Origin of the sequence: Actinoplanes sp. CA-252034, from assembly GCF_050956125.1 — a bacterium.
In the GTDB taxonomy this organism is placed as follows: domain Bacteria; phylum Actinomycetota; class Actinomycetes; order Mycobacteriales; family Micromonosporaceae; genus Actinoplanes.
Map to the genome: position 1 here is coordinate 8,852,923 of NZ_CP191846.1, position 922,746 is coordinate 9,775,668.

760 protein-coding genes, 10 tRNA genes, 27 pseudogenes and 3 riboswitches (2 of these 800 cut by a window edge) are annotated in these 922,746 nt (G+C 70.9%); of the genes and pseudogenes, 331 read left to right on the top strand and 466 right to left on the bottom strand.

What is annotated here, in order from left to right; translation table 11 throughout:
* Positions 1-158: the start of a sigma-70 family RNA polymerase sigma factor gene (locus ACQPZW_RS40115; protein ID WP_433791264.1), read on the bottom strand. Its footprint begins 697 nt before the window's first position; only the first 158 of its 855 coding nucleotides appear in the window; the start codon lies at positions 156-158; the stop codon falls past the left edge of the window.
* Positions 159-319: 161 nt separating this feature from the next.
* On the opposite strand from ACQPZW_RS40115, the gene ACQPZW_RS40120 reads away from it, so the two are divergent.
* Positions 320-1,900 carry a DEAD/DEAH box helicase gene (locus ACQPZW_RS40120; protein WP_433791265.1) on the top strand — a complete coding sequence of 527 codons (1,581 nt, stop codon included), beginning with the start codon at positions 320-322 and terminating at the stop codon, positions 1,898-1,900.
* A gap of 247 nt (positions 1,901-2,147) precedes the next feature.
* Here the strand turns inward: ACQPZW_RS40120 and ACQPZW_RS40125 are convergent, their stop codons facing one another.
* A complete protein-coding gene (locus tag ACQPZW_RS40125; RefSeq protein WP_433791266.1) occupies positions 2,148-2,798 on the bottom strand; it encodes a hypothetical protein in 651 nt (216 codons plus the stop codon).
* A 17-nt stretch (positions 2,799-2,815) separates the two neighbouring features.
* On the opposite strand from ACQPZW_RS40125, the gene ACQPZW_RS40130 reads away from it, so the two are divergent.
* Positions 2,816-2,989 carry a hypothetical protein gene (locus ACQPZW_RS40130; RefSeq protein WP_433791267.1) on the top strand — a complete coding sequence of 58 codons (174 nt, stop codon included), beginning with the start codon at positions 2,816-2,818 and terminating at the stop codon, positions 2,987-2,989.
* On the opposite strand, the gene ACQPZW_RS40135 is transcribed toward ACQPZW_RS40130, so the two are convergent.
* The 3 genes from ACQPZW_RS40135 to ACQPZW_RS40145 form a co-directional block, all read right to left on the bottom strand.
* A complete protein-coding gene (locus ACQPZW_RS40135; protein ID WP_433791268.1) occupies positions 2,986-4,047 on the bottom strand; it encodes an App1 family protein in 1,062 nt (353 codons plus the stop codon). The genes ACQPZW_RS40130 and ACQPZW_RS40135 overlap by 4 nt on opposite strands.
* A 92-nt stretch (positions 4,048-4,139) precedes the next feature.
* Positions 4,140-4,871 (bottom strand): hypothetical protein, encoded by a 732-nt coding sequence (locus tag ACQPZW_RS40140; RefSeq protein ID WP_433791269.1) that lies wholly within the window; start codon positions 4,869-4,871, stop codon positions 4,140-4,142.
* Positions 4,872-4,931: 60 nt separating this feature from the next.
* Positions 4,932-5,279, bottom strand: coding sequence for a hypothetical protein (locus tag ACQPZW_RS40145; protein ID WP_433791270.1), 348 nt, complete (start codon positions 5,277-5,279; stop codon positions 4,932-4,934).
* 91 nt (positions 5,280-5,370) lie between these two features.
* On the opposite strand from ACQPZW_RS40145, the gene ACQPZW_RS40150 reads away from it, so the two are divergent.
* From ACQPZW_RS40150 to ACQPZW_RS40195, 10 genes are all read left to right on the top strand, one after another.
* Entirely contained in the window at positions 5,371-6,213 is an 843-nt protein-coding gene (locus tag ACQPZW_RS40150) for an NAD-dependent protein deacetylase (protein ID WP_433791271.1), read from the top strand.
* Between the two features lie 154 nt (positions 6,214-6,367).
* Positions 6,368-7,375 (top strand): LacI family DNA-binding transcriptional regulator, encoded by a 1,008-nt coding sequence (locus ACQPZW_RS40155; protein WP_433791272.1) that lies wholly within the window; start codon positions 6,368-6,370, stop codon positions 7,373-7,375.
* A 169-nt stretch (positions 7,376-7,544) separates the two neighbouring features.
* Complete coding sequence (locus ACQPZW_RS40160; protein ID WP_433791273.1) at positions 7,545-9,230, top strand: ABC transporter substrate-binding protein; 1,686 nt, start codon at positions 7,545-7,547, stop codon at positions 9,228-9,230.
* 64 nt (positions 9,231-9,294) lie between these two features.
* Positions 9,295-10,350, top strand: a complete 1,056-nt coding sequence (locus ACQPZW_RS40165) for an ABC transporter ATP-binding protein (RefSeq protein WP_433791274.1) — start codon at positions 9,295-9,297, stop codon at positions 10,348-10,350.
* Entirely contained in the window at positions 10,347-11,327 is a 981-nt protein-coding gene (locus tag ACQPZW_RS40170; protein ID WP_433791275.1) for an ABC transporter permease, read from the top strand. Before ACQPZW_RS40165 ends, ACQPZW_RS40170 begins: the two co-directional genes overlap by 4 nt.
* 68 nt (positions 11,328-11,395) lie before the next feature.
* Entirely contained in the window at positions 11,396-12,466 is a 1,071-nt protein-coding gene (locus ACQPZW_RS40175) for an ABC transporter permease (RefSeq protein ID WP_433791276.1), read from the top strand.
* Positions 12,463-13,470 (top strand): ABC transporter ATP-binding protein, encoded by a 1,008-nt coding sequence (locus ACQPZW_RS40180; protein ID WP_433791277.1) that lies wholly within the window; start codon positions 12,463-12,465, stop codon positions 13,468-13,470. Before ACQPZW_RS40175 ends, ACQPZW_RS40180 begins: the two co-directional genes overlap by 4 nt.
* Positions 13,470-14,789, top strand: coding sequence for a GH1 family beta-glucosidase (locus ACQPZW_RS40185; RefSeq protein WP_433791278.1), 1,320 nt, complete (start codon positions 13,470-13,472; stop codon positions 14,787-14,789). Before ACQPZW_RS40180 ends, ACQPZW_RS40185 begins: the two co-directional genes overlap by 1 nt.
* Positions 14,786-15,613 carry a class I SAM-dependent methyltransferase gene (locus ACQPZW_RS40190; RefSeq protein ID WP_433791279.1) on the top strand — a complete coding sequence of 276 codons (828 nt, stop codon included), beginning with the start codon at positions 14,786-14,788 and terminating at the stop codon, positions 15,611-15,613. The genes ACQPZW_RS40185 and ACQPZW_RS40190 overlap by 4 nt, the downstream gene beginning before the upstream one ends.
* Before the next feature lie 51 nt (positions 15,614-15,664).
* A complete protein-coding gene (locus ACQPZW_RS40195; RefSeq protein WP_433791280.1) occupies positions 15,665-15,865 on the top strand; it encodes a hypothetical protein in 201 nt (66 codons plus the stop codon).
* Between the two features lie 6 nt (positions 15,866-15,871).
* Here ACQPZW_RS40195 and ACQPZW_RS40200 read toward each other — a convergent pair whose 3' ends face one another.
* Positions 15,872-16,369, bottom strand: a complete 498-nt coding sequence (locus ACQPZW_RS40200; protein ID WP_433791281.1) for a hypothetical protein — start codon at positions 16,367-16,369, stop codon at positions 15,872-15,874.
* Between the two features lie 178 nt (positions 16,370-16,547).
* Between ACQPZW_RS40200 and ACQPZW_RS40205 the strand changes: the two genes are divergently transcribed.
* Positions 16,548-17,501 carry an aldo/keto reductase gene (locus ACQPZW_RS40205; protein WP_433791282.1) on the top strand — a complete coding sequence of 318 codons (954 nt, stop codon included), beginning with the start codon at positions 16,548-16,550 and terminating at the stop codon, positions 17,499-17,501.
* Between the two features lie 218 nt (positions 17,502-17,719).
* On the opposite strand, the gene ACQPZW_RS40210 is transcribed toward ACQPZW_RS40205, so the two are convergent.
* Positions 17,720-18,094 carry a cupin domain-containing protein gene (locus ACQPZW_RS40210; RefSeq protein WP_433791283.1) on the bottom strand — a complete coding sequence of 125 codons (375 nt, stop codon included), beginning with the start codon at positions 18,092-18,094 and terminating at the stop codon, positions 17,720-17,722.
* Between the two features lie 71 nt (positions 18,095-18,165).
* Between ACQPZW_RS40210 and ACQPZW_RS40215 the strand changes: the two genes are divergently transcribed.
* Both ACQPZW_RS40215 and ACQPZW_RS40220 read left to right on the top strand, forming a co-directional pair.
* Positions 18,166-18,609 carry a MarR family winged helix-turn-helix transcriptional regulator gene (locus ACQPZW_RS40215; RefSeq protein ID WP_433791284.1) on the top strand — a complete coding sequence of 148 codons (444 nt, stop codon included), beginning with the start codon at positions 18,166-18,168 and terminating at the stop codon, positions 18,607-18,609.
* Positions 18,610-18,755: 146 nt separating this feature from the next.
* Positions 18,756-19,223, top strand: coding sequence for an SgcJ/EcaC family oxidoreductase (locus ACQPZW_RS40220; protein WP_433791285.1), 468 nt, complete (start codon positions 18,756-18,758; stop codon positions 19,221-19,223).
* A 159-nt stretch (positions 19,224-19,382) separates the two neighbouring features.
* Here ACQPZW_RS40220 and ACQPZW_RS40225 read toward each other — a convergent pair whose 3' ends face one another.
* The 3 genes from ACQPZW_RS40225 to ACQPZW_RS40235 form a co-directional block, all read right to left on the bottom strand.
* Positions 19,383-21,902, bottom strand: a complete 2,520-nt coding sequence (locus ACQPZW_RS40225; protein WP_433791286.1) for a DNA gyrase/topoisomerase IV subunit A — start codon at positions 21,900-21,902, stop codon at positions 19,383-19,385.
* Between the two features lie 14 nt (positions 21,903-21,916).
* Entirely contained in the window at positions 21,917-23,974 is a 2,058-nt protein-coding gene (locus ACQPZW_RS40230) for a DNA gyrase/topoisomerase IV subunit B (protein WP_433791287.1), read from the bottom strand.
* A 139-nt stretch (positions 23,975-24,113) separates the two neighbouring features.
* Positions 24,114-24,722 carry an adenylate/guanylate cyclase domain-containing protein gene (locus ACQPZW_RS40235; protein ID WP_433791288.1) on the bottom strand — a complete coding sequence of 203 codons (609 nt, stop codon included), beginning with the start codon at positions 24,720-24,722 and terminating at the stop codon, positions 24,114-24,116.
* Positions 24,723-24,897: 175 nt separating this feature from the next.
* Here ACQPZW_RS40235 and ACQPZW_RS40240 point away from each other — a divergent pair, with 175 nt between their 5' ends.
* On the top strand, positions 24,898-27,705 hold the full coding sequence (locus tag ACQPZW_RS40240) for an ATP-binding protein (protein ID WP_433791289.1): 2,808 nt from the start codon (positions 24,898-24,900) through the stop codon (positions 27,703-27,705).
* 175 nt (positions 27,706-27,880) lie between these two features.
* Positions 27,881-28,651: a DUF5995 family protein gene (locus tag ACQPZW_RS40245; protein WP_433791290.1), complete on the top strand. Its 771-nt coding sequence runs from the start codon at positions 27,881-27,883 to the stop codon at positions 28,649-28,651.
* A gap of 10 nt (positions 28,652-28,661) precedes the next feature.
* Here the strand turns inward: ACQPZW_RS40245 and ACQPZW_RS40250 are convergent, their stop codons facing one another.
* The 3 genes from ACQPZW_RS40250 to ACQPZW_RS40260 form a co-directional block, all read right to left on the bottom strand.
* Entirely contained in the window at positions 28,662-29,207 is a 546-nt protein-coding gene (locus ACQPZW_RS40250; RefSeq protein WP_433791291.1) for a hypothetical protein, read from the bottom strand.
* Positions 29,208-29,437: 230 nt separating this feature from the next.
* A complete protein-coding gene (locus ACQPZW_RS40255) occupies positions 29,438-30,802 on the bottom strand; it encodes an ATP-binding protein (RefSeq protein ID WP_433791292.1) in 1,365 nt (454 codons plus the stop codon).
* Positions 30,803-30,840: 38 nt separating this feature from the next.
* Positions 30,841-31,530 carry a response regulator transcription factor gene (locus ACQPZW_RS40260; protein WP_433791293.1) on the bottom strand — a complete coding sequence of 230 codons (690 nt, stop codon included), beginning with the start codon at positions 31,528-31,530 and terminating at the stop codon, positions 30,841-30,843.
* Between the two features lie 498 nt (positions 31,531-32,028).
* Between ACQPZW_RS40260 and ACQPZW_RS40265 the strand changes: the two genes are divergently transcribed.
* Positions 32,029-33,045 (top strand): glutathione S-transferase family protein, encoded by a 1,017-nt coding sequence (locus tag ACQPZW_RS40265; protein WP_433791294.1) that lies wholly within the window; start codon positions 32,029-32,031, stop codon positions 33,043-33,045.
* On the opposite strand, the gene ACQPZW_RS40270 is transcribed toward ACQPZW_RS40265, so the two are convergent.
* Positions 33,016-33,507, bottom strand: a complete 492-nt coding sequence (locus tag ACQPZW_RS40270) for a MarR family winged helix-turn-helix transcriptional regulator (RefSeq protein WP_433791295.1) — start codon at positions 33,505-33,507, stop codon at positions 33,016-33,018. The genes ACQPZW_RS40265 and ACQPZW_RS40270 overlap by 30 nt on opposite strands.
* Before the next feature lie 73 nt (positions 33,508-33,580).
* On the opposite strand from ACQPZW_RS40270, the pseudogene ACQPZW_RS40275 reads away from it, so the two are divergent.
* A pseudogene (locus ACQPZW_RS40275) lies at positions 33,581-34,336 on the top strand (EamA family transporter); the annotation flags it as partial.
* 69 nt (positions 34,337-34,405) lie between these two features.
* Here ACQPZW_RS40275 and ACQPZW_RS40280 read toward each other — a convergent pair.
* Positions 34,406-35,050, bottom strand: coding sequence for an NAD-dependent epimerase/dehydratase family protein (locus ACQPZW_RS40280; protein WP_433791296.1), 645 nt, complete (start codon positions 35,048-35,050; stop codon positions 34,406-34,408).
* A gap of 60 nt (positions 35,051-35,110) precedes the next feature.
* On the opposite strand from ACQPZW_RS40280, the gene ACQPZW_RS40285 reads away from it, so the two are divergent.
* From ACQPZW_RS40285 to ACQPZW_RS40305, 5 genes are all read left to right on the top strand, one after another.
* Positions 35,111-38,527: a DUF5691 domain-containing protein gene (locus tag ACQPZW_RS40285; protein ID WP_433791297.1), complete on the top strand. Its 3,417-nt coding sequence runs from the start codon at positions 35,111-35,113 to the stop codon at positions 38,525-38,527.
* Positions 38,524-39,717, top strand: a complete 1,194-nt coding sequence (locus tag ACQPZW_RS40290) for an ATP-binding protein (RefSeq protein ID WP_433791298.1) — start codon at positions 38,524-38,526, stop codon at positions 39,715-39,717. Before ACQPZW_RS40285 ends, ACQPZW_RS40290 begins: the two co-directional genes overlap by 4 nt.
* Complete coding sequence (locus tag ACQPZW_RS40295) at positions 39,710-42,124, top strand: DUF5682 family protein (RefSeq protein ID WP_433791299.1); 2,415 nt, start codon at positions 39,710-39,712, stop codon at positions 42,122-42,124. Before ACQPZW_RS40290 ends, ACQPZW_RS40295 begins: the two co-directional genes overlap by 8 nt.
* Positions 42,125-42,219: 95 nt before the next feature.
* Positions 42,220-43,386 carry a VWA domain-containing protein gene (locus ACQPZW_RS40300; protein ID WP_433791300.1) on the top strand — a complete coding sequence of 389 codons (1,167 nt, stop codon included), beginning with the start codon at positions 42,220-42,222 and terminating at the stop codon, positions 43,384-43,386.
* Between the two features lie 32 nt (positions 43,387-43,418).
* Positions 43,419-44,180: a class I SAM-dependent methyltransferase gene (locus ACQPZW_RS40305; RefSeq protein WP_433791301.1), complete on the top strand. Its 762-nt coding sequence runs from the start codon at positions 43,419-43,421 to the stop codon at positions 44,178-44,180.
* On the opposite strand, the gene ACQPZW_RS40310 is transcribed toward ACQPZW_RS40305, so the two are convergent.
* Positions 44,181-44,423: a hypothetical protein gene (locus tag ACQPZW_RS40310; protein ID WP_433791302.1), complete on the bottom strand. Its 243-nt coding sequence runs from the start codon at positions 44,421-44,423 to the stop codon at positions 44,181-44,183. It abuts the gene before it with no gap.
* 335 nt (positions 44,424-44,758) lie between these two features.
* On the opposite strand from ACQPZW_RS40310, the gene ACQPZW_RS40315 reads away from it, so the two are divergent.
* Positions 44,759-45,499, top strand: coding sequence for a hypothetical protein (locus ACQPZW_RS40315; protein WP_433791303.1), 741 nt, complete (start codon positions 44,759-44,761; stop codon positions 45,497-45,499).
* A gap of 143 nt (positions 45,500-45,642) precedes the next feature.
* Here the strand turns inward: ACQPZW_RS40315 and ACQPZW_RS40320 are convergent, their stop codons facing one another.
* Both ACQPZW_RS40320 and ACQPZW_RS40325 read right to left on the bottom strand, forming a co-directional pair.
* Positions 45,643-47,535, bottom strand: a complete 1,893-nt coding sequence (locus tag ACQPZW_RS40320) for a S8 family peptidase (RefSeq protein WP_433791304.1) — start codon at positions 47,533-47,535, stop codon at positions 45,643-45,645.
* Positions 47,516-48,256 carry a DUF4142 domain-containing protein gene (locus ACQPZW_RS40325; protein WP_433791305.1) on the bottom strand — a complete coding sequence of 247 codons (741 nt, stop codon included), beginning with the start codon at positions 48,254-48,256 and terminating at the stop codon, positions 47,516-47,518. The genes ACQPZW_RS40320 and ACQPZW_RS40325 overlap by 20 nt, the downstream gene beginning before the upstream one ends.
* A gap of 274 nt (positions 48,257-48,530) precedes the next feature.
* Between ACQPZW_RS40325 and ACQPZW_RS40330 the strand changes: the two genes are divergently transcribed.
* Complete coding sequence (locus ACQPZW_RS40330; protein WP_433791306.1) at positions 48,531-49,277, top strand: hypothetical protein; 747 nt, start codon at positions 48,531-48,533, stop codon at positions 49,275-49,277.
* Between the two features lie 70 nt (positions 49,278-49,347).
* On the opposite strand, the gene ACQPZW_RS40335 is transcribed toward ACQPZW_RS40330, so the two are convergent.
* Positions 49,348-51,126 carry an IPT/TIG domain-containing protein gene (locus ACQPZW_RS40335; RefSeq protein ID WP_433791307.1) on the bottom strand — a complete coding sequence of 593 codons (1,779 nt, stop codon included), beginning with the start codon at positions 51,124-51,126 and terminating at the stop codon, positions 49,348-49,350.
* A gap of 337 nt (positions 51,127-51,463) precedes the next feature.
* Here ACQPZW_RS40335 and ACQPZW_RS40340 point away from each other — a divergent pair, with 337 nt between their 5' ends.
* Positions 51,464-52,204 carry a hypothetical protein gene (locus ACQPZW_RS40340; RefSeq protein WP_433791308.1) on the top strand — a complete coding sequence of 247 codons (741 nt, stop codon included), beginning with the start codon at positions 51,464-51,466 and terminating at the stop codon, positions 52,202-52,204.
* Between the two features lie 131 nt (positions 52,205-52,335).
* On the opposite strand, the gene ACQPZW_RS40345 is transcribed toward ACQPZW_RS40340, so the two are convergent.
* The 3 genes from ACQPZW_RS40345 to ACQPZW_RS40355 form a co-directional block, all read right to left on the bottom strand.
* On the bottom strand, positions 52,336-54,363 hold the full coding sequence (locus ACQPZW_RS40345; RefSeq protein ID WP_433791309.1) for an IPT/TIG domain-containing protein: 2,028 nt from the start codon (positions 54,361-54,363) through the stop codon (positions 52,336-52,338).
* Positions 54,364-54,479: 116 nt separating this feature from the next.
* Positions 54,480-54,656 (bottom strand): hypothetical protein, encoded by a 177-nt coding sequence (locus ACQPZW_RS40350; RefSeq protein WP_433791310.1) that lies wholly within the window; start codon positions 54,654-54,656, stop codon positions 54,480-54,482.
* A 255-nt stretch (positions 54,657-54,911) separates the two neighbouring features.
* On the bottom strand, positions 54,912-57,236 hold the full coding sequence (locus ACQPZW_RS40355; protein WP_433791311.1) for an IPT/TIG domain-containing protein: 2,325 nt from the start codon (positions 57,234-57,236) through the stop codon (positions 54,912-54,914).
* Positions 57,237-57,688: 452 nt separating this feature from the next.
* Between ACQPZW_RS40355 and ACQPZW_RS40360 the strand changes: the two genes are divergently transcribed.
* The 5 genes from ACQPZW_RS40360 (at position 57,689) to ACQPZW_RS40380 (ending at position 61,953) form a co-directional block, all read left to right on the top strand.
* Positions 57,689-57,979 carry a DUF1540 domain-containing protein gene (locus ACQPZW_RS40360; RefSeq protein WP_433791312.1) on the top strand — a complete coding sequence of 97 codons (291 nt, stop codon included), beginning with the start codon at positions 57,689-57,691 and terminating at the stop codon, positions 57,977-57,979.
* Between the two features lie 144 nt (positions 57,980-58,123).
* Positions 58,124-58,876 carry an NUDIX hydrolase gene (locus ACQPZW_RS40365; protein ID WP_433791313.1) on the top strand — a complete coding sequence of 251 codons (753 nt, stop codon included), beginning with the start codon at positions 58,124-58,126 and terminating at the stop codon, positions 58,874-58,876.
* The gene (locus tag ACQPZW_RS40370; protein WP_433791314.1) at positions 58,873-59,799 is read left to right on the top strand and encodes a molecular chaperone DnaJ; all 927 of its coding nucleotides are present in this window, start codon (positions 58,873-58,875) and stop codon (positions 59,797-59,799) included. Before ACQPZW_RS40365 ends, ACQPZW_RS40370 begins: the two co-directional genes overlap by 4 nt.
* Before the next feature lie 10 nt (positions 59,800-59,809).
* Positions 59,810-60,766, top strand: coding sequence for a hypothetical protein (locus tag ACQPZW_RS40375; RefSeq protein ID WP_433791315.1), 957 nt, complete (start codon positions 59,810-59,812; stop codon positions 60,764-60,766).
* Positions 60,763-61,953: an adenylosuccinate synthetase gene (locus ACQPZW_RS40380; protein WP_433791316.1), complete on the top strand. Its 1,191-nt coding sequence runs from the start codon at positions 60,763-60,765 to the stop codon at positions 61,951-61,953. The genes ACQPZW_RS40375 and ACQPZW_RS40380 overlap by 4 nt, the downstream gene beginning before the upstream one ends.
* A 19-nt stretch (positions 61,954-61,972) precedes the next feature.
* Here ACQPZW_RS40380 and ACQPZW_RS40385 read toward each other — a convergent pair whose 3' ends face one another.
* Both ACQPZW_RS40385 and ACQPZW_RS40390 read right to left on the bottom strand, forming a co-directional pair.
* The gene (locus ACQPZW_RS40385) at positions 61,973-63,421 is read right to left on the bottom strand and encodes an ATP-binding protein (protein ID WP_433791317.1); all 1,449 of its coding nucleotides are present in this window, start codon (positions 63,419-63,421) and stop codon (positions 61,973-61,975) included.
* A gap of 132 nt (positions 63,422-63,553) precedes the next feature.
* Complete coding sequence (locus ACQPZW_RS40390; RefSeq protein WP_433791318.1) at positions 63,554-63,988, bottom strand: nitroreductase family deazaflavin-dependent oxidoreductase; 435 nt, start codon at positions 63,986-63,988, stop codon at positions 63,554-63,556.
* Positions 63,989-64,111: 123 nt separating this feature from the next.
* On the opposite strand from ACQPZW_RS40390, the gene ACQPZW_RS40395 reads away from it, so the two are divergent.
* The 3 genes from ACQPZW_RS40395 to ACQPZW_RS40405 are packed head-to-tail and all read left to right on the top strand — an operon-like array spanning position 64,112 to position 67,210.
* Positions 64,112-65,854: a S8 family peptidase gene (locus ACQPZW_RS40395; RefSeq protein ID WP_433791319.1), complete on the top strand. Its 1,743-nt coding sequence runs from the start codon at positions 64,112-64,114 to the stop codon at positions 65,852-65,854.
* A 46-nt stretch (positions 65,855-65,900) separates the two neighbouring features.
* On the top strand, positions 65,901-66,500 hold the full coding sequence (locus tag ACQPZW_RS40400; protein WP_433791320.1) for a sulfite oxidase-like oxidoreductase: 600 nt from the start codon (positions 65,901-65,903) through the stop codon (positions 66,498-66,500).
* 8 nt (positions 66,501-66,508) lie between these two features.
* Positions 66,509-67,210: a ferredoxin reductase gene (locus ACQPZW_RS40405; RefSeq protein ID WP_433791321.1), complete on the top strand. Its 702-nt coding sequence runs from the start codon at positions 66,509-66,511 to the stop codon at positions 67,208-67,210.
* A gap of 29 nt (positions 67,211-67,239) precedes the next feature.
* Here ACQPZW_RS40405 and ACQPZW_RS40410 read toward each other — a convergent pair whose 3' ends face one another.
* From ACQPZW_RS40410 to ACQPZW_RS40430, 5 genes are all read right to left on the bottom strand, one after another.
* Positions 67,240-69,138, bottom strand: coding sequence for an alpha-galactosidase (locus ACQPZW_RS40410; protein WP_433791322.1), 1,899 nt, complete (start codon positions 69,136-69,138; stop codon positions 67,240-67,242).
* A gap of 124 nt (positions 69,139-69,262) precedes the next feature.
* Positions 69,263-70,582, bottom strand: coding sequence for an ABC transporter substrate-binding protein (locus ACQPZW_RS40415; protein ID WP_433791323.1), 1,320 nt, complete (start codon positions 70,580-70,582; stop codon positions 69,263-69,265).
* 25 nt (positions 70,583-70,607) lie between these two features.
* The gene (locus tag ACQPZW_RS40420) at positions 70,608-71,414 is read right to left on the bottom strand and encodes a carbohydrate ABC transporter permease (protein WP_433797758.1); all 807 of its coding nucleotides are present in this window, start codon (positions 71,412-71,414) and stop codon (positions 70,608-70,610) included.
* A 23-nt stretch (positions 71,415-71,437) separates the two neighbouring features.
* Positions 71,438-72,301, bottom strand: a complete 864-nt coding sequence (locus ACQPZW_RS40425) for a carbohydrate ABC transporter permease (RefSeq protein ID WP_433791324.1) — start codon at positions 72,299-72,301, stop codon at positions 71,438-71,440.
* A complete protein-coding gene (locus tag ACQPZW_RS40430) occupies positions 72,298-74,268 on the bottom strand; it encodes a beta-galactosidase (protein ID WP_433791325.1) in 1,971 nt (656 codons plus the stop codon). The genes ACQPZW_RS40425 and ACQPZW_RS40430 overlap by 4 nt, the downstream gene beginning before the upstream one ends.
* Before the next feature lie 135 nt (positions 74,269-74,403).
* Between ACQPZW_RS40430 and ACQPZW_RS40435 the strand changes: the two genes are divergently transcribed.
* On the top strand, positions 74,404-75,423 hold the full coding sequence (locus ACQPZW_RS40435) for a LacI family DNA-binding transcriptional regulator (protein ID WP_433791326.1): 1,020 nt from the start codon (positions 74,404-74,406) through the stop codon (positions 75,421-75,423).
* A gap of 19 nt (positions 75,424-75,442) precedes the next feature.
* Here the strand turns inward: ACQPZW_RS40435 and ACQPZW_RS40440 are convergent, their stop codons facing one another.
* The gene (locus ACQPZW_RS40440; RefSeq protein WP_433791327.1) at positions 75,443-75,817 is read right to left on the bottom strand and encodes a hypothetical protein; all 375 of its coding nucleotides are present in this window, start codon (positions 75,815-75,817) and stop codon (positions 75,443-75,445) included.
* A 252-nt stretch (positions 75,818-76,069) separates the two neighbouring features.
* Between ACQPZW_RS40440 and ACQPZW_RS40445 the strand changes: the two genes are divergently transcribed.
* Together ACQPZW_RS40445 and ACQPZW_RS40450 are read left to right on the top strand one after the other, a co-directional pair.
* Entirely contained in the window at positions 76,070-76,843 is a 774-nt protein-coding gene (locus ACQPZW_RS40445) for an SGNH/GDSL hydrolase family protein (RefSeq protein WP_433791328.1), read from the top strand.
* Between the two features lie 177 nt (positions 76,844-77,020).
* The gene (locus tag ACQPZW_RS40450; RefSeq protein ID WP_433791329.1) at positions 77,021-77,293 is read left to right on the top strand and encodes a PLD nuclease N-terminal domain-containing protein; all 273 of its coding nucleotides are present in this window, start codon (positions 77,021-77,023) and stop codon (positions 77,291-77,293) included.
* A gap of 42 nt (positions 77,294-77,335) precedes the next feature.
* Here ACQPZW_RS40450 and ACQPZW_RS40455 read toward each other — a convergent pair whose 3' ends face one another.
* Both ACQPZW_RS40455 and ACQPZW_RS40460 read right to left on the bottom strand, forming a co-directional pair.
* Positions 77,336-79,357: a hybrid sensor histidine kinase/response regulator gene (locus ACQPZW_RS40455; protein WP_433791330.1), complete on the bottom strand. Its 2,022-nt coding sequence runs from the start codon at positions 79,355-79,357 to the stop codon at positions 77,336-77,338.
* Between the two features lie 66 nt (positions 79,358-79,423).
* Positions 79,424-80,362 (bottom strand): ribose-phosphate diphosphokinase, encoded by a 939-nt coding sequence (locus tag ACQPZW_RS40460; protein ID WP_433791331.1) that lies wholly within the window; start codon positions 80,360-80,362, stop codon positions 79,424-79,426.
* Between the two features lie 66 nt (positions 80,363-80,428).
* Between ACQPZW_RS40460 and ACQPZW_RS40465 the strand changes: the two genes are divergently transcribed.
* Positions 80,429-81,268 (top strand): ABC transporter ATP-binding protein, encoded by an 840-nt coding sequence (locus ACQPZW_RS40465; protein WP_433791332.1) that lies wholly within the window; start codon positions 80,429-80,431, stop codon positions 81,266-81,268.
* A 125-nt stretch (positions 81,269-81,393) separates the two neighbouring features.
* Here the strand turns inward: ACQPZW_RS40465 and ACQPZW_RS40470 are convergent, their stop codons facing one another.
* The 4 genes from ACQPZW_RS40470 to ACQPZW_RS40485 form a co-directional block, all read right to left on the bottom strand.
* Positions 81,394-82,047 carry an ABC transporter ATP-binding protein gene (locus ACQPZW_RS40470; protein WP_433791333.1) on the bottom strand — a complete coding sequence of 218 codons (654 nt, stop codon included), beginning with the start codon at positions 82,045-82,047 and terminating at the stop codon, positions 81,394-81,396.
* 650 nt (positions 82,048-82,697) lie between these two features.
* A complete protein-coding gene (locus tag ACQPZW_RS40475) occupies positions 82,698-85,694 on the bottom strand; it encodes an FtsX-like permease family protein (protein WP_433791334.1) in 2,997 nt (998 codons plus the stop codon).
* Complete coding sequence (locus ACQPZW_RS40480) at positions 85,691-88,696, bottom strand: FtsX-like permease family protein (protein ID WP_433791335.1); 3,006 nt, start codon at positions 88,694-88,696, stop codon at positions 85,691-85,693. The genes ACQPZW_RS40475 and ACQPZW_RS40480 overlap by 4 nt, the downstream gene beginning before the upstream one ends.
* A gap of 83 nt (positions 88,697-88,779) precedes the next feature.
* Positions 88,780-89,673: a magnesium transporter CorA family protein gene (locus tag ACQPZW_RS40485; RefSeq protein ID WP_433791336.1), complete on the bottom strand. Its 894-nt coding sequence runs from the start codon at positions 89,671-89,673 to the stop codon at positions 88,780-88,782.
* Between the two features lie 15 nt (positions 89,674-89,688).
* On the opposite strand from ACQPZW_RS40485, the gene pnuC reads away from it, so the two are divergent.
* Positions 89,689-90,396: a nicotinamide riboside transporter PnuC gene (gene pnuC / locus ACQPZW_RS40490; RefSeq protein WP_433791337.1), complete on the top strand. Its 708-nt coding sequence runs from the start codon at positions 89,689-89,691 to the stop codon at positions 90,394-90,396.
* On the opposite strand, the gene ACQPZW_RS40495 is transcribed toward pnuC, so the two are convergent.
* A complete protein-coding gene (locus ACQPZW_RS40495) occupies positions 90,303-91,757 on the bottom strand; it encodes an MFS transporter (RefSeq protein ID WP_433791338.1) in 1,455 nt (484 codons plus the stop codon). The two genes, pnuC and ACQPZW_RS40495, sit on opposite strands and share 94 nt — an antisense overlap.
* A 77-nt stretch (positions 91,758-91,834) precedes the next feature.
* On the opposite strand from ACQPZW_RS40495, the gene ACQPZW_RS40500 reads away from it, so the two are divergent.
* Together ACQPZW_RS40500 and ACQPZW_RS40505 are read left to right on the top strand one after the other, a co-directional pair.
* Positions 91,835-92,497, top strand: coding sequence for a TetR/AcrR family transcriptional regulator (locus ACQPZW_RS40500; RefSeq protein WP_433791339.1), 663 nt, complete (start codon positions 91,835-91,837; stop codon positions 92,495-92,497).
* Between the two features lie 231 nt (positions 92,498-92,728).
* Positions 92,729-95,680 (top strand): carbohydrate binding domain-containing protein, encoded by a 2,952-nt coding sequence (locus tag ACQPZW_RS40505; RefSeq protein WP_433791340.1) that lies wholly within the window; start codon positions 92,729-92,731, stop codon positions 95,678-95,680.
* 1,168 nt (positions 95,681-96,848) lie between these two features.
* Here ACQPZW_RS40505 and ACQPZW_RS40510 read toward each other — a convergent pair.
* From ACQPZW_RS40510 to ACQPZW_RS40530, 5 genes and pseudogenes are all read right to left on the bottom strand, one after another.
* Positions 96,849-99,703 (bottom strand): annotated as a pseudogene (locus ACQPZW_RS40510) (DUF5682 family protein).
* Entirely contained in the window at positions 99,652-100,764 is a 1,113-nt protein-coding gene (locus ACQPZW_RS40515; protein WP_433791341.1) for an ATP-binding protein, read from the bottom strand. The pseudogene ACQPZW_RS40510 and the gene ACQPZW_RS40515 overlap by 52 nt, the downstream one beginning before the upstream one ends.
* A gap of 25 nt (positions 100,765-100,789) precedes the next feature.
* Positions 100,790-102,139, bottom strand: a complete 1,350-nt coding sequence (locus ACQPZW_RS40520) for a vWA domain-containing protein (protein WP_433791342.1) — start codon at positions 102,137-102,139, stop codon at positions 100,790-100,792.
* On the bottom strand, positions 102,136-103,527 hold the full coding sequence (locus ACQPZW_RS40525; protein ID WP_433791343.1) for a hypothetical protein: 1,392 nt from the start codon (positions 103,525-103,527) through the stop codon (positions 102,136-102,138). Before ACQPZW_RS40525 ends, ACQPZW_RS40520 begins: the two co-directional genes overlap by 4 nt.
* Positions 103,527-104,027, bottom strand: a complete 501-nt coding sequence (locus ACQPZW_RS40530) for a hypothetical protein (RefSeq protein WP_433791344.1) — start codon at positions 104,025-104,027, stop codon at positions 103,527-103,529. The genes ACQPZW_RS40525 and ACQPZW_RS40530 overlap by 1 nt, the downstream gene beginning before the upstream one ends.
* Before the next feature lie 187 nt (positions 104,028-104,214).
* Here ACQPZW_RS40530 and ACQPZW_RS40535 point away from each other — a divergent pair, with 187 nt between their 5' ends.
* From ACQPZW_RS40535 to ACQPZW_RS40575, 9 genes are all read left to right on the top strand, one after another.
* Positions 104,215-105,465: a helix-turn-helix domain-containing protein gene (locus ACQPZW_RS40535; protein ID WP_433791345.1), complete on the top strand. Its 1,251-nt coding sequence runs from the start codon at positions 104,215-104,217 to the stop codon at positions 105,463-105,465.
* 127 nt (positions 105,466-105,592) lie between these two features.
* Positions 105,593-105,784 carry a hypothetical protein gene (locus ACQPZW_RS40540; protein ID WP_433791346.1) on the top strand — a complete coding sequence of 64 codons (192 nt, stop codon included), beginning with the start codon at positions 105,593-105,595 and terminating at the stop codon, positions 105,782-105,784.
* A gap of 94 nt (positions 105,785-105,878) precedes the next feature.
* Positions 105,879-108,791, top strand: coding sequence for a type 2 lanthipeptide synthetase LanM family protein (locus tag ACQPZW_RS40545; RefSeq protein WP_433791347.1), 2,913 nt, complete (start codon positions 105,879-105,881; stop codon positions 108,789-108,791).
* A complete protein-coding gene (locus tag ACQPZW_RS40550; protein WP_433791348.1) occupies positions 108,788-110,908 on the top strand; it encodes a peptidase domain-containing ABC transporter in 2,121 nt (706 codons plus the stop codon). Before ACQPZW_RS40545 ends, ACQPZW_RS40550 begins: the two co-directional genes overlap by 4 nt.
* A gap of 72 nt (positions 110,909-110,980) precedes the next feature.
* On the top strand, positions 110,981-111,253 hold the full coding sequence (locus ACQPZW_RS40555; protein WP_433791349.1) for a LysR family transcriptional regulator: 273 nt from the start codon (positions 110,981-110,983) through the stop codon (positions 111,251-111,253).
* 40 nt (positions 111,254-111,293) lie between these two features.
* Positions 111,294-112,214 carry an ABC transporter ATP-binding protein gene (locus ACQPZW_RS40560; RefSeq protein WP_433791350.1) on the top strand — a complete coding sequence of 307 codons (921 nt, stop codon included), beginning with the start codon at positions 111,294-111,296 and terminating at the stop codon, positions 112,212-112,214.
* A 2-nt stretch (positions 112,215-112,216) separates the two neighbouring features.
* Entirely contained in the window at positions 112,217-112,984 is a 768-nt protein-coding gene (locus ACQPZW_RS40565) for an ABC transporter permease subunit (RefSeq protein WP_433791351.1), read from the top strand.
* 190 nt (positions 112,985-113,174) lie between these two features.
* Complete coding sequence (locus ACQPZW_RS40570; protein WP_433791352.1) at positions 113,175-116,591, top strand: TIR domain-containing protein; 3,417 nt, start codon at positions 113,175-113,177, stop codon at positions 116,589-116,591.
* Between the two features lie 35 nt (positions 116,592-116,626).
* Positions 116,627-117,121 (top strand): hypothetical protein, encoded by a 495-nt coding sequence (locus tag ACQPZW_RS40575; RefSeq protein WP_433791353.1) that lies wholly within the window; start codon positions 116,627-116,629, stop codon positions 117,119-117,121.
* On the opposite strand, the gene ACQPZW_RS40580 is transcribed toward ACQPZW_RS40575, so the two are convergent.
* Positions 117,122-120,103 carry a BTAD domain-containing putative transcriptional regulator gene (locus ACQPZW_RS40580; RefSeq protein WP_433791354.1) on the bottom strand — a complete coding sequence of 994 codons (2,982 nt, stop codon included), beginning with the start codon at positions 120,101-120,103 and terminating at the stop codon, positions 117,122-117,124. It lies immediately after the preceding gene.
* Positions 120,104-120,382: 279 nt separating this feature from the next.
* Entirely contained in the window at positions 120,383-120,781 is a 399-nt protein-coding gene (locus tag ACQPZW_RS40585; protein ID WP_433791355.1) for a winged helix-turn-helix transcriptional regulator, read from the bottom strand.
* 123 nt (positions 120,782-120,904) lie between these two features.
* Here ACQPZW_RS40585 and ACQPZW_RS40590 point away from each other — a divergent pair, with 123 nt between their 5' ends.
* Positions 120,905-121,807, top strand: coding sequence for an NADP-dependent oxidoreductase (locus ACQPZW_RS40590; protein WP_433791356.1), 903 nt, complete (start codon positions 120,905-120,907; stop codon positions 121,805-121,807).
* 34 nt (positions 121,808-121,841) lie between these two features.
* Here ACQPZW_RS40590 and ACQPZW_RS40595 read toward each other — a convergent pair whose 3' ends face one another.
* The 4 genes from ACQPZW_RS40595 to ACQPZW_RS40610 all read right to left on the bottom strand — a co-directional run bounded on the left by ACQPZW_RS40595 (position 121,842) and on the right by ACQPZW_RS40610 (position 123,643).
* Positions 121,842-122,864, bottom strand: coding sequence for a helix-turn-helix transcriptional regulator (locus ACQPZW_RS40595; protein ID WP_433791357.1), 1,023 nt, complete (start codon positions 122,862-122,864; stop codon positions 121,842-121,844).
* Positions 122,865-122,928: 64 nt separating this feature from the next.
* Complete coding sequence (locus ACQPZW_RS40600; protein WP_433791358.1) at positions 122,929-123,210, bottom strand: hypothetical protein; 282 nt, start codon at positions 123,208-123,210, stop codon at positions 122,929-122,931.
* Positions 123,207-123,461 (bottom strand): hypothetical protein, encoded by a 255-nt coding sequence (locus ACQPZW_RS40605; protein WP_433791359.1) that lies wholly within the window; start codon positions 123,459-123,461, stop codon positions 123,207-123,209. Before ACQPZW_RS40605 ends, ACQPZW_RS40600 begins: the two co-directional genes overlap by 4 nt.
* Positions 123,446-123,643, bottom strand: coding sequence for a hypothetical protein (locus tag ACQPZW_RS40610; RefSeq protein ID WP_433791360.1), 198 nt, complete (start codon positions 123,641-123,643; stop codon positions 123,446-123,448). The genes ACQPZW_RS40605 and ACQPZW_RS40610 overlap by 16 nt, the downstream gene beginning before the upstream one ends.
* A 272-nt stretch (positions 123,644-123,915) precedes the next feature.
* Between ACQPZW_RS40610 and ACQPZW_RS40615 the strand changes: the two genes are divergently transcribed.
* Together ACQPZW_RS40615 and ACQPZW_RS40620 are read left to right on the top strand one after the other, a co-directional pair.
* The gene (locus tag ACQPZW_RS40615; protein WP_433791361.1) at positions 123,916-124,608 is read left to right on the top strand and encodes a response regulator transcription factor; all 693 of its coding nucleotides are present in this window, start codon (positions 123,916-123,918) and stop codon (positions 124,606-124,608) included.
* Positions 124,605-126,053 (top strand): HAMP domain-containing sensor histidine kinase, encoded by a 1,449-nt coding sequence (locus ACQPZW_RS40620; protein WP_433791362.1) that lies wholly within the window; start codon positions 124,605-124,607, stop codon positions 126,051-126,053. The genes ACQPZW_RS40615 and ACQPZW_RS40620 overlap by 4 nt, the downstream gene beginning before the upstream one ends.
* A gap of 226 nt (positions 126,054-126,279) precedes the next feature.
* On the opposite strand, the gene ACQPZW_RS40625 is transcribed toward ACQPZW_RS40620, so the two are convergent.
* Positions 126,280-128,289 (bottom strand): MMPL family transporter, encoded by a 2,010-nt coding sequence (locus ACQPZW_RS40625; RefSeq protein ID WP_433791363.1) that lies wholly within the window; start codon positions 128,287-128,289, stop codon positions 126,280-126,282.
* Positions 128,290-128,728: 439 nt separating this feature from the next.
* On the opposite strand from ACQPZW_RS40625, the gene ACQPZW_RS40630 reads away from it, so the two are divergent.
* Positions 128,729-129,934 (top strand): monooxygenase, encoded by a 1,206-nt coding sequence (locus ACQPZW_RS40630; RefSeq protein ID WP_433791364.1) that lies wholly within the window; start codon positions 128,729-128,731, stop codon positions 129,932-129,934.
* A 66-nt stretch (positions 129,935-130,000) separates the two neighbouring features.
* On the opposite strand, the gene ACQPZW_RS40635 is transcribed toward ACQPZW_RS40630, so the two are convergent.
* Complete coding sequence (locus ACQPZW_RS40635; RefSeq protein ID WP_433791365.1) at positions 130,001-130,666, bottom strand: response regulator; 666 nt, start codon at positions 130,664-130,666, stop codon at positions 130,001-130,003.
* Positions 130,667-130,938: 272 nt separating this feature from the next.
* On the opposite strand from ACQPZW_RS40635, the gene ACQPZW_RS40640 reads away from it, so the two are divergent.
* From ACQPZW_RS40640 to ACQPZW_RS40665, 6 genes and pseudogenes are all read left to right on the top strand, one after another.
* Positions 130,939-136,746: a ThuA domain-containing protein gene (locus tag ACQPZW_RS40640; RefSeq protein ID WP_433791366.1), complete on the top strand. Its 5,808-nt coding sequence runs from the start codon at positions 130,939-130,941 to the stop codon at positions 136,744-136,746.
* A gap of 64 nt (positions 136,747-136,810) precedes the next feature.
* On the top strand, positions 136,811-137,353 hold the full coding sequence (locus ACQPZW_RS40645; RefSeq protein ID WP_433791367.1) for a hypothetical protein: 543 nt from the start codon (positions 136,811-136,813) through the stop codon (positions 137,351-137,353).
* A gap of 544 nt (positions 137,354-137,897) precedes the next feature.
* Positions 137,898-138,131 (top strand): hypothetical protein, encoded by a 234-nt coding sequence (locus tag ACQPZW_RS40650; RefSeq protein ID WP_433791368.1) that lies wholly within the window; start codon positions 137,898-137,900, stop codon positions 138,129-138,131.
* Between the two features lie 122 nt (positions 138,132-138,253).
* Positions 138,254-138,530, top strand: a pseudogene (locus ACQPZW_RS40655) (cation acetate symporter); the annotation flags it as partial.
* Positions 138,531-138,537: 7 nt separating this feature from the next.
* On the top strand, positions 138,538-139,542 hold the full coding sequence (locus ACQPZW_RS40660) for a hypothetical protein (RefSeq protein ID WP_433791369.1): 1,005 nt from the start codon (positions 138,538-138,540) through the stop codon (positions 139,540-139,542).
* Between the two features lie 1,412 nt (positions 139,543-140,954).
* Positions 140,955-141,152 (top strand): hypothetical protein, encoded by a 198-nt coding sequence (locus ACQPZW_RS40665; RefSeq protein ID WP_433791370.1) that lies wholly within the window; start codon positions 140,955-140,957, stop codon positions 141,150-141,152.
* A gap of 723 nt (positions 141,153-141,875) precedes the next feature.
* Here the strand turns inward: ACQPZW_RS40665 and ACQPZW_RS40670 are convergent.
* Together ACQPZW_RS40670 and ACQPZW_RS40675 are read right to left on the bottom strand one after the other, a co-directional pair.
* A complete protein-coding gene (locus tag ACQPZW_RS40670) occupies positions 141,876-142,631 on the bottom strand; it encodes a hypothetical protein (RefSeq protein ID WP_433791371.1) in 756 nt (251 codons plus the stop codon).
* Between the two features lie 13 nt (positions 142,632-142,644).
* Positions 142,645-148,770: an RHS repeat-associated core domain-containing protein gene (locus ACQPZW_RS40675; protein ID WP_433791372.1), complete on the bottom strand. Its 6,126-nt coding sequence runs from the start codon at positions 148,768-148,770 to the stop codon at positions 142,645-142,647.
* A gap of 1,180 nt (positions 148,771-149,950) precedes the next feature.
* On the opposite strand from ACQPZW_RS40675, the gene ACQPZW_RS40680 reads away from it, so the two are divergent.
* Both ACQPZW_RS40680 and ACQPZW_RS40685 read left to right on the top strand, forming a co-directional pair.
* On the top strand, positions 149,951-153,058 hold the full coding sequence (locus ACQPZW_RS40680) for a hypothetical protein (protein WP_433791373.1): 3,108 nt from the start codon (positions 149,951-149,953) through the stop codon (positions 153,056-153,058).
* A gap of 305 nt (positions 153,059-153,363) precedes the next feature.
* The gene (locus ACQPZW_RS40685) at positions 153,364-154,806 is read left to right on the top strand and encodes an Ig-like domain-containing protein (RefSeq protein ID WP_433791374.1); all 1,443 of its coding nucleotides are present in this window, start codon (positions 153,364-153,366) and stop codon (positions 154,804-154,806) included.
* A 522-nt stretch (positions 154,807-155,328) separates the two neighbouring features.
* Here the strand turns inward: ACQPZW_RS40685 and ACQPZW_RS40690 are convergent.
* A tRNA-Val gene (locus tag ACQPZW_RS40690) sits at positions 155,329-155,400 on the bottom strand.
* Between the two features lie 52 nt (positions 155,401-155,452).
* Positions 155,453-155,827: a TIGR02611 family protein gene (locus tag ACQPZW_RS40695; RefSeq protein WP_433791375.1), complete on the bottom strand. Its 375-nt coding sequence runs from the start codon at positions 155,825-155,827 to the stop codon at positions 155,453-155,455.
* A 309-nt stretch (positions 155,828-156,136) separates the two neighbouring features.
* Here ACQPZW_RS40695 and ACQPZW_RS40700 point away from each other — a divergent pair, with 309 nt between their 5' ends.
* The 4 genes from ACQPZW_RS40700 (at position 156,137) to ACQPZW_RS40715 (ending at position 158,582) form a co-directional block, all read left to right on the top strand.
* A complete protein-coding gene (locus tag ACQPZW_RS40700) occupies positions 156,137-156,568 on the top strand; it encodes an SsgA family sporulation/cell division regulator (RefSeq protein WP_014446635.1) in 432 nt (143 codons plus the stop codon).
* Between the two features lie 206 nt (positions 156,569-156,774).
* Positions 156,775-157,800, top strand: a complete 1,026-nt coding sequence (locus tag ACQPZW_RS40705; RefSeq protein ID WP_433791376.1) for a helix-turn-helix domain-containing protein — start codon at positions 156,775-156,777, stop codon at positions 157,798-157,800.
* A gap of 40 nt (positions 157,801-157,840) precedes the next feature.
* Positions 157,841-158,335 (top strand): RrF2 family transcriptional regulator, encoded by a 495-nt coding sequence (locus tag ACQPZW_RS40710; RefSeq protein WP_433791377.1) that lies wholly within the window; start codon positions 157,841-157,843, stop codon positions 158,333-158,335.
* Between the two features lie 64 nt (positions 158,336-158,399).
* The gene (locus tag ACQPZW_RS40715) at positions 158,400-158,582 is read left to right on the top strand and encodes a DUF4236 domain-containing protein (protein ID WP_043522949.1); all 183 of its coding nucleotides are present in this window, start codon (positions 158,400-158,402) and stop codon (positions 158,580-158,582) included.
* Here the strand turns inward: ACQPZW_RS40715 and ACQPZW_RS40720 are convergent.
* The gene (locus tag ACQPZW_RS40720; protein WP_433791378.1) at positions 158,579-159,478 is read right to left on the bottom strand and encodes a hypothetical protein; all 900 of its coding nucleotides are present in this window, start codon (positions 159,476-159,478) and stop codon (positions 158,579-158,581) included. The genes ACQPZW_RS40715 and ACQPZW_RS40720 overlap by 4 nt on opposite strands.
* Before the next feature lie 75 nt (positions 159,479-159,553).
* On the opposite strand from ACQPZW_RS40720, the gene ACQPZW_RS40725 reads away from it, so the two are divergent.
* Together ACQPZW_RS40725 and ACQPZW_RS40730 are read left to right on the top strand one after the other, a co-directional pair.
* Positions 159,554-161,524, top strand: coding sequence for a hypothetical protein (locus tag ACQPZW_RS40725; RefSeq protein WP_433791379.1), 1,971 nt, complete (start codon positions 159,554-159,556; stop codon positions 161,522-161,524).
* 467 nt (positions 161,525-161,991) lie between these two features.
* Entirely contained in the window at positions 161,992-163,506 is a 1,515-nt protein-coding gene (locus ACQPZW_RS40730) for a diguanylate cyclase (RefSeq protein ID WP_433791380.1), read from the top strand.
* A 112-nt stretch (positions 163,507-163,618) separates the two neighbouring features.
* Here ACQPZW_RS40730 and ACQPZW_RS40735 read toward each other — a convergent pair whose 3' ends face one another.
* The 5 genes from ACQPZW_RS40735 to ACQPZW_RS40755 are packed head-to-tail and all read right to left on the bottom strand — an operon-like array spanning position 163,619 to position 168,340.
* The gene (locus ACQPZW_RS40735) at positions 163,619-164,128 is read right to left on the bottom strand and encodes a DUF664 domain-containing protein (RefSeq protein WP_433791381.1); all 510 of its coding nucleotides are present in this window, start codon (positions 164,126-164,128) and stop codon (positions 163,619-163,621) included.
* A gap of 9 nt (positions 164,129-164,137) precedes the next feature.
* Positions 164,138-164,896 (bottom strand): endonuclease/exonuclease/phosphatase family protein, encoded by a 759-nt coding sequence (locus ACQPZW_RS40740; protein WP_433797759.1) that lies wholly within the window; start codon positions 164,894-164,896, stop codon positions 164,138-164,140.
* Between the two features lie 11 nt (positions 164,897-164,907).
* Positions 164,908-166,362 (bottom strand): phosphatase PAP2 family protein, encoded by a 1,455-nt coding sequence (locus ACQPZW_RS40745; protein ID WP_433791382.1) that lies wholly within the window; start codon positions 166,360-166,362, stop codon positions 164,908-164,910.
* Between the two features lie 38 nt (positions 166,363-166,400).
* Complete coding sequence (locus ACQPZW_RS40750; RefSeq protein WP_433791383.1) at positions 166,401-167,414, bottom strand: YihY/virulence factor BrkB family protein; 1,014 nt, start codon at positions 167,412-167,414, stop codon at positions 166,401-166,403.
* The gene (locus ACQPZW_RS40755) at positions 167,411-168,340 is read right to left on the bottom strand and encodes a diacylglycerol/lipid kinase family protein (protein ID WP_433797760.1); all 930 of its coding nucleotides are present in this window, start codon (positions 168,338-168,340) and stop codon (positions 167,411-167,413) included. The genes ACQPZW_RS40750 and ACQPZW_RS40755 overlap by 4 nt, the downstream gene beginning before the upstream one ends.
* 94 nt (positions 168,341-168,434) lie before the next feature.
* Here ACQPZW_RS40755 and ACQPZW_RS40760 point away from each other — a divergent pair, with 94 nt between their 5' ends.
* Genes ACQPZW_RS40760 through ACQPZW_RS40770 form a run of 3 tightly spaced genes read left to right on the top strand, consistent with a single transcriptional unit; the run spans position 168,435 to position 170,309 of the window.
* The gene (locus tag ACQPZW_RS40760; RefSeq protein ID WP_433791384.1) at positions 168,435-168,929 is read left to right on the top strand and encodes a DUF1990 family protein; all 495 of its coding nucleotides are present in this window, start codon (positions 168,435-168,437) and stop codon (positions 168,927-168,929) included.
* 37 nt (positions 168,930-168,966) lie between these two features.
* Positions 168,967-169,734, top strand: a complete 768-nt coding sequence (locus ACQPZW_RS40765) for an MBL fold metallo-hydrolase (RefSeq protein ID WP_433791385.1) — start codon at positions 168,967-168,969, stop codon at positions 169,732-169,734.
* Positions 169,731-170,309, top strand: coding sequence for a DedA family protein (locus ACQPZW_RS40770; protein WP_433791386.1), 579 nt, complete (start codon positions 169,731-169,733; stop codon positions 170,307-170,309). The genes ACQPZW_RS40765 and ACQPZW_RS40770 overlap by 4 nt, the downstream gene beginning before the upstream one ends.
* Here ACQPZW_RS40770 and ACQPZW_RS40775 read toward each other — a convergent pair.
* Complete coding sequence (locus ACQPZW_RS40775) at positions 170,284-171,207, bottom strand: serine hydrolase (protein ID WP_433791387.1); 924 nt, start codon at positions 171,205-171,207, stop codon at positions 170,284-170,286. The two genes, ACQPZW_RS40770 and ACQPZW_RS40775, sit on opposite strands and share 26 nt — an antisense overlap.
* 133 nt (positions 171,208-171,340) lie before the next feature.
* Between ACQPZW_RS40775 and ACQPZW_RS40780 the strand changes: the two genes are divergently transcribed.
* Positions 171,341-172,069, top strand: a complete 729-nt coding sequence (locus tag ACQPZW_RS40780; protein WP_433791388.1) for a hypothetical protein — start codon at positions 171,341-171,343, stop codon at positions 172,067-172,069.
* On the opposite strand, the gene ACQPZW_RS40785 is transcribed toward ACQPZW_RS40780, so the two are convergent.
* The 3 genes from ACQPZW_RS40785 to ACQPZW_RS40795 all read right to left on the bottom strand — a co-directional run bounded on the left by ACQPZW_RS40785 (position 172,066) and on the right by ACQPZW_RS40795 (position 175,183).
* Positions 172,066-173,214 carry a cytochrome P450 gene (locus ACQPZW_RS40785; RefSeq protein ID WP_433791389.1) on the bottom strand — a complete coding sequence of 383 codons (1,149 nt, stop codon included), beginning with the start codon at positions 173,212-173,214 and terminating at the stop codon, positions 172,066-172,068. The two genes, ACQPZW_RS40780 and ACQPZW_RS40785, sit on opposite strands and share 4 nt — an antisense overlap.
* A 122-nt stretch (positions 173,215-173,336) precedes the next feature.
* On the bottom strand, positions 173,337-174,323 hold the full coding sequence (locus ACQPZW_RS40790; RefSeq protein ID WP_433791390.1) for a S1 family peptidase: 987 nt from the start codon (positions 174,321-174,323) through the stop codon (positions 173,337-173,339).
* Positions 174,324-174,631: 308 nt separating this feature from the next.
* Positions 174,632-175,183 carry a winged helix-turn-helix domain-containing protein gene (locus tag ACQPZW_RS40795; protein WP_433791391.1) on the bottom strand — a complete coding sequence of 184 codons (552 nt, stop codon included), beginning with the start codon at positions 175,181-175,183 and terminating at the stop codon, positions 174,632-174,634.
* A gap of 296 nt (positions 175,184-175,479) precedes the next feature.
* Between ACQPZW_RS40795 and ACQPZW_RS40800 the strand changes: the two genes are divergently transcribed.
* Positions 175,480-175,881 carry an NADPH-dependent FMN reductase gene (locus ACQPZW_RS40800; RefSeq protein ID WP_433797761.1) on the top strand — a complete coding sequence of 134 codons (402 nt, stop codon included), beginning with the start codon at positions 175,480-175,482 and terminating at the stop codon, positions 175,879-175,881.
* Positions 175,882-175,903: 22 nt separating this feature from the next.
* Here the strand turns inward: ACQPZW_RS40800 and ACQPZW_RS40805 are convergent, their stop codons facing one another.
* The 5 genes from ACQPZW_RS40805 to ACQPZW_RS40825 are packed head-to-tail and all read right to left on the bottom strand — an operon-like array spanning position 175,904 to position 180,742.
* Entirely contained in the window at positions 175,904-177,586 is a 1,683-nt protein-coding gene (locus ACQPZW_RS40805; RefSeq protein WP_433791392.1) for a S8 family serine peptidase, read from the bottom strand.
* A gap of 39 nt (positions 177,587-177,625) precedes the next feature.
* Complete coding sequence (locus ACQPZW_RS40810) at positions 177,626-178,252, bottom strand: response regulator transcription factor (RefSeq protein WP_433791393.1); 627 nt, start codon at positions 178,250-178,252, stop codon at positions 177,626-177,628.
* Positions 178,249-179,394 carry a sensor histidine kinase gene (locus ACQPZW_RS40815; protein WP_433791394.1) on the bottom strand — a complete coding sequence of 382 codons (1,146 nt, stop codon included), beginning with the start codon at positions 179,392-179,394 and terminating at the stop codon, positions 178,249-178,251. Before ACQPZW_RS40815 ends, ACQPZW_RS40810 begins: the two co-directional genes overlap by 4 nt.
* Positions 179,395-179,399: 5 nt before the next feature.
* Positions 179,400-179,825, bottom strand: a complete 426-nt coding sequence (locus ACQPZW_RS40820) for an ABA4-like family protein (protein ID WP_433791395.1) — start codon at positions 179,823-179,825, stop codon at positions 179,400-179,402.
* Positions 179,822-180,742, bottom strand: coding sequence for a hypothetical protein (locus ACQPZW_RS40825; protein WP_433791396.1), 921 nt, complete (start codon positions 180,740-180,742; stop codon positions 179,822-179,824). Before ACQPZW_RS40825 ends, ACQPZW_RS40820 begins: the two co-directional genes overlap by 4 nt.
* A 111-nt stretch (positions 180,743-180,853) precedes the next feature.
* On the opposite strand from ACQPZW_RS40825, the gene ACQPZW_RS40830 reads away from it, so the two are divergent.
* From ACQPZW_RS40830 to ACQPZW_RS40840, 3 genes are all read left to right on the top strand, one after another.
* On the top strand, positions 180,854-182,275 hold the full coding sequence (locus ACQPZW_RS40830) for a hypothetical protein (protein WP_433791397.1): 1,422 nt from the start codon (positions 180,854-180,856) through the stop codon (positions 182,273-182,275).
* The gene (locus ACQPZW_RS40835; protein WP_433791398.1) at positions 182,272-182,820 is read left to right on the top strand and encodes a nucleotidyltransferase family protein; all 549 of its coding nucleotides are present in this window, start codon (positions 182,272-182,274) and stop codon (positions 182,818-182,820) included. The genes ACQPZW_RS40830 and ACQPZW_RS40835 overlap by 4 nt, the downstream gene beginning before the upstream one ends.
* 184 nt (positions 182,821-183,004) lie before the next feature.
* Entirely contained in the window at positions 183,005-183,808 is an 804-nt protein-coding gene (locus ACQPZW_RS40840) for a pectate lyase (RefSeq protein WP_433791399.1), read from the top strand.
* Positions 183,809-184,054: 246 nt separating this feature from the next.
* Here ACQPZW_RS40840 and ACQPZW_RS40845 read toward each other — a convergent pair whose 3' ends face one another.
* The 3 genes from ACQPZW_RS40845 to ACQPZW_RS40855 form a co-directional block, all read right to left on the bottom strand.
* Entirely contained in the window at positions 184,055-184,933 is an 879-nt protein-coding gene (locus ACQPZW_RS40845; RefSeq protein WP_433791400.1) for a GlxA family transcriptional regulator, read from the bottom strand.
* A 75-nt stretch (positions 184,934-185,008) separates the two neighbouring features.
* Positions 185,009-185,593: an isochorismatase family protein gene (locus tag ACQPZW_RS40850; RefSeq protein ID WP_433791401.1), complete on the bottom strand. Its 585-nt coding sequence runs from the start codon at positions 185,591-185,593 to the stop codon at positions 185,009-185,011.
* A 92-nt stretch (positions 185,594-185,685) separates the two neighbouring features.
* Positions 185,686-187,272 carry a DUF6194 family protein gene (locus ACQPZW_RS40855; RefSeq protein ID WP_433791402.1) on the bottom strand — a complete coding sequence of 529 codons (1,587 nt, stop codon included), beginning with the start codon at positions 187,270-187,272 and terminating at the stop codon, positions 185,686-185,688.
* A gap of 64 nt (positions 187,273-187,336) precedes the next feature.
* On the opposite strand from ACQPZW_RS40855, the gene ACQPZW_RS40860 reads away from it, so the two are divergent.
* Positions 187,337-188,104, top strand: a complete 768-nt coding sequence (locus tag ACQPZW_RS40860; RefSeq protein ID WP_433797762.1) for a MerR family transcriptional regulator — start codon at positions 187,337-187,339, stop codon at positions 188,102-188,104.
* Here ACQPZW_RS40860 and ACQPZW_RS40865 read toward each other — a convergent pair.
* From ACQPZW_RS40865 to ACQPZW_RS40880, 4 genes are all read right to left on the bottom strand, one after another.
* On the bottom strand, positions 188,092-188,502 hold the full coding sequence (locus ACQPZW_RS40865) for a PRC-barrel domain-containing protein (protein WP_433791403.1): 411 nt from the start codon (positions 188,500-188,502) through the stop codon (positions 188,092-188,094). The two genes, ACQPZW_RS40860 and ACQPZW_RS40865, sit on opposite strands and share 13 nt — an antisense overlap.
* A 74-nt stretch (positions 188,503-188,576) precedes the next feature.
* The gene (locus tag ACQPZW_RS40870; protein ID WP_433791404.1) at positions 188,577-189,503 is read right to left on the bottom strand and encodes a sugar kinase; all 927 of its coding nucleotides are present in this window, start codon (positions 189,501-189,503) and stop codon (positions 188,577-188,579) included.
* On the bottom strand, positions 189,500-190,135 hold the full coding sequence (locus ACQPZW_RS40875; protein ID WP_433791405.1) for a bifunctional 4-hydroxy-2-oxoglutarate aldolase/2-dehydro-3-deoxy-phosphogluconate aldolase: 636 nt from the start codon (positions 190,133-190,135) through the stop codon (positions 189,500-189,502). Before ACQPZW_RS40875 ends, ACQPZW_RS40870 begins: the two co-directional genes overlap by 4 nt.
* Positions 190,136-190,179: 44 nt before the next feature.
* Positions 190,180-190,704 (bottom strand): hypothetical protein, encoded by a 525-nt coding sequence (locus tag ACQPZW_RS40880; protein ID WP_433791406.1) that lies wholly within the window; start codon positions 190,702-190,704, stop codon positions 190,180-190,182.
* Between the two features lie 181 nt (positions 190,705-190,885).
* Between ACQPZW_RS40880 and ACQPZW_RS40885 the strand changes: the two genes are divergently transcribed.
* On the top strand, positions 190,886-191,791 hold the full coding sequence (locus ACQPZW_RS40885) for an NADP-dependent oxidoreductase (protein WP_433791407.1): 906 nt from the start codon (positions 190,886-190,888) through the stop codon (positions 191,789-191,791).
* A gap of 71 nt (positions 191,792-191,862) precedes the next feature.
* On the opposite strand, the gene ACQPZW_RS40890 is transcribed toward ACQPZW_RS40885, so the two are convergent.
* From ACQPZW_RS40890 to ACQPZW_RS40905, 4 genes and pseudogenes are all read right to left on the bottom strand, one after another.
* Positions 191,863-194,214 (bottom strand): peptidoglycan recognition protein family protein, encoded by a 2,352-nt coding sequence (locus ACQPZW_RS40890; RefSeq protein WP_433791408.1) that lies wholly within the window; start codon positions 194,212-194,214, stop codon positions 191,863-191,865.
* Between the two features lie 113 nt (positions 194,215-194,327).
* Positions 194,328-194,815, bottom strand: a pseudogene (locus tag ACQPZW_RS40895) (TspO/MBR family protein).
* Positions 194,816-195,155: 340 nt separating this feature from the next.
* Positions 195,156-195,572, bottom strand: a complete 417-nt coding sequence (locus ACQPZW_RS40900) for a DUF4345 domain-containing protein (RefSeq protein ID WP_433791409.1) — start codon at positions 195,570-195,572, stop codon at positions 195,156-195,158.
* Positions 195,569-196,423 carry an NmrA family NAD(P)-binding protein gene (locus ACQPZW_RS40905; RefSeq protein ID WP_433791410.1) on the bottom strand — a complete coding sequence of 285 codons (855 nt, stop codon included), beginning with the start codon at positions 196,421-196,423 and terminating at the stop codon, positions 195,569-195,571. The genes ACQPZW_RS40900 and ACQPZW_RS40905 overlap by 4 nt, the downstream gene beginning before the upstream one ends.
* A 206-nt stretch (positions 196,424-196,629) precedes the next feature.
* On the opposite strand from ACQPZW_RS40905, the gene ACQPZW_RS40910 reads away from it, so the two are divergent.
* The gene (locus ACQPZW_RS40910; RefSeq protein ID WP_433791411.1) at positions 196,630-197,547 is read left to right on the top strand and encodes an AraC family transcriptional regulator; all 918 of its coding nucleotides are present in this window, start codon (positions 196,630-196,632) and stop codon (positions 197,545-197,547) included.
* A 387-nt stretch (positions 197,548-197,934) separates the two neighbouring features.
* Here the strand turns inward: ACQPZW_RS40910 and ACQPZW_RS40915 are convergent, their stop codons facing one another.
* Positions 197,935-198,519 (bottom strand): TetR family transcriptional regulator, encoded by a 585-nt coding sequence (locus tag ACQPZW_RS40915; RefSeq protein WP_433791412.1) that lies wholly within the window; start codon positions 198,517-198,519, stop codon positions 197,935-197,937.
* Positions 198,520-198,582: 63 nt separating this feature from the next.
* On the opposite strand from ACQPZW_RS40915, the gene ACQPZW_RS40920 reads away from it, so the two are divergent.
* Positions 198,583-199,374 carry an SDR family NAD(P)-dependent oxidoreductase gene (locus ACQPZW_RS40920; protein WP_433791413.1) on the top strand — a complete coding sequence of 264 codons (792 nt, stop codon included), beginning with the start codon at positions 198,583-198,585 and terminating at the stop codon, positions 199,372-199,374.
* Positions 199,375-199,490: 116 nt separating this feature from the next.
* Here the strand turns inward: ACQPZW_RS40920 and ACQPZW_RS40925 are convergent, their stop codons facing one another.
* Entirely contained in the window at positions 199,491-201,179 is a 1,689-nt protein-coding gene (locus ACQPZW_RS40925) for an alpha-glucosidase (RefSeq protein ID WP_433791414.1), read from the bottom strand.
* 82 nt (positions 201,180-201,261) lie between these two features.
* Between ACQPZW_RS40925 and ACQPZW_RS40930 the strand changes: the two genes are divergently transcribed.
* From ACQPZW_RS40930 to ACQPZW_RS40945, 4 genes are all read left to right on the top strand, one after another.
* The gene (locus ACQPZW_RS40930; RefSeq protein ID WP_433791415.1) at positions 201,262-202,263 is read left to right on the top strand and encodes a glycosyltransferase family 4 protein; all 1,002 of its coding nucleotides are present in this window, start codon (positions 201,262-201,264) and stop codon (positions 202,261-202,263) included.
* 290 nt (positions 202,264-202,553) lie between these two features.
* Positions 202,554-203,657: a glycosyltransferase gene (locus tag ACQPZW_RS40935; RefSeq protein WP_433791416.1), complete on the top strand. Its 1,104-nt coding sequence runs from the start codon at positions 202,554-202,556 to the stop codon at positions 203,655-203,657.
* A 2-nt stretch (positions 203,658-203,659) separates the two neighbouring features.
* On the top strand, positions 203,660-204,742 hold the full coding sequence (locus tag ACQPZW_RS40940; RefSeq protein ID WP_433791417.1) for a glycosyltransferase: 1,083 nt from the start codon (positions 203,660-203,662) through the stop codon (positions 204,740-204,742).
* Positions 204,743-204,786: 44 nt separating this feature from the next.
* Positions 204,787-206,220: a glycoside hydrolase family 130 protein gene (locus ACQPZW_RS40945; RefSeq protein ID WP_433797764.1), complete on the top strand. Its 1,434-nt coding sequence runs from the start codon at positions 204,787-204,789 to the stop codon at positions 206,218-206,220.
* Between the two features lie 28 nt (positions 206,221-206,248).
* On the opposite strand, the gene ACQPZW_RS40950 is transcribed toward ACQPZW_RS40945, so the two are convergent.
* The gene (locus ACQPZW_RS40950; RefSeq protein WP_433791418.1) at positions 206,249-207,076 is read right to left on the bottom strand and encodes a methyltransferase domain-containing protein; all 828 of its coding nucleotides are present in this window, start codon (positions 207,074-207,076) and stop codon (positions 206,249-206,251) included.
* A gap of 220 nt (positions 207,077-207,296) precedes the next feature.
* On the opposite strand from ACQPZW_RS40950, the gene ACQPZW_RS40955 reads away from it, so the two are divergent.
* Positions 207,297-208,322, top strand: coding sequence for a Gfo/Idh/MocA family protein (locus ACQPZW_RS40955; protein ID WP_433791419.1), 1,026 nt, complete (start codon positions 207,297-207,299; stop codon positions 208,320-208,322).
* A gap of 110 nt (positions 208,323-208,432) precedes the next feature.
* Here ACQPZW_RS40955 and ACQPZW_RS40960 read toward each other — a convergent pair whose 3' ends face one another.
* From ACQPZW_RS40960 to ACQPZW_RS40980, 5 genes are all read right to left on the bottom strand, one after another.
* Positions 208,433-209,566 (bottom strand): amidohydrolase, encoded by a 1,134-nt coding sequence (locus ACQPZW_RS40960; RefSeq protein ID WP_433791420.1) that lies wholly within the window; start codon positions 209,564-209,566, stop codon positions 208,433-208,435.
* A 164-nt stretch (positions 209,567-209,730) separates the two neighbouring features.
* Positions 209,731-210,963 carry a kynureninase gene (locus tag ACQPZW_RS40965; protein ID WP_433791421.1) on the bottom strand — a complete coding sequence of 411 codons (1,233 nt, stop codon included), beginning with the start codon at positions 210,961-210,963 and terminating at the stop codon, positions 209,731-209,733.
* Entirely contained in the window at positions 210,960-211,811 is an 852-nt protein-coding gene (kynA, locus tag ACQPZW_RS40970; RefSeq protein WP_433791422.1) for a tryptophan 2,3-dioxygenase, read from the bottom strand. The genes ACQPZW_RS40965 and kynA overlap by 4 nt, the downstream gene beginning before the upstream one ends.
* 27 nt (positions 211,812-211,838) lie before the next feature.
* Positions 211,839-212,114: a YchJ family protein gene (locus ACQPZW_RS40975; protein WP_433791423.1), complete on the bottom strand. Its 276-nt coding sequence runs from the start codon at positions 212,112-212,114 to the stop codon at positions 211,839-211,841.
* A gap of 241 nt (positions 212,115-212,355) precedes the next feature.
* A complete protein-coding gene (locus tag ACQPZW_RS40980) occupies positions 212,356-212,886 on the bottom strand; it encodes a methyl-accepting chemotaxis protein (RefSeq protein WP_433791424.1) in 531 nt (176 codons plus the stop codon).
* Between the two features lie 407 nt (positions 212,887-213,293).
* Here ACQPZW_RS40980 and ACQPZW_RS40985 point away from each other — a divergent pair, with 407 nt between their 5' ends.
* The 8 genes from ACQPZW_RS40985 (at position 213,294) to ACQPZW_RS41020 (ending at position 224,398) form a co-directional block, all read left to right on the top strand.
* The gene (locus ACQPZW_RS40985) at positions 213,294-214,283 is read left to right on the top strand and encodes a LacI family DNA-binding transcriptional regulator (protein ID WP_433791425.1); all 990 of its coding nucleotides are present in this window, start codon (positions 213,294-213,296) and stop codon (positions 214,281-214,283) included.
* Positions 214,284-214,528: 245 nt separating this feature from the next.
* A complete protein-coding gene (locus ACQPZW_RS40990; RefSeq protein WP_433791426.1) occupies positions 214,529-215,911 on the top strand; it encodes an ABC transporter substrate-binding protein in 1,383 nt (460 codons plus the stop codon).
* Between the two features lie 2 nt (positions 215,912-215,913).
* The gene (locus tag ACQPZW_RS40995; RefSeq protein ID WP_433791427.1) at positions 215,914-216,858 is read left to right on the top strand and encodes a carbohydrate ABC transporter permease; all 945 of its coding nucleotides are present in this window, start codon (positions 215,914-215,916) and stop codon (positions 216,856-216,858) included.
* A 4-nt stretch (positions 216,859-216,862) separates the two neighbouring features.
* Positions 216,863-217,735 carry a carbohydrate ABC transporter permease gene (locus tag ACQPZW_RS41000; protein ID WP_433791428.1) on the top strand — a complete coding sequence of 291 codons (873 nt, stop codon included), beginning with the start codon at positions 216,863-216,865 and terminating at the stop codon, positions 217,733-217,735.
* A 5-nt stretch (positions 217,736-217,740) separates the two neighbouring features.
* Complete coding sequence (locus ACQPZW_RS41005; RefSeq protein WP_433791429.1) at positions 217,741-219,291, top strand: glycoside hydrolase family 13 protein; 1,551 nt, start codon at positions 217,741-217,743, stop codon at positions 219,289-219,291.
* Between the two features lie 83 nt (positions 219,292-219,374).
* Entirely contained in the window at positions 219,375-222,920 is a 3,546-nt protein-coding gene (locus ACQPZW_RS41010) for a discoidin domain-containing protein (protein WP_433791430.1), read from the top strand.
* A gap of 60 nt (positions 222,921-222,980) precedes the next feature.
* The gene (locus tag ACQPZW_RS41015) at positions 222,981-223,454 is read left to right on the top strand and encodes a YcxB family protein (protein WP_433791431.1); all 474 of its coding nucleotides are present in this window, start codon (positions 222,981-222,983) and stop codon (positions 223,452-223,454) included.
* Between the two features lie 197 nt (positions 223,455-223,651).
* On the top strand, positions 223,652-224,398 hold the full coding sequence (locus ACQPZW_RS41020; protein ID WP_433791432.1) for a ComEA family DNA-binding protein: 747 nt from the start codon (positions 223,652-223,654) through the stop codon (positions 224,396-224,398).
* On the opposite strand, the gene ACQPZW_RS41025 is transcribed toward ACQPZW_RS41020, so the two are convergent.
* The 4 genes from ACQPZW_RS41025 to ACQPZW_RS41040 all read right to left on the bottom strand — a co-directional run bounded on the left by ACQPZW_RS41025 (position 224,343) and on the right by ACQPZW_RS41040 (position 231,164).
* Positions 224,343-225,470 carry a hypothetical protein gene (locus ACQPZW_RS41025; protein WP_433791433.1) on the bottom strand — a complete coding sequence of 376 codons (1,128 nt, stop codon included), beginning with the start codon at positions 225,468-225,470 and terminating at the stop codon, positions 224,343-224,345. The two genes, ACQPZW_RS41020 and ACQPZW_RS41025, sit on opposite strands and share 56 nt — an antisense overlap.
* 129 nt (positions 225,471-225,599) lie before the next feature.
* Positions 225,600-227,726, bottom strand: a complete 2,127-nt coding sequence (locus ACQPZW_RS41030; protein WP_433791434.1) for a SulP family inorganic anion transporter — start codon at positions 227,724-227,726, stop codon at positions 225,600-225,602.
* Positions 227,727-227,822: 96 nt separating this feature from the next.
* Positions 227,823-230,024: a protein kinase domain-containing protein gene (locus tag ACQPZW_RS41035; protein ID WP_433791435.1), complete on the bottom strand. Its 2,202-nt coding sequence runs from the start codon at positions 230,022-230,024 to the stop codon at positions 227,823-227,825.
* A gap of 69 nt (positions 230,025-230,093) precedes the next feature.
* Entirely contained in the window at positions 230,094-231,164 is a 1,071-nt protein-coding gene (locus ACQPZW_RS41040; protein WP_433791436.1) for an NAD-dependent epimerase/dehydratase family protein, read from the bottom strand.
* 275 nt (positions 231,165-231,439) lie between these two features.
* Here ACQPZW_RS41040 and ACQPZW_RS41045 point away from each other — a divergent pair, with 275 nt between their 5' ends.
* The 4 genes from ACQPZW_RS41045 (at position 231,440) to ACQPZW_RS41060 (ending at position 238,908) form a co-directional block, all read left to right on the top strand.
* Positions 231,440-233,935: a glutamate--cysteine ligase gene (locus ACQPZW_RS41045; protein WP_433791437.1), complete on the top strand. Its 2,496-nt coding sequence runs from the start codon at positions 231,440-231,442 to the stop codon at positions 233,933-233,935.
* A gap of 13 nt (positions 233,936-233,948) precedes the next feature.
* Positions 233,949-235,715 carry an N-acetylglutaminylglutamine amidotransferase gene (locus ACQPZW_RS41050; RefSeq protein WP_433791438.1) on the top strand — a complete coding sequence of 589 codons (1,767 nt, stop codon included), beginning with the start codon at positions 233,949-233,951 and terminating at the stop codon, positions 235,713-235,715.
* A gap of 15 nt (positions 235,716-235,730) precedes the next feature.
* The gene (locus ACQPZW_RS41055; RefSeq protein WP_433791439.1) at positions 235,731-237,551 is read left to right on the top strand and encodes a S9 family peptidase; all 1,821 of its coding nucleotides are present in this window, start codon (positions 235,731-235,733) and stop codon (positions 237,549-237,551) included.
* Positions 237,552-237,630: 79 nt separating this feature from the next.
* Complete coding sequence (locus tag ACQPZW_RS41060; RefSeq protein WP_433791440.1) at positions 237,631-238,908, top strand: MFS transporter; 1,278 nt, start codon at positions 237,631-237,633, stop codon at positions 238,906-238,908.
* 250 nt (positions 238,909-239,158) lie between these two features.
* On the opposite strand, the gene ACQPZW_RS41065 is transcribed toward ACQPZW_RS41060, so the two are convergent.
* Entirely contained in the window at positions 239,159-239,581 is a 423-nt protein-coding gene (locus ACQPZW_RS41065; protein WP_433791441.1) for a hypothetical protein, read from the bottom strand.
* Between the two features lie 185 nt (positions 239,582-239,766).
* Here ACQPZW_RS41065 and ACQPZW_RS41070 point away from each other — a divergent pair, with 185 nt between their 5' ends.
* Positions 239,767-240,267 (top strand): mycothiol transferase, encoded by a 501-nt coding sequence (locus ACQPZW_RS41070; RefSeq protein ID WP_433791442.1) that lies wholly within the window; start codon positions 239,767-239,769, stop codon positions 240,265-240,267.
* A 9-nt stretch (positions 240,268-240,276) separates the two neighbouring features.
* On the opposite strand, the gene ACQPZW_RS41075 is transcribed toward ACQPZW_RS41070, so the two are convergent.
* From ACQPZW_RS41075 to ACQPZW_RS41090, 4 genes are all read right to left on the bottom strand, one after another.
* Positions 240,277-241,746, bottom strand: a complete 1,470-nt coding sequence (locus ACQPZW_RS41075; protein ID WP_433791443.1) for an ATP-binding protein — start codon at positions 241,744-241,746, stop codon at positions 240,277-240,279.
* A 61-nt stretch (positions 241,747-241,807) separates the two neighbouring features.
* On the bottom strand, positions 241,808-243,463 hold the full coding sequence (locus ACQPZW_RS41080; RefSeq protein WP_433791444.1) for an FAD-dependent oxidoreductase: 1,656 nt from the start codon (positions 243,461-243,463) through the stop codon (positions 241,808-241,810).
* Between the two features lie 13 nt (positions 243,464-243,476).
* Positions 243,477-244,616, bottom strand: coding sequence for an NAD(+)/NADH kinase (locus tag ACQPZW_RS41085; protein WP_433791445.1), 1,140 nt, complete (start codon positions 244,614-244,616; stop codon positions 243,477-243,479).
* Positions 244,617-244,661: 45 nt separating this feature from the next.
* Positions 244,662-245,639: a class I SAM-dependent methyltransferase gene (locus ACQPZW_RS41090; protein WP_433791446.1), complete on the bottom strand. Its 978-nt coding sequence runs from the start codon at positions 245,637-245,639 to the stop codon at positions 244,662-244,664.
* 224 nt (positions 245,640-245,863) lie between these two features.
* On the opposite strand from ACQPZW_RS41090, the gene ACQPZW_RS41095 reads away from it, so the two are divergent.
* Positions 245,864-246,406 (top strand): molybdate ABC transporter substrate-binding protein, encoded by a 543-nt coding sequence (locus tag ACQPZW_RS41095; protein ID WP_433791447.1) that lies wholly within the window; start codon positions 245,864-245,866, stop codon positions 246,404-246,406.
* Here ACQPZW_RS41095 and ACQPZW_RS41100 read toward each other — a convergent pair.
* Positions 246,403-247,071 carry an adenosylcobinamide amidohydrolase gene (locus ACQPZW_RS41100; RefSeq protein ID WP_433791448.1) on the bottom strand — a complete coding sequence of 223 codons (669 nt, stop codon included), beginning with the start codon at positions 247,069-247,071 and terminating at the stop codon, positions 246,403-246,405. The two genes, ACQPZW_RS41095 and ACQPZW_RS41100, sit on opposite strands and share 4 nt — an antisense overlap.
* An 11-nt stretch (positions 247,072-247,082) precedes the next feature.
* The gene (locus tag ACQPZW_RS41105; RefSeq protein WP_433791449.1) at positions 247,083-247,622 is read right to left on the bottom strand and encodes a GNAT family N-acetyltransferase; all 540 of its coding nucleotides are present in this window, start codon (positions 247,620-247,622) and stop codon (positions 247,083-247,085) included.
* 132 nt (positions 247,623-247,754) lie between these two features.
* On the opposite strand from ACQPZW_RS41105, the gene ACQPZW_RS41110 reads away from it, so the two are divergent.
* Entirely contained in the window at positions 247,755-248,726 is a 972-nt protein-coding gene (locus ACQPZW_RS41110) for an Acg family FMN-binding oxidoreductase (protein WP_433791450.1), read from the top strand.
* A gap of 30 nt (positions 248,727-248,756) precedes the next feature.
* Here the strand turns inward: ACQPZW_RS41110 and ACQPZW_RS41115 are convergent, their stop codons facing one another.
* Positions 248,757-250,427 carry a sulfatase gene (locus ACQPZW_RS41115; RefSeq protein WP_433791451.1) on the bottom strand — a complete coding sequence of 557 codons (1,671 nt, stop codon included), beginning with the start codon at positions 250,425-250,427 and terminating at the stop codon, positions 248,757-248,759.
* Positions 250,428-250,515: 88 nt separating this feature from the next.
* Here ACQPZW_RS41115 and ACQPZW_RS41120 point away from each other — a divergent pair, with 88 nt between their 5' ends.
* Genes ACQPZW_RS41120 through ACQPZW_RS41130 form a run of 3 tightly spaced genes read left to right on the top strand, consistent with a single transcriptional unit; the run spans position 250,516 to position 254,818 of the window.
* Positions 250,516-251,127 carry a TetR/AcrR family transcriptional regulator gene (locus ACQPZW_RS41120; protein ID WP_433791452.1) on the top strand — a complete coding sequence of 204 codons (612 nt, stop codon included), beginning with the start codon at positions 250,516-250,518 and terminating at the stop codon, positions 251,125-251,127.
* Positions 251,121-252,860 carry an ABC transporter ATP-binding protein gene (locus ACQPZW_RS41125; RefSeq protein WP_433791453.1) on the top strand — a complete coding sequence of 580 codons (1,740 nt, stop codon included), beginning with the start codon at positions 251,121-251,123 and terminating at the stop codon, positions 252,858-252,860. The genes ACQPZW_RS41120 and ACQPZW_RS41125 overlap by 7 nt, the downstream gene beginning before the upstream one ends.
* Positions 252,857-254,818, top strand: coding sequence for an ABC transporter ATP-binding protein (locus ACQPZW_RS41130; RefSeq protein WP_433791454.1), 1,962 nt, complete (start codon positions 252,857-252,859; stop codon positions 254,816-254,818). Before ACQPZW_RS41125 ends, ACQPZW_RS41130 begins: the two co-directional genes overlap by 4 nt.
* 53 nt (positions 254,819-254,871) lie before the next feature.
* Here ACQPZW_RS41130 and ACQPZW_RS41135 read toward each other — a convergent pair whose 3' ends face one another.
* The 8 genes from ACQPZW_RS41135 to ACQPZW_RS41170 all read right to left on the bottom strand — a co-directional run bounded on the left by ACQPZW_RS41135 (position 254,872) and on the right by ACQPZW_RS41170 (position 274,331).
* On the bottom strand, positions 254,872-257,916 hold the full coding sequence (locus tag ACQPZW_RS41135) for a Calx-beta domain-containing protein (RefSeq protein WP_433791455.1): 3,045 nt from the start codon (positions 257,914-257,916) through the stop codon (positions 254,872-254,874).
* Between the two features lie 83 nt (positions 257,917-257,999).
* Positions 258,000-258,078: riboswitch (cyclic di-GMP riboswitch) on the bottom strand.
* Between the two features lie 220 nt (positions 258,079-258,298).
* Entirely contained in the window at positions 258,299-269,038 is a 10,740-nt protein-coding gene (locus ACQPZW_RS41140; protein WP_433791456.1) for a Calx-beta domain-containing protein, read from the bottom strand.
* Positions 269,039-269,151: 113 nt separating this feature from the next.
* Positions 269,152-269,769, bottom strand: a complete 618-nt coding sequence (locus tag ACQPZW_RS41145) for a response regulator (RefSeq protein ID WP_433791457.1) — start codon at positions 269,767-269,769, stop codon at positions 269,152-269,154.
* Positions 269,770-269,812: 43 nt separating this feature from the next.
* Positions 269,813-270,946, bottom strand: coding sequence for a sensor histidine kinase (locus tag ACQPZW_RS41150; RefSeq protein ID WP_433791458.1), 1,134 nt, complete (start codon positions 270,944-270,946; stop codon positions 269,813-269,815).
* The gene (locus ACQPZW_RS41155) at positions 270,943-271,728 is read right to left on the bottom strand and encodes an ABC transporter permease (protein WP_433791459.1); all 786 of its coding nucleotides are present in this window, start codon (positions 271,726-271,728) and stop codon (positions 270,943-270,945) included. The genes ACQPZW_RS41150 and ACQPZW_RS41155 overlap by 4 nt, the downstream gene beginning before the upstream one ends.
* Positions 271,725-272,561 (bottom strand): ABC transporter ATP-binding protein, encoded by an 837-nt coding sequence (locus tag ACQPZW_RS41160; protein WP_433791460.1) that lies wholly within the window; start codon positions 272,559-272,561, stop codon positions 271,725-271,727. The genes ACQPZW_RS41155 and ACQPZW_RS41160 overlap by 4 nt, the downstream gene beginning before the upstream one ends.
* 85 nt (positions 272,562-272,646) lie before the next feature.
* Positions 272,647-273,402 (bottom strand): ABC transporter permease, encoded by a 756-nt coding sequence (locus ACQPZW_RS41165; RefSeq protein ID WP_433791461.1) that lies wholly within the window; start codon positions 273,400-273,402, stop codon positions 272,647-272,649.
* Positions 273,399-274,331, bottom strand: a complete 933-nt coding sequence (locus tag ACQPZW_RS41170) for an ABC transporter ATP-binding protein (protein WP_433791462.1) — start codon at positions 274,329-274,331, stop codon at positions 273,399-273,401. The genes ACQPZW_RS41165 and ACQPZW_RS41170 overlap by 4 nt, the downstream gene beginning before the upstream one ends.
* Positions 274,332-274,485: 154 nt before the next feature.
* Here ACQPZW_RS41170 and rnhA point away from each other — a divergent pair, with 154 nt between their 5' ends.
* Positions 274,486-274,947 carry a ribonuclease HI gene (gene rnhA / locus ACQPZW_RS41175; protein WP_433791463.1) on the top strand — a complete coding sequence of 154 codons (462 nt, stop codon included), beginning with the start codon at positions 274,486-274,488 and terminating at the stop codon, positions 274,945-274,947.
* 6 nt (positions 274,948-274,953) lie between these two features.
* Here rnhA and ACQPZW_RS41180 read toward each other — a convergent pair whose 3' ends face one another.
* Positions 274,954-275,334, bottom strand: coding sequence for a hypothetical protein (locus tag ACQPZW_RS41180; RefSeq protein WP_433791464.1), 381 nt, complete (start codon positions 275,332-275,334; stop codon positions 274,954-274,956).
* A gap of 344 nt (positions 275,335-275,678) precedes the next feature.
* On the opposite strand from ACQPZW_RS41180, the gene ACQPZW_RS41185 reads away from it, so the two are divergent.
* The 14 genes from ACQPZW_RS41185 to ACQPZW_RS41250 all read left to right on the top strand — a co-directional run bounded on the left by ACQPZW_RS41185 (position 275,679) and on the right by ACQPZW_RS41250 (position 292,049).
* Positions 275,679-276,956 carry an ABC transporter substrate-binding protein gene (locus ACQPZW_RS41185; protein WP_433791465.1) on the top strand — a complete coding sequence of 426 codons (1,278 nt, stop codon included), beginning with the start codon at positions 275,679-275,681 and terminating at the stop codon, positions 276,954-276,956.
* A gap of 39 nt (positions 276,957-276,995) precedes the next feature.
* Complete coding sequence (locus ACQPZW_RS41190) at positions 276,996-277,952, top strand: DNA polymerase domain-containing protein (RefSeq protein ID WP_433791466.1); 957 nt, start codon at positions 276,996-276,998, stop codon at positions 277,950-277,952.
* 102 nt (positions 277,953-278,054) lie between these two features.
* On the top strand, positions 278,055-279,128 hold the full coding sequence (locus tag ACQPZW_RS41195) for a sensor histidine kinase (protein ID WP_433791467.1): 1,074 nt from the start codon (positions 278,055-278,057) through the stop codon (positions 279,126-279,128).
* A 2-nt stretch (positions 279,129-279,130) separates the two neighbouring features.
* Positions 279,131-279,787: a response regulator gene (locus tag ACQPZW_RS41200; RefSeq protein ID WP_433791468.1), complete on the top strand. Its 657-nt coding sequence runs from the start codon at positions 279,131-279,133 to the stop codon at positions 279,785-279,787.
* A 93-nt stretch (positions 279,788-279,880) separates the two neighbouring features.
* On the top strand, positions 279,881-282,673 hold the full coding sequence (locus ACQPZW_RS41205) for an EAL domain-containing protein (RefSeq protein ID WP_433791469.1): 2,793 nt from the start codon (positions 279,881-279,883) through the stop codon (positions 282,671-282,673).
* A gap of 179 nt (positions 282,674-282,852) precedes the next feature.
* Positions 282,853-283,293, top strand: a complete 441-nt coding sequence (locus ACQPZW_RS41210) for a TIGR03618 family F420-dependent PPOX class oxidoreductase (RefSeq protein WP_433791470.1) — start codon at positions 282,853-282,855, stop codon at positions 283,291-283,293.
* Between the two features lie 432 nt (positions 283,294-283,725).
* Entirely contained in the window at positions 283,726-284,631 is a 906-nt protein-coding gene (locus tag ACQPZW_RS41215; protein ID WP_433791471.1) for a TIGR03619 family F420-dependent LLM class oxidoreductase, read from the top strand.
* Positions 284,632-285,258: 627 nt separating this feature from the next.
* Complete coding sequence (locus tag ACQPZW_RS41220; protein WP_433791472.1) at positions 285,259-286,281, top strand: ABC transporter permease; 1,023 nt, start codon at positions 285,259-285,261, stop codon at positions 286,279-286,281.
* A 211-nt stretch (positions 286,282-286,492) separates the two neighbouring features.
* Positions 286,493-288,124, top strand: a complete 1,632-nt coding sequence (locus ACQPZW_RS41225) for an ABC transporter substrate-binding protein (protein WP_433791473.1) — start codon at positions 286,493-286,495, stop codon at positions 288,122-288,124.
* Positions 288,125-288,211: 87 nt separating this feature from the next.
* Positions 288,212-289,087, top strand: a complete 876-nt coding sequence (locus tag ACQPZW_RS41230; protein WP_433791474.1) for an ABC transporter permease — start codon at positions 288,212-288,214, stop codon at positions 289,085-289,087.
* Positions 288,994-289,200: an ABC transporter permease subunit gene (locus ACQPZW_RS41235; RefSeq protein ID WP_433797765.1), complete on the top strand. Its 207-nt coding sequence runs from the start codon at positions 288,994-288,996 to the stop codon at positions 289,198-289,200. The genes ACQPZW_RS41230 and ACQPZW_RS41235 overlap by 94 nt, the downstream gene beginning before the upstream one ends.
* Positions 289,201-289,231: 31 nt before the next feature.
* On the top strand, positions 289,232-290,305 hold the full coding sequence (locus tag ACQPZW_RS41240) for an ABC transporter ATP-binding protein (protein WP_433791475.1): 1,074 nt from the start codon (positions 289,232-289,234) through the stop codon (positions 290,303-290,305).
* Complete coding sequence (locus tag ACQPZW_RS41245; RefSeq protein WP_433791476.1) at positions 290,302-291,333, top strand: ABC transporter ATP-binding protein; 1,032 nt, start codon at positions 290,302-290,304, stop codon at positions 291,331-291,333. Before ACQPZW_RS41240 ends, ACQPZW_RS41245 begins: the two co-directional genes overlap by 4 nt.
* A 71-nt stretch (positions 291,334-291,404) precedes the next feature.
* On the top strand, positions 291,405-292,049 hold the full coding sequence (locus tag ACQPZW_RS41250) for a carbohydrate-binding protein (protein WP_433791477.1): 645 nt from the start codon (positions 291,405-291,407) through the stop codon (positions 292,047-292,049).
* A 69-nt stretch (positions 292,050-292,118) separates the two neighbouring features.
* Here the strand turns inward: ACQPZW_RS41250 and ACQPZW_RS41255 are convergent.
* Positions 292,119-292,415, bottom strand: a pseudogene (locus ACQPZW_RS41255) (hypothetical protein); the annotation flags it as partial.
* Between the two features lie 141 nt (positions 292,416-292,556).
* Between ACQPZW_RS41255 and dinB the strand changes: the two are divergent.
* Positions 292,557-293,735 (top strand): DNA polymerase IV, encoded by a 1,179-nt coding sequence (dinB, locus tag ACQPZW_RS41260; RefSeq protein WP_433791478.1) that lies wholly within the window; start codon positions 292,557-292,559, stop codon positions 293,733-293,735.
* 720 nt (positions 293,736-294,455) lie between these two features.
* Here dinB and ACQPZW_RS41265 read toward each other — a convergent pair.
* A complete protein-coding gene (locus ACQPZW_RS41265) occupies positions 294,456-294,860 on the bottom strand; it encodes a hypothetical protein (protein ID WP_433791479.1) in 405 nt (134 codons plus the stop codon).
* Between the two features lie 110 nt (positions 294,861-294,970).
* Between ACQPZW_RS41265 and ACQPZW_RS41270 the strand changes: the two genes are divergently transcribed.
* From ACQPZW_RS41270 to cobF, 4 genes and pseudogenes are all read left to right on the top strand, one after another.
* Positions 294,971-296,044, top strand: coding sequence for a sensor histidine kinase (locus ACQPZW_RS41270; protein ID WP_433791480.1), 1,074 nt, complete (start codon positions 294,971-294,973; stop codon positions 296,042-296,044).
* A 20-nt stretch (positions 296,045-296,064) separates the two neighbouring features.
* A pseudogene (locus ACQPZW_RS41275) lies at positions 296,065-296,289 on the top strand (response regulator); the annotation flags it as partial.
* A gap of 71 nt (positions 296,290-296,360) precedes the next feature.
* Positions 296,361-296,738 carry a LuxR C-terminal-related transcriptional regulator gene (locus ACQPZW_RS41280; RefSeq protein WP_433791481.1) on the top strand — a complete coding sequence of 126 codons (378 nt, stop codon included), beginning with the start codon at positions 296,361-296,363 and terminating at the stop codon, positions 296,736-296,738.
* 126 nt (positions 296,739-296,864) lie between these two features.
* Positions 296,865-297,617: a precorrin-6A synthase (deacetylating) gene (gene cobF, locus ACQPZW_RS41285; protein WP_433791482.1), complete on the top strand. Its 753-nt coding sequence runs from the start codon at positions 296,865-296,867 to the stop codon at positions 297,615-297,617.
* 248 nt (positions 297,618-297,865) lie between these two features.
* Here the strand turns inward: cobF and cobN are convergent, their stop codons facing one another.
* Complete coding sequence (cobN, locus tag ACQPZW_RS41290; RefSeq protein WP_433791483.1) at positions 297,866-301,402, bottom strand: cobaltochelatase subunit CobN; 3,537 nt, start codon at positions 301,400-301,402, stop codon at positions 297,866-297,868.
* 35 nt (positions 301,403-301,437) lie between these two features.
* Positions 301,438-301,563, bottom strand: a riboswitch (cobalamin riboswitch).
* 104 nt (positions 301,564-301,667) lie between these two features.
* Here cobN and ACQPZW_RS41295 point away from each other — a divergent pair.
* Entirely contained in the window at positions 301,668-303,563 is a 1,896-nt protein-coding gene (locus ACQPZW_RS41295) for a hypothetical protein (protein ID WP_433791484.1), read from the top strand.
* 2 nt (positions 303,564-303,565) lie between these two features.
* Positions 303,566-304,183 (top strand): precorrin-8X methylmutase, encoded by a 618-nt coding sequence (locus ACQPZW_RS41300; RefSeq protein ID WP_433791485.1) that lies wholly within the window; start codon positions 303,566-303,568, stop codon positions 304,181-304,183.
* Here ACQPZW_RS41300 and ACQPZW_RS41305 read toward each other — a convergent pair.
* A complete protein-coding gene (locus ACQPZW_RS41305; RefSeq protein ID WP_433791486.1) occupies positions 304,140-304,592 on the bottom strand; it encodes a hypothetical protein in 453 nt (150 codons plus the stop codon). The two genes, ACQPZW_RS41300 and ACQPZW_RS41305, sit on opposite strands and share 44 nt — an antisense overlap.
* A 28-nt stretch (positions 304,593-304,620) precedes the next feature.
* Here ACQPZW_RS41305 and cobJ point away from each other — a divergent pair, with 28 nt between their 5' ends.
* Positions 304,621-306,231 carry a precorrin-3B C(17)-methyltransferase gene (gene cobJ / locus ACQPZW_RS41310; RefSeq protein ID WP_433797766.1) on the top strand — a complete coding sequence of 537 codons (1,611 nt, stop codon included), beginning with the start codon at positions 304,621-304,623 and terminating at the stop codon, positions 306,229-306,231.
* A 392-nt stretch (positions 306,232-306,623) separates the two neighbouring features.
* Complete coding sequence (locus tag ACQPZW_RS41315) at positions 306,624-308,162, top strand: cellulase family glycosylhydrolase (protein ID WP_433791487.1); 1,539 nt, start codon at positions 306,624-306,626, stop codon at positions 308,160-308,162.
* Here the strand turns inward: ACQPZW_RS41315 and ACQPZW_RS41320 are convergent.
* The 9 genes from ACQPZW_RS41320 to ACQPZW_RS41360 form a co-directional block, all read right to left on the bottom strand.
* Positions 308,090-309,346 carry a glycosyltransferase gene (locus ACQPZW_RS41320; protein WP_433791488.1) on the bottom strand — a complete coding sequence of 419 codons (1,257 nt, stop codon included), beginning with the start codon at positions 309,344-309,346 and terminating at the stop codon, positions 308,090-308,092. The two genes, ACQPZW_RS41315 and ACQPZW_RS41320, sit on opposite strands and share 73 nt — an antisense overlap.
* On the bottom strand, positions 309,327-310,556 hold the full coding sequence (locus tag ACQPZW_RS41325; RefSeq protein WP_433791489.1) for a glycosyltransferase family 4 protein: 1,230 nt from the start codon (positions 310,554-310,556) through the stop codon (positions 309,327-309,329). Before ACQPZW_RS41325 ends, ACQPZW_RS41320 begins: the two co-directional genes overlap by 20 nt.
* Complete coding sequence (locus tag ACQPZW_RS41330; RefSeq protein ID WP_433791490.1) at positions 310,553-312,184, bottom strand: lipopolysaccharide biosynthesis protein; 1,632 nt, start codon at positions 312,182-312,184, stop codon at positions 310,553-310,555. Before ACQPZW_RS41330 ends, ACQPZW_RS41325 begins: the two co-directional genes overlap by 4 nt.
* A 915-nt stretch (positions 312,185-313,099) precedes the next feature.
* Positions 313,100-314,437 (bottom strand): hypothetical protein, encoded by a 1,338-nt coding sequence (locus ACQPZW_RS41335; protein ID WP_433791491.1) that lies wholly within the window; start codon positions 314,435-314,437, stop codon positions 313,100-313,102.
* On the bottom strand, positions 314,434-316,344 hold the full coding sequence (locus ACQPZW_RS41340) for a hypothetical protein (RefSeq protein ID WP_433791492.1): 1,911 nt from the start codon (positions 316,342-316,344) through the stop codon (positions 314,434-314,436). Before ACQPZW_RS41340 ends, ACQPZW_RS41335 begins: the two co-directional genes overlap by 4 nt.
* Positions 316,341-317,435 (bottom strand): glycosyltransferase family 4 protein, encoded by a 1,095-nt coding sequence (locus tag ACQPZW_RS41345; RefSeq protein ID WP_433791493.1) that lies wholly within the window; start codon positions 317,433-317,435, stop codon positions 316,341-316,343. The genes ACQPZW_RS41340 and ACQPZW_RS41345 overlap by 4 nt, the downstream gene beginning before the upstream one ends.
* Positions 317,432-318,301, bottom strand: a complete 870-nt coding sequence (locus tag ACQPZW_RS41350; protein ID WP_433791494.1) for a glycosyltransferase family 2 protein — start codon at positions 318,299-318,301, stop codon at positions 317,432-317,434. Before ACQPZW_RS41350 ends, ACQPZW_RS41345 begins: the two co-directional genes overlap by 4 nt.
* 92 nt (positions 318,302-318,393) lie before the next feature.
* Positions 318,394-319,068 carry an L-type lectin-domain containing protein gene (locus ACQPZW_RS41355; protein WP_433791495.1) on the bottom strand — a complete coding sequence of 225 codons (675 nt, stop codon included), beginning with the start codon at positions 319,066-319,068 and terminating at the stop codon, positions 318,394-318,396.
* Positions 319,069-319,405: 337 nt separating this feature from the next.
* Positions 319,406-321,724: a GcvT family protein gene (locus ACQPZW_RS41360; RefSeq protein ID WP_433791496.1), complete on the bottom strand. Its 2,319-nt coding sequence runs from the start codon at positions 321,722-321,724 to the stop codon at positions 319,406-319,408.
* A gap of 74 nt (positions 321,725-321,798) precedes the next feature.
* Here ACQPZW_RS41360 and ACQPZW_RS41365 point away from each other — a divergent pair, with 74 nt between their 5' ends.
* From ACQPZW_RS41365 to ACQPZW_RS41380, 4 genes are all read left to right on the top strand, one after another.
* Positions 321,799-322,563, top strand: coding sequence for a glycerophosphodiester phosphodiesterase (locus tag ACQPZW_RS41365; protein WP_433791497.1), 765 nt, complete (start codon positions 321,799-321,801; stop codon positions 322,561-322,563).
* A gap of 259 nt (positions 322,564-322,822) precedes the next feature.
* On the top strand, positions 322,823-324,235 hold the full coding sequence (locus ACQPZW_RS41370) for a hypothetical protein (RefSeq protein ID WP_433791498.1): 1,413 nt from the start codon (positions 322,823-322,825) through the stop codon (positions 324,233-324,235).
* A gap of 446 nt (positions 324,236-324,681) precedes the next feature.
* Positions 324,682-325,512 (top strand): siderophore-interacting protein, encoded by an 831-nt coding sequence (locus ACQPZW_RS41375; RefSeq protein ID WP_433791499.1) that lies wholly within the window; start codon positions 324,682-324,684, stop codon positions 325,510-325,512.
* A gap of 46 nt (positions 325,513-325,558) precedes the next feature.
* Positions 325,559-326,734, top strand: a complete 1,176-nt coding sequence (locus ACQPZW_RS41380; RefSeq protein WP_433791500.1) for a CynX/NimT family MFS transporter — start codon at positions 325,559-325,561, stop codon at positions 326,732-326,734.
* A 111-nt stretch (positions 326,735-326,845) separates the two neighbouring features.
* Here ACQPZW_RS41380 and ACQPZW_RS41385 read toward each other — a convergent pair whose 3' ends face one another.
* Positions 326,846-331,048 (bottom strand): NACHT and WD repeat domain-containing protein, encoded by a 4,203-nt coding sequence (locus tag ACQPZW_RS41385; protein WP_433791501.1) that lies wholly within the window; start codon positions 331,046-331,048, stop codon positions 326,846-326,848.
* Positions 331,049-331,416: 368 nt separating this feature from the next.
* Between ACQPZW_RS41385 and ACQPZW_RS41390 the strand changes: the two genes are divergently transcribed.
* Positions 331,417-332,877, top strand: coding sequence for a glycosyltransferase family 39 protein (locus tag ACQPZW_RS41390; RefSeq protein ID WP_433791502.1), 1,461 nt, complete (start codon positions 331,417-331,419; stop codon positions 332,875-332,877).
* On the opposite strand, the gene ACQPZW_RS41395 is transcribed toward ACQPZW_RS41390, so the two are convergent.
* Complete coding sequence (locus ACQPZW_RS41395; protein ID WP_433791503.1) at positions 332,868-333,533, bottom strand: 4'-phosphopantetheinyl transferase family protein; 666 nt, start codon at positions 333,531-333,533, stop codon at positions 332,868-332,870. The genes ACQPZW_RS41390 and ACQPZW_RS41395 overlap by 10 nt on opposite strands.
* Positions 333,534-333,736: 203 nt before the next feature.
* Between ACQPZW_RS41395 and glgP the strand changes: the two genes are divergently transcribed.
* A complete protein-coding gene (glgP, locus tag ACQPZW_RS41400; RefSeq protein ID WP_433791504.1) occupies positions 333,737-336,175 on the top strand; it encodes a glycogen/starch/alpha-glucan family phosphorylase in 2,439 nt (812 codons plus the stop codon).
* Positions 336,176-336,270: 95 nt separating this feature from the next.
* Complete coding sequence (locus ACQPZW_RS41405; protein ID WP_433791505.1) at positions 336,271-336,894, top strand: AAA family ATPase; 624 nt, start codon at positions 336,271-336,273, stop codon at positions 336,892-336,894.
* Between the two features lie 106 nt (positions 336,895-337,000).
* On the opposite strand, the gene ACQPZW_RS41410 is transcribed toward ACQPZW_RS41405, so the two are convergent.
* Positions 337,001-337,771, bottom strand: a complete 771-nt coding sequence (locus tag ACQPZW_RS41410; RefSeq protein WP_433791506.1) for a TSUP family transporter — start codon at positions 337,769-337,771, stop codon at positions 337,001-337,003.
* A 119-nt stretch (positions 337,772-337,890) separates the two neighbouring features.
* Here ACQPZW_RS41410 and ACQPZW_RS41415 point away from each other — a divergent pair, with 119 nt between their 5' ends.
* Positions 337,891-338,391, top strand: a complete 501-nt coding sequence (locus ACQPZW_RS41415) for a SigE family RNA polymerase sigma factor (protein WP_433791507.1) — start codon at positions 337,891-337,893, stop codon at positions 338,389-338,391.
* Positions 338,388-339,236: a hypothetical protein gene (locus tag ACQPZW_RS41420; protein WP_433791508.1), complete on the top strand. Its 849-nt coding sequence runs from the start codon at positions 338,388-338,390 to the stop codon at positions 339,234-339,236. Before ACQPZW_RS41415 ends, ACQPZW_RS41420 begins: the two co-directional genes overlap by 4 nt.
* A gap of 7 nt (positions 339,237-339,243) precedes the next feature.
* Here the strand turns inward: ACQPZW_RS41420 and ACQPZW_RS41425 are convergent, their stop codons facing one another.
* The 7 genes from ACQPZW_RS41425 to ACQPZW_RS41455 all read right to left on the bottom strand — a co-directional run bounded on the left by ACQPZW_RS41425 (position 339,244) and on the right by ACQPZW_RS41455 (position 347,531).
* Positions 339,244-340,827 (bottom strand): ricin-type beta-trefoil lectin domain protein, encoded by a 1,584-nt coding sequence (locus ACQPZW_RS41425; RefSeq protein WP_433791509.1) that lies wholly within the window; start codon positions 340,825-340,827, stop codon positions 339,244-339,246.
* A complete protein-coding gene (locus tag ACQPZW_RS41430; protein WP_433791510.1) occupies positions 340,824-341,420 on the bottom strand; it encodes a prepilin-type N-terminal cleavage/methylation domain-containing protein in 597 nt (198 codons plus the stop codon). Before ACQPZW_RS41430 ends, ACQPZW_RS41425 begins: the two co-directional genes overlap by 4 nt.
* On the bottom strand, positions 341,420-342,580 hold the full coding sequence (locus ACQPZW_RS41435) for an Ig domain-containing protein (protein ID WP_433791511.1): 1,161 nt from the start codon (positions 342,578-342,580) through the stop codon (positions 341,420-341,422). Before ACQPZW_RS41435 ends, ACQPZW_RS41430 begins: the two co-directional genes overlap by 1 nt.
* A 5-nt stretch (positions 342,581-342,585) precedes the next feature.
* Positions 342,586-344,112 carry a hypothetical protein gene (locus ACQPZW_RS41440; protein WP_433791512.1) on the bottom strand — a complete coding sequence of 509 codons (1,527 nt, stop codon included), beginning with the start codon at positions 344,110-344,112 and terminating at the stop codon, positions 342,586-342,588.
* Positions 344,109-344,762, bottom strand: a complete 654-nt coding sequence (locus tag ACQPZW_RS41445; protein ID WP_433791513.1) for a PulJ/GspJ family protein — start codon at positions 344,760-344,762, stop codon at positions 344,109-344,111. The genes ACQPZW_RS41440 and ACQPZW_RS41445 overlap by 4 nt, the downstream gene beginning before the upstream one ends.
* A complete protein-coding gene (locus tag ACQPZW_RS41450) occupies positions 344,762-346,456 on the bottom strand; it encodes a putative Ig domain-containing protein (protein WP_433791514.1) in 1,695 nt (564 codons plus the stop codon). The genes ACQPZW_RS41445 and ACQPZW_RS41450 overlap by 1 nt, the downstream gene beginning before the upstream one ends.
* 76 nt (positions 346,457-346,532) lie before the next feature.
* Positions 346,533-347,531: a polyprenyl synthetase family protein gene (locus ACQPZW_RS41455; protein ID WP_433791515.1), complete on the bottom strand. Its 999-nt coding sequence runs from the start codon at positions 347,529-347,531 to the stop codon at positions 346,533-346,535.
* Between the two features lie 65 nt (positions 347,532-347,596).
* Here ACQPZW_RS41455 and ACQPZW_RS41460 point away from each other — a divergent pair, with 65 nt between their 5' ends.
* Positions 347,597-348,763: an acyl-CoA dehydrogenase family protein gene (locus tag ACQPZW_RS41460; protein ID WP_433791516.1), complete on the top strand. Its 1,167-nt coding sequence runs from the start codon at positions 347,597-347,599 to the stop codon at positions 348,761-348,763.
* A 130-nt stretch (positions 348,764-348,893) separates the two neighbouring features.
* Here ACQPZW_RS41460 and ACQPZW_RS41465 read toward each other — a convergent pair whose 3' ends face one another.
* The 3 genes from ACQPZW_RS41465 to ACQPZW_RS41475 are packed head-to-tail and all read right to left on the bottom strand — an operon-like array spanning position 348,894 to position 352,629.
* Positions 348,894-350,507, bottom strand: coding sequence for a substrate-binding domain-containing protein (locus ACQPZW_RS41465; protein WP_433791517.1), 1,614 nt, complete (start codon positions 350,505-350,507; stop codon positions 348,894-348,896).
* The gene (locus tag ACQPZW_RS41470) at positions 350,504-351,577 is read right to left on the bottom strand and encodes a hypothetical protein (RefSeq protein ID WP_433791518.1); all 1,074 of its coding nucleotides are present in this window, start codon (positions 351,575-351,577) and stop codon (positions 350,504-350,506) included. Before ACQPZW_RS41470 ends, ACQPZW_RS41465 begins: the two co-directional genes overlap by 4 nt.
* Positions 351,574-352,629, bottom strand: coding sequence for a serine/threonine-protein kinase (locus ACQPZW_RS41475; protein WP_433791519.1), 1,056 nt, complete (start codon positions 352,627-352,629; stop codon positions 351,574-351,576). Before ACQPZW_RS41475 ends, ACQPZW_RS41470 begins: the two co-directional genes overlap by 4 nt.
* A gap of 182 nt (positions 352,630-352,811) precedes the next feature.
* Between ACQPZW_RS41475 and ACQPZW_RS41480 the strand changes: the two are divergent.
* Positions 352,812-354,100, top strand: a pseudogene (locus tag ACQPZW_RS41480) (VWA domain-containing protein).
* 2 nt (positions 354,101-354,102) lie between these two features.
* Positions 354,103-354,843, top strand: coding sequence for a peptidase (locus tag ACQPZW_RS41485; RefSeq protein ID WP_433791520.1), 741 nt, complete (start codon positions 354,103-354,105; stop codon positions 354,841-354,843).
* Between the two features lie 37 nt (positions 354,844-354,880).
* Here ACQPZW_RS41485 and ACQPZW_RS41490 read toward each other — a convergent pair.
* Both ACQPZW_RS41490 and ACQPZW_RS41495 read right to left on the bottom strand, forming a co-directional pair.
* A pseudogene (locus tag ACQPZW_RS41490) lies at positions 354,881-356,268 on the bottom strand (Nramp family divalent metal transporter).
* Positions 356,243-357,100 (bottom strand): shikimate dehydrogenase, encoded by an 858-nt coding sequence (locus tag ACQPZW_RS41495; RefSeq protein WP_433791521.1) that lies wholly within the window; start codon positions 357,098-357,100, stop codon positions 356,243-356,245. The pseudogene ACQPZW_RS41490 and the gene ACQPZW_RS41495 overlap by 26 nt, the downstream one beginning before the upstream one ends.
* Before the next feature lie 94 nt (positions 357,101-357,194).
* Between ACQPZW_RS41495 and ACQPZW_RS41500 the strand changes: the two genes are divergently transcribed.
* Both ACQPZW_RS41500 and ACQPZW_RS41505 read left to right on the top strand, forming a co-directional pair.
* Positions 357,195-357,830 carry a TetR family transcriptional regulator gene (locus ACQPZW_RS41500; RefSeq protein WP_433791522.1) on the top strand — a complete coding sequence of 212 codons (636 nt, stop codon included), beginning with the start codon at positions 357,195-357,197 and terminating at the stop codon, positions 357,828-357,830.
* Between the two features lie 6 nt (positions 357,831-357,836).
* Positions 357,837-359,660, top strand: a complete 1,824-nt coding sequence (locus ACQPZW_RS41505; protein ID WP_433791523.1) for a bifunctional sugar phosphate isomerase/epimerase/4-hydroxyphenylpyruvate dioxygenase family protein — start codon at positions 357,837-357,839, stop codon at positions 359,658-359,660.
* A 296-nt stretch (positions 359,661-359,956) separates the two neighbouring features.
* Here the strand turns inward: ACQPZW_RS41505 and ACQPZW_RS41510 are convergent, their stop codons facing one another.
* From ACQPZW_RS41510 to ACQPZW_RS41540, 7 genes are all read right to left on the bottom strand, one after another.
* Positions 359,957-361,057 carry a VWA domain-containing protein gene (locus ACQPZW_RS41510; RefSeq protein WP_433791524.1) on the bottom strand — a complete coding sequence of 367 codons (1,101 nt, stop codon included), beginning with the start codon at positions 361,055-361,057 and terminating at the stop codon, positions 359,957-359,959.
* Positions 361,057-361,305 carry a hypothetical protein gene (locus ACQPZW_RS41515; protein ID WP_433791525.1) on the bottom strand — a complete coding sequence of 83 codons (249 nt, stop codon included), beginning with the start codon at positions 361,303-361,305 and terminating at the stop codon, positions 361,057-361,059. The genes ACQPZW_RS41510 and ACQPZW_RS41515 overlap by 1 nt, the downstream gene beginning before the upstream one ends.
* Positions 361,260-362,027, bottom strand: a complete 768-nt coding sequence (locus tag ACQPZW_RS41520) for a VWA domain-containing protein (RefSeq protein WP_433791526.1) — start codon at positions 362,025-362,027, stop codon at positions 361,260-361,262. Before ACQPZW_RS41520 ends, ACQPZW_RS41515 begins: the two co-directional genes overlap by 46 nt.
* Complete coding sequence (locus ACQPZW_RS41525) at positions 362,024-362,908, bottom strand: DUF58 domain-containing protein (protein WP_433791527.1); 885 nt, start codon at positions 362,906-362,908, stop codon at positions 362,024-362,026. The genes ACQPZW_RS41520 and ACQPZW_RS41525 overlap by 4 nt, the downstream gene beginning before the upstream one ends.
* On the bottom strand, positions 362,909-363,901 hold the full coding sequence (locus ACQPZW_RS41530) for an AAA family ATPase (protein WP_433791528.1): 993 nt from the start codon (positions 363,899-363,901) through the stop codon (positions 362,909-362,911).
* A 21-nt stretch (positions 363,902-363,922) separates the two neighbouring features.
* Positions 363,923-364,774 (bottom strand): S1C family serine protease, encoded by an 852-nt coding sequence (locus ACQPZW_RS41535; RefSeq protein ID WP_433797767.1) that lies wholly within the window; start codon positions 364,772-364,774, stop codon positions 363,923-363,925.
* A gap of 184 nt (positions 364,775-364,958) precedes the next feature.
* The gene (locus tag ACQPZW_RS41540; RefSeq protein ID WP_433791529.1) at positions 364,959-365,657 is read right to left on the bottom strand and encodes a carbonic anhydrase; all 699 of its coding nucleotides are present in this window, start codon (positions 365,655-365,657) and stop codon (positions 364,959-364,961) included.
* A 149-nt stretch (positions 365,658-365,806) separates the two neighbouring features.
* Between ACQPZW_RS41540 and ACQPZW_RS41545 the strand changes: the two are divergent.
* Positions 365,807-367,674, top strand: a pseudogene (locus ACQPZW_RS41545) (acyl-CoA dehydrogenase family protein).
* A gap of 40 nt (positions 367,675-367,714) precedes the next feature.
* On the opposite strand, the gene ACQPZW_RS41550 reads toward ACQPZW_RS41545, so the two are convergent.
* Positions 367,715-369,337, bottom strand: a complete 1,623-nt coding sequence (locus tag ACQPZW_RS41550) for a chitinase (protein ID WP_433791530.1) — start codon at positions 369,335-369,337, stop codon at positions 367,715-367,717.
* Positions 369,338-369,499: 162 nt separating this feature from the next.
* Between ACQPZW_RS41550 and ACQPZW_RS41555 the strand changes: the two genes are divergently transcribed.
* Positions 369,500-372,511, top strand: a complete 3,012-nt coding sequence (locus ACQPZW_RS41555; protein ID WP_433791531.1) for an EAL domain-containing protein — start codon at positions 369,500-369,502, stop codon at positions 372,509-372,511.
* Between the two features lie 51 nt (positions 372,512-372,562).
* Here ACQPZW_RS41555 and ACQPZW_RS41560 read toward each other — a convergent pair whose 3' ends face one another.
* Together ACQPZW_RS41560 and ACQPZW_RS41565 are read right to left on the bottom strand one after the other, a co-directional pair.
* Positions 372,563-373,750: an FAD-dependent oxidoreductase gene (locus ACQPZW_RS41560; RefSeq protein ID WP_433797769.1), complete on the bottom strand. Its 1,188-nt coding sequence runs from the start codon at positions 373,748-373,750 to the stop codon at positions 372,563-372,565.
* On the bottom strand, positions 373,663-373,914 hold the full coding sequence (locus ACQPZW_RS41565) for an FAD/NAD(P)-binding protein (RefSeq protein ID WP_433797770.1): 252 nt from the start codon (positions 373,912-373,914) through the stop codon (positions 373,663-373,665). The genes ACQPZW_RS41560 and ACQPZW_RS41565 overlap by 88 nt, the downstream gene beginning before the upstream one ends.
* A 266-nt stretch (positions 373,915-374,180) precedes the next feature.
* On the opposite strand from ACQPZW_RS41565, the gene ACQPZW_RS41570 reads away from it, so the two are divergent.
* From ACQPZW_RS41570 to ACQPZW_RS41595, 6 genes are all read left to right on the top strand, one after another.
* Complete coding sequence (locus ACQPZW_RS41570; protein ID WP_433791532.1) at positions 374,181-374,564, top strand: YbaB/EbfC family nucleoid-associated protein; 384 nt, start codon at positions 374,181-374,183, stop codon at positions 374,562-374,564.
* On the top strand, positions 374,557-374,868 hold the full coding sequence (locus tag ACQPZW_RS41575) for a type VII secretion target (protein ID WP_433791533.1): 312 nt from the start codon (positions 374,557-374,559) through the stop codon (positions 374,866-374,868). Before ACQPZW_RS41570 ends, ACQPZW_RS41575 begins: the two co-directional genes overlap by 8 nt.
* Before the next feature lie 113 nt (positions 374,869-374,981).
* Positions 374,982-375,674 carry a WXG100 family type VII secretion target gene (locus ACQPZW_RS41580; protein WP_433791534.1) on the top strand — a complete coding sequence of 231 codons (693 nt, stop codon included), beginning with the start codon at positions 374,982-374,984 and terminating at the stop codon, positions 375,672-375,674.
* 257 nt (positions 375,675-375,931) lie between these two features.
* Positions 375,932-376,375 carry a hypothetical protein gene (locus ACQPZW_RS41585; protein ID WP_433797772.1) on the top strand — a complete coding sequence of 148 codons (444 nt, stop codon included), beginning with the start codon at positions 375,932-375,934 and terminating at the stop codon, positions 376,373-376,375.
* A gap of 11 nt (positions 376,376-376,386) precedes the next feature.
* Positions 376,387-376,839 (top strand): SitI3 family protein, encoded by a 453-nt coding sequence (locus ACQPZW_RS41590; protein WP_433791535.1) that lies wholly within the window; start codon positions 376,387-376,389, stop codon positions 376,837-376,839.
* 157 nt (positions 376,840-376,996) lie between these two features.
* Positions 376,997-377,542 carry a phospholipase gene (locus ACQPZW_RS41595; protein WP_433791536.1) on the top strand — a complete coding sequence of 182 codons (546 nt, stop codon included), beginning with the start codon at positions 376,997-376,999 and terminating at the stop codon, positions 377,540-377,542.
* Positions 377,543-377,739: 197 nt separating this feature from the next.
* Here the strand turns inward: ACQPZW_RS41595 and ACQPZW_RS41600 are convergent.
* The 4 genes from ACQPZW_RS41600 to ACQPZW_RS41615 form a co-directional block, all read right to left on the bottom strand.
* Positions 377,740-377,811 (bottom strand) — tRNA-Val (locus tag ACQPZW_RS41600).
* A gap of 13 nt (positions 377,812-377,824) precedes the next feature.
* A tRNA-Cys gene (locus ACQPZW_RS41605) sits at positions 377,825-377,895 on the bottom strand.
* 38 nt (positions 377,896-377,933) lie between these two features.
* Positions 377,934-378,005: transfer RNA gene (locus ACQPZW_RS41610), tRNA-Gly, on the bottom strand.
* A 94-nt stretch (positions 378,006-378,099) separates the two neighbouring features.
* Positions 378,100-378,294, bottom strand: coding sequence for a hypothetical protein (locus tag ACQPZW_RS41615; RefSeq protein ID WP_433791537.1), 195 nt, complete (start codon positions 378,292-378,294; stop codon positions 378,100-378,102).
* A gap of 258 nt (positions 378,295-378,552) precedes the next feature.
* On the opposite strand from ACQPZW_RS41615, the gene ACQPZW_RS41620 reads away from it, so the two are divergent.
* The 4 genes and pseudogenes from ACQPZW_RS41620 to ACQPZW_RS41635 all read left to right on the top strand — a co-directional run.
* Positions 378,553-379,110: a hypothetical protein gene (locus ACQPZW_RS41620; RefSeq protein ID WP_433791538.1), complete on the top strand. Its 558-nt coding sequence runs from the start codon at positions 378,553-378,555 to the stop codon at positions 379,108-379,110.
* Between the two features lie 89 nt (positions 379,111-379,199).
* Positions 379,200-381,488, top strand: coding sequence for a putative bifunctional diguanylate cyclase/phosphodiesterase (locus ACQPZW_RS41625; protein WP_433791539.1), 2,289 nt, complete (start codon positions 379,200-379,202; stop codon positions 381,486-381,488).
* 158 nt (positions 381,489-381,646) lie between these two features.
* Positions 381,647-383,164, top strand: coding sequence for a BTAD domain-containing putative transcriptional regulator (locus ACQPZW_RS41630; protein ID WP_433791540.1), 1,518 nt, complete (start codon positions 381,647-381,649; stop codon positions 383,162-383,164).
* Positions 383,165-383,742: 578 nt separating this feature from the next.
* A pseudogene (locus ACQPZW_RS41635) lies at positions 383,743-384,462 on the top strand (tetratricopeptide repeat protein); the annotation flags it as partial.
* Between the two features lie 86 nt (positions 384,463-384,548).
* Here ACQPZW_RS41635 and ACQPZW_RS41640 read toward each other — a convergent pair.
* The 5 genes from ACQPZW_RS41640 to ACQPZW_RS41660 all read right to left on the bottom strand — a co-directional run bounded on the left by ACQPZW_RS41640 (position 384,549) and on the right by ACQPZW_RS41660 (position 390,090).
* Complete coding sequence (locus ACQPZW_RS41640; protein WP_433797773.1) at positions 384,549-385,697, bottom strand: dipeptidase; 1,149 nt, start codon at positions 385,695-385,697, stop codon at positions 384,549-384,551.
* Positions 385,698-385,899: 202 nt separating this feature from the next.
* Entirely contained in the window at positions 385,900-387,063 is a 1,164-nt protein-coding gene (locus ACQPZW_RS41645) for an oxygenase MpaB family protein (protein WP_433791541.1), read from the bottom strand.
* 88 nt (positions 387,064-387,151) lie between these two features.
* The gene (locus ACQPZW_RS41650; RefSeq protein ID WP_433791542.1) at positions 387,152-388,789 is read right to left on the bottom strand and encodes a carbohydrate-binding domain-containing protein; all 1,638 of its coding nucleotides are present in this window, start codon (positions 388,787-388,789) and stop codon (positions 387,152-387,154) included.
* Positions 388,790-388,822: 33 nt separating this feature from the next.
* The gene (locus ACQPZW_RS41655) at positions 388,823-389,557 is read right to left on the bottom strand and encodes a polyphosphate polymerase domain-containing protein (RefSeq protein ID WP_433791543.1); all 735 of its coding nucleotides are present in this window, start codon (positions 389,555-389,557) and stop codon (positions 388,823-388,825) included.
* Complete coding sequence (locus tag ACQPZW_RS41660) at positions 389,554-390,090, bottom strand: DUF4956 domain-containing protein (RefSeq protein WP_433791544.1); 537 nt, start codon at positions 390,088-390,090, stop codon at positions 389,554-389,556. The genes ACQPZW_RS41655 and ACQPZW_RS41660 overlap by 4 nt, the downstream gene beginning before the upstream one ends.
* Positions 390,091-390,365: 275 nt before the next feature.
* On the opposite strand from ACQPZW_RS41660, the gene ACQPZW_RS41665 reads away from it, so the two are divergent.
* The 5 genes from ACQPZW_RS41665 to ACQPZW_RS41685 all read left to right on the top strand — a co-directional run bounded on the left by ACQPZW_RS41665 (position 390,366) and on the right by ACQPZW_RS41685 (position 399,102).
* The gene (locus ACQPZW_RS41665) at positions 390,366-393,671 is read left to right on the top strand and encodes a TIR domain-containing protein (protein WP_433791545.1); all 3,306 of its coding nucleotides are present in this window, start codon (positions 390,366-390,368) and stop codon (positions 393,669-393,671) included.
* A 375-nt stretch (positions 393,672-394,046) separates the two neighbouring features.
* Entirely contained in the window at positions 394,047-394,421 is a 375-nt protein-coding gene (locus tag ACQPZW_RS41670; protein WP_433797774.1) for a hypothetical protein, read from the top strand.
* Positions 394,421-398,032, top strand: coding sequence for an AAA domain-containing protein (locus ACQPZW_RS41675; protein ID WP_433791546.1), 3,612 nt, complete (start codon positions 394,421-394,423; stop codon positions 398,030-398,032). The genes ACQPZW_RS41670 and ACQPZW_RS41675 overlap by 1 nt, the downstream gene beginning before the upstream one ends.
* A gap of 438 nt (positions 398,033-398,470) precedes the next feature.
* A complete protein-coding gene (locus ACQPZW_RS41680) occupies positions 398,471-398,692 on the top strand; it encodes a type II toxin-antitoxin system VapB family antitoxin (RefSeq protein WP_239164851.1) in 222 nt (73 codons plus the stop codon).
* Entirely contained in the window at positions 398,689-399,102 is a 414-nt protein-coding gene (locus ACQPZW_RS41685) for a PIN domain-containing protein (protein ID WP_433791547.1), read from the top strand. Before ACQPZW_RS41680 ends, ACQPZW_RS41685 begins: the two co-directional genes overlap by 4 nt.
* Before the next feature lie 580 nt (positions 399,103-399,682).
* Here the strand turns inward: ACQPZW_RS41685 and ACQPZW_RS41690 are convergent.
* From ACQPZW_RS41690 to ACQPZW_RS41705, 4 genes are all read right to left on the bottom strand, one after another.
* On the bottom strand, positions 399,683-400,543 hold the full coding sequence (locus tag ACQPZW_RS41690) for a DUF4240 domain-containing protein (RefSeq protein ID WP_433791548.1): 861 nt from the start codon (positions 400,541-400,543) through the stop codon (positions 399,683-399,685).
* A gap of 637 nt (positions 400,544-401,180) precedes the next feature.
* On the bottom strand, positions 401,181-402,254 hold the full coding sequence (locus tag ACQPZW_RS41695; protein WP_433791549.1) for an IS110 family transposase: 1,074 nt from the start codon (positions 402,252-402,254) through the stop codon (positions 401,181-401,183).
* 644 nt (positions 402,255-402,898) lie between these two features.
* Positions 402,899-403,303 carry a contact-dependent growth inhibition system immunity protein gene (locus ACQPZW_RS41700; protein WP_433791550.1) on the bottom strand — a complete coding sequence of 135 codons (405 nt, stop codon included), beginning with the start codon at positions 403,301-403,303 and terminating at the stop codon, positions 402,899-402,901.
* A 174-nt stretch (positions 403,304-403,477) separates the two neighbouring features.
* Positions 403,478-404,248: a hypothetical protein gene (locus ACQPZW_RS41705; protein ID WP_433791551.1), complete on the bottom strand. Its 771-nt coding sequence runs from the start codon at positions 404,246-404,248 to the stop codon at positions 403,478-403,480.
* A 234-nt stretch (positions 404,249-404,482) separates the two neighbouring features.
* Here ACQPZW_RS41705 and ACQPZW_RS41710 point away from each other — a divergent pair, with 234 nt between their 5' ends.
* Entirely contained in the window at positions 404,483-404,704 is a 222-nt protein-coding gene (locus tag ACQPZW_RS41710; RefSeq protein ID WP_433791552.1) for a tyrosine-type recombinase/integrase, read from the top strand.
* A gap of 130 nt (positions 404,705-404,834) precedes the next feature.
* Here ACQPZW_RS41710 and ACQPZW_RS41715 read toward each other — a convergent pair whose 3' ends face one another.
* The 7 genes from ACQPZW_RS41715 to ACQPZW_RS41745 all read right to left on the bottom strand — a co-directional run bounded on the left by ACQPZW_RS41715 (position 404,835) and on the right by ACQPZW_RS41745 (position 409,134).
* Entirely contained in the window at positions 404,835-405,284 is a 450-nt protein-coding gene (locus ACQPZW_RS41715; protein ID WP_433791553.1) for a hypothetical protein, read from the bottom strand.
* Between the two features lie 380 nt (positions 405,285-405,664).
* Positions 405,665-405,736 (bottom strand) — tRNA-Val (locus tag ACQPZW_RS41720).
* 15 nt (positions 405,737-405,751) lie between these two features.
* A tRNA-Cys gene (locus tag ACQPZW_RS41725) sits at positions 405,752-405,822 on the bottom strand.
* Positions 405,823-405,848: 26 nt separating this feature from the next.
* Positions 405,849-405,920 (bottom strand) — tRNA-Gly (locus ACQPZW_RS41730).
* A gap of 429 nt (positions 405,921-406,349) precedes the next feature.
* A complete protein-coding gene (locus tag ACQPZW_RS41735; protein ID WP_433797775.1) occupies positions 406,350-407,078 on the bottom strand; it encodes an FAD:protein FMN transferase in 729 nt (242 codons plus the stop codon).
* 32 nt (positions 407,079-407,110) lie between these two features.
* Positions 407,111-407,632: an FMN-binding protein gene (locus tag ACQPZW_RS41740; protein WP_433791554.1), complete on the bottom strand. Its 522-nt coding sequence runs from the start codon at positions 407,630-407,632 to the stop codon at positions 407,111-407,113.
* Between the two features lie 26 nt (positions 407,633-407,658).
* Positions 407,659-409,134 (bottom strand): ferredoxin reductase family protein, encoded by a 1,476-nt coding sequence (locus ACQPZW_RS41745; protein ID WP_433791555.1) that lies wholly within the window; start codon positions 409,132-409,134, stop codon positions 407,659-407,661.
* 257 nt (positions 409,135-409,391) lie between these two features.
* Between ACQPZW_RS41745 and cbiE the strand changes: the two genes are divergently transcribed.
* From cbiE to ACQPZW_RS41775, 6 genes are all read left to right on the top strand, one after another.
* Positions 409,392-410,594 (top strand): precorrin-6y C5,15-methyltransferase (decarboxylating) subunit CbiE, encoded by a 1,203-nt coding sequence (gene cbiE / locus ACQPZW_RS41750; protein ID WP_433791556.1) that lies wholly within the window; start codon positions 409,392-409,394, stop codon positions 410,592-410,594.
* On the top strand, positions 410,591-411,334 hold the full coding sequence (gene cobM, locus ACQPZW_RS41755) for a precorrin-4 C(11)-methyltransferase (protein ID WP_433791557.1): 744 nt from the start codon (positions 410,591-410,593) through the stop codon (positions 411,332-411,334). The genes cbiE and cobM overlap by 4 nt, the downstream gene beginning before the upstream one ends.
* A gap of 163 nt (positions 411,335-411,497) precedes the next feature.
* Positions 411,498-412,223: a cobalt-precorrin-6A reductase gene (locus tag ACQPZW_RS41760; protein WP_433791558.1), complete on the top strand. Its 726-nt coding sequence runs from the start codon at positions 411,498-411,500 to the stop codon at positions 412,221-412,223.
* 53 nt (positions 412,224-412,276) lie between these two features.
* Entirely contained in the window at positions 412,277-413,194 is a 918-nt protein-coding gene (locus ACQPZW_RS41765) for a hypothetical protein (RefSeq protein WP_433791559.1), read from the top strand.
* Positions 413,191-414,027, top strand: coding sequence for a hypothetical protein (locus ACQPZW_RS41770; RefSeq protein WP_433791560.1), 837 nt, complete (start codon positions 413,191-413,193; stop codon positions 414,025-414,027). Before ACQPZW_RS41765 ends, ACQPZW_RS41770 begins: the two co-directional genes overlap by 4 nt.
* A gap of 246 nt (positions 414,028-414,273) precedes the next feature.
* Positions 414,274-415,011: an SDR family oxidoreductase gene (locus ACQPZW_RS41775; protein WP_433791561.1), complete on the top strand. Its 738-nt coding sequence runs from the start codon at positions 414,274-414,276 to the stop codon at positions 415,009-415,011.
* Between the two features lie 142 nt (positions 415,012-415,153).
* Here the strand turns inward: ACQPZW_RS41775 and ACQPZW_RS41780 are convergent, their stop codons facing one another.
* Positions 415,154-415,798 carry a SemiSWEET transporter gene (locus tag ACQPZW_RS41780; RefSeq protein ID WP_433791562.1) on the bottom strand — a complete coding sequence of 215 codons (645 nt, stop codon included), beginning with the start codon at positions 415,796-415,798 and terminating at the stop codon, positions 415,154-415,156.
* A gap of 120 nt (positions 415,799-415,918) precedes the next feature.
* On the opposite strand from ACQPZW_RS41780, the gene ACQPZW_RS41785 reads away from it, so the two are divergent.
* A complete protein-coding gene (locus ACQPZW_RS41785) occupies positions 415,919-417,070 on the top strand; it encodes a hypothetical protein (protein WP_433791563.1) in 1,152 nt (383 codons plus the stop codon).
* Between the two features lie 66 nt (positions 417,071-417,136).
* On the opposite strand, the gene ACQPZW_RS41790 is transcribed toward ACQPZW_RS41785, so the two are convergent.
* The 11 genes and pseudogenes from ACQPZW_RS41790 to ACQPZW_RS41840 form a co-directional block, all read right to left on the bottom strand.
* Positions 417,137-417,586: a YdeI/OmpD-associated family protein gene (locus ACQPZW_RS41790; RefSeq protein ID WP_433791564.1), complete on the bottom strand. Its 450-nt coding sequence runs from the start codon at positions 417,584-417,586 to the stop codon at positions 417,137-417,139.
* 87 nt (positions 417,587-417,673) lie between these two features.
* Positions 417,674-420,025 carry a GNAT family N-acetyltransferase gene (locus ACQPZW_RS41795; RefSeq protein ID WP_433791565.1) on the bottom strand — a complete coding sequence of 784 codons (2,352 nt, stop codon included), beginning with the start codon at positions 420,023-420,025 and terminating at the stop codon, positions 417,674-417,676.
* Positions 420,022-422,218: pseudogene (locus ACQPZW_RS41800) on the bottom strand (GNAT family N-acetyltransferase). The gene ACQPZW_RS41795 and the pseudogene ACQPZW_RS41800 overlap by 4 nt, the downstream one beginning before the upstream one ends.
* Positions 422,215-423,495 (bottom strand): lysine N(6)-hydroxylase/L-ornithine N(5)-oxygenase family protein, encoded by a 1,281-nt coding sequence (locus tag ACQPZW_RS41805; RefSeq protein WP_433791566.1) that lies wholly within the window; start codon positions 423,493-423,495, stop codon positions 422,215-422,217. Before ACQPZW_RS41805 ends, ACQPZW_RS41800 begins: the two are co-directional and overlap by 4 nt.
* Entirely contained in the window at positions 423,495-424,898 is a 1,404-nt protein-coding gene (locus tag ACQPZW_RS41810; RefSeq protein WP_433791567.1) for a pyridoxal phosphate-dependent decarboxylase family protein, read from the bottom strand. Before ACQPZW_RS41810 ends, ACQPZW_RS41805 begins: the two co-directional genes overlap by 1 nt.
* A 298-nt stretch (positions 424,899-425,196) precedes the next feature.
* A complete protein-coding gene (locus ACQPZW_RS41815) occupies positions 425,197-426,822 on the bottom strand; it encodes a beta-1,3-glucanase family protein (RefSeq protein WP_433791568.1) in 1,626 nt (541 codons plus the stop codon).
* A gap of 172 nt (positions 426,823-426,994) precedes the next feature.
* Entirely contained in the window at positions 426,995-428,515 is a 1,521-nt protein-coding gene (locus tag ACQPZW_RS41820) for an alpha-N-arabinofuranosidase (protein WP_433791569.1), read from the bottom strand.
* A 37-nt stretch (positions 428,516-428,552) separates the two neighbouring features.
* Entirely contained in the window at positions 428,553-429,398 is an 846-nt protein-coding gene (locus tag ACQPZW_RS41825) for a carbohydrate ABC transporter permease (protein WP_433791570.1), read from the bottom strand.
* Positions 429,395-430,066, bottom strand: a complete 672-nt coding sequence (locus ACQPZW_RS41830) for a carbohydrate ABC transporter permease (protein WP_433791571.1) — start codon at positions 430,064-430,066, stop codon at positions 429,395-429,397. The genes ACQPZW_RS41825 and ACQPZW_RS41830 overlap by 4 nt, the downstream gene beginning before the upstream one ends.
* Positions 430,012-430,326, bottom strand: a complete 315-nt coding sequence (locus tag ACQPZW_RS41835; RefSeq protein ID WP_433791572.1) for a hypothetical protein — start codon at positions 430,324-430,326, stop codon at positions 430,012-430,014. The genes ACQPZW_RS41830 and ACQPZW_RS41835 overlap by 55 nt, the downstream gene beginning before the upstream one ends.
* The gene (locus tag ACQPZW_RS41840) at positions 430,326-431,624 is read right to left on the bottom strand and encodes an ABC transporter substrate-binding protein (RefSeq protein ID WP_433791573.1); all 1,299 of its coding nucleotides are present in this window, start codon (positions 431,622-431,624) and stop codon (positions 430,326-430,328) included. Before ACQPZW_RS41840 ends, ACQPZW_RS41835 begins: the two co-directional genes overlap by 1 nt.
* Positions 431,625-431,928: 304 nt before the next feature.
* Here ACQPZW_RS41840 and ACQPZW_RS41845 point away from each other — a divergent pair, with 304 nt between their 5' ends.
* On the top strand, positions 431,929-432,960 hold the full coding sequence (locus tag ACQPZW_RS41845; protein ID WP_433791574.1) for a LacI family DNA-binding transcriptional regulator: 1,032 nt from the start codon (positions 431,929-431,931) through the stop codon (positions 432,958-432,960).
* On the opposite strand, the gene ACQPZW_RS41850 is transcribed toward ACQPZW_RS41845, so the two are convergent.
* Genes ACQPZW_RS41850 through ACQPZW_RS41885 form a run of 8 tightly spaced genes read right to left on the bottom strand, consistent with a single transcriptional unit; the run spans position 432,935 to position 440,785 of the window.
* Complete coding sequence (locus tag ACQPZW_RS41850) at positions 432,935-433,027, bottom strand: MFS transporter small subunit (RefSeq protein ID WP_433791575.1); 93 nt, start codon at positions 433,025-433,027, stop codon at positions 432,935-432,937. The two genes, ACQPZW_RS41845 and ACQPZW_RS41850, sit on opposite strands and share 26 nt — an antisense overlap.
* 56 nt (positions 433,028-433,083) lie before the next feature.
* Positions 433,084-434,481: an OFA family MFS transporter gene (locus tag ACQPZW_RS41855; RefSeq protein ID WP_433791576.1), complete on the bottom strand. Its 1,398-nt coding sequence runs from the start codon at positions 434,479-434,481 to the stop codon at positions 433,084-433,086.
* A gap of 39 nt (positions 434,482-434,520) precedes the next feature.
* A complete protein-coding gene (locus ACQPZW_RS41860) occupies positions 434,521-435,678 on the bottom strand; it encodes a hypothetical protein (RefSeq protein ID WP_433791577.1) in 1,158 nt (385 codons plus the stop codon).
* 3 nt (positions 435,679-435,681) lie between these two features.
* Positions 435,682-436,191 carry a sigma factor-like helix-turn-helix DNA-binding protein gene (locus ACQPZW_RS41865; protein WP_433791578.1) on the bottom strand — a complete coding sequence of 170 codons (510 nt, stop codon included), beginning with the start codon at positions 436,189-436,191 and terminating at the stop codon, positions 435,682-435,684.
* 37 nt (positions 436,192-436,228) lie between these two features.
* Positions 436,229-437,188: a non-homologous end-joining DNA ligase gene (gene ligD / locus ACQPZW_RS41870; protein ID WP_433791579.1), complete on the bottom strand. Its 960-nt coding sequence runs from the start codon at positions 437,186-437,188 to the stop codon at positions 436,229-436,231.
* A gap of 9 nt (positions 437,189-437,197) precedes the next feature.
* Positions 437,198-438,913, bottom strand: a complete 1,716-nt coding sequence (locus tag ACQPZW_RS41875; RefSeq protein ID WP_433791580.1) for an acyl-CoA dehydrogenase — start codon at positions 438,911-438,913, stop codon at positions 437,198-437,200.
* A gap of 43 nt (positions 438,914-438,956) precedes the next feature.
* Entirely contained in the window at positions 438,957-440,282 is a 1,326-nt protein-coding gene (locus tag ACQPZW_RS41880) for a diguanylate cyclase domain-containing protein (protein WP_433791581.1), read from the bottom strand.
* The gene (locus ACQPZW_RS41885) at positions 440,228-440,785 is read right to left on the bottom strand and encodes a hypothetical protein (RefSeq protein WP_433791582.1); all 558 of its coding nucleotides are present in this window, start codon (positions 440,783-440,785) and stop codon (positions 440,228-440,230) included. Before ACQPZW_RS41885 ends, ACQPZW_RS41880 begins: the two co-directional genes overlap by 55 nt.
* Before the next feature lie 223 nt (positions 440,786-441,008).
* Between ACQPZW_RS41885 and ACQPZW_RS41890 the strand changes: the two genes are divergently transcribed.
* From ACQPZW_RS41890 to ACQPZW_RS41900, 3 genes are all read left to right on the top strand, one after another.
* Positions 441,009-442,709, top strand: coding sequence for an alpha/beta hydrolase (locus ACQPZW_RS41890; RefSeq protein WP_433791583.1), 1,701 nt, complete (start codon positions 441,009-441,011; stop codon positions 442,707-442,709).
* A gap of 99 nt (positions 442,710-442,808) precedes the next feature.
* Positions 442,809-442,994, top strand: a complete 186-nt coding sequence (locus ACQPZW_RS41895; protein ID WP_433791584.1) for a hypothetical protein — start codon at positions 442,809-442,811, stop codon at positions 442,992-442,994.
* A gap of 18 nt (positions 442,995-443,012) precedes the next feature.
* Entirely contained in the window at positions 443,013-444,050 is a 1,038-nt protein-coding gene (locus ACQPZW_RS41900) for a WD40/YVTN/BNR-like repeat-containing protein (protein WP_433791585.1), read from the top strand.
* On the opposite strand, the gene ACQPZW_RS41905 is transcribed toward ACQPZW_RS41900, so the two are convergent.
* Together ACQPZW_RS41905 and ACQPZW_RS41910 are read right to left on the bottom strand one after the other, a co-directional pair.
* Positions 444,040-444,678: a response regulator gene (locus tag ACQPZW_RS41905; RefSeq protein WP_433791586.1), complete on the bottom strand. Its 639-nt coding sequence runs from the start codon at positions 444,676-444,678 to the stop codon at positions 444,040-444,042. The genes ACQPZW_RS41900 and ACQPZW_RS41905 overlap by 11 nt on opposite strands.
* Positions 444,630-445,916: a sensor histidine kinase gene (locus tag ACQPZW_RS41910; RefSeq protein WP_433791587.1), complete on the bottom strand. Its 1,287-nt coding sequence runs from the start codon at positions 445,914-445,916 to the stop codon at positions 444,630-444,632. Before ACQPZW_RS41910 ends, ACQPZW_RS41905 begins: the two co-directional genes overlap by 49 nt.
* 244 nt (positions 445,917-446,160) lie before the next feature.
* Between ACQPZW_RS41910 and ACQPZW_RS41915 the strand changes: the two genes are divergently transcribed.
* The 4 genes from ACQPZW_RS41915 to ACQPZW_RS41930 all read left to right on the top strand — a co-directional run bounded on the left by ACQPZW_RS41915 (position 446,161) and on the right by ACQPZW_RS41930 (position 450,845).
* On the top strand, positions 446,161-447,015 hold the full coding sequence (locus tag ACQPZW_RS41915; RefSeq protein ID WP_433791588.1) for a CDP-alcohol phosphatidyltransferase family protein: 855 nt from the start codon (positions 446,161-446,163) through the stop codon (positions 447,013-447,015).
* Between the two features lie 99 nt (positions 447,016-447,114).
* Positions 447,115-447,543 carry a hypothetical protein gene (locus ACQPZW_RS41920; RefSeq protein WP_433791589.1) on the top strand — a complete coding sequence of 143 codons (429 nt, stop codon included), beginning with the start codon at positions 447,115-447,117 and terminating at the stop codon, positions 447,541-447,543.
* A gap of 24 nt (positions 447,544-447,567) precedes the next feature.
* Positions 447,568-449,166 (top strand): phospholipid carrier-dependent glycosyltransferase, encoded by a 1,599-nt coding sequence (locus ACQPZW_RS41925; RefSeq protein ID WP_433791590.1) that lies wholly within the window; start codon positions 447,568-447,570, stop codon positions 449,164-449,166.
* Positions 449,167-449,204: 38 nt separating this feature from the next.
* On the top strand, positions 449,205-450,845 hold the full coding sequence (locus ACQPZW_RS41930) for a GMC oxidoreductase (protein ID WP_433791591.1): 1,641 nt from the start codon (positions 449,205-449,207) through the stop codon (positions 450,843-450,845).
* A gap of 20 nt (positions 450,846-450,865) precedes the next feature.
* On the opposite strand, the gene ACQPZW_RS41935 is transcribed toward ACQPZW_RS41930, so the two are convergent.
* Entirely contained in the window at positions 450,866-452,332 is a 1,467-nt protein-coding gene (locus tag ACQPZW_RS41935) for a deoxyguanosinetriphosphate triphosphohydrolase family protein (RefSeq protein ID WP_433791592.1), read from the bottom strand.
* Between the two features lie 11 nt (positions 452,333-452,343).
* Positions 452,344-452,922: a hypothetical protein gene (locus tag ACQPZW_RS41940; protein ID WP_433791593.1), complete on the bottom strand. Its 579-nt coding sequence runs from the start codon at positions 452,920-452,922 to the stop codon at positions 452,344-452,346.
* Between the two features lie 89 nt (positions 452,923-453,011).
* Between ACQPZW_RS41940 and ACQPZW_RS41945 the strand changes: the two genes are divergently transcribed.
* Complete coding sequence (locus ACQPZW_RS41945) at positions 453,012-454,109, top strand: MBL fold metallo-hydrolase (protein ID WP_433791594.1); 1,098 nt, start codon at positions 453,012-453,014, stop codon at positions 454,107-454,109.
* On the opposite strand, the gene ACQPZW_RS41950 is transcribed toward ACQPZW_RS41945, so the two are convergent.
* The 15 genes and pseudogenes from ACQPZW_RS41950 to ACQPZW_RS42020 all read right to left on the bottom strand — a co-directional run bounded on the left by ACQPZW_RS41950 (position 454,102) and on the right by ACQPZW_RS42020 (position 470,763).
* Positions 454,102-455,013, bottom strand: a complete 912-nt coding sequence (locus tag ACQPZW_RS41950) for a diacylglycerol/lipid kinase family protein (RefSeq protein ID WP_433791595.1) — start codon at positions 455,011-455,013, stop codon at positions 454,102-454,104. The two genes, ACQPZW_RS41945 and ACQPZW_RS41950, sit on opposite strands and share 8 nt — an antisense overlap.
* 109 nt (positions 455,014-455,122) lie before the next feature.
* Complete coding sequence (locus ACQPZW_RS41955; RefSeq protein ID WP_433791596.1) at positions 455,123-455,323, bottom strand: hypothetical protein; 201 nt, start codon at positions 455,321-455,323, stop codon at positions 455,123-455,125.
* Between the two features lie 26 nt (positions 455,324-455,349).
* Positions 455,350-455,916 (bottom strand): GAF domain-containing protein, encoded by a 567-nt coding sequence (locus ACQPZW_RS41960; protein WP_433791597.1) that lies wholly within the window; start codon positions 455,914-455,916, stop codon positions 455,350-455,352.
* A 46-nt stretch (positions 455,917-455,962) separates the two neighbouring features.
* Positions 455,963-457,239 (bottom strand): annotated as a pseudogene (locus ACQPZW_RS41965) (hemolysin family protein).
* Between the two features lie 57 nt (positions 457,240-457,296).
* Positions 457,297-458,199, bottom strand: coding sequence for a DNA-3-methyladenine glycosylase family protein (locus ACQPZW_RS41970; protein ID WP_433791598.1), 903 nt, complete (start codon positions 458,197-458,199; stop codon positions 457,297-457,299).
* Between the two features lie 247 nt (positions 458,200-458,446).
* Entirely contained in the window at positions 458,447-459,646 is a 1,200-nt protein-coding gene (locus tag ACQPZW_RS41975; protein ID WP_433791599.1) for a Pecanex-like protein 1, read from the bottom strand.
* Between the two features lie 43 nt (positions 459,647-459,689).
* On the bottom strand, positions 459,690-460,469 hold the full coding sequence (locus ACQPZW_RS41980) for a DUF4142 domain-containing protein (protein WP_433791600.1): 780 nt from the start codon (positions 460,467-460,469) through the stop codon (positions 459,690-459,692).
* A 34-nt stretch (positions 460,470-460,503) separates the two neighbouring features.
* Positions 460,504-461,199, bottom strand: a complete 696-nt coding sequence (locus ACQPZW_RS41985; RefSeq protein ID WP_433791601.1) for a hypothetical protein — start codon at positions 461,197-461,199, stop codon at positions 460,504-460,506.
* 223 nt (positions 461,200-461,422) lie between these two features.
* Positions 461,423-462,196: a hypothetical protein gene (locus ACQPZW_RS41990; RefSeq protein ID WP_433791602.1), complete on the bottom strand. Its 774-nt coding sequence runs from the start codon at positions 462,194-462,196 to the stop codon at positions 461,423-461,425.
* Positions 462,193-462,873, bottom strand: coding sequence for a sigma-70 family RNA polymerase sigma factor (locus ACQPZW_RS41995; protein WP_433791603.1), 681 nt, complete (start codon positions 462,871-462,873; stop codon positions 462,193-462,195). Before ACQPZW_RS41995 ends, ACQPZW_RS41990 begins: the two co-directional genes overlap by 4 nt.
* Positions 462,874-463,493: 620 nt before the next feature.
* Complete coding sequence (locus ACQPZW_RS42000; RefSeq protein WP_433791604.1) at positions 463,494-464,468, bottom strand: hypothetical protein; 975 nt, start codon at positions 464,466-464,468, stop codon at positions 463,494-463,496.
* Positions 464,465-466,954: an AAA family ATPase gene (locus tag ACQPZW_RS42005; RefSeq protein WP_433791605.1), complete on the bottom strand. Its 2,490-nt coding sequence runs from the start codon at positions 466,952-466,954 to the stop codon at positions 464,465-464,467. The genes ACQPZW_RS42000 and ACQPZW_RS42005 overlap by 4 nt, the downstream gene beginning before the upstream one ends.
* Complete coding sequence (locus tag ACQPZW_RS42010; RefSeq protein WP_433791606.1) at positions 466,951-468,105, bottom strand: exonuclease SbcCD subunit D; 1,155 nt, start codon at positions 468,103-468,105, stop codon at positions 466,951-466,953. The genes ACQPZW_RS42005 and ACQPZW_RS42010 overlap by 4 nt, the downstream gene beginning before the upstream one ends.
* Positions 468,106-468,126: 21 nt before the next feature.
* A complete protein-coding gene (locus tag ACQPZW_RS42015) occupies positions 468,127-469,914 on the bottom strand; it encodes an ATP-binding protein (RefSeq protein WP_433791607.1) in 1,788 nt (595 codons plus the stop codon).
* Positions 469,915-470,058: 144 nt separating this feature from the next.
* A complete protein-coding gene (locus tag ACQPZW_RS42020; protein ID WP_433791608.1) occupies positions 470,059-470,763 on the bottom strand; it encodes a pyrimidine reductase family protein in 705 nt (234 codons plus the stop codon).
* A gap of 404 nt (positions 470,764-471,167) precedes the next feature.
* On the opposite strand from ACQPZW_RS42020, the gene ACQPZW_RS42025 reads away from it, so the two are divergent.
* Together ACQPZW_RS42025 and ACQPZW_RS42030 are read left to right on the top strand one after the other, a co-directional pair.
* Positions 471,168-471,875, top strand: a complete 708-nt coding sequence (locus ACQPZW_RS42025; RefSeq protein WP_433797776.1) for an amino acid-binding protein — start codon at positions 471,168-471,170, stop codon at positions 471,873-471,875.
* Positions 471,876-472,019: 144 nt separating this feature from the next.
* The gene (locus ACQPZW_RS42030; protein ID WP_433791609.1) at positions 472,020-473,060 is read left to right on the top strand and encodes a GNAT family N-acetyltransferase; all 1,041 of its coding nucleotides are present in this window, start codon (positions 472,020-472,022) and stop codon (positions 473,058-473,060) included.
* A gap of 386 nt (positions 473,061-473,446) precedes the next feature.
* On the opposite strand, the gene bioB is transcribed toward ACQPZW_RS42030, so the two are convergent.
* Positions 473,447-474,442 (bottom strand): biotin synthase BioB, encoded by a 996-nt coding sequence (bioB, locus tag ACQPZW_RS42035; RefSeq protein WP_433791610.1) that lies wholly within the window; start codon positions 474,440-474,442, stop codon positions 473,447-473,449.
* Positions 474,443-474,526: 84 nt separating this feature from the next.
* On the opposite strand from bioB, the pseudogene ACQPZW_RS42040 reads away from it, so the two are divergent.
* The 5 genes and pseudogenes from ACQPZW_RS42040 to ACQPZW_RS42060 all read left to right on the top strand — a co-directional run bounded on the left by ACQPZW_RS42040 (position 474,527) and on the right by ACQPZW_RS42060 (position 478,567).
* Positions 474,527-475,659: pseudogene (locus ACQPZW_RS42040) on the top strand (8-amino-7-oxononanoate synthase).
* A 40-nt stretch (positions 475,660-475,699) separates the two neighbouring features.
* A complete protein-coding gene (locus ACQPZW_RS42045; protein WP_433791611.1) occupies positions 475,700-476,239 on the top strand; it encodes a hypothetical protein in 540 nt (179 codons plus the stop codon).
* 80 nt (positions 476,240-476,319) lie between these two features.
* Positions 476,320-477,027 (top strand): dethiobiotin synthase, encoded by a 708-nt coding sequence (gene bioD, locus ACQPZW_RS42050; RefSeq protein WP_433797777.1) that lies wholly within the window; start codon positions 476,320-476,322, stop codon positions 477,025-477,027.
* Positions 477,028-477,083: 56 nt separating this feature from the next.
* Positions 477,084-477,836 carry an ROK family protein gene (locus tag ACQPZW_RS42055; protein WP_433791612.1) on the top strand — a complete coding sequence of 251 codons (753 nt, stop codon included), beginning with the start codon at positions 477,084-477,086 and terminating at the stop codon, positions 477,834-477,836.
* Positions 477,836-478,567, top strand: a complete 732-nt coding sequence (locus tag ACQPZW_RS42060; protein WP_433797778.1) for an HAD family hydrolase — start codon at positions 477,836-477,838, stop codon at positions 478,565-478,567. The genes ACQPZW_RS42055 and ACQPZW_RS42060 overlap by 1 nt, the downstream gene beginning before the upstream one ends.
* A gap of 114 nt (positions 478,568-478,681) precedes the next feature.
* On the opposite strand, the gene ACQPZW_RS42065 is transcribed toward ACQPZW_RS42060, so the two are convergent.
* The gene (locus ACQPZW_RS42065) at positions 478,682-479,314 is read right to left on the bottom strand and encodes a class I SAM-dependent methyltransferase (RefSeq protein ID WP_433791613.1); all 633 of its coding nucleotides are present in this window, start codon (positions 479,312-479,314) and stop codon (positions 478,682-478,684) included.
* 83 nt (positions 479,315-479,397) lie between these two features.
* On the opposite strand from ACQPZW_RS42065, the gene ACQPZW_RS42070 reads away from it, so the two are divergent.
* Entirely contained in the window at positions 479,398-482,427 is a 3,030-nt protein-coding gene (locus ACQPZW_RS42070) for a putative bifunctional diguanylate cyclase/phosphodiesterase (RefSeq protein WP_433791614.1), read from the top strand.
* Between the two features lie 193 nt (positions 482,428-482,620).
* Here the strand turns inward: ACQPZW_RS42070 and ACQPZW_RS42075 are convergent, their stop codons facing one another.
* Entirely contained in the window at positions 482,621-483,172 is a 552-nt protein-coding gene (locus tag ACQPZW_RS42075) for a hypothetical protein (protein WP_433791615.1), read from the bottom strand.
* A gap of 410 nt (positions 483,173-483,582) precedes the next feature.
* Between ACQPZW_RS42075 and ACQPZW_RS42080 the strand changes: the two genes are divergently transcribed.
* The 5 genes from ACQPZW_RS42080 (at position 483,583) to ACQPZW_RS42100 (ending at position 487,294) form a co-directional block, all read left to right on the top strand.
* Complete coding sequence (locus ACQPZW_RS42080) at positions 483,583-483,930, top strand: histone-like nucleoid-structuring protein Lsr2 (protein ID WP_106319498.1); 348 nt, start codon at positions 483,583-483,585, stop codon at positions 483,928-483,930.
* A 64-nt stretch (positions 483,931-483,994) separates the two neighbouring features.
* Complete coding sequence (locus tag ACQPZW_RS42085) at positions 483,995-484,798, top strand: SDR family NAD(P)-dependent oxidoreductase (RefSeq protein WP_433791616.1); 804 nt, start codon at positions 483,995-483,997, stop codon at positions 484,796-484,798.
* A 121-nt stretch (positions 484,799-484,919) separates the two neighbouring features.
* The gene (locus ACQPZW_RS42090; protein ID WP_433791617.1) at positions 484,920-485,996 is read left to right on the top strand and encodes an NAD-dependent epimerase/dehydratase family protein; all 1,077 of its coding nucleotides are present in this window, start codon (positions 484,920-484,922) and stop codon (positions 485,994-485,996) included.
* Positions 485,997-486,197: 201 nt separating this feature from the next.
* Positions 486,198-486,920, top strand: coding sequence for a HipA family kinase (locus ACQPZW_RS42095; RefSeq protein WP_433791618.1), 723 nt, complete (start codon positions 486,198-486,200; stop codon positions 486,918-486,920).
* Positions 486,917-487,294: a DUF3037 domain-containing protein gene (locus ACQPZW_RS42100; RefSeq protein WP_433791619.1), complete on the top strand. Its 378-nt coding sequence runs from the start codon at positions 486,917-486,919 to the stop codon at positions 487,292-487,294. The genes ACQPZW_RS42095 and ACQPZW_RS42100 overlap by 4 nt, the downstream gene beginning before the upstream one ends.
* A 105-nt stretch (positions 487,295-487,399) precedes the next feature.
* On the opposite strand, the gene ACQPZW_RS42105 is transcribed toward ACQPZW_RS42100, so the two are convergent.
* Positions 487,400-488,323, bottom strand: a complete 924-nt coding sequence (locus tag ACQPZW_RS42105) for a transglutaminase-like domain-containing protein (protein ID WP_433791620.1) — start codon at positions 488,321-488,323, stop codon at positions 487,400-487,402.
* Between the two features lie 87 nt (positions 488,324-488,410).
* On the opposite strand from ACQPZW_RS42105, the pseudogene ACQPZW_RS42110 reads away from it, so the two are divergent.
* Positions 488,411-489,477 (top strand): annotated as a pseudogene (locus tag ACQPZW_RS42110) (ATP-dependent DNA ligase).
* 36 nt (positions 489,478-489,513) lie between these two features.
* Positions 489,514-491,082, top strand: a complete 1,569-nt coding sequence (locus ACQPZW_RS42115; protein ID WP_433791621.1) for an alpha/beta hydrolase — start codon at positions 489,514-489,516, stop codon at positions 491,080-491,082.
* Here ACQPZW_RS42115 and ACQPZW_RS42120 read toward each other — a convergent pair.
* Complete coding sequence (locus ACQPZW_RS42120; protein ID WP_433791622.1) at positions 491,033-491,488, bottom strand: potassium channel family protein; 456 nt, start codon at positions 491,486-491,488, stop codon at positions 491,033-491,035. The genes ACQPZW_RS42115 and ACQPZW_RS42120 overlap by 50 nt on opposite strands.
* 56 nt (positions 491,489-491,544) lie before the next feature.
* Here ACQPZW_RS42120 and ACQPZW_RS42125 point away from each other — a divergent pair, with 56 nt between their 5' ends.
* The gene (locus ACQPZW_RS42125) at positions 491,545-492,000 is read left to right on the top strand and encodes an N-acetyltransferase family protein (RefSeq protein WP_433791623.1); all 456 of its coding nucleotides are present in this window, start codon (positions 491,545-491,547) and stop codon (positions 491,998-492,000) included.
* Here ACQPZW_RS42125 and ligD (ACQPZW_RS42130) read toward each other — a convergent pair.
* The 3 genes from ligD (ACQPZW_RS42130) to ACQPZW_RS42140 all read right to left on the bottom strand — a co-directional run bounded on the left by ligD (ACQPZW_RS42130) (position 491,989) and on the right by ACQPZW_RS42140 (position 494,207).
* Entirely contained in the window at positions 491,989-493,008 is a 1,020-nt protein-coding gene (gene ligD / locus ACQPZW_RS42130) for a non-homologous end-joining DNA ligase (protein WP_433791624.1), read from the bottom strand. The two genes, ACQPZW_RS42125 and ligD (ACQPZW_RS42130), sit on opposite strands and share 12 nt — an antisense overlap.
* Positions 493,009-493,074: 66 nt before the next feature.
* Positions 493,075-493,650: a hypothetical protein gene (locus ACQPZW_RS42135; RefSeq protein WP_433791625.1), complete on the bottom strand. Its 576-nt coding sequence runs from the start codon at positions 493,648-493,650 to the stop codon at positions 493,075-493,077.
* A gap of 98 nt (positions 493,651-493,748) precedes the next feature.
* Positions 493,749-494,207: a hypothetical protein gene (locus tag ACQPZW_RS42140; RefSeq protein ID WP_433791626.1), complete on the bottom strand. Its 459-nt coding sequence runs from the start codon at positions 494,205-494,207 to the stop codon at positions 493,749-493,751.
* An 85-nt stretch (positions 494,208-494,292) separates the two neighbouring features.
* Here ACQPZW_RS42140 and msrB point away from each other — a divergent pair, with 85 nt between their 5' ends.
* On the top strand, positions 494,293-494,691 hold the full coding sequence (msrB, locus tag ACQPZW_RS42145) for a peptide-methionine (R)-S-oxide reductase MsrB (RefSeq protein WP_433791627.1): 399 nt from the start codon (positions 494,293-494,295) through the stop codon (positions 494,689-494,691).
* Here the strand turns inward: msrB and ACQPZW_RS42150 are convergent.
* The 3 genes from ACQPZW_RS42150 to ACQPZW_RS42160 are packed head-to-tail and all read right to left on the bottom strand — an operon-like array spanning position 494,669 to position 496,208.
* Positions 494,669-495,142: a dihydrofolate reductase gene (locus ACQPZW_RS42150; RefSeq protein ID WP_433791628.1), complete on the bottom strand. Its 474-nt coding sequence runs from the start codon at positions 495,140-495,142 to the stop codon at positions 494,669-494,671. The two genes, msrB and ACQPZW_RS42150, sit on opposite strands and share 23 nt — an antisense overlap.
* Positions 495,139-495,930, bottom strand: coding sequence for a thymidylate synthase (locus ACQPZW_RS42155; RefSeq protein WP_433791629.1), 792 nt, complete (start codon positions 495,928-495,930; stop codon positions 495,139-495,141). The genes ACQPZW_RS42150 and ACQPZW_RS42155 overlap by 4 nt, the downstream gene beginning before the upstream one ends.
* Before the next feature lie 23 nt (positions 495,931-495,953).
* Complete coding sequence (locus ACQPZW_RS42160) at positions 495,954-496,208, bottom strand: isoamylase early set domain-containing protein (protein WP_433791630.1); 255 nt, start codon at positions 496,206-496,208, stop codon at positions 495,954-495,956.
* Positions 496,209-496,259: 51 nt separating this feature from the next.
* On the opposite strand from ACQPZW_RS42160, the gene ACQPZW_RS42165 reads away from it, so the two are divergent.
* Positions 496,260-496,721, top strand: a complete 462-nt coding sequence (locus tag ACQPZW_RS42165) for a GNAT family N-acetyltransferase (protein ID WP_433791631.1) — start codon at positions 496,260-496,262, stop codon at positions 496,719-496,721.
* On the opposite strand, the gene hemQ is transcribed toward ACQPZW_RS42165, so the two are convergent.
* From hemQ to hemE, 3 genes are all read right to left on the bottom strand, one after another.
* Positions 496,693-497,394, bottom strand: a complete 702-nt coding sequence (gene hemQ, locus ACQPZW_RS42170; protein WP_433791632.1) for a hydrogen peroxide-dependent heme synthase — start codon at positions 497,392-497,394, stop codon at positions 496,693-496,695. The genes ACQPZW_RS42165 and hemQ overlap by 29 nt on opposite strands.
* Positions 497,391-498,776 carry a protoporphyrinogen oxidase gene (gene hemG, locus ACQPZW_RS42175; protein ID WP_433791633.1) on the bottom strand — a complete coding sequence of 462 codons (1,386 nt, stop codon included), beginning with the start codon at positions 498,774-498,776 and terminating at the stop codon, positions 497,391-497,393. The genes hemQ and hemG overlap by 4 nt, the downstream gene beginning before the upstream one ends.
* A 143-nt stretch (positions 498,777-498,919) precedes the next feature.
* Positions 498,920-499,954, bottom strand: a complete 1,035-nt coding sequence (gene hemE, locus ACQPZW_RS42180) for a uroporphyrinogen decarboxylase (RefSeq protein WP_433791634.1) — start codon at positions 499,952-499,954, stop codon at positions 498,920-498,922.
* A gap of 68 nt (positions 499,955-500,022) precedes the next feature.
* Between hemE and ACQPZW_RS42185 the strand changes: the two genes are divergently transcribed.
* On the top strand, positions 500,023-500,601 hold the full coding sequence (locus ACQPZW_RS42185) for a DUF3000 domain-containing protein (protein WP_433797779.1): 579 nt from the start codon (positions 500,023-500,025) through the stop codon (positions 500,599-500,601).
* 135 nt (positions 500,602-500,736) lie between these two features.
* On the opposite strand, the gene ACQPZW_RS42190 is transcribed toward ACQPZW_RS42185, so the two are convergent.
* Positions 500,737-501,747: a S1C family serine protease gene (locus ACQPZW_RS42190; protein WP_433791635.1), complete on the bottom strand. Its 1,011-nt coding sequence runs from the start codon at positions 501,745-501,747 to the stop codon at positions 500,737-500,739.
* 146 nt (positions 501,748-501,893) lie between these two features.
* On the opposite strand from ACQPZW_RS42190, the gene ACQPZW_RS42195 reads away from it, so the two are divergent.
* Positions 501,894-503,201: a ribonuclease D gene (locus tag ACQPZW_RS42195; RefSeq protein WP_433791636.1), complete on the top strand. Its 1,308-nt coding sequence runs from the start codon at positions 501,894-501,896 to the stop codon at positions 503,199-503,201.
* A gap of 39 nt (positions 503,202-503,240) precedes the next feature.
* Here the strand turns inward: ACQPZW_RS42195 and ACQPZW_RS42200 are convergent, their stop codons facing one another.
* Positions 503,241-504,182 carry a hypothetical protein gene (locus tag ACQPZW_RS42200; protein ID WP_433791637.1) on the bottom strand — a complete coding sequence of 314 codons (942 nt, stop codon included), beginning with the start codon at positions 504,180-504,182 and terminating at the stop codon, positions 503,241-503,243.
* A 247-nt stretch (positions 504,183-504,429) separates the two neighbouring features.
* Between ACQPZW_RS42200 and ACQPZW_RS42205 the strand changes: the two genes are divergently transcribed.
* From ACQPZW_RS42205 to ACQPZW_RS42215, 3 genes are all read left to right on the top strand, one after another.
* On the top strand, positions 504,430-505,626 hold the full coding sequence (locus tag ACQPZW_RS42205) for a thiolase family protein (RefSeq protein WP_433791638.1): 1,197 nt from the start codon (positions 504,430-504,432) through the stop codon (positions 505,624-505,626).
* Positions 505,623-507,683, top strand: a complete 2,061-nt coding sequence (locus ACQPZW_RS42210; protein WP_433791639.1) for a 3-hydroxyacyl-CoA dehydrogenase NAD-binding domain-containing protein — start codon at positions 505,623-505,625, stop codon at positions 507,681-507,683. Before ACQPZW_RS42205 ends, ACQPZW_RS42210 begins: the two co-directional genes overlap by 4 nt.
* 135 nt (positions 507,684-507,818) lie before the next feature.
* A complete protein-coding gene (locus ACQPZW_RS42215) occupies positions 507,819-508,661 on the top strand; it encodes a hypothetical protein (protein WP_433791640.1) in 843 nt (280 codons plus the stop codon).
* Between the two features lie 69 nt (positions 508,662-508,730).
* Here ACQPZW_RS42215 and ACQPZW_RS42220 read toward each other — a convergent pair whose 3' ends face one another.
* Genes ACQPZW_RS42220 through dxs form a run of 6 tightly spaced genes read right to left on the bottom strand, consistent with a single transcriptional unit; the run spans position 508,731 to position 516,621 of the window.
* On the bottom strand, positions 508,731-509,951 hold the full coding sequence (locus ACQPZW_RS42220) for a sensor histidine kinase (protein ID WP_433791641.1): 1,221 nt from the start codon (positions 509,949-509,951) through the stop codon (positions 508,731-508,733).
* Positions 509,948-510,622, bottom strand: coding sequence for a response regulator transcription factor (locus tag ACQPZW_RS42225; RefSeq protein ID WP_433791642.1), 675 nt, complete (start codon positions 510,620-510,622; stop codon positions 509,948-509,950). The genes ACQPZW_RS42220 and ACQPZW_RS42225 overlap by 4 nt, the downstream gene beginning before the upstream one ends.
* Before the next feature lie 33 nt (positions 510,623-510,655).
* Positions 510,656-511,978 (bottom strand): PQQ-binding-like beta-propeller repeat protein, encoded by a 1,323-nt coding sequence (locus tag ACQPZW_RS42230; protein WP_433791643.1) that lies wholly within the window; start codon positions 511,976-511,978, stop codon positions 510,656-510,658.
* 30 nt (positions 511,979-512,008) lie between these two features.
* Positions 512,009-513,364, bottom strand: a complete 1,356-nt coding sequence (locus ACQPZW_RS42235) for a PQQ-binding-like beta-propeller repeat protein (RefSeq protein WP_433791644.1) — start codon at positions 513,362-513,364, stop codon at positions 512,009-512,011.
* Between the two features lie 19 nt (positions 513,365-513,383).
* Positions 513,384-514,700 carry a PQQ-binding-like beta-propeller repeat protein gene (locus ACQPZW_RS42240; RefSeq protein WP_433791645.1) on the bottom strand — a complete coding sequence of 439 codons (1,317 nt, stop codon included), beginning with the start codon at positions 514,698-514,700 and terminating at the stop codon, positions 513,384-513,386.
* A 40-nt stretch (positions 514,701-514,740) separates the two neighbouring features.
* Positions 514,741-516,621: a 1-deoxy-D-xylulose-5-phosphate synthase gene (dxs, locus tag ACQPZW_RS42245; RefSeq protein ID WP_433797780.1), complete on the bottom strand. Its 1,881-nt coding sequence runs from the start codon at positions 516,619-516,621 to the stop codon at positions 514,741-514,743.
* 172 nt (positions 516,622-516,793) lie between these two features.
* A riboswitch (ZMP/ZTP riboswitch) is annotated at positions 516,794-516,876 on the top strand.
* Between the two features lie 13 nt (positions 516,877-516,889).
* On the opposite strand from dxs, the gene ACQPZW_RS42250 reads away from it, so the two are divergent.
* Positions 516,890-517,750, top strand: coding sequence for a bifunctional 5,10-methylenetetrahydrofolate dehydrogenase/5,10-methenyltetrahydrofolate cyclohydrolase (locus ACQPZW_RS42250; RefSeq protein ID WP_433791646.1), 861 nt, complete (start codon positions 516,890-516,892; stop codon positions 517,748-517,750).
* 25 nt (positions 517,751-517,775) lie between these two features.
* On the opposite strand, the gene ACQPZW_RS42255 is transcribed toward ACQPZW_RS42250, so the two are convergent.
* Together ACQPZW_RS42255 and ACQPZW_RS42260 are read right to left on the bottom strand one after the other, a co-directional pair.
* Entirely contained in the window at positions 517,776-519,089 is a 1,314-nt protein-coding gene (locus ACQPZW_RS42255; protein WP_433791647.1) for a class I SAM-dependent RNA methyltransferase, read from the bottom strand.
* Entirely contained in the window at positions 519,086-521,167 is a 2,082-nt protein-coding gene (locus ACQPZW_RS42260; protein WP_433797781.1) for an APC family permease, read from the bottom strand. Before ACQPZW_RS42260 ends, ACQPZW_RS42255 begins: the two co-directional genes overlap by 4 nt.
* A gap of 138 nt (positions 521,168-521,305) precedes the next feature.
* Here ACQPZW_RS42260 and ACQPZW_RS42265 point away from each other — a divergent pair, with 138 nt between their 5' ends.
* Positions 521,306-521,971 carry a potassium channel family protein gene (locus ACQPZW_RS42265; protein WP_433791648.1) on the top strand — a complete coding sequence of 222 codons (666 nt, stop codon included), beginning with the start codon at positions 521,306-521,308 and terminating at the stop codon, positions 521,969-521,971.
* Complete coding sequence (locus ACQPZW_RS42270) at positions 521,968-522,654, top strand: potassium channel family protein (RefSeq protein WP_433797782.1); 687 nt, start codon at positions 521,968-521,970, stop codon at positions 522,652-522,654. Before ACQPZW_RS42265 ends, ACQPZW_RS42270 begins: the two co-directional genes overlap by 4 nt.
* Here ACQPZW_RS42270 and ACQPZW_RS42275 read toward each other — a convergent pair.
* From ACQPZW_RS42275 to dut, 4 genes are all read right to left on the bottom strand, one after another.
* Positions 522,622-523,434, bottom strand: a complete 813-nt coding sequence (locus tag ACQPZW_RS42275) for a DUF3159 domain-containing protein (RefSeq protein ID WP_433791649.1) — start codon at positions 523,432-523,434, stop codon at positions 522,622-522,624. The genes ACQPZW_RS42270 and ACQPZW_RS42275 overlap by 33 nt on opposite strands.
* Complete coding sequence (locus ACQPZW_RS42280) at positions 523,431-523,808, bottom strand: OB-fold nucleic acid binding domain-containing protein (protein WP_433791650.1); 378 nt, start codon at positions 523,806-523,808, stop codon at positions 523,431-523,433. The genes ACQPZW_RS42275 and ACQPZW_RS42280 overlap by 4 nt, the downstream gene beginning before the upstream one ends.
* An 88-nt stretch (positions 523,809-523,896) precedes the next feature.
* Positions 523,897-524,571 carry a DUF3710 domain-containing protein gene (locus ACQPZW_RS42285; RefSeq protein WP_433791651.1) on the bottom strand — a complete coding sequence of 225 codons (675 nt, stop codon included), beginning with the start codon at positions 524,569-524,571 and terminating at the stop codon, positions 523,897-523,899.
* 28 nt (positions 524,572-524,599) lie between these two features.
* Positions 524,600-525,052 carry a dUTP diphosphatase gene (gene dut, locus ACQPZW_RS42290; RefSeq protein WP_433791652.1) on the bottom strand — a complete coding sequence of 151 codons (453 nt, stop codon included), beginning with the start codon at positions 525,050-525,052 and terminating at the stop codon, positions 524,600-524,602.
* 91 nt (positions 525,053-525,143) lie between these two features.
* Here dut and ACQPZW_RS42295 point away from each other — a divergent pair, with 91 nt between their 5' ends.
* Positions 525,144-525,638, top strand: a complete 495-nt coding sequence (locus tag ACQPZW_RS42295; RefSeq protein WP_433791653.1) for a DUF3093 domain-containing protein — start codon at positions 525,144-525,146, stop codon at positions 525,636-525,638.
* Here ACQPZW_RS42295 and ACQPZW_RS42300 read toward each other — a convergent pair.
* The gene (locus ACQPZW_RS42300; RefSeq protein ID WP_433791654.1) at positions 525,607-526,425 is read right to left on the bottom strand and encodes a hypothetical protein; all 819 of its coding nucleotides are present in this window, start codon (positions 526,423-526,425) and stop codon (positions 525,607-525,609) included. The genes ACQPZW_RS42295 and ACQPZW_RS42300 overlap by 32 nt on opposite strands.
* Before the next feature lie 144 nt (positions 526,426-526,569).
* Positions 526,570-526,866 (bottom strand): DUF4193 domain-containing protein, encoded by a 297-nt coding sequence (locus ACQPZW_RS42305; protein WP_045743100.1) that lies wholly within the window; start codon positions 526,864-526,866, stop codon positions 526,570-526,572.
* 347 nt (positions 526,867-527,213) lie between these two features.
* On the opposite strand from ACQPZW_RS42305, the gene ACQPZW_RS42310 reads away from it, so the two are divergent.
* Positions 527,214-527,768: a LytR C-terminal domain-containing protein gene (locus ACQPZW_RS42310; RefSeq protein WP_433791655.1), complete on the top strand. Its 555-nt coding sequence runs from the start codon at positions 527,214-527,216 to the stop codon at positions 527,766-527,768.
* A 20-nt stretch (positions 527,769-527,788) separates the two neighbouring features.
* On the opposite strand, the gene ACQPZW_RS42315 is transcribed toward ACQPZW_RS42310, so the two are convergent.
* Complete coding sequence (locus ACQPZW_RS42315; RefSeq protein WP_433791656.1) at positions 527,789-528,595, bottom strand: inositol monophosphatase family protein; 807 nt, start codon at positions 528,593-528,595, stop codon at positions 527,789-527,791.
* A 270-nt stretch (positions 528,596-528,865) separates the two neighbouring features.
* Here ACQPZW_RS42315 and ACQPZW_RS42320 point away from each other — a divergent pair, with 270 nt between their 5' ends.
* Positions 528,866-530,425 (top strand): RNA polymerase sigma factor, encoded by a 1,560-nt coding sequence (locus tag ACQPZW_RS42320; RefSeq protein ID WP_433791657.1) that lies wholly within the window; start codon positions 528,866-528,868, stop codon positions 530,423-530,425.
* Positions 530,426-530,671: 246 nt separating this feature from the next.
* Positions 530,672-530,914 (top strand): DUF7455 domain-containing protein, encoded by a 243-nt coding sequence (locus tag ACQPZW_RS42325; RefSeq protein ID WP_317797349.1) that lies wholly within the window; start codon positions 530,672-530,674, stop codon positions 530,912-530,914.
* Positions 530,915-530,986: 72 nt separating this feature from the next.
* Here the strand turns inward: ACQPZW_RS42325 and ACQPZW_RS42330 are convergent, their stop codons facing one another.
* From ACQPZW_RS42330 to ACQPZW_RS42345, 4 genes are all read right to left on the bottom strand, one after another.
* The gene (locus ACQPZW_RS42330) at positions 530,987-532,582 is read right to left on the bottom strand and encodes a diguanylate cyclase domain-containing protein (protein WP_433791658.1); all 1,596 of its coding nucleotides are present in this window, start codon (positions 532,580-532,582) and stop codon (positions 530,987-530,989) included.
* 61 nt (positions 532,583-532,643) lie between these two features.
* A complete protein-coding gene (locus ACQPZW_RS42335) occupies positions 532,644-534,311 on the bottom strand; it encodes a DEAD/DEAH box helicase (RefSeq protein WP_433797783.1) in 1,668 nt (555 codons plus the stop codon).
* 153 nt (positions 534,312-534,464) lie between these two features.
* Complete coding sequence (locus tag ACQPZW_RS42340; protein WP_433791659.1) at positions 534,465-535,079, bottom strand: trimeric intracellular cation channel family protein; 615 nt, start codon at positions 535,077-535,079, stop codon at positions 534,465-534,467.
* 7 nt (positions 535,080-535,086) lie between these two features.
* Positions 535,087-535,311 (bottom strand): DUF3039 domain-containing protein, encoded by a 225-nt coding sequence (locus ACQPZW_RS42345; RefSeq protein WP_433797785.1) that lies wholly within the window; start codon positions 535,309-535,311, stop codon positions 535,087-535,089.
* 101 nt (positions 535,312-535,412) lie between these two features.
* Here ACQPZW_RS42345 and ACQPZW_RS42350 point away from each other — a divergent pair, with 101 nt between their 5' ends.
* On the top strand, positions 535,413-536,363 hold the full coding sequence (locus ACQPZW_RS42350) for a pseudouridine-5'-phosphate glycosidase (RefSeq protein WP_433791660.1): 951 nt from the start codon (positions 535,413-535,415) through the stop codon (positions 536,361-536,363).
* The gene (locus ACQPZW_RS42355; RefSeq protein WP_433791661.1) at positions 536,360-537,259 is read left to right on the top strand and encodes a carbohydrate kinase family protein; all 900 of its coding nucleotides are present in this window, start codon (positions 536,360-536,362) and stop codon (positions 537,257-537,259) included. Before ACQPZW_RS42350 ends, ACQPZW_RS42355 begins: the two co-directional genes overlap by 4 nt.
* A 136-nt stretch (positions 537,260-537,395) precedes the next feature.
* Here the strand turns inward: ACQPZW_RS42355 and ACQPZW_RS42360 are convergent, their stop codons facing one another.
* The 15 genes and pseudogenes from ACQPZW_RS42360 to ACQPZW_RS42430 all read right to left on the bottom strand — a co-directional run.
* A complete protein-coding gene (locus ACQPZW_RS42360) occupies positions 537,396-537,776 on the bottom strand; it encodes a DUF3099 domain-containing protein (protein ID WP_433791662.1) in 381 nt (126 codons plus the stop codon).
* Positions 537,777-537,842: 66 nt separating this feature from the next.
* Positions 537,843-538,421: an HhH-GPD-type base excision DNA repair protein gene (locus tag ACQPZW_RS42365; protein WP_433791663.1), complete on the bottom strand. Its 579-nt coding sequence runs from the start codon at positions 538,419-538,421 to the stop codon at positions 537,843-537,845.
* On the bottom strand, positions 538,418-538,945 hold the full coding sequence (locus ACQPZW_RS42370; RefSeq protein WP_433791664.1) for a GAF domain-containing protein: 528 nt from the start codon (positions 538,943-538,945) through the stop codon (positions 538,418-538,420). Before ACQPZW_RS42370 ends, ACQPZW_RS42365 begins: the two co-directional genes overlap by 4 nt.
* Entirely contained in the window at positions 538,942-539,214 is a 273-nt protein-coding gene (locus ACQPZW_RS42375) for a hypothetical protein (RefSeq protein WP_433791665.1), read from the bottom strand. Before ACQPZW_RS42375 ends, ACQPZW_RS42370 begins: the two co-directional genes overlap by 4 nt.
* Before the next feature lie 34 nt (positions 539,215-539,248).
* Positions 539,249-540,085 (bottom strand): methyl-accepting chemotaxis protein, encoded by an 837-nt coding sequence (locus ACQPZW_RS42380; protein ID WP_433791666.1) that lies wholly within the window; start codon positions 540,083-540,085, stop codon positions 539,249-539,251.
* 242 nt (positions 540,086-540,327) lie between these two features.
* The gene (locus ACQPZW_RS42385; RefSeq protein WP_433791667.1) at positions 540,328-540,687 is read right to left on the bottom strand and encodes a response regulator; all 360 of its coding nucleotides are present in this window, start codon (positions 540,685-540,687) and stop codon (positions 540,328-540,330) included.
* A complete protein-coding gene (locus ACQPZW_RS42390) occupies positions 540,674-540,970 on the bottom strand; it encodes a hypothetical protein (protein WP_433791668.1) in 297 nt (98 codons plus the stop codon). Before ACQPZW_RS42390 ends, ACQPZW_RS42385 begins: the two co-directional genes overlap by 14 nt.
* Positions 540,951-543,305 (bottom strand): chemotaxis protein CheW, encoded by a 2,355-nt coding sequence (locus ACQPZW_RS42395; protein WP_433791669.1) that lies wholly within the window; start codon positions 543,303-543,305, stop codon positions 540,951-540,953. Before ACQPZW_RS42395 ends, ACQPZW_RS42390 begins: the two co-directional genes overlap by 20 nt.
* Positions 543,302-543,721, bottom strand: a complete 420-nt coding sequence (locus ACQPZW_RS42400; RefSeq protein WP_433791670.1) for a response regulator — start codon at positions 543,719-543,721, stop codon at positions 543,302-543,304. Before ACQPZW_RS42400 ends, ACQPZW_RS42395 begins: the two co-directional genes overlap by 4 nt.
* Positions 543,721-544,587 carry a CheR family methyltransferase gene (locus ACQPZW_RS42405; protein WP_433791671.1) on the bottom strand — a complete coding sequence of 289 codons (867 nt, stop codon included), beginning with the start codon at positions 544,585-544,587 and terminating at the stop codon, positions 543,721-543,723. Before ACQPZW_RS42405 ends, ACQPZW_RS42400 begins: the two co-directional genes overlap by 1 nt.
* A complete protein-coding gene (locus ACQPZW_RS42410) occupies positions 544,584-545,210 on the bottom strand; it encodes a HEAT repeat domain-containing protein (RefSeq protein WP_433791672.1) in 627 nt (208 codons plus the stop codon). The genes ACQPZW_RS42405 and ACQPZW_RS42410 overlap by 4 nt, the downstream gene beginning before the upstream one ends.
* Before the next feature lie 48 nt (positions 545,211-545,258).
* Positions 545,259-546,317 carry a chemotaxis-specific protein-glutamate methyltransferase CheB gene (gene cheB / locus ACQPZW_RS42415; RefSeq protein ID WP_433791673.1) on the bottom strand — a complete coding sequence of 353 codons (1,059 nt, stop codon included), beginning with the start codon at positions 546,315-546,317 and terminating at the stop codon, positions 545,259-545,261.
* A gap of 12 nt (positions 546,318-546,329) precedes the next feature.
* Positions 546,330-547,871: a chemotaxis protein CheW gene (locus ACQPZW_RS42420; protein WP_433791674.1), complete on the bottom strand. Its 1,542-nt coding sequence runs from the start codon at positions 547,869-547,871 to the stop codon at positions 546,330-546,332.
* 24 nt (positions 547,872-547,895) lie between these two features.
* Positions 547,896-548,486 carry a methyl-accepting chemotaxis protein gene (locus ACQPZW_RS42425; RefSeq protein WP_433797786.1) on the bottom strand — a complete coding sequence of 197 codons (591 nt, stop codon included), beginning with the start codon at positions 548,484-548,486 and terminating at the stop codon, positions 547,896-547,898.
* A 509-nt stretch (positions 548,487-548,995) separates the two neighbouring features.
* Positions 548,996-549,850: pseudogene (locus ACQPZW_RS42430) on the bottom strand (methyl-accepting chemotaxis protein); the annotation flags it as partial.
* Between the two features lie 250 nt (positions 549,851-550,100).
* On the opposite strand from ACQPZW_RS42430, the gene ACQPZW_RS42435 reads away from it, so the two are divergent.
* Positions 550,101-550,349, top strand: coding sequence for a hypothetical protein (locus ACQPZW_RS42435; RefSeq protein ID WP_433791675.1), 249 nt, complete (start codon positions 550,101-550,103; stop codon positions 550,347-550,349).
* A 67-nt stretch (positions 550,350-550,416) separates the two neighbouring features.
* On the top strand, positions 550,417-550,836 hold the full coding sequence (dtd, locus tag ACQPZW_RS42440; RefSeq protein ID WP_433791676.1) for a D-aminoacyl-tRNA deacylase: 420 nt from the start codon (positions 550,417-550,419) through the stop codon (positions 550,834-550,836).
* On the opposite strand, the gene ACQPZW_RS42445 is transcribed toward dtd, so the two are convergent.
* Positions 550,833-551,621 carry a sporulation protein gene (locus tag ACQPZW_RS42445; protein ID WP_433791677.1) on the bottom strand — a complete coding sequence of 263 codons (789 nt, stop codon included), beginning with the start codon at positions 551,619-551,621 and terminating at the stop codon, positions 550,833-550,835. The two genes, dtd and ACQPZW_RS42445, sit on opposite strands and share 4 nt — an antisense overlap.
* A 273-nt stretch (positions 551,622-551,894) precedes the next feature.
* On the opposite strand from ACQPZW_RS42445, the gene sigB reads away from it, so the two are divergent.
* Positions 551,895-552,848 (top strand): RNA polymerase sigma factor SigB, encoded by a 954-nt coding sequence (gene sigB, locus ACQPZW_RS42450; RefSeq protein WP_433791678.1) that lies wholly within the window; start codon positions 551,895-551,897, stop codon positions 552,846-552,848.
* Here the strand turns inward: sigB and ACQPZW_RS42455 are convergent.
* Together ACQPZW_RS42455 and ACQPZW_RS42460 are read right to left on the bottom strand one after the other, a co-directional pair.
* On the bottom strand, positions 552,845-555,400 hold the full coding sequence (locus tag ACQPZW_RS42455) for a GNAT family N-acetyltransferase (RefSeq protein ID WP_433791679.1): 2,556 nt from the start codon (positions 555,398-555,400) through the stop codon (positions 552,845-552,847). The two genes, sigB and ACQPZW_RS42455, sit on opposite strands and share 4 nt — an antisense overlap.
* 3 nt (positions 555,401-555,403) lie before the next feature.
* Complete coding sequence (locus tag ACQPZW_RS42460; protein WP_433791680.1) at positions 555,404-556,585, bottom strand: acetoin utilization protein AcuC; 1,182 nt, start codon at positions 556,583-556,585, stop codon at positions 555,404-555,406.
* 181 nt (positions 556,586-556,766) lie between these two features.
* On the opposite strand from ACQPZW_RS42460, the gene ACQPZW_RS42465 reads away from it, so the two are divergent.
* A complete protein-coding gene (locus ACQPZW_RS42465; RefSeq protein ID WP_433797787.1) occupies positions 556,767-557,426 on the top strand; it encodes a metal-dependent transcriptional regulator in 660 nt (219 codons plus the stop codon).
* 10 nt (positions 557,427-557,436) lie between these two features.
* Here ACQPZW_RS42465 and ACQPZW_RS42470 read toward each other — a convergent pair whose 3' ends face one another.
* Positions 557,437-558,003, bottom strand: coding sequence for a hypothetical protein (locus ACQPZW_RS42470; RefSeq protein ID WP_433791681.1), 567 nt, complete (start codon positions 558,001-558,003; stop codon positions 557,437-557,439).
* 67 nt (positions 558,004-558,070) lie between these two features.
* Positions 558,071-558,292, bottom strand: coding sequence for a DUF5522 domain-containing protein (locus ACQPZW_RS42475; RefSeq protein ID WP_433791682.1), 222 nt, complete (start codon positions 558,290-558,292; stop codon positions 558,071-558,073).
* A 53-nt stretch (positions 558,293-558,345) separates the two neighbouring features.
* On the opposite strand from ACQPZW_RS42475, the gene ACQPZW_RS42480 reads away from it, so the two are divergent.
* The 4 genes from ACQPZW_RS42480 (at position 558,346) to ACQPZW_RS42495 (ending at position 561,361) form a co-directional block, all read left to right on the top strand.
* Positions 558,346-558,804, top strand: a complete 459-nt coding sequence (locus ACQPZW_RS42480) for a hypothetical protein (protein WP_433791683.1) — start codon at positions 558,346-558,348, stop codon at positions 558,802-558,804.
* Complete coding sequence (locus ACQPZW_RS42485; RefSeq protein ID WP_433791684.1) at positions 558,801-559,703, top strand: alpha/beta fold hydrolase; 903 nt, start codon at positions 558,801-558,803, stop codon at positions 559,701-559,703. Before ACQPZW_RS42480 ends, ACQPZW_RS42485 begins: the two co-directional genes overlap by 4 nt.
* Before the next feature lie 77 nt (positions 559,704-559,780).
* Positions 559,781-560,332, top strand: a complete 552-nt coding sequence (locus ACQPZW_RS42490) for a hypothetical protein (RefSeq protein WP_433791685.1) — start codon at positions 559,781-559,783, stop codon at positions 560,330-560,332.
* Between the two features lie 69 nt (positions 560,333-560,401).
* Complete coding sequence (locus ACQPZW_RS42495; protein ID WP_433791686.1) at positions 560,402-561,361, top strand: SGNH/GDSL hydrolase family protein; 960 nt, start codon at positions 560,402-560,404, stop codon at positions 561,359-561,361.
* Between the two features lie 100 nt (positions 561,362-561,461).
* Here ACQPZW_RS42495 and ACQPZW_RS42500 read toward each other — a convergent pair whose 3' ends face one another.
* The 3 genes from ACQPZW_RS42500 to ACQPZW_RS42510 form a co-directional block, all read right to left on the bottom strand.
* On the bottom strand, positions 561,462-564,362 hold the full coding sequence (locus tag ACQPZW_RS42500; RefSeq protein ID WP_433791687.1) for a vitamin B12-dependent ribonucleotide reductase: 2,901 nt from the start codon (positions 564,360-564,362) through the stop codon (positions 561,462-561,464).
* Positions 564,363-564,444: 82 nt separating this feature from the next.
* Complete coding sequence (gene nrdR, locus ACQPZW_RS42505) at positions 564,445-564,963, bottom strand: transcriptional regulator NrdR (RefSeq protein ID WP_433791688.1); 519 nt, start codon at positions 564,961-564,963, stop codon at positions 564,445-564,447.
* Positions 564,964-565,304: 341 nt separating this feature from the next.
* Positions 565,305-565,442: a hypothetical protein gene (locus tag ACQPZW_RS42510; RefSeq protein WP_433791689.1), complete on the bottom strand. Its 138-nt coding sequence runs from the start codon at positions 565,440-565,442 to the stop codon at positions 565,305-565,307.
* A gap of 252 nt (positions 565,443-565,694) precedes the next feature.
* Between ACQPZW_RS42510 and lexA the strand changes: the two genes are divergently transcribed.
* Entirely contained in the window at positions 565,695-566,471 is a 777-nt protein-coding gene (lexA, locus tag ACQPZW_RS42515) for a transcriptional repressor LexA (protein ID WP_433791690.1), read from the top strand.
* Positions 566,472-567,274: 803 nt separating this feature from the next.
* Here the strand turns inward: lexA and ACQPZW_RS42520 are convergent.
* Entirely contained in the window at positions 567,275-569,128 is a 1,854-nt protein-coding gene (locus ACQPZW_RS42520; RefSeq protein ID WP_433791691.1) for a hypothetical protein, read from the bottom strand.
* Positions 569,129-569,220: 92 nt separating this feature from the next.
* Positions 569,221-570,633 carry a GTPase HflX gene (hflX, locus tag ACQPZW_RS42525; protein ID WP_433791692.1) on the bottom strand — a complete coding sequence of 471 codons (1,413 nt, stop codon included), beginning with the start codon at positions 570,631-570,633 and terminating at the stop codon, positions 569,221-569,223.
* 152 nt (positions 570,634-570,785) lie between these two features.
* On the opposite strand from hflX, the gene ACQPZW_RS42530 reads away from it, so the two are divergent.
* Positions 570,786-572,246 carry an NAD-dependent malic enzyme gene (locus tag ACQPZW_RS42530; protein WP_433791693.1) on the top strand — a complete coding sequence of 487 codons (1,461 nt, stop codon included), beginning with the start codon at positions 570,786-570,788 and terminating at the stop codon, positions 572,244-572,246.
* Between the two features lie 222 nt (positions 572,247-572,468).
* On the opposite strand, the gene ACQPZW_RS42535 is transcribed toward ACQPZW_RS42530, so the two are convergent.
* Genes ACQPZW_RS42535 through miaA form a run of 3 tightly spaced genes read right to left on the bottom strand, consistent with a single transcriptional unit; the run spans position 572,469 to position 574,956 of the window.
* The gene (locus ACQPZW_RS42535) at positions 572,469-573,197 is read right to left on the bottom strand and encodes a glycerophosphodiester phosphodiesterase (RefSeq protein WP_433791694.1); all 729 of its coding nucleotides are present in this window, start codon (positions 573,195-573,197) and stop codon (positions 572,469-572,471) included.
* Complete coding sequence (gene dapF, locus ACQPZW_RS42540; protein ID WP_433791695.1) at positions 573,197-574,042, bottom strand: diaminopimelate epimerase; 846 nt, start codon at positions 574,040-574,042, stop codon at positions 573,197-573,199. The genes ACQPZW_RS42535 and dapF overlap by 1 nt, the downstream gene beginning before the upstream one ends.
* A gap of 8 nt (positions 574,043-574,050) precedes the next feature.
* A complete protein-coding gene (miaA, locus tag ACQPZW_RS42545) occupies positions 574,051-574,956 on the bottom strand; it encodes a tRNA (adenosine(37)-N6)-dimethylallyltransferase MiaA (RefSeq protein WP_433791696.1) in 906 nt (301 codons plus the stop codon).
* Between the two features lie 180 nt (positions 574,957-575,136).
* On the opposite strand from miaA, the gene ACQPZW_RS42550 reads away from it, so the two are divergent.
* On the top strand, positions 575,137-576,345 hold the full coding sequence (locus ACQPZW_RS42550) for a DUF349 domain-containing protein (protein WP_433791697.1): 1,209 nt from the start codon (positions 575,137-575,139) through the stop codon (positions 576,343-576,345).
* 81 nt (positions 576,346-576,426) lie between these two features.
* On the opposite strand, the pseudogene ACQPZW_RS42555 reads toward ACQPZW_RS42550, so the two are convergent.
* A pseudogene (locus tag ACQPZW_RS42555) lies at positions 576,427-577,379 on the bottom strand (threonine ammonia-lyase).
* Between the two features lie 84 nt (positions 577,380-577,463).
* Here ACQPZW_RS42555 and ACQPZW_RS42560 point away from each other — a divergent pair.
* A complete protein-coding gene (locus tag ACQPZW_RS42560; RefSeq protein WP_433791698.1) occupies positions 577,464-578,390 on the top strand; it encodes a LysR family transcriptional regulator in 927 nt (308 codons plus the stop codon).
* A gap of 66 nt (positions 578,391-578,456) precedes the next feature.
* On the opposite strand, the gene miaB is transcribed toward ACQPZW_RS42560, so the two are convergent.
* Positions 578,457-579,956 carry a tRNA (N6-isopentenyl adenosine(37)-C2)-methylthiotransferase MiaB gene (gene miaB, locus ACQPZW_RS42565; protein WP_433791699.1) on the bottom strand — a complete coding sequence of 500 codons (1,500 nt, stop codon included), beginning with the start codon at positions 579,954-579,956 and terminating at the stop codon, positions 578,457-578,459.
* 21 nt (positions 579,957-579,977) lie between these two features.
* Positions 579,978-580,457 carry a hypothetical protein gene (locus tag ACQPZW_RS42570; protein ID WP_433791700.1) on the bottom strand — a complete coding sequence of 160 codons (480 nt, stop codon included), beginning with the start codon at positions 580,455-580,457 and terminating at the stop codon, positions 579,978-579,980.
* Between the two features lie 123 nt (positions 580,458-580,580).
* On the opposite strand from ACQPZW_RS42570, the gene ACQPZW_RS42575 reads away from it, so the two are divergent.
* The 4 genes from ACQPZW_RS42575 (at position 580,581) to ACQPZW_RS42590 (ending at position 583,958) form a co-directional block, all read left to right on the top strand.
* On the top strand, positions 580,581-581,324 hold the full coding sequence (locus ACQPZW_RS42575) for an amino acid ABC transporter ATP-binding protein (RefSeq protein ID WP_433791701.1): 744 nt from the start codon (positions 580,581-580,583) through the stop codon (positions 581,322-581,324).
* A gap of 69 nt (positions 581,325-581,393) precedes the next feature.
* Positions 581,394-582,272: a glutamate ABC transporter substrate-binding protein gene (locus ACQPZW_RS42580; RefSeq protein ID WP_433791702.1), complete on the top strand. Its 879-nt coding sequence runs from the start codon at positions 581,394-581,396 to the stop codon at positions 582,270-582,272.
* Between the two features lie 31 nt (positions 582,273-582,303).
* Positions 582,304-583,014 (top strand): amino acid ABC transporter permease, encoded by a 711-nt coding sequence (locus ACQPZW_RS42585; protein ID WP_433791703.1) that lies wholly within the window; start codon positions 582,304-582,306, stop codon positions 583,012-583,014.
* Positions 583,011-583,958 carry an amino acid ABC transporter permease gene (locus tag ACQPZW_RS42590; RefSeq protein ID WP_433791704.1) on the top strand — a complete coding sequence of 316 codons (948 nt, stop codon included), beginning with the start codon at positions 583,011-583,013 and terminating at the stop codon, positions 583,956-583,958. Before ACQPZW_RS42585 ends, ACQPZW_RS42590 begins: the two co-directional genes overlap by 4 nt.
* Positions 583,959-583,961: 3 nt before the next feature.
* Here the strand turns inward: ACQPZW_RS42590 and rny are convergent, their stop codons facing one another.
* The 7 genes from rny to ACQPZW_RS42625 form a co-directional block, all read right to left on the bottom strand.
* Positions 583,962-585,686: a ribonuclease Y gene (gene rny, locus ACQPZW_RS42595; RefSeq protein ID WP_433791705.1), complete on the bottom strand. Its 1,725-nt coding sequence runs from the start codon at positions 585,684-585,686 to the stop codon at positions 583,962-583,964.
* 1,612 nt (positions 585,687-587,298) lie between these two features.
* On the bottom strand, positions 587,299-587,595 hold the full coding sequence (locus ACQPZW_RS42600) for a hypothetical protein (protein ID WP_433791706.1): 297 nt from the start codon (positions 587,593-587,595) through the stop codon (positions 587,299-587,301).
* Positions 587,596-587,763: 168 nt separating this feature from the next.
* Positions 587,764-588,471, bottom strand: coding sequence for a regulatory protein RecX (locus ACQPZW_RS42605; RefSeq protein ID WP_433791707.1), 708 nt, complete (start codon positions 588,469-588,471; stop codon positions 587,764-587,766).
* Positions 588,472-588,485: 14 nt separating this feature from the next.
* A complete protein-coding gene (recA, locus tag ACQPZW_RS42610) occupies positions 588,486-589,538 on the bottom strand; it encodes a recombinase RecA (protein WP_433791708.1) in 1,053 nt (350 codons plus the stop codon).
* 196 nt (positions 589,539-589,734) lie between these two features.
* Positions 589,735-589,935, bottom strand: coding sequence for a DUF3046 domain-containing protein (locus ACQPZW_RS42615; RefSeq protein WP_433791709.1), 201 nt, complete (start codon positions 589,933-589,935; stop codon positions 589,735-589,737).
* Positions 589,936-589,971: 36 nt separating this feature from the next.
* Positions 589,972-590,634, bottom strand: coding sequence for a UdgX family uracil-DNA binding protein (locus ACQPZW_RS42620; protein ID WP_433791710.1), 663 nt, complete (start codon positions 590,632-590,634; stop codon positions 589,972-589,974).
* A gap of 83 nt (positions 590,635-590,717) precedes the next feature.
* Complete coding sequence (locus ACQPZW_RS42625) at positions 590,718-591,956, bottom strand: aminotransferase class I/II-fold pyridoxal phosphate-dependent enzyme (protein ID WP_433791711.1); 1,239 nt, start codon at positions 591,954-591,956, stop codon at positions 590,718-590,720.
* A 167-nt stretch (positions 591,957-592,123) separates the two neighbouring features.
* Here ACQPZW_RS42625 and ACQPZW_RS42630 point away from each other — a divergent pair, with 167 nt between their 5' ends.
* Both ACQPZW_RS42630 and leuE read left to right on the top strand, forming a co-directional pair.
* Positions 592,124-593,365: a bifunctional pyridoxamine 5'-phosphate oxidase family protein/GNAT family N-acetyltransferase gene (locus tag ACQPZW_RS42630; protein WP_433791712.1), complete on the top strand. Its 1,242-nt coding sequence runs from the start codon at positions 592,124-592,126 to the stop codon at positions 593,363-593,365.
* Between the two features lie 29 nt (positions 593,366-593,394).
* Positions 593,395-594,048 carry a leucine efflux protein LeuE gene (leuE, locus tag ACQPZW_RS42635; RefSeq protein ID WP_433791713.1) on the top strand — a complete coding sequence of 218 codons (654 nt, stop codon included), beginning with the start codon at positions 593,395-593,397 and terminating at the stop codon, positions 594,046-594,048.
* A 67-nt stretch (positions 594,049-594,115) separates the two neighbouring features.
* Here leuE and ACQPZW_RS42640 read toward each other — a convergent pair whose 3' ends face one another.
* Positions 594,116-595,009 carry a hypothetical protein gene (locus tag ACQPZW_RS42640; RefSeq protein ID WP_433797900.1) on the bottom strand — a complete coding sequence of 298 codons (894 nt, stop codon included), beginning with the start codon at positions 595,007-595,009 and terminating at the stop codon, positions 594,116-594,118.
* 1,530 nt (positions 595,010-596,539) lie between these two features.
* Positions 596,540-597,538, bottom strand: a pseudogene (locus tag ACQPZW_RS42645) (serine/threonine-protein kinase); the annotation flags it as partial.
* Between the two features lie 317 nt (positions 597,539-597,855).
* Here ACQPZW_RS42645 and ACQPZW_RS42650 point away from each other — a divergent pair.
* Entirely contained in the window at positions 597,856-602,397 is a 4,542-nt protein-coding gene (locus ACQPZW_RS42650; RefSeq protein ID WP_433797788.1) for an ATP-dependent helicase, read from the top strand.
* A 331-nt stretch (positions 602,398-602,728) separates the two neighbouring features.
* Here the strand turns inward: ACQPZW_RS42650 and ACQPZW_RS42655 are convergent, their stop codons facing one another.
* Complete coding sequence (locus ACQPZW_RS42655) at positions 602,729-603,658, bottom strand: LLM class F420-dependent oxidoreductase (RefSeq protein ID WP_433791714.1); 930 nt, start codon at positions 603,656-603,658, stop codon at positions 602,729-602,731.
* A 73-nt stretch (positions 603,659-603,731) separates the two neighbouring features.
* Here ACQPZW_RS42655 and ACQPZW_RS42660 point away from each other — a divergent pair, with 73 nt between their 5' ends.
* Both ACQPZW_RS42660 and ACQPZW_RS42665 read left to right on the top strand, forming a co-directional pair.
* On the top strand, positions 603,732-604,520 hold the full coding sequence (locus ACQPZW_RS42660) for an SAM hydrolase/SAM-dependent halogenase family protein (RefSeq protein ID WP_433791715.1): 789 nt from the start codon (positions 603,732-603,734) through the stop codon (positions 604,518-604,520).
* A gap of 336 nt (positions 604,521-604,856) precedes the next feature.
* Positions 604,857-605,645: a zinc finger domain-containing protein gene (locus ACQPZW_RS42665; protein ID WP_433791716.1), complete on the top strand. Its 789-nt coding sequence runs from the start codon at positions 604,857-604,859 to the stop codon at positions 605,643-605,645.
* Between the two features lie 367 nt (positions 605,646-606,012).
* Here the strand turns inward: ACQPZW_RS42665 and pspM are convergent.
* From pspM to rimO, 6 genes and pseudogenes are all read right to left on the bottom strand, one after another.
* Positions 606,013-606,765: pseudogene (pspM, locus tag ACQPZW_RS42670) on the bottom strand (phage shock envelope stress response protein PspM); the annotation flags it as partial.
* A gap of 17 nt (positions 606,766-606,782) precedes the next feature.
* The gene (locus tag ACQPZW_RS42675; protein WP_433791717.1) at positions 606,783-607,643 is read right to left on the bottom strand and encodes a PspA/IM30 family protein; all 861 of its coding nucleotides are present in this window, start codon (positions 607,641-607,643) and stop codon (positions 606,783-606,785) included.
* Between the two features lie 224 nt (positions 607,644-607,867).
* Positions 607,868-608,239 (bottom strand): helix-turn-helix domain-containing protein, encoded by a 372-nt coding sequence (locus tag ACQPZW_RS42680; RefSeq protein WP_433791718.1) that lies wholly within the window; start codon positions 608,237-608,239, stop codon positions 607,868-607,870.
* A gap of 159 nt (positions 608,240-608,398) precedes the next feature.
* A complete protein-coding gene (locus ACQPZW_RS42685; protein ID WP_433791719.1) occupies positions 608,399-608,890 on the bottom strand; it encodes a CinA family protein in 492 nt (163 codons plus the stop codon).
* A 260-nt stretch (positions 608,891-609,150) separates the two neighbouring features.
* A complete protein-coding gene (pgsA, locus tag ACQPZW_RS42690; RefSeq protein WP_433791720.1) occupies positions 609,151-609,741 on the bottom strand; it encodes a CDP-diacylglycerol--glycerol-3-phosphate 3-phosphatidyltransferase in 591 nt (196 codons plus the stop codon).
* Positions 609,738-611,195, bottom strand: a complete 1,458-nt coding sequence (rimO, locus tag ACQPZW_RS42695) for a 30S ribosomal protein S12 methylthiotransferase RimO (protein ID WP_433791721.1) — start codon at positions 611,193-611,195, stop codon at positions 609,738-609,740. The genes pgsA and rimO overlap by 4 nt, the downstream gene beginning before the upstream one ends.
* A 116-nt stretch (positions 611,196-611,311) precedes the next feature.
* Between rimO and ACQPZW_RS42700 the strand changes: the two genes are divergently transcribed.
* Genes ACQPZW_RS42700 through ACQPZW_RS42710 form a run of 3 tightly spaced genes read left to right on the top strand, consistent with a single transcriptional unit; the run spans position 611,312 to position 613,654 of the window.
* The gene (locus ACQPZW_RS42700; protein ID WP_433791722.1) at positions 611,312-612,505 is read left to right on the top strand and encodes a glycosyltransferase 87 family protein; all 1,194 of its coding nucleotides are present in this window, start codon (positions 611,312-611,314) and stop codon (positions 612,503-612,505) included.
* The gene (locus ACQPZW_RS42705; RefSeq protein WP_433791723.1) at positions 612,502-613,161 is read left to right on the top strand and encodes a helix-turn-helix transcriptional regulator; all 660 of its coding nucleotides are present in this window, start codon (positions 612,502-612,504) and stop codon (positions 613,159-613,161) included. Before ACQPZW_RS42700 ends, ACQPZW_RS42705 begins: the two co-directional genes overlap by 4 nt.
* 31 nt (positions 613,162-613,192) lie before the next feature.
* Positions 613,193-613,654, top strand: coding sequence for a DUF3291 domain-containing protein (locus ACQPZW_RS42710; RefSeq protein ID WP_433791724.1), 462 nt, complete (start codon positions 613,193-613,195; stop codon positions 613,652-613,654).
* Here ACQPZW_RS42710 and ACQPZW_RS42715 read toward each other — a convergent pair.
* A complete protein-coding gene (locus ACQPZW_RS42715) occupies positions 613,641-616,172 on the bottom strand; it encodes a DNA translocase FtsK (protein ID WP_433791725.1) in 2,532 nt (843 codons plus the stop codon). The two genes, ACQPZW_RS42710 and ACQPZW_RS42715, sit on opposite strands and share 14 nt — an antisense overlap.
* A gap of 86 nt (positions 616,173-616,258) precedes the next feature.
* Here ACQPZW_RS42715 and ACQPZW_RS42720 point away from each other — a divergent pair, with 86 nt between their 5' ends.
* Positions 616,259-616,678 carry a YbjN domain-containing protein gene (locus ACQPZW_RS42720; RefSeq protein WP_433791726.1) on the top strand — a complete coding sequence of 140 codons (420 nt, stop codon included), beginning with the start codon at positions 616,259-616,261 and terminating at the stop codon, positions 616,676-616,678.
* A 121-nt stretch (positions 616,679-616,799) separates the two neighbouring features.
* Here the strand turns inward: ACQPZW_RS42720 and ACQPZW_RS42725 are convergent, their stop codons facing one another.
* The 5 genes from ACQPZW_RS42725 to ACQPZW_RS42745 all read right to left on the bottom strand — a co-directional run bounded on the left by ACQPZW_RS42725 (position 616,800) and on the right by ACQPZW_RS42745 (position 622,929).
* Entirely contained in the window at positions 616,800-618,350 is a 1,551-nt protein-coding gene (locus tag ACQPZW_RS42725) for a S1 family peptidase (RefSeq protein ID WP_433791727.1), read from the bottom strand.
* A gap of 114 nt (positions 618,351-618,464) precedes the next feature.
* Entirely contained in the window at positions 618,465-620,153 is a 1,689-nt protein-coding gene (locus ACQPZW_RS42730; RefSeq protein WP_433791728.1) for a ribonuclease J, read from the bottom strand.
* A 13-nt stretch (positions 620,154-620,166) separates the two neighbouring features.
* Entirely contained in the window at positions 620,167-621,060 is an 894-nt protein-coding gene (gene dapA / locus ACQPZW_RS42735; RefSeq protein ID WP_433791729.1) for a 4-hydroxy-tetrahydrodipicolinate synthase, read from the bottom strand.
* A 26-nt stretch (positions 621,061-621,086) separates the two neighbouring features.
* Positions 621,087-621,626, bottom strand: a complete 540-nt coding sequence (locus ACQPZW_RS42740) for a DUF2752 domain-containing protein (protein ID WP_433791730.1) — start codon at positions 621,624-621,626, stop codon at positions 621,087-621,089.
* Between the two features lie 76 nt (positions 621,627-621,702).
* On the bottom strand, positions 621,703-622,929 hold the full coding sequence (locus ACQPZW_RS42745) for a winged helix-turn-helix domain-containing protein (protein WP_433791731.1): 1,227 nt from the start codon (positions 622,927-622,929) through the stop codon (positions 621,703-621,705).
* Between the two features lie 39 nt (positions 622,930-622,968).
* Here ACQPZW_RS42745 and ACQPZW_RS42750 point away from each other — a divergent pair, with 39 nt between their 5' ends.
* Positions 622,969-623,544, top strand: a complete 576-nt coding sequence (locus tag ACQPZW_RS42750; RefSeq protein ID WP_433791732.1) for an N-acetyltransferase family protein — start codon at positions 622,969-622,971, stop codon at positions 623,542-623,544.
* A gap of 7 nt (positions 623,545-623,551) precedes the next feature.
* On the opposite strand, the gene dapB is transcribed toward ACQPZW_RS42750, so the two are convergent.
* From dapB to ACQPZW_RS42775, 5 genes are all read right to left on the bottom strand, one after another.
* On the bottom strand, positions 623,552-624,259 hold the full coding sequence (gene dapB / locus ACQPZW_RS42755; protein WP_433797790.1) for a 4-hydroxy-tetrahydrodipicolinate reductase: 708 nt from the start codon (positions 624,257-624,259) through the stop codon (positions 623,552-623,554).
* A 117-nt stretch (positions 624,260-624,376) separates the two neighbouring features.
* Positions 624,377-625,708: a M16 family metallopeptidase gene (locus ACQPZW_RS42760; protein WP_433791733.1), complete on the bottom strand. Its 1,332-nt coding sequence runs from the start codon at positions 625,706-625,708 to the stop codon at positions 624,377-624,379.
* Positions 625,709-628,042 (bottom strand): polyribonucleotide nucleotidyltransferase, encoded by a 2,334-nt coding sequence (locus ACQPZW_RS42765; protein ID WP_433791734.1) that lies wholly within the window; start codon positions 628,040-628,042, stop codon positions 625,709-625,711.
* A 190-nt stretch (positions 628,043-628,232) separates the two neighbouring features.
* Positions 628,233-628,502: a 30S ribosomal protein S15 gene (rpsO, locus tag ACQPZW_RS42770; protein WP_092553700.1), complete on the bottom strand. Its 270-nt coding sequence runs from the start codon at positions 628,500-628,502 to the stop codon at positions 628,233-628,235.
* 114 nt (positions 628,503-628,616) lie between these two features.
* Positions 628,617-629,549: a bifunctional riboflavin kinase/FAD synthetase gene (locus tag ACQPZW_RS42775; protein WP_433791735.1), complete on the bottom strand. Its 933-nt coding sequence runs from the start codon at positions 629,547-629,549 to the stop codon at positions 628,617-628,619.
* Positions 629,550-629,652: 103 nt separating this feature from the next.
* Here ACQPZW_RS42775 and ACQPZW_RS42780 point away from each other — a divergent pair, with 103 nt between their 5' ends.
* Complete coding sequence (locus ACQPZW_RS42780; protein ID WP_433791736.1) at positions 629,653-632,304, top strand: response regulator; 2,652 nt, start codon at positions 629,653-629,655, stop codon at positions 632,302-632,304.
* Complete coding sequence (locus ACQPZW_RS42785) at positions 632,301-632,693, top strand: response regulator (RefSeq protein ID WP_433791737.1); 393 nt, start codon at positions 632,301-632,303, stop codon at positions 632,691-632,693. The genes ACQPZW_RS42780 and ACQPZW_RS42785 overlap by 4 nt, the downstream gene beginning before the upstream one ends.
* A gap of 2 nt (positions 632,694-632,695) precedes the next feature.
* Here ACQPZW_RS42785 and truB read toward each other — a convergent pair whose 3' ends face one another.
* The 11 genes and pseudogenes from truB to rimP all read right to left on the bottom strand — a co-directional run bounded on the left by truB (position 632,696) and on the right by rimP (position 643,557).
* The gene (truB, locus tag ACQPZW_RS42790; RefSeq protein ID WP_433797791.1) at positions 632,696-633,541 is read right to left on the bottom strand and encodes a tRNA pseudouridine(55) synthase TruB; all 846 of its coding nucleotides are present in this window, start codon (positions 633,539-633,541) and stop codon (positions 632,696-632,698) included.
* A gap of 72 nt (positions 633,542-633,613) precedes the next feature.
* On the bottom strand, positions 633,614-634,945 hold the full coding sequence (locus tag ACQPZW_RS42795; protein ID WP_433791738.1) for an MATE family efflux transporter: 1,332 nt from the start codon (positions 634,943-634,945) through the stop codon (positions 633,614-633,616).
* Between the two features lie 427 nt (positions 634,946-635,372).
* On the bottom strand, positions 635,373-636,383 hold the full coding sequence (locus tag ACQPZW_RS42800; RefSeq protein ID WP_433791739.1) for a DHH family phosphoesterase: 1,011 nt from the start codon (positions 636,381-636,383) through the stop codon (positions 635,373-635,375).
* Complete coding sequence (rbfA, locus tag ACQPZW_RS42805) at positions 636,380-636,853, bottom strand: 30S ribosome-binding factor RbfA (RefSeq protein ID WP_433791740.1); 474 nt, start codon at positions 636,851-636,853, stop codon at positions 636,380-636,382. Before rbfA ends, ACQPZW_RS42800 begins: the two co-directional genes overlap by 4 nt.
* 72 nt (positions 636,854-636,925) lie before the next feature.
* Positions 636,926-637,219: a DUF503 domain-containing protein gene (locus ACQPZW_RS42810; protein ID WP_433791741.1), complete on the bottom strand. Its 294-nt coding sequence runs from the start codon at positions 637,217-637,219 to the stop codon at positions 636,926-636,928.
* Between the two features lie 33 nt (positions 637,220-637,252).
* On the bottom strand, positions 637,253-638,278 hold the full coding sequence (locus tag ACQPZW_RS42815; protein WP_433791742.1) for a TRM11 family SAM-dependent methyltransferase: 1,026 nt from the start codon (positions 638,276-638,278) through the stop codon (positions 637,253-637,255).
* Between the two features lie 66 nt (positions 638,279-638,344).
* Positions 638,345-641,212: pseudogene (gene infB, locus ACQPZW_RS42820) on the bottom strand (translation initiation factor IF-2); the annotation flags it as partial.
* 86 nt (positions 641,213-641,298) lie between these two features.
* Positions 641,299-641,449: pseudogene (locus ACQPZW_RS42825) on the bottom strand (translation initiation factor IF-2 N-terminal domain-containing protein); the annotation flags it as partial.
* A 119-nt stretch (positions 641,450-641,568) separates the two neighbouring features.
* Complete coding sequence (locus ACQPZW_RS42830; RefSeq protein WP_433797792.1) at positions 641,569-641,946, bottom strand: YlxR family protein; 378 nt, start codon at positions 641,944-641,946, stop codon at positions 641,569-641,571.
* Positions 641,924-642,940 carry a transcription termination factor NusA gene (nusA, locus tag ACQPZW_RS42835; protein WP_433791743.1) on the bottom strand — a complete coding sequence of 339 codons (1,017 nt, stop codon included), beginning with the start codon at positions 642,938-642,940 and terminating at the stop codon, positions 641,924-641,926. Before nusA ends, ACQPZW_RS42830 begins: the two co-directional genes overlap by 23 nt.
* A complete protein-coding gene (gene rimP / locus ACQPZW_RS42840) occupies positions 642,937-643,557 on the bottom strand; it encodes a ribosome maturation factor RimP (protein ID WP_433791744.1) in 621 nt (206 codons plus the stop codon). Before rimP ends, nusA begins: the two co-directional genes overlap by 4 nt.
* A 140-nt stretch (positions 643,558-643,697) precedes the next feature.
* On the opposite strand from rimP, the gene ACQPZW_RS42845 reads away from it, so the two are divergent.
* Genes ACQPZW_RS42845 through ACQPZW_RS42855 form a run of 3 tightly spaced genes read left to right on the top strand, consistent with a single transcriptional unit; the run spans position 643,698 to position 645,362 of the window.
* Positions 643,698-644,147, top strand: coding sequence for a hypothetical protein (locus ACQPZW_RS42845; RefSeq protein ID WP_433791745.1), 450 nt, complete (start codon positions 643,698-643,700; stop codon positions 644,145-644,147).
* A gap of 38 nt (positions 644,148-644,185) precedes the next feature.
* A complete protein-coding gene (locus ACQPZW_RS42850) occupies positions 644,186-644,611 on the top strand; it encodes a ferritin-like domain-containing protein (protein WP_433791746.1) in 426 nt (141 codons plus the stop codon).
* Between the two features lie 43 nt (positions 644,612-644,654).
* Entirely contained in the window at positions 644,655-645,362 is a 708-nt protein-coding gene (locus ACQPZW_RS42855; RefSeq protein ID WP_433791747.1) for a nucleotidyltransferase domain-containing protein, read from the top strand.
* A 97-nt stretch (positions 645,363-645,459) separates the two neighbouring features.
* Here ACQPZW_RS42855 and map read toward each other — a convergent pair whose 3' ends face one another.
* Positions 645,460-646,317 (bottom strand): type I methionyl aminopeptidase, encoded by an 858-nt coding sequence (gene map, locus ACQPZW_RS42860; protein ID WP_433791748.1) that lies wholly within the window; start codon positions 646,315-646,317, stop codon positions 645,460-645,462.
* A gap of 81 nt (positions 646,318-646,398) precedes the next feature.
* Between map and ACQPZW_RS42865 the strand changes: the two genes are divergently transcribed.
* On the top strand, positions 646,399-646,716 hold the full coding sequence (locus ACQPZW_RS42865) for an STAS domain-containing protein (protein WP_433791749.1): 318 nt from the start codon (positions 646,399-646,401) through the stop codon (positions 646,714-646,716).
* 68 nt (positions 646,717-646,784) lie between these two features.
* Here ACQPZW_RS42865 and ACQPZW_RS42870 read toward each other — a convergent pair whose 3' ends face one another.
* From ACQPZW_RS42870 to ACQPZW_RS42900, 7 genes and pseudogenes are all read right to left on the bottom strand, one after another.
* On the bottom strand, positions 646,785-650,327 hold the full coding sequence (locus tag ACQPZW_RS42870) for a SpoIIE family protein phosphatase (protein ID WP_433791750.1): 3,543 nt from the start codon (positions 650,325-650,327) through the stop codon (positions 646,785-646,787).
* Positions 650,328-650,410: 83 nt separating this feature from the next.
* On the bottom strand, positions 650,411-651,145 hold the full coding sequence (locus ACQPZW_RS42875) for a gamma-glutamyl-gamma-aminobutyrate hydrolase family protein (RefSeq protein ID WP_433791751.1): 735 nt from the start codon (positions 651,143-651,145) through the stop codon (positions 650,411-650,413).
* A complete protein-coding gene (locus tag ACQPZW_RS42880) occupies positions 651,130-651,843 on the bottom strand; it encodes a gamma-glutamyl-gamma-aminobutyrate hydrolase family protein (protein ID WP_433791752.1) in 714 nt (237 codons plus the stop codon). The genes ACQPZW_RS42875 and ACQPZW_RS42880 overlap by 16 nt, the downstream gene beginning before the upstream one ends.
* A 170-nt stretch (positions 651,844-652,013) precedes the next feature.
* The gene (locus tag ACQPZW_RS42885) at positions 652,014-652,778 is read right to left on the bottom strand and encodes a 3-oxoacyl-ACP reductase (protein ID WP_433791753.1); all 765 of its coding nucleotides are present in this window, start codon (positions 652,776-652,778) and stop codon (positions 652,014-652,016) included.
* A pseudogene (locus tag ACQPZW_RS42890) lies at positions 652,779-654,139 on the bottom strand (aldehyde dehydrogenase family protein).
* Positions 654,140-654,155: 16 nt separating this feature from the next.
* Entirely contained in the window at positions 654,156-655,502 is a 1,347-nt protein-coding gene (locus ACQPZW_RS42895; RefSeq protein WP_433791754.1) for a glutamine synthetase family protein, read from the bottom strand.
* A gap of 13 nt (positions 655,503-655,515) precedes the next feature.
* On the bottom strand, positions 655,516-657,012 hold the full coding sequence (locus tag ACQPZW_RS42900) for an amino acid permease (RefSeq protein ID WP_433791755.1): 1,497 nt from the start codon (positions 657,010-657,012) through the stop codon (positions 655,516-655,518).
* A gap of 734 nt (positions 657,013-657,746) precedes the next feature.
* On the opposite strand from ACQPZW_RS42900, the gene ACQPZW_RS42905 reads away from it, so the two are divergent.
* From ACQPZW_RS42905 to ACQPZW_RS42925, 5 genes and pseudogenes are all read left to right on the top strand, one after another.
* On the top strand, positions 657,747-658,985 hold the full coding sequence (locus tag ACQPZW_RS42905) for a sensor histidine kinase (protein WP_433791756.1): 1,239 nt from the start codon (positions 657,747-657,749) through the stop codon (positions 658,983-658,985).
* Positions 658,982-659,626, top strand: coding sequence for a response regulator (locus tag ACQPZW_RS42910; RefSeq protein WP_433791757.1), 645 nt, complete (start codon positions 658,982-658,984; stop codon positions 659,624-659,626). The genes ACQPZW_RS42905 and ACQPZW_RS42910 overlap by 4 nt, the downstream gene beginning before the upstream one ends.
* A gap of 69 nt (positions 659,627-659,695) precedes the next feature.
* Positions 659,696-660,588, top strand: a pseudogene (locus ACQPZW_RS42915) (ABC transporter ATP-binding protein).
* Positions 660,585-661,652, top strand: coding sequence for an ABC transporter permease (locus ACQPZW_RS42920; RefSeq protein ID WP_433791758.1), 1,068 nt, complete (start codon positions 660,585-660,587; stop codon positions 661,650-661,652). The pseudogene ACQPZW_RS42915 and the gene ACQPZW_RS42920 overlap by 4 nt, the downstream one beginning before the upstream one ends.
* 126 nt (positions 661,653-661,778) lie before the next feature.
* Entirely contained in the window at positions 661,779-662,747 is a 969-nt protein-coding gene (locus ACQPZW_RS42925) for an LLM class F420-dependent oxidoreductase (RefSeq protein WP_433797793.1), read from the top strand.
* 115 nt (positions 662,748-662,862) lie between these two features.
* Here ACQPZW_RS42925 and ACQPZW_RS42930 read toward each other — a convergent pair whose 3' ends face one another.
* A complete protein-coding gene (locus tag ACQPZW_RS42930) occupies positions 662,863-664,845 on the bottom strand; it encodes a PAS domain S-box protein (protein ID WP_433791759.1) in 1,983 nt (660 codons plus the stop codon).
* Positions 664,846-665,012: 167 nt separating this feature from the next.
* Positions 665,013-665,618: a PadR family transcriptional regulator gene (locus ACQPZW_RS42935; protein WP_433791760.1), complete on the bottom strand. Its 606-nt coding sequence runs from the start codon at positions 665,616-665,618 to the stop codon at positions 665,013-665,015.
* Positions 665,619-665,741: 123 nt separating this feature from the next.
* Here ACQPZW_RS42935 and ACQPZW_RS42940 point away from each other — a divergent pair, with 123 nt between their 5' ends.
* Positions 665,742-666,581, top strand: coding sequence for a GNAT family N-acetyltransferase (locus tag ACQPZW_RS42940; protein ID WP_433791761.1), 840 nt, complete (start codon positions 665,742-665,744; stop codon positions 666,579-666,581).
* A gap of 371 nt (positions 666,582-666,952) precedes the next feature.
* On the opposite strand, the gene ispG is transcribed toward ACQPZW_RS42940, so the two are convergent.
* Genes ispG through ACQPZW_RS42960 form a run of 4 tightly spaced genes read right to left on the bottom strand, consistent with a single transcriptional unit; the run spans position 666,953 to position 671,102 of the window.
* Positions 666,953-668,125, bottom strand: coding sequence for a flavodoxin-dependent (E)-4-hydroxy-3-methylbut-2-enyl-diphosphate synthase (gene ispG / locus ACQPZW_RS42945; RefSeq protein WP_433797795.1), 1,173 nt, complete (start codon positions 668,123-668,125; stop codon positions 666,953-666,955).
* Positions 668,126-668,136: 11 nt separating this feature from the next.
* Entirely contained in the window at positions 668,137-669,396 is a 1,260-nt protein-coding gene (locus tag ACQPZW_RS42950) for a M50 family metallopeptidase (RefSeq protein ID WP_433791762.1), read from the bottom strand.
* Entirely contained in the window at positions 669,396-670,604 is a 1,209-nt protein-coding gene (gene dxr / locus ACQPZW_RS42955; RefSeq protein WP_433791763.1) for a 1-deoxy-D-xylulose-5-phosphate reductoisomerase, read from the bottom strand. The genes ACQPZW_RS42950 and dxr overlap by 1 nt, the downstream gene beginning before the upstream one ends.
* Positions 670,605-670,619: 15 nt before the next feature.
* Positions 670,620-671,102 carry a YcxB family protein gene (locus ACQPZW_RS42960; RefSeq protein ID WP_433791764.1) on the bottom strand — a complete coding sequence of 161 codons (483 nt, stop codon included), beginning with the start codon at positions 671,100-671,102 and terminating at the stop codon, positions 670,620-670,622.
* A gap of 44 nt (positions 671,103-671,146) precedes the next feature.
* Here ACQPZW_RS42960 and ACQPZW_RS42965 point away from each other — a divergent pair, with 44 nt between their 5' ends.
* Together ACQPZW_RS42965 and ACQPZW_RS42970 are read left to right on the top strand one after the other, a co-directional pair.
* Positions 671,147-671,980, top strand: coding sequence for a YhjD/YihY/BrkB family envelope integrity protein (locus ACQPZW_RS42965; RefSeq protein ID WP_433791765.1), 834 nt, complete (start codon positions 671,147-671,149; stop codon positions 671,978-671,980).
* An 11-nt stretch (positions 671,981-671,991) separates the two neighbouring features.
* Positions 671,992-673,545, top strand: coding sequence for a phytoene desaturase family protein (locus ACQPZW_RS42970; RefSeq protein ID WP_433791766.1), 1,554 nt, complete (start codon positions 671,992-671,994; stop codon positions 673,543-673,545).
* Here the strand turns inward: ACQPZW_RS42970 and ACQPZW_RS42975 are convergent.
* Positions 673,542-675,092 (bottom strand): Rieske 2Fe-2S domain-containing protein, encoded by a 1,551-nt coding sequence (locus ACQPZW_RS42975; protein WP_433791767.1) that lies wholly within the window; start codon positions 675,090-675,092, stop codon positions 673,542-673,544. The genes ACQPZW_RS42970 and ACQPZW_RS42975 overlap by 4 nt on opposite strands.
* A gap of 122 nt (positions 675,093-675,214) precedes the next feature.
* Here ACQPZW_RS42975 and ACQPZW_RS42980 point away from each other — a divergent pair, with 122 nt between their 5' ends.
* A complete protein-coding gene (locus ACQPZW_RS42980; RefSeq protein ID WP_433791768.1) occupies positions 675,215-675,454 on the top strand; it encodes a DUF2631 domain-containing protein in 240 nt (79 codons plus the stop codon).
* A 52-nt stretch (positions 675,455-675,506) separates the two neighbouring features.
* Here the strand turns inward: ACQPZW_RS42980 and ACQPZW_RS42985 are convergent, their stop codons facing one another.
* The 7 genes from ACQPZW_RS42985 to rpsB all read right to left on the bottom strand — a co-directional run bounded on the left by ACQPZW_RS42985 (position 675,507) and on the right by rpsB (position 682,597).
* Complete coding sequence (locus ACQPZW_RS42985) at positions 675,507-676,772, bottom strand: DivIVA domain-containing protein (RefSeq protein ID WP_433791769.1); 1,266 nt, start codon at positions 676,770-676,772, stop codon at positions 675,507-675,509.
* 37 nt (positions 676,773-676,809) lie between these two features.
* Complete coding sequence (gene rlmN, locus ACQPZW_RS42990) at positions 676,810-677,988, bottom strand: 23S rRNA (adenine(2503)-C(2))-methyltransferase RlmN (protein WP_433791770.1); 1,179 nt, start codon at positions 677,986-677,988, stop codon at positions 676,810-676,812.
* A gap of 43 nt (positions 677,989-678,031) precedes the next feature.
* A complete protein-coding gene (locus tag ACQPZW_RS42995) occupies positions 678,032-679,060 on the bottom strand; it encodes a phosphatidate cytidylyltransferase (protein WP_433791771.1) in 1,029 nt (342 codons plus the stop codon).
* 227 nt (positions 679,061-679,287) lie between these two features.
* The gene (frr, locus tag ACQPZW_RS43000; protein ID WP_433791772.1) at positions 679,288-679,845 is read right to left on the bottom strand and encodes a ribosome recycling factor; all 558 of its coding nucleotides are present in this window, start codon (positions 679,843-679,845) and stop codon (positions 679,288-679,290) included.
* 65 nt (positions 679,846-679,910) lie between these two features.
* Entirely contained in the window at positions 679,911-680,621 is a 711-nt protein-coding gene (pyrH, locus tag ACQPZW_RS43005) for a UMP kinase (protein WP_360286285.1), read from the bottom strand.
* 159 nt (positions 680,622-680,780) lie between these two features.
* Positions 680,781-681,611, bottom strand: a complete 831-nt coding sequence (tsf, locus tag ACQPZW_RS43010; protein ID WP_433791773.1) for a translation elongation factor Ts — start codon at positions 681,609-681,611, stop codon at positions 680,781-680,783.
* A gap of 77 nt (positions 681,612-681,688) precedes the next feature.
* Positions 681,689-682,597 carry a 30S ribosomal protein S2 gene (rpsB, locus tag ACQPZW_RS43015; protein WP_433791774.1) on the bottom strand — a complete coding sequence of 303 codons (909 nt, stop codon included), beginning with the start codon at positions 682,595-682,597 and terminating at the stop codon, positions 681,689-681,691.
* Between the two features lie 335 nt (positions 682,598-682,932).
* Between rpsB and ACQPZW_RS43020 the strand changes: the two genes are divergently transcribed.
* From ACQPZW_RS43020 to ACQPZW_RS43035, 4 genes and pseudogenes are all read left to right on the top strand, one after another.
* Complete coding sequence (locus tag ACQPZW_RS43020; protein WP_433791775.1) at positions 682,933-683,292, top strand: YraN family protein; 360 nt, start codon at positions 682,933-682,935, stop codon at positions 683,290-683,292.
* Positions 683,292-684,827, top strand: a complete 1,536-nt coding sequence (locus ACQPZW_RS43025) for a YifB family Mg chelatase-like AAA ATPase (RefSeq protein WP_433791776.1) — start codon at positions 683,292-683,294, stop codon at positions 684,825-684,827. The genes ACQPZW_RS43020 and ACQPZW_RS43025 overlap by 1 nt, the downstream gene beginning before the upstream one ends.
* 117 nt (positions 684,828-684,944) lie before the next feature.
* A pseudogene (locus ACQPZW_RS43030) lies at positions 684,945-685,052 on the top strand (hypothetical protein); the annotation flags it as partial.
* A gap of 213 nt (positions 685,053-685,265) precedes the next feature.
* Positions 685,266-686,471: a DNA-processing protein DprA gene (locus ACQPZW_RS43035; protein ID WP_433797796.1), complete on the top strand. Its 1,206-nt coding sequence runs from the start codon at positions 685,266-685,268 to the stop codon at positions 686,469-686,471.
* 117 nt (positions 686,472-686,588) lie between these two features.
* On the opposite strand, the gene ACQPZW_RS43040 is transcribed toward ACQPZW_RS43035, so the two are convergent.
* Positions 686,589-686,774, bottom strand: coding sequence for an AlpA family phage regulatory protein (locus ACQPZW_RS43040; protein WP_052164533.1), 186 nt, complete (start codon positions 686,772-686,774; stop codon positions 686,589-686,591).
* 605 nt (positions 686,775-687,379) lie between these two features.
* On the opposite strand from ACQPZW_RS43040, the gene ACQPZW_RS43045 reads away from it, so the two are divergent.
* Positions 687,380-687,553, top strand: coding sequence for a flavin reductase (locus tag ACQPZW_RS43045; protein WP_433791777.1), 174 nt, complete (start codon positions 687,380-687,382; stop codon positions 687,551-687,553).
* Positions 687,554-688,246: 693 nt separating this feature from the next.
* Here the strand turns inward: ACQPZW_RS43045 and ACQPZW_RS43050 are convergent.
* Positions 688,247-688,708 carry a pyridoxamine 5'-phosphate oxidase family protein gene (locus ACQPZW_RS43050; protein WP_433791778.1) on the bottom strand — a complete coding sequence of 154 codons (462 nt, stop codon included), beginning with the start codon at positions 688,706-688,708 and terminating at the stop codon, positions 688,247-688,249.
* Between the two features lie 73 nt (positions 688,709-688,781).
* On the opposite strand from ACQPZW_RS43050, the gene ACQPZW_RS43055 reads away from it, so the two are divergent.
* Both ACQPZW_RS43055 and ACQPZW_RS43060 read left to right on the top strand, forming a co-directional pair.
* Positions 688,782-689,903: a tyrosine recombinase XerC gene (locus ACQPZW_RS43055; protein ID WP_433791779.1), complete on the top strand. Its 1,122-nt coding sequence runs from the start codon at positions 688,782-688,784 to the stop codon at positions 689,901-689,903.
* An 18-nt stretch (positions 689,904-689,921) separates the two neighbouring features.
* The gene (locus ACQPZW_RS43060; RefSeq protein ID WP_433791780.1) at positions 689,922-691,115 is read left to right on the top strand and encodes an aminotransferase class V-fold PLP-dependent enzyme; all 1,194 of its coding nucleotides are present in this window, start codon (positions 689,922-689,924) and stop codon (positions 691,113-691,115) included.
* A gap of 255 nt (positions 691,116-691,370) precedes the next feature.
* On the opposite strand, the gene ACQPZW_RS43065 is transcribed toward ACQPZW_RS43060, so the two are convergent.
* From ACQPZW_RS43065 to proS, 13 genes are all read right to left on the bottom strand, one after another.
* Entirely contained in the window at positions 691,371-691,835 is a 465-nt protein-coding gene (locus ACQPZW_RS43065) for a murein hydrolase activator EnvC family protein (protein WP_433791781.1), read from the bottom strand.
* A gap of 72 nt (positions 691,836-691,907) precedes the next feature.
* Positions 691,908-692,231: a DUF2469 domain-containing protein gene (locus ACQPZW_RS43070; protein ID WP_067505225.1), complete on the bottom strand. Its 324-nt coding sequence runs from the start codon at positions 692,229-692,231 to the stop codon at positions 691,908-691,910.
* A complete protein-coding gene (locus tag ACQPZW_RS43075) occupies positions 692,228-693,061 on the bottom strand; it encodes a ribonuclease HII (protein WP_433791782.1) in 834 nt (277 codons plus the stop codon). The genes ACQPZW_RS43070 and ACQPZW_RS43075 overlap by 4 nt, the downstream gene beginning before the upstream one ends.
* Before the next feature lie 272 nt (positions 693,062-693,333).
* The gene (locus ACQPZW_RS43080; RefSeq protein ID WP_433791783.1) at positions 693,334-693,807 is read right to left on the bottom strand and encodes an NUDIX hydrolase; all 474 of its coding nucleotides are present in this window, start codon (positions 693,805-693,807) and stop codon (positions 693,334-693,336) included.
* 24 nt (positions 693,808-693,831) lie between these two features.
* A complete protein-coding gene (gene lepB, locus ACQPZW_RS43085) occupies positions 693,832-694,491 on the bottom strand; it encodes a signal peptidase I (protein WP_433791784.1) in 660 nt (219 codons plus the stop codon).
* A complete protein-coding gene (lepB, locus tag ACQPZW_RS43090; protein WP_433791785.1) occupies positions 694,488-695,378 on the bottom strand; it encodes a signal peptidase I in 891 nt (296 codons plus the stop codon). Before lepB (ACQPZW_RS43090) ends, lepB (ACQPZW_RS43085) begins: the two co-directional genes overlap by 4 nt.
* Before the next feature lie 165 nt (positions 695,379-695,543).
* Positions 695,544-695,900, bottom strand: a complete 357-nt coding sequence (gene rplS / locus ACQPZW_RS43095) for a 50S ribosomal protein L19 (RefSeq protein ID WP_433791786.1) — start codon at positions 695,898-695,900, stop codon at positions 695,544-695,546.
* A 120-nt stretch (positions 695,901-696,020) separates the two neighbouring features.
* Positions 696,021-696,785, bottom strand: coding sequence for a tRNA (guanosine(37)-N1)-methyltransferase TrmD (trmD, locus tag ACQPZW_RS43100; protein WP_433791787.1), 765 nt, complete (start codon positions 696,783-696,785; stop codon positions 696,021-696,023).
* A 10-nt stretch (positions 696,786-696,795) separates the two neighbouring features.
* Entirely contained in the window at positions 696,796-697,362 is a 567-nt protein-coding gene (gene rimM / locus ACQPZW_RS43105; RefSeq protein ID WP_433797797.1) for a ribosome maturation factor RimM, read from the bottom strand.
* A gap of 6 nt (positions 697,363-697,368) precedes the next feature.
* Positions 697,369-697,626: an RNA-binding protein gene (locus ACQPZW_RS43110; protein WP_014447131.1), complete on the bottom strand. Its 258-nt coding sequence runs from the start codon at positions 697,624-697,626 to the stop codon at positions 697,369-697,371.
* Positions 697,604-698,119 (bottom strand): 30S ribosomal protein S16, encoded by a 516-nt coding sequence (rpsP, locus tag ACQPZW_RS43115; protein WP_360286243.1) that lies wholly within the window; start codon positions 698,117-698,119, stop codon positions 697,604-697,606. Before rpsP ends, ACQPZW_RS43110 begins: the two co-directional genes overlap by 23 nt.
* A gap of 133 nt (positions 698,120-698,252) precedes the next feature.
* Positions 698,253-698,933 carry a DUF402 domain-containing protein gene (locus ACQPZW_RS43120; protein WP_433791788.1) on the bottom strand — a complete coding sequence of 227 codons (681 nt, stop codon included), beginning with the start codon at positions 698,931-698,933 and terminating at the stop codon, positions 698,253-698,255.
* Positions 698,934-698,935: 2 nt separating this feature from the next.
* Positions 698,936-700,342 carry a proline--tRNA ligase gene (gene proS / locus ACQPZW_RS43125; protein WP_433791789.1) on the bottom strand — a complete coding sequence of 469 codons (1,407 nt, stop codon included), beginning with the start codon at positions 700,340-700,342 and terminating at the stop codon, positions 698,936-698,938.
* 83 nt (positions 700,343-700,425) lie between these two features.
* On the opposite strand from proS, the gene ACQPZW_RS43130 reads away from it, so the two are divergent.
* Both ACQPZW_RS43130 and ACQPZW_RS43135 read left to right on the top strand, forming a co-directional pair.
* The gene (locus ACQPZW_RS43130) at positions 700,426-700,932 is read left to right on the top strand and encodes a sigma-70 family RNA polymerase sigma factor (RefSeq protein WP_433791790.1); all 507 of its coding nucleotides are present in this window, start codon (positions 700,426-700,428) and stop codon (positions 700,930-700,932) included.
* The gene (locus tag ACQPZW_RS43135; protein ID WP_433791791.1) at positions 700,922-702,415 is read left to right on the top strand and encodes a hypothetical protein; all 1,494 of its coding nucleotides are present in this window, start codon (positions 700,922-700,924) and stop codon (positions 702,413-702,415) included. Before ACQPZW_RS43130 ends, ACQPZW_RS43135 begins: the two co-directional genes overlap by 11 nt.
* A gap of 37 nt (positions 702,416-702,452) precedes the next feature.
* Here the strand turns inward: ACQPZW_RS43135 and ACQPZW_RS43140 are convergent, their stop codons facing one another.
* From ACQPZW_RS43140 to ACQPZW_RS43155, 4 genes are all read right to left on the bottom strand, one after another.
* Positions 702,453-703,529 (bottom strand): amidohydrolase family protein, encoded by a 1,077-nt coding sequence (locus ACQPZW_RS43140; RefSeq protein ID WP_433791792.1) that lies wholly within the window; start codon positions 703,527-703,529, stop codon positions 702,453-702,455.
* Between the two features lie 17 nt (positions 703,530-703,546).
* Positions 703,547-704,140 (bottom strand): Uma2 family endonuclease, encoded by a 594-nt coding sequence (locus ACQPZW_RS43145; RefSeq protein WP_433791793.1) that lies wholly within the window; start codon positions 704,138-704,140, stop codon positions 703,547-703,549.
* An 86-nt stretch (positions 704,141-704,226) separates the two neighbouring features.
* Positions 704,227-705,786, bottom strand: coding sequence for a signal recognition particle protein (gene ffh / locus ACQPZW_RS43150; protein WP_433791794.1), 1,560 nt, complete (start codon positions 705,784-705,786; stop codon positions 704,227-704,229).
* Between the two features lie 80 nt (positions 705,787-705,866).
* A complete protein-coding gene (locus ACQPZW_RS43155) occupies positions 705,867-706,085 on the bottom strand; it encodes a hypothetical protein (protein ID WP_093619993.1) in 219 nt (72 codons plus the stop codon).
* Between the two features lie 229 nt (positions 706,086-706,314).
* On the opposite strand from ACQPZW_RS43155, the gene ACQPZW_RS43160 reads away from it, so the two are divergent.
* Entirely contained in the window at positions 706,315-708,069 is a 1,755-nt protein-coding gene (locus ACQPZW_RS43160; RefSeq protein ID WP_433791795.1) for a stealth family protein, read from the top strand.
* Positions 708,070-708,158: 89 nt separating this feature from the next.
* Positions 708,159-709,421, top strand: coding sequence for a nucleotide sugar dehydrogenase (locus ACQPZW_RS43165; RefSeq protein ID WP_433791796.1), 1,263 nt, complete (start codon positions 708,159-708,161; stop codon positions 709,419-709,421).
* Positions 709,422-709,640: 219 nt separating this feature from the next.
* Here the strand turns inward: ACQPZW_RS43165 and ACQPZW_RS43170 are convergent, their stop codons facing one another.
* From ACQPZW_RS43170 to ACQPZW_RS43190, 5 genes are read right to left on the bottom strand one after another with little or no spacing between them, the layout of a single operon-like run.
* Positions 709,641-710,024, bottom strand: coding sequence for a GtrA family protein (locus ACQPZW_RS43170; RefSeq protein ID WP_433791797.1), 384 nt, complete (start codon positions 710,022-710,024; stop codon positions 709,641-709,643).
* A complete protein-coding gene (locus ACQPZW_RS43175) occupies positions 710,011-710,967 on the bottom strand; it encodes a glycosyltransferase family 2 protein (protein WP_433791798.1) in 957 nt (318 codons plus the stop codon). The genes ACQPZW_RS43170 and ACQPZW_RS43175 overlap by 14 nt, the downstream gene beginning before the upstream one ends.
* Positions 710,964-712,535, bottom strand: a complete 1,572-nt coding sequence (locus ACQPZW_RS43180) for a hypothetical protein (RefSeq protein ID WP_433791799.1) — start codon at positions 712,533-712,535, stop codon at positions 710,964-710,966. The genes ACQPZW_RS43175 and ACQPZW_RS43180 overlap by 4 nt, the downstream gene beginning before the upstream one ends.
* On the bottom strand, positions 712,532-713,152 hold the full coding sequence (locus tag ACQPZW_RS43185; protein WP_433791800.1) for a hypothetical protein: 621 nt from the start codon (positions 713,150-713,152) through the stop codon (positions 712,532-712,534). The genes ACQPZW_RS43180 and ACQPZW_RS43185 overlap by 4 nt, the downstream gene beginning before the upstream one ends.
* A 10-nt stretch (positions 713,153-713,162) precedes the next feature.
* On the bottom strand, positions 713,163-715,322 hold the full coding sequence (locus tag ACQPZW_RS43190; RefSeq protein WP_433791801.1) for a glycosyltransferase: 2,160 nt from the start codon (positions 715,320-715,322) through the stop codon (positions 713,163-713,165).
* Between the two features lie 81 nt (positions 715,323-715,403).
* On the opposite strand from ACQPZW_RS43190, the gene ACQPZW_RS43195 reads away from it, so the two are divergent.
* Positions 715,404-717,863 carry a glycosyltransferase gene (locus tag ACQPZW_RS43195; RefSeq protein ID WP_433791802.1) on the top strand — a complete coding sequence of 820 codons (2,460 nt, stop codon included), beginning with the start codon at positions 715,404-715,406 and terminating at the stop codon, positions 717,861-717,863.
* 100 nt (positions 717,864-717,963) lie between these two features.
* On the opposite strand, the gene ACQPZW_RS43200 is transcribed toward ACQPZW_RS43195, so the two are convergent.
* A complete protein-coding gene (locus tag ACQPZW_RS43200) occupies positions 717,964-718,506 on the bottom strand; it encodes a fasciclin domain-containing protein (protein WP_433791803.1) in 543 nt (180 codons plus the stop codon).
* A gap of 408 nt (positions 718,507-718,914) precedes the next feature.
* Between ACQPZW_RS43200 and ACQPZW_RS43205 the strand changes: the two genes are divergently transcribed.
* Positions 718,915-720,411 carry a hypothetical protein gene (locus tag ACQPZW_RS43205; RefSeq protein ID WP_433791804.1) on the top strand — a complete coding sequence of 499 codons (1,497 nt, stop codon included), beginning with the start codon at positions 718,915-718,917 and terminating at the stop codon, positions 720,409-720,411.
* 34 nt (positions 720,412-720,445) lie between these two features.
* On the opposite strand, the gene ACQPZW_RS43210 is transcribed toward ACQPZW_RS43205, so the two are convergent.
* Complete coding sequence (locus ACQPZW_RS43210) at positions 720,446-720,880, bottom strand: hypothetical protein (RefSeq protein WP_433791805.1); 435 nt, start codon at positions 720,878-720,880, stop codon at positions 720,446-720,448.
* A gap of 202 nt (positions 720,881-721,082) precedes the next feature.
* On the opposite strand from ACQPZW_RS43210, the gene ACQPZW_RS43215 reads away from it, so the two are divergent.
* On the top strand, positions 721,083-721,547 hold the full coding sequence (locus tag ACQPZW_RS43215; RefSeq protein WP_433791806.1) for a CAP domain-containing protein: 465 nt from the start codon (positions 721,083-721,085) through the stop codon (positions 721,545-721,547).
* A 182-nt stretch (positions 721,548-721,729) separates the two neighbouring features.
* Here the strand turns inward: ACQPZW_RS43215 and ACQPZW_RS43220 are convergent, their stop codons facing one another.
* The 8 genes and pseudogenes from ACQPZW_RS43220 to ftsY all read right to left on the bottom strand — a co-directional run bounded on the left by ACQPZW_RS43220 (position 721,730) and on the right by ftsY (position 733,646).
* On the bottom strand, positions 721,730-723,733 hold the full coding sequence (locus tag ACQPZW_RS43220; protein WP_433791807.1) for an acyltransferase family protein: 2,004 nt from the start codon (positions 723,731-723,733) through the stop codon (positions 721,730-721,732).
* Complete coding sequence (locus tag ACQPZW_RS43225) at positions 723,733-724,767, bottom strand: class I SAM-dependent methyltransferase (RefSeq protein ID WP_433791808.1); 1,035 nt, start codon at positions 724,765-724,767, stop codon at positions 723,733-723,735. The genes ACQPZW_RS43220 and ACQPZW_RS43225 overlap by 1 nt, the downstream gene beginning before the upstream one ends.
* A 54-nt stretch (positions 724,768-724,821) precedes the next feature.
* Positions 724,822-727,317 carry a glycosyltransferase family 2 protein gene (locus ACQPZW_RS43230; protein ID WP_433791809.1) on the bottom strand — a complete coding sequence of 832 codons (2,496 nt, stop codon included), beginning with the start codon at positions 727,315-727,317 and terminating at the stop codon, positions 724,822-724,824.
* A 64-nt stretch (positions 727,318-727,381) separates the two neighbouring features.
* Positions 727,382-729,652, bottom strand: a complete 2,271-nt coding sequence (locus tag ACQPZW_RS43235) for a [protein-PII] uridylyltransferase (protein WP_433791810.1) — start codon at positions 729,650-729,652, stop codon at positions 727,382-727,384.
* A 4-nt stretch (positions 729,653-729,656) separates the two neighbouring features.
* On the bottom strand, positions 729,657-729,995 hold the full coding sequence (locus ACQPZW_RS43240) for a P-II family nitrogen regulator (protein ID WP_170167218.1): 339 nt from the start codon (positions 729,993-729,995) through the stop codon (positions 729,657-729,659).
* 33 nt (positions 729,996-730,028) lie between these two features.
* Positions 730,029-731,354, bottom strand: coding sequence for an ammonium transporter (locus ACQPZW_RS43245; protein ID WP_433791811.1), 1,326 nt, complete (start codon positions 731,352-731,354; stop codon positions 730,029-730,031).
* Positions 731,355-731,642: 288 nt separating this feature from the next.
* Positions 731,643-732,439: pseudogene (locus ACQPZW_RS43250) on the bottom strand (phosphotransferase).
* 37 nt (positions 732,440-732,476) lie between these two features.
* Positions 732,477-733,646: a signal recognition particle-docking protein FtsY gene (gene ftsY / locus ACQPZW_RS43255; protein WP_433791812.1), complete on the bottom strand. Its 1,170-nt coding sequence runs from the start codon at positions 733,644-733,646 to the stop codon at positions 732,477-732,479.
* Positions 733,647-733,788: 142 nt separating this feature from the next.
* Here ftsY and ACQPZW_RS43260 point away from each other — a divergent pair, with 142 nt between their 5' ends.
* The gene (locus ACQPZW_RS43260) at positions 733,789-735,468 is read left to right on the top strand and encodes an alkaline phosphatase D family protein (protein WP_433791813.1); all 1,680 of its coding nucleotides are present in this window, start codon (positions 733,789-733,791) and stop codon (positions 735,466-735,468) included.
* 48 nt (positions 735,469-735,516) lie between these two features.
* On the opposite strand, the gene ACQPZW_RS43265 is transcribed toward ACQPZW_RS43260, so the two are convergent.
* The 3 genes from ACQPZW_RS43265 to ACQPZW_RS43275 form a co-directional block, all read right to left on the bottom strand.
* Positions 735,517-736,131, bottom strand: coding sequence for an HAD family hydrolase (locus ACQPZW_RS43265; protein WP_433791814.1), 615 nt, complete (start codon positions 736,129-736,131; stop codon positions 735,517-735,519).
* A gap of 33 nt (positions 736,132-736,164) precedes the next feature.
* Entirely contained in the window at positions 736,165-739,770 is a 3,606-nt protein-coding gene (gene smc / locus ACQPZW_RS43270; RefSeq protein ID WP_433791815.1) for a chromosome segregation protein SMC, read from the bottom strand.
* A gap of 202 nt (positions 739,771-739,972) precedes the next feature.
* Complete coding sequence (locus tag ACQPZW_RS43275; RefSeq protein WP_043532705.1) at positions 739,973-740,167, bottom strand: hypothetical protein; 195 nt, start codon at positions 740,165-740,167, stop codon at positions 739,973-739,975.
* 738 nt (positions 740,168-740,905) lie between these two features.
* Here ACQPZW_RS43275 and ACQPZW_RS43280 point away from each other — a divergent pair.
* Positions 740,906-742,426, top strand: coding sequence for a DUF3492 domain-containing protein (locus ACQPZW_RS43280; protein ID WP_433791816.1), 1,521 nt, complete (start codon positions 740,906-740,908; stop codon positions 742,424-742,426).
* A 700-nt stretch (positions 742,427-743,126) separates the two neighbouring features.
* Here the strand turns inward: ACQPZW_RS43280 and ACQPZW_RS43285 are convergent.
* Entirely contained in the window at positions 743,127-743,510 is a 384-nt protein-coding gene (locus tag ACQPZW_RS43285) for a hypothetical protein (RefSeq protein ID WP_433791817.1), read from the bottom strand.
* A 400-nt stretch (positions 743,511-743,910) separates the two neighbouring features.
* Here ACQPZW_RS43285 and ACQPZW_RS43290 point away from each other — a divergent pair, with 400 nt between their 5' ends.
* Both ACQPZW_RS43290 and ACQPZW_RS43295 read left to right on the top strand, forming a co-directional pair.
* A complete protein-coding gene (locus ACQPZW_RS43290; protein ID WP_433797798.1) occupies positions 743,911-745,131 on the top strand; it encodes a hypothetical protein in 1,221 nt (406 codons plus the stop codon).
* Positions 745,128-745,682 carry a spherulation-specific family 4 protein gene (locus ACQPZW_RS43295; protein ID WP_433791818.1) on the top strand — a complete coding sequence of 185 codons (555 nt, stop codon included), beginning with the start codon at positions 745,128-745,130 and terminating at the stop codon, positions 745,680-745,682. Before ACQPZW_RS43290 ends, ACQPZW_RS43295 begins: the two co-directional genes overlap by 4 nt.
* Before the next feature lie 178 nt (positions 745,683-745,860).
* On the opposite strand, the gene mutM is transcribed toward ACQPZW_RS43295, so the two are convergent.
* The 9 genes from mutM to rsmD all read right to left on the bottom strand — a co-directional run bounded on the left by mutM (position 745,861) and on the right by rsmD (position 752,026).
* Entirely contained in the window at positions 745,861-746,712 is an 852-nt protein-coding gene (mutM, locus tag ACQPZW_RS43300; protein ID WP_433791819.1) for a bifunctional DNA-formamidopyrimidine glycosylase/DNA-(apurinic or apyrimidinic site) lyase, read from the bottom strand.
* 11 nt (positions 746,713-746,723) lie between these two features.
* Entirely contained in the window at positions 746,724-747,887 is a 1,164-nt protein-coding gene (locus ACQPZW_RS43305; RefSeq protein WP_433791820.1) for a mannosyltransferase family protein, read from the bottom strand.
* Positions 747,884-748,609, bottom strand: coding sequence for a ribonuclease III (gene rnc, locus ACQPZW_RS43310; RefSeq protein WP_093622219.1), 726 nt, complete (start codon positions 748,607-748,609; stop codon positions 747,884-747,886). The genes ACQPZW_RS43305 and rnc overlap by 4 nt, the downstream gene beginning before the upstream one ends.
* Positions 748,606-749,568: a phosphate acyltransferase PlsX gene (locus ACQPZW_RS43315; protein ID WP_433797799.1), complete on the bottom strand. Its 963-nt coding sequence runs from the start codon at positions 749,566-749,568 to the stop codon at positions 748,606-748,608. Before ACQPZW_RS43315 ends, rnc begins: the two co-directional genes overlap by 4 nt.
* A gap of 36 nt (positions 749,569-749,604) precedes the next feature.
* Positions 749,605-749,778, bottom strand: coding sequence for a 50S ribosomal protein L32 (gene rpmF / locus ACQPZW_RS43320; protein ID WP_043527495.1), 174 nt, complete (start codon positions 749,776-749,778; stop codon positions 749,605-749,607).
* Between the two features lie 5 nt (positions 749,779-749,783).
* Positions 749,784-750,347, bottom strand: a complete 564-nt coding sequence (locus ACQPZW_RS43325) for a YceD family protein (RefSeq protein WP_433791821.1) — start codon at positions 750,345-750,347, stop codon at positions 749,784-749,786.
* 76 nt (positions 750,348-750,423) lie between these two features.
* Positions 750,424-750,921 (bottom strand): hypothetical protein, encoded by a 498-nt coding sequence (locus ACQPZW_RS43330; protein WP_093622215.1) that lies wholly within the window; start codon positions 750,919-750,921, stop codon positions 750,424-750,426.
* Positions 750,922-750,986: 65 nt separating this feature from the next.
* Positions 750,987-751,466, bottom strand: coding sequence for a pantetheine-phosphate adenylyltransferase (gene coaD / locus ACQPZW_RS43335; RefSeq protein WP_433791822.1), 480 nt, complete (start codon positions 751,464-751,466; stop codon positions 750,987-750,989).
* The gene (gene rsmD, locus ACQPZW_RS43340; RefSeq protein WP_433791823.1) at positions 751,463-752,026 is read right to left on the bottom strand and encodes a 16S rRNA (guanine(966)-N(2))-methyltransferase RsmD; all 564 of its coding nucleotides are present in this window, start codon (positions 752,024-752,026) and stop codon (positions 751,463-751,465) included. Before rsmD ends, coaD begins: the two co-directional genes overlap by 4 nt.
* 311 nt (positions 752,027-752,337) lie before the next feature.
* Between rsmD and ACQPZW_RS43345 the strand changes: the two genes are divergently transcribed.
* Together ACQPZW_RS43345 and ACQPZW_RS43350 are read left to right on the top strand one after the other, a co-directional pair.
* Positions 752,338-753,330, top strand: a complete 993-nt coding sequence (locus ACQPZW_RS43345; RefSeq protein ID WP_433791824.1) for an LPXTG cell wall anchor domain-containing protein — start codon at positions 752,338-752,340, stop codon at positions 753,328-753,330.
* Between the two features lie 94 nt (positions 753,331-753,424).
* A complete protein-coding gene (locus ACQPZW_RS43350) occupies positions 753,425-754,678 on the top strand; it encodes a hypothetical protein (protein ID WP_433791825.1) in 1,254 nt (417 codons plus the stop codon).
* Between the two features lie 58 nt (positions 754,679-754,736).
* Here ACQPZW_RS43350 and ACQPZW_RS43355 read toward each other — a convergent pair whose 3' ends face one another.
* Genes ACQPZW_RS43355 through ACQPZW_RS43365 form a run of 3 tightly spaced genes read right to left on the bottom strand, consistent with a single transcriptional unit; the run spans position 754,737 to position 759,330 of the window.
* Positions 754,737-755,057, bottom strand: coding sequence for a DUF952 domain-containing protein (locus tag ACQPZW_RS43355; RefSeq protein ID WP_433791826.1), 321 nt, complete (start codon positions 755,055-755,057; stop codon positions 754,737-754,739).
* Positions 755,054-757,228, bottom strand: coding sequence for an ATP-dependent DNA helicase RecG (gene recG, locus ACQPZW_RS43360; protein ID WP_433791827.1), 2,175 nt, complete (start codon positions 757,226-757,228; stop codon positions 755,054-755,056). The genes ACQPZW_RS43355 and recG overlap by 4 nt, the downstream gene beginning before the upstream one ends.
* Positions 757,225-759,330: a DAK2 domain-containing protein gene (locus tag ACQPZW_RS43365; RefSeq protein ID WP_433791828.1), complete on the bottom strand. Its 2,106-nt coding sequence runs from the start codon at positions 759,328-759,330 to the stop codon at positions 757,225-757,227. Before ACQPZW_RS43365 ends, recG begins: the two co-directional genes overlap by 4 nt.
* Before the next feature lie 174 nt (positions 759,331-759,504).
* Between ACQPZW_RS43365 and rpmB the strand changes: the two genes are divergently transcribed.
* Positions 759,505-759,696, top strand: coding sequence for a 50S ribosomal protein L28 (gene rpmB, locus ACQPZW_RS43370; RefSeq protein WP_026207002.1), 192 nt, complete (start codon positions 759,505-759,507; stop codon positions 759,694-759,696).
* Between the two features lie 533 nt (positions 759,697-760,229).
* Here rpmB and ACQPZW_RS43375 read toward each other — a convergent pair.
* Both ACQPZW_RS43375 and ACQPZW_RS43380 read right to left on the bottom strand, forming a co-directional pair.
* Positions 760,230-760,688 (bottom strand): GNAT family N-acetyltransferase, encoded by a 459-nt coding sequence (locus tag ACQPZW_RS43375; RefSeq protein ID WP_433791829.1) that lies wholly within the window; start codon positions 760,686-760,688, stop codon positions 760,230-760,232.
* A gap of 204 nt (positions 760,689-760,892) precedes the next feature.
* Positions 760,893-761,831 carry a thiamine-phosphate kinase gene (locus ACQPZW_RS43380; RefSeq protein ID WP_433791830.1) on the bottom strand — a complete coding sequence of 313 codons (939 nt, stop codon included), beginning with the start codon at positions 761,829-761,831 and terminating at the stop codon, positions 760,893-760,895.
* A gap of 99 nt (positions 761,832-761,930) precedes the next feature.
* On the opposite strand from ACQPZW_RS43380, the gene ACQPZW_RS43385 reads away from it, so the two are divergent.
* Together ACQPZW_RS43385 and ACQPZW_RS43390 are read left to right on the top strand one after the other, a co-directional pair.
* Entirely contained in the window at positions 761,931-762,164 is a 234-nt protein-coding gene (locus ACQPZW_RS43385; RefSeq protein ID WP_014447186.1) for an Lrp/AsnC ligand binding domain-containing protein, read from the top strand.
* Between the two features lie 2 nt (positions 762,165-762,166).
* Complete coding sequence (locus ACQPZW_RS43390) at positions 762,167-762,793, top strand: DUF3515 family protein (RefSeq protein ID WP_433791831.1); 627 nt, start codon at positions 762,167-762,169, stop codon at positions 762,791-762,793.
* A 4-nt stretch (positions 762,794-762,797) separates the two neighbouring features.
* Here ACQPZW_RS43390 and ACQPZW_RS43395 read toward each other — a convergent pair whose 3' ends face one another.
* Positions 762,798-763,892 carry a D-alanine--D-alanine ligase family protein gene (locus ACQPZW_RS43395; protein ID WP_433791832.1) on the bottom strand — a complete coding sequence of 365 codons (1,095 nt, stop codon included), beginning with the start codon at positions 763,890-763,892 and terminating at the stop codon, positions 762,798-762,800.
* Positions 763,893-763,990: 98 nt separating this feature from the next.
* On the opposite strand from ACQPZW_RS43395, the gene ACQPZW_RS43400 reads away from it, so the two are divergent.
* Complete coding sequence (locus ACQPZW_RS43400; protein ID WP_433791833.1) at positions 763,991-764,434, top strand: hypothetical protein; 444 nt, start codon at positions 763,991-763,993, stop codon at positions 764,432-764,434.
* A gap of 60 nt (positions 764,435-764,494) precedes the next feature.
* Here the strand turns inward: ACQPZW_RS43400 and ACQPZW_RS43405 are convergent, their stop codons facing one another.
* The 4 genes from ACQPZW_RS43405 to ACQPZW_RS43420 are packed head-to-tail and all read right to left on the bottom strand — an operon-like array spanning position 764,495 to position 767,662.
* Positions 764,495-764,854 (bottom strand): hypothetical protein, encoded by a 360-nt coding sequence (locus ACQPZW_RS43405; protein WP_433791834.1) that lies wholly within the window; start codon positions 764,852-764,854, stop codon positions 764,495-764,497.
* Positions 764,851-765,951: a cystathionine gamma-lyase gene (locus ACQPZW_RS43410; protein WP_433791835.1), complete on the bottom strand. Its 1,101-nt coding sequence runs from the start codon at positions 765,949-765,951 to the stop codon at positions 764,851-764,853. Before ACQPZW_RS43410 ends, ACQPZW_RS43405 begins: the two co-directional genes overlap by 4 nt.
* Entirely contained in the window at positions 765,948-766,940 is a 993-nt protein-coding gene (locus ACQPZW_RS43415; protein WP_433791836.1) for an NAD(P)H-dependent glycerol-3-phosphate dehydrogenase, read from the bottom strand. The genes ACQPZW_RS43410 and ACQPZW_RS43415 overlap by 4 nt, the downstream gene beginning before the upstream one ends.
* Positions 766,937-767,662 carry a lysophospholipid acyltransferase family protein gene (locus tag ACQPZW_RS43420; protein ID WP_433791837.1) on the bottom strand — a complete coding sequence of 242 codons (726 nt, stop codon included), beginning with the start codon at positions 767,660-767,662 and terminating at the stop codon, positions 766,937-766,939. The genes ACQPZW_RS43415 and ACQPZW_RS43420 overlap by 4 nt, the downstream gene beginning before the upstream one ends.
* Before the next feature lie 172 nt (positions 767,663-767,834).
* On the opposite strand from ACQPZW_RS43420, the gene cofC reads away from it, so the two are divergent.
* Genes cofC through ACQPZW_RS43440 form a run of 4 tightly spaced genes read left to right on the top strand, consistent with a single transcriptional unit; the run spans position 767,835 to position 771,989 of the window.
* The gene (gene cofC / locus ACQPZW_RS43425; RefSeq protein ID WP_433797800.1) at positions 767,835-768,467 is read left to right on the top strand and encodes a 2-phospho-L-lactate guanylyltransferase; all 633 of its coding nucleotides are present in this window, start codon (positions 767,835-767,837) and stop codon (positions 768,465-768,467) included.
* 20 nt (positions 768,468-768,487) lie between these two features.
* Positions 768,488-768,685: a cold-shock protein gene (locus ACQPZW_RS43430; RefSeq protein WP_433791838.1), complete on the top strand. Its 198-nt coding sequence runs from the start codon at positions 768,488-768,490 to the stop codon at positions 768,683-768,685.
* A gap of 56 nt (positions 768,686-768,741) precedes the next feature.
* Complete coding sequence (locus ACQPZW_RS43435; protein ID WP_433791839.1) at positions 768,742-771,102, top strand: RNA degradosome polyphosphate kinase; 2,361 nt, start codon at positions 768,742-768,744, stop codon at positions 771,100-771,102.
* A gap of 11 nt (positions 771,103-771,113) precedes the next feature.
* On the top strand, positions 771,114-771,989 hold the full coding sequence (locus ACQPZW_RS43440) for an NUDIX domain-containing protein (RefSeq protein ID WP_433791840.1): 876 nt from the start codon (positions 771,114-771,116) through the stop codon (positions 771,987-771,989).
* Here ACQPZW_RS43440 and ACQPZW_RS43445 read toward each other — a convergent pair.
* The 4 genes from ACQPZW_RS43445 to leuC all read right to left on the bottom strand — a co-directional run bounded on the left by ACQPZW_RS43445 (position 771,916) and on the right by leuC (position 775,422).
* Complete coding sequence (locus ACQPZW_RS43445) at positions 771,916-772,377, bottom strand: hypothetical protein (protein ID WP_433791841.1); 462 nt, start codon at positions 772,375-772,377, stop codon at positions 771,916-771,918. The genes ACQPZW_RS43440 and ACQPZW_RS43445 overlap by 74 nt on opposite strands.
* 87 nt (positions 772,378-772,464) lie before the next feature.
* Positions 772,465-773,199, bottom strand: a complete 735-nt coding sequence (locus ACQPZW_RS43450; RefSeq protein WP_433791842.1) for an HU family DNA-binding protein — start codon at positions 773,197-773,199, stop codon at positions 772,465-772,467.
* Positions 773,200-773,359: 160 nt separating this feature from the next.
* Positions 773,360-773,950, bottom strand: coding sequence for a 3-isopropylmalate dehydratase small subunit (gene leuD / locus ACQPZW_RS43455; RefSeq protein WP_433791843.1), 591 nt, complete (start codon positions 773,948-773,950; stop codon positions 773,360-773,362).
* Between the two features lie 17 nt (positions 773,951-773,967).
* Complete coding sequence (gene leuC / locus ACQPZW_RS43460) at positions 773,968-775,422, bottom strand: 3-isopropylmalate dehydratase large subunit (protein ID WP_433791844.1); 1,455 nt, start codon at positions 775,420-775,422, stop codon at positions 773,968-773,970.
* A 49-nt stretch (positions 775,423-775,471) separates the two neighbouring features.
* Here leuC and ACQPZW_RS43465 point away from each other — a divergent pair, with 49 nt between their 5' ends.
* From ACQPZW_RS43465 to ACQPZW_RS43480, 4 genes are all read left to right on the top strand, one after another.
* A complete protein-coding gene (locus tag ACQPZW_RS43465; protein ID WP_014447202.1) occupies positions 775,472-776,158 on the top strand; it encodes an IclR family transcriptional regulator in 687 nt (228 codons plus the stop codon).
* A 22-nt stretch (positions 776,159-776,180) separates the two neighbouring features.
* Positions 776,181-778,922 carry an AAA family ATPase gene (locus tag ACQPZW_RS43470; RefSeq protein ID WP_433791845.1) on the top strand — a complete coding sequence of 914 codons (2,742 nt, stop codon included), beginning with the start codon at positions 776,181-776,183 and terminating at the stop codon, positions 778,920-778,922.
* An 83-nt stretch (positions 778,923-779,005) separates the two neighbouring features.
* Positions 779,006-779,794 carry an alpha/beta hydrolase gene (locus ACQPZW_RS43475; protein WP_433791846.1) on the top strand — a complete coding sequence of 263 codons (789 nt, stop codon included), beginning with the start codon at positions 779,006-779,008 and terminating at the stop codon, positions 779,792-779,794.
* Complete coding sequence (locus tag ACQPZW_RS43480; RefSeq protein WP_433791847.1) at positions 779,791-780,531, top strand: MBL fold metallo-hydrolase; 741 nt, start codon at positions 779,791-779,793, stop codon at positions 780,529-780,531. The genes ACQPZW_RS43475 and ACQPZW_RS43480 overlap by 4 nt, the downstream gene beginning before the upstream one ends.
* Before the next feature lie 76 nt (positions 780,532-780,607).
* Here the strand turns inward: ACQPZW_RS43480 and ACQPZW_RS43485 are convergent, their stop codons facing one another.
* The 5 genes from ACQPZW_RS43485 to ACQPZW_RS43505 form a co-directional block, all read right to left on the bottom strand.
* Positions 780,608-781,279, bottom strand: a complete 672-nt coding sequence (locus tag ACQPZW_RS43485) for an N-acyl homoserine lactonase family protein (protein WP_433791848.1) — start codon at positions 781,277-781,279, stop codon at positions 780,608-780,610.
* A 201-nt stretch (positions 781,280-781,480) separates the two neighbouring features.
* Positions 781,481-781,556, bottom strand: a tRNA-Glu gene (locus ACQPZW_RS43490).
* Positions 781,557-782,014: 458 nt separating this feature from the next.
* Positions 782,015-782,087: transfer RNA gene (locus ACQPZW_RS43495), tRNA-Glu, on the bottom strand.
* Between the two features lie 49 nt (positions 782,088-782,136).
* A tRNA-Gln gene (locus ACQPZW_RS43500) sits at positions 782,137-782,208 on the bottom strand.
* Positions 782,209-782,271: 63 nt separating this feature from the next.
* Complete coding sequence (locus ACQPZW_RS43505) at positions 782,272-783,093, bottom strand: NmrA family NAD(P)-binding protein (RefSeq protein ID WP_433791849.1); 822 nt, start codon at positions 783,091-783,093, stop codon at positions 782,272-782,274.
* A 46-nt stretch (positions 783,094-783,139) separates the two neighbouring features.
* Here ACQPZW_RS43505 and ACQPZW_RS43510 point away from each other — a divergent pair, with 46 nt between their 5' ends.
* Positions 783,140-783,865 carry a TetR/AcrR family transcriptional regulator gene (locus ACQPZW_RS43510; protein WP_433791850.1) on the top strand — a complete coding sequence of 242 codons (726 nt, stop codon included), beginning with the start codon at positions 783,140-783,142 and terminating at the stop codon, positions 783,863-783,865.
* Here the strand turns inward: ACQPZW_RS43510 and ACQPZW_RS43515 are convergent.
* Genes ACQPZW_RS43515 through ACQPZW_RS43530 form a run of 4 tightly spaced genes read right to left on the bottom strand, consistent with a single transcriptional unit; the run spans position 783,854 to position 786,644 of the window.
* Positions 783,854-784,648 carry a fumarylacetoacetate hydrolase family protein gene (locus tag ACQPZW_RS43515; RefSeq protein WP_433791851.1) on the bottom strand — a complete coding sequence of 265 codons (795 nt, stop codon included), beginning with the start codon at positions 784,646-784,648 and terminating at the stop codon, positions 783,854-783,856. The two genes, ACQPZW_RS43510 and ACQPZW_RS43515, sit on opposite strands and share 12 nt — an antisense overlap.
* 39 nt (positions 784,649-784,687) lie before the next feature.
* The gene (locus ACQPZW_RS43520) at positions 784,688-784,930 is read right to left on the bottom strand and encodes a helix-turn-helix transcriptional regulator (RefSeq protein ID WP_433791852.1); all 243 of its coding nucleotides are present in this window, start codon (positions 784,928-784,930) and stop codon (positions 784,688-784,690) included.
* Positions 784,931-784,938: 8 nt separating this feature from the next.
* Positions 784,939-785,754, bottom strand: coding sequence for an ABC transporter permease (locus tag ACQPZW_RS43525; protein WP_433791853.1), 816 nt, complete (start codon positions 785,752-785,754; stop codon positions 784,939-784,941).
* A complete protein-coding gene (locus ACQPZW_RS43530; protein WP_433791854.1) occupies positions 785,751-786,644 on the bottom strand; it encodes an ABC transporter ATP-binding protein in 894 nt (297 codons plus the stop codon). Before ACQPZW_RS43530 ends, ACQPZW_RS43525 begins: the two co-directional genes overlap by 4 nt.
* A gap of 133 nt (positions 786,645-786,777) precedes the next feature.
* Here ACQPZW_RS43530 and ACQPZW_RS43535 point away from each other — a divergent pair, with 133 nt between their 5' ends.
* Entirely contained in the window at positions 786,778-787,719 is a 942-nt protein-coding gene (locus tag ACQPZW_RS43535; RefSeq protein ID WP_433791855.1) for a 3-methyladenine DNA glycosylase, read from the top strand.
* Between the two features lie 60 nt (positions 787,720-787,779).
* On the opposite strand, the gene arfB is transcribed toward ACQPZW_RS43535, so the two are convergent.
* A complete protein-coding gene (gene arfB / locus ACQPZW_RS43540) occupies positions 787,780-788,217 on the bottom strand; it encodes an alternative ribosome rescue aminoacyl-tRNA hydrolase ArfB (protein WP_433791856.1) in 438 nt (145 codons plus the stop codon).
* A 68-nt stretch (positions 788,218-788,285) separates the two neighbouring features.
* Here arfB and ACQPZW_RS43545 point away from each other — a divergent pair, with 68 nt between their 5' ends.
* The 6 genes from ACQPZW_RS43545 to thrS all read left to right on the top strand — a co-directional run bounded on the left by ACQPZW_RS43545 (position 788,286) and on the right by thrS (position 794,242).
* Complete coding sequence (locus ACQPZW_RS43545; RefSeq protein WP_433791857.1) at positions 788,286-789,599, top strand: M16 family metallopeptidase; 1,314 nt, start codon at positions 788,286-788,288, stop codon at positions 789,597-789,599.
* Positions 789,596-790,936 (top strand): M16 family metallopeptidase, encoded by a 1,341-nt coding sequence (locus ACQPZW_RS43550; RefSeq protein WP_433791858.1) that lies wholly within the window; start codon positions 789,596-789,598, stop codon positions 790,934-790,936. The genes ACQPZW_RS43545 and ACQPZW_RS43550 overlap by 4 nt, the downstream gene beginning before the upstream one ends.
* 84 nt (positions 790,937-791,020) lie before the next feature.
* Positions 791,021-791,302: a hypothetical protein gene (locus ACQPZW_RS43555; protein ID WP_433791859.1), complete on the top strand. Its 282-nt coding sequence runs from the start codon at positions 791,021-791,023 to the stop codon at positions 791,300-791,302.
* 53 nt (positions 791,303-791,355) lie between these two features.
* On the top strand, positions 791,356-792,351 hold the full coding sequence (locus ACQPZW_RS43560; protein WP_433791860.1) for an endonuclease/exonuclease/phosphatase family protein: 996 nt from the start codon (positions 791,356-791,358) through the stop codon (positions 792,349-792,351).
* On the top strand, positions 792,348-792,887 hold the full coding sequence (locus ACQPZW_RS43565; protein WP_433791861.1) for a GNAT family N-acetyltransferase: 540 nt from the start codon (positions 792,348-792,350) through the stop codon (positions 792,885-792,887). Before ACQPZW_RS43560 ends, ACQPZW_RS43565 begins: the two co-directional genes overlap by 4 nt.
* A 149-nt stretch (positions 792,888-793,036) precedes the next feature.
* Complete coding sequence (gene thrS, locus ACQPZW_RS43570) at positions 793,037-794,242, top strand: threonine--tRNA ligase (protein WP_433791862.1); 1,206 nt, start codon at positions 793,037-793,039, stop codon at positions 794,240-794,242.
* Here thrS and cimA read toward each other — a convergent pair.
* A complete protein-coding gene (cimA, locus tag ACQPZW_RS43575; protein ID WP_433791863.1) occupies positions 794,225-795,814 on the bottom strand; it encodes a citramalate synthase in 1,590 nt (529 codons plus the stop codon). The two genes, thrS and cimA, sit on opposite strands and share 18 nt — an antisense overlap.
* 245 nt (positions 795,815-796,059) lie before the next feature.
* Between cimA and ACQPZW_RS43580 the strand changes: the two genes are divergently transcribed.
* Positions 796,060-796,806: a tyrosine-protein phosphatase gene (locus ACQPZW_RS43580; RefSeq protein ID WP_433791864.1), complete on the top strand. Its 747-nt coding sequence runs from the start codon at positions 796,060-796,062 to the stop codon at positions 796,804-796,806.
* A gap of 61 nt (positions 796,807-796,867) precedes the next feature.
* A complete protein-coding gene (locus ACQPZW_RS43585; RefSeq protein WP_433791865.1) occupies positions 796,868-797,737 on the top strand; it encodes a hypothetical protein in 870 nt (289 codons plus the stop codon).
* A 172-nt stretch (positions 797,738-797,909) separates the two neighbouring features.
* Here ACQPZW_RS43585 and ACQPZW_RS43590 read toward each other — a convergent pair whose 3' ends face one another.
* Together ACQPZW_RS43590 and ACQPZW_RS43595 are read right to left on the bottom strand one after the other, a co-directional pair.
* Complete coding sequence (locus ACQPZW_RS43590) at positions 797,910-799,007, bottom strand: branched-chain amino acid aminotransferase (RefSeq protein WP_433791866.1); 1,098 nt, start codon at positions 799,005-799,007, stop codon at positions 797,910-797,912.
* A 144-nt stretch (positions 799,008-799,151) separates the two neighbouring features.
* On the bottom strand, positions 799,152-800,183 hold the full coding sequence (locus tag ACQPZW_RS43595; RefSeq protein WP_433791867.1) for a 3-isopropylmalate dehydrogenase: 1,032 nt from the start codon (positions 800,181-800,183) through the stop codon (positions 799,152-799,154).
* A gap of 377 nt (positions 800,184-800,560) precedes the next feature.
* Here ACQPZW_RS43595 and ACQPZW_RS43600 point away from each other — a divergent pair, with 377 nt between their 5' ends.
* A complete protein-coding gene (locus ACQPZW_RS43600; RefSeq protein ID WP_433791868.1) occupies positions 800,561-800,911 on the top strand; it encodes a hypothetical protein in 351 nt (116 codons plus the stop codon).
* A gap of 49 nt (positions 800,912-800,960) precedes the next feature.
* Here the strand turns inward: ACQPZW_RS43600 and serA are convergent, their stop codons facing one another.
* From serA to ACQPZW_RS43625, 5 genes are all read right to left on the bottom strand, one after another.
* A complete protein-coding gene (gene serA / locus ACQPZW_RS43605) occupies positions 800,961-802,535 on the bottom strand; it encodes a phosphoglycerate dehydrogenase (RefSeq protein ID WP_433791869.1) in 1,575 nt (524 codons plus the stop codon).
* A gap of 30 nt (positions 802,536-802,565) precedes the next feature.
* A complete protein-coding gene (ilvC, locus tag ACQPZW_RS43610; protein ID WP_433791870.1) occupies positions 802,566-803,579 on the bottom strand; it encodes a ketol-acid reductoisomerase in 1,014 nt (337 codons plus the stop codon).
* Positions 803,580-803,659: 80 nt separating this feature from the next.
* Positions 803,660-804,178 carry an acetolactate synthase small subunit gene (gene ilvN / locus ACQPZW_RS43615; RefSeq protein ID WP_106316311.1) on the bottom strand — a complete coding sequence of 173 codons (519 nt, stop codon included), beginning with the start codon at positions 804,176-804,178 and terminating at the stop codon, positions 803,660-803,662.
* The gene (locus ACQPZW_RS43620) at positions 804,175-806,004 is read right to left on the bottom strand and encodes an acetolactate synthase large subunit (RefSeq protein ID WP_433791871.1); all 1,830 of its coding nucleotides are present in this window, start codon (positions 806,002-806,004) and stop codon (positions 804,175-804,177) included. Before ACQPZW_RS43620 ends, ilvN begins: the two co-directional genes overlap by 4 nt.
* A gap of 153 nt (positions 806,005-806,157) precedes the next feature.
* Positions 806,158-808,497, bottom strand: coding sequence for a putative bifunctional diguanylate cyclase/phosphodiesterase (locus ACQPZW_RS43625; RefSeq protein ID WP_433797801.1), 2,340 nt, complete (start codon positions 808,495-808,497; stop codon positions 806,158-806,160).
* 120 nt (positions 808,498-808,617) lie between these two features.
* Between ACQPZW_RS43625 and ilvD the strand changes: the two genes are divergently transcribed.
* Positions 808,618-810,465 carry a dihydroxy-acid dehydratase gene (gene ilvD, locus ACQPZW_RS43630; protein ID WP_433791872.1) on the top strand — a complete coding sequence of 616 codons (1,848 nt, stop codon included), beginning with the start codon at positions 808,618-808,620 and terminating at the stop codon, positions 810,463-810,465.
* A gap of 288 nt (positions 810,466-810,753) precedes the next feature.
* Here ilvD and ACQPZW_RS43635 read toward each other — a convergent pair whose 3' ends face one another.
* The 3 genes from ACQPZW_RS43635 to ACQPZW_RS43645 all read right to left on the bottom strand — a co-directional run bounded on the left by ACQPZW_RS43635 (position 810,754) and on the right by ACQPZW_RS43645 (position 818,771).
* Positions 810,754-816,231, bottom strand: a complete 5,478-nt coding sequence (locus tag ACQPZW_RS43635) for a peroxidase family protein (protein WP_433791873.1) — start codon at positions 816,229-816,231, stop codon at positions 810,754-810,756.
* 132 nt (positions 816,232-816,363) lie between these two features.
* The gene (locus ACQPZW_RS43640; RefSeq protein ID WP_433791874.1) at positions 816,364-817,101 is read right to left on the bottom strand and encodes a hypothetical protein; all 738 of its coding nucleotides are present in this window, start codon (positions 817,099-817,101) and stop codon (positions 816,364-816,366) included.
* Positions 817,101-818,771: a multicopper oxidase family protein gene (locus ACQPZW_RS43645; RefSeq protein WP_433791875.1), complete on the bottom strand. Its 1,671-nt coding sequence runs from the start codon at positions 818,769-818,771 to the stop codon at positions 817,101-817,103. The genes ACQPZW_RS43640 and ACQPZW_RS43645 overlap by 1 nt, the downstream gene beginning before the upstream one ends.
* Before the next feature lie 134 nt (positions 818,772-818,905).
* On the opposite strand from ACQPZW_RS43645, the gene ACQPZW_RS43650 reads away from it, so the two are divergent.
* Positions 818,906-820,621, top strand: coding sequence for an AfsR/SARP family transcriptional regulator (locus tag ACQPZW_RS43650; RefSeq protein ID WP_433791876.1), 1,716 nt, complete (start codon positions 818,906-818,908; stop codon positions 820,619-820,621).
* A 142-nt stretch (positions 820,622-820,763) separates the two neighbouring features.
* On the opposite strand, the gene ACQPZW_RS43655 is transcribed toward ACQPZW_RS43650, so the two are convergent.
* The 4 genes from ACQPZW_RS43655 to ACQPZW_RS43670 all read right to left on the bottom strand — a co-directional run bounded on the left by ACQPZW_RS43655 (position 820,764) and on the right by ACQPZW_RS43670 (position 826,469).
* Positions 820,764-822,887, bottom strand: a complete 2,124-nt coding sequence (locus tag ACQPZW_RS43655; RefSeq protein WP_433791877.1) for a PKD domain-containing protein — start codon at positions 822,885-822,887, stop codon at positions 820,764-820,766.
* A 401-nt stretch (positions 822,888-823,288) separates the two neighbouring features.
* Positions 823,289-824,128: a carbohydrate ABC transporter permease gene (locus ACQPZW_RS43660; protein ID WP_433797803.1), complete on the bottom strand. Its 840-nt coding sequence runs from the start codon at positions 824,126-824,128 to the stop codon at positions 823,289-823,291.
* 11 nt (positions 824,129-824,139) lie between these two features.
* Positions 824,140-825,120, bottom strand: coding sequence for a carbohydrate ABC transporter permease (locus ACQPZW_RS43665; RefSeq protein WP_433791878.1), 981 nt, complete (start codon positions 825,118-825,120; stop codon positions 824,140-824,142).
* 65 nt (positions 825,121-825,185) lie between these two features.
* Entirely contained in the window at positions 825,186-826,469 is a 1,284-nt protein-coding gene (locus ACQPZW_RS43670; RefSeq protein ID WP_433791879.1) for an ABC transporter substrate-binding protein, read from the bottom strand.
* Positions 826,470-826,741: 272 nt separating this feature from the next.
* Here ACQPZW_RS43670 and ACQPZW_RS43675 point away from each other — a divergent pair, with 272 nt between their 5' ends.
* A complete protein-coding gene (locus tag ACQPZW_RS43675; protein ID WP_433791880.1) occupies positions 826,742-827,755 on the top strand; it encodes a LacI family DNA-binding transcriptional regulator in 1,014 nt (337 codons plus the stop codon).
* A gap of 1 nt (position 827,756) precedes the next feature.
* Here the strand turns inward: ACQPZW_RS43675 and ACQPZW_RS43680 are convergent, their stop codons facing one another.
* On the bottom strand, positions 827,757-830,231 hold the full coding sequence (locus ACQPZW_RS43680) for a putative bifunctional diguanylate cyclase/phosphodiesterase (protein WP_433791881.1): 2,475 nt from the start codon (positions 830,229-830,231) through the stop codon (positions 827,757-827,759).
* 183 nt (positions 830,232-830,414) lie between these two features.
* Here ACQPZW_RS43680 and ACQPZW_RS43685 point away from each other — a divergent pair, with 183 nt between their 5' ends.
* The 3 genes from ACQPZW_RS43685 to ACQPZW_RS43695 all read left to right on the top strand — a co-directional run bounded on the left by ACQPZW_RS43685 (position 830,415) and on the right by ACQPZW_RS43695 (position 833,734).
* On the top strand, positions 830,415-830,726 hold the full coding sequence (locus tag ACQPZW_RS43685; protein ID WP_433791882.1) for a hypothetical protein: 312 nt from the start codon (positions 830,415-830,417) through the stop codon (positions 830,724-830,726).
* A 96-nt stretch (positions 830,727-830,822) separates the two neighbouring features.
* Complete coding sequence (locus tag ACQPZW_RS43690) at positions 830,823-832,007, top strand: PQQ-dependent sugar dehydrogenase (RefSeq protein WP_433791883.1); 1,185 nt, start codon at positions 830,823-830,825, stop codon at positions 832,005-832,007.
* 47 nt (positions 832,008-832,054) lie between these two features.
* Positions 832,055-833,734: a metallophosphoesterase family protein gene (locus ACQPZW_RS43695; protein WP_433791884.1), complete on the top strand. Its 1,680-nt coding sequence runs from the start codon at positions 832,055-832,057 to the stop codon at positions 833,732-833,734.
* A 117-nt stretch (positions 833,735-833,851) separates the two neighbouring features.
* Here ACQPZW_RS43695 and ACQPZW_RS43700 read toward each other — a convergent pair whose 3' ends face one another.
* Positions 833,852-834,988, bottom strand: coding sequence for a hypothetical protein (locus ACQPZW_RS43700; protein ID WP_433791885.1), 1,137 nt, complete (start codon positions 834,986-834,988; stop codon positions 833,852-833,854).
* A 304-nt stretch (positions 834,989-835,292) separates the two neighbouring features.
* On the opposite strand from ACQPZW_RS43700, the gene ACQPZW_RS43705 reads away from it, so the two are divergent.
* The gene (locus tag ACQPZW_RS43705) at positions 835,293-836,132 is read left to right on the top strand and encodes a hypothetical protein (protein WP_433791886.1); all 840 of its coding nucleotides are present in this window, start codon (positions 835,293-835,295) and stop codon (positions 836,130-836,132) included.
* Positions 836,133-836,224: 92 nt separating this feature from the next.
* On the opposite strand, the gene gatB is transcribed toward ACQPZW_RS43705, so the two are convergent.
* Positions 836,225-837,724 carry an Asp-tRNA(Asn)/Glu-tRNA(Gln) amidotransferase subunit GatB gene (gatB, locus tag ACQPZW_RS43710; protein ID WP_433791887.1) on the bottom strand — a complete coding sequence of 500 codons (1,500 nt, stop codon included), beginning with the start codon at positions 837,722-837,724 and terminating at the stop codon, positions 836,225-836,227.
* A 95-nt stretch (positions 837,725-837,819) separates the two neighbouring features.
* Here gatB and ACQPZW_RS43715 point away from each other — a divergent pair, with 95 nt between their 5' ends.
* A complete protein-coding gene (locus ACQPZW_RS43715; protein WP_433791888.1) occupies positions 837,820-839,259 on the top strand; it encodes a M1 family metallopeptidase in 1,440 nt (479 codons plus the stop codon).
* A gap of 37 nt (positions 839,260-839,296) precedes the next feature.
* Here the strand turns inward: ACQPZW_RS43715 and gatA are convergent, their stop codons facing one another.
* The 9 genes from gatA to ACQPZW_RS43760 form a co-directional block, all read right to left on the bottom strand.
* Positions 839,297-840,760, bottom strand: coding sequence for an Asp-tRNA(Asn)/Glu-tRNA(Gln) amidotransferase subunit GatA (gatA, locus tag ACQPZW_RS43720; protein WP_433791889.1), 1,464 nt, complete (start codon positions 840,758-840,760; stop codon positions 839,297-839,299).
* A 3-nt stretch (positions 840,761-840,763) separates the two neighbouring features.
* A complete protein-coding gene (gene gatC / locus ACQPZW_RS43725; protein WP_433791890.1) occupies positions 840,764-841,063 on the bottom strand; it encodes an Asp-tRNA(Asn)/Glu-tRNA(Gln) amidotransferase subunit GatC in 300 nt (99 codons plus the stop codon).
* Positions 841,036-843,102 carry a putative bifunctional diguanylate cyclase/phosphodiesterase gene (locus ACQPZW_RS43730; RefSeq protein ID WP_433791891.1) on the bottom strand — a complete coding sequence of 689 codons (2,067 nt, stop codon included), beginning with the start codon at positions 843,100-843,102 and terminating at the stop codon, positions 841,036-841,038. Before ACQPZW_RS43730 ends, gatC begins: the two co-directional genes overlap by 28 nt.
* Positions 843,103-843,227: 125 nt before the next feature.
* Positions 843,228-845,654: an NAD-dependent DNA ligase LigA gene (gene ligA / locus ACQPZW_RS43735; RefSeq protein WP_433791892.1), complete on the bottom strand. Its 2,427-nt coding sequence runs from the start codon at positions 845,652-845,654 to the stop codon at positions 843,228-843,230.
* A 69-nt stretch (positions 845,655-845,723) separates the two neighbouring features.
* Positions 845,724-846,722, bottom strand: a complete 999-nt coding sequence (locus ACQPZW_RS43740; RefSeq protein ID WP_433791893.1) for a methionine synthase — start codon at positions 846,720-846,722, stop codon at positions 845,724-845,726.
* Complete coding sequence (gene mnmA, locus ACQPZW_RS43745) at positions 846,715-847,806, bottom strand: tRNA 2-thiouridine(34) synthase MnmA (RefSeq protein WP_433791894.1); 1,092 nt, start codon at positions 847,804-847,806, stop codon at positions 846,715-846,717. Before mnmA ends, ACQPZW_RS43740 begins: the two co-directional genes overlap by 8 nt.
* A gap of 9 nt (positions 847,807-847,815) precedes the next feature.
* Positions 847,816-848,991 (bottom strand): cysteine desulfurase family protein, encoded by a 1,176-nt coding sequence (locus ACQPZW_RS43750; RefSeq protein WP_433791895.1) that lies wholly within the window; start codon positions 848,989-848,991, stop codon positions 847,816-847,818.
* Positions 848,992-849,205: 214 nt separating this feature from the next.
* A complete protein-coding gene (locus tag ACQPZW_RS43755; protein WP_433791896.1) occupies positions 849,206-850,138 on the bottom strand; it encodes an electron transfer flavoprotein subunit alpha/FixB family protein in 933 nt (310 codons plus the stop codon).
* Between the two features lie 21 nt (positions 850,139-850,159).
* Positions 850,160-850,936, bottom strand: coding sequence for an electron transfer flavoprotein subunit beta/FixA family protein (locus ACQPZW_RS43760; protein ID WP_433791897.1), 777 nt, complete (start codon positions 850,934-850,936; stop codon positions 850,160-850,162).
* A gap of 412 nt (positions 850,937-851,348) precedes the next feature.
* Here ACQPZW_RS43760 and ACQPZW_RS43765 point away from each other — a divergent pair, with 412 nt between their 5' ends.
* From ACQPZW_RS43765 to ACQPZW_RS43775, 3 genes are read left to right on the top strand one after another with little or no spacing between them, the layout of a single operon-like run.
* Entirely contained in the window at positions 851,349-851,723 is a 375-nt protein-coding gene (locus ACQPZW_RS43765; RefSeq protein WP_433791898.1) for a YidH family protein, read from the top strand.
* Positions 851,724-851,775: 52 nt separating this feature from the next.
* The gene (locus ACQPZW_RS43770) at positions 851,776-852,129 is read left to right on the top strand and encodes a DUF202 domain-containing protein (RefSeq protein ID WP_433791899.1); all 354 of its coding nucleotides are present in this window, start codon (positions 851,776-851,778) and stop codon (positions 852,127-852,129) included.
* A 38-nt stretch (positions 852,130-852,167) separates the two neighbouring features.
* Positions 852,168-852,575, top strand: a complete 408-nt coding sequence (locus tag ACQPZW_RS43775) for a PLD nuclease N-terminal domain-containing protein (protein ID WP_433791900.1) — start codon at positions 852,168-852,170, stop codon at positions 852,573-852,575.
* A gap of 15 nt (positions 852,576-852,590) precedes the next feature.
* Here the strand turns inward: ACQPZW_RS43775 and ACQPZW_RS43780 are convergent, their stop codons facing one another.
* Together ACQPZW_RS43780 and ACQPZW_RS43785 are read right to left on the bottom strand one after the other, a co-directional pair.
* Complete coding sequence (locus ACQPZW_RS43780; RefSeq protein WP_433791901.1) at positions 852,591-854,909, bottom strand: Hsp70 family protein; 2,319 nt, start codon at positions 854,907-854,909, stop codon at positions 852,591-852,593.
* A 42-nt stretch (positions 854,910-854,951) separates the two neighbouring features.
* Positions 854,952-855,725 (bottom strand): enoyl-CoA hydratase/isomerase family protein, encoded by a 774-nt coding sequence (locus ACQPZW_RS43785; RefSeq protein WP_433791902.1) that lies wholly within the window; start codon positions 855,723-855,725, stop codon positions 854,952-854,954.
* A gap of 82 nt (positions 855,726-855,807) precedes the next feature.
* Between ACQPZW_RS43785 and ACQPZW_RS43790 the strand changes: the two genes are divergently transcribed.
* The 4 genes from ACQPZW_RS43790 (at position 855,808) to ACQPZW_RS43805 (ending at position 857,964) form a co-directional block, all read left to right on the top strand.
* Positions 855,808-856,269: a DUF6232 family protein gene (locus ACQPZW_RS43790; RefSeq protein WP_433791903.1), complete on the top strand. Its 462-nt coding sequence runs from the start codon at positions 855,808-855,810 to the stop codon at positions 856,267-856,269.
* Between the two features lie 73 nt (positions 856,270-856,342).
* A complete protein-coding gene (locus ACQPZW_RS43795) occupies positions 856,343-856,705 on the top strand; it encodes a DoxX family protein (protein WP_433791904.1) in 363 nt (120 codons plus the stop codon).
* 150 nt (positions 856,706-856,855) lie between these two features.
* Positions 856,856-857,149, top strand: coding sequence for a hypothetical protein (locus ACQPZW_RS43800; protein ID WP_433791905.1), 294 nt, complete (start codon positions 856,856-856,858; stop codon positions 857,147-857,149).
* Positions 857,146-857,964, top strand: coding sequence for a methyl-accepting chemotaxis protein (locus ACQPZW_RS43805; RefSeq protein WP_433791906.1), 819 nt, complete (start codon positions 857,146-857,148; stop codon positions 857,962-857,964). Before ACQPZW_RS43800 ends, ACQPZW_RS43805 begins: the two co-directional genes overlap by 4 nt.
* A gap of 24 nt (positions 857,965-857,988) precedes the next feature.
* On the opposite strand, the gene ACQPZW_RS43810 is transcribed toward ACQPZW_RS43805, so the two are convergent.
* From ACQPZW_RS43810 to ACQPZW_RS43820, 3 genes are all read right to left on the bottom strand, one after another.
* Entirely contained in the window at positions 857,989-858,879 is an 891-nt protein-coding gene (locus tag ACQPZW_RS43810) for a ribokinase (protein ID WP_433791907.1), read from the bottom strand.
* On the bottom strand, positions 858,879-859,706 hold the full coding sequence (locus tag ACQPZW_RS43815; protein ID WP_433791908.1) for an ABC transporter ATP-binding protein: 828 nt from the start codon (positions 859,704-859,706) through the stop codon (positions 858,879-858,881). Before ACQPZW_RS43815 ends, ACQPZW_RS43810 begins: the two co-directional genes overlap by 1 nt.
* A gap of 62 nt (positions 859,707-859,768) precedes the next feature.
* Positions 859,769-860,947 (bottom strand): ROK family transcriptional regulator, encoded by a 1,179-nt coding sequence (locus ACQPZW_RS43820; protein ID WP_433791909.1) that lies wholly within the window; start codon positions 860,945-860,947, stop codon positions 859,769-859,771.
* Between the two features lie 171 nt (positions 860,948-861,118).
* On the opposite strand from ACQPZW_RS43820, the gene ACQPZW_RS43825 reads away from it, so the two are divergent.
* Entirely contained in the window at positions 861,119-862,723 is a 1,605-nt protein-coding gene (locus ACQPZW_RS43825; RefSeq protein ID WP_433791910.1) for a glycoside hydrolase family 3 N-terminal domain-containing protein, read from the top strand.
* A gap of 329 nt (positions 862,724-863,052) precedes the next feature.
* Here the strand turns inward: ACQPZW_RS43825 and ACQPZW_RS43830 are convergent.
* Positions 863,053-867,864: pseudogene (locus tag ACQPZW_RS43830) on the bottom strand (NAD-glutamate dehydrogenase); the annotation flags it as partial.
* Positions 867,865-868,089: 225 nt separating this feature from the next.
* Here ACQPZW_RS43830 and ACQPZW_RS43835 point away from each other — a divergent pair.
* Entirely contained in the window at positions 868,090-869,277 is a 1,188-nt protein-coding gene (locus ACQPZW_RS43835; protein ID WP_433791911.1) for an NTF2-like N-terminal transpeptidase domain-containing protein, read from the top strand.
* Positions 869,274-869,996 carry a penicillin-binding transpeptidase domain-containing protein gene (locus ACQPZW_RS43840; protein ID WP_433791912.1) on the top strand — a complete coding sequence of 241 codons (723 nt, stop codon included), beginning with the start codon at positions 869,274-869,276 and terminating at the stop codon, positions 869,994-869,996. Before ACQPZW_RS43835 ends, ACQPZW_RS43840 begins: the two co-directional genes overlap by 4 nt.
* 2,283 nt (positions 869,997-872,279) lie before the next feature.
* On the opposite strand, the pseudogene ACQPZW_RS43845 reads toward ACQPZW_RS43840, so the two are convergent.
* The 3 genes and pseudogenes from ACQPZW_RS43845 to ACQPZW_RS43855 form a co-directional block, all read right to left on the bottom strand.
* Positions 872,280-873,183, bottom strand: a pseudogene (locus tag ACQPZW_RS43845) (arginase family protein); the annotation flags it as partial.
* A 29-nt stretch (positions 873,184-873,212) separates the two neighbouring features.
* Positions 873,213-874,163: a tetratricopeptide repeat protein gene (locus tag ACQPZW_RS43850; protein ID WP_433791913.1), complete on the bottom strand. Its 951-nt coding sequence runs from the start codon at positions 874,161-874,163 to the stop codon at positions 873,213-873,215.
* A 701-nt stretch (positions 874,164-874,864) separates the two neighbouring features.
* Positions 874,865-876,070 (bottom strand): FAD-dependent oxidoreductase, encoded by a 1,206-nt coding sequence (locus ACQPZW_RS43855; RefSeq protein ID WP_433791914.1) that lies wholly within the window; start codon positions 876,068-876,070, stop codon positions 874,865-874,867.
* Positions 876,071-876,123: 53 nt separating this feature from the next.
* Between ACQPZW_RS43855 and ACQPZW_RS43860 the strand changes: the two genes are divergently transcribed.
* A complete protein-coding gene (locus tag ACQPZW_RS43860) occupies positions 876,124-876,705 on the top strand; it encodes a PadR family transcriptional regulator (RefSeq protein ID WP_433791915.1) in 582 nt (193 codons plus the stop codon).
* On the opposite strand, the gene meaB is transcribed toward ACQPZW_RS43860, so the two are convergent.
* Positions 876,702-877,721, bottom strand: coding sequence for a methylmalonyl Co-A mutase-associated GTPase MeaB (meaB, locus tag ACQPZW_RS43865; protein WP_433791916.1), 1,020 nt, complete (start codon positions 877,719-877,721; stop codon positions 876,702-876,704). The two genes, ACQPZW_RS43860 and meaB, sit on opposite strands and share 4 nt — an antisense overlap.
* Entirely contained in the window at positions 877,718-878,863 is a 1,146-nt protein-coding gene (locus ACQPZW_RS43870; RefSeq protein WP_433797804.1) for an acetyl-CoA C-acetyltransferase, read from the bottom strand. The genes meaB and ACQPZW_RS43870 overlap by 4 nt, the downstream gene beginning before the upstream one ends.
* 120 nt (positions 878,864-878,983) lie before the next feature.
* On the opposite strand from ACQPZW_RS43870, the gene mce reads away from it, so the two are divergent.
* The 4 genes from mce (at position 878,984) to ACQPZW_RS43890 (ending at position 883,889) form a co-directional block, all read left to right on the top strand.
* Positions 878,984-879,481: a methylmalonyl-CoA epimerase gene (mce, locus tag ACQPZW_RS43875; protein ID WP_433791917.1), complete on the top strand. Its 498-nt coding sequence runs from the start codon at positions 878,984-878,986 to the stop codon at positions 879,479-879,481.
* 249 nt (positions 879,482-879,730) lie between these two features.
* Positions 879,731-881,050, top strand: a complete 1,320-nt coding sequence (locus ACQPZW_RS43880) for a cell division protein DivIVA (protein ID WP_433791918.1) — start codon at positions 879,731-879,733, stop codon at positions 881,048-881,050.
* 243 nt (positions 881,051-881,293) lie between these two features.
* Positions 881,294-882,682, top strand: a complete 1,389-nt coding sequence (locus tag ACQPZW_RS43885) for a Laminin subunit beta-1 (protein WP_433791919.1) — start codon at positions 881,294-881,296, stop codon at positions 882,680-882,682.
* Between the two features lie 79 nt (positions 882,683-882,761).
* A complete protein-coding gene (locus ACQPZW_RS43890) occupies positions 882,762-883,889 on the top strand; it encodes an AI-2E family transporter (RefSeq protein ID WP_433791920.1) in 1,128 nt (375 codons plus the stop codon).
* Here the strand turns inward: ACQPZW_RS43890 and ACQPZW_RS43895 are convergent.
* Both ACQPZW_RS43895 and ACQPZW_RS43900 read right to left on the bottom strand, forming a co-directional pair.
* Positions 883,849-884,655, bottom strand: a complete 807-nt coding sequence (locus ACQPZW_RS43895) for an alpha/beta hydrolase (RefSeq protein ID WP_433791921.1) — start codon at positions 884,653-884,655, stop codon at positions 883,849-883,851. The two genes, ACQPZW_RS43890 and ACQPZW_RS43895, sit on opposite strands and share 41 nt — an antisense overlap.
* Positions 884,656-884,708: 53 nt before the next feature.
* Positions 884,709-884,969, bottom strand: coding sequence for a hypothetical protein (locus ACQPZW_RS43900; RefSeq protein WP_433797805.1), 261 nt, complete (start codon positions 884,967-884,969; stop codon positions 884,709-884,711).
* Positions 884,970-885,088: 119 nt separating this feature from the next.
* On the opposite strand from ACQPZW_RS43900, the gene ACQPZW_RS43905 reads away from it, so the two are divergent.
* Genes ACQPZW_RS43905 through ACQPZW_RS43915 form a run of 3 tightly spaced genes read left to right on the top strand, consistent with a single transcriptional unit; the run spans position 885,089 to position 888,726 of the window.
* Positions 885,089-886,582, top strand: a complete 1,494-nt coding sequence (locus tag ACQPZW_RS43905; protein WP_433791922.1) for an aldehyde dehydrogenase family protein — start codon at positions 885,089-885,091, stop codon at positions 886,580-886,582.
* 9 nt (positions 886,583-886,591) lie between these two features.
* The gene (locus tag ACQPZW_RS43910; protein ID WP_433791923.1) at positions 886,592-887,254 is read left to right on the top strand and encodes an ABC transporter ATP-binding protein; all 663 of its coding nucleotides are present in this window, start codon (positions 886,592-886,594) and stop codon (positions 887,252-887,254) included.
* Positions 887,251-888,726: a DUF6297 family protein gene (locus tag ACQPZW_RS43915; protein WP_433791924.1), complete on the top strand. Its 1,476-nt coding sequence runs from the start codon at positions 887,251-887,253 to the stop codon at positions 888,724-888,726. Before ACQPZW_RS43910 ends, ACQPZW_RS43915 begins: the two co-directional genes overlap by 4 nt.
* A 143-nt stretch (positions 888,727-888,869) precedes the next feature.
* On the opposite strand, the gene nucS is transcribed toward ACQPZW_RS43915, so the two are convergent.
* The gene (gene nucS / locus ACQPZW_RS43920) at positions 888,870-889,529 is read right to left on the bottom strand and encodes an endonuclease NucS (RefSeq protein WP_433791925.1); all 660 of its coding nucleotides are present in this window, start codon (positions 889,527-889,529) and stop codon (positions 888,870-888,872) included.
* Positions 889,530-889,600: 71 nt separating this feature from the next.
* Here nucS and ACQPZW_RS43925 point away from each other — a divergent pair, with 71 nt between their 5' ends.
* The 4 genes from ACQPZW_RS43925 to ACQPZW_RS43940 are packed head-to-tail and all read left to right on the top strand — an operon-like array spanning position 889,601 to position 894,839.
* Positions 889,601-890,221: a DUF4126 domain-containing protein gene (locus ACQPZW_RS43925; protein ID WP_433791926.1), complete on the top strand. Its 621-nt coding sequence runs from the start codon at positions 889,601-889,603 to the stop codon at positions 890,219-890,221.
* Positions 890,218-891,555, top strand: a complete 1,338-nt coding sequence (locus tag ACQPZW_RS43930) for a hypothetical protein (RefSeq protein WP_433791927.1) — start codon at positions 890,218-890,220, stop codon at positions 891,553-891,555. The genes ACQPZW_RS43925 and ACQPZW_RS43930 overlap by 4 nt, the downstream gene beginning before the upstream one ends.
* Positions 891,556-891,593: 38 nt before the next feature.
* Complete coding sequence (locus tag ACQPZW_RS43935; RefSeq protein WP_433791928.1) at positions 891,594-894,056, top strand: FtsK/SpoIIIE domain-containing protein; 2,463 nt, start codon at positions 891,594-891,596, stop codon at positions 894,054-894,056.
* 27 nt (positions 894,057-894,083) lie between these two features.
* Positions 894,084-894,839, top strand: coding sequence for a hypothetical protein (locus ACQPZW_RS43940; protein ID WP_433791929.1), 756 nt, complete (start codon positions 894,084-894,086; stop codon positions 894,837-894,839).
* Between the two features lie 687 nt (positions 894,840-895,526).
* Here ACQPZW_RS43940 and ACQPZW_RS43945 read toward each other — a convergent pair.
* Positions 895,527-896,375 (bottom strand): 3-hydroxyacyl-CoA dehydrogenase family protein, encoded by an 849-nt coding sequence (locus ACQPZW_RS43945; protein WP_433791930.1) that lies wholly within the window; start codon positions 896,373-896,375, stop codon positions 895,527-895,529.
* A 118-nt stretch (positions 896,376-896,493) separates the two neighbouring features.
* Here ACQPZW_RS43945 and ACQPZW_RS43950 point away from each other — a divergent pair, with 118 nt between their 5' ends.
* Positions 896,494-896,829 carry a hypothetical protein gene (locus tag ACQPZW_RS43950; protein WP_433791931.1) on the top strand — a complete coding sequence of 112 codons (336 nt, stop codon included), beginning with the start codon at positions 896,494-896,496 and terminating at the stop codon, positions 896,827-896,829.
* A gap of 45 nt (positions 896,830-896,874) precedes the next feature.
* On the opposite strand, the gene murA is transcribed toward ACQPZW_RS43950, so the two are convergent.
* Positions 896,875-898,161: a UDP-N-acetylglucosamine 1-carboxyvinyltransferase gene (murA, locus tag ACQPZW_RS43955; RefSeq protein ID WP_433791932.1), complete on the bottom strand. Its 1,287-nt coding sequence runs from the start codon at positions 898,159-898,161 to the stop codon at positions 896,875-896,877.
* 42 nt (positions 898,162-898,203) lie between these two features.
* Between murA and ACQPZW_RS43960 the strand changes: the two genes are divergently transcribed.
* Both ACQPZW_RS43960 and ACQPZW_RS43965 read left to right on the top strand, forming a co-directional pair.
* A complete protein-coding gene (locus ACQPZW_RS43960) occupies positions 898,204-898,782 on the top strand; it encodes a cob(I)yrinic acid a,c-diamide adenosyltransferase (protein ID WP_433791933.1) in 579 nt (192 codons plus the stop codon).
* Positions 898,752-899,162, top strand: a complete 411-nt coding sequence (locus tag ACQPZW_RS43965; protein ID WP_433791934.1) for a VOC family protein — start codon at positions 898,752-898,754, stop codon at positions 899,160-899,162. The genes ACQPZW_RS43960 and ACQPZW_RS43965 overlap by 31 nt, the downstream gene beginning before the upstream one ends.
* 315 nt (positions 899,163-899,477) lie before the next feature.
* On the opposite strand, the gene ACQPZW_RS43970 is transcribed toward ACQPZW_RS43965, so the two are convergent.
* The 14 genes and pseudogenes from ACQPZW_RS43970 to glyA form a co-directional block, all read right to left on the bottom strand.
* The gene (locus ACQPZW_RS43970; RefSeq protein WP_433791935.1) at positions 899,478-900,293 is read right to left on the bottom strand and encodes a PhzF family phenazine biosynthesis protein; all 816 of its coding nucleotides are present in this window, start codon (positions 900,291-900,293) and stop codon (positions 899,478-899,480) included.
* An 88-nt stretch (positions 900,294-900,381) separates the two neighbouring features.
* Positions 900,382-900,849 (bottom strand): DUF2550 domain-containing protein, encoded by a 468-nt coding sequence (locus ACQPZW_RS43975; protein WP_433791936.1) that lies wholly within the window; start codon positions 900,847-900,849, stop codon positions 900,382-900,384.
* An 8-nt stretch (positions 900,850-900,857) separates the two neighbouring features.
* On the bottom strand, positions 900,858-901,139 hold the full coding sequence (locus tag ACQPZW_RS43980) for a F0F1 ATP synthase subunit epsilon (RefSeq protein WP_093619050.1): 282 nt from the start codon (positions 901,137-901,139) through the stop codon (positions 900,858-900,860).
* A 97-nt stretch (positions 901,140-901,236) separates the two neighbouring features.
* A complete protein-coding gene (locus ACQPZW_RS43985; RefSeq protein ID WP_433797806.1) occupies positions 901,237-902,331 on the bottom strand; it encodes an LCP family protein in 1,095 nt (364 codons plus the stop codon).
* 147 nt (positions 902,332-902,478) lie between these two features.
* A pseudogene (atpD, locus tag ACQPZW_RS43990) lies at positions 902,479-903,920 on the bottom strand (F0F1 ATP synthase subunit beta).
* Positions 903,920-904,855: a F0F1 ATP synthase subunit gamma gene (locus ACQPZW_RS43995; RefSeq protein WP_433791937.1), complete on the bottom strand. Its 936-nt coding sequence runs from the start codon at positions 904,853-904,855 to the stop codon at positions 903,920-903,922. Before ACQPZW_RS43995 ends, atpD begins: the two are co-directional and overlap by 1 nt.
* Positions 904,856-904,857: 2 nt before the next feature.
* Positions 904,858-906,423, bottom strand: a complete 1,566-nt coding sequence (atpA, locus tag ACQPZW_RS44000; protein WP_433791938.1) for a F0F1 ATP synthase subunit alpha — start codon at positions 906,421-906,423, stop codon at positions 904,858-904,860.
* A 75-nt stretch (positions 906,424-906,498) separates the two neighbouring features.
* Positions 906,499-907,320 (bottom strand): F0F1 ATP synthase subunit delta, encoded by an 822-nt coding sequence (locus tag ACQPZW_RS44005; RefSeq protein WP_433791939.1) that lies wholly within the window; start codon positions 907,318-907,320, stop codon positions 906,499-906,501.
* Positions 907,320-907,856 carry a F0F1 ATP synthase subunit B gene (locus ACQPZW_RS44010; RefSeq protein WP_433797807.1) on the bottom strand — a complete coding sequence of 179 codons (537 nt, stop codon included), beginning with the start codon at positions 907,854-907,856 and terminating at the stop codon, positions 907,320-907,322. The genes ACQPZW_RS44005 and ACQPZW_RS44010 overlap by 1 nt, the downstream gene beginning before the upstream one ends.
* Before the next feature lie 40 nt (positions 907,857-907,896).
* Positions 907,897-908,133 carry a F0F1 ATP synthase subunit C gene (locus ACQPZW_RS44015; protein WP_433791940.1) on the bottom strand — a complete coding sequence of 79 codons (237 nt, stop codon included), beginning with the start codon at positions 908,131-908,133 and terminating at the stop codon, positions 907,897-907,899.
* Between the two features lie 77 nt (positions 908,134-908,210).
* The gene (gene atpB / locus ACQPZW_RS44020; protein ID WP_433791941.1) at positions 908,211-908,996 is read right to left on the bottom strand and encodes a F0F1 ATP synthase subunit A; all 786 of its coding nucleotides are present in this window, start codon (positions 908,994-908,996) and stop codon (positions 908,211-908,213) included.
* 15 nt (positions 908,997-909,011) lie between these two features.
* Positions 909,012-909,173 carry an AtpZ/AtpI family protein gene (locus ACQPZW_RS44025; RefSeq protein ID WP_239143765.1) on the bottom strand — a complete coding sequence of 54 codons (162 nt, stop codon included), beginning with the start codon at positions 909,171-909,173 and terminating at the stop codon, positions 909,012-909,014.
* A gap of 278 nt (positions 909,174-909,451) precedes the next feature.
* Positions 909,452-909,874: a hypothetical protein gene (locus ACQPZW_RS44030; RefSeq protein ID WP_433791942.1), complete on the bottom strand. Its 423-nt coding sequence runs from the start codon at positions 909,872-909,874 to the stop codon at positions 909,452-909,454.
* A 238-nt stretch (positions 909,875-910,112) separates the two neighbouring features.
* Entirely contained in the window at positions 910,113-911,423 is a 1,311-nt protein-coding gene (gene glyA, locus ACQPZW_RS44035; protein WP_433791943.1) for a serine hydroxymethyltransferase, read from the bottom strand.
* An 81-nt stretch (positions 911,424-911,504) separates the two neighbouring features.
* Here glyA and ACQPZW_RS44040 point away from each other — a divergent pair, with 81 nt between their 5' ends.
* Positions 911,505-912,968, top strand: coding sequence for an SDR family oxidoreductase (locus tag ACQPZW_RS44040; protein WP_433791944.1), 1,464 nt, complete (start codon positions 911,505-911,507; stop codon positions 912,966-912,968).
* Here ACQPZW_RS44040 and ACQPZW_RS44045 read toward each other — a convergent pair.
* From ACQPZW_RS44045 to prmC, 4 genes are read right to left on the bottom strand one after another with little or no spacing between them, the layout of a single operon-like run.
* Positions 912,951-913,916: an L-threonylcarbamoyladenylate synthase gene (locus ACQPZW_RS44045; RefSeq protein WP_433791945.1), complete on the bottom strand. Its 966-nt coding sequence runs from the start codon at positions 913,914-913,916 to the stop codon at positions 912,951-912,953. The genes ACQPZW_RS44040 and ACQPZW_RS44045 overlap by 18 nt on opposite strands.
* The gene (locus ACQPZW_RS44050) at positions 913,913-914,509 is read right to left on the bottom strand and encodes a phosphotyrosine protein phosphatase (RefSeq protein WP_433797808.1); all 597 of its coding nucleotides are present in this window, start codon (positions 914,507-914,509) and stop codon (positions 913,913-913,915) included. The genes ACQPZW_RS44045 and ACQPZW_RS44050 overlap by 4 nt, the downstream gene beginning before the upstream one ends.
* Position 914,510: 1 nt before the next feature.
* Positions 914,511-915,155, bottom strand: coding sequence for an L-threonylcarbamoyladenylate synthase (locus ACQPZW_RS44055; RefSeq protein ID WP_433797810.1), 645 nt, complete (start codon positions 915,153-915,155; stop codon positions 914,511-914,513).
* Between the two features lie 24 nt (positions 915,156-915,179).
* On the bottom strand, positions 915,180-916,067 hold the full coding sequence (gene prmC / locus ACQPZW_RS44060) for a peptide chain release factor N(5)-glutamine methyltransferase (protein ID WP_433791946.1): 888 nt from the start codon (positions 916,065-916,067) through the stop codon (positions 915,180-915,182).
* A 67-nt stretch (positions 916,068-916,134) separates the two neighbouring features.
* On the opposite strand from prmC, the gene ACQPZW_RS44065 reads away from it, so the two are divergent.
* Both ACQPZW_RS44065 and ACQPZW_RS44070 read left to right on the top strand, forming a co-directional pair.
* Entirely contained in the window at positions 916,135-917,631 is a 1,497-nt protein-coding gene (locus ACQPZW_RS44065) for a diguanylate cyclase domain-containing protein (protein ID WP_433791947.1), read from the top strand.
* Entirely contained in the window at positions 917,628-918,998 is a 1,371-nt protein-coding gene (locus tag ACQPZW_RS44070) for a PQQ-binding-like beta-propeller repeat protein (protein WP_433791948.1), read from the top strand. The genes ACQPZW_RS44065 and ACQPZW_RS44070 overlap by 4 nt, the downstream gene beginning before the upstream one ends.
* On the opposite strand, the gene prfA is transcribed toward ACQPZW_RS44070, so the two are convergent.
* Positions 918,985-920,073 (bottom strand): peptide chain release factor 1, encoded by a 1,089-nt coding sequence (gene prfA / locus ACQPZW_RS44075; protein ID WP_433791949.1) that lies wholly within the window; start codon positions 920,071-920,073, stop codon positions 918,985-918,987. The two genes, ACQPZW_RS44070 and prfA, sit on opposite strands and share 14 nt — an antisense overlap.
* 81 nt (positions 920,074-920,154) lie before the next feature.
* On the bottom strand, positions 920,155-920,379 hold the full coding sequence (gene rpmE / locus ACQPZW_RS44080) for a 50S ribosomal protein L31 (RefSeq protein ID WP_093619065.1): 225 nt from the start codon (positions 920,377-920,379) through the stop codon (positions 920,155-920,157).
* 195 nt (positions 920,380-920,574) lie between these two features.
* On the opposite strand from rpmE, the gene ACQPZW_RS44085 reads away from it, so the two are divergent.
* The 3 genes in view from ACQPZW_RS44085 to ACQPZW_RS44095 are tightly spaced (at most 6 nt apart) and all read left to right on the top strand, a layout consistent with a single transcriptional unit that may run on beyond the window.
* Positions 920,575-921,621 (top strand): RNA ligase, encoded by a 1,047-nt coding sequence (locus ACQPZW_RS44085; protein ID WP_433791950.1) that lies wholly within the window; start codon positions 920,575-920,577, stop codon positions 921,619-921,621.
* A gap of 6 nt (positions 921,622-921,627) precedes the next feature.
* Positions 921,628-922,524: an AAA family ATPase gene (locus ACQPZW_RS44090; RefSeq protein ID WP_433791951.1), complete on the top strand. Its 897-nt coding sequence runs from the start codon at positions 921,628-921,630 to the stop codon at positions 922,522-922,524.
* 1 nt (position 922,525) lies between these two features.
* Positions 922,526-922,746 carry the 5' end (the start) of an RNA ligase family protein gene (locus ACQPZW_RS44095; protein ID WP_433791952.1) on the top strand. The gene runs 400 nt beyond the window's last position, so the window shows 221 of its 621 coding nt (coding positions 1-221); the start codon lies at positions 922,526-922,528; its stop codon lies beyond the right edge, outside the window.

Consider the following 922,746-nt stretch of genomic DNA (forward strand, 5'->3'; position numbering starts at 1 on the left):
GCCACCAGCGCGGCATAGCCGGCCGACAGCAGGTCGTCCCGGTTCACGTGCGAGGGAACCCGGGCCAGCATCTCCCGGACCAGATGACCGACGAGCGGCATGTTCGCCCGGACGATGTCCTCGCCACGCCGCTCCATAGCAGGTGTCTCAACACTCATCGGGGATCTCCTCGGGTACCGGCCGGTCAGGGGGATGTCCGGCGCTGAGGAGAAAGATGGGGCGTGTTGAGTGCGGACAGGTTCGCCAACGGGTGCGAACCGGTTGCAGAGGGTGCCGAGCTAGAATGATCAGTAATCGACCACTCGGAGTTTTCATCTTCATGACTTCCTTCACCGAGCTCGGCGTGCCCGCCGTCCTCAATACGGCGCTCGACCGGCTCGGGATCACCACCCCGTTCCCCATCCAGGCGGCCACCCTGCCCGACACCTTGGCCGGCCGGGATGTGCTGGGCCGGGGGCGTACCGGTTCCGGTAAGACGTACGCCTTCGTGATCCCACTCGTAGCCCGGCTCAGCGCCGCGGCTCGTAAGCCCCAACCGGGCCGGCCCCGGGCGCTGATCCTTGCGCCCACCAGGGAGCTGGCCACCCAGATCGAGGCCACTCTGCGCCCGCTGGCCGAAGCGGCCGGCTTGCGTACCCTCGTCGTCTTCGGCGGCGTCGGCCCCAACCCGCAGATCAAGGCGCTGAAAGCGGGCGTCGATGTGCTGGTGGCGTGCCCCGGTCGCCTCGACGACCACATCCGCAGCGGTCACGCCTCACTCGACGCGGTCGAGGTGACCGTCCTCGACGAGGCCGACCACATGGCCGACCTGGGCTTCCTGCCGGTGGTGCGGCGGCTCATGTCGCAGACCCCACCACGGGGCCAGCGGCTGCTCTTCTCCGCCACCCTCGACAACGGGGTGGACGTGCTGGTGCAGAAGTTCATGCACAAGCCGATCACCCACCATGTCGACTCGGCCGCCCAGGCACCGATCGAGATGGACCACCACGTGCTGCACGTGCGGGACGACGATCGGTTCGGCATCCTCGTCGAGCTGCTCGCCGCGCCCGGCCGGACCGTGGTGTTCACCCGGACCAAGCGGCGCGCCAAGGTGCTGACCCGTCAGCTCAACGCGGCGGGGGTCCCGGCCGTCGAGCTGCACGGCAACCTCGCGCAGAACGCGCGTAACCGCAACCTGTCGGCGTTCTCCGACGGTTCCGCGGGCACGCTCGTCGCCACCGACATCGCCGCCCGTGGCATCCACGTCGACGACGTCAGCCTGGTCATCCACGCCGACCCGCCGGTGGAGCACAAGGCCTACCTGCACCGGTCCGGCCGGACCGCGCGGGCCGGCAACCGCGGCACGGTCATCACGCTGATGACCGACGAGCAGCAGGCCGACGTGCGTGACCTGGCCCGCAAGGCGGGCATCCGCCCGCTCACCAGTCGCACCCGGCCGGGTGACGCGCTGCTGGCCCAGCTGGCTCCGGGCGAGCGCACCTTCGTGGCGCCCGCTCCCGAGCCCGCGCCCGGTAGCGCGGCCGCTGCGTCCCGCTCGGCGTCGACCGCGGACACCGGTGCGGACGGCCGTTCCGGGCGGCCCCGGCGAGGCCGTGGCCGCCCCACAGCGGAGGGGAAGACGGCTGCGGCCGGTACGCCCGCCGCGGGTCAGGGCCGCCAGCGCGCCACCGATCAGGCGGGCCGGCGGCGGACGTCCGCGTCCGGGTCCGGGCAGACCCGTGGCTCGGGTTCGGACCACCGCTCGGGTACGCCGCAGCAGCGCGCCAATCCGGCCGGAGGCAGCACGCGAGCCGCCGCGCCACGGTCCAACTCCACCTCGACGCGCTCCACCTCGCCCTCTTCCGGGGGCGGTGCGGCTGCGTTCTCGGCGCGGGGCGGCGGGCGCCGTACCGGCCGGTGATCACCGTCGGGTGATCGATCACCTGAGTTGATCTCTGTTCGCTGACCGCCGGCCGTTTCTCAACGGCCGGCGGTCGGCTTTCCGCGGCCCGGGCGTGACCGTGGCCGGTCGAGAGCCGGTTGTGCGGCTCCGATTCGACGTGGACCGTCGCCGTGGCCGACCGAGACCGGCGTGCGCCTCCGATTCGACCTGGACCGTCCGCGGTCGGCGAAGCGGTCCGCCGGATCGCGGGCGATCGCCGCGCGGGTCAGGCCTCCGGGACGGTGACGGCGATCTCGTCGCCGAGGGTGAAGCCGGCACAGAGCTCGAGCTCGTCACCGCTCCAGAAGCGACCCGGGTCGTACCAGTTGGCCTTGCGGCCGCGCGGCAGCAGACCCATGTCCTCGTAGGTGACGGCGACGACCTCGGCGCAGTACGCCTTCTCCAGGGTGGCCTCGCTCTCCCGCCGGTCCTGCCAGGGGAGCTTGATCTGCGGGACCCGCCCGCGTGCCCAGCGGCCGGCGAGCTGCGACGTGGACGGGAACGGGGTGCCGTCGAGGCGGGCGACGGTCTTGAGCGCCTTGTCCTCCATTGCCCGGGTGACGCCGGGGTCGAGTTGCCGCAGCCAGCCGCGCTGGCCGTAGCGGCGGGCCCAGACGGTGACGGCGTCGCGCAGATCGTGCAGCTGGACGCCGCGCTGGAACCTGCCGGACCACATGTCCGGGAGCGACCTGCCGAGCTCGGCGTGCCACATCAGCGGCGGCATGTCGTCTATCACCAGGGACATGCCGACGTGGTTCACCGGGCTGTTGGTGAGGGTCTGGATGGCCCGGTCCGGCCCGGATCGTCCCCGGAAGATCCAGATGTCGCCGGTACGGGTCAGGTCGAGGGCCTCGTCGAGGCTGAGTTCTGCTCCCACGTGTCTATTCTCAGCTGATGCGTTGGTGGAAGATAGCGGGACTGGCGGGGCTGGCGGGAGTCGCGGCGACGGGCGTGGTGGTGGCCCGGGCCGAGCGCAAGCGGCGGGCGTATACGCCGGAGGAGATCCGGGGCCGCCTGCACGAGCGGGCGGCCGAGGCAGCGACCAAGCCTGAGCTGGACAAACCCTAGCCCCTGGCCTTGCGGACGAGGTCGGTGTCGCGTAGCAGCGACCAGAGACCGGCGCCGTCGGGGGCCGAGAACCAGGTCTTGCCACCGGACGGCACGACCTCGGCGGCCTCCGACGGGCCGGGGATGGCGCCGGCGAGCACGGCCTGGGCCGGTGACAGCCGGCGGATCGCGACGGCCGCCACGTTCTCCGGATGCTCCCGGGCGAACTCGGAGTAGATCTCCTGGTCGTGCTGGCCGTCGTCGCCGATGAGCAGCCACCGCACGTCGGGGAACTCCTCGGCGAGCCGCTGCAGCGACTTGCGCTTGTGCTCCTGGCCGCTGCGGAACCAGCGGTCCGGGGTGGGGCCCCAGTCGGTGAGCAGGATCGGGCCGGCCGGGTAGAGGTGGCGGCTGAGGAACCGGGTGAGGGTGGGCGCCACGTTCCACGCGCCGGTGGAGAGGTAGACGACCGGCGTGCCGGGGTTGGCGTGGACGAGCCGCTCGTAGAGGACCGCCATGCCGGGGACGGCGGTGCGGGCGTGCTCGTCGAGGACGAACGTGTTCCACGCGGCGAGCAGCGGGCGCGGCAGTGTGGTGACCATCACGGTGTCGTCGATGTCGGAGATCACCCCGAACTTGACGGCGGGGTCGATCACCCGGATCGGCGCGTCCACCGGGACGGTGCCCTCGGTGGAGAGTCTCGCGCAGCCCCAGCCGGGATCGAGGTCGCCCTTGACGATGACGTCGAGATAGCCGCTGCGGTCGGTGCGCGCCTCGGTGATCGTGCCACCGAGCTCGATGCGGACCAGGGCACTGCTCACCGGGGTGGTGGTGAAACTGCGCCAGCCACGGACCTTCTCGCGGCGTTTGCGCACCATCCCGGGCCTGGCCAGCAGCACCCGGCCCATCACGCGGGCCCACCCGGGAGCGCCGTAGCCCGTGTACGCCGTGATGTACGGCTTCCACCCGCGGCCTCGCAGGCGGCGCTCGACGATCTCATGGACGGCGTCCTCGATCAGGGCGGCCCGGTGTATCCGGACCACGGACGAGGAGTCACCCGTGGGAATCATCGTCACCATCGCCTCCTAGCCGATCCGTACCGCCCGCCCGGCCACGGTACCCGGCGGTTGTCACGGTCCGCTGGGAACGGTCGGCGGATCCGGGGTGGACATCAGGCGGCGGCCGGAAGTTCCACGGCTGTCCGGCGCTCGGTGTCCGCGGACGTCCAGTGCTCGGCGTACACCTGCTGCTCGCCGGCCTCGGTGACCGGGCCGTTCAGGCGGGCGGCGGCCGCCTCGGCGCGCAGGCCGCGCAGCGTCTCGGCGGCCGCCTCGGCGCTGCGCCAGGTGGCCCGCTCCTTCTCCACGGCCCGCTGGTACGCGTCGAAGCGGTGTGCCCGGACCGCGTTGACCAGGACCGGCTCCTGCTGGACCGGGTGCAGCCGGGGGTTCCAGCCGCGGTGCGCGTAGACGTCGTTGAGCTGGGCGATCGACAGGTCGTGGGAGCGGCACAGCTCGGTGGCGGCCCGGTGCAGGTAGCGCTGGCGGTCGACGTTCTCGCCGGGCTTGCGGCGGCGGCTCATCAGCGGGAACGCGGTGGTGGCGGCGAGCCGGCGGGCGTCGTCGGAGGCCTGCTCGTAGGCGGCCCACGTCTCGTCGACGGCCTGCTGGGCGGCGAGCCATTCGCTGCGGCGCCGGTCGGCCACCTCGACGGCCTCGACGGCGGCGGCCTCCAGCCGGTCGGCGAGCCGGTTCTCCTCACCGGCCGGCTCGGGCGCGCCGACGCCGCGGGGCAGGGTGGTGACGGCGACCGCGACGGCGAGGCCGAGGGCGAGCAGGATGACGAGCCAGACGGCGGTCGCCTGCGGGACCGCGCGGAGGAAGGTTTGCAGGACGGATTCCATGGAGCACCCCAGTGGTAGGTCGATCTACGGCCGGCGGTGACGGATCCGGGAAGGGACCCGTCAGGCGGCCGGGGGTGCGCGGGGGCCGGTGGCTCCCGGGATCCCGCCACTCGGGACACGAGTGGTGAACGTCACCGTTGACGGGTCTGCGACCGCATTGCCGGGCGTCTGCGGCTCGATCCGCTCCGCCTCGTAGATCTCCGGATCCGGGGCGGCCACGTCGGTGGCAGCGACGGCCGCGGCGGGCGGGGCGGGCGCGGCGGGGGCTGCCGCGGGGGCCGGAAGAGCAGGTCCGGGCAGGCGCAGGGTGACCGCCAGGGCGAGCATCGCCAGCCCGGTCAGGAAACGCAGAATCCGCTGCCCGTCCCAGGGACGGGCAGCCGGCTGCGCCACCGTGATCACGTCCATCAACCTACTGTGCGGCCAAGCGGTGCGCAGCGGACGAACGCGGTCACACCACTCGTACGGGTTGCCCGCACGGTCACCCGGGCGAGGGACGATGGACGGCATGGATCTCGAGATGGTGGAGCAGGTGGCCCGGCTGGACGAGTGGGTCGGCGAGGGTGACGTCGTGGTGCTCAGTGGTGCCGGCCTGTCCACCGACTCCGGGATCCCGGACTATCGCGGCCCCTCCGGCTCGGCCCGGCGGGGCTCGCCGATGACCTATCAGACGTTCACCGGCGATCCGGTGGCCCGGCGGCGCTACTGGGCGCGCAGCCATCTGGGGTGGCGCACTATCGGCGACGCCCGGCCCAACGACGGGCACCGGGCGGTGGCCCGGCTGCAGGAGCGGGGCCTGCTGGCCGGGGTGATCACGCAGAACGTGGACGGGCTGCACCAGGCTGCCGGCGCCCGTGACGTGATCGAGCTGCACGGCAACCTGGCCCGGGTGGTGTGCCTGGGGTGCGGGGCGGTATCGGGGCGCGACGAGCTGGAGGAGCGGCTGTCGGCGGCCAATCCGGGGTTCGCGGCGGTGGCGGCGACGATCAATCCGGACGGTGACGTGGAGTTGGACGACGCCGAGGTGGCCGGGTTCACGGTGGTGGACTGCGCGGCCTGCGGCGGGATGCTCAAGCCGGACGTGGTCTATTTCGGCGAGACCGTGCCGCCGGAGCGGGTGTCGCGATCGTTCGCGCTGGTGACGGGCGCGCGCACGCTGCTCGTTCTGGGTTCGTCGTTGACCGTCATGTCGGGGCGGCGGTTCGTGCTGCGGGCGGTGCGCGACGGGATCCGGGTGGCGATCGTGAACCGCGGCGTCACCCGCGGCGAGCCCTATGCGGATCTCGTGATCGACGCCCCGCTCGGGGTGGTTCTTCCGAATCTTGCCCCACTTACCGTTTAAGACTGTTTACCGAACTCGGTTACCGTCTTGAAATCGAAATAGCTCGCTCGGCCCGTTGACGTGACGGCTCTCACTGAGGTTGACTGCCGAAACCGGTCCCGAAACCGGTTCCGAAACCCCGGGCAATCAACCGGTAGCAACTGAGGGAGCTAGCGTGCCGATCACCATCGCCGACGTGGCGGCCCGGGCCAAGGTCAGTAAGACCACCGTGTCCCGGGTTCTCAACGGCAAGGGTGAGCTGGACGAATCGACCGCCGCGCGGGTCCGTGCGGTGATCGAGGAGCTCGGTTACGTGCCGAGCGCCCGCGCGGTCAACCTGGCCCGCGGCCGCACGCGAGTGGTGGCCATGCTCGTCCCCTCACTGACCTGGCCGTGGATGGGCGAGGTAGTGCAGGGAGCGGTCGACGTCCTCGAGGCCGAGGAGTACGGGCTGCTCCTGTTCACCTGCAATCGCGGCGAGGACTCGATGCGCCAGTTCGGTGCCCAGGTCGCGGCCAAGTCGTTCGACGGGCTGCTGGTCATCGAGCCGGAGGGCACCCTCGACTACATCGCCACCCTGCACGCCCGCGGCCTGCCGATGGTGCTGATCGACGATCGCGACCAGATGTCCGGGCAGATCCCCAGCATCGGGACGACCAATCACATCGGCGCCGGCGCGGCCGCCCGGCACCTGATCGAGGTGGGCCGTCACCGGCCGCTGATGATCACCGGACCGTCCCGGTTCGGTTGCACCCAGCAGCGTGGGGACGGGTTCACCTCGGTCTACGCGGACGCCGGTCACCCGGTCGCCGACGACCGGATCGTGCTCGGCGACTTCACCTTCGAGCGGGGCGCCGAGGCGATCCACCGGGCCACCGCGGCCGGTGTCGAGTTCGACGCCGTCTTCTGCCACAACGACGTCTCCGCCGCCGGCGCCATGCAGGCGCTGAAGGAGCTCGGCCGGCGCATCCCGGAGGACGTGTCGGTCGTCGGCTTCGACGACATCCCGATGGCGGCGCACACCCAGCCGCCGTTGACCACGGTCCACCAGCCCATGCGCGAGATGGGTGAGGCGGCAGCCCGTACGCTGCTGGCCCATTTCGAGGGAACACCGCTCCCGAACCGCCCGACGATAATCCCGGCGACTTTCACCGTCCGAGAGTCAACGGTCAGCTCCTCCTGAACCGACCCACCACCCGATAGCGCATCGACCGGCCGCTGCGACGGCCGGAGATCGGTGGCACCCGGGGCCGGCCGCCGGCCGGTCACGCGATGCCGCACGCCCTCGTGGCACCCCTCTCACCCTGTTTCACCCCTCTCACCCGCAGATGAATCCTCCGAGGAGAATTTCGATGCAGCGACGCAAGCTCTTCGCGGTCGCCCTGGCCGGCGTGCTGGCCGGCGGCGGGCTCGCCGCGTGCAGTGACTCGCCCAACGCCAACAACAACGCGAACAACGCCAAGCAGGCGGAGTTCCTGTCGATCGGCATGCCGAACGGCACGGTGACCGAGAACAACAACCCGTTCATCGGCACCTCGGCGGGCGCCTCGCTCGGCTACCGCTGGATGATCTACGAGCCCCTCGGCCAGTGGAACAACACCAAGCCGGCCGACCCGCTGACCCCGTGGCTGGCCAGCGAGATCAAGTGGTCCGCCGACTACAAGACCGTCGACCTGACCATCCGGGACGGCGCGACCTGGTCCGACGGCAAGCCGCTGACCGCCGAGGACGTCGTCTACACGTACAACCTGGTCAAGAGCAACGAGGCGCTGAACATCTTCGCCATCCCCTTCGACGCGATCACGTCGGAGGGCAACAAGGTGAAGATCACCTTCAAGTCCTCGCAGTTCACCACCCAGCACAAGGTGATCGGGCAGATCCCGATCGTGCCGAAGCACGTCTGGGAGAAGATCGCGGACCCGGCCACCGACCCGATCAAGCAGCCGGTCGGCAGTGGCCCGTACGTCCTGAAGTCGTTCAGCCAGCAGGCGACGATCCTCAGCGTCCGTGAGAGCGGTTACTGGCAGCCGTTGCCGAAGGTCAAGGAGCTGCGCTACACCTCCTACGCCGACAACAACGCGATGTCGACGGCCCTGGCGACCGGTCAGGCCGAGTGGAGCTTCGTCTTCATCCCGAACTACCAGCAGACCTTCGTCGCCAAGGACCCGGAGCACTACAAGGTCTGGGCGCCGGGCGTGCTGGGCATCCACGGCCTCTACATCAACACCACCCAGAAGCCGTTCGACGACCCGGCGCTGCGCCGCGCGATGAACATGGTCATCAACCGCAACGACATCTTCGTGCAGGCCGAGGCCGGCTACTTCCACCCGGAGATCAAGAGCGTCACCGGTCTGCCGGAGGGCGCGGGTGACGCCTACATCGCCGACGAGTTCAAGGGCAAGACCTTCTCGGTCGACGTCGAGGGCGCCAAGAAGCTGCTCACCGAGTCGGGCTACAAGCTGGAGGGCACGACCCTCAAGGACAAGGCCGGCAAGGCCGTGTCCATCAAGCTGAGCGACCCGGCCCCGTGGTCCGACTACCAGACCACGCTCGAGATCATCAAGAGCAACCTGGCCGAGATCGGCATCGAGGCGGTCGTCGAGAAGCCGAACCAGAACGTCTGGGACGCCAACGTCCAGAAGGGCGACTTCGGCGGCACGATGCGCTGGACCAACGGTGGGTCGACGCCGTTCGACATCTACCAGACGGTGATGGACGGCGACCTGATGAAGCCGATCGGCACCGCCGCCCAGCAGGGCAACTTCGGCCGCTTCCAGAGCCCGGAGGCCACCGCCGCGCTGAAGGCGTACTCCAACGCGACCGACGAGACCGCCCGTAAGGCCGCGCTCGCCACGATCCAGAAGATCTTCGTGGAGCAGGCGCCGATGCTGCCGGTCGGCTCGGACAACGTCGGTGGCGCGTACAGCACCAAGAACTGGGTCGGCTGGCCCTCGGACGCGGACTCCTACGCCCCGATGCAGCCCACGCAGGCCGGCGCTCTGACCGTCGTCCTGAAGCTGCAGCCCGCCAACTCCTGATCGCCCGCGGGCGCCCCGGTGCACACCGGGGCGCCCGCCTTCAGCTTGTTAGAAGGACACCGGCATGACGTCGATCCCGGAAGCCAAGGCGCCGGCCGACGAGGTGGTGCTCGAGGCGATCGGCCTGACCAAGCACTTCCCCGTCCGCCGGCGGTTGCGCGACCTGTTCTCCAACCGGCACGACGCGGTGCACGCCGTCGATGATGTGCACCTCACCCTCCGCCGCGGCCAGGTGGTGGCCCTGGTCGGCGAGTCCGGCTCGGGCAAGTCCACCGTCGCCCGCCTGCTGGCCCAGCTCTATCCCCGTACCGACGGCGACATCCGGCTGCACGGGAAGTCGACGAAGGTCAAGTCGGGCTCGGCGTTCCGCGCGTACTGCGCCCGGGTTCAGATGATCTTCCAGGACCCGTTCGCGTCGCTGAACCCCGTGCACACCATCCGGTACCACCTCACCCGGGCGCTGAAGATCCACGGCAACGCCGGGAAGACCGACGCCGACCTCGAGAACGCCCTGTACGAGCTGCTCCAGCGGGTGTCGCTCACCCCGCCCGAGCGCTACCTCGACAAGTTCCCGCACGAGCTGTCCGGCGGTCAGCGGCAACGCGTGGCGATCGCCCGGGCGCTGGGTGCCGAGCCGGAGGCGCTGCTCGCCGACGAGCCGGTCTCCATGCTCGACGTGTCGATCCGGCTCGGCGTCCTGAACCTGCTGCGTGACCTGAAGGAACGCTTCAACCTGGCGATCCTCTACATCACCCATGACATCGCGTCGGCCCGGTACTTCGCCGACCAGACGATGGTCATGTACGCCGGCCGGATGGTCGAGGGCGGCGACAGCGAGACCGTCACACAGACGCCGGCTCACCCGTACACCCGGCTCCTGATCGACTCCGCCCCGGACCCGGACCGGCTCACCGGCGCGTCCGACGTCGAAGACGAGGACCGTGGCAACGGCGAGCCGCCGAGCCTCATCCACCCGCCCTCCGGGTGCCGATTCCACCCGCGCTGCCCGATGGCGATGCCGCGCTGCTCGACCGAGACGCCGGTCCGGCTCGAGATCGGCGACGTGCCCGGGCACTGGGCCGCCTGTTGGCTGTACGACTCCAGCGAGGTGGCGAAGTGAAGTACTTCCTGCAGCGGCTCGCCTTCTACCTGTTCACCGCGTGGGCCGCCATCACCCTGAACTTCTTCATCCCCCGGATGATCCCCGGCGACCCGGTCCAGGCGCTGATCACCAAGTACCAGGGCCAGCTCAGCAGCCAGGCGATCGACTCCCTCTACGTGCTGTTCGGCCTGGACAAGGACGCCAGCCTCTGGTCGGAGTACGTCAGCTACTGGGGGCAGTTGCTCTCCGGCGACCTGGGCCTGTCGTTCACGTTCTTCCCGACGCCGGTCTCCGAGATCCTCGCCAGCAGCCTGCCCTGGACGCTGCTGCTGGTCGGCATCACCACGATCATCAGCTTCTTCCTCGGCACCGGTCTGGGCGTCCTGGCCGGCTGGCGGCGCGGCTCGTGGACCGACGGCCTGCTGCCGGTCACCACGTTCCTCTCCTCGGTGCCCTACTTCTGGCTCGGCATCATCGCGATCTACCTGCTCACCGGCCCGGACAGCTTCTTCCCGTCGTCGGGTGGCTTCGACAACGGCCTGGTGCCGGCCTGGGACCAGTACTTCATCCCGAGCGCCATCCAGCACAGCCTGCTGCCCGCCCTGACCATCCTGATCTCCTCGGTCAGCGGCTGGATCCTGAGCATGCGCAACATGATGGTGACCGTGTCGTCGGAGGACTACATCACCGTGGCGCACGCCAAGGGCCTGTCCGACCGCCGGGTCGCGATGAGCTACGCGGCCCGCAACGCGCTGCTGCCGAACGTCTCCGGGTTCGCGCTGTCGCTCGGCTTCATCGTCGGCGGCACGCTGCTCGTGGAGATCGTCTTCTCGTACCCGGGAGTCGGTTTCCAGCTCTTCCAGGCGCTCGGCGCCTCGGACTATCCGCTCATGCAGGGCGTCTTCCTCATCATCACGATCTCGGTGCTGGTGGCGAACCTGCTGGCCGACATCGCCTACCTGCTCCTCGACCCGCGCACCCGCAAGGAGGGCTGACCGGTGACTGTTCTCATCCACCGAGGTGGCGAGGAGACGCCCGGCCGGGACGCACGGAGGGCCGGCCGGTGACGATCCCCACCTCGAGCATCGAGCAGGTCATCCCCGGCCAGGGCTCGATGGCCCAGCCCCAGCGGGCCAAGCGGCGCAGTTTCCGCTTCGTCGCCAACAAGAAGGCGGCCACCGGCCTGATCATCCTCGGCGTCTACCTGGTGCTGGCGGTCATCGGGCCGTGGATCACCCCGTACGACCCGGGCGCCCGCGGCAACGCCCTGGTCCAGCCGCCGTCGGCCGACCACTGGATGGGCACCACCCACCTGGGCCAGGACGTGTTCAGCCAGCTGCTGGCCGGCACCCGCAGCGTCATCTTCGTCGGCTTCTTCGCCGGCATCGTGGCGTCCGTGCTGTCGGTCGTCATCGGGGTGACCGCCGGTTACGTCGGCGGCAAGACCGACGAGGTCCTGTCCGCTCTCTCCAACGTCTTCCTGGTGATCCCGGCGCTGCCGCTGATCATCATCATCACCTCCACCCTGGAGAACGCCGAGGACTGGCTGATCGCCCTGGTCATCGGCCTCACCTCCTGGTCGTGGAACGCCCGGGTGCTGCGCGCCCAGACGCTGTCGCTGCGACGGCGCGACTTCGTCGAGGCGGCGCGGGCCAGCGGCGAGCGGACCTGGCGGGTGATCGGCTTCGAGCTGCTGCCGAACCTGACCGCCGTGATCGCCTCCGGCTTCGTCGGCACGGTCATCTTCGCGGTGCTGTCCGAGATCACCCTGGCCTTCATCGGCGTCACCTCGGCCACCACGTGGAACTGGGGCACCATCCTGTTCTGGGCGCAGGGCCAGCAGGCGCTGGCGCAGAGCGCCTGGTGGTGGTTCGTGCCGGCCGGTCTGGCCATCGCGCTGCTCGGCACCGCGCTGTCGCTGATCAACTTCGGCATCGACGAGTTCGTCAGCCCCCGTCTGCGCAGCGCCGGCAAAACCAAGATCAAGACCGCTTCCGGGCGTACGGTCCGCATGCGCATCGGCTTCACGCCGGTCCTGAGCAACTCCGCCGAGCCGCACACGCACGCCCGGCCGATCCCCGTGGTCAACACCGGCGCCGCCACGCCGGTGGTGCGTGAGGAGCCCGTCAAATGAGCCAGCCGGTCATCGAGATCCGCAACCTGAACGTCGGGTACGGCCTGGGCGACCAGGGCGTCCGGGCGGTCCGTGACGTCAACCTCACCCTGCACCGCGGCGAGGTGCTCGGCCTGGCCGGGGAGAGCGGATCCGGCAAGTCGACGCTCGCCTACGGCATGACGCGGCTGCTCGCCCCGCCCGGCGTGATCACCGGCGGCGAGGTCATCTACCACCCGGAGCAGGGCGATCCGTACGACGTGCTCTCCCTCTCCGACACCCAGCTGCGCCGGTTCCGGTGGAACGAGACGGCGATCGTGTTCCAGGGCGCGATGAACTCGCTCAACCCGGTTCACAAGATCTCCACCCAACTGACCGACGTGCTCAAGGCCCACGAGCCGAAGATGAGCGAGACCCAGCGCAACGCCCGGGCCCGGGAGATGCTCAAGCTCGTCGGCATCGCCCCGGACCGGATGGAGGCCTACCCGCACCAGCTCTCCGGCGGCATGCGCCAGCGCGTCATGATCGGCATGGCGCTGATCCTCCAGCCGCAGGTCGTGATCATGGACGAGCCGACCACGGCGCTCGACGTGGTCATGCAGCGGCAGATCCTCGGCCAGCTCATCGAGCTGCGCGAGCGGCTGGGATTCTCGGTCATCTTCATCACGCACGACCTGTCGCTGCTGGTGGAGTTCTCCAACCGGATCGCGATCATGTATGGCGGCCGGATCGTGGAGGAGGCGCCGGCCTCGGCCATCTACAAGGACGCGCTCCACCCGTACTCCCAAGGCCTGCTGGGGTCCTTCCCCGCCTTGAAGGGCCCACGCCGTGAGCTGACCGGCATCCCGGGGTCGCCGCCCGACCTCAAGGGCATGCCGACCGGATGCTCGTTCCACCCGCGATGCCCGAAGGCCTTCGACCCGTGCGCCGGCAACATCCCGGTGCTCGGGCGACCCGGCACCGGCGACGGCAGGACCCGCTCGGTGGCGTGCTGGCTGCACCCGACCGAGGAGCCGGTGGGCTGATGGATTTCACCTGGGGTGTGGCCACCTCGGCCTATCAGATCGAGGGCGCGGCCGCCGAGGACGGGCGGACCGCGTCGATCTGGGACACCTTCGCCCGCGACGTCGTCGGCGAGACCGGCGACGTGGCCTGCGACCACTACCACCGGATGCCGTCCGACGTGCGGCTGATCAAGAGCCTGGGGGTGAACGCCTACCGGTTCTCGGTGTCCTGGACCCGGGTGCAGCCCCACGGCCGCGGACCGGCCAACGCCCGGGGGCTCGACTTCTACGACCGACTCGTGGACGAGCTCCAGGCCAACGGGATCGAGCCGTGGCTCACGCTCTACCACTGGGACATGCCGCAGGAGCTCGAGGACGCCGGCGGCTGGCCGAACCGGGACACCGCGTACCGGTTCGCCGAGTTCTCCGAGATGGTCTTCGACCGTTTGAACGACCGCGTCCGCCACTGGGGGACGGTCAACGAACCCTGGTGCGTGGCCTATCTCGGCTACCAGTACGGGGTGTTCGCGCCCGGCCGTCGTGAGCCGGCCGCCGCGGCCGCCGCGACCCACCACCTGCTGCTCGGGCACGGACTGGTGGCCAACTCGATCAAGCGGCCGGACAACGACATCTGCATCCCGCTGAACATCGGCACCGCCACCCCGGCCTCGGACGATCCGCTGGACATCGCGGCGGCACGGCGTGCCGACGGCAACGTGGCACGGATCTTCCTGGACCCGCTCAAGCACGGCCGCTACCCGGTGGACGTGCTGGAGGACCTGGCGGCCCGCGGGATCGAGCTGCCGGTCCGCGACGGGGACCTGGAGATCATCTCCCGGACGCCCGTCGACACGCTCGGCGTGAACTTCTACTTCGGGCAGGACTTCGCCGGACGAGACCTCGACGGCAACACCGTCGACGCGGACGGGCTGCCGGTGGTACGGGAGATCAAGCCGGACGTGCCGCAGACCGACCTGGGCTGGCCGATCACGCCGGACCGGTTCACCACACTGCTGCTGCGCCTGCACCGCGACTACGGGTATCCGCTGGTCGTGACCGAGAACGGGGCGGTCTACCCGGACCACCCGGACGCCGACGGGTTCGTCGAGGACACCGAGCGGACGGCGTACCTGGCCTCCCACGTCGACGCGGTCGCCGCGGCCCGGGCGCAGGGCGCGGACGTGCGCGGATACTTCGCCTGGTCACTGATGGACAACTTCGAGTGGGCCGAGGGATACGCGAAGCGGTTCGGCCTGGTGCACGTCGACTACGAGACCCAGCGGCGTACGCCTAAACGCAGTGCGCTGTGGTTCCGGGATCGCATATCGTCCGCCCCATGACCGACTACCTCGAGATCAACCGGGCGAACTGGGACGAGCGGGCGGCGCCTCACGCGGCGTCGCCCGGCTACCGGGTGCAGAGCTTCGTCGACGACCCGTCCTACATCAGTGACGTGGTCCGATTCGACCTACCACGGCTCGGCGACGTGGCCGGGCTGCGCGGCGTGCATCTCCAGTGCCACATCGGCACCGACACCCTCTCGCTGTCCCGGCTCGGCGCCACCATGACCGGGCTGGACTTCTCCGGGGCCGCCCTGGAGCAGGCCCGGTCCCTCGCGGCCCGGGCCGGCGCCGACATCGAGTATGTCCAGAGTGACCTCTACTCGGCCCGCGAGGCGCTCACCGGCGACTTCGACCTGGTCTTCACCGGGATCGGGGCGATCGGCTGGCTGCCCGACATCAAGCGGTGGGCGCAGACCGTGGCGTCGCTGCTCGCGCCGGGCGGCCGGCTGTTCATCCGGGAGGGACACCCGGTGCTGTGGGCGCTCGACTACTACCGCGCCGACGGGCTGCTCTCCATCACCGAGCCGTACTTCGAGCAGAAGGAACCGCAGGTCTGGGACGAGCCGGGCACCTACGTGGAGTCCGACCACGAGTTCCAGCACAGCCTCACCCACGAGTGGAACCACGGTCTCGGCGAGATCGTCACCGCGATCCTCGAGGCCGGGCTCGTGCTGACCGGGCTCGAGGAGCACCAGAGCGTGCCGTGGGAGGCCCTGCCAGGGCAGATGCGGAAGATCGACAACAAGGAGTGGCAGCTCACCGAGAAACCGGAGCGGCTGCCGCACACTTACACGCTGCAGGCGCGCAAGCCCGCCGTTTAGTGATCGCCTCCGCCGGGGTATGAGCCGCTCAACCCCGGCTTGGAGGCTCTCATGCGTATCGGTGCGGTCATCGTCGTCATCTGGCTCGTCCTCGGCGTTATCGCCGCGTACGAGCGTGGTTACTTCTCCGACAGCGAGGACGCCAGCTGTGCGGAGGCGGGAACGGTCATCGTCACGACCGTGGCCGGCCCGCTCAACTGGATGGGTGTCAACCCGAAGATCACCTGCGATGTGCCGGAGCCCAGCAAGTAGACCGGCTCACCGCAGGAAGCCCCGTTCGTCGATGTGTCGGGTGGGCTCGCCGAAGAACAGCTCAGGATCGGCCGAGCCCACCGCGATGTTCAGGGTGTCCTGCTTGTACTCCCAGCGGCCGCCCTCGATCAGCGGCCACGACATCCGGTAGTTCACCTGCCAGCGCAGCCACTCCCCCGGCGCCAGCCACACGGCCGGTGGACGACGGTCCCGCGAGGGTGCGCCGTGCCGGGCCAGGAGCAGCTCCACACGTACCCCCTTGTCCGCCCGCACCAGCCGCAGACCGGAACGCGCGAGGCTCGGCTCGCGCTCCGGAGGCTCCGCGCCGAACGACTCGATCGGCTGGAAGTCGTTACGTTCGGTGATCATCACCTCGTGGACGACACCGCGCCTCTGCCCGGGCAGGCGGAAGCCCTGCGGCACCGCGCTCCGGCGTGCCGCTCCCGGACCACCCCGGGAGCGCTTGGTCCATTCGGTAGTCACCCACTGCGCCACGACGTCCACCGCTCCCCCTTTCCCGCAGACGCCATCCTCCCTGGTGGAAGCCCGCGGAAGCACGGATTATTCACGTGCTGGACACCTCTGCGCCGACGGCGCGCCGAATCGCGTCAACGACTTGATCTGGAGCGCGCTCCAGGTTCTACGGTCGATTCGGACAGCCGGGAACGAAGAGGAGAACATCATGGAACTGCGAGCCTTCGGCCGACTCGGCCGTGTCAGCGCGCTCACTCTCGGTGGCGGCGGAATCGGCGGGGTCTGGGGCGCCACCGACCGCGCCGAAGCGGTCGCGACGGTCCACGCCGCACTCGACGCCGGCATCACCATGCTCGACCTGGCCCCCAGCTACGGCACCGGCTTCGAGTCCGAGGTCGCCGTCGCCGACGCGCTGCGCGGCCGCTCCTCCGACGTGATGATCACCAGCAAGGTGCAACTGCCCGACGACGACGGCCGCGACTACGCCAAGCGCATCCGGCGCAGCCTGCACGCCAGCCTCACCCGCCTGGAACGCCGCCACCTCGACGTACTCGTCCTGCACACCCAGTTCCGCCGGCCCGGAACCGTCCTCTCCGGAACGGTCGACCCGGACGGCTACCGCGACGAGATCGTCGGAGTCTTCGAGAAGCTGCGCGACGAGGGCCTCATCCGCGCCTGGGGCATCACCGCCGTCGGCGACCCCGCACCCCTGCTCGACGCCTTCGCCACCGGGCCACGGCCGGACACCGCCCAGATCGTCGTCAACGCCCTCGACCAGAACGGCGACCTCTGGATCCACGGCGACACCGCCCACCCCGACAACCCCGGCCTGGTCCGGGCGGCCGCCTCCGCCGGCGTCGCGGTCACCGCCATCCGCGTCGTCGCGGCCGGCTCCCTCACCGACTCCCTCGACCGCGACGTGCCCGCCGACCATCCGGCCGCCGTCGACTTCGCCCGCGCCGCGCCGTTCCGCGACCTGGCCGCCTCGTTCGGCGAGTCACCCGCCTCGCTGGCGCACCGCTACGCCCTCAGCGTCCCCGGCGTCGCCACCGTCATCCTCGGCGTCAAGAACCGCGCCGAACTCGACGAATGCCTGGCCGCCGAGGCCCGCGGGCCGCTCACCCCGGACGAGCTCACGGCGGTCACCGCCCTCACCGACTGACATGCTCCCGGCCGCCGGCGCCCGCCCGGGGCCGGCGGCCGTTTCCGCCTCCTTCGCGGCCCCTCACCCTCGCCTGCCGCGCCTGGCCGGCTCCTCACCCGGCGCCCGCCCCACCTCGCCGGCCCCTCACCCTCGCCTGCCGCGCCTTGCCGGCCGGGCGGCCCGTTTCTCCCAAGCCCGCTTCGGTACGGCCGGACGAGCGCCCTCGATCACCCGCGTCAGCTCACCCAGGGTGGGGTGATGGTGGTGCCGTCCGGCAGGGTCGCCTGGAAGCCGGCGCTGGTGGTGACCCAGGCCGCGGCGGTCTCGACCCCTTCGTTGTCCACGCGGAACTCGGTCCCGGCCGGCACGACCAGCACGTCACCGGCACCGACGCGGCCGGCGACACCGTCCAGGCTGACCGACAGCTCGCCGGCCGACACCATCAGCACCTCTTCGCGCCCCACCCGGTGCGGCACTCCGGTCACCCCGCCCGCGATCTCGACGCGCCAGGCACACAGCTCGCTGCTGCCGGTCGACGGCGACGCGTAGGCGTGGAACACGCTGCCGTGCAACCGGTGAACCACTGCCTCGGTACCACGATGAATCGCCATGACTCTCCTCAACTAGTCAATCTACTTGACCAAATAGTCAAGCAGATTGACCTCCATGTCAAACTGGTCCTGTGCGCGACGATCTCCACGACCTCCCGGTGCTCCTGCTCAGTGCCGCCCGCGCGCTCGTCGACGGGATCGACTCCCGGGTGCGGGCCGACGGCTTCACCGACCTGCGCCCGGCGCACGGCTTCGCCTTCGCACGGCTGTCCGGCGCCGGTGCCACCGTCACCGACCTCGCCGAACACCTGGAGATCACCAAGCAGGCGGCCAGCCAGATGGTCGAGGACCTGATCCGCAAGGGCTACGTCGAGCGCCGCCCCCACCCCACGGATGCCCGCGCCCGCCTACTGGTCCTGACCGAAAGGGGTCACGCCTGCACCCGAGCCGCCGACGAGGCCGCCGCCCAGACCCTGGCCCCCTTGGCAGCGGCCCTGACCCCCGCCCAGGCAGCCGCCCTCAGAACAGCCCTCACCCACCTGGCCACCCCCGGCCGCATCCGCCCCCTCTGGTGACCTCCACAGCACGGCCGGCCCCGGCCGCATCCACCCCCTCTGGCGAACCCCCACAGCACGGCCGGCCCCGGATGCGGTCGCGGCACCGCGGATCCACCTCAAGGAGTGGTCGCCTCTGACGGCGCGGGCGTGGGAGGGTTCTCGGCATGGGTGAGACTCATGCTGAATCAGTCGTCCGAGAGCTGTACCGGGATCTGCTCACCGCCTGGAACGACCGGGACGCCGAACGGTTCGCGAGCCTGTTCGCGGAGGACGGCGTCCTGGTCGGCTTCGACGGCAGCCAGGTGGACGGTCCGGAGATCGCGAAACACCTCGTGCCGATCTTCCAGGACCACCCGACCAGCACCTACGTCGCCAGGCTCCGGGAACTGCGCATCCTCGGCCCGGGCGCCGTCCTGCTCCGATCCATCGCCGGCATGATCCCGCCGGGCGACGGCTCCCTCAATCCAGCTGCCAACGCGGTCCAGACGGTGGTGGCCGAGAGGAGACTCCCGGGCTGGCGAGTCGTCCTGTTCCAGAGCACTCCGGCCCAATACCACGGCCGGCCGGAGGCCACCGCCGCCCACATGGCCGAACTCGCGCCCCAGGCCGCGAACGCCGAGCTCCTGACCTGACCGCACCGACGCCACCCCGGATCGGGACCACCGCACAGCTGCTGACCTGACCGCAACGCCCCGGATCGGGACCACCGCACAGCGGAGACGGCAGCCGGATGAACCGGTGAAACGCATCGCCGGACGGAGTCCTTCCCGTCCGGCGATGCAGAGGAGACGTCAGTCCCGTTCGATCAGATGCCCGATGAGCTGCGGGCCCATGATGACCGGGTTACCCGAGCCGTCACGGCGGGCATCGAGTTCGGGGAGTTCGACCGGGTCGCCGGTGTTGGACGCCCCGACCGGCCGCGGCCCGACCCAGGCGACGGTGAGCCGCGTCTCCCCCTTGAGGAACCGCTGCACCCGGACCCCGCCGGTGGCCCGCCCCTTGGCCGGGTAGGACGCGAACGGCGACACCTTGACCTGGGTCCCCGTGGACGTGACGACCATGGGCTCGCCGTGCGCGCTGTCGGAGGTGACGACGGCGTTGAAGGAGATCACCTCGGCGTCCGGCCCGACGTTGACCCCCGCCATCCCACCGCCCTTGAGGCCCTGTGGCCGCACCAGCTTGGCCGGGAAACGCAGCAGACTGGCGTCGGACGTGACGAAGACGAGAGCCTCGGCGCCGTCGGTGAGCCAGGTCGCCTCCAGGACCTCGTCGCCCTCCTTGAGGGTGATGACCTCGAACTCGTCGGAGCGGACGGGCCATTCCGGCGCGCACACCTTGACGATGCCGAACTTGGTCCCCATCGCGAGACCGGGTGACTCGCTGCCGCCGAGCGGCGCCATGCCGACGACTCGCTCACCCTTGTGCAGGGGCACCAGCTCGGACGCGGACATGCCGCCGCGGAGGGAGACGGTGCCGGACTGCTCGGGCAGGACCGGCAGGGTGAGGACGTCGGTCTTGAAGGCCCGGCCGCGGTTGGTGACGAGCAGGATCCGGCCGCGCGCGGTGGAGTGGATGATCGCCCGGACGGCGTCGTGTTTGACCCGGCCGCTGCGCTTGCGGGCCTCGGTGGCCTCCTCGCTCTCGGCGGCGGTGCGGGCGATGAGCCCGCTCGCGGAGAGGATGACCTGGCAGGGATCATCGGCGACCTCGAGGGGCCCGGCCGGGACCGAGGCGGCGAGGACCTCCTTGAGGTCACCGTCGATGAGGGTGGTACGCCGGGCGGCGCCGAACTCCTTGGCGACCGCGGCGAGCTCGTCGGAGACGACCTTCTTCAGGACGTCCTCGTTGTCGAGGATCCGGCTGAGCTCGGCGATCTCGCCGCGGAGACGGTCCTGCTCGGCTTCCAGCTCGATCCGGTCGAACCGGGTGAGCCGGCGCAACGGCGTGTCGAGGATGTAGGTCGCCTGGATGTCGGAGAGGCCGAACTCGGTCATCAGACCGGCCTTGGCGGCGGCCGCGTCGTCGCTGGCCCGGATCAGCGCGACCACCCGGTCGATGTCGATCAGGGCGATGAGCAGGCCGTCGACGAGGTGCAGGCGGTCCTCGCGCTTGGTCCGCCGGTAGAGCGTCCGACGGGTGACGACGTCGTAGCGGTGCTGGACGAAGACCTCGAGCAGCGCCTTGAGCCCGAGCGTCCGCGGCTGCCCGTCGACGAGCACCAGGTTGTTGATGCCGAAGGAGCTCTCCAGCGGGGTGAGCCGGTAGAGGTCGGCCAGCAGGGCCTGCGGGTTGACACCGATCTTGCACTCGATGACGAGGCGGGTGCCGTGCTCGCGGTCGGTGAGGTCCTTGACGTCGGCGATACCGGTGAGCCGGGCCGCCTGGCGCTGGCCACGCCGCGGGCCGGAGGTGATGACCTTGCCCTTCACCTCATCGGTGATCGCCTCGATGATCTTCTCGGCGCCGACGCCGTAGGGCAGCTCGGTGACGGTGATGGCCTGCCGGCCGCGACCGCCCTCGAGCAGGCCGGTCTCGGCGCGTGCCCGGATCCGGACGACACCACGGCCCGTCTCGTACGCCCGGCGCACCTCGTCGAGCCCGAGCAGCTGCCCGCCGGTGGGCAGGTCGGGCCCGGGAACGAAGCGCATCAGCTCGTCGAGATCGGCCGCCGGCTTCTTGATCAGGTGCCGGGCGGCCGCCACGACCTCGCCGAGGTTGTGCGGGATCATGTTGGTCGCCATGCCGACGGCGATCCCGGACGTGCCGTTGACCAGCAGGTTCGGGAAGGCGGCGGGCAGCACCCGGGGTTCCTGCTCGGAGCCGTCGTAGGTGGGCTTGAAATCGACCGTACCCTCGCCGAGCTCGCCGACCAGCAGCATCGCCTCGCGCGACATGCGGGCCTCGGTGTATCGCGCGGCGGCCGGGCCGTCGTCGGGTGATCCGAAGTTGCCGTGGCCGTCGATGAGCGGCGTGTTGAGCGAGAAGTCCTGGGCGAGCCGGACGAGGGCGTCGTAGATCGCGACGTCGCCGTGCGGGTGGTACTTACCCATCACGTCGCCGACGACGCGCGCCGACTTCACATACGGCCGGTCGGGACGCTGCCCCTGCTCGGACATGGACCAGAGGATCCGCCGGTGCACGGGCTTGAGACCGTCGCGCGCGTCGGGCAGGGCGCGCGAGTGGATGACCGAGTAGGCGTACTCCAGGTAGGAGTCCTCCACCTCGGTGGTGAGCGGGTTGTCGATGACCCGGGCGCCCGCCTGGTCGAACGCGGACAGGTCGACGCGCTTGTCGGATTTGCGGCGTGCCATTGGTAGCGGACCTCTCAGGCGTCGATCGTCTCTTGGTCGATCCGGCCTGCGGCCTCGATCAACCAGTTCTTCCGGGGCTCGACCCGTTCACCCATCAGCAGCTCGAGGGTGGCTTCTGCGCGTTCGGCGTCCTCGATGGTGATCCGCCTGACGGTGCGCTCGGCGGGGTTCATCGTGGTGTCCCACAGCTCGTCGGCGTCCATCTCACCGAGGCCCTTGAACCGGGGCACCGGTTTCTGGACCTGGCGGCCGGCGCGCTCGATGCGGGAGACGGTGCTCTCCATCTCCTGCTGGGTGTACGTATAGAGGGTCTCCGCGTTGCGGCCCTTGGTGACCACCTTGTGCAGCGGCGGCATGGCGGCGAAGAGCCGTCCGTTCTCGATCACCGGCCGCATGTACTTCGCGAAGAGCGTGATCAGCAGGGTCCGGATGTGCGAGCCGTCGACGTCGGCATCCGCCATGATCATGACGCGGCCGTAGCGCATCGAGCCGATGTCGAACGTACGCCCCGAGCCGGCCCCGAGGACCTGGACGATCGCCGAGCACTCGGCGTTGTCGAGGACCTGCTGAAGGCTCGCCTTCTGCACATTGAGGATCTTGCCGCGGATCGGCAGCAACGCCTGGTACTCGGAGGAGCGGGCCATCCGGGCGGTGCCGAGCGCGGAGTCACCCTCGACGATGAACAGCTCGGACCGGTCGATGCCGATGGCCCGGCAGTCGACCAGCTTGGCCGGCATCGACGCGCCCTCGAGGGCGGTCTTGCGGCGGGCCGCGTCCTTCTGCTGTTTCTGGGTGAGCCGGACCCGGGCCGCGTCCACCACCTTCTGCAGGACGGTCCGGGCCTCCGTCTTGGTGCGGCGGCCGTCGACCCACTCTTTCAGGTAGGTCTCGGCGAGGCTCTGCATGACCCGGGCGACACCGGCCGTGGACAGCTCGTCCTTGGTCTGCGAGGTGAACTGCGGCTCCGGCACCCGCACGTGGATGACCGCGGTCATGCCCTCCAGGAAGTCGTCCAGGACGGGCGGCTCCTCCTTGGGCTTGAGCAGCCCGCGGGCGTTGCGGATCGCCTCGGTCAGCGCGCGCACGAGAGCCCGCTCGAAGCCCTTGCGGTGGGTGCCGCCGTGCACGTTGCGGATGGTGTTGGTGAAGCACTCGACGGTGCGCTCGTAGCCGGTGCCCCAGCGGAAGGCGACCTCGACCTGCGCGTGCCTGACGACGTTGGACTGCATCACGCCGTTGGCGTCGGCCGCATTCTCCTTGTAGGTGCCCTCGCCGGTGACCAGCAGCGTGCCGGAGACCGGCTTGTCCGAGGCGGGCGCGAGGAAGTCGACCATGTCGACGAGACCGTTCGGGTAGTGGAACGTCTCGGTCGCCGGCTCCTCGGCGGTCGCGTCGAACAGGGTGTACTGCACGCCGGGGACCAGGAACGCGGTGTTGCGCAGCTTGGTACGGACGGCGTCGACGTCGAGCCGGGCGCCGGTCTCGAAGTAACGGGCGTCGTACCAGTACCGGATCGAGGTGCCGCTGGGCTCGCCCCGCTTCATCCGGCGCACCACCCGCAGGCCGGGCTCGCGGCTGAACGGCGCGTCCGGCCCGGGGCCGTCGAACACCCCGGGCACGCCGCGCTGGAAGGAGATCTCGTGCACCTTGCCGTCGCGCTTGACGGTGACGTCGAAGCGCAGGGCGAGCGCGTTGACCGCGGACGCGCCGACGCCGTGCAGGCCGCCGGAGGTCTTGTAGCCGGAGCCGCCGAACTTGCCACCGGCGTGCAGGCGGGTGAGCACCAACTCGACACCGCTCAGGCCCGACTTGGCGTGCACGTCGGTGGGGATGCCGCGGCCGTCGTCGTCGACCTGGACCGAGCCGTCGCTGTGCAGCGTCACGGCGATGCGGGTGGCGTGGCCGCCGACCCCCTCGTCGGTGCAGTTGTCGATGATCTCGTTCGCGAGGTGGTTGATGCCTCTGCTGTCGGTGGACCCGATGTACATGCCCGGGCGTTTGCGGACAGCGTCGAGCCCTTCCAGGTGCGTGAGGTCGTCAGCCCCGTACAAGGTCTCTGGTTGCGCGGTCACGAGGCGGCACTCCCGGTCAAGCCATGGGTGGTCGAGGACGGCGCGAGCCTACCCGGCGCCTATGACACTTCTGCCCCAGGCGAGGCAGGTCTAGACCAGTCCGTGGCCGAAATGGGGATGATCCACCCCAGAAAGTGCGCTACGCCACAGTCGCCAGAGACACGGTCTGCGGCTGAAGCGCCCGGAAAAGGTCCAGCGGGTACGGCTTGCCCGGAACCGACACCGGCGGCAGCTCCTGGTAGGCGATGAGCTCGTCGGTCACGTCCCGGGTGGCCGGGCACACCACGACGGTGTCGTGCGGTGCGTAGGCCTGGAGACGGGCCGCCGTGCTCACCACGCTGCCGCTGATCATCCCGTATCCGCCGTCGAAGGCGGCCATCGGGTCGACGATCACCTCGCCGGTGGCCAGGCCCACGCGGGTCCGGACGGGGAACCTGCCGGCCAGGAGACGCCCCCTCAACGACTCCTGGACCGACAGGCCCGCCTGGACCGCGGAGGCGGCCGCCCCCGGGCCGAATCCCTCCTCCGCGGCTCCGAACACCGCCATCACCGCGTCCCCCACGTACTTCTCGACGATGCCCCCACAGCCTCGGACCACGGCCGAGACCGCCGAGAAGTAGTCCCTCTGCAGCGCCCGCACCTCCGCGCAGTCCAGCCGGTCCACCAGCGAGGTGAAGCCGACGATGTCGACGAACAGCACGGTTACGGTCTGACGCCGCTCCTGAACGGCACTGATGACGGTGCTCATGTCTTCGCTCCCCCAGGTCACTGCGTTGACCGGGAGTACGGTGCCAGCCAGGGACGCCGACGCGGATCCGCAGAACGACGTATCTCTGACGGCATCGAATTCCGTCGTTTTTGTGACGCAGAACAGTCCGAACCGACGACATAGTGATAGGCCGATACGGATTAGGCTGCCGGACATGGCCAGACAGGGGGACGAGGGGCCGCTTGTCGGGCGCACCGGCACGCTGGCCGACGTTCAGTCCAACCTCCGCAACGTCGGTCCCGGTGGGACGGCCGCGGTGTTCGTGACCGGGGAGAGCGGTGTCGGCAAGAGCCGGCTGCTGCGGGAGACCGCCGAGACCTTGCGCGAGACGGGCTTCTCGGTGCTGTACGGCACCTGCCTCGACATCGGCGACGCCTCACCGCTGCACCCGGTGCTGCAGGCGCTGCGCCGGCTCGACGGCACGGCTCCGGCGGGCGCCGCCGACGACGCCGGTGCGCTGCTCGAGCGGGTGTCGCGAGACCTGCGGGCGATCGCCGGCGAGCAGCAGCTGCTGCTCGTCCTGGACGACCTGCAGTGGGCCGACCGCAGCACCCGCCAGCTGCTGCTCTACCTGCTCGCCGGGCTCGGTGACGTCCGGGTGTCGGTGCTCGCCGCGATCCGGGCCGAGGCGCTGCACGGCACCCACCCGCTGCGCCGCGTGCTGGCCGAGCTTCGCCGCCTGCGCTCGGTCCGGGTGGTCGACCTGGCGCCGCTGAGCCAGGACCACACCCGTGAGCTGGTGACCGCGATCGTCGGCGGCACGGTGGCCCTCGAGGACGCCGACCGGGTCTTCAAGCGCAGCGGCGGCAACCCGTTCGTGGTCGAGGAGCTCTCCCGGGACCTGCGCGACGGCCGGGTCGAGCTGTCCGACACGCTGCGCGAGATCTTCCTGTCCCGGGTCGACGAGCTGCCCCCGCACGCGCACACCGTGGTGCACGCGATCGCCGCCGGTGTCGAGCCGGTCGAGCACGCGGTGCTGGCCGGGGTGGTGCCACTGCCGGAGGAGCAGCTGATCGAGGCGGTCCGGGCAGCGGTCACGCACCGCTTCGTGGCCAGCGACCGGGACGGATACAAGCTGCGGCACCGGCTGGTCGCCGAAGTGCTGGAGCAGGAGGTGCTGCCGGCCGAGGCGGCGTCCCTGCACCGGCGGTACGCCGAGACGCTGGAGTCGGTGGACGGCGAGCCGGACAACGCGCGCCTGGCCTTCCACTGGCAGCGCGCCGGCGAGCCGGACCGGGCGCTGCCCCCGGTGGTGGCCGCGGCCCGCGCGGCCGAGCGGATGTACGGCTTCGCCGAGGCGCACCGCTACTGGACGATCGCGCTGCAACTGGCCGGCGACACCGATCACCGGCGCACCGAGCTGCTCGGCAACGCCGCCGAGTCGGCTCACCAGTGCGGCGAGCATCTGCTGGCACTGGCCCGCCTGGAGGAGCTGGCCGGTCGCCCGGACGCTCCCGGGCAGTCCGAGCTGCACCTGCGGCGGGCTCGTTACCTCGCGGCGGCCGGGCGCTCGGCGACCGCGGAGATCGAGTACCAACGAGCCCTGGAGGCACCGGACTGCACCCCGCGCAGGCGGGCGTCGGCTGCGGCGTACCTCGCTGAGCTGTTGTTGCATCTCGGACGTTATGCCGACGCCAACCAGCACGCCCGGGAGGCGCTCGAGCTGGCCGCGGTGAACGGCGCCACCACCGACCTGGTCCGGGCCAGCGCCGCCCTCGGTTTCAGCGCCGCGTTCCGCGAGGACCCGGACGCCGGTCTCGCGGTCATCCGGCACGCCGTGGAGATCGCCGAGCGGTCCGGCCATCCGGACGACCTGGGTGTCGCCTACCTTCACCTGGCCGAGCTGCTGGCCGGCCCGCTGAACAGCATCGAGGAGGGCGTGCTGGTGGCCCGCCGCGGCGCCGACCTGCTCGCCGCCCGGGGCGTGGGCCGCACCTATCAGACCCGCCTGCTGGCGATCGCCGCGAAGGGCCTGTTCCGCAACGGCCAGTGGTCCGAGGCGTATGCGGTGCTGGAGACCGCGATGCGCAACCACCCGTCCGGCGCCGACGCGGTGGAGTTGCTGCTCGCCCGCTCGCAGCTGTGGGTCGGCTTCGGCGAGGTGGACAACGCCCGCCGCGACCTGGACGCGGTGGCGACCCTGCTGGCCGGTGGCGGGGCACGGCACGTGCTGCCGATGCTGACGCTGCGGGCCGGGCTGGCGATGTGGCAGGGCGAGCACGCCGAGGCGCGGGCCGCGGTGCAGCGTGGCCTGACCGAGACCCGCTCCGACGACCTGGTGCTGCTCGGGGTGCTGGCCTGGCACGGCCTGCGCGCCGAGGCGGAGGCGCACGTGGCCGGCCAGCCGACCGACCCGGGTGCGCTCCGCCGCCTGCGGACGGTGATGGATCGCCTGGTCAAGGGGGTCGGCGACGCCCCGCCGGCGGTCCGTGCGGTGGTCGACGGCTATCTCGATCTGTGCACCGCCGAGCTGAGCCGCGTCGAGGACCGGCAGGATCCCGAGCCGTGGGCACGGGCGGCCGCCATCTGGGACCGGCGCCAGCAGCCGTACCCGGCGGCCTATGCCCGTCTCCGGCACGCCGAGGCGTCCCTGCAGCGCCGGGTCCGGCGGACGTCGGCGGTCACCGGGCTGCGCCAGGCGTACGCGACGGCGACCGCGATGGGCGCCCGACCGTTCGCCAACGAGATCATCGGGGTGGCGCAGCGGTTCCGGGTGACGCTCGGGGACGATGTGCAGATCATTCCGGCCGGTCCGGAGCGCGCCGCCGACGAGCTGTCCACGCTGACCGGGCGGGAGCGGGAGGTGCTGGCCGCGGTGGCCGAGGGGCTGACCAACCGCGAGATCGGTGAGCAGTTGTTCATCAGCGAGCGCACCGTCGGCGTACACCTCGGGCACATCTTCGACAAACTGCAGGTGCGTACCCGCGTACAGGCCAGTCGCGTCTATCTGACAGCAGCCTGACCAGGGCATCGTTATCCGGCCGTGACATACGTACACGGAATACGTCGTTCTACCGATCCGAGGACGGACCCCCGATGGAAGTGTAGGCGCCACGGGGGAGCACCGCCCGGCGACAGGCTTCGCCGGGCGGTGCTGGGGGCCCTCCGTTGCCTTTGCATCACCCACGGAGGAACCCATGACCCAGCCCATCTGGGGCCCCGTCCAGCAGGAGATGTCCGATCTCCTGCAACGGCACCCCGACGACGTCCCAGGAGTTGTCGACCTACTCGCGCAAGTGCAGGTCGCTCTGTGCCGAGTGCCGCCGTTGCTCGATGGCAACCCGCTGGCCGACTTCAACCGGCTCTATCTCACGATCACCGAGAACGTGCTGGAGCGTCTCTACGCCGGCAAGTTCAAGGACCCCGCATTCCTGGCCCGGCTCGATGTCGAATTCGCCGGCCGCTATTTCGACGCCCTCCGCTACTGGACCGAGGGCAGTCCCGCATGCCCGGGCGTGTGGGCCGGCCTGTTCTGCCGGATCCCCGGCCCGGACGCGCGCGCACTGCCGTCGGCGGTCGCCGGGGTCAACGCCCACATCAACTTCGACCTGCCGTTCGCGCTGGTCACGACCTTCGACCACCTGGGCAGCGACCCGGTCGACGGCAGCGACCAGCATCACGACTACCTGCAGGTCAACGACATCTTCGCCGAGGAGATCCCCGGCCTGCGCCGTGGCTACCTGGACCGCTGGCAGCTGCTCATCGACACGATGAACGGCGACCTCGACGACTGGTGGCAGGGCGAGATGGTGGAGTACACCCGAAACGTCGCCTGGCGCAACGCCCAGAAACTGTGGGCGATCCGGCACGACCTGGGCGCGCTCGACAAGGAGCGCCGCCGCCTCGACAACACCGCGACCGGCCTCGGCAAGCTCCTGCTGTCGCCGTTCGGCAGCTTCCTGCAGTAGAGATGCGGCGTCAGCCGACGATGATCAGGCGGGCCGTGGTGGCCGATCCGTCACGGACCCCGCCGACACCGACCTGCACACCGGTCCGGACAGCGCTGCGCTCCACCTTCTTGCGATCCTGTGCCACGCGCAACGGATCACCGAAGGTCCACGTCATCTCGTAGCCGTCGGACGACTTCACGGTGAGCCCCTTGTCGTCCACGGCGGTGACCGCACCCCGCTGCACCACGACGGTGCGCTCCTCGCCGTCGCGGGTCCGCACCACCACCTCGCCGTGCAGCGTGTTCTTGCGCAGCAGCTTGCGAGCGATGCGGGGCCGCACGCCCGCCGCGGTATCCCCCGCGTCGCGGGCGTCTGCGGTAACGCCGGCCTCTCCCGCAACGGCCGCGTCGCCGGCGTCTCCCGCGTCGCCGGCGTCTCCCGCCTCGAAGCCGACCTCCTGGAGAGCCACCATCTCGACGGCGGCGCCGGCGACCTCGGCGGGGGCTTGCGCGCCGCATCCGGTCACCGCGAGAGCAAGAGCGAAGATCAATACCTTCATGGATGTACGGGTCATGCGTCAGATGTTCGACATGAGGCGATCAGACCGTGTCAGCTCCATGTTCGAGTTCCGTAAGAACGCGGGCGGTGATCGAACCCGATCCCGGTACCGAGTGCACCAACCGCACCTGCAGCGGGCCGGACGCCAAGTCGACCCGAACCACCGAGAGGGTTCCGTCCTGGACGGACATCGACACGGACGCAGCGGGCTCGGGGCACGCCTCAGACCGTGAGTGCCGAGGGTGCCTATACGTGCGACGGCTCGCGACCCTGCTGGTAGGGGAGCTCGACGGTGAACATGGCACCGCCCTCCGGGGCGTGGCCCGCGGAGATCCGGCCACCGAGGCGGGTCACCAATCGGGCGGCCAGGGCCAGGCCGAGCCCGCTTCCCACCTTGCGGACCCCGCGGTAGCGCCGGTTCAGCTCGCCCCGCTGGAAGGCGACGGCCAGGTCGTCGTCGGTGAATCCGGGGCCACCGTCGCGTACCTCCAGGATGCCGTGGCCGTCGCCGGCCCGGACAGCCAGGATCAGTGGCGCGCCCGCCGGGACCACCCGCAACGCGTTCTCGCAGAGACCGTCGAGCACCTGCCGAATGCGGCCCGGATCGGTGCCGACGACGACCGGCCGCGCCGGCGTCTCCACCGTCAGCGACGGCCCGCCGTCGGCGCAGCGCGCGGCCCAGGCCTGCCCGGCCTGGCGGACCAGCTCCCCCAGGTCCACCTCGGTCACGTCCAGGGGCAGGTCGGCCGCCTCCAGCCGGGAGAGCACCAGCAGGTCGGAGATGAGCCGGTCGAGGCGCTGGGCCTCGGCGAGCACGGTGGACCCGGCCGCGGTCGTGTCGTCCCCGCCGATCACGCCGTCGGCCAGCGCCTCGGCGTAGCCACGGATCGTGGCGAGCGGGGTACGCAGCTCGTGCGACACCGAGAGCAGGAAGTCGCGTTCCCGGCCCTCGCTGGTCTGCAGGGCGGCCGCCAACTGGTTGATGGCGTCGGCGAGCCGGACCGCCTCGGCCGGGCCGGCGCGGGCGATCCGCACCGAGCGGTCCCCGGCGGAGAGTCTCGCGGCGGCGGCCGCGGCCAGCCCGATCGGCCGGGCCACGAACCGGGCCAGCAGGGCGCCGGCCAGGATGCCGCCGAGCAGTCCGGCGACCAGTGCCACCCAGACGCCACGGAGCAACCGCAACCCGACACCGGAGGCGACGCCGCGCGTGAGGACCACACCGCTGGAGACACCCGCCAGTGGACGCCCGACGACGAACGAGGGCCGGCCGCCGACCTGGGCACGGATGTCGACGGTCTCGCCCGCGGTGATCCGCCGGACCACCCGAGGCGGCAACCCGTCCCGGTCGACGCGACCGTTTCTGATCACGTAGATCTCGATGTCCTGGGCGCGCAGCCGGTCGGCGATCCGCTTCCGGGCGGCCGGCCGCTCGTCGGTGAGCAGCTCGACCGCCAGCACGGTCCGGTCCATCAGCTCGGCACGGATCTGGGTGTTCACCGAGCGGACGGCGATCGGCATGGCGACGAGCGCGGTGACGATCACGGCGACCACCGCGGTCGCGGCGGTGACCAGCACGGCGCGGCCGGTCAGCGTACGGAAGAAGTCACGCATCGGCGGCCTGGCCGACACCACGGAACGCCCGGATCAGGTCACGCATCGGCGGTGTACCCGACCCCGCGGACGGTCCGGATCAGGGCGGCCGACGAGCCCAGCTTGGCCCGGACCTGCGCCACGTGCACGTCCACGGTCCGGGTGCCGGCGTGCGAGGCGTAGCCCCAGACGGCGGCCAGCAGCTCCTCCCGGGTGAACACCCGTCCCGGGCGGCCCAGCAGGTGCGCGAGCAGGTCGAACTCGGTGGCCGTCAGGGTCAGCGCAGCGCCGTCCACGGTGACGGACCGGCGCCCGGGGTCCAGGGTCAGCGGGCCGAGGGACCGGACCCGATCGGCGTCCCCGGCGACCGCCGCACGGCGCAGCAGGGCCTTGACCCGCGTCACCAGCTCGCGCGGGCTGAACGGCTTCGTCACGTAGTCGTCGCCGCCCAGCTCCAGTCCGAGGATCCGGTCGACCTCGTCGTCCCGGGCGGTCAGGAAGATCACCGGGGTCCAGTCGCCGTCGGCACGCAGACGGCGGCAGATCTCGGTGCCGTCCAGGCCGGGCAGGGCGATGTCCAGGATGCAGGCGACCGGGCGCAGCCGGCGCGCGGCGGCCAGTCCACCCTGGCCGTCCCGCTCGACGTGCACACCGAACCCCTCACGGCTCAGGTAGAGCCGGACCAGGTCGGCGATCGGCCGCTCGTCCTCCACCACGAGGACCAGCCCCCGGCCGGAAGTCTCCGTCACCGGCCCATCATCGGCTTCCACGACCGCGCTCACCAGGACATCATGCCGTGGCCGGGCCCCGGCGAACGTTCGAGGAAGGTAAGGACGCCGATGACCCGACCGGGTGACGTGTGCGCATCGCACCCGGTGGTGCGAGATCGCGGTCTCGGTGGCCACGACCAGCAAACGGTCGATACTGGGCACGCTCCCAGAAACAGTGCGGAAGCGCTTTCCCAACGTGCTATAAAAGCGACAGCCAGGGCCGATCGGGTACGACCGCGGCCGGCGTGAGCGGGGCGAGGCGTCGCACACGGGGGGATGCCTCGCCCTTTCCCGCCCCCTACCGGCCGTCCTCTGCTTTCACAGCTCCCCGCGCCTCGCCCCGGCGGCCGCGTTTCGGCCGGGACCCGCGGCTCCTCCCCGCGCGGATGCCACGGGAGGAGTGGCTGCGGTCGGGGGCGGCGGGCGGCGTACCGGAAAACGGGTTTGGGATCTGTGGTTCGCGGAACGATGGGTGGTATGGCCTATGTGAATCCGGCGGGGGAGTTCACCCGCGATCAGCGGTACATCGCCACCCGGATCACCGAGGACGGGCGCGACGGTTTTGCGGTCGAGGCGGGGCGGTATCGGCTCGTGGTGGCGCGGGCGTGCCCCTGGGCCAATCGGGCGATCATCGTGCGGCGATTGCTGGGCTTGGAGGACGCGCTGTCGATGGGCGTCTGCGGGCCGACGCACGACGAACGGAGCTGGACGTTCGATCTCGATCCGGGCGGGCGCGATCCGGTGCTCGGGATCGAACGGCTGCGCGACGCTTTCCTGGCCCGTTTCCCGGATTACGACAAGGGTGTCACCGTTCCCACGATCGTGGACGTGACCAGCGGAAAGGTCGTCACCAACGACTTCGCGCAGATCACCCTCGACCTTTCGCTGGAGTGGACGCGATTCCACCGGCCGGGCGCGCCCGAGCTCTATCCACCACATCTGCGGGACGAGATCGACGCGGTGAACGAGAGCGTCTTCGCCGACGTGAACAACGGCGTCTACCGGGCCGGATTCGCGGGCACCCAGGAGGCATACGAGAAGGCGTACGACCGGTTGTTCGCCCGCCTCGACCAATTGTCGCAGCGCCTTTCCCGCCGGCGTTACCTCGTCGGCGACACGATCACCGAGGCCGACGTCCGCCTGTTCACGACACTGGCCCGATTCGACGCCGTCTACCACGGCCATTTCAAGTGCAACCGGAACAAGCTGAGCGAGATGCCGGTGCTGTGGGCGTACGCGCGGGATCTGTTCCAGACGCCGGGCTTCGGGGACACGATCGATTTCGTGCACATCAAACGCCATTACTACGAGGTGCACCGCGACATCAACCCGAGCGGCGTCGTCCCGGCCGGCCCGGACCTGCGGGGCTGGCTGACCCCGCACGGCCGTGAGTCGCTGGGCGGCCGTCCCTTCGGCGACGGCACTCCCCCACCCCCGCCGGCCCTGGCCGAGACGGTCCCGGCGTCACACTCCGTCGAGCAGGTCGCGCAGTAGGGCGCTCAGCTGTGCGCTCTTCTCCGGGGTGAGGTGGGCCAGGAGACGCTGCTGCTCGGCGAGGCCGGCGGCGACCGCCTCGTCGGCGATGACGTGACCGCGTGGGGTGAGGCGGACCAGGATGCCCCGGCGGTCGTCGGGATCGGGTGAGCGGGCGACCAGGCCGGCCTTCTCCAGGCGGTCGAGCCGGGCCGTGGTGCCGCCGGTGCTGAGCATCATCGAGGCGGCCAGTGCGCCCGGGGAGAGCTGGAACGGCTCACCGGAGCGACGGAGCGTGGCCAGGACGTCGAAGTCGGCGCGCGCTATGCCGAAGCGGGCGTAGGCGCGCTCGGTGGCATCGCCCGCCAGGCGGGATAGGCGGTAGATGCGTCCGAAAACGCCCATGGCGTCGGTGTCCAGGTCGGGGCGTTCGCGGGCCCACTGGGCGAGGATCCGGTCGATGTCGTCGGTCACGTTCCCCATTCTCTTGATGACAAGCTTCTCGGCAAAGTTTATCTTTACGTCGAGATACTTTATGTCGAGGGAGTTGGGTCTGATGCGGATTCTGCTGGTCACCGCCCTCACACCGGTGCTGTGGGGGACGACCTATGCGGTCACCACCGAGTTCCTGCCACCCGGCCGGCCGTTGCTGAGCGGGATGTTGCGGGCGCTACCGGCCGGCCTCGTGCTGCTCGCCCTCACCCGCGAGCTGCCGCGCGGCGCCTGGTGGTGGAAGGCGGCAGTGCTCGGGGCGCTCAACATCGGCTTCTTCTTCGCACTGCTCTTCGTCACGGCCTACCGGCTGCCGGGCGGGATGGCGGCGGTCCTCGGGGCGGTGCAGCCGCTGCTCGTGGCCGGCCTCAGCGTGCTCCTGCTGGGTGAGCGCGTCGCCGGGCGTACCATCGCCGCGGGTCTGATCGGGGTGGCCGGCGTCTCCCTCGCCGTGCTGACCGCTTCCGCCCACCTGGACCCGATCGGAGTGATCGCCGGCCTCGCCGGCGCCGGATCGATGGCGCTCGGCCTCGTCCTCACCAAGCGATGGGGCCGCCCCGGCGTGTCGTTGCTGACGGTGACCGGCTGGCAGCTCACGGCGGGAGGCCTGCTGCTGGTCCCGGTCACCCTCCTGGCGGAGGGCCCGATTCCCTCCCTGTCGGTGACAAACCTCGGGGGGTACGCCTACCTGAGCCTGATCGGGACGGCGCTGGCCTACACGCTCTGGTTCCGCGGGCTGGACCGACTGCCGGCGTCGCGGGTGTCGCTGCTCAGCCTCTTCGCGCCGCTCACCGCCACGGTGGTCGGCTGGGCCGCGCTCGGCCAGACACTGACGCCGGTGCAGCTGGCCGGGATGACGCTCGCCTTCGGCGCCGTCGTCTGGGGCCAGTCAGTGCATGTCCGCCGTCGTCACGACACGCTTGGCGTAACCGCCGCGGGCCGCCCGCAACATGGCACGGCCCACCTCGTCGGTGGAGGTGACGTAGCGCGGCGCGACCCGGCGGACGAGCGGGACCAGCGGCGCGATGATCGTGTAGGCGGTGTCATACCACCCCGTCTTCGACCGGACGCCGTGCGTCGGCTGGATGAAACCGGGACGGAAGGCGAAGCCGTTGCGGAACATCTCCATGATCTCCCGCTCCGTCCGGGCCTTGACCCGCGACCACATCAGACGGCTCTCCGGGTCGGTGCCCTCGCCGGAGACGTAGACGAAGGTGAGATCGTCGCCGAGCGGGGCCAGCGTGCGGGCCGCCGCCATCGGGAGGTCGTAGGACACCCGGGTGTAGGCGGCCTCGTCCATCCCCACCGATGACACGCCCAGGCAGTAGAAGCAGGCGTCGTAGCCGGTCAGCTCACCGGCGATCGGGCTGAGGTCGGCGAGATCGGCCAGGATGACCTCGCGCAGCTTCGGATGCTCGACGCCGGTCGGGCTGCGGGTCACCACCAGGACCCGGGTCACGTCCGGCGCGAGCAGGCACTCCCGCAACACGCCCTGACCCACCATCCCGGTGGCGCCGAACACGATCACCCTCATGTCATCAGTGTGCCGCGTGCGGGGGCGGAAAACGTCGTACCCCGGGCCTAGGGTCGTCGTGTGCCCGTTGAACGATGGTCCGTCGCCCAGGTCGAGGCGCTCGCGCCCGACCCGGCCTCGCTGCGCAACGCGCGCGGAGCCGCCGGCCGGTTCTCCGCCACCGGCCGGACCGGCGACGTCCTGTGGGGACTGTGCCGGGGCTATCAGGTCGCCGCCGACCTGGCCGGGCCGGCCTTCAAGTGCTCCTGCCCGAGTCGCAAGATCCCCTGCAAACATGTTCTCGGCCTGCTGCTGCACTGGTCCGCCTCGGGAGTCTCGTCCGATCCGACCCCCGAGTTCGTCACCGCGTGGCAGAGCGCCCGGGCAGCCCGCACGGCCCGTGCGGTGGCGTCCGCGCCCGATCCGGTGGCCGCGGCCAAACGTGCCCGGGGCCGCGCCGACCGCGTCGCCGGCGGCATGGCCGAGCTGCGGCGGTGGCTCGACGACCAGATCGATCAGGGTCTGGCCGGGGCCGGGCGGGCCGGGCCACAGCCGTTCGAGGCGATGGCGGCCCGGCTCGTCGACGCGCAGGCCCCGGGTGCGGCCGGTGCGGTCCGGCGGCTCGGCGGCTTCGCCGGTGTCGGGCCGCAGTGGGCCGACCGGCTGCTCGGCGAGCTGGCACTGCTACGGCTGCTGGTCAGCGGCCACACCCGGCTCGGCTCGCTCGATCCGGGGCTCGCGGCCACCGTGCGTTCCCGCATCGGCTTCCCCACCCCCGCCGAGGAGGTGCTGGCCGGGCCACGGGTCACCGACCGCTGGCAGATCCTCGGGCGGGTCGAGACCGACGAGGGCTCCCTGACCAGCCGGCGCACCTGGCTGCACGGCGCCGGTGGACGGTTCGCGTTGATCCTGTCCTTCGCGGCGCCCGGCCGGCCGCTTCCCGCCGACCTCGTCCCGGGCACCGAGTTCCGCGGCGACCTGTGCTTCCATCCGGGCGCGGCGCCACTGCGGGCGCTGGTCGCCGAGCAGGTCTCCGCGGCCGAGCCGTTCGGCTCCCCCGACGGCGCCGGCACCATCCGGGAGGGTCTCACCCGGTGGGCGTCCCTCCTGGCCGCCGACCCGTGGCGGTTCGACGCCCCGATGCTCCTCTCCTCGGTGCGTCCCACAGCCGACGGTCACCTCGTCGACGCGGACGGCTCGGCCCTGCCACTCGCGCCGGGCCACCGGGAGCCGTGGTGGCTGCTCGCCGCAGTCGGAGCCATGCCCGCCACCGTCGCCGTCGAGTGGTCCCCGGCCGGCTTGAGGCCCCTCGCGGCCTGGGTCGACGGGCGATTCGTGCCCGCCGCGCCGCCGATGCCGGATTCGTCCGTGCGACGGGTGGCCGAGCTGCCGCCGGAGCTGTTGACGGCCGCCCTGGTCGGCACCGGCCGCCGCCCGTGGTCGGCGGAGTCACTGCAGGTGGGCCCGCTGACGGTGAGCCTCGGCGCCGCCGGCCCGGCCACCCTCAGCGCCGCCGGCCCGGCCACTCGCGGCGCCGCTGGCACGGCCACCCTCGCCGCCTCAACCGCCCTCGGCGGGCCCACTGCTCCTGCCGAGCCGACCGTGCTCGACCAACCCGCGGGCCTCGCCGAGCCGATCGCTCACCCCGAACCCGCCGGCCTCGCGAAACCGATCGGGCTTGCGAGACCCGCCGGCCTGGCCGAGCCGATCTCTCACGCCGAACCCGCCGGCCTTGCGAAGCCGGCCGGGCTCGCCGAGCCGGCCGAGCGTGGCGATTCGTCGATTCCCGGGGTGCCGGGTGCGCGCTCCTTCCCCGAGGACGGCCCCGCGGCGGCTCTTCTGGAGGCGGCGGCGGTGGCGCTGATCTGCCGCCGGGCCGGGACGGAGCCGGAGACGGGCCGGGTTCCGCTGGTGGTCGCGCCACCCGAGACCGACGAACCCCTTCCGCCCGCCGCCGGGGCACGGCTGGCGCGGATCCTGGGCGGTGGCGTGCCCGGTGGCGGCCACCACGAGCAGGAAATACTGGCCCAGTGGCTGACCGCGGCCGCCGCCCGGGGCGGCATCGTGCCGCCGGTGATCCTGCCCGAGTTGCTGGACGCGGGCCGTCGCATCACCGCGGTGCGAGCCGACGTGGCCCGGGTCGCCGGGCGGCGCGGGGCCTGGCTGGCCGGGCAGCGCGCCGACTGGCGCTGGCTGCTGAACGAGGCGGCGCCCGTACTGGCCGGCGACTGGACCACCGCGACCACCACCGAGCGCCTCGGTCACCTGGCGGCGCTGCGCGCAAGCGATCCAGGGCGGGCCCGTGAACTGCTGGAGAGCACCTGGGACGAGGAGTCCTCGGAGAACCGGGCGCGGTTCCTCGGCACGTTCGGACCGGGCCTGTCCCTCGCCGACGAACCCCTGCTGGAACGCGCCCTCGACGACCGGCGCAAGGAGGTTCGGGAGGCCGCGATCGACCTGCTGCGCACACTGCCCGGAGCGGCTCTCGGCCGGCGGATGGCGGCCCGCGCCCTGGCTGCGGTCCGGCTCGACGCATCCGGCCGGCTGATCGTCGACCCACCGGCCGAGCTCGACCGTGACCTGGGGCGTGACGGCGTCGGCGCCACACCGGTGCGCGGGGTCGGCATCGGGGCCTGGCTCCTCGAAGAGGTCGTCGCCGGCACACCCCTCGACACCTGGACTGGGCCTTCCAACGCGGCCGGAGAGTCGGTCGGCGGTTCGGCCACGGCCGGAGACTCGGCCGAGCGGCACGGCGGGCGGCCGGGCAACGCGGACCCGGCCGGAGCCACCGCCGAGCGGCACGACGAACGGCCGGGCAACGCGGACCCAGCCGGAGCCCACACCGAGCGGCACGACAAGCGGCCGGGCAACGCGGACCCAGCCGGAGCCACCGCCGAGCGGCACGACGAACGGCCGGGCATCGCGGACCTGGACGGGGCTCGGCCGGATGGTTCGCGGCCGGCCGGATCGGCCGGGGACGGCCTCGGGCCGGCCGACTGGCTCGCGCTGGCGCGCGGGCATGACTGGGCCAATCCGCTGCTGCACGGGTGGGCCAAGGCGGCCGTCGTGCAGCGGGACTCGCGGTGGGCTTCGGCACTGCTGACCGCGGACAACGGGATTCTGCGGGAGGCCGTTCGGTGGGACCTGCACCTGGTGCTCCCGCCGGACGTGCTGGCCCGGCTGGCGACCGCGGCGCTGCGGTCGGAGGACGGTTCGGCGCAGCGGCTGCTCGGGCTGCATCCGGGTCCGTGGCCGGACGCGCTGACCGTCGCCGTCCTCGAGGCGGTGGAACGACGGGCCCGCACCGACAGGCACACGTGGCAACTCGGCGAGCTCTGCCGGGCGGCGGGACTGGCCATGCCACCCGGATACGCCGACCTGGCCGGGCGACTGGCCGTACGCCTCGATCAGCTGGTCGACCCGACCCGGGTGCGCCCGGTGGCCGAGCTGGCCCGCACCCTCACCTTCCGCCACGAGATGCTTCAGGAGCTGCAATGAACGACGGCACCATCCCGACGGCCGGTGAGCAGGACGTGGCCGCTCAGCAGGACGTGGCCGGTCAGCGCGGCTCGGCGGGTGAGCAGAGCTCGGCCGGTCAGCGCGGCTCGGCGGGTGAGCAGGGCTCGGCCGGTGCGCTGCGGCCGCACGCCGAGGACGAGTATGCCGAAGAGCTGGCTCTGCTCGCGGCGGCCGACGACCGGCCACGGCCGCCCGGCTGGCGGCTGTCACCACAGGCCGTGGTCACCTATCTGCTGGGCGACGGCGCGAAGGTGACCCCGAAATACGTGGGGCCGCGGCGGCTCATGGAGGTGGCCGTCTCCACTCTGGCCACCGACCGGGCGCTGCTGCTGCTCGGGGTTCCGGGCACCGCGAAGACGTGGGTGTCCGAGCATCTGGCGGCGGCGATCTCCGGCGACTCGACACTGCTCGTGCAGGGCACGGCGGGCACGGCCGAGGAGGCGATCCGCTACGGGTGGAACTATGCCCGCCTGCTCGCCGAGGGCCCGACCGATGCGGCGCTGGTGCCGAGCCCGGTCATGCGGGCCATGCGGACCGGTTCGATCGTCCGCATCGAGGAGCTGACCCGGGTGCCGTCCGACGTGCAGGACGCGCTGATCACCGTGCTGTCCGAGAAGGCGCTGCCGGTTCCCGAGCTGAACACCGAGGTCCAGGCGCGGCGCGGTTTCAATCTGATCGCCACCGCCAACGACCGGGACCGCGGGGTCAACGAGCTGTCCAGCGCGCTGCGCCGCCGGTTCAACACGGTCGTGTTGCCGATGCCGGCCAGCGCCGACGACGAGGTGGAGATCGTCGCGCGGCGGGTCGCCCAGCTCGGGAGGGCTCTGGAGCTGCCGGAGGTGCCGGCGGCGCTGGAGGAGATCCGCCGGGTGGTGACGGTCTTCCGGGAGCTGCGGTCCGGGATGACGGAGGACGGGCGTACCACCTTGAAGTCGCCGACCGGGACCCTCTCGACCGCCGAGGCCATCTCGGTGGTGACGAACGGGATGGCGCTCGCCGCCCACTTCGGTGACGGCACGCTGCACCCCGGCGACATGGCGGCCGGCATCGTCGGCGCCGTGATCAAGGATCCGGTGTCCGACGGCGTCGTCTGGCGGGAGTATCTGGAGACGGTGGTCCGGGAGCGACCCGGCTGGCTCGACTTCTACCGGGCCGCCCGCGATGCCTGAGCGGATCTACGGGATCCGGCATCACGGGCCCGGTTCGGCGCGTGCGGTGGTGCGCGAGCTCGACGCGCATCCGCCGGAGGTGCTGCTGATCGAGGGGCCGCCGGAGGCCGACGATCTGGTCCGGTGGGCGTCGGACGGCGGCCTGGAACCGCCGGTCGCGCTGCTCGGCTACGCCGTCGACGACCCGGGGAAGGCGGCGTTCTGGCCGTTCGCGGTCTTCTCACCGGAATGGCAGGCCATCCGGTGGGCGGTCCGGCGCGGCGTCCGCGTCCGTTTCTTCGACCTTCCGTACGGCTACCGCGTCGCGCCTGCAGCGGACACCTCCACGCCTCCCCCACCGTCGCCGGCTCCTCCTCACCCGACGTCTTCCGCGCGGCTGTCCCCGCCGCAGGAAGGAGCGGCGACCGACGGGGCCTCGACCGCGAAGGGGACGGCTCGAAGCCCGGACGAACCAGGGTCGGGAGAGCCGGCCGGGGACGGTGGGCCCGGGGACGGCGGGCCCGGGGACGGTGTGCCCGGGAGCGCCGGTGACCTCGTGCCGGCTGCGGACACGGGGCCGGTGCGGCCGGTGGATCCGATCGCGGAGTTGGCGGCCGCCGCCGGGTACGACGATCCGGAACGCTGGTGGGAGGACGTCGTCGAGCATCGGGGGATGCCGGTGTTCGAGGCGATCGCCGAGGCCATGGCCGCCATCCGGGAGCATGCGCCGGAGGATCCCGACGATCTGGCGCGCGAGGCGTACATGCGATCGGTGCTGCGGGAGGAGCGGCGCAGGCACGAGGACATCGCCGTGGTGTGCGGGGCGTGGCACGTGCCGGCGCTGACCCGGAAGGTGGCGGTCAAGGACGACACCGCGCTGCTCAAGGGGCGGCGTAAGGGCAGGGTGGCGTTCACCTGGGTGCCGTGGACCTACGGGCGGCTCGCGTCGTGGTCCGGGTACGGGGCCGGGGTCCGGTCGCCGGGCTGGTATCACCACCTCTTCACCACCGGGGACGACGTGGTCGCCCGCTGGCTGGTGGACGCGGCCGGCGTGCTGCGGGCCGAGGGGGTGCCCACGTCGTCGGCGCACGTGATCGAGGCCGTACGCCTCGCCGAGGCCCTGGCCACGATGCGCGGGCGACCGCTGGCCGGGCTGGCCGAGGTGACCGAGGCCGCGGAGGCGGTGATGTGTGACGGTGAGCCGCTGCGATCGGAGCTGATCGCCCGCAGGCTGGTCGTCGGGGAGCGTCTCGGCACCGTGCCCGACGACATGCCGGCCGTGCCGCTGGTCCGGGACCTGACCGCGCAGCAGCGGTCGTTGCGGCTCAAGCCGGAGGCCGCCGAGCGAGCCCTCGACCTGGACCTGCGGCAGGACACCGACCTGCGACGGAGCCGCCTGCTGCACCGGCTGACGGTTCTCGCGGTGCCGTGGGGCCGGCGGGCGCCGGGCCGTCGCGGGACCGGGACGTTCCGGGAGGAGTGGCGGCTGGCGTGGCAGCCGGAGTTCGCCGTCCGGCTGGTCGAGGGCAGCATGTGGGGCACGACCGTGGTGGCGGCGGCGACCGCCCGGGTCACCCGGAACGCCCGGGAGGCGTCGACCCTGGCGGAGGTGACGGCGCTGGTGGAGACGTGCCTGCTGGCGGATCTCGCCGGGGCGTACCCTTCGGTGCTCGCCGCTCTGGACACGCGCGCCGCCCTGGACGCCGACGTGCATCACCTGATGGCGGCGATCCCGGCGCTGGCCAGGACGTTGCGGTACGGCGACGTCCGCCGGACCGACGTGGCCGGGCTGGCGACGGTGACCGCGAGTCTGCTGGGCCGGGTGTGTGCGGCGCTGCCGTCGGCGGCCGGTTCGCTCTCCGACGAGGCGGCACGGCAGCTGCGGGACGGCATGGACGGGGTGCATCAGGCGGTCGGGCTGCTCGCCGACGAGTCGTTGCGGGAGCGCTGGCTCGGCACGATCGGGTCGCTGGCGGCCCGGCCGGGGCTGCACGGGCTTCCGGCGGGCCGGCTGACCAGGCTGCTGCTGGACGCCGGGCGGCTGGACGGCGCCGAGGTGCGGCGGAGGCTGCGCCTGCCGTTGACCGTCGGTGCCGCGCCGGCGCACGCGGCGGCCTGGGTGGAGGGCTTCCTGTCCGGCGGCGGCCTGCTGCTGGTCCACGACGAGGCGCTGTTGTCGCTGGTGGACGAGTGGCTGGCGGACATCCCGGCGGACGCGTTCGATGCCGTGCTGCCGCTGTTGCGACGTACGTTCGGCGGGTTCGACCCCGGCGAGCGGCGGGCCATCGGCGAACGGATCGCCGGGGGTCCGACGGCACGGACGGGGCTGGTGGTGGCCCTCGACGCCGAACGGGCGGCGGCACCGCTGGCGACGCTTGGCGCGCTGCTCGGCCGCCGTTTGACGGCAGACCCGGTCGCGGCGCGGTGATCGCGAAACGCGCCGTGGGCGGAAGGGGCGCGGCGACGAACGGCGGTGCGGATCGTGTGGCGGGCCTGGTGGAAGGAGGGGTGGCGGTGGGGGACGTGAGTGAGCGGGACACGGCCGCGGAGCGGCGCCGGCGGTGGCGGCTGGTGCTCGGCGGGGCGGCGGACGAGCCGCTCGGCAGGGCCGAAGGGCGGGACGGGGCGATGGACGCCGCGATGGCCGCGCTCTACGACGCCGGGGACGCCGACGATCGGCAGGCGAGACGGTCGGCGGGGCTTGGCGGCTCGGCGCCCAGGGTGGCGCGCTGGCTCGGCGACATCCGGGAGTACTTTCCGGGCACCGTGGTGCAGGTGATGCAGGCCGACGCGATCGAGCGGCTGGACCTGACCCGGCTGCTGCTCGAACCGGAGATGCTGGCCGCCGTCGAGCCGGACGTGCACCTGGTGGGCACTCTGCTCTCGCTGAACCGGGTGATGCCGGACGCCGCCCGGGAGACGGCGCGACAGGTGGTCCGTACCGTCGTGGAGGAATTGGAGCGCCGCATCGCGCAACCGACCCGCACCGCGGTGACCGGCGCTCTGAGCCGGGCCGCCCGGATCAGCCGGCCGCGGCATGCGGACATCGACTGGGACCGGACGATCCGCGCGAACCTGCGGCACTATCTGCCGGAGCACCGGACGGTGATCCCGGAACGGCTCGTGGGGTACGGGCGGCGCGGCGCCGCGGTGCAGCGGGACGTGGTGCTCTGCGTGGACCAGTCCGGTTCGATGGCCGCGTCGGTGGTGTTCGCCGGGGTGTTCGCGGCGGTGCTGGCGTCGATGCGGTCGCTGCGCACGTCGCTCGTGGTGTTCGACACCGCCGTGGTGGACCTGACCGATCAGCTGGCCGATCCGGTGGAGGTGCTGTTCGGCACGCAGCTGGGCGGCGGCACCGACATCAACCGGGCTATCGCCTACGCGCAGCAGCTGATCACGCGACCACGGGACAGCATCTTCGTGCTGATCAGCGACCTGTACGAGGGCGGGGTCCGGGACGAGATGCTGCGCCGCGTGGCCGAGATGACGGCGGCGGGTGTGCAGGTGGTGGCGCTGCTGGCTCTCTCCGACGAGGGCGCGCCGGCCTATGACCACGAGAACGCGGCTGCTCTGGCGGCGCTGGGGGTTCCGGCGTTCGCGTGCACTCCGGACGCGTTCCCGGATCTGATGGCGGCGGCGATCGAGCGCCGTGACCTGCGGGCCTTCGCCGAACGTCTCGGCACCGCTTGAGCCGGTCGGCAGATGTAACTACCGTAGTGGGTATGAGTGCTTACCTGAAGAACCCTGAGGTGTACCAGGAGAGTTGGGACCGCCAGCAGGAAGCCTTCATGCCGGACCGGGAGGAGCGGTTCGCGGCGATGCTCAACGCCGTCGGCGCGGTCACCGGTGGCGAGCCACCGCGACTGCTCGATCTGGCCGGCGGCACCGGCACGATCTCATTGCGTACGCTGGCGCGCTTCCCCGGTGCGCGGGTCACCCTCGTCGATCAGGACCCGGTGCTGCTGACGATCGCCGGATCGTCGCTGCGGGACCGGGCGACCGTGATCGACGCCGATCTGGGCGAGCCCGGGTGGCGGGCCAAGCTGCCGCCGGAGCCGTTCGACGCGGTGCTGACCGCGACGGCGCTGCACTGGCTGCCGGCCGAGCGGGTCGCCGCACTGTATGCGGAGATCCGGGAGGTGCTGCGGCCGGGTGGACTGTTCGCGAACGCCGACCACATGGAGGACGAGGGCCTGCCGGAGCTGTCCCGGCAACTGCTCGACCACGCCCGGGCCCGGCGGGAGGCACGCTATGCGACCGGTGCGGCCACCTCCTGGCCACAGTGGTGGGCGCTGGCGGCGGCCGACGAGCAGTTGGCATCGAAGGCGGTCGAGCGCGAGCGGATCTACCCGTCCGACCGGCACGGTCAGGAGTGGATTCCGCCGGCGTCCTGGCACGTCGAGACGCTGCGTGCGGCCGGTTTCCGCGAGGCGGGCGTCATCTGGCGCGGCGGCACCGACGCGGCGGTGGCCGGCCTCCGCTGATCAGGGTGCGGCGGGTGGGCGGTCAGTCCAGCGCAGGAAGCGCTCGAAGAGCTCGGAGGCGGGCGTCTGGGGCATGTCCCGGGCGGCCTCCTCCAGGTGATTCCACATGAGGACGGCCAGTTCGACCCGCCCGTTGGCCCCGGCCAGCCGCTCACGCGCCGGGTCGCACGGCCAGGGCCGGCCGCAGGCGAGGCAGTCCCACGACGGCCGGGCGGGTTGGTGATCCGCCTGGTCGCCGGTCACGTGCCGTCACCTCCCGCCTGCGGGGCACGATGAACGGCTCCGGGTCCGCCCGCCCTGGCACCCGTGTCCACACGATGCGCGCGCAGGAGCCCCCGGTCAACCGCTCGACGAGGGCCTCGCCGGTCCGGGTGACGCCCGGCAGAGGCATCGGCACCCGTCGTTCCGGTCCGGTCACCGAGGGTTCCCCCTGGCGGAGGACTTTCCGGGGGTACGACCGGAGCGCTCCGACGAAAGGATGACGCGATGCCGACAGTGCCCGTCGATGAGCCGAAACCCGCCCGATATGTACCTTTCTTTGGGAGCATGGGGCGAGACGACCGGCCCGGGGACGTGACATGGCCTACGACGAGCACCACGACCACGACGAATACCCGGCCTCCGAAGGTGGCCTCTACACCTCCGCGTCAGCGACCGACCCGGATCGTGCGGCACGGCATCGCCGGCGACTCGTGGCCGGGGTCGCCGGAGCCCTGGTGGCACTGGCCGGCGCCGGGTTCCTGGTCACGCAGCTGATGAACGAGCAGCAGCCGAGCCTTCCCGAACCGGCCGCGCTCGCCCCGCAGACCACACCGGTGACGGCCGGATCCACTCCGGAGGAGACGGGGCCGGTCACCCGTACCCCCAAGGTCACCAGGCATGCCGCACCGGTCGAGCGCAGCCCGGCGCCGTCGATCGAAGCGAGCCGTGAGGCGAGCCCCGACGAGGCCGAGGTCCGCGCCTCGGCCGCCCTCGACGAGCTGCGCGAACGTCTGCGCCTCACCGAGCGGACCAAGGTCACCGAGCAGCCGTACGAGGACGGCGCGATGCAGGTCGTCAGCTTCTGGCGGGATGCCACCGGGGGCTCTCTGCTGCAGCGCGCGAAGGACGACGGCACGCCGGCCGGGAACGGGGTCCGCTGCACGACCGAGATCCGCAACGGGCCCGACCGGGATCCGGCCCGGCCGGCGACCCTGATGTGCTGGCGCACGTCGGCGACCCGCAGCGTGGTCGTCGTCTCCTCCGCCACACCGGCGGGCGCGGAAGCCGTCTCCACCGCCGTCTCCCTGATCCAGAGCGAGTGGCCGAGGACGGACTGACCACGCCCCGCCGCCCGATGCCGGCGGCCCGGGCCGGGCCGACCCGCCGCCGAGACCAGCGGCCCGCGCCGAGCTCACCCGCGTGAACGCGAACCGCGGCGGGACCCGAAGGGGTCCCGCCGCGGTCATTCGGAGCGGATCGGTCAGGCGACGAACTCGCCGCTGGTGGCGCCCAGGATCGCGGTGCTCGCCGGAACGACCACGCGGTAGGTCTGGCCCTGCATCAGGCCGGTCAGCGTGGCGCGGGCCGGGGAGACCGGCGCGGTGTACGAGCCGACCTTGCGCCAGACGCCGGCGATCTTCTGCTGGACCTCGGTGGCCCGGCCGGCCGCGCCGGTCAGGGTGAGCTGCGCCTGGCCCCAGCCGCCCGGGACGACGGTGACCGCGGCACGGACCTTCCAGCTGACCTTCGCCGAGGTCGCGGCCTCGTTGGTCGCGGTGGCGGCGGCCTTCAGGACGACCTCGTAGGAGCCCTTGCCGGGACGGTCCACCCGCACGGCGCCGGCGGCGTCGGTGACGGCGTCGGTGCACTGCTGCGCGGCGCCGGCCTCGGTCACGCAGACCGAGACGGACTTGCGGGACCACACCTGGGTGCCGGTCTTGACCGTGAACGTGGTGCTGGTCGCGGTGCCGTGGACGACCTCGCCACCGGTGGTGTCCGCGGTGATGACCGGAACGGCCTTGATCGGAGCGCCGGTGGCCGGCGGGGTGGTGGGAGCGGTCGTCGGGGCCTTGGTCACGGGCGGCGTGGTGGGCGCCGTGGTCGGGGCCTTGGTGGGCGGCGTGGTGGGAGCGGTGGTCGGGGCCTTCGTGGGCGGCGTGGTCGGCGCGGTCGCGGCCGGGGTCAGGGCGTTCAGGGCGGCGAGCGCGTCGATGCGGCCGCTGCCGAAGTCGTTGTCGAACCCGGCGGCGCCCAGGTCGACGGCCGACTTCTTCAGGGTGGCCTCGATCTGGTCCGGCGTCAGCGAGCTCTGGTAGCCCTTGAGCAGCGCGGCCACTGCGGCGACGTGCGGCGACGCCATCGAGGTGCCGCTCATCGTCTTGTACTGGCCGTTCGGGGCCAGGCTGAGGATGTCGGTGCCGGGCGCGGAGACGTCGACGTAGTTGCCGGCGTTCGAGTAGACGCCGACCCGGTCGTTGGTGTCGGTCGCGCCGACCCCGATGACACCGGCGTCCGCGGCCGGGTACGACGTGGGGCTGCCCTGCTGACGGGCGTTGCCGGCGGCGGCGACGACGGTCACGCCCTTGCTGCGGGCGTACGAGATGGCGGTGGTCACCGCGGCGACCTGCTGGGTGCCGCCGAGCGACATGTTGATCACCTGGGCGCCGTGGTCGGCGGCCCACGTGATGCCCTGCGCGGTGTCCGACATGTTGCCGCTGCCGTTGTCGCCCAGCACCTTCACCGGCATGATCTTGACGTCCGGCGCGACACCGGAGACACCGACAGCGTTACCGGTGACGGCGGCGATGGTGCCGGCCACGTGGGTGCCGTGCCCGTGCCGGTCGGTGGTGGTGCCCTCCCGGTCGGTGGTCGCGTCGAAACCGGTGACCATGTTGGCGGCCAGGTCCGGGTGGGTGCCGTCGACACCGCTGTCGATCACCGCGACGATCACGCCGGCGCCGGTCGACTTCTGCCAGGCCTCCACCGTACGGATCTTCGGGATGCCCCACTGCTGCGCGCGCTGCGGGTCCGAGCCGGTGGGGGCGCCGAGGGCGTACACCGGGGCGTCCATCTCCACGCCGACCGCGCCGTCCGTCTGCTGCGCCGCCTCGACCAGCTTGATCGCGGAAGCCTTGTCCGTCGCCTCCTTGACCGTGACGACCGGCCGGCCGTCGGAGTCGATCGTGGTGGAGACGACCCGGGCCGGCTGCGCCTCGGTGACCGTCGCCGGGACGATCGTCTCCGCGGCGGCGGTCAGACCGTAGGTGACCGGGGCCCAGTCCGCCGAGCCGTTCGGAAGCGCGAGAACCCCGACCGCGGCGAGCGCACCCGCAGCGACGGCACCGACGGCGTAGTTACGGATCTGAACCTTCATCAACTGATTCCCCCTGGTTTGGCTGGCTACGAGAACCAGATTCGGCGTCGGGGGTTGCAGAGGCGGTTGACGAGATGTTGCACATCAGGAGCGGCCGCCGGGGCCGCTCCTGATGGGTTCGATCGGTCACCGGCGACCACGCTTGAGCAGTCGCCGGGCGGCGGCTACTCACCAGGCGGCGGTTACGAGGTGGGCGGCGGTTACGAGGTGGGGCGGCCGCCCTTTCCGGCATAGCCGGCGATGCCGAGCGCCCGGGCGGCGTCACGCAGCAACGCACCGTGGCGCTCGATGACGGGGATGGCCCCTCCGCGAGCGCCCGCACCGACGGGTCGTTCGCCTTCTCCCGCTGTTTCTCGAGCATGCGCAGCGTCTCCCGGTGACCGGACAGCTGGGTGGAGACGAAGTACTCGTCGAAGGTGTCCTTCGGCGCCAGCTCATACCGGCGGTGCAGCGCCCTGCCCTCCTCGCTGGTGCCGTCCGGCAGGCGTACGAGGAGGGCGCGCGCCGTCTGGTACACCTCGAAGTCCAGCTTGATGTGGTCCACCATCAGCGCCGCGGCCACCTTCTTCACGGTCGGTGAGGTCGTCTTGGTCCAGGCCAGCCGGCCGGCCGAGATCTCCGCGAGGTTCGCCTGGTGCGCGGCTTTCAGGAAGGTGACGTCCGGTGCCCGTGGTGCGGCGGCTCGAGCCGGCACGGGAGTCAGGAGCAGGGCGCCGATCACCCAGATGACGGCCATGGCTCTACGAAACAGCACGGATTCTCCTCAGTCAGCAGTTTCTACCTTTATGGAGGATATGAGCGATTCCTCATCTTTGTTGATCTTTCGGGCTGAGGTTCACGCCCGGGCTCCCGGGGGTCCGTACCTGGCCTCCCACACAACTCTCAGCTTGTTCTCTCAGGGATTTGACACGTTTTGTCGGGCGCGTTGGAAGCATGGGATTTCGGGTCCGCCTCACGATCCAGCGGACTGAACAGCCGAAACAAGGGGACAGACGATGACCATGCATGACGACGACCGATCCGGCGACGACGGCGCCCGCATGGCCCCGAGGGCGCTCGTCCGCCCGAGGAGATCTCGCCTCAGGACAGTCGCCGGCGTGGCCGGCCTGGCCGTGGTCCTCGGTGGTGGCGCCTTCGCGATCACGAGCGCACTCACCGGCGAGGACGAGGTCGATCCGCGCGACGTGACCGCGATCGACCGGCCTGCCGAAGCACCGCGGGCGAGCGAATCGGCATCCGGAGCCGCACCCATGTCGGCCGGCGTCACGGGAGGGGCAGCGGAGGCGGTGAACCCGCCGGGAGCCGAGCCCACGAAGAGCGCATCGACCGAGCAGCAGATCAAGGAGACCCGGGAGAAGGCCGCCAAGGACGGATTCCCGGTCCGCCGGGCCCGCACCCCCGGGCCCGACGCGGCGACGCCGGTCGGTGAGGTCACCGAGACCAGGGAGGGGCCGTTGAAGGACGGCAGCAACTTCCGCATCGTCTCGGCGAGATACGACCTCACCGGTCAGCGCGAGCTGCTGTGGCTCGGCGACGACGGGCGGAAGGTGGGCGACGCGCGGTGCACGCAGAACTTCCGGTTCAGCAACAACACCGCGGCGAAGGAGAGGCCGACGATGATGGTCTGCTGGCGGACCTCGGCCGGCAAGAGCGTCGTCGTGGTCGCGGTCACGCCGAAGGGCCGGCCCGATGCCGAGGGGACGGTGGCGAAGGTCGACGGGCAATGGGCTGCGATGGGCTGACCGAAAAGGAACAGCGGCCCGGTGCCGAAGCACCGGGCCGCTGTCTCTGCCGTGCGGATGAACCCGAGGATCAGTACTCCGCCACCGTGAAGGTCGCGCCGCTCGAGACCCGCGAGTATTGAGTCGCGGGGTCGAGGGTCGCGTCGGCGATGTCGTTGACCACGACCAGGCTGTAGGCGCCGTCCGGAACGTCGGCGCCCAGAACCAGACCGGCTGCGCTCAGCGTGTTGGCGAGGTCCAGGGTGCAGATCAGCTCGTTGTCGCTGATCACCGTCGGCGAGGTGCACTGGGTGACCAGGCCGCTGTTGAGACCCGAGCCGGCATTGGCCGTGGTGAACCAGGCGTTGTTCACCAGGAACACGTAGGCGCCGGTGGCCGGGGCCACACCGGCGGTCGCGGCCGTGCCCCAGCCCGAGATGCTACTGAAACCGGCACCCATCACGTCGATGGTCGGCGTGGTGTTCGTCGTGGCCGCCGTCGGCGAGATGGTGATGCCGTAGGAGTAGGTGAACTCGTTGGCCGTGCTGGTCTGGGTGCCGGCGGCGGTCGTGACGCTCAGCTTGACGTCACTGGCCGCGTGCGCGGTGGTCCGGCCGCTGATCGACGTGGCGTCGACGACCGCGAGGTTCTCCAGCGGGCTACCACCGAGCGAGGCGGTCAGCACCGCGCCCTCCGCCGTCGGGATACCCGTCAGGCCGGTGATGACGATGTTGGTGCCACCCTGAGCGGGACCGCCACTGGGCGTGATGGTCGGGTTGGCGGCACCCAGCGCCGGCGCCACCGTGTAGGTGGCCGGAGCGGCGATCAGGTTGCCCGCGCTGCTCATGAAGAGGCAGGTGTTCCACGCCGTCGTGGACGCGCCCACGTCGACCACGACACCGACCGGGACCAGGACCGCCACCTTGCTGGTGGAGATCTTGGTGACCGTCACCGCGGGCACGTGGTCACCGTTGACACCCGCGTAGGTGGTCGGGCAGTTGCCCTTGGTGAAGGTCACCGCGGGCGATCCACCGGTGATGACCGCCGTGGGCGTGGTGAGGGTGATGGTGTTGGTGCCGCCGGAGTTGCCGGCTTTGGGGCTCAGCGTCGGCGCGGCCATCGCGGTGTACGACGTCGTGCCGAGCAGAGCGCTGCTGGCGCCCGATCCCGCGTAGATGCACAGGTTGTAGGTGCCGGCGGTCAGGGCTGGAGCGGTGACCGTGGCGACCGTGTTGCCCACGTTCTTCGTCACCGTCGTCGCCGCGGTGGCCGAGGTCGTGGTGTAGGTGGTGGCACAAGCACCGACCGACGCCAGCTTGAACGTGGCGGCAGGTGTGGTCGCGGAGACGAGGTACGCCCCGAGCCCGGTTGCCGTGATCACGGTGCCGGCAGCGGTGGCGCCGACCGACGGGCTCAGCGCCGGCGCGGTGTTGGCTCCGCTCACCACGAGCGTGTCGGTCGAGTTGACGGACAGCGCGGTGGTGCCCGAAACGGCGCCGGACGTGACGCCGTAGATACAGGCCCGGTAGGTGCCGGCGGCGAGCGCGGGAACCGTCAGGGTCGCGGTGTCGGCGTCGTTGACGGCCACAGTGGCGGCGAGGTTGGTGCTCGACGTCGTACCGAACGTGGTCGGGCAAGTGCCGCTGTTGGCGACGAAACGTCCGGAGGCGGCCGTGATCGAGGTGAACGCGCCGACCGACGTCATGATCGTGGTGCTTCCACCACCGATCGGCGCGACGTCCGGATCGATGGTGCCCGCCACCGCATAGGCGGGTGCTGCGGTACCGGCGACGACCGCTGCGGCCGTAGCCACCACAGCGGCACCAGCCCGGAACGGCCGGCTGCCGGTTCTTGTTGCGGACTTGCGCATGCGAGGTCCTCCTACGGTTTCTACGAACCGCGTCGTCGGATGGGTGAGCCCGCACGTGTCGTGACGGCGGGCCGTCTCGCAGGAGCGTAACGTGGCATTTCCGGTGAAATACCCTGAACAAGAGTTTCGCTCGAGATACGCGATGTGGACCGATTTGCCGATCTAATCACGAGCCTTCAGGGCCACGAACAGCCCCAGCCGCGCGTCTCGGGCAACTCTCAGCCGGCGATTGCGGGGATTCAGCACGGTTTGTCGCGTCCGTTGGAACCATGGGAACTTGAGGTCCGCCTCACGACTCGGCGGGCCGGACAGCCGAAACCCAAGGGGCATAGACGACATGACCACACACGACGACGACCGGCCCGGCGACGACGGCACCCACACGGCACCGATGGCCCTCGTACGCCCGCGGCATTCCCGGATCAAACGAGTGGCAGGTGTGGTCGGCCTGGCCGCGGTCCTCGGATCCGGCGCCTATCTCACCACTCTCTCCGTCACCTCGAACAACGATGCCGAGCACCGTGAGGTGACCGCGCTCGGCACCCCGGAGGCAGCGGGCACGGCAGGGCCCGGACCGGACGGACCGTCGAAAGCCCAGGCGCCCGAGCCGACCGGCGGCAACCAGGCGGTGAAGGCGGAACCCTCCTTCGAGGACCCGGCCGAACGTGTACGGAAGGCCCGCGAGGCGGCCGCCAAGGAGGGTGTCAAGATCACGCGCCCGCTGCCCGCCCCGGCGAACCCGGCCGGCGAGGCTGCCGCCGCGGCCGCGAAAGAGGTCACCGTCGGCTCGGCCCAGGAGGGCGGAACGATGCGCATCGTCACCGTCCGCGGGGACCTGGCCGGACAGCGCGAGATCGGCTGGGTGGCCGGCGGGGTGAAGCGGTACGGGCAGGCTCAGTGCTCGCAGCGGTTCAAGCTCTACAACGAGCAGGAGCCCAAGACCCGGCCGAACCTCCTGGTGTGCTGGCAGACCAGCGCCAAGCGCAGCGTCATCGTGGTGGACACGAAGATCGGGGGCCGGCCCTCGGCCGAGAAGAGTCTCGCGGTGATCGAGCGGGAGTGGCGCAAGCTCGGCTGACTCATGTCACGTGAAGACGCCGGCCGCGATGCGCGGCCGGCGTCTCCGCATGCGCCGACGGGATGCCCCGACATGGGACGGTGGCCCGGAGCCGATGCCCCGGGCCACTCGTTGTTGCCGGTGGTACGCCGTCAGAAGGAGGAGACGGTGAAGGTCGAAGCGCTGGAGACGCTGCTCTGCACATAGCTCGGATCGGTGTGCACCGCGTTGAGAACCGCGTTGCTCACGTACTGCAGGTTGTAGGCACCCTCGGGGACAACGGTGTAGCCGCTGCTGATGACCGCGTTCACGGTGCCGATAGCCGTCGCGTTGACGTCAGCCGCGTTGGCCGTGTTGCGGAGGACCGCAACCGCGCCTCCGCTCGTGATCGTGTAGACCTTCGTGCCCGCAGCGGGGATTCCCGTGGCAGCGATGAACTTGCCCGCGTCGGTCGCGCTGGTCAGGACGGGTGAGATGGACGCAAGGTTCATCTCGTTGCCACCTGTGGTGTTGGTTGTCACCGAGACGGTCTTGGTGTCGGTGGAGCCCGCGACCGTGATCGTGGTGTTGTCGTTGGCGCTCACCGTGCCGGCAGCCGGGTTGGACATGATCGCCTCGGTGTCGCTGTACACGGCCGAGATCACCGTTCCCGCCGGGATGAGCGGAGTGGCAGCCGTGTCGATGACAGCCTTGCCGACGTCACTCTGGTCGAAGGTGGTCGCGTTCGCGGTGAGCACACGACTTCCAGTGGTGATCTTGAAGTCGAGCGTCGCACCGTACTTCGGCGCCGCCCGGAGGACTGTCTCGCCGGCCACGTCCAGCCGCTTGGTCAGGTCCAGCCGGCAGACCAGCTCGCTGTCGCTGAGCACGAGCACCTTGCCACAGTCGGCGATCGCCGGGTTCGCCCGGTAGGCCGCGCCGTTGACAGCCGCGCTGCTGTAGCTGCCCTTGACCAGGAAGATGTGCGCCCCGGTCCCGACGGTGTTGCTCCAGGACGCGCTCTCGAAGCCGACACCGTTGACGATCACGTCGATGGCGCGGGTGTTGGGAGCCGTCTTGGGGTTGGCCACCACCGCGCTCGTGTAGGAGAACGCGTTGAGCAGGGTGTGCGATCCGCCCGCGGTGGTGGTCACCAGGGCGACGTTGTTGGCGGGCGCGCGCTGCGGTGTGCGAGCGGTGAACGCCGTGGAGCTGATCGGTGTGATCTCGGTCAGCGGGACACCACCCAGCGTTGCGGTGATGGAGCCAGGTTCAGTGGGGAACGCGGTTCCGGTCACCGTGATCATGCTGCCACCCAGCGAGGAACCGGCCTTGGGTGAGATGCCGAGCGCGGTCTGGACGGTGGTGACCTTGTACGGGTAGCTGGCCACCAGGGCGGAGACCACTCCGGGGGCGCCACCGTCGTCGGTGGAGTTCTGATAGACGCACAGGTTCCAGGGGGCGATGGTGACACCGGGATCGGCCGCACCCACCGGCACGGTGACCGCCAGCCGGTTGTTCGTGACCTTGCGGATCCGGTCGGCGGCAGCCGGGACTTCGGCCGTGTCGTCGTCGTACTCCGCGGGGCATGCGGCAGCGGTGAACAGCACACCCGGCGCATCGATGCCCGCCAGGAACGGCTCCGGCGAGGTGACGTCGATGTTGTTGCCACCACCGTACGGGCCGACGGTCTGGCTGAGCGCGAGTTGGGAGGCGCTGTAGACGGAGCCGGAGACGAAGGCGGAGCTGCTGGCGGCGCCGTTGTAGAAGCACAGGTTGTACTTCGTCGGCACGGCGGTCGTCGATGTCACGCTGGCCGGCACGACGACGCTCGCGGCGGCGTCACCGCTCTTGGTGACCGTGGTCGCGACACCCGCAGCCGGTGTGCCATACGTCGTCGGGCACGGATCGGTCAAGAACTGCCCGCCGATGGTGGCCACGCCGGAGAACACGTTGGTCGAGGTGGTGATCCCGACGGTGTTGCCACCACCGGTCAACCCGACAGCCGGGTTCAGCGCCGGAACCGTTCCCACGTAGTACGTGTAACCGTTCTGGTTACCCTGCCGGGCAGTGGTGTCGTCGTCATAGAAACAGGCGACGTACTTCTTGGCCTGACCATTCGTACCCACCGTGGCACCAGCGGGCGAGTCGAACGACACCGTCTTGGTCGTGTCACTCGAGGCGACACTGGACTGCGTCACAGCCAGCACAGTGGCCGACGCCGTCGGCAGCGTGCCGCTACAGATCGGGGCGGTGGTACCGGGCGCGGTAAGGACGAACACCCGGTTCGCGGAGGCGTTCGAGCCGGTGGTGAGCGTTACCCCGTCAGTGTCGACGACGGTGACCTTCCCCCGACCGCCACCACCGGAGGACTCACCGTGACAGCGGCGAACGCCGCCGACGGAGCCACCAGCAGAGCGGCACCGACCGCCCCCGTGGTCAACCCGGCGGCCGCCGCCACCCGGGCTTTGGAGCGTGACTTGGACTTACGCATGCGAGGTCCTCCTACGGGTCCCCATGGACCACGTCGCTGGATTGCTGGGCCCAGACGCACGGGTGAACCGTCGCGGGCCGTCTCGCCCGAAGCGTAACGATCCGTGGGGATTCAATCCTGCGAAGTACGTAAGATACTCATATGTCAGACAATCCCGTTTGAATGGCTTGCCGGCCCTCGTCACGGAGAAATACAAAAACCGTGCGATGACCCGGAGCGTGCGCTCCGGGCCACCGCACGGGTGACAGGTTGTCGTCAGAAAGCGGCGACCGTGAAGGTGGACGAACTCGAGATCTGGCTCTTCACGTAGTTCGGGTCATTGACCACCGCATTGAGAGCGGCATTGCTCACGTATTGCAGGTTGTAGGCCCCTTCCGGAACCGGAACCGTGGTGCCGATGATGACGGCGGGCGTCGGCGTGGCAGCGTCACCGCCGGACGCGTTACCGCCCATGACGATGTTCGCGCCGGCGCCGGTCGGAGCATTGCTCAAGAGCCTGGCAGTCGTGATGTGACTACCGATGATGTACTTGTTCTGATCGGCGCTGAGGAACGTACCCGAGGCGGCCACCAGGGCGGCGGACGCGCTGCTCGTGGCGGTCACGGTGACGGAACGGGTGATCGGCGACGCGAGCACGGTCTCGGCGCCGGCCGCCGTGACCCCGGTCGCGGCGTTCGACATGATCGCCTTGGTGCTGCTGATCACATCGGTGATGACCGTCCCCACCGGAATGGTGGCGTGCCCCGGCTCGATGACGGACTTGCCGATGTCAGCGGCGGAGAAGGCGGGGCTGCCGTCGCCGGTGAGCAGCCGGCTACCGGCAGCGGTCACGAAGCCGTAACCCGCGGTCGGCGCCACCGCGTTCATGAGGGCGGTGCCGATCGCGTCCAGGCGTGTGGACAGGTCCAGCCGGCAGATCGCCTCGGTGTCGCTGAGGACGAGCACCTTGTTGCAGTCCGCGACCGGCGGGTTGGCCCGGGCGGGGCTGCCGCCGGGGTCGACATCGGTGGAGTTGTAGCTTCCCTTGACCAGGAAGATGTGCGAGCCGCTCGTCAGGGTGTCGCTCCATCCCGCGCTCTCGAAGCCCACGCCCCGGACGACGATCTCGACGACCCGGTTGTTGGGTGCCGTGTTGGGGGTCGCGATCAGCGAGCTGGTGTAGGAGTAGGCGCCGGCCAGAGTGGCCGACCCTCCGGCGGTGGTGACCACCAGTGAGACGTTGTTGGCCGGCGCACGCCGGGGGGTGCGCGCGGTGAACGCGTTACCGCTCAGCGGTGTGATCTCGGTAAGCGGAACACCACCCAGCGTCGCGGTGAGGGCGCCGGGCTCGGTGGGGAACGCCGTTCCGGTGACCGTGACGATGCTGCCACCCAGCGCCGGACCGGCCTTGGGCGAGATACCGGTCACCGTCTGGATCGTCGTCACCTTGTAGGGGTTGGACGCCACGAGGTCGCTGGACGCGGCGTTGTCGCTGTCCGTGGTGCCCGCGTAGATGCACACGTTCCACATGACCGAGGAACCGCTGCCGACAGCGGTGTTCATCGCGTCCTGGTCGGCGTAGAGGTTCGCCGGCACGCTGGTGGCCAACCGGGTGTTGGACAGCTTCCGGATGTAGTCGGACCCGACCACCTTGTCGTTGGTGGCGTCGTCGTCGTCGTAGTCGGTCGGGCAGGCCGCGTCCTTGGTGAACAGCACACCCGGGTCATCGACACCGGCCAGGAACTGGTTGGGCGAGGTGATGTTGATGCTGTTGCCGCCCTGCCACGGGCCCGTGCTCTGGCTGAGCGCGAGCTGGGAGGCGCTGTAGACGGAGCCGGAGAGGAACGCGGAGCCGCTGGCGGCGCCGTTGTAGAAGCACAGGTTGTACTTCGTCGGCGCGGGGGTCGCGGACGTCACACTGGCCGGCAGGACGACGCTCGCGGCGGCGTCACCGCTCTTGGTGACCGTGAGTGCGGAACCGGCGGCCGGAGCGCCGTAGGTGGCGGGGCACACGTCAGTGACGACCTGCCCGCCGATGGTGGCCACGCCGGAGAACACGTTGGTCGAGGTGGTGATCCCGACAGTGTTGCCACCACCGGTCAACCCGACAGCCGGGTTCAGCGCCGGAACCGTTCCCACGTAGTACGTGTAACCGTTCTGGTTACCCTGCCGGGCAGTGGTGTCGTCGTCATAGAAACAGGCGACGTACTTCTTGGCCTGACCATTCGTACCCACCGTGGCACCAGCGGGCGAGTCGAACGACACCGTCTTGGTCGTGTCACTCGAGGCGACACTGGACTGCGTCACAGCCAGCACAGTGGCCGACGCCGTCGGCAGCGTGCCGCTACAGATCGGGGCGGTGGTACCGGGCGCGGTAAGGACGAACACCCGGTTCGCGGAGGCGTTCGAGCCGGTGGTGAGCGTTACCCCGTCAGTGTCGACGACGGTGACCTTCCCCCCGACCGCCACCACCGGAGGACTCACCGTGACAGCGGCGAACGCCGCCGACGGAGCCACCAGCAGAGCGGCACCGACCGCCCCCGTGGTCAACCCGGCGGCCGCCGCCACCCGGGCTTTGGAGCGTGACTTGGACTTACGCATGCGAGGTCCTCCTACGGGTCCCCATGGACCACGTCGCTGGATTGCTGGGCCCAGACGCACGGGTGAACCGTCGCGGGCCGTCTCGCCCGAAGCGTAACGATCCGTGGAGGTTGAGTAGCCTAGAGCAGGAAACATCCTCATATGTCGGACGATTCCCCAAATCCGGATCCAGCATCGGAGTCCGCGATCGGGAACAGCGAACGGCCCGCGTGGTCACGTCGGTGGATCCGCACCGCGATCCCCGTCGAGAACTGATTCGCCGAGAATCGGGGAGACAACACAACCTAAGCTCTTTTTAAGCAAGCCTTGCCTAATCGAATGTCTAATCTCCGAGAAGCCCGCCCTATTTATCCGTTCATTCCCAAGAATGCTGGACGCCCAAGGTGTGCGACTCCCAGAATTGGTTATATTCGCAACGGATGGATTGAACCGCCGACCGAAGGAGAACCGTTGTGACTCAGATGATGGGCATGCCGCGTGTGCAGACCTGCACCGTCACGGACTGCGGGTACAACCACGACGGTTGCACGGCGTTCGCGATCACCATCAGCGAGATGAACTCGGCCTGTGACACGTTCGCGGGGTCCGGCCTCACCGGCGGGATGGGTGTCGCCACCGCACAGGTCGGCGCCTGCAAGCGCGCCGACTGTTCGTACAACAAGGATCTGGAGTGTCAGGCTCCGGCCATCACCGTGGGCGCTTCGGCCGACAAGGCGGACTGTCTCACCTACCAGCACTCCTGACCACAATCGACCGCCGATCCCGCCCCCTTGGACGAGGGGGCGGGATTTTTTGCAGGTTGACACCGGGACCGGCTCACGCTAGGTTCACCTCAGATCGAGTAAGACTCAAGTTGAGAAGCACTCAGAGCGAGAAGGACGAGCGTGATGACGGACGAGGCGAGCTTCCTGGCAAGCTACGACCCGCGGGACTACCCGCCGGTCGCGGTGACCGTGGACGTGGTCGCCCTGACCATCCGCGACGGGCGGCTCTGCGTGCTCCTGGTCGAGCGCGGCGCCCAGCCGTTCGCCGGGCGGCGGGCGCTCCCCGGTGGATTCGCCCGTGACGAGCCGCTCGAGGCTGCGGCGATAAGAGAGCTCGCCGAGGAGACGGGGCTGACGCCGGGAGAGGGTGACCTCGACCGGGTTCACCTGGAGCAGCTCCGGACGTACGGGAATCCCGGCCGAGACCCCCGCATGCGCGTCGTCTCCGTCGCCTACCTGGCGTTCGCCCCCAGCCTGCCCGAGCCGACCGCCGGCAGTGACGCCGCCCGCGCCTACTGGGTGCCCGTCGACGAGGCGAAGGATCTGGCGTTCGACCACGACGAGGTGCTGGCCGACGCCCTGGAGCGGGCCCGGTCGAAGCTGGAGTACACGCCGCTGGCGACGGCGTTCACGGGCCCCGAGTTCACCATCGGCGAGCTGCGGCAGGTGTATGCGGCGGTGTGGGGCGAGGAGCTGCACGCCGGCAACTTCCACCGCAAGGTGCTGTCGGTGCCGGGGTTCGTGGAGAGCACCGGCGGGACCACGGCGAAGGGCGGGGAGCGCGGCGGGCCGAAGGCGAAGCTGTACCGGGCCGGTGACGCCCGCCTGCTGCACCCGGCGCTGCTCCGGCCGACGAGGGAGGACCGGGTGCGATGACGACGATGACATTCGAGGACGCGGTGGCACGGATCATCGCCGCCCGGAGCTTCCAGGACCTGGCGGAGGCGAAGAACGCCGAAACAGGAACGAGCACGGGAAACAGCGCGGGTAGGGCGTACCGCAAATGGGCTAAATTGATCCACCCGGACACGGTGAGCGCGCAGCGGCGCGCCACCGCGACGGACGCCTTCGCGAAGCTCTCCGCCCTCTATGAGAACCGGAAGAAGCGGATCGAGCCCTGGGGCAGCGGCGACATCGCCGAGCTGTTCGCCGACGGCGACCGGCTGATCAAGATGCCGCGCAACCCGGCCGACAACGACCTGATGGAGACCGAGGCGGCCGCGCTGCGCAAGCTGTGGGCCGACGGCGACCCGAGATTCCGGCCGTATGCGCCGCGTCTGATCGAGACGTTCGTCCACGAGGACGAGCAGCGCCGGCGCAGGGTGGTCAACGTGCTGGAGCGGCGGCGCGGCATGGGCACTCTGGCCGAGGTCGAAGGCGATCTGGGGGTACGCGAAGCGGCCTGGATCTGGCGCCGGCTGCTCGTCGCGATCGGCTGGGCGCACCGGGCCGGAGTGACCCACGGGGCGGTTCTGCCCGAGCACGTACTGATCCATCCGGGTCGGCGCGGCCTGGTTCTCGTCGACTGGTGCTATGCGGGACATCGACCTGCGGCGATAGTGAGAGCGAGGGTCGACCACTATCCGCCGGAGGTGCGCGACGACCGGACCGCTGGACCCGCCACCGACATCTACATGGCGACGGTGCTGATGACGCGGCTCATGGGGTCGCGGATGCCAGCCTCGCTGCGGCGGTTCGCCGCCGGCTGCACCTATGACGCGCCGCGGATGCGGCCGCAGGACGCCTGGGCCCTGTTGGGCGAGTTCGACGACATCATTCCCCCGCAGTACCGGAACTGAGGAGCACATCATGGGAAGCGGACACTGGTCGACCGATGTCTACACGGCGGCCGCCGGCTACCGGGCGGCGTCCGGGAAGAGCGCGTTCGACTACAGCGACTCGGGCGCCCGGACGGTGCACCCGGATCTGGACCCGGACGGCGTGTTCATGCGGGAGAGCCGCGACAGCACGGAGCACCCGTTCAGCACGCCGATCGCGGTGCTGTTCGACGTGACCGGCTCGATGGGCAACGTGCCCCGGGTGCTGCAGACGAAGCTGCCGCAGCTGCTGGGCCTGCTGACCCGGAAGAACTACGCGGTGGACCCGCAGATCATGTTCGGGGCGATCGGCGACGCCACCTGTGACCGGGCGCCGCTGCAGGTCGGGCAGTTCGAGTCGGACAACCGGATGGACGAAGTGCTCGCCAAGATCGTCCTGGAGGGCGGCGGCGGAGGCCAGAAACACGAGTCGTACGAGCTGGCCCTCTACTTCATGGCCCGGCACACGATCCTCGACTCGATGGTGAACCGGGGCCGTAAGGGCTACCTCTTCATCATCGGCGACGAGATGCCGTATCCGCGGGTGAAGCCCCGTGAGGTGAAGGCGGTGATCGGTGACGAGCTGAGCGAGCCGATCCCGACCGAGGACATCCTGGCCGAGCTCAAGCGCAAGTACGAGGTGTACTACATCCTGCCGACGGCGGCGCACCACAGCGGCGACAAGGAGGTGCTGACCCGCTGGCGCAAGCTGCTCGGCCAGAACGTCCTGGAGCTCGACGACCTGGACGCGGTGTGCGAGACGATCGCGCTGACGGTCGGCCTGGGCGAGGACGCGATCGACCTGGACGAGGGCATCGCCGACCTGACCGACGTGGGCTCGCGGGCCGGCGGCTCGGTGGGGCGGGCCCTGGCGCCGTTGCAGCGGACCGCGGTGGTGCGCTCGACGTTCGAGATCGCCGGCGGCCCGGGCGGGAACCACCGGCTGTGAACGGGCACGTGGCGGTCGTCGACCTCGGGTACGGCGACGCCGGCAAGGGCACGGTGGTCGACTTCCTCTGTGCCACGTCACCGAGAAGGGCGGTGCTGCGCTTCAACGGGGGTGCGCAGGCGGCACACAACGTGACCACCGAGACCGGGCGGCACCACACGTTCGCGCAGTTCGGGTCGGGCACGCTGCGGGGTGTGCCGACCCACCTCACCCGGTTCATGGTGGTCGACCCACTCGCCCTGGCCGGCGAGGCAGCCGCGCTCGGCAACCCGTTTCACCTGCTCAGCGTGGACGGGAACGCACTGCTCGCCACTCCGTGGCATCGCGCCGCGAACCGGCGGCGGGAGACCCGGCGAGGCGCGGAACGGCACGGTTCGTGCGGCATGGGCGTGGGCGAGACGATGGCGTACGCGCAGACGCATCCCGATGCTCCCCGGGTGGGGGACGTGCTCTCGCCGTCGCGGCTGCGGCAACGGCTCGCGGCGGTGAGGGCCACGCTCGGCGACTGCGGTGTCCCGGTCGACGACGTGGTGGACGCGTTCACCGTGTTCGGCGAGACGGTCCGGATCGTCGGCTCGTCCTACACCGAGCAGTTGCTGGCCGAGGGGCCGTGTGTGTTCGAGGGCGCCCAGGGTGTGCTGCTGGACGAGTGGCGCGGCTGGCATCCGCACACGACGTGGTCGACGACGACGTTCGACAACGCTCGGGAGCTGTGTCCCTCGGTGCGGAGGATCGGCGTGGTTCGCACCTACACCACCCGGCACGGGGCCGGCCCGTTCGTCACCGAGGATCCGAGCCTGTACCTGCCGGAGCGGCACAACGGCCGTGACCCGTGGCAGGGCGCCTTCCGGACCGGCCACTTCGACGCGGTCGCCCACCGGTACGCCGTGGAGGTCGCCGGCGGAGTCGACGCTCTGGCGGTCACCCACCTGGACGTCCCGGAGCGTTGTCCCGATCTGCGGATCGTCGACTCGTACCGGACCGGCGACGAGGTCTGGGACCGGATCGTGCCCGGCCCGCCCCGCGACCTGGACCACCAGGAGGCGCTGGGCGCACGCCTGTCCGTGACCCGCCCCGATCAGACGACCCGGCCGGACGACTGGTGCGCCGCGATCTCGTCCCGGCTGGGCGCCCCGGTCCTGCTGGAGTCCTATGGACCCCTCTCCTCGGACAAGAAGCTCCGCTAGACCAGAGGTATGCGCCGGCTCAGGCAGACCAGGCCCGGACGACGTCGTCGGGTCCCCAGATCAGGTCGACAGCCCCCGAGGGAAGGTCGGATCCGGAACGGCTGACGACGACCAGGCCGCTGGTGCCGGGCTGGAATCCGGGGATCAGCGGAGCGTGCCGGAGCAACTCGTCGAGATGATGCCGGTCGAACGGGCCGTCCTGCCACTTGATGGAACCCGCGAACGCGATGCGGGAGGCGATCGGGGCACGATCGGCTCCGACCAGGTCGACCTCGGGATTCGCTTGCCGGTTCCACCAGCCACCGACCTCCCAGGTGTCGGTCCACGGCAGTTCCCCAGCGCCGGCGGCGATCGCGAGCGCGTCCCGAATGATCGGTTCGACGGCATTACCGCGCCACGTCGACCAGCGTGCTTCGAGCACGGCTCGGGCGGCGGCCGTCCGGTCACGGAGGATCAACTGATGCACATCGCGGAGGATGGCCAGGTACAGGCGCAGGTTGCTGTCGGCGATCCGGTACTGGGCCAGTTTGCTGGGCCTGGTGGACAGTGGCTTGTCGACGGCGAGGATCTTCTTCTCGTCAACGAGCCGGTGAAGCAGAGGGGACAGGGTGCCGGAACTGACCGGCCCACCGCGGTCGCCGGCGGCTGCGGCTATGTTGCTGAAGGTCCTGCTGCCGAGTCCACCGACTGCTTCGAGAACGCGTCGAGCCGTATCCGGGGCGGGGAACTCCGATGCCAGGGACTGCTCAGGGACCGTGAACAACGCTGAGGTCCGGCCGGCGATCTCCGTGCTCAGGAAATCGGCGGGGCGAGATCCCGGCGACCAGTCCAGGCAGATGCCCGGCAGCCCTCCGGTGATCAGGTAGGCGTCGATGGCGTCGGCACCGCTCAACTCGGTCACCGCAGCGGTTTCGGCGAGGTTGAACGGTCCGAGGACCATGGTGGTGGCCCTGCCGTAGAACGGCCGGTCGTACTCGGTGAACCGCTGCATCATGTGCAGGTCGCTGCCGAGCAGCAGCAGCATGACGGGCTTGCTCGAAATCAGCCTGTCCCAGATGACCTGCAGATGCCCGTCGAAGGTCGGGTCCTGCTCCGAGAGCCACGGAAGTTCGTCGAGCACCACGATGCTCGGTGTATCAGGCAGCACGCCGGCGAGAACTCGCAGCATGTCTCCCCAACCGCCCGACGGCGGCTGGGAGGGAAGAAGGTCACGACCGGACGGGGTGAGTAGCGACGAGTCGCGCAGTGCGCCGAGGAACTGACCGACCGCTTCGGTGCTCGATGCGCCTTTGACCGCGGTGTAGAAGCAATATGGCAGGTCCGCCCGGTCGCACAGTTCCTGGACCAGTCGTGACTTCCCGACCTGTCGCCGTCCCCGGATGGCAACGGAACGGCCCTCACCCGTACGTCGTATGCGGTCGAGGTCTTTGTTGAGCAGCTCGAGCTCGGTGCGCCGCCCGACGAACATCGCCGCCCCCGAAGCTAGATTCAATCTTACTTCGGAGCAGTCTACCAAGACTGGAGCCGACGACAGACCTCCCCGCGCCCCAGGAGCGATCATCGATCGCATCCCGGGGCCGGGGTCGCTGTCGGACCGGGATCAGGCCCGGGTCAGCAGGAAGACCGGGATCAGCCGGTCGGTCTTCTTCGTGTACTCGTTGTACTGCGGGAACGCGGCCGCGGCCCGCTCCCACCACAGCTCCCGCTCCTCGCCGGAGAGCTCCCGGGCGACGTAGTCCTGCTTGACCTCACCGTCCTGCAGCTCGACCCGCGGGTTCTTCCGCAGGTTGTAGACCCACACCGGGTTCTTCGGCGCGCCACCCAGCGAACCGACGACGGCATACTCACCGCCGTGTTCGACCCGCATCAATGGGGTCTTCCGGAGTCGGCCGCTCTTCGCGCCGACCGAGGTCAACACGATGATCGGCTTTCCCATGATGTCGTTGGCCTCGGCACCGCCGGTGGCCTCGTACTTCTCTGCCTGCTCGCGCGCCCAGTCGGAAGTGCTGGGGGCGTATTCACCCGTCAACGGCATGATTCCGATCCTACGCACCCGAACCGCACCCCACCGGACCCTGAAACGCACTTCACCGGCCCCACCTTTATCGCCAGGGCCGGCCACGGATGGGTAGGCCCACCTATCGAAGGGTGCTACCAGATGCGGAAGACGGCTCGGCGCAACGTTCTCGCTGGTGGAATCGCGGCGGTCACCGCCGCAGCACTGGGCGCGTTCGCGCTGCCCGCCGGGAGCCAGGCCTTCAGCCCGGTCTCGTACGGCCCGGCCCTCCCGGCGACCGTCTCCGCGACCCAGCCGGTCCGCATCGTGACGACCACCCTGGACGCGACCGGCCGCCCCGTCTTCGCGGTCCGTGAGGCCACCGACCGGACCTCCGCCGAGCGCATCATCTCGTCGGCCCGCAAGGCCACCGGCACGGTCAGCGTCGAGATCGACCGCAAGGTGCACGCCCTCGACGTTGCGGAGGGCGACGACACGTACCGCGAGTACCAGTGGGATCTCGACAAGATGAACGTCCCCGGCGCGTGGGAGCAGAGCACCGGCGCCGACGTGGTGGTCGCGGTCATCGACACCGGCGTCGACGGCAACCACCCCGACCTGGCCGGCAACGTCCTGAGCGGATACGACGCGATCGACGACACCGAGGGCGGCGACTCGGACGGCAACGGGCACGGCACCCACGTGGCCGGCACCGTCGCCGCGGTCACCGGCAACGGCGAGGGCATCGCCGGTGTCGCCCCCGACGCCAAGGTCCTGCCGGTCAAGGTGCTCGACGCCGACGGCAGCGGCTGGAGCTCGGACACCGCCGAGGGCATCGTGTGGGCGACCGACCACGGCGCCCAGGTGATCAACATGTCGCTCGGCTCGAACAGCTCGACCGACGCCGAGAAGGCCGCGGTCGGCTACGCGATCGAGAACGGCGTGACGGTCGTCGCGGCGGCCGGCAACGAGCGCGAGGAGGGCAGCCCGACCAGCTACCCGGCCGCCTACGACGGGGTCATCGCGGTCGCCGCGACCGACGCCGACGACGAGGTCGCCGAGTACTCCAACCGGGGCGACTACGTGGACGTGGCCGCGCCCGGCAGCGGCATCCTCAGCACCTACCCGGCCGACCTGACCGAGGACGGCAGCGAGTACGCGGAGCTCAACGGCACCTCGATGGCGTCGCCGCACGTCGCCGCGGTGGCCGCCCTGATCAAGGCGAGCGCGCCGGACATCACCCCGCAGGGCATCCAGAACGCCCTGGAGGAGTCGGCCGTCGACCTCGGCGAGGACGGCTTCGACCCCGACTTCGGGCACGGGCGGGTCGACGCGGCCGCGGCCGTCGAGGCGGCCGCCGGCGGCGGCGGTGGCGGCGACGAGCTCATCACGCCGGAGTTGGCCGTCGACGGGGGCGGGCTCGTCTCCTACGGCAGCGACACCGAGACCACGTTCCAGGTGAGCGCCGACGGCGAGGCGCTGGCCGGCCTCGAGGGCGAGGCCTGCGTGTCGGTCGCCGGCGGGAAGTGGGACTGCGACACGGTCGAGTCCGACGAGGACGGCGTCTACCTCGTCGAGCACACCGCGACCGGGGCCTTCCAGGTCCGTGTGAGCGTCACCGAGACCGACACCGTGGCGTCGGTGGAGGAGACCGCCGGCTACGCCGTCCGGGCCACCGTGTCGGCGAAGAAGTCGGGCAAGGGCACGCTCACCGTGAAGGCGGCCGGCGCCCCCGGGCAGAAGATGGCCCTGCAGCGCAAGTCCGGCAGCTCGTGGAAGACCGTCAAGACCCTCCCGGTCAAGGCCGGCACCAAGATCTCCGGCCTGCCCGGTGGCAGCTACCGCGTGGTGGTGGCCGGCACGAAGGCGGTCCAGGGCGTGACCAGCGGCACGGTCAAGCTCTGACCTTCCGATACCCGGCGGTCATCCGGGTGGGGTTTACTCGTACCTCATGAGCATCATCTCCCGGGGTTTCGGCGGGCGGCGGCGAGAGCCGTCGCCCGCTCTGCCGCCCGGTCAGTACCTTGCGCACGACTTCCCGGTCCTGTCCGCCGGCCCCACGCCGCGGATCCCACAGGACCGGTGGAAGTTCACGATCGTCACCGAGACCGGTGAGAAGCACACGTGGGACTGGGCGCAGTTCACCGCCCTGCCGGCCGAGGAGATCACGGTCGACATCCACTGCGTCACCAAGTGGTCCAAGCTCGGCACCTCGTGGAAGGGCGTCTCCCTCGACACGCTCTTCGAGGACGTGGAGACCGCCGGCGACTACGTGATGGCGCACAGCCACGGCGGTTACACCACGAACGTCCCCTTCGAGGACGTCCTCGACGGCAAGGCCTGGATCGCGTACGAGTACGACGGCGAGCCCCTGCACCCGGAGCACGGTGGACCGGCCCGGCTGCTCATCCCCCACCTGTACTTCTGGAAGTCGGCGAAGTGGGTGGACGGGCTCCGGATGATGCACGAGGACGAGCCCGGGTTCTGGGAGGACGCCGGCTACCACATGTATGGGGACCCGTGGCGCGAGCAGCGGTATCACGGCGACTGACCTGGCGGGTGGCCACGGTCCGGTCGGCGACCTGGGAGACGGCCTCGGCCCGGACCCTCGCGCTCGACATTCCGGACTGGCCGGGTCACCTGCCGGGTCAGCACATCGACATCCGCCTGACCGCCGAGGACGGCTATCAGGCCCAGCGCAGCTACTCGATCGCCTCGGCCGGGCCGGGCGTGGTCGAGATCAGTGTGCAGCGGCTCGAGGACGGCGAGGTGTCGCCGTACCTCACCGACGTCGTCGAGGCCGGTGACCGGATCGAGCTTCGCGGGCCGATCGGCGGCTGGTTCGTGTGGCGTTCCGAGTCGACGGCTCCGGTGACCCTGGTGGCGGGCGGCTCCGGGATAGTGCCGCTGATGGCGATGATCCGGGCCCGCGGTCTGGCGGCGGGCCGCCAGCCGTTCCGGTTGATCTATTCGGTACGGGCTCCGGGCGACGTGATCTATGCGGAGGAGCTACGCCGTCGCGCGGTCTCCGACCCGGGTCTCGACGTGCGGTTCGTCTACACGCGCGAAGTCCCGGACGGCTGGCCCGCTCCCCCGAAGCGGATCGACGTCGCCACGCTCAACACCCACGGCTGGCCACCGGACTTCGAGCCGGACTGTTTCGTCTGCGGTCCGACCGGCTTCGTCGAGACGGCCGCCGACATCCTGGTCGCCCTCGGCCACGACCCGAAACGCATCCGCACCGAGCGTTTCGGCGGCTGAGCCCGGTGTGGTCGCCACACCGGGCCCGGTCAGGTCAGTTCGAGCAGGAGCGCCTGTTCCGGGGTCAGCAGCGGGGCGGGCAGGCCCACCTCGGCCAGGACCCGGCCGGGGAGCGTCATCGCGCCGGCGGCCATCCACGGGGGTGGGGCGTCCTGCACGGTCCGGGGTGGGACGCCGATCGGCCGGACCGTGTAGGAGCGATCCGGGTCGAGGCCGGGGAAACGGATCGGCGGCGGCAGGGCTGCGGCCGGCGTGCCGAGCGTGACCAGGGCGAACACGGCGTGGCTGCGATCCTGGGCGATCACCCCGTGAAGCAGGTGCGCCGGGTCGGGACTGTCGGCGCGGACCACCCGGCCGGAGTGCAGCAGCGGGCGCAGGCGCTTGTGCTCGGCGATCCACGCGGCGATGTCGGCCTTCTCGGCGGGCGACGCGGCGGTCAGGTTCCACTCGATGCCGGCACTGCCGAACAGGGCGGTGGCCAGCCGGAACCCGAGGGCCGAGGTGCGCCCGGTGACGTGGGCCGTGCCCGCTCCCAGGTGACCACCGAGGTACTCGGGCGGGATCAGCACACCGGTCCACCGCTGGATCGACTGCCGGTCGAGCGGGTCGTTGGTGTCGGAGGTCCAGAACCGGTCGACGAGCGGCAGGATGCCCAGGTCGATGCGGGCCCCGCCGGAGGCGCAGCTCTCGATCTCCACGTGCGGGAAGCCTTCCTCGAGTGCCGCGAGCAGCCGGTAGAGGGCACGGGTCTGCCGGTGCGCGACGCCGGGGGTGAGCAGGTCGCGGTTGTGGTCCCACTTGAGGAACGCGATCGGGTACTCGGTGAGCAGGGCGGTCAGGCGTTCCAGCAGGTGGTCGTAAGCCTTGGTCAGGTCGAGGGCCCGCTGCCAGCGCCAGGTGGGCCCGCTGTCCAGGATCCAGTCGGGGTGCTCGCGGGCCAGGCGGGAGTCGGGGCTGATCATCTCCGGCTCGACCCAGAGGCCGAACTCCATCCCCCGTGAGTGGACGCGGGAGATCAGCGGGTGCAGGCCGTCGGGCCATACGGTGTCGTCGACGAACCAGTCGCCGAGGGCGCGCCTGTCGTCGCGGCGGCCGGTGAACCAGCCGTCGTCCAGGACGAACCGCTCCACCCCGACCTCGGCGGCGTCGTCGGCCAGCTGACCGAGAACGGTCAGGTCGTGGTTGAAGTAGACGGCTTCCCAGGTGTTCAGGACGACCGGGCGGGGCCTGCTCAGCCGCGAGCTCGCCCGGATCCACGGGTGCAGGCGGTCGGAGAGGCCGTCGAGACCGGTGTCGGAGAAGACCGCGACCAGCCACGGCGTCTCGTAGGACTCGCCGGGCGCGAGGCGGATCTCGCCGGGGGCGAGCAGCTCGCCGGCGCCGAGGACGCCGTAGCCGAGGGCGGAGCGTTCGGCCCAGATCCGCTTGTCGCCGCTCCAGGCCAGGTGGACGGCCCACACCCGGCCCCCGCGGAACCCGAAGCCGGGCTCGCCGGCGATCATCAGGAACGCGTCGTCGTGGCCCGGCCGGCCGTGGCGGCTCTCCCGGCTCCAGACGCCGTGCCGGAGCGGTGCACGCTGCGGGCTGCGCTCGTGCGACCAGAGGCCGGTGAAGTCGAGCAGCTCGGAAGCCTCGGCCGGGATCGGGAGCAGGACGTCGAGGCCGGGCAGGGTGAGCTCGTCGTGGCCACGGTTGGTGAAACGGTGCCGCACGCGCAGGACGCCCTGCGGTGTCAACTCCAGCTCCGTGACCACCTCTTGCGTGGCATCGGGGCCGGTGGAGCGTACCGCAATGGTGTGATCTTGAAGGTGAGCCTCGACGGTCCGGAAACCGTGACCGATCTCGATCGCCGGACGCCCGCTCCATCCCTCGGCCAGGGTCGGCAACAGCGACAACCGCAGGGGTACGTCGATCGAGCTCGGTGGCACCGCGGGCCCGAAAGCGTCCTCGGGGTACGTGAACTCCCCAGGTCAGCGCCCCAGTGGGCGACGAAAGCGGTGCCGCGGGTGTCGAGCACGAGGCTGACACCCGCGGCGCGCAGGTGGAACACGGTCACTCGGCGACCGGGATGGACTGGGCCTTCAGGTCCGCGACGGTCTTGGTCTGGGTGGTCTTGAGCACGTCGAGCAGGGTGCCGGTGCCGGAGACGACGCCCTTGAAGCCGTCCGAGGCGGTGGCGTAGGTGCTGGTCATCGTCGGTCCCCAGACGAAGTCGGGCGCGACCTGGGTGGAGGCCGTCGCGAAGACATCGTAGATCTTCTGGCCGCCGTAGAACTCGACTCCCTCGGACAGCGCCGGGAGCTTCGCGCCGGCCTTGGTCGCCGGGTAGAGCTGCGCCTCCTTGTTGAGCGCCGTCAGCGCCTCCTCCGAGGTGTTCAGCCAGAGGGCGAACTTCGCGGCCTCGTACGGGTGCTTCGAGCCCTTGAAGACCGCGGTCGACGAGCCGCCCCAGTTACCCGCGACGGTGCCGCCGGCGGTCCACTGCGGCATCGGGGCGACCGCCCACTTGCCGGAGGTGTCCGGCGCGCCCGACTTGATGGAGTTGGCGCCCCACACCGCGGAGACCCAGGTCCAGGCCTGGCCGGTGTTGTAGGCGTTGTCCCACTCGGTGGTCCACGGCGGAACGGCCGAGACGAGCTTCTTGCTGATCAGGTCCTGCCAGTAGTTCGCGACCTTGGTGGTGCCCTCGTCCTGCAGGTTCACCGTCCACTTGGTGCCGTCGTTGGCGAACCAGCGGCCACCCGCCTGCCAGGACAGACCGGCGAACTGGCTGATGTCGCTCTGCGAGAAGTTGGTGATGTAGCCGCCGGCCGCCTTGACCTTCTCGGCCGCCGCCGCGTACTCCTCCCAGGTCGTGGGGACCGGGATGTTGTTCTTCTCGAACAGGTCCTTGCGGTAGAACAGGCCCATGGGGCCGGTATCCTGCGGGATGCCGTAGACCGCGTTCTGCTCACCGAAGGAGACCTGGCCCCAGGTCCAGTCGACGAACTGGTCCTTGGCCGCGGTCACCTCGGCGCAGTCGGCCAGGTTGGTCAGGCCGTCCTGGACGCGGAAGCTGGGCAGCGCGTCGTACTCGATGTGGCCCAGGTCGGGGGCGTTGCCGGCCTTGAGCTGGTTGAAGAAGTTGGCGTAGGTGCCGCCGTTGCCGTTCGGGCCGGTCTGGACCTTGACCTGGATGTTCGGGTTCTTGTCGTTCCAGAGCTTCACCACGTTGTCGATCCCGGGGATCCAGGTGGTGTAGGTCAGGGTGACCGGGCCGGACGACGGGGCGCAGGCTGCCGCTCCGGTCGTGGTCTCCTCGGAGTCGCCGCCGGAGGAACAGGCGCCGAGTGCAAGGGCGGAAACCAACACGAGGCCGAGTGCTGCTCGCATGATGATCCTTTTCTTTTGGGAGGGATTACTTGATGGCGCCGGAGCCGAGGCCGTTGCGCCAGAAGCGCTGCAGAAGCAGGAAGGCGATCACCAGTGGGACGATCGAGACGAGAGCGCCGGTGAGCACGAGCATCCGCAGCTCGGGGATCTGGTTCACCTGGGTGTTCCAGGAGTAGAGACCGAGCGTGACCGGGAAGAGCCTCTCCTCGCCGAGCATGATCAGCGGGAGCAGGAAGTTGTTCCAGACGGCCACGAAGTGGAACAGGAAGATCGTCACCAGGGCCGGGAACATCAGCTTGGTGGAGACCGTGAAGAAGGTGCGGATCTCGCCCGAGCCGTCCAGGCGGGCGGCTTCGAGGAGCTCGTCCGGGACACTCGCGGTGGCGTAGATCCGGGCCAGGTAGACACCGAACGGGTTCACCAGGCTGGGCAGGAAGACCGACCAGAAGGTGTTCGTCGCCTCGAACTGGCTGAAGATCAGGAACAACGGTAGGGCGAGGGCGGTGGCCGGCACAAGTACCCCGGACAGGACGATGTTGAAGATCGCCTCCCGGCCGGGGAAACGGTACTTGGCCAGGGCGTATCCGCACATGGCGGCCAGCAGGGTGCCGAGCAGCGCGGCGCCGCCGGTGTAGACGACACTGTTCAGCATCCAGCGCAGGAAGACGCCGTCGCGGTAGGCGAGCAGCTCCCTCAGGTTGTCGATCAGCGAGAAGTCGGCGAACCAGAGCGGGGCGGTCGAGGTGAACTGGCTCCGGCTCTTGGAGGCGGCCACCAGCAGCCACCAGATCGGCACCAGGAAGTAGAGGGTCGCGGCGCCCATGACGAGCATGGGTGCGAGCCGGTTGACGTTTTTCACTTGTCGCCTCCCCGCTGGGTCACCTTCAGGAAAGCGAAGGACAGGACGCACGTGGCCAGGGCCAGGACCACCGAGAAGGCCGCCGCCAGGTTGAAGTTCGGGATGGCCGAGGTGGAGTAGACCGTCAGGTTCGGGGTGTACGTGCTGGTCACCGCGGAGCTGAAGCTGCGGAACACGGCCGGCTCGGCGAGCAACTGCAACGTGCCGATGATCGAGAAGACGGTGGTCAGCACGATCGCCGGCATCACCAGCGGGATCTTGATGGACCAGGCGGTACGGATCGCCCCGGCGCCGTCGATCTTCGCCGCCTCGTAGACCTCCTGCGGGATGGCCAGCAGCGAGGAGTAGATGATCAGCATGTTGTAGCCGACGTACACCCAGGTCACGACGTTCGCCATGGACCAGAGCACGAAGTCGGCGGAGAGCAGGTCGATGCTGCCGGTGACCGCGGTGAACGGGGACAGGTTCGGCGAGTAGAGGAAGCCCCACATGATCGCGGCGACGACACCGGGCACGGCGTACGGCACGAAGAACGCCAGCCGGAAGAAGCGCCGCCCCTTGACCAGGCCGGAGTCGAGCAGCAGGGCGAAGATCAGGGCCAGGCCCAGCATCACCGGCACCTGCACGATGCCGAACAGCAGCACCCGCCCGATCGAGTCCCAGAACGGGCCGTCGGAGAGGACCCGCTGGTACTGGTCGAACCCGCCGAACACCTCGGTGGCCTTGCCGAACGTGCCCTGCCGCTCGATCTTGTAGAGCGACTGCTTGATCGCGTACAGGATGGGCGCCAGGTAGAACGCCGCGAACAGCAGCGCGAACGGGAGGATGAAGAAGGTCAGCGCCTTCCACTTGCCTCTCATGGGTTCTCCTCCCGGACGACCGCCACGCCGCCGCCGCGGACTGTCAGCACGCCGTCCACCGTTTCTCCGGTGACCAGGTCCGTGCCGCGGGCGGGGTGGTCGACGGCTTCCGTGCCGTGGTTGATGACGAAGAGGTAGCTGCGGTCGGCTGCGCGGCGACGCACGACCTCAGTGTCCGATTTATCCGACGTGGCGCCCGTTGCTTCGCGGAGAACATTTGACATGTCCGTCTTTGTAGCGATGTACCAAGCGGTTCCGGCACCGTGCTCGTTCCGGGTGATCGCCGGAATCCCGGCCATCGGCCCGTCCTCGTACGTCGCGATCACCGACGCCGTCGTGGTGCGCAACCGCTCGGTCCAGAGCGCCCCGGTGCCGCCGTTGCTCAGCGCGACCTCGGCGCCGGGCAGCAGCGGGGCGAACTCCTCAGCCAGCACACCGAGCACGTCCCGGAACGCGCCCGGGTAGCCGCCGAGCCGGATCCGGTCCCGCTCGTCGACGATCCCACTGAAGTAGGTGACCACCAGCCGGCCGCCGGCGGACACGTAATCGGCGATCGCCTGCGCGTCGGTGTCACTGACCATGTAGAGGCCCGGCACCACGACGACCCGGTAGCGGCTCAGGTCGGCGCCCGGAGGGACCACGTCGGTGGTCACGCCCAGCGCCCGGAGCGCCCCGTGGGCCGAGTGCACCTGGTCGAGGTAGGTGACCGCCTGCGACGGCCGGGCCTCCCCCTCGGCCGACCACCACGACTCCCAGCTGAAGAGCAGCGCGACGTCGGCCTCGACCTCGGTGCCGGCCACCTCGCCGATCCGGTCCAGCGTCGCCGACAGCTCGAGCACCTCACGCCACGCGACCGTGTCGGTGCCGGCGTGCGGCAGCATCGCCGAGTGGAACTTCTCGGCGCCCTGGGCCGAGGCCCGCCACTGGAAGAAGCAGAGCGAGTCGGCGCCGCGGGCCACGTGCGTCAGCGAGTTGCGGATCATCTCGCCGGGCGCCTTGGTGAGGTTGTGCGGCTGCCAGTTGACCGCGCCGGCCGCCTGCTCCATCAGCATCCACGGGCGCCCACCGGCCAGGCCACGGGTCAGGTCGGCGGCGAAGGACAGCTCCGCCACCGGGTCGCCGAGGCGGTGGTCCAGGTAGTGGTCGTTGGCGATCACGTCCATCTCCGGCGCCCAGGACCAGTAGTCCAGGTTGCGGATGTGGGCGGTGACCATGAAGTTCGTGGTGACCGGGACGGTGGAGTGCTTGCGCAGGATCGCCGCCTCGGCCCGGTAGTAGCCGAGCAGCTCGTCGGAGCTGAACCGCTGGAAGTCGACCATCTGGGCCGGATTGCGCAGCGACAACGCGAGACGGGGCGGCTGGATCTCCGGCCAGTCCGAGTAACGCTGACTCCAGAAGGAGGTGCCCCACGCCTCGTTCAGCGTCTCGATCTTGCGGTAGCGGGAGCGCAGCCACGTACGGAACGCCTCGGCGCTGGTCTCGCAGTAGCACAGGGCGTTGTGGCAGCCCAGCTCGTTGGAGACGTGCCAGAGCGCCAGGGCCGGGTGGTTGCCGTACCGGCGGGCGACCCGTCCGACCAGGTCCAGCGCGCGGTCCCGGAAGACCGGCGAGCTGGGGCACCAGGCCTGGCGGCCACCGGGGAAGCGGGTGGTGCCGTCCACGGCCACCGGCAGCGTCTCCGGGTAGCGGCTGCTCAGCCACGGGGGCGGAGACGAGGTGCCGGTGCCGAGGTTGATCTTGATGCCGTGCGCGTGCAGCAGCCCGACGACCTCGTCGAGATCGTCGAACCGGTACTCGCCCGGGCTCGGCTCGAGGTTGGACCAGCCGAAGATGTTGACGGCGACCAGGTCGACCCCGGCCCGCCGCATCAACGCGGCGTCCTCGCGCCAGACGTCCGGCGACCACTGTTCGGGGTTGTAGTCGCAGCCCAGGCTCACGCCCGGGACCGGCATACGCACGCTTTTCATAGAACTCCTGGTCAAGGAATGTGTGCACGTGCACACATTTCCGTGAGCCTAAAGGGCGGTTACGGATGTGTGAACGTGCACACAGTAGGACTGGCCTGCGACGAGGTCAAGAGCCCGGCGGTTACTGTTGACCTCATGTCCCGGCCTCAGCCTCAGAAGCGCGCCACGGTGCACGACATCGCGGCCGCGGCCGGCATGTCCCGGGGCACCGTGAGCCGCGTGCTGAACGGGGGATACGTCTCCGCCGAGGCACGGGCCGCCATCGAGACGGCGATGAGCGACCTCGGCTATGTGCCGAACAATGCGGCCCGCGCTCTGAAGATGCGCAGGTCGCAGGCGGTCGCCTTCGTCGCGCTGGAGCCGCACTCGCTCTTCCTCGACGACCCCAACATCGGCTCCATCATGCTGGGCGCCAACGCCGCGCTGTCGCTCGCCGACCACCAGATGGTCAGCCTGGTCGTCGAGTCGGCCCGCGACACCGAGCGGGTCGCCCGCTACCTGAGCGGCGGTTTCGTCGACGGCGCCATCGTCGTCTCGGCCCGGACGAAGGATCCGATCATCCGGGTGATCAGCGACCTGGCACTGCCGGCCGCGTTCGTCGGTCACCCGCCCGACCTCGATCAGACCATCCCCTTCGTCGGGATAGACAACGTCGGGTCGGCCCGCGCCATCACCGATCACCTGGTCACCAGCGGCCGCCGCCGGATCGGCATGATCGCCGCCGCCCTCGACCGCGACTCCGGCATCGACCGCCTGGCCGGCTTCCGCGCCGCCCTCGGCCCCCTCTTCGACGAGGAGCTGGTCGCCGACGTGCCGCACTACGACTACGGCTCGGGCGTCAAGGGCATGCGTGACCTGCTCGAGCGCGATCCGACCCTGGACGGCGTCTTCGCCGCCTCCGACGCCATCGCGGCCGGCGCACTGGAGACGCTCCGCGAGGCCGGCCGCAGCGTTCCCGGTGATGTCGGCGTCGTCGGCTTCGACGACAGCACGTGGGCGGTCCGCTGCCAGCCGCAGCTCACCACGGTCCACCAGCCGGCCAAGGAGATCGGCTCGTGCGCGGCCCAGCTGATCCTGCGCCAGCTGCGCGGCGAGCACCCCGACCCCGGCGGGCAACTTCTGCCCACCCCCCTGATCATCCGCGACTCGGCCTGACCCGGCCGGGTGCTGCCGGTCAGCCGCGCAGGCCGCGGAAGCGCCGGGTCAGCGACGGCGCCGGAGGCGGCGGGACCCGACGATGGACGGCCGGGGCCTCGGAGCGGCCGATCGGGCGATCGTAATCGGCGGTGGCGATGACCTCGACAGCCTGATCGTCGGTGAAGTCCTCGGAGCCGGGGATCGAGTCGACGAAGCCGACCAGCACACCGTCGCGCATCACCTGCGCCTTGAGGGCGGCGCTGCCGTCGTCGCCCCAGAGCGCCTCGCGGCCGTCGGGCAGCACGACACGGACGGCATAACCGGACCGCCCGGCGCTCGGCAGTTTCAGATGGGCGAACACGTTGCGCGCCCGCAGTGTCTCGACCAGTCGGCGGGCCCGGCTCTCCTGCATGATCCGACGCTAGCTCGCCTGTCTGGAAGCATGCTGAAGATCCGCTTGATGCGTCCGACCGGTTCCGGACAGGGCGGCGCAATGGCGTACACGAAACATGACCTTGCGTGATAGCCCCAGGTCACATCGATGCATGTTACTACTTCTTAACAGGAATTTCACCGGATTCCTTTTCTCGCCCACCCGGCCTACTGTGCGGTAACCGAAGCGCTTCGGTCCCCGGATCCCCACGTGGAGCATCGGAGGCCATCGATGAGAATCGCCAGTGTTCTCGTCACTTCGTCCGTCCTGAGCCTCGTCCTCGCCGCACCCGCCCAGGCGGCGAGCAGCATCGACTACATCGCCCTCGGCGACTCGTACTCCTCCGGCGTCGGCGCGTCCGGCCAGTCCGGCACCTGCCTGCGCAGCAACAACAGCTACGCCCCGAAATGGGCCGCGGCCAACAGTCCCGCGTCCTTCCAGTTCCTCGCCTGCAGCGGCGCCACCACCGACGACGTCCGCGGCAGCCAGATACCGGCGATGAAGGCCGGGGCCGACCTGGTCAGCATCACCATCGGCGGCAACGACGCCGGGTTCGCACCGACCATCGTCACCTGCCTGACCTCGAGCGACTCGGCCTGCGCCAAAAAAGTCGAGCAGGGCAGGGCGTACGTCGCGAACACGCTCCCCGGCAAACTGGACGCCACCTACGCCGCCATCCGGGCGAAGGCCCCCGACGCCCGGGTGGTGGTCCTCGGGTACCCGCTGATCTTCGACACCTCCTCGCCGCTGTGCGAGATGAGCACCGCCAAGCGCCGGTCGATCAACGACGGCGCCCGGGTGCTCAACGAGATGGTCAAGCAGCGGGCCGAGGCGGCCGGGTTCGTCTGGTCCGACGTCCGTGACGAGTTCACCGGCCATGGGGTCTGCTCGTCCCGGACGTGGATCAACGGACTCACCATCATCCCGCCGCAGAACTCCTACCACCCGAACGGCACCGGCTACACCAGCGGATACCTTCCCGCCCTGACCGGCTCGGCAGCCTGATCCACGACCCGGTCCGATCCCGCCGCCACCACCCCGGCGGCGGGCCCGGGCCGGGTCGCCCTGAACCGGGCGCTCCCACCCGGGCCGTCGGCCCGGGCCGGGTCGGCGGCTCGAAGCAACCCAGTGGCACCGTGGGCGGACCGGTGCCGGCCGCCCAGGTCCGCCACCGTAGTCGTCATGGCCCGCCTGAACACGCTGCTCTTCCTCGTCGTCGTCGCGCTCGCCGTGGTGGCCCTGATCGACTGCCTGCTCACCGAGCGGTCACGTGTGCAGGCGTTCCCGCGTGGGGCCTGGACCGTGCTGATCCTGCTGTGCCCCATCTTCGGGCCGGTCGCCTGGTTCCGGGCGGGTCGCGGCGCACCGGCCGCCGACGTCGCCCGGATCCCGGCGGGCCCCGACGACGACCCGGAGTTCCTCCGCCGGCTCGCCGAGTCACTGCGCGACCGATGACCCGGACCGCCCGGTCGTCGCCTCGCCGCCGAGGCTCCCGTCTCAGCGCTGCGGCGCCGGCGGCTGCGGACCGCAGAGCGACCTGATCGCCCCCAGCAGCGTCGACCGGGTGAACGGCTTCTCCAGCAGCATGCTGTTGTCGTCGAGGTGCAGCTGCGGGCCGAGCGACGCCGCCGTGTACCCGGACATGTAGAGCACCGGCAGGTCCGGCTGATGGGTGCGCAGTGCCCCGGCCAGCTCCGGGCCCGTCATCGTCGGCATCACCACGTCGGTGATCAGCAGATCGGGACGGGCGCCCGACGCGACCTGGGTGACGGCCATCAGTGCGTCGGTGGCGACCGCGATCTCGTACCCGGCCGGCTCGATCAGCCGCCGGACCAGCTGCGCCACGTCCGGCTGGTCCTCGACGATCAGCACCCGGCCGATCACCGCGGTCTTCTGCTGCCGCTCCCCCGACGTGCCGGGCCTCTGCTCGGCCGCCGGCAGATAGATGTGTACGGTCGTGCCGATCCGTGGCTGCGACTCCAGTTCGATGTGCCCGCCCAGGTTGTGCACGATCCCGGCGGTCGTCGCCAGGCCCAGGCCGGCCGCCGTCGGACGGGTGGTGAAGAACGGCTCCAGCGCCCGCTTGCGTACCTCGTCGGCCATGCCGGTGCCGGTGTCGGTGACCACCAGATGCACCAGCCTGCCGGTCGGCGCGCCCTCGGCCAGCTGACCCGGCTCCACGGTCTCGTTGGTGGCGGTCACCCGGACCATGCCGCCGTGCAGCATCGCGTCCCGGGCGTTCGCCGCCAGATTGACCAGAGCCTGCTCGAGCGGGCCGCGCTCGGCTTTCACCGGCCACACGTCCGGGCCGAACGCCAGATCCAGGCCGATCCGTTCACCCAGGGTCCGGCTGAACAGCGCCTGCACGTCGGTGAGCAGGTCCGGGATCGGGATCACCTCGGGCCGGTGCCCCTCGCTACGGCCGAACGCCAGCAGCTGGTGGGTGAGGGTACGCCCGGCGCCGACCGCGTCCAGGATGTCCTTCGCGAGCTGGTGGTGCGGCGACTCCTCGTCGGCGGTGCCGAGGATCATGTCCGCCGACCCGGCCACCACGGTCATCAGGTTGTTGAAGTCGTGCGACAGGCCGCCGATCAGATGGCCCAGGCTGTCCAGCCGGCGCAGGTGGTCGAGCTGCCGCTTCAGCCCGCGCGCGTCGATGTGGTCGGTGGTGTCGGTGATCATGCAGAGCACGCCGGCGAACTCGTGGCTCTCGTCCTGGACCGGCATCATGCTGACCCGTACGCTCCGGCGTGACCCGTCGGCGCGCATCAGCCGGGTCGCCCCGACCGTCGACCGGCCGGTCCGGCACTCGTTGATGCGCCGGTCCAGCTCCTTCTGGCCCACGTTGTCGAGGAAGCCGCGCAGCGACACCCCGATCAGCTCGGCTCTCGGCATGCCGAGGACCACACCGATCGGCTCGTTCGCGTAGGTGGCGACCCCGTGCGGGTCCAGTTGCAGCACGCCCTCCGGGATCGTCTCCAGCACCCGGCGGTACCGTTCCTCGGCGTTGCGCAGCCGCTCCAGGGCACGGGACGAGCCCAGCGCCAGCGACAGCTCCCCGGCGATGTCCCGGGCCAGCTCCACCTCCTGGGTGGAGTAGAGGGCGTCCGGCGTGTGCCGGGTCAGGATCAGATAGCCGGCGTACGTGTTGTCGACGATCACCGGGCACAACACTGCCGCGCTCACGCCCAGCTCGGGAGCGGCCAGAGCGGACGCCGAGTCACCGGCCAGCACGACCGGGCGACGGCTCGCCGCCAGGGTGGTCGAGAACTCGTCGTCCGGGGTCTGGCCGACCCGAGACAGGTCCCGGGCCAGCGGAGCCGAACGTTCGTTGTCGAGATGGTGGTAGGAGATCTCCTCGTAGTGCCCGTCTTCACGGAGCAGTTGCACGCCCGCGCCGTCACCGACCATGTCGGCGGCGGCCCGGGCGGCCGTCGACCGCAGATCGGCTGGATCCGAAGCCGCTCGGCTGAGTGCGAGGGCGAGGTCGGCCAGCGCGTACCGGAGGGGGGAAGCCATGACACCCATGAGCATCATGATTCGCGTTTGCCTCGCGGTGTGCGGGCGATTCGGCGTAATTAAGGGCTAACTGAAGAGGGCGCTGACCGACTCGCCGTTGTGTATCCGCCGAATGGCCTCGGCCAGCGCCGGAGCGATCGAGATGACGGTCAGCTTGTCGGTCGCCTTGTGCTTCGGGATCGGCACCGTGTTGGTGCAGACGATCTCCTCGATCTCCTTCTCCGCGGAGAGACGCTGCACCGCGTCGTTGGTGAGCAGGCCGTGCGTGCAGGCGACGCGGACACTGCGCACATTGCGCTCCCGCAGACGGGCCAGCAGCTCGAACACGGTGCTGCCCTTGGCGATCTCGTCGTCCAGCACGATCACGTCCCGGTCGGCGACCTCACCGATCACCGAGCTGATCACCACCTTGTCGTCGGCGAACCGCTGTTTAGCCCCGGCCGCCACCTCGATCCCCAGCATCCGGGCGAACGCCGCGGCCTCCTTGGCGTTGCCCAGGTCCGGCGAGACCACCACCGTGTTACTCAGGTCGTAGCCCTGGAAGTGGTGGGCCAGTTCGCGCAGCGCGTGCAGATGGTCCACCGGGATGCTGAAGAAGCCGTGCACCTGCGGCGAGTGCAGGGTCATGGCCAGCACCCGGTCGGCACCGGCGGTGGTCAGCAGATCGGCGACCAGACGTCCCCCGATCGAGATACGCGGGGCGTCCTTCTTGTCACTGCGGGCGTACGCGTAGTGCGGCAGCACCACGGTGATCCGGGCCGCCGACGCACCCCGCGCCGCGTCCAGCATGAACAGCAGTTCGGCGAGATGCTCCTGGGTCGGCGGGACCAGCGGCTGGATCAGGAAGACGTCACGTTCCCGGCAGTTTCCCTGCAGCTGGACCTCGATGCAGTCGTTGGCGAAGCGGTCGATCCGGGTCGGGAGAAGCTGTACACCGAGGTGCTCGCAGATCTCCTTTGCAAGATCAGGATGGGCGGATCCGGTGAAAACGGCGATGTCGCGCACGGCCCGAGGATAAGAGGCCCCCTGACGGGGTCGAAACGGCGGTCCGGCCTCGGCTACTTTGCAACCATGAATGGGCTCGCCGTCGCCTGCCGTCGTGTCGTCCACATCTATCGGGCCGAGGCCGGTGACGTGGTCGCGCTTGCCGGTGTCGACCTGTCCATCGCCCCCGGTGAGACCCTCGCCCTCGTCGGCCCGTCCGGCTCCGGCAAGTCCACATTGATCGCCCTGCTCTCCGGTCTGATGCGCCCGTCCGCCGGCCGCATCAACATCGGCACCTACGACATGGGCAAACTCTCCGACGGCGAGATCTCCCGGCTGCGCGGCACCGAGATCGGCGTCGTCCTGCAGGGCGCCGCCCGCAACCTGCTGCCGTACGCCACGCTGCACCGCAACATCTGGCTCGCCCAACGCCGGGCCGCGCACACCCGCGGCATCGAGCTCGACGACCCCGACCGCATCCTCGACCTGGTCGGACTCCCCGGTCAGGGCCGCCGCCGGCTCGCCGACCTCACCCCCGGCGGCCGTCAGCGCGCCGCCCTCGCCGTCGGCATCGCCACCGGCCCCGGCCTGCTCCTGGTCGACGAGCCGACCAGCCGCCTCGACACCGCCGGCCGCGACGAGGTCCTGGACGCCCTCGAGACGGTCAACACCGAACGCCAGACCACCATCGTCGTCGTCACCCACGACAACGAGGTCGGCGCCCGCCTTGGCCGGGCGGTCACCATCCGCGACGGCCGGGTCGGCGCCGAAGGCCGCGACGGCCAGGACTTCGCGGTGGTCGCCGGCGACGGGACGGTCCAGCTACCACCGGAGGTGCTGGGCTCCTACCCGCCGGGCACCCTGTTCACGGTCGCGCACATCGACGGCGAGGTGACCCTGGTGCCCTCCGGGCACGAGACCCCTTGAAACCACCCTTCAGAGGTACGCCCGGAGCACCGTCCCACCACCTCCGCAAACGTGGTGCCGTACTTCCCATCGTGTAGGTGAGGGTTCGCACCGACCGCACCCTCACGCCGTCGTCGCCGGGCGGGTCAGGGGCGGGGCCAGGTCGCGGCGCCGTCGGCGAGGTGGATCTCGCGATCGCAGGCGGCGGCCGCCTCCGGGTCGTGGGTGGCGAAGACGACGGTCGCACCCCGCTCCGCCTCGGCGCGCAGCAGATCGAGCACCCTCTGCCGGTTGGCGGCGTCGAGCTCGCTGGTCACCTCGTCGGCGAGCACGATGTCACCCTTCAGGGCGAGGCCCCGGGCCAGGGCGGTGCGTTGCTGCTGGCCTCCGGACAGTTCGTCGATCAACTGGTTCGCCTGGCCGGAGAGGCCGAGCGCCTCCAGCGAATCCGCAGTGCGCCGCCGGGCGTCAGCGGGCGTGCCGCCGGTAGCGATCACCGCCACCGACACGTTCTCAGCGGCGGTCAGGATCGCCGCGAGGCCGTTGTCCTGCGGGATCAGCACCACATTGAGCGATACGGCGTGATCCCGGCCGGTCAGCGCCGCCCCGTCGACCGTCACCGTGCCGGCGCGAGGCGACAGGAGACCCGCCATGGCGTTGAGCAGCGTCGTCTTGCCCGCCCCCGACGTGCCGGTGACCGCGAGCACCTCACCGGGCCGGGCGGTCACGGTCACCCCGGACAGCACGGGGTCGCCGTCGCCATACCCGAACGCGGCCCCCTCGACCGTCAGCGTCCCCATCGTCGTCTCCTCCCCATCTCAGCCCACCCATTCACACGAATCGCCTGAACCGCCGCATCCCAGCGGCACCGCAGCGCCGGTCGAACCCACGCTGCCGCCTCCACACCTGACCGCACCCGCACCGGACCGCACCCACACCTGACCGCGCCGCAGCGTCACCGCCCCGCCGCATCCGCGCCGCAGCCCCGTGCCACCGAAATGTCCGAGATACACCCGTCTTCGCAAACTCCACCATGTCGGATGGACGTCGCGTGAACCTCGATGCCCAACGCGCGGACCTCGACGACGGCAGCATTCGATCCGCACGACGCAGACCGGAAATGCCCGCCCGACGCCGGCCGGAGAAAGCCGCGCAACACGCACCGCAGAAGCCCACACCACACCGGCCGACGAAGACCGCACCCTGCCGGCCGAAGAAGGCCGCGCAACCGGGACCGCAGAAGCCCGCACGACGCCGGCCAAAGGAAGCCGCACAACACGCACCGCAGAAGCCCGCACCACACCGGCCGACGAATCCCGCACCCTGCCGACCGAAGAAAGCCGCACTACCGGGACCGCAGAAGCCCGCACCACGCCGAGCGAAGGATGCCGCACGACAACGGCCGGCGAGGACCGCACGACGCCGGCCGGGGAGGGCGGCGGGATCGGGGTCACCGGGACTCGATCCGGCGGCGGAGGTCGCGGCCACTGAGGATCGCGACCAGGAACTGGACGGCGAGGACCGCCCCGGCCGCCGCCAGCAGTGCCGTGGGCCGGGGCCACGTGGGCAGCGGCAGGTCGGGTGGGGTGAGCCCGGCCAGCGGCAGCGCCCACCCGGTGAGTCGCCACGTCACGGCCGCGACCAGCAGCCCGACGGTGGTCGCGATGACGACCAGCACCGGGTACGTCCAGAGGGTCGCCGATCCGGCCGGGCCGGGCCGGAGTCCCTGGATGCGCAGTGCGGCGAGGTCTTCGGTGCGGCGGGCACGGTCGACGGCGACGGTGAGGGCGAGCGCCCCGGCGCCGAGGAGCCCGGCGAGAACCGCGGCGAGCAGGTGGAACCAGAGAGCGACGGCCGCCCCCTGACGGTCGAGTCCGGCCTTGACCTGGGCGGCGGACGTCTCGGAGACGACCTGGAGGCCCTGCTCGTCGAGGCGGTCGATGATGTCGGCGGGCGCGTCGGCGTTGAGCCAGACCTCGGGTTGCGGCACGAGTTTCGGGGTGACCGAGATGAGGTCGCTGTATTCGAGGTCGATCATCACCCCGGTACGGCCGAGGGCGGGTACGGCCGGCAGGGCGACGGCGGCGGTGATCGGGATGGTGGTGGCGCCGGAGTCGATGATCGTCCCGGCGGCGGGTGGCTTTCCGGAGTACGCGATCGGCAGCGGGTAGGGCGTGGCGACCGGCTGGATCCAGGCGGTGTCGGCGATCGCCCCGGTGACGGTGAGGTCGGCCCGGAGACCGTCGGGCGCCGCGGACAGGCGTGCGGACTGGCTGGACCGCCAGCGGCCGGGGTCGGCGAGCGGGGCGGGCGACGTGGTCCGCATGCCGCGGATCACCATCTCGCCGGTGACCTGGGCGGTGCTGCCGGTCCCGGCGACCCGGACGCCGTTGAGCCGGCACCCGTTCTCGCAGATCGCCACGGTCTGCCGGTAGGTGTGTGTCCCGTTCTTGAGGTCGCCGAGCTCGACCACCTCGACGCCGGGGCCGTCCATCGCCGAGACGGAGATCCCCAGCTGCATGACTCCGGTGGTGGTGGCGGTGATCTCGACCGCGATGTCCTCGTCGGCGAAGAGGACGGGTGGTGGCGGCTCGTCCGGGTGGAGCAGCCGCCCGAGTCCGTCCCGGTCGGGGCCACCGGCCGCCCAGGCGGGGACCGCGGCCAGCGCCCGGGTGTCCACGGCGAGGCCGGGCGGGCTGGTGGAGCTGCCGGGGAGGCGGACGGCGGCCATCGCGAACCGCCCGTCCGGGTCGATGAGGCGGACCTTGGTGAGCAGGTCCTGCCGGGTGACGGACTGGACGACGAGGACCCGCTCGGCACCGGTGCCGAGCGACGCCTCGACGTCGCGGCCGCGGGCGGCGGTGTCGACCGTGCAGGCGGCGTAGCCGGCGACCGCGACGGAGGCGGCCAGCAGGGCGAACAGCCGGCCCGCGCCGGGGCGGCGGGACAGCTGGAGGCCGGCCAGCGCGACGCCGAGCCGCCCGCGGTGCAGGGCGCGGACGGCATACCGGTTGACCAGTGGCAGCAGCAGCCGGGCCGTGAGCAGCCCGAGGGCCAGCACGATCAGCGCGGGAGCGAACAGGCCGACCCCGGTGAGCGGCTCGGCGGAGAGGAAATACTGAACACCGGCGGCGATGGCGAGGACCGCGACGATGGCCTCGGCCGCGGCCAGGCGGCGACGGTCGGCGGGTGGGGTACGCCGTAGCAGCCGGCTGACCGGGCTGATCAACTGTCGTCGCTGGGCTGCCACGGCGGCGACGAGAGCGGCCGCCGCGGCCAGTGGCGCATACCGTAGCGAGGTGAGAGCCGGTGCCGTCCCGACGCCGGGGAAGAGGGCCGCGGCCACGGCGTTGACCAGCAGTTGCCCGGCCAGGCAGCCGGCGACGGCCCCGGCCAGCACGGCGACCAGGCTCTCCCCTGTGGCCAGCCACCAGCGGGTCCACCAGCGGGCGCCGCGGAGTGCCACGACGGCGAGCTCGCTCTGCCGGCCCTCCGCGCCGTAGCCGACGGTCAGGTAGATGGTGAAGCAGGCGAGCAGGACGAGCGGCACGGCCAGCACCGGGACGAGGTCTCGGGCGGCGACCCGGCCCTCGTCGATCCGGTCGAGCAGGCGGGGGATCCCGCTGTCGAACTGCAGCGACTCCTCCAGCTCGGAGGCGGTGGCGTCGAGCCGGGCCATGTCGGCGCGGAGCTGGCCGAGCCGGTCGACGTCGAGGGTGCCGGGCTGGGCGATGCCGTCGATCGCCATGCTCGTGGTGGTCCGCTGCATCGTGTCGAGGGTGCCGGCGGTGGTGAAGACCGGTTCGCCCGTGCCGATGCCGTCGCCCGAGACGAAGTAGCCGTGCAGACCCCAGTAGGCGTCGGTGGGGTCGGTGGCCCGGTAGACCCCGGCCACGGTCAGTCTCTTGGGCGCGCCGTCGGGATCCCAGACGGGCGGGCGGACCAGGCCGTTCATCCGGGCCGCGGTCAGCGTGATCGTGTCGCCGGGGGTCAGCTCGCGCATCCGGGCCGTCTTCTCACCGACCAGCACGTCCCCCTCGCCGGTCAGGCAGCGCCCGGCGGTCAGTTGCACGTGGGCGCAGAGGTCCTGACGGAAGACGAACCGGGTGGGGAAGTCGTTGGACGGCGCGAGCCCGATCGTGGGCACCTCGGCGGAGTGGTAGAAGGTGAACCCGCTCAGCCCGAGCAGCAGCACCCGGCCGACGTCGGGGAACTTGATCCCGGCATTGCGTGACGGCTCCTGGAGGCTGTCGGAGGTGTGGCGGGCCGCCAGGGTGAGCTCGCTGTTCGGCGCGGTCGCGATCTGGCCCTCGGCGACGGCCCGCTCGGCCGCGATCAGGTAGGCCGGCGCGGCGACCGCCGAGGCGACCGCGAGCATCGCCAGCAGGGCCAGGGTGACGGCCTGGCCCCGCCTGTTCCACACCATCGCCAGGACCAGGGAGATCATCGGCCGGCCTCCCGGTCACGCAGGCTTCTCATCAGCGGTTGCAGGGCGATCCGGCCGGTCACGCCGAGGACCGCCAGAGCCGTGGCCACGGCCAGCGCCGTCGCCACCGGCTCGAGCGGGCCGGGCGGCGGCAGCACGGCCCAGCCGTCGGTGAAGGGCGGGACCGTCCGGTCGGTCACGTCGACGGCGAGCAGCGCTGCCAGCACCCCGCCGGTCAGGCCGGCCAGGATCAGGGACGCGGTGCCCGCCCAGCCGATGCTGACGGTGACTCGGCGGGGCAGTCCTTGCAGGCGCAGCGCGGCCAGTTGCTCGGCCAGCGCGCGACGATCCACGGTGGCGGTGACCGCGACGGCGACAGCCGCGAGCAGCAGCGCCGCGACACCGGCGAGCAGCTCGAAGCGGACCAGGACGGCCGGGCCCTGGGCGCCGAGGCGGGCGGCGTGGCCGGCCACGTCGGTGTCGTCGGTCACGGTCAAGCCGGCCGCGGTGAGGGCCTCGACGATGCCGGGCCGGGCATCGGGCGCGAGCCACACCTGGAACTGTCCTCCGGGGTCGTTGTCGGCGGCCAGGCGACGGGTGCTGTCCAGGTCGAGGACCAGGCCGGAGGCGCCGACCGCGGGCAGGGCGGTCACATTCCGGACGACCTGCACCGGGGCGAGCTCCCCATACCCCACGAGGAGCGCCTCGTCGTCCTGCCATCGGTCCGGCACGGGGCCGGCCAGTAGCGCGGGCAGCGGCAGCAGGCGGTCGGACGCCCACGCCTCGGTGCCCACCCGGTCCACCTGGGTGGCGTTGTCGTCGGCGGCCAGCCGGAGCGTCCCGTCGGCCGCGACCAGATCGATGGCGGCGCCCACGGTGCCGACCCGCCAGCGGGTGATGTCGCCGAGCGCGGATCCGTCGAGCACGGCGGCGCCCTGGTCGAGCCGGCGCAGGACGACCGCGGCCCCGGCCCGTGCCGGACGCGTCCGCCCGTCCGCGGTGGGTGGGCCGGTCAGCTCCCAGCGGACGAGCCGGCAGCCGGGCGCCGAGGTACAGCCCTTCACCGGCACGGTGACGGTCTGGTCGCCGGCGCGCAGTGCGCCGAAGGCGACGGTCACCGGCTGCCCGGTCCCCTCGTGCTGCAGGCGGAGGGTGAGCGCCACGGCAGCGTCGCCGTCGCGCCGGACGGTGGCGGTCAGCCGGTCGCCGGTGACCAGTGGCAACGGGGTGAGCGCGGTGGCGGCGACGGCGTCCGGCAGGGCGGTGACCGAGCCGTACTCGGAGCGCCAGGCGGCGACCGCGGCGAGCCGGGAGGTGTCCACCTCGATGATCTGGCCGGTGTCGGTCCGGTTACGCACCACGGCCATCGCCTCACGGCCGTCCGGGTCGGCACCGCGAACGGCGTTGAGCAGGACGGTCCGGTTGGTGGCGCTCACGCTCAGCACCCGGCTCGCACCGAGCTCGGCGTCACTGCGCACGGTCCGGCCGGCGCTTTCGGCGGACCAGCCGCCGGCCGCCGTGACGAACAGCGCGACGGCGACGACGACCAGCACGAAAAGCCGGTCGGAGCCGGGTGACCGGGAGATCCGCACGGCGGTCAAGCCGGCCCGTAGCCGCCCGGCTCGCAGGGCCGCGGCGCCGCCCCGGTCGGCGGCCCGGTTGAGCAGGCGGGCGGCGATCAGGCCCACGGCGAGCGCCACCAGCGCCAGGGCGGCACGGCCCAGGCCGTCGCCGGCCCCGGCCGAACGGACCTGGTAGAGGGCTGCGGCGGAGACCGCGAGCAGGACCACGTCGACGAGCGCGGGCTGCCAGGCGCCGCGCCGGGAGGCGGCCCGCTGCAGCAGCGCGGAGACGGATCGGCCGAGCACGGTGGCCTCGACGGCGGCCAGGACCGCGAGGCCACCGGCCAGCACCGCGGCGACCGCGAGCGCGCTCCAGATCAGGGCGGTTCGCCGGTCCAGCGGGACCGGCACCGGCCCGGCCAGCGCCCAGGCCACCAGATATCCGAGGGGGGCGCCGATCAGCGCGCCGGCGACCATCGGGACGAGGTGCTGCCCGAGGGCCAGCCGCAGGCGCCCGAACCGGCTCACCCCGCGCAGTTTCAGCAGGGCCGCGTCGGCTCGCCGGTCACGCAGCGTGTACCACCCGGCCAGGCCGAGAGCGAACCAGGTGAGGACGAGCAGTTGGGCGCCGGAGGCCGAGATGCCGTTGAGGATGGTGTCGCGGTCGCGGACGATCGCCTGGTGCAGCGGGGTGGCCTGGCTGTTGAGCCGCAGCTGGGACTGGCCGAGCAGACGGTCGGACGCGGCGAGCGCGGCGCCGAGGTCGAAGCCGCCGTCACCGCGCAGAAGAGCCTGGGAGAGCACCACGTCGTACGCCACGGTCGGGCTCCGCAGGTGCGAGTGCTCGAAGGTGGCCGCCACCGTGAACATCGGATCCGGTCCGGTCAGGGGCCGGAACAGGCGGCTGGACCAGTAGGTGCCGGTCGGATCGGATCGGGCGTAGAGGCCGACCACCCGCAGTGTCAGCGGCTCGGGCGAGGACGGGGTGAGGACGGTGAGCTCGTCGCCGGTGGAGACGCCGAACCGCCGGGCGGTGTCGTGGCTGAGGGTCACCTCGCGAGCGGCTGCCGGGCAGGCGCCGTCGATCCGGACCCGGTCACAGAACTCGTCCCGGAAGGCCAGGTCGATGTTGGTGCCGGCCGGGCCGGTCTGCAGGCTGATCGACGCGGAGAGCCCGGTGATCCCGTCCCCGGCCCCGGCGGGCAGACCGGCGCGGACCTGGTCGGCGAACTGCCGCAGAGCGCCGACCGGGTCGCCCCGGGTGTCGACGCGGCTGGTCACCGCGACCGTGCGCTGGCTCGGCGGCGCCGCGTCGAGATAGGCGTCGGCCGCCTCGCCGACGGCGGCGAACCCATACCACGGGCCGGCCGCGGCGACGGCGGCCGCGAGCGCGGTCAGCACCAGAATCGTCAGCACCTGTGCGGCTCGGGTCCGCACCGCGCCGAAGACGAGCGCGAACATTCACCCCTCCCCCGGTTGCCGGGGACGTTACGCGATCAGGGGGCCGCTCGGGGGCCCCTGTGGACAGACGGGCCTTAACCGGTTCACAACCAGCCGCGGCGCTTGAGGTAGAGATACAGCCCGGTTGCCGAGAACACGATGAGCACCGTGCTCAGGACGAAGCCCCACCACTTCTCGAATCCGGGATAGGGAAGGTTCTGTCCGAAATATCCCGTCAGAGCGGTGGGAATCGCGATGATCGCCGCCCACGCCGCCAGCTTGCGGGTGACCACGTTGAGCTCGTTGCTCTGCTCGGCCAGATCGTCGTCGAGCAGTTCGGTGATCCGGATCCGGGAGTGCTCGATCAGGTCCAGGGCGTGCCGGGCATGGTCCTCGACATCGCGGTAGTAGGGAGCGAGATGGTCATCCCGCGCGAAGGAACCGGCGAAGGAGTGGGTCACCTCGGTCATCGGGGCCACCGCCCGGCGCAGGGCGGCCAGGTGCCGGCGCAGGGTGAAGCCACGTCGCCGCACGTCACGGGGCGCCGGGCCGTCGCCGAGCATCCGGTCCTCGACGGAGTCCATCGCCTCGTCGATCCGCTGGGCGATCCGGTACTGGGTGTCGACCACGAGGTCGAGCAGCGCGTACACCAGGAAGTCGACGCCGCCGGGCGGGCGCTCGCCGTCGGCCCACCGGTCCAGCACGGGCTGCATGTCGAACGGCGCCCGGTGCACGGTGATCAGGACCTGCGGGGTGATGAAGGCGCTGATCTCGGTCTTGCGCGGCTCGTCGTCGAACGCGACGGCGTAGACGTTGAGGAACAGGTGGTTCTCGTACCGGTCCAGTTTGGGCCGTTCGTGCTCCTGGAGGGCGTCCTCGACAGCCAGCGGGTGCAGGTCGAAGCGGCTCGCGAGCTCCCTCAACTCGTCGTCGGACGGATCGTCGAGGTCATACCAGAGCACCGCGCCCGGGTCGTCGACGTAAAGACGGGAGGTCACGGCCTAGGATAAGCCGTGACCTGGATCGATCAGTTGCTGACCGCCTTCTACGACGCCAAGTGGCAGGTGACCGACGGTCAGGCCATCTACTGGCGGGAGATCGTCGGCAACGCGTTCGGCCTCGGCTCGGCGCTGTTCGGGTTGCGCCGCAACGCGTGGGCCTGGCCGGTCGGGATCGTCGGCAACGTGCTCCTCTTCACGGTCTTCCTCGGTCAGGCGCTCGGCAACGACCAGGGCACCCCGCTCTACGGCCAAGCCGCCCGGCAGGTGTTCTTCCTGGTCACCAGTGTGTACGGCTGGTGGGCCTGGCAGCGCAACCGCCGGCGGGACCACGGCACGGCCGTGGTCCCGCACTGGGCGAGCCCACGGCAGCGCCTGGTCTTCATCCCGCTCGCCCTGGTCGCGGTGGGCGTCTGTTTCGTCGTGTTCCGCGAGGTCGGGGCCGGCTTCCCGGTCCCGTGGTGGTACTACCTCGCGGACTCGTGGATCTTCGTGGGATCGATGCTGGCCACCTACGCGATGGCGCGGGGCTGGGTCGAGTTCTGGCTCTGCTGGATCGCCGTGGATCTGGTCGGCGTGCCGGAGCTGCTGCACTTCGGCTACTACCCGTCGGCGATCCTCTACGCGGTCTACGCGCTCTTCGTCATCTGGGGCTTCGTGGTCTGGCTGCGGATCTCCCGGGCGGTCTCGTCGTCACCCGCTCCGGCTCCGGCCGCGGCCTGACGGCGCAGCATCCACAGGCTGACCGGCACCCCGGCCGCCACCAGTACCGCGGCCACCACCAGCGAGAACTGGTAGCCGGCCAGGAAGTCGCCGCCGGCGGCCTCGGTCCGGTTGCTCAGGATCGCGCCGAGGACGGTGACACCGAGCAGGCCGAACACCTCGCGGGAGACGTTGAGCATGCCGGAGGCGATGCCGGCCCGCTCCGGCGGCAGCGCGTCGACCACCACGGTGTTCAGCGGGATCAGCAGGCCGCCGCCGACGCCGTAGAGCAGGAACCAGGGCAGCAGGTCGCCGTAGGTGGTGCCCTCGCCGTACCCGGCGATCCCGGCGATCGCCGCGGCCATCACGGCGAGACCGAAAGCGGTCACCCGAGCCACTCCGAATCGGATCTCCAGGCGCGGCGCGAGAACGGCGCCGGCGGCCGTGATGATCGCCATCGGGATGAAGGCGGCGCCCGCCTCGGTCGGCGAGAAACCGAGGATGTTCTGCAGGTAGATGGCCATGTAGAAGTAGATGCCGAAGACGCCGAAGGCCCACAGGCCCATCGCCAGCAGACCGCCGGAGAACATCCGGGACCGGAAGAAACGCAGGTCCATCATGGCGTCGGCGTTGCGGTTCTGCAGCAGCACGAACACCACGGCCGCTACGGCCGCGACCGCGAATGAACCCAGGATGAGCGGCGAGGTCCAGCCCTCCGCGGCCCCCTCGATGAGGGCGTACGTGAGAGCGAACAGCCCCAGTGAGGAGGAGGCGAGCCCGGCCGGGTCGAGCCGTCGCAGCGACCACCCGTCCCGGACCGGCCGGCGGGGCACGCTGACCAGTGTCAGGACGAGCGTGGCGACGCCGATCGGCAGGTTGATCAGGAAGATCCAGCCCCACGAGACGTGTTCGCTGAGCACGCCGCCGGTGAACGGCCCGACCGCGAGAGCGAGCGCGCCCACCCCGCCCCAGACGCCGATGGCGGTGGCCCGCTCCTTCGGGTTCGGGAACAGCTCCTGCAGTAGCGCCAGTGACGCCGGGGCGAGCAGCGCCGCGCCGACACCCTGGACCGCACGTGCCCCGATCAGCAGGCCCTGACCGTCAGCGAGCCCGGCGGCGACCGAGGCGACCGTGAAGATCACCAGTCCGGCGACGAACGCGAGCCGGTTGCCGAGGACGTCCGCGACGCGGCCACCGGCGAGCAGGAGCCCGGCGAAGACCAGGATGTACGCGCTGGTGATCCACTCGAGGCCGGAGATGCTCAGGCCCAGGTCCCGCTGGATCGACGGCAGCGCCACGTTGACGACGTTGTTGTCGAGGTACGTCATGAAGGTGCCGAGCGCTACCGCGACCAGCGCCCACCACCGTCGGTTCTTCTCCATCAGATCCCCCTGTACGACGTACTTGTACGGTGTACATGTACCTCGTACATGAGACCCGTACGTCGTATAGTTGTCAAGTGACCGGTGATCGACTGACCAAGGCCGCCGTGGCCGACCGCGCGCTCCGCCTCGCCGACGAGGAGGGGCTGGAGGCAGTGACGGTCCGTCGCCTCGCCAAGGAGCTGGGCGTCACCCCGATGGCGCTCTACTGGCATTTCAAGAACAAGGAGGAGCTGCTCCTCGGCATGATCGATCATCTGCTCGCCGACGTGCGGGCCGACGCCGACACGGACGCCTCCTGGCAAAAGCGGCTACGTAGAGTCATCGAGACGGTGGTCGGGGTGATGCGTGCACATCCGTCACTCCCGCTCCTTCTGCACGCGGTGGACAAGACGCGGACGGAGAGCTTCAACCGGGCGACGAACGACACACTCGCACTGCTGGGCGACGCCGGGTTCACCGTCGAGGAGGGGTATTGGGTGGCTACGTACCTCTTGAACGGTTGCATGGGCGCCGTAAGCGGCCAGCCGGGGTGCCCGCCGGGCATCCCCGCCGACCAGGAGCCGGAGTGGCGGCGCCAGAGGCGGGTGCAGCTCGAGAGCATGCCCGCCCACCGCTTCCCGATGATGATCCGGCTCGCCGAGTCCTATCGCGACGAGCCCGACACGGACCGCTACTACACGTTCGCCGTCGACCTGCTGATCGCCGGCGTCGAGGCGATGGCCGCAGCCAAGCGATAGACCGACTTCTCTGAAGGGGCGTGCCGGCACGACGCGGCACGCCCCTTCGCGCTGCCCGTCTCAGACACATCGAGACATCTCAGTGCATCTTTTTGCAAGCCGACAGCAGACACTTCCAGAAATTGAAAGAAGTTGCTAACTTCCACGTCACGTGAACGCGGGATTACCAACTCGTTGAGCCCGCGTTTCCCCGTGACACCGCCCGTCCCCCCGAGGTGGTTGGAGGCCCCCGTGTCCCGAATACTCCGCAGAGTGCTGGCCGCGCTCTGCGCCGTACCCCTGCTGCTCCTGACCGAACTGCCCGCCGCGCACGCGGCGACCACGGTGACCGTCTATTACCAGGCGCCCTCGTCCTGGTCAACGGTGAACATCCACTACGCGCCGACCGGCGGCACCTGGACGACCGCGCCCGGCCTCGCGATGAGCGCCTACACCGGGTGTTCCGGCTGGTACAAGAAGGACCTCGACCTCGGCAGCGCCACCGGCATGCAGGTCGTCTTCAACAACGGCTCCGGCACCTGGGACAACAACTCAGGAGCCAACTACAGCGCGGGTACGGGCACCGTCACGATCTCCGGTGGCGCGGTCGGCTCGGCAGCCCCGTGCGGCACCACCGCGGCCAACTCGGCGACCGTCTACTACAGGACCGCCTGGACCACGACGTACCTGCACTACGCACCGACCGGTGGATCCTGGACGACCGCGCCCGGCGTGGTGATGAACGAGGAGGCGTGCACCGGCTGGGTCCGTAGGACCGTCAGCCTCGGCACCGCCACCACGTGGGCCGCCACCTTCAACAACGGCTCCGGGACCTGGGACAACAACGCGAGCAGGAACTACTCGCTGGGCACCGGGACGATCACCGTCAACGGTGGCGTCGTCACCGCCGGCGCCACCAGCCCGTGCGTGACCGCCCCGGCCGACACCACGTCGCCGGCCGCCCCGACCGGGCTGACCGCCACCGCGGCCGGCACCACGGTCACCCTCGGCTGGACCGCTTCCACCGACGACGTCGGCGTGGTCGGCTACCGGATCACCCGCGGCGGCACCGTGCTGAGCAGCTCGACCACCGGATACACCGACCGTGGCCTGAGCGCGAACACGTCCTACACCTACCAGGTGCAGGCGCTCGACGCGGCCGGCAACCTCTCCACCGCGGCATCGAAGACCGTCACCACCGGCGCGGCCGGCCCGGCGCCGGCCGGCGGCGAGATGCTCGGCGGCGACCCGCGCAAGGACAGCATCTACTTCATCCTCACCGCGCGGTTCAACGACGGCGACACCACCAACAACCGCGGCGGCAGCCAGCACACCAAGTCCGGCAACGCGGCGAACGACGACACGATGTTCCGCGGCGACTTCAAGGGCCTCGTCGACAAGCTCGACTACATCAAAGGGCTCGGCTTCTCCGCCATCTGGATCACGCCGGTCGTGCTGAACCGCTCCGACTACGACTTCCACGGCTACCACGGCTACGACTTCTACGAGGTCGACCCGCGGCTGGAGTCGAACGGGGCGTCCTATCAGCAGCTGATCGACGCGGCCCACGCCAAGGGCCTCAAGATCTACCAGGACATCGTCCTCAACCACAGCTCGCGGTGGGGCGCCAACGGCCTTTACACCCCGACCGTGTACGGCGCGCGGAACAATGACTGGAAGTGGTACTACAGCGAGAAGGTCGCCGGCAAGACGTACAACCCGCTCGAAGAGCACCAGGGCAACGACTCCACGATGACCGCGGCACAGAACGCGCTCGCCAAGGGCCGCCCCTACAACGGCGACCTGTGGAGCAGCACCGCGCCGTCCGGCAACACCTGCCCCAACTACGGGGTGGCGACCGGCGGCAAGAGCCCCGAAGGCTTCGCGCTCTACAACTGCCAGTGGCCGCAGCCGACGAACAAGATGTTCCCGTCCACGCTCTTCCACCAATGCTGGATCGGCAACTGGGAGGGCGAGGACGCGCGGTCGTGCTGGCTGCACGAGGACCTCGCCGACTTCAACACCGAGAACGCCGTCGTCCAGGACTACCTGATCGGGGCCTACAAGAAGTACATCGACATGGGCGTGGACGGCTTCCGCATCGACACCGCCGTGCACATCCCCCGCGTCACCTGGAACCGCCGCTTCCTGCCGGCCTTCCAGGAGATCCTCACCCAGAAGTACGGCGCCACCAAGGCCAAGGACTTCTACATCTTCGGTGAGGTCGCGGCGTTCGTGAACGACAAGTGGAACCGTGGCTCGGTCAACCACTCCGCCCAGTTCTTCACCTGGAAGGAACGGTCGGCCTACTCGTCCGACGACGTCACGGCGGCGATCGAACAGTTCAATTACGAGAACAATCTGGGTACGGGCAGCCAGCCGACCAGTACCAACGCGTTCCTGTCGGGCAACAACTATCACGCGCCGGACCACTCGAAGTTCTCCGGCATGAACATCATCGACATGCGCATGCACATGAACTTCGGTGATGCCAACAACGCGTACTGGAACGGCAAGGACTCCGACGACTCGGTCAACGACGCCACGTACAACGTCGTCTACGTCGACTCGCACGACTACGGGCCCAACAAGTCCTCGGTCCGCTACACCGGCGGCACCGACGCGTGGGCCGAGAACATGACGCTCATGTGGACGTTCCGCGGCATCCCGACGCTGTACTACGGCTCGGAGATCGAGTTCCAGGCCGGCAAGCAGATCGACTGCGGCCCGACCTGCCCGCTCGCCACCACCGGCCGTGCCTACTACGGCAACCAGATCGCCGGCAGCGTCACCGCCGCCGACTACGGTGTGATCAGCTCGGCCAGTGGCCAGGTCGCCACGACGCTGTCGCAGCCGCTGGTCAAGCACCTGCAGCGGCTCAACCAGATCCGCCGGGCGGTGCCCGCCCTGCAGATGGGCCAGTACTCCACCGAAGGCGTCACCGGCAACATGGCCTACAAGCGCCGCTACACCGCCAACGGGGTGGACAGCTTCGCGCTGATCGCGGTCTCGAACGGCGCCACCTTCAGCGGCATCCCGAACGGCACCTACGTCGACGCGGTCACCGGCGACACCAAGACCGTGACCGGGGGTTCGCTGACCATCGACCTGAACGCCAAGGGCAACCTGCGCGTCTACGTCCTCTCGACGAGCGCCACCCCGGCGCCGGGCAGGATCGGATCCGCCACCACCTATCTCAAGTAGCCACCCCGCATCCCCACTCACCGCGCCGGCCGGGTCCTCACCCGGTCGGCGCGGCGAGTTCCGGCCTCTCCCGCACACCCCGGCCAAAACCCACTCGGCGCGCGATGAGCTGCCGTCCCTCTCGCACCCGGCCAAACCCACTCGACGCGCCACGAGCTCCCGCCCCTCCCGCGCCGCGGCGGGCCCACTCGGCGCGCGATGAGCTCCCGCCCCTCCCGCGCCGCGGCGGGCCCACTCGGCGCGCGATGAGCTCCCGCCCCTCCCGCGCCGCGGCGGGCCACTCGGCGCGCGATGAGCTGCCATCCCCCGCGCCGCGGCCAGCCCACTCGACGCCTGATGAACTTCATCCCCCTGGCCGCGGCCAGACCCACGCGACGCCCGGTGAGCTTCCATTCCCCGGGCCGCGGCTGGAGACCTTCCGCGGATTCTGGGTCGAGGTCCCTCCCCATCTCATGGACGTCCGGTGGTGACCGGACGTCTGCGTCGCCGTCATCGGCGATACCTCATCCGCCTTGATCGTGCCCAGGGCGCACCCGATGCGGAGTCAAGCCCCCGCGGGTCCGATCGATACGAGATACGAAGCGAGGCTCTACGACGGGTCGCGGCCAAGGCGGCGGACGCACCCAGTACCGGATCTGGGCACCATTGCCCCCTCTACAGGCGGTGACCGAACCGACTCGACATCGGGTACGCCAACCGCCCCTGCTCGATCAGGAAGCCCCGAGTCATACCTCCGACTTTGACTTCACATGATGTCTAGACCCCCTCGGCGGTCTCACACCCCGAGTGTCAGCGGCCCGCACCGGTTAGCCGGCCCGCTTGGGTTCCAACCACTCTCTACTTCCGACAGCCCGCTTCGGTTTCGCGGGCGCCCTTGGGCTCCGCCAGCCGCTCCGGCACAGCCTGGCCGCTCCGGCACAGCCGACCCGCGCTGGCGCAGGCGGGCCGCTCCAGCTCCGCCGACCGCTCTGGCGCAGGCGGCCCGCTCCGGCACAGCCGACCCGCGCTGGCGCAGGCGGGCCGCTCCGGCACAGCCGGGCCGCTCCAGCTCCGCCGACCGCGCTGGCGCAGGCGGCCCGCTCCGGCACAGCCGGGCCGCTCTGGTTCCGGCGGCCCCCTCGCCGCCGGAACCGGAGGGCCGCGCGAATAGCGCGGACCGGGAGGCCGGTCAGGCGCCGATCAGCTCGGCGACCGCCTCCGCCGTCGCAGGATGAGCCGTGAGCAGGCCCACCACCGGCGACATGTCGTCGCCGGGGGCGGCGGCCACCGGCGTCCACTCCCCCGCACAGCCGAGAAGGGCCGCCACCGCATCGGCCGCGGCTGGGTTGTCCGCCAGCAGCGCTGCCGCGGCGGCCGCCGGACCCGCCGGACCCGCCGGCCCGGCCGGGCCGGACTGGCCGGCCCGGATCGCGGACGGCCGGGTGCGGGCCGGAGCGTTCCACGGGGCGGTCCACGTGTCGAGAGCGGCCAGCGAACCCGGGAAGGTGCGTCCCGCCTCCCGTGTCAGTACCGGCACCAGTTCGGCGGCCTGCCGTCTCAGGGTGGTGATCAGGGTCGGCAGCCATGGCAGCAGCACCGGGTCGGGCAGCCGCGCGAACGCCTGGGACAGTGTCTCCACCACGAACGGCGCAAGCCTCGGGACCGGTTCGAGCGCCTGCACGAACCCGCTCACATACTGCGGGAACGACGGCACCACCAGAGGGTTGCCGAGCAGCTCACCGACGCGCACCCGCAGGTCGGCCAGAGGGAGCGCCCCGAGTTGGTGCAGCGCCGCCCAGAGGAGCGCGATCTTGGCTGGGGACTCCGGGTGCGACTGCTGGACCGCGATCTCCAACTGGGTGCGGTCGCAGCCCAGCGACAGGGCCAGGCTCTCCATGCTGAACAGGAAACCCAGCATCGCCCCGACCTGCCGGACGCCGGTGTCCTCGTCGACGAAGGCGGTCGGCAGCAGTGTGCAGTAGTGCGCATACCCTCGATGACGAACCGCCCGCACCACGCCGGCAGCATCGGCGTGGTGGCCCGGTAGTGCCCGAGCAACCGGCGGATCCGCCGCAGCACGTCGGGGGCGTCGTCGACGGTCCGCTCGGCCGACAACAGCTCGATCGCGCGGGCCCCGAGCTCGTCGGTGAGCCGCGGGCTCTCCAGGAAGAGCAGCGAGTTCTCCACGGCCTTGAGCGCGGTCGCGGCGGTCGCCTTCGGATCCCAGGCGTCCCGGCGGAGCCGCTGCTCCAGCACCTGCTCGAGGGTGACGCCCTCGTAGCCGAGCTCGATGACGGCACGCTGGTTGCGGCCGAGATCGAGGTCCCAGCTCTCCTGGATGTGTCTCTCCCCGAGCTTGCGGCTGCCCATGATCGGGCGGACCGCCTGGTCGGGCAGGAGATAGCGCAGCATCCAGAGCACGTGCGAGCAGGCGGCCAGCTCGGGCCGGGCGGACAGGTCGAGCAGAGCCCGCTGGATGCTGCGCTGCTCGAGGTCGAGCCCCAGCGGCGCGAGCCGGTCGTAGACGTCCCGCGCCAGCGGCGGCAGTGCCTCGTAACCGACCTGCCCGATCCGGTCGCCGCCGAGCAGGATCTCGCAGAGGCGCCGCACGTCGCGGCGGCCGGGCACGGTGTCCTTCTCGATGCAGGTGACCGCGGCGTCCTGGAAGTCGTACGGTGTCGGCCGCACCCGCCCGCGCATCCCCGCCAGCAGCACCGACGTCTCGAACACCGCGATCGCGTCGGCCGTGCTGGCCAGGTACCCGTTACGGCGGGCGAGCCGGACGATGTCGACGCACCAGCCCCGCAACTCCTCCTCGTCGAGCCCGTCGAGCACCGGCGGCCCGGCCAGATAGCCGGTCAGGTGGTCGACGACCGGCCCGCTGCCGGCGGCCGGCAGCGGCAGCGCCTTCTTCGCCTTCCGGGCGCCTTTCTGCCCCTCCAGCCGGAACGGTGTGAGCCGCAGTCGTTGCAGCTGCTTCTGCCAGGTGGCGGCCGCGATCGACACCGAGCCGGGGGCCAGTCCGAACTGCGACTCGATCGCCGAGTGACTGGACGGGATCAGCCCGTACAGCCAGGTCGTGCCGGTCCGTGGGGTGATCGCGAAGTCGGGGGTGCCGGGGGCCGAACCCGCCTCCGGCACCCGGCTCGCCGCATGGAACGCCCCACAGATGTAGAGGCAGTCGGCCGGGTCCGTGCCGGACCGCGCGAGGTGCTCGCGGATCCGGGTCCACATGTAGCGCTCCCGGTCCTCGTCGCCGGCATACCGTCGCGTGTCATGCGGCGCCAGCCGCCGGAAAAGGCTGCCGATCAGGACCATGACCTGCCGGTACGTCTCGTGGTCGGCCCCGGCGAGTGGCTGCTCCACATACTGGTCCCACCACTCCGACCAGTGCCGCACCCGGCCGTGGCGGAGCAGGTGCTCCTCCAGCTCGGCGAAGCGGGGCCGCAGGTCGCCGATCTCCACGCCGACCGCGTCGCCGTGCAGGTCGTCCTCCGGCTCGGGGGTGTCCGCCGGTGACGCGACGTCGGGCTGCCACTGGAACACGTGGTCGGTGGACCGGTCGACCAGGACCAGCTCGACGCCGGGAGTGTCCAGGGCGTAGGAGATCGCCTGATACTCGGCGGACGCCTCGGTGATCGGCGCGATCACCGAGAGCGGCGCCGACTCCTTGGCGAAGCCGTCCAGCTCGGAGGCGAAGGCCTGCAACGCGACCGGCAGCCGGCAGTTGCGCAGCTCGGTCAGCAGCGGCTGCAGGTCCTCGCAGAGCTCCAGGTAGACCACCTTGGGTTGTTTGTCCCGGAGCCGCCGCAGCATGGCCAGCGCGGAGGCCGGCGAGTGGTGGCAGACGGGGAAGATCTCCAGCGGTTCGCGCAACGCGTGGTCGACGTCGTCGACGATCCCGGCGAGGATCTCCGGCAGCGCGGCCGGCCCGTCCGCCAGTGACTCGGCCGCGCCCAGCAACTGGTCGCGGAGCGGATCGAAGGGGCTGCTCACGACAGGGTCGCGATCGCCTTGCGGCCGCCGGAGAGGAAGCCGTCCCACTCGCCGCTCTGCTCCCGGCTGCGCGGCTCGATCACGCCATGCCAGTACTTGTTGAGGATCGCCAGGTCTTCCGGGCTGCGCCGGGCGAGCGAGCCGACCAGCGACGACGCGAGGGTCTCCGAGGTGAGGGCGCGGGCGCCGAAGAAGTTGCTGTGCAGGATCGCGTCCTCCAGGACACCGATCTGCTCGGCGGTGGACAGCGCCGACTCCAGGCGCTCGTCGTCGCTGCCGGCCGCGGCGGCTGCGGCCCGCAGGTCGGCGAAGCTCTGCAGCAGCACATCGAGCAGGGTGGGCGGGACCTCCAGCTCGATGTTGTGCCGGCGCAGCAGCTCCTCGGTGCGGAACCGGACGATCTCCGCCTCGCTCTTCTTGTTGGTCACGACCGGGATGCGGACGAAGTTGAACCGCCGCTTCAGCGCCGAGGACAGGTCGTTGACGCCCCGGTCGCGGCTGTTGGCGGTGGCGATGATGCTGAAGCCGGGCTTGGCGAAGACGATGTTGTCGTCGTCGAGCTCGGGGATCGACACGTACTTCTCGGAGAGGATCGAGATCAGCGCGTCCTGCACGTCGCTGGTGGACCGGGTCAGCTCCTCGAAACGGCCGATCACCCCGGCCTCCATCGCCGTCATGATCGGCGACGGGATCATCGAGGCCCGGGACTGGCCTTTGGCGATGACCATCGAGACGTTCCACGAATACTTGATGTGGTCCTCGGTGGTGCCGGCGGTGCCCTGCACCACGAGGGTCGAGTTGCGGCTGATCGCGGCGGACAGCAGCTCGGCCAGCCAGCTCTTGCCGGTGCCCGGGTCGCCGATCAGCAGCAGGCCGCGGTCGGAGGCGAGGGTGACGATGGACCGCTCGACGAAACTGCGGTCGCCGAACCATTTCGGGGCGATCTCGCGCTCCAGCCCGTCGGCACGCTCGGAGCCGAGGACGAACAGGCGGACCATCTTGGGGCTCAGGCGCCAGGAGAACGGTTTCGGGCCGTCGTCGACCGACTCCAGCCAGTCCAGCTCCTCCGCGTACTTGACCTCGGCGGGGGCGCGCAGCATGTCACTCATGGGGACGGTCTCCTAGGGTGAGAGATCAGACGAGGAAGTTCTTGAGCTCGGTGACGAGCTTCTTGATGTGGCCGGACAGGACCGGGGTGCCCTGGTCCTTGAAGCGCTGCCGGAACCACGGGTTGACGCTCTGATGACCGCCGCTGCTGACCGAGCCGACCGGGATGAACTTGACCCCGGAGCGGTGCACGGCCTGCATGCCGTCCCAGACGGCCTGCTCCTGCCACTCGTAGAAGTCGGAGATCCAGACGACCACGGTGTTACGCGGATCGGTGATCTTGGGGCGGGCCAGGTCGAGCGCGACCGTGCCGTCGGTGCCGCCGCCCAGCTTCGTGTGCAGCAGGACCTCGAACGGGTCGTGCACCCACGGGGTGAGGTCGAGCGCCCGGGTGTCGTAGGCGACCAGATGCACGTCGACCTTGGGTAGCCCCGCGAAGATCGAGGCGAGGATGGTGCAGTTGACCATCGCGTCGACCATCGACCCGGACTGGTCCACCACGACGATCAGCCGGGCCGGCTCGATCCGTTTCGCGGTCTGCCGGTAATAGAGCCGGTCGACGTAGAGCCGCTCGTCCTCGGGACTCCAGTTGGGCAGGTTCTTCCAGATCGTGCGGTCGAGGTCGAGGTTACGGAAGATCCGCTTCGGCGGGACGGACCGGTCGATCGTCCCGGCGCTGGCCTGGGCGACCTGGGTGCGCAGCACCTCGGCCACCTCGTCGACGAACCGGCGGATCAGCGCCTTGGCGTTGGCCAGCGCCACTCCGTCCAGATTGTCCTTGTCGCGCAGCAGCTGCTCGATCAGCGACATGCTTGGGGTGAGCTGCCGGGCCAGCCGGTTGTCGGCGAGCACCTCACGCAGCCGCATCCGGCTGACCAGGTCGCCCTCGATCCCGGCCAGGGTGGCGCCCAGACCGGCCCCCGCACCGGACGCGCCGGCACCCCCACCCCCACCCGCACCCGCACCCGCACCGGCACCGGCCGCCCGCCCGCGCAACTGGCCGGGCTCGCACCCCATCGCACGCTCGAACCAGCCGGCGTCGGCCTGCCAGCGCTGCAGTTGCTCGGCGGTCACGTTGCCGGAGCCGGTGGCGAAGACGTTGAGCAACAGTTTCGACACCAGGGCGGCCCGGCGGACCTCGCCCTCACGGTCGTCGCCGGGATCGCTCATCAGCCCGTCGAACTCGGCCTCCAGCTGGGGGAACCGCTGCACGACGGTGTCCACCGAGACGGACGGGTCGAGCAGCGCGGCCGGCAGGCCCAGGTCGCCGACGATCGCCATGCTGCCCGATTCCAGGGTGGCCTGCTCCTCCGGGTCGAAGAGCCGGGCCAGCAGCCGCCAGTAGAGGACCTGACGGCGCGTCTCCGCAGCGCTCATTTCCGCAGCAACCTTCCCGCGCGCTCGCGCAGCACCTCGACGGCGGTGCCGGCGACGGCCTCCGCCTTGGCCGCCTTGGCCTCGGTCGGGCCGAGCGCCCAGTCACCGGTGTGCGCGGCGACCGGCTTCTTGCGCACCACCGACTGCACGGCGAGCGGCTGCACCGCCCAGCGGCCGGCATCCCACCGCAGCAGACCCAGGCAGGCCGTCGAGGCGGCGATCAGAGCCGGGGTGATCGGGCCGGCGGCGGGCAGCCGGCCGGTGTCGACGGCGAGCGTGACACCGCCCAGCTCGAACGACTCGGCACCGGCGGTGTAGCCCTCCAGCAGGACCGGCTCGGCGATGGCGACCGGGTGCCGGTCGAGCGGCGGCACGGCCGGAGCGGTGGCGCCGCCGAGCCGGACCCGGGCGGCCGCGAACGGGTCGGCGGGCTCGCCCTGCACCGCCCGTGACTCGTCCCAGAGCAGGTCGCCGGCTGGGGTGAGCGGCATGCCGGTGACCTGCACGGTCCGTTGCCCGGCCAGCGCCGCCCGGAACACCGGGAACGCCGAGAGCATCCGCCACGCGGACGGGCCGCTGATCGTGTCGACCTTGGCGGCGGCGACGCTGACCCGGACCAGCCGCACCTCGCCGCCGGGGGTCTCCAGGAGGCCGTGCGCCTGGGCCCGGAAGACCGTCGGGTGCTCGTGCAGGTCGGCTCCGAGGAGCACGAGCCGGCCGTCGGCCGGGGTGGCCGCACTGCCGGGGAAGGCGTCCTGGGAGAGCAGGACCGCTCGCGCCCACAGGTCGGCCCAGCGGCGCACCGGGATCCGGTCGAGCGTGGCGACCGGGGCGGCGCTGCGCAGCTCGGCGGCGAACCCGTCGAGCAGCACCGCGGGCCGGCGCCCGGACGGCTCGGCGAGCAGCGCCTGAACGGCCCGGGCGCCGCCGCCGGCCAGCTCGTGGTCGACCCCGCGCCAGCCGGCGAGCGCCAGCTCACGAAGCCAGGACCGGCCGCCGGCGAGCATCGGCCGGGAATCACCACCGGGCAGCGACTGCCCGGCCCCGTCGCCGGGCGGCGTGCCCCACGGGGAGCGGGACCGGCCGAGCGCCGCGTCGAGCCGGCCGAGCAGGGCGTCGTGTGCCGCGCCGGTCAGGGCGGCACGGGCGCCGGCCAGGACGGCCAGGTGATCGTCGGTCACGGTGCCCGCGACGATCTTGCCGATCGAGTCGGCGACCCGGTCGGCGAGCGGTGAGCCGGTGAAGGCGGCCGCGAACGACTCCAGGGCGGCGGCGCGCTCCTCGTCGATCCGGGCCAGGCCGTGGACAAGCACGTCGTCGAGGCCGTCGATCAGGGTGAACGCCTCGTCGACACCGGCCGGTGCGGCGCGCAGCGCGTCGGCCAGCATCAGCTCACCGCCCCGGCGGCCGGAAACCAGTGCAGCTCGGGCAGCGGCTCGACGGTGGCCGGCACCTCCAGGTAGGCCAGGTGGCGCAGGAACCCGCTGAACACCTCGGCGGCCCGGTTGGGGGCGGTCGTCGGGTGCAGCCCGGACCAGAGGTCGTCGTCGCCGTCGGCGAGGGCGACCTTGAGATAGCGGGCGACGCGCTCCACTCCATACTGCGCGACGGCGGCGTCGGCCAGGGCGCGCAGATGGTTGCAGGCACGGGCGCCGCCGGAGAGGCCGCCGCACGGCCGGTTGTTGTTGGTGTTGCAGCTCAGGCCATGGTCGCCCGCGGTGATCGAGGAGACGTAGACCCGCTCCACGTCGGACCCGCTGGACACCACTCCCTGCAGTCGGCCGTCGGCCAGCTCCACGAACGGCACCTTCGCCAGCTTGCGCGGTCGCACCGGCGCGATCACCGGCGCTGCGCTGCGTCGCTCATGGGCGACACCCCCGCTTGTCACAACCAGACCTCCTCACGAACAGGTGCCGAAGTTCTATCCCACCGGTACGACAAAACCGCGTGGACCGAGGTGGGGAGGGGCTTTCCGGCAGTCTCGGGAGAACATGACAAGCCCCTGGCGAGCGATTACCATAGTCATGAAAAGTCATCCCGAGGCTGGTCATCGCGATCCAGTGAGGAAGTGGTTCGTGGTCGTTCAGGTGCCTCAGCCCGAGTTCGGTCGCCGTCTCCGGAAGTTGCGGGCCGATCTGGGGCTGTCCCAGCGCGATCTGGCCTCCGGGGCGGTCAACCAGTCGTACATCTCGCTGCTCGAGTCCGGTGCCCGGGTGCCCACCCTCGACGTGGTCGCCCATCTGGCCAAGGTGCTCAACGTGCCGCTCCGCGACCTGGCCGGCGACATCGACATCCCCACCGGGCCGGAGGACACCGCGGCCGGCCGTGCCGAGCTGGTCCAGGAGCTGCTGGCCACCAGCGCCATCGACCAGGGCGACCTGGAGCAGGCCGAGGAGCGGCTCGCCGCGATCTTCGCCGCCGCTCTGGCCTCCGGCAATCCGCACGCGACCCTGACGCACGGGCTGGCGCTGGACCGGGTGGTGGAGATGCGCGGCGACCGCAACGCGAGGTATGAGTTGCTGACCCGGCTGCTGCCGGTGGCCGAGGTCGCCGGAGTGCCGGAGGCCCGGGTGCGGATCCGGGTGTCGCTGGCCGCCGCGGCCCGTGACGTCGGCCGGCTGGACGAGGCGTTCACCCACGTGGAGCAGGCCGGCCAGGAGATCGACGGCACCGCGTTCCGGCACGGCAGCGAGCACATCAAGCTCCTGGCCGTGCACATCTCGGTGCTGGCCGAGGCCGGCGGCGGCGCGGAGATCGTCCGCCTGGTGAACAGCATGCTGGCGATGGCCGAGGCGCTGGGCAGCCCGTCGATCAGCGGCCGGGCGCAGTGGGCGGCGAGCCTGGCGCTCGCCTCGGCCGGCGAGACGGACCGGTCGCTGGAGCTGCTCGACGGCGCCCGGCGGATGCTGGCCAACCCGCGGACGTCGCTGCGGGACTGGGCCCGGTTCAGCCGGGCCGCCGTGTCGACTCTGCTCGACGTCCGGGCCGCGCCGGAGACGATCGAGGAGCACATGGCGGCGGCGCGCGCGGCGACGGCCGCCGAGTCGGGCGCCGAGGCCAACCGGCTGGCCGCCCTCGAGGTGCGCTACGCGATCGCGACCGGCGATCCGGAGCGGGCCGTCGCGATGGCCGCGTCGGTCGACCGCAGCCGGCTGATGGGCCTGGAGGGCGTGCGCTTCCTGCACGCGCTGGGCAGCGCCCTGGCCCAGGCCGGCCGGACCGCGGAGGCGGTGGCCACGCTGCGCGAGGCGGCCCAGGCGGCCGAGGACATCTCCGCTTTCCGCCGGGCCTCGCAATTGTGGCGCGAGCTCAACGAACTCCATTGAGGCATGCATTCTGCCGCTGACGGTGATCAATTTTAATTCTTCGATGAAGGCGCGCTTTCCGGGCTGATTCCTGGTGTCGTGGTTCTCAACGGCGGGAGACACCCCGCCCCATCGAGAGGATCCGAGAATGAGCCACGACGACAAGTTCGCCGCCGCCGGGGACATCGCCGCCGAGCTGAGCCAGCAGGAGATCGACCTGGACGCGGCGCAGGAGGCCGGCGGTCTGTGGACGGTTCCCGGCACGAGCACCATCGGCTGGGTGTGCACGGTCTCCTGGGAGTGCTCGGTGCCGAAGCGCCTCTGCGGCAGCGGCGACTGACGACAGAACGGCATCGGCGACCTTCAAGAAGAGAATGCCAACGGGGCCCGTGCCGACACGGGCCCCGTGGCCGTTTCCGGATGCGAGTGGTGGAATGCGACTGAAAGACGTCCGACCCCTTTTTCCCGAGTACACCGATCCCGCGGCTCTGCACGGATTCCTCAGCCGCATCTCCGAGCTGCCGGCCGATGCCGGAGATCCCCCGGCCGACCGCACCGGCGAGCTGACCGCCCTGGCCGCCCGGTCCACGTGGCGGGACATCGCCGGGCCGGCCCGGTTCGACTCGTTCGCGCGGGCCTGGAGCGCGCGCCACCGGTCCGCCGCCGAGCTGGTGTTCGCCGGTTCGCCGCTGACCGCCCACCGGGCCGGGGAGTTCGCCGACGGGCTGATCGACTGGCTGGCCGGCCGCGTGCAGGACGCCTCCGTGCGTACCCTCGTGGTCGCTCTGGATCTTGTGCGCCGGGCCGGCGCCCTGCCGGGAGAGACCGCCGAGGAGCGTCTCTGGCACTTCTGTGACCTCGCCGGACGTGACGATTTCCGGGTGACCCTGGGCGAGGTCTTCCCCGAGCTGCGACGTCAGCTCGGTGTGCTGACCCGCAACACCCTCCGGCACGCGCGGCGGATGCTGGCGGCGACGACCGCCGCGGTCGCCGACGGCACGCTGCCGCGCTCCGCGACCGGCGGGGGCCTCGTTCAACTGCACGACATCGGGTACGGCCTGGGCGACACCCACGCGGGCGGTCAGACGGTGTGCCGGCTGACGTTCGGCGGTGGCCGGGTGCTCGTCTACAAACCGCGCCCGATGGCCGCTGAGCAGGCCTACAACACGTTCGTCGGCCGGATCGGGGCGGCGGCCGGCTTCGACCTGCCGGTGCTCGGGGTGTGGTGCGGCAACGGCGTCGGCTGGCAGGAGCACGCCGACCGGGCGCCGGCGATCGAGGAGGCCCGCTACTTCCGGGCCGCCGGCCGTCTGCTCGGTGTCCTGCACCTGCTGCGCGCCGGGGACATGCACTACGAGAACGTGCTCAACCACGGCGGGCTGCCGGTGGTCGTCGACGCCGAGTCGCTGTTCAGCGTCAACCAGCGGGCGGGCTCGGCGGGGGCCGGCTCGGCGGGCGAGACGCTGGCGCACACCGTCTTCTCCACCGGTTTCCTGCCGACCCGGATCTCCGACCCGGCGGACAAGACCGCGTCGATCGACATCGGCTTCCTCGGGTACGTGCCGGGCCAGCGCGCGGTCACGCCGGTGCCGGCCCTGGAGGACTTCGGGAGCGACCAGCCGCGGGTGACCATGGTGACCGGCTCGGTGGACACCCCGGCGGTCCGTCCGCTGACCGTGCCCCGGGCGGTGGAGCTGGCCGAGCTGTGCCGCGGTTTCGCCGAGTGCTGGGACTGGGCCGCCGGCGACCGGGAGCGGGTCGAGTCGTGGCTGCGCGAGCTCTTCGCCGACCTGCCGATCCGCGCCGTGCTGGAGACCACCGGCAAGTACTACAAGCTGCTGCGAACCTCCGCGCACCCGGCGTTCCAGCAGGACACCGCCGCGAAGCGGATGCTGCTGCACCGGGTCGGGCTGGGCCGCGTCGAGCACTTCACGCCGGCCGTGGTCCGCGCCGAGATCGACGACCTGCTGCAGGGCGACATCCCGTTCTTCACGCTGCGCACCGGGTCGACCCGGGTGCACCACCGGGGGCGCCCGATCGCCGACGTGCTCGATCAGCCCCCACTGGACCAGGCGATCGACGGGTTGCGGGCGATGTCCGAGGCGGAGCGGGAGCTCAACCTGCGGGTGATCCGGGCGGCCTATGTGGACCTGACCGGACCGGAGTGCGACGCTCCGGCGTACCTCCCGGCGATGCGCCGCGCCTCCCGGTCCGGGATTCCGGGCCGGATCCGGCAGGTGGTCGGCGACATCGCGGGTGAGCTGCACGACCGGGCCGGGTTCGCCGGTGGCCGCCCCGGATGGGTCGGCGCGACGATCCGGGACACCACGCAGGAGCATCCGTGGCGGGTCGACGAGCTCGGCGACGACCTGTACGCCGGGGTGCCCGGACTGGCGCTGTTCCTGGCCTCGGCCGGAGTACTGCTCGACGAGCCGAGGCACCGGGAGCTGGCCCGCGAGGCACTGGTCCCGCGGGTCCGGGCGCTGCTGGACGATCCGGCGCGGCGACGCCGCGAGGTGGCCGGTGGGCTGTGCGGCGGATATCCCGGGGTGGCCTTCACCGCGATCGAGGCCGGGCGCCTGATCGGCTCGGACGAGCTGAGCGAGATGGGCGCCCGGTTGTGGGACCTGCTTCCCGCCGATCTTCCGGCGATGACCGACACCGACTTCCTGATGGGCTCGGCGGGTCTGCTGGCCGCGGCGATCACTGTCGGACGGCCGGCGGTGACCGAGGCCGCGTTCCGGCACCTGACCGGGACGGCCCCGGCCGGTACGTCGCTGTACAGCGGATTCGCGCACGGCACCAGCGGCACGCTCGCGGCGCTGGCCCGGTACGGCGTCACCCGTCCCGACCTGGCCGACGCTCACGACGGCCTCTGGAATCACGACGAGCAGCACTGGGCAATCAGCGACCGTGCGCCGGAACGGGCCGCGCGCGGCTGGTGCCACGGGACGCCGGGTGTGCTGCTCGGTTACAGCGAGCGGCTGGGCGCCGGGGAGTCCGTGCCGGCCGGGCCGGGCGCCGACGTGACCCGGCTCGCCGAGACGGTGGCGGTCGACGGGTTCGGCCTGAACCTGTCGCTGTGTCACGGCGACGTCGGCAACCTGCTGATCCTCGCGCAGGCCGCTCGCTGGGACGTTTCCGGGCGGGCCGCCGAACGGGCCGAGGACCGCCGGGCCCAGCTGGTCACCCGGATCCTGCCGCGGGCGCTGCGGGCCCGTTCCGGCAAGTCGGTGCTCAACGACTCGCTGTACGTGGGACTCGCCGGCGTCGGCATGGGCCTGCTCCTGAGCACCGGTGAGGTGGACGTCGCCTCACCGCTGACGTTCCGCCGGGACACGCCGTGAGCCGCCTGCGCGCCGTCGAGCAGCTCGGCCCGACCGAGTGTGGCCTGTGCTGCTGCGCCATGCTGCTGGAGGCGGCCGGGGCCGGGGTGCCGATGCACGACCTGCGCACCCGGTACCGGGTCGGCCGGGACGGTCTGACCGTGGCCGACCTGGCCACCGTGCTGCGGGAGAACGGGGTACGCCCGCGCGTCTACCGCACCACCCCGGCCGGGCTGGCCGCGCTCGGCCGCCCGGCGATCTGCCACTGGAGACGGTCGCACTTCGTGGTCGTCACCGGGTTCGACGCGGGCGGCGTGACGCTGCTCGACCCGGGGGCGGGCCGCCGCCGGGTCAGCGCCGAGGAGTTCGCCGAGAGCTTCTCGGGCCTGGCGGTGACCGCCGATCCGGTGTCGCGCCGGGTCCGGGCACGGCCACCGTCGGGCGCCCGGGTGCTGGGCCGTTTCGCCTGGCAGCGTCGCGGCCTGCTGGGTCTCGTGCTGGTGCTGTCGCTGATCAGCTCGCTGGTGCCGCTGGGCATCCCGTGGCTGCTGGAGCAGCTGTTCGGCGACCGGCCGGGCGGGCTGTCGGCGGGGCCGCTGCTGGCCGGGGTCGGTCTGGCGTTCGCGCTGCTGCTGTTCGTGCGCACGGTGGCCGGCATCGTGGCGTCGGCGGCGGTGGGACGGTCCCTGGCGGGGGCCGTGTTCGATCGGCTACTGCGGTTGCCGTACGCCTTCGTGGAGAACCGCGGCCCCGGCGACCTGATGTTCACCCTGGAGTCGGTGCACCGCCTGCGCGTCCTGCTCTGCAACGACCTGATCGTGGCGCTGGCCGCCGTGGTGGTGACGGTGGTGCTGCTGGGCTGGCTGGCGGCCGTCTCGACGGCGGCTCTCGTGACCACCCTGCTGTTGATGGCGGCGCTGGCGGTGGGCACGATGGCCGCGGCCCGTACCGTGCGGCGGCTGGCACATGCCCAGACGCGGGCGCAGGCGGAGTTGCAGGCCACCCAGCTCTCCGCGATCTCCGGCCTGGAGCTGATCAAGACCAACGGCATGGAGGCGGTCTACGCCGACCAGTGGCAGCGGCGCAGCGACGCGGCGCAACGGCACAGCGACCGGCTGCAGACCGTGCAGGGTGTCTTCGACGCGGTGCTGGCCGGTGTCATGTTCGTCGGCCCGGTGGTGATCCTGCAGCAGGCTCTGGCCGGCCGGTCGGCGCCGGGTGTCTCGCTGGTGGTGTCGGTGCAGGCTCTGACCGGACTGCTGCTCGGCCAGGTCAACGTGCTGGCCGGCTCGATCACGCGGTTGGCGCAGGCCGGCTCGTTGCTGGCCCGGATCGCCGACGTGCTGCTGCGCCCGGCCGACGACCTCTTCCGGGGCGAAGCGCCGGATCGCCCGTCCGGCGACGTCGTGATCGAGGGGGTGTCCTTCGGGTACGGCTCGTTCGGCCGCCGGGTTCTCGACGGCACCTCACTGCACGTGCCGGAGGGCGCGAAGGTGGCGATCGTCGGTCCGTCCGGCTGCGGCAAGTCCACCTTGGCCCGCCTGCTGGTCGGCCTGCACCGGCCGGACGCGGGCCGGATCCTGATCGGCGGTGTCGAACTGGGCGCTCATGACCGGGACCGGTTCTACGAGACGGTCGCCTACGTGCCGCAGAACGTGGTGCTGGAGTACGGGACGGTCCGCGACAACATCGCCTGGGGAGCGGGCGATCCGGACGAGGCCCGCGTGCACGAGGCGGCCCGGCGGGTCGGGCTGCACGACGAGATCGCGGCGCTGCCACTGGGATACGACACTCCGGTGGCGTCGCTGGGGCAGAACTTCTCCGGCGGGCAGCGGCAGCGGATAGCGCTGGCCCGGGCCGCTTTCAAGGAGGCGTCGATCGTGGTGCTGGACGAGGCGACGAGCTCTCTGGACAACCTCTCCGAGTCGACCGTGACGGCGTTCTTCAACAGCCTGCGGGCGACCCGGATCATCATCGCGCACCGGCTGACCTCGATCCTCGACGCCGATCTGATCGTGGTGATGGACCACGGGCGGGTGGTCGCCACCGGCAGCCATGAGCAGCTGCGACGAGATGCGGGCCTGTACCGCTCGCTCTACGAGGAAGCCGCGAGATTACCGCTGTCATCAAAGTCTTGACCTCTGCAACACTCCCTTATTACTCTGATGACTACAGTAAAGCTGCATCAGTCAGATATCACGGGGGATGTCATGAACGAGCGGGAACTGCAGGCCTTCGTCTCCGTCGCGCAGCACGGCCGGATGGACCTGGCGGCCAGATCGCTGGGCTACTCGCAGCCGGCGGTCAGCTACCAGATCAAGTGCCTGGAGCAGACGCTCGGCACCCGGCTGTTCGCCCGCAACACCAACGGGGCCGTGCTGACCCGGGCCGGGCGGCTGATGCTGCCGTCCGCGCAGGCCGTGCTGGTGCTGATGGCCGGCATCAAGACCACCACCACCGTGAACGTCCCGGTCGCGGCCTGACCCGTTCACCCGTGTCCGTTCCGACAAGCGAGAAGGTGCGATGAGCGCTGCGATCGAAGTACGACGACTGACCAAGAGGTACGGCAGGACCACCGCGGTCGACGGCCTCTCCTTCGAGGTCCGGCCCGGCCGGGTCACCGGTTTCCTCGGCCCCAACGGCGCCGGCAAGTCCACCACCATGCGGGCGATCGTCGGGCTGGACCGGCCGACGTCCGGCGAGGTGCTGGTCGACGGCAAGCGCTACGACCGGCTGGAGCAGCCGCTGCGCCACGTGGGGGCGCTGCTCGACGCCAAGGGGGTGCACAGTGGCCGTACGGTCCGGGCGCACCTGGACGGCCTGGCCCGTAGCAACCGCATCCCGGCGAGCCGGGTCGGCGAGGTGCTGGACATCGTCGGCCTGAGCGGGGTCGCGGGCAAGCGGGCCAAGGGCCTGTCGCTCGGCATGGCGCAGCGGCTCGGGGTGGCGGCGGCGCTGCTCGGCGACCCGCGGGTGCTGCTGCTGGACGAGCCGGTCAACGGCCTCGACCCGGAGGGCATCCTGTGGATCCGGGCGCTGATGAAGCGCCTGGCGGCCGAGGGCCGCACGGTCTTCGTCTCCAGTCACCTGATGAGCGAGATGGCGCTCACCGCCGACCACCTGATCGTGATCGGGCAGGGGCGCCTGCTGGCCGACAGCTCGGTGACCGAGTTCGTGAGCCGCAACTCGCGCTCGTTCATCCTCATCCGCACCCCGGAGCCGGAGAAGGCCCGGGACGCGCTGGCCGGCGCCGGCATCGAGGTCGCCGACGGACCGGACGGCACGCTCGAGGCGCTGCACACCACGCTCGAGACGGTCGGCGCGCTCGTCGCCCGCCACCAGATCACGGTGTACGAGATCAGTCCCCAGGTCGCCTCGCTCGAGGAGGCGTTCATGCAGTTGACGGCCGATGCGGTGGACTACCGCGCGAAGCAGGAGGTGTGACGGTGGCGGACTTCGGCGCAGCCCTTTCGTTCGAGTGGCACAAGATCCGTACGTTGCGGTCCACGTTCTGGAACCTCGGCGCGTTCCTGGCGGTCAGCCTGGCGCTGGCGGTGCCGTCCGGCTGGTACCTGCACAAGACCTACGCCGACCTGGACGCCGCCGAGCGGGCCGCGTTCGACCCGATCGGCTCCGGACTCAGCTCGATCCGCCTCGGCCTGCTCGCCCTGGTGATCTTCGGCGTCCTGACCGTGACCACCGAGTACACCTCCGGCACGATCCGCAGCTCGCTGGCCGCGGTGCCGCGCCGGGGCCTGTTCTACGCCTCCAAGACGGCCGCCGGCAGCCTGGTCGCGCTGGCCGCCTCGACGGTCGTGGTGATCGCCACGTTCGCCGCCACGCAGGTGATGCTGGGCGAGCACGCGGTGGCGCTCTCCGACGAGGGCGTGCTCCGCGCGATCGTCGGCGGCATCGTCTACACCACACTGCTCTGCGTCTTCGCCATGGGGCTGGCCGCCGTGCTGCGCAGCTCGGCCCTGACGATCGGCCTGCTGTTCCCGCTGTTCTTCATGGTCTCGACGATCCTGACCAGCATCCCCAAGGTCGGGAAGGTGGCCCAGTTCCTGCCGGACGTCGCCGGTGGGCAGATCCTCTACCGGGAGCCGCAGGGTGACACGGTCCTCAACGGCTGGACCGGACTCGCGGTGCTCGTCGCCTGGACGGTCGCCGCACTCACCGCGGGCTATCTCGCGGTGCGACGCCGCGACGCCTGATCGCATGCAGGCCGGCATCATGGGGGCCGGGCATCCACGGGGGAGAATGCCCGGCCCGCATAGATGAAATCACATGGGCGGCTGCCCCGCCACGCGGGATCGTCCCCTCCGGGCGATTCGCCGCTTTACCTGCGGGCCGGTGCCGTGGAGAATCGTCCCCCGTCGATTACACCGACCACGGGGATCCACCATGCCGTTCGATGGTTTCATCTCGTACAGTCACGCCGCCGACGGGCGGCTCGCACCCGCCGTACAACGGGGTCTGCATCGATTGGCGAAGCCATGGCACCGCCGGCGGGCCCTGTGGATCTTCCGGGACCAGACCGGTCTGTCGGTCACGCCGAAGCTGTGGACGTCCATCCAGGACGCGCTGGACGGCTCGAAGCACTTCGTGCTGCTGGCCTCCCCCGAGGCGGCGAGCTCACCGTGGGTGAACCGGGAGATCGAGCACTGGCTGGCGACGAAGTCACCCGACCGCATCCTGCCGGTGGTGACCGACGGCGAGTGGCGCTGGGACCCGGTGGCGCGAGACTTCACCGCCGACTCCACGGCGGTGCCGGAGGCGCTCCGCGGCGTCTTCGCCGAGGAGCCGCTCTACCTCGACCTGCGCTGGGCTCGCGACGACCTGCATCTGAGCCTGCAACACGTCCGGTTCCGCGACGCGATCGCCCAGCTCGCCGCACCGATGCACGGGGTGAGCAAGGACGAGCTGGAGGGTGAGGACGTCCGTCAGCACCGCCGCACCCGGCGGCTCTCGGCGGTGGCCGCGACGGCGCTGGTCCTGCTCACCCTGGTCACGTCGATGACCGGCGTGGTCGCGGCGCGCAACGCGGAACGGGCGAACGTCGCCGCGGCGGAGGCCCTCGTTCAGCAGCGGCTGGCGTCGGAGCAGCGCGGAACAGCGGAACGGGCCACCGCGGAGGCGCAGCGCCAGGAGACGAACGCCAGGGCCCAGGAGGCGAACGCCCAGACTCAACTGGCGAACGCCCGGGTGCAGGAGGAGCGGGCCCGGACGGCGACGGCCGAGACCAAGCGGCAGGAGGAGCTCGCCCGTCAGCAGCAGGCACTCGCCGAGGAGGCCTCCACGGAGGCGCGGCGCGAACAGGCGAACGCCGAGCGGTTCAAGGCGAGTGCCGCCACCCAGCAGGCCAACGCGGAGCGCCAGAAGGCGTACGCCGAAAAGCAGCAGAAGCTCGCCGGTGAGGCCGCCAAGGAGGCCGCGGAGCAGAGGACCAGCGCCGAGCGGGAGATGGCGAACGCGAAGGCCCAGCAGGACCTCGCGAACCAGGCGACCGCACGGGCCAGGGAGCAGGAGCGGATCGCCGAGCACCACCGCGAGCTGGCCCGCCAGGCCGAGGAGGAGCGCAAACGCCAGGAGCAGTTGGCCCGGGACGCGACCGAGGAGGCCCGCCGCCAGCGGGAGGCGGCCGAGCTCCAGCAGCGCATCGTGATCAACCAGCGGCTGATGTCGCGGGCCCGCACCATGATCACGGAAGACCCGAGGAAGGCGCTGCGGCTGGCCGTGGCGGCGCAGAGCCTGCACGACGACACGACGACACGTGACCAGGTCAGCCGCCTCGCGATGGCGTCGACCTACGCCGGGCAGATCGGTGACGTGATCGACGTCGAGGCCCTCACCGGTCAGGTGGTCGCCACCACCGGCACCGGCGGGACGGTGACGCTGTGGGACACGACGATCCCGGCCGAGCCGGTCCTGGTCGCCACGCTGCAGGCCGCGGGCACGACGGCCAAGTCGCTCGCGGTCAGCCGCGACGGACGAACCCTCGTCGTCTTCGACGGGAGCGCGGAGGCGACCCGATGGGATGTGACGAAACCGGCCGATCCGGTACGGAAGACGCCGCTCGCCGACGCCGCGGGCATCACCGCGGTGAACTTCAGCCCGGACGGGAGCACCGTCGCGACGAGCAACCGTGACAGGAACACCGTCCTGTGGGACGTCACCGGCGACACCCCGGTCCGCCAGTCCACGCTGACCGCAGTGGCCCCGCTGAAGTTCGGCCCCGACGGGCGGACCGCCGTCACCAGCGGGGACGACATCGTCGCCTGGGACGTGACCGACCGGACCGCGCCGGTGCGGGGCGCCAAGCTCGACGTCGGCTGGGGCACCAAGGTGATCGACGCCGCGTTCGAGTTCAACCCGAAGGTCCCGGTGGTCGCCATGCAGGGGCCCAGCAACTACGTGTACGTCTTCGACGTGTCCGATCCGACCGACCCGCAGGCCTGGGACTCGGTTCCGGCCGGCCCCGGGGACGCCGACTTCACCTCGATGGCGTTCACCCCGGCCGGCGACATGCTGGCCATCGGAAGCTCCGCCGGAACCTCCATCGTGGTCAGCGTCGACCACAACGGCGGATGGCCGACGCTGAACACGGAGATCGCCTCGATGACCGCCCGTGGCGGACCGGTCCGGTCGATGGCCTTCAGCCAGGACGGGCGGACGCTGATCGCCGCCGGCGACCGTTCCATCGCGACCCTGTGGAGCCCCAAGGGCCGCTACACGCGGGACCCCTCCACCAACATCCCGGGCCCGTTCCCCGGCGGGCTCGCCGGGTTCGCCTTCAAACCGGACGGCCGCTCGCTGATCACCGCGCGGCGCGACGGGAACTCGGCGTCGTACGACCTGACCGATCCGTCGTCGCCGGGCGCCGGCGCCGACGTGCGGCTCGGGACCGGCCCGTTGGTGGGGATGATGGTCAGCAACGACGGCCGGACGATGTACGCCGTCGGCACCGACAACGTCACCACGCTGCTGGACGTGACCCGGCCGGGTGAGGCCGTGCTCCTGTCCCGGATCGTGGAGCCCGGCGCGGCCGTCTGGGTGGCGAGCATCAGCGCCGACGCGAAGACCCTGATCGTCGGGCGGGCCGACGGCAAGACCGCGGTGTACGACGTGTCCGACCGCACGAAACCGGTCAAGCTGACCGATCTCACCTTCCCCAACCGTGCGCTGGGCTCCATCGCGTTCTCCCCGGACGGGCACCTCATGGCCGTCGCCGAGGGCTTCAACATCTCGATGTGGGACATGACCAACCGGTCCGCCCCGGTCCGGATCGCGTCGATCGGGATCTCCGACTACACCAGCTACCGGGCGACCTCGCTGGAGTTCAGCCCGAACGGGCGCATCCTGGCGGCCGGCACCAACAACAGCGGCACCACCAGCCTGTGGGACGTCGCCGACCCGGCCCAGCCATCCCGGCTCACCGTCCTCCCCGCACACAGCAGCCAGGTGCTCTGGGCGCTGTTCACCCCGGACGGGCGCACCCTCGGAACCTCCGGGATGGACCACTCCATCATGCTGTGGGACATCAGCGATCCGAGCACACCGATCCGGTACGCCGTGCTGAAGACACCCGACCTGCAGAGCGTCTACACGGTCTTCAGCCCGGACGGGCGAACCCTGGCGGCCGGTGGCACGCTCGGCACCGCCACCAACCTGAAGATCACCATGTGGGACGCCACGGCGCCGAAGGAGGTCACCGACGATCCGGTCCGGGCCGCGTGCGCGATCAGCGGCCGGGGCCTCACCACCGGGGAATGGGCGCTCTACATCCCGGAGCTGCCGCATCGCCCGACCTGCGGATCATGACGTGCCCCCGGGCGGGCCGGAGAAGCCGTATCGTCATGTTGCTTCGTACGGAGGTCAATGTGCGGTTCGGTGTCACCGGTCACCGGGTCCTTCCACCGGGCATCGCCGAGTGCGCGATGGACCACTGGCGCCGGGTGCTGCCCACCGGCGCCGGCCTGCTCGGGGTGTCGAGTCTCGCCGACGGCGCGGACCAGCTGTTCGCTGCTCACGTGCTCGCCGCCGGCGGCACCCTGGAGGCGATCCTGCCGTGGGCCGACTACGGCGGCTCGCTGACCGACGGCAGCCGGGCCCGGTTCGAGGATCTGGTGCGCGCCGCCGCCACGGTGATCACCGTTCCCGGCGGTGAGCCGTCCGACCAGAGCTTCCTCGCCGCCGGGCAGGCCCTGGTCGACCGCTGTGACCACCTGTTCGCGGTGTGGGACGGCCTGCCCGCCCGTGGGCTCGGCGGCACGGCGGACGTCGTCGCCTACGCCCACTCGCGCGGATGCCCGGTCACCGTCCTCTGGATCGACGGCGTGCGGCGCGACTGATCACCCGCCGGGGGCGGCCGGCACCTCCAACTCGGCGAAGATCCGCACGGCCAGCTCCCGGTGCTTCCCGGCCGGCTCGGGCTCGCCGGCGTCCCGCAGCGCCGCCGCCACGCCGTCGTGGGCACGCGCCTGCTCGTACCGGTCGCCGATCTCCTCGGCCAGGGTCAGCGCCTGCTCGTGCTGGGCGCGCGCGTCGGCGGGATCCCCGGCGGCGTGCAGCACCTGCCCCAGGTCGTTGAGCGCCTCGGCCTCGCTGGCCCGGTCACCGATCCGCCGCAGCAGCACGAGCGCGCGGCGCAGATGACCGGCGGCCTCCGCGAGGCGCCCCTGACGGGCGTGGATCGTCGCCAGATCGGTCAGCACGTACGCCTCGGCGGTGCGATCACCGGCGCGGCGGACCGCGGCCAGGCTCTGCTCCAGGTGCGCCTCGGCCTGCTCCAGCGCGACCGGGCGGTGGGAAAGGCGGGCCAGCAGCGACAACACGTACGCCTCACTGAACCGGTCGGCGAGCTGGGCGTACAGATCGAGGGCCGACCCGAACCGTTCGGCCGCCCGGGCCCGGTCGCCCAGCCGCGCGTCGATCAGTCCCAGCCGGACCAGTGCGTCGGCCCGGCCGGCGTCGTCACCCAGGTCCCGGCACAGCGTCCCGGCGCGCTGGTAGTGCTCCGCGGCCTGCCGGTAGTCGCCCCGCCGCCAGTCGACGCTGCCCAGGTTGCGCAGCACCAGCGCCTCAGCCGCCGGCTCGCCGAGATGCGCGTACAGCCGCAGCGCCTGCCGGTAGGTGTCGGCGGCCTCGCGCAGACGGCCCTGCCGCCGGTGCAGACGGCCCAGATTGGACAGTGCCCGCGCCTGCGCGTCCGCGTCCCCGACGGCACGGGCCGCAGCGACGGCGGACGCGGTCACGGTGGACGCCTCGGCGACCGGCCCGCCCGCGTCGAGATAGCGGAAGATGGTCCCGGCGAGATCGATGGTGTGCTGATACCAGCCGTGCGCCGCGCCGTTCGTGCAGACCGCGGCGAGATTGGGCCGCTCCGCCTCGAGCCAGGCCCGGGCCGCCTCCGAGTCGCCGGCCGCCGCTGCGCCGTCCGGGTACAGCGTGGCCATCGCGGTGGTCGCCCCGGCGAGATAGTGGTCGAACAGGCGGGTGAGGGCGGCCCGTCGATCGGGCTCGGTGTCGTGCTCGGCCGCCAGCTCCGCCGCGTAGGCGCGCAGCAGGTCGTGCATGCCGTACCGCCCGCCCCGGCCGGGCTGCACCAGGCTGGCCCGGGTCAGCACGTCGAGCATCCGCCGCGCCTCGGCGGAACGGCCGCCGATCAGCGCGGCCACCGCGTCGACGTGCGCGGTCTCCCCCGGATGCAGCCCGAGCAGCCGGAAGGCCCGGGCCGCGCCGTCGGGCAGATTCTGGTACGACCAGGAGAACACCGCCCGGACCTCGGCCCGCGGGTCGCCGCCCGCGTCCAGCAGGTCCAGCCGGACCTGGTGGTCGCCCAGCTCGGTGACCAGCTCGGTCAGCGGCACGTCGGTGCGATCGGCGGCCAGCTCGGCGGCGATCCGCAGGGCCAGCGGCAACCGGGCGCAGGCGGCGGCCAGGGCCCAGGCGGCGTCCGGCTCGCGGTCCACCCGGGGCCCGATCAGCTTGCGCAGCAGGCCGATCGCGTCCGGCGGCGGCAGCAGGTCGAGGTTGACCCGCTCGGCGCCGTCGACGGCGACCATGCCGCGCAGCGAGTCACGGCTGGTGATGAGCACGAGACACGACCCGGTTCCGGGCAACAGCGGCCGGACCTGCTCCACCGAGGAGGCGTTGTCCAGCAGCACGAGCATCCGCCGGCCGGTCAGCTCCGATCGGTAGCGGGCGGCACGCTCGTCGGTGCCGGGCGGGATCTCCGGGCCGCGGACCCCGAGGGCGGTCAGGAACCCGGCCAGCGCGTCGGCGACCGCCACCGGCTGCTCGGCGTCGTAGCCGCGCAGGTTGACGTAGAGCTGGCCGTCCGGATACGCCTCGCGGACGCGGTGCGCCCACCGGACGGCGAGCGCGGACTTGCCGACCCCGGCGGTGCCGCACAGCAACGCGACGGTCAGCGGCGGCTCGTCGCCGTCCGGCGGCTCCAGCAGGCGGTCCAGGGCGGCGAGCTCCCCGGTACGCCCGGTGAACGCCCGCACGTCGGCCGGCAACTGCGCCGGCACCGTGACCGCGGCGACCGGCGCCACCCCGGGGACCACACGGGAGTCCCCCATCGGCGCGGCCAGCACCGGATCGGCCGCGAGCACCTGCTCGTGCAGGCGGCGCAGCTCGGCGCCCGGGTCGCTGCCCATCTCGTCGGCGAGGCGGCGGCGGATCCGCCGATACTGCTCGTCCGCGTCGGCCTGGCGACCGCACCGGTACAGCGCGAGCATCGCCTGACCGGCCAGCCGCTCGTCCAGCGGGTGCTCGGCGACCGCGGCGGAGAGCGCCGGCAGCAGCTCGCCGTGCCGGCCCAGCCGCAGCAGCACGTCGTTGCCGTCCAGCTCGGCGGAGAACCGCTCGCCGAGCAGCGTGCGCCGCGTGGCGGCCAGCCACGGCGTGTCCAGGCCGGCGAACGGGTCGCCCCGCCACAGCTTCAGCGCCTGCTCGATCAGGGCGGCCGCCGACCGGTCCGACTCCGCCGCCCGCGCCGTGGTCATCAGCCGCCGGAACCGGTGCAGGTCCACCGTCTGCGGATCGACCGTGAGCAGGTAGCCACCCGGCTCGCGCCGGATCTCCGCACCCTCCGCGCAGGCGACGGCACGCCGCAGCCGCGACAGATAGCTGTAGAGCGCTCCGGCGGCCCGCTGTGGCGCGTGCTCACCCCAGACACGGTCGATCAGCTGGTCCGGGCTGACCGGACGGCCGGTTTCCACGAGCAGGACACCCAGAACACACCGCTGCCGGGCATGCCCCAGATCGACGGGCCGGCCGTCGATCCGGGCCTCCACCACGCCGAGCACACCGAACTCCGCCGACAACTGACCTCCGCACCTCGCCTCGACCAGGGGATTCAAGAAATCCACAAGGACCGCTGCAAGTCTCCCACGTTTCGTACAAGGTCCGTCGGCGAGCATTGACATCGTTGAAGGGAACGAGTCGCCCTAGCCCGGTTACGCGAAGCGTTACGGGGGAATCGGGACGCCACAGTGCCACCGCCGGCGACGGATGGCTCGCCCCGACGACACGAGGGAACAGCGAGATGCCCGCCGGCAAGTAACGGGGGACGGCGGGCATCTCGGCACTCGATGATCGACAGCTCAGGACCGCTCGTCGAATCGGCGGCGCGCCTCGGCCACCCGGTCCATGTTCTTCTCCGCCCATGCCTTGATCGCGAGCATGACCGGGAAGAGACCGTGCCCGAGCGGGGTCAGCTCGTAGTCGACGCGGACCGGCACGGAGGCGGTTACCGTGCGCGTCACCAGGCCGTCGCGTTCCAGTGTCCGCAGGGTCTGGGTGAGCATCTTCTGACTGACGCCGGCGATACGGTGGGCGAGCTCGCTGTGCCGTTGCGGGCCGTCGGCGAGCGCCGGGATCACCAGAGCGACCCACTTGTCGGTGAGCCGGCTCAGCAGTTCACGGGTCGGGCAGAGGTCAAGGAACGCGTCGTAGTCACGTTTGGCCTGATCACGGCGTTGCGCTGCGGTCGTTGTGGCCATCGCAGACCTCCTACGGTGCCCTAGGTACTTGAAGGTACCTACTTTCTCACAGTGCGCCGTGGTTCGTACGGTCGTGGTGTCCGGAGAGATACCACTTCGGCAGATACCACTAAGGAGACGGCGATGCGCGCAGTCAGCTATGCAGAGTTCGGTGGGCCCGAGGTTCTGCACGTGGCGGAGGTGCCGGTGCCACGACCCGGGGCGGGTCAGGTCCGGGTACGGGTCGCCGCGTCCGTCGTGCACCCGGTCGACCTGATGGTCCGCTCCGGCCGGTTCCCCGCCCCACTGCCGACCGGTCTGCCGTACACCCCGGGCTGGGATGTGGCCGGCGCCGTCGACGAGATCGGCCCCGGAGTCGAGGGCCTCGCCGTCGGCGACCGGGTCATCGGCTTCTCGCCGTGGCTGCAGACCACGGCGGGCGCTCACGCGGAGCACGTGGTCCTCGACGCCGCCTGGCTGACCCCGGCGCCGGTCCGGGCCCCCGCCACCGAGGCCGCGACCCTGCCGACCAACGGCCTGGCCGCCGCCCAGGCCCTCGACCTGCTGGCACTCCCGGCCGGCTCCACGGTGCTGGTGACCGGCGCCGCCGGTCAGGTCGGCGGTTTCGTCCTGGCCCTGGCCCGCGACGCCGGCCTGAAGGCCACCGGACTGGCCGGCCCCGGCGACCGGGAGTTCGTCGAGTCGCTGGGCGCCACGTTCCTGCCCCGTGAGGAGCAGCCCGCCGGACCGTTCGACGCGGTCGTCGACCTGGCCGTGATCGGCTCCACCCTGCTGGACGTGGTCCGCGACGGCGGCGGCTACGTGGCCGCGTCCCCGCCGCTGCGCCCCGAGCCGGTCCGCGGCATCCGGACGTTCGCGCTGGAGGTCCTCCCCGACGGCGCCCGCCTGGCCCGCCTGGTGTCCCTGGTGGACAGCGGCGATCTCCCCCTCCGGGTGGCCGGCGTCCACACCTTCGCCGACGCGGCGGCCGCACACACCCGCCTGGCCGAGGGAGGCGTACGCGGCGGTGTGGTCCTCGTCCCCTGACCCGATGCGCACGGCGCGCCGGGACCGTCCCGCATCACGTGGGCACCGGGAGGGGCGGCGCCGGTGCCGTCGCGGCGCGCAGTCGCCGGCCGATCCGGTCCATCGCGTCCCGTAGCTCCGGTGGCTCGACGTCGCTCAGGTCGGTGTCGAACGTGATGAACAGACCCGCGATCCCGGCCCAGGACCAGCCGCCGATGGTGAGCCTGCTGCGACGGTCGTCCACCGGCTCGACGACGGAGCCGCCCGGGGCCCAGCGAGCGACGAGCGGGGCGGGCAGGTCGAGGACGGCCGAGCCGACGCACTGCCACTGCCCGGGGGTGTCGCCGCGGTCCGGGTTCTGCACGACCAGGCGGGTCAGATCGTCACGGGTGAGCGGCTGTGGTGTGAAGACGGCGCCGCCACCGGGGGTACGGGGCTGGATCCGGTCGACCCGGTAGGTGTGCCAGATCCGGTCGCGCCGGCCGCGGGCGATCAGATACCACCGCCCGGCCCAGACGACCAGGTGATGCGGCTCCACCTCGCGGGGCGGGCGGAATCCCGGCCGGCCGGGCTCGGGGACGGCGCCGCCGGGGTCGCGATAGTCGAAACACAACACCCGGGTCGTACGGATCGCGGCGCCCACCGTCCGCAGCGTGGCCACGTCGACCGGCGCGGCGGAGAACTCCCAGTAGTTACGCAACGAGGTGACCTCGAACGCCTCACTCGCCGCACGCAGCCGGGCCGGCATGACCTGCCGCAGGGTGGTGAGCGCCCGCGCGACGGCGTCGTCGATCCCGCTCACCGTCGCCGGCGCCGTCTGCAGCGCCAGCGCGATGGCGATCGCCTGGTCGTCGTCGAGCACGAGAGCCGGCAACCGCCCGCCGGCGCCGAGCCGGTAACCGCCACCGGCACCCATCACGGCGTTCACCGGATAGCCCAGCTCGCGAAGGGTGTCGACGTCGCGCCGCAGAGTCCGTGCCGACACCTCCAGCCGGGCGGCGAGCTCGGCGCCGCGCCACTCGACGCGCGCCTCGAGCAGGGACAGCAGACGCAGGATCCGCGCGGAGGTGTCGGCCACGGAATCCACGATTCCAGACATGGCGGTCAGCGGGTGACCGCTTCTTCCACGGACCTGGTCGACGTCAGCGGGGTGGCGAAGGTGCGGGTTCGAGACCGGACGGGTCGGTGCGCTCGCGTTTGCGTAGCTGGTCGCCGTGGCTGTTCATCTCGGTGACCGCTCTGGTCAGTCCTCGTTTGAGGAACGGCACGAGAGGCCTCTCCACGCATCGGTGGATCAGCCAGGCGATCAGCATCATCAGCAGTGTCGTGCCGATGAGAAGCGTCTTGGGCGGGATCGTCGGTGAGAGCTCCCGGATGACCGTGACGCCGATGGCGTGGTGGATGAGATAGATGGGGTACGTCATGGCGCCCAGGGGCGGTGCATCAGGTAGATGGCGATGCCGGCGATGAAGTACTGGGCGTAGTCGGGCTGGAAGATGAGCTTGAGTGTCTTGTCGTCGCCGCTGTTGGCGACGAACGAGCCGACCAGCCACAGCAGGCAGAAGATCGTCACCCGGCGGTAGGTCAGGCCATGCCACACCACCAGGCAGAAGAGCAGGTAGAACCGCATCTCCTGCCAGAGCGTCCACAGCACCACGGTCATGCCGGGGGCCATCGCAGGCAGCTCATGCAGATCACGAACCCGCTGATCAGGAAGAAGAACTCGACCCCGAAGATCCCGTAGACGGACCAGTAGTGGATCTCGGGAAACGTCGCCTTGCTGCTGAGCTGCCAAGCCTTGTGGTTCAGGCCGACGAAGTGGGCGGCGATGACGGCGAGAGCCGCAAGGAACGTCATCAACGGCGACCGGGCGACAGATCAGAACATCTCCGATGACGCCTGGCAAGATCATGAATGCGCCGGACCACAATAGATGGCCGCTGACCTGGCCGAATCTTGCAGTGTGGGATACCTCATCGAACTGGCGGTGCCCGCCGGAGCCGGCCCCGGCCCTCTCCGTCGTGAGAACACGGCCGCGGGCACCACAGAGTCGACGGCTCTAATACTGGCCTCAGGTCGACCGGGGAGGATGAGCGGCAAAAGCATCGACTGGAAGGGGGCGGACCGGCGTGCGGATCCTGATCGCGGACGATGACGCGGCCATCCGTGATTCGCTGGAGCGTGTGCTCCAGGTCGAGGGTTACGACACCAGCACCGTCGCCAACGGCCTCGCCGTGCTCGACGGGGTCGGTAGCGCCGGCGGTGACACGCTGGATCTGCTGATCCTCGACGTGATGATGCCGCGCCTCGGCGGGTTGGAGACCTGCCGGCGGTTGCGGGCCGCGGGCCGCGATCTGCCGGTGCTGATGCTGACCGCCCGTGATCAGGTCTCCGACCGGGTCACGGGGCTGGACGCGGGCGCCGACGACTACCTCCCCAAGCCGTTCGCCACCGAGGAGTTGCTGGCCCGGGTGCGGGCCCTGCTGCGCCGGCGCACACCGGCCGACGGGGAGTCGCAGCTCCTGTCGTTCGCCGACGTGCGGCTCGATCCCGACAGGTTCGAGGCGTGGCGGGGCGAGCGGCCGCTGCGCCTGACCCGGACCGAGTTCTCCCTCCTGCAGGTTCTCGTGCGCAACGCGACTCGCGTCCTGACCCGCGACGCTCTGTTCGAGGCGATCTGGGGCTTCGACATGAGCACCACCGCCAACAACCTCCAGGTGTACGTGAGCTACCTGCGCCGCAAGATGGAGGCCGAGGGTGAACCACGATTGATCTACACCCTGCGCGGCCTGGGATACACGTTGCGGGAGACTCCTCCGTGAGTGGGCACGCCCGCCGGGACCCGCGCCGGCTGACCCGATGGTGGCGCCGGCAATCGCTGCGGAGCAGGCTGACGGTGATCGCGGCGACGGCCATCGCGGTCAGCGTGTTCGTGGCTTTTCAGGTGGCCAGCGAGCTGATGGACCGGAAGCTGCGGGACACCGCCGCGACTCAGCTGCGCGCCGACGCCCGCGTGCTGGCGACAAATGCGCAGCGCGCCGGTCTGGCCCAGGTTCAGCTGTCGCCGTATCCCGGGTCCGGTCGGCTGGTGCGGGTCATCCTGCCTGACGGCTCGACCCGGACGCCGGTCGGCCAGCCCGCGCTGCCCCCGGTCAGCGAAGGCGCCGGGCGCGTGGCGCGTGGCGCGTCGGCCGACCTGCTGGAGTCGACCGACTGGAACGATGGCTACCGCATCTACACGCTGCGGGCGGTTGACGGCGCGGTCCAGGTGGTCGACCTCGCCGACGACGGCCCGATCAACGAGTTCGGGTTCGGTATGCTGCTGATCGGGCTGCTTTGCGTGGTCGGCGGCGCGCTTGTCGGGCGGACCGTCGCGCGGACCGGGCTGGCACCGATCGACCGGCTGACCGCCGCCGCGGTACGTGTCGCGAACACCCGGGATCTCGACGCCGACATCCCGGATGAGGGCGGTGGGGAGATCCGGCGGCTGATCCAGGCGATCAACGACATGCTCGCCGCGCTGCGGGACTCCCGGCGCGCCCAGCGGCTGCTCGCCGAGGACGCCGCCCACGAGCTCAAGACCCCACTCACCAGCCTGCGCCTCAACATCGAGCTGCTGGTCCGGCTCGACCGGCGCGGCACCCTCGACACCGCCCTCTCGGCCGAGAGCCGGACCCGGCTGCTCAACGATCTCGGCGCCCAGGTGGCCGAGTTGAGCACGCTCGCCGCCGAGCTGACCGACCTGGCACGCGGTGACGTCAGCGACGAGAGCTCCGAGCTGCTCGACCTCGCCGACGTGGTGGTGGCCGCCGCGACCCAGGCCCGTTCCCGCATACCCGACCTCGAGGTCGAGCTCGACGTGACCTCCGTATGGGTGAGCGGGCGTCCCGCCGCGCTCCAGCGAGCGGTGCTCAACCTCGTCGACAACGCCGGCAAGTGGTCCCCCGCGGACCAGCCGGTCCAGGTCCGGCTCCATGCCGACGGCGCGTCGGCGGTGCTCGAGGTCGACGACGCCGGGCCGGGCATCGACGCCGCCGACGCACCGAGGGTGTTCGACCGCTTCTACCGTGCCGACAGCGCCCGGGCGCTGCCGGGATCCGGTCTGGGGCTGTCGATCGTGCAGCGGGTCGTCCACGCCCACGGCGGCCGGGCCACCGTCGCCCGCTCCGCACGCGGTGGCGCGCTGCTCCGGGTCGACCTTCCGGCCGCGGTCGCGCCCGCCCCGATCGCGCGGCTCACCCCCGGGGAGGACACCGCGGTGCGCTGACCCGCCCCGGCGGCCCGGCGGCCCGGTGCAGGACAGGGCACGGCGGCCCTCGGGCAGGGACCCGCGCGGCTCGCCGTCGGGGCAGGACAGCACGCAGCGCAGAACTGACGGGAGGCGGCCGTCGGGGGCAGGGCAGCGCACAGACGGGAGGCGGCCGTCGGGCTCAGTGAAGGATCCGGGACGGGCCTCTGGGTTCCCGTCCCGGATCGCGTCCGTACCGCCGCACTCACCGTTGCAGCGCGAGCTCCTCCTCGTCGGCGAGCGACTGTGGCCCGTTCGGCGGCTCCGCCGTCGGCCGGGACAGCCGACTCGGCCACCAGATCCGCCGACCGATCAGCAGGGTGAGGGCGGGCACCAGGACCGACCGCACCAGCAGGGCGTCGAGGAGCACGCCGAAGGCGACGAGGAATCCGACCTCGATCAGCATCACCAGTGGAAGTGTGGTGAGGACCGCGAAGGTGGCCGCCAGGACCAGGCCTGCCGAGGTGATGACGCCACCGGTGGCGGAGAGGGCTTTGAGCATGCCCTCTCTGGTGCCGAGACGCACGGTCTCCTCCCGGGCCCGGCTGGCCAGGAAGATGTTGTAGTCGACACCGAGTGCCACCAGGAACAGGAATGCCAGCAGCGGCACCGAGTAGTCGATCCCCTTGAACCCGAGGATCGTGTCGAAGATGAACACGCTGCCGCCGAAGGCCGCGGCGAATGAGACGATCACGGTGGCCATCAGGACCAGCGGGGCCACGATCGCGCGCAGCAGCAGCCCGAGGACGAGCAGGACGACGGCGAGCACCAGCGGGATCACCAACTTCTCGTCACGGCTGGTGGTCACCTCGGTGTCGAGGTTCTCCGCACTCGGCCCGCCGACGATCGCCTCCGCCCCGCTCACGGCGTGCACGGCGGTGCGTACCCGCTTGATCGTGTCGTATTCCGCGGCGGTGTCCGGCGCATCGGCCGGGAAGACGGAGATGTCGGCCCAGCCTCCGCTGGTCTGACCCGGCGTGGCCATGGCCACGCCGGGAGTGCCCTTGACGACGTCGAGCACCCGATCCTGGTACGCGGGCCGCGTGAAGATCGTCATCGGCTGGCCGCCGAGCTCCGGGAAGTGCCGGCGGAGGACGGTGAAGCCGGTGACCGACTCCGGCGCGGACAGGAACTGGTCCTGCTCCCGCAGGGCGCCGGTGTTGCCGGTCAGCCCGATGGCAAGCACGCCGAGGACTCCGAACGAGCCGAGCGTCGCGACCCACCGGCGGCGGCTGATGGTGGCGCCGAGCCGTCCCCACAGCCCCGGCTTGTCCTCTACGGCCGTGCTGAACCGCGGGATGGCCGGCCAGAAGACCCGCCTGCCGAGCACGACGAGCACCGCGGGGAACAGGGTGAGCATGGCGACCAGCGCGCACAGGATGCCGGCCGCACCGATGGGGCCCAGCCCGCTGGTGCTGTTCAGGTCCGCGACGAGCAGGCAGAGCAGGCCGGCGACCACGGTGGCCGCGGACGCGACGATGGCCGGCGCCGCGCCGCGCAGCGCGTGGACCATCGCGACCCGGACGTTCTCGTGGTGGTGCAGTGTCTCGCGATATCGAGCGATGAGCAGCAGCGCGTAGTCCGTGCCGACGCCGAACACCAGGATCGTCAGCAGCGCCGAGTTCTGGTCGTTGACCACGATGCCGAAGCCCTTGACGAGCAGGTAGACGGTCGCCATCGCGGTCAGTGCGGCCGCGCCGACGACCACGAGCGGGATGAACCACAACACCGGGCTGCGGTAGGTGAGGATGAGCAGGACCGTGACCACGACGACGGTGGTGAGGAAGACCTGCAGGTCGATGCCGTCGAACACGGCGTCCATGTCGCCGTCGACCGCGGCCGGGCCGGTCACGTCGAGTTCCAGGCCGGCGGGGCGGTCCTTCGCGGCGTCACGCAACGGGCCGACGACGGCCTCCGGGGCGCCGTAGGTCGTACTCACGTCGAGGGTGAACATCATCGCCCTGCCGTCGGCGGAGAGTCTCGCCGATGGGCCCTCGTCGTCCTCGCCCGCCGCCGCCTTCGGCGGGTACCGCTGGGCAAGGGTGTCGTAGTGGCGCTCGACCGTCGCGCGGTCGGCGTCGGTCAGGCCGCCGGCGCGGTGGTACACGAAGACGAACGTGTTGTCCTCACCGCCGGGGAGACTGTCCTCCAGCGCCGCCACCTTGGTGGACTCGGCATCGGCCGGCAGGGTGTCGACGGCTCTGTCGGTGGTCACCGAACTCAACTTTCCACTCAGCGGCACCATGACCGCCGCCAGCGCCATCCACAAGCCGATCACCAACCACGGCACCCACCGGCCTGCCAGCCGACCGGGCGGCGCTTCCGGGGACGGCGCTGCGTTGACTGACATCAATAGCCTCCTACATACGAGTTGCATCGCTTGTCCGAGGCCGAATTCGTACCGAGCGAATCTGAGACGACCATTAATACGGTGCTCAGGCTGGTTTACCGATTCAGGTGCGCGCACGCTGCGGCGTGGAGGTCCAGCCGGGCGGGCAAGGGCGCGCCGCGGGTCCACCTCAGGAGACGTGCTCCCGGACGCCGGCATTCGCGGACAGGACCGATCGGGAGTGGTACCGCGGTACCGGCCCTTTCACTCCGATGACGACCGCGGTACGACGAAACGGGTCGGAATCGGGCCTAGCTTTCGAGCTATGACGAAACCTCAAAGGCCACTGTGGAAACTCGGGGCGGGCGCCACGGCACTGGTGATGGCGTTCGCTGTCGCCGCCTGCGGGTCGGACGCCGGCAGGAGTGCGGCGCCCGCCGAGACCGGCTCGCACAGCGCGCACACGGGCGGGTCGTCAGCTGCACCGCGGCCACTGCGCGCCGGCGAGCGGTTCGTCGACCTGAAGATGGCCGAGGCCTACACGCCCGCACCGCCACAGGGCGGCGGCACGGACGAGTACCGGTGCCAGATGATCGATCCGGGCCTGACCAAGGCGGCGTTCCTGACCGGGACCCGGTTCATGCCGGAGAACGTCGCCATCGCGCACCACGCCATCGTGTATGCGGTGCCGCCGGGCGGCGCTGCCGCGGTGCGCGAGCAGGACGCGAAGACCCCCGGCCTCGGCTGGCAGTGTTTCGGCGGGACCGGCGTGAAGGGCGCCGAGGTCGAAGAGGGAGAAGCCGCGTGGGTGGACACCTGGGCGCCGGGCGCCACGGAGGCGCTGCTCACCCAGGACGCCGGCCACAAGCTTGAGCCGGGCAGCCTGCTCGTCCTCCAGATCCACTACAACCTGCTCGCGACCGACGGCAAGCCAGCCGGGCCGGACCGCTCGGCGGTGCGACTGCGGCTGACGGAGGGCACGCCGAAGACCCGGGAGCTCGAGACGTGGCCGCTCGACGCGCCCACCGATCTGCCGTGCGCCGCCGACGAGACGGGTCCGCTCTGTGACCGGGCGACCTCGATCGCGGACGTGACGAAGCGGTTCGGGACGGATGTCGGCGAAATGGCGGACCGTCAGGTGGAGGAGTGCGGCCAGAGCGCGCCGAAGCCCGGCCCCACCCAGACCTGCGACCACAAGGTGGAGGCGCCGATGACGCTGTACGCCGGTTTCGCCCACATGCACATGCTCGGGCGGGCCATGAAGGTCGAACTGAACCCGGGCACGCCGAACGCCAGGGTCGTGCTGGACGTGCCGCAGTTCGACTTCGACAACCAGCGGCTGGTGCAGCTGCCGTCGCCGGTGGAGATCGGTCCGGGAGACACGCTGCGGGTGACCTGCGAGCACGATGCGCTGCTGCGTAAACAGGTGCCCCAGCTGCGCAAGCTGCCGCCGCGTTACGTGGTGTGGGGCGACGGCACCAGCGACGAGATGTGCATCGGCATCATGACGGTCTCCCCTCGCGAGTCCTGACGAAGCGTCGAACGTGGGTGAGCTGATGACTACGGTCGCGCTCTCGACCACGCACCCGACGAGGTGCTAGACCGGCCGGGCGAGTCTCAGGTCGTAGGCGAGGATCACGGCCTGGATCCGGTCCCGCGCGCCGATCTTGGCGAGGACCCGCCCGACGTGGGTCTTCACCGTCGACTCCGACAGCGTGAACCGTTGCGCGATCTCGCCGTTGGTGAGGCCGTGGCCGATGGCGACGAAGACCTCGCGCTCCCGGCCGGTCAGGAAGTCCAGCCGGGGATCCTCCCGCACGGGCCCGCAGAGGTCGTCGTCGAGCCGGTCGGCGAACGCGTCGAGCAGCCGACGAGTCAGCGCCGGCGCGATCACCGCGTCCCCGGCGGCGACGGCCCGGATGCCGGCGAGCAACTCCTCCGGGCGGATGTCCTTGAGCAGGAAGCCGCTCGCCCCGGCCCGCAGCGCGGCGAACGCGTACCGCTCCACGTCGAACGTCGTCAGCACCAGGATCCGCGAGCGCCCACCGGCTGCGACGACGCGCCGGGTGGCCTCGATCCCGTCGACGCCCGGCATGCGGATGTCCATCAGCACCACGTCGGGACGCAGCTCGGTGATCCGCCGAACGGCCTCGCCGCCGTTCGCGGCCTCGCCGACGATCTCGGTGTCGGGGGTGCTCTCCAGCAGCATGCGAACCCCGAGGCGCTGCATCGGCTGGGCGTCCACCACGAGCACAGAGATCATGGATGGCCGCCTTCCGGGGTCGCGTGGACGGTTCAGCCGCAGTCCGGTGCGGGGCCGACGGTGCCCCCTTCATACCGAGCGAACCTGAAGCGACCGTTAGAACGGCGCTCGGGCACCGTCGGCCATCACACTGCGGCAAGTTACCGAACCGTTACACACTGAACTCTTGCTGGACATCCGGGGGGTAGCCCTAATTTGTATAGGCAATCAACAAATATCGATGCGTGGGTTGTGGCACGAGACCGCTGTCCACCCAGGACAAGGAGAGGCACGTGCCCCGTCCACGCCGTGTTCACCCCGGAAGACGCCTGCTCACCGCTGCTCTGCTCACGTGCGCCCTGCTGGCGTCCGTCCTCAGTGGCGCCCCCGCCCAGGCCGCCCCAGCGAGCCCGCAGCCCGCGGCGGAGCGGGCCGCGGCCGCCGCGGAGCCGTACTCCGTCCTGGTCTTCTCCAAGACCGCCGCCTTCCGGCACGACACCATCCCGGCCGGCATCGCCGCCATCAGGCAACTCGGCACCGACAACGGCTTCACCGTCGACGCCACCGAGGACAGTGCCGCCTTCACCGACGCCAACCTGGCCAAGTACCGGGCGGTGATCTGGCTCTCCACCACCGGCGACGTCCTGGACCCCGGCCAGCAGGCTGCCTTCGAGCGCTACATCCAGGCCGGCGGCGGGTACGCCGGCATCCACGCCGCCTCCGACACCGAGTACAACTGGCCCTGGTACGGCGAACTGGTCGGCGCGTATTTCGCCAGCCACCCCGCCAACCAGCAGGCGACCGTGAAGGTGGAGGACCACGCCCACCCGTCCACGGCCGGGCTGCCGGAACGCTGGTCGCGTTTCGACGAGTGGTACAACTTCCGGTCCAACCCCCGCGGTGACGTGCACGTGCTGGCCAGCCTCGACGAGACCAGCTACACCCCGGGCGCCGGTGCGATGGGTGCCGACCACCCGACCGCGTGGTGCCAGGACTACGACGGCGGACGGGCCTGGTACACCGGCGGCGGCCACACGACCGAGTCGTACACCGATCCGGCGTTCCTCGCCCACCTGCTGGGCGGCATCCAGACCGCGGCCGGGCAGCTGGACGCCGACTGCGGCGCCTCGCTGACCAAGAGCTTCGAGAAGATCACGCTGGACAGCAACACCAGCAACCCCATGGAGCTGGACATCGCCGACGACGGCCGGGTGTTCTACGTCGAGCGCGACGGCCGGGTACGGATCGTCAAGCCCGCCACCAACACCACGGTGACCGCGGTCGACCTGGACGTCTTCACCGGCAACGAGGACGGCCTGATCGGGATCCGGCTCGACCCGGACTTCGCCGACAACGGCTGGGTCTACCTCTACTACGCCCGCAACGACGGCGTGGCCCGTAACCTGCTGTCCCGGTTCACCGTCGTCGGCGACACCATCGACACGGCCACCGAGAAGGTCGTCCTGCAGGTCGACACCCAGCGCAACACCTGCTGCCACGCCGGCGGGAGCATGACCTTCGACAGCGCCGGCAACCTCTACCTGGCCACCGGCGACAACACCAACCCGTTCGAGTCGGACGCGTTCACTCCGATCGACGAGCGTGCCGGCCGGCAGGACTACGACGCCCAGCGCAGCGCCGGCAACACCAACGACCTGCGCGGCAAGGTGCTGCGGATCCACCCGGAGGACGACGGCTCGTACACCGTCCCGGCGGGGAACCTGTTCCCGACGGGCACCGCGCGGACCCGCCCGGAGATCTACGCGATGGGCTTCCGCAACCCGTTCCGCATCGGCGTCGACCCGGCCACGAACGTCCTGTACGTCGCCGACTACGGGCCGGACGCCAGCACGACCAATCCCAACCGCGGTCCGGAGGGGACCGTGGAGTGGAACATCGTCGCCGCCCCGGGCAACTTCGGCTGGCCGTACTGCATCGGCGCGAACTACGCGTACAACGACTACCAGTTCCCGTCCGGCCCGAGCGGGGCGAAATTCGACTGCGCGGCGCCGGTGAACAACTCGCCCAACAACACCGGCCTCACCACGCTGCCGCCGGCCGTCAGCGCCACCGTCGACTACGACTACGGCGGCAACCCGCGCTTCCCGGAGATCGGCGGCGGTGGCGCCCCGATGGGCGGCCCGGTCTACCGCTACGACGCCGACTCGAACTCCACGCGCAAGTGGCCCGCCTACTACGACGGCAAGGCGCTGCTCGGCGAGTGGAACCAGTCGAAGATGTACACCATGCAGGTGACCGCCGACGGCCGGTCCCTGGTCGACATCAACCAGTTGCTGACCGGGATGAAGTTCATCCGCCCGATGGACTTCGAGTTCGGCCCGGACGGCGCGATGTACATGATCGAGTGGGGCACGGGCTTCGGCGGCAACAACGACGACTCCGGCGTCTACCGGATCGACTACATCGCCGGCGAGCGGGCACCGATCGCCGCGGCCGCCGCCACCCCGACCTCCGGACAGGCGCCGTTGACCGTACGGTTCTCCAGCGCTGGATCCCGCGATCCCGACGGTGGCGCGCTGACCTACGCGTGGACGTTCGGCGACGGCGCGACCTCGGCCGAGGCCAACCCCACCCACACCTACGCGACGGCGGGCGACTACACCGCGCAGCTGACCGTCACCAACCCCAAGGGGCGCAGCGCGGTCGCGAACGTCCCGGTGACGGTCGGCAACACCACCCCGACGGTGACCATCGAGTTCCCGCCGGACGGCGGCTTCTTCGAATGGGGTGACCAGGTCCGGTACACGATCAAGGTCACCGACCCGGAGGACGGCGAGATCGACTGCGACCGGGTGCGGTTGCAGGTGCTGCTCGGCCACGACGAGCACGCCCACCCGCTGGAGCAGCACACCGGCTGCACCGGCACCGTGCAGACCTCACTCGCCTCGGGGCACGGCGCGGAGGCCGACGTCTTCGCGGTCTTCGAGGCCACCTACACCGATGACGGCGGCTCGGGCGGCGCCGGCCCGCTCACCGGCCGGGCGATCGAGCAGTTGCAGCCCAAACGCAAGCAGGCCGAGTACTACACCGCCACCGGCCGGGTGCCCGGCGGCACCGGCGGCGGTCAACCGGGCGTGACCCGGGAGAACGGCAGCGACCCGGCCGGCGGCGGGCAGAACATCACCGCCATCGAGGACGGCGACTGGTGGTCGCTGGACCCGGCCAGCCTGACCGGCATCGAGTCGATCCGCTTCCGGGTCGCGTCGGCTGCCGCCGGCGGCCGCATCGAGGTGCGCGCCGACGCCGCCGACGGCCCGCTGGTCGCCACGGCCGCGGTACCGAACACCGGCGGCGGGCAGACCTGGGCCGACGTCACCGCGCCGGTCACCGGCACCAACGCCGGCTCCCTGTTCTTCGTCGCCCGGGGCCCGGCCGGCGGGACGGGGGCGCTGTTCAATGTGAACTGGCTCGACTTCCTGGGCCGGGGCGTCACCGAGAACGCACCACCGAAGGTCAGCGCGGTCGCGACACCGGCCACCGGCACCGCGCCGGTCACCGTCGCCTTCGACGGCACGGCCACCGACACCGAGGGCGACACCCCGCTGACGTACGCCTGGGACTTCGGCGACGGAGGTACGGCGACCACCCTGGACGCCGGCCACACGTACCGGGTGCCGGGCACGTTCACCGCCACTCTGACCGTCACCGACAGTCGCGGCGCCCGCTCGTACGCCAATGTCCCGGTCAAGGTCGAGGCACCGAACACCTCCTGTTTCGGGGCGCGCTCGGACGACTTCCTCGGCAGCGCGCTGGACCGCGACCGCTGGACGGTGGTGCGGGAGAACCAGCTCTACTCGGTCGCCGACGGGACACTGCGGCTGCCCACCGGCGTCGGTGATCTCTACGGCACCCGCAACGACGCCACCAACCTCGTCCTGCAGCCCGCACCCGGCGGCGCCTGGCAGGCCACGACCAAGGTCACCGTGCCGATCACCGCGACCTACCAGCAGGCCGGTCTGATCGTGTACGGCGACGACGACAACTACGCCAAGCTCGACCTGCTCTACAACGGGGCGCGCACGGTCGAGTTCATCCGGGAGACCGCCGCGAGTCCCCGCAACGAGAGCGGCGACAGCACCGCGGCGCCCACCGGCGACGTGACCTACCTGCGGCTGACCAGTGACGGGACGAACCTGACCGCGGAAGCCTCCGCCGACGGCCGGACATTCACCCCCGTCGGCCGGTCCGCCGCCCTGGCCGGCATCGAGAACCCGCGCATCGGGGTCTTCGCCCTCAACGGTGGCACCACCGCGCCGGTGGTGGACGCGACGTTCGACTGGTTCCAGTTCACGCCGGACGCCCCGGCGGAACCGGTCACTCCGTCGGACGAGTTCGCCGGCGCCGCGCTGGACAAGTGCCGGTGGAACGCGATCGTCCGGGAGGACCCGGCGACCTACCGGGTCGCCGACGGGGCGCTGCGCATCGACGTGCCCAACGGCGACATCTACACCGCCAACAACACCGGGCCGACGAACTTCGTCCTGCAGACGGCGCCGGCCGGCGACTGGACCGTGCAGACGAAGGTCGACGGCAGCCTGCTGAACGAGCAGTACCAGCAGGCCGGACTTCTCGTGTACGGCGACGACGACAACTACGTCAAGCTGGACTTCGTCGCCGACAACACCGCGGGCCAGCCGGTCAGCCGACGGATCGAGTTCCGCAGCGAGATCGGCGCCGCGGTGCAGGACCCACAACCGCAGGCCGGCAGTCTGACCTCGGCGGTGTGGCATCTGCGGCTGGCCCGGGCCGGCAACACCTACACCGCCGCGTACTCGGCCGACGGCACGGAATGGACGACGTTCGCACCGCTGACCAACGCCGCCGTCGGGGCGATCCCGAAGGTGGGGCTGTACAGCCTCGGCGCCGCCCAGACCGCCTCGAAGACCGTCGCTTTCGACTACTTCCGGATCAGTGCCGAGAACGCCGACACCACCGCACCGGTGACCAGCGCCAAGGTGTCCGGCACCCCGGTCGAGGGCTGGCACACCGGAAACGTCACGGTCACCCTGACCGCGGCCGACGAGACCGGTGGCAGTGGGGTGGCGGGCACCGAATACCAGCTCGACGGCGCCACCGCCTGGACCGCGTACACCGCCGGTGTGCCGGTCAGTGGTGACGGCACCCATGAGGTGCGGTTCCGCTCGACCGACTCGGCCGGCAACGTGGAGCAGGCGAAATCGGTCACGATCAGGATCGACGGTACGGCTCCGGTCACCTCGGCCCAGTTCGCGCCGGCCAACGACAACGGCTGGCACGACGGCACCGTCCCGGTGGTACTGAAGTCGGTAGATGCCGGTTCCGGGGTGGGACTGCTGGAGTGGTCGCTGGACGGTGGCACCTGGACGCCGTACACCGCACCGGTCGACGTGACCGAGGACGGCACACACGAGCTGCTCTACCGGGCCAAGGACAAGGCAGGTAACGCCGAGACGCTCAAGTCGGCGGTCGTACGGATCGACGGCACCAAGCCGACCCTGCTGGTCTCCGGGCTGGCCAACGGCCAGCTGTACGGCGACAGCCAGGACATCCGCACCTCGTGGCAGGCGGTCGACCCCACCTCCGGCATCAGGACCACCACCGGCACGCTCAACGGGAAGCCGTACACCAGCGGTTCCCTCCAGGCGCTGTACGAGCTGCCACTCGGCCTGCACGAGCTGACCGTGACCGCGACCGACAAGGCGGACAACAGCACCTCGACGACGGTCAGGTTCTTCGTCACCACCTCGTTCCGGGACATGCAGAACCTGCTGGACCGGTTCAAGGCGACCGGACGGCTCTCCACCAAGGCACATCGGCAGCTGTCCACCAGGCTGGACACGATCCGGGCCTCGGAGGCGGCCGGCGAGGACGAGCGGGCAGTGCGGCAGCTGGCCACCTTCCGGACGCTCGTCAACGACGCAGCCCTCGTCGCCGACACCGACGTGCGCGACACCCTGCTCCGCGACGCCGACGCGATGATCGAGCGGCTCGGTGGCACGGCGAGCCGAGCCGGGGCCAAGGCGAACGACGGCAAGCCCCTGACCCGCACCGGCCGACTAGCCGAGGACCCCACCCGGATCTCCCCGGGCCGCGGGCTCTGACGACAACGGCCCCGTCCCGTCACCAGGCGGGACGGGGCCTCCCGGTGCAGGAGGGAACACCTTGATGCGTCGTACCCGTGGAGCAGCCGCCGTCCTGGCCGGCCTGTTACTGGCACTCCTGCCGGCCGTCGGCCCGGCGTGGGCGCACAACGGAAGACTCAAACTGGAGGTCGCGGGCGACGGCGCCGTCGGCGTCACCGTGCAGGCCCGCCACGCCGACGGGCACCAGCTGGAAACGCTGGTCCGGCTGGCACTCACCGCCACCGGCCCCGACGGACAGGCTGTCGGACCGGTGCAACTGGAACCGGCCGGCGAGGGCCAGGGCTTCTACGCCACCGGTCCGATCCTGACCCCCGGAAAGTGGAAGGTGACGGTCCGTGCCCCGGCACCACACACCAGCGAGGTGACCGTCGAAGTCCAGGCCAGAGCGGCCCAGTCGGCTCCGGCGCAGGTCTCCGCGGCGAAGCCGGGCGAGTCACCGCAGACCACACTCTCGTCGTGGTGGAGGCCGGTCGTGCTCGGCGTCCTCACCGTCCTGGCGCTCGTCGCGGTGGTGTGGCCGATAGTGCGCAGGCGCAAAGCCCGGCAGAGCGCCGGCAACCCGTAACCCCCTGGACGACCACTGTTGCGACATGGTGGTGCTCACGACGGGAGCAGCACGAATCAACCTCAGGAGAGGTCGGCCGCCGCCCACCATCGCCCGCGTCACACCAGCGGTGCGAATGGAGAGCCTGCCTCAACCGACACGGCCGCACACCGACAACCGGCACTCTCGTCACCCTGCAGAACCAGGACCGGTCTGAACGCCCCCGTTCTCGAAGAACGGGGCATGCGACCGGGCAACATCACTTCGCGTACGGGCGGCGCCATCCTCGTCGCGGTGCTGGCCGCCGTCGGGCTGCACGCGCCCGCGGCGGCCCGCTGACACCGTCGCGCCGACGATCAGGCGACATCGGCCTGACCGCCGGCAACAGCACCGTCACCCTGCAGCCCGTCGTCTCCGACGATGCCGCGGTCATCCGCATGCAACTCAGGGCCAACGCGACGATCGTGGCGACCTCGCGAATCGCCCCGTTCACGCTGACCTGGGACACCCGCGCTCATCGTTTCCGGCCGTTGATATGACGGCCGACTTGGGCCGACGTGGGGAAATGCTGGTGCGGGCCGACGGGAAGCCGATCCGCACCAGCATTCAGCCGCGCGCTACGACGAGCAGCGCGCCGACCATGATCACGCCGAAGACTACGATCGCCAGCGGCGTCGGGACGGCACCGAAGGCGGATGCGGTCAGGATGCCGGCTGCCGAACCCGCCGGCGACTTTCAGCGCGGTCTTGTGGACTTCCGCCGGTGCTCGGCGTCGCGCTGGCCCGGTCCGGACTGGTGACCACACGGTGTCGCTGTGGTCCAGGAGAGATTCGCGAACAGTACAGATGGGACCTTCCTGCCCGTGCTGAGGCGCGGGCCCGGATCGTGCTGTCGGCCCGAACGGCGCCGGTAAGACCACGACGCATCTGGTGGCGCGGACTCACGGACACCGGGGCGGCCTCGGGCGTGCCGACCGGTGCCGGCGCCGCGATGGCCGCGGTGCTGGTCACGGTGTTCGGGCCGCCGCTGTCCGGCTGGCAGACCGGGCTGCTCGCGCAGCCGGCCGTGTGGACGGTGCCGCTCGCGCTCACGGCGATGGTGGCGGGCTCGCTGCTGACCCGCGGCCGTGTGCCCGCGGACGTGGGCGCGACGATGCCGGCGGATGCACGCCCCGGGCGTCACGTTAAAGAAACTTTAAGGAACGCTTGCTCAGCGTCATGAACTGCTGCCACATCATTGCTCGTATTTCTCGGCACAAGCAGTACCGAAACGAAGAGGAGCCGTGCATGTATCGACGCGGAGTCAGCGGCCGGACGCGCAAGCTGGTTGTTGGAGGTGCCGCCGCAGCGCTGCTCGGCTCGGCGCTCGCGGTCGGCACGGGGATGAGCCAGGCCACCGTCCAACCCGGGGGCAACGCGGGCCAGGGCAACGCCGGAGCCAGCTCCGGTAACACCAACGCTTTGGTGCCGGCGCTGGGTTTCAGCCCGGGCAATCCGAACGCGACGGCCGACCGCGTGGGCCCTACCGGCGTAAAGGTTCCCGGTCGCTGCCCACCCACTCAAGCCCAAGTGAACGCGCAGGTAGCGCTCAAGAATGCGAGCCTTCCGAGTGGAACGGACCTTGAAAGCCGCATCCAACGTTTCGAGAAAACCCTGTCGGCGATTCAAGACTTGAAATGCCCCGCATCCTCCACGACTTTGCTGGGCCGCTTGAATTCCTTGACCGCGCTGCGCGCAAACGCGAACCGCGATAACATCCTGCGCGGTTTGGGGTTGAACGAAACGCCAGCGGATCAAGCCGCCGCAGGATCCGGTGGCGCGGCCGCGAGTGGAGCGACGGGGAACGCCGGAGCCAGCTCCGGTAACATCAACGCTTTGGTGCCGGCGCTGGGTTTCAGCCCGGGCAATCCGGACGCGACGGCCGACCGCGTGGGCCCTACCGGCGTAAAGGTTCCCGGTCGCTGCCCACCCACTCAAGCCCAAGTGAACGCGCAGGTAGCGCTCAAGAATGCGAGCCTTCCGAGTGGAACGGACCTTGAAAGCCGCATCCAACGTTTTGAAAAAACTCTGTCGGCGATTCAAGACTTGAAATGCCCCGCATCCTCCACGACTTTGCTGGGCCGCTTGAATTCCTTGACAGCGCTGCGCGCAAACGCGAACCGCGATAACATCCTGCGCGGTTTGGGGCTGAACGAAACGCCAGCGGGATAAAGTCGCGAAACGCGCCAGCGAAACAAGCGGCTCGCTGAGCGGCGCCGCGGACAACGGCAACCTGATCCTTCGCGGATCCTGATCCACCACACGGAACCGCCTCGCCGGAGGCCCCCGAACCACGGGGAGTCTCCGGCGCGTCCGTGTATGGGCCATGCGCACGGTGATCTTCGGCTACTTCGGCACGCTGACCGACCCCGGCGCTGAGGGGTATAGCGAGCCCGTCGCGCACCGCCTCGGCGGCTGCCGGCCACCGTTCTAGGAGGCACTGGCCGGGAGCTTCGGCGAGCGCACCATCGGGGTCCACCGCGGGACGGAGAGCACGCCGAGGGCGGATGGCCGCCAGCGGGGACGACTACTGGCCGCCTCTGGGGCGGAACGGATTGGCCATTGACAGTGACCGCCGCCGGACTGCGTACGGCGCCATACGGCGCTCCTCGGCACGGGTCCTGACCACTTCGCAAAGCAGGTTGTGGTCACGGCAGCAATGACAGGAGTCGTCACCGCTGCAGAGGCCATGGAAGCCCGTCAGCGCTGTTGAACGCCGCTCGACATTCCGGTCAGCAAGCTTCTTCGAAGGAGGTCTCTTCGAGAGAAGAGGCGCTGCTCCCAATCTGCTCCCACAAGCATGACAAAAAGCTCGGCCTTGTGGATCACAAGACCGAGCGTTTTCACAGCTAGGAATACCCGCGGGCGATACTGGGATCGAACCAGTGACCTCTCCGGTGTGAACGTAGTCCGATCGAGCCACTGACCAGTATGAACACGGCCTTAGCCTGCTCAGCCGCAGTTGCCCGGCGCTACTAAACGCGGTTCGGCGCTGTTCGACGCTGCTGAATTCAACCCCGCCTGCTCCCCATACGATCGACGGTTTTGGGAGCAGCGCCGCACTGCCCACCCCGAACAGCCCAATTTCATCGTGTCGACGCTCCCCACCATTGCTGAGGATGGCCTCTGAACAGGGCAAAATCACGGCCAGCGAGGAGCAGATCGCTCCCCATACCGCCGGCATCTCAGCCGAACCCAGCGACGTGGTCGGGTCAGCGCTGTACTCCCAACGCGCTCCCCATATTCACTGCTGCCGTCACCCAAACCACCTGCGACGTCCTCCCGTGTAGTACAGGCCGCCACCAGTTGCGAGGCTCGGTCAAATGGTGCCGAAATTCGGGCATGTCGTATCCCGTGATTCTCACACCGCACCTTCTTACATTGATGGACATGGCCTCTCCGAACACTGCGGTGTGGCACGCACTGTATGATATCGAGCTCGATCTGACCGACGATCCCAACCTCGGTCATCCCGACCGACCAGGCCTTCTCGCCGAGGTGTACTCCCCAGCGAGCGGGACTTCCGCGAAGGAGTCCTGCAGTGCCCGCAGTGCCGCGACACTGCACCGGACTGCCCCGAATGGATGTTCATCCCGCGCAGCACGAACCATTTGCTGCACGCGGCGCACCACAACCCGGCTATCCGTGACCAGGCCGAGGGCGAAAGCAACGCGCACAAGGCGCTGAAACAGCGGATCGCCACCGCGGCTATCACCGCGGCGGGCTGGAAGCGGTCGTCGAGGACAGAGCGGCACACGGGCGCCGCCAGACCGACGTACTAGTTCGCGGAGGCGGACAAGAACGCTGGGTACAGCCTGCCGACGCGAGCTACTCGACCGGACCCTGATCCTCAGCCGGCGGCACCTGCTGCACGCGTTACGCGAGTTCGAAGCCTTCTACAACGAACACCGACCGCACCAGGGCATCACCAACGCCCGCCCCCTCGCACCGTTACCAGAAGCGATCATCGACCCCGACCGGCTCACCCGCCTAAACATCCACCGACGCAACCGCCTCGGCGGCATCCTTCACGAATACAAACATGCCGCCTGACCTACCCGGATGACATTTTGGCAGGTACTGGGCCAGCAGGCCCGTGTCATCGGCATAGACCTCGGCGAACAAACCGAACCGATACCGGTTCCTGATCCCAACCTGGGCGGCAAGTACAGCGCCGCGTTCGATGAATCCACACCGCCGAACGCATCACCGCGACGAAGACTCCGCGCCACGAATACGACGGGCGAACTGCTACATCGAACGCTGGGGCCGCAGCCTGTGCCACGAATGCACCGACCAGTTGCTGATCTGCCACGAACGCCACACCCTCGCCGTGGTCGGCGAGGTGTGGACCACTTCAAGAAGAACCGCCCGCAGCAAGGCCGACAGCAGCTACCACCCAATCACAACCCAGACGTCGTCATCGCGATGGACGCCCGGTACGACACCGAGAGAGTCGCCTGACTACTCAGCGCAATCGTTTCAAACCGCGGTCAAGAAGAATCTCATCTCCGGGCAACGAGCAGTTCGTCCAGCGACACCCCGAGCCTTCCAGCAACCTCCGCCAATATTTCACGCGCAGCCTGATCTGGCGATACATTCGAGCTGGCCCGACTGATGATCAATTCATCAATGCCTTCCAGATTTTCTCTCAAAATATCAGCCTTCAGCCAACGCATCCATTCAATAATAGTCTGAACTCCATATCGGACCCTACCACCGGCCGCACCCGACGCAATGCCGTGCCGGATGATATGGAATGCCGAGCTGAACCGCTCGAGTGGAAAGCTGTGCTCTGCTGTAATGACGTCAAGTTTTTCCAGCTGGTCATATTCGGCCAGGGCTCGCACCAGGTGCGCACGGTCCCGGGATGAGGGGAGCCGGACATCTACTGCATCGATCAGGACGGTCACACTTGCGGCGTCATCTTCGTCGTCAACTCCGATGCGGACATTAACAGATTGGCCCGGCGCGCAAACAGGCCAAGACAGATAGGGGCGGAGGAAGGTCTCACCCACAGTCAATAAACCATTCGGCAGCGTTATATCGACCGAAATCATCTCATACGAACTCGGCGGTGCCTCGCCTCGCCAAAAATCGACGTGCACGGGAGCTATTTGTTGCCGACACGGTATGAACAACTGGGTGGCCGTGGCAGCTGGCAAATTCTCCAACGTTGGCTGTTCACCGTCCGCCACCTCGGCCGCACCAATTGTCAACATGCCGTTATCCACCGCGAACTCAATTGAACAGAGTTTCATCAGGCGGCACCTCTCATGGAGCCAAGTGTTGTCGAGCCAACCTCATCAGGTCTTCATACCTACCCTCAGGCTCCCTGATGTTGTGATTACGTCCAATCGCCAGCATGCGTTGTACGCCCAGGTTCTGGATCCTACTGCAAATTGAGCAATGACTAAAAATTCGATAGACAAAGCCTGGATATCCGAATGCCTTGGGCGGCTGATGATCACCAATCTTCACGGGCTTAGCACCTGGACGCGCGTCATTGCATGTATGACATGCGTCTGGCTGGACGGCATCACGAATGTTCTGGGGGAGCGGATCCGCCTCCCTCGTCTCAATGCCAGGATGGTTCGCATGCGGACCGGGCACCATGGTATCCAATTGCTCTTGTGTAATTGTCAAATCGCAGTTGTGTACGAGGACCGGGCTATTGCCGACTTTCACATAGTACGTGTGAAGGTCTTCGATGGTGAGGTTGCGTACGTCGGAGCGTGTGCCGACGGGGCGGACGGCTTGGACCTGCACCCAGGCGCCGGCCGAAGTTTGAAGCCACATGCCGGGCTGCAACTGGCCAGCCAGTATCCAGGATCCTGCATCGGCGGCCCAGAACGGATGGTTCGCCGTTGCAATCAGTGTGGCTGACTGACCCGCATCCTTGCCGCCTTCCGGCACGGCCGTACCGGTCTGACGGTGTTTGGCGGTGGCGGTGTTGTCATCCCCGCCGGGCGCGGGCGCATCCTGTGCCTGGACGGTGATCTCGACGACCTGCTTTACCAGGTCAGATCCGATGGTCGCGACGACCGCACGGGCGCCTCGTTCGCCGGTTTCAGGGTCTTCGGCCAGCACCTGGTCCCCGGTTTGGAGTTCGCCGATGGGTGTTGTGCTGCCGTCGGCCATCAGCACTTGGGTGGTGGGGGCGAAGCTGTTGGCCCCGTCGCACGTCTCGGTGCGTTTGGTGTTGTCGGCGACCTTTGTCGGGGGTTCCGGGTCGGGTGCCTTGACCGGTGGGACGGCCTTGGAAACGTCGACGGCGTCGTCGGCTTTTTCGGCAATGGCTTCGGCGGCGTTGATGGCTTTCTTGGCGTTGCGGCCCATCTTGGCGGCGGTGATGGCATTGCCGGCGACGGGGATTGCTGCGGCCGCGCATAGGGCGGCTTCGCCCCAGTTGCCTTCGGCGGCGTAGACGGCGGCGTTGGTCAGGTCGGCGGCTTCGCCGATGACCGGGACCATGCCGGCGACGTCGAGTGCGGTGTGCACGATCTCCGACCAGCCCCACAGGCCGTCGGGGTCAGTGAACGTCAACGGACTGTTGTAGGCGTAGCTGTAGGGCTGCAACTGCAGGGGTTGCATGACGTCGATGACCGGGTCGACGGACAGGAACCGACCGATCGCCGGGTCGTATTCGCGGGCACCCAGGTGGATCAGGCCGGTGCTGTCGTCGATGGTGCCGTCGACGAAGCCGCGCTGGCCGGGCCACAGTTGTGGTTTCTGGCCGCGGTCCTCACCGTACGGGGTGAGTTTGCGCCGCTGAACCGTCATGTCGGTGGACAGCCGGACCGCGGTGGTGGCGGTGTTGTGGTGGTCGGCCAGCATCACCGACAGCGTCTCTCCAGTGGCGGTGCGGCTGCGGATGACGGTCGGGGCGCCGGCCTGGGTGTAGTAGCGGTCGGCGGTCAGCGTGCCGTCGGGGGCGGCGGTGACCTCGGTTTCCGGCAGGTACAAGGTGGTGCCGGCTGTGGTGCGGCGCAGCAGGCGGTTGCCGTCGGCGTCGTACACGAAGGTCGTCTCGCCCTTGGTCGGGTCGACGATCTTCGCGACCCGACCGTCCGGATTCCACTCCAGGCTCTGAGTGGCACCGGCCTCCTGCCGGGTCTTGGTGTTACCGGTCTTGTCATAGGTGTAGTTGTTCAGCCGCTGACCGCCCGGGCCGGTCGAGGTCACCCTCGCCAGCTTGTGGCTCGCGGGCTCGTACTCGTACTCGCGGGTGATCTTGCCGGCCGGGTCGTTGACGACCTCGCCGGTACGGTTGCCGGCCTTGTCGAAGGTGTAGTCACGCCAGTAGGCGTCCGGACCGCCGACCGTGGCCTCACTGGCACCGTCGGCACATGCGCTGCCGGGCTTGGTGGTCCATGCGGCGGTGAGCTGCTGCAGCTGGTCGTAGGCGAAGCACTGGTTGTCGGTGACGCCGGCGGCGGTCTCGGTGACGTTGAGCAGGTTACCGGCGTGGTCGTAGCGGTAACCCGTGTCGTTGATCCGGTGCACGGTGGCTTCACGGTCGTTGACACTGCGGGTCAACCGGCGGGTGTGCTCGTCGTAGAAGTTGGTGGTCCAGACCCGGGTCGGTGCCGGGCCGGCGGTGGTGCGCAACAGTTCACCGTAGGCGCTGTAGACGGCGTCGGTGACGTACCAGTCCAGGCCGGAGGTGGTCAGCGCCTGCCCGTCACGGGTGTAGTGGTAGACCAACTGCTCGGAACGCAACCCACCGGCGGCGGGCACGGTGGTGGTCTCCGGTTTCCCGGTCGGGGTGTACGTGTAGGCGTAGGTGTAGTCACCCTTGACCGCTCCGGCCACCTCAGGGACCGAGATGCGCCGCCCGGTGACCTGGTAGTCGGCGTCGTAACCGGTGATGGTGTTGGTGTAGGCGACCGGCCCGTTGGCGGTGGCCTCATAGCGGGTGGAGGAGCTCAACAGGCCCTTGGCAACGCCGTCATATTTCCACTCCGCGCGCACCGTGCCCTTGTCGCTGCCTTCGCGTTCCTCGTACTTGCGGCCCAGAGGGTCGTAGAGGCTGACGATGGTCCGGTTCTCGGCGTCGGTCGAGGACGTCTGCCGGCCGGAGTTGTCGTACTTGAACGTGCTCAGGCCCTTGTCGGGGTCGTTGACCTCGACCTGCTGGCCACGGGCGTCGTACTTGTAGGACCAGGTGTTGTTCTCGGCATCGAGGATGCTCGCGCGATCACCGCGGGCGTTGTAGCCGTACTTGACCGCATTGGTGGTGGTGCGGGCGGCGTCGGTGAACTGCTCGACCCGGGTGACCCGGTCGTTCACATCGACGGTGGTACGGGTGGCGACCCCACCGGCGGGCGGGATGACGGTGGTCTGCTCGTCGTCGTAGACGGTACGGCTGACGAACGCCGGATCGACGTCGGCGTGGTAGGTGGCGACACGGGTGGACCGCCCGAGGCCGTCGTAGGTGGTCTCGGTCCAGGACGGGATGATCGTGTCGGTGCTCGGCAGGAACAACTCGTTGGACACCGTGCCGGGGGCCAGGTATTTGTCGTTTACCCGGCGGGCCGCGCCGGCGGAGTTGTAGAAGGTGTCCGACACCATCCGGCCGTTGCCGCCGACGGCTTCGGCCTGCACCTGACGGGTGCGCAGCAGACCGTCGTAGAAGGTCTTGTTGGTGGCGTAGCTGCCGTCGTCGCGCAGGGTTTTGGAGGTGATGAGGACCGGTTGCTTCTTGCCCTGGTCGAGGATGGCGTAGGCGTACTCGATGTTCGGTGTCTGCCCGCCGCCGGAGCGACCGGGCATCCACACCTTGATCAGCCGGCCGAGCGGGTCGTGTTCGAGACGGGTGGTGCGGCCGTTGGCGTCGGTCTTGGCCACAGCCAGGCCTCGGCCGGTCTCGAAGGTCGTGGTGGTGGAGTGCCCGAGCGGGTTCGTAACGGAGACCTGGGTGGGTGCCCCGTTACCGGCCGAGTAGCCGGTGTGGGTCTTCGCGTTGTCGGCGTCCCACACGTCCTCGACCCGGCCGAAGTCGTCGTACTTACTCTTCTCGGTGAACTCGTACCCGGTGCCGCCGCCCTTGACCGCCGTCTTGGCGGTCACCAGACCTTTACCGGCCTGCCCCAACGGCCGACCATCGTAGAACGTCTGGGTGTCGGTGACGATCTGATCGACGGCGACCCGGCCGGCTTTAGCGTCGGCGCAACTCGTTGCGGTGGTCCGGGAGGATGCCGGCAGGCCGACCCGGTGGGCCCCGTCTGCCTTGGCGAAGCTGGTGATCGTGCACTTCTCGTCGCCGGTCTTGCCGACGTCACCGAAGTCCTCGACCTGCACGGGAACCGGGTAGACGGCGTCGAACGTGGTGAACGTACGCAGCGTACGGTCGCCGGTGCTCATGTGTTTGACAGTGAGCGTCTCCTTCTGCCCGGTCTGGTAGGCGAGCAGATCCGGCACGACCGGGGCCTTGGCCTTGTCCGGGTGCGGAAGGGTAGAACGCTTCTGCGTCGCGGTGCGACGCACCCACGGCTTGGTGACGGTACGAGCGTTCACAGCACCGCCGTCGGCCAGGTAGTTGACCGTCTCGGCGACCTGCCCTTGCAGAGCCTGGTGGTCCTTGGCGATCGCGACCCCGCTGGAGTCCTTGACCACGGAACCGTCCAACCCGCGGAAGTACCGGGTCATCGCCTTGGAACGGGCGTTGCCGTCAGTGCCGTCACCGACCCGCGTGGTGACGTTGGCGTAACCGCGCCACTCGCTGTAAGTGCGTTCCTTGACCCTGCTGAACTCGCTGTCGTCCTTGGCCCATGCCGCGTCGTCGTACTGGTAGGTCGTGACCACCGACGGTGCGCCACCGACATGGTCGACCTCGTCAATCCGGTCGACGACGTACTTGTTGAACCACTCGAGCTCGGGGTTCTTGGTATCGGAGCTGGGTGAGTAGTAGACGGGATAGCAGCGGGTGTCGTTATTCTCCGGCTTGGGCCGGGCCGCGGTGGCGTCACACGGCTTCGCGTAGGTGACCTTGACGGAGCCTCCGGTCTCGGTGAAGATCTCACCGATACGCAGCCGTTCGAACGGTGGCCGGTTGTCGCTGGGTTTGCTGACCCGGTTGGGCATCGGATCGGCGTTGGCGTGGAACAGCACCGACGGCAGGCTGGCCGCCGTTCCGTCAGCGTCGTAGCCGGTGCGCTTGATCTCCTCCAGCCACAGCGGCGGGTTGGTGTCGTAGCGGGTTGTCAGGAACTTCTGGGTGAACCGCCAGTCGTCGACCTTGCGATAGGTGCCGGCGCCGGGGGCGGTGGCGACCTCGGTGGTGATACCGGTCAACCGCATCCGGGTCCAGAACGACGGCGCCGTTACCAGGCACTTCTTCTTCTTGTCGTTCTCGTCGCGGGCCGCGCAGTAGGTGTCGGCCGGGGAGTCGGGCCAGTGTTTGGCCGCCTGGCCCTTCTTGTTGAACTTCGCCGGATCGCAGGTGAAGTCGTCGGTTTCCAGGCACCGCTCGTCGAGGTCGAAGACGACCCGCGCCGCTGCCGGTGTGCTGAAGACGTTGGACGAGCGCAGGCCGTACTCGATGCGCTTGGGGTTGCCGCCGCGGACATACGAGACCGGGGTCTTGGTCTTGCGGTTCTTGGCGTAGTGGTTGGTCTCGCGGTCGTAGAAGACCGTCATCGCGTTGCCGTTGATGTCCTCGACGTAGTCGAGGTTCCATCGCCACGCCTGGGTGCAGTCGGACTCGGAGAACTTCGCCTGGCGGCACGGCTCGCCCGGGTGGTTACCGAACACCGGCACGGTGAAGGTGGAGTTGGTGTCGTCTTTGTCGTCACGCCAGCCGGGCAGGTGGTTCAGCCCGAAGTAGTAGCGGGTGCCGTCCGGGGTGGTGATCACCCAGTGCTCGCCCTTGTCGGTGCTGCCACCGCCGTCACCGTTGGTCGCGCCGAGTCGGCGCTCCACGATCGTGCCGTTGTCGTTGGCCATCCGCCACCGGTTGGCCTTGCGGTCCTTGACCAGCGGCACGTTGGAGCCACCCAGCGACATGACCAGGCTGGTGTCGACCGAGTTACGCGGCCAGCACAGATCCTCGGTCTTGTGGTCGGCGTTGTTGGCCTTCTTGTCGTCGGCGTTCTCGAACCGGTCATCAGTACAGGATCGGAACTGCCGCTCGATGAAACCGGGGTGGTAGTTCCAGCCATCGCCCAGCCAGGACGCCTGGTTGTTGGTCACTGAGGTACGCCCGTCGACCTCCTGCGAGGAGTAGGCGAGCGTGACGTCCGGCTTCAGGGTGCCAGCCACCGGTGGCGTGTGCAGCGGGTACGCCCAGGAGAAGCCGCCACCGGACTGCCCAGCCGTCCACTTGCCCGACTGCGACAGCGTGGTGGCCGAGTAGTCACCGGTCGATCCGGCACCCGCACCGGTAACGGCCAGAACCACGGAGCTTCCGGACCCGGCCCGCTTGGCCGCCGGATAGTCGCTGACGGCCGTACCACCGCCCTGACCTCCGGTCGACTCCGGGATGTCGAGATCCTCCTCGACCGGGGTCTCGCTATCCTGGTTCGGGTCCTCGGGCTGCTCGGGGTGTCCGCCTGGCCGTCGGGCGTCTCGGCGCCGGGACCTGCCGCTGTGGGGTCGACCACCGCGGCGACGGTGTCGCCGGGCAGGTCGTTAGCCGAGTCGATGTCGATGGGGTCGGAGCAGCCCTCGTCGTCGGGGGTCGTCAAGAAGCAGTCGGGTAACCGCACGATCCGCAGCCGTGAACCCCAGTCAGCGCCGTAGAGCTGCTCGAAGGTGGAGTAGTCGACGCTGACCCTGACCGGGTTGGCGGGACCTGACACCGGAGCGAGAGTCATCAGCATGCCGTCGATGCCGCGATCCTCGGTCTCCTGCCTATCGGAGACCGTGACCTGCCAGGTCGTCGACTCAGGCTCCGCTGCCGCCGCTGCCCGTGCCTTCGCGGTCGACGCACCGGAGGTCGTAGAAGCCACAGGCTCCAGATAGACCGGGAGGGATCCGACCTGCGCTGGAGCGGCGCTGGCCGAAGCGAACCTCGCCGCCGCCGAAGGCGTAGCCCCGGGCGCCTGCACCACGACCTGCCCGGTCCCACCGGTCGGCGGTACGGTCCGATCCGCGGACAGCGCGTACTCGTCCTGCGTGGACGGCACCGGCGGAACGGTGAACGAGCCGTCGCTATCAGCGCCCGCGACCTTCGCGATCTCCTGCAGATCCGGCAGCTCCACATTGACCCGTGACGGTCGTCCGTCGGCCCAGACCGGCTGCTGCACCATCATCACTGGCGCCAGCGCCAGTATCCCGAAGCTGACACCGCGCCGGAGTCCGCCCAATAAGCGGGCAGGCGTCGTCGAACCCCACCTGGACACGTATTCCCCCCGAACAATGTCACGTGACGTGGAAGCTGGGGCAGTATGCCGTTGATCAATCCCCAGAGGCAAGACGCATTCACATACAGTGATCGCTGTGCGAAGATCTTGCCCGCGCGTCAGCGAAACGGGGGCCTGACGTACGCATGCCGTCGTTCGGTGCTGTCTGGACCACGCCGGCGCGCTTCCCCCGCAGCAAGAAGCCGAGGCCGCGGTCGGGGCAGATAGGTGGGACGGTGACCAGCACACGGGGCCGGTGGACAAGCCATCGCAAGAAGGCATGGATAGCCGGAGCGACGACACTCGTTCTCGTGGTCGGCGGAACGATCGCCCTGACCAGAGGCGGTTCTGACCAGGCCGGAGACGCTCCGGCCATCGCTGCTCCACAGCAGCCGGTCGACGTACCCGCCGCCATCGCCCAGGCCCGTTCGACCGGTCAACCGGTGGAAGTCTCCGCCGAGAACACCGAGACGAACACCACCTACGCCCACCCGGACGGCACCCTGACCCGGGACATGGCGGCCAAACCCGTCCGGGCTCGCACGTACGGCCGGTGGGCGCCCATCGACCCGGTCCTCGACCACGCCGGTGACTCGTGGACCACTCGCTCCACAGTTAGCAAGATCACTATCCCCGCCGCAGCGGAGGTAGCCACGTCACCGTCGCCGACCACGGGCACCGGCGGCCAAGGCGGTGGCGGCCCCATCCTGACGGCAGAGCCCGACCAGCCGAGCCGCGAACTGGTGCGGATGACGACCGACGAGCACAGCTTCGCCTTGAGCTGGCTGGATGAGTTCACCGGCGCGGCGGAAGTGTCCGGCAACCGTGCCCTGTACCGCAACGTGCTGCCTGAGGTGGATCTGCTGATCACCACCGAGGCAGACGGCTTCACCCAGGTCCTCATCGTTCGCAGCCTGGCCGCGGCACAAAGCCCGGAACTGCGTGAACTGAACTACCGCCTGCAGTCGGACACGCTGCGGTTCTCGCTGGCCGACAGCGGCGCGATCCGCGGCGTCGACGGTGCCGGGACCGAGATCGTCGCCGCACCGACACCGTTCATGTGGGACTCCGCCGGAACGTCCACGCAGGAGAGCACCTCTGGCTTCGCCGACGGCCTCACCGATCTGAACACCCTGGTCGCCGTTGACGGGCCACTCGATGGCGCCCGTGAGGCGATCGTGGGTGCGGCTTTCGCCGGCGACAAGCTGACTCTGCGGCCGTCGGCTGAACTCCTCGACGCCCCCGAAACCGTCTACCCGGTCTTCATCGACCCGTCGTTTCACGGCCACAGCAACGCCTGGACGCTGGTGAGCAAACAGCACCCGACGTCGGCGTTCTGGAACGGCAAGGGATACAACGGCGGTACCAAGGAAGCGCGGGCCGGCTACGAGTCGCAGACCGGTCAGACCCAGCGTTCCTACTTCCGCATCAACTGGGACCTCAACGACGTCGACCTGAACTCCGCGACGTTCCGGATCCGCGAGACACACTCCTGGTCATGCACCAAAACCGACGTCAAGCTCTACCGCACCGACGGCATCTCCAGCTCTACCACCTGGAACAAACAACCGACCCAACGCGACCTGCAGGACACCATCAAAGTCGCCTACGGCTACAACTCGTCCTGCGACGATCATGAAGTGGCCTTCGACGCCATGAACGCCGCCAGGACCGCCAACACGGCCAACCCGAACTGGTCCGACATCACTTTCAAGATCCAAGCCGGTAGCGAAACCGACACCAAGGGCTGGAAAAAGTTCACCGACGACGCCGTGCTGAGCGTCGGCTACAACCGCAAACCAACCACCCCCGTCGACCTGCAGTCGCTACCGCTGACCAGCTGCGCCGCCAAGACGCCCTACCCGGTTGTGGGCATCACCGACCTGACCTTCAAAGCCAAGGCCACCGACCCGGACAGCAACCTGAAAGCCATCCACCTCACCATCTGGCTGCAAAGCAACACCAACACCAAGGTCGTCGACGCCGACATCACCGTCAAGAAAGACGCGACCAACGCCACGATCGGCCGCATCGAACACGGCGTCAAGGGCAGCAGCTTCACCACCGGCACCTACCTGTGGAACACCTATGCCGTCGACACCGAGAACATCAAGTCGGCAAACAGCGTCACCTGCGGCATCACCATCGACCGCAGCAAACCCAGCCCACCACGGGTCACCTCCGTCGCCTTCCCCGACGGTGACGAGGGCGACGACCAGAACTGGAAGACCCCGCTGGGCACCGCCGGCACCTTCACCTTCTCCGGCGGTGGCGCTGACACCACCCGCTACGTCTACAGCTTCGAGGCACCGGGCTTCACCAGCTCAGTCTCCGTCGACAAGACCGTCGCCTCCAACGACACCGTCACAACGCCCGGCGTGACACCACCCCACGCCGGCCCCAACCTCCTCTACGTCAAAGCTGAGGACAAAGCCAAGAACCAGTCCAACGTCACCACCTACCTGTTCTACGTCGCCCCCAACAACACCCTCGACGGGCCCGGCGACACCACCGGCGACAAGTTCCCCGACCTGTTCGCCCTCGACCAGGACAACAACCTCGAGATGTACGCCTCCGACGGGAACGGCGACATCAACCAGCCTCTCAGCGCCGCCCCGAACGTCCCCGATGGCTACTGGACCGGCGCGCTGCTGACCCACAACGGCGACTACTGGGCCGGCGACGGCCTCACCGACCTCATCGCCCGCCTGCCCGACAAGAAACTCTGGATCTACCCAGGCACCGGCCTCGGCAGCATCGACGTCGCCAAACGCATTGCCCTCACCCTGCCGGCCGGCAGCCCCGACCCCGGCACCTACACCCAAGTGCTGTCCGTCGGCGACATCGACGGCGACCGCAATCCCGACCTGCTCGTCATCACCGGCAACGAGCTCTGGGCCCTGCTCGGCTACACCGGCGCCCGCGTATCCCGCGCCGTCAAGGTCAGTACCGAATGGAGCGGACGCACCCTCGTCACCTTGGGCGACCACAATAACGACGGCGCAGCCGACCTCGTCTACCGCGCATCCACCGGCGCACTGCTCCTGCGTAACGGCAGGAAGGCTGGCGCCGGAACCGATCTCAATTCCCTCGCGACCGCCGCGGCCTCAGGCGCTGGAAAAGACACTGCCTACAGCAGTACCACCTGGGACAGCGCCAACATCCGCCTGATCGCCGGAACCCCGAATGCCGACACCGCCGGCAGCCCACCCGACATCTGGGTCGTCAAAACCGACGACACCGTCTGGTACTACCCCGGTGGAGCCACTGCACAGGGCGCTGGACGGAAGATCGCACTCGTCACCGACGGCAGAGACTGGACCGGCACCAAGGCACTCGGCTGAGCCCCATCTCACCGGGCCGGCCCTGTCCAGGTCCGGCCCGGTGAGCCACTACTTCACCACTCTCGGTGCACCGCTCCGCTGCCGGCGAAGTGGACTCAGTGTTTAGCACCAGGAGTTGCCACTTCAAGATCGGACAGCCTGGCCGGCTCGACATGACGTCAGTCACACGATGAGCCGCTCGCCAACAATTTCGGAACTCGCTGCGGGACGCAGGTATAGCCGGCGGATCGGTGACACTTCGACAACTTACGATGTGCGGCACATCGATCTTCGGGGGACACGTGCGACGGACATCGCGATCCGCTGTGGCATTGCTGGCGCTGACCACGGCACTCCTCGCAGGGACCGCCCTGACACCGGCCTACGCGGCCGCGTCGCCGGTCATCGACCTGGGCCTGGCCCCGGGACAGCGCATCAACAAGACCGTGATCATCACTCCGACCCTCGCCGAGGGCGTCGACGCCAAACGGGTCGTGCTGTACGTCCACGGCGAGCCTGTCGCCACGGACAACACGGCGCCATGGTCGCTGTCGTGGAACACGAGCGGCAGATCCGACGGTGACAAGCCGCTTCAGCTCGGAGTCTTCGACTCTCAGGGAGTCGAGACGCGCAGTGAGACGGTGACCGTGCGGACCCTCAACCAGGGCGCCACCGCCTCGTTCCCGTGGCCCGACGACATGCAGCGCAACAAGCTGAACACCTTCAACGGCGTTCAGGAGTTCGACTTCACCCTGTCGCCGCCGATGGACCTCGACCTGGTCACCCGCGTCGACCTGTTGCTCAACGACAAGGTGATCGACTCCACCACCACCGCCCCGTGGACCGTCACCTGGGACACCACCGGCCCCGACGGCCTGGTCACCCTCAGGTCGAAGACCTACGACAGTCTCGGCAACATCGGCACCAGCAAGGTGTACGCCTACGTCGACCGCACCCCACCCACGCTGGACGTCGGATACGAGCACGTCGACGGCTACGTCAACCGCAACGGCCGCATCTACATCGGCTCGGAAGACGTGTCCGCGGTCGACCGCGTCGAACTCTGGGTCAACGGCAAGCTGATCCGCACCGACCGATCGATCTGCTGCAACGGCCTCGGCGCCATCGCCCTGCCCTTCGATCCCGCGGCGGTCAACGGCCCGGCCACCATGACGGTCCGCTCCTACGACACCGTCGGCAACATGGCCGAACACACCCGCACCGTCACCGTCGACAACGACGGCCCCGCCGTCACGTTCAGCCCCGCCGCCGGTGCCTACGTCCGCGGCACCTTCACCACCACCCTCACCAGCGCCAAGGACGCCACCGGCGTCATCTACATGAGCGGCTACATCAACCTCGTCTACACGCACCGCGCACCCTGGGCCGTACGCATCGACACCCGCAACGTCGCCGACGGACGCCGCACCCTACAGATCGACGTCCTCGACAAAGCCGGCAACGTCACCACCCTCCGCCGCCCGATCACCGTCGACAACACCGCACCGGCGATCAAGTACACCCAGGCTCCGAAGAACAAAGCCAAGGTCACCAAGACCTTCAAGGTCACCACCGCCGCGGCCGACCGGTACGGCATCACCCGGGTCCAGTTGCTCGTCAACGGCAAGGTCGTCGCCACTGACACTCGAGCCGCCTACAGCTTCACGATCAACCCGAAGAAGTACGGCAAGACGTTCACCGTCCACCTCCGCGCCTACGACAAGGCCGGCAACGTCAAGTACACGGCCAAACGCACCTACCGCCGCTGACACGAGCAGGCCTTCGCGGCTGGTTCGGGACCGCTCCGGCGGCCTCGGACCAGCCTCGAACTGTGAATGGCACCTGGATCGCACGATTCCGTCCGATCACGCGGCGCGCACCATGATCGCCATTCCGAGCAGCTCTGTTCGCCCAAGACTGACCCCTACAGTCACCCAGCAGAGGGGGTCAGCCAGCGTGGGCGGGAAACAGCCGTCCATCGCAGCCGAGGCAGCCGGGGCGACGCTCTTGAACGCCACTGGACTGCATGCGGCACCATGCGGCGCTACCCGGCGAGGCACCTGACCACTTCGCAGAGCACGTTGTGGTGACAGGAGTGGTCACCGCCGCACGAGGAGCTTGGAAGCCCCGCAGCGCTGTTGAGCGCTGTTCGACATTCCGGTCAGCGAGCTTCCTCGGAGGAGCCGCCCTCGGGAGTCAAGGCGCTGCTCCCCATATGCTCCCACAAGCATGACAAAACGCCCGGCCAAGTGGATCACAAGGCCGAGCGTCTTCGCAGCTAGGAATACTCGTGGGCGATACTGGGATCGAACCAGTGACCTCTCCGGTGTGAACGGAGCGCTCTCCCGCTGAGCTAATCGCCCTCAACGAGATGGAACTCTACTAGACGCCACCACCGGTTTGCGAACCAGGGGGTCAGCGGGCGCGCAACCAGTCCAGACTGATCTGGAACAGGTCGATGTGCAGGCTGATCTTGACGCTGGCCCAGACGACCGCGCTGATGAAGACCATGCCGACCAGGCCGATGAGGGCGCGCAGCGGCAGGGACTGACGGGCGATCCAGTGGGTCCAGCTCTGCACGTGCCGCTTGGTGAAGGCGAGCACTCCGCGGGCCCAGTGGAACTCGATGGCGAGAATCGCCAGGCCGAGGATCACGATCGCCCAGCCGGGGCCGGGGAACGGGATCAGGATGATGCCGATGGCGACGACCAGGCCGCCGACGATACCGACGCCGACCTTGAGAGCCAGGCGGCCGGTGGAGTTGGACCGAATACGGTCAAGCACACGCACGTCTGAGAACCCCGTCGTCCGGTTTTAGGTCCATTTCATCCCCCAGTGTCCGGGAGCCCCGTCACTACCCGGGAGGAATGGACGTTACCGGAGTAAGTCAACTGCTGGACCACTGACGCCGGGCGGAACCGAGTACATGGGCAGAACAGGACAAGATATCGCTTTACGTCCTGCGCGGAAGGGTTTTCGGAACCGCCTTCCCACTACTGGGTGAGATCAGCGTATGGCGGAGCGTAACTACAAGGATCACCTGAGTATGGGAACCGCGGGGTTCACCAGCCTCGCAGCGGTGCCGGGGGGAGTTCGTCCATGAGTACCATTCGTCCAACGACCGTCGAGGTCGAAACCTCGCTGCGGCTCGTAGCGCCTGACGCGACGGCACTGCCGGTACGCGCCAGTCTGCGGTACGACCCAGCCGACCCGTATGCAGTTCACGTGTTGTTCCACGCAGAATCAGCCGGTGGGGAAGCCGTGAGCTGGTCCTTCGCGCGGGAGCTCCTCGTGACCGGGCTCGACGAGCCGGCCGGGATCGGCGACGTCCGGGTGTGGCCGTGGGCCACGCCGCGGGGCGATTTCGTCGCGCTCGCCCTCTCGTCGCCGGACGGGAACGCGCTGTTCGAGGTGCCGCGCAGCGTCCTGGTCCGCTTCCTGCGGCGCACCTACGTGGTGGTGCCCCGCGGGCGCGAGTCCGACCATCTGGACGTCGACGCGGCGGTCAACCGGCTGCTGGCGGGACGCTAGCCGACGGCGACATCAGCGAGTCAGGGCGACCCGCACGGACACTGCCGGTCCGTGCGGGTCGCCCTTTATAGCCGGAAAAATAATCGATCTCCGAAAAGGAATCGGAATCGGACGTATAGCGAATACCGAGCTGGAAATCGGACATTTACCTCAGTCGGTGCGCTAGTGGATGCGTAAGTATCCATCGACGACTACCGTCAGGCGCGATGTCAGCACTCATTCAACACACCGAGCCGGCACCCACCCGTCTCCCACCGGACTGGTCGGGGATCGGCGGCTGCGCCCTGCCGGTGGCGCCCGACGCCGCCACCGCCCTGCTGGACAGTCACGCTCTGGTGCTCGCCGGCACCGGCCCACTCGTCGCCGAGGTGGATTTCACCGAGCACCTCTGCGGCCCGGGCACGGCACTCTGGATCCGTCCGGGGCAGGCCGTGCGGTTCGGCGAGCCGCCCGGCGACACGGCCACGATCATCTTCCGGCCCGGGCTGTTCGGGCCGGAGGAACTGCCGGGCCTGGCGCCGGACGATCCGGCCGGGCCCGCCACCCGGCCGCTGTCCCTACCCGGCCCGGACGTGCTCCGGTCCGCCTTCGCCCACCTGACCGCGGACGCCGACGGCCCGCCCGGCACGGTCGCGGCCGCCCTGCTGCGACATCAGCTGGCCGCGGTGCTGCTGCGCCTGCGGGCGGCGGAGCCGGCCGTCGACCCGGCCGGTCACGTCGAGGGCCGGACCTTCGAGCGGTTCCAGCGCCGGCTGGAGGAGGGCTATCCGCACACCCGGCGGGTCGAGGACTACGCGGCCGAGCTGGGCTGCTCGGTGCGCACCCTGACACGGGCCAGCCTCGCCCTGACCGGCCGGACGGCCAAGCAGGTGGTCGACGACCGGGTCGCTCTGCAGGCCCGGCGCCTGCTCGCCGCGACGCCGCTGTCGGTCGCCGAGGTGGGCCGGATCCTGGGTTTCGGGGAGCCGACCAACTTCGGGCGCTTCTTCCACCGGGAGACCGGGCTGAGTCCGGGACAGTTCCGTGGGCGGTACCCGGCCGGGCCGGACGGGGCATACCCGGTCAGCGACGTCCCATCGACTGAGCGTCATCCGGCTCGGCGCGGACCGGAACACCCGGCACCGGCTGAGCAGACCCTGACCGGAACGCCCCTTACCGGTCCGGGAGACGCGAAGACCGAGACACCCGGCGCGGGGCGGCAGCCGCGAGGCTGGGGTCGACGCCAGGTCTAGGGAGGCTCACTGACGGTGAATTCCCACAACTCCCTGGGGCATGTGCATCCGGGATGCGCGGGCGGGGCATGATAGTCAGGTGCAGATCTCCGCGCGCGGTGACTACGCGGTCCGGGCCGCCCTCAGTTTGGCGCAGGCTTACCCCGCACTGATGTCCGCCCAGGCCATTGCCCAAGACCAAGAGATGCCCCGAAAGTTCCTCGAGGCAGTGCTCGCCGACCTGCGCCGCGCCGGCGTGGTTCGGGCACAACGCGGCGCCGAGGGCGGTTACACACTGTCGCACCCACCTCGCGACGTGACCATCGGCCAGATCCTGCGGGCCGTGGACGGTCCGCTGGCCGGGGTGCGCGGCCTCCGTCCGGAGGAGACTCAGTACACCGGTGCCGCCGAGAACCTGCCGAACCTCTGGGTGGCGGTGCGGGCCGCGGTCCGCGAGGTGGTCGACGAGGTGAGCCTCGCCGAGCTGATCAGCGGGCGGATGCCGGCGCACGTCCGCAAGCTCACCACCAGGCCGGACGCCTGGCAGCCACGCTGACGTTTGTAAATCGGCGCCATCGGGAATCGTCTCGACCATCAGAAACGAGATGGGAGAGGTTCCGATGGGCATCGTTTACCGCAGCCGGAAGAAGATCGGTCCGCTGGTCCTGAACTTCACCGAGAACGGCTACTCCTCGTGGAGTTTGAAGATCGGCCGTTGGTCGTGGAACTCCAAGACCCGCGCCCACCGCGTCGACCTGCCCGGCCCGCTGTCGTGGAAGCAGGACAAGAGCCGCTCGCGCTAAAGGCGGACAACGACGTCGCCGCCGAGCCGGCCATGTGCCGGCTCGCGGGCGACGGCGCCGGTGTCGATCAGCGTGTGCAGGACCCGGGTGGCGTCGGCCGCGCGATACACGGTTTCGGTGAGCGCGAAAGTGCGCAACTCGGTCACCGTGGCCTCGCCCACCCGCTCCAGATGCGCCAGCAACTCCCGCCGCAGTGGACCGGGGTGCGGGCTCAGCGAGATGTCGATCAGATGCCGCTCGGGATCGGCGGGATCGCGTAGTCGTACCCCCGCGAACTCGTCGACCGCCCAGAGCGCCTCCTTGAAGCTCTCCAGACTCCGCCCCGAGGTGGTGGCGAAGACCACCATCTCGCCGGGCTCCGGCCCGGTCGCCAACTCGGCCGCCGTGACCAGCGGAAATCCCAGAACCCGATAGGGGTCGACAGGGCTGCCGGGCGGCAACGCCAGCAGCACCTCGGCCGGTTTCCCGGCCGTCAGCGCCCCGACGGTGCTCACCGCGGGCGGCTCCCCCGCCGACGTCGCATCGAGAAAACCCATCAGTGGTACGCGTGACGCGCCGGCCGCTTTCAGCGCGACCGGAAGCCGCTCGTCCGTCCCGCCCCCGACCGGAAGCACCGTGAGCCCGGCCGCGCCGCCCGCCTCCCGTTGCGCCGCGCCGAGCCGCGGGCCCACCTCGGTGACGTCGCCGCCGACCGCCACCATGGACAGCTCCCGCCCGCGGGCGAGGCCGGGCAGATCGGTCAGGACCCGCACGGCCGCCTCGGCCGCCGCTCCCCCGTCGCCGTCGGCATAGCCGTGCACATAGGTGGCGCGGCGGGCGTGATGAAGCGCACCGGCCGCCCAAGCCTGCAGGTGGCGGACGAGGAGCTCACGTTTGACAGTCGCAATCGGGGACACAACGTGTTTCTACACCTGTCCACTTCGGTACCGGAAACTTGTACCCATGGTGGTCACGTGAGCACTATGGGATACATGGCCCCTCCGCTCGCTGCACTCACCGCCCAGGCGCAGAGCCTGACGTCGGCCGGCGACCTCGCGGGCGCCCGGGCCGTTCTCGACGACGTCCTACGGACCGCCGACGCCGATCCCCGCCGCGCCACCGCCGACCTGGCCGTCGCCGCCGCCCTGCACGCCCGCGTCCTGATCGCCCTCGGCGACCCGGAGTCGGCGCGGCTCTGGGCCGCCTTCGCGCACTCGGCCGAGGAGCGCCTGCACGGCTCCCGCGACGAGCGCACCATCGCGGCGGCCGCCATGCACGCCGCGGTGCTCCAGCGGATCGGCCAGCACGGCCGGGCGTCCTCGGTCTATCACGACCTGGTCGGGGAGCTCGCCGCGATCGAGGGGCCGGACTCGCCACGGGTGCTCGCCGCCGAAGCCGACCTGGCCACCGCCGAGCACGCCGCCGGGCACTGCGCGACCGCCCGGGCCCGGCTGGCCCGGGCCTGGCGGCGGCACAGCCGGGTGCACGGTGACGCCGCGCCCGCCGGGATCAAGATGCTGGCCCGCCTGGGGGCGATGGAGCGCGAGTGCGGTCTGGAGGCCGAGTCGGCCGAGCACCTGGCGCTGGCGAGCGAGCTCAGCACCCGCCACCTGGCGGCCGATCACCCGCTGGCCCGGCAGGCCGCCGCGCTGGTCGCCGGCAAGCCGTCGGGCCGGCACACCTGCGGGCGGCGGGACACCGGTGACCGGCCGTTCCGCCCGTTCCCGCGGCGCCCCACCGTCACCGACCCGGCCGGCTCCCGCCCGGCGGCGTTCCCGGCCCACGCGCCCGGCCAGCCGCCGCCCGACGACCGGCCCACCGACCCGAACGGCACCGTCTATCCGAGCGCGGACGATCCGGCCCGCTTCCCGAGCGGCTACGAGGCGGGCCGCTCGCCCGGCGAACCTCCACCGGGTCGCCGCCCGGACGGTCCCCCATCGGGCCGTTCGCCGGGCCGCCCTCCGACAGACCGTCGCCCGCGCGGTCCCGCACCTGACCGCCATCCAGCCGGTCCCCCGATCGACCACGACCCAAGCGGACCCCCCTCCGACCGTCACCCAACCGGACCTCCGGTCGAGCGCCACCCGAGCAGCCCTCCAGCCGACCGTCATCCAGCCGGTTCCCCGGCAGACCGTCATCCAGCCGGTCCCCCGGCGGACCGCCACCCAGCCGGTTCCCCTGGGGACCGCCACCCAGGCGGCGCCCCGGCGGACCGCCACCCAGGCGGTCCTCCGGCCGTCGGTCAGCCGGATGACGACGATCTGGACTGGCTGGACGACGAGATGCCGGCTGACAATCGGCCCACCGATCCCAATGGAACCGTCTACCAGCAGCCCCTGTATCTCAGTGACGTACACCGGCTTCCCGGCGACCCGACCGGCCGGCACGCACGCGCCGACACCCCGCCCCCGCTGCCGGGTAACCGGGCGCCCGACTACGGCGAGGACGGTCGGCCCCTGCCGGTCGGCACAGCCCGGGCCAGCACACTCACCGATCCGCCGAACTCGCGGCGACTGCCGGCGGCCGGGCGCTCCCGGGTCGGGCATCCGCTGCTGCTCGCGACAGGCCTGGCCGGAGGGGTCGCGGCCGCCGCGGCGGTGGTGATCCTGACGCTGCCCGGCGCCGACGGTGCGACCACCCCGGAGCCGCCGGCCACCACCACGACCGGCGCCAAGGCACTGACCACGACCTCCGAGCCGGGCTCCCCACAGAACGTCCGGATCCGCGACGAGGGTCCGAGCGTGTCGCTGCAGTGGGACTACCCGCGCGACGCCGACGGCGAGGTGCTGATCACGGTGGCCCGCTCGGACCGGCCGCCGGTCACCGTAGCGGAGCTGCCGGCCGGGGCGACCGACTACGTCGTCTACAGCCTCAGTGAGCGCTACGACTACTGCATCACGGTCGCGGTCCGCGGCGACGGGCAGCAGATCGCGGCCGCCGCGCCGGTGTGCACCAAGCGGTGACGACTCACCGCGACGACCCGCGCCCAGACCACCCGCCCACCCACCCACCGACCCGGCCACCGTGACAAGCCGCACCCCGCTGACTCGGCCACCGTGACAAGCCGCACCCCGCTGACCCGGGCACCGCGACAAGCCGCACCCCGCTGACTCGGCCACCGAGAGAGGCCGCACCACCGACCGCGCCACCGCGACGAGCCACATCCCACCGGCCCGGCCCCGCGACAAGCCGCACCGCCGACCGCGTCAGCACGCCGGCGGGACGAGCCGCGCCACCGGCCGGGCGGGCGGCGGCGGGGGCCCGGACCACCACCGGAGGTCCGCAACCGATCCGCAACCCGGCGCGACCCGGAAAGCTACCGGGGCACCGGAGCGTGGGTCGTCACGGCGGCGACAGGAAAGCAGGAACAGTGACGACGGAAACGGCGAGCCGTGCCCCTACCGGGCCTCACGAGGAGCTCCGTGCCCTCGTGGCAGCCACGGCGGAGCTCGAGGCGAGGCCCCCGTCCGCGTTCCGGACACTCTGGGAACCCACGGCTGAGCTGCGGCAGCGCGCGACCGAGCTGGGCGCCGAGGAGGTGGTCCATCGCACGATGCTCCTGCAGGCGCTGGTGCTGCTGCGGCAGGGACAGACCGGCGACGGCGGTCAGCTGGCCCACCGGGTACGTGTCTGGGCCGAGCAGAACGAGGATCGCCGCCTGCTGGCCCGCGCCCATCGTGAGCTGTCGGTCTTCTACCGTGCCGTGGGCGACTTCTCCGACGCGCTGACCCATGCGGTGCAGAGCGTCTCTTTCCTGACCGAGGACGTGCCGCCCAGCCTGCGGGCCCGGCACCTGATGACGCTCTCGGTCTCGCTCGACGACACCGGAACGCACGTCGAGGGCAAACGCCGGGCCCGGGAGGCGCTGACGTACGCCGCCGAGGCCGGCGACTTCGAGGTGATGTCGTCGATCCTGAACAACATGGCGTACACCGCCGTGGAGGTCGGCGACGAGCCCGAGGCCCGGATGCTGGTCGAGCAGATGCGTGAGCTCCAGGCGCGTGTCGGGTTCCGGTTCACCGCCAACGAGCTGGACACGATGGCGCAGGTCGAGCTGATGGGCGGCCGCTACGACGCGGTCGAGGAGCTGCTCTCCCCGGTGCTGGCCGAGCTGGTCGCCGCGACCGAGGGCGACGCGGTCGCCGAGTGCCAGCTCACCCTCTCCCAGGCCCGTCGTCTGGCCGGCCGGTACGAGGCCGCGCAGGAGGCCCTGGACGCGACCCGGGCGGTGTGCGCCGAACGGGGCCTGGCCGGGATCGGCGCCCGTGCCCGTCAGGAGCAGGCCGCCCTCTTCGCCGACACCGGCCGGTTCGCCGAGGCGTACGAGGAGCACCGCGCCTTCCACGCCGCCGCCACCGCGCTCCAGTCGGTGCAGCGCGACGCCCGGGCCCGTGCCCTGCAGGCGGTCTTCGAGGCCAACGAGGCCCGCCGGGCCAGCGAGCACTTCAAGGAGATGGCCCACCGCGACGCGCTGACCGGCCTCTACAACCGGCGGTACGTCAACGAGCGCATGCCGGCCCTGCTGCTGGAGTCGGCCGGCCGTCGTCGTCCGGTGTCGCTGGCGATCATGGACCTGGACCACTTCAAACGGGTCAACGACACCCTGTCACACGCCACCGGCGACACCGTGTTGCAACACGTGGCCGAGCTGCTGGAGGAGGCGGTGTCCGGGGCGGCGTTCGCGGCCCGGATGGGCGGGGAAGAGTTCCTGCTGGTCTTCCCGGGGGTGGACGCCGAGGAGGCGGCCACCCGCTGCGAACGGCTGCGGCTGCGGATCCGGGCGCACGGCTGGGAGCCGATCACCGGGACGCTGCCGGTGACCACCAGTATCGGGATCACCACGGCGCCGGAGGGCCGGAGCACGTTCTCCGCGCTGTTGTCCTCCGCCGACCGCAACCTGTACGCCGCCAAGCGCTCCGGCCGCGATCGGATCGTCGCCGGCTGAATCCCGTCCCGACCCTCGGCGCCGTCTCGATCACCGAGAGACGGCGCCGGCGACTCCTCGATCACCGTGAGACGGCGCCGCCAAGCGGCGCCCGAGGTCTCCAGACGGAAGCTCACTCGCCGGTGGGGCCTCCGGCCAGCTCGACGACGACGTCCAGGTGGCCGAGGTGACGGGCGTACTCCTGGAGCAGGTGGAAGCAGACCCGCTCCAGGGTCGCCGGGTCGGCGCCGGACCAGCGCGGGCCGGGCGCGCCGACCGTGTCCAGGTCGTTCGCGGCGATCGCCGCGGCGGTGTGCCGGCCCTGGGCCCGCAGCTCCGCCGTGAGCCCGGCCAGGGTCTCCGACTCCTCGACGTGCCAGCGGTCGTCACGGTGGTCGGCCCACGGGTCGGGAACCGCTCTGCCCTCGAAGCCCCACTCGATCCAGCGCCGTTCCACGTGGCGCAGGTGTTTGACCAGCTCCAGCGGGGTCCAGCCGGACGGCAGGCGGCTTGCGCGCAGGTCCGCCTCGGGCAGCGTGGCCGCCTTCGTCAGCAGGCTCTCCCGGAAGTGGTCGAGGTAGCGGGTGAACACCTCGGCACGGTTCGCGGCCGGAGTCGTCGGCGACGGGAACTCGATCGTCATACCGCGAGGTTAGAGGTCCACGTCGGCGCGGACCGGATAGTGGTCGGAGGCCTGGTCGGTGGTCTCGTCGCGGACCACCCACGCCCGCTCGGCCCGGGCCGCCAGCGGTGCGGTGGCCAGCAGGTAGTCCAGGCGCATGGCACCGAACTCGCGGCCGGCGAAACCGGTCGGGACGGTACGGCCGTCGCCCTCTCCCACGGCGGCCCAGAGGTCGGTGAACCCGGCCGTTCGGAACGCGGCCAGCGCACGGGTGTCCGGCGTGCCGTCCGGGGCGAGGTGCCGCTGCTGGAAGAGCGAGTGCACCTCGCCGAGCGCGGCACTGTGGTCGCCGTCGGGGTCGAGGCCGTTCATGTCACCGGCGATCAGTGCCATCCGGCGGGGTGAGCCGTAGCGGGCGGACAGCCAGCGGGCCTCGCGGTAGCGGCGGTACGGGGAGAACGGGTTGAGGTGGGCGCTGACCACGGTCAACGGGCCGGCCGTGGTCTCGACGACCGCGACCGCCGCCGCGTGGTGCAGCCGCCAGCGGATCGCCGAGCGACGCAGGATCCGCCGGGACGGGCGCACCAGGATCGCGACCGGCTGGGCGAACCCGGCCGGTGCGAGGTGAACGGTCATGCCCGCCTCTTGCGCCAAATGGTGCAGGCGTGGACCGTACCTCCGGAATTTTTGAAGTTCCTGCAGGCAGAGAACGTCGGGCTGTTCGCGGTGGATGACCTGGACGATCGCCGGGAGGCGGTCGCCGCCGCCGTTCTTGATGTTCCAGGTCATCAGCCGCAGCGTCATCCGACGGCCACCGGTCGGCGGGTGGCCTGCTCGGCCTCGGCGGCCGCCTCGGAGGCGGTCTCGGCGTGCGCATTCGGGCGGACCGTGAACCAGAGGACGGTCAGCCAGCCGACCGTCAGCAGGGTGGCGCCGAGCACGTCGGTGGGGTGGTGCATGCCGCGGTACATGCGGGAGAGCGCCACGACGGCCGGCATGATCACGGCGAGGGCCGGGAAGATCCAGCGCCACGGCTGCCGGACCCGGGCCATCACGATGATCGCGATGGCCGCCCAGAGGCACATGGTCGCGGCGATGTGCCCCGACGGGAACGACGACGTCGGCATCTGACCGTCGAGCTGCTCGGCCGACGGGCGCGCCCGGCCGACCGAGGCCGCCGCGCAGAGGAAGAGGGTCAGCTCACCCGTCATGGCCAGGGCCAGGAACAGGATCGGCCGCCACTGCCGCCACAGGGCCAGCGCCAGCGGGCAGAAGAACAGCGAGATGATCAGGATGGCGTGGGTGTCGCCGGCCTTGCTGGCCAGCCAGCTCAGGTCGTCGAGCGAGGGCGTGCGGAAGGTCTGCAGCCAGCGCACGAAGCCGTCGTCGAAGGAGGGCTCCCAGCGGTTCACCGAGTATCCGACCAGGTAGAGCAGGCCGAAGACGAACACCCAGCCGACGAGGATCTCGGCGCCCTTGGCCCACGGGTGCGGCAGGACCGCCTCCTCGGCGGGCGCGGGACGCAGGTCCGGGCCGGCCTCCGGCTCCAGGCCGTCGGTGAGCGACGGCACCGGGCGGCCCGCCTCGCGGCGCCAGATCCGGAAGGCGTACGCCGTGACGCTGATCCAGGCCACCCCGAGCAGCCACCCACCGACCACGTCGGACAGGAAGTGCACACCCAGGGCGATCCGGGTGAACCCGACCGCCGCGACGATGACCGCGGCCAGCCCGATGAACCAGGGCCGCCACCGCCGTCGCATCGCCGGGAGGAAGACCAGCACGATCATCCCGTAGACGACCATCGAGCCGAGCGCGTGCCCGCTGGGGAAGCTGTTGCCCGGCGCGGACGCCACCGGCGCCTCGACCACCGGCCGCAGCCGTCCGATCAGCGCCTTCAGCGACGGGTCCATGATGAGCGCTCCGGCCCCGGTGACCACCAGGTAGAGCGCCGGACGCGGACGCCGCCGGATCAGCAGGACGGCGACCAGCAGGGCCACCAGCGGGATCATGAAGCCCCGGCCGCCGAACGAGGCGATCTGCTGCAGGATCGCGACGGTCGTGTCCGAACTCGACGCCCAGTCGTTCAGCCCGTCGGCCACCGACCGGTCCAGGCCGAGCAACGGCTGCCAGTGGAACCGGACGAGCGTCAGCAGAATGCCGAAGGCCAGCCCGATCGCGGTCACAACGGCCAGCCCCAGCACGCTGCGCTCGGCGAAATGTCTTACCGGCGCCCAGCGGGCTCGCTTCTCGGTCACGGCGTACTCCTGATTCGTCCTGGAGAGGTGCGCCGTTCTTACCCGGTGGGCTCCGCCGGTACACCGGGTTCACGTTGGGCGGGGACCTCCGGTTCCGGGTCCGGCTCCCAGCGGTCCTCCAGCGCGGGCCGCCGCACACCGACCCGCCGGGCCTCCAGCTGGGCGGCGAAGGCCAGGCCGAGGAAGAGCGCGATCCCGGTCAGGTTGGCCCACAGCAGCAGCGCCATGATCGCGGTCAGGGCGCCGTAGGTGGCCCCGAACCCGTCACTGAATCGGATGTACCCGGCCAGGAGCAGGCTCGCCAGCCACCACAGCACAGTGGAGACCACGGCGCCGAACAGCAGCCAGGACAGGGCCGGCTGGTTGCGCCGCACCGAGTGCCGGAACAGTAGGCCGACCGCGAAGACGATCAGCACCAGGCTCAGCGGCCACCGCACCACGTCCCATGCCACCCGCACGCCGTGGCTCAGCCCGAGATGCTCCTGTGCCGAGTTGCCGGCATCCCGCCCGGCCACCAGCAGCAGGAACCCGAAGAGCGCGGGCAGGCCGGCGACCACCGCCAGCACCGCGGCCCGCAGGTACTTGGGCAGGGCCGGCCGGTCGCGTTCCACCCCGTAGATGCGGTTGGCACCGCGCTCGATCTGCGCCATGGCGCTGGTCAGCGCGAACAGGCCGGTGATCAGACCGAGGCCGAGGGCCAGCTCGCCGGCCTCCTCGGTACGGTCGTCGTCCATCAGCAACTCGGTGACCAGCGGCTCGCTGGCTCCCGGGGTCAGCGCGATGACGGTGTCCGCGACGATCCGGCCGCCGTCCTCCACGCCCAGATCGGTGGCGAGACCGGAGAGGGCGATCAGGAACGGGACGATGGCCAGGCACAGCTGGAACGCGAACGCCCGGGAGTGACTGAATCCGTCGCCGTAGCGGAACCGCACGAACGCGTCGTGCAGCAGCGGCCAGCGCCCGTAGTGCCGCAGCGCGAGGAACGCGTCGTCGGCGGACAGCTTGTCACCCGGCATCATCCGGGTCTCCGGGACCGGCTGGGTGCTGCTCAAGCCTTCTCCCTCTCCTTGGCGCGCCGGGCCACCTCTCCGGCGTCGTGGGCCAGGTCCGGATCGACGTCCGGCTGGGGAACGCAGAGCAACAGCGCCTTCGGCCTCAGATGGATCTTCATGACCTTGCCCGGGGCGATGTTGTCACCGTCGAGCTGACGCGCCTGTGCCCGGTTACTGTAGATCTCAACCCGGGATGCGGTGTAGGTCTCCATCAGCGGCACCCGCTCCCGGCGGCTCACCACCGCCCAGGCCAGCGCCGCCCAGTGGGCCAGGTTGGTGGGGCTGAGGATGGCCACGTCGAACTTGCCGTCGTCCGGCTCGGCCTTGCTGAGCAGCCGGACGCCGCCCTGCAGCCGGCCGACGTTGCCGACGATCACCGCGGCCGGGCGGCGGGGCATCGGCGGGCCGCCGTCCAGCCGGATCCGCACCCGCATCGGGCGGTCCAGCAGGTGCTGCGCGGCGCCTCCGACGTAGGCCAGCCAGCCGATCCGCTTCTTCGCCTTCTCCGAGGTGTCCTCGAGCATCTGTGCGTCGAAGCCCATCCCGGCCATCACCACGAAGCACCGGTCGTCGATCACGCCGACGTCGATGCGCCGGCGGCCGCCCTCCAGCGCCACCTCCAGGCCGGTGGCCGGGTCGGTGCCGAGGCCCAGATTGGCGGCCAGCAGGTTGCCGGTGCCGGCGGGCAGGACGGCGAGGGCCACATCCGTACCGGCGAGGGCGGTGACGACGGCGGTCACGGTGCCGTCACCGCCGCACGCGAAGACCAGCTCGGCACCCTCGGCGACGGCCCTCTTGGCCTGGCCGCGTCCGGGGTCCTCCGGGGTGGTCTCATACCAACTGGCAGCGGGCCACCCGGCGCGTGCCAGCCCCTGGTCGACGGTGCGGCGCAGTTGATCGGGATCGGCCACCTTGGTGGGGTTCATCACGACGGCGCAGCGGGGTCCAGTCACGCCGCTCAGTGTGCCGGAGTCATGTCACGGCGGCGACTCGACGGCCCGGTCGGGGCACACTGCACGAGTGACCGAAGTTACCTATCCACATGTCGGATCCACCCGGACCGGACAGCTGCCGTCCGGCTACCGCCATCTACGCCACCGGACCCGGATCGGCGGCGGCGAAGAGACACTGGCCCGTGCCGGCGAGGCGATCCTCACCTTCCGCATGCACCGGGCCATCGGCGCCCGGATCAGCGCCGACTCCGGCAGGGCCGCGCCCGGGGTGCTGCTCACCGTGGGGCTGGGGCCGCTGCGCGCCCCGTGCGAGGTGGTCTGGACCGTCGAGGAGGGCGACCGGATCGGATTCGCGTACGGCACCCGGCCCGGCCACCCGGCGACCGGCGAGGAGGCGTTCGTGGTCGAGCGGGACGAGCACGACCACGTGTGGCTCACGGTCACCGCGTTCAGCCGCCCGGCCGGCCGGTTGATGCGGGTGGCCGGCCCGGTCGCGGTGATGTTCCAGCACGCCTTCGCCCGCGCGTGCGGGTCGGCCCTGCGACGCCTGAGCAAGCGCTGAACCCATCCGCGTCACGGCGGCTGGGTACCTTGGGGCGGTGAGCGCGACCGAGGTCACCTGGTGGGGGCACAGCACCGTGTGGCTCGCCGACTCCGGTGTCAGTCTGCTGACCGATCCGGTGCTCACGGGGCGGCTCGCGCACCTGCGGCGCATGGCCGGTCCCTCACCGCGCCTGCCCGGCGCGCCGGACGCGATCCTGCTGTCCCACCTGCACGCCGACCACTTCCACGTGGCGTCGCTGCGGGCGGTGCCCGGCGAGCCGGTCCTGGTGGTGCCGCGCGGCGCCGCGGCGTTCGCCGCGCGAGCGATACCCGAGGCGGCCCGGCGCTGCGTCGAGCTGGGGCCCGGCGAGGAGACCGCCATCAAGGGGGTACGGGTGAGAGCCGTCCCCGCCAGACACGACGGAGCCCGCGGCCCCTGGTCGAGGGAACGGGCCGCCGCGGTCGGCTTCGTCATCGAGGGCACGGCCCGGACGTGGTATGCGGGGGACACCGGCCTGTTCGACGAGATGCACGATCTGGGGCCGCTGGACCTGGCGCTCATCCCGGTCGGCGGCTGGGGCCCCACGCTGGCCTCCCACGGCCATCTGGACGCTCGTGCCGCCGCCGAGGCGCTGCGCCGGGTGAAGGCGGCCTGGGCGGTGCCGGTGCACTACGGGACGTTGTGGCCGATCGGGATGGGCCGGGTCCGCCGGGACATGTTCGAGGAGCCGGGCGCGCGGTTCGCCGCGTTCGCGGCGGAGACGGCGCCGGACAGCCGGGTCCGGGTGCTGGCCCACGGCGAGACCCTCGGCGTGCGCCCGTGACGGGCACGCTGAGCGGCTCGGCCTGGCTGCTCCTGGTGGTGGCGTTCGGGGCGATCGTGCCGATCGTGCCGACCGGAGCGGCGGTCAGCGGGACGGCTGCGTTCGCGTTCCACGAACATCCGTACCTGATCTCGGTGGTGGTGGCATCCGGCGCGGCCGGGGCCTACCTGGGTGATCTGGTGATGTATGGGATGTGCCGGCTCGGTGGGGAGAGACTGGCCCGGCGGCTGCGCTGGCTGCGCGACGAGGAGCACCTCACCGGGGTCAAGGACCGGCTGCGGGCCCGGCAGGTCCCGGTGCTGCTGGTGTCCCGGCTGATCCCGGGCGGCCGGGTGCCGGTGCTGCTGGCCGCCGCGTTCGCCGGGATCCCGTGGCGCACGTTCGTGGTCGCCAACCTGCCGGCCTGCGTGCTCTGGTCGGTGGTGTACGCCGCGATCGGGCTGGCCGGCGGGTCGGTCTTCGGAGAGCCGTGGCAGGGCGTGCTCGCGGCCGTGGTGCTGATCCTGCTGGTCAACCAGGCCATCACCTGGTTCGCCAAGCGGCGCAAGCCTAGTACTTCAGATGCGTCCGGGTGAGCTTGGCGACCTTCTCCACGAGGCTCTGCCCGGCCGGCATCGTCGAGTGGGTGTGTGACAGCACGGCGATCGACACGTCGGTGTCGTCGTCGGTGATCTGACCGACCGTGTTGATGATCCACAGGTTGCTCTCGGAGGAGCGCTGCAGCCAGCCGTTCTTGACGGTGGCGTCCTCGCCGTCCTCGGCGGCGGCCGGGACACCCCAGTCCTGGTCGGGGGCGACCGTGCTCATCAGCTTGTGGGCGTACTCGCGGGAGGCCTCGGACAGCTCGCTCTTCTCGTCGACCAGTTGGGAGAGCAGGACCACCTGATCCTTCACGGTGGTCCGGGTGAGACCCCACGAGCTGCTGACCTTGGTCTGGGTGAGGCCGAGGCGCTTGTTGCAGGCGGTCAGCCCGTTGATCCGGCCGACCTTGCCGTAGAGCGAGGTGGTCGCGTCGTTGTCGCTGAACCGGATCATCTTGTCCGCCAGGGCCTTCTCCGAGCCGGTCAGCTTCCGGTCGGCGTCCTGGGCGGTGAGCAGCAGACAGGCCAGCACCTGCACCTTGACGACACTGGCGGTCTCGTACTTCTCGTCGCCGCGGTAGGCGTACGTCTCGCCGGTCTTGCGGTCGAGGACGGCGACCGAGAACTCGGGCTTGCCGGACGCATACTTCTTCAACGCCGCGTCGAGGGCCTTGACCCGTTTGGCGCGCTCGATCGCGGCGAGCTCCTCCGGACTGGGGCCGGTCGGGGTGGGCGAAGCCTTCGGCTCGTCCTGGAAGACGCCTGCCAGCGCACCACCACCGCTGCCGCCGGCGGTGCCGCTGTCGGCCAGGAGACCCTTCGCCACCAGGACCGAGCCTCCCAGAATACCGAGAGCGGCCGCCGTCACGATGAGATTCCGGGTACGTCGCACCCATGCATACTGCCGTGTCGGGCGGCCCGATGGCTCACCGGATTCCTGTGTATTCCCGACTTTCGACGCTCGGCTGTGCCCTCGGTACAGCCCGTCACCGGGCGAGGATGCGGAACCGGCGCACAATGGGTGCATGTTCTCTCTCGTGTCCGGCGCCCTCCAGATGACCACCACGGCGGCCGGCAAGGTGATCGAGACGGCGGCCACCGCGGCGACGATCCCGGTGTTCGGGCCGGGCCAGACCGAGCTGCTGATCAACCGGATCACGCTGGCCGCCGGCCGGGCCGAGGAGCTGATCGAGCGGGTGTCCGCGGTGGCCACCGCGGCCGAGTCGGCGGTGGCCGAGACACGGGCCATCGTGACCGCGGCGGCCATCGCCGTCGACGAGGTGGCCGCGATCGCCACCCGGGCCAACACCGCGATCGACGACGTCTCCGCGATCGCCACCCGGGCGAACAAGGCGATCGACGACGTCTCGACCATCGCGATCCGGGCCGACACGACGATCGACGGAGTGACCTCCATCACCACCCGGGCGAACGCGGTGGCCGGTGAGGTCGAGAGCCTGCTCGGCGACTACTCCCCCACGCTGCGCCAGGCCGCCCCGCTGGCCGCCCGTTTCGTGTCCGAACTCACTCCCGACGAGGTGACCGCCGCGATCCGCATGATCGACGAGCTGCCGGCTCTGCAGCGGCACCTCGTCCACGACGTGATGCCGCTGCTGGGCAAGCTCGACCAGATGGGCCCCGACCTGCACAAGCTGCTCGAAGTGACCGAGGACCTGCACCTGGCCATCGCCGGGCTGCCGGGCCTCAAGATGCTGCGCCGCCGCGGCGAGGAGCGGGTCGGCGACCAGGACTAGACCGCGAGGACCAGGCCCTTGATCTCGTAGGAGGCGATGTCGGGGCGGATCGTCACGGTCGGCTCCTGGATCATCCGCAGGTTGGGCATCGCGAAGAGCCTGCTCAGGAAGATGTCGGTCTCCTGGATCGCGATGTGCGCGCCGGGACACTTGTGTGCGCCGTCGCCGAAGGAGAGGCCGGGGCCGACCGCGCGGCCGGGGCAGACGGCGCGGGGCCTCTCGCCGGCCTCGGCGGGGTCCAGGTTGGCCGCGGCCACCCCGACCTCGACGCGGGCGCCGGACGGGATGGTGACCTCGCCGACCGCCACGTCCGCGGTGGTCCACCGGAGCAGGTCGCCGACGACCGGTTCGAGTCGCAGGATCTCGTGCAGGACAGCGATCCGGTCGGCCGGATCACCGCCGGTGTACCGCTCCCGCAGGGTCGCGTCGGTGAGCAGGTGCCAGGCGGCGACGGTGATGAACTCGCGGGTGGTGACCATGCCGGCGGCGGCGAAGGTGACGCACTCGCCGAGGATCTCGGGCAGGGTGCAGCCCTCGTCGATCAGGTGCGAGATCAGGTCGTCGCGGCGGTTGCGGCGGCGGGCGGCGACGGCCGGGCGCACGTCGCGCCAGAGGAACGACAGCATGACGAAGTTGTTGAACGCCTTCTGCCGGACAGCGGCCAGCCCTCGCGCGGCCGGGTCGGGAATGGTGAAGAACCGGTCGAGGCGCTGCGGCATCCCCGGCGCGCTCTCGGTGAGGCCGACGACCTCGGCCGCGACGGCGACGGCGAGCTGGAAGGAGAGCGCCGACAGGTCGGCCGCCCCGCGCCGGCGCAGCACCTCGCACTGCTGGTCGGCGAGCCGCTGCATCAGGTCCCGGTACGCCGACTCGACCCGTTTCGGGGTGAAGTAGCGGGCGGTCTGCCGGCGCTGCTCGCGGTGCTCCGGCCCGTCGCGGTAGAGCATCGGCAGCCGCATCCGGTGCTGGTGACGCAGCGCGTTCTCGATGCCGAGGCCGGCCTGCCGGGTGTCGGTGTGCCGCAGGAACAGCCGTGCGGTGGCGTAGTCCTGGATGTGCCAGACGCCGTCGGCACCGACCCGGGCCGGGCAGCCCGGCGCCTTGTCACCCCGGTGCACCTTGCGGCCGTTGTTCACTGTGGTCATCCATCGATTGTGATACACCGAACCCGCCCCCGATCAAGTGATCGGGGGCGGGTGTCCGGATCGGCCCGGCCCCGTCCGGATAGCTCACGGAGTGGGCGTCACCGGCGGGCCGCAGGCGTGTGTCAGAAGACCGAGACGCCGTACGCGCTCAGGGCCTCGACGACCGGCTGGAAGTAGGTGACGCCACCGCTGGAGCAGTTGCCACTGCCACCCGAGGTGAGGCCGTGCGCGGTCGTGCCGGAGTAGAGCGAGCCGCCGCTGTCGCCGGGCTCGGCGCAGACGGTGGTGCGGATCAGGCCGGAGACCGAGCCCTCGGCGTAGTTCACCGTGCTGTTGAGCGCGGTGACCCGGCCGGAGCGGGTGCCGGTGGTGGAGCCGCGACGGGTGACGGTCGCGCCGACGGCCGGGGTGGCCGCCGAGGTGATGTCGACGCTGGTGCCGACGCCGCCGGTCTTGGTGATGGTCGTGTTGGTGTAGCGGACGATGCCGTAGTCGTTGCCCGGGAAGCTGGAGCCGGCCCGGGTGCCGAGCGTGGCGGAGCCGTTGGTCCAGGTCGACGAGATGTTGGTGCAGTGGCCGGCGGTCAGGAAGTAGTTGGTGCCGGCGCTGTTACGGACGTTGAAGCCGAGCGAGCAGCGGCCGCCGCTGGGGGCGTAGATCGCGTCGCCACCGGAGATCCGGAGGCTGAGCTTGCCGGGGACGCTCTCGATGCGGGCGGCGTCACCGAGCTTGGCGACGGTGGCCTTGACCGCGTCGAGCTTGGCGCCGGTGATGCTCTCGTCCACCGAGACGACGACCTGGTTGGTGACCGGGTCGACGGCGAAGGCGGTGCCCGGCGTCTTCAGGTTGGTCTTGAGGTTGTCGTCGGCGGCGGCCAGCGCGGCGCCGCTGCGGGTGACGAAGCGCGGGGTGGCGCCGGTGGCCTTAACCTCGGCGGCGGTCGCGGCGTCGGTCACGTTGACGACGAGCTTGCCGGAGGAGTCGATATAGGAGCCCGCGTCACGCACGCCCAGACGGGAGTCGAGGGTGTTGGCGAGCGCGGTCGGGTCGGCGATCGGAGCGGCCGCGGCGGGGGTGGCGGCGAGTCCGCTTCCGACGAGGATGCCCATGGCAAGGCCGACGATCGGTCGGCGAAGCTTCGGGTTGAGCACGATTCCTCCCAGGGGGAACGGGTAGGGGTGGGTACGCCCGATCCGGCGCACCACGTGCTCGCAAGTATTTAAATCTCTCTATCAACTGGCAAGAGGTGTGAACAAACACCGAATGGCGATCAACAAGGGTCTGAACAGGGAAGACAGCCCATGCATACCGCGGACCTATTACCCGTTCGGGATGAAGCCGGAAAAAACGCAACCGGCCGGTGACCTCGGGTCACCGGCCGGCGCGGCGGCTACATCGACACACGTCAACAGCCTGCTTACCGCTCGACGACGACGATCGGGGCGTCGTCGGCGAGCCGGTAGCCCAGGCCGTACACCGTGGTGATCAGCTCCGGATCGTCGAGTTTGGTCCGCAGGCGGCTGACGTGCACGTCGACCGTGCGATTGGTGGTGTGCCGATGGCCCCACACGTGGGTCAGCAGCTGCGAACGGCTGAACACCTGACGCGGGTGGCGGGCCAGGAAGAGGAGCAGGTCGTACTCCAGGCGGCTGAGCTCCAGCAGCCTGCCGCCACGGAACGCGGTGCGCGCCCGCGGGTCGAGACGGATCTCGGCGGCACCCTCGGCGGACGGCGCGACCGGCACACCACCCAGCTCCACGGAGGTGGTCGCACCGGCCGCGTCCACCAGCTCGCGCAGCGCCGCGAGCACCCGCTCCCGGCCACCGGCCCCGCCCGCGATGCTGATCGTCACGGTCACGGGCGCCTGGTCATCGTCCACATGCTGCTCCGGCGGCGGTTCGGGCACCGGCCTCAGAAGGACCGGGCGGGGGTACGTGGCGTGCGGGTGGGCGACGGCCAGTGCGGACATGACTGCTCCTTCACGGTGGGTGAGGCAAGGATACATTTCCTATCAGTTAGATAGGCAGTGGCAGGCATCATATCCTCCGTAGTGACAATTCCCTATCGGCTAACTAGGATATGCGCCATAGTGCTCACCTCCGGCGCGTCGAGGCCGGCGACCATGCCATCGTGCGGCCTCCCGAGACAGGCACCGGCCCGCCGATGAAGCCAGAAAGGTCATGACATGACGGGAATCGTGGTGGTGTCCGGCAACCCCGGGCCGGATCCAGGACGTCGGCGCTCGCCGTCGCGGTCGGCGAGGCCATCGCGGAGCAGCTCGGCTCCCCGCAGCCACACGTGATCGAGGTCGGCTCGATCGGCGCCGGCCTGCTCACCCCGGGCGACGAGGCGACGAAGGCGGCCATCGCCGTGCTCAGCGAGGCGAACCTGCTGGTCGTGGCCACACCGACGTACAAGGGCAGCTACACCGGAGTCCTCAAGGTCCTGCTCGACCAGCTCCCGGCGCAGGCGCTGGCCGGCAAGCTGGCCGTCCCGGTGGTCACCGCCGGCGTCGCGCCGCAGGCCGCCGCGGCCGAGGCACTGCTGCGCCAGCTGCTGGTCGAGCTGGGCGCCATCGTGGTCCGGCCGGGCCTGCCGGTGCTGGAGAGCGACCTGCCCGAGTCCACCGCGGTCGCACAGAAATACGCCGCCGCCCTCGACTGGTGAGGACGGCGGCGCAGGCACGGGCTCAGCGGGCGGTCAGCGTGTACCTCCGGGCGGCCGTCTGGCCCCAGGCGTCGGTGAACCGGATCGTGAAGGTGTAGGCGGTACCCGCCGCACCGGTGGGTACGCCGCTCAGCAGACCGTCCGCCGACAGGCTCAACCCGGCCGGTAGCTCTCCGGAGTCCAGCGTCCACACACCGTCCCGGCCACCGGCCACCTCGAACCACTGCTCGAACGGCACCTCGGCGATCAGGTCGGGCAACACCTCGGTGGTGATCAGCGGCGTGGTGGCGACGACCGGGATCACCACCCGCTTCGTCACCGCCTGCGGCACGTAGTCGGTGAACCGGACGGTCACCGTGTACCGGCCGGGCTTCTCCGGTGTGCCCGAGACGACCCCGGCGGAGGAGAGCGACAGACCGGCCGGGAGCGTGCCGGAGTCGAGCTTCCAGGTGCCGCGGCGACCCGTGGCGAGGGTCAGCCGCGCCGAGTAGGGCACGCCCACCCCGGCCTGCGGGGTCCGGCCGGTGGCGATCACCGGGGCCTTGGGCGGCGCCGGGACGAAGAGCAGCCGGTTCGGGGCGCCGACCCGGTCGGTGACCTTGCCCTTGGTGGCGTTCGCGATCAGCTTCGCCTGCACCTGCGCCGGGGTGTACGCCGGGTTCGCGTCCAGCATCAGCGCGGCCGCCCCGGCCACGTGCGGCGCGGCCATCGACGTGCCGCTGTACTTCGCCGTGGCGGTGTCGCTGCTCGCGACCGACGACCTGATGCCGACGCCCGGAGCGAAGAGGTCCACGATCTTGCCGTAGTTGGAGAACGAGGCCCGCCGGTCCCGGCTGTCGGTGGCCGCCACGGTGATCGCCGCCGGCACGTCGGCGGGGCTGCTGCGCCGCGCGTCCCGGTCCTCGTTGCCGGCCGCCACCACGTAGGTGATCCCGGTCGCGATCGAGTCCTTCACGGCCTGGTCCAGCGCCGGGCTGTTGCCGCCGCCGAGGCTCATGTTGACCACCGCGGGCAGCTGCGCGTTCCGGGTCACCCAGTCGATGCCGTCGATGATCTCCGAGATGTAGCCTTCACCCTCGCAGTCGAGCACCCGGACCGCGACCAGCTTCACCTTCTTGGCCACACCGTACGTGGATCCGCCGATCGTCCCGGCCACATGAGTGCCGTGGCCGTTGCAGTCGTCGGCGTCCGTGTCGTGGCCGACGAAGTCGTAGCCGGAGACGGCCCGCCCGCCGAACTGCCGATGGGTGGTCCGGATGCCGGTGTCGACGACGTAGGCGTGCACCGAGTCGCCGTCGGCGGACGGCCGGTAGCCATGGGAGAGCGACCTGCTCCGCTGGTCGATGCGGTCCAGACCCCAGACCGGGTTCTTCTGGGTGCCGGTGACGGCCACGGTGCCGGTGCCGGTGCCAGCGCCGATGCCGGTGCCGGTGGCAGCGACGGTGCCGGTGAGCGCGATCTTCCGGTCCGCCTCGACGTGCCGGACCGACGGGTCGGCGGCGACCCGGCGGGCCTGGGTGGCGGTCATCTCGGTGACGTATCCGGGAAAGCTGCGGAACTGGCGCAGCAGCCGGCCGGCGAGCAGGTCCGGGACGCCGTCCTTCAACGTGACGATGTAACGGCCGGCCGGCTCGGCGGCGGCGTGCGCCGGTACCGGGGAGACGATGACGGAGGCGGCCACCGCCGCGGCGATCCACTTACGCATGCCCGGCGTGATCGGCCGCCGGACCCCCGGCTTGAGGAGTCAGACCCGGTGGGCGAGCAGGGCCAGGCGAACCCGGTTGGGGCTGCCCGTCTTGGTCATCAGCGCGGTGATGTGCGTCTTGACCGTGGTCACGCCGATGTGCATCCGCTCGGCGATCTCGGTGTTGCTCAGCCCCTCACCGACCAGCTCGAGCACCTCCTGCTCGCGGGCGGTCAGGCCGCCGACGCGGCCACGCGGCTCGGGCCGTGCGTCGACCGCGCGGCGCACCAGCCGGCGCAGCACGTCCTGGCTGAACGGGCTCTCCCCGGTCGCCGCCTGCCGGATGCCGTGCAGCAACTCCTCGGGCGGGGCGTCCTTGAGCAGGAAACCGCACGCCCCGGCCTGCAGCGCCGGGTAGAGGTGGTCGTCGTCGCCGAACGTGGTGAGCACCAGCACCCGGGCCGCCGGGCGGGCCGCGATGATCCGGCTGGTCGCGGAGATCCCGTCGACGCCGGGCATCCGCAGATCCATCACGATCACGTCGGGCAGCAGCCGGGCCGCCAGGTCGATCGCGGCCCGCCCGTCACCGGCCTCGCCGACCACCTCCATGCCGGGCTGGGCGTCGCAGAGCATCCGCAACCCGGCCCGGATCAGCTGCTGATCGTCGACGAGCAGCACCCGGATCATCCCGGCAGCACCGTGCTCACACGCCACCCCTTCCCGTCCGGCCCGGCGGTCAGGATCCCGCCCAGCACCTCGACACGCTCCCGCATGCCGGTGAGCCCGTGACCGCCACCCACCGGGGCGTCCCGCGGGCCGCCCGCCCGGCCGCCGTCGTCCATCACCGTCCACTCCACGCCGGAGCCGGCGGCGCGCACCCGCAACGAGGCCGTGGCCGACGGGCCGGCGTGCTTCGCCACGTTCGTCAGCGCCTCCTGGGTGAGGCGGAGCACGGCCAGGCCACGCACCGCGTCCAGCGAGCCGACCGCCGGGTCGATCTCGGCCTCCACGATCACCCCGGCCAGGCGGGCCTTCTCCACGGCGCCGTCCAGCGCGGCGGGCAGGGACCCCGGCTCGATCGCGGTCAGGGCGGCGTCTCCGCGTACCCCCTCGGGGTCTCTGAGCACCGCGACCAGTTGCCGCAGATCGGTCAGCGCCTCCGTCCCCGTCCGGTGGACGTCGTCGAAGACGTCGGCCACCTTCGGGTCGAGATCCGGCAGCACGTGCCGGGCCACCCCGACCCGCAGCACCACCGAGGCGATGTGATGGGCGACCACGTCGTGCAGCTCCCGGGCGATGGCGGCGCGCTCGTCGGCGCGGGCGGCACGCTGCTCCGACTCGGCCCGGCGGGTGGCCTGCAGGCCCAGCTCGTGGGTGGTCCGCCCGACGAGGCCCAGCAGGATCGGAAGGCCCAGGCTGGTGGTCAGCCCGACCAGCGACTCGGTAAGACTCACCTGCGACCCCGGCAGCCCCAGCACCAGATAGGTCAGCGCGACCAGCCCGGCGCCGGCCACGACGTGAACGGCCCGCGGCGCCCAGAACGCCAGCTCGCCCAGCGCCCACGCGGTGCCCACCTGATTGATCGTCGGATCGTCGATGAAGGCCAGCGCGATCCCGAAGAGCAGCGTCTGCACCAGCAGGTTCACCGGCTGCCGCCGGTGCAGCAGGAGCCCGGCGGCGAACGCGAGCCCGGCCAGCACCCACTGCGGCCCGGTCGGCGGCGCCTGCGTCCCGCAGATGACGAGCAGGTAGGCCAGGCCGCTGAGGATCAGCAGCAGCATGCGCGGGAGCGTCTCCCGCGCATTCAACAGGCGACCCGCCCGGCTCATGCCGATCAGCCTAGGCGCTCGGGCCGGCGTGACCGCACCGCGAGGTAGGCGGCCAGACCGAGCGGCCCCAGCATGATGGTCAGGAACAGGATCGGCGCCATCAGCAGGACCGGGATCCCGCGCTCCCGGCTGTCCAGGAAGGACCAGCGGCCGACGAACAGGTCGAAGGCGATCATGTGCGCCCATCCGGCGGCCGCCCCGGCCGGGGAGCCGAGCAGCTCGGCCACCCCGTCCAGGGTCGGGTTCGACACGCTCGCCCAGACGTTCGCGAAGTCCGGGACGATCAGCGCCGCGTAGATCGCCACGATCGGCAGCACGATCAGCGGGCTGCGCACGATCCGGGTGGTCCACGACCACTTCGGCAGCAGGATCATCAGCGCCCAGAACGGCGCGGCCAGCAGAAACGTGAGGTCGAACAGGATTCCGGTCACGCCCGGCCCCGGATCGCGACGACGCTCGCGGCACCGGTCACGGCGGCCAGGGCGGCGAACGCGGCCAGAGTGAGCCCGTCCGGTTGCAGCAGCGGTTGCGCGCGCAGCGCCTGCCAGGTCAAGAGGATCACCAGTACGGCGTACGCGCTCCCGCCGATCAGCACAAGCCGCGCCCGTACCGTGTCCGCCAGCCGGGTCCAGCGGGCCAGCCCGTACGCGAGCAGCGGCAGCGCCTGGAGCGCGTGCAGCCCGACGAAGTGGCTGATGCGCAGATCACCGCCGGTGGTGCTCCACCCGGTGACCGGCATCGACGGGCCGCCGTCGGGCACGCCGACCGAGTGCGCCCCGATCAGCCCACTGTCGGTCACCTGCGAGGTCATCAGGAAGGCGATCGCCATGCCGAGCAGGGAGACGCCCAGTCCGAGCCGGATCGCGAACGCGGCCGGCCGGTCCGGGATCCGCTGCCGCAGCACGGCCACCGCGATCACCACCTGGGCGAAGAACAGCACCATGATCGACGGCCCCATCAGGTTCCAGAGCGTCTCGTCGAGCGGGGTGCTCACGTTGAAGTGGCTGGTCGTCCCGCGGATCACCTGGGTCACGATGATGGTCAGCTCGACGATGGCCACCCCCAGGATGACGACGCCGGCCCGTTCGGCGGCACGGCTGCGCCGGGGCAGGACGGCCAGCATCCAGGCCAGTGTGAAGGCGTAGAACACGAACGAGACAGCGAACTTGAACGGCTTGAGCCAGATCGGGACGCCGGTGAGGATCCGGTCGTCGACGAAGATCCCGGTGAGGGCGATGACGGCCAGCACCGCGGACGCGGCGGTGAGAAACAGCAGCGACCGGTTCCAGCGGCCCGGGCTGCGCTGGGCGGGCACGCTTCCCGCGGTGAGCGAATCGATGGTGGTCATGGGCTTACGTTCGCCTGTTCCGGCGGTGGAATCGTCCGTCCGGGGGCCGCATCGGCGGCCGGTCGAAGGAGGGCTTCTCCTCCTCTGGTAGGAGGCGGCGATACTGGCGCGGTGGATCACCCTGCCCTCCTGATCGATTTCCCCTCCGACGAGACCGGCCGGCGTTCCAGCACGGCGTTCGGCCGGGCCGTCGTCGCCGACGCCCTGCGTTCCGTGGACCCGGCCGCTGCGGCGGCCGCCGAGCGCGAGTCCGACTGGCGGCGCGGCTACCCGCGCCACTTCCGAGCCCTGGTCGAGGCCGGTCTGGCCGCCGACGGCACGGCCGGCTACGAGATCGCCGAAGCCGGCCTGGCCTCGGTGCAGGCCCGCATCCGGTACCGGCGCGACGACGGCGAGTTCGCCCTGGCCCAGGCCCTGATGGCGGCGCCGGAGCGTGCGCTGGAGACGGTCGAGGTCAAGGGCGAGGGCCGGCCGGAGACCGAGGTCGTCCTGCCGTACCGGGGCGAGCTGCTGCGCGGCGACGCCCTGCAGCGCCGGCTGGACGCCTGGATCGCGGCCGGCGTGGTCGAGGAGTCGTGCGCCGACGCGGTCCGGGAGGTCGCCGCGTCACCGGACTGGCTGGACCTCAGCGACCAGACACTGGTCGCGGCCGGGGCCGGCACCGAGATGGGACCGGTCGGCTCGTTCCTCGACTGGGGCGGCACGGTCCTCGCCCTCGACCTGCCCCGCGAGGACCTGTGGCAGCGAATCCAGGGGAAGGTGACGGCCGGTCGGCTGTTCGCCCCGGTGAGCGGTGCGACCCCCGGCGCCGACCTGCTCAGTGACCTGAGCGCGGTGGCGCAGTGGGTGCTCGGCTTCGACGGCCGGCTGATCCTGGGCAACTACGTGTACGCCCCGGGCGGCGCGTACCCGCTGCTCGCGGCGGCCGTCGACGCGCTCGGCGCGCACCTGCGGCACCACCGGCACGACACGGCGCTCGCGTTCCTGGCCACGCCGACCGACGTGTACGCGGCGCCGGGCGCGGCCGTCACCCAATCGCGGGAGCGGTACGCCGCCCGGTCCGCGCGGGCCAGAGCCGGCGCCGTGGTCTCCGGCGGCCGGCTGCTGCGCCCCAACTACCTTCACAACGGGGTCCCCGGTCTCAACGACAGCCTGGTCCCGCAGCAGGGCCCGAACTACGCGCTGGCCAAGCGCATCCACCGCTGGCGGTCCACCCTGACCCGGCGCGACGGCGTGGTCAGCTTCGCGGTGGCGCCGCCGACGCGTACCCGGTCGGTGCTCAGCAACCGCATGCTCGCCGCCGCCTACGCGGGCGCCCACCTGTTCGACGTGGAGATCTTCGAGCCGGAGACGGCGAGCCGGCTGATGGCGCTGCTGCTGGTGCACCAGATCCGCAAGCCGCGATCGGCGGCGCCGGCGGCCTGGGAGGACGAGGCGGTCGCGGCGGCGCACGGTGGGCTGTGGCGCACCGCCTATCACCCGCGCACGGCGTTGCCGCTGGCCGCGGTCCGGGGTCTGGCGCTGCCGCGATGACGGTCGCGGGACTGGTGCTGGCAGCCGGGGCGGGCCGGCGCTACGGCATGCCGAAGGCGCTGGTCCCGTACGATGGCCGGCTCCTCGTGCAGCGGGCCGCGGACACGCTGCGCGAGGCCGGGTGCGACATGATCACGGTGGTGCTCGGCGCGGCGGCCGACGAGGTCCGGGCCGCCGCACCGGACCTGCCCGCGACCGTGGTCAACATGGACTGGCCGACCGGTATGGGCTCGTCGCTGCGCTCCGGGCTCGCCGCGCTGTCGGGGAGCGGGGCGACGGCGGCCGTGGTGCTGCTGGTGGACATGCCCGGCGTCTCGGCCGAGGCGGTCCGCCGGATCGTCGCCCACGCCGGCCCCGGCGCGCTGGTCATGGGCGGTTACGGCGAGCGGCGTGGGCATCCGGTGCTGCTCGGGCGCGACCACTGGGCCGGGGTGTCGGCGTCCGCGACCGGGGACCGCGGCGCCCGCGACTATCTGCGCGCCAACCCGGTCCGGGTGGTGCCGGTGGACGACGTCGCCGACGACACCGACATCGACGTTCCGTAGCCCGGCAGTAGCACAAAATTACAGGCAACGTTTCCTCGGCGAGCGCACACTTATCAGTGGAATGCATTTCTCCGTCCATTTATAAATGCACGGTTAAATTACTGGTTAAGCGAGTTGACAGGGGCTGCTAATGGGGTTCAGCATTTATCTCGCTCCCCCGTCATTCCCCTTTGAAAGGCCGATAGTGTTCAACAATCTGCGGAAGCGATGGCGTGCCGGTGTCGTGGCGATCGCCGCGCTCGGTCTGGGCCTCGGTGCGGTCGTCTACACGCAGGGCGCTTCCGCCGCGACCTGGCCGACCGCGACCGGCACGGTGAAGCTCACCGCCACCAAGGCGGTCTCCGGCACCCTCGACGGCGGCCTGAAGCGCTACGTCGGCAGCGGCGCACTCGGCAGCGGCAGCCAGGACGAGGGCCAGGATCCGATGTTCACCCTGGCCGACGGCGCGACCCTGAAGAACGTCATCATCGGCTCCCCGGCCGCGGACGGCGTGCACTGCCTGGGCTCCTGCACCATCTCCAACGTGTGGTGGGAGAACGTCGGCGAGGACGCGGCCACCTTCAAGGGCGGCTCGAGCGCCAAGTACACGGTCACCGGCGGCGGCGCGAAGGGCGCCGACGACAAGGTGTTCCAGCACAACGGCGGCGGCACCCTGACGATCAGCAGCTTCGCGGTGGCCGACTTCGGCAAGCTCTACCGCTCCTGCGGCAACTGCTCCACCCAGTACAAGCGGGCCGTCGTCCTGAAGAACATCGAGGTCACCGCCCCCGGCTCGAGCCTGGTCGGCATCAACTCGAACTTCGGCGACACCGCCACGCTCTCCGGCATCACGATCGTCGGCGACAGCAGCAAGAAGATCTCCATCTGCGTCACCTACAAGGGCAACAAGACCGGCGCCGAGCCCACCAAGGTCGCCACCTACAAGGCGAGCACCGGCGGGGACGGCACGAATTGCAGGTTCACCTCCGCCAACATCACCTACAAATAACGGCTTGCCGCTCCGCGGAGCGACCCCCCGATCGCTATCCCCCCGTGTGAGCGCAAGCCACCGGTGAAACGGCCGGGCCCGGTGCCAGACGGGCCCGGCCGTTCCCGTTGCTTTTCTTTGTTCGGTACGGCCACAAAGGGTCCCGTGTCGATCCGGATCAGGCAGTCGCCGGTACGGACCGTCCGCAACCGCCGGGCCGAATGCGGCCCCAGACGTCACCCCGCGAGAGCGAGCCGCCGCCCCGGGTCAGCGGGCGCGGAGGCGGCGGAGCATGCGGGCGTCGGTGAAGCCGACGGCCCGGGCCGCGGACTCGGCGGTCGAGCCGTGGCCGATCAGGTACTCGGCACGCTCCACGCGGAGCAACTGCTGATAGCGCAGCGGGGTCCGGCCGGTCGCGGTGGTGAACAGGCGGGTCAGGGTGCGCTCGCTGACACCCGCACCGGCGGCCAGATCGGCCAGCGGCAGTGGGGCGGCGAAGTCCGCGTCGATCCGGTCCTGGACCCGGTGCACCACGTCGCTGAGGTGGGCCCGATGACGCAGCATGGCACTGTGCTGCTGCTCCTCGCCGTTGCGCCGGGCGTAGACGACCATCTCGCGGGCCACCCGGGCGGCGGTCGCCGGGCCGTGCCGCTGGGCGACCAGGTGCAGGGCCAGGTCGATGCCGCTGGCGATGCCGGCCGATGTGACCACCCGCTCGTCGCAGACGTAGAGCACGTCCCGGGTGACGGTCGCCTTCGGGAACCTGCGGGCGAACGCGTCCTGCAGGTCGTGGTGGGTGGTGCAGCGGCGGCCGTCGAGCAGGCCGGCCCGGCCCAGGGCGTCCGCTCCGGCGCACACGCTCGCGACCGTCCCGCCGGCCGCGTGATGGGCGGCGATCCGGTCCAGGGTCGCCGGCGTGAAGTAGCCGTAGCCGCTGCGCCAGCCCGGGACCAGCAGCAGGTCACCGGGGTCGAGGGTGGGCCACTCCAGCTCGGCGCAGAGCGGCACACCCTGCCACGTCGGCACCGGCGACGCCTCGGCCACGTAGTGCAGCCGGTAGCCCGGGGCGGTGGAGAACACCTGCGCCGGGCCGGCGAGGTCGAGCAGATGCACCTGCGGGGTCAGCACGAACAGCACCCGGCTCACGATCCGGTCACCTCCCTCCGAGGACGCGGCGGACGAGCCGGCCCGCTCGCTCGCAACGGCCGGCGAGCGCGCCGGTCAGGCTCCGATGATCTCCGCAACGGTCTTGACGGTGGCGAAGCGGCCGGACAGCGCGTAGACGGTGCGGGCCGCGACGTCCGCCGCCGACAGCGTACGGGGGTCGGCCAGCAACTCCTCGACGGTCTGGTCGGCGGGGGCGCCGGGGTGCGGGATCGGGTTGGTGGCGGTCGCGTCGATGGCGAACGTCACCTCGTAACCGAGGTCGGAGGCGACCCGGGCGGTGGTCTCCACGCACTGCTCGGTCCGCAGCCCGCACACCGTGATCGAGCGGACCCCGGCCACGGTGAGCAGGTGCTGCAGATTGGTCGTGGTGAAGGCGTTGTGCACCGTCTTGATCAGCAGCGGCTCGCCGTCGGCCGGGGACAGCTCGTCCATCACCCGCACGTGCCCACTGGCCGGGTCGAAGGTGTTGCCGGTGCCGGGTTCGGAGTGCAGCACCCAGATCACCCGGTCACCGGCGGCGCGGGCGGCGTCGACCAGTTGCGCCACCTTCTTCGCCACATCGGGGTTGTCGGTGGTCGCCCAGAGCGGGCGGGCGCGGAAGGACTCCTGAACGTCGATCACGACGAGTGCGTTGGTCATGTCCCTCATCCAACGCCGCCCGGGGGCCGCGCAGAAGACACCATCACGCCCGGCCCCGGAACGATCCGGTCAGCGGAGCCGGGCGACGGCGGTCAGTGCTCCCGGCGCTTCTCCCGGGCCGCCGACCGGGTCCGGGCCCGGTCCAGCAGGCGGGTGACCTCGGCCGCGGTGGCCGGGCCGGGGTCCACCACGCTCACCCAGCCCTGCACGGCGTAGGCCGGATGCGGGACGAGCAGGTCCGGCTCGGAGAAGTCGATCTTCTCCTGGTGCGCGGCGAACTCCTCCGGGCCGTAGCCGAACAGGTTGCGGAACTCGTCCCGGCCCACCTCGATGTTCAGGCGGTGGCGGCCGTCGGCGGTGAGGGCGGAGCGCTCGTCGAAGCCGGGCACGTCGTGATGCACGATCGTGGCGAACGGGCGCATCCGGTCCTCACCGGCGAAGAAGAACCGGTCACCCCAGGTGTACGGCGGCATGTCGGAACCCGGCTCGATACGGGTCCCGGTCACTCCGGGCAGGCCGCTGATCCGGGCGGCGACGGCGGCTCCCGGGCCGTGACCGATGTGCAGGACCGCGTCACAGCCCTCGACGATCTCCCGGTTCAGGGCGAAGTGGCCGAGCAGATCGTGCGCCCGTTCCCGCAGCCCGTCGCCGGCCGGAGGCGGGAGAACGCCGGTCTCGGGGCCGAGCCGCTCCTCGTAGGTGCCCGGCTCGGGGACGCCCAGGCCGGCCGGGCCGCTGGCGCCGAGGCTGCCGGCCACGAACACGTAGCGGTCGCCGAGCAGGGTCGACACGATCGAGCCGGCCCCGGACCACTCGGCGGCGTAGTCGACACCCTCCCAGTGGGTCTCCCACCGGCTCGGCCCGCGCTGCAGGTGGCTGTTGTGGGCGGCGACCAGGACCGGGCCGCGATCACGCTCGACGGCCAGGATGTCGAGCAGGTTCTGGGCCATCAGGGCGTCGCGGGTCTGCAGGAGACGGGCGATCCGCTCCGACGGGGTGCCCGGGCCGGCCATCGCGGCGTGGTAGGCGAGCAGCCCGATCGCCGTCGACGCCAGCACCCTCGCGTGCTGCCAGGCGCGCGCGGAGGTGTCCTTGACGAGGCGGGGCGCGTGGCCGTACAACCTCGTCCGGAAATCCTCCGCCAGACCTCGCAGCGCGGCAGCCTCCGGTGAGCGGCCGGGTGATCGCGCCGCGTCATACATGATCTCCGGGGCCGTCCAGCGGGTGTCCTCGCCGACCAGGTCGTCGAGCTCGGGCGCCGGGGCACCCAGGTAGTCGCGGAGTTTTCGCAGGTAGGGGCCAGGGCTGGGGGCCGCTTCGATCTCGGTGGGCGCGTCGAAGCCGTGGAAGGCGACGCGGTCGGACGGTGGCCGGGCCGCGTTGTGGGCGCGCAACAGGTCGATCAGGTCGCGGGTGGCCGGGTGCTCGCCCCAGCCGTGGCTGATGCCGGTGGACAGGTCCAGGTCGTCGCGGAGACCCTGCACGTAGTCGTCGACGGCGAGCGCGGCGGCCCGGTCCGACTCGATCGCGATCGAGCGGAAGCCCTCGCCGATGAGGGTCTCGAGGATCCGGTTGCGGAGGCCGGGGAAGGCCGGCTCGCCGTGGTAGGGCTCGCCCAGAGCCAGCAGGCGCGGGCGGCGCGCGGAGATCAGGGATCGCAGCTCGGTGTCGAAAGCCATGACCTCAACCGTATCGTTGAACCAGCGGTTGAAACTTTTGATCGATTTGCCTGGGGAGTTCGAGCTGAAGTCTCAAAACGGGGTTCACCGGCCGGTGGATCTGGCGCGGGCGCACGGGCTGTCCGCACAGGCCGTGCGCAACTACGAGGAGGCGGGGGTGATCCCGCCGGCCCGCCGCACGCCGAGCGGCTACCGGGTCTACACCGACGACCATGCGAGTGCGCTCGCCGCCTACCTCGGGCTTCTTCCGGGGTACGGCTATCCGGCCGCCGGGGAGATCATGAGGGCCGTGCTCCGTGACGACCTGGACGCGGCGCTGGCCGTGATCGACGCCGCCCACGTGCAGTCGCGCCGCGACCGTGACACCGTGACGGCGGTCGCCGCAGCGCTCGTCACGACCCCGGCGCCCGGGCGGCTACCGGACCGGCCGGTCTCCGTCGGTGTGCTCGCCCACCGGCTCGACGTCACCCCGGCCACGCTGCGTAAGTGGGAGCGGGCCGGGATTCTGGCGCCGGCCCGGTCAGGCTCCGCGCGGGTCTACTCCCCCGACGACGTCCGCGACGCCGAGCTGGCTCATCTGCTGCGCCGCGGCGGCTATCTGCTCGGCCACATCGCGACGGTGATCGAGCAGGTCCGCGCGGCCGGTGGGCCCGGTCCGCTGGCCGCCTCGATCGCGCAGTGGCGGGACCGTCTCACCGCCCGGGGCCGGGCCATGCTGGCCGGGTCGGCCCGGCTGTCGGACTATCTGGATCGTCGGGCCCGGACACGCGCCACCCCGCCCGTGGGGGTGACGGGCGGGGCGGCGGGCTCTGGCGAGGATCAGCGAGGGTAGTCGCGGTAACTACCGGTGTAGTAGTCGCCGACCTGCTCGCGGTACTCCGGCGTCTCGAAGGTGTCCTTGTCGTACTCCGGAGAGCTCTTGATCTGCTCCTTCGTACGGTCCACATACACCTTCCGCTCGTCGTGGTCGAACGTCTGGACCGTGCCGGCCGGCAGGAGGACCTTCGACCCGAAGATCCACGGCCCGGTGTCGACCACCAGGAACGCGCTGCCCACGTCGTGGCTGGCCTTGTCGACCGAGCCGATGTGGCCATCGGTGGCCTCGACCTTGTAGCCGACCAGGTCCACGCCGGTCGTCCCGTACTCCTCGGCGGCTTCCGCGGTCACCGGGTCGTTGCCCAGCGGCGACGGCTCCCGCCATGTCCACGGAGTGAACGGCGTCGGTTGCATCACGGCCTCCTCAAATCGATGAATTTGCCGTTGTTGAACCGGTACCCGCTCGCTCCGCGGTCTAATCACCGCGATCAGCGGAGGATGTCGCCACCGCCGAGAGCGCCCAGCTCAGCGCGGTCGGGCAGGCCGTCGCAGTCGCCCGGAACGGTGACCGCGAACGCGCCGGCGGCGATCGCCGTGCGCAGCCGCCGCGCCGCGTCCGCTCCGGCCAGCCGGTCGGCCAGATAGCCGGCCACGAACGCGTCCCCGGCCCCGACCGTGTCGACCGCCGTCACGGTCAGCGCCGGAACCTCACGCCGTTCCCCGTCGATCAGCGCCACGCAGCCGCGCGCCCCGTCCTTCACGATCACCTCGGCCGGGCCCAGCTTCGCCAGCCCGTCCACCGGATCCTCCGAGTCCACGAACAGTGCCGCCTCCTCCGGCGACGCGAACACCACGTCGGCACGGCTCACCAGGTCGCGCAACACCGGCGCGGCAGCCGACGGCGACCACAGCTTGCCCCGGTAGTTGACGTCCACCGACACCGGGACGCCGGCCGCGCGAGCCTCCTCGACGGCGTGGAACACGGCCGCCCGGCAGGTGTCGCTCAGCGCCGGGGTGATGCCGGTGACGTGCACGATCCCGGCCGCGGCGATCTCGGCGCGGGGCACGTCCCCCGGGGCCAGGCGGGAGCCCGCACTGCCGGCCCGGTGGTAGTCGGCCTGGATGAACTCGCTGGACCGCTGGTAGCGGATCATCAGGCCGGTGTGCGCCTCGTCGGGGACGGCCAGGACGCGTACGCCCGCGGCCCGCAACCTGGCCGCGACGAGTGCTCCGGTCGCGTCCGGGCCGAGCCGGCCCAGCCACGTCGCGTCGCCACCGAGCCGGGCCACGCCGATGGCCACGTTGCTCTCCGCCCCGGCGACACCCAGGGTGAAGCCGCGTGCCCGGTCGAGCGGGCCGATGCCGTCGGCGACGAAGATGCCCATCGACTCGCCGAGGGTGAGCAGGCCCGTCATGACCGCGCGTAGCTCACGGCGTCGACCGCGTGCCGGGCCCGCGCGGCCAGAGCGGTGAGGCTGCCCCCCGTGGCGGCATCGCCGATCAGCGGGCCACCGACCCCGACCGCGACCGCGCCGGCGCTCAGCCACTTGGCGATGTCGTCCAGGCCGATGCCGCCGGTCGGCATGATCCTCACGTCCGGCAGCGGGCCGCGCAGATCCTTGAGATAGCCGGGGCCGAGCCCGCCGGCCGGGAACAGCTTGATCAGCGGGGCGCCCGCCCGGTGCGCCGCATGCACCTCGGTCGGGCTGAACGCGCCCGGATAGAACGGCACCGGCTGCGGGCCCAGGGCGCCGACCGGGGACACCAGGAACGTCGCGCCCGCTCCGACGGCCGCCTTCGCGTCCTCCTCGGTCAGGATGGTGCCCGCACCGACCACCACCGAGTCGGGCAGCTGCCGTCGCAGGCCGGAGATCGCCTCGAGGGCGCCACGCGAGGTCAGCGTCACCTCCAGGGCGGTGACACCGGCGGCGACCAGGACGTCTGCCACCGCGGAGAACCCGTCGGCGGTGGGCGCGCGGAGGACGGCGACGAGCCCGCACCCGGCGATGGCGGCGGACACGGGATCGAGTGAGAGTTGATCGGTCACGAGACCGATAGTGCCCGATGCAAACGTTTGCAGAAAGAGGGGATTCAGCCGGTCAGTTCGGCCCGGCCGTTCACGGACGGCTGCGGCGGCGTGTCCACGATCCCCAGCTCCTCCCGGATCGCCGACTCGAACTGCTGCATCACCAGCGGCACCTGCGCCAGCAACTCCCGGAAGTGGGTCTGCGGCTGCACCCCGATCACCCCGGCCGGATTCATCTCCCCGTGCAAACGCTCGAGCTGCAGGTGTACGGCCAGAGCCGCGCTACGGACCGGCCCGGAGGCGAGCAGGCGCACCGGCATCAACGCCGGGCCGACCTGATCGACGTAGACCAGCGGCGGTGGCGGCTTCTCCCCCGCGTCGAAGCTCGTCCGCAGCCGGTGCGTCGCGTGCTCGAACGCGGCCAGCAACCGGACGTAGGCCTCCTTACGCTCCTCATACCACTGCCGGTTCCGGCGACCCCTGCTCAGCAGGTGGTTGTTACGTGCGAGAACGAGGTGCGCCGCCGCGGCACCGGCCAGCGTGAACACGACCGCCACGAGAGGCAGTCCCCACCACGGGATCTGAGACACCCGCCTACCGTAGCGACCCGCGCCGGGGAGCGGTCCGCCAACCACACCCTCGGGCGAGCACCACGTCGATGGCCCGGGCCGCCTCCTCCGTCACCCGGGCGCATCCCTGCACCTCACCGCCGGTGCAGCGGGCGCACGAAAGGCTTGACCTCAACCTTCGTCGAGCTTGCAGACTGCGGGCATGAGAGCTGCTGTGTTCGATGAGTACGGGCCACCCGGGGTGCTCCGGATCGCGGAGGTGCCCGACCCCGAGCCGGGACCGGGCGAGGTGCTGGTCCGGGTGCGGGCCGCGGGTGTCCAGCCGTTCGACGTGGCGGTCCGGCGCGGCACGATGCCCTGGGTGCAGGCGAGATTCCCCCAGCAGAGCGGGCAGGAGTACGCCGGGGTCGTCGAAGCCGTCGGCGAGGGCGTGGACGGCCCGGCGGTGGGCGACGAGGTCCTCGGCTCGACGATGCTGAACGCCGCCGCCGAGCTGCTGACCGTCCCGGCCGCAAACGTGGTCGCCAAGCCGGGCGGTCTCGACTTCCCGACCGCGGCGGGACTGGTCGCGGCCTCGCAGACGGCGAGCGGCGCCCTGCTGGAGTTGGACGTGACCGCCGACGACGTGCTGCTGGTGCACGCCGGGGCGGGCAGTGTCGGCACCGTGGCGATCCAGCTGGCCCGGCTGGCGGGGGCGACCGTGATCGGCACCGCGAGCGTGGGCAACCACGATCACCTCCGGCGGTTGGGGGCGGTCGCCGTCCCGTACGGCGCCGCATTGATCGCAGCGGTGACCGCCACCGGCCTGAAGCCGACCGTCGCCCTCGACGCCGCCGGCGGTGAGGCGATCGCGCAGTCGATCGCGTTGGGGATCGAGCCGCGGCGGGTCGGCACGATCGTCGACGACCGGGCCGCGGCCGAGCACGGCGCCGCGGTGGTCCGGGCCGGCCGTTCCCCGGCCCGGCTGGCGGAGGTGATCGCGCTGGCCGCCGCGGGGAAGGTGGTGATGCCGGTGCGCGCCTACCCGTTCGACGACATCGTGGCGGCACACACGGCGGTCGAGTCCCGGCACGGCCGCGGCAAGGTCGTGCTGACGATCAGCGGTTGATCCACACACCGAAAGCGGCGGCCTGCCCGTCCACCAGGTGCGGGTGGACCGGTGGAGGCGCGGCCGGGTGGTCAGCGTAGGTAGACCAGCCCGTCCAGCACCACGGACGGCCGCCCGGTGGTGCCCTCCGCCTGCGCGCGGACGGTGTGTGTGCCGCTGCCGCGCCACGACCGCGCCCACACCGCCTGCCCGTTCCTCGCGCTCGCCGACCGCAGGTCGACGATCCCCTGGAACTCCTCGTCCACGTAGATCCGCACCCGGCCGGAGGCGGTGGTCCGGTTCGCCACGAGCGCCGCCGAACTGCCGGTGAAGGTCCAGGTCAGCGAGGCGCCGGCGGTCGATCCGGCGACGGCTTCGCCGCCGAGGAAACCCTGGTCGCGCACCGTCCGCCAGGTCCCGGTCCGGGTCGCCTCGGCCTCGGTCAACAACACGGGGGTACGGGTGACCGACGCGCTCGCCGGGTTCCCGGCCCGGTCGGTGGCCGTGACCGCCCAGGTCGCCGGGTCACCGAGCCGGGCCGTGTCGGCGTGCTGCCGGGTGCCGCCGGACAGGTTCTCGGAGGCCGCGCCACGTACCCGTACCGACTTCAGGCCGGACGTGTCGGTGGCCGCCCAGCCCAGACGCACCGGCACGGTCGCGCCCACGGTGCCCTCACGCAGTCCCACCTGCGGCGGCTCGCTGAAATCCGGCGCCACCGGGTCGACGATCACCTGGGCGGTGGTCGTGGCGACCTTCCCGGACAGGTGCACGGCCCGGACCGTGACCCTGTGCTCGCCCGGCTCCACCCGAACCGCGGCCTGTCGGTGCCCGCTCGGCGCCGCCGCCGACAACCGGCCGTCGACCAGCACCTCGAAGCGGTCCATCATCCGGGTCGGCGTCGACAGGTCCCACGCCGGTCCGGCCGCTCCCCTCGTGTAGTGCTTCCCGCCGTACGCCGTGGCGCCGTTGACCCTGCGGAGACGCAATCCGGCCGGAGCCGCCCCCGCCGCCGCCCGGATCGCTGTGAGCTGCCCGTACAGGGCGTTACCCGGGCACTCGGTCCGGCCGGTGTCGCGATGCGCGGCGATCCGGTTCAGCAGCGCCGTCCGCCCGGCCGGGAAGCGGTCGCTGCCGCCGGAGACCAGGCCCACCTTGCCGAGCGGCGGATTGCTCCAGGCCCCCAGCTTGTACGCGGCCAACTGCGCCACCGAGGCCCGGGCCGCCGCCGGGATCGGTGTCGACCGGTAGTCGCCGATGACCGCGACCGCGCTGGCGTTCGCGTTGAACCCGAGCGTGTGCGCACCCAGCACGGACCGGTGCACACCACCGCCGCGTCCCTCGAAGATCCGGCCGCACTTGTCGACCAGGAAGTTGTAACCGAGATCGTTCCAGCCCTTGCTCTTGACGTGGAACCGCTCGATCCCCCGGACGATGCTCGGCGACTCCGCGCAGTCGTAGCCGTTGCCGGACGCGGTGTGGTGCACGAACACGATGTGCACCGCCCCGGTGTACTCCGGCGGCTCCTTCACGATCGACTCGTCGGCGCCCCATCCGGCACGGGTCACCAGCTTCGGAACCGGCCGGACCGGCAGCACCACCGGCACCCCATCGCTCTGGTCCGGTTCGCCGGTCTCCGGATCGTCGCCGGCGCGCTTCGCCTTCCGGCCCGCCTCGTCACCGCCGGTCACGGGCGGTGCCATCCCCCGTCCCACCGTGGTCATCCCCCGTCCCACCGTGGTCATCCCCCGGCCCACCGTGGTCATCCCCCGTCCCACCTCTGGCATCGCCTGGCTCGCGGGGGTCATCCTCATCGGCGGGGCGGTCTCCGGGGCATCCGGGTTGATCAGGTCGACTCGGAGACCGGCCGGCAGCGCCTGGTCCCCGGTGGCGATCATGCGGGCCTGGACCCCGTCGGACGGGCCCACCCAGAGCGGATCGCTGCTGCCGCGAACGCCGGAGCCGCCGTCCGAGGCGTCCGGGTTGTCAGTCTCCAGAGGCTGCCAGGAGGACCACTCCTCGGTGCCGAGCCGTCTGGTCCGTACCTCGATGGCTCCCTGTGGCTCGGACTGCGGATCGGCCCAGGTGACGCCGAGCAGGCTGAACGGCGCGGTGGTCCGGCGGGCGAGTACAGCGGTACGCGGCGCCGTCGCGGACCGGGCCGAGTCCAACCGCGTCCCCGCCGCGGACCGGGCCGCGACCAGCCCCGTCCCCATGGCGAGCCGGGCCGAGTCCAACCGCGTCCCCGCCGCGGACCGGGCCGAGTCCAACCGCGTCCCCGCCGTCAGCTCGAAGGTCTGCAGGACCGGCTCGGACCGCGCCGTTTCGGCGGGAGCAACCGGCGCGCGCAGGGCGACGCCCGCTCCGGCTACCGCGACGGCGACGGCCGGAGTGGCGGCCACCAGGGCGGCGGCGATACGGGCGGTGGTGGTACGGGTGCGGCGCATGTGAACTCCCCCGGCCACCGGCAAAAGGGGTCATTTCGGATACACCGGCGACCACAAGCCACCATGCCGGTTACCGGCGGGACAGGTGGGGAGTTCTGTGAAAAAAGTTCAGATCATTGGTTCATCAGCCAGATGGCGGCATTGAGAGCGGTCGCGAACGTGACCCAGGCCCAATACGGCAGCAACAGCCCCGCCGCGACGCGGGAGATCGGCCGGAACTTCCACACCGTGACACCGATCAAGACCAACAGAACCACGATGTCGACGAGGGCGAGCCCGTATTGCCCGAATCCGAAGAAGATCGGCGTCCAGATCGCGTTCAGCACCAGCTGGGCGGCATACCAGTTGAGGGCCGGCGTCCACCCGGTCCGCCGCCACACCAGCCAGCCGCTGACCGCGATCATCACGTAGAGCACCGTCCAGACCGGCCCGAACACCGCCGACGGCGGGGCCCATCCCGGCTGCTTCAGACTCTGGTACTCCCCGGCGGTGCCCGCCACGCCGAGCCCACCGAGCAGCGCGGCCGCAGCCGCCGCCGCCCCGAAGCCGGCCAGCCCCACCAGGGCGACATCCGGTGCCCACCCATCACATGACTCGTCATGCGCTCCACATACCCCGTATCCACAGGGCAAAAGCGTGGTGACCCGCGGCGGGGATCAGGCCACCACGCCGGGCGCCGCCAGACCACGCCGACACCGGAACGGGCCTCGGGTCACAGGTCAGGCCGACACCGGATCAGGTTTCCGCCACGTCGGACCGGCCCCGGGCCGAACCAGCGCGAGGCCAGCCCGACACCGGGCCGAACCGGCGCGAGATCAGCCCAGCACCGGGCCGGACCAGCGCAAGGTCGGGCCGGCGCCGGGCCGAACCGGCGCGAGGTCGGCTCGACACCGGGCCGGACCAGCGCGAGGTCAGGCCGCCGCCGGGAGCGGGCCAGACCGTCAGGTCGGGAGCCGCCGGGTGGGGACCGGCGCCGATCGCCGTGTCATGAGGAGGGCGGCACAGGCCAGGCCGAGAGCCGACTCGACCGCGGCGGCGAACAGCAGCCCGCTGCCCGGGGAGCCGTCCACCGCGAGACTGAGCAGCCGGGAGACGGCCGTGACGAGATAGACGACCGCGCCGACGGCGGCGGCCGGACGAGCGTGACGCGGGACGAGACCACCGATGATCAGGAAGACGCCGGCAGCCAGCACCAGGGCGCCCGCCGCGCGGGTCTCGCTGAGCAGACCGGCATCGGACGGCATCGGTACGCCACCCGCCTCCCGAAACCACACCGGAGCGAACGTGCCCGCCGCCCCGACCAGCACGATGACCAGTCCGGACACCGTCAGGACGAGCCGCTGTGGCAGCGCCGTCACCAGGACCACACCCCGGACGCCGCGGCCGCCCGGCAGAACGCCGCGAAGTCCCGCGGCTCGCGCCCGAGTGCTTGCTGCATTCCGTCACCGGCCTTCTCGTTGCGCCCGTCGAAGACCTCGCCGCAGAGCTGCACGAACATCTCCGCCTGGACCGGCCCGACGTGCGGGGTGAGCATCTCCCGGAACTCGTCGAGCCCGACCGGTGCGTATCGAACCGGCCGCCCGGAGGCCCGGCTGATCTCCTCGGCCATCTCGTCGAAGCCGAGCAGCCGCGCGCCGGTCACGTCGTAGAGCCGCCCGTCGTGCCGCGGATCGGTGAGCGCGGCCGTGACGACGTCGGCGATGTCGTCGGCGTCGACGACCGGCTCCCGGACGGTTCCGGCCGGCAGCGCGAACACCCCGCCCCCGGCGCCCGGGTGCAGCAGTCCTTCGGTGAAGTTCTGCGCGAACCAGGCGGCCCGGACCACGGTGTGCGCCGGCCCGGCATTCTGCACGGCGCGTTCGGAGAGCTCGGCGTTGGTCTCGCCGCGGCCGGAGAGCAGGACCAGGCGTTCCACACCGGCGACCCCGGCGGCCGCGGTGAACTCCTCGATCACCGCGGGCGCGTCCGGGGCGGCGAGTTCGGGATGCACGATGTACGCCGCCCGCACGCCCTCCAGCACTACGGGCCACGTCGCCGGCTGTTCCCAGACGAACGGTGATGCACTGGTCCGCCCGACGGCGCGGTGAGCCCACCCGGCGGCCGTGAGTCGTTCGATGACGCGTCGTCCGGTCTTGCCGCTGGCCCCGTCACGAGAATCATGCGTCCCCCAGATCACGTTGACGGCCGACACATTGACGTGTTGACCCATTGACGGATGGCCGTCAACACATCGACCAGTCCATATGAACGCGTTGACATGTTGACGAGATGCGATCAACACGTGGCTTCGGATCAACCTCGGCCCCGTGTCGCTTGAGTCAATGGTGGCTGCACTCAACCGGACTCTCAATCATTCGCAGTCCGATTGAAGATGCTGATCGTCCAGAACGATGGATCCTCTGCAATGATGGGCTGATGACGGATCCGCTCGGGGAAGCCCTGCACCAATTGCGGCTCAGCGGCACCCTCTATTGCCGCGCCGACCTCACCGCGCCGTGGGGCATCGCCGTTCCCGACATGGAGGGCTGCCTGTCCCTGGTCGTGGTGACCGCCGGCTCGTGCCGTCTGGAGATCGACGGGAACGAGCCGTTGCATCTGGCCGCCGGCAGCCTCACTCTGCTGCCGCACGGCACTCCCCACGTCTTCCGCAGTGGACCGGACGTCCCCGCCGAGCCCCTGTTCGAGCTACCGGTCGAGATGCTCACCGACTGTTACGAGTTGCTGCGATACGGCGGTGGCGGTGAGCGGACCCAGGTCACCTACGGCGTGCTGCGCTTCGACAACGCGGCCGGTGACCGGCTGGCCCGACAGCTTCCAGCGGTCCTGCACATGGACGGATGGGACGCCGACGATGCCGGATGGGTCAACAGCACGCTGCGCCTGATCGCAAGGGAGGCCCAGGAGCTGCGCCCCGGCGGGGAGACGGTGCTGACCAGGCTCGCCGACGTGCTGGTGATCCAGGCGATCCGCGCGTGGCTGGCCGGCGCCCCGGAAGCCCGGCAGGGCTGGCTGGCGGCGCTGCGCGATGAGCAGGTCGGCCGGGCGCTGGCGGCGATCCACCGTTTCCCCGGCCGGGACTGGAGCCTGATCTCGCTGGCCCGGGAGGCGGGCATGTCGCGGTCCGCCTTCGCCGAGCGGTTCACGGCCCTCGTCGGCGAGCCCGCCATGCGCTACCTCGCGGACTGGCGCATGCAGTCCGCCCGCGCTCATCTCGGCGCCACCACCGAGCCGCTCTCCGCGGTGGCCCATCGTTTCGGCTACCAGTCGGAGGCCGCTTTCGGCCGGGCCTTCAAACGCGCCTTCGGTGTCTCTCCCGGCAGCGTCCGCGCCTAGAGATCTCGGAGGTCAGGGCCTGAGGATGCCGCAGGGAGTGCTCGGCCGGGGTTTCGACGGCCTCAACTTCGACCCGTCGCCTCAACTGCCCGCCGCCCCAGCTGCGAACCGCCCCAGCTGCGAACCGCCGCCCTGAGGTGTCCTCCCCACTGCGGCCCGCCGCCCCAACCCGACGTAGACCTGATTCCGAAAGGTGTCCAGCCTCGCCCACCGCCGCAGACCCGCGAGCCGCAACACGGGCGGGAACGCGGGCGGGAACGCGAGTGAAACGCGGGCGGCAACGCGAACCGCACCGCGAGCGGGAACGCGAACGCAACACGGACGGCAACGCGAACCGCACCGCGAGCGGGAACGCGAACCGCACCGGGGACGCGAACGCGAGCGGGACTACGGCGCGGCGCGGACGGCGGCAGCCGCGGCGTCGAACAGCGACTCGATCGGAACTCGCCCGTCGGAGCGGGTCCAGGCCTCGCCGGCCACGTCCAGGCACGTTATGACGGTGGCTACGAGGGCGTCCGCCCGTACGTCCAGAGGGTCTGCGGGGTCCGCGCCCAGCCGCCGCCGGATCTCGGGGGTGAGCAGCGCCTGCCATTGGAGGTGTTTCTCGATGCTGCGGGCACGCAGCGAGGGGGTCTCGTGGACCATGCGAAAGATCTTCAGCATGGTCTCGTCGTCGTAGGCGGTCTCCTTGACGCTGTGCAGGGCGTTGCACAGGGCGGTCCACGCGTCCTCGCTGTCCGGCCGCGCCTCGAGGGCCTGCCGGATCAGGTCGCCGCTGGCGATGAGGTCACCGAGGACGACGTCTTCCTTGGTGCCGAAGTAGCGGAAGAACGAGCGTCGCGAGATGCCGGCGGCGGCGGCGATGTCGTCGATGGTGGTGGCGGCGAAGCCGCGGGTGAGGAAGAGCTCCATCGCGGTCCGGGTGATCTCGCCGTAGACGGCGTTGCGGGTCCGCGACCAGAGCGACGACATGCCGCCACCCTAACATGCCGTGCCCGATTGACACTCAGTGCCAGATCGACATAGCGTGACACCATGGCCGTCGACTTTCGTAACCAGACCACCCTCATCACCGGTGCCAGCTCCGGTTTCGGCGCGCTCTTCGCCCGCCGCCTGGCCGCCCGCGGTTCCGGCCTGGTGCTCGTCGCCCGGCGCACCGACCGGTTGGAGGCGCTGGCCGCCGAGCTGCCCGGCGTGCCCGTCACGACGATCGGCATGGACCTGGCGCAGCCGGGCGCGGGCGCGAAGCTCGCCGCCGCGGTGGCCGAGCGCGGCATCACCGTGACCAGCCTGATCAACAACGCCGGGTTCGGCACGCACGGCCTGTTCCACGAGGCCGATCCGCAGCGGATCACCGACGAGATCACCCTCAACGTGACGACGCTGACCGAGATCACCCGAGCGTTCATCGAGCCGCTCCGGGCACACGGCGGCGGCGTTCTGGTCAACGTGGCGAGCATCGCCGGTTACCAGCCGGGCCCGACGCTCGCGGTCTACGCGGCGACGAAGGCGTTCGTCCTCCATTTCACCGAGGCGCTCTGGACCGAGTCGCGCGGCACCGGGCTCAAGGTGATGGCGCTGTCGCCGGGCGCCACCGAGACCGAGTTCTTCGACGTGGCCGGCCAGGGCGCCGACGGCGGGACGGCGCGGATGCGCGCCGACACCGTCGTCGACCTGGCCATCAAGGCCCTGGACCGGCGCAATACGCCGCCCAGCCTGATCACCGGCGCCCGCAACCGGATCATGATGGGCGCCAGTCGGCTGGCCGGGCGGCGGATCACGCTCGCCGCGCTCGGCGCGATGATGAGCCGGCCTTCTTCAACCTGACCTCCGCCGGCGACAAACTGCCCTCCGGCCGACGACACCTGCCCTCCGGCCGCCGGCCCCAGGTCCGTCTGCATGTGCCGGCGCCCGGGCCTGGCGTCACGTCGAGGCAGGTCCGGTCAGACCGAGCGGCGATAGACGACCGCCTGCCAGGGGGCGAGCGTCAGATCTTTCGGAGGCTCGTCCAGGTTGGTCAGCAACAGCTCGGCGCCGTCCCAACCGTCGATCCCGGCGGGTGCCTCCACTCCGGAGAAGTTGCCGATCACCAGCAGTTCCGTGTTGCCGAGGCGGCGGGTGAAGGCGTACAGGCGCTCGTCGTAGGGCAGCAGCATGGTGAAGTCGCCGCCGACGACCGCGGGTTCGGTCTTCCGCAGCTCGATGAGCCGGCGGTAGTAATGGAAGACCGAGTCGGGGTCGGCGCGCTGCGCCTTCGCGTTGATCTCCCGGTGGTTCGGGTTGACCGGCAGCCAGGGCGTGCCGGTGGTGAAACCGCCGTTCGGCGAGTCGTCCCACTGCATCGGCGTGCGGGCGTTGTCACGGCCGCGGGCCCGCAAGACCGTCAGGACCTCTTCGGGGGTACGGCCTTCGAGCTCGACCGCCTGCCGGTACTGCCCGAGCGCCTCGATGTCACGGAAGTCCCCGATCCCGCCGAACGGGTAGTTGGTCATGCCGAGCTCTTCGCCCTGGTAGACGTAGGGCGTGCCGCGGTGCAGGTGCAGGACGGTGCCGAGCATCTTGGCCGAGGCGACCCGGTGGGCGGGGCTGTCGTCGCCGTAGCGGGAGACGACCCGAGGCTGGTCGTGGTTGTTCCAGTAGAGGCTGTTCCACCCGGCTTCGGCGAGCCCGGCCTGCCAGCGCCCGAGGATCGCCTTGAGCTGGGTGAGCTGCAGCGGGACGAGCCGCCACGGGTCGGGTCCACGGTCCACCCACACGTGGTCGAACTGGAACACCATGTCGACTTCGTGCCGGTCGGGGTCGGTGTGCAGGATCGCCTCGTCGACGGTGACGCCGGGCATCTCGCCGACGGTCAGCAGCCCCTCGCGCCCCTCGAAGACCTCGCGGTGCATCTCCTGGAGGAACTCGTGCAGGCGGGGGCCGCCGATGAACGCGGCGGACCCGTCCGCGTACGCCGATCCGGCGTTGAGCCGCCCGTCCGGCAGGGAGACGTCCTTGGAGATCATGTTGATGACGTCCATCCGGAAGCCGTCCACACCCCGGTCCAGCCACCAGCGCATCATCGCGTAGACGGCCTGCCGGACCTCCGGGTTCTCCCAGTTGAGGTCGGGCTGCTTCCTGGAGAACAGGTGCAGGTAGTACTCGCCGGTCTTCTCGTCGAGCTCCCAGGCCGAGCCACCGAAGACCGAGCCCCAGTTGGTGGGCTCGGCGCCCGGGGTGCCGGGCTGCATACCGGGACGGGCCGGGCGCCACCAGTACCAGTCCCGTTTCGGGTGGTCCTTGGCCGACCGGCTCTCCAGGAACCACGGGTGCTCGTCGGAGCTGTGGTTCACCACCAGGTCCATGATGATCTTCATGCCGCGGTCATGGGCGCCGGCCAGCAACTCGTCGAAGGTCTCCAGGTCGCCGAAGAGGGGCTCGATGTCCTGGTAGTCGCTGATGTCGTAGCCGTTGTCGTCCTGCGGCGAGGGGTAGACCGGGGACAGCCACAGCACGTCGACGCCCAGCTCGGCCAGATGGTCGAGGTGGGCGATGATGCCGCGCAGATCGCCCATGCCGTCGCCGTCGTGGTCCGCGAAACTGCGCGGATAGATCTGGTAGACGACCGACTTCTTCCACCATGAATCCGTCATTCGTCTTCTCTAACACGAGAACGCGCCGCTGACCGGCGATGCATACTGACCACGTGGTTATGGGCGGAAAATCTGGTTTGTCATGAAGATTGCACTGCTGGGGCCGATCGCGTGGCGTACGCCGCCGGTGCACTACGGCCCGTGGGAGCTGATCACCAGCCTGCTCGCCGAGGGGCTGGTGGCCCGCGGAGCCGACGTGACGCTCTTCGCCACCCTCGACTCGGTCACCAAGGCGGCGCTGGACGGCGTGGTCCCGGCGGGCTACGAGGAGAGCGACGAGATCGACGGCCGGGTCTGGGAGGCGATCCACGTCAGTCACGCGCTGGAGCGGTCCGGCGAGTTCGACCTGATCCACAATCACCTGGACTGGCTGCCGCTGGCCTTCTCGGCGCACTGCCGCACCACGATGCTGACCACCGTGCACGGCTTCTCCGGGCGCAACATCCTGCCCGCGTACCGCCGGGCCCGGTCGCACTTCGTGTCGATCTCGGACAGCGACCGCTCCCCCGACCTGGACTACCTGGCCACCGTGCATCACGGGGTCGACCTGGCCGGCCTGCCCTTCCACGCCGACGGCGGCGACGACCTGATCCTGTTCGGCCGAATCCACCCGGACAAGGGCACCGACATCGCGATCGAGATCGCGCGACGGGCCGGGCGACGGCTGGTGATGTGCGGGATCGTGCAGGACCGGGACTATTTCGCGGAACGGGTGGAACCACTGATCGACGGCGAACGGGTCGTCTATCTCGGTTCGGTCGGACCGGACGAGCGGGGTGCCATTCTCGGATCGGGAGCGGCGCTGTTGCACCCCATCCGGTTCGCCGAGCCGTTCGGGCTCTCCGTCGTGGAGTCGATGGCCTGCGGCACGCCCGTCATCGCGTACCGGAAAGGCTCCATGCCCGAGGTTGTCGACGAGGGTGTCACCGGGCGCCTGGTCGACTCGGTCGACGAGGCCGTTGCCGCAGTGCAAGGGATAGCGGAGATCGACCGGGCCGCCTGCTCGGCCCGTGCCAGGGAACGCTTCTCGGCGGAACGGATGGTCGACGAGTACATGACGATTTACCGAAAAATCATCAGTTGATTCGCTAGATCTTGTTAACGTCGCAATGTGAATTGCACGTTAAACGGGCCACGTTGAGAGCATTCAGGGCGGTGCGGACGAAGCCGTTGACCTGCCGGGTCGTGCAACTCGGGGCAGACCTTGAACGCCCCCGGCCCCGGCCCGTGTTTACGCAGCTCACCCGCGGTGTACGGCACCGTGCCCGCGCGCGCTGAGTCCGTGCTGCGGGTATGCAGCCCGGCCGAGGAGAAAGGCGCAGTGATGCCCGCGACATACGGGTTTTTGAGCACTTATCCCCCACTCAATGCGGTTTGGCGACATTCAATGCGGCTCTCGCCACACATCTCACCGGCGGCGCCGGCGGATCGGGAGTGGTACGGCTGCTCGCCGGCGACAACACCAGAGGTGGGATCGCGCTCGACCGGGCCGCGCCGCGGGTCGTGCACACGTGGCACACCGACCGTCCCGGCGGCTGGGTCGCCGCCGCCACCGCGCTGAACCGCTTCGACGCCGCGATCATCCAGCACGAGTACGGCATCTATCCGGGTGACGCCGGCGCCGAGGTGCTGCCGGTCCTGCGGGCGCTGCGGATCCCGTCCATCGTGGTGCTGCACACCGTCCTCACCCAGCCCGACCCGCTGCAGCGCGCCGTCCTGGAACAGATCGCCGTCGCCGCCGACGCCGTGGTGACCATGACCGACACCGCCCGGCAGCGGCTCACCACCCACTACGACGTCAACCCCCGCAAGATCACGGTCATCCCGCACGGCGCCGCCAGCCACACCGGCACGCCTCGGGAGGGCAACGACCGTCCGCACCTGCTCACCTGGGGGCTGCTCGGCCCGGGCAAGGGGATCGAGTGGGCGCTGCGATCACTGGCGTTCCTCGGCGACCTGGAGCCGCGGCCGGTCTACACCGTCGCCGGGCGCACCCATCCCAAAGTGCTCGAACAGCAGGGCGACGTCTATCGCGACTCACTCAAGGCGCTCGCCGCCGAACTGGGCGTCGACGACTGTGTGCGCTGGTCGGACGTCTATCTCGAACCGGCCGGGTTGTCCCGGCTGATCCGGTCGGCGGACGCGGTCGTGCTGCCCTACGACTCCACCGAACAGGTCACCTCGGGCGTGCTCATCGAGGCGGTGGCGGCCGGGGTCCCGGTGGTCGCGACCGAGTTCCCGCACGCGGTGGAACTGCTGGCGGACGGGCCCGGTCTGCTCGTACCCCATCAGGATCCGGAAGCGATGGCGATCGCCGTCCGTCGCGTGCTCGCCGAGCCGGGCCTTCCGGGCCGTTTCGCGGGCCTTGCCGGCGGCCCCACCCTGCGCTGGCCGGCGGTGGCCGCCCGGTACCAGTCGCTGACCGCCCGCCTGATCGCCGACCGCAGGCCGCTCGCGGCCGCGACGATCCCCGCCTAGGCATGGGGCAGACCCTGCGGCTGATCCCGCCGCCCGTCCAGTTGCGTGACATCCCCGAACCCCGCTGGGACCACGTGCTCCGGCTCTCCGACGACACCGGGCTGCTCGAACACGCCCGTAACGCGACCGCCCGGCGCGAGCACGGCTACTGCGTCGACGACGTGTCCCGTGGCCTGCTCGTCGCCGCCCGCGAACCCCGGCCGCATCCCGAGCTGGTCCGGCAGTCCGAGCGCTACCTGGCGTTCCTGACCCACGCGCAGGGGCCGGACGGCGCCTTCCGCAACCGGATGAGCTACGAGCGCCGGTGGACCGACGAGCCGTCGCTCGGCGACTGGTGGGGGCGGGCCATGTGGGGGCTCGGCACGGCCGCCGCCCGCGGGCCGTCCGGATCGATCCGGCGGGAGTCGATGGTCGCGTTCCGGCAGGGCCTGCAGTGCCGGTCGAGCTGGCCGCGGGCGATGGCGTTCGCCGGGCTGGGTGCGGCCGAGGTGCTGCGCGCCGGACCGTACGACCCGGCTGTCGCGGAGCTGCTCGGCGACGCCGCCACCGTGGTCGGGACACCCGGCTCCGATCCGGAGTGGGTGTGGCCGGAGCCCGAGCTCACCTACGCCAACCCGTCGGTCGCCGAGGTGGTGATCGCCGCCGGGGACCTGCTCGGCGACGAGGGCCTGCTCACCGACGGGCTCCGGATGCTGTCCTGGCTCTGCCGAATGCAGGAGCAGGACGGGCACCTGTCGACCGTCCCGGTCGGCGGCTGGCGGCCCGACGTGCCCCGGCACCGCTTCGACCAGCAGCCGATCGAGGCGGCGGCAACCGCGGACGCCTGCGCCACGGCCGCCGCGGTCACCGGCGACGACCACTGGGACGCCCCGCTCTTCCAGGCGATCACCTGGTTCTTCGGCGACAACGACACGGGAACTTTGATGTACGACGCTGAGACTGGCGGATGTTATGACGGATTGACGGCCAATGGTCCTAATCTGAACCAAGGAGCCGAATCCACCCTCGCGCTCGTCTCGACGCTGCAGCATGCGCGCACGCTGGCGAGCCGGAGCGCGACCCGACCCTCAGGCGGCCTAGCGTGACAGCAACGGTGAACACCACCGACATCACCCGTCACAACATCACCATGGCGCCGGACGGCCGGCGCGTCGTGATCAAACTGTTCGTCCCCGGCGAGGACGCGCACGCCATCCACAACCGCGCATCCAGCCTGATCGAGCGGATCCTGCAGCTCGACGAGGGCGACATCAACACGCTGCTCGACGACGTGCTCAACCGCTTCGCCGGGCGCCACCACGACATCCTCGGTGTGTTCCAGCACCACTACGAGGTCGTCCAGCACCGGGTGCCCAACGAGATCGAGCTGTCGCCGGCCGCGCGGACGCTGATCGGCGCGTACTTCAGCCACGAGTTCTCGGTCGAGGCCGCCGCCCTCTGCAACCCGTCGATGGTGCCCCACCCCGATCAGAGCGAGCTGCTCCCGGGCGAGCTGCGGGTGGCGATCAGCCTGCGCCAGATCGGCGAGGGGCACATCTCGTCGATCGGGTTCTGCAGCGCCATCCTCGGCCCGGGCGCGACGATCCGGATGGAGGAACGCGACGGCCCGCTCATGATCGGCCAGCGGGTCGGCGCGAAGCACATGCGGCACCAGCTGTGCGCGGCGCTGGCCGAGGAGGAGATCGACAACGAGGCTTCGGCGTACGTGCTGTCGGCGCTGCCGGAACGCTACGACGACCACGAGTTCGAGGAGGTCCTCGGGCACCTGCCGTCCGAGCTGCTGGCCCGCCCCACCACACCGACCGCGCTCGAGGCGATCCGGCGCATCGTGGGCGCGGACTACGCGGTCACCTTCCCGGCCACCATCCCGATGCATCAGCGGGTGCTCTGGCCGTCCACCCCGACCGAGTCACGGGGCATGGAGGACGCCCGCTTCGTGCAGGTGCTCGACCCGGACGGGCGGACGGCGTACCAGGCCACCTACACCGCCTACGACGGGTTCAACATCGCCGGCCGGGTCATCTTCACCCGCGACCTGCGCCACTTCGAGGTCACCACCCTGCACGGGCCGGCCGCACGCAACAAGGGCATGGCCCTGTTCCCGCGGTACATCGACGGCAAGAAGTACGCGCTGTGCCGGTCCGACGGCGAGACCCTGGGCCTCAGCGTGCGCGACGAGCAGCACCGCTGGCAGCATGTCGGGCCCGTGCTGGTCCCGCACCGCGGCTGGGATCTCATCCAGGTCGGCAACTGTGGCTCGCCGATCGAGACCGAAGCCGGCTGGCTGGTGCTCACCCACGGTGTCGGGCCGATGCGCCGCTACGCCATCGGGGCCATGCTCCTCGACCTGCAGGACCCCTCCCGGGTGATCGCCGACCTGCCGCAGGGCCTGATCGACCCGGACGAGATCGAGCGCGAGGGGTACGTGCCGAACGTGCTCTACTCCTGCGGCGGGCTCGTGCACGAGGGGCGGTTCTGGCTGCCGTACGCCTCCAGCGACGTCCGGATCAGCTTCGCCAGCATGCCGCTCGACCGCCTGCTGCACCGCATGCAGCCGGTCTGACCTCCGGCCCCACCCACGCGGCGCGGGATCAGGCCGGTTTCGTGCCGGCCGCCACCCAGATGGTGAGGACCGCGAGGAAGGTGCCGCTCTGCCCGGCCGCGTCGACGCAGGCCAGCCACTCGTCGCGCAGGCCGGGCGGGGTCGCCCAGGCGGCCTCGGGCACCCGCGGGTTCACCATCGGAAGGATCACCGCGGCCGAGGCGGGGGTGGTGAACAGGCAGGTCACCGGCACCGTGGTGACGTCTCGCAGCCCGGCCGCGACGAGCCGGCGGCGCAGCGTGCGGCCCATGTCGAACTGCCTCGGGGTGAAATGGCCGTTCACGTGCGCCATCACCACCGCGCCGAGACCGCCCGGCATGCCGTCGAAGGCCAGCGAGCCCCAGTCGGTGTCGACGAGGCAGAGCCGCCCGCCCGGCCGGGTCACCCGCAGCAGCTCACCGATCGTCGCGTCGGCGTCGTCGACGTGCTGCAGCACCCGCTCGCACCAGACCCCGTCGACGCTCTCGCCGGGCATGTCGAGAGCCGCCACGTCACCGGTCACGTAGCGCACGTTGCTGCCGTCGTGCTGGTCCAACGCGGCCGCCGTCACCGCTGACGAATGATCCACCGCCAGGACCTCGCCCGCACCACCCACCCGCGCGGCCAGCGAGCGGGCCACCTCACCACTGCCGGACCCGGCGTCGAGCAGACGCTGACCGGCCGCCGCGCCCAGCATGTCGAAGGCGACGCGGCGCACCCGCTGGATCTCCGGATGCCGCCCCATCTCGGTGAGGGCGTCCAGCACGATTTCTGACATCTGGGCGGAGAGGCCGTCGATGTCGGAAAAGGGCGTCCGGTCCTTCTGCGCGGGTTCCATCCCGCAATTGTTCCTCCGGGGCACGCCGATCGGCCGTCGTCGTCATCCATCCGACAGGCGCGGTACCTGCTCTTTCGCTAGATCAAGCCACGGATGTGCGCGATACGCACACGTTTCGGCCGCACAATCAAGCCGTACGCTCAGTGATGTCTTGTGCATCACAGGTCACCGGGGAAATCGATGGCAACAGGCCGGCAACCGATGTGTAAAACTTCCGGGCATGATCGAACGGGTGAAGTTCGGGCTGGTCGGCTACGGCACCGGCGGCCGGGTGTTCCATGCGCCGCTGATCGCGTCCGCGGCAAACATCGAGTTCGTCGGCGTGGTGACCACGTCGCCCGAGCGCCGGGCCCAGATCGCCGAGCAACTGCCGGGCGTCGAGGCGTATGACTCGATCGCCGCCCTCGCCGCCGACGGGGTGCAGGCCGTGGCCATCTCCACACCCGCGGCCACCCATGCCGCCCTCGCCGTCCAGGCCATCGAGGCCGGGCTCGCGGTCGTCGTCGACAAGCCGTTCGCTCTGGACGCCGACACCGCCCGCAAGCTCGTCACCACGGCCGAGGAGGCCGGGGTGCTGCTCACCGTCTACCAGAACCGCCGGTGGGACTCCGACCTGCTGACCATCCGCGCGCTGATCGAGAAGGGCTCGCTCGGAGAGATCCGGCGCTTCGAGTCCCGGATGGAGCGCTGGGCCCCCGAGCGGCTCCCCGGCGCGGCCGGTGGCGGCACCCTCCTCGACTTCGGCTCCCACCTCGTCGACCAGGCGCTGCAGCTGCACGGCCCCGCCGACCGGGTGTTCGCCGAGATCCACGGCCCCGACGGCGGCCTCGACGACGACTTCTTCGTGGCCCTGCACCACACCGGCGGCGTCGAATCGCACCTGTGGGGCTCCTGGCGGCAGGCCGGCCCCGGCCCGCGTTTCCGGGTCACCGGCACCGCCGGCACGTTCATCTCCCCCGAGCTCGACTACCAGGAGACCCTGCTGAAGGCCGGCAAGTCCCCGGCCCGCCTCGCCGACCGCTGGGGTGTCGAGCCGGAGCACCGCTGGGGCCACCTGTTCCGCGGCTCCACCGGAGCCCCGGTGGAGAGCTGCCGTGGCCGCTGGGACACCTTCTACCCGGCGGTGGCCTCCGCGGTCCTCGGCGAGGGCCCGCTCCCGGTCGACCCGTGGGACTCGGTCCGCGCCATGGAGATCCTGGACGCGGCCCGCCGGAGCGCCACCACCGGAACCGCCGTAACCCTCTGACAGAGAGCCGTGTGGTGAGCCGCCCCGGCTCACCACACGCTCCGCGCCGCCCTACGGCACGGCTCGCTGGGCTGCAGAGCCACTGCGCTCCGGGATCGGCGATCCCCGGGTCATTCCGCCTGTGGTCGGCTGTCGGGGCCGAGGACCCGTGCGGTGGCCAGGACGTCGGCGAACCGGTCCGGGGCCAGGTCGAGGCCGGCCGGCAGCCAGGAGACCGTCGAGCTGTCACTTTCGGTCATAGCGATCAGCACGGCGCTCGGCGTGAGACCGGCCGACTGCAGCAGGCGGATCTCGCGAACGTTGATCCCCGCCGGTAGCGGCCCGTTACCCAGGTCGGTCCCGTAGCGGACAGTCCCGCCGAACGCGACGAAGCGCCGCAGATTGTCGACGGCGACCTCCCGGTCCTGGTCACCGGGCTCGCCCCAGCCGTGGATGTCCAGCGTGCTGATCCACCGCATCCGCTCCGTACAGGCCCGCAGCAGCGGGTCGTCGAGCCGCTCGGTCCAGGGCGTGTGTGCCAGCACGTCGGCTCCCGCGGTGAGCGCCGCCGCGACCGTCCCCGGCCCCTCGGCGTGCACGACGACCGCCAGATCCGACGCGTGCGCCGCCGTGACCAGCGCCGTCAACACGGGAAGCTCCAACTGCGGCCCGCCGGCGTGCGCGGTCACCTTGATCAGAGCCGCTCCCGCAGCCGACGCCTCCGCGACCGCTGCTTCGGCGTCAGTGGCCGTGCCGATCTCGCGCCAACTGCCGGCCGGCGCCCACGACCGGTCACTCGGATAGCCGCCCGGGGCGATCAGAAACGGCCCTGCATAGCGGATCCGGGGCAGTTCCGAACCGGGCTCCAGCGCCCGTGCCGCGAGCTCGGCCACCGTGGCCGGAACGCCGCCGAGATCCCACACCTCGGCGATGCCCCCGGCCCGGACCGTGCGCAGGTCGACGAGCGCCGAATGCACGTGCGCGTCGACCAGGCCCGGCAGCAGCGTCCCCGCGAACCGCCGGGTGTCGTCACCGCCCGGCGCCAACTCGGCCGGAACCGGTTTGACCACGCCGTCAGCGGCGATCCGCAGGGCGACACCCGTCCGCAGCCGCCCACCCCACCAGACCGAGTCCGCGAGCAGCCACCGAACCGGGCCCGCCGACCGTGGCGAAGACGCGGCCGGGCCGGCCGACCGCGGCGAACGCGCTGCGGGAACCGGGGCCGGAGGCGACGCCGGGAGTGGAGTCTCCTCCGCCACCGTCACCGTGGGACGCGGGCCGGATGACCGTTTCAGGGCCGAGAGCGCACACCCCGCACCGCCGCCCGCCCCACCGCAGCAATTGGGCGCGGAGGACGACGTGTCACTCCCGTCCGGTGAGAGGGACGGGGTCTCACACATGTCCGGCGCCGCGGACGTCGAATCCGTGCTCACCGGCCGCTCTTCTCCAACAGCTCCCGCAGGACCGTCAGCCCCTGGCACACCTCGGCGAAGCTGGTGCTCAGCGGCGCGGGCCCGATCCGCAGCCCGTCCGGCCGCCGGTAGTCGGGGATCACCCCGCTGTCCCACAGCGGCTCCAGGAACTCCTTGAACCCGTCACGCCGCAGCGTCACGTGCCCACCCCGCCGCGACGGCTCCCGCGGTCCGGCGACGACCACCCCGTGCGGCGCGAGCCACTCGTCGGCGATCTCCAGCACATAGGTCGTGAGCAGGAGTGACTTGGCCCGAATGGCCGCGATCCCGGCCGACTCCAACATGTCCAGGTTGGCCTGCAGCGGCACCATCGCCAGGATCGGCGGCGTCCCGCTCAGCAGCGCCCGGATCCCGGCGGCCGGCTCGTAACCGGGACCCATCTCGAAAGCGGCCCGATGCCCCATCCAGCCCTGGATCGGCTGCCGCAGCTCACCCTGCAGGTCCCGCCGCAGGTAGGCGAACGCGGGCGCCCCCGGCCCGCCGTTCAGATACTTGTAGGTGCACCCGACCGCGAGGTCGACACCCCACTCGTCCAGCTCGACCGGCACCGATCCGGCGGAGTGGCACAGGTCCCACATGGTCAGCGCCCCGGCCGCGTGCGCGACCCGGTTGATCGCGGCGATGTCGGCGAGCCACCCGGACCGGTAGGCGATGTGGCTGAACAGCACCAGCGCGGTGTCGTCGTCGACCACGCCGGCCACCTGCTCCGGGGTGATCCCGGCGGCCGGGTCGGTCTCGACCCACACCAGGCGCAGCCCACGCTCGGCGGCGATCCCCTCGACCACATACCGGTCGGTGGGGAAGTTGTCGGTGTCCAGCACCACGGTCCGGCGGCCGGGCCGGGCGTCCACCGCGGCCCGCGCCAGCTTGTAGATGAGCACGGTCGTCGAGTCGGCGATCACCGTCTGCCCGGGCGCGGCGCCGAGCGCCACCGAGCCGAGCCGGTCGCCGAGGGTGAGCGGCCACTCCAGCCAGCCCTCGTCCCAGCCGCGGATCAGCCGGCCACCCCACTGCTCGCGGATGAACTCGTCGACCAGCCGGGCGGTCGCCTCCAGCGGCCGGCCCAGCGAGTTTCCGTCGAGGTAGGAGAGCAGCTCGGCCGGCGGTGGGGTGATGAACTGCGCCCTGAACACCGCGAGGGGGTCGGCCGCGTCCAGGGCGGCGGCGCGGGCGAGCAGGTCATCGGTCAACGGGGCACCCCGATCTCGGTACGGACGGCGTAGAGCTCGGGGAAGAATGTCAGATCGAGCGCCGCCCGCAGGAAGCCGACCCCGCTGGAGCCGCCGGTGCCCCGCTTGAAGCCGATCGTCCGCTCGACGGTCTTGAGGTGCCGGAACCTCCAGAACTGGAAATTCTCCTCCAGGTCGACGAGCTCCTCACACGCCTCGTAGACGTCCCAGTTCTGTTCGGCCTTCTCGTAGATCTCCTGGAAGACCGGCACCAGCTCGGGTTGGTACTCATACGCCTCGGTGACGTCACGCTGCAGGATCTCCGCCGGCACCTGATGCCCGCGCCGCGCCAGGAAGTGCAGGAACTCGTCGTAGACGCTCGGCGTGGCCAGGGCGTCCTCGAGCAGCGCCCGCGCCCCGGGCTGGTCGTCGAAGACCTGCAGCATGCCGCGGTTCTTGTTGCCGAGCAGGAACTCGATCGCCCGGTACTGGTACGACTGGAACCCCGACGACGTCCCGAGGAACGAGCGGAACTCCGCATACTCCGTCGGGGTCAGGGTGGCCAGCACCGACCACTGCTCGGTCAGGGTGCGCTGGATGTGCTTGACCCGGGCCAGTCCCTTGAGGGCGGGCCGCAGCTCGTCCTTCGCCAGGTGCTCCTGCACGGCCCGCAGCTCGTGGACCATCAGTTTCAGCCACAGCTCCGACGTCTGGTGCTGCACGATGAACAGCAGCTCGTCGTGGTGCTCCGGCACGCTGACCGGGTGCTGCGCTCCCAGAATGTCGTCCAGGCGCAGATATGCCCCGTACGAAAGATTGACCTTGAAGTCCCTGACGATGCCGTCCTCAAGCGGCCGCTCTGCCGACATGACGAACCCACCTCCCCTTCCAGCACATCACAACGGCCCCCAGTACACCCAACGGCCGTCGTGCCGCACGAACCGGCTCTTCTCGGCCATCACGCCGGGCCGGCCGCCGTCGGTGAAGTGCGCCCGGAACTCGACGGTCCCCTCCGCGTCGAAGACGCCGCCGCCGCTGTGCTCCAGCACCTCCAGGCTGGTCCATCGCATCGCCGGATCCGGCTCGACCGAGCCGGGCCGGGTCTCCGGGTGCCAGGTGCGCAGCACGTAGTCACTGTTGTCCAGCGCGAACGCGCTGAAACGCGAGCGCATCAACGCTTCCGGATCCGCCGCCGGCTTGCCGTCGTGCAGAAGACCACAACAGCTCTGGTACGGGCCACGCCCGCACGGGCAATCGGAAGAGGCACTCCGGGGCTTGGGGGATCTGCGAGCCATGGCGCCCAGTCTCCCCCACCGCGACGACCGCCCCGGAGGTTATCCACATTCCCCGTTCGTCCACAGGCACCGAGGCCGTCGCCGTGCTGTCCGCGGTACCCATGACGGCATGTCGATCTCAGCCGGCCTGCTGCTCCACCACGATCCCGCTGATCACCTTCTGGCAGCGGTCCAGTTCCTCGATGAGCCCCTGCATCTCCTCGATCGCGGAGACCGCGTTCTGGGTGTCGGCACGGATCCCACCGACCTGGGTGCCGATCTCGCTGGTCGCCGTGGCCGTCTCGTTCGCGAGGTCCTTGACCTCGCTGGCCACGACGGCGAAGCCCCGTCCCGCCTCGCCGGCGCGCGCCGCCTCGATGGTCGCGTTCAGGGCGAGCAGGTTGGTCTGCTTGGCGATCGTCGCGATCAGCTGGACCACCTTGCCGATCTCGGTGCTGCTGGCCTCGAGCCGCTGGATCACCTGGACCGCCGTCTCGGCCGCTCGCACCGCTGCGTCGGTGGCCGCCGCCATATCGTTGCTGACGTTGGCCAGCCGGTGCACCGAGTCACGCTGGCGGTCCTGCGCCGACCAGTCGCTCTGGCCGCTCCCCGAGGATCTGGTGTGCTGTTCCGTCGACGACCAGTCGTCATTCTGCTCCCAGTCGGACATGGTGACAGCGACCCCTCTCTACCAGCCTCCGCAAGAACATCCCATCCCACTCACCTCTCGCGGAGCGTTTTCCCCGATCCCGGCAGATCTGCCCGGTTTCGCCGGTGGGCCACGGCGGCGGCCACGGCAGCGGCCACGAGGCGGACGATCGGAGGGTGAGCGGTGCGCAGCCGTGATCAGGTGAGCCGGATCTCGGGGTGCCGTGCGCTGAAAGTGCTGACGTGGCGTGCGTCGCGCAGAGTCACGGCTTGTCCGCTGCACGGGGTGGACCATGGCAACGGGCGGTGAAATATGCTCGCTCGGAGCTCCGCGGGAATGTCCGCAGGCCGCAAGCGCACGCAAGGCGAGCGCATTCAGACCACCCTTGGCGGTTCGGTTTTTGCAAGAATCTGACGTAGGATTCCGGCGTGACCAAACGACTTGCCGAGGTGGCCAAGAAGGCCGGGGTCAGTGAGGCGACCGTCAGCCGGGTGCTCAACGGGCGCAGCGGGGTCTCGGAGTCCACCCGCACGTCCGTGCTGACCGCGCTGGACGTGCTCGGCTATGAGCGCCCGACGAAACTGCGCGGCGAGCGGGCCCGGCTCGTCGGCCTGGTGCTGCCCGAGCTGCAGAACCCGATCTTCCCGGCACTGGCCGAGGTGGTGACCGGCTCGCTCGCGCAGCGCGGGTTCACCCCGGCGCTGTGTGCGCGCACGATCGGCGGCGTGCCGGAGTCCGACTACGTGGAGATGCTGCTGGATCACCAGGTCAGCGGCGTGATCTTCGCCGGCGGTTCGTATGCGCTGGCCGACGCCTCGCACGAGCACTACCTCCGGCTGACCGAGCGCGGCCTGCCCGTGGTGCTGGTCAACGCGGGCGTCGACGAGCTGGGCTTCCCCCGGGTGTCGACCGACGACGCGGTGGCGGTGGAGCAGGCGTATGGGCACCTGCGCTCGCTGGGCCACGAGCGGATCGGCATGGTGCTCGGCCCCGAGGGCCACATCCCGTCGCGCCGCAAGCTCGTCGCGATGATCCAGGCGTCCGGCGCCGAGGCCGAGGTGGAGCGCTCGAGCTTCTCGATGGAGGGCGCCCGGGTGGCGGCGACCAAGCTGGTGGAGCGCGGCGTGACCGGCATCATCTGCGCCAGTGACGTGCTCGCCCTGGGCGCGATCCGGGCGGCCCGGCGGCTGGGCCGGGCGGTTCCGGCTGACGTGTCGGTGGTCGGCTTCGACGACTCCGCGTTCATGACCTGCACCGATCCGCCGCTGACCACGGTTCGCCAGCCGATCGAGATGATGGGCCAGGCCGCGGTGGACCTGCTGGTCAGCCAGATCGACGAGGCGCGCGAGTTCTCCGACGAGCTGTTGTTCGAGCCGGAGCTGGTGGTCCGCGGCTCGACGGGCCCGGTCCGGAGGTAGGTAGGTAGGTAGGTAGGAACAGCAAGCCGGCCCCGCACGGGGCCGGCTTTTTTGTGTCCAAAACGGGCAGCGCCACAAAGAATCAGGTCACAGTCGCGTTTTTGCAAAGCACGATCGAAACCTTGCGGCAACATGAGCCCGTAGTTACAGTGACTCCACTCACTACGGGAAACAGTCCTGACCGTAGTGACCACAACGCGATTCAGCGATGGCCATGGATAACCCGTTCCCGAAGGGATGGACAGATGTCCGTACCGCAGTACCGGAAGGTTGCGGCGCTAGCGCTCGTGGCCGGCCTCGGGCTCAGCCTGACGGCGTGTTCCACGAAGAGTGACGACGACGGCGGGGCCGACGCCGCCGGCAAGGTCACCATCACGGTCGACTGCCAGCCGGTCGCCGCCCAGAAGGAGCTGCTGGACAACTGGAACGCCGATGTCAAGGAGTTCCAGAAGCAGAACCCCGACATCGTGATCAAGAGCATCAGTGTCGGCCAGCAGTGCAACAACCCGCCGGACTTCACCGCCCGCCTGGCCGGTGGCACCACCACCGACGTCTTCTACGGCTACATGACCGACCTGCAGCAGGTGCTGGACTCGGGTCAGGCGCTGGACATCACCCAGTACGTCAACAAGGACACCGTCTCCACGTGGGACAGCGTCGACCCGGCGCTCAAGGAGGTGTTCACCGACGGCGGCAAGCTCTACGGCGTACCGGTGAAGAACTATTCGATGGGCCTGGTCTACAACAAGGCCCTGTTCGCCAAGGCCGGTCTGGACGCCAACAACCCGCCGAAGACCTGGCCCGAGGTGCGGGAGGCGGCCAAGAAGATCACCGCCACCGACAAGAGCGTGGCCGGTTACTCGGAGTACAGCGCCGGCAACACCGGTGGCTGGCACTTCACGTCGCTGCTCTACTCGCAGGGCGGCCGGGTCCTCTCCGAGGACGGCAAGAAGGCCGCCTTCAACACCGCCGAGGGCAAGCAGGTCCTGCAGAACCTCAAGGACATGCGGTACGGCGACGACAGCATGGGCGCCCGCCAGCTCCTGCAGTGGGGTGACCTGCTGACCAACGCCGCCGCGGGCAAGGTCGGCATGTTCATCGGCGCTCCCGACACCACCCAGGCGATCGTCAGCCAGTTCAAGGGCAAGTTCGAGGACTGGGCGGTCGCTCCGCTGCCGGGTCAGACCGACCTGGCGAAGGGCACGCTCGGCGGCGGCGAGGGCTACTTCTTCAAGAAGGACCTCACCCCCGAGCAGGTCAAGGCGGGCCTGAAGTGGATCGCCTACCAGAAGCTCACCCCGGGCAAGGGCCAGTTCGACTACGTGCGGGCCAAGCCGCAGAACTACCCGGTCGGCCTGCCGCAGCCGCTGCTGTTCGCGAACGGCTCCGAGGCGCAGAAGCAGGAGTTCGACCTGCGCAAGGCGAACGCGAACGTGCCGGTGGAGAACTTCGCGCTCTTCGAGGCCAAGCAGCTGCCGATCGTGGGCGAGCCGCGGGACGCCCAGGCGATCTACGCGATCCTCGACTCGGCGATGTCCGGTGTCCTGACCGACCCGAACGCGAACGTCGACGCCCTGCTCAAGACGGCTGAGGAGAAGGTCAACCAGCTGCTGGCAGCGGGTAGCTGACGATGCCCACCGCAACCGCCACCGTCCCGGCTCCGGCCGGGGCGGTGGCCCCCGCCCCGCCGCAGGTCACGAAGAAGCGCCGCAAGATCCAGGACAACCTGACCGGGCACGCGTTCCTGATCGGGGCAGTCCTCTGCTTCGGCCTGTTCATGTGGTTCCCGATGATCCGCGGCATCGTGATGAGCTTCCAGCGCACCCGCCGCGGTGTGACCACCTGGGTGGGCTGGGACAACTACATCCGGATCATCGAGGATCCGAGCTTCTGGGTCGCCTGGAAGAACACCTTCTACTTCACCGGGCTCGCGCTGGTCCTCGGTTTCGTGGCGCCGTTCTTCGTCGCGATCCTGCTCAACGAGTTCCGCCACGCCAAGGGCTACCTGCGCGTCCTGGTCTACCTGCCGGTCATGCTGCCGCCGGCGTCGGCGCTCTACCTCTTCAAGTACTACGCGTACGACCCGAGCGAAGCGGGCCTGTTCAACGCGATCCTGACATTCCTGCACCTGCCCACCTCGGAGTGGATGCAGTCACCGACGATGACGATGCCGGCCATGGTGATCGCCTCGACCTGGATGAACATGGGCGGTGCGGTGCTGATCTACCTGGCGGCGCTGCAGAACATCCCCGGCGATCTGTACGAGGCGGCCGAGCTCGACGGCGCGGGCCTGTGGAAGCGGATCTGGCACGTGACGATCCCGCAGACCCGGCTGATCCTGGCACTGCTGGCGATGATGCAGATCGTGGCGACCATGCAGCTCTTCATCGAGCCGCTGATCCTGGCCAACGGCGCCGGCACGCAGGACTCGGCCACCTCGGTCGCGTACCTGATCTACCAGCACGGGTTCTTCCAGAACGATCTCAACGGGGCCGCCGCCCTGGGCGTGATCATGCTGCTGGTGCTGGCCGCCTTCTCCGCCGTCTACCTCCGGCTGAGCACGAAAGAGGACTAGGACCATGTCTCGAACCCTCATCTCGCACGCTCAGCTCCAGCGCGGGCGCGGCCGGTTCCTCTACTGGGCACTGCTCGGTGTCGTCGTCACGGCGTTCACCCTGGTCTTCATCGGGCCGTTGTACTGGATGGTCACCGGCGCCCTCAAGTCCGGCCAGGAGATCGCGCAGACGCCACCGACCCTGTTCCCGCGGGATCCGGAGTTCGGCAACTACACGGACGCGTGGACCCAGCTGGCCCTGGGGAAGCTGCTGTTCAACACGTTCTACTACGCGGCCGGGGCGGTGCTGTTCCAGCTGGTCCTGGACACCGCGGCGGCGTACGCGCTCTCCAAGCTCCGCCCGGTCCTCGGCAACGTGATCCTCGGGGCGATGCTGGCGACCCTGATGATCCCGGCGATGGTGCTGATCGTCCCGCAGTACCAGACGGTGATCAGCCTGCCGGTGCTGGACATCAGCCTGCTCGACTCGCCGTTCGCGATCTGGCTGCCGATGGTCGCCAACGCGTTCAACATCTTCCTGCTCAAGCGGTTCTTCGACTCGATCCCGGAAGAGATCATGTCGGCCGCCTTCATGGACGGGGCGTCGCCGCTGCGTACCCTCTGGTCGATCCTTCTGCCGATGTCCCGCCCGATCCTGGGCGTGGTGTCGATCTTCGCGGTGACCGCGGTGTGGAAGGACTTCCTCTGGCCGCTGCTGGTGATGCCGCACCCGGAGACCCGCACGGTCAGTGTCGGCATCTACGCCTTCGCCGCGGGCACCCCGCAGAACGTGGTGGTCGCCGCCTCGGTGATCGCGGCCGCGCCGACCGTGATCATCTTCCTGATCTTCCAGCGCAACATCATGTCCGGCCTGACCACAGGCAGTCTCAAGGGATGAGCGGGATGACAAATCAGTGGTGGCGTGACGCGGTGATCTACCAGGTCTACCCGCGGAGTTTCGCCGACGGCGACGGAGACGGGGTCGGCGACCTCGCCGGCATCCGCGCGCGGCTCGGCCACCTGCGAGATCTCGGCGTCGACGCGATCTGGATGAGTCCGTGGTACCCGTCGCCGATGGCCGACGCCGGGTACGACGTGTCCGACTTCCGCGACATCGACCCGGTCTTCGGTGACCTGTCCGAGGCCGAGGCGCTGATCGCCGAGGCACACGAGGCCGGCATCCGGATCATCATCGACATCGTCCCGAACCACATCTCCAGCGAGCATCCCTGGTTCCAGGCGGCCCTGAAAAGCGAGACGGCGCCGGAACGGGACTACTTTTGGTTTCGTAAAAGCCAAAATATGCCCACAAATTGGATCGGGGAATTCGGCGGAACCGCTTGGACGCAAGTCGACGAAACCACCTGGTATCTGCACCTGTTCACTCCGGAACAGCCGGATCTGAACTGGGAGCACCCGGCGGTGAGAGCCGAATTCGAGAGCATCCTGCGGTTCTGGTTCGACCGGGGCGCCGACGGCATCCGGATCGACTCGGCGGCGCTGCTCTTCAAGGACCCGGCGCTGCCCGAGGTGACCGAGGGCGCACCGCACCCGTTCCACGACCTGGACGCGGTGCACGACGTCTACCGGTCGTGGCGGCGGATCGCCGACGAGTACTCCGATCGCGCGCTGATCGGCGAGGTCTGGATGCCGGACGTCGAACGGTTCACCAACTACCTTCGTCCGGACGAGCTGCACGCCGCGTTCAACTTCGACTTCCTCGGGTGCGCGTGGGATCCGTACCTCATGCGCTCCTGCATCGATCGCACCCTGGACGCGCACGCCGGCATCGGCGCGCCGCCCACCTGGGTCCTGTCGAACCATGACGTGACCCGGCACGTCACCCGGTACGGCCGGGCCGACACCACGTTCAGTTTCGAGAACAACCTCGACGGCACCCCGGTCGACCTGGAGCTGGGGACCCGGCGGGCCCGGGCGGCGGCGCTGCTCGCCCTCTCGCTGCCCGGCTCGGCCTACGTCTACCAGGGTGAGGAACTGGGTCTCTGGGAGAACGAGAGCATCCCGGAGGATCAGATCCAGGATCCGATGTACGCCCGGAGAGGCCACACCCGCGACGGTTGCCGGGTGCCGCTGCCGTGGTCGGGCGACGAGCCGCCCTTCGATTTCACCACCGGCGTCCCGTGGCTGCCCCAGCCCGCCGAGTGGAAGGACCGGACCGTCCAGGCACAGACCGGCGACCCCAGTTCGATGCTCGAGCTCTACCGCTCCGCGATCCGCCTGCGCACCTTCAGGGATCAGGGGTTCGCCTGGCTCGACCGCGGGGAGGGTGTGCTCGCCTGGACCCGCGGAAGCGACTTCGCCTGCGTGCTCAACCTCTCCGGCGCACCCGTCCCCCTGCCGGAGCACGAGACCGTCCTGCTCGCCAGCGGCCCTCTCGACGGTGACCGCCTCCCGCAGGACACCGCGGCCTGGCTGCGCCTGCGGAAGAAGTAACAAGGCGTCCGGGCGGGCGGCCCCCACCGAAGCCGCCCGCCCGGCGGATCACCACCTCTCACGGAAGAAAGGTGCGCTCCCCGATGTCCACATTGTCCCGAAGAATCCTCGCCACGGTGGCGGTGACGAGCGTGGTCGCCGCGCTCGTGCACGCCCCCGCGGCATCGGCCGCCGGCCCGAACCTGGCGGCCGGCAAGACCTTCAGCGCCAGCAGCTTCACCGACGTCTACCCGGCGGGCAACGCCGGCGACGGCAACGCCAACACCTACTGGGAGAGCAACAACAACGCCTTCCCGCAGTGGCTGCAGGTCGACCTGGGCACGTCCACCCAGGTCAACCAGGCGGTCCTCAAACTGCCGCCGGCGACCGCCTGGGGCTCTCGCACCGAGACCCTGTCGATCCAGGGAAGCACCGACGGCAACTCCTTCAGCACGCTGAAGGCGAGTGCCGGCTACACCTTCAACCCGTCCTCCGGCAACACGGTGACCGTCGACTTCACCACCGCGAGCGCACGGTTCGTGCGGCTGAACTTCACCGGCAACACCGCGTGGCCGGCCGGTCAGCTTTCCGAGTTGGAGGTCTACGGACCGGTCAGCGGGGACAGTCAGGCTCCCAGCGCGCCGGGTGGTCTCGCCTACACCCAGCCGGCGAGCGGGCAGATCCGGCTCACCTGGAGCGCCTCGACCGACAACGTGGGCGTGACCGGTTATGACGTGTACGCCAACGGGGTGCTGCGTACCTCGCTGGGCAACGTCCTGACCTTCACCGACAGCCAGCCGGACTCGGCGACCGTCGCCTACCACGTGCGGGCGAAGGACGCGGCCGGGAACGTCTCCGGCAACAGCAACACGGTGACCCGCAACGGCACCCCCCAGACCGGCACGGACCTGGCGGCCGGCAAGCCGATCGAGGCGTCGTCGGTCATCCACACCTTCGTGGCCGCGAACGCGAACGACGGTGACACGAACACCTACTGGGAGGGCAGCGCGTATCCGGCGAACCTGACGGTGAAGCTGGGCGCCAACGCGAGTGTCTCGTCGGTGGTGGTCAAGCTGAACCCGTCGACCGCGTGGGGCACCCGGCAGCAGACGTTCTCGGTCCTCGGGCGTGAGCAGTCGGCGTCCTCCTACACGACCATCGCCGGCTCCGCCACGTACACCTTCAATCCCTCGACTCAGAACACGGTGACCGTGCCGGTCTCGGCGACCACCGCGGACGTCCGCCTGTCCTTCACCGCCAACACCGGCGCGCCCAGCGGCCAGGTCGCGGAACTGCAGGTCATCGGGGCCTCGGCGCCGAACCCGGACCTCACCATCACGTCGACCTCCTACTCCCCGGCCGCGCCGGTGGAGACGGACGCGATCACCACGTCGGCCACGGTCCGCAACGCGGGCACCGCATCGGCGGCCGCGTCCAACGTCAACTTCTACCTGGGTACGGCCAAAGTCGGCACCGTGGCCGTCCCGGCCCTCACGGCCGGCCAGTCGCAGACGGTGAGCGCGAGCATCGGCGCCCGCGACGCCGGCAGCTACCAACTGTCCGCGAAGGTCGACGAGGCCGGCGCGATCGTCGAGACCAACGAGGCGAACAACTCCTGGACCCACCCGTCCGCGCTGGTCGTCACCCCGGTGAGCAGCGCCGACCTGATCGCCTCGGCGGTCTCGTGGAACCCGGGCACGCCGGCCGCCGGCAACGCGGTCGCGTTCTCGGTGACCCTGAAGAACCAGGGCTCGGCGGCCACCTCGTCCGGTGCACACGGCGTCACGCTGACGATCCTCAACGGCTCGACGACGGTCCGCACCCTGACCGCCTCCTACACCGGGACGCTCGCGGCCGGCGCCTCGACCGTGCTCAACCTGGGGTCGTGGACCGCGGCGAACGGCCGTTACACGGTCCGGACCGTGGTGGCGGCGGACTCGGCGGAACTGCCGGTCAAGCAGGCCAACAACACCAGCGAGAAGCCGTTCTTCGTGGGGCGCGGCGCGAACCTGCCGTTCGACTTCTACGAGGCCGAGGACGGTCAGCTCGGCGGCGGCGCGGCGATCGTCGGGCCGAACCGGATCGTCGGCAACCTGGCCGGTGAGGCGTCCGGCCGTAAGGCGGTCACGCTGAACCAGACCGGCTCCTCCGTCCAGTGGACCACCCGGGCGGCGACGAACACCCTGGTCGCACGGTTCTCCATCCCGGACGGCACGACCAGCTCGATCAACGTGTACGTCAACGGCACGCTCAACCGCACTCTCCAGCTGAACTCGAAGTACGCCTGGCTGTACGGCAGTGAGTCGGCGCCGCAGAACTCCGGCACGGGACCGCGGCACATCTACGACGAAGCCAACATCATGTTGACTGGATCAATAGTTGCCGGAAGTACAGTCAAGCTACAGAAGGATGCAGTCAACACGGGTAACATCGCGATCGACTTCATCAACCTGGAGCAGGTCGCGCCGATCGCCAACCCGGACGCGTCGAAATACGTCGTGCCGAGCGGCTTCGACCAGCAGTCCGTGCAGGCCGCCCTCGACACGGCCCGTCAGGACACCTCCAAGCTGGGCGTCTATCTCCCGGCCGGCGACTACCAGACGTCGAACAAGTTCCAGGTGTACGGCCGGGCCGTCAAGGTCGTCGGCGCGGGCCCCTGGTACACCCGCTTCCACACACCGTCCACCCAGACCGAGACGGACGCCGGTTTCCGGGCCGACTCGACCGCCAATGGGTCGACGTTCGCGGACTTCGCGTTCTTCGGCAACTACACGATCCGCATCGACGGGCCGGGCAAGGTCTTCGACTTCGCCAACGTCGCCAACATCACGATCGACAACATCTGGACCGAGCACGTGGTCTGCCTGTACTGGGGCGCGAACACCGACAACATGGTGATCAAGAACTCGCGGATCCGGAACACGTTCGCCGACGGCGTCAACATGACCAACGGCTCGACCGGCAACCTGGTCGACAACAACGAGGCCCGGGCCACCGGTGACGACAGCTTCGCGCTGTTCTCGGCGATCGACGCGGGCGGGTCCGACGAGATCAACAACACCTACTCGAACCTCACGTCGATCCTGACGTGGCGTGCGGCGGGCATCGCGGTCTACGGCGGCTACGCGAACACGTTCAAGAACATCTACATCGCGGACACCCTGGTCTACTCGGGCATCACGATCAGCTCGCTGGACTTCGGCTACCCGATGAACGGGTTCGGGGCCAACCCGCCGACCGTGTTCGACAACATCTCGATCGTCCGGGCCGGCGGCCACTTCTGGGGCGCGCAGACCTTCCCGGCGATCTGGCTGTTCAGCGCCTCGAAGGTGTTCCAGGGGATCCGGGTCAGCAACGTGGACATCGTCGACCCGACGTACTCCGGGATCATGTTCCAGACCCAGTACATCGGCGGGCAGCCGGTGAACCCGATCAAGGACACGATCTTCACCAACGTCACCATCACGGGGGCGCAGCGCAGCGGTGACGAGTACGACGCCAAGTCCGGCTACGCGATCTGGGCCAACCCGCTGCCCGAAGCCGGACAGGGCCCCGCGGTCGGCTCGGCCACCTTCACCAACCTCCAGCTGAGCAACAACTACCGGGACATCGAGAACCCGACCACCACCTTCACCATCACGCGCAACTAGTTCATCGGAGACGAGCGTGCCCGTGCCGTGACGGGGCGGGCACGCTCGTACGATCCATCGGTGCACATCGAATTCACCCACGCCCGTACCCGGCCGTACTTCCAGCGGGTCCTCGCCTCCGGGGCCAAGCGCCGCTCGCAGCCGCTCGCCCTCGCCGCCGGCGCCGTCGGGTTCGCCGCCCTGGTCGTCGCCGTCGGCGGCGAGTTCAGCACGAACGCCCTGCTGATCGCGGCGCCGGCGGCCGTGCTGGCGCTCGTGCTGCTGGCCGTCGCGGGTGCGCTGTGGCGACGGGCGACCACCGTCCCGGACTCCCGGCTTGCCCCGTGCACGTGGATCCTCACCGGTGACGCCTACTCCTCGCGGGCCGCCGGCTCGACCACCGAGATCGCCTGGCCCGAGTTCGTGTCGTTCCGCGCCACCGAGGACGCCTACCTGCTGCGCCACCGCGCCGGGGCGACCCACGACGTGCCCCGCGAGCCGCTCAGCCCCGGCCAGGACACCGAGCTCGCCGCCTTCCTCCGCGCGGAGCGGTAGAATCCCACGCCGCGCGCGGCACGGTGGAAGCCGCACACCGCGCACGGCACCGTGGAAGCCGCACACCGCGCGCGGCACTGTGGAAGCCCACCTCGCGCGCGGCACGGTGGAAGCCGCACACCGCGCACGGCACCGTGGAAGCCCACCTCGCGCGCGGCACGGTGGAGGCTGTTGTCCGGTGGGCATACCGTTGAGGAATGCAGCCCGATCCACGAGTCGCGCCCGGATGGCAACGTGAGACCCCGCCGGTGACCGGCTGGTGGTATCTGGTGCCGCTGTTCACCTGTGGGTACGGCACGCCGTTCATGGTCCTGGCCGCGGGCGTCAAACTGCGCTCGCGGCTGCACACGGCCCTGGGCTTCGGGTATCTGGCCGTGATCGTCACCCTCGTCCTGGCCCGGATGATCGCCACGCCCGGCAACGATTCCGGCGATGAGGACGCGGCATTCGGCATCGTCTCCCTCGCCCTGTGGATCACCGGGACGATCCACGTCTCGGCACTCCAGATGAGAGTGCGGGAACGCTTCTTCCGTGACGCCGCCGCCCGGCACCGTGGGCTCGCCCTCTACCCACCGCCGGCCTGGCAGCAGGGGACCGGCGTCGACCCGGCGCTCGCGGCGGCGCAGTGGCGGGCCGCCCGCCGTCAGGAGGCCCGCGAGCTGCAGGCCGGGCAGCCGGGGATGGCGAACGAGCTGATGATCGGCCGCCCTGACCTGCCCGGCCGGCAGTACGACGACGGCGGCCTGGTCGACGTCAACCACGTCCCCGCCGACTGGCTGGCCCGCTACCTCACCATCGACCGTGACCTGGCCGATCGGATCGTCGAGGCGCGCGACCGGCACAACGGCTTCGCCTCCGCCGAGGAGCTGGTCGTCTACTGCGAGGGCCTCACCCCGGCGAAACTGGACCTGTTCCGTGACCGTCTGGTCTTCGTGCCCCGCTGACCCGCGCATTCTCCGGTTCCCTGGTCAGGACGGCCTCGTGGGCCCGTAACAGGGCCGACACCCGGGCCGCGTGGCGCAGGTGAGGGGCCTCTTCGGGGCCGGCCTGCTCCCGGGCCGCGATCTGCCACGTTCGCCGGCCCAGGATCGCCCGGAAGCGCCGGATCAACCGGGCATGCTGCGCCGGGGTGCGGCCGATCTCCTCCGGCGCCCGCTTCGTCAGGTCTTCGCCCAGGCGGGCCGCCAGCCGATAGCGCTGCAGAGTCGGCGCCATCCGGCCGAGGTGACCGGCGTAGGCGGTGAGAACGGGACCGGCCTCCGGGTAGGAGCCCAGATCCGAGCCCATCCCGCGGCCGAAGGTCAGCACGGTCAGCAGACGGCCGGTGTGGTCGATCAGTTCCTCGTCGGGGCCGGGCGCGGTGATCGCCGCGTGCAGGTGCGCCACGGTGGCGAGCCGCTCGGCGAAGTAGCCGTTCAGGTAGTCGCCATCGCAGGCGTACCGCAGCAGCCACCGTCGCACCGAGGTGACCGAGGCGATCTCGCACAGCGCCTCGACGTAGTAGACCCGTGCCCAGCCGTGCGCCGCTTCCGCCAGCCGGATCAGCGGCGTCACGTCACGGCCCCGGCATCGGATCGCCAGGGCGGCGAGCGGGGCGAAGTGGTCCCCGAGACGGCCGATGGCCTCGATCTCCGGCAGGTCCTCCGGGTCGCGGCCCTCGGCCAGCAGTGCGAGGCCGATGGTGGCCGAGCACTCGTGGAGGCTGTTGCGGACCAGCCAGCGGCCGGCTTCCCGGACGCGCCCCGGATCAGCACGCAGCGCGGCCGCGGCGAGATGCACATTGTGGTGGATCGGCACGTCGACGTCGTGGAAGGCGTCCAGAAGCTCGCCGGGCGAGGCGTCCGGGCGACCGAAATGGGTGTCCAGGCGCGCGGCGGCCGCGGCGCCGGCGAGGCGTCGATCCTTCGGGGACCGGGTGGAGCAGCGGAAACCGCGATACTCGATCGCCCGTGACTCGTCGGGCGGGTCATGGTCCAGGCCGTGAGCGAACGCGAACAGCGTCCGGCGGGCGCTCACCGAACGGGGTGGAGCTCGATTCCGTCAGTCATGCCGGGCAGCATGCCACATCCGCACGGCGATGGAGTGCCCGGCGCCGGAAACGGTTCCCGGCGCCGGAAACGGTTCCCGGCGCCGGGCGGTCGAGGGTCAGGCCGCGGGCTGGACCGCGACGGGATGCGGGTCGCCGAGGATGGGGTCCACCTCGTACATGCGTGCCTCGGCCAGGTCGAAGTACATGCCGGTCAGGCGCAGTCGGCCGGCCGCTTCGGCGTCCCGGACGGTCGGATGGGTACGCAGATTGGTGAGTTGCTGCACCACGTTGTCGGTGCAGCAGCGCTCCTCGTCGGCCGGGTCGCTGAACCGTACGCCCGAATGGGCCAGCCAGTCGCCCAGCGCCGAGCCCGCGCGGGCGGCGTCGTTCATCAGGGCGCGCACCGCTCCGCAGCCGGAGTGGCCGCAGACGGTGATCGTGGTGACGCCGAGGATGCCGACGGCGTATTCGACGGCCGCGCCGACCGACGTGTCGTCGCGGCCGTGCGGCGGAACGATGTTGCCGATGTTGCGGACGCAGAACAGGTCGCCCGGGCCGCTCGCGGTGATCAGGTTGGGGACCACCCGGGAGTCGGCGCAGGTGATGAAGAGCTGCTGCGGGCTCTGACCGTCCCGGGCCAGGTCGGCCAGGTGCGGGCGGACCATCGGGGCGACCGTCCGCTCGAACTCGGCGATCCCGGCCTCCATCGCGCCGCGGCGCTGCTGGTCCATGTCCTGCCAGCGCGACCAGGAGCCGACCAGGCGCGGGGTCCGTTTGCCGTCGCCGAGTCGGCCCGAGGTGGCCTGGTGGAACCACGAGTCGTGCACCTCGCGGACGGTGACCGAACCGCCGGACCGCTCGTGCCCGGACCGCCAGTCCCGGATCGTCTCGAACGCCCCGTGGTCGAGGTAGTCCAGGTGCAACTCGACGTCGACGTCCGCGCCGGTCGGCAGGGCGCCCAGCTCACGGCTGAGACGGGCCGACTCGACGAACGACAGCGTGCCGTGGATGGTGACCAGCCACTGCCCGGGGGCACGCTCGACCCGGCGGATCTCCGAGCGGGTGAGCCGCCCGAGGATCAGCACCGCCGCGCAGATCATGCCGAGCGCGACTCCGGTGAGCAGGTCGACGAAGACCACACCGAGAGCGGTGACCAGATAGGTCGGCAGCTCGCGGTGCCGGGCGTAGGTGCGGATCTGACCGAGGTCGACCAGCCGCAGCCCGACGACGATCAGGACGGCGGCCAGCACCGCCATCGGGATGGTCTCCAGCAGATCGGCGAAGAGCAGCACGAACGCCGCGATCCAGAGGCCGTGCATGATCGCCGACGCTCGGGTACGGGCGCCGGCCGCCACGTTGGTGGAGCTGCGCACGATCACACCGGTCACCGGCAGGCCGCCGAGCAGCCCGGAGGCGGTGTTGGCGACGCCCTGGCCGACCAGCTCCCGGTTGAGGTCGGCACGTGGGCCGTCGTGCAGCCGGTCCACGGCCACCGCGGAGAGCAGCGACTCGACGCTGGCGACGATCGCGATGGTCAGCACCGCGACGGTGATCTCACGGAGCGGGGCGTCCGGCCAGGCCGGGCGGATCAGGCCGGCCAGTGGCTCGTCGGGCAGGCTCACCCGGTCCACGTCGGCGTTCATGGCGGCGGCGAGCGCGGTCATCGACACCACCGCGACCAGGGCGGCGGGCAGCAGGGAGAAGCGGACCAGGCGGGGCCAGAGCACCAGGATCGCCACGGTGAGGATCCCGAGCAGGGCGGCCGCGCCGTGGTGGGCGAGGATCTGGCCGGGCAGGTCGATCAGGTTCTGCCAGGCCGAGCTCTGTGGTGAGCCGCCCAGCATCACGTGGATCTGGCTGAGAGCGATGACGAGGCCGATGCCGGCGAGCATGCCGTGCACGACGGCCGGGGACAGGGCGAGGGCGGCGCGGCCCAGGCGGGAGGCGCCGAGAGCGATCTGGACCAGGCCGGCGACGGCGACGATGGCGGCCGTGCCGGCGAAACCGAAGTCGGCGACGGTTCCGGCGACGATCACGGTGAGGCCGGCGGCCGGGCCGCTGACCTGTAACGGGGCGCCGCCGAGGGCGCCCGCGACGATGCCGCCGACCACGGCGGCGACCAATCCAGCGAGTAGGGGCGCACCCGAGGCCGCGGCGATGCCGAGGGACAACGGGATGGCGATCAGGAACACGACGATGGACGCCGGCAAGTCCCGGCGCAAGAACTGCGTCAAGTCGGACATTTCGGCAATGTACCCAATGATGGTTAACGGGTCATTACGTAAGAGCCCCTTACAGAAAACCCACAGGAAGTGCGGAAACACCCACCGAGACCACGATCATGGGGTACGGCTGACGCGCTCATAGGAGTCGGTTGAGGTGTTCTCGTCGCCGTAGATGGTGAGAGCGGTATCCGAGCAGATGTACGTCAGCGCGTACGACGTGGTCGGGTTGGTCACCTCGATCGACTGATACTTCCCGTTCCGCGTCATCTTCAAGGTCGGCCCGCCCGAGAACCCGCTCCCGTAGATCTTGCCGTTACGGCTCTGGACCTTCGACTTGCGCACCCCGCGCAACGTCTCCACGTACTTGTTCCCGTTGATCGTCGCCGTCAGCGGCGCCGACCTGTTGTAGTCCTCGATCGTGTCGCCGTCCTCGCGGATCCGCAGGATCAGCCCGCCCTTGCTCGTGAACATCTTGTCCACGCCCTCGAAGTGATTGACGACCTGAGTGGAGGTCGACCGCCAGGTGCCCACGAGGCAGGCGTCCAGATTCGGGTCGACCGGCTTCACCGCCCGCGCCACGGCGGACGCCGACGCCGGGACCGAGGGCGCCGCGCTCCCCGCGCCGGCGCCGGCCGCAGCGCCGGGCGCCTCACCGGACGGACCGGAATCCGGCCAGAACAGCCGCGCCGAGCCGCCCGCCAGCAACAACCCGGCTACCACGACGGCGACCGGCCACACCCGCGCCCTTGACGAACGGCGCGCCCCCGACACGCCGGGATGGGCGGGAAGCGGCGTCGCCCGGCGACCGGTCGCCGCCGATTCCCGTGACGTCGCCTCCTCGGCGACGACCGGACCCGTGGTGTCGTCGACCACGCCGCCCAGGTCCACCGTGGCGACCGCCGCCGGCTTCGGTGCGACGGTCACGGCCTCCGCATCAGGCACACCGGACCCGGCCGCGGCGACAGTGACCGCCTCGGATGCGCCGGGAGACTCCGCCGCGGCAAGGGTGGCCGAATCCGATCCGACGGCGTTGCCCGGGTCGACGAAGGCCGCGCCGGCGGCGGAAGCCGGGCCAGCGAGGGGGGTCGGGCCGGCGAGAGCGGTCGGGCCGGCGGCGGTCGAGCCGGCGGCGGTCGGCGCGATGACAGTCGACGCGGTGGCGGTCGGGCCGGTGGCGGCCGGGCCGGTGACGGTCGAGCCGGTGACGGTCGAGCCGGTGACGGTCGAGCCGGTGACGGTCGAGCCGGTGACGGTCGAGCCGGTGACGGTCGAGCCGGTGACGGTCGAGCCGGTGGCGGCCGGCGGCGCTGCGGCGACGGTGAGCGGGTCAGGGTCGGGAGCGCCGGCCACCGCCGGAGCTCCGGGCTCCTGGTGATGGGCCGTAGGCGCGGCGAGCGTCGGCGACGGCGCTACCAGGGTGCCCGGCAGCCCGTCCGGCGTGTCCTCGGGCCGGGCCTGCCGCACCGGCCACCACCGCGGCCGGCGTCGGGTGCCGGGATCGCCGGCATCCGCTGTCCGGACCACGTTGGCCAGCAGCTCGCGGGCCTGTTCGGCGCCGAGGCGGCGGATCGGGTCCTTGTCCAGCAGGCCCTTGATCACCGGCCAGAGCCGTCCGGCGTGGGCCGGCGACTCCGGCCGGTGGTGCAGGATCGCGGCGAGCGTGGCCTGGGTGTCCTCCCGCTGGAACGGCGACCGCCCGGTCACCGCCGCATAGAGGGTGACGCCGAGTGACCACATGTCGGCGGCCGCTGTCGCGGGTTGCCCGTTGATCCGCTCCGGGGCCAGGTAGGCCGGCGACCCGACCATCTGGCCGGTCGCGGTGAGGGCCGTCGCGTCGTCGATCGCGGCGATGCCGAAATCGGTCAGCACCACCCGCTCCTCCTCCAGGAGGATGTTGGCGGGTTTGACGTCGCGGTGGGCGATGCCCTCCCGGTGGGCGGCCCGGAGCGCGTCGAGCACCTGCAGCCCGATCTCGGCGGTCCGCCGTTCGGTGAGCAAGCCGTGCTCGGCGATGGCCTCGGCCAGGGACCGGCCCTCGACCAGCTCCATGACGATCCACCGCGAGCCGTCGTCGGTGACCACGTCGTAGACGGTGACGATGGACGGGTGACGGAGGCGGGCCGCGGCCTGCGCCTCCCGCAGGGTCCGCCGCACCTGGTGCTCGGAGGGCTGGGCCGCCCCGGACACCTCCTTGAGTGCCACGTCGCGGCCGAGCAGGGTGTCCTCGGCCTGCCAGACCGCGCCCATCCCGCCGCGGCCCAACATCCGTCCCAGGCGGTATCGCCCGGCGATCACCCGTCCCGACCCGACGCTCATGCCGCCGAATCTATCGGTCCCGATCCAAGGGCCGTGCCCCTCGCGCGCCGGGGCCGCCCCGGCGCGGGGTCAGGCCTTCCAGACCTCCTGGTTGGCCTCGTAGATCTCGCGCAGGATGGCCGGTACGTCGTAGGTGAGCTTCCACTCCGGGTAGTGCTGCTCGAACCGGCCGGTGCCGCTGATCCACCACTGGTGGTCGCCCATCCGGTTCTGGTCGACGTACTCCGTCCGGGCCTGCAGGCCGGTGATCTCCTCAGCGATCTTGAAGGCCTCGATGTGCGAGCAGTTGGAGAACCGGCCGCCGCCCATGTTGTAGATCTCGGCCACCCGCGGGGCCCTGTGGAACGCCTCGAACGCGGTGATCAGGTCGTGCGAGTGGATGGCGTCGCGGACCATCTTGCCCTTGTAGCCGAAGATCTTGTATGTCCGCTGCTCCATGACGCAACGCATCACGTACGCCAGGAAGCCGTGCAGCTCGGCAGCGGAGTGACCCGGACCGGTCAGCGTGCCGCCACGGAACACCGCGGTCGGCATGTCGAAGTAGCGGCCGTACTCCTGGACCATGATGTCGGCGGCCACCTTGGAGGCGCCGAAGACCGAGTGCATGCTGCTGTCGATCGACATGGTCTCGTCGATGCCGCCATACCACCGGTGGTCTTCCGGCAACTCCCAGCGCGTGTCGAGCTCGACCAGCGGGAGGGAGTTCGGCGTGTCGCCGTACACCTTGTTGGTCGAGGTGAAGATGAACGGGGCGTCCTTGGCGTGCCGCCGCGTCGCCTCCAGCATGTTGATCGTGCCGACGGCGTTGACGTCGAAGTCGGTGAACGGCTCGCGGGCGGCCCAGTCGTGGCTCGGCTGCGCGGCGGCGTGGATCACCAGGCCGACGTTGGACCCGAGGCCGCCGAAGAGCTTGTCCAGGCCCTCGCGGTCACGGATGTCGACGCTGTGGTGCGTGTAGCGGTCGCCGACCTCCTTGACCAGGCGCTGCAGGTTCCACTTGGTGGAGCCGTCGGCGCCGAAGAAGTAGCCGCGCATGTCGTTGTCGACCCCGACCACGTCCATGCCCAGGCCGGCGAAGTGCCGGACCGCCTCCGAGCCGATCAGACCGGCCGATCCGGTGATGACGACAACGCTGCTCATTTCCTGACCTCCGGGTGTCGGGCGTCACCGGGGAGAGTACCGGTGAGCTGGAGCAGTCTGACCGCCCGGTCGGTCGTGTCGTGATCGTCATGCTTGACCGTGGCACGAAATGGGCACGTCACGGATTCGCTACATCCGGTGGGAAAGCTCCGTCGGATACGGCGGTTTCACGACGAATTCGCAAGGGCGGTCCCCATGACGGAGTCACTACAGGCTGAACAGCACAGCACCCCGGCCGGGCCGCCCTCACGCTCGGCGCGGAGGAGGAGCTGCACGTGGTCGATCTCGGGACGCGGGAGCTCGTACCCCGGGCGCCCGAGATCCTGGACCGGCTGGACGCCGCACACTTCTCCGCCGAGCTGCACCGGTCGGTGGTGGAGACCAACACGCCGGTGAGCAGCACCCTGGACGATCTGCGGATCGGTGTCGTGCAGCGGCGCCGGGAGGCGATCGCGGTGGCCGAGTCGCTGGGCCTGGGCCTGGTCGCGGCGGGCACCGTGCCGCTGGTCGATCTGGACGCGCTGCCGGTCACGCCGACGTCGCGCTATCAGCGGATGCTGCACGAGTACCAGATGCTGGTGCGGGAGCAGCTGATCTGCGGCGCCCAGGTGCACGTCGGGGTGCCGGACCGGGACGAGGCGGTCTCGGTGGCGCAGCGGGTGGCCCCGGTGCTGCCGGTGCTGCTGGCGCTCTCCACCAGCTCGCCCTACTGGCTCGGGGAGGACTCGGGTTACGCCAGCGTCCGCTCCCTGGTGTGGATGCGCTGGCCGACCGCCGGCGACAGTGGTCCGCTGCACTCGGCCGAGGAGCACGAGGCGCTGGTCAGTGACCTGATCGCGTCGGGGACGATCAGTGACCCGAAGATGGTCTACTTCGACGTCCGGCCGTCGGCGCACGTGCCCACCGTGGAGTTGCGGGTCACCGACGCCAGCCCGGATGTCGAGACGGTGATCCTGCTGGCCGGGATCTTCCGGGCCCTGGTGCTGCGGGCGCAGGGTGAGTACCGCGCCGGTCTGCCGCTGCCCACGGCGCGGCCGCCGCTGCACCGGGCCGCGATGTGGCGGGCCGCCCGGTCCGGGCTGGAGGGCGACCTGCTCGACCTTCCGCGCTCGCCGGTCCCGGTGCCGGCCGCCGTCGCGGTGGAGCGCCTGGTCGGCGAGTTGCGCCCGCAGTTGGAGGATCTGGGCGACTGGGATCAGGTGTTCGACCTGACGCTGCGGGCGTTGAGCCGGGGCAGCTCGGCCGCCCGGCAGCGGCGTGCGCTGGCCCGGCGCGGACGGCTGTCCGACGTGGTGGACATGCTGGTCGCCGACACCCGCGGCGGCGTCACCGAGGCGACTCCGGCCGGGCCTCCGGCGCCGGCGTTGATCGAGGCGTACGGGGCCGACGGCGACGAGGCCTTCCCCAGCGGCCGGGTCGCTCCGGCGTACGCGGGGATCCTGCCGGTGCTGACCTCGCTGGGCGCGACCGGCCTGCGGCAGCGCGAGGACGCCCGCGACGACGAGCAGCGGGCCCGAGGCATCACGTTCAGCGTGGCCGGCGAGGCGGCGACCCGCCTGTTCCCGTTCGACCTGGTGCCCCGGATCGTGCCCGCCGACGACTGGGCGGAGCTGCAGAAGGGCCTGGTCCAGCGGGTGCGGGCGCTCAACATGTTCCTCGGCGACGTCTACGGCGACCGGCAGGTGGTGGCCGACGGGGTGGTGCCGGAGTGGGTGATCGACGGGTCCCCGGAGCTGCGGGCCAGTGGCGCCCTGATCAGCCGGCCCGCGGTGCGTACCCAGGTCGCCGGTGTCGACCTGGTCCGCGACGGCAGCGGGAAGTGGTGTGTGCTGGAGGACAACCTGCGGGTGCCGTCCGGGATCGCCTACGCCATGCAGAACCGCCGTCTCACCTGGAGCGTCCTGCCCGAGCTACCCCGCCCGGCCGCGCTGATCTCGGTCGAGGACACCCCGAAGCTGCTCAAGCGGGCCCTGCTGGAGGCGGCCGGCCCGTCGGCCGGTGACGACCCGGCGCTCGTGGTGCTCAGCCAGGGCCCGGACGACTCGGCCTGGTTCGAGCACCGGATGCTGGCCGAGGCGATGGAGGTCCCGGTCGTGCGCAGCACCGAGCTCTTCGTCGACGAGGGCCGGGTGTGGCGGCTGAAGAACGGCCACCGGCACCGGGTCGACGTCATCTACCTGCGGATGGGCGAGGACAGCCTGGTCCACTCCCCCGGCGCGGACGGCATGCCGCTGGGCCCGAGCCTGGTGTCGGCGCTGCACGCGGACACCATCGTGCTGGCCAACGCGCTGGGCAACGGCGTCGCCGACGACAAGGCGGTGTACGCCTACGTGCCCCGCCTCATCGAGTACTACCTGAACGAGAAGCCGCTTCTCGCCGACGTGCCCACCTACCTGTGCGGCCTCGCCGACCACCGGGCGGAGGTGCTGGGCCGCCTGGACGAGCTGGTCTGCAAGCCGGTCGACGGCTACGGCGGCGACCGGATCGTGATCGGCCCGCACGCGACCGCCGACGAGCTGGACGCGCTGCGCCGGCAGATCCGGACCGCGCCGCACCGCTGGGTGGCCCAGGAGGTGGTGAGCCTCTCCACCCATCCGGTCTTCGACGGGCACCGGCTCGCCCCACGGCACGTCGACCTGCGCGCGTTCGTCTTCACCGGTACGGAGTCGGTGGTCGCCCCGGCCGCTCTCACCCGGGTCGCGCCCGCGGGCAGCATGATCGTCAACTCATCGCGGGGCGGCGGCTCGAAGGACACCTGGTTGCTGGGCTAGAAGGAGGATTCATATGTGCGGGATCGCCGGCGAGATCTGTTACGGCGACCGGCGGGCGGACACCGAGGCGATCCGGCGGATGCTGCCCTGTCTCGAGTCCCGGGGCCCCGATGGTGACGGGCTCTGGGACGGGGGACGGATCACTTTCGGCCACCGCCGCCTGAAGATCATCGACCTCTCGGAGGCCGGCGCCCAGCCGATGACCGACGAGCGGCTACGGCTCACCGTGGTCTTCAACGGCTGTATCTACAACTACCGGGAGCTGCGCGAGGAGCTCATCGGGCACGGGTATTCCTTCACCTCGACGTCGGACACCGAGGTGATCCTCAAGGCGTACCACCGGTGGGGCGCCGACTGCGTCACCCGGTTCCTCGGGATGTTCGCCTTCGCGGTCGCCGAGCACGACACCGGGACGGTCACGCTCGCCCGGGACCGGCTCGGGATCAAGCCGATGTACCTGGCCGAGTCGCCGGGACGACTGCGGTTCGCCTCGACGCTGCCGGCGCTGCTCGCGGCCGGCGGGGTGGACACGAGCATCGACAAGGTCGCGCTGCACCACTACATGACGTTCCACTCGGTGGTGCCGGCGCCGCGGACCATCCTGGCCGGGGTGCGCAAACTGCCGCCGGCCACGGTCCGGGTGATCCGGGCCGACGGGACGTCCACCGAGCGCGTCTACTGGGAGGCGTCCTTCACCCGGCCGGTCGCGGCGACCGGGAGGGAGTGGACCGAGGCGGTACGGGACAAGCTGCGCCAGGCGGTGGAACGGCGGATGGTCGCCGACGTGCCGGTCGGGGTGCTCCTCTCCGGCGGTCTGGACTCCAGCTTCATCGTCGCGCTGCTCGCCGAGCAGGGGCAGAAGGGGCTCACCACGTTCAGCATCGGGTTCGACTCCGGTGGCGGGGAGAGCGGCGACGAGTTCGAGTACTCCAACCTCGTGGCCAAGCAGTTCGGCACCGAGCACCACCAGATCAGGATCGGTCAGGACCGGTTCCTGCCGGCGGTGCAGCGGACCGTGGCGGCGATGAGCGAGCCGATGGTGAGCCACGACTGCATCGCGTTCAACCTCCTCAGCGAAACGGTGCGAGAGCACGTCAAGGTCGTGCAATCTGGGCAGGGAGCGGACGAGATCTTCGCCGGCTACAGCTGGTATCCGCCGCTCGCGCACGTGCCCCGCGAGCAGGCCGTCGAGGCGTACGCGAAGGAGTTCTTCGACCGGCCGCACCACGACCTGGCCCGGCAGCTCAATCCCGAATGGCTGGCGGACGACGATGTCAGCCTCCGGTTCGTCCAGGAGAGCTTCGCCCGGCCCGGAGCGGACACCGCCGTCGATGCCGCCCTGCGTCTCGACTCGCAGGTGATGCTCGTGGACGACCCGGTCAAGCGGGTGGACAACATGACTATGGCCTTCGGGCTGGAGGGGCGCGTACCGTTCCTGGATCACGAGCTGGTGGAGATCGCGGCGGCCTGCCCGCCCGAGCTGAAACTGGCCCGCGACGGCAAGGGAGTGCTCAAGGACGCGGCCCGCGGACTGGTCCCGGACGAGGTCATCGACCGGCCGAAGGGCTACTTCCCGGTGCCCGGCATCCGGCACCTGGAGGGCCCGGTGCTCGACCTGGTCCGCGACGCCCTGCACGCGCCGGCCGCCCGGGACCGGGCGCTCTTCCGGCCGGAGTATGTGAGCGCGCTCCTGGCCGACCCGAACACCCCGCGCACCACGCTCGGGGCGAATCAGTTGTGGCAGCTAGCACTGCTGGAGATGTGGTTGCAGCAGTTGTAGACAGGGGGAATCTTGGTGGAAGGCCAGCTCCATCGCGGCGACGTGACCGTGCTGCCCGCCGGGTGGCGCCGACTGGACTCGGAGATCGCCGGCAACTGGTCGCCGGCGCTCTCCCCGGACGGGCGGCACATGGCGTACGTCTCCGACCGTGGCGGTGTGCCCGCCGTCTGGGTGCAACCGGTCGGCAGCGAGCTGGCCTTCCGCGTCGACACCGGGCCCGAGCCGGTGTCGGCGGTGCGCTGGTCGTCCGGCGGCGGCTGGCTGGCCTGCCAGATCGCCCCCGGCGGCGCGCCGCGCAACGAGGTGTGGCTGGTCCGGCCGGACGGCTCCGACCTGCACCAGGTCGCCGGGTTCGGCGCCGGCACCGCGGAGAACATGCGGTGGCTGCCCGGCCGGCCGGTCCTCGCCCTCACCGAGAACCTCACCACGGCCGTGCTCGTCGACGTCACGGCCGGGACACGGACGGTGGTCACCGAGGGTGATCTGGTCACCCTCCTCGACGTGGATCCGGCTGGGCGCTTCGCGCTTCTGCGGTACGGGCCACGCGGCGCCCGCCAGATCGTGCTGCGCGACCTGGCCGGCGGCGCGGAGAAGCCGGTCACCCGTGGTGAGCGGGCGGTCTTCAGCCCCGGCGGCGGCTGCGTCTACGCGCTCAGCCAGGACGGCGAGTTCCCGGCCCTCCTCCGCATCGCCGGCGACGCCGTCGAGGTGCTCGCCCACTCCCCCGCCCCGGCTTCACCCGTCGCCTCCGCTTCCGCCGCCTCCTCCGCCCTTCCGCGGGAGATCGAGGACTTCGTGGTGACGGCGGACGGGCGTACCGCCGCGTTGTCGTGGAACGTCCGGGGAGGCGAGTCGGAGGTCGCGCTGATCGACCTGGACCACGACGGGCATCGCGAGCCGGTCTTCATCAGCTCGATACCGGGCCTCGTGATCGGCGACCTCACCTGGAGCTTCGACGGATCGACGCTCGGCTTCACCGCCGAGGGGCCCGGCCAGCCGAACGGCGTCTGGGCCTGGCACCGGGAGAACAAGGAGGTCAGAGCGGTCTCCGCGGAGCCGGCCGCACCGGGGGCGATCCGTCCCACGCTGCGGTCGTTCCCGGCGCACGACGGGCTGACGCTGACCGGCTGGCTGTTCACCCCGCGCACGCCCGGCCCGCATCCCACCGTGGTGTGGCTGCACGGCGGCCCGGAGGCCCAGGAACGGCCGGGGCACGGGCCGCTCTTCCAGACGCTGGCCGACCGTGGCATCGCCGTCTTCGCCGCCAACGTGCGCGGCTCGTCGGGGTTCGGGCGCTCGTTCGTGGACGCCGACAACGGCGCACTGCGCCCGGCCGCGATCGAGGACGTCCGGACCTGTGTCGAGCATCTGCGCGGCACCGGGATCGCCGGGAAGGTCGGTGTGATGGGCCGCTCCTACGGCGGTTACCTCACCCTCGCGGCGCTGACCTGGTTCCCGGAGCTGTTCGACGTCGGGGTGGACATCTGCGGCATGTCAAACTTCGCCACCTTCTACGAGCACACCGAGCCGTGGATCGCGTCGGCCGCGGTCAGCAAGTACGGCCACCCGGTCCACGACGCCGACCTGCTGCGCGAGCTGTCCCCGATCCACCGCATCGACCGGCTGCGCGCTCCGCTGATGGTCGTGCACGGCGCCAACGACAGCAACGTGCCGGTGATCGAGGCCGAGCAGGTGGTCGCAGCCCTGGCCGCCCGTGACCACCCGCACCGCTATCTGCTCTTCCCCGGGGAGGGCCACGAGTTGCTGCACCGCGCCGCCCGGGCCGAGTTCCTCCGGGAGACCCTCGCGTGGCTGGAGACGCACCTTACTGAGTGAGAAGACGCACGTTGCCGGGGGTACGTGTAACGGAGAAGGGTGGTAGTTGCACGTTACCCGGCACTGCGGAAGGCGTCTGATGGCCCTGCGTCCCTGGGCGGTGTGGGCCGCCGGCCTCGCCGCGTACACGGTGGCGGTTCTGCATCGCAGCTCGATCGGTGTGGCGGGGCTCGACGCCCAGGAGCGGTTCGGGGTCGGCGCGAGCACACTGGCCGTCTTCGCCGTTCTGCAGCTGCTCGTCTACGCCGGGCTGCAGATCCCCGTCGGGCTCCTGCTGGACCGGTTCGGGTCGTTGCGGCTCGTGCTGGCCGGCGCCGCGGTGATGGCCTCCGGGCAGATCCTGATGGCGTTCACCGATGGCCTGAGCGGCGCGATCCTGGCCCGGGTGCTGGTCGGCGCGGGCGACGCGATGACGTTCATCAGCGTGTTGCGCCTGGTGCCGCGCTGGTTCCCGGCCGGGCGGGTGCCGGTGCTCACCCAGCTGACCGGGATCATCGGCCAGCTCGGGCAGGTGCTCTCGGCGGTGCCGCTGGCCGCCGTGCTGGCCGGAGCGGGCTGGACCACCGCGTTCCTCGGTGCGGCCGGCGTCGGGGTGTTCACGGCGATCGTGGCGCTGGCGGCGCTGCGTGACACGCCGGAGCGTCGGATCAGCGGCGCGGCGGTGAGCTGGCACCAGCTCGGCGTCGACCTGGGCAGCTCGTGGCGGCACCCGGGCACCCGGCTGGGGCTGTGGGCGCACTTCACCACCCAGTTCACCGGGACGGTGTTCGCGCTGATGTGGGGCGTGCCGTTCCTGGTGGCGGGTCAGGGGCTGAGCCGGGCCGCGGCCGGCGCGCTGCTGACCGTGTTCGTGGTGACCGGGATGCTGGCCGGACCGGTGCTCGGCATGCTCACCCAGCGGCATCCGCTACGCCGTTCGTGGCTGGTGCTCGGCATCGTGGCGATCAACATGACCGCGTGGGCGGTGGTGATCGCCTGGCCGGGGCGGGCCCCGCTGCCGTTGCTGGTGGCGCTGGTGATCGCGCTGGGGCTCGGCGGGCCGGGGTCGATGATCGGGTTCGACTTCGCGCGCAGCTTCAACCCACCGAGCCGTCTGGGCACGGCGACCGGTGTCGTCAACGTCGGCGGGTTCGTGGCGTCGCTCGTGACGATCGAGCTGATCGGGTTGATCCTCGACTACCGCACCGGCGGCGGTAACGACTATCACATCGACGATTTCCGGGTCGCGATGTCGGTGCAGTTCCTGGTGGCCGCGGCCGGTGTGGCGGGCATCCTGCGCACCCGGCGGCTGACCCGGCGGCACGTCGCGGCCGAGTCCGCGGGTTTAGCGAACGCCGTGGAGGTAAAAGCTTCCTGATCCGCGCAAAACGACGCACGACGATGCGCGCAAGTGGCGCGCGATGAGACGCGCGGCGGGAGAGCAGGGATCAGGGGAATATGTCTGAGCAGGCTGCGGGCCGTTTCTGGTCCGGTATCGATGTTCCGAAAACCGTCGCGGGCACCCTCGCGGCCGTCTCTGCGGCGGTGCTCGGCTCCTTTCTGGGAGTCGCGGGCACGCTGATCGGGGCCGCGCTGGCGAGTCTGATCAGCTCGATCGGCACGGAGATCTACCACCGATCGATCAACCACAGCACGAAACGGCTCCAGTCGGCGTTCGTGATCGCCCCGGCCGCGGTCGGGACCCCGTCGGTCGAGGCCGCGGCCGACAGCGCGCCCTCCGACGAGACGACGGCGGACGAGACGACGGAGGCCTCGAAGCCGGAGCGGCGGATCCACTGGAAGCGGGTCGCCCTCGTCACCGGCGCCTTCTTCCTGCTGGGCATGGGTGTGCTGACGACGGCTGAGCTGTTCGCGGGCCGGTCCGCGGCGGATGTGACGAGCGGCCGGGACACCGGCAGCCCGACGATCCTGTTCGACACCGCCGGCGAGGAGAGCGACGACGAGGAGCAGAAGCAGCAGCCGGCCGTGGCCCCGTCCGGCGGGCCCGCCACCACGACGACCGAGGCCCCGGAGGCCCCCGGGCCGGCCACCTCCACCGCGCCGGCCGAGCCCGCCCCACGACCGGGGAGCCGACGGCGACCACGCCCGCGGAGACCGGCGCGCCGGAGCAGGATGAGACCGGCGGAGACACCGGCACCGAACCGGAACAGGGACAGGGACAGGGACAGGGACAGGTGCAGCAGGAGAAGCCCGCCGAGACCACGGGAGAGTGAGCATGGACGTGCGGGACATCCTGAAGGACGGGTACGGCCGGCTGCCGGAGACGATCGAGGCAGCCGTCCGTGACCTCACGCCGGAGCAGTTGCGCTGGGCTCCGAAGCCGGGCGCCAACTCGATCGGCTGGCTGGTCTGGCACCTGACCCGGGTCCAGGACCACCACCTCACCGGGGTCATCGGTGGCGAGCAGATCTATGTGACCGCCGACTGGGGGCCGCGGTTCGGGCTCGAGTCGGACCCGTCGGACACCGGCTACGGGCACGGTCCCGAGCAGGTCGCCGCGGTGGCCCCGGAAAGCTGGGAGGCGTTGACCGGCTACTTCGGGGCCGTGCTCACCCGTACCGTCGCATGGGTCGAGACGCTGACCCCCGGCGACCTGGACCGGATCGTCGACCGTGACTGGGATCCGCCGGTGACCCTCGGGGTCCGCCTGGTCAGCGTGCTGGACGACGACGCCCAGCACGCCGGACAGGCGGCCTATGTCCGCGGGCTCCTGTAGGCAGGCCGATCAGGCCGACGCGGGCTCGTTGAAGGGCAGCCGGATCAGGAAGCGGGTGTCGCCGGGCTCGGAGCGGACCTCGATGTCGCCGCCGTGGCCGTTGACCACGATGCGGTACGAGATGTCGAGGCCCAGACCGGTCCCTTCACCGACGGCCTTCGTGGTGAAGAACGGCTCGAAGATGCGTTTGCGCACCTCGGGCGTGATGCCCGGACCGGTGTCGCCGACCGAGACCACGAGCTGATCGTCGTCACGGTAGGTGCGGATCGTCAGCGTCCCGGCCCCGCCCATCGCCTGCACCGCGTTGTCGATGATGTTGGTCCACACCTGGTTGAGCTCGGCCGGGTGCGCCGGGATCTGCGGCAGGCTCCGGTCGTAGTCCTTGACCACCCGGAGCGTGTCGCCGATCTTGTGGCCGAGCATGACGAGCGTGCTGTCCAGGCCGACGTGCACGTCGATCCACTGGTGGGCGGCCCGGTCCACGTGCGAATACTGTTTCGCCGCGTGCACCAGCTTGGACACCCGGCCGGTGGCGTCCTCGATGTCGCTCATCAGCTGCTCGGTCTCCAGGGCATACCCGATCCAGTGGATCGCCTGGTCGAGCAGCTCCGGGGAGGCCAGCCGGGTCTCCAGGTCGGCGAGGCACTCGGTGTCGATGCCGCCCTGGGCGAAGACCGGCGCCAGGTCCCACGCGGCGGTGATCTCCCGGCCGTCCATCCAGTCGCCGAGCTCGTCCTCCAGGTCGGCGACCTGCAGGGCGGTCATCGCCGGCGCCTTGGCGGCCCGCTCGATCACCTCCTCCTGCAACTCCAGGAGCGCGACAAGCCGGTCCGGGGCGACCTTGCCGGCGGCGAGCTTGCCGAGCTTGAGCCGCATCGCGGCGACCCGCTGGCGCAGCGCCCCGGTGGCCCGGGAGGCGGCCGCGGCCGGATTGTTCAGCTCGTGCATGAGGCCCGCCGACAGGGCGCCGAGCGCGGCCAGCCGCTGTCGCTCGCCGATCGCCGCCTGCGAGCTGCGCATCCCCAGCGCCAGGCCCTCCAGCAGGTGGATCGCCATCGGGAACCAGTCACGCATCAGCGAGCCGAAGTCGGCGGCCGACAGCACGAAGAACTCCGCGTCGGTGATCGCCCGCATCGACGCCTGATAGGTGCGGGGAACCCCGTCCTCCCGCAGGTACGCCTGGGTCGCCCCCATGTAGACGCCGCGCTGCTCGGTCCGGGTGGTGGTGACCTCGTCCTGCCCGACCCGCCGGGTCAGCGTGATCGTGCCGCTGAGCAGCACGAAGAACGAGACGGCCGGGTCGCCCTCGCGCAGCACCAGACCGCCGCCGGGCACCCGCATGGTGCAGCCGTGCTCAGCGAGCCAGGCCAGCTGCTCGTCGGTGAGCTTCTCGAAGAGGAAGAGTGAACGCAGAACCTCGATGGTGAGGCGGCCGGGCTCGCAGGGTTCGAGACGGATCTCGTCGGTGGTGTCGGACATCACTGTGCCTCCCGGTCATGCCCTCGCGGCCCTTGCTTCGCTGCGGTGCACTCGGTCATGACTATGCCTCCAGGTAGCGGTGGACCAGCGCGACGGCCATCGCACCCTCGCCGACCGCCGAGGCCACCCGTTTCACCGAACTGGCCCGGACGTCGCCGGCCGCGAAGATACCGGGGACACTGCTCTCCAAGTAGAACGGATCCCGGTCCCGATCCCATCCCCGTGGGCGCTCCCCGTTCGCCAACAGATCGGTGCCGGTCCGGATGAAGCCCTTCTCGTCGCGCTGAAGGGTGTCACCGAGCCAGTCGGTCCGCGGCTCGGCCCCGATGAACACGAACAGATAACCGCACTCCACGGTCGCCTTCGTGCCGTTCTTGCTGTCACAGATGGTGATCGCCTGCAGGTGGCCCTCGCCCTGGGCGCCGACCACCTCGCAGCGGGTCCGGATCTCGATGTTCGCGACCTGGGCGAGCTGCTGGATCAGGTAGTACGACATCGACGCCTCGAGCGAGTCGCCACGGACCAGCAGGGTGACGCGCCGGGCGTACCGGGAGAAGAACAGCGCCGCCTGCCCGGCCGAGTTGGCGCCGCCGACGATGTAGACGTCGGTCCCGGCGCAGGCCGGCCCCTCGGTGGCGGCCGATCCGTAGAACACGCCCGAGCCGGTCAGACCGGCGACGCCGTCGGCGACCAGCGGACGGTACGACACACCGGTCGCCAGCAGCACGGCGTGCGCCGACACCTCGCCACCGTCGGCGAACGTGAGCGTGCGGGCCGACCCGTCGGTACGCAGCCCAACGACCTCACGGGTGCTGATCGTCTCCGCGGCGAACTTGTCGGCCTGCCGGCGGGCCCGATCGGTGAGCTGGGCGCCGGAGATACCGTCCGGGAAGCCCAGATAGTTCTCGATCCGGGAGCTCTGCCCGGCCTGCCCGCCGACCGCCTGGCGCTCGATCAGCAGGGTCTTGAGGCCCTCCGAGCCGCCGTAGACCGCCGCGCCCAGACCGGCCGGCCCGCCACCCACGATGATCAGGTCGTAGAAGTCGCGGCCCGGGTTGGTGGAGAGCCCGGCCGCCTCGGCGACCTCCTGCACCGTCGGCCGGGACAGCGCCCGCCCGTCGGCCGTCACCACCAGCGGCACCGCCTCCGGCCCGGCCTCGGCCGCCTCCAGCAGGCGACGGCCCTCCGGCTCGTCGGCGCCGAAGTACTTGTACGGCACCAGGTTGCGGGCCAGGAAGTCACGGATCTGGAACGACGGCTCGCTCCACCGATGCCCGACCAGGCGGATGTCCGGCAGCTCCTGCTCGCCGGTCGCCTCCCAGGCGTCGAGCAGCGAGTCCAGCACGGGGTAGAGCTTCTCCTCCGGCGGATCCCACGGCTTGAGCAGGTAGTGGTCGACGTCGACCAGGTTGATCGCCTGGATCGCCGCGTCGGTGTCGGCGTAGGCGGTGAGCAGTGCCCGCCGGGCGTGCGGGAACAGGTCCATCCCCTGCTCCAGGAACTCGATGCCGTTCATCTGCGGCATCCGGTAGTCGGCGAGGATCACCGCGACCCGCCCGCCGCGCAGTTTCAGCTCACGCAGCACCTCCAGGGCCTCGTCGCCGGAGGAGGCCCGGACCACCCGGTACCGGTCGGCGTAGCGGCGGCGCAGGTCACGTGCGATGGCGCGGGAGACGGACGGGTCGTCGTCGACCGTGAGGATCGCGGCTTGGCCCATGATGTCGTTGTCCTCAGCTCTCGGAGTGGCGTTCGAGATAGCCCGCCACATACGGGCAGGTGGCGATGACGGGGATGCCACGTGACCGGGCATCGGCGAGTGCGGCGGCGGCCAGACGACCGGCGAGCCCCCGACCGGAGAACGCCTGTTCGATCTCGGTGCTCAGTAGTTCGATCCGTCCGTCCCGGTGCGCGTAGTCCAGCGTTCCGACCGTCTCGCCACCGACCAGCACCTCGTAACGATGACGCTCGAAACTGTCGACGACCACCGCGTCCGCCGGGTCGAACGCCACGGCTGACGCGCTGCCCTCGACCCGCAGCTTGCGCCGGGCCCGCTCGTAGAACGAGGTGCGCCCGAACCGGATCACCTGGGCCGCCGACGGTATCGGCCGGACCTCGAGGGTGGAACCGGCCTCCGCATACCCCTCGATGATGCCGTCCACCTCGATCGCCAGCCGCCCGCTCGTGGGCAGCACGTCCAGCGCCAGCTGCTCGGACGGGTCCAGCACCAGGGACCGGTTGAACGACGAGTGCGCCGCGGCCGCGGACACGATCAGAGCCTGCACGTTCGGCGAGACGATCGGGCCTCCGGCGGAGAAGCTGTACGCCGTGGAACCGGTCGGCGTCGACACGATCACCGCGTCGGCCGCGTAGTTGACGAACCCGCCGCCCTCCACCCGGATCCCGACCGCGGCCAGCCCGTGCCCCGGCACCCGGACCAGGGCGATGTCGTTGAACGCCGACACCGCGCGCCCGTCCGGCAGAGTGGTGTGCACCGCGGTCCGCGACTCGATGGTGAACCGGTGCTCGTCGATTGCGGAGAGCGCCTCCCCGAGACCGGACAGATCGACCTCGGCCAGGAACCCGAGCCGTCCCACGTTCACCCCGAGGACCGGCGTCTCGCGCCCCTCGACCAACCGCATCGTTCGCAACATCGTGCCGTCGCCACCGAGGCTGACCAGCAGCCCGGCCCGCTCGACCATCTCCGCCGCCTCGACCGCCTCCGCGGTGCAGCCGCTGATCCGATCCACCTCGTCGGGGAGGCCGAGCACGGTGACCCCGCGCTCGACGGCCCAGCCGGTGATCGCGTCGATCGCGGCGCCGCAGTCACGGCGTGGATGCAGCACCAGCCCGACAACCTTGACCATGCCCATGCCGGCAAGCCTTCCATGCCGGCGGCGGGATTCCCATCAGCGGAGTCACACGCGGGTGGCCAGGGCCAGGAAACGCTCCGGGACGTCCTCGTAGTGGTGCAGGCGCCAGCCGGTGGCGGCCAGCAGCGGGACCAGGCGCTCCTCGGAGAGGGGCTCGCCGGGGCGCAGCACGCGGCCGTGGCGGGCGGCCAGCTGGGCGCGACCGGTCGGGTGGAAGATCGCCAGGACGCCGCCGGGGCGGGTCACCCGGGCCAGCTCGGCGAGGCCGGCCGCCGGGTCGGGCAGGTGATGGACCAGGCCGGCGGCGAAGATCACATCGGCGCCCGCGTCGGCGGCCGGGAGGCGGCGGGCGTCGGCGAGCAGCAGGGTGGCGGACTCGTCGCGGCCGGCCCGGCGGGCGGCGGCCAGCATGCCGGGAGTGAAGTCGAGCCCGATGACCCGGCCGGTGGGACCCGCCGCGGCGGCGAGCGCGGGCAGGGCCCGGCCGGTGCCGCAACCGACGTCGAGGACGACGTGGCCGGGCCGCACCCCGGCGAGCCGCACCGCCTCGGCGTAGCGGGGCATGTCGTCGCCGAACTTGGCGTCCCAGTCGGCGGCGCGGGCGGCGAAGAACGCCCGGCTCTCCGAGAGGTACCAGCGGTCGACGTCGGCCAGGTCGGGGTGCAGGTGCCGGATCACCGGCCAGTCCGGGTCGCGGTGGTCGATGACGACCTGGGCACGTTGCTCGCCGTCGCCCTCGGCGAACCGGTGGCGGGGGCCGCCACGCAGGTACACCAGGATGCGGTCGGTGGCCGGCTCCAGGACGTTGAGCGCCGAGTCGACCAGGCCGCCGCCGGGGCCGATCAGGCCGAGCACCGCGTCGACGCTCCAGGCGCGGGCGGTGGACGGGAACGCGGCGGCGAGGCGGGACGCGAACTGCGCGGCGGCTCCGGGATCGCCACCGTCGACGATCACGGTGAGGGGGGCACGCGGCGCCAGGACCTCGGCGAGCAGTGCGGTTACTTCGGCGATGCGTTCCGGCACGTCACCAGCATGACGTTGCCGGTGTGACGTCCGCAACGCTGGAACGGTGGCACTTTTTGTGCCGATTTGCCGTGCGCTTCCGGACGCGGGTCTGCGCATTCCCGGCGGGGCGTCCGGGAGCGGTCGGAACGCCGACAGACGGCGGCCGCCGGAACCGGGGGCGCGGGACGGGCAGTCGAAGCGGGAACATCCAAGGCTGTGATCGGAGGGCGACGATGCGTGGAGTGATCGCGGTTCTGCTGGCCGGTGTGCTGGCGGCCGGGGGCTGCGCCGGCACGGAGAGCACCGGGAACCCGGCCGGTCCGTCCGGAGCGGCGGGACGGCACGACGACACGGGAGCGGGCGACGGGAGCGGGCCGGGCGGCTCGACCGGCACCGGGAACGGGTCCGGTGGCTCGACCGGCGCCGGGCAGGGGCCGCAGGCGGGGCTCATCGAGCTCAGGGTGGCCGTGGACGAGTCGCTGGCCCAGGCGTTCGTCCAGGTCGAGCAAGGGTTCGAGGCGCATCATCCCAACATCGAGGTCGTCGTCTCGTACGGTGAGGGCTCGAATCTGGCCGACCGCGTCGCCGGTGGTGAACCGGCGGACGTCTTCGTCACCGACGATCCGTTCGCGGCGCGGGGTCTGCGCCTGGCCGCCGACCCGGTCGAGGTCGGCCGGGTGAGCCTGGTGCTGGTGAAGCCGGGCGCGGGCGAGGAGCTCGTCACGTTCGTCCGCGACGGCGACGGCAGGCGGATCCTGATCGAAACCGGTCTGCTGCGGCCCTAAAGACCGGACCGGTCGGACCAGGAGCGGCCGGTGGCCAGGTTGACCGCGCCACCGTCGGCGACCGCCCGGTGCACGGCCCGGGCCAGCGGCGCTCCCCAGTGCGATCGAGGCCCTCCGTAGGCGGCCGGTGGACCGCCGGCCGGGCAGAGCACGCAGACCGCGTCGGTGGCCGTCCCGGTCGCGTCGAGCCCCAGGTCGGCCAGAGCCTGCGCCTTCGCCTCGGTGACGGTGGCGATCGTGTTGATCAGCGCGCCGTCGGCGAGGCGCTGCGGCACCCAGACGATGATGTTGACGGTGCCCGGACGATGATCGAAACCAGACTCCTCGGACGCGGCCCGGATCGGTGCGCCGAGCCCGACCGTGGCGTGCACCTGCACGTCGCCGTCACGGACGTGCACCGCGTCGGCCACGTCGACGCCGGTGAGCAGCCCGATCCCCGGCCCGGTCAGGCCCAGGCCGGCGGCGAGCGCGGCCAGATGGTCCTCCGGGTCGGGGCGGGCGTACGACATCGCGACGGACGCGTTGATCAGCCACTCCCGGATCCCGACGCCGCCGCCGAGGACCGCGCTGGAGGCGGCGAGCAGCGGCTCCGGGAAACGCCAGAGCAGCAGGGGGACGTCGAGCCCGTCCTCCCGCCGGTGGGTCAGCGACGGCTCCGCGAACATCGCCGGTGAGACTACTTCCACTCGGAGGCGAGCACGGCCCAGATCTCGGTGTCGTTGCGGACGCCGTTCCACGGGTACGCCTGGCGCAGCAGGGCCTCGCGGGTCATGCCGAGCCGGCGGGCGACGTTCGAGCTGTCGATGTTGTCGGGGTTGCAGTGCCACTCGGCGCGGTGCAGGCCCCTGGTCCGGAACGCCCAGTCGATCAGCACCCGCGCCGCCCGGGTGACCAGGCCGCGGCCGGTGGCGGACGGCTCCAGCCAGACACCGATCTCACAGTTGCCGATCCGGGCGTCGAAGGCGACGAACATCGTGCCGCCGACCAGGACGCCGTCCAGCCAGATGCCGTACAGGCGCTGGCCGTCCTTGGCGGCGTTGTCGGCGTAGCGCTGCAGCGTGGCGGTGGCGCCGGCCAGATCGGCGCTGACACTCGCCCAGGGGATCCACCGGTCGACCGTGGCACGGGCCCGGTCCATGTGGGCCAGGAACTCCTCGGCCTGCCAGGGCTCGAGCGGTCGCAGCTGGGCATTCTCGGTCAGGTCGACACTGAACATCGCCCGAGCCTAGCGGCTGTCACGGGACGGGCCGGAGCGAGGCGCAGCGCGGATCCCAGGGCGATACAGCCACCCGGGCGGTAGGGGCGGAAGGCCGTACCCGCTGCCGGTGAGAAGGCGCACGATAGGGACATGAACGAAACCGACGAGGTCAAGCGCGCACTGGTCCAGGCGGCGGACGCGGCACGGTTCGCCCCGTCGATCCACAACACGCAACCGTGGCGCTGGGTGGTCCGGGAGGGCCGGCTGGAGCTGTTCGGCGTTGCCGAGCGACAGCTGCGCGAGGAGGACCCGGAGGGCCGGATGCTGCTGCTGAGCTGCGGGACGGCGCTGCACCACGCGCAGGTGGCCCTGGAGGCCGAGGGCTGGCGGCACGAGGTGGACCGGCCGGCCGACGAGCCGCTCGCGGTGATCCGCCCGGCCGGGCAGGTCGCGGTACGCCCGGAGGCCACCCGGCATTTCCAGATGCTGCAGGTACGGCGTACCGACCGGCGGACCGTGACCGACGAGAAGGTGCCCGAGGACACGCTGCGGCACCTGGTGAAGGTGACCGAGGAGAACGGCGCCCGGCTGCACGTGCTCGGGCGTGACCAGGTGCTGGCGCTGGCCGTGGCGGTCGACCGCGCCCAGCACGCCGAGGACCACGACTACCGGCTCACCGCGGAGACGGCGAGCTGGGTCGGCGGTGAACGGCCCGAAGGCACCGGGATCCCGGCGTCGGCGCTGCCCGAGGAGGTGCCGCTGACCACGGTCGCCGAGCGGGACTTCCAGGTCAAGGGCACACTGGCCGCCGGCGACGGGCACGACGGGGCGGCGGTGTACGCGGTGCTCTACGGCGAGGGCGACGGGCCGGCGGACTGGTTGCGCGCCGGGGAGGCGCTGAGCGCGCTGTGGCTGGCCGCGACCGAGCAGGCGGTGAGCCTGTTGCCGCTGAGCAGCCCGGTGGAGATCCCGTTCACCCGGCAGACCCTGCGCCGGATGCTCTCCGACGTCGGTTACCCCTACCTGGCGGTGCGTCTGGGCACACTGGACCCGGCGCACTCGGCGCCGCCGAAGACCCCCCGGCTCCCGGCCGGGCAGGTCATCGACGTCGTCCCGGGCTGAGTCCCCGGCGGAGTCCCCGGCCGGGACGGGTCAGTGCGGGTCGCCCTCCGGGCCGTAGGCCGCGAGGAAACGGTCCCGGAAGGTGTCCATCCGCCAGACCGGGGCGGCCGGGTCCGGCTTGAGGCCGTCGGTCCAGCCCCACCCGGCGATCCGGTCGAGGACGGCCGGGTCCTTGGCGACGATCGTCACCGGCACGTCGTGGGTGGCCTGGTTGCCGACCACGGCGGAGGCCGGCTGGTGGTCGCCGAGGAAGACCGTCACCAGGTCGTCGCGGCCGTACTTCGCCATGTGGCCGAGCAGGCTGTCCATCGAGTAGGCGATCGAGCGGGCGTACTCGGTGCGCATCCGGTTCTCGTCCTTCCACACCTCGGTGGGGCCCTGGGCGTTCGCGGCCATCGGACCGTAGACGCTGCCGTCGCCGACCGAGTCCCAGTCGATCATGCTGGGCACCGGCGCCCACGGCGTGTGGCTGGACGTCAGGGTGATCTCGGTGAGCAGCCGGCCCCGATCCTTCGCGCCGTACTCCATTTTCTGGAAGGCCGACATCACGTACTGGTCGGGCATCGGGGACCAGCTGAAACCGGGGCCGTTGTAGCCCAGCGTGTGCGAGTCGTAGATGTGGTCGTATCCGTAGAAGGCGCCCTCCGGCCAGGCGAAGATGATCCCGGGCTGGACTCCGACCGTACGATGGCCGCTGCTCTTGAAAGCCCTGGTGAGGGTCAGCCGATCGGAGGAGACCAGGCTGCGGTAACGCTGCTCGTTGTCGATCCACAGCCCGGACAGGAACGTCGAGTGGGCCAGCCAGCTGCCACCCCCGGCCGTGGAGGAGGTCAGCCAGCCGCTGCGGGCGGCGAACCCCTTGGCGGCCAGCGCCTGCTGGTTGGCGGTGAGGCTGGTGAGGACGGCGCTGTTGAAGGCCGGGTTCTCGATGGCGTCGCGGCCGTAGCTCTCGATGAACGAGATGATCACGTCCTTGTCGCGCAGAGCGGTCAGCATCTGGTCGTCGGGCCGGTCCCGGTAGGCGTCGACCTGCACCTCGGCGGCGAACCGCTTACGGTCGGCCAGGTCGTTGGGCAGGGCGAGGGCGGTGTGCGCGGCCAGCTCCGCGGCGGTGTGCGAGGCGACCGGGATGCCGCCGATCAGCTGGGTGCCCATCAGGGTGAGGGCGACCCAGGCGGCGGCGACCGTGCCGATCCCGCGCCAGGCGCCGACCCGGTGGCTCAGCGCGATGCCGCTGAGCCGCAGCACGGCCCACGTCATGGCGGCGACCAGCCCGACCGCGGCGAGCACCAGCACGACGGCGAGCCCGGCGGTGGCCGCATCGCCGATCGAGTCGACCATGAAGTTGTACGCGTCGTCGACGAGGATCCAGTCGAGGACGGGGTCGAAGCGGCGGGCCAGCACGGCGAAGAAGCCGATGTCGATCAGCTTGACGACGGTGAGGAGCCCGAGCAGCACCCCGAGCGCTCCGGCGATGGGGCGGCGGGCCCGGCCGAGACGCCCCCGTTGCGGCAGCAGAAGCAGGAGCGCTCCGGCGATCAGCGCCTCGACCGGAACTCGCAGGAGCGCCGTGAAGACCGAGTTGCCGGGCGGCAGCCGGAAGATCTGGTCCGGGACGATCAGGGCCAGAAACACCAGAACGACGGCGAATCCCGTGGTCAGGTGCCGGATGACGCGGCGGTACGGCTTCGTTGGGCTCACGCTTCTTTCATACGCCACGTCGCTGAATCCGGTTCGACCGCGGTAATCCGTTTGTCTGAGTGAGTACTCGCTCATTACAGTGGCCGCCATGGAGAACCGGCGCAGACGCGTCCCGGCGATGGCGCCGGAGGAACGGCGGGCCGCCCTGATCGAGGCGACCATCCCGCTGCTGCACGAGCACGGCCTGGAGGTGAGCACCCGGCAGATCGCCAGCGCGGCAGGCGTGGCCGAGGGCACCATCTTCGGCGTCTTCGAGAGCAAGAGCCAGCTGGTGGTCTGCTCGGTGATCAAGGCACTCGACCCGCAACCCGACCTCGACGCGCTGGCCGCGATCGACCGGTCCGCTCCCCTGCGCGAGCGGGTGGTCGCCGCGGCCGAGCTGGTGCACCGGCGTTTCGCCGAGCGGGCTCACCTCATGCACGCGGCCCGCAAGCTCATCATGGTCGGCGAGCAGGATCCGGAGACCATCGCCCGGATGGCCGCCAACCGGGCGAAGATCGGCGCCGCGGTCGCCGACGTCTTCGCACCCGACGCGGCCCGGCTCCGGGTGACGCCGGAGCGGGCCGCCCACCTGCTGCTGATGTTCTGCGGCGCCAACACCTTCGGGCCGTACGGGGAGCCCGACTCGTTCAGCGGCGCGGATCTGGCGTCACTGCTGCTGGACGGCATTCACATCGACGAGACGGAACAGAAGTGCTGATCAGACTATTGAAAGTGCATCTGCGGCCGTACCGGACGGAGATCACCCTGGTGGTGCTCTTCCAGTTCCTGCAGACGATCGCGACGCTCTACCTGCCCGCACTCAACGCGGACATCATCGACAACGGCGTGGTCAAGGGCGACACCGGCTACGTGATGCGGGTCGGCGCCGGCATGCTGGGCATCACCGTGCTCCAGATCGCCGCGCAGGGTGTGGCGGTGTATTTCGGAGCCCGGACCGCCATGGCCGTCGGCCGTGACCTGCGCGCCTCCATCTTCACCAAGGTGCAGGGCTTCTCGGCCCGCGAGGTGGGCCAGTTCGGCGCGCCCTCACTGATCACCCGCACCACCAACGACGTCCAGCAGATCCAGATGCTGGTCCTGCTCACCTTCACGCTGATGGTGTCGGCGCCGATCATGTGCGTCGGCGGCATCGTGCTGGCCATGCGCGAGGACGTGCCGCTCTCCTCACTGCTGCTGGTCATCGTCCCGATCCTGATCACCGTGATCGGCCTGATCATCGCGAGGATGCGGCCGCTGTTCCGCTCCATGCAGGAGCGGCTGGACCGGGTCAACCAGGTGATGCGCGAGCAGATCACCGGCATCCGGGTGATCCGGGCGTTCGTCCGTGACGACCACGAGCGGGCCCGCTACGGCGTCGCCAACGACGAGCTGACCGACGTGTCGCTGCGCGTCGGCCGGATCATGGCGCTGATGTTCCCGACGGTGATGCTGATCGTGAACATCTCCAGCGTCGCGGTGATCTGGTTCGGCGGCCACCGGATCGACGGCAACGGCATGCAGATCGGCGAGCTGACCGCGTTCATCAGCTACCTGATGCAGATCCTCATGTCGATCATGATGGCGACCTTCATGTTCATGATGGTGCCGCGCGCCGAGGTCTGCGCCGAGCGCATCGAGGAGGTGCTGGACACCGAGTCCAGCGTGGTGGCGCCCACGGCGCCGGTCACCACGCTGTCCCGGCACGGCGAGCTCGAGCTCCGCGACGTCGGTTTCCGCTATCCGGGGGCTGAGGCAGGTGTGCTCTCGGGGGTACGCCTGACCGCGCGCCCCAATGAGGTCACAGCGATCATCGGGAGCACCGGCAGCGGTAAGACCACCCTGCTGAATCTGGTCCCCCGGCTCTTCGACGCCACCGAGGGACAGGTGCTGGTCGACGGGGTGGACGTCCGGGAGATCGAGCCCGGCCTGCTGTCCCGGCTGATCGGCCTGGTCCCGCAGCGGCCGTACCTGTTCACCGGCACGATCGCGTCCAACCTGCGCTACGGCAATCCGGACGCCACCGACGAGCAACTGTGGGAGGCGCTGGAGATCGCGCAGGCCCGCTCGTTCGTCGAGTCGATGGAGGGGCGGCTCGACGCCCCGATCGCGCAGGGCGGCACCAATGTGTCCGGCGGTCAGCGGCAGCGCCTGGCGATCGCCCGCACGCTGGTGCACCGGCCGGAGATCTACCTCTTCGACGACTCGTTCTCGGCACTCGACTACGCCACCGACGCGGCGCTGCGGGGAGCCCTGACCGACCACATCGCGGACGCCACCGTGGTGATCGTGGCGCAGCGGGTCAGCACGATCCGCGACGCCGACCGGATCATCGTGCTCGACGACGGCCGGGTCGTCGGCACCGGCACACATGAGGAACTGATGGAGACCAGCCCGACGTACCGCGAGATCGTCCTGTCCCAGCTGACCGTCGAGGAGGCGAGCACCCGATGACGTCACCTCAACGTCGCGGCCCGGTCCCCGGTGGGCCGCCCGCCGCCCGCATGATGATGGCCGGTGGGCCACCGGAGAAACTGCAGGACTTCAAGGGGTCCACCAAGCGCCTGCTGGCACTGCTCAAGCCACAGCGCGCAGTCGTCGGCGGCGCGCTGGTCTTCGGCGCCTTCGGTGTCTTCCTGTCGGTGCTCGGGCCGTACCTTCTCGGACATGCCACCGACGTGATCTTCGGCGGCGTGATCGGCCGGATGCCCGGCTTCCCGCCCGGCGCCACCAAGGACCAGGTCATCGAGTCCCTGCGCGCCAACGGCCAGAGCACCCAGGCCGACCTGCTCTCCGGCGTCGACTTCACGCCCGGGCAGGGCATCGACTTCGACCGGCTGGCGCAGGTGCTCGGCTGGGTGGCGCTGATCTACGTGTTCGCCTGGGTCTTCGGCGTGCTGCAGGGCCGGCTCACCACCCGCGCCGTGCAGGCCGCCGTCTACGACCTGCGCCAGCAGGTGGAGGACAAACTGGGCCGGCTCCCGCTGTCCTACTTCGACCAGCAGGCGCGCGGTGAGGTGCTCAGCCGCGCCACCAACGACACCGACAACATCGCGCAGACCCTGCAGCAGACGTTCGCCCAGCTGGTGACAGCCCTGCTGATGATCGTCGGCGTGCTGGGGATGATGTTCTGGATCTCGCCGCTGCTGGCGCTGATCGCGCTGGTGACGGTCCCGCTGTCGATCTGGCTGACCACCGTGATCGGCAAGCGGTCACAGCCCCAGTTCGTCGCCCAGTGGAAGGTCACCGGACAGCTCAACGGCCACATCGAGGAGATGTTCACCGGGCACACCCTGGTCAAGGTCTTCGGCCGGCAGGGCGAGGCGGCGGCCACGTTCCAGGAGCACAACGACAAGCTGTACGCGTCGAGCTTCCGCGCCCAGTTCGTCTCCGGGCTGATCCAGCCGGCCATGATGTTCATCGGCAACGTCAACTACGTGCTCGTCGCGGTGGTCGGCGGCCTGCGGGTGGCGTCCGGCTCGCTGAGCCTCGGCGAGGTGCAGGCGTTCATCCAGTACTCGCGCCAGTTCAGCCAGCCGCTCACCCAGGTGGCCAGCATGGCGAACCTGGTCCAGTCCGGCGTGGCCTCGGCCGAGCGGGTGTTCGCCCTGCTCGACGCGCCCGAGCAGTCACCGGACCCGGCGCCGGTCACTCTCCAGGGGGTGCGCGGCCGGATCGCGTTCGAGGACGTGTCGTTCCGCTACCTGCCGGACAAGCCGCTCATCGAGAAACTCAACCTGGCCGTCGAGCCCGGGCAGACCGTCGCGATCGTCGGGCCCACCGGCGCGGGCAAGACCACACTGGTCAACCTGCTGATGCGGTTCTACGACGTGACCGGCGGGCGGATCACGCTCGACGGCGTCGACATCGCGACCATGCCGCGGGAGCAGCTGCGCGAGCAGATCGGCATGGTGCTGCAGGACACCTGGCTGTTCGGCGGCAGCATCGCCGACAACATCGGGTACGGTGCCTCCGCCCCCTCTCCTGAACTTGTTCGGCAGGCGGCCGAGGCGGCTCATGTGGACGGGTTCGTGCGGATGCTCCCCGAGGGCTACGACACGACGATCGACGAGGAGGGGTCCAACGTCAGCGCCGGGCAGAAGCAGCTGGTCACCATCGCCCGGGCGTTCCTCGCCGAGCCGAGCATCCTGATCCTCGACGAGGCGACCAGCTCGGTCGACACACGTACCGAGGTGCTCATCCAGCGGGCCATGGCGACCCTGCGCAGTGGGCGGACCAGCTTCGTCATCGCGCACCGGCTCTCCACGATCCGTGACGCCGACGTGATCCTGGTGATGGAGAACGGGTCGATCGTCGAGCAGGGCACCCACGACTCGCTGATCGCGACCGGTGGGGCGTACGCCCGGCTCTATTCCGCGCAGTTCGCCCAGGCCGTCGCCGAAGTGGACTGACACACACGGAACGGGGGCGGCCGGATGGCCGCCCCCGTCTCGTCTGCTACGGCTTACTTGATGGTGATCTTCTTCTGGGCGGACCAGCCGCTGTTGATGCCGAGCGAGCTGTCACCGCCCACCTGGACCCGCAGCGTCAGCTTGGTCTTCGACTTGAAGCTCCAGGACTTCTTGTACGCCCCGGTGGAGCCGGTCATGCCCTTGCTGCCGAGGGTCACCCACTTGCCACCGGTGTAGCGCTGCACCGTGACGGCCTGGCCGGCCGCCTTCGGGTTGCCCGCCACCGAGACGTTCAGCTTGCCCTTGGTGGAGCTCGCCGAGAACGACGGGTTCTGGGTCACCTTGACCGTCACCGGCGACGAGAGCATGTCCGTCGCCTGGACCGCGAACACCCAGCCCTGGCTCAGCGACCGCGACGGGAACTTGAACCAGCCCTCGTCGTCGGACTTGACCTCGGCCAGCCACTTGCCCTTGGCCGGGTCGGTCTCCGGCAGCATCGCACCCCACAGCTCGACCGTGGCGTTCGGCGCGGCCTTGCCGCTGATGGTCGCGCCGCCCACACCCTTGGCCGGGCCGGTGACGCTGAGCGACGGCTTGACCGGGTCGGTCTTGTCGTCGGACTTGATGATCACTTCACCGGTGCTCTTGACCACCGAGGCGCCGACCGGCGAGATCGGGCTGCCGAAGCGGACCTCGAAGGTCTCGTTGTCCTCGGCCCACTTGTCGTTGATGATCTTGACGTTGATCTTCGGGGTGTCGCCCGGCTTGATCTCCAGGACGCCCTCGGTCTTGACGTAGTCCTCGCCCGCCTTCGCCGTCCCGTCCACCGTCTTGTACGGGATCTTGATGGTCTGGGTGGTCGAGGTCGCCTCGCCGTTCGGGATGACGTCGACGTCGACGTCGACCGACTGCTCCCACTCACCGATCGACTCGTCCTGGAGGGACGCGGCCGGCGGCAGGTCCGACGGGTCGTCGGTGATCCGGAACATGCCGGTCGACTTGGCGAAGCCGACCAGAGTGGTGCCCTTCTCGGTCGCCGTCACCGTGAACGTCTCGGTCGGCTCGTCGATGTCGTCCGGAAGCAGGTAGATCGACCCGAGGTTGGTGCTGCTGCGCTCCGAGACGACCACCGTGCCGGACTTGCCACGCGGCACCGTGAAGTCGGCGATCGTCGTGGTCTCGTAGTCGACACCCGGCGTGGCCGGGACCGCCTCGATGGTGCCGGCGGCGTCCGCGGTCGCGGATCCGCTGGCCGCGGTCGTCAGCGAGATGGTGTACGCGTCCTGGGCGATTCCGGTGATCGTGCCACCGACCCGGACGAGACCACCCTCCGGCGCGGCGACCTCGCTGAACGTCAGCGTCGGCGCGGCGTCGTCGTTGGCGATGGTCACCAGCGAGGTGTGCGTGGTGCCCGGGGCCGCGGTCGAGCTCACCCGGACGGCGTCGGCCGTGCCGATGCCGATGCCGACGGTCAGCGTCTCGTTCTTCTCGAAGACCGTGTCGCCGTTGACGACGACCTCGACATAGCCGACGGTCTCGCCGGCCTTGATGGTCACCGTGCCCGCGGTGGGCGGGTCGTAGTCGTTGCGGCCCGCGGTGTCACCCTCGTTGACGCCGTCCGGGTCGGCCGAGATGCCGGTAACCGTGGCGGAGAGAGAGGTGTCGATGTCGAGCGGGGCGCTGAGGGTGACCGGAACCTTGGCGACGGTGGTGCCGCTGCTGCCCTCCTGCACCTCGACGTTGCCGGCCGCGAAGGTGACCGGCCCGGTGTCGTCGTCGGCGATGAAGAACTGCGTCGCGTTCGCGGCGCCCAGGTTACCGACGTTCACCGAACCGTTCGGGCTGGTCAGCACGATCCCGAAGGTCTCGCCGATCCAGTCGTCGTTGTCGCCCGGCTCGAAGATCGTGTCACCGAGGAACGACACCGGAATGGTGGCGGTCGTCTGTCCCGGCGCGATGGTCACCGAGCCACTGGCGCCCTTGTAGTCCTTGCCGTTGGTCGCCGGGTAGGTGCCGGCGTTGACGAACTCGTAGTTGAGCCGCACCGGAATGGTCGACGTGCCATCCAGCTTCACATTGATGGTCTTCGCCGTCTCCCCGGAGTTGCCCTCCGGGTTGAAGGTGGTCAACGCGGCCGTCTCGTACGTGGGCAGCGGGTCCAGCGAGAGCTTCACGCTCGGCGCGGTCTCGTCGTCGACGATGTTGCCGGTGCCGGTGACGGGCGTGCCCAGCGTCGCGTTCGTCGGGTTGGCGATCGTGGCGGTGAGCTTCTCCGGGCTCGCCTCGACGACCTCGTCGGGCTTCACGTCCACCACGGCGACAGCCGAGACCGCGTACTTCGGAATGGTCACGACCGACTTGTTGAGAGTGATGTAGTCGACTCCCGCCGCTGCCACGAGAGCGCCCGTGGCGCCGTAGCTGTCGCCGGAGGTCACCCCGTTCGCGGTGCTCAGCTCGACCGTGACGGCCTTCTCCGAGCGACCACTGAGGGTCAGCGGGAAGACCAGGTCGTTACCGTCGTCGGACATCTCCGTGGTGCCCTCGGTGGCGTCGCCGGCATCGCCGATCGACACGGTCGGGGTGGCGTCGTCGTCCGCGATGTAGACCCTCGTCGAGCTGGCCGCCGTAGTCAGCGGCAGAAGCTCGGGAACGGTGCCGTCCACCTTGACCACGAAGTTCTGGGTCGCGTCCTCGTCGAGCTTGTCGTCGTACAGCTCGATGTCGAGGGAGCCGCTCTGCTCGCCGGCCGGGATGACGACGACCGCCCCATCCGCCGGCGGCCAGGTGAAGTCCCGGTTCACGTTGGTGTTCGCCGCGCCGAGCGCCGTACCACCCGATCCCTCGGTGGTGTCGATCGTCAGCGTGACGGCCGTCTCCTCCTCGGCGGGCGCCGAGAGGTTCACATAGACCGTGGCCTTCTTCTGAGTCGTCGTGGTCGAACTGCCGACGACGGTGGTGGTGGCCGTCTCGACGATCGGTGCCGACGAGGTGGTGATCGAGTACTTCGGAGCGACGATCGCCGCGGCGGGCGACGCCACGAACACGACGGGTGCGAGGCCCACGACGCCGGCGACGGCGGCCGACAAGACCGTTCGCACCGAATTCTGGCCGCGCAGGGCGAAGGGCACGGAACCGCCCGACCCCGTACGGCGGGTGTGATAGTGCATGTCTTTCTGTCTCCTTCGGCGGCTGGGCAACCTCCAGCGGGGAGGCCCCTGGCTTTGCGTCCCCGCCTCGCGACGGGTTTGCCTGTTCGGGTACCGCACCGGAACGGGGCGGTGGGGGCGGTGGTGAAACCGGCCCTCAGCAGCGCAGACACCGGGATTACGAGATCCAGTGTGAGGCCGAGCCATCCGTAATCTAACCGGCGTATCGCACCGTTATCGGCGGAACGCGTTTTTGGGTATAAAAACCTTCACATCATGTCTAAACGGCGGAGGGCGGCCCGCTGGGCCGCCCTCCACTGTCGACAACCGTCGATCACTTCACCTTGACCTGTTTCGCCGGTGACGTGCCGCCCAGGATGCCCAGCGACGGCGAGGCCGCGATGACCGCGCGGAACGAGTGGTTACCGGCGCGCAGTCCCTTCTCGGTGGTGGTGAACTTGCCGCTCTTGTTCAGGTCACCGGACGCGACCGTCTCCCACTTGCGGCCCACCAGCTGCTGCACCTTCACGTCCTGCCCACCACGGGCCGGATCACCGGTCACCGTCGCCACCACGGTCCCGCGGGCGTTCGAGACGAGCGCGATCGTGGGCTCCTGACGGACCTGGACGGTACGGACCGGCGACGTCATGTTGTCGGCCTTGACCATCAGCCGGTACCCGCCGGTGAAGTTGGGGTTGAACGAGAACTTCCCGTCCTTGTCGGCCGTCGTGCTGAGGACCACCTTGAACTCGCCGCCGGACGTGCCGGGCGCGGTGAGCAACTGCACGGCCGAGCCCGCACTGGCCACACCGGCGATCGTCACCCGCCCGCTCCCGGTGACCGTCCCCGGCGCGGAGAGCGTCGGCGCCTTCGCCTTGTCATCGTCGTCGATGGTGACGACGCCCTTGGGCTTGGTGATCGTCACATCGACCGGCGTGACCCCGCTCAGGTAGACGCTGAAGGTCTGGTCGGTCTCCTTCTGATCGTCCTTGAGCAGCGGCACCGAGACGGTGGCGCTGGTGGTGGACGTGCCCAGGGTCACCGTGCCGGAGGACATGGTGAAGTCCTCACCGGCCTTCGCCGAGCCGGCGATCGTCCGCCACGGCACGGTGATCTTCCGCTCGGTGCCGGTGGTGTCGCCGCTGAACTCCAGCGACACCTCCAGGCTGACCGAGGCGGCGCTCTCCGGGGTGTCCTCGTCGGTGATCGTCACCGTCGGCGCGACATCGTCCGGGTCGTCGGTGAGCTTGAAGACCGTGCTGCTCACGCCGCGGGTCGCCGGCCCGCTCTGGGGGAGGTTCACCGACAGCGTCTCGGTGTCCTCGTCCACGGTGTCGTCGGAGAACTGGATCGTGCCCAGCTCGACGGTCGACCCGCTCGCGCTGCCACCGGTCACCACGGCGTCGTCGGAGGAGAAGTCGAACTCGTTCTCCTCGATCGGGTCGCCCCCGCCGCCGCCCGGGGTGACGGTCGGGGCCGCGATGGTGAAGTCCCGCTGGGCGACACCGGTGACGACCGCCGAGACGGTGACGTTCTCCCCCTCGGCGGCGGTGCTCGCCTGCACGGCCACCGCCGGCTTCGCGTCGTCGTCGGTGATCGTCAGGTTCACCTGCCGGGCCGCGCCGGTCGCGTCCGTCTCACCGTTGGCCAGCGCGATCGTGAGCTGGGCGGTCTCGTCGCCCTCGTACACCTGATCCGGGCGCAGCGGCACGGTGATCTGACCGGACCGGGCACCCTTCGCGATGGTGAGCGACGTGGGCGGGAGGTCGTAGTCGTCGCCGCCGGGACCGGCGACCGCGTCAGTCGCGGTGCCGTCCTTGGCCGCGACGGTGAGATCGACGTCCGCGGGCGCGGCGGCGCTCAACGAGACGGTGACGGTGGCGCTGGAGGCGGTCTCGGCGACGGCCACGTCCGCGGCCGAGAAGGACGGTGCTGTGGGCGTGCCCGGCGTCGTCGGTGTGCCCGGTGTCGTACCCCCGTCGTTGTCGACGATGACGACGGTCCCGATGTCGGTGGTGATCGTGGCGTCCGAGGGCGTGACCGCGGTCGCCCGCACGCGGAACGTCTCGTCCGTCTCGCCCTCCGCGTCGTCGACGACGGGGACCCGGATCACGCCGCCGGACGCCCCGGCCGCGATGACCAGCGGGTTCGCGCTGGTGGGCGTGCCCCGATCGCCGGCCGACGTGCTGCCCGCCAGGATCTGATAGGTGACCGACACCGGCCGCTCCGTCGAGGTGGCCGCGTTGTCGCCGCCGAAGGTCAGCGACACCGGCACCTCGGCCGCGCCGGCTCCCTCGGTGACCGAGACCGAGCCGAGCGCCACCGACGGAGCCTTGTCCAGCGGGTCGTCGGTGATGCGGTAGAGGGCGGAGACGTTCGGCGTGGTCACCGTCGAGTTGTGCGCGGTCAGCTTGATCGTCTCGACGACCTCGTCGGCGGTGTCGGAGAGCAGCGGGATCGATCCGAAGTCGACCGGGGTGTTCGCCTCGGTCCCGGCCGGGACGGTGGCCGTGGTCAGGTTGTTCGTCCAGTCACCCGCCTCGGCGGCGTCGTTGCCGGCGGTCGCGTCGCCGGCGGCGGTGAGCGTGTAGGACATGTCGTGCTCGGCGGCTCCGGACGGACGGGCCACCACCGACACCGGGGCGCCCTCGGCACCCTCGACACCGGTCAGGGCGATCGTCGGCACCGGGTCGCCGTCGGTGATCGTCAGTGTTCCGTCGGCGGGGCCACCGATCGCCTCGGTCTCGTTCACGCCGAGCGTCACCCGTACCGTCGCGGTCTCCTGGCCCTCGTAAGCCGGGTCATCGGTGACCGGAACGCTGAACGTCGCGGTGGTCTGTCCCTTCAGGATGGTCACCGGGTTCGTGGGCGCCGTGTAGTCGTCCTTGCCCGCGCCGGAGCCGCCGTCGGTGGTGGTGACGTCGACGATCGCCGCGTTCAGGGTGACGTCGTCGGCCGCCGGAGAACCCAGCGTCACGGTGTACGAGGCGCTCTGCCCCTCGGTCACCGTGCGACTCGCCGTGACGCCGAACGTCGGCTTGGCGTCGGTGTCGGCGATGTCGACGACCGTGTCCGCGGAGGTGATCGCGCTGTCCCCGGACGGGTTGGAGAGCCGGACCGTGAACTGCTCGGTCAGCTCGTACGCGTCATCGCCGATCAGCGGGACGGTGATGACCTTCGGGGTGTTCCACGGGCTGAACGTCAGGGTGTCGTCCAGCGCGGAGTAGTCGGTATCGGCCTTCGCCGTGCCCTCCACGGTCTCGAAGTCGACCGTGATGGTCTTCTCGGTCGAGGTCGCGACGTTGCCGGAGACGCCGGTGAAGTCGAGCGCGACGGGCACGAGGGCGGTGCCCGCGTTCTCGTTCACGGCGGACGGCGTGGTCGCCACGATGTTCGGCGACTTGTTGTTCGCGGCGTCGACGATGGCGTACGTCGACGACACCGGGTCCGTCGTATGGCTGGTGTTGGTCGCCGTGACCGTGATCGTCTCGGTGTTCTCGTCGATCACGTCGGCGGTGACCGGGATCGACCGGAACGTGACCGGAGCTCCCGCCGGAGAGCCGGCGGGAATCGTCGCCGTCGCGGAGCTGTCGGTGAAATCGCCCGCCTCTGCCGGGTCCGCGCCCGTGCCCGCCAGGGTCAGGGAGTAGGCCATGTCCCGTTCGGCGACGCCGTCCGGAGTCGCGGTCACGACGATCGAGCCGCCCTCGGCACCGTCGGCGACGGTGTTCAGGGTGACCGTCGGCACGGTGTCCTGATCGCTGATCGTCAGGGCCCCCAGCTCGACACCACCGGTCTCGGAGCCGGGTTTCACATCGACCTCGCCGGTGGCCGGCTCCACGATCACGGTGGCGTGCTCGTCGCCCTCGTAGAGATCGTCGGCGTCCAGCGCGACGCTGAACGGCTCGCTCGTGGTGCCCTTCGCCACGGTGACCGTGGCGCTGTTCAGGGTGTAGTCGTCGGTTCCGGCCAGTGGAACGACCGCGCCGGTGTCGCCCACGCTCACGTCGAAGGTGATGTCGGAGACGGCCGGGCTGGTCAGGGTCACGGTGAAGTTCGCGGACTCGCTCTCGGTCGCGGTCTGCGCGGACACCGAGTAGGTCGGCTTGTTGGCGTCGTCGTCGTCATCGATGGTCACCACCGACTCCGCGGTGGCGATGCTGCTGTCGCCGGTCGCCTCCGACAGCTCGACCGTGAACGTCTCGTCCGCCTCGTAGACGGTGTCGCCGGTGGCGATGTCCACCGACGCGTTCTGGCTGAGCGGGTCGCCGGGCTCGAACGTCATCGTGTCCCAGGCGGTCACGTAGTCGCCGGGATTGACGGCGGTCCCGTCCTCGGTCGCCCACTTCACCGTGATCGTCTTCTGGGTGGAGGTCGCCGTGTTGCCGGCCCCGGAGAGGCCCGCCCAGCTGAGGGACACCGGGACGTCGACGCTCGCGGTGCTCTCCCCCACCGTCTGCGGGCCGCCCGCGACCAGCTCCGGTGTCATGTCGAACTCGTCGTCGGCGATGTCGTAGGTCTGCACGACGGGATCCGCCGCCGTGTACGTGTCGTTGGTCGCGGTGACCTCGATCGTCTCGACATACTCGTCGGCGTCGTCGGCGGCCAGATCGACCTCGAGGAAGTCGACCGGCGTGAGAGCCGCCGTCCCCGCGTCGACGGTCACCGTGGCCGGTGTGGCGGTGAAGTCGTCGGTGGCCGTGGCCGGATGGGTTCCCGCACCCGCGATAGCGACCGTGTACTCCATGGCGCGCTCGGCTGCCCCGCTCGGCTTGCCGACCACCGTGAGGGTGTCCCCCTCGGCGGCGTCCAGCACCGGTTCGAGGCTGATGGTCGGGATCGGGTCGGCGTCGGCGAGCGCCAGGGCGGCGTGTTCGCCGCCGTCTGACTCGGTGCCGGCCTTCACGTCGGTCTCGTTCGAGGCCGGCTTCACGACGACGGTCGCGGTCTCCTCACCCTCATAGAGATCGTCGTCCAGCACGTCGAGGGTGAACGTCTCCGAGTCGGCGCCCTGCGGCACCGTCACCGTGGCGGTCGGCAGGTCGTAGTCGGCAGCGAGAGCGCTCGGCGCCACCCCACCGGCGACGACCGTCACATCGAAGGTGATCGGGGAGACCGCGTCCGCCTCCATCGTCACCGTGAACTCGGCGGCGTCACCCTCACCGACCGGATTCGCCGGCCCCGTCACCGTGTAGCCGGGCATGTTCCCGGAGTCGTCATCGGTGATCACCACCGACGTCTGCGGATCAGCGATCGCCGTGGCGTCACTGGCGTTGCTGAGGTTCACCGTGAACTGCTCGGTGGCCTCGAAGAACCCGTCGTCCTCCAACGGCACCACGACGTCCTGCGGCGTCAGATCATTCGCCGGGAACGTCAACGTGGCGGCGGTGGTCGCGTAGTCGGCCGGCTGCTTCGCCGTGTCGTCCGCCGTGGTGAAGTCGACCGTGATCTCCTTCTCCGTCGAGTCGGCGTCGTTGTTGCCGGGCAGCCCGGCCCAGCTCAACGTCACCGGAACCGTCGCGTCACCGTCCTCCTCACCCACCGGGACAGTCCCCGCCGTGGTGATCTCCGGCGTCAGGTCGTTCGGGTCGTCGTCGATGTCGAAGGTCTGCACGACCGGGTCCGCCGACGGGTAGGTGGTGTTGGTCGCGGTCGCCTGGATCGTCTCGACGTACTCGTCGGCGGTGTCGGTCTCGGTCGGGATCGGCCCGAAGTCCACCTCGTCGCCGATCGCGGTCCCACCCGGAATGGTCTTGATCAAGGTCGTGGCGTCGAAGTCGGCGGTCGATTCGGCCGCGTCGTCGCCGGCGCCGACGAGGGCGATCGAGTAGCTCATGGCCCGCTCGGCGACCCCGTCGGGCTTCGCGGTCAGCGTGATGTCGGCGCCCTCGACCGTGCCGAGCACCGGTTCGAGGGTGATGGCCGGGATCTGGTCGGCGTCGGCGAGCACCAGGTCGGCATGCTCGGCACCGTCCGATTCGGTGCCGGCCTGCACGTCGGTCTCGCTGACGGCCGGCTCCACGACGACGGTCGCGGTCTCCTGACCCTCGTAAAGCGCATCGTCCTCGACATCGACCGTGAAGGTCTTGCTCGCGGTGTCCTTGTCCACCGTCACCGTGGCGAGCGGCAGGGTGTAGTCGGCGGCGAGTGCGCTCGGCGCCACCCCACCGGCGGCCAGGCTGACGTCGAACGTGATGTCGGAGACCGCGTCCGACGTGAGATCGACCGTGAACGTGGCGGTCTGGCCCTCACCGACCGGGTTCACCGGAGCCGTCACCGTATAGGTCGGCTTGACACCGCTGTCGTCGTCGGTGATCTGCACCGACGTCTCCGGATCGGCGATCAGGTCGTCGCCGGCCTCGTCCCCCACGACATTGCTGAGATTCACCTTGAACTGCTCGGTGGCCTCGTAGAACGCGTCGTCGTACAGCGGCACGGTGATGTCCTGCGGCGTCGGATCCGCCGTGAAGGTCAACGTGTCGTCGGTGGTGGTGTAGTCACCGGGCTGCTTCGCCGTGCCGTCCGCGGTCGTGTAGTCGACGGTGATCGTCTTCTGGGTGGAGTCCGCGGTGTTCGCGGCCGGAAGATCGTCCCAGCTCAGACCGACCGAGACGGTGGCGTCGCCGGCGTCCTCGGCGAACGTGCCGGCGCCGGTGGTGACGATCTGCGGGGTCATGTCGTTCGGATCGTCGACGATCTTGTAGTACGCGAGGACGTCCGGTTCGGCGGTCACCGTGTCGTTCTCGAACGTCAGCACGACCTGCTCGGTGTACTCGTCGGCGTCGTCGGCGACCGGCACGAGAGTCCCGACGGACAGCAGACCGGCTGCCGTTCCGGCGGGAATCGTGAACGTCGAGATCGACGTGGTGACGTCGTCAGAGCCATTGGCGCCGTCGGCCGCGTCGGAGTTCAGCGCACTCCCGTCAACGGTGACCGTGAAATCCATGTCGTCCTCGACGGCACGGTCGGTCGTGACGGTGACCGGCAGGTCGGCCGCGGTCTCATCGAGGACGACATCGTTGAAGGTCAGTTCCGGCACCGGGTCGTCCTCGGTGACCGTCACCCAGGCGCTGTCCGTCCCCGGCAGCACGTTCGTCTCGCTGCCCGGATCCACCGTGACGGAGAACCGCTGGTCGCCTTCGTAAACCGTGTCGGTGTTGATCGGGATGTTGATCGTTCCGGTGCTGGCGCCCTTGGCCACCGTGACCGTCGCCGAAGGTGCGTTGAAGTCGTTGCTGCCCGCCCCGGCACCGGCGTCGACCGCTGAATCGTCGTTCACGGTCACGCCCAGGGTCACCTCGGCCACCGCCGGCTGGGAGAGATTCACCGTGATGGCGGCCGTGCCGCTCTCCGCGACTGTGGTGTCGTTCACGGTGGCCACCGGCCGCTGGGTCTGATCGTCGTCGGCGATCGTGACGGCCGTCTCGGGGGTGAGGATGCCACTGCCCGCGGTCACATCGGACAGCGTCACCTTGAACTGCTCGTCCACCTCGAAGACAGAGTCGTCGGCGATCGTGACGGCGAAGTCGTCGGTGGTGACGCCGGGGGCGAACGCCAGCTGCCCCGGGGCGGCGGAATAGTCGCCGGAGGTCTCCGCCGTGTCCGGGGTGGTCGCGTAGTTCGCGGTGATGGGCAGGTCGGTGGAGGCGGCATCGTTGTTCGCCAGGCCGTCCCAGGTCAACTCGAACGGAACGGTCAGTGAACCGTCGCCCTCGGCGACGGTCAACGGCGGATTGGGGTTCACGATCCGGATCCGCGGCGTCAGGTCGTTCGGATCGTCGGTGATCCGGTAGAGCGCCTCCACCGGAGACGGCCCGGTCGGCGAGACATTCGTGGCGGTGACCTTGATGGTCTCCAGGTACTCGTCGATGTCGTCCTCTTCGAGGGTGACCGTCTGAAGGGTCACCGGCACCCCGGCCGCGGTGCCGGCCGGAATGGTCTCGGTGAGCGCGCCCTCGGTGAAGTCCTGGACCTCCGCCGCGTTGTTGCCGCCGGTCGCGTCACCGGCGAGGGTGACGTTGTAGGTCAGGGGGACCTCGGTCGCGATGCTCGGCGTTCCCTGGATGTCGACCGCCGAGCCGCCCTCCACCGTGGTCGGGGCGTTGAGGGTGATCGTCGGCACCGCATCGCCGTCGGTGATCGTCAGCGTGCGGTTCTCCGTGGCCGCCTGGATGTTGTCCGCGCTGACGGCCGGCTCGATGGTGAGATCGACGGTCTCGTCGCCCTCGTAGACGTCGTCGGGCTTGACCGCGAACTCGATCACCGCCGTGGTCTCGTCCTTGGGGACGGTCACCGTGCCACTGGCCGGCAGGTCGTAGTCGTCGCCGCCCACGGTTCCCGCGGCCGCGGTGGCGCTGCCGTCGACGACGGTCACGTCGAAGTCGGTGTCGGCCGACGCCGGCTCGCTCAGCTCGATCTCGAAAGTCGCCGTCCCGGTCTCGGCCATCGGGTGGTCCGCGGTGACGCTGAAGGTCGGCTTGGGGTCCGGCTCGTCCTCGATGGTCACCGTCGTGGTGCCTGTCACGACGGTGGCGGTGCTGGTCAGCGCCACGGTGAAGGTCTCATCGACCTCGAAGGCCGAGTCGTCGAGAATCGGGACGGTGATGTCCTGTGTGAGCGACGAGGCGTCCGCGACGGCTGGTTCGACGAAACTGAGCGCCGGTGTGGAGGTCGTCGTGTAGTCGGTGCCGGCGATCGCGGTGCCGTTGGCGGTCGCGTAGTTGACGGTGATCGTCTTGTCGGTGGAGTCGGCGGTCTGCCCCGTCACCCCGGGGAAGTCGAGGGTCACCGGAACGGTGACGCTGCCCTCCTCCTCGCCGATCGTGCGCGAAGCGGTGCCGACCACGCGCGGCGGCAGGTCGGTGCTCTCGTCGGCGATGGTGACGGTGGCGGTCTTGGCCGTCACCAAGGTGGTCGGGGTGACCGTGATGTCGAACGAGTCGCTGTCGTCGTCGACGTCGTCCGCCTTGACGTCGACGGTGCCGAGAGCGAGGGTGGTCTCGCCCGGGTCGATGTCGCCGTCGACCAGGAGGGCGGGATCGAAGTCGTCGATGCCGTCCGTCCCCTCCGAGGTGCCGGCCGCTGTGGTCACGGTGTAGGGGATGGTCGCCTCGGCCTTCCCGGCGACGGTCGCGCTGATCGCGGCGGTCGCCAGGCCCTCGGCGCGGGTGATCGAGTTCAGGGTGATGACCGGGATCTCGTCGTCGTTCTCCAGCGTCAGCGTGCCGTCGAGAGAGCCGGCGGCCGCGTCGGTCTCGCCACCCGGGACGGTGGCGGTGATCGTGGCGGTCTCGTCGGTCTCGTAGACGTCGTCGCCGTGGACGGTGACGGCGACGTTCGCGGTCGTGCTGCCGGCCAGGATGGTCACCGTCGACGGGAAGTCGTAGTCGTCCTTGCCGAAACCGGCGCCGCCCTGGCTGATGTCGGTGGTGTCGACCGCCGAGATGTTCAGGGTGATGTCCTGGCTGCTCGCGTTGCTGATGCCGGCAACGAACGTAGCCGTGTTGTCGCCGTCGTCCTCGGGCCGCGCGATGCTCGTGGTCAGCGTCGACAGGGTCGGCAGATTGTCGTCGTCGAGGATCGTGTGGGTGGTCGTCCCGATACCGCCGGTGACCTCGCCGCCCGCGTTGGTGAGCGTGATGGTGAAGGTCTCGCCACCGGCCTCGTGCACGGTGTCCGCGTGAATCGGCACGGCGATCCGTTTGGTCGTCTCACCGGCGGCGTAGGTGAGCGTGCCGGAGTCGGTGTCGAAGTCGGCGGTGGCGGTGGCGGAGCCCGCGGCCACCGCGTAGCCGATCTGGACCGGCGCGGCGGCGGCGTTGGCGAGCGTGATGTCGAAGTGCTGGGTGTGCTCGGTCTCGTCGAGCGTCTCCACCGGTGTCACGGTGACGACCGAGTCGACGATGTTCCCGGTGCCGGCGGGGGTGCCCAGGGTCGCGTTCCCCGGATCGCTCAGGGTGACCGTGACGTTCTCGGTCTCGGCGTTGTTCCCGTCGCTGACCGTGGGCACCGACACGGTCCCGGTGGTGGCGCCCGGCGCGATGGTGACGACCTCGTCGGTGAGGGTGGTGTAGTCGGTGGTGCCCGTCGCGGTGCCGCTGGTGTTGGCCTTCGCCGTGACGGACAGGTTGGACGGCTTGTCGAGGGTGACCGGGAAGCGCAGCGTGTCTCCCTCACGGACCGACGGCGCGTTGCCGATGGAGATCACCGACGGGGCGTCGTCGTCGGTGATCGTCACGTCGGCGGTCAGCTCCGACGCGGTGAGACTGGGTGTCGCGTTGGTCGCGGTGGTCCCGGTGCCGGTGGTGTCGAGTTTGAACTTCTCGCTGGCGCCCTCGTCCCGGTCGTCCGGGGTGAGTGTGACGTCGACGGTGGCGGTGGCCTGGCCGATCGTGAAGTCGAGCATGCCGCTCTTGGCCGTGTAGTCCTCGCCGGCTGTCGCGGTGTCGTCGACCGTCCGGTACGGGATCGAGACCGGCTTGTCGGAGAAGGCGGAGAGCGTGCCGGTGACCGTGGCCGTGGTCGCCGTCTCGTTGACCGTGACCGGGTCGACCTTGTACGTGGGCGGGTCGTCGTTGTCCATCATCGTGCCCCACGCCTCGGTGATCGTGGAGCCGTTGGCGGCGAACAACCGCATCGCGAACCGTTCGTCGTACTCGTCGTTGGGGTCGACGATGCCGGTGAAGGTGACCCGCTTGATGACGTCCCGGGTGCTCTCGGCGAAGGTCAGCGTCTTGACGGCCGGCTCTTTGTAGTCGGTGCCGGGCGTGGCGGCGCGGAAGTCCGAGTTCGCCGCGCCGACGGAGTCGAACGTGACGGTCGCCGAGCCCATGCCGGTGGTCGGGCCGAGCCGCTTGACCTCGAAGGTGAAGATGCCGTCCTCGGCGTCCTCGATGTCCGCTTCGACGATGATCTCGCCGGCTACCGCATGCGCGGGGGTCGCCGGGATCATCACGGTCAACGGGGTGATCGCGGCGGCGACGACGAAGGAGACGGCAGCGCGGAAGCGGGCCGGCGCCCACAGGCGGAACGGCACTCCGGCCTGCTTCATCCGATGGGATCGTCGTGGGCGCATGTCGTCTCCTCAGGCCGGGCGCGCAAGGGCTGAGCTGCGTAGACAGGGACGCGCCGTCCGTAATCTAGCTGCCCGATTCAGGCCTTATGAGACGAATTCTGATTAACGGTGTGTCAGATGATTCCATGGCGCATGGCGGTGGTGACAGCGGCGGTACGGTCGGCCACGTCGAGCTTGTTGAAGACGCGGAGGAGGTGCGTCTTGACCGTCGCCTCGCTGATGAACAACTGCCTGCCGATGTCGGCGTTGGTGAGTCCGCGCGCGACCAGACGCAGCACCTCAGTCTCTCGCGCCGAGAGGCCCGGCGGGGCCGGACTGCGCATCTGGCGCACGATGGTCGTCGCCACGCTCGGCGCCAGCACCGTCTCGCCACGGGCGGCGGCCCGGACCGCGTCGGCCAACTCCCGCGGGGAGGCGTCCTTCAGCAGATATCCGGAGGCGCCGGCCTCGATGGCGCGCAGGATGTCCCGGTCCGACTCGTAGGTGGTCAGCACCATCACCCGGACACCGGGGGCGGCGGCGAGGATCCGGCCGGTGGCCTCGACGCCGTCGCCGCCGGGCATCCGCAGGTCCATCAGCACGATGTCGGGGGTGAGAGCGAGGGCCTGGTCGAAGCCCTCGGCGCCCGAGGAGGCCTCCCCGACGACGGTCAGATCGGGCTCGGCGTCGAGCATCCCGCGCAGCCCCATCCGCACCACGGGATGATCGTCGACGAGCAGGATGCGGATCACGCGGACACCGCCGGAGTGGACCGGAAGACGCGTAGGGTGCGGATCACGTGGGGATCTCCAACTCGATGGTGGTGCCGGTGTCGGCGTTGCTGTGGACGGTCAGGATGCCGTCGACCTGCGATGCCCGGTTGCGCATCCCGGAGAGCCCGAACCCCTCGGCGGCGCCGAGAGGGAAACCACGACCGTCGTCGCGGACCACCAACCGCACCGAGGCGGGCGCGTAGGCGAGCAACAGCGCGACCTCCCGCGCCCCGGCGTGGCGCCGTGCGTTCGTCAGGGCCTCCTGCGCCGCCCGCAACAGCACCACCTCCACCCGGGTGGGCAGGGTGCATTCGGTGCCGGTGATACGGACGGACGCGGGCACACCCGCCTCTTCCGTGAATCGGGCGGCACTACGGCGTACCGCCTCGGGTAAGGAAGCGTCAGCCAACGCGATCGGTGAGAGGGCCGCGACCAGGGCCCGGGATTCCGCGAGATTCTCCCGTGCGGTACGCACGGCGAGCGCCAGCCGCTCGTCGCGCAGGCCCGGGTCGGCCGCCTGGACCAGGGTGATGATGCTGGTGAAGCCCTGGGCGAGGGTGTCGTGGATCTCGCCGGCCAGGCGGGTCCGCTCGGCGGCGACGCCGGCCTCGTGGGAGAGCCGGGCCACCTCGGCGCGGCTCGCCTCCAACTCGGTGATGAGGGTGGCGCGCTGCTCGCTCTCGCGCAGGGTCTTGAGGATCCACAGGCCGATGCAGATGCCGGCGCCGGTGGAGATGGCGGCGACCACCAGGTCCATGCCGAGACCGCCGGGATCGTTGCGGAGCTCCGCCCCGACCGGGATCAGGTTGGCCACCACCACCAGGGCGACGGCGAGCCGGACGGCCACCATCTGGAAGATCACCGGGATGACCGCGAACATCAGCCAGGTGGCGAGCGGGACGGCCCAGATCGCGACACCGAAGAGGACGAGCTGGGTGAGCAGGGTCAGCAGCGCCGCGGTGTTCTCCGCGTCGCGCGCGATCAGCCGACGGGCGACGAGCAGGTGCAGCAGCAGCATCGCGCCGATGGCGGCGAGCGCAACCGCTCGCCGCCAGGGCTCGAATCCATCCACGATGACCATCGCGACGGCGACCGCCAGCACGGTCACCCCGAAGAACAGCTCCCACAGCCAGTAGGAGGACTGCGACTCGCTCATTTGTCGCGACCGCTCCAGCGGAACGTCACCAGGCACAGCACCAATCCGATCACACACCACACACCGAGCACCACGGCCACCATGCCGAGGTTCCACGCGCCCCCGATCTCGGTCGCCTTCGCCTCGTCGGGCAGGAAGACGTAGCGGAAGCCCTGCGCCATCCAGCGGACCGGGAAGATCGACGCGACGTTCTCCAGCCAGTCGGGGAGCTGGCTCATCGGGTGGATGAACACGCCGGAGACGAACTGCAGCGCCACCACCGGCACGTTCAGGATGGCGCCGGCGTTGCGGGCGTTCTTGACCAGGCCGCTGACCGCGATGCCGAGCAGCGAACAGGCGACCGTGGACAGCACGAAGATCCACGCGAAGGTCACCCAGTGGTCGGCCGGCGGCAGCGGCATGTCGAAGACCACGACGCCCATCAGGATCAGGAAGGCGACCTCGGCCACGCTCAGGGCGAAGACCAGAAGACCCTTACCGATGAGGTACGCCGAAGCCGGCATCGGTGTGCCGCGGAGGCGCTTGAGCGTCCCGTCCTCACGGTCCATCGCCAGCCCGGACCCCATCGTCACGAAAGCCGTGTTCAGGATGCCGTAGGCGATCATGCTGGCCGTGAAGATCCGGCTGACCGCCACCCCGTCGTCGGTCGACTCGCTGCCGAAGATGGTGCCGAACAGCAGCAGGAGCAGCGCCGGGAAGAAGAAGGTGAAGATCACCGCGGTCCGGTCCCGCAGGAACTGGAGCAGCTCCACGTGGCCACGGCTCAGGCTCATGGCGATCATCGGGTGGCTCCGATCAGGCTCAGGTAGGTGTCCTCGAGGGTCGGGCGGGTGACCGTGAGGGTCCTCAGGTCGGCGCCGGACGCCACCAGGTGACGGATCAGATCGCTGGGGTCGGTGACCTCCTCGACCCGGGTGGCGCCGTTCTCGGTCCAGCTCACCCGGGCCTCGGCGGCGCCCCGCCCGCCCAGGGTCGCCGGGGTGCCCTCGGCGACGATCCGGCCGGCCGACACGACGGCGAGCCGGTCGGCGAGCGCCTCCGCCTCGTCCAGGTAGTGGGTGGTCAGCACGATCGTGGTGCCGTCGCCGGCGAGTGTGCGGATCAGGTCCCAGAACTGGCGGCGCGCCTCCGGGTCGAAACCGGTGGTCGGCTCGTCGAGGAAGAGCAGCTCGGGGCGGCCGACGATGCCGAGGGCCACGTCGACGCGGCGGCGCTGGCCACCGGAGAGGGTACGGATCTTGCTGTTCCGCTTGGCGCTGAGCCCGACCAGCTCGATCACCTCGTCGGCGGTGCGCGGGTCCGGGTAGAACCCGCCGATGTGCTTGACCATCTCGTGCACCGTCAGGTCGGCCGCGTCGTCGGCGTCCTGCAGTACGATGCCGATCCGGGTGCGCCACGCCGAGCCGGCCGTCCCCGGGTCCTCCCCGAGGACCCGCACGTCACCGGCGGTCCGGCGGCGGTGCCCCTCGAGGATCTCGACGGTGGTGGTCTTGCCCGCGCCGTTCGGGCCGAGCAGGGAGAAGATCTCGCCGCGGGCGACGACGAGATCGATGCCCGCGACCGCGTCCTGCCCGCCGTATGTCTTACGAAGTCCGGTTACCTCGATGGCTTCCATACGTCTGATCGTGCTCTGCCGGGGTGCCCGGACGCGACGACCGCGCGGCTGTCATCGGCTGTCAACCGATCGATGGACACGCCTGTCACTCCCATTTGAAGTTGCGGGCGGCGGCGGTCAGCCAGACCACCGCCCACGTGCCCAGCGCGAGCCAGATGCCGAGCGGCACCGAACCGCCGTGCATGAGCGTCTCCCGCAGCGCCTCGGCGTGCGCCGCCAGCGGCAGCAGGAACCACCCGGCCACGCCGAGGTCCGGCGCGCCGAACATGATCCCGCCGACCGACAGCATCACCACATAGATCAGCGTGGCCGCGCCGGTCGTGGTCTCCGGCTTCAGCACGCTGGCCAGCAACAGGGCCAGTCCGCTGTAGCCGGCGGCGGCGAGCACGGTCACCCCGACGGCCGGCAGCAGGGCTCCGGCCTCCGGCCGCCAGCCCACCGCGAGACCGACCAGCGCCAGCACCGCCACCTGCACGGCGATCTGGACCAGGACGGCGGCGGTCTTGGCGAGCAGCAGACCGGGCCGGGTCAGCGGAGAGGCGCCGAGCCTTTTCAGTACGCCGTAACTGCGCTCGTATCCGGTGGTGATGGCCTGCCCGGTGAACGCGGTCGACATGACGGTGAGCGCCAGCACGCCCGGGACCACCCAGCCGAGCCGGTCGTCGGTCGGCAGGTTGGTGACGTCGAACAGGCCGGCGCCGAGCAGCACGAGCAGCGGCACGCCCATGGCCAGCACGACGGCCTCGCCGCGACGGGCGGTCAGCAGCAGCTCCATCCGGATCTGCCTGGCGAGGATGGTGCGCATCGGGGCCCGGCCGGGGGCGGGGGCGAAGGTGCTCACTGGACGGCTCCCACCGGAGTCGGGGTGGTGGTCAGGGAGAGGTAGACGTCCTCGAGGGTGCGGCGGCGGGTGTTGATCGCGGTCACGTCGGCGCCGGCGGCGGCGAACCAGGCCAGCACCTCGACCAGCCCGGCGGTGTCGAGGCCGCCGGAGATCGTGTACTGCCCGGGGGCGGGCTCCGCGACCGTACGCCCCTGGCGCAGCCCGGTCAGGTCGAGACCGGGATCGGCGCGCACCTCCAGCACGTCGACGGCGGCGGCCGAGGTCAGCTCGGCCGGGGTGCCGGTGGCCGCGACCGTGCCGGACCGCATGATCACCACGTCGTCGGCGAGGCGCTCCGCCTCGTCGAGCAGGTGGGTGGTGAGCAGCACCGAAACGCCGTCGGCCCGGAGCTCCTCGATCAGCTGCCAGGTGGTGTGGCGGGCCTCGGTGTCCATGCCGGCGGTCGGCTCGTCGAGGAAGACCAGCTCGGGCCGGCCGACCAGGGCGATCGCGAGGCTGAGACGCTGCTGCTCGCCGCCGGACAGCCGGCGGAACCGGGTCCGCTCGAATTTCCGCAGCCCGAGCCGGTCGAGCAGCATGTCGGTGTCGAGCGGGGTCGCCGCGAACGACGCGAACAGCCGCAGGATCTCGCCGGCCGTCGCCCACGGGTAGACACCGCCGGACTGCAGCATGATCCCGAGCCGGGGCATCAGCTCGTCGTGGTCGCCGACCGGGTCGAGCCCGAGCACCCGCGCCCGCCCGTCATCGGGCCGGCGGAAGCCCTCGCAGATCTGGAGCAGGCTGGTCTTGCCGGCGCCGTTGTGCCCGAGCAGGGCGAGCACCCGCCCGCGGGGCAGGGTCAGGGACACCCGATCGACGGCTGTGGTGTCGCCATACCGCACCACGACGTCTCGCACCTCGACCGCGGCCGCGTCGCCACCACTCATGAGTCCCGCCCATCTGCGATCCGTCCGCCACCGACACCATACGGTGAGCCGCTGGAGCCCCCGGCCGGGTGGTGCGCGCCGATGGCTTGTCCCACAGTCCCCCGCCGGGCCGGTGAAAACCTCCTACCGGGGTCGGGCTCTATCGTCTCCGGGTATGAGCGTCGTGCAGATCTACACCGACGGGGCGTGCGCGCCCAATCCCGGGCCGGGCGGCTGGGGCGCGGTGCTGCGCTGGGGCAGAGCGGAGAAGGATCTCTGCGGCGGCGAGGCGACGTCGACCACCAACAACCGGATGGAGCTGATGGCGCCGATCCGGGCTCTGGAGGCGCTGAACCGGGCGCCGCTCACGGTGGAGATCTACACCGACAGTGTCTACGTGCGCAACGGCATCACGCAGTACATGCACAACTGGAAGCGGAACGGCTGGATGACCTCGGCCCGGCAGCCGGTGAAGAATGTCGACCTGTGGAAACGTCTCGACGAGGCGGTCCGGCGGCACGACGTCTCCTGGCACTGGGTGAAGGGGCACGCCGGGCACCCGGAGAACGAGCGGGCCGACCGCCTGGCCGCCCGGGGGCTGCGCGAGGCGGTCGAGGCGGCCCAGCAGAAGGGCTGAGAGCCGTCACGAGGCCGTCCGGGTGTCGGCGTCCGGCTTCGCGGGCTCGTCGACGGCCTCGGTCTGTCGCGGGACCTTGGCCCTGGCCACCCGGTCGAGCGGCAGCCGGTAGGTCTTGGCCCGCACCAACTCCTCGGGCACGGCGTGGCGCCCCTCCCGCTGGCCGGGCACGTCCGGCGTCTCCGGCTCGTCCGGCTTCTTGCCGGCGGCCCGGGCCGCCATGCTGAAGACGCTGCGGGTGGCCGCGTCGTAGCCGGTCTTGTACGCGTCCCGGAGGTCGGGGCCGCTCTGCCGGCGTTGATGGAGGCGTCCGGCGGCGTACCCGGCGCAGGCCATGAGGGCGGCGGCCAGAACGATCAGCAGTGCGATGTCGCCCGGTGTGGTCATGCTCCGATTGTGACGAATCGGATAGACCGCGAGCTATGGCCCGTTTGACGTACCCCGGAGGAATTAGGTCAAAGGCTCAACTCACTTTCAGTGACGGTTTGATGGCCGCTCATTTCGCCGACACACAGCTGAACTGGGACCACACCCCCTCAGCCCACTAACCGTGAGTTACATTCAGCACAGCTGCGCCACCATCCCGTGACATCTGCCCAGCTCAAGATCCATGAGTCGTATCGCATGGTGAAGCGTCGATAGATCACGAGTTGACACCTTTGAGCGCGAAGCGGCACGGTACTTCCGATTGTCCTCGTGACAACGACGAGTTTGGATGATGGGGGAACACCATGCGCTCCACACGACGCGCCCTGGCGGCCGTCGTCGGCGCCGCCGCTCTGCTGGTGGCGTCCGCCTGCGGGACCGGGGAGGACGACGACTCCACGGCCACACAGGTCGAGGTCTTCACATGGTGGGCCGAGGGCGGCGAGAAGGCCGGTCTGGACGCGCTGGTCAGCCGGTTCACCACCGCCTGCCCCGGCCAGGAGCTCTCCAGCGGCGCGGTGCCCGGCGGCGCCGGCGTCAACGCCAAGCAGGTCCTCAACGCGAGGCTGCAGCAGAACGACCCGCCGGACACCTTCCAGGTGCACGCCGGCGCCGAGCTGCTCGACCACATCGACGCGGGCCAGATCAAGGACCTGACCGCCGAGTTCTCGTCGTGGGGTCTGACCGGCGCGCTGCCGGCCGGGCTGATCGAGACGATCACGGTCAACGGCAAGCTCTGGTCGGTCCCGGTCGGCGTGCACCGGGCGAACGTGGTGTGGACCAACGACCAGGTGCTCGCCGAGTCCGACATCCTCACCGCTCCGAAGACGCTGAAGGAGCTCCTCGGCAATCTCGGGCGGCTGCGCCGGGACGGTGTGGAGTCCCCGCTCGCGCTCGGCCGGGACTGGACCCAGCTGATGCTGCTGGAGTCGGTGCTGATCAGCGACCTGGGGCCGAAGCGGTTCACCGGCCTGTTCACCGGTGCCACCAAGTGGGACGGCAAGGCCGTCCGCGCGGCGATCGACGACTACGCCACCCTCCTCGACTTCAGCAACGCCGACCGCGACTCGCTCGACTGGCCGCAGGCGACCCGGCTGCTCGCCGACGGCAAGGCCGGCTACCAGCTGATGGGCGACTGGGTCGCGGCGGAGCTGGAGGCCGCCAACTTCAGCGGGTACGACTCGTTCCCCTTCCCCGGCAACGGCAAGGCGTTCCAGTGGCTCGCCGACTCGTTCACGCTCACCACCGGGGCGGCCAATCCGTCCGGCGGCGCCTGCTGGCTGCAGACGGTCGCGTCACCGGAGGGGCAGCAGGCGTTCAGCGCGCAGAAGGGCTCGATCCCGGCCCGCACCGACGCGCCGACCACCGGGTTCTCCGACTACCAGCTGTCCGCCGCCGCCGACTGGAAGTCCGGCGTGGCCGTCCCGTCCTGCGCCCACGGCTCGGCCTGCTCCCAGCCGTGGCAGAACGCGGCGAACGCGGCCCTCGGCGCCTTCTCCACCTCCGACTCCACGCCGGCCGACAAGGAGGCGCTGCAGAGCGCGCTGGCCGCCGCGGCCAAGCAGTTCATCAGGCAGGCCTGAGGGCGGGCGGATCGGGCCCGGATCGGGCACGATGAGCGGATGGGTGAGGAGCGCGACGGCGTACCGCTGACCAATCTGGATCAGGAGCTGTTCCCTGGCGCCGGTGTCACCAAGCGAGACCTGGTGGACTATCTGGACGCGGTGGCCGACAGGTTCCTCCCCGTCCTGCGGGACCGCCCGCTGTCGGTGGTCCGGGTGCTGCGTGGCCAGGAGCGGTTCATGCAGAAGAACCTGCCGAAATACACCCCGGACTGGGTGCCGCGGACCTCGGTGTGGGCCGAGGCGTCCCATCGCGAGGTGACGTACGCGCTGGCCAACGACCGCCGCACGCTGTTCTGGCTGGGCAATCAGCGAGCCGTCGAGTACCACCCGGCCCTGATGACCGCCGGCTCGCCGCACCCCACTCACCTGATCATGGACCTGGATCCGCCGGAGGGCGGCGGGTTCGGCGCCGCCGTGGCCGCGGCCCGGCTGGTGCGGGAGGCGCTGGCCGGCGCGGGGATGTCCGGCGCGGTCAAGACCAGCGGCTCGAAGGGCGTGCACGTCTTCGTCCCGCTGGCCGGCGAGCCCGCGGTCGAGGACGTGGCGGCCGCCCAGCGTGCGGTGGCCGCCCGCGCCGAGCGCATCGACCCGGAGCTGGCGACCACCGCGTTCATCCGCGAGGACCGGCACGGCCGGGTGTTCCTGGACGCGACCCGGGCCGGCGGGGCGACCGTGGCGGCGGTCTACAGCCCCCGGATCCGGCCCGGAGCCCCGGTGTCGTTCCCTGTCGCCTGGTCCGATCTCGATCAGGTCGCACCGGCCGACTTCACCATCCGCACAGCGCCGGGGCTGCTCGGCGACGGCGACCCGTGGGCGGCGGCCATGCCCGGGCCGCAGGAGCTCGACGCCGGGCTGGTCGCCGAGGGCCACACCATCCCGGTCGCCCGGGTCCAGGCCATGCACGAGGGCAAACGGCGCGCCAAAGCCCGTCGCGAGGCGGCCGGGGAATCCTGAGAAGCTACATCGAAGGGTGTACGCGGTACTCGGGAGGCGTCGATGCGAGTGACAACTCCGGTACGACGCGACGGGCCGCCCCGCGAAAATAGCGTCCCCGGCATGACGAAGAACCTCACCCGTACCGCCGCCGTGCTGACCCTCGTGGGTGTGCCGACCGGGCTCGCTCTCACCGGCGGGCTCGGCCCGACCGTCCTGGTCTCCACACTCGCCGGCGCCCTGGCCCTCATGGTGTCGGCCGTACGCCGGTGGCCCCTGGCCGTGCTGATCCTGACGTTCTCGACCGTCGCCGCCTGGCGCATGGCGCACCTGATCGAGGCCGGCTGGGTGTGGCCGGCGACCGCAGCCCTGGTGGCGCTCACCCTGGCCGGGCGCCTCCGTACCGCCGTGATCGCCTCGGGGTTCATGCTCGTCTGGGGCCTGAACTGGGACACCTTCGTCTACCCGCACACCGGGAACTGGGTGCTCGCCCATCTCGGCGGGGAGGCGCTGTGGGTGGCCACCGCTCTGGCCGGTGCCACCGCGTACCGCAACACACTGCGCTGGCGGGCCGAGGTCGCCGGGCGTCTCGAGCTCGAGGTCCACCGGCGGCGGGCCGAGGAGCGGGTGGCGATCGCCCGTGACCTGCACGACGTGGTCTCGCACACGCTCGCCGTCGTCGGCGTGCACCTGAACGTGGCCCTGGACGCCTTCGACGCCGAGCCGGAGGAGGCCAGGGAGTCGCTGCGGCTGGCCCAGCAGGTCCGGGGCCGGGCGATGACCGACCTGAAAGCGCTTGTCGGTGTGCTGCGGGAGGGCGAGTTGCCGGCTCTCGAGGGCCTCGACCGGCTGCTCGACCAGGTCCGGGAGGCCGGGCTGGAGGTGTCGTTCAACGAGTTCGGCGACCCGGTCCCGGTGCCGGCCCCGGTCGCCGCCGCCGTCTACCGGGTGGTGCAGGAGTCGCTGACCAACACGGTCCGGCACGCCGGGGCCGGCCGGGTGGTGGTGACGATCCGCTACGCGCCGGACAGCGTGCTCGTCGACGTCCAGGACAACGGGACCGGCGGCGCCGGGATGAGCGACGGCCACGGCATCGCCGGGATGCGGGAGCGGGTGGCCGCGCTCGGCGGCGCGCTCACCGCGGGCCCGGGCCGGACCGGTTTCACGGTACGAGCCAGCATCCCGATCACGGAGTGAGCATGCCGATCACCGTTCTCCTCGCCGACGACCAGCACCTGGTCCGGGCCGGATTCCGCAGTCTGCTGCGCCGTGGCCGGGACCTGTCGGTGGTGGGCGAGGCGTCCACCGGCGACGAGGCGGTGCGTGCGGCCCGGGAGCTGCGGCCGGACGTCATCCTGATGGACATCCGGATGCCCGGCATGGACGGCATCACGGCCACCCGCACGATCCTCGCCGCCCAGCCGGCGAAGATCATCATCCTGACCACGTTCGAGACCGACGAGTACGTGTTCGCCGCCCTCGCCGCCGGGGCGAGCGGCTTCCTGACCAAGGAGATCGACCCGGACGGGCTGCGCGCCGCGGTCCGGGTGGTGGCCGGAGGCGACGCCCTGCTCTCGCCCAGCGTGACCCGCCGTGTCGTCGGCCAGTTCGCGCACCGTCCGGTCCCGGCGGCCGGGCGCCCCGGCGGGCAACGGCTGTCCGTGCTCACCGAACGCGAGCGGGAGGTGGTCCGCCTGGTCGCGACCGGGCTGTCCAACGACGAGATCGCGGCACAGCTGGTGATCAGTCCGCTCACCGCGAAGACCCACGTCACCCGGGCGATCGCCAAGCTCGGCGTCCGCGACCGGGTGCAGCTCGTGATCGTCGCCTACGAGGACGGCCTGGTCGGTAACTGATCGTCAGGAACTTCTCAGGACCGCCCGCACCGTCCCGATGATCCCGGTCATCACCACCTCGACAGAGGTGACGAACCGGAAAGGGGCGAGCGGATGGCAGTCGACACGACAGCTCCCAGCCCGCGCGTGGCGAGCCGATGGGCCCGCAACAGCGTCGCGGTGGGCGCCGTCCTCGCCATCCTCATCGCGCTGGTGGCCACGGGCGGACCCGCAACGGCCCGGGTGGTGACCGCCTGGGGCCTGCTCGGGATGTCCACGGCCGCGGCCGCCGGCTGCCTGTGGCGGTCCCGCGGCTTCACCGGACGGGCCCGCTGGGGGTGGGCGCTGCTCGCGGCCGGAGTGTTCCTGTGGGGCCTCGGCCAGTTCGGCTGGTTCACCCGGTGGCCGCTCCCCGGGGTCTCCGGCGACCTGTTCCCGCTGCTCGGCCCGGCCGGCCTGATCGGGCTCACGGTGCTGATCCCGGCCGGGGTGCTGACCCTGCCGAGCGCCTCCCAGCCCCTGGTCAACCGGCTCCGCAGCGTGCTCGACGGGCTGCTGATCGCGGCGTCACTGGTCCTGGTCGCGTGGATCTTCGTGATGGACCCGCGCCTGCGGGACGGCACACACGACGCGGGGTTCTACTTCACGCTGGTCTTCCCGCTGACCGACATCGTGCTCGCCACCATCCTGGCGTACATGCTGCCGAGGCAGCGCCGGCATCACGGCTGCGGCGCCGACCTGGCGTTCTTCGGCACCGGCATGGTCGCCTTCGCGGTCACCGACATCGGCCACGTCTACCTGGAGCTGATCGGCGACTTCAGCACCGCCCCGCTCGTGCACCTGCCGTCGCTGGCCGCCTACGGCCTGATCCTGATGGGCGCGCTCCGCCCCCGGGAACGGGACGCCAGACCACTGGACCTGCCGCCCGGCATCTGGCACACCGCGGTCCTGGTGCCGTACATCGCGGTGCTGGCGGCTCTCGGCTCGAGCGTGATGTTCCACGTGCAGACCGGGCACAGCCACCCGTTCATCAACTACACCCGGTCATTCCTGATCCTGCTGATCGTGGGCCGCCAACTGCTCACCCAGCTGGAGAACCGGGGCCTGACCCGCACGCTGGAGAGCCGCGTCGCCGAGCGCACCGTCGAGTTGCACGGGCGCGAGCAGTGGTTCGAGGCGCTCATCCGGCACAGCTCGGACGTCGTCACCGTGATCGACGCGGACGGCGTGATCCGCTATCAGAGCGAGTCGGTGCGCCGGGTCTTCGGCTACCCGCCGGAGGCGTTCGTCGGCCACCGCTACACCGACCTGGTCGACGCCGAGGTGGCGCACCGGCTGGCCCAGGCGATGCGCCAGGTCGCCGCCCGCCCGTTCGCCGACGTGACGCTCGAGGTCGTGCACACCCACGTGAACGGCAGCGAGCGCCCCTCCGAGGTGATCATCACGAACCTGGTGGACGACCCGCACGTGGCCGGCTTCGTGTTGAACACCCGGGACATCAGCGAGCGCATGGAACTGCAGGAACAGCTGATGCACGAGGCGTACCACGACTCGCTGACCCGGCTGGGCAACCGCGCGCTGTTCCGGGAGCGGGCCGCGACCGCGCTGCGCGCCGACGGCTCCGTGACCGTGCTGCACCTGGACCTCGACGGCTTCAAACGGATCAACGACAGCCTCGGCCACCTGGCCGGCGACCAGCTGCTGGTGCAGGTCGCCGACCGGCTGCGCGGCTGCGTCCGCGACGGCGACCTGGTGGCCCGGTTCGGCGCCGACGAGTTCGGCGTGCTGCTGCTCGGCGAGGACGAGACCGGCGCCGAGCCGGTGGCCCGGCGCATCCTCGACGACCTGGACGCCCCGGTGATGTTCGGCGAGCGCCAGATCCACGTCCGCGCGAGCATCGGCCTGGCCGGCACCGGCTCGGCCTTCCCCGACACCTCGGCCATCCCCGACACCTCGGCCATCCCGGCCACCGAGCCGGACAGCGCCGAGCCGAACGGCGCCGAGGACAGCCCGGGCGACCGGGCCGAGCAGCTGATGCGCAACGCCGACCTGGCCATGCACCACGCCAAGGCGACCGGCGGCGGCGTCTTCTCCGGCTATCACCCCCGCCTGCGCGAGGGCCTGGTCGACCGCCTGGAACTGGAGTCCGACCTGCGCACCGCCCTGGAGAACGGCGACCTGCGCCTGCACTACCAGCCCACCGTGGACCTGTCGACCAGCGAGGTGATCGGCTTCGAGGCGCTGGCCCGCTGGCCACACCCGACCCGCGGCATGATCAACCCGCTGGACTTCATCCCGATCGCCGAGGCCACCGGCCTGATCGTGCCGCTGGGCCGCTGGGTGCTGCACGAGGCGTGCCGGCAGGCGGTCGAATGGGGCGTCGCCGGCGACGGCCACCCGCCGAAGATGTCCGTCAACGTCTCGGTCCGCCAGTTCGACCGGGCCGACCTGTCCGAGATGGTCACCCAGGTGCTGACCGAGACGGGCATGCCCGCCGACCGGCTGTGCCTGGAGATGACCGAGAGCGTCCTGATGACCGACACCGACGCCAACCTGGAGCAGCTGCTGCGGCTCAAGGCGCTGGGTCTCACCCTGGCCATCGACGACTTCGGAACCGGGTACTCGTCGCTCGCGTACCTGCGCCGCTTCCCCGTGGACACCCTCAAGATCGACCGCTCGTTCGTGGAGCGCCTCGGCATCATCGCCGACGACACCGCGCTCACCGACACCATCGTCCGCCTCGGCAAGAGCCTCGGCATGGCGACGGTCGCCGAGGGCATCGAGGAGTTCGGCCAGCTCGCCGCCCTGCGTGAGATGGGATGCGGCTTCGCCCAGGGCTACTACTTCTCCCGGCCGGTCCCGGCAGCCGAGGCGGGCCGGCTCTTCCTCGAAGGAGCAAACGCCTGATTCAGTACGGCCTACGCAGAGTCACGCCGAGCCACGCCGGCCAGGCGGGCCGGCGCGGCCGACCAGCGTCCGCCGGGCCGAGGCCGTCCCTCACGGAGAGTAAGCGATTCGTCGACGAAACGGGTCGGCTCGGGGTCTCGGGCCCCTCAGTGATCACCGGGGCTGGATAGGGTGGTGGGGTGGGTGCGCTCGAGGACGCGTGGGGGCTGAGCCGGGACGAGACCGGGCTGGCCATCGTGTCGACCGTGCGGGCTGACCAGACCGTGCAGTCGACGCTGGTGAACACGGGCGTCATCGGACACCCGGCCGACGGGACACCGGTGCTGGCGTTCGTCACCTACGGGGCGGTGAAACTGCGGAACCTGCGGGAACGGCCACAGATCGCGGTGGCGTTCCGCAGTGGCTGGCGTTACGCGACGGTCGAGGGCCGGGCGCTCCTGGCGGGGCCGGACGATCCGCAGCCCTGGCTCGATCCAGACAGTCTGCGCCTGCTGCTGCGCGAGATCTTCACGGCCGCCGGCGGGACGCACGACGACTGGCCCGCCTACGACCGGACCATGGTGGAGCAGCGGCGCGCGGCGGTGCTGATCACCCCGGCACGAATCTATCCGGGCGCCTGACCCGGCAGCCGCGCGACCGCCGGTGACCAGGCGCTTCCGCCCGAGAGGCGCCTTGTCGGCCGTGCCCCGCGCCGCCGTCGCGGTGTCCGGCAGTACTTCCTCCTGAATCGTACGAAATAATACGCAAACGGCAACTATCGGCGGACGGCGAACGCTCCGCGAACCGGGACCACCCCGCCCTTGCCGCAACCCACGACGGACAGCGGACCGGCCTTCGACGCGGCCCACGGCGAACGCTCCGCGGATCGGCACCGCCCCGCCTTCGACGCGGCTCACGGCGAACGCCGGCGGGTCGGGATCACCTCGGCTTCAGATCGGACCGGGCCGGCGGCGGGTGTTGCGCGGATCGAGAGGGCGAGCCGGAGGGTGAGATACGCCGCGCGGTGGGCGGTCCGCGGACGGCGGGGGCCCGCGGCGGTTAGGTTGCTTTTCATGCTGATCAGTTTCGGTTGTCCGGTGTCGGGCGCATGGGCGCAGCCGGAGACGTTGACGATGATCGCGCGGCAGGCCGAGGAGCTGGGCTATCACGGGCTGTGGGCGTTTCAGCGGCTGCTCGTGGGCCGCGGTCAGGATCTCGCGCCGGTCTATCACAGTGTGCTGGATCCGATCGTCGCGCTGACCTGGGCGGCCGCCGCAACGTCCCGGATCCGGCTGGGCGTCTCGGTGATCAATCTGCCGTATGTCTCGCCGGCCTACCTGGCCAAGCAGGTGGGCTCGCTGGACCGGCTGTCCGGCGGGCGGTTCGACCTGGGGCTGGGGACCGGCTGGTCGGAGACCGAGTTCGTGGCGACGGGTTCGGATCCGAGCCCGCGCGGCCCGCGCACCGAGGAGTACCTGGATGCGCTGAAAGTGCTGTTCAGCGGCGAGGAGTCGGAGTTCGCCGGCCGTTTCTACCGGGTGCCGCCGAGCCGGATGCTGCCGGCGCCGGCGCAGGCGGGTGGCCCTCCGGTGCTGTTGGGCGGCACGGCGGACGCGGCGCTGCGCCGGGCCGGGCGGATCGCGGCGGGCTGGGTCAGCGGCAGCCGGACCACGCTGCCGGAGATCGCGCGCGGTGTCCGGATCGTCCGGGAGGCGGCGGAGGAGGCCGGCCGCGATCCGGATTCGCTGCGTGTCGTGGTTCGGGGTGTCGTCCAGGCCGGTCGGCGGGACGAGACGGTGCCGCTGTCCGGAGACTGGGCGCAGATCCGTGCGGGCGCGGAGAGGTACGCTGAAGCGGGCGCGACCGAACTGTTCTACGAACCGAACTGGGATCCGCGAATCGGCGGGCTCGACGCCGACCCTCGAGTGGCGACGGAGCTAGGGGCGGAAGTTCTCGCCGGACTCGCTCCGCACCACTGATCGACACGCATCGCGACGACCGTTATAGGGCGACGATAAATGCGCGATCTTGTTGCTCGTAGTGACTACGGAACGTTCATCGGTTCGCGCCGATGGGGGTGCAAAATCGGAAACCGCCGGGAAACAGTGAGGTCATACCCGCCCCTTACCAGGGACGGTAACTCTCCGCAACTGCAAGAACGCATAAGCGCGGTAAACCCGACATTCTTAGCCCTCCGGTCGTTTCGCCGCATGGAAGATGACGTTTTTACCCCCAAAATGGGTTCTTATGACCCACGCACTCGAAGCACGATATGACCTAGGCCTTATGGCAACGAACCCGTTCCGTTACCGGATCGATGCGTCAACACATTTCTCGGCCTGCGGATCTCGGATAAATTTCTGAACCGCGGCAGACGAATACCGCTCACATAGCGCCAGTGGGGCGCGTCATCGGGGGAGGGATTGGTGCGTGGTACAACCAACTATCGACCCCGGCCGCATGCTGACGATCCTGAAGCGCATCGAGCGCCCGCCGTCACGACGACGGGCCGAGTCGACCCGCCCGGGACCGGGCAGGACCCGCCTCGCCACCGCGAGTGACAGGTTCGTTTCGCGATCAAGTCCGCTACGAGGAGACACCGCATCATGAGCAACACCCCGGCCACCGCCGACTCACGCTCACCAGGCACCGAGGACACGGCGGTAGCGGTTCTCCAGCCCGACACGGCTGCGAAGGCATTCGTCGGCCGCTCACCGGGCCAGCTCGCGTGGATCCGCCTCAAGCGGGACCGGACCGCGTTCGCCAGCTTCATCACCGTCATGTTCTTCATCGTGGTCGCCCTGCTGGCGCCGGTGATCTCCCGGCTGTACGGGGTCACCGCGACCGAGGGCTTCAGCGACAAACTGAACTACCAGGGTCTGCCGACCGGTTACGCGGGCGGCATCAGTGGCGAGCACTGGCTGGGTCTGGAAGCCGGCATCGGCCGTGACCTGTTCATGCAGCTGATCTTCGGCATGCGCACGTCTCTGATCATCGCCTTCCTGTCCGCGATCATCTCGATCGTGCTCGGCGTCGTGCTCGGCATCGTCTCCGGCTACTTCGGCGGCTGGGTCGATCAGAGCCTCACCTGGTTCACCGACTTCATGCTGGCGTTCCCGTTCCTGGTCTTCGCGCTGGCGATCATCCCGATCATCAACACCGCCGCCTACGACGTGGGCGAAGAGGTGCCCGGCTCGTTCCGGATCACGGTGATCATCGGGGTGTTCTCGCTCTTCGGCTGGATGACGACGGCCCGCCTGGTCCGCGGCCAGATCCTGTCGCTGCGCGAGCGGGAGTACGTGGAGGCCGCCCGGGCTGCCGGCGCCGGCAGCGCGCACATCCTGTTCAAGCAGCTCCTGCCGAACATCTGGGCGCCGATCCTGGTCTCCTTCTCTCTGGCGCTGCCCGGCTTCATCGCCGCCGAGGCCGCCCTGTCGTTCCTGAACATCGGTGTCGTGGAGCCCGTGCCCGACCTCGGCCGCCTGGTCTACTACGGACGGCAGTGGCTGGGCACCCCGGACTGGGCCTACTTCCTGATTCCCGCGACTACCGTCTTCATCGCGGTCCTCGCGTTCAACCTGCTGGGCGACTCTCTTCGCGACGCACTCGATCCCAAGTCGTCGAAGTGACCGGCCGGAACTGAAACACAACTGAAAACGGTACTTCCGCTCGTGCCGCGGCGGGTCGCGTGGCCCAGGCACGTATCGGTTGAGAGAAGGAGAAACCTAAGTGCGACGCAAGTTCGGAGCGCTGCCCGTCGGCGTTCTGGCGGTTGCCCTTGTTGCCAGCGGTTGTTCGGAGACCACGAACGAAACCCCCGGCGGCGGCAACACTCAGAACGTGGTGCAGACCGGCACTATCGCAACCGACCCCGCGGAATCGCAGGGACCGGCCAAGGCTGTCGAGGGCGCCACGAAGGGTGGCGTCGTCAAGCTCCTCCACGCGGCGGAGTTCGAGCACCTCGACCCTCAGAAGATCTACGTCTCGGACGCGCTGTCCATGGCGACCCAGTTCGCCCGTACCCTGACCGGGTACAAGGAGGACGGCAAGGGCAACCTGAAGCTGGTCGGCGACCTCGCGACCAACGCGGGTGAGGACGTCAACGGCGACTGCAAGGTGTGGAAGTACACCCTGAAGGACGGCCTGAAGTTCGAGGACGGCACGCCGATCACCGGCGCCGACGTCGTCTACGGCATCTCGCGCTCGTTCGACCCGGACTGGGGTGTGGGCCCGACCTACATCCAGCAGTGGCTGACCGGCGCGGTGGAGTACAACACCACCTACAAGGGCCCGTTCAAGAGCCCCGGCGTGGACGTTCCCGGCCTGAAGGCAGACGGCAACGTGATCACCTTCACGTTCCCGGCGCCGGCCTGTGAGACCCCGTTCGCGGTGGCCATGCCCACCTCGGCGCCGGTCCCGAAGGCGAAGGACACCAAGGGCGACTACGACCGCAAGCCGGTCTCCTCGGGTCCGTACATGATCAAGGAACACGCGTACGACCAGTTCATCGACTTCGTTCGCAACCCCAACTGGGACCCGGCGACCGACCCGATCCGTAACGCGTACCCGGACGGCATCCGTGTCGAGTTCGGCATCGACGCCGAGACCGGCGCCAACCGGATCGTGGCCGACGCCGCCGAGGACCAGACCGCGTTCATCTGGGCGAACGTGCCCGCCGCGGTGCTGTCCAAGACCACCAGCGACCCGAAGGTCAAGGAGCGCGTCAAGGCCGGCGCCTCGCAGTACGTCGAGTACACCTGGATCAACACCGAGCGGGTCAAGGACCTGAAGGTGCGCCAGGCGCTCAACTACGCCGTCGACCGTGACGCGATCATCAAGGTCCGTGGTGGTGTCGACCAGTTCGGCTCGACCATCATCTCGCCGACCATCGCGGGCTACCAGAACTTCAACGCCTACGACGGTGGCCAGACCGGTAACCCGGAGAAGGCGAAGGAGCTGCTCGGCGGCCAGGCTGTCAAGCTGACCTACGCGTTCCCGAACGTCCCGGTGCGGCAGCAGATGGCGGCGAAGGCCAAGGAGGTCTACGCCAAGGCCGGTATCGAGCTGGTTCTGACCCCGCTCGACCCCGCGACCTACTACGACAGCGTCGGCACCAAGGGCAACCAGTACGACCTGATCCGTGGTGGCTGGGGCGCCGACTGGCCGTCCGCCTCGACCGTCATCCCGGCTCTGCTCGACGGCCGCACCATCCGTGAGAAGGGCAACCAGAACCTCGCGTACTTCAACGAGGACGAGGTCAACAAGGAGATCGACCGCATCAAGGGCCTGAAGGTCGCTGAGGCGGCTCCGGCCTGGGCCGCGCTGGACAAGCTGATCATGGAGAAGTACGCGCCGCTGATCCCGCAGTACTACATCGGGAACTACGAGATCACGGGTTCCAAGATCGGCGGGACGTACCTGAGCGACTCGTACGGTCACATGACCCTCAACTCCATGTTCGTCAAGCCGTAACAGTCTCTCCAACCACGCCGGTGGGGTGATCGCGCAACCCGCGGTCATCCCACCGGTCGTGGCCAGTCACGAGGAATGTAGAGAACCGTGCTCCGCTTCCTGATCAAGCGCCTGTTACTGGCGTCGACCACGCTGGTGGCCATCTCGATCGTCACCTTCCTGCTGTTCTTCGCGGTGCCGTCCAGTCCCGCGTGGGTGATGTGCGGGCGCAACTGCTCCCCCGAGCGGATCGAACAGGTCGAGCACAGCCTCGGTCTCGATCAACCGATCACCAAGCAGTACACCGACTTCGTCAAGGGTGTGTTCGTCGGCCGTACCATCGACGACGCCGGCACCATCCGCGAGTGTGACGCCCCCTGCCTCGGATACTCGTTCCGCAGCAAGGAGCCGGTGACCGACACCATCGAACGGTCGCTCCCGGTGACGGTGAGCATCGTGGCCGGCGCGATGGTGGTCTTCCTGACCGTCGGCATCGGTCTCGGCATGCTGGCGGCGCTGAAGAAGGGCACGGTCTTCGACCGGGTCGCGATCGGCGCCTCCGTGGGCTTCGCCTCCACCCAGACCTACACCCTCGGCGGTGTGCTGCTCCTCCTGCTCGTCTACTCGACCGGCCTGCTGCCCAACCCGCACTACACGCCGATCACCACCGATCCCCTGGACTGGGCGGGTGGCATGCTGCTCCCCTGGATCACGCTCGGTCTGATCAACTCGGCGCTGTACGCCCGGTTGTCGCGGGCCCAGATGATCGAGACGCTGCAGGAGGACTTCGTCCGGACGGCGCGGGCCAAGGGCCTGTCCCCCGGGTGGTCAACCGGCGCCACGCGCTGCGGGCCGCGATCACGCCGATCATCACGATCGCCGGTGTCGACCTGGGCGCCTACCTCGGCGGCGTGGTCATCACCGAGAGCGTCTTCAGCCTCAACGGCATCGGCCGCGAGGCCGCGCAGGCGGTCTCGGACCTGAACCTCCCGTTGGTCATGGCCACCGTCCTGCTGGCGGCGTTCTTCATCGTCACCATGAACATCATCGTCGACATGCTCTACGCGGTGATCGACCCTCGCGTGCGACTCGGCTGAGCCGTCCAGAGCTGACGTGGAAAGAAGCGAAATGACGATCTCTACCAGCCCTGCCGCGGCCGCCGTGGACCCGGAGGCCTACCTGCAGGTACGCGATCTCAAGGTGCAGTTCCCGACCGAGGACGGCCTGGTTCGCGCGGTGGACGGCGTGTCGTTCTCGGTGCGCCGCGGGCAGACCCTCGGCATCGTGGGCGAGTCCGGCTCCGGCAAGAGTGTGACCAGCATGTCGATCCTCGGCCTGCACAATCCCGCCCGGACCAAGATCAGCGGTGAGATCTCGATCGGTGGCCAGAACATCGTCGGGATGAAAGAGGAGAAGATCCAGAAGCTTCGCGGCAAGGACGTCGCGATGATCTTCCAGGACCCGCTGTCCGCTCTGCACCCGTACTACAAGGTCGGCGCGCAGATCGCCGAGGCCTACAAGGTGCACCACCACTCGGCGAGCAAGAAGGAGGCCATGACCCGGGCGATCGACATGCTCGACCGGGTGGGCATCCCGCAACCCCAGCGCCGCGCCAACCAGTACCCGCACGAGTTCTCCGGCGGTATGCGCCAGCGCGCGATGATCGCCATGGCCCTGGTCAACGACCCCGCGCTGGTGATCGCCGACGAGCCGACCACCGCCCTGGACGTGACCGTGCAGGCGCAGATCCTCGAGCTTCTCGAGGACCTGCAGAGCGAGTTCCAGTCCGCCATCATCATGATCACCCACGACCTCGGCGTGGTGTCGCAGGTCGCCGACGACGTCCTGGTGATGTATGCGGGCCGGCCCGTCGAGACCGGCTCGGTGGAACAGATCATGAAGCGGCCGCAGCACCCGTACACCTGGGGTCTGCTGGCCAGCGTGCCGTCGCTGCACGGCGACGCCGACGTGGACCTGGTGCCGATCAAGGGCAACCCGCCCAGCCTGATCAACCTGCCCACGGGGTGTTCGTTCAACCCGCGCTGTCGTTACGCTGGCCAGAACGGCAACCGCTCCTTCTCCGAGGTGCCGGAGCTCCGCCCGGCCGGTGAGGATGGGCACAACGTCGCCTGCCACATGTCCTTCGAGACCCGGCAGCGGCTGTACGCAGAAGACATCGCGCACGCAGGAGTGGCCCAATGACTGATCTCGCAGACTCCTCGGCGAGTCCGGCCACGGCGACCGTGTCGGCCCGTGAGCCGCTGCTCAAGGTCGAGGGCCTGACCAAGCACTTCCCGGTCCGCTCCGGCCTGTTCGGCAAGGGCTCCGTGGTCCGCGCGGTGGAGAACGTGAACTTCGAGGTCCGCCCCGGCGAGACGCTCGGCCTGGTGGGCGAGTCCGGCTGTGGCAAGACCACGACCGGCCGCATGCTGGTCCGGCTGCTCGAGCCGACCTCCGGCAAGATCACCTTCGAGGGTGAGGACATCACCCACACCAAGGGCGCCCGGCTGCGCAAGCTGCGGCAGGACATCCAGATCATCTTCCAGGACCCGTACGCGTCGCTGAACCCGCGGCACACCGTGGGCCGGATCGTCGCGATGCCGCTGCAGGTCAACGGCATCGAGCCGCCCGGTGGCGTCAAGCGGCGGGTGCAGGAGCTGCTGGAGACGGTCGGGCTCAACCCGGAGCACTACAACCGGTACCCGCACGAGTTCTCCGGCGGTCAGCGTCAGCGCATCGGCATCGCCCGGGCCCTGGCGCTCAAGCCGAAGCTGATCGTCGCCGACGAGCCAGTCTCCGCGCTCGACGTGTCGATCCAGGCGCAGGTGGTCAACCTGCTCCGTCAGCTGCAGCGCGACCTGGGGCTGTCCTTCGTCTTCATCGCCCACGACCTGGCAGTGGTCCGGCACTTCTGTGAGCGGATCGCTGTCATGTACCTGGGCCGCATGGTCGAGGTCGGCACACGTCAGCAGATCTACGAGAACCCGGCTCACCCGTACACCCGTGCTCTGCTCTCCGCCGTGCCGGACGTGACGAAGCTGGGCGGCCATGGCCGGATCAAGCTGGAGGGCGACGTGCCGTCGCCGATCGACCCGCCGTCCGGCTGCGTCTTCCACACCCGCTGCTGGAAGGCGCAGGAGAAGTGCTCGGCCGAGGCGCCGGTGCTCCTGCCCAACCCGAACGGCTCGGTCGCGGCCTGCCACTTCCCCGAGACCGGCGCCGTGGTCTGATCCACCGCTGGTGATCGTCGATCGCCTCCCGCGCCGATGGCGCGGGAGGCGATTCGTTTTACCCTGTCCGGGTGGATCAGCGATCTCCGACCGTCTATCGCACCAAGTCGTGGCAGACCCGGCGCAAGGTGGTGACCGTGCTCGCCGGCGTCGGCCTCGTGCTCGTCGGCTACCTGCTGGGCCGCTGGCAGGACACACCGGCCGAGCCGGTGATCACCCCGCAGGCGGCGGTCACGTCGGCCGCCGTGCCCGAGGCCACCTCCCCGGCGCCCGACGCCTCGCCCGCTCCCTCGCCGTCACCGGCGGCGAGCGCCGCGCCCTACCCGGTGCTGCAGGCCGAGTCGGCCACCGAACTGGCCGGCGTGGAGGCCCAGGACACCGAGGACGAGGGCGGTGGCCAGAACATCGGCTGGGTCAACCGGGACGACCACCTGCGGTTCGACAACTTCGACTTCGGCGACGTGCCGGCGGTCCAGGTGAAGCTGCGGTTCGCGTCCGGGTCCGGCATCAACGGCCGGGTGCAGGTCCGGCTCGACAGCCGGGACGCCGCGCCCGTCGGCGAGCTCTCGGTCAGCGACACCGGCGGATGGCAATCATGGCGTACGGGCGCCGCCGTCCTCAAGCCGGTCAGCGGCGTGCACACGGTCTTCATCACGTTCACGTCGAACGACGGCGGCGAGTTCGTCAACCTGAACTGGCTGCAGTTCGTGCACTGAGCGCCAGGGCGTCCGGTCCAGGACCGGGATGCTCAGAATCAGCACACCGTCGTCATAGCGGGCGTCGATGTGGTCCGTGTCGAGCCTCTCGGACAGAAGCACCTCCCGGCGCTCGGCGATCCCGGCCCGCGGACTCGCATGCTCGGGGTGCGAGGGCTGGCGCTCGGCGACTCCGGCTTGCGAGGGCCGGCGCTCGGCGCGGACGGTGAACGCCTTGGCGTCGGCGGTGATGTCGATCGAGGCCGAGTCGACGCCCGGCAGGTCGATGTCGATGTGGAAGGCGGTGTCCACCCGATAGGCGTCGAGCCGGGCTCCCGAGCTGCGGGTCGAACCCTCCAGGACGCGGGCGGTGAGGGTGGTGAGCATGGGTGGCTCCTCGTTCGGATGAGCATGGGTGGCTCAAGTCTGGGAACCGGGATTTCCAGCGCTGGATTCCCCCTTGGATTTGTGACGGTCGCCGCCCTCGTCGGCCTGCGTGGAGTCGAACGTGTGTACTAAAGTGGCGGTGTGATCCTGCATGCCGACCTGGACTCGTTCTACGCGTCGGTCGAGCAGCGCGACGATCCCGCGCTGCGCGGCCGGCCGGTCCTCGTCGGCGGCGGGGTGGTGCTGGCCGCCTCTTACGAGGCCAAGGCGTTCGGAGTGCGTACGCCGATGGCTCTGCCCCGGGCGAGGGCCCTCTGCCCGCACGCCGTCGTCGTGCCGCCACGGATGGCCGCGTATGCGGCGGCCAGCAAGGCCGTGTTCGAGGTCTTCCGCGACACCACCCCGCTCGTCGAGCCGATCTCCATCGACGAGGCGTTCCTCGACGTGGAGGGCCTGCGCCGGATCCGCGGGACGCCGGAGGAGATAGCCATCGGGCTGCGGGCCGAGGTCCGCGCCCGGACCGGGCTGCCGATCACGGTCGGTGTGGCGCCCACCAAGTTCCTGGCCAAGGTGGCCAGCGGGGCCGGCAAACCGGACGGGTTGCTGGTCGTGCCACCCGGCCGGGAGCTGGAGTTCCTGCATCCGCTCCCGGTGGAGAAGCTGTGGGGTGTCGGGCCGGTCACCGCGGCCAAGCTGCGCGAGCGACAGATCCACACCGTCGGGCACGTCGCCCGCATCGGGGAGGCGGCCCTGGTCGCCATGCTCGGCGGAAACGCCGGGCGGCACCTGCACGCGCTCGCCCACAACCACGACCCGCGCCGGGTGGAGACCGGGCGGCGGCGCGGCTCGATCGGGGCGCAGTGCGCGCTGGGGCGATCCGCGTCGCGCGGCTTCCCGGAGGTCGAGGCGGTGCTCGGCGCCCTCGTCGACCGGGTCACCCAGCGGATGCGGCGGGCGCACCGGGCCGGGCGGACGGTTACGGTGCGGCTGCGGTTCGGTGACTTCAGCCGGGTCACCCGGTCACGCAGCCTGCTCAAGGCCACCATGCAGACCGGGGCGGTGCTGCAGACCGCCGTCGACCTGCTGCGGGAGGCCTGGCCGCTGATCAGCGAGCGGGGGCTCACCCTGGTGGGCGTCGCGGTCAGCAACCTCGACGGGGACGGCGCGGTTCAGATGGAGTTGCCGTTCGCGCCGCCGCGGGCCGACGGGCTCGATGCGGCGGTCGACCGGGTCCGTGACCGGTTCGGATCCAGCGCGCTGCGGCGGGCCGCGATGATCGGCCGGGACATCTCGCCGTCGGTGCCGATCCTTCCCGACTGAGCTGGTGGCGTCTCTGCCTCGCACGCCGTGGTGCCTCACCGTGGACTTTTTCGGTGTCCCCACTGCGACTGCACGCCGTGGTGCCTCAGCATGGACTTTTCGATGTCCCCACTGCGACTGCGCGCCGTGGTGCCTCACCATGGACTTTCGGTGTCCCCACTGCGACTACCGCCTCCCCAATGGATTTCAGCGTCGCCACCTGCCATTACGCCGCCCCCCTGCACAGCTTCAAGCGTCTCTGGGCGTCCCCGCCGGCGACCAGTCAGCCCGGCACCGTCTCCTGCAACTGTCGGCATCACCGCCGGTTATCAGGCGCGTAAGGACCGCTTCAAACGCCTTGCGACGTCCCCACCGGAGACGAGCCACGCGACGACCACCTCAAGCACCCCTTGACGGCCCCACCACCGACGACCGCCTCGAGCGCCACCCCTCCCCACCAGCGACGACCGTCTCAAGCGCCAGCCTCCCCACCAGCGACGACCGCTTCAAGCGCCACCCCTCCCCACCAGCGACGACCGTCTCAAGCGCCAGCCTCCCCACCAGCGACGACCGCTTCAAGCGCCACCCCTCCCCACCAGCGACCGAATCATCCGACGACCGCCTCATGCCCCCTTGACGACTTCACCAGCGCCGACCACCTCAAGCGCCCCTCGACGTCTCCACCGGCGAGGAGCCGGTCGAGGACGGCAAGCCGAGGATCCTGGCTGGTGACGGTTTGCTTCACGAGCTGGTGTCGGCTCTGCTCTGCCGCGCGGTGGGGCCGGAGCGGCGGCGGGTCAGCAGCCAGGCCACGGCGCCGCAGATCGCCCCGACCGTCAGGCCGGTGACCAGGCTGGACAGGGTGGCCGCGACTCGCGCCAGCGGCTCGGGGACGGTCGTCTCGGCATTCCACAGGGCGTTGTGGATCACGGCCAGGCTGATGCCGTAGACGGCGCCCGCACCGAGTAGGAGACGGACCGGAGATGGCGAACGCGAGACCGCGACCACCACCCAGATCAGCAGAGGGACGAATACCAGCAGCGCGTTCAGGCCGGTGCCCTCGTGGATCAGGCCGAGGTCGTGCAGGACCGCCCGGGGTGCCGCCAACAGGCCCAGAACGATCATCAGGGGGATGTCCTTCCGCATGGCATCCGACGGTAGGGACCGGGGCGGGCCGGCGAATCCCGCGGAGGGCGGCGGGAGGTGTCGCTTTTCGGCGTACCCGGGTGGGCCGGAGTCTGCCTAGCATCGGAGAGGTGCGGAAGGTGCTGGTGGACGTGGCAATCGCGGCCGGGGTCGCCGGGGTGCTGGCGCTGATCGCCTCGGCTGAGCTCGGTGGGCGGGGTGGCGTCGGGGCCTATCTGTGGGCGGCCGCTCTCGGGGCGCTGATGCTGGGGCGGCGGCGCTACTCCCGTACCGTGCTGGGCCTCACGGTTTTTGGGCTTTTCGCCTATTATGCAGCCGGGTTTCCGGCGATCGGGGTCGCGGTTCCGCTGGCCGCCGCGCTGTATTCGGCCGCCGAGGCCGGGCATCGCCGGACCGCCGTCGCCGCCGCGCTGGTCGTTCTCGTCGTCTCCGTGGTGTTCCGGCTGCGGGAAGGGCAGGACTTCGGGTTCGTGGTGCTCTACGACGGGACCGGTCATGTGGCCCTGATGGCCGCCGCGATCGTCCTCGGTGAGCTGGTCCGGGCCCGCCGCCGGATCGCCCGGCTCACCGGGCGCCAGATCGAGCTGGAGGCCGAGCGCCGGGTCCACGAGCACGATCAGGAGCTGTCCCGGGAGCTCCACGACTCCATCGGGCACGCGCTGACCGTCGCCGCGATCCAGGCCAACGTCGCCCGGCAGGAGGCGCCCCATCGACCGGATGCCGCGGTCGCCGCCCTCGACCACGTGGCGCGGGCGCTCTCCGACGCGCTCGCCGAGCTGCGTGGGACGGTGCGGGCCCTGCGCGCCGGCCCGGAGCCGTCACTCGATGATCTCGGGGCCCTGATGGACACCGCCCGGGACGCCGGCTTCCGGGTGCGCGCCGCGATAGAACCCGTCGAGGACCCGGTCACGGCGGCCACCGCGTACCGGCTGGTGCGGGAGGCGGTGACCAACGTGCTGCGGCATTCGGCGGGGCGCAGTGTCGCGGTCGAGATCCGTGCGGACGACGGGATCCTGCTGGTCAGCGTGGAGGATGACGGCCCGGCCGGCGATCCGGAGGCGGACGGGGCGGGCCTGACCGGGCTGCGCGAGCGGGTCGCCGCGGCCGGTGGGCGGCTCGACGCCGGACCGGTCGAGCACGGGTGGCGGGTCAGCGCCTCCCTACCGTTGGAGGTGGCCCGGTGAGGGCGGTACGGGTGGTGCTCGTGGACGACCAGTCGCTGGTCCGTGCCGGCATAACAGCCCTGCTGACCGGCGGCGAGACGAAGCCGACCGAGACGGGCCCGGACTCCGCGATCGAAGTGGTCGGAGCGGCGGCGGATGGGGTCGCCGGGGTCGCTCTCGTTCGGCGGTTGCGGCCGGATGTCGTGCTCATGGACATCCGCATGCCGGGTGGGGACGGGATCGCGGCGGTCCGGGAGATCCGGGCCGAGCCCGCCGGCCGGGACGTCGCCATCCTGATGCTGACCACTTTCGACACCGATGACGAGGTGCTCGGGCGATGCGGGCCGGCGCCGACGGATATCTGCTCAAGGACACCGCGCCCGAGCCGCTGCGCGCGGCGGTACGGGCCGCCGCGCGAGGGGAACCGGTCCTCTCCCCCGGGATCATCCGGCAGGTCATGGCACACGCGGCAGCCGCACCGAGGCCCGTCGCCGAGGCCGGTCTGGAACGGCTCACCGCCCGCGAACGTGAGGTGCTGGCCGCACTCGCCGACGGCGACGACAACGCGGCGGTCGCGCGGGCGTTGTCGCTGAGTCCGGAGACCGTCCGGACGTACGTCCACCGGATCCTGGCCAAACTGGAGGCCGGAAGTCGCGCGCAACTCGTCGCCATCGCCCATCGCAGCGGCTTGGCGGCGGCCCGTCGCCGCGAGTGAGACGAAGTCCGGACGCAGCCGCCCATCACCGCGGACCGTCGCCCGGAAAGGGACAGCCTTGCGGTGTAACACTCATCGCCGCGGGCTGGCGGCGGATCGCCGCCGGGGGTGAGGCAGACTCGGGGCGTGCGGAAGATCTGTGTAGTCGGGATCGGTGCGGGCGACCCGGACCATCTGACCCTGCAAGCGGCGAAGGCGATCGGTCGTACCGACGTGTTCTTCCTGCTCGACAAGGGTGAGACCAAGGCGAGCCTGATCGAGCTGCGGGAGCGTCTGATCCGGGGCTACTCGCAGCCCCGGAAGCGGGTCGTCGAGGGCCGTGACCCCGACCGTGATCGCAGCCCGGCCGACTACACCGGCACCGTCGCCGACTGGCGGCACCGGCGGTCCCTGGTTCTGGAGGAGCTGATCACCGAGCATCTCAAGGACGGCGAGACCGGCTCGATCCTGGTGTGGGGCGACCCGTCGCTCTACGACTCGACGATCGCCATCCTCGAGGAGATCCTGGAGCGCGGGGCGGTCGAGTTCGAGTTCGAGGTGATCCCCGGCATCAGCAGCGTGTCGGCGCTGGCCGCCAAGCACCGGGTCGGTCTCAACCGGGTCGGGCAGCCGTTCCAGGTCACCACCGGGCGGCGCCTGGCCGAAGGCTGGCCGGAGGGCGCCGACGACGTGGTCGTGATGCTCGACGCGCAGCACGCGTTCACGAGATACCCGGAGGCGGACATCTACTGGGGCGCCTACGTGAGCACACCGGACGAGTTGCTGGCGGCCGGGCCGGTGGCCGAGGTCGGCGACGAGATCGTCAAGACCCGCACCGAGGCCCGCGAACGGCACGGCTGGATCATGGACACCTACCTGCTCCGCCGCCGGCAGGGCTGATGCCCGGCCTGCAGGGCTGATGCCCGGCCTGCAGGGCTGATGCCCGGCCGACAGGGCTGATGCTCGGCCGCCCGGTCCCGGACCGCGGCGGCCCGGGCAGAGCTGATGCCGGATCACCCGGGATCGGACCGCGGCGCCGGGTTTCGGAGCGCCGCGGCTCGGGAGAACCGCGGCGCCGGGTTACGGAGCGCGGCGGCTCGGGGCCGGACCAGGTGGCGCCGGGATCACCCGGCGCCTCCGGCTCGATCTCAGGCCGGCCCGTCCTCGAGGTCGCCCTCGGTCTCCAGGTAGAGCTGCTGGAGGGCGGCCAGCGTCTCCGGCTCCGGCGAGTCCCACAGCTTGCGGTCGGCGGCCTCCAGCAGGCGCTCGGTGATGCCGTGCAGCGCCCACGGGTTGGACTGCCGCATGAACGCCTGGTTGTCCGCGTCGAGCACATAGCTGGCGGCGAGCTGCTCATACATCCAGTCGGTGACCACCCCGGCCGTCGCGTCGTAGCCGAAGAGGTAGTCGACGGTCGCGGCCAGCTCGAAGGCCCCCTTGTAGCCGTGCCGGCGCATCGCGGCGATCCAGCGTGGGTTCACCACCCGGGCCCGGAAGATCCGCGCGGTCTCCTCGGTCAGGCTGCGGGTGCGTGCCTGGTCCGGGTTGGTGGAGTCGCCGATGTACGCCGCGGGCGCCTTCCCGGTCAGCGCGCGGACCGTGGCGATCATGCCGCCGTGGTACTGGAAGTAGTCGTCGGAGTCGGCGATGTCGTGCTCGCGGGTGTCGATGTTCTTCGCCGCCACGTCGATCCGGCGGTACGCGTTCTCCATGTCCCCACGAGCGGGCACACCGTCGAGGTCGCGGCCGTAGGCGAAGCCGCCCCACACCGCATACACCTCGGCCAGGTCCGCGTCGTCGCGCCAGTTACGGCTGTCGATCAACGGCAGGATGCCCGCACCATACGCCCCCGGCCGCGACCCGAAGATCCGTGTCGTCGCCCGCCGCCAGTCGCCGTGCTCGCCCTGGTCACGGAGCGCGTGCTCGCGGACGAAGTTGTCCGGCTCGTCGAGGCCGGCGATCAGCTGGAAGGCGTCGTCGAGCAGGCCCACCACGTGCGGGAACGCGTCCCGGAAGAACCCGGAGATGCGGACCGTCACGTCGACACGTGGCCGTCCGAGCTCGCCGGCCGGGATCGGCTCCAGCCCGGTGACACGGCGCGACGCCGGGTCCCAGATCGGGCGGACACCGATCAGCGCCAGGATCTCGGCGATGTCGTCACCGGCGGTACGCATCGCGCTCGTGCCCCAGGCGGACAACCCGACCGAGCGTGGCCAGTCGCCGTGATCCGCGCGGTAGCGGTCGAGCAGCGAGTCGGCCATCGCCTGCCCGGTCTCCCAGGCGAGCTGGCTGGGAATCGCCTTCGGGTCGACGGAGTAGAAGTTGCGGCCGGTGGGGAGCACGTTGATCAGGCCACGGAGTGGGGAGCCGCTGGGGCCGGCCGGGACGTAGCCGCCGTCCAGCGCGTGCAGAACATGGGTGATCTCGTCAGTGGTCTTCGCGAGCCGCGGCACGACCTCGGTGGCCGCGAACTCCAGCACCCGCACGACCTCCGGCAGGTCCGACAAGCCCTCGGGGACGCTGGTCGGCCACCCGGCCTCCTCCATCGCCGTGACCAGGGCGCGGGCCTGCTCCTCGACCGCGTCCGTCTCCGCGGTCGAGGCGTCCTCGGCCAGCCCGAGCGCCTCCCGCAGACCGGGCAGGGCCGCCACCTTGCCGGCCCACATCTGCCGGGCGCGCAGCATGGCCAGCACCAGGTTGATCCGCGCCTCCCCGGTCGGGGCCGCGCCGAGCACGTGCAACCCGTCGCGGATCTGCACGTCCTTGACCTCACACAGCCATCCGTCGATGTGCATGATGAAGTCGTCGAACTCTTCGTCGTCCGGCCGGTGCTGCAGGCCGAGGTCGTGGTCCATCTTGGCGGCCTGGATCAGCGTCCAGATCTGCGCCCGGATCGCCGGCAGCTTCGCCGGGTCGAGGGCCGCGATGTTGGCGTGCTCGTCGAGCAGCTGCTCCAGCCGGGCGATGTCGCCGTAGGACTCGGCCCGGGCCATCGGCGGGATCAGGTGGTCGACCAGGGTGGCGTGGGCACGGCGCTTGGCCTGGGTGCCCTCGCCCGGGTCGTTGACCAGGAACGGGTAGATCAACGGCAGGTCGCCGAGGGCCGCGTCGGTACCGTCCGACGCGGACATGCCGACGTTCTTACCGGGCAGCCACTCCAGGTTGCCGTGCTTGCCGACGTGCACGACGGCATGCGCCCCGAACTCGTCGGCCAGCCAGCGGTAGGCGGCCAGATAGTGGTGGCTGGGCGGCAGATCCGGGTCGTGGTAGATGGCGACCGGGTTGGCCCCGAACCCGCGCGGCGGCTGCACCATGACCACGACGTTCTCGTCGCGCAGGGCGGCCAGCACGATGTCACCGTCGTCGGTGTAGAGCTCGCCGGGCGGCGGCCCCCAGTGCTGCACGACGCGCTCCCGGAAATCCTCCGGCAGCGTCGCGAACCAGGCCGTATAACGATCGCCGGGGATCCGCACCGGGTTGCCGGCCAACTGCTCCTCGGTCAGCCAGTCCGGGTCCTGCCCGCCGGCCGCGATCAGCGTGTGGATCAGCCCGTCTCCGTCGTAGGAGCCGAAGTCGCCGATCCGATAGCCCTTCTCGGCGAGCGCCGCCAGCAGGGCGACCGTCGAGGCCGGGGTGTCCAGGCCGACCGCGTTGCCGATCCGGGAGTGCTTGGTCGGATAGGCCGACAGCATCAGCGCGATCCGCCGGTCGGCCGGCGGGACGTGCCGCAGCCGGGCGTGCGCCACCGCGATCCCGGCGACCCGTGAGGACCGCTCGGGGTCGGCCACGTAGACCGACAACCCGTCCTCGTCGATCTCCTTGAACGAGAACGGCACCGTGATGATCCGCCCGTCGAACTCGGGGATCGCCACCTGCGTCGCCGCGTCCAGCGGGGTGAGCCCGTCGTCGCTGGCCTCCCAGGCGGCCCGCGAGCTGGTCAGGCACAGGCCCTGCAGGATCGGCACGTCGAGGTCGGCGAGGACGCCGACGTCCCACGCCTCGTCGTCGCCACCGGCGCTCGCCGTGGCCGGCCGGGTGCCGCCCGCCGCGAGCACGGTCACCACCAGCGCGTCCGCCTTGCGCAGCTCGGCCAGCAGCTCCGGCGGGGCGGTCCGCAGCGAGGCCGTGAAGATCGGCAGCGCACGACCGCCCTCGGCCTCGATCGCCCGGCACAGCGCGTCGACGAACGCGGTGTTGCCGGCCATGTGGTGGGCGCGATAGTAGAGCACCGCGACCGTCTCCCGGCCGCCCTCGGACGCCTCGCGTGGCAGGAGCCCCCACTGTGGGGTCTCGACCGCCGGCGCGAACCCGTTGCCGGTCAGCAGCACCGTGTCGGAGAGGAAGTCGTGCAGCGACGCCAGGTTCTCCCCGCCGCCCTGTGCCAGGTAGACGTGCGCGTCGGCGGCGACACCGGCCGGCACCGTGGACAGTCTCATCAACTCGGCGTCGGGCGCCTGCTCACCACCGAGGACGACGACCGGCAGACCGCTCGCGAGCAGCGCGTCGAGGCCCTCCTCCCAGGCCCGGCGGCCACCGAGGATGCGCACCACGACGAGATCGACCCCGTCGAGCAGGGCCGGCAGGTCGGCGACGGCGGTGCGGGCCGGGTTGGCCGGGCGCCATGCCGAACTGCTGGCCCGGGCGCTGAGCAGGTCGGTGTCGGATGTCGACAGCAGCAGGAACACGCGCGCACTCCCCCTCGGGGTCCGCGCCCCGGGTAGACGGACATGACGGCGACCGGAGTTCCTGGCTCCCAGAGAATCCCCTGGTGACAGTGGCGGGACCGCGCCGGACTCGCACCGGCTTCCTCCGCGGCGTCGCCGCTCGTTGGCCCCTAACCATTCCGAACCCCGGTGTCCCGCGTCAAGGCGGAACGGTCGCTGTGACGCTCCCGACCCACCGCACGACGGAGGTGAATTCCTGTCGGGGGTCGGCCGTAGTATCCGGGCCATGACTCCCCGTTCGTCCGACACCGACGCCTGTCCCGGCGCGCTGCGGCTGCACGCCGCGGCCGACGGCATGCTGGCCCGGGTCCGGCTGCCAGGGGGGATGCTGTCCGGCGCTCAGCTGCGCTCGCTCCGCGAGCTGGCCGAGGAGTTCGGCGACGGCTGCCTGGAGCTGACCTCGCGAGCAAACCTGCAGCTCAGAGCTTTACAGCCAGGCGATGCGCCGACGTTGGCGGCCCGGTTGCGGTCGGCGGCCCTGCTGCCTTCGATCACCCATGACAACGTACGGAACATCGCGGCCCCGCCTCTTCCAGGATTGCCTCTGCGCGTTCTCGTAGGACGGCTGGACCTCGCGATCCAGGCTGACGCCGCCCTGGCCGCGCTGCCCGGCAAGTTCCTCTTCGCCATCGGCCGGGTCGCGCTCGCCGCCGACGTGGCCGCAGTCCCCGTCGCCCCGCGCCACACCACGCCGCACCCACGCCCCGCCGAGCCCGGCTTCGTCCCGCCGCTCCCACGCCCGGCCTCGCCCGGCAGTGGGAGCTCGGGTGTGGCGGTCGGCGACGACGGCGATGGGCTGTTCGTCATCCGGTTCGCCGGGCACGACACCGGCCTGCGTGTCGGGTTCGACGATGTGGCGTCCACGCTCGTGGCCGCCGCCCACGCGTTCCTGGCCGAGCGGGAGGCGCAGCGGTCCGGCAGCGCGGCGGCCTGGCGGCTGCGTGAGCTCGCCCACGGCCCGGCACGTGTGTCGGACCGGGTCGCTGCGGCGCTCGGCCTGACGCCTGTGCCGGTCGAGGTGGCGACACCGGTCGATGCTCCAGAGCCGGGTGACCTGATCGGGGTGCTGCCCCAGGACGACGGGCTCGCCGCGGTGGCCGCGCTGGTGCCGTTGGGGCGGCTGGAGGGCGTACCGCTGAGGGCTCTGGAAGACGCCGGGCTGCTGGTCGTGACGCCCTGGCGCGGTGTGGTGGTGGCCGATCTGGCGCCGGAGGCGGCACCGGCGTGGGCGGATCGCCTGGCCGGCGCTGGGCTCGCGGTGGCGCCGGGTTCGCCCTGGTCCGGGGTGACCGCCTGCGCCGGGCGTCCCGGCTGCGCGAAATCGCTGGCCGACGTGCGCGCCGACGCCACCGCCGCGTCCCGTTTCGGCGGCGGCCTCCCGGTCCACTGGGTCGGTTGCGCCCGAGCGTGCGGCAGCCCTGCCGGCGCGCACGTCCGCGCCGAGGCGACCACGGACGGCTACCTGATCACCCGCCATCCGGCCGGCGACGCTGAGCCGGCCGTGCACGTCCCCGCCACCGTCCGGAGGCAACCGATGACCGCTGGGCAGGCACTAGTCGGCGATTCCGGGCTAATCGGACCATCGACGGCCGGGTCACGATCATCGAGGATCGGCAGCACCGGGCTGGATCGGCCGGAGTCGGCGGAGACCCCAGCCCCGGCCGAGGCCCCGACCGGAACGGGAGACCCGGCCCGGGCCGAGGCCCCGACCGGGGCAAAGACGGCCGGCGTGGAGACGCCGACCCGAACAGCAGAGCTGTCCGTAGTAGAAACGCCCCTGGGGGCAGGCGGAGCGGGTTACACGCGTGCACATCGGCTCGACGACGCCGCGTGGGTGGGCCGGCCGGAAAGCGAGCGCGCGTATCGGCCCGACGACGCGGCGCCGGGTGAGCGGGAGAGCACGGACGCGCACCGGCCCGGCGACACGGTGTCGGGTGAGCGGGAGAGCACGGACGCGCGTCGGCCCGGCGACACGGTGTCGGCGGGTGGACGGAAGAGCACGGACGCGCACCGGCCCGACGATGCGACGTGCGGGCGGGAGAGCACGCACACGTATCGGCTGGACGACGCGGCGTGGGTGCGTGGGCTGGAAGACGCGATAGCGGTGGCGAGGAGGCCCTGAGCATGGAGTACGTGCGTGACGGCGCGGAGATCTACCGGCGGTCGTTCGCCACGATTCGGGCCGAGGCCGACCTGTCGGGGCTGCCGGAGGACGTGTCGCGGGTGGTGGTTCGGATGATCCACGCCTGCGGGATGGTGGATCTCGTGGAGGATGTCCGGTTCAGTCCGGGGGTGGTGACCGCGGCACGCAAGGCGTTGCTCGATGGCGCGCCGATCCTCTGTGATGCCGAGATGGTCGCGTCGGGGGTGACGCGCACCCGGCTGCCGGCCGCCAACGACGTGGTCTGCACGTTGCGTGATCCCGCTGTTCCAGGGCTGGCGATGGAGATCGGCAACACCCGCAGCGCGGCCGCCCTGGACCTGTGGGGTGACCGGCTCGGCGGCGCCGTGGTGGCGATCGGGAACGCGCCGACCGCGTTGTTCCGGCTGCTGGAGATGGTCGAGGCGGGTGCGCCACGGCCGGCCGCGGTGATCGGGATCCCGGTCGGCTTCATCGGCGCGGCCGAGTCGAAGGAGGCGCTGGCGGAGTCCGGCCTGGAGTACCTGATCGTGCGCGGCCGCCGGGGTGGCAGCGCCATCACCGCCGCCGCGGTGAACGCCCTCGCTTCCGAAGCCGAATAGGCCGGAACGGAACAACTCGGAAGCCGAACAGGCCGGAACGGAAAACGATGACGAACGACGCAGCCCGCGGCGACACCGCGGCGGCGACTCCCACGCAGCCGACGGCCGTGCCGGTGCAGAACGCGCCGACACCGACGAGCGGGCCGGAACCGAAACAGAACGCGGCGACCCGGGCGAGCATGCCGCCAGCAGCGCAAAATCCGGCGAGCGGGCCGGAACCGAAACAGAACGCGGCGACGCGGGCGAGCATGCCGCCAGCAGCGCAGAACCCGACGAGCGGGCCGGAGCCGGAGCACAACGCGGCGACACCGACGAGCGGGCGGGCACCCACGCAGAACACGGGGACGAGCACGCCGCCAGCAGGGCAGACCGCGGTGATCTCGTCGAGCGGGCCGGGGGGGTCCAGCACGCGGACCGGGCGGCTCTTCGGGGTGGGGCTGGGTCCCGGTGACCCTGAGCTGGTCACGGTCAAGGCGGCGCGGCTGATCGGCGCGGCCGACGTGGTGGCGTATCACGCGGCACGCCACGGGCGCAGCAACGCCCGCGCGATCGCCGCCGGATACCTGCGGGAGGGCCAGATCGAGGAGGCCCTGATCTATCCGGTGACTACGGAGACCACCGATCACCCGGGCGGCTATCAGGGCGCCATCGACGAGTTCTACGCCGAGTCGGCGGCCCGGCTCGCCGCGCATCTGGACGCCGGGCGCGACGTGGTGGTGCTGGCCGAGGGTGATCCGTTCTTCTACGGCTCCTACATGCACATGCACAAGCGGCTCTCGGGGCGTTACGAGACCTCGGTCGTGCCCGGGGTGACCTCGGTGAGCGCCGCCTCGGCGGTGCTGGGCCGCCCCTTGATGGAGCGCGACGAGGTGTTGACCGTCCTGCCCGGCACCCTGGAGCCGAAGGAGCTGGCCGCCCGTCTGGCCACCACCGACTCGGCCGCCGTGATGAAGCTGGGCCGCACCTTCGAGGGGGTGCGGGAGGCTCTGGAGCAGGCCGGGCGGCTCGACGACGCGTGGTATGTGGAGCGTGCCACCACTGATCGGGAACGGTCAGCGCCGCTGCGTGATGTCGATCCGGCCACGGTGCCGTACTTCTCACTGGCACTGCTGCCGAGCCCGGCGGCGACCGCGTTCACCGCCGATGCCGGTACGAGCCGGCCGTCCGGCCTGGACATGCTGGTGACGCCCCCGGAAGCGACGGTGTCGCGCGCCACGGGCCGGGCTCAACCGGGCGCCGGCATGGTGAGCCTGGAGGAGGCGAACGCCACGGCGCTGAGCCGGATCGAGACTGCCGGGCGGGCCGGTGCGGTGACCGTTGTCGGTCTGGGGCCGGGCTCTCGGCACTGGCTCACCTCGGAGGCCCAGGAGGCGCTGGCCGACGCCGACGACCTCATCGGCTACGGGCCCTATGTGGACCGCGTTCCGCCGAACCCGCGTCAGCGCCGGCACCCGTCGGACAACCGGGTCGAGGCGGAACGGGCCGCGTTCGCCCTGGACCTGGCGAAACGCGGGCGCCGGGTGGCGGTCGTCTCGTCCGGTGACCCTGGGGTGTTCGCGATGGCCGCCGCAGTTCTGGAGGTGGCCGAGGATCCGCAGTGGCTGGACGTCCCGGTGCGGATCATCCCGGGGCTGACCGCGGCGCAGGCGGTGGCGAGCCGGGCCGGTGCGCCGCTCGGGCACGACTTCTGCATCCTGTCGCTCTCCGACCGGCTCAAGCCGTGGTCGGTGATCGAGTCCCGGCTGACCGCCGCCGCGACCGCCGACCTGGTGATCGCCGTCTACAACCCGGCCTCGAAGACCCGTCGTGAGCAGCTGGTCCGCGCGCTGGAGCTGCTGCGCGCCCACCGCGGTCCGGGCACGCCCGTGGTGGTCGGGCGGGACGTCGGCGGTCCGGAGGAGTCGGTGCGCATCACCACACTGGCCGCCCTCGACCCGGCCGGCGTCGACATGCGCTGCCTGCTGATCATCGGCTCGACGCAGACCCGCGCGGTCACCCGCGGTGACGGCACCACGGCCGTCTACACGCCACGCCACTACCCAGAGTGATTCCGAGCCCGGAAACGCATGGCGAACCCGGGCTCGGACACCACAGCCCGGCCTCGGAAACGCATGGCGGACCGGACTCGGCCACCACAACCCGGCCTCGGAAACGCATGGCGGACCGGGCTCGGACGCCATGGCCGGAGCCCGGAAACGCATGGCGAACCCGGGCTCGGCCACCACGGCCCGGCCTCGGAAACGTATGGCCAACCGGGCTCGGACACCACGGCCCCGGCAGGCCGAAGGGGGGACCATCGGCCACCGCCTGAGGAATGAAGCGGGGCGGCCGGCCCGCTCCCCATTGGCAACCCGACTGCATCAGCGCGAGCCTGACGTCGAGAGATCCGACAACCGAAAAGAGGGGCCCCACCTGACGACGTGAAGGGCTCCGAACCACCGTGACGACAGCTCGTACCCGTACCGCGGCGATCCTGGCCTCCACCCTCCTGGTTGCTGTCACGCTTCCGGCTTCCGGCTCCTCCGCGGCCGAGCCCGCGCCCCAGGCGTCGGCGCTGCCGATGGGTGACCCGAGGCCGGTGACGGTCCCGAGTGAAACGGCAGTGACGCTCAAGTCCCGGCTCGCGGCGGTCACCACCGCGCGGACCATCAACTACTACCCGTCGAACGCCGGCTGGTCGGCGATGTGGACCAACTTCAACGCCGCCCGTATCGAGGACGACCTGGCCAAGGCGGCCGCCCTCGGCGCGGACAACGTGCGGATCATCGTCTTTCCGCAGGCCTTCGGCTTTCCCACCCCCCGTCCGGAGTACGCCGACCGGCTGCGCAAGTTCATCAGCATCGCCGGCTCGCAAGGTCTGACCGTCAAGTTGACCCTGTTCGACTGGTGGTCCGGCTACTCCGACGCGGCCGGCAGCGCCGCCTGGGCGAAGGCCGTCCTCACGCCGTACGCCGATGACCGCCGGGTGCTGTCGGTCGAGCTGAAGAACGAGTTCGTGTCGACCGACCCGGCCGCGGTGGCGTGGGTGAAGAAGCTGATCCCGGCGGTTCGGGCAGCCGTGCCGAAGATGCCGTTGACCCTGTCGGTGGACGGTCAGAGTGGCGCGGCCGGGCTGGCCAGGATCCGGGCGGCCCTCACCGGCACCCCGCTGGACTACTACGACTTCCACTTCTACGGGAACTCGGAGCGGGCACTGGCCGAGATCCAGCGCGCGCAGGCGGCGGTCGCCCCGGACCCTCTCGTGATCGGCGAGACCGGCCTGAGCACGGCCACCAGCAGCGAGGGTGAGCAGGCGGCGTTCCTGGCCCGGACGTTCACGGCGGCGGCCGCCGCCGGGGTGCGGTCGGTGGCCCCGTGGACTCTGTACGACTTCTCCGACGGCGCGATCCCGTCGAACTCGCAGGTCTCCAAGGTGCCGGCGCAGTACCGGTTCGGGCTTTTCCGGGCGGACGGGACGGCCAAGCCGGCGACCTCGGTGGTCCGCAACGCGTGGGCCGGCAACCGGGTCACCGACGATCTGCTGGACCTCGGTTTCGAGGCGAGCCCGGGCAGTTCCCCGTGGCGGCCGTACCTCACCGACGAGGGCGCCATCGCCCGTACCCGCGGCACGGCCCGGACCGGTGTCTACTCGGCACGGTTCACCGGGACCGTCCGCAACGGCTCCAGCCTGCCGTCGATCCGCACGTCACCGGTCGACCCGGTTCGGGCCGGGCAGTCCTGGCACGCCGAGGCGTGGACGCGTGGCGCCGGGGTGACCGGCTCCAACGAGATCGCGCTGAGCTGGTTCGACATCAACGACCGCTGGCTCGGCCAGAGCTCGTCGAAGCAGGTGGCGAAGGGCGACAGCGGCTGGACGAGGTTGACCGTGGACGCGGTCGCCCCGGCCGGGGCGACCAGCGTCCAGCTTCACCTCAAGTCGGGCGACAACAAGGGGACCGTCTGGTTCGACGACGTGGCGCTGTCGACCGGCACGTCCTGAACGACCCCGATCCGCGTCAGGAGGCGGGCGTACGCGTCGACCGTACGCCCCCATGAGGAGGGATCGGCGTGCCGGCGACCGGCCAGGCCGGCGGCACGCACGATTGCCTCCCGCAACTCCCCCGGCGCCGCCGCGGGAACGAAGACCGTGCCGCTGTAGTGTTCGGCGGCCTCGACGAGGCCGCCGACCGCGGTGACCACGACGGGCAGGCCGTGGCTCATCGCGATGTGCAGCGGACCGCTCGCCGAGCTGCGCCGATAGGGCAGCACCACGACGTCGGCCCGCGCGAAGAACTCGTTGACCTCATGGTCGGCGACGTAGCGGTTGACGAACTCGATCCGGTCCCGGACCGGTGACGCCTCGATCATCTCGCCGGGCGCGGTCCAGCCCTCCCAGGTCTCCCCCACCACCGTGAGGTGATAGTTCGGGCCCAGGTCGGCGAAGGCCTCGACAAGATCTTCAAGGCCTTTGTACGGCCGGATCGTCCCGAAGAACAGCAGCCGGCACATGTCGTCCCCCGGTTCGCGCACCGGCCGTTCCGGCAGGTGGTGGTCGAAGGGGCCGTGCAGCGCCACCTCGGCCGGCACCGCACCCAGGTCGTACGCCTCGGCCAGCGCCGCCTGGTCGAACCGGGAGTGCACCACCACCCCGTCGGTACGGCGCAACAGCGGCTGGATGCAGCGGCGCACGTAACGGGCCGCCCACCGGTGCCGTGCCTCCCCGGTGTCCTGCACCTCGTGGAACTCGACGATCACCCGGATCCCGAGTCTCCGCGCCGCGAGCGCCAGCACCAGGTACGAGTGCAGCACCGCCCCGGTCCACCACTGGAGCACCAGCACGTCCGGCCGGAACCGGCGCAGGAATCGCACGGCCCGGAGCAGGCTGGGCACCGCCCACCAGTCGATGCCGTCGAAAACGCGTACCCCCTGGTCGTAGCGCAGATCGGTGAGGGAGCGGCCGACCCGGTCCCGGCCGGGGTAGAGCCGGGCCGGCAGCAGCCGCCGCATCAGGATCGCGCCCACCTCGAAGCGATCGTGCAGCGCGTTGCTGAGCCGGCAGGTGTAGTAGCTGATCCCGGAGAGGAACCGCCAGCCCGACCCGACGACCAGGATCCGGGGCCGGGCCGGCCGGCTCAGCAGACGGGCCTCGGCGTGGCCGAACGGATCACGCGGCGATGCAGGCACGGTAGACCTCCTCGATCTGGGGTACGACGCGGGCCGCGGTGAAGTCGAGGCCACGCTCCCGGCCGTTGGCGCGCAACCGGGCGGCCAGGTCCGGGTCGGTGAGCAGGCGCAGCAGCGCCGCATGCAGGGCCTCCGCGTCGCCGGGCGGCACGAGCAGGCCGTTCACGCCGTCGTCGCCGACCACGTCGAGCAGCCCACCGGACGCCGACGCGATCAGCGGGGTGCCGGCCAGCATCGCCTCGACCGCGACCTGGCCCATCCCCTCCAGCAACGACGGCACCACCCCGGCGGCCGCGTGCCGCCAGGCCGCCATGACCTGCGGATGCGGCACGTTCGTCCGGACCAGCACCCCCTCCGGGACGGGCGGGGTGTCGTCGCGTGGCGTGCCGAGACAGACCAGGCGTGGCGGGTCGTCGAGTCCCGCGCGCAGCTTCTCGTAGGCGTCGAACAGCACGTCGATCCCCTTGTGCGGGCCGAGCTGGCCGACGAACAGCAGGTACGGCCCGTCCGGCAGCCACTCCGGGCGCGGCGTGACCCGGGCCAGCTCGTCGAGGCCGTCGGGGACCAGGCTGGAGATCACGCGTACCGGCAGCTCACCCGGCAGCCGGGCGAGGCTGAGGGCGGACGCGACCGAGTTCGAGATCGCCGTGAGGCAGTCGATGCCCCGGTGCGAGTGCGCCCGCAGACCCACGGTGAGCAGGGCCGACTTCGGTGTGCCGTACTGGCCGGACGCGCACGGGACACAGCGGCCCAGACTCGGGCCGTCACAGCGGCGGCCGTTACGAGCGAACGTCTTGCGCACACACGTCAGCCCGAAGTCGTGTGCGGTGTGCACATGCGGACGGCCCAGGGGGGTCCCGTGCAGCGGCAGATAGCTGTACATCAGCCAGTCGTGACTGTGCACCAGGTCGAAGTCGTGCGTGCGGAGCACCCGGGCGATCCCGGCCGTCGCCAGCGGATCGGCCACCGTCGGATGGAACGGCTTGCGCCGATCCTGGTTCAGGCCGGGCGCCACCGTGTTCATGATGCTGCGGATGCGGATCACCCGTACCCCGTTGATCGTCTCGTCGTGCGGCGCCTCCGGCGTCGCCAGCGTCAGCACGGTGATCTCGTGGCCTCGCCGGACCATCTCCTCACCGCTGGTCGCGATGCTGCGCTCCAACCCGCCGATGACCGGCGCGTAGAGATTCGACAGATGCAAAACCCTCATCGTTTTCTCCCGGTGGGTGCCTCACTGCCGGTTTGCGGTCGCTTTTCGACCCTTGGTGGTACGGCCATCGCGCGCCCGTCTCCGTCCGGCTCCGCCACCCCGCCCCGCGACCCGCGACCGGACGCCCCCGAACCGGCCCCCGGTGCCGTGGCCGGCACGGTGTCCCGCGCGGTCCCCGGCACGCCTGGATCACTTTCGTCGCCGGCCGGAGTCCGGTGGCGGCGGGCCAGGACCACCGCGGCCACCAGGAGAGCGGAGGCGGTCTGGCCGGTCAGCCAGGCGACGCCCGCGCCGGTCACCCCGGCGCTCGGCAGGAGCAGCCATGCCAGGGTCAGGCAGGTGATCGCGCGGACCAGGTTCAAGCGGCGGCACAGGCGGAACTCGTTGCGTGAGCGCCAGTGCGCCACCGCGAGATTGGCCACCGCGTCGGGGAGGGCGGCCAGCACCAGGATCCGGAGCAGGAGACCGCCCTCGATCGCATAGCCGGCGCTGAACAGGGCCAGGATCCGGTCACCGGCGAACAACAGGACCGTGGTGGGGACGCCGACCATGGCCAGGACCACCATCGCGGCGCGCGACACCGGCACCGGGGCGGCGTTGGTGCGTTCCGCGTAGAGCGCCGAGGCCACCGACGGGGAGACCATGAACAGCATCGACGCGGTCATCCAGGCTAGGTAGAAGTGGGCGTTCGCATCCGGGCCGAGCCGGGCCGTCACCAGGACCGGCAGCAGAGCGGCCGGGCCGGCCTGGGTCAGGTTGATCAGATGGTGGCCGGTGACGGCGGTCCGCACGTGCGGCAGTTCGGCACGCAGTCCCGCCGTTGCCGCCCGCCAACGCCCCCGCGGCCCGGCGGCCGGGGCAACGGCTGCCGGGGTAGCGGTAGCCGGGGTAGCGGTGGCCCGGGAAACAGCGGCCGGGGTAGCGGTGGCCCGGGAAACGGTAGCCCGGGAAACAGCGGCCGGGGGAACGGCGGCCGGGGCGACGGTGGGGTGGGAGGACGGGCGGAGGCGGCGGGTGCCGATGGTGATGGTGGCCAGGCTGATCAGGAGGGTGGGGAGGACGTAGGAGAGCAGGACCGCGGTGGCGCCCCGGTACCCGGCGGCCAGGACCGTCAGCAGGGTGACGATCTTGCCGGCGGCCACTGCCAGGTTGCGGATGAGCATGCCGTGGCCCGCCCGGTGGGCCACGTAGAGGTTGTCGAGCAGGGTCGTCAGCGTCACCGCCACCGCTGCGGCGGCCAGAGCGGCCGCTCCGGCCGGGCCGGACAGGAATCCGAAGTTGCCGGCGAACAGGGGGACCAGCAGGGCGGCGGCGGTGGCCGTGGCGGCGGTCGCGGCGGAGGCCAGGAGCAGGCCGGAGGTGACGATCCGGGACCAGGAGGCGGCGTCGCTGCCGGGGAGACGCTGGATGAACATGTGGCCGGCGCCCAGGTTCGCGAGCATGCTGACCGCGGTGGCGGCCGAGATGAGGGCGGTCGCGGTTCCGATCCGGTTCGGGGGGACCGCGCGGGCGGCCAGCATCCAGTAGAAGTAGCCCAGGCCGCCGTTGCTCACCGTCGTCGCCATGATCAGGGCGCTGTTGCGGGCCAGGGAATCCCCGGACAACCGGCGGACGGCGGTGATCAGCACGTGGTCCGCTCCCCCGCGAGGACTGCGCGGCGCTTGCCCGAGCAGCTGACCCTGTCCGGTCTCGCGTGCCCGTCACCGGGACGGGGCCCGGCATCGGCGCCACCGGCGCCCGGAGTGGCCAGTGCCCGGCCGCCCTTGGTGCCGCCCGTGCGAGAGCGATCCGCCGGGGCGTCGGGGAAGCTCGGCGCACCCGCTCCGGAATGCGGCCCCGGGCCGTCTTGGGTGCTTCCACCAGGGGGAACGGCCGGTCGATGCGGTCCGCCGGAGGTCGTGAGAGGGGTCGCCCGGACGGCCCCGGGCCGGTCGCCGCCGGGCCTGGCCGGATGCGCCCGCACTCCGGGAGCCGCCCGGACACCTCCGTCACGGTCACCGCCGGGTCCTGCCGCACCGGGCCGGTCCCCACCGGGCCGGACCGGGCCGAGCCACCCGCCCGGGGTCCCGTCGCCCCCGTCACCGCCGGGCCGGACCGGGCCGAGCCACCCGGCCGGAGTCCCGCCGCCCCCGTCAGCGCCGGGCCGGACCGGGCCGATCCATCCGGCCGGGGTCCCGCCGGCACGGTCGCCACCGGGCCGGACCGGGCCCGTGGAGACTCCGCCGAGTCCGCTCCCGGACACCCCGGCCACGCTGCGGAGTCCAGCACCGGACGCGGCCCCGGCACGGTCGCCTCGGGAGGTGGCCGGCGCGGCCACCGCACCGGGGCCATGCGACACGGCCGGACCACGCCATCCACCCGCGGCACGCTCGTCGCCGGGCATGAACGGACCGGCCTGGCCCCTCGTCGACCCGGCACGGCCGCCGTCGCCGGGGACGGACGGACCGGACTGAGCCGCCGTCGGCCCGGTGCGGCCGGCACCGGTGGTGTTCGCCGAGGACGGAGCGGTGTGGGCGCCGTCGGCGGGGTGGACCCCGGGCCGGTCACGGCGGCGCTCGCGGTGGTCTGCGGGGCATCCCGGGTGTCGGCGTGGCCACGGGCGTAGAAGCCGATGCTTGTCGCGCCGACGCTGATCGCCACCGTGCGGAGGAGGCCGTCCGGGGGAGGGCGGGTACGTAGACGGTCAGGGAGCGGACCGAGTCGGCGGCCACCGACATCGGACGGCTCGCCACCACCTGACCGCCGATCCGCAGTTGCAGCAGGCTGGTGGTGTCGGCGAGGCCGGCGCTGGTCACCCGCACCGGAACCACCAGGCCCCGGGCCGGGACGGTGACCGGGCTGTCGATGGCGGCGGCCCAGCCGTTCAGGGCGACGCTCAGATATCCGGGTTCCGGCGGGTGCGGCACGGTCAGGTAGGTGTGGACCGCCGGCCCGCCGACGCCGGCCGCCAGGACCAGGGGCACGGCCACGGCCACCGTGGTCCGCACCGGGCCCCGGCCCGGGCCGGGGAGATCGGCATCCGGCGACGGCGTGGCCCCCACCCGGGAACCGGCCCGGGATCCGGGCGCGACGCCACCGGAACGGCCGGTACGGGAGGCGGGCACCGCGCGTCCGGAACGGCCACCGGACGCGGGCCCGCCCGGGGAACCGGCACCGGACGTGGGTGTGGCCGCTGTCGGATCGAGGGCCTCGGCGTTCGGGGGATCGCCAGGAAGGTCGAGATCGAGGGCCTCGGCAGTCGCGGGATCGCCAGGAAGATCGAGATCGAGGGCCCCGGCAGCCGCGGGATCGCCAGGAAGGTCGGGATCCGGGGCCGGGGACGACGGAGTGGGCCGGGTTGAGGGCTCCTGCGGAGCGGGCGAGCTCGTTCGGCCGTACCGGAAGAGGGTGCTGGGAGGCGGGTCGTCCGGGAGGCCGGCGGCATGCCGGGGGGAGGACGGTGGCCGGCCGGTCGATGCCGCGGGCGAGGTGGGGTCGTGGCGCTGGTGCGGGACACCGGGACGCGCGGCGGACCGGCGGCGGGCGCGGTGGTCGCGGAGGAGGGCGACCGCCGCGAGGACGGTGACCAGCGCGGCGCAGGCGATGACCAGGGGCGCGGGGCGTACCGGACGGCCGGCCGCGTGGAGCAGGAGGGCCAGCAGCGGCACCGTGATCAGGCCGGCCGTGGCGGCCAGACCGGGGCGGGCCGCGGGGACTCCGGTCTCGGCGGGCGGGCCGGGCAGGGCGCGGACCCAGAGGGCGCCGGTGGCCGCCAGCGCGGCCAGGCAGAGGGGGACGGTGAGCCAGGGGCGTCCGGCGGCGGGGAGGATGCCGGCCAGGGCGGAGTAGGCGACCAGCAGCAGCCGGACGGCGGGGGTACGCAGCGGTGGGGGGACGATCATCGGGCTCCCATGTGGATGCGCTGGCCCTGGCTGTCGAAGTCGAAGCGGTAGATCGCGATGTGCGGGCCGTCGTAGACCTTGACCAGCCAGGGCAGGGTGTCGAACTTGGTCAGTTGGGACCGGGTGAAGCCGGGGCGCCCGTTGTGCGGGATCGGCTCGTTCGTCTCGAAGTAGATCTTGATGTCGGGGACCTGTTCGGCCATCCGGCGATCGACCACCAGGTACTCGAAGCGCCAGGCGCGCAGCTGCTCCATCAGGGCCGGTGGCATCGGGCGGCCGGGCTGGGCCAGGTAGAGGTCGTAGGTGGGGAAGCTCTCCGAGCCGGTGGTCGGCTCCTGCTCGCCGTAGGAGCCGAAGATCAGTCCGGAGTAGCGGTCGGCGACCAGGCGCGCGCCCCGGCCCCGGGTCTCCCGCAGCCAGGCGGACGCGGCCAGCAGCTCCGGCGTGGCGGCCCGGGTGTCGGAGCCGAAGACCGGCGGGCCGGGGAACCGGTAGGACGGGTTCATGCCGGCCGCCGTGTTCCCGACCATGACCAGGGCGCACAGGGCCAGAAGAAATGTGCCGGAACCGCTGATCCGGCGGCGCGTGCGGTCCAGCAGTGCGATGATCAACGGAGCGGACGCCACGGCGATGCCGAGGTAGCTGAAGGCCCAGGACCGGCGTGCGCCCTCCGCACCGGACGGGGTGAGGATCAGCAGGGTCGCCGGGAAGTACAGGGCGCCGAGCAGCAGCATCGCAGCCGACGCGGCGCGGGTGAGCGGATCGGTGACGCGTCTGCGGCGCCACCAGAGAACCGTCGCGCCGACGACGGCGAGCAGGGCCACCCCGGGGGCGAGGAAGGCCGCCTGCTGCTCCCACCAGGGGGCGACCGACTGGTTGAACAGGGTGCGGCCCCCCGAGCCGCCGCCGGCCAGACCACCGAACTGGCCGAGGGCGCGACCCAGGTAGGGCTCCAGGTAGGTGCCGGTCCGCGGCGACACGGCGGCCATCCACACGGCCACCGAGACACCCGCGGTCGCGGTCAGGGCCCAGGCGGTACGCGCCGGCGCGCGCAGCATCGTGCAGGCCAGCGCGATCAGCCCGAGGATGCCGGTGAGCCAGATCGCGGTCAGGTGGTGGGTGGCCGTGATCGCCACGGTGAACGGCACGAACAGGGCGGCCCAGCCGAGCCGGGCGCGTGCGCTGACGGCCCGGATCGCGGACATCGCGCAGGCCAGCGCCCACACCATGACGCCGATGGCCAGCGACTCGTAGCCGAGCTGGGTGTCGAAGTAGAGGAACGAGCTGTTCAGGCTGTAGACGACGGCGGCCGCGGCGGCGATCCGCGGGTCCGGCCACAGTCGACCGGCCAGCACGGCGACGCCGAGGGTGAGCAGGACGTGCGCCAGGATCAGCACGAACAGCGCGGCATGCCAGACGGTGACGCCGGTGAGCGTGGCCAGCGACGCGACGGTGGCGTGCAGGCCGGGGTAGTCGCCGATCACCCGGACGATCGGGTTCTGCTGGAAGAGCAGTCCGTCGAGGACGATGTCGTGGCTCTGTCCCCAGTGGGCGTACTCGTCGTGGTAGAGCGGGCCGGCCGGGTTGCGCAGCAGTTTCGGCAGGTAGGTGAAGCAGGCGTAGCCGATCAGGACGGCGAGGCGCAGGCGGGCGCTGGAGCCGCGGCGGATCGCCCAGTACGCGGCCGGCAGGCTGAACACCAGCATGCCGGCCCAGAACCAGGCGAACGCGCCGTCGTGTCCCCATTCGGCTCGCCGGTATGCCGTCACCAGGGCGGCGGCCCCGGCCGCCCCGGTGATCGTGAGAGTGATGCCGGCGGCGACCGGCCCGGCCCAGGCGCGTGGCTCCGGTGCGGGGTCCCGGCCGTCCCGCCGGTCGATGGTGGGACTGGCCGTGGCAGCGCTCATCGGCTGACGGCCCCCACGGGGACGGTCCGGTGGGCCACTGCGGCGTAGACGTTCCGCGTCGCGCCGACCACGTCCGGCCAGGTCGGCAGGATCGCCGGCCGGGTGCGGCCGATGGCGGCGGCGTCTTCGAGGGCTTCGGCCAGGGCGTTCTCGTCGTCCGGGTCGGCGAACCGCAGCCACGCGCTGTCCCCGGCCAGCCCGGCGACCTCGCGGTGTGCGGGGATCGGGGCGGCCACGGTCGGCAGGCCGGCGGCGAGCGCGTCGGCGACCGCCATGCCGAAGGCCTCGTGGGTGGAGGCGGAGACCGCCGCCGAGGCCTGCGCCAGGCAGGAGTCGAAGGCGGCGTCGTCGAGGCGGCCGTGGAAGACCACCCGCCCGGCCAGTCCGAGACCGGCGGCGAGGTTGCGCAGGCGGTCGCCGGCCGGTCCGGTGCCGACCACGTCCAGGCGGTGCTCCGGGCCGAGCCTGGTCATCGCCCGGATCACCCGGTCGACCCGTTTGTACTGCTCCAGGCGCCCGACGCAGAGGATCCGGCGGGTGCGGGGCGAGGCCGGGCCGCGGGACGGGCGCGGATCGGTGCCGTTCGGGATCACCACGGCACGGGTGCTGACGGACGGGAAGTCGCGGAGCACGAGCTCGCGTTCGGCCGAGGTCACGCAGATGACGGCGGAGGCCCGGTTCATGATGGTACGGCCGATCGGCCGGTAGAGCGGGTGCAGCGCGGCCCGGAAGCGGGTGTGCCCGGTGCCGTGGTAATGCGGCGTGAACACCAGCGGCGAGCGGTTGCCCAGCGCGGCGCAGAGCGAGGCGAGGGCGTGGTAGCTGTGCGTATGCAGGACGTCGTACTCGTGGGCGTGGGCGCGCAGCCAGCGCCAGAGCGGCACGGACAGCCGGTAGTCGCCGGCCGGGACGGTGAGCGGGAAACGGCGGACGAGCACCCCGTCGACGGTCTCCTCGGACCGGACGGCGTGCTGGGTGATCACCTCTACCTCGTCGCCGGCCGCGATCAGGCCGGTGCAGAGCCGTTTGACGTGGGTCTCCACCCCGCCGATGTCCGGGTGATAGGCGTTGGCGACGATGCCGATCCTCATCGGGCCTGCCGTTCGGCGACCTGCTGGACGCGGGCCCGGCGGGGCCATTCGCGGGCGATGGTACGCAGCACCCGCATCCCGTCGGTGAACGCGTTGAGGTTGCTGACCCCGTGGATGCGGTTGTGCTCGAAGCTGGCGACCTCGGTGATCTTCAGGTCGGCCCGGGCCGCGCGCAGGTTGAGCAGTGTCTCGATCTCGAAGCCGTCGCCCCAGAGCCGTCCGTCCGCGTTGTCCGGGGCCGGGGAGGTGTGGTCCAGGTCGAAGACGTCCAGGCAGTGTGCCCAGAACGCGTTGTAGCCGTAGCAGAGGTCGCTGTAGCGGGTCCGGAACATGACGTTGACCAGCATGCTCAGGCACTTGTTACCGGCCCGCCGCAGCCGGGTGATGTCGGCGCTGCCGCCGGCCGGCCGGAAGCGGGAGCCCTTGGCGAAGTCGGCGCCCTCGCGCAGCGCCTCGACGAACCGGGGGATCTCCATCGGGTCGGTCGAGCCGTCGGCGTCGATCATCACGATGATGTCGCCGGTGGCCGCGGCGAACCCGCAGGCCAGAGCGTTGCCCTTGCCGCGGCGGTTCTGCCGCACGACCCGGATGTCCGGTCGCAGCCGGCGGGCGACCGCCACGGTGTCGTCGATCGAGCCGCCGTCGACCAGGACGATCTCGTCCACCTGCGGGAGCCGGGCGAAGACGTGCGGGATGTTCCGGGCCTCGTTGAGGGCCGGGACGATGACGCTGATCCGGGGCTCGGGCTCGGGGCCGTCGCCCGGTTCCTGCGGAAGTCCGGGAATCGCCGGGACGGCGGCCTGGATGTCCTGGATGGCGATGACGGTGTTCGTCTCGCCGGGAAGCACACGGTCGACCGTGGGCATAACTCTCTCCGATCGGGGAGGGTGGAGTCGGCCCGGTCCGGGCCGGAGCAAGGGAAGATGCCGGGGCACGAGGCCCCGGCGGGACGGTGCGCTCACGCCTGCGGCACGGTGACCGACCACTCGTAGACGTCCTGGCGGGCGGTGAGGCTGCCGGTGGCGCCGGTGAACCCGACCCAGCCGAACGGCACGCCTGCCTTCCGGGCGAGGTCCACCTTCTGGTCGAGCAGGAGCTCCTCGGTGCCCTTGGCACGCGGGCGGACGAAGACGGTCAGCCGGTGCTGGCCGGCGTCGTACCTGATCCGGGCCTGGAACGGCTTGCCGTAGAGCCGGACCGAGGATTCGGCGGCCGACTCGTGCCGGTCGGGATTGCCGTCGACCGAGACCGCGAGATGGTTGCTGCTCGGGTCCGGAGTGTTCTGGTAGATGTCGAACTCCACGGCCACGCTGCGCCAGATGCCGCGATAGCCGAGGCCACCGCCCCAGCCGCCGAGCGCGCGGGGGCCCTCGCCCTGCGCGACGAAGGCGATGCCGTCGGCACCGACCTTCCCGCTGCGCAGGTGGGCCGTGAACGTGGTCTCGAAGGATCGGGTCAGATCGATCTGCTGAAGGCTCCAGGCTGATCCGGCCTGCCGGTAGCCGCCGTCGGTCAGGCGGATGACGCGCTCGTCGTCGCCGGCGCGCCACATCAGGGAGGCGGTCCCGTTGAGGGCCAGCGGAGGCGTGTACGGCGGTTCGACGTCGGCCGCGAGTGCTCCTCCCGAGTTCACCGCAGCCACTATCGAGAGCAGGGCGGAGGCCCAGAGACCGCCCCGCGCGACCCTGGACGAACGAGAAAAGCGCACGACATACTCCACTTCAAACGGATTTGCCCGACTTAGACCTGGCCTAAGCTAGGGCAGTCCGCGAAGCCGTGTGAGCGAGTCCCGTTATTTACCCCGGACGGTTTCGTTTCGACACGATCAGCGCACGGCACGCCTCGTGGTGACAGCCGGTCAGCCCGGCCGGGAACCCACGATCGTGTGAACGGCGGGATCACCGTCACGCCTGTCCTGATCGACTCGATGCTAGTCACATCAAGGACGCCGCCGACGGAGAATTCGCAGATCAGCGCCGTAGACGCTCCTGTTTCGGGTCGAAGAGCGGCTCGGTCGCCACGGTGGCGAGCAGCAGGCGGCCGAAATAGCCGATCTCCACCTGCGTGCCGGGAACGGCCAGGGCCGACGGCAACCAGGCGTACGCGATCGGGGCGCCCACCGACCAGCCGTACGCCGCGCTCGTCACGTGACCCACCGGAAAGCCCCCCGCGTAAACCGGCTCCCGCCCGAGCGGCACGTCCCCGGTGTCGGCCAGAACCAGGCAGGTGAGGCGCCGCTCCGGGGCCCGGTCACCGGACGGCAGCAGCCCCGCCTGATACGGATCGTCCTCACTGGTCACATCCCGCCCCCAGGTGCGGTGCCCCTTCTCCAGGCGCAGGCTGTCGAACGCCGACCGGCCCGCCGCGATCAGCCCGTGCTCCCGGCCGGCCTCCCACAGGGTGTCCCACAGACGCAGCCCGTACTGGGCCTCGGTGTAGATCTCCCAGCCCGGCTCGCCCACACACGACAGCCGGAGCATGACGACCGGAACCGTGCCGACGTGCCCCTCCCGCGCCTGCCGGGAGCGGAACGCCTCCGACGACACGTCCACGTCGGTGAGTGGGGCGAGCAGCTCACGGGCGGCCGGACCCCACAGCCCGACCCCGCAGGTGCCGCCGGTGACGTCGCGCACCGAGACGCCGGGCGGGGCGTGCCGCCGCAGCCAGTCGACGTCGAGCGGCCCGTTCGCCCCGACCCGGAACCGGTCCTCACCCAACCGGGCCACCGTGACATCGCTGCGCACGCCGCCCGCCGAGTCCAGCAGAACGGTGTGGACGACCGTGCCGACCGGGCGGTCCACGTCACCGGCCGCCAGACCGGCCAGGAAGCCGACCGGGCCGGTCACGTCGATCCTGGTCAGCGGGGTCATGTCGTAGAGGGCGACCCGGCGGCGGGTCAGCCGGGCCTCCGTCTCGGCGATCGGCGACCAGTGCCGCGACGACCACTCGTCACGGGGACGCGGCGCCTCCGGGGGCGGGTTCGTCGCGTACCAGAGAGGGCGCTCCCACCCGGCTGCCTCGCCGAAGACCGCGCCCAGCTCGGTCTGCCGGGGGTGGAACGGGCTGACCCGGACGTTGCGCACCGGCGGCGGATCGGCCGGGTGCACGATGTCGTAGACCTCGACGAACGAGCGGATGGCGCGCCGCCGCACGTAGTCCGGCGAGAGCTGGGCGGCGTCGAAGCGGTTGAGGTCGCACTCGTGCAGGTCGATCGCGGGCCGGCCGTCCACCATCCACTCGGCGACCGCCTTCGCCGCCCCGGCCGAATGGGCCACCCCGACCGCCTCGGCCATCCAGAGCCCGCGCGGCGACGCCGCCTCACCGAGCAGCGGGAAGCCGTCGGCGGTGAACGAGAGGACGCCGTTGAACGCGTCCTCCAGGGTGGCGCCGCGCAGCGCCGGGATCAGCTCGGCCGCCGCCGCCCAGGACTGCTTGAAGGTGTCCGGCGTGAACGGCAGCTTCGACGGGTGGTCGTCGCCGGGCAGGTCGGCGAGGTCGACCGGCATCGGCTCGTGCAGGTAGGAGCCGATGCCGAGCCGGTCGCCGTGTGCCCGGAAGTACAGGTCGCGGTCCGGGTGACGCAGGATCGGCAACTCGTCGGAGGCGCCGGCCGGCGTGGTCCGCACATACTGATGCGCCATCGGCAGCAGCGGGATCGGCGCCCCGGCCATCGCCCCGATCGCCGGGCCCCAGAGCCCGGCGCAGCTGACCACCAGGTCGGCGGGGAACTCCTCGTCGGCGGTCGCGACGCCGGTGACCCGCCCGGCCCGGGACAGCACACGGGTGACCGTCCGGTCCCCGAGGAACCGGGCGCCGCGCGTCGTCGCCCGCGCGGCCTGGGCCTCGGCCGCGCGGACCGCCGGGACCACCCCGTCGGACGGCACATGAAGCCCACCGGCAATTAATGATTTGTCCAATAATGGGTACGCCGTTGCGCAGGCGGCCGGATCCAGGACGGATGACGGGACTCCCCAGGACTGTCCGAACCCGAACCGGCGGTGCAGCTCGGCGAGACGGGCGGGTGTCGTCGCCACCTCGAGACTGCCGACCGGGGAGAAGCAGCCGAGCCCGGCGTATTTCTCGACGGTGTAGCGGGCCAGCCTCGACATGGTCCGGGACGGGTCGATCTGGAAGACGAGCCCCGGCGCGTGTGAGGTGGAGCCGCCGGTCTCGAAGAGCGGGCCGCGGTCGAGGACGGTGACGTCGGTCCAGCCCCGACCGGTCAACTCGTCGGCGAGCGCGCACCCGACGATCCCCGCACCGATGATGACAACCGTGGGTCCGGACATCGCGCCCCCTCCTCGCCGCCACCGCCATTCGACCTCTTTTGGCCCACGTCAACAAGCCCCGGCATACTGCCCCGGTGAGCCACCCGTTCCTGGACACCCCGGGACCGCTCGCCTTCGCGCACCGCGGTGGCGCCGCCGAGGGCGACGAGAACACCGCCGAGGCGTTCCAGCGGGCCGTCGACATGGGTTATCGGTATGTCGAGACCGACGTGCACGCCACCGCGGACGGGATCCCGGTCGTCATCCACGACGCGCGACTCGACCGGGTGGCCGGGCGGCAGGCGCGCGTCGCCGACCTGACCTGGGCTGACCTCTGCTCGGTACGGGTGGCAGGCGCCGCCGCCGTGCCCCGCCTCGACGAGGTGCTGGACGCGTGGCCGGGCGTCCGGTTCAACGTGGACGTCAAAGCCGACCGGGTGGTCGAGCCCGCCGTCGCCGCCGTGCACGCCACCGGCGCGGGCGACCGGGTGCTGCTCGCCTCGTTCAGCGACGCCCGGCTGACCCGGGTCCGTGCGCTGGCCGGGCCGCGGGTCGCCACCTCGCTCGGCATGCGGGCGACCGCCGCGCTGTGGTTCGCCGCGGCCGCCGGCGTGCGACTGCCGCTGCCGGCCTCGGCGGTCGCGGCCCAGATCCCGGTCCGCCACGGCCGGGTCACCGTGCTCACTCCGCGATTTCTCACCTATCTGCACCGGCTCGGATTGCAGGCCCATGTGTGGACGATCGACGATCCGGAAGAAATGAATCGGCTCCTCGACATGGGTGTCGACGGCATCATGACGGACCGTATCGAAGTGTTACGCGACGTCTATGCGGCGCGCGGTTTCTGGCCCGCTGACTGATAGTGGCGTTCACAGCCCGGTGAGTTACTCTCCCTGTTCAGAGACTTTCTGCCAGGATTTTTTGAACCGCGGACATCATCCGTTCGGAGGATGCTTGAGGTTCGAGTCCCGATCGACATTTTTTCTTTAAGGCGACCATAAGAAATCTCCGATCCCGGTTCCGGAATTGCTTTCTGTGAGACGCGCCCCTAACGTCTGGGCGGTCAGCGCCGGTAACCGGCGCCGTCATTGACCGGGAATCGGAAAAGAAGGTCTCGTCATGCGAAGCTCGGGGCAACGACGTACCCGGCTGTTGGCCGCCGGCGCCGTCATCACCGCGATCGGCGGGGTGATCGGGTTCACCCAGTTCGCCAACGCGGCGGACACCGACACCAGCACCAAAGCCGGTGAGAGCGGGGCCGGGAAGGTCGTCGGCAACAACCTGACGATCCTCACCGACACCTGTGTGGACAGCGATCTGGTGGCGCACGACGGTTTCCAGAAGGGCGACCGGTGCGTTTCGACCGAGTTCGGTGAGGTCGGTGTCGCCGCCAACAACCCCACTCTGCTGATCACCGAAGCGCCCGGCGAGGTCACCGTCGGCACGCCGTTCCAGCTGCGGATCAGCACCCGCAACCTGATCCGGGACCGCTTCCTCGCGGCCGGCCAGGGCGGGTACTACGTCGAGTCCAGCGTTCTGCAGAACGGCCTGGTCCGCGGCCACTTCCACACCGCCTGCCGGATCCTGAACAACGACGACGAGGCCCCCGAGTCCGCGCCCGTGCCGGCGTTCTTCGTGGCGACCGAGGACAGCCGTGGCAGCGCCCAGCCGGACACCGTCACCATCCAGGTCCCGGGACTGCCGCAGGAGGGCGAGTTCCAGTGCTCGTCGTGGGCGGGTGACGGGTCGCACCGGATCCCGATGATGGAGCGCGCCAACCAGACGCCGGCCCTCGACTCCGTCCGGGTCACCGTCCGCGCCGCGAACAACGGTGGCAACCAGGGCGGTAACAACGGCGGCGACCAGGGCGGCAACAACGGCGGCAACCAGGGCGGCAACCAGGGTGGCAACAACGGCGGCAACCAGGGTGGCAACAACAACGGTGGCAACCAGGGCGGCAACAACAACGGTGGGAACAACGGCGGCGGGAACAACACCAACAGCGGTGCGGTGACCCCGACGACGCCGGCGACCTCGAAGCCCGCGACCGCCAAGCCGAACAGCACCGTGGTGACCGCGACCCCGCGTACCGACACCACCACCAAGAACACCGACGACGAGGAGGCCGGGACCTCCGGGGCGACCACCAAGGTGACCCCGAAGGTGACCCGGACGCCGGCCACCACGAAGTCCGAATCTTCGGAGTCTGAAAACTCTGAAGAATCCTCGCAGTCCGAGGAGACCACCGAGAAGCCGGTGACGACCAAGACCACCAAGGCGGTGGAGCCGGAGTACGACGCCGACCCCGAGCCCACCGACGGTCCGGGTCTCGCCGCCGACCCCGGTGACGGCGCCCCCGACCAGCCGGAGAAGACCAACGGCGACACGATCGCCGAACCGCCCGCAGAGAGCGGCTCGTTCAACCTGATCAGCAGCAACCTGGCGTGGATCGGCGGTGGCGCCGTGATGGTCCTGATCGGCCTCATCATCGCGGCCTTCCTACGGACCCGGCCCCGCAACAACTGGCGCTGACCCCGCGCCGCGGCACTGAGAAGGCGGGCAGGACCTTTCGGTCCCGCCCGCCTTCCGCGTCTCCGGCGCCGGCCGGTGGCGCAGTGCCGCCGATCCACCGGTGACGACCACACCGCAACCACCGCATCGGCCCGGCGGCGGCGTTTCGGCCGGGAGCGGGCAGCCCCGTCGCCCGGACCCGACGGGACGGGGTGGCTCTGCGGGAGGTGTGGCCGTACAGGATGAGCCCGCGCGGGCCGGGGGATCAGCTTGCGGAACCGTTCCGCCCACGCCGGGGGATGGTCTCCACGCTGGGTATCCACCGAACCGCTGCGGGATCCGGCCGGAGGGTGGGAAATTCCGGGAAAGATGAGCCGGGAGGGTGGATCACCCAGAATAAGGGTAGCCTTACCTGCCGAGATCCGATTCGGCGGCGGTATCCGCTACCCGGCAGTGAGGTGCAGCCCATGGCGAACAGACCCGCGCGACCGGCCCACGAGGGTGTGGTCACCCGGGTGGAGCAGCTGACCCCGCACATGGTGCGTGTCGTGGTCGGCGGTGAGGCTCTGACCCGGATCGAGGCCGGGCAGTTCACCGACCACTACATCAAGGTGCTCTTCCCGATGCCCGGCGCCACCTACCCCGAGCCGTTCGACATGGGCGTGATCCGGGAGACGCTGCCGCGTGACTCGTGGCCGTGCGTCCGGACGTACACGGTGCGCAAGTGGCTGCCCGAGGCCGGCGAGATGTGGGTCGACTTCGTGGTGCACGGCGACGAGGGCATCGCCGGCCCGTGGGCGGCGGCCGCGCAGCCCGGTGACGCGTTCCGGTTCATGGGGCCGGGCGGCGGCTACACGCCGGACGCCACGGCCGACTGGCACCTGCTCGCCGGTGACGAGAGCGCGCTGCCCGCGATCAGCGCGGCCCTGGAGCGGATGCCCGAGGGTGCGAAGGTCCGGGCGTTCATCGAGGTCTCCGGGGCCGACGAGGAGCAGAAGATCGAGACCCGGGCCGACGCGGAGATCACCTGGCTGCACCGCGGCACCGGCACCGGGCTCGTCGACACGATCCGCGGGCTGGACTTCCCGGCCGGGCGGCTGCAGGCGTTCGTGCACGGTGAGGCCAACGCCGTCCGCGAGCTGCGCCGGTTCCTGCGGGTCGAGCTGGCCATCCCGATGAGCCAGCTGTCGATCTCCGGGTATTGGCGGCGCGGGATGAACGAGGACGGCTGGCAGGCCGGCAAGCGCGAGTGGAACGAGCAGATCGAGCGCGAGCAGGAGCCGGCCGCGGCCGCATGACGACTCTGTAAGGAGTGTTGCGCCGATCACCCGATACCATGGGTGGGTGGTGATCCAGGAGAAGACCCGTGCCGGCGGGCTGTTCGCACTGACGGCGCTCCTTCTCGCCGCGGTCAACCTCCGGCTCGCGGTCACCAGCATCGGCCCGGTCCTCACCGAGATCCGGGCCGGGCTCGGCATGAGCGCCACGGTGGCGGGGCTGCTCACCTCCGTGCCGGTGCTGTGCTTCGCCTCGATCGGCCTCGCGGCACCCCGCCTCGCTCGGCGGTTCGGCTCCGCGCGGGTGATCCTCGGCGGCCTGCTGCTGCTCGCCGCGGGCCTGACGATCCGGCCGTTCACCGGCGGCTCAGCGCTGTTCCTGCTGTTCAGCGCGGTCGCGCTGGCCGGGATCGCGCTGGTCAACGTGCTACTGCCGTCCATCGTCAAAGACCGTTTCCCGGACCGGGTGGGCGCCGTCACCGGCCTCTACTCGGTGGCCCTCAACATCGGCGCCACCACGGCCGCCGCCGCCACGGTGCCGATCACCGGCGCCTTCGGCGACGACTGGCGGATGGGGCTCGCCTGCTGGTCCCTCGCCGCGCTGCTCGCCCTTCCCCCGTGGCTGATGCTGGCCCGATCGCGCGAGACCGCAGACCGCACCGACACCCCGGTTGCGGTACGGGTGAGCCGCCACCCGGTCGCATGGGCCCTCGCCGTGTACTTCGGCATGCAGTCCACCTCGGCGTACGTGATCATCGGCTGGCTGCCGGAGATCTACCGCGACGCCGGCCTCTCCCCCGCGCTGGCCGGTGTCCTGTTCGCGGTCACCTCCCTGCTCGGCGTGCCACTGTCGTTCCTGCTGTCGGCGTACGCCGGCCGGCTCCGCTCACAGAGCGGCATCGCCCTCGTCCTCGGCCTCTTCGGCATCGCCGGCTGGGCCGGCCTGTGGGCCTCCCCCGCCGCCGCACCCTGGCTGTGGGCGGTCCTCCTCGGTGTCGTCAACGCCGCCTTCCCGCTGGCCCTCACGATGATCGCGCTCCGCGGCCGCACCCCGGCCACGGTCGTGCAGCTGTCCGCGTTCGCCCAGAGCATCGGCTACCTCTTCGCCATCCCGGGCCCCATCCTGGTCGGCGCCCTGCACGACGCCTCCGGCGGCTGGCGGGTGCCGCTGGCCCTGATGGTCGCCCTGATGGTCCCGCAGATCATCGCCGGCATGGCCGCCGGCCGAAACCGCCAGATCTGAGCCCCCAGCCGCCCACTCACCCCGGGCAGACATCTGCCGTCGAGGAAGTGCCGGCACACCGGCGGCCGGACCGGTTGTCATCGAGAGCCGCCTGTGAAGCGGGGAGCCGTGTCACGGACGGAATCGTCGGCAGTAGTCCGGGACCGGTTGGCCGTCGTCACGGCTCAGCGAGGTGGCTATTGCGCACAGCTTGCGGCCCGCCACGGCCGGGTCCAGCGGCCACACCGAGACCAGGGAGTCGAACGAGCCGCTGACCAGACGGCCGCCGTCCGGGGAGAACGCCAGCGCGGCGATCACGCCGACGTGCCCGCGCAGCGTCGCCAGCGGGGCGCGGGCCGTGGTGTCCCAGAGCTGCACCGGGCCGCTCCGGTCGCTCACCGCGAGTGTCCGCCCGTCCGGTGAGAACGCCACCCGGTCGATCTGCTCGCCCTGCTCGGAGGTGGTCCACAGGGAGGTCGAGCCGTCCCCGGACCGGATGTCGACCAGCCGGTTCGTGCCGGTCACCGCCATCGACCGGCCGTCCGGCGCGATGGCCAGGTCCAGTGGCTGGTAGGGGCCCAGCGGCCGGGGCTCGCCCACGGCGCTCAGGTCGCCGGTCCGCCAGGAGCGCAGGTCGGCGGAGAAGCCGGAGTCGTCCCGCTCGACACTGCCGGTGGTCACCGCCGCGTGCAGGACGGTCCCGTCGGGGGAGAAGGCGAGCGCGAAGCTCGACTCCGCCTTCGCCTCGGAGGGCTTGTTCAGGGTGATCGTCCCGCGCATCCGCCGGGCGTCGACGTCGTAGACCCGGATCTCGCCGGGGGTCCAGGCCGGCCCCTCGCCGAGACAAGTGAACGTCGTCACCGCGAGCAGCCGCCCGTCGGGTGAGGCGGCCAGGTCGCCGGTGCACGCCCCCAGGTCCGTCGAGGCCTGCCGTTTCCCGGTCTCGTCCCACAGTTCCAGCGTTCCGGCGGCCGTGATCAGGCCGAGCAGCCCGTCGGCGGCGTGGACCAGCCCGCTCACCGGTCCGGCCGGGCGGAACGACCCGGTCCGTACCCGGGTGGCGGTGTCCCAGATCCGGACCGTGCCGTCCTGGCCGCCGGCGGCGAGCCTGCGCCCGTCGGGTGAGAACACCGCGCCGTGGACTTCGCCGTCGGTGTTCAGCGTGTCCACGACCCGCCGATGCACGACCGACGGCCCGGTCGGTGAGGTCACCACGACCACCTGCCCGTTCGCCGAGGACGCGGACGCCCCGTACGACGACAGACCGGTACGCAGCGTGCCGCGCGTCTCGTCGGTGAGCGACCACAGGTCCACGCTGCGGTGCGTGGCCGCCGCGATGATCATGCCGTCGCCGGTGACCGCGAACGCGGCCGGTGGCGCGCCGACGTGGCCCTCCGGTGTGATGTCGCGCAGCTTGCGCCCGGTGGCCGCCTCCCACTGCCGGAGCCGTCCCTGCCCGCCGGGGCCCTTCTCGTTCGTCACCAGCGAGCCGTCCGGTGCGAAGGCGAGGAACGTGGGACCGGTCAGCTTCATCGTGCGCCGGCCGTCGACGATCCGCCGGACCTCGACGGCGCCGATCAGCCCGGCTGTCGCCACATGCCGGCCGTCCCGGCTAACCGACAGCGCGGTGACGATGCCGTCGCCGGCCGGCAGGGTCCTGATGGACCGGCCGGTGGCGGCGTCCCAGAAGCCGAGGGCTCGCGGTTCGGCCGAGCCGCCGGCCACCACCGTGGCGCTGTCCGGCAGCCAGTCGACCGCCCCGGCGGCGGGCAGTGCACGGATCAGCTCGCCGGTGGCCGCGTCCCAGATCCGTACCCCCTCGGGCACCAGCGCCCCGGACGCCAGGTAGCGGCCGTCCGGGGAGAAGACCACCGACACCACCCAGGTCGTCTCGATGCCCGCCGGTGTCGCGGGGTAGGCCAGTGGCGGGCCGACCTCGGTGAGCGAGGCGGTGTCCCAGAGCCGGACGACGCCCTTGTCGTCGCCGATGGCGATCCGTGACCCGTCCGGGCTCACCGCCGCCGAGTAGCCGCCCGGCACCGTGCCGAGCCGCCCGGCGAACCGCACCATCTGGGCGGAGAGCAGCGCGCCCCGGGCCTCGGCGGTCGGCTCCTCGTTCCACGCGGCCAGGGCCCGGCGGACGGCGGCCGGCTCGTCGCGGTCCAGCAGGGCGACGGCTTCGGCCGCGTACTGCCGGGAGCGGGCGTCCCGGCCGGCCGCGTCGGCGGTGCGCTGCCGGTCCACCGCGACCAGTCCGCCGGCCACGGCCAGCAGCAGCGCCGCGGCGAGCCCGGCGACCATCCGGCGCAGCCGCCGGTTGGCCCGCTCACGTGCGCGCTGCTCACCGGCGGCGGCCGCGGCGCCGGCCGCGAGGTACTCCCCGACGAGCGGGGGCACGCCGTCGCCGGCCGGCACGCGCTCCCCGGCCAGCAGACGGGAGCCCCGGGGCAGCAGGTCGGGGTCGCGGCCGGAGCGGTCCCAGTCGCGGGCCGCCTCGGTCACCGACTGGCGCAGCAGCAGGTCCTCGCGGGCCTCGGCGACCCAGCCGGCGAGCCGGGGCCAGCTGGTCAGCAGCGCCTCGTGGCTGATCTCCACGGTGTCCGTGCCGACCGTGACCAGCCGGGCCTTGACCAGGCGGCGCAGCACCCGGGAGTCGCTGGCCGCCCGCTCGCCGCGGCGGCGCACGGCCGTACCGTCGCCGGTCACCGTCACCAGGCCGAGCAGGGCGTCCCGGAGCCGGTCGCGATCCTCCGGCGGCAGATCGAGGTAGATGCCCTCGGCGGTCTCGGCGATCGCGTGCCGGATGCCGCCGGTGGCCCGGTAGGCGGCGACGGTCAGCCGGATCCCCTCCCGGCGGTCCCAGGTGGCGCGCAGCGCGTGGGCGAGCAGCGGCAGTGCGCCCGGCTCGTAGTCGTCCGGCCCATCCGCGCCGAGGTCCCGCAGGAGCAGGTCGGGCAGGCCCGGCTCGACGGTGAGGCCGGCGTGCTCGGCCGGCTCGACGACGGCCCGGCGGATCGCCTCGGCGTCCAGCGGCCCGAGGACCACGTGCCCGGCGGCGAGGATCTTCGCCAGCGGCGGCAGCGCGGCACAGGCCGGATAGAAGTCGGAGCGGACGGCGATCACCACGAGCGCGGGCGCCGCCGTGGCCAGTGCGGTCACGTAGGCGAGCCGCTCAGCCGGGTCCGGGCACTGGGTGAACAGCTCCTCGAACTGGTCCACCACCACGATCGGCCGGCGGCCCGCCGCGGCCGCCTTCGCCGCCAGCGCGCCCAGCCGGTGCGGCTCCTCGCGCACCGCCTTCACCAGGTCGTCGTGCGGCACGTCGTCCGTCTCGACCAGGCCGTGCAGGCGGGCCACCAGATCGGCGAGCGGGGAGGCGCCCGGAGCGGTCAGCACCCAGGCCCAGGAGGCCGGTTCCTCGCCCAGCGCGCCGGCGCCGAGAGCCGGCAGCAGACCGGCCCGCAGCAGCGACGACTTGCCGGCGCCGGACACCCCGGTGACGATCAGCGGCGGACCGCCCAGGGCCTGCTCGGCGAGCAGGCTGAGAAGCTCCGCGATCCGCGTCTCCCGGCCGCGGAAACGGGCGGCGTCCTCCGGCTGGAAACTGACCAGGCCGGGGTACGGCGGAACGACTCCCCCGGGCACGTCGGCGGGCACCTCGTCACCGCCGGGCAGTTGCTCCCGGGTCACCTCGGTCAGGTGCCGCCGCATCTGCTCCAGCCGGCGGCTCAGCTCCAGGCTCTGCACGGCGAACTGCTGTCGCAGGCCGTCGACGCTCTGCCGGACCTCGGTGATCATCCAGTGCAGCTCACCGACGCCCAGGCCGAGCTCCCGGAACGCCCCCTCCAGCTGGTGCCGCAGTTCCTCGTCGGTGGTGGCGGCCTCGCTGATCGCGGCGCCGACCGCGTCGACCTCGCGCAGCACCCGGGAGATCTCCTCGTGCAGGGCCCGGCTCCGCTCGTCGGCGGCGGCGAGCCGGGGCAGCAGGTCGGCGGCGATCGCGTCGCGCCACTGCTCCTCGCTCCAGCCGTCCGCCTGCGGGTCCCGGTCGCGCATCCGTTTCGCCGCCTCGCTCAGGCTGTCGGCGAGATAGTTGCTGCCCAGGCCCCCGACCTGGTCGAGGGCGGCGGCGAAGGCGTCGGTGGCGCCCAGCGCGGCGCCGGCCACCGGGGCGACCGCGGAGGCGGTCAGGAAGGCGAGGAGGCCGTACGGGCCGGCCGTTCGCAGGCCGGCCCGGGTACGCTGGCCGGCCTCACGGATCCAGGAGCGCACACCCGCGCGGGCCCGTTCGACGGCGGCCGGCCGATCGGGGTCACGGGGCTCGGGCTCGGTCAATGCTCCTCCGTGGACATCGACGGACGTGCCGGTCCCATGATGGCACCGAGGACCGAGGGCGGACCCGCCCGAGGCGGTGGGACTTTCGGCCCGACTCCGGGCGTGACTTCCGTGGGCCGATGGAGACATGACCACTACGACCGTTTCAGAACAGCCGGCGAAAGTCGAGTCGGATCGCCGTCACCCGACTCCGACGGGGGAGCCGCGCTTGTACCCCCTGCGCTCGGACGCGACGGGCGGGGATGACGGGGTGTGCCGCGAGTGTGGAACGTGCGGGCTGGTCCATTTGACATTGGCGGCCGGTGGACGCGGACCCGTACGGTGGGACCGTGGTCGATGCGCTCAGTGATACCGCAGATACACAGCGTATGGAGTCAGCTCGTAGCCCGTACGCCTGGTGGCCGGCCGGCCTGATCGCGTCCGCCGCCGCGCTACTGCTTCTGATCAGCGCCGGAGGGTATGGCTACCACCGCGACGAGCTGTATTTCCGGCTCCTCGGCGAACACCCGCAGTGGGGCTACGCCGATCAGCCGCCGTTCACGCCGATGCTGGTCCGGCTCGGTATCGAGGCGTTCGGCGACACCCTGTGGGCGATCCGGGTGCCGGCCGCCGTGCTGCTCGGGCTCACCGCGCTGGTGGCCGCCGCGATCGCTCGCGAGACCGGCGGCGGGACAGCCGCCCAGTCGCTGGCCGCGGCCGGGGTGTTCGGCGTGTTCCCGCTGTCGTCGGCGCACGTCACCTCCACCTCCACACCGGACCTGCTGGTCTGGACGGGCGTGCTGTACTTCGTGGTCCGGGCGCTGCTCTGGCACCGCCCGGGGGCCTGGATCGCCGCCGGGGTCGTGGCCGGGCTCGGGCTGTGGAACAAGCATCTGGTGCTGTTGCTGCTGCTCTGCCTGGCCGTGGCGCTGCTGCTCGCCGGGCCCCGGGCGGCGCTGCGGTCCCGGCATCTGTGGATCGGTGTGGCGGCGGCCGCGGTGTTCGGCGCGCCGAACCTGATCTACCAGGTGATGAACGGGTTCCCGCAGATGGAGATGGCGGCGGCGATCGCGGAGAACAAGGGCGGCGAGTCCCGGGTGATGCTGCTGCCGCTCCAGTTCGCCCTTCTGGCGCTGCCTCCGGTGTGGATCGCGGGGCTGGTCGTCCTGGCGCGCGACGCACGGCTCCGGCGATTGCGGGCGCTCGCGGTGGCGTACCCGCTGATGATCGTCGTGGTTCTGGTGACCGCCGGTCAGCCGTATTACACGGCCGGGTTGCTGCTCGGGCTCCATGCCGTCGGCGCCGTCGCGGTGGCACGCTGGGCCGGCGGGCGGCGTGCACGTCAGGCGCTGGTCGCCGGCGCGCTGCTGGTCACGTCGGCGGCCGCGGTGGTCACGTCGCTGCCGGTGATCCCGGAGAAGGACCTGGCCGGATCGCTGCCGGCCGAGCTGAACCCGACGATCGCCGAGCAGGTCGGCTGGCGGCAGTACGTGTGGCAGATCGGCACGGTGTGGGCCGGGCTGTCGGAGGCCGACCAGCGGCGATCGGTGCTGTTCACCGGCAACTACGGCGAGGCCGGAGCGCTCGACAGGTACGGCCCGTCACTGCGGTTGCCGCCGGTCTACAGCGGACACAACGCGCTGCACGAGTTCGGGCCGCCGCCGGACTCGAAGCGGATCGTGATCGCGGTGCTGGACACGCCACCCGAAGGGCTCGGCACCTGCACACCGAAGGCGACCCTGCACAACACGCCCGGCGTGGAGAACGAGGAGGTCGGCGTACGGGTCCACGTGTGCCGGATGGACCGGCCGTGGTCGCTGGTCTGGCCGTCCCTGCAGCACTACGACTGACCGTCGCCCCCGGTCGGGTGATCGGTGACCGTCACCGCGGCCGCGACCAGGCCGTTGGCGACCAGCCATCGGCCGTGCAGGGCGGGCCAGGGCGACTCCACGTGGATCCGGGCGGCGAACGTGCCCCGCGCCCGGTCGATGGTCAGGCTCGCGTCCTCGAAGCCGAGCCACCGGCGGGTCACCGGGAACCACGCCTTGTAGACGGCCTCCTTCGCGGAGAACAGCAACCGGTCCCAGTGCACCGACGGGTCCTGCACGGCGAGCTCGGCCAGGTGGTCCAGGTCGGCGGGGGTGGCCGCGACCGGCAGCACCCGGGCGGGCAGAGGGGCGTGCGGCTCGGCATCGATGCCCAGGCTCGCCACGTCCGCGGCGCGGGCCACGGCGGCGGCCCGGTAGCCCGCGCAGTGGGTGATGCTGCCCGCCACGCCGGCCGGCCAGATCGGCTCGCGGCGCGGCCCCGGACGGATCGGCGCCGGCGCGAACCCGAGCCGGGACAGGGCCTCCCGGGCGCATCGTCGGGCCGTCACGAACTCCCGGCGGCGGCTCTCGACCGCGTTCGCGATCAGGTCCTCCTCGCCGGGGAAGCACGGCTCCGCCGGGTCGTCGCCGAACGCCTCGACGGTTATCACGGAGGACGGCAGCAGATGCTCGAGCACACGAAAGTGTCCCACCCCCACCGCGCGGCCCGCTCGCTGCCGTCGATGACGTTCGCCACCGTCACGGGGCCCGGCCGGCACTCTCCCAGCGGCGCACGCGTACCGGAATCCGGAGATCCACCGGCGCTTCGGCCGATAGGGGATGATCGGACCGTTAGCCCGAAGAGGGGTGTTCTGAAACCTCCGGAGGGCACAATGGCGGCATGGATCTTCGACAGGGCATCGGGCTACGCAAACTGGGCAAGACAGCCGATGAGTTCCAGCAAGACCTGTTGAGCAACCTCTATTACCGGCGCGGCACCACCGTGGAGTCGGCGAGCGCGCACGACGCGTACGAGGCACTCGCCCTGACCGTGCGTGACCATCTCGCCGAGCGGCGGGCCCGGACCGCCGCGGCGCAGTTCGCCGGCAATCCCCGGTGGGTCTACTACCTCTCCGCGGAGTATCTGCTCGGTGCGCAGCTAGAGCAGAACCTGCTCTACTCCGGCACCGGCGCGCTCGCCCCGGAGGCGGTCAAGGCGCTCGGCTTCGGCCTGGAGGACCTCGAGGACCTGGACGTCGAGCCGGGCCTGGGCAACGGCGGCCTGGGCCGGCTCGCGGCCTGCCTGGTCGACTCGCTCGCCACCCGCGACATCCCGGCCGTCGGCTACGGCATCCGTTACGACCTGGGCATCTTCCGCCAGGTCATCACCGAGAACGGGCAGACCGAGCTTCCCGACGACTGGGCGTTCCAGGGCAACCCGTGGGAGTTCCCGGCGCCCGACGACCGGCAGACGGTCGGCTTCTACGGGCACACCGAGCCGGTCCCCGGCTCGTCCACCCGCAAGGTCTGGGTGCCGGGCGAGATCGTGCTCGGCGAGCCCAGCCACATGCTGGTCCCCGGTTACGGCACCGAGACGGTCAACTTCATCCGGTTGTGGAGCGCCAAGGCCAGTGAGGCCTCGTTCGACCTGAGCCGCTTCTCCGCCGGGCAGTATGCGGAGGCCGTACAGGAGGCGGTCCGCGCCGAGAACATCAGCAAGGTGCTCTACCCCGACGACAGCACCGAGCTGGGCCGGGAGCTGCGGCTCAAGCAGCAGTACTTTCTGGTCTCGTGCTCGCTGCGGGACATCGTGCGCCGGTTCCGGCTGCGTAACGAGGGCTGGGACGAGTTCGCCGACAAGACGGTCATCCAGCTCAACGACACCCACCCGACGATCGCGATCCCCGAGCTGATGCGGCTGCTCGTCGACGAGTACGAGATGGAGTGGGAGCGGGCCTGGGAGATCACCCGGCGGACGTTCGCGTACACCTGTCACACCCTGCTGCCGGAGGCCCTGGAGACGTGGCCGGTCCGGATGTTCGAGAAGCTGCTCCCCCGGCACCTGGAGATCATCTACCTGATCAACATGCTGTTCCTGCGCGAGGTGGAGGCCCGGTTCCCCGGCGACCACGACCGCCTGCGCCGGATGTCGATCATTCAGGAGGAGCCGGAGCGGCGGGTACGGATGGCGCACCTCGCCGTCGTCGGCACCGAGGCCGTCAACGGGGTCGCCGAGCTGCACTCGAAACTGTTGCGGGAGACCGTGCTGGACGACTTCGCCGACCTGTGGCCGGCCAAGTTCCAGAACGTGACGAACGGCGTCTCGCCCCGCCGGTTCGTCAAGCTCGCCAACCCGCGGCTGTCGGACCTGATCACCGAGGGCCTCGGCGACGACGGCTGGCTGCGTGACCTGGATAAACTCGCCGGCCTGGAGCGGCTCGCCGACGACTCCTCGTTCCGCGACCGCTGGCAGGCGATCAAGCGGGCCAACAAGGTGGACCTGGCCGCCGGGGATCCCGACTCGCTCACCGACGTGATGATCAAACGGTTCCACGAGTACAAGCGGCAGCAGCTCAAGGTGCTCCACGTCATCTCGCTGTACCAGCGGATCCGGCAGAACCCGGCGGCCGACTGGGTGCCGCGTACGGTGCTGTTCGCCGGCAAGGCCGCGCCCGCCTACCACGCGGCGAAGGACATCATCCGTCTCATCGCCACGCTCGCGGCCCGCATCGAGGCGGATCCGGTCGTCGCGCCGTACCTCAAGGTCGTCTTCCCCTCCAACTACAACGTCACCCTCGCCGAGCGGATCATCCCGGCCGCCGACCTGTCCGAGCAGATCTCGCTGGCCGGCAAGGAGGCCTCCGGCACCGGCAACATGAAGCTGGCCCTCAACGGCGCGATCACCATCGGCACCCTGGACGGCGCCAACATCGAGATCCGTGCCCGGGTCGGCGAGGACAACTTCTTCCTCTTCGGCATGGACGCCTACGAGGCCGCGCAGGCCCGGATCAACGGCTACCACCCGCGGGACTTCTACGACCGTGACGAGGAGTTGCGTGCCGCGATCGACACCCTCACCTCGGGCGTCTTCGGCGATGCCGGCCGGCGGGTGGCGAGCAGCCTCCTGGACTGGGACGAGTATCTGACGCTCGCCGACTACCGCTCCTACGTGGAGTCCCAGGAACAGGTGGAGAAGACCTGGCGTGACCCGGTCCGGTGGACGAGGATGTCCATTCTCAACACCGCGCACAGCGGCTTCTTCAGCTCGGACCGCACGGTCGCCGACTACGCGGCCCGAATCTGGCGGGTGACCCCGGTGCCGGTCCCCCGGGAGGACTGACCCTGTTCATCAGAGCGATCCGGCTCGACGGCCCGCCGCGTGCCGGATACCCGTTCGACCTCCCGGCCGTCCGCGCGCTCGCGGACGGCCGGGAGTTGCGTCTGCCCACACCCGTCACGCTGCTCTCCGGCGACAACGGCAGCGGCAAGTCCACCCTGATCGAGGCGATCGCGGTGGCCGCCGGCTTCAACCCCGAGGGCGGGACGACGTCGTTCAACTTCGCGACCCGGGCGATCGAGTCGAGCCTCGGCGGCAGTCTCACCCTGGTCCGCACGCCCGGGCGCAAGCCGCGTACCGGGTTCTTCCTGCGGGCCGAGTCGTATTACAACGTGGCCACCGAGATCGAGCGGCTCGGTGTCACCGGCTCCTACGGCGGCGTCTCCCCGCATCAGCGGTCACACGGCGAGTCGTTCCTCGATCTGGCCGCGCACCGGTTCGGTCCGGGCGGCCTCTACCTCCTCGACGAGCCGGAGGCGGCGCTGTCGGTGAACGGGTGCCTGGCCCTGCTGCTGCGGATCGCCGACCTGGTGGAGGCCGGCAGCCAGTTCCTGATCGCCACGCACTCGCCGATTCTGCTGGCCTCGCCGGGCGCGACGATCCTGGAGATCACTCCGGAAGGCCCGGTCCGCGAGGTCTCGTACGACCAGGCCGAGCCGGTCGCCATGACCCGGGCGTTCCTCGCCGATCCGGGCCGCTTCCTCAAGCACCTGTCCCTATAGCACCCACCCGGACCGGGCGGCCCCGGCGCTGCCGTTCGTGCCCGGCACCGGGGTCGCCGGCCGGGTAGTCGCGGTCGCAACGCCTCCCGGCAGGCGCCCTGATTCCCTAGACGGCCTGGACCAGGTAGACGACGGCCAGCGCCACGGCCAGGGCGCCGAGCAGGAACCGCAGCGCCGCCTCGGGGATGCGCCGCTGCATCCGGGCGCCCAGGTAACCGCCGATCAGGCCGCCGGCGCCGCAGAGCAGGCCCAGCGTCCAGTGCGGGGCGATCTCGGCGGTGCCGGTGGTGAGGGCGATCAGGCCGTACGTGCCGGCGCCGGCCACGGACGTCACGAAGGTGGACGCCAGAGCCGCCGGGGCGACGGTCGCCATCGGGATGCCGCTGCCGGCCAGGATCGGCCCGAGCAGGGAGCCTCCGCCGATGCCGTAGATCCCGCCGATCGTGCCGACGCCCAGGCCGAGCCACACGACCGGCAGGTCACGCGTCCTCCGGGTGACCCGGGCCGGGCGTACCGCGCGCAGGCACAGCCACAGGCCCAGGGGCAGCAGCACCGCCGCCACGACGACCCGGAACACGCGCGGGCCGGGCAGCGCGAACACCCGCAGGAACGCGCCGAGCACCACGCCGGGCAGGGTGCCGGCGATCAGCAGCCGGGTCAGCGACCGGTCGAACCCGCCCTGCCGCAGGTAGCGCAGCAGCGCCCCGGGACCGGCCACCACGTTGTAGAGCAGGTTGGTCGGGGTGACCGCCGGGTTGGGCACGTGCAGCACGCTGAGCTGGACCGGCAGCAGGAAGACCGCGCCGGAGACACCGACCGGCGCGGTCACGATCGAGAGGAGGAAACCGGCCAGGAACCCGGCAATCCCTATTTCCATGATCGAGAAAGTAGCCTACGGCGCTGATATCCGCGTCTCACCGGCCGAACAGCCCTTGCCCCGGACCCGGCGTGATCTCTACCGTCGTTCGGTCTGACGGGAACGAGGAGGTGTGCCGGTTGCGTGACGATGACTTCCACGCGTATTTCGAGCGGCATCATGCCTCGCTGTCGCGTCTGGCGTATCTGATGACCGGCGAGTCCGGGGTCGCCGACGACCTGGCCGCCGACGCGCTGACCGAGATCTGGCGGCACTGGGACCGGGTGAACGCGGCCGACGACCCGGTCGCCTACGGTCATGGCATCGTGATGAACCTGGCCCGCAACTGGGTGCGCCGCCGCAGCCGGGAGCGCCTGCTGTCCTTCGAGGCGCTGCGCCGCGGCCGCGACACCGACGTGCCGGCCGTCCTCGACGTCCGTGGCGCGCTGCGCCGGCTCCCGCATCGCCGGCGCGCCTGCGTGGTCCTGCGCTATGCCTTCGACCTGCCGGAACGTGAGGTCGCCGCGATGCTCGGCATCTCCGTCGGCGCGGTGAAGAGCTCCACCTCTCGCGGCGCGAAGCAGCTTGCCGAACTATTGGGTGACCACGTCCGCATCGACGGCTGGGAGGCGGCCCGGTGAGGCACTCCGACGATCAGATCCGGGCGGCGCTGCGGGCCGAGGCCTCGGCGCACCACCCCGACCGTGACGCCATGCTGGACCGGATCACCAGGGCCGCGATGCACGACGGTTCCGGCCGTCGCCGTGCCGTTCTGCCCGAGGGCCGGCGTGGCCCGCGGGTCCGGCTGGCCGCCGTGGTGGCCGCCGTCGTGACGGTCTTCGGTGGCGGCGGTGTCGGCACGTGGGCGCTGGCCGGCTCCGGTGACCGGGAGGAGGCCGCTCCAGCGCCGTCGATCGCCCCGGCGACGACCACGGCCGCCCCGGTCGTCACCGACCCGGTGAGCATCGAGCCGTCCACGCCCGCGGCCACCACCGCTCCGGCCGGGCCGCCCACCAGCCGTCCCACCCCGGACCGGACCGGCTCGGCCCCCTCGCCGTCGCTCACCAGGGGGCAGCCGGGATTCACCCGAGTCAGCCAGGGACCGCTCTGGTCGGACGGGTCGATCGATCCGGGCAGCGGCGACACGCAGGGCGCGAGCGTCGTCACCTTGAAGACCACCGAGGAGCTGACCGCTCTGGAGGTGGTGATCCGGGTGGCCCGTACCGACGGGCTGGTGTCCCGTGGGGGGACGAAGCAGACGCCCGGCGGCAGCGTGAGCACGACGGTCACCGAGGAGGCGGGTGCCCTCCTCTACCGGTTCACGCTCTCGTCGGCCGACACGCTGGGCCCGGGGACGTACACGTTCACCGCGAAGTACACGCACCCCTCAGGGGGCCGCAACGCCGGTGGTGACACCTACGAGGCGGTCGCCACCACAGCCACCGCCTCGCCGGCCGTCTACGGCAACTTCTTCCCGACCCGCTGACCGGCTCTCATTTCGTCTCCTTGACGTCCTTGAGATCCAGCGCGGCGATGACGTTCTGGTCGGCGTTCCACTTCTGCAGGGTGGAGCCGTCGCACGCGGCCACGTAGATCTTGCTGATCTTGTACGTGGTCGGCTGGTAGTAGTCGGGCACCTCGGACTTCGGGTTACGGGGCTGCAGGCAGTACTTCCCCGTGCCGTCGACGATCTGGTAGCTGGTGGAGTACCTGTTCGTCTCGCCGTACACGGTCCACTGCTGGCTGGTCGTGCCGGTGCAGAGCATGGCCTGCACGTACTGGTACAGGTCGGGCGACGACGGGCTGGTGAGGCAGTAGAGGACGCCGCCGGTGGTGGTCGTGATCGTCCCGGTGGCGTGGTTGCCGGCGGTTCCCGCCTTCGACGAGTCGGCGGCGGGGAGACCGTACCGCTGATTCCATTCGACGTTGGCCGGGTTGGGGTTCTGCTTGCACGGCCACGCGATCATGTGACCGAAACCGACGTTCTTCTCGGTGACGTCCAGGCACCGGCCGAACTGGTTGTAGTTGACCAGCTGGCCGACCGCCTGCCCGGCCGGGGAGGCCGCCATGCCGGCGCCGACCGCGGCATCCGGTGACCAGCGGCGGGCGTTGACCGTGCTGGTGTTGCAGGCCGACGAGTTGACGAGCAGCAGGAGCCTGCTGTCGGCCGTCCCGTCGAACTGCCGGTAGAAGCAGGACCCGTCGGTGTTGGAGCCGGCGGTCAGCTCCGATCCGACGAACTCGGCCGAGCCGTTGAAGCTCCACTGCTGCCGGTACAACGACGGCTTGGTGCCCTGGCACGGCTCGACGGTGACGAGGTTGTCGGTGACGTGGGTGGTGCCGGCCTGCAGGCACATGCCGAGCGGCCGGGACGGCTTCTGCGAGGCGACCAGCACGATCTGCAGGCTGTCGGTGTACGCCCACGTCTGCGCGACCGCGCCGGGGCTGCACAGCTGCATGGTGACCGGGGTGCCGCCGTTCGGGTCGCCGGAGCCCGCGTCGATGCAGTGGTCCTTGACGCCGGCACTGGTCCGGTACGCGTGGATGAGACCGCCGTAGATGTTGGCGTTCGTGGTGTGCAGCACGTAGGTGCCGCTCAGGGTGCGTGTCAGGGTGCGGCCGGCGGTGACGGCCTTGCCGACCGCCGTGAACCGGGCGTACGCCGGCACGTACTGCGGGCCGTTGACGGTGACACAGGAGATCGCGTTGCCGGCGAGCCAGTCGGCGGCCTGCCCCTGCGGATCGGTGCGGTAGTAGGCGACCGACACCGTGTAGGACGACGCGTTCCCGGCCCCCACGGTGCCGGTGAGCGGTGCGCACGGCAGCCGGGACCGGTCGCCCTCCTCCTCACCGGTGGCGGCGTTGGCCTTGACGGCGCCGCGGACCTGGGCGAGCCCGACGTCGAGCCCGGCCTGCGCGGCGTGCAGCGCCAGCACCCGGCGGGCGCTGAGGTTGGAGTCGCTGATCGAGTTGACCACCATGGAGGTGAGCAGTCCGCCCAGGCTGACGCCGACGAGCGTGATCAGCACGGCGATCGGGAGCGACCCGTCGTCCCCCCGGCGGCGCAACCACCTCATGAGCTGACTCCCCTGGCCTCGGTGCAGGTGTCCGAGTTGTCCTCGGCGGTCGCGTTGAGCGCGGTGAAGGTGATGTCGGTGACCCGGCCGGCCGCGGACTCCCCGGAGCCGACCCTCGAGGTGAAGGAGACCCGAAGCCGCTGGTAGCGGAACCCGTCGAGGGCGTTGACATCGACCGGGACGACCTGGAACGGCTTCTCCGACGAGGCCGGGGACGCCAGCGTGGTCCAGCCGGTGAGCGACAATGCGCCGGCTTTCTTGGGCCACTGCCGGCGCTGCAGCTCGCCGGTCGGCGTGTGCAGCCGCATCTGCACGCAGGTGTCCACGTCGTCGAGGTTGACCAGATACTCGACGTAGTGGTCACCGTCGATCACGGCGGGGTCGCTGACGCTCCGGGCGTACCGGATCTCCCCGTCCATGATCCGGAATGCCGCGGTGATCTGCGTCTGCGCCTCGATCTCGGCGTCGGTCGAGTTGTACGACCGGTAGATCTGCACGACGGCGGCGGTGGTCACCGCGGTGACCACCCCCATCAGCGTCGTCGCGACGATCAGCTCGGCGAGGGTGTATCCGTCGTCGTCGCGCCGCCTCATCACGCCGCCTTCCAGGTGAAGGTCTTCGAGCCCGCCTGCCGATGGCCGTCGGTGACGGTGATCGTGGAGGTCCAGGAGCCGGCCGTGGACGGGGTGCCGGAGACGATGCCGGTGGCCGCGGCCATGGTGAGGCCGGGCGGCAGGCCGGTCGCCGACCAGACGAGCGTCGGTGATCCACCGGTCGCGGCGAACGTCTTCGTGTACGCGACCCCGACGGTGATCGCCAGCGTGCCGGTGTTGCCGGTGCTTACCACCGGCAACGCCTTGATCTGCCAGCTCCAGGCGACGTAGTCCTGCTGGTCGTAGACGTCGCTGACGACGACCCGGGTGGCGTACGTGCCGGCCGTGGTGGGCGTGCCGCTGACCGCGCCGGTCGACGGGCTGATCGACATGCCGGGCGGCAGGTTCAGCGCCGACCAGGTACGGCTCCCTTCGCCCCCGGTGGCCGCGAAGGTGAGAGTGACCGGCAGCGTGACGTCGTCGTAGACGACGCTGTCCATCTCGGTGGTGAGGTCGAGCGCGCCCGCGTCGGTGTTGGTGTTGAAGACCGGCTCCCCGGTCTTGCTGCCCATCAGGGACGAGCTGACGTACGAGCAGGTGTCGCCTTCACAGAGCCGACCCGGCCAGGTCACCGCGACGACGACCCGGTAGAACGGGATGACGGCGCTCTTACCGGCGTTCGCGGCGGCGGCCGCGGCGACGCACTCGGAGCCGGTGGCGCTCGGCCGCACGCAGGTGCCGATGTAGAAGTGCTGCCGGTAGGTGAGCCCGTTGAGGGTCTGCTCCAGGGGCGTGGTCGGCAGCTTCGCGGTCGCACCGGCCCCGTCGGCCGCCTCGCCGTCGTAGGCGATGTCGGTGACGGCGCCGTCCAGCATGCCGCTGACCGCGTCGAGCGGGGCGGCCCACTGCTCGGTGACACTCTTCCGGTCGCGGCCGGTGAGGACGGCCGCGACCCTCAGCGCGTGCACACGTTCCATGGCGTCGTCGGCGAGCTGGATCGCGATCTGCCGGTCCCCGTGCAGGTGGGCGATCCGGCTCGATCCGACGAACAACGCGGTCAGTGACGCTGTCACGACCATGACGATCATGATCGCCACCACCGTCTCCACCAGGGTGAAGCCCGGGTCCCGGCCCTCCATGGCCGGAGACGGTCGAGCCATGGCCGTCAGTCCTCCTTGACGTCGTAGATCGGCGTCGCCTCGCCGAGGTTGGCCGGGGCGTTCCACTTCTGCAGCTCGGAGCTGCTGCAGACGGCCACCTTGACCTTGCTGGTGCCGTCCGAGTGGGTGTCCTTGACAGCGGCGGCCAGGTCGGTCGGCTGGAGGCAGTAGCCCTTGTTGTCGAGCATCCGGTAGCTGGTCGCGTAGTTGCCGGTGTTGTGGACGACGGTCCAGCCGAAGGCGCTGGTGTCCTCCTTCGCGGCATAGGCCGTCGCGTAGTTGGTGGCGCACTTCTCGACCGTCACGTAGGCGTTGGTGGCGGTGTCGAGCGGCGACTTCATGCAGTACTTGGTGCCGTTCTGGGTGACGACGACCGGGCCCTTCTTGGAGATCTCCTTCTTGGTGGCGTCCGGGACCGGGTGCTCCCAGATCTGGTTCCAGTCGACGACGCCGGTCGGGGCCTGCTTGCAGAACCAGGCGATCATGTACGTCGAGGTGGTGCTCTGGTTGGTGACGTCGAGGCAGCGGCTGAACTGGGCGAAGTTGACCAGCTGGTTGGTCTTGTCACCGGCCATGCCGGCGCCGATCCGCGGGTCCGACCGCCAGACGTTCAGGCTGTTGCTGGCGGTGCAGGTGCCGAGGACCAGGGTGGTGCCCGGGGTGTTGGCGGTCTTCAGGTTGATGCACAGGTTCTCGATGGCCTGGCTGGCGCTGGTCGAGTGGAACCGGCTGTTGCCGTCGAGGCTCCACTGGTAGGTACCGGTCGGGTTGCTGGTGCTCGGGCAGCGCTGGAGGGTGACGGCACCACCCGAGACGTGGGGGACGGCGGAGAACAGGCAGACGCCGTCCTCGGCCGTCGTGCCGTCGGCCAGCACGGTCCCCTCCGAGTTGATCAGCTTGAGGTACAGCTTCTCGGTGTAGGCGAACTGCTGGGTGCTGTTGCCGTTGCACTTCTGCATGACGACCGACGCGCCGAGTGTCACCTTCGTCGACTTGACGTCCATGCAGAGCGGGTTGTCGGAGGGCGAGGCGACCCAGATCGATCCACCGGGGATGTTGTTGTTCGTCGTGGAGAACTTGTAGGTGGCCGACACCGACCGGGTGCCCGCCGAGCCGGCGCCCACGGATGTCACCTTGGCAGTCGTGGGAAGCTCGACCAGCGGGCAGTCCAGTTCCTTCCCGTTCTGGTCGTAGTAGGTGACCTTCACCTCGTAGGGAAGTGACTCGCCGGTGCCTTCGATCCCGGCGTCGCCCTTGAAGTCGCAGGGCGGCATGTCCTCCAGCCGGCCGTCGATGGAGCCGCTCGCGGTGGTCTCGGAGGCGGCCCGGACCCGCGCCATCACCGTGTTCAGGCCGACCTGGGCGCCGTTCATGGACGCACTGCGGTCCTGGAGGGTCCGGGTGGACGTGACCTGCCGGACCACGAGCGGCAACATCGCCACCGAGAGGACCAGCCCCATGGTGGTCACCATGATCGCCATCGGCAGTGATCCCCGCTCGTCGCGGGCGCACCGCATCATTCTTGCTCTCACGGGGTTACTCCCTTACTGCAATCGTCGAACTGGCTTTCAATGGTTTCCGCCCCGGCGTTCTGGGCGGTGAAGGTGGCGTCGAAGGGCAGGGTGACGGTGCCGGCCTGAACGTTGAAGTACAGCCGGACCTGATAGAAGACGGGCTGGTAGTCGGCGCCCATGCCGGTCGGGGCGCTCGGTGGGACGCCCGCCTTGTTCCGGGTGAACGGATGGGAGCCGGCGATCGGCTTGATGTTCGACGCCAGCGCCATCGGCGCGTCCTTGACGGTGGTGTCCCGCGCCCAGGTGACCAGGGACAGGTCGCCCGCGGGGGTCAGCTTGAGCGCCCGGCAGCCCTTCTGGGTGGCGAACCGGATGGTCCAGGTGCCGCCGGCGTCCACGTTCTCCGGGCCGATCCAGCTGGCGTAGCGGATCTCCTTGTCCATCCGGCGGAAGCTGTTGTCGAGCTGGTCACGGACCTCGGCGGTGTTGTCGATCCGCTTGGTGCCCGAGTAGATCTCGGTCACCGCGCTGACGGTCAGCAGCGTCACGACCGACAGGATCGTCATGGACATCACGATCTCGGCGAGCGTGAATCCCCTGTCGTCGCCACCGGCCAGTCGGGTGCGAATCCGCTGCCACATTCCGGTCGCCTTCCTCGTCGCGGGCATCAGGTGATCGTCCAGTTCAGAGTCAGCACGGCGGTCTGCGTGACCGCCAGCAGCTTTCCGGTGGCGACGACCTTGACCTGGTAGGTCCCGCTGGTCGTCGGCGTGCCGATGATCGCGTCCTTCCCGTTGTTCCACTTCAGGCCCGGCGGCAGGCCGGTCACGTCGTAGCTGAGGCCGCTCAGCGTGAGCAACTGGCCGTTCGTGGCGAGCGTCAGGTTCGGGATGGCGGTGCCGACCTTGCCCGTCTGGTCCGCGCCGACCAGGGCCGGCGACGTGAAGTTGAGGACCACCGTCGAGTTCACGACGAGCTCGAAGGAGCCGGCGGCCGTTCCGCCGCGCCCGTCGGTCACGGTGATGGTCGGCAGGTATCGGCCGGCCACCTTGGCCGCCCCGGTCAGGGCTCCGGTCGTGGCGTTCACGGTCACCCCGTCCGGCAGGCCGGTGGCGGTGTACTTGAACTTCGCGTCACCGTTCGCCGCGACCGCGGAGGCGTTGACCGCCGTGTTGTAGTTGACCTGCAGAGCGGGCGGCACGGTGATGGTCGGCGGCTTGTAGGCCGTCACGGTCAGGTTGAAGGTGACCTCGGCGGACTTGCCCTTGGCGTCCTCGACCTTGACGGTGATCGGGTAGGTCCCGGCCGTGGTGATCGTGCCGGTGATGACACCGGTGGTGCGGTCGATGGTCAGCGCGTCATCCATGCTGACCTCGCTGAAGACACGCTTGGGCATACCGTTGGCGGCCGTCACGGTCAGGCTGACCGGGTCGCCGGCGATACTGGTCAGCACGGTCGGCGCGCTGATCGTGGGCGGCGTCACCGCGTGCCACACGACCGTGCCGGAGTCCGAGCGCTTGAGCGAGTCGGTGACCGTCACCGTGGTCGACGTGTCGCCGACGACCGTGGGCACGCCGGTGACCAGCCCGGTCTTCGGGTCGATGGTGAGCCAGGACGGCTTCGTCGCCCCCCACGACCACACGTTGGGCTGCTGGCCGTGGTCGACGTCGAGCCGGTTCGTCGTCTGGCTGTTGACGTAGAACCACATGTCGGTGGTGATCAGGTCCGGCACACCGGCCTTGGAGTCGAACGTCGGCTCGGTCTCCGAGGCGACCAGGGTCGAGGCGATGTAGCTGCAGTTGTCACCGGAGCAGCTCTTCCCGGTCCAGGTGACCAGCACGACGACCCGGAAGTACTTGAGGATCTCGGCAGCGTTGTCCGGCGGCGTGCCGGCGGCCGGGTCCACGCAGTCGTCGTTGCGCATGTAGTAGATCTCGCAGCGACCGACGAAGATGTCGCGCTGGAACTGCATGGTGCCGGCCGTGATCGTCTGGGTGGCGGTGGACAGCGCCGCGGTGTCACCCGCGGCGGAGGCGGTGTTGGTGATCTCCGGGTCCGAGGCGATCTGCATGCTGCCCAGGTAACGCTTCATCTTGCCGCGGTAGTCGCCGGACAGCGCCTTGTCCCACTGGCTCTTGGCCTTCGCCGGACCGCGCCCGGCGAGCAGCGAACTGCCCTTGAGCCCGCGAACCTGCTCGATCGTGCTAGACGCCAGCTGGACCGCTTGACGCTGGTCGCGCTGGTGAGAGACGGCGAGGCTGCCGTTGAGGAAGAACGACCCCATCCCAGCCATCCCGACGCTCAGAACGGCCAGCGCCACGAGCAGCTCGACGAGCGTGAAACCGTCGTCCTCGCTTCGCATCTCTCTCCCCAACTGTGCTTCTCCTAGAGAATTGGCACAGCGCTCATCGGCTCGAGGCCGGGAGAGTGAAGAGAAATCAGCCGGTGCGATCCGCGATGTAGTCGCAGAGCTGCTCCAGCGCCTGCCGGGCGGGACCGGCGGGCAGCGTGCCGGCGCTGCGGCGGGCCGCCCCGGCATAGCCGTGGACGGTCTCCCGCGCCTGCTTCAGGGCGGCCGACTCGCGGAGCAGGCCGAGCGCCTCGGCGTGCTCCCCATCGTCCGTGAGGGGGCCCTTCGACAGAAGTTCTCGCAGCCGGGGGCTGCCGGACGAGGGATCGGACAACGCGTACAGCATCGGCAGGGTGGGCACGCCCTCGCGCAGATCGGTGCCGGGCGTCTTGCCGGACTGCGCGGTCTCCGAGGCGATGTCGAGCAGGTCGTCGGAGAGCTGGAAGGCGATGCCGATCGCGGTGCCGTACTCGGCGAGCGTCCGCACGTGGTGGGCGGGCAGACCGGAGAAGAGGCCACCGAACCGGGCCGACGTGGCGATCAGCGAGGCGGTCTTGTCCTCGACGACCCGCAGGTGATGCCGGATCGGGTCGGCGCCGCGCGGGCCGACGGTCTCCGCGAGCTGCCCGCGGACCAGCTGGGCGAGGGTGCTCGCCTGCAGCCGAACCGCCTCCTCGCCCAGGCCCGCCGCCATCTGCGCGGCCCGGGCCAGCAGGAAGTCGCCCACGTAGACGGCGATCCGGTTGCTCCACCGGGAGTTCGCGCTGGCCGCGCCCCGCCGCAGCGGCGCCTCGTCCATCACGTCGTCGTGGTAGAGGGTGGCCAGGTGGGTCAGCTCCATCAGCACGGCGGCGGTCAGCAGCTCGGGCCGGGACGCGTCGCCCAGCTGCGCGCAGAGCGAGACGGTCAGCGGGCGGAACCGTTTGCCCCCGGCGCGTACCAGATGTGCGGCAGCCTCGTCGATCAGCGGGTCCGGGCTGGTCACCGAGACCAGCAGCTCCGTCTCCACTCCCGTCAGGAACGCCGCGACCCGGTCGCGGACGTCCGGATCGACGAGGTCGCTGAGTCCAGGTATCGAGGCCGCCATGATCAAGAGGCTAGATCACCCCTCTGGGAGAACGCTGACGAGCCCGGCGGTGCAGAATCGACCCCATGACCGTCACCGATCCGCTCGCCCTGCTCGACTTCGACAGCCTGCTCAGCGACGAGGAGCGGCAGATCCGCGAGACGGTGGCGCGGTTCGTGACCGAGCACGTGCGCCCACACGTGGCCGACTGGTTCGAGGAGGGCACGTTCCCCCGCGAGCTCGCGCCCGAGCTGGGCAAGCTGGGCGTCCTGGGCATGCACCTGGACGGCTACGGCTGCGCCGGGACGAGCGCGGTGGCGTACGGTCTGGCCTGCCTGGAGCTGGAGGCCGGCGACTCGGGCCTGCGCAGTTTCGTCTCGGTGCAGGGCTCGCTGGCGATGTTCTCGATCTGGCGGTATGGGTCGGAGGAGCAGAAGCAGGAGTGGCTCCCGTGGATGGCGGCCGGTGAGGCGATCGGGTGCTTCGGTCTCACCGAGCCCGACTTCGGCAGCGATCCGGCGAACATGCGCACCCGGGCGGTTCGCGACGGCGACGACTGGGTCCTCAACGGCTCGAAGATGTGGATCACCAACGGCAGCATCGCCGACGTGGCGACCGTCTGGGCCCGTACCGAAGAGGGGATCCGGGGTTTCCTCGTCCCCAGGGGCACACCCGGCTTCACCACGCGGACGATCAAGAAGAAGCTGTCGCTGCGTGCCTCGATCACCGGCGAGCTGTCGCTGGACGACGTGCGGCTGCCCGCCTCGGCGCAGCTGCCGGAGGCACGCGGTCTCGGTGCGCCGCTGAGCTGCCTGAGCGAGGCCCGGTTCGGGATCGTCTTCGGCTCGGCCGGGGCGGCACTCGACTGTGTGCGCACCACGATCGACTACGCCAACGAGCGCGTCCAGTTCGGCAGGCCGATCGCCGCCTTCCAGTTGACCCAGCAGAAACTGGCGGACATGGCGGTCGGCCTGAACACGTCGGCGCTGCTCGCGCTACACCTGGGCCGGCTCAAGGACGCCGGCACGATCAAGCCGCACCAGATCAGCGTCGGCAAGCTCAACAACGTCCGGACGGCGCTGGCCATCGCCCGCGAGTGCCGCACGATCCTCGGCGGCAGCGGCATCACCCTGGAGTATTCTCCGCTGCGGCACGCCAACAACCTCGAATCGGTCCTCACCTACGAGGGCACCTCCGAGATCCACAGCCTGGTGATCGGCCAGGCGCTCACCGGCCACGCCGCATTCAAATGACCATTCGGTACGCGCCACCGCTCCCCGACCGCAACCACGCCGCCCCCTGACTCCCGCGCGGCGCAGGCGCCACTCCCGGCCGAATCGCGACCGCCGGGCCCATGCGGTCGTCGACGGATCCGGATCCGCGCTATTGGTATCCACGGATCTGGCAGAACGCCTTCGTCAGGTCGCCGCCCCGGGCATCCCACACCTCGCCGCCACTGGCGTCGGCGACCTGCCGCATCTGCGTCTCGGCGGCCTCCCCGAACAGCACCGGGAACACCGGCACCGGCTCGGCGTCCGCCGGGCGCTTCGTCAGGTGAGCGGTGAAGTCGGCCAGGGCCCGGCCCCGGTTGCTCTCGCCGTCGGTCATCAGCACGATGCTGGCGAACCTGTTCCGGTCGGCGGCGCCGTCCAACTCCCGGTAGGCGGCGAGCAGCGAGTCGTACACGGCGGTGTCCCCACCGGCGGACAGCCGGGCGACCGCGGCACGCATCCGGTCACGGGACGGCTGCGGGTCGGCGGCGTCCACGGTGTACCGCTGCGGGACCGAGGGCTTCGAGCTGAACGGGAGCAGGACCACCTCCTCGCGGCTGCGGAACCGGCAGGACTCCCCGGTCAGTGACGTGTTCATCCCGGTCAGCCCGGCGAGCGCCGTCCTCAGCCGGGCGATCCGGTCGCCCTTCATCGAGCCGGACACGTCCAGCACGTACACCGTCCGCGACGGCCGCCGCAGGCGGTCCTGGTAGGCGGTGAGCAGCGCGTCGATCGCCTCCCGGGTGTCCGGGAAGGACAGCTCCACCGGGGCGGCCGGCAGCTCGGCGGGCAGCGTGACCCCGGTGACGCCGGGCCGGCGCCAGGTGTCCCGCACGATCCGGTCCTGCACGGCCGCACCGCGCAGGTGGGCGGCGAGCCGCTCGTGGGCGTCCCGGGCCTCGGTGGGGGCGGACGTCATCAGGGTCAGCGGGTAGTCGGCACTGACCACGCCGTCACCCGGGCGGATCACGGTGAGCTGCTCGGACAGCTTTCCGGACCGGTTCAGGCCCAGCAGGGACGCCTCGTACGTGATCAGCCCGTCCACCGCCGGGCCCGGATCGGCCCCGCTCATCCGGCCGAGGAACGCGTCGGTGAGCCAGCCGGACGACCCGGCGGTGATCCGCTGGCCGCTGAAGAAGGCGGTGAGCGGCGCGGCGACCCGGTCGATCGCGGCCGCGTCCAGGGCCCGGCCGTCGCCGTCCAGCGCCGACGCGACCGCGACCAGCGCCGAGAACCCGGTGTTGGAGTCGGCCGGGTCGGTCATCGCGAAGGTGAACCGGCCCTCGCCCGCCGCCCCCGCCACGTCCTTCCAGGTCACCGGGCCGGTCCAGCCGAGCCGCTGTGCCGCGGAGGCACGGACGCCGAGCACCACCGGCGACGCCATGATCCGGGTGGCGTTGCCGAGCCGCCGTTTCGCCTCGGGCAACGTCTCCAGGTAGCGGTTCGAGGAGAACCACAGCGCGTCGTACCTCCCGTCGGCCCTGCCCGTGGCGACCGTCTCGGCGCCCTCCAGGCTGCCGACCAGATCCATCTTCACGGTGACGCCGGTGGCCTTCGCCGCCTCGTCGAGGATCGGCTGCATGTCGGCCAGCTCGCTGCCGGCGAGCACCCTCAGGACGATCCCGGGGCCGGATCGCACGGGGACCGGCGGAGGCTCCGGAGAGGGCGTGGTGGTGCAGCCGGCCAGCATGGTCACCGCGGTCACCGCGGCCACGAGGCGTCTCACTTCGGGCACTGGGCGGCCTTCCGCTGCTCGGCCAGGTGTCCGAGCAGCAACTCGAGCACCTGGTAGTCGGGCGGTTCGACGACCACCGGCGGGTTCGGGCGGTCGGCCAGGGTGCGGCCCTGCGGGCGGAATCCGTACTCGGCGGCGATGTCCTTGAGGGTCTCGTCGTCGCGCAGGAGCTTCCCCACGTCGCTGCCGGCCGGGGTGAGCGGCACCAGGGTGTGCCACGCGTAGACGGTCGGGTTCGGGAACAGCAGCACGTGGTCGCCGCCGGCCGGCACCTTCTGGCCGGAGACGGTGTCCAGGAACTGCGACTCGTAGACCAGGGCCATCGGGATCCGCTCGGCGCCGCCGGTCAGATACTCCTCGAAGAGCACGCCACTGGTGTTCGGCTTGGTGCCCTGGTCGAGCACGAGGCGGCACAGGTCGGGCAGGAGCTCCGGCAGCGTGTCGGCCCCGCTGACCGGCCGGTCGTCGTTGAGCACGGCCGACGCGATGGAGAGGAACATGATCGCCGAGTTGGAGTCGGCCGGGTCGGTGGTCCGCAGCATCACCACGTTGCCGTTGGGCGAGCCCGCGTTGATCTTCTTCCAGGTCGTGCCCCGCCCGGACATCTCGATCAGCTTCCGGATCGAGACCACCTCGCGGTCCTTCACCCTCTCCACCACGCCGGCCGACCGCAGCACGTCGACCGTCGGCTTCCAGGTGGCCACGCCCATCACCGAGGAGAACGGCTTGTACGACTCGGCGACCCCGCGCGTCTGCATGATCTTCTCGGCGGTCGGGGTGCTCGACGGGAACGCGAAATCGTACCCGGAGGCGACCCGGCTCACCATGTCGCGCGAACCGTCTCCGTCGATACGCAGCGTGAGCCCCGCACAGCGGAAGACGTCGGCCACCCGCGGATCCTCGAGATACGCCTCCTTCTCCGAGCCGACGATGCCGTTGACCTCGGTCTGCGCCGTGGCGCACTGCGCGGCGGCCACGCTCTCGCCCCGGCGGGTCACCTGCCAGACGACGACCAGGATGAGCAGCACCGCCATGACCACGGCGAGCAGGCGGAGTCTCATCCGATCGCTCCCCGGTCGATCAGGCGGGTGCCGTCGTCCGCCTCGCCGGTGGCGCCCGGCCGGACACCCCAGCCGAGGAAGGCGCCGGCGGCGGCGAGCGCGGGCAGCGCCCACAGCACCGAGGTCGCGTCGAGCAGGCCGGCCGAGGCGAGAACCGTCCCGGCCACCGCGCCGGCCACGCCACCACCGGCCGGCCAGACCACGTCCCGGGACAGCCGGGACGGCGCCGGGGCCACCGGGTTCAGCGCGGCCCATGCCTGCTCACCGAAGTCGGCGGCGCTCGCGTACCGCTGGTCGGGGTCTTTGGCCAGGCCCTTCTCCACCACCCGCCGCAGCTCCGCCGGGATGGACGGCGGCAGCGCCCGCGGCGGGTCGAAGAGGTGTGCCCGCAGCGGGAACGGCATGCCGGTGTCGCCGAACGGCAGCTTCCCGGTCAGCGCCTGGTAGAGGACCACGGCCAGCGAGTAGATGTCGGCCCGGTGGTCCGACCGGGTGCCGAGCAGGCGTTCCGGCGCGATGTAGGACGGCGTGCCGACGATCTGCCCACCCCGGGTGATCTCCGGGTCGGCCGTGTCGATCCGGTGCGCGATACCCCAGTCGAAGAGGTACGCGTGATCGTGCCCCTGCCGGTGCCCGCGCTCCAGCATGATGTTCGACGGTTTCACGTCACGGTGCCGCAGGCCCTTGGCGTGCGCGGCGGCCAGCGCCGACGCGATCTGCTGGACGATGTCGACGGCCCGTGCCGGGTTCAGCGGGGCGATGCGGATCTCCTCGGCCAGCGTGACGCCCCGGATCAGGCGCATCGCGATGTACGGCTGGGGCGTCGCCGCGAAGTCGTAGACGGCCACCACGTACGGGTTCTCGATCTCGGCGGCCAGGCGCATCTCGCGGAGGAAGCGTTCCCGCAGCTCGGGGTCGAGGAGGGCGGCCGAGGTGAGGAGCTTGAGCGCGACGGTACGGCCGGTGTGGCCGTCGAGGGCCTCCCACACCTCACCCATCCCGCCCTTTCCCAGCAGCGTGATCTTCTGATAGCGGCCGCTAACCTCGGGCATTTCCACTCCGGACGGCATTGAGGTGCTCGGGACCGGATCGTACGACCGCCTGACCCGTCAGAAATCCCCGCAAAGCCCCGCCAATGCTCGTGCCGGACCGAGCTGTTCATCACACGTTCATTCGCGGGTACGGGTCGCCCCGGGAGACCCGTACCCGGGAAGTATGTTTATGATCTTGCCGCGTGATCCACAAGAAACTGTCCATAGTGGCAGCAATAGGATTGATCGCGGTCGCCGTTCCCGGCGCCTCCCCCGCATACGCGGACGAGACCGTCGCCGAGCCTCCCGTGGTGGAGCTGGTCCTCGACGTCAGCGGCTCGATGAAGGCCGCCGACATCGACGGCGAGACCCGGATGACGGTGGCCAAACGCGCCTTCAACGAGGTCGTCGACGCCCTGCCGGAGACCACCCAGCTCGGCATCCGGGTGCTCGGCGCGACCTACGGCGGCGAGAACAAGAAGCAGGGCTGTAGGGACACCCAGCAGATCGTGGCGGTCGGCCAGGTCAACCGGGTCGCCGCCAAGAACGCCATCGCCACCCTGAAACCGACCGGCTTCACCCCGATCGGCCTGGCCCTGCGCGAGGCGGCGAAGGACCTCGACGGCGCCGGAGCGGCCCGCCGGATCGTCCTGATCACCGACGGCGAGGACACCTGCACCCCGCCCGACCCGTGCGACGTGGCCCGCGAGCTGGCCGCCCAGGGCACCGACCTGGTCGTCGACACGCTCGGCCTCGCCCCGGACGAGAAGACCCGCAAGCAGCTGGTCTGCATCTCCCAGGCGACCGGTGGCACCTACGCCGCGGCGCAGAGCGAGGAGGAGCTGACCGAACGGATCAAGCAACTCGTCGACCGCGCCGCGCTGCCGCCCCGGTCACGCCGGCCGTGGTAGCGGGTGCCGAGGACTGCGCCACCGCGCCGCTGCTGGCCGCCGGCGTCTACACCGACCGTGAGCTGATCGGCGAGCACCGGTTCTACCGGGTCTCGGTCCGGGACGGCGACGAGCTGCGGGCCTCGGTCAGCATCGCCCTGGACCGGCCGCTGAACCGCGACTACGGGGTGCTGATCAAGGCGGCCACCGTGGACGGTCGCGAGCTGGTCCGCGGTCTGGACGCGGGCAGCGGCCGCGCCGACGTCATCTCGGCCGGCCTGCGCTGGTCCGGTGACGAGGAGCCGGCGCTCTCCGCGACCTCCGACATCTGCCTGATCGTGAGCAACTCGTTCGCGGCGGCCGGAGCGGCGGCCGGAGGGTCGGCCGGAGCGGCGGCCGGAGGGTCGGCCACCGCGGCGGGGGCACCGGGCATGCCGGTCGAGCTGACCATCGGCCTGGTCGCCGCCTCCCAGGCTCCGGACGCCCCGGGCCTGGGCCGCGGTCTGCTGCTGCTGTTCGTGCTCGTGGTCGCCGGCCTGATCGCCGGAGTGCTGGCCGGCTGGCTGACCCGCTGGTGGGTCGCCAAGTGGAAGGAGAACTGATCATGCAGCAGCTCGTACTCGCGGCGGCTCTTCTTCTCGCCGACCCGTCCGCCGGGCCGACCCCGCTGGTCAGCACGGCGGGCACCTCCTACCTGACCGCGGTGTCGATCGCCGCGGACCAGCCGGTCAAGGTGTCGGCCGTGACCGGTGACTACCTCTACTGGCAGTTCCCGGCCACCGCCGGGCAGCGGCCGGAGCTCGCCATCGACGTCAAGCTGCCGGCCCAGGGGCGGACCGGTGACCACGCGTGGACCGTCGAGGTCTTCGACGGGCTGCGCCGGCGGCAGGCCTGCGTGGGCGGTGAGCAGAGCCCGGTCGCCGAGACGTCGGCCACCTCGGTGACGCTCGGCTGCCGGCTGCGGCAGGTCCGGTCGTGGGCCGAGCCGTGGGACGGCGACCCGCTGCCCGGCACCTACTACGTGCGCCTGTCCAGCACCGACCTGCCGGAGAAGGACCTGGGCCTGCCGGTCGAGGTGAGCCTGCGACTGGCCGCGCCGACCGGCGACACCGGCGCCGACCAGGGCTCGCTGGCGGCCCCGCTGGTCGCGGACAACCGCCCCGGCAAGGTCCTCACGACGCCGCCGGCTCCGGTCGCCTCGTCGTCGGCCGACGACGAGTCGTCCCTCTCCTTCGACTGGATCCCGGACTTCTCGTCCCGCTGGATCTGGACGGCGAGCGGCGGTGTCCTGGCCGCCCTCGCCGGCCTGATCGGCTTCTCCTGGACCCGCCGCCGGCGCGTCTGAGCAGTCGGGGGCCGTCCAGCCGGACGGCCCCCGAAACTCACAGCTTGTCGAGCTGGGTCACCACCATCGCGATCGCGAAGAAGCCGTAGAAGCCGATCGCCACCAGCAGCCCGCCCAGGCGCCACCCACGGACCCGGATCGGCGCCGGCAGATCCCGGGTGTTGAGCCGGACCAGCAGGATCGAGTAGAGCAGCGTCACCACCGAGGCCGCGCACGTGGAGACGATCAGCAGCCCCAGCGGCTGGGTGAACCCAGCCAGCAGGATGCTCGAGCCGAGCACGATCTCGGTCCACACCACGACCAGGTAGATCCTCGGCTCGGTCCAGCGCACGGACCCGGACAGGTAGTTGCGGTGCAGGAAGTCCGACGCGACCCGGCCGATGATGTCGAGCAGGCCCATCGCGGCCGCCCACAGCGAGACCGCCGCGACCGCCAGGAAGAGCAGCTTGAGCCAGGTGCCGACCTCGGCCTGGAAGATGTCACCCTGGATCCGCAGGAACGACGGGTCCGACTTCAGGTCGCCACGGCCGAAGAGGGTCTCGTACGCGAGCAGGCTCATCACGCCGATCGTCACGAAGCAGACCGCCACGAACGTGACCAGGTGCTCGACGTTGGCCCGCTTCCACCACAGGTTCCAGCGGCTCATCGACGTCTCGTCCAGGGGGAACTGGTAGCGGTCGCCGGTGCCGGCCGCCTCCTCCTGGCCGGTGATCGGGGAGACCAGCCGGGGACGTGCGCGCCCATGCCGTACCGCTTGTCCCGGATCCAGTTGCTCAGCACCAGGTTGTGCACACCACCGGCGCCGGCCGCCCCGATCGCGCTGAGCAGCATGGTGAACGTGATGCCGTCCGGGATCTGCCCGAACTCGGTGACCGTGGCCTTCGCGCCCTCGCCCCAGGTGCTCAGCGAGATGACGAAGACGACCACGACGGCGAGGAAGAACAGGGTGAGCACGACCTTGAGCGTCTCGACCCGCTCGACGGTCTTGTAGATCACCTTGGAGAAGGTCAGCAGGACGCCGACCACCGCCAGGCCGATCACCGTGATCCACACCGGATCACCGCCGCCGAACAGGTAGGTGAGCAGCGTGGAGCCGCTCGTCGCCCAGCCGGGCCAGACGTACTGGAAGGCGCCGGCCAGGCAGATGATGATGCCCCAGCCCTTCCACCAGCGGGAGAACCCGGCCACCACGGTCTGGCCGGTGGCCAGCGTGTAGCGCTCGATCTCCATGTTGATGACGAACTGCACGGCCAGCGTGGTGAAGGCCAGCCAGAGCAGGCCGAGACCGCCGATGGCGGTCAGGTAGGGCCAGAGGATGATCTCGCCGGCCGCCATGCCGATCCCGACGGCGACGATGCCGGGCCCGACCATGTGGCGCAGTGCGGGGGGTTCGGGGAGTTCACGAGTGGTGGTCTCGGTCAACATAACCGCGCTCCAGAAGATGGGAGAGGTGAAGCAACATCCGCGCGATATCGGGGGTACGCCCGGTGAACAGCTCGAACGCGGCGGCGGCCTGATAGGCACACATCGCCGCGCCGCCGACCGCCCGCAGTCCGGCGGCCCGGGCCGCACGCAGCAGCTCGGTCTCGACCGGCATGTAAACGATGTCGGCGACCCACAGGCCACGGTGGAGTGACTCTGCGGGAAGCGGGATCCCCGGGTGGTGGCGCATGCCGATCGGACTGGCGTTGACCAGCCCGTCGGCGCCTTTCAGGAGGGCCGGATCGGCCGTCGCCCGGTGGTCCGCGCCCAGTCGGTCGGCGAGGCTCTCGCCGCGGGAGCGGTCCGGGTCCACGATGGTCAGCCGCTCGACGCCCAGGCCGCGCAGCGCATGACCGCAGGCGGCTCCGGCTCCGCCCGCACCCAGTTGCACGACGTGGCCGGTGGCCGCGCCGGAGAGCTGGGTACGGAAGGACTCGGCAAACCCGTATGCATCGGTGTTGTGTCCCTGCCGTCGTCCGCCGGAGAAGACGACGGTGTTGACGGCGCCGATGTCCCGGGCGTTCGGGGACAGCTCGTCGAGGTGCTCGATCACCTGCTGTTTGAAGGGGTGGGTGATGTTCAGCCCGGCGAAGCCGTCGCGCTCGGCCTCGTCGAGGTGCCGTTCGAGGTCCGACGGGGAGTCGGCGTCGAACAGCGTGTAGCTGAGCCCGAGGTGGTGGTGGCTCCCCTCGGCCTCGTGCAACGCGGGTGACAGCGACGCACCGATCCCGGTTCCGATCAACCCGCATCGGCATCCCGCCATCTCGATCTCCATTTCTAATGTACGAACTGGTACGTTAGTTATCGGGTGTGATGGCGGACACTGTCAAGCCCCACGGCAGACTGGGTTCATGACGCAGGAGAAAACAGTGCGGTCAGACACGGGCGAACGGCGGCGCGACGCCGAGCGCACCCGCACCGAGTTGCTCGACGTGGCCACCGAGGAGTTCGCCGACCGCGGTTACAGCGGGGCCAGAGTGGACGAGATCGCCGCCCGGACCAGGACGACGAAACGGATGATCTACTACTATTTCGGCGGCAAGGAGCAGCTCTACCTGGCCGTTCTCGAGAGGGCGTACTCGGAGATACGCGCCGCCGAGCGGAGTGTCGACGTCGACCATCTCGACCCGGTCGCCGCCGTCCGCCGGCTCGCCGAGGTCACCTTCGACCACCACGAGGCACACCCCGCGTTCATCAAGCTCGTCGGCGTCGAGAACGCGCAGCACGCCAAGCACATGACCCACGTGGCCCGGCTCGTCGACCTGAACAGCTCCGCCGTCGACCTGCTCCGCGGCGTCCTCTCCCGGGGCGTCGACGACGGCCACTTCCGCGACGACGTCGACGCCCTCGACGTCCACATGATGATCAGCTCGTTCTGCTTCTTCCGCGTCGCCAACCGCCACACGTGGGGCGCGCTCTTCGACCGGGACCTGCTCGACCCGGAGCGCAGGGAGCACTACCGCACCATGCTCGGCGACCTGGTGACCGGCTATCTACGAAAGTGAGCCGCCATGCGCCGATCGATCGCCACCGTCTGCCTCTCCGGAACCCTCGACGACAAGCTGACGGCGGCGGCCGCGGCCGGATTCGACGGCATCGAGCTGTTCGAGAACGATCTCGTGGTGTCACCGATGGCGCCGGCGGAGGTCCGCAAGCGGTGTGCCGATCTAGGCCTGAGCATCGACCTGTATCAGCCGTTCCGCGACCTGGAGTCCACTGACGGCGGACATTTCGCGAGAAGCCTGGAGCGGGCCGAGCGGAAGTTCGACGTGATGGCGGCGCTCGGCGTCGACACCGTCCTGGTCTGCTCGTCGGTCGCCCCCACCGCCGCCGACGATGACGATCTGATCGCCGCCCAGCTCTCCGAACTGGCCGGCGGCGCCCAGGACAGAGGGATGCGGATCGCCTACGAGGCGCTGGCCTGGGGCCGGCACGTGTCCACCTGGGACAGATCGTGGCGGATCGTGCAACGCGCCGACCACCCCGCACTCGGGCTCTGCCTCGACTCGTTCCACGTGCTGTCCCGCGAGGTCAGCCCGGCCGGGATCGCGGAGATCACGCCCGGCAAGATCTTCTTCCTGCAGTTGGCCGACGCCCCGCACCTGAGCATGGACGTGCTCCAGTGGAGCCGGCACCACCGCCTCTTCCCCGGTCAGGGCGCCTTCGATCTGCCCGGTTTCGTCCGTCTGGTCCTCGCCGCCGGCTACGACGGGCCGCTGTCGCTGGAGGTCTTCAACGACGTCTTCCGCCAGTCCGATCCGGCCCGCACCGCGGTCGACGCCATGCGCTCGCTGACAGCCCTCGAAGACGCCCTCGCAACCCGCCATCGGCCCGGCGCGCCCGACCGCGCCCGCCGCCTCCCCGAGGCCCCCGAACTGACCGGCCACGCCTTCACCGAGTTCGCCGTCGACGGCAACTCCGGACCCGAGCTCCGATCGGCCCTGCGTGGCCTGGGCTTCGCCCACACCGGCCAGCACCGCACCAAGCCCGTCGAGCTTTGGGAGCAGGGCGCCGCCCGCATAGTCCTGAACAGCGCCGTGACCCACCCCGGCCCCGCCGCCATCAGCGCTTTCGCGGTGACGTCAGCCGATCCGAGCCGATCGCTGGCCCGGGCCGGAGCGCTGCTGGCCCCCGCCCACCCGAACGTCCGCGAACCCGGCGAAGCCGAACTCGCCGCGATCACCGCCCCCGACGGCACCAGCGTCTTCGTGACCTACCCCGGCGACGACTGGCGAGCCGACTTCCTGCCCACCGGCGCCGACGCGCGCCCGGGAGCGGGACTGCTGGCCGTCGACCATCTGGGCCTGGCGCAGCCGTTCGACCACTTCGACGAGGCGGGACTCTTCTACCACTCGGTGCTCGGCCTCGATCATCTCGCCACCGAGGAGTACGCCGCCCCCTTCGGGCTGATGCGTTCCCGTGCCGTCGCGAACCCGTCCCGCACCGTCCGCGTGGCCCTCACGGTGGCCCTGCTCCGCCGGGGCGACTGGGCGCCCGCCGTGGTCGACCCGCAGCACGTGGCCTTCACCACCGCGGACATCGTCGCCACCGCCGCGGCCCTCACCCTGCCGCCCCTGCCGGTGCCCGACAACTACTACGACGATCTGATCGCCCGTTTCGCCCTCGACGCCGATTTCGTCGCGACCCTGGCCAGGCACGGCGTCCTCTACGACCGCGACCCGTCCGGCCACGAGCTGCTGCACCTCTACACCCCCGTCTACGGCGGCCGCGTCTTCTTCGAGATCGTCGAACGCCGCCCCGGCTACGACCGCTTCGGCGAGCCCAACGCCCCGGTCCGCATGGCGGCGCAACGTCACCGGCGCCTCAACCCCTGAGGTGGTACGGCCCACCCCGCGCTTCGCCGAGCCACCCCGTCCCGGGGCTACCCCGCGACGCGGGCGGCCCGTCCCGACCGAAACGCGCCCGCCGGGCTGATGCGTCCCGCACGGTCACCGCACCAGACCCGGCCGGCTCCCAGGGCTGTTCGACAGCCCTGGGAGCCGGCCGTTGACAAGCGGTGAGAAGCGCCGCCGGATCAGCCCGGCGGCCGCCGATCGGTCGGGACCGGCCGCCTGCGTCGCGGGGTAGCCCGGGGACGGCCCCGATGTGGTCGAGGGCCGTCCACGGCGTACTACACCGGGTTTGTCGGCTTACGGATCGCCGGACCGCGATTCCACCAGAGGGAAAGGCCGACGGCCGCGCTGACCAGCAGCGTGCCGAGCAGCAGGAACCAGACGCTGACCTCGACGTTCTGCCTGGTCAGGCCGAATTCGCGCGGCAGGTCGCCGAGGACGTCGGTGAGCTGCTCGGCGTCCTGGGCCTTGAAGTAGCGGCCGCCGGTGAGGTCGGCGACCTCGGTCAGCGCGTCCTCGTCGATCTCCCGGTTGCCGCCGCCGCGCCCGCCGCCACCACCACCGCCGAACCCGCCACCGCCGAATCCGCCGCCGGTGAACGCCGAATCGCCGCTGACCTGCTCGGCGGTGCAGACCATCTGCTTCGGCTCGGTGGTGCCGAACCCGATCGTGTAAACGCGCAGCCGCCGGGCCGCGGCCTGTTCGGCGGCGGTGACCGGGTCGACGCCCGTGGTGTTCGAGCCGTCGGTGAGGACCACGATGGTGTCCGGCTCGTAGTCGACGGCCGTGCCGTCCGGAACGGTCCCGTTGAGCTCGACGCCGGTCGCGGCCACGTCGGGGTTGATCTCGGCGATCGCGTCGATCGAGGTGAGGATGGCCTGCCCGATCGCGGTGCCGCGGGCCGTCTTCAGGGTCCCGATCGCGTCGAGCAGCGGGTCCTTGTCGGTGGTCGGCGGGACCAGCAGGCCGGCGATCCCGGAGAAGGCGACCAGGCCGATCTTCGTGTCGCCCTCCTGCGCCTCGACGAACTCGCGGGCCGCGTCGACGGCGACGGCCAGCCGGTTCGGGGCGATGTCGGTGTTGCACATCGAGCCGGACACGTCGATGGCCAGCAGGATCGTGGTGTCGTTGGACGGGACCGCGACCGACGCCTGCGGCCGGGCGATGCCACCGGCCAGCGCGACCAGGCCGGCCAGGAACAGGTAGACCGGGATACGCCGGCGCCACGCCGTCCGGCCGGGCAGCGCGGCACGGATCAGGGCGATGCTCGACACGGTGACCGCGGTCCGTTTGCGGCGCCGGTTGAACCACCAGCGGGCGAGCAGCAGCAGCGGCACCGCGAGGACCGCGGCCAGCGCCCAGGGCCAGCTCAGCGACATCAGACGATCCTTCCGTGCCAGCGGAGGCCCAGGAGCCCGCCGAGCGTCAGGAGCAGGAGGGCGACCGCCGCGAACGGGGCGGTCAGCTCGATCGGCTCCTTCTCGGTGGTCAGGCGCAGGTCGATGGAGCGGGTGCTGTCGGCGAGCGCGGCGGCGTCACCGGCCTGCTGGTACGCACCGCCGGTCACCTGCGCCACCGTGGTCAGCAGCGTCTCGTCCAGGGCGGTGCCCAGCTGGAAGCCGTCCACCTCGACGGTCGCGCCCTTGGCGGTGCCGACGCCGACGGTCTGGATCCGCACGCCGGCGGCCGCGGCGAGCTCGGCGGCGGCCTGCACGTCGGGCCCGCCGGTCTCCTCCCCGTCGGAGAAGACGACGATCGTGGCCGACGGCCAGTAGCCGAGGTCGGGTGTGCTCGGTGCGGCCCCTCCGGCGACGGGAGGGTGACCGGTTTGCCGGTGATCGTGCCGAGCGCGACCAGGATGGCCTGACCGAGCGAGGTGCCGCCGCTGGGCGAGACACGCCCGATGGCGGCGATCGCGGCCGCGTGGTCGTCGCTGGGGGCCTGGGTGAGCAGCGCCTGGTCGCCGAAGACGAGGACGCCGACGTCGACGGTGTCGGGCTGGTCGGCGACGAACGCCTTCGCGGCCTCCTGCGCGGCGCCGAGCCGGGTCGGGGCGACGTCGGCGGCCGACATGCTGTTGGAGATGTCGAAGGCGAGCAGGACGGTGCCGGCGACCCTGGGCACCGCGACCTCGGCCTGCGGGCGGGCCAGGCCGACCAGCATGACCGGGAGAGCCGCCAGGAGCAGGGCGGTCGGAAGGTGCTTGCGGACGCCTCCGCCGTTCAGGCTCTTGAAGCCGGCTGCCGCCAGGGCCGCCGACCGTCGTCTCTGCAGAGCCACGTAACCGGCGGTGGCGGCTGCGGCGAGCAGGACGGCCACGGCGACGACGGCCGGGTAGAGGAACGTCACCGGCGTCTCCGTCCGGAGCGGCGGACCATGTCGACGAGGGCGGTCAGCATGTCCTGGTCGGTGGTGATCCGGTGGGCGTCGACGCCGGCCTTGCGCATGCCGGCGGCCAAGGCGTCCTCGCGGGCCCCGACCTGCTCGTTGAGGCGGGCCCGCAGCAGCGGGTCACTGGTGTCGACGAGCAGTTGCTCACCGGTCTCGGCGTCCTCGACGAGGATCAGGCCGAGGTCGGGGAGATCCAGCTCGGCCGGGTCGACGACGCGGATGACGACGACCTCGTGGCGGTGGGTGAGCTGGGCCAGGGGGCGGTCCCAGCCGGGGTCGCCGATGAAGTCGGACATGACGAAGACCAGGCTGCGTCGCCGGGCGGTGGTCGCCGCGGCCAGGCGCAGCATCGCGGTCAGATCGGTGGTCTCGTCCGACTTCCTCGTGACGTCGGCAGTGGCTTCGCGCGCGATGCGCAGGACCTGGTCGCGCCCGGCCCGCGGCGGGATGACCCGGTGGGACCGATTGTCGAACAGGATCGCCCCCACCCGGTTCCCACCCTGGGAGATCAGCCGCGCGATCGCCACCGCCAGATCGGAGGCCGTCGACTCCTTGCCCGCGCCCCCGCCGAAGCGCATCGACGCCGACCTGTCGATCACCATCCAGGCGGTCATCTCCCGGTCCTCGGTGTACTGGCGGACGAACGGCTCGTCGAGGCGGGCCGTCACGTTCCAGTCGATGTGCCGGACGTCGTCCTCCGGCGTATACGCCCGCAGGTCGGTGAAGTCGAGCCCGGCGCCGTGCCACACGGTTCGATAGGAGCCCTGCAGGCGCCCGTCGAGGCGGCGCCCGAGTCTCCACTCGAGGCGCCGCAGCAGCCGGTCGGGGGCGGTGGTCATCTAGCGGCCCCGGCCCGCGGGCTCCGGGAACGCCAGGTTCGCCAGGATCTTGGAGATGATCAGGTCGGCGGTGATCTCGTCGGAGAGCGCCTCGTAGGAGAGCACGAGCCGGTGCCGCAGCACGTCGAGGGCGAGATCACCGAGATCCTCGGGCACCACGTACTCCCGGCCGCGGATGTACGCCAGCGCCCGCCCGGCCAGCACCAGGCTGATCGACGATCGCGGGCTGGCCCCGAAGGTCACATAGCGGGCCATGTCGGTGAGGCCGATCCGGGCCGGGTCGCGGGTGGCGTGGGCGAGGTTCACCGCGAACTCGATGAGCGACGGGTCGACGTAGACCCGGTCGACCTCCTCCTGCAGCCCGGCCAGGGTGACCGGGTCGATGATCCTCTGGATGGTCGCGGCCCGTCCGAGAGCCCGCTCGACGACCACGAACTCCTCGGTGACACTCGGGTACCCGACGACGACCTTCATCATGAAACGGTCGACCTGGGCCTCGGGCAGCGGATAGACGCCCTCGTTCTCGATCGGGTTCTGAGTGGCCATGACCAGGAACGGGCTCGGCAGCTTGTGGGTCTCCCGGCCGATGGTGACCTGCCGCTCCTGCATCGTCTCCAGCAGCGCGCTCTGCACCTTGGCCGGCGCCCGGTTGATCTCGTCGGCCAGCAGCAGGTTGGTGAAGACCGGGCCGAGCTGCACCTGGAACTCGCCGCTCTTCTGGTTGTAGACGCGGGTGCCGACGATGTCGGCGGGCACCAGGTCGGGGGTGAACTGCACCCGGTGGAAGTCACCGCCGATCGCCTCGGCCAGCGACTTGACGGCGAGGGTCTTGGCCAGGCCGGGCACGCCCTCGACCAGGATGTGCCCGCGGGCCAGCAGCGCCACGATCAGCCGCTCGAGCAGGTTGTCCTGGCCGACGATGGTCTTCTTGACCTCGTAGAGCACCTTCTCGATCGGGCCGGCGGAGGCGGGCGGGGCGTCGGTCCAGCTCATGTGTCCGTCTCTTTCATCAACTCAGAGGGGAGGCGACTGACCGTCGCCCTCACCGGTGCCGCCGAGGGCCGCGCCGATCGGGACGGCGAAGCCGATGCCGATGAAGGTGCCCGCGCCGCTCGGATTGGCCAGCGCGATCACGATGCCGACCACCTGACCGCGGTCGTTGATCAGCGGGCCGCCGGAGTTGCCCGGGTTGACCGCCGCATCGAACTGGATGAGGCCCTCGATGTCGGCCTCGCCCCGGTCCCGGTTGAGTACCCGCTCCAAGCCGGAGACCACACCGCTGCTGGTGCTGAAGGTCAGACCGAGCGGGTTGCCGATCGCCACCACGTCGTCGCCGACCCCGCTGCCGCCGCCGAGAACGGCCGGGACCAGCGTCTCCGGCAGCTTGTCGGGGGTCAGGGTGGCGATGTCCCGCGCCGGGTCCTCCTCGGCCGCCTTGGCCGTGGCCTTGGTGCCGTCGGCGTAGGTGAGCCGGATGCTCTCCGCGCCGTCGACGACGTGCAGAGCGGTGAGGATCGTGCCGTCGGCGTTGGCGATCACGCCGGTGCCGGTGCCGGCCTCCAGGCGGTTCTGCGCATCGTGCCCGGTGGTCTGGATGAGGACCACCGACGGAGTGAGCGCCTGGTAGATCTCGGCCACGGTGAGGGGCGCCTCGGACGGCGAGGGCGAGGCTGAGGGGCGGGCCGCGGCGGGCGCCGGATCGTCGTCACCACCGCGGACGGCCACGAGCGCCGTGATCGTCACGGCCCAGGCCACGATCGCCCCGATGAGCACCTTGCGGCGCAGCTCAGGAGTGTTCCACCGTCTCTTCGGCTCCTCCGGAACAGGCTCCGGCGCGGCCGGCCCGTCCGGGCGGAGCACCGTCATCACGATGCGACCGCCTGACTCTGCATCCATCGACCCTAGAAGCGTTTCCTAGGAATCCGCCATGAGAGTTCTGATGGTTTCCGGGACGCAAAATCCGCCACAGCTTCAGAAAACCGGCATATCGCATTTCGGGGGCGGCACCATGACGGTGCCACCCCCGAGGTATGTGGTTTTCGTGGAGTCGTCAGGACAGAACGGTGACCTTGCCCGAGTCCAGGTCGTAACGGGCGCCGACGATCTTCATGTGCCCGGCCTCCACCTTCTCCCGGAAAATCGCGCTCTGCGCCAGAACGGCCGCGGCCTGCGCCTTCACGTTGGCCTGGACGCCCTTCTCGACGGCGTCGGGGTCGTTGGCGTACGGGCCGACGATCGGGGTGAGCGCGTCGACGATCGTCTGGATGTTGCCGGGAGCCCTGCCGCCGGAGCGCACACAGCCCTGGGTGGCCGCGACCGCGCCGCACCGCTCATGACCGAGGACCATGACCAGCGGCGGCACGAACTCCTCGGCGGCGTACTCCATGCTGCCGAGCAGCAGCGGGTCCACCGCGTTGCCGGCCACCCGGTTCACGAACAGGTCACCGACGCCCTGGTCGAAGAGCAGCTCGGGGGCGACCCGCGAGTCGGCGCAGCTCAGGATGATCGCGAGCGGGTGCTGGCCCTTCGCGACGAGCCCGATCCGCTCGCGGCTCAGGTGTGGGTGCTTGGCCTTGCCGGAGATGAAGCGCTTGTTGCCGGCCAGCAGGTCCGCGAGGACCTTGTCCGGGGTCACACCCGACTCCGCGGCCAGCACGGCCGAGGATCCGAGACCGCCCAGGGCGATCGATCCGGCAACGGCACCGCCGGCACCGAGGAAGAACCGGCGGTTGAGCTTCGACTGCAGCAATGGACTCTCCTGAGCTTTCGGGGTCAGCGGGTTTACGCCACGACAGTTCGGCCCGGCGAGGCCGCGGCGAAGGGGCGCAACCGAATGCCTACCGACGGCTACCACTCGATAACGCGAGTGCGTAGCGTGGCCGGAAGGAGGGCTATGTGATGAGCGCGAACGTCTCGGAGAAACAGGCACGGCAGACCGCTGAAGCCGCTCGCGAGTCCGAGTGGCGACAGCCCAGCTTCGGCAAGGAGCTCTTCCTGGGCCGGTTCCGGCTCGACCTGATCCATCCACGACCGGCCCCGGCGCCACGGCCGGAGTTCCTCGACCGCCTGGCGGAGTATCTGCGCTCCGAGGTGGACGGCGCCCGCATCGAGCGGGAGGCGCGCATCCCCGACGAGGTGTTCCACGGCCTCGCCGAGCTCGGCGCGTTCGGCATGAAGATCGACCAGGAGTACGGCGGGCTGGGGCTGTCCAACCTGCACTACTGCCAGGCGCTGGCGATGACCGGCTCGGTGAACGCCGCGGTCGGCGCCCTGCTCTCCGCGCACCAGTCGATCGGTGTGCCGCAGCCGCTGAAGATGTTCGGTACGCCCGAGCAGAAGAAGGCGTTCCTGCCCCGTCTGGCCGCCGGCGAGGTGTCCGCGTTCCTGCTCACCGAGCCGGACGTCGGCTCCGACCCGGCCCGGCTGGGCACCGTGGCCGAGCCGGTCGAGGGCGGCTTCAAACTCAACGGCGTGAAGCTGTGGGCCACCAACGGCACGGTCGCCAGCCTGCTCGTGGTGATGGCCCGCGTCCCGGAGAAGGGCATCACCGCGTTCGTGGTCGAGGGCGACTCGCCGGGCATCACGGTGGAGCAGCGCAACGCGTTCCTCGGGCTGCGCGGCCTGGAGAACAGCGTGACCCGCTTCCACGACGTGCTCGTCCCGGAGGCGAACGTGATCGGCGGGCTCGGCAAGGGCCTGCGGATCGCGCTGACCACGCTGAACACCGGCCGGCTGTCGCTGCCCGCGATGTGTGTGGGCGCCGGCAAACGGGCGCTGGCGATCGCCCGCGAGTGGTCGGCGGACCGGGTGCAGTGGGGCCGTCCGGTCGGCTCGCACGAGGCGGTGGCCAAGAAGATCGCGTTCATCGCGGCGTCCACCTACGCCATGGAGTCCATGCTGGACCTGTGCTGCCTGATCGCCGACGACGCGCGCAACGACATCCGGATCGAGGCGGCGCTGGTCAAGCTGTTCGCCAGCGAGATCGCCTGGCAGGTGGCCGACGAGCTGGTGCAGATCCGCGGCGGCCGGGGCTACGAGACGGCCGAGTCGCTGGCCGCCCGCGGCGAGCGGCCGTCGGAGGCCGAGCAGATCCTGCGAGACCTGCGGATCAACCGGATCTTCGAGGGCTCGACCGAGATCATGCACCTGCTGATCGCCCGGGAGGCGGTGGACGCGCACCTGGCGGTGGCGGGCGACATCATCGACCCGGAGGCCGGCCTGGGACGCAAGGCCCGCGCCGGGGCGCGGGCGGGAGCGTTCTACGCCCGGTGGCTGCCGACGCTCGCGGTGGGTCAGGGGCAGAATCCCGCGGGGTACGGCGAGTTCGGCCCCTGGCGGCCCATCTGCGGTACGTGGAGCGCACGTCACGCAAGCTGGCCCGATCGACGTTCCTGGCGATGTCCCGCTGGCAGGGAAAGCTGGAGCGCAGGCAGGCGTTCCTGGGACGGATCGTGGACATCGGCGCCGAGCTGTTCGCCATGTCGGCCGTGTGCGTGCGCGCCCACGCCGAGCGCGACGACCGCCCCGAGGGCCGTGAGCTGGCCGACCTGTTCTGCCGACAGGCCCGGTTGCGTGCCGAGGCGAGGTTCGCCGCCCTGTGGGACAACACCGACCGGCTGGACGTGACGGCCGCCGAGCGGGTGCTGGACGGCCGCTACGCGTTCCTGGAGGAGGGGGTGATCACCCCGCCCTCGGACGCGCCGTGGGTGGCCCCGTGGTCGCCGGGCGCGAGCACCGCCGAGGACGTGCGTCGGCGGCTGAGATGACGAACGTCCCCGGGCCCACACGGCCCGGGGACGTCCCTTCCTAGCTGGTGACCGGCTCACCCGGCACGATGAACAGCGGCTTCCACGGGTCGTCGGGACTGATCGGGAACTCGGTCGACGGGGCGTCGCCGGTGCTGGTCCAGCGGGCCTCGTACGGCAGGTTGTTGAACAGCACCTTCTGCCCGCGGGAGTAGATCGTCTCCGGGTTCCACTCGTCGGTCACTCCGGTGACCGTCGGGCTCGGTGACGGCGCCACGTCGGTCGAGGTCACCGGGCCGATCACCGACCACGGGGTGGGCGTGGTGGAGTCGCCGCCGGCCGACGGGTCGATGCCCTGGTTGGCCCACTTGGACTCGTAGACGACACCGTGCCAGACGACCTTGTAGCCGCGCACGTACTGGGCGCTGAGACGCCACACCGGGTAGGGGCTCTTGGCCGGGTCGTCGGTGACCGACGACTGCGCCGGGATGGTCACCGCCTCCCGGCCGGAGCCGCCCACGATCGCGCCCGGCAGGTCGGCGAAGACCTTGGAGAACGCCAGCTTCTCCTGGGAGACACCGCTGCACGTGTTGGAGTGCACGACCACGTTGGTGAAGGTGCCAGTGCACTGCGAATCCCGGTTGAGCGACCACATCGACACCCGGCCGAGACCGTTGTCGACGGCGAAGGCGGCCAGCCCCTGCGCGTCGGCGACGGTGAACCGCTCGGCGTCGATGTCGTTCTGGCCGATCATCGGGGTGGCGCCGATCCGCGACCACACCTCGGGCCCGGTCAGCTGCACGCCGAGCCGCAGGTAGAGGTCGGACAGCTGCTTGTGGGTGGCCTCCAGCGCGCTCTTGCCGAGCTCCAGCATGTCCGGGCTGGTGTCGCCGGTGCCGTAGTCCATGATCATGCCGTTGACACCGCGCAGCGCGACCCCGCCCTCCAGGGTGGCCCGCACCGCGGCGACGCCGTCGACGGTGAGACCGGTCGGAGCGACCGGCAGGGTCAGCCACACGTCCAGGTTCCCGCCGGCCGCCTTCCGCTCGGCCTGCAGGGTCTTCAGCGCCAGGGCGCGGCGCTGCAGGGACGCCTTGTCGGCGACGGCGGTGCCCTCGACGTCCAGGTCGAGGGTGTCGAGCTGGTAGCGGCGCACCAACTGCCGGTACGCGTCGGTCAGCCGCGCCTGGTCGGTGCAGGCCACCGCCAGTTCGGTGTTGGTCAGGCCGCCGACACTGAGCATGATGTCGCCGCCGGCCGCCCGCAGCTGCTCGATCCGGCGGTCCAGCTCCAGTGACGCGGCCGCCTCGTCCGGCGTGTAGGCGCCACCCCAGCTGGGCGCGCACCCGTCCTTCGGGTCGGCGACCACGAACGCGAGAGCCACGTCGTTGGCCGGGTTCACGGCCGGGTCCTGGAACTCGAACGTCGGAGTGAGCGTCACGTCGACGTACGGCACCGCCCACGACTTGGCGGCCGGGCCGGCGGTGTCCCGGTAGTGGATCACCGCGGCCGTGCCACCGGCACCGAGCCCGGCGATCACCAGGATCAGGAAGCTCAGCCGCAACCAGGACAGTCTCTGGACCGGGCCGTCGGGCTCCTGCCAGTCCGGGTCGGCGAGCGGGTCGTCCGGTTCCGGCCGCACCAACTGCGGGGTGGCGGTCTGCATGGCTGCCCTCTCGTTCACGGATCGTCGTCGGTTTCTCGAATCGGCAGCCCCGACCCGTGCTGAAGGCAACCGGGCGGAAACCTTCAAGCGACCCAGCGGACCGGCCGATGATGCCGGTCGACGGGCACCGGCGGAACACGCCGGGACCGGCGTCCCATCCCCAGTGAGAGGCCATCCCACATGCAGCGCACACCGGTGGACCAGCACCGGCTCGACACCCCACGACAGTGGGGCGCGGACCGGCGAACGGCTCCCCATCCGCTGATCCCGCCGCCCGTCTCCGAAGGCCGGATCGCCCGCGGCCGGCTCGCGATCGTCCTGACCATCGTGGTCTGGGCCTGCTACATCGCCTACACGGTGTTCGAGCAGTTCGTCGTCGGGAAGGCGAGCAGCCCGAAACTGGTCGTCGAGGCGATCGTCTACATGCTGGTGGTCACCGCGCTGATGGGCTCGGCGATGGCCTACCTGATCACGCGGATCGGGTTCTTCTACCGCAGCCGGGCCCACCACCGGGCGCCGCGGATCGCGCTGGACCCGTTCCTGGCCGGGCCGACCCCGACCGTGACCGTGCTGGTGCCCTCCTACCAGGAGGACGAGCGGGTCATCCGGACCACGCTGCTGTCGGCGGCGCTGCAGGAGTACCCGGGACTGCGGGTCACGCTGCTCATCGACGACCCGCAGCAGCCGAAGACCCGGGCCGCGCGTGACCTGCTGCTCTCGGCGCGTGCCCTGCCCGGCGCGATCGAGGCCGAGCTGTCCGTGCCGTTCACTCGCGCGCAGGCGGCGTACGACCGCTTCGAGACCGGCCTGTCCGGCACCGCGACCGTCGCCGACATGCGGGATCTCGCCGCGGAGTACCAGTCCGCGGTGGGCTGGCTCTACGGCCTGGGCCACCGCCAGGAGATGGTCGACCACACCGACACGTTCTTCGTCGAGCACATCGTCAACCGGCTCGCCGGTGACCTCGGCACGATCGCCGAGGCACTGGAGCGCGGTGCCGCCGAGGAGGCGGTCCTGCCGGTCGAGCGGATGGTCCAGCTCTACAAGCGGTTGATGGCGATCTTCGACGCGACGGTGACGAGCTTCGAGCGCAAGCGGTACGTGTCGCTGTCGCCGGAGCCGAACAAGGCCATGAACCTGAACAGCTACATCGGCCTGATGGGCGGCAGCTACCAGGAGGTGAGCACCCCGATGGGGATCGCCCTGGTCTCCGCCGGGGCCGGCCGGGCCGAGGTGACCATCCCGAACCCGGACTACGTGCTCACCCTGGACGCCGACAGCGTGCTGCTGCCGGAGTACGCGCTGCGGCTGGTGCACCTGATGGAGCAGGGCGCCTACGCCCACTGCGCGGTGGCCCAGACGCCGTACAGCGCGTTCCCCGGTGCGGCGACCCGCCTGGAGCGGATCTCCGGTGCCACCACCGACATCCAGCACATCGTGCACCAGGGCATGACCCACTACGGTGCGACGTTCTGGGTCGGCGCGAACGCGGTGCTGCGCAAGAAGGCGCTCGACGACATCTGCGAGGCCGCCTACGAGGGCGACTGGGAGATCAAGCGGTACATCCAGGACCGCACGGTCATCGAGGACACCGAGTCGACGATCGACCTCGGCGTGCACGGCTGGACGCTCTACAACTACCCGGAGCGGATGGCCTACAGCGCCACCCCGCCGGACTTCGGCTCGCTCGCCATCCAGCGGCAGCGCTGGGCCAACGGCGGCCTGCTCATCCTGTCGAGGCTCAAGGACCAGTTCCGGGCCAAGACGGCGCGCGGGCAGAAGAACCGCTTCGGCGAGCTCTTCCTCCGGGTCAACTACATGGCCTCCATCTTCTGGAGCTCCATCTGCCTGGTGATCATGCTGGCGTACCCGTTCAACGCCGACCTGCTCAACCCGGTGCTGCTGCTGGTGTCCGTGCCGTATTTCATGATGATGGCGGCCGACCTGAAGTACGTCGGCTACAAGCGCATGGACATCTTCCGGATCTACGGTTTCAACCTGATCCTGCTGCCGGTCAACCTCTCCGGCAGCTTCGCCTCCATCCTCCAGCTGCTCACCGGCGAGAAGAGCCAGTTCAAACGTACGCCCAAGGTCCGTAACCGGACGACGGCGGCGACCACCTACCTGCTGGCCCCGCTCGCCCTGATCGCGCTCTGCGCCTACACGGTGGTCCGTGACGTGCAGCTCAGCCAGTGGGCCAACCTGGTCTTCGCGGTGATCAACCTGGTCCTCGCCTCCTACGCGATGATCGCCTTCGTCGGTCTCGGCAACACCGTGGTCGACCTGCTCACCCACCTCAAGGGCTGGCTGTACCGCCCGGTGCAGCCGAAGAAGCCCCGCTCCGCCCCGGCCACGACGCCGGCCACCACCGGTCACGGCGAGAGCCGCGCGATGGCCGGCGCGGTCGGCGACTGGGCCTCGGTGCTGCACTACGGCGCCGAGGGCAACTCCCCCGGCCTGGTCGCGGTCCGGGCGTCACAGGCCGCCGCCAGCCGCCGTGCCGCCCGTGCCCCGCAGGTGTCCACCTCGTTCGAGGACTACACGTTCTTCACCGTCTTCCAGCCGATCTTCGAGCTGGAGTCGGGCGAGGTGGCCGGTTACGAGGCGCTGACCCGGTTCGCCGACGGCAGCAGCCCCCACCAGGGCCTGGCCGACGCGCAGGAGAACAACCGGCACATCGACCTGGACGCCGCGCTGGTCCGGGCCGCGATGGCCTCGGCGGCGTCGCTGCCGGAGGGCACCTGGCTCGCGGTGAACGTCTCCGCCGGACTGCTGCGGCGGCCCCGTGAGCTGGAGCAGCTGCTCGCCGAGAGCGACCGGCCGATCGTCCTGGAGATCGACGGCGCCGACCCGGAGGACTTCGCCGACCTGCCGGCCGGGGTACGCATCGCGGTCGACGACGCCGGTGCCGGCTACGACAGCCTGGCCCGGATGGAGGCACTGAAGCCGGCGTTCCTCAAGCTGGGCCGCCACTCGCTGGCCGGGGTCGAGACCGAGGGCGCCCGCCGTGCCTCGATCCGGTCGCTCGTCGAGTTCGCTCGGGAGAACGGCTGCACGGTGATCGCCGAGGGGATCGAGTCGGCGCCTCAGAGGGATGCGCTGGCCGCCTGCGGCGTACCCCTCGGTCAGGGTTTCCATCTGGGCAAGCCGGTGTCGCTGGAACGGGCCCTGGCCGACGCCGCCACCCGCTGACCACGCGAAAGGGCCTCTCCCGGCGGGAGAGGCCCTTTCCGTGCGGGTGGGTCAGCCGCGGGAGATGGTGGTCATCTCGTCGCGGTCGACGACCTTGATCCGCTTGCGGCCGTGCGGCTCGCCGAGCGCGATCTCGTGGGCGTCCAGCAGCTGCCAGCCGGCCCAGGTGGTGATCGGCAGGCCGCGCTGCTCCAGGTAGGCGATCGGGGCGTCCGGGTCGCCCTCGGGCGCGACCGGCAGCCGGCCCTCCGCCTGGTCCGCGAGGAGGCTGGCGACGGTCTCGCCGGAGCAGCCCTTGGTGTGGCCGATCAGGCCGACCGGGCCCCGCTTGATCCAGCCGGCCACGTAGGTGCCCGGGACGTGCTCGCCGTCCAGGTCGATGACCCGGCCGGCGGCGTGCGGGATGGTGCCGGTCCTGGTGTCGAACGGCAGGTCCGGCAGCGCGCTGCTGAGGTAGCCGACGGCGCGGTAGACGGCCTGGACCGGCCAGTCGGTGAACTCGCCGGTGCCCCGCACCCAGCCGTCGCCGGTCAGCTCCTGGGTCTCGGTGCGCAGGCCGACGACCCTGCCGTCCTCGCCGAGCACCTCGACCGGCGCCTGCAGGAAGTACATGTGCAGGCGGCGCGGCCGGTCCCGCGGGTCGCGGACCGCCCAGTTCTGCAGGATGTCGACACACATCTTGATGTGCCGGGTCTGGCGCATCGCCTCCAGGCTGGCCTCGTCGAACTCGATGCCCTCCGGGTGGACGATCACCTCGACGTTCGGCGAGTGGTCCAGCTCGCGCAGCTCCTGCGGGGTGAACTTGACCTGCCCCGGGCCACGTCGCGAGAACAGGTGCACATCGGTCACCGGGCTGGCCTTGAGCGCCTGGTACACGTTGTCCGGGATCTCGGTGACCAGCAGCTCGTCGGCGGTCTTGGCGAGGATCCGGGCCACGTCGATGGCCACGTTGCCGGCGCCGATGACGGCGACCTCACGGGCCTCCAGCGGCCACTCCCGCGGCACGTCCGGGTGGCCGTTGAACCAGGAGGCGAAGTCCGCGCCACCGAAGCTGCCCTGCAGGTCGATGCCCGGGATGTCCAGCGAGCGGTCCTTCTCGGCGCCGGTGGAGATCACCGTGGCATCGTAGAAGCGGTTCAGCTCCTCCGGCTTCACGTCGACGCCGTAGGAGACGTTGCCGACGAACCGGATGCGGGGGTTGTCCAGGACCCGGAAGAGGGCGTTGACGATCTCCTTGATCCGGGGTGGTCGGGCGCCACACCGTACCGAATGAGGCCGTAGGGGGTGGGCAGCTTGTCGAAGATGTCGACGGTGACCGTCTCCGATGCCTTGATCAGATGGTCGGCGGCGTAGATACCGGCCGGACCGGCTCCGATGACGGCAACTCGCAGGGGGCGGTTCATGGTCGCTTCCTAACTCGCGCGCTTCGATTCCGTCAGGCAAGATCGACGGCAGGCCAGGGCGACTGTAAAACCTCAACCTAGGTTCAGATCAAAGCGACCCCCGTCCACAAAACCCCTAAAACGGACTTAGGGCACCCTTATGCAGGCCTCTGAGCTGGGAAAACACCTATTTCTGTGTGACCGGTCTCCCCCGGCTCCCTCGTCCCGGCCTGCAGGAACGGGATAGACTTCGGCGCTTCCGCCGGAGATATCATCACGGGGAGACGATGGACGACCTGCTGGATCCCGACGCCTCCCAGGCCTACCTGCGCGACTGGCAGGACCGCGTCGAACGCAACGCGGACAACGCCCGTGCGACCGCCGACCGGATCGCCGCGGTCCGCGCCACCGCCCGCGACGGCAACGACCTCACCGAGGTGACCGTCGACTCCACCGGCACACTCCTCGACATCCGCTTCACCGACCGCATCCACCGGTTCCCACCGGCCGCCGTCGCCCGCGCCGTCCTCGACGCGTCCGCCACCGCCCGGCGCGCCGCCGCCGGCCAGGCCCGGGAGATCGTCACCGAGACGCTGGGCGCCGACTCCCCCGCCGCCCGCGCGATCACCGCCCAGATCGACTCCCGCGCCGGAGGTGGCGACCATGGCTGACGGCTTCTCCGCCGACGTCGAGCAGATCCGCGAGCATGCGGCGAAGATCGCGGCGATCAGCGACCGGTTCGCCGCGGTCACGGCCGCGAGCGCGGCCATCACCCGCAACGACGAGGCATACGGCCTGCTGTGCGGTTGGATGTCCGGCATCCTGCAGGAGCGGCACGAGGCCCAGAAGACCATTTTCTCGTACGTCGAGGAGAACCTCCGCCTAGCGCAAGAGGCACTGATCCGTACCGGCCAGGACTACACAGCCGCCGACACGGCCGCCGCCGACCGCATCCGCCGAGCCGGCACCCTCTGAGGGCCGCCCGATGACCCTCACCGCCGCCCGCATCCGCCGAGCCCGCACCCTCCGAGCCCGCACCCTCCGAGGGGCCGCCCGATGACCCTCGCCGCCGTTTGCGGGGTCCGCCGATGACCCTCATCGCCGCCACCGCTTCGACGCGCAGCGGCACCACCGGATCGTCCCTGGCGGAGAGTTTCCAGGGCGCGCTGCGGGCCGTCGAGAGCGGCAGCTGGGCCGACCGCGCCCTGGCCGGTGGAGCGTTCGCCGCCGAGTCCGTCGCCACGGTCATCGACCCGTTCAGCGCTCTCCTGGCCAACGGCCTCGGCTGGGCGCTGGAGCATTTCGAGCCGCTACGCGAGATCCTCGACAAGCTCACCGGCCTACCCGACCTGGTCGCCGCCCACGCCGCCACCTGGCACAACATGGCCGGCGAACTCCACACGATGGCCGCCGACCTCCAGGGCTGCCTGTCCACCGGCGTCCCCGACTGGCAGGGCGAGGCCGCGGCCACCTACCAGACCCTGATGGCCAACAACGTCGACGTGCTCGACGGCCTCGGCGTCCTGGCCACCACCATGTCCTCGGCCACACAGGCCGCCGGCAACCTGGTCACCTTCACCAGAGACCTGGTCCGCGACCTGATAGCCGACCTGGTCGCCCGAGTGATCATCTGGGCCGGCGAGGCCTTGCTGATCGTCACCATCCCGGTGGTCGCCGCCCAGATAGCGACAGCGGTAGCCAAATGGGCCGGCCGGATCGCCTCCTACACGAGCGCCCTGATCACCAGCCTCACCAACCTCTCCCGCCTCCTCAACGGCTGATGACCCCGAGACCCCGAGGCAACAGCGGCGGCGACACCCCGAACGGCCCTTCGGGCCCCGGCCCCCGCCCCCATGGCGGAGGTCCTCCCGGGGGCGGCGGCGTCCGTTCCAACGAGGCCGCCGCAATGGCCACCGCCCACCAGGGCCGAGCCGCTCCTCCCAGCACAGCTTCAGACATGGCTCGCGGCCAGCCCGACCACCTCTTCACCCGGGCAACCGGCACCACTGGCGGCAAGCCGACCGGCCACCCCGTCAGGATCAGCCGGAAGCTCAATGCTGACGACAAGACTGACAACCGGCGCTCTGCAGAGCGCGAGAACGCAACCGCGACTCACCTCGCCAACGAGGGGTATCGCCTCCAGCAGAGGCCTACGAAACCTGAGGTTGCTGCGGCCCGGATGGACACCGGGGATGTGGGCAGCCCTACGACGGATCCTGATTACCTACTCGAAGGCCGCGTGTTCGACTGCTATTCGCCCACACCCGACAAGCCAGTACGCGGAGTCTGGTGGCAGACCGAAGACAAAGTCGTCAAGGAGCAGACTCAGCGCGTGGTGTTGGATCTGATGTTCTGGCGTGGAGACCTCGGAGCCCTTCAAAGGCAGTTCGACGAGTGGCCGATCAAGGATCTCAAAGAAGTCAAAGCGGTCCTGCCGAGTGGTGAGATAGTCCAGATCCGCCTGCCCCGGCCGAGTGATTGAGAGCATGACACGTGGCACTTGTTTACGACCTGATACTCATCGGCGGCAGCAGCGCCGAGCAGGTTGCCGAACGAGCACTACCAAAAGAAGACGAGCGGCCGACCGGGAGCCCTGCCCTGCTGCGCTCAGCGGAACTCCAGGATCGATATGGATTCAATGTTTCGATTCTGAGCAGGGAAGTCGGCTACATCGCCGCCGAGTCAGACGATGGCGTGTGGGAACTCGAGCCGGGCGCCAACGTGACAGTCACCTTTTACCTGGATAAATCGGCCGAATTAGATTGGAGCATCGCAAACATGCTGACGATCATTCGGCGACTCCTGGACAGTGGTGATGAGGATGCGGTCCTCGTCCTGGACGGCGACTTCCTGATCTTCACTCGACTCGAAGGCACCCTCACCAAACATCGCCGTGCCACGTGGTGGGACCATTTCCCGGCCGCCGATGACGTGATCGACGGGTAGCGCCTGTTTGCGCGGGGGACGGGAAACGGCAATCTGATGCTGGGCTTGCGCCCGGTTTGAGGCTCCAGACTTAGTGATCGTTCGGGTTACCGATCGGTAGCCCGGGCGCCCACCGGCAGCCCGCTCTTCAGAGGGGGCCGTTCGCGAAGGAGCCCCGATGTCCGCGACACCACCGGTTGCGACTACCGCCTCCGCCCACGTCAGACCGCTTCGGATCGTCCTGGCCGCGTTCCTCTCCCTCGCCGTCGTCCTCGGCTCGGCCGGCCCCGCCCACGCCGTGTCGACCGCCGAGAAGATGGCGGTGCTCAGCTCGTTCACGCAGACGTCCGCCTCGTCCTCCAACGCCTGGAACGCCGCCCGTAAGAACCAGGCCGACTGGGCCGCCTACGGCTTCGACTGGAGCACCGACTTCTGCTCGGCGAGCCCCGACAAGCCGCTCGGCTTCGATTTCACGCTGTCCTGCCACCGCCACGACTTCGGCTACCGCAACTACAAGGCGGCGGGCGCTTTCACCGACACGAACAAGAGCCTCGTCGACTCGGCCTTCTACGCCGACCTGAAACGCAAGTGCGCCGGCTACTCGACGGTGGTCCGTCCGGCCTGCCTGAGCCTGGCGTGGACGTACTACCAGGCTGTCTCGATCTTCGGCTCGCTCGCCTCGGTGGACGAGTCCGACGTGGAGGCGGCCGCTGCCCTGCTCTGACCCGGTTCGTGAAGCAGGGGGACCGTGGCCCGGACTGGTCGTTCAGGCCGCGGTCCCCGCGGCGAGGATCCGCCGTCGTCACGCCGGGCGGGCCGGCGAAGCCTGGAGATGGGCCGGACCGGCACGCCGATGACGAAGGACACCAAAGCGAAAGGGCCGCGGTCTGCGGTGAGCAGACCACGGCCCTTGCTGTCCTGTGGGCGATACTGGGATCGAACCAGTGACCTCTTCCGTGTCAAGGAAGCGCGCTCCCGCTGCGCCAATCGCCCGCACAACAAAGCGAGGTGGAGACGGGATTTGAACCCGTGTACACGGCTTTGCAGGCCGTTGCCTCGCCTCTCGGCCACTCCACCGAGGCGGCCGATGCAAGGATCAGCAACAGCCTTCTCCGAGCGGAAGACGGGATTCGAACCCGCGACCCTCACCTTGGCAAGGTGATGCGCTACCACTGCGCCACTTCCGCTTGTCTCCCAGGTTTCCCTGGCAACGGAAGAAACCTTAGCCGAGCCCAGGCCCAGATGCCAAAGCACCCCCCGGTTTAGGCGTCACGCCGCAGGTCAGACCCCCTCCGGCGAGTCCAGCAGACGGCGGACCTCGGCGATCAGCTCGGCCTGGAACGCGGCGACGCTGCCGTCGACGACGCCGATCCGGTAGTCCGTACCGGTGTCCGGGTCATTGGCGCGCTGGCCGTCCCGGGTGCCGACGGTGCCGTCGACGTGGCCGGCGCTGTATGCCGCGAATGCTTCTTCCATGGGTGCCTCCTCGAATACGCGCGACAATCTCGCACGCCGGCCACGTCCCGCAATACCGGCCGCCGGTCGGACGAGATCCACCCGATCCGGTAGTGGCGGGTCAGCCGGAAACCGGCGCCGCGACGACCGAGCTGAGTACGGCCACGATCAGCGCTTCTCCGACCACGCAGGGTTGACAGAGGTTTCCTGCTCGGCGCACAGAGTCCGCATATACCGGCTCCGCACGATGGTCTTCGCCGACCTCCCGAGGAGCAACCGATGACAGTGAACGACCAACTGAGCACCGACACCCCGCGTGACCCCTGGGCTGCGCACGCCGACGAGCCGACCAGGGCCACCGAGATCGTCGCCGCCCCGGAGAAGTCCGGAACGGCGGATGTGACGGACAGAGCCGGGAAGACCGATGAGACGGCGAGTCCCGAGCCGGAGAAGACCGGGATCATGGGGAGGGCGGAGGCGGACGGCCCGCCGGCCACCCCGGGGAAGACGCCGCCGGGCAAGCCGAAGCGCAGCCCGAGGACTGTGCTGATCGCCGCCGTCCTGGTGACCGCGATCGCCAGTTCGGGCATCACGGCCGGGATCATGTCGGCGATCGGCGGCGGCTCGGCGCCGGCCGCCACCACGCAGGACGGCACGCCCGGGCAGCAGGGCGGCCCGGGCGGCTTCGGCGGCGGCATGCGCGGCGGCGGCGGCATGCCCGGCGGCGGCCAACAGGACTCCGGCACAACCCAACAGGACCCCGGCACAACCCAACAGGATTCCGGAACGGCCCAGCAGGACCCGGGGGCCGCCCAGCAGGACGCGACCGGCACCTGAGCTCACGGTGACGGCCCGGCTCGGCAGGTGAGCCGGGTCATCATCGCCGACTTCGATAAACCCCGGCCCGGCCCGGCCGATAGAGGAGCATGACCCACGCCCAGGCCACCGGCCCAGCACCCGCCGCTCGGGCCGTTCTCGAGTACCGCCTGCACCTCGGCGTGGGCTCGGTGCTGCTCGTCGCTCTGCTGGCCGGCCCGGAGCAGCTGTCCTCGCCGATCATGGCGCTGCTCCTGGCGATGGGGCTGTGGGCCATCCACCGTGGGCCGCACCTGAACCGGCCGGCCGACGAGAAGCCGTGGCGGCACATCCGGCACGCGTCCTGGTTCTTCGTGGTCAGCAGCCTGGTGCGGGTGGTCCGGGAGGCGGGCCTGATGCCGGACTCCCTGGAGCTCCTGCCCGATCTGCTCACCGTTCCGGCGTACATCCTGGTCGGCTCCTGCTTCATGATCATGCTGCGGCAGCGGCGAGCAGATGACGACGACTCGGCGCGGATCGACGCGCTGCTGATGGGGTTGAGCTCGGCCTTCCTCGCCTGGATCTTCCTGATCGCCCCGAACCTCACCGACCACATGAGCGGGTCGCAGCTGGTCAACGCGCTCTTCCCGGTCTTCGACGTGACGATCCTGGTGCTGGGCGCCCGGCTGATGCTGTCCCGAGGCGCCCGCCAGCCTGCCCTGTGGACGATGGTGCTCGCGTGTGCGGCGCTGTTCACCGGCGATCTGCTCTACTGCCTGCGCGAGGCGCTGGGGGTCGATGTCCCGCAGCAGCTGGTCGACACCTTCCTGCTGCTGATGTTCGTCCTGCTGACCGGGGCGTCGCTGCACCCGTCGATGCGCACGCTCACCGAGCCGCAGCAGAGTGTGGCCCATAACCTGAGCCGCGGCCGGATCGCGCTGATCGGCGCCATGGTGATCTTCCCGGTCGGCCTGACCGCGCTGATGCCGTCGGGCACCACGATGAGCCACGTGTTCCGGGCCGTCCTCTGCCTGTCGCTGGTGCTGACCGTGCTGATCCGGGTGATCCGCTCCAACAACTCGCGGGCCCGGGCCGAGCGGATCAGCCGGCGGCGGGTCACCCACGACACGCTCACCGACCTGCCCAACCGGGAGCTGCTCACCGAGACGGTGTCGCTGTGGGCCGCCCGCGCCACCGAGGAGCGGCTGGAGATCAGCCTGCTCTTCCTCGACCTCGACCGCTTCAAGATGATCAACGACAACTGGGGCCACCGGGTCGGGGACGAGCTGCTGCGAGCCGTCGCCATGCGGCTCACCCAGCAGGTACGCGCGGAGGACGTGGTCAGCCGGATCGGCGGCGACGAGTTCGTGGTGGCGCTGGCCGGCCCGCCCAGCGAGAGGCTGGGCGAGCAGCTGGCCGAGCGGCTGATCGCCGAGTTCAACCGCCCGTTCGCGCTCTCCATCGGCGACGTGGTGACCTCGGTGTCGATCGGGGTGGCCAAGTCCAGCGGCGACGTGCACGCGCTGGACCTGATTCGTGACGCGGACACGTCGATGTACCGGGCCAAGAGCAACGGCCGCAACATGTACGCGCTCTTCGACGCCTCGATGCGTGATCAGGTGCAGGACCGGGTCCGCATGGAGCAGGCCCTGCGTGGCGCGATGGGGCGTGGGGAGCTGGCCGCGCACTTCCAGCCGATCATCGACCTGGCCACCGGCGAGCTGGACGGCTTCGAGGCGCTCATGCGCTGGCACTCGCCGGAGCTGGGCTTCGTGTCGCCGGTGCAGTTCATCCCGATCGCCGAGGAGACCGGCATGATCGAGGAGATGGGGTCGTGGCTGCTGCGCGAGTCGGTCCGGCAGCTGGCCGAGTGGACCGCCCGGCGCGGGCCGAACGCGCGTCCCCTGCACGTCTCGGTGAACGTCGCGGTGCGCCAGCTGCGCGACGGCTCGCTGGTGCGGCTGGTCGACGACGCGCTGCGCGAGCACGGCCTGCCGCCGTCCGCCCTGTGGCTGGAGATCACCGAGTCGGGTGTGATGGAGGATCTGGAGACGGCCCTGCTCACCCTGGACGCGCTGCGGGCGATGGGCGTCACCCTGTGCGTGGACGACTTCGGCACCGGCTACTCGTCGCTGAGCTACCTGCACCGGCTGCCGGTCGGGATCGTCAAGATCGACCGGTCGTTCGTCTCGGACGTCGGCGAGAACGGCGCCAACGAGCCGATCGTACGGGCGGTCCTGGCGATGACCCGGGCGATGGGACACCGCGTGGTCGCGGAGGGCGTGGAGACCGAGGCCCAGCGCGACTGGCTCCGCGAGCAGGGTTGTGACCTGGTGCAGGGGTGGCTCTACAGCAAGGCCGACGTGCCCGCCAACCTGACCGCCTGGATCGACCGGGCTCCCGCGCTGTCGGAGGTCTGAACGGCCCCGCCCGACCTGGCCGCCCGCCTGGCCGATGTGGCGGACCGGCTGATCAGCGCTGCTCAGGGCTGACGCCCCCTGATGGGATCGACATGGACGGTGACGACTCTCACCCCTAGGCTGAGCCGGCGCGTTGTCGGTGTCCGAAGGGGAGAGTGGTGCGGTTCCGGCTTCTGGGGCCGGTCGAGGCGGCCGAGGAGGAGCGGGTCGTCGTGCTGGGCGCCCTCAAGCAGCGGCACCTGCTCGCCGCCCTGCTGTTCGACGGCGGGCACCCGGTCACGTTCGAGGCCCTGATCGATCGGCTCTGGGGTGACGAGCCGCCCGCCGACGCGCGCGGCGCACTCTACGGCTACGTGGCGAGGCTGCGCCGGGTGGTCAAGGACAGCACCGGCGTCACCCTCGTCCGCTGGTCGGGCGGCTACACCCTGCAGGTCCCGGAGAGCTCGGTCGACCTGTTCCGCTTCCGGCATCTGCTCGAGACGGCACGGAGCGCGGGGCCGGAGGAGCGGCTCGCCGCGCTGGAGGAGGCGCTCGGGCTCTGGCGCGGCGACGCCCTGGCCGGCCTGCCCGGGGAGTGGGCGCAGCGCACCCGGGAGAGCCTCGACCAGCACCGGCTGGGTGCGCTGGCCGACTGGGCGCTCACCGCGATCGCCCGGGGGCGGCATGCCGAGGCCGCGGACCGGCTGGCGGTGGCGCTGGCCCGGGACCCGCTCTGCGAGCCGCTGATCGCGGCGATGATGCGCGCGCTGCACGCCTCCGGGCGTACCTCCGAAGCTCTTGATCTCTTCGCCCGCTCCCGCAACCGGATCGTCGATGACCTCGGCGCCGAGCCGGGCCCGTTGTTGCGTGAAGCGCACACCAGCGTGTTGCGCGAGCCGGCCGAGGTGGTGCGCGGGACGCGGCCGTTCCTGTTGCCGCCGGACCTGCCCGACTACACCGGTTTCGACCATTCGGTGTCCGCCACCGTCGAGGCCCTGCGCACCTCCCCGGCGAGCCCTGTCGTGGTCGTCTCCGGGCAGGGCGGCGCCGGGAAGACCGCGTTCGCGGTGCATGTGGCGCACGCCGTCCGTGAGCACTACCCGGACGGGCTGCTCTTCCTCAACGTGGGCGGCGCGGACCCGCTCGAGCCGGCCGAGGCGCTGAGCCGGCTGCTGCGCATGCTCGGTGTCACCGACGCGAACGCGCAGGGCAGCTCCGACCTGCGCGAGCGTGAGGCCCGATACCGTGCCGAGCTGGCCGGCCGCCGGGTGCTGGTGGTCGTCGACGACGCCGTCGGGGCACGGCAGATCCACCCGTTCATGCCCGGTGACACCGGTTCGGCGCTGCTCGTGACCAGCCGCAACCGGCTGGTCACGGTGGCCGCGACGCACCGCGTGGAGCTGAGCACGATGACCGCCGGCGAGGCGCGGGCGCTGCTGACGCGGGTCATCGGCAGGGATCGCGCCGAGTCGGATCCACGGCAGACGGACCGGCTGATCGGTCTGTGCGCGCGGCTGCCGCTCGCGGTACGGGTCGCCGCGGCCCGCCTCGCCGCCCGCCCGCACTGGTCGGTGGGCCAGCTCGCCGACCGGCTCGACGACGAGCGGCGGCGGCTCGACGAGCTGGCCGTCGACGACCTGGAGGTGCGGGCCGGCCTGGCCGTCGGCTATCGCGGGCTGAGCCCCGGGCACAGCTGACGTTCCGGGCGCTGGGCTGCCTCGATCCGCCGGCGTTGACCGCGATCACGGTGGCGGCGCTGCTGGGGACCGGGCTGGACGAGGCCGACGACCTGGTCGAGGAGATCACCGACGCCCGCCTGCTGGACGTGGTGGGGTCGGACGGGCCGATCACCCGGTACCGGATGCACGACCTGGTCCGGCTCTACGCCGCGGAGCTGGCCCGGGCCGACCCGGTCCGGGAGACCGTCACCGCGGCGGTGTCGGCGCTGCTGAGGCTGGTGGAGCACCTGGCACAGCAGCTGCCGGTGGCCACCCCGCGACTGCACCATCCGGAGCTTCCCGAGCCGCCCGCCGGCTGGGCGGACACCGTCGACCGGGTCGACCTGCGGCGCTGGTTCGACGACGAGGAGCCGGCGCTGATCGCCGCGGTCGAGCGGGCCGCCGCCCTGGACCTGGTGGCGCCGGCCTGTGGTCTCGCCGACGCGCTGGTCTTCGCGTCGTTCGCGGCGCGCAACAACTTCGACGGCTGGGAGCGCACGCACACCGCGGCGAGCGCGGCGGCCCGCCGTTGCGGTGACCGGCTGGCCGAGGCGGCGATGGAGTGCGGCATCGGCCAGCTGCGGTACGCCCAGGACCGGTTCGCGGAGTCGCGGTCGCACTTCTCCCGCGCCGCGGAGCTGTTCGAGGCGGCCGGTCACGACCGCGGGCAGGCGGTGGCTCTGAACGGGCTCGGCACGGTCAGCCGTGAGCTGGGCGAGCACGCGACCGCCCTGCCGCAGATCAACCGGGCGCTGGAGGTGCTGGACCGGCTCGGCGACGACGCCGGGGTGGCGCACGCCTACTACAGCCTCGGGTTCGCGCACCGGGAGCTGGGCGACGACGAGGTCGCGATGGACCATCTGGCGTCGGCGCTGGCCCGTTACCGCCGGATCGGCCACCGGCGCGGGGAGCTGATCGCGATCCGCGGCATGGGCCTGGTGCACCGGGCGCGCGGCGAGCTCGACGAGGCCGAGGAGCTCTGCTCGGCGGCGCACACCATCGCCACCGGGATCGGCGAGACGCATCTCGCGGCGTACACCGCGCAGGCGCTGGCCAAGGTCTGGATCCGGCAGGGCGATCCGGACCGGGGGCTGGAGCCGCTGCGGGTCGCCCTGGCCGCCACCACCGGCCGGCGCGACGGGCACGGCACCGCGCTGGTCACCCGGACCCTGGGCGAGCTGCACCTGGCCGCCGGGCGGCTGTCCGAGGCGGCGGAGCTGCTGGAGTCGGCGTCGGCGCAGTGGCGCGACATCGGCATGGATCTCAGCCGGGCGCGCACCCTGCGCGATCTGGGTGCCGTCCGCTGCGCGGCCGGCGATCATCAGGCCGCACATTCGCTCTGGGCCGCCGCGGGAGACGTCTTTCAGGCTTTGGGGGTACGGGAGAACGACGAGCTGACCGCCTGGCGTGCCCGGTTCGGGTGTGACTGCCCGTCCTCGGCGCTGCGCAGCACCCGCAGCACGTTGCCCCCGGCCAGCGCCGCCAGCTCCGCGTCCGACCAGCGCCGGGCCGCGAGCTCGCCGAACAGCCTGGGATAGCCAGACACGTCGTCGAGCCCGGCCGGGGTGTCGTCGCAGCCGTCGAAGTCCCCGCCGAGCCCCACGTGGTCGATCCCGGCCACCTCGCGGACGTGCTCGACGTGGTCGGCGACCTGCTCCACGGTCACCGGCGGCGGCGGACCCTGCGGCTCCCGGGACCAGGCCCAGCGCTCCGCCGACAGGAACGCCGGCACGAACGTCACCATGCACACCCCGCCGTTGCCGGCCAGCCGCGTGAGCACGTCGTCGGGCACGTTACGCGGATGCCCGCAGAGCGCCCGCGCCGACGAATGACTGAAGATCACCGGTTTCGTGGTGACGGCCAGGGCGTCACGCATCGTGGTGTCGGCGACGTGTGACAGGTCGACGAGCATGCCGATCCGGTTCATCTCGGCGACGACCTCACGGCCGAAGTCGTTGAGCCCGCCGAGCCGGGGCGTGTCGGTGGCGCTGTCGGCCCACGCGACGTTCCGGTTGTGGGTGAGGGTCAGATACCGTACGCCCAGCTCGCCCAGCATCCGCAGGACCGCGAGCGAGTCGCAGATGCTGTGCCCGCCCTCGGCCCCGAGCAGCCCCGCGATCCGCCCCGCCCGAAACGCCGCCTCCACCCCGTCGGCCGTGGTCACCAGCTCCAGCCGCCGGGGAAAGCGCCGGTGCAGCGCGTGCACCAGGTCGATCTGTTGCAGGGTGCGCACCACGGCCGCCGCCGGTGGCAGGTCGCCCGGCACGAAGACCGACCAGAACTGCCCGCCCACCCGTCCGGCCGCCAGCCGTGGCAGGTCGGTACGGGTCAGCGGCTGCCGCTGGTCGAGCGCGAACTTCTCCAGATCGTCCGGCGACACCGCTCCGCCGTGCAGGGACCGCAGCGCGTCCGGCAGGTCGTTGTGCCCGTCGATGAGCGGATGCTGGGCCAGCAGCCGGGCGATCCGGTCCCCGGCGGTCTCGTCACGCGCGGGCTCGTCGATCGGCCACATGGTCACCCAGATCCGTGGACTACAGAGCGCGGAAGGTGCGAGATCCCCCCTTGAATGCTGATCCCGCACCGTCCGCGCTCATCAGGCGAGGAACGTCGAACTGGGCGCCCGCCGGCGCGTCTCGTCGTCCCGTCCGGCGCCGAGATCAGATTCCCAGCCCCACCTGCCGTACTTCTGGCACGTTTCTGTCAGCAGCGTGGCGTCAGACGCCGTCCTCCAGGCTCGCGCCCCAGCGGGCGAACTGGGCCCGGGCCTGGCGCTCGGAGCGGGCCAGAAGGCGGGCCCGGCCGCCGGGCAGGCGACCGAGGACGTGGCTGACCAGCAGGTTGGCCGCGATCCGGGCCACGCCATACCACGGTGGACGGTAGGGCAGGCCCAGATCACGCATGGCGGCCGGGCCGAGCAGCCAGCAGCTCACCGACAGGGCCCGCTCCCGCTCGTAGCGCCGGCGCCGGCCGGTGGTCACGTCGTCGGTCATGGTGATCAGGGCCCGGGCCAGGGCGACACTGTTGGCGTCCGGCGGCGGATCGTTGGCCAGGAAGTGGTAGAGCAGGCGGCGGCCTCGGCGCTCGGTGTGCGGCAGCCACTCCTCGTCGACGCCCATCAGCCAGCCGACGTAGCTCCACAGGTGCATGACCGCCGCCGCGTCGGCCCGCGACACCCGGACCCCGAGCAGGCGCAGGTGCAGCAGGAAGCTGGTGCTGAAGACACCCAGGGTGCTCGCCTGGTCGTACTGGTTGATCGGCACGCCGCGCAGCTCCCGGTCCCAGGTCGGGTCGGCCTCCAGACGGGCGTTGAGCAGGGCGTGCATGACGCGGACGTGCGCGGTCGCCCGGAAGCCCGCACCGTCCGGGGCCAGGCCGCCGGGCGCCGTGACCGCACGCCACCACAGGGAGGTCTCCCGGATGCGCCGCAGTGTCTCCCCGCCGGCCAGCCGCCCGGTGCGGACCAGCGGTTCGAGAGCGGCGGCGGTCCGATACCCACCGAGCAGGGAGCCGTACGCCAGAACGAGCCCCGCATCCATCCCGAAGGCCCGGCACGCCTCCGCTCCGCGGGCCAGCTGCTCGTCGTCGACCCAGTCCGGCCGTTGCGACAGCGCCTCCCAGAAGGCCCGGACCGGCTCCGGCGCGTCGGCGGACGGCCCGGTGGCCAGCGCCCGGTGCAGCTCGGTCGGGTGGACCGCGCGAACCAGGCCGGCCGCGAGCTCGTCGCGCCGGAGCAGGCCGGTCGCCAGGGCGGCGAGCTCGGCCTCGGTGGGGTCCGCTCCGGGGCCGGCGACCAGTCGCAGTGGCCGGGCCGCCCGCTGCGCCCACGGGCGGTCCATCCCGAACCGGCGCGGTGCCCTCGCATCGGCGTGCGTGCTCATGCCTCGACGATAAAGAGAGCGGAAGCCGGTTCACCACTCTTGCGCGGGTCGGCCGGCCCTCGGGAGACAGGCGCCGGCACCAGATCCGTCAGCGGGTGCCGGCGACCACGGTGCTCACCTGGGTTCCGGAGAGAGTGCCACCGATGTAGAGGCCGCCACCCACGGCGGTACCGGACACCGTTCCGCCGGTACGGACGGCGTAGGTCGTACCCCTGGAGATCTGGTTGGAACTGAAGACGACGCCGCGGAACGCCTTGGTGGGCTGGTAGGAAGCGATCTGCGTGCCCGAGGTGGTGGCCAGGTGGACCACGGTGCCGGCGGCCTGGTTCGCGCTGAAGGTGACCGACACCCAGCCCTGGCCGGAGGACGGGAGGGTGCTGGTGGTGGCGCTGATCCCGGACGAGATCAGCGTCCCGCCGGTGATGGTGAGGGCGCCGTTGGAGTCGAGGCCGCCCTCGCCGCCACCGCGGGTCGCCGATCCGCTGACCACGACCGTGCCGCCGCCCAGCGTCAGCGCGCCGTTGGAGTCCAGGCCGTCGGTGCCGCCGCTCGCCACGACCGTGCCGCCGGTGACACTGATCAGGGCGTTCGGCGAGTTCTGCATCTCACCGTAGGCGGGGTCGGAGGCGTTGAACGCGTCGTCGGTGGCGGTCGCCGAGACGCTGCCGCCGGTCACGTAGACCTTGAGGCCCTCGACACCCTCGTACGACCTGGTGACGTTGACCGTGCCGCCGGCGATCCGTACGTCGGTCTCGGCGTGCACGCCGTCGTCGCCGCTGGAGACGGTCGTGGTGCCGCCGTCCACGGTCAGGTTGGCGTCCGAGTGCAGGCCGTCGTCGGTGGCGGTGACGTTCACCGTCCCGTCGCTGATCACGGTGAGCACGCCGGCCTTGATGCCCTTGCCGGTGGTGGTCGCGGTGATCGAGCCGCCGGTGACGATCGCGTCGGTCTGACCCGTGATGCCGTCGTCGGTCGCCTTGACGTTCACGGTTCCGCCGGTGACCGCCACGTACCCGCGGGTGGCGTCCTCCTCGTTGTCGGACTTGAGGCCGTCGCCACCGGCGGTCGCGGTGATCGAGCCGCCGCTGACGATCACGTAGTCCTGGCCGCGGAGAGCGTCGTCGGGCGCGGTGGCGGTGATCGTCCCACCGGCGATGATCAGGCCGTCCTTGACGTTGATGGCGTCGTTGGCGTTGCCGGTGACGACGAGCGTCCCGGTGCCGGCGATGCTCAGATCGGCGGCTGAGGCGATCGCTCCGTCCACCGAGGCGGCGCCGTCGGTGAGCCGGTTGGTGGTGCCGGCCTGCAGGTGGATCAGCACCTCGTCGGCGGCGACCACGTTGATCGCGCCGGTGCCGCCGGTGATGGTGACCCCGTTGAGGATCAGGCGGACGATGCCGGTCCCGGTGCTGTTGACGACGATCTGGCCGGACGTCAGCGAGCCGCTGAACCGGTAGGTGCCGGCCGCGTTGACGGTCACCGTGCTGCCGGCGACCGTGACGTTCGAGCTGGTCGTGGTGGCGCTCGATCCGGTCAGGGTGACCGCGGCGACGTCCGACTCGTTCCAGGTCAGGTCGGCCGCGCTGAGGTGACCGGCCTGGTTGGCGGCGAGAGCGGCGGCGCCGGCCGGACCGGCGGCCAGCGCCGGCGTACCGGGGACCAGCGCGACGGCGAGGGCGGTGGCGGTCAGCGCCGCGGGGACGGCGAGACGGGGGATTCTGGGCATGGGAGATCCTTATGTCGGGGGAAATGAGTGCCTTCAGCAGGGAAGGTGGCGGCGCAGCAGACGGCGCCAGGGCACGTCCGGCAGACCCGGGCGCAGCGCGGCGAGCCCGGTGGCGTATTTCGAGATGCTGACCGGCCGGTGCCCGCAGGCCCAGAGCAGCCGGTCGGTCGGGGAGACCGACGACGCGGTCTTGGTCTCCACGACGGCGACGTCCGGTAGAACCAGCTCACGGCCGTCCGCGTCGGTCCAGGTGAGACCGATGTCGACGGTCATCCGAGAGTCGTCGGCCGGCTGGTAGAAGGTGGTGCGCCGGTAGTGGGTCGACAGCGTCGGCCGCAGTACGAGCCGGTCGTCGCCGAGGATGTCCTCGACGAACCAGCGACCCGGCTCGACGTCGTCGCAGTGGTGGGAGTCGTAGGGCAGGCGGTCCTTCACCGTCCCGCCCCGGTAGCCCTCGGTCTTCACCTCCAGCCAGCACAGCGCCGAGTCCAGATAGGTGCGGGTGCGCACCTTGAACCGCCGCCTGCGGCGATAGGCGGTGAGCCGGAAGCTGACCAGGTCGGGGGTGTCGAAGTAGACCGATCGGTAGCGGAACGCCCGCAGGCCGTCGATCTCCAGCACCCGGGTCGCCGGATCGAGCCGGGACAGCACCTCGCCGGCGGCCGCGAGCGGCAGCACGTACTTGCGGTCGGTGCGGGTCTGCAACTCCGCCTTCTCGGTCAACTCGGCCAGCGAGACCGGGTCGAGATGGGCGGTGGTCACGGTCATCGGCCGGCTCCGACGAGGGCGTTCTTGTTCGGGGCGTACGAGTACCGCACCTCCACCACGGTGGTCTCGTTGACCAGATCCACCCGTTCGACGGTGGCCGCGTGCACCCGCGCCCCGAGGATCCGCTCCAGTTGGGCGACCAGGGCCACGTGGTCGGTGACCGCGTTGTCGAGCACCATCACCTGCCGGCGGTAGGACCGGAGCAGGCGTGGATGGTCACCCAGATACATGACCACGAGGATCAGCGCCATGAGCGCCGGGCTGAGCCAGACCGGCCCGCCGCTGAGCGGCCCGAGGATGCCGAGGGCGAGCGCCGAGAAGTAGTAGGCCACCTCGTGCTGGTCCAGCTCGGTCGACCGGAGCCGGATGATCGACAGCACGCCGAACAGGCCGAGCCCGAGGCCGGCGCCGACCGAGCTGGAGCTGAGCGATCCGGCGACCGCGAGCACGCCGACGTTGACCCCGAGGAACGCCACGACCAGGTCCCGTCGCCGGTGCCGTGGAAAATACAGCCCGAAGACGAGAACACTCACAGCGGCAAGATCTAGCGCGAAGAGCGCAAGCCGGGGCATAGTGGCACGACCTCTCAGTGCGCCTGGCCGGGACGTCAGCCCCCTGAACGCCATCCGGCCGGCAGGTTACGTATCGATGAACTTCGATTAGACCCTAGCCGCGATCCGGGCGAACCTCATCGAACAAAACCTCGGAATAGCCTCAAAGAATCCTGTGCACGACCTATGCTCCACACCCGCGAGCAGCCCGTGCACAATGATCGCCGGCTATCAACTTGTCTGCGAGGGCCGGTGCAATGGGTTTCGACGGTTTCATCTCGTACAGTCACGCCGCCGACGGGCAACTCGCCCCGCGCGTGCAGCGTGGCCTGCACCTCATGGCCAAGCCGTGGCACCGGCGGCGCGCGCTGTGGATCTTCCGCGATCAGACCGGCCTGTCCGTGACGCCGACATTGTGGTCCTCCATTCAGGACGCACTGGACGACTCCGAGTACTTCGTGCTTCTCGCCTCACCGGAGGCGGCCGGATCGGAGTGGGTCAATCGCGAGATCGAGCATTGGGTGAGCACCAAATCACCGGCCCGGATCCTGCCGGTGGTGACCGACGGCGTCTGGCGGTGGGATGCCGCGAAGCACGACTTCTCCGCCGACTCGACGTCGATCCCGCCCGCATTGCGCGGAGTGTTCGACGAGGAGCCCCTGCATCTCGATCTGCGGTGGGCGCGCGACACGTCCCAGTTGACGCTGAGGGACCCCCGATTCCGGGATGCCATCGCCCGCCTCGCCGCCCCGATGCACGGAATGACCAAGGACGACCTCGAAGGTGAGGACGTCCGCCATCAGCGCCGCGCCCGGCGGCTGCTGTCCTCGGCCCTCTCCATGCTGCTCGTCCTGGCGGTGACCGCGGCCTCGATGGGTGCCGTCGCCGTCCGCAACGGTGATCGCGCGACGGCCGCCGGCGCCGAGGTGATCCGCCAGCAGGAGACCGCCGAGACGAACAGAGCCGCCGCCGACCGCTTCGCCGCGGAGGCCAGACAGCAGCAGCAGGCGGCACGCCGGGAAGGCGAGAAGGCGCAGCGGGCCGGCATCGAACGACAGCGCCAGGAACGGCTGGCCCGCGAACAGGGGGCGGCGGCCGAGCAGGCCGCGGCGGAGGCCGCCCGGGAGCAGCAGAACGCCCGGCAGCAGGGGCAGATCGCGGACCGGGCCGCCCGGCGAGCGGCCGACTTCGAGCGGATCGCCCGAGAGCAGGAGGCGGCGGCACGGCAGTCGGCGGGCGAGACGAAGCGCATGCAGGAGATCCTGGCCCTGCAGCAGCGCAATGCCGAGGCCGCGGCCGCGAACGCTCGCCGGCAGGAGACGATCGCGAAGGAACAGCAGCGCCTGGCACAGGAGTTCGCGGCGGAGGCCGAGCTCCAGAGCCGGATCGCCCGCGAGCAGAAGGAACTCGCGCAGGAGGCCGCGACCGAGGCCGAACAGCAGCGACGCATCGCGGTGGGCCGGCAGTTGATGAACGAGGCGAAGGCCGGCGCGAACGGCGAGCCCGCGACGGCGTTGAGACTGGGGCTGGCCGCCGAGAGCATCCAGGCCGACACCGAGAGCCGGATCGGGCTGACCTCTCTGGCGACGTCGACGCGGTACGCCTCCACTCTCGCCAGGGACATCAGGTTGGTCGCCCACGGCACCGGTGACGTCGTCGCCCTTGCCGGCGCCGACGGCACGCTCTCCCTCTGGGACTTCCACGACCAGGCGCACCCCCGCCGGCTCTCCACGATCCCCGGGGCCGGTCTGCTGCAGGCACTCGAGTTCAGCCCCGACGGCCACACGTTGATCGCCGCCACCGGCAGGGCGGACATCACCCGGTGGGACGTCACCGATCCGGTGCAGCCGGCTCCGCTGACCCCGATCCCCTCCGTGTTCGCCTACTCGACCGCTTTCAGCCCCGACGGACGAACCCTCGTCGTCGGGTCGGATGGCGGAAACGCCACGGTCTGGGATGTCAGCAGAGTGGACAAGCCGGTCCAGGTGTCGACTCTCCCCCACGGCCCGGCGGGTGCCCCGGAGGTCGCGTTCAGCAGAGACGGCCGCACCGTGGCCACCCGGTACGGTCCCACGATCATCTGGGACCTCACCTACCGGAACCGGCCCTACAAGCGGTACGTCGTGGAGGACGAGGGGGTCAGCCGGCCAGCCCTGCACCCGAACGGCAGGATCCTCGCCATCGGCGCGAGCAACGGCACCGTCACCCTCTGGGACCTGCTCAGCCCACGACGGCTGACGACCCTCAAGATCAGTGACAGCCAGATCGGCACGGTCGAGTTCAGCGCCGACGGCACCGTCCTCGCCGTGGGCCACAGCCGGGGGATCTCCGTGTGGGACGTCACGACGCCGGCCGTTCCGATGCGTAAGGCCGACCTGCTCGGCGACCACAGCGTCTTCTCCGTCGACTTCACCCCGGACGGCCGCTCGCTCGCGGGAGCCGGCAAGGGGCTGACGCTGTGGCCGCTGGCCGGACCCGGCGAGCCGCAGTTGACGAAGACGCTCCCCTACGACACGCCTTCGCGGGCGACGGGGTACGCAGCGGACGGGCGTTCGATGGCTACCGTCCACCATTCCGGCGAGGTGTCCTTCTGGGACACCACTCCGCCCGGCGGGCCGGTGCAGCGATCGACGTGGTCCAGCGGCGCGGACGTCATGGCAGCCGGGTTCAGCCCCGACCTGAGCCTCGTCGCGCTCGCCGGGCGAGACCACAGGGTGAGGTTGATCGACCTGGCGAACCCGGCGTCGCCCACACCGTTGGGTGAGATCGACGCGGGGGACTACGTCACCACGGTGACGCTCAGCCCCGACGGGCGCACCCTGGCCGTCGGCACGCCCATGGCGACAGTGACGCTGTGGGACATGACCGACCGTCGTGTGCTGACCCCGATCGCGCGCCTCGAACACGGAAAGGCGGCCCTGGAGAACGTCACGTTCTCACCGGACGGCGGACTGATGGCCGTGGCCATCAGCAACAGCGGCGTGGTACGGCTGTGGGACCTCAGCGACCGGACGAAACCGGTCACCGCCGCGTCACTGCCCGGGCCGGACACCTACGTGGTCGGGCTTGCCTTCAACTCGGACGGCAGGAGACTCGTGACCGGCAGCGGGAACACGGTGAACCTGTGGGACATCACCGACGCCACCCGCCCGGCCCGTCTGGCCACCATCGCCACCCCGGTGAACTCGGTGGCACTGACCGCGGACGACCACACCCTGGCCGCGGTCGTCGACACCGGGATGGTGCTGTGGGACCTCTCGGACTGGACGAGACCGGTCCGGCTCGTCGCGCACCCGCACACCCAGATCCGGCGAGCAGTGGTGGCCTTCGCCCCGAACGGCCGGACCCTGTTCACCGGAGGAAGCTCGTACTTCGGCGGACGGTCCACTCTCTGGGACATCACCGCCATCCACGATCTCCGCGCCGATCCCGCCGTGCAGGTCTGTGCCATGGCCGGTCGTGGCCTCAGCCCGGAGGAGTGGGTGCGCTACGTGCCCGAGTTCCCCTACGAGCCGACCTGCCCCGGCGACCCGCCGGCACCCACGGGTAAGGGCACGCGCTGACTCCGGCCGCCCGGCGGTCCCCGGACCGCCGGCCGGACCAGCCCCTGGAAGATCTCCCTCACTTGACCGCCAGCCCACTGAAGACGGTGAGTAGCGCCGCGGCAGACACCCAAGCCCGTGTCACGTTGATCGAAGTCAGCCTCGTCGAAGTCTCGTCCGTACCCTCGTTGGCGCTTCGTCATCAACTCACTTGCAACTCGGCCGCTCCCAGCGAAGAGCGCACTTGCCGCCGCAGCAGTGTGGCCGAGAACCCTCGTCGCGACCCCAAGCGCCGACAATCACCACCCCTGTCGGGAACCCGAGATATTCAACTCCGCCGCTCTGACAGTCCGTAGCGTTTCGGATGCTTTCGGGTTGGGCTCTACGGGGGGCATGGTGTCCGAGGTCGTCATCGAGGTCAGTTTCACGCCGCTGCCGGAGGACGATGACTTCGTTCTCGACCAGCTGACCGAGGAACTCGAGGAGGACCTGCGCGACATAAGCGAGGTGAGTCGGCTCGAAGCTCCCGCCGGTCCCGACGGGAAGGGCGTCGGCGAGGTCGTGCTCGCCACCGTCGCTGTGGTCGCCGGCACTGATCCCGGCTACGTACAGGCGCTCGTCGACCTGGTGGTGGGCTTTCTCAACCGCAATCAGGGTCGCAGGGCTCATCTGAAGATCGGGGACGTCGAGCTCACGATCGATCAGGCGACCAAGGCGGAGACCGCCAAGATGATCGACCTTGTTCGTGATGCGATCGAGCGTTCTCGCTGATGGGTCGGCACGCCCTGATATTGGGGACTGCGACCTACAACGCTGATCGGAAGCTGACCCCACTGCCCGGTGTCCGGCAAGACGTCGAACAACTGCGAACAGTGCTGGAAACCGATGGCGACTTCGACAGCGTCACGGCACGTATCGACCTTCCGTCGGTACAGATGAAGCAGCTCGTGGAGGAGTTCTACGGAGCGCGGAGCACCGGGGACCTTGCCCTGTTCTACTACTCCGGCCATGGCGTCCCACACGACGACCGGCAGTCTCTGTTCCTGGGGACGATCGACACCGAGACGTCGATTCCTCACACCACCGCGTTCGATGTCGAAGGCGTCCTGCGCCATATGTTGAACCACACCAAAGCCAGCCAGAAGGTGGTTCTGCTGGACTGCTGCTTCTCCGGCTCGTTCACCGCGCGGCATCGGTTCAACGGCGGCGTACGGCAGGAGCCTCGCCGTCTCAAGCGGGAACGTGGAACATTCATGCTGCAGTCGAGCAGCCATCTGAAGGCCTCCAAGGCCCAGGGCCCGGACCGGCCGTCACTTTTCACCGAGGTGCTGCTCACCGGGCTCCGCGGTGCGGCCCAAGGCACCGCCGAGGATGGCTGGATCACGGCGAGCGACATCTCCCGGTACGCGATGACCGAGATGTCACGCCGCCGGGAGGAGAAGCCGGTCGAGTCGAGTGAGGGTGTCACCGAGCCCATCCCTCTGGTCAACGGACCTGTCGAGCGCCGGCAACACGTACCTGGTAAACCGGCTGAGGAGCCGGATGATGCACCGTTCGACACGGAGCGGTGGCGGCGGCTGCTCGGCTACTACGTCAACTGCCTGCAACGTTCCGCCGTGCTGCAGTTCTTCGTGAATCCGGCAGCCGGGGACTCGTACGTTCCCGCCCCCGCAGGCCGTGAGGTCGTGTTCTCGGCCAGCGAGCCGATCCGCTTCGGAGAACGCGGACAACAACTCGCCAAGTCGGCGGAGGCCGGCGGCCGGTCCCTGCAGTACGGCTATCCGGTGGTGGCCCTGCCCCAGAAGGGCCGGCAGCAGCTCAGTTGGGCGCCGTTGCTCGTCTGCGATCTGACCGTAGGCGCCGACGGGTCAGCTCATCCCGCACCGCCGCAGCCCAGTCCCGCCCTCATCGATCACTTCCAGTTGGCCGTGGTCGAGGCCGACGAGTTGCGCGAGGCCGTAGCGGAACGGCTCGTTCCCGGCGATCACCGATCCCTCGCCGACGCCGTGAACCTGGTCGCGAACGCGTTCGGTCTCAAGCCGGCCTCCGCTCTCGATCCGCAGAACCTGGTCGGGAAGGTCGAGCGAGGACCACTCAACCGCGTTCAGAACGCCGGGATGCTGTTCGCCGCCGGAAGCACGGAGTCCCCCGATCGACAGCTGATCGAGGACCTGCAGGAGATCATCAAGAACGCCGGGAAGATCGCGCCGACCGCTCTGGGCGCGCTGTCGAGTGCGAACGAGGATGACGAGACCGCACCGGACGCCAGAGTCCTGACGGTGGCGCCGAACTCGGTGAACGAGACTCAGGAAGAGATCATCCGAGCCGCGATGAGCCGGCCACTGACGGTTGCTCAGGGACCGCCCGGAACCGGTAAGAGCCAGCTGGTCACCGCACTGCTGGCCACCGCCACAGCGCATGGGCAGAGCGTGCTGATCGGCTCGACGAACAACCGGGCCGTCGACGAGGTGGTCGAGCGAGTCACCGCCATGGTCGGCCCCGGCCTGATCCTGCGCACTGGGAACAAGGACTATCGGCAGCAGGAACCGCAGTACCTCGCCGAGGTGATGCAGGCGTGGCCGCCACCAGCGGCGGACACGCGCGGCCCATTCCACGAGGTTCGCCTCGTGGCGCACGAGATCGACCAACTGCGGGAAGAACTCGATCAGCACCGCCGACTCGAACGAGATCTCGTCGACCTTGCCTTCGAACGCGACGCGACACTCACCGACACGGACGAGCGCACACTGTCCAAGCTGGTCGACCTCACCGAACAGGCACTACGGAGCCGCTGGTTCGGATGGTGGTACCGCAGACGGCTACGGTCACACGGGGCCTTCGACCGCGAAGCGATCACCGCCCTCGGCGAGAGCGCGGTCATCGAGCAATGCTGGCGTGAGCGACAGCGGAAACTGGCGGCGCTACCACACACCGTTGAGGACGCATGGCAGCGCCTGCGGACCCTGCAACACGACGCCAGAGCCGAGCACAGCCATGAGCTTCTGCGGGCCCAGATCGCCACGCGGGTCAGCGGAAACACGACCCTGCTCCGCAATCGCGCTGACGAGATGGCCAAGCCGAACGGGAGTAGCTGGACCTACATGTCGGCCCTCGTCAAGGTGCTCCCCGGGTGGGCGGTCACCGCGAAGTCGGCCCGCCGGCTGCAACCCCGGGCCGGCCTGTTCGACCTGGTGATCATCGACGAGGCCGCCCAGTGCACCGTCGCGGACATCCTGCCGATGCTCTACCGAGCAAAACGCGCGCTCATCATCGGCGACCCACGACAGCTGACCCCGGTTGTCGAGCTCTCCGCCGACGACGACCGTAAGGAACAGGCTCGCGCGGGACTCGGGCACGGCTGGCTGACGAATCGGCGACTCTCCTACCGCGATCATTCGGCATACGAGGCATTCGCAGCCGCGGCGGGAAGCACCATCCTGCTCGACGAGCACTACCGCTGCCACCCGGAGATCATCGACGCCCCGAACCGGGTCGTCTACCAGAACCGGCTGACCGTGCTGACCGACCCGGCCCGGCTCGCCGCACCGGCCGAACCCGCCACTCGCTGGGTCGACGTGCCCGGCCACTTCACCAAGGGCGCCACCGGTTCCGGCCGGAACGCCGACGAGGTCCAGGCCGTGGTGACCGAGGTGCAGCGGGTGCGCAAGGAGTACCCGGAAGCCTCGATCGGCGTCGTGACTCCCCTGGCCGAACAGCAGCGCCATCTCGATCGCGCCCTGCAGGACCAGGGCCTCGCCGACAACCTGCTGTGCGCGACCATCCACAAGTTCCAGGGCAGCGAGAAGGACATCATGGTCGTCTCGCCGGTCGGTGCACAGGGCATCAGCGAAAACACCCGCGGCTGGCTCGTCAACCAGATCAACCTGTGGAACGTGGCGATCACCCGCGCCCGCTCCCAACTGATCGTCGTCGGCGATCGATCATGGTGGTCCGGACAACGCGGCCTCCTGGCCGATCTCGCCAGTCCTACCCCCACGGCAGCAGCAAGTACCGATGTCGGCCCGCGACCGGCCGACCGGCTGATCGCCGGCCTCCGCGAGACCGGTCTGACAGTACGTTGGGAAACGCCGCTGCCGGGTTACCCAGTCGACTTCACGATCAGCCTCGGCGACAAGCGGCTGGCCCTGCTGGTCGACGACCCCGAAGGCGATCCGGACGGCCACTCCCTCCGAACGGTGCTGAGCCGCCTGGACATCATCGCCTCCGTCGCGACAGTCAAACGGATACCTGCATGGCGCTGCCTCGCCGAACCAGAACGGGTTGTGGCCGAGCTGCGTGACGCGATCGAGACAGATCGGGTGCGGGAGGTCACTGCCGCCGAACGAGAGCGCCTGTTCAAGCGCGCCTCCTCCGCCGACTGACCACTCAGCGCTTGGGCTGCATGTTCTGCATGAGTTCCGCTGCGGTGGCGTCGGCGAGTGCGGACCTCTCCAGGGAGAACGGGCCCGAGGTATTGGAGACCATGGACGGCCGCCGGAGGCTTTCGATGACCCGGATCGACCGAGAGCCATGTCGCAGCGGCCACCGCCGCGGACCAACGACTTCCATGATCCACCGGTACCCGCCGACCCGTGCAAGAGCAGCAGCGGTAACGCATCCCCGGCCGTCGCGAACGACGTACATCCCAACCGCAGACTTGTTCATACCGCCGACAAGGCCGGCATGCTGCCAGTCCGTCTTGAGCGAAAGTCGCCGAACTGACTCACAGTCACGAGACAACGCGATGAGAGCAGTCATCACGGCCCGCGGAATGTTGGTAATGTTTGACAGACCCACACATCACCAACAAGGGGGCGCACATGGCCATCACTCAAATCGACCTGGATGATGAGGCCCTCGCCGAGGCGATGCGGCTGTCCGGAGCCAAGAGCAAGAAGGAAACGGTCAACCTGGCACTACGCGAGTACGCGGCCCGCCATCGGCGGATCGCGGCGCTCGATCATCACGCGACGGCCGCCCGGGGCTGGGACTACGAAGGCTGGCAGGACCTGCACCGCGCGAGCAAGACGCCAGCAGAGTGATTCGGTATCTGATCGACTCGTCCGCGGTCTGGCGGATCCTACGCGACGATGCACTCCGCGAGTCCTGGGCCGATGTCATCTCGGACCACGCCATCGGATCGTGCCGCCCGCAGCGCACAGAGTTCCGCCGCTCGGCTCACGGACTGGACGAGTACGAAGAAATGACCTCGATGTTCGCCGATCTGTATCCGGACGTCGCGGTGCCCAAGAGCGCATGGCGATGGGTGGACTCAGCGCAGTACCGCCTGCTTCGAGCCGGCGCGCACCGAGCACTGTCCTGCGTGGATCTTTTGATCTGTGCCTGCGCCGCCGTCGGCGGCCTGACGGTCCTGCATGACGACAACGACTTCATCACCGCAGCTCGACACCTGCCCGACCTGTCCGAACGCCGGGTCCTCAACCTTCCTTGACGCGGAGGATCAGAACCATAGTTGGACCACACGTGGCAGAATTCAAGCCGCATGCCCGCAGCTCAAGGCCCCATCGTCCCGCTATCGGCCGGCACCACACACCCTGACCGTTTCAGCGGCCACTACCCGCCGAAGCGCCGCCGTCCTGGTCCAATCCATCGACAACGGCGCTCCGGCCACGGTCACCCGACCACCACTCGCCGATCATGACGGTAAGCGCGGCGACCGCCTGCTGCCGGTCCTCCTCCGACAGAGGCGCCGTCCTGGGCTCCCTCACCACCACCGGTGGCGTACGACGCTTCGTTCCCGGCATACCTGTATCAACGAAGTACCCGCCCGACCAGCGACGAGCACGCTCGCCACCCGCTACCCGACAGCCCCGCGCCGACGGGTACGCCGTCGACATAACGCGCTGTCGTGCCGAGTGGAGTGCATTCGGGCTGATGACAAGAGGCCGGCCCAGCCATTGTGAACGCGCGATAAATTTCCGAAGAGCCGTGAATTTCCGGCGGATGGGCGAGAGTGGCGGCCGTGGCGCCGTGCCTCGGAAGTAGTTGGGCGCCCTACACCTGAAATTGGATTAGCTGTGATTATCCAGGAAAACTCGTAAGCTAATGTTCTGATCTATTTCGACGGGATCCGTCTCGCGCCACACGTCCCAACCGTCAGCGTGCATGGTGCGGTCGACCACCCGCGAGCAATCCAGGCACCGCCGAAACTGTCGCGTCAGGATCGTCCCGTCATCGCGACGGCTACTCGATCCGACCGAAGCCGCCGGCAACCCACCACCGCACAGTGGGCATCGTTCATGGGGATCAGCCGGCGGCGCCGTCTTGGCCGGTTTTGGTTCGGCTGCCCAGCGTCCAGGAGGCAGAAGCATCAAAAGGTGCGGCAGTCCCTCGAGGGCGGGCTCGACGTCGTCGGGACGACGATTCCTGTCCTGCCGCAGAACCTCGCCAGATCTTGATGCCTCTCGGCGGTCATTGACCGCTTCCCAGAAGGCGTCCTCGTCGCCGTCGCTGATTCGGGCATACGCGGACGAGGCCGCGAACAGCAAGTCTTCGCTATCGAGCGCCCATCGCTCACAACGCCCCGCGGCGATGTCGATGACGACAGGGTGCTCGGCCAGGGAGTCGGCGTCGGCGATGATATGTTCTACAGCCGCCCGCCCCAAACCGACGAGTCCAGCCCTGAAGGACGAGAAGAAGTCGTCGGAGATATAGCCGGTGATGAGTTGACACGCGATGGCCACCGCCGGTGTGTCAAGCTGCGCGGTCACATCGCCTAGGAGGTCGTCGAAATCGAGGATCTCGTCGCGCGACAATGCCGTCAGCCGCGTGATCAAAGCTTCGGCGACTTCGGCTTCGTCAAACGGGCCCGTTACGGCGCCCGCATCCTCGCGCGCCTGCTCTACGATCCGCCAGAACTTATGGGCCTCCACCGCAACAGTATGCCGGTGTCCAACCCGCTCGTAGGCGACGACGCCGGACGCACCATCCTTCGCCGACCCGACCCGCCAGAGGTGTCTCGGATTCGACGACGCGCCTTCCCCTTAAATGTTGGCGGTCGAGTGTGCGGGCGATGCAGAAGTGCATGAGGTCGGTGACGGACCATGCCTCATAAGGCTGCGAAACCCTCCGAGGCAAAACGCCCTTACCTGCATGAATCGCGGTCGTCCAGAAGGATTTTTGTCGCTGTTTGAGTGGTTCGGGCAGTAATGGATCGTCTCGCCGGTAGGACGGGGCGAGTGGTCGGGGTATCGATGCCGGTTCTGGGTTGTCGGGATCCCTCCTCGGGTCCGGTGTTGTTCGCTCGCGTTGCCGTGCGGATGGGTGGCGAGGTGGCAGCCAGACTTACCTGTGGCCGTCGGACGTACCTTCGTGTCCGCGACATGATGATTGATCGGGTGGCCCCTTGCCGGGGTGCGGCCGCTCAGTCTCAATTGGCCGTCCGCGGTCATCGCCTGGTGGCGGTGGTGGCGCGGTCTGACAGTGAGTCGAGGGAGCCGGCCGCAGTCGGTGCCCGTCATCGGTGACGGCGGACTGCCGGTCCTGCCCCGGGGATATCCGCGGTGTGATTCAGCGGGCGATGGTCGTGGGCGCGGCGGGCTGGGCGAGAACGGTGAAGGCGTCGTCGCCGAGGTCGGTCAGGATGTGGGTGGCGTGCCGGACGATGCGGCGGGCCTGGGACAGGCAGGCCCGGCTCGCGTCGTAGCGGTCTTTGACCTGGCTGTAGTAGCCGTAGCCGGGTGCGCAGGCGCGGGCGGAGGTCTTGGCCGCCTCGAACAGCAGCCAGCGCAGCACCTCCGGACCTTGGCGGGACAGTCGGCCGGGGCTGCGTCTGCCGTCGGAGGAGTGCACGGTGATGTCGAGGCCGACGAACCGGACAGCTTTACGCGAGGACGAGAACCGGTCGGCGCCGCCGAGCCAGGCGCACAGCGCGAGCGAGCTGAGCGGTCCGACGCCGTAGATGTCCTGCATCAACGCCCGGGCGCCCTTCAACCCCCGGGCGCTGGACAGCAGCCGCCGGCGCAGCCGGTCAAGATGGTCGGCAAGGACGTCCATCATGGCCAGAGCGGTGTTGGCCTGCAGCCGTCCGGAGATCGACAACTGGTCGTCGATGATGGCGCGCAGCCGGGCCCGATCTCCGCGGACGATCCCGGCCTCGCCAGGCGCGGTGGTGCCCTGGTGGAAGCAGACCGAATGGATGCGCTGCGTCCAACCGGTGTGCTGCGTCCGCAGATCCTGGTAGAGTTCGAGCATCGCCCGGTACTCCAGAGCCTGTTCGGGCGGGATGTGGCACTCCGGCAGTCGGCCCGCGGCAAGCAACTCGCGGAGCAGTTTCGCGTCGGCCTTGTCGGTCTTGGCCCGCCGCTTCGGGCCACGCAACGCGGACGTGTCGGCCGGTTCGGCCAGGTGCGCGACCACACCGGCCTTGGCCATCTCCTCGGCGATGTAGCGCCAGCCGGTGCAGCCTTCCATCGCGAACTCCACCGGCCCGGTCGTGGCCGGGTCGAACCGGGTCAGCCAGTCGGCCAGGTGCTGCCGGTCGGCCGGGGCGATCCGGCCGCGTTCCCATTTACCGCTCTGGTCGTCGACCCAGTCGAATGTCAACTGCTTCCGATGGATGTCCAACCCGCCTACGATCGACATCAGGGACCTCCTCAAGCTCCGTGACCATCGATGTCCAACACAGGGAAACCTGCGTCTGAGCTGAGGAGGCCTCCGCTTTCCCTGGGAGTCAATTCCCCTGAAGAGTGAAACCTCGACTCAACTCACCGACCGCGACGGCCGATGCATGTCATCTCACATGCCGCGAATCGTTCGCTACGGGGTGTGACGGTCGGCTCGTTGGCTCAGCTCGCGGACATGCCGATGAGCGGATGGCTCGGTCTATCCTGCGAGTCATGATTGTCGACTGGCACGCAGGACTGAGCGCCGCATTCCATCCCCGTTAGGTGCCGCACCCGCGGCCCCGAAAGGGGAAACCATGTCTCGCACGGACAAAGACGGTCCGTATCACCCGCGGACCGGCCTGCGACTGCTCGTCGGTGGCGGTGGCCCACCTCGCTGGTTCATCGAGCATGTCTGGACCAGTCGAGAACGGCAGGCAGCCCGTGTCGCATGCCGAAATGCCATCCAGGAGTACCACGGCAACGGAAGCGTCGACACGATCCCCACCATCCAGCAACATCGCCACAACGCCCAGTGGCTCTGGTGGTGACTCCAAGTCCGGATCTGCCGCCGTCCGAGCACGCGGATCTTTCGGCAATATCCGTAGGTAGCCGGAACGCCGGCTACCGAGCAGGCGGCACGTGCTGGCGGACGAGCGACATGACTGCGTCGTGAGAAGTCTTAGGTAGTCCTGCTCCGACCGGATCGAGGTTTGCCAGCGCTGCCGCCAGTTGTTGTCGCCGCTCCGGCATGGAGGCCCATGCCGAGTGCGGTAGTCGTAAGACCTCTTCGAGTAGATCGCCGGGGTAGTAGTCGCCCTCGACGAGTGGGTCGGTCACCAGGACGTCCACGGCGAGGGGTAGCAGGATAGACACTGCCAGCCCTTGCCCGAGCATGACCCGAAGGTCCTCGACGGTGAAGTCCGTCAGAGGCTTACGCCGTAATCGCGTGCAGCGTTGAATCAGGGACGAGCCGTCGCCTGAGGGATCGCCCCAATCCTGCCCTTCGATGTGCTGGATCGTCGTCATCCGGCCAGAGTAGCGACGTCGGGAGTGACTGACGGCTTTCCTCGCATCGATCCGAAATTCACAATCGAAGCACTCAACTGCCGCTGTCCGCGCTCGGCTCGAACGCCGCCGCCACGCCGGTGGTCGGTTGCGCCCTGCCCAACGCCTTGTCGTGCCGATGAGAGTGCGCCTGAATTACGGCTTGGAGGCCTCATGTTTCCCGCCGTCGGCCAACCTCAATCCTGCTTGCTTCAGCAGGATGAACTGAACGAACGCAACAACAGCGAGACATACCGGCGCTCCGAATGTGACCACGTATACGAGAGAGGTCAGATCGGCAGTAGCGTATTCGCCACTCGCAGCCTTCCCTACGTACAGTGCGGTCTGCGCCAGGGCATAGATCACCATGGCGGTAGGAGGAAGCATAGGATGAACTTCGGCGCTACCGAACCAATACTGGACGCAATCCACGGCGGCCCAGATGAGGATAATGATCAGCTCTGATATGACCATGACTGTGATTAGGACGATCATAGCGATTACCATCAGTGCTGCTAGCCAGCCCGCAGTCCCTTGATTCACAAGCCATTTAAGCCAGAGCCACTCAAGGTAGATCACGACAACAGATCCGCCCGCGAAAACTAGAGAAACGATGATCATCCCGGCCATGACGAGCAACGGTGAGAAGAATTTCTTTCCCGGGCGCCAGCGGATTGTTCGCCTTTGGGCGGTCAGCAGAATAAACATCGCGACTATAGTCGCACCCATGGCGATGGAGAAGTTGGTGAGTGGCGAGATAATCATCTTGTCGTAGAACCACTCTCGACTGAGGCCACCGAAGCCCGCGATCACGCCGAACACGTAGATGGACCAGAAGACCGTGATGACCTGAACCACCCGTGCTATTGCCGCGAATCTCTTGGGCAGTGGCGGTTCAACTTTGGGCTTCAGGTCCTCACCGATCATGAATTTGCTCCCCAACCCTCGTGAGAACGTGCCCGTGGGTGTCTTGCTGCCTATGTTCGCGCGGCCGGTCAAGTGGCAATATGTGCCGAAGATCGAAATCGAGCCAGCACCGGTATCCGACCAAGGTCGCCGGCAACGCCGCACTTACCTGCCGCGGTGAAGGCGTGCAAGTCATGGGGATCCCTCGTCGACGGTCCGCAGGGACCGCCCGAGCCGGCCGTCTGCTGAACGAGCGTGACGCGGCTGTGGCTTGGGCGAAAGATGCACCCGCACAAGCTGCGACACACCTTCGTCACTACCATGCTCGACGCCGGCGTCAGCCTCCGCGACGTCCAGATCGTCGCCCGCCACGCCGACCCCCGCACCACCATCCGCTACGACCGCGCCCGCAAGAATCTCGACCGTCACACCAACTGCATCCTCGCCGCCTTCATGGCCTCCGGAACGGAGGCATGATCAAAGACGCGACCATGCCGATGAGAGGGTGTTCCAGGAGCAGGCTACTAATCCGATCATGGCTGCCTAGCCGATCGGAGAGTGAAAAACACCAGCATTGATCTCCCGGCGCAGCCGTCGGCCTTTCCGACTACGAACAGTCAATTTCGTGGAAGGTGGTGCGGACGTCGGACACGCTGCCCCAGGCAGCAAGTTCGGCGGTTTCGAACCGTAAGCAGATGGCCACGGATTCGGGTTCGGTCGGTTGACCCAATGCATGGCCCTGGGCGGTGCGCATCAGGAGGACGTCCAATGACGCGGAGGCCGGCCTGCCCGGCGCGCTCGATGAACGGATGACAGTGCCGCCGTTGCTCTCGAAACGGCTGGCGAGCCATGCTGCCGAGGCCGGTCCCGGATTGCCCGGATCCAGGTTCGTAGCCTCCAATTCGCGGATAACCTGCGGTGCCTCTACATGGAGCAACTCGCCGCGGGCTGTCTCCGCCCCAGTCGCGCCGAACAGGTTCGACAGCAGCAGATTTGCTCCCAGCAGGGTGCCGATCCCGCCAAGGAGTAGGCCGACCTGCCTGGGCCACGTCTGCATTCGACGACCAGGATGTCGCTGGGAAGGTTTGGGCAGAACCACAGCACCTTCCTAGCGCATCCATGCCACGTGGATGTTCCCTCGAAGGCACTGATCTGCCGCCGATAAGGCGCGGAGCCGGGCACTATCGTTGCAGACTGTTGCTCCGGCGCGGGGCGCCGAGTACGGCGCTGAGCTTGGCCTGCGCTCGCTCAGTTCACCTCGAACCAGCACACGATCGCGCTGACGACCGGCAGCGGCTCCCGCGCTGGGGGGCAGACTGGGCGAGACCATAGTGGGACAAGAACCGCCGAGCCGTGCGCATAATCGCAGGTCATAGCCATAGATACAAATCGAACCGGATCCCCAAAACGGGCATCCGGTTCGATAACGAGTCCTTGTGGGCGATACTGGGATCGAACCAGTGACCTCTTCCGTGTCAAGGAAGCGCGCTCCCGCTGCGCCAATCGCCCGCATAACCTCAAGCGAGGTGGAGACGGGATTTGAACCCGTGTACACGGCTTTGCAGGCCGTTGCCTCGCCTCTCGGCCACTCCACCGAGCTGACCTCGAAAAGGCCTCTCCGAGCGGAAGACGGGATTCGAACCCGCGACCCTCACCTTGGCAAGGTGATGCGCTACCACTGCGCCACTTCCGCTTGTCTCCTCCGAGTTTCCCCGGCGACGACAGAACTTTATCTGGTCCCCCGACCCCACGCCAAACCGGGGTCCCCGCGTGTCGCGGCGTGGAGATCACCGTCTGGTACCTGGAACAGGACGGTGCCGCCCGCCACGCCGGTGGAGATCGTCCGGGCGGGCTCACGGTCGCCCCATGGCCCGGAGCCGAAAAACCACGACCCGCATGAGGTACGGCCACGAATGAGCACCGTGGCTGTCCCCGCATGACACCGGCCACTCCCGGCCGAAACGCGCGCGCCGGGCTGATGCGGTGGTCACCGGGAACCCGGGAGCCGTTGATCAGAACAGGGGACGCGGACCGATCGACACGGCCGATCGCCGGCCTGTCGAACGCCGGCCGAGCGTCAGACGGCCGAGCGTCAGACGGCCGAGCGTCAGACGGCCGAGCGTCAGACGGCTATGGGGAGGCCGGACGACGTGAAGGCCCGCCCGTCGTCGGTGACGGCCGCGGATTCGTAACCCTTGTCGGCCAGTCCGGCGAGCCAGGCCAGGCCCGGTTCGCCCATGGCGAGGGCCGCGGTCGCCCAAGCGTCGGCGACGGCCAGGTCGGGGCCGACGACGGTGACCGACCGCAGGCCGGCCGCCGGGGCGCCGTCGACCGGGTTCCAGACGTGGGCGCCGCGCTCGTACGTCCCGGAGGTCGCCACCGCGCCATCGGTGACGTTGAGCACCCAGGCCAGTTTGTCGGCCTCCCACGGGTGGCGGACGCCGACCCGCCAGGGCCGTCCGCCGGGGCCGCTGCCACGCATCCGGATGTCGCCGCCTGCGCCGATGTAGTGCCGCTGTGACCCGGCCGCGGCGAGGCGCTCGGACGCGACCTCGACGGACCAGCCCTTGACGTATCCGGACGGGTCGAGCTGCCCGCCCGCGTAGGCGTCGAAGTAGCCGCCGGTGTCGCGCCACAGGTCGGCACAGCGGTCCAGGACCAGGCGCAGGTCGTCGGAGCAGTCCTCCAGCCGGATCTCACCGCGGCGGAACCGGCACACCTCGCTGTCGTCCCGGTAGGTGCTGAACCGGGCGTCGACCTCGTGCAACCAGGCGCAGGTCTCGTCGACGAGGGACGAGAGCCGGGACTCGGGCAGATCGTCGGCCAGTTCGATGCTGACGACCGTACCCATGACCTCTTCGACGTGCCGCACGAACCTGGACCCTACGCGCCTGCCTTGTCCAGCGCCGCCTGCAGGGACGACTTGTAGGCGCCGGTGGTGAGCGTGGCGCCGGAGACCGCGTCGACGTCGGCGCTCTGCGCCTTGAGCGCGGAGGCGTTGAGGCTCTTCACCGCGTTCGGGTTGATCGTGCCGCTGAAGCCCTCGGTCGGGTAGGTCGCGTTCGCGCTGGTGACCTTGCCACCGGCGACCTTGATGGTGACCTGGACCGTGCCGTACGTGTGCTGCACGGCCTTGCCCTTGTAGGTGCCGGCCTTGAGACCGGCCTCCTCGGTGTCGCCGCCCTCGGCGGGAGGGGTGGTCTTCTTGTTGCCGGACGGCTTCTTGGAGGTCTCGGGGGCGGCGGTCTCCTCGGCGCCCGCGCCGTCGATCTCCGGCTCCTCGTTGACGGCCCCATCCTGGGAGGCCGCCACCGGGACGGCCGGGGGCTGCACGCTCAGGCGGACCCCGAGGATCAGGGCCGCGCCGGTGAGGGTGCCGACGGCTGCTGCGGTACTGCGTCGCATCTCGGAAACTCCCAGTCAGGTAGGGGTCAGAACTCGAACGGGTCGAGATGGAGCTGGCTGTCCGGCACGTCGAGCATCTTGAGCGTGTCGACAGCCGCGTTCACCAGTCCGGGCGGGCCGCACAGGTAGACGTCGCGGCGGTTCACGTCGGGGACCAGGCCGCGCAGCCCGTCCGGGGTGAACAGCCGGCGCGGGCCGGGGTCGTTTCGGCCGCCGACGATGTAGCGCACCCAGGCGTCCCGCTCCTCGGCCAGCTCCTCCAGCTCGGAGCGGAAGACGAGCTCGTCGGGGCGGCTGGCCCGGTAGATCACGATGGTGTCGGCCGGCATGTCCTCGAGCAGGGCCCGGATCGGGGCGATGCCGCTGCCGCCGGCGATGAGAAGAGCACGTCGGCGGGTACGCCGTTCGGCGGTGAACGTCCCGAACGGCCCCTCCGCCCAGATCGGCGTGCCGGGGCGCATCGTGGCCAGCTTGCGGGTGTGGCCGCCGGCGATGGTGACGGTGAGCCGCAGCCACTGCGGGTTCGGGGCCGCCGACAGCGAGAACGGGTGCGACTGCCACCAGCCGTTGGCGGTCAGGAACCGCCAGCGCATGAACTGGCCGGCCTGCACCGGGAGCTTGTCGAGCCGCTTGCCCTCGATGTAGATCGAGAACGTGTTGGCGCCCTCGCCGACCACCTCGGCCACGGTGAACCGGTGCCGGGCGTTGAGCCACAGCGGCTCGACGATGCGGCCCCAGAAGAGGGCGGCGATCGTGATGCAGCCCAGAGCCGGCCAGAACACCGAGGCGAACCTACCGCTCATGTCGGCGCCCGCGGCGATCTGGTGGCCGTAGCCGAGCAGCAGCACGGCGTAGCTGGTCAGGTGGATCAGGTGCCAGAGCTCGTAGTTGAGCACGTTGCGGACGGCCCGGATGGAGATCAGGGCGATGAACGCCAGCAGGCCGGTGGCGATGGTCGCGCTGATCATCTCCGGGAACGTGGTGATCACGGTCCAGCCCTGGTCGACCACACCGGTGCCGGCGGTGAGCGCGTAGCCGTACACGATGAAGACGATGTGCGCGACCACGAAGGTCAGCAGTGAGGTGCCCAGCCAGCGGTGCCAGCGCAGCAGGTCGCGGGAGCCGACCCACTCCTCCAGCCAGGAGACCCGGCTCATCATCAGCAGCTGCATGAAGAGCAGGTAGCCGCCGATCAGGCCGGTCACGCGCCCGGCGGCGATCATCAGGGTGGCGTCGTTGCTGATCGCGCCGGCCTGGGTGTTGAACAGCCACAGCGCGACGCTGGTGGCCAGGCCGGAGAAGAACAGCAGGACGGTCAGGAGCCGGTTGCCGCTGGTCGACTCGCCCGGCGGGCGCTCGTCGACGACCGGGACGCCGGTGCCGGCCTTCCAGCCGGTCGGGTCGGTGAGCGACGGCTCGGTGATGTCGCCACGACGGTAGTTGTCGGGCTGGGAGTAGGGCTGGCCGTACTGGGGCTGCTGCTCCTGCGGCCAGGCCGGCATGGAAGGGTTGTCCCAGCTCGGACGGTTATCAGTCCGAAGGCTGGAGAAGTACCCATCGTCGTCGGGAAGCTCGCGTTGATCCCGGAAAGCCGGAATTGTCAACGTCCTCACCTGCTCAGCAGTCGTCTCACGGCGCCTGCCACCCCATGCGGCCGACGTGACGACCCGTGCGCGGAAGGGCCGTCATGGTTGGGTACGCGCGTCACGCCGAGTTGGCTCAACGCAATCGGAAAAATCCCAGAGGTTAGGTTCTCCGCATGAGCTCCGCACAACCGGTCACCGTGGTCGGCATCGGCGCCGGCGGCTGGCCGGGCCTCTCCGCCACGGCACAGGGCGCGCTGGCCGCCGCGGAGGTGGTGCTCGGCGGCTCCCGGCAGCTCGCGCTGCTGCCCGCCGACGTCCCCGCACGGCGCGTCCCGTGGCCGTCTCCACTGCTCCCGGCCCTGCCCGGCCTGCTCGAAGCCGAGCGCGGCCACCGGGTGTGCGTGCTGGCCAGCGGCGACCCGATGTTCCACGGGATCGGCACCACCCTGGCCCGCGTCCTGGGCCCCTCGGCGATCACCGTGATCCCGCATCCGTCGTCGGTGTCGCTGGCCGCGGCCCGCCTGGGCTGGGATCTCGCGACCACCGACGTGGTGAGCCTGGTCACCGCTGAGGTGGAGACCCTGAACCGGGTGATCAATCCCGGCCGTCGCATCCTGGTGCTGTCCGCCGGCGCGCACACCCCCGCGGGGGTCGCGGCGCTGCTCACCGCCCGCGGCCACGGCTCGGCGACGGTGACCGTCCTGGAGCAGCTGGGCGGCGACGAGCGCGTGCTCGCCGGCGCCGCCGACTCGTGGGCGTTCCCGGCCGGCGACCCGCTCAACGTCGTCGCGATCGAGTGCGGTGACGGACCCACCCTTCCCGTCACCTCCGGCCTCCCCGACTCCTGGTATGAGACCGACGGGCAGTTGACCAAGCGCGAGGTCCGGGCGGTCACCCTGGCCGCGCTCGCCCCCGCGCCCGGCGAGCTGCTGTGGGACGTCGGGGCCGGGTCCGGCAGCATCGGCATCGAATGGATGCGCGGCCACCCGTCGTGCCGGGCGATCGCCATCGAGTCGTCGGCCGAGCGGATCGCCACGATCACCGCGAACGCGGCCGCGCTGGGCGTACCCGCGCTCCGCGTGGCGCACGGCCGCGCCCCCGAGGCCCTCGACGGGCTCCCCCAGCCGGACACGATCTTCATTGGAGGCGGATTGACCCGCGACGGCGTCCTGGACCGCTGCCTCACCGCGCTGCGCCCCGGTGGGCGGCTCGTGGCGAACGCGGTCACTGTCGAGTCGGAGGCCGTCGTGGCCGCCGCCTACGCGAAACACGGCGGTGAGCTCACCCGGATCTCCGTGCAGCGCGGCTCCCCGGTCGGCGGCTTCACCGGATGGCGCTCGTCCATGCCCGTCACCATCTGGGCGGTGACCCGGTGACCGTCCACTTCATCGGTGCCGGCCCGGGCGCCGCCGACCTGATCACGCTGCGCGGGCATCGGCTGATCGCGGCCGCGCCGGTCTGCCTCTACGCCGGCAGCCTCGTTCCGGCCGAGCTGCTGGACGCGTGCCCGCCCGGCGCTCGCAAGATCGATACCGCGAATCTGACGCTCGACGAGATCATCGCCGAGATGGTCGACGCCCACGGGGCCGGCAAGGACGTGGCACGGTTGCACTCCGGCGACCCGTCGGTGTTCAGCGCCGTCGCCGAACAGATGCGGCGCCTCGACGCGGCCGGGGTCCCCTACGACGTCACCCCCGGTGTGCCCGCGTTCGCGGCCGCCGCCGCCTCGCTGAGCCGGGAGCTAACCGTCCCCGGGGTCGCGCAGACGGTCATCCTCACCCGCACCGCCGAACGGGCCACCGCCATGCCACCCGGCGAGGACCTGGCCACCCTCGGCGCCAGCCGGGCCACCATGGTCCTGCACCTCGCCGTCCAGCGGATCGACGCGGTCGCCGGCGAGCTCACCGCCGTCTACGGCGCGGACTGCCCGGTCGCCGTGGTGGCCCGGGCCTCACGGCCCGACGAGCTCATCCTCCGCGGAACGCTCGCCGACATCGCGGGCAAGGTCCACGATGCGGGGGTACGCCGTACCGCGGTGATCGTCGTCGGGGCGGCCCTGACCGCCGGCCAGTTCCCGGACAGCCACCTGTACTCGGCCGACCGCTGCCGCCCATGACGCCGCCACCAGCCGCCTTGCCCACACCGAACACCACGATCCGGGCGTTGCCCGCGATCCGAGCGGTGGCCGCGACCCTGACGGTGACCCCGAGCCCGACCAGGGCCACGATCCGAGCGGTGGCCACGATCCCGGCCGGGACCACGACCCTAGCGGTGGCCGTGTGAAGGTGCTGCTGCTCGGGGGGACCACCGAGGCACGGCGGCTGGCCGGGATGATCGCCGGCGAGTTCGGGGTGATCACGTCGTTGGCCGGGCGCACCAGCGATCCGCTACGGCCGGCCGGTGAGATGCGGATCGGCGGGTTCGGCGGGGTGGACGGGCTGACCCGGTATCTGCGGGACGAACGGATCGACGCCGTCGTCGACGCGACCCATCCGTTCGCGGCGGCGATCAGCGGTAACGCGGCCGCGGCGTGCGGGGCTTCGGGCGTACCACTGCTGATCCTGCGAAGGCCCGGCTGGACCGCCGGGCCGGGCGACGAGTGGCATCGCGTCGCGTCGCTGCCGGAGGCGGCCGGAATGCTGCCCCGCCTGGGGCGGCGGGTGTTCCTGACCACCGGGCGGCAGGGCATCGCGCATTTCGCCGGAATCGACGGATGCTGGTTTCTGGCCCGCTCCGTGGAAGCCCCCACCGGAACGATCCCGCGGCACCTGGAGGTGCTGCTCGATCGGGGACCGTTCACCGTCGCGGGCGAACGGGAGCTGATCACCCGGCACCGCGTCGACGTGCTCGTCACCAAGGACAGCGGCGGCTCCGACGCGAAGCTGGTCGCCGCCCGCGAGCTGCGCCTTCCGGTCCTCATGGTGGATCGTCCACCAGCGCCCGACGCCCCGACGGTGTCCACAGCGGACGCCGCGGTGTCCTGGTTACGAACGCTGGGCCGCTGAAACACGACAGTTCGGGAGCTGCGTGACGCCCGTCACGGTGCAACGCTCGACTCATGTCCGCACGCGCGCTGTCCGCCGAGCTCGCGGCGATCCGCGCGCTGGTGACCGACGGACTCACCGAGATCGGTGATGCGGGCGACGCCGGCCAGGTCTGGCTCCGCTCGGCGACGGCCCGCCTGACCGCCCTCGACGGCGCGCTCACCGAAGCCGCCGGGGTGCTTGCCGCCCCGACCCGGGTGCTCGCCGTGACGATCGTGACGTTCCTGGTGGTGGCGGGTTCGGCGACGCTCGCCGGCGCGCTCGGTCTCGGCACCACCGGCACCCTCACCGTCGCCGGCACCGCGCTGCTGATCACGTTCGCGGCACTCCCCTGGGCCGGCCGGCACGTCTACACGCTGCTCGGCCGCCACCGCCTCGCCCGCGTCCCGGTCCACTCGCGACCATCCACCGCGAGCGCTCCCGCGGGCGCCCCTTCACGGCTGTCCCCACCGCCCGGCACCTCGCCTCGGTCGCCGGCGAGCCCACCGGCCACGCGGACACCGCTGCCCTCGCCACCGTCGCCGTTCGCCTTGCCGACTCCTCCGTCACAGCCCGCCGCGGCTGCCCCTTCGCCGTCCTCCGCACGACCGGCCACTCCCACACCGTTCGCCTCGCAGCCCTCGTCGCCACCGGGTACAGCGGGTCCGCCGGATGCCGCAGCTCCGCCGGGTGTCTCGGCTCTGGCGGGTGTCTCGGCTCTGGCGGAGAATCGTCTGGCCGCTGTGCCGGACCGGCTACTTCGGGCCCGAGTGCGTCTCGTCTCGGCCGCGCTGCGACAGGTCGGCGCCGGGAGCTGGAGCGCGCCCGAGTTGCGCCGGGCCATTCGCACCGATCCGGTGGTCCGCCGCCTGGCCCATGCCGACCAGTTGCTGTGCCAGGCCGTCGACTGTGTCGAGCGCCACCTCGGCGACCTGCGGAAGGACGGCCTGTGACGCGATCCCTGGTGCGTGAGGACCCGTTCTCCGGGGAGGCCCGGCCGCGCCCCTCGGTCATCGATCGCGACCTCGACGCCCTGATCACCGACGCACAGAGCCGGGACTGGTCGGCCGACCGGCCGGACCGGGTGATCTTCGCCCGCCTGGGCCAGGCTCGCCGCCGGGTGCGGGCAGCGGCCGGCCGGCACGGTCGGGACCACCGCCCCGCCGACCTGTCCGCGGTCCTGCTCGGCACGGCGACCGGCCTGCTGACGGCGGCGACGCTGTCGGCCACCGGCATCCCGGCGAGTCTGCTGCCGACCGGCGTGGTACCGGCGGACGCGGCGCCCGCCGGCACGACTCCACCGAACGCCTCACCGACCAGCACCGCTCAGACGAACGTGTCAGCGACCAGCGCCGCTCAGACAAATGTGTCAGCGACCAGCGCCGCTCAGACAAATGTGTCAGCGACCAGCGCCGCTCAGACGAACGTGTCACCGACCAGCGCGGCTCTGACGAACGCGCCTCTCGGCGGCGCCGTCTCGGTGACGGATCCGCTGGTGTTGGCCCTGACCGCGGTCATCGCCCTCTGGACGGCGCTGCTCGCCGTCGCCGTGCTGAAGCGCCTGCGCCGCCGGTGGGACCGCGCCACCGTCGACGGCCCGGCGCCGATCGACGACCACTACCGTTATGCGGCGTTCCGCCGCCGGATCGAGGCATGCGCCACCGCGGCCCGCGATCATCGCTCGCACCGTCGCCGGGCGGCCGCGATCGACTTGGAATACGCCCTCGACTGGCTGGCCGCCGCACAGAGTGAGCTCCCTCGACTGCACGGCCGCCGCACCCAATGAACTCCCTCGACCGTCCGGCCGCCGCAGCCGCCGCCGCCGCACAGAAGGAACTCGATCGCCCCGCCGCCGCACAGAAGGAACGACCGCCCCGGCCGCCGCGCAAAAGGAACTCGACCACCCCGGCCGCCGCACACAGTGGACTTCGTCGCCGCTGGCCCCGTCACATTCCGCGGCGCTGTCTCGTCCCTGTTGTGAAGTCCATGGCCGGATCACGACCGGCCGAACCGAACAGGCGAGGGAGCCGACATGCGGATCGTTGTGGCAGGCGGCACGGGGCAGACCGGACGACTGCTGGTGGAGGCCCTGCGGTCTCGCGGCCACGAGGCGGTGCCGGCCTCGCCGTCGACCGGCGTGAACGCTTTCACCGGCGACGGCCTGGAACAGGTGCTGACCGGCACCGACGTCGTGATCGACGTCACCAACGCACCGACAGCTGACGAGGCGGAGGCCACCGAGTTCTTCCGGGTCTCCTCGGAGAATCTGACCAACGCCGGGGCCAAGGCCGGGGTCCGGCACCACGTGGTCCTGTCGATCATCGGCTTGGAGCGGGCCTCGGACCTGGCCTACTACCGGGCGAAGCTGGCCCAGGAGGTGGCGGTCCGTTCCGGCGGCGTGCCGTACACGATCGTGCGGGCCGCCCAGTTCTTCGAGTTCCTGGACACCATTCTGCAGGCCAACACCCGGGACGACGAGGTCGCGCTGGCCCCGGTTCGGGTGCAGCCGATCGCCCTGTCCGACCTGGTGGAGCGGCTCGCTGTGATCGCCGAGTCGGACCCGGTGGGCGGAACGGTGGAGGTGGCCGGCCCGGAGGCTCTGGCTCTCGACGAGATCGGCCGCCGGCTGGCCGCTCCCGGTCTTCGGGTGACCAGCGGCGACCGGCCGTTCTTCGGGGCCGACATCCCGCTCGACGCCCTGGTCGCGGGCCCTTCGGCGTATCTCGCACCGACCACGCTGGACACCTGGCTGGCCGGTCGCCGCCGCTGAGGCCCGCCGACGGCAACCGATGAGGAGACCGCAGCCGGACCGCCCACGATCACCGGCCCGGCTGCGGAGCCCATCAGACTCGCATCGTAGGGACCCGGCGCGAGTCCACCGGGCGACCCCGCAATCCGGGTGGGAGTGGCCGTCAGGCCGTCGCCGGGGTGAGGGCGCTCCGGCGGGCGAACAGGACCGCGCAGACGGTGAGCGCACTGGTCAGCCCGATCAGCGCCGACGCCCAGACGGCCGGCTGCCCGACCCCGATGCCGTACGCCAGCCACGACCCGCAGGCGGAGGCGGCCAGCACCCACCGCACCGGTGACAGGCCGGAGATGTCCTGGTGACGGTCGCGGAGCAGGGCCAGCGGCTGTGGCACCGCCGAGACGAACGACACCGCGGCCAGTGCGGTTCCCAGCATCGCGGCCGCCCGGTGGCCGGTGACCTGCGGCAGTGCCGCGGAGGCGGCGGTGCCCAGCACCACGATCAGCACCCCGGCCGCGGCGCCGGCGCTGGCCAGCAGCGGGCGGACGGCGCGGGTGCCGGGCCGGGTGGCGAGCAGCGCGATCAGGATGGCGAGCCCGGTCGAGGCGCTGACGGTGTTCGTGACGACCTGGAAGCGGTCTCCGATCAACAGCCCGTAGGTGATCCAGCCCAGCGGCATGGCGACGCTCAGCATGCAGGCGGTGGCGGAGAGGCCGCCGGTGCGGCGGCGGACGCACGACCGATAGACCTGCGGCCAGGCGATGGACATGGACAGGGCGGCGCCGAGAAGGCCGAAGACGTGGATAAGCATCGCCGGTCCGTTCGGGTCGGTACGGCTGTCGCTGACCCCCCGCACCCGGATCGCTACCGGTCGCTCCGAACCGGCACCCGGGGGTGCCGGGGACCCCTCCCCATTTGGCACAGTGGACAGATGCTGACCGACGTGGACCTGCCCGCGCCCGGACTGCTCTGGACCCGTTGGGCGATATTGGGCGCCACCCATGCCGCCCTCGGCCGCACTGAATGGTCGATCGACGACCGTGGGGCGAACCGGAATCTGCAGGACGGGAGCTGGGCGCGGTTCGCGCTGCTCGACGGCCGTCGCGCGGTGCTCTACGGCCATCATGCGGAGCACAGCGCCGCCGGTGGGGACGATCCGCCGGCCGACCCGCTCACCGGCGCCCCCGACTGGCTCCCGTGGGCCACGCTGGCCCCGCTCGCCGAGGGTGATCGGCTCGGCTTCGTCGTCTGGCACGAGAGCGGCCGCTGGTCGCGGGTCCGTTACCGCGGCGCCCGTGAGGACGGGATGACCGGCCTGACCCGGCCGCTGTCGACGGGGGATCGCACGATCGTCGCGCTGAGCCGGTTCGGCCCGCGGGCGGCGGCCGAGCGGCTGCTGAACGCCGCGGTGCGTACCGAGGTCTCGCCCACGCACTTCAGCCATCTGCTGATCGAGCCGGAGCCCGACCTGGCGGCGGCCATGACGGCGGCCGCCCGGGGTGGTCTGGTGGCGGGGAGCGCCGCGCCGCGGATCCAGCCCGGCCGGCGGCCGCCGATGCGCCGGGTCCGCCGGCTCAGTCAGGGCGAGCACGACCGGCTGGTCTGGTCGGCCATGCAGGATTCACCGGAGTTGTCCCGGCCGGCTCCTCCGGTCACGGACGAGCTGGACACGCTGGTGGGCTGGTTGCAGGATCGGGCGCCGCAGGCCGACGGCCGGTGCTCGCTGCTGGCCTACGCGGACGCCACGAGTTTCAGCGCGCAGCCCGGCGAGCGCCCACCGGCCGACCGGCCCGGCGAGGAGCGTTACACCGCCTTCCGGCGGCTCACCGAGCTGGTCCGGGCGCTGCGCCGGGCGGAGTCCGATCCGCGGTATGGTCGGTGGCTGTTCCTGCGGGTGGAGACCAGCCCGTCCGGCGTGCAGGTGGAACGTCGCTACGACTCGTGGCCGTCCTGGTGGCACGACGACGGCGTCTCCGGTCCCTGGCGGACCAACCTCCAGGAGGAGATGGACGCCCGCCTGCCCCGTTACCGCCCGTCCTGGGTGACGGTGCTCGACCCGGAGATCGCCTACCGCCCACGGTGACGGTCACCGGAGATCGCCCAGCGCCCACGGTGCTCGACCCGGGATCCCCACCGCCCACGGTGACGGTCAGCGGGCCTTTCCGGCTCCCAGCAGCTCGAGGGATTTGGCGAGTCGCCGGGCTCGTGTCTCGGCCGTCTTCGCCGACGTCAACTGATCGACGTGCCACCGCTGATTGCTGAAGGAGATCGACTCCCAGAAGGCTCTGGCCTCCGGCGCGGCGGCCAGGGCCGCGGCGAGATCTTCGGGCACCTCGACGGTACGGGGAGCGTCATCCAACTCGATCACGAGGTCGTAGACGTGTCCACCCTCGAGCCCACCGGCGGCCCGGCGATCGGCGCTGACCCCGAGCCAGTACTCCCCACCCATCCGCGCGATGGAGGACCGGAACTCGAACTCGCCGACCCGCACCACCACCTTGGGCCGTCCGCCGCCCCCGAGCGCGGTCACGAACGCGTCGGGAATCCGAAACCCGGTGGTGGTCCCCCCGGTCTTCTCCAACTCACCCCGGTGTTCCATGACCGAGACGATAGCCAACCAGGGGGCCCGGTCAGGCCGTCACGATCGAAAGCCCGTGAGAAAGCCGAAAATGGCTCCGCCCACTCCTCAAAGGTCAGAGGCGGGTGACCCGAAGTGGGCCCTCTCCAAGAACGTGAGCTGTGCCCTCTTGTGGCCGAGGTCGATCTCCGGCCCCAGCGTGAACCCCTCCCGCTGCAGGCGGGAGATCATCCGCTCGTTGCGAATGTCCGGTTCGGCGATGATCCGCCGACGGTCCGGATCGGTGAAGAGGTGCCGCAGCAGCGCCGGGAAGACCGCGCTGGTCAGATGCGGCAGGTCCCGGCCGGAGGCGTCGAGCAGCAGATGCAGCCCGAAGTCCCCGGGCAGCACGTCGTAGCACTCCCCGACCGGGTCCTGCGAGGGCTCGTAGGTCTGGAACACCCCGATCGGCCCGTCGTCGAGCAGCAGCAGATAGGCGTGGTGGCTGTCGAGCCCGTCGACGAAGCCGTAGATCTCCTCGACGTCCGCGACCGTGTGCTCGCCCATGCCCCAGAACCGGTTGCGCTCCTTGACGACCCACGAGTGCACGATCGGCGCGTGTGCGGCCGGATCGAGCGGGATCATGGTCAGCTCACCCAGGCCCGGCAGCTTCTCCGAGAAGACGATCAAGGGTTCCTCCGTCAGTAGTTCCCAGTCGGTGACGAGCGGGACGAGCTCACCGGCCGCCCAGAGCGGCAACTGGTCCAGGAAGTGCGGCGACTCCGGATCGTCCGAGGCGCCGAACGGGACGATCCAGCGGCTGCGGCGCCGGTCGGCGAGGTCCCACACGTACCGGGCGACGGGTCCCCGCCAGCACAGGTCGCTGACGCCGGGCACGCTGGACGTGTTGAGCACGCACCCGGCCGACCCGCCGAGCCGGATCTGCGGGATGACGACGTCCAGGCCGGGCAGCTGAAGCGGGTACAGCAGGTGCCGGTCGCCCCATGGCGTGTCCGGACCGGAGTCGGCCGTGGCGGGAGAGGGGAGGCCGAGCCCGGCGAGCACCCCGTCGAGGGCGATGCCGATCCGGGCGCGCGGGTCGGTCCAGGGAGCGAACAGCGGGTCGTACCCGGACGGCTCGAGGAGCGGCCGCAACTCGGGCCGATCACATACGGCACGGGCCAAGGCCGCCTGCCGGGCCATCCGGCGTCCGGCCTCCGCCGAGTCGGCCGGCAGCGCGGTGTCCATGTGGATCTTCTCGTGCGGCACACCGAGATCGAGCAGCTCACGGATCCGGCGGGCACGGGCCGGGGGCGCGAAGTCCACCCCGTAGGGCGAGGTGTCCGGCCGCCGGTCGTTGGCGTTGACCGCGGACGTGACCTCGGATCGGAACATCGGCGCCCACTCCGGCTTCCAGGCGTGCCGGGCCTCCCAGGCGGGCACCGGGACGAGCCGGTTGCGCTCGTCGCGCTGCGGCACCCGGCCGACGGTGAGCTGCAGGGCCCGGCCGGTGGAGTCGGCGGTGAGGACGCTGTTGACGGGTTCGACCCAGCGGGACAGCGCGTCGGCGACGTCGTCCACGGTGGACGCGTGCAGCAGCGGCAACAGGGCGTCGAACCCCAGATCAAGATCGGACCGCGCGGGGGTACGCAGACTCAGGTTCCCATCGATGACGGGTCCACGGCGTGTCTCGAGGACATCGACCACGACCGGGTCCTCATCGCGTACGGCAATCGTCTCCTGATGGGTGGCCACCGGCTCCCAGCCGGTCGCGCCGCGGGCCTCGAGCCCGTGGTCGGTGGCGCGCAGCTCTTCGATGTAGAGGTCTTGATAGTCGGCCATCGCGTTGGTGACGGCCCAGGCCACCGACCCGGCGTGCCCGAAGTGCTGCACGCCGGGGACGCCGGGGAAGGTGAGCCCGGCCACGTCGAAGGCCGGGCAGGCGAGCCGGATCTGCTGGTAGACCCCGGGCAGTTCGAGGAGCCGGTGCGGGTCGCCGGCGATCTGGCCGGGGACGGTCCAGGCGTTGCTGCCGGACCCGCCGGGCCCCTCGATCGCGAACCAGGACAGAGCGTCCGGCCCGAGGGTCCGCTCGACGTGTGCCCGCCACATCTTGTTGCCGAATGTGCCGAACAGAATGTGCTGCACCTGAAAGACGCCGAGCGACGACCACGGGTGCCACTCGACGCCACCTGCACGGACTCCAGCCGCGTACGCCTCCAGCCACCGCCGGGTCGATTCGTCCAGATTGGCGAATGACCGTCGTGCGGTGTCGTCGAGCCGGACCCGGCGCGCGAATCGGTCCCACCCCACCTCGGCCGCCCCGGCGACCGAGGCGAGACGTCCCTCCGACCGAAGGCGCTCCACCTCGATCTGGCGGCCCCGATCGATTGCGGTCACCCGCCCCTGGAGCCAGGCCAGGTCGAGGACCGAGCCGGCTCGCAGGTGCGGGATGCCGTGGGCGTCGCGGTAGAGCCTCATGCCGCGATCGGGTTCTCCAGCTCGCCCGCGAAGATCAGCGAGCCGGCCTGATCGGTGAGGTCCACCATCTGCAGCGTGTTGCGCAGCTGGAGCCGGTTCAGGCAGGAGTGCGCGAAGGTGGGCCGCAGCAGGTCGAGCCGCCCGGCCAGGTGCGGGTGGTCCTTGGCGTGCTCGCGGACGCAGTCACCGGCGAGCGCCCAGAACTCGGCGGCGCTGAGCACCCCGTCGGTGTCGAGGATCCCGGCGAGGTGCCGCAGGAAGCCGTCGAACACGTCGGTGAAGATCGCCAGTTCCTTGATCTCGTCGGTGACGTCGATCCGGATCCGCTCGACCTCGGGCGGCAGCGGCTGGTCGTTCATCACGGCCACCTCCTCGCCGATGTCCTTCATGAACACCCGTGTGGGCACGTGGTTCTCCAGGACGAGGATCAGGTTCTCGCCGTGCGGCATGAACGCGAGGTCGTGCTGGAGCAGGCAGTGCACGATCGGCCGCAGGTAGGCGCGTAGGTAGGTGGCCACCCACGCGGCCGGCGCCACGCCCGACTCCCGGATCAGCGCGGCGGCCAGCGAGCTCCCGTCCCGGTCGCGGTGCAGCAGGCTGGCCATGGTGGCGAGCCGCTCGCCCTCCCGGATGCGCGGGACCGGGCTCTCGCGCCACAGGGCGGCGAGCATCTTGGTGTACGCGCTGGGCGTCCCGGTCCGGTGATAGGCGTCCCGGTGTACCCGATCGACGCCAGTTCCCGGAGCACGCCGAATCCGCAGGCCCGCAGCTCCTCGTCACCCTCCACGACCGACGCGACCCAGTCGTTGATCGGCGGCGTGGCCTGCATGTACTTCGGTGACAGCCCGCGCAGGAAGCCCATGTTCTGCACGGCGATCGCGGTCTTGACGTAGTGGCGTTCCGGCCGGTCGGTGTTGAAGAACGTCCGGATCGACTGCTGTGCCCGATAGCGGTCAGGGCCGGCGTCGAGTGGGACGATCGCCCGGCGGGCCACGTCGGGTGCGAAAGTGACGGTGACCTTGTGCTCCCACTGCCACGGGTGCACCGGCAGGTAGCGGTAGTCGGCCGGGTCCAGCCCGTGCCCCGGAGCTGCTGCTCGAAGTGCTCCAGGAGCCCGCCGAGCTCCTCCTGGTAGTGCGAGCGCTCGTCTCCCTCGTACACGAAGACGCTCTCGCTCCTCAAGATCGCCACCCATCGCAACCGGACCGGCCGCCCGGCCTCCGGCGCATAGGCCTCGTGATCGGCGAGTCCGTAACCGATCCGTCCGTTGTTGGCGACGAACCCGGGGTGTCCCTCGGTCATCGCGGCCTCGATCGTCTGGAAGCCCGCGTGCACCAGGTCCTCGGCGGTCTCGCGGCGATGCGCGTACTTCCAGGCGGTCCCGGCCAGCGTCGCCGAGATCTCCTCGAGGTAGGTGCCGAGCAGCTTCTCCGGGATGCCGAGCGTCTCGCGCAGGCCGGCGATGAAGTCGAGCGCGTCGAGCGGCCCGTCGAGCGAGTCCGGGTCGATCACCCAGTGCTCGAGCGGGTGGCGCTTCGCGGTGAAGGTGTGGGCGCCGAGCTCGAACCGGCCGTCACCGAGGGCGACCGGCGCGAGCAGGCGCTCGTGGCTGAACTCGGCGATGGCCTTGGCGATCAGCCGCCGGTGGGCGAACTCCATGGCCTCCGGCCGCAGGTGGGGGACGCTCATCGCGTACGCCGCCCGGGTGCAGAAGCTGAGCCGGCCGGTCTTGCCCTGCAGCGGCACGTCGCGGTCCACCACGAAGCCGACCTCGGCGTTCTTGCGGTGGATGGCCTCGTTGCGGACGTCCGGCTCGACCACGACCCGCTCGATCCGGGAGTCGGCGAAGCAGTGGTCCATCACGGCCCGCATCACCGCGGAGGTGACCCCGGAGCGCTTCCGGGTGGGCGGGGCGACCAGCACGTGCATGCCGATGTCACCCGACCGCACCTCGTAGTGCGAGGCCAGCTCGCTGTGCGCCGGTTCGTAGGTCTCGGCCAGGAACAGCGGGCTGTCGTCGTCGTCGAACCCGAGCCACGCGTGGTGGTGCGGGTTGTCGGCGATCTTCTGATACTCCTCGCGCACCCGCTCCGGGGTGGCGCCCTGCAGGCCCCAGTAGTGCGACCGCGGATGGGTCACCCACGAGTGCAGAAGATCAAGATCACGGTCGAGATCCAGGGGTACGAGTCTCACTGGTTCACCAACTGTCGGGGGATGTCGGCCTTGGGGGCGCCGAACTGCTGGAACGTGATCGACTCCTCGACCGGGTAGATCTCCCGGCCGGTGATCGCCCGCAGGATCACGCTGTTGCGGTAGGGGCCCATGCCCAGGTCGGGGTCGGTGACGCTGTGCGTGTGCTCGGCGGCGTTCTGCACGAACACCTCGCCGCCGGACTTGTCCACGGCGTAGTCCACGGCCACGTCGAAGCGGCCGCGGGCGTCCCAGTTGATCCGGTCCCGGACCGGGTCCAGGAAGGACGGCACGCGCGGCGCGTAGCCGGTGGCGAGCACCAGGCCCTGGGTGGTGGCGGTGAACGAGCGGCCCTGCTCCTGGTGCTCCAGGGCCAGGGTCCAGCGCTCGCCGTCCCAGATCACGCCGTCCAGTGCGGTGCCGGTGAGCAGGGTGGTCGGGACGGGGCCGGTCAGGCTCTTGGCGTAGAGCGCCTCGTAGATCGCGTCGACCAGGTCGCCGCTGATGCCCTTGTAGAGGTTGCGCTGCTCACGGCCGAGCCGGTCCCGCACGTCCATCGGCAGCGCCTGGTGGTAGCGGATGTAGTCCGGGGACGTCATCTCCAGGGTCAGCTTCGTGTACTCCATCGGGAAGTACCGCGGCGACCGGGTGATCCAGCTCAGGTGGTAGCCGTACGTCTCGATGTCGTTGAGCAGGTCGAGGTAGATCTCGGCCGCGCTCTGCCCGCTGCCGATGATCGTGATCGAGTCCAGGCTCTGCAACTGCTCCTTGTTGGGCAGGTAGTCGGCACTGTGCACGTACGGCCCCTGGTCGACGGCGGCCGGGATCCGCGGCGCCGTGCCGATGCCGAGCACCAGCTTGCGGGCCCGGAAGGTCTCGCCGTCGGTGTGCACGAGGTACGCCTCGCCGTCGTGGGTGACCGTCTCGACGCGCGTGTTCCACCGGATCGAGGTCAGCTGCCGGGCCGCCCACTTGCAGTACTCGTTGTACTCGGCACGCAGCGGGAAGAAGCTCTCCCGGATGTAGAACGGGTAGAGCCGGCCCACCTGCTTGAGGTAGTTGAGGAACGAGAAGCGGTTGGTCGGGTCGGCCATCGTGACCAGGTCGGCGAGGAACGGGACCTGGATCGTGACGCCGTCGAGCATCAGCCCGGGGTGCCAGTCGAACTCGGCCCGCTGCTCCAGGAAGATCCCGTCGACGTCGGCCAGGTCCTCGGTCAGCGCGGCCAGCCCCAGGTTGAACGGGCCGACCCCGATCGCCGCGAAGTCGTGGGTGCGCATCAGGCCATCACCGCCGCGGCCTCGTCGCGCTCCCCCGTCATCTCGCGGCCGATGCCGCGGATCAGGTCCAGCACGTCGCGGAGGTTGCCCGTCGTCGTGTTGGGGTTGAGCAGGGTGAACTTGAGCCAGTAGTGGCCACCGACGGTGGTGCCGGCGACGATCGCCCGGCCGCCGTAGAAGAGCCGCTGCCGCAGCTTCGGCATCAGTTCATCGCACTCGGCGACGTCCATGCCGGCCGGCCGGTAGCGGAACAGCACCGTGCTGAGCGTCGGGGCGGCGAGCGCCTCGAAGTCCTGGTCGTCGCCGATCAACAGGTAAGCGTCGTGCGCCCGGTCGACGACCGCGTCGAACATGTCGCCGATCTGCTCGGCGCCCATGGTCCGCAGCGTCATCCACAGCTTCAGCGCGTCGAAGCGGCGGGTGGTCTGCAGGCTCTTGTCGACCTGGTTGGGCACGGCGGCGGTACGCGGGTTCAGGTAGTCGGCGTGCACCGCGATCCGGCGCATCGTCTCGCCCCGGCGCACCACGATCGCGCTGGAGCTGACCGGCTGGAAGTAGCTCTTGTGGAAGTCGACGGTGACCGAGTCGGCCCGCTCGATGCCGTCGAGCAGGTGCCGGCGGCGGGTGGAGACGAGCAGGCCACAGCCGTACGCGGCGTCGACGTGGAACCAGACGCCCTGGCTCTCGCAGATCGCGGCGATCTCGGCGACCGGGTCGATGCGGCCCAGGTCGGTGGTGCCCGCGGTGGCGACCACGGCCATCGGGATGCCACCGTCGCGGCGCACGTCCTCGATCGCGACGGCCAGCGCCGCGGTGTCCATCCTGCCGGTGCCGTCGGTGGCGACGCCGACCACCGCGTCGGCGGACATGCCGAGGATCCCGGCGGACTTGCTGACGCTGAAGTGGCTTTCGGTGGTCGCGAAGATCCGCAGACTCGGGATGGCGCTCCGGTCGTCCAGAGACGCGAGGGTCTCCTCCCGGGCCAGCAGCAGGGCCTGCAGGTTGGACTGGGTGCCGCCGCTGGTGAAGATGCCGTCGGCGCCCGGCCCGAAGCCGATCCGCCCGGCCGTCCAGTCGATCAGGCGGCGCTCGATGAGGGTGCCCGCCGTGCTCTGGTCCCACGTGTCGACCGACGAGTTGACCGCCGAGATCAGCACCTCGGCGCTGAGCGCGGGGATCGCGACCGGGCAGTTCAGGTGAGCGACGTAGGTGGGCTCGTGGAACCAGACGGCGTTGTCCAGATAGAGCCGGGCGACCTCGTGCAGCGCCGCGCCGGTGTCACCGAGAGGACGATCGAGATCGACGGCGTCGACCTGGTCCTGCAGATCGGCGACGGCTGCGCCGGAGTACGGCTGCCGCACTGCCTTCACCCTGTCGGCGAGCAGTGCCGACGCGTGCCACACGCCGGACGTGTAACTGTCCAACGTGGAGCCGGAAAACAGATGCGGGGACTCTGACCGCTCCAACGGGGGCCTCCAATAAGGTAAACCTTACCTAACTGAGGGGAGGCTAACCGGCCGGACACGGGAAGGAAACTTGCACCCGGCGCCCCGGTGGCCGCCATAGACGATCATGCGCACCCGGAAACGTCGCCACCTGCGCATGTGTGTGCCACGAGCACTTCGACGAACGTCGAGTGACGGTTGCCACATGATGCACGAAGCCCACTCTTTACAGAGTGGGCTTCGTCGATGAAGAAGATCAGAAGGCGGTCAGGGTGATCCCGGCCGCGCGCGGATCTCCGTCGTGCACCAGGGACTCCTGGTTCTGCACGTCGTCGAAGGCGAAGGCGTACGCCTTGCCGTCGGCCATGGTGGCGTGGATGGCCTTCGCATACGGGTTGGCCGGCCCGCCGGTGTAGAAGTCGGCCGCGGTCCCGCCGGGCTGCGTGTCGATGCGGCCGAGGGTGGTCCGCCACAGCGCCGCGCACAGCGTCCGGGCGATCGGGCCGACCACCTGGTCGTTCGGCGCGCCGAGAGCACCGTCACAGCCCCAGACGTTCGCGGTGGACGGCTTCGTGAACGACGCCACGGTCCGGCCGCTCGTGTCGGTGAAGTTCATGATGTTCCCCGAGGTCCGCCCGGTGTACCTCACCTCCGGCCGGTCACCGAACGGCACGACGGTCAGACTCTTCGAGGTGTACGCGTTCCAGGCGCTCGTGATGTACGAGTCGAGGTAGGTGGCGCTCATCAGTCCGGCGTCGGCGGCCTTGCCCGGCGCCAGGACCCGCAGCACCGTGCCGTCGGCCCGGGTGACCACGCTCTTCGCGAAGTCGGGGTTCGCGCGGACCGCGTCGATGACCTTCTGCCGGCCGTTCGCGACCAGGTCACCGGTCTTCGTGGTGACGCCGCTGCCGCCGGTCACCGAGACGCCGTGCGGGATCGCGAACATGTCCACCTGCGAGCTGTTCAGGAACAGGCCGGAGCCGTTGAGGGTGAACTCGCTCCAGTCGAAGAGGATGTCCCGGTTGGGGTCGCCGCCCGCCCACGGGGCCGGCTGGACCAGCCCGTCGGTGGTGACCCGGAAGTCCAGCTTCTTACCGAGGGAGAAGTAGATCCGGCCGGAGATGTTCTTCAGCACCTTGATCGTGGTGCTCTGGCCGTTCGCCGGGCCGGGGATCGAGACGTCCGGCGCGGGCACCGGCACCGGTCCGCCACCGGTCCACGGGGTGAAGGCGCCGCTCGCGTCGACGTATCCGAGCTTGCCGGTGTCCAAGTTGACGCCCAGCACGTAGAGGAAGACCGGCTCGCTGCGCCCGGTCCGGTTGGTCACCGTGAACGGCAGCGTCGGGCCGGCCGCCGGGACGGTCGGCGCCTTCGTCGTCGGTGCGGTCGTCGCGGGGGTGGTCGGCGCGGTCGTGGGCGCGGTCGTCGGCGCCTTCGTCGTCGGCACCACCGTCGGCACTGTCGTCGCCGGGGTCGTCGGCACGGTCGGTCCGGTGCCGCACGGCGCGCCGTTCAGCTTGCAGTTCACCGGCTGCCCGCCGGCGCCGACGAATCCGAACGTCACGCTGGCGCCCACCGGAATGGCGCCGTTCCAGGCACGGTTGGTGAATGTGCGGTGACTGCCGGAGACCGTCATGTCGGTATCCCAGAAACTGCCGATCGAGCCGCCGGCGGGCAGATCGAATTCGACTTTCCAGGACGTCAGGGCGGACGTTCCGCCGTTGGAGATGGTCACCTCGTCCTGCCAGCCGGTGCCCCAGTCGGACACCGTACGCAGGGAAGCGGTGACCGAGGCGGCCGAGGCGGGCAGGGCGATCCAGGCGGTGGTGAGCGCAGCGACCGTCGCCACAGCGGCGAGAATCAGGCTCCGTTTACGGCGCATGGGGGTGCGACCTCCGAGAGTGGAACGGTCAGGGACGGCCGCCATTGTCACTCGCGAGAAACCGCTCTCCCAGAGCCTTTAAAGCTCCTTTAAGGTCTATTTTTCCCGACGATCTCGCCGCACGCCGATAACACAAATCCCCGGCTGGTTCGCACCAGCCGGGGATCCGGGGTCAGCGGGTGAGCCGGATCGCGCTCCAGGAGACCCGCGGCAGCGTGATCAGGGCGGCACCACCGTCGAGGGTGATCGCGCCACCGGTCTCGGCGATCGGGCGCAGGGTGACCCGCTCCGGGGCGTCCCTGGTGTTGTAGGCGTAGACGTCGTCGTCGGTCAGGGTCCACGTCTCGGCGACCGTCAGGTCCGCGCCGAAGGCGGACAGGTCGACGGCGAGCTCGACCGGGTTCGCCACGTCGCGGTTGACGGCGAACAGGGTCACGTCGCCGGTGGCCGGGTCGTGGGTGGCGACCGCGTCGACCAGCGGGGCCACACCGTACTTGGCCGTCTCGTAGGACGGGGCTTCGATGTGCAGGCGCAGCACGTCACCCTTGGCCAGGGCGGCGGTCTTGGCGAACGGGTGGAAGACGGTCTGCTTCCAGGCCGGTCCGCCGGGCTCGGTCATGATCGGGGCGATCACGTTGACCAGCTGCGCCTGACAGGCCGCGGTGACCCGGTCGCTGTGCCGCAGCAGGGAGATCAGCAGGTTGCCGACCACCACCGCGTCGGCCACGTTGTAGCGGTCCTCGATGACCGGCGGGGCGACCTTCCACTCCTCGGGCAGCGGGGCGTTCTGAAAACGGGACAGGTACCAGACGTTCCACTCGTCGAACGACAGGTTGATCTTCTTGGTGCTCTTGAGCCGGGCACCGACCGCGTCCGCCGTGGCCACGATGCTGTTGACGAAGAAGTCCATGTCGACCGCGGACGCCAGGAACGAGCCCAGGTCGCCGTCGTGCTCCTCGTAGTAGGCGTGGCAGGACACGTAGTCGACCACGTCGTACGCGTGCTCCAGCACCGTGGACTCCCAGGTGCCGAAGGTGGGCATCGAGGAGGACGAGCTGCCGCAGGCGACCAGTTCGAGATCGGGTTCGGCCGAGCGCAGCGCCCGCGCCGTGCCGGCCGCGAGTAGCCCGTACTCCTCGGGGGTCTTGTGCCCGGTCTGCCAGGGACCGTCCAACTCGTTGCCCAGGCACCAGAGTTTGATGCCGTAGGGCTTCTCCGCGCCGTTGGCGCGCCGCTGCTCGGAGAGCGCGGTCCCGTCCGGGTGGTTGACGTATTCGTGGACGTCGAGCGCCTCCTGCACACCGCGGGTGCCGAGGTTGACCGCGTACATGATCTCGACGTCGGCCTTCTCCGCCCACTTGGCGAACTCGTCGATGCCCACCTCGTTCGTCTCGATGCTGCGCCACGCCAGGTCACGACGGCGGGGGCGCTGCTCGCGCGGGCCGACGCCGTCCTCCCAGCGGTAGCCGGAGACGAAGTTGCCGCCCGGGTAGCGGACCATGGTGACGCCCAGCTCACGGGTGAGCGCCAGCACGTCGGTACGGAAGCCGTCCTCATCCGCGAGGGGGTGGCCCGGCTCGTAGATGCCGGTGTAGACGCAGCGGCCCATGTGCTCGACGAACGAGCCGAAGGTGCGACGGCTGACGGGCGCCACGACGGCAGCCGGATTCAATGCGACACGCGCACGGAGCATGGTTGTTCCCTTTGTAGAAAAGAAGAGGAGATGCGCGCTACTTCACGGAGCCGAGAGTCAGGCCGCCGCGCCAGTACCGCTGCAACATCAGGAAGGCCACGATCAGGGGGACGATCGCGATCAGGGCGCCGGTCACGATCACGTTGAACGTGGCGCCTCCGCTGTTGCCCATGATCGCGGACATGTACCAGGCCCGCAGTCCGACCGTGAGCGGGTAGAGCTGATCGTCGCTGAGCATCACCAGGGGCAGGAAGAAGTTGTTCCAGGACGCGACCATGCTGAACAGCAGGACGGTGACCAGGGCCGGCTTCATGGCCGGCAGCGCCACGCTGGTGAACACCCGCACCTCGCCCGCGCCGTCGATCCGGGCCGCCTCGAGCATCTCCTCCGGGACCGAGTCGGCCACGTAGACCCGCAGCAGGTAGACGCCGAACGGGTTGAGCAGGGACGGCAGGATCACCGCCCAGATCGTGTCGACCAGGTTCGCCTGCGACATCAGCAGGTAGGTCGGCAGCACCAGCGCGGTCGCCGGCACCATGATCAGCCCGAGGAGCAGCGCGAACAGGGCGTTGCGGCCCGGGAAGCGCAGCTTCGCGAAGGCGTAGCCGGCCAGCGCCGAGATGACCGTCGATCCGACGCCACTGACGACCGCGTAGAACGCCGAGTTGCGCAGCCAGGTGACGTAGACCCCGTTGTCCTGCTCGAACAGCACCTTCAGGTTGTCGATCAGGTGGAAGTCGGAGAACCAGAGCGAGGCCGACTGGAAGAGCCCCTCGTTGTTCTTGGTCGCCGCCACCAGCAGCCACCAGAACGGCAATAGGAAGTAGATCGCCATCAGGCCCATGACGACGTGCGCGGCGACGCTGCCTTTCTTGAGGTTCATTGCAGCGCGCTCCGTTTCCGGGTGGCGAAGAGGAAGATGTACGACCCGACGAAGACCACCGCGCCGAGCAGGAACGAGATCGCCGCCGAGTAGTTGTACTGCTGGAACGAGAACGCCTGCTGGTACGCGTAGATGTTGGGCGTGTAGTGCGTGGTGATCGCGCCCGGGTTGAGGGGCTGCAGGATCAGCGGTTCGGTGAAGAACTGCAGCGTGCCCATGATGGTGAAGAGGGTCGCCAGGACCAGCGCGGAACTGATCATCGGGGTCTTGATCCGCAGGGCGATCTGCACCTCGCTCGCGCCGTCGATGCGCGCCGACTCGTAGGTCTCCCGGGGCAGGCCCTGCAGCGCCGCGTACAGGACGATCATGTTGTAGCCGGCCCACTGCCAGGTGACGATGTTGCCCAGCGACGCCAGCACCGTGCCGGTGGAGGTGAAGTCGATGCCGGTCCAGGCGAAGGGGCCGACGCTGTCGCTGTACAGGAAGCCCCACATCAGCGTGCCGATGACCACCGGCACGGCGTAGGGCACGAACGCCGCCAGCCGGAAGAACCGGGAGAACCGGGAGGTCGCGGCGTCGATCAGCAGGGCCGCGACCAGCGCCAGAACGATCATCACCGGGGTCTGGACCAGACCGAAGACCAGGACCCGGACCACGCCCTCGCGCACCAGGGGTCCTCGATCGCCTGCTTGTAGTTGTCGAACCAGGCGAAGACCTCCCCCTCGATGAGGGTGGAGCGGTACAGGCTGATCTTGAAGGCGTACGCCATCGGGAGCAGCAGGAAGGCGATCAGAAGGACCGCGAACGGGAGGACGAAGAGCCAGCCGGTGGCCGCCTCCTTCACCCGCGCCGCCCGTCGGGTGCCGGTTCCGGCCGAGGGGCCCGCGGCCGCCGGAGCGGCCGCGGGGGAAGCTTTTACCTCGGTCATTACTGAACCTTGAAGCCCTGCTGGGTGGCGTAGGTCTTGATGTTCTCCTGCGCGGTGTCGAGCGCCGCCGCCCAGGAGGTCTTCTTCTCGATCGCCTGGCCCAGGTTGGTGGTCAGCTGGTTGAAGTTGTAGCTGTTGAACGGGCTCCAGTCGAGCTCACCGATCGCGCTGTAGGCCGGCACGAAGACCTCGTTGACCTTCTGGCCACCGAAGAAGTCGTAGGTCTTGCCGGTGAAGGTGTCCGACTCCAGCACCGGGGTGACGGTCGGGAAGAGGAACGCCTTGTCGATGCCGATCTTCCAGGCCTCGGTGTTCTTGGCGCCGAAGATCTCGATGGCGACCTTGGCCGCGATGTCCGGGTACTTGGCCTGGTCGGTCACCGCGAACGAGGAGCCACCCCAGTCGCCCTGGGCGTTGGCGCCGGCGGTCCACTGCGGCAGCGGGGCGACCTTCCACTTGCCGGCCGCTCCGCCGGCGTTGGCCTGGATGTAACCGGGGCCCCAGCCGGCCGCGAGGTAGGTGGCGTACTTCTCCGAGCCGAGGCCGTTGTAGAAGTCGGTGGTGTGGAAGGCGGTGGTGTCTGCGAGGCCGTTGCCGACCATGCCCTCCCAGTACTCGAAGACCTTCTTGGCCTCGGCGCTGTTGACGTTCACGCCGATGCTGCTCGGGTTCGCGATGTCATAGGCGTACGGCTTGGCGCCGGCCTGCCAGAACAGACCGGTCATGAAACCGCCGTCGTTGGCGCCGAAGTCGGTCATGAAGCTCTTGCCGCCGGAGGCGGTCTTCAACTTCTCGGCCTGCGCCTTGTACTCGTCCCAGGTGGTCGGGACGGTCAGGTTGTACTTCTTGAAGATGTCGTCGCGGTACATCATCGCCATCGGGCCGGCGTCGACCGGGATCGCGTAGACCTGGTCACCGGAGCTGACCTGGCTCCAGGCCCAGCCGGCGTAGTCGCCCTTGACGGCGTTCGCGCCGTACTTGCCCAGGTCGACCAGGTGCTTGGTGAGCGCGAAGGTGGGGATCTCCTGCAGCTCCAGCATCACCACGTCGGGTGCGCCCTTGCCGGCCTTCAGCGCGGTCTGCAGCTTGGTGTACTGGTCCTGGCCGGTGCCCGCGTTCGTCCACTCGATCTTCACGTCGGTGTGGGTCGCGTTGTACTGGTCGACGACGGCCTTGAACTCGGGGTACCACGCCCACACCTTGATGGTGACCGGGCCGGTGGGCTTCTCGGCCGGCTTGTCGTCTCCGCCGCTGCTGCAACCGGTCAGCGCGAGAGCCGTGGCCGCGACCGCCGCCACAACTGATCGCCGACTGACTCTCCGTGCACTAAAGTTGCCGATGTTCACTGGGTCCTCACAGACGAGTAGATGCGTATCCAGTTGATCAGTTCTGAGACCCGTGAGGGCTCAGAGAGCCGACCTCCGGTGCTGGCACACCGGGGGTCGGCCGTTAGGCCGGGCCTCGCACCGCCGAACAGTCTGCACTGCTGGTCGGGCGATGTTGCTACGCTTTTGCAGCGCTGCAAAGCAAAGCATGCACGGCACCCCGAACGACGGCAAGGGGTAACCTGCCGGAAACTTGGGGCGGTCAGAGGGGGCAAGAATGCGTCGAGAAGTCACTCTGCGTGACGTCGCGGAGTTGGCCGGCGTCTCCAGCCGAACCGTCTCCAACGTGGTGAACGGCTACGCCAACGTCACGGAGCACACGAGAGAGCGCGTTCAGCGCGCGGTGGAACAACTCGGGTACCGCCCGAACGTCCTCGCGCGCAACCTCGCGCAGGGCCGGTCGGGGCAGATCGCGCTCGTGGTGCCGTATCTGGACACCCCGTACTTCTCCGAGTTGTTGCAGAGCGTGATTCGTGCGGCGCGTGTCCGCGGCTATAACGTTTTGATCGACCAGACCGACGGCGATCCCGAGCACGAGCGCGCCTTCATCGCCCACGGGTCGCGCCGGCTGCTCTTCGACGGGGTCATCTTCAGCCCGCTCGGCCTCGACCAGCAGGCCCTCACCGACCGCGACCCGAACCTGCCACTGGTGATCCTCGGCGAGCGGTCCAGCGACGGCAGCTTCGACCACATCGGGATAGACGACGTGGCCGCCTCCCGCCAGGCCACCGAGCACCTGCTCGACCTGGGGCGGCAGCGGATCGCGGCGATCGGCGACCAGCCCTACGCCACCGGTGAGGCGGCGCAACGGCGTACCCGGGGCTTCCGCGAGGCGCACGCCGCCCGCGGGCTCACCCCGCGCGAGGACCTGATCATCAGCACGCCCCGGTTCAACCGGCCGGACGGCGCGCACGCCATGGCCCACCTGCTCGACCTGCCGGAGCCGCCGGACGCCGTCTTCTGCTACTCCGACCTGGTCGCGCTCGGCGCGATCCGGACCATCGTCTCGCGCGGGCTGCGGGTCCCCGAGGACGTCGCGGTGATCGGCTACGACGACATCGAGGACGGCCGGTTCTCCAACCCGACGGTCACCACCATCTCGCCCGACAAGGAGATGATCGCGACCACCGCGGTGGAGAGGTTGCTGCTGCGCATCGGCAGCGCGACCCCTCCGGACGGCCTGGAGGTACGCGCTCCGCACCGCCTGATCATCCGGGAGAGCACTACTGGAAGAGTTTCGCCGCGGTGATCAGGGTCTGGATGACTCCATAACCCAGGAGTACGACCACCAGCCCCCAGGAGACAGCCAGTCTCACGCTGTGTTTCCTCTCATCGCCGGGAAGAGCGCGATCGTGACGCTCACTTCGCTCGGTCACGCCGCCACCTCCTTGTCCTTCTCCTCGGCCGACTCGTGCAGGCGCTCCGGCACCGGGCGGATCAGCAGGTTCGCGACGAAACCGACGGCCAGCACGCCGACCATGGTGAACAGGGCCGGCCGGTAGGCGTCCGCCGTGAGCGTGCCCGGCTTGCCCTGCGCGTCCAGGAACCCGTTGATGATCAGGGGACCGGCCACCCCGGCCGCCGACCACGCGGTCAGCAGCCGCCCGTGGATCGCACCCACCTGGTACGTCCCGAACAGATCACGCAGGTAGGCCGGCACGGTCGCGAACCCGCCGCCGTAGAACGACAGGATCACCCCGGCCAGCAGCACGAACAGCGCGGTCGCGAGGTGACCGGCGATGGCCAGCGCCGCGTAGAGCACCATGCCGACGCCCAGGTAGACCATGTAGATCGGTTTGCGGCCGATCACGTCGGAGGTCGACGACCAGGCGAACCGGCCCGCCATGTTGAACAGCGACAGCAGGCCGACGAACCCGGCCGCCGCCGACACCGCCACCGTCGAGACGCCGCCGGGCTCCCGGAAGAAGTCCTGGATCATCGGGCTGGCCTGCTCCAGGATGCCGATGCCGGCCGTCACGTTGCAGAACAGCACGACCCAGAGCAGCCAGAACGCGCGGGTCCGGATGGCGTTGGCGGCGGAGACGTCGGCGGTGGTGACGAGCGGCTTCTCACGGACGGTCGCCGGGTCCCACCCGTCCGGCCGCCAGCCCTCCCGCGGCACCCGGATGTTGAACACCCCGAACATCATGATCACGAAGTACGCGATGCCCAGGGTGAGGAAGAGGGCGGTCAGCGCGTCCCCGTCGGCGACCGAGGTGGCCACCGCCGGGTCGTAGCCGGAGTCGTAGAGCGACAGCAACTGGCGGGAGGCGGGACCGGCGATCATCGCGCCGCCGCCGAAGCCCATGATCGCCAGCCCGGTGGCCAGGCCCGGCCGGTCCGGGAACCACTTGATCAGCGTGGACACCGGCGAGATGTAGCCGATGCCCAGACCGATCCCGCCGAGCACCCCGTAGCCCAGGTAGAGCAGCCAGAGCTGGGAGGTCGCGATGCCGAGCGCGCCGACCAGGAAACCGGCGGCCCAGAACGAGGCGGACACGAACATCGCCTTGCGCGGGCCGCTGCGCTCCACCCAGGTGCCGCCGACCGCGGCCGACAGGCCGAGCATGACGATCGCGATGCTGAACACGACCCCGATCGCCGTCTGGCTGGCGCCGAAGTGCTGGACCAGCGAGTTCTTGTAGACGCTGGTGGCGTAGGCCTGACCGATGCACAGGTGCACGGCCAATGCCGCGGGCGGGATGAGCCAGCGGCTGTACCCCTCAGGGGCGATGGTGTGTTCGCGGTCGAACACGGACAAGAGGGCCATCGCCGCACGATACCCATCGAGCTGACTGAATTGAAAGGGTTACTTCGGGTTCACAGTGAAACCATTCACTTCGCCGACACCGTCCGGAGCGACCGGGTACCAGGCGCCCCGCAGCGTGCGCTCGTCCTGCCAGGCGATCGAGATCCCCGGGGACGACTTCGTCGCGGCCTGCTCCACCTCGTACTCGGCGATCCGGCGGCCGGTGAGCACCTCGATCAGGGCGACCCGGCTCTCCAGCAGGTGATCGGCGCCCTCGCGGTCGTAGGCGACGGCCAGCACCGCCTTCTCCGGCGTGCTGCTCGGGGAGAGCCGCAGGTCGGACACGGCGATGCAGCGTGTTCCGGCCAGCGAGAGCTTCGCGATCGGCCGGCCGGAGGGGACGTCGTAGACGAGCGGCGTGCACTCCCCCTTCAGCGTGGCCACCGCCAGCAAGGGGCCCCGCATGTCGGCGAGCCGGAGGTCGCCGAACACCTGACCGAGGCCCAGGCGGTTCCCGCTGACGACGATCTGCTCCTCACCGGTGGCGAGATCGTGCCGGACCAGGCCGGCCGCCCGCCACAGGTACGCCGTGGTGTCGTCGGCGGTCACCAGCGTCACCGGCTCGCCCGGCCGGCGCAGGTCGCGCTGGACCCGGATCGCGCCGTCCGGACCGGTCACCACCAGGCGGTACTCCAGCCCGGTCACGTCCGGGCCGTCGGGCCGCTTCTCCCCCGGCCTGAGGTCGTGCGCGCCGAAGGCGACCTGCGAGCCGTCCGGCAGGACCACCAGGCGCTCCCAGTGACGGGAGCCCACGACCGTGTGCCCGGCCAGCCGGCCGTCCGGGAGCAGCTCACCGATCCGCTTGTCGCCGCCGAGCTCGACGGTCCCGCCGCCGGGCAGCCGGTAGGTGCCGACCGCGTCGTCCAGGATCAGCGGCTGGGCCGGCCGCACGAGGGCCGGTGTCGTGGTCGGCGACACCCCGGTCGACGGGGCACCGGTCGCCGCGGCGGGCAGCGGCGGCGGGGGCTGCCGCCACTGCCCGGCACCCACGACGGCACCGGCGGCCACCGCCACCACGGCCGCGGCGGAGAGGACCACCTGGCGGTTGCGGCGGCGCCGGGCCCGGCGGTGCACATCGGCGAGGTCACCCGGATATCCCCGTGCGGCACCCGCCACCGCCCGGACCGCCTCGCTCACATCCTGCGGAATCGTGGTCATGGGTCAGTCCTCGCTGTTCAACTCGCGCCGGAGGACGGTCAGCCCACGGGCGAGACGGCTCTTCACGGTGCCCTCGCTGATCCGCAGGGCGGCGGCGGTGTCGGCGGTGGAGAGGTCGAGCAGCACCCGGCAGGTGATCACGGCGCGCTGCGCTGCGGGCAGTTTGGCCAGGGCCTCCCGGGCGACCGTGACCTCCGGCGGCCATAGGTGCGGATGCGCCGAGTCGTCGGCCGGCGGACGCTCCCGGCGGACCTTGCGCCACCACGAGGTGGCCCAGTTCAGTGCGACCCGGAAGACCCAGCCCGCCGGATTGTCCAGGCGGCTGACCGTGGACCAGCGCGCGTAGGCCCGGGCCATCGCCTCGGCGACGGCATCGGCGGCCAGATCGTCACGGCGCAGGGTGACCGCGAGCGCGCGGTGGAGCCGATCCGCGTTCGCCCGGTAGAAGGCCTCGAAGCCGTCCTGCTCCGAAGCCACCGGGTCCGCGCCGATCATCACTGTCGAGGACACCATGACCGATACACGCCGGTGAACGCCGATCGGTTCCCGGCTACTCGGGGGATTTCTCGTCGGGCGTCTCCAGGCCCGCCTTCTCGTCACGGTCGGCCCACTCCAGCAGGGTCTGGAGGGAGTACGCCTCGTCGTCGATGGCGGCGTGCAGGTCACCCAGCCGGGCGAAGCGCTCGGGAACCGTACGGATGGTGAAGTCCCGGGGGTCGAGGTCCTGGATCTCCTCCCAGGTGACGGGGGTGGAGACGGTCGCCTCGGGGACGCCGCGCACCGAGTAGGCGCTGGCGATCGTGTGGTCGCGGGCGTTCTGGTTGTAGTCGATGAACAGCGCGCGCGGGTCGCGCTCGCGGCGCCACCAGGTCGTCGTCACGTCGTCGGGCGCGCGCCGCTCCACCTCGCGGGCGAACGCGAGCGCGGCCCGGCGCACCTCGGAGAAGCCCCACTCGGGCCGGATGCGCACGTAGACGTGCAGGCCCCTACCCCCGGAGGTCTTCGGATGACCGGTGACGCCCAGCTCGTCGAGGACCTCCCGGACGACCGGGACGATCCGCTGGACAGTGGCGAACGGGCAGTCCGGCATCGGGTCCAGGTCGATACGCCACTCGTCGGGGCGCTCGGTGTCGGCCCGCCGCGAGTTCCACGGGTGGAACTCCACCGTGGACATCTGGACGGCCCAGATCACGTCGGCCGGTTTGGTCACGCAGAGCTCGTCGGCGTGCCGGTTGTAGCGCGGGAACTTCACCCGGACCGTCTCCAGCCAGGGCGGAGCGCCGTTGGGCACCCGCTTCTGGTGCACCTTCTCCCCGGCGAGGCCCTCCGGGAAGCGGTGCAGCATGCAGGGTCGCTCGCGCAGCGCGCGGACGATCCCGTCGCTCACCGCCAGGTAGTACTCGACCAGGTCGAGCTTCGTGGCGCCGAGCTGCGGGAAGTAGACGCGGTCCGGGTTGGAGACCCGGACCTCGTAATCGCCGACTTCGATGATCGTGGCTTTACCTGCCATGCCCTGAAACTAGCCCAACCAGGCGTCGTCCATGTCCCGAAGCAGGGTGTCGCCCGAGTCGAGCAGGTCCAGCATCGGCCCGATCCGGGGCAGCTCGTGGGTGACGAAATACCGTGCGGCCAGGCGTTTGCCCTCGTAGAAGTCGCCCTCCCCGCCCTCGGCGGCCCGGTATTGCTCCAGCCACATCCAGGCGATCACCAGGTGGCCGGCGGCGTCCAGATAGGCGGTGGCGTTGACCAGCGCCTTCTCCGCGTCACCCGCGGCCCAGAGGTTGGCTGTCGTCGCGGCGAGCCGATCACACGCGGACAGCACCGGAGCCCCGAGGTCACTCTTGAGAGCGGCGGCCCGGATCCTCTCCAGGAGCAGGGCCAGGCCGGCGCCGCCCTTCATGGTGACCTTGCGGCCGAGCAGGTCGAGGGCCTGGATGCCGTCGGTGCCCTCGTGGATCGAGTTGAGGCGGTTGTCCCGGTAGAACTGCTCGACCGGGTACTCGCGGGTGTAGCCGTAACCGCCGTGGACCTGGATGGCGTGGTCGTCGGCGAGGCGGCACCACTGTGACGGCCAGGCCTTCACGATCGGAGTCAGCACGTCGAGGAGCAGGTCGTTCTCCGGCGACGGCTCGTCCAGCAGCTTCGCCGCATAGAGGATCAGAGCGAGACCCCCCTCGACGTACGACTTGGAGGCGAGCAGCATCCGGCGGACGTCGGGGTGCGTCACGATCGGGACCGGAGGAGCTGCGGGGTCCTTGTCGGCGATCGGCCGGCCCTGCTGGCGCTCGCGGGCGTAGGCCAGGGCGTGCAGGTAGCCGGTGTAGCCGAGAGCGACCGCGCCGGAGCCGACGCCGATCCGCGCCTCGTTCATCATGTGGAACATGTACTGGAGGCCGCGGCCCTCCTCGCCGACCAGCTCACCGGCCGCGTCGTCGAAGGCGAGCACCGTGTTGGTGGTGCCGCGGTAGCCCATCTTGTGGTTGAGCCCGGCCAGCACGACGCCGTTGCGCTCGCCGGTGTCCAGGCTCTTCTTCGGCACGATGAACAGCGACAGGCCCTTGACCCCGGCCGGCGCTCCGGCCACCCGGGCCAGCACCAGGTGGATGATGTTCTCGCTCAGCTCGTGGTCGCCACCGGAGATCCACATCTTGCCGCCGTTGATCCGGTACGTCCCGTCGTCCTGCCGGACCGCCCTCGTGGCCACGTCACTCAGCGACGACCCGGCCTGCGGCTCGGAGAGGCACATGGTGCCGGTGAACCGGCCCTCCAGCATCGGGTGGACGTAACGCCGGATCTGCTCCTCGGTGCCATGCGTCACGAGCAGGTGCGCGTTGCCGGAGGTGAGCATCGCGTACGCGGAGGTGCCGGTGTTGGCGGCCTGGAACCAGAGGAAGCAGGCCCGCTGCACCACGTGCGGCAACTGCAGGCCGCCGTGCTCGGCCGGGAAGCCCGCGGCGATCAGGCCGGACTCGGCGAAGACCTGCAGCGCCCGGCTGACCTCGGGAATGATCGTGACCTTCTCGCCGTCGAAGGTCGGCTCGTTCAGGTCGCCGGTGCGGTTGTGCGGCGCGAAGTCGCGCTCGGCGATCTGCTGGGAGACGTCGAGGAACGCGTCGAACGTCTCCCGGGAGTGCTCGGCGAACCGCTCCCGGGAGGTCAGGGCCTCGGCGTCGAGCCATTCGTAGAGCAGGAAGTCGAGATCCCGCCGGGAGAACACCTTGGACACCGCGGTCACCACCGTTTCGGTCGGAACTTAATGCACCCAGTGTGCATCAAGTTTAGTCCACCGCACGGTGCCGGCCCACCCTGATCACGACCCCGGCCGGAAGCCGGCTGGAGTGCTTGATCTCGTACATGGCGTGGTCGGCGGCGCGTAGGGCCTCGTCCGGGTCGGTCGCGGCCGGGGCCAGGTGCACCCCGACACTCGCGCCGATGCCGATCTCGTGCCCGTCGATCCGGAACGGCAGCTCCAGGACGTACCGTACGCGGCCCGCCATCGCCATCGCATCGTCGGGCGTGAACACACCGGGCATCAGGATGACGAACTCGTCGCCACCGACCCGGGACAGCACGTCCTCGGCGCGTACGCACGCGCTCAGCCGGTCGGCCACCTGGCGCAGCAGCTCGTCGCCGACCTCGTGCCCGTGCCGGTCGTTGACCGGCTTGAAGCCGTTCAGATCGACGAAGAGCACCGCCACCGCGTCGGCCGACAGCGTCGAGTTGAGCTTGTCCTGCATCCGGCGCCGGTTGGGCAGGCCGGTCAGCGGGTCGTGCTGCGCCTCGTGCTCCAGCCGCTCCTGGAACGCCCGGTTCTCCGAGATGTCCCGGGCGTTGATCACCACGCCGTTCAGCGCCGGGTTGGCCATCTGGTTGGAGGCGGTGAAGTCGAACCAGCGCAACTGGCCGTCGGCGGTCCGCACCCGGCACTGCAGGCGCATCACCCCGGCCGAGTCGGCGAGCAGCGCGTCCAGCTTCTCCCGCATCTGCGGCTGGTCGTCGTGGTAGACCACGTCGAAGACGCTGTGCCCGGCCAGCGAGCCGGCCTTGAAGCCGAGCACCGAGGTGGTGCTCGGGCTGCTGAAGATGATCCGGCCGTTGACGTCGAGCACCGAGACCAGGTCGGGGGCGTGCTGGAACAGGGCCTGGAAGCGCTCGTCGGCGCGACGGCGGGTGATCTGGGTCCGGTAACCGAGCAGGGTGATGCCGACCACACCGATCACGAGCATCGCCAGCAGCGTGAGGTTGAGGGTTTGGCTGCGGTTGTAGATGACACCGTCGAAGGACGCCTTGGTCTGGGTCCGGACGTAGTACCAGCCACTGTGATCGATGTCGATCACCACGGCGATCATCTTCTCCTCGCCCTCGAGGAACTCGACGAACGCGGAGGAGCCGGACCGGCTGCGGAGGATCTCGGGATTGACCGTGGTGCCGACCACCTCGTCCAGGCTGGCCGCACCGACCCGCCCGGCGGCGTCGATGATCGTCGTCCGGTGGTAGTCGCTCTTCAGCTCCCGCATGTAGCCCTGCAGGGAGGTGGACGCGATGTGGTTCAGCCCGACCAGGTATCCGGCCGCGACGCCGTTGCGCTTGAACGGCACGGCCACCGCCGCCACATAGGACCGGGGATCGGCGGGGTCACCCCGGCCACCTGCATGACGCTGGAGAAGCCGTAGTCGTCGGTGTCGACAGCGGTCTCGGCGGCGGCGTCGAGCTGCGCCCACATCCGCTGCCATCCGGCGTCGTCGGTCGCCGGGAGAGCAGCCTCGCCGCTCACCAGCAGGACGTTGTGGCTCGGGTCGGTCATCATCAACCCGTACTGGAAGGTGTTCGTCTTCTTGGCCGCGGCGGCCAGCGCCGCCTTCGCCTGGTCGACCGTCGCGGCGGCGCCGGCCGCGAGCAGGGCGCCGATCTTGCCCAGCTCGACCGTGGAGTAGTACTGGAGCTGGCCGGTCAGCTCGGCGTTGTTGTCGCCGAGCGCCGTGGTGTCGGTCCGGTGCACCTTCTCGACCGCCTGGACGGTCGAACGGTTCACCAGAATCCCGGCGACCCCGGCCCCGGCCAGCAACAGAACGCTGACCAGCACCGCAATCCAGTTACGCAACCGCATCGGTTCCTCCTCACCGCATGTCATCGGCAGGAGGGACCGGAAGTGAATGAACCCGCAGAAGAAACCAGGGAATACCCCGAGGGAAATGAGGCGGCGCTCGGCGGGATCGACCACGATGATGGAGAGGCAACCCATCGGGTCGAGGTCGTCACACCCGGTGTGGGACCCGGCCCGACGAAACGGAGCACCGGATGCTCAGACAGGTGGTTGCGTCCCCGCCCGGGTGGCAGAGGACGCTGCTCTCCCGGATCCCCTCCCCCGCCGATCGATCGAGGACACCCCGCTCGCCACGGTCCCGTCGCCGGTCCGGCGCCGCATCCTCCGCTCCCACCTCAGCGTCACCGGCACCGGTCTGGCCGCCGTCTTCTACTGTCTCTCCTTCACCCCGTCGCTGCTGCCGCGCGCCTGGTTCCTGCAGGGTGTGGTCGCCGGGATCACCGCCGCCATGGGATATGCGCTCGGCGCCGCCGCCGGAGCGCTGGGCCGCCGACTGCACGGCCCGTTCCGCGCCCGCACCACGCTGATCGCCTGGGCGGTGCTCGCCGCGGTGGTGCCGGCGCTGGTGGGGATCTTCCTCTGGCTCGGCACCCGCTGGCAGCGTGACCTGCGGGTCCGGCTCGGCATGGCCCCCGTCCCGGAGTACGACATCGCCCGTACCGTCGGGGCCAGCCTGCTCACCTTCGGCCTGCTGCTGCTGATCGCCAGGCTGCTACGCCTGGCGACGTACGGTTGCGCGCTGCTGTTCCGGCGCGTCGTCCCGCAGCGGGCCGCCTACTGTGCGGGCACCCTGGTGGTGGCCGTCCTGGCGTATTCGGCCTTCGACGGCCTGCTGGTCGCCAACCTGTTCAGCACCGTCGACCGGCTGGCCGCCGTGGAGAACAACGGGACCGGCAACGGCGTCACCGTTCCGGCGTCCACGCTGCGCTCGGGCGGGCCGCAGTCCCTCGTCCGGTGGGACTCGCTGGGCCGTCAGGGCCGCACGTTCGTGGCCGGGACGCCCACCGTCGAGGAGCTCACCGGGTTCGCCGGGCGGCCGGCGATCGAGCCGATCCGGGTCTACGCCGGACTCGCCTCGGCCGACACGCTGGCGCAGCGGGCCGAGCTGGTGGTCCGGGAGATGGACCGGACCGGCGCGTTCGACCGGGCGGTGATCGCCGTCATCACCCCGACCGGCACCGGCTGGGTGGACAACAAGGTCCCCCGTTCCCTGGAGTTCATGAATGCCGGGGACACCGCGGTGGTGTCCATGCAGTACTCCTACCTGCCCAGCTTCTTCGCCTTCATGGGGGACCGCTCCGGGGTGGCCGACGCGGCCGACGCGCTGATCGGCGCGGTGCGCGCGAGGTGGGCGGCGCTCCCGGCGGCCACGCGGCCGCGGTTGCTGCTGTTCGGCGAGAGCCTCGGGACGTACGGGATGGAGATGACCTTCGGCACGCCGGAGCGCCTGGTCGACGGGGCGGACGGGGCGCTGCTGCTGGGACCGACCTTCGCCAACCCGTCGCACCGCGTGCTCACCGAGGGCCGGGCCGCGGGCAGCCCGATCTGGGACCCGTCCTACCCGGGGCTGCCGGTGGAGTTCGCCGACGACGCGGCCGAGTTGCGTGACCTGTCCGGCCCCCCACCGAAAGTGGTCTATCTGCAGAACGCGACGGACCCGGTGGTGTGGTGGAGCTGGGACCTGCTGTGGAAGAAGCCACAGTGGCTCGTCGGGCAGCGGGCACCGGACGTCACCCCGGACATGCACTGGTACCCCGGCATCACGTTCTGGCAGATCACCTGTGACCTGGTCTTCTCCAACAAGGTGCCGACCGGGCACGGGCACTCGTACCGGTCGGAGACGGTCGACGGATGGGCCGCCCTCGCGGCGCCACCCGGCTGGACCACGGCGGACAGCATTCGGCTGCGAGCCCTGCTGGACGGATGAGGCCACCCTGGTTGTTCGGCCGAACCGCATCGAGTGATCGCCGTCGAAGCCCCCCGCGCGTTGAGAATCGAAGGTGGGGAGTGCGAGAGGGGGCCGGTGATGGGTGATGCGCTGAGCGGGTTCCAGCGACTGCCGGAACGACGGCCCCGGCCGGTGGCACGGGGACTGGTGGCCATGATCGCCGCCGTGCTGGTCCTCGGAGGCGGGCTGCTCGCCGGGCGCCTGCTGGCGGACGAGAGCACGGCCCCTCCCCCGGCGCCGAGCCCATCGAGATCCGCCGCTTGACGCGGTAGGTTCGCCGGCATGACGTTGCATCGAAAACTGTCCATCGCAGTGCTCGCCCTCGTCGTGGTCGGCGGCACCGGATTCACCCCGGGCCCCGGACTGTCCTGGCAGCTCACCGACACCGGCTCGACCGCGCGGTTCCGTGGGCTCGCCCCGGTCAGCGCGCACGTCGCGTGGGCGGCCGGATCCGCCGGGACGGTGCTGCGGACCGTGGACGGCGGGCGCACCTGGGCGTCGGTCGGCCCACCCGAGGCGGCCGGGCTGCAGTTCCGCGACATCGAGGCCTTCGACTCACGGCACGCGGTGGCGCTGACCATCGGCAACGGCCCGGACTCCCGGGTCTACTCCACCTCGGACGGCGGCGCCTCCTGGACCGAGACGTTCCGCAACGACGAGCCGACCGCCTTCTACGACTGCCTGACCTTCAGCGACCGGCGGCACGGACTGGCCCTGTCCGACCCGGTCGACGGGAGGTTCCGGATCCTCGCGACCCGTGACGGCGGCCGCACCTGGACGGTCCGGCCGACCGGCGGCATGCCGGCCGCGCTGCCCGGCGAGTTCGCCTTCGCGGCCAGCGGCACCTGTCTCGTCTCGGCCGGCCGGCACGCCTGGTTCGCCACCGGCGGCGACGCCACGGCCCGGGTGTTCGCGTCCTCCGACGGCGGCTGGACCTGGTCGGTGACCGATTCGCCGCTGCCGAGCGGGCTCAGCGCCGGTATCTACTCGCTGGCCTTCCGGAATCCGGGACAGGGCATCGCGGTCGGTGGCGACTACAACGCCGAGACGTCCGCTCCGGACGGTGCGGCGGTCACCCGGGACGGCGGCCGGCACTGGACCGTCTCGAAGCGGGTGCCCGGCGAGTACCGGTCCGGGGTGGCGTGGTGGCGTGGACGTACCGCGCTGGCGGTCGGCCCGACCGGCAGCGACGTCTCCTTCGACGGCGGCGTGACCTGGCGGCGCTTCGACACCGGCAGTTTCGATGCGGTGGCCTGCACCGATGACGGCTCCTGCTGGGCGTCCGGCAAGGACGGCCGGGTGGCGAGGCTCAAGCGTTGAGATAGGTCAGCACGGCCAGGACCCGGCGGTGGTCGTCGTCCGAGGGCGGCAGGTCCAGCTTCGTGAAGATGCTGCTGATGTGCTTGCTGACCGCCTTCTCGCCGACGAACAGCTTGGCGGCGATCGCCCCGTTCGAGCGCCCCTCGGCCATCAGCGAGAGCACCTCGCGCTCCCGGACGGTCAGCCCGGACAGCGGTGACGAGCGGCGGGCGAGCAGTTGCGAGACGACCTCCGGGTCCATCGCGGTGCCGCCGCCCGCCACCCGGCGCACCGCGTCGACGAACTGGGCCACGTTCGCCACCCGGTCCTTCAGCAGGTATCCGACCCCGCCCGCGCGATCGGTCAGCAGCTCCCGGGCGTAGAGGGGCTCGACGTGCTGGGAGAGCACCAGCACGGGCAGGCCGGGCACCTTCTGACGGGCCTCGATCGCCGCCTGCAGGCCCTCGTCGGTGAAGGTGGGCGGCAACCGCACGTCCACCACCGCCACGTCCGGCCGGTGCTCCAGCAGGGCCGGCAGCAGGGCCGGTCCGTTGTCGACCGCCGCCACCACCTGGAAGTCGAACGCCTCGAGCAGACGGGTCAGCCCGTCCCGGAGGAGGGCGAGGTCTTCGGCGAGGACAACGCGCACGGCAGCTCCATGGTCACGACGGTCGGTCCGCCCGGCGGGCTGGACAGGCTCATCGTGCCATCGAAGGCGGCGAGACGACGTTCGATGCCTCGCAGGCCGGTGCCGGCGGACGGGTCGGCCCCGCCGCGACCGTCGTCGCTGACCCGCATGACCAGCGTGTCCCCGGTGTGCCACAGGTCCACGGCGCCGTTGCCGGCCGCGCTGTGCCGGACCGCGTTCGCCATCACCTCGGCCACCGCGAAGTAGGCGGCCGACTCGACGGGCGTGTCGAGCCGGCCCGGCAGCGCGGTGTTCACCGTGACCGGGATCGGCAGGGCCATCGCCAGCGCCCGGACGGCTCCCTCCAGGCCGCGCTCGGCGAGCACCGGCGGGTGGATGCCCCGGACCAGGTGACGCAGCTCGACCAGGGCGGCCGAGCTGCTCTCCCGCGCCTCGGCGAGCAGCTTGCGTGCGGTGACCGGGTCGGCGTCGACGATCTCCTCGGCGAGCCCGATCGTCATGCCGAGGGCGACCAGCCGGGCCTGGGCGCCGTCGTGCAGGTCACGCTCGATCCGGCGCAGCTCGGCGGCCTGGGCGTCGACCGTGTCGGCCCGGGTGACGGTGAGCTGACTGACCCGCATGCGCAGTTCGGCCGCCCGGGTCGGGGCCAGGAACAGGCGGTTGAAGAGGGCGTCGAAACGGCGGAGGTACGGTGCGGCCGCGATCCCGATCGACAGGATCAGCGCACCCTGCGGCAGTGACAGGAAGCCCTCGCCGATGGTCTCGATCGGCCAGATCATGCCGTAGCCGTACGAGTCGGTGCCCAGCCAGATCCAGAGCGGGATGAGCAGGATGCCCTCGAGCCCGTAGGCCGGCAGGGCCAGCGAGAGCACACCCAGCACCAGGCCGGCCACCGCGCCCGGCAGCAGCCAGGCCACGTCACGCCAGGTCGCAGGGTCGGTGATCAGCCACTGGTAGTAGCGCAGGCTGCCGAGGACCACGCCGTCCGGCCGGGGACGGTACGGCCGGACGATGGCCACGCCCCGGCCCGCGGCGAGCCGGCGCGACACGTCGGCGCGCGCCCGGATCAGCATCGTCATCAACGGCATCAGCAGCAGGCCGATGCCGAGCACCGGGGTCAGCACCAGCGACACCACGAAGAGCGCGAACAGCGGGATGTTCACGACGGCGAGGGGGACGGCGAGCAGCCCGCCTGCGACGGCACGGAAGCCGTCCCGGATCCAGTCACGCGAGTCCATGCCCTCATCCTGGTCACCGGGCGCCAGGATGTCGGTAGTGCCAGCCCTACCGCCTGCACGCCGTCGGAGCGGAGCTGCCGGACCGGGCGTAGAGTCGCCTTACCGCAGAGAGCGATACCGTGTGGTGACTACCGGGCAGTATCCGACTACTGGCCGCCGTGATCGGCATTACCCCAGGTAGTAACCCTGGTTCATCGGCGGGCCACATAGCGTTTTCAGAGGATTAAGGTCTAAAGTGCCGCGCGTGAAGGTGACCTTGCAGGAGATCCGGGAACGGACCTACAAGCCGGTCGACGCATGGTGGACCGTGCTTCTGGTCGACCCGCTGGCGTCTCGACTGGTGCGTCTGGTAGCGCCGTACCGATGGATCACGCCCAACGTTCTGACCCTTATCGCGTCGATCTTCGGATTCGGCGCGGCCGCCTGTTTCGCCACGGGGGACCGGTGGGCGCTCGTCGCGGGCGGTGTCCTGTTCCACATCAGCTTCGTGGTCGACTGCATGGACGGCAAGATCGCGCGGCTGAACGGGACGGGCACCATGTTCGGGCTGTGGCTCGACTTCGTGCTGGACCGGGTGCGGGTCTTCTTCATCGCACTGGCCCTGTTCGGCGGCCAGTACGCCCGGACCGGCGACGTGGCGTATCTGTGGCTGATGGCCGTCGTCGTCTTCCTGGACCTGTTCCGCTATCTCAACAGCGCCCAGATGGCGAAGGTCCGGCGCACGATCAAGGACCAGATCGGCGCCTACCGCCGACCGGTCGCGGCCGAGATCGAGGCGTCCGAGGACGACGAGATGCCGGAGCCGGGCCCCGTCGGCGGCGGCTCGCTGAAGAGCCGGATCGGCCAGACACTGCGCCGCAACCGGATCCGCACGCACCTGTTCAGCGGCATCGAGTACGAGATGTCGGTCTTCATCATCGCCCCGATCACCGGCCTGATCTTCCCGGTCACCATCGCGGCCGGTGCCGCCCTGCTCGCCTTCGAGATGTTCCTGATCTTCAAGCTGTACCAGACGTGCCGGCAGTTCCCCGGCAAGCTGGCCGCCGCCAAGGCCGCCTACGAAGAGCACGAGGCGGAGCACGTCACCTCCGCGTTCTGAGCGAGACGGAGCACCCCCGGCGTCCCGGCGCCGGGGGTGCTCCGTCTCCGCACCGGGGAAACCCCTCAGCGCTCGCCGATCGCGGGCGAACAGACGGCCATGACGAAGCCCACCCTCGGCGTAGCCCTCACGGTCAAACTGCGGCTGGTGAGCGCCAACTCGGGCCGGCCGCGAACCGGCTGCACGGTCAGCCTCTGGCACTGCGGCGGTCACGAGCCGGTCGGCCGGCAGGTCGCCGACCCGGCCGGCTGGGTGTCGTTCGGCAGCGCGTTCCCCGAGGCCCAGGCCGGGCACTGGCCGCACGTGCACTTCGAGGTCCAGTCCGCCGACGGTGTGCTGCACGCCGCTCAGCTCGCGCTCCCGGGTGACGCGTGTGCCCAGGTGTACCGCGCGGCACAGCGGCGGCGCCTCGCGGGAATGAGCCTCGGCCGGGACTGCTGTCTCACCGGTGAGTGGACCCTGGAGATACCGTCGGTGACCGGCGACGCGGCCCGCGGACTGGTGGCCACCCGGACGGTGGGCGTGTGATCGGGGCCCGGCTAGATTGGCCCGATGCCACGCCGCCGCCTGCTCTACGTCCTGGCCGTGGTGGCGATGCTGGGGCAGATGGCGTTCGCCATGGTGACGACGGCGGTCCAGCAGTCGCCGACCATCGACGAGCCGGTCTACGTGGCGACCGCCGAGGTCTACCGGCAGCAGCACAGCCTGCGCTACAACCCGGAGCACCCGCCGCTCGGCAAGCTGATCATCGCGGCCGGCACGGCGTTCGCCGGCGCGCAGCTCGACCCGGCCTACCGCGGCAACCAGACCCGGCTCGGGCGGCACCTGCTCTACGAGACCGGTAACAATCCGTTCCACCTGATGCTGCTGGCCCGGCTGCCGGTCATCCTGCTCACCCTGGTCTTCGGGCTGGTGGTGCTTCTCTTCGCGCGTGACCTGGCCGGGCCGTGGGGCGCTCTGATCGCCCTCGCGATGTACAGCTTCTCCCCCGACGTGATCGCGCACGGATCGCTCGCCACCCTGGACGTGCCGGCCGCCGGGATGCTGCTGACCGCGTTCTGGGCCGCCTGGCGAGCGCGGACCCGCCCCGTGCTCTGGGTTCCGGTGGCCGGGGTGGCTCTCGGGGCGGCTCTCGCCACTCGCATGAGCGTGCTCCCCGCCGTACCCCTGCTGCTGTTGCTCGCCGGATGGTCCGCCTGGCGGGCCCGGACCGATGATCTGAGGCGCCGTCTGCTGATCGCCGCGGGTGCGGCCGTGGGCGCCGGTGTGATCGCGGTCGCGGTGGTGTGGTTCGTCTATCTCGTGGTGGATCCGCGGCTGCGCTGGACCACCCCGCCGAACCTGCCCGACGTGCACGGGCTGAAACGCCTGGCCGTCGACCTGCTGCCGTTTCCGCAGGCCTACACCGACGGCATGCTGGTCCAGTTCAAGTTCGAGAACCGGCTGTTCAACGGCTTCCTGCTGGGCGAGTCCTACAAGGGGTCGCCCTGGTATTACATGCCGATCGCGCTCCTGATCAAGACGCCGCTGGGGATGCTGGCGCTCTGGGCGGGCGGGCTCTTCACCATGCTGATGGTGCCGCGGCTGCGGGCGGCGCTGCTCTACCTGCTGCCGGTCTCGGTGGTGCTGCTGCTGGTCACGATGACCGGGGCGCGCAACTACGGCACCCGATACGCGATCCATCTGCATCTGTTCCTGGCGGTGGCGGCCGGGGCCGTGGCGCTGATCAGGTTGACGGCGTCCCGGATCGCCGCGGCGGTGCTGGTCCTCTGGGTGGCTACCAGCTCAGTTCTGACATTTCCGTACTATCTGCCGTATTCGAACGAGGCGTTCGGTGGGACCGCGCAGACCCACCTCAACCTGCACGACGCCAATGTCGACTGGGGTCAGGACCTGGCCCGGCTCGGGGTCCACCTGCGCGCCGAGCATCCGGGCGAGCAGATCTGGCTGGTCTACAAGGGGTCCGGGGTGCCCGCCTACTACGGGATCAAGGCGCGCGACCCGTATTCCGTGCCGCTCGACGAGGTCCACGGCCTGCTGGTCGTCTCCGACTCGCGGGTGGCGCTCGCCGGGCCCCGCCTGAAACAGATGATCGCCACATCTCAGGAGATAGGCCACGTAGGCCATTCCATCAGGATCTATCGCCGCTGACCTTGAAGGTTACCGACGGGTAATGCTTAGGTGACACGATGACGCACTTCGACATCGTGATCGTGGGCAGCGGCTTCGGTGGCAGCGTCAGCGCTCTACGGCTGGCGGAGAAGGGATACCGGGTCGCCGTGCTCGAAGCCGGCCGCCGGTTCACCCCCGACACCCTGCCCAAGACCTCCTGGGACCTGCGCAACTTCCTGTGGGCGCCCAAGCTCGGGATGCGCGGCATGCAGCGGATCACCCTCCTCAAGGACATCATGGTGCTGTCCGCGGCGGGCGTCGGCGGCGGCTCCCTCGTCTACGCCAACACGCTGTACGTGCCACCCGCCCCGTTCTTCGCCGACCCGCACTGGTCCGGGATCACCGACTGGTCGGCCGAGCTGGCGCCCTTCTACGACCAGGCGTCCCGGATGCTCGGCGTCGTCGAACAGCCGACCATGACGTCGTCGGACGTCGTCATCAAGCAGGTCGCCGAGGACATGGGAGTGGGGCACACGTTCCGGCGTACCCCGGTCGGGGTGTTCTTCGGCGAACCCGGCAAGACCGTGCCCGACCCGTACTTCGGCGGCGCCGGACCGGACCGCACCGGCTGCGTCGAGTGCGGCGACTGCATGATCGGCTGCCGGGTCGGCGCCAAGAACCGGCTCGACGTCAACTACCTCTACCTGGCCGAACAGGCCGGCGTCACGGTCCACCCGGACACCGAGGTCACCACCCTGCGCCCGGACGGTGAAGGGTGGCGGATCGAGACCCGGCGTGGCGTCTTCACCGCGGGCCAGGTCGTCCTGTCCGCCGGGGCCCTCGGCACGCAGCGGCTCCTGCACGCCATGAAGGACCGCGGGGTGCTGCCCGCCCTGTCCGGACGGATCGGGCAACTCACCCGCACCAACTCCGAGGCACTGCTCGGGGCCGCCACCAAGGACGTGCCCGCACAGCCGTTCTCGCAGGGCATCGCGATCACCTCGTCGTTCCACCCGGACGCCGACACGCACATCGAGCCGGTCCGGTACGGGCCGCGCAGCAACGCCATGGGGCTGCTGTCCACGATCCTCGTCGACGGGGGTGGGCGGGTGCCCCGGCCACTGCGGTTCCTGTGGCAGGCGCTGCGCCACCCGGTCGTCCTCGGTCACTCGCTGTCGGTGCGCCGGTGGAGCGAGCGGACCATCATCGCCCTGGTCATGCAGTCGGTGGACAACTCGCTCACGGTTCGGCGCACCCGTACCGGACGGCTCACCACCACGCTCGGACACGGCAGGGCCAACCCCACCTGGATCCCGGTCGGGCACGAAGCCGTCCGCCGGATCGCCGACCGGATCGGGGGCTACCCCGGTGGAACGGTGGGCGACATCTTCAACATCCCGCTCACCGCGCACATCCTCGGCGGCGCCACCATCGGGGACTCGCCGTCCACCGGGGTCGTCGACGCCTACCACCGGGTCTACGGCTATCCGGGACTGCACGTCATCGACGGCTCTGCGGTGCCGGCGAACCTCGGCGTCAACCCGTCCCTGACGATCACCGCTCTCGCCGAACGGGCCGTCGCCCTCTGGCCCAACAAGGGCGAACCCGACCCGCGCCCGGCCGTCGGCGCCGCCTACCAGCGCCTCGACCCCGTCGCACCACGCTCCCCCGCCGTCCCGGCCCACGCGCCGGCGGCCCTGCGCCTCGGACCCGCCTGAGCGGGCCGGGACGCCTGCCGTCAGAGGACGAAGGCGTCGGTCCAGAGCTGGCGGGACCGGCCGGACAGGGCCTCCATCAGGCCGACGGCCTGGCTGTCGGTGAGGCCGGCGACGAAGTCGACGACGGCGCGGCCGCGGGCCCGGGAGAGACGGTCGGGGGTGCCGGCCGGGAGCTCGGTCTCGGCGAGCTCGACCAGGTCGCGGAGGCGCCGCGGCAGGCGCTGCTCCTCGTCGGGATCGGTGATCCAGGCGATCAGGGCCTCCACCAGGGAGGCCAGCAGCCGGGCCTGGCCACGCTGGTGGAGGGCGAGGTCGGGCCGTTCGAGGACGAACCGGTTCTGGACGAACTTGAGGATCTGCACCTCGTGCCACTGGGCGCGGGACAGCTGGGCGTGGCTGCTGCGGACGGCGGGCTGCCCGACGAGCTCGACCGAGTCGACGAGGCGGCGGGTCCAGTTGGCGGAGAAGGCGGCGACCCGGGCCTCGGCCTCCAGGGAGCCGTCGAAGGGGCGCGCCAGGAGGCCGTCGACGAGCTCGGCCCGGACCAGCTCGACGGCGTCGGCGAAGGCCTCGTCATCGGCGATCCAGTCCTCCTTACGGCGCAGGCTGCGGCGCAGCGACTCGATGGCGCCGCCGGCCCGGGTGAGGTCGGACTCACTGCCCCAGCGCTGCCAGGCCATCAGCTCGGTGGCGACGAGGCCCTGCTGCAGGACGCCGACCCGGTGCACGTCCTCCAGGTCGTGGATGGCGTAGGCGATGTCGTCGGCGGCATCCATCACCGAGGCCTCGACGGTCTGCTGCCAGTCGGCGACCCGACCGGCGAACGGCGCACGGGCGGCGCGGACGTCGACGATCTCGGTGGAGTAGGCGCCGAACTTGAGGGAGCCGCCCTCCGGGTCGCCGGGCACGACGGCGGCGCCGCGCGGGGGTGGGTCCATGAACCGCGGGTGCGGGTCGGGGTGGGTGAGCCTGGTCCACGGGTACTTGAGGATGGCGGCACGGACCGCGTTCGTCAGGTTGAGCCCGATGGTGGCCTGGCCGCCGATCTCGGTGCTGGTCACGATCCGGTACGACTGGGCATTGCCCTCGAAGCCGTCGGGCAGCCCGAGCCGGTGCCGGGCCAGCCGGTCGAGGACCCGCTCGCCGAGGTGCCCGAACGGCGGGTGCCCGAGGTCGTGGGCGAGGGCGGCCGCCTCCACGACGTCGGGGTCGCAGCCGCCGAGCTTCTCGGCCAGGTCGGGGCTCGCGGCCTGCAGGCGCTCGGCGATGGCCCGCCCCACCTGCGCCACCTTGAGGCTGTGGGTGAGGCGGTTGTGCACGAGCAGTCCCGCCCCGCCGGGGCTGATCACCTGGGTGACCCCGGCGAGACGGGCCAGGAAGGGCGAGCTGACGATCCGGTCCCGGTCGACGCGGAACGGGCTCTGCGCCAGATCTCCGGGGGCTACCAGACTGTCACCGAAGAGGCGCTGAGCACGTGGATCGTCCATGCCCGCAGAATCTACCGACTCTGCAGAGCGTCCAGCGCGACGGCCATCGCCACCACGAGGCGGCGGTCAAGGTACTGGTCGTGGATGCTGACCTGGTACGTGTCCCGCAGACCCCACTTGCGCACCACCGAGAAGGCCGGGCGGCCCTGGATGGTGAAGTCGAAGTGGTACGGCAGCCACGACAGGTAGTCGATGAACCGCCGCAGCACCGCGACCCACGGATTGCGCTCCTGCCCGGCGATCTCGGCGTAGCCGGGCTGCTCGACGATCCAACTGGAGCGCAGCAGGGAGGCCGCGAAGTTCTTCCGGAACAGGCCGATGGGCTGCCCGTTCGCGTCGAACACGTCGTAGGTGGCGCCGAGGTCGATGACCTGCCGGGCCTTGAAACCGAGCACCGGGTACTGCTTGGTGTCGTCGGTGTAGAGGGTGACCTGCTCCTTGAACGCCAGCCGCTTCTGCTGAGCGAAGGCGAGGAGACCGGCCTCCTCGCCGCTGGGGGAGACGGCGTGGACCTCGTACTGGTTGACCATGAGGCGGATGCGCTGACGCACGATGAGGTGAGTCTGCTGCTGAAGGGTGTCTTGCGTCACCGCGGCAGTGTGTCATACCGGTCACTTGCTGAGGCAATGCTGAGGGCTGCGGTGGCCGTGGCGAACCGCGGCAGGCCAGACTGGAGCCCATGGCGAAACGAACGCGTACCGTGATGGCTCTGGCGCTGGCCGCCGCGGCGGTGTGGGCCGCCCGTGACATTCCCGCACAGCTGGGTGCCCGGGCCTCCGGCTCCCGGCGGGGCCGGGTCGAGTCGTCGCCGCAGTATTCCGGCGGCAAGTTCCGCAACACGGTGCCGGCCACCGAGATCACCGCCGCGTCCATGCCGCGGCTCGCGCTGGCGGCGGCCACCGGCCGCGAGGCACGGCGGCCGCATCTTCCGGTCCCGCTGGTCACGCCGGTGGCGGGCGGCGACGCGCAGGGACTTCACATCACGTGGTACGGGCACTCGTCCGCCCTGATCGAGATCGAGGGCCGCCGGGTCCTGCTCGACCCGGTGTGGAGCGACCGCTGCTCCCCGTCCCGGCTGGCCGGCCCGCGGCGGCTGCACGAGCCGCCGGTGGCGCTGCGCGACCTGCCCCCGATCGACGCCGTGGTGATCTCCCACGACCACTACGACCACCTGGACATGGCGACCATCCAGACGCTGGCCGACCTGCAGGCGGCGAAGTTCCTGGTGCCGCTGGGCGTCGGGGCGCACCTGGAGCGCTGGGGCGTGCCGGTGGGCCGCATCATCGAGCTGGACTGGCACGAGCGGGCCACGGTCGCCGGGGTGGAGTTCGTAGCGACACCGGCCCGGCACTTCTCCGGGCGTGGCCTGACCCGCGACGAGACCCTCTGGGCCAGCTGGGTGATCAACGGGCCGACGCGGAAGGTGTTCTACTCCGGCGACACCGGCTATTTCCCCGGGTTCGCGGAGATCGGCGAGGAGTTCGGGCCGTTCGACGCCTCGCTGGTGCAGATCGGGGCGTACGGCGACGGTTGGCCGGACATCCACATGACGCCTGAGGACGGGGTGGCCACCCACGTCGACGTGCGCGGCGGGCTGCTGATCCCGGTGCACTGGGCGACCTTCAACCTGGCCCTGCACGACTGGTCGGAGCCGGCCGACCGGACCTGGCGGGAGGCGAAGGCGCGCGACGTGGCGCTCGCGGTGCCGCGGCCGGGTGAGCGGGTCGACGTCGACAATCCGCCGGCGGTCGACGGCTGGTGGCAGCAGATCAGCTAGTCTCCTCCGCTGCGGGGACGCAGATCTGGACGGCGGCCGGGACGATCTCGGCGGTGAACTTCTTCGTCTTGGCGCGGGCGCCGCCGTCCAGCTCGTACTCGAGTTTCGAGGCCAGGGTCACGTCGATGCGGCGGGCCCGGGTGGTACGGACGAACGGTGAGTGGTCGGAGCGGCTGACCGCCATGGTGCCGAGGGCACGCGCCCACTGCAGGGCGTTCTGAGCGGTGGCGACGCCGACGTCGAGCCAGCCGTCGTCGGGGCTCGCGTCGTCGAAGGCGTGGATGCCGCCGGTGATGGTGCCGACGTTGCCGATCAGCACGCAGCTGGCCTCGCCGTCGAACCAGTCGTTGCCGTCGATGCGGATCGTCGCGTGCGGCGCCTCGCCGTTGACGTGGCGCAGGCCCGTCCAGACGTAGGCGAGTTTGCCGAGCCGGTCCTTGAGCGCCCCGTCGGCGTCCTTGATCATCGCGCCGTCGAAGCCGACGCCCGCCATCACCGCGAAGTGCTCCCCGCCGAGGCGGCCCAGGTCGTAGCGGCGGCGCTCGCCGGTGAAGGCGATGTCGACGGCCTTCTCCAGGTCGGTCGGGACGCCCAGATTGCCGGCGAGCAGGTTGCCGGTGCCGGCCGGCATGATCGCGACCGGGATCTTCGACCCGCCCTTCTCGCTCGCGAGGACGTCGAGGGTGCGCTGGACCATCCCGTCGCCGCCCCAGACGACGAGCAGGTCGACACCGGCCCGGACGGCCTTGCGGACCTTCTTCGGCGCCTTGCGGCTCTTGGGCACCTCGAACCAGAGCAGCTTCTCGACGTCACGGCCGGTCAGGAGCCGGCGCAGCTCGTCGAGGCCGCCACCGAGGTTCTTGCGCTGGTGGGCGACGACGGCGATCGTGCGGGGGGTACGCATACCGCCGCCGTTACCCCATCCGGGTGCCGCCCGAAACCCGTGTGGTCGTCATCGGCGCCTGAGCGTCGCCGAGGCCCCGGCGAGGACCACACGGGACGGGCATGCGGACTCAGCGGAAGCCGAAACGGCGGCGCTTCTTACGGCCGAAGAGGGTCTGTGCGGTATCGGCGCCCTGCCGGAGCCACCGGGAGGCGCGATTGTTCGGTCCCCGGCGGCGTTCCACGGCGTCGCCGAGCTTGCGGGCGCCCGCCACGCCGAGCGGGACGAGGACCGCGGTCAGCACGATTCTGCGAAGGAGGTTCCAGATCATGCCGTCCGATTACCCACTCTGCATGATCAGTTCACGGTCTCCCGCATACGTTGTTCGGCGGCCGCGCTGCGGATCACCATGAGCCGCAGCTCCAACTCGTCGGCGACGATCGACGCCAGGTGCTGCAGCGCGGTGAGCTGGCGCGGGTTCGCCTCCCGCGGCACGCTGTCGATCACGTTGACGGTGCCGAGGCGGTAGCCGTCGTGGGTGCGGATCGGCGCGGCGGCATAGAACCGCAGGCCCAGGTCGCCCCGGACCAGGGGGTGCTCCAGGGTCCGCGGATCCACGGCAGCGTTGTTGATCACGTAGACGTCGTCCTGGGCGATCACCGAGGCGCACAGGCCGGGCTCCTTGCCGACCTCGCGGACGCCGGCCAGCCCCTGACAGGCGGCCAGCCACACCCGGTCACGCTCGACCAGGGAGACGGTGGCGATCGGCGTGCCGAAGAGGGCGCCGGCCACGAACGCGATCCGGTCGTACGCGTCCTCCACCGGCTGGTCGACCAATCGATAGCGGCGCACCGCGGCGAGCCGGTCCTGCTCCCGCGGGTCCACGTTGTCCAGATACTCGTAGGCGTTCGACGACTCTGTCATGGACGGAAGCCTATTCCCGGAACCGCCGCCGGGATCGCACAGATCGTCAGTCGTTCTCGGCGGGATGAGCACGCACGCGCACCCCGGTGATGGCCCGGCCGGTCACCTCGGTCACCTCGGCGGTGAACTCGGGCAGGGTCACCACCTCCCCCGGCCCGGTCGGGATGTGCCCCAGCTTGGCCAGCACCATCCCGGCGATCGTGGTGTAGTCGCCCTCCTCCTGGTGGTGGCCGTGAAAGCCGACGTCCGGCAGGTCGTGGATGGGGAACGAGCCGGGCATGAGCAGGGCGCCGTCAGGCTCGCGGACGGTCGCCGCCACGTCCCGGTCGGTCTCGTCGTAGATCTCGCCGACGATCTCCTCGACCAGGTCCTCGATGGTGACGATGCCCTCGATGGCGCCGCGCTCGTCGACGACCAGGGCGAGCGGCTGGCGTTCGGCGCGCAGCTGCTTGAGGGCGTCGGTGACCCGCAGCGTCTCCGGCAGGAACATCGGCGGCCGGGCCAGGTCGTCGACCGGGCAGTCCGCACCGACCAGGTCACGCAGGTGCACCACGCCGATCACGTCGTCCAGCCCGGCCGGGCCGATCACCGGAGCCCGGGAGTGCCCGCCGTCGATCAGCGCGCGCAGCGCCTCGGCGGCCAGGCGGCCGCTGGGCAGGGTGAGCACGTCGCGGCGGGGCACCAGGATCTCGCGCAGGATCCGGTCGGCGATCTCGAACGCCCCGGAGATGATGGTCCGCTGCTCGGCGGAGAACTCCTGTTGGGCGGCGACCAGGTCGCGGATCTCCTCGGTGGTGACCTCGTCGCGCTGGGCGTGGGGTCTACTCCGGCCAGCCGGACCACTCCGTCGGTGGACTTGCCGAGCAGCCAGACCGCCGGGCGGGAGATGTTCGACAGCACGTCGAGCGGCCGGGCCACCAGAAGCGCCCAGCCCTCGGCCCGCTGCATCGCGATCCGTTTCGGCGCGAGCTCGCCGAGGACCAGGGTCACGAAGGTCAGGACCAGGGTGGTCAGGAACGTGGAGACGGCCCCCGCCGCGGGGCCGAGGAAGCCGAGATGTGCCTCCAGCGGCTTGGAGAGGGAGTTGGCGGCCACCGCGGAGGCGAGGAACCCGCCGAGCGTGATGCCGATCTGGATGGTGGCGAGGAACCGGTTGGAGTCGCGGGTGAGCCGGGCCAGCACCCGGCCGGACCGCGACTCGCGCTCGAGACGCTGGACCTGACCCTCCCGGAGCGAGATGAGGGCCATCTCGCTGCCGGTGAACAGGGCGTTCACCAGGATCAGGAGAAACACCAGAAGGATCGGAACGCCCAGGCCATCCATCGCTTCGCCCTTCGGGACAAATCACACAATCCCGAACAATTTACCGAGCATGGCGGCTCAGAACCGGGAGAACGACCGTAGCGGCATCCGCGGACCGAACTTCGGGGCACTGATCCCGCCGAGCGCCAGCAGATCGCAGACCCGGCCACGATGCCCGCGGAACGGCTCGAGCAGCTCCAGCATCCGCTCGTCGGTGCCGCGCGCCTCACCGGCCAGCGCATAGGCCACCGTGTTCGGGATGTGGAAGTCGCCGACGCTCACCGCGTCCGCGTCGCCGTGCGACAGGCGCACCGTCTCGGCCGCCGTCCACGGGCCGATCCCCGGCAGGGCGGTCATCCGGGCGGTGACCTCGGCCGCGTCGGCACAGGCCTCCAGCCGGTCGGCGACCAGCGCGGCACGCAGCAGGGCCTGGGTGCGGCGCTGCTCCACCCCGAACGGATGGAACACCCAGTAGGCGGTGGCCGCCACGGCCGCCGGATCCGGCGGCAGGAGCAGCTCGACCGGCCCGGGTGCGGGCTCCCCGAAGTGCCGGCAGACCGCACGGTACGACCGGTGCGCCTCCTTGCCGGTGACCTTCTGCTCCAGAATCGCGCGCAACAGACGGGGGAAGACCCGGCCGGTGGCGGGTAGGCGTACCCCCGAGAAGGTCTTGGCCAGGCGCTCGACGAGAGGATGCCGCGCCGCCAGCGCCGGGAGACCGCTCACGTCGTCGCGCAGGCCGGCGACCGCGTCCGCGCGGTCGACGGCCCAGCTCGCCCCGGGCCCGTGGCCGGTCGCGACGAGCTCCCCCGCGGACCGCGCCAGATGAAGGGTGGCCGGGCCCTCCGGCGTCCGCATCGCCAGCCAGAACCCGTCCTCACGGGCCAGGCCGCACGGATCGTGTCTCGGCACGAGCAGGGACCGCACCGAGGGGCCGAAGGCATAACGCTCCGGTGGGCTCAGCCGGCGGGTCACGGTCACCGCGCAACTATGCCACTCCGGGCCGTCCTTCGGCGGGCACGCCGATGGCCCTGACCATGCTCCGGGGTCAGGGCCATCGGGCCGTGACCGGACACCCGAGAAAGGTCCGGTCACTCTGTGCGGAACCGCCGCCGGCGTCCGGCAGGGGGAAGGACGCCCACCGGCGCTGATGGGGGGCCCGGTCCGGGTTGCCCCGGACCGGTTCAGCGCCGATGGAACTACGTCGGCTCCGCGGTGGTCGTGCCGGTCAGCGGACCCGGATGCGAACCGAGTCGAAGGCCGGCGTCTGGTTGGCGCGCTCCATCATCGGGATACGGTGCGAGCCGTCACCGGCCCACGAGGAGCACTGGAACTCGCCCGCCTGGGGCAGGCCCGCCACCTGGATGGCCACGGTGTCCGGCTGGGCGCCACCGCGCCTGTCCTCGGTCGCGACGAAGAACGCCGGGACCGGGTCCGGAGCCGGAGCCGCGTTGCGGTTGTCCAGGATCCGGCAGGCGGTGTGGAAGTGACCGCGGACCAGGCCGTTCTGCAGAACGCTGGACTCCACGTAGTAACCGCCCTGGCCGGCCGCGAGGAACCGGTCACGGATCAGGTTCCGGGTGCTCACCTGGAGGGTGAACGGGGTGTTCCGGTTCACCTGGCGGGGAGCGTTCGTGATCAGCAGGGTCGGGTTGTTCCCGGCCGCGCCGACCTCACCGAACTCGGTCGAGACGCACCGGTTGCCCTTCTGGAAACCGTCGTGGTCCTCCAGGTTGGAGGTGTCACAGCTGTTGGTGAGGATACCGAGGCCGGCGCCGGGCGGCGGCGTGACGGCTCCGCCGCCGTTGTTGCCACCGTTGTTGCCCTGGTTGCCACCGGTGTTGCCCTGGTTGCCACCGTTGTTGTTCCCACCGTTGTTGCCGCCGTTGTTGGCCGGCGCGGAGGAAGCGGCCTGGCTCGGCGCGGCACTGGCGTTGCCGCCGTTGTTCCCGCCGTTGTTGCCCTGGTTGCCACCGGTGTTGCCCTGGTTGCCGCCAGTGTTGCCCTGGTTGCCACCGTTGTTGTTGCCGCCGTTGTTGTTGCCACGGCCACGGCGGGCCAGCGTCTCGGCGTTGGCCACGTTGTTCGTGACCCACTCCCGGCACCGGGCCTGGAGCTGGGCAGTCGTCGCCACGTCGCCGGCGCCGTCGTCCGCGTGCTGCGTGACCTGGCCGTTGTTAGTGGTGTACGTGCCCTTACGCGTCTGAGTGGACAGACGCGACCGAGCCGGAGCCTGCAGCTTGTCGCAGGACGCCAGCGCAGAATTGGTGCCGGCGTCGTTCTGGCTCTTGGTGCCGGCACTGGAGATCTGCGTGACGGTCACGACGCCACCGAACGCGGCCAGGGCGGCCGCGGCGACGACGACTATGCGGCGCCGACCGCTGAACCACGCCGGAGAGTTGGCGCGCCGGTACTTGGACCTTCGCATGGGTGACACCTTTCTCTGTCGCCGTGGGCGGGCGATGTTTGACCTACCGCGCGCGGAAGATGCGCATGGTGGTGACGACCCCGACCACCAGCGCGGCAGCGAGGACCAACAGGATCACGGTGTTGCTGAGGCCGGGCACGTTCTGGCCTTCGGTCGCGGCGACCAGCATCTGGTTGTCGATGGGCACGGGGCCCTGACCGGGGTTCGTCGCCGGCGCCGGCGCTGTGGGCAGCGCGGCGTAGTCGACGATGCCGCTGCTCTCCAGCAGCGTCATGTGCGTCATCACGAACTGGTTGGTCTGCTGGGCGAGCTTGCGGACCGAGTCGTTACGGGTGGTGCCCCGGATCGTGGCGATGGCCGGGAAGATGGAGCCGTGCGCGGCCCGCAGCCGGTCGATGAAGATCTGATCGAACTGCTGCGGGGTCGCGGCGGTCCGCATCTCGTTCAGCCAGGCCTGCTGATTGCCGTTGGGTCCGTTCGGCAGCATGATGCCGAGCTTCGCGGCGACCGCGCGGTCCAGGGCGTCGAGCGACTCGTGCTGCTTGGCGATATCCGCGCCGATCTTCTTGACGACCGGGTTCTCCGACTTCTCCGCCGCCATGTTCCCGGCGGGGATCTCCCAGAGGCCGGCGAGCCGCACCTTGACCACGAAGTCGCGGTCCGCGGCGCTGATGACGCCGGAGCCGTTGTCGGTGAGACCGGTGTTAGGGGGAACCGGCACGGGGTTGTCGGCAGCTCGTGCCATCCCGGCCGGCGTCACCATGAACGCCAGGGACAACGCCAGCGTGGCGGTCAGCCATCGGGGGATCCGGCGGGTCCTCATGTATCTCCTCCAACCTTTCCGGTGCCTGTGCCAGTCAGTAGCTGTAGTCGCTGCCCGAGTCCGCCTCGCCGCCGGCGTCGCCGGAGCTGTCGTCGGCGGGCGGGGCGACCGGCTTGGAGACCGCGGGGAGACAGGTCAGGTTCTTGGTGCCGTTCGGCTGGATCACGAACCAGGTGCCGCTGACGTTCTGGCCCTTCCACTGACCCGGCTTCTTGTCACCGATGTAGCGGTAGAGCGGCCAGCCCTTGAGCGTGAGCTGCTTGGTGCCGTCGGCGCGGGTGACCGTCCCGACGAGCGACTCGTCGATGCCCTTGAGCTTCGGCTCGCCGTCGTTGGTGATCGCCGCCGGCCAGATCTTGGCGCAGTCGCCGTTGCAGTTCGACTTGGCCGGGCTGTCCTCGTCCTTGTCGAACCGGTAGAGGACGAAGCCGTTCTCGTCCTGGACCGTGGTGCCCATCCGGGCGACCTTGGCCGCGTTCAGTTCGTTGGTGGCCAGCTCGTCGCTGATCTCCGGGGTGTTCGCGTCGCCCGGAGCCGCCTCGGCGGTCGCCTCGGCGCTCGGGTCCGTCTCCGGCTCTGCTCCGGCGGTCGCGCCCGGAGTCGCCACCACATCGTTGGACGCCGGCTCAGCGGCGTTTCCGTAGTCTGCGGTGTTGTTGAGTCCGGCCGGGGCGCATCCGGTCAGTGCGATCGCCGCAACCAACGACGCGCCGAGAACCTTCAACTTCAACGTCCGCTTCTCCGGTGCCACGGGGCCCTCCAGCTGATTTCATGGCTCTTGGCATTTCCGGGCAGTAGTACGGAGCGCGGTCGAAGACGGTTGAACATTCGGATGGATCAAATCAATGATTTTTCGGTTGAACCTTCCGGCCGTCCGGCACGTAATACGAAGACCCCTGGCATGAGAAATGGCCCGGTCGCTGAGCGACCGGGCCATTTCCGTGCTCGTACGGTTACGGAACGCGAACCAGGGTCTCCCCGGCGCCGCTGTCGGTGATCTCCTGCACCTGCACGTGGGCGATGTCCGCGACCGGGGTGGACGTGACGGCCTGGAGCATGAGCGGCTCCTTGTTGGCGGCCGTGCCCCAGCCCTTCTCCCCCACGGTCCAGGCGGCGACCTTCTCCGAGGTGCCGTCCCGGCGGACCAGGAACAGGGCGCACTCCTTCGGCCCGGTGACGCCGGCGACCGCGAAGGAGACCTGGGTGCCCCAGTCCTTCTTCAGCAGGCCCACCACGGCACTGACACCGGTCCGGGCGTCGTTGCCGGTGTAGTTCTCACCGGGCAGCTTCGTGCCACCGATGTTCACACCGCCCACCGGCAGCGGGTCCAGCTGGTTGCCGGCCTCGGCCGGGGTGGTGGGCGTGCCGGGACCACTGTCCGGGGCGAGCCACTGTCCGCCGGCGAAGAGCGCGCCGATGGAGAGCATCGCGAAGACGACCACGGCGGCGGCCAGCGAGTAGAGCCGGCGGCTGTTGGCCCGCTGCCGCTCCACGCCGACCTCGCGCAGCATCTTGTTGAGCACCGCGCCGTCGCGCTCGGCACGCTCGGCGGCCGCGAAGGCCTCACCGTCGACCGTCGCCAGGACGTCCGCCACCTCGACGAAGGACTCCAGCTCGTACGCGCACTGCGCGCAGTCGATGAGGTGGTCCTCGAAACGCGCCGCGTCACGGTCGTCCAGGATGCCCAGGGCGTAGGACGCGACGTCGTAGTGCTGGTCCTGCGTCATTCGGTCACCCCCCGCTGCTGCAGCGCGGTACGCAGGGCACGCAGCGCGTAGTAGACCCGCGACTTGGCTGTGCCGAGCGGCAGGTTCAGCGACTCGGCCGCCTCCGGCACGGTGCGCCCGCGGAAATACGTCTCGATGAGGATCTCCCGGTGCGAGTGGCTGAGCTGCCGGAGCGCGTCCGACACCGTCATCGACTGCAGGACCTTGTCGGTCTCGTCGGACGTGGTCGGAAAGCTCTCCAGCTCACGATCGTACGTCTCGGCGGGACGGGCGTTGGCGCTGCGATGCTCGTCGATGGCGATCCGCCGGGCGACCGTGACCAGCCACGGGCGCAGCGACTGCTGCCCCTGTGCGCCGAGCCGGTGCGCGTTGCGCCAGGCGCGGAGCAGCGTCTCCTGCACGATGTCCTCGGCGCGCTGCCGGTCACCGCCGGTCAGCCGCAGGACGAACATCAGCAGGGGGCCGGCGTGCTCCTCGTACAGCAGCCGGACGAGGGTGTCCTCGTGACCGGGCGTGCTGTTGGGAGCGGCCTCGTGCCGCGGCGTCTGTCGCGGGATCACCGTGCCCTCGTCGCGGTTGTTGCCGCCGTCGAGAGCCTGCCACCTGCCACCGGAAGGTTGCCGTGCCATCACAAGCACCCTTTCCGGCGTGAGCCGATCCTCGGCCACCGCATGCATCGATACCTCCGCCCGGACCTTTCCCCGTCGCCCGATATACGGCCGGGAGGCCCGGCCGGGATCAAAGCCGGGGCGAGAATTTCCGGGACACTTGGTCTCAACGGTCCTCCGCTGCGTTCGAGAGGGAAGGCGCGCCCAGCCGCCGATCACGCTCTGTATTGATCAACGCCGATTGGGACGCCAGGTAAGGGCGAATGATACTCAGTGGCATTCGGCCCTGGACATGTCCCCGAGAATAATTCTCCCCTGCGGCGGAGAGCGTGATCTCGCAGCGTGAACGAGCGATTCCGCTCCGTCGTCACACGTGCGTAATGTGCGGCGAATGAGCGCTCCGGCGAACCGAACGGGGGATGCTGGAATTCCGGTCGGGCCCTTTCGGGCGACACCCGTCAGGGAGCGCTCCCATTTCTGATCCCGCAGTTCGGCGGCCTGCGCGGCCGCCCCTCGCGGACGCGTGCGCGGTGACCGTGCGCGAGCCCGGACCGCCGCGCCCTCGGACGGGGGACGGCATTCCGGGATGCGGATCGACATCCCAGCCGGCGGGACGGGGCGAGCGGTTCTGAGATCGCCCCGGCCCACCTGGCGGGAAGGATGTGTGCACGAGCACAGTCGGGGCGGCCTCAGCGGGTGTGACTGGTCGCCAACGCCAACGCCCGGTGCAGGACCCGGGCGTCGCCCAGCATCCCGCGCAGGCGCCGCTCCAGGCCCGCGATCGGCACCAGGTTCTGCGGGGCCCGCGGATCCTTGTAGGCCGACGAGGCGAACCGCGGCAGCGTCGCCACCGACACGTCAGCCAGCTCGATCGCCTGCTCCGCGGTCAACTCCGGCGAGCACTCCACCCGCACGATGCCCGACCACGGAGCACCCGACGCGCCGGGGAGCCTCAAATACCACGACCAGCCGCCCCACACCGAGCCCAGATGGAAGACCGGCGTCCGCTGGCTCGGCCGCAACCGGGGCACGATCGCCTCCTGCGCGGCCGGCAGGTAGTGCTTCTGCTGGGTCTTCACGTAGCCGATAGTGCGGGGCAGCTGACGCCGGTTACGCAACGGCCCGTCCACCACCAGCAGATCGGCCCCGTCCGAGCCGCCGTCCCGGGCCGCCGCCGAGATCTCGATCTCCAGCGCGGTCAGCGGGCCCTGAACGGCCGCCGGCAGCTTGCTCGCCTCGCCGTTGCCGCCCACCCGGTGCACCTCGTAGCGCACCGAACCGGCCTGCACGTCGGTCGCCGACGGGCTGGCCGTGAACAGGCCCCGGGCCACCCTGGCGCCGACCAGCTCGGCGGCGCCCCGGGCCAGGTCGCAACGGACCACCCCGGCGGCGTACGAGGCGGCCAGCCCCGCATAGGAGGTGCCGTCCTCCTCTGCCGTCCACAGCCCGGCGTCGTTGCGCCGCACCCCGTCGACCAGGAACACCACGTCCGGGACGGTCGCCGTACGGGACACGTCGATCGGCGCCCACTCGGCAGCCGGCACCTCCACGTCCACGTCGACCTGGGCGCTGCTGGACGAGCCGGGCCCGTCCCCACCGCCGCCGTCGCCCTCGAACGAGGAGCCGTAGGACGGGTCCCACGCGTCGACGAACATCCTGGTCACAGGCCGACCCTCTCCACGTGGGCGGTACGCGCGTCCTTGTGCACCTCGAACCGGACCGGCACCCGCTCGGCCAGCGCGTGCACGTGGGTGACCAGCCCGACCATCCGGTCGCCGCGGGCCGCCAGGTTCTCCAGGGTCGCCGCGACCACGTCGAGGGTGGCCGCGTCCAGGGTGCCGAAGCCCTCGTCCAGCACGATCGACTCCAGGCTCGCCGCCGTGGTGCTCATCCCGGCGAGCTGCTCCGAGAGGGCCAGTGCCAGCGCCAGCGACGCCTGGAACGTCTCGCCGCCGGACAGCGTCCGCACGCCACGCCGCAGCCCCGCGTCGTGGTGGTCCACGACGAAGAACTCGCCCTTCTCGTGCATCAGTTCGTACTGTCCGCCGGTCAGCTCCCGCAGGATCCGGGACGCGCCGTCGACCAGCAGGTCGAGCGCCTCCTCCAGCAGCCAGCGCTCGAAGTTGTTGGCCCGCAGGTGCCCGGCCAGCGACTTCGCCACCCGGCTCTCCCGCAGCAGCGCGTCACGCTGCTCCAGCGCGGCCCGGGCCTGCTCCCGCCGCTCGGTCAGGCGCTGCCACGCCGCACCGGCCCGCTCGGCGGTCACCGCGGCGGCCCGGATCAGCCCGGCCTCGTCCGGGGACGCCGGGCCCGGTACGCCGGCCGCGGTGAACAGGTCGACGATGTCGGCCCGGGCACGGACCGTCTCCTGGTGCGCGGCGGCCACCCGGCTCGCCGCCTCGTCCCGCGCGGCCAGGCGCCGGCCGTGCTCGCCGGCCGCCCAGTCGACCAGCGTGCGCCAGGCGCCGGCCAGGTCTTCGCGGTCGGCCGGCGGCGGGCCGTACCGGGCCAGGCTGTCCCGGACCGCGTCGAAGGTGCGCCAGGCGGTCCGCTGCCGCTCCTCGGCCGACCGGACCACCGACTGGGCGGTGCGCAGCGCCTCACGGGCCACGCGCACCGCCGTGCCGGCGGCCTCCAGGCCGCGCTGGAGCGCGCCGAGCTCGGCCAGCCGCTGCTGGAGCGACTCCAGCCCGGGTGACGCCTCGACGGCCTTGCGGACCTCGGCCAGCCGGGTCAGGTGATGCTCGTGCTGCCCGCGCTTGCGCTCCAGGTCGAACGCCGCGTTACGGGCGACCGCGTCCCGCTCGCGCCAGCGGGCCTGCGCCGACTCGGCCTCCACACGGGCCACGTTGCCGGCCTGCTCGGCCAGCCGGACGGCGGACTCCCGCGGCACCTCCGGCACCACGCTCACGGTCTGCTCGCAGACCGGGCACGCGTCCCCGGCCTTCAGGTGACCGCGCAGCGCCGTCGCCCGGTCACGCTGCTGGGCGTCCCGGTAGTCCTGCCGGGCCTGCTCCAGCAACTGCTGGGCGCCGAGGTGCTGGGCGTGCGCCAGCTCGGCGGCGGCCTGGGTGTCGCGGTGCTCGACGTCGGCCACCGACACCTTGCCGGCGAACCACTCCTCCTGCTCGATCAGGCGGGCCAGCTCGGTGTGCCGGTCCAGCGCCACCCGGAGCTGCCCGGGATCACCCGCCGAGGCCAGCTCACCGCGAACCTTCTCCTCGGCCTCCTCGGCCGCCTGCACCTCGGCGGCGGCCCGGTCGGCCGATTCCCTCGCCGCGGCGACCGCGCCGGCCGCCTCTTCCAGACCCGCGGGCGTACGCACGGAGCCGAGCGCCGCCAGCTCGGCGTCCAGCGCGTCCCGTGCCTCGGACGCGGCCACCTCGGCCTCCCGGGCGGCACGCAGCCCCGGCACCGCGGCCTCCACCGCGGCGGTGAGCTCCCGCATCCGCTCCAGCTCGGCGGCTGCCCGCTCGACCGCCTCGTCGGTGGCGTCCTCCAGAGCGCCGAGCTGCTGCTCGACGACGGTCAGCTTGGCCTCCGCGCTCTTGCCCCGCTCGGCCGCCTTGACCTGCACCTCCTCGTAGACGTGCAGGCCCAGCAGGTTGACCAGGATCTGCTGCCGGGTCGCCGGTTTCGCGTGCAGGAAGTCGGCGAACTGGCCCTGCGGCAGCACCACACAGCTGGTGAACTGCTCGTAGGGCAGGCCGACCGCGTCGAGCACGGCGGCGTCCATCTCGGCCGGGGTGCCGGCCAGGACCTCGCCCAGATCCTCCAGGTCCATGCCGGTGTCGAGCTTGGTGACGTCGAAGCCGGGCGGCATCAGCTGCAGCCCGGCTCCCGCGGTCTTCACGTTGCCCCGGCCGTCCCGGCGGACCACCCGGGTCGCCACGAACCGGTCGCCGGCCGACTCGAAGACCAGGCGGACCCGGGCCTCGGTGGCCGACGGCGCGAGGGCGTTGCCGATCCCCCGCGTCCCGCCCCACCGGGGGACGGTGCCGTAGAGGGCGAAACAGATCGCGTCCAGCACGGTCGATTTGCCCGAGCCGGTCGGGCCGACCAGGGCGAAGTAGTCGGCGTCGGTGAAGTCCACGGTCGTCGGGTCCCGGAAGACCGTGAACCCGGCCATGTCGAGCCTCAGTGGCCTCATTTGTTGCTGCTCACCTCGTCGTACAACGCGTCGAAGAGATCGCGGACGCCCTCCTCGGCGTTGCCGCGACTGTCCAGGTAGTCGCCGAAGAGCTCACGCGGGGACCGGCCGGCCCGCTCGGCGCTGCGTGCCCCGTCGCGGCTCGGCAGCATGTCCGGGTCGATACGCACCTCCAGAGCGTTCGGCAGGAGCTCCTGCACGTCCTCGCGGAGGCCGGGCCGGGGCGCCTCCCGCACCAGGACACGCAGCCAGGCGTCCGGAAGGTTCACCGTGGCGAGCTGCTCCAGCGTGCCCCGCACGGTCCGCAGGGTGATCGCCGAGGTCACCGGCACATCACGGACATGAGCCGCCTTGTCGGTCGAGACGTCGACGATCGCGACGGAACAGACGTTCTCCTCCTCGCCGAAGTCGACGGCGAGCGGACTGCCGCTGTACCGGGTGGGGCACGGCGAGATCACCGTCTGGTTCCGGTGCAGGTGGCCCAGGGCGACGTAGTGCGCGTTCGGCGGGAACACCGTGGCCGGCACGGCGTAGCCCATGATCGTGTGCGCCTCCCGCTCGCCGCCGCCGGTGCTCGCGCCGACGATCGTCAGGTGGGCGGTGAGCAGGTTGACCACGCCGGGCTCGGCGAACGGCTCGCTGAGCTTGGCGATCAGGCGGGCGACCAGGTCGGCGTAGGTCTGGTTGGCCTCGGCGGCGGTCAGCTCATACATCTCGGCGGCCCGGACCGCATACCGCTGGGAGAGGAACGGCAGCGCGACGAGCCGCCACCGCTCTCCGCTCTCGGTGGTCCCCTCGATCAGAAGATCATTCAGATCACCCTTGGGGTACGACCCGCGCAGCTCGATCCCGGCGGCGTCGGCCCACGGGCGCAACGCGTCGAGGGCGGCCCCGTTGTCGTGGTTGCCGCCGATCGCCACCACCCGCGCGCCGGTCTTGCGCAAGGCCGACAGCGCCCGGGTCACCAGCCGGGTCGCCTCGGCCGTCGGCGCGGCGGTGTCGTAGAGGTCACCGGCCACGATCACCAGGTCGGGCCGCTCGGCCCGGGCGATCTCGACAACCTGGGCGAGGACCTTGATGTGCTCCTCGTTGCGGTTGCGGCCCTTGAGAACCTTGCCGACGTGCCAGTCGGAGGTGTGCAGGATGCGCATCGCTGAACCCTAGTCCGCTCGTCAGAAGGGAATGTCGTCGTCGCCCCCTGGTCGCCCGCCTATCACCGCGAAGGGATCGGCGCCCTGGACGATCGAGCGGAGCGTCTCGGCCGGCGGCGGGCCGGACTCCGACTTGCGGGTCGCCCAGGCCGGGAACGGGAACTCGACGCAGAGCGGGACCGGGATGTCCGGCTGGTTCACGAACATCGTCCCCGGGCGGGCGAGCAGGGCCCGCTGACGCATCGCGGGCGGGAGGAAGCCGTACTCCGGCCTCGACGCCTCGGCCGGGTCGAGGCGGCCGACCACACGGATCGCCGAGTTGGTCACGATGCGGCGCTCGACCTCGCTGGCGGTCTGCTGGGCGCCGATCAGGATCACGCCGAGTGAACGGCCGCGCTCGGCGATGTCGAGCAGCACCTCCTTGATCGGGGAGGAGCCCTCGCGGGGCGCGTACTTGTTGAGCTCGTCGAGGACCACGAAGAGCAGCGGCCGGCCGGTGCCCGACTTCTCCTTCTCCTCGAACTCGGTCTTCAGCGTCACACCGACCACGAACCGCTGTGCCCGGTCCGGCAGGTTGTGCAGGTCGACCACAGTCACCTGGGCGCTGTCCGCGGTCTTGATCTTGTGCGGGCGGCGCTGGGCCAGATCGCCGCGGATCAGCCGGGACAGGTCGCGCTTGCTGCCGATCATCCGGCGGGCGAACGCGTTGACCGTGCCCATGTTGACCGCGCTGCCCGCCCACGTGGACCGGGTCTCGTCGTCGGTGAGCTGCTCGACCACGTGATCGACCAGATCCTGGTACGAGCCGATCCGCTTGCCGTCGATGCTGATGCCACCCTCGGCGGGGACCGCGTAGCGGTTGAGGTGGGCGGTCACCGAGTGGACCACCATCGTGTACTGCTGGCGCTCGTCGTCGGCGTCGGCGAACACATACGGCAGCAGTTTCTGCTCGCAGAACTCGGCGAGGGTCCAGTAGAAGGCGTCGACGCCGGTGAGCCGGCTGGCCACGTCGGGCGCGCCGGACGAGTCACCGGCCCGCGGCGGCGCGTAGACCCGCACGTCCGGGAAGGGCGCGGCGGGCAGGCCGAGCAACGCATACGCCTCGCGGGTCCGGTCGTCGAGCTTGATGTTGGGGTGGTCGAGGAAGAGCAGGTCCTCGCCCTTGACGTTGAAGATCAGCGCGCGGGCGTTGGTGCCGTCGGCGCCCAACTGCCCCGACCGGAACACCGAGTAGAGCAGGAACGTCGCGAAACTGGTCTTGGTCGCCACGCCGGAGATGCCGGAGATCGACACGTGCGCGCCGCGGGTGCCGTCGAGGAAGTCGGCGTTGAGGAAGACCGGCACCCCGTCCCGGCCGGTGCCCATCGGGACCCTCCGCTCCATCCGGTCGAAGTGCAGCGCCGCGTCACGGGCCTCACCGGACGCCCGGTGCACGACCGCGCCGGGAGCCGGTGGCACGTAGAGCTCCGGGTCGACGCGGGTGGTGGTGATCTCGGCCGCCTCCTGCACCATCGCGGGCAGCGTGCCGTCGGCGATGGCGAACACGTCCGAGTCGAACTGGGCGCCCTCGTGCCTCGCACGCACCTGGGTGACCACGCCGGCGATCGTCACCGGCTCGCGGTCGGGCAGGTCGCGCCGGGTCACCACGACGTCGTCGAGCTGGAGGTAGCTGCCCGGGGTCACGGCCGTCCAGAACTGCAGCGGTGTCGCGTCCGCTGTCCCGAGCACCCGCCCGACGGGGTCGTCGCCCGATTTGTCATTCAGTTTTCCGCCGCGGGCGGCCCCAGCTTCGTCAGACACGGGGATCATGGTGCCTCAGAGGTACGACAAAATGCCCGCGCCCCTCGTTGTCCACAACTTCTGGTGTCCATCCACAGAGTTATGCACAAGATCTTGCCCTGATTACGGAGGCGCGCCCTGATGTGCACCGATCAGCCGGTATCGGTGCGCGCCTCAATTCTGGACGTTCCGGGCGTACCGCAAGAAAAGCATGTCCTGGTGGCTGAGCGAGTGCCGCAGCGACAACCGCCGGGGCGGGGTGGGCACGCCGTGCGCGATGCGGCCCGCCGTGCCGCCGGCCAGCAGCGGGGCGACCGTGAGGCAGAGCTCGTCGACCAGATCGGCGGCGATCAGCGCGCCGAACAGGCCGGGACCACCCTCACAGAGCAGCTGAGTGGCGCCCCGCTCGTTCAGCAGCCGGACCCCGGCGGCCAGGTCGACCTCGTCGTCGCCGACCGGGATCACCTCGGCCACGTCGCGGACCGGCGCGTCCGCCGGCGCCGCGTGATGGGTCAGCACGATCGGCCGGATCGGCGCGTCCGAGAAGACCAGCTGCTCCGGGTCGAGGTCGAGCGAGCCGGAGACGATCACCATGAGCGGGAATTCGGGCAGTCCGGCGGACAGCCGCCAGGCCCGGGCGGGCTCGGTGAGGCGGAGCGCGTCGTACCGCTCGGCGCGGACTGTGCCGGCCGCCACGATCAGGGCGTCGCAGATCGTACGCAGATGGTCGAAGATCTCCTTGTCACCGGGCCCCTGGAGGCCTGCGGAGAGACCGTCGACCGACACCGCCCCGTCGGCGCTGGCGATGAAGTTCGCCCGCAGGACCGGATGGCCGTCGCGTGGATAGTGGGCGAGCAGCTCGTCCCGGGTGAAGGTCACGGGCCGGGAGGGCCGGTGACCGGCGGGGTCGGCTCGGGCTTGCGGTGCTGGCAGTCGCACCAGGACGCGCCGCGGCAGTCCTCGTGCCGCCGCTCCCGGCAGTCCTTGCAGATCATGTCCCGACGTTAGCCCCCGGCCCGTTCCCCGAGTGGCCGGCACCACTCACGCCACGGGTGCTTTCCCGCATATCGGAACAGTGATCCACTCTTCGGGAGGAAGTCGCTGTCCGACACACGACCGGCGAACCGCCCGTACCGGCGCGGACTCTTACTCTGAGTTGTGATTCCGGGCATATGACGCGGGCTTGACGGCCGGGACACGGCCGCGCAACGGGTCGGAAACGCCAGGTGGGCAGGGTGTTCAACGGGGACGGCGCCACCGGCCGTCGCGACGGGAGGAATCACATGTTGCTGCGGGTACGAGTCACCCTGCCGGACCGTCCCGGCGCTCTCGGCCAGGTCGCGCGCACCCTCGGTGTGGCCGGCGCCGACATCGTCCAGGTGGTGGTGCTGGAACGGCTCGGCGGCCGCGCCGTCGACGACTTCACCGTCGTCTGGCCGGGCGCGACCCGTGTCGAGCGTCTTCTCGCCGGCCTGGCCGCCATCCCGGGCGTGCAGGTGGACGGCGTGTGGAAGGCGATAGGAGCACCGGTCAACGGCGGCCACGACGCCGAGTTGCTCGCCCAGGTCGCGGCGAACCCGGTGGACGGCCTGGCCACGCTGGTCGACGCCGTTCCGGGACTGCTGGCCGCCGACTGGGCCGCGGCCGCCGTCGTTCCGGCCGACTGGGCCGCGCGCAGCGGCGCCGGCGGGGGCGGCGAGCCGGCCGTGGCGTACGCGAGCTGGCGCGCGCCGGCCCCGCTGCGCCTGCCCGAGGTGACCCCGCTGCGGGCCCGCCCGATGACCGAGCCCGGTGGCGCGCGCCTCGCGGTGGCGCCGTTCGGCCGGGGCGGGCTGGTGCTGGTCGTCGCCCGTACCGACGAGGACGATCTGCCGGCCGCCGCCTTCCACATCACCGAGGTGGACCGGGTGGCCCAGCTGGTCCGGGCCGCCGCCGTCATCCTCGGCAGCCGGCTCGACTCGGTGGGCACGCCGGCCACCCATCCGGTGTGATCGTCATAACCCGGTTTTCGCAGCTCAGGCAATACCCACGCAACAACGGGGGTGCACTCTTGACGTAGTCGGCAGTCGGGTTTCCGGCTCCCGGCCACCGGTCGGGTCTCCGCTCCCGGCCTCTGGAGGAGAGGAGTGCCCCAGATGGCGTTGTGGCGTGTCCGGGCCACGGTCGACGACCGCCCCGGCTATCTCTCGGTGCTGACGGCGAGCCTGGCCCTGCGGTCGGTGAACATCCTCGCCGTGCAGGTGCACACCACCGAGGACGGTGCGGTCGACGACTTCCTCGTGGACGCTCCGGACCAACTGGCCGAGGCCGACCTGCTGGCCGCGGTGGCCAAGGGCCGCGGGCGGGACGCGTTCGTGGCCCGGGCCGAGGCGCAGGGACTGGCCGATCAGCCGACCCGGGCGCTGGCGCTGGCCGGCCGGCTGGTCCACGAGCCCGATTCCCTCGGCGAGGCCCTGGTCACCCTGCTCGACGCGACCGAGGTGCGCTGGCGCCCGCAGGGCGGCGAGACGCCCGGCTTCCACGGTGGCCGGATGACCCTGACCGACCCCGCCGGCGGCTCCCTCGAGGTGCTCCGGGCGCTGCCCGCGTTCACCCCGGCCGAGTTCGCCAGGGCACAGGCGCTGGTCGAGGTCGCCACCGCGATCCACCGGCGGCACCGCGACCAGGTGTCGCTGCTGCTGCCGGACGGTGCCGAGATGGTGCTGCGCGCCGCCGGCCCGGACGATGTGGCGGCTGTCGGCGAGTTTCACGACGAGTGCTCCCCCGCGACGCTGCGCCAGCGCTACCCGGCCGGGGTGCCCACCGACACCCGGCTACGGCGGCTGCTGGAGCCGGCCGGCGGGCTGACCCTGCTCGCGGTCGCCCCGGGCGGTGCCGTGGTGGCGGTGGCGACCCTGTTGGCCGAGGGCGACCTCGGCGAGGTCCGGGTGCTGGTGGCCGACGACTGGCAGCGGCGCGGCCTCGGCACGGCGCTGCTGCGCAGGCTCCGGGCCCACGCCGCGAAGATCGGGGTCGCGGCCGTGGTGGCGCATGTCGGCGCGGGCAACGCGGCGATGCTGCGCACCCTGCGCCGGGTCGGCGCGGGGCCGATCGAGCGCGACGGCGCCATGGTGACGGTCACCCTGCGGACGGCCGGTCCGCGCGTGAGCAACGAGACCCCCGCCGCCTCGGCGTGACGGCAAACGCCGGCTGACCGGCAACCCGCCGTGATCGGGTGATCAAACTCCCACCATGACCGGATGATCCGGCTTTCGCCGTGATCGGGTGATCAGATCCCGCCGCCTGCAGGTAGCCGGGCGATCAGGGCTCCCGCCGCCTGCGGGTGGCCGGGTGAGAGGGGTGGCGGCGGGCCGAGCCTGCCGCCACCCGAGGGTCAGCCATGATCGCCCGCGGGCTCAGCCTCGGCGTTCGCCGTGCTCGACGCAGGTGGCGGTCCACCCGGTCGGCACGACCTGCACCTTCATCCGGCGGCGGCAGTCCGAGCAATACCTCGGCGGCTCCAGCTCGCGCGCGGTCGCGCACTCCGGATGCGAGCCGGGCTCACCGCAGCGATCGCAATACATCAGAACGTCGCCGACAGGGACTTGACCGGCATCTTCAGGTCTTTCAGCAGCTCCAGGTCGGCGGTCGCCGAGCGGCCCAGAGTGGTCAGGTAGTTGCCGACGATCATCGCGTTGATGCCGCCGAGCAGACCGTCCCGGGTGCCGAGATCGCCCAGCGTGATCTCGCGGCCGCCCGCATAGCGCAGGATGGTCCGCGGCATGGCCAGCCGGAACGCGGCGATCGCCCGCAGCGCGTCACGGCCCTCCACCACCGGACGGTCCCCGAACGGGGTGCCGGGCCGGGGCGACAGGAAGTTCAGGGGAACCTCGTGCGGGTCGAGCTCGGCCAGCTGGGCGGCGAACTCGGCCCGCTGCTCCAGGGTCTCGCCCATGCCGAGGATGCCGCCGCAGCACACCTCCATGCCGGACTCGCGGACCATGGTCAGCGTGCTCCAGCGCTCTTCCCACGAATGGGTGGTCACCACGTTGGGGAAGTAGGAGCGGCAGGTCTCCAGGTTGTGGTTGTACCGATGGACGCCCATCTCGGCGAGCTCGTCGACCTGCTCCTGGGTGAGCATGCCGAGGCTGGCGGCGACCTGGATGTCGACCGCCTCCTTGATCGCCTGGACGCCGGCGCGCATCTGGTCCATCAGGCGCTTGTCCGGCCCGCGGACGGCGGCCACGATGCAGAACTCGGTCGCCCCGGTGGCCGCGGTCTGCTTCGCCGCCTCCACGAGGGAGGGAATGTCGAGCCACACGGCCCGGACGGGCGACGCGAACAGGCCCGACTGCGAGCAGAAATGGCAGTCCTCGGGACAGCCACCGGTCTTCAGCGAGACGATGCCCTCGACCTCGACCTCCGGACCGCACCATTTCATGCGGACGTCGTGGGCGAGTTGAAGGAGCTCCGGCAGGTCCTCGTCGGGTAGACGAAGAACCTCCAGGATGCCCGCCTCGTCGAGGCCGGCGCCGTCGTCGAGCACCCGGGTACGGGCGTGGTCGAGGATCTCTGGCATGCCCGTACCCTACAGAGTTCCCAGTCCGGTAGGACTGTCGGAGCTGGGTGATAGTTTGCCAGTCTGGTGATCAATGGGGGTGTCTTGGCGGACTGGTTGGAGACGCTCGATCGTCTGGCCCACGAGCGGGCCAAGGCGGGACTCACCCGTCAACTGCGGCCGCGAGCGGCCGGCGACACCGTCATCGATCTCGCGGGCAACGACTACCTCGGCCTCTCCGATCACCCCGGGTGGTCGGCGCCGCGCGGCAGGCCCTCGAGGCGTACGGTCTGGGCGCCACCGGGTCCCGCCTGGTGCGCGGCACGACCGACCTGCACGCCGCCCTCGAGGAGGCGCTGGCCGACTGGATCGGCTGCGAGTCGGCGCTGGTCTTCTCCTCCGGCTACCTGGCCAACCTGGCCGTGGTCCGGGCCCTGTCCGCGGTGTGTGACCTGGTCGTCTCCGACGCGTACAACCACGCCTCCCTGATCGACGGCTGCAAGATCTCCGGCCTGCCGGTCAAGGTCGCCCCGCACAACGACCCGGCCGCCGTCGCCGCCCTGCTCGACGCGCATCCGGGCCGGGCCGCGGTGGTCACCGAGTCGGTGTTCTCGGTCGACGGCGACCTCGCCCCGCTCGCCGCCCTGCACGCGGTCACGTCGGCCCGCGGCGCGCTGCTGGTGGTCGACGACGCGCACGCGCTGGGCCTGCTCGGCGAGTCCGGGTCGGGCGGGGTCGCGGCCGCCGGGCTGACCGGCGCGCCCGACGTGATCGTCACCGCCACACTGTCCAAATCGCTCGGCGGCGCCGGTGGCGTGGTCGCCGGGCCGGGCCCGCTGGTCCGGCACCTGGTCGACACCGGGCGCAGCTTCATCTACGACACCGCCCCGCCACCGGCCGTGGCCGCCGGTGTGCTCGCCGCCGTCGACGTGGCCCGCGCCGCCGACGACCGTCGTGCCGTGCTGTTCCGCCGGGGCGCGCATCTCGCGGCCACGCTGCGGTCCGCCGGCCGGCCCACCCGCGACCCGGCGGCCGGTGTGCTGTCGGTTCCGGCGCCCGGCCCGGAGGCGGCCGTGGCCTGGGCCGCCGACTGCCGTGACCGTGGGGTGGCGGTCGGCTGCTTCCGCCCACCGTCGACACCGGACGGCAGCTCGCGACTGCGACTGACCGTGAACGCGGGTGTCCCCGAGGAGGCTTTCGCCCGAGCCCTGACCGTGATCCTGGAGTGCGCACCATGACCGCCGACCCCCGCAAGCGACCCGTCGGGCCCATCTCTCGGTGGTTCCGCCGCCGCCCCGTCCCGAGCGTGGCGGCGGGGGCCACGGGTTACCCCTCGCCCCACCGTCGCCGGACCGGGCGTTCACCACCGTCCCGGACCCGTTGCAGGCGCACGGCGGCGGGCACCGGCTGGAGCCACGACAGGCCCCGGCCGCATCCCGACCCGACACCCCGGCCGAGCCGAACGCCCACACCCAGGCCGAGCCGAACGCCCACACCCAGGCCGAGCCGAACGCCCACATCAGCGCAGCCACGGACGGCGACATCAGAGCGGCCACGGACGGCGACGTCAGTGCAGCCACGAACGCCTACATCAGCGTGGGCACGGACGGCGACACCGGCGCGGGCATGAACACCGGCGCCGCGGCGGGCACGAACGGCGACATCAGCGTGGGCACGAACACCGGCGACGCCGCGGACTCCGACACCGGCGACGAGACGGACGACGGCGACGACGAGACGGCGACGCGCGACGGGGTCGACGGGGAACCGGATGGTGTTCCCGGGGCGGGGACGAGGCCTCTTGCGACGACTCGGTGACCTCGTCGTCCGTACCGCCGGAGGAGACCACCGCCGGGCCGGAGGCGGACCGCGAACCGGAACCGCATGAATGGCATGGGATCGTGCTGGTCACCGGCACCGACACCGAGGTCGGCAAGACGATCGCGACCGCGGCGATGGCCGCGGCCGCGCAGGCCGCCGGACTCCGCGTCGCCGTGATCAAACCCGGTCAGACCGGTATCGCGACGGGCGCGCCCACCGACGCCGACGTGATCGCCCGCCTGGCCGGACCGGACACCGTGCGCACTCTCGCCGAGTACCCGGAGCCGCTCGCCCCGCTCGCCGCCGCCAAGGTCGCCGGGCTGCCGGCGCTGGAGCTGTTCGACGTGGTCGACGCGATCCGCGCGGAGGCCGCGAAACACGATCTGGTGCTGGTCGAGGGGGCCGGCGGCCTGCTGGTGCCGATGGGCGTGCGCCCGTCCGGGGAGGCGTGGACGTTCGCCGATCTGGCGACCACGCTCGGCTCCGGGATGATCGTGGTGTCGCGCGCCGGTCTGGGTACGTTGAATCACACCGCCCTCACCCTGGAGGCGCTGCACCGTCGCGGCGTGCACGCCAAGGTCATTCTCGGCGCGTGGCCGGTGGAGCCGGAGCTGGTGCACTGGGCGAATCTCGGCGAGCTCGTCCCGCACCTGGTCGGAGCCTTGCCGGCGGGCGCCGGGTCGATGGATCCGGGCGTGTTCCGTCGATCCGCGCCGGGCTGGCTGACCCCGGCGCTGCACGGGGTCCTGGACAATTGGCGCGTGTGGGCGGAGGAGGCGGGCTGACCGGACACCCGCCACAATTGCTGTCCGGGGAGGTGATCCGCATGCACACTGGCCGGGTGGCATTCACCCTGACGATCGACTGTGGCGGCGGCGGTATAAAAGGTTCGGTTCTCGACGAGGCGGGGACCATGCGGGCGCAGCCGATCCGGGTTCCGACTCCGTACCCTCTGCCACCCGACCTGTTCGTGAAGACGCTGGTGGCGCTCGGCGAGCAGCTGCCGAACGCGGATCGTGTGACGGTCGGCATGCCCGGCATGATCCGGCACGGCGTCGTGGTGGCGACCCCGCACTACGTGACCCGCTCCGGGCCCCGCACGAGGGTCGACCCGGAGCTCGTCGACGCGTGGCACGGGTTCGATGCGCGGACCGCGCTGGCCGAGGCCTTCGGGCTGCCGACGCTGGTGCTCAACGACGCCGAGGTGCACGGCGCCGGGGTGGTCGCCGGCACGGGGTGCGAGCTGGTGCTGACCCTCGGCACCGGGCTGGGCTGCGCGCTCTTCGACGGCGGCGAGCTGGCCCCCCATCTGGAGATGTCGCAGGCCCCGGTGAAATGGGGCATGTCCTATGACACCTACATCGGCGAGCACGAGCGCCGGCGGCTCGGCGACGCGCTGTGGTCGCGCCGGGTCCGCAACGTGGTGGAGGGGTTCCGGCCGGTCTTCCTGTGGGACCGGGTCTATCTGGGTGGCGGCAACTCGCGGCTGATCACGCCGGCGCAGCTGGCCCGGATGGGCGACGACGTGGTCGTGGTGCCCAACACGGCGGGCATCGTCGGCGGCGTCCGCGCGTGGACGCTGGGGCAGCGCTGATGGTGATCCGGCCGGCGGCCGTCCTGCTCGACTTCGGTGGTGTGCTCGCCGACGCGCCGCATCGTGCCGAGCGTCCCGACCTGGTGTTACGCCTCTACAACCTGGTCGAGGGCGCGCTCTCCCCCGGCCGGATCCAGCAGTCGCTGATCGACGGCGGCGCCGCCTACGCCCGCTGGCGCGACGAGGACCGCCCGGACGAGCTGTCCCACCTGGAGGTCTGGGAGCGGTTCGTGATCCACGACTGGCCGCCGCTGGCGCAGGCGCGGGTCCGTGGCCAGGTCACACGACTCAGCTACGACTGGGCGTGGCGCGAGGGCTGGGCCCTGCGACCGGGCATCCCCGAGTTCCTCGCCGCGTGCCACGACGACGGCGTCCCACTCGCCGTGGTCAGCAACACCCTCTGCGGGGCGGCACACCGCGACTACCTGGCCGGCGCCGACGTCGGGCGGCTCTTCGCGGTGCAGGTCTACAGCGACGAGGCCGGCGTCCGCAAACCCAATCCGCAGATGATCTGGAACGCCACCGACGCCCTCGGCATCGCTCCGAGCGCCTGCTGGTTCGTCGGGGACAGCCGGCGGCGCGACATCGCCTGCGCCCGGCGCGCCGACATCGGCACGGCCATCCTGATGCCGTCCGGCCGGAAGGACTCCGGCGGCGACCAGGCCGAGCCGGACGCCACCGTCGCCGACGGCTGGGGACTTCTGGACCTTTATCCGGTACGGCGGACATAGGGTCCCGTGGCTCCCGGCGGACGGCGCAGGCGGCCCGTCCGGAGACCCGCCCGCCGCCGGCTCATGCATTCCCGTCACCGGCACTTCCCGGTGGTCGTCACCGGGGCACGCCGGTCAGGAGGGGGTGACCTGCCAGACCGTGGTGCGGCGGATCGGCATGCTCTCCAGCTCCTCGATCACCGGGACGTCGTAGACCGCCCGCTCGATCAGACCCTGCGGCAGGTAGGCACGGCCCGGATCGCCGACCAGCACCAGCGAGCCACGGCCGGCCGCCCGGCGCAGGAACGGCAGCACCCGGCCGGCCATCTCCCGGCTGTAGAAGACGTCACCGGCGAGCACGACGCCGTAGCGGTCGTCATTGTCGAGCAGGTCCGCCTCGACGGTCGTCACCCGTACCCCGTTGACCTCGGCATTGGCCTGCGCGGCGGCCAGCGAGAGCGGATCGATGTCGTTGGCCGTCACCGGCGTCGCGCCGGCCCGGGCCGCGGCGACCGCGACCAGGCCGGAACCGGTCGCCAGGTCGAGGACGCTGCGCCCGGCCACCAGGTCCGGATCGTCGAGGACGTGCCGGGCCAGGGCCTGGCCGCCGGCCCACGCGAACGCCCAGAACGGCGGGGGCTGCGGGGCCCCGGCCGACTCGGTCGCCTCCCACAGGGCGATCGGGTCCTCCGCCTGGAAGAGCGAGATCTCGGGCACGAACGGGACCGGCAACGGCACGGTGTGGGCACGGACGAACTCCAGAAGCACATTGCGATTGTGCCGTCGCCGCTCAGATGTGCGTCAACCGGGCCGATCAGTCCGACAAGGGGGTACGTCGGGAGGGAGCACCGATGCCGACACGGTGGCCTGCCACCATCTTCGGCGCCTGGATGGTGGTGCTCGCCGTGGCCTTCGGGCTGCAGCCGGGACTGCAGGCGCCCTTGCGACTGGTCGGCGGAGTCGCCGCCGTGGTGGCGATCTCGCTGGGCATCCGCCGCAGCCGGCCCGACGACGTCAAGCCGTGGTGGGTGCTGGCCGGCGCGATCGTCCTGTCGGCGGCCGGTGGCGCGGCCGCGTACGCCCCCTCGTTCATCACCGGATGGCTGCCGTGGCTGGAGCCGACCGGGATCGCGACGCTGCTGGTCGCGTACGCCGCTCTGGCGGTGGCCCTGGCCGGTTTCGTGGACCGGCGCACCAGCGCGTCCCGGGACCTGGCCGGTCTGCTGGACGCGCTCACCGTCACGTCCGGCGTGGCGCTGCTGATCTGGACGTTCGTGGTCGGCCCGCGGCTGGAGGGCTCGGCCGCGACGGGCTGGACCGAGATCGCCATGCCGGTCGCCGACCTGCTCTGCCTCGGGCTGCTGGTGCGGCTGGCGACCATGCCCGGCCGTTTGGTCGCGCCCGGCTACCTGCTCGGCGCCGGGGTGGTGGCGCTGCTCGTGGCCGACGTGGGCCGGGCGTCCGGTTTCGGTCATCTGGCCCTCTACACGGCGGCGGGACTGGCCGCGCTGATCCCGTCGATGGCCGAGCTGACCCGGCCGGCCGAGACGCCACCCGCCGAGACCAGCCACGCCCGGCTGGCGCTGCTCGGCTTGGCGGCGATGGTCGCGCCGACCGTGCTGCTGGTGAAGATGTTCCGGGACGGCCAGTTCGCCGGCGTGACCGTGGTGGCGGCGCTCAGCACGCTGATGATGGCGCTGGTCCTGGCCCGGATGTCCGGGATCATGGCGAGTCACCGGCAGGCGATGTCCCGGGAGCGGGCGCTGCGGGAGGCTTCGGCGGCGCTCGTCTCGGCCGCCGACAGCGAGGCGGTGGGTCTGGCCGTACGCACCGCCGTCGCCCAGTTGATCCCCGGGGACGTGCCGCACGGGGTGGTTCTGGCGATCGCGATCGCGCAGACCGAGCCGCAGTCGCCGGAGGCCGCCGCGCAGGCCGCCGTGGACCGGGCCACCGGCACCGCCGCCCGCCTGGTCACCACCCGTGACGTGGACTGGGCGGTGGCGGTCCGCCTCACCCAGTTCACCAAGACGCTGCGCTGCCCGATGGTGCTCAAGGACCGTCCGGGCGGCGACCCGCTGGTGGGTGTCCTGCATGTGGGCGCGCCGACCTGGGCGCTGCTGGAGCTGCAACGATCGGTGGAGGTGCTGGCCGCGCAGGTGGCGCTGGCGCTGGAGCGGATCGCGCTCGGGCACGAGGTGGCCAGGCGCAACAGTGAGACCTACTTCCGGACGCTGATCCAGAACACCGCCGACGTGATCACGATCCTCGACGAGGAGGACCGGATCCAGTACTCCAGCCCGTCGGCGGTCGGCGTGTTCGGCAGCGACCCGACCGGCGCTCTGCTGCCCGAGGTGATCCACCCCGGCGAGCGTGCCCGGCTCGGGGACGTGCTCGCGGCCGTCCGCGGGGGTCACCAACTGGAGCAGCAGCTCGACTTCCGGGCGCGGGGCAACCGGCGTACCGAGGTGCTCCTGGAGCTGCACTGCCGTGACCTGCGCGCCGAACCGACGGTGTCCGGCCTGGTCATCACCATGCGCGACGTCACCGAGCAGCGCCGCCTGCAGAACGAGCTGACCCACCAGGCGTTCCACGACGCGATGACCGGTCTGGCCAACCGGGTGCTCTTCAACGACCGGCTGGCCCACGCGGTGGCCCGCAGCACCCGCGACGGCTCGGTGATCGGCGTGCTCTTCATCGATCTGGACGACTTCAAGATGGTCAACGACACGCTCGGCCACGCGATCGGCGACCAGCTGCTGATCGAGGTCGCGCACCGGATCGCCGGGGCGCTGCGGGCCGACGACACCGCGGCCCGGCTGGGCGGCGACGAGTTCGCCGCCATCGTGGAGAACGTCAACGACCCCGGCGCCGTCGAGGAGACCGCCAACCGGATCTTCGCGGCCCTGGCCCAGCCGGTCGTGACCGACGCCAAGCCGCTGTACGCGATGGCCAGCATCGGCATCACCACCACGCCCGAGGGCGGCGACGCCGACGAGCTGCTGCGCCAGGCCGACCTCGCCCTGTACGTGGCCAAGGGCGCCGGCAAGAACCAGTGGCGCCGCTACCAGGCGCACCTGCACAACGAGATGGTCGAGCGCCTGGAACTGCGGTCGGCGCTCGACCACGCCGTCAACGAGGGCCACTTCCTGCTGCACTACCAGCCGATCGTGGACCTGCCGTCGGGCACGGCCGTCGGGTTCGAGGCGCTGGTCCGGTGGCACCACCCGAAGCGCGGTGTCATCACGCCGGACCAGTTCATCGAGGTCGCCGAGGAGAGCGGCCTGATCCTGCCGATGGGCCGCTGGGTGCTGGAGGAGGCGCTGCGCACGGTCGCCGAGTGGCGGCGCATCCTGCCGGCCGGGCAGGCGCCGTACATGAGCGTCAACGTGTCGGTCCGGCAGTTCCGGGAGAGCGGGTTCGTCGAGCAGGTCCGGACGGCGCTCGCGCACACCGGGGTGCCGCCGGAAGCGCTGATGCTGGAGATCACCGAGACGCTGCTGGTCAAGGACGACGAACGGATCTGGACCGATCTGGGTGTGCTGCGCGAGATGGGCATCCGGATCGCGATCGACGACTTCGGCACCGGCTACTCGTCCCTCGGCTACCTGCGGTCCCGCCCGATCGACATCATCAAGATCGACAAGACCTTCATCGACGACATGGTCCTGGGTCAGCAGCCGATGGCTCTGGTCAGCGGCATCGTGAGCCTCGCACAGTCACTGGGCTTGGCGGTCGTCGCCGAAGGCATCGAGGATGCCGCCCACCGCGACGTCCTGGTCCGCCTGGGCTGCCCGCTGGGCCAGGGTTTCCTCTTCTCCAGCCCGCTGGGCCCGACCGAGGTGCTGGCCTGGCTCCGCAGCCCGCAGTCGGTGGCCGTCTGACCCCGCCCGGGCCGGGCGGGGTCAGACGGGCCAGGCGGGGTCAGACGGGCCAGGCGGGGTCAGACGGGCCAGGCGGTCCGAGCCGGACGAGTTCACACGGGCCAGGCGCCCGAGCCGAGCTGGGTCGCACGGGTCAGGCGCCCGATCCGGGCGGTCACACGGGTCAGGCGCCCGATCCGGGCGGTCGGACGGGTCAGGCGTCCGGGCCCCGGCGACGGAGCTCGTCGACCTGGGTCATGGCGCCGCGGAGGTCGGTCAGCCAGTCCTCGGTGTGGCGGCCCACCAGCTTGACGCACCAGGCCAGCGCCTCCGAGCGGGAACGGGCCACCCCCGCGTCGACGAGCGTGTCGAGGACCTGCCGCTCGGGCTGGCGCAGCCGGGTCATCACCGGCGCGGACAGATGGGTGAACAACTCGGACGCATCGCCGCAGCGCACGCCCCAGGCGACCTTGCGCTGATAGCGGTGCTCGACCTGACGGGCCACCCGGATCCGGGCGTCCCGGGTGTCCTCCCGGAACTGGGCGATCCGCCCGGCCTGGGCCGCGGCCGCGTCGGCCTCGGTGGAGTCCTCCCCCAGCTCGGGCCGGGGCAGCCGCCCCCAGATGATGATCTCGTCGCGATCGATGACGACCTCGGGCCGCTCGGCGAACCACCCGTCCGGAACAGCTCCGGCGATCCAGGCGGCGGCGTCGTCAGCGGCGGGCGGCTCGGCACGGCCACCCTGTTGGGCAAAACGGACTCGCATCTCAACCTCCCGAACTTACGTGATTACATGCTTACATCGCTGAGAGGCCGAGCGGCAACCGAGACGGGCGGAGAAACGGCGAACCGCCCCGGCACCGGAGAATCGGCGACGAGGCGGCTCGGGTCGAGGGCCACGGGGCGGTGGCGTGGGTGCGCAAGGTCCACTACTCTGCTGAACCAGTCGACCCCGAGGCTGTGGGAGCGCTCCCAACTACGACGTTACCGCACATTCACGGCGACGAAAAGACCTGCGGGCCGGTTGGTACCCGGCAATTGCGACATGCCAGAACGGGCAATTTGCACTTGCCGCCTTCCGGACGACAGAATGAATGCGACGACGAGCATTCGCGAGCTGGACTGGCGTGTGCACGCAGCGTCAGCCGAATAACTCGCTGTAGGAGTCGAACAACCATGGCCAAGCAGATAATTACCGTGCTGACCGACGACCTCGACGGTACGGAAGCGGACCGCACCGTCGAATTCGGCCTCGACGGCGTCAACTACACGATCGACCTGTCCGAGAAGAACGCCGGCAAGCTGCGAAAAGCCCTCGAACCGTTCCTCTCCGCAGCTACCCGGCTAGGCCGCAACGGTAACGTTCCGACCCCTGCCCGGCGTGCAGTTCCGGCCGTCTCGAGCCGTTCCAGCCGCGACCAGAATCAGGCCATTCGGGAGTGGGCCAACAAGAACGGCTTCACCGTCTCGGAACGTGGACGGATCCCGAGTGAGGTCGTCGAGGCGTACCACAGCAAGCGCTAGTTCCTCATAGCAATCGGCGCCACCCGTCAACGGGTGGCGCCGATTGCCGTCGAAAGGGGGTTCGGTGGGTGTCGTCATCGTGACCGGGGCGTCGAGCGGGATCGGGCGGGCGATCGCCGTCCGCCTGGCGGCCCGCGGCGACACCGTGGTCCTCGCCGCCCGCCGTGCCGTCGAGTTGGAGTCGGTGGCCGCGCAGATCCGGACAGCGGTGGCGGTCCCGACCGACGTCACCGACCCGGCGGCCGTGGACGCGCTGGTGGCGCGGGCGATGGCGGTGACCGGCCGGATCGACGCGCTGATCAACAACGCGGGCGCCGGCGGCGACAAGTCGGTGCTGGCCGACGAGGCGGAGATCCGGGCCGTCGTCGAGGTGAACCTGCTGGCTCCGATCCGGCTGATGCGGGCGGTCGTCCCCGTCATGCGCGCACAGGGGTCCGGATCCATCGTGAACATCGGTTCGGTGGCCGGCGAGATCGGTATCAGCGGGATCTATTCGGCGACGAAGTTCGGTCTCCGGGGGATGAACGACTCGGTGCGCCGGGAACTGGCCGGCACCGGTATCGGCGTCACTCTCGTGGAGCCCGGGCACATTGCCACCGAGATGACCGCGCACCGTTCCGGGCTGCCCGGCCCGGAAATCGTCGCCGCCGCCGTGGAACGGGCGCTGACCCGCCCTCGCCGCCGGGTGGTCGTTCCGGGAAAGTATCGGGCCGCCATCCTCCTGGCCAATGCCCTGCCGGCGATCCCGGATCGTCTCTACGCGGGCCGGATCGCCGGAAAAAAGAGCCGGACCACCGGAAACGGAGACCGGACGGCCGGAAACAAGGAGCCGGGCGCCGGAAAGCGGGACGAGAAGAATTCCGGATAGCCGGCCGGGTAGCGCCGGCCTTCGATAGTTCGCCGCCCGGAAATGGAACGGCACCGACTCGACGTAAACCGGCTGCCGAAAAGGGCGGTTCAACGGCCCGCTCAGGGGTACCGCAACAGCCATGCGTGTAGTGATCGTGGGCGCCAGCGGCAACTCCGGTACCGCCCTGCTGCGCCGCCTGCGCTCGGAATCCGACCTGGACCTGGCCGGGGTCTGCCGTCGCCCGCCTGCGCCGGCCGGCCCGTACGCCGACGTCTCCTGGCACTCGATCGACATCGGCGCCGACGACGCGGGTGACCGTCTGTCCGAGGTGTTCACCGGCGCGGACGCGGTCGTGCACCTGGCCTGGCAGATCCAGCCCAGCCACGACCAGCGACGCCTCTACCGGACGAATGTGCTGGGCAGCCGGGCGGTCTTCCGGGCCGCGATCCGGGCGGGCGTCCCAGTCCTGGCGCACGCGTCGTCGGTCGGGGTCTACGCGCCCGGCCCGAAGCAGGCGTTCGTCCGCGAGACATGGCTGCGCACCGGCGTGCCCGAGTCCTCCTACAGCCGGCACAAGGCCCTGGTCGAGCGCATGCTCGACGAGATCGAGTCGGACCATCCGACGATGCGCGTCGTCCGCCTGCGCCCCGGCCTGATCTTCCAGCGCGACGCGGGCGCCGAGATCGCGCGCTACTTCGCCGGCCCGCTGCTGCCCGCGAGCCTGCTCCGTTTCGGCCGCATCCCGGTCGTCCCCCGCCATCCCGGTCTGCGCATGCAGGCGGTGCACGCCGACGACGTGGCCGACGCCTATCTGCGTGTGCTCCGCGCCGACGTCCGGGGAGCGTTCAACCTGGCCGCGGGGCCCGTCCTGGACGCCGACATCGTCAGTCGCGCGTTTCACGGCGTACCGCTGCGGGTGCCCGGTCTTCTCCTGGAGGGCGCCGCCGGGCTCACCTGGCGGCTCAGGCTGCAACCGGTCGACCGGGGATGGGTGCGCCTGGCGCTGAAGGCGCCGCTGATGAGCTGCGACCGCGCCGCCGGCGAGCTCGGCTGGCGCCCGGCGACCGACGCGGTGAGCGCCTTCCGCGAGCTCCTCGGCGGCATCGCCGATGCCTCCGGCGCCGCCAGCCCGCCCCTGGCGGAGGACTCCGACCTGCCCGGACGCTTCGGCGGTCTGCTGCGAGGACGTCTACCCGGAACCGGAAACCCCTACTGATCCGGTACGCCGTCCGCCGTCGACGACCGCGGCCAGGAGTCCCGTGGCTCCCCCGCGAGGTGGCTGCCCACTCCCGGCCCCGGGCGCGACCGCCGGGCCGGTCCGGTGGGCGCCGTCCCGGCCCCTGGCCCGTGGTCGGCAGCCGTTCCGGCCCGGGCCCGTGGTCGGAGCCACGATCATCCGGCCCGTAGGGTGGGCGGCGTGCTTCGTGAGGTCACAGCGATCCGGTATGTCACGCCGTTGCGGGAGGGTGGGTCGCTTCCCGGTGTGGTGGAGGCCGACGATCTCGGCACCTATGTGGTGAAGTTCCGCGGGGCGGGCCAGGGGCCACGGGCTCTGGTCGCCGAGGTGATCGCCGGTGAGCTGGCCCGGCGGCTCGGGCTTCCGGTGCCGGAGCTGGCCCGGGTGGAGCTCGACCCGGTGGTCGCGCGGGCCGAGCCGGACGAGGAGGTCCAGGAGCTGATCAAGGCCAGCGCCGGGAGCAACCTCGGGATGGACTTCCTGCCGGGTGCGCTCGGGTACGACCCGGTCGCCCACCCGATCGAGCCGGGGCTGGCCAGCCGGGTGCTGGTCTTCGACGCGTTCGTGGAGAATGTCGACCGCAGCTGGCGCAACCCGAACCTGCTGATCTGGCACGGCGACCTGTGGCTGATCGACCACGGGGCGACCCTCTACTTCCACCACAACTGGCCCCGTGCCGAGAGCGTGGTGCACCGGCCGTACAGGTGGGACGACCACGTGCTGAAGCCGTACGCCACGAGTCTCGCCGCCGAGGGGCCCGCCCTGGCCGGGCGGATCACGCGCGAGCTGCTGGCCGAGGTGATCGCCCTGGTCCCCGGGGAGTGGCTGGAGGACGGCGACCGGGACGCCTACCTGAGCCATCTGTCCCTGCGGGCGGAACGGCCGGAGGCGTGGCTGCCATGACGACCAGGCTGACACCCTACGAGTACGCGATCATCCAGGCCGTGCCCCGGATCGAGCGCGGCGAGCTGATGAATGTCGGTGTGCTGCTCTACAGCCAGCGGCACGACTTCCTGTCCGCCCGGACGCACCTCGACGAGACCCGGCTGCGGGCGTTGGACCCGGCCGCCGACGTCGAGGGCATCCGGACCGCTCTGGACGCGTGGGACCTCACCTGCACGGGCGGCGGCGCCTCCGAGCAGATGCGCCTGGGCGAGCGTTTCCGCTGGCTGGTGGCCCCGCGCAGCACGATCCTGCGGGCCGGCCCGGTCCACATGGGCCTGACCACCGACCCGTCCGTCGAGCTGGACCGGCTGGTCGGCCTGCTGGTCCGCTGACGAACCGGCCACGGACGAGCGTTCAGGCCGTGGGACGGGCGGGTCGGGCCGCGGAACGGGCGGGTCAGCCCGCGGAACGGGCGGTCAGGGTCGTGGGACGGGCGGTCAGGCCGTGGACGGGTGGCGGAGGTCGACGTCGTAGCGGAGCCCGCGCGGTGAGTGGCAGGTGACGGTGTCACCGACGCGTACTCGCGGGTCGGTGGCGTAGAGGGCGGCGAGCCGTCGTTCGGCCGAGGTGTCGCCGCTGTCCGCCGCGACGAGCCCGGCCGCGATCTCGTCGATCAGGGTGACGTCACCGGAGTCCCAGGACGGCAGATCGTCCCAGGCCTCGTCGAGGGTCCGGCCGCCCAGGTCGCCGATGAGGGCCGCGTCGGAGCCCCAGAAGTCCCACAGCAGGGTCTCGTCGCCGTACCGGTGGGCCAGCTCGGTCAGGACGTACTTCCGGATCATCAGTGGGCCGCGGATCGGCACGCCGGGGCCCACGCCGTACCCCTCGGGATCGATCTCACCCCGCCGGAAGGCGAGCCAGCACTGGGCCGCGGTCCGCAACCCGCCGGGTCCCAGCGGCACGTCGGCGACGTCGACCGGGAAGCCGGCCGCCGGATCGAGCTGGGTGTCGGTGGCGATCCAACGGTCGCCGTCGTGGTACTCGGTGACGACGTGGTCGACGTGGAAGCCGCCGGCGAGGTAGCCGGCGAATCCGACCCGGCTGCGGGCTGGAACGCCCCGGTGCCGCAGAGCCGCGACGGTGAGCAGCGTGAAGTCCCGGCAGCAGCCGACGATCCGCTGATCGGCCGGGCGCGGCTCGTCGAGCGGCGAGCCGGGCGGGAGGGCGCCGAGCATGATCTCCACCCAGCGGCTGTCGATCTCGGCGAGCCGGCCGGGCGGGAAGTCGAGGCCGGACGCGCGATAGTGCACCACCAGGTTGCGGACGGCCGTGCCGATCCCGGCGACGTCCCCGGGGAGGGCGCCGAGCCGGCCGACGTGGCGGCCGGGGTCGGAGAAGCGTGTCTGTCGCGTGTAGTCCATCGCCTGTCGCCTCTCGCCTACGCCGATTGCCGGATTCGATCGTGGACCCTGCCCCCGTGTCAGGGTGAAGAGGGGCACACTGATCGAATGCAGCTCCCGCTGAACCCACCGGTCAAGCCGATGCTCGCCAAGCCCGTCGCCGACATCCCGCCCGGCCAGGTCTACGAGCCGAAATGGGATGGATTCCGGTCGATCGTCTTCCGGGACGGCGACGAGGTGGAGATCGGCAGCCGTAACGAGAAGCCGATGACGCGCTACTTCCCCGAGGTGGTCGAGGCGATCCTGGCCAACTTCCCGGAGCGCGCGGTGATCGACGGCGAGGTGATCGTCGCCGACACCGGACGGAACACCCTCGACTTCGAGGCCCTCCAGCAGCGCATCCATCCGGCGGCGAGCCGGGTGAAGCTGCTGTCCGAGCAGACTCCGGCCGGTTTCGTGGCGTTCGATCTGCTGGCGATCGGCGACGAGGACCTGACCGGGCTGCCGTTCCAGGAACGACGCGAGAGGCTGGAGCAGGCCCTCAAGGACGCGAAGCCACCGGTGTACGTGACTCCGGCGACCGACGACCTGGAGACGGCCCGTCGCTGGTTCGCCGAGTTCGAGGGGCCGGGCTCGACGGCCTGATCGCGAAGGCCCGTGACCTGACCTATCAGCCGGACAAGCGGGTGATGGCGAAGATCAAGCACAAGCGCACCGCGGACTGTGTGGTGGCCGGTTACCGGGTGCACAAGTCGGCCGACAACCGGATCGGCTCCCTGCTGCTGGGCCTGCACGACGAGCGTGGCGTCCTGGTGAGCGTCGGGGTGATCGGCTCGTTCTCGATGAAGGTCCGGGAGGAGCTGTTCGAGGAGTTGCAGCCACTGGTCACCACGTTCGAGGGACACCCGTGGAACTGGGCGGCCCATGAGCAGGGCGAGCGGACACCCCGGAAGAACGAGGTGAGCAGGTGGAACGCGGGCAAGGACCTGTCGTTCACGCCGTTGCGCCCCGAACGGGTGGTGGAGGTCCGCTATGACTACATGGAGGGAATCCGGTTTCGGCACACCGCCCAGTTCGAACGGTGGCGTCCCGACCGCGACCCGCTGACCTGCACATACGAGCAGCTGGAGCGGCCGGTGCGGTTTGATCTGGCCGAGGTGCTGACCAGCCGCTGACGGGGACGCCCGCGTGGACCGGCTAGGGTTTGTCGCGTGGATCGTCGCTCACGCCTGGCCGTCGCCGCCCTGTCCGTGCTGGTCCTGACGGCGGGCTGCACCCTGCCCTCGTTCGCGCCGGACGGCTCGGACGAGCCGGCGCGCTCCGGCGCGACCAGTGCCGCGGCTCCATCCGCCTCCGGATCGGCGACCCGATGGCGGCCGTGCCCCGAGGTCCCCCGTGAGCTGGTCAACCGGACCGCGACGGGGATGACCTACGAGTGCGCCACGGTGCCGGTGCCGAAGGACTGGGCGGCGCCGGTCGCCGGGGAGACGTACGGCATCGACATGATCCGCATCCGGTCCGATCGGCAGCGCGACCGGATCGGCTCGCTGCTGCTCAACCCGGGCGGCCCGGGCGGCTCCGGCATCGACGTGGCGATCTACCTGTCGTTCGGGCAGGCGCTGGGTGGTCTGCCCACCGAGATCACCGACCGGTTCGACATCGTCGGTTTCGATCCGCGCGGCGTCGGCGAGTCCGACCCGGTGAAGTGCATCTCCGCGGCCGACCAGGACGAAAGCTTCGCCGCCGACCCGGACCCGGCCGACCAGGCCGCGTTCGACCAGATCGCGGCGCTCAACAAGAAGATCGCCGACGGCTGCGCCAAGGAGTACGGTCCGAGCCTGCGCACCTACTCCACCGAGCAGGCGGCCCGTGACCTGGACGCGCTGCGGGCCGCGGTCGGCGACGAGAAACTGACGTACCTGGGCTTCTCGTACGGGACGCTGCTCGGCGCCACGTATGCGCAGTTGTTCCCGAAGAACGTGCGGGCGCTGGTGCTGGACGGCGCGGTCGACCCGACCGAGGACTACGTGTCCGGCTCCGAGCAGCAGGCCAAGGGCTTCGAGCGGGCTTTCACCAACTTCACCGGCTGGTGCGCCAAGAACGCCGCGAAGTGCCCGATCGCGCCGGACGCCCGTGGCGCGGTGACCGACGCGCTGGCGAAGGCGGAGAACTCGCCGGTGCGCGGCTCGGACGGCCGGGAGGCCACCCCGGGCTGGATCTTCCTCAGCGTGATCTCGTCGCTCTACACCGAGACGGGCTGGACGAGCCTGGCCGACGCGATCGACAGTCTGTCGGCCGGTGACGCCGAGGGCGTCTTCGAGTTGGCCGATCAGTACGCCGAGCGCGACCCGAACGGGCGGTACTCCAACCTGTTCGACGCCAACCTGGCGGTCAACTGCGCGGACACCGACAAGGCGCCGACCGCGGCCGAGGTGCGGCGGCTGCAGGGCGAGTGGCGTACGAAGTACCCGATGTTCGGCCCGGCGCTGGCGATCGGGATGCTGCCGTGCACCTTCTGGGGCGGGGAGCGCGACCCGTACCCGGTGGGCAGGGCCGAGGGCGCCCCACCGATCGTGGTGGTGGGCACCACCGGTGACCCGGCCACCCCGTACGAGAACACCGCCGACCTGGCGAAGATGCTGGGTGTCGGGCACGTGCTGACGTGGGAGGGCGAGGGGCACACCGCCTACCCGTCGACCGCCTGCATCCGTAACGCCGTCGACGCGTACCTCATCGATCTGAAGGTCCCGCAGGAGGGCCTGCGCTGTCCTCCGAAGTGATGCCCTGACGGGCCGCCATCTGTTCCAGCAGAGCCCGGGTGATCCGGAGGTTCTCCTTGAGCTCCTCCTGCTCCTCGTGGCGGAACGCGTCGTTGTTCACGATCAGCTTGCTGGAGAAGTGTGCGGTGATCAGCGGGATCACGAGCAGCACCATGATCGAGATGAGCAGGCCGGCCATCAGGCGGGCCTCCCACGTGGCCGGCGAGATGTCGCCGTACCCGACGGTGGAGGCCGTGACGACGGCCCACCAGATCGAGTCGCCGATGCTCCGATTCTCGAAATGCCGATACAGAACGCCGCAGACGACGATCAGGATCGAGTACGCGAGCAGTAGCGTGCCCGGCGAGTTGGCCAGCCAGACGACGGCGCGGTACAGCTTGCGGGGCACCCAGAGCAGCGCGTCCATGACGTCATCGTGCCCGACGTGAGGGCTCCCTGACAGCCCGTGACAAGCTTTCGATCATGCAGATCCGGATCGCCACCCGTGCCGACGTCCCCGCCGTGCTCACCCTGCTCGCCGACGATCAGGTCAGCCGCGACCGGGGGTTCGGCGTCGTCGCGGAGTCGGTGGACGCGGCGGTGTGGGCCGCGTTCGAGGCGATCGACGCCGACGACCGCAACGAGCTGATCGTGGCCGTCGACGGCGACGAGGTGATCGGCACGTGCCAGCTCACCTTCATCCCGGGTCTGAGCCGCAACGGGGCCGAGCGGATGCTGATCGAGGCGGTCCGGATCGACTCGGGCCGGCGCGGGCAGGGGCTCGGCGGCGAGCTGATCCGCTGGACGATCGAGCGGGCCCGCGAGCGGGGCTGCGCGATCGTCCAGCTCACCACGGACAAGCGGCGTACCGACGCGCACCGCTTCTACGCCGCGCTGGGCTTCGAGGCCTCGCACGAGGGCATGAAGCTACTTCTTTAGGTCGCGGTCCTTGGAGGGCTGCACCCGCTTGGGCTCGCCGGGCATCTTCGGGTGGTCCGGTGGGTAGGGCAGGTCGCCGAGGCCGGCCTTCTCGTCGCGCTCGACCCACTCCAGCAGCGGGGTGAGGTCGTGGGCGAGGTCGTCGATCCCGGCGTGCGGGTCGCCCACCTCGGCGAAACGGGGCGGCATGGTCCGCAGGTCGAAGTCGTCCGGCTCGGCGGAGGTCAGCTCGTCCCAGGTGAGCGGGGCGGAGACGGTGGCCCGGGCGTTGGCGCGCAGCGAGTAGGCGCAGGCGATGGTCCGGTCGCGGGCCATCTGGTTGTAGTCGAGGAAGACCCGCTCGCCGCGCTCCTCCTTCCACCAGGCGGTGGTGATGCCGGCCGGGTTGCGGCGCTCCACCTCACGGGCCAGGGCGATGGCGGCGCGGCGCACGTCCACGAACGACCAGCGCGGGGCGATCCGCACGTAGATGTGGACGCCACGGCCGCCGGAGGTCTTCGGGTAGCCGGTCCAGCCCAGGTCGGCGAGGACCTCGCGGACCACCCCGGCGGTGGCGATCACATCGGTGAAACCGGTGCCCGGCTGCGGGTCGAGGTCGATGCGCAACTCGTCGGGCTCGTCGGGGGCGTCCGCGCGCACCGGCCAGGGGTGGAAGACCACGGTGCCCATCTGGGCGGCCCAGGCGACGTGGGCCAGGTCGGCAGGGCTGAGCTCGTCGGCCGTACGCATGCTGGGGAACTTGATCGTCGCGGTCTTGATCCAGTCGGGGACGCCGCGGGTGGGGATGCGTTTCTGGTAGAACGCCTCGCCCTCGATGCCGTCGGGGAAGCGCTGGAGGGTGGTGGGACGGTCGCGCAGCGCCCGCAGGATGCCGTCGCCGACCGCCAGGTAATACTCGAAGACGTCCCGTTTGGTGAATCCCCGGCCCGGAAAGACGATCTTGTCGGGGCTGCTCAGGCGCACGGTGTGCCCGGCGATCTCATGCTCTTCAGCGGTGGCTTTCGGCATGCCCCGAGCCTACGGGCTACGGGCGGCGCAGGCCGCCCGGCGAACCGGACGGCCGGACCACGATCGTCAGGCGTTGCGACGGCGACGGGTGTACCAGAGCGCGGCCACGCCACCGGCCACCATCAGGCCGCCCAGGCCGAGGGTGGGGCCGAGGGGGGCGCCGGTGACCGCGAGGGTCGTGCCCACGCTGACACCCTGTCCGGCGGCGCTGACCGAGGGACGCGGCTGAGCGGTCGCCGACTGCACGCCGGTGCCCGGGGAGCTCTTGATGCCACCGGCCGGCAGACTCTCCGACACCGAGGGAGCCGGAGCCGAGGGCGACGGCGAGTAGCCGGGACGGCCGCGGGTCGGGCCGCCGGTGGGCGCCGCGGTCGTGGCCTTGACGGTGCCGGCCGGGGCCGGGGTGGTGGCGGCGACCGTCGGCGGGGTGGTGACGACGGGCGTCGCGGGCACCTGCTGGACGGTGCCGTAACCGGGGTTGCCGCGCTGGTCACCGGGATCGGGACTAGGCGTCATGATCGCGTGACCGGCGTTCTGCACGACGTCGGTCGCCATGGCCGGGGCTCCACCGAGAGCGAGAGCAGCGAGAACAGTGGCACCGACCGTGGCGAGTCCAGCGGCCGGACGGCGCGAAAAGCTCATGAGGAGTATCCGTTCTGTTGCGGAAGGTACGTTCCATGGTCGCACGGGAGCTTAACGGTAATTGCCCGTTTTACCCGGAAACACCCTCTGGCGGGTCTTCAGCCCGGAAGACCACCGAAACGGTGACTCCGCCACAAATGAGACAACGCGAACACCTTGAGCTCGAACCGGGGATCGGCGGCGAACAGACCTCCGCTGTACGGTGCGTGCAACCGCACGCTGGCGCCCGAGTCCAGATAGACCGAGACCACGGTGCGGCGCCCCCGCCGCTCGGCACGCAGGTCCACGACCCGGCTCCAGGGCGCGAGGCCCTCGTCGAAGACCGAGGAGGTACGGATCCCGCAGTCACCCACCTCGACCCCGGTACGGCGCCCGGCCAGCAGACCGGTGACCGCCCCGACGAACAGCGGCGCCACCACCAGCAGCGCCCACGTCCAGGCCGGTGGGCCGGACCACAGCAGCGTGGCCATCACCCCCGACATGACACTCGCCAGGGCGCCGAGGACGCCGAGGTAGAGACCGTGACCGAGGCCCTGTCGCCAGGTCGGCCGGAACATCGCGGGGAAAGCACCTTCCATGACCGCTCAACTCCGGGTGAACATCACTCCTGGCGGACCGGGGGTGCGACGTACCGTTGACGACATGACGACCGATCTGCCTACCACTCAGGACGAGTGGCGCATCCGCCTGTCCCCGGAGGAGTTCTACGTGCTCCGCGAGGCCGGCACGGAGCCGCCCTGGAGTGGTGAGTACGTGGAGACCAAGACCGAGGGCGTCTACGACTGCCGGGCCTGTGGCGCGGCGCTGTATGAGAGCAGCAGCAAGTTCGACAGCCACTGCGGCTGGCCGTCCTACGACGACGCGATCCCGGGCGCGGTCCGGGAGATCGAGGACCGGACCCTCGGGATGGTGCGCACCGAGATCCGGTGCGCCAACTGCGACTCCCACCTGGGCCACGTGTTCCGGGGCGAGGGCTTCACCCCGAAGAACACGCGGCACTGCGTGAACAGCCTGTCGATCAGGCTGGATCCCGCCGCCTGAGGTCCTCGACGACGTAACCCACCCCGTTCGGCGCCTCGAACTCGGCGGTGCCGGTGACGACCCAGTCATCGCCGAGTTCCGGGGCGAGCGTGTCGCCGTCCACGTCGAGGGCGATCCTGGTCCGCACGATGTGCGTGGCCCGCGACAGGAACCCGGCGTAGACCTCACCGCCGCCCATCACCCAGAAGTCGTCGTGCTTCACCTCGTCGAGCGAGTGGACCACGGTCGCGCCCGGCGCAGCCCAATCGGATGACCTGGTCAGGACGATGTTCTCCCGGCCGGGCAGCGGCTTGAGCGGGAGCGAGTCCCAGGTGGCGCGGCCCATCACGACCACGCCTCCCGCCGTCCGCTCCTTGAACACCTTCTGCTCGCCGGGGACCCGCCACGGGATCGTGTCACCGGCGCCGATGACCCGCCCACGGGCCTCGGCCCAGATCATGTGGATGGTCATACCGCGACGGGCGCCTTGATCAACGGGTGGTGCCGGTAGTCCACGACGGCGAAGTCCTCGTACTCGTGCTCGAAGAGGCTCTCCCGCGGTTTGATCTCGACCGTGGGGAACGGGTACGGCTTGCGGGTGAGCTGTTCCTTCACCTGCTCGATGTGGTTGGTGTAGATGTGCACGTCACCGCCGACCCAGATGAAGTCACCCGGCTCGAGGCCGACGTGGGCGGCGACCAGCTGGGTGAGCAGGGCGTAGCTCGCGATGTTGAACGGCACGCCCAGGAAGAGGTCGGCGCTGCGCTGGTAGAGCTGGCACGAGAGCCGGCCGTCGGCCACGTAGAACTGGAACAGCGCGTGGCAGGGCGCCAGTGCCATGTCCGGGATGTCGGACACGTTCCAGGCGGACACGATCATCCGGCGGGAGTCCGGGTTCGACCGGATCGTCTCCACGACCTCGGCCAGCTGATCCACGTCCCCGCGCGAGGTCGGCCACGAACGCCACTGCTTGCCGTAGACGGGACCGAGATCACCGTCCTGGTCGGCCCACTCGTCCCAGATCGTGACGCCCTGGTCGCGCAGCCACCGCACGTTGGTGTCGCCGCGGAGGAACCACAGCAGCTCCACGGCGAGCGACTTGAAGTGCACCCGCTTCGTGGTGATCAGCGGGAACCCCTCGGACAGGTCGTAGCGCAGGCGCTCGCCGAAGAGGCTGAGCGTCCCCGTCCCGGTGCGGTCGCTCTTCGGCGTCCCCGTCTCCAGCACCCGGCGGAGGAGGTCTTCGTACTGGGTGTCCATAAATCCGCAACCCTACGCCGCGTCTACAGGTGGAGTTCGCAGCCGTCCTCGTCGTCCAGCCAGACACCGTCGGTGGCCAGGTAGCGGAACTTGTAGTGGCCCGGTTCGAGCGGCACGCTGACCGTACGGGTGCCGTTGCGCCGCACCTGCAACTCGTGCCTCCCCGGCTCCCAGCCGTTGAAGTCGCCGACCACGCTCACCTTCCCGGGCGGCTCGTCAGCCGGCAGGGAGAAGGTCACCCGCGTCTTGCTCCCGAACAACTTACTCGTCTTGATCATGAAGCCCTCCCTTCACCGGTACAACGTCGCACTGCCGCGTATGTTGTGCCGATGCATCCCGAACCTCACGACGAGCTGCGTGTGGCGTCCTTCCGCGACCTGGACACCACCACCCTCTACGAAATTCTCAAGCTGCGCAGCGAGGTCTTCGTGGTCGAGCAGGAATGTGCGTACCTAGATCCGGACGGACGGGACGTCGAGCCCGGAACCCGGCATCTGTGGTTCGCCCAGGGCAGGACGGTCCAGGCCTACCTGCGGATCCTCAGCGAGCACGGGGTGGAGCGGATCGGCCGGGTGGTGACCGCCCCGGACGCCCGCGGTCGGGGCCTGGCCGGGCGCCTGATCACCGAGGCGATCACCGTGATCGGCAATCGCCCCAGCGTCCTGCACGCCCAGGCCCACCTGGCCGGCTACTACGGGAGGTTCGGCTACGTGGTGAACGGTCCCGAATACCTGGAGGACGGCATCCCCCACGTCCCCATGGCTAGGGAAGGTTCGCCACCAGCTCGGTGACCGAGCGACGGCGGCCGGTGTAGAACGGCACCTCCTCGCGGACGTGCAACCGCGCCTTCGACGCCCGCAGGTCACGCATCAGGTCGACGATCCGGTGCAGCTCGTCGGCCTCGAAGGCGAGCATCCACTCGTAGTCGCCGAGCGCGAACGACGCGACCGTGTTGGCGCGCACGTCCGGGTACGGGCGGGCCATCTTCCCGTGCTCGGCGAGCATGGCGCGCCGCTCCTCGTCGGGCAGCACATACCAGTCGTAGGACCGGACGAACGGGTAGACGCACAGGTAGGCGCGGGCTTCCTCACCGGCGAGGAAGGCCGGCAGGTGGCTGCGGTTGAACTCGGCCGGGCGGTGCAGCGCCATCTGCGACCAGACCGGCTCCAGGTGGCGGCCCAGTGCGGTGCGGCGGAACAGCCCGTAGGCGTCCTGCAGCGCGTCGGACGAGCTCGAGTGCCACCACACCATGATGTCGGCGTCGGCGCGCAGGCCGGACACGTCGTAGGTGCCGCGGATCGTCACGTCCTTGCCCACGAGCTGCTCGAACAGGCCGTCGACCTCGCCCGCCACCTCGTCGCGCAGCGCCGGCAGCGGCGACGACACCCGGAACACCGACCACATCGTGTAACGGATCGTCGCGTTCAGCTCTTTGATGCGGGAAGCATTGGTCTGCTCGGTCATCGATTTCCCTCCAGGAACCTACTCACATCGTCTGCCGCACGCTCGCCGCCGGCCACACACACCGGGATCCCGACGCCGTCGAACGCCGCGCCGGCCAGCGCGATCCCCTCCGGCAGCCCGGCCCGCACACGCGCAACCCGGTCGGCGTGACCCGGCGCATACTGCGGCAGGCCGCCGCCCCAGCGCTGCACCCACGAGTCCACCGGCGCGGGCAGCTCGGCGCCGATCAGCTCCCCCAGCTCACGGCGGGCCACGGCCAGCAGCGACGCGTCGTCGAGCTGCAGCCGGTCCTCCTCACCGGCACGTCCCAGCGACACCCGCACGATCACGGGGCCGGGCTCCCGCGCCAGGTGCGGCCACTTGGCGGTGAAGAAGGTGGCCGCCTTGACCAGCGTGCCCTCGCCCGGCGGCACCAGGAAGCCCGAGAGCTCCGGCAGCTTCGCACCGGGTGGCAGCGCCATCGCGGCGAGCGCGACACTCGCGTACGCCAAGGCCGCGATGTCCGCCCCGGCCTCACCGAGCAGCCGCGCCGCCGGCTTGGCCGGGACCGCGAGGATCACCGCGTCCACCTCGTCCATCTGGGGCGACGGCGCCGATCCAAAGATCAACTGCCAACGGCCCGCAGGGGTACGGGTGAGCTCGCGCACCGGCAGCCCCAGCACCACACGCGCCCCGGAAGCCGAAGCGGCGGCGCTGATCAGACGGCTCATCCCGCCGTCGACAGCGGCGAAGACCGGCCGCCCCGGTGTCCGCCGGCTGCGGGCCTGCGCCGCCCGGACCGCCCCGGCCAGCGTGTGCTCGGTCTCCGCCGTGGCCGCCAGCTGCGGCATCGTCACCCGCAGGGACAGCCGGTCGGCCCGCCCCGCGTAGACCCCGCCGAGCATCGGGTCGACCAGCCGGTCCACCACCTCGTCGCCGTAACGCTCGCGGACCAGCTCACCGACCGCCACGTCCTCCCCGGGAGCCAGCAGCGGGCGGCCCCGGTCCACGTCGGCGCCGCTCGCCGGCAGGGCCACACCGTCCAGCGCGGACAGGTCGCCGGGCACACCGACCAGGGTGCCGCCGGGAATCGGGGCGAGACGGCCGCCGAGGGCCAGAGCCGCCGGACGGGCCGCCGGGTGCACCAGCGCGTCGCCCAGGCCCAGCCGGCGGGCCAGCGCGACCGCCGCCGACTCGCCGCCGTCGGAACCGCTGTTCAGAAACGACTCGGCGCCCCGCTCGACCCTTCGGCCACCCAGCTCACCGGTCTGGAGCTTGCCACCGAGGGCGCTGCTCCGCTCATACACGATGATCTCGGTCCCGGAAGGCGTGCGATCCCGCAGCCGCACCGCCGCCGCAAGGCCCGCGATGCCGCCGCCGATGACCGCGATCCGCTTCCGCACGCCCTTCACACTCCCAGGTCGCGCCCGGCCCCGGCCACCGGGGTCCGCCGCTGTGACCCGCCCGGCGTTCGGCCGGCCGCACCTCGGACCGGTCCACCCGGCCGGCCGCATTCGTGCGCCCGCCGGGCACGAACTGCCGGGTCCTAAGACCCGGAGACCTCGTGCACCAGCGCGACCAGACGGGTCAGAACCTCCGGGTCGGTCTCCGGCATGACGCCGTGGCCCAGGTTGAAGACGTGCCCGGGCGCCGACTTGCCCTGCGCCAGGACCCGCCGGGTCTCGCGCTCGACGGTTTCCCAGCCGGCGAAGAGGATCGCCGGATCCAGGTTGCCCTGCACCGCACGGTCCGGGCCGATCCGGCGGGTCGCCTCGTCCAGCGGGGTGCGCCAGTCCACACCGACCACATCGGCGCCGGCCTCACCCATCGCCTCCAGCAGCACGGCGGTGCCGACACCGAAGTGGATCCGCGGGACACCGGCGTCGAGCAGGCCGGTGAGCACCTTGGCCGAATGGGGCATCACGTAGCGCCGGTAGTCGGCCTCGGAGAGCGCGCCCGCCCAGGAGTCGAACAGCTGGACCGCGCTCACCCCGGCGTCGACCTGGACGCGCAGGAACGTCAGCGTGATGTCGGCGAGGCGGGACAGTAGGGCGCTCCACAGGTCGGGCGCACCGTACATCATCGCCTTGGTCTTGAGATAGGTCCGTGAGGGACCGCCCTCGATGAGGTAGCTGGCCAGCGTGAACGGCGCGCCGGCGAAGCCGATCAGCGGGGTCTTGCCGAGCTCGGCGATCAGCAGCCCGATCGCCTCGGTGACGAAGTCGACATCGGCCGGGACGAGCTCGCGCAGCCGGGCCAGATCGGACTCGGCGCGGATCGGCTCGGCCACCACCGGGCCGGTGCCGGCCACGATGTCCAGATCGATGCCGGCCGCCGCGATCGGCACCACGATGTCGCTGAAGAAGATCGCCGCGTCCACGTTGTGCCGGCGCACGGGCTGCAGGGTGATCTCGGTGACCAGGTCCGGCCGGCGGCACGACTCGAGCATGCCCACGCCCTCGCGGATCTTGCGGTACTCCGGCAGCGACCGCCCGGCCTGTCGCATGAACCAGACCGGCGTGTGCGTAACGGGCAGACCACGACACGCCCGGACGAAGGGGGAATCCTCGAGAACCGTCACCGGGACATCGTGCCACGCGAGTGAATCGTCCCGGCGGCGCGCCGAGCACGGACGGCGACTAGATCGGCATAGGCTGCTTCCATGGCGTCCCCCTCCGCTTCCCCGAGGCGTTCACCCGCGCCGTGGCCGGGTTGCGCGCGGAGTCGCCGCGGCCGGAGATCCTGCTCGAGGAGATCGCCGCGCCCCAGCGGCTCGCGCCGTTCTCGTTCGCTCTCAGCGCCACCGTGCTCCGCGCCGGTGACGAGGTGGCGAGCGGCCGGCTCATCCTGTTGCACGATCCGGCCGGGCATGACGCCTGGCGCGGTGACCTGCGACTGGTCACCCTGATCACCGCGGAGCTGGAGGACGATCTGGCCTCCGACCCGCTGCTGCCGGCGGTGGCCTGGACCTGGCTGACCGACGGCCTGGACCAGCACGCGGCGGCCTACACCGCGATCGGGGGGACGGTCACGCAGACCGCGTCCACCCGGTTCGGCGAGCTGGCCGGCCCGGATCCGACCGCCGACCTGGAGGTCCGCGCGTCGTGGACGCCCACCTCCGACGACTTCGGCGCGCACCTGCGTGGCTGGCTGGCGATGCTCGCCTCCACGGCCGGCCTGCCGCCGCCGGGCGTCGCGTCACTCAGCGACCGCCAGCTCCGGGTCTGACCCCTTCGTTCCGGCCGGCCCCTTCGTTCTGGCCGACCCCTTTGTTTCGGTCGGCCTCTTTGTCTCGGTCGGCCTCTTTGCTCCAGCCGATCCCGTCGTCTCCGGTCCGGGATCGGCCGTCTCCGATCCGGCCCGTCAGCCGTTTCCGCAGGCGTCGAGGGTCTCGCAGGCGACCTCGATCGGGATGGCCAGGCCGATGCCCTCGGCGTCGCGGGCCTTCGCCGTGGCGATGCCGACCACCTGCCGGCTGGAGTTGACCACCGGCCCGCCGGAGTTGCCGGGGTTGATCGGGGCGTCGAACTGGATCGTCGGCCCGTCCTCGGTGTTCCGGAACGCGCTGATCACGCCGGTGGTGACCGAGTCTTCCAGGCCGAGCGGCGCGCCCGCGACCAGCACCTGCTGACCCGACTTCACGTCACCGCCGGCGATGGCGAGCGGCTTGATCTCCCGGTTGGCCCGCAGCAGCGCCAGGTCCTTCGCCTTGTCCACCTTGACGATGGTCGCGTTGATCCGGGTGGTGCCGCGTTCCAGCGCCACCTGTCGCTCGCCGTCCTCGAACGTCTCCTCCACCACGTGGAAGTTGGTGAACAGACTGGTCCGCCCGTTGGCCTCGCTGACCGCGAAGGCGGTGCCGGTGAACTCGCCGGCCCGCACCCGGAAGACGCTGGGCAGCACGTCCTCGGCGATGCCCTGCGAGTCGAAGTTGGCCGAGGTCTGCTGCTTCTCCAGCTTTTCGACGCGGTCCTCGGAGGCGTTCACCGTGTCGGCGATGTCGTTGTTGTTCTGGATGATGGTCTCCACCCGGAACGCCTGCCAGCCCGAGACCAGGACCAGCGCCGCGACCAGACCGAACAGGGCCGGCTTGTACCTGCTCCTGCGCTCCCGCGGCTCCGGCGGCGTGTACGCCTGCTGGTACTGCTGCTGGGGCGCCTCGTAGACCGGCTGCTGGTATTGATACTGCTGTTGGTACTGCGACTGCTGCTGGTACTGGGACTGCTGGGGCTGCTGGTACTCGTACTGGTATTGCTGTTGCTGCGGTTGCTGCGCCCACGGGTCCTGCGCCTGGTACTGCTCCTCCTGCCAGTTCCACTCCTGGGCACGGGGCCCACCGTTGGCTGGCGTGAAGGGCTCGAACGGGCTGGACATACGGCGCGGCCTCCCGGTGGTCTCGGCGCTGCGACAGGTGGTACGGACCGGAGCGGCAAACGGATGAACCCCCCGGAAGATCGAGAATCGACGCGCCGGGAGCCCTGCTGCGCACAGCAGGGGTGCTACCCCCGTACGGTTACGGAGTGACCGACGAAGCACCCCTGCGCCGTCGGGACTCGCCGGACACGGCAGGGGACGGACCGCACCTTGTGCCGCCCGACCCGACATCTGGCGGTCCCGAGGATTCCCGCCCCGCGACACCCCTGACCGCCCCGCGTGACGGCACGCCCGCCCCGGTGGAGACTCCGGCCGAGTTGGCCGACGTGGTCTCCCGGATGGTGGCCGGCACCGGCCCGATCGCCGTGGACGCCGAGCGCGCCTCCGGATACCGCTACACCCAACGCGCCTATCTGGTGCAACTGCGCCGGGCCGGATCGGGCACGGTGCTGATCGACCCGCTCCCGCTGGACGATCTGCGCACCCTGGACACGGCGCTCGCCGACACCGAGTGGGTGCTGCACGCCGCCAGCCAGGACCTGCCGTGTCTGGCCGAGCTGGGCATGCGGCCGCGCCGGCTGTTCGACACCGAGCTGGCCGCGCGCCTGGCCGGGTTCGAGCGGGTCGGGCTGGCCGCGCTGACCGAGCAGCTGCTCGGCTACTCGCTGGAGAAGCACCATTCGGCCGCGGACTGGTCGACGCGGCCGCTGCCCGAGTCGTGGCTGACATATGCGGCGCTCGACGTGGAGCTGCTCACCGATCTGCGTGACGTGCTCGCCGACGAGCTGGACCGGCAGGACAAGACGGCGTGGGCGGCCGAGGAGTTCGCCGCCCTGGTGGCCGGCGCCGACCGCCCGCCCCGGGTGCGTCCCGATCCGTGGCGGCGCACCTCCGGCATCCACCGGGTCCGCGGCGCCCGCGCCCAGTCGCGGGTGCGCGCGCTCTGGTATGCGCGGGACGGTGTGGCGGCCCGCCGCGACTCGGCGCCCGGCCGGGTCCTGCCCGACTCGGCGATCGTGGCCGCCGCCGAGATGGACCCGAAGGATGAGCGCACCCTGCTCGGCATCCCCGGGTTCGGTGGCCGCTCGGTGCGCCGGCTGGCCCGGATCTGGCTGGACGCCCTCGATCAGGCGCGCGCCCTACCGGACGATGCGCTGCCGGTGAACCAGCCGGTCGACGGCCCGCCGCCGCCGCATCGCTGGGCCGAGCGCGATCCGATCGCCGCGGCCCGGCTGGCCCGCTGCCGGGGGATCGTCGTCGCCACCGCCGAGCAGCACAATCTGCCGCCGGAAAACCTCGTCAGCCCGGATTTCGTCCGTCGTCTGGCGTGGTCGCCCCCGGACGAGGTCAACGCCCGGACGGTCGGCGACACCCTGCTCGGCTTCGGCGCCCGTAACTGGCAGGTCGGTCTGCTGGCCGATCTGCTCGCCGAGGCCCTCCCCGAGCGGTCGTGAAACGGTCCCGTGGCGATCCGAGGATCGCCACGGGATCGGTCAGCTCCGCGTCTCGATCTGGGCGCGGAGCTTGGGGAACTCGGCCTTCACCTGCTTGGCCTTCTTGAAATACCACATGACCATGCCGATGCTGCCCTCGTCGGCCCAGCCGCAGACGGCCACGTCGACACCGCCGTCGGCTTTGGAGTCACCGCATTTGGCGGCCCCGCCGAACGTGCCGGTGCTCACGGCAACCGGGTTCGGCACCTGGAGCCCACCCTTGCCGAGCCCGACGAACATCCCGGCCAGCGCCGGCCCGGGCAGGGGAACGTCGATCTCGGCCGCGGCCACCACGACGACGTTCTGCTTCTCGATATCGCCGTAGAACGCGCTGAACGACTTGCGGACACCGGGGTCGGCGGCCAGTCCCGCACGCATGCCCTCGGCGATGTCGGCGATCTCCGAGTCGGTCAGCTTGGAGCGCCCGCCGAGCTTGGCCGGCTCGGCGATCCGGATGGTGACCTCGGGCGCCTCGGAGGTCGGCGCCGAGGTCGGCGTGGCCGAGGGCCCGGTGGTGGACTCGGTGGATCTGCCGCCCTTCTCGGTGGCCTGGCTCGCCTCGTCGTCGGCGGCGTTCTTGCCGATCAGGTAGAGCGAGGTGACCACGCCGACGCAGAGCACCAGCACGAGCGCCACGATGCCGGCCACGATCGGCGTCGTCTTCGACTTCTGCCGGGGCGGGGGCGGAGGCGGGAACCCGTACTGCGGGACCGCGCCATAGGGCTGGTTCGGGTCGTACGGCGCCGGCGGGCCCGAATACTGGGCGGGTGGGCCCGAATACTGCGCGGGTGGCCCTGATTGCGGGGCCGGTGGTCCCGGGTACGGCAGCGTGGGATCGGGCTGGTGGGGGTACGGCGGCGGCTGGGGCGGGCCCCATCCACCGGGCTGCCCGCTCGTCGGATAGCCGTGGTTGTGCTCACCGGGTGGTGGCGGGTACGTCATCGACGCTCCAGGAATCGAGAAGTCGATGGATCTTAGCCGTGCTCAGAGGCCTCGCACGGTCCCTCGACCGGTGAGTTCACACACCGGTCCGGGTGGTACCCGGTTTTCCGTTCAGTCCCGGTTCGCGACGCCGATCATGACGTACGGGCCGCGAATGTGACCTTTTCTCGGTGCCCCTGGCCGCTACTAGTTACTGGCGAGTAGCATTGCCGACACATTTGGGTTCACGCCCGCAAGGAGGCTTGCTGTGCCCCGTGAAGTACGCGAGGTCGTCTTCGTCGACGGCGTCCGCACCCCGTTCGGCAAGGCGGGCGGCATGTATGCCGAGACCCGTGCCGACGACCTGGTGATCCGCTGTATGCGCGAACTGCTGAAGCGGAATCCGAACCTCCCGCCCGAGAAGGTGGAGGAGGTCGCGATCGCGGCCACCACCCAGATCGGCGACCAGGGCCTGACCCTCGGCCGGACCGCCGCACTGCTCTCGGGCCTGCCGAAGACCACCCCCGGCTACTCCGTCGACCGGATGTGCGCGGGCGCCATGACCGCGGTGACCAATGTCGCCGGCGGTATCGCGATGGGCGCGTACGACATCGCCATCGCCGGTGGCGTCGAGCACATGGGCCGGCACCCGATGGGCGAGGGCGTCGACCCCAACCCGCGGATCCTGGCCGAGAAGCTGGTCGACCCGTCCGCCCTGGTGATGGGGTCGACCGCGGAGAACCTGCACGACCGGCTGCCGCACATCACCAAGGAGCGGGCCGACGCCTACGGCCTCAACAGCCAGATCAAGACCGCCAAGGCGTACGCCGACGGCAAGATCCAGCCGGACCTGGTGCCGGTCGCGATCCGCAGCGCCGAGCTGGGCTGGGGCCTGGCCACCGTCGACGAGGCCCCGCGCCAGACGTCGCTGGAGAAGCTGGCCACCCTGAAGACCCCGTTCCGCCCGCACGGCCGGGTCACCGCCGGTAACGCCGCCGGTCTGAACGACGGCGCCACCGCGGCGATCCTGGCCGACGAGGCCACCGCCCGTGAGCTGGGCCTGCCGGTCGCCATGCGCCTGGTGTCCTACGCGTTCGTCGGCGTCGAGCCGGAGATCATGGGTTACGGCCCGATCCCGTCGACCGAGAAGGCCCTGAAGAAGGCCGGTCTCACCATCGACGACATCGGCCTGTTCGAGCTGAACGAGGCCTTCGCCGTCCAGGTGCTGGCGTTCCTCGACCACTACGGCATCGCCGACGACGACCCCCGGGTCAACCCGTGGGGTGGCGCGATCGCCGTCGGTCACCCGCTCGCGTCCACGGCGATCCGCCTGATGACGCAGCTGGCCCGGCAGTTCGCCGAGCGCCCCGACGTCCGGTACGGCGTCAACGCCATGTGCATCGGCATCGGCATGGGCGGCACGACCATCTGGGAGAACCCGTACTGGGAAGGCGCGGCCAAGTGATCGAGAACCCGAACGAGGTAGTCACCAAGGCGATTCTGCGCCTGGTGCAGGTACCCGGGCTGGACCGGCCCGCGGCCCTGATCACGCTGGACAACGGCTTCGACCACAAGAAGCCGAACAGCTTCGGCCCGGGTGGCCTGAAGTCACTGGACGAGGCGATCACCGCGGCCACCGAGGCGAACCCGTCGTTCATCGCGCTGACCGGCAAGCCGTACATCTTCTGCGTCGGCGCCGACATCACCGGCATGCCACTGATCAACTCCCGCGAGCAGGCCGTGGCGCTGGGCGAGCTGGGCCACCGGGTCTTCGCGCGGCTGCGGAACAGCGAGATCCCGACCTTCGCGTTCATCAACGGCGCGGCGATGGGCGGTGGCCTCGAGGTGGCGCTGCACGCCCACTACCGGACCGTCTCCACCGGTGCGGCGGCGCTGGCGCTGCCCGAGGTCGCGATCGGCCTGATCCCCGGCTGGGGCGGTTCGCAGATCCTGCCGAACCTGATCGGCATCATCAACGCGGCCACGGTCATCCTGCAGAACCCGCTGACCCAGAAGACGCTGCGCCCCAAGCAGGCCAAGGAGTGGGGTGTCGCGGACGCGCTGTTCGAGGCGGCCGACTTCCTGGAGGACTCGCTGGCCTGGGCGGCCGGCGTGGTCAAGGGCGAGGTCACGGTCGAGCGCCCGGAGATCGAGCGCAAGGACTGGGACGGTGTCCTGGAGTTCGCCAAGGCCGTCCTGGACGAGAAGCTGCACGGCGCCGTCCCTTCGGCCAACAGGGCGCTCGAGCTGCTCGCCCTGGCCAAGACCGCGTCCTTCGAGGACGGCACTGCGGCTGAGACCGAGGCTCTCGCCGACCTGATCCTGGGCGACGAGTCGCGGGCCAGCCTGTACGCGTTCGACCTGGTCCAGCGCCGGGCCAAGCGCCCGGTCGGTGTGCCGGACAAGTCGCTGGCCCGCAAGGTCACCAAGGTCGGCATCATCGGCGCCGGACTGATGGCGTCGCAGCTGGCCCTGCTGTTCCTGCGCCGCCTCCAGGTGCCGGTCGTGCTGACCGACCTCGACCAGGAGCGCGTCGACAAGGGCGTGGGCTACGTGCACGCCGAGATCGACAAGCTGGTCGCGAAGAGGCGCATGGACGAGGGCACCGCGGCCAAGCTGCGCCTGCTCGTCAGCGGCTCGGTCGACAAGTCCGTCTTCGCCGACGCCGACTTCGTGATCGAGGCGGTCTTCGAGAACCTCGACCTGAAGAAGCAGATCTGGGCCGAGTTCGAGAAGATCGTGAAGCCCGAGGCGATCCTCGCGACCAACACCAGCTCGCTGTCGATCACCGAGATGGCCGCCGATCTGGAGCACCCGGAGCGGCTGGTCGGCTTCCACTTCTTCAACCCGGTCGCCGTCCTCCCGCTTCTGGAGATCATCCGGGGCGAGAAGACCGACGACGCCACGCTGGCCACCGCCTTCGAGGTCGGCAAGACCCTGCGCAAGTCGTCGGTGCTGGTCAAGGACGCCCCGGCGTTCGTGGTCAACCGCCTGCTCACCCGGGTCACCAGCGAGATCTTCCAGGCCGTCGACGCGGGCACCCCGCTGGACGTGGTGAACGTGGCGATGGACCCGCTGGGCCTGCCGATGCGCCCGATCGCCCTGCTCCAGCTGGTCGGCCCGGCCGTGGCGTACCACGTGGGCGAGACCCTGCACGCCGCGTTCCCGGACCGCTACGTCGACTCCCCCAACCTCAAGCGGATCGTCGACTCCAAGCTGCCGGTCATGGTGGACAAGGAGATCAACCCCGAGGTCGTGGCGCTGCTGCAGGTCGGCGACGCCCCGCTCACCGCCGACGAGGTCCGTCAGAAGGCGCTCGACGGCCTGGCCGAGGAGATCCGCATCATGCTCGACGAGGGCGTGGTCGCGGAGGCGCAGGACATCGACCTGTGCATGATCCTCGGCGCCGGCTACCCGTTCCACCTGGGTGGCGTCACGCCGTACCTGGACCGCAGCGGCACCGCCGAGAAGGTCACCGGCAAGCGGTTCCTGGCCGACGGGGTGGCGAACGTCCGCTCCTGATTCCACATGGTGAACAGCGAATGCCCCCGCACGCCTCCTCGGGCGCGGGGGCATCTCGTTTTCACCCGGTCAGCGGTCAGCTCCGCCGCTGGTTCGTCGATAGGATCCTCCGACATCCCAAGCTCTGGAGCATCGATGACGTACCCTCCTCACTCCGGTGAGCCGGATCCTTCCGGATACCCGCCGCCTCAGCCGCCGCAGTACGGCCAGCAGCCCCAGTACGGCCAGCAGCCCTCATACGGGCAGCAGCCCCCATACGGGCAGCAGCAGCCCCCGCAGCAGTACGGTCAGCAGCCGTACGGCCAGGAGCCGCCGCAGTACGGGCAGCAACCGCAGTACGGGCAGCAACCGCCGCCCGGTTTCGCCGGCGGCCCCGGTGGCTTCCCGCCCCCGCCGAAGCGCAAGTCGCGGGTCCTGCCGATCGTCCTGATCACGCTGGGCATCGTCGCGGTCCTCTGCATCGGTGGCGTCGCCGTGTTCTACGTGATCGGCAAGAACGCGATCGACGACGCCGCCGCGGTCACCATCACCGAGCCGGCGACGCTGGGCGGCCGTGCGAAGCTGGAGAGCCAGGAGTTCGCGACGATCACCGCGGACATGGAGAAGAGCCTCGCCGCCTACCCGGGGGCGGAGAGCTCCTTCGGCGCCATCTACGGCGACCCGGCCAAGGAGGACATGGTCGCGGCCCTGGCCACCAAGGCCCTGATCGCGAGCCCGCAGAAGGAGCTGGACGCCTCGTTCGAGACGTTCGGCAAGGACGCCCCGGTCAGCGGGCTGACCCAGGTCGACACCGGCACGCTGGGCGGTGTGGCGAAGTGCGGCACGAGCGCGGTCTCCGGCATCGACGTGGCGGTCTGCGGCTGGGCCGACGAGGGCAGCGTCGGCATGGTCATGTGGTTCTTCAAGAAGGCCCCGGACGTGCTGACCGAGTTCCCGAAGGTCCGCGCCGAGATCGAGACCAAGACCACTACCAAATAGGCGGTGTACGGCGAAGGGCTGTTCCGGGACGTCCCGGAGCAGCCCTTTCAGCTACCGCAATGATCACTGTCAGTTACGGGTGCGCGAAACGCTCGCCGACGCCGCCACCACGGGCGTCATGTCAGCGGCCGGCAGAGCCACCGTCACCTCGAGCCCGCCACCCTCCTGGGCGACCGCCGACACCGTGCCGCCGTGTGCGTCACAGACCGCCCGCACGATCGACAGCCCCAGCCCCGAGCCCCGCGATCCGGTGCGCTCCCAACCGCCCCGCCGGAACGGCTCGAACAGCCCCGGCACGTCGACGGGCTCCACCTCGTACCCGGTGTTGCCGACGATCAGACGGGCCTGGCCACCCGACGACTCGGTACGCAACCACAGCCGGCCGAGCAGATGGTTGTACCGGATCGCGTTCTCGATCAGGTTGCCGGCGAGCCGGTCCAGCAGACTCGGGTCACCGACCACCGGAGCCGGCCCGAGATCCGTGGTGACCTCCAGTTTCAGCCGCTCCGCCTCCACCTTCACCGCGGACAGCGCGTTCTGCACGCTGAGCGCCAGGTCGGCGGGCACCTTGCGCACCAGCCGCCGGCCGGACTGCGCCTCCGACCGGGCCAGCACCAGCAGCGCGTCGACCAGCCCGTTGGCCCGTTCCGAGGCGTTGCGGACCACCTTGGCCATCCGCCGGAACTCGGCCACGTCCGCCTCGTCGTCGCTGAGCGTCACGTCGATCTCGGTCCGCATGACCGCGAGCGGAGTGCGCAGCTCGTGCGACGCGTTCGCCACGAACCTCTTCTGCGACTCGAACGCAGCCGCCAGCCGGTCCAGCATCGCGTCGAAGGTGCGGGCCAGCTCGGCCACCTCGCCGTCCGAACCGGAGTAGCGGATCCGCTGGTCCAGCGTCGCCTCACCGAGCCGCTGCGCGGTCTGGGTCACGTCGCGCAGCGGCCGCAGCGCCCGGCCGGTCACCGCGTACGCCAGGGCGACCCCGACGATCCCGACCGCCGCCAGCGCACTGAACCCCTTGATCAGCAGCTCGCGGGAGGCCTGCGCGACCATCTCGGTCTGCCAGGCCAGCGCCTCACGGGTGGTGCCGTCGCGCAGTGTCACCATCGAGTTCTGTTGCAGCTCGTCGACCGGGTGCAGCGACTCGCTGACCAGCAGCCATGCCAGCAGCACCAGCACCGCACCGGCGCCGACCAGCAGGATCCCGTTGAGCAGGGTCAGGCGCAGCCGCAGCGTGGGCCGCACGTCGAACCGGAGGCCACGACTGCGGAGTCCGGGATAGACGGTCACGAGGCCACGACCGGCTCGGGAATCCGGTAGCCGGCGCCCACCACGGTCTCGATCAACGGTGGATCACCGATCTTCTTACGCAGCGTGTTGATGGTGACCCGGACCGTCGTGGTGAACGGGTCGGTGTTGGCATCCCAGACCCGCTCCAGCAGCTCCTCACTGGACACCACCCCACCCTTGGCCTTGAGCAGCTCCTCGAGGACGCAGAACTCCTTGTTGGTGAGCTCCAGCACGGCCCCGCCACGGGTCACCACCCGGCGTGACTGGTCCAGCATCAGGTTGCCGACGCTCAGCACCGGCGGCGCGACCGGCGTGGCCCGCCGCCCCAGCGCCTGCACCCGGGCCACCAGCTCCTTGAAGTCGAACGGCTTGGCCAGATAGTCGTCGGCGCCCAGCTCCAGGCCCTCCACCTTGTCCTCGACCGAGGAGCTCGCGGTCAGCATCAGGACCCGCGTCAGCGCCCCCGACTCGACCAGGGCCGCGCAGATCTCGTCACCGTGCATGCCGGGCAGGTCCCGATCGAGCACGACCACGTCATACCTGGTCACGTAGGCCATCTCGTGCCCTTGCGAACCGTCGTAGGCGACGTCCACCGCCATGCCCTTACGGCGCAGCCCTCGCACGATGGCGTCGGCCATGTCCCGCTCGTCTTCGACCACCAGCACCCGCACGTGCGACCTCCAAGCTCGTACGTGAAGGCTAGTTCAAAGACGCCAGATCGCGATGGACGAGTCCAGCCGGCGGCAGATCAGGACACCCGCCGTGAACTGGCAGTCCCCGGCTATGCGTTCGGCGTGGCCGAGCACCCGTACCCGTCCGGTGGCGAGGTCGAGGACGCCGTACCGCAGCTCGTATCCGACCTGCTGCAACCGGTAGACGTAGGCGGTGCCGGGCGAGGGGCCGGGGCCGCCGCTCGTCCAGGAGCCGGGCACCGCGTCGGTCCGGCCGGTCGACGGGTCCAGCACCGCGAGGGCGGGTTCGGTCTGGCTGGCGTGGGCGATGAGCACGTGGTCACCGATCACCTCGCTCGAGTCGTATCCCTCCGCCTGCCAGAGCCGCCGCCCGGTCGCGGGGTCGTAGCCGGTGAAGCCCTCCTGGATCTCCGCCACACAGACCATCGGCTCACAACTCTGCGCGTACCCGTTCGCCGGCATCATCCGGCCGTCGTGCCGCCAGCGCTCGGCGAGGGTCCGCTCGTCGTAGGCGATCGTCTCGTCGGCGCCGTACCCGACGATCAGGAGCCCGCCGGCGACCCAGACCACCGAGTCCTCGCCGAGAGGCCGCGGCAGCCGGAAGCCACCGTCGACCGCGCCGGTGAGCACGTCGTGGACCTCCACCCGGCCGTCGCCGTGCACCACGGAGAGGCGGGCCGGCAGGCCCGTGCCGGAGAAGGGCGTGATCGCCATCTGCCCGTCCACCGGCTGCTCGATCGACCAGCGGGCGGAGCCGGTGCGAGGGTCGACGGCCCGCCAGACGATCCGGTTGTCCGGCCGTGTCGGCGCGGTCTCCTCCTGGATCAGCGCCGTGCCGCGGTCGCCGGAGAGACCGAACAGGGCCGCCGGCCGTCGCCAGATCGGCTCGCCGTCGCCGGGTCGCACCGCCATCAGCCCGGGAACGGCCCACTCGTTGTCGTTGTAGCTGATCAGCAGGACACCGTTGCCGGCGTCGGCCACGGAGTAGACGTCGCCGGACACGGTGACCCGGTAGGAGTCGGCCGGCGTCACCTCGGGGAGATCGTAGGCCTGGATGACGTAGGTCCGGATCACCGTGCCGATCGGCTGGGCCTGGCCGATCACGTAGAGCCGGGCGTCGCCGACCCTGATGCCGTCACCCAGGGTGATCGGAAGGACGACCGGGCCGGGCGGTGGTTGCGGCGGCGGTCCACCGCCGCCGAGCAGCACGGCCAGCAGGACGGTGAGAGGACCGAGGATCCAGCGGTACGGCCACGGCGGCCGTGGCAGTGCGGCCTCCGGCTCACCCGGCCCACCGGACGGCACCTCACCGAGATCGATCAGGGCATCACGCAACGACTGCCCCCATGTGAACGCCTACCGGTCTCAGATCCGGTAGGCCCACACCCGCAGCCCTCGAACCTCACGACAGACTACGTACCGGTCGTCACCGCCGCACTCCCCGCCCAGCCCGTCGGCCGGCCCGAGATAGCGGACCTCCGCCGCGCCGGGCAGCACCGCCCCGAACGCCCGTCCACCGTCCTTCTCGGCCCGCCACAGCACGAGCCCGCGCGAGCCGAAGCCCTCCACCTCACCGGTCCAGCCGGTCAGGTCGACACGAAGCGCCCCGGTCACGGCGTCGACCAGCATCTCCGGCCCGTCTCCGTCCGGCCGGCTCATCAGCACCGCCCCGGCCCGGGCAGCCAGCTCCGTCTCGGCCGGGGCCGACCAGGTGACCTGCCCGGTCCGCCGGTCCAGCACCCGCACCTCACCCTTCCCACCGGTGCACAGCAGACCCGCGCAGTTGTCCGGTTCGCCGTCGGTGTGCAGGTCACGGGTCCAGAGTCGCTCCAGGGTCCGGACGTCGTACCCGGCCTGCACCCCCGCCTCCGGATAGCCGATCAGGGCCACGTCGTCGAGCACGTCGCTGGTGCCCGGCCCGGAGCCGGCCTCCTCGGGCAGCTCGGTCTCGCGCAGCACCTCGCCGGTGCGGGCGTCACGCAGGCTCAGCCGGTCGGACTCGGTGATCAGGACGGCGGGCGGGCCGTCGCCGCCGGCCGCCTCGGCGGTCACCGAGCCACCGGGGGTGGTGGTCCACAGCACCTCGCCGGTGGCCAGGTCGAGGCCGCGCACCTCGGTCCGGACCGGCGGCTCCACGTGCGGCTGTCCGTCGGCCGAGAAGTAGAGCATCCCCGGCGCGCCGGACTCCTGGTCGTAGAGCGTGCCGGGCCGGAAGATCCGGTCGGTGAGGACGGCGAGGCCACCCGGCACCGGGATGACCCGGTTCGGTGTGGTCCACCGGATCGCCCCGGTGTCCGGGTCGAGAACCGTGCTGGACAGGCCGGCGCCGACCAGCAGCAGATCACCGATCCGCTGCACCCGGACCGCGCCGAAGACGCCGTTCGCGGGATCGAACGTGGCGCTGACCGGCACCTCGACGCTCCACAGGCGGTGCGGGGACGGCTGCGGATCCCACGCGGCGAGGGTGCGGCTCTGCCCGGCGAGCGGGAAGGTGAACACCCGGCCACCGGCGATCTGGATCATCGACTCGGCGGCGGTCCCGGTCGGGATCAGCCCGAGCGGGTGCCAGAACGTCCCGGCCGGCGGGGCCGCTCCGGCGACCGCCAGCACCAGGAGCACGGCCAGCGCCAGGCCGAGCGGGCGGTAGCGCCACGGGGGTGGGGTGCGGCGCCCGGTGAGCCGATCGGGTGGGGCGTCCAGATCTAGCTCGATCAGCGCCACGCCACAACCTTCCTGAGGATCACGCCGTCTCGGCCCTGTAGGACCAGACGACCAGCTCGCCGTACATCGACCGACAGATCAGCCGCTCCGGGGCGGACTGGCACTCCCCGGTGCCGGCGGGCAGCTCGGCGAGCACGCGCGGCCGGGACAGGCGCGGGTCCACGACGGCGACCATGGTACGCGGATCCGCCCCGGCCTCCCGGGTGACCAGCAGTTCCCCGCCCGTGCTCGCTCCGTCGAGCGGCCGCCAGCCGGTCAGGTCGACGAGCACCCGGCCGGTCGCCGGGTCCACCAGGGCGGTCGGCGAGCTCGGGCCGTCGGCGTACGCGATCAGCCCCCCGCCGATCCTCTCGATCGACCGCCAGCCCGGCCGGCGCCAGCGCACGTCACCGGTCGGCGGGTCGACGGCCCGTACGCCGTCCAGGCCGATCAGGCAGGCCAGGGGGCCGCACGGCCGTACCTCCCGGGTGTTGCCGACCGGCTGGGTCCACAGCGGCCGCAGGGTCGCCGGGTCGAACGCGGACACTTCGATGCCGGAGGGCCCGGGATGCCGCAGCAGGATCACTCCCCCGACGATCAGCGGGTTGTCCGGGTCGTAGTTGGCGGCCGGCACCGTCCGTTCGGCGATCAGGGCGCCGCTCCGCCCGTCGTACAGCTGGGCGACCAGGTCGTCGCGGACCATCAGCATCCGGGCCGTGTCGCCGGCCGGCGCGGGCACGCTGAGCACGACCGCGGTCGACGGCACCTGGACGCTCCAACGGATCCGCCCGGTGGCCGGGTCGATCGCCTCGACGGCCCGTTCGACGCGGCGGCCGGTGCCGGAGGACTGGCTGCGCACCCCCTCGACCGAGAGGACCAGGCCGGTGCCCTCGAAGCTGACCACGCTGCGGGGGTTGTGCCACTGCTCGACGCCGGTGGTCAGGGAGACCGCCGTGGTGCCGGGCTCGGTGTTGCCGGCGCCCCACGGGCGCAGGAGCAGCAGTCCGTCGCCGGAGCGCAGCCGGTAGACCGGGACCTGCCGGCGGACCTGCCACTGCGGAGCGCCGGTGGCCAGGTCGTAGGAGATGAGCCGGCCGGCCGACTGGACCACCAGCTGACCGGTGCCGGTCACCAGGTAGGGGTCGCCGGAGCCGATCTCGACCCGGGTGAGCGCGGCCAGCAGCGGGGGCGGCGGCGGGCCGGAGGCGGTGGCGGCGAAGAGCACCATCGTCGCGACCATGACCGGGACCAGCCAGGACGGCAGCGAATGCCGTCCCGGCCGCCCGTACGTGATCGGCTCGCCCCGGTCATACCCGAGGTCGATCACCAGTGGCCCGCTGACGGTGTCCGCACCCATCCGCCAACGGTAACTTTTCAGTAACGAAGTTGCCCAGGGGTCAGACGCGGATATCGGGCTGCGCAAGACGCGACACGAACTCGGTCACCTCACGGGCGACATCCTGCGAGGTGAGCCCGAGCGAGGCGAGGATCTCGGCCCGGGTGCCGTGCGGGTGGAAGCCGACCGGCACACCGAAGTCGCGCAGCGGGGTGGACACGCCCGCGTCACGCAGGGCGCTCGCCACCGCGTCACCGACGCCGCCGGCCCGCACACCGTCCTCCAGCGTCACGACCGCCCGGTGCTGGGCGGCCAGGCCGGTCAGCTCGATCGGCACGGGACGGACCCAGCGCGGGTCGACGACCGTCACTCCGTACCCCTGCTCGGTGATCCTCTCCGCGGCCTCCAGCGCGAGGCCCACGAAGGAGCCGACCGCGACCAGCAGGATGTCCCGGCTTTCGCCCTCGCGCAGCACGTCCACCTGGCCGACCCGGCGGATCGCCGGGGTGTCCGGCGCGACCGCGCCGGTCGGGAAGCGCACGATCGTCGGCCCGTCGTCGACCGCGACCGCCTCGCGCAGCTCCTCCCGCAGGGTCGCGGCGTCCCGCGGCGCGGCGATCCGCAGGCCCGGGACCACACCGAAGACGCTCATGTCCCACATGCCGTAGTGGCTCGGCCCGTCCGGCCCCGTTATACCGGCCCGGTCGAGCACGAACGTCACCGGCAGGTTGTGCATCGCCACGTCCAGCAGGACCTGGTCGAACGCCCGGTTGAGGAAGGTCGCGTAGACCGCCACGACCGGGTGCAGGCCACCCATCGCGAGACCGGCCGCCGACGTCGCCGCATGCTGCTCGGCGATGCCCACGTCGTAGGTGCGCTCCGGGTATTTCTTGGCCAGCTCGGCGATGCCGGTCGGCTCGGCCATCGCGGCCGTGATGCCCACCACGTCCAGCCGCTCGTCGGCGATCCGGACCAGCTCGTCGGCGAAGACCGCGGTCCACTTCAGCGACGGCTTGGCGGTCAGCGCGCCGGTCTGCGGGTCGAACGCGCCCGGGCCGTGCAGGCAGTCCGCCTCGTCCTGCTCGGCGGGGCGGTAACCGTAGCCCTTGCGGGTCACCGCGTGGACGATGACCGGCGCGTTGAAGCCCTTGGCCCGCCGCAGCGCCGACTCCATGGCCTGATGGTCGTGGCCGTCGACCGGCCCGATGTATTTCAGGCCCAGGTCCTCGAACATCGGCTGGGGGCTGACGGCGTCCTTGATGCCCTTCTTGACAGCGTGCAGCACCTCGAAGACCGGCTTGCCCACCACCGGCGTCTGGCCCAGCGCGTCCTTGACCAGGTCGAGCACCTTCTCGTAGCCCGGGTTGAGACGCAGCGTGGACAGGTGGTCGGCGAGACCGCCGATGGTCGGCGCGTAGGAGCGGCCGTTGTCGTTGACCACGATGACCAGACGGTTCCTCGTGGCGGCGATGTTGTTGAGCGCCTCCCAGCACATGCCACCGGTCAGCGCGCCGTCACCGACCACCGCGACCACGTGCCGGTCCTCGCCGCGCAGCGCGAACGCCTTGGCCAGACCGTCGGCGTAGGACAGCGCCGTGGAGGCGTGCGAGTTCTCGATCAGGTCGTGGTCGCTCTCGGCCCGGCTGGGGTAACCGGTGAGGCCGCCCCGCTGGCGCAGCAGGTCGAAGCCGTCCTGCCGGCCGGTCACGATCTTGTGGACATACGACTGGTGACCGGTGTCGAAGAGGATCTTGTCGCGTGGGGAGTCGAAGACCCGGTGCAGCGCCAGGGTCATCTCGACCACACCGAGGTTGGGCCCGAGGTGTCCCCCGGTCCGCGACACCTTGGCGACGAGGAAGTCTCGGATCTCGGCCGCGAGCAGGGGCAGCTGCTCCGCGGTCAGTCGCTTCAGATCACCCGGATTGGTGATGCTGGGCAGCAGGCCGGCCGGGGTCGAGGGGAGTCGCTCATGAGGTTGGAGTCTATCCCCGCCGGGCCAGGACGCGACTTGAGCGAACGGACCGTCACCATTCCTCCACACAATCGCGGCCTCCCCCGACCGGCGTACAGCCGCACCCCGGGTGGGCGATGGAGGGAGCCGTCCGGCATCCTGGGAGGCACGCAGCGACTGGCGGCACAGGGATGGTCGAACCATCGGGGAGCTCGTCACGAGGAGTCGACCGCCTGGGCTCCCGGCTGAGGAGTCACACATGTCCACTGCTCGTCTCCTGCCCGGTGCGCCCGTCGCCGAGGCCGTCCTCGACGACGTCAAGGCCCGGGTCGCCAAGCTCAAGGACCGCGGCATCCGGCCCAGCCTCGCCACCATCCTGGTCGGCGACGACGACGCCTCCGCGGGCTACATCCGGATCAAGCAGAAGCAGGCCGCCGAGCTGGGCTTCGAGTCCCCGCACGAGCACCTCGGCGGTGACGTCACCCAGGCCGACCTGCTGAAGGTCATCGCGAGCTACAACGACGACGAAGACGTGCACGGCGTCCTCATCCAGTACCCGATCCCGGCGCATCTCGACTACGACGCCGCGCTGCAGACCCTCGATCCCGACAAGGACGTCGACGGCATGCACCCGCTCAACATGGGCCGCCTCGCCGTCGGCCTGCCCGGTCCGCTGCCGTGCACCCCGGCCGGCATCGAGGCGCTGCTCGCCTTCCACGGCATCGAGGTCTCCGGCCGCGAGGTCGTCATCCTCGGCCGCGGCGCCACCCTCGGCCGCCCGCTCGCCATGCTGCTGGCCCAGAAACGGCCCACCGCCAACGCCGCGGTCACGGTCGTGCACACCGGCGTCAAGGACTGGCCACGGTACGCGCAGCGCGCCGACATCCTGATCGCCGCGGTCGGCGTCCCCGGCATCGTCAAGCCCGAACACGTCAAGCCGGGCGCGGTCGTGATCGGCGCCGGCGTCCGCTACGAGGGCCGCCGGCTGCTCCCCGACGTCGAGGAGACCTGTGCCGAGGTGGCCGGCGCCATCACCCCGCGGGTCGGCGGCGTGGGCCCGACGACGGTCGCGATGCTCTTCCGCAATGCGGTGGCGGCCGCCGAGAGAGCCAACCCCTGAGCGGGTACGCCGTCGTCGGGGCGGGTCAGGCCGGGACCAGGTGGGCGACGCACTCGATGTGCTGGGTCATCGGGAAGCAGTCGAAGGCTCGCAGCCTCTCGACCCGCCAGCCCAGCGAGACGAACGTCTTCAGGTCGCGGGCCAGGGCCGCCGGGTCACACGCCACGTAGGCGATCGCGCGCGGCCGGGCGGCGGCCAGCGCCCGGACCACCCGGGCGCCCGCCCCGGCCCGCGGCGGGTCGAGGACCACCAGGTCGACCGGGCCGGTCACCCGCCGCCGGCTCAGCGCCACCTCCACCCGGGCCTCGACGAACTCGGCGTGCGGGAGGCCGGCGAGGTTGGCGCGGGCCGCGGCCACTCCGGTCGCGGACGACTCGACGACGGTGACCCGCCCGCCGGTGCGCTCGGCCACGGCGGCGGCGAACAGACCGGCGCCACCGTAGAGGTCCCACGCGGTCTCCCCCGCGGCCGGCCGCAGCATCTCCAGGACCGTGTTGACCAGGGTGTCCGCGGCTGACGGATGGACCTGCCAGAAACCCTGCGGCGGGAGCCGCCACGCGCGGCCGACGGCCAACTCGATCACCTCGGCCGGGCCGGACAGACGGAACAACGGGCCGCCCTCCGGGGCTTCGGCGAGGTCGTCGCCCGGGGCCGGGCCGGACGCGCCGGACGGGCGGCCGAGCACCACGACATCGCCGCCGGTGGAGGCGACGGCCTGCAGGGAGTCGACGTTGGGCCAGTCGTTGGCGAGCACGTCCAGCTCCTGGATCGCCGGGTGGGCGATCCGGCAGCGGTCGATCGGCACGACCTGGTGCGACCGGTGCTGGAGCAGACCGGGACGGCCGGCCGCGTCGATCGCGTACCGGATCCGGCTGCGCCACCCGAGCAGCTGCCCCGGCTCGTCAGCGGGACGGTTCAGCGGCGGCGGGAGCGGCTCCACCCGTACCCCCAGGTCGTCGGGGTCGAGGCCGGCCAGCCGGATCAGCTGCTCCCGGACCACCTCCGTCTTCCACCGCAGCTGCGCCTCGCCGGAGGCGTGCTGAAGGTCACAGCCGCCGCAGGCGCCGGGACGGGCGTACGGGCACGGCGGGGTGACCCGGTCCGGGGAGGCCTCGTGGATCTCGACGGCATCGCCCCGCAGGTAGCCGCGGTGCAGCTCGGTGATCTCGACGGTGACGCGTTCGCCGGGCAGTGCGTGCCGGACGAAGACGACCCGGCCGTGCGGGCCGCCGATCCGGGCGACGCAGTGCCCGCCGTGCGCGGGCGCGCCCACGACGACCTCCACCCGGTCGCCCTCGATCAGATCTCCGGCGGACAGCCGGTCGTCGGCGACGGTCACGGCTGCTCACCGTCCTCGGAGTCGAGGCTGGACTGGACGCGGGGGCCGCGGGCCGGGGCCTGGCTCAGCACCCGGTCCATGCGGTCGAGGTTGCGGTCCTGGCTGGAGCGCAGCTGCCAGGGCACGCTGACCACCATGACGCCCTGCTCGAAGAGCAGCCGGCCCTTGATCCGCAGAGCGCTCTGGTTGTGCAGCAGATTCTCCCACCATCGGCCGACCACATACTCCGGGACGAACACTGTCACCACGTCGCGCGGCGAGGCCCGGCGGGTGTTCTTGACGAAGTCGATGATCGGCTTGGTGATCTCCCGGTACGGCGAGTCGACCACGGTGAGCGGCACCGGGAGCTGCCGGCGCTCCCACTCGGCCTGGATGGCGCGCGTGTCGTTGTCGTCGACGTTCACGGTGACCGCGGTGAGCGTGTCGGGCCGGGTCGCCTGTGCGTAGGCCAGCGCGCGCAGGGTCGGCTTGTGAACCTTGCTGACCAGCACGATCGCGTGGTTGCGGGAGGGCAGGACGGGCCGTTCGTCGGTCGGCTTGAGTTCCTCGGCGACTCGGGTGTAGTGCCGGTGGATGGCCACCATCAGCCCGTAGATCACGATCATGGCGGCGATCGCGATCCATGCGCCGAGCAGGAACTTGGTGATCAGCACGACGATCAGGACCGCGCCGGTGAGGATCATGCCGAACGTGTTGATCGCCCGGGACCGCACCATCTGCCGCCGCCGGGCCGGGTCGCGCTGGGTCCGCAACAGCCGGTTCCAGTGCCGGATCATGCCGAGCTGGGACAGGGTGAACGACACGAACACACCCACGATGTAGAGCTGGATGAGCCGGGTGACCTCGGCCTCGAACGCCACGATCAGCACGATCGCCGCGACCGCCAGGAAGAGGATGCCGTTGCTGAACGCCAGCCGGTCACCGCGGGTGTGCAGCTGACGTGGCAGGTACCGGTCCTGGGCGAGGATCGAGCCGAGCACCGGGAAGCCGTTGAAGGCCGTGTTCGCGGCCAGGAACAGGATCAGGGCGGTGACCGCGCCGACCAGGTAGAGCAGGATCGACCCGCTGCCGAAGACGGTCTCCGCGAGCTGGGTGGTGACGGTCTTCTGGGTGTACCCCTCGGAGGCCGCGTTCGGGATGATCTGCAGCGTCGGGTTCTCCACGAACTTCAGGTGGGTCGCCTGGGCCAGCAGGACGATGCCGTAAAGCATCACGATCGACAGGCCGCCGAGCAGCAGCAGGGTGGTCGCCGCGTTCTTGCTCTTCGGCTTCTTGAAGGCGGGCACCCCGTTGGAGATCGCCTCGACACCGGTCAGCGCCGCACAGCCGGACGAGAACGTCCGTAACAGCAGGAACGCGAACCCGACCTGGGTGAACTCGTCCTCGGCGACGATCGTCAGGCCGGCGCTGGGCGCCCGCAGGTCGTCGCCGAGCAGGAACACCCGGACCAGGCCGGTGACGATCATGCCGACGATGACGATGATGAAGAGATAGGTGGGTACGGCGAACGCCGCCCCCGACTCTCGCAGGCCGCGCAGGTTGAGCGCGCTGAGCACCACGATCGCGATGATGGCGATGACGACCTTGTGGGTGGCCACCCAGGGGACGACCGATCCCAGGTTGCTCACCCCGGACGAGATCGACACCGCCACCGTGAGGATGTAGTCGACGAGCAGCGCGCTGGCCACCCCGAGACCGGCCTTCGACCCGAGGTTGACCGTGGCCACCTCGTAGTCGCCCCCGCCGGACGGGTAGGCGTGCACGTTCTGCCGGTAGCTGGCGACCACGGTCACCATGACCACCGCGACCGCGAGCGTCACCCAGGGCGAGTAGAGGTAGGCGCCGGCGCCCGCGATCGAGAGCGTCAGCAGGATCTCGTCGGGGGCGTACGCCACGCTGGAGAGCGCGTCGCTCGCGAAGACCGGGAGCGCGATCCGCTTGGGCAGCAGCGTGTGCTGCAGCTTGTCCGAGCGGAACGGCCGGCCTAGCAGTAGCCGTTTGGCTAGAGAGGTGGTACTTGCCACGAGTGCCAAGCGTACGGGCGGACCTTTCGGCGTGTGGCCCGCCCCGGACAGCATCCGTGCACGGGGCATGGCAGGCTCACGACGAGGCTTGTTCAGGACGGTGGAGGCCGACAGATAACGTACTGCTGGGCCGGCGCGAGGTGGGTCCTGACCAAGCCTCGCTGGTCCGTACAGATTCGGAGGGCACGAACCGTGCACGTGGTCATCATGGGGTGCGGCCGGCTCGGTTCGACGCTGGCCCTGAAGCTCGACGCCCAGGGTCATCAGGTCGTCGTGATCGACCGTGACGCGGAGGCGTTCCGCCGTCTCGGTGACGGCTTCGGCGGTGTCACCGTGAACGGTATCGGCTTCGACCGGGACGTGTTGCAGGCCGCCGGCGTCGAGCGGGCCGACGCGTTCGCCGCCGTCTCCAGCGGTGACAACTCCAACATCATCTCGGCCCGGCTGGCCCGCGAGACGTTCGGTGTCTCCCGGGTGGTGGCCCGGATCTACGACTCCCGGCGCGCGCAGGTCTACGAGCGCCTGGGCATCCCGACGATCGCCACGATCCGCTGGGCGGCCGACCGGATGTACCGGTTCCTGGTGCCGGACCAGCGGGTCGAGGTGTTCCGTGACCCGACCAGTGTGGTCAGCATCGTGGAGACGCCGCTGCACCGGGACTGGATCGGCCGCACCGTCAAGTCGCTGGAGGACCGGACCGGCTCCCGGGTCGCGTACATGGCCCGGTTCGGGCTCGGCATGCTGGCCCAGCCGTCCACCGTCCTGCAGGACGGCGACCAGATCTACATGCTGGTCACCGACGAGACCGTGGACCAGGTGCTGGACATCGCCCAGGGCGCCGACAAGGAAGGGAACTGACCGTGCGCATCGCCATCGCGGGAGCCGGCAACGTGGGCCGGTCGATCGCCCAGGAGCTGATCGGCAACGGGCACGAGGTCATGCTGATCGAGCGGCACCCCCGTCAGTTGTGCCCGGAGCGGGTGCCCGAGGCGCGCTGGGTCCTCGCCGACGCCTGCGAGCTGAGCAGCCTGGAGGAGGCCGACCTGGCCGGCTGTGACGTGGTGGTCGCGGCGACCGGCGACGACAAGGCCAACCTGGTCGTGTCGCTGCTGGCCAAGACGGAGTTCGCGGTGCCCCGGGTGGTGTCCCGGGTGAACCGGGCGGAGAACGAGTGGCTCTTCACCGAGCAGTGGGGCGTCGACGTCGCGGTGAGCAAGCCCCGCCTGATGGCCGCCCTGGTCGAGGAGGCGGTGACGGTCGGCGACCTGGTCCGGCTGATGACCTTCCGGCAGGGCGAGGCGAACCTCGTCGAGATCACCCTGCCCAAGGACGCGCCGTACGAGGGCCAGCCGGTGCGGTCGGTGCCGATGCCGCGCGACGCCGCTCTGGTCGCCATCCTGCGCGGCAAGCGGGTCCTGGTGCCGACGCCGGACGACCCGCTGGAGGCCGGCGACGAGCTGATCTTCGTGTGCACCAGCGAGGTCGAGGACCAGGTCCGCGCCGTGGTGCTAGGCGACCGGGGTGTCCCGCCGCTGGGTTGACGTCACCCGGTGGACGGCCCAGATGGTGAAGGCGAAGGTGGCGGCGTAGATGGGCCAGCTCACCAGGATCCGGACGACACCGATCGCGTTCGCCTCGCCCATCAGGTAGAGGACGAACTGGATGCCGGCCCGGACGGTGAGCGAGATGGCCCAGAGCACGGTCAGCCACTGGAAGGTCCGGAACAGCCGGGCGTTGGCGAACCAGTCCTGCCTGCCCTTGTTGGCCATGATGCCCCAGGCGTACCCGATGAGGGGCTTACGGAAGGCGACCGAGACCAGCAGCACCGCGGACTGCCCGAAGGTGAGAAGGATGCCGGGCAGATAGAAGTTCTTGGCATCACCGGTACGCCACGCGAGCCACGCGCCGAGCGCGATGCCGAACAGGCCGTTCACCGCGTGCCGGACCGGCTGCCGGCGGACCAGCCGGACACCGCCGATGGCCAGCGCCGAACCGACCGAGCCGACGATCGCCCAGAGCAGCGCCTCCCGCTTCTCCAAGCCCAGGGCCTCGAGGCTGAGAAGCACGTTGAGCAGCACGAAGGCGAGCACCGGGACGCTGGACTCGATGAGGCCGCGCACACCGCCGAGCTGCTCGGCGATCTGCTCGCTCATCGACGGGAGGGGCTCCTCGTCACCGGGCTGCCCCTTGGCGACCGGATGCAGATCCTGCTCCGCGATGATCTCCGCGGCCAGTTTCTCCTCGGCGTCCCCGACGAGCTCGGCGATCCGCTCCTCGACCGACTCGTGCGCGGCGTGACGCGGGTCGCTTCCGGTTGTCACCGGGGCGCCTCCAGCTCGTAGTAGGGGTTGTAGATCACCTTGCGATCGTCCCGGATCGCGATCCGGCCTCGCGCGGTGAGCTGACGCCCCGGTTCGATGCCGGCGATGGACCGGCGCCCCAGGAAGACCAGCGTGACCACATCACTGCCGTCGTAGAGGTCGGCCTCCAGCGTAGGCAGGTTGGTGCGTGGAGTGTACGCCACCGTGCGCAGCCGCCCCGATACCGAAACGACCTGCCCACGGCGGCACTGGCCGGCCGGGACGGCGCCGCACTTGGCGCTGTCCCGCTGCAACTCCTCCGCGTCCAGCTCCGAGTCCGTCGCCGTCAGCCGGCTCAGGAACCGGCGGATTCCGGTGCGCTCTTCGGTCGTCATGACTTGGCCGTCACCCTTCATCGACGCGACGCGGTGTGCGCGTGTGCTCGACGACCACGCTACGCCCGAAGCGCCCGGGTGATCTAGGTCACTGGAGCGGATTGCCGTTGGCGCCCGGCTGAGCCGTGGCCTGGCCCTGCTCGGCCATCTCCTTCGGCAGCCGCATCGGCAACGGCTCACGGACCGGGCGGGGCTCGTTGTCCCGGACCACGACGAGACCGGACAACACCTCGCCGAGCACGCCCTCACGACCCGGGTCGGAGGCGGCCGCGCCCTGGTAGAGCGCCCGCACCATCCACCGCGGGCCGTCCACGCCGACGAACCGCACGTCGGCCGGGCCCTCCGGGGTGTTCACCCGGGCCATCAACTCGACGCCGTACCGCCCGTCGACCTCCCGCGGGCTGACCCCGTCGGCGGCCATCGCCCCGGCGATCTCCTCGCGCACCTCGCTCCAGATGCCCTCGGTCTTCGGCGCCGCGAAGACCCCCAACTGCAGGGCGCTCTCCCCGTCGACCAGGACGACCTGCTCCACGCCGCCGTCCGGGTTGGCCTGCACCCGCACCTCGACGCCCTCCATCGCGGGGATCTGCAGGCTGCCCAGGTCGAGCCGCTGCACGCCCTCCGGGGCGTACCGGGCGTCCCAGGGGCCGAACTCGGGCGCCGGCGGCAGGCCTTCGGAGGCGAGGCTGTCGGCGAGCGCCTTGGAGGGCGGCGCGTCAGCCGACCGAACGTGCTTCGCGGCACCGCGCTTACGGGAGAACATCACTGCCAGCCTTTCCTTTTCGCAAAGCTCAGAGGGCCTGGTGGCCGCCGGTCGAACCGTGGCCGCCCGCGCCGCGCGCGGTGTCGTCGAGGGCGTCCACGGCATGGAACGCCGCCCGCTCCACCCGCTGGATCACGAGCTGGGCGATCCGGTCGCCCCGGGAGATCTTGACGGTGCTCTCCCGATCGTGATTGATCAGGTTCACCAGGATCTCGCCACGGTAACCGGCGTCGACCGTACCGGGCGCGTTGAGGACCGTCACCCCCAGTCGCGCCGCCAGCCCGGAGCGCGGGTGAACGAGGCCCACGAAGCCCTCCGGAAGAGCGATGGCGACACCGGTGCGGACCTTGACGCGCGCGCCCGGGGCGATCTCCGCCTCCTCGGCCGCGACCAGGTCGGCGCCGGCGTCGCCCGGATGAGCGTAGGCCGGCAGGGGCAGATCCGGGTCGATCCGGAGGACCTGGACGATCACATCGGTCACGGCGGGTGTTCCTTCACTGGGGTACTGCGGGCGGCACCTACCCTGCCATCCTGCCGCGCCCCGCCACGGAGGCGCGCCGTACCCTTCGAGGGTGACACCCGAGTCCCCGGCCCGCACGGTGGCGGCCCATCAGGAACGGCTTCGTCTCCCGTGGTGGGCCTGGCCGGCCGCGCTCCTGGCCGGAGCGATCCTCGCCACCGAGCTGATGCTGGGTGTCCCCGAGGTGCCGGTGTGGTTGCCGTATGCGGTGGTGGTCCCGCTCGGCCTGCTCGTCCTGCTGCCCCTGAACCGGTTGCTCGTCGAGGTCACCCCGGACGAGTTCCGCGTCGACGACGCCCGCCTGCCTGTCGAGTTCATCTCCGCGGTGGTGGCGCTCGACGCCGCGGGCAAACGCGAGGCGCTCGGGGTCGGCTCGCATCCGCTGGCCTTCGTGGTGCAGCGGGCGTGGATCGGCCCGGCCGTGCAGGTGCTGCTCGACGACCCGGCCGACCCGACCCCGTTCTGGGTGGTCAGCACCCGCCGGCCGGTCGAGCTGGCGACCACGCTGCTGGAGGTCAGTCGCCGAGCTCGCGTCGAGCGGGCGTGACCAGTGTCGGCGGCTGCTTGCGCAGATCGGCGTGGACGCTCTCGCCGACCTGCCGGGTGGCCCGCCGGTTGAGGTAACTCGCAACGGCCGCGCCGGTTAGCATCGGCCCGAGCGTCGTCAGGTTGCGGCCGAACCGCTTCAACAACGACTTCTGCAGCTCCTTGCGGGCCGCCGTACCGAGCACCGTGGCCACCCCGACGCCGGGGACCAGCGGGTTCACCCCGCGCCGGCCGGACCACGCCTCGACCAGCTTCAGGGCTCGCTCGCCGGTAGTCCCGGTGATCGGGCGGCCATAGATCTCGTGCAGCTCGCCGATCAGCTTGATCTCGATCGCGACCACCGCCACCGTCTCGGTGGCCAGCAGCACCGGCGCGGAGAGCAGGGTCGGCGTGGCGACCCACTCGACCGCTGCGATGCCGCCCCCGGCCACGCCGACACCGGCCGTGGCCCGGGCGGCGTTGCGGATCAGGCGCTCGGCCAGCTCCGTGTCGTCCAGGCCGGGGAAGTGCCGGCGCAGTGTCTCCCGGTTCCGGACCGGGACGTGCGGCGCCAGCGTGGTGACCTGGTCGGTGACCCACTGCAGGGCCGCCTTCGGCCGGAACAGCCGTCCGGCGCCGCTCTGGCGGACCTGCCCGGCGAGCCGGCCGAGAAGTCGGCGCCGGCCACCGGGCTCCAGGTCGTCCGCGGTGAGGGCCGCGACGGTGCGGCCCACCTCCTCCGGCGCGTGGTCGGTCTCAGCAGGCACGATCTCAGCGCCGGGTTCGGTCGCGCGCTCCGGCTGGCTCATCGTCGTCCTTCCCGTGGTCGTCACCGGCACCCTGTGCCCGGTCACGCCCCAGGGTCAAACCCCCTGTCAAACCTTCGTCGAACGCCGTACGCCCGACCGCGACTGCCGCGATCGGGTGAGTTGGCGCGCTGCGCGCGAGTGCGCTCAGGCGCACTCGCGGCAGATCAGCTCCCCGTTCCGCTCCACCGCGAGCTGGCTGCGGTGGTGCACGAGGAAACAGCGGGAGCAGCGGAACTCGTCGGTCTGCATCGGCAGCACCTTGACGGTGAGCTCCTCGTCGGCGAGGTCGGCGCCGGGTAGCTCGAAGCTCTCCGCCACCTCGACCTCGTCGACGTCCACTGCGCCCGACTGCGAGTCGGCGCGGCGGGCCTTGAGCTCCTCGAGGCTGTCCTCGCCGAGGTCGACCTCATCGCGACGCGGGGCGTCGTAGTCGGTGGCCATCGGTCTTCACTCTCCTGTATCGATGTGTCACTTGGCGTTTGTAACGCCATTGGCAGGGTTTCGGTTCCCGGTTCCGCTGGAGGATTTCTGACACCCGTTCGGACCTCAGAAAACCGCCCCCGGTGGGCGCGGAACATTACCGCTGACGCGGCAGGCTTGTACGCACTCCGGCGGCACATTGTTCCCGATGTGACCGAGGCGACATCAAAGTAGGGGCCCCAGCCACTGGATCATCGTCAACGCGCCGGAAGCATTCCCTGTTTCCGCGCCCCTGGCGGACAGACGTTAACCTCTCGACAGGCCCGGGCACCTTACCCGGGTCCGTCCCCCGATCCTGGAGCCGACCCATGAGCTTTGCCCGCGTCCGAGCGCTGGTAGTCGTCGGTGTGCTCGCCGTGGCCGCGGTGGTCTTCGTCGTCGTCACCCTCTTCCGGGACACCCAGCGCGGCAGCAGCAACGGCATCGACTGCCCGGCCGGAGCGCCGCTGGCCGACATCCGGCTCCCGAACGACCCGGCCGTCGTCAAGATCAAGGTCTTCAACGGGACCAGCAAGGCCGACCTGGCCGAGCAGGTCACCAACGAGTTCGCCAACCGCCGTTTCGTCGTGGAGAAGCCGGGCAAGAGCAAGACCAAGGTCGAGGGCGTCGCCGAGATCCGGTACGGGCCGGACACCGTCGGCAAGGCGCAGCTGCTCCGGGCGTACTTCCTGGCTCAGTCGACGATGGTCTACAACGCCAAGCGCAAGGGCGACGTCATCGACATCATCATCGGCGACAAGTTCCAGGCGCTGGCCACCACCACCGAGGTGAACCAGTCGCTGGGCGCCGAGGGCGAGCCGACACTGCCCCCGGGGGCCTGCCTCAAGCCGGTCACCGAGACGACCGAGCCCGAGACCGAGTGACCCGGTCGTGGCCGGCGCCCTCACGGGCCGCCGGCCGCGTCCAGCTCGACCAGCGCGTCGTGCAGGGCCGGGAAGATCGCCGGCGGGGCGGCCACCAGCATCCGGCCACCGGCCGGCTCCCCGGACAGCCCCGCGACGATCAGGCCCGCCTCGGTCGCGATCAGCCCGCCGGCCGCGTGATCCCACAGGTTGAGACCCTTCTCGAAGTACGCGTCGAGCGAGCCCTCGGCGGTCAGGCAGAGGTCCAGGGCCGCCGCGCCGAGACGCCGGATGTCACGCACCCGGGTGATCAGCCGGGCCAGCACCGCCCCCTGATGGGCCCGTCGCCGCGCGTCGTAGCCGAACCCGGTCCCGACCAGGGTCTGATCCAGAGTGGTCCGCTCCGAGCCGCTGAGGCGCCGCCCGGCCCGCCAGGCGCCGCCGCCCCGGGTGGCCGTCCACTCGTCACCGGTGGCCGCGTTGATCACCACTCCGGCCACCACCTCGCCGTCGCGCTCGGCGGCCAGCGAGACGGCATACTGCGGCAGGCCGTAGAGGTAGTTCACGGTGCCGTCGATCGGGTCGAGGATCCACCGGACGGCGCCGGGGTCGACGTCGACCGAGTCCCCGTACTCCTCGCCGAGGACGCCGTCGCCGGGCCGCTCCGCCGCGAGCGCCTCCACCACCTGCCGTTCCACCGCCTTGTCGGCCGCGGTCACCACGTCGGTGTCGGTGCTCTTGGTCTGCACGTCGCCGATCGCCTCGTCCCGCATCCTGCGGGCCGTCACGGCCGCCTCACGGGCGATCCGCACCGCGACGGACAACAACTCGCCAGGTGTCGATACCATCGGAATCTCGCTCACGTAGGGGTCCTTTCCGCCGATACCATTCTCGCTTCAGGCGTCTCTGACGAGGTCGTCGGGCCCCGGCGGCGTGCTGCGGGCGGAGGATCTCGGTAAGCGGCGCTACAATTCACCCCTGCCCACCGCTTCACGGACACGCCACCGGCACGGTCCGTGACCCGGGGGCCCCCACAAACCGACTCCGGCGACGCTCGCCCCCGCGTGCTGCGCTGGACCGCGGCCGTGCCCAACCTCATCGCCTCCGGAAGGTCATTCGTGACAGAAGCCCACCAGAACGGTGCCGACGTTCGCTCTCTCACCGAGGCCTTGATCACCCATGCCCAGGGTGCGGGCGGGCAACTCACATCGGCCCAGGTCGCGCATACGCTCGAGTCCGCCGCGGTCAACCCGGCGCAGGCCAAGAAGATCCTGCGGGGGCTGGTGGACGCCGGCATCACCGTCGTGGTCGACGGCTCGGTCAGCACCCGTCGGCCGAAGGTCGCCGCCGCCCGCTCCACCACTCCGGCGTCCCGGGCCACCACCGCCAAGACGGCACCGGCCAAGAAGGCGGCGCCCGCGCCCAAGCAGGCCGCTCCCGCCCTCGGCGGCGACGCCACGCCCGCGCCGGCCAAGAAGGCGGCGCCGGTCCGCAAGGCCACCGCCGCCAAGGCCGCCGTGCCGGCCAAGAAAGCCGCGCCGACGAAGGGCGCCGCACCCGGCGAGGAGGGCCCCGGCGAAGAGATCGATCCCGAGGAGCTCGCCGCCGCGGTCGAGGACGTGGTGATCGAGGAGCCGGTCGCCCTCGTGGTGGCTGCCGCCACCGACGCCGCCAGCTCGGCCACCGACGGCGACTTCGAGTGGGACGACGAGGAGTCCGAGGCTCTCAAGCAGGCCCGCCGAGACGCGGAGCTGACCGCCTCGGCCGACTCGGTCCGTGCCTACCTCAAGCAGATCGGCAAGGTTCCGCTGCTCAACGCGGAGCAGGAGGTCGAGCTCGCCAAGCGGATCGAGGCCGGCCTCTACGCCGCCGAGCGGCTGCGCGCCGCCGACGAGGGCGAGGAGGCGCTCGAGCGCAACTTCGAGCGTGACCTCAAGTGGATCAACCGGGACGGCGACCGCGCCAAGAACCACCTGCTCGAGGCCAACCTCCGGCTCGTGGTCTCGCTGGCCAAGCGCTACACCGGTCGTGGCATGGCGTTCCTGGACCTGATCCAGGAGGGCAACCTCGGCCTGATCCGCGCGGTCGAGAAGTTCGACTACACCAAGGGCTACAAGTTCTCCACGTACGCCACCTGGTGGATCCGGCAGGCCATCACCCGCGCCATGGCCGACCAGGCCCGCACCATCCGCATACCGGTGCACATGGTCGAGGTCATCAACAAGCTCGGGCGCATCCAGCGCGAGCTGCTCCAGGACCTGGGCCGTGAGCCCACCCCGGAGGAGCTGGCCAAGGAGATGGACATCACGCCGGAGAAGGTGCTGGAGATCCAGCAGTATGCTCGAGAGCCGATCTCGCTGGACCAGACGATCGGCGACGAGGGCGACAGCCAGCTCGGTGACTTCATCGAGGACTCCGAGGCGGTCGTCGCCGTCGACGCGGTCTCCTTCTCGCTCCTGCAGGACCAGCTCCAGCAGGTTCTGCAGACGCTGTCGGAGCGTGAGGCGGGGGTCGTCCGGCTGCGGTTCGGTCTGACCGACGGGCAGCCGCGCACGCTTGACGAGATCGGCCAGGTCTACGGGGTGACCCGTGAGCGGATCCGGCAGATCGAGTCGAAGACCATGTCGAAGCTGCGGCACCCGTCGCGGTCTCAGGTCCTCCGGGACTACCTCGACTAGGTCCTTTGGTCAACATTCAGTGTCTGATTGGTCACCACCCGTACATCAACGGGTGGTGATCAGACCGTTGTGCAGAAGTGATCGTTGACGTGGCACCCTTGGATCACGGCACACTAGCTGGAACCACGGTGTGATCCCGGTCCCCCCGGGGCACTCTGGGAAGGCTGCAACGGTGCAGGGTGTTGCACGATGTGTGAGCAGTAGCCGAGGAACATGTTCATCGGTGACGAACAGAGGAGGAAGGCGATGACCCCGACTCTCACGCCGTCGGCAGGTAGTCTGGCCGGCCCCGCAGCCGATGAACGGTGCGACCGCTGCAATGCAGCAGGGAAGCTCCGTTTGACCCTGGCGGGTGGCAGTGAACTCGTTTTCTGTGGCCACCACGCCAACCGGTACGCCGAGGACCTGGTGAAGATCGCGGTGCAGTATGCGGCTGAGCCCGAGTTCACCTGGCGCGGCGCGGACATGATGTCGAACTCCAGCAACTAGCAGCGGTCCCCCACAACTGATACATGTGACACAAGAACGGGCGTTCCCCCTGCAGGGAACGCCCGCTCTGCGTCAGGCGGCCAGCGCCGCCTCGTCGTCGTCACACAGCCGCACCCCGTCGCCGCCGGCACGCTTGACGGCGTACATGGCCTCGTCGGCACGTCCCAGGGCCGTGCAGAGCTGGTCGGCGGGCGTCACCGCGATCCCGATGCTCAGCGTGGCGGGGCAGTCCGGCAGCGCCCGTACCGCCCGGACCATGCGGGCGGCCACATCAGTGGCGGCGGCCTCGTCACGCCCGTCGAGCAGCGCCGCGAACTCGTCACCACCCAGCCGTGCGACCAGATCGCCGGGGCCGGCCTGAGCGGTCAGCGCGGCGGCGATGGCACGCAGCGCCGCGTCACCGGCCGCATGGCCGTACGTGTCGTTGATCTGCTTGAACCCGTCCGTGTCGATCAGGAGCACGGCGATCCGACGACGGGCGGCGTCCGGGGCGGTCCGGGCGTCCTCAAGGATGTGGTCGAAGGCGCGCCGGTTGGCGATCCCGGTCAGCGCGTCCAGGTCGGCGGCGCGGGCCATCTGGTCGTGCTGGAGCCGCAGTGCCTCCAGGTCGTGCAGGCTGCGGGCGGCGTGCAGCGTGTTCAGGCGCTGGCTCCAGAGGGCGGCGGCGAGCGAGTCCCCGTAGGCGAGGGTGGCCCGGGCGTCCTGGGAGCCGAGCTGGGCCATCAGGACGGCCCGGGTGCGGTGGGTGCTGGCCACCATCAGCCAATCGGCGTCAGCCGGCAGGTCACGGACCGCCTCGGCCATCACCCGCAGGGCCTCCTCCGAGCGCCCGGAGCGGCTCAGCGCGACCGCGTGGAACGGTTTGCTGATGGTCAGCGCGTCCGGCATGAAACCCCGGGCCTCCAGCCGCGCGGCGTAGCTCGCGATGTCGGCCGCGGCACCGACCGGGTCGTGCCGGTCCGCCCGCGAGCAGGCGGCGAAGAGCAGAGCGTTCTCCCGCCAGGCCTCCGCGTCGTCTCCGGAGACCTCCTCAGCGGCCCGTAGAGCGTGCCGCTCGGCCTCGGCGGTGTGTCCCTCGGCCTCGTCCACCTGGTTGATCTGGTAGAGCTCCAGTGCCCACCGCAGGTGCAGTTCGGCCAGGTTGAGCTGCCACATGGCCCGGTTGCCGTTCTGGCGGTCGTCGGCCCGGCTCATCTCGTAGGCCATCCGGAACTGTGGGTCGGCCCGCTCGTAGAGGCGCAGCTCCCAGTAGCCGATCGCCACCGCCACCAGCGAGTTGACCGCGGCGATCGGCTCGCGCTCCTCGGCGGCCAGCGACTCGGCGGTCACCAGGTCGCGCAGCACCGAGTCGACGTCGTTCTCCGCCGGGTCCATCTGGCCGAGCCGCAGACGCTGCCAGGACCGGCTGGCCAGGGCGCAGGCCCGCCATCCGACGCTGCCCTCCCGCTCCGTCGACGGCAGCATCAGATCCGCCGCCTCGACGGCGGCCGCCGGATCGGCCTGCGCGATGAACGAGACGAGACGGACGAAATGCATGCAGGCCGGGCCGTCGACAAGGTCGCCCGTGACCGACCGGAGCACCTCTTCAGCCCGGGCCCGGGCCGCGACGGCCTCGCCGGTCTGGGCCCGCTCCAGCAGACGCGCCGCCTCGAGTGTGATCTCCCGCATGTATCCCCTCCCCGGCGCCATATCGGCCCCGGGGAGACGGATCGGAGAGAACCCGGTGGCCCTAGAAGGACTGAATCGTAGCGATTCGCTCCTCGAGCTGCTCGATGGTGGCCTGCGCGCTGGGCGGGCCGCCGCAGATCCGGCGCAACTCGGCGTGGATCTTCCCGTGCGGCAGGTTGGTCCGGTGGTGGTGGGCGGCGACCAGCGTGTTCAGCTGACGGCGCAGGCTGTTGCGGCGCTCCCCCGCGCTCATCGGCACGACCGGCTCGGGGCGGACCGTCTCGTCGGGCTTGGGCTCCTCCGCCTGACGGCGTTTCTGAGCCGCCATCTGGTCGGCCTGGCGCTTGTTCAGCAGGGTGGTCACCTGGTCCGGGGTGAGCAGGCCCGGCAGCCCCAGATAGTCGGCCTCCTCGGCCGTCCCGGTCCGTGCGCCGGTGCCGAACGACGTGCCCTCGTAGATGACCTGGTCCAGCTCGGCCGTGGCGGACAGCGCCTCGAACATCTTGTCGAGCTCGCCGAGGGCGTCCTCGGTCTTCTGCGCGCGCTCCAGGACGTCGTCGTCGAGCCCGTCCTTCTCCTTGGGCGCGCCGATCACGTGGTTGCGCTGCGCCTCCATCTCGCTGGCCAGGCCGAGCAGGTGGGGGACGCTGGGCAGGAACACGGTGGCGGTCTCGCCGGGCACCCGGGACCGCACGAACCGGCCGATCGCCTGGGCGAAGTAGAGGGGCGTGGAGGCGCTGGTGGCGTAGACGCCGACGGCCAGCCGCGGGATGTCGACACCCTCGGACACCATCCGGACCGCGACCATCCAGCGCTTCTCCGAGGCGGCGAACTCGGCGATCCGGCCCGAGGCGCCCTCGTCGTCGGAGAGGACCACGGTGGCCGGCTCGCCGGTCAGGTCGTGCAGGAGCTTCGCATACGCCCGGGCGGCCTGCTGGTCGCTCGCGATGACGAGCCCACCCGCGTCGGTCATGCCGTGCTCGCGGATCGTCGTGAGCCGGGCGTCGGCGGCCCGCATCACCTGGGGCATCCACTCGCCCCGGTGGTCCAGGGCGGTCCGCCAGGCCTGCGCGACCAGGTCCTTGGTCATCGGCTCGCCGAGGCGGGCGGCCAGCTCGTCCCCGGCGTTGGTGCGCCACCGGGTCTCGCCGGAGTACGCCATGAACAGCACGGGCCGCACGACCCGGTCCTTCAGCGCGTCGGCGTAGCCGTACACCGAATCGGCCTTCGATCGTTGAATGCCGTCCTGGCCACGCTCGTAGGACACGAACGGGATCGGGTTCTCGTCGGACCGGAACGGCGTCCCGGTGAGCAGCAGGCGCCGCTCAGCGGGCTCGAAGGCGTCCTTGACCCCGTCGCCCCAGGTCCGCGAGTCGCCGGCGTGGTGGATCTCGTCGAGGATGACGAACGTGCGGCGCGCCAGAGTGCGCCGCTTGTGCACCGCGGGCGCCATGCCGACCTGGGCGTACGTGACCACCGCGCCGTGGAAGTCGCGGGACGAGTGCACCTCGGAGTTGCGGAACCTCGGGTCCAGTTGGATGCCGACGCCGGCCGCCGCCTGCGCCCACTGCGTCTTCAGGTGCTCGGTCGGGCAGACCACGGTGACCGCGTCGCACGTGCCGTCGGCGAGCAGCTCGGCCGCGATCCGCAACGCGAACGTGGTCTTGCCGGCGCCGGGCGTCGCCACGGCCATGAAGTCCTCGGAACGGCGACGAAGGTACGTCACCATCGCCTTACGCTGCCAGTCCCGCAGCGGCGGAAAGATCTCCAGGTTCGGCACAGGCGGGCTCAAGCTGCGGTGATCCCTTCTCCAAGGAAAAACCCCCGCGAGCAGGGCGCGGAGGCGGGGTCCAGCATAGCCGTGCGATGTTGCCGGGCGGGTTCACGGCACCGCGACCGGCGCCGACCAACGGCGGTACAGCGCGATCAGCCGGACGGCGGTCATGACGACGGCCGCGATCGCCAGGGGCGCCACACCGGCCTGCCCGATCCGGTGCAGGACGGTCACCAGCACGGCGCCGCCCAGAGCGACGATCGCGTAGATGTCTCGTTGCAGCACCGCCGGGATCTCGCCGGTGAGCAGGTCGCGGGTCAGGCCTCCGCCGATCGCTGTGAGCATCCCCACCAGACAGGCGCCGACAGCGGGCACACCGGCCTCGAGGGCCTTCAGCGTGCCGGTCACGGTGAACAGCCCGAGGCCGGCGGCGTCCAGCACCAGCACGGTACGCCGCACCCGATGCAACGCCGGGTGCAGCCAGAACACCGCGATCGAGGCGCCCACCGCGGTCACCGCGTAACGCCAGTCGGCGAACGCCAGCGGGGGCACGGCGCCGATCACCAGGTCACGCAGAATGCCACCACCGAGCGCGGCCGCGAAGCCGACGAACGCGACACCGAACAGGTCGAGTCGTTTCGCGACGCCGGCCGAGGCGCCCGAGGCGGCGAACACCGCCACACCGATCAGATCCGCGACGAGCAGCGGATATCCGCCCGTCACGCCCGGATCAGGCCTTCATGGCTTCGTAGATCTCCTTGCACTGCGGGCAGACCGGCGACCCCTTCTTCGGCGTCTTGGTCACCGGAAAGGTCTCGCCGCAGAGAGCCACCACGAAGCTGCCCATGACGGCGCTCTCCGCGATCTTCTCCTTGCGCACGTAGTGGAACATCTCGGGACCGGTGTCGGCGTCCTTGGTCTCCGGACGCTCGAGAATCTGGGTGCTCACAGCTATCTGCCCTTCTGAAGTAAGCCAAGCTCCAGCCGCCAAGTCTGACACCTCACGCCTGAGCGGTCCAACGACGACGCGAGTGGTGGGAGTCGTACGGTCTACCCGTGACTGACTTCGCGATTCGATACGGCGAGCACGTGATCCGTGCCCGGCGGGACGGCCGTCCGGTGGTGGCCCTGGAGAGCACGATCATCTCCCACGGGCTCCCGCACCCCGACAACATCCGGGTGGCGGGTGAGATCGAACAGGCCGTCCGGGACAACGGGGCGGTGCCGGCGACCATCGGCATGATCGACGGCGAGGTGATCGTCGGCCTGGAGGACGCCCAGGTCGAGCGCCTGGCCTCGGCCGAGGCCGTGGCCAAGCTCTCGGTGCGGGACCTGGCGATCGCCGCGGCCCGGCGCGCCGACGGGGCGACCACGGTCGCGGCCACCAGCGCGATCGCCGCGGCCGCGGGCATCGGCGTGTTCGCCACCGGCGGGCTGGGCGGCGTGCACCGGGAGGCGAACGTCACTTATGACGAGTCGGCCGACCTGACCGCGCTGGCCCGTACGCCGATCGTCGTGGTCTGCGCCGGGGTCAAGTCGATCCTGGACGTCGGCGCCACCCTGGAGCGGCTGGAGACCCTCGGTGTCTCGGTGGCCGGGTACCGTACGCGCCGCTTCCCCGGCTTCTTCATCACCGACGGCGGCTTCGACCTGGACTGGCAGCTCGACTCGCCGGAGCAGGTGGCCGACTTCATCAAGGCCCGCGCCGACCAGGGGGTCGCCGACGGCGCGCTCGTGCTGGCCAACCCGCTGCCGGCCGACGAGCAGCTGGAGCCGGCCCTGCACGACCGGACCCTGGCGACCGGGCTGAGCCTGCTCGCCGAGCAGAACATCACCGGCAAGGCGGTCACCCCGTTCCTGCTGGGCCACTTCCACTCCAGCACCGAGGGCCGGAGCCTGGCGGTCAACATCCGGATCATCCTGCGCAACGCCGCGCTGGCCGCGAAGATCGCGGTCGCCGCCACCGACGGCTCGACGGCGCCGGTCGGTTTCGCCGTGCCGGCATGATCCTCGTCGTCGGCGACCTGGTCACCGACGTCCTGGTCGAGCACGACGGGGAGATCCGGACCGGCTCGGACACGGACGCGGCGATCCGGGTCGCCGGTGGCGGCCAGGCTGCGAACACCGCGGCCTGGCTGGCCTCGGCGGGCCATGAGGTGACGCTGGTCGCGGCGGTCGGCGACGATCAGGCCGGCCGCGACCGGGTGGCCGAGCTCGGCGCGGCCGGGGTGCGGTGCGCGGTGCAGGTGCTTCCGGGCGTCGCCACCGGCAGTGTGGTGGTGCTCACCGGGGCGGCCGAGCGCACCATGATCACCGACCGGGGCGCGTCACTGCGCCTCACCCCGGATCATGTCGCCGCCACGATCGGCGCCGCCCCGCCCGGCAGCCACCTGCACCTCTCCGGCTATCCGCTGCTGCACGCCGGCTCCCGCCCGGCCGGACTGGCGGCCCTCACGGCCGCTGCGCGGCGAGAGATCACGGTGAGCGTCGACGCGGCGTCGGCGGCACCCTTGCGCGATGCCGGGGCTGGGGAGTTCCTCGCCTGGGTACGGGGTACCGACCTGCTCCTGTGCAACGCGGACGAGGCCGACGTGCTCGCCGGTCCGGGCAGCGCGGCCGAACAGGCGGGGCGGCTGACAGCCCACGTGCGCAACGCCGTGGTCAAGAAGGGCGCGGCCGGGGCGGTGTGGGCCGGGCCGGACGGGGTGTGGCCGGTGGCCGCCGACCCGGTCCCGGTGAAGGACCCGACCGGCGCGGGCGACGCGTTCGCGGCCGGACTGCTCGCGGCGTGGTGCGCGGGTGAGGCCCCGTCAGCCGCTCTGCGGGCCGGCGCCGCCCTGGGCGCGCTGGCCGTCTCCCGGATCGGAGCCCGCCCCGCCCCACCTCCGGCCGGCAGGCCGTAGCCAGCCGGGTCAGGCGGCCCTCACATCGGTCTGAGCGACGGCCGGTCGATGCTCGGGGCGGTCACGGGGTGGAGGCCTCTTGCGTGAGGTGGGGGCGCCTGGGCCGTACCGCCGCATGGGTTTGATCTTGGGGATTTCAGTCGGGGTTGCGGCGGGGCTCGTCGACGATCTCGGCGTCGATGGTGATGTGGTCCGGCTCGGGGGCCGGCTGTTCGAGAGCCCGGCGCACGTCCTCACGGGCCGCCGCGTCGGCCGCCCGCTCCTCCTTGGTCTTGGGAGGCCGGTCGTTCGCGATCAGCACGGCCATCCAGGGCAGCAGGACCATGCCGAGGGCGCAGAGGGAGAGCCAGAGCGGCAGGAGAGGCACCCGGGCGCTGATCAGGATCCCGCCGAGGACCAGGCACAGTGCCCGCACGCTCATCATCGTGACGTAGCGGATCTGGCGGCTGCGGAGCTGATCATCCTGGCTGCGAGCGGCGTCGGTGATCAACACCGGACGCTCCGGCTGCTTCTTCACGCGAGGTCTCCGATCGACCTCGCCATCCTCCCACCGGACAGCCCGTCCCGCCCACCGGCCCGGGTCTCAGGCCTCTTTCGCAGCCTTCGCCTCGGCCTTAACCTGCTTCTTGTAGGCGCGAACCCGCGCCAGCGACGCGTCGTCGACGATGTCGGCCACCGACCTGTAGGAGCCCTCCTCGCCGTAGCCGCCGGCCGCCTCGCGCCAGCCCTCCGGCCGGACGTCGTAGAGCTTGCCGAGCAGCGCCACGAAGATCTGCGCCTTCTGCTTGCCGAAGCCGGGCAACGCGAAGATCCGCTTGTAGAGCTCGGCACCGTCCGTCACGCCGCGCCAGAGGCCGGCGGCCTCCCCCTCATACTCCTCGGCGAGGACGCGGCAGACCTCTTGGACCCGAGCCGCCATCGCCTTCGGGAAACGGTGCAGGGCGGGCGGCTCGGAGAAGATCGCGACCAGCGCCTCCGGATCGAAGTCGGCCAGCTCGGCGGCGGTGGGCTCGTGCCCCAGCCGCTGCGCCAGCACCCACGGCGACGTGAACGCCTTCTCCAGGGTGATCTGCTGGTCCAGCACGATCCCGAGGGTCACCGCGAGCGGGTCGCGGTTGAGGAGGTCGTTGGCTTCGGCCGGCACCGGTAGGGAGAACGTCACAGCTCCATGATGGCAGGCTCGGCCTGTGCCTCGATCCGGCGGACGGCCTCGTCGGCGAGGTCCTGAAGGTCGCGCAACTGCCCGGCGTCGAAGTTGCGGGGCCGCACGTCCAGCCCGCACAGGCCGCCGACCACATCGCCGCCGCTGGTGATCAGCGGCGCCCCGATGTACGAGCGGACGCCCTCGACCGTGACCAGCGGATTATCGCGGTACGCCGGATCCAGGGCGAAGTCGCCGACGAACCAGGGCGTACGGGACCGGAGCATCGGCAGGCAGAACGCCCACTCGATCGGGGTGCCACCGGCCTCGCCGATCCACTCCGGGATCGGGCCGCAGCCGGCGAGGAAGACCTGCGCGCCGTCGAGCAGCACGCTGATGACGGCGAACGGGGTGTCCAGCCGCCCGCTGACCGACTCCACGATCTCGGTGAGAAAGGGGCGTTCCTGCAGCCGGTCGACGCCGACCTGGGCCAGGGCGAGCAGCCGCCGCCGGTCATGCAGCTCCGGGTACGTGTCCAGAATCATACTTGAGCCGTCCTCGCCAGGGCTTCGTACGTGATGATCCGGACCTTGAGCGAGCGGCCGGCCACCCGGCTCAGCCCTCCCACCTCCATTACGTGCTCGGCCACCCTCCGCAGTTCAGCCGTAGTCTTGACAGGGCGGCGAAGGCCGACTGCCTGGACCGACAGGGCCCATAGCCCTTCGGCCATCTGCGGTCCGATCAGATCCGCCAGGGCCTTCACGGCTTCCTGCTCGGTCGGCGATTCCTGGCCGTAATCTTCGACACGGGCCATATCGGGCACCCTCTCGCTGGCGTTTCCGGTTGGTCTAGAACAGTTCGATGAGCGGCTCGGTATCGTCCTGGGCCGCACCGCCCGTCTGCTGGGAGTGCGTGGCTCGTTGCCGGGACATCACGTGTTTCCGCCGCAGTTCATCAACGTTGATGACGCGCGCCAGGAGATCCTCTTCGCCGACCGCGCCGCGCGCGTAGGCGACCACGTCCTCGGACTGGCGGCAGATGTCGGCGACCGCTTCACCGACGTGTTCCAGCATCTGCCGGCTGATGTCCTGAAACTGCACATAGCCGACGGCATCGGTGGTCTCGGCGACGAGCACGGCCGAGCTGCGCTCCACCTGTCCCGCAGCATCCACCGTGTCCTTGAGAATGCCGGCCACCACCTCCGATATCTCCCGCTGCGCGTGGGCGATACCACTGAGCCGACGGGTCATCGCGGTCTCCTCGGGCGCCACCGAGACCTGCTCCTCGCGGTCGAACTGGCTGTCGTCGGAAAGGACGCTGTCGAGCTTGGCGGTCAGGTCGCCGATGCTGTTGCCGATCCCGTGCGCGGCCTCCGCAGACCGGCGAGCCAGTTTGCGGACCTCGTCGGCGACGACAGAGAAGCCCTCGCCCGCCTCGCCGGCCCGAACAGACTCGATCATCGCGTTCAGGGCCAGGATGTTGGTCGCCCGGGAGACCTCCTCGATCTCCTTGACGTGCTGGTTCAGCTCGCGCATCTGATCGACCAGGGCCCGGATCTGGTAGTCCCGGTGCAGGAAGTAGGAAATCAGACGGCCGACGAGCCGGTCGTTGCTCTCACTGACCTGGCTCAGCTGGGTCCCGGTGTGGCTGAGGAGGCCGGCGAGCTGAGAAACGTCACCGGCCATCACCTCCGCCAGAGAGTCGACCTTGACCAGCTGCTGGACGATCGCGGTGGCGGCCTCACCGGTCTGGTCGATGACGTCACGCACGTGCCCGTCGACCACACCGCAGTAGGACGGGACCGCTTCTAGGGCTGCTACCAACACATCCGGGCGCGGGAGGTGCTCCTCCGGCATGGCCGAGGGCTGTGTGAATCTGCGGAGAAGGCCGGGCAATGCGATACCTCCGTTACACCAGTCGGTAGGGTTCAGGCCCCGGGCAGAACCTGCTTGATCACACCGATCAACTGGTCCGGGCTGACCGGCTTGACCAGCCATCCGGTTGCCCCGGCGTTCTTCGCCTCGGTGCGCTTGCTCTGCTCAGACTCGGTGGTCAACATGAGGATCGGGGTGAAGCGCATGCCCGGAGCCTTACGGGCCTCGCGGGCGAAGGTGATTCCGTCCATCTGCGGCATGTTGACGTCGCTGATGATCAGGTTCGGCTTGACACCCTTACCCAGCTTGTCCAGGGCCTCCTTGCCGTGACCCGCGGTCTCCACCGCGAATCCGGCCTTGCTGAGGATCGACTTGAGGCTCATGAGCATGGTGGCGGAGTCATCGACGAGCATCACGGTCATCATGGGGTTCTCTTCCCTGTCGGCTGGCGAGACCGCTGCTCGTGGTGAGCAGCGGCAGCACCTGGGCCGCCAGGAAGGCGTCGTTCGGTGCCGAGCTAATCTTCGGCTTGAAAAGCAGCAGGGCCTGGAGTGCGCCGGTGTGTAGATGGTTGCAACGTCGCAGGGCGACCTTCGGCCGCTTGACGGATCGCAGCCACCCGACCAGCTGCTCGACCTCGTCGACGGTGACGACGCCGACCAGGTTGGCGGTCTCCTCATGCAACTCGAGCGGCAAGACCGAGCACCTCCCTCATGTTGAGCACCAGCAGGACAAGACCATCGCCGAGCAGGGCGGTGCCGGAGAATTCGGCGGCGTAGGCGAGCAGACCCTCCATCGGCTTGAGAATCACGTCGACCTCACGGTGGAACTGCTCGACGAGCAGGCCGATCCGCTGACCGTTCGCGTTCACCACCAGGATCGCCCGGTCCGCGTCCTCTCCGAGCGCCCATGGCAGGTCCAGGGCACGGGCCAGGTCGATCACCGGGACCACCTCGCCGCGCATCATCACGACCTCCTGGTGGAGGACACGGCTCATCTCGCCGGCCGGGACACGCACCGTCTCGACAACCATGTCGACCGGGATGCCGAACCGCTGACCGGCGACGCTGACCACCATCACCTGGGTGACGGCCATCGACAGCGGCAGCCGCAGGCGGGTGGACGTGCCCAGACCCGGCTCCGATCGCATGGTCACGGCGCCGCCGAGCTTCTCCACACTGGCTCGGACGGCGTCCATGCCGACTCCCCGTCCGGATAGGTCGGAAACCTGGTCGGCGGTCGAGAAGCCGGGACGGAACAGCAGGTCGATCGCCTCGCTGTCGCTCAGCGACTCCAGCTCCTCCTCCGAGATCAGACCTTTCTCGTACGCCTTGCGCCGCACCCGGTCCGGGTCGACACCACGCCCGTCGTCCGACACCTCGACGATCACCGCGTCCCCGTCGGCGACCGCCGAGATGGTGAGCCGTGCGGCCGCCGCTTTGCCGGCGGCGATCCGCTCACCAGACGGTTCGATCCCGTGATCAAGGCTGTTGCGCACCAGGTGGACCAGCGGGTCGCCGAGCGCCTCGATGACGTCCTTGTCGGCCATCGTGTCCTCGCCCTCGGTGACCAACTCGATGGTCTTGCCGAGCCGCCGGCTCAGGTCTCGAACCAGCCGCGGGAACCGGCCGAACGCCACCGAGAGCGGGAGCATCCGGACGTCCATCACGGCTGCCTGCAGTTCCTCGGCGATCCGGTGCATGCCGGCGTACTGATCCTTGATGCGGCGGCTGAGCACCCGGCTGCCGAACTCCTCCTCTGCCGCATCGGCCAGGAAGGTGAGCCCGTTCTTCGCCACGTTCAGCTCACCGACCAGCTCCATCAGCCGATCCACCTTCTCCTGGTCGACCTTGAGGATCCGGGTGCCTACCTGGCCGCCGGGGTCGTCGGCCCGCCCGCCCGTCTCCGCCGGGACCACCGACGGAGCGGGCGGCGGGACCGCGGCCGAGGTGGTTTCCACCATCACCGGAGCCGCTACGGCCAGCAGGCGGTCGATCTCCGCGATCAGCTCGGCCGGGCCGACGGCGGCCGGATCCACCGGTACGCCGAGCGCACGTGCCGCCGAGCCGACCGCGTACACCACGGACCGGAGCCGCGTGCCCTCGGTCGTTCCGCCGTCCATCGTCAGCAAACGGTGCGCCGCATGCAGGACAGCACGGGCATCGGCATCGAGGCCGGAGTCGATCACGGGGGTGACGACAGCGGTGACCGCCTCCTCCACCCGCATCGGTGGTTCACCGCTGAGGTGCCGGGTGATCGCGTCGGAGTCCAGCTCCACGATCTGGACCTGGTCGGGCACGTAGCGGAAGAGGTAGTCGAGCTCGCCGGCGCCGGCCCGGGTGGCCAGGACGAAGGAGAGCAGGCAGACGTACTCGTCGTAGTCGTCCGTTTCGGGCCACGCCTCAGGCTGGACGACGCCGATCCGGTCCAGGGCGGGCACCTGGCGGACCAGGTGCAACGGGTCCTCGGCCCGGAAGAAGCAGTCGGCGTCCGGCACGTACCGGACGAAACGCAGGGTCGACGACGTGGTGGCCAGCCATGTCGCGGTCTCGGTCAGCCACTCGGCGTCGAACCAGGCCAGCCACTCGGGTGCCGGGCCGATGACCGGTGCCGGGCCGGCGGCGGCATGGGTGGGGGCCACCGGCTCACCGCCGAGCGGAGCGCGCAGCCGGGTGATCGGGCCGGCGGCGTCGTTGCCGGCGCTAGCCGGGAGACGCTCGTGCAGGGTGACGTGGGCCAGCCAGCCGCGGATCAGGTCGAAGGAGGCCAGCAGGTCGTCGGTCATGCCGGAGTCGAGGGCGACGCGACCGGCGCGTACCGCGTCCAGCAGGTCCTCGGCCGCGTGTGTGAGCCGGGTCAGCTCAGGGAAGTCGAACAGACCAGACGACCCCTTGAAGGTGTGCGCGGCCCGGAACACCTCGTTGACCAGGTCCGGGTCGCCGGGTGCACGCTCCAGTTGGAGCAACCCCTCGTCTACCTGGGCTAGCAGGTCGTTCGCCTCCGCAAGGAACTGTGCGAGCAATGGGTTCATTCCGGCACGTCCTTCTCCACGGCCCTGGCGTTCCCGGCGGTCAGCATGGTCGCGACGCGGACCAGGCGGTCCCTGGCCACCGGCTTGACCAGGTAGAGGTTCGCCCCGGCCTGATACGCCCGGTCGGCGTCGCCGGGCCGGTCCTCGGTGCTGATCATCACGACCGGGGCGACGCTGCCGACGGTCTCCGACCGCAGCGCCTCCACACAGGCGTAGCCGTTCATCCTCGGCATGTTGACGTCGACCACGAAAAGGTCGTACTCGGTCCCGAGGGCCACCTCGACGGCCTCCAGGCCGTTCGCTGCCTCGTTCACCTCGAACCCGGCGTCGCTGAGCAGGCTGGTGTGGTAAAGCCGCACCGTTGCGGCGTCGTCGACCACGAGCACCCGGGCTCCGGTCGCGGCTTCCGAGGTCATCACTTCGCTCCGGTCGGTCGCTGGTAGACGATGCCGTCCGGGAGGCGGGCCGGAGTGAAGATCGGCGAGATCCGGCTCATCGACTCGGAGTGGCCGAGGAATAGGTAGCCGCCGGGGCGGAGGGCGCCGTACAGGTTCTCCGCCGCCCGGCGGCTGGACAACTCGTCGAAGTAGATCAGAACGTTGCGGCAGAAGATCACATCGAAGTCGCGGAACGACCGCATCGCCGCCGTGTCGCAGATGTTCACCCGGTGCAGCGTCACGGCGTTGCGAATATCCTCGGCGACTTGGATGTAGCCGGGCGCGACCTCGCTGAAGTACTTTCGTATCCAGGCCTTGGGCACCCGCTGCACGGACCGCTCGCCGTAAGTGGCGTGGGCCGCCTTGGCAAGCACGGCGCTGTCGATATCGGCGGCGTGGATCTCCACGTCCACGTGGTCGATCTGGTCCCACTCCTCCAGCAGGCGAAGCGCTATCGAGTACGGCTCCTCGCCGGTCGAGCAGGGCAGCGAGAGGATCTTCAGCGGCCCGACGATGCGCCGCACCCCGCCACGGGCCGCCAGCACGTTCGGTAGCACCGTGGACAACATGGAGTCGAACTGGTAGTCCTCGCGCAGGAAGTAGGTCTCGTTGACGGTGAGCTGGTTGATCAGGTCCTGCAGCATCTCCGGCCGGTCCGGCACCCGCAGCTCGGCGAACCAGCTCGCGAACCTGTCGTGCCGGGAGTTACGGATGCAGGCGTCGATCCGTTTGTCGACGAAGTACCGCTTCGACGTCGTGAATTGAATGCCGGTGCGGTTGTAGAAGTACTCGCGAAACCGCTCGAATTCCGTGTCGGAGAGTCCGGCGGCGGGCGTGCTCATCATGCTGGTGTCCCAGCCAGCCGGGGCAGCGCCGACTGAACGGTGAAACGCAGGAACGGATCGTCCGGGAAACGCCGTACGGCCGCCTCCAGCAACGCCACGTCCTCCAGGGTTGCGGCTGGCAGCAGAACGTCGATCGCCGCGGTCACCACGTTCGGGTGCGGGTCCTCGGAGATCATCCGGACCAGCCAGGTGCGCACCTCCGGGTGCGGCAGGGCGGCCAGCACCATCGCCGTCATCACCCGGACATCGTGGTCGGGTGCGGCGATCAGGGCCGGCATCAGGGCCGGGACCGACCGGGGCATGGTGGCCAGCGCCGCCGCGGCGGCCGTCCGCCGCCAGGCGTCGTCGCTGGCGAGATGAACCGCGATACTGCCCGCCACCTCGGCGGTGTCATGCGCGGCGAGGGTGATGAGGATCGACTCCAGGACCCTCGGGTCCTTCTCCACACCGGCCCGGACGAGCAGTTCCGGCACCGCCTCGGTGACGCCGACCAGCCCCAGCGCCGCCTCCCGCCGACATTCCACGTCCGGGTCGCCCAGAAGACCCAGGAGCGCATCGGGCGTGGGCTCCTCCGGCAGCACCTCCTCGAGCCGCTGCCGGGCGTGCTTGCGGACGAGTCCCATCGTGCTCAACCTTTCACTGCCTCGACAACGCTGCCCTCGATGACACTCTCAACCGACCCAGTCGGCCAATCTCTCGGCGATCTCGTGCGCGGGCAGCACGACCGTGGCCCCGCCCCGCCGGGCCAGTTCGCCCGGCATGCCCCACACCACGGCCGTCTCCTCGGCCTCCGCGACGGTCCGGCCGCCGCCCTCCTTGACCGCGGTCATCTCGGCGGCGCCGTCGTCGCCCATGCCGGTGAGAAGCACGCACACCAGCCGTTCAGGGTCGACGTAGCGCCGGGCCGAGGCGACCAGCCGGTCCACGCTCGGGTGCCATCGGTAATCGGCGGTCGACGGCACGCTCTTGACGATCAGGCCGTCGGTGCGCCGGGCCACCACGACGTCGGCGTTGCCCCTGCCGATGTAGATGTTTCCGCGCTGCATCGTCACGATCCGGTCCACCTCGTGCACCCGCAGCGCGCATTCCTCGTCGAGCCGCCGGGCCAGGGTCGCGGTGAACGACGCCGGGATGTGCTGGGCGACCACCACGGGCGCACCGAACGTGGCCGGTAGTTGGGGAAGCAGTTCGGAGAGGAGCGCAGGCCCGCCGGTCGACGAGCCGATCAGGACCAGGTCCACCGCGGCGGTGGCCCGGCCCGGTGGCCTGACGCCGGCGGCACGATTCGTCTGGTCACGGATCCGCGCGCTCAACCCGCCGGCCCGCTTGGGCCGGGCTTTCGAGGCGCTGCGAACTTTGCTCACCAGTTCGACCGAGACCTCTTCGATGTTGAGCGAGACCGTGCCGCCCGGCTTCGGCACGTAGTCCACCGCGCCGAGTTCCAGCGCCTCGAGGGTGACCAGGGCGTTGCGCTCGGTCAGCGAGGACACCATCACCACCGGGGTGGGCCGTTCCTCCATGATCTTCACCAGGCAGGTGAGACCGTCCATCTCCGGCATGTTGACATCGAGGGTCACCACGTCCGGGTGGATGCGCCCGAACTGATCCAGAGCGTCCACCCCGTTGCGGGCGGTGTGCACCTCGAAGCCGCCGGCCTCGGTGAGGATGGACTTGAGCGCGCGCCGCATCAGCGCCGAGTCGTCGACGATCAGCACGGAGACAGACGGCATCGGGATCCCCGATCAGACGCCGACGAGCGGCTCATCGGCGACGGTCTCGCAGAGTTCCGCGGCAAACTCCGCCTGCTCGGCCGCGAGCAACTGGTCCACCTGGACCAGCAGGAGCATCCGCTGCTGGTCCGGCAGGTTCGCCACCCGGGACACCACCCGTGCCTGCTCCGCGGACAGTTCCGGCGCCGGCTCCAGCACGTTGCGCCCGATCCTCGCCACCTCGGCCACCGAGTCCACGATGAACCCGGTACGCACACCGCCGATGATCAGCACGACGATGCGCTGCTGGTCGTCCCGCTCGCTTCGGTCCAGCCCGAGCCTGGTCCGCAGGTCGACTACCGGCAGCACCGTCCCACGCAGGTTCACCAGGCCCTCCACGAAGTCGAACGACTTCGGCACCCGGATCAGCGCCGCGGGCACCCGGATGATCTCCTGCACCGTGTCGACGTCGACCGCATACTCCTCGTCGTCGAGGCGGAAGACCACGAAGAGCTCCTCGTCGCCGCGGCCGTCGTCGACCGCGTCCTGTTCGTCGCTCATATCCAGCACGTCCTCCCCCCGATAGTCGGCGATCTCGTCGCGTACCTCCGGCGAATCGAACATCCGGTTCACGCTCAGCACCGAGACCAGGCGCTTGCCGTCCTCGAGCCGGCACACCGACTCCACCTCCGTCCTGCGGCCCTCTCCGGTGACCACGGCGGGCAGCGGGGCGACCAACTGGTGCGGCACCCGCAGCACCTCGCGCACGGTGTCCATCACCACGCCGACCACCCCGCCGTCGATGGAGACCACGACGATCCGGTTCTGCGGCTCCAGCGGCGTCACCGGAAGCCCGAAGACCCGGCGCATGCTCACCACCGGCAGCAGCCGGCCGCGCAGATCGATCACGCCGAGCACCCGGCTGCCGGCGTTCGGCACGTGGCTCACCGATTCGGGGGCCTGCACGATCTCCTGCACCTGGTCGATCGGGAGCGCGTACTCCTGACCCTCCACCGCGAAGCTGACCAACTCCAGCGTGTCATCGAGATCCGCGTCGGCGTCCGCCTCGGCCGAGACCCGGGTCACCGCCGAGGAGTCCCGGCTGATCCCCTTCTCGGAGAGGCGGGCGAACTGACCGGCGATCAGCCGGTCCACGTCGAGGACGCTGGTCATCTCTCCGTCACCGGATTTGATCACCCCGACCAGCACGTCGGAGCGGACCGCCTGCTTCACCGACTCGGCCGGCTCCACCTGTTGCGGGTCGATGCTGATCACGCTGGACACCCGGTCGACGACGAAGCCGAGCGGCACTCCCCCGTCCACCACGATCACCCGGGTGGCCTCGTCGTGCCCGGTCTGCTCCATCGCGCAGCAGCCACGCAGGCTCACCACCGGCAGCACCCGGCCGCGCAGGTTGGCCAGGCCCTCCAACGACGGTGGGCCGAGCGGCACCTTCACCACGGCCGGCATCCGGATGATCTCCTGCACCCGGCGCATCGGGAAGGCGTACCGCTCCCCCAGCATGTCAAAAGTGACATAGTCGCTGTTCTCGTCGAATTCGTCATCGTCGTCCATCGCGTGTCCTCCCCTCCCCGGCGGTCAGGCGACGTTCTGCAACTCGTCGGCGAGCGCGGCGATCTCCTCGACCGCAGCCGCGAGTTCCTCGGCACCCTGAGCCTGCTCCCGGGCGGCGGTGGAACACTGCACGGCGAGTTGCTCGGCCTCGTTGGCGGACGACGCGATCTGTTCCAGCCCGGTCTTGACCTCGCCGAGCACGCCCGCGATCTCTTCGGCCGACTCGCGCACCTCGTCGTTGCCGCTGCGCACCTGGTGCATCTCGCGCTCGATCTCCTCGAGCCGGGTGGTGATCGTCTTCGCGGCGTCGGCCTCCGCGAGCGACAGCCGGCTGGTCTCCTCCAGGTCGGCGCGGACGTCGACGATCCGGTCCTGCACCGCCTTGACCAGATCCTTGATCCGGTCGGCGTTGTCGGCCGAGTCCCGGGCCAGGTTACGGATGTCGGTGGAGACGACCGCGAAGCCCTTGCCGAACTCACCGGCCCGGGCCGACTCGACCGAACCGTTGACCGCCAGCATGTTCGTCTGGATCGAGACGTTCGCGATCGCGTCCACGATCTTGTCGATCCGCCGGGAGATCTGCTCCAGCTCGCTGACCTTGCGGACGTTCTCGATACCCTCGCGGCCCCCCGGCCGATCGCGTCGATCATCGTCACGACCGCCTGCTTATTGGTCACCAGCAGTTGCAGGATCGTATCGGCGCGTTCCACCGACGCGGCCCCCTGAACAGCCGAACGCTGGGCGCCCTGTTCGATCTGGTTGACCGAGACCGCCGTCTGCTGGCCCTTCTCCGCCGCCGTACGCGCACCCGTGTTGATCTCGCTGATCGCCACGCTGATCTGGGTGGCGGCCCGGTTGATCTCCTCCACCGCCGCGGACAGTTCCTCGGCCGCGGACGCCACCTCCTCAGCGCTCTTTGCGATGTCCGCGCTGCTCCGCAGTGTCTCGGCGATGTCGGCCAGCGAGTCGGCGGCCTGCTCACTCTGCCGCAACGCCTGGGTCTGCTGAGCCACCGTCTGCAGGGACTCCTCGCAGGCCGCGGACTGCTGCTCGGCCGCCGCGGCGATCTCCTCGGAGCGCTGCTTGGCGTTCCCGGCCGCCCGCTTGGCCTGCTCGGCGGAGGCGGCCATCTCGGTCGCCCCGGCCGTGATCGTGCCCATGTCGGCGCGGATCGTCTCCAGCTGCGAGGTGATCGACTTGCCCTTCTCCGCCTCGCCCCGGGCCGTCTCGGCGGAACTCTGCACCGCGCCGGCGATGTCCGTGACGCTGCTGCGCACCTCGTCGATCAGGTCACGGATCTGCCGGGCGCTGCGCTCGCTCGTCTCGGCGAGCGTGCGCACCTCGTCGGCGACAACGGCGAATCCCTTGCCGTGCTGCCGGGCCCGGGCCGCCTCGATCGCGGCGTTCAGGGCCAGCAGATTGGTCTGGTCGGCGATGTGCGCGACCGTCTTGACGATCTCGCCGATCTCGTCGGCTTGCTTCTCCAGTTCGGTGATCGTGGCAACCGAGCCGGTCTGCCGGGCCGACGCGTTCTCCACGTTGGTGAGCAGGCCGATGATCCCGACGCGGGTCTCGTGCAGCACGCCCTGCAGGGCGTGGCTGAGGTCGGCCACCTGCCGCGTGGTCAGCTCCTGCCTGCTCACCTTCTCCTCGACCTGGTTCATCGCGGCGAGGCTCTGCTGGGTGGCGCCGGAAGCCTCCTCCGCCCCGGCCGCGATCTGTTGCATCGATTCGGCGAGTTGCCGGGACGCCTCGGCGGCCTCGGCGTTCTGTGCCGAGATCTCGGCAGTGGCCGCAGCGATCCGCTCGGCAGTCTGCTGCTGCTTCGCCACCGACCGGGCCTGACGCCGGGTCGCGTCCTGGTCCGCGCCGCGTGCCGTGCGGGCCGCGGCCGGCTGACCTCCCGGGCGGGCCGCCCGGGACGTGTCGGCGCCGCGCCCGGTGGCGGTGCTGGTGAGGGGCATGGGTTGAACTCCCATCTGGGTCCGGTTGATCCGGCGCGCGGTACACGGGTCGCCATGATCGGGGCACGTCGGTCGCTCACTATCGGAACTCACATTTCGACGACCCCTCCGACCAGGCAAATCCTGGCATCGCCCTCAACATCGTCGACGGGATATTGACCGAGTTGACAACCAGTGGCGGGAGTTTGGCCCGGTTGGCACCGGGCAAACGGGACGTCTGACTCACGAACCCGAAGACGTCTACCTCAAGAACCGAAGGTGTGCGATGAGCGACTCACGGAACGACGAACTGTCCAGCACGCTGGACGCGAACACCGACGTCGAAGAGCTGCGCAACGGCGGGCCGGCCCCGGCCGAGGGGATCATGACCACGACCGGCGGCACCGCCGGCCCGGCCAGCTTCCCGAAGCGCGCGCGGACCGGGCCGGGCGTGGCCGAGACGACCACCGGGGACGCCACCACGGGCGCCGTGCGCACCCCGGCGGACCAGTACACCAGCGACACGGCCGGCTGAGCCGTTCGGATAACGTCCGTCCCGGCTCCCGCGAACGGCGCGAGTGGCCGGGACGGACGGAAACCTGATGCGAGCGCTGGTGCAGACCGTGAGCCGGGCGAGTGTGACCGTCGACGGCACGATCGTCGGCGAGATCGGGGACGGCCTGCTGGCGCTGGTCGGAGTGACCCACGACGACACCCCGGCGAAAGCCGCCGAGCTGGCCCGCAAGACGTGGGAGCTGCGCGTCCTGGACGACCGCTCGGCCGCCGATCTGGGCGCTCCCCTGCTGGTGGTCAGCCAGTTCACGCTCTACGGCGACGCGCGCAAGGGCCGCCGTCCCAGCTGGAGCGCGGCAGCGCCGGCCGAGGTCGCCGAACCGCTGATCGAGGAGTACGTGAAGGCACTGCGCGCCCGGGGAGCGACCGTCGAGACCGGCCGCTTCCGGGCGCACATGCTGGTGGAGTCGGTGAATGTGGGACCGTGCACGGTCCTGCTGGAGCTCTAGAAGAACAGGCCCCGGCGCGACGCGGACTGGCGCAGCCACTGGTCCAGCCGGGACACCCAGTCGACCTGGTCGGCGCTCGCGTAGTCGATGTCGAAGCTGCCGAACGCGTCGTGGCCCTCGGTGAAGACGCCGCCACGCTTGTCCAGCTCCAGGATCACCTGCAGCTTCTGCGGGGTCGGCAGGAAGGTCAGCTCCAGCTGGTTGATGCCGCTCGCGTACTGCGGCGGCGGGTAGAACTCGATCTCCTGGTAGAACGGCAGGTGCTGCTCCACCCCGTAGACCCGGCCCTGCTCCACGTCGGCCTTGCTGAACCGGAAGCCGATCTGCAGCAGCGCGTTGAGGATCCGCTCCTGGGCCGGCAGCGGGTGCACGGCGACCGTGTCCAGGTCCGACTTGTCGACCGCGCGGGCCACCTCAAGCTCGGTGGCCAGGCCCATCGTCATGCCGTGCAGGTGCTGGCCGTACACCTCGGTGATCGGGGTCTGCCAGGGCACCTCGAACCGGAACGGCACGTCGTGACGCGCGCCGGCCTCCAGTTTGAACGATCCGGTCAGGCGCTGACGGTGGAACTCCTGGTTCGACTGGTACTCACTGTCGCCACTCTCCACCTCGACCCGGGTCATCAGGCCGATCGCCACATATTCGATGTCGACGGCATGGTCGCCGCCGACCACGTGGACCTGGCCCTCGAGGTATCCCCCGGGGTAGGTGTTCGGATTGGTCAGCACGGTGTCGACCGACGGGCCGCCCACGCCGAGCGCTTGCATCATTCGCTTGAAGACCACGCAGATCCCTCCTAGGGCCGAGCACATTATCGAGTTCCGGCAAGTTCCACGCACGGTGACCGGATTTCACCGTTGTCGGTTTGGCGACGTCAGGGTTCTCCCCGATTCATGCCACCTGGACGCTGGCCTCACCTCCGCTTAACGCGCCACGGACGAAGCTAGCCATCACACCGGCACGGATGCGGCTGGTTCGCACGAGACGTTACTCGGGGGAGGGGACTCGAAGTGGTCCTGAACATGAAGGCGTCGGATTCCATGGCGGCTGAGGACAGCATGACCGACGATGTCGAGCCGCTGGCCGACCTGGACGCCACGGACGAGCGCGGTGTGTCCGCCGACCTCGTTCGCGCATACCTCAACGGCATCGGCCGGACCCGGCTGCTCACCGCCGTCGAGGAGGTGACGCTCTCCAAGCGCATCGAGGCGGGCCTGTACGCCGAGGAGAAGCTGCCGGCGGCACCCGCCGACCTGGCGCCTCTTCTGCGGGTCATCGCCGCGGAGGGCAAGTCCGCGAAGAACCACCTGCTCGAGGCGAACCTGCGCCTCGTCGTCAGCATCGCGAAGCGCTACACCGGTCGTGGCATGGCGTTCCTGGACCTGATCCAGGAGGGCAACCTCGGCCTGATCCGCGCGGTCGAGAAGTTCGACTACACCAAGGGCTACAAGTTCTCCACGTACGCCACCTGGTGGATCCGGCAGGCCATCACCCGCGCCATGGCCGACCAGGCCCGCACCATCCGCATACCGGTGCACATGGTCGAGCAGGTCAACCGGATGGTCCGCTGCCGGCGTGACCTGGCCGCCCAGCTCGGCCGCGAGCCCGGCATCGCCGAGATCGCCAAGGCCATGGACGTGCCGGAGTTCCAGGTCATCGAGCTGATCTCGTACGACCGGGAGCCGGTCAGCCTCGACCAGGCGGTCGGCGAGGACGGCGAGAGCGCCCTCGGTGACTTCGTCGCCGCCGTCGACCCGAACGTGCCCGGCGAGGGCCACACCACGGGTGAGCTGCGCAGCGAGGTGGAGATCGTCCTGGCCACGCTCTCCGAGCGGGAGTCCGCCGTGATCCGGCTGCGCTTCGGCCTGGACGACGGCCGCCAGCGCACTCTCGACGAGGTGGGCCGCGAGTTCGGTCTCAGCCGCGAGCGGATCCGCCAGATCGAGAAGGTCACCATGCTGAAGCTGCGTGACCCGGAGCGGGCGTCCCGCCTCGAGGCCTACGCCTCCTAAGCGCTCCGCAACCTCCGGGGGCCGGTGTCCGGCCGGGCCCCCGGGTCGCCGAACTCGATCGCGGCGTGCAGCACGGACCAGCCGTCCGGCCGCGCCAGCACCGGGTTGAGCGTCAGCGACCGGACGCGCGGGTGCTCGTCGGCGAGCCGGCCCACCCGCAGCAGCAGATCGATCAGGGCGGCCCGGTCCACCGGGGTGGACCCGCGGTAGCCGTGCAGCAGCGGGGCCGCCCGTGGCTCGTCGACGAGCGCCTCCGCGGCCCGGTCGGTGAGCGGTGCGGCGCGCCAGGCCAGATCGCCCAGCAACTCACTGGCGACCCCACCGAGCCCGAATCCGATCACCGGGCCGAACGCCGGGTCCTCGACGATCTCGACCGTGCAGGCGACCCCCGGCGCGACCATGGTCTGCACCAGGACGTCCGGGCCGAAGGCGTCGGCCAGTTCGGCGTACGCAACGCGGACCCCCGGCTCGTCAGCGACCGCCAGGCGCACCGCGCCGAGGTCGATCCGATGCCGCAAGGCCCCGCCCGCCGCTTTGAGCACGACCGGGAAGCCCAGCTCAGCCGCCGCCTCGACGGCCGCCTCCACGGTGCCGGCCAGTGTCGACGGAAGCACCGGGATGCCGTAGGCGGCCAGCAGCCCGGTCGGCGACTCGGCCGCGACCGCCGCCTCGGCGGCGATCGGGTCCACGCCGGAGAGAGCCGGCATGACGCCGGGCGGACGGCGCAGCCAGTCGGCGTAGCCGACCACCCGGGACAGCGCGCGGACCGCCTCCTCGACCGAGGGGTAGGCGGGCACCCGCGGTGGGGCCTGACCGAAGACCATCGTCGCGACGGTCGGCTTCTCCCCGGCCAGGGCCACGCTCGCCAGTGCCGCGGCGAAATCGGCGTCCTCGTCGGCGTGGCGGCCCGGCATCGGCGGGGCGAAGACCACCACCAGCGCGTCCACCGCCGGGTCGACGGCCGCGTCGGCCAGCGTGTCGGCCAGATCGTGGGCGCCCGCCTCCGGGCCGATGTCACGCGGATAGCCGGCGGCCACCACCAACCCGGCCGACTGGCAGGCGACCACCGCGAGCGCCGCCAGCGCCGACGAGTTGCCGACCACGGCGATCCGGCGGCCGGCCGGCAGTGGCTGATGCGCCAGCAGCATGCCGACGTCGAAGAGCTCCTGAACGGTGTCGACCCGGATCACCCCGGACCGGGCGAACAGGGCGGTCACCGCGTGCGCGTCCGGGCTCGGCGCATCGCCGGACAGCCCGGGCGGGCGGGTCGCCGCGGCCACCGCCACCACCGGCTTGACCCGGCTGATCCGGCGGGCCAGACGCGCGAACTTGCGCGGGTTGCCGAAGGTCTCCAGGTAGAGCAGGACCACGTCGGTACCGGGGTCGTCCTGCCAGTACTGCAGCAGGTCGTTGCCGGAGACGTCGGCCCGGTTGCCGGCCGACACGAAACTGGACAGGCCCAGGCCACGCCGATCGGCCTCGGCCAGCAGGGCGACCCCGAGCGCGCCACTCTGGCTGAAGAAGCCGACACGGCCGGCCCTCGGCAGACGTGGCGACAGTGTGGCGTTCAGGCGTACCCCCGGGTCGGTGTTGGCGATCCCGAAGCTGCTCGGGCCCACCACCCGCAACCCGGCGGCCCTCGCCGCCTCGACCAGGCCGCGCTGCTGCGCGGCGCCCTCCGGACCGGTCTCGGCGAAGCCGGCCGAGACCACCACACCCCCGCCCGCGCCCGCGCGGGCCGCATCCTCACCGGCCTCCGCGACCCGGTCGGCCGGCACGGCGATGAGGGCCAGGTCGATCGGGACACCGGCGTCGATCGCGCTGCGGTACGCCGTGAGCCCGGCCACCCGTTCGGCGGAGGGGTGCACGGGCACCACATGCCCGGTGTAGCCGCCGTCGCGCAGATTGCCCAGCATGAGCGCGCCGATCCCGTGGCCGGTGGCGCTGGCGCCGTAGACGACGATGCCCCGCGGTGCCAGCAGCCGTGCGATCGACCGCGCCTCGGTCAGGTGCTCGCGGGACTCCTGCACCTCCCGCGACTTCTCGGTCGGCTCGATCGGGAAACTCAGGTGGACCACGCCGTCGGCGTAGCGGCGCTGCACCTGATAGCCGGTGTCACCGAAGACGCGCAGCATCCCGTTGTTCTCCGGGAGCACCTCGGCGACGAAGCGGGTGATCCCGTTCTCCCGGGCGGCGTCGGCGAGATGCTCCAGCAGGACCGACCCGATCCCCCGGCCCTGGTGCGCGTCCTCGACCACGAATGCGACCTCGGCGTCCGGCGAGTCCGGCCCGAGCCGTTCGTAGCGCCCGACCGAGGTGATCCGGCCGTCGGCGATCGTCACGAACGCCTCGCGGTCCCGGTGGTCGACGTTGACGAACCGCTGCAGGTCACGCTCGGGGATCCGCGGGTACGGCGAGAAGTAGCGAAGGTAGCGGGTGCGGTCGCTCATCCGGGAGTGGAAGTCCACGATGGCCGCGGCGTCCTCCGGCTGGATCCGGCGCAGGCGCACGGCCGTCCCGTCGGAGAGGAGAACGTCCGCGCTGCGCTCCATGAGTCAGTCCCGGGGATCGTGGGGGTCGAGGCCGTGCAATGGGAAGACCGCGGTCCGGGTGGCGAGAACGGCCCGGTCCACCGGGTCCTCACTCGTCCCCGGCCAGGACTCCATGCGTGGCTCGGTCCCGTCGGTCATCGCCTCCGGAATCGTAGCCTCCGGGCGGCGCGACGCGGCCAGCGCGCGCCACTGCTGCGGGATGCGCGTCTCCGGCGCCAGCGGCTCCCCGGTGGCCACCGCGAGCAGGTGCGCCCAGGCACGTGGCACCACCTCGACCAGTGCGTACCCCCCGCCGCCGGTGACCACCCAGCGGCCGTCGCAGACCTCGTCGGCGAGCGCCCGCATGGCGATGTAGGCGGCCCGTTGCCCGTCCACCGACAGTCGCAGGTCGGCCAGCGGGTCGAGCCGGTGGGCGTCGGCGCCGCACTGACTGATGATGATCTCCGGGGCGAAGGCGCGGATGACCGACGGCACCACGGCGTGGAAGGCCCGCAGCCAGCCGGCGTCGCCGGTGCCGGGTGGCAGCGGCACGTTGACCGCGGTGCCCTCGGCGTTCGGGCCGCCGATCTCGTCGGCGAAGCCGGTGCCCGGGAAGAGGGCGAGCGGCGACTCGTGCAGGCTGATCGTGAGCACCCGCGGGTCGTCGTAGAAGGCGGTCTGCACCCCGTCGCCGTGGTGCACGTCGACGTCGATGTACGCCACCCGCTGCGCGCCCTGCTCCAGCAGCCAGGCGATCGCCACCGCCGGGTCGTTGTAGACGCAGAAGCCGGCCGCGCGGGCCGGCATGGCGTGGTGCAGTCCCCCGGCCACGTTCACCGCGCGACGGGCCGCGCCGTGCCAGACCGCTTTCGCGGCGGCCAGGGTGGCGCCGCAGATCCGGGCGGAGGCCTGGTGCATGCCGTCGAAAACGGGGTTGTCCGGAGTGTTCAGTCCCCACCCTTTGAAGAACGGGTCGATCGGGGCGAGCCGGACCGCCTCCAGATAGTCGGCGCGGTGCACTCGTGTGAGATCGATCTCACTCGCCTCGGTCGGGGTGATCATCTGAACCCCGGGCCGATCGAGGATGCCCAGGTCACGGGCGAGAGCCATGGTCAACTCGACTCGCACCGGATTGAGAGGATGATCGCCCATGTCGTAGTCGAGCAGGGCACTGTCCCAGACCACCGCCGTCGTGTCGTCCGCCATGCCCGCCATGCTGCCATGCTCCCGGCGTCCCCCGGTCGTGGCGATGTGCTGTTAGCACACGTGTTCCGCCGTCGGGTAGGGTCGTCAGGCACTTGTCCGGGGCGGAGGTCAACCCTGCGCAACGCGGTATTATCGCTGCTGGGAGGACCGCATCGTGAACGATCTCGTCGATACCACTGAGATGTATCTGCGCACCATTCTCGAGCTTGAAGAAGAGGGTGTGCCCGCGCTCCGTGCCCGGATCGCCGAGCGCCTGCACCAGAGCGGTCCCACGGTCAGTCAGACCGTCGCGCGGATGGAGCGTGACGGCCTTCTCACCGTCGAGGGCGATCGCCATCTGGTGCTCACCGACCTCGGCCGCACGTCGGCGGTCGCGGTCATGCGCAAGCACCGGCTCGCCGAGCTGCTTCTGGTCAACGTCATCGGGATGCCCTACGAGGAGGCCCACGAGGAGGCCTGCCGGTGGGAGCACGTGATGAGCGACGCCGTCGAGAAGCGGGTCTACGAGCTGCTCAACAAGCCGACCCGCTCGCCGTACGGGAATCCGATCCCCGGCCTGGACCACCTCGGCGCGCCGGACGACACGGCCGATCTGCTGGTGCACGGTGAGCGCAACCTGGCGTTCCCCGGCCTCAGCGGCAGCGTGGTCATCCAGCGCATCTGCGAGAGCGTGCAGACCAACGCCGACGTGCTGCGCCAGCTGCACGCCGCGGGGATCAACCCGGGGACGACGGTGACGGTGGCGCAGGAGCGTGACGGAGTGACCATCGACGGCTCGGCCGGTAACAAGATCCGGCTGCCGCGCGAGGTCGCGTCCCGGGTGTTCGTGGCGGCGCGCTGAGCCTCCCGGCTCAGCCGTTCGTCGTGCTCAGGGCTTTCGCCAGCTCCAGGAGCCTCGTGTTCATGTCCTTCACGTCGGCCGCCGTGGCGTCCTTCGCGAAGGTGAACCGGAGCGTCTGGAGCTGCTTGGCCTCACTCAGCCAGCCGATCTCCACGGTGGGGCCGTGCTCACCGGACGCCTTGGTGTTCATGCGGTAACCGGCCCTGCCGAGACCGGTCAGCTTCGTCGCCTTCTCCGGCATCCGGGTGTCGAGGAAGATCGTGGCGTTCGCCTTCGTGGTCTCCACGACGGACAGCGCCAGATCGGGCCACGGCGCGTTCAGCGTCTGCACCACACAGGTCGACGTGTCCTCGACCTGGTCGGCGGCCGCGACCGCGAACCGGACGCCCAGGTTCTGCTCGATGAAGTCGTAGTCCCACAGGATGCAGGCGCCACCGGCCGACGCGGCGGGCAGCTCGGCCAGATCCTCGGCCGGCGCGGACGGCGTCACGATGGTGGCGGCCTCGTCGGCGGTGCTGCTGCAGCCGGCGACGGCGAACAGCACGGCGGCGCCGAGAGCGGCCAGACGCGTAGGCACTAGTGATCCTCCCCGGGGGCGGGCGCACACAACGTACTGGGCGCGAGCCGATCACGGAAGAGGGCGATCAGGGGCCGGTCACGTACGGACAGTGACGGCACCCACGGGAGCAACAGGTCCCCCGGGCCGCCAGGAAGCCCGCGGTCAGCACGAACAGGCCGGATCCGGGATCGAGGTAGCCGGCCTCGCCCGCGTCCAGGGCGGCCGTGTGGGCGGCGAGGATCTCGGCGCGGCGTGGATGGTCCGGCGCGAGACGGGACGGGTGCGGCTCGGTCAGTGGACGACTCACCCTACGGACCATATCGCTTGACACTCGCTGTCAAGTAGAGACAGGATGCCGTCATGGACCTGGCCGGGCAGCTGCTCCGCATGCTCGACAACCGCCTGCTCGACCCGTTGGAGATCCTCCTCCAGGACGGTGAGCCGACCGACGCGATCCGCACCCTGCTGCGACGCCGGGTGGCAGAGTGGGCCGAGACGCTCGAGCACGGCGACGACACCGCCGCGATCCAGGTGATCGCCCGGCTGATCGGCGCGCTCCACCCCGGCGACGACGGCTTCCATCCACCGGCCGACTGGTGGCGCACCCCGCTCGGGCAGATCGTGATCCGGCGGGTCGGTCATCCGTACGCGGCCTCGGTGTCGCTGTCGACGGCCGGCGCGATGCTCGGCATCAGCCGGCAGGGCGTGCACGACCTCGTCCGACGCGGCCGGCTACCCCGCCACCCGGACGGCGGCGTGCCCGTCGCCGCCATCCGCGACCGGCTCCGCACCAACCCGCCCACCGAGGAGTCTTCATGATCAATGACCGTCTGATCGACGCCGGCAGCGTGCAGCTCGCCGTCCGCGACTTCGGCGGCGACGAGCCACCACTGCTGCTGGTGCACGGCGCCGGCGGCAACCTGGCGCAGCTGACCACGCTGGCCCGGGCGCTGCGCCCGCACCACCGGGTGGTCACTCTCGACCTGCGCGGTCACGGCCGCTCAGCCGACGGCGACTGGAGCTGGGACGCCGCCCTCGGCGACCTCGCCGCCGTCTGCGTCCAACTCGAGCTCGATCGGCCCGCCGTCGTCGGCCACTCGCTCGGCGGCATGCTCGCCGCGCTCTGGGGCCAGCGGCACCCCGAGTCCCCCGGCATCGTCAGCCTCGACGGCAACCCGCCGCCCACCCGGCCCGAGCACCTCCCCGGCCTCGACCCGGAGAAGGCCGCCGCCGAGCTGGCCCGGCTGCACGCGATCTTCGACGCCGTCGAGGCCGCCGCCGGTCAGGTGATCCCCGCCGACCAGCTGCCCGACCTCGTGGAGCGGCAGCAGATGGCGGCCCGCGACATGGGCGCCAACGAGAAGGTGTGGGTCGAGGGGTTCCGGCGCAACCTGGTCCACCTCGGCGGCGAGACGTCGATCCGCCCGTCCGCCGCGCTCACCAGCCAGCTGCGCGCCGCCATGAACGAGCTCGACCTGACGCCGGTCTACGCCGCCACGACCTGCCCCGAGCTGGTCGTGCTGCCCACCCGGAACCTGCCCCAGCAGGAGCCGTTCGCCGAGCTCTACGCCGCACACCGCCGCTTCCTCGTCGAGCAGGCGCAGTCGATCCCCCACCTGCGTCATCTCTCCCTGGCCGACACCTCCCACGCCATGGTGATCGAGCAGCCCACCCTGCTGGCCAAGGTGATCACCGACTTCCTGACCGAGCACCGCTAGGGGGTCTTCTCCGGCGCGGTCCCGCCACATCCGACAATGTGCGTCGAACGGGGGCGGACCGCGGTCGGGAGGAGAGCATGATGGCCAGCCCGGAGGATCTGCAGGCGGAGGCGCGCTCGGTGCTGGCGCTACTGGAGCCGTTGGGACCACTCACACCCACCGGCAGTTTCGTCTCCGGCCTGATGGTGTGGCGGGACCTGGACGTGATGCTGCACGGCGGTCCGCAGTTCGGCCCGGCGGACGTGGTCACGCTGCTGGGCCGGGCCGTGACGATCCCGGGCCTGACCGGTTTCGACTACCGCGACGAGCGTGGTGACCGGTCGCCCAGCGGCAAGCCCCGGGACGAGCGGCACCACATCGTCCTCACCGTCGGCGAGTGGCGGGTCGACCTCTCGATCTGGCTGCAAGACGACCACGCCGACGTGAGTGAATGGCACCGGGAGCTCGCCGGCCGTCTGAGTGCCGAGGAGCGCCAGGCGATCCTCGCCATCAAGAGCGTCTGGCACCAGCGCCCGGAGTATCCGGCCGAGATCGGCGGCTACGACATCTGCACCGCTGTCCTGGAGCACGGGGTGCGGACCGCCGTCGAGTTCGGCGTCTGGTTGCGAACCGGGCGCAACACCCGCTGACCCGGTCAGCCGCCCGTCCGGGCACGCCGATAGCCAGACGATGGCATCGGCACTCCAGGATGGGCAGAGATGACGCGTTCGCGGTTCGGCACGGTCGCTTCTTCGTTGGCAGGGCTCCTGTTCTGCACCGGTCTGGCAACGCCGGCGGCGGCGTCGCCCGGTGAACCGCCCCTGCGGATCATGCCGCTCGGCGACAGCATCACCGTCGGAGTCGGGTCGCCCGGGAAGAACGGGTGGCGCGCCGAACTGCAGCGGCGGCTGCGGAGCGCGGGCGTGTCCGCCGACTTCGTCGGATCGGAGAACGAGGGCACGACCGGCGACCTCGACCACGAGGGCCACGGCGGCTGGACGATCGAGCGGATCGCCGGGATCGTCGACCGGAGCCTGGCCGAGCACCGGCCCGACGTGGTGCTCCTGCATGCCGGCACCAACAACATCACCCGGTCCGACGACCCGATGGCGGCCGCGCGCAAGCTGTCGGACCTGATCGACCGCGTCGTGGCCGGGGCACCGCAGGCGGAGATCTACGTCGCGAAGATCATCGGTACGGCGGTCGCCTCGGAGGTGCCGGCCAACCGGGCGTACAACGCGCTGGTCCCCGCGGTGGTCCAGGAGAAGGGTCCACGAGTGCACCTGGTCGACCAGTCCACCGTCGCCGGACTCGACATCTACGACGCGCACCACCCGAACGAGTTCGGCTACCGCAAGATGGCCTACACCTGGTACGAGGCCATGCGCGGCACCACGCACCCGGAGTGGCCCGGGACCGGGAACCCGTTCAAGGCCCGTCAGGCGTACCTGTGCCACGCCCAGAGCCGCACCGAGCGGGACTGCCGTACGTGGCACCTGCGCCGCGTGATCGTGTCGCAGAAGGACGGTCAGACGGTCACCGCGGACCGCTGGCAGACCGTCCGGCCGGTGACCACCCGGGTCCGGGTCTGGGTTCCCGGTCATCACCACCACCGCCGCTGGGTGTCCGGTCACCACGAGATCCAGAACCGCCGTACCACCCGCTGGTCCAACGTCTGACGCACCACAACGGGAAACGTCCCCCGGACCGTGAGGTCCGGGGGACGTTTCGCATTGCCTCAGATCAACCGCAGCCCTCGAATCAGCCGCAGCCCTCGGATCAGCTGCAACCCGAGGTCGAGCCGCAGCCCTCGCAGACGTAGCAGCTGCCGGCGCGGCGCATCTTGGTGCCGCAGGTGAAGCAGAGCGGCGCGTCGGCGGCGTGGCCGGTCACGATCTCCAGCAGCTCGGTGGAGGAGCCCGCGGTCACCGGGGCCTCCTTCTCCGGAGCGGTGGAGGCCTTCACCTCGGCCACCGTGACCCTGGAGGTCGACGGAGCGGGTGAGACCGGGGCGGAGGAGGCCAGGGTGGCCAGCTCCTCGGCGGCCTCGGCAGCCGCCGCCTCGGCAGCGGCCTGCGCGGTCCGCTCCTTGACGGTGAAGATGCCGAGCTCGGCCCGCGTCTCGTACGGCAGGAAGTCCAGCGCCAGGCGACGGAAGATGTAGTCCATCACCGAGGTCGCCATGCGCACGTCCGGGTCGTCGGTCATACCGGCCGGCTCGAAGCGCATGTTGGTGAACTTGCTGACGAACGTCTCGAGCGGGACACCGTACTGGAGCCCTATCGAGATCGCGACCGAGAAGGCGTCCATGACGCCGGCCAGGGTCGAGCCCTGCTTCGACATCTTGAGGAAGACCTCGCCGAGACCGTCGTCCGGGTAGGACGAGGCGGTCAGGTAGCCCTTCGCGCCGGCGACCGAGAACGACACCGTCTCCGACGCCCGCTTCTTCGGCAGGCGCTTGCGGATCGGGCGGTACTCGATCACCTTCTCGATGATCTTCTCGACCTCGGCGACCGGGATCGACGGGGCCTCGACCTCGGTGGTCTTCTTCTTGGCGGCCGACAGCGGCTGGCCGACCTTGCAGTTGTCGCGGTAGATCGCGAGCGCCTTGAGGCCCAGCTTCCAGCCCTGGTAGTGGATCTCCTCGATCTCCTCGACGGTCGCCGTCTCCGGCATGTTGACCGTCTTCGAGATCGCGCCGGAGATGAACGGCTGCACCGCGGCCATCATCTTGACGTGGCCGATCGGGGAGATCACCCGCTCGCCCATGGCGCAGTCGAAGATCGCGTAGTGCTCCGGCTTGAGGCCCGGCGCGTCGACGACGTTGCCGTTCTCGGCGATGTGCTCGACGATCGCCTCGACCTGCTCTTCCGGGTACCCGATGCTGCGCAGGGCCCGCGGAACCGTCTGGTTGACGATCTGCATCGAGCCGCCGCCGACCAGCTTCTTGAACTTGACCAGGGCCAGGTCAGGCTCGATGCCGGTGGTGTCGCAGTCCATCATCAGGCCGATGGTGCCGGTCGGCGCCAGAACCGACGCCTGCGCGTTGCGCCAGCCGTTCTTCGCGCCGAGCTTGTTGCCCGTCTGCCACTGGCGGGTCGCCTCACGAAGGATCTCGGTGGCGGCGGCGCCGATCGGGCGGACCTCGTCGTTGGCGGCGGCGTGCTTGCGCATGACGCGCTGGTGCGCCTCGGCGTTGCGGGCGTAACCGTCGTACGCGCCGACGACACCGGCCAGCTCGGCCGAGCGACGGTACGCCGTACCGGTCATGAGCGAGGTGATCGCCGCGGCGACGCTACGGCCACCCTCGGAGTCGTACGGCAGACCCGACGCCATGAGCAGCGCGCCGATGTTCGCGTACCCGATGCCGAGCTGACGGTACGCCCGGGTGGTGACACCGATCCGCTCGGTCGGGAAGTCGGCGAAGCAGATCGAGATGTCCATCGCGGTGATGATGAACTCGACGCTCTTGACGAACTTCTCCACCTCGAAGCCACCGTCGGCCTTGAGGAACTTCATCAGGTTGAGCGAGGCCAGGTTGCAGGACGAGTCGTCCAGCGACATGTACTCCGAGCACGGGTTGGACGCGGTGATCCGGCCGGTCTCGGGGTTGGTGTGCCAGTCGTTGATCGTGTCGTCGTACTGCAGGCCCGGGTCGGCGCACTCCCACGCGGCCTGGGCGATGCCACGGAACAGCTTCTTGGCGTCGATGGTCTCGATGACCTCGCCGTCGAGGCGGCCGCGGAGACCGAACTCGCTGCCCTCCTCGTACGCCCGCATGAACTCGTCGCTGACCCGCACCGAGTTGTTGGCGTTCTGGTACTGCACGGAGACGATGTCGGCGCCGCCCAGGTCCATGTCGAAGCCGGCGTCCCGCAGCGCGCGGATCTTGTCCTCCTCGCGCGCCTTCGTCGAGACGAACTCCTCGATGTCCGGGTGGTCGACGTCGAGGATGACCATCTTCGCCGCGCGCCGGGTGGCGCCGCCGGACTTGATGGTGCCCGCGCTCGCGTCCGCGCCACGCATGAAGCTGACCGGGCCACTGGCGGTGCCGCCGGAGGAGAGCAGCTCCTTGGACGACCGGATGCGGGACAGGTTGACACCCGAACCGGAGCCGCCCTTGAAGATCAGGCCCTCTTCCTTGTACCAGTCGAGGATCGAGTCCATCGAGTCGTCGACCGAGAGGATGAAGCAGGCACTGACCTGCTGCGGCGACTTGGTGCCGACGTTGAACCAGACCGGCGAGTTGAAGCTGAACACCTGGTGCAGCAGCATCGAGGTCAGCTCGTGGTCGAACACCTCGGCGTCGGCCGGGGTGGCGAAGTAGCCGTGCTCCTCGCCCGCCTTGCGGTAGGTCTGCACGACCCGGTCGATGAGCTGCTTCAGCGACCACTCACGCTCGGGCGTGCCCACCGCGCCACGGAAGTACTTGGTCGTGACGATGTTCGCCGCGTTCACGCTCCAGAACGAGGGGAACTCGACGCCACGCTGCTCGAAGTTGATCGAGCCGTCGCGCCAGTTCGTCATGACGACGTCGCGGCGTTCCCACTCGACCTCGTCGTACGGGTGAACGCCCTCGCTCGTCCAGACCCGCTCCACTCGCAGCCCCCCGGCCGCCGCGCCGCCGCCGCCGTTGGTCCGGCTGCGCTGGCGACCTGCAGTGATGCCGTCTCCGGCCATATGGATGTGCTCCCCCTCGTAGGTACCGCTACAGATGAGTCGGTAAGAAGTGCCTCGGGCTGAGGCCGGCCGAACTGACGCCTCAGCCGTTCAGCTTGGGTGCGCGTCCCCCGGACCGCGGCGCGACGGCGTGTCGCGTCCCGGGTTCCCGGTCGGGGCCGGCTTCGCGCAGCGCGGCGATCTCCTTCTCGAATTCGTCGAGAGAGTCGAACGACTTGTACACGCTGGCGAACCGGAGGTAAGCCACCTGGTCGAGCTCACGCAACGGCGTGAGGATCGCCAGTCCCACGTCGTGGCTGGGAATCTCGGCGGCGCCGCGGGCCCGGACGACTTCCTCCACGCGCTGTGCCAGCTTCGCGATGGAGTCCTCGTCGACGGGCCGGCCCTGACAGGCCTTGCGCACGCCGCTCATGATCTTTGTCCGGCTGAAGGGCTCGGTGACGCCACTGCGCTTGACCACTGCGAGGACGGCCTCCTCGACGGTGGTGAACCGCTTGCCGCACTCGGGGCACGAGCGGCGGCGACGGATCAGCTGACCGTCGTCGGCCTCTCGTGAGTCGACCACGCGTGAATCGGCGTGACGACAGTACGGGCAGCGCACCGTGATCTCCCTCCGGATCCGTCCCGCCGGGTTTCGGGCATGCCGAAACGCAGCACCACCAGCATCAGGGACAACTGGCTGCGCTGTGGATAACCGGTGAGAAGGAAACCCAACCTGTGGACGACTTACATCCGTGTAACCACTAGATGTTGGGGTAGACGCTAGGCCCCGGCGGACACCGATGCAAGTTCACCAGCGTGCCGACGCGCCGTATTTTCCGCCTCACCACCTGGGGTGATGACACCATCACGCCCAGCGGCCGGATCGAGCGATACGACGCGCCGGAGAATCGGGCAGCACACCCGACGGAGATCAAACTCGGGCGGCCCGGAAGGCGGAGGTCAGCCGTGGGAGGCGCTCGTGAGAAGAACGACATTGGCCAGCGCGACGGCGGCGAAGAACAGGCTCAGCAACACCACTCGGCCACGGCGGGTGAGGCGCAGCTGCGGCTCGGCGTGTCGCGCACCACTGACCGTCATGACTAGACCCCTTTCGGACACGCGTTCGATAGTACGCCCGTACGAGGGTTTATCAGAACACAGGTACGGAAGTCGAGTCCCTGGGAGCGACACGCCGGGGAAATCTCGTACAGATGTTTGAATATGTCGTACCCGCACACTAGGTTTTCCGACAAGAAGGGGTCAGCCGGACGTACGCCATCCCCACGGCGTGCCGCCCGGCTCCGCGACGCACCACGTGCCGCGAGGCACTTGGCCGACAGGGAGGGCGACGTGTCGACCGAAGACCGCACCAGCCGAGAGCAGCAGACCAGGAAGCCCGAGACGGTCCGGCGCCGCACCACACCGAGCCGTGCACGCGGCGCGGACGCGCCACAGCTACGTGCGGTCACACCGATCGGTCACGTCCCGGAGGTGGTCGCCTCCGACCTGACCGCACGCCAGCGGCGGATCCTCGAGTTCATCCGCGACTGGGTGGAGAAGTACGGTTATCCGCCCAGCGTCCGCGAGATCGGCGAGGCGGTCGGCCTGGTCTCCCCCTCCAGCGTGGCCTACCAGCTGAAGGCGCTGGAGACCAAGGGCTACCTGCGCCGCGACCCGAACCGGCCACGCGCCGTCGACGTCCGCGCCCCCGGCGAGCTGGTCGACGACGAGGCGCTGCGTGCGGCCCGCCCGCAGCCCGCCTACGTGCCCCTGGTCGGCCGGATCGCCGCCGGTGGCCCGATCCTGGCCGAGCAGTCCGTGGAGGAGTTCTTCCCGCTGCCACGCGAGCTGGTCGGCGAGGGCGACGTCTTCATGCTCGAGGTCAAGGGCGACTCGATGATCGACGCCGCCATCTGCAACGGTGACTGGGTGGTCGTGCGCCAGCAGCCCAACGCCGAGGCCGGCGACATCGTCGCCGCCATGATCGACGGCGAGGCGACGGTCAAGAGCTACCGCCAGCGCGACGGGCACGTGTGGCTGATGCCGGCGAACCCGGCCTTCGACCCGATCCCCGGCGACGACGCCACGATCATGGGCCGCGTGGTGGCGGTCCTCCGCCGCGTCTGACCCTCTCCGGGCCGGACGCCGGGCTTCTGGCCGCCTGACCCACCGCCGGCCGCCGGGCACGAGGCAGCCTTCCGCCGCCGCATGTACCACGGACCAGGCGGCCCCTGCCGCCTGGTCCACCACGGCCCGGCCACGAGGGCAGCCTCTGCCGCCTGGTCCACCCGGGTCGGACACCAGGCAGCCTCCGCCGCCTGGCCTACCGCGGCCGGACACCAGGCAGCCTGTGCTGCCTGACCTACCGCGGCCGGACACCAGGCCCCCTCTGCCGTCTCACCACTGCGGCCGGACACCGGGCAGCCTTTTGCCAGCCTCACCACTGCGGCCGGACACCGGGCACGCCCGGCGTCCGGCCCATACCTCACGCCGGCGAAACGCGAGGCCAACCCCACCTCACCGCTTCTCGTCCTTCCACGACCGCGGCTGTACGGTTCACGCGCACCCACCCCGCGCAAGAGGCGTCCACGCCCGGCCTCGGCCGGACAGCTCTCCGCCGTCGCGCCCGACCCACGCCCCCCGAACAGCCGAATGCGCCCACAGAACACGCGGGCGCAAAGACGCGGGCGCAAAGACGCGGGCGCAAAGACGCGGGCGGGGACACACGAGCGCGACGACACCGGCGCGGACACGAGCGCGAAGACGCGGGGCGCGGAGACACGTGCGTGAAGACACCGGCGCGAACACGCCGGCGTGGAGACACGGGCACGGACACACGGCGTGAAGGCACGGGCACGAACACACGAGCGCGACACGGAAAAGGCCGGCTCCGCGGTGGGCGGAACCGGCCTGCTCAGGTGACTTGGGGGCTACTGGCGGCCGTCGGGGCGGCCTCCGCCGTAGACGCCGTTCGAGCGCTGCGCCTGGCTCTGCGGTCCCCGTGGGGGCTGCTGGCCGCCATAGACGCCGCCACCGCCACCGCCACCGCCGCCACCGCCACCACGGCTGGGGGGCTGTTGCGGGCCGCGCGGAGGCTGCGGCTGCGGGTTGCGCGCCGGAGACTGCTGCGGACCACGGGCGGGCGGCTGCTGCGGGTTGCGCGGAGGCTGCTGCTGCGGGTTGCGCGCCGGAGACTGCTGGGGACCACGCGCCGGCGAGGGCTGCGGACCACGGGCGGGCGGCTGCTGCGGGTTACGGGGAGGCTGCTGCTGCGGACCGCGCGCGGGAGGCTGCTGCGGACCACGCGCCGGTGGCTGCTGCGGGTTACGGGCCGGGCCCGGCTGCGGGCCTTTCGGAGGCTGACCGGCGGGCCGGCCATACTGAGGCCCACCGCCGCCCTGACCCGCGCCGCCGCCCTGACCCGCGCCGCCGCCCTGGCCGGCGCCACCACCCTGACCAGGCCCGCCGCCGCCGTAGACGCCTTTGCCGCGCTGGGGGCCGCCGGACGCGGGGCCGGACTTGGCGCCGTAGACGGGACCGCCACCACCACCGCCACCCTGGCGGGCGGCGCCGTAGGCGGGCCCACGCTGCGGCGCGCCGCCGACACCGATCAGCTCGGTCTCCGGGTCGCCCTTGGCCAGCGCGCCGGACGGCAGGTCGTCCGAGGTGGTGACGAAGCCCTGCGGCGACCGGCGGAACCGCACGATCCCGAAGACTCCGGCGCCGACCAGGATGAGGCCGAGCACGCCGATGCCACCGACGATGTACGTCACGTCGTCGATGTCCAGATTTGAATACCACGAGTCGCCGCCGGCGCCCTTGCCGGACTTCTCCGACTTCACCGCGACCGTGGTGGCCGGCGTGTACTCCCGGATGTGGTTGGCCGCGTCCTTGACGCCGCTCATGTCCGAAACGGTGTAGAAGAGCTTGCCGTCGGTGCTGTAGGCGATCGCCTCGCCGAGCGGCTCGTTCGGCAGGCCGGTGGTGCGGGGCTCCTTCTTCAGCGCGCCCAGCACGTCGCCGTTGGTGACGTCCCATTCGACGGCGTCGGTGTAGGTGCGCAGCACCACCTTCTTCAGGTCCTGCGAGACCGCGCCGCCGGTGACCGTCTTGTTGCCGATGCGGGCGACCGGGTTGCCGGCCGTCTCGGTGGCCGAGAGCTCTAGCTCGCCGACCCGTTTCAACGGCACCGGGTCGCCGTCCTTCTTCAGTGCGGCGGTCGGCTTGTAGATGCCGGCGGGCGCGCCGATCTCCTTGGTCACGATCATCGGCGTGCCGTCGCCGTCGAAGATCAGCGCCTCGGCGTCGTGTCTGTCCTTGTCGGGGTAGCTGACCCGGTGGATGACCGCCTCGCCCGAGCCGCCGATCGGCAGGCTCCAGAGCGCGACGTGGGGCCGCATATTCGACGGGTCGGTACGGACGTTGTTGTCACCGACATCGGCGATCCACAGCGTCTCGCCGTCGGGGGAGAGAACGATGTCCTCGGCGTCAAGCGGGGTGCCGTCGAAGCCGGACTCCTTGACCTTCTTACACTCACGGTTGAGGAAGATGATCTTCGGAGTGACGCCTTGCTGGCCGTTGTTGACGACGACGAAGCCGTTCTTGGTGGCCACCAGCCCGGAGAGCTCGGTCAGCCCCGCTTCGGTGATCTTGCAGAGCTTCTTGCCGGGCGTCGACTTGGCGCTGACGGTGGGCGCGGGCGTCGGGTCCTCGGCGGACGCGCTGGAGGAGCCGACCATTACCAGACCGATGGCCACGATGGTCGGGAACACGAGACGCCGCATCCGCACAGTGTCGCACGCGACGTCTCGCCCCGGTATTACGTGTGGATCAACACAGGTGGCTGCGCCCCTGAAGTCCGAATTGGGTTTCCTGCTCAGCTCTGAAAACCGGACAGCTCCGCAGCGAACTGCTCATCGACGCGGACCTGGAGCTCGGTCCCGTCGTCCAGATGCCGGGACTGCAGCACCTGACCGGTCCGGTGCACCCGGGCCACCAGGTCACCCCGGTCGTACGGAATGAGGACCCGCATCTCGACCGCGGGCCGGGGCAGCCGGTCGGCGATCGCCTTGTGAAGCTCCGCGATGCCGGCACCGGACCGTGCCGAGACGAAGAGCGCCTCCGGCCAGGTCCGCTTGAGCCGCAGCACGGTCTCCTCGTCGGCCGCGTCGACCTTGTTGATCACGAGCAGCTCGGGCAGCTGATCGGCCCCGACCTCGCCGAGCACCTCACGAACCGCGCTGACCTGGCCCTCCGGGTCCGGGTGGGCGCCGTCCACGACGTGCACCACCAGGTCGGCCCGGCCCACCTCCTCCAGGGTCGAGCGGAACGCCTCGACGATGTGGTGTGGCAGGTGCCGGACGAACCCGACCGTGTCGGAGAGCGTGAAGATCCGCCCGTCCTCCGCGGCCGTGCGCCGGGTGGTCGGGTCGAGGGTGGCGAACAGCGCGTCCTCCACCAGAACCCCGGCACTCGTCAGACTGTTGAGCAGGCTGGACTTGCCCGCGTTGGTGTAACCGGCGATGGCCACGGCGGGGACGCCGTTGGCGACGCGACGGGAGCGCTTGGTCTCCCGTACCGTCTTCATGGCCTTGATCTCGCGCCGCAGTTTCGCGATGCGGGTGTTGATCCGCCGCCGGTCGGTCTCGAGTTTGGTCTCACCGGGACCGCGGGTGCCGACGCCGCCGCCACCCGAACCGCCACCGGCGCCACCGCCCTGCCGGGACATGGCCGCACCCCAGCCGCGCAGTCGCGGCAGGAGGTACTGCAGTTGGGCCAGCTCGACCTGGGCCTTGCCTTCGCGGCTCTTGGCGTGCTGGGCGAAGATGTCGAGGATGAGCGCGGTCCGGTCGACGACCTTGACCTTGATCTGCTCCTCGAGCTTGCGCAGCTGCGAGGGCGACAACTCGCCGTCGCAGATGACCGTGTCGGCGCCGGTCATGATGACCACGTCGCGCAGCTCGTCGACCTTGCCGCGGCCGATGAAGGTGGCCGCGTCGGGCTGTTTCCGTCGCTGGATCAGGCCCTCGAGGACCTGGGAACCGGCGGTCTCGGCGAGAGCGGCCAGCTCGGTCAGAGAATTGTCAGCATCTTCCACGCTTCCCTCGGTCCATACACCGACGAGCACGACTCGTTCGAGTCGCAACTGCCGGTACTCGACCTCGGTGACGTCGGTCAGCTCGGTGGAAAGACCGGCCACCCGCCTGAGCGAGTGCCGCTCCTCGAGCTCCAGGTCCCCGGTCGTGGGGTCCAGCTCGTCAAGGACGGGTGTCTGGTACGTGTTTCGCAAAAGTGACCTCCTACGTCCGATCGTGGCACGTCACGAGAGCGAACGCATCCGCATAACTCCACCTGACCCACGAGTAACCACCGAGCGGAGAGCCGTTATTCCGCAAGAGCGACAATCACAGTACTTACCCCACCAACGTCGGAGGGAACACCGTGGTGACCACCCGCCTGCCGAGCGCAGGATTCTCGATCACGATCCGCATCGCCGTTACCGCGGACGCCTCGTCCATCGGCCGGCTCACCACCTGTGTGGGTGAGGCCGGGGCGATCGTGACGGCGCTGGACGTGGTGGACTCCGACCCCACCCGAGTGCTGGTCGACCTCACCTGTGACACGGCCGACGCCGCGCACGCCGACCAGGTCGTCAAGCAGCTCGAGCAGCAGGACGGCGTGGACGTCCGCAAGGTCTCCGACCGGACGTTCCTGCTGCACCTGGGCGGCAAGATCGAGGTGTCGTCGAAGGTCGCGCTCCGCAACCGTGACGAGCTGTCCCGGGCGTACACGCCGGGGGTGGCCCGGGTCTGCATGGCCATCGCGGAGAACCCGGCGGACGCCCGCCGGCTCACCATCAAGCGCAACACGGTCGCCGTGGTCAGCGACGGCTCGGCAGTGCTCGGCCTGGGCAACATCGGGCCCGCCGCGGCGATGCCCGTCATGGAGGGCAAGGCCGCGCTGTTCAAGCGGTTCGGCGGCGTGGACGCCTGGCCCGTGGTCCTCGACACGCAGGACACCGACGAGATCGTGGCCATCGTGAAGGCGATCGCCCCGGCCTACGGCGGCATCAACCTGGAGGACATCGCGGCGCCGCGATGCTTCGAGATCGAGGCGCGGCTGAAGGAACTGCTGGACATCCCGGTCTTCCACGACGACCAGCACGGCACCGCGATCTGCGTGCTGGCGGCGCTCACCAACGCGCTGCGGGTGGTCGGCAAGCGGATGCAGGACGTCAAGATCGTCGTCTCCGGCGCCGGAGCGGCCGGCACCGCGATCATGAAACTGCTGATGCGCCAGGGCGTGGGCGACATCATCGCGTACGACCGGAAGGGCGCCCTGCACCGCGGGATGCCGGACCTGAACGAGTCGATGCAGTGGCTGGCCGACCACACCAACAAGGACAACTACTCCGGTGATCTGCCCGGCGCGATCGTCGGCGCGGACGTCTTCATCGGCGTCTCCGCTCCGAACCTGCTGACCGGCGACGACATCGCGAAGATGGCGGACAAGTCGATCGTGTTCGCGATGGCGAACCCGGATCCGGAGGTCGACCCGCGGGAGGCCCGCAAGCACGCCGCGATCGTCGCGACCGGCCGCTCCGACCAGCCCAATCAGATCAACAACGTGCTGGCCTTCCCGGGTGTCTTCCGGGGCATGCTGGACGCCGCCGCCGAGGAGTTCACCGAGGAGATGGCGCTGGCCGCGGCCCGGGCCATCGCCGACGTGGTCGGCGAGGACAAGATCAACCCCACCGTGATCATCCCGAGCGTCTTCGATCCCAAGGTCACCCCGGCGGTGGCGGCGGCGATCCGGGCGGTCGTCCGGGGCGGCCCTCTCCCGGCCAACCCGGCGGCGGTCCCGGACAGTGAGCTCGACAAGGCTCCGGAGGCGACCTTCTAAGAGCATTCGGCGGTACGGCTGTCGCGCGCCCGGGTCACAGGGATCCGGGCGCGCCGTCCCCGTATCCCAAACGGAGGCCCCGTCGTGTGACTCTCGGGTGCGTGCCCCGGCCGTTCGCCCGTCCGGCGCAGTCGCGTGCTCGCGTGCGGCACACCCGGTACCCCCAGGCTCCGCGCCGTGCTGCGGGTTGCGGGCCCGGGCCGCGCCGGGATCCGGTGGGGGTCAGCCTCGGGCGCCGGCCCAGCCGGTCAGCTCGCCGACCAGGTCGGTGATCAGCCCGGACACGCCCGCGTCGACCAGCGGGCGCCACTGGGCGATGTCGTTGGGCGTCCACGGCATCACGCCGATCCCGGCCGCGGCCAGGGCGGCCATCGTCTCCGGCCCGCCGAGCACATCGTCCAGCGACGGGTTGCAGTAGGCGACGCCCAGCTCCCGGGACAGCTCGACGGTCTCCGCGTCGAACCGGAACAGCAGCAGGCCGCGCCGGACCTCGGGCGCCACGTCGCGGACCTTGCGCACCACGTCGGCGTCGAAGCTCTGCACCACCGTGCGGCCCAGCAGATCGCGCTCGGCGAGCTGGGCGACGATCGACTTCACCTCGTCCAGCGTGGCCGGCGGCTTGATCTCCAAGAGCAGGTCGACCGGGGCGGGCGCCAGCAGGTCGAGCGTCTCGGCCAGCGACGGCACCCGCAGACCGGTGAACCCGGCGCCGAACCAGGACCCCGCATCCAGGGCCGCGACCTCGTCATACGTCAGGTCCCAGACCCGGCCGTAGCCGTCGGTGGTGCGGTTGACCGTGCGGTCGTGGATCACCACGGGCACGCCGTCACGGGTGGCCCGGACATCGAACTCGACGACCGTGGCACCGGCCCGGACCGCGGCGGCGAAGGCGGGCAGAGTGTTCTCGGGGGCGACCGTCGAGTAGCCCCGGTGCGCGACACGGGCCAGCATCAGAGCACGGCCGCCGGGTCGACGTCACCGTCGGCGACCAGCACCGCCGGGCCCTCCAGCCACCACGCCCCGTCCGCGTCACAGGTGACCAGGACCCGCCCGCCGAGCACGTCCACCGCCACCGAGCCGGTCGCCAGGCCGGCCTCGCGCAGCGCCACCGCGCCGACCGCGAGCGCACCGGTGCCACACGACTGGGTCTCGCCAGAGCCGCGCTCGTGCACCCGCATCCGGACGTGCCGGTCCACCCCGTCCAGCGGCTCGGCCGGCTCGACGAACTCCACGTTGACCCCGGCGGGGAACACCTTCGGGTCGTGCAGCGGGGCGCGGGTCAGGTCGAGGGCGGACAGCTCCACCCCGTCATGCAGGCCGCAGACCAGGTGCGGGTTACCGCAGTCGACCGCGAGCCCGGGGACGGTCAGATGGCCGAGAGTGGCGGTGCTTCCCGCGTACACCCGGGGGGTTGTCATCCGTGCGCTGATCGTGCCGTCACCGACGACGGTGACCAGCACCCCCGCCCGGGTCGCCACCGGCAGGCCCTGCGGGCCGGGCGTGGCCAGGCCCTTCTCCAGCAGATAGCGGACGAAGACGCGCAGGCCGTTGCCGCACATCTCGGCGATCGAGCCGTCGCTGTTGTGGTAATCCATGAACCACTCGGCCTCGCCGGCGAAATCGGCGGCCTCGGGGTGCTTGGCGCTGCGCACCACCCGGATCACGCCGTCGCCGCCGATCCCCCGCCGTCGGTCGCAGAGCGCCGCGACCAGCGCGGGCGTCAGCTGCAGCTCGCCGTCGGGGTCGGGGAGGAGGACGAAGTCATTGCTTGTTCCATGGCCCTTGGTGAAACGCACGCGGCCCATCATCGCGCAAGGCCCAGCGCATCCGCCAACAGCTCCGGGGCCGCGCCGTCGAGCCAGGTGATCGAGGGGTCGCGGCGGAACCAGGACCGCTGGCGGCGCACGAACCGCCGGGTGCCCTGGACCGTGTCCGCCTTGGCCTCCTCCTCGCTGAGCACGCCGTCGATCTGGGCGAGCGCCTGCTGGTAGCCGAGCGCACGCGACGCGGTCCGGCCGTCACGGATGCCGGCCAGCCCGCGGACCTCGTCGATCAGCCCGGCCGCCCACATCAGATCGACCCGCAACGCGATCCGCTCGTCGAGCTCGGCGGTGGCCCGGTCCACGCCGATCTGCACGGCGTCGTAGACCGGGCGCGGGTCCGGCAGGGAGGCGGTGAACGGGCGGCCGGTCAGCTCGATCACCTCGAGCGCTCGGACGATCCGGCGGCCGTTGCTCGGCAGGATCTTCGCGGCCGCCTCCGGGTCGCTCTCGCCGAGCCGGGCGTGCAGCACGCCCGAGCCCATCGCGGCCAGCTCCTCCTCCAGGCGCGCCCGGATCGCCGGGTCGGTGCCGGGGAACTCGAAGTCCTCCAGGACCGCGCGCACGTAGAGGCCGGACCCGCCGACCAGCAGCGGCACCCGGCCCCGGGCGAGGATGTCGTCGATCGCGGCGCGGGCGAGCCGCTGATATTCGGCCACGGCGGCGGGCTCGGTCACGTCCCAGATGTCGAGCAGATGGTGCGGGACGCCCTCCCGCTCGGCCGGGGGGAGCTTGGCCGTGCCGATGTCCATCCCCCGATAGAGCTGCATGGAGTCGGCGTTGACCACCTCACCGCCCAGCTCGTGAGCGAGCGCGATGCTCAGGGCCGACTTCCCGGCGGCCGTCGGGCCCACGACGGTGACCACTCGTTGGACTGTCCGGAACGGCACGAACCAACCGTAGGACACCGTTGTGTCACGGTCGTCAGCGGGAGCTTTCCCCTGACCGGGTTGGACCTGTGACAATGCGCGAGAAAGAATGCCGGTGAGAAGTCGGCATTCAGACTGCGCTGTGGCGGTGGCCACGACCCCGATGCGGGCCGATGACGCCGGGAGAACGAGGATGAGCTCATGAACGACTGGACGGCCTTCGGGCGCGTGGATGCCGACGGCACCGTGTACGTGAAGACCGCTGAGGGCGACCGGGTGGTCGGCTCCTGGCAGGCGGGCACCCCTGAAGAGGGGCTGGCTCACTTCGCCCGGCGATTCGCCGACCTGGTGACCGAGGTCGAGCTCGTCGAGGCCCGCCTCAAGTCGGGCGCGGCTGACGCGACCCACTCACTGAGCAGCGTGAAGCGGCTGCGCACCCAGCTGGACGAGGCGCACGTCGTCGGTGACATCGACGGCCTGACCGTGCGGCTGGAGCGGCTGGCGGCTCTGGCCGAGGAGAAGGTGGGCGAGGCCAAGGCCGCCCGCGAGGTGGCCCGCACCGAGGCGCTCGCCCGTAAGACAGCGCTGGTCGAGGAGGCGGAGGCGATCGCCGCCGACGCCACCGGGTGGAAGACGGCGGGCGATCGTCTCAAGGAGATCCTCGACGAGTGGAAGACGATCCGCGGCGTCGACAAGAAGACCGACGGTGAGCTGTGGAAGCGGTTCGCCGCCGCCCGGGACGGCTTCACCCGTCGTCGCGGCGCCCACTTCGCCACCCTCGACGGACAGCGCAAGCAGGCGCAGACCGCCAAGGAGGACCTGGTCAAGGAGGCCGAGGCGCTCGCGTCGTCGACCGAGTGGTCGAGCACGGCCAACCGGCTCAAGGACCTGATGACCGAGTGGAAGGCGGCACCCCGTGCCGCCAAGGAGGCCGAGCAGCGCCTCTGGGAGCGTTTCCGGGCCGCCCAGGACTCGTTCTTCACCAAGCGCAGCGAGGTCTTCTCCGCCCGCGACGCGGAGTACCAGGGCAACCTGGAGAAGAAGCAGGCCATCCTGGCCGAGCTGGAGGCCGTCGACGTCGACGCGGACGCCCGCGCCGCGCAGAACAAGCTGCGTGACGCCCAGGCTGCCTGGCACGAGGCCGGCCGGGTGCCGCGGGAGGCGTCCACCTCGCTGGACCGTCGCTGGCGGGCCGCCGAGGAGCGCATCCGGGTGGCGATGGACTCGGCGTGGCGCAAGACCACCCCGCAGGACAACCCCCTGCTCCGCCAGATGCGCGACCAGGTGGCCGAGGCCGAGCAGCGGCTCGAGCGGGCCAAGGCGGCCGGCGACAACCGGCGGATCAAGGAGGCCGAGCAGGCGCTCGCCTCGAAGAAGCAGTTCCTCGCCCTGGCCGAGCAGGCCAACTGAGGCTCCGAGCCGAGGCGGTGGGCAGCGTGCCCGCCGCCTCGGCTTTTTCGGCCTCTGCATGGCCTATCGAGGCCTGGGCTGTCACGGCCCGGTCAGGGCCGCCAGCTCGGCAGGGTCGGCGTTGCCGCCGCTGCAGACGACGGCGACCCGCCTGCCACCGAACAGGTCCGGCCGGCTCAGCACCCCGGCCAGCGCGGCGGCCCCGGCGCCCTCGGCGAGGGTGTGGGCGGCGCTCGCCAGCAGGCGGCGTGCCTGTGTGATCTCCTCGTCGGCGACCAGCAGGAAGTCGGCGAGCCGGCCGCGCATCAGACGCTGCGGCAACGCGAAGCCTCGGCCGGTGGCCAGCCCGGCGGCAGCGGTGCGGTTGGGTCGTTCCACCAGATCACCGGACCGCCACGAGTCGTGCGCGGCGGGAGAGGCCGCGGACTGCACGCCGATCACCGCGCACCCGGGTGCCAGCTCGGCGGCGACGAGACAGGCCGCGGCGGCGCCGGTCCCACTGCCCACCGGGACGACGATCGCGTCGAGATCCGGCCGCTGTTCGAGGATCTCCAGATACGCCGTGCCGACCCCCGCGAGCAACTCGGGGTGTCGCCCGGGCTGACCAACCGGGCCCCGGTCTCGGCGGCGTGCTGCCGGGCGTGCCGCTCGGCGGCCTCCAGGCTGTCCCCGGTGCGGATCGCCCGGGCGCCCCAGCCTTCGACCGTCGCCGCCTTGCCCTCCGGGGTGCCGGCCGGCATGACGACGGTGCTCCTCACCCCGAAGACGTGCCCGGCGTACGCGAGTGACTGGGCGTGATTGCCGGTGGACCACGTGACTGTGCCACGGTCCCGGTCGGCCGCGCTCATCCCGGCGAGCAGGGTCAGGCCGCCACGCACCTTGAACGCGCCGACCGGCTGCGTGTTCTCGTGTTTGACCAGCACGGTCGCTCCCGCCGACCGGTCCAGGAGCGGGTAGGACCACATCGGTGTGGGCGGCAGGTGGTCGCGGAGGAGAGCGCGGGCGGCGTGGATGTCGGCGATGGTCGGTTCCATGTCCTGATCGTCGACCGCCCACAACCCATAGGTCCAATGTCAATCGTCTCGGAAACCCATAGGCGCGATTGATACGTTGGCCGGATGCTCGACGTCACCCGGCTGACCGTCCTGGCCGCCGTCGCGAAACACGGGTCGGTCACCGCCGCCGCCCGCGCCCTGCATTACGCCCAGCCGTCGGTCAGTCACCACCTGGCCCGGCTCGAAGCCGAGACCGGCAGCCGGCTCCTGCAGCGGGTGGGCCGGGGCGTGCGGCTCACCGAGGCCGGGCGGCTGCTCGCCGATCGCGCCGAGGAGATCCTGGGCCGGCTCGCCGCCGCCGAGGCCGAGCTGGCCGAGCTCACCGGGTTGCGGGCCGGCCGGGTCCGGCTGGCCGCCTTCCCGTCCGCGCTCGGCACGTTCGTCCCCGTCGCGGCGGCCGGTTTCGCCACCGCCCATCCCGGCGTCGACCTGCGGTTCGCCGAGGCCGAGCCGCCCGCCGCGGTCCGGTTGCTGCGCGGCGGCGAGGTCGATGCCGCGCTGCTCTTCGCCCACTCCGGCGAGTCCACACCGGCTCGGGACGGGACGGGCCCCGGATCCGGCCGGTCCTCGCCCGACCTGGAGGGCCTGCGTCTCGAGACGCTGCTGGAGGAGCCGTCCTATCTGGTCGTTCCCGCCCAGTGGCCGGGCGACCGGCTGGCCGACCACCGGGACCGGCCCTGGATCGGCGGCTGCGAGCGATGCCGCAGCCGGCTGGTGGCCGCGTGCGCGGCCGAGGGGTTCGTCCCGGACATCCGGTTCACCACCGACGACTACGTGGCCGTCCAGGCGCTGGTGGCCGCGGGTCTGGGCGCTACCACCCTGCCGGCGCTGGCTCTCGCGGCCCACCGCAACCCGCGGATCCGGGCCGCGCCACTGCCCGGACCCGGCCGCCGGGTGTCGGTCGCGGTCCTCGGTGACCCGCCCGATCCCCCGGCGACGGCGGCGTTGCTCGATCAGATCCGGATCGCGGCCGCCACGGTCTTCCCATAGCGGCCGTCGCAGACACGCAGGTAGCGGCCGATCCGCACCTGGCCGCCGATCCGCACGTGGCCGTCGTCAGAGGGCGCAGCCGTCGGCGGCCGGGGGCAGCGGAGCCGGGAGGCCGATCGTCGGCAGGCCGAGCGACACTCCCTTCAGCTTCGGGGTACGGCCGGCCTCGAACGCGTCGCCCGCCCGGGTCCGGCGGTGGCTCAGCGGGTCGCCGTCGGCGTTGAGGTGGTGCGGGGCGGCGTAGGTGATCACCGTCTCGACGATGTCGCCGGGACGCGGGGTGCGGTCGCCGGTCAGCTCGCCGGTCGCGAAGTGCACCAGGCGCCCGTCCCGGGCCCGCCCGCTCATCCGGCCGGTGCGCTCGTCCTTGCGGCCCTCGCCGACCGCGACCAGCACCTCGACCTTCTCGCCGACGAGCTTCTTGTTCTCCGCCCAGGTGATGTCCTCGAGCGTGGCGATCAGCCGGTTGTAGCGCTCCTGCACGACCGCCTTGGGGATCTGCTCCTCCATGGTCGCGGCCGGGGTGCCGGGGCGCTTCGAGTACTGGAAGGTGAAGGCGCTGGAGAACCGGGCCCGGCGCACCACCTCGAGGGTCTGCTCGAAGTCGTCGTCGGTCTCACCCGGGAAGCCGACGATGATGTCGGTGGTGATCGCGGCGTCCGGCATGGCGGCCCGGACCTTCTCGATGATCCCCAGGTACTTCTCCTGGCGGTAGCTGCGGCGCATGGCCTTGAGCACGGTGTCCGAGCCGGACTGCAGCGGCATGTGCAGCGAATGGCACACGTTCGGCGTCTCGGCCATCGCGGCGATCACGTCGTCGGTGAAGTCCTTCGGGTGCGGGCTGGTGAAACGGACCCGCTCCAGGCCCTCCACCTCACCGCAGGCGCGCAGCAGCTTGCCGAACGCGAGCCGGTCGCCGAACTCGACCCCGTAGGAGTTCACGTTCTGGCCTAGCAGGGTGACCTCGAGGACGCCCTCGGCGACCAGGGCGCGGACCTCGGCCAGGATGTCGCCGGGACGGCGGTCCTTCTCCTTGCCGCGCAGGCTCGGGACGATGCAGAACGTGCAGGTGTTGTTGCAGCCGACCGAGATGGAGACCCACCCCGCATACGTCGACTCGCGCTTGGTCGGCAGTGTGGAGGGGAAGACCTCGAGCGACTCGAGGATCTCGACCTGCGCCTCCTCGTTGTGCCGGGCGCGCTCGAGCATCGCCGGCAGGGAGCCGATGTTGTGGGTGCCGAAGACGACGTCGACCCAGGGCGCCTTCTTGACGATGTCGCCCTTGTCCTTCTGGGCGAGGCAGCCGCCGACCGCGATCTGCATACCGGGGTTCTTGATCTTGGTGGGGCGCAGGTGACCGAGGTTGCCGTACAGGCGGTTGTCGGCATTCTCCCGGACCGCGCAGGTGTTGAAGACGACCACGTCCGCCCCGTCGGCCTCGGTGGCGCGCACGTAGCCGGCGTCCTCCATCAGGCCGGAGATCCGCTCGCTGTCGTGCACGTTCATCTGGCAGCCGTAGGTGCGCACATCATAGGTGCGCGGGGCGCCCTGCATCTCGGTAGTCATGGCAATTGACCAGGCTACCCCTCACGCCGCGGCGGGCCGCTCCGGCGTCGGGTCCGGTTTCCACCGCGAACGGTCACAGCCGGCCGGCGCGGCGCACGCCGGATCATGACCGGTGCAGGGCCGGACGTGCCGCCGCTCGACGCCGTCGTCGGTCTCCCGTTCGTCGACGTGCACTGCGCGGACCGTGCCGTCGGGCTCGCACAACACGTACCGCGAAGGGTTGAGGGTGTCGTCGGGAAGCAGGACCGCGGCACGCAGCCGGTCGGCGACGGCGCTCGCGATGCTCTCCTCAGTGACGCCGGCGGGCGTCAAGTAGATGTCGACCACGGTCGGGAAGTCTCCCCCGACGTGATAGACGTCGCAGAGCAGATCCGCGCCGGCGACCATGCCGTGCACGGGACGTTCCAGAGCACCGGCCAGTGCGGCCATGACCGGTTCCGAGCCGACCCGGCCGGCGATACACCAGTTCCACGGGCCGTCCGCCATGAAGTCCATGGTCATGACCCCTCTCTCAGCAGAGCTGCTGTGTTACCGCTCCGTGACCATTCTCGACACATTCCGATACGGACGGGCCCATAGGGTGTGTCCATTCGAGTGAACCGAGAACGAGCGGATGGACCAGGGGTGACAGGCGAGGCTCTCATCGTCCTTGAGAACGTCAACAAGTGGTTCGGCCCCTTGCACGTGCTACAGGACGTCGACCTGTCTGTCGCGCGCGGCGAGGTCGTGGTCGTCATCGGACCCTCCGGGTCCGGCAAGTCCACGCTGTGCCGTGCCATCAACCGGCTGGAGCCGATCAACTCCGGCACGATCACTTTCGACGGGCAACCACTTCCGGCCGAGGGCCGGGCGCTGGCGCGGCTGCGCAGCGAGGTCGGCATGGTGTTCCAGTCCTTCAACCTCTTCGCGCACAAGACCATCCTGCAGAACGTGATGCTGGGCCCGGTCAAGGTGCGCAAGGAGAAGGCCGCGGTGGTGCGTGACCGCGCCATGGGCCTGCTGGAGCGGGTCGGCATCGCCAACCAGGCCGACAAGTACCCGGCGCAGCTCTCCGGGGGTCAGCAGCAGCGTGTCGCGATCGCGCGGGCGCTCGCCATGCAGCCCAAGGCGCTGCTCTTCGACGAGCCCACCAGCGCGCTGGACCCGGAGATGGTCGGCGAGGTGCTGGACGTGATGACCTCGCTCGCCCGCGACGGCATGACGATGGTGGTCGTCACCCACGAGATGGGCTTCGCCCGGCACGCGGCCGACCGGGTCGTCTTCATGGCCGACGGTCAGCTCGTCGAGCAGGCGGCGCCGGAGGAGTTCTTCGCGAACCCGCGGAGCGACCGGGCCAAGGACTTCCTTTCCAAGATCCTCACGCACTGAGCGTCCTCACCGACGCCAGCCCTCAGGGCCGCCACACGACGGCGGCTCTGATCGAAAAGGAGATGAAGTATGCGTTTCACTCGTGCAGCCGTTGTGGCCACCGCCGCGGCTCTGACTTTCGGCCTGACCGCATGTGGCGGCGACAAAACCGAGTCGGGTGACACCGGCAGCAGCAAGTCGTTCGCCGCCGGCAGCACCATGGAGAAGCTCAACAAGGCGCAGTCGATCAAGGTCGGCACCAAGTTCGACCAGCCCGGCTTCGGCCTCAAGGGCCTGTCCGGCAAGCCGGAGGGCTTCGACGTCGAGGTCGCGAAGATCATCGTCAAGGAGCTGGGCATCCCCGCGGACAAGATCGAGTTCGTGGAGACGCCGTCGAAGGTCCGCGAGGACGTCATCGTGAACGGCAACGTCGACTTCGTCGTCGCGACCTACACGATCAACGACAAGCGCAAGGAGCGCATCGCGTTCGCCGGGCCGTACTACGAGGCCGGCCAGAACATCCTGGTCAAGGCGGACGAGGCGACCATCACCGGGCCGGACGCCTTCAAGGCCGGCGACAAGAAGATCTGCTCGGTCACCGGCTCGACCCCGGCCGAGAACATCAAGACGTACGTCAAGGACGTCGCCACCCAGCTGGTGCTCTTCGACACCTACGACAAGTGCATCAGCGCCCTGGACGGCGGCCAGGTCAACGCCGTGACCACCGACAACGTCATCCTCCTGGGCTACATCGCCAAGAACGAGGGCAAGTACAAGCTGGCCGGCGACAACTTCACCAAGGAGCCGTACGGCATCGGCGTGAAGATCGACGACAAGGACTTCCGGACGTTCATCAACGACACGCTGGAGAAGGCCTACAAGGACGGCAGCTGGAAGAAGGCCTGGGACGACACCGCCGGCAAGTTCGGCGCCGACCTGGGCACGGCCCCGGCCGTCAACCGCTACTGATATCAACCGCTGATTCGGGGAGCTTCCGCCCGTGAGTGTTTGGGTAGACAAGTTCGACGTCTTCGCGGGCGGTTTCTGGCTCACCTTCCAGATCTGCGTGCTCGCCGCGATCGGCGCCCTCGTTCTGGGCGCCGTCGTGGCGGTGCTCCGCATCTCGCCGGTGCCGCCGCTGCGGGCGCTCGGCACCGCGTACGTCACGATCTTCCGCAACATGCCACTGACGGTGGTCATGTTCTTCTCCGCGTTCGCCCTGCCTGCGCTCGGCTCCAACGCGGACTTCCTGCGCATCCCGGGGCTCGAGCTGATCTTCACCAGGCTCGGCACCGACCTGCCGTACTTCCGTTTCGCCCTGATCGCCCTGACCCTCTACACCGCCGCCTTCGTCTGTGAGGCGCTGCGGTCCGGTGTCAACGCGGTCTCGCCCGGCCAGGCCGAGGCGGCCCGGTCGCTGGGCCTGAGCTTCACCCAGAACCTGCGGTACGTGGTGCTGCCGCAGTCCTGGAAGGCGTCGATCGTCCCGCTCGGCTCGGTGATCATCGCGATGATCAAGAACTCGGCGCTGATCGGCTTCTTCGGCGTGGTGGGTGACCTCTCCGCCTCGGCCGACCAGCTCACCGGCGCCGAGGGCTACGCCTTCATCCCCGTCGCCATCGGCATCTCGATCGGATACCTGATCATGACCGTCCCCCTCGGGGCCCTTCTGGACCGGATCGAGCGGCGGCAGGCGGTGGCGGCCCGATGAGCACCAGCGTCCTCTACGACGTCCCCGGCCCACGGCAGCGGCGTCTCACGCTGATCATCAGCATCGTCGCCGCCATCGCGGTGCTGGCCGGCGCGTATTACCTGGTCTACCTGCCGCTCGACGAGAAGGGCCAGTTCTCCCTCGACCTGTGGGGGCCGCTGGTCGACCCCTCCAACGAGAACTTCACCCTCGTCTGGCAGCGGATCTGGGTCGGTATCGAGAACACTCTGATCGCTGCGGCGCTGGCGATCGTCAGCTCGCTGGTGATCGGGACCCTGCTGGGGGTGCTGCGGATCCAGCTGAAGAGCATCGCCGGTAACCGCTACGCGGGCTTCTCCAGCCCCGTGGCCTACCTCTTGCGTGGGCTCGGTGCCGGTCTCGCCGTACTCACCCGGATCTGTGTCGAGGTCTTCCGGGGTCTTCCGGTGGTCATCACGATCTTCTTCGTGGCCCGAGGCTTCCCCGAGTTCGGCATCACCCTCGACACGCTGTGGTATCTGGTGATCGGCCTGACCATCTACAACGGCGTCGTCATCGCCGAGATCCTGCGCTCCGGCATGGAGGGGCTGCCGTTCGGCCAGCGGGAGGCGGCGGTCGCGATCGGCCTCTCGCCGTTCCAGACGACCACGCTGATCCTGCTGCCGCAGGCGTTCCGGATCATGCTGCCGGCGCTGATCAGCCAGCTCGTGGTGGTCCTCAAGGACACCTCGCTCGGCTTCATCATCAGCTACGAGGAGACCCTCAACATCGGCAAGCAGATCATCGGCGTGCTGAGCAACCCGATCCAGGTCTACTTCGTGATCGCGGTGCTCTTCATCCTGGTCAACTACTCGCTGTCGAAACTCGCCCAGTACGTGCAGAAGCGGCTCGCCCGCGGGCGCAAGACCGCGAACCTGCCCACTGCCGCCGACGTCGCCCCGGTCGACGCGGGCGCTGCCGTCTGACGCCTACCGGGCCAGCTCCGTCACCCGGGACTCACGGACCACGGTGACCCGGATCTGGCCCGGGTAGGTCAGCTCCTCCTCGATCTGCTTCGCCACGTCACGGGCGAGCACGGCGGCGCCGATGTCGTCGATGTCGTCCGGCCGCACCATCACCCGGATCTCGCGGCCGGCCTGCATCGCGAAGACCTTCTCCACCCCGGCCTTGCCGCCGGCGATCTCCTCGATGCGCTCCAACCTCTTGACGTACGCCTCCAGACTCTCCCGCCGAGCGCCCGGCCGTCCCCCGGAACACGCGTCGGCCGCCTGCGTCAGCACGGCCTCGATCGTCTGCGGCGGCACCTCGTTGTGGTGCGCTTCGATGGCGTGGACGACGTCCTCGTGCTCGCCGTACTTGCGGGCCATGTCCGCGCCGATCAGGGCGTGACTGCCCTCGACCTCGTGGGTCAGCGCCTTGCCGATGTCGTGCAGGAACGCCGCCCGCTTCATCGTCGGCACGTCCAGGCCCAGCTCGGCCGCCATGATCCCGGCGATGTGCGCGGTCTCCACCAGGTGCTTCAGCACGTTCTGGCCGTAGCTCGTCCGGTAGCGCAGCCGGCCCAGCAGCTTCACCAGCTCCGGGTGGATGTCGGTGATGCCGACGTCGACCAGGGCCTCCTCGGCCGCCCGGTCGCACAGCCGCTCCACCTCGTTCTTGGCGCTGTCGAAGACCTCCTCGATCCGGTGCGGATGGATCCGGCCGTCCAGCACCAGTTTCTCCAGTGTGAGGCGGCCCACCTCCCGGCGTACCGGATCGAAACAGGAGAGAAGGACCGCCTCCGGGGTGTCGTCGATGATCAGGTTCACGCCTGTGGTCGACTCGAACGCCCGGATGTTGCGGCCCTCACGGCCGATGATCCGGCCCTTCATCTCGTCACTCGGCAGATGCAGGACGCTGACCACGCTCTCCGCGGTCTGCTCGCTGGCGATCCGCTGAATGGCGTCGACCACGATGTGCCGGGCCCGGGTGTCGGCGGTGTTCTTCGCCTCCGACTCGATGTCCCGGACCAGGATCGCGGCCTCCCGCTTCGCCTGCCCCTCGATCGCCTCGATCAGCTCGGTGCGGGCGGTCTCCGCGCTCAGCCCGGCGATCCGCTCCAGCTCACGGCGCTTCACCTCGTCGGCCTTCGCCAGCTCCGACTCCCGCGAGGCGAGCTCCGACTCCCGCTTCGACAGCTCCGACTCCCGCGAGGCGATCCGGCGCTCCCGCTCGACCAGGCGCTCCACCTCCTCGGCGTGCAGCCGCTCCCGCTCGTCGATCCGGGCGGCACGGCGCTCCACCTCCGCGGCCTGCTCCTTCACCGTGGCGTTGAGCAGGGCGACCTCCCGCTCACCGGAACGGCGGGCGGCGGCCCTCAGCTGCTCGGCATCCGTCTCGGCCTGACGGTGGGCGTGCTCCAGGATCGTGTCGGCCTCACCGTGCGCCGTCTCCAGCACCCGACGGGCCTCGGCGCGGGCGGCATTCGCCTCGGCCTTCGCGGCGGCGGTCTCCGCCCGTACCGAAGCAGCCTTCGCCTTGGCGTCCTCGACCTTCGCCTGCGCGTCGCCGACCGCCTGCTCCCGCCGCACCTGCGCGTCCTGCCGATCGGTGTGCAGCACCCGCAGCGCACGCGCTCCGAGGACCAGCCCGGCTATCACCGACGCGGCAAGCACGATGATCGCAACCACGAGCACCCAGTCCACGGGGGTCATCTCGCCGCGTCTCCCTTCGCCGCCGGCGCGGTGCACACGCGCGGGCTTCTCTACGGGATGCCCGACCAAGGCAGCTGACCGCGGGCGGCACCGGGCCCGGGTATCACGCGCTCCGCCTTCGGCTACCCCGAGCTTCCAGTCTCCGTCCGAACGGCCTTCACCGTCTGGCTTACGTCCGCCGGGCGGCTTCCGTCCGCCTGTTCCGGATCCGATCGGCTTCCCGTCTGCGGGCCGGAATCGGCGGTTTGGGCCGTCGGACTTCTGCCCGTCGGGCTTTCAGCCGTCGAGCTTCCGCCTTCGGGCTTTCAGCCGTCGGGCTTTCAGCCGTCCAGTTTCCGCCATCCGGCTTCCGCCGCCGAGCTTCTGCCGTCGAGCTTCTGCCGTCGAGCTTCTGCCGTCGGGCTCTCAGCCATCCAGCTTCCGCCGTCGGGCTCTCGCCCATCAGGCCTCTGCCCACGGCCGGTCCGGTGGCCTCGTCCGCCCGCCTGGCTTTTCGGCCACGGGGCGATCCTCCGATCTGCCGGTACGGTCCGATTCGGTTCCGCGGCGGATCTGGGTCCGTCCCGGCTCCGGTGGTCGGCACCGACCCGGGTTCACGGCCCGGTTCGGCATGAACGGCATCGGCCGGGCCGTCGAAGGCTCGGTTTCCGTCGGTTTCCGGTCGTCAGGCTTGATGGCCGGGCTTCCATCGGATCTTCCGGCGGAGGTCGCACATGGCGTCCGTCGCCCGGATCCTCCGGCTGAGGGATGACGGATGCATCGGATGATCACCGTGCGCCCATTCGTGCAACATTTCCCTACGTAGCCTCGCCACCGCGACGGACCCACCAACCGGGAGCCATCGTCACAGTCCGTGGGATACGACGATGTCTCGAGCGAACATCGTCGCCCGAGACCCCATCTGATCCCCCGGCCGGCATCGAAGCTCTCTGCCAGCGAGCCGTCCACCGGACGCTCGAATCAGGAGTGTGTGGAGTTGTGGGGTTGACCGCCGGTATGTCGCCCCATCCGCCGCGCGGTCAGCGGCCGACGGAGGCACCCATCGAGCGAAAACCGCCCAAGTGATGCCGTAATGTAATGCGATCTATGTTGTGCCTGTTGCATGCGATGGTCGAACAAACCTTGTGTAACGCGAGGCTAGGTCGCGAGCACCGCTTCGGTCAAGGACTCATGATTCGGCAGCGGATAGGACGTACGGCACAGAGATGCTTACGCCCAGCTCACGATCCCAGGGGACATTTCCAGACGTACCACGCGATCACGCCCCTCCCCTTCCGGCCATGACCATTATCGCCACCGCTGCCACCGCCGAAGCGCACGACACGGAGCGTGACAACAGCCCGAAGTGACGGAACGTGTCAGCCACCACGACATCGAAGCCATCGCGTGATATCGGGCTGAACGGTCACCAGAGGAGCGATCCTCACATCAGGACTATATCGGCGAAAGCCCTGGCCACTGCACTCAACGGCTCGGCTGCGTGAGGGAGACCGCTTCCCTGATCCACGAGTCAGACCCCCGCGGACCGTCAGCCACTCCCGGTCTCGGCGCGACTTCGGCATGCCGCCTCACCCATTCGGTACGGCCACCGCGCCACCATCCGGTCGAGTTGTCACCCGATCAGCAGAGCGACCCAACTGCATTCCGGCACGCCCGGCTTCAGCATGCCCGGCTTCAGCACGCTCAGTGCCGGCGCCCTCGGCTCGGGCACGCTCAGTGCCGGCGCCCTCGGTACCGGCAGGCTCCGTTTCGGCACGCCCGGCTTCAGCACGCTCTGTTCCGGCACGCTCGGCTCGGGCATGCTCGTCGAGCCGCTTGCTCCAGCCTCCGCGATCGAGTTTCCTGCTCGCGCGGAGATCTGAAATGCGCGGGCGGCCGGGATGACCCGATGGCCTGTCAGCTTCGGCACGCAGCACGTGTCCCTGCCCGGAACCCGTTTCGGTGCCCACGGCCCCGCCCAGAGGCGGTGAGTTGGTCCTCCGCGTCCGCGGAACGGTCTCCGCGGGGCAGGAACCCGGCAACCTCTCTCCCTATCGAGGCGTCAGCGTTGACGCCCCGTCAGCGTTGACGGGGCGGCTCAGGACTGCAGGTCCTCTGCCTCGTCGGCAAGTGCGTCCGCGTCGATCGCGTCGGCGAACTCGGCGGCTTCGGCATCACGGGCGGCCAGCGCATCCTTGACCGCGCGGATGGCGACCCCCGCTGGGTAGCCCTTCCGGGCGAGCATCGCGACGAGCCGACGGAAGATCGCATCGGGCGTGCCCGTCGCGCTGCGGAGTTTCCGGTCGACCAGTGTCCGTGCCGCCTCGGCCTCGGCCTCGTCGTCGACCACCTCCAGCGCTTCGCCGGCGATCTCCGCGTCGACCCCTCGCTGTCGCAGCTCGTTGGCGAGCGCCCGGCGGGCCAGCCCACGACCCTGATGCCGGGTGGCGACCCAGGCCCGCGCGAAGGCGGCATCGTCGATGATCCCAACCTCGTCGTAACGGTCGAGAACCTCGGCGATCACCTCTTCGGAGATCTCCTTGCGGACCAACACCTTCGTCAGCTCGGCGCGGGTCCGCGGGCGGACCGCCAGCTGACGCAGGCAGATCTCCCGCGCCACCTCGGACTCACTACGTGGCTGCTCCGCGTCGGTGGACGCCCCGGGAGCCGGGGCGTCGCGGCGGCCGCGGCGGCCCATGGACCGTCGCGACTCGTCCGCGTCGTCGCCCGCTGTGGTGCCGATACCGGTCCGGGGCGGAATGGCATCCCATCCTCGCCCGGACCGTGCACCGCGCCGTCCGGCCATCGTGGCTTACCGGATCAGAAGTCGACCGGCGGCAACTCGGGCCCACCGGCGGCGTCACCGGCGCCGGCCTGGCCGACACCGAGCTTCTCCAGGATCTTCTTCTCGATCTCGGCGGCGACGTCCGGGTTCTCCTTCAGGAACTCCCGGGCCTTCTCCTTGCCCTGGCCGAGCTGGTCGCCGTCGTAGGTGTACCAGGCACCCGACTTGCGAATGATGCTCTGCTCGACGCCGACGTCGATGAGCGAGCCCTCCCGCGAGATGCCCTTGCCATACATGATGTCGAACTCGGCCTGCTTGAACGGCGCGGCCACCTTGTTCTTGACGACCTTGACCCGGGTCCGGTTACCGACGACGTCGGTGCCGTCCTTCAACGCCTCGATACGCCGGACGTCGAGACGGACCGACGCGTAGAACTTCAGCGCGCGACCACCGGTCGTGGTCTCGGGCGAGCCGAACATGACGCCGATCTTCTCGCGGAGCTGGTTGATGAAGATCGCGGTCGTGCCCGAGTTGTTCAGGATGCCGGTGATCTTCCGGAGCGCCTGGCTCATGAGGCGGGCCTGCAGACCGACGTGACTGTCGCCCATCTCACCCTCGATCTCGGCACGCGGCACGAGAGCCGCCACCGAGTCGATGACGATGATGTCGAGGGCGCCGGAGCGGATCAGCATGTCCGCGATCTCGAGGGCCTGCTCACCGGTGTCCGGCTGGGAGACCAGCAGGGCGTCGGTGTCGACACCGAGAGCCCGTGCATAGTCCGGGTCGAGGGCGTGCTCGGCGTCGATGAACGCCGCGAGACCGCCGGCCTTCTGTGCGTTGGCCACCGCGTGCAAGGCGACCGTGGTCTTACCACTCGACTCGGGACCGTAGACCTCGATGACCCGGCCGCGCGGTAGACCGCCGACGCCGAGCGCCACATCGAGGGCGATGGAGCTGGTGGGGATGACGGCCATCTGCTGGACCGGCCGCTCCCCGAGCCTCATCACCGAGCCCTTGCCGAACTGCTTGTCGATCTGTGCCAGCGCCAGTTCTAGCGCTTTCTCCCGATCAGGTGTTCCTGCCGCCATTCCCGCCACCCCTGTATTCGACTTCGTGCTCTTCGTCGACGAGCTTTTGTTCACCACGGTCGACACGTTAGGCGAGGGGTACGACAAAAATCCTTCGCCCTGTCGTGTCCTGTGGATGACCGAGCCGCTGTGGACAATAGCCGAACACCTGTACGACGATCGAGTGACACGCCAGAACAGGCGTACTAAAAGCAGCTCAGCGCAGCCGAGAAGGCACCCGATCGGGGTACGCGGTCACGACTGCGCGCCAGATAGTAGTTGTTTCGACACCGTGAGCAATGGCTTCGTTGATGGTCCGCCCGCCCAGCTCCGTGAAGGAGTGGTCGGCCGCGATGCTCCGCGCATAGACGGAGCCGAAGCTCTGTTCGAGTCGTCCCCAGAAGTCTGTCAACCGCACCGGAGCAAGATTACCCAGAGGCGGCTCGCCCGCACCTCAGGCGACCGCCGCAGCCGCCACCCGCAGATCGTCGACGAGCCCCCGGAACGCCGTCTCGCGATCGTCGGCCCGCAGCACCGCCGACGGGTGGATCGTGGCCAGCGCCTGAATCTCCGCGACCGGGAAGTCCTCGGGGTGCTGGGCCGAGGCCGGCCACGGCATCAGCCGCCCGCGTGACCGGGTCACCCGGAAATCCGGCCCGAGCAGCGCCTTGCCCGCGGACGCGCCGAGAATGACCACGAGCTTCGGCTTGAGCAGCGCGAACTCGGACACCAGCCAGGGCCGGCAGGCCTCGATGTGGGCCGGTCCCGGAGTCTGGTGGATCCGCCGGCTGCCCCGCAGCTCGAACCGGAAGTGCTTCACCGAGTTGGTGATGTAGAGGTCGGCCGGATCGATGCCGGCGTCGTCCACCGCCTCCCGGAGCAGGCGGCCCGCGGGCCCGACGAACGGCAGCCCGTGCTGATCCTCGACGTCACCGGGCTGCTCGCCGACGAACACGATCTTCGCGTGTGGCGCCCCTCGGCCGAACACGGTCTGTGTCGCGTCCTCGTAGAGCTCGCAGCCGCGACAGTCCGCCGCCGCCGACTTCAGCTCGTCGATGCTCCGGGGGTGCGGCGGCACCCACTGCTGCGCCCCGGCGGGGGTCTGGGTCGATGACATGGGACCGTTCTACCCGTACCCCCCGACAACATCCGCCCGGAGTCCTCCTCCAGGAGGACGTCTTTCGCCGGGTGACGGACCTCTCAACGCATCGGAGGAGCGAGGCCCACCGGGTGGATCACGGACGCCACCGCCCGGGCCAGCTCCGGCGCCTCCTCGGTGGTGAGCGTGCTGATCGTGATGCGGATGCCGGGCGGGGAGCCGACCCGGAAGATCGCCCCCGGCGCGACCGCATAGCCCCGGTCACGGAGCGCAGCGACCGCATGCGTCTCGTCGGGCACCGGGATCCAGACGTTGATGCCGGTATCGCCGGACGCCTCGACACCCTCGGCCCGGAGAGCGTCGCGCAGCGCACGGCGGCGCTTCCCGTAGGTCTCGGCGGCCCGGCCCACGAGCGCGGTCACCTCCGGATCGCGCCACAACCACAGCAGCGTCCGCTGGAGCACGGTGGAGACCCAGCCCATGCCGATCCGCATCCGGCCGGCCACCCGCGCGATGGTCGTCTCGTCGCCGGCGAGGACGGCGATGCGCAGGTCGGGACCGAACGGTTTCGACGCGGACCGGACGAACGCCCAGGAGCCGGTGACCGCACCGATGCAGTGCGGCGGGCGCTCGGCCAGCTCGGCGGCGTGATCATCCTCCACGACGAGCACTCCCGGATGATCGCTGAGCAGCTCGCGGAGCTGCCGGGCACGCCGGGCGCCGACGGCGGCTCCGGTCGGGTTCTGCGCGCGAACGGTGACGACGACCGCACGGGCTCCCGAGCGCAGGGCGGCCTCGAGCGCCGCCGGATCGGGGCCGTGCTCGTCGACCGCGACCGGGGCCGCCCGCAGGCCCAGCGCGGCGAGCAGGTCGATGAGGGCGCCCCACCCCGGATCCTCGATCGCGACGGAGTCGCCTGGTCGGAGGTGAGCGCCGAACACGCGCTCGATCGAGTCGAGGGCGCCTGAGGTGACGATGATCTCAGCCCCGGAGACCGGGACACCCTCGGCGAGGAGCCGGGGGCGCGCGGCGTCCACCAGCTCGGGCATGGTGACCGCTGACGCGTACCCCTGGGGTGGGCTCTGCATGGCCGCCGTGGCGGCCAACGCCGGCATGAGCGGTGGCAGCAAGCGCAGGTCGGGCTCGCCGCTGGAGAGGTCACGCAGGCCCGGCGGGATCGGGGTGCGCTGCCCGGAGCGCCGCACGGCCACCGCCGGCCGGGAACGGACCCGGGTGCCGCGGCGACCCTCGGTCTCGATCAGGCCGCGCTGGCGCAGCTCCTGATAGGCCTTGGCGACCGTCGCGGGACTGACATGCAGGCTTCCGGCGAGAACCCGCACCGGGGAAGGGCCGAGCCGGCCACCCAGAACCCCTTCAGGACGCCCGCCTCGATGCTGGCGGAGATCTCTGCGGCGCTGTCGCCACTGACCTGATATTGTTCTGCCACAGAGGCGATTGTGTACTAGTACAGATCAACCCGCAAGCAGAACACGCCGGGGAGGCCCCGATGACCGAGCTCTACGCTCCCACTTCACGCACGACGGCCACCCGCACCCGCAAGCGGATGCACTACGAGCGTGCGGCCGCCCACGCGATCCTCGACGAGGCGTTCGACTGCTCGGTCGGCTTCGTCGTGGACGGGGAGCCACGGGTTCTGCCCAATCTGCACGTCCGCATCGACGACACCCTCTACCTGCACGGGTCCACCGGCGCGCGTCTCGGCCTGGCCGCCCGCGGCGACGGCGTCCCGGTGTGTGTGACGGTCACCATCCTCGACGGGCTGGTCTACGCGCGCTCCCAGTTCAACCACAGCGCCAACTATCGGTCCGTGGTCGCGCTCGGGACGGCGCGGCCGGTCACCGATGACGCCGAGAAGCTGCGTGTGTTGCTCGCGCTGGCCGACAAGGTGGGTCAGGGCCGCTCCGCGGACAGTCGCCCACCCACGCGTCAGGAGCTGGCACAGACCACCGTCCTCGCGTTGCCGCTGGTCGAGGTGTCGGTCCGCTCCCGCTCGGGCGGCGTCGGGGACGACCCGGAGGACCTGGCTCTCCCGCACTGGGCCGGCGTGCTCCCGCTGCGGACGGTCGCCGGGCCGCCGGAGACCGAGCCGGGTGTCGCGGCCGCGCCACCGGCCTACCTTCCCGGCCATCCTTCGGAGTGGCAGACGCCGGTCGTGCTCGAGGGCCGGCACGTCCGTTTGGAGCCGCTCACCCCCGGGCACGCGCCGGGGCTGTTCGAGGCTCTGGACGACGAGGAGACCTGGCGGCACATTCCGTTCCCCCGGCCCCGGACGCCGGAGGATCTGCTCACCGGGGACATCCTGGGCGTGCTGCGCGGCCAGTGGCTCGGTCAGCGCTCCGGGTGGGCCCAGATCGACCCGGCGACGGGGGCGGTGATCGGGATGACGACCTACCACGACATCGACACGAGCCTGCGTTCCCTCGGCATCGGGCACACCATGGTCGGCCGGAAGTGGTGGCGGACCGGTGTCAACACCGAGGCGAAGCTGATGCTGCTCGAGCGGGCCTTCGACGTGCTCGGCGCCGAGCGGGTGTTCTGGTATACGGACATTCGCAACGAGCGCTCCCAGCGGGCCATCGCACGGCTGGGCGCCAGCCGCGACGGGGTGATCCGGCGCCAGCGCCGGCGGCCCGACGGCAGCTGGCGCGACACCGTGCTCTTCGCGATGACCGCGGACGAGTGGCCCGCCGCCGCTCAGCGCCTCCGGGACCGGCTGGCCGCCGGATGAGCCCCTCCCCGACCGAGAAAGGCTGACCGATGCCGGGCATCACCGACTTCTCAACCTACGTGCTCGGCGTGGTCGCGATCATCCTCCTCCCCGGCCCCAACTCGATCTTCGTGCTCTCGGTGGGCGCCCAGCGAGGCGTCCGCGCCGGTTACCAGGCGGCCGCCGGGGTCTTCCTCGGTGACGCGGTGCTGATGGTCCTCTCCGCGACCGGGGTCGCCTCGCTGTTGAGCACCTATCCACCCCTGTTCCTCGTCCTGAAATACGCGGGCGCCGCCTACCTCGGGTGGGTCGGACTCAACATCATCCGCAGCGCCTGGAGCAAGTGGCGCAACCGTGCGGAGATCACGCCGGCCGCCACGGAGGAGCCACCGGCCGAGCTCCAGCGCCCGTTCCGCCGCGCCGCCGTGATCAGCCTGCTCAACCCCAAGGCGATCCTGTTCTTCGTCTCGTTCTTCATCCAGTTCGTGGAGCCCGGGTACGCCCATCCCGAGTTGTCGTTCCTGATCCTCGGGGCGGTGGTGCAGTTCTTCAGCGCGCTCTACCTGTCCGCGCTGATCTTCGGAGGGCGCTACCTCGCCGGCCAGTTCCAGCAGCGGCGCCGCCTCGCGGCCGGGGCGACGACCGCGGTGGGCGCCCTGTTCGTCGGGTTCGGCATCAAACTGGCCACCGCCACCGTCGGTTGAGCCGGGATGACAGCGGCCGACGGGCGCTCGGAACGAGACGGCCGCCGATCTCGGAGGACGCGAGTCATCAGCTGGGGCTCGACTCCGGGGACTGCGGTGATGGAGTCGAACGGCTCGAGTAGAACGTGCCGCGGATCATCTGGATCTTGACGAGGTCGGTGCTCCAGGTCTTCTCCGTGGTGCTCCAGCCCAGCGCGTAGGCCCGGCCGCCCATGACGAACCATCGGAAGACGGCATGCCTGGCCGCACCGCTTGCGGATCGGTAGCGGTATTCCCAGTCGGCGGCCTTGTGCAGCAACGGGACCGAGGTGACGCCCACGAGCTCGTAACCGGGCAGCGCACCCGAGGCGGCGAGGCGGTTCTCCTCGGCCCGGGCCGCCGTCACCTGATCGACAGCGGGATCACGGGCCACGTCCAGGGTGATCATCCTGGCGTTACGGGGCGCCCGGAAGCAGTGGGTGGTGCCGATGCGCTGATGAGTCCACCCGTCGGGCACGGCGATACGGAAGCCCGAGCCGTCGGTGAAGTACGACCAACCGGCCTGGAGGTCCCAGCCGTTCACACCGCGGGCCGCATCCTCCAGCGGGGTGACGGGCAGGCCGTCGGGGGGTGGTGAGTCGCAGAGTGACGGTGAGAACGCGGGCGCCACCGTGGACTCGGCGGAGGATGCCGTACCGGCTGGAGTCGGTGAGGTTCCCTGAGGATCCGCGGAGGCGAGCCCTGGTCCGACCGGGCCCGTCGACGTGTCCGTGCCGTTCCCGCCCGTGGAGGGTGCGGCACCGGGCGGCCCGAGCGGCGAGGAGTCCGGGGCGGGATCGGTGGTGGTGATCCCCGGACTGTCCCGGGACGTGTCGGTCGACAGCGGCGACGGGAGGTAGACCTGCGGGCGGGCGGAGGTCCGCTCAGCCACGTAACCGGCCAGCAGGCTGCCCCCGAGGAGGAGGACGACGAGGCCGGTCACAGCCAGTCTCGCCTGGGTCAGGCGTACCGGGGCTCGGCGTCCACGCTTCCGCCGCGGTGGCCGCGGTCCGGCTGAGGCGGCAACGACCTTGAACGGCACCAGGTCCTGACCGGGCGGGCGAACCGACTGCCCGGTGGTCGGCTCAGCCTGGCCCATGTTCGGCTCAGCCTGCCCCGTGGGCGGCTCGGTCTGACTTGTGTGCGGCTCGGTCTGACCTGTGTGCGGCTCGGCTCCCTGGCTGGCCTCCGGATCAGCGGCCTCCCAATCGGGTTCGCGCGCGGTTCCACGCGCTCGACCAATATCAGTCACGGGAACGAGTTCGTGACTCTTGCTCCTCGACATCCCCGAGCCCGTTTCGGTGGAGTGCCGGTCGGGAGCCGGGGATCCCTGGCCGGCTACCGGCACCGGACCGGCGGGGTGAGCTACCGGAGAGGCCGGACGTGCCACAGGTTGGGCCTGACCTGGTGCAAGCCGATCATTTTCGGACGCCGGGATCGGCTCGGCACGACGTTGCCGCGGTGGCCGGGTCGGAGCGCGTGCCGGCCGGGCCGCGGGCACCGGCGCCGAAGGCCCGGACGGGGAGGACGCCGCCACACTGCCGGGCTCAGGCACGGACGCCTCGGTACCAGGACCAGACCGCGAGGACGCCGCTGACGAGGACTGGGCCTCGGATGCCCGAGGCTTCATCGACGCTGCAGGCATCCCGGACGGAGACGCTTCCGAGGGAGGGCCGGAGGGCTGGACGGAAGGCAACGAAGGCCACGCGACAGGAACGGAAGCCTGCGAGGGAGAGGAGACAGGCGGCTGGGGAGGAGCGGAAGGGGCCGAAGCCTGCCCGGGAGAGGAGCCAGGCTGCGCGGGAGGAACCGAAGCCTGCCCGGGAGAGGGGACAGGCGGCCCGGGAGGAACGGAGGGCTGCCCGGGAGAGGAGACAGGCTGCGGCGAAGGGGCCGTCGGCTGCACGGGCACAGCCGACGGTGAAGACGCGAGAACGGCTGACGACCCGACCGCGGACGATGGCGGGGTCCGCGGATGCGGAGCCGGTCGAGACGGCACGGACGACCGTCCGGCGACGGTAGCCGTGCCGCGATGCGGTCGATCCGGCGCGCTCATCCCGGAACGTCCCGATGCCGCAGCACCACCCTCCCCCGCCGCGTCCGGCCGAGCGGCTCCAGAGTCCGTCACCGACGGCCGAACACCCGCAGTACCACCCTCCCCCGCCGGATCCGGCGGAGCGGCTCCAGAGGCCGTCACCGACGGAACGTCCGCGGGTCTCCGAGAACCGGCGGACCGCGGCTCCACAGGCGACGACTCAGCAGACGGCGAGTCGGTGAACGACCGTTCAGAGGACGAGGCCGAAGCGGCCGAGGCCGAAGCGGCCGAGGCCGACGGCGGCGACACGGGCCGCGGCGAAACCGCCGAGGACGACGAAGGCGACGCAGGCCGGAGCGAAGCGGCCGAGGACGAGACCGACGAAGGCGACGCGGGCCGCAGTGAAGCGGCCCGCGACGAGACGGACCGCGCCGCAGCAGACGACGGGGAGACCGGCCCAGGAGAGTCCTGCACCGGAGGCGAGGAGCGCGAAGGAGCCGACCGCGCCGACGCAGCCCCGGAAGCCGCCGACGGAGAGAGACCCACCGACGGCGACGCGGGCCGAGGGCCACCCGCCCGCACCCCACGCTGCCCGGGCAGGGACGGGATCTCCTGCGGATCGCTGGGAACGATCATCCGAAGCCGGCGCTCGATCTCCGGAACGGTCAGGCGAGCAGCGGGTTCATACCGAAGAAGGCCGTCGAGAACGGCCACGAGGGGCCCGGCCCGCAAAGGTGGATCGGGCGGTTCGGTGGCGAGGGCGGCGAGGGTCGCCATCGCGGTCTCCCGGGCATACGGCGAATGCCCCTCGACAGCCGCATACAGGGTGGCCCCCAGCGACCACAGATCGGACTCGACGGTGGACGCGCCGTTTCGGGCACGCTCCGGAGAGACGTACTGCGGCGACCCGACGATCAACCCGGGAGCCGTCACCCCACCGTCATCCACGAACGTAGCGAGACCAAAATCGGTCAACACCACCCGGCCATCCGTGCCGATGAGAACGTTGTGCGGCTTCACGTCACGATGCAGCACGCCTGCCCGGTGCGCGGCGGCGAGAGCGTCGAGCACCGCCAGGCCGATTCGTGCCGCCACCGCCGGCTCATACGGCCCGTCCTCGTTCAGCACCTGGTAGAGGGACCGTGACGGCACATACTCCATGACGATCCACGACAGTCCGTCGGTGTGCACCACGTCATAGATACGGACCACGTGCGGATGGTTCAGCCGGGCGGCGCTGCGCGCTTCCCGAAGGGTCCGCTCGTGCAGCCGATGCTGTTCAACATCGGACATCCAGTCGGGCGGCACGATCTCCTTGACCGCCACGTCACGGTGCAGCATCTCGTCGCGGGCCAGCCAGACCCGGCCCATTCCACCCGCGCCGACCGGTTCCACGAGACGGTACCGGTCCGCGACGAGCATCTGCCTGACCGCCATCGGCACCCACCCATCACGTCGGCTATCAGGATAATCAGGCACAGACCGCCCAAGGAACGACGATCACCCGTCCACCGCTCAGAACACCAGAAACAACACCGATCAAGGGGTACGGACAATCGCGCCCCGCACTCGCGCAAGAGGCAGCCACGGGGCCCACGCACCGTGCGAATGGTCACCAACCGGAGCGGTACGGCGTACATCCGAAGAAGCAAAAGGTGATCGGACCGGCCGAACCGGGAAACCTCTCGCCGTCGGCGCGTCCGCGCCCCGGTTTTCTGTCATACCCCCGAGGCAGGATGTGAGGCGTGGAAGACGTGCTGGAGAGGTTCGGACCGGCCACCCGGGAGTGGTTCAGGGCCGCCTTCGCCGCGCCCACCCCCGCTCAGGCCGGGGCGTGGAGGGCGATCGGTGCGGGGCGCAACGCCCTGGTGGTCGCGCCGACGGGGTCGGGCAAGACGCTGGCGGCCTTCCTCTGGTCGCTGGACCGGTTGTCCCGTGAGCCGGCTCCCGAGCAGGTCAGGCAGCGTTGCCGGGTGCTCTATGTGAGCCCGCTGAAGGCGCTGGCGGTCGACGTGGAGCGCAACCTGCGGGCGCCGTTGACAGGCATCCGGCAGGCGGCCGGCCGGCTCGGTCTGCCCCCACCGGAGATCACCGTCGGCATGCGCACCGGCGACACCCCGGCCGAGGAGCGGCGCGGTTTCGCGCGCACCCCGCCGGACATCCTGATCACCACGCCGGAGTCGCTGTTCCTGCTGCTCACCTCGGCCGCGCGCGATTCGCTGCGCGGCGTCCAGACGGTGATCCTCGACGAGGTGCACGCGGTCGCCGCGACGAAGCGTGGCGCGCACCTGGCGCTGTCCCTGGAGCGACTGGACGCTCTGCTCGAGCGCCCGGCTCAGCGGGTGGGCCTGTCCGCGACCGTCCGGCCGATCGACGAGACCGCGCGGTTCCTCGGCGGCGCGCAGGATGTCGAGATCGTTCAGCCACGCAGCGCCAAGACGATCGAGGTGACCGTCGAGGTCCCGGTCGAGGACATGACCAGGCTCGACGAGGCGCCCGCCTCCGGTCAGGACGATCCGGGCGCCGGCCGGCACACCCCGTCGATCTGGCCGGCCGTCGAGGAGCGGGTTCTCGATCTGATCGAGGCGCACCGTTCGACGATCGTCTTCACGAATTCACGGCGTGGGTCCGAGCGGCTCTGCGCCCGCCTCAACGAGCTGGCCGCCGAGCGCGCCGATCCGGAGTCGACGCAGGTCCCGGCGGGGTCGCGAGCCCCGGCGGAGATCATGGCACAGGCCGGCGGCACCCGCGGCGCACCGCCCTTGGTGGCCCGCGCCCACCACGGCAGCGTCTCCCGGGAGGAGCGCAAGCAGATCGAGGAGGCGCTGAAATCGGGTCGGCTCCCGGCCGTGGTGGCCACGTCCAGCCTGGAGCTCGGCATCGACATGGGCGCGGTCGATCTGGTGGTGCAGATCGAGGCGCCGCCGTCGGTCGCGGCCGGTCTGCAGCGCATCGGCCGGGCCGGGCACCAGGTCGGTGCGGTGTCGCGTGGCGTGGTCTTCCCCAAGCACCGCGGCGACCTGCTGTCCTGCGCCGTCGTTGCGGAGCGGATGGGTGACGGCGCGATCGAGGAGCTGCACTGTCCCCGCAACCCGCTGGACGTGCTGGCCCAGCAGATCGTCGCGATGACCGCCCTCGACGAGTGGCAGGTCGACGACCTGGCGACGCTGGTCCGGCGGGCCGCTCCGTTCGCCGAGCTGCCGTCGTCGGCGCTGCACGCCGTGCTCGACATGCTGTCCGGCCGCTATCCGTCGACAGCCTTCGCCGAGCTCCGGCCACGCCTGGTCTGGGATCGGGCCACCGACGTGCTCACCGGCCGTCCGGGCGCCCAGCGTCTCGCCGTGACCAGCGGGGGGACGATTCCCGACCGCGGCACGTTCGGCGTCTTCCTGGCCGGCTCGGAGCGTGCCTCGCGGGTGGGTGAGCTCGACGAGGAGATGGTCTACGAGTCGCGCGTCGGCGATGTGTTCCTGCTCGGGTCGACGTCCTGGCGGATCGAGGACATCACCCCCGACCGGGTGCTGGTGTCCCCCGCCCCGGGCGCGCCGGCCCGGATGCCGTTCTGGAAGGGTGACTCGCCCGGCCGCCCGATCGAGCTGGGCCGGGCCATCGGCGCCCGGCTGCGTTCGCTGGTCAAGGCAGGTGACGAGGCAGCGACCGCCACGCTGCGGAAGTCCGGGCTGGACGAGTGGGCGGCCGGCAACCTCATGGCGTATCTGCGGGAGCAACGCGAGTCGACCCGCCACCTGCCCGACGACCGGACGATCGTGGTCGAGCGGTTCCGTGACGAGCTGGGCGACTGGCGGATGACCGTGCACTGTGTGCTCGGCGCCAAGGTCAACGCGCCGTGGGCGCTGGCGATCGCGCGGCGGCTCTCCGAGCGGTATGGGGTGGACGGTCAGGTGATGCCCTCCGACGACGGCATCGTGGTGCGCCTGCCGGACACCGCGGACGAGCCACCCGGCGCCGAGCTGATCGCCTTCGACCCGGAGGAGATCGTGCAGCTGGTGGAGGAGTCGGTCGGCACGTCCGCGCTGTTCGCGTCCCGATTCCGGGAGTGTGCCGCCCGTTCGCTGCTGCTGCCCCGCCGTGACCCACGCCGCCGTCAGCCGCTGTGGCAGCAACGACAGCGCTCGGCCCAGCTGCTCGACGTGGCCCGTGAGTTCGCCGACTTCCCGGTCACGCTGGAGGCGGCCCGCGAGTGCCTACAGGACGTCTTCGACGTGCCCGGGCTGACCGGCCTGATGCGGGAGATCTCCGGTCGTAAGGTCCGGCTGGTCGAGGCGGAGACCTCACGGCCGTCGCCGTTCGCCCGGTCACTGCTCTTCGGCTACGTGGGCGCGTTCCTCTACGAGGGTGACGCGCCGCTGGCCGAGCGCAGGGCCGCCGCGCTGACCCTCGACTCGACGCTGCTGGGGGAGCTGCTCGGCCGGGTCGACCTGCGCGAGCTGCTCGATCCGGAGGTGGTGGCCGAGACCGAGGCGCAACTGCAGTGGCTCACCACCCAGCGCACCCCACGGGACGCCGAGGACGCGGCCGAGCTGCTCCGGCTCCTCGGTGATCTGTCGCCGGACGAGCTGGCCGTGCGGGGTGCGCCCGAGGAGTGGGTGGATGCCCTGGCGGCGGCCCGGCGTGCGGTCCGAGTGCGGGTCGCCGGTGAGGACCGGTGGATCGGCATCGACGATGCCGGGCGCTACCGTGACGCGCTCGGGGTGGCGCTGCCGGTCGGTATTGCGGAGGCCTATCTGGAGCCGGTCGCCGATCCCCTCGGTGACCTGGTCGCCCGCTACGCCCGGACGCACGGGCCGTTCGCGGCGGCGACCTGCGCGGCCCGGTTCGGCCTCGGGGTGTTCGTGGTCGAGCAGGCGCTGAAACGGCTCAGCGCGACCGGTCGGGTCACGTCCGGTGAGTTCTCCCCCGGCGGAGCCGGCACCGAGTGGTGCGACGCCGAGGTGCTGCGGATGCTGCGCCGGCGCTCGCTGGCGGCGCTGCGCCGGGAGATCGAGCCGGTCCCACCGCGGGTGCTGGCCACCTTCCTGCCACGCTGGCAACAGGTCGGCGGGAACGCCCGCGGGGTGGACGCGCTGGCCGCCGCGATCGAGCAGATCCAGGGCGTCGCGGTGCCGGCGTCCGCGTGGGAGCGACTGGTGCTGCCCGCCCGGGTCGGCGACTACGCGGCACCGCAACTGGACGAGCTGTGCGCGTCCGGTGAGGTGCTCTGGGCCGGCTCCGGGTCGATCTCCGGCGGCGACGGGTGGGTGACGCTGGCCTACGCGGAGAGCGCGCCGTTGCTGCTGCCACCGCCCGACGACGATTTCGCGGCCACGCCGCTGCACCAGACGGTGCTCGACGCGCTCGAGGGTGGCCAGGCGCTGTTCTTCCGGTCGCTCTCCGACCGAGTCGGCTCGACCGACGACACCGAGCTGGCGGCGGCGGTGTGGGACCTGGTGTGGGCCGGTCATCTGACCAACGACACCTTCGCGCCGTTGCGGGCCATGCTCGGCGGGAGCGGCGCGCACCGGGCGAAAGCGACGCCGGCCCGTTCCCGGTACCGACGGCCCGGACGACCACATATGCCCGCCCGGGGTGGGCCGCCGAACATGGCGGGCCGCTGGTCCCGCCTTCCCGACCGCGATCTCGACCCGACCCGCCGGGCCGCGGCCGTCGCCGACGTCCTGCTCGAACGGCACGGGGTGGTGACCAGGGGCGCTGCCATCGCCGAGGGGGTGAGCGGCGGGTTCGCTGCCGTCTATCCGGTGTTGGCGGCACTGGAGGAGCGTGGGGCGGCCCGGCGCGGCTACTTCGTCGAGGGGCTCGGCGCGGCACAGTTCGCGGTGCCGGGGGCCGTGGACCGGTTGCGCGCGCTGAACGAACCGGACGAGGAGAGACGGGGCGGCGGTCCACCGGCGGTGGTGCTGGCGGCGACCGACCCGGCCAACCCTTACGGGGCGGCGCTGCCCTGGCCGGATCGCATCGTGGACAGCGGCGACGGGGAGCCGGTCGCCAAAGCCGGCCACCGAGCCGGCCGAAAGGCGGGCGCCCTGGTCGTGCTGGCCGGCGGCGACCTGGTCCTCTACGTCGAACGTGGCGGCCGGACCCTGCTGTCCTTCACCGACGACCCGGAGCTGCTCACCCACGGCGCTCACGGCCTCGCCGGGGCCGTGCGGTCCGGCGCGCTCGGCGCCATGTCCGTCGAACGAGCCGACGGCGAGTCGGTACACACGTCCCCGTTGCGAGACGCGTTGACGACGGCCGGGTTCCGCACCACCCCACGGGGTCTCCGCCTCCGCGCCTGACTCGGGTCACACACCAGGCCCACAGCGCGGGCCGCGGCACGCCGCGCTCCGTGCCGCCGTCGCGGCCGGGACCCGGCACCACCACGAACCAGCACCACCCACGAGGCTGAAGCCGCGCGGGTGGTGCGACTGTGCGGCCCAGGCCTTACCGCGCCCGCACCTCACGCCTCCGCGGCACCGCGAGCCGAAGAAGAGAGACCGCCCACGATGGCGGGCACGGGACAACGGACACGGGATGACCGGCCCATGATGACGGGCACGGGGCTACCGGCGCGCGACGGGACCGGGACGGATCGGGCCGGTGGGACCGATCGCACCCCGGACCGCGAGGTCAGAGCTTCGGCGCGACTTCGGAGGCGACCAGGTCGATGTGGTCCAGGTCGGACAGGTCGAGCACCTGGAGGAACAGGCGGGAGGCGCCGGCTTCGGCGTACCGCTTGATGGTTTCGACGGCCTCGGCGGGCGTTCCGACGATGCCACCGTTGGCACGCATCTCGTCGGGTTCGCGACCGATCGTGGCGGCGCGCCGGTTGACTTCGGCGTCGTCGCGGCCGACGCAGAGGACGGCGGCGGCCGAGTAGGTGAGCGGCTCGGTGCGGCCTAGAGCCTCTGCGGCGGCACGGACCCGCCCGTACTGCGCCGGAATGTCCTCGATCTTGGAGAAGGGCACGTTGAACTCAGTGGCGTAGCGGGCGGCCAGGTACGGGGTGCGCTTCTTGCCGTGCCCCCCGACGATGACGGGCACCCGCGGCGACTGGACCGGCTTGGGCAGCGCGGGCGAGTCGGCGACCCGGTAGTGCTTGCCGTCGAAGTCGTAGGTGGAGCCGACCGGGGCCGCCCACAGACCGGTGATGATCTCCAGCTGTTCCTCGAGGCGGTCGAAGCGCTCACTGACGGGCGGGAACGGGATGCCGTACGCCGTGTGCTCGCCCTCGAACCAGCCGCCACCGAGGCCGAACTCGACCCGCCCACCACTCATCGCGTCGACCTGGGCGACGGCGATCGCGAGCGGCCCTGGCAGCCGGAACGTGGCCGAGCTGACGAGCGTGCCGAGCCGGATCCGGGAGGTCTGCACGGCCAGCGCGGCGAGGGTGATCCAGGCGTCGGTGGGGCCGGGCAGCCCGGACCCGTCGCCCATCTTGAGGTAGTGGTCGGAACGGAAGAACCCGTCGTATCCGCCGTCCTCGGCGGCCTTGGCGACCCGCAGGAGATCGTCGTGGGTGGCGCCCTGCTGGGGTTCGGTGAAGATCACGAGACGCATGGCTCAACACTGCCACGACAGCCCGGCGCGCCAGCCGTAGATCGATGGTCGACAGGCAGTAACGTTGGCCACCATGGCCGGTTATGGATGGATCAGCTTCACGACCGATTATGGCACCTTTGACGGCTTTGTCGCCGCTTGCCATGGCTCGATCGCCCGCGTCGCCCCCGACGTCAAAGTGATCGACGTCACTCATCACGTGCCGCCCGCCGACGTCGCGCGGGGCGCGGCCGTTCTGGCGCAGACGGCGCCGCACCTGCCGGCCTCGGTGCACCTCGCGGTCGTCGACCCGGGTGTCGGCACGGCCCGCCGCGGCGTCGTGCTGACCACACCGAACGGGCTGCTCGTCGGCCCCGACAACGGCCTGCTGATCTGGGCGGCCGAAGCGCTCGGCGGCGTCACGGCGGCCTACGAGCTGGACAACAAGGACTGGGTCATCGGCAGTGTGTCCCGCACCTTCCACGGCCGCGACGTCTTTGCTCCGGCGGCGGCCCGGCTGGCGCTAGGCGCGGCGCCCGAGGAGGCCGGCCCCGCGGTCGATCCGTCCGATCTGACCCGTCTGCCCGACCCGAGCGTCACGATCGGCGACGGCTGGATCGAGGCCGAGGTGCTCACCGTCGACCGGTTCGGCAACGTGCAACTCGCCGCGGACGGCTCGGCGCTCTCCGGCCTCGGCTCCGAACTGCTGGTGAACGACGGTGTCCGCGCCCGCCGCGGCACCACGTTCGCCGACGTCAACGTGGGCGAGCTCCTCGTCTTCGCCGACTCCGCCGACCGCGTCGCCATCGCGGTCAACAACGGCCGGGCCGTGGTGCTCCTCTCGGTGATCCCCGGCGACACGGTCCGCATCGCCGCCCGCTAGAAGCTTTTACGGTACGGCCACGAAGAGTCCCGCGGCTCCCGGCGGACGGCCGGGGCGTGCCCTCCCGACCGTCCCCCGCCGACGGCTCATGCATGCCCCACACCGTTACCCCAGGCGCCCGCCCCCGCTCACAATAATCCGCGACGCCCGCGCTCCCCAGGAACCACGACGCTCGCGCTCACAAGAATCCGCGACGCCCGGGATGGGCAACGACGGCAGGGCCGAGAGGCACGGAAGGCGGAACGGCGGCAGGGCCTGGAGGCACGGAAGGCGGAACGGCAGCAGGCCGCCGCAACGGGTAGGACTGAAGCGGGCGGCCGGGGGAAGAATGAGGCCATGCCGGAAGGGGACACCGTCTGGAACACCGCCCGCGTGCTGGAGAAGGCGCTGACCGGGGAGATTTTGACCGGTTCCGACTTCCGGGTGCCCCGGCTGGCCACCACCGATCTGACCGGCTGGACGGTCGCCGAGTCGGCCAGTCGCGGCAAGCATCTGCTGCTGCGCCTGACCCGGGAGGGCCGGCCGCCGCACACGCTCCACTCACATCTGCGGATGGACGGCGCCTGGCGGTCTTACGGTCCCGGGGAACGCTGGACCGGCCGCCCCGCGCACCTGATCCGGGTGGTGCTGCGCTCGGCCCGGTCGGTCGCCGTGGGCTACCACCTGCACGAGATCACGCTTCTGCCGACGGCCGGGGAGGAGTCGCTCGTCGGCCATCTCGGACCGGACCTGCTGGGGGCGGACTGGGATCCGGCCGAAGCGGTCCGGCGGATCTCCGCGAGCCCGTCGGCCACGATCGCCGAGGCGTTGCTCGATCAGCGCAATCTCGCCGGGGTGGGCAACCTGTACAAGGCGGAGACGCTGTTCTTGCGTGGCCTGTGGCCGTGGACGCCGGTCGCCGCTGTGACCGACCTCACCGGAACGGTCACGATGGCTCAAAAACTGGTGGCATCGAACCGCGGCCGCTGGACACAGACGACCACCGGTTCGCTACGCAAGGGCGAGACCAGCTATGTGTACGGCCGGCGCGCCCAGCCGTGCCGCCGGTGCGGCACGGCGATCCGCAAAGCCGAACAGGATGAGCGCGTCACCTACTGGTGCCCGCGCTGCCAGCCGGAGCCCTGAACGCCGCCCCGGCCCACTACGGCGAACCTGCAGCCACCTGCCCGGAGCCAGCCGATTCACACCGCAGTGATCAGCCCGCGGCGGTGGACCGCGAACCGGGTGGCGTCCGGAACTTCGTTGTCCGGGCCTCGGACAGCTCCCCGAGATCGGGCTCCGCCTGCTTCGGTGCGGAGGGCTGCGGCGCGGCGGCCGGGGGTGCGGACGGCCACGGCGCGGCGGCCGGTGGTCGCGCGGCTACCGAAGGCACGGACGGCGACGGCCCGGAGGCCGAAGGTGCGGACGGCGACGGCGACGGCGACGGCGCGGAGGCCGGTGGTCGCGCGGCGGCCGAGGGTGGGGCAGCCGAGAAGCCCGACGGCATACGCAACTCGGTGGTCCGCAGCTCGGCCAGGCCCTCGGCTATGCCACGAAGGCGGTCGGCCGCGTCGACAAGGCCGAAATACGCCGGATGGCGGCTCTCCGCGACCGGATGCCCGTCTTCCGCGACGTAACCGGCGGCCGCCGCGACCAACTGCTCATACGCCTCGACGCCCTCGGTGAACTGCTCGGCCAGCCCGGCGTGCGACTCGACGAGCGCATCCCGCTGACCGGGCTGCGCCAAGGGGATGGCCCGCTCGACGCTCGCCACCCGCTGACCCAGGTCACGCAGCCACTGCTCGGCGGTGGCCGCCTCCAGCATCGCGGTCTCCCCGGCACCGGTGAGCCGACCGGCCAGCCCGACCATGGCCTGCGAGGCACGGTCGAGGCGGTCCCACGCGTCGGCGATCGCCGAGCCGCGCAGCGCATAGCGGCTGCGCTGGCGCCGCACCTCGCGCAGCACCGTCTGCCCGGCCGGGAACCGCTGCAGGGCCTTGCTGAGCTTGTCCTCGGGGATCGAGGGCGGGGGTGCCGGTGTGGCGGCGAGCTCACGATGGTCTTTCCACCGCCACACCGCGAGGACGGCAGATGCTCCGGCCGCGGCCGCCCAGCCCGCGTCGCCGGCGCCGATCCCCGCATAGGGTGTGAGGACGGCTGCCGCCGCGGTCAGGCCACCACCCAGCACGCTCCACCGCCGCGCCGAACCCCGCAGCCGCTTGAGCCGCCGGAAGTACCTGGCCCGCTCGTCCACCGTCGCTCCCATCGTCCTTACCGGGCCGGTCAGCCGGCCGCGGTGGTGTCGCCGCGCTTCTGGTTGAGGCTGGCGCGGATCTCGTCGAGACGGGCCACGCCCGCCGCGTCGGCGGCCGGAGTGGCGGGCTGCTCGACGGCCGGCTGAGCGGTGGCGCCGCCCAGTTTCTCGCCCGCCATGCTGGAGCGGATCTGCTCCAGACGGGACGCGCCGGCCAGATCCAGGCTGGACTTCTGCACCTCCAGCATGCGGCCCTCGACCGAGTTGGAGGCCAGCTCGGCCCGGCCCATCGCATTCGCATACCGCTGCTCGATCTTGTCGCGCACCTGGTCCAGCGACGGGGTGTTACCCGGCGCGGCAAGCTGCGACATCGACTCGAGCGACTTGGCCACGGTCTCCTGCATCTTGGCCTGCTCGAGCTGGCTGAGCAGGCGCGACCGCTCGGCGATGCGCTGCTGCAGGAGCATCGCGTTGTTCTCGACCGCCTTGCGGGCCTGGCCGGCGGCGCCGAGAGCCTGGTCGTGGAGGGTCTTCAGATCCTCCATCGACTGCTCGCCGGCGACCAACTGGGTGGCCAGGGTCTGCGCGGTCTGCTCATACTTCTGCGCCTCGGACTCGTCACCGGCGGCGCGGGCCCGGTCGGCGAGCACCAGGGCCTGCCGTGCCATGCCCTGCAGCTTCTCGACCTCGGACATCTGCCGGGACAGCTTCATCTCGAGCTGCCGCTGGTTGCCGATGACGGCCGCAGCCTGCTGCACGAGCGCCTGGTGCTGGCGCTGGGCGTCCTCGATGGCCTGCTGGATCTGGACCTTCGGGTCGGCGTATTCGTCGATCTTCGCGCCGAAGAGCGCCATCACGTAATGCCAGCCCTTGACGAACGGATTCGCCATCTCGTGGTGTCCCCTCAAATGTCGCTCCGTCGGACGCGTCACCGCAGTTTGAACCGGTGACGCGAAACCCATCGTGACAGCCGGACGCCAGCGGCGTCACGTGTCCTCCGGGGATCTCAGGGTCTCCCCTGGCATCGAGGCTACGCTCCCCTGACGCCCCATGGCAGGGCACGAAACAGGCCGGACCGCTCCCATGGAGCGGCCCGGCACAGACGTATTCATGATCAGGCGGCGTAGACGATGTCCCGCTTCGGCTTACGGGTCGCGTGCAGCGTCGCCTTCAGTGGCGACTCCTGGCGCACCGAGACGGAGACGTCTCCGGATGCCTTGTCGTCGATCGGGACGAGCACACCCTCCATGTTCTCCGCGAGGGCCAGCGTGTTGCTGACCTCACTGAGCAACTCGGAGAGCCGGGCGCCGAGGGCGTCGCAGATGGCGGCGAGAAGCTCGCTGGACGCCTCTTTCTGCCCACGCTCGATCTCGGACAGATAGCCCAGACTGACATTTGCGGCGGTCGACACCTCGCGCAGCGTGCGGTGCTGCCCCTGCCGGCGCGCACGAAGAGCGTCGCCGATAACGCGGCGTAGCAGGACCATGGCACCTCCTCCTGCGGGCGGGGCCGCCGGCCGACGCCGGAGGCTTCCCGCAACCGTACCTGGCGTTGGCCGCGGCGACATCCCGCCCCGCCGAATTCCCGGGCCGGCCGGACCGCCGCCGAACCGGACAACCGGCGCTTCATCGGAGATAATCCCAGCTCAGAGACGCGGTGATGACTGCCGGAGAGAGTCGGTGAGCAATTGCAGGACGGCCGTCACACTTTCGGTTCGGACGGCCTCGCGGTTACCGTCGAGTTTCAGCTCGCGCACCGTGGACCCGGATCGGCCGGCGACCGCCACATAGACGAGCCCGACCGGCTTGCCGTCCTGCGGCTCCGGGCCGGCGACTCCGGTGGTGGCCAGGCCCCAATCGGCGCCACAGCGGTCCCGGACGCCCTCGGCGAGAGCGGCGGCCACATCGCCGTCGACCGGGCCACGCTCGGCCAGCAGCTCCTCCGGCACCCCGGCGAGGCGCGCCTTGAGATCGGTCGCATACACCACGAGGCCGCCGCGGAAGACCGCGCTCACCCCGGGGATCTCGACGATGGTCGCGGCCACCAGCCCACCGGTGAGCGACTCGGCACTCGCCAGGGTCTCCCGCCGCTCGACGAGCGCGTGCACCGCCGCGGCGGCCGCCACGGACATCTCCATCGGACCTCCTGTCACCGTGAAACCAAGACCGGACCAACCGCGAGCCAACCCGACCGCGCCGCCCGCCGACGCTCGATGCGCCGCGAGCCGAGGCCGCACGCGGCCACAAGCCGGCAGTGACCGCACTACGAGCCCGAGCCGGCACCGCTGCGAGCCAGAGGCGGCACCGCTGCCAGCCCGAGGCGAACCCACTGCAAGCCCGAGCCGAACGCACTGCGGGGACCTACGGACGGCGTGTTGTAAACCCCGTCCGGCCACGATCAAACCTCCGGCCGGGCGCCTCGCCGCAGCCTCAGAGCCTGCAGGACGTAGTCGGCGCCGGTGACCACGGTGACCACCAGGGCGGCGCCCATCAGCACGACACCGACGAGATGGTAGGGCTCCGGCACCGGCCACAAATACCAGGCGATGGCGACGGTCTGCAGCCCCGTCTTGAGCTTGCCACCCCGGGAGGCGGGGATGATGCCGTACCGGATGACCCAGAAGCGGAGAGCGGTAACGCCCCACTCACGGATCAGGATGATCGCGGTCACCCACCACGACAGCGGGCCGTAGAGGGAGAGCAGGACCAGGGCGGTGCCGGTGAGCGCCTTGTCCGCGATCGGGTCGGCGACCTTGCCGAACGAGGTGACCAGATGCCATCGCCGGGCGATCCAGCCGTCCGCGAAGTCGGTGGCCGAGGCGATGCCGAATGCGAGGCACGCGGCGATCCGCCAGTCCGGATCCGTCATCTCGGAGGCGACGACCAGGACGAGGAAGACCGGTATCAGCACGATCCGGACCACGGTCAGCGCGTTGGCCGCGTTGTAGAGCGACACCACGCGAGGCGCGGGGACCGGCTCGTCGGTCACCGGGTCACCGGGGCTGCCGAGATCATCTCCGTCGGCACCGCGATCAGGTCCACTCCCTCGGTGCCGGTGACGCGGGCGCGGACCAGGTCTCCGGGGCGGAGCATCGTCAGGTCGACCCCGTCGGCACCGGCGACGAGGGTGGTGGAGCCGTCGACCTCGGGGGCCTGGTGCTCGGCGCGCCCCTCGATCTCGCCGTCGTCGATCGAGTCGACCAGGACCTCGACGGTCTCGCCGAGCCGGTCCTCGGCCCGCTGGGCGCAGAGCTCCTCGGCGAGGGCGACCACCTTCGCGTACCGCCGCTTGATCGTCGCCTCGCTCAGCTTGCCGGACAGGCCCGCGGCCTCGGTGCCGTCCTCGTCGCTGTAGTCGAAGACGCCGATGGCGTCGAGGCGCGCCTCGGTGAGGAAGCGGATCAGCTCGTCGACGTCCTGCTTGGTCTCGCCGGGGAAACCGACGATGAAGTTGCTCCGGGCGCCCGCCGCCGGGGACAGCTTGCGGGCCGAGTCGAGCAGCTCGAGGAAGCGGTCGGTGGAGCCGAACCGCCGCATCCGGCGCAGCACCGGCTCGCTGGAGTGCTGGAAGGAGAGGTCGTAGTAGGCGGCCACACCGGGCGTGGTGGCGATCGCCTCGACCAGGCCGGGGCGGGTCTCGGCGGGCTGGAGGTAGCTGGCCCGGACCCGGACGATGCCGTCGACCGCGGCCAGCTGCGGCAGCAGTTTCTCCAGCAGGCGCGGGTCGCCCAGGTCCTTGCCGTAGGACGTGCTGTTCTCACTGACCAGCACCAGCTCGCGGACGCCGGACTTGGCCAGCCACTCGGCCTCGGCGAGCAGCTCCTGCGGGTCGCGGGAGACGAAGGCGCCGCGGAAGGCCGGGATGGCGCAGAACGCGCAGCGCCGGTCGCAGCCGCTGGCCAGCTTGAGGGAGGCGACCGGGCCGCTGTCGAGCCGGCGGCGCAGCACCTTGCGCAGGTGGGCCGGGGTGTGCTCGTCGACGGTGGCGTGGCCCGGCACCACGACCTTGGTGGCATGCCGCTCGACCGGCGTGATCGGAAGCAGCTCGCGGCGGTCACGCGGAACGTGCGAGACGTGGCTCTCGCCGCGCAGCACGCTCTCCAGCCGGTCGGTGATGTCGGTGTAGTCGTCGAAGCCGAGCACCGCGTTGGCCTCGGGGAGGTTCTCGGCGAGCTCCTTGCCGTACCGCTCGGCCATGCAGCCGGCGGCGACCACCTTGGCGCCGGTGTCGGCCGCGGCGAGCAGCGTGTCGATCGAGTCCTGCTTGGCCTTCTCGACGAAGCCGCAGGTGTTGACGACGACGACGTCGGCGCCCTCGGCATCGGTGCCGACCTCCCAGCCGCCGGCGTCGAGGCGGGCGGCCAGCTCTTCCGAGTCGACCTCGTTACGGGCGCAGCCCAGGGTCAGTAGGGCGACACGGCGGGTGGGAGGAGTTCCAGACACCCGACAAGGTTACCGGGCGGCCGGCGTGGGTCGTTCCTCCGCTCGGCCGGTCCCGGAACATCCGATTCGCCCGGTGGGCACGACTGTGTGGCGCAGGGTGGTTATCGTCCCTCCTCATGTCCATCCTTCGTGATCCACAGCGGCGCGTGGAGCTGTTCCTGGTCGTGTGCCTGCTGGCGACGGCCTTCACAGCGCGTTACGTGGGCCGGTCGGAGATGACCCGTGACATGCAGATCTTCTTCGAGTGGCACGACCGGTTGGAGCGGGCCGGCGGCTGGCGGGGGCTGGGCGAGGCGATCGGCAACTACAACGCGCCGTACATGTATCTGCTCTGGTTCGCGTCGGTGCTGCCGGTTCCGCTGCTGATCGGGATCAAGCTGGTCTACGCGGTCTTCGATCTGCTGCTGGCGTTCTTCGTGTTCAGGCTGGTGGAGATGCGCCGGGGCCGCCGGGCCGGTTTCGCCGCGGCGCTCGTGGTGATCCTGCTGCCGACCGTCGTGATCAACGCGTCGATCTGGGGGCAGATCGACTCGATCTGGGCGTCGTTCGCGGTCGGCGGGGTGTGGATGCTGGCCCGTGGCCGGGACTGGTGGGGTGTCGCGCTGTGCACGCTGTCACTGGCCTTCAAGCCGCACGGGATCTTCATCTTCGCGCTGGTCGGGCTGCTCGTGCTGGCCGGGCGCCTGCGGGCCCGGACGCTGCTCGCGGTACCGGCGGTCTGGCTGGCGCTCAGCCTGCCGGCGTTGCTGCTCGGGCGCTCGCCGGGCGAGTTGTTCACCATCTACAGCCTGGACCGGCAGGCCGGGATCATCGATCAGCTGACCGCCAAGGCCCCGACGATCTTCGCCTTCCTGGAGGGCACCCGACGGCTGGACACGGCCCGGCACCTGGGATACGTCCTGACCGCGGCGCTGGTGCTCGGCGTCTTCCTGCTGGTGATCGCCCGCCGGGCACGGCTGGACGGGACCCGGATCGTGACGCTGGCGACGCTCTTCGCGATCCTGATCCCGTTCGGGCTGCCCGGGATGCACGAGCGGTATTTCTACCTGGCCGACGTGCTGACCGTGGCGCTGGTGTTCCATCTGCCACGGCTCTGGTTCGTGCCGCTGCTGGTGCAGGCCGCGTCGCTGGGCTCCTACACCTACTTCCTGTTCGGCCAGACCCGCGAGCAGCTGGAGTTGCGGGCGCTGGCGGCGCTGATGCTGGCCGCGCTGGTCGCCGTGGGGTACACGCTGATCCGGGACGTCCTGATGGAGCGGGAGATCACACCTCTAGCACCAAAGCCGGTTGGCAATACGATGGCGGAGTGACCACACCCGACCATCTGGACGATCTCGACGCCGTGTCCGCCCTCGCCGACAGGGTGCGGCGTGCGGCATACCGGGCGGTGGCCGACGCGGCGCCGGACGCGACCAGGCGGGACGAGGTGGCCGAGGCGCTCGGCGTGGGCCGTACGCTCGCCGCGTTCCACCTCGACAAACTGGTGGACGCCGGGCTGCTCGAGGTGTCGTACGCTCGCAGGTCGGGTCGCAGCGGGCCGGGCGCCGGACGGCCGGCCAAGCTGTACCGGCTGTCCGCGGCCGAGCTCGCGGTGAGCGTGCCGCCGCGCGCCTACCGCGGCGCCGCCGAGTTGCTGGCCGAGGCCCTGGAGCGTTCGGGCGCCGAGGAGACCCTCTACCGCGTGGCGGAGGAGCACGGCCGCAAGGCCGGGCGCGAGCCGGACGTCACGGCGCTGCTCACCGGCAACGGCTACGAGCCGGCGTCCCGCGACGACGGGCGCATCGAGCTGCGCAACTGCCCCTTCCACCGGGTGGCCGAGCAGTTCCCGCCGCTGATCTGCGGGATGAACCTGGCGATGCTCAACGGCCTGCTGGAGGGCGCCGGGCTGGCCGGGGAATGGTGCGCCCGGATGGATCCGGCTCCGGGCCGCTGCTGCGTCACCGTCTCTAAAAACAAAACAGATTGACTTTAGTTGTACGGGCTGGTGAAGTGACCGCATGACGGACTTCCACCTGGCTCAGATGAACGTCGCCAAGCTCCGTGCCCCGGAGGGGGATCCCCTGGTCGCCGAGTTCACGGCCGGCGTCGGCCTGATGAACGAGCTGGCCGACCGCTCCCCCGGCTTCGTCTGGCGGCTCAAGGAGGAGGACGTCGACCTGGAGGCACTCGGGATCCAGCCCGCGCCGCCCGAGATGATCGCCACCATGTCGGTCTGGGAGTCCCTGGAGGCGCTGCGGGGATACGTCTACCACTCGACCCATCTCGACTACCTGCGCCGCCGCCGGGAGTGGTTCGTCCCGGGCGAGTCGGCGATGGTCCTGTGGTGGGTCGAGGCCGGCCGCATCCCCACGCTCCGGGACGGCCTCCAGCGCCTGGCCCTGCTCGGCTCGGAGGGCCCCGGACCGCGGGCGTTCACGTTCCGGCAGCCCTTCCCCGCGCCGGTGCTCAGTCGACCCTGAGAGCCGCCAGAGCCTCTTCCATCTCGTCCGGCTTGACCAGCACGTCGCGGGCCTTGGAGCCCTCGGACGGGCCGACGATGCCCCGGGTCTCCATCAGGTCCATCAGGCGGCCCGCCTTGGCGAAGCCCACCCGCAGCTTGCGCTGCAGCATCGACGTCGAGCCGAACTGGCTGGACACCACCAGCTCGATGGCCTGGATCAGCAGCGCCAGGTCGTCGCCGATCTCCTCGTCGATCTCCTTCTTCTTGCTCTGCGGGACCTCGGTGACGTCCTCACGGAACTCCGGCTCGCGCTGGTCCTTGCAGAACTTGACGACCGCCGCGATCTCCTTCTCGTCGACCCAGGCGCCCTGGATGCGGGTCGGCTTCGAGGCGCCCATCGGCAGGAAGAGGCCGTCACCGCGGCCGAGCAGCTTCTCCGCGCCCGGCTGGTCCAGGATGACCCGCGAGTCGGCCAGCGAGGAGGTGGCGAAGGCCAGGCGGGACGGCACGTTCGCCTTGATCAGGCCGGTGACCACGTCGACCGAGGGCCGCTGGGTGGCCAGCACCAGGTGGATACCGGCGGCGCGCGCCAGCTGGGTGATCCGGACGACCGAGTCCTCCACGTCGCGCGGCGCCACCATCATCAGGTCGGCCAACTCGTCGATGATCACCAGGAGGTACGGGTACGGCTTCATCTCCCGCTCACTGCCCGGCGGCGCCGTGATCTCGCCGCTGCGGACCTTGCGGTTGAAGTCGTCGATGTGGCGGACCCCGTTGGCGGCGAGGTCGTCGTAGCGCATGTCCATCTCGCGAACCACCCACTCCAGGGCGTCCGCGGCCTTCTTCGGGTTCGTGATGATCGGCGTGACGAGGTGCGGGATGCCCTCGTACGCCGTCATCTCCACCCGCTTCGGGTCGACCAGGAGCAGTCGCACCTCATCCGGGGTGGACCTGGACAGGATCGACACCAGCAGGGAGTTGAGGCAGGAGCTCTTGCCCGCGCCGGTGGCCCCGGCGATCAGGATGTGCGGCATCTTCGCCAGGTTCGCCACCACGAACCCGCCCTCGATGTCCTTGCCGAGCGCCACGACCATCGGATGGTGGTCGGAGGCGGCCGCCCGCGAGCGCAGCACGTCGCCGAGCGACACGTTCTCCGGGTCGGTGTTGGGGATCTCCACACCGACGGCGCTCTTGCCCGGGATCGGGCTCAGGATACGCACGTCCGGCGACTTCACCGCGTAGGCGATGTTGCGGGAGAGCTGCGTGATGCGCTCCACCTTGGTGCCCGGGCCGATCTCCACCTCATACCGCGTCACCGTTGGGCCACGGGTGAAGCCGGTCACCACCGCGTCCACGTTGAACTGCTCGAACACGCCGGTGAGCGCGGCCATGATCTCGTCGTTGGCACGGCTGCGGGCCTTCGGCGGGGTTCCGACGGCGAGGATGTTCGGTGGCGGCAGCCGATAGTCGCCCTTGACCGCCGAGATCTCCAACTGCTCGGCCCGGGTGGGCGGCATGGGCGAGTGCTCGGGCGGCTTCTTGCGGGTCTTCGGCAGCTTCGGCAGGGCCACCGTGTCGTGCAGGATGATCTCCTCGTCGAAGTCGTCCGGCGCATCCTGGTCGAGCGGCGGCGGCTCGGTCAGCGCCGCCTGCCTGCGCCGGGCCGGACGCCGCGGCTTCGGCTCCGCCTCGGCGTCCTCCTCCTCGCCGTCGTTCTCGTCGTACTCGGGGGCGACGGCAGGCGGGGGCAGATGGCGGCCGGACCGGCCGGAGACCAGGTCGAGCAGGAGCGCGACACGCTCCGGGATCTTGGCGATCGGCGTCGCGGTGATCACCAGGAGACCGAAGACGAAGAGCAGGAACAGCAGGGGTACGGCCACCCAGGCGGTCACCGCACGCTCGAGCAGGCCGCCGATCCCGAAGCCGAGCAGGCCACCGGGGTTGTCGATGCCGGGCTGCTCGGTCTCCGGGCCGGAGATGTGCAGCAACGCCGCGGTGGCCACGATGATCGTGGTCCAGCCGACCAGGCTGCGCCCGCGGTGCTCCGGGTCGGCCGGCTCACGCATCAGCCGGATCGCGCCGTAGAAGAGCAGCAGGGGCAGCAGCACCGCGAGACTGCCGAGGAACAGGCGCACCATGTCGGCCACCCACAGGCCGACCGGGCCGGCGCTGCCCGCCCAGACCGCGACCGCGATCAGGATGGCGACGCCGAGCATGAACAGCCCGGCGCCGTCACGGCGGTGCTCGGGGCCGATCGACCGGGCGCTGGCCGCCTGCCGGCCGGCACCACGGGCCAGCCAGCCGACGCCGCCGGCCACACCGAGCCAGAGACTGCCGAGGCCCCGGGCGATGCCGGGCCCCACCGCGGCCGGCTGTTTACGGACAGCGGGGCGCCGGGCGGCCGGTTTGCGCGCGGCTGCCTTGCCGGTGGTCTTGCCGGTAGCCTTACGTGCCGGCTGCCGGGCGCGGTTGACCGCCGCGCCCCGAGTCGTGGACGCGGCGCGGCTCCGGCCCGCCGGAGGAGTTCGGCCCGCCATGGATGTCACCGTAGCCGGGCGGGGCCGCTCTGCCGAGAAGGCGCACCGCGACTGCTTTTCACTTTCCCGGCATTTACCATCGTAAAGTGCAACCTCTCAGCAACGACTTGATCAAGGCCGCGCTGGACGAGCGCGGCTTCTCGTACTTCGTCGATGCCGACGGTGACATCGCCGGCAACTTCCAGGGCAATCTCATCTACTTCTTCCGGCTCGGCCAGCGGCAGGAGATCCTCCAGGTGCGCGCCATGATGCAGCACGTCTTCTCGGTCGAGGAGGTGCCGAGGCTCTACGAGTTCTGCAACACGTGGAACCGGGACCAACTGTGGCCCAAGGCGTACGTGCAGGTGACCGACGACGGCCAGGCCATCGTCGTGGGCGAGGTGACCACCGATTGGGAGCACGGCGCCACCCTCCAGCAGATCGACCAGGTGATCCTGTGCGGAGTGGCGACCGGATGCCGGCTCGGCGACGCGCTGGGTGAACTGAAATCGGGGTCCTCACGCTGACGCGTGAGGACCCCGATCAGGATCGCCGGATCACGGAGTCCCGGCCGGGCTGAGGCCTCCGGGCCCGGCGATGGGACCGGTCCGGGCGGCTTCCACGCCCGGACCCGTCCCGGGTTCCGCCTTACTGGACGTTGAAGCCCAGGTTGTACGCGCCGGTGCCGGAGGTGGCCACGACGACGTACCGGTAGGTGCCGGTCCCGCCGTTGAAGGACAGGGACTTGTCACCGGTGCCGGTGGACTGCGCCACGGTCCGGAACTGACCGCGGTTGTTCGCCTTCTGCAGCACCAGGTCGAAGTCGGCGCCGTCCGGGGCGTCGAGGCAGGCGGTGTGCGTGCCGGCCCGGGCCCGGTAGGCCCCGCCGTTCGGCTGCGCCTGAGCCTGGCCGGCCCGGTTGATCGTGCCGTCGCGCTGCACCGGGAGCGCGTCGCACGCGGACGCCTCCTCACCCTCCTCAGCCGGCGGGGCGCTGGCCGGCGGCGCCTCGGCGCCACCCTCGCCCTCGGTGGTGACCAGGGTCAGGTTCTGCGCCGCCAGGATCTCGTTGAGCGGCTGGAAGAACGTCTCGCCGCCGGCCGTGCAGTCACCGGAGCCGCCCGAGGTCACACCCTGGGCCTGGTCGCCGGAGAGCCACGGCCCACCGGAGTCGCCACCCTCGGCGCAGACGTCGGTACGGGTCAGGCCGGTGACCGTGCCCTCCGGGTACTGGACGGTCTGGTTCTTGGCCAGCACCGTGCCACAGAACGTGCCGGTGGTGGAGCCGGAACGGCAGATCGCCGCGCCGACCGGGGCCTCGGTGTTGCCGGCCACCGGAAGCTCGTTGCCGTTGAAGTCGTTGACCACCGGGCGCGGGTCCCAGTCGTCGTTCACCGCGACGAAGCCCATGTCGGCGTTGCCCGGGAAGACCGAGAACTCGACGGTGCCCTGAGCCTGGTTGTTGAAGCCGGTGGTGGCGGTGCCCTCCTCGCCGCAGTGACCGGCCGTGACGAAACCGGTCGTCACCGAGAAGCCGATCGAGCAGCGGGCCTGGCCGCCACCGACGTTGATGAAGTACGGGTCCGCGCCGCGCACGTCGAACAGCGGCTTGGGCTTCGCGCTGCTGACCTTCACGGTCACCACATCGGTGGAGAGGCCGGCCCGCCGAGCGACGGCGAGCGCGTCGGCCTTCTCACCGGGCTGGGCGACCACGACCACCTTGTTGGTGGGCACGTCCACATACCACCCGGTCAGGCCCTCGACCTCGGCCGCGGCCGTGTCGAGCTTGGTCTTCAACGCGTCGAGCTCGGCTTCGCTCCGCTTGACCAGCACCGGTACGGCACCGGCGGCCTTCACCGCCGACGCCGCGTCGGAATCGGTCACCGCGACCTTGAGCGTGGTGCCGTCGGACGCGAGCCAGGCGCCACCGAAGTCCTCGCCGGTCTGCGCGGCCAGCGTCGCCGAGACCCCGCCCGCCCATTCCGAGCGGGCCAGCCGGGTGGCCGCCTGTTCACCGCTGAGACCGAGGTCACGCTTCATGGCCGACAGCAGCTCCGGGGACAGTCCCCCCGGAGTGCTGTTCGAGCTCTTCGACCCGCCGGTCTCTTCGGTGCCGGCAAGCGACGGCAGGGTGAAGGCGACTGCCGCCGCACCCGCCACCGCCACAACCGCCCCTACGGCGATCGCACTGCGCTGCATCTGGAGAACTCCCTCCGCCACGGGTGCCGTGGGGGCGGCACCGTGCCAGGGAGTACGCAGCTCGACCCAAGATGGTTGAAACGGACGCGTGATCCTTATGGATTCACAGGAATCTCAGACTTCGACGACCGTCGGGACGATCATCGGCCGGCGCCGATAAGCGTCGTTCACCCAGCGGCCCACCGTCCGCCGCACCACCTGTTGCAGCTGGTGGGTGTCGGTGATGCCGTCCTCGGCCGACCGGTGCAGGGCAGCGGTCAGCAGCGGGACGACCGGGTTGAACGCCTCCGGGTCCTCGGAGAAGCCCTTCGCCGAGATGACCGGCTCGCCGACCACCTTTCCGGTCACCGAGTCGATGACCACAGTGGCCGCGATGAACCCGCCGTCACCGAGTATGCGGCGCTCGGTGAGCAGCGACTCGCTGACGTCACCGACCGCGAGACCGTCCACGTAGACATACCGGCTCTTCACCCGGCCGACCACGCGGGCGTGACCCTCGACCAGGTCGACGACGTCACCGTCCTCGCAGAGCACCACCCGGTCCGGGGCGACCCCGGTCTCGATGCCGAGCTGGGCGTGCGCGCGCAGGTGCCGCCACTCGCCGTGCACCGGCATCAGGTTGCTCGGCCGGGTCACGTTGAGCAGGTAACGCAGCTCACCGGCGGGCGCGTGCCCGGAGACGTGCACCTTCGCCGTCTCCTTGTGCACGACCGTGGCGCCGGCCCGGGACAGCTGGTTGATCACCCGGTAGACCGAGGTCTCGTTGCCCGGGACCAGCGAGCTGGCCAGCACGACCGTGTCGCCGGAGGTGATGGTGATGTGCCGGTGATCGCCCGTGGACATCCGGCCGAGCGCGCTCATCGGCTCGCCCTGGGAGCCCGTCGACATGAAGACGATCTCGTCGGGCGGCAGATGGGTCGCCTCGTCCAGGCCGACCAGCAGGCCCTCCGGGATGCGCAGCAGACCCAGGTCACGGGCGATGCCCATGTTGCGGACCATGGACCGGCCGATCAGGGCGACCTTGCGGTCGAACTCCCATGCCGAGTCCATCACCTGCTGCACGCGGTGCACGTGCGAGGCGAAGCTGGCCACGATGATCCGGCCGCGGGCCTTGCCGAAGATCGAGCTGAGCACCGGGCCGATGTCGCGCTCCGGCGTCACGAACCCGGGGACCTCGGCGTTCGTCGAGTCGGAGAGCAGCAGGTCGACGCCCTCCGCCCCGAGCCGGGCGAAGCCGGCCAGGTCGGTGATCCGGCCGTCCAGCGGCACCTGGTCCATCTTGAAGTCACCGGTGTGCAGGACCAGACCCGCGGGAGTACGGATGGCGACCGCCAGCGCGTCCGGGATCGAGTGGTTCACGGCGAAGAACTCGCACTCGAACGGGCCGAGCCGCTCCACACCGCCCTCGCGGACGGTCAACGTGTACGGGTCGAGCCGTCGCTCGGCCAGTTTCGCCTCGACCAGTGCCAGCGTGAACTCGGAGCCGACCAGTGGGATGTCCGGCTTGTGGGCCAGCAGATAGGGAACCGCGCCGATGTGGTCCTCGTGGCCGTGCGTCAGCACGATCGCCTGCACGTCCTCCAGCCGGTCCAGGATCGGCGCGAAGTCGGGCAGGATCAGGTCGACACCCGGTTGCTCGACATCGGGGAAGAGCACCCCGCAGTCGACGATCAGGATCTTCCCGTCGAACTCGAAATAGGTCATGTTCCGACCGATGGCGCCGAGCCCACCGAGCGGGACGACGCGCAAAGCGCCCTCCGGCAGCGGCGGTGGCGGACCCAGCTCCACGTGAGCGTTAGTCATTCGCCTCTTCCTGTCAGAGCACGATGCCGGCCGAAGCGGCGTCCTGGCGCAATTGGTGCAATTCCTCGCTGGTCGCGTCGACCAGCGGCGAGCGGACCGGCCCGGCGGGCAGCCCGATCGCCCCCAGACCGGCCTTGACCAGCATGACCCCCTGTGTCCGGAAGATGCCGGTGAACAGGGGCAGAGCCTTACGGTGCAGAGTGAGCGCGGTCGCCGTGTCGCCACGCTCCCACGCCTCGATCATCTCTTTGGCGAGGGTGCCGGTGAAATGCGTCGAGGTGCCGACCAGGCCGACCCCGCCGATCGCGAGCAGCGGCAGGGTGGCCGCGTCGTCGCCGGAGTAGTAGGCCAGATCGGTGCGGGCCAGCACCTGCGAGCTGGCGACCAGGTCGCCCTTGGCGTCCTTGACCGCGACGATCCGCTCGTGCTCGGCGAGGCGCACCATGGTCTCGGTGGTGATCGCCGTGCCGGCCCGGTGCGGGATGTCGTAGACCATGATCGGCAGGCCGGTCGCGTCGGCGACCGTGCGGAAGTGCCGCTCGACGCCCGCCTGCGGTGGCTTGCTGTAGTACGGGGTGACGACGAGCAGGCCGTGCGCCCCCGCCTTCTCAGCGGCGGTCGCCAGCTCGATGGTGTGGGCGGTGTTGTTGGTGCCCACGCCCGCCAGAACCCTCGCCCTGTCACCGACGGTCTCGATCACGACGCGGAGCAACTGCTCCTTCTCCGCGTCGGTGGTGGTCGGGGACTCTCCGGTGGTGCCGCTGATCACGAGAGCGTCGTTGCGCTGCTCGTCGACCAGGTGGGCGGCGAGACGGGCCGCGCCCTCCAGGTCCAGGGAACCGTCCGGGGTGAACGGGGTCACCATGGCGGTCAGCAGCCGTCCGAACGGCCGCGGGTCGTGCGTCATACCTGACAACCTATCGGACGCTCCGGTCACACGTAGAAAGCGGTGAACGGCGCCCATGGGAGGTTACGCAGGATGCTCCACACGCCCCAGACCGCCATGAATGTGATCATGACGGCCGGACTGATCGAGAGCTCCGGCAGCCTCCACCGGAACACCTTGCGCCCGGCCCAGGCCACATACAGATAGACCAGGAACGGCACGGCGAAGACGAACAGCAGATGATGCCGGGCGGCGGCGGGCAGATCGCCGTGCAGCAGGAACCACGCGGCCCGGGTGCCGCCACAACCCGGGCAGACGAACCCGGTCAGGTATTTGAGCAGACACGACGGGGGCTCACCGGCCTCCGCGTCGGCCGGGTTGCTGATCATCGTGTAGCCGACCGCGGCGCCGGTGCAGGCCAGCACGGCGAACGGGGCCAGCCAGATCGGCGACCGGGCCGCCAGCCGATCGACGAGCCGCGTGATCCGGTCGGGCTCGGGCGCCTGATGGTAGAGCCACTCGGGCGGCACCGGCGGGCCCTGGACCGGCAGGTCGGCGAGCCACGGCGGCAGCTCGGCAACACTCATGGCCGTCACGCTACACCCGCGACGCCCGCACGCGGCACGCTCGCACCGCGGAGCCGATCACGAGGCGCGGAGCAGATCACGGCGCCACCGCGGCAGCACGCAATGCGCTCGCCAGCGGGGCCAGGAAGTCACCGCGCTCCGGCGTCGCGACGGTGTGCAGGCCGAGCCAGCCGGCCAACCGTGACAGCTCGGCCGCCAGCGCCACGGCCGTCTCTTCCGGATCGGCGCCCGGCTCCAGCCAGGCCGCCGGGATCTGCAACTCGCCACTGCGCCGGTCGGCCTTGAGATCGACCCGGGCCGCGAGCCGGTCGCCCAGCAGGAACGGGAGCACGTAATACCCGTACAGCCGCTGGGGTCTGGGCACGTAGATCTCGATCCGGTAGGTCATGCCGAACAGGCGCTCGGTGCGCGCCCGCTCCCAGATCAACGGATCGAACGGGCTGACCAGGGTGGCAGCCGTCACCCGGCGGGGCAGGCGTGCCTCGTGATGCAGCCACGCCGCTCTCCACCCCGGAACCGTCACCGGGCGCAGCACCCCGGCCTCGGCCAGCTCGGCGATCGCCGCCCGGCACGGCTGGACCGGGAGCCGGAAATAGTCACGCAGCTCCGCCTCACCGGCCACCCCGAGCGCCCGGGCGGAGAGCTCCACCAGGGCGCGGAACGCCTCCTCCGGCGACGGGTCGGGCGCGGCGAGCACGGCCGGCGGCAGCACCCGCTCGGGCAGGTCGTAGCGCCGGGCGAACGAGGTGGTCCGCTCGGCGGCGGTCACCTGACCGGAGTAGAAGAGCCACTCCAGCGCCTGCTTGACGACCGACCAGTTCCACCCCCAGTGCTCCTTGGAGCGGGGGGCGTCGTGCTCGACCTCGGCGGCGGTGACCGGGCCGCGGGCACGCACCTCGTCGAGCACCCAGGCCACCAGCTCCGGCTGCTCCTCGGCGATGCGGCGCATGTTGCCCCAGGCGAGCTCCCGCGCCCGCGCCATCCGCCAGCGGAACAGCGGCTGCAGATCGGTGCGGATGAGCGACGCCTCGTGGCCCCAGAACTCGAAGAGCTCACGGGGGCGGCGATAGGCGGCCCGCTCCAGCAGGCCCGGATCGTAGGGCCCCAGCCGGCTGTAGAGCGGCATGAAATGGGCGCGCTGCAGCACGTTGACCGAATCCATCTGGATCAGGTGCAGGCGGCGCAGCACCCGCCGCAGGTGGCGCATGTCGGTGGCGCCACCCGGTCGAGGGTCGAGAAAGCCCTGCGCCGCCAGGGTGATCCGGCGGGCCTGGGCGACGGAGAGCGAATCGGGCACGGCCACCGGGGAAGACTAGGCGACGGGTATGACAAAGTTGCCGCCATGGCACTCGGCTTCGTCCGTCCCGCCCGTCCCGAGGACGCCGCGGAGATCGCTCGCATCCAGCTCTCCACCTGGCGCACCGCGTACCGGCGGATGTTCCCGCCGCACGTACTGGACAACCTCGACGAGGGCTACCTCGCCCGCGGCTGGACCGAGGCGATCACCGCCCCGCCGTCCACCCGGCACCGGGTCCTGATCGCCGTCGAGCAGGGCGAGAGCGTGGCGCACGTGGTCGGCTTCGCCGCGTCCGGGCCGGCCGACGAGCAGGCCCTGGCGCCTGAGGAGAAACCGCTGCCGGACGGCGTGGCGGCCGTCACCGACCTGCTCATCGAGCCCCGGTGGGGCCGGCGCGGGCACGGCAGCCGACTGCTCGCGGCGGCGGTCGACAACTGGCGTGACGACGGGTTCCGTACCGCCGTGGCCTGGGTCTACGACGCGGACGCGGCGATGCGGAAGTTTCTCACCTCGACCGGCTGGGAGCCGGACGGGGCGGGCCGGGCGCTGGACGTCGACGACCTCCTGGTGCCGCAGCTCCGCCTGCACGTCACGGTGACCGCCGAGGACGAGCCGGCCTAGCTCCGGCCTAGCCCTCGAGCAGCGGGTCGAGGCCGATGGTCAGGCCCGGCCGGGTGATGACGTTGCGGACCGCGAGCAGCACACCCGGCATGAAGGACGACCGGTCCAGCGAGTCGTGCCGGATGGTCAGGGTCTCGCCGGAGGTGCCGAACAGCACCTCCTGGTGCGCCACGAGCCCGGCCGCGCGGATCGAGTGGATCCGCACTCCGTCGAGCTCGGTGCCGCGGGCGCCGAGCTGCTCCTCCTTGGTGGCGTCGGGCATCGGCGCGAGCCTCGCCGCGGCGCGGGCCTCGGCGATCACCTTGGCGGTGTGCATCGAGGTGCCGCTCGGCGCGTCGAGCTTGCGCGGGTGGTGCTGCTCGATGATCTCGACCGACTCGAAGTAGCGGGCGGCGCGGGCGGCGAACTGCATCATCAGCACCGCGCCGATGCCGAAGTTGGGCGCGATCAGGACACCGACGCCCGGCTGGGCGGCCAGCCACTCGCGCACCTGCTCCAGCCGCTGCTCGGTGAACCCGGACGTGCCGACCACCACGTGGATGCCCTGCCCGATCGCCCACTGCAGGTTGTCCATGACCACGTCGGGGTTGGTGAAGTCGACGAGCACCTGCGCGCCGGCGTCGGAAGCCTGGAACAGCTCCTCACCCTGGTCGATCATCGACACGAGGGCGAGATCCTCGGCGGCGTCGACCGCCTTGCACACCTCGAGGCCCATGCGGCCCCGGGCGCCGAGAACACCGACACGGACGGATTCAGGCAGCTCAGTCACATCGTCAACTTAACGTACGGCCGCCGCGTGACCACCGCCCGGACGCCCGGGCGGTGGTCTTCGCTACGCGGGGAGCTCGCCGGAGTCGAACGGGCCGACCACGGCCAGCGACATCGGTTGCGCCAGCAGCTCGGAGGCCAGCGTGTTGACCTCCTCGGCGGTGATGGCGTCCACCCGGGCCAGCAACTCGTCGACACCCATCAGATCGCCGTGCAGCAGCTCCGACTTGGCCAGCCGGCTCATCCGGGAACCGGTGTCCTCCAGGCCCAGCACGTACGACCCCTTGGACATGCCCTTGCCCCGGGCCAGTTCCTCACTCGTGATGCCGGCGCTCGCGACCCGGTCCAGCTCGACCCGGATCAGGTCCAGCACCTCGCGGGCCTTGGCGGGAGCACAGCCCGCGTAGACGCCGAAGAGGCCGCTGTCGGCGTACTGCCCGGCGTACGAGTAGACCGAGTAGGCGAGACCGCGCTTCTCCCGGATCTCCTGGAACAGACGGCTCGACATGCCGCCGCCCAGCACGTTGTTGAGCACGCCCATGGCGAACCGGCGCTGGTCGTGCCGGCCCAGCCCGGGACCGCCGAGCACGATGTGCGCCTGCTCGGTGTCACGGTGCAGGATGACGTCGCGGGGCTTGCGGACCCGTACCGCCTTCTCCGCCGCTCGTGGTGCCGCCGGGTCCGCCGGCCCGGTGTCCAGCGGGGTGCCCGCCAGGGCCTTGCGCACTAGCCGGACCACCGTCTGGTGGTCGAGGTTCCCGGCCGCGGCGATGACGACCTCCGGCGCCGTGTAGCGGCGGCGGTAGAAGCGGTTGATCTGGTCCCGGGTCATCGGGGTGATCGACTCCGGGGTGCCGGAGATCAGCCGGCCGAGCGGGTGGTCGCCGTAGATGGCCTCGGCGAAGACGTCGTGCACCTCGTCACCGGGCTCGTCCTCGTGCATGGCGATCTCCTCGAGGATCACGCCACGCTCGGTCTCCACGTCCGCCGGCTCGAGGATCGAGTCGGCCACCGCGTCCACCAGCACGTCCACCGCGAGCGGCAGATCGGCGTCGAGCACCCGCGCGTAGTAGCAGGTGTACTCCTTCGTGGTGAAGGCGTTCGTCTCGCCGCCGACCGCCTCGATCTCCGAGGAGATGTCCAGGGCGGAGCGCTTGTGGGTGCCCTTGAAGAGCAGATGCTCCAGGAAGTGCGAGGCCCCGTGCAGCGACGGGGTCTCGTCACGGGAGCCGATGCCGACCCAGATGCCGAGTGAGGCGCTGCGGGTGGTCGGGATCGCCTCGGTGATGACGCGCAGACCGCTGGGCAGGACGGTCTTCTTGACACCGTCCTGCAGGGTCCGGGTAGAAACGCGGGCCGACCTGGTGGCCGGCCCGCGCTCGTCGTTCGCTGTCACTTAGTCGCGGCGCTCGCCACGGTCGCCGGCCGGGCGCGACCGGCGACGACGGGGCTCGCCACCACCCTCGCCACGGGGAGCCCGGTCCTCACGGGGAGCCCGCTCGGGGCGGCCGTCCTCGGAGGCCGCGGGGGCCGCCGGGGCCTCCTCACCCTCCGGGCGCACCTTGTCCAGGTAGATCTTGCCGCGGGCGTCGATGTCCGCGATGGACACCTCGACCTTGTCGCCGACGTTGAGGAAGTCCTCGACCTTGTCGACCCGCTTGCCGTCGCCCACCTTGGAGATGTGCAGCAGGCCGTCACGGCCGGGCAGCAGCGAGATGAAGGCGCCGAACGCGGCGGTCTTCACCACGGTGCCGAGGAACTTGTCACCCATCTTCGGCAGCGTCGGGTTGGCGATCGCGTTGATCCGCTCGACCGCGGCCTCGGCGGCCGGGCCGTTGGTCGCGCCGACGTAGATGGTGCCGTCGTCCTCGATCGAGATGTCGGCGCCGGTCTCGTCCTGGATCGCGTTGATGGTCTGGCCCTTCGGGCCGATCACCATGCCGATCTTGTCGACCGGGATCTTCACGGTGGTGACCCGCGGGGCGTGCTCGCTCATCGCGGCCGGGCCCTCGATCGCGGCGGTCATGACCGACAGGATCGTGGCGCGGGCCTCACGGGCCTGCTCCAGCGCCCCGGCCAGCACGTCCGACGGGATGCCGTCGAGCTTGGTGTCCAGCTGCAGGGCGGTGACGAACTCCGCTGTGCCGGCGACCTTGAAGTCCATGTCGCCGAACGCGTCCTCGGCACCCAGGATGTCGGTCAGCGCGACGTACTCGGTCTTGCCGTCGATCTCGTCCGAGATCAGGCCCATCGCGATGCCGGCGACCGGGGCCTTCAGCGGCACACCGGCGCTGAGCAGGGCCAGCGTCGAGGCGCAGACCGAGCCCATCGAGGTGGAGCCGTTCGAGCTGAGGGCCTCGGAGACCTGACGGATCGCGTACGGGAACTCCTCGCGCGACGGCAGCACCGGCACCAGCGCGCGCTCGGCCAGCGCACCGTGGCCGATCTCACGCCGCTTCGGCGAGCCGACCCGGCCGGTCTCACCGGTCGAGTAGGGCGGGAAGTTGTAGTTGTGCATGTAGCGCTTGGTCTTCTCGGGAGCGAGAGTGTCCAGCGACTGCTCCAGGCGCAGCATGTTCAGCGTGGTGACGCCCAGGATCTGGGTCTCGCCGCGCTCGAACAGGGCCGAGCCGTGCACGCGGGGAAGCACGCCGGTGAGGGCGGCCAGCGGGCGGATGTCACGCGGGCCACGGCCGTCCATGCGGACCTGCTCGCGCAGCACGCGCTGGCGCACCTCGGACTTGGTGACCGAGCGGAACGCCGCGCTGATCTCCTTCTCCCGGCCCTCGAACCGCTCGCCGAGCAGCTCGTGCGCCTTCGCCTTGACCAGGTCGAGGGACTCCTCGCGCTCCTGCTTGCCGGCGATCTTCAGGGCCTCGGCGACCTCGGCGCGAACCGCGTCGGAGACGGCGGAGTACACGTCGTCCTGGTAGTCCAGGAAGACCGGGAACTCGGCGACCGGCTTGGCGGCGATCTCGGCCAGCTCGCTCTGCGCGCGGCAGAGCTCACGGATGGCCGGCTTGGCGGCCTCCAGGCCGCTCGCCACGATCTCCTCGGTCGGCGCAGCGGCACCGGCCGAGATCAGCTTGATCGCGTGCGGGGTGGCCTCGGCCTCGACCATCATGATCGCGACGTCGCCCTCGGCGGTGACGCGACCGGCCACGACCATGTCGAACGTGGCGCGCTCGAGCTCCTCGAGGGTCGGGAACGCGACCCACTGGCCCTCGACGTGGGCGACACGGGTCGAGCCGACCGGGCCGCTGAACGGCAGGCCGGAGAGCTTCGTCGACATCGAGGCGGCGTTCATCGCGACGACGTCGTAGGGGTGCTGCGGGTCGAGCGCGAGGACGGTCTCGACGACCTGGACCTCGTTGCGCAGGCCCTTGGTGAACGACGGGCGCAGCGGCCGGTCGATCAGGCGGCAGGTGAGGATGGCGTCCTCGGACGGACGGCCCTCACGCCGGAAGAACGAGCCGGGGATACGGCCGGCGGCGTACATCCGCTCCTCGACGTCGACGGTCAGCGGGAAGAAGTCGAAGTGGTCCTTCGGCTGCTTGCTGGCGGTCGTCGCGGAGAGGACGGTGGTGTCGCCCAGCTGGACGATCACCGAGCCGGCAGCCTGCTGTGCGAGGCGGCCGGTGGAGAAGACGATCTCGCGGGTGCCGAACGATCCGTTGTCGATGACGGCGGTGCGGGATTCGTTGCCGAGAGCGTTGTTCTGCTCGGTCATGAAGTGCGGTACTCCTTCGTCGAGGACCCGGCGGTCAACAGCGCGTTTCAGTCGAGCCGGTCTTCGATCGAAGTGCCCAGGGACGTCACCTGGGAACCACTACCGAGGACCGGTGCTGACGGAGTGATCCGCGCGGGTCCGTGGGGTTTCAGTGGTGCTTCCTGGGGGAGCGGGCTCCCCCAGGATCAAACTATCGGCGCAGGCCGAGACGCTCGATCAGCGTCCGGTAGCGAGCGATGTCCTTCTTCTGAACGTAGTTCAGCAGGCGACGGCGCTGACCGACCAGCAGGAGCAGACCACGACGGCTGTGGTGGTCGTGCTTGTGCAGCTTGAGGTGCTCGGTCAGGTCGGCGATCCGCTTGGTCAGCATCGCGACCTGAACCTCGGGCGAACCGGTGTCGCCGTCCTTGGTCGCGTACTCGCCCATGATTTTGTTCTTGGTCTCTTGATCGAGCGCCATGTTCTCCGAGATTCTGTGTTGCCGATTGCACGGTTACCCCGCGACCCGCGGCGTCGGGCAGGCAGGCGGGACCGGTGTCGGATATTCCAACGACCGTTCAACCCTACCAGGGGGTCAACCCAGCAACACCCGGGTCTGGGCGACGTCGGCCTCGATCTGGGCCACCAGCGGCTCGATGGCGTCATATTTACGCTGCTCACGCAGGTGGGCGACGAAGTCGAGGCTCACCCGCTCGCCATACAGGTCACCGGAGAAGTCGAGAACATACGCCTCCACGCGGCGCTCGCGCCCGGAGAAGGTGGGATTGGTGCCGATGGAGACGCTGGCCGGCAACCGCGCGCCGTTCTCACCGCCGCGGGTCAGCCAGGCGGCGTAGATGCCGTCGGCCGGGACCGCCGCATAGCGGTGCGTCATCAGGTTGGCCGTCGGATAACCGAGCTCGCGACCGCGCTGGTCACCGCGGACCACGACGCCGGCGAGGCGGTGCGGACGGCCGAGCGCGACGGCTGCGGCCCGCACGTCCCCGGCGTCGACACAGCTGCGGATGTACGTCGAGGAGAACACCAGTCCGTCCTCGGCCACCAGCGGGGCGTCCTCCACGGTGAAGCCGAACGTGCGCCCGAGCGACTCGAGCAGCCCCACGTCGCCGGCCGCCCGGTGCCCGAAGCGGAAGTTGTCGCCGACCACGACGGCCGCGGTGTGCAGCGACTCGACCAGCACGTCGTGCACGAACTCGTTCGGCGTGAGCTGGGAGAAGGCCGGGGTGAACGGCACCACGCACAACGCGTCCACGCCGAGCGCCTCGATCAGCCCGGCCTTGCGGACCGGCTCGGTGAGCACCGCCGGGTGCGAGCCGGGGCGCACCACCTCGGCCGGGTGCGGGTCGAATGTCATCACCACCGACTGCAGGCCGGAGTCACGAGCACGTTTCACGGCGTGCCCGATGATCGCCTGGTGGCCACGGTGGACCCCGTCGAAGACACCGATCGTCACGACCGACCGGCCCCACCCGGACGGGATCGTCTCGAACCCCCGCCATCGCTGCATCGAAACGCTCCTCCGCCGATATGACCCGGCCCTAGCGTATCGATCGTTCAGCCTGCCGGTATCAGCCCTCCACTTCGCCCGTCTCGGTACGATAAATCGTGAGATGAGCGTCGGGTGGAATCGCCTCGTACTGCTCGCTGCGGAGGCCACCTTCGCGGTGCTCTTCCTCCGTGCTCTGCTCGGCTTCGCCCGGCGCCGTGATCCGCTGCGCCGCGACGTCACCCTGATCTTCGCCCCGTTCGTGGTGGTGCTCTGCATCGACATGGCGCGCCTGACCAACGGCACGCTGCCCCGCTGGCTGAGCGCGATCGGCGCCGCCGCGGTGCTCGCCCAGCCGTACCTCACGCTCCGGCTCGCCAGCCGGCTGCGCACCGTGCCGCGGGCGCTGACCGCCGCCGCGCTGGCCGGCTACGTGGCGGTGCTGATCCCGGTGGCCGTGCTGCCGCTGCCCCTCCCGCAGGCCGCCCGGGCGCTCTCGGTGCTCTACTTCCTCGCCGTCGAGCTGATCGCCGCGGTCCTGCTGTTCGGCGAGGCCCGGACGCGGACCGGCGCGAACCGGGCCCGGCTGATGATCGCCGCCGGCGCGACGGCCGTCTTCGGCTTCGTGATCCTGCTCCGCATGCGCAGCGGTGACACCTCGCTGCGCGCGGTGGGCATGGTGCTGGCCCTGATCAGCGCGCTCGGCTACCTGATCGCCTTCCAGCCGCCGCGGTGGCTGCGGCGGGCCTTCGCGGCCGCGGCCGCCCAGCTGTTCACCGAACGGCTGCTACGGGCGCGGGCCGACTCGCCGGAGCAGGTCTGGCAGACCTACGCGGAGATCATGCGGGACCAGACCGGGGCGGACGCGGTCGCGGTCCTGCTGCATTCACCGACCGGGGAGTACGAGCGGATCGCGTACTCCGGACCGGCCCTGCCCGCCACCACCGGCCCGATCGCGGCGGACCTCGCCGGGTTGGCCCGCGGGCACACGCCGCTCCGCCTCCGGGACGGCGGCCCGGCCCTGGTCGCCCACTTCGGTGACGGGCTGGCCCACGACTTCGTCCGGGTGCTGCGGATGCGGGTGCCACCCGACGTCGAGGGGGCTGTGCTCCTGTTCAACCGGCACCGCAACCTGTTCAGTGAGGACGACCTGCGACTGCTCGCCGACCTCGGCGGACATGCCGGGCTGCTGGCCGAGCGGCAGGCGATCACGGCCGAGCTGAGCGCCTCGGTGGCCGCGCTGACCCTGGCCAGTCAGGCGAAGAGCGACTTCCTGGCGAACATGAGCCACGAGTTGCGTACCCCCTTGAACGCCATCATCGGTTTCAGCGACCTGATGCGGCTCGAAGAGCCGGAGGGTGACCGCCGCCGGGTGCCCGCCGAATGGGTGGACCATGTGCACGGCAGCGGCCGTCACCTGCTCGGGCTGATCAACGACATCCTCGACCTGACCAAGGTCGAGTCCGGGCGGATGGAGCTGCGGCTCGCCCCGGTCCGGGTCGACACCGTGATCGAGGAGCTGCTCGCCGGCCTGGCGCCGTTGTTCGTCGACAAGCGGCTCGCGGTCCGCGCCGACCTCGCCCCGGTGACCGCCCTTGCCGACCGGCTCCGGTTCCGCCAGATCGTCGAGAACCTGCTCTCCAACGCGACCAAGTTCACCCCCGACGGCGGCACCGTCACGGTCACCGCCCGCGCCGCCGGCGGCCGGGTCCGGATCGTGGTGGCCGACACCGGCGTCGGCATCGCCACCGACGACCTGGAACGCGTCTTCGAGGAGTTCCAGCAGGCCGGCGATCAGGAGCGACGGCACTCCGGCACCGGTCTCGGGCTGGCCCTGACCCGCCGCCTGGTGGCCGCCCACCACGGGGAGATCAGCCTGGTCTCCGAACCGGGCAGGGGCAGCGAGTTCACCGTCGACCTGCCGGCCACGTCGATCACCGCCTCCGCGGCCAGCGTGGGCGCCGGACCGTACGTGCTGCTCATCGAGGACGATCCGCAGTCGGCCGAGCTGATGAGCACCCAGCTGGGCAACGCCGGTTACCGGGTGGAGGTGGCCGGCACCGGCGAGAGCGGCCTGGCACTGGCCCGCGAGCATCGCCCGGACGCCGTCGTCCTCGACGTCACGCTGCCCGGCATCGACGGCTGGGAGGTGCTGCGCCGGTTCAAGGCCGACCACCGGCTGTCCACCATCCCGGTGTTCTTCGCCAGCATCCTGGACGAGGCGCCGACCGGCATCGGTCTCGGCGCGCACGACTGGTTCGTCAAGCCGGTCGAACAGTCCGCCCTCCTCAGCGCCCTGACCAACGCGGTCGCCGCCCGGTCCGTCCCGCGGGTGCTGCTGGTCGACCACGACGACGTCGCCCGCCGGGTGATCGCCGAGGGCCTCCGCGCGGGTGGCGCCGACGTGGTGGCCTGCGCCGACGCGCGGGACGGCCTGGCCCACAGCCGCACCGGCGAGTTCGACCTCATCGTCTGCGACATGCAGTCGCCCGACGAGGACGGGTTCAGCCTCCTCGCGGCGATCGAGCAGGACCCGTCCGGACGGCACACCCCGGTGCTCGGCCTGAGCGCGGCCACCCTCGCCTCGGGGAACGCCACACCGCTGATCGCCACGGCGATGGCCGGCGGCGCCGTCGCCGAGGCCCTGACCGGAGCCGCCCCGCCGCGCCTGAGCCCGCATCCGTCGGCACGGCGCAAGACCACGCGTGTCCCGGAGATCGCCCTCACGCTGCGCAGCGCAGTCCCGCCCATCGACGTCCGGAGGCCCGAACCGTGAGCGAACCGCACCGCATCCTTCTGGTCGAGGACGAGGAACTGAACCGCATGCTGGTCAAGGCGGTCCTGGCCCGGGCCACCGTGGCCGCCGTCCGGGACGCCGAGCTGGTCGACGCGGCGACGCTGGCCGCGGCCCGGGAGTGCCTGGCGGACTCCGACTTCGACCTGATCCTGCTCGACATCAACCTGCCCGACGGCAACGGCCTCAACCTGGCCCGCGAACTGGCCGCGACCGGGGAGCCACGGCCGCCGGTCGTCGCGGTCACCGCCAGCGTGCTGCCGCAGGATCAGAAGGCGGCGCTGGAGGCCGGCTGCGACGATTTCCTCGACAAGCCGTACGCCGCCGCCGACCTGGTCGCCACGATCGCCCGCCACCTGCGCTCGGACTGACGTCAGGCGGGCGCCAGGACGATCTCGGCCCGGGCGCGGCCGTCGCGCTCGCTGACCACGGCCAGCACCTCGCCGGACGGGTCGAAGACCGCATACGGCCCCTCGATCCCCACCGCCGGCAGCGGCCCGCCGTGCCGCAGCACCCGGGTCTCCTCCTCGGTGGCGACACGCTGCGGGAACGCACGACGGGCCGCCTCGGCCAGTGGCAGCCCGATCACGTCGGGCGCGCGCTCCTCCAGCTCGGCCAGGGTGGACGCGGCCTCCAGGGTCATCCCGCCGACCGCGGTCCGCCGCAGCGCCGTGAGATGCCCGCCGACGCCGAGCGCGGCGCCGAGATCACGGGCGATGGCCCGGATGTACGTGCCGGACGAGCACGTCACGTCGATGTCCACGTCGACCACGGGCTTCTCCGCGGGCCGCCGGATGCCGAGGACGTCGAGGCGGTGGACGGTGATCCGGCGAGCCGGGATCTCCACGGTCTCGCCGTCGCGCACCCGCTTGTACGCCCGCTCCCCGTTGATCTTGATCGCACTGACCGCGCTCGGCACCTGGTCGATCTCGCCGACCTGCACGGCCAGCCCGGCCCGGATCGCCTCGTCGGTGACGGCCCCGGCCGGGACCACCGCGGTCAGGTCGCCCTCGGCGTCGTCGGTGATCGTCGACTCGCCGAGCCGGATCGTCGCGGCGTAGCTCTTCTCCGCGCCGATCACATACGTCAGCAGGCGGGTGGCCCGGTTGACCCCGATGATCAGGACGCCCGTCGCCATCGGGTCCAGCGTCCCCCCGTGCCCCACCCGCCGGGTCTTCGCCAGCCGCCGGATCCGGGCGACGACGTCGTGCGACGTCATCCCGGCCGGTTTGTCCACCACGATCAGTCCGTCCGTGTTCACCCGCCCAGCCTATGGGCCCCGGCGCGGCGCTCAGCGGGTGGCACCCGTGACCAGCCACCGCGGCGACCTCCACCGCCACACCAGACCGGCGAACCGGGCCAGCGTGAACAGCCCCAGCCCCGCCCACACCCCGCCGAGGCCCAGGTCCAGCGCATACGACGTCCAGATCGCCGGGAGGAAGCCGAGCAGCGCCGACAGGATCGTCAGGGTGCGCAGGAACGCCACGTCCCCCGCCCCGATGAAGACGCCGTCCAACGCGTACACGACACCGGCGAACGGCAGCAGTGCCACGAACCAGGGCCAGATGATCGCCGCCTGGTCGTGCACCGCCGGGTCCGGGGTGAACCAGCCGGGCACCACCGACGACCCGGCCGCGGCAAGGACGGCGAAGCCCACCGCGGCGACCCCACCGGCCAGGGTGACCCGGCGGGCCACGTCACGGGCCTCGTCCGCGTCGCCGGCGCCGAGGGCCGCGCCGACCAGCGACTGCGCGGCGATGGCCACGGCGTCCAGGGCGAGGGCGGCGAAGAACCAGAGCTGCAGCCCGATCTGGTGGGCGCCCACGGCGGCGACGCCGAACCGGGAGGCGACCGCGGTCGCGGAGAGGAAGCACGCCTGGAAGGCCGCGCCACGGATCAGCAGGTCACGGCCGAGCACCACCTGCCGGACGATGATCGACGGGACCGGCCGCAGCGCCCGCGTCTCGCGGATCAGAGCGGCCAGGAAGAGGACGCCGCCGAGGGTCTGTGCCGCCACGTTCGCGATCGCCGACCCGGTCAGGCCGAGCCCGACCGGATAGACCAGCACCGGGCAGAGGATCGCGGAGAGCACGTTGGCGCCGAGCACGATCCACAGCGGGCGGCGGGTCTCCTGGACGCCGCGCATCCAGCCGTTGCCGGCCGCGGCGAGCAGCAGGCCCGGCGCGCCCAGGGCGGCGATCCGCAACCATCCGGCGGCTGCCTCGGCGGTCGCCGGGTCACCGGCCAGCAGTGCGGCGAGTGGGCCGGCCGCGACGGCGCCGAGCAGTGCCAGGAGCAGGCCGACACCGAGCGCGAGCCAGGAGGCCTGGACGCCCTCGGCGACGGCGGCGGCCCGGTCACCGGCGCCGAAGCGGCGGGCGGCACGGCCGGTGGTCCCGTACGCCATGAGCGTGCCGAACCACACGGCGAACGACATGACCGTCCCGCCGATCGCGACGGCGGCCAGCGGGAGGGATCCGAGGTGCCCCACGACCGCGGTGTCGACCAGGACGTAGATCGGCTCGGCGGCGAGGACGACGAGCGCGGGCAGGGCCAGGCCGGCGATCCGGCGGGCCGTCGCAGTGCGCTGCGGCTGTGTGGACGCGTCGGCGGGCGGGCTCATGGTCAGTCATGATGCCCGCCCACCGGTAAGGATCGCAAGGCGACCCGTCACTTACACCTACTGACGCGTGTCCATCGAGGTCTGGAGAGCGCGGCGCGCCTGCTCGGCGGCGTCGTCAGCGGGCTTCGGCTTCGGCTTGGCAGCCATGGGAGTCTTCCTTCCAGCACGGATGGATCGAGCGGGGCGTCACCGGCCGGCCACGGGATCGCCGCGGCCTCTGACCCGGGTGACGCGACCCGGGCCGGTGGACCCGGGTGGCTCGAGGGCTCGCCGGCGGCATCGGTGGCAGCCGCGGCGAACCAAATCACCGTTCAGCTCCCAAACTAACGTTCAGTCCCGCCCCATGAGGCCGGGATCCCGCGATCCGGGACGGAAAAAGCGGTGGCCACCCTCTCGGGTGACCACCGCCACGCTGCTGAAACAGCTGTCAGTTCAGATACTCGTCGAGGAGACGACGAACCGAGTCCACCACGTCGGCGGGCTCTCCATACCCCGTGAAACCCGCCGCTAGGCGGTGACCGCCGCCGCCCTGCGAGACCGCCACGCCACTCACGTCGACCGCGCCCTTGCTCCGCAGCGACACCGACCACTCGCCCGGCGCCGTCTGCTTCACCACCACCGACACGTCCGCCTCGGCCACCGAGCGCACCGGGTCGATCAGCGTGTCCAGCACATAGGGCGGCTGCGCGTGCCGGTCCAGGTCGGCCAACGTCGCATACGTCCAGACCATGCCCCGCCCGCCGGCCGCCGCCGGCTCCAGGACCGCCCGTCCGAGCACCTCGCCGGTCAGCTTCATCGCCCCGAACGGCTTGCTGTCGAAGATCCGCCGGGAGATCTCCCCCGGCCGGATCCCGGTGGCGATCAGCCGCGCCGCCAGCTCGTGGACCGACACCGTGGTCATGTCGAACTTGAACGACCCGGTGTCGGTCGCCAGAGCCACGTAGAGGCACTCCGCGATCTCGGGGTCGAGCGGCACCCCGAGACGGGTGAGCAGCCCGTCAACGACCACCGAGGTGGCCGCTGCGTGCGGATCGACCAGCCGCACCCCGCCGAAACCGGTGTTGGACGCGTGATGGTCGAGGACCACACTGACCGGCGCGGCGGCGAGACGGCCGACGAGCGCGCCGAGACGCGACTCGCTCGCCACGTCGAAGACCAGGACCAGGCGCGGGTCGGCGAAGGCATCCGCCTCCGGCACCAGCAGATCGACACCCGGAAGCCTCTGGTACGGAGTGGGCACCGTGAAGTCGCCCGGAAACGTCGCGCGCACCCGGGAGAACCCCAGGCGCCGCAGCCCCAGCCCGAATCCGAGCATGCTGCCGAGCGCGTCCCCGTCCGGGTTCACGTGACAGATCAGCTGGATCTCGTCGTCGAGACCGGCCGAGCGGACCGCCGCCACCGCGGCGGCCCACTGGTCCACGGACGGGCCGACGGTCACCCGTTGTCCTCGCGGGCTCCGACCCGCTCCGGCTCGTCGTCCTCGATCTCGTCGTCGTCCTCACTCTTGTACGGGTCCGGGTCCCCGGCGTACTCCGCGCCCGCCGCGATCTGCTGGACCTCCTGGTCCCGATGCCGCGCCTGGGCGAGCAGGTCGTCGATCTCCTTGACGTGGTTGAGCACGTCGTCCCGCACGAACGTCAGGCTCGGCGAGTGTCGCAGAGCGAGCGCGTGACCGACCCTGGTGCGCAGCATGCCCTTCGCGCTCTCCAGAGCCGCCGCCGTGGACGCCTGCTCGGTCGCGTCGCCCAGAACCGTGTAGAAGACCGTCGCCTCGCGCAGGTCGCCGGTGATCCGGGCGTCCGTGAACGTCACCATGCCGAGACGGGGATCCTTGATCTCCCGCACCAGCCTGGCCACCAGCTCCTTGATGCGCTCCGCATGCCGGCGCGTCTTGGCTGGGTTGGACATGTCGCCCACCTCCGACTGTGTATCCCGCGGGTCCTACCGCCCCCGCCCAACTGCTGAAGCGTACCCAGGCGCTCAATCCCCGTCGCCGTACAGCCTTCGCTTCACGGAGAGCAGCTCGATCTCGGGACGGCCGGCCACCTGGTTCTCACAGGTGTCGACGACGGCACGCGCCTGGGACGCCTCCGCCGCCACCACGGCCACCCCGATCTGGGCGCGGCCGTGCAGGTCGTGATGGCCCACCTCGGCGACGCTGACGTCGAACTTCTTCAGCATCGCGATGATCGGGCGGACGTAGGAGCGCTTCTGCTTCAGCGAGTGCGAGTCACCGGGCAGGAGCAGGTCGAAGATCGCGGTCTCGGTATACATCAGCGAGCAGGTTACCGAGGTTCCCGAGAAGGATCAGCTGTATTTCCGGGCCACCAGCACGTCCCGCTCGATGCCCTGGTCCACCCGGTGCGCCAGGGGTTGGAACTCGATCAGCTTCAGCCCGTTCGCCACCAGGATGTCCTCGGCCAGCTCGCGCTTGGCGACCTTGGTGTTCCAGGAGATGCCGACCGCGCCACCCGGTCGCAGCAGCTTCAGCCACTCCGGCACGGCCCGCTCCAGCAGGTCCAGCGGGCGACGGGTGATGCCGCCACCGTCCTCGTCGTAACTGCCGTGGGCGATCCCGTACGGCAGGTCGGTGACGATCAGGTCGGCGACATTGCCCTTGATCAGCCCGTCCAGGCCGGTGGTGTCGGCGTTCAGCACGAGGATCTTCTGCACCGCGCCGGCCTTGTGGTCGTCCTTGCTGGGCGCGAGGGTCACCTCCAGCCGACGGGCGGCCCGGCGGCCCTGCCGGCGCACCGGGATCAGGTCGGCGGTGTGCTTGAGCCGCTTGCGCTTGAGCCAGGTCTGCAGGAACAGCTTGTACGCCTCGACGTCCTTGCCGTCGATCTCCACGCCGATGCCGTCGTAGCCGTACATCAGGGCCTGGTTGAGCGTGGTGCCGCGGCCACACAGCGGGTCGAGGACGGTGAGGTTGCCGTCGAGCATGCGCCGGGCGAAGGCGGAGCCGAGCAGGGTGAGGTTCAGCACCAGCTTGGTGAACTGCTCGTTCGTCTTGCCGGCGTACTTCGGGATGGTGATCAGGTCGCTGTCGTAACGGGCCAGTGGGGTGAGCATGAGCGGCCGCAGCAGGTCGTCGACCCGCTCGAACAGGGCGTAGGCCGACGACATGTTCGACAGGTAGGCGATGTCGGCCTCGGTGAGGTCGGCGTCGAACGTCAGGTACTCCACCCCGCCGATCTCGGCGGTGGCGATCTCGTCGAGGCCCGAGGAGAGCACCGGAGCGAAAGCGGCCAGCTCCGCCTGAGAGATCCGGGCCGCCTGATCGGCGTAGACACGATTGGCGGAGGGAGCGAGCAGCAAGGCATACCGGGACATGGGTGCCATTTTGCAGCGATGGCCCCGGTGCCTGAGCACCGGGGGCCATCTACTGAGCCAGGAGCGTTACGCCCGCGGCTTCTCGCGCATCTCCCAGGTCTCGATCATGTCGCCGACCTGCGGCGAACCGTAGCCCTGGAGCGTCAGACCACACTCGAAGCCCTCGCGGACCTCGGTGGCGTCGTCCTTGAACCGCTTCAGCGAGCTGATCGTGACGTTGTCCGCCACGACCGTGCCGTCCCGGATGACCCGGGCCTTGGCGTTCCGCTTGAGCAGGCCCGAGCGGACGATACAGCCGGCGATGAGACCGATCTTGGACGAGCGGAAGACCTCGCGGATCTCCGCGGTGCCCAGCTCGACCTCCTCGAACTCCGGCTTGAGCAGGCCCTTGAGCGCCGCCTCGATCTCCTCGATGGCCTGGTAGATCACGCTGTAGTAGCGGATCTCCACGCCGGCGCGGTCGGCCATCTCCTTGACCTTGTTCGAGGCCCGGACATTGAAGCCGATGATCGTCGCGGTCTGCTCCGACGAGGCCGACGCCAGGTTGACGTCGCTCTCGGTGATCGCACCGACGCCGCGGTGGATGACCTTGAGCTGGATCTCGTCCGGAATCTCGATCTTGAACAGCGCCTCTTCGAGGGCCTCGACCGAACCGGAGCCGTCACCCTTGATGACGAGGGTGAGCGAAGCCTTCTCGCCCTCCTTGATGTCCCGCATCATCTCGTCGATCGTCTTCGGGCGGCTCGAGTTGGCGAAGGTCGCCGCACGACGGCGAGCCTGCCGCTGCTCGGCGATCTGCCGCACCGTGCGGTCGTCCTCAGCCGCGAGGAACGTGTCGCCCGCACTCGGCACCGAGGTCAGACCGAGCACCAGGACCGGACGCGCCGGAAGCGCCTCGGCCACCTGGTTGCCGTGCTCGTCGAGCATGGCCCGGACGCGACCGTGCGCGCCACCCGCCACGATCGAGTCGCCGGCCCGCAGCGTGCCCTTCTGCACCAGGACGGTGGCCACGGCACCGCGACCCTTGTCCAGGTGCGCCTCGACCGCGACACCCTGGGCGGGGCCATCGATCGGGGCGGTCAGCTCGAGCGCCGCGTCGGCGGTCAGCAGGACGGCCTCGAGGAGGTCGTCGATGCCGATGCCGGGCTTGGCCGCGACGTTGACGAACATCGTGTCACCGCCGTACTCCTCGGCGAGCAGGCCGTAGTCCGTCAGCTGCTGCCGGACCTTGTCCGGGTTGGCGTCGGGCTTGTCGACCTTGTTCACCGCGACCACGATCGGCACGTCGGCCGCCTTGGCGTGGTTGAGCGCCTCGACCGTCTGCGGCATGACGCCGTCGTCGGCCGCGACCACCAGGATCACGATGTCGGTGACCTTGGCGCCACGGGCACGCATGGCGGTGAACGCCTCGTGACCCGGGGTGTCGATGAAGGTGATCGCCCGGTCCTCCCCCTGGTGGGGGACGACGACCTGGTAGGCGCCGATGTGCTGGGTGATGCCACCCGCCTCGCCGGCGACCACGTTGGTCTTGCGGATCGCGTCGAGCAGCTTCGTCTTACCGTGGTCGACGTGACCCATGACGGTCACGACCGGCGGACGGGTGACCAGACGGTCCTCCGCCACAGCGGCGTCGAGGTCGATGTCGAACTGCGCGAGCAGCTCGCGGTCCTCGTCCTCGGGGCTGACGATGACGACCTCGAACCCGAGGTGCACACCGAGCAGCCTGAGGGTGTCGTCGGAGACCGACTGCGTGGCGGTCACCATCTCACCCAGGTTGAACATCTCCTGGACGAGCGAACCCGGGTTGGCGTTGATCTTGTCGGCGAAGTCGGAGAGCGACGAGCCGCGCGAGAGCCGGAGCTCCTGGCCGTTACCGCGCGGAGCGCCAGAGCTCATCTGCGGTGCGGACAGGTTGTCGAACTCTTGACGCCGCTGCTTCTTCGACTTGCGGCCACGCGTCGGCCGGCCACCGGGACGCCCGAAGGCACCCGCCGCGCCGCCGCCACGACCGCGTCCACCGGGACCGCCGCCACCGGGACGACCGGGAGCGCCGGCGCCGACCGGACCGCCGGTGCCGCCACCGGGGCCACCCCGGTAACCGCCACCACCGGCACCGCCGCCGCCACCGGGACGGAAGCCACCACCGGCACCGCCGCCGCCACCGGGACGGAAACCGCCACCGGCACCGCCGCCGCCACCGGGACGGAAACCGCCACCGCCGCCACCGGGACCGCCACGGCCGGCACCGGGACCGCCGGGACGGCCTGCGCCGCCACCGGGACCGCCGCGACCGGCGCCGGGACCGGCGGGACGCTGCGAGGGCATCGACGCGGGGCTGGGCCGCGGCGGCATCGAGGCAGGGCTCGGCCGCGGCGGCATGCCCGCCTGGTTGGGACGCGGCATCCCGGCCGGCGAGGGACGCGCTGCGCCACCGCCGGAGACACCGAACGGGTTGTTACCCGGGCCACGCGCGGGCGGACGCGGAGCGCCGCCGGCCGGACCGGGACGGGGACCACCGGGGGCGCCGGGAGCACCCGGGCCACCGGGACGACCGGCGGCGGGCGAACCCGGACGGGGCGGAACGCTGCCGGGGCCCGGACGCGGGCCACCGCGCTGGGCGCCACCGTCGGTCGTGCCCTGACGGCGCTCGGCATCCCGGGTGCGGGCGGCCTGGGCGGCCTTGACCGCGGCCTCCTGCTCGGCCTTCAACGCCGAGGCGCGCGCCTCGGCGGCCGCCACCTCGATGTCGTGCGCGCTGGCCGGCTTGGCGACCGGACCGGGCACCGGGCCCGGACGGCCGGGAACGGCCGGCTTGGGCCGGACGAACGGCCCGGGCGTGGGCGCGGGGGAAGTAGGGCTGTTGGTGGGGGCGCTCTGCGCCGGACCGGGACGACGCGGCGGCTGAGGCCGCCCCATCGGCGGACCGGGACGCGGGGAGCCGGACGGAGCGGAGCCACCGGAGGTGGGCTCACTCGACGCCGGAGCCGACGACGACGCCGGAATGGCGCCACCCTGCTCCAAGGCGCCACGCAGCCGGCGGGCCACGGGGGCCTCGACGGTGCTGGACGCGGACTTAACGAACTCGCCCATGTCTTTCAGGGTTGCGAGAACGGTCTTGCTGTCGACCCCGAGCTCTTTGGCGAGCTCGTGTACGCGGGCCTTGCCTGGCACTGCACTCCTCACTTCGAGGTCGTACGAGCAGCGCCCGCACTGACCTCACTCGTGCACTAGAAGCCTGGTTGTCATTTCAGGGACTTCATCGTGTGCTCATCTGGGTCGTCCTACCTTGCTCAGTCGTGACGAGGCGGCGACGCCTCGTCATCGGTGGGTCCGCACGGCACGGAGACCATACGGATGTGCTCCGCAAGCAGTTCTGGGTTAGCAAATCCAGTGAGACGCAACGCACGCCCGAAGGCGCGACGTCGCTCTGCCTGCGCGAAGCAGGCCGGATCGGGATGCAGATGTGCTCCCCGCCCCGGCAGTCGGCGGGCCGGATCGGGCAGAAGCCGGAGGTCTCCCCCCGAATCTGCCGCGACGAACCGCAGCAAACGATCGGCCGGCGCGCGTTTGCGGCAGCCGACGCAGGTTCGCGTCGGGCCGACCGAGAGCAAGTCTACCTCTCGTTCGCTCCGCACGCGTATCCGGTCAGTTCCCCGCCCCGGCCGCATCACGGTCCGAGACCCCGGCCGGCTCGCTGTCCGGACGGATGTCGATGCGCCATCCGGTGAGACGGGCCGCCAACCTGGCGTTCTGTCCCTCCCGGCCGATCGCCAGCGACAACTGGAAGTCGGGCACGGTCACCCGGGCCGTACGGCTCGCGGCGTCGACGACCTCCACCCGCAGCGCTTTGGCCGGTGAGAGCGCGTTACCGACGAAGTGGGCCGGGTCGTCCGACCAGTCGATGATGTCGATCTTCTCGCCGTGCAACTCGCTCATGACCGCCCGCACACGCTGGCCCATCGGGCCGATACAGGCGCCCTTCGCGTTCACGCCCTGCACGGTCGACCGCACCGCGATTTTCGTACGGTGACCTGCCTCACGTGCGATCGCGGCGATCTCCACGGTCCCGTCCGCGATCTCGGGCACCTCGAGGGCGAACAGCTTCTTCACCAGGGCCGGATGCGAGCGGGACAGGGTGATCTGCGGGCCGCGGAAGCCCTTGGCCACGTGCACCACGATGCACCGGATCCGGGTGCCGTGCGGGTAGCTCTCGCCGGGGACCTGCTCGGACTGCGGCAGCACCGCCTCCAGCTTGCCCAGGTCGACGGTCACGATGTGTTTCTCGGCACGGGCGGCGTCAGCCTGCACCACGCCGGTGACCAGATCGCCGTCGCGCCCCGCATACTCCCCGAAGTGCTGCTCGTCGGTCGCCTCCCGGAGCCGCTGCAGGATCACCTGCTTGGCGGTCATCGCGGCGATACGGCCGAAGTCGTGTGGCGTGTCGTCCCACTCGCGCACCAGCGAGCCGTCCGCGTCGAGCTCCTGCGCCAGGACGGAGGCCACACCGCTCTTGCGGTCGATCTCCACCCGGGCGTGGCTCTCCGAGCCCTCGGTGTGCCGGTAAGCGGTCAACAGCGCGGTCTCGATGGCCGCCAGGATCGTGTCGAACGGGATCTCCCGCTCGCGCTCCAGGGCGCGCAGCGCCGCGAGGTCGATGTTCACTCCTCGCCCTCCCCTTCGTCGTCGTCTTCTTCGTCGTCGGACTCGTCGAACTCGGCTTCGTCCATACGCTTGAACTCGATCTGGACCTTGCCCGCACCCAGCTCGGCGAAGCCCAGCTCACGGATCGTCCCGTCCACGTCCAGCGTCACGCCGGCGTCGTCGGCCGCGGTGACCCGGCCGGTCAGCCCGTTCACCGCGACCAGGCGGCCGACGTTGCGCCGCCAGTGCCGCGGCTCGGTGAGCGGCCGGTCCACGCCCGGCGAGCCGACCTCCAGTTGGTACTCCCCGGCGAGCAACTCGCGGCCGGCCTCCTCGGCGGCGTCGAGCGCCCCGGAGATCTCCCGCGAGACCACCGCCACGTCGTCCAGACTGATACCGCCGTCGGTGTCGATCAGGATCCGGACCACATGCCGGCGGCCGGCCCGGGAGAGTGTCAGATCCTCCAGGTCGTAACCGGCCTTGGTGACGACCGGCTCGACCACCTCACGGACCCGGGCGCGCGCGGCGGCCAGATCGACGCGGGGAGGGGTGGGATTACGGGTCTCCGGCTCCGGCCGGGTGCGGCGGGCGCCGGGGCGACCGCCGGGCCGGGCCCCGGCGCGACCACGCTGCGTCATCGGGCTCGACCTCTCGCTAGCTTTCTCGCAGGAACGACTATATGCCGCCGGGCAGTCCGTCGCCCCGCGGCTGACGCGAAGCGTAACGTGCCGACCGGCGGGGCGACGCGGCGCCGCACCGAATGGTGTTGACTGGCACCGTGCTGACCAACTCACGGCGGACGTTCCTCGGCGCGCTGGTGGGCTCCGCCGCACTCGCGGGCTGCGGTGTCTTCGACTCCGAGCCGGATCCCCCGCCCGCGCCGGACGCCTTCCAGCCCCTGCTCGACGAGGCACTCGCGCTCGCCGTGTCGTACGACCGGGTGATCGCCGCACAGCCCGCCCTGGCCGCCCGGCTCACCCCGCTGGCCGAGGATCACCGCGCGCACGCCGCCGACCTGTCCCGGCTGATCGGCGTGGCCGTCGTGTCGGCCGCGCCGTCGGCGTCGGCGCCGTCCGGCAATACCGACACCACCGCCACGCTGCGTAAGGCCGAGCAGGCTGCGCAGAAGACCGCGGTCGCCGCCTGCAAGGCCGCCCCGGCCGACCGCGCGATGCTCGCCGGCTCGATCGCCGCCTGCCGCGCCACGCACGCCGAAGCGCTGCGCTGAACCGCCCGCCCGGACGAACAGGCGCTAGTCTTCGCGCCGTGACGGAACAACTCGCCGCCGCCCTCGCCGCCGAGGAGGCGGCCATCTATGCCTACGGCGTGATCGGCGTGCACCTGACGGACGCGGACGAGGTGTCCCGCGCCCGCGCCGCCGACCTGGAGCACCGTGCCCGGCGCGACACCCTGGTGGACCGGATCGACGACGCGAAGGCCAGCGCCGCGCCCGCCCCGGCCGCCTATCAACTGCCGTTCGAGGTGACCGACCGGGAGGGCGCGCTGAAGCTGGCCGTCCACGTGGAGGATGGGGTGGCTCAGGCGTGGCGGGCCCTGCTGCCGGCCACCGAGGGCGAGGACCGACTCGACGCGCTGTCGCATTTGACCGACTCCGCAGTCCGTGCGACGCGATGGCGGCGGATCGCCGGGGTCACACCGCTGACAATGGCCTTTCCGGGCCGCCCAGGCTGATGATCACGCCACCCGGAAGGGGGGAATGGCCGAGAATGGGCGAGTGATCGTCGAGCTCGACACCACCACGCCCCGCGGGTCGCTCGCGATGCGGCTGCGCGACGCCGTTCAGGAGCGCTGGCCGGCCGAGATCCAGTCGGTCGGGGTCTGCGGGTCCATGGCGCACGGTGACGACACGGACAGCAGCGACGTCAATCTGGTCGTGGTCACCTCCCGTCCGCGGACCGGCCCGAAGCCGGCTCGCCGCAACGTCGACGGCATCCCGGTCGACCTGCGGGTGACGACCGCCGAGGAGGGGTTGGGCCACGCCCGGCTGCTGACCCCGCACTGGCCCATGCAGGCCGACGCCTACATCACCACGTTCGCGCTGCACGACCCGCAGGAGTGGTTCAAGACCCGGCGGGAGGCCCACCTCAGCCTGCTGGCCGAGGCCCGGCCGATGGAGTTCACCGGCCTGGCCCGGCAGAACTGGGCGATCGCCAACGGCGCCCATGCCCGGGCGGTCCGGTTCGCGCAGCGGTACGACACCGACGCCGCCATGATCCTGACGGCCGAGGCACGGCTGCACGCCGCGATGGTCGCCGGCTTCCTCACCCGTACCTATTTCCGCAACACGGCCGACGCGGTCAAGCACACCGGTGTGGCCGCGGCCGACATGCAGGAGCTCGGGGCGATCCTCCGATACCAGGCCGAGGAGCTGACCGCCCGCGGCCGCCCGGTCGACGGCCGCCTCGGCGCCCTCTTCGACTGAGACCGGACGAAACCGGATCGAGGCCAAGACCGGATCGAAGCCGGACCGGATCGAAGCCGGACCGGATCGAAGTCGGAAGGGATGAGCCGGGACCGGATCAGGGCAGGGTCAGGATCTCGTAGCCGTCGTCGGTCACCACGAGTGTGTGCTCGAACTGGGCGGTCCACCGGCGATCCTTGGTGACGACCGTCCAGCCGTCGCGCCACAGATCGTACTCATGGGTGCCCAGCGTGATCATCGGCTCGATCGTGAACGTCATGCCCGGCTCCATCACCGTGGTGAGCTGCGGGTTGTCGTAGTGCGGAATGTACAGCCCGGAGTGGAAGGTCTCCCCGATCCCGTGCCCGGTGAAGTCACGGACCACCCCGTAGCCGAACCGCCGCGCGTAGGCCTCGATGACCCGGCCGATCGCGTTGATCGGGCGGCCCGGCGCCACCGCCCGGATGCCCCGCATCATCGCCTCGTGGGTGCGCTCGACCAGCAGCCGGGCCTCCTCACTCACGTCACCGACCAGGAAGGTGGCGTCGGTGTCGCCGTGCACCCCGTTCAGATACGCCGTGACGTCGACGTTGATGATGTCGCCGTCCTCCAGCACGGTGGAGTCCGGGATGCCGTGGCAGATCACCTCGTTGAGCGACGTGCAGCAGGACTTCGGGAAGCCCTTGTAACCCAGCGTCGACGGGTAGGCGTTGTGGTCGAGCAGGAACTCGTGCACCACGCGGTCGATCTCGTCGGTGGTCACGCCCGGCTTGCAGTGCTCGCCGGCGAGCTGGGTGGCCTGCGCCGCGATTCGGCCCGCGATCCGCATCTTCTCGATCGTCTCGGGGGTCTGCACGTGGGAGCCGCGCCACTGCTGGGGGCGTTTCCTCCCGACATACTCGGGGCGGACGATCTGCGCCGGGACCGATCGCGCACGCGACTGCTTTCCCGGCACGAGTGGGGCACGTACGGTCATGACGAACAGCCTAACCGGCGGCGAGGACACCGTCCGGGCCCGTCCTTGCCGCTGCGCGGGCCGCTGTGGAATCGTGTTCGCGTGGATCAAGAGGGTGCGGACCCGGGCTTCTCCGCGGTCGGCGAGGTGACCGGCGATCGGGTCACCGTCAGGGTGACCGGCGAGGTCGACATGGCCACCGCCGGGGCGCTCCATCAGGCGGCCACGCCCGCCCGGGTGACGGCCGCGACCCTGGATCTGCGAGGGGTGACCTTCTTCGACTCGGCCGCCATCCACACCCTCGTCCGCCTGGTCGAGCACTACGGGGGCGCGATCGAGGTGCTCCCCTCCGACCGGGTGCGCCGGGTGCTGGAGATCTCCGGGCTCGGCGGGCAGCCGTGGCTCGAGGACTGCGGCTAGACGCGGCTCGAAGATCGCGGGTAGGCGGTGCTCGCGGGTTGCGGCTAGAGGCGACTCGAGGACTGCGGCTAGACGCGGCTCAGCGGGCGCCGCAGGGTCACCTCGGTGCCCTCGGCGGACCGGTGCACCGACAGCTCGGTGAGGGCACCGATCAGGGCCAGGCCACGGCCGCGGAACCCGGCGTCACCGACCGGCCGCCAGGTGCCCGTGTCGCGTACCGCCACCAGCACCGCGTCCTCCTGGAGCGACGCGGTCACGGTGATCACCGGCTCGGCCGGCTCGATCGGATGCTCGACGGCGTTGGCGGCCGCCTCGGAGACCGCCACCACCAGGTCGAACGCGTCCTCGTCGGGCACACCGTGCGCGGCCAGGAAGTCCTCCAGCCGGCGCCGCAGCACGGAGAGCCGGCCCGGGTCGGCGGGCAGCCGCAGGACGAACTCGCGAGGCTCGGTCACCTCGAGCGCGACCAGGGCGATGTCGTCGCGGCGGGTCTGCCGGGCCGCCTTGGCCAGCAGCGTGTCCAGCAGGTCGTCGATGTGCTCGGTGGGCTTGGCGACGTCGGCGGTCAGCTCGGCGAGACCGGTGTCGATGCCCTGCTTGCGGTCCTCGATCAGGCCGTCGGTGTAGAGCAGGAGCCGGGCGCCCGCGGTCAGCTCGGTCTCCCTGGTCGGGAACGTGACGTCGCCGAGGGCACCGATCGGCGGGCCGAGCGCGGAGTCGTACAGGAAGGTGCCTTGCGCTCCGGGTGTGATCAGCACGGGTGAGGGATGCCCGGCCGAGGAGAAGCTCATGCGTCGGCTCCGCGGATCGAATCCGACACAGAGCACGGTGGCGAACTGCCGCCGGCCGAGCGTGTCGACCAGCCGGTTCAGCCGGGTCAGCGCGGCGCCGCAGTCGAAACCTTCGAGGAGGTACGCCCGGAGCGCGTTACGCAGCTGGCCCATGCCCGCCGCGGCCTGCACGCCCTTGCCCACGACATCGCCGATGACCAGGTACAACGCGTCGTCCGGGCCGGCGATGACGTCGTACCAGTCGCCGCCCACCCGGGCCTCGTTGCTGCCCGGGACGTATCGCCCGGCCACGATGGCGCCCGGCACCCGCGGCAGCGAGTGCGGCAGCAGGCTGTGCTGCAGGGTCGAGGCGATCCGGTGCTCGGTCTCGTAGAGGCGGGCGTTGGCGAGCCGCAGCCCGACCAGCCGGGCGAGCTGGGTGAGCACCGCCGGCTCGGGCGGCACACCGGCGCCGGACCACACGCGCAGCTCGCCGAGCGGGGGCCCGGTGGTGGCCGGCAGCGGCAGGATCAGGTCGGGCGGGGCGGATCCGGCCGCGCCTCCGTCGCGTTCGGCCCGGCCGTCCGGGGTGGTCAGCACCACCCGGCCGGCCGACGTCATGGCCTGCACATGCCTGGCGGCCACCTCCAGCACCTCGGCGGTGGTGGGCACGGCGTTGAGGGCGGCGGCGGCGTCGACCAGCCCGCGCAGCCGGCTGACGGTCTCCCGGCGCTGCTGCCCGAGCTCCAGGTTGGCGCGGACGCGGGCGGTCAGCTCCCGGGTGGAGAACGGCTTGGCCAGGTAGTCGTCGGCGCCCGCGGACAGGCCCTCGACAGCGGACTCCTCCCCGGCGCGGGCCGAGAGCACGACGATCGGCACGTCGCGGGTACGCGGATCGGCGCGTAGCCCCGCGATGAGGCCGAAGCCGTCCAGCCGGGGCATCATCACATCGGTGAGAACCAGGTCGAACTGCTGCTCACGGGCCATCTCCAGGGCCTGCATGCCGTCCACCGCGGTGGACACGTCCCAGTACGGCCCGAGTAGCCGGGACACGTGCTCGCGCAGGTCGGCGTTGTCGTCGGCGAGCAGGATCCGGCCGCCGGCTCCGCGGTGCACCGGTTGCGGGGCGGCCGGCCCGTCCCCGGCCCACCAGGTCGCCTCGTCGACCCAGAGCCGTGGCTCGACCGGGTCGCCGGGCGGTGCCGGCTCGTCGCTGAGCCGGTCCGGCGGCAGGTGCGCGGTACCGAACGGGATCCGTACGGTGAACTCGCTGCCCTGGCCGGGCCGGCTGCGCACGCCGACCGAGCCGCCGTGCAGCCCGGCCAGCTCGCGGACCAGCGCCAGCCCGATGCCGGTGCCCTCGTGGCTGCGTGACCAGGCCCCGGTGACCCGGTGGAAACGGTCGAAGAGCAGCGCCTGCTCGGACTCGGGGATGCCGGCGCCGGTGTCGCGCACGGAGAGCACGGCCTGGCCGTTCTCAGCCCGGACCCGCACCTCGACGCCACCGTCACGGGTGAACTTGACGGCGTTGGAGAGCAGGTTGAAGACGATCTTCTCCCAGATCTCGTGGTCGACCCGGACCGGCTCGCCCAAGGGCGGCGCGTCGACGGTCAGCGTCAGCCCGGCCCGCTCGATGGCCGGGCGGAACGTGCCGGCCAGCCGCGCGGTGTGCTGCGCCAGGTCGGTGGGCCGGAAGACGGCCGCCATCCGCCCGGACTCCATCCGGGAGAAGTCGAGGACGGTGTTGACCAGCTTGAGCAGCCGCAGGGCGTTGCGGTGCACCGGCAGCAGGCGCTCCCGCAGCGCCCGGTCCGGTGCCTGCTCCTCGATCAGGTCCTCCAACGGCCCGAGGATCAGGGTCAGCGGGGTACGGAACTCGTGGCTCACGTTCGAGAAGAAGTTCGTCTTCGCCCGGTCCAGGGCGGCCAGCTCGGCGGCCCGGCGGCGCTCCTGCTCGTACGCGCGGACGTTGGCCACCGCCCGGGAGATCTGCGCCGCCGCCAGGTCGAGGAAGTCGCGGTAGTCACCGTCCAGTGCCAGGTAGCGGCTGACCCCGACGACCAGGGCGCCGACCGTGTCCGTGGCCGCGCCGATCGGCAGCACCAGGGCGTCGGCCGCGGCGGACCGCGGCGGGCTGGTCAGCTCGGCCAGCGTGACGGTGCCGGGCCGGCCGCCGGCGATCACCGCGCGGATACCGGGGTGGGGGTCCGCGTCGTCCAGGAACAGGGCGGCGTACGGCACGTCCTCGGCGGTGCCGGTGAGGATCGCGGCCGCTTCGGCGGCGAGGGCGGCCTGGTCCATGGGGTCGGCCAGGCGCCGGCCCAGCGCGCTGAGTGTGCGCACCCGGCGCTCGCCGAGGACCCGGCCGGTCGTCTCGGTGACGATGCACATCAAGCCGCCGGGGACGCCGTCCTCCGACCGGATCGGGTCGTAGGAGATGTCGAAGTACGTCTCCTCGGTGAACCCGTTCCGCTCGATCATGAACTGGTGATCGCGGGCGTAGAACGACTCGTCGCCGGCGATCACCCCGTCGAACAGCTCGCGCAGCACGTCCCACACCTCGGCCCACAGCTCGCTGCCCGGCCGGCCCAGGAACCCGGGGTGCTTGCCGCCCATCGTCGCGGTGTAGGCGTCGTTGTAGAACACGATGTGCTGCGGGCCCCAGAAGATGATGATCTGGGCCCGGGAGGCGAGCATGGTCACCACCGCGTCGGCCAGCTCCAGTGGCCAGGACGACGGCTCGCCCACCGCGGTCGCCCGCCAGTCCATCGTGGACATCCGGGCGCCCATGTCGCCGCCCCGCTCGAAGGCGTTGTGGAGCCGCCTCGGCAGGGCGCCCATATGCATGCCTCCCACAACATCCGGTCCGCCAGGCACGTTAACACCGGACCGGTGCCGCCGCTCGTCAGGTGATGACGGCTCCGTCAGGCCGCAACCGCCCGCGCCCCCGCCGAGGCCTCCGTCAGCGCGGCGAAGGCGCGGAGGTCGGAGGTGCGCTCCGGGTGCCACTGCACGCCCAGGGCGAACGCCGGGCCGGGGTGCTCGACGATCTCGATGACCTGGTCGTCGGGGCACCAGCCGACCGGCAGGAACTCACCCGGATCAGCGATCGCCTGATGGTGGAACGAATTCACCGTCAGGGTGCGCCCGAACAGCCGGTGCGCCGCAGTGCCCTCCTCGACCACCACGTCGTGCCGGCCGTAGTCGGAGGCGCCCGCGGCGAGCGGGTCGGTGCCGGCCGCGGCCCGGTGACGCTCGTGGCCGACCAGCTCCGGCAGGTGCTGGTGCAGGGAACCCCCGGTGGCCACGGCCATCAGCTGCATGCCCCGGCAGACGCCCAGCATCGGGAGCCCGGCTTTCAGGGCGGCGCGCATCAGCATCAGCTCGGAGGTGTCACGGACCGTGTCGACCTCGGTGGCCGGGTGTCGCGGCGCGCCCCAGTTCGCCGGGTCGATGTCGCCGCCACCGCAGAAGACGATGCCGTCCAGCGCCTCGAGCACGTCGGTGCCCGGGTCGTCCGGGGTGATCAGGACGGCCCGGCCGCCGGTGGCGTGCACCGCCTTCACATAGTTCATCGGCAGCATCGCGGCCATCAGGTCGTTACGGCCGTGGTGCACCTGCTCGGCGTAGGCGGTGAGTCCGATCAGCGGTCTGCGCATGCTTGCGTGAGCTCCTTCGATGCCGCCGCCACCAGGGCTCCGAAGAGCCGTCGGTCCCGGCTCACCTCCGGATGCCACTGGACACCCAGCACGAAACGCCGATCCGGGTCCTCGACGACCTCGGGAAGGCCGTCGGCGGCCCGCCCCGTGACGGTCAGCGGGCCCGGGTCTGCGACGCCCTGGTGATGGAAGCAGTTGATGGTCAGGTCGTCGCCCATCAGCGCGGCGATCCTGCTGTGCGGTTCGAGCACGACCTGCTGCGACCCGTAGACGCCCGGCGCCGGCCGGTGCTTCTCGTGGCCGAGCACGTCGGGCAGATGCTGGTGCAGGGTGCCGCCGGCGGCGACGGTGAGCAGCTGCATGCCCCGGCAGACACCGAGGACCGGCAGGTCACGGTCGAGAGCGGCGCGCAGCAGCACCAGTTCACCGGCGTCGCGCTCGGGGTGGATGACGGTGTGCGGCCCGGTGTCCTGGCCGTACAGCGACGGATCGAGGTCGGGGCCGCCGGCCAGCACCAGGCCGTCGATCCGGTCCAGCACGTCCGCGTCCAGGTCGTCCGGCGGCAGCAGCACCGCGCGGCCGCCGGCGAGCCGGACCGCCTCGGTGTAGTCGTGCGGGACCAGCGTGGTCGGGAGATCCGTCCAGACGCCCCAGTCGGCGCGCAGCACATAGGACGTTATGCCGATGATCGGACGCATCGCACCACCGTAGTCACAGGCGCGCGGCGCCGGTGAACCGACGCCGCGTCACGGGCCCATCTGTCCCACCTACACGGGGATCTGACCCGTACGGGCGGGGATTCGACCCCTTGCACCTTGTTGAGCTGGTGTTAAGGGTCTCCATCCCCACCGTAGCGGGTCGGTAAACCTCACAGCGGAGTTACGTACGCTCCGGTGATACCGCCGTCGACGACGAACTGCGACGCGGTCATGAACGACGCGTCGTCACTCGCCAGGAACGCCACCGCGGCGGCGATCTCGTCCGGTTCGGCGAACCGGCCCATCGGCACGTGCACCAGCCGGCGGGCCGCGCGCTCCGGGTCCTTGGCGAACAGCTCCATCAGCAGCGGGGTGGCCACCGGGCCGGGGCAGAGCGCGTTGATCCGGATGCCCTCGCGGGCGAACTGCACGCCCAGCTCCCGGGTCATCGCCAGTACGCCGCCCTTGCTGGCGGTGTAGGCGATCTGCGAGGTGGCCGCCCCGAGCAGCGCGACGAACGACGCCGTGTTGATGATCGAGCCCTTGCCCTGCCGCTGCATGTGCGGGATCGCGTACTTGCAGCAGAAGAAGACGCTCGTGGTGTTGACCTTGAGGACGCGCTCCCACGCGTCCAGGCCGGTGACCAGGATCGAGTCGTCGTCGGGCGGCGAGATGCCGGCGTTGTTGAAGGCGATGTCGACCCGGCCGTGCCGTTCCGCGACGCCGTCGAAGAGTGCCTTGACCTGCTCCTCGTCGCTGACATCACAGGCCACGAACTCGCCGCCGACCTCCTCGGCGACGGCCTTGCCGGCGCCCTCGGAGATGTCGACGGCCACCACGAAGGCCCCCTCGGCGGCGAACCGTCGCGCGGTGGCCAGCCCGATCCCACTGCCGGCGCCGGTGATCACGGCGACCCGGTCCTGCAAACGCTCCACTTAATCTCCCGTAGCCAGGAACACGTTCTTCACGTCGGTGAAGGACAGCAATGCGTCCGGGCCGAGCTCACGCCCGAGGCCGGACTGTTTCATGCCACCGAACGGCGTCCAGTAGCGCACCGAGGAGTTGCTGTTGACGCTCAGCGCACCGGTCTCCACCGCCCGCGAGACACGCAGCGCCCGGCCCACGTCCCGGGTCCAGATCGAGCCGGACAGGCCGTACTCGGTGTCGTTGGCCAGCGCGATCGCCTCGGCCTCGTCACGGAACGGCAGCACGCTGACCACCGGCCCGAAGACCTCCTCACGCCAGTGCCGGTCCGCGGTCGACCCGGCCAGCAGCACGGTCGGCGGGAACCACCAGCCGCTCCCCTCCGGCGCGGAGCCCCGGAACGCCACGTCGGCGCCGTCCAGATAGGACGCCACCGAGCCGCGCTGCCCGGCGGAGATCAGCGGGCCCATCTCGGCCGACTCGTCCGCCGGGTCCAGCACCCGGAAGTCCCGGACGGCCGGTTCCAGCAGCGCCAGGAACTTGTCGTAGACCGAGGCCTCCACCAGCAGGCGGGAGCGCGCACAGCAGTCCTGGCCGGCGTTGTCGAAGACCGCGCCCGGAGCGGCGGCGGCCGCCGCGGAGAGGTCCGAGTCGGCAAAGATGATGTTGGCGCTCTTGCCGCCCAGCTCCAGGGTCACCCGTTTCACCTGGTCGGCGCAGCCCGCCATGATCGACTTGCCGACCTCGGTGGAGCCGGTGAAGCAGACCTTGCGAACCGCCGGATGGGTGACGAACCGCTGCCCCACCACGCTGCCCTTGCCCGGCAGCACCTGGAACACGTCCTGCGGCAGGCCGGCCTCCAGAGCCAGCTCACCGAGCCGGATCGCGGTCAGCGGGGTCAGCTCGGCCGGTTTGAGCACCACCGTGTTGCCGGCCGCCAGCGCCGGGACGAAACCCCAGCCGGCGATCGGCATCGGGAAGTTCCACGGCACGATGATCCCGACCACGCCGAGCGGCTCGTGGAAGGTCACGTCGACGCCCCCGGCCACCGGGATCTGCCGTCCGGACAGCCGTTCCGGCGCGCCCGCGTAGTAGTTCAGCACGTCCCGGACGTTGCCGGCCTCCCAGCGCGCGTTGCCGATGGTGTGCCCCGCGTTGCGTACCTCCAGCTGTGCCAGCTCTTCGATGTGGTCCTCGACCACCGTCGCGAACCGCCGCAGCAGACGGGCCCGGTCCCCGGGGAGACCCGGCGCCACTCGGCGAAGGCTTTCCGGGCACGGTCGATGGCCGCATCGGTCTCTTCCAACCCCAGCGACGGTACGGTCGTGAAGACCTCGCCCGTCGAGGGGTTGATCACTTCTGTAGTCCCCACGCCAAGATCCTCACACTCAGAGGCGCTCGAATCCACGACGCAGCTCCCAGTCGGTCACCGCCGCGTCGTAGGCCGCCAGCTCCACCCGCCCCATGTTCGCGTAGTGGGACACGACGTCCGCCCCGAACGCGGTTTCCGCCACCGAACTGCCCTGCCACAGCTCGGTCGCCTCGCGCAGCGTCCCGGGCACCCGGCCGGCCGTCTCGTCGTGGTAGGCGTCGCCGCGGAACTCGTCCTCCAGCGACAGCTCGTTCTCGATGCCGTGCAGCGCTCCCGCGACCAGGGCGGCGATCGCCAGGTACGGGTTGACGTCCCCGCCCGGCACCCGGTTCTCCACCCGCATGCCCTGCCCGTGCCCGGCGATCCGCAGCGCACAGGTCCGGTTGTCGACGCCCCAGCGCAGCGCGGTCGGCGCGAACGAGCCGGGCTGGTACCGCTTGTACGAGTTGATGTTCGGCGCGAAGAGCAGGCTGAACTCGCGCATCGTGGCGAGCAGACCGGCCAGCACCCGCTGCCCGGTCTCGCTCAGGTGGGCCGGCCCGTCGCCGAGCATCGCCGACCGGCCGTTCTCGTCGCGCAGCGAGAAGTGGATGTGGCAGGAGTTGCCCTCGCGCTCGTTGGGCTTGGCCATGAAGGTCAGCGCCATGCCCTCCTGGGCGGCGATCTCCTTCGCCCCGTTCTTGTAGATCACGTGGTTGTCGGCACTGGTCAGCGCGTCGGCGTAGCGGAAGGCGATCTCGTGCTGGCCGAGGTTGCACTCCCCCTTGGCGCTCTCCGGGATCAGGCCGGCGCCGTACATCTCGTTGCGGATCCGGCGCAGCAGGGGCTCGACCCGTGCCGTGCCGAGCAGCGAGTAGTCCACGTTGTACTGGTTGGCCGGCGTCAGGCCGCGGTAGCCCTTGTCGAACGCCTGCTCGTAGGAGTCCCGGTAGAGGACGAACTCCAGCTCGGTGCCGGCGAACGCGGTCAGCCCGTGCGTCGCCAGCCGGTCGAGCTGGCGGCGCAGGATCTGCCGGGGCGACGCCGGCACCGGCTGCCCCGACGTGTCGAGCAGGTCGGCGAGGACCACCGCGGTGCCGGGCTGCCACGGGACCCGGCGCAGCGTGCTGAAGTCGGGCTTCATCACGAAGTCGCCGTAGCCGGTGGACCACGAGGACATCTCGTACCCGTCGACGGTGTTCATGTCCACGTCGACGGCGAGGAGGTAGTTGCATCCCTCGCTGCCGCCGGACACCACCTCGTCCATGAAGAACTTCCCATGCAGCCGTTTTCCCTGCAGCCGGCCCTGCATGTCGGTCAGGGCCAGAAGCACGGTGTCGATGCTGCCGTTGTCGACGGAGACGTCGAGTTCCTCGAGATCCATGTGTTCAGTCCTATCAGTCGACGGACTCGCCGTGGGCGGCCTTCTCCAGGAGGTTCTGCTTCGGCCCGGTGAACCACTTCCGGGCGCTGGCGAACCACCAGATCGCGGCCGCGCCGAGCACCACCGCCACGGCGACGATCGTGTAGTTGAAGGTCTCTGCGGTGATCGGGCTGCCGGGCGGCAGGACGAAGAGCACGCAGATGATCCCTACCCAGACGATCGCGATCCATCCGACCGGCGCGCTCCACTTCCCGAGATTCCACGGGCCGGGCTGGAAGTCCGGGTTGAGCCGGCGCAGCAGGACCGGGCCGACGTAGGCGATGTAGAGGCCGATGACCGCGATCGAGGTGGCGGCGAAGTAGGCGACCGTGTTCCAGAGCGACGGCAGGACGAGGAGGGTGGACAGGCCCACGCAGAGCCAGATGGAGTTGGTGGGCGTACCCGTGCGGGGGTTGACCTTCTTCCAGATCCGCGAGCCGGGGATCGCGTCGTCGCGGGCGAAGGCGTAGGACATCCGGGAGTTGGCGGTGACCGAGGCCATGCCGCAGAACCACTGCGCCACCATGCAGATGAAGAGCAGGAAGATCCCCAGGTCCTTGCCGACCGCGTCGATGAAGATCTGCGCCGGGGGCAGGCCGAGCTCCGTGCCGAGCGCCCCCTCGTAGTCCTGGATGGACCAGGTGATCGCGACCAGCAGCACGAAGCCGGCGATCACCGAGACCACCACCGACAGCACGATGCCGCGGGGCGCGGCGCGGGCCGCGTCGTGGGTCTCCTCCGCGACGTGTGCCGAGGCGTCGTAACCGGTGTACGTGTACTGCGCCATCAGCAGACCCATCAGCACCGCGTAGACGCCCGCCCCGGCGAAGGTGAACCCGGTCGCGTTGTAGACCTCGGTGAACACCTCGGAGATGGGTTTGTGCTGGTCGGGGACGACGGCGAGGATGCCGACGATCACCGCGACGCCGATCAGGTGCCACCAGGCGCTGATGTCGGACAGGACCCGCACCAGGTTCACGCCGAAGGTGTTCAGCAGGCCGTGGACCACGATGATGACCAGGAAGATCAGGAAGGTCGAGAGCGCCGTCACCTCCAGCCCGAAGGTCAGGCTGAGGAAGGCGGCCGTGGTGATCGCCGCGCCGAAGTCGATGGCCGCGGTCACCGCGACCTCGCCGAGGAAGTTGAACCAGCCGATGAACCAGGCCCAGGCCGGCTTGTTCTTCTTGGCCAGTGCGGCGGCCCACCAGTAGAGGGCGCCCGCGGTCGGATAGGCCGAGCACACCTCCGCCATGGCCAGCGCCACGAAGGTCACCATGATGCCGACGAAGAGCCAGCCGAGGGTGATCGCGACCGGACCACCGGCCTTCATCGCGATGCCGTACGAGGTGATCGCCCCGGCCAGGATGGAGATGATCGAGAACGAGACGGCGAAGTTGGAGAAACCGGAGAGTCGTCGGTGGAGTTCCTGCTTGTAACCGAGTTGGGCGAGTCTTTCCTCGTCGGTGCTCATCGGGATGCCCCCTACACACGAAGGACTGTGACCTGAGCCACTGCTCGGGTCATGATCGCTCCGCCGTGTTACGGCAGTCAATGCACAGGGTTAATTGCGTTGCCGCGAACCGGCCCCGCAGCGATCCTTGACGAGAGCGATCCTTCGGCCGGATCGACTGTGGACACCTCTCCGCCGGCGGCGGCGCGGGGCGCGGTCACCTCTCTCTTCCTCAGCGCCCGCCCCGCGTCGCCGCCGCACCACCCCCGCCACCCCACTCATCGAAGAAAGTGTTTTCCCAGCTCGGAAGGCCTTTCACCGAAAAAATCTACAGCGGCGACACTAGAAATCTCGCCGCTGGCGGCCTACATTTGGTTTGTCGGTCACGGCCGACAAGCAACTGGCCCAGTCGCTGAGTTGGAGGAGGAGGACGAGATACCGCAGCAACGCGTAATCACGACGTCCCCGGCCCGACAAGAGGTGATCGCAGCCGATGCTCATCACTCTGGTCGACTGCTAGCGGCACGCAGCCGGTCGACCACATGCGCCGGTAGAACCCGGCATCAGAATTGAAAAGCCAGGGCCCCGGTTACCCGCCGGGGCCCTGGTCTATGACGGGACGGAATCCCCGGCCGCGGCAGTCCGGTGTCCGGCGATGGGCCGCTCTCCCGCGCAGCCCCCGACCGGACGCGAGCATCCCCACACAGACCCGGCGCGGCTGAGCCGTACTTGCGGGTTCGTGGGATGGTCTGCCCATGCCATCGGTGAACCTCGACGAGTGGGTGCGGCCCGGCCCGACCGCGGCGCAGCGGCGCACCGACGTGTGGATCGGCCTGGCGGTCGCCGCCGTCGCCCTGGCCAACCTCTTCCTCACCCGTGACCTCGGCGATCCGGGCGACGTCGCACCCCTGCCCGAGCAGGTCGCCTGGGTGCTGGCCATCACGCTCCCGCTCACGCTGCGCCGGGCGTACCCCGACGTGGTCGCCGTGCTCATCGGCGCCGCTTTCATCGGCGGCCAGTTCCGTGGCTCGCAGGAGCAGCAGGTCACCATCGGCGCCCTGTTCGCGGCGATCTACGCCCTCGGCGCCTGGGGCCGCGACCGGGACCGGGCCCGGATCCTGCGTCTGGGCATCATCGGCGCGATGTTCGCCTGGCTCGTCTTCGGCTTCGTCTTCCTCGCCGGCGACTTCGGCGGCCCCGCCGAGAAGGCGTCGGTGGCATTCAACTGGTTCGTGGTGAATGCGGCGTTCTTCGCCTTCGGCTACCTGATGGGCGATGCCGCGTGGCAGCACGTCCGGCGCAGCCAGGCCCTCGAGGACCAGGCCGCCGAGTTGCGGATCACCCAGGAGGCCGCCGCCGAGCGGGCCGTCCTCGGCGAGCGCGTCCGGATCGCCCGGGAGTTGCACGACGTCGTCGCCCACCACGTGTCCGTGATGGGCATCCAGGCGTCCGCGTGCCGCCGCGCCCTCGACAAGGACCCGGACCGGGCCCGGGTCGCGCTCACCGCCGTGGAGGAGGGCGCCCGCACGGCCGTCGACGAGCTGCGCCGGATGCTCGGCGCGCTCCGGGCCGGCCCCGCCCCCGTCGCCGAGGAGGTGGTGCCGAACGCCGGCGTCGACCGGCTCGAGGAGATCACCGACCGGGCCCGGGAGGCCGGGCTGACCGTCCGCTACGCCGTCTACGGCGACCCGGTCCCACTGCCCGAGTCGCTGTCCCAGGCGGTTTACCGGATCCTCCAGGAGGCGGTGACCAACACGCTCAAGCACGCGCACGCCCGCACCCTCGACGTCCGCGTCCGCTACCTCAGCGGCGAGCTCGAGCTCGACGTCACCGACGACGGCCGGGGCGGCGCTCCCTCGGCCGGCGGCATGGGGCTGGTCGGCATGCGGGAGCGGGTGGCGGTGCACGACGGTGCCCTCGAACACGGCCCGCATCCCGGCGGCGGATACCGGGTGCGGGCCCGGTTCCCCTACCAGGCCGGGGTGACGCTGTGAGCCTCACCGTCCTGCTCGCCGACGACCACCAGCTGGTCCGGACCGGTTTCCGGGTCATCCTCGAGATGGAGGACGACATCACCGTCGTCGGCGAGGCCGCCGACGGCGCCCAGGCGGTCGAGATGGCCCTGCGCCTGCGGCCCGACGTGGTGTTGATGGACGTCGAGATGCCCGGTGTGGACGGTCTCGAGGCGACCCGGCGGATCACCGCGGCGAGCGGGCCGTCGGTGCTGATCCTGACCACCTTCGACCGTGACGACTACCTGTTCGCGGCTTTGCGTGCGGGCGCGAGTGGCTTCCTGCTCAAGAACGGCACCCCGGAGGCCCTGACCGAGGCGGTACGGGTGATCGCCGCCGGGGAGGCGCTGCTCGCCCCGGCCGTCACCCGCCGGGTCATCTCCACGTTCACGACGCCGAACGCCACCGGCGTGCGCCTGGACCAGCTGACGCCCCGCGAGCACGAGGTGCTGGTCCTGCTCGCGGGCGGCGCCACCAACGCGGAGATCGCGACCATGCTGCACCTCGGCGAGACGACGGTGAAGACGCACGTCAGCCGGGTGCTCATGAAGATCGGGGCCCGCGACCGCACCCAGGCCGTCGTGCTGGCGTACGAGCTGGGCGTGGTCCGTCCCGGCGGCTGAGGGTCCTTCTGGAGGATGACGTCCCCGCGCCGGACGACACCGCATCGATGATGATCTAGCGTTCTGGTCATGACAACCGTCCTGAACGTGGAGGCCGTCAACCGGTCCTTCGGGGAGCGGCAGGTCCTCAAAGACGTGTCGTTCGCGGTGGACTCCGGCCGGCTCACCGGCTTCGTCGGCGCGAACGGCGCCGGCAAGACCACCACCATGCGCATCATCCTGGGGTGCTCGCCGCCGACACCGGCACGGTGACCTGGCGCGGCAAGCCGATCGGCAAGAACGACCGGCAGCTGTTCGGCTACATGCCGGAGGAGCGCGGGCTCTACCCGAAGATGACGGTCGGGGAACAGGTCGTCTATCTGGGCCGTCTGCACGGGCTGTCCGCGGTGGACGCCAAACGGCGTACCACCGCCCTGCTCGAGCGCCTGGAGCTGGCCGAGCGCGCCGGTGACCCGGTGGAGAAGCTGTCACTCGGCAACCAGCAGCGGGCGCAGATCGCCGCGGCCCTGGTGCACGACCCGGAGCTGCTGGTCCTCGACGAGCCGTTCTCCGGCCTCGACCCGATCGCGGTGGAGACCGTGCTGGCCGTTCTCCGCGAGCGCGCCCGTACCGGCGCCGCCGTCCTCTTCTCCAGCCACCAGCTGGAGGTGGTCGAGCGTCTCTGCGACGACCTGGTGATCATCGCGGACGGCACGGTCCGCGCCGCCGGCTCCCGGACCGCCCTGCGTGAGCAGTACGCGCTGCCCCGCTACCGGATCGAGGTGGACGGTGACGCCGGCTGGGTGCGCGACGAGCCCGGCGTGACGCTGCTCGAGCTCGACGGCGCCCGGGCCGTCTTCGACCTGACCGACGGGGCCGACGAGCAGACGGTGCTGCGGGCCGCGCTGGACCGTGGCCCGGTCCGCGCGTTCGGGCCGGTCCGCCCCTCGCTCGCCGAGATCTTCCGAGAGGTTATCCAGTGACCACGTTCCAGGCCGCCCGGCTCGTCTTCGGCCGGGAGATCCGCGCCAAGCTCCGGGACAAGGCGTTCATCTTCAGCACGGTGTCGTTCCTGGTCGTCCTGATCGCGTCGATCGCGATCCCGGCCATGCTCAACAGCGGCCCGACGAAGGTGGCGGTGGTCGACAGCGCCGCCGTCCCGGCCCTGCGCGCGGCCCAGCTCGACGTCCGTGAGGTCGCCGACCCGGCCGCGGCCGAGCAGCTGCTCCGCGACGGCGAGGTGGAGGCCGTGGTGCTGCCCGGCCCCAAGGTGGTGGCCATGGAGGACGCGCCCAGCGAGGTGCTCGACGTCCTGAGCACCGTCCCGCCGGTGGAGCTGCTCGCCCCGCCCCCGTTCGACGAGTTCATCGCGATCTTCGTACCGCTCGCTCTGGCCATGCTCTGCTACATCACGTCCCTGCTCTTCGGCCTGCAGATCGCGCAGAGCGTGGTGGAGGAGAAGCAGACCCGGATCGTCGAGATCCTGGTCGCCACCATCCCGGCCCGGGCGCTGCTGGCCGGCAAGATCGCCGCGATGACCGTGCTCGCCTTCGCCCAGATCGCGCTGCTGTCGGTGATCGCGCTGATCGGCACGACGGTGGCCGATCTGGACGACGGGGCGATCAGCGCCCTACGGCCGGCGCTCGGCTGGTTCCTTCCGTTCTTCGTCCTCGGCTTCGTCATGCTGGCCACCCTGTGGGCGGCGGTCGGCGCGCTGGCCGCCCGGCAGGAGGATCTGGGCAGCACCTCCGGGACCGTGCAGATGGCGGTGCTCATCCCGTTCTTCGCGGTGCTCTTCCTGCGGGACAACGACGCGGCCCTGACCGCGCTCTCCTACTTCCCGCTGTCCTCGCCGATGGCCATGCCGATCCGGATCTTCGAGAACGGGGCGGCCGCCTGGGAGCCGTTCCTCGCGCTGGCGATCCTGGCCCTGAGCGCGGCGGGCATGCTCGCGATCGGCGCCCGCATCTACCACGGCTCGCTGCTGCGGACCAACGGCAAGACCTCGTTCGCCACCGCCTGGCGGACCCGCGTCACCACCGGCTGACCCGATCGGACCGGCGCCGGCCGACACCTCACCGGAGGATCGTGGGATATCCCGCACCTCCGGTGAAGTGTTGGACATCACGCCGATCCGCCCGGCAGGATCGGGGTCATGTCGATGCGATGGGGCATGACCGTGCCGTTCGGCGGCGTTCCGCTCTCCGAGCACGCCGCCGTCTTCTCGGCGCTGGCCGATGCGGGTTTCACCGACGCCTGGTCGGCCGAGGTCGCCGGCGCCGACGGGTTCACCCCGCTGACGCTGGCCGCTGCCTGGGAGCCGCGGCTACGCCTCGGCACCGCGATCGCACCGGCCTTCACCCGGGGGCCCGGTCTGCTCGCGATGACGGCCGCCGCGCTGGCCGAGGCGGCACCCGGCCGGTTCCAGCTCGGCATCGGCGCGTCGTCCCCGGTGGTCGTCGGCGACTGGAACGCCGTCGACTTCGACCGGCCGTTCGCCCGCAGCCGTGACGTGCTCCGCTTCGTCCGGTCGGCACTCGCCGGCGAGCTGGTCGACGGCGACTTCGACACGTTCTCGGTGCGCCGGTTCCGGCTGGAGCGCCCGCCCGCCACGCCGCCGCAGATCATGCTCGCCGCGCTCCGCCCGGGGATGCTGCGCCTGGCCGCCGCGGAGGCCGACGGTGTGATCCTCAACTGGCTGTCCCCCGCCGACGTGGCCACGGCTCTGGCCGAGACCAAGGAGGCGAAGGCGGACTTCGAGGTGGCCGCCCGGATCTTCCTGGTCCCGACCGAGGACGCCGCGTATGCCCGGACCGTCGGCCGCCGCATGATCACCGCTTACCTGACGGTGCCCGCCTACGCCGCCTTCCACCGCTGGCTGGGCCGTGCGGAGCTGCTCGCCCCCATGTGGCAGGCGTGGCAGTCCGGCGACCGCAAGGGCGCCCTGGCCGCTATCCCGGATCAGCTCGTCGACGAGCTGATCGTGCACGGCTCCCCGGCCGAGTGCCGGGCCCGTGTGCAGGCCTACGCCGACGCCGGCGTGACCGTCCCGATCATGGCGCTGACCCCGACGCCCGAGCTGGAGCGCGGCGGCCTCCCGGCCCTACTCGACCTGATCGCCGCCCTCGGCCGCCCGGCCTGACGCCGTTCCGCCCCGAACCCCGCCCGGCCCGGCGCCGTTGCGCCTCGCGCCGACCTCGCCTGCCTGCTGTCTTGGTGCCCGGTTCTTCCGCGCGGCCGGCCGCGGGATTCACGGCTCAGATCCGATCCAGGGCCTCGCGCAGGCGTTCCAGCAGCTCGGCCTGGGTGAACGGCTTCGTGATCAGGATGGTGTTGGGCTCGAGGGTTCCCTCGCCGGTGATGAACGGCTGGGCGTAACCGGACATGTAGACGACCGGCAGCCCGGGTCGGGCCTCCCGGACGTGCTCGGCGAGCTGGGGGCCGTGCATGTTCGGCATGATCACGTCGGTGAGCATCAGGTCGATGTGCCGGCTCGCGTCCTGCACGATCTTGACGGCCTCCGGCCCGCCGCCGGCGCTGAGGACGTGATAGCCGTTGCGGGTCAGGATGCGCTCGGTGACGGCGCGCAGGGCCTCCTCGTCCTCGACGACCAGGATCGTCTCGCCGCCACGCTGCAGCAGGGCGGGGCCGGTGGATGCGGTGGTCGCGGCCGGCAGCTCCTGCGTCACCGGGAGCAGAGCGGTCACCACGGTCCCGGCGCCGACCGTGGACTGCAGCATGGCGTACCCACCGGCCTGGGTGATGATGCCGTAGACGGTGGCCAGGCCGAGTCCGGTGCCCTCGCCGGGCGCCTTCGTGGTGAAGAACGGCTCGAAGACGCGTTCCAGGACGTCGGGTGGGATGCCGGTGCCGGTGTCGGCGACCCGGAGGCGCACGTACATGCCGGCCGGGACGGGCGGCCGCGTCCGGGTCGCCTCGTCGGCGGTGAGCTCCTGGTTGCCGGTGTGCACGGTGAGGGTGCCTCCGCCCGGCATCGCGTCACGCGCGTTGACGGCCAGATTGACGAGCACCTGTTCGATCTGGCCGGGGTCGGCGAGGACGGGCCAGAGCCGCGGCTCCAGGTCGGCGTGCAGCTGGATGTGCTCGCCGAGCGTACGCAGCAGGAGTTGCTCCACCTCGCGGATCACCACGTTGAGGTCGATGACGCGCGGACGGACCACCTCGCGGCGGCCGAAAGCGAGCAACTGGTGGGTGAGCTCGGTGGCCCGGCGGCCGGCCCGCAGCACCTGTTGCAGGTCGCGGGAGGCCTGCGGCCAGGCGCCGTCGGGATCGGCGTCGGCGGCTTCCTGGATCTGCTCGGCGACGAAACCGGCGTAGTTGAGCATCACCGCGAGCAGGTTGTTGAAGTCGTGGGCGACGCCGCCGGCCAGCTGACCGAGGCTCTCCAGACGTTGCGACTGCTGGAGCTGCGCCTCCAGACGTTCCCGTTCGGCGGCCGCGGCGAGGCGTTCCCGTTCGGCTTCCAGGCGCTGACGCTCGGCCTGTGCCTCGATGCGCTCGCTGACGTCGCGGATCGCGGCGGAGACGATCAGCCCGTCCTCGGTCTCCAGGGCGGAGAGGCTGATCTCGGCGGGGAACTCGCTGCCGTCCCGGCGACGGGCACGCAGGGCTTTGCCGGAGCCCATCGGCCGGGGACGGAGATCGGCGAAGTAGCGGTTTCGCAGGTCCGGGTGCCGGGCGCGGGCGGACTCGGGGACGAGCGTCTCGATCGGCTGACCGAACAGCTCGCTGCGCTGATATCCGAACAGCCGCTCGGCCTGGGCGTTGACGAGGGTGATCCGCCCGTCGGCGGCGACACCGACGATTGCGTCCGGCGCGGCCTCCAGCAGGCCCTGGAACTTCGCCTCCCGACGGACCCGGTCGCTGACGTCCCGGACCGCGGCGACGATCATCCCGCCGGAGGCGAGGGCGGAGAGGGAGATCTCGGCGGGGAACTCGCTGCCGTCCCGGCGACGGGCGGTGAGCGGGACTCCGGCGCCCATCGGGCGAGGACGGAGATCACGGAGGTACGCCCGGCGATGTCCCGGATGACGGTCCCGGAACCGCTCCGGAACCAGAAGCTCGATCGACTGCCCCAGCAACTCGGCGCGCTCGTAGCCGAACATCCGCACGGTCTGCGCGTTGACCACCGCGATGCGCCCGCCCCGGTCGACCGCGATGATCGCATCGGGGGCGGCCTCGAGGAGCCCGATGACGACGGCGTCGGAGGGTTCACTCACTCCGGCACCTCACCCCCGTTTTCCGCACGCTACGCCAGCATCATCGAGGGTAGGTCGCCGAACAATCCATGGGGTGGGTTTCCGCAGGTCAGACACGACGGGACGCGCCCGGGCAGGGCGCGTCCCGGGGGGCCGCGACACCGGATCCGCTCCGGTGTGCGGCGTGGTCACTCGCTCTCGGCGAGGATGGCGTAGAGCTTTCGCTTGGTCTCGTTGAGCACCTCCAGCGCCCGCTGACGCTGCTCGGCGGTGCCACTGAAACCGACCTGCTTGAGGGCGCCCATGATGCCGACCGCCGCGTCGCGGAAGTCCTGCACCTGGGACATGGTGTCGGCGCCGATCTCGGACCACGGCGGGTTCTGTGCCGCGGTCTCGGCCTCGGGCCGGCCGTCCTCGGTGAGCCGGTAGCTCTTGCGGCCGCCCTCGGCGGTGACCTCGATGAGGCCCTCGTCCTCGAGCAGCTGGAGGGTCGGGTAGACCGAGCCGGGGCTGGGCCGCCAGATCCCGCCGGTCCGGGCGTCGAGCTCCTGGATCATCTCGTAGCCGTGCATCGGCCGCTCGACCAGGAGCGCGAGGATCGCGGGCCGGACATTCTGCCGGCCACCGCGGCCGCCTCGCCGGCCCGGGCGACCGAACTCGGGCGGCGGGAAGCCGGGGCCGCCCGGGCCTCCGGCGCCGAAGGGGAATCCGGGCGGAAACCCGAACCCGCGCCTGCGGAACTCGCCGGGCCACCCGTGGCCACCGTGTCCGCGCTCTCCATGCATGTGCCTCATGATCTTCTCCGTTCTGTCGTCGATAGTTAGACGATATATCGGCAACCTGTCGGCGACAAGGGTTTCTGGGATCGCGGGGTTGCGATACGTGTCGACGGCCCGCTATCTGGCAATGTGGTACCTGTGTTGACGGTGCCCATTCGCCAGCTCGGTGAGCCCGAGCGCGCGGCCGTCGAGCGGATCCTCGACGCCGACCCTTACGCGGGTGCCCAGATCGCGGAGCGCGTGGCGGCCCACGGGCTGAACTGGTGGCGGTCGGACGGGCGGATCTACGGCTATGAGCCGCGCCGCCAGATCGAGTCGATCATCTGGTCCGGGGCACATCTGGTGCCGGTCGGAGCGACACCGCCCGCGACCGCGGCCTTCGCCGATCTGCTCGGCGCCGAGCCACGGATCTGCTCGTCGATCATCGGCCGCTCGGAGGCGGTGCTCGACCTGTGGGACCGGCTCGGCGGCAATTGGGGGCCGGCCCGCGATGTGCGGCCGCATCAGCCGCTGCTGGTGACCGACCGTGACTCGGCGGTCCGTCCCGACCCGGCGGTCCGGCTGGTCCGCTCCGGCGAGGTCGACCAGCTCTTCCCGGCCGCCGTGGCGATGTACACCGAGGAGGTCGGGGTCTCGCCGATGCAGGACGACGGAGGGCGCGGCTACCGGCGGCGGATCGCCGAGCTGGTCAAGGCGAAACGAGCGTATGCCCGCTTCGACGGCGACCTGGTGGTCTTCAAGGCCGAGCTCGCGATAGTCACCCGCCGCACCACGCAGGTCCAGGGCGTCTGGGTGCACCCCGGCTACCGGGGTCGCGGCCTGGCCACAGCCGCCATGGCCGCCGTGGTCGCGGACGCCCTACGCCGGGTCGCCCCCACGGTCAGCCTCTACGTCAACGACTACAACACCTCAGCCCGAAGGGTGTACGCCAATTGCGGCTTCACCTCAGCCGGAAGCTTCGCCACAGTCCTCTTCTAGCCCCACCCACCACCCACCCAGCAAGGGCCGCGAGCCGCCCCACCGCAGCCCACCCCACCCCGCACCCCCGCAGGCTCTAGACACCTGTACCACCACTGGCTCTAGGGCTGTACCACCGCTGGCTCTAGGCCTGTACCACCGCGCCACCCCGTAGTTTCCCAGTGAGCACGTAGCCACAGGGCGACCCGCAAAACGCCGCCGGTGTCGAGGCAGCCGATTTTCCGACGCCCAGCGGGGTTTGCTGGGTGGCGGGAAATCGGCTGCCTCGACACCGGTTAAAAGGCGTTTTGCCGCGGAGCGAAGCGCAGCAATCAAACCCAGCGTTTTGCCGCGGAGCGAAGCGCAGCAATCAAACCCAGCCGACCAGATTCTCAGTGCACGGTGACCGTCGGCCCCGGCAGCAGTTCGCGCAGCTCGTCAGGGAGTTCGGCCCCCATCTCGTCGGCGAGGCGGAGCGCCTCCTCGACCAGCGTCTCCACGATGATCGACTCGGGAACGGTCTTGATGACCTTGCCCTTGACGAAGATCTGCCCCTTGCCGTTGCCGGACGCCACTCCCAGATCAGCCTCGCGGGCCTCACCGGGCCCGTTGACCACACAGCCCATGACGGCGACCCGCAGCGGCACCGGGAACCCGTCGAGGGCCGCGGTGACCTGCTCGGCCAGGGTGTAGACGTCGACCTGGGCACGCCCGCAGGACGGGCAGGAGACGATCTCGAGGCCGCGCTCACGAAGACCCAGCGACTCGAGGATCTGGTTGCCGACCTTGATCTCTTCGACCGGCGGCGCGGACAGCGAGACCCGGATGGTGTCGCCGATGCCTTCGGCCAGCAGCGCGCCGAACGCGACGGCGCTCTTGATCGTGCCCTGGAAGGCCGGGCCCGCCTCGGTCACGCCGAGGTGCAGCGGGTAGTCGCACTGTTCGGCGAGTTGCCGGTACGCCCGGATCATGACGACCGGGTCGTTGTGCTTGACCGAGATCTTGATGTCACGGAAGCCGTGCTCCTCGAAGAGCGAGCATTCCCAGAGCGCCGATTCGACGAGCGCTTCGGCGGTGGCCTTGCCGTATTTCTCGAGGAGGCGCTTGTCGAGCGAGCCGGCGTTGACGCCGATGCGGATCGGGATGCCGGCGTCGGAGGCCGCCCTGGCGATCTCTTTCACCTTGTCGTCGAACTGGCGGATGTTGCCGGGGTTGACCCGGACCGCGGCACAGCCGGCGTCGATCGCGGCGAACACGTACTTCGGCTGGAAGTGGATGTCGGCGATCACCGGGAGCTGCGACTTCTTGGCGATCGCGGGCAACGCCTCTACGTCGTCCTGGGAGGGGACGGCGACCCGGACGATCTGGCAGCCGGATGCGGTCAGCTCGGCGATCTGCTGGAGGGTGGAGTTGACGTCCGAGGTGAGGGTGGTGGTCATCGACTGGACGCTGACCGGGGCGCCGCCGCCGACCAGCACTCCCCCGACGTTGATCTGGCGGCTCTTGCGGCGCGGCGCCAGAGGCGGCGGGGGGACGGCCGGCATTCCGAGACTGATCGCGGTCACTTTCGCATCACTCACTTGAAGATCGTAATGGGGTTGATGATGTCAGCGGTGGCGGTCAACAGGGTGAACGCGCCACCGATCAGGATGACCGCATACGTCAACGGCATGAGCTTGTAGTAGTCCACGCGGCCCGGATCGGGCCGGCGGAGCAGTCGGTACAGCCGGGAGCGCAGCGCCTCGAACCACGCGATGGCGATGTGACCGCCGTCGACGGGCAGCAACGGCAGCAGGTTGAACAGGCCGATGAAGACGTTGAGGGAGATGAAGACGCCCCAGAAGACCTCGGGCACGCCCTTCTCGATGGCCTCGCCGCCGATCCGACTGGCGCCGATGACGCTGATCGGGGTGTCCGGGTCGCGCTCGTCGCCGGTGATCGAGTTCCACAGGGCGGGGATCTTCTCCGGGATGCGGGCCATGGCCCGCATCGAGTTCTCGACGAGGAACCAGTTGTACTCCCCGGACGCCGGGATCGCGCCGAGGGCGTTGTAGTGGACGACCGCCGGCAGCTCGGTGGTCCAGCTGATGCCGGCCACGGCGACGTTGGAGATCGGACCGGACGGGTCACCGATCGGCCGTCGTTCGGCGGAGATCAGGTTGACCGTCTTCTGCCCGGGTTGGCCGTCTCGCGTGTACTCGAAGACGGTCGGCCCGGCCGGTGCGGCCCGGATGGCGTCGGTGAGCTGCCCGTAGTTGGCGATCGGGGTGGTGCCGACCTTGGTGATCACGTCGCCGGTCTGCAGGCCGGCGGTCTGGGCGGGCCCAACGGCGGCGCTGGCGGTGCCCGGTTTGCACTCGGTGCTGGTGTCGCTCAGGGAGGTCAGCAGGCAGTCGGCCACCCGGATCTGGGCGGGGGCGGTGCGCTCCTCGGCGGCCGTCCGCGGGATGTCCATGTTCGGCAGGCCGATGGCCCACGCCATCGCCCAGGCGCCGATCAGGGCCAGCATGAAGTGGGTGATCGAGCCGGCGGCCATCACGACGGTCCGCTTCCAGACCGGGAACCGCCACATCGCGCGGTGCTGGTCCTCGGGGGCGACGTCTTCGTCCTGCGGCGTCATGCCGACGATCTTGCAGAAGCCGCCGAGCGGGATGAGCTTCAACCCGTACTCGGTCTCACCGCGGTGGAACGAGAAGATGGTCGGGCCGAAGCCGACGAAGTACTGCGTGACCTTCATCCCGAAGCGCTTGCCGGTGATCATGTGACCCAGCTCGTGCAGGCTCACCGAGATCAGAATCGTCAGCGCAAAGGCTGCGCACCCCAGCCAGAACAGCATCAGGCTCCTTCAGCCACAGTCTCGATGGTCCGCTGCGCTTGGGCACGCGCCCATGCTTCTGCGGCAAGCACGTCCTCGACGTTACCCGGATCGGCGAAACCAGGGGCCGCTGCCAGCACCTGTTCCAGTGTGTCGACGATGCCCAGAAAAGGTAGCCGACCGGAGACGAAAGCGGCCACACACTCCTCGTTGGCGGCGTTGTAGACCGCGGGCAGGCAGCGCCCCGCCCGGCCGGCCTGTTTCGCCAGCTCGACCGCGGGAAACGCCTCGTGGTCGAGCGGCCGCAGCTCCCAGTTGTGGGCCTGGGTCCAGTCGACCGCGGCGGCCGCGCCCGGCACCCGCTCCGGCCAGGCCAGCGCGAGCGCGATCGGCAGCCGCATGTCGGGCGGGCTGGCCTGGGCGAGGGTCGACCCGTCGGTGAACTCCACGAGCGAGTGCAGCACCGACTGGGGGTGGACCATCACCTCGATGTCGTCGTACGGCACCCCGAACAGCTCGTGGGCCTCGATCACCTCGAGCGCCTTGTTGACCATGGTGGCCGAGTTGATCGTGACCACCGGCCCCATGTCCCAGGTCGGATGCTTGAGCGCTTCCTCGGGTGTGACGTTCGTCAGCTCCTCGCGCCGCCGGCCGCGGAAGGCGCCGCCGCTGGCCGTGAGCACCAGCCGCCGCACCTCGGCCGCCGTGCCGCCGCGCAGGCACTGGGCCAGTGCCGAGTGCTCCGAGTCGACCGGGACGATCTGGCCCTCCTTGGCGATCCGCCGGACCAGCGGGCCACCGGCGACCAGTGACTCCTTGTTGGCCAGCGCGAGGATCCGGCCGGACTCCAGAGCGGCGAGGGTGGGCGCGAGGCCGAGACTGCCGACCACGCCGTTGAGGACCACGTCACAGGGCCACCGGGCGAGCTCGGTCATCGCGTCCGGACCGGCCACGATCTTGGGGAGCTTGAAGTCGCCGGTCGCCCAGCCGCGCTTCTGCGCCTCGGCGTAGAAGGCGAGCTGCAGGTCCTGGGTGACCGAGGCGCGGGCCACCCCGACCACCTCGACGCCCAGCTCGAGCGCCTGGGCGGCGAGCAGCGCGACGTTGCCGCCGCCCGCTCCGAGGGCCACCACCCGGAACCGGTCCGGGTTGCGCCGGACTATGTCGATGGCCTGGGTGCCGATGGACCCGGTGGAGCCGAGCAGTACGAGGTCTCGCATACCGCCCATTGTCGCGGACGGCGCTCAGGGCCTGACGTGCGCCCGCACGAACGCGGTGACCTCGGCGGCCGTCTCCGGCGGCAGCGCTCCGGTCGGCACCGCGTAGAAGCCGGTCTGCCCGGTCCGGGCGATGAGCAGGCCGGGTGCCTCGTCGAGCCGGTCGACGGCCGCCCACCGGACGAAGAACTCGGTCAGGTCGGTGGTCATCCGGACACCCTGGTCGTCGATCCGGTACTCGGTGGGCCGGCTGAGCATCCCCTGGATCTTCGCGACCACGGTCCGGACGGTCAGCTCGGGCACCGCCAGGATGCACAGCAGGCCGAAGAGAACCGTGAAGATCCGCAGGACGATCTCGTCGTCCAGCGAGAACACCAGACCGAACACGATGAGCAGCGCTCCGGCCAGCCGGAAGAACCGCGCCTGCCCGCGAGTGAACCGCCGGATCGAGACGAGGAGCTGCTGCCGGGTCGGATGCGCCGAGAACGAGAAGGCGGTGTCGGTGTCCACGAATGCGAGATCATAGTGATCCGCGGTATCGATCGGGGTACCTGATGGTCGTGCGAAACGTGATCGCCGCCCTGATGCGGCCGCTGCGCGGCAAGGACGTCGCGCTGCACGCCGCCGCGATCACCTTCTACAGCGGCATCGCGGTCGTTCCGGCGGCGCTGCTGGCGATCTGGCTGACCGGCCTGCTGGTGGGCGCGGAGCGCGTACGAAATCTGACCGGAAGGACTCTCGCCGCCCTGCCGGACGAGATCGGCGCGCCCGGCGCGCTCGCCGCCCTGATCGACGCCGGGCTGGGCCTGACGCCGATGTTCGCGCTGGCCAGCCTGCTGCCGGCGACCCTGTACGGCGAGGGCCTGCGCCGCGCGTTCGCCTCCATCGCGCGTCCCGGGGAGAAGCTGGTCGGCTGGCGCGGCCGGCTGCTCTGGCTGCCCCTGCTGGCCGCCGCCCCGGCCCTGCTGCTGTCGCTGCTGCTGGCCCTGCCGTCGACGAGCGGCCTGTGGGTACGCGGCGGCTGGTGGTCGGTGCTCGGGGTGGTGCTGTCGTTCCTGGCGATCTGGCTGCTGCTGACCCCGGTGGTGATCTGGGTGTTCCGGTACGTCGCCCCGGGCCGCCCGCCGTGGCTCGCCACCGTTCTGATCGGCTCGTTCACGGCCGCGAACCTGTCCGGCTTCCTGCACGGGTTCGTGCTGTTCACGTCGCTGCCGCTAGATCTGGGAGTTCCGTTCGGCGGGCTCACCCCGGTGGGCGGTGTGGTGGCGGTCGGGTTGTGGCTCTACCTCTTCCACGTGGTGCTGCTCACCGGTTTCGCGGCGACCCGCGCCGTCGAGCCGCATTTCTCGGATGATTCGGCGAGGTCACCGAGCGCGATCACAAGATAACCTCGCGAACCATGACCCCCATTCCGGACCGCGCCGACGTGGTGATCATCGGGGCCGGCCACAACGCCCTGGTCTCCGCGATCCTGCTCGCCCGCGCCGGGCTCGACGTCGTCGTGCTCGAGGCCGCGGGCGTGATCGGCGGCGCCACCCGCACCGAACACCCCTTCCCCAAGGTGCCCGGCCTCGGCCAGTCCACCGGGTCCTATCTGCTCGGGCTGATGCCACCGGAGCTGCTGCGGACCCTCGACGTGGACATCCCCGTGCTGCGGCGCGACCCGCACTACTTCCTGCCCGGCGTCGGGGCCGGTTCGCCGTACCTCCTCTTCGGCAGTGACGGCCGGGCCAACCGCGCCCAGCTCAGCGATCGGGACGCCAAGGCCGACGAGGCGCTCTCGGTGGAGATCGGCGCGCTGCGCGCCGATCTCGCGCCGGCCTGGCTCGAGGAGCCGGCGCCGGTGGAGGAGATCGCCGACCGGCACATCCGGCCGCAGTTGCAGAGCACCTTCCTGGATCTGGTGAGCGGCTCGGTCGCCGACTACCTGGGCCGGTTCGGGTTCGCCAGTGAGCTGCTCGTCGCGATGTACGCGGTCACCGACGGCCTGTCCGGGCTGAACGCGGGGCCGGACGATCCGGGGACCGGGCACAACTTCCTGGTGCACAACATGTGCCGGCTGCCCGGCTCGGACGGGACGTGGCTGATCGCCGAGGGCGGGATGGGGACCGTGTCACGGACCTTCGCCGACGCGGCGCGGGCGGCCGGGGCGCGGATCTTCACAGATGCCCGGGTGGCCTCGGTCACCGTCGACGGCGAGGCGGCCAGTGGGGTGGTGCTCGCGGACGGGCGGGCGGTCGGGGCCCGGGTGGTTCTCGGCGGCTGTGACCCGTACCAATTGATGGGTCTTGTCCCTGATGGGATTTTGCCCGCGGCGCTGACCGAGCGGATGACCGCGGTCAAGCGGCCCGGCAGCACACTCAAGGTCAACCTCGCGCTGCGGGACCTGCCGGTCTTCGAATGCCTGCCGCCGGGCGCGCCGTCGCCGTTCGGGTCGACCATCCATCTGCTGCCCGGCGAGGGCTCGCCGATGACCAATCTGCGCAACATGTGGGCGGACGTGCAGGCCGGTGTCCTGCCGGCCGAGCCGACCATCGAGTGGTATCTGCACACCACCGTCGACCCGTCGCTGCGCGACGAGGCCGGACATCATTCCTCGGCGCTGTTCGTGCAGTCCGTCCCCTTCGAGCCTTCCGGCACATCATGGGACAAAGAGCTTCCGGGGTACGTCGACAGACTGCTCGCCATCTGTGACAGGTACGCGCCCGGCACCTCGGATCTGGTCGCCGACGTGTTCCCGCTCACGCCTCCGGGGATCGAGCAGCATTTCGGGATCACCGGTGGGCACATCCACCACGTCGACAACACCGTCGCGTTCGACAAGCGCATGCCCTACTTCACCGGGCTGGACGGGCTTTACCACGGCTCGGCCGGGGCGCACCCGGCCGGCAGTGTGATCGGCGCGGCGGGCCACAACGCGGCCCGCCGCATCCTCCGCGACATGGGGCTCTAGCCCTCTTTACTGGCCCTGATCTTGTGGCCGACGCCGGTCAGGCATCGGCCACTGGGCAGGTCGAACTTCCAGCCGTGCAGCTGGCAGGTGAGCACGTTGCCGTCGAGGACACCGAAACGGGACAGGTCGGCCTTCAGGTGCGGACAGCGCCGCTGGACCGTCCAGTCGCCGAACTGGATGTCCTCGGCGTCGACGGACTTCTCGTGCTCGTCGTACCAGCCCTCGGCGTACTGCAGGCGCTCCTCGGACAGGCACTTGAAGAACGCGTAGACGAACTCGTTGTACTGCCCGATCCGGGCCGCGGAGAAGCGGCAGGACAGGAACAGCGAGTTCACCCAGTCGCCCTCGTCGATGAAGATGAGGTGCTCGATCAGCTCACGCTGGGTGCGGAAGCGGTAGCGGACCTTCTCGTCGGCGTACGCCCGGACCTGCTTGCCCGGGAAGTCCACGACGATCGACTCGACCTCGTCGCCGTCGTAGGAGACCAGGTCGAAGCGAACCGGCCCGCCCACGCCCTTGGCCATGTAGATCGACTCCTCGAGCAGCGGCTCGATCCGCTTCTTCAGCTCCTTGAGGACGTCGATCTCCGGGTGCCGCCAGGACGCCTTCTCCGCCTCGATGATCGGACGCTTGCGCTCCCGCATCTCCTCCAGGTGCGCCTTCTTGTTGGCGAAGAACTCGTCGACCGGAGTCGGGTGCGTGGTGGTCTGCCGCGTGCCGCCGTCGGTCAGCTCGGTCACACTGCCGGGCAGCTGGACGACCGCGTTGGTGCCGCCGACCTTCGCATACTCCGTCAGGAACACCGACTGGTCCGGGAAGATGTTGCCCTCGTCGCCGTGGATGTCGTTGAACTGCCACAGCTCGTCGTCGAGGAAGCACGGCGGGCCGGCGATCGGGAAGACGAAGTCGGCCTTCAGGTCGTCGATGTAGCGCCAGGTGCGGTCGAACTGCCGCTCCCGCTTCTGCTTGCCGAACGCGGTCTTCGCGTTGTCCGGCAGCTCGTAGACCATCGGGTACCAGATGGCACCGGAGAACTGGAGCATGTGCGCGTGCACGTGGCCCAGCTCGTTGAACCGGGTCAGGTCGGCGGGACGGGCGTCGTTCTGGTTAAGGACGCGAATCCCGTCATGCTCCACCCAGAGCGCCGAGTCGCCGATCGGGCCGTCGGTCGGGCTGATCAGCGCCTGGATCATCACCTTCAGACCGCCGTCGAGCTCGTGCACCTCGTCCGACTTCGTCCGCAGGAAGCTGGTGAACCCCAGCGCCCGCAACTCGTCCTCCAGCTGGGACGTCGGGTACTCCGGCAGCAGGACGGTCGCCTTCTTGTTGACGAACCTCTTCAGGTGCTCCGCGTCGAAGTGGTCCCGGTGCAGGTGGGAGACATACAGGTAGTCGACGTCGCCCAGCGTCTCCCAGTCGAGCAGGGAGTTGTCCGGGAACGGGAACCACGAGGCGAAATACGCCGGGTTCACCCACGGATCGCACAGAATGCTGCCGGCAGCGGTGTCGATCCGCATGCTCGCATGGCCGGTGCCCGTGATCCGCACTTGATCGCTCCTCTGCTTGCTCTTTTTGACCGCCTCGAAAGTACAGCCGGGTTGGTGGGTTCCGCCCACTGACCCCGTGACAGACTGTTTTCCGATCGACCATCGACTAGGAGGTTGCCACCGTGGCTGCGGAAGAACACCACGAGGAGGTCTACGCGCCCGACCAGCTGAAGCCCGGCAACCGCAAGCGGGCTCGGAAGGGCGCGATCATCTCGGCCGCGATCATGCTGCTCTTCTTGTGGGGCAACCAGCAGGGCAACACCGAGAAGGTCTGGCTCGTCGGCATCGCGATCGGCCTCGTCGCGATCCTCATCGGCGACGCGGTCCTACGCCGCAGCGGTCTGCGCCCCAACGACCAGTAAGACCCCGGACAGCGAAAGAGGGGGCCGCGGCCCCTCTTTTCAGCATGCTTGATCACCGGCGGCGCAGCAGGATGTCCTTCACCTCACGCAGCGCGGCGTCGACCTCGGCCTCGAAGTAGCCGTTCGGCACCAGGCCGAACTGGAGCATGTCGAGATCGTTCTCGTTCACCGGCATCGGGCCGCGGCCGGTCATCGCCTGCAGGATGCCCTCGAACAGGCGGTCCACCTGCATCGGGTCGTAACCGCTGCCGAACCGGCGAGGCTGGAACGTCCTGCGCAGCTGGTCCACCCGGTACAGCTCGCCACCCGGCTCACCCAGCGGCGGGCCGACCTGCGGCTGCTGAGGCTGCTGTGGCGGCTGACCGTAACCGCCGCCCCCGCCGTACGGCGGGCCGCTCATCGGAGCACCCGGCATCGGCGAACCCGGCATGGCCATCGGGGAGCCCGGCATCGGAGCGCCCGGCATCTGCTGCCCGTAGCCGCCACGCGGATCACGGTCCGGCATGCGGATCTCGGCGGTCATGTCCGTCTTACCGTGCCGGCCAGCCTCGAAACCGTCGTAACCGCCCTGGTCGAACCCACTCGGGTCGTAACCGGGCGGCGGGCCGGAACGCTGCGGCAGCTGTGAGGGCGGGGGCATCTGCTGGCCGTAGCCCGTCGGCTCGTCATACCGCCCGTACGGGTCGGGGCCCGGCGGAAGCTGTTGCTGCTGCTGGCGCTGCGGCATCTGGGGCGGCATCATCCGGTCGTCGCGCATCGGCGCGGGGAGCCGCTCGGTCGGCGGCGACGCCATCTGGGCCGCCGGGTTCATCCCCGGGGCGCCTCCACCCGGGCCACCGAATCCGCCCGGACCACCACGACTCGGCATCCCCTGCGGCTGCATGCCCGGGCCGGGCGGGAAGCCACCCTGTCCCTGGGGAAAGCCCTGCACCTGCGGGCCGGCGCCGGCGGGCCCGCGGTCGAAGCCGCCGCGGTCGAAGCCCTGGCTCTGGCTCATCGCCGGAGGACCGGAGACCGAGCCGGCCGTGAGGCCGCTGCGCATCGAGTCGCGCATCGAGTCCACCGGACGGCCGCCCCGCTCCTCGAACTCGGCGAGCTGGCGCTCCACCCGGTCCAGGTGCAGGTCGACCTGCCACTCGTCATAGCCGCCGAAGCGCACCCGGAAGACGACGTCGTGCACCTCCTGTGCACCGACCGGCGGGCCGACCTGCTCACCGGCCAGGGTCGCCTCGACCCGGTCCAGGAACGCATCGACCTCGTCGACCTTGTAGCCACGCCGCAGCGCACGCCTTCGGAAACGCTGCCCCTGACTCGTCACAACGTCTCCCACTCCGCTCGCTGGGACCTGCGCCCAGTCACTGTGCCACCTCCGCGTCGGCTGCGGCGCCCCCTGCGCTCGCGTCCGTCAGCTCACCCGCGGCCAGCTGGCCGCATGCGCCGTCGATCTCCCGCCCCCGGGTATCGCGAACCGTCGTCGAGACACCGGCCTCCTGCAACCGGCGGACGAACTCGCGCTCGACCGGTTTCGGGCTCGCATCCCACTTACTACCCGGCGTCGGGTTCAGCGGGATGAGATTCACATGGGCCAGCTTGCCTCTCAGAAGACGGCCGAGCAGGTCGGCACGCCAGGGCTGATCGTTTACGTCCCTGATCAGGGCGTATTCGATGGAAACCCGACGGCCGGTCTGTGCCGCGTAGTCAAACGCGGCGTCGAGCACCTCGGCCACCTTCCAACGCTGGTTGACGGGCACAAGCTCATCGCGCAGATCATCATCGGGGGCGTGAAGTGACAGCGCAAGAGTCACGGAGAGCTGTTCAGCGATCAACCGCCGCATAGCGGGCACCAAACCCACCGTGGACACCGTGATGTGCCGTTGTGAGAGCCCGAGGCCCTCCGGAGCGGGTGCGGTCAGCCGCCGCACCGTCTCGATCACCCGGGGATAGTTGGCCAGCGGCTCGCCCATCCCCATGAAGACCACCCGGGACAGCCGCGGCGGGGAACCGGTCACCGCGCCCGAGGCGGCCACCCCGGCGAGATAGACGACCTGGTCCACGATCTCCGCCACCGACAGGTTGCGGGTCAGGCCCTGCTGGCCGGTCGCGCAGAACGGGCACGCCATGCCGCACCCGGCCTGGCTGGAGACACAGGCCGTCACCCGGTCGGGGTAACCCATCAGGACGCTCTCCACGAGCGCGCCGTCGTGCAGCCGCCACAGTGTCTTGCGGGTCGCGCCGTCGTCGCACGCCTGCTCACGGATGGGGGTGAGCAGGGTGGGCAGCAGGTCCGCGGTCAGCCTGTCGCGCGAGCCGGCCGGCAGGTCGGTCATCTCGGCGGCATCCCGCACCAGGCGGCCGAAGTAGTGGGTGGAGAGCTGCTTGGCGCGGAACGCGGGCTCGCCCAGGCTGGTGACCGCGCTCTTACGGCCGGCGAGATCCATGTCGGCGAGATGGCGCGGAGGCATGCTGGGGCGGCGGCGTGTTTTCACCGCGTCGGGCTGATCGGGACTGATCGGGATGACCGGAAGAATCGTCATGGCGTATCCAGTCTCCCACGTCCGCCGAGTAGGTCGCCCACAGCTAGCTCGGCGTGATGATCGAGAAGAACAGGTACGCGGTCGGGACGGCGAACAGGATCGAGTCGAGACGATCCATCAGGCCGCCGTGCCCGGGCAGCAGATTGCTCATGTCCTTGACCTTCAGATCCCGTTTGAGCATCGACTCGGCCAGATCACCGAGGACCGCCACGACCGAGATGGCCGCGCCGAACAGCAGGCCCCAGTGGACGGGGATCTCCAGCAGGAAGAAGAGCAGGGCGCTGCTGCCGATCGCGGCGGCCGTCACCGAGCCGGCGAAACCCTCCCACGACTTCTTCGGACTGATCTTCGGCGCCATCGGATGCTTGCCCAGGAAGACGCCGGAGGCGTAGCCACCCGTGTCCGAGAGCACCACGGCGACCAGGGTGCAGATCACCATGATCGGCCCGTCGTCGGCGTCCAACCGGGCCAGCATCGCCGCGAAGCTCAGCAGGAAGGGGCCGTAGACGGCGATCAGCACGCTCGGCGTGAAGTCACGGCGGACCGCCGCCACTCCGTCGGCCAGCCGCCACAGAACGGCGGCGCCCACCGTCACCAGCAGGCCCAGGACCAGGGCATCGGCCCCCTCGAACCATGCCAGGCCGGTCATCAGCACGCTGCCCACGAGAAGCGGGATCAACGGCGGGTTGGCACCCGTGGTGGACAGCGCGCGGGCCATCTCCCAGGCGCCGACACCGGACGCCACCACCAGCACGGCCAGCAGCGCGATCGGCTGGATCAGCAGCGAGGCGAGCACGACCAGGCCCAGGCTCAGACCGACCGCGATGGCCGCGGGCAGATTACGGCCGGCTCGGCCACCGCCCTGCGGCTTGCGGCCCCGGCCGGCCCGGCGACGGCCCGGACCGCCCTCCCCACGTGTCGGCTCGCTCATCGGCTCCGCCCCGGAATACGCGGAAACGGCCTCGGGGCGCCGGAGAGCGGCATTGGGGTCCTCTGACTCATGGAAGTACGGCGCCGGCACGCTGGTGTCGTCGCCGGGGATCTGCCGGGCACGGGGATCGACGTAGGACATCAGACCTCGGGCGGGGTGGTGGGCGGGAGCGCCGCCGGACGCACTGACAAAGCCGGACCCCTACCTACTTCTCACACTCACTGGAACCGTGCAGAGCGTACTGCAAAGGTGACGCCTGAACAGCTCTCGAGATGGCGGGCAATTTGACCGCCCGTGAACCGGCACTGGCCGAACAGGGGAGAAGCCCGGCCCCCTCCACCGGAGGTGCGCCGGGCTCCATCCGATGCTCAGACCTCGAGGAGCTCGGCTTCCTTGTGCTTGACGAGCTCGTCGATGATCCCGACGTAGCGGTGCGTGAGGTCGTCGAGTTCCTTCTCCGCCCGACGGCCGTCGTCCTCGCCGGTCTCGCCGTCCTTGACCAGCTTGTCGATCTGGTCCTTGGCCTTGCGGCGCACGTTACGGATCGCGACCCGCCCGTCCTCGGCCTTGCCCCGGGCCACCTTGATCATTTCTCGGCGGCGCTCCTCCGTCATCTGCGGGAGGTGGATGCGCAGCTGCGTACCCTCGTTGTTGGGGTTGACACCCAGGTCGGAGTCACGGATCGCCCGCTCGATCGGGCCCAGCTGGGACGCGTCGTAAGGCTTGACGATGACCATGCGCGGCTCCGGGACACCGACCGACGCCATCTGCGTCACCGGTGTGGGCGCGCCGTAGTAGTCGACCAGGATCTTGGAGAACATCGCGGGAGTGGCCCGGCCGGTCCGAATGGCGGCGAACTCCTCCTTGGCGTGCTCGACCGCGCTCTCCATCTTCTCCTCGGCCTCGAAGAGGGTTTCCTCGATCACCGGCTCTTCTCGCCTCCTTGCTGTCTTCGGTGGTGCGGGATGTGGGGACGTATGAGACGCGACCGTCAGTCGGCGGTGATCAGGGTGCCGATCCGCTCGCCGGCGCACGCACGCACGATGGTGTCGTCGCCCTCCGCGCCGAAGATCAGCATCGGCAGTTTGTTCTCCTGGCAGAGGCTGAAGGCGGCCTGGTCGGCCACTCGCAGCCCGCGCAGCAGAACCTCCTGGAAGGTGATGGATTCCAGTTTCTGAGCGCTGGGGTCGATCCGCGGGTCGGCGGTGTAGACGCCGTCGACGCCGTTCTTGCTCATCAGCACCATGTCGGCCCGGATCTCCAGCGCACGCTGGGCGGTGACCGTGTCGGTGGAGAAATACGGCATGCCGGCGCCCGCGCCGAAGATCACGACGCGGCCCTTCTCCAGGTGACGGATGGCCCGCAGCGGGAGGTAGGGCTCGGCGACCTGGGCCATCGTGATGGCGGTCTGCACGCGCGTCTCGATGCCCTCCTTCTCCAGGAAGTCCTGGAGGGCCAGGCAGTTCATCACCGTGCCGAGCATGCCCATGTAGTCGGCCCGGTTACGGTCCATACCGCGTTTCTGCAGCTCGGCGCCGCGGAAGAAGTTGCCGCCGCCGACCACGACCGCGACCTGGATGCCACGCCGGATGACGGTGGCGATCTGCTTTGCCAGCGACTGCACCACGTCGGGCTCGACACCCACGTCGCCGCCGCCGAACACCTCGCCGGAAAGCTTGAGGACGACCCGCCGTGGGCGCATGGTCGGCAGGCTCTGATCGTCGGCCGTGGCGGACTGCTCGGTCAGCATCGTCATGAGACCCGCCTTCCCTTCTCCATCTGTCAAGAGACCTTATGCGACCGGGAGGCCGGGCGCTCAATCGCGTACCCGACCTCCCGACGCATTGCTTTCGGTGCTGCCTTACTCCTGGCCGACCTCGAACCGGACGAACCGGGTGATCTCGATGCCCGCCTCGGTGGCGATCTGCTTGACCGTCTTCTTGTTGTCGACGACCGAAGCCTGCTCCAGCAGGACGAAGTCCTTGAAGAAGGAGTTCACCCGGCCCTCGATGATCTTGGGCAGAGCCTGCTCCGGCTTGCCCTCCTCACGAGCGGTCTGCTCGGCGACGCGGCGCTCGGTCTCGACGACCTCGGCCGGCACCTCCTCGCGGCTCAGGTACTTCGGCCGCATCGCGGTGATCTGCATGCCGATGCCCCGGGCGTCCGAGTCGGCCGCCTCGTCGTCCTTGCCGGTGTACTGCACCAGGACGCCGACCTGCGGCGGCAGGTCCTGAGCCTTGCGGTGCAGGTAGACCGCGACGGTGCCGTCGACGATCGTGAAGCGGTTGACGACGATCTTCTCGCCGATCTTCGCGGCGTACTCCTCGACGGTGTCGGCGACGGTCTTGCCGTCCTCGAGCGTCGCGGCGAGCAGCGCGGCGGCGTCAGCGATCTTGTTCTGCTCGCCGAACTCGACGAACCGCTGGCCCAGCGCGACGAAGTCGGGGGTCTTGGCGACGAAGTCGGTCTCGCAGTTCAGCTCGAGCAGCGCGCCGCCCGAGTGGCTCACGATGCCGTTGGCGGCCGTACGGCCGGCCCGCTTGCCGACGTCCTTCGCACCCTTGACCCGCAGGAACTCGACGGCCTTCTCGAAGTCGCCCTCGGACTCCTCCAGCGCCTTCTTGCAGTCCATCATGCCGGCACCGGTGAGGTCGCGGAGCTTCTTGACGTCCGCGGCGGTGTAGTTAGCCATGACTCTTCTCTCGATGATCAGTCGGGATTCGGCCGCCGCCGCCAGCAGCGGCGACGGCCGGAGGCAATCGGGACGACTTACTCAGCCGGGGCGGCGGCAGCGGCGACCGGGGTGGCCTCCGCCTCGGCCGGGGCCTCAGCCGGAGCAGCCTCAGCCGGGGCGGCCTCGGCGGCGACGGGCTCGTCGGCCTTCTTCTCGGCGCCCTCGTAGAGGTCGCGCTCCCACTCGGGCAGCGGCTCGCCGGCGGCGACGGTGCCCGCCTCGGGCTTCTCGTCGGCGTTGCCACGGCCACGGCCGGACCGCTTGATCAGACCGTCGGCGACCGCGGCCGCGATGACCTTGGTCAGCAGCTCGGCGGAGCGGATCGCGTCGTCGTTGCCCGGGATCGGGAAGTCGACCTCGTCCGGGTCACAGTTGGTGTCCAGCACGGCGATGACCGGGATGTTGAGCTTCCGGGCCTCGTCGACCGCGATGTGCTCCTTCTTGGTGTCCACGACCCAGATCGCCGACGGCGTCTTGGTCATGTCACGCAGACCACCGAGGGTCTTGGTGAGCTTGGTCTTCTCGCGGAAGAGCTGGAGGGTCTCCTTCTTGGTGTAACCCGCGGCGGTGCCGGTCAGGTCACCCAGAGCCTCGAGCTCCTTCATGCGCTGCAGACGCTTGTACACGGTCTGGAAGTTGGTCAGCATGCCGCCGAGCCAACGGTGGTTCACGTACGGCTGACCGACCCGCGTCGCCTGCTCGGCGATGGCCTCCTGGGCCTGCTTCTTGGTGCCGACGAAGAGGATGTGGCCACCCTCGGCGACGGTGTCCCGCACGAAGCTGTACGCCTTCTCGATGTATTCGAGGGTCTGGCGCAGGTCGATGATGTAGATCCCGTTGCGCTCAGTCATGATGAAGCGCTTCATCTTCGGGTTCCAGCGCCGGGTCTGGTGCCCGAAGTGGACACCGCTCTCCAGCAGTTGGCGCATGGTCACGACGGCCATGGTGGTGACTCCCTGATCTTCCCTGGTTATACGCTCACCGACGATGAGCGTCCTGGTGCCTGGTCAGTGGCCACAGTCGGACCCGACGGAATCGGGACCAGGGAGGGCCACCGCCTCCGGCCGTCGCTGATGGTCAGCGCTCGGATCCGCAGGAGGGCACGCGAGGTCGACCGCGCAGGCGGTCGCCGTCGACAAGCATACGCCAACCCGGTCGCCGGGCCGGTCCGGCCTCACACCTAGCACACCAGCCACGGCCACGGCCCGGTCATCCACATCACCGGCCGGTCCACAGGACGTCCCGCACGGCGGCCGGAAGCCTGTGAAGGTGCCGGGCCATGACGACTCAGCGACGGGCGGTCGGCGCCTACGGCGAGCGGCTGGCCGCCCGGCACCTCCAGGAGATCGGTCTCACACTGCTGCAGCGCAACTGGCGCTGTGCCGACGGCGAGATAGATCTCATCCTGCGCGACGGCCCCGACCTGGTCTTCTGCGAGGTGAAGACCCGGCGTACGGCGGCCTTCGGCCCGCCGGCGGCAGCGGTCGATCACCGCAAGGTGCGCCGGTTACGGCATCTGGCCACCCGCTTCCTCACCGACTCGGGAGTACGAGCGGAGCGCATCCGTTTCGACGTCGTGGAGGTCCTGCCGCAACGCCGGGGCGCCACCCGCCTGGTCCACATCCGGGACGCGTTCTGATGAGCTACGCACGAGTCCTCTGCGCCGGGCTGCTCGGCGTCGCCGGACACCTCGTCGAGGTCGAGGCCGACCTCTCCAACGGACTGCCCACCCTCCTGCTCACCGGCCTGCCCGACACCGCCCTCAACGAGGCCCGCGACCGGGTGCGCGCCGCCATCGTCAACTCCGGGCGCGACTGGCCCAACCGGCGGATCACCGTCAACCTGCTGCCCGCGGCCCTGCCGAAACACGGCTCCGGCTTCGACCTCGCGATCGCCGTCGCCGTGCTCGCCGGGGCCGGTGAGCTGCCGGCGACCCGCCTCGACGGGGTCGCGCTCATCGGCGAGCTCGGCCTCGACGGGACCGTCCGGCCGGTGCGTGGCGTCCTGCCGATGGTCGCCGCGGCGGCACAGGCCGGCATCAGCCGGGTCATCGTGCCGGTGGCCAACGCCTGCGAGGCGACCGTGGTGCCCGGCGTCACGGTGCGCGCGGTGGACACCCTGCACCGGCTCGTCGAGTTCGCCCAAGGGTCCGGGACGCTGCTGGACCCTCCGGCCGTGCCGCCCGCGCCACCGCCCGCCGGCCCCGACCTGGCCGACCTCGCGGGCCAGGAGATCGGACGGTACGCCCTGGAGATCGCCGCCGCCGGCGGTCACCACCTCGCCCTCTTCGGACCGCCCGGCGCCGGCAAGACGATGCTGGCCGAGCGGCTCCCGTCGATCCTGCCGGAGCTCGACGACGAGGCGGCCCTCGAGGTCACCGCCCTCCAGTCGATCGCCGGGGTGCTGCCCGCCGACGGGCGCCTGGTCCGGCGGCCACCGTTCCAGGCCCCGCACCACAGCTCCAGTCTCGCCGCCCTAGTCGGCGGTGGCTCCGGACTCGTCCGGCCCGGCGCCCTCTCCCTGGCCCACCGCGGCGTCCTCTTCCTCGACGAGGTGCCCGAGATGAGCCGGGCCACCCTGCAGGCGCTGCGGCAGCCGCTGGAGAGCGGACGGGTCGTGCTGTCCCGCGCCCGCGGCACCACCGAATACCCTGCCCGCGCCCAGCTCGTCGTCGCCGCGAACCCCTGCCCGTGCGCCTCACCGGCCGGCGACCACGCCTGCCACTGCCCGCCCACGGTGCGGCGGCGCTACCTCGGGCGGCTGTCCGGGCCCCTGCTCGATCGCATCGACATGCGGGTCAACCTGCTCCCGGTGCGGGCCGCGCAGCTGATGGCCGACTCCGCGCCCGCCGAACCGTCCCGGGCCGTCGCCGCACGGGTGGCCCGCGCCCGCGAGTCGGCGGCCGCCCGCTGGGCCACGAACGGGTGGCGGGTCAACGCCGAGGTGCCCGGGCCGGTCCTGCGCCGTGCCCCCTGGCGGCTGCCGGCCCGGGACACGGCGGTCCTGCACGGCGCGCTGGACCGGGGCGCGCTGTCCGCCCGCGGCTACGACCGCTGTCTACGGCTCGCCTGGACCGTGGCCGACCTCGACGGACGGGACCGGCCGTCGGAGGGCGACGTGTGCGAGGCCTACCAGCTGCGGATGGGAGAGGCGGCCGGCCGTGTCCCGAAGTGACTGCCTCCTGGCGTACCCCTTCTCCCCCCTGCGTCTCCGCTGCCGCGCCGCCCTCCCGGCGGCCCTCGTCTCTCCCCCGACGCTTTCGGCTTCCTCACCCGGCGCCACCCCATCTGCTTGCCGGGGCGCCTCGCCGGGCGCCCGGACATCGCCTTCCGCCGCTCCTCTCTCCGCGGCATCGACCTCCACAGCACCGCCCACCGCGGCTCTTCATTCAGCGGCACCTCATTCCGCGGCTCTTCACTGCGCGGCACCGCCTTCCGCCGCTCTTCACTTCGCGGCTCCTCATTCCGCGGCACCGCCTCCCGCCGCTCTTCACTCCGCGGCACCGACCTCTGCCTTCGGGGGGCGTTTTCGCTCCCTCTTGGGGTGGCGGCCCGCGTTGTTCCCCTCTTTCGATCGGAGCGTCTCGTGACGATTTCGGCACCCGCTCCCGGCATGGCCGGGGCCTGTCCGCCCGGCGGCCCGGAGGACCGGGCCGCCCGCGTCGCGCTGACCTGGCTCGCCGAACCCGGCAACCGGGCCGTCTGGACGCTCGTGGAGCAGGCCGGGGCCCCGGCCACGCTGGACCGGCTGCTCGGCGGCGACATTCCGGACACCCGGCTGCGGGCCGCGGTCGCCGCCCGTTCGGCGGCCGGCGACGCCCGCCGGATGGCGGAGATCGCTATGCGCCGGGCCGAGCGCCTCGGCGCCCGCCTCGTGGTGCCGTCCGACGACGAGTGGCCACGACGAGTCGCCGACCTGGCGACCCTGGAGTTGGACACCGGCGGCCGGATCAACGCCGACACCCGCCCACCGCTCTGCTTCTGGGTCCGCGGATCGTGGCCGCTCGGCGAGGCGCTGGAACGATCCGTCGCGATCATCGGCGCACGGGCCGCCACGAACTACGGCATCCACGTGACCGGCGAGCTCGCGTCGGCGATCAGCCGGAATGGATGGACCGTGCTGTCCGGGGGCGCGTTCGGGATCGACGCGGCCGCCCATCGTGGGGCACTGAGCGCGGGCGGCCGTACCGCCGCGGTCCTCGCCTGTGGCATCGACCGTCCCTACCCGGCCGGGCACACCTCACTGTTCGACCGGATCGCCGAGTCCGGCCTGCTCGTGAGCGAATGGCCGATCGGCGCCGAGCCTCTGCGGCACCGGTTCCTGATCCGGAACCGGGTCATCGCGGCCGCCACGGCCGGCACGGTCGTCGTCGAGGCGGCCGCCCGCAGTGGCGCCGCACAGACGATGAACCGCGTGCTGGCGCTCGACCGGCCGGCGATGGTCGTTCCCGGGCCGGTGACTTCCGCGATGTCGGTCGGGTGCCACGAGATCCTGCGGAACAATCCGTACGCACGGGTGGTCACCTGCGCCGACGAGGTGCTCGAGGAGATCGGACGGATCGGTGAGTACTACGCCGAGGCGCCACGCGGCCCCGAGCGTCGCCACGATCACCTGGACGAGGAGACCGCCCTCGTCCTGGAGACGCTGCCACGCAACGGCTCGGTGACTCCGGAACGGATCGCGGCCGAGGCACGGCTGGACCTGCGCACGGTGCTGCGACGGCTGTCGCTTCTCGAGATCGCGGGGCTGGTGGTGCGTACCGCAGATGGTGTCGCCCTCGCCCCCGCCCCGGGACGGAAACGGCATGATGCCGGCTGAACGGACATCCGGCATCATGCTGAAGGCATGGTTGAGACCGGCCCGCCACCGAACGGCCGCCGCCTCAGCGACGACCGGCGCCGAGCCGGTCGATGGTCACCACGGTGACCGGACGGGTCAGTCCTCGGACTCGTCCAGGTCCCGGCGGTGGACCTTCATCCATGCCTCGACGTCCTCCGTCAGCCATACCTTGCCCTGAGCAAGATCGGCCACCGGCTTCGGAAAGTCGGCACGGCTGGTGATCTGGTACGCCCGTTGTCGGCTCACTCCGCCCAGACGGATACGGATCTCGTGTGCGCCCATGAGGCGGATCGGCTTCACTCCCACATGATCGACCGTAGGCGCGGGACTATTAGTCTCTGACAAAGTTGTTAGGAGACAGCTAGTCCTCGGCCTATTAAGGTGGTCCCATGCCTAGCAGTCGCCGGCCTAGTGATCCGGTACCCCATCATCCGAACCATCGGCGTGACTGGCGCACCCTGTGGCGCCGCTGCATTTGCGGGCTTCCGGCGCCGTGCATCGACCGGTTCCCGCCACCGCCACCACCGCCGTATCCACGACCTGCGCATCCTGATGCCGACCTGCGCAAACCCGGTGGTGGCGGTGTCTATCGCTCCCGGTCTGCGCCGCCCGGGGCAGGCGTCTCACCGCTCCCGGACGGCCCGACCCGGCCGGCCCATCCGGACGCGACCGTGGGCCGCGCAGGCCGGCTCACTCCAGCCCAGGAACACCGCGTCAACCAGGGCGCCCGGCGGCGAAACCGTCGCCAGCCTCGCAGTCACTGACGTCCGATGGCCGAGCGGCCGATCACTTTCGGGGGAATCTTGTCCACCACACCGGAGCCCGAGCACCTGCACGACCGTCCGCACTGGCGTTGCCGCACATGCGATGGCCCGTGGCCGTGCCCGGTGGCTCGCGAGCGGCTTCTCGAGGAGTACACGGCTTACCCCTCGCTGCTGAAGATCTACCTGGCCGCCCAGATGTACGAGGCGTTCGACGATCTGGCCGCCGACGAGCAGTCACTGCCCCTGAATCTGTACGAGCGTTTCCTGGCCTGGGCCCGAAGCCGACCATCCGTCTGAGGCCACCCGTCTGAGGCCACCCGTCTGAGGCCACCCGTCTGAGGCCACCCGTCTGAGGCCAGCCGTCTGAGGCCACCCCTCCGGAGCCGCTCGACCGCGCCCGGCTCAACCGCCGACCCGGCCACCAGCCCGAGACTTCGGCTCAGCTGTCGACATGCTTGGCCACCCGGCTCTATCGCCCGCCACGCCGCGCCCGGCGGAGGCCGTATCAAGTCACCGGCGGCAAGCTTGGCGCGACGTCTGCGCTCCCCGACGAGCCCACGCCGCTCGGTCGTCTCACCGCGACAGCCCCGCGCAGGCACCCCGCACGGCTCTGGCTTCACTCCCCCGAGCCCCAGGCGGCGAACCGACCCGGAACTGACCGGCACGAAGAAGGCACAGCGTGAACCGGCAGCCCTCGGGCAACACAGCGTTTACGGGCTGACGGAGGTCAGACTTCTGCGCGGGTTGGCGTAAACCGAGTCGGGCTGAGGCCGGAGCCAAGCACAGCCGGACCAGCCGACCGGGCAAATCGGCCGGACCAGCCGACCAGCGGGCCCAGCCAGACCAGCCGACCAGCCAAATCAGCCGGATCGGCGCGGCCCCGGCGAACCAGCGGGACCAGCGGGACCAGCGGGACCAGCCGAGCCCGGCGAACCAGCGAACCGGCGGGACCAGGCGGACCGCCGGATGATGTTTGTGGTGGGCGTGGGGTCAGGTGCGGGTTCGGCGGTGGTGGCCTCGGCCGGCGTGCCAGGACTCGATCACCAAGTGGTCGGCGGGAGTGCCGACGTACGTCAGGGCCACCTCCTCGATGTCGAGACGGAAGAAGGCGGCGTCGACGTGGGGTGTGTCCGGTGGGGGTGGGATCTCGACGGCGCGGCCGGACAGTTTGGCGTCGCCCGGGCCGGCGGACGGGTTGTCGGCCGGTGGCTCCAGGGTCGGGCTGTGCATCGCGATCCGCGGGTCGCGGCGCAGGTCTCGCAGCTTCATCGAATCGGGCATCGACCCGAACGTGATGTCGCCGTCGGTGAACTGGGCCTCGGAAGCGCTGATCCGGGGTGAGCCGTCACGGCGCAACGTGGCGATGGTCTTGTTGGTGCCCGCCTCGAAGAGTGCCCGCACACGGGCCGCGAACTCCGGGGCGTCCTTCTCGATGTCCTCCCAGCGTGCCATGGGACCGACGCTAGACCCCGGGTACGACAGAAATGCTTGACTGACGGCTCTGCTCGATGGACGGTCTGAGGCGATGCGGATTCGGGAACTGCACGAACGACTTCCGGTGGCCCTGCGCTCGGCGGTGGACGACTTCGGTCGGCACCTCGCCGTGGTGGAGGGACGGTCGGAGCACACCGTTCGGGCCTATGTCGGGGATGTCGTGTCGCTGCTCGATCATGCGGTGGCCGAGGGCCGGGGCGTCGTCGTCGAGTTGGACATCACGGTTCTTCGCGGGTGGCTCGCGGCCCGGATGGGGTCGGGCGCCGCGCGGTCGTCGCAGGCGCGGCGGGCCGCGGCGGCACGAGCCTTCACCGGGTGGGCGCACCGTACCGGTCTCGCGCCGGACGATCCGGGCGCCCAGTTGGCCAGTCCACGCGCTCACCGCGGCCTGCCCACTGTTCTTAGCGCGGACCAGGCCGCCAGCCTGATGAACCCACCGACGCGGGAAGAACCCGGGAGGACCCGGAACATCACCCGCGAGAGCGGGAAGGACACCGCGGCCGCTCAGCAGGGCGCGAGGACAGCCGGAGAAGAGACCGGGGAAGACGCGGGAACGGCCGCGGGAAACGCGAGAACAGCCCAGAGAGACGCGGGAACGGCCGGGGAGAGCGGTGAGGCGGCCCCGCGGGAGGCTGGGGCGGGCGGGGACGGTCTGGAGATCCGGGATCGGGCGGTTCTCGAGTTGCTCTACGCCACCGGTATCCGGGTCGCGGAGCTCTGTTCGCTGAATCGGGCCGACGTCGATCACGCCAGGCAGGTGGTTCGGGTGTTCGGGAAGGGCGCCAAGGAACGGGCCGTCCCGTTCGGGCATCCGGCACGGCGGGCCCTGGACGCCTGGCTGCGCCTCGGCCGCCCGGCGCTGGTCAACCGGTCCAGCCGGGACGCCCTCTTCCTCGGGGTGAAAGGTGGGCGCCTGCAGCCGACCGTGGTGCGACGGATCGTCGCGGACGCCGCCCGGGCCGCCGGCCTGCCGCACACCAGCCCACACGATCTGCGGCACTCGGCGGCGACGCATCTGCTGGACGGCGGCGCCGACCTGCGGGCGGTGCAGGAGCTGCTGGGGCACAGTTCGCTGGCGAGCACACAGATCTACACACATGTGTCGACCGAGCGGCTGCGTGCGGCGTTCAATCAGGCGCATCCACGGGCCTGACATCGTACGATCCACAGCATGAGCGCCCCGGCCGGAGCACCACCGCAACCGATTCCCGGCGCGCGACTCCTGTTCTCGCTGGATCCGTCGGTGTCCTACCTGAACCATGGCTCGTTCGGCGCGCTCCCCATCAGCGTGCAGCGTGTCCAGCAGCGGCTACGGGACGAGATGGAGTCGAACCCGCTGCGGTTCTTCGCCGTCGGCCTGGAGGACCGGATCGTCCACAGCCGACGGCACCTGGCGGGCTTCCTGGGAGCGGACCCGGACGGCAGCGCGCTGATCCAGAACACGACGGCAGCGGTGTCGATGATCCTCCAGTCGGTGCGGCTCGGCCCGGCGGACGAGGTGCTGCTCACCGATCACGCCTACGGGGCGGTCACGATGGCGGTCCGCAGCCGGTGCCGGCGGGCCGGGGCCAGTGCGCGGACGGTGGCGGTGCCGCTGGGCTTGCCCGCGCGCGACGTGGTGGCCAGGATCCGGGCGGCCCTGCGCCCCGGCCGCACCAGGTTGCTGGTCATCGACCAGGTCGCGTCGGCGACGGCGACCCTCTTTCCGGTACGGGAGATCTGCGCCGCCGCCCGCGAGCACGACATCCCGGTGCTCGTGGACGCCGCTCACGTGCCGGGCATGCTGCCGGTCGACGTGTCCGCGATCGGCGCCGACTTCTGGGTGGGGAACCTGCACAAGTGGGGCTGGGCGCCCCGTGGCACGGCGCTGATGACCGTGGCCCCGGCCTGGCGCCGCCGCATGGAGCCACTGGTCGTCTCGTGGGCTCATGACGAGGGATATCCGGGCGCGATCGAGTTCCAGGGGACCGTTGACTACACGCCCTGGCTCGCCGCTCCGGCCGGGATCTTCACACTGCGGACGCTCGGCCCGGAGGCTGTCCGGGAGCACAACGAGACGCTTGTCACGTACGGCCAGAGGGTTGTCGGTGAGGCTCTCGGCCTCGCGCCCGCCGACCTGCCGCACCCCGGCGGACCTGGGGTCGCCATGCGGGTGGTGCCGCTGCCGGCGGGGCTGGCGTCGACAGCGCCGGAAGCGCAAGCGTTGCGGCAGCACATCGCCGACAAACTGGCCACGGAGGTCGCGGTGAACGCGTGGGGCGGCCGTGGCCTGCTGCGGTTGAGCGGCCAGGTCTACAACCGCCCGGAGGAGTACGACGTGTTCGCCGAGCGGCTGCCCGGCCTCCTGACCGCCTACCAGCGCTGACCCGCCGGGTGATCGGCACCGACCGCAAGGGCCGAACGGCGCCCGAACCCGGGCGGCGAGATCAAGACCGGACAGCAGACCAAGACGGTCCGCGGACCAGGACCGGACAGCAGACCGAAAGCGTGCGGCGGGCCAAGACCCGGCGGACCAGGACCGGACGGCGGACCAGGACCGCACAGCAGACCGAAAGCGTGCGGCGGACCAGGACCGGACAACGGACCAAGAGCGTGCGGCGGACCAGAACCGGATTACGGGTCAAGGCTTGTCGAGGGGAAGCAGCCGGACCCGCCCGAGGCCGACCAGCGCCAGCGGGTCCAGATAGACGTCGCCCCGGCGCAGGCCCCAGTGCAGGCAGGCGGCCTGCGGGCAGCCGGGATGTCCGGCCTCGACGGCGCCGATCGGATCGCCGGCCGCGACGATCTCGCCGGCCCGGACGGTTGCGGTGACCGGCTCGTACGTCGTCCGCAGCCCACCGGCGTGAAGGATGCTGACCACGCCCCGCCCGGCGATCGCCCCGGCATGGACGACGAGGCCTCCGCCGGCGGCCCGCACCCGGGCGCCCGTGGGCACGCCGAGGTCGACGCCGCGATGGCCGGCCAGCCACGGCTCAGGGGGTGGATCGAACCGCCGCAGCACCACGGGCGGCAGCACCGGCCACTGATAGGACGGCACCACCCCGAAGGTGGGCAGCAGAAGCAGGACGACGGCGAGAACGGGCATGCCACCGAGCCTGCCGGGCCGCGGCCCGTGTCGCGACCGCCCCTGTGGACAGCCGCCGACTGTGGATGACCGTCAGCCGCCGAAACCTGGCTCGTCGGGCAACGAGATGTCCGGTTTTTCCAGCTCTTCGACGTTGACGTCCTTGAACGTCATCACCCGCACGTTCTTCACGAAGCGCGCCGGCCGATACATGTCCCACACCCAGGCGTCGTGCATCTCGACCTCGAAATACACCTCGCCGTCGGAGTTACGCACGTGCAGGTCGACCTGGTTGGCCAGGTAGAACCGGCGCTCGGTCTCCACAACGTAGGAGAACTGGCGGACGATGTCGCGGTACTCCCGGTAGAGCTGCAGCTCCATCTCGGTCTCGTACTTCTCGAGATCCTCTGCGCTCATCGTGTCTCGCCCTCCATGGCACTATCTTCCCCCACCGACGGCGACGGCTGAGGCTGCTCGCCCGACGCCACGCCGACGGTACCCTCAGCCGCTTGGAGAATCAGCAGCGGCTCGGTAACGGATACGTCGAACAGCGCAGGCGGCGGGTCGGCCGGGCGACGCGCCCGTGGGGGCCGGTTGCCGCGGCCGGATGCCGCGGCGACGTTCACATACGAGAATCGGTGCTCCGAGCAGGGCCCGTGCGTGGTCAGCGCGGTGCTGTGCTCCTCGGTGATGTAGCCCTTGTGCACCGCGAACCCGTAGTCGGGGAACCTCGCGTCGAGCTCGACCATGAGCCGGTCCCGGGTGACCTTGGCGAGGACGCTGGCGGCCGCGACACAGGCGGCGACCCGGTCGCCCTTCCACACGGCGAGGCCGGGCACGCCGAGGCCGTCGACCGGGAAACCGTCGGTCAACACGTAGTCCGGGCGGACGTCGAGGGAGGCCAGTGCCCGCCGCATCGCCGCCAGGTTGCAGACGTGCAGGCCACGGGCGTCGACCTCGGTCGGCGGAATGATCATCACGGACCAGGCGAGGGCCTTGGCGACCACGTGCTCGTAGACCCGCTCCCGGGCGGCCGCGGTCAGCAGTTTCGAGTCGGCGAGGCCGGGGATCTCGCCGCGTCTGCCCTCCGGCAGGATCGCGGCGGCCGCCACGAGCGGACCGGCGCAGGCGCCGCGGCCGGCCTCGTCGGCGCCGGCCACGTGTCGGAAGCCCCGGCGCTGCAGCGCCTGCTCCAGCGCATACAGCCCGGCCTCACGACGGACGACGGTACGGGGTGGGGCCAGCATCTCAGAACACCTCGCTCCCGCGGACGACGACACGCGACAGGGCCGGCCACTCAAGGCGCCCCGCCGAAGCGGCGCCCGCACGCGGCGACGTCCGCCCCGAAAGGCACCGGGCGACGACGGCGCGCCGCGAAGCCCGCCACGAAAGGCGCTCCGCGACGGAAACCTGCGGTGAGGTCCGCCGCGGAGGGCACTCGGCGACGGCAGCGCGCGGTGAGGTCCGCTGCGGGAGGCACTCGGTCACGGCGACGACGGTACGCGGTGGGGCCGGCATTTCAGGAATCCTCGGTCACGGCGTCGACGGTCAGCCCTCGCAACAGGGCGGCCAGGTCGATCGGGAAGATCTCCTCGTGGCTGGCCTCGATCTCGGCGGCCGACCACCATCGGTGCTCGGTGATGGTGAGGCGTTCCTCCTCGTCCATACCGGCGGTGTCGACCTGCCAGTCGGGCACCCGTAACAGGAAGAAGTCCTGCTCCTGCCGATACTGCCGGCCGTCGTAGGAGAACTCGGTCACCTCGTGCCGGACCGGCTCGCCCAGCCGGTCGGGTGTCACCCGCAGCCCGGTCTCCTCGAACAACTCGCGGCAGGCGGCGGCGACGGTGGTCTCACCCTCGTCGAGGCCGCCGCCGGGCGTGAACCACCAGCGCAGCCCGGGCCTCGCCGGGTCGCCGCCGTGCAACAGCAGCACCCGACCGGCCAGATCGACCAGGAGGACCCGGCCGGCGCGGCGGTCAATCACCTCGGTCACGCGACCAACCCTATTGCGCGAGTGTTACTTGACCGCGTCGGGGATGGCGTCGAACTCGTCCGGGACCGACAGCCAGGTCGCCCGGTTGACCGGCCAGAAGATCGTGAAGGCGCGGCCGACGACCGAGTCGATCGGCACCGTCGCCTCGTTGATCTTGCCCGCTTCATCGGTGGAGCTGCTGTCGATGTAGTGCTGGAGCGAGTCACCGGACGCCTCCCGGTGGTCACCCATCACCCAGAGCCGGCCGACCGGCACGGTGATGTTGAAATTCTGACTGGCGACCTGGTTGCGGGTGCCGTCGGACTCGACGTAGACATACGACTCGTCGATGGACGTGCCGTTGATCTTCAGACGGTGCTGCTCGTCACAGCAGACGACGTTGTCGCCCGGCTGGCCGATGACCCGCTTGATGAAGTCCTCGCCCTCGGTGCCGGACTGCCAGACGCCGGGCGCCTTGAACACGATGATCTCGCCCCGGCGGGGCTCACGGAAGTCGTAGACGAGCTTGTTGACCAGGACCCTGTCCCACAGCTCCAGGGTGTGCTGCATCGAAGGCGACGGGATGTAGAACGTCTGCAGCACGAAGGCGCGCACCAGGACGGCGACGAGGATCGCCACCCCCAACAGGATGGGAAGCTCACGCCAGAAAGATCCCTGACGCTTCTCGGTCTGCTCGTCAATCACGCTCGGAGCCTACGTCGTCTCGTCCATGACGACATGCCGGAACGCGCGGATAAAACGACACCGAGCAGAAGGGGGAACACGTTTGTGGCCACAACCGGCTTCTCTTCGCGCATCGGAATCGGATGAGCCGCGGCGGCCGAAGGGTACTGCTGGGCGAACTGGCGCCAGACATCCGGCACGTCCAGACTGGTGAACCGCTCGCTGGGCCAGACCACCACGAACGCCCGGCCGATGATGTTCTCGATCGGCACCGTTCCCTGGCAGCGTGCGTCCTGGGAGACCTTGCGATGGTCGCCCATCACGAACATCTCACCCGGCGGGACGGTCACCTCGTTGAACCGGCGGCTCGTGCACTGGTCGGCGATCGGCGGCTGGCTCAGATCGGAGTTGAAGCCCTCGTCGATGTACGCCTCGTCGATGCCCACCCCGTTGACGGTGATCCGCCCGCCGGAGTCACAGCAGGCGACCTTGTCACCCGGGAGCCCGATCACCCGTTTGATGAAGTCGCGCTCACCTGGACGGCTGACCCCGACCAGGTCGCCGACCGTCCGGCCGAGCTTGGCGAGGAAGGTGTTGCTGACCTCCTCGGTCACCTCGGGCGCCCAGTCGTCGGTCCCGCGGAACACCACGATCTCGCCGCGCAGCGGATCGCGCATGTCGTAGACGACCTTGTTGACGAGCACCCGGTCCTTGATCTCCAGGGTGCTCTGCATCGACCCCGAGGGGATGTAGAACGCCTGGACCAGGAACGTCCGGATCAGCACCGCCAGACAGAACGCCACGACCAGTAGCAACGGAAGTTCCTGCCAGAGAGGCATCTCCTTCCGCACCACACCGCGCCGGCGTCGTGCCGGTCGATAGCCTTCCATCGGATCCACGCTTCGCATCTCCCGCCGCCTACCGGCCGAACCGCCCCCGGATACAGCACTACCGCCCGAGTTTCCCGGCTAGGGAGTTTTACGGGCGGTAGGACTGGAATGGTTCACCTACAGCGCATCCGGCACGGGCGCAAGCTTAGTTGGCCGTCGCCCGTCCCGGAAACACCGCGGAGATCAGACGGTCTGCTTCTCCCGAAGCTCCTTGATCTTCGCCTTCTTGCCACGCAGCTCGCGCAGGTAGTAGAGCTTGGCGCGGCGGACATCACCGCGGGTGATGACCTCGATCCGGTCGATCGCCGGGCTGTTGAACGGGTAGGTCCGCTCGACACCGACGCCGAAGCTGATCTTGCGGATCTTGAAGGTCTCCCGGAGGCCGGAGCCCTGACGGGCGATCACGACGCCCTGGAAGACCTGGACACGGGACCGGTTACCTTCAACGACCCGGGCGTGCACCTTGAGCGTGTCACCGGCCCGGAAATCCGGGAGGTCGGTGCGCTGCGACTGGGCGTCAAGAGCGTCCAGCGTGTTCATCGCTGCATCCTCGTACTAAGAGCGCACCGGAAGTCGGTACGCGAATGGGCATTCTGATCCCCCGCCACTCCAAGGGATCCTCGTGCTCAGCTCACGGTGTGAGTGAGCACGGCAACCTCATTACTTTGCCACACCCGGAGGGGGCAGTTGTAATCCGGCCTCGGCCAGCGCCTTGCGGTCCTTCTTGTCGAGGAGTTCCGGCGGGTAGGCGGCGTACATGTCCGGGCGCCGGTCGGCGGTGCGCAGCAGGCTCTGCTCGCGCCGCCAGCGGGCGATCCGGCCGTGGTCGCCGGAGCGCAGCACGTCCGGGACCTCACGGCCGCGCCAGGACTGCGGCTTGGTGTAGACCGGAGCCTCCAGCAGACCGGCCGCGTGCGACTCCTCGGTCAGCGAGTCGGCGTTGCCGAGCACCCCGGGCAGCAGCCGGGTGATCGCCTCCATGATCACGATGACCGCGACCTCGCCGCCGAAGAGCACGTAGTCACCGAGCGACACCTCGTGCACCGGCATCCGGTCGGCGGCGGCGTCGATCACCCGCTGGTCGATGCCCTCGTAACGGCCGCAGGCGAAGACCAGGTGGTCGAGGCTTGCGAGCCGGTGGGCGTCGGCCTGGGTGAAGGGCTTCCCGACCGGCGATGGTACGACCAGAGTGGCCCCCGGCGACGCGACGGCGTCCAGCGCCTCGCCCCACGGTTCGGGGCGCATGACCATGCCGGGCCCGCCGCCGTACGGGCTGTCGTCCACCGTCCGGTGCACGTCATAGGTCCATTTACGCAGATCGTGCACGGCGAGATCGAGGGTCCCGGTGGTCCTCGCCTTGCCGATCAGCGAGAGATCGAGCGGAGCGAAGTAGTCCGGGAAGATCGAGATGATGTCGACCTTCACAGGAGTGCCGTCACAGGTCGAGAAGGCCTTCCGGGAGGTCGACGACGATCCGGCCGCCGCGCAGGTCCACGGTCGGGACCATCGCGGTGACGAACGGGATCAGGGCCGTCCCGCCGCCCTTCTTGGCGAGCACGATCAGGTCCGAGGCGGGCGCGTGGTCGATCCGCTGGACCGTGCCGTGCTCGGTGCCGTCCCCGGACTCCACGCGCAGCCCGATCAGCTGGTGGTCGTGGAACTCCTCCGGGTCCTCCGGCGGCGCCACCTCGGCGCTGTCCACCTGGAGGAACACACCCTTCAACGCCTCGGCGACGTCACGGTCGCGGACGCCCTCGAAGACGGCGATGCCGCGGCCCTGATGCCAGCGGATCGACTCGAGGACGAGTTGTGCGGGAGCCTCATAGCGAGCACCGGGCATGGGAACGGCCGCCGGGCCGGCGCTCACCCGGCGGTCCCGGGGGACCTCCGTGATGAACACCGACCCGGCGGTGAAGCGTTCCTCGGGCTCGTCGGTCCGCACGACCACCGTGACCTCGCCCCGGATGCCGTGCGGTTTACCGATCTGGCCGACGACTAGCAGCATCGATCAGTACGCGTCGACGATGTCGACCCGGATGCCACGACCGCCGATCGACCCGATCACCTGACGCAGGGCCTTGGCCGTCCGCCCGCCACGCCCGATGACCGTTCCCAGGTCCTCGGGGTGCACGCGAACCTCGAGCCGCTTGCCGCGGCGCGAATCGACCAGACGAACCCGGACGTCGTCCGGGTTGTCGACGATGCCCTTGACGAGGTGCTCCAGCGCGGGCCGGAGCGCCCCGTCAGCTCGCGTCGGCGCCGGCACCGGCCGGGTCCTGTGCAGTCTCGGCGACGGCTTCGCGGTTGGGCTCGGCCGGGTCGGCCGGCTTGGTGTCGGCCGGGCGAGCCTCGGCGACCTCCGGAGCAGCGGCCTTCTTCGCCGACTTCGGCGCGGTGGCCGGCTTGGTCTCGGTCAGACCGGCAGCGGCCTTGGCCTCCGCCTCGTAGACCTCGGCCTTGCTCTTCTTGCTCTCAGCGACCAGCAGCGGCGGCGGGGCCGGCAGGTTCTTGAACTTCTGCCAGTCGCCGGTCTTCTCCAGGATGCGCTGCACCGGCTCGGACGGCTGGGCGCCGACGGACAGCCAGTACTGAACGCGGTCGGACTTGACCTCGATGACCGAGGGGTGTTCCTTCGGCTGGTAGATGCCGATGTACTCGATGGCGCGGCCGTCGCGCTTGGTGCGCGAGTCGGCGACGACGATGCGGTACTGCGGGTTGCGGATCTTGCCCATCCGCAGGAGCCGGATCTTAACGGCCACGGTTTATTCGCTCCTGATGACTGCGTGGTTGAGCCGAACGGAACCCGCGTGGGGATTGCGGGACCGATGCCTCATGGACTGGCATCGCGATCAGGGGTTAGAGGGCGCCTGTCGCATGCCGGATACCAACAACTCATTCTGCCAGACGAGCAGGCGACTCTCCCAACCGGGCCACCACCGGCCGGTCCCAGCCCGACGGCAGCTCGACGGGGGTGGGCCAGGACGGATCGGGACGGAAATCGGTCCAGGTGCCGTCGAAGGGGAACTCCCCCGCCTCGAGCCGCGCGATCACCCGCCGGCCCTCGGCCCACACTGCCGCCTCGTCGGGCACCCAGTAGAGCTCCGGGAAGGCCAGGCGCTCGGCGAAGTCGTCCTCGTCCTTCCACCGCCACACCCGGTCACGGGTGGCCACGACGTCGAGGTCCTGATCGATCACGTCGATCCCGGCGACGTCACCGTCGTCCCAGCGGACCGCCGGCTCCTCGAGGTTCACGTAGTAGTTGGTGAACTCGCCCTCGTCGTCACGGAAGAACCAGACCGAGTGGCTCTCGCCGGGCGGGAAGAACCGCAGCACTCCCGGACCACGCCACTGGGCGGTCCGGAGGGCTCGGGGAGCGGCCATCCAGTCGGGGAAGGCCAGCTCCCGCGGGAACCGGCCGTCGAGTGTCGTCTCCACCGCGATGGTCGAGCCGCGGGCCACCCAGATGAGCAGCCCGCGATCGTCGTCGGAGATCACCCGGCCCGGATGCACGAAGGCGATCCGGCCGTGATGGGTGTCGCGATGAAGGATCAGCCGACCCGGTGAGAAGCGCACGCTCAGTACGAACGACCCAGGTAGGCGATGAGGTCCGGCTCCTCGTCCGACTCCGGCATCGAACCGTCCTCACGGGTGAGGCAGCGAACCGTGATCGCCTTGCCGTTCGCCTCCTTCTCGCCGGCCTCGCCGACCGCCGACCACGGCACCCGGGCGAACCCGGTCTGCGACGCCTCGATCGCCTCGGCCAGCGTCTTCACCTCGACCGTGCGCTCCTCGCGGAAGGCCAGGGCGTCGTCGTACAGGCGCTGCTGGTCGGCCTTGAGCGCGGCCACCACGGCGTCGGCCACCTCGGCCAGTGCGATCGGCGACTTGGTGCCGTCGATCCGGCGGGCCACCACCGCGTTGCCGTTGGCCAGGTCACGGGGACCGACCTCGATCCGGATCGGGATGCCCTGCAGCTCCGCGTCCACCGCGCGACGGCCGAACGGGATGTCCGCACGGTCGTCGAGCTTCACCCGTACACCCGCGGTCTTGAGGTCCTTGACCAGCTGGGCCGCAGCCTCGGCGACGCCCTCGCCCGCCTTGACCACCATGACCTGCACCTGAACCGGCGCGAGGCGCGGCGGAAGCCGCAGGCCGTTGTCGTCGCCGTGCACCATGATCAGGCCGCCGAGCATCCGGGTCGAGGTGCCCCACGACGTGGTCCAGGCGTGCTCGACGGTCCGCTCGGCGGACGAGTAGGTGATGTCGAACGCCTTCGCGAAATTCTGCCCGAGCTCGTGCGAGGTGCCCATCTGCAGCGCCTTGCCGTCGCCCATCATGGCCTCGACGGTCATCGTGTTGGTGGCGCCGGCGAACCGCTCGCCCCTGGTCTTGCGGCCCGGGATGACCGGGATGGCCAGCATCTCCGTCATGAACGCCTCGTAGACGTTCTTGTGGATGTCACGCGCGTGCTCACGGGCGTCGGCCTCGGTGGCGTGCGCGGTGTGGCCCTCCTGCCAGAGGAACTCGGTGGTGCGCAGGAACGTGCGCGGGCGCAGCTCCCACCGGACGACGTTGGCCCACTGGTTGAGCAGGAGAGGAAGATCACGGTACGAGTCGACCCACTTGGCCATGAACTCGCCGATCACGGTCTCGCTGGTGGGGCGCACGACCAGTGGCTCGGACAGCTCCTTGCCGCCGGCGTGGGTGACGACCGCGAGCTCCGGCGAGAAGCCCTCGACGTGGTCGGCCTCGCGGCGCAGGTAGTTCTCCGGGATGAAGAGCGGGAAGTACGCGTTCTGAACGCCCTGCTCCTTGATGCGGGCATCCATGTCGCCCTGCATGCGCTCCCAGATCGCGTAGCCGACCGGGCGGATCACCATCGTGCCGCGCACCGGGCCGTTGTCGGCGAGCTGCGCCTTGGCGATGAGGTCCTGGTACCAGCGGGGGAAGTCCTCCGCACGGGGAGTGAGCACGCGAGCCATGAGGAAGCATCGTAGTCGCGACCCGGCTGCAACCTGGTGGGTGGGCATCCCGTGTCCCTCATCGGAGAAAGACGGGGTGACGGATGGACTTCGATGACTTCTACCGGGACACGTCCCGGCGGCTGGCCCGGTACGCCTACGGGCTCACCGGCGACCCGGTCGAGGCGCAGGACCTGGTCCAGGAGGCGTATGCGCGCGCCTGGCAACGGTGGCGGCGCCTGGCCGGGTACGACGACCCGGAGGCGTGGCTGCGGCTGGTGGTGAACCGGCTGTCCGCGGACCGGTGGCGACGCCTCGGGATCCGCCGGGCCCGGGCCGCCGCCGAGCCACCGCTGCCCTCGATCAGCCCACCCTCCGAAGACGTGGTGGTGCTGGTACGCGCGATGCGTGACCTGCCCGACAAGGTGCGGCGAGCGCTCGCCCTGCACTACCTGCTGGACCGGTCGATCGCCGACATAGCCACCGAGACCGGCGCCACCCCGAACACCGTCAAGTCCTGGCTGTTCCGGGGCCGCACCCTGCTGGCGGCCGCCCTCGACGACACCTCGGTGAAGGCGAACGAGAAGGAGGTGGCCCGCCGTGCCCGCTGACCTGGACGAGATGTTCGCCACGCTGAGCCGGCAGGCCGACGGGATCCCGCTCGCCGGCGCCGAACAGGCCCGGCAACGAGGCCGTCAGCGCCGCGCCCGGAGCCGGGTCGCGCTGGCCGCCGCCGCGGTCGTGCTGGTCGCCGTCGGGACGGGACTGGCCGTCGGCCGGCCGCACCCGGAGCCCGAGCCGCTGCTGCCGGCCACCGAACCGGCCCGGATCCGTGGCCTGGCGCCGGTGGGTGAGCCGCTCCGGGTCGCCGAGGGGCGGATGTGGAACAACACCCGGATCGCCGGGGACCGGGTGATCGGCTTCTCCGCCGACGGCAACGGCGGGCACGAGACCGTCGCGCTGGACGCCCGGACCGGGGCGGTTCTCTGGCGGCTCACCGGCGCGGGCGGGTACTACCTGGGTGTCGCCACCACGCCGAAGGTGGTGATCCTGGTGCGGCAGCCGGAGACGCAGTCGGGGACGTTGACCGATCCGCCCGGGCGGTTCCTCGAATTCCACGATGCGGTCACCGGCGCGAAGACGTGGGAGCTGCCGGACACCGGTCCCGACCAGTTCGTCCTGTACCAGGACGTGCTGGTCCGGCTGGTCGGCCCCACCCTGGCGCTCGAGGGGTACGACCTGGTCAGCGGCCGAAAGCTGTGGACGTCGCCGGCCGGATTCGTTCCTGACGACGACTCCCAGGGGTCGCCCCCGGAACGGACGATCAGCGGCATGGGCACCGGAGCGAACAGCGACGGCGGGACCGGCTCCGCCCTCTTCGCCCCGGAGTACGCCGACGCCGTCCCCTTCACCGACGACCGGCTCGTCGACATGGGCAGGTCGGGAGAGATCACGATCCGTGACATCCGGACCGGCGAGGCCCGGTCGACGATGCCGGGGCGCCCAGGCTCGGAGAGCCTGTTCGCCTACGAGGGGACGGTCTACACCGTGGTGCGCGGCGCCGACGGAGCGCTGGCCGGCATCGCCACGGCGGACCGTGTCGTCTACCGGAACGAGAAGCCGTGGTACTTCGAGAGCCACTTTCCCTGCGGACGCGAACGTCTCTGCGTCATCGAGAACGACAGCAACGCCACCCCGGAACAGCCGGTGGCCCGGCTGCTGCTGATCGACGCGAAGACCGGAACCGTGATCCGGACGACCGGGGCGGTGCCACGATACGGCGACGACTCGTTCCGCCTCGGCCACGTCCTGACGAGCAGTGGCGGCGAGAAGGCGACCACCCTCTACGACGAGAACGGCCAGGCCCGCTACTCCGACCAGGGAGTCGGCGGGTTCGTCGACGACGGCAACGTGCTGACCATGACGCAGAACGCCGGGGACCGTCACTTCAAGGTCCGCGGCATCTCCAACGTCGACTTCCAGAAGGTCGAACTGGGCCAGATCCCGGAGATCTCCGGTCGCTGCGACTGGGACGAGCAGATCCTCACCTGTCCGACCGGCCGGGAGCTGTGGATCTGGCGCTTCGACCGCTGACCGGCTCGGCGGCGCCCTCGGCTTTCGAGGGCGCCGATCACTTGATGACGGCGCCCCGCAGCACGATCCGGCGGGGCGCCCGCACCACCCGCAGGTCGGCGCGCGGGTCGGTCTCGTAGACCACCAGGTCGGCGAGACCGCCCTCGACCAGGCCGGGGAAGCCCAGCCACTCGCGCGCCCGCCACGACGCGGCGGCGAGCACGTCGACCGCCGGGATGCCGGCCTCGTGCAGGTAGAGCATCTCCTCGGCGGCCAGCCCGTGCCGGATGCCGCCACCCGCGTCGGTGCCGATGTAGATCGGCACGCCGGCCTCGTGGGCGGCGAGGACGACCGAGGGGAACCTGTCCCGCAGGGCGACCATGTGGTCGGCGTAGTCGTCGAATTTGCCGCGTGCGGCGTCGGCGATCTTCCCGAACGTCCGGATGTTGATCATCGTGGGCACCAGGGCGGTCCCGCGGCGGGCCATCTCGTCGACCAGGTCGAGCGTGAGCCCGGTGCCGTGCTCCACCGAGTCGACCCCGGCGCGCACCATGATCTCCACGCCCTCCTCGGAGAACGTGTGCACCGCGGCCCGGGCTCCGGCGGCATGGGCGGCCTCGACGGCGGCTGCCATCGTCGCGGCGTCCCAGCTCGGGGCCAGGTCGCCGACGCTCCGGTCGATCCAGTCGCCGACCAGCTTCACCCAGCCGGTGCCGGCTTTCGCCTGCTCGGTGACGGCCGCGGCGACCTCACCGGCGGCCACCTCGACACCGATGTCGCGCAGATAGCGGCGGGGAGCGGCGACGTGGCGCCCGGCGCGGGCCAGGCGGGGCACGCCCGCTTCGTCGTCCAATTCGGGGTACGGAAAAGGGGAACCCGCATCACGCAGGGCCAGGACACCCGCGTCACGGTCGATGACGGCCAGCTCACGGGCCTGATCGAGACTCTCGATCGGTTTCGCCCCGTAGGCGATGCCGAGGTGGCAGTGCGCGTCGACGAGCCCCGGCACGATGAACCCGCCGTCACTGATCGTCTCGGCCCCGGCCACCGGCTCGTAGGTGACCCGATCCCCCACCAGCCACAGATCCCGGACCTCACCGTCCGGCAGAACCGTCCCACGCACATGAAACGCCATGGCTAAGTCCTACCGGATCAAGCTTCGTCCAGTGCGGCGAGGTATTCGTCACGCAAGGCGGTGAGCGCCGGCAGATCGATGGTGATCGGATAGGGCACCTCGGTGTTGAACACCTTGTCGGTGCTCGCGACGGTCTCGTAGGCCCCAGTCCGGCCGGGGTGGAACACCGTGAGAGTTACTCCGCCGTGCCCTGTCGGGTCAACGACCCAGTAATGAACGACCCCGGCCGCCGCATAGACCGTGGTCTTCGCCTGCATATCCCGGAAGTGAGACGTCGGCGAAATGATCTCTAGGACAAGCAACGCCCGATCGATCGGTGCCGGCGTCAGCGCCATGACACTTCTGTGCACCACGACGACGTCAGGTCGAGGCTCGTTGCTGCGGTCAATGGCCAGTGAGTAGTCGGGAACCGCGTCGTAGCCAGGCGGGCAGCTCGCCTCCAGCGCTTGTGTGAGCTTGAAGCCGAGCTTCTGATGAATACCGGTGGGGGACGGCAAGATCAGCCTTCCGTCGATCAACTCGTAACGGAGTCCCTCAGGAAGGCTGGCCAAATCGTCAGTAGTCCAGTCCTGCTTATCGTGCAGGTCGGGGAGATGAAGGGCAGCGGTCATGAGCTCCTCCTCGCTGGGATCGCCACCCACGCTACTAGCCCCCTGACAGTTAGCGCAATCCAACTGGACAAGCGACTAGTCGCCGATCAACGATTGTCGTCCTTCGGCGGCTTGTTGAGCTTGTTGAAGTCGAGTTTCGGCAGCTTGAAGCCGGGCGGCACGCCCGGGCCCCCGCCGAGCGCGCCCGGGTCGAGCCCCGGCGGCAGCTGCGGCATGCCACCCGGGAACCCGGCCGGCATCCCCCCGGGACGCCCGCCGACCCGCGGCCGGTTGCCGCCCTTGGTGCCCTTGCGCTTGTTCTTCGAGCTCTTCGTGGCGCTGCGACGGCCGCCCGGCAGGCCCATCATGCCGGTCATCTGCTTCATCATCTTCTGCGCGTCAGTGAAGCGGTTGAGCAGCTGGTTGACGTCCATGACGGTGACGCCGGAGCCGTTGGCGATACGCAGCCGCCGGGACCCGTTGATGATCTTGGGGTTGGTGCGCTCGCCCGGGGTCATCGAGCGGATGATCGCGGTGACCCGGTCGAAGTGACTGTCGTCGAGCTCGTCGAGCTGGCCCTTGAGCTGCCCCATGCCGGGCATCATGCCGATGATGTTGGCGATCGGGCCCATCCGGCGGACCGCGATCAGCTGGTCCAGGAAGTCCTCCAACGTGAACTGCTCGCCACCGAGCAGCTTGTTGGTCATCTTCTCCTTCTGGTCCTCGTCGAAGGCCTGCTCGGCCTGCTCGATGAGGGTCAGGAGGTCGCCCATGTCGAGGATCCGGCCGGCCATCCGGTCGGGGTGGAAGACGTCGAAGTCCTCCAGCTTCTCACCGGTCGACGCGAAGAGGATGGGCTGGCCGGTGACGTGCCGGACGGAGAGCGCGGCGCCACCGCGGGCGTCGCCGTCGAGCTTGGACAGCACCACACCGGTGATGCCGACGCCGTCGCGGAACGCCTCGGCGGTACGCACCGCGTCCTGGCCGACCATGGCGTCGATGACGAAGATGACCTCGTCCGGGTCGACCGCGGCACGGATGTCGGCGGCCTGCTGCATCATCTCGGTGTCGATGCCGAGCCGGCCGGCGGTGTCGACGATGACGATGTCCTTCGCCGTCCGCTTCGCGTGCTCGATCGAGTCGCGGGCGACCTGGACCGGGTCGCCGACGCCGTTGCCCGGCTGCGGGGCGTAGACGTCCACCCCGGCGCGCTGGGCGAGCACCTGGAGCTGGTTGACCGCGTTGGGGCGCTGCAGGTCACAGGCGACCAGCAGCGGCTGGTGCCCCTGGTTCTTGAGCCAGCGGGAGAGCTTGCCGGCCAGCGTCGTCTTACCCGAGCCCTGGAGACCGGCCAGCATGATCACGGTCGGCGGCTGCTTGGCGAACTGCAGCCGCCGCCCCTCGCCACCGAGGATCTGGATGAGCTCCTCGTTGACGATCTTGATGATCTGCTGGGCCGGGTTGAGGGCCTGGGAGACCTCGGCGCCGCGGGCCCGCTCACGCAGGCTGGCGATGAACGACTTGACCACGGGCAGCGCGACATCGGCCTCCAGCAGCGCGAGACGGATCTCGCGCGCGGTGGCGTCGATGTCGGCATCGGTGAGCTTGCCCTTGCCACGCAGCTTGCCGAAGATCCCGGAGAGGCGGTCGCTCAAAGTGTCAAACACGGTGCGCTGGTCCTTAAGTTCGCTCAGGCCGTTGGTCGGGGTGGGGGCTCGCCCGCAAGCCTAGCCGTACCGTCGCATCCTCACCGGTTCCGCATGCGGTAGGTCCGCGCGGCCGCCTCGATACGCCGCTGGGTCCGGGTGCCGGGGGCCAGTGAGCGCTTGGCCGCCGCGTAGAGGACGGCGCCGCCACCGATCACCAGAGCGCCGAGGAACAGATACCAGAGCAGTGGTCCGAGCAGCCAGCTGGCCACCCAGCCCACCGCGACGAGCCCCACCACGAACGCGATCGCCTTACCCATCGCCGGCCTCCCGCCGTCGTCTGACATCACCTCTTCCACCATGCCTTTCCGGCGCAACAGCCCGCATCGGCCGAGACCCCCATCCGTTCCCTTAGGGGTGAGGTCGGCACGAGTCCCCACGGTGGTCGCACCGAAGCCATATAACGCACTTAAGGGGAATATAGACCGCAACTTCGCTCTGATCCTGGACGTTGAACCCTCGGCGGATGAGCGGCGAAAGGACGACGGCGTGGCCCTGCGAGAGGTCCTGCGGCTGGCCCCGTGGCCGGTACGACGGCGGATCTTCGAGACGGTCGAGGCGCGTGTCCTGCCCCGCGTCGCCCCGGAACGACGTCTGCGAGTGGCCCGCACCTTCATGCCGCTCGGCCCGGCACGGTTCCGCGGCACGGGCGGGGCCACGCTGCGCGTACGCACCGCGGCGGGTGTCCTGACCGCCCGCACCGACCCGGCCGCCTCCCCCGTCGCGATCCGCCGCCGCAACCTGGACCGGGTCGTGCGGGCGCTCGACGAGGCCGGCGTCGACTGGTTCCGGGTGCCGGTCCGTGCCGCCGGGCGTACCGCCGTGGCGGTCCGCGCCGCCGACCGGGACGACGCCCTCGCCGTCCTGCGCCGGCACGTCGCCGACGACCACGGCTCGCTGCGGGTGGCTCTCCCCGGCCGCCGCCGGACCCCGCGGGTGGTGACGGTGTGCTGGCCGGTCACCGACCCGGGCGGCAGTCTGGTGCTCGGGCACGACCTGGCCTGCGAGGTCGAGTTCTGGGCCGAGCGGGACGGCCGGCTGGTGTCACCGCGCCGCAATCCGGTGGCCGACTCGATCCCGGCCGGAGAGCCGGTCACGGTCGCCCCGGAACCGGTCTTCGGGTCGTTCAGCGTCCCCGGCGACACGACCGTCTACCGCACCCGCCGGGTCTTCACGTCCGTCGACCCCGATCGTGTCGACTTCCCGATCGACGTGGTCTACACGTGGGTGGACGGCGGCGACCCGGAGTGGCAGCGGCGCAAGACGCGGGCGCTGGCCGAGAACCCGTGGGTCGGCGAGGTCAGCGTGCAGGCGGCCAACGACTCCCGGTTCGCCAGCCGCGACGAGCTGCGCTACTCACTGCGCGCCCTGCACTGCTTCGCGCCCTGGGTGCGCCGGGTCTTCCTGGTCACCGACGACCAGACGCCCGCCTGGCTGGACCGGGCCCACCCGCGGCTCACCGTGGTCTCGCACCGGGAGGTCTTCGGCGACACCGGGCGGCTGCCGACCTTCAACTCGCAGGCCATCGAGTCGCGGCTGCACCGGATCCCGGGACTGGCCGAGCACTTCCTCTACCTCAACGACGACGTGATCCTGGGCCGGCCGGTCACCCCCGAGATGTTCTTCACCCCGGGTGGGCTGACCAAGTTCTTCGCCTCGGCGGCCCGCGTCGACACCGCACCCCGCGGGCCCGCCGACCGGCCCGCCGACTCGGCCGCCAAGAACAACCGGCGGCTCATCCAGGAGACGTTCGGCCGGATGCTGACCCGCAAGATGATGCACACCCCGCACCCGTCGCGGCGCAGCGTCATCGCCGAGATCGAGGAACGGTTCGCCGAGCAGGTCATGGCCACCGCGGGACACCAGTTCCGGCACCCCGACGACATCTCGCTGCTGTCGTCGCTGCAGCAGTACTACGCGTACCTCACCGGGCGGGCCGCACCCGGCCGGATCCGCTACCTCTACACCGACCTCTCGGAGCCGGTGACGCCGCTACGCCTGGCGCGTCTGCTGCGCAACCGGGACGTCGACGCGTTCTGCCTCAACGACGTGGACGTGCACAGCGCCGCCGTCGCCGACCAGGAAGCCCTGGTCGCCGAGTTCCTTCCGGCCTACCTGCCGTTCACGTCCCCGTTCGAGGTGCAGCCCCGCGGCATCCGCACCATCGCGGCGCCCCGGCAGCCGAGTCCCGACCGGGACGACCGGCCGGTCCCACCCGACGTGGCGCTGCCGCCCGTCGCCTGACCCGCCGCACCGGCACCGGCACCTGACCTTCCGATCCCTCGCCAGACCTCCGCACCGTCGCCAGATCTTCCGCACAAAGGAGAACTCCCTTGAGCTACGACGTCGTCATCCTCGGCCTCGGGTATGTCGGACTGCCACTGGCGCAGCAGGCGATCCGGGCCGGCATGTCGGTCCTCGGCTTCGACATCGACGAGACCGTGGTCCGCTCGCTCGCCGAGGGCCGCTCCCACGTGGACGACCTGAGCGACACCGACGTGGCCCAGATGCTGGCCGGCGGTTTCGTCCCGACCTCCGACGAGACGCTGATCGGGCAGGCCCGGACCGCGGTCATCTGCGTGCCCACACCGCTGGCCGAGGGGGACGGGCCGGACCTGCGGGCCGTTCTCGGCGCCACCTCGGCGATCGGGCGCAACCTGCGGCCCGGCATGCTCGTCGTGCTCGAGTCCACCACCTATCCGGGCACCACCGACGAGGAGGTCCGGCCCCGGCTCGAACAGCTCTCCGGGCTCACCGCCGGCATCGACTTCCACCTGGCGTTCTCCCCCGAGCGGATCGACCCCGGCAACGCGGTGTACGGCGCCCACAACACCCCGAAGGTGGTCGGCGGCTACACCCCGGCGTGCACCGACCGGGCGGAGGCGTTCTACGGGCGGTTCGTCGAGACGGTGGTGCGGACCCGCTCGACCCGGGAGGCGGAGACCGCGAAACTCCTCGAGAACACGTACCGCCACGTCAACATCGCCCTCGTCAACGAGATGGCCCGGTTCTGCCACGAGCTCGACATCGACCTGTGGGACGTGATCCACGCGGCGTCCACGAAGCCGTTCGGGTTCCAGGCGTTCTACCCCGGCCCCGGCGTCGGCGGCCACTGCATCCCGATCGACCCGAACTACCTCTCCCACAACGTGCGCAGCAAGCTCGGCTACCCGTTCCGGTTCGTCGAGCTGGCCCAGGAGATCAACACGACGATGCCGGCGTACGTGGCCCGCCGCGCCCAGAACCTGCTGAACACCGACGGCCACGCGGTCCGCGGCGCGACCGTCCTGCTGCTCGGCATCACCTACAAGGCCAACATCGCCGACCAGCGCGAGTCCCCGGCCGCCCCGCTGGCCCGGCAACTGGCCGCCCTCGGCGCCACCGTCGCCTACCACGACCCGCACGTCACCACGTGGGAGCTCGACGGCGTCCCGGTCTCCCGTACCGACGACCTGGAGGGCGCGGCTGCCTCCGCCGACCTGGTGATCCTGGTCCAGAACCACCGCGAGTACGACCCCGACCACCTGGCCGGCATCTCGAAGCGCTTCTTCGACACCCGGGGCGTGACCACCGTCCGCGAGGCTCACCGCCTCTGATCGACCCACCGCGGCCGGGGCGACCCTCACCGCCCGGCCGGGCCCCTCGCTGCTTCGGACCATTCCTCGGTACGCCGCACATCAGTCCCGTGGCTGTCCCCGCGACGTCCCTGCCCACTCCCGGCTCCACCGCGACTCCCGGGCGTATGCGGTGGAGGCCGGAAGCGGGCAGTCAGGTCGCGGGGACAGCCACGGTCACCCTGCGTGGGCCGTACCACATCAGGTGAATGTCCATCGGGAATGCAGCACGTAGTTGAGGCCCGGGATCAGCAGGATCGCCACCACCTGGACCACCGCGAACGTGCCGCCGAGCAGGGAGACGCCGGCCCACAGGATCACCGTGTTGAAGCCGAGGGCCGCGGCCGTGACGGTGAGGAACCGCGGCCCGGTGACCGTGTGTGCCGTTCCCGAGCGGAAGACCCACGTGCGCTGCAGCAGGTAGGAGACGGCGACGCTGGCGGCGAAGCCGACCGTGGAGGCCGGCACCGGCGGCAGCCCGAGGAGCACGGTGGCGGCCATGCCGACGGTGAAATGGGTGAGTGCGCTGAGGACGCCACTCACGCCGTAACGGGCGATACGGGTGACGGTTTCAGCGTTCGGCACGCTGTTCGACCACCCAGCGCTCGCCCACGGTGGACTCGGCGCGTTCCTGGATCAGGTAGCGGGGGCGGCCGCGGACCTCCTCGTGGATGCGGGCCAGGTATTCGCCGATCACGCCGAGGCCGATGAGGACGAACGTTCCGGTCACCAGCAGTAGCAGGATGACCGTGGTGAAGCCGGCCACCGAGGCGCCACTCATCCAGCGGACCAGCGTCTGGATGCCGAGGACGACGGCGAACGCGGCGAAACCGAAGCCGGCGAGTGTCACCATGTGCAACGGCGCCGAGGTGAACGACGTCAGGCCGTTGACGGCGAGGCGGCACAGGCCGCGCACGGTCCAGCGGGACGCGCCGCCCTCGCGGTGGTCGATGTCGATCTCGACGGTGGCCCGGGTGAAGCCGATCCAGCTGCTGGTACCACGGAAGAACGACGAGTGCTCGGGCATCCGGCGCAGCGCGTCGACGGCGGGACGGCCGAGGAGCCGGAAGTCGGTGGCGTCGACCAGGTCCACCCCGGTGAACCGCGTGAACGTGCGGTTGAACAGCTTGGATCCGAGCCGGTTGCCGAGCGACTGGCCGGTCCGGTTGCGTTTGACCGCCTCCACCACCTGGGCGCCCTCCTGCCAGCGCCGGACCATCGCCGGGATGGCCGACGGCGGGTGCTGCAGGTCCGAGTCGATGATCACGACGGCGTCGCCGGCGGCGTGTTCGAGGCCGGCGAGCAGGGCCGCCTCCTTGCCGAAGTTGCGGGACAGCCGCAGGCCACGGATCCGCGGGTCGACCAGCGCCTGCCGGGCGATCCGGGACCACGAGTCGTCGGCGGAGCCGTCGTCGACGAGGACCAGCTCGTAGTCGAGGGAGGCGGCCTCGAGCACCTCGGTGAGACGGGCCGTGAACCGTTCGACGCCCGGCCCCTCGTTGTAGATCGGCGCGATCACCGAGATCACCGGACCACCGCCCGGGCACAGAACGGCACACCGGCCAGGGCGTGGGCGGCCACGTCGAGCGAGTCGGTGTAACGGCGCTGCAGGAACGGTTTGTGCTGGTTGGTCTCGAGCGCCTCGTCGAGCAGTGCGCAACGGCGGGTGTTGCCGGCCCTCGACCGCTCGAAACCGGCCATCGCCGCGGCGATCCGGTTGTCCATCTGGGCGGTCTTCAGCGTGGCGGTGGCGTCGGCGTAGGCGCGGTTGGCGGTGGCCGAGACGGCGCCGCACAGCACCATCGCGGCCAGGATGCCGATCGGGGCGCGACGGCCGGCGAGCAGCAGCAGCGAGACGGCGAGCAGCATCCCGCCGGGCACGGTCAGCGCGGAGTCCCGCCAGCCCTGCTCCCACAACTGCGCGCCGCTCATCGCGGCACGGACGGCCACGCTGAGGGTGGCGAGCAGGGCGCCGCAGGCGACGATCGCGAGGGCGAGGACGGCGAGTCCGGTCAGGGCCCGGCCGGCCGGGCGCGCGGCTTGCCCCAAGACTGCGCGGGTACGCAAGGCAAGCACCGTGAGCAGCAGGAACGCCACTACCGGAATCAGTCCGCGCAGCCACGCCCCGGTGGTGGTGCCGGTGGCGGCCGACCACTGCAGCGGCGGCAGCCAGGCCGTCATCCGGGCCGGCAGCAGCAGGACGGACCGCGCGTCCACGATCAGGTCCGAGCCCTGGTAGCACCCGCCGTCGGCGCAGAACCCGCGGATGATCCACCGGACCGCGGCGAAGACCGGCAGGAACCCGGCCCAGAGCAGTAGGGCGAACCGCACCCCCGCCGAGGTGAGCAGCCGCCGCGGTCCGAGCCCGAGCACGAACCGGCCACGGATCAGCACGGCGACTCCGGCGAGCGGGACGGCGAAGTAGGCGGGTTCGTTGAAGACGGCCAGGGCGGCGCCGGCGGTGACCGCGAGCACCCCGTTCCACCAGCGGAGACGGTCGAGCCGGCAGGCCGCGGCGGCGACCAGCAGGACGATCGCGGCGGTGCTGAAGTAGAGGCCCCCGAAGAGGATCGTGGTGCTGTCCTGGCCGGCGGCGACGAACCCGGCGCCGACCGCGTACGGCAGGAGCAGCGCCACCGACGACGGGGTGCCGCCGATCAGCCGGCCGCGGTTCAGGACGCTCTCGGCGAGGACGACGACGGCCAGGGTGAGGGCGATCGCCGCGAGGATCGAGACGGCCCGCAGCATCACGGTCGCGGGCAGGCCCAGCTGCTGCACGCCGGTGAAGGCGAGCAGGTCGAGGCTCTTCTCCAGCATCCGCCCGAGCGGCCGGAAGTTGCCGAGCCGCAGGTAGGCGTCGCCGCTGGCGATGGTGTGCGAGACGATCGCGGCCGGGTCGTCCCGGAACATGCCGCCGTGCCAGTAGACGTTGAACCGGTGGTCGCGGGACGGCGCGACGGCCAGCAGCGGGGTCAGGACGATCGCCGGAACGAGCACGCAGCGCCGGGCGACGTGCCCCCACAGCCGCGGGCTCTCCGGCCGGTCCGGCGCCTCGGGAGAGCGGGCCGCCGGGATCGTCACGGTTTGAGCCGTCATGACTGCTGCAACGATGTGCGCCCCGGCGGGGTTGTGTCCAGCAGCTCCGGCAGCGTCGGCGGCCGTTCCGGGTCGACGAAGACCACACCCGTCGCGTCGTGCTCGGCGTAGAGCCGGGACAGCCGTTCGGAGAGCACCACGTCCCACGGCTGCTCCGGGCGATGCCGCTCCCAGGTCACCCGGTCCGGCAGGTACTCCAGGACCAGCCCGGACCGGCGCAGCAGCGAGAACTCCGGATTGTCGGTGAGGACCACGGCCCGGTGGTCGGGCTCGACCAGCACCCGGCGGCGGACCGTCTGAGCGAACTCGCGCAGCCGGTCCAGGTCGAGGCCGATCGCCACGTACAGGCGGGCCTGCGGCGGGCGCTTGACCGTCTTGCGGCGCTGGGTCACCGGGACGCGGCGCATCCGGCGCATCAGCCGCAGTGGGTCACGGGCCAGCGTCACCAGGCCACGACCCAGCCGGTACGACCCACTGCCCCGCAGCCGCCGGGTCGCCTCCCGTTCCTCGTCACGTTCCCCGGCCAGGCCGGCGCACCGGGACCGCCAGGCGTCCCGCTCCTGCTCGATCGTGCGCAGCCGCACGACCAGGGACTGCATGTCGCCTTCGTCGGGCATCACGTCCTCCTCACGTGAGAGCGGTCAGCCAGTCGGCGGCGTCTGCGGCGCCGTTGCCGGGGGCCACCTCCGCACAGCGGCGGCGCAGGGTGTCGCGGACGTCGGCCCGTACCGCCCGGGCCAGGACCCGGTCCAGGTCGTCGCCGTCCGGGTCCTCGACGATCAGCGCGGCGCCCGCGGCCGCGGCGAACCGGGCCCGGCTGACCTGGTCGTCGAGGGCGGTCTCCCGGTTCGGCACGAACACCGACGGGATCCCGAAGGCGATCAGCTCATGGAACGAGTTGTAGCCCGACGCGCTCACCACCAGGTCGAAACCGCGCAGGTATCGACTGATCGGGTAAAGGCGGACCACGTGCGCGCCGGCCGGAGGGGGCATCGGCTCGGTGGCGATCGCCGACTCGGCCAGCACCACCTGGAACCCGGCGCCACGCAGGTGCCGGGCGATCCGGGCAGCCGGTGACGAGATGTCGTTGATGTTCCCGGCGCCGAGCTGCAGCAGGGCGGCCGGGCGGCCGGGCGCCAGATCCAGGGCGGCGCGGGCCTCCTCGGCGGTCACCAGCTCGGCGGCGTCCAGGTAGGTGATCGGCCGTACCGGGAACACGCCGTCCCGGTCGTCGACGGTCGGGCCCTCGTCGGCTGCCGCGGCGAACTCCCCCGGCTCCAGGACGTGCTGGAACGCCGGCCGGCGCTCGATCCACTCGGCGCCGGTGTCACGCCGCCACATCGGCCGGCGCACCCACACCCAGGTGATCTCCGGCCGGGCCCGGGCGGCGGCCACGATGCCGTCGTGCGGCACGCTGTCCACCGCCACCACGGCCGGGCGATGCAGGTCGATCAGGTGCTCCAGGCGGCTGCGCAGCAGCTCGGTCCAGGCGGGCCGGGGCAGGCCGAGCACACTGCGGGACGGGATGTACTCGGTGAGGAAGCCCTCGCGGTGGGCGACCATCGCGCCGTGCGACTGGGTGGCGACGACCGTGGGAGTGCCCTCCGGCAGGCGGCGGCCGATCGCCATCAGCCGGGACAGGTGGCCCAGGCCGACGCCGTTGTCGCTGACCAGCAGCACCCCCTTGGACGGGGTGGATCGGCGTGCGGGCAGAGCCGGGGGTGGCGGGGCGTCCGGGCGGATCCCGCGGGCGGCGAGCCGGGCCAGGTGGGACGGGTAGCCGTACCGGGACTCGATGAACTCGCGTCCGCGCAGGACCACCGCCCGGTAGCGATCCCGGTCCGCGTGCAGCTCGCGCACCAGCGGCAGCACACCGGCCGGAGTGGTGTAGAGCGCCGCGTCGGCGAAGACCGGCCGGAAGTGCTCGCCGACGATCACCGGGACGCCGGCCGCCATCGCCTCCATGATCGTCCGGCCGAACGCCTCGATCAGGTCCGGATCGTGGAAGTAGACGAAGAAGTCCAGCGTGTGCAGGAAGTCGGCCGGCTCGACGGTGCCGAACTCGATCAGCTCCCAGTTCGCCGGCTTACGGCCGAGACGCTCGACGGCCAGCTCGCCGCCACCGAGCACCCGCACCTTGACGTCCGGGAGGTCCGGGTACGCCTGGAGCAGCTCCTGACGGGTCCGCGGCCACTTCACCGGGTCGGGACGGCCGTGCCGCCCGATCACCGGCGCGCCGGTACGGGCTGGGCGCTCCCGCCACCACTCGGAGCCGTCGATGATCTCGTGCCAGTCGATGCCGGTCAGGGCCGCGGCCGGGTCGGCGCGGAGCACCTCGGCGCGTACCTGCGGGCTGATCGGCGCCCACTCGATCCCAGTGCCGAACAGGCCCTCCACCCGCTGCCGGACCGCGGCGAAGTCGTAGTAGCGCGACGGGTCCCCGGCGTCGCCGGGCGCCTGGTTCAGGACCATCACCGCCCGGCCGGCCCGGACCGGCGGCCGGGTCGCGGGATCCTCGGTGAAGATCCGGGGCTGCCGGGCCACCAGCAGCTTCGCGGTGACCTCCTCGCCGTCCGCGGCAAGGTACGCCGACCCGTCCCGGAGCAGGTCGGTGATCAGCGGATGGAAGGGGCGGTCCCGCTTCAGGTGCGGCGAGCGCACGTGCACGAGCACGGTGGTCAGGCCGGCCCGGGCCTGGGCACGGACCTCCGCGGCGATACTGGCCGACGTGCCGCCCGGATAGCGGAAGTCCGAGAGGATCGCCACGTCGTGAACGGTCGCGGTCATGGTCAGGACAACGAACCGCGCACACCCGGCGTCACGCACCCCCGCCCGGCGCGTTGATCCTCCCGACAGTTGAGGGGGGTCATGCGCAGGCAGCACACCACACCGGACGCGTACGGTCCGGACCTGCTGGAACGGTACTGGCGGAGCCTGACCGCGGTCACGCCGTCCGGTCCCGCCACGGCCGCCCTGCACACCCGGTCGGCGGGGGCTCGTACGCTGCTCGCCCACGCCGCCGCGCGCCGCCCGGCCGACGAGTTGATCGCCGCCGCCCGGGAGGGCCGCCTGTTCCCGGACGCGGACCCGTGGGCGCTCGGCGAGCTCGCCCGGGTCGTCACGTTGCAGAACCTGTACCCCGGCGACCGGGGCGACGGCCTGGCCCTGCTCGACTCGCTGCTGCGAACCTTCGGCCCGGCCGGGGTCGCGCCCATCCACCAGGGACTGCACGCGCAGGTCGCGTTCGCCGCCGGGGATCCGGTACGGGTGGCGAAGCTCCTCGCCGACTACCCGTCGGTGGCGGAGCCGATCCGTGCGGCACTGGCCGTCGACATGGCCACCAAGGACGAGTGGCCGGCCCGGTTCGCCGAGCTGTTCGCGCCACCCGGCCTCACCCTGGTGCCCGCCGACGTCACCGGCTTCGACCGGATCCGGTCCGTCCCGGCCCCCCGGCACGGCTCGGCGCACCGGATCACCACGATCGTCACCAGTTACCAGCCCGGGCCGGAGCTCGTCACCGCGGTCCGGTCGCTCGTCGCGCAGAGCTGGACCAACCACGAGATCCTGGTCGTCGACGACGGCTCCGGATCAGGCCACGAGTCCGCCCTGGACCTGACGGCCTCGCTCGACCCACGGGTCCGGATCATCCGGATCCCGGGCAACGGCGGCACCTACCGAGCCCGCAACGCCGGGCTCGACATCGCCAGCGGTGAGTTCGTCACCTTCCAGGACTCCGACGACTGGTCGCACCCGCTGCGCCTGGAACGGCAGGTCGCCCCGCTGCTCGCCGACCCGTCCGTCGTCGCCACCACGTCGGCGGCCATCCGTGTCACCGAGGACCTGGTGGTCACCCGGCCCGGGTTCGCCGAGTTCCGGTCGTACAACCTGTCGTCGCTGATGATCCGCCGCGAGGCCGCCCTCGACCGGCTCGGCTACCTCGACCCGGTCCGCAAGGGCGCCGACGCCGAATACGTGGAGCGGGCCCGCGCGGTCTTCGGCCGGCCCGCCGTGCGGCATCTCGGGAACGAGCCGCTCGCCCTGATCCGGCTCACCTCCGGGTCGCTGTCCGGCGCCGACATCGGGCCCGGCTGGATGCATCCGGCGCGGCACGCGTACCTCTCGGCGTTCCAGGCCTGGCACACCCGGGTCGCCGCCGGAGAGGAGACCGCGGTGCGCCCGCGGTCTCCTCGGGAGCGCCCGTTCGCCGCGCCCCGAGGGCTGGCCGGGGACGCCGGACTGCGCCGGGCCTCCTATGACGTGATCCTGGCCGGCGACTGGAACGCCCACGGCGACACCGCCTGGCCGGTCGCCGAACGCCTCCGCGCTCTCGCCGGTCCGGGCCGTGCCGTCGCCGTCCTGCACCTGAACACGCTCGGCAGCGTCGCCGCCGAGCCCGCCCGGCTCGACCCCACCCTCCAGCAGATGATCAACGCCGGGACGATCGACCAGGTGGTCCTCACCGACGACGTGCACGCCCGGCTGGTCCTGGTCCACGAGCCGGAGATCCTCGGATTCGCGCCCGGCGTCCCGTCCGGCATCCGCGCCGCCCGGGTGGTCATCGCCGCCGACCCGTCGTGGACGACCGCGGCCGTGCACTGCGCCGCCGAGTCCCGCCGCCTCTTCGGCGTCGAACCGCACTGGGCGCCCGCCGACCCCGGCGCCCGCGCCGGCCTCGCCGACGGCCCGTTCAGCGCCCGGCTCACCGCCACCGACCTGCCCGGCACCGTCAACCTGCGGCGCTGGCGGCTGCACCGCTCCGGCCCGCGTGCCGACCGCCCGGTGATCGGCCGCATCTGCGCGAACGGCCCGGCCGAATGGCAGCGCCTGCGCGCCGCCACGTCACCGGCCCTCGACGTCCGCGTCCTGGACCGCAACGAGCCGGCCGCCGCGGTCCCGCACGGCTGGCTCGTCTACCGCCCGTCCGACCTCGACACCCGCGGTTTCCTGCACCAGCTCGACTTCTACCTGCACCTGCCGGCCGGCGACCGGCTCCCGGCCACCTGCCCCGAGGTCCTGATCGCCATGGCGGCCGGCTGCATCCCCGTCCTACCGCCCCATCACGAGGCGGCGTTCGGCCCGGCCGCCGTCTACGCCGAACCCGACGAGGTCGCGGCCGTCGTCACCCGCCTGCACCGCGACCCGGCGGCCCTGCTCGCCCAGAGCGAGCGCGGCCTGGCCTTCGTCCGGGAGAACCACCCGCACACCCGCTACGCCGAAGCCGTCGACGCTTTCCTCACACCCCCGGCCCCCACCGGCGAAGCCATCACCGGTGAGATCATCGCCGCCTCCGGCCAGGTCCTGCCCCCGCTGCCGGCCGGAGAGCACTGACCGACCTCGATCGAGGTCAGCCGCTTGATGATCGCCCCGCCACCGGCAGCCGGTCGCGGGGCCGGGGCCTCCGGACGTGCCTGCGGGTCACGTTGCCGGGTTACCGCAGGGGCACCAGCTCGTCGACGATGTAGACCGCCGCGTTGGCGGTGTCGAGCTGGTGGCAGACCGTCTTCGTGTCGTTCACGCGCAGGTCGCCCGCGTCGGTGGTGACGACCGCCCGGGTGCCGCTCATGGTGGTGTGCGTGCCGGGCAGCCGGCCGGGGTCGAGGCGCTCCGCGATGGCCGCCTGCTTCAGGGTTCGCGCCAGCTCTTCCGGGTCGTCCCACAGCGTGGGGATGCGCTGGAACGGGAATGTCGCGAGGAAGCGGTCGGAGGTCGCGAACAGGGTCAGTGCGGGCGTGTCGTCGAGGGCGCGCAAGCCGGCCCGGTCGAGCCCGGCCGCCATCCCGGACAGGCCGGGGTTGGCGGCGATCGCCACACTCACCGGCTTGCCCGCCATGGCGGCCAGATTCTGCGGAGCGCACGCGTCGGCCGGTGCCGCACCCGACGGCAGTGGCTGTCCGGTCACGACTCCGCCCTGGCCGAGCGCGCAGCCGGACAGGGTGGCGGTCAGGACGGCCGCGAGCAAGACACGCTTCATCGTCACATCATCACCCTTCTACCTCGCTCGGGCAGCGGCACATCGTGATTCGACGTGCATGGATTTAAATTCATTCCACCCGTCACCGATATGGGGCACCATTGATCTCCCCCTGCTGGCATACTCGGAAATCGATCGACGTCGGTCGCTGGATATACGGCCGATTCAGAGACACGGGGCCGGGCCTGGCCGCATGAGTGCCAGGCCGGGAGGAAGCAATCCACGGGGAGGGTAATTACTCGCGGTGCCGCATCGAGGCTGCCGCGACAGCGTACGCGCATCGGCGGATGCCAGCTGGCCGCATCGCTTCGTGTCGTTCATCATCCGCCTTCTCCGCCACGGTTCGCGGACGCATCCGAGAATGCAGTGTGAATGAGGAGGAAGACAGTTATGCAACGACGAGCATCAATGCTCGTGTGGGCGGCTGTGTCCGGGCTCGCGCTCGCGCTGACCGCCACGACAGGCGCACAGGCGTCCCCCGAGAAGAAGACTTACAAAATCATCCCGTACGTCATCTCCGACCCCGAACTGGTCCAGAACCCGCAACGGGTCATCGCCGAGTTCACCAAGCACCAGAATCTCGACGCGCTGGGCGTCTCACCCGCCACCGCGGACGGGCCGTCGAAACTCACCGGACGGGCCGCCACGCTGGCCGACCCGGTCAGCTTCGTCGTCGACTCGTCGCGGTACAACGGCGGGAAGAAGCCGGCCGACCCGTACAACTACATCACCGGCGACGAGTGCGAGAGCAACTACGACGCGGCGTCCGACGACGCGGGCTGGATCAAGAACCGCTTCTCGTACTGCCAGGTCCACCTCGTCTACATGCCCGCCGTCGAGTGCGGCCTCTTCCCGCCGGGCTGCCGGGTCGTCGGGAACTTCCTGTCCAGCAACACCCTCGTCGGGCACGGCAAGATCGGCGCCGCCGAGGTCAGCTCGACCACCCGGTGGGCCGAGTTCAGCCTCGACGTCGAGATCCTGACCCGAACCGGACCGTGGCTCGGCGGCGGAGCGCGACTCGAGGCCGAGCTGGAGTGCGACGGCAACTACCTCGACGACGACTATCCGCAGACCGATGCCAACGCCTGCTTCCCCGGGTTCACCGACGACAACGACAAGTCGCTCAACCAGTGGATGATCGACGACGACGCCACTCTCAGCCTGTACTCGCAGGCGTCCTCTCCGTCCGCCGGCGCCGGCGAGCAGATCGGCACCGGCGTGTTCCACGTCGAGTACGACTTCGACCTGCCCTGGTACATCGAATTCCTGGACACCGAGAGCCCTGAGGGCGGCATGCGGTTCGACACCGCCTGGTACCTCAACGTCGCCAACACCGACAAGCTCGGCTCGGTCTTCGACCGGGCTGTGCCGGGGCTGTCGATCAACGAGACCGACCCGGGCGTCGAGGGAGCGGCCCGCCACATCGAGGACGCACGGACCAACCCGGCCGCCACCGTGCCGACCAAGCCTGACAAGGTGCTGCACGGCGCCACCCCGGGTGACCCGCTGCACCGCCTGGCCGGCGCGAAGGACTCCGCCCTGCGCGCCCGGGCCACCCGCAACCGCACGGTGTCGACCAACTTCTGCAGAACCGCCGCCATGCCGCAGCGTCCGCCGACGGGCGGCCCGTTCGACTGCGACGAGTACGCCATGGCCTCCACCTACGAGGGCTCGGCCCGCTGGGAGTACGAGGGCCCGCAGTACCAGCTCGACTACTCCGTGCGCTGGGTCAACCGCAGCCAGAACCAGGAGGCCGGCCGGCGGATCGGCCGCTGGTACGAGGTCGACCGCATCCTGGACAAGGAACCGTTCTTCGTCACCACCACCGACACCGGCCCGGTGCCGGAGCCGGACCCCAACCCCGAGGACCCGGATCCGGACGACCCGGGACCGATCGAGCCCTGAGCCGCTGGGCCTGGGCCCGGCTGCGGGCCCAGGCCTACTCCCGCCAGAACTGCACGAGCACCGACGCCCAGGGCAACTCCTCCGGCTCGGGCGCCGGCTCGTCGCGCCAGGCCAGCCGCATGTGCCACAGCCCGGCCGACGGCAGCCGGTAGACACCCGGGGTGGCGCCCGCGGTGATCTGATCGAGCCCCAGCTCACCGGATTGCCATTCCATCTCGAGGACGCCGCTGCGGTGCCAGGCAGCGGAGTCGAAATCGGCGGGCCCGTCCCAGGTCTCGAAATGTATTCGCGCCTGAACGATCGTCTCTTCGCTCTCCAGATAGACATTGCCGGCACAGGTGCTGAACCAAGTGTTCAGCTCATGCGGCGCGACCGGCTTGTCCGGCCCGTCATACCCTTCGTCGGCGATACCGACCAGGTTGTAGTCGACAATTGCTTCGACGATCTTTTCCTCGATCCTCTGCGACATCGGTCCTGTCTATCAAAGGTCCACAGAGAACGGGACCCCCTCCAGCGTTCCCGGGCGGCCGCACGGAAGCGAGCCCGGCAACCGAACAGCGACGAGGAGGCACCTGTTCCGCATTCGATCGGGACGGAGGCGGGCCGAAGAGAACGGTGAGCCCGGCGGTGCAGCCGGGTGCCGTACTTCGGAAGGGTCTCTCTTGCGCTCGATGTTCCGCCGCCTCGCCCTGGCCGCCATCGCCCCCGCCGCCGCCGTGATGTTCCTCGCGACGCCGGCCCAGGCGGCGACACCGGTGACGACGTTGCAGGCCGACATCGCCAAGCTGACGAACGTGCAGCGCAAGTCGCACGGCTGCGGCGCCGCCACGGTCAACACCAACATCGTCAAGGCCGCCCGCGCCCACAGCGTGTGGATGGCGAAGACCGGCACGTTCAGCCACACCGGCTCGGGTGGGTCGAACTTCTCGGCCCGGGTCAAGGCCGCCGGATACAAGAAGCCGGGTGGCGAGAACATCGCCTGGGGCTACCGCTCGGCCAACGAGGTCGTGCAGGCCTGGATGAAGAGCCCGGGCCACCGCGCCAACATCCTGAACTGCAAGTTCAAGACGGTCGGTGTGGGGGCCGCGTACGCGGCGAACGGCGCCGCCTACTACACGCAGGACTTCGGCTTCTGACCCGAACGCGCGCCGTCGCCGTCCACCGCATCGAATGACCTGACAGGCACGGGCCGGAACCCCCTCCCGGCCCGCGCGGTGCCCCCGCACCGCGAAATGCGCGCCCTCGCCGTCACCCCACGGCGGGGGCGCGCTCTTTTCCCGGCCCGGCCGTCACACGCGGATGCCCGGACCGTCGGAGGTCACCGGAGGTGGGGCTTCAGGAGAGGGGCGACCAGCCGGGCGTACGCCTCCGTCAGGTGATTGCTGTCCCGGTAGACGAGCGTGTCCCCGACCACGAGCGGGCATCGGGTCGTGCACAGCCACGGGACCGGGTCGATCACCGGCACGCCGGAGGCCACCGAGATGGCTCGTAGCTGTTCGCGCCAGCGCGGCTCGGGGAGCACGTCGGCCCGGGGGGCGGCGCAGCGGGAGACGGCCGTCGAATGGGTGCTCAGGCAGTCCGCCGGCGCCACCGTCAGGAACGGCGTGTCGGCGATCAGCGTGACCCGGTGGGCGAAGCGCTTCAGGGTGGCGAGGGTGCGTAGCCAGCCGGTCTGCCAGACGGCGTCCGGGTCGGCGGGCCGCCCGGTGAGCACCTGCCGGTAGTTGACGCTGGACGAGACGACCAGCAGGTCGGGCCGCAACCGGCCGATCCGGGCGACGACCTCCGTGCGCCACGCGTCGCAGGCGAGGTAGCGGGCCCGCGCCCGGCGCTCGTCGAGGGCGATCTGGGCGGGGCTGCACGAGCTGCGCGTGAAACTGTAGAGCCGCCATCCGTTCTGCCGGGCCAGCGTCTCCAGGGTGGGGAACCACTGGAGGGCGTGCGAGTCACCGAAGAGGACCACGGTGCGCCTGCCGGTGGTGTAGGAGCAGTCGCTCTTCGGGCGGAACGGGCCGGTGAGCCCGACATGGCAGCCGTCGAGCTGGGGCGCGAGCCGCTGCCGGGCCGTGTCCTCGAGGGTCGGGGTCAGGTTGCGGGGCAGGTCGGTGGCGGTGACACCGGCGTCGAGCATCCGGTCGAGGGCGACGGCCGGGTTGCGGGCGGAGGCGACGGCCCGGCTCGCGTCGGGCGCGACCCCACGGGCGTGGATCTTCGGCGGGTGGAGCGTGCCGAATCCGGCCAGGGCGGCGGCCGAGGCGGAGAGGCCGAGCCCGAGCAGGAGCCCACGACGGGGCCGTACGGTCCACACGCGATGATGCCGCACCGGATTCTCCAGCAGGTGATGGCTGACGACGGCGAGCCCCAGCGCCGCGACGGCGACCGTGGTCCGGGCGGCCGGGCCGGCCGGGGCGAGGAGCAGGAGCGGCCAGTGCCACAGGTACCAGCCGTAGGACATGCGGCCCAGCCAGCGCATCGGCCCGGTGCCGAGAAGCCGGTTGCCGCCGGCCGCGATGACCGCGACGGTCCCGAGAACCGGCAGCAGAGCCGCCGTCCCGGGGAATCGGGTCGTCTCGTCGAAGAGGACGGCCGCCGCGCCGATCGCCGCCAGCCCGGCCCAGCCGAGCACCCGGCGCCCCGGGAGAGGCCGGCCCGGGATCGAACGGCGGCGGGCGGTGGCGAGCGCGAGCAGCGCCCCCGCACCCAGCTCCCAGGCCCGGCCGGCGGTGCCGAAATACGACGTCGAGTGCAGGCTCCAGGCGAACGACCCGAGCGTGACCAGCGCCATCAGGGCCGGGCCGAGCCGTCCGCGGGCCACCAGCAGCGGCCACAGCAGGTAGAACTGCTCCTCCACGGCGAGCGACCAGAAGTGCTGGAACGGCGACGGCGCCGGGTCGCCGAAGTAGTCGGTCCCGATCGTGTCGAGGCGCACGTTCATCGTGTAGGTGGCGGCGGCCAGGGCGTCGGTGGCGTAGCCGGTGAACCGCACCGGCGGAGCCAGACACCACGCCCCGGCCAGGGTCACCGCGATCACCAGGGTGGCCAGGGGCAGCAGCCGGACCGCCCGCCGCGCGTAGAACCGGGTCAGGTGGATCCGGCCGGTCGCGGCGTGCTCACGGCGCAGCAGCCCGGTGATCAGGAACCCGGAGATCACGAAGAAGACGTCGACCCCGACGAACCCGCCGGCCAGCCCCGGCACGCCGGCGTGGGCCAGTACGACCAGCAGCACCGCGACGGCCCGCAGCCCCTCGATGTCGCCCCGATGGGTCGCCGGTTCCGCGCCCCGGGCCGGCCGGCTGCGGCGCCGGGGCAGCGTGACGGTCATCAGGCGCGGGCGGCAGCCATCGCCGGCGGCCGGGCGAACGCCAGCACCGCGTGCCGGCCGAGCAGTTCGCCCTCCCGGGTCAGACCGGTGAACCGTTCGGTCCAGGCGGCCATCGCGGCCTGCTCGTCGGCGCGCCCGGCGTCGTCGAACACGATGGTGGCCCGGTCCGCGAGCCGCTTCTCGATCATGTGCATGGCCGGGTAACGGGCGTCCGCCCCGGTCGCCGCGGGCGGGCCGTCGATCAGGACGAAGTCGATGTCGTGCAGATCGGCCAGCGCCTCCGGGTCGTACCACGGGTAGTCGCGCCCGTCGATGCCGCACGGGGTGAGCGGCGCGTCCCGTACCACCGCGATGTCGGAGAGGCCGTGGGCCGCGAGCGCCGCGCGGGTCCGCGCCGCGTAACCACCGTCGTGGTCGAGGGAGACCAGGCGGCCGCCGGACTTCTCCAGGGCGTAGGCGATCCACACCGACGAGGTGCCGCTGCCCAGCTCCAGGACGAGGCGGGGCTGCCGGGTACGGATCAGGTGCAGCAACTCGAGCAGGTCGGTCGGGTTGAGCGCGAAGTCGCCGGACGACGGCATCGGCGCCCGCGGGGTGAAGCCCTGGAAGAGCTGCACGGTGGCCTCGAACTCGCGGGGCAGGCCGAGCACCTGGGCGGAGCCGGCCTTACGGTCGGTGACCTGTTTGACCCGGGCGATGGCGTCGGCCAGTTCGAGATGCCGGTCGCCGGCGGTGAGGCGTTCCCGCTCGACGGCGGCGACCAGGCGGCGCTGCATCTCCTCGACGGTGGTCCGCAGGTCACGCTGGGCGGCGAGTCCCGCCTTCTGCACCCGGGCGAGCCGCCGGAACAGGAGCATCAGCCCGGCCAGGATGGTGCCGCCGAGCAGGGCCAGCAGCGCGGTGGCGATCCCGGTGTGGCCGGTGAGCGCGGTGGCCACGGCGCCGGCGCAGAGGATGCCGGCAGCCGACATCACCACGGCCTGTGAGGCGGACAGGCGTGGCAGCTTTCGGCGGATTCGGCTCAATGTGCTCATGCGGGACTCCTCGTGTGCAGTTCCGACGGGTCAACGGGGCCGGGACCGACCTCGTTACGGCACGCGCTGTACGGGGGCCGGCGGACCCGCGGGGGCCGCGGCGCCGACCGGGGCCGGTGGGCCCACGGAACCCGGCGCGCCGACCGGGGCCGGCTCCGCGGCGGGGAGGAGGCCGGCGATCCGTGCGGCGAAGGCCGACGGGCGGTGGTCGCGGTCGACCGCGGCGCGGGCCAGCACGCTCTGGGCGGCGAACCGGGCGGGATCGTCGCGGAACCGGCGGACCAGAGCCGCCGCCTGCTCCGGCGCGCACGGGACGGCCGCCTCGCCGAAGGCGCCGGCGAGACGCTCCGGGACGAGCACGACGCAGCCGGTCGCGGCCGCCTCCAGGGCCGGCCGGGAGATCGGCTCGGCCGACTGCTCCGGAGGAAAGTGCAGGTAGAAGTCGAGTTGGGCGGCGAAGGTGCGCGGGTCCAGATCGGATGGCTCGTAGACGAGCCAGTGCGCGGGCAGGCCGGACGGGCGCAACGGCGTCTCCGGCAGGCGCAGGCGCACGTCGGCGTCGGTGCAGCGGCGGGGCACCTCCAGGGCGGCGGCCAGGTCGCCGGGCCACTCCCCGGCGTCGCACAGGTCGGTGCCGACGACGGCCGGGCCACGGGGACCGGGCAGCGGCCGGGCCACGTCCAGGGACTCGACGGCCGTCGGCAGGTGGAAGTCCGCCGTCGTCGCCGGGGACAGGTCGAAGCCGTCCTGCGGGCACCACAGCGGATCCCGGTCGAAGAGGCGCCGGGCCGCCGCCGTGACGGCTGGCACGGTGTACCGCCGGTCGCTGCCGTCGCGCCGGGCCGGTGCCCGGTCCGGGACGATCAGGGTCCGGCCCGGCCGGAGCAGGACACCGTCCTCGGGTGCGAACTGCAACACCTCCGGCTGCCGTACCAGCAGGAGACCGGCGGACACCGGGTCGGTCTCCAGCACCTGGTCGAGCCGCCCGGAGTTGATCAGGCGCTGCACGTCCGCGCTGAGCGACCGCCGCTGCCGGTGCACCGACCGCAGCGACTCCAGGTGCAGGATCGCCACCGAGAGCCCGGCGTCACGCAGCGCCCGGATCTCGGCCAGCGCCGACCGCTGCGTGCCGGTGAGGAACCGCCAGTCGGCGGCCACCACCACGTCGAAGCGCCGGGGCTCGGACCCGCCACTGAGGTGGGCCGGCGTGACGAACGGGCGGCCGTCCCGGTCCCGGCGCAGCGGCCGGGTGGTGGCGTGCCAGCACCGGTACGCCGACATGTAGGCCGTCCGCGCCGGATGCATCCAGTAGGCACGGATCTCCGACCGGGACAGCGAGCCCTCGGAGAGCCTGATCAGCGCCAGTGGTCTCGCGACCCGGCGTACCGCCTGATCGCCGAAAGCGGTCTGGATCCGCTCCAGGAACTCGGAGTCGGCGGCCTTGCGCACCGGGTCGAACCATCCGATCCGCTGGATCACCGCCTCCCGCCGGAACAGCAGCGACGACACGTTGACCCGGCCGCGCCGGATGCCGGGGCGGGTCATCACGAGCTGGTCGGTGACGCTGATCCCCTCGGAGGTGGTGGCCACCACCTCCGGGTGGGTGAGCAGCGGCTGGACCTGCAGCTCGACGCGGCGCGGGTGGGACCAGTCGTCGGAGTCCTGGAAGGTGACGAAGTCGCCGCGGGCCGCCTCCAGCCCCGCGTTGCGGGCCGCGTAGGTGCCGCCGTTGACGGGCAGGCGGAGCAGCCGGACGCGCGGGTCGAGGTCCTCGGCGGCGGCCAGGATCGCGTCGTGCTCGGGCGGCGACGCGTCGTCGACCACGATGATCTCCAGGTCCGGCCAGGACTGCGCGGCGATCGACCGGACCGCGGTGAGCAGCCCCTCCCCCGGCCGGTACGCGGTGACGACCACCGAGACCCGCTCGCCGGCCGTCTCGGCGGGGTGCCCGGCCGAGCCGGCGAGCCGGTCGAACGGCGCCTTCTCCGGCGCGGCCGCCAGTACCGGGCCCGGCGACGGGAACAGCGCACCGAACCGGGCCAGCCAGGTCTCCTCGGCGACGGCGTCGGAGTGACCGCCGGCGTGCGGGTTGGCCAGATCGATCTCCAGCGACTCGCGGGCCGCCGCCGGGATCCGCCGGTACGCCCCGAGCAGCTGCCGCGCGTTGGCCGGCCCCTGCCACGCGTAGACCAGCTGCACGTGCAGGGCCTGATGGGCCGGGGGCAGGGCGCGGGCGCCCCGGGCGGTGCGGATCAGCGCGTAGAGGGCGAGGGCGTCGTCCCGGTCGCCGGGCAGCTCCTCCTGCAGGGCGATGGTCTGCGCCAGCCCGGCCAGCAGCACCGGGTCGACCGGGCGGCGGATCCGGCGGGTGTCGCCCCTGCGGGCCGCCTCGAGCACCTCGTCGAGGCCGATCCCGGCGGCCCGGGCCAGCACCCGGCGGGCGGCCACCGAACGGTTGCGCATCGCCGTGTTGGGCAGCGACACCTCCGCCCCGGCGCCGGCGAGGGCGACGTGATCGTCCAGCAACGCGACCGGCTGCGCCTCGGTCATCGACTCTCCGTCCGTACCCCGTCATGTCCTTTCGGATCAACGCGGGCACGACGGCGGAGTGACGCTAGACGGCGGCGAGGACGGCCGCCTCCACCCGGTTTCGCTCGTCGGCCGAGGCCCACGTCCCGACCAGGTAGAACGCGTCGACGACATCGCTGCCCAGGGTGGAGATGCGGGCGGCCCGGATCTCCGCGCCGGCCTCGTCGAGGGCGTGCGTGACGCGGTAGAGCAGGCCGGCCGAGTCGGCGGCGCGCAGCTCCAGCACCACCGCGTCGGTGGCCACGTCGCGCTGCCACACCACCCGGGGCGAGGCGGTCCCGCCGCGGGCGCTCATCGCGCGGGCCCGCACCCGCTGGGTCACCGAGACGTCGCCGGCGCCGACCCGGCGCAGGTCGGCGGCGAGAGCGACCGGGTCGTACGGCGACCCGTACCGCGGTGAGGTGGAGAACTCGACGATGGCCCGCCCGTCCACGGTGCTCGTGTCGGCGGCGACCACGTCGAGCCGGTGCATGGCCAGGCACGCGGCCACCCCGGCGAGCAGTCCGCGCCGATCGGCGGCGGCCACCGCCACCCGGTCGCCGTCCAGGTGCACCACCGGCAGGGTGCCGTCGAGCAGCTCCGGATCGGGGTCGGGTGGCTCGGGCAGTGCGCCACTGTCGAGCGCCGTGTCCACCCGCTCGACCAGCTCGGCCATCAGCCGGCCCTTCCAGTCCGACCAGGCGGCCGGGCCGGTGGCCAGCGAGTCGGCGCGGGCCAGCGCGTGCAGCAGGTGCAGCGTGTGGGTGTCCCCGACCTTCTCGGCCACGGTGGAGATGGTCTTCGGGTCGCTCAGGTCGCGCCGGGTCGCCACGTCCGGCAGCAGCAGGTGCAGCAGGACCATCTTCTCGACGGTGGCGACGTCGGCCGGGCGCAGGCCGATCCGGGTGGCGATGTCGGCGGCGATCGGGGCACCGACGATGCTGTGGTCACCGGGCAGGCCCTTGCCGACGTCGTGCAGGAAGGCGCCGATCAGCAGCAGGTCGGGGCGGTCCACCTCGCGGGCGAAGGCTGTGGCCTCGTAGGCGGCCTGCACCAGGTGACGGTCGAGGGTGTAGCGGTGGATCGGGTGGTGCTGCGGAAGGCTGCGCATCCGGGCCCACTCGGGCAGCCACGCGTCGATCAGGCCGTACCGGTCGCAGGTCTCCCAGGTGGGCAGCAGGCCCGGGCCGGAGCCGAGGAGCGAGACCAGCGCGGCGCGGGCCGCGGGCGGCCACGGTGACGGCAGCGGCGGGCAGAACGCGGCGAGCCATTCGCAGGTGGCGCGGGCGATCGGCAGCTGCGTGATGGCGGCCGCGGCCGCGACCCGCAGCGAGAGGCTGGGGTCCGGGACCGGGCCGATCGCGGTGCGGGCGAGCACCAGCTCGCCGTCCTGCTCGACGACGTCGCGGGCGACCGGGCGGCGGCTCGGCGGGGCGGACGGCCCACCGCGACGTCGTCCGCCGCGCAGGCGGTCGATGGCACGCCAGGCGTCGTCGACGGCGTGGGCGACGGTACGGGCGTCGCCCGCCACCCGGCGCAGGAGGTTGTCCGGGTCGTCGATGTCGAGCAGATCGGCGACGGCTTTGCGCTCCTGGGCGACGAGCCGGTCCACGCGGCGGCCGACGGCCAGGTGCAGCGCGTCGCGGGTGTCGAGAAGGCGCAGGGTGGCGGCGCGGACCGCGGGCCGCATGGTGTCGGCGATCCCGGCCCGCCCGATGCCGCGCAGCAGCGTCACGTCACGCAGCCCGCCGGACGCCTCCTTGAGGTCGCCCTCGAGGAGGAAGGCCAGCTCGCCGTGCTGGGTCCAGCGGCTCGTGGTGAGCTGCCGCAGCTGTGGCATCAGCCGGACCGCGGTGCGCCGCCACTGGTCGGAGACGGCGGCGATGAGCTCGGCGGAGAGGCGGGCGTCGCCGGCCAGGTGCCGGGCGTCGAGGAGGCCGAGGGAGACCTTCACGTCGTCGTGGGCGACGGACAGGGCCTCGGGAAGGGTACGCACGGAGTGGTCCAGCCCGAGGCGGGCGTCCCAGATCGGGTACCAGAGTGCGGAGGCGATCCGGTCGATCCCGGCGGTGCCGTTGTGCACCAGCACCAGGTCGAGGTCGCTGTAGGGGGCGCAGTCGCGCCGGCCGAGCCCACCGACCGCGATCAGGCTGACGCCGGGCAGGTGGGACGGGAAGAGCTGTTTGAGCCAGAGCTCGAGTGCCGCCGCCCGTTCGTCGCGGGCGGCGGCGCCGATGTGGTGCTTGAGCTCGTCGAGGGAGCCACCGGCGGCCGGGCGTGCCGGAGGGGCCGGCGGCTCTCTCAACGGGTTCGTCATGGGATCAGAGGGCGTCGAGGCCGCGCTCGCCGGTACGGACCCGGACGACCTCGTCGATCGAGGTCACCCAGACCTTCCCGTCACCGATCTTGCCGGTCCGCGAGGCGCCCACGATGGCGTCGACGATCTTCTCGACGTCGATCTCGTCGGTCAGCACCTCGACCTTGATCTTCGGCAGGAACTCCACCGTGTACTCGGCACCCCGGTACACCTCGGTGTGGCCCTTCTGCCGGCCGTAGCCCTGCACCTCGCTCACGGTCAGCCCGGCGACGCCCAGAGCGTGCAGAGCCTCCTTCACCGCGTCGAGCTGGTACGGCTTGATGACCGCGGTCACCAGCTTCATGCTCAGTCCTTCCATTGCAGCCATCGGGGGAATCTAGCTGGAGACCTTCTGGCTGACGGAAGCCTTGCCGTCAGCGTCCACGGTTTCCTTGGTGCCGATACCGGCCAGGGCGAACGCGCCGCCCCCGCCGGCCCCGGAGGCCGGGGTGAAGTCGTAGCCGGTCTCGCCGTGCGCCGAGATGTCGATGCCGCCGACCTCGGACTCGTCGCTGACCCGGCCCAGCTTGACGGCCTTGAGGATCAGGGCCAGGACCGCGGCGACCGCGAAGGAGTAGACGGTGACCAGGGCACTCGCCTCGAACTGGCGCAGGAGCTGGGTGGCCCCACCGCCGTAGAAGAGGCCGTTGCTGGCGTTGAGGATCTTCTCGTCGGTGATGCCGGCGTTGACCGAGTCGGTGGCGAAGAAGCCGATCGCCAGGGAGCCGATCCAGCCGCCGACGAAGTGGACGCCGACCACGTCGAGCGAGTCGTCGTAGCCCAGCTTGTACTTGAGGCCGACGGCCAGGGCGCAGACCACACCGGCGATGAGGCCGATGATGACGGCCGGCAGCGGCTCGACGAAACCACAGGCGGGGGTGATGGCGACCAGGCCGGCGACCGCACCGGAGGAGGCACCGACCAGGGTCGGCTTGCGGTCCCGGATCCACTCGACGGCAACCCAGCCGACGAGGGCGGCGCCGGTGGCGACCTGGGTGTTGATGAAGGCGATGACGGTGGTGCCGTCGACGGTCAGCTCGGAGCCGGCGTTGAAGCCGAACCAGCCGAACCACAGCAGGCCGGCGCCGAGGGCGACGAACGGCACGTTGTGCGGCCGCATGTTGTCCTTCGGCCAGCCGATCCGCTTGCCGAGGACCAGGACCAGCGCGAGAGCAGCGGCACCGGCGTTGATGTGGACCGCGGTACCACCGGCGAAGTCCAGCGCCCGGATCGTGGTGCCGATGAAGCCGCCACCCCACACCATGTGGGCGACCGGGATGTAGACCAGGGTGAACCAGCCGAGGGCGAAGAGCACCCAGCCGCCGAACTTCATGCGGTCCGAGATCGCGCCGCTGATCAGGGCGACCGTGATGATCGCGAACATCATCTGGAAGACCAGGAAGGCGTAGGTCGGGATGCCGGTGTTGGCCCCGAAGAACAGCCACTCCTCGGAGATCTTGGCCGCGTCAGCGCCGAGGTAGTCGAAGTTGCCGATGATGTTGTTGAGGCCGGAGCTCTCGTTGACCCCGAAGGCGAGGCTGAACCCGTACAGGACCCACAGGACGCTGATGAGCCCCAGACACGAGAAACTCATCATCATCATGTTCAGAACGCCCTTGGACCGGTTGAGGCCACCGTAGAACAGCGCCAGACCCGGTGTCATGAGCAAAACGAGCGCAGACGACAGGAGCAACCAAGCGGTATTGCCGGTGTTGATCTCCACGCTGCCTCCTCTCGGAATGAAGGTGTCCTCTCACACCGGACCTGGGGCAACGCCGCCTGTCGGCCGGTTCGGCGCGAAGCTTTCCGGCCTGCTGTTTCGAGCACGGTCGTCGCGCGATTTCCGAGACGTCACGCGTTGTTTCCGACGTGTGAAGAAAACCTCACAGTCCGCAGACAAGGTGGCTCTGAGCTGCCACGATATGGCCGCATTCGCCCCTATCGCGGGCCTTCAGCGGAGCGCATACTCCAGCGTGTGACGCTCGTAGTCGAGCAGGCGCAGGTCGCGCATCGGGCGACGCAGGTGGCCCTTGTGCACGATCCGGACGAACGCCGGGTCGCCGGCCGCCGCCATCCGCCGGATACCCTCGACGTGGTCGACGATCCTCTTGCGGATGGTCCGCACCAGCCGGTGCCGGTCGCGCGGGATCAGACCATACGCGTCAGCGAACAACCGCAGGCGGCGAGGCCGGTTCGGCCGCTTCCACCCGAGGGTGTAGGAGTCACGGTCGCTGAACAACGGCACCCAGGTCCACGCCGCGTAGGCCACGTCGTAGAGCCGTGAGCCCGGCGAAGCCAGGTCGAAATCGATCAGGGCGAGGGTGCCGTCCGGCCGCCAGACCACGTTGTGCGGGGCGGCGTCGTGGTGGCAGATCACCTCGGTGTCCGGCGGGGGCGGCCCGAACGAGCGCCAGACCGCGCCGGGCGGGGGACGAAACCATACTGAGCGTCGTGGAACATCCGCAGCATGGTGCCGACGGTGACCAGCGCCTCCTCGGTCACCCAGTGCGGGGCCAGCGGATACTCGCCGCACTCCCCGTCCAGGTAGGAGAGGACCTCACGGCCCTTCTCGTCCATGCCGAGAGCATGTGGCGAACCGGTGAAGCCGACCCGCTCCAGGTGGAGCAGGAGAGCGTGCACGGCGGGCGTCCAGGGCCCCGCGTTGCGCCGGACCGTGTCGCCGAGCCGGGAGACCGTAGAGACGTTTCCACCGTGCAGCGGTATCTCGCGCAGCGGCTCCTGCGTCACTCACGGCCTCCCAGGATTGATGGAAACACCCGCGAGCCTACGCGTCCCCGTCGACGAGGGCCTCGACGAAGGCCTTCGGCTCGAACGGGGCCAGATCGTCCGGGCCCTCGCCGAGCCCGACCAGCTTGACCGGGATCCCCAGTTTGCGCTGCACGGCGATGACGATGCCGCCCTTGGCCGTCCCGTCCAGCTTGGTGAGGACCACACCCGTGACATCCACCACCTCGGTGAACACGCGGGCCTGCTCCAGACCGTTCTGCCCGGTCGTCGCGTCGAGCACGAGCAGCGTCTCGTCGACCGGGCCGTGCTTCTCCACCACCCGCTTGACCTTGCCCAGCTCGTCCATCAGGCCCACCTTGTTCTGCAGGCGGCCGGCGGTGTCGATCAGCACCGTGTCCACGCCCGTGTCGATACCCCGCTTCACGGCGTCGAACGCCACGCTTGCCGGGTCTCCCCCTTCCGGGCCACGGACGGTCTCGGCGCCGACCCGCTCGCCCCAGGTCTGGATCTGGTCGGCCGCGGCGGCCCGGAACGTGTCGGCCGCACCGAACAGCACACTCCCCCCGTCACCGATCAGGACCCGGCCGATCTTGCCGCAGGTGGTGGTCTTGCCGGCCCCGTTGACGCCGACGACCAGGACCACTGCCGGCCGGCCGTCGTGCGGCGCGGTCCGCAGGCTGCGGTCCATACCCGGCTCCAGCGCCGCGACCAGCTCCTCGACCAACTGCTCGCGGACCTCGGCCACGGTCCGGGTGCCGAGGACCCGGACCCGCTCGCGCAGCCGCTCGACGATCACCTGGGTCGCCTCGATCCCGACGTCGGCGGTGATCAGGCTCTCCTCGATCTCCTCCCAGTCCTCCTCCTCGAGGTGGTCCCGGGAGAGGACGCTGAGCAGGCCGCGGCCGAGCGCGCTCTGCGACCGGGCCAGGCGGGCACGCAGCCGGACCAGGCGGCCGGCAGACGGCTCCGGCTTCTCCAGGAGAGGCTTCTCCTCGACCGCCGGCGGCGCCTCGACCACCGGCGCCTCCACCCCGACCGGGGGCGCCTGCTGCTCGATGAGCGGCGGGATCTCCTCCTCGACGGACGGCACGGTGGGCGCCGTGGGAGGCGGCGGAAGATCGCGGCGCCGCATCTTCGGCACCACGAGCCCGACCGCGCCCACGATCAGGACGACGAGCAGGATCACTGCGGCGACCACGTATTCCATGCCCGAATCCTGACAGATGCGTCGTCGGGCCGTGGCGCAGGCCGTGCACTGGCGGTTCCGGGGCGGATTGACGGAGGATGGGACGCCCCTGGAAACGGCGTGGAGGGATCCCCCAGATGCTGCAACACCCCGGCGCCGCCCGGTGACCGCTCAACTACTCATCGGACCCGTGCTGCGCAGAGTCGACGGCGACCGCGCGACCCTGTGGCTGGAGACCAGCGCGGCGGCACAGGTCCGGGTCGAGGTGGACGGCCCGGGCGCCGGTTCCGCCCGGACCTTCTCGGCGTACAACCATCACTACGCGATGGTCACGGTCGACGGTCTCGCCCCCGACTCGGCGAACCCGTACCGTCTGTTCCTCGACGACCGGCAGGTGTGGCCGGAGGCCGACTCGGAGTACCCGCCGCCGGTGATCCGCACCCGGTCCGCCGATGACGCCGCGCAGCCGGTCAGCCTGATCTTCGGCTCCTGCCGGAAGGGCACCCCGCAGGTAAGCGGGCGCTGGCTGCCGCCGGATGCCCTGGACGCGTTCTCCCGGCGGCTGATGACCGATCCGGAGACCCGCCCCGACCTTCTGGTCCTGCTCGGCGACCAGGTCTACGCCGACGAGACGTCGCCCAAGGTGCGGCGTTTCCTGCGTGCCCGCCGGCGCAACGGTCACCAGGGCCCGACCGACCAGGTGGTCGGCTTCGAGGAGTACACGAAGCTCTATCTGGAGTCGTGGCGCGACCCGGAGGTGCGCTGGCTCTTCTCCACCGTGCCGAGCGTGATGATCTTCGACGATCACGAGCTGATCGACGACTGGAACACGTCCGCGTCCTGGCGCGCCGACATGGCCGCCCAGCCGTGGTGGCGCGAGCGCATCTCCGCGGGCCTGGCCTCCTACTGGATCTACCAGCACCTGGGCAACCTGAGCCCGGACGAGCTGGCCGCCGACCCGCTGTTCCGGAAGGTGTCGGAGGCCGAGGACGCCACCGACCTCCTGCACGAGTTCGGGTTGCGGGTGGACGAGCCCGGGTCCGCGGAGAACACCGATGTGCCGTACCAGTGGAGTTTCGCCCTGGATCTGGGCCGGACCCGGCTGATCGTGCTGGACAACCGCTGCAACCGGGTGCTGACCCCGGGCGCCCGCTCGATGTTGCCGGCCGCCGAGTGGAACTGGTTCGTCAACCGGGCCCACGGTGACTACGACCATCTGGTGGTCGGCTCGTCGCTGCCGTGGCTGATGCCGCCCGCCATCCACTACCTGGAGGCGTGGAACGAGCGGATCTCCGAGTCGCACCGGCCTCGATCGGCGGCGTTCGGGGAGAAGGTGCGGCGGACCTTCGACCTGGAGCACTGGGCCGCGTTCGGCAAGTCGTTCGTGGCTCTGGGCGAGCTGTTCCGGCGGCTCGGCGAGGGCGGGCCGGAAGCGCCGGGTCACCGGGTGGGCGCCGGTGGGGCGTACCGTGCGCCGGCCTCGATCAGCGTGCTCTCCGGTGACGTTCATCACTCGTATGCGGCGCGCGCCGAGTTCGGTCACGCCATGGCGACCCCGGTCTACCAGTTGACCTGCTCGCCGATCCACAACGAGGTGCCGCTGCCGCTGCGGCCCCTGATGCGGGTGGCCTGGTGGCCGGGTGTGGTTCATGCGGTGCGCGCGCTGGCCCGGACCGTGTCGGTGCGCAAGCCGGCCCTGCGGTGGAAGAAGCTGGCCGGACCGTACTTCGGCAACGCGGTCGGCACCCTGCGGCTGGACGGCGCGGTCGCCAGCGCCCGCATCGAGGGCACCACCAAGGACGGCGCCCTGCACGACGTGGCCGCCGTCGACTACCACGCCTGACACGGGAACGGCCCCGGCGCGAGATCGCCGGGGCCGGGTCGTGATCAGTCAGGCCGGCAGGTCGAGGACCTTGCGCAGATAGGGCACGTGCTCCGGGCCCGCCCACCGGTATCCGGAAAGCCCCGCCGAACGCGCCCCACGGATCACCCGGTCGTCGTCGTCGACGAAGAGGGTGTGCTTGGGCAGGACCCGGAGCCGCTGGCAGGCCTGCACGAAATACTCGGGGGCGGGCTTGTGCACCTTCATCTCCCACGAGCTGAGGATCAGGTCGACCTCGTCCGTGAGACCGAGCGCGTCCAGGTCGGGGCGGAGCCGGTCGGTGGCGTTGGTGGCGATCGCGACCTTCCGGCCACCCGCACGCACCTCGCGGACGAAGGCGAGCACCTCGGGGTCGACCTCACCCCGGTAGGACTGCCACTCGGCGACCGCGGCGGCGGCCCGCCCGGCCTCCAGCGGCAGCCGCTCGGCGACCAGCCTCATCCACTCGGCGTCGGTGATCTCGCCGGCCATCGCGGGCCGGTAGATGTCCCACGACATCGCCGTCTCCAGCAGCGAGGCGGGCTTGAGGCCGTAACCGACCTCCACGGCGATCATCGGGGCCGGATCCCAGCGGCGCAGCACGCCGTCCAGGTCGATCATCAGGGCCTGGGCGCGGTCGCGCATGTCTTTCCCTACTCCTCCGAATGAGGGCGGCCTTCATTCCGCATTACGGGTGGCGGGCGAGGCGGTCGGATCGGAGACGAGGCGCTGGCTGATCACCTGGGTGACGCCGGCGCGCATCGTGACGCCGTACAGGGCGTCCGCGACCTCCATCGTCCGTTTCTGGTGCGTGATGATGAGCAGCTGGCTCTTCTCGCGCAACTGCTGGAAGAGGGTAATCAACCGGCCCAGGTTGACGTCGTCGAGGGCCGCCTCCACCTCGTCCATGATGTAGAAGGGTGAGGGACGGGCCCGGAAGATGGCACAGAGCATGGCCACCGCGGTCAGCGAGCGCTCACCACCGGAGAGCAGCGACAGCCGCTTGATCTTCTTGCCCGGTGGCCTGGCCTCCACGTCGACACCGGTGGTCAGCATGTCCTCCGGGTCGGTCAGGATCAGCCGGCCCTCACCACCGGGGAACAGCACCTGGAAGACCTGCTGGAACTCGCGCGCGGTGTCCTCGAACGCCGACGTGAAGACCTCCAGGATCCGGTCGTCGACGTCCTTGACCACGGTGAGCAGGTCCTTGCGGGTGGCCTTGAGGTCCTCGAGCTGGTCGGAGAGGAACTTGTAGCGCTCCTCCAGAGCCGCGAACTCCTCCAGGGCCAGCGGGTTGACCTTGCCGAGCAGGGTGAGGTCACGCTCCGCCTTGTTGGCCCGCTTCTCCTGGGTGGGCCGGTGGAACGGGCTCGGCTGCGGCTCCGGCTTGCCGTCCTTCTCGGCCTGGGCCACCTCGGCCTGGGTCGGCGGGACGAGCTGGTCCGGACCGTACTCGCTGATCAGGGTCTCGACGTCGAGTGAGAAGTCCTCGGCCGCCTTCGCCTCCAGCTGCTCGATGCGCATCCGCTGCTCGGCGCGGGCCATCTCGTCACGGTGCACCTCGCTGGTGAGCCGCTCCAACTCCGACACCAGGCGCTTGGCGTGTGCCCGTACCTCCTGGAGCTCGGCTTCCCGGCTCGTCCGCTCGCTGGCGATCCGGTCGCGGCGGTCGGCCGCGGCGGCCAGCGAGACGGCGACGTGCTCCAGGGCGGCGGCCGCGCCGTGCGCGACGGCGCGGGCGATCTCGGCGCCGCGGGCGCGTGCCGCCCGCCGCGCCGCGGCCCGTTCCCGGGCCTGTCGCTCCTGGTTGGCCTGACGCAACAGCGAGTCGGCGCGGCCCGCGATGGAGGAGACACGTTCCTCAGCGGTACGGACCGCGAGCCGCACCTCCATCTCGTTCTGCCGGGACTGGGGCACGAGGGCGGCGAGCCGGTCGCGTTCCTCGGTGGACGGCTCCTCGTCGAGCGGGGTGTCCTCGGCCAGGCGCAGCCGCTCCTCCAGCTCGGCGACCCGCATGAGATCGGCCTCGCGGGCGGCTTCGGCCTTCTGCCGGGAGGCGCCGAGCCGTTCGCTCTCCGCCCTGGCTGACCGTGCGGCGGCGCCCAGCTCGGCCAGTCGCCGGGCGGCCGCGTTGCGCTCGCCCTCGGCGGCCCGCTTGGCCTGCGCGGCGACCGCGACCGCCTGCTTGAGCTCGGCGACCTCGGCCCGCGCGGCGCCGAGTTGCTCCTTGACCTCGGCGATGGTCTGCTCGGCGACGGCCCGTCTCGCCTTGGCCTCGTCGACGGCCGCCTGAACCTCGATGTAGCTGGTCGCCTTGGCCGACCCGCCGGCCGCCGCATAGGCGCCGAGCAGGTCACCCTCGGGAGTGACCGCGCGCAGCTCGCTGTTCGCCGCGACCAGTGCGGCGGCCGCGGCCAGGTCGGGGACGAGCACCACGTCACGCAGAGCGCGGTTGACGGCGGGCCGGATCTGCTCCGGGCAGTCGACCACCTCGGGCACCCAGACGGCGCCCTCCGGCAGGTTCGGCCGCAGACTGGCGAGCGGGCCCTGCATGCCGGGCCCGGCGGATCCGGCGACCACCAGGTCGGCCCGTCCGGCGTCGGCGATCTTGAGGGTGCGCATCGCCTCGATCGCCTCGTCCACGCCGGCGAGCGCGACGGCGTCGGCCAGCCCGCCCAGCGCCGCGGCGAGGGCCACCTCGTGACCGGGGCGCACGCTCAGCATCGAGGCGAGGCTGCCGAGCAGACCCGGCACCTGACCGGCCCTGGCCAGCAACGCCCCGGCGCCGTCCTTGCGCTTGAGGCCCATCGCGAGGGCCTCCTCGCGGGCCTTCCAGCTGGCCGCGTCCTTCTCCGCGGCCCGCTCGGTGTCGCTCAGCTCACGGACCACGGCCGCGGCCCGGTCGTGGGCGGCCACCGCCTCGTCGTGCCGCGCGTCGAGGTCGGCGTTGTCCCGGTCGGCCTCGGTCGACTCGGCCGAGACCAGATCGACCTCGGCCTGTGCGGCCTCGGCCCGCATCAGCGCGTCCTCGTGGGCGATCGCCAGGCGCTCGATCTCCTCGGCACCGCTGGTGGTCCGGGCCCGGGCCGCGTTCACGTTGCCGGTGAGCTTGGCCAGGCCCTCGCGGCGGTCGGCGATCGCCTTGGCGGCGGCGCGCAACTCCCCCTCGGCGGCGGCCAGCTGGCGCTCCAGCTCCTGCCGGTGCTCGACCGCCTCGGCCAGGCGCATCTGGTCCTCGGTGAGGGCCTCGCGCAGCTCCTCCTCCTGCTCCCGGACCCGCTCGGCCTCGGCCTCCAGCATCTCCGGGTCGCGGCCGGGACGCTCGTCGTCGGGGGTGGCTGCCAGGTGCCGCAGCCGCTCGGTGGCCAGCTGCTCGGTCGACCGGAACCGCTCCTGCAGGGAGGACAGCTTGTACCAGGCGTCCTGGGCGGCCTGCAGCAGCGGCGCGTCCTCGGCGTGCGCGAGCTCGAGGTCGGCCAGCATCCGCTGGACCTCGCGGTTCTCCTCCTCGACCTGGCCGCGGCGGTCCCGCATCGCGGACTCGTCGGCGATCTCCCGGTCCAGGGTGGTGCGCAACGTGTGCAGGTCGTCGGCGAGCAGCCGGAGCCGGGAGTCACGCAGGTCGGACTGGATGCCGGCGGCCCGGCGGGCCACCTCGGCCTGCCGGCCGAGCGGCTTCAGCTGCCGCCTCAACTCGGTGGTCAGGTCGCCGAGGCGGTTCAGGTTGACACCCATGGCGTCCAGCTTGCGGATCGCCTTTTCCTTGCGTTTGCGATGCTTGAGTACGCCGGCCGCCTCCTCGATGAACGAGCGGCGGTCCTCGGGTTTCGCGTGCAGCATGGCGTCGAGACGGCCCTGCCCGACGATGATGTGCATCTCCCGGCCGATGCCGGAGTCGCTCAGCAGCTCCTGGATGTCGAGCAGCCGGCAGGAGTTGCCGTTGATCTCGTACTCGCTGGCGCCGTCCCGGAACATGCGGCGGGTGATCGACACCTCGGTGTAGTCGATCGGCAGGGCGCCGTCGTTGTTGTCGATCGTGAGCGTCACCTCGGCGCGGCCCAGGGGGGCGCGGCCGGACGTACCGGCGAAGATGACGTCCTCCATCTTGCCGCCGCGCAACGCCTTGGCGCCCTGCTCGCCTAGAACCCAGGCGATGGCGTCGACGACGTTGGACTTGCCGGAGCCGTTCGGCCCCACCACACAGGTGATGCCGGGCTCCAGCCGCAACGTGGTGGCGGAGGCGAAGGACTTGAAGCCCTTGACCGTCAGGCTCTTGAGGTGCACGGATCTCCGGAGGGTCGTCTGCGTTCGTCTGCTGGGTGGCAGGCTACCCGCCGATCGCCGCCGAGACGGGAATCACGTGGCGAGAAAAAAGCTGCGCGCCGCCACGGGAGTGGAGGCGCGCTTTTTCTCTGGTGCGTCTGTTCTACGAGGGGATGTGACGCCGGTTGGCTACCCCGCAGTACCGCCCGGCATCGAGAGCGGCTCAGGTCAGAGCGGGCTCGGTCAGTCGTGCGAACTCGTCTGCCTCCGCGGCGGCCGCCGCGAGGCGGTCGTTCTCCGCCTGGAGGCGGGTGACCTCGAACTCCAGGGACTGGACCCGGGAGCGCAGTCGGGTGACCTCGTCGAGGAGGCGCCGGTCGGGCGCCGCACCTACGTGGCCAAAGAGGGCCTTCGCCATCGTGACTCCTTGTGACGCGCTGCGTCGATTTTGTGTGGTGCGCTGTCTTTTGTCGCTGCCGGAAAAGCCGGCCAGCGTGGCGCCCTTTTCACGCACCCGAGCGGTTCAGTGCGCAGTGAACCTCATGCGAACCGACACACCACATGCTCACGGGCACGCGTGAGCGCAGAATCCCGCCAATGAAGCTGCGGGACACTTTATGGTGCAAGACCTCAAGCCACGGTTTAACCGAGGCATGAGTGGGCGCGACTGGCGACAACTCCATAGTCCGCCGATACCCATGCTCCGTCAAGCCGAGGCAGTGCCGGTTGCGCGCGTGAGACAAGTGAATCACGCCACCAAGGCGCCTCGGGACCACCACAGGGGTACCTCACCAGGTCTTATACATCTTTCGCGGGCATGTCGATCTCGTCAAGACCGGTCCGTTTTCGCAAGATCCGACGTACACGGGTCACCTCGTCCCGTTCCGTCCGGCAAGCAGGAGACCGGCGCCACACGGACGGTCTCCGGCGGGCGACAGCGGGTCACCGCGGGGCCGATCCGGTGGCGGCGGCGCGGGAGATCGACGAGCGGTCGGGGTACGGGCGGCGCCGGAGACCGACAGAGCGGGCCGCACGTCGTGGCCTTTCGGGCAAAAACGGGCAAACGTGGCTGACAAATTGGGTTAAAAGGGGCGTAATTGTGTCGCCTAGCCGACATGCTCCGGCAACTTCGGCGGGTTGCGTCGTTGCGTCCAGCGTGAATCCGACCCCGTCCCGCGAGCGCATCTGTCTGCTCACCGGCGGCGGGTACCCGTACCGGCGGGACGCCCTCGGAGGATGGTGCCGGACCCTCGTCGAGGGACTGCGCCGGTTCCGCTTCGAGTTGCTGACCGTCACGGACCGTGAACTACCGTCCGCACCCGCGTACCCGCTCCCGTTCAACGTCGGCTCCGCCCACGCCGCCGCGCTGGGCCGGGACCCGGCGCGAGCCGAACGCCGCCGCGGCCCCGTCCCCGACGGCGCCGCCGACGCCGCCACCCTGCTCTGCCGCGGCCTCCTCGGCGACGAGACGCCGGTCACCGACCTGTTCGCCGACGGCCTCCGGCAGATCACCGCGCTCTGCCCGCCCGGCGCCGACACCGACCCGCTGGCCACGATGCCGCTCACCGACGCCCTCCAGGAGGCCTGGCGGCAACGACAGGCGCACGCCACCGACGACTCACTGCCCCGGCTCAGCGTGCGCGACGCCCGGACCGCGGCCACACTGCTCCGCCACGCCATGCGGGCCCTCACCGTGCCCGTCCCCGAGGTCGAGCTGGTCCACTGCGTCGGCGGCACCACCCCGCTGCTCGCCGCGCTGGCCGGGCACTGGCGCACCGGGACGCCGCTGCTGCTCACCGAGGCCCGCGCCGCCGTACCCCGGCAGCGGCCCGCCGAGGACCGGCTCTCCCCGAGCGTGCGCGCCGTGCTCCGCCGGTTCCGTACCGCCGTGGCCCGCACCGGCTACACCGAGGCCGAGCTGATCGCGCCGCTGAGCACCTACCACCACAGCTGGGCCCTCGGCCACGGCGCCCAGCCGTCCCGGCTCGTCCAGGTGCCCGCCGGCGTCGACCCCCGCGAATACCCGGGCGTCGCCGAGGTCACCGAGACACCCACCGTCGTGTGGGCCGGTAGCGGCGGACCCGACAGCGGGCTCGCCCTCGTGCTCGAAGCGTTCACCGAGGTCGCCGCGGCCGTCCCCGGAGTGGTGCTGCATCTCGTCGGCGTCACCGCCGCCCACGAGGAGCACTGCGCCGAGCAGATCGAGCGGACCGGGCTCGGACGGGCCATACGGCTCCACCCACTGCCCGCCGACCCCCGCGACCGGTACACCGTCGGACAGGTCGTCGCCCACGTGCCCGGCCCCGCCGACCCGCCGTACCGGCTGGTCGAGGCCATGATGTCCGGCCGCGCCGTGGTCGGCGTCGACATCGGGCCGGCCGGCGAGACCCTCGGCGACACCGGGATCCTCGTCCCCTCCGGCGACCCGTCCGAGCTCGCCATCGCCGTCGTCGGCCTGCTCCGCGCCCCCGGGCGGCGGCGGGCTCTCGGCGACGCCGCCCGCCAGCGCGCCCTCGGGCACTTCACCGTCGACCGGGTCGTCCGGGTGTACGGCGCGCTCTACACCGACCTGGCCGCGCCACCCCCGGCGACGGCCTTCGAACTGGCGCTCACCGTTCCCGCGCCCCGGAACACCACGCCGGCGACCGTGCGCTGGCTCACTCGGGAGACCTCATGACGACCACGCCGCGTGGCACGGGCGGGACCGCCACCACACGTACCACCCGCAACCGCAACCGCCGGCGGCAGAACGCCGCCGGTGAGCCCCGGCACGCAGCGCCCGGGCAGCCCGAGCTCGCCCCGCCCCGGCGGCGAGGGGGACGGCATGCGGCCGAGGAGGCCGTGCCGGTGGACGGGGGCGCCGGGCTCGACCCAGAGACCCCGGATGATCCCGGATCGTCCGATTCCTCCGTTTCCTCAGGTTACTTCGGTTCCGATGTCGGGTTCCCGGCTCCGGTCTGGGATCCATGGGCCGCCGCTACGCGACCCGCCCAGCCGGCCGCCGCTACGCCACCCGCCCAGCCGGCCGCCGATTCGTGGGCCTCCGGCCCCCGGCCCGCCCAGCCGACGGGTGAAGCCGCCGATTCGTGGGCCTCCGGCACTCGGCCCGCCCAGTCGGGGAGTGGTGTCGCCGAGCTGCTCGGAGCTTCGGGGGGCGTGGAGCGCCGGAGCTTCTGGAGGACCACCGAGGACGCCGGGGCTTCGGGCGTCTGGGCTGGCCCCGCCGCCGACACCACGCCAGGGGGCTCCTGGGCCGGGACCGCCGCCGCTGACACCACGCCAGAGGGCTCCTGGGCCGGGACCGCCGACACCACGTCGGGGGGCTCCTGGGCCGATCACACCGGCACGTACACACTCCCGGACAGCGCCTGGACCGATCACACCGGCACGCACGACATGCCGGACAGGGCCTGGGCCGACCATACGGGCACGTACGTCCTCCCGGACAGGGCCTGGGCCGAACGCTCCGGGCCGGACCAGGGCTGGGCCGGGCCGGACCAGGGCTGGGCCGGGCCGGACCAGGGCTGGGCCGGGCCGGACCAGGGCTGGGCCGGGCCGGACCAGGGCTGGGCCGGGCCCGGCGGGACGGGAACGCGGGGGGAACGGGCCGGTGGGACCGCCGCCGGGGCCTGGATGGACAGCGCCGAGACCGGTGTCGGACCGGCGGTGGCCTGGGCCGACGGGTCCCGATTCGAGACCGGGACCGGGGACGACGACTTCGGCTGGGGTGGTGTCGGCCGGGCCAGTGGGTGGGCGGACACGACCGAGGGCGGGAGTGTCCAGGGCTTCTCCGACGCCTGGGACGGCGGGCCCGGGGGCGGGCGGCCCGGGGCGGCTGCTTCCGGGATCGGTGGTGCGGACGGGGACGTCGAGGGGCTGTGGCTCGCACTCGACGACAAGGACGACGCCGACGCCGGCCCGGGAGACGTGGATGCCTCTTGCGTCGAGAGTGAACGGCGTGGCCCGTACCGCAGGAGGGGTGGAAAGGACCACCGGAAAGCCGGACGGCGGCAGATCGGCCGCTGGTCACATGCGCGGCGCACGCGAAGCGCCTATCTGAACGTCGCGCTGGTCCGTTGTTGGCTCTACCTCGGCGCGCTGAGCGTCGCGATCGCGGCGGCCGAACCGCTCGGACGGGTCGCGTGGCCGGTCCCGGCCGTGATGGTGCTGCTCGGATGGACCGCCGCCCAGGGCCTGACCAGCGTGGGCATGACCGTCGCGCAGCGCGGTGGGCCGGCCGCCGCGGCCCGGACCGTCGGCGCCGGGTTCGCCGCGGTCATCGGCATCTGGTGCGCCCTCGTGTGGATCGCGCCCGACACCCTCCTCGGACCTGACCGGCTGCTCGCCGCCATCACCGGCGTCGGCGGGCTGGTCACCCTCGCCACCGTCACCGCGGCCCTGGTCACCCGGGCCGAAGCGGCGGTCGCCGGCTGGTACGTGCCGTGCTGGCTGCTCGCCGCCACCGCCATGGCCGACGCCGCCGGCGTCCCGGAAGCCGCCCTCGTGCCCGTCCAGACTCTGCTGCCCGCGGCGATGGTCGCGGTGGCGATCCGCGCGTTCCGGACCGCGCTGCTGCCCGCCTCGGCCCTCCGCGCCCCGCACCGCACGGCCGTCGCCCGAGACGAGCGCACAGCCCCCGCCGCTACCCGGGACCAGCGTCCGCTCGCCACCGCCGCCCGTGACCAGCGGACGATCCCCACCGTCGCCCGTGACCAGCGCGCGATCTCCGCCGGCTGGCGTGAGCAGCGTGCCGCAGCCGGTGGTGGGCGAGTTCCGCGGCTCACCGCCGGTGATCGGCGGCGCGCTTTCGCCTATCTGGTCATCGGTGCCGCCCAGGCGGTCTCGGTGGTCCTGCTGTGGCGCGGCGGGCCGGCCGTCATGCCGCTGCCCGCCGCTCTGCCGCTGCTGGTCGCGGTGCCGCTGCTGGAAGGGCTGATCGGCTGGCACACCGACCGGATCGATGCCGGGCTGGACGCCGCCGAGACGCCCGAGGAGTTCGACCGGCACGTACGCAACGTCACCGCCATCACCCTCGCCGGACTGCTCCCGCCGCTCGCCGCCGGATGTGGGCTGCTCGTGGCCGCCTACCGGCTGCCGTACGGGTTCTCCGTCGTGCCCGGCGCCAGGGAGGCGGTTCTCGCGCTCGCCGCCGCCACCCTGCTCGGCGGGGTGTTCGCGGTCACCTTCCTGCTCGCCGCCCGCACCCGGCACGGGATCGCCGCGACTCTCGCCGCCATCCCGCCGCTGGCGGCGACCGTGCTGGCGCTGTCCGCTCCACCGGCCGGGCTGCTGCCCGCCGCCGTGGCGGTACTCGCCGCGACCCACCTCGCCGGCCTGCTCATCGTCGCTCTGACCGCCGCCGATCTACGGAGGACGCCGTGAAAACCCTGTTCCCCCCGTACGCCCATCCGTCGCCCGAGCTGGAGCTGGACGCCGACACCTGGATCGTCCGTGAACAGCCCGGTGACCGCCGGACCCTCCACCAGTCCCTCGGCCGTATCGACCTCGACTGGGGCAGCCGTTCTCTCGCCGACGTCCTCGCCGACGTCGACGCCTGGCGCGCCGACGGTGTCGAAGGGCTGTTCCTCGACCGGGCGCCGGCCGGTTCCGGAGGTGTCGGGCCGGTCGCGCTGACCGTCCGGCTCGCCGCCCGGCGCGGCCTGCACCGGGTCGTTCTCAACCCCGGGGTGCCGACGCATCCGCTGTACCGGGATCTGGGTGTGCGGATCTGCACCTTCGAGGGGCCGTGGTCGGCCTATCAGAGCTGGGACGGTGACGGGGTGCGCCCGGGAGACGGCCACATCGTGTACGGGGTGCCCGCCCCGCTCCTCACCGCCGCCCGCCGGTTGATGGGCCGCCGGGGCGCCGGGTTCGGGCTGGCCACGGACGCCGGCCCCCGGGTGGGCGCGACCCCGGCCACCACGCCCGGCTAGCCGGCTCGTACCTAGCCGGCTCCTACTAGCCGGCTGTACTAATCGGCTCGTAGACCGGTGAGGCGTGTCACGGATCCAGCGGTGACGCGCCTCACCGGATCTCGCCCATCGGCGCGGGCGTCGCCGGGAGCCACGGGAGGGGTGGGCTGCGGTCGGGGACGGCCGACGGCGTACCGGCTCAGAGGGTCTTGCGGGGTTTGGGTTGGCAGCGGGGGCAGCTGAAACTGGACCGGTTCATGAACTGCTCGCGGCGGATTTCGGCGCCGCAACGGTGGCAGGGCTCGTTCTCGCGGCCGTAGGCGTTGAGGGACCGGTCGAAGTAGCCGCTCTCGCCGTTGACGTTGACATACAGCTCGTCGAAGCTGGTGCCGCCGGCGACGATGGCCTCGCCGAGGACGTCACGGACGTGGCCGAGCAGCCGGGCGACAGCCGGGCGGGTGAGCTGGTCGGTCGCGCGTGTGCCGTGCAGCTTGGCGCGCCACAGGGCCTCGTCGGCGTAGATGTTGCCGACGCCGGAGATCAGGGTCTGGTCGAGCAGCGCCCGTTTGACCTCGGTGTGGCGGCCGCGCATGCGGGCGTTGAACGCCTCGTCGTCGAAGAGCGGGTCCATCGGGTCGCGGGCGATGTGGGAGATCTCGTCGGGCAGCTCGGCGCCGCCCTCCGAGACCGACAGCCCGCCGAACGTGCGCTGGTCGACGAAGCGCAGCTGGGGACCGCCGTCGGTGAAGGTGAATCGGATCCGCAGGTGTTTCTCGTCCTCGGCTTCGGCGGGCTGCATCAGCAGCTGGCCGGACATGCCGAGGTGGCCGATGATCGCGTCGCCGGAGTCCAGCGGCAGCCACAGGTACTTGCCGCGGCGGGAGACGTCCAGGACGGTCCGTCCGGAGAGGACGGCCGCGAAGTGGGCGTCGCCGGGCAGGTGCCGGCGGATAGCGCGGGGATGCAGCACCTCGGCGGTGGCGATGGTGCGGCCGGTCACCCACTTGGCCAGGCCCACGCGAACGGTCTCGACCTCGGGGAGTTCAGGCACTTCAACGTCCTTTACAAGGTGTACGGCCAGACGGTCACCAGATAGGCGCCATACCAGAGACCGAACAGCGCCCACGCGGTGATCGACAGGACCGCGACCCGGGGGCGGGCGCGGGCGGCCGCGACGACGGCGGGCAGCAGCGTCAACAGTACGGGGAGCAGCAGTCGCGGCTTGGAGTGGTAGAACCCGGCCTGGCCGTAGACGAGGACCATCGCGACCACGCCGTAGACGGCCAGCGGCAGCCACGGCTTCCGTGTCAGGGCCACCCCGGCCGCGGCGAGAGCCACCAGCAGGATCAGCGCGACACTCATCGGGACCCAGCCGTCGCCGGAGCGCAGCGTGGTCCAGAGGAACTTCCCGGTGCTCTCGCCGTAGTCGAACGAGGTGCCCCAGCCCGCTGTCTGGATCTTGAACCAGGCGGTGAGGTCGCCCACCCGGTAGGCGACCCAGCCGAGGTAGGCGGGCACGCCGGCGAGGGCGACGGCCGCGGCGGCGAGGGGCTTCCACTTCGGCTGGTCGTCGTGTTTCAGGGCGAGCAGCGCGGCCACCGCGAGAGCGAGCGCGGCGGCGGCACCGGTCGGCCGGCTCAGCGCGGTGAGCAGCCCGAGCAGCCCGGCCGCCCACCAGACCCGGCGGTGCGCGGCGACAAACATGCCGGCGACGAGGGCGATGAAGAGACTTTCCGAGTACGCCATGGACAGCACCACGGAGGCCGGCGCCGAGCAGCAGATGGCGACCAGGGCCCAGCCGGCCCGCTTGCCGTAGAGCGACGAGCCGAGCAGGTGCAGGGCGATCGCCGCGCCGACGGAGGCGAGCCAGGCCACGGTGAGGGCGGCCGCGCTCGGGTCGATGCCGATGGCGGCGCCGGCCCGGATGAGCATCGGGTAGACCGGGAAGAAGGCGAGCTCGTTGCCCTCGAGCTGGCCGGAGGCGCCGTAGGTGTAGCCCTCCGGGTAGCCGTCCATGGCGACCCGCAGGAACCAGCCGGCGTCCCAGATGAGCAGCCGTTCCCAGAGGGAGCGGGGCTCGGCGACGCCACCGTTCAGCCAGCTGATCATGAGCAGCTGGCCGATGCGGGTCAGCGCCAGAATGCCGACGGCGGTGAGCACTCCGCCCAGATCGCCCGCTTTATCCCATAGGGTCTCTTCTTGGTGGGTTTCCTCGACCACGGTCACGGCTCGGTCTTCTCCGACTGCTCCGTGAGAGTGCGCCACGCTGCCGCGGCGGCACGCTGCTCGGCCTGCTTCTTGCTACGGCCCTCGGAGCCGCCGTACCGCTCGCCGGCGACCACCACCCAGGCGGTGAACGTCTTCGCGTGGTCGGGGCCGGAGTCCTCGATCTCGTAGTCCGGCACGCCCAGGCCCAGCGCCGCGGTCAGCTCCTGGAGGCTGGTCTTCCAGTCCAGCGCGGCGCCCCGGCCCGCCGACTCCGCCATCAGCGGGTCGAACAGCCGGTGGATCACCTCGCCGGCGATCTCCAGGCCGTGCTCCAGGTAGATCGCGCCGAGCAGGGCCTCCAGGGTGTCGGCCAGGATGCTCGCCTTGTCCCGGCCGCCCGTGGTCTCCTCGCCCTTGCCGAGCAGCAGGTGCGGGCCGAGACCCTCCGGGCCCAGGCCGCGGGCCACGTCGGCCAGCGCGTGCATGTTGACCACGCTGGCCCGCAGCTTGGCGAGCTGACCCTCCGGCAGGTCGGGGTGGTTGTGGAAGAGCGCCGACGTGATCACCACGCCGAGGACCGAGTCGCCCAGGAACTCCAGGCGCTCGTTGGTCGGCAGGCCACCGTTCTCGTAGGCGTACGAACGGTGGGTCAGAGCGCGTTCCAGCAGCTCCGGCTTGAACGGGACACCGAACGCCTCCTCCAGCGGTTCAGTGGAGGGACGACGACGCTTGTCAATCATGCGATACCTCGCTGAGCGCTCAGAAGATCGGCTATCACCGCGACCGAGTTGCGGCGGTGCAGGTCGGCCGCGAGCGCGATGCCCGCGGCGAGATCCGGACCGGTGGCCGCGCCGTGGCAGACGACGACCGTGCCGGAGACCCCGAGCAGCAGCGCCGCCCGGGCTGGTGGATCGGTGTTCCGTGCGGGCGGGCCGGACAGCGCGTACGCCGTTTCCAGCCCTTTGAGCAGGACGTTTCCGGTGAACCCATCGGTCACCACGACGTCGGCGGCCCGGCCCAGGACGACGTCGCCGCCCTCGACCAGGCCGGCATAGCGGGCGCCGCCGGGCAGCGGCAGGTCGACGAGCAAGGCGGGCAGGGCACGGCGCAGGCGGTCACCCTTGCCGGGCTCGGTGCCGATGGTGAGAAGGCCCACGCGGGGCGCGGGCATGCGGAGGACGACCGAGGCGTACGCCGCCCCGAGCCGGGCATGCCAGGCGAGGGTCTCCTCGTCGGGGTCGACGGACGAGCCCACGTCGAGCAGGACGAGACGGCCGGCGGCGGTGGGCAGCACGGCGGTCAGTGCGGGCCGGCGGACTCCCGGCCAGCGGCCGATCTCACGGGCCGCGGCGAGAACCACGGCCCGGGTGTCGCCGGCGGAGACGAGCGCGTCGGCGCGGCCCTCGGCGACGGCGTGCACCGCGGCGCCGACGGCATCGGCCGGGGCGGTGACGGTGGTGATGCGGCGGCGGTCGCCCGGTTTGAGGGCGGCCAGAACCGCGTCGGCGGCATCGGCCGGGCCGACTAGCGTCAGCTGCAGGGCCGGGTCTGCCTTGCAAGCACGCAGAGCGCCGTCAACCACGACGGCGGGAGCTTGGTCCCCGCCGAGGAGGTCGACGGCGATCCGCGCGGTGCCCGGCTCCCCGACAGTGCGCTGTCCAGGAGCCGTGGCACCGGTGGCTCGCCACCGCTCGGGCACGACCCGCCCGATGATCGGGCGCGTCACGCGGCGGCGTCAGACCTCGAGGACCTGGCGGCCGTTGTAGGTGCCGCAGACACCACAGGCGGCGTGCGGCAGCTTCGGCGACTTGCACTGGGAGCAGGCCGCGGTAACCACCGCGGTCGCCTTCCAGTTCGCCCGGCGCGAGCGGGTGTTGCTGCGCGACATCTTGCGCTTGGGGACGGCCACGGTTCCTACTCCTTGTTGTTTGACAGGTTGCGCAAAGCGGCCCAGCGGGCGTCGATCTCCTCATGGCTGTGGTCAGCCGGAAGGTCGTCGAAGTGCACCCCGCAGTCGGGGCACAACCCTGGGCAGTCCGGGCGGCAGAGCGGATTGGCCGGCAGCATCAGGACGATCGCGTCCCGAATAGCCGGTTCCAGGTCCAGCAGGTCGCCCTTCATCCGGCCGACCTCGTCCTCGTCGGTGGTCTCCTCCGTGGTGCTGTCCGCGTAGGCGAACAGCTCAGCGATGGAGACCGTGAACGACTTGTCGATCTCGTTGAGGCAACGCCCGCACTCGCCGGTGAGCGAGCCCGTGGCGGTGCCACTGATGTAGACCCCCTCGGAGACCGACGTCATGCTCATGTCGAGCGTGAGATCAGACCCCTCGGGGACCGAGATCATCTCCAGGCCGAGGTCCGCCGGGGCCGGCACCACCCGTTCCAGGGCACGCGTCGCACCAGGCTGCCGCGGCAGTTTCGTCGTGTCGACGACCAGCGGTTGCCTGGGGTTCAGGTGGCTCTGCGGTGACTTGGGCATCGTGATTCCTCAGCCATGGGTAGGCCGACCGAAAACATTACCTGAGCTTGCTGTACGTCGTCGAATCGACCCCGGGTCAGAAGGGGAGCGGCCGCTCGGCATCCTCACCCTGGAAGGTGCCGATCTCGCGCAGCGCATGCATCTTGTCACGCCCCCGCTCGATCGACGCGAGCGCCCGGGTCAGGAACTGCTCGAAGTTGGCCAGCGCGGTGTCGACGTAGTCGTCGACCTCCTCACGCAGCCGCTGCGCCTCGGTCCGTGCCTCGGCGATGATGCGCGCGCCCTCGTGCTCGGCCGAGACTGTGATCTCGTTCACCGACACCAGACGGGCGTGCTCGCTCTCGCCCTCGCTGACGATCCGGTCGGCCTCGCGGCGACCGGCGTCGACGATCCGGTCCCGCTCGTCCAGGACCGCGGCCGCCTTGCGCAGCTCCGAGGGCAGCTCGGCACGCAACTCCTCGAGCCGCTCGATCATCTCGCCGCGGTCGAACATGAAGTTCGTCCGCGACATCGGCACGGAGCGCGCGTCCTGAACGAGCTCGATGAGCTCGTCGATACGGTCGAGCGGATCCACCGGTTCCTCACTCCCGTCGTCGAACCGCCACCCAGCGTGGTGCGATCACGTTACTGCCAAGCCGCCTAATTCTGCTTCAACCGGCCGACGAGGCGAGCCAGCACATTGTCCGGAAGGTACGACGAGGCGTCGCCACCCCACTTCACCACGTCCTTGACGAGGCTGGACGACAGGAAGGAGTAGAGCGGGTTGGTCGGCATGAAGAGCGTCTCCACACCGGAGAGCCCGATGTTCATCTGCGCCATCTGCAGCTCGTAGTCGAAGTCACTGACCGCGCGCAGGCCCTTGACCACCACCGCGGCGCCCTGGGCCCGGCAGAAGTCGACGAGCAGCCCATGGAAGGACGCGACCCGCACATTGCTGTACTGGGCCGTCGCCTCGCGGAGCATCTCCAGGCGCTCCTCGATGGTGAACAGCCCGGACTTCGACTGGTTGATGAGGACACCGATGATGACCTCGTCGAAGAGCCGGCTGGCCCGTCCGATGATGTCGAGATGCCCGTTCGTGACCGGATCGAAGGAGCCTGGACACACCGCTCGTCTCATGATCGGCGACCGTACCAAAGAGTGGTCTCGCCATAACGCCGGGTACGGTCTCCTGCTAGACCGTCCACCCAGCTCAGCGGCTCACCGCGAGTGGATCGCTCGAAAATCACCACGGCGTCCGGCGCGAGCCATCCGTGGGACACCAGCTGCTCCTGCACGGTGGTGATCTCGTCGTCGCCCAGCGCGTACGGCGGGTCGGCGAACACCACGTCGTACGGTCCACCGGCCGGCGGGTCGCCCAGCGCCTGCAGCACCTTGCCGGTGACCAGCTTGGCCGCCGAGCCGACGCGCAGCGCGACGATGTTGTCACGGATCGCGCGCGCCGCCTTGCCGTCCGACTCGACCAGGAGCGCGTGGGCGGCACCCCGGGAGAGAGCCTCGAGTCCTATCGCGCCGGATCCGGCGTACAGGTCAGCGAATCGCGTGTCCGACAAATCGGTCATGGTGTCGAGAGTGCTGAAAAAGGCCTCCCGGACACGGTCCGATGTGGGTCTGGTCTGCGCGCCGGGCGGAGCCGACAGCCGGCGGCCGCCGTGTGCGCCCGCGATAATCCTGGTCATCACAAAGGACGCTACTTCACCAGCCCCGAAGGGCCATCGTGGCGTGAACTTTTCCCTCCTCGCGGGCACTGCGGGCGACGATACGGTTCCGTTCAGTACAACGAAGATCTCGAATCTGCAACAACAGCATTAGCGGACGCTGAGACGTTTCTTTGATCTCGGGAAGTGACTATCGTCGGGCGACGTTGCGGTGGCGTTCTATCGTCCCCGCCGATGACGCGGGGAGGCGTCGTCGCAGACTCGCTCAATCCACCAGCGACTGCTGCTGTCTCCTCGCGCGCTCCTTAACTACCCCCTACACAGGAGATGGCGTGAACGTGTCCAAGTCCCCGCTCCGCCGGGTGTCCGCCCTCGCCGCCGGGTCGCTCGTCGGCCTCGCCGGCGTCGCGGTCTTCGCGACCCCGGCCTTCGCACACCACAGCACCATCGCTGGCACGACCGAGTGTGTCGAAGGAAACTGGGTCGTCGACTGGACGGTGAACGCCATCGGTGGCGGCACCCCGGACCAGACCGCCACGTTCACCACGGTTGACGTGTACCCGGCCAAGACCACGCTGGACAACCCGAAGCTCGTCGTCAACGGCGCGCCCATCCGGGCCGGCGAGCCGATCAAGGCCAAGCAGGTCGTTCCCGGCGACGCCAAGGAGGCCTCGCTGAGCCTCGTGGCCAAGTGGGACAACCCGTCGTACTTCGACGGCAAGGTGACCACCGGCAACGTCTTCTTCAACGAGGAGTGCAAGAAGTCGGAGGAGCCGCCGACCGACGAGCCGAGCACCCCGACCGACGAGCCCAGCACCCCGACGGACCAGCCGAGCACGCCGACCGACGAGCCGAGCACGCCGACGGACGAGCCGAGCACCCCGGCCGGTGAGCCGAGCAAGCCGCCGACCCTGGAGGACGTCCCCGCCGAGCCGACCTACGAGGTCACCTGCGACACGGTGGAGATCGGCGCGGACAACCGCAAGAACGAGACCCCCATCACCATCGAGTACGAGACCAGCAAGGGCGAGAAGCGCAAGCTGGTCGTCGAGCCGGGTGAGTCGAAGGCCGAGAAGTTCAGCGCCACCGAGGGCTTCTCCGTCAAGGTGACCTACACCGTCGAGTACAAGGGCACGACCTTCACCAACACCTACGAGGTCCCGTGGGAGCAGCCGGCCGAGGGCTGCGACGACGGTGAGGGTGGCGGCCTGCCGGTCACCGGTGCCGCTGCTGGTGGCGTCGCCGCCGGCGCTGCCGGTCTCCTGGTCATCGGTGGCGCGCTGTTCTTCGTCGCCCGTCGCCGCAAGGTGAAGTTCACCGCCTGATCAAGGCTCAGCACCACGTGACAACAGCAACAACCGGGGGCGCGCCGAATCTGATTCGGCGCGCCCCCGCCCATATCCCCTCATCGGAGAACAGATGAACAAAACCCCTCGCGGGCGTCGTGTCCTGGCCGTGCTGGCCGGCGCGCTGCTCGGCCTGACGGCCTTCGCGAACCCTGCCGGCGCCACCCCACGCGGCGCCGACAAGCCCTACCTGTTCACGCACACCTTCACGATCAACGGCGGCATCGCCACCGCCACGGTGACCCCCAACTCCGACCTCGACGTCGCCGAAGAGGTCACCCTGGTGTCCTACTTCGCGCCGAAGCCCCAGTTCGCGACGCCGCAGTACGTCTTCGAGAGCAAGACGGGCACGCTGAAGGAGAAGAACGGCGTCGTCACCCTCGAGGTCGCGGTCCCGGACTGCAACACGCAGGTGGACCTGTTCTTCGGCGGCCAGAAGGACGTCATCGACCCGCTCGACGGCAGCCGGTACTACGGCGACACGAAGCTCGGCGAGAAGAAGGGTCCCGGCTCCCGCTCGCAGGGCCCGGCCGGCTGGTTCAACGGCGGCAACAAGGCCTGCGTGCAGCCGGCCGTGCAGCCGGTTGCGCAGTGTGACGGCACCGTCGACCTGCAGCTGAGCAACAACGGCAAGCTGAGCAAGTACGACGTCGAGTTCCGGGTGACCGGCGCCGGCTTCCAGAAGACCGTCAAGGTCGCCGCGGGCAAGGGCGAGACCGTCGAGGTCCCGGCCGGCGTCGGCGAGGTCAAGGTGACCGCTCCCGGGCTGCAGGACTTCACCTACAGCTGGACGCGCCCCGAGACCTGCGTGCCCACCGCCGCGGGCGAGAACGACTGCAAGACCGTCACGATCACGGTGACCAACCCGGAGGGCAACACCCCGGCCAAGGCCGAGGTGAAGTACGGCTCCGAGACCAAGACCACGACCGTCGCCCCCGGCGCCTCCGAGCTGGTGACTTTCCCGGCCGGCGAGGCCACCACGGCCACCGTGACCTACCCGGAGATCACCGGCACCGAGCCGGTCATCGTCGGAGTGAAGAAGGGCGAGTGCTCCTCGCCCAGCCCGAGCGCCTCGGTCTCCACCACGCCGTCCGACAACCCCTCCGACAACCCGTCGGAGAGCCCCTCGGAGAGCCCGTCCGGGTCGGCCTCGGCCAGCACCAGCCCGGTCGCGACCACCCCGGTCGCCGGTGACGACGAGGACGGCTCGCTGCCGCTGACCGGATCGGCCACCGCCGGCATCGCGGGTGGCGCGTTCCTGCTGCTCGTCGCGGGCGCCGTGCTGTTCATCCTGGCCCGCCGCCGCAAGGTGAACTTCACCGCCTGATCCGCCTGATCCGCCCGACCTGCCTGCCTGGCGCCTCAGGTCCGCCTGACGCGTCAGGTCAGGTCAACGTAGGGAAAGTCCCGTCCGGGCGCGGTCGGTAGTCGTGAACGGCTACCACCGCGCCCGTCGGCATCCGGCCGTAGATGTGCGGGAACTGCCGCCCGTCCGGCTCCGGCGGATCCCCGTCCTCCCAGACGACCCGGAGGCCCGCCGCCTCATCCAACTCCAGCAACACCAGGTCGTCGCGGCCCGCGAAGATCCGGTTCGCCACCACGTGCACCCAGTCCGCCGGGGAGCAGTGGATGAACGGCGACTCCTCCAGGAAGCCGGCGGACTCGATACGGTCCCACGCGTCGCGGGGACACAGATGAAAGATCAACCCTTCTCCAGGTACTCGGCGCGGTCCTCGTCGACCAGCGCCGCGACCGAGGCCGCCAGCGCCGGATGACGGGTGAGGTCGGGGTCGTCGCCGATCAGCGCGGTCGCCTCCGTCCGCGCCTCCTTGATCAGCTTCTCGTCGCGGAGCAGCGACAACAGCCGCAGATGCGAGTGCTTGCCGGACTGTGACGCGCCCAGCACGTCGCCCTCCCGGCGCTGCTCCAGATCAATCTCGGACAGCTTGAAACCGTCGGTCGTCGAGGCCACCGCGTCCAGCCGCTCCCGCGCCGCCGAGCCCTCGACCGCCTCGGTGTGCAGCAGGCAGACACCCGGCGCCGAGCCTCGGCCCACCCGGCCGCGCAACTGGTGCAGCTGCGACACCCCGAACCGGTCGGCGTCCAGGATCAGCATCACCGTCGAGTTCGGCACGTCCACGCCGACCTCGATGACCGTGGTCGCGACCAGCACGTCCACGTCACCGGCGGCGAACGAGCGCATCACCGCGTCCTTCTCCTCCGGCGGCATCTTGCCGTGCAGCATCGAGATCCGCAGGCCCTTCAGGTACTCGTCGCGCAACAGCGGCAGTACCTCCGTCACCGCCAGCGGCGGGCGGCGCGACGGCTCGTCGTCCTTCGGTGGCGTCTCCTCGTCCTCACCGATCCGCGGGCACACCACGTACGCCTGATGCCCGGCCCGCACCTCCTCCTTGATCCGCACCCACGCGCGGTCCAGGTAGGCCGGTTTCTCCAGGGCCGGGATCACGTGCGAGGCGATCGGCGAACGGCCCCGGGGCAACTGCGACAGCACCGAGGTCTCCAGGTCGCCGTAGACGGTCATCGCCACCGTCCGCGGGATCGGCGTCGCCGTCATCACCAGCACGTGCGGTGGCTTCGCCGCCTTCGCCCGCAACGCGTCCCGCTGCTCCACCCCGAACCGGTGCTGCTCGTCCACCACCACCAGGCCGAGGTCTTTGAAGTCGACCCCCTCGTACAGCAGCGCATGGGTGCCCACCACGATGCCGGCGGTCCCGTCGGCGACCTTGGCCAGCGCCGCACGCCGGGCCGCCGCACCCAGCGAGCCGGTGACCAGGGTGAGCTGCGTGCCCTCCGGATCACCGTCCAGCTCACCCGCCCGGCCCAGCGCGCCCAACTGGGCGGAGATGCCGCGGAAGTGCTGGGTGGCCAGGACCTCGGTCGGCGCCAGCAGCGCGGCCTGCCCACCCGCGTCGACCACCTGCAACATCGCGCGGACCGAGACGAGGGTCTTGCCGGAACCCACCTCGCCCTGCAGCAGCCGGTGCATCGGGTGCGGCCGGGCCAGATCCGCCGCGATCTCCTCGCCCACGTCACGCTGGCCCTCGGTCAGCTCGTAGGGCAGGCTCGCGTCGAACTTCACGAGCAACCCGGCGTCGGCGCGGGGCCGGGCGGTGCCGGGCGCCGCGGCCGCCTTCGCCCGCCGTTGAACCAGCGTCAGCTGTACGGCGAACGCCTCATCCCATTTCAGCCGATGCTTCGCCGAGTACAGCGACGGCTCGGAGCTCGGCCGGTGGATCTCCCGCAGCGCCGTCCCGATGCCCACCAGGTTGCGCGTCGCCCGCATCTCCGCCGGCATCGGATCGTCCGGCGGCTCGAACGTGTCCAGCAGTGTCCGCACGCACTTGGCGATCACCCACGTGGGCACGGCCTGTGCAGCCGGATAGACCGGGATCAGCGCACCCGCGAACTCCTCGATCTCGGCGGCCGCATCGTCCTTCGAGGCGTCCGCGCTGAGCAGCTGATAGGCCGGGCCGTTCAACTGGCGCTTGCCACGGAACTCGGTCACCTTGCCGGCGAACAGCCCCCACACGCCCTTGCGCAGCTCGCGCTCCCGCCACGCCTGGTTGAAGAACGTGCACGTCAGCGTCGCGCCCGAGCCGTCACCGATGGTCACCTCGAGCATGTTGCCGCGGCGCTGCCGCATCGGCTTCACACTCATCCCCTGCACCTGCGCCAGCACGGTGACCTGCTCGTCCACCTGCAGGCTGCGCAGATCGGTGTGCTCGCCGCGCTCGTCGTACCGCCGTGGGAAGTGATAGATCAGGTCACCGGCCGTCCGCAGCTCCAGGTGATCCTCCAGCGCCTTGGCGGTCTTCGCCCCCAGCACCTTGGTCAACGGGGTGTCGGTCGTGGTCATTCGACTCCTGCCAACAGGTGGTAACGGGGCTGGCCGCCCGCGTAGCACTGCACCTCACTGAACGGCCACGCACGATGCACGTGACCCTTCAGGACATCCTCGAACCCGGGTGGCGCGTCCGCGCCGAGCACCAGGGTCACCAGCTCGCCGCCGCCGCCGAGCATCCGGTCCAGCAGGCGGCGGCTCACCTCGGCGACGTCCTGGCCGATCACGTGCACCTCACCGTCGACCAGGCCCAGCAGATCACCGGCGCGGCACTGGCCGGCCACCGTGAACGCGTCCCGCTGGGCGGTGCACACCTCCCCGTACCGGCAGGCGCCGGCCGCCTCGGCCATCGCGATCACGTCGTCGGCGAACGGCCGCTGCAGGTCCCGCACGGCCAGAGCGGCGAGCGCCTGCACCGGCGACCTGGTGGGGACGACGCTCACCCGGACGCCCGCGGCCTCCGCCTCCCGGGCCGCCGACACGGCGACCGCGTGCGTGTTCGCGTCGTTGGGCAGCAGCACCACTGAACGGGCGCCGGTCTCGTGCACCGCCGCCAGCATCTCCGCCGTCGACGGATTACGGTCCACCACGACGGCGCCCTCCGCCTCGAACAGCGCCGTGAGCCCGTCGCCGGCGGCGACGACCACGGCGCCACGCTGATCACTTCCGGTCCGGCGCTCCAGGGGAGTGACACTTATCCGGTACGGGCGACCGGCTGCCACACCGGCCTCGATCGCCGGGCCGATCTCGGTCACATGAACGTGCACGTTCCAGGTCGGCGGATCCCCGTCCCCGGTCCCCACGACGACCAGCGAGTCCCCCAGCCGATCCAACGTCACCCGCAGCCGTGCGACGGCCTCCTCGGGGGCGTCCAACAGGTACTGGACCTCGAACCCGTACCCTTCACACCCCGTCTCCCCCACCGCGCCGCCACCGGTGTGTCCGGTGGCCCCGCCCCACTCAGCCGCCCCGGAACCTCCGACCGGCGCACCGCGCCCTGCCGGCCCGCCCAGCGCCCCGCCGCGCCACGCCGCTCCGGACCCTCCGTCCGCCCCGCCGCGCCCGGCCACCCCGGACCCTCCTCCATCCGCCCCGCCGCGCCCATCCGCCCCGCCGCGCCGGGCCGCGCCGGAACCTCCGGCTGACGCACTGCGCCCTGCCGGTTCGGCGCCTCTGGCCGCCTCGCCGCGCCCGGCCGGATCGACTGTCTCGGCAGGCCCGGCCGGCGCGGGGTCTCCGGGCGGCCCGGCGAGCCGGGCGCCTCCGCTTTCCACGTCGACGACGGCCACCGTGCCACCGGTCTCGCCCATCTCGACCACCACCTCACCATCGGTGTCGACCGCTTCGACCAGGGCATCGAGCAACAGGCACAGGCCACGGCCTCCGGCGTCGACCACTCCGGCGTCGGCGAGGACCTGGAGCTGCTGCGGCGTGCGGGCGAGAGCCTCGGCTGCGGCCCGGGCGGCCTCACGGGCGACGATGATCAGGCTGTCGGACTTGATCCGGCCGGCGGCCTCCGCGGCGGCTGCCACGACCGACAGCACCGTGCCCTCGACCGGACGGGCGACCGCCGCGTAGGCCGCGTCCGTCGCCGTCCGTAACGCGCGGGCCAGCTCGCCGCCGCGCACCGCGACCGTGCCGGCGAACGCGTCGGCCATGCCCCGCAGGATCTGCGACACGATCACGCCCGAGTTGCCGCGGGCTCCGAGCAGAGCCCCCCGCGCCATCCGATGCATGAGGCCCGCCACACCCTCGGGGCTCGGCCGCCCCTGAACGGTGTGACCCGGATCTCGCACGACTTCCGGCGCCTCACCCGCAGCACCCCACGCCTCGCCCGCAGCACCCCACGCCCCGCCCGCAGCACCGCAGGCCTCGCCCGCAGCACCGCGCGCCTCGCCCGCGGCACCGCAGGCCTCGCCCGCAGCATCCAGCACCTCGTCCGCAGCGCCCAGCGCCTCTTGCGCGGCGGTCAGCGTCAGGACGAGGTTGGTGCCGGTGTCGCCGTCGGGCACCGGGTAGACGTTCAGCTCGTCGATCTCACGCTGATGGGCCCGGAGCGCCTCGAGCCCACCATCACACCAGCGGCGTACCGCGGCGGCATCGAGGGTCTCCAGCACGCGAAAATCGTACTAACCACCCCCGACAAACGCCGGGCACGCGCCCTGACCGGGGGCGATTGGCTGCGGGCCCAGCGAGTCGGGTAAGCTCGCCGGGTTGCCTGGGCGATTCTTCCCTGGGCGCCTCCAGCTTCTTGGAGCAGGTCAGTTCCGAATCACACCCAGGAGTATCCCGTGGCTAGCGTGTGCGACGTCTGTGGCAAGGGACCGGGCTTCGGCCACAACGTGTCCCACTCGCACCGGCGGACCAACCGCCGCTGGAACCCGAACATCCAGTCGGTGCGCACTCCGGCCGGTGGCGGGACCACCAAGAAGCTCAAGGTCTGCACCTCGTGCATCAAGGCCGGCAAGGTCGTTCGCGCCTGATCGAGCTTCCACAGACCAAATCGAGTAGCCGCTGAACCTCCGGGTTCGGCGGCTACTCGCTGTTTCCAGCGGTATCTAGCGTCACGTGCGGCCTGCGGTCCGATTCGCATCACCGCTCGGCAGGGGTCGTCGCGTGCCCACGTGGTGACACGGGGTCCGAGCACACCCGAATCCGGCATGACCAGCGACGGCGTGAATCGAACCTCACTCCCCCCGGAGCAAGACACCGCCCGACCTCGGACAGCTGTGGTACGAGTCACCACGCGAACTGGAACGCGGCCGAAGACCCGCCACGCGGCCACCAGGTCGAGCGGTTCCAACACGAGTCACCACTCGGATGGGTGCGGGCCCCAACCCGGGGCCGGCGATGGTGTGCCGGTCGCCCACCGGTCACCCTGCCGACGGAGGGCTGGCCGTGAACTCGGCGCGTCGTCATCGGTGGTACGGGCCGAGCCCCGAGTCACCCCGTGCGTGGCGGCGCGGCCCCGGCACTGGACCGTAGTGATGAGGATCATCGCCACGCCGGGGGCTGGTCAGAGGCGCTTGCCGAAGGAGAGGACGTCGGCGTGGTCCTTGTAGTAGCCGAAGTCGGCGATTCGGGTATAGCCGGCCGACTCGTAGAGGGCGATCGCCTCCGGCTGGCGGTCTCCGGTCTCCAGGATGACCCGGCGGCAGCCGGCCTCCCTGGCTGACTCCTCGATCCGGCTGAGCATCAGGCGGGCTACGCCACGGCCCCGGGCGGCCTTGGTCGTGAACATGCGCTTGAGCTCGGCATCGTCGCCGTGCCGTCGCCAGCCGGCGCTCCCGACCAACTGGTCGTCGAGAACGGCCACCAGGAACGCGCCTCGGGGCGGTGTGAAGTCGGCGCCCGAGATGGGTGTGTCGTCACCGCTGCCGCCATATCGCTCGGACAGGTCACGCATGTTCTCGGCGACGAGCGCCTGCACCGCGGGGTCGTCGAAGTCCGTCGGGATGATCTTGATGTCGTGCACGCCGCAAGACTAGCCAGCACGCCCCTGCGGCAGCCAGCGACGCCGAACCCACCGGAGGCCGACCAGAGGCCGACGGGCAGGCAGGCGGCAGGCGGGTCGGCAGACAGGCAGGCTACCAAGCAAGCAGGCGGCAGGCTGGCCGCCAAGCAAGCAGGCGGGCGGCGGGCAGGCGGTCGGGCGGCGACGGGGCGGCGGGCGGCGGGGTCAGCGGAAGTGGTCCCAGCCGAAGCCGCCGGTCCAGGGCTTGCGGTCGACGGTGACGCCTTCGCCGGAGGTGACGGTGCCGATCGGGCGCCAGTGCGGCGGCAGTGCGGCGCTCGGCGGGAACGTCGCCGCCAGCGGGTGATCGTCGCCGCCGGCGAGGAGCCACTGGTACGGGTCGACGCCGAGCGCCTTGGCCGCGTCACGCATCTGATCGGGCAGGTCGAAGGCGTCGCTGTGCACGTCGATGGCGACGGAGCTGGCCGTGGCGATGTGACCGACGTCCTGGAGCAGCCCGTCCGACACGTCGATCATCGAGGTCGCGCCGAGTCGTGCCGCCTCCGGTCCTGCCGCGTACGGGACGGCCGGGCGACGATACGCCTCCACGAGCAGCTTGGGCGTACGGAATCCTCGGGAGAGAACCGTGAGCCCGGCGGCCGCGTGACCGATCCGCCCGGCCAGAGCGAGGATGTCGCCGGGTCTGGCGCCGTCGCGCCGGACGGGCGCGGCGCCGCACAGGTCGCCGAGTGCGGTGACCGCGATGGTGAGGGTCGGGCTGGAGGAGGTGTCGCCACCGACCACGGCGGCGCCGACGAGCCCGGCTTCGGCGGCGAGGCCGTCGGCGAGTCCTTCGGCCCAGGCGATGTCGAGTCCGGTGGGCACGCAGAGGGCCAGCAGCAGCGCGGTGGGCACGGCGCCCATGGCGGCGATGTCGGCGAGGTTGGCGGCGGCGGCCCGGTGACCGACGTCGGTGGGGCTGCACCAGTCGCGGCGGAAGTGGCGGCCTTCGACGAGCACGTCGGTGGAGGCGACCACCCGCCCGTCGGGCGCCCGGATCACGGCGGCGTCGTCGCCGGGGCCGATCAGGGTGCTCTCTCCGGTGCCCAGCCTGGGAACGATTCGGCCGATCAGTCCGAATTCACCGGCCTCTGCGATGCTCACGTCTAAGTCCTTCGATGGTGGCGTCCCGCTGCCGGGTCGCTTCGTACGGTAGTTTCACGATCGGGGATCACCGACGAAGTGGCGGATTGGAGTCGGATCGTGGTCCAGGCATACATCCTCATTCAAACGGAGGTCGGTAAGGCCCGTGACGTGGCCGCCGCGATCGAGAAGATACCGGGGGTGGTGCGTGTCGACGCGGTCACCGGGCCGTATGACGTGGTCGTGCTGACCGAGGCGCACACGGTCGACGAGTTGGGTGGCCTGATTGTGAGCAAGGTCCAGTACGTTCCGGGCATCACGCGGACGCTCACCTGCTCCGTGGTAAACCTCTGACTATGGTGGATGTGGATACGCCGGCGAAGGCACCGGAGAAGGACCCGGTCAAGAGGGCCGCTGCTCTGTGGGCGACGGTGGTGGCCGTACCGGTGACGGTGATCGTCGGCGTTATCGCTTTCCTCACCATCATGCCGGAAAATCCGGACAAACCCGAAAAAGCGGCCAACCCGATCCCGTCCGCGCCCGTGGTGATGGACGCGCCGCGGCTCGACGAGCAGACCGCACGCGCCTGCCTCGCGGTGACGTCCCAGCTGCCGGCGAAGATCCGGGATCTGCAGGGCCGGCCGGTGAGTGCCGGCGCCGAGCAGAATGCGGCCTACGGCGAGCCCGCGATCACGGTCGCCTGCGGGGTGCCCCAGCCGATCATGTGCACCACGCCGGAGGACACCACGCCGGGTTGCGTCGCCATGGACACCGAGCTGCTGATCATGAACAACGTGTGCTGGTATGCGGCTCCCGGCGCCGGCGCGGCCACCATCACCACGATGGACCGTGAGGTGCCGGTGCGGGTGACCGTCCCGTCGTATTACGAGAATCCGGCCCAGTGGGCCAACGAGTTCTCCGACACGCTCGTCAAGACGGTCAAGTCCAGGGCGGCCGGGACGATGCCGAGCGGCTGCGAGTAACCGGTCAGTGCAGGCCGGTGCCACGGCGCAGCGCCGTCCGGATCAGCCGGTCCACGACCTTGGGGTATTCGAGCCCGGTGGCGGTCCACATCCGGGGGAACATCGAGTTCGGTGTCATCCCCGGCATCGTGTTGATCTCGTTGAGGAAGATCTCGCCGGCCTCGGTCACGAAGAAGTCCACCCGGGCCAGGCCGGCGCAGTCGAGCGCGGTGAAGGTGCGCAGCGAGTAGTCCCGGATTTGCCTCGTCACCTCGGCGGGCAGCTCGGCCGGCACCGTGTAGCGACCGCCCACCAGGTATTTCGTCTCGAAGTCATACCACTCGACGTCGTCGACGTGGATCTCCGACAGCACCGACGCCTCGGGCGCCCCGCCGGCCTCCCCCTCGAGCACGCCGCACTCGATCTCGCGGCCCACCAGCGCCGCCTCGACCAGGACCTTCGGGTCGATCCGGCGGGCCTCGGCGACGGCGTCGTCCAGGTCGGCCCAGTCGGTGACCTTGGTGATGCCCAGCGACGACCCGGCCCGCGACGGCTTCACGAAGACCGGCAGGCCCAGCCGCTCCCGGTCGGCCCCGGACAGCGACATCCCGGCTCGGAGCACCGCGTACGGTCCGACGGGGATGCCCTCGGCGACCGCCAGCTTCTTGGTGAACTCCTTGTCCATGGCCGCCGCCGACGCGAACACGTTGGCCCCGACATACGGGATACCGGCCATCTCGAGCATGCCCTGGATGGTGCCGTCCTCCCCGTAGGCGCCGTGCAGCACCGGGAACACCACGTCCACACCGGCCAACTCGGACACCCCGTCGGCCGGCTCGCGCACGATCAGATCGGCCGCGGTCGGGTCGGCGGAGAGCATGATCGCACTGCCCGACTCCGCGGTGACCTCCGGCAGCGTCCGGCCGTTGATCGCGAGCTGCGACGTGTCACCCGAAGCGAGGACCCAGCGCCCCTCACGGGTGATTCCGACCGGGACCACCTCGTACTGATCGGGGTCGAGAGCGGCCAGGATCGCACCCGCGCTGACGCAGGAAATGGCGTGCTCAGTGCTGCGGCCACCGAAAACGATCGCGACGCGGGTCTTACGGAGGGACGTCACTTCTCTCTGCGCCTTCCAGCTAGCGGGCGTACCGGGGGTGACCCTACTCTGCGTAGGCCGAATTCTGGATTCGCAAGGCAGGGGAGGACGAGGCGTTCATGGCTCCAGCACTCCACGTGATCGCCGGCCCGGGCCCGGGCCAGCTCGCGACGATGGCCCGCCCCGCGGACGAGCCGTGGTCACCGCAGGAGCTGGGCGCGCTCGCCCGAGCCGGGGTGCAGGTGCTGGTGTCGTCGGCGGCGCCCGGCCCGGACACCGCCGGGATCGAGGTGGTCCCGTTCCCGGCGGCCGCGCCGTCGCCGAAGGAGATGCAGCAGGAGGCGAACCAGGTGGTCGCTCTCGCCGCCCGCCTCGCCCGTGAGGTCCGCGCGGGACGATTCGTGGTCACCCAGTCCGCCGCCGACAACGGCCGTTCGACGCTGCTGGCCACCATGACGCTGGCCCTGCTCGGCATCCGCCCGGGCGAGGCGCTGCGCCGCACGGCTCCGGGTGACGGCATCGCCCCCGACTGGCTGCACGACTTCGTCGCCACCCACGGCTGACCGCGCCGCCCGCGCACAGTCCCGGCAAGCGCTGCGACAGCGGTGGAGGCCGACCGGGGTTCAGGCCGTGAACGTCTGGGGCAGCGCGCCGGAGTCCCAGAGCGAGTCCAGGTAGGCCAGGAAGCCGGTCAGGCTGCGTTCCAGCTCGCGGCGCTCGGCCGTGGACAGGGCGGCCAGCGGGTCGGAGAAGATCAGCCCGTCCGGGTGACGGGCGCGGGTGCCCACGAACTTGTCGCAGGCCCCGCACCAGACGTAGCTGACCAGGGTCGGGCGCTTGGCGTTCTCCGGGGCCGTGACATAGGCGCGCAGCCGCCGCTGTCCACAGGCCGGGCAGTCCCGCTCCCCCGGCTCGGCGAAGAAGCTCGAGCCCTGGGTGAGCGCCGCCACCTCGTCACCGCTGAAGCTGCTCCACGCGGTCACGACGAGAGGGCCGTGGTGATGTCGGCGAGCAGGTCGGCGGTGTCCTCGATGCCGCAGGAGAACCGCACGAACCCGGGCGGCGTGTCGTCACCCCACTGCGCCCGCCGGTCGGCCGTGGTGTGGACCCCGCCGAACGAGGTGGCCGCGAACACCAGCTTCGCCGCCGACAGGAACCGTGCCACCCGCTCGGCCGAGCCCAGGTCGAACGACACCACTCCGGGGATGCGCCGCATCTGCGCCGAGGCGATCGGGTACGACGGGTCGGACGGCAGCCCGGGCCAGCGGACCCCGGTCACGTCCGGACGCGACAGCAGCAGCTCGGCGACGGCGGCCGCGTTGGCGGTCTGCCGGGCCAGCCGCAGGTCGAGCGTGGCGATCGACCGGTGCGCCAGCCAGGCGTCGAACGCCCCGGGCACGGCGCCGGTCTGCTTGCGCCATGTCTCCACCCTGGTCAGCAGTTCGGGGTCGGTCGCCGACACATACCCGAGGAGCACGTCGGAGTGGCCGGTGAGGGCCTTGGTCCCGGAGGCGACGACCAGGTCCGCGCCGAGCGCCAGCGGGTTCTGCCCGAGCGGCGTCGCGGTGGTGTTGTCCACGGCCACCAGCGCACCGGCGGAGTGGGCGGCGGCGGACAGCGCCCGTACGTCGCACACGTCCAGTCCGGGGTTGGCGGGCGTCTCCAGCAGCACGAGCCGCACGCCGGTGAGATCGGGGTACGGCCCGGCGGTCGGCACCTGCACGGAACGGACACCCAGATCACGCAGGAACCCGTCGGCGAACGCCCGTACCGTGAAGTAGCCGTCCGAGGGGATCGCCACCGTGTCGCCGGCCCGCAGAACGGCGAGGAACAGCGCGGTGATCGCGGCCTGCCCACTGGAGAAGACCAGCGTCGGCCCGCCTTCGAGGGCGCCGATCGCGGACTCCAGCGCCTGCCGGGTCGGGTGCTCGGTGCGCGCGTAGCCGTTCTCCCCGGGCCCGGTGACCGGGTCGAGGTGATAGGGCGCGGCGAACACCGGCCCCGGCAGGAACGGCTCGCCGACCTGGGGCGAGGGCAGACCGGCGTGGACGGCACGAGTGCCGTCGGAGAAGGAGCTCACTCGGGTTTCATCTCCCGTGTCATCAGCAGTTTGACCGCGACGCGCGGGTCCACCCCTTCGTGGCACACGCGCTCCACCTGCTCGACGATCGGCATCTCGACGCCGTTCGCCCGGGCGAGATCGCGGATGGACAGGCAGCTCTTGACGCCCTCGGCGGTCTGCCGGGTGGCGACCTGCGCCTGTTCCAGGGTCTCGCCGCGGCCCAGGTGCTCACCGAACTTGCGGTTGCGGGCGAGCGGCGACGAGCAGGAGGCGACCAGGTCGCCGAGACCGGCCAGACCGGCGAAGGTGAGCGGGTCGGCGCCGAGCGCCACCCCGAGGCGGGCGGTCTCGGCGAGACCGCGGGTGATCAGAGAGGCGCGGGTGTTGTCACCGAGACCCAGGGACACCGCCATCCCGTACGCCAGCGCGATCACGTTCTTGCAGGCGCCACCGAGCTCGCAGCCGATCACGTCGTCGCTGGTGTATGGCCGGAAGTACGGCGTGGCGAGGGCGTGCTGGACCTGTTTGGCGCGGCCCTCGTCGGAGCACGCCACGACGGTCGTGGTCGGCTGGCCGGCGGCGATCTCGGGCGCCACGTTGGGACCGGAGACGACCACCACCCGGTCCGGAGCCACACCGGCCGTCTCGACGATCACCTCGCTCATCCGCTTGAGGGTGCCGAGCTCGATGCCCTTCATCAGGGAGACGACCGTGGAGTCGGCGGGGAAGAGCCCGGCCCAGTCGGCGAGGTTGCCGCGCAGGGTCTGTGACGGCACCGCGATGGCGATCAGCTCGGCCGCACCGACCGCCTCGGCCAGATCGGTGGTGGCGGTGACGCTCTCGGCCAGGCGGACACCGGGCAGCGACCCCTCGTTGCCGTGCCGCTCCCGGATCTCCGTGGCGACGGACTCGCGCCGCGCCCACATGGTGACCGTCGATCCGGCGTCACCGAGCACCTTGGCGAACGCCGTACCCCAGGATCCGGATCCGATGACGGCGGCCTTCATGGCGCTTCCTCCGAGGTTGTGGCCCGTTGTGCGGGCCGGTCGTAGAGCGCCGGCGCTTCGCCGTCGCGGATCTCACCGAGCAGATCCCGGACATCCAGCATGATCTTCTCGGTCATCTCGTCCAGCACCGCCCGGGACGGTTCGAGGCCGGCCCAGCGGCTGAGGTCGACCGGCTCGCCGGTGGTGACGGTGACGTGCGTGCGGCGCAGTTTCAGCCGGTTGGTCCGCGGGTCGAAGATCGTCTGGGCACCCCAGTTGGCGATGGGCACCACCGGGGCGCCGGTGAGCAGGGCGAGCCGGGCCGCGCCGGTCTTGCCGCGCATCGGCCAGAGGTCGGGGTGCCGGGTGGTGGTGCCCTCCGGGTAGATGACCACGGCGCCGCCACCGCGCAGCGCCTCGACGAGGGTGTCCAGCGACTTCACCGCCTCCACACTGCCCCGTTCGACCGGGATCTGCCGCGTCTTGGTGAGCAGGAACCCGATGACCGGCACTTTCCAGACGCTGGACTTGCCGAGGAACCGTGGCCACCGGCCGGACCGGTAGATGTAGTGCGCCACGACGAGCGGGTCGAAGTGCGACACGTGGTTGGGGACGAGGATGACCGGGCCGGTCGACGGGATGCGGTCCTGCCGTGACCACGTCTTGCTCGTCAGGGCCGTCATGACGGGGATCACCAGCATCACCGCGACACGCTGCCAGAAGCCGAGCCTGAGCTGTGCCACGGCGTCCCCCGTCCCTCGAACGGAGACGTCGACGCCGCCTCCCCTGTTCACCTGCGACGAAATCATGCCCGCTCACGTCCCGCCCGACCAGGTAGGGGTCTCGGGAATCACTGAACTAGCGGCTTGCCGGTCACGACCGCGACGACCCGTCAGGCAGGATGGTCGGGTGCAGATGTGGACGGCGGTGATCCCGGTCAAGCGGCTCGGCGCGGCGAAGACGCGGCTGCGTGGCGCCGTGCCGGCCGACCGTCATCCGGAGCTGGCTCTGGCCATGGTGCGTGACACCGCGGCCGCGGTGCTGTCCAGCGCCTCGGTGGCCGAGTTGCTGGTGGTCACCGACGATCCGCAGGTCCGGGCGGCGGTGCGGGAGCTGGGCGCCCGGGTGGTGGCCGATCCGGGCGGTGGGCTGAACGCGGCGATGCGGTTCGGGGCGGATGAGGTGACCGGCCGGTCCGCGCACCGGGCGGTGCTGGCCGGCGACCTGCCGGCGCTGCGGCCGGAGCAACTCGACGAGGCGCTGGGCCGGGCGGGCGGCCGGGCTTTCGTGCCGGACGCGGCGGGCATCGGGACGGTGCTGCTGGCCGCGCCGGCCGGGTGGGCGCTGGATCCGCGGTTCGGTGGGCCGTCGGCGGCGGCGCACGCCGGGTCGGGGGCCTCGCTGTTGCGCGGCGACTGGCCGGGTCTGCGGCAGGACGTCGACACCGCGGCCGACCTGGACGCGGTGTTGCGCCTGGGCGCGGGCGAGTGGACCTGCGGGCTGCTCCGGGAGCTGGGCCGCGTCACGGCGTGCGCGCCGGCCGCCTGATACGGGTAGCGTTCGGTCCCATGCAGGGCACGATCGCGACTTTCGACCCGGACACCCGCAGCGGGACGCTGCTGCTCGACGACGGCACCCCACTGTCCTTCGGCGCCGAGGCGTTTCAACGCTCCGGCCTGCGACTTCTCCGTCTCGGCCAGCGGGTGACGGTGGAGTCCGACGCGACGGGTGTGGTCCGGCGGGTGTTAATTCCCGGAGTCCTTTGATGTGATCATCCGGTAGTTCGTTTCACGTTTCTCCGGAAACGGCAATGATGTAAGGCATGACGACCCCGCCCCGGATTTCCGAGACCCGCCGGCGTGGCCCCAACGGCCGCTTTCTGCCCCGCCCCGAGTCGGCAGAAGAGCAGTTGATCGAGGCCCCCGACCCTGCGGAGGCGGCTGTCGAACCGGATCCGGAGCTCACCGAGCGCGAGGTGGCCGAGCTCACGGCGAGTGAGATGGTCGCCGATCTCCACAGCGCCGACCTCAACAGCGATCTCAACAGCGCCGATCTGGACAGCGCCGATCTGGACGACGACGACGATGACGATGTCGACGAGAGGCCGGGTCACCTGCTGCCCGAGGACCGTTTCCTGAACCGGGAGCTGTCCTGGCTGGACTTCAACGCCCGGGTGCTGGCCCTGGCCGAGGACCCGGGGACGCCGCTGCTGGAGCGGGCCAAGTTCCTGGCGATCTTCGCGAGCAATCTGGACGAGTTCTACATGGTCCGGGTGGCCGGGCTGAAGCGGCGGCTGAGCGCGGGCCTGCCGATGCGCGGAGGTGACCGGTCCCCGCTGCGCCACCAGATCGAGATGATCACCGAGCGGACCACCGACCTGGTGACCCGGCACGCGGCCTGCTTCTCCGACGAGGTGCGGCCGAAACTGGCGGCGGAGAGCATCGAGCTGGTGTCGTGGAAGGAGCTGAACGCCGCCGAGCAGGGCCGGTTGCGGACCTTCTTCCGGGAGCAGGTCTTCCCGGTGCTGACGCCGCTCGCGGTCGACCCGGCGCACCCTTTCCCGTACATCTCCAGCAAGTCCTTGAATCTCGCCGTCGCCCTTCGTTATCCCGACGGTGACGCGCCGGAGCTGTTCGCGCGGGTCAAGGTGCCGAACAACGTGTCGCGGTTCGTGACCGTGCAGAACGACGGCCGCGGCATCCGGTTCCTGCCGATCGAGGAGCTGATCGCGGTCCACCTGAGCCAGCTGTTCCCGGGCATGCAGATCCTGGAGTGGCACCTGTTCCGGGTGACCCGCAACGCCGAGTTGGAGGTCGACGAGGACCGCGACGAGGACCTGCTGCAGGCCCTGGAGCGGGAGCTGGCGCAGCGCCGGCTGGGTCCGCCGGTCCGGCTCGAGGTGGCTGCCTCGATCAGCGACCACGTGCTCGACCTGCTGGTCCGCGAACTCGACATGGACAGTCACGACGTGCTGCGGGTGCCCGGTCTGCTCGACCTGTCGTCGCTGTGGCAGGTCTACGGCGAGTGCGACCGTGACGACCTCAAGGACCGTCCGTTCGTTCCGGCGACCCACCCGCATCTGGCCGACGGTGAAGTGCCGCGCAGCGTGTTCAACCGGCTGCGCGAGTCCGACATCCTCGTGCACCACCCGTACCACTCGTTCTCGACGAGCGTGCAGCGCTTCATCGAGCAGGCCGCGGCCGACCCGCTGGTGCTGGCGATCAAGCAGACCCTGTACCGCACGTCCGGTGACTCGCCGATAGTTGACGCCCTGGTCGACGCGGCCGCCGCGGGCAAGCAGGTGGTGGTTCTGGTCGAGGTGAAGGCCCGGTTCGACGAGGTCGCCAACATCGCCTGGGCGCGGACGCTGGAGCGGGCCGGCTGCCACGTCGTCTACGGCCTGGTCGGCCTCAAGACCCACTGCAAGACCTCCCTGGTGGTACGCCAGGAGGGCAACCAGATCCGGCGCTACTGCCACATCGGCACGGGCAACTACCACCCCAAGACGGCCCGGCTGTACGAGGACTTCGGCATGCTGACCGCCGACCCCGAGGTGGGCGCCGACGTCACCGACCTGTTCAACGTGCTCACCGGGTACAGCAGGCAGACCACGTACCGGCGGCTGCTGGTCGCCCCGCACGGGGTGCGCAAGGGCCTGCTGGAGCGGGTCGACGAGCAGGCCCGGATCGCTCGGGAGGGCGGCGAGGCGCTCGTGCAGTTCAAGGTGAACTCGCTGGTCGACGAGAAGACGATCGACGCGCTCTACCGTGCCTCGCAGGACGGGGTCAAGGTGGACCTGATCATCCGCGGCATGTGCGCGCTGCGGCCCGGCGTGCCCGGCCTGTCGGAGAACATCCGGGTCCGCTCGATCGTCGGCCGGTTCCTGGAGCACTCCCGGGTGTTCCGGTTCGGGCCGGGCGCCGACGCCGAGTACTGGATGGGCTCCGCCGACATGATGCACCGCAACCTCGACCGCCGGGTGGAGGCGCTGGTGAAGGTGACGCTGCCGTCGGCCCGCGAGGAGCTGCGGCATGTTTTGGAACTGTCGATGGCGGAGACCACTGAGGGCTGGGACCTGGACGGCGACGGCATCTGGCATCGCAACCAGGGCGCCACCGGCCGTCCGCAGATCCATCTGCAGGCGGCCATGCTCCGGCGGATCATCGGCAAGAAGAACACCTGAGAAACGGGCCAATGACGGAAGTGGAACGTGCGGCCGGCGGAGTCCTCTGCCGTCGGTCCGGTGACCGGGTCGAGGTGTGCCTGGTGCACCGCCCGCGTTACGACGACTGGAGCCTGCCCAAGGGCAAACTGACCGGCGGCGAGGAGCCGCTGGCCGGGGCGCTGCGGGAGGTCGAGGAGGAGACCGGTGCGGCGGCGATCCCCCAGCTGCGGCTGCCGGACGTCGACTACGCGCTGCCGGACGGGCGGCCCAAGAACGTGGCGTACTGGCTGATGGCCGCCGCCTCGGACGGGCCGGTCCGGGACGCCGACGAGGTGGACGAGACGGCGTGGCTGCCTCTGGAGGAGGCGGCCGGGCGGTTGTCGTACCCCGAGGAGCGGACCCTCCTCGCCGGAGTCGCGTCGCTGCCGCCGGTCACCGCGGTGATCGCGCTGGTCCGGCATGCCCGGGCCGGGGAGCGCAGGAAATGGGCGGGCCGGGACGAGCTACGGCCGATCGATCCGGTCGGCGCGAAACAGGCGGACCGGATCGCCGGCCTGCTCACCGCGCTGCGCCCGCGCCGGCTGGTGGCGGCGACGCCGCTGAGGTGCACGCAGACGCTGGAGCCGCTGGCAGCCGCCGTCGAGCGGCCGATCGTGCGGGACGGGGCTTTCGCCGAGCCGTCCGGGCCGGACGGTCTGCCCGCCCGGGTGGCGGCCGCGCGGGCCCGGCTGGCCGAGCTGCGCGCTTTCGAGCGGGTCGTGGTGTGCAGCCAGGGCAAGCTGATGCCGCATCTACTGGCGTCGCTACGGGGTGAGAGCGACCACCACCCGTTCAAGACGCCGAAGGGCGACGGCTGGTTGCTGGCCTGGTCCGGCGAGACGTTACTGGGCGCTTCGCGGTTGTGACGGCACGGCGGGCGGTCGCGTCGGCCCGCCAGTGACCTATCAGGTCGCCGGTGAGCCACCGCGCCTGCCACAGCTCGTCCCGGCGCGGCTCCCAGTCGCGGTACGGCAGCAGCGCCAGCCGCCAGCTGAGGACCGCGGCCAGATACCAGCCGTAGATCGGCACCGCCCCGGCCAGGCCGTCCACTCGCCGGTACGAGCCGTACGGCGCGCCCGCCGCCACCGCGAGACCGGACCAGCCGCAGGTGATCAGCCAGTCCAGCACCGGCCATCCGGTGCCGTCCTCGGCCAGGTCGCCGAGTGTCCACCCGGGCAGGACGGCGATGGAGAACAGCGCCGCGGCGATGCCGGCCCGGCTGGTCAGGCCCCGGGGCCTCGATCCTCGCTGCATGATGCGGACGGTAGGACGCGCGGGCGGGGCCGCGCCGGAACACCGAAAAGGCGTCCACCGTACGGGTGGACGCCTTCGGGTGTGCGGTCAGCGACTGCGGCGGGGTGACGCGGCACGGGCGGGCGCGGCCGCCGGTGTCGCCGTCTTACGTGCGGTCTTCTTGGCCGGAGCCGCCTTGGCCGTCGTCTTGGCCGCCTTGGTCGCCGGTGCCGTCACCGGCGCCGCCTTCTTCGTCGTCGTCTTCTTCGCCGCCGCCGTCGTCGCCGTGGTGGTGGCCTTCGCCGGTGCGGCCTTGGCCGTCGTCTTCTTCGCGGCGGCCGGGGTCTTGGTGGCCGTCGCCTTGGTCGCGGTGGTCTTCTTCGCCGCCGCGGTCTTGGTGACCGCCGCGGTCTTGGGCGCCGCGGCCGTCTTGGTGGCCGCCGCGGTCTTGGACGCCGCCGCGGTCTTGGACGCCGCCTTGGCCGTCGTCTTGGTGGCCGCCGCGGTCTTGGCAGCCGGAGCCGCCTTGGTCGCGGTGGTCTTCTTGACGGCCGCCGCCTTGGCGGGCTTACCGCTCGCCACCAGTTCCCGGAATGTGTTGCCCACCTTGAACACCGGGACGGACGTCTTCTTCACCTTGACCGGTTCCCCGGTTCGCGGATTCCGCGCGACCCGCGGATTACGGACCCGCTTCTCCCAGGAACCGAATCCGGTGAGTGCTACTCGGTCGCCCTTGGCGACGGCGTTCTGCACTTCACTGATGAACGCGTCGAGCGCCAGGGTCGCGGTCTTCTTGTCGCCCAGCTTGACTGCGAGCGCCTCGATGAGCTCGGCCTTGTTCACGGTTTCCTCCCGGACGTGAGAACTGGCCCGTCACGGGCCATTCTGCGCGCACGGTATGCCCTGTGACCTGGTTACAGAAACATTCAGAGGAAAAAACCGTTGTGTCCCAACGAATTCGCCCCTGCCGGGTGACCCGGCAGGGGCGAATTCGATGACCGGTCTAAAGGACGACGACCGGCTTGAAAGCGGGACGGCTCTTCTCGTACGCGGTAATCGCGTCCTCGTGCCGCAGCGTCAGTCCGATGTCGTCGAGGCCCTCCATGAGACGCCAGCGGCTGAAGTCGTCAATGGGGAATCCGTAGGCGGCGTCGTCGACCCGGACCACACGGCCCTCGAGGTCGACGGTGATCTCCTTCTCCGGCTCGGCGTCGGCCAGGTCCCAGAGGCTCTCGATGATCTTCTGGTCCAGCTGGATCGGCAGCAGGCCCTCCTTGAGGGAGTTGCCGCGGAAGATGTCGCCGAAGCGGGAGGCGATGACCGCCTTGAAGCCCCAGTCGCGCAGCGCCCAGACGGCGTGCTGGCGGGACGAGCCGGTGCCGAAGTTGGGGCCGGCGACGAGGATGGTGGCCCCCGCGTGCTGCGGGCGGTTCAGCACGAACTCCGGGTCCTCCCGCCAGGCGTTGAAGAGGCCGTCCTCGAAGCCGGTCCGGGTGACCCGCTTCAGGTAGACCGCCGGGATGATCTGGTCCGTGTCCACGTCGGAACGGCGCAGCGGCATGACTCTGCCGCTGTGGGTGACGAACTTGTCCATTTTTCTCTCCGGCGGGATCAGAGGTCGGCGGGGGCGGCCAGCTTGCCGACCACGGCGGTGGCGGCGGCGACCTGCGGCGAGACCAGGTGGGTACGCCCACCTTTGCCCTGCCGGCCCTCGAAGTTGCGGTTGGAGGTGGACGCGGCACGCTGGCCGGGACTGAGCGTGTCCGGGTTCATGCCCAGGCACATCGAGCAGCCGGCGAACCGCCACTCGGCCCCGGCCTCGGTGAACACCTTGTCCAGGCCCTCGGCCTCGGCCTGCTCGCGCACGAGGTAGGAGCCGGGCACGATCATCATCCGGACGCCGTCGGCGACCTTGCGGCCCCGGATCACGTCGGCGGCGGCCCGCAGGTCCTCGAGCCGGCCGTTGGTGCACGAGCCGACGAAGACCACGTCCACCGGGACCTCGCGGAACGGGGTGCCGGGGGTGAGGTCCATGTACGCCAGGGCGCGCTCGGCGGCGCCGCGCTCCACCTCGTCCAGGAAGTCCTCGGGCGCGGGGACCACGCTGTTCAGCGCGGCGCCCTGGCCCGGGTTGGTGCCCCAGGTGATGAACGGGCTGATCGTCGTGGCGTCCAGGATGATCTCGGTGTCGTACTCGGCGCCCTCATCGGTGGCGAGGGTCTTCCAATACTCGACGGCGGCGTCCCACTGCTCGCCCTGCGGGGCGTGGGTGCGGCCCTTCAGGTAGGCGAAGGTGGTCTCGTCCGGCGCGATCATGCCGGCCTTGGCGCCCCACTCGATCGACATGTTGCAGATGGTCATCCGGCCCTCCATGGAGAGCCCACGGATCGCCTCGCCGCGGTACTCCACGATGTGGCCATTGCCGCCGCCGGTGCCGGTCTGCGTGATCAGGGCGAGGATCAGGTCCTTCGCGGAGACGCCCGGGCCGAGCTCGCCGACCACGGTGACCGCCATCGTCTTCGGCTTGGACTGCGGCAGCGTCTGGGTGGCGAGCACGTGCTCGACCTCGCTGGTGCCGATGCCGAAGGCCAGCGCGCCGAACGCGCCGTGGGTCGCGGTGTGCGAGTCGCCGCAGACGATCGTCATGCCGGGCTGGGTGAGGCCCAGCTGCGGGCCGATCACGTGCACGATGCCCTGGTTGACGTCGCCCAGCGGACGGATCTCCACACCGAACTCGGCGCAGTTCTTGCGCAGGGTCTCGATCTGCGTCCGCGAGACCGTGTCGGTGATCGTGAGCAGGTCACCGCGGCGGGTGTTGAACGCGGGGTCCGCATACCCGGTCGGGGTGTTGTGGTCCTCCGTCGCGAGCGTGAGGTCGGTGCGGCGGACCGGTCGGCCGGCCATCCGCAGACCGTCGAACGCCTGCGGGCTGGTGACCTCGTGCAGGAGATGCAGGTCGATGAAGAGCAGGTCGGGCTCACCCTCGGCCGTGCGCACCACGTGGTCATCCCAGACCTTCTCGGCCAGGGTCCTGGGTTTCCCGCTCTGGGGAGTGACTCCCACCATCTGGACATCCTAAATTCTGGAATGTATGTTTCGGCTTGTGGGACACAGTATGAGCGGTGTAGGCGTTCTCGACAAGGCGGTTGTCATCCTCGCCGCATGTGTCGACGGCGCCAGTCTTGCCGAGTTGGTCGAGCGCACCAAGCTGCCGCGGGCGACCGCACATCGCCTGGCCCAGGCCTTGGAGATCCATCGGATGCTGGTGCGTGACACGCAAGGAAGATGGCGTCCGGGCCCGCGGTTGGGCGAGTTGGCCAACGCCGCGCCGGACGTTCTGCTGACCGCCGCCGAGCCCCTGTTGTCCGCACTGCGGGACGCCACGGGTGAGAGCGCTCAGCTTTATCTGCGCCGTGCCGATGAGCGGATCTGCGTCGCCGCGGCCGAGCGGGCGAGTGGTCTTCGCGACACTGTCCCGGTCGGCTCGGTGCTGCCGATGGTCGCCGGCTCGGCCGCACAGATCCTGCTCGCGTGGGAGCCCCCCGAGGCCGTGATGCCGCTCCTGCCGCGTTGCAAGTTCACCGGCCGCACCCTCGCCGAGGTCCGCCGTCGCGGCTGGGCGCAGAGCGTCGCCGAGCGCGAGCCGGGTGTGGCAAGCGTCTCCGCGCCGATCCGCGACCGCACGGGACGAGTGATCGCCTCGATTTCGATAAGCGGTCCGATCGAGCGTCTCGGCCGTCGGCCCGGCGAGCGGCACGCGATGGCCGTCGTCCGCGCCGGCCAGCGCCTCTCCGGCCTGTAACCCCACCGACGGAGTCTCGCGCGTGCGGCTCTTCGGGCAGGACGACCGGCTCTTCGGACGGGACAGCGAATGCGCCCGGCTCGACGATCTCCTCCGGGAGGCGCGAGGCGGGCGCAGCTCGGCGCTGGTCCTGCGCGGCGAGGCCGGCGTCGGCAAGACCGCACTGCTCCGGTACGCCCGGAGCACGGTCCCCGGGGCTCTCGCCATCAGTGGTGTCGAGTCCGAGTCCGACTTCCCCTACGCCGGGCTGCACCGCCTGCTCGTCCCGCTCCTGTCCGAGCGAGACCGGCTGCCGGCCGCGCAGCGGGCCGCCCTCGACGTGGCGTGCGGTCTCGCCGACGGTCCGCCACCGGAGGAGTTCCTGGTCAGCCTGGCCGCTCTGACCCTGCTGGCGGCCACCCCGCGGCTCTGTGTCGTCGACGACGCGCACTGGCTCGACCCCGAGTCGGCCCGTGCCATGGCCTTCGTCGCCCGCCGCCTGCACGCCGAGGGTGTGGTGCTCCTCTTCGCCCACCGGCCCGTCACCGACGACCCCACCCTGTTCGCCGGCGTGCAGGTGCTCGATGTCGCCGGGCTCGGCCGGGACGCCGCGATGGCCCTGCTCTCCGACGTGGTCACCGGCGACCTCGACCTGACGCTGGCCGAGCAGATCGCCGTGACCACCGGCGGCAACCCGCTGGCGCTCACCGATCTGGGCCGGGAGCTCACCTCCGACCAGCTTCGCGGCGCCTCCCCGCTGCCCGAGCCGGTGCCGATCGGCAGCCGCCTGGAGGCCCACTACTCGGCGCGGGTCCGGACCTATCCCGAGGCCACCCGGACGTGGCTGGTCCTGGCCGCGGCCGGGGCGGGCGGCCGGGTCGAGCAGCTGCTGACCGCGGCGCGACTGCTCGGCACCGGACCGGAGGACGCCGCCCCGGCCGAGGCGGATCGTCTGGTCAGCGGGCTCCCGCCGGTCGACTTCCGGCATCCGCTGGTGCGGTCGGCGATCTACGGCGACGCCGGGCCCGCCCAGCGCCGGGCCGTCCACGACGCCCTGGCCACCGCCACCACCGAGCCGGCCGACGTCGACCGGCGGGCCTGGCACCTCGCCGCCGCGGCGGTCGCTCCGGACGAGACGGTCGCCGCCGAGCTGGAGCGCAGCGCCGACCGGGCCGGGGCGCGGGGCGGCCACACCGCCCGGGCCGGGTTCCTGAGCCGCGCGGCCGAGCTGACCCCCGACTCCACCGCCCGCGCCGGCCGGCGTGTCCAGGCGGCCGGGGCCGCGATGGTCGCCGGCGCACCGGCCCGGGCCCTTCTGCTCCTGGACGACACCGACGAGAGCCGGCTCACCAGGCCGCAACGCGGCGACGCTCTGCTGACCCGGGCCAACGCCTCGGTCAACGCCGGTGTGCCGCACGGCCTGCGCGACGCCGCCGCCATGTGCCTGGCCGCCGCCCGGGCCTTCGGCGCCGACCGCGACCGCGCCCGGGTAGCGGTCATCCAGGCCATCCAGCACGCCACCACCGCCGAGCACCTGGGCAGCGTCACCGATCCGGAGATCGCCGTGGCCGCCCGCCCGCTCGCCGGTGACGACCCGGCCGACCTGGACGGGCTGCTGCTGGCCGGCTACGCCGCGTTCATCACCGACGGTTTCGCCGGGGGTGTGCCGCCGTTGCGCCGGGCGATCGCCGCGATCGCCGACCCGGCGCTGCCCGACGAGACGCTGCTCACCCGGTTCATCCTGGGCATCAACTTCTGCAACATGGTCTGGGACGACCCCACCAAGCACTTCCTGATCCAGCGGGCGGAGGCGGCCGCGCGGCGTACCGGGGCGTTGCACTCCCTGGACATCGTCCACTTCATCGGCGCCATGACCGGCGCGTTCCTCGGCCGGCTCAACGACGCTGACCGGCACGACGCGGCCGGGCAGCGAGTCCGGCGGGCGATCGGCATCACCGCCGAGCAGGAGCAGGTGTGGCGTCACCCGGAGCTGGTGAGCTGGCGCAATCCTGCCGGGCTGCGGGAGACGCTGCCACACGCGCTCGGCGTCTTCGAGATGCTGCACCTGGGGGGCATGCACGCGGTCACCCGGCTCAGCCTCGCCGTGCTCGACAACGCGGTCGGCGACTACGCGGCCGCCCGCGACGGCCTGCTGGGCATCGTCGACCTAGGCCGTCCCCTGCGGTACGCGTGGGCGCTGCCGGACCTGGTGGAGGCGGCGGTCCGCTCCGGCGACCGGCAGACCGCGGAACGGGCCTGCGCCGATCTCGATCTCGCCGCCCGGGCCGGCGGCACGCCCCGCGCCCTGGGGCTACTGGACCGTTCACGGGCGCTGCTGTCCGGCCCCGGCGAGGCGGAGGACCTCTACCTGGCGGCGATCGACCGGCTCGACGACACGCTGTCCCACGGCGATCTGGCCCGGGCCCGGCTGCTCTACGGCGAGTGGCTGCGCCGCCGTCGCCGCCGACGGGACGCGCGCGACCAGCTCACCACGGCGCTCGAGATGTTCGAGGAGGTCCGGGCCGACGCGTTCGCCGCCCGGGCCGGGCAGGAGCTGGGGGCGCTCGGCGAGAGCGTCCGGCCGGCCGGGCCCGTCGCCGACGACACCATCCTCACTCCACAGGAGGCCGCCGTCGCGATCCTCGCCCGGGCCGGTGAGACCAATGCGGAGATCGCGGCACAACTGTTCCTCAGCGCGAACACGGTGGACTACCACCTCCGGAAGGTGTTCCGGAAGCTCGGTGTCACGTCGCGGCGGCAGTTACGGGACGTCCTGCCCGACTGAGCCCGATTTCGGTAGCGCGTGCACGGCCGACTACGTGTCACACGTGATTCGAGGGTGGGCCCGCTCCCACGAGGATCGGACGTATGAAACCGATCGTTCTGGTACACGGATTCTGGGTCACGCCGCGCAGCTGGGAGAACTGGGTCGCCCACTACGAGGCGAAGGGCCACCGGGTGATCGCGCCCGCGTACCCGGGCTTCGAGGTCGAGGTGGAGGCCCTCAACACCGACCCGTCCCCGATCCTGGCCGTCACCGTGCCGGAGATCATCGAGCACATCGAGGCGCAGATCCGGGAGCTGCCCGAGCCCCCGATCATCATCGGTCACTCGGCGGGCGGCGCGTTCACCCAGATCCTCCTCGACCACGGGTACGGCGCGGCCGGCGTCGCCATGAACTCGGCCCCGACCGAAGGTGTCCGGGTGGTCCCGCTGTCCCAGGTGAAGTCGACCTTCCCGGTGCTGAAGAGCCCGGCGAACCGGCACCGGGCGGTGCCGCTGACGCTGGAGCAGTGGACGTACGCGTTCACCAACACGTTCAGCCCGGAGGAGTCCAAGGCCCTCTACGAGCGGTACGCGATCCCGGCCAACGGGGGCATCCTGTGGGGCAGCGTGCTCGCCAACTTCCAGCCCGGTCACCAGGACACCTGGGTCGATTACCACAACGACGAGCGGGCGCCGCTGCTCTTCGTCTCCGGCTCCGAGGACCACATCATGCCGCCCGAGGTGCAGCGGTCCAACCACAAGCACTACCGGTCGAACACCGTCACCGAGATCCGCGAGTACGAGGGGTACGCCCACCTGCTGCCCGCCCAGAAGGGCTGGGAGCAGATCGCGGACGAGGTCCTGGAATGGGCCCTGCGGCACGCCCGATGAAGATCACGCACATCGGCGGGCCGACCACGCTGATCGAGATCGGCGGGGTACGCCTGCTCACCGACCCGACCTTCGACGAGCCGGGCCGGCGGTACTCGTTCGGGCTCGGCACGTCCTCGGTGAAGACGGCCGGCCCGGCGGTGCCGTACGCCTCCCTCGGTCCCGTCGACGCGGTCCTGCTGACCCACGACCACCACAGCGACAACCTGGACGACGCCGGCCGGGCGCTGCTGCCGTCGGTGCCGGTGGTGCTCACCACGGTCAGTGGGGCCCGCCGGCTCGGCGGCAACGCGGTCGGCCTGGCCCCCTGGCGGACCTCCACCGTGGGCGACGTCGAGGTGACCGCCACCCCGGCCCGGCACGGCCCGCCACTGAGCCGCGGGCTCGTCGGTGACGCGATCGGCTTCGCGTTGCGGCCGCCCGGCGCCTCGGCGGTGGTCTGGATCTCCGGGGACACGGTGCTGTTCTCCGGCGTACGCCAGGTCGCCGCCCGCTTCACCGTCGACACCGCCGTCCTGCACCTGGGCAGCGTGCAGTTCGGTCTCACCGGCCCGCTGCGATACACGATGACCGGCCGGGACGCGGCCCGCCTCGTGTCGCTGATCCGGCCCCGCCGCGTCGTGCCGGTCCACTACGAGGGCTGGTCGCACTTCCACGAGGGCCGCCCCGAGATCGAAGCCGCCTTCGCCCCGGACACCCTCACCTGGCTCACCCCGGGCGCCGCCACCCCACTCTGAACCCGGGTGTGGCTCCTCACCGTCACGGGGTCCAGACGGCGTAGTCGTGAGCGAAGACGATCCGGGCTCCTCACCGTCACGGGGTCCAGACCGCGTTGTCGTGAGCGAAGACGATCCGGCGGGGATCGAGGTCCAGCAGGGTCTCGATCCAGGGTGGTGGTGTGCCGATCCCGGTCCGGTGGGCGAGCGCGTCATAGGTGAACGCGGTGGCGTGGTCGTGGCTCTGCCCGGCCACGATCACCGTGCCGTCGGCGGTCCGCACCACGACCGACTGGTGGCCGTCGGTGTGACCCGGCGTCGGCAGGACCCGCACACCGGGCAGGATCTCCGCCGCGCCGTCCAGCTCCACATACCGGACACCGGCATGGTCGACCAGCTCCGGCAGGGTGTACCACTCGACGGTCCGGGCCAGCGTCAGCTCCGTCTTCTGGGCGAAGACCGGGCGGCCGGCCAGCTCCGGATTCCCTCCACAGTGGTCGAAGTGCAGGTGGCAGTTCACCACATACCGGATGTCGTCGATCGTGGTGCCGGCCGCGGTGAGCGCCACGCCGAGCGGAACCCGCCGCGGCCGGTAATGGCGGTCCACATCCGGATGGCCGCCCATGCCGGTGTCGACCAGGAGCCGCCCGGCCGGATGGTCGATCAGATACCCCAGGGTGGGCTCCACCCGGGCCGCCCCGGTCCCGGTCTCCTCGGACGGGCGCACGAACCATCCGAAGTCGACTCGCCGGACGGTGACCTCGCTCATCGTCGAAGTATCACCGCCCCGACGGCCGGGCGGCCCCGGAATCTCCGCCCAGCAGAACGGCGGGCCGTCGCCGGAGCGCCGCGTCCACAGCCGCCGACCGGGAACCGCGTCCACAGCCGCCCGACCGGAGCGCCGCGTCCACAGCCGCCGACCGGGAACGCAGATCGGCCCGCACCGTCACCGATGCGGGCCGATCTTTTCTGGTAGTCCCGAAGGGATTCGAACCCTCGCTACCGCCTTGAGAGGGCGGCGTCCTAGGCCGCTAGACGACGGGACCAGAACTTGCCGTTCACCACCCGGTTGCGGCGGCGGACTGAACTCTATCAGCACTGTGCCCGCAGCCGAAATCGGATATCCACCCACCTCAGCAGGGGTGACGGGGAGCACTCGACAGCCTCGCCGACCGCGGCCCGGACACCCCGAACCCCGCCGATCACGCGTGGGAGCAACCGCAGACGACCACCCGCCGCGGCCCGGACACCCCGAACCCGCCGATCACGTGCGAGAGCAACCGCAGACGACCACCCGCCGGGAGCGGCAGACCCACACCGGACGGTGGCCCACCGCATCTGCCCGGCGGTCGCGCCGGCGGCCGGGAGTGGCGCCCACGTCGCGCGGGAGCCACGGGAGGCGATGGTTGCGGTCGGGGTAGGTGTGGCCGTACCCCCTTGCGCGGTGGGAAAGGCCCGGGAAAGCGAAACGGCCCGCATCAATCGATGCGGGCCGTTCTCGATGTAGTCCCGAAGGGATTCGAACCCTCGCTACCGCCTTGAGAGGGCGGCGTCCTAGGCCGCTAGACGACGGGACCAGAACACGCTGCTTCTACCAGCACTGCCCTCCCGGCGAGGAGGACTGCGCTGGGGTACCAGGACTCGAACCTAGACTAGCTGAACCAGAATCAGCCGGGCTGCCAATTACCCCATACCCCATTTGGCCCGGCTTGCCGCGCCGTGGAGAACTTTACCTGAGGGCCTGCGGGCCGCCAAATCGGGTTACCTAAATAGATCCGCGTGACGGCGCACCCACTCGGCGTAGCTCATCGCAGGCCGATTGAGCAGGGCTTCGACAGTCGGCAGGGCGGGCTGCGGATGTTCGGCGAGTTGCGCGAGGCCGTTCAGGTACCAGTCGCCGAAGTCGCCCATCAGCGACCGGTAGTGGGCGACCGCCTCGTCGCCGGATAGCTCGACGAAGGTGAGATCGCGGCCCAGCTCCGCGCCGATCGCGGCGACCTGCTGCCGCCGGCTGAGCGTCTCCGGTCCGGTCAGCTCGTAGGAGCGGCCGTGGTGATCCTCGGAGAGGAGCACGCGGGCGGCGATCGCGGCGATGTCCTCCTGGGCGATCGGGGCGTTGGCCGCGTCGCCCCACGCGTCGCGCACCTCGTCGCCGGCCCTGATCTGCGGCGCCCAACTGGTGGAGTTGGCCATGAACTCGCCCGGCTCCAGGTGGGTGAACGGGATGCCGGACGCCTCCACCGCGTCCTCGACGGCCTGCCAGTGCAGGCCCTTCACACCGGCCAAGTCGACGATGTGGCGCACGCCGGCCTCGGCGGCCGCCCGGCAGACGGCGGTGACGGTGGGGATGTGCGGGGCGAGATACATCCGGTCGACGCCGTCGAGGGCCGCGGCGACCCGGTCCGGCCGGTTGAAGAAGCCGGTCACCACCTCCACACCGGGCGGGAGCGCGACCTTGGCCGGGTCGACGGTGAAGGCCCGGATCTCGATGACGCCGGGGTCGTGCAGGGCGCCGAGGTCGAGCAGTTCGTCGACAACCATGCGGCCGATGTTGGCGGTGGCGCCGGTGACCAGGATGCGCATTCTCGTACCCCCTACGGAAAGTGTTTCCCGTAGGGTATACGGAATCATGGAGAACTACCCACTGCTCTGGCGCCGGAGCGTGAAGGCGCCCACCGGCCGGCCCGCCAAGAAGGCCGCCGGCCGCCCGCCCCGGCTGACCGTGGACGTCGTGGTGGCCGCCGCGATCCGGATCGCCGACGCGGAGGGCCTGGAGGCGGCCTCGATGGCGCGCGTCGCGACGGACCTCGGCGTGGCGACGATGACGCTCTACACCTATGTGCCGTCGCGGGCCGATCTGGTCGCGCTGATGGTCGACGACGCGCTGCTGGCCCGGCGACTGACCGCCGGCGACGAGAGCTGGCGGGAGCGGGTCACGCAGTTCGCCGCGCGCACCCGGGAGATGTTTCTGGCCCACCCCTGGCTGACCGAGGTGTCGCTGGTCCGGCCGCCGCTCGGGCCGGGGACGATGGCCGAGCGGGAGTTCCTGATCGCCACGATGTCCCTGGCCGGTGTGCCGACCGCGGCGATCAACCGGGCGGCGCTGTCGGTGACCGCGTACGTCTACGCCTTCGCCCGCGAGGCCGGCGAGGACGCGCGCCTGAGCCGGGCCTCCGGGCAGTCCACCGAGTCGTGGTGGCACGAGCGCGGTGACTTCTGGGAGAACTGGTTCGACGTCGAGGCGCACCCGGCGATGACGGCGCTGTGGAACGCCGGTGGATTCGAGGAGGGCCAGACCGCGTTCGACTACGGTCTGGCCCTGCTGCTGGACGGGATCGAGCGGTCAGTCGAGTGAGACGACCGGGTTACGCAGCTCGCCGATGCCCTGGATGCTGACCGACACGGTGTCTCCCGGCGTGATCCGGCTGACCCCGGCCGGCGTGCCGGTCAGGATGATGTCGCCGGGCAGCAGCGTCATGACGTGCGACACATACGAGATCAGGCTCGGGACGTCGAAGACCATGTCCTTGGTCCGCCCGATCTGGCGCACCTCCAGGTTCTCCGGGTCGCGGCCGACCTCGCAGCGCACCTCGATGTCACTGACGTCCAGGCCGGTGACGATCCACGGGCCGATCGGGCAGAACGAGTCGAAGCCCTTGGCCCGCGTCCACTGCGGGTCCTTGCGCTGCAGGTCACGAGCGGTCACGTCGTTGCCGCAGGTGTAACCGAAGATCGCCTTCTCGGCGCCGGCCCGGTCGACGCGGCGGGCGCCGCTCGCGCCGATCACGACGGCGAGCTCGGCCTCCTCCTCGACGTGCTCGGTGACACCCGGGATGCGGATCGCGTCGTTCGGACCGATCACCGAGGTGGAGGGCTTGATGAAGATCAGCGGCTCCTTGGGCACCTCGTTGCCCATTTCGGCGGCGTGGTCGGCGTAGTTGCGGCCGATTCCGATCACCTTGCTGGAGAAGATCGGAGCGAGCAGCCGCACGTCGGGCAGCGCCCACCGCTGACCGGTGAAGCGCACCTCGTTGAAGGGGATGCTGTCGATCTCGGCCACCGTCAGCCCCGAGGAGCTGTCGCCCTCGACGACGCCGAAGGAGACTCCACCAGGGTGGACAAAACGGGCGAAGCGCACGGGGTAATCCCATCTCTAGCGGTGCTGGCGCCTCGAAATCTACGCCGGTCGGGACTCCGCCCCGAGCCGCGGGAACGGCTCCAGCGAGAACACCACCTCGACCGGCACCTCGAAATAGGTGCAGATGCGCAGCGCCAGGTGCAGGCTGGGGCTGAACTCGCCGCGCTCCAGATAGCCCACGGTCTGGTAGTGGACTCCGAGAGCGTCGGCGAGCTGCCGTCGGGAGATGCCACGCTCCGCGCGCAACATCGCGATGCGGTTGTACGTGATCTCGCTCGCCATGAGCCCCCTCACATGGTCCGGGACATCGCCCGTTGCCGGCGGGCCGCCACCAGCGAGCCGGACTCCCGTCGGGCCATCCGCCGCAGAATACGTGGAGCCAGGAGCAGCCCGATCACGGCCCAGAGCGCCAGCACCCCGGCCGTGGCCAGGTGCCGATCCGGCTCACCGGCCAGGAAGGCCGACCGCATGCCCGAGCCCAGCCAATACATCGGGAAGACCTGGGAGAGGCCCTGCAACCAGCCGGGCAGCGCCGAGTGTGCGTAGAAGACGCCGGAGATCGCGGTGAGGGCGATCACCGGGAGCATGAGGATCGCGGCGCCGCGGGCGGTCTCGAAGAACGACCCCAGGATGGCGCCGACCGGCAGCAGGGCCAGCATCGTGAGCGGGAGCAGCCAAAGCACGGTGAGCCAGGTGCCGGCATCGACCCGGAGCCCGTCGACGAGGAACGCGCCGGGCAGCAGCGTCACCACGCAGGTGATCACCATGACCCCGGCCACCAGCACGATCTTGCCGATCAGGTAGCCGGCCATGCCGTTCGGTGTGGCCTTGGCCCGCAGCAGCGTGCCGTCCTCGCGGTCCATCGTCAGATACTGCGCGGTGGACGTCACCCCGCCGATCACCAACAGCAGCGCCAGCGAGCTGACCAGGCTGTACGCCCCGAGCGACACATCCGAGCCGGGCACCTTGTCATCTCTGATGAGGTAGAGCCAGCCGAGCAGGAGGGCGACCGGGAACAGGTAGCCGAAGACGTCGGCGCCATTCGTCACGGTCTGCCGCAACTCGATCAGGCCCCGGCGCGTCCCCACACGGATCAACCGGCTCATGACCCCTCCGCCTCACGGACCAGCTTCATATACGTCTCCTCCAGGCCGGCCCGGCGCACCTCGAGGTCGCCGATCGCCTCACCGTGCTGCTGGAACAGCTCCCGCACGAACTTGGTGGCGTCGGCGTCGGAGTGCACGAACCGCCGGCCGTCCTGCGTCCAGCGCACCTCGGACTCGCCGGCCACCTGACGGGACAGCTCGTCGGCCGAGCCGCTCGCCACGATCCGCCCCTTGGCCAGGATCAGGATGCGGTCCGCGAGTTTCTCCGCCTCGTCCAGGTCGTGCGTGGTCAGCAGCACGGTGGTCGAGTCCACATCGGTCATGCGGTGGATCAGATCGTGGAAGTCGCGGCGCGCCTCCGGGTCGAACCCGACCGTCGGCTCGTCGAGGAAGAGCAGGTCGGGCCGCCCGACGATGCCGATGGCCACGTCGAGACGCCGCCGCTGGCCACCGGAGAGCCGGCCGATCACGGCGCCGGCCGCCCCGGCGAGGCCGACCACCTCGAGCAGGTCGTCGATCACCCACGGCCGCCGCTTGTCGGGTGTGGAGTAGTCCGCGTAATACGACCCGAGATGCTCCAGCAACTCACGGACCCGCCACTTGCTGTGATCGCGCCACGACTGCAGCACCACGCCGAGCCGGGCCCGCCAGGCCTCGTCGCCGTCGGCCGGATCGACACCGAGCACCCGGGCCGAGCCTCCGGACCGCATCCGGAACCCCTCCAGGATCTCGATCGTGGTCGTCTTGCCCGCCCCGTTCGGCCCGAGGAGCACGACCACCTCGCCCGGCGCCGCCGAGAAGTCGACGCCGGACAGCACTTCCCTGTCGCCGTAACGCATGCGGAGGTCACTGACCTCCATCACCGGCGTGTCGACCAAGGTTCCCAACATGTCCAGCACGCTATCAAAGATGTAGTACACCTACTACACATCTACGTACGTCTCTCATGCCAGATTCCGTGGCGGAACTCATTCGCGCCAAACGGTGATCGTGTTGATCGCTTCGGCTAGATACATTGGTGCGATGGGGATCAAGCAGGTGAGGGCACTCACCACCACGCTGCCCTCGGTCACCTGGATTCCCCTCGCCCGGGCGCACTCCGAGCGCGCCGACCAGATGACCGCGGGCCACCGCGCCCGTCGAGCGACGGGCGAGAAGCACGCCATCGAGGATTTCCTCTACGACTACTACGGGACCAGGCCGTCGCTGATGCGCCGCTGGCATCCCGGTGTCGGCACCGGCCTGTCCCCGGCGCCCGACGGCCTGGCCGAGCACGCCGGCTGGAAGTTCTACCTGTCCTCTCCCGACGGCGTCGTCACCCTCGACCAGGACGCGTTCATGCACGCCCGCGCCGAGAGCGTGCGCTACATCCACGGCCTGCTCACCGCCACCGCGTCCCGGCCGGTCTTCTCCGGCTGCTTCGGGCTGCACGAGTGGGCGATGGTCTACCGCGACGCCGAGCACCGGCACGAGCTGCCGCTGCGCCTGGGCCAGGCCGGCACCGACGAGGTGGTCGAGCAGCACAGCATCCGCTGCACCCACTTCGACGCGTTCCGCTTCTTCACCCCCGAGGCGGTCGGCCTCAACCGGCTGCAGCCGACCCGCGCCACCCAGGTCGACCTCGACCAGCCCGGCTGCCTGCACGCCGCGATGGACGTGCACAAGTGGGCGCAGAAACTCGGTCCCGCCGTGCCCGGCGCCCTCGCCCTGGACTGCTTCGCCCTGGCCGGCGAGATCCGCCTGCTCGACATGCAGGCCAGCCCCTACGACCTGACCTCCTACGGCCATCCTCCGGTCAAGATCGAGACTGCCGAGGGCAAGGCGGAGTACGTGGCGAGGCAGCGCGAGCTGGCCCGCCGGGCGGCCGGTCTGCGCAGCCGTCTCATCCGCGTCTGCGAGGCGCTGCTCGGCGCCGACGCCGCCGCTCAGAACCGTGAGGCGGTCGCGCCCTTCAACCAGCGCTGAGCCGACCTCGTGGGCGTGCGCCGCGGCCACTCACCCACCGGATCGAGGCCGGCGCGGCGGTCAGTCGTCGTTGCCGCGGCGGTTGCGTTTGGTCTGTGCCCGGCGCTTCTTGTCGGCGATGCGGCGCTCCACCGAGCCACGGGTCGGCTTGGTCGCGCGACGTGAGCGGGGTGGCGCCGCGACAGCGCCCGCGATCAGGGCGGCCAGACGATCGGCGGCGGCCTCCCGGTTGCGCAGTTGCGACCGGTGCTCGGACGCGATGACAGTGATCACACCGCTCACCAGCCGGGCGCCGAGCCGCTCGGCGGCGCGCTCCTTGAGCATCGGGGGCAGCAGGTCCGAGCCGAGCACGTCCCACGACAGCTCGACCCTCGAATCGGTGGTGTTGACGCCCTGACCTCCGGGGCCGCTCGCGCGGGAGAAGCGCCACGAGAGCTCGGCCGCCGGGATGGTCAGGCGGTCGTTCACCCGTACGTCCTCAAGCACGCCGCCCAGCATCGCACCCGCCTTGATCGCGCGCCACGTAGTAAAACCGGAATCGTGCCCGACAGGGCAAGATTGGTCGGGTGACGTCACCATCCGCACCGGTCGCCACGACCGGCTACCCGTGGCCCATCGAAACCACGCAGCTCGCGAACGGTCTGCGCGTCGTCGTCAGCGAGGATCGGACGGCGCCCGTCGTCTGCGTCAACCTCTGGTATGACGTCGGCTCCCGGCACGAGCCGCCCGGCCAGACCGGGTTCGCGCATCTTTTCGAGCACCTGATGTTCGAGGGTTCGCAGCACGTGAAGAAGACCGAGCACATGAAGCTGGTCCAGGGCAACGGCGGCTCCCTGAACGCGACCACCAACCCGGACCGGACGAACTACTTCGAGACGATGCCGTCCGAGCATCTGGAGCTGGCGCTCTGGCTGGAGGCCGACCGGATGGGCGGTCTGGTCCCGGCGCTCACCCAGGAGACGCTGGACAACCAGCGCGAGGTGGTCAAGAACGAGCGGCGCCAGCGGTACGAGAACGTGCCCTACGGTGACGCCTGGCTGCGCCTGCTGCCGCTGCTCTACCCGGAGGGCCACCCGTACCACCACTCCACGATCGGGTCGATGGAGGATCTGAACGGGGCTGGACTGGACACGTTCAAGGCGTTCCACCAGCAGTATTACGCGCCCAACAACGCGGTCCTGACGGTCGTCGGCGACACCACGGCGGCCGAGGTGTTCGCACTGGCCGAGAAGTACTTCGGCGCGATCGCCACGGTGCCCGACATCCCGGCGGCACCGGACGGGACCCTGCCGGGCCCGGCCGCGGAGGCGGTACGCGAGGAGGTCACCGCGAAGGTGCCGGCCTCGCGGATCTACCTGTCGCACCGCACCTACCCGTTCGGCACGGCCGGGTACGACGCGATCACGGTGCTGGCGACGGTGCTGGGCAACGGCCGGGGCAGCCGGCTCTACCAGCGGCTCGCCGACGGCGCCCGGATCGCGCAGCCCGACTACATCGGCGCCTACGGGGTGGACCTGGCCCACGCGCCCGCCCCACTGATCATCACGGCCACCGCGAAGGACGGCGTCGACCTCGCCACGTTGGAGGCCGGCCTAGCCGAGGTGGTGCAGAGCCTGATCGACGAGCCGGTCACCGATGACGAGCTGAACCGGGCGAAGGCGCTGCTGACCACCTCGTGGTGGCGGGGCGTGTCGACGGTGTACGGGCGGGCCGACCTGCTGGGGCGGTACGCGACCCAGTTCGGTGACCCGGCGACCGCAGCCGACCGCCTGCCGAAGTTGCTCGCCGTCACGGCCGAGGACGTCACCGAGGCGGCCCGGCACGTGTTGCGCCCCGAGTCCCGCGTCACCCTCACCTACGTTCCCGAGGAGCCGTCATGACCCTCGTCACCACCCGCCCGGGCACCGGAGCGGCCCGGCCGTACTCTTTCCCGGCGATCCGGCGGGTCACCGCGCACGGCGGCACGGTCATCGCCGCCCACATGCCGGGCCAGATCCTGGCCACCGCGCTGCTGCTGCTGGACGCGGGCGCGGCCCGGGAGGCGGACGGCCGGGAGGGTACGGCCACCGTGCTCGCCAAGTCGCTGGAGGAGGGCACCCGCAAGCGGGACTCGGCGGCGTACGCGCTGGCACTGGAGAGTCTCGGCGCGGAGCTGTCCGCCGGGGTCGACTGGGACACGTTCCGGGTCGGGGTGTCGGCGCCGGGCCCGCTGCTGGCCGACGCCGTGCGCCTGGCCGCGGAGGCCGCCCGTACACCGAGGCTGGACCCGGCGGACGTGGCCCGGGTCCGTGACGACGAGGTGACCGCGCTGCGGATGGACTGGGCGCAGCCGGGCCCCCGCGCCGACGCGGCGCTGCGGGCCGATCTGTTCGGCGCCGAGGGGCGGTTCGGCAGGCCGCTGCACGGCGATCCCACGTCGGTGGCCGCGGTGGCCGTGGACGACGTGCTCGCCTTCCATGAGGCCTGGCTGCGGCGGCCGGGTGTGCTGCTGGTCGCCGGCGATCTGGACGCGCTGGACCTGGCGGCGCTGGCCGAGGCGGCCTTCGAGGGGACCGCCGGGGAGCCGCTGGGGCAGGAGGGCCCGCTCACCGCCGTCCTGCCGGCCCGACGGCGCACGATCCTGGTGGACCGGCCGGACTCGGTGCAGTCGACGTTGCGGCTCGGGCACCGGGCGCCGGAGCGCGCCACCCCGGACTACGTGCCGATGACGCTGGCCGCGACCATCCTGGGCGGCGCGTTCACGTCCCGGCTCAACCACCTGATCCGCGAGGTCAAGGGGTACACGTACGGGATCCGTGGGTCGTACGCGATGACCCGCCGCTGGGGCCGGTTCGAGGTGGCCGCCGGGGTGCAGACCGCGGTGACCGCGCCGGCGATCCGCGACACCCTCGGCGAGATCGCCCGTACCCAGGCGGAGGGCATCACCGAGGACGAGCTGGAGGTGGCCCGGTCGTGGCGGGCCGGCCAGCTGTCGGTGGAGATGCAGACGCCGGGGGCGATCGCCGGCGCGCTGAGCACGCTGGTCGTGCACGGCCTGCCGGACGACTACTACGAGACGCTGCGCCGGGAGTATCTGGAGGCGACCGTCGAGCAGGTGTCGAAGGCAGCCGCCGAGCACCTCCACGTGGACGCCCTGACCCTGGTGGTCGAGGGTGACGGCGCGGTGATCCGGGAGGAGCTCGCCGAGTTCGGCGAGATCGTCGACTCGCGGATCTGACGACGGACAGGGTGTGCGACCACGATGGCGCACACCCTGTCGTACGCCTACCTGTCATGGTTCATCTAGGCGTACGCTGGTGGCATGACGCGCATCGGATACAACCTGCCGAGGGATCTGCTGCGGCGCATGGCCGCCCGCGCGGAGGCCGAGGGCCGCGCCGAGGGTCGGCTCGCCGGCATGACCGGGGCTCTGTTCCACGTCCTCAAGGCGCGGGGTGTCGAGATCTCCGGGGAGACCCGTGACACCATCCGGAGTTGCAAAGATGCTGCTCAGATCTATCGCTGGGTCAGACGGGCGGCGACCGCCGACCGGGTGGAGGATCTGGGCGGCCCGCTCGCCCGGCGACCACGGTCGATGATGTGACCTGAGCCGCGTTCGCCGGTCCGGGGTGGCGATCTGCGGATACCGTCGCCGCCATGACGATCACCGACGCGCCACCCGCGGCACGCCCGGTCGGGCGCCGACGCCTGGTGTGGACCGGTCTGCTCTGGGTGTCACTGGTTCCGGCGGCGATCTGGCTCGCGGGGCGGACGTTCGGGTGGTCCGCCGGCTTCTGGGTGCAACTGCTGGCCTTCACGCCGTACGTCGCCGTCTGGACTCTGATCCCCGTTCTCGGCGCCCTGATCACCCGCCGGTGGGCGGCCGCCGCGGTGGCGGCGCTGATCGCCCTCGGGTTCGCGACGGCGGTGGCGCCGCGGGTCGTGGCCGACGGCGACAAGGGCCCGTCGACCGGCGTCGAGTTGCGGGTGATGACGACGAACATGCTGTTCGGCGGCGCCGACGCCGACGAGATCGTCCGGCTGGTGCGCGACAACGGCATCGACGTCCTCGCCGTGCAGGAGTTCACCGAGCGCGGGCAGCAGGCGCTGGCGGCGGCCGGCCTGGAGCAGTTGCTGCCCTTCAACCAGCTCGCCCCGGAGTGGGGCGCGAGCGGCTCCGGCCTCTACTCGCGTCACGACTTCGCCGAGCAGGCGGCCCGCCGCAACGACGGCGGTTTCCAGCAGGCGCACGCGGTGGTGCAGGTGCCGGGCGCGGGCACGGTCTACGTCGAGTCGGTGCATCCGCTGGCCCCGTCCAGCCGGGACGTGGTGGCCGGCTGGGCCGCCGACCTGGACGATCAGGTGCCGGCCGAGGGCGGTCTCCCCAAGATCCTGCTGGGCGACTTCAACGCCACGCTGGACCACAAGGCGCTGCGCGACCTGATCGACACCGGCTATCGGGATGCCGCCGACACCGTCGGCAAGGGCTGGATCGGCACGTGGGGTCCGTATGACGGCGATCCGATCCCGCCGGTCACCATCGACCACGTGTTGGCCGATGACCGGATCGGGGTGAAAGATGTCCAGGTGCACAGTGTGAAGGACTCCGATCACCGCGCGGTGATCGCCTGGCTGACCCTGCCCGCCGCATGAGCGACGTCGGGATCCGGTTGATCAGTCCGGCCGACGCCGAGGAGATGGCTGCCCTGCTGCGGGCCAACCGGGAGCACCTGGCGCCCTGGGACCCGGTGCGCGAGGAGGGCTACTGGACCACCGAGGGCCAGTGGGCGATCATCTCCGACGTGCTGCGAGCAGGCAACGCGCTGCCGCACGCGATCGTCGAGGGCGGCCGGATCATCGGCCGGGTCAATCTGTCGAACGTGGTGCACGGCGCCTTCCAGTCGGCGAACCTGGGCTACTGGGTGGACGCGTCGGCCACGGGACGCGGCGTCGCGAGCGCCGCTGTCGCGGCGGTGGTCGAGGCGGCGTTCCTCACTTACGGTCTGCATCGGCTCGAGGCGGGCACACTGCTTCATAACGTACGGTCACAGCGCGTCCTCGAACGCAACGGCTTCGTCCGCTTCGGGATGGCGCCCCGCTACCTCAAGATCGCCGGCGAGTGGCAGGACCACCATCTCTTCCAGCTGCTCTCGGAAAACTGGCTGGCCGCCCGTTCCTCCTCCTCGTAGCATCGTCGGCATGATGCTCAGCTCGATCACGACCACGCCGGGGAGTACCGGCGACGAGTCGACGCTGAGCTAGAGAGCAACGACCGGCCCCGGGCGACATGCCCGGGGCTTTGTCGTCCGGGGTCCCCGATTCCCGAGGGAGACCCACGATGTCCATCGATCACCGCCGGCTCGGCCGCGAGCTGGACCTCTTCGACTCCGATCCGCTGATCGGCGCGGGCCTGCCGTTCTGGCTGCCGGCCGGCGCGGCCGCACGCCACGCGGTGGAGTCCTATCTGCACGACCTGGAGCGGCGCGCCGGATACCGGCACGTGTATTCGCCGGCCCTGGGCAAACGCCGGATGTACGAGCTGTCCGGCCATTGGCGCAACTTCGCCGACGACATGTTCCCGCCGATGCGGGTCGGCGACGACGAGCTGGTGCTGCGGCCCAGCCTGTGCCCCCATCACGCACTGATCTTCCGGTCGCGCGGACGGTCGTACCGTGATCTGCCGTTGCGGATCGCCGAGCTGGGACCGATGTACCGGGCGGAGCGGTCCGGCGTGGTCGGCGGCCTGTCCCGGGTGCGATCGATGCTGCTCAACGACGCGCACATCTTCTGCGCCGAGGAGCAGGCGGGCGCCGAGGTGGCCGCGGTGCTGGCGCTGATGCGGCAGGCGCACGCGGCGCTCGGCATGGGCCCGATCTCGTACCAGCTGTCGCTGCGCGGCCCGGGGAAGGAGTACGGCGGGGACGACGACTCGTGGTCGCGGGCCGAGGCGCTGCTGCGCGGGGCGCTGGCCGACGCCGGAGTGGACCATGTGGCGGTACCCGGTGAGGCCGCGTTCTACGGCCCGAAGATCGACGTCCAGGTCGCCGATCCGTCCGGACGGGAGTGGACCCTCGCGACCGTGCAGATCGACTACCACCAGCCGGAGCGGTTCGAGCTGGAGTACGTGAACGCGAGCGGCGGGCGGGAGCGGCCGGTGATGGTGCACCGCAGCCTGGCCGGCTCGATGGAGCGGCTGTTCGGGCACCTGATCGAGGTGCACGAGGGCGCGTTCCCGGTCTGGTACGCACCGGTCCAGCTGGCGGTGCTGCCGATCGGCGCCGACCAGGACGCGGCCGCCCGCTCGTTCGCCGCGGCGGCCGCCGACCTGCGGGTCGAGGTGGTGCACGACGGGTCGGTCGGCGCCCGCATCCGGGACAACCGCAAGGTCCCGTTCATCGCGGTGATCGGCGCCCGGGAGGCCGCCTCCGGCGAGGTAGCCCTTCGCCTGCGGGACGGCAGCCGGCTGGACCCGATGCCCGGGGCGGCGGCGATCGCACTGATCAGAGCCGCCGCCCGGGAACAGCGGTCAGGAAGCGGTAGCTGACGTGCGGGCCAGGCCGTACGTCAAGGCGTCGACGAGGGCGGTCCAGCTGGCCTCGACGATGTTCTCGTGCACGCCGACGGTGGTCCACTCGCGGTTGTGGTCGCTGGTCTCCAGCAGCACCCGGGTGACGGCGTTCGTACCGTGGCTGCCCTCCAGGATCCGCACCTTGTAGTCGGTCAGCTCGAACGACTTGAGGTGCTCGTAGTGGCTGGTCAGCGCGGTACGCAACGCCTCGTCCAGGGCGTTGACCGGGCCGTTGCCCTCGGCCGTGGCGATCACCCGCTCGCCACGGACCCGGACCTTCACGGTCGCCTCGGAGATGACCGTGCCGTCCTCCCGGTGCTCGACCAGCACCCGGTACGACTCCAGGGTGAACGGCCGGGCCAGGTCGGCACCGGGCAGCTCACTGCGTACCAGCAGCTCGAACGAGGCGTCGGCGGCCTCGAACGACCAGCCGGTCGCCTCCAGGTCCTTGACCTTCCGGGTCACCTTCGTCAGGGTGTCCGGGTGGCCGGCCAGGTCCAGTCCGAGCTCACGGCTCTTGAGCTCGATGCTGGCCCGGCCGGCCATCTCCGTCACCAGGATCCGCATGTCGTTGCCCACCACCGACGGGTCGACGTGGTTGTAGAGCAGCGGATCCACCTTGATCGCGCTCGCGTGCAGGCCCGCCTTGTGGGCGAACGCCGCGGCCCCGACATAGGCCTGGTGGGTGTCGGGGGCGATGTTGGCGATCTCGGCGAGCGCGGTGGAGACCCGCGTCGCCTTCTCCAGGCATCCGTCCGGTAGGACCTTCAGCCCGAGCTTGAGTTGCAGGTTGCTGACGACGGCGAACAGGTCGGCGTTGCCGGGGCGCTCGCCGTACCCGTTGGCCGTGCACTGGAAGTGCTTGACACCGGCCTCGACGGCGGCGACCGTGTTCGCGACCGCGCAGGCGGTGTCGTTCTGGCAGTGGATGCCGAGCCGGTCGGCGCTGACGCCGGTCATCTGCTCCAGCGAGGCGATTGCCTTGGTGATCATCGACGGGAGCATGCCGCCGTTGGTGTCGCACATGACCACGCGCTCGGCGCCCGCCTCGAACGCCGCCTTCACGACGCTCGCGGTGTACTCCGGGTCGTGACGGAACCCGTCGAAGAAGTGCTCACAGTCGACGAACGCCCGCCGCCCGTTCGCGACCAGGTGCCGCACCGTGTCCCGGACCATCTCCAGGTTCTCGTCGCCGGTGGTGCGCAGCGCCCGCTCCACGTGCCGGATGTCCGACTTCGCGACCACGCAGACCACCGGGGTCTCCGCGTCGAGCAGCGCCTTGACCTGCGGGTCCTCGGCCACGTCGACGCCCGCCTTGCGAGTCGCGCCGAACGCCACCAGCACCGCGTTCTTCAGGTCCAGCTCGGTCTTCGCCCGTTCGAAGAACTCGGTGTCCTTGGGCATGGCGCCCGGCCAGCCGCCCTCGATGAACCCGACACCGAACTCGTCCAGCAGGCGCGCGACCGCGAGCTTGTCAGCGACCGTGTAGCTGATTCCCTCGCGCTGTCCACCGTCGCGCAGCGTCGTGTCGAACACCTGGTAGTCCATCGGGGAAAGTCCTTTCGATCGGTCACCCGCCGAGCACAACAAAAAGACCCCCCGCGGATGCGGGAGGTCTGCGCGTCGGCGGAAGTCAGCCGGCGCGCTAGGTGCGAATAATCAGCACGGAGCGGGTCACGATCCGAAGCATGCCACGGGCCGCCACGACATGAGACCGGAATCCACTGGCTGGGACGGCGAGAGTGACGAAATCGACCGGTGGTGGGCTCGCCGTCGCCGGTTAGGTTGGGACCGTGGTCGCCGAATCGTATTCACGCAGTCTCCCGTTCACGAAGGCCTACAACTTCCGGGACGTCGGCGGTTACGCCGGCCTCGACGGGCGGCGGGTCCGCTGGCGGCGGTTGTTCCGGGCCGACTCCCTGCACCGGATGCACGAGGCCGACGGCGAGGCGTTCGCCGCCCTGGGCATCCGCACCGTCATCGACCTGCGCCGCGAGTTCGAGGTGGAGAAGTTCGGCCGCGTCCCCGAGGAGCACGGCGTCGACTACCGCAACCTGGTGATCCGGCACGTCGAGTGGGACGGGATCGAGCACTCCGCGGACATGCCCCACGAGCGGTGGCTGGCCGACCGGTACCTCAACTTCGCCGAGGACGGCCGCGAGGGCATCGCCGGCTCGCTACGGGTCATCGCGAACGCGGAGGCGGCCCCGGTCGTGGTGCACTGCATGGCCGGCAAGGACCGGACCGGCACGGTGTGCGCGCTGACGCTGTCCCTGCTCGGCGTGTCCGACGAGGACATCGCCGCCGATTACGCCCTGACCACCGCGGCGATGCGGCCCCTCACCGAGTACCTGATGCGGGCCAACCCGGAGGCGGTCAGGGGCAACGAGCACATGTTCGACTCCCCCGCCGAGGCGATGCAGCTCTTCCTCGACGACCTCCGCGCCCTGCACGGCTCGGTCGAGGCCTACGCCAAGGAGATCGGCCTGACCGGCGACGACCTGCATTCGTTGCGGTCGCATCTCCTCACCGACCTCTAGGGGTACGCCATCCTGTCTAGCGACTACCACTCGTGGAGCAACTAGGTGTAGGTTCAGGGGCATGCCCTCACAGGTCCACGAGGTGCTCATCGACATGTTCCGCGGCCGCCCCTCCTTGGCCGCGGAACTGCTCGACGGCCCGCTGAACGACACCCTTCCCGCCTACGACGAGGCCCACCTCGCCTCCGCCGATCTGACCGACGTAGCCCCCACCGAGTACAGAGCCGACGCCGTCGTCACCCTGACCCGAGGAGAGGAGAAGGTCCTCTCGGTCGTGGTCGAGGTGCAGCGTCAGATCGATGCTCGAAAAAGGCGCAGCTGGCCGGCATACGTCGCGACCCTGTATGCCCGATCGGGTTGCCCGGTCGCCCTCCTGGTGCTGTGCCCACAACAGTCGGTCGCCGACTGGGCCGCACAGCCGATCCTCATCAGCCTTCCGCCGTCGGAGATCCATCCGGTGGCCTTCGGCCCGGCACAGACGCCGATCATCACCGACCTCGAGACCGCCCAGCGCCTACCCGAGCTTGCGATCCTCTCCACCCTCGCCCACGCCGACCAGCACGACCCGATTCCCCTGTTCAAGGCCTTGTTTCGCGCCTTGGACGCCATCGAGACCGACCGTGCCGTTCTGTACCATGACTTCGTACTCACGGTGCTGCCGGCTGCAACCCGCAAGCTGCTGGAGGATTACATGACCACCACAGATCACCCGTACAAGAGCGAGTGGGCACAGCGCCAGTACGCCGCCGGCGAGGTAGCGGGCGAGGCACGCTCGCTCCTCACGGTTCTCAGCGCACGCGGCATCGAGGTCTCCGACGAGGCGCGCGCGAAGATCACCGCCTGCGCCGACCTCGAGCAGCTCGATCAGTGGATTCAGCGTGCTGCCATCGCCGACCGAGTCGAAGACCTGGGTGGATCACTCGCCGGATGACTGGCGGCCACTGAGCGGTAACGGACGCATACACCCCGGCGGACGCGCTGGGGTCTGAACGGACCGCGGCGGTCGCGGTGTGGTTCGGCACGGGTGGGTGCGCTTGTCGGCGCCCCCACCCGTACCGGAAAAGTGTCGGTGACCCGCCGGGAAGGGTGACCGGACCGCCGACCTAGAGGACTCGGTGGACCCAGCCGAAGGGGTCCTCGGCGCGGCCTCGCTGGATGTCGACCAGTTCCTTGCGGATGGCCATGGTGACCTCGCCGGAGCCGCCGTCGGCGACGGTGAAGTCGCCGCCCTCGCTCTTGATCGTGCCGATCGGGGTGATCACGGCGGCGGTCCCGCACGCGAAGGCCTCGCGGACCCGGCCGGACGCCGCGCCCTCGCGCCACTCCTCGAGACTGATCGGGCGCTCCTCGACCTTGCGGCCGGCGCGCTCGGCCAGCTTGATCACCGAGTCGCGGGTGATGCCGGGCAGGATCGTGCCGGTCAGCGGCGGCGTGATGAGGCTGCCGTCGTCGAGGACGAGGAAGACGTTCATGCCGCCGAGCTCGTCGATGTACTTGCGCTCGATCGCGTCGAGGTAGACGACCTGGTCGCAGCCGTGCTCGGACGCCTCGGCCTGGGCGGAGAGGCCGGCCGCGTAGTTGCCGCCGCACTTGGCCGCGCCGGTGCCGCCGGGGGCCGCGCGAGTGAAGTCGGGTGTCACCCAGATGCTGACCGGCTTGACGCCGCCGGAGAAGTACGGGCCGACCGGGGAGGCGATGACCAGGTAGAGGTACTCGTTCGCCGGGCGGACACCGAGGAACACCTCGCTCGCGTAGGCGAACGGGCGCAGGTAGAGGCTGCCCTCGGGGTCTTCGGGGATCCAGTCGCGGTCGATCTTGATGATCTCGTGGAGGGACTGGAGGAACGTCTCCACCGGCAGGGCCGGCATCGCCATCCGGGCCGCGGACTGGTTGAACCTGTTCGCGTTGGCATCCGGGCGGAACATCGCGACACCACCGTCGGGTGTCGTGTACCCCTTCAGACCCTCGAAGATCTCCTGCGCGTAATGCAGGACGGCACTCGCCGGGTCCATCGGGATCGGCCCGCGGGCCTCGACACGCGGCTCATACCAGCCTTTGCCGTCGGCGTAGCGCACCGTGACCATGTGGTCGGTGAAGATGCGGCCGAAACCGGGGTTGGCCAGCAGTGCGGCGCGGTCCGCGTCGCTGACGGGTGCCGGGTTCGGACGGATCTCGAAGTCGAGGTGGTCACCACCGCTCATGACAGGTGGACCTGCTTTCTACACGAAGAATGGAAGCACGCATGGGGGCACCCGTAGTGCCCCATGAATTTACCCCGAACGGTCGTTAAAAAATAATGACCATGGGTGAGCAGCCCCGTAGGGCTGAGTGACGAGACGGGTCGATCAGACGGCGGCGGCGACGCGGTCGCCGACTTCGGCGGTACGCAGCGGCGCGCCCGGAGCCCGGGACGCGACCTCGGCCGCGACCGCCTCGGTTACTCGCCGGGCCTCGTCGAGCTTGCCCAGGTGCTCCAGCAGCAGGGCCGCGGACAGGATCGCGGCCGCCGGGTCGGCGATGCCCTTACCGGCGATGTCCGGCGCGGAGCCGTGCACGGGCTCGAACGTCGACGGGTAGATGCGCTCCGGGTTGACCGAGCCGCTGGCCGCCATGCCGATGCCGCCGGTCACGGCCGCGGCGATGTCGGTGAGGATGTCACCGAAGAGGTTGTCGGTCACGACCACGTCGAACCGCTGCGGGTTGCTGACCATGAACATGCTGGCCGCGTCGATGTGCTGGTATTCGGTAGTGACCTCGGGATACTCCGAGGCGACGGCGGCGAACGTGCGCGACCACAGGTTGCCGGCGTGGGTCAGCACGTTGGTCTTGTGGACCAGGGTGACGTGGCGGCGGTCGCGGCGCTGGGCGCGGGTGAACGCGTCACGGATGACCCGCTCCACGCCGTGCCGCGTGTTCAGGCTCTCCTCGGTCGCGATCTCGGCGGGCGTGTTCTTGTGCAGCACGCCGCCGGCGCCGACGTAGAGGCCCTCGGTGCCCTCACGGACCACGACCATGTCGATCTCGCCGGCCTTGACGCCGGAGAGCGGGCTGGTCGTGCCGGGCCACAGCTTGGACGGGCGGAGGTTCACATACTGGTCGAAGTCGAAGCGGAGCTTCAGCAGCAGGCCGCGCTCCAGGACGCCCGGCGGGACGCTCGGGTCGCCGATGGCACCCAGCAGGATCGCGTCGTGACCGGCCAGCTCGTCCTGCACCGACTGGGGCAGCACCTCACCGGTGCGGTGGTAGAGGCGGGCACCCAGGTCATACTCGTTGTAGGCCACTCCGGGGAGGACGGCGTCGATGACCTTGCGGGCCTGAGCGGTCACCTCGGTACCGATGCCGTCACCGCCGACAACCGCGATCCGCGCCACGCCCACGTCAACTCCCCCAACGATTCTGGTGAACCCTGGCCAGGTTACCCGCCCGTCCCGATCACCGGTACGAGAGTCCCACCAGTTGAACCGGCGATAAAAGGCGAACAGCCCCCGGACCGCGGCAAACGGTCACGGGGGCTGAAGCGACGAGAAGTCCCGCCGGGATACGCACCGCTCGCCCCGAAGACGGGCGCCATCACCCGAAGACAGGCCCGTACGAGACGTGCGGCTTGGGGGACAACGCTAGCGAGACGGACTTATGACGCGCAAGGCACCCGCCCCGCGTGTCGCCATCCACTTCGTTCCGGCACAGAATCGCTCTTCTGCGTGTCGGGCGGGCGGTTCGCGACGCCGGGCACCGGTGGTGGCACCATGCGCCGGTGAGTTTCGACCTGGTGGTGTGGGCCATGGGCCAGACGGCGGATCAGAACGCGGTCCACGCCGCGAACGCGCGCTGCTTCAGCGGTGACCATCCACAGCGCGCCGCCGACCCTCGCGTCGTCGCCTTCTACGACGCTGTGACCAGCCACTATCCCGACCGCGGGCCGCGCGCGGCGGAGCCCGGGTCGCCCTGGGCCAGCTCTCCGCTGCACGCCGCGGCCGACCACATCCACATGCGACTCGACGAGAACTGCGCCGACGTGGTGCTCGAGATGATCGAGAAGTACGCCGCGCAGTTCCACCTCGACCTGCTCGACCTGCAGGACGGCTCGGTCTACCGGGCGTTCTAGCCGGCCCGCAGGTCGACGACGGCCCGCAGGTCGACGACGGCCCGCGAGCCTAGTCGGCGCGCAGGTCGACGACGGCCGCGCGGGAGGCACCGATCACCGCGGCCACCCCCGTGAGCAGCTCCGGCGAGACCGCGGAGTCGACGGTCAGGGCCATCAGCGCCTCACCGCCGGCCTCGCGCCGGGCCACCTGCATGGCGGCGATGTTGATCTCCGCTTCCCCGAGGGCCACACCGAGAGCGCCGACCACACCCGGCCGGTCGGTGTAGGTGAAGAACACCAGGACCCCGTCCGGCGGCAGATCCAGGTCGAAGCCGTCGACCTCGACCAGTTTGGCGGTGACCCCGAGCGTTCCGGCGACGCTGACACTGCGGCCGTCCGGCAGCGCGCCACGGACCCGGAGCAGGTCACCGGCCTCCTCGATGGCCGCCGTCTGCACCATGACACCGCGTTCGGCGGCCAGCCGGGGCGCGTTCACATAGGTCACCGGCTCGCTCACCACCGGGGCGAACAGGCCCTTCAGGACGGCCAGCTCGAGCACCGAGACGTCGTGCCCGGCCGCGGCGCCGTGCACCTCGACGGTCACCCGCTCGGGTAGATGCCCGGCCACGGCTGTCAGCACCCGCCCCAGTTTCTCGGCCAGCGGCAGCAGCGGGCGGACGTCCTCGTCGACCGGCCCACCGGCCCGCACGTTGACCGCGTCCGGCACGAACTCGCCGCGCAGCGCCAGCCGCACGCTGCGGGCCACCGCGAGGCCCGCCTTGTCCTGCGCCTCCACCGTCGACGCGCCCAGGTGCGGGGTGGCCACCACGTTGTCCAGGGCGAACAGCGGTGAGGAGGTGAGCGGCTCGGTCTCGAAGACGTCCAGCCCGGCGCCGGCCACCCGGCCGTCGGCCAGCGCTTCGGCGAGGGCCCGTTCGTCGACCAGGCCGCCGCGGGCCGCGTTGACGATGCGCACCCCCGGTTTGACCAGGTTCAGCTCCTTCTCCCCGATCAAACCCACGGTCTCGGGGGTACGGGGCAGGTGCACCGACACGAAGTCGCTCTCCCGCAGGAGCTCGTCCAGCCCGACGAGGTGCACGCCGAGCTGGGCCGCGCGGGCCGGCTGGACGTACGGGTCGTACGCGATCAGCCGTACCCCGAAAGCCGCCATGCGCTGCGCGAACAGGACGCCGATCCGCCCCAGGCCGACCACCCCGACGGTCTTGCCCTGAACCTCGACCCCGGTGTACGCCGAGCGCCGCCACGCGCCCGCCTTGAGCGCGGCGCTCGCCGCCGCGGTGTGCCGCGCCACGGCGAGCAGCAGTGCCACCGCCTGTTCGGCGGCCGAGACGATGTTGCTGGTCGGTGCGTTGACGACGAGCACGCCGCGGGCGGTGGCGGCCGGGATGTCGACGTTGTCGAGGCCGACGCCGGCACGGGCGACGACCTTGAGACGGCCGGCCACGGAGAGTGCCTCGGCGTCGATCCGTGTCGCGCTGCGAACGATCACCGCATGCACATCGGGCAGCGCCCCCAGGAGCGCTGCCCGATGTGTGCCGTCGATCTGTCTTACCTCGAAGTCCTCGGCCAGCACGTCGAGTGCGGCCGCTGCCAGTTCCTCGGTGACGAGCACTACTGGACTCATGGACCTCGATATTAGAGGCCTTTTTCTAGATCAGGCGGTCTCGGTGATGGGCCGGTCCACCCAGCTCATCATGCCGCGCAGCTTCGCACCGGTGATCTCGATCGGGTGCTTGGCGGCCTCCTCGCGGAACTTCTTGAGCTCCGGCGCGCCGGCGTCGTCGTCCGCGATCAGGCGGCGGGTGAACTCGCCGGACTGGATGTCGGCGAGGATCTTCTTCATCTCCTCCTTGACCGACGCGTTGATCACGCGCGGGCCGGAGACGTAGTCACCGAACTCGGCGGTGTCCGAGACGCTGTAGCGCTGGCGGGCGATGCCGCCCTCGTACATGAGGTCGACGATCAGCTTGAGCTCGTGCAGACACTCGAAGTAGGCGATCTCGGGGGCGTAGCCCGCCTCGATCAGCACCTCGAAACCGGTCTGCACGAGCGCGGACGCGCCACCGCAGAGGACGGCCTGCTCGCCGAAGAGGTCGGTCTCGGTCTCTTCCGTGAAGGTCGTCTTGATGACGCCGGCACGGGTGCCGCCGATCGCCTTCGCGTAGGAGAGGGCCAGCGCCTGGCCGTCGCCGGTCGGGTCCTGCTCGACCGCGATCAGGGCGGGGACGCCCTTGCCGTCCACGTACTGGCGGCGGACCAGGTGGCCCGGGCCCTTCGGGGCGACCATGGCGATGGTGACGTCGGCCGGGGGCTTGATCAGCTCGAAGCGGATGTTCAGGCCGTGGCCGAAGAACAGCGCCTTGCCCGCGGTCAGGTTCGGCTCGATCGACTCGGCGTAGATCTTGCGCTGCGCGGTGTCCGGCGCCAGCAGCATGATCACGTCGGCCCAGGCGGACGCCTCGGCCGGGGTCTTCACGGTCAGGCCCTGTTCCTCGGCCTTCGGGCGGCTCTTGGAGCCCTCCTGCAGACCCACCACGACCTCGACGCCCGAGTCGCGCAGCGACAGCGAGTGCGCGTGGCCCTGGCTGCCGTAGCCGATGACGGCGACCTTCTTGCCCTGGATGATCGACAGGTCGGCGTCGCCGTCGTAGAACACTTCCGCGGTCATGAACTTCCTTCTTCTCTAGCTGGCAGAGCCTTCGGTCCGCTTTAAGGGCGGCGGGTGGGGCGGTCGGATGGGGTGGGGAACTAGGCGGCGCGGAGCGCGGGGCCCGTGGTGATGGACCGGGATCCGCGGCCGATGGCCACGAGGCCCGACTGGACCATCTCCTTGATGCCGTACGGCTCGAGGTCGCGCAGCAACGCATCCAGTTTGTCGGGATTACCGGTGGCCTCGATCGTCAGGGTGTCCGGAGCGACGTCGATCACTCGCGCCCGGAACAGCTCGACGGTCTCGAGCACCTGGCCGCGCTGCGCCCGATCGGCACGCACCTTGACCAGCAGGAGCTCGCGCTGGACCGACTGGGCCGGGTCCAGCTCCACGATCTTCAGGACGTTGACCAGCTTGTTGAGTTGCTTGGTGACCTGTTCCAACGGGGACGAGTCCGCGTTGACCACGATCGTGATGCGGCTGACGTCCGGGTTCTCCGTCTCGCCCACCGCCAGGGAGTCGATGTTGAAGCTGCGCCGGGAGAACAGTCCGCTCACCCGGGCGAGCACGCCGGGCTTGTTCTCGACCAGCACCGACAGGGTGTGTTTGTTGGTCACAGGTCGTCCTCTTCGAACGTCGGGCGCACGTCCCGGGCGAACATGATCTCGTCGTTGCTGGTCCCGGCCGCAACCATCGGCCACACCATGGCGTCCTTGCCGACCATGAAGTCGATGACCACCGGGGCGTCGTTGATCTCCATGGCCTGCTTGATGACCTTGTCGACGTCGTCCTTCGACTCACAGCGCAGACCGATGCAGCCGAGCGCCTCGGCCAGCTTCACGAAATCCGGGATGCGGTGCTTGTGCGTGCCCAGCTCGGTGTTGGAGTAGCGGCCGTCGTAGAACAGGGTCTGCCACTGCCGGACCATGCCCAGGTTGCCGTTGTTGATGACGGCGACCTTGATCGGGATGCCCTCCAGGGCGCAGGTGGCCAGCTCCTGGTTGGTCATCTGGAAGCAGCCGTCGCCGTCGATCGCCCACACCGTGGTGCCCGGCTGCGCGACCTTGGCGCCCATCGCGGCCGGGACCGCGTAGCCCATCGTTCCGGCGCCGCCCGAGTTGAGCCAGGTGCCCGGCTTCTCGTACTTGATGAACTGCGACGCCCACATCTGGTGCTGACCGACGCCGGCGCAGTAGATCGCGTCCGGGCCGACGATCTCGCCGATCCGCTCGATCACGTACTGCGGGGCCAGCGTGCCGTCGGTCGGCTCGTCGTAGCCCAGCGGGTAGCGCTCGCGGATGTCGTTCAGCGTGGACCACCAGGCGGCGTACTGCTCGGTGCCGCCCGAGGACGAGGAGACCGCCGCGATCAGCTCGTCGATCACGTGCCGGGCGTCGCCCACGATCGGGACGTCGGCGTGCCGGTTCTTGCCGATCTCGGCCGGGTCGATGTCGGCGTGCACGATCTTGGCGTCCGGCGCGAACGAGTCGAGCTTGCCGGTGACCCGGTCGTCGAAACGGGCGCCCAGGGTGACGAGCAGGTCCGACTTCTGCAGCGCGTAGACGGCCGGGACCGTGCCGTGCATGCCGGGCATGCCCAGGTGCTGCGGGTGCGAGTCGGGGAACGCGCCGAGACCCATCAGCGTGGTGACCACCGGGATGCCGGTGAGCTCGGCCAGCTTGCGCAGCCCGTCGGTCGCCCCCGCCTTGTGGACGCCGCCGCCCACGTACAGCACCGGGCGCTTGGCCGCGGCGATCAGCCGGGCCGCCTCGCGGATCTGCTTGCCGTGCGGGTGCAGCGTCGGGCGGTAGCCCGGCAGGTCCAGCGTCGGCGGCCACTGGAAGATGGTCTGCGACTGCAGCACGTCCTTCGGGATGTCGACCAGCACCGGGCCGGGCCGGCCGGTGATCGCCAGGTGGAACGCCTCGGCCACGATCCGGGGCAGTTCCTCGGCGTTCTGCACCAGGAAGTTGTGCTTGGTGATCGGCAGGGTGATGCCCTGGATGTCCGCCTCCTGGAAGGCGTCCGTGCCGATGTACGGCCGGCCGACCTGCCCGGTGATCGCGACGATCGGGACCGAGTCCATGTAAGCGTCGGCGATCGGTGTGACCAGGTTGGTCGCGCCCGGCCCACTGGTCGCGATGCAGACGCCGACCTTGCCGGTGGCCTGCGCGTACCCCGTGGCGGCGTGACCGGCGCCCTGCTCGTGACGCACCAGGATGTGCCGGACCTTCGAGTCGAACAGCGGATCGTACGCCGGAAGGATCGCCCCACCCGGAATGCCGAACGCGACCTCGACCCCGAGCGCCTCGAGCGACCGGACGAGCGCGCCGGCACCGGTGGTGGCTACCGGGGCCACGCTGGTGGGAGCGGTGTTCACGGCCGCCGCGACGGTGGCCGGAGTGGCTCGGTGTGCGAGGGATTCAGGAGTGGGTCTAGTCATGGCAAGTCAGACCTTTTCGGTAAGCGGTCCCGGAACTTGAGCAACAAAAAAGGCCCTCGTGCAGGGATGCACGGGACCTAGCGCACTCACTTCATCGAGAGCTCGATGAGAGAGTGCGCTCAGATAAGTACTCGGGACGCGAAGCACATGCGCCTAACCTTGCCCCATCTCACGGCCTGAGTCAACTGATCCCACATTTTGATCACTCGTGGCCGCCACGAAGCCCGGATCGCCCGGCAGCAACGCTCTGACCTGCCGCATTCCCGGTCCGAGCTGCACGACCTGGCTGCGGGCGGGCGCGTCGTTCTGCGGCGGCGACGACCGCGGTGCGGGGGTCGGGCGCGGGGCTGACGAGCGCAACGACAGCAGCCGGGACTCGAAGTGCTCGGCGGGCACGCCCCAGCCGAACAGCGAGCCCTGGCCGAGCCGGCAGCCCGCCTCCTCGACGATCTCCCGCTGGGCCGGCGTGCCGATCCCCTCGGCCAGCACCTCCAGGCCGAGCCGGTGCCCGAGCCGGACCACCACGTCGACCAGGGGCGCCGCCGTCCCGGTCCGCGACTCGGGCTCGGCCACCAGCGCGTGATCGATCTTCAGGATGTCGACCGGCAGGGTCCGCAGCTGGGTCAGCGACGAATAGCCGGCGCCGAAGTCGTCCAGCGCGATCCGCACCCCGGTCTCGCGCAGCTCGGCGAGTCGCCCGACCAGCTCCTCCATGTCGGTGGCGACGGCGTGCTCGGTCACCTCCAGGACAAGACGCTGCGGGGGTACGCCGTACTCGGCCAGCACGTCGGCGACCTGGGCGGCGTAGTCGGAGTGGTGCAGCTCCTTGGGTGACAGGTTCACCGACAGCCAGACGTCGTGCCCCTTGGCCCGCCACTCGGCGAGCTGCTTGACCGACTGCTCCAGCACCCAGGCGCCGATCCGGTTGATCAGCCCGGACTCCTCGGCCACCGGGATGAACTCGACCGGCGCCACCCGGCCCAGCTCCGGATGGGTCCAGCGGAGCAGCGCCTCGGCCCCGACCGGCCGCATCGACGGCAGCGCCACCACCGGCTGGAAGACCAGATGCAGCTGGTCACGGTCGATGGCATGGCGCAGCTCACCGGTCAGCGTGCCGCGGCGGCGCAGGAGCTCGTCGTACCCCTGCTGGTATCGCTCCACCCGGTTCTTGCCGCGCTGTTTGGCGTAGCGCAGCGCCAGGTCCGCGTCGTGCAGCAACTCGCCGGTCGCGGCCACGCCGAGGCTCGCGGAGAGGAAGATCGAACCGCCGTCCACCTCGTACGGCTCCCCCAGCACCGCGAGCAGCCGGTGCGCCGCGAGGACCGCCTCGTCCGCGTCGCCGTGCATCAGGACCGCGAACTCGTCGCCGCCGAGCCGGGCCGCCACGTCCCCGGCCAGCAGGTTGCGCCGGAGCCGGGCGCCCACCTCGGCCAGCACCCGGTCGCCGACGTCGTGCCCGCGCAGGTCGTTGACGGTCTTGAAACCGTCCATGTCGATACCGATCAGGGCGGCCGGCCGGCCGGACTCGCGCAGGGCTCGTTGCAGGCCGCGCCGGTTGGCCAGCCCGGTCAGCGGGTCGGTGTGCGCCAGCTCCCGGAAGTGGGCCTCGCTCTGCCGCAGCCGCAGCGTGTAGCGGCGCACGTCATCGAGCGCCAGGTACTGCCGGGACACCAGGGCCAGCCCCTCGACGGTGCAGCCGAGATAGCCGAACACGTCCATGGTGCCGCCGCGGGCCAGGTGATAGCCGAGAGCGCCGACCATGGCGACCATGGGACCCACCGCGTACGCCCCGCCGCGCTCCAGCACGTCCCCGGACACCTCGACCGGCCGGTCGGCGGCCCGGACCGCCCACGCCACGTGTGCCAGCCCGGCCGTCAGCAGCAGGCCGCTGACCAGGGTGTAGCCGTCGTGCTCCCGGCAGATCCCGATGGCCAGCACGTTCGCGGCGGCGGCGACCACGGTGACCCCGGCCGCGACCCGGACGGTGTGCCGCCGGGGCCGGTGGGCGTGCAGCGCCAGCACCGCGGTCAGGCCCAGCCCGAGGACCAGCAGGACGGCCGGCAGGAGGATGGCGAGGCAGCGGTTCGGCGTCGCGTCGCCCAGGATCCGGGTCGGCCGGCTGACCAGCACCCACCCGACGAACCAGATGGCGGCCGCGATGACCAGCCCGTCCAGCACGTGCCGGATCGCCGCTGCCGGGCTGCGCGCCGAGCCGGGCAGCGCCACCGTGCCGGCCAGCAGGGCGAGCGTGCCCAGGCCCATGCCGACGGCGACCGCGGTGGCCAGGGCGCGGGCGTGCCCCGGAGCGCTGTCGTGAGCGCCCAGCAGCGCCGTGACCAGGCCGGCCAGCGCGGCGGCGGTCGCGACCGCGCCACCGGCGGCCAGGAGGAGATGGGCACGCCGTGCCGCGCCGGTGTGCCGACGGCCGGACCGGCCGAGGTAGGCGACGGCCGGGACGGCGGCGAGCAGACCCGCGAGGCCCGCCAGCTCCATACCGGACGGTGAGTGCACTGACACACTGTGCCGGATGTTCTCGGATTTCGACACCCCCGGCGTCCCGAGCTGTGGACGTCCGGCACGGTCCGCGGCCCGGACGGTGGCACTATGGGTGGCATGCCTGAGCTGCGCTCCCGGACCTCGACCCACGGTCGAACGATGGCCGGTGCCCGCGCCCTGTGGCGCGCCACCGGCATGACAGACGACGACTTCGGCAAGCCGATCGTCGCCATCGCCAACAGCTACACCCAGTTCGTACCCGGGCATGTGCATCTCAAGGACCTCGGCGGTCTCGTCGCCGAGTCGATCTTCGAGGCCGGCGGCATCGGCCGCGAGTTCAACACGATCGCCGTCGACGACGGCATCGCGATGGGCCACGGCGGCATGCTCTACTCGCTGCCCAGCCGTGAGCTGATCGCCGACGCCGTCGAGTACATGGTCAACGCCCACTGCGCCGACGCGCTGGTCTGCATCTCGAACTGCGACAAGATCACTCCGGGCATGCTGATCGCCGCCCTGCGGCTGAACATCCCGACGGTCTTCGTCTCCGGCGGGCCGATGGAGGCCGGCAAGACGGTCGCCATCGAGGGCATCGTCCACGAGAAGCTCGACCTGGTCGACGCGATGAGCGCCGCCGCCAACGACAACGTCACCGACGCCCAGCTCGACACCATCGAGCGGTCGGCCTGCCCGACCTGCGGCTCGTGCTCCGGCATGTTCACCGCCAACTCGATGAACTGCCTGACCGAGGCGATCGGCCTGTCACTGCCCGGCAACGGCTCGACCCTGGCCACGCACGCGTCCCGCAAGGCGCTGTTCGAGGAGGCCGGCCGGCTGATCGTCGAGATCGCCAGGGACTACTACGAGAAGGACGACGAGTCGGTCCTGCCCCGCTCGATCGCCAACCTGAGCGCGTTCGAGAATGCGGTCGCCCTGGACGTCGCGATGGGCGGCTCGACGAACACGGTGCTGCACCTGCTGGCCGCCGCCCGCGAGGCCGAGCTGGACTTCAGCGTCTCCGACATCGACGCCATCTCACGCCGGGTGCCGTGCCTGGCCAAGGTCGCACCGAACAGCCCGAAATACCACATGGAGGATGTGCACCGGGCCGGCGGCATCCCCGCTCTGCTCGGTGAGCTGCACCGGGGCGGCGCGCTCAAGACCGACGTCCGCTCGGTCCACTCCCCTTCACTGTCCGCCTGGCTCGACAAGTGGGACATCCGGGGCGAATCACCGTCGGCCGAGGCGCTGGAACTGTTCCACGCGGCGCCCGGTGGTGTGCGTACGACCCAGGCGTTCTCCACACAGAACCGCTGGGCCAAGCTGGACACCGACCGGGAGGGCGGCTGCATCCGGGCGGTCGAGCACGCCTACACCGTCGACGGCGGCCTGGCCATCCTCTTCGGCAACCTCGCCCCCGACGGCTGCGTCGTCAAGACCGCCGGCGTCGACGAGTCGATCTGGAAGTTCACCGGCCCGGCCCGCGTCTACGAGTCGCAGGACGACGCGGTCACCGGCATCCTCGGCAAAGAGGTGGTCGAGGGCGACGTCGTGATCATCCGCTACGAGGGCCCGCGCGGTGGCCCCGGCATGCAGGAGATGCTCTACCCCACGTCGTTCCTCAAGGGGCGTGGCCTGGGCAAAGCCTGCGCTCTGATCACCGACGGCCGGTTCTCCGGCGGCACCTCGGGCCTCTCCATCGGCCACGTCTCGCCCGAGGCGGCCGGCGGCGGGCTCATCGCCCTGGTCGAGACCGGCGACGAGATCACCATCGACATCCCGGGCCGCAGCATCACCCTCAACGTGCACGACGACGTCCTGGCCCAGCGCCGGCACGAGCAGGAGCGGCGGCCCAAGCCGTACACGCCGGTCGCGCGCCAGCGTCCGGTGTCGGCGGCGCTGCGCGCGTACGCCTCGATGGCCACCGCCGCCAGCGACGGCGCCTACCGTCGCGTTCCCGAGTAGAAGAACACGCGATCAGGGCCGGGAGATCCTTTTCTTCCGGCCCTTTTCTCGTACGGTCCACCACTCCCCGACATCCGTGGCCGCCCCGGGCCTACGGCGCGGCGCAGGCGACCGTCCCGGCCTCCAGCGCGACCGCCGGGCGAATGCGATGGCCGGGCGCGGTCCCGTCCTGGTCGCCGCCCAGCCTTTCGGGAGCCGTGTCCCGCCGTCAGCGTGGGCACCACCCACCATGGCCGCAGACGCGGGTGCCGCCGTCCCGGGCGGGACGGCGGCACCTGTCGGATCGGGTCAGCGGACCGTGGTGGTCACCGCCGCTCCGGGAGCGGTGCCGGCCGCGTTGACGGCCTGGACCGTCACCCGGTAGCGGGTGTTCGCCGGGACCTCGGCGGGTGCGGTGAAGCTCGCGGCCTTCGCCCCGCCGGGGACGGTGGTCACGACCGCCGCGCCCCGGGCGGTGCCCTTGGCGTTCAGGCGCTGCCAGGTGATCCGGTAGCCGGTGATCTTCGAGCCGCCGGTGGCGGCGGGCGCGGTCCAGCGGACCGTCGTCGTGAGCTTGCCGCCCTTGCCACCGGGCTTGCCGGTCAGGCCACGGACCTTTCCGGGCACGGTCCGCGGCGTCACCGCGACGCTCTCCGCGGACCACGCGCCGGCGCCGAGCGCGTTGACCGCGCGGACCCGGAAGCGGTACACGGTGCCGTTGGTCAGCCCGGTCACCGTCTGCACGGCGGCACCGGCCGGAGCGGTCCGCAGCACGCCCGTGGCGCGGCCGCCGGTGAGCACCTGGATCTCGTAGCGCTGCACCGGGCTGCCACCGTTGTCGGTCGGCGCCGTCCAGCGAACCACCACGGCGGCTGCCGCGGGGGCCGGCACTCCGATGCGGGCGGCGCCGGGCACGGTCCGGGTGTCCGGAGTGGAGCCGGGGTCGCCGGGGGTCGGCGTGACGCTGCCGGTCGGGCCGGGCGTCGCGGTGGCGCTCGGCGAACCCGTGGGGCGGGGCGTCACCGATCCGGTCGGCGCCGGCGATCCGGTCGGCGTGACCGAGACAGTGGGCGTCGGCGTGACCGGAGTGGTGCCCCCAGGGTTGCCGGTACCAGGGTTACCGGTACCCGGATCGGTGGTGCCGGGGTTGCCGGTGCCGGGGTTGCCGGTGCCGGGGTTGCCGGTGCCGGGATCGGTGGTGCCGGGGCCGGAGCCGGCCGGGGCGGTCGGCGTGACCGTGTTGGAGATCGCGGAGAAGGCGCTGGCGCCGGCCGCGTTCACGGCCCGGACCCAGAAGGCGTACCCCGCGCCGTTGGTGAGACCGGTCAGGGTCATCTCCGTGATGCCGGCGTCGGCCACGTCGACACCGACGACGATGCCGGTCTCCGCGTCGAGCGCCTGGATCTCGTACCCGTAGATCGCGGTTCCACCGTCGTGCAGCGGAGTGGTCCAGCGGACCACGGCGCTCTCGTCCCCGGCGGTGGCCGCACCGATGCCGGGCGCGTCGGGGGCGACCGGTGTCGCCGGCCGGGTCGGGGTGACCGGCGGGTTCGTGGTCGGCGTGACGACGGGCGGGACGGTGGTCGGGGTGACGACCGGCGGCGTGGTGGTCGGCGTGACGACCGGGGGCGTGGTGGTCGGCGTGACGACCGGGGGTGTGGTGGTCGGCGTGACGACCGGCGGGACGGTGGTGGGGACCGGGTTCGGTGCGGGCTCCTCGTTCTCGTTCTCACCGGGCTCGGCCGGGTCGTCGTCGCCGGGTGCCGCAGCGACCGGGGTGACCGGGCCGAACGGGGCGGCGAAGACGCCCGGCCCGGACGCGGTATCGGCGCGGACCCGGAAGGTGTAGCCGGTTCCGTTGGCCAGGCCGGTGACGACCAGGCTGCGGGCGCCGGCGTCGAGGCTGGTCAGAACGGTCTCGCCGGCGCCGGTGCGCTCCAGGGTGAGGCCGGTGACCGGGTCGGTGCCGGTGGCGTCGGGCACGGTGATCAGGACGGTGGCCCGACCGTCGCCGGCGAAGGCGCTGACACCGAGGAACGCCGTCATCCCGCTGATGTCCACGCTCTGGTCGTCGAAGTGCAGCAGCTCGACGTTGCGGACGATGTCGTTGCCGTCGGGACCGGAGACGAGCACGCCACCGGAGATCGGGGTGACCGCGTACTCGGCGCGGGCTCCGGCGAAGACGGCGGTGTCCCGGCCGGGCGTGGGTGCGGACGCGATCGCCCGTACCGTGATGATGTCGTCGGGGTTGATCCTGCCGGCGAAGACGTCGGCCTGGAGCTCGGCGAGCGACGCCGCGGTGATCGAGGTGCCGCGGACCGCGAGGCGGACCGTCAGGTGGCGGTCGCCGTCGATGATGTCGTCGCCGAGACGGCCTTCGATGAGGTCGTCCCCGGCGCCGCCGAGCAGGATGTTGCCCTCGCCCCAGACGTCGCCGGTGAGGTCGCAGGCGCGGCCGGTCCGGTTGACGACGCCGCTCGCGGGCATCGGGAGCTCGGTGACCACCTGGTCGAGGCCGTGGATGCGGGCGACGCCGGCGGTGTCGAGGGCGTCGCAGCCGATCGCGCCGTCGGTGGCGGGGACCGTGTCGTCGCCGCGCAGGACGTCGTCGCCGTCGCCGCCGGAGAGGGACTCCACCTCGTCGTAGCGGTCGCGGACGCCGGTCTCCAGGCCGTCGAGGCCGAGCAGCGGCAGGTCGAGGTCGGAGTCGACGGCCTCGCCGGACGGGCCCGCGACGGACCAGTCCCAGCCGGAGCCGCCGGCGTTCTTCTCGATGCCGGGGCCCTGGACCCCGATGTCGTCGCCGCCCTCCATGTCGTAGTCGTCGTCGCCGCCCTGCCCGATCAGCACGTCGTGGCCGGGCTTGTTGGAGTCGTCGCGGAAGAACAGGTTGCCGCTGTCGCCGGAGAGCAGGTCGGGTGAGTCGCCGCCCTCGATCCAGTCGTCGCCGGAGTCGCCGAACGCGCCGTCCTCGCCCTCTCCGGCGATGATCATGTCGTCGCCTTCGCCGCCGAACGTCTCGTTGGCGTTGGCGCCGCCGTTGGTGAAGTCGCGCCCGTCGCCACCGAGGATGATGTCGAGGCCGGGGCCCGCGTCGACGGCGTCGTTGCCGGGGCCGCCCATCGAGAAGTCGGCGCCGCCGGAGTCGGTCAGGATGTCGTCGCCCTCGCCGCCGACCGTGACGTCGTCGCCGGCGCCGCCTTCGAGCACGTCGTCGCCCTCGGCGCCCCAGATGGTGTCGTTGTCGTTGCCGGCCCGGATCCGGTCACGGTTCTCGGTGCCGGTGTAGACCGACTGGGCGTTCATGCCGGACTTGTCGACGCTGTTGCGGGCCCGGTACGCGATGGTCCCGTCGGGCAGGCGCAGCAGCAGGGCACGCTCGTCGCACTCGCTGGCCGGATCGTCGTCGACCAGGTTGCCGTGCCGGCCGTATCCCGCTTCGGTCCCGTCCAGGGTGGCCATGTCGAACTTGCAGTCGGCGGTGGCGAAGACGTCGGCGCGCAGTCCGCCCGCCGTGGTGTTGCGGCTGATCAGCTCGGCGAACGTGTTGCCCTCGAGCTGGCCGCGCAGGTTCATGCCGGGCGTACGGGCGAGGTAGTACAGCCGGTCGCCGTTCTGCAGCGCGGTCAGCTGGGTCTCGAAGACGTAGTCGAAGGTGCTGCCGAGCAGGCCACCGAACGGCTCGGTGGTCTCGGCGAGCCCGCCGATCCACAGGTCGATGTCGTCGAGCCCCGAGCTCGCCGTGGTCCAGGCGCCGGTGGCGTTGAGGAAGTCGGCGCCGGCCGGGGTCTCCAGCAGGGTGCGTGCCGCGGCCCGCTTGGCGTCCACGGTCGTCGCGCTGAGGACTGAGGGCTCCCGGCCGTACGCCGCCACGAAGTTGACCAGCGACTCCGGGTGCTTGAGGTGCTCGCCGAAGTCGATCCAGCTGACGTAGGGCCGCAGCCGCCCGTCGTTGGTCCGGCCGTGCAGCACGCGGCGCAGGTCGTTGAGTGTCGGGACGCCCTCGGACCGGCCGCGGGCGATGTTGATGGCGCCGAGGTCCATCGGCAGGCCGAGCAGGTTGTTGCGCAGCGTGTCGGTCATGAACTCGTCGAGGTCGTTGCCGACCTGCTCGGTCATGCCCATGACGATCTCTCCGGCCGCGGCCTCCGGGGACAGTGTGCCGCCGTTGGTGAATGCGGGCGGGTTGAGGAAGCCGTCGAGCAGGGAGAGGTTTCCGGCGCCGGGCCGCTGGACGGTCTCGTTGAGCATCGAGTGGCCGAACCGGTAGACGGCGTGCGCGAACTCGGCGTAGACGGCCGGGTCGAGCTCGGCCTGGGTGAACGCGGCCGGCTGGAACGGGTTGATCGCCGGCTGGATCTTGCGGGCGAACTCCTCGAAGACGAGGTGCTGGTACTCCATCTCGTTGATGAACTTGGCGGCCTGGAAGATCCGCTCGCCGGTCCATTCCGGGTTGCCGTCGATGATCCGCCCGATGTCACTGACCAGGCGGTTGTGCTCGGAGTGGAAGATCTGGTGCACGGCGGTGAGCCCGATGTTCTCGTTGGCCCGGCCGTCACCGGCGATGTAGTGGGCGGCGAGCATCTCGTCGTCGTAGGTCCCGGGCGGCTGGGCCGCGAAGTCGGCGGAGGCGACCGTGTCGGTGTCCGGGACGAGCGTCTTGGACGGGGTGGCGTGGTGCGCGATGTCCGTCAGGAACGGGGTGTCGAAGTACACGACGTTCGCGGGCACCTTCACCGGGCTCGCGAGGTCACCCTCGATCAGGCCGGTCGCGGTGACGTACTGCGGGAGGCCGCGGGCCGGTCCGGGGACGAAGTCGCCGTACGCGTCGGCCAGGATCATCGGCACGTTCAGCGCGTCCAGGTCGCCGAGCGCGAGTCCGAGCACGTCACGTGACTGGCGCTTGACGTCGGCCCAGGTCGGCAGGCCGCCGTCGGTTCCGGTGAGCAGGTTGCCGGTCGCCACCGCGGAGGCCGTGTACTCGCGCAGGAACACCTGGTGGGCGGCGTGTGACGTGTAGGTCTGCGAGTTGTCGACGTACGGGGTGTCGGTGTTCTTCGACGGGTTCTTCGCCCGGGTGAGCATCATGAACCGCATGGCCGGCGGGACGTACTTCGCGTCGCCCGGCCTGGGGTCGTCGGCGGTGCCGGCGATCCGGTCCGGCCCGGCGACGAGCGGGTCGTCGGCGCGCAGCGGCACCATGACGATGTCGTTGCCCTTGACCGTCTGGTCGATGCCGTGGTCGAAGAACTGCCCGAAGAGCGTGAACCACGAGTTGTACGGCGCGGACAGCCCGAAGTCGGTGGTGACGTTGGGGATGAACAGGGTGACGCCGTCGGTGTTGCCGCCGGACACCGCGACCGCCGCCGGGTTGGCCGCGGTCTGGTCGGCGATGATGTTGCTGATCTGGCGCGGCGCCGCGTCGACCGGCCGGGTGCCCTGGTAGGCGCCGGTGTACCGGGCCGGAACGAGGCGCGGGAACTCCCGGTCGGCCGCGCCGTACCTCTCCTGCCCCGGAGTGAGGTGGTTGCAGGTCCCGTCGACCGTGCGCAGGCCCATCGAGAGCAGGGGGCTGCCGAGCTGGTCCAGCAGGGCTCCGCAGGGACCGGTCTCGCTGGTGGTGCCGGCGACGTGCGCCTCAGCGATCTTGATCTGCTGGAGGATGTACGACAGATCGGCCTCGGTGATCGTGAAGCCCTGGCCGATGGGGGCGGCCTGTGCGGGAACGACCATGACAGTGGTGGCGAGCAGCGCACCGAGTGCGGCGGCGGACCAGACTCTACGCAAGGGGGGACCTCATCCGGAGAGCGCGAGTGCCCGTTTAGGGCGACTATTTCGCCATATGTTGTGGCGTCGACCAGTGGTCCGCCTGAAGAGATCCTGAAAAGCAGAACGGCCCCCTCGGTGAGGGGGCCGTTCCTAGTGTCCGTGGGCTCTCTGATCCGACAGATCCGGTACGCCGTGCGACAGATCGACTCCGGGACCGGTCAGCGTCGCCGTGACGTGCACCTGGTCGGGTGGCACACCGGCGGCCCGTCCCATCGAGTCGCGCACCGCGGCGATCTGCGGGTCGGAGAGCACCGCCCCGAAGTAGCGAACCGTCACGCCGTCCGGCTGCACGTCGGTGACATAGCGGTTCAGCGAGTCGCCGAGCACGCCCTCGGCGTCCTGCCGCTGCGACACCTGCTCCGGCGTGACCCCGCCGGCCGGGATCACGCAGAACGTCAGATCGTGCACGAGAACCGGCTGGACCAGGTAGAACGCGACACTGGCCGGCTGGTGGTCACGCATGAACGCCTCGGCGTCGTAGACCCGCGCCCCCTCGTCCAGCACGAACGTCATCTCCGGGACCAGGTACTCCAGCATGTCCTCGGAGAAGACCGCGAACGAGGCCTCGGTCAGCGCGCCGATCTTCGCCTCGGCCGCCAGCTCCCGCAGCTCGCCCGCGATCGCGTCCCGATCGGCGCCGGGTGCCGGGTGGATCGCGACGGCCGCCCGCCGGCGGACCATCGGGCCGTCGAAGGACGTGTCGGCCAGGGCGTCGCCCTTGTCGCCGGCGACGACGTGGGCGACCGGCGTGGGCTGCTCGGCCGCGGGATACGCATACCAGGCGACGCCCGTGGCGGCCACCAGCAGTCCGGCGAGAAGGCGCTTCATCAGCTGCCCAGCGGGTGGCTCGGCGCGTACGCCACCGCCATCTCCGCCGAGTCGTCGGCGTAGGCCGGGTCCGCGTGGATCGGGTCGTTGTTCATCATGTCGCCGACCGCGAACTGGATCATCATGTCGCTGTCCTCGTGCACCAGGTTGTGGCAGTGCAGCATGTACCGGCCACCGTCGTTGCCGTCGCCGGTGGTGAACTGCATGAGCACCGACGCGGTCTCGTTCTCGCCCAGGTAGAAGACGTCCTTCGGGCCGTTCTCCCAGGCGTACGGCTTCTTGCCGGCGGTGTTGTTGCGGGACAGCAGCTGACCGTCGATCAGGTGGATGTGCACCGGGTGGAACCAGCCGCCCGACTCGTTCACCAGGTCCCAGATCTCCACGTCGTACGGCTTGGGGTTGCCCAGGACCCGCTTGAAGCCGCTCTTCTCGACGTCGTCCCAGGTCTCGCCGTTGACGGTCCACAGCCCGTGCTTGCGCTCGACCCGCACGGTCCGGCGGGCCACCGCCATCTCCGGCTTCAGCTTCATCGGGTCGAGCGCGCCCCGGCCGGCCCACGGCACCGGGCCGGCGTCCAGGGTCGTGGGGATCACGTACGTGTCCGGGGCCCCCGTGTCGGCGACGACCTCGAACTGCATCACCTTGTCGGTGTTCTTGAAGTCCTCGTTGTTCTTGTTGCTGAGGTTCCGCAGCTCGATCTTCTGGCCGACCTTGTACTTCCGGAAGTCGATCAGCACCTCGTACCGCTCGGCGGCGCCCTGCCGGAACGACTCCACGGCGGCGACCTTCGGCACCATGCCGCCGTCGGTGCCGACCACGTGGAACGGGTCGCCGGTGCTGAGCCGGAACCGGTACGAACGGGAGATCGACGAGACCAGGAAACGGAACCGGTAGACGCGCGGCTTGACCCGCATCTTCGGCCACGGCACGCCGTTCACCATGATCACGTCACCCATGAAACCGGAGTGGTCCTCGTCGTCGAAGGCCACCGAGCCGTCCGCCTTGAACGCGATGTCGCTGACCACGATCGGGACGTCGTACTGGCCCTGCGGCAGTTGCGCGGCCTCGTACTCGTCGGTCAGGTGGTACTGGGCGGCCAGGCCGGAGTAGGCGTTCGCCGCCGTGGTCCGGTGGTTGTGGTCGTGGTACCAGAGGGTCCGGGCCGGCTGCCAGTTCGGGTACTTGTACGTCTTGCACTGGCCGGGGTGGGTGTGGTCGTTGGCGTACCCGTCGTACTGCGGCAGCGACGCCGACCCGTGCAGGTGGGTGACCGTGCTGAACGGCTGCCCGTTGATCTTGTTGACGGTCAGCGAGTTCTTGATCCGCACCTCGGAGCGGGTGCCCCGGGGAACCCGGATGGTCGGGCCGGGGAAGATCCCGTTGTAGCCGGCGATCGTGGTGGTCAGGCCCGGGACGATGCTCGCCTGCCCGAACTTCTGGGTGAGCCGGTACTTCTGGAACGGCCCCTGGGCGTCGACGCCCTGCTCGTACGGCATCAGCACCGGCGGCCGGCGGAACATGCTGGTGAACGGCGTGGGCGTGTTCTTCGACGCCAGGCCACTCGACTTGGCGATCACCGCTCCGCCACCGGCCGCGATGACCAGTCCGCCACCACCGAGCGCGATCGCGCCCTTGAGCAGGTCACGCCGGTTCAGACTTCCCCGTGTCATCGGACTCCCTAGTGCTTCGCGTCCATCAGTCGGCAGCGAAGCTATGAGCAGGGGCTTTGGTAATCCTGTGGAAAGCCTCAACCCGGTGCCACCGAGCGCCGAAACGTCCTCGGAAGAACCCACGAGGAGGCCACATGCGCGTCAGCGTGCTCGGGCAGCTGACCGTCACCGGCGATTGCGGCGAGCCGTTGCCCGCCGGCGAGCTGCCCCGCCGTGCCCGTCAGGTGCTCGCGGTGCTGGCCGCGCGGCACGACCGGATCCAGTCGAAGGACGCGCTGGCCGACTCGGTCTGGGGTGACGACCTTCCCGGCAACCACGTGGCCGCGCTGGAGCACTACGTCTCGGTGATCCGGCGGCGGCTCCAACCGGACGGCTCCTCCGCGAACTGGTTCATCGTGACCCGCAGCGGCGGATACCTCTTCGACACCGCCCGGGCCGGGCTCGACCTGGCCGACCTGCGCGCGCTGATCCGGCGGCTGGACGCGCCCACCCCGGGCTCCCCCGAGCGTCTGGCCGTGCACGCCGACATCCTGACTCTGGCCCGGCAGCTGCCCTTCCCGGAGGACCCGTACGCCGAATGGGCCGAACCGGTTCGCACCGAGGTGCAGGTCGCGGCCGTGAACGCGCTGCTGCAGCACGCCGCGGCGACCCTGGCCGACGACCCGGCCCGGTCGCTGCGGCTGGCCCAGGAGGCGATCGAGCTCAACCCGTTCCTGGAGTCCGGCTACCGGGCGGCGATGACGGCCGCGATCGCGATGGAGCGGCAGGACGACGCCCTACGGATCTACGAGCGGTGCCGGCAACTGCTCGACGAGGAGCTCGGCGTGTCGCCGTCGGCCGATCTCGTCCGGCTCCAGCGGGAGGTGATCGCCACCCGTACCGTCCCGGTCGAGCCTCCGGCGCCCGCCGCGGCGCCGGCGGTGACGCTGCCCGAGCCGCCCCGGGAACGTTTCCTGGGCCGGATCACCGAGCTGCGGCTACTGGTCGAGCCGGACCCGCCGCCGGTCGTGCACATCGTCGGCCCGTCCGGTTCCGGCAAGTCCGCCTTCCTCGCCGAGCTGGAGCGCCACGCGCCCGGCCGGGTCGGCATCGGGCACGGCGCGTCGTCGGTCGGGGTGCTGCGGCACGCCTGGCTGCGAACCGCCCTCACCGATCTGGGCGCGCCCGCCGAGGTGCTCGCGGTCGTCGACGGAGCCGGGCCGGAGGAGCCACTGCTGCGTCCCGACCTGGAACGGATCGGTGCCGCGCTGGACGGCCCGGAGCCGGTCTTCGTCGCCATCGACGACGCCGCCGACCTCGACGCCGCCAGCGTCGCCGAGCTGTCCTGGCTCGGGCGGCACTGCGCGGCACTGCGGATCGTGCTCACCTACTGCTACCCGTCGGAGATCGCCGAGCGGCCGCTCTCCGGGCTGGGCTCACCGGTGGTGCTGCGCCTCGAGCCGCTCACCGGCGGGGATCTGGACGTGCTCGGCGTCAAGGACCTCGCGGACCTCACCGGAGGCATCCCGGCCCTGGTCAACGTCGCCCCACGGCCGACCGAGGTGTCCCACGCGGTGGCCATGCAGATCGCCCGGCAGCGCACCCGGTGGATGCCGGACCCGTCGTGGGAGATCCTGCGGCTGTGCGCGGTCCTGGGCCCGCTCAGCGTCGGGGAGCTGTCCACCCTCACCGGCTATCCGATGCCGGAGCTGCTCGCCTGCGTCGACCATCTGGTCCACGCCCACCTGCTCACCGAGAACGAGGACGGTCGGGTCCGGCATCGCAGCTCGCTGATCAGCGCCGCGGTCTCCGGGCAGGTCTCCGCGGCCTCCGCCCGCTACCTGCGCCGCCGCCTGGCGGCGGACAACTGACATGACCCGGCGGCGGGCCCCCTCTCGGAAGCCCGCCGCCGGGTCACTGCCATTCAGTCGGTACGCGCCACACGATCCGTGGTCGCGCAAGAGGCGTCCACGCCGCCCCGCTCGTCGCGGGTGCCGCTCGCGCCGCGGGCCGTCAGTTCGTCACGGTCACCGGGAAGGCCAGCACCTGACCACCGGTCGAGCTGACGAAGCTGATCGTGCGAATCGTGCCCGGGTTCGGTCCGGTCACCCGGATGCTGAACGCGCCCGCCGCGTCGACCGTCACCGGAGTGCCGACGACCCGTCCGGCCGGTGTGCCGCCCAGGACCGCGGTGATCCGCTGTCCGGCGAGCACGCTGCTGGCACCGGAGATGCGCCACTCGTTGTTGCCGGTCCGGTACCGGACGGTCAGCCCGGTGAACGCCTCGGCCAGCGGCCGGACCGTCACCCGGGCGGTGCTCGTGCCCGCCGGGTTCTTCGCGCTCAGCTCCAGCACGACCGGGTCGTTGTTGTAGACGTAGGTCGGGTTCGGGCCGGGGGCGGCCGGCAGCGTCATCGCCGGGTAGGTGAACGTCGGCTTCGGGCCGGTGGCGCCGACCAGGGTCACGGCCGGGCCGGACACCTGGCGCCACTCGTAGGTCTCGGCACCGGTCGAGCCCGAGCCGTTCAGGGCGACCGTGCGGCCACGGACGACGGTCTGGTCGGGGCCGGCGTTCGCCACCGCCGGGGCGGTCCCGGTGATCGTCACCGGCACGGTGACCGGCGTGCCCGCGCCGCCCGGACCGGCCACGATCAGCCGGAACGTGTAGGTGCCGGCCTGCGTGGCGACGAACGAGGCGGTCGCGGTGGCCGCGCCGGTCAGGATCACCGCCGGTCCACCGGTCTGGGTCCAGGAGTACGTGTCGATGGCTCCGGTCGAGCCGGAGCCGTCGAGGGTGACCTTCTGGCCGGCCACGGCGCCGGAGGTGGCGACCGCGCTCGCCACCGGGAGGTCCGGCACGAACGCCTGGCCGGAGCCGGTCAGCGGCACGGTCGCCGACCCGCCGCTCGACGAGGTGACGGTGACCGTCGCCGGCGGCGCGACGACCCCGGTGAACGGGCCGGTGATCGGGCCGAGACCGGTGACCGACAGCTGCGGCGGGGTCGAGTCGGTGTCGCTGGAGGTGGCGGCGACGGTCAGGGTGCCGGCGTCCGCGTCGTACCGGGCGTCGGCGACCCGGACGACGTCGACCAGCTTGCGGGTCTTCCTGGCGACCGGGCGGTCCCCCGAGTTGACCACCTCGATGGTGGCGCCGGTGGCGGGCACCGAGCCGGTCACCGGGAACCGGCCGTAGTAGCGGCCGTTGCTGCCGCGCAGCCTGGTGGTCCGGAAGCCGAGCTGCGTGTTGCCGGTCACCTCGATCGACTGGCCCGGCTCGCTGCTGGCGTACACCTCGATGACGCCGGTGCCGTTCGCGCCGACCGTGTAGGTGGCCTGGTCGATGTCGACGCCCGAGTTGGAGGCGTACCGGCCCTGCACACTGAACAGGTCGGTGGACCCGAGGTCGGCGACCACGGCGCCGCTGACCGGGTCGAGCTGCTCGACCCGGACGAAGTTCGTGCCGTACGGGCTGCCGACCACCCGGTGATCGACACCCGGGTCACCGGTGTAGCCGGCCGGCGCGGCCGGGGCGACCGCCGGGTCCCACTTGAGGAACGGGCCGACCCGGCTGGTCAGGGCCTGGCCGAACGCGCCCGGCGTGGTCCCGATGTCCTCGGTCATGTTGATGCCCCGGTCGGTGGCGGTCAGGTCGTCCACGCCGTACGGGTGGACGATCCGGTACCGGGTGCCCTCGACGGCGTCGAACCGGATCCGGATCCGGCCGAAGACCATCTGGTCGCCGTCCCTGACCTCCTCGGCCGCCCAGGCGCCCTCCAGGTCCATGCCGATGCCGAAGTCCACGCCGTTGGCCAGGGTCATCTCGGCCCCGGCGAGCTGGTAGAAGAACTCACCGGGGAAGTTGTCCGGGTACGAGACGGGCGCGTCCGGGTTCGGCACCTCGTCCGGCAGCGTCGAGCAGAGCGGGTCCTCCAGGGTCGTGCAGGCCTCCAGCCGCAGCCCGTTGCTGTCCCGGTACCAGGCCGGGAAGCCGTGCTCGGCGAGCGGGCCGGCCTGGGTGAGGCTGCCCTGGCGGCTGGCGGTGGTGACCACGACGGCGGCGGCGGTCCCGGCGAGCGGCGCAATCACCGCCACGGTCACCCCCGCGGTGACCGCGAGACGGCGCAGTTTCTTCTTCATCGAGCTCCTCAGGGTCTGCGGACGCCGCCGGGGCGGCTCGACCGGGACCCTGCCCGGCCGACCGTTGGTCCGCCTGAGGTCACCTGCACGCGGGCTTAGCTTTCGCTGAAAGAGTGGTGTGAGTCCACCGGCGTCAGCCGCCGGAGGCGGGGAACGGGCGCACTGTGTCTGTGGACTGCGTGGCACGTACCGCATGCGAGGTTGAGAGAAGCGTGAGGCCCGCCCACCGTGAGCTGGTGGACGGGCCTCGCGCTGTCGCTACGTGTTGAGAGAAGCGCGAGGCCCGCCCACCGTGAGCTCGTGGACGGGCCTCGCGTCGTCGCTACGTCTCGAGTCGTCTCGAGTTGACGTGTTGACTTGATGCATTGAGTTGACGTCTTGATCGTGTTGATCGGACGTCTCTACTTGAGCGCGCCCTCCATGATGCCGCGGACCAGCTGGCGACCGCCGACGAGCAGCAGGATGACCAGCGGAACCGTGGCGACGAAGGCACCGGCCAGCACGCGACGGTAGACCACGTAGTTGCCGCTCGCCAGGTCGGAGAGGGCCACCATCGACGTGGGGAAGTCGGTGCCGTTCAACGTGATCAGCGGCCACTGGAAGTCGTTCCAGGTCGCCACGAAGGTGAGCAGGCCCAGTACGGCGAGGGCGGGCCGGATCGCCGGGACGACGACCGTCCAGTAGATGCGCAGCGTGAGGGCGCCGTCGATGCGGGCCGCCTCGACCAGCTCGTCCGGGATCGCGTGCCCGATGAACTGACGCATGTAGAAGACGCCGAACGCGGTGACCAGCCCGGGGGCGATGACCGCGAGCAGGGTGCCGTTCCAGCCGAGCTCGTTCATCACGATGAAGAGCGCGACCACGCCGAGCTGGTTCGGCACCGTCAGGGTCAGGATGACGATGAACATCAGCACGTTGTTGCCCTTGAACCGCAGCTTCGCGAAGGCGAACCCGGCCAGCGAGCAGAAGAACAGCGTCGACGCGGTCACCGCGAGGGCCACGATCAAGCTGTTGATCAACGAGGCGGTGAAGAAGACGTCCTGCATGGTGAAGACCTCACGCAGGTTCACCATCAGCTGATCGCCGGGGATCAACGCGGGCGGCGACGACATCACGGCCTCGTCGCTGCTGGTCGCGATGACGAACATCCAGTACACGGGGAAGGCCGAGACCAGCAGGATCACGCCGAGCCCGAGGTAGGACTTCCAGGTGCCCGGAGTGTCCTGGGGTGCCCGGCTCAACAGGCGGGTACTCACTTTCCGCCTCCCAGGCGCCGGGTGACCAGGGCGTTGATACCGGCCACAATCAGAATGATCAGGAACAGTGCCCAGCTCATCGCCGCGGCGTAGCCGAGGTTGAGGTCACTCCAGCCGACTCGGTAGATGAGCTGCGAGATGGTCCGCCACTGGTGGTCGTAACCACCGTTGGCCTGCGCCGGGTTCTCGTCGAAGAGCATCGGCTCGGTGAAGAGCTGAAGGCCTCCGATGGTGGAGAGGACGACGGTGAACAGGACCACCGGCTGGATCATCGGCACGGTGATCTTCCACAGCTGGCGCCACGGTCCCGCGCCGTCGACCGCCGCGGCCTCGTAGACATCCTTCGGGATCGCCTGCATCGCCGAGAGGTAGAGCAGGGCGTTGTAGCCGATCCACTTCCAGTTGACCATCGTCGCGATGGCGACCCAGCTGCTGAAGGTGCCCGCGCGCCAGTCGAGGGGCTGCTCCTGGCCGAAGCCGACCAGGGACAGGAACCAGTTGGCCAGGCCGTTGTCGCGGCTGAAGAAGACCGCGAAGACCAGCGACGACGCGGCCACCGGCGTGACGTAGGGCAGCAGGATCCCGATCCGCCAGAAGGTCGCGCCACGCAGCTTGCGGTTCAGCAGGTTCGCGATCATCAGGGCTGCGATCAACTGCGGAACGGTGGAGAGGACGAAGATGCCGAAGGTGTTGACCAGGGCGTCCCAGAAGTCGGAGTCGCTCGCCAGCCTGGTGAAGTTGTCCAGGCCCACCCAGCCGTTCTTCTGCTTGTCGATGAGGTGCCAGTGCCGCAGCGACACCACCGCGTTGAAGATGAGCGGGAACAACCCGAAGATCGCGAAGAGAACGAAGAACGGCGCGATCATCAGGTACGGGAAGGTCTTGGTGTCGAAACGGTGGAGCCAGAACTTCGGCCGCTTCGGCGGCGCGTGCTTCGGCTCCTCGGTGTGCGCGACGCGCACGTCGGTGAGGGCCACGGGTAACTCCTAGGGGCCGGACGGCGGGGCGGCCATGGCCGCCCCGCCGTTCTTTTCGGGATGGGTCAGGAGTTCGCGGCCTTCTCGGCTTCCTTGACCGCCTCGGCCCAGGCGTCGGCGGACTTCAGCGTGCCCTGTCCGACACGGTTGATCACGTTCTCCACGGCCAGACGGGTCGGGCCGTTCTTCTTGCCCAGGTACTGCGGCTTCAGGTTCTCCGCGGTGGCGGCGAAGATCTGGCCGGTCGGGGCGTTGGTGAAGAACTCCTTCTTGTAGTCGAGGACGGCCGGGTCCTTGTAGAGCGCCGGCTGCGACGGCAGGTTGCCGACCGTCTTGAAGACCTCGATCTGCTGCTCCGGCTGGATCAGCCACTCGACGAACTTGTACGCCTCGTCGACGTTCTTGCCCTGCTTGGGGATGGTCCACCAGGAGCCGCCCCAGTTACCGCCGCCGCCCGGGATCGCGGCGATGTCCCACTTGCCGGCCTGGTCGGGCGCGGTCTTCTGAATGTGGCCGAGCATCCAGGCCGGGCAGGCGAGGACCGCGAACTGGTCCTTCTTGAAGCCCTGGTCCCAGTTCGGCTGGAAGCTGGCGAGGTTCGCCGAGATCCCGGCGTCGAGCGCCTTCATCGCGACGTCGAAGCCGGCCTTCGGGCCGCCCTCCATCTGGAGCTGCTCCTGCTCGTTGTAGAACCCGACCGGCTGCTGCGAGAGGATCGGGTTGAACAGGTTGGTGGCCGAGTCGATGAACTTCTTCTTCGTCGTGTCGGTGTAGGTCTTGCCGGTCTGCAGGAACGCGTCCCACGTCGGCCAGAGCTTCGAGACCTCGGCGCGGTCGGTGGGCAGGCCGGCCGCCTTGAACAGGTCGGTGCGGTAGCACATGGCCAGACCGCCGACGTCGGTGCCGAGGCCGATCTGCTGGCCGGCGGCCGACTTCGACGCCTGCCACTTCCACGGCAGGTACTTCGACTCGAGCGCGCCGGCGCCCTTGTCGGTCAGGTTGACGAACTGGTCGGCCTGCTCCCGGAACTGGACGATGAAGCCCTCGTCGACGGCCGAGATGTCCGGGGCGCCGGAGCCCGCGACCAGCTTCTTCTGCAGGTCCTGGTGCTGCGCCTGGTACTCGCCGGTGTTCAGCGAGATCTTGACGTTGGGGTTGGCCGCCTCGTACTTCGCCTTCAGCTGGTCCAGGCCCATGTCACCCCAGAAGTTGACCTTCAGCGTGATCTGGGAGCTGCCGCTGTCGTTGTTGCCTCCTTCCAGGTCCTTGCCGCTACAACCGGTTATCGCCAGCGCGGCCACGAGGCCGGCGGCACCCACGCGCAGGGCGCGTCGTCCGAACTGTTCCATGTCATTTCCTCCGCAAGGAGATCCGCATCACTGAACCGGGTAAGTTGGGGGAACCGTAAGCCCGGCTTTCAGCGGTGTCAATAGCCGGTTACGGGCGCGCTCCCAGTACGTATCAAGCCGGATTTTTCGGACGCGCGGAAATCGACGGTTTACATCATCGGCCGTGTGCCGTAACACTTAACCGATCAAGCGAGCGTCCAACGTCGAGGGACTCCGGCGGCCACTGCCCCGCGCCCGATAAGCTCGGCAGCAGTGGGGACAGAGGAGATTGAGTGAAGCGGCCCACCATCGCCGACATCGCACGGCGGGCCGGCGTGTCCAAGGGCGCAGTTTCGTATGCGCTCAACGGCCAGCCCGGCGTCTCCGAGGCGACCCGTAAGCGCATCCTGTCAATCGCCGAGGAGATCGGGTTCAACGCCAACAGCGCGGCCCGGGCTCTCTCCGGCGCACGCGCCCGAGCCGTCGGCCTGACCCTGTGCCGCCCCGCCCGGATCCTCGGCATCGAGCCCTGGTTCATGGGCCTGATCAGCGGTTTCGAGGCCGAGCTCGGCGCCCGCTCGTATGCGCTGACGCTGCAGGTGGTGGCCACCCCCGAGCAGGAGGTCGAGGTCTACCGCCGCTGGTGGGGCGAGCGCCGGATCGACGGCGTGATCGTCACCGACATCCGGGAGGGCGACATCCGCATCCCGGTCCTCCAGCAACTCCAGCTACCGGCCGTGGTGATCGGCGGCCCCGGCGACACCGGCTCGATCGCGCAGATCTGGTCCGACGACGCGGGCGCCATCACCGAGGCGGTCCGCTACCTGGTCGCCCTCGGCCACCACAAGATCGCCCGGGTCAGTGGCGTCGCCGACCTCCTGCACACCCAAAACCGGACGAAGGCCTTCGAGAACGTCTGCGCCGCCCTCGGGCTGGACAACGCGATCACCATCCCGGCCGACTACACCGGCGAGGAGGGCAGCCGCGCCACCCGGCGGCTGCTGATCGGCGGCGACCGGCCCACCGCGATCATCTACGACAACGACGTGATGGCGGTCGCGGGCCTGGCCGTCGCGCAGGAGATGGGTCTCTCCGTCCCCGGAGACCTGTCCATCGTGGCCTGGGACGACTCGCCCCTGTGCAGTCTCGTGCACCCGCCACTGACCGCGCTCAGCCGGGACATCTCGGCGTACGGGGCGCAGGCCGCCCTGGAGCTGCTGAACGCGATCGACGGCCGGACCGTCGGCAACGTCGAGGCCGGCCGAGTGCACCTCACACCGCGCGGGAGCACGGCGCCGCCCCGCTGACTCAGCTGCTCCGGTGGCTGTCGAGGTAGGCCTCGACCCGCTCGGCCGGGCCCGGATGCCCCAGCGCGAAACCCTGCCCATAACGGCAGCCGGCCTCCCTGGCACGGGCGATGTCGCCGTCCGACTCCAGTCCCTTCGCGACGATGTCCAGGCCGAGTCGCCGGCCGAGACTCACCACCACGTCGACCACCGACCGGTCCGACATCAGGCCGGGGCTCAGCTTCAGCATGTCCACGGGCAGCCGCCGCAGGTGGGACAGCGACGTCTGCCCCGACCCGAAGTCGTCGAGCGCCGCCCGTACGCCCAGTCTGCGCAGCCCGGCCAGGGCCGCGACGATGGCCGGCACGTCCTCGTCGATCCACGTCTCGGCGACCTCGACGACCAGGCGTTCCGGGGCCAGACCGTACCGGCGCAGGGTGGCGCCGACCTGGTCCGGGAAGCGGGCGGTCAGCAACTCCCGCGGGCCGACGTTGACCGACAGCCAGAACTCCTCGCCCACCGACCAGCCGGCCAGCCGCCGGCACGCCTCCTCGAGCACCCACTCGTCCAGCTCGGCGGTCATCCCCAGCGCCGCCGCGATCGGCAGCACCTCCTTCGGCGGGATCGGGCCCAGCTCCGGATGCCGCCAGCGCAGCAGCGCCTCCACCCCGGCCGGACGGCCGTCGACCAGCCCCGCGACCGGCTGGAACACCAGGTCCAGCTCACCTCGGGTGGCCGCGCCGAGCAGTTGCTGCTCCAGCTCCATCCGGCGGTGCAGCTGGATCTCGACGTCCGGGTCGTACCACTCGACCCGGTCCCGGCCGATCTGGCAGGCGCGCTGCCGGGCCAGGTCGGCGTGACGCAGCACCTCGTCGGAGTCCGCGCCGCCGGCCAGCTCGGCCAGGCCCACGCTGGTGTGCAGATCCACGGTCGCGCCGGGCAGAGGGTACGGCTCGGCGAGCTTCGAGACGATGCGCGTGGCCAGGGCGTACGCCGGGACCGAGGAGTCCGGGGTGAGCACCGCGAACTCGTCACCGCCGAGCCGGGCCGCCACGTCCTCGCCGCCGATCAGGGCCCGCAACCGCCGGGCCACCTCGATCAGCACGGCGTCGCCCACCTCACGGCCACGGGAGTCGTTGATCTCGGCGAGCCCGTGCAGGTCGATCACCAGCAGGGTGCCGTGCCGGCCCGGCTGACGGCGCAGGGCGAGCAGGTCACGCATCAGCGCCTGACGGTTCGCGAGGCCGGTCAGCTGGTCCAGGTAGGAGAGGCGATGCAGGGTCCGTTCCAGGTGGCGGCGTTCCCCCACATCGCGTACGTGCACGACGAGCGCCGCCACCTCAGGGACGCGGCGCAGATCGGAGATGGTCGACTCGGTCTCCCGCCACATCGCCGCGCCGTCCCGCACCCGGGCGCTGACCAGCACCGGTGGACCACCCTCGGGCTCGCCGGCGAGCACCGACCCGATCACGGCGAGGGCGTCCGCCACGTCCTCGGGGTGGATCAGCTCCCGGAACTCCCGGCCGATCACCTCCTGGTCGCGGAGACCGAACAGCCGGGCGGCGGCCGGTGACTGCCAGCGCACGGTCAGCCGCTCGTCCAGCACCAGGGTGAGATCGGTGGCGCCCGTCACCATGGACCGGAAATGCGCCTCGGTGACCCGGAGCCGGCCCGCGTACCGGCGGATGTCCCGGACCACGAGCAGCTCCCGGACGACCAGCACACTTACCATCACGAGACCGAAAACGATCGCCTCGGTGCCGAACTCCTCGACGGCCAGCAGGTGCCAGATCGCGGCGATCACGCCGACCGCGGCCGGCACCGCCAGCAGCGGATAGCTGGCCAGATACTGATCCGGATGACGGGGCTCCAGCGGCGCGGGCGGCAGGTCACGGCGCGAGCCGCCCCACGCCGAGGCGCTCAGCCCGGCCACCACGCCCAGTCCCGCCGACACTGCCACCGGGCCGGTCGCGCCGTACGCCAGCAGCCCGAGACAGAACATGACCAGTGAGGTGCCGGCCCCGCACCAGGCGGCCGCCCGCGGTCGCGGGCGGGCGCGCAGCACGACCACGGTGACGATGGCGATGCCACCCGCCGCGATCAGCATCGCGGGCACCGCCCCGGGACGCTGGGACGCGGCCGGGATCAGATAGACGGCGAAGGCCAGGCTCACCCCGAGCCCGACCCCGTCGTACGCCCGCCGCAACCGCACCACCCAGTTGCTCGCCGCACCCGGCAGCAGCGACGTGCCGGCCACGAAGCACGCCGTGACGGCGGCCAGGCCGGCGGTGATCCAGGCGGACCGGTGCTCCGGCGCCCACCACGGGACCAGCCCGGTGAGCCCGGTGAAGAGGGCGCCCATGCCGACCAGGCCGGCGCCCCGGCACGAGGCGAACGCTCGCTCGGCACGGTGCAGGGCGAGCGCGGCGCGGATGAGGACGGCGCCCGCACACAGACCGGCGGCGCCGATCGCCCCCGCGAGAAGCACGGCGATCATCGACGAGTCCTCTGCTTCAGGGAACTGCACCGGGTCAACGACGGTCCCCGGATCGGGTTACGGCACGGCGTGTCGTCATCCCACGAACGGATCGTCGGTCATCCAGCGATGACGGTCAACACATGCGGGCCCGGTACGGGTCCGGCACGACCGCCGGGCGGGGCGGGTGGGAGGATGGGAGACGTGAGCAAGCGTCCCGTTCTCCGCGTCCGCATGTCCGGCGCCGTGCTGGTCGCCGCGTTGATCGCGCTGGTCGGCGCGGTCCCGCTCGCCGGCTCCTCCTGGGCCCTGAGCCCGCTGTTCCTGATCCCGATCGCCGTGCTGGCCTGGGCGTGGCGGGCCGGCACCGACGTCTACCCCGGGAGTTGCGGGTCCGCGCCCTCTTCGGTGATAGCCCGGTGCCGTTCGACCGCATCACCGAGCTCGCGCCGGACGAGCGGGGCCGGGTGTCGGCGCTGCTCGACGACGGCGCCGTCATCCGGCTTCCCGGAGTGACACGCGACAACCTGCCCCGAGTTCTGGAAGCGGGCGGCCACCCCGTCGCGGATCAATGAGCCGGTTCTGTCAGGCCGCGCGGCTACCCTGGTCGGCATGACCGGAGGGGGTGGTTGGGCCGTGCGATTCCGCCGGAGCCGTGCGATGGCCGCGAGTTCCGTGGCCCTGCTGGCGTTGACGGCAGGGTGCAGCTTCGGGCCACCGGGCCCCGACCAGGCCGGTTCGCCGCCCAATCTGCCCCGCCCGTCGGCCGCCCCGACCGCCGGCGGTGACGACGCCGCACGCGAGGTGGCGATCACCGTGCTGGCCAAGAACCTCGAGGTGCCGTGGGGCATCGCGTTCCTGCCCGACGGCGGCGCGGTGGTCACCGAGCGAGACACCGCCCGCATCGTGAAGGTCGGTCCCGAGTCGACGCCCGGCGGCCTCAAGGTCACCGAGTTGCGGCGGCTCAGCGAGGTCCGCGCCGCCGGCGACGGCGGCCTGCTCGGCATCGCCGTCTCGCCCTCCTACGCGACCGACAAGACGTTGTTCGTCTACTACTCCACCGATCAGGACAATCGGATCGGCAAGCTGGCCGGTGACGGCAAGCTGGAGCCCGTCCTCACCGGCATCCCCCGGTCGCCCGAGCACAACGGCGGCGCCCTGGCCTTCGGCCCGGACGGCTTCCTCTACGCCGGCACCGGCGACGGCACCCCCGAGGGCACCCAGGCGCAGGACGCCAAGAGCCTGGGCGGCAAGATCCTGCGGATCACCACGGCGGGCAAGCCGGCGCCCGGCAACCCGGTCAAGGCCTCCCCGGTCTGGACGTCCGGTCACCGCAACGTGCAGGGCCTCGCCTGGGACGAGACCAAGAGGATGTATGCGACGGAGCGCGGCCAGCCCCGCACCACCGAGCTGAACGTGGTGGTGAAGGGAAAGAACTACGGCTGGCCGAAAGCCGACGGCGAGAGCACCGACTCGAAACTGACCGGTCCGCTGGCGTCCTGGCCCACCGAGACGTCGTCGTGCGCCGGCGTGGCCGCGCTGGAGAGCCTGGTCGCCACCGCCTGCCTGCTCGGCCGGCGGCTGACGATGCTCGACGTCACCGCCACCGGGGCGGTGCTGGGCAGCCCACAGGACCTGCTGACCGGTGAGTTCGGACGGCTGCGCGCCGTGGCCGCCGCGCCGGACGGCTCGTTCTGGGTGGGCACCTCCAACCAGGAGGACGCCGGGCAGCCCGGCCCCGAGGACGACCGCCTGCTCCGGCTGGTCCTCTCCGATGGCGGCGCCGGCCGGAGTTGACGGGCATGACTGTTTCGTCCCGAGCCCGGCAGGGCAGGTGAGGCCCGATGATGCGAGAACGGCCCTCGTGGCGGCACCGGTGGCGCTCGGCGGCCGGGGCGACCAGCCGTGCAGCCCGGCGAACGGCTGACCTGACCGGCCGCGGGGCCCGGCGGACCACCGGTCTGACCGGCCGGGTCCTCCGGCATCGCTGGACCCGTCGGGTCCGGGTGGCCACGGCCGTCGGGCTGACCGGTGTGGCCGGCGCCCTCATCGGGGTGATGCTGTTCGCCCGCTCCGACCTCAATGTGGGGCCGTTCAGCGCCGAGATGGCGGTGGAGCCGTCGGTCACCGGCGGCACCGAGATCAACATCCCGCCGCTCGGGTCGCTGCATCTCGACAGTCATCGCGGCCCGGTTCATCTGCGGGTCGACCTCGGCTCGCTGGACCAGAGCCGGACCGAGGCGCTGATCGACAACCCGTCGGCGATCAGCTCGGCCGGCGACCGGGCCGTCGAGGAGTTGGTCGCCGGGGTGTCCCGGCTCGGGCTGCGCACCATGGGCCTGGCCGTGCTCGGGGCTCTGCTGCTGGCCGGGCTGACCTTCCGCGACGTACGGCGGACGGCGGCGGCCGGCGCGACCGCGCTGGTGGTCACCGGCGGCAGCCTGGGCCTGGCCGCCGGCACTCTGCGACCGGATTCGATCAGCGAGCCGCGCTACGAGGGGCTGCTGATCAACGCGCCCGCGGTGGTCGGTGACGCCCGGCGGATCGCCGACAACTACGGGCGGTATGCGGACCAGCTGCAGACCATTCTGGGCAACGTCAGCCGGGTCTACTCGACGATCTCGGCGCTGCCGGTCTACGAGCCCGCCGGTAACACCACACGTCTGCTGCACGTCTCCGACCTGCATCTGAACCCGGCGTCGTGGGGCCTGATCCGGACCGTCGTGGAGACCTTCGAGATCGACGCGGTGATCGACACCGGCGACATCGTCGACTGGGGCAGCAGCGCCGAGACCGGGTATGTGTCGTCAATCCCGTCGATCCAGGTGCCGTACATCTACGTCCGCGGCAACCACGACTCGACCGCCATCCAGAACGCGGTGGCCGCCCAGAGCAACGCGATCGTCCTCGACAACGGCATCACCGAGATCGACGGCCTGACCATCGCCGGCATCGGCGACCCCCAGTTCACCCCCGACAAGAGCGAGACGAACGAGGCCGGTGACGACGCCGCACCCGAGCTGCTGACCACCGCCGGGGAAAATCTCGTCCAGACCATCCGCGGCTCCGGCAAGCGGGTCGACATCGCCCTCGTCCACGACCCGGGGATGGCTCAGCCCCTGTCCGGCGTGGTCCCGCTGGTCCTCGCCGGGCACCAGCACGCCCGCTCGGTCGCCATGCTGCCGGCGCCCGCTCCGCCGACACCCGACCCGTCGGCGTCGGCGTCGCCCGTCCCGTCCGTGTCGGCGCCGGTCACCGTCCAGCCCGTCGTCCCGACCCGGCTCATGGTGGAGGGCTCCACCGGCGGCGCCGGCCTGCGGGGACTCGAACACGAGGATCCGACCCCGCTGAGCCTGTCGGTCCTCTACTTCGACGAGAACCGCGAGCTCAAGGCCTACGACGACATCCAGCTGGGCGGCACCGGCCAGTCCAACGTGGAGATGCAGCGAAAGGTCATCGGCCTCGAAGAAGCCGCAGCCCCGGCCGTCACTCCTTCGACCCCACTGAGCCCGTCCGCCGGCTGACCGCTCTGCCTTTCGTCTGCCGACCGCTTCTCCTTCTGTCTTTCGCCGCGCCGCGCCGCGCCGCGCCGCGACGCGCTGCGCCGGGTCGTGTCGCTCCAGCGAAGGCGGTGGACCGGATCAGCGCATGCGGCGGAGGTCGAGGGTCAGCGTGCCGATGTCCAGGCCTTGCGGGTCGATCTCGATCGTGTAGAGACCGGCTGAGGAGCTGAAGCCCAGCGTGGCGACGGGTTCAGCGGCGGTCAGGGTGGCGTCGACCACGTCCAGGCCGGCCGGGGTCCGTACCTTCAGCACGGTGTCGTCGACGGTGGTCAAGGTGCCGGGGCGGGCCGTCAGGCGGAACTGCTCGGCCTCGGCGGCCCGGAACGTCACGAAGGCACGTTCGCCGGGCTGGCCGAAAGTGATCCGGGTGGGCCTACCGGGCGTCAGGACGGCGGCGACGGACCCGGTCAGCTGAACCGTCAGGGTGCCGGTCCGGTCGGTGTCCGGGTTGACCTCGACGGTGTGCCGGCCGGTCTCGGTGACGTCGAAGTCCAGCGTGCGGTAATCGGACTCGTAGCCGACCGCGCCGGACGTGCTCAGTTCGCCGGACGGGCCACGGATGTCCAGGTTCGTGTACTCGTCCTTGGACAGGCTGCCCCGCCGGGCGACCAGTGTCAGCCGCTGACCGGCGGTCGCCGGGAAGGTCAGGAACGCCCGCTCGCCCGGCTCGGCGATCGTCACCTTCCGGGCCGGGCCGCGGAGGGTCAACGTGCCGAAGGACGCTCCGGCGAGGCTGACCAGCAGTGTTCCCCGGTCCTTGGCGGCGCGCGGAGCGATCCGGACGGTGTACGCCCCGGCCGCCGGCGCGGTGAAGTCGATGCCGGCACTGGCCCACGTGGTGATCAGGGTGCCCTCGGCCACGGTGGCGCCGTTGCGGACGATCGTCAGATCGGTGTTGTCGGCGGCGGTGAGGGTCCGGCGCCGGGCGAGGACGGTGAGCCGCTGACCGGCGGTGGCGCGGAAGCCCAGGGTGGCGGGCCCTTGGAGATCAAGCAGCACCCCGGGGCCGCCGACGGTGAGCTGCCGATCGTCCGGCCCCGGCACACGGGCGGCCTCGGCACGATCGGGCTCGGCGAAGGTGCCGACGGTCAAAGACACGGCCGCGGAGACCGGAACGGGTGCGGCGAAGGCCCCCGGGCCGGCGGCGAGGGCGGCCGTCAACGCGAGGGTGAGCCGTCGGCGGCGTCGGCGGATCGCTGCGGAGTGCACTGCCATCGGGGCAGGTTATGTCACCTCATGCCGCTGATTCGGACGTAACGCGGCGAAGTCCCCCGGCCCGGCGAAACACGGGCGCCACGCGAATCGAAGATCAACTATTGTGACGCGGCCGCTTCTCATTCGGGGTATCCATGAGCCACAGTCCACCCACATACATCCGCCCCTCGACCGCCTGGGAGGTGGGCACCGGCGCTCTCCTGCTGGCCATCGCCGCGTCGGGTGGATTCACCGCCCTCGGGTTGGTCTTCGTCACCGTCGCCATGCAGTACGTGTACGACAACGACCCGGACCTGTCCCCCTTGTGGCCTGGATCGTGGAGGCGCCACGGCTCGCCGCCGCGTTCGACGTGCTCTCCTTCCTGTCGATCATCGTCTACATCATCGGCTTCCTCGTGTGGCGCAACCGCACCCAGGCGCTGGTCCGCCCGTACGGGATCGATCCGAAGAGCATGGTCAAGCACCCGGGTGTGCGGCTGTGGAGCGCCGCCCTGATCCTGGCCTACTGCACCGGACGGATGGCACGGGTGGATGAGCAGTCCACGATCGACGACTTCGCCGAGGTCTTCAATGCCGGCGTCGTCGCGGCCCTCCTACGCCTCATCGGCCTGGCCTGTCTGGCGGTCGCGGTGTGGAGGATCCGGCAGCGCGTCCACGCGTCGCTGGCGGCCTATCACCCGGTCTTCACCCCGCCCCCGTCGTACCCGGAGGCCGCGCCGCTCCCGGCCGCACCACCCGCCCCGGCACGTGACGTGCCCGGAATCGACGGCCTGACGGTGGCCGACGACGACTTCTGGCACCGGGTTCGGCAGGCGGGCGCCGACGGTGACCTGGCCCTGCTGGAGACCAGCGGCCCGGGCTTGCATCGCTGGGTTCTGATCCCCGCCGACCAGGATCCGGCCGCGGTCCGGGCGGGCCTGTCGCCGGGCGCGGCGATCACCGTCTTCACCGAACCGCTCGTCCGGCGGGAGACGAACGGCTACCGGCCGCCCGCGGCCGACGAATACCACGGGCTGCTGGAGAGCTCCGTGACCGGCGCGCTCTGGTACCAGTCGGTCACGCCGCGACGGCTGACGAGCTTCCTCGACCGGGCCGAGACCGGCGGCCGGTGGGCCCTCCACCCGTCGGCGACGCGAACGTGCTGACCGCCCGACTCCCCTGACCCCACTCCCCCCTGTAAAGCGCGACGCCCGGTTCCGTCGACAACGGAACCGGGCGACCGTACAGCTGGGAGGTCTTAAGAAACGCCGAGCCGGGAGAGGATGAGCTCGCGGACGGTCTTGGCGTCCGCCTGGCCTCGCGTGGTCTTCATGACCGCGCCCACCAGGGCGCCGGCCGCGGCGACCTTGCCGTCACGGATCTTGTCGGCGATGGCCGGGTTGGCGGCGATGGCCTCGTCGACGGCGGCGGTGAGCGCGCCGGTGTCGTTGACCACCTCGAGCCCGCGGGATGCCATCACCTCGGCCGGGTCGCCCTCGCCGGCGACGACACCCTCCAGGACGGTCCGGGCGAGCTTGTCGTTGAGCTTGCCCTCGTCGACCAGTCTCTGCAGGGCGGCGACCTGGGCGGGGGTGGCGCCGACCGCGGACAGCTCGATGTCCTGCTCGTTGGCACGGCGGGCCAGCTCACCCATCCACCACTTACGGGCGCCGGCCGGGGACGCGCCCGCGGCGATGGTCTCCTCGATCAGGTCGACGGCCCCGGCGTTCGCCGCGGACTGCATGTCCAGCTCCGACATGCCCCACTCCTCGCGGAGCCGGGCGCGCTTGGCGCTCGGCCGCTCCGGCAGCTCCGCCTTGAGCTGGGCGACCCACGCCGGGTCCGGCGCGATCGGCACCAGGTCGGGCTCGGGGAAGTAGCGGTAGTCGGTGGCGGTCTCCTTGGAGCGGCCCGGCCGGGTGTCGCCGGTGGTCTCCTGGAAGTGCCGGGTCTCCTGGAAGATCCGGGTGCCGACGTCGAGGAGACCGGCCTGCCGGATGACCTCGGAACGGACGGCGCGCTCGACCGACCGGAGCGAGTTGACGTTCTTCGTCTCCGTACGAGTACCCCACTCGTCGCCCGGCTTGTTGAGCGAGGTGTTGACGTCGCAGCGCAGCGAGCCCTGCTCCATGCGGACGTCGGAGACGCCGAGGGCGCGGATGATGTCGCGCAGCTCGGCGACGTAGGCCTTGGCGATCTCGGGGGCCAGCGCGCCGAGCCCGGGGACCGGCTTGGTGACGATCTCGACGAGCGGGATGCCGGCGCGGTTGTAGTCGACCAGCGACTCGGTGGCGCCGTGGATGCGACCGGTGGCCCCGCCGACGTGCAGGGTCTTGCCGGTGTCCTCCTCGATGTGCACCCGCTCGATGCCGATCCGGTACTCCTTGCCGTCCACCGTCACGTCGACGTAGCCGTCGACGCAGAGCGGCTCGTCATACTGAGAGGTCTGGAAGTTCTTCGGCATGTCCGGGTAGAAATAGTTCTTCCGGGCCATCCGGCACCACTCGGCGATGTCACAGTTGAGCGCGAGGCCGATCCGGATGGTGGCCTCGATGGCCGCGCCGTTCATCGCGGGGAGCGCGCCGGGCAGGGCCAGACACACCGGGCAGACCTGCGTGTTCGGTTCGGCGCCGAAGTCGGTCTTGCAGCCGCAGAACATCTTGGTCTGCGTGCCGAGCTCGACGTGCGTCTCCAGGCCGATCACCGTCTCGTAACGGCTGGTGGCGTCTTCGTAGGACGGCAGCGCGATGGTCGTCATGTGGGTGCGGCTCCGGCTTCGAGAACATCGGGTCAGGCCCCAAGCCTAGTCGCCCGGTCTGACAGAGTTCGCATCCGCCCAGGAAGATCTACCGTATGCGCCGCACCTCCACCGTCGCCGCACTGACCGCGACACTTCTGATCTCCGGCTGCACGACGGCCGATACAGATAGACCCACACCCGCCGAGTCCGCTGCCGAGTCGAAGATCGACTACAGTCCCTGGGCGGCCGGCCGCTCCACCCCGGTGACCGACGAGCTGTACCCCGAGAAGGGCAACCCGGGCCTGGACGTCCTGCACTACGGGCTGCAGCTGGACTGGAAGCCGGACACCAGGGTCCTCACCGGCACGGCCACCCTGCGGATCCGGCCGGTCGCCGACGCGAGTGAGATCAAGCTGGACTTCACCGGCCTCACCGTCGACAAGGTCACCGTCGACGAGAAGGAGGCCACCGCGACGGCGAAGGACGAGAAGCTGGTCGTCGCCGCCGCGATCACCGCGGACCGCCCGGTCACGCTGACCGTCGCCTACCACGGCACGCCGAAGCAGGTGGAGATGCCGTCCCACCGCGGCGACGCCTCCGAGGGCATCGGCATGCGATCGTCGAAGGACGGCGTCCTGTGGACCATGCAGGAGCCGTGGGGCGCGCTCACCTGGTATCCGGTCAACGAGCACCCGTCCGACGAGGCGCTCTACGACCTGGCGGTGACCGTCCCGCAGGGCTGGGCGGCGGCCGCGAGCGGCACACCCGGCCCGGTGGAGGGGAACACCTACAACTACCGCAGCGCGGATCCGGTGGCGGCGTACGTGACGACCCTCGCCGTCGACAAGTACAAGAGGATCGAGCAGACCGGGCCGCACGGACTGAAGATCACCAACTTCGTGGTGCCGAAGAGCGACGACCGCTACCTGAGCACGCTGAAGAAGACACCGAGGCTGATCGAGTGGCTGGAGGAGCGGTTCGGACCGTACCCGTACCCCTCGGCCGGCGCCCTGATGAACGGCTCCATCTCCGCCATGGAGACGCAGCAGATGCTCAGCATGGGCCGGGGCGCCTTCAAGGACGGCGACCTCAGGGAGTTCGAGGCGGTGCTCGTCCACGAGTACGCCCACCAGTGGTTCGGTAACGCGGTCACCCCGGAGACCTGGACCGACCTGTGGCTCAACGAGGGCTTCGCCACCTACGCGCAGAACCTGTACGAGCAGGAGCTGTACGGGTTCGACGACGCCTACCTGGAGAAGTACCTCCGGGAGACCGACGCCAAGCTGCGCAAGCGGGTCGGCCCGCCCGGCAAGCCGACCGCCGGCACGTTCGCCGAGAGCAACGTCTACATCTGCCCGGCGGCCATGCTCAAGGAGCTGAACGACGCGCTCGGCGACAAGAAGTTCTTCGCGCTGGCCGCGGCCTGGGTGGAGAAGAACCGCAACACCAACCAGGACCGGGCCTCGTTCACCGCGTTCGTCAACGAGGAGACCGGCAGGGACTTCACCAAGCTGATCGACAGCTGGCTGGACTCGCCGACGACACCGGCCTGAGGCTTTCCGGGGCCCTCTCGCGAGGGCCCCGGAACCGTCAGAGCGCCGGCGGCGTGAAGGTGCCGACAGCCGACTCCAGCGCTGCGGCGACCCGGTACATCCGGTCGTCGGCCAGCGTCGGAGCCATGATCTGGAAGCCGACCGGCAGGCCCTCGGACAGACCGCACGGGACCGAGATCGCCGGCCCGCCATACAGGTTCGTCGGGATGGTGAACAGGTCGGCGAGATACATCTGGTACGGATCGCTGGTCCGCGACCCGAACGGGAACGCCACGAACGGCGTGGTCGGCGAGACCAGCACGTCCACCTGCTCGAACGCGGCCTGGAAGTCGCGGGTGATCAGGGTCCGGACCTTCTGCGCCTGGCCGTAGTAGGCGTCGTAGTAGCCACTCGACAGCGCGTAGGTGCCGAGGATGATGCGCCGCTTGACCTCGGGGCCGAAACCCTCGTCACGGGTCAGCGACATGACCTCCTCGAGTGACCGGTTGCCGTCGTCGCCGGAGCGCAGGCCATACCGCACGCCGTCGAAGCGGGCCAGGTTCGACGAGCACTCGCTCGGGGCGATCAGGTAATACGCGGGCAGTGCGTACTCGAAGTGCGGGCAGGACACCTCGACGACCTCGGCGCCCAGCTTGACCAGTTTCTGCAGCGCTTCCTGGAAGGCCGCGCTCACACCGGGCTCGGAGCCGTCACCGGCGAACTCCCTGACCAGACCCAGTCTCACCCCGGTCAGGTCGCCGGTCGCGCCCAGGCGGGCGGCGGCCACCACGTCCGGCACCGGCTGCGGGATCGAGGTCGAGTCGCGCGGGTCGTGGCCGGCGATCACCGCGTGCAGCAGAGCGGTGTCCTCGACGGTCCGGCCGCAGGGGCCGGGCGTGTCCAGTGAGGAGGAGAACGCGATCAGGCCGTAGCGGGACGTGCCGCCATACGTCGGCTTCGCGCCCACGGTGCCGGTGACCGCGCCCGGCTGACGGATCGAGCCGCCGGTGTCGGTGCCGATCGCGAGCGGCGCCTCGTAGGCCGCGAGCGCCGCCGCCGAGCCACCGCCCGAGCCACCCGGGATCCGGCCCAGGTCCCACGGGTTGTTGGTCGGGCCGTACGCGCTGTACTCCGTGGAGGAGCCCATCGCGAACTCGTCCATGTTGGTCTTGCCCAGGATCGGCATACCGGCCGCCTTGAGCCGCTCGACGATGGTCGCGTCGTACGGCGGCCGCCACCCCTCGAGGATCTTGGAGGCGGCCGTGGTCGGGATGCCCTTGGTGGTCACCACGTCCTTGACGGCGATCGGCACACCGGCCAGCGGCCCGGTGATCTCGCCACGGTCGACGGCGTGGGCCGCGGCGAGCGCACCCTCACGGTCGACGTGCAGGAACGCGTGGACCCGCTCGTCGACAGCGTCGATGCGGTCCAGGTGGGCGGTCGCCACCTCGACGGCGGAGACCTCCTTCTTCCCGATGAGGGAAGCCAGCTCCGCGGCGGAAAGCCTGGTCAGGTCACTCACAGGTCAGTCCTCCTCGTCCAGGATCCGCGGCACGCGGAAGCGACCCTCATAGGCATCCGGCGCACCGGACAGCGCCGCCTCGTGCGGCAGGCTCGGCGTGGGGACGTCATCGCGATACACGTTGGTCAGCGGGACCGAGTGGGAGGTCGGCGGGATCTCGTCCGCGGCCACCTCACCGATCCGGGCGACCGACTGCAGGATCACGTCGAGCTGACCCGCGAATCGGTCCAGCTCCTCCTCGGTCACGGCGAGCCGCGACAGGCGCGCCAGGTGCGCTACCTCTTCGCGGGAGATGGCGGCCATCCTGCCCCCTCGTTGCTTGACGATTTGGATGTGCCCACAGAGTCTATTTCGCCGCGATTCCCGGGTCGGACCGGGCGGTACCGGCCCAGCCATTCGCGTAGATCCGCGGCCGGCATCGGGCGCGCGTGGAACCAGCCCTGCGCGGTGTGACAACCCGCGGCGGCCAGAAGACGCCAGGTCACCTCGTCCTCGACACCTTCCGCGACGGCACGCAGGCCGAGGGCCTCGGCCAGACCGACCACCGAGCGTACGATCGCCGCGTCCCCGGAATCGCCGGCCATGCCCAGTACGAACGAGCGGTCGATCTTGACCTCGGACAGCGGCAGCCTGCGCAGATGCTGCAGTGACGAGTAGCCGGTGCCGAAGTCGTCCAGCGAGATCGCCACCCCCATCCGGGACAGCCGGGTGGTCGTCTCCAGCACCCGGTGCGGGTCGGCCATCAGCGCGCTCTCGGTGATCTCCAGCTGCAGCAGGTCGGCGGGCACGGCATAGCGGTCGAGGAGCGCGCCGAGCCGGTCCGCGATGTCGCCGGCGTGCAGGTCACGGGCGCTCACGTTGACCGCGGCCCGCAGTGGGGCCCCGTCGGCACGCCATGCCGCCAGCTGCTCCACCACCTCCTCCAGCACGCGGGCCGTGAGCAGGCGCATCACCGGGGTCGGCTCGGCCGCCCGCAGCAGCTCCTCCGGGCCGATCGTGCCGCGCCGCGGGTGCCGCCAGCGCAGCAACGCCTCCACCCCGACCACCTCGCCCGTCGCGATCGCGATCTGCGGCTGGTAATAGAGGACTATCCCGTCGTCCGGCGGCTCCCGGCGCAGGGCGGTCCGCAGGTCGGCGACCAGGCTCAACCGGTCGGGCGTGTGCTTGGCCGCCTCCGGTCCGTGCACCGCCACCTGGTCGCCGCGCTGCTTCGCCTCATACATCGCCGACTCCGCCTCGCGCAGCAGCGTGCTGCCGTCGCGGCGACCGGACTGCAGTGCTATCCCGATCGACGCGCTCAACTCGACCGGGGTCCCGTCCAGCGGGAACGGGCGGCTCAGCGCCTCGGTCAGATGCTGGGCGATCCGCCGGGCCGACGCCGGGTCCTCGACCCGGGTGGCCAGCACCGCGAACTCGTCCCCACCCAGCCGCACCACCAGGTCGTGGGCGGGGACCACCGCGGTCAGCCGGTCGGCGACCCGGCTCAGCAGGCGGTCGCCGGCGCCGTGGCCGAGAGCGTCGTTCACCGTGCGGAACCGGTCCAGGTCCAGCAGGAGCAGGGCGCGCCGGCGGTCGGCGGGGCGCTCGGCCATCGCGACCTGCAGGGCACGCCGGTTCGGCAGGCCGGTGAGCGGGTCGAACCGGGTGGCCCGCTCGGACTCGCCGGCCCAGCGGACCATCCGGTGCACGGCGTGCAGGGCCAGCAGGGCGAGCGGCAGCAGGACCGGGCTGACCAGGGCGGCGACCAGCACCACCGGACCGAGCAGCAGCAGCGCCGCGGAGGCCAGCAGATCGGCGTGACCCCGGCGGCGGCGGGCCGGGGCCCGGCCGTCCGAGGTGAGACCGCGGACCAGGCCGGCGACCGCGTGCCGGGCGGTGATCCAGGCGATCGCCGCCACGCAGATGACCATGGCGTCCCACAGGTCGGGGCTGGAGTCGATGCGCAGCCGGCCCAGATCGGCCACTCCGGCTGCCGCGGCGAGCGCGGCCACGTGCTGCAGACCCAGATGCGCGGTACGCCGTAACGACTGCCGCATCCGAGCCCCGGCCACAGCCACGGCGACCAGTTGCACCGCGATCGCCGGGGCCGGGCCCCAGGCCAGCGCCACCGCGAAGGTGAAGCAGATGGACGGCAGGATCACCGCGCTGGCCCGGCGGCCGGGAACCACGTAGGGCCGGGCGTCGACCACGACGGCGAGCAGGGCCATCGCCCAGAAGGCCGTTGGCAGCGCGCCGTGCGGCCCGAGCAGCAGCGCCAGGGCCGCGACACCGGCCGAGGCCGTGGAGACGATCACCGTGCGCCGGTGCCGCCGGTCGTCCGTCCGTGGGCGAGCGGCATCCATGCGACCTCCACGATGGCCTCGATCACCAATCGCATACACCATAGATCCATATGGGGTTTTTTGCCTTAAAGCACCTATACGTAGTTAGACGCCCCTTACTTCCTGAACGTAGGATCCGTCACGATTCACCCTTCCGGGGCGTCCTCGGCGACCGCACGGACCCCTTCCGGGACGGCCTCGGCCACTGCACGGGCCGCTTCCGGGACGGCCTCAGCCACTGCACGGGCCGCTTCCGGGCCGTCGGCGAGCAGCACCCCGAAACCGGCCTCGTCGAGCACCGGCACCTTGAGGGCCATCGCCTTGTCGTATTTGCTGCCCGGGTTCTCCCCGACCACCACGAAGCCGGTCTTCTTCGACACCGAGCCGCTCACCTTGCCGCCCCGGGACGTGATCTCCTCGGCCGCCCGGTCGCGGGTGTAGCCGGCCAGCGTGCCGGTCACCACCACGGTCAGCCCGTCAAGCGTGCGCGTGCCGTGCTCGACCCGCTCATCGGCCATCACGACGCCGGCCGCCCGCCACTTCTGGATGATCTCGCGGTGCCAGTCGACGGCGAACCACTCACGCAGGCTCTGCGCGATGGTCGGCCCCACCCCCTCGACCTCGGCCAGGGGATCGACGGGCCTCGCCACCTTCCGCTTGGCCGCCGCCTCCCCCACAACCGCCTCAGCCGCCACGATGCTGCCGGAGGCCACCGCAAGGCTCGAAGAAGCCGGGTCCGACGAAGCCGGGTCACCCGAGGTCGGAGCAGAGTCGACCGAGACCGAGTCGGATGCCGGAGCAGAGTCGACCGAGACCGAGACCAGGTCGGATGCCGGAGCAGAGTCGACCGGGATCGAGTCTGACGCCGAATCCGACGACACCGAGTCCGAAGCCGCGTCCGACGATGGGACCGACGCCGAGGTCCTCTCGATGACCTCCTCGATCGCCGCCATCGAACCGAACTCCAGCGCCAGCGCACCCGCCGCATCCGGCCCGACATGCCGGATCGACAGCGCTCGCAGGATCCGGGCGAGTGGCCGCGTCTTGGCCTCGGCCAGGCTGGCCAGCATCTTGGCCGCGTTGGCCCCGAGCGTGCCGTCCTTCTTCACGAAGAACGGTGCCTGGAGCAGATGCTCCTCGGTGAGGCTGAAGAGGTCGCCCTCGTCGAACATCACACCCGAGTCGATCAGCGCCCGGGCGGATTTCTCTCCCAGCACGTCGATGTCGAGAACGTTGCGATGCCCGACATAGGTGAGCCGCTCGCGACGCTGACCCAGGCAGTGACGCGAGTTGGGGCAGCGGATGTCGATGTCGCCCTCTTTCGCCGGGGCCAGCGGCGTGCCGCAGGCGGGGCATTCGCTGGGCATCACGAACTCCCGCGCGTCCGCCGGCCGCAGCTCCAGGACCGGGCCGAGGACCTCCGGAATGACGTCGCCGGCTTTCCGCAGCACCACGGTGTCACCGATCAGCACACCCTTGCGCACGACCTCCTGCGCGTTGTGCAGAGTGGCCTGGGCAACGATGGATCCGGCCACCTTCACCGGCTCCAGCACCGCATAGGGAGTCACCCGGCCGGTCCGGCCGGTGTTGACCGCGATGTCAAGGAGCTTGGTGGTGACCTCCTCCGGCGGATACTTGAAGGCGATCGCCCACCGCGGCGCCCGGCTCGTCGACCCGAGCCGCCCCTGGATCGCCACCTCGTCGATCTTGACGACCACACCGTCGATGTCGTGCTCGACGGAATGCCGGTTCTCGCCGTAGTAGTCGATGAACTCGCGCACCCCGGCCAGATCGTCGACCAGCTTCCACCGGGAGCTGACCGGCAGCCCCCACGCCTTCATCGCCGTGTAGGCCGCCGACTGCGAAGCCGGGCTGAACCCCTCGCGCGCGCCGAGGCCGTGCACCACCATGCCCAGCCCGCGCGACCCGGTGACCCGCGGATCCTTCTGCCGCAGACTGCCCGATGCGGCGTTACGCGGATTCATGTATGTCGGCTTGCCCTGCTCGACCAGCATCGCGTTGAGCGCCGCGAACGCCTCCGCCGGGAAGTAGATCTCGCCCCGCACCTCGATCAGGTCGGGCACGTCGTCGCCGGCCAGCCGCTCCGGGATGTCCGCGATGGTCCGCACGTTGGGCGTCACGTCGTCGCCGACCCGCCCGGTGCCCCGGGTGGCGGCGCGGACGAGCACACCCTTGTCATATGTCAGGTTGATCGCCAGACCGTCGATCTTGAGCTCGCAGAGGAAGCGCACCGGCCCGCCGGCGTCACGCTCGGCCCGCTCGGCCCAGGCCGCCAGCTCGTCGAGATTGAACACGTTGTCGAGCGACATCATGCGCTCGGCATGCTCGACCTTGGGGAAGTCGCCGGAGACCGTGCCGCCGACGGTCTGGGTCGGCGACTCCGGCGTCCGCAACTCCGGGAACTCCGACTCCAGCGCCTCGAGCTCGCGCAGCAGCCGGTCGAACTCGGCGTCCGACACCGTCGGCGCGTCCAGCTGGTAATAGCGGTGCTGGTGCTCGCGGATCTCATCGGCCAGCTCGGCATGCCGGGACGAAGCCTCAGGTGTGGCCACTGAAACCGAACCTCCGTGTCAGGGATATCTAGGTGGCACGTTAGCCCCACCCCCCGACACTTTCCGCTCTCAGACCTCGGCGATCCGGCGGCCGGCCTCCGTGCACGCCTTGAGCAACGCGCGAGCGTAGTCGACAGGCGCGCCCGCCAGCCCACACGCCGGGGTGATCACCACTTGCTGGGGCAGCCGGGCCGCGGGGAAGCCGAGCCGACGCCACAGGGTGCTCACCCGCTCGGCGATCTGCTTCGACTCGGGCGGCCGCGCACCGGCGGCCGGACGGGTCGGCGCCGCGCCCACGAACAGCCCCAGCCCCGCCTCGATCGCCTCGCCCAGCGGGTCCAGGTCCTTGAGGAGCGACAGGTCGAAGGCCACCGCCGTGGCCCGCGCGTCCCGGATCACCTGCAACGGGACCTGCGGCGCGCAGCAGTGCACGATGACCGGGGCGTCGACGGCCTCGACCACGGTCCGCAGCCGGGTCGCGGCGTCCGCGGCGTCCACCTGCCGGTACGCGCTGAGGCCGCTCTCGGTCGGCACCCGCCCCGCCAGGACGGACGGCAGCGACGGCTCGTCCAGCTGCAGCAGGACCGTGGCTCCGGGCACCCGCTTGCGCACCTCGGCGACATGCCGCCGCAGCCCGGCGGCCAGCGAGTCGGTCAGGTCACGGACGGCGCCGGGATCACGCAGCATCCGGCCGCCGATCGGCAGATCCAGGCTCGCCGCGAGGGTCCACGGCCCGGATGCCTGGACCTTGAGCGGGCCGGAGTATCCGTCGGCCTGCTCGGTCAGCTGGTCCAGGTCGCGTTCGAGCAGGTCAGTGGTACGCCGAAGGTCCTGCCCGGGCCGGGCGGCGATCTGCCAGCGGCCGGCGTAGAGCTGCACCGGCAACTCGACCAGCAGCCCGGCCGAACGCCCGATCATGTCCGCGCCGGGACCGCGTGCGGGCAGCTCGGGCAGGTGCGGCAGGCCGGGCAGCTCGCCCAGCACGATCCGCTGAGCCTCGGCGATGTCGACGCCGGGCAGCGACCCGATGCCGGTCGCCGTGCCCGGGCCCCACGGGAAGTCAGGCATGCGTCTCAACCCGCGTGCCGGCGGTGATCGTCGCCGAGCCGAGCACGATGTCGCCGCCCGGGTCGGGCCGGTAGGCCACGATCGCCTGGCCGGCGGCGACACCACGGGCGGGCGACCGCAACGTGGCGACGAGGCCGTCGGAGGTGACCGACACCGAGGCGCTCTGCACCTCGCCGTGGGCCCGGAGCTGAACCTCACAGTCAGGGACGTCCGTATCCGGGAGGTGCCAGATCGGGCGGTCCGCCGTCACCACGTCGACTGCCAGGTCCTCACGCGGGCCCACCGTCACCGTGTTGGAGACGGGAGTGATCGACAGCACGTAGCGCGGGCGACCGTCAGCGGCCGGAACCCGCAGGTCCAGACCCTTCCGCTGGCCGATGGTGAACCCGTAGGCGCCGTTGTGGGTGCCCAGTCTCTCCCCCGTGCGCCCGTCGACGATGTCACCGGGCGCCGACCCGAGCCGGCTCTCCAGGAAGCCGCGGGTGTCGCCGTCGGAGATGAAGCAGATGTCGTGCGAGTCGGGCTTGTCGGCGACGGCGAGACCACGCGCGGCCGCCTCCGCCCGGACCTGCTCCTTCGTCGAGTCACCGAGCGGGAAGATCGCCCGGTCGAGCTGCGCGCGGGTCAGCACGGCCAGCACGTAGGACTGGTCCTTCGGCAGGTCGACGCTGCGGCGCAGCAGGCCGTCGGCGCCCAGGCGGGCGTGGTGGCCGGTGACCACGGCGTCGAAGCCGAGCGCCACGGCCCGGTCCAGCACCGCGGTGAACTTGATCTTCTCGTTGCAGCGCAGGCACGGGTTCGGTGTGCGCCCCGCCGCATACTCGTTCACGAAGTCGTCGACCACGCTGTCGTGGAACTCCTCCGCCATGTCCCACACGTAGAACGGGATGCCGATCACATCGGCGGCCCGGCGGGCGTCGCGTGAGTCCTCCAGGGTGCAGCAGCCGCGCGCCCCGGTCCGGAACGTCTGTGGATTACGCGCCAGGGCCAGGTGCACCCCGGTGACGTCGTGGCCGGCATCCCGGGCGCGGGCAGCCGCGACCGCGGAGTCGACACCACCCGACATGGCCGCAAGAACTCGCATGACGCAAGCCTATCCGGGCGTCTTCCAGGCCCCCGCCCGCCGGGCCCGCTCCACGGCGCCGGGCAGGGCGACCAGCAGCGCGTCCACATCCGCCTTGGTGCTGTCGTGACCGAGGCTGAACCGCAGCGACGACCGCGCACGCCCGTCGTCGGAGCCCATCGCGAGCAGCACGTGGCTGGGCTGCGCCACCCCGGCGGAGCAGGCCGAACCGGTCGAGCAGTAGATCCCCTGCGCGTCCAGGAGCAGCAGCAACGCGTCTCCCTCGCAGCCTGGGAAGGAGAAGTGCGCGTTGCCGGGGAGCCGGTCGATCGGGTCGCCGTTGAGGATCGCGTCCGGGACGACGGCCCGCACCCGGTCGACCAGGTCGTCGCGGAGCGCGGCGACCCGGGCGGTGTACTCGGCACGCTCGGTGACCGCGGCCTCGACCGCCGTGGCGAACGCCACCACACCCGGGGTGTCCAGGGTCCCCGACCGCACGTCCCGCTCCTGGCCGCCGCCGTGCAGCAGCGGCGTGCACGGCACGTCGCGCCCGAGCAGGAGCGCACCCACGCCGACCGGCCCGCCGACCTTGTGACCGGTGAGGGTCAGGGCGGCGGCCCCGCTGCCGGCGAAGTCGACCGGAACCTGCCCGACCGCCTGCACCGCATCGGTGTGAAACGGGACACCCGCGGCCGCCGCGATCGCCGCCAGCTCGGCCACCGGCTGCACCGTGCCGACCTCGTTGTTCGCCCACTGCACGCTGACCACGGCGATCTCGTCACCATGCGCGGTCACCAGCTCGGCGAACGCGGCCGGATCGACCCGCCCGGCCGCGTCCACCGGCTGCAGAGTGACCTCGGCGCCCTCGTGTCGCCCGAGCCACTCCACCGCGTCGAGAACGGCATGGTGCTCCACGGCCGACGCCATCACGCGCCGCTTGAGCGGGTCAGCATCCCGACGCGCCCAGAAGATGCCCTTGACGGCTAGATTGTCCGCCTCGGTGCCACCGCCGGTGAACACCACCTCGGACGGGCGCGCGCCGAGTGCCGCGGCGATCCGCTCCCGCGACTCCTCCACCAGCCGCCGGGCGCCCCGCCCGGCCGCATGCAGCGAGGACGGATTTCCAAGCTCACGCGCCGCCGCGACGTAGGCGTCGAGCGCGGCGGGCAGCATCGGCGTGGTAGCCGCATGATCGAGGTAGGCCATCGCCGTCAAGCTTATGCCGTCCCCGGGGCGCCGCCCGTGCGCCTCCACCCTCGAAAGATCAAGAACACACCCTCGCTCCGGTACGGGCCACCGCTGCGACAACCGCATCCCCCGCCGTCCCGTTCGTCCCGTGCGAGGTGGGCCGCGTACGGCGTACCGAAGGAAAAGGGAACGGCCCGGCGGAGGACCGCCGGGCCGTGACCAGATGCCGGTGTTACTTGCGCTTGCGGATCTCGTCCGCGGCCTGCGGGACCACCTTGAAGAGGTCGCCGACCACGCCGAAGTCGGCCAGCTCGAAGATCGGCGCCTCGGCGTCCTTGTTGACCGCGACGATCGTCTTCGACGTCTGCATGCCGGCCCGGTGCTGGATCGCGCCGGAGATGCCGAGCGCCACGTAGAGCTGCGGCGACACCGTCTTGCCGGTCTGCCCGACCTGGAACTGGTGCGGGTAGTAACCGCTGTCGACCGCCGCCCGCGACGCGCCGACCGCGCCGCCGAGCAGGTCGGCCAGCTCCTCGACCAGCTTGAAGTTGTCGGCGTTGCCGACGCCGCGGCCACCGGAGACCACGATGCCGGCCTCGGTCAGCTCGGGGCGCGAGCCCTTCTGCTCGGCGACCCGCTCCACGACCTTGGTCAGCTTGTCACTGTCGGTGACAGCGACGGTGAGCTGCTCGACCGCGGGAGTGGCGGCGGACGCCTCCGGGGTGACCGAGTTCGGCCGGATCGTGACGATCGGCAGACCCTTGGTGACCTTGGACTTGACGATCGCCGACCCGGCGAAGATCGCCTGGGTGGCGGTGCCGTCGGCGTCGAGCCCGACGGCGTCGGTGAGCAGCCCGTTGTCCAGCTTGATGGCCAGACGGGCGGCGATCTCCTTGCCCTCCTGAGTGGAGGCGAGCAGCACGGCGGCCGGCGAGACCCGCTTCACCAGCTCGGCGACCACGGTGGCCTTGGGGGCGACCAGGTAGCCCTCGACGTCCTCACCGGACGCCGTGTAGATCTTCTCGGCACCGTACTCACCGAGCTTCGCGGTGTCGGCCTCGCCGAACACCACCGCCGAGACGGACCCCAGCCCCCGGGCGATCGTCAGCATCTCGAGGGTGACCTTCTTGACGCCGTTCTCGACGACGACCAGTACTTCAGCCATTGCTCTCGTATCCCCTCGGACTCAGACGAACTTCTCGGTGGCGAGGTACGAGACGAGCTGCTCGCCGCCGTTGCCCTCGTCGACGACCTTGGCGCCACCGGTGCGGGCCGGGCGCTTCGTGAACTCCAGCACCTGGCTGGTGGCGCCGGCCGCGCCGACCTCGTCACCGGCGACGCCCAGGTCACCGAGGGACAGGGCCTGCACCGGCTTCTTCTTGGCGGCCATGATGCCCTTGAAAGACGGGTACCGAGGCTCGTTGATGGTGTCCCACACGCTGACGATCGCCGGGGTCGCGGCCGTGACGACCTCGTAGCCCTCGTCGGTCTGCCGCTCGACGGTCAGCTGCGAGCCGTCCACGGTGAGCTTGCGGGCGCCGGTGAGGGCGGCCACGCCGAGCAGTTCGGCGAGCATGTGCGGGACGACCTGGACCCGGCCGTCGGTGGACTCGGCGCCACTGATGATCAGGTCGGCGTTCAGAGTGCGCAGCGCGGCGGCGAGCACCTTGGACGTGGCGACCGCGCAGGAGCCGTGCAGCGCGTCGTCCTGCACGTGGACGGCCTTGTCGGGTCCCATGGAGAGGGCCTTGCGGATGGAGTCGGTCGCGCCCGCCGGACCGACGGTCAGGACGGTCACCTCGCCACCGTGCGCCTCTTTGATCTTCAGCGCCTCCTCGATGGCGTATTCGTCCATCTCGTTGATGACGTTGCTCGACGAGGCTCGGTCCACCGAGTAATCAGCGCTAAGGGTGCGCTCGGCACCGGAGTCGGGTACCTGCTTGACCAGTACGACGATGTTCATCGCGCTCCTACGACCCTCCTGTATTGAACGCACCGTTGCGGTCGGCCCTGTCCTGAGCGCCGGAACGATGCCGGGGCGGCGGACATGTCAGCCAGGTTACCCGCCAGTAGCTTCACTGTTGCCGGCCACCCAGAGTGACACACCTCACCCGCGTGACGATCTCGATCGCTACAGTGGGCGACGAGGAGGTGTCAGACATGTCCGGTCAAAACGTCTCACTAGTGGAGGGCATGAGCCCATCCACGACCCATACTCCCTCACGCCCCGATCGCCTGGAGCCGCAGTCCCATGGACGAGCGGGCCCCGACTCACCATGGTGCCTCTGCGGACGGCCCCGCGAGGCCTGTGTGAGTGACGAAGTCCGCAATCTCTGGCACCACCTTCTTGACCCATTAGGTCAATAATCGGCAGGGTGTTCGGTGAGCTGAGGCAATGGTTCGACACGTCAGAGACCGGCGACACGCCCGACTATCGGTTCTCCCTCGCCAACGAGCGCACCTTCCTCGCCTGGATCCGCACCGGCCTGGCACTGATCGCCGGCGGTCTGGCCTGCGCGCAGTTCCTGCCGCCACTGCCGGTCGCCCATCTGCGGGAGATCATCGCGGTCCTGCTGCTGGTGCTCGGCGCGCTGGTGGCGCTGCGCGCGGTCGACCATTGGACGCGTACCGAACGGGCCATGCGGACGGGCGCGGATCTGCCGCGATCCCGGTTTCCGGCGGTGCTGGCGATCGCGGTGGCGGCCGGCGCTGTCGTGATCATCATCGCGGTCCTGATCCAGGCGTTCTGATGAGCGGCCCGGATCCAGGAGTCCTGGTGAGCGGCCCGAGGCGGGTGGTCCGGTGAGCGGCCCCTGCGCCGAGCACCGCCGGGATCCGGGAGCCTGCGCGGGGGTGCGCCGCGACCCGGGCGCCTCGGCCGAGCGGACCAGGCTCGCCTGGCGGCGTACCGGACTGTCCGCGGCCGTGGTGGCGTTGCTCACCGTGCGTCCGGCGTTCACACCCGGTGCGGGCCCGGCCGAGTGGCTCGCCGCCGCCGCCTCGATGGTCACCTGGGCCGGAGTGGTCGGCATCGCCCTGCACCGGGGACAGGACCTGCGGACGAGATTCCCCGGGCCGGCGCCGCGGGCGATCCGGGCATACGCCGTGCTGGTGACGGCTCTGGCCGTCCTCGGCTACGGGGTTGTCATGCTCTGATCGTCGCCGTCCCGCCGCGGGAGAGGCATCATTGCGGCATGGTCCGGTTGTTCATCCTCCTGGCCGGGGCGGCGCTCGTGCTGCTGGTCCTGGCTCTCATCAGTGTCCTGTCGGCCGAGCGAGTGCGTAACGCGCCGCGGGCCGTCTGGATTCTGGTGGTCCTGCTCGTCCCCATCGCCGGCCCCATCGTCTACCTCGTCGCGGGTCGCCCGGTCAACCGTCGCGGCCCCTCCCGCCGCCCGGCCTCACCCGACGACGATCCCGACTTCCTGCGGTCCATGGACGGCGACGAGCAGTCGCGCCGTGACCGGGAGCTGCTGGCCCAGTGGGAGCGTGAGAGCCACCGGGAGCCCGAGATCCGCCCGGATCGTGAGATCCACGAGGAGCCCGAGATCCGCCCGGATCGTGAGGTCCACCAGGACGACGAGCAGCAGGATCGCCCCTGACCCGCCGAGCCGCGCTCAGCGCAGGCCCAGCAGCTCCGCGATCTCCTTGAAGACGTCGATCGCGTCCTGCTCGATCGTGGTGTTGTTGCCGTACCCGAAGGCGAGGATCAGCGCCGCCACCGGCACCGTGATCATCACCAGGAGGCTGATCAGCACCTGCAGCGTGCGACGGATCCGCCCGCGTCGGCGAGGCCGGTGGACGAGCGCCGGCTCCGGAGTCTGCTGGGCCGCCTGAGGGACGGCGGCCGTGGCCCGCGGCGGCGACACCGGGCGGGCCGAGCCCACCGCCGGTGAGACCGGACGGGAGTGGATCACCACGGGCTGCTGGGCACGCTGCGGGCGAGGCGGTGGCCCGGGTTGCCTCTGCGGGGGTACGGGCGTCCGGCTCTCGTACTCAGGCGGGCTGGTGGCGACCGTCGCGTCCGGATCGGGGCGCCAGGTGACGGAGGCGGCGTGCGGCCACGGGTCGACCGGCGGGCGCAGATGCGGCGGGGTGTCCGGGCCGGACGGGCGGGACGGGCGGCCGGGGCCACGACCTGGTCCGGGGCCCTGTGGCCGGGCCGACGACGGACCGTCCGCACGCGGCTGTCGTTTCGGCAGCGCCTCGGCATCGGTCCCGCGGGCCGGGCCGGCCTGTGCCGGGATCACCGGCGCCGACGGCGTCTTCACCGTCTCGGCGCCGGACGGCTCGCCGACGGCGCCGGGCGCCGCGCTCACGAGGGGGATCTCGGCCGGCGCCTGCTCGGTCGCCACGGCCGGCACCGGCGTGGTCGCGGGTCGCGGTACCGGCTTGTCCACCAGCGCGGTCGGCCGGTCGGCCTCGATCTCGGCCTTCGACGCGACCACGGTGGGCCGGTCGTCGAGCGGCTTCCCGGCGATCACCGTCGGACGGTCGCCGCGAGGGCCGGCCGCCATCGCCGCCGGCCGGTCGTCGATCAGCTTCCCGACGACCGTGGGCCGGTCGTCCATCAGCGGCTTTCCGGCCACCACGGTCGGGCGGTCGTCCATCAGCGGCTTTCCGGCGACCACCGTCGGGCGGTCGTCCGTCAACGACTTGGCGGCGACGACCGTGGGCCGGTCGTCCATCAGTGGCTTCGGGGCCACCACCGTCGCGCGGTCGTCCACCGGCCGCTTCGCCGCCGTAGCCGGCCGATCGCCGGGCCCGGGGCGGCCGTCGGCCGGTTCCTCGGCCTCGACCTGCAGATACTTCGACGGCAGGCGCAGCTCTTCGGTGGGGCCGGGCGCGGCGGGCTCGGTGGTGAGCAGGGCCGCTCCGGCCAGGACGCTGCCCTCGGCGACGACCAGTTCGGGCTGCTCGATCACCACCGGCGGGTCGCCGAGCGCCCGGTGCAGCAGCGTCGCCACGAGCGGGATCCGGCTGGCGCCGCCGACCAGGAAGACCCCGGCGAGCCGGCCCTCCGGCAGGTCTGCCAAGCGCAGGAGATTTTGCGTGATCTGAACCGTCTGCTCCAGCACCGGCCGGGCGACCGTCTCCAGCTCCTCGCGGGTGAGGTGCGCCTCGACGTCGAGCAGCGGCACCACGAAGTCGGCGGACTGGGCGCGGGAGAGGCGTTCCTTCGCGATGCGCACATCGTCCCAGAGCTGGCGGCGGGCGCGGCGCTCCTCGACGGTGGCCGGCTCCATGAGGCGGGCCCACTCGTCGGTCTGCAGGTGCTCGACGACGGCGGCGTCCACGTCGAGGCCGCCGAGGTCGTCACGCCCGTCGACGGCGAGCACCTCGAACCCGGACGACGTACGGGCCACGATGCTGGTGTCGAACGTGCCGGCCCCGAAGTCGTGCACCATCACGACCGAGCCGATCGGCACGTCGCGCCCGAGGACCTCGGCGAAGTAGGTGGCCGCGGCGACCGGCTCGGCGACCAGACGGGCGCCCTCCAGACCGGCCCGGGCGGCGGCGTCGGCCAGTAGGGTACGCCGCGTCGCGCCCCAGGTGGCCGGGCAGGTGAGGGTGACCTCGGGGCGATACGGCCCGACCGCCCGGTGCCACTCCTCGGCGACCCGGGCCAGGACGGCCGCGATCAGGTCGACGGTCTCGAACTCGCGCTCACCGAGCAGCACCAGGCCGTCGTCGACCCGCCGTTTCGGGTTGGGCTCGAACCTCGCCGGGTCGAGGCGGGCGCTGTGCACCGCGTCGCGCCCGACGAGCAGGTTGCCCTCGGAGTCGGCGAAGACGGCGGACGGCAGCAGCGGGGAACCGTCGACCAGGATCGGGCGGGCGCGGCCGTCCGGCCATCGCGCCACGGCGACGGTGTTGGAAGTGCCGAAGTCGACGCCGAGGGCGTACCGCTTCGGACCACCCTGGTCGATGGACATGTCCGCAGTCTAGGCAATGACTGCCCGCATCCGAGCGATCCACTACCTGCCGGTGAACTCGGGGGCCCGCTTCTCGACGAACGCGGTAGTCCCTTCGAGCCGATCGTCGGTGGCGAACAGGCCCGCGAACAGGTGCGACTCCAGCGCCAGACCGGACGCGAGGTCGACGCCGAGACCGCCGTCGACGGCCTGTTTCGCCGCGCGCAGCGCCAGGGCCGGGCCGGTCGTGTACTGCCGGACCAGCTCGACCGCCGTCGCATACACCTCGGCGGCCGGAACCACCCGGTCGGCCAGGCCGATCCGCAGCGCCTCCTCGCTGTCCACCATCCGGCCGGAGAAGATCAGGTCCTTGGCCCTGGCCGGGCCGATCAGCCGGGCCAGCCGCTGGGTGCCGCCCGCACCGGGGATGAGGCCGAGCTTGATCTCCGGCTGGCCGAGTCTCGCGTCCTCCGCGATCACCCGCCAGTCGCAGGCGAGGGCCAGCTCGCAGCCGCCGCCGAGCGCATAGCCATTGATCGCGGCGACGACCGGCTTGGGGATCCGCGCGACCGCGTCGAAGGCGCCGGAGAGCGCGTGCACCCGGGCCACCATGTCCTGGTACGTCACACCGGTGAACTCGGTGATGTCGGCGCCCGCGGCGAAGTGCCTCCCGGCGCCGTGCACGACCACGGCCCGCACCGACGTGTCCGCCTCGGCGGCGTGTGCGGCCGCGCGCAGCTCCTCCTGGACCTGGGTGTTCAGCGCGTTCACCGGTGGCCTCTCGAGCCGGATCGTGCCGATGCCGTCCGCCACTTCGAGCCGCACGAACTCGCCCACCCGGACCTCCCTGTCATCGAGTCGTTTCGCCGCCAGCCTACGACGGGTAGGGATTAGATTGGGTCCCCTGGGGAGGAAGAAGATGACCACGTACTACCGGGATCCGGAAGTGCTGATCACGTCGTCCGGGATCTGGATGAACGGCCGCGAGTTCCGGCTGCCCGAGCTGATCCAGGTCTGGTATACGAAGGGCGCCCGTTCCTGGGGCGTCATCGCGTGGCGCGGCGCTCTCGGACTGGCCGTGCTCCTGCCGCTGGTGGTGGGTGCGCTCGCCGTGCTGGTGGCGCTGCTGCTGGACGCGCCGCTCGGCACCACGGTGGCCATGGTCGTCGGCGGCATCCTGATCGGCCTGGCCGTGGTTCCGGTCGCGGACCTGATGCTGGAGCGGGTCGACCGGTCGTACGACCGGGGCAGCCGCACCCTGGAGATCTGGGGCCGTGTCCGCGACGGCGACGTCCTGCTCATGCGGACCGACAACGCGCAGCGGTTCGGCCGCATCTACCGGGCCCTGCAGCGGGCGCTGGAGCCGGCGGTGCGTCGATGAGCGAGCGCGTGAGCCGGTCATCGGGCGCGGGCCGAGACCCGGTGTGGGGCCGGAGCGCGGTGGAGGTGGCGCGGTGAGGCGGGACGCCGCGAGCCTGGCGGCGATGCTCGGCGGTATGGGGGTGCTGCACTTCGTGGCACCGAAACCGTTCGACGGCATCGTGCCGCGCTCGCTGCCGGGCTCGCCGCGCACGTGGACGTATCTGAGCGGCGTCGCCGAGCTGGCGGTCACCGCCGCCGTCGCGCATCCGCGGACCCGCCGGGCCGGTGGCCTGGCCGCGGCGGCGCTCTTCGTCGCGGTGTTCCCGGCGAACGTGCAGATGGCGCTGGACTGGCGGCACGCCTCACCGGCGAGACGGGCGATCGCGTGGGGGCGGTTGCCCCTGCAGGCGCCGCTGATCGCGTGGGCGCTGCGGGTGACCCGAGAGTCCCGATAAGGCCAACTTCCCGGTCGTCACCGGGCAAGATCAGAGCATCATGAAGAACACTCGGGTACGGCCCACCGGTCGCCAACGCACGTTCGGCGAAGGGCCGTCTTCAAGCTCCTCTGGGACACCCTCAAGGACCGGCGGGAGATCTTCGCCTACGTGGTGAACCTCGCCGCCGACGGCGCCCACTACTGGGTGTTCGCGCACGTCACGCCCTCCTACGACGAAGCCGGCCGGGTGGTCGGCTACCACTCCAACCGCCGGGTACCGTCCCGGAACGCGATCACCGCCGCCGACGACCTGTACCGGGTGCTGCGTGCCGCCGAGAGCCGCCACAGCCGCCCGCAGGACGCGGTCGCCGCCGGTCACGCCGCTCTCCAGCAGGTCCTGGCCGAGCGTGACCGCACCTACGACGAGCTGGTGTGGGACCTGTCCGCGGGAGGAGTCCGATGACCCGTCCCACATCCACCGCCGCTCGCCGCCGCCCGGCGCCGCCGGAGCCCGTACCGGACGGTGACGACGAGGCGATGTACACGATCGCGGAGGTCTGCCGCCGGGCCGCGAGTGGCGATCTCGAGGCACGCGTGCCGTGGCTCGGCGGCTCGGACGCCGTCGTCGAGGCCCGCTCGGCGATCAACGAGCTGCTGGACCGTACCGACGCGTTCGTCCGGGAGGCGGGGGCGGCGTCCGCGGCCGCCGAGTCGCGGCTGGCGTTCGCCGACGAGCTGGAGTCCGCCGTGCTGGCCCTTTCCGAGCGCATCGCCACCTCGGCCGGCGAGATGGGCCGCTCCGCCAACGGCCTGGCCGGCTTCGCCCGGGCCGCGGTCACCGACGCCGAACGCGGTCTCGGCACCGTCAACGACCTGCGCCGCGCCTCGGGTCAGATCCGCAACGCCGTCGACCTGATCAACCGGGTGGCGATGCAGACCCAGTTGCTGTCGCTCAACGCCTCCATCGAGGCCGCCCGGGCCGGCGCCGCCGGACGCGGGTTCAGCGTGGTCGCCAACGAGGTCAAGACGCTGGCCAACGAGACCGGCGAGTCCAGCGGCGAGATCATCGACCAGTTCGACGCGGTGCAGGCGGCGTCCGAGGACGCGGTACGGGTGCTCCGTGCCGTCACCGAGCGCATCCGTGAGATGAGCACGCTGATCGACGGCATCGCCGCGGCCGTCGACGGTGACACCGCACACGAGACGACCGGCCAGTCCGAGCTGGCCGCCATCCTCCGGACCGAGGTCGAGCGCTTCCTCACCGCCGCCCGGACGTGACCCCCACCGACCGTCGGTGGCCGGTCAGGGCTGGGAGTAGAGGGCCTCGATGTCAGCGCGGGCGGGCAGGGCGTTGCTGGCGCCCACCCGGCGGACGCAGGCCGCTCCGGCGGCGTTGGCCCAGCGGACCGCGTCGATCAGGTCGCGGCCCTCGCCCCAGGCCACGGCCAGGGCGCCGGTGAAGGCGTCGCCGGCCGCCGTGGTGTCGGCGACCTCCACCCGGAAGGCGGGCACGTGCACGTCGGCGCCGTCCCGGTCGGCGTAGCGGGAGCCGGCGCCACTGAGCGTCAGCACGACCCGGGGCACCAGGGCCAGAAGCGCCGCGACGTCCGGGTCGTCGCCACCGGTGATGGCTCTGGCCTCAGTCTCGTTGACGACCAGCAGATCCACGTCGTCGAGCAGCCCGGACGGCAGGACACGGGCGGGCGCCGCGTTCAGGATGGTGCGGGTCCCGGCGGCCCGGCCGGCCCGCAGCGCGGCCTGCACCGTGGCCATCGGGATCTCCTGCTGGCAGAGCAGCACGTCGGCGGCGGCGATGACGGACGTCTCCTCGTCGGTGAGCCCGACGAAGGTGCGGTTCGCGCCGGGGCTGACCAGGATCGAGTTCTCGCCCGCGCGGTCCACCATGATGACGGCCACTCCGGACGAGCCGTAGCTCGTCCGTACCAGATCGACGCCCACGCCGGCCGCCGCCAACCGCGCGTTGAGGGTGACGCCGAAGGCATCGGAGCCGATGGCGCCCAGGAAGACCGTCTCGCCGCCGGCGAGCGCGGCGGCGATGGCCTGGTTGGAGCCCTTGCCGCCGGGCGTCATCACGAAGTCGTCGCCGAGCACGGTCTCGCCCGGCCGCGGCAGGCTCGGCGCCAGCCCGACCAGGTCCATGTTCGCGCTGCCCACGACGACGACCCGGGTCATCAGCCGGCCCGTGCGGTGAACCGGTCGCCGAACCGGTCGACGATCAGCGGCAGCCCGAAGGTCTTCGTCAGGTTCTCCGCGGTCATCACCTCGCCGAGCAGACCGGCCGCCACCACGACGCCCTCCCGCAGCAGCAGGCCGTGGGTGAAGCCCGGCGGGATCTCCTCGACGTGGTGGGTGACCAGCACCATGGCCGGGGCGTCGGGGTCGAGGGCCAGCTCGGTGAGGTGGCCGATCAGCGTCTCGCGGCCGCCCAGGTCGAGGCCCGCGGTCGGCTCGTCGAGCAGCATCAGCTCCGGGTCGGTCATCAGCGCCCGGGCGATCTGGGTGCGCTTGCGCTCACCCTCGGAGAGCGTGCCGAACTCACGATCGGCGAACGCCCCGATGCCGAGCTGATCGAGCAGCTCCCGGGCCCGGGCCTCGTCCTGCGGGTCGTAGCTCTCCCGCCAGCGGCCGACCACCGACCACGCGGCGGTCACCACCACGTCGAGGACCCGCTCGGACGGCGGGACCTGCTCGGCGAACCGGCCGGTGGTGATGCCCACCCGGGTCCGCAGCTCGGTCACGTCGGTCCGGCCCAGCTTCTCACCCAGGACGTACGCGTTACCGCGTGTCGGGTGCATCCGGGCGGACGCCAGGTTGAGCAGGGTGGTCTTGCCCGCGCCGTTCGGGCCGAGCACCACCCACCGCTCATCCAGCTCGACCTGCCAGGACAGGTCGCGGATCAGATGGTTGCCACCACGCACCACGTTGACGCGGTCGAAGGCGATGACGGTGTCCTCGTCGGGCGGAATGGATACGGCAGCCTCGCGCACGCGTCCATCCAACCATGTCCGCCCGCGGCGACCGGACGGCGTGCCGGTTACCCGCACCACCGGGCGAACCCGTGTCAGTCGGTGGTCGAGCCGAAGACCTCGTCGCGGACGGCGTCGAGAGCCGTGCGGAGGGCGCCGTGCAGGACCGGCTCGGAGGCGACTCCGGTGACCACGATCTTCGGCGAGACCAGGGTGATCGCGGCGACCTCGCGCTCCACCCGGTCGGCGAGGGCGGGGCCGCCGGCCCGGCTGATCTCGCCGGCCAGCACGACCAGCGGCGGGTCGAGGACCGCGCAGGTGGCGGCCACGCCGAGGGCGAGACGGCGGGCGAGCTCGTCGAGGACCGGCTCACCGGCCGTGCCGGCGGCGACCGCGGCGCGGACCACGTCGGCCGCCTCGGCGCCACGGAAGCCGAACTGCTTGCCGATGGATTTGACCGCGTCGGCGCCGGCGATCGCCTGGAAGGCGCCCTTCACGCCGCGGCGGGACGCGTTGTGCGGCACCTCGGCACCGCCGACCGGCAGGTAGCCGATCTCACCGGCGGCGCCCGTGGCGCCCTGGTGGAGCCGGCCGTTGATGACCGTGGCCAGGCCGACGCCCCGGCCGATCCACACCAGGGCGAAATCGGTCACACCGGTGGCGGCGCCGGTGCTCGACTCGGCCACGGCGGCCAGGTTGACGTCGTTGCCGAAGAAGACCGGGATGTTCAGGTCACGGCGCAGGTCGGCGAGCAGGCCGCGGTGCCAGCGGGGCAGGTCGTGCGCGAACGAGATCTCGCCGGACTGCGGGTCGACCAGGCCGGGGGTGCCGAGCACCACGCGACGGACCGAGGGCAGGTCGGCGCCGGCCTCACCGGCCGCCTGGACGACGGCGTTGTGTACGACCCCGACCGGGTCGTCGGTGTCCTTGGTGCTCTGCTCGACGCGGCTGATCACGGTGCCGGTGATGTCGGCGCAGGCGGCCACGACACCGTCCGGGCCGACCTCCACGCCGATGACGTGGGCGCTGCCCGGGGTGACCGCGTAGAGCTGGGCGTTCGGGCCGCGGCCGCCGGCCTGCTCACCGACGCGGCGGACCAGTCCGCGCTCCTCCAGGCGTTCCACCAGCTGGGAGGCGGTGACCTTGCTGAGGCCGGTCATCTCGCCGAGCTGGGCCCGGGTGAGCGGGCCGCGGGTGAGCAGCAGGTCCAGCGCGGCGCGGTCGTTGAGAGCGCGCAGCAACCGGGGCGTGCCCGGAAGGCGGGTGGCGGCCATACGTAGTCCCCTAATATTAAGGATTCTTTCCTGTTACAGTGTCGACGCACGACACGCAGCCGCAGCGTAACGGTAGGCAATGATGCCGGACCGGAAGGTGGCTATCGACTCCGAGCGATCATGGCAGCTCGTGGCCCTTCGCGGCCAGAGTTGCGTCATCGGAAGGAAACCATGGTGATCGACCCGGGCCTCCGCCGACTGGCCCTGCGCACCCTCCTCGCCGCCTTCCCCGGGCCCACCGCGCCCCCGTGGGCGGGCGACCTGCTGCTCGACGGGCTGGCCGGGCACACCCTGTTCGGTGGCAACGTGGTCGATCCCGGACAGGTCGCCGGTCTGACCGCGCAGCTGCGGTCGGCCCGCGCCGACGTGCTGATCGCGATCGACGAGGAGGGCGGCGACGTCACCCGGCTCGGGCACCGGACCGGTAGCGCGTACCCCGGGAACGCCGCCCTCGGCGCGGCGGGCAATCCGGACCTGACCCGCCGCGTGTACGCCGCGATCGGCGCCGACCTCGCCGCCGTCGGCATCAACCTGGACCTGGCGCCGACCGTCGACGTCAACACCGCCGACGACAACCCGATCATCGGCACCCGGTCGTTCGGGGCGGATCCGGCGCTGGTCGCCCGGCACACCGCGGCCGCCGTCACCGGCCTCCAGTCCAGCGGGGTCGCGGCCTGCGCGAAGCACTTCCCCGGGCACGGCGCCACGGTCTCCGACTCCCACCTGGAGCTGCCGACCGTCGACGTTCCGCTGTCCCTGCTGCGCTCCCGGGACCTGCCGCCGTTCGCCGCCGCCGTCGACGCCGGGGTCCGGGCGGTGATGAGCGCCCACATCCGGGTGCCGCAGCTGACCGGCGACGGACCGGCCACCTTCAGCCGGTCCGCACTGAACGGCCTGCTCCGCGACGAGCTCGGATTCAAGGGCGTGATCGTCACCGACGCGCTGGAGATGCGGGGCGCGGCCGGTGCGGCCGGCAGCATCCCCCGGGCCGCGGTCGCCGCGCTCGCCGCCGGGGCCGACCTGCTCTGCATCGGCGCGGTCGTCGACCTCGACCTCGTCGAAGCGGTTGCCGCCGAGATCGCGGCCGCCGCCGGTGACGGGCGCCTCGACCCGGCCCGCCTGGAGAACGCCGCCGAACGCACCGCCGTGTTGGCCGCCTGGAGCAGGCCCACCACCGCTCCGGCCGGCGGCGTGTCCGTCACACCGATCTCCGCCGGCTCCGCGACCGCGGCGGCCGGTGGCGCGTCCGTCTCAACGGCACCGACCTCGGCGGCCGGTGGCGCGTCCGTCCCACCGGCGACCGACGGTGACCGACCGGACTTCGAGCTCGGTGTCGAGGCCGCCCGGCAGGGACTGCGCTTCGAGGGATCGGACGACCGGCTGCGCAATCCGCTCGTGGTGCGGTTCGTGGCCGGTTACTCGATCGCCGAGGGCAAGGTGCCGTGGGGCCTCACGCCACACCTGGCGACCGCCGAGGAGATCGAGGTGGTGGCCGCCGACACGACCGTCGAGTCGATCACGGAGCGTGCCGGCGACCGTCCGGTCGTCCTGGTCGGCCGACGCCTGCACAACTGCCCCGCGGCCCGGACGCTGATCGAGAAGCTGGCCGCCGAGCGCCCGGTCGGCGTGGTCGAGATGGGCTGGCCGTCGACGTGGCGGCCGGCCGGTGTGGACGCCTTCGTGATCACGCACGGTGCCAGCCTTGCCAACAGCCGTGCGGCGGCCGAGGCGCTCGGACTGGTCGCCGCCGCCGTCCCGGCGCCGCGACGGCGCTGAGAACCGACCTGCCGAGACGCCGGCGCTAGCTTCCCGGATTCGGGGGTACGTCACGGTGCGTCACCAACTACATGCCGGTCGTCACCGATGTCCGCCTATGGGCGAAACTTCTGGGCGAAACGGACCAACCGAACGGTCAATCCGCCTACGCTGCGCTTCCCCCGTGCCGTTACGTCACCTAGCGTGATGGCCAGAAGGTGGATCTGGGGAATGTCGCGGAACTCGGCTCGGGACCAGTTCGATCCGCGACGCAGACGGTGAGCCGGACTTCGGCAGGGCTTCGGGAGCTGCCCGCCGAAGTCCGGCTCACCAAAAACCAGAGCCCGCGATCAGGCCGCCGACGTCTTCACCAGGGTCCGGATCTGGCGCAGCAGCACCGACAGCGCCGCCAGCTCGGCCGGGGTGTCCTCGACATTGCCCATGGCGTTCGACGCACGGGCGATCGACGCCGCGTTCACCTGGGACCACTCCGACACCCGATCCTCCGGGGCGGCCGTCGACTCCGTCGACTGGAGCACCTCGGCGGTCAGGGCGGCCAGCGCGGCGTACAGGTCGTAGCGCAGCGCCATCCGGGCCAGGGTCTGCCAACGGTCGCCCCGGGGCAGCCGGGAGATGTGCGAGAGCAGAGCGTCCACCCCGAAGCGCTCGGAGAGCACGAAGTAGACCTGCGCCACCTCGCCCGGATCGCGGCCGGTCGAGGACGCCGTCTCCAGGATGTCGAGCAGGCCGAACCCGTAGAACACCCGGGCCACCTTGCCTGCCAACTCCTCCGGCACACCCTTGCCGGTCAGCTCCTCGGCCCGGTTCGTCAGCGAGCGACGCTCCCCGCCGACGATCACCTGCGGCAGGCGGGGCAGCAGGTCGGCGACGCCGGGACGCAGTTTCGCGATCTCGCCGGCCACGTCGATCGGCGAACGCCGGGTGCTGACCAGCCAGCGGACCGCCCGGTCGAGCAGCCGGCGGGTCTCCAGGAAGACGAGCGTCTGCGCCGCCGTCGGCACCTCGTTGTCGAGCGCCTCACCGGCCGCCCAGATCTCCGGCAGCCGGTAGACGTCCCGGATCACCACGTAGGCCCGGATCACGTCGGCCGCGGACGCGCCGCTCTCCTCCATGGCCCGGTAGACGAACGACGTACCCCCGCGGTTGACCACCTCGTTGACCAGCGACGTCGAGATGATCTCCCGCCGCAGCCGATGCCCGGCCATCCGGCCGGCGAAGCGCTCGCGCAGCGGCGTCGGGAAGTACTCGGAGAGGACCCCGCTGGTCCAGGCCTCGTCGACCAGTTCGTCGGCGAGCACCTCCCGCTCCAGACTGATCTTGACGTACGCCAGGAGCACCGCGAACTCCGGAGCGGTGAGGCCCTCGCCGTTCTCGTGACGGACGGCGAGCTCCTTGTCCGTCGGCAGGGCCTCCAGCTCGCGGTTCAGCTCGCCGCGCTGCTCCAGCGCGGTCAGCATGCGCCGGTGCACCGGCAGCAGCGAGTGCGCCTGCGAGCGGGCGTTGCCGAGGGCCATGGCCTGCTCGTAGTTGTCGCGCAGGACCATCTCGCCGACCTCGTCGGTCATCGCGGCGAGCATCTCGTCGCGCTCCGGGATGGTCATCTCGCCGTCGACCACCGCACCGCCGAGCAGGATCTTGATGTTGACCTCGTGGTCGGAGCAGTCCACGCCGGCCGAGTTGTCGATGAAGTCGGTGAACACCCGGCCGCCGGCGCGGGCGAACTCGATCCGGCCGCGCTGCGTGAGGCCCAGGTTGCCGCCCTCGCCGACCACCCTGACCCGCAGGTCGGCCCCGTTGACCCGGATCGAGTCGTTGCCCTTGTCACCGACCTCCGCGTGTGACTCGGACGCCGCCTTCACGTAGGTGCCGATGCCGCCGTTGAAGAACAGGTCGACCGGCGCCTTGAGGATCGCCCGCATCAGGTCGCCGGGACTGATCACCGCGGCGTCGCCCAGTTGCAGCCGCTCGCGCACCTGCGGGCTGACCGGGATCGACTTCGCCGACCGCGGGTAGACGCCGCCGCCCTCGCTGATCAGGGACTTGTCGTAGTCGTCCCAGGAGGAGCGGGGCAGGTCGAACAGGCGCTTGCGCTCGGCGTACGAAATCGATGCCGTCGGGTTGGGATCGAGGAAGACGTGGCGGTGATCGAAGGCCGCGACCAGCCGGATGTGCTCCGACAGGAGCATGCCGTTGCCGAAGACGTCGCCGGACATGTCGCCGACGCCGACCACCGTGAAATCCTGTGTCTGGGTGTCGAGCCCCAGGTCGCGGAAGTGCTTCTTGACCGACTCCCACGCGCCGCGGGCGGTGATGCCCATCTTCTTGTGGTCGTAGCCGGCCGAACCGCCGGAGGCGAACGCGTCGCCCATCCAGAAGTCCTTGCCGACCGAGATCTCGTTGGCGATGTCGGAGAACGTGGCCGTGCCCTTGTCCGCCGCCACCACCAGGTACGGGTCGTCGCCGTCGTGCCGGACCACGTCCTGCGGCGGCACGATCTTGCCGCTCTGGATGTTGTCGGTGACGTCGAGCAGGGCGGTGATGAAGCGTTTGTAGCACTCCACCGCCTCGTCGCGATCGCCCGGTTTCTGCTTGAGGACGAAGCCGCCCTTCGCGCCCACCGGGACGATCACCGAGTTCTTCACCATCTGTGCCTTGACCAGGCCCAGCACCTCGGTACGGAAGTCCTCGCGCCGGTCCGACCAGCGCAGGCCACCACGGGCGACCGCGCCGAAGCGCAGGTGCACGCCCTCGAACCGCGGCGAGTAGACGAAGATCTCGAACTTCGGCCGTGGCTGCGGCAGGTCGGGAATGGCCTGCGGGTCCAGCTTGAAGGCCACGTAGGACTTCGGCCGCCCCTCCGGGCCACGCTGGAAGAAGCTGGTCCGCAGGGTCGCCTCGATCAGCGTGAGGTACGAGCGCAGGATCCGGTCCTGGTCGAGGCTCTCCACCTGGTCGAGCAGCTCGGTGATCCGGTCGCGGACCTCGCCGGCCTGCCGGGCCCGCTCGGTCTCCCCCACCACCAGAGCGGGCGAGAACCGGATCTCGAAGAGCCTCACCAGCAGCCCGGCGATCTCCGGGTACTGCGTGAACGTCGACTCCAGGTAGCGCTCGGAGAAGACGTTGCCGGTCTGGCGCAGGTATTTCGCGTAGGCGCGGAGGATGACCACCTGCCGCCACGTGAGGCCGGCGAGCAGGACCAGCTCGTTGAAGCCGTCGACCTCGGCCTCGCCCCGCCAGGCGGCCGCGAAGGCGTTCTCCACCTGCGGGCGGACCTCGGCCAGCTCGCGATGGCCGGTGGGCGGCAGCAGCCCGAAGTCGTAGAGGTGGATGACACCGTCGGGGAGGCGGATCTCGTACGGCCTCTCGTCGGTGACCCGGACACCCAGCGAGTGCAGCACCGGCAGCACCGCGGACAGCATCATCGGCTCGCCGTAGCGGTACACCTTGAAGCGCACGTCGCGCTCGTCCGGCGTGGGCGTGCCGTCCGGGCCCAGCCGGCGCCGCCGGAACAGGTGCATGGACAACTGGCCGGGCTCCTCGAGGAGCTCCAGTTTCGCCAGGTCCTGCATCCCCTCGTACGGCGTATGGGTGTTCTTGTAGCTCTCCGGGTAGGCCGAGGAGTAGCGCAGGAACAGCCGGCGGGCCTGCTCGTCGCCGAGTTTGCGCTCCAGCACCAGGGAGAAGTCGTCGTCCCACATCCGGGTCGCGTCGGCCAGCAGCTCGGCCAGCTCGTTCGGCTCCAGCGGACCGGGCGGGGCGGCCGGGTCGGTACGCACGATGAAGTGCACCCGCGCCAGCATCCGCTCGGTGACCCGGGTCGTGTAGTCGACGCCCACGCCGTTCAGCTCGCGGAGCAGGATCTCCTGCATGCGCAGCCGGTTGCCGGTGGTGAACCGGTCCCGTGGCAGGTAGATCAGGCAGGAGATGAAGCGGCCGTAGCCGTCGCGCCGCAGGAACAGCCGGAGCTGCCGGCGCCCGGCCATCCGCAGCACGCCGATGACCGCCTCGTACAGATCATCGGTCTTGATCTGGAACAGCTCGTCGCGCGGGTAGGTCTCGAGGATCTGCAGCAGGTCCTTGCCGGAGTGGCCACGGGGTGACAGCCCGGACCGGTCCATCACCTCCTGCACCTTGCGCTTGACCACCGGCAACTGGCGCACGCTCGTCCGATACGCGGAGCTGGAGAACAGCCCCAGGAAGCGACGCTCGCCGACCACCTCGCCGGCGTCGTTGAACAGCTTCACACCGATGTAGTCGAGGTAGGCCGACCGGTGCACGGTGGCCCGCGAGTTGGCCTTGGTGATCACGAGGAGCCGGCGCTCCATGGCCCGCTCGTAGATCTCGGCGGCCATCTCGGCGGCCAGCCGGCGCGGCCTGCTTGCCCCGCGCAGGATGCCCAGCCCGGTGCCGGGGACCGCGGTCAGGACGCCGTCGTCCAGCCGGTACTCCCGGTAGCCGAGGAAGGTGAAGTGGTCGTCGGCGAGCCACTTGAGCAGCTCGATCGAGTCGGTGACGTCCTTGTCGGGAACCGGCAGCCCTCGGTCCGCGCCGCGGGCGGCGGCCAGCTCGTCGGAGATGACGAGGGCCCGCTGGCGCATCCGCGGCCAGTCCTCGACCGCGTCGCGCACGTCGGTGAGCACCCGCCGCACCTCGTTGAGCAGCTGCTCGCGGGCCTCCGGGCGGCGCACCGGGTCGATCTCGATCCGGATCCAGCTCTCCACCAGATCGCCCTCGATGGCGTCGTCGGCCTCGACGTCGGCCTCGAGCTGGGAGAGCGCGCCGAGCGGCTCGCGGCGCACCACGATCAGCGGGTGCACCATCAGGTAGACCTGCAGGTTGTGGGCGGTCAGCAGGGCGATCACCGAGTCCACCAGGAACGGCATGTCGTCCGTCACGATCCGCAGGACGCTGTGCGCCTGCGGGCCGCTCGGCTCGGTGATGGCGAGCTTGAGCTCGCCGGGCAGACGGTTGCGGGCCAGCTCGCGGTGCTCCACCGCGGCCGAGTACATCTCGTCGGGCGTGTATCCGATCAGCTCCTCATCGGGCGCGAACCGCCAGAAGCGGCCCACCAGCGATGCGGTGTTGTGGTCCTCACCCGCGCGCTCGACCGCCTGGGCGACCAGCCGCTCGGCGTTCGGCACCTCGTCAACCAACAACGCGGTCTGATCAGAATCGGTCACTGCCTCGTCGGCGACAGCCATGGTCCGGCGCTCCCCTCACCCACGGCACTGTGGGCTCGAACGTGTCGAGGACAGCCTAGAGCCAGTCCCCCCACCCCTCACACCCCCGGTGTGCCCGATCCGCGGGACAGCCGAACGGGCATCTGTTTAATACGGTTCGTTCAGCTACCCACCGAAGGGACCCTCATGCGCCGCTCCTCCGCCGGCCTGGCCGCCCTGCTGCTCGCCGCCTCCTGCGGACTCACCGCCTGCTCCTCGGACCCGGCCGAGGACGCCGTCACGGCCTTCCTCAACGGCTGGAGCAGCGGCAAGCTCGACGACGTCGGCTTCGTCACCGCGGCCGGCGGCAAGATCGCCTCGACCGACGTGACGAGCCAGATCAACGGGCTCTACGGAGACCTCACCGGCCAGCCGCTCGCGGTCACCAAGGCCGGCGCCACCGAGGAGAACGGCGACAACGCCAGCACACCGATCACCGTCAAGTGGACCCTGCCCGGCGGCACCGAGTGGAGCTACCGCAGCACGGTGCGCGCCACCAAGGCCGGCAAGGACGGTTGGAGCGTCGTCTGGGAGCCCTCGGTGGTCCAGCCCGAGCTCGCCGCCGGCGAGAAGCTGCGCCTGCGCCGCGTCGCCGCCACCCGCGCCGGCATCCTCGACGCGAGCGGCAAGACCCTGGTCGGGCCGCAGAAGGTGACGATCGTCGGGGTCAGCCCCGAGCGGATCACCGACCTCGACCAACTCAAGAAGGACCTCGCCGCCGCGTTCGCCCGGATCAATGTGGACGTCGGCCTGGACGACCTCAAGGATCGCGTCGACAAGGCCGAGCCCGGCGCCTTCCTCGACCTGATCAGCCTGCGGCAGGCCGACTATCAGAAGATCAGGGCAGAGGTACGGCCGCTGCCCGGCACCGTCTTCCGGGACGAGAACCGGCAGCTCGCGCCCACGCGGGCCTTCGCGCGCGCCCTGCTGGGCACCGTCGACCCGGCCACCGAGGAGGACCTCGCCGCCAAACCCGGCGTGCTCCTCGCCGGTGACGAGACCGGGCACAGCGGCCTCCAGCAGAAATACGACGACGTCCTGCGCGGCGCCGCCGGCCTCTCGGTCGTGATCGCCCGCGAGGCCGCCGACGGCGCCACCGAGGACACCAAGCTCTTCACCAGCGAGCCGGTCGCCGGCAAACCGATCAAGGTGACGCTCGACACTCGCGTACAGAACGCCGCCGACACCGCACTCGCCGCCGAGAAGCAGCCCAGCTCCCTGGTCGCCATCCGGGTCAGCGACGGCGCGGTGCTGGCCTCGGCCAACGGCCCCGAGCCGGGCGGCGTCAACACCGCCTTCACCGGCCAGGTCCCCCGGGGTCGACGTTCAAGATGATTTCGGCGTACGGGCTACTGGCTCGCGACGCCATTACCGCGGACACCGTCGTCGACTGTCCGAAAACGGTCACGGTCGACGGCCGTGAGTTCAAGAACTCGCACGACCAGGCGCTCGGCAAGGTGCCGTTCCACGTCGACTTCGCGAAGTCCTGCAACACCGCGTTCGCCGCTCTCGCCCCCAAGCTGAGCGCCGCCGGCCTGCAGGAGGCGTCGAGCGCGCTCGGCCTCGGCGGCAAGTGGGATCTCGGCGTCGAGGCGTCCTCCGGCCAGGTCTCCGACGGCGGAACCGCCACCGAACTGGCCGCCGCCGTCTTCGGCCAGGGCAGCACCGTGGTCAGCCCGCTCGCCATGGCCGCCGCCACCGCGGCCGTCGCCAAGGGACAGTTCCAGCAGCCCAAGCTGGTCCTCGACCCGGCGCCCGCCGCAGCCGCCGCCGCTGGGCCGCAACTCGACAAGGACGCGCTCACCGGGCTCCGCGCCATGATGCGTGAGGTCGTCACCGACGGCACCGCCACCGCGCTGCGCAACGTTCCCGGTGGCGCCGTCCACGGCAAGACCGGAACCGCCGAGTTCAAGACCGGCTCGGAGGACACCCACTCCTGGTTCATCGGCTACCAGGGCGACATCGCCTTCGCCGTGATGGTCCAGAACGGTGGCGCCGGTTCCGAGGCCGCCGTTCCAGTGGTCCAGCGGTTCCTGACCGCCCTCAGCAGGTAGCCCGCCCTACGCCCGCCCGGCTCCCGACACTGCCCCGCAAGGCCGGCAACGCTGCTCCCAAGGCCCCGCCCGGCTGGGAACCCTGTTCCGCAGGCCCCGCCCGGCCGGGGGGCGCTGTTCCGCTAGGCCGCTCGGCTAGCGATGTTGCTGCGGACGGTTCCGGCCGGGCGGGACGCTGTTTGCGGGACGGTTCCGGCTGGCGGGCAGCGCGGTTCGGGGATGTTCTCGGTCGGCTCCGGCGGCTGTCTCGGCGACGTGAGGGCGGGATGGGGAGCCGACCGGCTCCCTGGCTGCGTGCCCCGGGTCAGGCGACGCCCGGGGGAAAGCCGGTGAACCGGCCCCGACCGGCGGCCGGCGGAGTGACGTCGCCGTCGGCCGGTGGGCGTGGGCGCAGCATTCCCGGGCGGGTCGCGGGTAGCGGCTCGGAGTCGAGCAGCGGGGCCGAGCCGAGTGGCCGGGACAGCAGGCGCACCTCCGGCTGGAAGCGGCTCCGCTCCGGTCGAGGCTCGTCGCCGGCCTCGATCCCGGCCAACGGCTCGGGCTCCGGCTCACGTTGCTCCCCGCCGGGGTCGGCGGCGTCCTCTTCGGACTCCGAGCCCGACGCGGCGGACTCGTCCGTGGCGTCCGCCACCGATGTGGTCGCCTCATCACCGTCGGCCACGGCAGATGAGGTCACCCCGTCGCCGAACGATGTGGTCGCCTCGTCCCCGACAACCCCGGCCGGTGAAGTCTCCCGGTCTCCAACCTCCACGAACGATGTGGTCGCCTCGTCTCCGACAACCGCGGCCGGCGAAGTCGGCCCGTCTCCGGTATCGGTGACGTCGGGTGGGGTGGCATCGGCGGCGACGACGACGGCGAAGCGATTCGGTCGATCGGTGGTGGAGTCCCCGGCGTTTTCACCGTCGTCGTTCGCGAGTTGCCGGGCGGACTCGCCAGCGGTCTCCCGCCCCGCGGCGTCACCGGGCTCCTCGATCGTTCGGCCCCCGTTGACGGGTGCGGCCGATACATCGTCCCGCTGGGCCGCGGAATGCCGGGAGCCGTTCGGGTCCACCACGTCGCGGGTGGCGACGGGAAGCGGCGGATGACCCGTCGCAAGTGCCATGGCCAGGACAAAGGCGGCATCCACCCGAGAAGGATCACCCGCAACCGGCTTGGCGTCGTCCGCGGCGTTGAGCAGAACCGGAACAGCCTGACGATCAAGAGGGAAAGCCGTCTTCGACCCAGATGCATCCGATGCGGGGCCGGAGCCCGGACCGTCCGATACCTCACCCGCGTCCGGCGAGTTCGATACCACGCCGGCATCCGCCGAACTCGATACCACACCAAAGCCGGAGCCACCTGATGCGAGTCCGGAGCCGACATCGCCTGATCCAGCACCAGAATCCGAGCCGCTCGAACCGGCATCAGAGTCGGCATCGCTCGGATCAGCATCGGAGTCCGAGCCCCTTGAACCAGCGCCGGACTCGGAGCCGCCCGAAACGGCGCCGGGCCGGAAGCCACTCGAAACGGCGCCGGAGTCGGAGGCGCTTTCAACGGCGCCGGAGTCAGGAGTCGTCCCGTCGGAGACGACGAAGGCATCGGCAGCCCGATCGGTCGCCTCGTCTCCATGATCGAGGGCGATGACAGTGGCCGCGTCCAGGTCCGGGTCGGCGATGGTGACCGGCGATCCGGACCTCTGGATCTCGATCGAGATGGCCGTCACGGCCTCACGGCGGGGAGCGGGAACCACGGCGGCCGTTACGACCTCCAGATCCGAACCGGCGGCCGAATACACCGGTTCCGGTGCGACTGTTCCGGCCGGGGAGGACGGCTCCGGCACGACAGCCTCGGCCGAGGTGGTGGAGTCCCGGTGGGCACTCGGATCGACAGCTTGGGCGCCCGCGGCGGAGGCGTGATCCCCGGCTGGTCCGGACGATTCGACGACAGCCGAGTCGGCCGACGCCACGTCCGTAACACGATCGGCCGACCCGACGTCCACAACAGGATCGGCCGATACGGCATCCGCGGCGGAATCCACAGGTCCGACATCCCCGACCGAGTCCACCGCTACGGCACCCGCGGCAGAGTCCACCGGTGCGGCGTCCGCGGCAGAGTCCAGCGATGCGGCGTCCGCGGCGGGATCGGACTCTGCGGGATCCGCCGGGGCGGTGTCCGTTGCTCGGTCGGCCGGCTCTGGGGCGGCCGGTGCCACGACGGGGGCGAGGCGGCCCGTGGTGCGGCGGGTGGTGGGCTTGTCCAGGTCGCGACGGGCGGCGGCCAGGTCCGGGCGGAGAGCGGTGGCGCGTACCGGAGAAAGGCCGCTGACCACCGCGGACGTGATCTCGGACGCATAGCGGCCGTCGGGGTCGTAGTCGGGGTCGAAGACCGTGATCTCGACGCCCAGGCAGTGTGGGGACTCGACGAGGCCGCTGAGCAGCAGCTCCAGCTCCGGGAAGGCGATGCCGCCGGGGTCGGGCGCGTCCACGGCCGGCATGACGGCCGGGTCGAGGACGTCCACGTCGATGTGCACCCAGTAGCCGGCACAGTCGACGAGCTGGTCACGGGCCCACTGGGCGCTGCGGGCGGCGCCCTCGGCGCGAAGGGCGGGGACCGGGCGGGTGACGATGCCGGCGGCCTGGAGATCCAGGCGGTACTCGTCCTGGGCACGGATGCCGAGGACCACCACGTCGATGTCACGGAAGTAGGGCCGGCGGGACTCGATGGCCGCCAGGTCGGCCTGGCCGCGGCCGGTGGCGAGCGCCAGGTCCTCACCGGCGGCCGCGCCCACGTAGGACGCGTTGCCGGGATGCCGGAAGTCGGAGTGACCGTCCACGAAGACCAGCCCGATCCGGCCACCGACCGCGTCACCGAGGCGGTGCATGGCGATGCCGGCGCCGATCAGTATCGAGCAGTCGCCACCGAGGACGACCGGGAACTCGCCGCCGTCGATGATCGCGCCGATCCGGTCGGCGAGCGCGCGGGAGTAGGCGGCGATCTCGGCGGCGTGGGCGACCCCGTCTCCGGGACGCCAGTCGCCCGGGTCGTACCGCGGTGGGGTCAGACAGCCCGCGTCACGGGCACCGAGCTTGGTGAGAAGACCCTGGTCGCGGAGGGCGCCGGGCGCCTTGGCGCAGCCCGGCACCGACGTCGCCGTCGGCGGGCGCAGGCCGAGATTGGACGGTGCGTCCAGAACGGCGATGCGGCGCACGACGCCCCCCTTCGTTGTGAAGCCGCAGCTCAGAAGAGTGCGCTGGCCAGTGCACGTCTTGCGCCGGCGACCGCGGGGTCGTCCGGCCCGGCGACGGCGAACAGCGACAGGAGGTGCTTGCGCACCGCGTCACGGTCGTCGCCGGCCGTCTTCTTGATCAGGGCGATGAGCCGTGAATACGCCTCGGCGGCCTGCCCGCTGAGCACCTCGATGTCGGCGGCGACCCGCTGCGCCTCGACGTCGTCCGGGGCGGAATCGGCCTTGGCCAGGGCGCTCGACGGGTCGACGCCGGCGATTCGCCGGTACAGCTCCACCTGAGCCAGCCCGGACTCGGCAGCCGCGTCGGCGGGCGACTCGGCGAGGATCTTCCGGTACGCCGCCTCGGCCGCCTCCAGATCACCGGTCATCAGAGCGTCGTCAGCGGCGTCGAGGCGCGGGTCCTCGGGGGCCACCACACTGACCCCGGCCGCCTTGAGCACGGCGTCGACATACTGCCGGACCTGGGCTTCGGAGAGGACGCCGCTGAAGCCCTCGACCGGCTGACCACCGATCAGCGCCGTCACCTGCGGAATGCCCTGCACGCGGAAGACCTGCGCGAGGCGCGGGTTCACATCCACATTGACCTTGCCGAGGATCCACGAGCCGCCATACTCCACGGCCAGCTTCTCCAGCAGCGGCGACAGCTTCTTGCAGGGCTCGCACCAGTCGGCCCAGAAGTCCAGCAGGATCGGCGTGGTCAGGGACCGCTCCAGAACGGACTGGAAGTCGGCCTCGTTGACGTCGATGATCACATCCGGGGTGACCCCGGGAATGGCGCCGGGCACCGAGCCCGGAACGGCGCCGGGAGCCCCATCGGCTGACGCGGCCGGGGCGGCGGGACGGCTCGGCGCGGCCGGTCTGGCCGGCGCCGAGGGGCGCAGCGTGCTGAGATCGACCGCGCCGCGGGTGAAGATCGACGGAGTGGTCCTTGGGTCGCTCATGGTTACCTAGTCTCGCACGCAGTCGAGCCTGTTCGCGCCGCCACCAGGCCGCCGATATCGGACGTCACAACCCGCCCCTCGCCCGGCTCCCCCACCTTCACCCCACCACCGGCCGGACCCACCACCACGCCGTCCCCACCCGCGTCACCGCGCCCACCACACCCACCACCGCACGGGCGCCCGCACCACCCCACCCGCCACCGATCACCCCGCCACCACGCCGCAGAAACCCGGGCGCCGCCGCCGATACGGCCCGGCGACGACCTCAGAGGATTCCGAGCGGCAGGCGGCGCGGCGACAGAGGTGAGGCGGGCGGCGCGGCGAAAGGGGTGAGGCGGGCGGCGCGGCGAAAGGGGTGAGGCAAGCGGCGCGGCGAACGACGCGGCGACAGGGGGAGGCCGGCGGCGCGGTGAAAACGATGAGCCGAACGACGCGGCCAAAGCGGCGAGCCGAACGGCGGGGTCAAAACGGCGAGCCGAACGGCGCGGTGGAGGAAGAAGGACGAGGAAGACGGGGACTCTCCACGAGCGCCACCCGGATGGTCCCGGCCGTGGCGGACCGGACCGCGGCGACCCTGAAGGCGCCGGAACAGCAAGGGTTTTCCCCGTTGTCGGGCGGGACCGGCCGGTACGAGAGTGGGGGCAGAGCAGTTCCCCAGAGGCCCCGGTGGCGCCCGCCAACGCCGCCGGGGCCCCCACGACTCACCGCGGCGCCCGCGCGAGCATCGGCACCCGGTGCTCGAAGATCCAGGCCTGCGGGTCGCCGCGCCGGTGCATCGTCCGCATGCCCAGCGGCATCATCGCGTCCCGCAGCGCCGCGCCGACCGGCCCGAGGACCTTGGTGCTGCTGGTCCGCCGCCCGTGGGCGACCACCTTCTCCACCCGTGGCCGGCGCGTGGTCTCGTAGGCGGACAGCGCGGCCGGCAGCTCACGGTGCTCCCGCAGGCTGTGCCCGAGGACCACGGCGTCCTCCAGCGCCATCGACACGCCCTGCCCGGACGACGGCGCGACGGCGTGGGCGGCGTCGCCGACCAGCACCGTCCGGTCGCCGTGCCAGACCGGCACCCTGGGCAGGTCGCGGGTGCTCCACGGGCCGAGGATCTCGGCGGTGGCCCGGATCAGGCCGGCGGCCGGCTCACCCTCGGCCAGCTCGAGCAGGTGGGCGCGCCAGGTGTCGGCGGTGAACTCACCGCGCTCCACCGGGCGGCGGCGCGGCGGGTTGGCGAACCACCAGACCCGGCCGTCCGGCGCGGCGGCCCAGCCGAAGAACGCCCGGCGGCCGAACGCCATCCGCATCACACCGGGCGGCGGGAGCAGCGCGGCGTCGACCGGGCCGTCGGTGAAACCGCCGGTGTCGAGCAGTCCGAGGAAGTGCGGCGCGGGCGTCGACGGATCCAGGGAGGTACGGGTCCGCGAGTTGAGCCCGTCCGCCCCCACCAGCAACTCTCCGGTGACGGCCCGGTCGCCCTCGAACTCCGCGGTGACGCCGTGCGGGCCGGAGCGTGCGGACGTGAGCCGGTGGCCGTACACGATCTCGACGCCCTGCCGTTCGGCTTCGGAGCGCAGCGCCGCGTAGAGGTCCGCCCGCCGGATCGTGGTGGTGACCGTCCCGTCCGGCAGCGGCCCGCCGAGTGGCATCTCGGCCAGCAGCCGGCCGGAGGCGCCGTGCAGCGCGAGCCGTGGGGTGGCGAATCCGCGGGCCAGCACGACGGCCGGGTCGGCGCCGAGGGCTCGCATCGCGTTCACCCCGTTCACCGCGAGGGTCACGAAGACGCCGCGCTCGGCGTCACCCGGGCCGTGGGCCTCGTAGATCACCGGGGTCCGCCCCGCGATCCGGAGGGCGATGGCGGCGGCCGTCCCGGCGATGCCGCCACCGATCACGATGGCATCCCGTTCGTTGTTAGTCATAGAATGACTATTGATGAGATGACTATGGCTCGTCAAGCCCTAAGCTGTGCCGCATGAAGCGGTCTCCCCTGGCGATGGTTCTGCTGGCCCTGCTGGTGGAGGCGCCGATGCACCCGTACCGGATGCAGCAGGTGATCAAAGAGCGCGGCCAGGACCAGTTGGTCAACGTCGCGCAGCGCAACAGCGTCTATCAGACCTTGGATCGATTGGTACGCGAGGGACTGGCCCGCCCCGGCGGCACCGCTCGGGAGGCCGGCCGTCCGGAACGGACCGTCTACGAGGTCACCGAGGAGGGCGCCGCGAGTCTGCGCCGGTGGCTGCTGGAGATGCTGCCGGAGCCGGCGCGCGAGTTCCCGGAGTTCCCGGTGGCGCTGGCGTTCCTGCCGATGCTGACCCCGGCCGAGACCCGCGAGTTGCTGGAACGCCGCGCCGAGGCACTCACCGAGCGGGTCGCGGCCATCGACGCGCAGGCCCCGCCCGGACTGCCCCGGCTGTTCCTGATCGAGGACGAGTACCGGGCCGGCATGCTGCGCGCCGAGATCACCTGGCTGCGTGCCCTGATCACCGAGCTCGACGACGGCACCCTGCGCTGGGACCGCACGCTCATCGAGGAGACGCTGGCCCGCTTCGGCTAGGGCGCGCCCCGGAGGCCCGCCAGCAGCTCGGCGGCGGCGGCGTGCGGATCGATCTCACCGTTCACGACGCGGGTGGCGAGGGCCGGCAGCGCCGTGCCGCCGCGCAGGTCACCGATGCGGGCCTGCAGCGTGCCCAGCGCCAGGGCGGAGATCTCGGCCGAGGCCCGGTGCTCCCGCCGCTTGCGCAGGTTGCCGGTGCTCTCCAGCCATTCACGGTGCTTGCCGATGGCGGCCACCACGTCGTCGATGCCCTCGCTCCGGGCGGCGACCGCGCGGACCACCTGGGGCCGCCACTGGCCCGCGACGCGCTCGCCGAGGGCGAGCATGCCCTGGATGTCACGGTAGGTGGCGTCGGCGCCGGGCCGGTCCGCCTTGTTGATCACGAAGACGTCGGCGATCTCCAGCACGCCCGCCTTCACGGCCTGGATCGCGTCGCCCATCCCGGGAGCGAGCAGCACCAGCGTGGTGTCGGCAAGGGAGGCGATCTCCACCTCGGCCTGCCCCACACCGACCGTCTCGACCAGGATCACGTCGAAGCCGGCGCCCTCCAGCACGCGGACCGCCTGCGGAGTCGCCGCCGACAGCCCGCCGAGCCGGCCGCGGCTCGACATCGAGCGGATGTAGACCCCGGGGTCGGCGGTGTGGTCCTGCATCCGGATCCGGTCGCCGAGGATCGCCCCGCCGGTGAACGGGCTGGACGGGTCGACCGCCAGCACCCCGACCCGGCTGCCGGCCTCGCGCAGAGCGCGGACCAGCTCGTTGGTGGTGGTGGACTTGCCGACGCCGGGCGCGCCGGTGAGCCCGACGACCCGGGCCCGCCCGGCGTGCGGCGCCATCGCGGCGGCCACCTCGGGCAGGGCGGGATCGTCGTCCTCCACCAGGCTGATCAGCCGCGCCACGGATCGGGTGTCACCCTCCCGCGCCCTGGCGACCAGGGACGGGACGTCACGGGACCGCCGGCCGCCACTGCCGGCTCCAGGGGAGGCGGCGGCCGGCGGGGATGACGGAGCCGTCACGCCACGGGGACCCTGATGATCAGGGCGTCGCCCTGGCCGCCACCGCCGCACAGACCGGCCGCGCCGAGGCCGCCACCACGCCGCTTGAGCTCGAGCGCCAGCGTGAGCACCAGACGGGCGCCGGACATGCCGATCGGGTGGCCGAGGGCGATGGCCCCACCGTTGACGTTCACGATCGACTCGTCGACCTTGAGCTCGCGGGCGGACTGGATGACCACCTGGGCGAACGCCTCGTTGATCTCGATCAGGTCGAGGTCGTCGACGGCCAGGTGCGCCTTGTCGAGGGCGTGCCTGATCGCGTTGGCCGGCTGGGACTGCAGCGAGCTGTCCGGCCCGGCCACGTTGCCGTGCGACACGATCTCGGCGAGCCAGGTGAGACCCAGCTCCTCGGCCTTGGCCCGGCTCATCACCACGACCGCGGCGGCGCCGTCGGAGATCGGCGAGGCACTGGCGGCGGTGATCGTGCCGTCCGGGGTGAACGCGGGGCGCAGCTTGGCCAGCGACTCGCCGGTGGTGTCGGGGCGCACGCCCTCGTCGCCGTCGATCGGCCCGGCGGCGTTGCGGCCACCGGCAGGGACCGGCGCGATCTCCTCGGCGAAGCGGCCGTCCCGCTGGGCGGCGGCGGCCCGCTGGTGGCTCTGCGCGGCGAACGCGTCCTGCTCCTGGCGGGTGATGCCGAAGCGGGCGCCACTGGCCTCGGTGGACTCACCCATCGAGATGCCCGCCCACGGGTCCATCAGGCCGTCGAACGCGGTGTGGTCTCGCACCAGCACGTCACCGAACTTACGGCCCGCGCGCTGGTCGGTCAGCAGATGCGGCGCATTGGTCATCGACTCCATGCCGCCGGCCACCACGACGTCGAACTCGCCGGCCCGGATCAGCTGGTCGGCCAGGGCGATCGCGTCGAGGCCGGAGAGACACACCTTGTTGACGGTCAACGCGGGAACGGTCATCGGGATGCCGGCCGCGACCGCGGCCTGGCGGGCCGGGATCTGGCCACAGCCGGCCTGCAGGACCTGACCCATGATCACGTACTGGACGCGCTCGGGCTCGATGCCGGCCCGGCTGAGGGCGGCGGCGATGGCGTGCCCGCCGAGGGCGGTGGCGGGCAGGTGCTTGAGGTTGCCGAGGAGGCGCCCCATCGGGGTCCGGGCGCCACTGACGATGACGGAGCTGGTCACGGTCGGGATCCGATCTGCGGGAGCGGGCGCGGGGAACACCCGGAGTGGCCTTAACGATGGGTCAGGTCCGAGACTAGCCTTATGACTGACGACACATCGGGCGGCACCGCGGCTGGGAATGTCACATTCTCCGATGTGGGGCTGCTCCGGATCGACCACGTGGGAATCGCGGTGGCCGATCTGGACGAGGCGATCCGCTTCCATGCCGAGAACTTCGGTTTGCACTGTGTGCACCAAGAGACGAACGAGGAGCAGGGCGTACGGGAGGCCATGCTCGCGGTCGGCGACGGCACCGGTCCCCGCCTCCAACTGCTGGCCCCGGCCCGGCCCGACTCGGCGATCGCGAAGTTCCTCGACCGCAGCGGTCCCGGGCTGCAACAACTCGCCTACACGGTGGTCGACGTGGAGGCGGCCGCGGCCGCGCTGCGGGCCCGGGGGCTGCGACTGCTCTACGACACGCCGAAACGTGGCACGGCGGGCTCCCGCATCAACTTCGTGCATCCCAAGGACACCGGCGGGGTGCTGGTGGAGCTGGTGGAGCCGGCTCGAGGCGTACCTCTGGCGGGTGAATCGACCTGACGCGGACCCGCCCGCCTGGCAGGATCGGGCCCATTGAGCAGGGCCGACGACCCCGGCCGTGGGACCGGAATCCCCCGAAGCCCCGAGTGGGCTGGTGACAGCGGGACGACGCCGGACCGGCCGGTGGGTCGGTGGTCCTCCCCGAACGGCCCGGGGGCGGGCTGCGCTCCAGGTCGAAGCTGATCTACGATGCGGTCCGGATGCCCGTCGGCTCTTGCATGTCCGATTCCTCTTCGCCAGGATGGCGCAATGCCCCAGCAGCAGGATCAGAACCTGGCCTTCTTCGAGACCGCCAACTCGCAGCACGATTTCACGGTCGTCCTGCGCGGTTACGACCGCCACCAGGTCGACGGACACATCGGCCGGCTGCTCGCCGCGCTGAACCAGTCCGAGGCGGCCCGTGGCGAGGCCGAGCAGCGGATGAACGACGCGCAGCGTCGCCTGCGCCAGGCCGAGCAGCGCCTGAACGCTCTCGAGCAGAAACTGGCCGACAGCAACAAGCTGCTGGAGGAGAACAACAGGCCGACGCTCTCCGGGCTGGGCACCCGGGTGGAGCAGATCCTGCGGCTGGCCGAGGAACAGGCGAACGATCACCGTAACGAGGCGAAGCGGGAGTCCGAGGGCATTCTCTCCGCGGCCCGTCTCGAGGCCCGGGAGATCACCGACAAGGCGCGGGCCGAGGCCGCCGCCATGAAGGCGACCGCCGAGCGTGAGGCCGGCCAGGTCCGCACGCACGCCGAACGCGAGGCCGCCGAGGCCCGGGTGCAGGCCCGGCGCGAGGCGGACACGCTGCGGTCGGACGCCGACCGCGAGACCAAGCAGTTGCGTACGGTGACCGCGCACGAGGTCGCCGAGCTGAAGTCGACCGTGGAGCGGGAGGTCGCGTCGCTGCGCGCCACCGCCGAGCGGGAGATCACCCAGGCTCGCGCGAAGGCCGGCCGGGAGGCCGAGGAGAAGCGCGCCGAGGCCACCAAGCTGCTCGCCGACGCCCGCGACAAGCGTGAGAAGGACCTCCAGGCCCTCGCGCTGGAGATCGCCGAGCGCCGGGAGAAGGCCGAGACCGAGGAGTCGCAGCGGCACGCCGCCCAGGTCGCGGCCACCCAGAAGATGGTGGCCGAGGCCGAGGAGCGGGCCCGCGCCGCCGAGGACCGCTCGAAGGAGATCTCGCAGCGCGCCGAGAGCCGCCGCATCGAGTCCGAGCGCCACTCGTCCGAGACCGTGGACAAGGCCAGGGCGCTGGCCGAGAAGACCGTCACCGAGGCCCGCCAGGAGGCCAACCGGCTTCTCGGCGACGCCCGCCAGGAGGCCGAGCTGACCACCCAGGCGGCCCGCCGCGAGGTGGAGGACCTGACCCGCCAGAAGGACGCCGTCACCAACCAGCTGGGTCAGATGCTGTCCGGCCTGTCCGGCCTGGTCCCGGGCGTGGGTGGCGCCGCTGCCGCGCCGGCCGCCGCGGCTGCCGTGGCCGCCGCCGCCAAGCCCGCCGAAGCCCCTGTTCAGCGGGCTGCCGAGCAGGTCGAGGCCGAGGACGCCGAGGACGAGCCGGTCGCCGCCAAGACGAATTCCTGACCCGAGACCCTCGTCTCTCTCCGGTTGCGGAGCCGCCGCGAGTGCGCGACGGTTGACAACGGCCGGGGCATTCGATGACGAAATCAGGCCGTATCGGAGTTTCTCCGGTACGGCCTGACTCGTTTCGCGCTTGCCTGGGTTTATCGAGCCGAGGTCAGACAGATCACAACTACCCGCATCGTCTCTGCCAAACCGGTGTGTATCGACACGCCACGGGACGATGCGTATGTGAGGATGGAAAGCATGTCGCACGGCGGTGAAATTCTCGGTCTCGGCGGAGATTCGGCCACCGAACCCAGCTTCGAGACCGCCCTGCGGGGTTATGAGCGCAAGCAGGTCGAGCGATACGTCGCCCGGGCGGAGAACGAGATCGCCGCTCTCCTGGCCGACCGTGAGCAGGCCTACTCGCAGATGCAGGCGATGACGGCGCAGATAAAGGGTCTCCAGGCCGAGCTGACACAGGCACGGCGTGACTCGGGGATCAGCGGTGAGGTGTCGTTCCGGCATCTGGGCCCCCGGGTCGAGCAGATCCTGGCGCTGGCCGAGGAGCAGGCCGAGGCGATCAAGGCTTCCGCCACCGACGACATCGCCTCCCGTCTGGCCGAGGCGGAGCGCATCCGGGCCGAGGCCGAGGCGCACGCCCACAACGCCATCCGCGACTTCGAGATCGCCCTGGCCGCGCGCCGTGCCGAGGAGGAGAAGGTCGACGTCGCGAAGCGGGCCGCCTCCGACAAGGCGCTCGCCGCCGCGCGCCAGGCCGGTGAGCAGATGCGCAAGGAGGCCGAGGCGGTCCTGTCCCGTTCCCGTAACGAGGGCAAGCACCTGGTCGACCAGGCCACACAGGACGCCGCTCGGGCGCGCGCCGAGGTGGACGGCTACGTGCAGTCCACCCGGATGCAGGCCGAGCAGGAGCTCAAGGCGCTCCGGGAGAAGACGATCCAGGAGATCACCACCAACCGGGCCGAGGCCGAGCGGGAGCTGACCGATCTGAAGGCGTCCGTCGAGCACGAGCTGGCGCTGCGCCGGCACTCGGTGATCGAGGAGCTGGGCCAGATGCGGGCCGGCGTCGAGAAGCAGTGCGCCGACCTGCGCAGCGAGGCCGACAAGTATGCCGAGGAGGTCCTCCGGCGTTCGGACGATCAGGCGACGGCCGTACGCAAGGAGATCGCCGCCCAGCAGGAGAAGATCGCCCTGGCCGGCCGGGAGCTGGAGGCCGCCACCGCCGAGGTGGCGCAGGCCGAGCAGCGTCGCGTGGCGGCGCAGGAGCAGGCGCAGGCCGCCGAGACGGAGGCCGAGCGGGTCCGCCAGCGTCTCACCGAGACCCAGCAGCAGCTGGAGGTGGAGCTGAAGCGGGTGGCCGAGGCCCAGCGCGCCGGTGAGGCCGCCGAGCGGCGCGCCGCCGAAGTTCGCCGCCAGGTGCAGAAAGAGGCGAAGCGGGTGGCCGAGCTCGCCGCCGCCGCGGTGATGGCGGCCGCCGCCGATCCGGAGGAGCAGGAGAGGCCGGCCGAGAAGGTGGAGCCGGCGCCGGCGGCGGTCCAGCCGCAGCCCGCGGAGAAGCAGCCCGGCAAGGTGACCGCCTCGGCGAAGGTGACGGTGCCGCAGCCGACCCGGGTGCCCGCCGACGTGGAGTGACATCAGGGTTGTCCCGGTGGCGAGGGGAGCTCGGCGGCGATAGCCTCCGATCGCCGATTGCGGCGATCGAGGAGGTCTGATGTCCGTCGAGCCGCCTGTCGAGCCGCCCGCCGAGCCGCCCGCCGAGGAGAGACCGCCGGCGGACGAGCCCGAGGACAAGAGGTTCGGCGAGCCCGGGCCGCCGCTGAGCAGGCGTAATCCGTTCCTGCTCGGTTTCCTCTTCGGGCTCGGCGTGATCGTGGCGTACGCCCTGTTCCTCGGCGTGCGCAACGCGACCTCGATGCTGATCCTGATCTTCATCGCGCTGTTCCTGGCGATCGGCCTCAACCCGGCGGTGACCCGGCTGCGCCGCTGGGGACTGCGGCGGGGCCCGGCGGTGGCGATCGTGGCGCTCAGCGTGGTCGGGCTGCTGGCCGGCGGCATCGTGGCACTGATCCCGCCGCTGGTCACCCAGACCACCGAGCTGATCAACAACGCGCCGGACGTGGTGGAGAGCCTGCGCCGCAGCCATACGGTCAACGAGCTGGTGCAGCGCTACGACATCGCGAACCGGGTGCAGGGCGCGGTGAACGCCGGGACGATCACGAACGCCCTGGGCGGGGTGGTCGGCGGCGCCCGGCTGCTGTTCGGCACGATCTTCAACATCCTGACCGTGCTGGTGCTGACGATCTACTTCATGGCCTCGTTCGAGCGGATCAAGGCGACCGGGTACCGGCTGGTCCCGGCCTCCCGCCGGGAGCGGGTGTCGCTGCTCACCGACGAGATCCTGACCAAGGTCGGCGCGTACATGGTGGGGGCGCTGGCGATCGCGGTGCTGGCCGGGACGAGCACCTTCGCGCTGGCACTGGCGCTGGGGTTGGCGTACCCCTTCGCCCTGGCCGTCGTGGTCGCGGTCTGCGACCTGATCCCGCAGATCGGCGCCACCCTCGGCGCGGTGATCGTCAGCCTGGTCGGGCTGGCCTCGTCACTGACCGACGGCGTCGTCTGCCTGGTCTTCTTCCTGATCTACCAGCAGATCGAGAACTATCTGATCTACCCGCGGGTGATGCGCCGCTCGGTCCGGGTCAGCGATGTGGCGGCGCTGGTGGCGGCCCTGCTCGGGGTCGGCCTGTTCGGTGTGATCGGCGCGCTGATCGCGATCCCGATGGTGGCCGCCATCCAGCTGATCATGCGGGAGGTTCTGCTGCCGAGTCTCGAGGAACGGTAGCGAAGGCGGCGACCGTGCGGTCGGCGTAGGCGGCCGAGTCGCCGGTCTCCATCGGGCCGTCCCAGGTCGTCGGCAGCGGGGTGGTGACATCGGGGGCCACCCGCCGGACGATCTCGTCCAGGACCTTCTCGGCGTCGCCGACCCACAGGTGCTTGGCGCCGGGCATCGGGACGACCTCCGCCTGCGGGATCACCGCGAAACGCTCGGCGGCCTCGGCCGGGCGCAAATAGTCGTCGAACTCCGGGATGAGCGCGGTGACCGGCTTGCCGTCCTCGGCCCAGGCCTCCAGATGCGACGGCTGGGAGAACCGCAGCGGCGGGGAGAGCAGGATCGCGCCGGAGACCGACGGCTCCAGACCGTACATCAGGGTCAGGTCGGTGCCGAACGACCAGCCCACCAGCCAGATGTGCGGCAGGTCGGCGAACTCCGCATACTCGATCGCGGCGGCCACGTCGAAGCGCTCGTCGACCGCCTTCGAGAAGGATCCGCCGCTGGTGCCGCGGACGCTGCCGGTGCCGCGGGTGTTGAAGCGCAGCACCGCGAGACCGGCCAGGGCGGGCAGCCGCCACGCCGCCTTGCGGTAGACGTGACTGTCCATCATCCCGCCGTGGGTGGGCAGCGGGTGCAGGCAGACGAGGGTGGCCACCGGGTCGCGGTCGAGTGGCCGGGCCAGCTCACCGACGAGGGTGACGCCGTCCGCGGTGTGCAGCTCGATGTCCTCCCGGTGGGCCGGCAGGATCGAGTTGGCACGGATCTGGTTGCTCATGATGAGAGGCTTTCATTCCTGGTCGAGGGCGGCGGACGGGGCGGTCGGCCGGCTTATCCGTAGCGGGGTGCGTTGCGCGAGCGCTCCACCCCCGGGGCACGCCGGCCCCGGCCGCGCCAGCAACCCGTGTGCCAGTGGCGGCGGTCGGTCATGTCGCCCCAGCCGTCGGCCGGCCACGCCACCACGTGCGCCACCCCGGGCCGGATCTCCTGCATGCAGCCGGGACACCGGTACGTCTTGGCGGCCGCCGCCCCGAAGATCGAGCGCACCATCCACTCGCCGTCCTGCCACTGCTGGACGCGCTGTTCGGTGATCCCGGGACGGTCGGGGCCGGGCTCGTCCTCGGACGGGCGGCGGGGGCGGTTACGGCGGGGGCTCACGAGGTCAAGCGTACGTAGTGACTCGCTGGTAACAATCACCCTAGACTCGGGACATGACGGCGACTCACGTTCCCGGCCTCCCCGTGATCGATGACGGCTGGCTGATCTCCACCAACCCGGCCACCGGTGAGGAGGCCGGCCGTGTGCCGGTCGCCGACGAGAAGGCCGTGATCGCGGCCGTCGACCGGGCCCGCGAGGCCGCCGTGTGGTGGCAGGGGCTCGGCTTCGACGGCCGCAAGACCCGGCTGTTGCGCTGGCGCTCCCTGATCGTCCAGCGGATCGAGGAGCTGGCCGAGCTGGTCCACCGCGAGTCGGGCAAGCCCCTGGCCGACGGCACGATCGAGGCGGTCGCCGCGGTCGAGCACCTGGACTGGGCGGCCCGCCACGCGAAGAAGGTGCTCGGCCCGCGCCGGGTCCGCACCCGCATCCTGGTCGCCGAGCACTCCGGCCACCTGGAGTACCAGCCGTACGGTGTGGTCGGCGTGATCGGCCCGTGGAACTATCCGATCGTCACGCCGGTCGGCCCGATCAGCGGCGCGCTGGCCGCCGGCAACACGATCGTCTTCAAGCCCAGCGAGTACACACCGGTCGTCGGGCAGTGGCTGGCCGACACCTTCGCCGAGGTGGTCCCGGAGCACCCGGTGCTGCAGGCGGTGCACGGCCTCGGTGACGTCGGCGGGGCGCTGTGCCGCTCCGGGGTCAACAAGGTGTCGTTCACCGGCTCGACCGCCACCGCCAAGAAGGTGATGGCCGCCTGCGCGGAGAACCTGGTGCCGGTGGTGCTGGAGGCCGGCGGCAAGGATGCGCTGATCGTCGACGCGGACGCCGACGTGACGGCCGCCGCCGAGGCCGCGGTCTGGGGCGCCATGACCAACGCCGGGCAGACCTGCATCGGCATCGAGCGGGTCTACGCCGTCGAACCGGTCTACGACAGGTTCGTCGAGGCGGTCGTGGCCAAGGCCGGCAAGCTGCGCATCGGCGAGGAGATCGGGCCGATCACCATGCCCAAGCAGCTCGACATCATCCGCGACCACATCGAGGACGCGCTGGCCAAGGGCGGCCGGGCGGTGCTCGGCGGCGCCGAGGCGGTGCAGGCGCCGTTCGTGGCGCCGACCGTGCTGGTGGACGTGCCGGAGGACTCGTCGGAGATCCGCGAGGAGACCTTCGGGCCGACGCTGACGATCACCAAGGTCCGCGACGCCGACGAGGCCGTGCAGAAGGCCAACGACTCGCCGTACGGCCTGGGCGGCTCGGTCTTCGGCAAGAAGAACGCGATCCGCATCGCCCGCCGGCTGCGCTCCGGCATGGTGGCCGTGAACGGGACGCTCACCTTCGTCGGCATGGGCAACCTGCCGTTCGGCGGCGTCGGCGAGTCCGGCTTCGGGCGCATCCACGGCGAGGACGGGCTGCGCGAGTTCGCCCGGGCGAAGGCGATCACCGTGCGCCGCGGCCCATCGCTGCTGCCCGCCATGACCTTCGAGCGCACGCCCGCCCAGGTCCAGCAGATCGTGAAGGCGCTGCGCCTGCTGTACGGCCGCAAGCCCTAGTCTGTGTGGGTGGTTGATCACCCAGCGGTCGAGGTCGATGGTCTGCACGTGAGTTACGGCTCGACGCCGGTGCTGGTGGATGTGGGGCTCATCGTCCCGGCCGGCACCGGCGTCTGCGTGACCGGCGAGAACGGCATCGGCAAGTCCACACTGCTGCGTTGCGTGAGCAGTCTGCAGCAGCCCGGCGCGGGCAGCGTCCGGGTCTTCGGTGCCGTGCCCGGCGACAGCCCCGGCTTCTGGCGGGCCGTGGCCACCACGGTCGAGCCGCCCACCTGGTATCCGGGCCTGACCACCCGCGAGCACGCCGAGCTGGTGAGCCGGGCGCACGGCCAGGACCCGGACGAGTCCGGCATCGACGAGGCCCTCGAACGGTTCGGGCTGGCCGGGCACGCCGACGCGATCCCGCCGTCGCTGTCGTCGGGCCAGAAACAGCGGCTCACGCTGGCGCTGGTGCTGCTGCGCCCGAGCTCCCTGCTCATCCTGGACGAGCCGGAGCAGCGCCTCGACCCGGAGGGCCGGGCGATGGTCGCCGGGATGCTGGCCGACTACCTGGCCACCGGCGGCTCGCTGCTGCTGGCGAGCCACGACGACAAGTTCGCGGTGGCCTCCGGCGCCGAGCTGGTCTCGATGGAACAGCTGACCGGCACCGCCGGCGAGGACGACACACCGTGACCTCCGTCGTCGCGCTGCGGCCGGTCCGCCGCTGGATCCGCAAGGCACAGGCCTCCCACCGCGACCGTGGGGACGCGCTGGCCACCGTCTACACGGTTATCTTCTCGATCGCCGTGCTGTCGGTGATGGCACAGGACACCTTGCGCGCCGTCTTCAGCCCGCTCGTGCCCCATCTCAGCGGGGTCGGGGCCGCCGCCACGGCCGCCTGCAGCGCCGGCCTGATCCATCTGGCACTACGTCGGCTGGGGCCGGTCTCGGTCACCCGCCCGGCCGCCTACTTCCTGCTCACCGCCCCGGTCAGCCGGCCGAGACTGCTGGCTCCGTCACTGTTCGCCGCGGCCCTCGGTGCGGCCGTGGCCGGCGGCGCCGCGGCCTTCGGCATCCTCGGCAACACGGCGGCGACCGGGTCGATCCTCCTGGTGGCCACGGGGGCGCTCGCCGGCGTACTCCTCGCGCTCCTCGCCTCGGCCGCGCAATCGCGGCCGCGACTCGCGTCGCTCACCGACACCGTCGCCCGGATCGCGCTCGCCGTCGGCCTCGCCGGTCTGGTCGCCGAGGCGATCGGCTGGACGCCGCCCGCCCTCGGCGGTGAAGCCGCGGCCTCCGTCCTGGTCACGGCCATCGGTGCGGTCACGATCGTGGCGTTCTTCTTGGCGGTACGCGACCTCGCGCGCACACCCAACGACGCGATCCTCGAGTCCGCCAAGACCGCCGGAACACTCGCCGACTCGGTCTACGGCATCGAGCCGTCGTTCCTCTCCGGGATGCTGGAGCGCCGCTACTGGGCGTCCCGCCGGCTGCGGTCGACCCGGCTGCCCCGCAGGCTGCCGCCGCTCACCGGCCAGGACCTGCTGCTCGCCCGGCGCCGCCCGGCCCGTCTGCTGTGGACCGCCGCGTCCACCGCCCTGCCGCTGCTGCTGATCTCCGTCCCGCGGTGGGTGCTGGTGATCGCCCTGCTGACCGGCATGGTGATCGCGGCCAAGGCCACCACCGCCACGATCAAGACCGACGCCGGCAACCCGGTGCTGCTCCGGATGCTGGGCCTCACCTCACGCCAGGTCGTGCAGCAGCGGCTGTGGCTTCCGGCCGTCCTCGGCGGCGTCTGGGCCACCGTCGCACTGGGCCTGCTCCAGGCGGCCGGCGCCCTGCCGCCGGGCCAGTGGTGGGCGCTCGGCCCGGCACTCGGCGCGATCGGCGGCACCGCGGCGATCCGGGCGGCCCGGGCCGGTTTCGTCCGCAACGACCTGATCCCGATCGACACCCCGATGGGCTCCGTCCCGACCGGCCCGATCGTCTACGCCTTCGCCGGCCTGGACCTGCTGATCCTCGCCCTGCCCACGGTGATCCGCCTGCTCCAGGGTGCACCGGCCACGTGGAGCGCGATCGCCGTCCAGACCGGTGTGGCAGTCCTCGGCATCCGCGCCTACGTCTCCTGGACCACCGATCCCGACCGCGTCGGTCTGGCGAAGTGAGGCGACGGCCGGCGGTTTGGCGAAGTCAGGCGACGGCCGGCGGTTTTGGCGGTGACCGGCGGCCACGCGCGTGAGACGCGGTGACCGGCGGGAGTGTCGCCCGCATCGCGGTGTAGGGAACGGTGCTCTGCCTGGCCGTACGATCAGAAAAGGGTCAGCTCGTCTTTTTTCATGCCCCGCAGGGCGTCGTAATCGACGACGACGCAGCGGATCCCGCGGTCGGTGGCCAGGACCCGCGCCTGCGGCTTGATCTCCTGCGCGGCGAAGACGCCCTGGACCGGGGCGAGGAGCGGATCGCGGTTCATCAGCTCCAGATAGCGGGTCAGCTGCTCGACGCCGTCGATCTCGCCGCGGCGCTTGACCTCGACGGCGACCGACTTGCCCTCGGGGTCCTTGAGGAGCAGGTCGACCGGGCCGATCGCGGTCATGAACTCGCGGCGGACCAGGGTGAAGCCCTCGCCGAAGGTCTCCGGGTGCTTGGCCAGCAGCTCCTGCAGGTGCGCCTCGACACCGTCCTTGACCAGGCCGGGGTCAACACCCAACTCGTACGAGTAGTCCTGGAAGATCTCCTCCAGGGTGATCCGCAACTCCTCGCCGGCCTTGTTCACCACCTTCCACACGCCGGGGGCCTCCTGCAGCTTGCAGGGTGGGCTCATCCAGTTGAGCGGCTTGTAGGCACGGTCGTCGGCGTGGATCGACACCGACCCGTCGGCTTTGACCATCAGCAGCCGCACCGCCGGGGGCAGGTGGGCGGAGAGACGGCCGACATAGTCCACGGAGCACTTCGCGATGACCAGGCGCACCCCGAGACGGTACCTGACGTCCGGCGGAAGCCCGGCGGGCGGCACGAGCGTGGCGGTGCGATCCTGAGATCGTGCTAGAAGCATTGACCGGGACCGGTCTGGCCGCCTCCGCCGGGCTGAACGCCTACATTCCGCTGCTGACCATGGGTCTGCTGGCCCGCTACACGTCGGCGATCGACCTGCCGTCCGGGTCGTCGTGGCTGGCCAACGGCTGGACGCTGACGATCCTGGCGATCCTGCTGGCCATCGAGATGGTCGCCGACAAGGTGCCGGTGGTCGACCACGTCAACGACATCGTGCAGACGTTCGTCCGGCCGACCGCGGGCGGCCTGGCGTTCGGGGCCGGCTCGGCGTCGGAGACCGTCACGGTCGCCGATCCGGGCGCGTTCTTCACCTCGAACCAGTGGGCGCCGGTCGTCGCGGGCGGGGTGATCGCGCTCGTGGTGCACACCCTGAAAGCGGCGTCCCGGCCCGTGGTCAACGTGACCACCGCCGGATTCGGCGCGCCGGTCGCCAGCACCGCCGAGGACATCGGCAGTGTGGTGATGTCGGTGCTGGCCATCGTGCTTCCGGTGCTCGTCCTGGTCGGTCTCGGTCTGCTGGTGTGGGCGGCGGTCTGGGTGGTGCGGCGGAGGAGGCGCCGCCGACGGGACCGGGCCGGGGTTGTCGAGACCCGTCACCTGTTTGGTTGACTCTCGGGGTGCCCGCGATCGCCGTACCCGCCTTCGCCCTGAGTTGCTGGCTCGCCTGCTACCTGATCGGCCGTGATCCGACCAGGGCCACCCTGCGGTGGACGGCCACGGCGCTGGTGTCGTATGCGCTCGGGGTCGCCGCCTGGACCGTGTGGCCGGTCTCCGCCACCGCCGAGGTGCTGCTCTGCATCCCGGCCCTGTGCTGGGCCGGGGCCGTGGTGTCGCTGCTGCCGCTGACCCCGTCCGAGCGGCGGTCGATCGACCGGGGCGCCCTGCTCCTCGGCGGCGCCTTCCTGCTGATGATCATCTTTCTGCCGCAGGCGGGCCGGCTCGTGGTGCTCGCCCCGATGGTCGGCGCGCTGAGTCTGATGTGGCGGCTGCGCGAGCAGATCACGCCGAAGATGCTGCCGCTCGCCCTCACCGTGATGGCCGTGCTGTGCACGGGCGCCCTGGTGCTGCTGCTGTTCACCAGCTCCGGCGAGCTCGCCGCGATCGCCGCGCTCGGGCTCGACCTGCTGGTGGTCGGCTACCTGATGGCGGTGGCGCACGCGAGCGAGACCGGTGAGCGGCTGCGGCCCGACCTGCGGCGCTCGATGGTCGCGCAACTCGCGGTCCTGGTGCTGGCCGGCATCCCGGCCGGTGTGACCCTGTGGCTGATCCGGGATCACGACGGGCTGGCGCTGCTGCAGTTCGTCGTGCTGGCCGCCGGTTCGGCGCTGGCCGGGCTGGGCTCCCAGGTGCGCCGGGCGCTGGACCGGGTGGCGCTCGCCGACGACCAGCCGTTGCGGTCCGACCGGTCGGCGCTCTTCCTCAACGCGGACGCGCTGCTGCGGCGGCGGGAGCAGCGGAGGCTCAACACCATCGGCGAGCCGGAGTTCCTGCGGATGACCCGGCGCGCGATCAACGACTTCGGCGATCTGAACCGGCTGGCCCGCAGCCCGCTGACCGACCTGCCGGCGGTGGAGCGGCGACTGGCCGGACGGGAGGACCAGCCGCGGGCCCGGGCCCGGGAGCTGCGGGCGGTGCTGCGTGAGTGCGTGTCGTCGATGCGCCCGGCCGGGCCGTTCGGGACGACCGAGGAGTGGCGGTATTACAACGTCCTGCAGTTCTGCTGCGTGCTCGGCCTGAACCCGTACGCGCGGCGGCTGCGGACCGATGGGGCGAGCCGGGAGGCGCGGCTGGCCGTCGAGTGGTTCAAGCGGTATGTGCCCCGGGACGTCATGAAGCAGTGGCAGCGGGAGGCGGCCATGCTGGTGGCCGAGCAGCTGTGGATCGATGTGGTGGGCCGGCACCACGCACTCCCGCCAGCCGAGATCACGACACGCACCACCTAAACACCATAAAAGGTCATTTAGGGCTAATATCCCCGACCATGAGCCACCGCAACGCGCTGGTAGCCGCGGTGCGGCAGGAGCTCGCCGAAGCCCGCGGCACCGCCCGCGCGGTCCTCGCCGCCGCCGAGTCGGCCCGCGGCGAAGCCCAGCAGCGGCGACAGCTGGTACGCGAGGCGTACGCCACCTGCCTCACCCAGCTGGCCGCCGCCCGGGAGGCCGCCCGCCAGGAGGTCCAGCAGCGCTACCGCGGCGAGGCCACCCGGCTCGCCGGGCACCTGCGCGGCCTGGCCACGATGAGCGCCACCGGGGCGGCCGGCGCGCCGTGGCGGTTCTGGGCGCCCAGCGAACCCGAGCCGGGCACCACCCCCGGGCTGCTGCGGATCGGGACCATCACCTTCGACGAGACCGCCGCACTGCCCGCGCTCATCCCCCTGCTCGACCGTGCCCACCTGCACCTGAGTGGGCCCGCCGCCACCCTCGACGAGGTGATCACCGGTCTGCTGCTGCGGGCGCTCGGAAGCACCCGGCCCGGGGACGTCGACCTGATCGTCTACGACCCGGAGAGCCGCGGCGCGTTCTCCCGGCTCGGGCCCCGGGTCGTCGGGCCGGGCAGGCTCGGGGCGCTGCTCGAAGAGCTCTGCCACGCCGAGGATCACGACGCCTGGCGGCTCGTCGTGCTGCTCGCCGACCGGGCCACCGGCGACGAGCTGACGCGGGCTCAGCGGGCACAACTCGACCGGATCACGCGTACCGGGGTGGACCGCGGGGTGCATCTGGTCGTGCGGGGCCTGGACCTGCCGGCCCACCCGGCGGTCGAGCGGATAGTGGTGCACGACCGGGTGGCCGCGTGCGCGTCGCTCGGCCGGCTCGAAGTGCACCTCGACCCGCCGCCACCGGCCGCGCTCTGCCGGGACGTCGCCGAGCGGCAACGCCAGGGCCCACCCCCGGCCCGCCTCGCCGACCTGGAGCCGGGCACGCTGTGGGAGGAGTCGTCCCGGTACGGCCTGTCCGCCCCGATCGGCGACAGCACCGACGGCACGCTCGTCGGGATCCCGCTCGGCGACGACCTGCCGCACGCACTGATCGGCGGGCCGTCCGGCTCCGGCAAGACCAACCTGATCTACACCTGGCTGGGCTCCCTCGCCACCCGCTACGGCCCCGGTGAGCTCGCCGTCTACCTGCTCGACTTCAAGGAGGGCGGATCGTTCTCCCGGTACGTCCCCGGCCCCCGCGACCCGAGCTGGCTTCCGCAGGTCCGGCTCGCGGGTGTCAACGTCAAGAACGACCGGGAGTTCGGTCTGGCCGTACTCCGCCATCTCGGTGAGGAGCTGCGGACCCGGACCGCCCGCCGTGCCGGCCCCGACGACCACCCCCGCGTCGTCGCCGTCCTCGACGAGTTCCCGGTGCTGCTCGACGGCCGGGACGCCGTCGCCGACGAGGCGGCCGGGCTGCTCGAGGACCTGGCCCGGCGCGGCGGCGACCACGGCATCCACCTGGTCCTCGCGACCCGTGACACGGACGGCCTGCGGGCGCTGCAGGGCCGGCCCACCCTGCTCGCGCCGTTCACGCTGCGGATCGCCCTACCCAAGGCGAGCCGGATCCTCGCCGACGACAACCTGGCCGCCTCCGTCATCCCGGCCCGGCACGCGGTCGTCAACACCGAGTCCGGGCTGGCCGGGGCGAACCGGGTGGTCCGGCTGCCGGACGCCGGTGACCCGGCCGGATGGCGGGCCACCCAGCGGCGCCTGTGGCGATCCCGGCCGCCGGGCTGCGAGGAGCCACGGCTTTTCGACGGGGACGCGGTGCCCCGCCTGCCGTCGGCGTACCGGCCGTCCGGGCGGGTGCCCGCCGCCGGCGCCCCGGTCGGCTCCTCCCCCGGCGCGGTCCTCGGCGAGCGGATCGACGTGTCGGCGCGGCCCGCCCGCGTCCGGCTCGGCCGCATGCCCGGCCGCAACCTGGCGGTCATCGGCGCCCGAGCCGACGAGGCCTGCGACGTGCTGGCCGCGGCCGCCCTGTCACTGGCCGCCCAGGGACCCGCCCACTTCAGCATCGTCTGCCTCGAGGCGTCCGCGGAACGCTCGGCGGCCCGGCTCGTCGCCGAGCTCCCCGCCGCCGACTGGTACGACACATCCGACGTCCACTTCGACCCGCCCGCCTCGGACGTGCCGCGGTACCTGATCGGATACGGACTCGAAGCGGCCGGCCCCCGGCACCGTCCGGCGTTGCGGGCCCTCCTCGACACCGGGCCGTCCCGGCGGGTGCACGTCCTCGGCTGGTGGCGCTCCGTCAGCCGGCTCCGCGACGACCTGGCCGGGCGGTTCGACCCGATCGGCGCATGGGTGGCCCTCGACGTGCACGGGACGGACCTGGCGCCGCTCTACCCGCAGCCGGGCGGGCCGCTGTGGCGACCACGGCCGCGCCGGGCCCTGTTCTTCGACCGGTCGGTCCACCGCACACCCGAAGTGATCATCCCGTACGAGGTGAACAGTGACCACACCTGACCCCCACCGCCGCCGCCGAGGTGAACAGTGACCACACGTGATCGTCAACCGCTCGGTCGTGACTATCAGTTGATGGTGAGCGCGCTCGCCGACGTCACCCGTCGCCGCGACGCCGAACTCGACGACGCCGAACAGGCCTACCACGACCATGCCGCCCGGGCCGCCGGCGAGCTCGCCCGCGCCGAGGGCGAGGCCCTGGCCGCCGACCGCTGGGCCGGCGCCGCCGCGGCCCAGGTGCTCGATGTGGACCGCGAGGCCGCCCGTCTCTGGGACCAGCTCCGCCGAGCCCGTGGCCTGCGAATCCGCGCCATCGGCGAGATGCCCGAGCCGGCCTCCGTCGAGGCCATGCCCCGGGTCGCCCTGCAGCGCCGCCCCGAACCCGGCGAAGACGTCGTCCCCGCCGGCCGCCAGTCACCGCGCGTGCTGCTCTCCCGCGCCGCCGACCGCATCGACGTGACCCTCCACCCGGCCGGCAACGGCGCCCTCCCCCGCTGGGCACTACCGCTGCTCCCGCTGATCGGCGCCCTCAGCGCGTTCGCGACCGGTCTGGTAGCCGCCGGCCTCGTGACGTTCGGTGACACCGCACTCTGGGGTGGACCGGTCATCCGCGGTCTCGGCTGGCTGACGTTCCTCCTCGCCCCGTCCGCGGGGGTGCCGCCGGCGGCCTACCTCACGCACCGTCGCATGCGCGCCCGCATGGACATCGGCGGCATCGGCCTGACCCTGATCGGCGGCATGCTCGCCGCCACCCTGCTATCGCTGTCGTTCGCCGCCACGCGCTGACCACTTTCGGTCAGAGCGCCCCCCAGCCGGGCCGTCCCCGCGCCGCCCCGCCCGCCGGGAGATCCGGTTTCCGCCCGGCGCCGGCGGTCCCGCACCGTCGGCCCTCCCGACCCCAGCGGCTCCGCACCGCCGCCAGCCCCTCGCGGTCAGTGGGTCCTTCTCTTCACACCTCTCTTGTACGGCCACGAAAGTCACGTGGCTCCCGGCGGCCCGGCGTGGCGGCCCGTCACCATCGCCCTCACCTCCGGCTCATGCAGGCACCTCACCGGCTACGGGGTGACGCCTCCCGCCAGGCCCGCTCGACCTCCCCACAAGCACCATCGGGTGCGCCTACCCGCCCATGGAAAGGCCCGAATCTCACCCGACCGACCGGGTGCCACCACCACGCCAAAGACGGCGAACACACCCACACCACCGATCGGGCGCCGTCGCTGCTCGGGCGGGGCCCTGGTGATGAGCGGCGCGACCGGCTCTCCGGCGGCAGCCGCCGAAGGCGGGGGACGTTTGGGTGCGGTTGTGGGAGTCGTGGCCGTACCGCCGAGGGTTCTGCAGGAAGAACGAAGCGTGCCGGGCACCGCAATGCGGCACCCGGCACCTACGCCGGCGTTGGGTCAGGCAACAACCAAGGCCGGCAAGCCTCACTGAGACCGGCACCCCTTACGGACCGGTGAGCCTGGCTGGAAAGGATCAGTAGCTGTAGAAGCCCTTGCCGGTTTTGCGGCCGAGGTCGCCGGCCGTGACCATGCGCTGCAGGAGCTCCGGCGGGAAGAACTTCTCGTCGGCGGTGTCGCGGTAGATGTTGCTGGTCGCGTTGAGCATCACGTCGAGCCCGGTGAGGTCGACGGTGGCGAGCGGCCCCATCGCGTGCCCGAAACCGAGCTTCATGACGGTGTCCAGGTCGGCGGCGGAGACGACGCCGGACTCGACGAGCTGGATGGCCTCGACGAGGATCGCCGAGAAGAGGCGGTTGGAGACGAAGCCGGCGACGTCGCGCTTGACCTCGACGCACGTCTTGCCGACCTCTTCGGCGTAGTTGCGGGCGGCCGCCAGGGTCGCGTCGGAGGTTTGGTAGCCGCGGACCAGCTCGACCAGCTTCATCATCGGGACCGGTGAGAAGAAGTGGATGCCGACGACCGATTCCGGTCGGCTGGTGACGGTGGCGATCTGGGTGATCGGGATGGCGGAGGTGTTGGTGCCGAGGATCGCGCCGGGCTTGCAGATCTTGTCGAGGGCCTTGAAGACCTCGTGCTTGGCCTCCACCTTCTCGTAGATCGCCTCGACCACGACGTCGGCGTCGGCCGCCGCGTCCAGGTCGGTGGTGGGGGTGATGCGGGCGAGGGTGGCCTCGACGTCCCCCTCGGCGATCTTGCCCTTGGCCGCGAACCGGCTCAGCGAGTCCTTGATCGCGGTCATGCCGCGGTTGAGCGAGGCGTCGTCGACGTCCCGCATGGTGACCTGCCAGCCGGCCTGGGCGGAGACCTGGGCGATGCCGGAGCCCATCAAACCGGAACCGATGACCGCGAGACGACCTGCCATGATCCACTCCTTTGTGAGAGACCGTCAGTTTAGCGGCGCTCCTTAACGGAAGTTCAGCACGGCTCCCGATCGGGGCGAATCACCGGAAAACGCGCGACTACGGTGCGAGACTGTGCCCATGGCCACGAGCGACGGCTGGTACCTCATCGGACCGCTGATCGCCGTCGGTCTGGTCGGATTCCTCGGCGCCGTGTTCTGGCGCATGGGCCTGCAACCCACCGTCACCCAGGAGACGGCCCCCGACGGCCTGACGATCTTCGGGGAGCCGGACGACTACGGCCTGCTGTGGCCGGCCGCCGTCACCGACGAGCCCGAGGTCGCCGACGAGATCCGGCGACTGCTGTCCGACGCGGGCATCCGAGCCACGACGGCGATCCGGCGCGACGGCCGGGTGAGTGTGCTGGTCTTCTCCGAAGAGGTGGAGGAGGCCCGCCGGCTGGTGGCCTCCCTGTGAGCCCTCAGAAGTCGAACGTGAGCCTCAGAAGGTGAACGTGAGCCCTCAGAAGTCGAACGTCGGCTCCGGAACGTCGGTCCGCTCCACCTCGACGCCGAGACGCTCCAGGTCGGAGACGAAGTCCGGATAGCCGCGGTCGATGTGGTGCACCTCGCCGACCTCGGTCACCCCGTCGGCGCACAGCCCGGCGATGACCAGGCCCGCCCCGGCGCGGATGTCGGTGGCCCGCACCGGCGCCCCGGACAGCCGGTCCCGCCCGTTGACGACCGCGTGGTGCCCGTCGGTACGGATGTCCGCCCCCAACCGCACCATCTCGTTCACGAACATGAACCGTCCGTCGAAGATGTTCTCGGTGATCAGCGACGACCCCTCGGCCACCGCGGCCAGCCCCAGAGCCATCGGCAGCAGGTCGGTCGCGAACCCCGGATAGGGCAGCGTCACGATGTCGACGCCGCGCGGCCGCTCGTCCATCCGCACCCGGAAGCGGTTGTCCCCCGGCTCGACGGTCGCGCCCGCGGTCACCAGCTTGTCCAGCGCGATGTCCAGGAACTCGGGCCGCACCCCGTGCACGGTCACGTCCCCACGGGTCATCACCGACGCGAACGCCCAGGTGCCGCCGACGATCCGGTCACCGATGGTCCGGTGGCTCACCGGCTTCAGCGCGTCCACCCCCTCGACGATCAGGGTCGACGAGCCGGCGCCCTCGATCTTGGCGCCCATGGCGGTGAGCATGTCGCAGATGTCGACGATCTCCGGCTCCCGCGCCGCGTTGTCGATCTCCGTGACGCCCTTGGCCAGCACCGCGGCCATCAGGATGTTCTCGGTCGCGCCGACACTCGGGAAGTCCAGCCAGATCTTCGCCCCGTGCAGGCCTCCGGGCGCCGACGCGATCACGAACCCGTGCTCGCCGGTGATCTCTGCACCCATCCGGGCCAGGCCGGACACGTGCATGTCCAGGCCACGCGAGCCGATCATGTCGCCGCCGGGCAGCGCCACCCGCACGTAGCCGCGGCGGGCCAGCAGCGGCCCGAGCACGCAGATCGACGCGCGCAGCCGCCGCACCAGGTCGTAGTCGGCCTCACTGCCCGGCTCGGCGGGCACGTCGATGATCGCGTCGGTGCCGTCGAGCGTGACGTCGCAGCCCAGCCGGCGAAGCACCTCGGCCATGATGGCTATGTCGGTGATCCGGGGCACGTTCGACACCACACTGCGCCCCTCGGCCAGTAGCGCGACCGCCATCAGCTTGAGTGCCGAGTTCTTCGCGCCGCCCACCTTGACGTCGCCGGCGAGGCGCGCCCCGCCCTTCACCCTGATCACATCCACGCGGGCCATCGTATGGTCCCGCCCCCACTCGCGCCTCGTAGGGTGGGGCGCATGGCTGTGCATCTCACCCGCATTTACACCCGGGCCGGCGACGGCGGACAGACCAGACTGGTCAACAACGAGCTCGCGCCGAAGACCGCACCACGGATCGCCGCCTACGCCGACGCCGACGAGTGCAACGCCGCCCTGGGCGCCGCGATCGCGCTCGGCGACCTGTCCGACGACGTCCGGCAGGTGCTCGGCACCATTCAGAACGATCTGTTCGACCTGGGCGCCGATCTGGGCAATCCGCTGAGCGACGACCCGCCGTACCCTCCGTTGCGCATCACCGAGGCCTATGTGACGAGGCTCGAGGGCTGGTGCGACGAGTTCAACGAGCGGCTCGCCGCGCTGGACAGTTTCATCCTCCCGGGCGGCACTCCGGGCGCGGCGCTGCTGCATGTGGCCCGCACCGTCGCGCGCCGGGCCGAGCGCACCGCGTGGGCCCTCTACGAGCTGGAGCCCTCGACGACGAGCACGCTGCCGCTGAAATACCTGAACCGGCTCTCCGACCTGCTGTTCATCCTGTCCCGGGTCGCCAACCCGTCCGGCGACGTGAAATGGGTGCCCGGCGGCGACCGGAAGCGATGATCCACCACATCGAGCTCTGGGTTCCCGATCTGCCCGGCGCCCTGCGCCCGTGGGGCTGGCTCCTGGGCGAGCTCGGCTGGACCCCGTTCCAGGAGTGGCCGGCCGGCCACTCCTGGAAGCACGGTCGCCTCTACCTGGTCCTGGAGCAGTCCCCGGCCCTCTCCGGGCCGGTTCACGACCGCCTGGCGCCGGGGCTCAACCATCTGGCCTTCCACGCCGGCCCACCGGCTGCGGTCGACAGACTGGCCGCCGCGGCGCCGGATCACGGCTGGTCCCCGCTGTTCGCCGACCGCTACCCGCACGCCGGCGGCCCGGACTGCCACGCCGCCTACCTCACCGATGCCTGGGGCTACGAGGTCGAACTGGTCGCCGAGACCTGACCCCACGACGCGGCCTCCCGCGACCACCGCCACCCTCACCGCAGGCGGCCACGTCAGGGTTCACGCCTTGCCTCTTCCGGTACGCCGTCGGCCCCCCTCGACCTCGAGCCACGCCTCTCGTGGCTACGACGCGACGCTGTCGGCCGGTACCGGCCGACAGCGCGGCCGCCGGGCTGATGCGGTGGTCCCTCGAACGTCGCCCACCGGCCACGCACGTCACGCCACCGCACCGCCCGACCCGGTGACCCTCCGGCCGCCCGGCGGGGGTGCGATCCGCTGCCGGACGCGGCGATCCTGCACAACCGCGGGCCGGGGTCAGGCCAGGAGCTCGCCGTCGATGGTGGTGACGGCATGGCCGCTCAGGTGGGTGCGGTCGCCGTTCAGGCTGACGCGGACCAGGCCGCCCCGTGGGGACGCCTGATAGCCGGTCAGGTCGGTGCGGCCCAGCCGCCGCGCCCAGAACGGCGTGAGGGCGGTGTGGGCGCTCCCGGTGACCGGATCCTCGTCGACGCCCACGGCCGGTGCGAAGAAGCGGGAGACGAAGTCGTACCCGGACGCCGGGTCGGCGGCGGCCGCGGTGACGATCACGCCTCGCCGGGTGAGCCGGGCGACCGTCCGCAGGTCGGGTTCGAGGCCCCGGACCGCCTTCTCGTCGGCGACCTCGAAGAGCAGGTCGTCGGTGCTGGGGCCGGTGTGCAGCACGGTCCGGAAGTCGATGCCGAGCGCCGCCACGAGCTCCGGGTCGGCGTCGACCGGGCTGAGCGGTGCGGTCGGGAAGTCGAGGGTGATCAGCCCGCCGGCACCGACGGAGGCGGCCAGCACGCCGCTGAGGGTGCCGTAGGTGGCCCGCTCCCCGATCAGACCGGCCCGGTGCAGCACATGGGTGGTGGCGAGCGTGGCGTGCCCGCAGAGCGCCACCTCGACGGCCGGAGTGAACCAGCGCAGCGCCCAGCCGGTCTCCGCGCCGTCGGGCAGCCGCCGCACGAACGCCGTCTCGGCGTGTCTGACCTCGGCGGCCACCTGCGACATCCACTCGTCGGTGGGGAACGCGTCCCCGTCCAGGACCACCACTCCGGCGGGATTGCCGGCGAACGGCCGGTCGGTGAAGGCGTCCACGATTCTGATCCGCATGAGCCGACGGTACGAAATCGACCGGCGGGAGACGACAGCCGATCCGGGTAACGCGGCCACGCGACCCCGGACGACCACCCGGGGTGGGTCAGCCCTCGATGGGGCGGGGACCGAAGACCGGGCGGCCGCGGAGACTGCCCGGGTCTCGGGGCGGGCCGGCCTCGAGCCAGGAGAGGAAGCCGGTCACCGTGGTGTCGGCCATCGCGATCTCGATCTCGGAATCGGCCGTGCGGCACCGGAGGACGACCCAGTGGCCGGGGATGGCGAGCCGTTCCGGACCGGCTGGCAGCCGCCGCTCCTCGATCGTGAGGGATCGCCGGTCGAGGATGCGCTTGGGCCGGATGGCGAGGCTGAACATGCGGTGGAACCGGAGCTCGTCGCCGACGAACTGGCCCAGACCCGGAGACCACCCGCGGCCGGGCACGATCTTGTTGATGTGCACCTGCAGGCGAATGGTTCCGCCGCCGGTCTTGAGCAACCGGCGGCGGAAGAAGATCGCGAAGAGAAGTGCGAACAGCGCGACGACGCAGATTCCGGCGATTTCCAGAATCCGCATCGTCGGTGTCAGTGGGACTCGGGCGTGGCGGGCGTCGCGCTCTCGGCGAGGACGGTCACGCCGTTGGCGTCGATCGAGAGGAAGCCACCGGCGACGTCGTAGGTCAGCTGGTCGCCCCCGGCGAGCTTGACTCGCACCTGGGACGGCTCCTTCAGCAGGCCGAGCAGCGGCGCGTGGCCCGGGAGCACACCGATCTCACCCTCGGTGGTGCGCGCGACGAGCATCTCGGCCTCTCCGACCCAGACCTTCTCCTCGACGGCGACGACCTCGACGTGCAGCTGGTTGGCCACGCTGTCTCCCTCAGGTGCTACAGATCCCTCAGATGCTACGAACCGAACGGGTGAAGTCTAATCGGCGGCGAACTCCGGCGTGGTACGGGGTACCGTCTCAGCCGTCCTGAGCGACGTAGGTCGGGTTGTCGAGCAGGAACGGCGCGATCCGGTCCTCGGCGACGGCCTGGAAGAACCGGGTGGCCGAGGGGTCCAGTTGTTCCCCGAGGTAGGCGCCGTTCTGGAAGAGCCCTCCGCCGGGCAGCTTGATCAGCGTCATGTCGGCGGTGTTGACGTCCCTGAGCGCGAATCCCCAGTCGATGACGCTGTCACCGCCTCCGTCGAAGGTCAGCGAGTCCCCGGCCGCATCGAGGACCGCGAGGAGCTTGGCGGGATCGGTCACCACCTCCTTGCTCATCGCCTGTTCGGCCATGGCCTTGATGAACTGCTGCTGGTGCCGCTGCCGGTCGTAGTCGCCGCCGGGCAGCCCGTACCGCTGACGGACGTAGTCGAGTGCCTCCCACGCCTGCAGGTGGTAGGTGCCCTTCTTGTAGACCTTCTGCGGCCCGGTGTACGGATGGTCGCAGCCTCCGTCGGCGCAGGCCGCGCTCTTGGGCCGGACCGTGCCGTCCGGCTGGAGGTGCTCGGACCGCACGTTCTGGTCGATGGTCATGGTGACACCACCCATCGCCTCGACGATCTTCTTGAACCCGCCGAAGTTGATGATCGCCCCGGCGTCGAACGTATGGATCCCGGTGAAGGCGCTGACCGTACGGGCGAGCAACTGGAAGCCCTGCTCGACGTCGTGCGTGCCGTCACCGACGTCACTGCCGAACGACATCGCCGAGTTGATCTTCGCGGTGGCGCCGCCGAAGCCGGTCGCGGCGAACGAGGGAATCTGCACGTACAGGTCGCGAGGGATGGAGAAGAGGAAGACCTGGTCCATCGACGCGGGCACGTGGGCCACGATGATCGAGTCGGACCGCGGCGCCTGCGACTCGTCCCGCGGGTCGACGCCGGCGAGCAGGATGTTGAGCGGGCCCCGGATGTCGGCGTCGTCGCGGGTCGCACCGGACGCCGGGTCGCCGATCAGGCTCCCGCCGGCGTCGATCCCGCCCGTGTACCGCGCGATGAGGGCCTGCCCCGTGACCATGACGCCGCCACTGCTGACCATGAGCACGCACCCGAAGGCGGCACAGAGCCTCGCCCACATGGGCGCCCGGCGGCGCTTTCCAGACGACTGTGGCACCGGGCCATCATACCCGCGTTGAGCTGGGTAAATGCCGTTGCAGGGGCACCCGTGAACGCGAAAGCCGCGCCGGTATTCACCGGCGCGGCTCCCTGCGGAACTGACGTATCGTCAGCCCTTCATCAGCTCGTGCGCGTTCTTCTCGAGGTCCTCGAGGCCACCGCACATGAAGAAGGCCTGCTCGGGGAAGTTGTCGTACTCACCCTCGGAGATCTTCTTGAACGCCTCGATGGTCTCCTTCAGGGGGACCGTCGAGCCGGGGACGCCGGTGAACTGCTCCGCCGCGTAGGTGTTCTGCGACAGGAACCGCTCGATACGGCGGGCCCGCTGCACCGTGACCTTGTCCTCCTCGGAGAGCTCGTCCATGCCGAGGATGGCGATGATGTCCTGCAGGTCCTTGTACTTCTGGAGGATCCGCTGGACCTCACGGGCGACCGCGTAGTGCTCGGCGCCGACGAACTCCGGCGCCAGGATCCGCGAGCTGGAGGCCAGCGGGTCCACGGCCGGGTAGATGCCCTTGTCGGAGATCGACCGCTCGAGGTTGGTCGTCGCGTCCAGGTGGGCGAAGGTGGTGGCCGGCGCCGGGTCGGTGTAGTCGTCGGCGGGCACGTAGATCGCCTGCAGCGAGGTGATCGCCTTGCCACGGACCGAGGTGATCCGCTCCTGCAGCTCGCCCATCTCGTCAGCCAGGGTGGGCTGGTAACCCACGGCGGACGGCATACGGCCGAGCAGGGTGGAGACCTCGGAACCGGCCTGGGTGAACCGGAAGATGTTGTCGATGAAGAGCAGCACCTCCTGGTTCTGGACGTCCCGGAAGTACTCCGCCATGGTCAGAGCGGTCAGGGCGACCCGCAGACGGGTGCCCGGCGGCTCGTCCATCTGGCCGAAGACGAGGGCGGTCTTGTCGAGAACGCCACCCTCCTCCATTTCCAGGATGAGGTCGTTGCCCTCACGGGTGCGCTCGCCGACGCCGGCGAACACGGAGGTACCGCCGAAGTTACGGGCAACGCGGATGATCATCTCCTGGATGAGCACCGTCTTGCCCACGCCGGCGCCGCCGAACAGGCCGATCTTGCCACCACGCACGTACGGCGCGAGCAGGTCGAGCACCTTGATGCCGGTCTCCAGCATCTCGGTCTTCGGCTCGAGGTCCGCGAACGCCGGGGGCTTGCGGTGGATCGACCAGCGCTCGGTGATGTTCAGCGTCGACGGGTCGACGTTGAGCACCTCGCCGAGGGCGTTGAACACGTGGCCCTTGGTCACGTCACCGACGGGCACCGAGATCGGCGCGCCGGTGTCGGTGACCGCGGAGCCGCGGACCAGGCCGTCGGTCGGCTGCATCGAGATGGCACGGAGCAGGTTGTCGCCCAGGTGCTGGGCGACCTCCATGGTCAGCCTCTTCGTGCCGCCGGAGAGGGTGACCTCCACGTGCAGCGCGTTGAAGATCGCGGGCATGGAACCGCGGGGAACTCGACGTCGACGACCGGGCCGATGACCCGGACGACGCGGCCGACAGCGGTCTCCGCCTTAATGGGCTCAGCAGTAACAGTCATCACACATCACTTCCCGCCGCGGCCAGCGCGTTGGCGCCGCCGACGATCTCACTGATTTCCTGGGTGATCGCAGCCTGCCGCGCGGAGTTCATCTCGCGCGTGTACCGCTTGAGGAGGTCGTCGGCGTTGTCCGACGCGCTCTTCATCGCCCGCCGACGCGACGCCGACTCGCTGGCCGCCGAGTCCAGCAACGCCGCGTAGATGCGGGTGTTGAGGTACTTCGGGAGCAGCGCGTCGAGCAGTTCGTCGGCGTCCGGCTCGAACTCGTAGGCCGCACGCGGCTCGGAGGACTTCTCCTCCGACTGCGCCTCGACCTGCACGGGTGCGAGCGGCTTCGCGTTGGCGCTCTGGGTCATCAGGGACTTGAACTCGGTGCTCACGAGGTGCAGTTCGTCGACGCCCGCGATGCCGTCCGGACCGAAGGTGCCCTCGGCCTGGGAACCGGCGGCGAACCCCTCGATCAGCGCGTCACCGATCTTCTTGGCGTCCGCGAACGACGGACGCTCGGAGAACCCGGTCCAGCTGGCGGCGATGTCCCGCCCACGGAACCGGTAGTAGCCGACGCCCTTGCGGCCGACGACGTACAGCGCCACCTCCTTGCCCTCCGACTTCAGCTGAGCGATCAGCTGCTCGGCGGTCCGGATGGCATTGGCGTTGTAGGCGCCGGCCAGGCCCCGGTCACTGGTGATCAGGAGGACCCCCGCCCGCTGGACGCGCTCACGCGCGACCAGCAGCGGGTTGTCGACCGAGGCGTTCGACGCCAGAGCGCCCAGCACCTTGGTGATCGCCAGCGAGTACGGCCGGGAGGCGGTGACCCGTTCCTGGGCCTTCGCGATCCGGCTGGTCGCGACCAGCTCCTGCGCCTTGGTGATCTTCTTGGTCGACTTGACGGTGCGAATGCGCCGACGCAGCGCCTGTACCTGACCGGCGGCCATACCTAGCTACCGCTTTCGCCGGTCGCGCTGCCCTGGAAGACCTTCTTGAACTCGACGACGCCGGCCTTCAGGCTCTCGATGTTGTCGTCGCTCAGCAGGTTCGTCGACTCGATCGAGGTGTAGACCTCGCTGTTGTGCTGCTTGAACCAGGACAGGAACTCCTGCTCGAAGCGGCGCACATCGGCGACCGCGACGTCGTCGAGCTGGCCGGTGGTGCCGGCCCAGATCGTGATGACCTGGTCGACGGTCGAGTACGGCGAATACTGCGGCTGCTTCAGCAGCTCGACCAGGCGGATGCCCTTCTCGAGCTGGGCACGCGACGCCTTGTCCAGGTCGGAGGCGAAGGCCGAGAAGGCCTCCAGCTCACGGAACTGGGCCAGGTCGAGACGCAGACGGCCGGAGACCGTGCGCATCGCCTTGACCTGCGCCGAACCACCCACCCGCGACACCGAGGTGCCGACGTTGATGGCGGGGCGCACGCCGGAGGCGAACAGGTCCGACTCGAGGAAGATCTGACCGTCGGTGATCGAGATCACGTTGGTCGGGATGTAGGCCGAGATGTCGTTGGCCTTCGTCTCGATGATCGGCAGGCCGGTCATCGAACCGGCACCCAGCTCGTTGGAGAGCTTGGCGCAGCGCTCCAGCAGGCGGGAGTGCAGGTAGAAGACGTCACCCGGGTAGGCCTCGCGGCCCGGCGGGCGGCGCAGCAGCAGCGACACGGCGCGGTACGCCTCGGCCTGCTTCGTCAGGTCGTCGAAGACGATCAGGACGTGCTTGCCGTTGTACATCCAGTGCTGACCGATGGAGGAACCGGTGTAGGGCGCGATGTACTTGAAGCCGGCCGGGTCGGAGGCCGGAGCCGCGACGATGGTCGTGTACTGCAACGCGCCCTGCGCCTCCAGGGTGCCCCGGATGCTGGCGATGGTGGAGGCCTTCTGGCCGATCGCCACGTAGATGCAGCGGACCTGCTTCTCCGGGTCGCCGGAGTCCCAGTTCGCCTTCTGGTTGATGATCGTGTCGATCGCGACCGTGGTCTTACCGGTCTTGCGGTCGCCGATGATCAGCTGGCGCTGGCCACGGCCGATCGGCGTCATGGCGTCGATCGCCTTGATGCCGGTCTGCAGCGGCTGCTTCACCGGCTGCCGCGCCATCACGTTCGGCGCCTGCAGCTCGAGCTCGCGGAAGCCTTCGTTCGCGATCTCACCGTGACCGTCGATCGGGTTGCCCAGGGCGTCGACCACGCGACCCAGGAAGGCGTCGCCCACCGGGACGGAGAGGACACGGCCGGTGCGCTTGACCGGCTGGCCCTCCTCGATCTTCGCGAAGTCACCCAGGACCACGGCGCCGATCTCGCGGACGTCGAGGTTCAGGGCGACACCAAGGGTGCCGTCGGCGAACTCGAGCAGTTCGTTCGCCATGGTCGAGGGGAGACCCTCGACGTGTGCGATGCCGTCGCCCGCGTCGGAGACGATGCCGACCTCTTCACGGGTGAGGTCGGTTCCAGCGGACGAGACGTAGCGCTCTAGCGCCCCCCGGATCTCGTCCGAGGAGATGGTCAGCTCGGCCATCCTCTGCCTTCTCTGTCTAGCTCGGGACGTCACCGCCGCCGAGGGGGCTTCTCGATGGGAATCGAGGGGAAAAGACTATTTAGCGAACGCCTGCTTGGCTGCGTTCAGCTTGCGCAGGACCGTGCCGTCGTAGAGGTCGGAACCGACCCGGACGCTGACACCACCGAGAACGGCGGGCTGGACGTCCACCTTCAGCGACACCTCACGGCCGTAGACGGCGGACAGCTTCGAGGTCAGGGCCTGCTCGTCGGCATCGGTGAGCGGCTTCGCAACCGTCACATACGCCACCTCACGGTCCCGCTTCGCAGCGGTCGCCTCGACCAGCCGGGTCAGCGAGGCCTCGAAGCCACGGCCACCGAAACCGGTGAGCGCCACCTCGACGAGCCGGCCGGTGGCCACGTGCACCTTGCCCTTCAGCAAGTCCTGCACCAGCTTAACGCGGCGCTCGATGGGAGCACTCACGTCACTCAGCGTGACGGCCAGGGCGGAGTCGCCCGAGACGATCTGGCTGAACCGGAAGAGCTCGTCCTCGACGTCGCTCAGCTTGCCGTCCCGTTCCGCCGAGGCGAGCAGGGCGTCCACGCCCAGTCGCTCGGTGGCGTCGAGCAGCTCACTCGGACGCGAGAAGCGGCCGGCCACCAGAGCGGCCACCGCGTTCACCGCGATCTCGGAGAGCTTGCCCGCGAGCAACGACTTCAGCAGCCCGGCACGGTCGGAACCGGGCCGGGACGGGTCGGTCAGCGCGCGGCGCAGCCGGGGCTGGGCCCGCAGCAGGCCGGCTACCGACAGGATCTCGTCGGCAACCGTCGCCAGCTGCGGGGCCGTGGCCGTCGTGGTGTTCGAGGCGAGCTGCGCCGACGCGTCGCCGTAGGCCTCACGGCTTACGCTCGACGTCATCAGCGCCGCCCAGCCGTGTCAAGGTCGGCGATGAACCGCTCGACGGTGCCACGAGTACGGGCCTCGTCAGCGAGAGCCTCGCCGACGATCTTGCCGGCCAGGTCGACCGCAAGCGTGCCGACCTCGGAACGGAGCTCCCGCACGATGGACTCACGCTGGGCGGCGAGCTGCTCGTTGCCGGCCGTGATGATGCGGTCCGACTCCTCGCGAGCCTTGGCCAGCACGTCCTGACGGATGCCCTCGGCGTCGGCCCGGGCCTCGTCGCGGATGCGAGCGGCTTCGGTCCGGGCCTCGGCGAGCTGCGTCTTGTACTGCTCGAGCAGCTGGTTCGCCTCGGCCTGAGCGGTCTCGGCGCGCTTGAGACCACCCTCGATGGCGTCCACCCGCGCCTGGAACGTCTTCTCCATCTGCGGGAAGACGAACTTGATCAGCACGAAGCAGAGCACCGCGAAGGCGACCGAGCCGACCACGATCTCTTCCCACAGGGGAATGATCGGGTTGTGTGGTTTGGCGGCCTCTTCCGCGGCCACGGCCAGGTAAAGGTCCATCATGGGGTCCTCCTAGACAGGGCCGCGATCAGACGGGGAACGTGCCCTGCCAGATGAAGCCGAACGCGATACCGAGGAGCGCGAGCGCCTCGATTACGGCGAAGCCGATCCAGACGAATGGCAGGGTCAGGCGCGACGACTCCGGCTGACGGGCGGTCGACTGGATGTAGGCCGAGAAGACCAGACCGACACCGATGCCCGGGCCGATGGCAGCGAGACCGTAACCGATGGCGGCGGTGCTACCAACAACTTCGGCGACAATCATTCTCAGTTCCTCCTGGGATCTCGCGTGGTTGTCACGCGGGACGACAAACGGGGTGTTACTAGGAGATCGAGTACTGCTCAGTGCTCGTCAGCGAGCGAACCCTGGACGTAGCTCGCGGTCAGCACCGTGAAGACGTAGGCCTGGAGGCAGATCACCATGAACTCGAGGAAGGTCAGTGCGATGGTCAGCACCCAGGACAACACGGAGATCGGCGCCAGGAAGATGTTCGCGTTGAGCATCGTGAAGCCGCCCAGCGTGAACACCAGCAGCAGCATGTGGCCCGCGAACATGTTGGCGAAGAGACGAACCGCCAGCGAGAAGGGCCGCACGAGGAAGTTCGAGAAGATCTCGATCGGAATCAGCAGCGGCAGGATGCCGAGCGGAGCGTTCGGCTTGACGGCGTGCACGAAATACGCGATGCCGTGCTTCTTGATGCCGACCCAGATGAACATCACGTAGGTGACCAGCGCGAGCACCGCCGGGAAGGCGATGTGCGACATCGGGGAGATCTGCACGAACGGCAGGATGCCGAAGAAGTTGTTGACCAGGATGAACATGAAGAGCGTCGTCAGGTACGGCGCGAAGCGCACGCCCTGCGGCCCGATCATGTCGACCGCGATGTTGTTGCGCACGAAGCCGTAGATGCTCTCGGCGAGCCACTGCTTCTTCGTCGGGACCAACTGCGGCTTCCGGTACGACATCAGGAAGAAGATGATGATCGCCGCGACCGCCACCCAGACCAACACCGTGATCTTGGTGAACCAATAGCTCTCGTGTTGGTTCCACGGCAGGATGCTGGGCAGGTAGAAGTCCTCGACGCTGGGCGGGAAGTTCGCCGCGAGGACCGCCGACTGACTGATCACCTTGGCCCTTTCCTGTCAGGCGCCGAGACGGCGCACGATGAGGTACACACCACCGGCGACCCCGAGAACGGCGCCGATTCCGGCGAAGATGCCCGTGGTTCCGACGAAGTGGTCGACAAGCCAGCCGATCCCGCCCCAGGACAGAATGCCCGCGATGAGATACGACAGTGCGGTCATGCCCGCGCCTGAGTCAGGAGGCGGGTTTGAACCGTCGTCACCGCGAGATTCGGGGGAGGTTTCTGGCCGGTCATGACGGCCCGAACGATATCAGCAGGAAACACGAAGCTAAGCGGGACCCCCCGCACAACCGTAGTCGTCCAGGCGTCAGGGGTCTCGCAACTGACTGGACACGGTACTCCTGTCGCGCCAAATCGGAACACGGCACGAGCCAGGAGGTCACCGGATAGTGGCGCTTGCCCGGTTCTCACACCGATGACCAGGGCAGATGAGGTGCCCTAGATCACTTTCCGGATCACGTGGCGGTGCACCCACCAGGCCTGGACGCCGGTCCACACCACCACGGCGGCGACGATGCCCCAGCCGAGGGCGGCCCAGCCGGACCACTTGATGCCGACGCCGACGGCGAGGATGACTCCCAACAAGGAGTATTTCACCACATAGGTGAGCATCCCGAGGGGCATCAGCAAAGCCGGACGGACCGTGTCGGCCCAGGCGATGACCAGGGTGGACATCGTGTAGCTGACGGTCACGATCAACACGCCGGCCGCCGCCCCCAGGGCCGAGTCGGGGCCACCCGTGAGGAAGCCCACCGAACCGGCGCAGAGCAGCAGTGCCATCGAGACCGCGGAGAGCAGCGGCAGATGCTCGATCCGCCAGCCCGGATTGTCCGGCGGGGCCGGACGTTCCTCGGTCGGCACCTGACTCACCACAACCCCCAGAAGAGACGACCCACAGCGAACCACGGCGCCGGAAAGACCACTCGCAGCGAACCACGACGCCGGAAAGACGACCCGCAGCGATGCACGGCGCCGAGACGACCCGCAGCGCGCCACGCTATCACCGCGCCCGGATCACCCCGCGAATCAATCCACCGCCGGTTAAGGCTCGTTAAGGTGGTGTTCCCGGAAATCCCCCGGGAATTCGCTCCCGCTCGATTCAGCGCATGTATGCGGAATCGGCCGGCGAATCGGCGTCGAGCGGATACGGCGGGAAGTCGCCGACGATCCCGGACACCTCGGCCGCCGCCTCACGGAGCACCTTCTCCCCGGCGGCGGTGTCCAGCCCGTCCCGCACCACCCGGCCGATCAGCCCGGCGATCCGCCGCATCTCGCCCTCCCGCATACCTTGCGAGGTGACGCCGGGCGTGCCGACCCGGATGCCGGACGCCACGGCGGGACGCTCCGGGTCGTACGGCACCGGGTTCTTGTTGAGGGCGATGCCCGCCCGTGCGCAACGCGCCTCGGCCTCCCGCCCGGTCACGCCCACCTCACGCAGGTCGAGCACCGCGAGATGGTTGTCGGTGCCGCCGGTGACCGGCCGCAGGCCCTCGGTCGCCAGACCCGCGGTGAGCGCCCGAGCGTTGCGCACCGTCTGGTTGGCGTAGCCGCGGAACTCCGGGGTGCCGGCCTCGCGAAAGGCGACCGCCTTGGCCGCGATGGCGTGCATCATCGGCCCGCCCTGGGCGAACGGGAAGACCGCCTTGTCGATCCGCTGGGCCAACTCGGACCGGCAGAGGATCATGCCGCCACGCGGGCCGCGCAGCGCCTTGTGGGTGGTGCCGGTGACCACGTCGGCATACGGCACCGGCGACGGCACGGCCCGCCCGGCCACCAGACCGATGAAGTGCGCCGCGTCGACCATCAGGTAGGCGCCCACCTCGTCGGCGATCTGCCGGAACCGCTCAAAATCGATCAGCCGGGGGTACGAGGTCGCGCCGCAGATGATCAGTTTCGGACGGTGGGCCAGGGCGAGGTCACGTACCTCGTCGTAGTCGATCAGCTCGGTCTCTCGCGTGACCCGGTAGGCGATCGGGTGGAACCACTTGCCGGAGAAGTTCGCCCGGCTGCCGTGGGTGAGGTGCCCGCCGTGCGGGAGCCCCAACGCCAGCACCACGTCGCCGGGCTCGGCCAGCGCGGCGTAGGCGGCCAGGTTGGCGCACGCGCCGGAGTGCGGCTGCACGTTGACGTGCTCGGCCCCGAACAGATCCCGGGCCCGCTCCACGGCCAGCGCCTCGGCCCGGTCCACGTGCGCGCACCCGCCGTAGTAGCGCTGCCCCGGATAGCCCTCGGCGTACTTGTTGGCCAGGGTCGACCCGAGCGCCGCCAGCACCGCCGGCGACGTGAAGCTCTCGCTCGCGATCAGCTGGAGCGTGTCTCGTTGGCGTGCCACCTCGTCGAGGAGCACGGACGCGATCTCCGGATCCTCGCGTTCGAGCATCGCGAAGTCCGGCCCCCAGAAGGTGCCCACGCTGGCCTCCCGAGATCGAGGAGCCTTCCGGATCCGAGCATATGGCTTGTGACCCCTCGTTCGTGGGCACAGTCTGCAGTTATGCGGTGCTTGGTGACCGGTGCGACCGGATACATCGGGGGGCGACTGGCTCCCAGACTTCTCGAAGCGGGACATGAGGTGCGATGCCTGGCACGCAGCGCCGGGCGGCTGCGGGACGTGCCGTGGGCCGGGCGGACCGAGATCGTCGAGGCGGACCTCTCCGAGCCGGAGACCCTGCCGGCCGCGTTCGAGGGCGTCGACGTCGCGTACTTCCTGATGCACTCGCTGGGACGGCCGGACTTCGAGCAGCTCGACCGGGAGGCCGCGAAGAACTTCGCCACGGCGGCGCGCGCGGCGGGCGTACGCCGCATCATCTATCTCGGCGGCCCGGAGCCGCCCGCGCACGAGCGACCCTCCGCCCACCTGCGCTCCCGGGCCGAGGTGGCCCGCATCCTGCTGGACAGCGGCGTGCCGACGGTGGTGCTCCGCGCCCCGGTGATCATCGGTTCCGGCTCGGCGTCCTTCGAGATGCTGCGCTACCTCACCGAGCGCCTTCCGGCCATGGTCACCCCGCGGTGGGTCAAGAACAGGATCCAGCCCATCGCGGTACGCGACGTGCTGCGCTACCTGATCGGCGCGGCCGGGCTCCCGCCCGAGGTGAGCCGCGGTTTCGACATCGGCGGCGCCGACGTGCTGACCTACACCGAGATGATGCAGCGGTACGCCCGGGTGGCCGGACTCCCCCGCCGGATCGTGCTGCCGCTGCGTCCCCTCAGCCCGTGGCTCTCCGCCCACTGGGTCGGCCTGATCACCCCGGTTCCGAACAGCATCGCCCGTCCCCTGGTGGCCAGCCTGATCCACGAGGCGGTGGCGCACGAGAACGACATCGCCGAGGTGCTGCCCGGTCCCCCGCCGATCGGTTTCGACGAGGCGGTCCGGCTGGCCCTCGGCAAGATCCGTGACGCGGACGTGGAGACCCGCTGGTCCACCGCGGCCGGCCTGAACCCGTCGGCGGAGCCGCTGCCCAGCGACCCGGACTGGTCCGGCGGCAGCCTCTACGTCGACGAGCGGTCCCGCCCGGTGCAGGCGAGCCCCGGCGAGCTGTGGCGGGTCATCGAGGGCGTCGGCGGCGAGAACGGCTGGTACTCGTTCCCCCTGGCCTGGTCGGTGCGCGGCTGGCTGGACCGGCTGGCCGGCGGGGTCGGGCTGCGCCGCGGGCGCCGGGACAAGCACCGGCTGCGGGTCGGCGAGGCGCTCGACTGGTGGCGGGTCGAGGAGATCGAGCCGGGTGCCCTGCTGCGGCTGCGCGCCGAGATGCGGGTGCCGGGCCGGGCCTGGCTGGAGATGCGCGCCGAACCCGACGGCAACGGCGGCAGTGTCTACCGGCAGCGGGCGGTGTTCCTGCCGCGGGGTCTGGGCGGGCACCTCTACTGGGCGTCGGTGCTGCCCTTCCACGGCATCGTCTTCAACGGCATGGCCCGCAACATCACCCGGACCGCGGAGACGTCAGGCGGCCGCACGTGACAGCCGGTCGCGGACGGCCAGCCAGTCCTCGGTCCGCGGCGGCTGGAGGATCAGGATGGTGGGATAGCCCTCGTCGTCGAGCCGGTGCAGGGCCGCGTACAGGTCGGCGGCGTACTCCCGGGGGTCGGCGGAGAGGATCTCCGTCCCGTCGGTGCCCTCGTAGGACAGCACCGCGATCGGCTCGGTGAGGCCCGACCGGTCGACGGACAGCACGTCCTCGCAGAGGACGACCCTGGCCCGCGGCGCGTAGTGCCGGCGGCTCATGCCCGGCGACGAGCGGTCCGCGCCGTCCTCGACACCCGGGCCGGGCAGCGCGATCGGGCCGGCCGCGTCGCGCAGGACCCGCAGGCTGAGCGCTCCCGGGCGCAGCAGCCGCGGCACGTCCCCGGTCAGGTCGAGCACCGTCGACTCGATGCCCCACGAGCACGGGCCGCCGTCCAGCACCATCGGCACGTCCGGCAGGCTGCGGACCACATGTTCGGCGGTGGTCGGCGAAATGCCCTCGGAGCGGTTGGCGCTGGGTGCGGCCAGCGGGAGCCCGGAGGCCCTCAGCAGGTCGAGAGCGACCGGATGGGCCGGCACCCGGACGGCGACCGTGTCGTTGGAGGCGCCGATGCCGGGCAGGTGCGACGCCCGGCGCACGACCAGGGTGAGCGGGCCGGGCCAGAAGCGGGCGGCCAGATCCTCCGCGGTGTCCGGCCAGTCCGCGGCGAGCGCACGGGCCGCCGCGACATCCGCGACGTGCACGATCAGCGGGTTCCAGGTGGGCCGCTTCTTCAGCCGGTAGATCTCGCCGACCGCCTTCTCGTCGAAGGCGTCGGCGCCGAGGCCGTAGACCGTCTCGGTCGGGAACGCCACCACCGAGCCGGACCGCAGCAACGCGGCCGCGCGGGACAGTCCGCCGGCGTCGGGCACGACTATCCGGTCACGCCACAGTGAAGCGGTCACGGCAGGAGCAGCGCGGCGAGCGGCATCGTGGTGTCCTCGATCTCGTCGGCCACGCGCTGGAACGTCTGGTCGCCCCGGCCCCACGGGTCGTCGAGGTCGTCGGCGGGCTGGGGCACCTCGGTGCCGCGCAGCCGTGCCACCGCCTCGACGATCGCGGCGCCACGGCTGTGGACCGCCTCCGGTTTCGGCTCGGCGGGCGGAAGAGCCGCGTTGTCGACGGCGCCCAGCAGGCGGCCGAACTCGCCGAGCACGAAGGTGCGGGCGGCGGCGTCGGGGCGCAGCGCCACCACGTAGTCGTACTGGTCGGCGGTGGCCGTGAGGATCAGGTCGGCCTCGTCGATGAAGTCGCCGCGCAGCTTGCGGGCCAGGAAGCCCTCGTCGGAGCCGCGACGGGCACGGACCAGCCGGGCGGCCGGCGGGTTCATCTCCTCGCCCTCGTGCCAGCCTCCGGTGCCGGCGCTGACACTGCGCAGCAGCTGCGCGCCGTCGGCGTCGCCGGCCCGCTCCCGGACGGCCCGGGCCAGCAGGCGCTCGGCCATCGGGGACCGGCAGATGTTGCCCATGCAGACGTGCAGAACGGTGAACGGAGCCAACTCAGTCCTGCCCATCGACGATGTCCGGAACGACGTCACGAAGTTTCCCGAGGGGGATCGCGCCGGCTCGGAGAATGCGGGGGACGTCACCGGTGACGTCGACGATCGTGCTCGGCGCCGGGTCGGCGGCCGGCCCTGCCTCCAGGTAGACGCGCACCGCATACTCCAGCTGGTCGCGCGCCTCGTCGGCGGTGAGCGGGGCGGGCGAGCCGAGCTTGTTGGCCGTGGTGACGGCCATCGGGCCGACCTCGCGCAGGACCTCCAGGGCGACCGGGTGCAGCGGCATCCGGACGGCCACCTGCCCTCCGGTGTCGCCGAGATCCCACTGCAGGCTGGGCGAGTGCTCCACGATGATGGTCAGTGCTCCGGGCCAGAACGCGTCGGCCAGCTCCCGCGCCGCGCGGGGCAGCGAGTAGACCAGACCGTCCAGGGTGTGCCGGGATCCGACCAGGACCGGCGGCGGCACCCGGCGGTCCGAGCCACGGGCGTGGTGGAGCTGGGTGATCGCGTGCGTGGCGAACGCGTCGGCGCCCACCCCGTAGACCGTGTCGGTGGGGAAGACCACGAGCTCGCCGCTCTTGGCCGCCTCGACAGCGGCGGCGATGCCGCGGTCCCGGTCCGCGACGGTGGCGCAGTCGTAGAGCATCACGAGATGCAGTCTGCCATGCGGCTACGCGCTGTCCCACCGGCGGCGGGCGGTCGCGTATCGAGGGCGGCCGGTGAGATCGTCGTGGGCGGTCACCTCGATGAACCGGCCGTCCGCACGGAGCAGCTCCGGGACCGCCTTGCCGTGCACGTCGTCGTGCTCGATGCCGACTGATCCGCCCGGTTTGAGCAGCGCGCCGGCCAGCGCGATCACCGGCCGGATCACGTCGAGGCCGTCCGGGCCGCCGAAGACCGCCTCGGCCGGGTCGTGGCCGGTGACCTCCGGCGGGACCGGGGTGCCGTCCGGAACGTACGGCGGATTGCAGAGCAGCACGTCCACGGCGCCGTGCAGATCGGACAGCAGACCGGGATCGGTGACGTCGCCGGCCACCACCTCGACCACCGGGTACGCCGCGGTGTTGCGGCGCAGCCAGACCAGCGCTGCCGGGGACCGCTCCACGGCGATCACCCGCCCGGCCCTCGTCTCGTCGGCGATCGCGATCGCGATGGCGCCGCTGCCGCTGCACAGGTCGACCACGAGCGCGCCCGGCCCGGCCCGCTCGGCGCCCCACCCGGCCAGCAGCTCGGTCTCCGGCCGGGGCACGAAGACACCGTCGCCGACGGCCGGCTCCACGTGCCGGAACGCGGCCGTGCCGAGCAGGTGCTGCAACGGGACCCGGCCGGCCCGGCGCTCGACCAGCTCCCGGAACCGGGCCAGCTCCCCGGGACGGATCGTGTCGATCAGCAGCAGCCGGCCCCGGGGCACGCCGAGCACGTGCGCGACGAGCAGTTCGGCATCGACGCGCGGCGACGCCACCCCGGCCCGGACGAGATCGGCGGTGGCCGCTGCCAGCTCCGGCGCCAGGCGAGCCCGATCCGTGCCCTCGCGGGGGTGTTCGTGTCGCGGTGTCACGGCATAATCATGGGACGTCGCGCACGCGGGCCCGCCGGCGACCCGCCGATGCCGTGGGAGGCGCCTGGTGAGTTGGTTGGACCAGCTCGCGGAACACGTCGATGAGCTGCGCCACGCGGGAGAGCTCCAGCAGAACGGCCAGTCGGCGACCGCCCTGCCCATCCTGGATCGTGTGCTCGCCTCCGCCTCGGACCCGGCCACCCGGGCGTACGCGCTGGTCCAGCGTTTCGGCGCCCTGATCAATCTGGGCCGGATCGGTGAGCTGGCCGCCGCGATGGCGGCCGCTTCGGAGGCGGTCCGTGAGGTGCCCGAGCCCTACCTGCGCGGGCAGATGCACGCGTTCGCCGCGCTCGGCGCCCACCTGCAGAGCAATCTGGACCGTGGAGTGACCCATCTGGTGCAGGCGGCCCGCGCGCTGGCCGCCGTTCCGGAACGCGACTCGGAGACCGCCTGGGGCTGGCACGATCTCGCCATGGCCTACTCCTACCTGGGATTCCACGGCCAGGCGCTGACGGCGGTGGAGCAGGCCCGGGAGATCGGCGCGGCGGCCGGGCTGGCGCCGGAGGTGTTCGCCGCCCCTGGCATCCGGCTGCGCAACGCGGTCGCCCTCGACCATCACGGCGACACCGACGGCTGCCTGCGGGTGCTGCGTGACATGGACGCCGAGCTGTCCCGCTACCTGGCCACCGACCGGCTGCGGCCGGGCAGCCGGACGGTGTACGGCTACGCGCTGGCCCGCCGTGCCGCGCTCGGCGAGCCCACCGGGCCGGAGGCGGCACGCTGGCTGACCGGCGGCGGCGACAGCGCCCGTACCCGTGATCTGCGGCATCTCGGGTCGGTCTGTCTCTCCATCGCGTCCGGCCGTCCGGAGCAGGCCCTGACCATGCTGGCCGCGGTGCCGGTCTCGGCCGAGGTGCTGGGCCCGGCCGAGCCGGCCCGGCTGCGCAGCATCTGCCACGCCAGCGCGGGTGACCACGCCGCCGCGCACGCCGCCGACCGGTATGCGTTCCGCCTCGCCGCCCTGCGCATCGACCAGCTCCGGGACGGTTATCTGGACGGGGTGGCCGCCCGCCTCGACGCTCAGGAGACCCATCGCGACCCCGGGCGGTACGGCGACGAGACCCTCACCGATCCGCTGACCGGTCTGCCCAATCGCCGTCAGCTGGAGCGGTATGTGGACACGCTGCTGTCCCGTGGCGAGCGGGCCGCCGTCGGCGTCTGCGATGTGATCGGTTTCACCACCGTCAATCTGCGGCACGGCCGGCACTGTGGCGACCTGGTGCTACAACGGATCGCCGGTGTGCTGCACCGCGTGATGCGGCGTGGCGACTTCGTGGCCCGGTTCGCCGGTGACGAGTTCGTGCTGGTCCTTCCGGGGGCCGGCCCGCACCAGGCGGCCGAGGTGGCGCGACGGATCGGCACGGCCGCCACGACCGAGAACTGGCAGGCCCTGGTCCCGGGCACGTCGATCGGCCTGGCCTCGGGCTGGTCGGAGGTGGGGGCCAACGGGCGGGGACTGAGCGCGGCACTGGCGGCCGCGGCCGCGAGCAGGAAACCCACATGACCATGTCCGTGATCGACCTCGGCGACGTCAGCCGTCTGCCGGACGAGCCGGAGGACCATCCGGACGGGCGCCGCGCGTTCGAGCGGTTCCGGGTCCGCCGCCCGGCCAAGGCCGTGATCGCGGTGCTGGCCGTTCTGGCGCTCGGCGGTTCGGCGCTGCCCGGCCCGCCGGTGCTGCACGAGGTGTGGTCGGCGCCGCTCTCGGAGGCGGAGTCGATGACGGTCGACGGCGACGCGCTCTACGTGAACCGGACCCGCGGCACCGGGACCGAGATCACCGCGTACGAGTTGGGCACCGGCGTGGTTCGCTGGCGCCGGCCGGTCGACACCGGCCCGGCCTGGCTCAGCGTCACACCGCACGGGGATGTGCTGCTGCTGCCCGGTGACGAGCAGTCGATCGACGTCACGTCCGACGACGGTGCCACGGTCAGCTACTCCTACTCCGGCTCGCTGACGGCCCTCGACAGGGCCACCGGCGCGCCGCTCTGGAAGCGGCCCGGCGCCCCGCACTGGCAGGACACCGGCGACACGCTGCTGATGTACGAGCGCACCCCGACCGGGACGATGACATGGCTCCGGCTGATCCGCACCGGGGACGGCTCGGTCGTCTGGGAACGGCGCGCGCCGGAGAAGTCCGACATCGTGATGGTCCAGCTCGACGGCGACACCCCGGCCCGAGTGGTCACCGCCACCCCGCAGGGCGACCTGACCGTGCTGCGCTATGCCGACGGCGCACCGGTGACGTCCGGGTCGGTGCCGTGGCAGCCGACGTCGTACACCACCGGCGCGGGCAGCAGTCTCACCACCGTGGGCGGCCGGCTCGTCGTCATCGACACCGGCCTGGGCACGAGCGGTGACCGGAGCCGGGTGACCGTCTATCGGACCGACGAGCTGGTCCCGCTCTGGAGCCGCGACACCAAGGGTTGGGCGAACGTCCAGGACTGCGGCCCACTGGCCTGTGTCAACACCCTCCCCGGCTCTTTCGAGGCGGTCGACCCGGAGACCGGTGAGAAACGCTGGGAGATGCCGGGTGGCCAGTTCATCGGCTCCGTCCCGGGCGGGGAGCGCGTGCTCATCGCCGGCACCGACGACAAGCCGCAGCAGTCCCTCGTCGACGCGGCGACCGGGCGGGTGATCGGCCCCGGCGGCAACGGCAGCCTGCTCTCGCTGGACGAGGAGGAGGGCACCGCGATGCTGCTGCGGGCCCTCGACCAGGCCACCGGCGCCGTGAGCCGGCTCGACACCACCACCGGGCGGAGCACCCTGCTGGGCCGGATCGCCGCCGGTGATCAGCTTTTCTGCAGCGCACAGGGCCGCTGGATCGCCTGCTCGCTCGGCGACCGGCTGGTCGTCTCTACCGCCGGCTGAACTCGGTGTCGCCACCGAGCCGGGCCGCCCGGTCCGCGCCGGCCAGCGCGTCGAGCACGCCGTCCAGTTCACCGCCGAGCACCAGGTCCAGGTTGTAGGCGGTGTAGCCGATGCGGTGGTCGGTGATCCGGTTCTGCGGGAAGTTGTAGGTGCGGACCCGCTCGGAGCGGTCGACCGTACGCACCTGGGCCTTGCGGGCGTCCCCGGCCGCCGCGTCCGCCGCCTCCTGGGCCACCGCCAGCAGCCGGGAGCGCAGGATGCGCATCGCCGACTCCTTGTTCTGCAGCTGGCTCTTCTCGTTCTGGCAGCTCACCACGGTGCCGGTGGGCAGGTGCGTGATCCGGACGGCGGAGTCGGTGGTGTTGACCGACTGGCCACCCGGACCGGACGAGCGGAACACGTCGATCCGCAGGTCACCGGGCTCGATGTGGATCTCGACATCCTCGGCCTCGGGCAGCACCAGCACGCCGGCGGCCGAGGTGTGGATGCGGCCCTGCGACTCGGTGACCGGGACACGCTGCACCCGGTGCACGCCGCCCTCCCACTTGAGCCGGGACCAGACGCCGTGACCGCCCTCGGGCAGGCCCTTCGTCTTGACCGCGACCGAGATGTCCTTGACGCCGCCGAGGTCCGACTCCTGCGAGTCGATGACCTCGACCACCCAGCCGCGGCGCTCCGCGTACCGCGTGTACATGCGCAGCAGGTCGCCGGCGAACAGTGCGGACTCCTGGCCGCCCTCACCCGCCTTGATCTCGATGATCACGTCCTTGGCGTCGCTCGGGTCACGCGGGATCAGCATCTCGCCGAGCTTCTCCTCCAGCGCGGGCAGCACGGCGGCGACCGCCTCGACCTCGGAGGCGAACGCCGGGTCCTCGGCGGCCAACTCCTCGGCGGCGACCAGGTCGGCGCGGGCGGCCTCCAGCTCGTTGTAGGCGGTGTTCAGCGGCGCGAGCTCCGCGAACCGGCGCCCGACCCGGCGGACCAGCGCCTGGTCGGCGTGGATCGACGGGTCCTCCATCCGCTTCTCGAGGTCTGCGTACTCGGCTAGAAGGGTACTAAGGCGGTCGTTGCTCATCGTTCTTCTCCCAACCGAGGACAGCGGGCCACATGCGAACGGCGCCCGCCCCGGAATCCGGGACGGGCGCCGTCGACGCGGTTACTTCTTCTTCGCGGCGGTGACCTTCGCGTACTTCGCCTGGAACTTCGCCACCCGGCCCGCGGTGTCGAGGACGCGCTGCTTGCCGGTGTAGAACGGGTGGCAGGCGCTGCAGGTCTCGACGCGGATCTCGCCGCCCTTGGCGGTGCTACGGGTGGTGAAGGTGCTGCCGCAGGAGCAGATGACCTCGGTGGTCGCGTACTCCGGGTGGATGCCGCTCTTCATGTCTTCTCGGTCCCTCTCGAAAGTGCGGGTCGCCGGGTCGCCTGTGATGAGCAGAGACGTGAACCGGAACCCTTACTGGCCGATGTACCAGTCTGCCATGCCTGGAGTCCGGCCGGAAATCAGGAGGCGCAACTGGATTCATGCTGGTTAACGTGAGCGCTCCTCCCGGCATTCCCACCCTTGGAGAGCACTCCCATGACGCTGCTGAACGACGTCCTCGATCCGGCCGAGCTGGCTTCCGCGGTCGACAACGGGCTGGTCCGCAAGCAGCGCCACCCGAGTCTGCCGTTCGAGATCTACAACTACACCGAGCACTGCCAGTACTCGGCGGCCTGGACCCCGCTCACGCTGATGTGCCGGGGCCTGATCGTCGGCGGTGACGGCCGGATCGCGGCGCGGCCGATGACGAAGTTCTTCAACCACACGGAGAGCCACGCGCCGGTCCTGGAGCCCGACGCGATGGTCAGCGTGACCGAGAAGATGGACGGCAGTCTCGGTGTGATCTATCACGACGGGTCCGGCTGGGCCGTCGCCACCCGGGGCTCGTTCGCCTCCGACCAGGCACTGCACGCCACCGAGGTGCTGCGCGGCCGGTACGCGTCGTTCGTCCCGCCAGCCGGCCTGACCGTGCTCGTGGAGATCATCTACCCGGGCAACCGGATCGTCGTGGACTACCGAGGTCTCGACGACCTGGTGCTGCTCGGGGCGGTGGAGATCGCGACGGGCCGGACCTTCGGGCCTTCGGCGGTGCCGGAGTGGCCGGGGCCGGTGGTGGAGTCGTTCACCTACGCGACGTTCGCCGAGGCGCTGGCCGCTCCGCCGCGCGACGGCCGGGAGGGCCTGGTCGTCCATTTCGTCGACGCCGACCAGCGAGTGAAGATCAAGTACGCGGACTACGTACGCCTGCACCGGCTGGTGACGGGTCTCACCCCGCGGACCGTGTGGGAGATCCTCGCCAACGGCGGCGACCTGGACGCTCTGGTCGAGCCGCTCCCGGACGAGTTCCACGTCTGGGTCACCGGCATCGCGACCGAGCTGACCGCCCTGGTCGACGCTCGAGCGGCGGCTGTCGAGGCCGCCTACGAGACGATCGTCACCTCATTGCCGGAGGGCTGGGGCCGCAAGGAGTTCGCGGCGCAGGCTCTGCGGACCGAGTACCGTGCCGAGCTCTTCCTCCGGCTGGACGGCAAGGACTACCGTCCCGGCCTGTGGCAGCGCGCCCGGCCGGCAGTCAAGGAGTAAACCCCGATGACACGACTTCTGATCACCCGGGGCCTGCCGGCCTCCGGCAAGACCACGTTCGCCCGCAAGCTGCAGCCGGACGTGGTCCGGGTCAACCGCGACGACCTGCGGCGGATGCTGCACGGGCGGCCGCTCTACACCCAGCGTGCCGAGGCGCAGGTCACCCAGGCACAGCGGGCGGCCGTCGAGGCGCTGCTGCGTGCCCGCGGGAGCGTCATCGTCGACGACACGAACATGCGGGCCAAGACGGTCCGCGAGTGGGCCGAGATGGCAGCCCGGTACAACGCGTCGTTCGAGGTGCACGACTTCACCGACGTGCCGGTCGACGAGTGCGTACGGCGTGACGTCGACCGGCCCGAGGACGAGCGGGTCGGCGAGGAGGCGATCCGTCGCATGCACCAGCGTTACCTGGCCGGGAAGAACCTGCCGCTGCCGGTCCCGTTCGTCGACCAGGGTGGGCCGGGTGTCGTCTACCGGCCCGATCCGGAGCTGCCGCAGGCGGTCCTGGTCGACATCGACGGGACGGTGGCGCTGATGAGCGGGCGCAGCCCGTACGACTGGGGGCGCGTCGGTGAGGACGAGCCGAACCCGGCGGTCATCACCGCGGTCCGGGCGATGCACGCGGCCGGCCACGCGATCGTCTTCTGCTCGGGGCGCGACGAGGTGTGCCGCCCCGAGACCGAGGCCTGGCTGGAGCTGTTCGTCGGCGTGCCGTACGAAGCACTCTTCATGCGGCCGGAAGGCGACAGCCGGAAGGACTCGATCGTCAAGCGGGAGATCTTCGACCGGGAGGTCAGCGATCGCTGGCGGATCGTGGGGGTGTTCGACGACCGTCAACAGGTGGTACGTATGTGGCGGCAACTCGGCTTGACCGTCTTCCAGGTGGCGGAGGGGGATTTCTAGGGTGGTGAAGTACCCGCGGACGTTCCATCTGCCCGACTCGCCGGGAGCGACCGCCGATGATCGTGTTCAGCACGATCTGTCCTGGCTGGACGGCGAGCTCGTGGTGACCGAGAAGATGGACGGCGGAAACCTCACCTTCACCAGGGACACCATGTTCGCCCGCTCGCTGGACTCCGGCACCCAGCCCTGGGACCGGCCGGCCAAGGCGCTGTGGGCGATGAC

Bases quoted from the DNA above. Each gene is read 5' to 3' on its own strand.
- sigB (WP_433791678.1), top strand. From the start codon at position 551,895: ATGACCGACGATGTCGAGCCGCTGGCCGACCTGGACGCCACGGACGAG.
- ACQPZW_RS41570 (WP_433791532.1), top strand. From the start codon at position 374,181: ATGGACGACCTGCTGGATCCCGACGCCTCCCAGGCCTACCTGCGCGAC.
- ACQPZW_RS42285 (WP_433791651.1), bottom strand. From the start codon at position 524,571: ATGTTCTCCCGTAAGCGCGGTGCCGCGAAGCACGTTCGGTCGGCTGAC.
- ACQPZW_RS42060 (WP_433797778.1), top strand. From the start codon at position 477,836: ATGGTGATCCGGCCGGCGGCCGTCCTGCTCGACTTCGGTGGTGTGCTC.
- ACQPZW_RS41190 (WP_433791466.1), top strand. From the start codon at position 276,996: ATGGGTGAGGAGCGCGACGGCGTACCGCTGACCAATCTGGATCAGGAG.
- ACQPZW_RS42395 (WP_433791669.1), bottom strand. From the start codon at position 543,305: ATGAACCCATTGCTCGCACAGTTCCTTGCGGAGGCGAACGACCTGCTA.
- ACQPZW_RS40940 (WP_433791417.1), top strand. From the start codon at position 203,660: ATGGGGCAGACCCTGCGGCTGATCCCGCCGCCCGTCCAGTTGCGTGAC.
- ACQPZW_RS43230 (WP_433791809.1), bottom strand. From the start codon at position 727,317: ATGACCGAGGCGCAGCCGGTCGCGTTGCTGGACGATCACGTCGCCCTC.
- ACQPZW_RS42870 (WP_433791750.1), bottom strand. From the start codon at position 650,327: ATGGGCGCCCTGCCGAGGCGGCTCCACAACGCCTTCGAGCGGGGCGGC.
- ACQPZW_RS41030 (WP_433791434.1), bottom strand. From the start codon at position 227,726: ATGTCCGACTTGACGCAGTTCTTGCGCCGGGACTTGCCGGCGTCCATC.
- ACQPZW_RS41360 (WP_433791496.1), bottom strand. From the start codon at position 321,724: ATGTCCGGACCCACGGTTGTCATCATCGGTGCGGGGATCGTCGGGTGC.
- ACQPZW_RS42880 (WP_433791752.1), bottom strand. From the start codon at position 651,843: ATGCGTCCGATCATCGGCATAACGTCCTATGTGCTGCGCGCCGACTGG.
- ACQPZW_RS42200 (WP_433791637.1), bottom strand. From the start codon at position 504,182: ATGACGTACCCGCCACCACCCGGTGAGCACAACCACGGCTATCCGACG.
- ACQPZW_RS40245 (WP_433791290.1), top strand. From the start codon at position 27,881: ATGACCCAGCCCATCTGGGGCCCCGTCCAGCAGGAGATGTCCGATCTC.
- ACQPZW_RS40835 (WP_433791398.1), top strand. From the start codon at position 182,272: ATGACGGTCGCGGGACTGGTGCTGGCAGCCGGGGCGGGCCGGCGCTAC.
- ACQPZW_RS43535 (WP_433791855.1), top strand. From the start codon at position 786,778: ATGGGGATCAAGCAGGTGAGGGCACTCACCACCACGCTGCCCTCGGTC.
- glgP (WP_433791504.1), top strand. From the start codon at position 333,737: ATGGATCTTCGACAGGGCATCGGGCTACGCAAACTGGGCAAGACAGCC.
- ACQPZW_RS41995 (WP_433791603.1), bottom strand. From the start codon at position 462,873: ATGCATGCGGTGGCCGAGGATCGGCTCACGCCGGAAAGGGTGCTTGTG.
- ACQPZW_RS43485 (WP_433791848.1), bottom strand. From the start codon at position 781,279: ATGAGCGAGGTCACCGTCCGGCGAGTCGACTTCGGATGGTTCGTGCGC.
- ACQPZW_RS43730 (WP_433791891.1), bottom strand. From the start codon at position 843,102: ATGGATGCCGCTCGCCCACGGACGGACGACCGGCGGCACCGGCGCACG.
- ACQPZW_RS42160 (WP_433791630.1), bottom strand. From the start codon at position 496,208: ATGATCAAGACGAGTAAGTTGTTCGGGAGCAAGACGCGGGTGACCTTC.
- rlmN (WP_433791770.1), bottom strand. From the start codon at position 677,988: ATGACGATTCTTCCGGTCATCCCGATCAGTCCCGATCAGCCCGACGCG.
- ACQPZW_RS41825 (WP_433791570.1), bottom strand. From the start codon at position 429,398: ATGAACCTCAAGAAAGGCAGCGTCGCCGCGCACGTCGTCATGGGCCTG.
- truB (WP_433797791.1), bottom strand. From the start codon at position 633,541: ATGACGTCGCACGACGTCGTCGCCCGGATCCGGCGGCTGGCGAAGACC.
- ACQPZW_RS42810 (WP_433791741.1), bottom strand. From the start codon at position 637,219: ATGTATACCGAGACCGCGATCTTCGACCTGCTCCTGCCCGGTGACTCG.
- ACQPZW_RS43180 (WP_433791799.1), bottom strand. From the start codon at position 712,535: ATGACGGCTCAAACCGTGACGATCCCGGCGGCCCGCTCTCCCGAGGCG.
- ACQPZW_RS41950 (WP_433791595.1), bottom strand. From the start codon at position 455,013: ATGCGTACCCCCCGCACGATCGCCGTCGTCGCCCACCAGCGCAAGAAC.
- ACQPZW_RS40575 (WP_433791353.1), top strand. From the start codon at position 116,627: ATGTTGCTTCGTACGGAGGTCAATGTGCGGTTCGGTGTCACCGGTCAC.
- ACQPZW_RS41245 (WP_433791476.1), top strand. From the start codon at position 290,302: ATGACTGATCTCGCAGACTCCTCGGCGAGTCCGGCCACGGCGACCGTG.
- ACQPZW_RS43235 (WP_433791810.1), bottom strand. From the start codon at position 729,652: ATGACGAACCCGTTGAGAGAGCCGCCGGCCCCTCCGGCACGCCCGGCC.
- ACQPZW_RS43695 (WP_433791884.1), top strand. From the start codon at position 832,055: ATGATGCGAGAACGGCCCTCGTGGCGGCACCGGTGGCGCTCGGCGGCC.
- ACQPZW_RS40570 (WP_433791352.1), top strand. From the start codon at position 113,175: ATGCCGTTCGATGGTTTCATCTCGTACAGTCACGCCGCCGACGGGCGG.
- ACQPZW_RS40455 (WP_433791330.1), bottom strand. From the start codon at position 79,357: ATGGCTTCCCCCCTCCGGTACGCGCTGGCCGACCTCGCCCTCGCACTC.
- ACQPZW_RS40545 (WP_433791347.1), top strand. From the start codon at position 105,879: ATGCGACTGAAAGACGTCCGACCCCTTTTTCCCGAGTACACCGATCCC.
- ACQPZW_RS41205 (WP_433791469.1), top strand. From the start codon at position 279,881: ATGGCAGTCGACACGACAGCTCCCAGCCCGCGCGTGGCGAGCCGATGG.
- ACQPZW_RS40290 (WP_433791298.1), top strand. From the start codon at position 38,524: ATGAACGACGGCACCATCCCGACGGCCGGTGAGCAGGACGTGGCCGCT.
- ACQPZW_RS40920 (WP_433791413.1), top strand. From the start codon at position 198,583: ATGGCCGTCGACTTTCGTAACCAGACCACCCTCATCACCGGTGCCAGC.
- ACQPZW_RS43325 (WP_433791821.1), bottom strand. From the start codon at position 750,347: ATGCCCAAGTCACCGCAGAGCCACCTGAACCCCAGGCAACCGCTGGTC.
- ACQPZW_RS41855 (WP_433791576.1), bottom strand. From the start codon at position 434,481: ATGGCCCTCTTGTCCGTGTTCGACCGCGAACACACCATCGCCCCTGAG.
- ACQPZW_RS42680 (WP_433791718.1), bottom strand. From the start codon at position 608,239: ATGGTCCTGCTACGCCGCGTTATCGGCGACGCTCTTCGTGCGCGCCGG.
- ACQPZW_RS40365 (WP_433791313.1), top strand. From the start codon at position 58,124: ATGACGGACGAGGCGAGCTTCCTGGCAAGCTACGACCCGCGGGACTAC.
- ACQPZW_RS41390 (WP_433791502.1), top strand. From the start codon at position 331,417: ATGGAGTCAGCTCGTAGCCCGTACGCCTGGTGGCCGGCCGGCCTGATC.
- ACQPZW_RS41615 (WP_433791537.1), bottom strand. From the start codon at position 378,294: ATGGAAGAAGCATTCGCGGCATACAGCGCCGGCCACGTCGACGGCACC.
- ACQPZW_RS41050 (WP_433791438.1), top strand. From the start codon at position 233,949: ATGTGCGGGATCGCCGGCGAGATCTGTTACGGCGACCGGCGGGCGGAC.
- ACQPZW_RS40270 (WP_433791295.1), bottom strand. From the start codon at position 33,507: ATGGGGAACGTGACCGACGACATCGACCGGATCCTCGCCCAGTGGGCC.
- ACQPZW_RS43650 (WP_433791876.1), top strand. From the start codon at position 818,906: ATGCGCGTCAGCGTGCTCGGGCAGCTGACCGTCACCGGCGATTGCGGC.
- ACQPZW_RS42400 (WP_433791670.1), bottom strand. From the start codon at position 543,721: ATGACCTCGGAAGCCGCGACCGGAGCCCGGGTGCTCGTGGTCGACGAC.
- ACQPZW_RS43155 (WP_093619993.1), bottom strand. From the start codon at position 706,085: ATGGGTAAGGCGATCGCGTTCGTGGTGGGGCTCGTCGCGGTGGGCTGG.
- ACQPZW_RS43860 (WP_433791915.1), top strand. From the start codon at position 876,124: ATGAAGCGGTCTCCCCTGGCGATGGTTCTGCTGGCCCTGCTGGTGGAG.
- ACQPZW_RS42465 (WP_433797787.1), top strand. From the start codon at position 556,767: ATGTATCTGCGCACCATTCTCGAGCTTGAAGAAGAGGGTGTGCCCGCG.
- ACQPZW_RS42750 (WP_433791732.1), top strand. From the start codon at position 622,969: ATGGCACTCGGCTTCGTCCGTCCCGCCCGTCCCGAGGACGCCGCGGAG.
- ACQPZW_RS41150 (WP_433791458.1), bottom strand. From the start codon at position 270,946: ATGAGCGAGTCGCAGTCCTCCTACTGGCTGTGGGAGCTGTTCTTCGGG.
- ACQPZW_RS43145 (WP_433791793.1), bottom strand. From the start codon at position 704,140: ATGACCGCTGCCCTTCATCTCCCCGACCTGCACGATAAGCAGGACTGG.
- cbiE (WP_433791556.1), top strand. From the start codon at position 409,392: ATGAGCTCCGCACAACCGGTCACCGTGGTCGGCATCGGCGCCGGCGGC.
- ACQPZW_RS41900 (WP_433791585.1), top strand. From the start codon at position 443,013: ATGACGTTGCATCGAAAACTGTCCATCGCAGTGCTCGCCCTCGTCGTG.
- ACQPZW_RS43215 (WP_433791806.1), top strand. From the start codon at position 721,083: ATGTTCCGCCGCCTCGCCCTGGCCGCCATCGCCCCCGCCGCCGCCGTG.
- ACQPZW_RS41445 (WP_433791513.1), bottom strand. From the start codon at position 344,762: ATGCCCGCGACGAGGAAGGCGACCGGAATGTGGCAGCGGATTCGCACC.
- leuE (WP_433791713.1), top strand. From the start codon at position 593,395: ATGCCGGGCATCACCGACTTCTCAACCTACGTGCTCGGCGTGGTCGCG.
- cimA (WP_433791863.1), bottom strand. From the start codon at position 795,814: ATGGACTACCAGGTGTTCGACACGACGCTGCGCGACGGTGGACAGCGC.
- ACQPZW_RS44090 (WP_433791951.1), top strand. From the start codon at position 921,628: ATGACACGACTTCTGATCACCCGGGGCCTGCCGGCCTCCGGCAAGACC.
- ACQPZW_RS42385 (WP_433791667.1), bottom strand. From the start codon at position 540,687: ATGCTCGTCGATGACTCCGCCACCATGCTCATGAGCCTCAAGTCGATC.
- ACQPZW_RS40265 (WP_433791294.1), top strand. From the start codon at position 32,029: ATGGCCTATGTGAATCCGGCGGGGGAGTTCACCCGCGATCAGCGGTAC.
- dapB (WP_433797790.1), bottom strand. From the start codon at position 624,259: ATGGGCCTCGAGGTGTGCAAGGCGGTCGACGCCGCCGAGGATCTCGCC.
- ACQPZW_RS41020 (WP_433791432.1), top strand. From the start codon at position 223,652: ATGCAGCCCGATCCACGAGTCGCGCCCGGATGGCAACGTGAGACCCCG.
- ACQPZW_RS41745 (WP_433791555.1), bottom strand. From the start codon at position 409,134: ATGCCGGCCTGGCCGCAGGAGCAGCAGCCCCAGTACGGCCAGCCCTAC.
- ACQPZW_RS41215 (WP_433791471.1), top strand. From the start codon at position 283,726: ATGCTGATCAGTTTCGGTTGTCCGGTGTCGGGCGCATGGGCGCAGCCG.
- ACQPZW_RS41180 (WP_433791464.1), bottom strand. From the start codon at position 275,334: ATGACCACACCGGGCGACATCGCACTGCTGATCGTTCTGGCCGCCGCC.
- ACQPZW_RS43050 (WP_433791778.1), bottom strand. From the start codon at position 688,708: ATGGCACGCTGGGAGGACATCGAGAAGGACGCCCCGGAGTTCGCGGCC.
- ACQPZW_RS40195 (WP_433791280.1), top strand. From the start codon at position 15,665: ATGCGTATCGGTGCGGTCATCGTCGTCATCTGGCTCGTCCTCGGCGTT.
- ACQPZW_RS44040 (WP_433791944.1), top strand. From the start codon at position 911,505: ATGCGGTGCTTGGTGACCGGTGCGACCGGATACATCGGGGGGCGACTG.
- ACQPZW_RS42620 (WP_433791710.1), bottom strand. From the start codon at position 590,634: ATGTCATCGACCCAGACCCCCGCCGGGGCGCAGCAGTGGGTGCCGCCG.
- rpmE (WP_093619065.1), bottom strand. From the start codon at position 920,379: ATGAAGAGCGGCATCCACCCGGAGTACGCGACCACCGAGGTCATCTGC.
- ACQPZW_RS42765 (WP_433791734.1), bottom strand. From the start codon at position 628,042: ATGACCGAGCAGAACAACGCTCTCGGCAACGAATCCCGCACCGCCGTC.
- ACQPZW_RS43350 (WP_433791825.1), top strand. From the start codon at position 753,425: ATGAACAAAACCCCTCGCGGGCGTCGTGTCCTGGCCGTGCTGGCCGGC.
- ACQPZW_RS40160 (WP_433791273.1), top strand. From the start codon at position 7,545: ATGCAGCGACGCAAGCTCTTCGCGGTCGCCCTGGCCGGCGTGCTGGCC.
- ACQPZW_RS40600 (WP_433791358.1), bottom strand. From the start codon at position 123,210: ATGACGTACCCCATCTATCTCATCCACCACGCCATCGGCGTCACGGTC.
- ACQPZW_RS40885 (WP_433791407.1), top strand. From the start codon at position 190,886: ATGAGAGCTGCTGTGTTCGATGAGTACGGGCCACCCGGGGTGCTCCGG.
- ACQPZW_RS41220 (WP_433791472.1), top strand. From the start codon at position 285,259: ATGAGCAACACCCCGGCCACCGCCGACTCACGCTCACCAGGCACCGAG.
- ACQPZW_RS43530 (WP_433791854.1), bottom strand. From the start codon at position 786,644: ATGTTGGGAACCTTGGTCGACACGCCGGTGATGGAGGTCAGTGACCTC.
- ilvC (WP_433791870.1), bottom strand. From the start codon at position 803,579: ATGACCGCGGAAGTGTTCTACGACGGCGACGCCGACCTGTCGATCATC.
- ACQPZW_RS40415 (WP_433791323.1), bottom strand. From the start codon at position 70,582: ATGCGAGCAGCACTCGGCCTCGTGTTGGTTTCCGCCCTTGCACTCGGC.
- ACQPZW_RS43620 (WP_433791871.1), bottom strand. From the start codon at position 806,004: ATGACTAGACCCACTCCTGAATCCCTCGCACACCGAGCCACTCCGGCC.
- ACQPZW_RS40435 (WP_433791326.1), top strand. From the start codon at position 74,404: ATGTCCCGGCCTCAGCCTCAGAAGCGCGCCACGGTGCACGACATCGCG.
- ACQPZW_RS40235 (WP_433791288.1), bottom strand. From the start codon at position 24,722: ATGAGCACCGTCATCAGTGCCGTTCAGGAGCGGCGTCAGACCGTAACC.
- ACQPZW_RS41925 (WP_433791590.1), top strand. From the start codon at position 447,568: ATGCCACGCCGCCGCCTGCTCTACGTCCTGGCCGTGGTGGCGATGCTG.
- serA (WP_433791869.1), bottom strand. From the start codon at position 802,535: ATGAGTCCAGTAGTGCTCGTCACCGAGGAACTGGCAGCGGCCGCACTC.
- ACQPZW_RS40725 (WP_433791379.1), top strand. From the start codon at position 159,554: ATGGCCCCTCCGCTCGCTGCACTCACCGCCCAGGCGCAGAGCCTGACG.
- ACQPZW_RS43055 (WP_433791779.1), top strand. From the start codon at position 688,782: ATGCGGATTCGGGAACTGCACGAACGACTTCCGGTGGCCCTGCGCTCG.
- ACQPZW_RS43565 (WP_433791861.1), top strand. From the start codon at position 792,348: ATGAGCGACGTCGGGATCCGGTTGATCAGTCCGGCCGACGCCGAGGAG.
- ACQPZW_RS43810 (WP_433791907.1), bottom strand. From the start codon at position 858,879: ATGACCCGGGTCGTCGTCGTGGGCAGCGCGAACATGGACCTGGTCGGG.
- ACQPZW_RS41160 (WP_433791460.1), bottom strand. From the start codon at position 272,561: ATGGAAGCCATCGAGGTAACCGGACTTCGTAAGACATACGGCGGGCAG.
- ACQPZW_RS41060 (WP_433791440.1), top strand. From the start codon at position 237,631: ATGGCCCTGCGTCCCTGGGCGGTGTGGGCCGCCGGCCTCGCCGCGTAC.
- ACQPZW_RS40560 (WP_433791350.1), top strand. From the start codon at position 111,294: ATGAGCGCTGCGATCGAAGTACGACGACTGACCAAGAGGTACGGCAGG.
- ACQPZW_RS41815 (WP_433791568.1), bottom strand. From the start codon at position 426,822: ATGCGCCGTAAACGGAGCCTGATTCTCGCCGCTGTGGCGACGGTCGCT.
- ACQPZW_RS41110 (WP_433791450.1), top strand. From the start codon at position 247,755: ATGAACGAAACCGACGAGGTCAAGCGCGCACTGGTCCAGGCGGCGGAC.
- ACQPZW_RS40555 (WP_433791349.1), top strand. From the start codon at position 110,981: ATGAACGAGCGGGAACTGCAGGCCTTCGTCTCCGTCGCGCAGCACGGC.
- ACQPZW_RS40315 (WP_433791303.1), top strand. From the start codon at position 44,759: ATGGCCTACGACGAGCACCACGACCACGACGAATACCCGGCCTCCGAA.
- ACQPZW_RS41740 (WP_433791554.1), bottom strand. From the start codon at position 407,632: ATGCGACGCAGTACCGCAGCAGCCGTCGGCACCCTCACCGGCGCGGCC.
- ACQPZW_RS42455 (WP_433791679.1), bottom strand. From the start codon at position 555,400: ATGGAGCGCAGCGCGGACGTTCTCCTCTCCGACGGGACGGCCGTGCGC.
- ACQPZW_RS43130 (WP_433791790.1), top strand. From the start codon at position 700,426: ATGGACTTCGATGACTTCTACCGGGACACGTCCCGGCGGCTGGCCCGG.
- proS (WP_433791789.1), bottom strand. From the start codon at position 700,342: ATGGCTCGCGTGCTCACTCCCCGTGCGGAGGACTTCCCCCGCTGGTAC.
- ACQPZW_RS40945 (WP_433797764.1), top strand. From the start codon at position 204,787: ATGGCGCCGGACGGCCGGCGCGTCGTGATCAAACTGTTCGTCCCCGGC.
- ACQPZW_RS43220 (WP_433791807.1), bottom strand. From the start codon at position 723,733: ATGACCGTCACGCTGCCCCGGCGCCGCAGCCGGCCGGCCCGGGGCGCG.
- arfB (WP_433791856.1), bottom strand. From the start codon at position 788,217: ATGCTGGGCGGCGTGCTTGAGGACGTACGGGTGAACGACCGCCTGACC.
- ACQPZW_RS42815 (WP_433791742.1), bottom strand. From the start codon at position 638,278: ATGTCCCGGTATGCCTTGCTGCTCGCTCCCTCCGCCAATCGTGTCTAC.
- ACQPZW_RS40430 (WP_433791325.1), bottom strand. From the start codon at position 74,268: ATGAAAAGCGTGCGTATGCCGGTCCCGGGCGTGAGCCTGGGCTGCGAC.
- ACQPZW_RS40790 (WP_433791390.1), bottom strand. From the start codon at position 174,323: ATGGGCATCCTCGTCGGAAGCGGACTCGCCGCCACCCCCGCCGCGGCC.
- ACQPZW_RS41265 (WP_433791479.1), bottom strand. From the start codon at position 294,860: ATGCGGAAGGACATCCCCCTGATGATCGTTCTGGGCCTGTTGGCGGCA.
- ACQPZW_RS42240 (WP_433791645.1), bottom strand. From the start codon at position 514,700: ATGGGTGCGGACACCGTCAGCGGGCCACTGGTGATCGACCTCGGGTAT.
- ACQPZW_RS42570 (WP_433791700.1), bottom strand. From the start codon at position 580,457: ATGACCATGGACTTCATGGCGGACGGCCCGTGGAACTGGTGTATCGCC.
- ACQPZW_RS40340 (WP_433791308.1), top strand. From the start codon at position 51,464: ATGACCACACACGACGACGACCGGCCCGGCGACGACGGCACCCACACG.
- ACQPZW_RS42410 (WP_433791672.1), bottom strand. From the start codon at position 545,210: ATGGGACTCGTCCGCAAGCACGCCCGGCAGCGGCTCGAGGAGGTGCTG.
- ACQPZW_RS41650 (WP_433791542.1), bottom strand. From the start codon at position 388,789: ATGCCCAGAATCCCCCGTCTCGCCGTCCCCGCGGCGCTGACCGCCACC.
- ACQPZW_RS42155 (WP_433791629.1), bottom strand. From the start codon at position 495,930: ATGGACACCCAGTACGAAGACCTCCTCCGCCGGGTGCTGGAGACGGGG.
- ACQPZW_RS40470 (WP_433791333.1), bottom strand. From the start codon at position 82,047: ATGGGGACGCTGACGGTCGAGGGGGCCGCGTTCGGGTATGGCGACGGC.
- ACQPZW_RS42030 (WP_433791609.1), top strand. From the start codon at position 472,020: ATGGCGTTGTGGCGTGTCCGGGCCACGGTCGACGACCGCCCCGGCTAT.
- ACQPZW_RS40145 (WP_433791270.1), bottom strand. From the start codon at position 5,279: ATGGACGTGATCACGGTGGCGCAGCCGGCTGCCCGTCCCTGGGACGGG.
- ACQPZW_RS43190 (WP_433791801.1), bottom strand. From the start codon at position 715,322: ATGACCGCGACCGTTCACGACGTGGCGATCCTCTCGGACTTCCGCTAT.
- ACQPZW_RS41790 (WP_433791564.1), bottom strand. From the start codon at position 417,586: ATGGAACACCGGGGTGAGTTGGAGAAGACCGGGGGGACCACCACCGGG.
- ACQPZW_RS43715 (WP_433791888.1), top strand. From the start codon at position 837,820: ATGCGCCGCACCTCCACCGTCGCCGCACTGACCGCGACACTTCTGATC.
- ACQPZW_RS43935 (WP_433791928.1), top strand. From the start codon at position 891,594: ATGAGCCACCGCAACGCGCTGGTAGCCGCGGTGCGGCAGGAGCTCGCC.
- ACQPZW_RS44055 (WP_433797810.1), bottom strand. From the start codon at position 915,155: ATGCTCTACGACTGCGCCACCGTCGCGGACCGGGACCGCGGCATCGCC.
- ACQPZW_RS43905 (WP_433791922.1), top strand. From the start codon at position 885,089: ATGACGGCGACTCACGTTCCCGGCCTCCCCGTGATCGATGACGGCTGG.
- ACQPZW_RS40950 (WP_433791418.1), bottom strand. From the start codon at position 207,076: ATGGAACCCGCGCAGAAGGACCGGACGCCCTTTTCCGACATCGACGGC.
- ACQPZW_RS40990 (WP_433791426.1), top strand. From the start codon at position 214,529: ATGTCCGTACCGCAGTACCGGAAGGTTGCGGCGCTAGCGCTCGTGGCC.
- ACQPZW_RS42460 (WP_433791680.1), bottom strand. From the start codon at position 556,585: ATGGCGGACGACACGACGGCGGTGGTCTGGGACAGTGCCCTGCTCGAC.
- coaD (WP_433791822.1), bottom strand. From the start codon at position 751,466: ATGAGACGAGCGGTGTGTCCAGGCTCCTTCGATCCGGTCACGAACGGG.
- ACQPZW_RS41000 (WP_433791428.1), top strand. From the start codon at position 216,863: ATGTCTCGAACCCTCATCTCGCACGCTCAGCTCCAGCGCGGGCGCGGC.
- ACQPZW_RS40515 (WP_433791341.1), bottom strand. From the start codon at position 100,764: ATGAGTGACATGCTGCGCGCCCCCGCCGAGGTCAAGTACGCGGAGGAG.
- ACQPZW_RS40210 (WP_433791283.1), bottom strand. From the start codon at position 18,094: ATGGCGATTCATCGTGGTACCGAGGCAGTGGTTCACCGGTTGCACGGC.
- ACQPZW_RS44085 (WP_433791950.1), top strand. From the start codon at position 920,575: ATGACGCTGCTGAACGACGTCCTCGATCCGGCCGAGCTGGCTTCCGCG.
- ACQPZW_RS40180 (WP_433791277.1), top strand. From the start codon at position 12,463: ATGAGCCAGCCGGTCATCGAGATCCGCAACCTGAACGTCGGGTACGGC.
- ACQPZW_RS40630 (WP_433791364.1), top strand. From the start codon at position 128,729: ATGACGAAACCTCAAAGGCCACTGTGGAAACTCGGGGCGGGCGCCACG.
- ACQPZW_RS43440 (WP_433791840.1), top strand. From the start codon at position 771,114: ATGACGGAAGTGGAACGTGCGGCCGGCGGAGTCCTCTGCCGTCGGTCC.
- ACQPZW_RS40150 (WP_433791271.1), top strand. From the start codon at position 5,371: ATGGACGGCATGGATCTCGAGATGGTGGAGCAGGTGGCCCGGCTGGAC.
- ACQPZW_RS43690 (WP_433791883.1), top strand. From the start codon at position 830,823: ATGACCGGAGGGGGTGGTTGGGCCGTGCGATTCCGCCGGAGCCGTGCG.
- ACQPZW_RS41105 (WP_433791449.1), bottom strand. From the start codon at position 247,622: ATGTTCAGTGTCGACCTGACCGAGAATGCCCAGCTGCGACCGCTCGAG.
- ACQPZW_RS40810 (WP_433791393.1), bottom strand. From the start codon at position 178,252: ATGATCCGGGTGCTGCTCGTCGACGATCAGCAGCTGATCCGGGCCGGG.
- ACQPZW_RS42740 (WP_433791730.1), bottom strand. From the start codon at position 621,626: ATGAGTGTTGCCGAGCTGCCGCCGTGGCTCGCCGACCTGCCGGTCCAG.
- ACQPZW_RS42260 (WP_433797781.1), bottom strand. From the start codon at position 521,167: ATGCTGTCCGGGGCGGGCCACACGCCGAAAGGTCCGCCCGTACGCTTG.
- ACQPZW_RS40135 (WP_433791268.1), bottom strand. From the start codon at position 4,047: ATGGTGACGATGATTCCCACGGGTGACTCCTCGTCCGTGGTCCGGATA.
- ACQPZW_RS43510 (WP_433791850.1), top strand. From the start codon at position 783,140: ATGGAGAACTACCCACTGCTCTGGCGCCGGAGCGTGAAGGCGCCCACC.
- ACQPZW_RS41930 (WP_433791591.1), top strand. From the start codon at position 449,205: ATGACGCACTTCGACATCGTGATCGTGGGCAGCGGCTTCGGTGGCAGC.
- ACQPZW_RS43790 (WP_433791903.1), top strand. From the start codon at position 855,808: ATGACCACGTACTACCGGGATCCGGAAGTGCTGATCACGTCGTCCGGG.
- prfA (WP_433791949.1), bottom strand. From the start codon at position 920,073: ATGAGCAACGACCGCCTTAGTACCCTTCTAGCCGAGTACGCAGACCTC.
- ACQPZW_RS41980 (WP_433791600.1), bottom strand. From the start codon at position 460,469: ATGAGGACCCGCCGGATCCCCCGATGGCTGACCGCCACGCTGGCGTTG.
- ACQPZW_RS40305 (WP_433791301.1), top strand. From the start codon at position 43,419: ATGAGTGCTTACCTGAAGAACCCTGAGGTGTACCAGGAGAGTTGGGAC.
- ACQPZW_RS43820 (WP_433791909.1), bottom strand. From the start codon at position 860,947: ATGGCCGCCACCCGCCTTCCGGGCACGCCCCGGTTGCTGCGCGCTCTC.
- rnc (WP_093622219.1), bottom strand. From the start codon at position 748,609: ATGATTGACAAGCGTCGTCGTCCCTCCACTGAACCGCTGGAGGAGGCG.
- ACQPZW_RS40240 (WP_433791289.1), top strand. From the start codon at position 24,898: ATGGCCAGACAGGGGGACGAGGGGCCGCTTGTCGGGCGCACCGGCACG.
- ACQPZW_RS41895 (WP_433791584.1), top strand. From the start codon at position 442,809: ATGGGTGATGCGCTGAGCGGGTTCCAGCGACTGCCGGAACGACGGCCC.
- ACQPZW_RS43585 (WP_433791865.1), top strand. From the start codon at position 796,868: ATGCCCTCACAGGTCCACGAGGTGCTCATCGACATGTTCCGCGGCCGC.
- ACQPZW_RS40740 (WP_433797759.1), bottom strand. From the start codon at position 164,896: ATGACCTGGAACATCAAGAACGGCGGCGGCGACCGCCTCCCGGCGATC.
- ACQPZW_RS40255 (WP_433791292.1), bottom strand. From the start codon at position 30,802: ATGCGTGACTTCTTCCGTACGCTGACCGGCCGCGCCGTGCTGGTCACC.
- ACQPZW_RS42135 (WP_433791625.1), bottom strand. From the start codon at position 493,650: ATGAGCTTTTCGCGCCGTCCGGCCGCTGGACTCGCCACGGTCGGTGCC.
- ACQPZW_RS41040 (WP_433791436.1), bottom strand. From the start codon at position 231,164: ATGAGCAGCGTTGTCGTCATCACCGGATCGGCCGGTCTGATCGGCTCG.
- rny (WP_433791705.1), bottom strand. From the start codon at position 585,686: ATGACCCCCGTGGACTGGGTGCTCGTGGTTGCGATCATCGTGCTTGCC.
- ACQPZW_RS40465 (WP_433791332.1), top strand. From the start codon at position 80,429: ATGAATGGGCTCGCCGTCGCCTGCCGTCGTGTCGTCCACATCTATCGG.
- ACQPZW_RS41645 (WP_433791541.1), bottom strand. From the start codon at position 387,063: ATGAGCACGCACGCCGATGCGAGGGCACCGCGCCGGTTCGGGATGGAC.
- ACQPZW_RS42305 (WP_045743100.1), bottom strand. From the start codon at position 526,866: ATGGCCACCGACTACGACGCCCCGCGTCGCGATGAGGTCGACCTCGGC.
- ACQPZW_RS40220 (WP_433791285.1), top strand. From the start codon at position 18,756: ATGGGTGAGACTCATGCTGAATCAGTCGTCCGAGAGCTGTACCGGGAT.
- dxr (WP_433791763.1), bottom strand. From the start codon at position 670,604: ATGGGCGGTATGCGAGACCTCGTACTGCTCGGCTCCACCGGGTCCATC.
- ACQPZW_RS41325 (WP_433791489.1), bottom strand. From the start codon at position 310,556: ATGAGGGTTTTGCATCTGTCGAATCTCTACGCGCCGGTCATCGGCGGG.
- ACQPZW_RS41665 (WP_433791545.1), top strand. From the start codon at position 390,366: ATGGGTTTCGACGGTTTCATCTCGTACAGTCACGCCGCCGACGGGCAA.
- ACQPZW_RS40955 (WP_433791419.1), top strand. From the start codon at position 207,297: ATGATCGAACGGGTGAAGTTCGGGCTGGTCGGCTACGGCACCGGCGGC.
- ACQPZW_RS43890 (WP_433791920.1), top strand. From the start codon at position 882,762: ATGTCCGTCGAGCCGCCTGTCGAGCCGCCCGCCGAGCCGCCCGCCGAG.
- ACQPZW_RS40995 (WP_433791427.1), top strand. From the start codon at position 215,914: ATGCCCACCGCAACCGCCACCGTCCCGGCTCCGGCCGGGGCGGTGGCC.
- ACQPZW_RS41410 (WP_433791506.1), bottom strand. From the start codon at position 337,771: ATGGAAATAGGGATTGCCGGGTTCCTGGCCGGTTTCCTCCTCTCGATC.
- ACQPZW_RS40375 (WP_433791315.1), top strand. From the start codon at position 59,810: ATGGGAAGCGGACACTGGTCGACCGATGTCTACACGGCGGCCGCCGGC.
- ACQPZW_RS43465 (WP_014447202.1), top strand. From the start codon at position 775,472: ATGAGCGGTGTAGGCGTTCTCGACAAGGCGGTTGTCATCCTCGCCGCA.
- ACQPZW_RS43035 (WP_433797796.1), top strand. From the start codon at position 685,266: ATGGCCGGGGCCTGTCCGCCCGGCGGCCCGGAGGACCGGGCCGCCCGC.
- rsmD (WP_433791823.1), bottom strand. From the start codon at position 752,026: ATGACCAGGATTATCGCGGGCGCACACGGCGGCCGCCGGCTGTCGGCT.
- ACQPZW_RS43985 (WP_433797806.1), bottom strand. From the start codon at position 902,331: ATGTGGGCGAGGCTCTGTGCCGCCTTCGGGTGCGTGCTCATGGTCAGC.
- ACQPZW_RS41835 (WP_433791572.1), bottom strand. From the start codon at position 430,326: ATGACCGAGGTAAAAGCTTCCCCCGCGGCCGCTCCGGCGGCCGCGGGC.
- ACQPZW_RS42335 (WP_433797783.1), bottom strand. From the start codon at position 534,311: ATGGTGACGTACCTTCGTCGCCGTTCCGAGGACTTCATGGCCGTGGCG.
- ACQPZW_RS42665 (WP_433791716.1), top strand. From the start codon at position 604,857: ATGCCGGAAGGGGACACCGTCTGGAACACCGCCCGCGTGCTGGAGAAG.
- ACQPZW_RS41295 (WP_433791484.1), top strand. From the start codon at position 301,668: ATGACTCCCCGTTCGTCCGACACCGACGCCTGTCCCGGCGCGCTGCGG.
- ACQPZW_RS41530 (WP_433791528.1), bottom strand. From the start codon at position 363,901: ATGAGCTGGACCGACGCCCCGCCCGCCTCCGCCGGCCCGATCGAGAAG.
- ACQPZW_RS42140 (WP_433791626.1), bottom strand. From the start codon at position 494,207: ATGTTCCGGCCGACCTGGCGACAGGGCCTCGGTCACGGTCTCTACCTC.
- ACQPZW_RS44005 (WP_433791939.1), bottom strand. From the start codon at position 907,320: ATGACGTCGAGCGTAAGCCGTGAGGCCTACGGCGACGCGTCGGCGCAG.
- ACQPZW_RS41805 (WP_433791566.1), bottom strand. From the start codon at position 423,495: ATGCGCACCCACGACTTCGCGGCGATCGGGGTCGGCCCGTTCAACCTG.
- ACQPZW_RS40350 (WP_433791310.1), bottom strand. From the start codon at position 54,656: ATGCGTAAGTCCAAGTCACGCTCCAAAGCCCGGGTGGCGGCGGCCGCC.
- ACQPZW_RS40585 (WP_433791355.1), bottom strand. From the start codon at position 120,781: ATGGCCACAACGACCGCAGCGCAACGCCGTGATCAGGCCAAACGTGAC.
- ACQPZW_RS43435 (WP_433791839.1), top strand. From the start codon at position 768,742: ATGACGACCCCGCCCCGGATTTCCGAGACCCGCCGGCGTGGCCCCAAC.
- kynA (WP_433791422.1), bottom strand. From the start codon at position 211,811: ATGTCGGCAGAGCGGCCGCTTGAGGACGGCATCGTCAGGGACTTCAAG.
- gatB (WP_433791887.1), bottom strand. From the start codon at position 837,724: ATGACGACCATCGCGCTGCCGTCCTACGAAGACGCCACCAGCCGTTAC.
- ACQPZW_RS40755 (WP_433797760.1), bottom strand. From the start codon at position 168,340: ATGAACCCCACCAAGGTGGCCGATCCCGATCAACTGCGCCGCACCGTC.
- ACQPZW_RS41425 (WP_433791509.1), bottom strand. From the start codon at position 340,827: ATGAGGTGGTTGCGCCGCCGGGGGGACGACGGGTCGCTCCCGATCGCC.
- ACQPZW_RS41510 (WP_433791524.1), bottom strand. From the start codon at position 361,057: ATGTCGCTGAGCTGGCCCTGGGCGCTGGCCGCGGTCCTCGCGGTGCCG.
- ACQPZW_RS40905 (WP_433791410.1), bottom strand. From the start codon at position 196,423: ATGGGTCAACACGTCAATGTGTCGGCCGTCAACGTGATCTGGGGGACG.
- ACQPZW_RS40225 (WP_433791286.1), bottom strand. From the start codon at position 21,902: ATGGCACGCCGCAAATCCGACAAGCGCGTCGACCTGTCCGCGTTCGAC.
- ACQPZW_RS44015 (WP_433791940.1), bottom strand. From the start codon at position 908,133: ATGATTGTCGCCGAAGTTGTTGGTAGCACCGCCGCCATCGGTTACGGT.
- ACQPZW_RS42100 (WP_433791619.1), top strand. From the start codon at position 486,917: ATGACGACCAGGCTGACACCCTACGAGTACGCGATCATCCAGGCCGTG.
- ACQPZW_RS42500 (WP_433791687.1), bottom strand. From the start codon at position 564,362: ATGGCCGGAGACGGCATCACTGCAGGTCGCCAGCGCAGCCGGACCAAC.
- ACQPZW_RS43825 (WP_433791910.1), top strand. From the start codon at position 861,119: ATGGTGATCGACCCGGGCCTCCGCCGACTGGCCCTGCGCACCCTCCTC.
- ACQPZW_RS40610 (WP_433791360.1), bottom strand. From the start codon at position 123,643: ATGACGTTCCTTGCGGCTCTCGCCGTCATCGCCGCCCACTTCGTCGGC.
- ACQPZW_RS41885 (WP_433791582.1), bottom strand. From the start codon at position 440,785: ATGCGGTTGCGTAACTGGATTGCGGTGCTGGTCAGCGTTCTGTTGCTG.
- tsf (WP_433791773.1), bottom strand. From the start codon at position 681,611: ATGGCTAACTACACCGCCGCGGACGTCAAGAAGCTCCGCGACCTCACC.
- ACQPZW_RS43275 (WP_043532705.1), bottom strand. From the start codon at position 740,167: ATGGCGAAGGCCCTCTTTGGCCACGTAGGTGCGGCGCCCGACCGGCGC.
- ACQPZW_RS41130 (WP_433791454.1), top strand. From the start codon at position 252,857: ATGACGTCACCTCAACGTCGCGGCCCGGTCCCCGGTGGGCCGCCCGCC.
- ACQPZW_RS43700 (WP_433791885.1), bottom strand. From the start codon at position 834,988: ATGGCAGTGCACTCCGCAGCGATCCGCCGACGCCGCCGACGGCTCACC.
- ACQPZW_RS42965 (WP_433791765.1), top strand. From the start codon at position 671,147: ATGGTCGTGCGAAACGTGATCGCCGCCCTGATGCGGCCGCTGCGCGGC.
- mnmA (WP_433791894.1), bottom strand. From the start codon at position 847,806: ATGCGAGTTCTTGCGGCCATGTCGGGTGGTGTCGACTCCGCGGTCGCG.
- ACQPZW_RS41370 (WP_433791498.1), top strand. From the start codon at position 322,823: ATGCGAAGCTCGGGGCAACGACGTACCCGGCTGTTGGCCGCCGGCGCC.
- ACQPZW_RS40475 (WP_433791334.1), bottom strand. From the start codon at position 85,694: ATGATCTCCCTGGTCCTGGCGATGGTGTGGAACAGGCGGGGCCAGGCC.
- ACQPZW_RS43655 (WP_433791877.1), bottom strand. From the start codon at position 822,887: ATGAAGAAGAAACTGCGCCGTCTCGCGGTCACCGCGGGGGTGACCGTG.
- ACQPZW_RS41345 (WP_433791493.1), bottom strand. From the start codon at position 317,435: ATGAGGATCGGCATCGTCGCCAACGCCTATCACCCGGACATCGGCGGG.
- ACQPZW_RS43560 (WP_433791860.1), top strand. From the start codon at position 791,356: ATGACGATCACCGACGCGCCACCCGCGGCACGCCCGGTCGGGCGCCGA.
- ACQPZW_RS40890 (WP_433791408.1), bottom strand. From the start codon at position 194,214: ATGCGCCGCACCCGTACCACCACCGCCCGTATCGCCGCCGCCCTGGTG.
- ACQPZW_RS43850 (WP_433791913.1), bottom strand. From the start codon at position 874,163: ATGAGCGACCCAAGGACCACTCCGTCGATCTTCACCCGCGGCGCGGTC.
- ACQPZW_RS40670 (WP_433791371.1), bottom strand. From the start codon at position 142,631: ATGAAACTCTGTTCAATTGAGTTCGCGGTGGATAACGGCATGTTGACA.
- ACQPZW_RS40370 (WP_433791314.1), top strand. From the start codon at position 58,873: ATGACGACGATGACATTCGAGGACGCGGTGGCACGGATCATCGCCGCC.
- ACQPZW_RS41715 (WP_433791553.1), bottom strand. From the start codon at position 405,284: ATGCAGACGTGGCCCAGGCAGGTCGGCCTACTCCTTGGCGGGATCGGC.
- ACQPZW_RS43840 (WP_433791912.1), top strand. From the start codon at position 869,274: ATGATTTCGGCGTACGGGCTACTGGCTCGCGACGCCATTACCGCGGAC.
- ACQPZW_RS40165 (WP_433791274.1), top strand. From the start codon at position 9,295: ATGACGTCGATCCCGGAAGCCAAGGCGCCGGCCGACGAGGTGGTGCTC.
- ACQPZW_RS42015 (WP_433791607.1), bottom strand. From the start codon at position 469,914: ATGATCCCCGTGTCTGACGAAGCTGGGGCCGCCCGCGGCGGAAAACTG.
- ACQPZW_RS43040 (WP_052164533.1), bottom strand. From the start codon at position 686,774: ATGGGCGCACACGAGATCCGTATCCGTCTGGGCGGAGTGAGCCGACAA.
- mce (WP_433791917.1), top strand. From the start codon at position 878,984: ATGACTGACGACACATCGGGCGGCACCGCGGCTGGGAATGTCACATTC.
- miaB (WP_433791699.1), bottom strand. From the start codon at position 579,956: ATGACTACCGAGATGCAGGGCGCCCCGCGCACCTATGATGTGCGCACC.
- ACQPZW_RS41960 (WP_433791597.1), bottom strand. From the start codon at position 455,916: ATGACAGAGTCGTCGAACGCCTACGAGTATCTGGACAACGTGGACCCG.
- ACQPZW_RS41910 (WP_433791587.1), bottom strand. From the start codon at position 445,916: ATGGACTCGCGTGACTGGATCCGGGACGGCTTCCGTGCCGTCGCAGGC.
- ACQPZW_RS42005 (WP_433791605.1), bottom strand. From the start codon at position 466,954: ATGAGGCCACTGAGGCTCGACATGGCCGGGTTCACGGTCTTCCGGGAC.
- ACQPZW_RS42795 (WP_433791738.1), bottom strand. From the start codon at position 634,945: ATGAGCCCGCCCGCCGACGCGTCCACACAGCCGCAGCGCACTGCGACG.
- ACQPZW_RS43950 (WP_433791931.1), top strand. From the start codon at position 896,494: ATGGCCACGAGCGACGGCTGGTACCTCATCGGACCGCTGATCGCCGTC.
- ACQPZW_RS41010 (WP_433791430.1), top strand. From the start codon at position 219,375: ATGTCCACATTGTCCCGAAGAATCCTCGCCACGGTGGCGGTGACGAGC.
- ACQPZW_RS43670 (WP_433791879.1), bottom strand. From the start codon at position 826,469: ATGGAACAGTTCGGACGACGCGCCCTGCGCGTGGGTGCCGCCGGCCTC.
- ACQPZW_RS42495 (WP_433791686.1), top strand. From the start codon at position 560,402: ATGACGCGTTCGCGGTTCGGCACGGTCGCTTCTTCGTTGGCAGGGCTC.
- ACQPZW_RS41535 (WP_433797767.1), bottom strand. From the start codon at position 364,774: ATGACGGTGCTCCGCCCGGACGGGCCGGCCGCGCCGGAGCCTGTTCCG.
- ACQPZW_RS40330 (WP_433791306.1), top strand. From the start codon at position 48,531: ATGACCATGCATGACGACGACCGATCCGGCGACGACGGCGCCCGCATG.
- ACQPZW_RS41450 (WP_433791514.1), bottom strand. From the start codon at position 346,456: ATGCGAAGCGAGGACGACGGTTTCACGCTCGTCGAGCTGCTCGTGGCG.
- ACQPZW_RS41990 (WP_433791602.1), bottom strand. From the start codon at position 462,196: ATGACGCAGGACCAGCACTACGACGTCGCGTCCTACGCCCTGGGCATC.
- ACQPZW_RS41475 (WP_433791519.1), bottom strand. From the start codon at position 352,629: ATGCCCGAGGTTAGCGGCCGCTATCAGAAGATCACGCTGCTGGGAAAG.
- ACQPZW_RS43680 (WP_433791881.1), bottom strand. From the start codon at position 830,231: ATGATCGCCGTGCTTCTCGCGGGGGCGATCGGCGCCGCCGGTCTGTGT.
- ACQPZW_RS41300 (WP_433791485.1), top strand. From the start codon at position 303,566: ATGGAGTACGTGCGTGACGGCGCGGAGATCTACCGGCGGTCGTTCGCC.
- ACQPZW_RS43070 (WP_067505225.1), bottom strand. From the start codon at position 692,231: ATGAGCGCAGAGGATCTCGAGAAGTACGAGACCGAGATGGAGCTGCAG.
- ACQPZW_RS43205 (WP_433791804.1), top strand. From the start codon at position 718,915: ATGCTCGTGTGGGCGGCTGTGTCCGGGCTCGCGCTCGCGCTGACCGCC.
- ACQPZW_RS43265 (WP_433791814.1), bottom strand. From the start codon at position 736,131: ATGCGCGACCGCGCCCAGGCCCTGATGATCGACCTGGACGGCGTGCTG.
- ACQPZW_RS41340 (WP_433791492.1), bottom strand. From the start codon at position 316,344: ATGAGCGCTGCCACGGCCAGTCCCACCATCGACCGGCGGGACGGCCGG.
- ACQPZW_RS42315 (WP_433791656.1), bottom strand. From the start codon at position 528,595: ATGGTATCGACACCTGGCGAGTTGTTGTCCGTCGCGGTGCGGATCGCC.
- ACQPZW_RS41595 (WP_433791536.1), top strand. From the start codon at position 376,997: ATGTCCGCGACACCACCGGTTGCGACTACCGCCTCCGCCCACGTCAGA.
- ACQPZW_RS40400 (WP_433791320.1), top strand. From the start codon at position 65,901: ATGAGCATCATCTCCCGGGGTTTCGGCGGGCGGCGGCGAGAGCCGTCG.
- ACQPZW_RS42925 (WP_433797793.1), top strand. From the start codon at position 661,779: ATGACCGTGCCGTTCGGCGGCGTTCCGCTCTCCGAGCACGCCGCCGTC.
- ACQPZW_RS40925 (WP_433791414.1), bottom strand. From the start codon at position 201,179: ATGACGGATTCATGGTGGAAGAAGTCGGTCGTCTACCAGATCTATCCG.
- ACQPZW_RS42905 (WP_433791756.1), top strand. From the start codon at position 657,747: ATGCCATCGGTGAACCTCGACGAGTGGGTGCGGCCCGGCCCGACCGCG.
- ACQPZW_RS40420 (WP_433797758.1), bottom strand. From the start codon at position 71,414: ATGCTCGTCATGGGCGCCGCGACCCTCTACTTCCTGGTGCCGATCTGG.
- ACQPZW_RS40590 (WP_433791356.1), top strand. From the start codon at position 120,905: ATGCGCGCAGTCAGCTATGCAGAGTTCGGTGGGCCCGAGGTTCTGCAC.
- ACQPZW_RS43525 (WP_433791853.1), bottom strand. From the start codon at position 785,754: ATGAGCCGGTTGATCCGTGTGGGGACGCGCCGGGGCCTGATCGAGTTG.
- ACQPZW_RS42375 (WP_433791665.1), bottom strand. From the start codon at position 539,214: ATGGCCCGTGTCGAAGATTACGGCCAGGAATCGCCGACCGAGCAGGAA.
- ACQPZW_RS40140 (WP_433791269.1), bottom strand. From the start codon at position 4,871: ATGGAATCCGTCCTGCAAACCTTCCTCCGCGCGGTCCCGCAGGCGACC.
- ACQPZW_RS41140 (WP_433791456.1), bottom strand. From the start codon at position 269,038: ATGCGCCCACGACGATCCCATCGGATGAAGCAGGCCGGAGTGCCGTTC.
- ACQPZW_RS42970 (WP_433791766.1), top strand. From the start codon at position 671,992: ATGACCCCCATTCCGGACCGCGCCGACGTGGTGATCATCGGGGCCGGC.
- ACQPZW_RS42120 (WP_433791622.1), bottom strand. From the start codon at position 491,488: ATGGACGCGCTGCTCTGGGTGCCCCGCAAGCTGTACCGCGCCGTCGTC.
- ACQPZW_RS40645 (WP_433791367.1), top strand. From the start codon at position 136,811: ATGCGTCGTACCCGTGGAGCAGCCGCCGTCCTGGCCGGCCTGTTACTG.
- ACQPZW_RS40395 (WP_433791319.1), top strand. From the start codon at position 64,112: ATGCGGAAGACGGCTCGGCGCAACGTTCTCGCTGGTGGAATCGCGGCG.
- ACQPZW_RS41100 (WP_433791448.1), bottom strand. From the start codon at position 247,071: ATGTTCGCGGAGCCGTCGCTGACCCACCGGCGGGAGGACGGGCTCGAC.
- ACQPZW_RS42875 (WP_433791751.1), bottom strand. From the start codon at position 651,145: ATGCGCAGACCGCTGATCGGACTCACCGCCTACGCCGAGCAGGTGCAC.
- rplS (WP_433791786.1), bottom strand. From the start codon at position 695,900: ATGAACACGCTGGACGCTCTTGACGCCCAGTCGCAGCGCACCGACCTC.
- ACQPZW_RS42520 (WP_433791691.1), bottom strand. From the start codon at position 569,128: ATGCGGCGTCTCGTGTTCCCGACCATCGTGGCCATCGGTCTGGTAATG.
- ACQPZW_RS43995 (WP_433791937.1), bottom strand. From the start codon at position 904,855: ATGGCCGCCGGTCAGGTACAGGCGCTGCGTCGGCGCATTCGCACCGTC.
- ACQPZW_RS43290 (WP_433797798.1), top strand. From the start codon at position 743,911: ATGGTGCTGCTCGGATGGACCGCCGCCCAGGGCCTGACCAGCGTGGGC.
- ACQPZW_RS42075 (WP_433791615.1), bottom strand. From the start codon at position 483,172: ATGCGAGTCCGTTTTGCCCAACAGGGTGGCCGTGCCGAGCCGCCCGCC.
- ACQPZW_RS43060 (WP_433791780.1), top strand. From the start codon at position 689,922: ATGAGCGCCCCGGCCGGAGCACCACCGCAACCGATTCCCGGCGCGCGA.
- ACQPZW_RS41085 (WP_433791445.1), bottom strand. From the start codon at position 244,616: ATGGGCATGGTCAAGGTTGTCGGGCTGGTGCTGCATCCACGCCGTGAC.
- ACQPZW_RS43480 (WP_433791847.1), top strand. From the start codon at position 779,791: ATGAAGATCACGCACATCGGCGGGCCGACCACGCTGATCGAGATCGGC.
- ACQPZW_RS43210 (WP_433791805.1), bottom strand. From the start codon at position 720,880: ATGTCGCAGAGGATCGAGGAAAAGATCGTCGAAGCAATTGTCGACTAC.
- ACQPZW_RS42310 (WP_433791655.1), top strand. From the start codon at position 527,214: ATGAGCTTTGCCCGCGTCCGAGCGCTGGTAGTCGTCGGTGTGCTCGCC.
- map (WP_433791748.1), bottom strand. From the start codon at position 646,317: ATGACCGTACGTGCCCCACTCGTGCCGGGAAAGCAGTCGCGTGCGCGA.
- ACQPZW_RS41350 (WP_433791494.1), bottom strand. From the start codon at position 318,301: ATGCCCACGGTCGACCGTGTGCTTCCCGGCGAGACGAACACCGTCATC.
- ACQPZW_RS41080 (WP_433791444.1), bottom strand. From the start codon at position 243,463: ATGGGCCAAGCCGCGATCCTCACGGTCGACGACGACCCGTCCGTCTCC.
- dtd (WP_433791676.1), top strand. From the start codon at position 550,417: ATGCGAGCGCTGGTGCAGACCGTGAGCCGGGCGAGTGTGACCGTCGAC.
- ACQPZW_RS42090 (WP_433791617.1), top strand. From the start codon at position 484,920: ATGCGTGTAGTGATCGTGGGCGCCAGCGGCAACTCCGGTACCGCCCTG.
- ACQPZW_RS40385 (WP_433791317.1), bottom strand. From the start codon at position 63,421: ATGTTCGTCGGGCGGCGCACCGAGCTCGAGCTGCTCAACAAAGACCTC.
- ACQPZW_RS40605 (WP_433791359.1), bottom strand. From the start codon at position 123,461: ATGGCCCCCGGCATGACCGTGGTGCTGTGGACGCTCTGGCAGGAGATG.
- ftsY (WP_433791812.1), bottom strand. From the start codon at position 733,646: ATGGAATACGTGGTCGCCGCAGTGATCCTGCTCGTCGTCCTGATCGTG.
- ACQPZW_RS40295 (WP_433791299.1), top strand. From the start codon at position 39,710: ATGCCTGAGCGGATCTACGGGATCCGGCATCACGGGCCCGGTTCGGCG.
- ACQPZW_RS42510 (WP_433791689.1), bottom strand. From the start codon at position 565,442: ATGACGGTCAGTGGTGCGCGACACGCCGAGCCGCAGCTGCGCCTCACC.
- ACQPZW_RS41200 (WP_433791468.1), top strand. From the start codon at position 279,131: ATGCCGATCACCGTTCTCCTCGCCGACGACCAGCACCTGGTCCGGGCC.
- ACQPZW_RS41505 (WP_433791523.1), top strand. From the start codon at position 357,837: ATGCGCCGATCGATCGCCACCGTCTGCCTCTCCGGAACCCTCGACGAC.
- ACQPZW_RS40520 (WP_433791342.1), bottom strand. From the start codon at position 102,139: ATGAGCGCTGCGGAGACGCGCCGTCAGGTCCTCTACTGGCGGCTGCTG.
- ACQPZW_RS41955 (WP_433791596.1), bottom strand. From the start codon at position 455,323: ATGATCTGGAACCTCCTTCGCAGAATCGTGCTGACCGCGGTCCTCGTC.
- ACQPZW_RS41945 (WP_433791594.1), top strand. From the start codon at position 453,012: ATGGCGAAACGAACGCGTACCGTGATGGCTCTGGCGCTGGCCGCCGCG.
- ACQPZW_RS42605 (WP_433791707.1), bottom strand. From the start codon at position 588,471: ATGGCCGGACGGCGCGGTGCACGGTCCGGGCGAGGATGGGATGCCATT.
- ACQPZW_RS40120 (WP_433791265.1), top strand. From the start codon at position 320: ATGACTTCCTTCACCGAGCTCGGCGTGCCCGCCGTCCTCAATACGGCG.
- msrB (WP_433791627.1), top strand. From the start codon at position 494,293: ATGACGACCGATCTGCCTACCACTCAGGACGAGTGGCGCATCCGCCTG.
- ACQPZW_RS41845 (WP_433791574.1), top strand. From the start codon at position 431,929: ATGCGTCGAGAAGTCACTCTGCGTGACGTCGCGGAGTTGGCCGGCGTC.
- ACQPZW_RS42775 (WP_433791735.1), bottom strand. From the start codon at position 629,549: ATGCAGCGATGGCGGGGGTTCGAGACGATCCCGTCCGGGTGGGGCCGG.
- ACQPZW_RS42580 (WP_433791702.1), top strand. From the start codon at position 581,394: ATGCGTTTCACTCGTGCAGCCGTTGTGGCCACCGCCGCGGCTCTGACT.
- ACQPZW_RS40735 (WP_433791381.1), bottom strand. From the start codon at position 164,128: ATGACGATCGAGTTCCCGTCGCCGACGACTCCGGCCGCGAACCGTGCC.
- ACQPZW_RS42655 (WP_433791714.1), bottom strand. From the start codon at position 603,658: ATGCGTCTCGTGATCTTCACCGAACCCCAGCAGGGCGCCACCCACGAC.
- rbfA (WP_433791740.1), bottom strand. From the start codon at position 636,853: ATGTCCAACCCAGCCAAGACGCGCCGGCATGCGGAGCGCATCAAGGAG.
- ACQPZW_RS40540 (WP_433791346.1), top strand. From the start codon at position 105,593: ATGAGCCACGACGACAAGTTCGCCGCCGCCGGGGACATCGCCGCCGAG.
- ACQPZW_RS43415 (WP_433791836.1), bottom strand. From the start codon at position 766,940: ATGAAGGCCGCCGTCATCGGATCCGGATCCTGGGGTACGGCGTTCGCC.
- ACQPZW_RS42125 (WP_433791623.1), top strand. From the start codon at position 491,545: ATGCAGATCCGGATCGCCACCCGTGCCGACGTCCCCGCCGTGCTCACC.
- ACQPZW_RS42105 (WP_433791620.1), bottom strand. From the start codon at position 488,323: ATGGACTACACGCGACAGACACGCTTCTCCGACCCCGGCCGCCACGTC.
- ACQPZW_RS40665 (WP_433791370.1), top strand. From the start codon at position 140,955: ATGTTCATCCCGCGCAGCACGAACCATTTGCTGCACGCGGCGCACCAC.
- ACQPZW_RS41120 (WP_433791452.1), top strand. From the start codon at position 250,516: ATGGAGAACCGGCGCAGACGCGTCCCGGCGATGGCGCCGGAGGAACGG.
- ACQPZW_RS43740 (WP_433791893.1), bottom strand. From the start codon at position 846,722: ATGCCTGACTTCCCGTGGGGCCCGGGCACGGCGACCGGCATCGGGTCG.
- murA (WP_433791932.1), bottom strand. From the start codon at position 898,161: ATGGCCCGCGTGGATGTGATCAGGGTGAAGGGCGGGGCGCGCCTCGCC.
- ACQPZW_RS40205 (WP_433791282.1), top strand. From the start codon at position 16,548: ATGGAACTGCGAGCCTTCGGCCGACTCGGCCGTGTCAGCGCGCTCACT.
- ACQPZW_RS43520 (WP_433791852.1), bottom strand. From the start codon at position 784,930: ATGGCGAGCGAGATCACGTACAACCGCATCGCGATGTTGCGCGCGGAG.
- ACQPZW_RS43590 (WP_433791866.1), bottom strand. From the start codon at position 799,007: ATGAGCGGTGGTGACCACCTCGACTTCGAGATCCGTCCGAACCCGGCA.
- ACQPZW_RS42250 (WP_433791646.1), top strand. From the start codon at position 516,890: ATGTCCACTGCTCGTCTCCTGCCCGGTGCGCCCGTCGCCGAGGCCGTC.
- ACQPZW_RS41240 (WP_433791475.1), top strand. From the start codon at position 289,232: ATGACGATCTCTACCAGCCCTGCCGCGGCCGCCGTGGACCCGGAGGCC.
- ACQPZW_RS40975 (WP_433791423.1), bottom strand. From the start codon at position 212,114: ATGCGCTCGCGTTTCAGCGCGTTCGCGCTGGACAACAGTGACTACGTG.
- ACQPZW_RS42685 (WP_433791719.1), bottom strand. From the start codon at position 608,890: ATGGAGATGTCCGTGGCGGCCGCCGCGGCGGTGCACGCGCTCGTCGAG.
- rnhA (WP_433791463.1), top strand. From the start codon at position 274,486: ATGAGCGTCGTGCAGATCTACACCGACGGGGCGTGCGCGCCCAATCCC.
- ACQPZW_RS43020 (WP_433791775.1), top strand. From the start codon at position 682,933: ATGACGACTCAGCGACGGGCGGTCGGCGCCTACGGCGAGCGGCTGGCC.
- ACQPZW_RS42830 (WP_433797792.1), bottom strand. From the start codon at position 641,946: ATGCGGCCGGGGCGGGGAACTGACCGGATACGCGTGCGGAGCGAACGA.
- ACQPZW_RS41005 (WP_433791429.1), top strand. From the start codon at position 217,741: ATGACAAATCAGTGGTGGCGTGACGCGGTGATCTACCAGGTCTACCCG.
- leuD (WP_433791843.1), bottom strand. From the start codon at position 773,950: ATGGACAAGTTCGTCACCCACAGCGGCAGAGTCATGCCGCTGCGCCGT.
- ACQPZW_RS40825 (WP_433791396.1), bottom strand. From the start codon at position 180,742: ATGACCACCATCGATTCGCTCACCGCGGGAAGCGTGCCCGCCCAGCGC.
- ACQPZW_RS41705 (WP_433791551.1), bottom strand. From the start codon at position 404,248: ATGATCGGTGAGGACCTGAAGCCCAAAGTTGAACCGCCACTGCCCAAG.
- leuC (WP_433791844.1), bottom strand. From the start codon at position 775,422: ATGGTGGGAGTCACTCCCCAGAGCGGGAAACCCAGGACCCTGGCCGAG.
- ACQPZW_RS42590 (WP_433791704.1), top strand. From the start codon at position 583,011: ATGAGCACCAGCGTCCTCTACGACGTCCCCGGCCCACGGCAGCGGCGT.
- ACQPZW_RS41495 (WP_433791521.1), bottom strand. From the start codon at position 357,100: ATGGAGATCGAGATGGCGGGATGCCGATGCGGGTTGATCGGAACCGGG.
- ACQPZW_RS42380 (WP_433791666.1), bottom strand. From the start codon at position 540,085: ATGGCCGGTGACGTTTCTCAGCTCGCCGGCCTCCTCAGCCACACCGGG.
- ACQPZW_RS40495 (WP_433791338.1), bottom strand. From the start codon at position 91,757: ATGGAGAAGAACCGACGGTGGTGGGCGCTGGTCGCGGTAGCGCTCGGC.
- ACQPZW_RS43505 (WP_433791849.1), bottom strand. From the start codon at position 783,093: ATGCGCATCCTGGTCACCGGCGCCACCGCCAACATCGGCCGCATGGTT.
- ACQPZW_RS42355 (WP_433791661.1), top strand. From the start codon at position 536,360: ATGATCCTCGTCGTCGGCGACCTGGTCACCGACGTCCTGGTCGAGCAC.
- ACQPZW_RS42330 (WP_433791658.1), bottom strand. From the start codon at position 532,582: ATGCGGGAGATCACACTCGAGGCGGCGCGTCTGCTGGAGCGGGCCCAG.
- ACQPZW_RS42280 (WP_433791650.1), bottom strand. From the start codon at position 523,808: ATGACGACCGAAGAGCGCACCGGAATCCGCCGGTTCCTGAGCCGGCTG.
- ACQPZW_RS42215 (WP_433791640.1), top strand. From the start codon at position 507,819: ATGACGTACCCTCCTCACTCCGGTGAGCCGGATCCTTCCGGATACCCG.
- ACQPZW_RS42010 (WP_433791606.1), bottom strand. From the start codon at position 468,105: ATGCGCATCCTGCACACCTCCGACTGGCACGTCGGCAAGGTTCTCAAG.
- ACQPZW_RS44070 (WP_433791948.1), top strand. From the start codon at position 917,628: ATGACCATGTCCGTGATCGACCTCGGCGACGTCAGCCGTCTGCCGGAC.
- ACQPZW_RS40910 (WP_433791411.1), top strand. From the start codon at position 196,630: ATGACGGATCCGCTCGGGGAAGCCCTGCACCAATTGCGGCTCAGCGGC.
- rimP (WP_433791744.1), bottom strand. From the start codon at position 643,557: ATGACGCAGCGTGGTCGCGCCGGGGCCCGGCCCGGCGGTCGCCCCGGC.
- ligD (WP_433791579.1), bottom strand. From the start codon at position 437,188: ATGGCAGGTAAAGCCACGATCATCGAAGTCGGCGATTACGAGGTCCGG.
- ACQPZW_RS43185 (WP_433791800.1), bottom strand. From the start codon at position 713,152: ATGCCCGACGAAGGCGACATGCAGTCCCTGGTCGTGCGGCTGCGCACG.
- ACQPZW_RS40855 (WP_433791402.1), bottom strand. From the start codon at position 187,272: ATGGCTTTCGACACCGAGCTGCGATCCCTGATCTCCGCGCGCCGCCCG.
- ACQPZW_RS44025 (WP_239143765.1), bottom strand. From the start codon at position 909,173: ATGACCGCACTGTCGTATCTCATCGCGGGCATTCTGTCCTGGGGCGGG.
- ilvD (WP_433791872.1), top strand. From the start codon at position 808,618: ATGCCTGAGCTGCGCTCCCGGACCTCGACCCACGGTCGAACGATGGCC.
- ACQPZW_RS43195 (WP_433791802.1), top strand. From the start codon at position 715,404: ATGCGCAGGCAGCACACCACACCGGACGCGTACGGTCCGGACCTGCTG.
- ACQPZW_RS42730 (WP_433791728.1), bottom strand. From the start codon at position 620,153: ATGACTAACGCTCACGTGGAGCTGGGTCCGCCACCGCCGCTGCCGGAG.
- ACQPZW_RS40930 (WP_433791415.1), top strand. From the start codon at position 201,262: ATGAAGATTGCACTGCTGGGGCCGATCGCGTGGCGTACGCCGCCGGTG.
- ACQPZW_RS40130 (WP_433791267.1), top strand. From the start codon at position 2,816: ATGCGTTGGTGGAAGATAGCGGGACTGGCGGGGCTGGCGGGAGTCGCG.
- ACQPZW_RS42550 (WP_433791697.1), top strand. From the start codon at position 575,137: ATGAACGACTGGACGGCCTTCGGGCGCGTGGATGCCGACGGCACCGTG.
- ACQPZW_RS40915 (WP_433791412.1), bottom strand. From the start codon at position 198,519: ATGTCGTCGCTCTGGTCGCGGACCCGCAACGCCGTCTACGGCGAGATC.
- ACQPZW_RS42710 (WP_433791724.1), top strand. From the start codon at position 613,193: ATGACGGACTTCCACCTGGCTCAGATGAACGTCGCCAAGCTCCGTGCC.
- ACQPZW_RS40780 (WP_433791388.1), top strand. From the start codon at position 171,341: ATGTTCTCTCTCGTGTCCGGCGCCCTCCAGATGACCACCACGGCGGCC.
- ACQPZW_RS40815 (WP_433791394.1), bottom strand. From the start codon at position 179,394: ATGAGCCGGGCGGGTCGCCTGTTGAATGCGCGGGAGACGCTCCCGCGC.
- ACQPZW_RS41075 (WP_433791443.1), bottom strand. From the start codon at position 241,746: ATGTCCGACACCACCGACGAGATCCGTCTCGAACCCTGCGAGCCCGGC.
- ACQPZW_RS42535 (WP_433791694.1), bottom strand. From the start codon at position 573,197: ATGCTGGCCCGTGTCGCGCACCGGGGCTACTCGACGGTCGCCCCCGAG.
- ACQPZW_RS41485 (WP_433791520.1), top strand. From the start codon at position 354,103: ATGCAGCAGCTCGTACTCGCGGCGGCTCTTCTTCTCGCCGACCCGTCC.
- cheB (WP_433791673.1), bottom strand. From the start codon at position 546,317: ATGCCGTCTGTCTCCGTGCTGATCGTCGACGACTCGGCGCTGATGCGG.
- ACQPZW_RS40440 (WP_433791327.1), bottom strand. From the start codon at position 75,817: ATGCAGGAGAGCCGGGCCCGCCGACTGGTCGAGACACTGCGGGCGCGC.
- ACQPZW_RS41565 (WP_433797770.1), bottom strand. From the start codon at position 373,914: ATGAACCGCCCCCTGCGAGTTGCCGTCATCGGAGCCGGTCCGGCCGGT.
- ACQPZW_RS41455 (WP_433791515.1), bottom strand. From the start codon at position 347,531: ATGGCGGCCTCGATACCTGGACTCAGCGACCTCGTCGATCCGGACGTC.
- ACQPZW_RS42025 (WP_433797776.1), top strand. From the start codon at position 471,168: ATGTTGCTGCGGGTACGAGTCACCCTGCCGGACCGTCCCGGCGCTCTC.
- ACQPZW_RS41375 (WP_433791499.1), top strand. From the start codon at position 324,682: ATGGCGAACAGACCCGCGCGACCGGCCCACGAGGGTGTGGTCACCCGG.
- ACQPZW_RS42420 (WP_433791674.1), bottom strand. From the start codon at position 547,871: ATGGACGACGATGACGAATTCGACGAGAACAGCGACTATGTCACTTTT.
- ACQPZW_RS43760 (WP_433791897.1), bottom strand. From the start codon at position 850,936: ATGAACATCGTCGTACTGGTCAAGCAGGTACCCGACTCCGGTGCCGAG.
- ACQPZW_RS42485 (WP_433791684.1), top strand. From the start codon at position 558,801: ATGATCAATGACCGTCTGATCGACGCCGGCAGCGTGCAGCTCGCCGTC.
- ACQPZW_RS43945 (WP_433791930.1), bottom strand. From the start codon at position 896,375: ATGGCAGGTCGTCTCGCGGTCATCGGTTCCGGTTTGATGGGCTCCGGC.
- ACQPZW_RS41035 (WP_433791435.1), bottom strand. From the start codon at position 230,024: ATGAGCGTCGGGTCGGGACGGGTGATCGCCGGGCGATACCGCCTGGGA.
- ACQPZW_RS43775 (WP_433791900.1), top strand. From the start codon at position 852,168: ATGGTCCGGTTGTTCATCCTCCTGGCCGGGGCGGCGCTCGTGCTGCTG.
- ACQPZW_RS41155 (WP_433791459.1), bottom strand. From the start codon at position 271,728: ATGATCGCCATGAGCCTGAGCCGTGGCCACGTGGAGCTGCTCCAGTTC.
- hemQ (WP_433791632.1), bottom strand. From the start codon at position 497,394: ATGACCGAGCAGACCAATGCTTCCCGCATCAAAGAGCTGAACGCGACG.
- ACQPZW_RS40710 (WP_433791377.1), top strand. From the start codon at position 157,841: ATGTGCATCCGGGATGCGCGGGCGGGGCATGATAGTCAGGTGCAGATC.
- ACQPZW_RS41795 (WP_433791565.1), bottom strand. From the start codon at position 420,025: ATGAGGCTCTACCGCGACGCCCACGGCATCCCGCACCTGCGAGCCGGC.
- ACQPZW_RS41700 (WP_433791550.1), bottom strand. From the start codon at position 403,303: ATGACGACGATCCAGCACATCGAAGGGCAGGATTGGGGCGATCCCTCA.
- ACQPZW_RS42700 (WP_433791722.1), top strand. From the start codon at position 611,312: ATGTCCATCCTTCGTGATCCACAGCGGCGCGTGGAGCTGTTCCTGGTC.
- ACQPZW_RS43885 (WP_433791919.1), top strand. From the start codon at position 881,294: ATGTCGCACGGCGGTGAAATTCTCGGTCTCGGCGGAGATTCGGCCACC.
- ACQPZW_RS43390 (WP_433791831.1), top strand. From the start codon at position 762,167: ATGGTGGATGTGGATACGCCGGCGAAGGCACCGGAGAAGGACCCGGTC.
- ACQPZW_RS40865 (WP_433791403.1), bottom strand. From the start codon at position 188,502: ATGCAACCGACGCCGTTCACTCCGTGGACATGGCGGGAGCCGTCGCCG.
- ACQPZW_RS43970 (WP_433791935.1), bottom strand. From the start codon at position 900,293: ATGCGGATCAGAATCGTGGACGCCTTCACCGACCGGCCGTTCGCCGGC.
- ACQPZW_RS40335 (WP_433791307.1), bottom strand. From the start codon at position 51,126: ATGCGCAAGTCCGCAACAAGAACCGGCAGCCGGCCGTTCCGGGCTGGT.
- ACQPZW_RS40635 (WP_433791365.1), bottom strand. From the start codon at position 130,666: ATGATCTCTGTGCTCGTGGTGGACGCCCAGCCGATGCAGCGCCTCGGG.
- ACQPZW_RS43075 (WP_433791782.1), bottom strand. From the start codon at position 693,061: ATGCTGGCCCCACCCCGTACCGTCGTCCGTCGTGAGGCCGGGCTGTAT.
- ACQPZW_RS40795 (WP_433791391.1), bottom strand. From the start codon at position 175,183: ATGTCCGCACTGGCCGTCGCCCACCCGCACGCCACGTACCCCCGCCCG.
- bioB (WP_433791610.1), bottom strand. From the start codon at position 474,442: ATGCCAGAGATCCTCGACCACGCCCGTACCCGGGTGCTCGACGACGGC.
- ACQPZW_RS42675 (WP_433791717.1), bottom strand. From the start codon at position 607,643: ATGGCGAATCCGTTCGTCAAGGGCTGGCATTACGTGATGGCGCTCTTC.
- ACQPZW_RS42950 (WP_433791762.1), bottom strand. From the start codon at position 669,396: ATGCTGTTCTGGCTGGGGTGCGCAGCCTTTGCGCTGACGATTCTGATC.
- ACQPZW_RS43960 (WP_433791933.1), top strand. From the start codon at position 898,204: ATGGCTGTGCATCTCACCCGCATTTACACCCGGGCCGGCGACGGCGGA.
- ACQPZW_RS43240 (WP_170167218.1), bottom strand. From the start codon at position 729,995: ATGAAGCTGGTGACCGCGGTCATCAAGCCGTACCAGCTCGACGCGGTG.
- ACQPZW_RS42900 (WP_433791755.1), bottom strand. From the start codon at position 657,012: ATGAGCACCGACGAGGAAAGACTCGCCCAACTCGGTTACAAGCAGGAA.
- ACQPZW_RS43640 (WP_433791874.1), bottom strand. From the start codon at position 817,101: ATGAAGCGCCTTCTCGCCGGACTGCTGGTGGCCGCCACGGGCGTCGCC.
- ACQPZW_RS42165 (WP_433791631.1), top strand. From the start codon at position 496,260: ATGCATCCCGAACCTCACGACGAGCTGCGTGTGGCGTCCTTCCGCGAC.
- ACQPZW_RS41580 (WP_433791534.1), top strand. From the start codon at position 374,982: ATGACCCTCATCGCCGCCACCGCTTCGACGCGCAGCGGCACCACCGGA.
- ACQPZW_RS41920 (WP_433791589.1), top strand. From the start codon at position 447,115: ATGACGAAGCCCACCCTCGGCGTAGCCCTCACGGTCAAACTGCGGCTG.
- rpsO (WP_092553700.1), bottom strand. From the start codon at position 628,502: ATGGCGCTCGATCAAGAGACCAAGAACAAAATCATGGGCGAGTACGCG.
- ACQPZW_RS40525 (WP_433791343.1), bottom strand. From the start codon at position 103,527: ATGCTGGCCGACGCGCTGCGCGCCGCACCGGCCGGTGTCGACGAGGCG.
- atpA (WP_433791938.1), bottom strand. From the start codon at position 906,423: ATGGCCGAGCTGACCATCTCCTCGGACGAGATCCGGGGGGCGCTAGAG.
- ACQPZW_RS40320 (WP_433791304.1), bottom strand. From the start codon at position 47,535: ATGAAGGTTCAGATCCGTAACTACGCCGTCGGTGCCGTCGCTGCGGGT.
- ACQPZW_RS40425 (WP_433791324.1), bottom strand. From the start codon at position 72,301: ATGAGAGGCAAGTGGAAGGCGCTGACCTTCTTCATCCTCCCGTTCGCG.
- ligD (WP_433791624.1), bottom strand. From the start codon at position 493,008: ATGCCGAAAGCCACCGCTGAAGAGCATGAGATCGCCGGGCACACCGTG.
- ACQPZW_RS42405 (WP_433791671.1), bottom strand. From the start codon at position 544,587: ATGATGAGCACGCCCGCCGCCGGACTCTCCGACACGGAATTCGAGCGG.
- ACQPZW_RS42995 (WP_433791771.1), bottom strand. From the start codon at position 679,060: ATGTCCTACGTCGATCCCCGTGCCCGGCAGATCCCCGGCGACGACACC.
- cofC (WP_433797800.1), top strand. From the start codon at position 767,835: ATGTGGACGGCGGTGATCCCGGTCAAGCGGCTCGGCGCGGCGAAGACG.
- ACQPZW_RS41185 (WP_433791465.1), top strand. From the start codon at position 275,679: ATGCGCTCCACACGACGCGCCCTGGCGGCCGTCGTCGGCGCCGCCGCT.
- ACQPZW_RS42725 (WP_433791727.1), bottom strand. From the start codon at position 618,350: ATGCAGCGCAGTGCGATCGCCGTAGGGGCGGTTGTGGCGGTGGCGGGT.
- ACQPZW_RS41785 (WP_433791563.1), top strand. From the start codon at position 415,919: ATGCTGACCGACGTGGACCTGCCCGCGCCCGGACTGCTCTGGACCCGT.
- ACQPZW_RS43805 (WP_433791906.1), top strand. From the start codon at position 857,146: ATGACCCGTCCCACATCCACCGCCGCTCGCCGCCGCCCGGCGCCGCCG.
- ACQPZW_RS43400 (WP_433791833.1), top strand. From the start codon at position 763,991: ATGGCTCCAGCACTCCACGTGATCGCCGGCCCGGGCCCGGGCCAGCTC.
- ACQPZW_RS40700 (WP_014446635.1), top strand. From the start codon at position 156,137: ATGAGTACCATTCGTCCAACGACCGTCGAGGTCGAAACCTCGCTGCGG.
- ACQPZW_RS43965 (WP_433791934.1), top strand. From the start codon at position 898,752: ATGGGTGCCCGGCGGCGACCGGAAGCGATGATCCACCACATCGAGCTC.
- ACQPZW_RS42080 (WP_106319498.1), top strand. From the start codon at position 483,583: ATGGCCAAGCAGATAATTACCGTGCTGACCGACGACCTCGACGGTACG.
- ACQPZW_RS40785 (WP_433791389.1), bottom strand. From the start codon at position 173,214: ATGACCACAGTGAACAACGGCCGCAAGGTGCACCGGGGTGACAAGGCG.
- ACQPZW_RS43645 (WP_433791875.1), bottom strand. From the start codon at position 818,771: ATGACACGGGGAAGTCTGAACCGGCGTGACCTGCTCAAGGGCGCGATC.
- ACQPZW_RS43755 (WP_433791896.1), bottom strand. From the start codon at position 850,138: ATGGCTGAAGTACTGGTCGTCGTCGAGAACGGCGTCAAGAAGGTCACC.
- ACQPZW_RS40715 (WP_043522949.1), top strand. From the start codon at position 158,400: ATGGGCATCGTTTACCGCAGCCGGAAGAAGATCGGTCCGCTGGTCCTG.
- ACQPZW_RS42935 (WP_433791760.1), bottom strand. From the start codon at position 665,618: ATGAGGCACATGCATGGAGAGCGCGGACACGGTGGCCACGGGTGGCCC.
- ACQPZW_RS43880 (WP_433791918.1), top strand. From the start codon at position 879,731: ATGCCCCAGCAGCAGGATCAGAACCTGGCCTTCTTCGAGACCGCCAAC.
- ACQPZW_RS41625 (WP_433791539.1), top strand. From the start codon at position 379,200: ATGACCCACGCCCAGGCCACCGGCCCAGCACCCGCCGCTCGGGCCGTT.
- ACQPZW_RS42480 (WP_433791683.1), top strand. From the start codon at position 558,346: ATGGACCTGGCCGGGCAGCTGCTCCGCATGCTCGACAACCGCCTGCTC.
- ACQPZW_RS41460 (WP_433791516.1), top strand. From the start codon at position 347,597: ATGACCGTCACCGATCCGCTCGCCCTGCTCGACTTCGACAGCCTGCTC.
- ACQPZW_RS41070 (WP_433791442.1), top strand. From the start codon at position 239,767: ATGGACGTGCGGGACATCCTGAAGGACGGGTACGGCCGGCTGCCGGAG.
- lepB (WP_433791785.1), bottom strand. From the start codon at position 695,378: ATGCGAAGCGTGGATCCGATGGAAGGCTATCGACCGGCACGACGCCGG.
- ACQPZW_RS41780 (WP_433791562.1), bottom strand. From the start codon at position 415,798: ATGCTTATCCACGTCTTCGGCCTTCTCGGCGCCGCCCTGTCCATGTCC.
- ACQPZW_RS40185 (WP_433791278.1), top strand. From the start codon at position 13,470: ATGGATTTCACCTGGGGTGTGGCCACCTCGGCCTATCAGATCGAGGGC.
- ACQPZW_RS41430 (WP_433791510.1), bottom strand. From the start codon at position 341,420: ATGAGGCGGCGCGACGACGACGGATACACCCTCGCCGAGCTGATCGTC.
- ACQPZW_RS43065 (WP_433791781.1), bottom strand. From the start codon at position 691,835: ATGCCCGTTCTCGCCGTCGTCCTGCTTCTGCTGCCCACCTTCGGGGTG.
- ACQPZW_RS41470 (WP_433791518.1), bottom strand. From the start codon at position 351,577: ATGAGACTCCGCCTGCTCGCCGTGGTCATGGCGGTGCTGCTCATCCTG.
- ACQPZW_RS41575 (WP_433791533.1), top strand. From the start codon at position 374,557: ATGGCTGACGGCTTCTCCGCCGACGTCGAGCAGATCCGCGAGCATGCG.
- recA (WP_433791708.1), bottom strand. From the start codon at position 589,538: ATGGCGGCAGGAACACCTGATCGGGAGAAAGCGCTAGAACTGGCGCTG.
- ACQPZW_RS40650 (WP_433791368.1), top strand. From the start codon at position 137,898: ATGCTGGTGCGGGCCGACGGGAAGCCGATCCGCACCAGCATTCAGCCG.
- ACQPZW_RS42895 (WP_433791754.1), bottom strand. From the start codon at position 655,502: ATGGATCTCGAGGAACTCGACGTCTCCGTCGACAACGGCAGCATCGAC.
- ACQPZW_RS43780 (WP_433791901.1), bottom strand. From the start codon at position 854,909: ATGTCCATCGACCAGGGTGGTCCGAAGCGGTACGCCCTCGGCGTCGAC.
- ACQPZW_RS41335 (WP_433791491.1), bottom strand. From the start codon at position 314,437: ATGATCGTCCCCCCACCGCTGCGTACCCCCGCCGTCCGGCTGCTGCTG.
- ACQPZW_RS43550 (WP_433791858.1), top strand. From the start codon at position 789,596: ATGACCCTCGTCACCACCCGCCCGGGCACCGGAGCGGCCCGGCCGTAC.
- ACQPZW_RS40280 (WP_433791296.1), bottom strand. From the start codon at position 35,050: ATGAGGGTGATCGTGTTCGGCGCCACCGGGATGGTGGGTCAGGGCGTG.
- ACQPZW_RS41865 (WP_433791578.1), bottom strand. From the start codon at position 436,191: ATGGTGTCCTCGACAGTGATGATCGGCGCGGACCCGGTGGCTTCGGAG.
- ACQPZW_RS41775 (WP_433791561.1), top strand. From the start codon at position 414,274: ATGCGGATCGTTGTGGCAGGCGGCACGGGGCAGACCGGACGACTGCTG.
- ACQPZW_RS42190 (WP_433791635.1), bottom strand. From the start codon at position 501,747: ATGTCCAGCCCGTTCGAGCCCTTCACGCCAGCCAACGGTGGGCCCCGT.
- ACQPZW_RS43625 (WP_433797801.1), bottom strand. From the start codon at position 808,497: ATGGAGCTGGCGGGCCTCGCGGGTCTGCTCGCCGCCGTCCCGGCCGTC.
- dapA (WP_433791729.1), bottom strand. From the start codon at position 621,060: ATGACGCACGACCCGCGGCCGTTCGGACGGCTGCTGACCGCCATGGTG.
- ACQPZW_RS42435 (WP_433791675.1), top strand. From the start codon at position 550,101: ATGAGCGACTCACGGAACGACGAACTGTCCAGCACGCTGGACGCGAAC.
- ACQPZW_RS41935 (WP_433791592.1), bottom strand. From the start codon at position 452,332: ATGGACGATCCACGTGCTCAGCGCCTCTTCGGTGACAGTCTGGTAGCC.
- ACQPZW_RS43870 (WP_433797804.1), bottom strand. From the start codon at position 878,863: ATGGGGCGCCTCCTCGGCAACCTCAAGCACCTGCCCGCCACCGCCCTC.
- ACQPZW_RS41860 (WP_433791577.1), bottom strand. From the start codon at position 435,678: ATGACCACGATTCCGCAGGATGTGAGCGAGGCGGTCCGGGCGGTGGCG.
- ACQPZW_RS43225 (WP_433791808.1), bottom strand. From the start codon at position 724,767: ATGAGCACATTGAGCCGAATCCGCCGAAAGCTGCCACGCCTGTCCGCC.
- ACQPZW_RS41170 (WP_433791462.1), bottom strand. From the start codon at position 274,331: ATGAGTGGTGGCGACGCGGCCGCGGTCGAGGTGCGAGACGTCGTGGTG.
- recG (WP_433791827.1), bottom strand. From the start codon at position 757,228: ATGACCACGACCGACACCCCGTTGACCAAGGTGCTGGGGGCGAAGACC.
- ACQPZW_RS43895 (WP_433791921.1), bottom strand. From the start codon at position 884,655: ATGAGCAACCAGATCCGTGCCAACTCGATCCTGCCGGCCCACCGGGAG.
- ACQPZW_RS41640 (WP_433797773.1), bottom strand. From the start codon at position 385,697: ATGTGGCCGATCGACGAGCCCGCGCGTGACGAGACCGCCGGGGACCGG.
- ACQPZW_RS42715 (WP_433791725.1), bottom strand. From the start codon at position 616,172: ATGGCGGGCCGAACTCCTCCGGCGGGCCGGAGCCGCGCCGCGTCCACG.
- ACQPZW_RS41525 (WP_433791527.1), bottom strand. From the start codon at position 362,908: ATGACCACCGCCCCCGACCGGCTGCTGCGGCGCCTCGAGTGGAGACTC.
- ACQPZW_RS42150 (WP_433791628.1), bottom strand. From the start codon at position 495,142: ATGACCATCCACATGATCTGGGCCGAGGCCCGTGGGCGGGTCATCGGC.
- ACQPZW_RS41765 (WP_433791559.1), top strand. From the start codon at position 412,277: ATGTCCGCACGCGCGCTGTCCGCCGAGCTCGCGGCGATCCGCGCGCTG.
- ACQPZW_RS42070 (WP_433791614.1), top strand. From the start codon at position 479,398: ATGCCGACACGGTGGCCTGCCACCATCTTCGGCGCCTGGATGGTGGTG.
- ACQPZW_RS41820 (WP_433791569.1), bottom strand. From the start codon at position 428,515: ATGCTCCGTGCGCGTGTCGCATTGAATCCGGCTGCCGTCGTGGCGCCC.
- ACQPZW_RS41280 (WP_433791481.1), top strand. From the start codon at position 296,361: ATGCGGGCCGGCGCCGACGGATATCTGCTCAAGGACACCGCGCCCGAG.
- ACQPZW_RS43140 (WP_433791792.1), bottom strand. From the start codon at position 703,529: ATGGCGTTTCATGTGCGTGGGACGGTTCTGCCGGACGGTGAGGTCCGG.
- ACQPZW_RS41975 (WP_433791599.1), bottom strand. From the start codon at position 459,646: ATGCGAAGGTCCAAGTACCGGCGCGCCAACTCTCCGGCGTGGTTCAGC.
- ACQPZW_RS43445 (WP_433791841.1), bottom strand. From the start codon at position 772,377: ATGCAGCGAGGATCGAGGCCCCGGGGCCTGACCAGCCGGGCCGGCATC.
- ACQPZW_RS40850 (WP_433791401.1), bottom strand. From the start codon at position 185,593: ATGACCAACGCACTCGTCGTGATCGACGTTCAGGAGTCCTTCCGCGCC.
- ACQPZW_RS40805 (WP_433791392.1), bottom strand. From the start codon at position 177,586: ATGCGTAAGTGGATCGCCGCGGCGGTGGCCGCCTCCGTCATCGTCTCC.
- ACQPZW_RS42490 (WP_433791685.1), top strand. From the start codon at position 559,781: ATGATGGCCAGCCCGGAGGATCTGCAGGCGGAGGCGCGCTCGGTGCTG.
- gatC (WP_433791890.1), bottom strand. From the start codon at position 841,063: ATGGCCGCCATCTCCCGCGAAGAGGTAGCGCACCTGGCGCGCCTGTCG.
- ACQPZW_RS40390 (WP_433791318.1), bottom strand. From the start codon at position 63,988: ATGCCGTTGACGGGTGAATACGCCCCCAGCACTTCCGACTGGGCGCGC.
- ACQPZW_RS43975 (WP_433791936.1), bottom strand. From the start codon at position 900,849: ATGCGGATTCTGGAAATCGCCGGAATCTGCGTCGTCGCGCTGTTCGCA.
- ACQPZW_RS40355 (WP_433791311.1), bottom strand. From the start codon at position 57,236: ATGCGTAAGTCCAAGTCACGCTCCAAAGCCCGGGTGGCGGCGGCCGCC.
- ACQPZW_RS43750 (WP_433791895.1), bottom strand. From the start codon at position 848,991: ATGGCCTACCTCGATCATGCGGCTACCACGCCGATGCTGCCCGCCGCG.
- ACQPZW_RS42660 (WP_433791715.1), top strand. From the start codon at position 603,732: ATGGCCGGTTATGGATGGATCAGCTTCACGACCGATTATGGCACCTTT.
- ACQPZW_RS42370 (WP_433791664.1), bottom strand. From the start codon at position 538,945: ATGATTCTGGACACGTACCCGGAGCTGCATGACCGGCGGCGGCTGCTC.
- ACQPZW_RS40190 (WP_433791279.1), top strand. From the start codon at position 14,786: ATGACCGACTACCTCGAGATCAACCGGGCGAACTGGGACGAGCGGGCG.
- ACQPZW_RS42630 (WP_433791712.1), top strand. From the start codon at position 592,124: ATGACCGAGCTCTACGCTCCCACTTCACGCACGACGGCCACCCGCACC.
- ACQPZW_RS43025 (WP_433791776.1), top strand. From the start codon at position 683,292: ATGAGCTACGCACGAGTCCTCTGCGCCGGGCTGCTCGGCGTCGCCGGA.
- ACQPZW_RS41735 (WP_433797775.1), bottom strand. From the start codon at position 407,078: ATGGGTACGGTCGTCAGCATCGAACTGGCCGACGATCTGCCCGAGTCC.
- ACQPZW_RS42300 (WP_433791654.1), bottom strand. From the start codon at position 526,425: ATGAGCCAGCCGGAGCGCGCGACCGAACCCGGCGCTGAGATCGTGCCT.
- ACQPZW_RS41620 (WP_433791538.1), top strand. From the start codon at position 378,553: ATGACAGTGAACGACCAACTGAGCACCGACACCCCGCGTGACCCCTGG.
- ACQPZW_RS41695 (WP_433791549.1), bottom strand. From the start codon at position 402,254: ATGTCGATCGTAGGCGGGTTGGACATCCATCGGAAGCAGTTGACATTC.
- ACQPZW_RS40980 (WP_433791424.1), bottom strand. From the start codon at position 212,886: ATGTCCGACTGGGAGCAGAATGACGACTGGTCGTCGACGGAACAGCAC.
- ACQPZW_RS42560 (WP_433791698.1), top strand. From the start codon at position 577,464: ATGCTCGACGTCACCCGGCTGACCGTCCTGGCCGCCGTCGCGAAACAC.
- ACQPZW_RS43555 (WP_433791859.1), top strand. From the start codon at position 791,021: ATGACGCGCATCGGATACAACCTGCCGAGGGATCTGCTGCGGCGCATG.
- ACQPZW_RS40450 (WP_433791329.1), top strand. From the start codon at position 77,021: ATGGCCCGCCTGAACACGCTGCTCTTCCTCGTCGTCGTCGCGCTCGCC.
- ACQPZW_RS40445 (WP_433791328.1), top strand. From the start codon at position 76,070: ATGAGAATCGCCAGTGTTCTCGTCACTTCGTCCGTCCTGAGCCTCGTC.
- ACQPZW_RS41435 (WP_433791511.1), bottom strand. From the start codon at position 342,580: ATGGCTCGACCGTCTCCGGCCATGGAGGGCCGGGACCCGGGCTTCACC.
- ACQPZW_RS43475 (WP_433791846.1), top strand. From the start codon at position 779,006: ATGAAACCGATCGTTCTGGTACACGGATTCTGGGTCACGCCGCGCAGC.
- ACQPZW_RS43855 (WP_433791914.1), bottom strand. From the start codon at position 876,070: ATGACTAACAACGAACGGGATGCCATCGTGATCGGTGGCGGCATCGCC.
- ACQPZW_RS41675 (WP_433791546.1), top strand. From the start codon at position 394,421: ATGGGTCGGCACGCCCTGATATTGGGGACTGCGACCTACAACGCTGAT.
- ACQPZW_RS43835 (WP_433791911.1), top strand. From the start codon at position 868,090: ATGCGCCGCTCCTCCGCCGGCCTGGCCGCCCTGCTGCTCGCCGCCTCC.
- ACQPZW_RS41555 (WP_433791531.1), top strand. From the start codon at position 369,500: ATGCAGCGCACACCGGTGGACCAGCACCGGCTCGACACCCCACGACAG.
- ACQPZW_RS40250 (WP_433791291.1), bottom strand. From the start codon at position 29,207: ATGACCCGTACATCCATGAAGGTATTGATCTTCGCTCTTGCTCTCGCG.
- ACQPZW_RS42325 (WP_317797349.1), top strand. From the start codon at position 530,672: ATGACCCCGACTCTCACGCCGTCGGCAGGTAGTCTGGCCGGCCCCGCA.
- ACQPZW_RS41680 (WP_239164851.1), top strand. From the start codon at position 398,471: ATGGCCATCACTCAAATCGACCTGGATGATGAGGCCCTCGCCGAGGCG.
- ACQPZW_RS43430 (WP_433791838.1), top strand. From the start codon at position 768,488: ATGCAGGGCACGATCGCGACTTTCGACCCGGACACCCGCAGCGGGACG.
- thrS (WP_433791862.1), top strand. From the start codon at position 793,037: ATGTCCATCGATCACCGCCGGCTCGGCCGCGAGCTGGACCTCTTCGAC.
- ACQPZW_RS41195 (WP_433791467.1), top strand. From the start codon at position 278,055: ATGACGAAGAACCTCACCCGTACCGCCGCCGTGCTGACCCTCGTGGGT.
- ACQPZW_RS40705 (WP_433791376.1), top strand. From the start codon at position 156,775: ATGTCAGCACTCATTCAACACACCGAGCCGGCACCCACCCGTCTCCCA.
- ACQPZW_RS43245 (WP_433791811.1), bottom strand. From the start codon at position 731,354: ATGACACCGGGTCTGGCGCTGTTCTACGGTGGCCTCAACCGGTCCAAG.
- ACQPZW_RS40480 (WP_433791335.1), bottom strand. From the start codon at position 88,696: ATGTTCGCGCTCGTCTTCGGCGCGGTGCGGACCCGAGCCGCACAGGTG.
- ACQPZW_RS41655 (WP_433791543.1), bottom strand. From the start codon at position 389,557: ATGACCGTGACCACCGCCCATCTCGACCCGGTCTCGCTGGCCGAGTTG.
- rpsB (WP_433791774.1), bottom strand. From the start codon at position 682,597: ATGGCCGTCGTGACCATGCGCCAACTGCTGGAGAGCGGTGTCCACTTC.
- ACQPZW_RS42780 (WP_433791736.1), top strand. From the start codon at position 629,653: ATGAGCGTCGGGTGGAATCGCCTCGTACTGCTCGCTGCGGAGGCCACC.
- pyrH (WP_360286285.1), bottom strand. From the start codon at position 680,621: ATGCGCCCACGGCGGGTCGTCCTCAAGCTTTCCGGCGAGGTGTTCGGC.
- ACQPZW_RS40870 (WP_433791404.1), bottom strand. From the start codon at position 189,503: ATGACGGGCCTGCTCACCCTCGGCGAGTCGATGGGCATCTTCGTCGCC.
- ACQPZW_RS43200 (WP_433791803.1), bottom strand. From the start codon at position 718,506: ATGAAGCGTGTCTTGCTCGCGGCCGTCCTGACCGCCACCCTGTCCGGC.